The 778,558-nt window shown below is 66.6% G+C and carries 716 protein-coding genes, 3 tRNA genes and 9 pseudogenes (1 of these 728 only partly in view); 423 read left to right on the top strand and 305 right to left on the bottom strand.

Annotation, left to right across the window (positions count from 1 at the left end; translation table 11 throughout):
- Together accD and CAL26_RS07780 are read left to right on the top strand one after the other, a co-directional pair.
- Nucleotides 1-30, top strand: the 3' end of a protein-coding gene (accD, locus tag CAL26_RS07775; RefSeq protein WP_094846346.1) for an acetyl-CoA carboxylase, carboxyltransferase subunit beta. It extends 846 nt beyond the left edge of the window; only the last 30 of its 876 coding nucleotides appear in the window; its start codon lies off the left edge, out of view; its stop codon occupies nt 28-30.
- 201 nt (nt 31-231) lie between these two features.
- A complete protein-coding gene (locus CAL26_RS07780; protein ID WP_094846347.1) occupies nt 232-783 on the top strand; it encodes an acyloxyacyl hydrolase in 552 nt (183 codons plus the stop codon).
- A 93-nt stretch (nt 784-876) separates the two neighbouring features.
- On the opposite strand, the gene CAL26_RS07785 is transcribed toward CAL26_RS07780, so the two are convergent.
- Genes CAL26_RS07785 through CAL26_RS07795 form a run of 3 tightly spaced genes read right to left on the bottom strand, consistent with a single transcriptional unit; the run spans nt 877 to nt 2,432 of the window.
- Nucleotides 877-1,374, bottom strand: coding sequence for a DoxX family protein (locus CAL26_RS07785; protein WP_218831520.1), 498 nt, complete (start codon nt 1,372-1,374; stop codon nt 877-879).
- A 26-nt stretch (nt 1,375-1,400) separates the two neighbouring features.
- Nucleotides 1,401-1,634: a tautomerase family protein gene (locus CAL26_RS07790; RefSeq protein ID WP_094846348.1), complete on the bottom strand. Its 234-nt coding sequence runs from the start codon at nt 1,632-1,634 to the stop codon at nt 1,401-1,403.
- Nucleotides 1,635-1,691: 57 nt separating this feature from the next.
- Nucleotides 1,692-2,432, bottom strand: coding sequence for an SDR family oxidoreductase (locus CAL26_RS07795; protein ID WP_094846349.1), 741 nt, complete (start codon nt 2,430-2,432; stop codon nt 1,692-1,694).
- A gap of 118 nt (nt 2,433-2,550) precedes the next feature.
- Between CAL26_RS07795 and CAL26_RS07800 the strand changes: the two genes are divergently transcribed.
- Complete coding sequence (locus CAL26_RS07800; RefSeq protein WP_094846350.1) at nt 2,551-3,459, top strand: LysR family transcriptional regulator; 909 nt, start codon at nt 2,551-2,553, stop codon at nt 3,457-3,459.
- Nucleotides 3,460-3,577: 118 nt separating this feature from the next.
- Here the strand turns inward: CAL26_RS07800 and CAL26_RS07805 are convergent, their stop codons facing one another.
- Complete coding sequence (locus CAL26_RS07805) at nt 3,578-6,805, bottom strand: Rne/Rng family ribonuclease (RefSeq protein WP_094846351.1); 3,228 nt, start codon at nt 6,803-6,805, stop codon at nt 3,578-3,580.
- A 701-nt stretch (nt 6,806-7,506) separates the two neighbouring features.
- On the opposite strand from CAL26_RS07805, the gene CAL26_RS07810 reads away from it, so the two are divergent.
- The 4 genes from CAL26_RS07810 (at nt 7,507) to msrQ (ending at nt 10,815) form a co-directional block, all read left to right on the top strand.
- Nucleotides 7,507-8,412 (top strand): RluA family pseudouridine synthase, encoded by a 906-nt coding sequence (locus tag CAL26_RS07810; protein ID WP_094846352.1) that lies wholly within the window; start codon nt 7,507-7,509, stop codon nt 8,410-8,412.
- 1 nt (nt 8,413) lies between these two features.
- The gene (locus CAL26_RS07815; protein WP_094846353.1) at nt 8,414-9,070 is read left to right on the top strand and encodes an HAD-IA family hydrolase; all 657 of its coding nucleotides are present in this window, start codon (nt 8,414-8,416) and stop codon (nt 9,068-9,070) included.
- 99 nt (nt 9,071-9,169) lie between these two features.
- Complete coding sequence (msrP, locus tag CAL26_RS07820) at nt 9,170-10,144, top strand: protein-methionine-sulfoxide reductase catalytic subunit MsrP (RefSeq protein ID WP_094846981.1); 975 nt, start codon at nt 9,170-9,172, stop codon at nt 10,142-10,144.
- Nucleotides 10,144-10,815 carry a protein-methionine-sulfoxide reductase heme-binding subunit MsrQ gene (gene msrQ, locus CAL26_RS07825; protein ID WP_094846354.1) on the top strand — a complete coding sequence of 224 codons (672 nt, stop codon included), beginning with the start codon at nt 10,144-10,146 and terminating at the stop codon, nt 10,813-10,815. Before msrP ends, msrQ begins: the two co-directional genes overlap by 1 nt.
- A gap of 11 nt (nt 10,816-10,826) precedes the next feature.
- Here the strand turns inward: msrQ and CAL26_RS07830 are convergent, their stop codons facing one another.
- The 4 genes from CAL26_RS07830 to CAL26_RS07845 form a co-directional block, all read right to left on the bottom strand.
- On the bottom strand, nt 10,827-12,089 hold the full coding sequence (locus CAL26_RS07830) for a S1 family serine peptidase (protein WP_094846355.1): 1,263 nt from the start codon (nt 12,087-12,089) through the stop codon (nt 10,827-10,829).
- Between the two features lie 108 nt (nt 12,090-12,197).
- Nucleotides 12,198-13,046: an N-acetylmuramoyl-L-alanine amidase gene (locus CAL26_RS07835; protein WP_256988174.1), complete on the bottom strand. Its 849-nt coding sequence runs from the start codon at nt 13,044-13,046 to the stop codon at nt 12,198-12,200.
- Nucleotides 13,043-13,774 carry an SAM-dependent methyltransferase gene (locus CAL26_RS07840; RefSeq protein WP_094846357.1) on the bottom strand — a complete coding sequence of 244 codons (732 nt, stop codon included), beginning with the start codon at nt 13,772-13,774 and terminating at the stop codon, nt 13,043-13,045. Before CAL26_RS07840 ends, CAL26_RS07835 begins: the two co-directional genes overlap by 4 nt.
- Entirely contained in the window at nt 13,771-14,370 is a 600-nt protein-coding gene (locus CAL26_RS07845) for a Maf family nucleotide pyrophosphatase (RefSeq protein WP_094846358.1), read from the bottom strand. Before CAL26_RS07845 ends, CAL26_RS07840 begins: the two co-directional genes overlap by 4 nt.
- Nucleotides 14,371-14,556: 186 nt before the next feature.
- On the opposite strand from CAL26_RS07845, the gene CAL26_RS07850 reads away from it, so the two are divergent.
- The 18 genes from CAL26_RS07850 (at nt 14,557) to recO (ending at nt 30,420) form a co-directional block, all read left to right on the top strand.
- Entirely contained in the window at nt 14,557-15,126 is a 570-nt protein-coding gene (locus tag CAL26_RS07850) for a YceD family protein (RefSeq protein ID WP_094846359.1), read from the top strand.
- A 52-nt stretch (nt 15,127-15,178) separates the two neighbouring features.
- Entirely contained in the window at nt 15,179-15,361 is a 183-nt protein-coding gene (rpmF, locus tag CAL26_RS07855; RefSeq protein WP_066346671.1) for a 50S ribosomal protein L32, read from the top strand.
- Between the two features lie 63 nt (nt 15,362-15,424).
- On the top strand, nt 15,425-16,504 hold the full coding sequence (plsX, locus tag CAL26_RS07860) for a phosphate acyltransferase PlsX (protein ID WP_094846360.1): 1,080 nt from the start codon (nt 15,425-15,427) through the stop codon (nt 16,502-16,504).
- Complete coding sequence (locus CAL26_RS07865) at nt 16,504-17,496, top strand: beta-ketoacyl-ACP synthase III (protein WP_094846361.1); 993 nt, start codon at nt 16,504-16,506, stop codon at nt 17,494-17,496. The genes plsX and CAL26_RS07865 overlap by 1 nt, the downstream gene beginning before the upstream one ends.
- A 38-nt stretch (nt 17,497-17,534) precedes the next feature.
- Nucleotides 17,535-18,470, top strand: coding sequence for an ACP S-malonyltransferase (gene fabD, locus CAL26_RS07870; RefSeq protein WP_094846362.1), 936 nt, complete (start codon nt 17,535-17,537; stop codon nt 18,468-18,470).
- A gap of 10 nt (nt 18,471-18,480) precedes the next feature.
- Nucleotides 18,481-19,212, top strand: coding sequence for a 3-oxoacyl-ACP reductase FabG (gene fabG, locus CAL26_RS07875; RefSeq protein WP_094846363.1), 732 nt, complete (start codon nt 18,481-18,483; stop codon nt 19,210-19,212).
- Nucleotides 19,213-19,338: 126 nt separating this feature from the next.
- Nucleotides 19,339-19,578, top strand: a complete 240-nt coding sequence (gene acpP, locus CAL26_RS07880; protein ID WP_003813816.1) for an acyl carrier protein — start codon at nt 19,339-19,341, stop codon at nt 19,576-19,578.
- Between the two features lie 178 nt (nt 19,579-19,756).
- Nucleotides 19,757-20,986 (top strand): beta-ketoacyl-ACP synthase II, encoded by a 1,230-nt coding sequence (gene fabF, locus CAL26_RS07885; protein WP_094846364.1) that lies wholly within the window; start codon nt 19,757-19,759, stop codon nt 20,984-20,986.
- Nucleotides 20,987-20,996: 10 nt separating this feature from the next.
- Nucleotides 20,997-21,515, top strand: coding sequence for a hypothetical protein (locus CAL26_RS07890; RefSeq protein ID WP_179283291.1), 519 nt, complete (start codon nt 20,997-20,999; stop codon nt 21,513-21,515).
- Nucleotides 21,512-22,111, top strand: a complete 600-nt coding sequence (gene rpoE, locus CAL26_RS07895; protein ID WP_086064072.1) for an RNA polymerase sigma factor RpoE — start codon at nt 21,512-21,514, stop codon at nt 22,109-22,111. Before CAL26_RS07890 ends, rpoE begins: the two co-directional genes overlap by 4 nt.
- A 12-nt stretch (nt 22,112-22,123) precedes the next feature.
- Entirely contained in the window at nt 22,124-22,642 is a 519-nt protein-coding gene (locus CAL26_RS07900; protein WP_094846366.1) for a sigma-E factor negative regulatory protein, read from the top strand.
- Nucleotides 22,642-23,760, top strand: coding sequence for a MucB/RseB C-terminal domain-containing protein (locus CAL26_RS07905; protein ID WP_094846367.1), 1,119 nt, complete (start codon nt 22,642-22,644; stop codon nt 23,758-23,760). The genes CAL26_RS07900 and CAL26_RS07905 overlap by 1 nt, the downstream gene beginning before the upstream one ends.
- Nucleotides 23,761-23,853: 93 nt before the next feature.
- Nucleotides 23,854-25,359: a DegQ family serine endoprotease gene (locus tag CAL26_RS07910; RefSeq protein ID WP_256988325.1), complete on the top strand. Its 1,506-nt coding sequence runs from the start codon at nt 23,854-23,856 to the stop codon at nt 25,357-25,359.
- Nucleotides 25,360-25,454: 95 nt separating this feature from the next.
- Nucleotides 25,455-27,248 carry a translation elongation factor 4 gene (lepA, locus tag CAL26_RS07915; RefSeq protein WP_094846369.1) on the top strand — a complete coding sequence of 598 codons (1,794 nt, stop codon included), beginning with the start codon at nt 25,455-25,457 and terminating at the stop codon, nt 27,246-27,248.
- Nucleotides 27,249-27,275: 27 nt separating this feature from the next.
- A complete protein-coding gene (gene lepB, locus CAL26_RS07920; RefSeq protein ID WP_094846370.1) occupies nt 27,276-28,160 on the top strand; it encodes a signal peptidase I in 885 nt (294 codons plus the stop codon).
- Between the two features lies 1 nt (nt 28,161).
- Nucleotides 28,162-28,920, top strand: a complete 759-nt coding sequence (gene rnc, locus CAL26_RS07925; protein ID WP_094846371.1) for a ribonuclease III — start codon at nt 28,162-28,164, stop codon at nt 28,918-28,920.
- Entirely contained in the window at nt 28,917-29,813 is an 897-nt protein-coding gene (gene era, locus CAL26_RS07930; protein WP_094846372.1) for a GTPase Era, read from the top strand. Before rnc ends, era begins: the two co-directional genes overlap by 4 nt.
- A complete protein-coding gene (gene recO, locus CAL26_RS07935; protein WP_094846373.1) occupies nt 29,806-30,420 on the top strand; it encodes a DNA repair protein RecO in 615 nt (204 codons plus the stop codon). Before era ends, recO begins: the two co-directional genes overlap by 8 nt.
- Here recO and CAL26_RS07940 read toward each other — a convergent pair.
- The 6 genes from CAL26_RS07940 to CAL26_RS07965 all read right to left on the bottom strand — a co-directional run bounded on the left by CAL26_RS07940 (nt 30,381) and on the right by CAL26_RS07965 (nt 35,961).
- Entirely contained in the window at nt 30,381-31,670 is a 1,290-nt protein-coding gene (locus CAL26_RS07940; protein ID WP_218831521.1) for an NTP/NDP exchange transporter, read from the bottom strand. The two genes, recO and CAL26_RS07940, sit on opposite strands and share 40 nt — an antisense overlap.
- A gap of 6 nt (nt 31,671-31,676) precedes the next feature.
- Complete coding sequence (locus CAL26_RS07945) at nt 31,677-32,618, bottom strand: aldo/keto reductase (protein ID WP_094846374.1); 942 nt, start codon at nt 32,616-32,618, stop codon at nt 31,677-31,679.
- A 109-nt stretch (nt 32,619-32,727) separates the two neighbouring features.
- A complete protein-coding gene (locus tag CAL26_RS07950) occupies nt 32,728-33,441 on the bottom strand; it encodes a Bax inhibitor-1/YccA family protein (RefSeq protein ID WP_094846375.1) in 714 nt (237 codons plus the stop codon).
- Between the two features lie 213 nt (nt 33,442-33,654).
- Nucleotides 33,655-33,921 carry a hypothetical protein gene (locus CAL26_RS07955; protein ID WP_094846376.1) on the bottom strand — a complete coding sequence of 89 codons (267 nt, stop codon included), beginning with the start codon at nt 33,919-33,921 and terminating at the stop codon, nt 33,655-33,657.
- Between the two features lie 50 nt (nt 33,922-33,971).
- Entirely contained in the window at nt 33,972-34,427 is a 456-nt protein-coding gene (locus CAL26_RS07960; RefSeq protein WP_094846377.1) for a DNA polymerase III subunit chi, read from the bottom strand.
- Nucleotides 34,428-34,449: 22 nt separating this feature from the next.
- Entirely contained in the window at nt 34,450-35,961 is a 1,512-nt protein-coding gene (locus CAL26_RS07965; RefSeq protein WP_094846983.1) for a leucyl aminopeptidase, read from the bottom strand.
- Nucleotides 35,962-36,023: 62 nt separating this feature from the next.
- Between CAL26_RS07965 and lptF the strand changes: the two genes are divergently transcribed.
- From lptF to CAL26_RS08025, 12 genes are all read left to right on the top strand, one after another.
- On the top strand, nt 36,024-37,163 hold the full coding sequence (gene lptF / locus CAL26_RS07970) for an LPS export ABC transporter permease LptF (protein ID WP_094846378.1): 1,140 nt from the start codon (nt 36,024-36,026) through the stop codon (nt 37,161-37,163).
- A 127-nt stretch (nt 37,164-37,290) separates the two neighbouring features.
- Complete coding sequence (locus CAL26_RS07975; protein WP_094846379.1) at nt 37,291-38,784, top strand: CoA-acylating methylmalonate-semialdehyde dehydrogenase; 1,494 nt, start codon at nt 37,291-37,293, stop codon at nt 38,782-38,784.
- Nucleotides 38,785-39,041: 257 nt separating this feature from the next.
- Nucleotides 39,042-39,989 (top strand): ABC transporter permease, encoded by a 948-nt coding sequence (locus tag CAL26_RS07980; RefSeq protein WP_094846380.1) that lies wholly within the window; start codon nt 39,042-39,044, stop codon nt 39,987-39,989.
- Nucleotides 39,982-40,878: an ABC transporter permease gene (locus CAL26_RS07985; RefSeq protein ID WP_094846381.1), complete on the top strand. Its 897-nt coding sequence runs from the start codon at nt 39,982-39,984 to the stop codon at nt 40,876-40,878. The genes CAL26_RS07980 and CAL26_RS07985 overlap by 8 nt, the downstream gene beginning before the upstream one ends.
- A 7-nt stretch (nt 40,879-40,885) precedes the next feature.
- Complete coding sequence (locus CAL26_RS07990; RefSeq protein WP_094846382.1) at nt 40,886-42,538, top strand: dipeptide ABC transporter ATP-binding protein; 1,653 nt, start codon at nt 40,886-40,888, stop codon at nt 42,536-42,538.
- A complete protein-coding gene (locus CAL26_RS07995) occupies nt 42,535-43,767 on the top strand; it encodes a M20 family metallopeptidase (protein ID WP_094846383.1) in 1,233 nt (410 codons plus the stop codon). Before CAL26_RS07990 ends, CAL26_RS07995 begins: the two co-directional genes overlap by 4 nt.
- A 25-nt stretch (nt 43,768-43,792) precedes the next feature.
- Nucleotides 43,793-45,391: an ABC transporter substrate-binding protein gene (locus tag CAL26_RS08000; protein WP_094846384.1), complete on the top strand. Its 1,599-nt coding sequence runs from the start codon at nt 43,793-43,795 to the stop codon at nt 45,389-45,391.
- Nucleotides 45,392-45,434: 43 nt separating this feature from the next.
- Nucleotides 45,435-46,601 carry a M24 family metallopeptidase gene (locus tag CAL26_RS08005; RefSeq protein ID WP_179283292.1) on the top strand — a complete coding sequence of 389 codons (1,167 nt, stop codon included), beginning with the start codon at nt 45,435-45,437 and terminating at the stop codon, nt 46,599-46,601.
- 29 nt (nt 46,602-46,630) lie between these two features.
- Nucleotides 46,631-47,416, top strand: coding sequence for a GntR family transcriptional regulator (locus tag CAL26_RS08010; protein WP_094846386.1), 786 nt, complete (start codon nt 46,631-46,633; stop codon nt 47,414-47,416).
- A 97-nt stretch (nt 47,417-47,513) separates the two neighbouring features.
- Entirely contained in the window at nt 47,514-48,458 is a 945-nt protein-coding gene (locus tag CAL26_RS08015) for a CysB family HTH-type transcriptional regulator (RefSeq protein WP_094846387.1), read from the top strand.
- Nucleotides 48,459-48,628: 170 nt separating this feature from the next.
- Nucleotides 48,629-48,946, top strand: a complete 318-nt coding sequence (locus tag CAL26_RS08020) for a DUF2325 domain-containing protein (RefSeq protein ID WP_094846388.1) — start codon at nt 48,629-48,631, stop codon at nt 48,944-48,946.
- A gap of 185 nt (nt 48,947-49,131) precedes the next feature.
- Entirely contained in the window at nt 49,132-50,169 is a 1,038-nt protein-coding gene (locus CAL26_RS08025) for a glycosyltransferase family 9 protein (protein WP_094846389.1), read from the top strand.
- A gap of 74 nt (nt 50,170-50,243) precedes the next feature.
- Here CAL26_RS08025 and CAL26_RS08030 read toward each other — a convergent pair whose 3' ends face one another.
- Entirely contained in the window at nt 50,244-50,930 is a 687-nt protein-coding gene (locus CAL26_RS08030; protein WP_094846390.1) for a C40 family peptidase, read from the bottom strand.
- 321 nt (nt 50,931-51,251) lie between these two features.
- Between CAL26_RS08030 and CAL26_RS08035 the strand changes: the two genes are divergently transcribed.
- From CAL26_RS08035 to CAL26_RS08065, 7 genes are all read left to right on the top strand, one after another.
- Nucleotides 51,252-53,147 (top strand): propionate--CoA ligase, encoded by a 1,896-nt coding sequence (locus CAL26_RS08035; protein WP_094846391.1) that lies wholly within the window; start codon nt 51,252-51,254, stop codon nt 53,145-53,147.
- Nucleotides 53,144-53,551 (top strand): GlcG/HbpS family heme-binding protein, encoded by a 408-nt coding sequence (locus CAL26_RS08040; RefSeq protein ID WP_094846392.1) that lies wholly within the window; start codon nt 53,144-53,146, stop codon nt 53,549-53,551. Before CAL26_RS08035 ends, CAL26_RS08040 begins: the two co-directional genes overlap by 4 nt.
- Before the next feature lie 38 nt (nt 53,552-53,589).
- On the top strand, nt 53,590-54,927 hold the full coding sequence (locus tag CAL26_RS08045) for an MFS transporter (protein WP_094846984.1): 1,338 nt from the start codon (nt 53,590-53,592) through the stop codon (nt 54,925-54,927).
- A gap of 40 nt (nt 54,928-54,967) precedes the next feature.
- On the top strand, nt 54,968-55,978 hold the full coding sequence (locus CAL26_RS08050) for a 4-hydroxyproline epimerase (protein WP_094846393.1): 1,011 nt from the start codon (nt 54,968-54,970) through the stop codon (nt 55,976-55,978).
- Nucleotides 55,979-55,980: 2 nt separating this feature from the next.
- Nucleotides 55,981-56,589: a LemA family protein gene (locus tag CAL26_RS08055; RefSeq protein WP_094846985.1), complete on the top strand. Its 609-nt coding sequence runs from the start codon at nt 55,981-55,983 to the stop codon at nt 56,587-56,589.
- A complete protein-coding gene (locus tag CAL26_RS08060) occupies nt 56,589-57,560 on the top strand; it encodes a TPM domain-containing protein (protein WP_094846394.1) in 972 nt (323 codons plus the stop codon). Before CAL26_RS08055 ends, CAL26_RS08060 begins: the two co-directional genes overlap by 1 nt.
- A gap of 78 nt (nt 57,561-57,638) precedes the next feature.
- Entirely contained in the window at nt 57,639-58,256 is a 618-nt protein-coding gene (locus tag CAL26_RS08065) for a TPM domain-containing protein (protein ID WP_094846395.1), read from the top strand.
- A 3-nt stretch (nt 58,257-58,259) separates the two neighbouring features.
- Here CAL26_RS08065 and CAL26_RS08070 read toward each other — a convergent pair whose 3' ends face one another.
- On the bottom strand, nt 58,260-59,492 hold the full coding sequence (locus CAL26_RS08070) for a hypothetical protein (protein WP_094846396.1): 1,233 nt from the start codon (nt 59,490-59,492) through the stop codon (nt 58,260-58,262).
- A 217-nt stretch (nt 59,493-59,709) separates the two neighbouring features.
- On the opposite strand from CAL26_RS08070, the gene acs reads away from it, so the two are divergent.
- The 3 genes from acs to ltaE are packed head-to-tail and all read left to right on the top strand — an operon-like array spanning nt 59,710 to nt 63,673.
- Entirely contained in the window at nt 59,710-61,689 is a 1,980-nt protein-coding gene (gene acs / locus CAL26_RS08075; RefSeq protein WP_094846986.1) for an acetate--CoA ligase, read from the top strand.
- Nucleotides 61,690-61,738: 49 nt separating this feature from the next.
- Entirely contained in the window at nt 61,739-62,644 is a 906-nt protein-coding gene (locus CAL26_RS08080) for a DMT family transporter (RefSeq protein ID WP_256988190.1), read from the top strand.
- Nucleotides 62,645-62,656: 12 nt separating this feature from the next.
- Nucleotides 62,657-63,673: a low-specificity L-threonine aldolase gene (ltaE, locus tag CAL26_RS08085; protein ID WP_094846397.1), complete on the top strand. Its 1,017-nt coding sequence runs from the start codon at nt 62,657-62,659 to the stop codon at nt 63,671-63,673.
- A gap of 14 nt (nt 63,674-63,687) precedes the next feature.
- Here ltaE and CAL26_RS08090 read toward each other — a convergent pair whose 3' ends face one another.
- From CAL26_RS08090 to CAL26_RS08100, 3 genes are all read right to left on the bottom strand, one after another.
- Entirely contained in the window at nt 63,688-64,581 is an 894-nt protein-coding gene (locus CAL26_RS08090) for a GntR family transcriptional regulator (RefSeq protein ID WP_094846398.1), read from the bottom strand.
- A 337-nt stretch (nt 64,582-64,918) separates the two neighbouring features.
- On the bottom strand, nt 64,919-65,791 hold the full coding sequence (locus CAL26_RS08095) for an NAD-dependent epimerase/dehydratase family protein (RefSeq protein WP_094846399.1): 873 nt from the start codon (nt 65,789-65,791) through the stop codon (nt 64,919-64,921).
- Nucleotides 65,791-67,437 (bottom strand): electron transfer flavoprotein-ubiquinone oxidoreductase, encoded by a 1,647-nt coding sequence (locus CAL26_RS08100; RefSeq protein WP_179283293.1) that lies wholly within the window; start codon nt 67,435-67,437, stop codon nt 65,791-65,793. The genes CAL26_RS08095 and CAL26_RS08100 overlap by 1 nt, the downstream gene beginning before the upstream one ends.
- A gap of 73 nt (nt 67,438-67,510) precedes the next feature.
- Here CAL26_RS08100 and CAL26_RS08105 point away from each other — a divergent pair, with 73 nt between their 5' ends.
- The 18 genes from CAL26_RS08105 to ftsB all read left to right on the top strand — a co-directional run bounded on the left by CAL26_RS08105 (nt 67,511) and on the right by ftsB (nt 88,014).
- Nucleotides 67,511-67,960 carry an acyl-CoA thioesterase gene (locus CAL26_RS08105; RefSeq protein ID WP_094846401.1) on the top strand — a complete coding sequence of 150 codons (450 nt, stop codon included), beginning with the start codon at nt 67,511-67,513 and terminating at the stop codon, nt 67,958-67,960.
- 107 nt (nt 67,961-68,067) lie between these two features.
- Entirely contained in the window at nt 68,068-68,766 is a 699-nt protein-coding gene (locus CAL26_RS08110) for a CoA transferase subunit A (RefSeq protein ID WP_094846402.1), read from the top strand.
- A 12-nt stretch (nt 68,767-68,778) separates the two neighbouring features.
- Nucleotides 68,779-69,441 (top strand): CoA transferase subunit B, encoded by a 663-nt coding sequence (locus CAL26_RS08115; RefSeq protein WP_094846403.1) that lies wholly within the window; start codon nt 68,779-68,781, stop codon nt 69,439-69,441.
- Nucleotides 69,442-69,622: 181 nt separating this feature from the next.
- Entirely contained in the window at nt 69,623-70,387 is a 765-nt protein-coding gene (locus tag CAL26_RS08120; protein ID WP_094846404.1) for an endonuclease/exonuclease/phosphatase family protein, read from the top strand.
- A 13-nt stretch (nt 70,388-70,400) separates the two neighbouring features.
- A complete protein-coding gene (gene clsB / locus CAL26_RS08125) occupies nt 70,401-71,627 on the top strand; it encodes a cardiolipin synthase ClsB (RefSeq protein WP_094846405.1) in 1,227 nt (408 codons plus the stop codon).
- The gene (locus CAL26_RS08130; protein WP_094846406.1) at nt 71,608-72,618 is read left to right on the top strand and encodes a lysylphosphatidylglycerol synthase domain-containing protein; all 1,011 of its coding nucleotides are present in this window, start codon (nt 71,608-71,610) and stop codon (nt 72,616-72,618) included. Before clsB ends, CAL26_RS08130 begins: the two co-directional genes overlap by 20 nt.
- Before the next feature lie 313 nt (nt 72,619-72,931).
- Nucleotides 72,932-73,813 (top strand): MurR/RpiR family transcriptional regulator, encoded by an 882-nt coding sequence (locus tag CAL26_RS08135; protein ID WP_094846407.1) that lies wholly within the window; start codon nt 72,932-72,934, stop codon nt 73,811-73,813.
- Nucleotides 73,810-74,787, top strand: a complete 978-nt coding sequence (locus tag CAL26_RS08140) for an isoaspartyl peptidase/L-asparaginase family protein (RefSeq protein ID WP_094846408.1) — start codon at nt 73,810-73,812, stop codon at nt 74,785-74,787. The genes CAL26_RS08135 and CAL26_RS08140 overlap by 4 nt, the downstream gene beginning before the upstream one ends.
- 45 nt (nt 74,788-74,832) lie before the next feature.
- Nucleotides 74,833-76,779 carry a dipeptide ABC transporter ATP-binding protein gene (locus CAL26_RS08145; protein ID WP_373454460.1) on the top strand — a complete coding sequence of 649 codons (1,947 nt, stop codon included), beginning with the start codon at nt 74,833-74,835 and terminating at the stop codon, nt 76,777-76,779.
- Between the two features lie 107 nt (nt 76,780-76,886).
- Entirely contained in the window at nt 76,887-78,446 is a 1,560-nt protein-coding gene (gsiB, locus tag CAL26_RS08150) for a glutathione ABC transporter substrate-binding protein GsiB (protein WP_094846409.1), read from the top strand.
- A gap of 71 nt (nt 78,447-78,517) precedes the next feature.
- Nucleotides 78,518-79,438: a glutathione ABC transporter permease GsiC gene (gsiC, locus tag CAL26_RS08155; protein ID WP_086064113.1), complete on the top strand. Its 921-nt coding sequence runs from the start codon at nt 78,518-78,520 to the stop codon at nt 79,436-79,438.
- A gap of 19 nt (nt 79,439-79,457) precedes the next feature.
- Nucleotides 79,458-80,375, top strand: coding sequence for a glutathione ABC transporter permease GsiD (gene gsiD, locus CAL26_RS08160; protein WP_094846410.1), 918 nt, complete (start codon nt 79,458-79,460; stop codon nt 80,373-80,375).
- 3 nt (nt 80,376-80,378) lie between these two features.
- Complete coding sequence (locus tag CAL26_RS08165; protein ID WP_094846411.1) at nt 80,379-81,551, top strand: DmpA family aminopeptidase; 1,173 nt, start codon at nt 80,379-80,381, stop codon at nt 81,549-81,551.
- 78 nt (nt 81,552-81,629) lie between these two features.
- A complete protein-coding gene (locus CAL26_RS08170) occupies nt 81,630-82,448 on the top strand; it encodes a M55 family metallopeptidase (RefSeq protein WP_094846412.1) in 819 nt (272 codons plus the stop codon).
- 19 nt (nt 82,449-82,467) lie between these two features.
- On the top strand, nt 82,468-84,285 hold the full coding sequence (locus tag CAL26_RS08175; protein WP_094846413.1) for an aminopeptidase P family protein: 1,818 nt from the start codon (nt 82,468-82,470) through the stop codon (nt 84,283-84,285).
- Between the two features lie 132 nt (nt 84,286-84,417).
- Nucleotides 84,418-86,073 (top strand): CTP synthase, encoded by a 1,656-nt coding sequence (locus tag CAL26_RS08180; protein ID WP_094846414.1) that lies wholly within the window; start codon nt 84,418-84,420, stop codon nt 86,071-86,073.
- 144 nt (nt 86,074-86,217) lie between these two features.
- The gene (gene eno, locus CAL26_RS08185) at nt 86,218-87,504 is read left to right on the top strand and encodes a phosphopyruvate hydratase (RefSeq protein ID WP_094846415.1); all 1,287 of its coding nucleotides are present in this window, start codon (nt 86,218-86,220) and stop codon (nt 87,502-87,504) included.
- 66 nt (nt 87,505-87,570) lie between these two features.
- Nucleotides 87,571-88,014 (top strand): cell division protein FtsB, encoded by a 444-nt coding sequence (gene ftsB / locus CAL26_RS08190; protein ID WP_094846416.1) that lies wholly within the window; start codon nt 87,571-87,573, stop codon nt 88,012-88,014.
- Nucleotides 88,015-88,058: 44 nt separating this feature from the next.
- On the opposite strand, the gene CAL26_RS08195 is transcribed toward ftsB, so the two are convergent.
- The 7 genes from CAL26_RS08195 to CAL26_RS08225 form a co-directional block, all read right to left on the bottom strand.
- Complete coding sequence (locus CAL26_RS08195; protein WP_094846417.1) at nt 88,059-89,078, bottom strand: TadE/TadG family type IV pilus assembly protein; 1,020 nt, start codon at nt 89,076-89,078, stop codon at nt 88,059-88,061.
- A 152-nt stretch (nt 89,079-89,230) separates the two neighbouring features.
- Nucleotides 89,231-90,151, bottom strand: a complete 921-nt coding sequence (gene hslO / locus CAL26_RS08200; RefSeq protein ID WP_094846418.1) for an Hsp33 family molecular chaperone HslO — start codon at nt 90,149-90,151, stop codon at nt 89,231-89,233.
- A gap of 59 nt (nt 90,152-90,210) precedes the next feature.
- Nucleotides 90,211-90,732, bottom strand: a complete 522-nt coding sequence (locus tag CAL26_RS08205; RefSeq protein WP_094846419.1) for a gamma carbonic anhydrase family protein — start codon at nt 90,730-90,732, stop codon at nt 90,211-90,213.
- A 14-nt stretch (nt 90,733-90,746) separates the two neighbouring features.
- Entirely contained in the window at nt 90,747-92,423 is a 1,677-nt protein-coding gene (locus CAL26_RS08210; RefSeq protein ID WP_094846420.1) for an acyl-CoA synthetase, read from the bottom strand.
- Between the two features lie 207 nt (nt 92,424-92,630).
- The gene (locus CAL26_RS08215) at nt 92,631-93,479 is read right to left on the bottom strand and encodes a UDP-2,3-diacylglucosamine diphosphatase (protein ID WP_094846421.1); all 849 of its coding nucleotides are present in this window, start codon (nt 93,477-93,479) and stop codon (nt 92,631-92,633) included.
- Between the two features lie 143 nt (nt 93,480-93,622).
- Nucleotides 93,623-94,159 carry an RDD family protein gene (locus CAL26_RS08220; RefSeq protein ID WP_094846422.1) on the bottom strand — a complete coding sequence of 179 codons (537 nt, stop codon included), beginning with the start codon at nt 94,157-94,159 and terminating at the stop codon, nt 93,623-93,625.
- 108 nt (nt 94,160-94,267) lie between these two features.
- Complete coding sequence (locus tag CAL26_RS08225; protein ID WP_094846423.1) at nt 94,268-94,447, bottom strand: hypothetical protein; 180 nt, start codon at nt 94,445-94,447, stop codon at nt 94,268-94,270.
- Nucleotides 94,448-94,590: 143 nt separating this feature from the next.
- On the opposite strand from CAL26_RS08225, the gene pxpB reads away from it, so the two are divergent.
- Both pxpB and CAL26_RS08235 read left to right on the top strand, forming a co-directional pair.
- Nucleotides 94,591-95,322 carry a 5-oxoprolinase subunit PxpB gene (gene pxpB, locus CAL26_RS08230; protein ID WP_094846424.1) on the top strand — a complete coding sequence of 244 codons (732 nt, stop codon included), beginning with the start codon at nt 94,591-94,593 and terminating at the stop codon, nt 95,320-95,322.
- Nucleotides 95,319-96,374 carry a 5-oxoprolinase subunit C family protein gene (locus CAL26_RS08235; RefSeq protein ID WP_094846425.1) on the top strand — a complete coding sequence of 352 codons (1,056 nt, stop codon included), beginning with the start codon at nt 95,319-95,321 and terminating at the stop codon, nt 96,372-96,374. Before pxpB ends, CAL26_RS08235 begins: the two co-directional genes overlap by 4 nt.
- A 5-nt stretch (nt 96,375-96,379) precedes the next feature.
- Here the strand turns inward: CAL26_RS08235 and CAL26_RS08240 are convergent, their stop codons facing one another.
- From CAL26_RS08240 to leuS, 6 genes are all read right to left on the bottom strand, one after another.
- Nucleotides 96,380-98,014, bottom strand: coding sequence for a THUMP domain-containing class I SAM-dependent RNA methyltransferase (locus CAL26_RS08240; protein ID WP_094846426.1), 1,635 nt, complete (start codon nt 98,012-98,014; stop codon nt 96,380-96,382).
- A 28-nt stretch (nt 98,015-98,042) separates the two neighbouring features.
- Nucleotides 98,043-98,465, bottom strand: coding sequence for a CopD family protein (locus tag CAL26_RS08245; protein WP_094846427.1), 423 nt, complete (start codon nt 98,463-98,465; stop codon nt 98,043-98,045).
- 110 nt (nt 98,466-98,575) lie between these two features.
- Complete coding sequence (locus CAL26_RS08250; protein ID WP_094846428.1) at nt 98,576-99,841, bottom strand: glutamate-5-semialdehyde dehydrogenase; 1,266 nt, start codon at nt 99,839-99,841, stop codon at nt 98,576-98,578.
- A 70-nt stretch (nt 99,842-99,911) separates the two neighbouring features.
- A complete protein-coding gene (gene holA / locus CAL26_RS08255; protein ID WP_094846429.1) occupies nt 99,912-100,970 on the bottom strand; it encodes a DNA polymerase III subunit delta in 1,059 nt (352 codons plus the stop codon).
- A 5-nt stretch (nt 100,971-100,975) separates the two neighbouring features.
- Nucleotides 100,976-101,677, bottom strand: a complete 702-nt coding sequence (locus CAL26_RS08260; RefSeq protein ID WP_094846989.1) for an LPS-assembly lipoprotein LptE — start codon at nt 101,675-101,677, stop codon at nt 100,976-100,978.
- Nucleotides 101,678-101,688: 11 nt separating this feature from the next.
- On the bottom strand, nt 101,689-104,349 hold the full coding sequence (gene leuS / locus CAL26_RS08265) for a leucine--tRNA ligase (RefSeq protein WP_094846430.1): 2,661 nt from the start codon (nt 104,347-104,349) through the stop codon (nt 101,689-101,691).
- A gap of 294 nt (nt 104,350-104,643) precedes the next feature.
- Here leuS and CAL26_RS08270 point away from each other — a divergent pair, with 294 nt between their 5' ends.
- The gene (locus CAL26_RS08270; RefSeq protein WP_094846431.1) at nt 104,644-104,889 is read left to right on the top strand and encodes a KGG domain-containing protein; all 246 of its coding nucleotides are present in this window, start codon (nt 104,644-104,646) and stop codon (nt 104,887-104,889) included.
- A gap of 123 nt (nt 104,890-105,012) precedes the next feature.
- Here the strand turns inward: CAL26_RS08270 and CAL26_RS08275 are convergent, their stop codons facing one another.
- The gene (locus tag CAL26_RS08275) at nt 105,013-105,327 is read right to left on the bottom strand and encodes a hypothetical protein (protein WP_094846432.1); all 315 of its coding nucleotides are present in this window, start codon (nt 105,325-105,327) and stop codon (nt 105,013-105,015) included.
- A 325-nt stretch (nt 105,328-105,652) separates the two neighbouring features.
- Between CAL26_RS08275 and CAL26_RS08280 the strand changes: the two genes are divergently transcribed.
- The 3 genes from CAL26_RS08280 to CAL26_RS08290 all read left to right on the top strand — a co-directional run bounded on the left by CAL26_RS08280 (nt 105,653) and on the right by CAL26_RS08290 (nt 107,260).
- Nucleotides 105,653-106,078, top strand: a complete 426-nt coding sequence (locus CAL26_RS08280) for an organic hydroperoxide resistance protein (RefSeq protein WP_086064135.1) — start codon at nt 105,653-105,655, stop codon at nt 106,076-106,078.
- Between the two features lie 76 nt (nt 106,079-106,154).
- The gene (locus CAL26_RS08285; RefSeq protein ID WP_094846990.1) at nt 106,155-106,619 is read left to right on the top strand and encodes a MarR family winged helix-turn-helix transcriptional regulator; all 465 of its coding nucleotides are present in this window, start codon (nt 106,155-106,157) and stop codon (nt 106,617-106,619) included.
- The gene (locus CAL26_RS08290; protein ID WP_094846433.1) at nt 106,610-107,260 is read left to right on the top strand and encodes a GntR family transcriptional regulator; all 651 of its coding nucleotides are present in this window, start codon (nt 106,610-106,612) and stop codon (nt 107,258-107,260) included. Before CAL26_RS08285 ends, CAL26_RS08290 begins: the two co-directional genes overlap by 10 nt.
- Before the next feature lie 69 nt (nt 107,261-107,329).
- Here CAL26_RS08290 and CAL26_RS08295 read toward each other — a convergent pair whose 3' ends face one another.
- Both CAL26_RS08295 and CAL26_RS08300 read right to left on the bottom strand, forming a co-directional pair.
- Nucleotides 107,330-108,154: an amidohydrolase family protein gene (locus CAL26_RS08295; RefSeq protein ID WP_094846434.1), complete on the bottom strand. Its 825-nt coding sequence runs from the start codon at nt 108,152-108,154 to the stop codon at nt 107,330-107,332.
- Between the two features lie 95 nt (nt 108,155-108,249).
- Nucleotides 108,250-109,236: a Bug family tripartite tricarboxylate transporter substrate binding protein gene (locus CAL26_RS08300; RefSeq protein ID WP_094846435.1), complete on the bottom strand. Its 987-nt coding sequence runs from the start codon at nt 109,234-109,236 to the stop codon at nt 108,250-108,252.
- 352 nt (nt 109,237-109,588) lie between these two features.
- Between CAL26_RS08300 and CAL26_RS08305 the strand changes: the two genes are divergently transcribed.
- On the top strand, nt 109,589-111,181 hold the full coding sequence (locus CAL26_RS08305) for an aldehyde dehydrogenase (NADP(+)) (RefSeq protein WP_256988204.1): 1,593 nt from the start codon (nt 109,589-109,591) through the stop codon (nt 111,179-111,181).
- Nucleotides 111,182-111,232: 51 nt separating this feature from the next.
- On the opposite strand, the gene CAL26_RS08310 is transcribed toward CAL26_RS08305, so the two are convergent.
- The 4 genes from CAL26_RS08310 to CAL26_RS08325 all read right to left on the bottom strand — a co-directional run bounded on the left by CAL26_RS08310 (nt 111,233) and on the right by CAL26_RS08325 (nt 115,023).
- Entirely contained in the window at nt 111,233-112,891 is a 1,659-nt protein-coding gene (locus tag CAL26_RS08310) for an ABC transporter substrate-binding protein (protein WP_094846436.1), read from the bottom strand.
- 99 nt (nt 112,892-112,990) lie between these two features.
- On the bottom strand, nt 112,991-113,161 hold the full coding sequence (rpmG, locus tag CAL26_RS08315) for a 50S ribosomal protein L33 (RefSeq protein WP_066634348.1): 171 nt from the start codon (nt 113,159-113,161) through the stop codon (nt 112,991-112,993).
- A gap of 35 nt (nt 113,162-113,196) precedes the next feature.
- A complete protein-coding gene (rpmB, locus tag CAL26_RS08320; protein ID WP_086064140.1) occupies nt 113,197-113,433 on the bottom strand; it encodes a 50S ribosomal protein L28 in 237 nt (78 codons plus the stop codon).
- Between the two features lie 366 nt (nt 113,434-113,799).
- Nucleotides 113,800-115,023 carry a Bcr/CflA family multidrug efflux MFS transporter gene (locus CAL26_RS08325; RefSeq protein ID WP_444876508.1) on the bottom strand — a complete coding sequence of 408 codons (1,224 nt, stop codon included), beginning with the start codon at nt 115,021-115,023 and terminating at the stop codon, nt 113,800-113,802.
- Between the two features lie 134 nt (nt 115,024-115,157).
- Here CAL26_RS08325 and CAL26_RS08330 point away from each other — a divergent pair, with 134 nt between their 5' ends.
- The 9 genes from CAL26_RS08330 to CAL26_RS08370 all read left to right on the top strand — a co-directional run bounded on the left by CAL26_RS08330 (nt 115,158) and on the right by CAL26_RS08370 (nt 124,807).
- Nucleotides 115,158-116,423, top strand: a complete 1,266-nt coding sequence (locus tag CAL26_RS08330) for a class I SAM-dependent methyltransferase (RefSeq protein ID WP_094846437.1) — start codon at nt 115,158-115,160, stop codon at nt 116,421-116,423.
- A 138-nt stretch (nt 116,424-116,561) separates the two neighbouring features.
- Entirely contained in the window at nt 116,562-116,936 is a 375-nt protein-coding gene (locus CAL26_RS08335; RefSeq protein ID WP_094846438.1) for a tautomerase family protein, read from the top strand.
- A 71-nt stretch (nt 116,937-117,007) separates the two neighbouring features.
- On the top strand, nt 117,008-118,189 hold the full coding sequence (bktB, locus tag CAL26_RS08340; protein WP_094846439.1) for a beta-ketothiolase BktB: 1,182 nt from the start codon (nt 117,008-117,010) through the stop codon (nt 118,187-118,189).
- A gap of 8 nt (nt 118,190-118,197) precedes the next feature.
- Nucleotides 118,198-118,968 carry a spermidine synthase gene (locus CAL26_RS08345; RefSeq protein WP_094846440.1) on the top strand — a complete coding sequence of 257 codons (771 nt, stop codon included), beginning with the start codon at nt 118,198-118,200 and terminating at the stop codon, nt 118,966-118,968.
- Nucleotides 118,969-119,098: 130 nt separating this feature from the next.
- Nucleotides 119,099-119,908 carry a GntR family transcriptional regulator gene (locus CAL26_RS08350; protein ID WP_256988206.1) on the top strand — a complete coding sequence of 270 codons (810 nt, stop codon included), beginning with the start codon at nt 119,099-119,101 and terminating at the stop codon, nt 119,906-119,908.
- Nucleotides 119,856-121,199 carry a malonyl-CoA decarboxylase domain-containing protein gene (locus tag CAL26_RS08355; protein ID WP_179283294.1) on the top strand — a complete coding sequence of 448 codons (1,344 nt, stop codon included), beginning with the start codon at nt 119,856-119,858 and terminating at the stop codon, nt 121,197-121,199. Before CAL26_RS08350 ends, CAL26_RS08355 begins: the two co-directional genes overlap by 53 nt.
- A 47-nt stretch (nt 121,200-121,246) precedes the next feature.
- Complete coding sequence (locus tag CAL26_RS08360; protein ID WP_094846441.1) at nt 121,247-122,074, top strand: enoyl-CoA hydratase/isomerase family protein; 828 nt, start codon at nt 121,247-121,249, stop codon at nt 122,072-122,074.
- Between the two features lie 5 nt (nt 122,075-122,079).
- Complete coding sequence (locus tag CAL26_RS08365) at nt 122,080-123,621, top strand: malonate--CoA ligase (protein ID WP_094846442.1); 1,542 nt, start codon at nt 122,080-122,082, stop codon at nt 123,619-123,621.
- A 211-nt stretch (nt 123,622-123,832) separates the two neighbouring features.
- Nucleotides 123,833-124,807: a Bug family tripartite tricarboxylate transporter substrate binding protein gene (locus CAL26_RS08370; RefSeq protein ID WP_094846443.1), complete on the top strand. Its 975-nt coding sequence runs from the start codon at nt 123,833-123,835 to the stop codon at nt 124,805-124,807.
- 26 nt (nt 124,808-124,833) lie between these two features.
- Here the strand turns inward: CAL26_RS08370 and CAL26_RS08375 are convergent, their stop codons facing one another.
- Nucleotides 124,834-125,790: an aldo/keto reductase gene (locus CAL26_RS08375; RefSeq protein WP_094846444.1), complete on the bottom strand. Its 957-nt coding sequence runs from the start codon at nt 125,788-125,790 to the stop codon at nt 124,834-124,836.
- A gap of 269 nt (nt 125,791-126,059) precedes the next feature.
- Here CAL26_RS08375 and CAL26_RS08380 point away from each other — a divergent pair, with 269 nt between their 5' ends.
- The 12 genes from CAL26_RS08380 (at nt 126,060) to CAL26_RS08435 (ending at nt 138,162) form a co-directional block, all read left to right on the top strand.
- Nucleotides 126,060-127,049 carry an ABC transporter substrate-binding protein gene (locus tag CAL26_RS08380; RefSeq protein ID WP_094846445.1) on the top strand — a complete coding sequence of 330 codons (990 nt, stop codon included), beginning with the start codon at nt 126,060-126,062 and terminating at the stop codon, nt 127,047-127,049.
- 15 nt (nt 127,050-127,064) lie between these two features.
- Complete coding sequence (locus CAL26_RS08385; protein WP_094846446.1) at nt 127,065-127,955, top strand: ABC transporter permease; 891 nt, start codon at nt 127,065-127,067, stop codon at nt 127,953-127,955.
- Between the two features lies 1 nt (nt 127,956).
- Nucleotides 127,957-128,751 carry an ABC transporter ATP-binding protein gene (locus CAL26_RS08390; RefSeq protein WP_094846447.1) on the top strand — a complete coding sequence of 265 codons (795 nt, stop codon included), beginning with the start codon at nt 127,957-127,959 and terminating at the stop codon, nt 128,749-128,751.
- A 4-nt stretch (nt 128,752-128,755) separates the two neighbouring features.
- Nucleotides 128,756-129,871, top strand: a complete 1,116-nt coding sequence (locus tag CAL26_RS08395) for a patatin-like phospholipase family protein (RefSeq protein ID WP_094846448.1) — start codon at nt 128,756-128,758, stop codon at nt 129,869-129,871.
- 111 nt (nt 129,872-129,982) lie between these two features.
- Nucleotides 129,983-130,936 carry a response regulator transcription factor gene (locus CAL26_RS28850; RefSeq protein ID WP_373454461.1) on the top strand — a complete coding sequence of 318 codons (954 nt, stop codon included), beginning with the start codon at nt 129,983-129,985 and terminating at the stop codon, nt 130,934-130,936.
- A 150-nt stretch (nt 130,937-131,086) separates the two neighbouring features.
- Nucleotides 131,087-131,824 carry a pyridoxine 5'-phosphate synthase gene (locus tag CAL26_RS08405; protein ID WP_094846449.1) on the top strand — a complete coding sequence of 246 codons (738 nt, stop codon included), beginning with the start codon at nt 131,087-131,089 and terminating at the stop codon, nt 131,822-131,824.
- Entirely contained in the window at nt 131,824-132,267 is a 444-nt protein-coding gene (acpS, locus tag CAL26_RS08410; protein ID WP_094846450.1) for a holo-ACP synthase, read from the top strand. The genes CAL26_RS08405 and acpS overlap by 1 nt, the downstream gene beginning before the upstream one ends.
- A 157-nt stretch (nt 132,268-132,424) precedes the next feature.
- Nucleotides 132,425-133,492 (top strand): beta-N-acetylhexosaminidase, encoded by a 1,068-nt coding sequence (gene nagZ, locus CAL26_RS08415; protein ID WP_094846451.1) that lies wholly within the window; start codon nt 132,425-132,427, stop codon nt 133,490-133,492.
- The gene (gene uvrC, locus CAL26_RS08420) at nt 133,455-135,278 is read left to right on the top strand and encodes an excinuclease ABC subunit UvrC (RefSeq protein WP_094846452.1); all 1,824 of its coding nucleotides are present in this window, start codon (nt 133,455-133,457) and stop codon (nt 135,276-135,278) included. Before nagZ ends, uvrC begins: the two co-directional genes overlap by 38 nt.
- A gap of 113 nt (nt 135,279-135,391) precedes the next feature.
- On the top strand, nt 135,392-135,964 hold the full coding sequence (pgsA, locus tag CAL26_RS08425) for a CDP-diacylglycerol--glycerol-3-phosphate 3-phosphatidyltransferase (RefSeq protein ID WP_086064157.1): 573 nt from the start codon (nt 135,392-135,394) through the stop codon (nt 135,962-135,964).
- On the top strand, nt 135,961-137,064 hold the full coding sequence (locus CAL26_RS08430) for a mandelate racemase/muconate lactonizing enzyme family protein (RefSeq protein ID WP_094846453.1): 1,104 nt from the start codon (nt 135,961-135,963) through the stop codon (nt 137,062-137,064). The genes pgsA and CAL26_RS08430 overlap by 4 nt, the downstream gene beginning before the upstream one ends.
- Nucleotides 137,065-137,181: 117 nt before the next feature.
- The gene (locus CAL26_RS08435; RefSeq protein WP_094846454.1) at nt 137,182-138,162 is read left to right on the top strand and encodes a Bug family tripartite tricarboxylate transporter substrate binding protein; all 981 of its coding nucleotides are present in this window, start codon (nt 137,182-137,184) and stop codon (nt 138,160-138,162) included.
- A 16-nt stretch (nt 138,163-138,178) separates the two neighbouring features.
- Here CAL26_RS08435 and queF read toward each other — a convergent pair whose 3' ends face one another.
- Nucleotides 138,179-139,006, bottom strand: a complete 828-nt coding sequence (gene queF / locus CAL26_RS08440; protein WP_094846455.1) for an NADPH-dependent 7-cyano-7-deazaguanine reductase QueF — start codon at nt 139,004-139,006, stop codon at nt 138,179-138,181.
- Nucleotides 139,007-139,202: 196 nt separating this feature from the next.
- Between queF and CAL26_RS08445 the strand changes: the two genes are divergently transcribed.
- The gene (locus tag CAL26_RS08445; RefSeq protein WP_094846456.1) at nt 139,203-140,129 is read left to right on the top strand and encodes an ABC transporter ATP-binding protein; all 927 of its coding nucleotides are present in this window, start codon (nt 139,203-139,205) and stop codon (nt 140,127-140,129) included.
- A 16-nt stretch (nt 140,130-140,145) separates the two neighbouring features.
- Nucleotides 140,146-140,907 carry an ABC transporter permease gene (locus CAL26_RS08450; protein ID WP_094846457.1) on the top strand — a complete coding sequence of 254 codons (762 nt, stop codon included), beginning with the start codon at nt 140,146-140,148 and terminating at the stop codon, nt 140,905-140,907.
- A gap of 84 nt (nt 140,908-140,991) precedes the next feature.
- Here the strand turns inward: CAL26_RS08450 and lon are convergent, their stop codons facing one another.
- From lon to CAL26_RS08490, 8 genes are all read right to left on the bottom strand, one after another.
- Nucleotides 140,992-143,286 carry an endopeptidase La gene (lon, locus tag CAL26_RS08455; RefSeq protein WP_256988328.1) on the bottom strand — a complete coding sequence of 765 codons (2,295 nt, stop codon included), beginning with the start codon at nt 143,284-143,286 and terminating at the stop codon, nt 140,992-140,994.
- Nucleotides 143,287-143,402: 116 nt separating this feature from the next.
- A complete protein-coding gene (locus CAL26_RS08460) occupies nt 143,403-143,810 on the bottom strand; it encodes an Hsp20/alpha crystallin family protein (RefSeq protein ID WP_094846459.1) in 408 nt (135 codons plus the stop codon).
- Nucleotides 143,811-144,062: 252 nt separating this feature from the next.
- Complete coding sequence (locus CAL26_RS08465; protein ID WP_094846460.1) at nt 144,063-144,257, bottom strand: hypothetical protein; 195 nt, start codon at nt 144,255-144,257, stop codon at nt 144,063-144,065.
- Nucleotides 144,258-144,442: 185 nt separating this feature from the next.
- Nucleotides 144,443-145,246 (bottom strand): hypothetical protein, encoded by an 804-nt coding sequence (locus CAL26_RS08470; protein WP_094846461.1) that lies wholly within the window; start codon nt 145,244-145,246, stop codon nt 144,443-144,445.
- 16 nt (nt 145,247-145,262) lie between these two features.
- Nucleotides 145,263-145,949 carry a M23 family metallopeptidase gene (locus CAL26_RS28575; protein WP_256988329.1) on the bottom strand — a complete coding sequence of 229 codons (687 nt, stop codon included), beginning with the start codon at nt 145,947-145,949 and terminating at the stop codon, nt 145,263-145,265.
- 274 nt (nt 145,950-146,223) lie between these two features.
- Nucleotides 146,224-147,675, bottom strand: coding sequence for a DegQ family serine endoprotease (locus CAL26_RS08480; protein WP_094846463.1), 1,452 nt, complete (start codon nt 147,673-147,675; stop codon nt 146,224-146,226).
- Between the two features lie 105 nt (nt 147,676-147,780).
- Nucleotides 147,781-149,115 (bottom strand): ATP-binding protein, encoded by a 1,335-nt coding sequence (locus tag CAL26_RS08485; protein ID WP_094846464.1) that lies wholly within the window; start codon nt 149,113-149,115, stop codon nt 147,781-147,783.
- Nucleotides 149,112-149,771, bottom strand: coding sequence for a response regulator (locus CAL26_RS08490; RefSeq protein WP_094846465.1), 660 nt, complete (start codon nt 149,769-149,771; stop codon nt 149,112-149,114). Before CAL26_RS08490 ends, CAL26_RS08485 begins: the two co-directional genes overlap by 4 nt.
- Nucleotides 149,772-149,992: 221 nt before the next feature.
- Here CAL26_RS08490 and otsB point away from each other — a divergent pair, with 221 nt between their 5' ends.
- Nucleotides 149,993-150,730, top strand: coding sequence for a trehalose-phosphatase (gene otsB, locus CAL26_RS08495; RefSeq protein WP_094846466.1), 738 nt, complete (start codon nt 149,993-149,995; stop codon nt 150,728-150,730).
- A 34-nt stretch (nt 150,731-150,764) separates the two neighbouring features.
- Nucleotides 150,765-152,168, top strand: coding sequence for an alpha,alpha-trehalose-phosphate synthase (UDP-forming) (gene otsA, locus CAL26_RS08500; protein WP_094846467.1), 1,404 nt, complete (start codon nt 150,765-150,767; stop codon nt 152,166-152,168).
- Between the two features lie 2 nt (nt 152,169-152,170).
- Here otsA and CAL26_RS08505 read toward each other — a convergent pair whose 3' ends face one another.
- Nucleotides 152,171-152,419 (bottom strand): hypothetical protein, encoded by a 249-nt coding sequence (locus tag CAL26_RS08505; RefSeq protein ID WP_094846468.1) that lies wholly within the window; start codon nt 152,417-152,419, stop codon nt 152,171-152,173.
- 244 nt (nt 152,420-152,663) lie between these two features.
- Here CAL26_RS08505 and CAL26_RS08510 point away from each other — a divergent pair, with 244 nt between their 5' ends.
- Together CAL26_RS08510 and CAL26_RS08515 are read left to right on the top strand one after the other, a co-directional pair.
- Entirely contained in the window at nt 152,664-154,655 is a 1,992-nt protein-coding gene (locus tag CAL26_RS08510) for an amylo-alpha-1,6-glucosidase (protein WP_094846469.1), read from the top strand.
- Between the two features lie 32 nt (nt 154,656-154,687).
- Nucleotides 154,688-157,450: an MGH1-like glycoside hydrolase domain-containing protein gene (locus tag CAL26_RS08515; RefSeq protein ID WP_094846470.1), complete on the top strand. Its 2,763-nt coding sequence runs from the start codon at nt 154,688-154,690 to the stop codon at nt 157,448-157,450.
- Between the two features lie 10 nt (nt 157,451-157,460).
- Here CAL26_RS08515 and CAL26_RS08520 read toward each other — a convergent pair whose 3' ends face one another.
- The gene (locus tag CAL26_RS08520; RefSeq protein WP_094846471.1) at nt 157,461-158,087 is read right to left on the bottom strand and encodes an LON peptidase substrate-binding domain-containing protein; all 627 of its coding nucleotides are present in this window, start codon (nt 158,085-158,087) and stop codon (nt 157,461-157,463) included.
- Between the two features lie 130 nt (nt 158,088-158,217).
- Here CAL26_RS08520 and CAL26_RS08525 point away from each other — a divergent pair, with 130 nt between their 5' ends.
- A complete protein-coding gene (locus CAL26_RS08525; RefSeq protein ID WP_256988218.1) occupies nt 158,218-159,897 on the top strand; it encodes a glycine betaine ABC transporter substrate-binding protein in 1,680 nt (559 codons plus the stop codon).
- A gap of 106 nt (nt 159,898-160,003) precedes the next feature.
- Here the strand turns inward: CAL26_RS08525 and CAL26_RS08530 are convergent, their stop codons facing one another.
- Nucleotides 160,004-160,975, bottom strand: coding sequence for a Bug family tripartite tricarboxylate transporter substrate binding protein (locus tag CAL26_RS08530; protein ID WP_094846472.1), 972 nt, complete (start codon nt 160,973-160,975; stop codon nt 160,004-160,006).
- Nucleotides 160,976-161,218: 243 nt separating this feature from the next.
- Between CAL26_RS08530 and CAL26_RS08535 the strand changes: the two genes are divergently transcribed.
- The 3 genes from CAL26_RS08535 (at nt 161,219) to bglX (ending at nt 164,693) form a co-directional block, all read left to right on the top strand.
- Nucleotides 161,219-161,812, top strand: a complete 594-nt coding sequence (locus tag CAL26_RS08535; protein ID WP_094846473.1) for an NUDIX domain-containing protein — start codon at nt 161,219-161,221, stop codon at nt 161,810-161,812.
- A complete protein-coding gene (locus CAL26_RS08540) occupies nt 161,794-162,228 on the top strand; it encodes a DUF1810 domain-containing protein (RefSeq protein WP_256988221.1) in 435 nt (144 codons plus the stop codon). The genes CAL26_RS08535 and CAL26_RS08540 overlap by 19 nt, the downstream gene beginning before the upstream one ends.
- A gap of 131 nt (nt 162,229-162,359) precedes the next feature.
- Nucleotides 162,360-164,693: a beta-glucosidase BglX gene (gene bglX / locus CAL26_RS08545; protein ID WP_094846998.1), complete on the top strand. Its 2,334-nt coding sequence runs from the start codon at nt 162,360-162,362 to the stop codon at nt 164,691-164,693.
- A 62-nt stretch (nt 164,694-164,755) separates the two neighbouring features.
- Here the strand turns inward: bglX and folE are convergent, their stop codons facing one another.
- The 3 genes from folE to CAL26_RS08560 form a co-directional block, all read right to left on the bottom strand.
- Nucleotides 164,756-165,301: a GTP cyclohydrolase I FolE gene (gene folE, locus CAL26_RS08550; RefSeq protein ID WP_094846474.1), complete on the bottom strand. Its 546-nt coding sequence runs from the start codon at nt 165,299-165,301 to the stop codon at nt 164,756-164,758.
- 76 nt (nt 165,302-165,377) lie between these two features.
- Complete coding sequence (locus CAL26_RS08555; protein ID WP_256988223.1) at nt 165,378-166,490, bottom strand: hypothetical protein; 1,113 nt, start codon at nt 166,488-166,490, stop codon at nt 165,378-165,380.
- A gap of 98 nt (nt 166,491-166,588) precedes the next feature.
- On the bottom strand, nt 166,589-167,506 hold the full coding sequence (locus CAL26_RS08560; RefSeq protein ID WP_094846475.1) for a LysR family transcriptional regulator: 918 nt from the start codon (nt 167,504-167,506) through the stop codon (nt 166,589-166,591).
- A 107-nt stretch (nt 167,507-167,613) separates the two neighbouring features.
- On the opposite strand from CAL26_RS08560, the gene aceB reads away from it, so the two are divergent.
- Nucleotides 167,614-169,197, top strand: coding sequence for a malate synthase A (aceB, locus tag CAL26_RS08565; protein WP_094846476.1), 1,584 nt, complete (start codon nt 167,614-167,616; stop codon nt 169,195-169,197).
- A gap of 56 nt (nt 169,198-169,253) precedes the next feature.
- On the opposite strand, the gene CAL26_RS08570 is transcribed toward aceB, so the two are convergent.
- A complete protein-coding gene (locus CAL26_RS08570; RefSeq protein WP_094846477.1) occupies nt 169,254-169,667 on the bottom strand; it encodes a gamma-glutamylcyclotransferase family protein in 414 nt (137 codons plus the stop codon).
- 131 nt (nt 169,668-169,798) lie between these two features.
- On the opposite strand from CAL26_RS08570, the gene clpB reads away from it, so the two are divergent.
- Nucleotides 169,799-172,390 carry an ATP-dependent chaperone ClpB gene (clpB, locus tag CAL26_RS08575; protein ID WP_094846478.1) on the top strand — a complete coding sequence of 864 codons (2,592 nt, stop codon included), beginning with the start codon at nt 169,799-169,801 and terminating at the stop codon, nt 172,388-172,390.
- A 64-nt stretch (nt 172,391-172,454) separates the two neighbouring features.
- On the opposite strand, the gene CAL26_RS08580 is transcribed toward clpB, so the two are convergent.
- The 3 genes from CAL26_RS08580 to glnE form a co-directional block, all read right to left on the bottom strand.
- Nucleotides 172,455-173,993: an acetolactate synthase large subunit gene (locus CAL26_RS08580; protein WP_094846479.1), complete on the bottom strand. Its 1,539-nt coding sequence runs from the start codon at nt 173,991-173,993 to the stop codon at nt 172,455-172,457.
- Between the two features lie 9 nt (nt 173,994-174,002).
- Complete coding sequence (locus CAL26_RS08585) at nt 174,003-174,695, bottom strand: epoxyqueuosine reductase QueH (protein ID WP_094846480.1); 693 nt, start codon at nt 174,693-174,695, stop codon at nt 174,003-174,005.
- Between the two features lie 85 nt (nt 174,696-174,780).
- A complete protein-coding gene (gene glnE / locus CAL26_RS08590) occupies nt 174,781-177,723 on the bottom strand; it encodes a bifunctional [glutamate--ammonia ligase]-adenylyl-L-tyrosine phosphorylase/[glutamate--ammonia-ligase] adenylyltransferase (protein ID WP_094846481.1) in 2,943 nt (980 codons plus the stop codon).
- 86 nt (nt 177,724-177,809) lie between these two features.
- Between glnE and CAL26_RS08595 the strand changes: the two genes are divergently transcribed.
- Complete coding sequence (locus CAL26_RS08595) at nt 177,810-181,475, top strand: YhdP family protein (RefSeq protein WP_256988228.1); 3,666 nt, start codon at nt 177,810-177,812, stop codon at nt 181,473-181,475.
- Between the two features lie 208 nt (nt 181,476-181,683).
- Here the strand turns inward: CAL26_RS08595 and rho are convergent, their stop codons facing one another.
- Both rho and trxA (CAL26_RS08605) read right to left on the bottom strand, forming a co-directional pair.
- Complete coding sequence (gene rho, locus CAL26_RS08600; RefSeq protein ID WP_086064187.1) at nt 181,684-182,940, bottom strand: transcription termination factor Rho; 1,257 nt, start codon at nt 182,938-182,940, stop codon at nt 181,684-181,686.
- A 79-nt stretch (nt 182,941-183,019) separates the two neighbouring features.
- The gene (gene trxA / locus CAL26_RS08605; RefSeq protein WP_086064188.1) at nt 183,020-183,346 is read right to left on the bottom strand and encodes a thioredoxin TrxA; all 327 of its coding nucleotides are present in this window, start codon (nt 183,344-183,346) and stop codon (nt 183,020-183,022) included.
- 266 nt (nt 183,347-183,612) lie between these two features.
- Here trxA (CAL26_RS08605) and CAL26_RS08610 point away from each other — a divergent pair, with 266 nt between their 5' ends.
- From CAL26_RS08610 to CAL26_RS08645, 8 genes are all read left to right on the top strand, one after another.
- Nucleotides 183,613-185,628 carry a DNA topoisomerase IV subunit B gene (locus CAL26_RS08610; RefSeq protein WP_179283295.1) on the top strand — a complete coding sequence of 672 codons (2,016 nt, stop codon included), beginning with the start codon at nt 183,613-183,615 and terminating at the stop codon, nt 185,626-185,628.
- A 53-nt stretch (nt 185,629-185,681) separates the two neighbouring features.
- Nucleotides 185,682-187,991, top strand: coding sequence for a DNA topoisomerase IV subunit A (parC, locus tag CAL26_RS08615; RefSeq protein ID WP_094846483.1), 2,310 nt, complete (start codon nt 185,682-185,684; stop codon nt 187,989-187,991).
- Nucleotides 187,992-188,251: 260 nt separating this feature from the next.
- On the top strand, nt 188,252-188,815 hold the full coding sequence (locus CAL26_RS08620; protein ID WP_094846484.1) for a MarR family winged helix-turn-helix transcriptional regulator: 564 nt from the start codon (nt 188,252-188,254) through the stop codon (nt 188,813-188,815).
- On the top strand, nt 188,812-189,360 hold the full coding sequence (gene ectA / locus CAL26_RS08625; protein WP_094846485.1) for a diaminobutyrate acetyltransferase: 549 nt from the start codon (nt 188,812-188,814) through the stop codon (nt 189,358-189,360). Before CAL26_RS08620 ends, ectA begins: the two co-directional genes overlap by 4 nt.
- A gap of 102 nt (nt 189,361-189,462) precedes the next feature.
- Nucleotides 189,463-190,770, top strand: coding sequence for a diaminobutyrate--2-oxoglutarate transaminase (gene ectB, locus CAL26_RS08630; protein WP_094846486.1), 1,308 nt, complete (start codon nt 189,463-189,465; stop codon nt 190,768-190,770).
- Nucleotides 190,767-191,165, top strand: a complete 399-nt coding sequence (locus CAL26_RS08635; protein WP_094846487.1) for an ectoine synthase — start codon at nt 190,767-190,769, stop codon at nt 191,163-191,165. Before ectB ends, CAL26_RS08635 begins: the two co-directional genes overlap by 4 nt.
- A 40-nt stretch (nt 191,166-191,205) precedes the next feature.
- The gene (gene thpD / locus CAL26_RS08640) at nt 191,206-192,129 is read left to right on the top strand and encodes an ectoine hydroxylase (protein ID WP_094846488.1); all 924 of its coding nucleotides are present in this window, start codon (nt 191,206-191,208) and stop codon (nt 192,127-192,129) included.
- Nucleotides 192,130-192,267: 138 nt separating this feature from the next.
- Nucleotides 192,268-193,146: an MOSC domain-containing protein gene (locus CAL26_RS08645; protein WP_094846489.1), complete on the top strand. Its 879-nt coding sequence runs from the start codon at nt 192,268-192,270 to the stop codon at nt 193,144-193,146.
- 19 nt (nt 193,147-193,165) lie between these two features.
- On the opposite strand, the gene sugE is transcribed toward CAL26_RS08645, so the two are convergent.
- The gene (sugE, locus tag CAL26_RS08650; protein WP_094846490.1) at nt 193,166-193,483 is read right to left on the bottom strand and encodes a quaternary ammonium compound efflux SMR transporter SugE; all 318 of its coding nucleotides are present in this window, start codon (nt 193,481-193,483) and stop codon (nt 193,166-193,168) included.
- Nucleotides 193,484-193,601: 118 nt separating this feature from the next.
- Here sugE and CAL26_RS08655 point away from each other — a divergent pair, with 118 nt between their 5' ends.
- From CAL26_RS08655 to trmD, 16 genes are all read left to right on the top strand, one after another.
- Entirely contained in the window at nt 193,602-194,648 is a 1,047-nt protein-coding gene (locus tag CAL26_RS08655; protein WP_094846491.1) for a CDP-6-deoxy-delta-3,4-glucoseen reductase, read from the top strand.
- 170 nt (nt 194,649-194,818) lie between these two features.
- Nucleotides 194,819-196,075 carry a D-amino acid dehydrogenase gene (locus tag CAL26_RS08660; protein ID WP_094846492.1) on the top strand — a complete coding sequence of 419 codons (1,257 nt, stop codon included), beginning with the start codon at nt 194,819-194,821 and terminating at the stop codon, nt 196,073-196,075.
- A 4-nt stretch (nt 196,076-196,079) separates the two neighbouring features.
- Complete coding sequence (locus tag CAL26_RS08665) at nt 196,080-197,420, top strand: extracellular solute-binding protein (protein ID WP_094846493.1); 1,341 nt, start codon at nt 196,080-196,082, stop codon at nt 197,418-197,420.
- Between the two features lie 175 nt (nt 197,421-197,595).
- Entirely contained in the window at nt 197,596-198,444 is an 849-nt protein-coding gene (locus tag CAL26_RS08670; RefSeq protein WP_094846494.1) for a TcpQ domain-containing protein, read from the top strand.
- 95 nt (nt 198,445-198,539) lie between these two features.
- Nucleotides 198,540-200,117: a type II secretion system protein GspD gene (locus tag CAL26_RS08675; protein WP_256988234.1), complete on the top strand. Its 1,578-nt coding sequence runs from the start codon at nt 198,540-198,542 to the stop codon at nt 200,115-200,117.
- A 7-nt stretch (nt 200,118-200,124) separates the two neighbouring features.
- Nucleotides 200,125-201,426: a type 4b pilus protein PilO2 gene (locus CAL26_RS08680; RefSeq protein WP_179283296.1), complete on the top strand. Its 1,302-nt coding sequence runs from the start codon at nt 200,125-200,127 to the stop codon at nt 201,424-201,426.
- Nucleotides 201,413-201,955 (top strand): hypothetical protein, encoded by a 543-nt coding sequence (locus CAL26_RS08685; RefSeq protein ID WP_094846496.1) that lies wholly within the window; start codon nt 201,413-201,415, stop codon nt 201,953-201,955. Before CAL26_RS08680 ends, CAL26_RS08685 begins: the two co-directional genes overlap by 14 nt.
- Nucleotides 201,956-202,095: 140 nt before the next feature.
- Nucleotides 202,096-203,793 carry a GspE/PulE family protein gene (locus tag CAL26_RS08690; protein WP_094846497.1) on the top strand — a complete coding sequence of 566 codons (1,698 nt, stop codon included), beginning with the start codon at nt 202,096-202,098 and terminating at the stop codon, nt 203,791-203,793.
- Nucleotides 203,786-204,931: a general secretion pathway protein gene (locus CAL26_RS08695; RefSeq protein WP_094846498.1), complete on the top strand. Its 1,146-nt coding sequence runs from the start codon at nt 203,786-203,788 to the stop codon at nt 204,929-204,931. Before CAL26_RS08690 ends, CAL26_RS08695 begins: the two co-directional genes overlap by 8 nt.
- Nucleotides 204,932-204,972: 41 nt before the next feature.
- Nucleotides 204,973-205,575, top strand: a complete 603-nt coding sequence (locus CAL26_RS08700) for a type 4 pilus major pilin (RefSeq protein WP_094846499.1) — start codon at nt 204,973-204,975, stop codon at nt 205,573-205,575.
- Nucleotides 205,576-205,596: 21 nt separating this feature from the next.
- Complete coding sequence (pilV, locus tag CAL26_RS28455) at nt 205,597-206,673, top strand: type II secretion system protein (RefSeq protein ID WP_256988235.1); 1,077 nt, start codon at nt 205,597-205,599, stop codon at nt 206,671-206,673.
- Between the two features lie 56 nt (nt 206,674-206,729).
- Nucleotides 206,730-209,351 (top strand): alanine--tRNA ligase, encoded by a 2,622-nt coding sequence (alaS, locus tag CAL26_RS08710; protein ID WP_094847003.1) that lies wholly within the window; start codon nt 206,730-206,732, stop codon nt 209,349-209,351.
- 26 nt (nt 209,352-209,377) lie between these two features.
- Nucleotides 209,378-209,644 carry a sulfurtransferase TusA family protein gene (locus CAL26_RS08715; RefSeq protein ID WP_094846500.1) on the top strand — a complete coding sequence of 89 codons (267 nt, stop codon included), beginning with the start codon at nt 209,378-209,380 and terminating at the stop codon, nt 209,642-209,644.
- 72 nt (nt 209,645-209,716) lie between these two features.
- Nucleotides 209,717-209,977 (top strand): 30S ribosomal protein S16, encoded by a 261-nt coding sequence (gene rpsP, locus CAL26_RS08720; protein ID WP_094841251.1) that lies wholly within the window; start codon nt 209,717-209,719, stop codon nt 209,975-209,977.
- A 97-nt stretch (nt 209,978-210,074) separates the two neighbouring features.
- On the top strand, nt 210,075-210,803 hold the full coding sequence (gene rimM, locus CAL26_RS08725) for a ribosome maturation factor RimM (RefSeq protein ID WP_094846501.1): 729 nt from the start codon (nt 210,075-210,077) through the stop codon (nt 210,801-210,803).
- A complete protein-coding gene (gene trmD, locus CAL26_RS08730) occupies nt 210,803-211,570 on the top strand; it encodes a tRNA (guanosine(37)-N1)-methyltransferase TrmD (protein ID WP_094846502.1) in 768 nt (255 codons plus the stop codon). Before rimM ends, trmD begins: the two co-directional genes overlap by 1 nt.
- A 95-nt stretch (nt 211,571-211,665) precedes the next feature.
- Here the strand turns inward: trmD and CAL26_RS08735 are convergent, their stop codons facing one another.
- Nucleotides 211,666-214,545 carry a valine--tRNA ligase gene (locus tag CAL26_RS08735; protein WP_094846503.1) on the bottom strand — a complete coding sequence of 960 codons (2,880 nt, stop codon included), beginning with the start codon at nt 214,543-214,545 and terminating at the stop codon, nt 211,666-211,668.
- 146 nt (nt 214,546-214,691) lie between these two features.
- On the opposite strand from CAL26_RS08735, the gene ndk reads away from it, so the two are divergent.
- From ndk to CAL26_RS08865, 26 genes and pseudogenes are all read left to right on the top strand, one after another.
- Nucleotides 214,692-215,129 (top strand): nucleoside-diphosphate kinase, encoded by a 438-nt coding sequence (gene ndk / locus CAL26_RS08740; protein WP_094846504.1) that lies wholly within the window; start codon nt 214,692-214,694, stop codon nt 215,127-215,129.
- 19 nt (nt 215,130-215,148) lie between these two features.
- A pseudogene (gene rlmN / locus CAL26_RS08745) lies at nt 215,149-216,315 on the top strand (23S rRNA (adenine(2503)-C(2))-methyltransferase RlmN); the annotation flags it as partial.
- Between the two features lie 76 nt (nt 216,316-216,391).
- Nucleotides 216,392-216,886 carry a helix-turn-helix domain-containing protein gene (locus CAL26_RS08750; RefSeq protein WP_373454462.1) on the top strand — a complete coding sequence of 165 codons (495 nt, stop codon included), beginning with the start codon at nt 216,392-216,394 and terminating at the stop codon, nt 216,884-216,886.
- Between the two features lie 142 nt (nt 216,887-217,028).
- The gene (gene ispG / locus CAL26_RS08755) at nt 217,029-218,315 is read left to right on the top strand and encodes a flavodoxin-dependent (E)-4-hydroxy-3-methylbut-2-enyl-diphosphate synthase (RefSeq protein ID WP_094846506.1); all 1,287 of its coding nucleotides are present in this window, start codon (nt 217,029-217,031) and stop codon (nt 218,313-218,315) included.
- Nucleotides 218,316-218,368: 53 nt separating this feature from the next.
- On the top strand, nt 218,369-219,637 hold the full coding sequence (gene hisS / locus CAL26_RS08760) for a histidine--tRNA ligase (RefSeq protein ID WP_094846507.1): 1,269 nt from the start codon (nt 218,369-218,371) through the stop codon (nt 219,635-219,637).
- 65 nt (nt 219,638-219,702) lie between these two features.
- Complete coding sequence (locus CAL26_RS08765; protein ID WP_094846508.1) at nt 219,703-220,341, top strand: YfgM family protein; 639 nt, start codon at nt 219,703-219,705, stop codon at nt 220,339-220,341.
- A 5-nt stretch (nt 220,342-220,346) separates the two neighbouring features.
- Nucleotides 220,347-221,504, top strand: a complete 1,158-nt coding sequence (gene bamB / locus CAL26_RS08770) for an outer membrane protein assembly factor BamB (RefSeq protein ID WP_094846509.1) — start codon at nt 220,347-220,349, stop codon at nt 221,502-221,504.
- Between the two features lie 20 nt (nt 221,505-221,524).
- Nucleotides 221,525-222,943 (top strand): ribosome biogenesis GTPase Der, encoded by a 1,419-nt coding sequence (gene der, locus CAL26_RS08775; RefSeq protein WP_094846510.1) that lies wholly within the window; start codon nt 221,525-221,527, stop codon nt 222,941-222,943.
- 14 nt (nt 222,944-222,957) lie between these two features.
- The gene (gene hisC, locus CAL26_RS08780; protein WP_094846511.1) at nt 222,958-224,028 is read left to right on the top strand and encodes a histidinol-phosphate transaminase; all 1,071 of its coding nucleotides are present in this window, start codon (nt 222,958-222,960) and stop codon (nt 224,026-224,028) included.
- Nucleotides 224,029-224,156: 128 nt separating this feature from the next.
- A complete protein-coding gene (gene hfq, locus CAL26_RS08785; protein WP_066347256.1) occupies nt 224,157-224,393 on the top strand; it encodes an RNA chaperone Hfq in 237 nt (78 codons plus the stop codon).
- A gap of 249 nt (nt 224,394-224,642) precedes the next feature.
- Complete coding sequence (hflX, locus tag CAL26_RS08790) at nt 224,643-225,749, top strand: GTPase HflX (protein WP_086064219.1); 1,107 nt, start codon at nt 224,643-224,645, stop codon at nt 225,747-225,749.
- A complete protein-coding gene (gene hflK, locus CAL26_RS08795; protein WP_094846512.1) occupies nt 225,715-227,010 on the top strand; it encodes an FtsH protease activity modulator HflK in 1,296 nt (431 codons plus the stop codon). Before hflX ends, hflK begins: the two co-directional genes overlap by 35 nt.
- Nucleotides 227,011-227,027: 17 nt before the next feature.
- Nucleotides 227,028-227,975, top strand: coding sequence for a protease modulator HflC (gene hflC, locus CAL26_RS08800; RefSeq protein ID WP_094846513.1), 948 nt, complete (start codon nt 227,028-227,030; stop codon nt 227,973-227,975).
- A gap of 254 nt (nt 227,976-228,229) precedes the next feature.
- Nucleotides 228,230-229,387, top strand: a complete 1,158-nt coding sequence (locus CAL26_RS08805; protein WP_094846514.1) for an ATP phosphoribosyltransferase regulatory subunit — start codon at nt 228,230-228,232, stop codon at nt 229,385-229,387.
- 69 nt (nt 229,388-229,456) lie between these two features.
- The gene (locus CAL26_RS08810) at nt 229,457-230,752 is read left to right on the top strand and encodes an adenylosuccinate synthase (protein WP_086064223.1); all 1,296 of its coding nucleotides are present in this window, start codon (nt 229,457-229,459) and stop codon (nt 230,750-230,752) included.
- A gap of 12 nt (nt 230,753-230,764) precedes the next feature.
- Nucleotides 230,765-231,304: a phosphoribosyltransferase gene (locus tag CAL26_RS08815; protein WP_094846515.1), complete on the top strand. Its 540-nt coding sequence runs from the start codon at nt 230,765-230,767 to the stop codon at nt 231,302-231,304.
- A gap of 212 nt (nt 231,305-231,516) precedes the next feature.
- Nucleotides 231,517-231,729 carry a 30S ribosomal protein S21 gene (gene rpsU / locus CAL26_RS08820; protein ID WP_006218592.1) on the top strand — a complete coding sequence of 71 codons (213 nt, stop codon included), beginning with the start codon at nt 231,517-231,519 and terminating at the stop codon, nt 231,727-231,729.
- Nucleotides 231,730-231,762: 33 nt separating this feature from the next.
- Nucleotides 231,763-233,793 (top strand): DNA primase, encoded by a 2,031-nt coding sequence (gene dnaG / locus CAL26_RS08825; RefSeq protein WP_094846516.1) that lies wholly within the window; start codon nt 231,763-231,765, stop codon nt 233,791-233,793.
- Between the two features lie 547 nt (nt 233,794-234,340).
- Nucleotides 234,341-236,596 carry an RNA polymerase sigma factor RpoD gene (gene rpoD, locus CAL26_RS08830; protein ID WP_094846517.1) on the top strand — a complete coding sequence of 752 codons (2,256 nt, stop codon included), beginning with the start codon at nt 234,341-234,343 and terminating at the stop codon, nt 236,594-236,596.
- A gap of 41 nt (nt 236,597-236,637) precedes the next feature.
- Nucleotides 236,638-236,716: transfer RNA gene (locus CAL26_RS08835), tRNA-Ile, on the top strand.
- A 252-nt stretch (nt 236,717-236,968) separates the two neighbouring features.
- Complete coding sequence (locus CAL26_RS08840) at nt 236,969-237,679, top strand: helix-turn-helix domain-containing protein (protein ID WP_179283297.1); 711 nt, start codon at nt 236,969-236,971, stop codon at nt 237,677-237,679.
- Between the two features lie 263 nt (nt 237,680-237,942).
- Nucleotides 237,943-239,811: an amidohydrolase gene (locus CAL26_RS08845; protein WP_218831523.1), complete on the top strand. Its 1,869-nt coding sequence runs from the start codon at nt 237,943-237,945 to the stop codon at nt 239,809-239,811.
- Between the two features lie 21 nt (nt 239,812-239,832).
- Entirely contained in the window at nt 239,833-240,282 is a 450-nt protein-coding gene (locus tag CAL26_RS08850; RefSeq protein WP_094846520.1) for a DoxX family membrane protein, read from the top strand.
- Nucleotides 240,279-240,560, top strand: a complete 282-nt coding sequence (locus CAL26_RS08855) for a XapX domain-containing protein (protein ID WP_094846521.1) — start codon at nt 240,279-240,281, stop codon at nt 240,558-240,560. The genes CAL26_RS08850 and CAL26_RS08855 overlap by 4 nt, the downstream gene beginning before the upstream one ends.
- Nucleotides 240,560-241,291 carry a YoaK family protein gene (locus CAL26_RS08860; protein ID WP_094846522.1) on the top strand — a complete coding sequence of 244 codons (732 nt, stop codon included), beginning with the start codon at nt 240,560-240,562 and terminating at the stop codon, nt 241,289-241,291. Before CAL26_RS08855 ends, CAL26_RS08860 begins: the two co-directional genes overlap by 1 nt.
- A 395-nt stretch (nt 241,292-241,686) precedes the next feature.
- Nucleotides 241,687-243,732, top strand: coding sequence for an OPT family oligopeptide transporter (locus tag CAL26_RS08865; protein WP_094846523.1), 2,046 nt, complete (start codon nt 241,687-241,689; stop codon nt 243,730-243,732).
- A 16-nt stretch (nt 243,733-243,748) separates the two neighbouring features.
- Here CAL26_RS08865 and CAL26_RS08870 read toward each other — a convergent pair whose 3' ends face one another.
- A complete protein-coding gene (locus tag CAL26_RS08870) occupies nt 243,749-243,985 on the bottom strand; it encodes a hypothetical protein (RefSeq protein ID WP_094846524.1) in 237 nt (78 codons plus the stop codon).
- A 269-nt stretch (nt 243,986-244,254) separates the two neighbouring features.
- Between CAL26_RS08870 and CAL26_RS08875 the strand changes: the two genes are divergently transcribed.
- Together CAL26_RS08875 and CAL26_RS08880 are read left to right on the top strand one after the other, a co-directional pair.
- Nucleotides 244,255-245,508, top strand: a complete 1,254-nt coding sequence (locus CAL26_RS08875; RefSeq protein ID WP_094846525.1) for a D-alanyl-D-alanine carboxypeptidase family protein — start codon at nt 244,255-244,257, stop codon at nt 245,506-245,508.
- A gap of 141 nt (nt 245,509-245,649) precedes the next feature.
- The gene (locus CAL26_RS08880; protein ID WP_094846526.1) at nt 245,650-246,699 is read left to right on the top strand and encodes an ornithine cyclodeaminase; all 1,050 of its coding nucleotides are present in this window, start codon (nt 245,650-245,652) and stop codon (nt 246,697-246,699) included.
- Between the two features lie 34 nt (nt 246,700-246,733).
- Here the strand turns inward: CAL26_RS08880 and CAL26_RS08885 are convergent, their stop codons facing one another.
- Nucleotides 246,734-247,165, bottom strand: coding sequence for an Lrp/AsnC family transcriptional regulator (locus tag CAL26_RS08885; RefSeq protein WP_094846527.1), 432 nt, complete (start codon nt 247,163-247,165; stop codon nt 246,734-246,736).
- 201 nt (nt 247,166-247,366) lie between these two features.
- Here CAL26_RS08885 and CAL26_RS08890 point away from each other — a divergent pair, with 201 nt between their 5' ends.
- Entirely contained in the window at nt 247,367-248,968 is a 1,602-nt protein-coding gene (locus CAL26_RS08890; RefSeq protein WP_094846528.1) for an MDR family MFS transporter, read from the top strand.
- Nucleotides 248,969-248,970: 2 nt separating this feature from the next.
- Nucleotides 248,971-249,414, top strand: a complete 444-nt coding sequence (locus CAL26_RS08895) for a MarR family winged helix-turn-helix transcriptional regulator (protein WP_094846529.1) — start codon at nt 248,971-248,973, stop codon at nt 249,412-249,414.
- Nucleotides 249,415-249,476: 62 nt separating this feature from the next.
- On the opposite strand, the gene CAL26_RS08900 is transcribed toward CAL26_RS08895, so the two are convergent.
- Complete coding sequence (locus CAL26_RS08900; protein WP_086064239.1) at nt 249,477-249,635, bottom strand: DUF3309 family protein; 159 nt, start codon at nt 249,633-249,635, stop codon at nt 249,477-249,479.
- 236 nt (nt 249,636-249,871) lie between these two features.
- Between CAL26_RS08900 and CAL26_RS08905 the strand changes: the two genes are divergently transcribed.
- Nucleotides 249,872-250,147, top strand: coding sequence for a DUF1488 family protein (locus CAL26_RS08905; protein ID WP_094846530.1), 276 nt, complete (start codon nt 249,872-249,874; stop codon nt 250,145-250,147).
- Between the two features lie 21 nt (nt 250,148-250,168).
- On the opposite strand, the gene CAL26_RS08910 is transcribed toward CAL26_RS08905, so the two are convergent.
- Complete coding sequence (locus CAL26_RS08910; RefSeq protein WP_094846531.1) at nt 250,169-251,602, bottom strand: aminotransferase-like domain-containing protein; 1,434 nt, start codon at nt 251,600-251,602, stop codon at nt 250,169-250,171.
- 166 nt (nt 251,603-251,768) lie between these two features.
- Between CAL26_RS08910 and CAL26_RS08915 the strand changes: the two genes are divergently transcribed.
- On the top strand, nt 251,769-252,131 hold the full coding sequence (locus tag CAL26_RS08915; protein WP_143277374.1) for a hypothetical protein: 363 nt from the start codon (nt 251,769-251,771) through the stop codon (nt 252,129-252,131).
- 8 nt (nt 252,132-252,139) lie between these two features.
- On the opposite strand, the gene CAL26_RS08920 is transcribed toward CAL26_RS08915, so the two are convergent.
- Nucleotides 252,140-253,765 (bottom strand): NAD(P)/FAD-dependent oxidoreductase, encoded by a 1,626-nt coding sequence (locus CAL26_RS08920; protein WP_094846533.1) that lies wholly within the window; start codon nt 253,763-253,765, stop codon nt 252,140-252,142.
- 519 nt (nt 253,766-254,284) lie between these two features.
- On the opposite strand from CAL26_RS08920, the gene CAL26_RS08925 reads away from it, so the two are divergent.
- The 3 genes from CAL26_RS08925 (at nt 254,285) to CAL26_RS08935 (ending at nt 255,234) form a co-directional block, all read left to right on the top strand.
- Nucleotides 254,285-254,422, top strand: coding sequence for an entericidin A/B family lipoprotein (locus CAL26_RS08925; RefSeq protein ID WP_086064245.1), 138 nt, complete (start codon nt 254,285-254,287; stop codon nt 254,420-254,422).
- Between the two features lie 97 nt (nt 254,423-254,519).
- The gene (locus CAL26_RS08930) at nt 254,520-254,732 is read left to right on the top strand and encodes a hypothetical protein (RefSeq protein WP_086064246.1); all 213 of its coding nucleotides are present in this window, start codon (nt 254,520-254,522) and stop codon (nt 254,730-254,732) included.
- 79 nt (nt 254,733-254,811) lie between these two features.
- Entirely contained in the window at nt 254,812-255,234 is a 423-nt protein-coding gene (locus CAL26_RS08935; RefSeq protein WP_143277375.1) for a BPTD_2524 family lipoprotein, read from the top strand.
- On the opposite strand, the gene CAL26_RS08940 is transcribed toward CAL26_RS08935, so the two are convergent.
- Both CAL26_RS08940 and CAL26_RS08945 read right to left on the bottom strand, forming a co-directional pair.
- Nucleotides 255,231-255,479 (bottom strand): hypothetical protein, encoded by a 249-nt coding sequence (locus CAL26_RS08940; protein WP_094846535.1) that lies wholly within the window; start codon nt 255,477-255,479, stop codon nt 255,231-255,233. The two genes, CAL26_RS08935 and CAL26_RS08940, sit on opposite strands and share 4 nt — an antisense overlap.
- Before the next feature lie 15 nt (nt 255,480-255,494).
- The gene (locus CAL26_RS08945) at nt 255,495-255,752 is read right to left on the bottom strand and encodes a hypothetical protein (RefSeq protein WP_094846536.1); all 258 of its coding nucleotides are present in this window, start codon (nt 255,750-255,752) and stop codon (nt 255,495-255,497) included.
- A gap of 99 nt (nt 255,753-255,851) precedes the next feature.
- On the opposite strand from CAL26_RS08945, the gene CAL26_RS08950 reads away from it, so the two are divergent.
- On the top strand, nt 255,852-256,322 hold the full coding sequence (locus CAL26_RS08950) for a hypothetical protein (protein ID WP_179283298.1): 471 nt from the start codon (nt 255,852-255,854) through the stop codon (nt 256,320-256,322).
- Here the strand turns inward: CAL26_RS08950 and CAL26_RS08955 are convergent.
- Nucleotides 256,307-256,942 (bottom strand): TetR/AcrR family transcriptional regulator, encoded by a 636-nt coding sequence (locus CAL26_RS08955; RefSeq protein ID WP_094846537.1) that lies wholly within the window; start codon nt 256,940-256,942, stop codon nt 256,307-256,309. The genes CAL26_RS08950 and CAL26_RS08955 overlap by 16 nt on opposite strands.
- 68 nt (nt 256,943-257,010) lie before the next feature.
- Between CAL26_RS08955 and CAL26_RS08960 the strand changes: the two genes are divergently transcribed.
- Together CAL26_RS08960 and CAL26_RS08965 are read left to right on the top strand one after the other, a co-directional pair.
- The gene (locus tag CAL26_RS08960; RefSeq protein ID WP_094846538.1) at nt 257,011-258,294 is read left to right on the top strand and encodes an MFS transporter; all 1,284 of its coding nucleotides are present in this window, start codon (nt 257,011-257,013) and stop codon (nt 258,292-258,294) included.
- A gap of 122 nt (nt 258,295-258,416) precedes the next feature.
- A complete protein-coding gene (locus CAL26_RS08965; protein ID WP_094846539.1) occupies nt 258,417-259,706 on the top strand; it encodes an aspartate carbamoyltransferase in 1,290 nt (429 codons plus the stop codon).
- A gap of 66 nt (nt 259,707-259,772) precedes the next feature.
- Here the strand turns inward: CAL26_RS08965 and CAL26_RS08970 are convergent, their stop codons facing one another.
- A complete protein-coding gene (locus CAL26_RS08970; protein WP_086064253.1) occupies nt 259,773-260,672 on the bottom strand; it encodes a recombination-associated protein RdgC in 900 nt (299 codons plus the stop codon).
- Nucleotides 260,673-260,869: 197 nt separating this feature from the next.
- Between CAL26_RS08970 and CAL26_RS08975 the strand changes: the two genes are divergently transcribed.
- Together CAL26_RS08975 and ligD (CAL26_RS08980) are read left to right on the top strand one after the other, a co-directional pair.
- Complete coding sequence (locus tag CAL26_RS08975) at nt 260,870-261,088, top strand: DUF3185 family protein (RefSeq protein ID WP_086064254.1); 219 nt, start codon at nt 260,870-260,872, stop codon at nt 261,086-261,088.
- Nucleotides 261,089-261,163: 75 nt separating this feature from the next.
- Nucleotides 261,164-262,069 (top strand): non-homologous end-joining DNA ligase, encoded by a 906-nt coding sequence (gene ligD / locus CAL26_RS08980; RefSeq protein WP_094846540.1) that lies wholly within the window; start codon nt 261,164-261,166, stop codon nt 262,067-262,069.
- Between the two features lie 275 nt (nt 262,070-262,344).
- Here ligD (CAL26_RS08980) and CAL26_RS08985 read toward each other — a convergent pair whose 3' ends face one another.
- Nucleotides 262,345-263,094 carry an SDR family oxidoreductase gene (locus tag CAL26_RS08985; RefSeq protein ID WP_094846541.1) on the bottom strand — a complete coding sequence of 250 codons (750 nt, stop codon included), beginning with the start codon at nt 263,092-263,094 and terminating at the stop codon, nt 262,345-262,347.
- A gap of 95 nt (nt 263,095-263,189) precedes the next feature.
- Between CAL26_RS08985 and CAL26_RS08990 the strand changes: the two genes are divergently transcribed.
- Entirely contained in the window at nt 263,190-264,116 is a 927-nt protein-coding gene (locus CAL26_RS08990; protein WP_094846542.1) for an AraC family transcriptional regulator, read from the top strand.
- 46 nt (nt 264,117-264,162) lie between these two features.
- On the opposite strand, the gene CAL26_RS08995 is transcribed toward CAL26_RS08990, so the two are convergent.
- From CAL26_RS08995 to CAL26_RS09005, 3 genes are all read right to left on the bottom strand, one after another.
- Nucleotides 264,163-265,851: an MFS transporter gene (locus tag CAL26_RS08995; protein ID WP_094846543.1), complete on the bottom strand. Its 1,689-nt coding sequence runs from the start codon at nt 265,849-265,851 to the stop codon at nt 264,163-264,165.
- Between the two features lie 138 nt (nt 265,852-265,989).
- Nucleotides 265,990-267,354, bottom strand: coding sequence for a sensor histidine kinase (locus tag CAL26_RS09000; RefSeq protein ID WP_306437094.1), 1,365 nt, complete (start codon nt 267,352-267,354; stop codon nt 265,990-265,992).
- Between the two features lie 115 nt (nt 267,355-267,469).
- Complete coding sequence (locus CAL26_RS09005; protein WP_094846545.1) at nt 267,470-268,159, bottom strand: response regulator; 690 nt, start codon at nt 268,157-268,159, stop codon at nt 267,470-267,472.
- Nucleotides 268,160-268,364: 205 nt separating this feature from the next.
- On the opposite strand from CAL26_RS09005, the gene recA reads away from it, so the two are divergent.
- Together recA and recX are read left to right on the top strand one after the other, a co-directional pair.
- Nucleotides 268,365-269,423 (top strand): recombinase RecA, encoded by a 1,059-nt coding sequence (gene recA / locus CAL26_RS09010; RefSeq protein WP_094846546.1) that lies wholly within the window; start codon nt 268,365-268,367, stop codon nt 269,421-269,423.
- Nucleotides 269,424-269,429: 6 nt separating this feature from the next.
- The gene (gene recX, locus CAL26_RS09015) at nt 269,430-269,897 is read left to right on the top strand and encodes a recombination regulator RecX (protein WP_094846547.1); all 468 of its coding nucleotides are present in this window, start codon (nt 269,430-269,432) and stop codon (nt 269,895-269,897) included.
- Here recX and CAL26_RS09020 read toward each other — a convergent pair.
- Nucleotides 269,861-270,823, bottom strand: a complete 963-nt coding sequence (locus CAL26_RS09020; RefSeq protein WP_094846548.1) for a LysR family transcriptional regulator — start codon at nt 270,821-270,823, stop codon at nt 269,861-269,863. The two genes, recX and CAL26_RS09020, sit on opposite strands and share 37 nt — an antisense overlap.
- Nucleotides 270,824-270,972: 149 nt before the next feature.
- Between CAL26_RS09020 and metE the strand changes: the two genes are divergently transcribed.
- From metE to sucD, 4 genes are all read left to right on the top strand, one after another.
- On the top strand, nt 270,973-273,264 hold the full coding sequence (gene metE / locus CAL26_RS09025; protein WP_094846549.1) for a 5-methyltetrahydropteroyltriglutamate--homocysteine S-methyltransferase: 2,292 nt from the start codon (nt 270,973-270,975) through the stop codon (nt 273,262-273,264).
- A 127-nt stretch (nt 273,265-273,391) separates the two neighbouring features.
- A complete protein-coding gene (locus CAL26_RS09030) occupies nt 273,392-273,988 on the top strand; it encodes a DUF2889 domain-containing protein (protein ID WP_094846550.1) in 597 nt (198 codons plus the stop codon).
- A gap of 10 nt (nt 273,989-273,998) precedes the next feature.
- On the top strand, nt 273,999-275,159 hold the full coding sequence (sucC, locus tag CAL26_RS09035; RefSeq protein ID WP_094846551.1) for an ADP-forming succinate--CoA ligase subunit beta: 1,161 nt from the start codon (nt 273,999-274,001) through the stop codon (nt 275,157-275,159).
- Nucleotides 275,160-275,182: 23 nt separating this feature from the next.
- Nucleotides 275,183-276,064, top strand: a complete 882-nt coding sequence (gene sucD / locus CAL26_RS09040; protein ID WP_086064265.1) for a succinate--CoA ligase subunit alpha — start codon at nt 275,183-275,185, stop codon at nt 276,062-276,064.
- A gap of 106 nt (nt 276,065-276,170) precedes the next feature.
- Here sucD and CAL26_RS09045 read toward each other — a convergent pair whose 3' ends face one another.
- Complete coding sequence (locus CAL26_RS09045; RefSeq protein ID WP_094846552.1) at nt 276,171-278,033, bottom strand: DUF3857 domain-containing transglutaminase family protein; 1,863 nt, start codon at nt 278,031-278,033, stop codon at nt 276,171-276,173.
- A gap of 435 nt (nt 278,034-278,468) precedes the next feature.
- Here CAL26_RS09045 and CAL26_RS09050 point away from each other — a divergent pair, with 435 nt between their 5' ends.
- The 10 genes from CAL26_RS09050 to CAL26_RS09090 all read left to right on the top strand — a co-directional run bounded on the left by CAL26_RS09050 (nt 278,469) and on the right by CAL26_RS09090 (nt 286,363).
- The gene (locus tag CAL26_RS09050) at nt 278,469-279,194 is read left to right on the top strand and encodes a TerC family protein (RefSeq protein ID WP_086064266.1); all 726 of its coding nucleotides are present in this window, start codon (nt 278,469-278,471) and stop codon (nt 279,192-279,194) included.
- Nucleotides 279,195-279,316: 122 nt separating this feature from the next.
- Nucleotides 279,317-280,036 carry a TerC family protein gene (locus tag CAL26_RS09055; protein ID WP_086064267.1) on the top strand — a complete coding sequence of 240 codons (720 nt, stop codon included), beginning with the start codon at nt 279,317-279,319 and terminating at the stop codon, nt 280,034-280,036.
- A complete protein-coding gene (locus CAL26_RS28580) occupies nt 280,023-280,145 on the top strand; it encodes a hypothetical protein (RefSeq protein ID WP_256988253.1) in 123 nt (40 codons plus the stop codon). Before CAL26_RS09055 ends, CAL26_RS28580 begins: the two co-directional genes overlap by 14 nt.
- 10 nt (nt 280,146-280,155) lie before the next feature.
- A complete protein-coding gene (hemC, locus tag CAL26_RS09060) occupies nt 280,156-281,091 on the top strand; it encodes a hydroxymethylbilane synthase (RefSeq protein ID WP_094846553.1) in 936 nt (311 codons plus the stop codon).
- A 16-nt stretch (nt 281,092-281,107) separates the two neighbouring features.
- The gene (locus CAL26_RS09065) at nt 281,108-281,902 is read left to right on the top strand and encodes a uroporphyrinogen-III synthase (protein ID WP_094846554.1); all 795 of its coding nucleotides are present in this window, start codon (nt 281,108-281,110) and stop codon (nt 281,900-281,902) included.
- A 38-nt stretch (nt 281,903-281,940) separates the two neighbouring features.
- On the top strand, nt 281,941-283,164 hold the full coding sequence (locus tag CAL26_RS09070) for a uroporphyrinogen-III C-methyltransferase (protein ID WP_094846555.1): 1,224 nt from the start codon (nt 281,941-281,943) through the stop codon (nt 283,162-283,164).
- Between the two features lie 3 nt (nt 283,165-283,167).
- Nucleotides 283,168-284,790 (top strand): heme biosynthesis HemY N-terminal domain-containing protein, encoded by a 1,623-nt coding sequence (locus tag CAL26_RS09075; protein WP_094846556.1) that lies wholly within the window; start codon nt 283,168-283,170, stop codon nt 284,788-284,790.
- Nucleotides 284,791-284,816: 26 nt separating this feature from the next.
- Nucleotides 284,817-285,353 carry an inorganic diphosphatase gene (ppa, locus tag CAL26_RS09080; RefSeq protein ID WP_094846557.1) on the top strand — a complete coding sequence of 179 codons (537 nt, stop codon included), beginning with the start codon at nt 284,817-284,819 and terminating at the stop codon, nt 285,351-285,353.
- 136 nt (nt 285,354-285,489) lie between these two features.
- On the top strand, nt 285,490-286,185 hold the full coding sequence (locus tag CAL26_RS09085; protein WP_094846558.1) for a fumarylacetoacetate hydrolase family protein: 696 nt from the start codon (nt 285,490-285,492) through the stop codon (nt 286,183-286,185).
- A gap of 46 nt (nt 286,186-286,231) precedes the next feature.
- Entirely contained in the window at nt 286,232-286,363 is a 132-nt protein-coding gene (locus CAL26_RS09090) for an entericidin A/B family lipoprotein (RefSeq protein ID WP_066347456.1), read from the top strand.
- A 337-nt stretch (nt 286,364-286,700) separates the two neighbouring features.
- On the opposite strand, the gene CAL26_RS09095 is transcribed toward CAL26_RS09090, so the two are convergent.
- From CAL26_RS09095 to CAL26_RS09110, 4 genes are read right to left on the bottom strand one after another with little or no spacing between them, the layout of a single operon-like run.
- The gene (locus CAL26_RS09095; protein ID WP_094846559.1) at nt 286,701-287,669 is read right to left on the bottom strand and encodes a tyrosine-type recombinase/integrase; all 969 of its coding nucleotides are present in this window, start codon (nt 287,667-287,669) and stop codon (nt 286,701-286,703) included.
- Nucleotides 287,596-287,826: a DUF4224 domain-containing protein gene (locus CAL26_RS28855; RefSeq protein WP_143277376.1), complete on the bottom strand. Its 231-nt coding sequence runs from the start codon at nt 287,824-287,826 to the stop codon at nt 287,596-287,598. The genes CAL26_RS09095 and CAL26_RS28855 overlap by 74 nt, the downstream gene beginning before the upstream one ends.
- Nucleotides 287,823-288,143, bottom strand: a complete 321-nt coding sequence (locus CAL26_RS09105) for a hypothetical protein (RefSeq protein ID WP_094846561.1) — start codon at nt 288,141-288,143, stop codon at nt 287,823-287,825. Before CAL26_RS09105 ends, CAL26_RS28855 begins: the two co-directional genes overlap by 4 nt.
- Entirely contained in the window at nt 288,133-288,375 is a 243-nt protein-coding gene (locus tag CAL26_RS09110) for a hypothetical protein (protein WP_143277377.1), read from the bottom strand. Before CAL26_RS09110 ends, CAL26_RS09105 begins: the two co-directional genes overlap by 11 nt.
- 125 nt (nt 288,376-288,500) lie before the next feature.
- Between CAL26_RS09110 and CAL26_RS09115 the strand changes: the two genes are divergently transcribed.
- Nucleotides 288,501-289,187, top strand: coding sequence for a GIY-YIG nuclease family protein (locus tag CAL26_RS09115; protein ID WP_094846563.1), 687 nt, complete (start codon nt 288,501-288,503; stop codon nt 289,185-289,187).
- Nucleotides 289,188-289,218: 31 nt separating this feature from the next.
- Here CAL26_RS09115 and CAL26_RS09120 read toward each other — a convergent pair whose 3' ends face one another.
- The gene (locus tag CAL26_RS09120; protein WP_094846564.1) at nt 289,219-291,132 is read right to left on the bottom strand and encodes a DNA cytosine methyltransferase; all 1,914 of its coding nucleotides are present in this window, start codon (nt 291,130-291,132) and stop codon (nt 289,219-289,221) included.
- A gap of 119 nt (nt 291,133-291,251) precedes the next feature.
- On the opposite strand from CAL26_RS09120, the gene CAL26_RS09125 reads away from it, so the two are divergent.
- Together CAL26_RS09125 and CAL26_RS09130 are read left to right on the top strand one after the other, a co-directional pair.
- The gene (locus CAL26_RS09125) at nt 291,252-291,485 is read left to right on the top strand and encodes a hypothetical protein (protein ID WP_094846565.1); all 234 of its coding nucleotides are present in this window, start codon (nt 291,252-291,254) and stop codon (nt 291,483-291,485) included.
- Nucleotides 291,486-291,548: 63 nt separating this feature from the next.
- A complete protein-coding gene (locus CAL26_RS09130; protein WP_094846566.1) occupies nt 291,549-292,091 on the top strand; it encodes a hypothetical protein in 543 nt (180 codons plus the stop codon).
- Here CAL26_RS09130 and CAL26_RS09135 read toward each other — a convergent pair.
- From CAL26_RS09135 to CAL26_RS28860, 10 genes are all read right to left on the bottom strand, one after another.
- Nucleotides 292,088-292,762: a hypothetical protein gene (locus tag CAL26_RS09135; protein ID WP_094846567.1), complete on the bottom strand. Its 675-nt coding sequence runs from the start codon at nt 292,760-292,762 to the stop codon at nt 292,088-292,090. The genes CAL26_RS09130 and CAL26_RS09135 overlap by 4 nt on opposite strands.
- Nucleotides 292,763-292,764: 2 nt before the next feature.
- The gene (locus tag CAL26_RS09140; protein ID WP_143277378.1) at nt 292,765-293,103 is read right to left on the bottom strand and encodes a hypothetical protein; all 339 of its coding nucleotides are present in this window, start codon (nt 293,101-293,103) and stop codon (nt 292,765-292,767) included.
- 83 nt (nt 293,104-293,186) lie between these two features.
- Nucleotides 293,187-294,023 carry a ParB/RepB/Spo0J family partition protein gene (locus tag CAL26_RS09145; protein WP_094846569.1) on the bottom strand — a complete coding sequence of 279 codons (837 nt, stop codon included), beginning with the start codon at nt 294,021-294,023 and terminating at the stop codon, nt 293,187-293,189.
- A 542-nt stretch (nt 294,024-294,565) separates the two neighbouring features.
- Nucleotides 294,566-295,228 (bottom strand): hypothetical protein, encoded by a 663-nt coding sequence (locus CAL26_RS09150; RefSeq protein WP_094846570.1) that lies wholly within the window; start codon nt 295,226-295,228, stop codon nt 294,566-294,568.
- Nucleotides 295,225-296,115: a DUF2303 family protein gene (locus tag CAL26_RS09155; protein WP_094846571.1), complete on the bottom strand. Its 891-nt coding sequence runs from the start codon at nt 296,113-296,115 to the stop codon at nt 295,225-295,227. Before CAL26_RS09155 ends, CAL26_RS09150 begins: the two co-directional genes overlap by 4 nt.
- Entirely contained in the window at nt 296,116-296,460 is a 345-nt protein-coding gene (locus CAL26_RS09160) for a hypothetical protein (protein ID WP_094846572.1), read from the bottom strand. It abuts the gene before it with no gap.
- A gap of 24 nt (nt 296,461-296,484) precedes the next feature.
- Nucleotides 296,485-296,691 carry a hypothetical protein gene (locus CAL26_RS09165; RefSeq protein ID WP_066660912.1) on the bottom strand — a complete coding sequence of 69 codons (207 nt, stop codon included), beginning with the start codon at nt 296,689-296,691 and terminating at the stop codon, nt 296,485-296,487.
- Between the two features lie 2 nt (nt 296,692-296,693).
- Nucleotides 296,694-296,966 carry a hypothetical protein gene (locus CAL26_RS09170; RefSeq protein WP_094846573.1) on the bottom strand — a complete coding sequence of 91 codons (273 nt, stop codon included), beginning with the start codon at nt 296,964-296,966 and terminating at the stop codon, nt 296,694-296,696.
- A 2-nt stretch (nt 296,967-296,968) separates the two neighbouring features.
- Nucleotides 296,969-297,229, bottom strand: a complete 261-nt coding sequence (locus tag CAL26_RS09175; protein ID WP_094846574.1) for a hypothetical protein — start codon at nt 297,227-297,229, stop codon at nt 296,969-296,971.
- Nucleotides 297,230-297,424: 195 nt separating this feature from the next.
- Nucleotides 297,425-297,826 (bottom strand): helix-turn-helix domain-containing protein, encoded by a 402-nt coding sequence (locus CAL26_RS28860; protein ID WP_143277380.1) that lies wholly within the window; start codon nt 297,824-297,826, stop codon nt 297,425-297,427.
- 17 nt (nt 297,827-297,843) lie between these two features.
- On the opposite strand from CAL26_RS28860, the gene CAL26_RS28865 reads away from it, so the two are divergent.
- From CAL26_RS28865 to CAL26_RS09315, 28 genes are all read left to right on the top strand, one after another.
- Nucleotides 297,844-298,056, top strand: coding sequence for a helix-turn-helix domain-containing protein (locus CAL26_RS28865; RefSeq protein ID WP_066660906.1), 213 nt, complete (start codon nt 297,844-297,846; stop codon nt 298,054-298,056).
- Between the two features lie 73 nt (nt 298,057-298,129).
- Complete coding sequence (locus CAL26_RS09185) at nt 298,130-298,576, top strand: phage regulatory CII family protein (protein WP_066660905.1); 447 nt, start codon at nt 298,130-298,132, stop codon at nt 298,574-298,576.
- 1,008 nt (nt 298,577-299,584) lie between these two features.
- On the top strand, nt 299,585-300,058 hold the full coding sequence (locus CAL26_RS09195) for a hypothetical protein (RefSeq protein WP_143277381.1): 474 nt from the start codon (nt 299,585-299,587) through the stop codon (nt 300,056-300,058).
- Nucleotides 300,058-300,462, top strand: a complete 405-nt coding sequence (locus CAL26_RS09200; RefSeq protein WP_094846577.1) for a hypothetical protein — start codon at nt 300,058-300,060, stop codon at nt 300,460-300,462. Before CAL26_RS09195 ends, CAL26_RS09200 begins: the two co-directional genes overlap by 1 nt.
- A 419-nt stretch (nt 300,463-300,881) precedes the next feature.
- Nucleotides 300,882-301,061, top strand: a complete 180-nt coding sequence (locus CAL26_RS28585; protein WP_232338165.1) for an HNH endonuclease — start codon at nt 300,882-300,884, stop codon at nt 301,059-301,061.
- Between the two features lie 189 nt (nt 301,062-301,250).
- On the top strand, nt 301,251-301,751 hold the full coding sequence (locus CAL26_RS28590; RefSeq protein ID WP_094846578.1) for a P27 family phage terminase small subunit: 501 nt from the start codon (nt 301,251-301,253) through the stop codon (nt 301,749-301,751).
- Nucleotides 301,752-301,798: 47 nt separating this feature from the next.
- Nucleotides 301,799-303,454 (top strand): terminase large subunit, encoded by a 1,656-nt coding sequence (locus CAL26_RS09215; protein ID WP_256988255.1) that lies wholly within the window; start codon nt 301,799-301,801, stop codon nt 303,452-303,454.
- A gap of 28 nt (nt 303,455-303,482) precedes the next feature.
- Nucleotides 303,483-303,656: a hypothetical protein gene (locus CAL26_RS28305; protein ID WP_179283300.1), complete on the top strand. Its 174-nt coding sequence runs from the start codon at nt 303,483-303,485 to the stop codon at nt 303,654-303,656.
- Nucleotides 303,649-304,995, top strand: coding sequence for a phage portal protein (locus CAL26_RS09220; RefSeq protein ID WP_256988256.1), 1,347 nt, complete (start codon nt 303,649-303,651; stop codon nt 304,993-304,995). The genes CAL26_RS28305 and CAL26_RS09220 overlap by 8 nt, the downstream gene beginning before the upstream one ends.
- A complete protein-coding gene (locus tag CAL26_RS09225) occupies nt 304,992-305,681 on the top strand; it encodes an HK97 family phage prohead protease (RefSeq protein ID WP_094846581.1) in 690 nt (229 codons plus the stop codon). The genes CAL26_RS09220 and CAL26_RS09225 overlap by 4 nt, the downstream gene beginning before the upstream one ends.
- Before the next feature lie 10 nt (nt 305,682-305,691).
- Complete coding sequence (locus CAL26_RS09230) at nt 305,692-306,954, top strand: phage major capsid protein (RefSeq protein ID WP_094846582.1); 1,263 nt, start codon at nt 305,692-305,694, stop codon at nt 306,952-306,954.
- 56 nt (nt 306,955-307,010) lie between these two features.
- Nucleotides 307,011-307,520, top strand: a complete 510-nt coding sequence (locus CAL26_RS09235) for a hypothetical protein (RefSeq protein ID WP_143277383.1) — start codon at nt 307,011-307,013, stop codon at nt 307,518-307,520.
- 2 nt (nt 307,521-307,522) lie between these two features.
- A complete protein-coding gene (locus tag CAL26_RS09240; RefSeq protein ID WP_094846584.1) occupies nt 307,523-307,864 on the top strand; it encodes a head-tail connector protein in 342 nt (113 codons plus the stop codon).
- Nucleotide 307,865: 1 nt separating this feature from the next.
- The gene (locus tag CAL26_RS09245) at nt 307,866-308,201 is read left to right on the top strand and encodes a phage head closure protein (protein ID WP_094846585.1); all 336 of its coding nucleotides are present in this window, start codon (nt 307,866-307,868) and stop codon (nt 308,199-308,201) included.
- A 2-nt stretch (nt 308,202-308,203) separates the two neighbouring features.
- Complete coding sequence (locus tag CAL26_RS09250) at nt 308,204-308,698, top strand: HK97 gp10 family phage protein (protein ID WP_094846586.1); 495 nt, start codon at nt 308,204-308,206, stop codon at nt 308,696-308,698.
- A complete protein-coding gene (locus CAL26_RS09255) occupies nt 308,691-309,044 on the top strand; it encodes a DUF3168 domain-containing protein (RefSeq protein ID WP_094846587.1) in 354 nt (117 codons plus the stop codon). Before CAL26_RS09250 ends, CAL26_RS09255 begins: the two co-directional genes overlap by 8 nt.
- Nucleotides 309,041-309,481 carry a hypothetical protein gene (locus CAL26_RS09260; RefSeq protein ID WP_143277384.1) on the top strand — a complete coding sequence of 147 codons (441 nt, stop codon included), beginning with the start codon at nt 309,041-309,043 and terminating at the stop codon, nt 309,479-309,481. Before CAL26_RS09255 ends, CAL26_RS09260 begins: the two co-directional genes overlap by 4 nt.
- Before the next feature lie 96 nt (nt 309,482-309,577).
- A complete protein-coding gene (locus CAL26_RS09265) occupies nt 309,578-310,234 on the top strand; it encodes a phage tail protein (RefSeq protein ID WP_094846589.1) in 657 nt (218 codons plus the stop codon).
- Nucleotides 310,235-310,317: 83 nt separating this feature from the next.
- Nucleotides 310,318-310,641, top strand: a complete 324-nt coding sequence (locus CAL26_RS09270; protein ID WP_094846590.1) for a phage tail assembly chaperone — start codon at nt 310,318-310,320, stop codon at nt 310,639-310,641.
- A gap of 62 nt (nt 310,642-310,703) precedes the next feature.
- Nucleotides 310,704-310,949 carry a DUF1799 domain-containing protein gene (locus CAL26_RS09275; RefSeq protein WP_094846591.1) on the top strand — a complete coding sequence of 82 codons (246 nt, stop codon included), beginning with the start codon at nt 310,704-310,706 and terminating at the stop codon, nt 310,947-310,949.
- Between the two features lie 35 nt (nt 310,950-310,984).
- The gene (locus CAL26_RS09280) at nt 310,985-316,558 is read left to right on the top strand and encodes a phage tail length tape measure family protein (RefSeq protein WP_094846592.1); all 5,574 of its coding nucleotides are present in this window, start codon (nt 310,985-310,987) and stop codon (nt 316,556-316,558) included.
- Nucleotides 316,555-317,445: a hypothetical protein gene (locus CAL26_RS09285; protein ID WP_094846593.1), complete on the top strand. Its 891-nt coding sequence runs from the start codon at nt 316,555-316,557 to the stop codon at nt 317,443-317,445. The genes CAL26_RS09280 and CAL26_RS09285 overlap by 4 nt, the downstream gene beginning before the upstream one ends.
- The gene (locus tag CAL26_RS09290) at nt 317,445-318,605 is read left to right on the top strand and encodes a hypothetical protein (RefSeq protein ID WP_094846594.1); all 1,161 of its coding nucleotides are present in this window, start codon (nt 317,445-317,447) and stop codon (nt 318,603-318,605) included. The genes CAL26_RS09285 and CAL26_RS09290 overlap by 1 nt, the downstream gene beginning before the upstream one ends.
- Nucleotides 318,602-319,018 carry a hypothetical protein gene (locus CAL26_RS09295; protein WP_094846595.1) on the top strand — a complete coding sequence of 139 codons (417 nt, stop codon included), beginning with the start codon at nt 318,602-318,604 and terminating at the stop codon, nt 319,016-319,018. The genes CAL26_RS09290 and CAL26_RS09295 overlap by 4 nt, the downstream gene beginning before the upstream one ends.
- 61 nt (nt 319,019-319,079) lie before the next feature.
- Complete coding sequence (locus tag CAL26_RS09300; protein ID WP_094846596.1) at nt 319,080-319,610, top strand: glycoside hydrolase family 19 protein; 531 nt, start codon at nt 319,080-319,082, stop codon at nt 319,608-319,610.
- Between the two features lie 14 nt (nt 319,611-319,624).
- Nucleotides 319,625-320,098: a hypothetical protein gene (locus tag CAL26_RS09305; RefSeq protein WP_143277385.1), complete on the top strand. Its 474-nt coding sequence runs from the start codon at nt 319,625-319,627 to the stop codon at nt 320,096-320,098.
- Nucleotides 320,082-320,564 (top strand): hypothetical protein, encoded by a 483-nt coding sequence (locus CAL26_RS09310; protein ID WP_143277386.1) that lies wholly within the window; start codon nt 320,082-320,084, stop codon nt 320,562-320,564. The genes CAL26_RS09305 and CAL26_RS09310 overlap by 17 nt, the downstream gene beginning before the upstream one ends.
- Nucleotides 320,561-320,983 (top strand): hypothetical protein, encoded by a 423-nt coding sequence (locus CAL26_RS09315; RefSeq protein ID WP_094846599.1) that lies wholly within the window; start codon nt 320,561-320,563, stop codon nt 320,981-320,983. Before CAL26_RS09310 ends, CAL26_RS09315 begins: the two co-directional genes overlap by 4 nt.
- Before the next feature lie 196 nt (nt 320,984-321,179).
- Here CAL26_RS09315 and CAL26_RS09320 read toward each other — a convergent pair whose 3' ends face one another.
- On the bottom strand, nt 321,180-321,476 hold the full coding sequence (locus CAL26_RS09320; RefSeq protein ID WP_143277387.1) for a hypothetical protein: 297 nt from the start codon (nt 321,474-321,476) through the stop codon (nt 321,180-321,182).
- 398 nt (nt 321,477-321,874) lie between these two features.
- Here CAL26_RS09320 and CAL26_RS09325 point away from each other — a divergent pair, with 398 nt between their 5' ends.
- Entirely contained in the window at nt 321,875-322,666 is a 792-nt protein-coding gene (locus tag CAL26_RS09325; protein WP_094846601.1) for a DNA adenine methylase, read from the top strand.
- Here the strand turns inward: CAL26_RS09325 and CAL26_RS09330 are convergent, their stop codons facing one another.
- The 4 genes from CAL26_RS09330 to CAL26_RS09345 form a co-directional block, all read right to left on the bottom strand.
- Entirely contained in the window at nt 322,667-323,083 is a 417-nt protein-coding gene (locus CAL26_RS09330; RefSeq protein ID WP_066660835.1) for a type II toxin-antitoxin system HicB family antitoxin, read from the bottom strand.
- A 61-nt stretch (nt 323,084-323,144) separates the two neighbouring features.
- Nucleotides 323,145-323,324, bottom strand: a complete 180-nt coding sequence (locus CAL26_RS09335) for a type II toxin-antitoxin system HicA family toxin (RefSeq protein WP_094846602.1) — start codon at nt 323,322-323,324, stop codon at nt 323,145-323,147.
- A 69-nt stretch (nt 323,325-323,393) separates the two neighbouring features.
- A complete protein-coding gene (gene ligD / locus CAL26_RS09340) occupies nt 323,394-324,383 on the bottom strand; it encodes a non-homologous end-joining DNA ligase (protein WP_094846603.1) in 990 nt (329 codons plus the stop codon).
- A 3-nt stretch (nt 324,384-324,386) separates the two neighbouring features.
- Nucleotides 324,387-324,521: a DUF3606 domain-containing protein gene (locus CAL26_RS09345; protein WP_306437095.1), complete on the bottom strand. Its 135-nt coding sequence runs from the start codon at nt 324,519-324,521 to the stop codon at nt 324,387-324,389.
- A gap of 126 nt (nt 324,522-324,647) precedes the next feature.
- Between CAL26_RS09345 and CAL26_RS28065 the strand changes: the two genes are divergently transcribed.
- Nucleotides 324,648-324,896: a hypothetical protein gene (locus CAL26_RS28065; protein WP_143277388.1), complete on the top strand. Its 249-nt coding sequence runs from the start codon at nt 324,648-324,650 to the stop codon at nt 324,894-324,896.
- Between the two features lie 25 nt (nt 324,897-324,921).
- Here the strand turns inward: CAL26_RS28065 and CAL26_RS09350 are convergent, their stop codons facing one another.
- The 4 genes from CAL26_RS09350 to CAL26_RS09365 all read right to left on the bottom strand — a co-directional run bounded on the left by CAL26_RS09350 (nt 324,922) and on the right by CAL26_RS09365 (nt 327,781).
- Nucleotides 324,922-325,227 (bottom strand): hypothetical protein, encoded by a 306-nt coding sequence (locus tag CAL26_RS09350; RefSeq protein ID WP_256988258.1) that lies wholly within the window; start codon nt 325,225-325,227, stop codon nt 324,922-324,924.
- Nucleotides 325,228-325,271: 44 nt separating this feature from the next.
- Nucleotides 325,272-325,481: a hypothetical protein gene (locus CAL26_RS09355; RefSeq protein ID WP_094846604.1), complete on the bottom strand. Its 210-nt coding sequence runs from the start codon at nt 325,479-325,481 to the stop codon at nt 325,272-325,274.
- Nucleotides 325,482-325,483: 2 nt separating this feature from the next.
- Entirely contained in the window at nt 325,484-326,170 is a 687-nt protein-coding gene (locus CAL26_RS09360; RefSeq protein ID WP_094846605.1) for an SOS response-associated peptidase, read from the bottom strand.
- Between the two features lie 576 nt (nt 326,171-326,746).
- Nucleotides 326,747-327,781, bottom strand: a complete 1,035-nt coding sequence (locus tag CAL26_RS09365) for a hypothetical protein (protein WP_094846606.1) — start codon at nt 327,779-327,781, stop codon at nt 326,747-326,749.
- Nucleotides 327,782-327,981: 200 nt separating this feature from the next.
- Between CAL26_RS09365 and CAL26_RS09370 the strand changes: the two genes are divergently transcribed.
- From CAL26_RS09370 to CAL26_RS28595, 10 genes and pseudogenes are all read left to right on the top strand, one after another.
- On the top strand, nt 327,982-328,212 hold the full coding sequence (locus CAL26_RS09370; protein ID WP_094846607.1) for a hypothetical protein: 231 nt from the start codon (nt 327,982-327,984) through the stop codon (nt 328,210-328,212).
- Nucleotides 328,213-328,214: 2 nt separating this feature from the next.
- A complete protein-coding gene (locus CAL26_RS09375) occupies nt 328,215-329,645 on the top strand; it encodes a hypothetical protein (RefSeq protein WP_256988259.1) in 1,431 nt (476 codons plus the stop codon).
- A complete protein-coding gene (locus tag CAL26_RS09380) occupies nt 329,635-330,264 on the top strand; it encodes a hypothetical protein (RefSeq protein ID WP_143277389.1) in 630 nt (209 codons plus the stop codon). Before CAL26_RS09375 ends, CAL26_RS09380 begins: the two co-directional genes overlap by 11 nt.
- The gene (locus CAL26_RS09385) at nt 330,261-331,049 is read left to right on the top strand and encodes a hypothetical protein (RefSeq protein WP_143277390.1); all 789 of its coding nucleotides are present in this window, start codon (nt 330,261-330,263) and stop codon (nt 331,047-331,049) included. The genes CAL26_RS09380 and CAL26_RS09385 overlap by 4 nt, the downstream gene beginning before the upstream one ends.
- A 6-nt stretch (nt 331,050-331,055) precedes the next feature.
- Nucleotides 331,056-331,985 carry a Flp pilus assembly protein CpaB gene (gene cpaB, locus CAL26_RS09390; RefSeq protein ID WP_094846611.1) on the top strand — a complete coding sequence of 310 codons (930 nt, stop codon included), beginning with the start codon at nt 331,056-331,058 and terminating at the stop codon, nt 331,983-331,985.
- Nucleotides 331,986-332,059: 74 nt separating this feature from the next.
- A complete protein-coding gene (locus tag CAL26_RS09395) occupies nt 332,060-333,430 on the top strand; it encodes a type II and III secretion system protein family protein (protein WP_094847006.1) in 1,371 nt (456 codons plus the stop codon).
- Between the two features lie 3 nt (nt 333,431-333,433).
- Nucleotides 333,434-335,149, top strand: a complete 1,716-nt coding sequence (locus CAL26_RS09400; protein WP_094846612.1) for an ATPase, T2SS/T4P/T4SS family — start codon at nt 333,434-333,436, stop codon at nt 335,147-335,149.
- Nucleotides 335,146-335,991 (top strand): type II secretion system F family protein, encoded by an 846-nt coding sequence (locus tag CAL26_RS09405; protein WP_094846613.1) that lies wholly within the window; start codon nt 335,146-335,148, stop codon nt 335,989-335,991. Before CAL26_RS09400 ends, CAL26_RS09405 begins: the two co-directional genes overlap by 4 nt.
- 16 nt (nt 335,992-336,007) lie before the next feature.
- The gene (locus tag CAL26_RS09410) at nt 336,008-336,883 is read left to right on the top strand and encodes a type II secretion system F family protein (RefSeq protein ID WP_094846614.1); all 876 of its coding nucleotides are present in this window, start codon (nt 336,008-336,010) and stop codon (nt 336,881-336,883) included.
- Nucleotides 336,880-337,122: pseudogene (locus CAL26_RS28595) on the top strand (DUF192 domain-containing protein); the annotation flags it as partial. The gene CAL26_RS09410 and the pseudogene CAL26_RS28595, both read left to right, overlap by 4 nt.
- A gap of 9 nt (nt 337,123-337,131) precedes the next feature.
- On the opposite strand, the gene CAL26_RS28600 reads toward CAL26_RS28595, so the two are convergent.
- Both CAL26_RS28600 and CAL26_RS09420 read right to left on the bottom strand, forming a co-directional pair.
- Entirely contained in the window at nt 337,132-337,935 is an 804-nt protein-coding gene (locus CAL26_RS28600; RefSeq protein WP_256988261.1) for a BPSS1780 family membrane protein, read from the bottom strand.
- A gap of 61 nt (nt 337,936-337,996) precedes the next feature.
- Nucleotides 337,997-338,965, bottom strand: coding sequence for a homoserine kinase (locus CAL26_RS09420; protein WP_094846615.1), 969 nt, complete (start codon nt 338,963-338,965; stop codon nt 337,997-337,999).
- Between the two features lie 127 nt (nt 338,966-339,092).
- Between CAL26_RS09420 and dusA the strand changes: the two genes are divergently transcribed.
- Nucleotides 339,093-340,097 carry a tRNA dihydrouridine(20/20a) synthase DusA gene (dusA, locus tag CAL26_RS09425; protein ID WP_094847008.1) on the top strand — a complete coding sequence of 335 codons (1,005 nt, stop codon included), beginning with the start codon at nt 339,093-339,095 and terminating at the stop codon, nt 340,095-340,097.
- Between the two features lie 3 nt (nt 340,098-340,100).
- Here the strand turns inward: dusA and CAL26_RS09430 are convergent, their stop codons facing one another.
- Entirely contained in the window at nt 340,101-340,568 is a 468-nt protein-coding gene (locus tag CAL26_RS09430; RefSeq protein ID WP_094847009.1) for a CBS domain-containing protein, read from the bottom strand.
- A gap of 28 nt (nt 340,569-340,596) precedes the next feature.
- Nucleotides 340,597-341,907 (bottom strand): YihY family inner membrane protein, encoded by a 1,311-nt coding sequence (locus CAL26_RS09435; protein WP_094846616.1) that lies wholly within the window; start codon nt 341,905-341,907, stop codon nt 340,597-340,599.
- A 17-nt stretch (nt 341,908-341,924) separates the two neighbouring features.
- On the opposite strand from CAL26_RS09435, the gene CAL26_RS09440 reads away from it, so the two are divergent.
- The 3 genes from CAL26_RS09440 to CAL26_RS09450 all read left to right on the top strand — a co-directional run bounded on the left by CAL26_RS09440 (nt 341,925) and on the right by CAL26_RS09450 (nt 344,918).
- The gene (locus tag CAL26_RS09440) at nt 341,925-342,305 is read left to right on the top strand and encodes a DUF2069 domain-containing protein (RefSeq protein ID WP_094846617.1); all 381 of its coding nucleotides are present in this window, start codon (nt 341,925-341,927) and stop codon (nt 342,303-342,305) included.
- Nucleotides 342,306-342,447: 142 nt separating this feature from the next.
- Entirely contained in the window at nt 342,448-343,926 is a 1,479-nt protein-coding gene (locus CAL26_RS09445; RefSeq protein ID WP_094847010.1) for a protein adenylyltransferase SelO, read from the top strand.
- A gap of 269 nt (nt 343,927-344,195) precedes the next feature.
- Nucleotides 344,196-344,918, top strand: coding sequence for a response regulator transcription factor (locus tag CAL26_RS09450; RefSeq protein ID WP_094846618.1), 723 nt, complete (start codon nt 344,196-344,198; stop codon nt 344,916-344,918).
- A 25-nt stretch (nt 344,919-344,943) separates the two neighbouring features.
- On the opposite strand, the gene CAL26_RS09455 is transcribed toward CAL26_RS09450, so the two are convergent.
- From CAL26_RS09455 to CAL26_RS09465, 3 genes are all read right to left on the bottom strand, one after another.
- Nucleotides 344,944-346,278 (bottom strand): sensor histidine kinase, encoded by a 1,335-nt coding sequence (locus CAL26_RS09455; RefSeq protein WP_094846619.1) that lies wholly within the window; start codon nt 346,276-346,278, stop codon nt 344,944-344,946.
- A 231-nt stretch (nt 346,279-346,509) separates the two neighbouring features.
- Entirely contained in the window at nt 346,510-348,447 is a 1,938-nt protein-coding gene (locus CAL26_RS09460; RefSeq protein ID WP_179283304.1) for a bifunctional diguanylate cyclase/phosphodiesterase, read from the bottom strand.
- 138 nt (nt 348,448-348,585) lie between these two features.
- A complete protein-coding gene (locus CAL26_RS09465; RefSeq protein ID WP_094846621.1) occupies nt 348,586-349,869 on the bottom strand; it encodes a GGDEF domain-containing protein in 1,284 nt (427 codons plus the stop codon).
- A gap of 499 nt (nt 349,870-350,368) precedes the next feature.
- Between CAL26_RS09465 and aroC the strand changes: the two genes are divergently transcribed.
- The 12 genes from aroC to CAL26_RS09525 all read left to right on the top strand — a co-directional run bounded on the left by aroC (nt 350,369) and on the right by CAL26_RS09525 (nt 362,083).
- Nucleotides 350,369-351,427, top strand: a complete 1,059-nt coding sequence (gene aroC / locus CAL26_RS09470) for a chorismate synthase (RefSeq protein ID WP_094846622.1) — start codon at nt 350,369-350,371, stop codon at nt 351,425-351,427.
- Nucleotides 351,428-351,563: 136 nt separating this feature from the next.
- Nucleotides 351,564-352,412, top strand: coding sequence for a M48 family metallopeptidase (locus CAL26_RS09475; protein ID WP_094846623.1), 849 nt, complete (start codon nt 351,564-351,566; stop codon nt 352,410-352,412).
- Between the two features lie 144 nt (nt 352,413-352,556).
- A complete protein-coding gene (leuC, locus tag CAL26_RS09480; RefSeq protein ID WP_094846624.1) occupies nt 352,557-353,960 on the top strand; it encodes a 3-isopropylmalate dehydratase large subunit in 1,404 nt (467 codons plus the stop codon).
- A gap of 5 nt (nt 353,961-353,965) precedes the next feature.
- The gene (leuD, locus tag CAL26_RS09485) at nt 353,966-354,616 is read left to right on the top strand and encodes a 3-isopropylmalate dehydratase small subunit (protein ID WP_094846625.1); all 651 of its coding nucleotides are present in this window, start codon (nt 353,966-353,968) and stop codon (nt 354,614-354,616) included.
- Nucleotides 354,617-354,655: 39 nt separating this feature from the next.
- Nucleotides 354,656-355,735 (top strand): 3-isopropylmalate dehydrogenase, encoded by a 1,080-nt coding sequence (gene leuB / locus CAL26_RS09490; RefSeq protein ID WP_094846626.1) that lies wholly within the window; start codon nt 354,656-354,658, stop codon nt 355,733-355,735.
- Nucleotides 355,736-355,903: 168 nt separating this feature from the next.
- The gene (gene asd, locus CAL26_RS09495) at nt 355,904-357,034 is read left to right on the top strand and encodes an aspartate-semialdehyde dehydrogenase (protein ID WP_094846627.1); all 1,131 of its coding nucleotides are present in this window, start codon (nt 355,904-355,906) and stop codon (nt 357,032-357,034) included.
- 13 nt (nt 357,035-357,047) lie between these two features.
- Nucleotides 357,048-359,249, top strand: a complete 2,202-nt coding sequence (locus CAL26_RS09500; protein WP_094846628.1) for a FimV/HubP family polar landmark protein — start codon at nt 357,048-357,050, stop codon at nt 359,247-359,249.
- Between the two features lie 3 nt (nt 359,250-359,252).
- Nucleotides 359,253-360,047, top strand: coding sequence for a tRNA pseudouridine(38-40) synthase TruA (gene truA / locus CAL26_RS09505; protein WP_094846629.1), 795 nt, complete (start codon nt 359,253-359,255; stop codon nt 360,045-360,047).
- Between the two features lie 147 nt (nt 360,048-360,194).
- On the top strand, nt 360,195-360,872 hold the full coding sequence (locus CAL26_RS09510) for a phosphoribosylanthranilate isomerase (protein WP_094846630.1): 678 nt from the start codon (nt 360,195-360,197) through the stop codon (nt 360,870-360,872).
- A gap of 17 nt (nt 360,873-360,889) precedes the next feature.
- A complete protein-coding gene (locus CAL26_RS09515; protein WP_094846631.1) occupies nt 360,890-361,546 on the top strand; it encodes a glutathione S-transferase family protein in 657 nt (218 codons plus the stop codon).
- A 46-nt stretch (nt 361,547-361,592) separates the two neighbouring features.
- Nucleotides 361,593-361,669: transfer RNA gene (locus tag CAL26_RS09520), tRNA-Val, on the top strand.
- 171 nt (nt 361,670-361,840) lie between these two features.
- Nucleotides 361,841-362,083 carry a hypothetical protein gene (locus tag CAL26_RS09525; protein ID WP_094846632.1) on the top strand — a complete coding sequence of 81 codons (243 nt, stop codon included), beginning with the start codon at nt 361,841-361,843 and terminating at the stop codon, nt 362,081-362,083.
- 122 nt (nt 362,084-362,205) lie between these two features.
- Here the strand turns inward: CAL26_RS09525 and CAL26_RS09530 are convergent, their stop codons facing one another.
- Nucleotides 362,206-362,580 carry a hypothetical protein gene (locus CAL26_RS09530; RefSeq protein ID WP_143277391.1) on the bottom strand — a complete coding sequence of 125 codons (375 nt, stop codon included), beginning with the start codon at nt 362,578-362,580 and terminating at the stop codon, nt 362,206-362,208.
- A gap of 57 nt (nt 362,581-362,637) precedes the next feature.
- Between CAL26_RS09530 and CAL26_RS09535 the strand changes: the two genes are divergently transcribed.
- Nucleotides 362,638-362,946 carry a hypothetical protein gene (locus tag CAL26_RS09535; RefSeq protein ID WP_179283305.1) on the top strand — a complete coding sequence of 103 codons (309 nt, stop codon included), beginning with the start codon at nt 362,638-362,640 and terminating at the stop codon, nt 362,944-362,946.
- A gap of 469 nt (nt 362,947-363,415) precedes the next feature.
- Complete coding sequence (locus tag CAL26_RS09545; protein ID WP_094846635.1) at nt 363,416-364,972, top strand: EAL domain-containing protein; 1,557 nt, start codon at nt 363,416-363,418, stop codon at nt 364,970-364,972.
- Nucleotides 364,973-365,006: 34 nt separating this feature from the next.
- Here CAL26_RS09545 and CAL26_RS09550 read toward each other — a convergent pair whose 3' ends face one another.
- From CAL26_RS09550 to CAL26_RS09560, 3 genes are read right to left on the bottom strand one after another with little or no spacing between them, the layout of a single operon-like run.
- Nucleotides 365,007-365,354 (bottom strand): hypothetical protein, encoded by a 348-nt coding sequence (locus tag CAL26_RS09550; protein WP_094846636.1) that lies wholly within the window; start codon nt 365,352-365,354, stop codon nt 365,007-365,009.
- A 10-nt stretch (nt 365,355-365,364) separates the two neighbouring features.
- Nucleotides 365,365-367,041 (bottom strand): ATP-binding protein, encoded by a 1,677-nt coding sequence (locus CAL26_RS09555; RefSeq protein ID WP_143277392.1) that lies wholly within the window; start codon nt 367,039-367,041, stop codon nt 365,365-365,367.
- 23 nt (nt 367,042-367,064) lie between these two features.
- A complete protein-coding gene (locus tag CAL26_RS09560; RefSeq protein ID WP_179283334.1) occupies nt 367,065-367,760 on the bottom strand; it encodes a response regulator transcription factor in 696 nt (231 codons plus the stop codon).
- Nucleotides 367,761-368,352: 592 nt separating this feature from the next.
- Between CAL26_RS09560 and thrS the strand changes: the two genes are divergently transcribed.
- From thrS to ptsP, 6 genes are all read left to right on the top strand, one after another.
- On the top strand, nt 368,353-370,302 hold the full coding sequence (gene thrS / locus CAL26_RS09565) for a threonine--tRNA ligase (protein WP_094846638.1): 1,950 nt from the start codon (nt 368,353-368,355) through the stop codon (nt 370,300-370,302).
- A 20-nt stretch (nt 370,303-370,322) separates the two neighbouring features.
- Entirely contained in the window at nt 370,323-370,871 is a 549-nt protein-coding gene (gene infC, locus CAL26_RS09570) for a translation initiation factor IF-3 (RefSeq protein ID WP_086064304.1), read from the top strand.
- A 68-nt stretch (nt 370,872-370,939) separates the two neighbouring features.
- Nucleotides 370,940-371,899: a glutathione synthase gene (gshB, locus tag CAL26_RS09575; RefSeq protein WP_094846639.1), complete on the top strand. Its 960-nt coding sequence runs from the start codon at nt 370,940-370,942 to the stop codon at nt 371,897-371,899.
- 9 nt (nt 371,900-371,908) lie between these two features.
- Complete coding sequence (locus tag CAL26_RS09580; protein ID WP_094846640.1) at nt 371,909-372,307, top strand: PTS sugar transporter subunit IIA; 399 nt, start codon at nt 371,909-371,911, stop codon at nt 372,305-372,307.
- A 73-nt stretch (nt 372,308-372,380) separates the two neighbouring features.
- Nucleotides 372,381-372,650 carry an HPr family phosphocarrier protein gene (locus CAL26_RS09585; RefSeq protein WP_086064307.1) on the top strand — a complete coding sequence of 90 codons (270 nt, stop codon included), beginning with the start codon at nt 372,381-372,383 and terminating at the stop codon, nt 372,648-372,650.
- 109 nt (nt 372,651-372,759) lie between these two features.
- Complete coding sequence (ptsP, locus tag CAL26_RS09590; protein ID WP_256988334.1) at nt 372,760-374,469, top strand: phosphoenolpyruvate--protein phosphotransferase; 1,710 nt, start codon at nt 372,760-372,762, stop codon at nt 374,467-374,469.
- Nucleotides 374,470-374,497: 28 nt separating this feature from the next.
- On the opposite strand, the gene CAL26_RS09595 is transcribed toward ptsP, so the two are convergent.
- The 3 genes from CAL26_RS09595 to CAL26_RS09605 are packed head-to-tail and all read right to left on the bottom strand — an operon-like array spanning nt 374,498 to nt 378,477.
- On the bottom strand, nt 374,498-376,240 hold the full coding sequence (locus tag CAL26_RS09595; protein WP_094846641.1) for a gamma-glutamyltransferase family protein: 1,743 nt from the start codon (nt 376,238-376,240) through the stop codon (nt 374,498-374,500).
- 2 nt (nt 376,241-376,242) lie between these two features.
- A complete protein-coding gene (locus CAL26_RS09600) occupies nt 376,243-377,445 on the bottom strand; it encodes an NAD(P)/FAD-dependent oxidoreductase (RefSeq protein WP_094846642.1) in 1,203 nt (400 codons plus the stop codon).
- Nucleotides 377,446-377,496: 51 nt separating this feature from the next.
- On the bottom strand, nt 377,497-378,477 hold the full coding sequence (locus CAL26_RS09605; protein ID WP_094846643.1) for a Bug family tripartite tricarboxylate transporter substrate binding protein: 981 nt from the start codon (nt 378,475-378,477) through the stop codon (nt 377,497-377,499).
- A 155-nt stretch (nt 378,478-378,632) separates the two neighbouring features.
- Between CAL26_RS09605 and CAL26_RS09610 the strand changes: the two genes are divergently transcribed.
- On the top strand, nt 378,633-379,523 hold the full coding sequence (locus tag CAL26_RS09610; RefSeq protein WP_143277393.1) for a LysR substrate-binding domain-containing protein: 891 nt from the start codon (nt 378,633-378,635) through the stop codon (nt 379,521-379,523).
- Here CAL26_RS09610 and CAL26_RS09615 read toward each other — a convergent pair.
- Genes CAL26_RS09615 through CAL26_RS09635 form a run of 5 tightly spaced genes read right to left on the bottom strand, consistent with a single transcriptional unit; the run spans nt 379,418 to nt 384,883 of the window.
- Nucleotides 379,418-380,458 carry an ABC transporter ATP-binding protein gene (locus tag CAL26_RS09615; protein ID WP_094846645.1) on the bottom strand — a complete coding sequence of 347 codons (1,041 nt, stop codon included), beginning with the start codon at nt 380,456-380,458 and terminating at the stop codon, nt 379,418-379,420. The genes CAL26_RS09610 and CAL26_RS09615 overlap by 106 nt on opposite strands.
- Nucleotides 380,455-381,450 carry an ABC transporter ATP-binding protein gene (locus tag CAL26_RS09620; RefSeq protein WP_094846646.1) on the bottom strand — a complete coding sequence of 332 codons (996 nt, stop codon included), beginning with the start codon at nt 381,448-381,450 and terminating at the stop codon, nt 380,455-380,457. The genes CAL26_RS09615 and CAL26_RS09620 overlap by 4 nt, the downstream gene beginning before the upstream one ends.
- Nucleotide 381,451: 1 nt before the next feature.
- A complete protein-coding gene (locus CAL26_RS09625; RefSeq protein ID WP_094846647.1) occupies nt 381,452-382,360 on the bottom strand; it encodes an ABC transporter permease in 909 nt (302 codons plus the stop codon).
- 2 nt (nt 382,361-382,362) lie between these two features.
- Nucleotides 382,363-383,280 carry an ABC transporter permease gene (locus CAL26_RS09630; protein ID WP_094846648.1) on the bottom strand — a complete coding sequence of 306 codons (918 nt, stop codon included), beginning with the start codon at nt 383,278-383,280 and terminating at the stop codon, nt 382,363-382,365.
- Between the two features lie 31 nt (nt 383,281-383,311).
- Complete coding sequence (locus tag CAL26_RS09635; protein WP_256988265.1) at nt 383,312-384,883, bottom strand: ABC transporter substrate-binding protein; 1,572 nt, start codon at nt 384,881-384,883, stop codon at nt 383,312-383,314.
- A gap of 316 nt (nt 384,884-385,199) precedes the next feature.
- On the opposite strand from CAL26_RS09635, the gene CAL26_RS09640 reads away from it, so the two are divergent.
- Nucleotides 385,200-386,252, top strand: a complete 1,053-nt coding sequence (locus CAL26_RS09640) for a serine hydrolase domain-containing protein (protein WP_094847013.1) — start codon at nt 385,200-385,202, stop codon at nt 386,250-386,252.
- 31 nt (nt 386,253-386,283) lie between these two features.
- Here CAL26_RS09640 and CAL26_RS09645 read toward each other — a convergent pair whose 3' ends face one another.
- The 3 genes from CAL26_RS09645 to CAL26_RS09655 all read right to left on the bottom strand — a co-directional run bounded on the left by CAL26_RS09645 (nt 386,284) and on the right by CAL26_RS09655 (nt 391,975).
- A complete protein-coding gene (locus CAL26_RS09645) occupies nt 386,284-388,413 on the bottom strand; it encodes an FUSC family protein (protein ID WP_094846650.1) in 2,130 nt (709 codons plus the stop codon).
- A 71-nt stretch (nt 388,414-388,484) separates the two neighbouring features.
- Nucleotides 388,485-390,308 (bottom strand): ATP-binding cassette domain-containing protein, encoded by a 1,824-nt coding sequence (locus tag CAL26_RS09650; protein WP_094846651.1) that lies wholly within the window; start codon nt 390,306-390,308, stop codon nt 388,485-388,487.
- Nucleotides 390,305-391,975 carry an ATP-binding cassette domain-containing protein gene (locus CAL26_RS09655; protein WP_094846652.1) on the bottom strand — a complete coding sequence of 557 codons (1,671 nt, stop codon included), beginning with the start codon at nt 391,973-391,975 and terminating at the stop codon, nt 390,305-390,307. The genes CAL26_RS09650 and CAL26_RS09655 overlap by 4 nt, the downstream gene beginning before the upstream one ends.
- Nucleotides 391,976-392,104: 129 nt before the next feature.
- On the opposite strand from CAL26_RS09655, the gene CAL26_RS09660 reads away from it, so the two are divergent.
- The 5 genes from CAL26_RS09660 (at nt 392,105) to CAL26_RS09680 (ending at nt 396,613) form a co-directional block, all read left to right on the top strand.
- Nucleotides 392,105-393,667 carry a cytochrome ubiquinol oxidase subunit I gene (locus CAL26_RS09660; RefSeq protein ID WP_094846653.1) on the top strand — a complete coding sequence of 521 codons (1,563 nt, stop codon included), beginning with the start codon at nt 392,105-392,107 and terminating at the stop codon, nt 393,665-393,667.
- 11 nt (nt 393,668-393,678) lie between these two features.
- On the top strand, nt 393,679-394,827 hold the full coding sequence (cydB, locus tag CAL26_RS09665) for a cytochrome d ubiquinol oxidase subunit II (RefSeq protein ID WP_094846654.1): 1,149 nt from the start codon (nt 393,679-393,681) through the stop codon (nt 394,825-394,827).
- A 15-nt stretch (nt 394,828-394,842) separates the two neighbouring features.
- Nucleotides 394,843-394,953, top strand: coding sequence for a cytochrome bd-I oxidase subunit CydX (gene cydX, locus CAL26_RS09670; protein WP_094846655.1), 111 nt, complete (start codon nt 394,843-394,845; stop codon nt 394,951-394,953).
- A gap of 107 nt (nt 394,954-395,060) precedes the next feature.
- Nucleotides 395,061-395,891, top strand: a complete 831-nt coding sequence (locus CAL26_RS09675) for a putative adhesin (protein WP_143277394.1) — start codon at nt 395,061-395,063, stop codon at nt 395,889-395,891.
- Entirely contained in the window at nt 395,888-396,613 is a 726-nt protein-coding gene (locus CAL26_RS09680) for a hypothetical protein (protein ID WP_094846657.1), read from the top strand. Before CAL26_RS09675 ends, CAL26_RS09680 begins: the two co-directional genes overlap by 4 nt.
- 132 nt (nt 396,614-396,745) lie before the next feature.
- Here CAL26_RS09680 and amt read toward each other — a convergent pair whose 3' ends face one another.
- Together amt and CAL26_RS09690 are read right to left on the bottom strand one after the other, a co-directional pair.
- Nucleotides 396,746-397,984 carry an ammonium transporter gene (gene amt, locus CAL26_RS09685; RefSeq protein ID WP_086064325.1) on the bottom strand — a complete coding sequence of 413 codons (1,239 nt, stop codon included), beginning with the start codon at nt 397,982-397,984 and terminating at the stop codon, nt 396,746-396,748.
- A 32-nt stretch (nt 397,985-398,016) separates the two neighbouring features.
- A complete protein-coding gene (locus CAL26_RS09690) occupies nt 398,017-398,355 on the bottom strand; it encodes a P-II family nitrogen regulator (protein WP_066347801.1) in 339 nt (112 codons plus the stop codon).
- Between the two features lie 242 nt (nt 398,356-398,597).
- Between CAL26_RS09690 and CAL26_RS09695 the strand changes: the two are divergent.
- Nucleotides 398,598-398,840, top strand: a pseudogene (locus tag CAL26_RS09695) (accessory factor UbiK family protein); the annotation flags it as partial.
- Nucleotides 398,841-399,041: 201 nt separating this feature from the next.
- Here CAL26_RS09695 and CAL26_RS09700 read toward each other — a convergent pair.
- Complete coding sequence (locus CAL26_RS09700; RefSeq protein WP_094846659.1) at nt 399,042-400,010, bottom strand: LysR family transcriptional regulator; 969 nt, start codon at nt 400,008-400,010, stop codon at nt 399,042-399,044.
- A 182-nt stretch (nt 400,011-400,192) separates the two neighbouring features.
- On the opposite strand from CAL26_RS09700, the gene CAL26_RS09705 reads away from it, so the two are divergent.
- From CAL26_RS09705 to CAL26_RS28310, 7 genes are all read left to right on the top strand, one after another.
- Nucleotides 400,193-401,554 carry a DUF1446 domain-containing protein gene (locus CAL26_RS09705; protein WP_256988266.1) on the top strand — a complete coding sequence of 454 codons (1,362 nt, stop codon included), beginning with the start codon at nt 400,193-400,195 and terminating at the stop codon, nt 401,552-401,554.
- A 23-nt stretch (nt 401,555-401,577) separates the two neighbouring features.
- Nucleotides 401,578-401,889, top strand: a complete 312-nt coding sequence (locus tag CAL26_RS09710; RefSeq protein ID WP_094846660.1) for a DUF4387 domain-containing protein — start codon at nt 401,578-401,580, stop codon at nt 401,887-401,889.
- Nucleotides 401,890-401,935: 46 nt separating this feature from the next.
- Nucleotides 401,936-402,856: an SMP-30/gluconolactonase/LRE family protein gene (locus CAL26_RS09715; RefSeq protein ID WP_094846661.1), complete on the top strand. Its 921-nt coding sequence runs from the start codon at nt 401,936-401,938 to the stop codon at nt 402,854-402,856.
- 34 nt (nt 402,857-402,890) lie between these two features.
- Nucleotides 402,891-403,961 (top strand): Ldh family oxidoreductase, encoded by a 1,071-nt coding sequence (locus tag CAL26_RS09720; RefSeq protein ID WP_094846662.1) that lies wholly within the window; start codon nt 402,891-402,893, stop codon nt 403,959-403,961.
- 73 nt (nt 403,962-404,034) lie between these two features.
- Complete coding sequence (locus tag CAL26_RS09725; RefSeq protein ID WP_179283306.1) at nt 404,035-405,012, top strand: tripartite tricarboxylate transporter substrate binding protein; 978 nt, start codon at nt 404,035-404,037, stop codon at nt 405,010-405,012.
- A gap of 161 nt (nt 405,013-405,173) precedes the next feature.
- Nucleotides 405,174-406,688, top strand: coding sequence for a YifB family Mg chelatase-like AAA ATPase (locus CAL26_RS09730; RefSeq protein ID WP_094846664.1), 1,515 nt, complete (start codon nt 405,174-405,176; stop codon nt 406,686-406,688).
- A gap of 10 nt (nt 406,689-406,698) precedes the next feature.
- The gene (locus CAL26_RS28310; protein ID WP_179283307.1) at nt 406,699-406,857 is read left to right on the top strand and encodes a hypothetical protein; all 159 of its coding nucleotides are present in this window, start codon (nt 406,699-406,701) and stop codon (nt 406,855-406,857) included.
- 56 nt (nt 406,858-406,913) lie between these two features.
- Here CAL26_RS28310 and CAL26_RS09735 read toward each other — a convergent pair whose 3' ends face one another.
- The gene (locus tag CAL26_RS09735; protein WP_094846665.1) at nt 406,914-409,211 is read right to left on the bottom strand and encodes a phosphocholine-specific phospholipase C; all 2,298 of its coding nucleotides are present in this window, start codon (nt 409,209-409,211) and stop codon (nt 406,914-406,916) included.
- A gap of 611 nt (nt 409,212-409,822) precedes the next feature.
- Here CAL26_RS09735 and rpmI point away from each other — a divergent pair.
- The 7 genes from rpmI to CAL26_RS09770 all read left to right on the top strand — a co-directional run bounded on the left by rpmI (nt 409,823) and on the right by CAL26_RS09770 (nt 414,966).
- Nucleotides 409,823-410,020 (top strand): 50S ribosomal protein L35, encoded by a 198-nt coding sequence (gene rpmI, locus CAL26_RS09740; RefSeq protein WP_006387997.1) that lies wholly within the window; start codon nt 409,823-409,825, stop codon nt 410,018-410,020.
- Between the two features lie 19 nt (nt 410,021-410,039).
- Nucleotides 410,040-410,399: a 50S ribosomal protein L20 gene (gene rplT, locus CAL26_RS09745; protein ID WP_086064334.1), complete on the top strand. Its 360-nt coding sequence runs from the start codon at nt 410,040-410,042 to the stop codon at nt 410,397-410,399.
- 99 nt (nt 410,400-410,498) lie between these two features.
- Nucleotides 410,499-411,521, top strand: a complete 1,023-nt coding sequence (gene pheS / locus CAL26_RS09750; protein WP_094846666.1) for a phenylalanine--tRNA ligase subunit alpha — start codon at nt 410,499-410,501, stop codon at nt 411,519-411,521.
- Nucleotides 411,522-411,534: 13 nt separating this feature from the next.
- The gene (gene pheT / locus CAL26_RS09755; RefSeq protein WP_094846667.1) at nt 411,535-413,952 is read left to right on the top strand and encodes a phenylalanine--tRNA ligase subunit beta; all 2,418 of its coding nucleotides are present in this window, start codon (nt 411,535-411,537) and stop codon (nt 413,950-413,952) included.
- Nucleotides 413,953-413,984: 32 nt separating this feature from the next.
- Complete coding sequence (locus CAL26_RS09760) at nt 413,985-414,314, top strand: integration host factor subunit alpha (RefSeq protein WP_094846668.1); 330 nt, start codon at nt 413,985-413,987, stop codon at nt 414,312-414,314.
- A 59-nt stretch (nt 414,315-414,373) separates the two neighbouring features.
- Nucleotides 414,374-414,823 carry a MerR family transcriptional regulator gene (locus CAL26_RS09765; RefSeq protein WP_094846669.1) on the top strand — a complete coding sequence of 150 codons (450 nt, stop codon included), beginning with the start codon at nt 414,374-414,376 and terminating at the stop codon, nt 414,821-414,823.
- 66 nt (nt 414,824-414,889) lie between these two features.
- Nucleotides 414,890-414,966: transfer RNA gene (locus tag CAL26_RS09770), tRNA-Pro, on the top strand.
- 65 nt (nt 414,967-415,031) lie between these two features.
- Here the strand turns inward: CAL26_RS09770 and CAL26_RS09775 are convergent.
- From CAL26_RS09775 to CAL26_RS09900, 31 genes are all read right to left on the bottom strand, one after another.
- Nucleotides 415,032-415,256: a helix-turn-helix transcriptional regulator gene (locus CAL26_RS09775; protein WP_094846670.1), complete on the bottom strand. Its 225-nt coding sequence runs from the start codon at nt 415,254-415,256 to the stop codon at nt 415,032-415,034.
- 3 nt (nt 415,257-415,259) lie between these two features.
- Nucleotides 415,260-415,559, bottom strand: a complete 300-nt coding sequence (locus CAL26_RS09780) for a hypothetical protein (RefSeq protein WP_094846671.1) — start codon at nt 415,557-415,559, stop codon at nt 415,260-415,262.
- Nucleotides 415,552-415,743: a hypothetical protein gene (locus tag CAL26_RS09785; protein WP_094846672.1), complete on the bottom strand. Its 192-nt coding sequence runs from the start codon at nt 415,741-415,743 to the stop codon at nt 415,552-415,554. Before CAL26_RS09785 ends, CAL26_RS09780 begins: the two co-directional genes overlap by 8 nt.
- Nucleotides 415,736-416,158, bottom strand: a complete 423-nt coding sequence (locus tag CAL26_RS09790; RefSeq protein WP_143277395.1) for a hypothetical protein — start codon at nt 416,156-416,158, stop codon at nt 415,736-415,738. The genes CAL26_RS09785 and CAL26_RS09790 overlap by 8 nt, the downstream gene beginning before the upstream one ends.
- Nucleotides 416,155-417,588 carry an SNF2-related protein gene (locus CAL26_RS09795; protein WP_094846674.1) on the bottom strand — a complete coding sequence of 478 codons (1,434 nt, stop codon included), beginning with the start codon at nt 417,586-417,588 and terminating at the stop codon, nt 416,155-416,157. The genes CAL26_RS09790 and CAL26_RS09795 overlap by 4 nt, the downstream gene beginning before the upstream one ends.
- Complete coding sequence (locus tag CAL26_RS09800; RefSeq protein ID WP_094846675.1) at nt 417,585-417,806, bottom strand: hypothetical protein; 222 nt, start codon at nt 417,804-417,806, stop codon at nt 417,585-417,587. Before CAL26_RS09800 ends, CAL26_RS09795 begins: the two co-directional genes overlap by 4 nt.
- Nucleotides 417,803-418,060: a hypothetical protein gene (locus CAL26_RS09805; protein WP_094846676.1), complete on the bottom strand. Its 258-nt coding sequence runs from the start codon at nt 418,058-418,060 to the stop codon at nt 417,803-417,805. Before CAL26_RS09805 ends, CAL26_RS09800 begins: the two co-directional genes overlap by 4 nt.
- Nucleotide 418,061: 1 nt before the next feature.
- Entirely contained in the window at nt 418,062-418,286 is a 225-nt protein-coding gene (locus tag CAL26_RS09810) for a hypothetical protein (RefSeq protein WP_218831524.1), read from the bottom strand.
- Nucleotides 418,279-418,479 carry a hypothetical protein gene (locus tag CAL26_RS09815; RefSeq protein ID WP_094846677.1) on the bottom strand — a complete coding sequence of 67 codons (201 nt, stop codon included), beginning with the start codon at nt 418,477-418,479 and terminating at the stop codon, nt 418,279-418,281. The genes CAL26_RS09810 and CAL26_RS09815 overlap by 8 nt, the downstream gene beginning before the upstream one ends.
- 113 nt (nt 418,480-418,592) lie before the next feature.
- On the bottom strand, nt 418,593-419,459 hold the full coding sequence (locus CAL26_RS28070; RefSeq protein WP_143277396.1) for a hypothetical protein: 867 nt from the start codon (nt 419,457-419,459) through the stop codon (nt 418,593-418,595).
- A gap of 3 nt (nt 419,460-419,462) precedes the next feature.
- On the bottom strand, nt 419,463-419,783 hold the full coding sequence (locus tag CAL26_RS09820) for a hypothetical protein (protein ID WP_094846678.1): 321 nt from the start codon (nt 419,781-419,783) through the stop codon (nt 419,463-419,465).
- Nucleotides 419,780-420,043 carry a hypothetical protein gene (locus CAL26_RS09825; protein ID WP_094846679.1) on the bottom strand — a complete coding sequence of 88 codons (264 nt, stop codon included), beginning with the start codon at nt 420,041-420,043 and terminating at the stop codon, nt 419,780-419,782. Before CAL26_RS09825 ends, CAL26_RS09820 begins: the two co-directional genes overlap by 4 nt.
- Nucleotides 420,036-420,230 carry a hypothetical protein gene (locus CAL26_RS09830; RefSeq protein ID WP_094846680.1) on the bottom strand — a complete coding sequence of 65 codons (195 nt, stop codon included), beginning with the start codon at nt 420,228-420,230 and terminating at the stop codon, nt 420,036-420,038. Before CAL26_RS09830 ends, CAL26_RS09825 begins: the two co-directional genes overlap by 8 nt.
- Complete coding sequence (locus CAL26_RS09835) at nt 420,220-420,615, bottom strand: hypothetical protein (protein ID WP_094846681.1); 396 nt, start codon at nt 420,613-420,615, stop codon at nt 420,220-420,222. The genes CAL26_RS09830 and CAL26_RS09835 overlap by 11 nt, the downstream gene beginning before the upstream one ends.
- The gene (locus tag CAL26_RS09840; RefSeq protein ID WP_094846682.1) at nt 420,609-421,079 is read right to left on the bottom strand and encodes a Lar family restriction alleviation protein; all 471 of its coding nucleotides are present in this window, start codon (nt 421,077-421,079) and stop codon (nt 420,609-420,611) included. The genes CAL26_RS09835 and CAL26_RS09840 overlap by 7 nt, the downstream gene beginning before the upstream one ends.
- An 83-nt stretch (nt 421,080-421,162) precedes the next feature.
- Entirely contained in the window at nt 421,163-421,468 is a 306-nt protein-coding gene (locus CAL26_RS09845; protein ID WP_094846683.1) for a VRR-NUC domain-containing protein, read from the bottom strand.
- Between the two features lies 1 nt (nt 421,469).
- Nucleotides 421,470-421,700, bottom strand: coding sequence for a hypothetical protein (locus tag CAL26_RS09850; RefSeq protein WP_094846684.1), 231 nt, complete (start codon nt 421,698-421,700; stop codon nt 421,470-421,472).
- Nucleotides 421,701-421,709: 9 nt separating this feature from the next.
- Nucleotides 421,710-421,844 (bottom strand): hypothetical protein, encoded by a 135-nt coding sequence (locus tag CAL26_RS28605; RefSeq protein WP_256988269.1) that lies wholly within the window; start codon nt 421,842-421,844, stop codon nt 421,710-421,712.
- A 2-nt stretch (nt 421,845-421,846) separates the two neighbouring features.
- Nucleotides 421,847-422,668, bottom strand: a complete 822-nt coding sequence (locus tag CAL26_RS09855) for a DUF7666 domain-containing protein (RefSeq protein WP_094846685.1) — start codon at nt 422,666-422,668, stop codon at nt 421,847-421,849.
- A 57-nt stretch (nt 422,669-422,725) separates the two neighbouring features.
- On the bottom strand, nt 422,726-422,929 hold the full coding sequence (locus tag CAL26_RS09860) for a hypothetical protein (RefSeq protein ID WP_094846686.1): 204 nt from the start codon (nt 422,927-422,929) through the stop codon (nt 422,726-422,728).
- A gap of 84 nt (nt 422,930-423,013) precedes the next feature.
- On the bottom strand, nt 423,014-425,122 hold the full coding sequence (locus tag CAL26_RS09865; RefSeq protein ID WP_094846687.1) for a DNA polymerase I: 2,109 nt from the start codon (nt 425,120-425,122) through the stop codon (nt 423,014-423,016).
- Nucleotides 425,119-425,322 carry a hypothetical protein gene (locus CAL26_RS09870; RefSeq protein ID WP_094846688.1) on the bottom strand — a complete coding sequence of 68 codons (204 nt, stop codon included), beginning with the start codon at nt 425,320-425,322 and terminating at the stop codon, nt 425,119-425,121. The genes CAL26_RS09865 and CAL26_RS09870 overlap by 4 nt, the downstream gene beginning before the upstream one ends.
- A gap of 328 nt (nt 425,323-425,650) precedes the next feature.
- Nucleotides 425,651-426,253, bottom strand: coding sequence for an ssDNA-binding protein (locus CAL26_RS09875; RefSeq protein WP_094846689.1), 603 nt, complete (start codon nt 426,251-426,253; stop codon nt 425,651-425,653).
- Nucleotides 426,254-426,265: 12 nt separating this feature from the next.
- Complete coding sequence (locus tag CAL26_RS28315; protein WP_179283308.1) at nt 426,266-426,439, bottom strand: hypothetical protein; 174 nt, start codon at nt 426,437-426,439, stop codon at nt 426,266-426,268.
- Nucleotides 426,436-426,594 carry a hypothetical protein gene (locus CAL26_RS28320; RefSeq protein WP_179283309.1) on the bottom strand — a complete coding sequence of 53 codons (159 nt, stop codon included), beginning with the start codon at nt 426,592-426,594 and terminating at the stop codon, nt 426,436-426,438. Before CAL26_RS28320 ends, CAL26_RS28315 begins: the two co-directional genes overlap by 4 nt.
- Nucleotides 426,591-427,550, bottom strand: coding sequence for a DUF2800 domain-containing protein (locus tag CAL26_RS09880; RefSeq protein WP_143277397.1), 960 nt, complete (start codon nt 427,548-427,550; stop codon nt 426,591-426,593). The genes CAL26_RS28320 and CAL26_RS09880 overlap by 4 nt, the downstream gene beginning before the upstream one ends.
- Nucleotides 427,540-427,845 carry a DUF2800 domain-containing protein gene (locus tag CAL26_RS28610; protein WP_143277398.1) on the bottom strand — a complete coding sequence of 102 codons (306 nt, stop codon included), beginning with the start codon at nt 427,843-427,845 and terminating at the stop codon, nt 427,540-427,542. The genes CAL26_RS09880 and CAL26_RS28610 overlap by 11 nt, the downstream gene beginning before the upstream one ends.
- The gene (locus CAL26_RS09885; RefSeq protein WP_094846690.1) at nt 427,838-428,068 is read right to left on the bottom strand and encodes a hypothetical protein; all 231 of its coding nucleotides are present in this window, start codon (nt 428,066-428,068) and stop codon (nt 427,838-427,840) included. Before CAL26_RS09885 ends, CAL26_RS28610 begins: the two co-directional genes overlap by 8 nt.
- Nucleotides 428,065-428,301, bottom strand: a complete 237-nt coding sequence (locus CAL26_RS09890) for a hypothetical protein (RefSeq protein ID WP_094846691.1) — start codon at nt 428,299-428,301, stop codon at nt 428,065-428,067. The genes CAL26_RS09885 and CAL26_RS09890 overlap by 4 nt, the downstream gene beginning before the upstream one ends.
- Nucleotides 428,298-428,876: a hypothetical protein gene (locus CAL26_RS09895; protein WP_094846692.1), complete on the bottom strand. Its 579-nt coding sequence runs from the start codon at nt 428,874-428,876 to the stop codon at nt 428,298-428,300. The genes CAL26_RS09890 and CAL26_RS09895 overlap by 4 nt, the downstream gene beginning before the upstream one ends.
- A gap of 156 nt (nt 428,877-429,032) precedes the next feature.
- Complete coding sequence (locus CAL26_RS09900; RefSeq protein ID WP_094846693.1) at nt 429,033-429,461, bottom strand: hypothetical protein; 429 nt, start codon at nt 429,459-429,461, stop codon at nt 429,033-429,035.
- Nucleotides 429,462-429,623: 162 nt separating this feature from the next.
- Between CAL26_RS09900 and CAL26_RS09905 the strand changes: the two genes are divergently transcribed.
- The 28 genes from CAL26_RS09905 to CAL26_RS10040 all read left to right on the top strand — a co-directional run bounded on the left by CAL26_RS09905 (nt 429,624) and on the right by CAL26_RS10040 (nt 457,662).
- On the top strand, nt 429,624-429,863 hold the full coding sequence (locus tag CAL26_RS09905) for a hypothetical protein (protein WP_094846694.1): 240 nt from the start codon (nt 429,624-429,626) through the stop codon (nt 429,861-429,863).
- The gene (locus tag CAL26_RS09910; protein WP_094846695.1) at nt 429,860-430,246 is read left to right on the top strand and encodes a hypothetical protein; all 387 of its coding nucleotides are present in this window, start codon (nt 429,860-429,862) and stop codon (nt 430,244-430,246) included. Before CAL26_RS09905 ends, CAL26_RS09910 begins: the two co-directional genes overlap by 4 nt.
- Entirely contained in the window at nt 430,243-430,470 is a 228-nt protein-coding gene (locus tag CAL26_RS09915; protein WP_143277399.1) for a hypothetical protein, read from the top strand. The genes CAL26_RS09910 and CAL26_RS09915 overlap by 4 nt, the downstream gene beginning before the upstream one ends.
- Nucleotides 430,457-430,744 carry a hypothetical protein gene (locus tag CAL26_RS09920; RefSeq protein ID WP_094846697.1) on the top strand — a complete coding sequence of 96 codons (288 nt, stop codon included), beginning with the start codon at nt 430,457-430,459 and terminating at the stop codon, nt 430,742-430,744. Before CAL26_RS09915 ends, CAL26_RS09920 begins: the two co-directional genes overlap by 14 nt.
- A gap of 98 nt (nt 430,745-430,842) precedes the next feature.
- Complete coding sequence (locus CAL26_RS09925) at nt 430,843-431,079, top strand: hypothetical protein (protein WP_094846698.1); 237 nt, start codon at nt 430,843-430,845, stop codon at nt 431,077-431,079.
- The gene (locus CAL26_RS09930; RefSeq protein WP_094846699.1) at nt 431,076-433,364 is read left to right on the top strand and encodes a phage/plasmid primase, P4 family; all 2,289 of its coding nucleotides are present in this window, start codon (nt 431,076-431,078) and stop codon (nt 433,362-433,364) included. The genes CAL26_RS09925 and CAL26_RS09930 overlap by 4 nt, the downstream gene beginning before the upstream one ends.
- 180 nt (nt 433,365-433,544) lie before the next feature.
- Nucleotides 433,545-433,778: a hypothetical protein gene (locus CAL26_RS09935; protein ID WP_094846700.1), complete on the top strand. Its 234-nt coding sequence runs from the start codon at nt 433,545-433,547 to the stop codon at nt 433,776-433,778.
- 30 nt (nt 433,779-433,808) lie between these two features.
- A complete protein-coding gene (locus CAL26_RS09940) occupies nt 433,809-434,294 on the top strand; it encodes a terminase (RefSeq protein ID WP_256988275.1) in 486 nt (161 codons plus the stop codon).
- 106 nt (nt 434,295-434,400) lie between these two features.
- Nucleotides 434,401-435,927 (top strand): terminase, encoded by a 1,527-nt coding sequence (locus tag CAL26_RS09945; protein WP_094846701.1) that lies wholly within the window; start codon nt 434,401-434,403, stop codon nt 435,925-435,927.
- Between the two features lie 12 nt (nt 435,928-435,939).
- Nucleotides 435,940-436,212 (top strand): hypothetical protein, encoded by a 273-nt coding sequence (locus CAL26_RS09950; RefSeq protein ID WP_094846702.1) that lies wholly within the window; start codon nt 435,940-435,942, stop codon nt 436,210-436,212.
- A 6-nt stretch (nt 436,213-436,218) separates the two neighbouring features.
- On the top strand, nt 436,219-437,916 hold the full coding sequence (locus CAL26_RS09955) for a portal protein (protein WP_094846703.1): 1,698 nt from the start codon (nt 436,219-436,221) through the stop codon (nt 437,914-437,916).
- A 3-nt stretch (nt 437,917-437,919) separates the two neighbouring features.
- Nucleotides 437,920-438,243 (top strand): capsid staple protein, encoded by a 324-nt coding sequence (gp10, locus tag CAL26_RS09960; RefSeq protein ID WP_143277400.1) that lies wholly within the window; start codon nt 437,920-437,922, stop codon nt 438,241-438,243.
- A gap of 40 nt (nt 438,244-438,283) precedes the next feature.
- On the top strand, nt 438,284-438,610 hold the full coding sequence (locus CAL26_RS09965; RefSeq protein ID WP_094846705.1) for a Bbp19 family protein: 327 nt from the start codon (nt 438,284-438,286) through the stop codon (nt 438,608-438,610).
- Nucleotides 438,607-439,305, top strand: a complete 699-nt coding sequence (locus CAL26_RS09970) for a hypothetical protein (protein ID WP_094846706.1) — start codon at nt 438,607-438,609, stop codon at nt 439,303-439,305. The genes CAL26_RS09965 and CAL26_RS09970 overlap by 4 nt, the downstream gene beginning before the upstream one ends.
- A gap of 12 nt (nt 439,306-439,317) precedes the next feature.
- A complete protein-coding gene (locus CAL26_RS09975) occupies nt 439,318-440,358 on the top strand; it encodes a major capsid protein (RefSeq protein WP_094846707.1) in 1,041 nt (346 codons plus the stop codon).
- Nucleotides 440,359-440,368: 10 nt separating this feature from the next.
- On the top strand, nt 440,369-440,803 hold the full coding sequence (locus CAL26_RS09980; RefSeq protein ID WP_094846708.1) for a Bbp16 family capsid cement protein: 435 nt from the start codon (nt 440,369-440,371) through the stop codon (nt 440,801-440,803).
- 12 nt (nt 440,804-440,815) lie between these two features.
- Nucleotides 440,816-441,010 carry a hypothetical protein gene (locus CAL26_RS09985; protein WP_094846709.1) on the top strand — a complete coding sequence of 65 codons (195 nt, stop codon included), beginning with the start codon at nt 440,816-440,818 and terminating at the stop codon, nt 441,008-441,010.
- A 58-nt stretch (nt 441,011-441,068) separates the two neighbouring features.
- The gene (locus tag CAL26_RS09990) at nt 441,069-441,710 is read left to right on the top strand and encodes a hypothetical protein (protein ID WP_094846710.1); all 642 of its coding nucleotides are present in this window, start codon (nt 441,069-441,071) and stop codon (nt 441,708-441,710) included.
- Nucleotides 441,710-444,010: a phage nozzle protein gene (locus CAL26_RS09995; RefSeq protein ID WP_143277401.1), complete on the top strand. Its 2,301-nt coding sequence runs from the start codon at nt 441,710-441,712 to the stop codon at nt 444,008-444,010. Before CAL26_RS09990 ends, CAL26_RS09995 begins: the two co-directional genes overlap by 1 nt.
- Nucleotides 444,000-444,515: a hypothetical protein gene (locus CAL26_RS10000; RefSeq protein ID WP_094846712.1), complete on the top strand. Its 516-nt coding sequence runs from the start codon at nt 444,000-444,002 to the stop codon at nt 444,513-444,515. The genes CAL26_RS09995 and CAL26_RS10000 overlap by 11 nt, the downstream gene beginning before the upstream one ends.
- The gene (locus tag CAL26_RS10005) at nt 444,476-444,973 is read left to right on the top strand and encodes a virion core protein, T7 gp14 family (RefSeq protein ID WP_094846713.1); all 498 of its coding nucleotides are present in this window, start codon (nt 444,476-444,478) and stop codon (nt 444,971-444,973) included. Before CAL26_RS10000 ends, CAL26_RS10005 begins: the two co-directional genes overlap by 40 nt.
- A complete protein-coding gene (locus CAL26_RS10010) occupies nt 444,973-447,189 on the top strand; it encodes a transglycosylase SLT domain-containing protein (protein ID WP_094846714.1) in 2,217 nt (738 codons plus the stop codon). The genes CAL26_RS10005 and CAL26_RS10010 overlap by 1 nt, the downstream gene beginning before the upstream one ends.
- The gene (locus CAL26_RS10015; RefSeq protein WP_094846715.1) at nt 447,179-453,199 is read left to right on the top strand and encodes an ADP-ribosyltransferase-containing protein; all 6,021 of its coding nucleotides are present in this window, start codon (nt 447,179-447,181) and stop codon (nt 453,197-453,199) included. The genes CAL26_RS10010 and CAL26_RS10015 overlap by 11 nt, the downstream gene beginning before the upstream one ends.
- A gap of 60 nt (nt 453,200-453,259) precedes the next feature.
- The gene (locus CAL26_RS10020; RefSeq protein ID WP_094846716.1) at nt 453,260-455,458 is read left to right on the top strand and encodes a right-handed parallel beta-helix repeat-containing protein; all 2,199 of its coding nucleotides are present in this window, start codon (nt 453,260-453,262) and stop codon (nt 455,456-455,458) included.
- A 12-nt stretch (nt 455,459-455,470) separates the two neighbouring features.
- Complete coding sequence (locus tag CAL26_RS10025) at nt 455,471-456,271, top strand: hypothetical protein (protein ID WP_094846717.1); 801 nt, start codon at nt 455,471-455,473, stop codon at nt 456,269-456,271.
- The gene (locus CAL26_RS10030; RefSeq protein WP_094846718.1) at nt 456,271-456,645 is read left to right on the top strand and encodes a hypothetical protein; all 375 of its coding nucleotides are present in this window, start codon (nt 456,271-456,273) and stop codon (nt 456,643-456,645) included. The genes CAL26_RS10025 and CAL26_RS10030 overlap by 1 nt, the downstream gene beginning before the upstream one ends.
- On the top strand, nt 456,642-457,121 hold the full coding sequence (locus CAL26_RS10035; protein ID WP_094846719.1) for a glycoside hydrolase family 108 protein: 480 nt from the start codon (nt 456,642-456,644) through the stop codon (nt 457,119-457,121). Before CAL26_RS10030 ends, CAL26_RS10035 begins: the two co-directional genes overlap by 4 nt.
- Nucleotide 457,122: 1 nt before the next feature.
- The gene (locus CAL26_RS10040) at nt 457,123-457,662 is read left to right on the top strand and encodes a hypothetical protein (protein WP_094846720.1); all 540 of its coding nucleotides are present in this window, start codon (nt 457,123-457,125) and stop codon (nt 457,660-457,662) included.
- On the opposite strand, the gene CAL26_RS10045 is transcribed toward CAL26_RS10040, so the two are convergent.
- A complete protein-coding gene (locus CAL26_RS10045) occupies nt 457,640-458,782 on the bottom strand; it encodes an acyltransferase family protein (RefSeq protein WP_094846721.1) in 1,143 nt (380 codons plus the stop codon). The genes CAL26_RS10040 and CAL26_RS10045 overlap by 23 nt on opposite strands.
- Complete coding sequence (locus CAL26_RS10050) at nt 458,782-460,131, bottom strand: tyrosine-type recombinase/integrase (protein WP_179283310.1); 1,350 nt, start codon at nt 460,129-460,131, stop codon at nt 458,782-458,784. The genes CAL26_RS10045 and CAL26_RS10050 overlap by 1 nt, the downstream gene beginning before the upstream one ends.
- 416 nt (nt 460,132-460,547) lie before the next feature.
- Between CAL26_RS10050 and CAL26_RS10055 the strand changes: the two genes are divergently transcribed.
- The gene (locus CAL26_RS10055) at nt 460,548-460,748 is read left to right on the top strand and encodes a hypothetical protein (RefSeq protein ID WP_094846723.1); all 201 of its coding nucleotides are present in this window, start codon (nt 460,548-460,550) and stop codon (nt 460,746-460,748) included.
- Between the two features lie 102 nt (nt 460,749-460,850).
- Here the strand turns inward: CAL26_RS10055 and CAL26_RS10060 are convergent, their stop codons facing one another.
- Entirely contained in the window at nt 460,851-461,948 is a 1,098-nt protein-coding gene (locus tag CAL26_RS10060) for a porin (protein ID WP_373454463.1), read from the bottom strand.
- Here CAL26_RS10060 and CAL26_RS10065 point away from each other — a divergent pair.
- Entirely contained in the window at nt 461,941-462,129 is a 189-nt protein-coding gene (locus CAL26_RS10065) for a hypothetical protein (protein WP_094846724.1), read from the top strand. The two genes, CAL26_RS10060 and CAL26_RS10065, sit on opposite strands and share 8 nt — an antisense overlap.
- 99 nt (nt 462,130-462,228) lie before the next feature.
- On the opposite strand, the gene CAL26_RS10070 is transcribed toward CAL26_RS10065, so the two are convergent.
- Together CAL26_RS10070 and CAL26_RS10075 are read right to left on the bottom strand one after the other, a co-directional pair.
- Complete coding sequence (locus tag CAL26_RS10070; RefSeq protein ID WP_094846725.1) at nt 462,229-462,591, bottom strand: response regulator; 363 nt, start codon at nt 462,589-462,591, stop codon at nt 462,229-462,231.
- Between the two features lie 34 nt (nt 462,592-462,625).
- Entirely contained in the window at nt 462,626-464,059 is a 1,434-nt protein-coding gene (locus CAL26_RS10075; protein WP_094846726.1) for an ATPase domain-containing protein, read from the bottom strand.
- Nucleotides 464,060-464,415: 356 nt separating this feature from the next.
- On the opposite strand from CAL26_RS10075, the gene CAL26_RS10080 reads away from it, so the two are divergent.
- Together CAL26_RS10080 and CAL26_RS10085 are read left to right on the top strand one after the other, a co-directional pair.
- Nucleotides 464,416-464,547: a glycine zipper 2TM domain-containing protein gene (locus CAL26_RS10080; protein ID WP_256988337.1), complete on the top strand. Its 132-nt coding sequence runs from the start codon at nt 464,416-464,418 to the stop codon at nt 464,545-464,547.
- A gap of 564 nt (nt 464,548-465,111) precedes the next feature.
- Entirely contained in the window at nt 465,112-465,327 is a 216-nt protein-coding gene (locus CAL26_RS10085; RefSeq protein ID WP_094846728.1) for a hypothetical protein, read from the top strand.
- Nucleotides 465,328-465,350: 23 nt separating this feature from the next.
- Here CAL26_RS10085 and CAL26_RS10090 read toward each other — a convergent pair whose 3' ends face one another.
- Both CAL26_RS10090 and hpaI read right to left on the bottom strand, forming a co-directional pair.
- Entirely contained in the window at nt 465,351-465,734 is a 384-nt protein-coding gene (locus CAL26_RS10090; RefSeq protein ID WP_094846729.1) for a hypothetical protein, read from the bottom strand.
- Nucleotides 465,735-465,773: 39 nt separating this feature from the next.
- Nucleotides 465,774-466,580 carry a 4-hydroxy-2-oxoheptanedioate aldolase gene (hpaI, locus tag CAL26_RS10095; RefSeq protein ID WP_094846730.1) on the bottom strand — a complete coding sequence of 269 codons (807 nt, stop codon included), beginning with the start codon at nt 466,578-466,580 and terminating at the stop codon, nt 465,774-465,776.
- A gap of 77 nt (nt 466,581-466,657) precedes the next feature.
- Here hpaI and CAL26_RS10100 point away from each other — a divergent pair, with 77 nt between their 5' ends.
- The 10 genes from CAL26_RS10100 to CAL26_RS10145 all read left to right on the top strand — a co-directional run bounded on the left by CAL26_RS10100 (nt 466,658) and on the right by CAL26_RS10145 (nt 474,218).
- Nucleotides 466,658-466,876, top strand: coding sequence for a hypothetical protein (locus CAL26_RS10100; protein WP_094846731.1), 219 nt, complete (start codon nt 466,658-466,660; stop codon nt 466,874-466,876).
- Nucleotides 466,873-468,003, top strand: coding sequence for an AGE family epimerase/isomerase (locus CAL26_RS10105; protein ID WP_094846732.1), 1,131 nt, complete (start codon nt 466,873-466,875; stop codon nt 468,001-468,003). Before CAL26_RS10100 ends, CAL26_RS10105 begins: the two co-directional genes overlap by 4 nt.
- A gap of 286 nt (nt 468,004-468,289) precedes the next feature.
- The gene (locus tag CAL26_RS10110; RefSeq protein ID WP_306437092.1) at nt 468,290-468,454 is read left to right on the top strand and encodes a hypothetical protein; all 165 of its coding nucleotides are present in this window, start codon (nt 468,290-468,292) and stop codon (nt 468,452-468,454) included.
- Nucleotides 468,455-468,574: 120 nt separating this feature from the next.
- Nucleotides 468,575-468,931: a copper homeostasis periplasmic binding protein CopC gene (gene copC / locus CAL26_RS10115; RefSeq protein WP_256988280.1), complete on the top strand. Its 357-nt coding sequence runs from the start codon at nt 468,575-468,577 to the stop codon at nt 468,929-468,931.
- A gap of 13 nt (nt 468,932-468,944) precedes the next feature.
- On the top strand, nt 468,945-469,820 hold the full coding sequence (copD, locus tag CAL26_RS10120; protein WP_094846734.1) for a copper homeostasis membrane protein CopD: 876 nt from the start codon (nt 468,945-468,947) through the stop codon (nt 469,818-469,820).
- Between the two features lie 273 nt (nt 469,821-470,093).
- Nucleotides 470,094-470,399, top strand: a complete 306-nt coding sequence (locus CAL26_RS10125) for a DUF3303 domain-containing protein (protein WP_094846735.1) — start codon at nt 470,094-470,096, stop codon at nt 470,397-470,399.
- Nucleotides 470,396-471,394 (top strand): Bug family tripartite tricarboxylate transporter substrate binding protein, encoded by a 999-nt coding sequence (locus CAL26_RS10130; RefSeq protein WP_179283311.1) that lies wholly within the window; start codon nt 470,396-470,398, stop codon nt 471,392-471,394. Before CAL26_RS10125 ends, CAL26_RS10130 begins: the two co-directional genes overlap by 4 nt.
- A gap of 108 nt (nt 471,395-471,502) precedes the next feature.
- A complete protein-coding gene (locus CAL26_RS10135) occupies nt 471,503-472,291 on the top strand; it encodes a class II aldolase/adducin family protein (RefSeq protein WP_094847019.1) in 789 nt (262 codons plus the stop codon).
- 36 nt (nt 472,292-472,327) lie between these two features.
- On the top strand, nt 472,328-473,197 hold the full coding sequence (locus CAL26_RS10140; protein WP_094846737.1) for an amidohydrolase family protein: 870 nt from the start codon (nt 472,328-472,330) through the stop codon (nt 473,195-473,197).
- A gap of 16 nt (nt 473,198-473,213) precedes the next feature.
- Nucleotides 473,214-474,218 (top strand): 2-hydroxyacid dehydrogenase, encoded by a 1,005-nt coding sequence (locus CAL26_RS10145; RefSeq protein ID WP_094846738.1) that lies wholly within the window; start codon nt 473,214-473,216, stop codon nt 474,216-474,218.
- A 27-nt stretch (nt 474,219-474,245) separates the two neighbouring features.
- On the opposite strand, the gene gcvA is transcribed toward CAL26_RS10145, so the two are convergent.
- On the bottom strand, nt 474,246-475,145 hold the full coding sequence (gene gcvA, locus CAL26_RS10150) for a transcriptional regulator GcvA (protein ID WP_179283312.1): 900 nt from the start codon (nt 475,143-475,145) through the stop codon (nt 474,246-474,248).
- A gap of 182 nt (nt 475,146-475,327) precedes the next feature.
- Between gcvA and CAL26_RS10155 the strand changes: the two genes are divergently transcribed.
- Together CAL26_RS10155 and CAL26_RS10160 are read left to right on the top strand one after the other, a co-directional pair.
- Nucleotides 475,328-476,362 carry a Bug family tripartite tricarboxylate transporter substrate binding protein gene (locus CAL26_RS10155; RefSeq protein ID WP_179283313.1) on the top strand — a complete coding sequence of 345 codons (1,035 nt, stop codon included), beginning with the start codon at nt 475,328-475,330 and terminating at the stop codon, nt 476,360-476,362.
- Between the two features lie 57 nt (nt 476,363-476,419).
- The gene (locus tag CAL26_RS10160) at nt 476,420-477,082 is read left to right on the top strand and encodes a nucleotidyltransferase family protein (protein ID WP_094846740.1); all 663 of its coding nucleotides are present in this window, start codon (nt 476,420-476,422) and stop codon (nt 477,080-477,082) included.
- A gap of 81 nt (nt 477,083-477,163) precedes the next feature.
- On the opposite strand, the gene CAL26_RS10165 is transcribed toward CAL26_RS10160, so the two are convergent.
- Entirely contained in the window at nt 477,164-479,026 is a 1,863-nt protein-coding gene (locus tag CAL26_RS10165; RefSeq protein WP_179283314.1) for an ABCB family ABC transporter ATP-binding protein/permease, read from the bottom strand.
- Nucleotides 479,027-479,202: 176 nt separating this feature from the next.
- Here CAL26_RS10165 and CAL26_RS10170 point away from each other — a divergent pair, with 176 nt between their 5' ends.
- Complete coding sequence (locus CAL26_RS10170) at nt 479,203-480,459, top strand: amidase (protein WP_094847022.1); 1,257 nt, start codon at nt 479,203-479,205, stop codon at nt 480,457-480,459.
- A 22-nt stretch (nt 480,460-480,481) separates the two neighbouring features.
- On the opposite strand, the gene CAL26_RS10175 is transcribed toward CAL26_RS10170, so the two are convergent.
- Complete coding sequence (locus tag CAL26_RS10175; RefSeq protein WP_094846741.1) at nt 480,482-481,345, bottom strand: NAD(P)-dependent oxidoreductase; 864 nt, start codon at nt 481,343-481,345, stop codon at nt 480,482-480,484.
- A gap of 184 nt (nt 481,346-481,529) precedes the next feature.
- On the opposite strand from CAL26_RS10175, the gene CAL26_RS10180 reads away from it, so the two are divergent.
- The gene (locus tag CAL26_RS10180; RefSeq protein ID WP_094846742.1) at nt 481,530-482,243 is read left to right on the top strand and encodes a metallophosphoesterase; all 714 of its coding nucleotides are present in this window, start codon (nt 481,530-481,532) and stop codon (nt 482,241-482,243) included.
- An 81-nt stretch (nt 482,244-482,324) separates the two neighbouring features.
- Here CAL26_RS10180 and CAL26_RS10185 read toward each other — a convergent pair whose 3' ends face one another.
- Both CAL26_RS10185 and CAL26_RS10190 read right to left on the bottom strand, forming a co-directional pair.
- Nucleotides 482,325-484,994, bottom strand: coding sequence for a penicillin-binding protein 1A (locus tag CAL26_RS10185; RefSeq protein ID WP_094846743.1), 2,670 nt, complete (start codon nt 484,992-484,994; stop codon nt 482,325-482,327).
- Between the two features lie 158 nt (nt 484,995-485,152).
- Nucleotides 485,153-485,962: an AraC family transcriptional regulator gene (locus CAL26_RS10190; protein ID WP_094846744.1), complete on the bottom strand. Its 810-nt coding sequence runs from the start codon at nt 485,960-485,962 to the stop codon at nt 485,153-485,155.
- A gap of 149 nt (nt 485,963-486,111) precedes the next feature.
- Between CAL26_RS10190 and CAL26_RS10195 the strand changes: the two genes are divergently transcribed.
- A complete protein-coding gene (locus tag CAL26_RS10195) occupies nt 486,112-487,368 on the top strand; it encodes an MFS transporter (protein WP_094846745.1) in 1,257 nt (418 codons plus the stop codon).
- Between the two features lie 29 nt (nt 487,369-487,397).
- Here CAL26_RS10195 and CAL26_RS10200 read toward each other — a convergent pair whose 3' ends face one another.
- Nucleotides 487,398-489,299, bottom strand: a complete 1,902-nt coding sequence (locus tag CAL26_RS10200; protein WP_373454469.1) for an alpha/beta hydrolase family protein — start codon at nt 489,297-489,299, stop codon at nt 487,398-487,400.
- Nucleotides 489,300-489,468: 169 nt separating this feature from the next.
- Between CAL26_RS10200 and CAL26_RS10205 the strand changes: the two genes are divergently transcribed.
- Complete coding sequence (locus CAL26_RS10205) at nt 489,469-489,909, top strand: BPTD_2524 family lipoprotein (RefSeq protein WP_094846747.1); 441 nt, start codon at nt 489,469-489,471, stop codon at nt 489,907-489,909.
- Here the strand turns inward: CAL26_RS10205 and CAL26_RS10210 are convergent.
- Nucleotides 489,906-490,364, bottom strand: a complete 459-nt coding sequence (locus tag CAL26_RS10210; protein WP_094846748.1) for a PaaI family thioesterase — start codon at nt 490,362-490,364, stop codon at nt 489,906-489,908. The two genes, CAL26_RS10205 and CAL26_RS10210, sit on opposite strands and share 4 nt — an antisense overlap.
- A gap of 29 nt (nt 490,365-490,393) precedes the next feature.
- On the opposite strand from CAL26_RS10210, the gene dinB reads away from it, so the two are divergent.
- Entirely contained in the window at nt 490,394-491,464 is a 1,071-nt protein-coding gene (dinB, locus tag CAL26_RS10215; RefSeq protein WP_094847023.1) for a DNA polymerase IV, read from the top strand.
- A 27-nt stretch (nt 491,465-491,491) separates the two neighbouring features.
- Here dinB and CAL26_RS10220 read toward each other — a convergent pair whose 3' ends face one another.
- From CAL26_RS10220 to CAL26_RS10310, 19 genes are all read right to left on the bottom strand, one after another.
- Nucleotides 491,492-491,953, bottom strand: coding sequence for a GatB/YqeY domain-containing protein (locus CAL26_RS10220; protein WP_094846749.1), 462 nt, complete (start codon nt 491,951-491,953; stop codon nt 491,492-491,494).
- 120 nt (nt 491,954-492,073) lie between these two features.
- A complete protein-coding gene (locus CAL26_RS10225) occupies nt 492,074-492,514 on the bottom strand; it encodes an excinuclease (RefSeq protein WP_094846750.1) in 441 nt (146 codons plus the stop codon).
- 32 nt (nt 492,515-492,546) lie between these two features.
- Nucleotides 492,547-493,773: a beta-ketoacyl-ACP synthase gene (locus CAL26_RS10230; RefSeq protein WP_094846751.1), complete on the bottom strand. Its 1,227-nt coding sequence runs from the start codon at nt 493,771-493,773 to the stop codon at nt 492,547-492,549.
- Nucleotides 493,773-494,510: a 3-oxoacyl-ACP reductase FabG gene (fabG, locus tag CAL26_RS10235; RefSeq protein ID WP_094846752.1), complete on the bottom strand. Its 738-nt coding sequence runs from the start codon at nt 494,508-494,510 to the stop codon at nt 493,773-493,775. Before fabG (CAL26_RS10235) ends, CAL26_RS10230 begins: the two co-directional genes overlap by 1 nt.
- Nucleotides 494,511-494,548: 38 nt before the next feature.
- Nucleotides 494,549-495,043 carry an ApeP family dehydratase gene (locus tag CAL26_RS10240; protein WP_094846753.1) on the bottom strand — a complete coding sequence of 165 codons (495 nt, stop codon included), beginning with the start codon at nt 495,041-495,043 and terminating at the stop codon, nt 494,549-494,551.
- Nucleotides 495,040-496,239, bottom strand: coding sequence for a beta-ketoacyl-ACP synthase (locus tag CAL26_RS10245; RefSeq protein ID WP_094846754.1), 1,200 nt, complete (start codon nt 496,237-496,239; stop codon nt 495,040-495,042). Before CAL26_RS10245 ends, CAL26_RS10240 begins: the two co-directional genes overlap by 4 nt.
- On the bottom strand, nt 496,236-496,793 hold the full coding sequence (locus tag CAL26_RS10250) for a hypothetical protein (RefSeq protein ID WP_094846755.1): 558 nt from the start codon (nt 496,791-496,793) through the stop codon (nt 496,236-496,238). The genes CAL26_RS10245 and CAL26_RS10250 overlap by 4 nt, the downstream gene beginning before the upstream one ends.
- Nucleotides 496,790-498,031 carry an NAD(P)/FAD-dependent oxidoreductase gene (locus CAL26_RS10255; RefSeq protein WP_094846756.1) on the bottom strand — a complete coding sequence of 414 codons (1,242 nt, stop codon included), beginning with the start codon at nt 498,029-498,031 and terminating at the stop codon, nt 496,790-496,792. The genes CAL26_RS10250 and CAL26_RS10255 overlap by 4 nt, the downstream gene beginning before the upstream one ends.
- Before the next feature lie 12 nt (nt 498,032-498,043).
- Nucleotides 498,044-500,458, bottom strand: a complete 2,415-nt coding sequence (locus tag CAL26_RS10260; protein ID WP_143277402.1) for an MMPL family transporter — start codon at nt 500,456-500,458, stop codon at nt 498,044-498,046.
- Complete coding sequence (locus CAL26_RS10265) at nt 500,442-501,062, bottom strand: LolA family protein (protein WP_256988282.1); 621 nt, start codon at nt 501,060-501,062, stop codon at nt 500,442-500,444. Before CAL26_RS10265 ends, CAL26_RS10260 begins: the two co-directional genes overlap by 17 nt.
- Nucleotides 501,059-501,484 carry an acyl-CoA thioesterase gene (locus CAL26_RS10270; RefSeq protein ID WP_094846758.1) on the bottom strand — a complete coding sequence of 142 codons (426 nt, stop codon included), beginning with the start codon at nt 501,482-501,484 and terminating at the stop codon, nt 501,059-501,061. The genes CAL26_RS10265 and CAL26_RS10270 overlap by 4 nt, the downstream gene beginning before the upstream one ends.
- Entirely contained in the window at nt 501,477-502,406 is a 930-nt protein-coding gene (locus CAL26_RS10275) for an LpxL/LpxP family acyltransferase (protein WP_094846759.1), read from the bottom strand. Before CAL26_RS10275 ends, CAL26_RS10270 begins: the two co-directional genes overlap by 8 nt.
- Nucleotides 502,403-503,167: a glycosyltransferase family 2 protein gene (locus tag CAL26_RS10280; protein WP_094846760.1), complete on the bottom strand. Its 765-nt coding sequence runs from the start codon at nt 503,165-503,167 to the stop codon at nt 502,403-502,405. Before CAL26_RS10280 ends, CAL26_RS10275 begins: the two co-directional genes overlap by 4 nt.
- Complete coding sequence (locus CAL26_RS10285; RefSeq protein WP_179283315.1) at nt 503,164-504,903, bottom strand: AMP-binding protein; 1,740 nt, start codon at nt 504,901-504,903, stop codon at nt 503,164-503,166. The genes CAL26_RS10280 and CAL26_RS10285 overlap by 4 nt, the downstream gene beginning before the upstream one ends.
- 20 nt (nt 504,904-504,923) lie before the next feature.
- Nucleotides 504,924-505,532 (bottom strand): hypothetical protein, encoded by a 609-nt coding sequence (locus tag CAL26_RS10290; RefSeq protein WP_218831525.1) that lies wholly within the window; start codon nt 505,530-505,532, stop codon nt 504,924-504,926.
- On the bottom strand, nt 505,529-505,804 hold the full coding sequence (locus CAL26_RS10295) for an acyl carrier protein (protein WP_094846762.1): 276 nt from the start codon (nt 505,802-505,804) through the stop codon (nt 505,529-505,531). Before CAL26_RS10295 ends, CAL26_RS10290 begins: the two co-directional genes overlap by 4 nt.
- 4 nt (nt 505,805-505,808) lie before the next feature.
- Nucleotides 505,809-506,081, bottom strand: coding sequence for a phosphopantetheine-binding protein (locus tag CAL26_RS10300; RefSeq protein WP_086064375.1), 273 nt, complete (start codon nt 506,079-506,081; stop codon nt 505,809-505,811).
- The gene (locus CAL26_RS10305) at nt 506,062-506,865 is read right to left on the bottom strand and encodes a lysophospholipid acyltransferase family protein (protein ID WP_094847024.1); all 804 of its coding nucleotides are present in this window, start codon (nt 506,863-506,865) and stop codon (nt 506,062-506,064) included. Before CAL26_RS10305 ends, CAL26_RS10300 begins: the two co-directional genes overlap by 20 nt.
- On the bottom strand, nt 506,862-507,593 hold the full coding sequence (locus CAL26_RS10310) for a beta-ketoacyl synthase chain length factor (protein ID WP_094846763.1): 732 nt from the start codon (nt 507,591-507,593) through the stop codon (nt 506,862-506,864). Before CAL26_RS10310 ends, CAL26_RS10305 begins: the two co-directional genes overlap by 4 nt.
- 133 nt (nt 507,594-507,726) lie before the next feature.
- Here CAL26_RS10310 and CAL26_RS10315 point away from each other — a divergent pair, with 133 nt between their 5' ends.
- Nucleotides 507,727-508,461 carry a 4'-phosphopantetheinyl transferase family protein gene (locus CAL26_RS10315; protein WP_143277403.1) on the top strand — a complete coding sequence of 245 codons (735 nt, stop codon included), beginning with the start codon at nt 507,727-507,729 and terminating at the stop codon, nt 508,459-508,461.
- An 8-nt stretch (nt 508,462-508,469) separates the two neighbouring features.
- Here the strand turns inward: CAL26_RS10315 and CAL26_RS10320 are convergent, their stop codons facing one another.
- Nucleotides 508,470-509,360 (bottom strand): LysR family transcriptional regulator, encoded by an 891-nt coding sequence (locus CAL26_RS10320; protein WP_094846765.1) that lies wholly within the window; start codon nt 509,358-509,360, stop codon nt 508,470-508,472.
- Between the two features lie 213 nt (nt 509,361-509,573).
- Here CAL26_RS10320 and CAL26_RS10325 point away from each other — a divergent pair, with 213 nt between their 5' ends.
- Complete coding sequence (locus tag CAL26_RS10325; protein ID WP_094846766.1) at nt 509,574-510,821, top strand: D-amino acid dehydrogenase; 1,248 nt, start codon at nt 509,574-509,576, stop codon at nt 510,819-510,821.
- Nucleotides 510,822-510,970: 149 nt separating this feature from the next.
- Here the strand turns inward: CAL26_RS10325 and CAL26_RS10330 are convergent, their stop codons facing one another.
- The 4 genes from CAL26_RS10330 to imuA form a co-directional block, all read right to left on the bottom strand.
- Nucleotides 510,971-511,162, bottom strand: coding sequence for a hypothetical protein (locus CAL26_RS10330; protein ID WP_179283316.1), 192 nt, complete (start codon nt 511,160-511,162; stop codon nt 510,971-510,973).
- Between the two features lie 137 nt (nt 511,163-511,299).
- Complete coding sequence (locus CAL26_RS10335; RefSeq protein WP_094846768.1) at nt 511,300-514,470, bottom strand: error-prone DNA polymerase; 3,171 nt, start codon at nt 514,468-514,470, stop codon at nt 511,300-511,302.
- Nucleotides 514,471-514,506: 36 nt separating this feature from the next.
- Complete coding sequence (locus CAL26_RS10340) at nt 514,507-515,973, bottom strand: Y-family DNA polymerase (protein WP_094846769.1); 1,467 nt, start codon at nt 515,971-515,973, stop codon at nt 514,507-514,509.
- Nucleotides 515,930-516,634, bottom strand: coding sequence for a translesion DNA synthesis-associated protein ImuA (imuA, locus tag CAL26_RS10345; RefSeq protein ID WP_094847025.1), 705 nt, complete (start codon nt 516,632-516,634; stop codon nt 515,930-515,932). Before imuA ends, CAL26_RS10340 begins: the two co-directional genes overlap by 44 nt.
- A 271-nt stretch (nt 516,635-516,905) precedes the next feature.
- On the opposite strand from imuA, the gene CAL26_RS10350 reads away from it, so the two are divergent.
- The 3 genes from CAL26_RS10350 (at nt 516,906) to CAL26_RS10360 (ending at nt 519,594) form a co-directional block, all read left to right on the top strand.
- Nucleotides 516,906-517,886, top strand: a complete 981-nt coding sequence (locus CAL26_RS10350) for a tetratricopeptide repeat protein (protein WP_256988286.1) — start codon at nt 516,906-516,908, stop codon at nt 517,884-517,886.
- 200 nt (nt 517,887-518,086) lie between these two features.
- Entirely contained in the window at nt 518,087-518,782 is a 696-nt protein-coding gene (locus CAL26_RS10355; protein ID WP_256988287.1) for a PadR family transcriptional regulator, read from the top strand.
- Nucleotides 518,779-519,594, top strand: a complete 816-nt coding sequence (locus CAL26_RS10360) for a siderophore-interacting protein (RefSeq protein ID WP_094846770.1) — start codon at nt 518,779-518,781, stop codon at nt 519,592-519,594. The genes CAL26_RS10355 and CAL26_RS10360 overlap by 4 nt, the downstream gene beginning before the upstream one ends.
- Nucleotides 519,595-519,675: 81 nt before the next feature.
- Here the strand turns inward: CAL26_RS10360 and CAL26_RS10365 are convergent, their stop codons facing one another.
- The 3 genes from CAL26_RS10365 to CAL26_RS10375 are packed head-to-tail and all read right to left on the bottom strand — an operon-like array spanning nt 519,676 to nt 522,016.
- Nucleotides 519,676-520,653: a Bug family tripartite tricarboxylate transporter substrate binding protein gene (locus CAL26_RS10365; protein ID WP_094846771.1), complete on the bottom strand. Its 978-nt coding sequence runs from the start codon at nt 520,651-520,653 to the stop codon at nt 519,676-519,678.
- A 47-nt stretch (nt 520,654-520,700) separates the two neighbouring features.
- Nucleotides 520,701-521,561, bottom strand: coding sequence for an amidohydrolase family protein (locus CAL26_RS10370; RefSeq protein WP_179283317.1), 861 nt, complete (start codon nt 521,559-521,561; stop codon nt 520,701-520,703).
- A gap of 11 nt (nt 521,562-521,572) precedes the next feature.
- Entirely contained in the window at nt 521,573-522,016 is a 444-nt protein-coding gene (locus tag CAL26_RS10375) for a carboxymuconolactone decarboxylase family protein (protein WP_094846773.1), read from the bottom strand.
- Between the two features lie 151 nt (nt 522,017-522,167).
- On the opposite strand from CAL26_RS10375, the gene CAL26_RS10380 reads away from it, so the two are divergent.
- A complete protein-coding gene (locus tag CAL26_RS10380) occupies nt 522,168-522,884 on the top strand; it encodes a GntR family transcriptional regulator (protein WP_256988289.1) in 717 nt (238 codons plus the stop codon).
- Here the strand turns inward: CAL26_RS10380 and CAL26_RS10385 are convergent.
- Genes CAL26_RS10385 through CAL26_RS10400 form a run of 4 tightly spaced genes read right to left on the bottom strand, consistent with a single transcriptional unit; the run spans nt 522,844 to nt 527,420 of the window.
- Entirely contained in the window at nt 522,844-523,776 is a 933-nt protein-coding gene (locus CAL26_RS10385; RefSeq protein WP_094846774.1) for a LysR family transcriptional regulator, read from the bottom strand. The genes CAL26_RS10380 and CAL26_RS10385 overlap by 41 nt on opposite strands.
- A gap of 54 nt (nt 523,777-523,830) precedes the next feature.
- Nucleotides 523,831-524,874 carry an MBL fold metallo-hydrolase gene (locus tag CAL26_RS10390; protein ID WP_094846775.1) on the bottom strand — a complete coding sequence of 348 codons (1,044 nt, stop codon included), beginning with the start codon at nt 524,872-524,874 and terminating at the stop codon, nt 523,831-523,833.
- Between the two features lie 19 nt (nt 524,875-524,893).
- Nucleotides 524,894-526,342, bottom strand: coding sequence for an MFS transporter (locus CAL26_RS10395; RefSeq protein WP_094846776.1), 1,449 nt, complete (start codon nt 526,340-526,342; stop codon nt 524,894-524,896).
- Nucleotides 526,343-526,346: 4 nt separating this feature from the next.
- Nucleotides 526,347-527,420 carry a succinylglutamate desuccinylase/aspartoacylase family protein gene (locus CAL26_RS10400; protein ID WP_094846777.1) on the bottom strand — a complete coding sequence of 358 codons (1,074 nt, stop codon included), beginning with the start codon at nt 527,418-527,420 and terminating at the stop codon, nt 526,347-526,349.
- Nucleotides 527,421-527,653: 233 nt separating this feature from the next.
- Here CAL26_RS10400 and CAL26_RS10405 point away from each other — a divergent pair, with 233 nt between their 5' ends.
- The 3 genes from CAL26_RS10405 to CAL26_RS10415 are packed head-to-tail and all read left to right on the top strand — an operon-like array spanning nt 527,654 to nt 529,671.
- Entirely contained in the window at nt 527,654-527,986 is a 333-nt protein-coding gene (locus CAL26_RS10405) for a thioredoxin family protein (RefSeq protein WP_094846778.1), read from the top strand.
- 32 nt (nt 527,987-528,018) lie between these two features.
- Nucleotides 528,019-528,711: a potassium channel family protein gene (locus CAL26_RS10410; protein WP_094846779.1), complete on the top strand. Its 693-nt coding sequence runs from the start codon at nt 528,019-528,021 to the stop codon at nt 528,709-528,711.
- Nucleotides 528,712-528,768: 57 nt separating this feature from the next.
- The gene (locus tag CAL26_RS10415; protein ID WP_094846780.1) at nt 528,769-529,671 is read left to right on the top strand and encodes a LysR family transcriptional regulator; all 903 of its coding nucleotides are present in this window, start codon (nt 528,769-528,771) and stop codon (nt 529,669-529,671) included.
- Here the strand turns inward: CAL26_RS10415 and CAL26_RS10420 are convergent.
- Together CAL26_RS10420 and CAL26_RS10425 are read right to left on the bottom strand one after the other, a co-directional pair.
- Entirely contained in the window at nt 529,655-530,512 is an 858-nt protein-coding gene (locus CAL26_RS10420; RefSeq protein WP_179283318.1) for an alpha/beta fold hydrolase, read from the bottom strand. The genes CAL26_RS10415 and CAL26_RS10420 overlap by 17 nt on opposite strands.
- 28 nt (nt 530,513-530,540) lie before the next feature.
- Nucleotides 530,541-531,509, bottom strand: coding sequence for a Bug family tripartite tricarboxylate transporter substrate binding protein (locus CAL26_RS10425; protein WP_094846782.1), 969 nt, complete (start codon nt 531,507-531,509; stop codon nt 530,541-530,543).
- Between the two features lie 202 nt (nt 531,510-531,711).
- Here CAL26_RS10425 and CAL26_RS10430 point away from each other — a divergent pair, with 202 nt between their 5' ends.
- From CAL26_RS10430 to CAL26_RS10440, 3 genes are read left to right on the top strand one after another with little or no spacing between them, the layout of a single operon-like run.
- Nucleotides 531,712-533,253 (top strand): sulfatase, encoded by a 1,542-nt coding sequence (locus CAL26_RS10430; RefSeq protein ID WP_094846783.1) that lies wholly within the window; start codon nt 531,712-531,714, stop codon nt 533,251-533,253.
- Nucleotides 533,250-534,002 (top strand): GntR family transcriptional regulator, encoded by a 753-nt coding sequence (locus CAL26_RS10435; protein WP_094846784.1) that lies wholly within the window; start codon nt 533,250-533,252, stop codon nt 534,000-534,002. Before CAL26_RS10430 ends, CAL26_RS10435 begins: the two co-directional genes overlap by 4 nt.
- A 32-nt stretch (nt 534,003-534,034) precedes the next feature.
- Nucleotides 534,035-535,006: a Bug family tripartite tricarboxylate transporter substrate binding protein gene (locus tag CAL26_RS10440; protein ID WP_094846785.1), complete on the top strand. Its 972-nt coding sequence runs from the start codon at nt 534,035-534,037 to the stop codon at nt 535,004-535,006.
- 91 nt (nt 535,007-535,097) lie between these two features.
- On the opposite strand, the gene CAL26_RS10445 is transcribed toward CAL26_RS10440, so the two are convergent.
- The 8 genes from CAL26_RS10445 to CAL26_RS10480 form a co-directional block, all read right to left on the bottom strand.
- Nucleotides 535,098-536,486 carry an MFS transporter gene (locus tag CAL26_RS10445; protein ID WP_094846786.1) on the bottom strand — a complete coding sequence of 463 codons (1,389 nt, stop codon included), beginning with the start codon at nt 536,484-536,486 and terminating at the stop codon, nt 535,098-535,100.
- A 179-nt stretch (nt 536,487-536,665) separates the two neighbouring features.
- Complete coding sequence (locus tag CAL26_RS10450) at nt 536,666-537,370, bottom strand: isochorismatase family protein (RefSeq protein WP_179283319.1); 705 nt, start codon at nt 537,368-537,370, stop codon at nt 536,666-536,668.
- Between the two features lie 4 nt (nt 537,371-537,374).
- A complete protein-coding gene (locus tag CAL26_RS10455) occupies nt 537,375-538,595 on the bottom strand; it encodes an FAD-dependent monooxygenase (protein WP_094846787.1) in 1,221 nt (406 codons plus the stop codon).
- A gap of 8 nt (nt 538,596-538,603) precedes the next feature.
- Nucleotides 538,604-539,104, bottom strand: a complete 501-nt coding sequence (locus CAL26_RS10460; RefSeq protein WP_256988291.1) for a (2Fe-2S)-binding protein — start codon at nt 539,102-539,104, stop codon at nt 538,604-538,606.
- Entirely contained in the window at nt 539,101-539,964 is an 864-nt protein-coding gene (locus CAL26_RS10465; protein ID WP_094846788.1) for an FAD binding domain-containing protein, read from the bottom strand. The genes CAL26_RS10460 and CAL26_RS10465 overlap by 4 nt, the downstream gene beginning before the upstream one ends.
- On the bottom strand, nt 539,964-540,839 hold the full coding sequence (locus tag CAL26_RS10470) for a CoxG family protein (RefSeq protein ID WP_094846789.1): 876 nt from the start codon (nt 540,837-540,839) through the stop codon (nt 539,964-539,966). Before CAL26_RS10470 ends, CAL26_RS10465 begins: the two co-directional genes overlap by 1 nt.
- 76 nt (nt 540,840-540,915) lie before the next feature.
- Nucleotides 540,916-543,237, bottom strand: coding sequence for a xanthine dehydrogenase family protein molybdopterin-binding subunit (locus tag CAL26_RS10475; protein ID WP_094846790.1), 2,322 nt, complete (start codon nt 543,235-543,237; stop codon nt 540,916-540,918).
- A gap of 40 nt (nt 543,238-543,277) precedes the next feature.
- On the bottom strand, nt 543,278-544,255 hold the full coding sequence (locus tag CAL26_RS10480) for a Bug family tripartite tricarboxylate transporter substrate binding protein (RefSeq protein ID WP_094846791.1): 978 nt from the start codon (nt 544,253-544,255) through the stop codon (nt 543,278-543,280).
- 137 nt (nt 544,256-544,392) lie between these two features.
- On the opposite strand from CAL26_RS10480, the gene CAL26_RS10485 reads away from it, so the two are divergent.
- Complete coding sequence (locus CAL26_RS10485) at nt 544,393-545,160, top strand: IclR family transcriptional regulator (protein WP_094846792.1); 768 nt, start codon at nt 544,393-544,395, stop codon at nt 545,158-545,160.
- A 64-nt stretch (nt 545,161-545,224) separates the two neighbouring features.
- On the opposite strand, the gene CAL26_RS10490 is transcribed toward CAL26_RS10485, so the two are convergent.
- Nucleotides 545,225-546,268: a leucyl aminopeptidase gene (locus CAL26_RS10490; RefSeq protein ID WP_094846793.1), complete on the bottom strand. Its 1,044-nt coding sequence runs from the start codon at nt 546,266-546,268 to the stop codon at nt 545,225-545,227.
- Nucleotides 546,269-546,301: 33 nt separating this feature from the next.
- Nucleotides 546,302-547,117, bottom strand: a complete 816-nt coding sequence (locus tag CAL26_RS10495) for an alpha/beta fold hydrolase (protein ID WP_094846794.1) — start codon at nt 547,115-547,117, stop codon at nt 546,302-546,304.
- 290 nt (nt 547,118-547,407) lie between these two features.
- Here CAL26_RS10495 and CAL26_RS10500 point away from each other — a divergent pair, with 290 nt between their 5' ends.
- The 4 genes from CAL26_RS10500 to CAL26_RS10515 all read left to right on the top strand — a co-directional run bounded on the left by CAL26_RS10500 (nt 547,408) and on the right by CAL26_RS10515 (nt 553,244).
- On the top strand, nt 547,408-547,890 hold the full coding sequence (locus tag CAL26_RS10500; protein ID WP_094846795.1) for a hypothetical protein: 483 nt from the start codon (nt 547,408-547,410) through the stop codon (nt 547,888-547,890).
- Between the two features lie 9 nt (nt 547,891-547,899).
- Entirely contained in the window at nt 547,900-550,479 is a 2,580-nt protein-coding gene (locus CAL26_RS10505; protein ID WP_094846796.1) for an AAA family ATPase, read from the top strand.
- A gap of 154 nt (nt 550,480-550,633) precedes the next feature.
- Nucleotides 550,634-551,911 (top strand): hypothetical protein, encoded by a 1,278-nt coding sequence (locus CAL26_RS10510; protein WP_143277404.1) that lies wholly within the window; start codon nt 550,634-550,636, stop codon nt 551,909-551,911.
- A gap of 418 nt (nt 551,912-552,329) precedes the next feature.
- The gene (locus CAL26_RS10515) at nt 552,330-553,244 is read left to right on the top strand and encodes a TIR domain-containing protein (protein ID WP_094846798.1); all 915 of its coding nucleotides are present in this window, start codon (nt 552,330-552,332) and stop codon (nt 553,242-553,244) included.
- A 700-nt stretch (nt 553,245-553,944) separates the two neighbouring features.
- Here CAL26_RS10515 and CAL26_RS28080 read toward each other — a convergent pair.
- From CAL26_RS28080 to CAL26_RS10555, 9 genes are all read right to left on the bottom strand, one after another.
- Nucleotides 553,945-554,967, bottom strand: a complete 1,023-nt coding sequence (locus CAL26_RS28080) for a hypothetical protein (RefSeq protein ID WP_143277405.1) — start codon at nt 554,965-554,967, stop codon at nt 553,945-553,947.
- A 957-nt stretch (nt 554,968-555,924) separates the two neighbouring features.
- Entirely contained in the window at nt 555,925-556,578 is a 654-nt protein-coding gene (locus tag CAL26_RS10520) for an aspartate/glutamate racemase family protein (RefSeq protein WP_094846799.1), read from the bottom strand.
- 15 nt (nt 556,579-556,593) lie between these two features.
- Nucleotides 556,594-557,319: a GntR family transcriptional regulator gene (locus tag CAL26_RS10525; RefSeq protein ID WP_094846800.1), complete on the bottom strand. Its 726-nt coding sequence runs from the start codon at nt 557,317-557,319 to the stop codon at nt 556,594-556,596.
- A 54-nt stretch (nt 557,320-557,373) separates the two neighbouring features.
- A complete protein-coding gene (locus CAL26_RS10530) occupies nt 557,374-558,288 on the bottom strand; it encodes a polysaccharide deacetylase family protein (RefSeq protein WP_094846801.1) in 915 nt (304 codons plus the stop codon).
- 8 nt (nt 558,289-558,296) lie between these two features.
- Nucleotides 558,297-559,091, bottom strand: coding sequence for an ABC transporter permease (locus CAL26_RS10535; RefSeq protein WP_094846802.1), 795 nt, complete (start codon nt 559,089-559,091; stop codon nt 558,297-558,299).
- Complete coding sequence (locus CAL26_RS10540; RefSeq protein WP_256988294.1) at nt 559,088-560,023, bottom strand: ABC transporter permease; 936 nt, start codon at nt 560,021-560,023, stop codon at nt 559,088-559,090. The genes CAL26_RS10535 and CAL26_RS10540 overlap by 4 nt, the downstream gene beginning before the upstream one ends.
- Complete coding sequence (ccmA, locus tag CAL26_RS10545; protein WP_094846803.1) at nt 560,020-561,120, bottom strand: heme ABC exporter ATP-binding protein CcmA; 1,101 nt, start codon at nt 561,118-561,120, stop codon at nt 560,020-560,022. Before ccmA ends, CAL26_RS10540 begins: the two co-directional genes overlap by 4 nt.
- Nucleotides 561,117-562,154: an ABC transporter substrate-binding protein gene (locus tag CAL26_RS10550; protein WP_094846804.1), complete on the bottom strand. Its 1,038-nt coding sequence runs from the start codon at nt 562,152-562,154 to the stop codon at nt 561,117-561,119. The genes ccmA and CAL26_RS10550 overlap by 4 nt, the downstream gene beginning before the upstream one ends.
- 249 nt (nt 562,155-562,403) lie before the next feature.
- Complete coding sequence (locus CAL26_RS10555) at nt 562,404-563,363, bottom strand: hypothetical protein (RefSeq protein WP_143277406.1); 960 nt, start codon at nt 563,361-563,363, stop codon at nt 562,404-562,406.
- Nucleotides 563,364-563,662: 299 nt separating this feature from the next.
- Here CAL26_RS10555 and CAL26_RS10560 point away from each other — a divergent pair, with 299 nt between their 5' ends.
- Entirely contained in the window at nt 563,663-564,313 is a 651-nt protein-coding gene (locus CAL26_RS10560; protein WP_094846806.1) for a Type 1 glutamine amidotransferase-like domain-containing protein, read from the top strand.
- Nucleotides 564,314-564,389: 76 nt separating this feature from the next.
- Here the strand turns inward: CAL26_RS10560 and puuE are convergent, their stop codons facing one another.
- The 4 genes from puuE to CAL26_RS10580 are packed head-to-tail and all read right to left on the bottom strand — an operon-like array spanning nt 564,390 to nt 568,030.
- Nucleotides 564,390-565,322 carry an allantoinase PuuE gene (gene puuE / locus CAL26_RS10565; RefSeq protein WP_094846807.1) on the bottom strand — a complete coding sequence of 311 codons (933 nt, stop codon included), beginning with the start codon at nt 565,320-565,322 and terminating at the stop codon, nt 564,390-564,392.
- Nucleotides 565,319-566,002 (bottom strand): aspartate/glutamate racemase family protein, encoded by a 684-nt coding sequence (locus CAL26_RS10570; protein WP_094846808.1) that lies wholly within the window; start codon nt 566,000-566,002, stop codon nt 565,319-565,321. The genes puuE and CAL26_RS10570 overlap by 4 nt, the downstream gene beginning before the upstream one ends.
- Nucleotides 566,002-567,060, bottom strand: a complete 1,059-nt coding sequence (locus CAL26_RS10575) for an extracellular solute-binding protein (protein WP_179283320.1) — start codon at nt 567,058-567,060, stop codon at nt 566,002-566,004. Before CAL26_RS10575 ends, CAL26_RS10570 begins: the two co-directional genes overlap by 1 nt.
- A 46-nt stretch (nt 567,061-567,106) precedes the next feature.
- Nucleotides 567,107-568,030, bottom strand: a complete 924-nt coding sequence (locus CAL26_RS10580) for a polysaccharide deacetylase family protein (protein WP_094846810.1) — start codon at nt 568,028-568,030, stop codon at nt 567,107-567,109.
- Between the two features lie 383 nt (nt 568,031-568,413).
- On the opposite strand from CAL26_RS10580, the gene CAL26_RS10585 reads away from it, so the two are divergent.
- The 7 genes from CAL26_RS10585 (at nt 568,414) to CAL26_RS10615 (ending at nt 574,288) form a co-directional block, all read left to right on the top strand.
- Nucleotides 568,414-569,484 (top strand): ABC transporter ATP-binding protein, encoded by a 1,071-nt coding sequence (locus CAL26_RS10585; RefSeq protein WP_218831526.1) that lies wholly within the window; start codon nt 568,414-568,416, stop codon nt 569,482-569,484.
- Nucleotides 569,481-570,362, top strand: a complete 882-nt coding sequence (locus CAL26_RS10590) for an ABC transporter permease (protein ID WP_094846811.1) — start codon at nt 569,481-569,483, stop codon at nt 570,360-570,362. The genes CAL26_RS10585 and CAL26_RS10590 overlap by 4 nt, the downstream gene beginning before the upstream one ends.
- Nucleotides 570,355-571,188 (top strand): ABC transporter permease, encoded by an 834-nt coding sequence (locus CAL26_RS10595; protein ID WP_094846812.1) that lies wholly within the window; start codon nt 570,355-570,357, stop codon nt 571,186-571,188. Before CAL26_RS10590 ends, CAL26_RS10595 begins: the two co-directional genes overlap by 8 nt.
- Entirely contained in the window at nt 571,178-572,494 is a 1,317-nt protein-coding gene (locus CAL26_RS10600; RefSeq protein ID WP_256988296.1) for a Zn-dependent hydrolase, read from the top strand. Before CAL26_RS10595 ends, CAL26_RS10600 begins: the two co-directional genes overlap by 11 nt.
- Entirely contained in the window at nt 572,481-573,254 is a 774-nt protein-coding gene (locus CAL26_RS10605; protein ID WP_094846814.1) for a GntR family transcriptional regulator, read from the top strand. Before CAL26_RS10600 ends, CAL26_RS10605 begins: the two co-directional genes overlap by 14 nt.
- Nucleotides 573,255-573,262: 8 nt before the next feature.
- Nucleotides 573,263-573,733, top strand: coding sequence for a RidA family protein (locus CAL26_RS10610; protein WP_094846815.1), 471 nt, complete (start codon nt 573,263-573,265; stop codon nt 573,731-573,733).
- Nucleotides 573,734-573,838: 105 nt separating this feature from the next.
- Entirely contained in the window at nt 573,839-574,288 is a 450-nt protein-coding gene (locus CAL26_RS10615) for a carboxymuconolactone decarboxylase family protein (RefSeq protein WP_094846816.1), read from the top strand.
- On the opposite strand, the gene CAL26_RS10620 is transcribed toward CAL26_RS10615, so the two are convergent.
- On the bottom strand, nt 574,254-575,180 hold the full coding sequence (locus tag CAL26_RS10620) for a LysR substrate-binding domain-containing protein (protein ID WP_094846817.1): 927 nt from the start codon (nt 575,178-575,180) through the stop codon (nt 574,254-574,256). The two genes, CAL26_RS10615 and CAL26_RS10620, sit on opposite strands and share 35 nt — an antisense overlap.
- 159 nt (nt 575,181-575,339) lie before the next feature.
- On the opposite strand from CAL26_RS10620, the gene CAL26_RS10625 reads away from it, so the two are divergent.
- From CAL26_RS10625 to CAL26_RS10635, 3 genes are all read left to right on the top strand, one after another.
- Complete coding sequence (locus CAL26_RS10625; protein WP_094846818.1) at nt 575,340-575,900, top strand: sugar ABC transporter; 561 nt, start codon at nt 575,340-575,342, stop codon at nt 575,898-575,900.
- Nucleotides 575,897-576,736, top strand: a complete 840-nt coding sequence (locus CAL26_RS10630) for an MBL fold metallo-hydrolase (RefSeq protein WP_094846819.1) — start codon at nt 575,897-575,899, stop codon at nt 576,734-576,736. Before CAL26_RS10625 ends, CAL26_RS10630 begins: the two co-directional genes overlap by 4 nt.
- 152 nt (nt 576,737-576,888) lie before the next feature.
- Nucleotides 576,889-577,887 carry a Bug family tripartite tricarboxylate transporter substrate binding protein gene (locus tag CAL26_RS10635; RefSeq protein ID WP_094846820.1) on the top strand — a complete coding sequence of 333 codons (999 nt, stop codon included), beginning with the start codon at nt 576,889-576,891 and terminating at the stop codon, nt 577,885-577,887.
- Here the strand turns inward: CAL26_RS10635 and CAL26_RS10640 are convergent.
- Entirely contained in the window at nt 577,871-578,674 is an 804-nt protein-coding gene (locus CAL26_RS10640) for an arylsulfatase (protein ID WP_256988297.1), read from the bottom strand. The two genes, CAL26_RS10635 and CAL26_RS10640, sit on opposite strands and share 17 nt — an antisense overlap.
- Before the next feature lie 86 nt (nt 578,675-578,760).
- On the opposite strand from CAL26_RS10640, the gene CAL26_RS10645 reads away from it, so the two are divergent.
- The 8 genes from CAL26_RS10645 to CAL26_RS10680 all read left to right on the top strand — a co-directional run bounded on the left by CAL26_RS10645 (nt 578,761) and on the right by CAL26_RS10680 (nt 586,128).
- Nucleotides 578,761-579,591, top strand: coding sequence for an IclR family transcriptional regulator (locus tag CAL26_RS10645; RefSeq protein ID WP_094846822.1), 831 nt, complete (start codon nt 578,761-578,763; stop codon nt 579,589-579,591).
- Nucleotides 579,592-579,654: 63 nt separating this feature from the next.
- Nucleotides 579,655-580,596, top strand: coding sequence for a dihydrodipicolinate synthase family protein (locus CAL26_RS10650; RefSeq protein ID WP_094846823.1), 942 nt, complete (start codon nt 579,655-579,657; stop codon nt 580,594-580,596).
- Nucleotides 580,597-580,599: 3 nt separating this feature from the next.
- Complete coding sequence (locus tag CAL26_RS10655; RefSeq protein ID WP_094846824.1) at nt 580,600-581,277, top strand: SDR family NAD(P)-dependent oxidoreductase; 678 nt, start codon at nt 580,600-580,602, stop codon at nt 581,275-581,277.
- Nucleotides 581,278-581,315: 38 nt separating this feature from the next.
- Nucleotides 581,316-582,185, top strand: a complete 870-nt coding sequence (locus CAL26_RS10660; RefSeq protein WP_256988298.1) for an ABC transporter ATP-binding protein — start codon at nt 581,316-581,318, stop codon at nt 582,183-582,185.
- On the top strand, nt 582,178-583,041 hold the full coding sequence (locus tag CAL26_RS10665) for an ABC transporter permease (RefSeq protein ID WP_218831527.1): 864 nt from the start codon (nt 582,178-582,180) through the stop codon (nt 583,039-583,041). Before CAL26_RS10660 ends, CAL26_RS10665 begins: the two co-directional genes overlap by 8 nt.
- Before the next feature lie 21 nt (nt 583,042-583,062).
- Nucleotides 583,063-584,136: an ABC transporter substrate-binding protein gene (locus tag CAL26_RS10670; protein ID WP_094846826.1), complete on the top strand. Its 1,074-nt coding sequence runs from the start codon at nt 583,063-583,065 to the stop codon at nt 584,134-584,136.
- 1 nt (nt 584,137) lies between these two features.
- Entirely contained in the window at nt 584,138-584,995 is an 858-nt protein-coding gene (locus CAL26_RS10675; protein WP_218831528.1) for an SDR family NAD(P)-dependent oxidoreductase, read from the top strand.
- 131 nt (nt 584,996-585,126) lie between these two features.
- On the top strand, nt 585,127-586,128 hold the full coding sequence (locus CAL26_RS10680; protein ID WP_094846827.1) for a Bug family tripartite tricarboxylate transporter substrate binding protein: 1,002 nt from the start codon (nt 585,127-585,129) through the stop codon (nt 586,126-586,128).
- A gap of 88 nt (nt 586,129-586,216) precedes the next feature.
- On the opposite strand, the gene CAL26_RS10685 is transcribed toward CAL26_RS10680, so the two are convergent.
- On the bottom strand, nt 586,217-587,659 hold the full coding sequence (locus tag CAL26_RS10685) for an alpha/beta fold hydrolase (protein WP_094846828.1): 1,443 nt from the start codon (nt 587,657-587,659) through the stop codon (nt 586,217-586,219).
- A gap of 238 nt (nt 587,660-587,897) precedes the next feature.
- Here CAL26_RS10685 and CAL26_RS10690 point away from each other — a divergent pair, with 238 nt between their 5' ends.
- A complete protein-coding gene (locus CAL26_RS10690) occupies nt 587,898-588,506 on the top strand; it encodes a cysteine dioxygenase family protein (RefSeq protein ID WP_094846829.1) in 609 nt (202 codons plus the stop codon).
- Between the two features lie 48 nt (nt 588,507-588,554).
- Here CAL26_RS10690 and CAL26_RS10695 read toward each other — a convergent pair whose 3' ends face one another.
- The 6 genes from CAL26_RS10695 to CAL26_RS10720 all read right to left on the bottom strand — a co-directional run bounded on the left by CAL26_RS10695 (nt 588,555) and on the right by CAL26_RS10720 (nt 595,107).
- Complete coding sequence (locus CAL26_RS10695) at nt 588,555-589,493, bottom strand: succinylglutamate desuccinylase/aspartoacylase domain-containing protein (RefSeq protein WP_094846830.1); 939 nt, start codon at nt 589,491-589,493, stop codon at nt 588,555-588,557.
- A gap of 96 nt (nt 589,494-589,589) precedes the next feature.
- A complete protein-coding gene (locus CAL26_RS10700; protein WP_094846831.1) occupies nt 589,590-590,612 on the bottom strand; it encodes a Bug family tripartite tricarboxylate transporter substrate binding protein in 1,023 nt (340 codons plus the stop codon).
- Nucleotides 590,613-590,764: 152 nt separating this feature from the next.
- Complete coding sequence (locus tag CAL26_RS10705; protein ID WP_094846832.1) at nt 590,765-591,586, bottom strand: LysR family transcriptional regulator; 822 nt, start codon at nt 591,584-591,586, stop codon at nt 590,765-590,767.
- A gap of 21 nt (nt 591,587-591,607) precedes the next feature.
- Nucleotides 591,608-592,312 carry a dienelactone hydrolase family protein gene (locus CAL26_RS10710; protein ID WP_094846833.1) on the bottom strand — a complete coding sequence of 235 codons (705 nt, stop codon included), beginning with the start codon at nt 592,310-592,312 and terminating at the stop codon, nt 591,608-591,610.
- Nucleotides 592,313-592,339: 27 nt separating this feature from the next.
- Nucleotides 592,340-594,055, bottom strand: a complete 1,716-nt coding sequence (locus tag CAL26_RS10715; protein WP_179283321.1) for a rhodanese-like domain-containing protein — start codon at nt 594,053-594,055, stop codon at nt 592,340-592,342.
- 20 nt (nt 594,056-594,075) lie between these two features.
- A complete protein-coding gene (locus CAL26_RS10720; protein WP_256988300.1) occupies nt 594,076-595,107 on the bottom strand; it encodes a Bug family tripartite tricarboxylate transporter substrate binding protein in 1,032 nt (343 codons plus the stop codon).
- 133 nt (nt 595,108-595,240) lie between these two features.
- On the opposite strand from CAL26_RS10720, the gene CAL26_RS10725 reads away from it, so the two are divergent.
- Entirely contained in the window at nt 595,241-596,173 is a 933-nt protein-coding gene (locus tag CAL26_RS10725; RefSeq protein WP_094846835.1) for a LysR substrate-binding domain-containing protein, read from the top strand.
- A gap of 91 nt (nt 596,174-596,264) precedes the next feature.
- On the opposite strand, the gene CAL26_RS10730 is transcribed toward CAL26_RS10725, so the two are convergent.
- The 4 genes from CAL26_RS10730 to CAL26_RS10745 form a co-directional block, all read right to left on the bottom strand.
- Nucleotides 596,265-597,623, bottom strand: coding sequence for an MmgE/PrpD family protein (locus tag CAL26_RS10730; protein ID WP_094846836.1), 1,359 nt, complete (start codon nt 597,621-597,623; stop codon nt 596,265-596,267).
- Nucleotides 597,620-598,660 (bottom strand): Bug family tripartite tricarboxylate transporter substrate binding protein, encoded by a 1,041-nt coding sequence (locus CAL26_RS10735; protein WP_094846837.1) that lies wholly within the window; start codon nt 598,658-598,660, stop codon nt 597,620-597,622. The genes CAL26_RS10730 and CAL26_RS10735 overlap by 4 nt, the downstream gene beginning before the upstream one ends.
- 126 nt (nt 598,661-598,786) lie before the next feature.
- A complete protein-coding gene (gene alr / locus CAL26_RS10740; RefSeq protein WP_094846838.1) occupies nt 598,787-599,899 on the bottom strand; it encodes an alanine racemase in 1,113 nt (370 codons plus the stop codon).
- A complete protein-coding gene (locus CAL26_RS10745; protein ID WP_373454470.1) occupies nt 599,896-601,173 on the bottom strand; it encodes a D-amino acid dehydrogenase in 1,278 nt (425 codons plus the stop codon). The genes alr and CAL26_RS10745 overlap by 4 nt, the downstream gene beginning before the upstream one ends.
- 112 nt (nt 601,174-601,285) lie before the next feature.
- Between CAL26_RS10745 and CAL26_RS10750 the strand changes: the two genes are divergently transcribed.
- Nucleotides 601,286-601,750 carry a winged helix-turn-helix transcriptional regulator gene (locus CAL26_RS10750; protein WP_094846840.1) on the top strand — a complete coding sequence of 155 codons (465 nt, stop codon included), beginning with the start codon at nt 601,286-601,288 and terminating at the stop codon, nt 601,748-601,750.
- A gap of 53 nt (nt 601,751-601,803) precedes the next feature.
- Here the strand turns inward: CAL26_RS10750 and CAL26_RS28615 are convergent, their stop codons facing one another.
- From CAL26_RS28615 to CAL26_RS10765, 4 genes and pseudogenes are all read right to left on the bottom strand, one after another.
- On the bottom strand, nt 601,804-602,244 hold the full coding sequence (locus tag CAL26_RS28615; RefSeq protein WP_256988338.1) for an NAD-binding protein: 441 nt from the start codon (nt 602,242-602,244) through the stop codon (nt 601,804-601,806).
- A pseudogene (locus tag CAL26_RS28620) lies at nt 602,218-602,688 on the bottom strand (NAD(P)-dependent oxidoreductase); the annotation flags it as partial. The gene CAL26_RS28615 and the pseudogene CAL26_RS28620, both read right to left, overlap by 27 nt.
- 19 nt (nt 602,689-602,707) lie before the next feature.
- Nucleotides 602,708-603,463 carry an SDR family NAD(P)-dependent oxidoreductase gene (locus CAL26_RS10760; protein ID WP_094846842.1) on the bottom strand — a complete coding sequence of 252 codons (756 nt, stop codon included), beginning with the start codon at nt 603,461-603,463 and terminating at the stop codon, nt 602,708-602,710.
- A 46-nt stretch (nt 603,464-603,509) separates the two neighbouring features.
- Nucleotides 603,510-604,067, bottom strand: a complete 558-nt coding sequence (locus CAL26_RS10765; protein WP_094846843.1) for a type 1 glutamine amidotransferase domain-containing protein — start codon at nt 604,065-604,067, stop codon at nt 603,510-603,512.
- Nucleotides 604,068-604,183: 116 nt separating this feature from the next.
- On the opposite strand from CAL26_RS10765, the gene CAL26_RS10770 reads away from it, so the two are divergent.
- The 3 genes from CAL26_RS10770 to CAL26_RS10780 all read left to right on the top strand — a co-directional run bounded on the left by CAL26_RS10770 (nt 604,184) and on the right by CAL26_RS10780 (nt 606,228).
- Entirely contained in the window at nt 604,184-605,089 is a 906-nt protein-coding gene (locus tag CAL26_RS10770) for a LysR substrate-binding domain-containing protein (protein WP_094846844.1), read from the top strand.
- Nucleotides 605,090-605,236: 147 nt separating this feature from the next.
- The gene (locus tag CAL26_RS10775; RefSeq protein WP_094846845.1) at nt 605,237-605,596 is read left to right on the top strand and encodes a hypothetical protein; all 360 of its coding nucleotides are present in this window, start codon (nt 605,237-605,239) and stop codon (nt 605,594-605,596) included.
- Nucleotides 605,596-606,228, top strand: coding sequence for an AAA family ATPase (locus CAL26_RS10780; RefSeq protein WP_094846846.1), 633 nt, complete (start codon nt 605,596-605,598; stop codon nt 606,226-606,228). The genes CAL26_RS10775 and CAL26_RS10780 overlap by 1 nt, the downstream gene beginning before the upstream one ends.
- Before the next feature lie 48 nt (nt 606,229-606,276).
- Here the strand turns inward: CAL26_RS10780 and CAL26_RS10785 are convergent, their stop codons facing one another.
- Nucleotides 606,277-607,230 (bottom strand): LysR family transcriptional regulator, encoded by a 954-nt coding sequence (locus tag CAL26_RS10785; RefSeq protein WP_094846847.1) that lies wholly within the window; start codon nt 607,228-607,230, stop codon nt 606,277-606,279.
- 119 nt (nt 607,231-607,349) lie between these two features.
- Between CAL26_RS10785 and CAL26_RS10790 the strand changes: the two genes are divergently transcribed.
- Both CAL26_RS10790 and CAL26_RS10795 read left to right on the top strand, forming a co-directional pair.
- Nucleotides 607,350-608,834 carry a M81 family metallopeptidase gene (locus CAL26_RS10790; RefSeq protein WP_094846848.1) on the top strand — a complete coding sequence of 495 codons (1,485 nt, stop codon included), beginning with the start codon at nt 607,350-607,352 and terminating at the stop codon, nt 608,832-608,834.
- The gene (locus CAL26_RS10795; RefSeq protein ID WP_094846849.1) at nt 608,831-609,835 is read left to right on the top strand and encodes a Bug family tripartite tricarboxylate transporter substrate binding protein; all 1,005 of its coding nucleotides are present in this window, start codon (nt 608,831-608,833) and stop codon (nt 609,833-609,835) included. The genes CAL26_RS10790 and CAL26_RS10795 overlap by 4 nt, the downstream gene beginning before the upstream one ends.
- A 73-nt stretch (nt 609,836-609,908) precedes the next feature.
- Here the strand turns inward: CAL26_RS10795 and CAL26_RS28625 are convergent, their stop codons facing one another.
- The 5 genes and pseudogenes from CAL26_RS28625 to CAL26_RS10815 form a co-directional block, all read right to left on the bottom strand.
- The gene (locus tag CAL26_RS28625; protein ID WP_256988339.1) at nt 609,909-610,637 is read right to left on the bottom strand and encodes an ABC transporter ATP-binding protein; all 729 of its coding nucleotides are present in this window, start codon (nt 610,635-610,637) and stop codon (nt 609,909-609,911) included.
- A 99-nt stretch (nt 610,638-610,736) separates the two neighbouring features.
- A pseudogene (locus CAL26_RS28630) lies at nt 610,737-611,486 on the bottom strand (ABC transporter ATP-binding protein); the annotation flags it as partial.
- Nucleotides 611,483-613,426, bottom strand: a complete 1,944-nt coding sequence (locus tag CAL26_RS10805; RefSeq protein ID WP_094846851.1) for an ABC transporter permease — start codon at nt 613,424-613,426, stop codon at nt 611,483-611,485. The gene CAL26_RS10805 and the pseudogene CAL26_RS28630, both read right to left, overlap by 4 nt.
- On the bottom strand, nt 613,426-614,682 hold the full coding sequence (locus CAL26_RS10810) for an ABC transporter substrate-binding protein (protein ID WP_094846852.1): 1,257 nt from the start codon (nt 614,680-614,682) through the stop codon (nt 613,426-613,428). The genes CAL26_RS10805 and CAL26_RS10810 overlap by 1 nt, the downstream gene beginning before the upstream one ends.
- Nucleotides 614,683-614,822: 140 nt before the next feature.
- The gene (locus CAL26_RS10815) at nt 614,823-619,229 is read right to left on the bottom strand and encodes a DEAD/DEAH box helicase (RefSeq protein WP_094846853.1); all 4,407 of its coding nucleotides are present in this window, start codon (nt 619,227-619,229) and stop codon (nt 614,823-614,825) included.
- Between the two features lie 103 nt (nt 619,230-619,332).
- Here CAL26_RS10815 and CAL26_RS10820 point away from each other — a divergent pair, with 103 nt between their 5' ends.
- Nucleotides 619,333-620,229: a LysR family transcriptional regulator gene (locus tag CAL26_RS10820; RefSeq protein WP_094846854.1), complete on the top strand. Its 897-nt coding sequence runs from the start codon at nt 619,333-619,335 to the stop codon at nt 620,227-620,229.
- A gap of 66 nt (nt 620,230-620,295) precedes the next feature.
- Here CAL26_RS10820 and umoC read toward each other — a convergent pair whose 3' ends face one another.
- Nucleotides 620,296-620,730, bottom strand: a complete 435-nt coding sequence (gene umoC, locus CAL26_RS28325) for a lysozyme inhibitor LprI family protein (RefSeq protein WP_179283322.1) — start codon at nt 620,728-620,730, stop codon at nt 620,296-620,298.
- A 346-nt stretch (nt 620,731-621,076) separates the two neighbouring features.
- Here umoC and CAL26_RS28330 point away from each other — a divergent pair, with 346 nt between their 5' ends.
- The 6 genes from CAL26_RS28330 (at nt 621,077) to yddG (ending at nt 632,572) form a co-directional block, all read left to right on the top strand.
- The gene (locus CAL26_RS28330; RefSeq protein ID WP_094846856.1) at nt 621,077-628,315 is read left to right on the top strand and encodes an autotransporter outer membrane beta-barrel domain-containing protein; all 7,239 of its coding nucleotides are present in this window, start codon (nt 621,077-621,079) and stop codon (nt 628,313-628,315) included.
- A 253-nt stretch (nt 628,316-628,568) separates the two neighbouring features.
- Nucleotides 628,569-629,318: an amino acid ABC transporter permease gene (locus CAL26_RS10835; protein ID WP_094846857.1), complete on the top strand. Its 750-nt coding sequence runs from the start codon at nt 628,569-628,571 to the stop codon at nt 629,316-629,318.
- Nucleotides 629,315-629,968 (top strand): amino acid ABC transporter permease, encoded by a 654-nt coding sequence (locus CAL26_RS10840; RefSeq protein ID WP_094846858.1) that lies wholly within the window; start codon nt 629,315-629,317, stop codon nt 629,966-629,968. The genes CAL26_RS10835 and CAL26_RS10840 overlap by 4 nt, the downstream gene beginning before the upstream one ends.
- The gene (locus tag CAL26_RS10845; protein ID WP_094846859.1) at nt 629,952-630,680 is read left to right on the top strand and encodes an amino acid ABC transporter ATP-binding protein; all 729 of its coding nucleotides are present in this window, start codon (nt 629,952-629,954) and stop codon (nt 630,678-630,680) included. Before CAL26_RS10840 ends, CAL26_RS10845 begins: the two co-directional genes overlap by 17 nt.
- 47 nt (nt 630,681-630,727) lie before the next feature.
- The gene (locus tag CAL26_RS10850; RefSeq protein WP_094846860.1) at nt 630,728-631,528 is read left to right on the top strand and encodes a transporter substrate-binding domain-containing protein; all 801 of its coding nucleotides are present in this window, start codon (nt 630,728-630,730) and stop codon (nt 631,526-631,528) included.
- A gap of 153 nt (nt 631,529-631,681) precedes the next feature.
- Entirely contained in the window at nt 631,682-632,572 is an 891-nt protein-coding gene (yddG, locus tag CAL26_RS10855; RefSeq protein ID WP_094846861.1) for an aromatic amino acid exporter YddG, read from the top strand.
- Between the two features lie 111 nt (nt 632,573-632,683).
- Here the strand turns inward: yddG and CAL26_RS10860 are convergent, their stop codons facing one another.
- From CAL26_RS10860 to CAL26_RS10870, 3 genes are all read right to left on the bottom strand, one after another.
- Nucleotides 632,684-633,529 (bottom strand): aldo/keto reductase, encoded by an 846-nt coding sequence (locus tag CAL26_RS10860; protein WP_094846862.1) that lies wholly within the window; start codon nt 633,527-633,529, stop codon nt 632,684-632,686.
- Nucleotides 633,530-633,571: 42 nt separating this feature from the next.
- Nucleotides 633,572-634,072 carry an I78 family peptidase inhibitor gene (locus tag CAL26_RS10865; protein WP_094846863.1) on the bottom strand — a complete coding sequence of 167 codons (501 nt, stop codon included), beginning with the start codon at nt 634,070-634,072 and terminating at the stop codon, nt 633,572-633,574.
- Between the two features lie 86 nt (nt 634,073-634,158).
- Nucleotides 634,159-635,622: an MFS transporter gene (locus tag CAL26_RS10870; protein ID WP_094846864.1), complete on the bottom strand. Its 1,464-nt coding sequence runs from the start codon at nt 635,620-635,622 to the stop codon at nt 634,159-634,161.
- A gap of 143 nt (nt 635,623-635,765) precedes the next feature.
- Between CAL26_RS10870 and CAL26_RS10875 the strand changes: the two genes are divergently transcribed.
- Nucleotides 635,766-636,680 carry a LysR substrate-binding domain-containing protein gene (locus CAL26_RS10875; RefSeq protein WP_094846865.1) on the top strand — a complete coding sequence of 305 codons (915 nt, stop codon included), beginning with the start codon at nt 635,766-635,768 and terminating at the stop codon, nt 636,678-636,680.
- A 23-nt stretch (nt 636,681-636,703) separates the two neighbouring features.
- On the opposite strand, the gene CAL26_RS10880 is transcribed toward CAL26_RS10875, so the two are convergent.
- The 7 genes from CAL26_RS10880 to CAL26_RS10910 all read right to left on the bottom strand — a co-directional run bounded on the left by CAL26_RS10880 (nt 636,704) and on the right by CAL26_RS10910 (nt 642,684).
- Nucleotides 636,704-637,465, bottom strand: a complete 762-nt coding sequence (locus tag CAL26_RS10880) for an amino acid ABC transporter ATP-binding protein (RefSeq protein ID WP_094846866.1) — start codon at nt 637,463-637,465, stop codon at nt 636,704-636,706.
- 10 nt (nt 637,466-637,475) lie between these two features.
- Nucleotides 637,476-638,126, bottom strand: coding sequence for an amino acid ABC transporter permease (locus CAL26_RS10885; protein ID WP_094846867.1), 651 nt, complete (start codon nt 638,124-638,126; stop codon nt 637,476-637,478).
- Nucleotides 638,123-638,797, bottom strand: coding sequence for an amino acid ABC transporter permease (locus tag CAL26_RS10890; protein ID WP_094846868.1), 675 nt, complete (start codon nt 638,795-638,797; stop codon nt 638,123-638,125). The genes CAL26_RS10885 and CAL26_RS10890 overlap by 4 nt, the downstream gene beginning before the upstream one ends.
- A gap of 12 nt (nt 638,798-638,809) precedes the next feature.
- Nucleotides 638,810-640,315, bottom strand: a complete 1,506-nt coding sequence (locus CAL26_RS10895; protein WP_218831529.1) for an MmgE/PrpD family protein — start codon at nt 640,313-640,315, stop codon at nt 638,810-638,812.
- A 5-nt stretch (nt 640,316-640,320) separates the two neighbouring features.
- Nucleotides 640,321-641,118: a transporter substrate-binding domain-containing protein gene (locus tag CAL26_RS10900; protein WP_094847037.1), complete on the bottom strand. Its 798-nt coding sequence runs from the start codon at nt 641,116-641,118 to the stop codon at nt 640,321-640,323.
- A 137-nt stretch (nt 641,119-641,255) separates the two neighbouring features.
- Nucleotides 641,256-641,669: a RidA family protein gene (locus CAL26_RS10905; protein ID WP_094846869.1), complete on the bottom strand. Its 414-nt coding sequence runs from the start codon at nt 641,667-641,669 to the stop codon at nt 641,256-641,258.
- A 43-nt stretch (nt 641,670-641,712) separates the two neighbouring features.
- Nucleotides 641,713-642,684, bottom strand: a complete 972-nt coding sequence (locus CAL26_RS10910) for an agmatinase (RefSeq protein WP_094847038.1) — start codon at nt 642,682-642,684, stop codon at nt 641,713-641,715.
- Between the two features lie 192 nt (nt 642,685-642,876).
- On the opposite strand from CAL26_RS10910, the gene CAL26_RS10915 reads away from it, so the two are divergent.
- The 3 genes from CAL26_RS10915 to CAL26_RS10925 all read left to right on the top strand — a co-directional run bounded on the left by CAL26_RS10915 (nt 642,877) and on the right by CAL26_RS10925 (nt 645,900).
- On the top strand, nt 642,877-643,791 hold the full coding sequence (locus tag CAL26_RS10915; protein WP_094846870.1) for a LysR family transcriptional regulator: 915 nt from the start codon (nt 642,877-642,879) through the stop codon (nt 643,789-643,791).
- A 92-nt stretch (nt 643,792-643,883) separates the two neighbouring features.
- The gene (locus tag CAL26_RS10920) at nt 643,884-644,834 is read left to right on the top strand and encodes an alpha/beta hydrolase (protein WP_086064484.1); all 951 of its coding nucleotides are present in this window, start codon (nt 643,884-643,886) and stop codon (nt 644,832-644,834) included.
- Nucleotides 644,835-644,916: 82 nt separating this feature from the next.
- Nucleotides 644,917-645,900 carry a tripartite tricarboxylate transporter substrate binding protein gene (locus CAL26_RS10925; RefSeq protein ID WP_094846871.1) on the top strand — a complete coding sequence of 328 codons (984 nt, stop codon included), beginning with the start codon at nt 644,917-644,919 and terminating at the stop codon, nt 645,898-645,900.
- A 16-nt stretch (nt 645,901-645,916) separates the two neighbouring features.
- Here the strand turns inward: CAL26_RS10925 and CAL26_RS10930 are convergent, their stop codons facing one another.
- Entirely contained in the window at nt 645,917-646,252 is a 336-nt protein-coding gene (locus CAL26_RS10930) for a thioredoxin family protein (protein WP_086064485.1), read from the bottom strand.
- A gap of 172 nt (nt 646,253-646,424) precedes the next feature.
- Between CAL26_RS10930 and CAL26_RS10935 the strand changes: the two genes are divergently transcribed.
- The 5 genes from CAL26_RS10935 to CAL26_RS10955 all read left to right on the top strand — a co-directional run bounded on the left by CAL26_RS10935 (nt 646,425) and on the right by CAL26_RS10955 (nt 650,321).
- The gene (locus tag CAL26_RS10935; RefSeq protein WP_094846872.1) at nt 646,425-646,718 is read left to right on the top strand and encodes a hypothetical protein; all 294 of its coding nucleotides are present in this window, start codon (nt 646,425-646,427) and stop codon (nt 646,716-646,718) included.
- 24 nt (nt 646,719-646,742) lie between these two features.
- The gene (locus CAL26_RS10940; RefSeq protein WP_094846873.1) at nt 646,743-647,546 is read left to right on the top strand and encodes a DUF72 domain-containing protein; all 804 of its coding nucleotides are present in this window, start codon (nt 646,743-646,745) and stop codon (nt 647,544-647,546) included.
- Nucleotides 647,543-648,277, top strand: a complete 735-nt coding sequence (locus tag CAL26_RS10945) for a GNAT family N-acetyltransferase (protein ID WP_094846874.1) — start codon at nt 647,543-647,545, stop codon at nt 648,275-648,277. Before CAL26_RS10940 ends, CAL26_RS10945 begins: the two co-directional genes overlap by 4 nt.
- A 3-nt stretch (nt 648,278-648,280) precedes the next feature.
- On the top strand, nt 648,281-648,802 hold the full coding sequence (locus CAL26_RS10950) for a cupin domain-containing protein (RefSeq protein ID WP_094846875.1): 522 nt from the start codon (nt 648,281-648,283) through the stop codon (nt 648,800-648,802).
- Between the two features lie 127 nt (nt 648,803-648,929).
- Nucleotides 648,930-650,321 carry a lytic murein transglycosylase gene (locus tag CAL26_RS10955; protein ID WP_256988302.1) on the top strand — a complete coding sequence of 464 codons (1,392 nt, stop codon included), beginning with the start codon at nt 648,930-648,932 and terminating at the stop codon, nt 650,319-650,321.
- A 97-nt stretch (nt 650,322-650,418) separates the two neighbouring features.
- Here CAL26_RS10955 and CAL26_RS10960 read toward each other — a convergent pair whose 3' ends face one another.
- On the bottom strand, nt 650,419-651,567 hold the full coding sequence (locus CAL26_RS10960; protein ID WP_373454464.1) for a hypothetical protein: 1,149 nt from the start codon (nt 651,565-651,567) through the stop codon (nt 650,419-650,421).
- Nucleotides 651,568-651,761: 194 nt separating this feature from the next.
- On the opposite strand from CAL26_RS10960, the gene CAL26_RS10965 reads away from it, so the two are divergent.
- From CAL26_RS10965 to CAL26_RS10995, 7 genes are all read left to right on the top strand, one after another.
- On the top strand, nt 651,762-653,132 hold the full coding sequence (locus tag CAL26_RS10965; protein WP_094846877.1) for an MFS transporter: 1,371 nt from the start codon (nt 651,762-651,764) through the stop codon (nt 653,130-653,132).
- Nucleotides 653,133-653,223: 91 nt separating this feature from the next.
- On the top strand, nt 653,224-653,766 hold the full coding sequence (locus CAL26_RS10970) for a hypothetical protein (RefSeq protein ID WP_094846878.1): 543 nt from the start codon (nt 653,224-653,226) through the stop codon (nt 653,764-653,766).
- A 145-nt stretch (nt 653,767-653,911) separates the two neighbouring features.
- Complete coding sequence (locus CAL26_RS10975) at nt 653,912-655,126, top strand: extracellular catalytic domain type 1 short-chain-length polyhydroxyalkanoate depolymerase (protein ID WP_094846879.1); 1,215 nt, start codon at nt 653,912-653,914, stop codon at nt 655,124-655,126.
- A 147-nt stretch (nt 655,127-655,273) separates the two neighbouring features.
- On the top strand, nt 655,274-656,125 hold the full coding sequence (locus tag CAL26_RS10980) for an HAD family hydrolase (protein WP_094847039.1): 852 nt from the start codon (nt 655,274-655,276) through the stop codon (nt 656,123-656,125).
- 52 nt (nt 656,126-656,177) lie between these two features.
- Entirely contained in the window at nt 656,178-656,627 is a 450-nt protein-coding gene (gene tadA / locus CAL26_RS10985) for a tRNA adenosine(34) deaminase TadA (protein ID WP_218831538.1), read from the top strand.
- A complete protein-coding gene (locus CAL26_RS10990) occupies nt 656,624-657,577 on the top strand; it encodes an LD-carboxypeptidase (RefSeq protein WP_094846880.1) in 954 nt (317 codons plus the stop codon). Before tadA ends, CAL26_RS10990 begins: the two co-directional genes overlap by 4 nt.
- A gap of 166 nt (nt 657,578-657,743) precedes the next feature.
- Nucleotides 657,744-658,976: a cation:proton antiporter domain-containing protein gene (locus CAL26_RS10995; RefSeq protein ID WP_094846881.1), complete on the top strand. Its 1,233-nt coding sequence runs from the start codon at nt 657,744-657,746 to the stop codon at nt 658,974-658,976.
- Here CAL26_RS10995 and CAL26_RS11000 read toward each other — a convergent pair.
- On the bottom strand, nt 658,973-659,743 hold the full coding sequence (locus CAL26_RS11000) for an enoyl-CoA hydratase-related protein (RefSeq protein ID WP_094846882.1): 771 nt from the start codon (nt 659,741-659,743) through the stop codon (nt 658,973-658,975). The genes CAL26_RS10995 and CAL26_RS11000 overlap by 4 nt on opposite strands.
- Before the next feature lie 312 nt (nt 659,744-660,055).
- On the opposite strand from CAL26_RS11000, the gene CAL26_RS11005 reads away from it, so the two are divergent.
- The 3 genes from CAL26_RS11005 to CAL26_RS11015 all read left to right on the top strand — a co-directional run bounded on the left by CAL26_RS11005 (nt 660,056) and on the right by CAL26_RS11015 (nt 663,669).
- Nucleotides 660,056-661,660, top strand: coding sequence for an ABC-F family ATPase (locus CAL26_RS11005; protein WP_094847041.1), 1,605 nt, complete (start codon nt 660,056-660,058; stop codon nt 661,658-661,660).
- 136 nt (nt 661,661-661,796) lie between these two features.
- Nucleotides 661,797-663,071, top strand: a complete 1,275-nt coding sequence (locus CAL26_RS11010) for an MFS transporter (protein WP_094846883.1) — start codon at nt 661,797-661,799, stop codon at nt 663,069-663,071.
- A gap of 1 nt (nt 663,072) precedes the next feature.
- Nucleotides 663,073-663,669, top strand: coding sequence for an IMPACT family protein (locus tag CAL26_RS11015; RefSeq protein WP_094846884.1), 597 nt, complete (start codon nt 663,073-663,075; stop codon nt 663,667-663,669).
- 30 nt (nt 663,670-663,699) lie between these two features.
- Here CAL26_RS11015 and trxA (CAL26_RS11020) read toward each other — a convergent pair whose 3' ends face one another.
- Both trxA (CAL26_RS11020) and CAL26_RS11025 read right to left on the bottom strand, forming a co-directional pair.
- Nucleotides 663,700-664,089, bottom strand: a complete 390-nt coding sequence (gene trxA / locus CAL26_RS11020; protein ID WP_094846885.1) for a thioredoxin — start codon at nt 664,087-664,089, stop codon at nt 663,700-663,702.
- 101 nt (nt 664,090-664,190) lie between these two features.
- Nucleotides 664,191-665,225: an LLM class flavin-dependent oxidoreductase gene (locus CAL26_RS11025; RefSeq protein WP_094846886.1), complete on the bottom strand. Its 1,035-nt coding sequence runs from the start codon at nt 665,223-665,225 to the stop codon at nt 664,191-664,193.
- Between the two features lie 126 nt (nt 665,226-665,351).
- Here CAL26_RS11025 and arfB point away from each other — a divergent pair, with 126 nt between their 5' ends.
- Complete coding sequence (gene arfB / locus CAL26_RS11030) at nt 665,352-665,771, top strand: alternative ribosome rescue aminoacyl-tRNA hydrolase ArfB (RefSeq protein WP_094846887.1); 420 nt, start codon at nt 665,352-665,354, stop codon at nt 665,769-665,771.
- Nucleotides 665,772-665,847: 76 nt separating this feature from the next.
- Here the strand turns inward: arfB and CAL26_RS11035 are convergent, their stop codons facing one another.
- Entirely contained in the window at nt 665,848-666,267 is a 420-nt protein-coding gene (locus CAL26_RS11035) for a carboxypeptidase-like regulatory domain-containing protein (RefSeq protein WP_094846888.1), read from the bottom strand.
- A gap of 260 nt (nt 666,268-666,527) precedes the next feature.
- On the bottom strand, nt 666,528-667,175 hold the full coding sequence (locus CAL26_RS11040) for a hydrolase (RefSeq protein WP_094846889.1): 648 nt from the start codon (nt 667,173-667,175) through the stop codon (nt 666,528-666,530).
- A gap of 165 nt (nt 667,176-667,340) precedes the next feature.
- Between CAL26_RS11040 and CAL26_RS11045 the strand changes: the two genes are divergently transcribed.
- Nucleotides 667,341-668,306 (top strand): helix-turn-helix domain-containing protein, encoded by a 966-nt coding sequence (locus tag CAL26_RS11045; protein ID WP_179283323.1) that lies wholly within the window; start codon nt 667,341-667,343, stop codon nt 668,304-668,306.
- On the opposite strand, the gene CAL26_RS11050 is transcribed toward CAL26_RS11045, so the two are convergent.
- The 5 genes from CAL26_RS11050 to CAL26_RS11070 form a co-directional block, all read right to left on the bottom strand.
- A complete protein-coding gene (locus tag CAL26_RS11050) occupies nt 668,303-669,067 on the bottom strand; it encodes an NRDE family protein (RefSeq protein WP_094846891.1) in 765 nt (254 codons plus the stop codon). The genes CAL26_RS11045 and CAL26_RS11050 overlap by 4 nt on opposite strands.
- A gap of 9 nt (nt 669,068-669,076) precedes the next feature.
- On the bottom strand, nt 669,077-669,670 hold the full coding sequence (locus tag CAL26_RS11055) for a YbaK/prolyl-tRNA synthetase associated domain-containing protein (RefSeq protein ID WP_094846892.1): 594 nt from the start codon (nt 669,668-669,670) through the stop codon (nt 669,077-669,079).
- A 7-nt stretch (nt 669,671-669,677) separates the two neighbouring features.
- Nucleotides 669,678-670,676: an aldo/keto reductase gene (locus tag CAL26_RS11060; protein WP_094846893.1), complete on the bottom strand. Its 999-nt coding sequence runs from the start codon at nt 670,674-670,676 to the stop codon at nt 669,678-669,680.
- 83 nt (nt 670,677-670,759) lie between these two features.
- Entirely contained in the window at nt 670,760-672,358 is a 1,599-nt protein-coding gene (locus tag CAL26_RS11065; protein WP_094846894.1) for a glycerol-3-phosphate dehydrogenase/oxidase, read from the bottom strand.
- Complete coding sequence (locus tag CAL26_RS11070) at nt 672,355-673,149, bottom strand: DeoR/GlpR family DNA-binding transcription regulator (protein ID WP_094846895.1); 795 nt, start codon at nt 673,147-673,149, stop codon at nt 672,355-672,357. Before CAL26_RS11070 ends, CAL26_RS11065 begins: the two co-directional genes overlap by 4 nt.
- Before the next feature lie 317 nt (nt 673,150-673,466).
- Between CAL26_RS11070 and CAL26_RS11075 the strand changes: the two genes are divergently transcribed.
- A complete protein-coding gene (locus CAL26_RS11075; RefSeq protein WP_094846896.1) occupies nt 673,467-675,323 on the top strand; it encodes a phosphoenolpyruvate carboxykinase (GTP) in 1,857 nt (618 codons plus the stop codon).
- A gap of 107 nt (nt 675,324-675,430) precedes the next feature.
- Here CAL26_RS11075 and CAL26_RS11080 read toward each other — a convergent pair whose 3' ends face one another.
- From CAL26_RS11080 to CAL26_RS11100, 5 genes are all read right to left on the bottom strand, one after another.
- Entirely contained in the window at nt 675,431-675,733 is a 303-nt protein-coding gene (locus tag CAL26_RS11080; protein ID WP_094846897.1) for a DUF2513 domain-containing protein, read from the bottom strand.
- Between the two features lie 106 nt (nt 675,734-675,839).
- The gene (locus tag CAL26_RS11085; RefSeq protein WP_094846898.1) at nt 675,840-676,361 is read right to left on the bottom strand and encodes a sigma-70 family RNA polymerase sigma factor; all 522 of its coding nucleotides are present in this window, start codon (nt 676,359-676,361) and stop codon (nt 675,840-675,842) included.
- A gap of 50 nt (nt 676,362-676,411) precedes the next feature.
- Nucleotides 676,412-678,790 carry a TonB-dependent siderophore receptor gene (locus CAL26_RS11090; protein ID WP_256988303.1) on the bottom strand — a complete coding sequence of 793 codons (2,379 nt, stop codon included), beginning with the start codon at nt 678,788-678,790 and terminating at the stop codon, nt 676,412-676,414.
- A 230-nt stretch (nt 678,791-679,020) separates the two neighbouring features.
- Nucleotides 679,021-680,022 carry a FecR family protein gene (locus CAL26_RS11095; protein WP_094846900.1) on the bottom strand — a complete coding sequence of 334 codons (1,002 nt, stop codon included), beginning with the start codon at nt 680,020-680,022 and terminating at the stop codon, nt 679,021-679,023.
- Nucleotides 680,019-680,534 (bottom strand): sigma-70 family RNA polymerase sigma factor, encoded by a 516-nt coding sequence (locus tag CAL26_RS11100; protein WP_094846901.1) that lies wholly within the window; start codon nt 680,532-680,534, stop codon nt 680,019-680,021. The genes CAL26_RS11095 and CAL26_RS11100 overlap by 4 nt, the downstream gene beginning before the upstream one ends.
- Before the next feature lie 192 nt (nt 680,535-680,726).
- Between CAL26_RS11100 and CAL26_RS11105 the strand changes: the two genes are divergently transcribed.
- From CAL26_RS11105 to CAL26_RS11140, 10 genes and pseudogenes are all read left to right on the top strand, one after another.
- Complete coding sequence (locus tag CAL26_RS11105; protein WP_094846902.1) at nt 680,727-680,951, top strand: MbtH family protein; 225 nt, start codon at nt 680,727-680,729, stop codon at nt 680,949-680,951.
- Complete coding sequence (locus CAL26_RS11110; RefSeq protein ID WP_094846903.1) at nt 680,948-681,688, top strand: thioesterase II family protein; 741 nt, start codon at nt 680,948-680,950, stop codon at nt 681,686-681,688. Before CAL26_RS11105 ends, CAL26_RS11110 begins: the two co-directional genes overlap by 4 nt.
- A gap of 13 nt (nt 681,689-681,701) precedes the next feature.
- A complete protein-coding gene (locus CAL26_RS11115) occupies nt 681,702-682,682 on the top strand; it encodes a TauD/TfdA family dioxygenase (protein ID WP_094846904.1) in 981 nt (326 codons plus the stop codon).
- On the top strand, nt 682,679-687,409 hold the full coding sequence (locus tag CAL26_RS11120; RefSeq protein ID WP_094846905.1) for a condensation domain-containing protein: 4,731 nt from the start codon (nt 682,679-682,681) through the stop codon (nt 687,407-687,409). The genes CAL26_RS11115 and CAL26_RS11120 overlap by 4 nt, the downstream gene beginning before the upstream one ends.
- A 71-nt stretch (nt 687,410-687,480) precedes the next feature.
- A complete protein-coding gene (locus CAL26_RS11125; RefSeq protein ID WP_179283324.1) occupies nt 687,481-690,930 on the top strand; it encodes an amino acid adenylation domain-containing protein in 3,450 nt (1,149 codons plus the stop codon).
- Nucleotides 690,927-692,408, top strand: a pseudogene (locus tag CAL26_RS28885) (condensation domain-containing protein); the annotation flags it as partial. The gene CAL26_RS11125 and the pseudogene CAL26_RS28885, both read left to right, overlap by 4 nt.
- Nucleotides 692,382-694,256, top strand: a pseudogene (locus CAL26_RS28890) (amino acid adenylation domain-containing protein); the annotation flags it as partial. The pseudogenes CAL26_RS28885 and CAL26_RS28890, both read left to right, overlap by 27 nt.
- Nucleotides 694,257-694,355: 99 nt before the next feature.
- Nucleotides 694,356-698,975 (top strand): annotated as a pseudogene (locus CAL26_RS28895) (amino acid adenylation domain-containing protein); the annotation flags it as partial.
- On the top strand, nt 698,975-707,653 hold the full coding sequence (locus tag CAL26_RS11135; protein WP_094846908.1) for a non-ribosomal peptide synthetase: 8,679 nt from the start codon (nt 698,975-698,977) through the stop codon (nt 707,651-707,653). The pseudogene CAL26_RS28895 and the gene CAL26_RS11135, both read left to right, overlap by 1 nt.
- 4 nt (nt 707,654-707,657) lie before the next feature.
- A complete protein-coding gene (locus CAL26_RS11140) occupies nt 707,658-723,329 on the top strand; it encodes a non-ribosomal peptide synthetase (protein ID WP_094846909.1) in 15,672 nt (5,223 codons plus the stop codon).
- A gap of 91 nt (nt 723,330-723,420) precedes the next feature.
- Here the strand turns inward: CAL26_RS11140 and CAL26_RS11145 are convergent, their stop codons facing one another.
- From CAL26_RS11145 to fhuF, 6 genes are all read right to left on the bottom strand, one after another.
- Nucleotides 723,421-724,368 (bottom strand): alpha/beta hydrolase, encoded by a 948-nt coding sequence (locus tag CAL26_RS11145; protein WP_094847042.1) that lies wholly within the window; start codon nt 724,366-724,368, stop codon nt 723,421-723,423.
- Between the two features lie 7 nt (nt 724,369-724,375).
- Entirely contained in the window at nt 724,376-726,586 is a 2,211-nt protein-coding gene (locus CAL26_RS11150; protein WP_094846910.1) for a TonB-dependent siderophore receptor, read from the bottom strand.
- Nucleotides 726,587-726,634: 48 nt separating this feature from the next.
- Nucleotides 726,635-728,197 (bottom strand): diaminobutyrate--2-oxoglutarate transaminase family protein, encoded by a 1,563-nt coding sequence (locus CAL26_RS11155; RefSeq protein ID WP_094846911.1) that lies wholly within the window; start codon nt 728,195-728,197, stop codon nt 726,635-726,637.
- Between the two features lie 22 nt (nt 728,198-728,219).
- Nucleotides 728,220-729,560: a lysine N(6)-hydroxylase/L-ornithine N(5)-oxygenase family protein gene (locus CAL26_RS11160; protein WP_094846912.1), complete on the bottom strand. Its 1,341-nt coding sequence runs from the start codon at nt 729,558-729,560 to the stop codon at nt 728,220-728,222.
- A gap of 10 nt (nt 729,561-729,570) precedes the next feature.
- Entirely contained in the window at nt 729,571-730,518 is a 948-nt protein-coding gene (locus tag CAL26_RS11165; RefSeq protein ID WP_256988308.1) for a GNAT family N-acetyltransferase, read from the bottom strand.
- 107 nt (nt 730,519-730,625) lie between these two features.
- Nucleotides 730,626-731,423 carry a siderophore-iron reductase FhuF gene (gene fhuF / locus CAL26_RS11170; protein WP_094846914.1) on the bottom strand — a complete coding sequence of 266 codons (798 nt, stop codon included), beginning with the start codon at nt 731,421-731,423 and terminating at the stop codon, nt 730,626-730,628.
- A 235-nt stretch (nt 731,424-731,658) separates the two neighbouring features.
- Here fhuF and CAL26_RS11175 point away from each other — a divergent pair, with 235 nt between their 5' ends.
- A complete protein-coding gene (locus tag CAL26_RS11175) occupies nt 731,659-733,320 on the top strand; it encodes a cyclic peptide export ABC transporter (protein ID WP_094847043.1) in 1,662 nt (553 codons plus the stop codon).
- A gap of 101 nt (nt 733,321-733,421) precedes the next feature.
- Here the strand turns inward: CAL26_RS11175 and CAL26_RS28800 are convergent.
- The 5 genes and pseudogenes from CAL26_RS28800 to CAL26_RS11200 all read right to left on the bottom strand — a co-directional run.
- A pseudogene (locus tag CAL26_RS28800) lies at nt 733,422-734,030 on the bottom strand (4'-phosphopantetheinyl transferase family protein); the annotation flags it as partial.
- A 99-nt stretch (nt 734,031-734,129) separates the two neighbouring features.
- On the bottom strand, nt 734,130-735,401 hold the full coding sequence (gene oxlT, locus CAL26_RS11185; protein ID WP_094846916.1) for an oxalate/formate MFS antiporter: 1,272 nt from the start codon (nt 735,399-735,401) through the stop codon (nt 734,130-734,132).
- Nucleotides 735,402-735,570: 169 nt separating this feature from the next.
- On the bottom strand, nt 735,571-736,740 hold the full coding sequence (locus CAL26_RS11190) for a DSD1 family PLP-dependent enzyme (RefSeq protein ID WP_094846917.1): 1,170 nt from the start codon (nt 736,738-736,740) through the stop codon (nt 735,571-735,573).
- 3 nt (nt 736,741-736,743) lie between these two features.
- Nucleotides 736,744-738,291 (bottom strand): M81 family metallopeptidase, encoded by a 1,548-nt coding sequence (locus tag CAL26_RS11195; protein ID WP_094846918.1) that lies wholly within the window; start codon nt 738,289-738,291, stop codon nt 736,744-736,746.
- Nucleotides 738,292-738,298: 7 nt separating this feature from the next.
- Nucleotides 738,299-739,285 carry a Bug family tripartite tricarboxylate transporter substrate binding protein gene (locus CAL26_RS11200; RefSeq protein WP_094846919.1) on the bottom strand — a complete coding sequence of 329 codons (987 nt, stop codon included), beginning with the start codon at nt 739,283-739,285 and terminating at the stop codon, nt 738,299-738,301.
- A 174-nt stretch (nt 739,286-739,459) separates the two neighbouring features.
- Between CAL26_RS11200 and CAL26_RS11205 the strand changes: the two genes are divergently transcribed.
- The 5 genes from CAL26_RS11205 (at nt 739,460) to ppc (ending at nt 746,816) form a co-directional block, all read left to right on the top strand.
- Nucleotides 739,460-740,371 (top strand): LysR family transcriptional regulator, encoded by a 912-nt coding sequence (locus CAL26_RS11205; protein WP_094846920.1) that lies wholly within the window; start codon nt 739,460-739,462, stop codon nt 740,369-740,371.
- Between the two features lie 91 nt (nt 740,372-740,462).
- Nucleotides 740,463-742,334, top strand: coding sequence for a PhoX family protein (locus tag CAL26_RS11210; RefSeq protein WP_094846921.1), 1,872 nt, complete (start codon nt 740,463-740,465; stop codon nt 742,332-742,334).
- Between the two features lie 156 nt (nt 742,335-742,490).
- Nucleotides 742,491-743,453: a Bug family tripartite tricarboxylate transporter substrate binding protein gene (locus CAL26_RS11215; protein ID WP_094846922.1), complete on the top strand. Its 963-nt coding sequence runs from the start codon at nt 742,491-742,493 to the stop codon at nt 743,451-743,453.
- Between the two features lie 112 nt (nt 743,454-743,565).
- Entirely contained in the window at nt 743,566-743,946 is a 381-nt protein-coding gene (locus CAL26_RS11220) for a VOC family protein (protein WP_094846923.1), read from the top strand.
- Nucleotides 743,943-746,816 carry a phosphoenolpyruvate carboxylase gene (gene ppc / locus CAL26_RS11225; RefSeq protein WP_094846924.1) on the top strand — a complete coding sequence of 958 codons (2,874 nt, stop codon included), beginning with the start codon at nt 743,943-743,945 and terminating at the stop codon, nt 746,814-746,816. The genes CAL26_RS11220 and ppc overlap by 4 nt, the downstream gene beginning before the upstream one ends.
- On the opposite strand, the gene CAL26_RS11230 is transcribed toward ppc, so the two are convergent.
- Entirely contained in the window at nt 746,779-747,582 is an 804-nt protein-coding gene (locus CAL26_RS11230) for an IclR family transcriptional regulator (RefSeq protein WP_143277408.1), read from the bottom strand. The genes ppc and CAL26_RS11230 overlap by 38 nt on opposite strands.
- 361 nt (nt 747,583-747,943) lie before the next feature.
- On the opposite strand from CAL26_RS11230, the gene CAL26_RS11235 reads away from it, so the two are divergent.
- The 3 genes from CAL26_RS11235 to CAL26_RS11245 are packed head-to-tail and all read left to right on the top strand — an operon-like array spanning nt 747,944 to nt 751,325.
- Nucleotides 747,944-748,918, top strand: coding sequence for a Bug family tripartite tricarboxylate transporter substrate binding protein (locus CAL26_RS11235; protein WP_094846926.1), 975 nt, complete (start codon nt 747,944-747,946; stop codon nt 748,916-748,918).
- Nucleotides 748,919-748,976: 58 nt separating this feature from the next.
- Nucleotides 748,977-750,170, top strand: coding sequence for an alpha/beta hydrolase family protein (locus CAL26_RS11240; protein WP_179283325.1), 1,194 nt, complete (start codon nt 748,977-748,979; stop codon nt 750,168-750,170).
- Between the two features lie 12 nt (nt 750,171-750,182).
- The gene (locus tag CAL26_RS11245) at nt 750,183-751,325 is read left to right on the top strand and encodes an alpha/beta hydrolase family protein (protein ID WP_094846928.1); all 1,143 of its coding nucleotides are present in this window, start codon (nt 750,183-750,185) and stop codon (nt 751,323-751,325) included.
- Nucleotides 751,326-751,348: 23 nt separating this feature from the next.
- Here the strand turns inward: CAL26_RS11245 and CAL26_RS11250 are convergent, their stop codons facing one another.
- Nucleotides 751,349-752,986 (bottom strand): methyl-accepting chemotaxis protein, encoded by a 1,638-nt coding sequence (locus CAL26_RS11250; RefSeq protein ID WP_094846929.1) that lies wholly within the window; start codon nt 752,984-752,986, stop codon nt 751,349-751,351.
- Between the two features lie 105 nt (nt 752,987-753,091).
- Here CAL26_RS11250 and CAL26_RS11255 point away from each other — a divergent pair, with 105 nt between their 5' ends.
- Nucleotides 753,092-754,516 carry a hypothetical protein gene (locus CAL26_RS11255; protein WP_094846930.1) on the top strand — a complete coding sequence of 475 codons (1,425 nt, stop codon included), beginning with the start codon at nt 753,092-753,094 and terminating at the stop codon, nt 754,514-754,516.
- A 17-nt stretch (nt 754,517-754,533) separates the two neighbouring features.
- Nucleotides 754,534-756,810, top strand: a complete 2,277-nt coding sequence (locus tag CAL26_RS11260) for a heavy metal translocating P-type ATPase (RefSeq protein WP_094846931.1) — start codon at nt 754,534-754,536, stop codon at nt 756,808-756,810.
- A 66-nt stretch (nt 756,811-756,876) separates the two neighbouring features.
- Here the strand turns inward: CAL26_RS11260 and CAL26_RS11265 are convergent, their stop codons facing one another.
- From CAL26_RS11265 to CAL26_RS11275, 4 genes are all read right to left on the bottom strand, one after another.
- Nucleotides 756,877-757,662, bottom strand: a complete 786-nt coding sequence (locus CAL26_RS11265; protein ID WP_094846932.1) for a DeoR/GlpR family DNA-binding transcription regulator — start codon at nt 757,660-757,662, stop codon at nt 756,877-756,879.
- An 87-nt stretch (nt 757,663-757,749) separates the two neighbouring features.
- Nucleotides 757,750-759,957, bottom strand: coding sequence for a phosphocholine-specific phospholipase C (locus CAL26_RS11270; protein ID WP_094846933.1), 2,208 nt, complete (start codon nt 759,955-759,957; stop codon nt 757,750-757,752).
- Between the two features lie 117 nt (nt 759,958-760,074).
- Nucleotides 760,075-760,296, bottom strand: a complete 222-nt coding sequence (locus CAL26_RS28090) for a hypothetical protein (protein ID WP_143277409.1) — start codon at nt 760,294-760,296, stop codon at nt 760,075-760,077.
- A 198-nt stretch (nt 760,297-760,494) separates the two neighbouring features.
- Nucleotides 760,495-761,475: a Bug family tripartite tricarboxylate transporter substrate binding protein gene (locus tag CAL26_RS11275; RefSeq protein ID WP_094846934.1), complete on the bottom strand. Its 981-nt coding sequence runs from the start codon at nt 761,473-761,475 to the stop codon at nt 760,495-760,497.
- Nucleotides 761,476-761,874: 399 nt separating this feature from the next.
- Between CAL26_RS11275 and CAL26_RS11280 the strand changes: the two genes are divergently transcribed.
- The 3 genes from CAL26_RS11280 to CAL26_RS11290 are packed head-to-tail and all read left to right on the top strand — an operon-like array spanning nt 761,875 to nt 765,202.
- Complete coding sequence (locus CAL26_RS11280) at nt 761,875-763,545, top strand: flavin-containing monooxygenase (RefSeq protein WP_143277410.1); 1,671 nt, start codon at nt 761,875-761,877, stop codon at nt 763,543-763,545.
- The gene (locus tag CAL26_RS11285) at nt 763,542-764,300 is read left to right on the top strand and encodes an SDR family NAD(P)-dependent oxidoreductase (protein WP_179283326.1); all 759 of its coding nucleotides are present in this window, start codon (nt 763,542-763,544) and stop codon (nt 764,298-764,300) included. The genes CAL26_RS11280 and CAL26_RS11285 overlap by 4 nt, the downstream gene beginning before the upstream one ends.
- Before the next feature lie 47 nt (nt 764,301-764,347).
- Nucleotides 764,348-765,202, top strand: a complete 855-nt coding sequence (locus tag CAL26_RS11290; RefSeq protein WP_094846936.1) for an IclR family transcriptional regulator — start codon at nt 764,348-764,350, stop codon at nt 765,200-765,202.
- Between the two features lie 52 nt (nt 765,203-765,254).
- On the opposite strand, the gene CAL26_RS11295 is transcribed toward CAL26_RS11290, so the two are convergent.
- From CAL26_RS11295 to CAL26_RS11330, 8 genes are all read right to left on the bottom strand, one after another.
- Nucleotides 765,255-766,223, bottom strand: coding sequence for an alpha/beta hydrolase (locus CAL26_RS11295; RefSeq protein ID WP_094846937.1), 969 nt, complete (start codon nt 766,221-766,223; stop codon nt 765,255-765,257).
- A 76-nt stretch (nt 766,224-766,299) separates the two neighbouring features.
- Entirely contained in the window at nt 766,300-767,133 is an 834-nt protein-coding gene (hutG, locus tag CAL26_RS11300; protein ID WP_094846938.1) for an N-formylglutamate deformylase, read from the bottom strand.
- 65 nt (nt 767,134-767,198) lie between these two features.
- Nucleotides 767,199-768,590 (bottom strand): formimidoylglutamate deiminase, encoded by a 1,392-nt coding sequence (locus tag CAL26_RS11305; RefSeq protein ID WP_094846939.1) that lies wholly within the window; start codon nt 768,588-768,590, stop codon nt 767,199-767,201.
- Complete coding sequence (locus CAL26_RS11310; RefSeq protein WP_256988310.1) at nt 768,587-769,249, bottom strand: HutD/Ves family protein; 663 nt, start codon at nt 769,247-769,249, stop codon at nt 768,587-768,589. Before CAL26_RS11310 ends, CAL26_RS11305 begins: the two co-directional genes overlap by 4 nt.
- Entirely contained in the window at nt 769,242-770,012 is a 771-nt protein-coding gene (locus CAL26_RS11315) for an amino acid ABC transporter ATP-binding protein (protein ID WP_094846940.1), read from the bottom strand. The genes CAL26_RS11310 and CAL26_RS11315 overlap by 8 nt, the downstream gene beginning before the upstream one ends.
- A complete protein-coding gene (locus tag CAL26_RS11320; RefSeq protein WP_094846941.1) occupies nt 770,009-770,677 on the bottom strand; it encodes an amino acid ABC transporter permease in 669 nt (222 codons plus the stop codon). The genes CAL26_RS11315 and CAL26_RS11320 overlap by 4 nt, the downstream gene beginning before the upstream one ends.
- 8 nt (nt 770,678-770,685) lie before the next feature.
- Nucleotides 770,686-771,429, bottom strand: a complete 744-nt coding sequence (locus tag CAL26_RS11325) for a transporter substrate-binding domain-containing protein (RefSeq protein WP_094846942.1) — start codon at nt 771,427-771,429, stop codon at nt 770,686-770,688.
- A gap of 45 nt (nt 771,430-771,474) precedes the next feature.
- Nucleotides 771,475-772,218, bottom strand: a complete 744-nt coding sequence (locus CAL26_RS11330) for an IclR family transcriptional regulator (protein ID WP_094847046.1) — start codon at nt 772,216-772,218, stop codon at nt 771,475-771,477.
- A 479-nt stretch (nt 772,219-772,697) separates the two neighbouring features.
- On the opposite strand from CAL26_RS11330, the gene CAL26_RS11335 reads away from it, so the two are divergent.
- Nucleotides 772,698-778,558 (top strand): retention module-containing protein (locus CAL26_RS11335; RefSeq protein ID WP_143277411.1); only part of this gene is annotated, 5,861 nt, incomplete at its 3' end.

Here is a 778,558-nt window from a genome sequence, read left to right on the forward strand (position 1 = left end):
CGGCAGTCGGCCGACGTCGTCGCGGCCTGAGTCTGCGCCGGCGCGCCCGCGCGCCGCGTTGCCGGGCATCCCGACGGGGGTGTCCGCCTCGTTCCAGGGATTGGTCGTCCTGGTGGAACACAGTTTCCCTCGCCACCGTGGCGTTTCGGCACACATCCGTTTGGTTGGCACACGGTTTTTCTGATAAGTTACAGCGTCTTTTTGTTTCTTCTCATCGCTGGAGTTGCTCCAATGAACCGTGGTCATAAAAACAAAATCATTGCCGGCGCGCTGACCGCACTGGCAGTGGCATGCGTGACGCTTCCGGCGCAGGCGCAACTGGCGCGCACTAATGGCGGCGTCAGTGTGCAGATGGGTATCGGTGAAAAATACAACCGTACCACCGTCAATTACGAAACCGCGCCGCTGTGGAATTACGATTTCGGCGGCGGCTGGGGCAAGCTCGATCTGACGGGCGAACTCGGCGTGTCCTACTGGTGGGCGCACCAAGGCGCGCATCCCAGCAGCGCCTGGCAGCTGAACGCCATCCCCATGTTCCGCTGGTGGCTGACCGATCGCTTCTTCTTCGAAGGCGGCGTGGGCCCGACGGTCTTCAACAAGACGCGCTTCGCGGACAAGACCATCAGCACGGCCTTCCAGTTCGGCGACCATATCGGTTTCGGCTATCAGCTGACCGAATCCAGCCGCCTGAGCCTGCGGTATTCGCACTTCTCGAACGCCAGCATCAAGACCCCCAACCCGGGTCTGGATGTGACGCAGCTGACCTACACCTATCTGTTCTGACAGGGCCGACGGCCCGGGCCCTGGCGGGACGCGTGGACGCGCTCCCGCAAGGGCCGCGGCCACGCCTGGGTGGCTCCACCCAGGCGGTCCGATCTACAGCCGTTTCGCGATCCCGCGGTCCAGCGCATAGGCGCCGCCTCCGCGACCCGCCATATACAGCGCCAGCACGCCCATCAGCACCGGGTACTCGATACCCCGGTCGATCCACGGCCAGGTCGGCCCCAGCGCATAGCTGATCGCCGCCATCTCGACCGCGAACAGCAGGGCCATCGCCCGCGTGCACAGCCCCAATCCCAGCATCAATGCCCCGCCGGTTTCCAGCAGCATGACCAGGAAAGCCAGTTGCGGCGCGAACGGCAGCCCCATCGCCGTCCGGATCAGGTTGATCGAGCCCGCCATCGGGTCCGCCATCGACCCATGCGACACGCCCAGCGCCTTGGGCAGGCCATGCGTGAACAGGACGACGGCGAACGCCACGCGCAGCACGGCATAAAGCATGGGCTCGCAGCCCGTCATGCGGGTATTGAAATGCGCGAGTCGTCCGCGCCACCCGGGCAGTTCCTTGGCAACGGACAGTTCATTGGCGGTCATGGCAGGCTCCTTTTCGGTATCGGGGTTCAGCTGGACTTGTCCTGCCCCGGGGCGGGGGCGAGCCCCATCTTGGCCAGGGTCAGCGTTTCGTCGGCGCGGCCCCAGCCGCCGTCGGCGACTTCCTCCACCAGCACCATGGAATAGGGGCGGGCGGCCTCGCCGAAGTATTCGACGAACATGGCCGTGGTCCGGTGGATGATTTCTTCCTTGCGGGCGTGATCCAGAATCCCTTCGGGGAACTTGTAGTTGGCGAATGGCATGGTTGTTTTCCTTGAAAAATCGGGATAAGGCGGCGCTACCGCCTGGGCCAGAATGGGTCAGGCAAAGCCGCCGTTGGCGCGCAGGACCTGGGCGTTGACCCAGCCGCCGTCCGGCCCCGCCAGGAACGACACCGCGCCGGCGATGTCTTCCGGGGTGCCCAGGCGTTGCAGCGGGGCCAGGTTGGCGATGTGCTCGATCTGTTCCGGCGACTTGCCGTTCAGGAACAGCTCGGTGCCGACCGGACCGGGGGCGACGGCATTGACCGTGATGCCGCGGCCGCGCAGTTCGTTGGCCAGCACGCGCACCAGTCCTTCCACGCCGGCCTTGGACGCGATGTACGGGCCATAGGCGGGGAAGGACTTGGCGATGACGCTGGTGGACAAGGCGATGATGCGTCCACCTTCGCCCACCTGCGCGGCGGCTTCCGCCAGGACCAGGAAGGCGCCGCGCAGATTCGTCGCGATCACCTTGTCGAAGTCGGCCAGGCTGCCGGTCGCGATCGGCGCCATCGGCATGATGCCGGCGCTATTGACCACCACGTCGATGCGGCCAAATGCCTGCCGGGCCTGCGCGAACAGCGCGGCCACGTCCTCGGGGCTGGCGACGTCGCCCTGTATGGCGACGGCCTTGCCGCCGGCCGCCTCGATCGCCGCCACCGTTTCCTGGGCCTTGGCTGCATTGCCGGCGTAGTTCACCGCAACCGCGTAGCCATCCGCCGCCAACCGGACGGCGATGGCGCGGCCGATACCGCGTGAGCCACCGGTGACGATGGCCGCTTTCTGCTGGGTTGTGCTCATGGGGTAACTCCTTGTTGTGTAGGGCGATGCCCGATGAAGTGCATTGTTCTTGTTTATGCTTTTGGGATAAATGCATTAGGATTGCTATCTAAATTCAACCCACAACAACAATTCCATCGTGGACCGCTTCGAATCCCTGCAGCTCTTCACCCGCATCGTCGAGTCCGGCAGCTTCAGCCAGGCGGCGGCGTCCCTGGACATTCCCCGGGCGACCGCCACCCACGCCATCAAGGCCCTGGAGTCCCGCCTGGGCACGCGGCTGCTGGAGCGCACCACGCGCCACGTCCGTCCGACCCTGGACGGACAGGCTTTCTACGAACGCTGCGTGTCGGTGCTGAGCGAACTGGACGACGCCGAGGCGTCGCTGCAGCACATCGCCTCGAATCCTCGCGGGACCTTGCGGGTGGACATGCATGGCACGCACGCGACGCAGATCGTCCTTCCGGCCATTCCGGAGTTCCGCGAACGCTATCCCGGCATCGACCTGGTGGTCAGCAGCGGAGACCGCCTGGTCGACCTGGTCAGGGAAGGCGTGGACTGCGTGATCCGCGCGGGCACGCCGCGCGATTCATCCCTGGTGGCCAGGCGCCTGGCGGCGCTGCCCCAGGCGATCTGCGCCAGCCCGGAATACCTGGCGCGTTTCGGCACGCCCACGCACCCGGACGATCTGGCGCAACACCAGGCGGTCAAATTCTTCTCGAGCAGCGGTGCGTCGGACTACCCGCTGGAACTGATCGTCGACGGGAAAGTGCAGGCCTACATGCTGGACGGCTGGATGTCCGTCAATGACGCGGAAAACTATTACGTTTGCGGACTGCGCGGCTGCGGGCTGATCCAGATTCCGCGTTTCCACATGGAAGAAGCGCTGCGCGACGGCCGGCTCGTGGAGGTGCTGGCGGATTGGCGCAGCCCCGACATGCCGCTGGCGGCGTTCTATCCCCACCACCGGCAGCTGTCGCCGCGGGTGCGGGTGTTCATCGACTGGTTGACGAAACTGTACGAGACGCGCTTCGGGCCTTTGCCTTGAGTCTTCCGAACGGCCGGCTGGCCCGGCTGCGGGTACCGCGCAAGCAAAAAGGGCTGCCCCGACCGGGACAGCCCTTTCTGCTCGAGGTCCGCCGGGATCGGCGGAACCGCGGCTTGCCTTAGTGGCGCGTTTCCACCTGGACCAGCGGCGAGGACGACACCGGCGCCACGGGCTTGCGCTCGCGGCCCAGGCGCATCGGCGTATGGCTGGCGGCCATGCGCTGCTGGGTCTGGGCGTGGCGATCCGGATCGGTCTCCACCCAGGTCAGGCCGGCGGCATTGACGACGTCCTGCAGGTTTTGCTTGGAACCCGATTGCGCGGGCGCCGGCGCGGAAGCCTGGACCGGCGCGCTGGTGGCAGCCACCGGGGTGGCGGACACGGGCTCGGCCGCCCGAGGTTCGCTGACCGGGGTGATGGCCGGCTCGGCCTTGTACGCTTCGGCAGCCTGGGGCGCCACGTACGACGGCGCGGCGGCAGGCTCGGCTTGCGCGACCGGGGTCGCCTGGGCGGGAGCGGGCGTCACGGACGCCGGGCGGGATGCCGGTTCGTCGGCGGCCGTCGCCGCGACGGGAGCACCCGGCGCACCATCGGCCGTGGCCGGCGCCGAGGGCAGCGTGGTGCTGACCGGCACCGGCTGCGCGGGCGCCTGAGGGACGGGCGCGGCCCAGCGGTCGGCCGGCGTGCCGGTTTCGGCTGGCGCGGCTTCCTGCGGCGCGACGGGGGCGGAGGCAGGTGCCGACGCAGGCGCCGGGGCAAACGCCTCCTGGCTGGCGACCGTCTCCACCGGCGCCACCGTCGGGATGGCCTGGGGAACGCTGGTCGCGACGGGCTCGGCGGTCTGCACGGGCGTCGGCTGCTCGGACTCGACCGGGGTGGCGACTTCGGACAGCGCGGCCTGGGCTTCCGAGGCCAGTGCCTCGTCGCCTTCCGCCAGGCCGTCCTGGCCGGCTTCGCCGGTCACGCCGGTGCCGTCCTCGTTGGCGCGGCGGCCGCGGCGGCTGCGACGGCGGCGGCGCTTGCGCTCGGGGTCGTTGCCCGCGTCCGCGCCTTGGCCTTGCTCGTCGGTTTCCAGCGCCATATCCGCGGCGTTGTCGGCCGTTTCGTCGGCGTTGTCGGGCGGAAGCGCGGCGGCCACGGTTTCAGCCAGGGCCGCGACCATGCTTTCCTGCTCGCTCATGGGACCGTCGGCCTGGTCTTCGCGGCGGCCGCGTCCACGGCCACGGCGTCCGCGATTGCCGCGGGGCGTGGCTTCATCGCCGGTTTCCGGCGCCAGGGCGCGTTCGGGATGCGCCTGGGCCTGGGCGATGATCTCGCGCTGCTGGGCTTCGGCATTGCGGGCGGGGCGTTCGCCGCGTTCGCCGCGTTCCGTGCGTTCGGCACGATCCGGACGCTCGCCGCGTTCGTTCCTGTCGGTGCGCTCGCCGTCGGCGCGGCGTCCGCCGCGCACGTGGTGGCGCAGGCCTTCGCCTTCCGCCGCTTCCGGACGGGCTTCATGCCGGCGGTTGCGGTTGCGATCGGAGCCGTGGCGTTCGCCGCGGCGATCCTGGCCGTCGTGGGTGCGCGACTTGGCGCGCGTATTGGCGCGACGGGCGTCCGCCGGCTGGGCGGGCTCCGCCGCGGCGGGCGTGGCTTCACCGCCGGTGAACCAGCCCATCACGCGCTTGAACAGGCCGCCCAGGCCGGGCGCGGCGGGCGCCGCGGCAGCGACCGGGGCCGGCGCGGGCGCGGTGGACATGGGCGCCGGCTGGGCCGGGGTGATGCCCTTGACCAGCGCCTCGGGGCGGGCCTTGATTTCGTGTTCGCGCGGCGCCCAGGCGACTTCGGTGGCGGGCGCGTCGGCCAGCTCGAAGCTGGTCTTCATTTCCTCCAGGCGCGGGTCGTCGTGGCGCAGGCGTTCGATATGGTGATGCGGCGTTTCCAGGTGCTTGTTGGGGATCAGCACCAGGTTGACCTTCAGGCGGGCTTCCATCTTGGCGATGTCGGCGCGCTTTTCATTCAGCAGGAAGGTGGCCACGTCCACCGGCACCTGTGCGTGCACGGCGGCGGTGTTTTCCTTCATGGCTTCTTCCTGCAGCAGGCGCAGGACGTGCAGGGCGCTGGATTCGGCGTCACGGATCACGCCGGTGCCGTTGCAGCGCGGGCAGGTGATGTGGGAGCCTTCGTTCAGGGCCGGACGCAGGCGCTGGCGCGACAGTTCCATCAGGCCGAAGCGCGAAATCTTGCCCATCTGCACGCGGGCCCGGTCGAAATGCAGGGCATCGCGCAGGCGCTGTTCGACGGCGCGCTGGTTCTTGCCGTCTTCCATGTCGATGAAATCGATGACGATCAGGCCACCCAGGTCGCGCAGGCGCAGCTGGCGGGCCACTTCGTCGGCCGCTTCCTGGTTGGTGCGCAGGGCGGTTTCCTCGATGTCGGCGCCGCGGGTCGAGCGCGCCGAGTTCACGTCCACGGCCACCAGCGCTTCGGTATGGTCGATCACGATGGCGCCGCCGGAGGGCAGGGTCACCGTGCGCGAATACGCGGTTTCGATCTGGTGTTCGATCTGGAAGCGCGAAAATAGCGGAACATCGTCGCGGTAGCGCTTCACGCGCTGGACGTTGTCCGGCATCACCACGCTCATGAACGCCGTGGCCTGATCGGCGATCTCGTCGGTATCTATCAGGATCTCGCCGATTTCCGGCGAGAAATAGTCGCGAATCGCCCGGATGACCAGGCTGGATTCGAGGTAGATCAGGATGGGGGCGGAATTATCGCGGGCGGCGCCGTCGATGGCCGTCCACAGCTGCATCAGGTAGGAAAGGTCCCACTGCAGTTCTTCGACGTTGCGGCCGATGCCGGCGGTGCGGGCAATGATGCTCATGCCCTGCGGCACCTGGAGCTGCTCCATGGTGTCGCGCAATTCCTGCCGGTCTTCGCCTTCCACCCGGCGGGATACGCCGCCGCCGCGCGGGTTGTTGGGCATCAGGACCAGGTAGCGGCCGGCCAGGGAGATGAACGTGGTCAGGGCAGCGCCCTTGTTGCCGCGTTCTTCCTTTTCCACCTGGACGATCAGTTCCTGGCCTTCGCGCAGGGCGTCCTGGATGCGGGCGGTGCGTACGTCGACGCCTTCCTTGAAATAACTGCGGGCGATTTCCTTGAACGGCAGGAAGCCGTGGCGGTCTTCGCCGTAGTTGACGAAGCAGGCTTCGAGGCCTGGTTCGATGCGGGTGATGATGCCTTTGTAGATGTTGCCTTTACGCTGTTCGCGGCCGGCGGTTTCGATGTCCAGATCGATGAGTTTCTGCCCATCGACAATGGCAACGCGCAACTCTTCAGGGTGCGTTGCATTGAACAACATGCGCTTCATGAGAGGGTTCTCCGTAGTCATGACACGCCGATATCGGCGCGTGACCTCGGGTCACCCGGGCTGCGGACTGCGGCAGAGCAAGCGTGCGAGGCAAACCTGAGCGCCGCCCAGGCCTGTCCGCGCCGGTCAGGCAGGCACTTCGTGCCAAATGGCACGGGGTTCGGTCAGCAGGGGAGTCAGGTTCACGTATTGTGGTTGACGAATAATTGCTGTGAACGACAGACGCGGCAAAGGGGTACGGCACGCGCCTGGTGCTTTAATACGACGGTGTTGCTTGTTTGCTTCAGAGCCGCGCGCGGCATGCAACGGACCTGGCTGGCACGCGTCAGGGAACTTGGCCTTCGCGTACTCGTCAGGGCGCGGTTGCGCCGGCGACCGGATGACCCCGAGGCTGAATCTGGCAGACGGTACAATAGCGGTCTGCGCACCGGACGGAATCGTCCCCCGACGGAGTTGCTCAGGAAAGTGCATCTGAACGTGCATCTCTACGCCAGGCGGCCATTCTGCCCCACAATTCAGCCCCTTAAGGCTGTCCCGATTATATGCCGCTTTTCGCAATGCGCAAAGAAGACACTTCCCGCCCTCGCCGCAAGCCCAAAGAAGCCCTCGCCCACGGCGGCCACGCCGCCCGGCCGGCACGTTCCGGCCCCGCCCCCGGCGCCCGTCCCGCGCCGGCGGCACAACCCGCGCCAGCCGTCCGGATGATCGAGATCGGCGACGAACACAGCGGCCAGCGGCTGGACAACTTCCTGTTCCGCGTCTGCAAGGGCGTGCCCAAGAGCCATATCTACAAGGCCATCCGCGACGGCCAGGTCCGCGTCAACAAAGGCCGGATCGCCGTCGACCACCGGCTGGAAGCCGGCGATCTGGTGCGCGTCCCGCCGCTGCGCCTGCCGCGGCCCGACGAGGCCCGCGCGGTGCCGCCGTCCGAATTCCCCGTCGTCTTCGAAGACGACGCCCTGCTGGTGGTCGACAAGCCGGCCGGCATCGCCGTGCACGGCGGCAGCGGCGTGGCCTTCGGCGTCATCGAGCGCCTGCGCGCCGCGCGCCCGCAGGCGCCCATGCTGGAACTGGCGCATCGGCTGGATCGGGAAACGTCCGGCCTGCTCATGGTGGCCAAGAAGCGCAACGCCCTGCTCAGCCTGCACCGCATGATGCGCGAAGGGCAGGGCGGCAAGCGCTATTACGCGCTGGTGTACGGCGATTGGGTCAATGACCGGCAGCACATCAAGCTGCCGCTGACCAAATGGACGACGGCGTCCGGCGAACGGCGCGTGCGCGTGGACCGCGACGGCCAGGCCGCCCATACCATCGTCACGCTGAAACAGCGCTATGGCAAATTCAGCCTGGTGGAAGCCGAGCTGCGCACCGGCCGCACGCACCAGATCCGTGTCCACCTGGCGTCCGTGGGATTCCCCATCGTCGGCGACGATAAGTATGGGGACGACGCGATCCGCCTGTCGTTCGCCCGCAAGGGTTTCGCGCGGATGTTCCTGCATGCGCACCATCTGGATATACCCCATCCCCTGACCGGGGAGCCCCTCAGCCTGGAGGCGCCCCTGCCTCCGGCGTGCCTAGACATTCTGAAAAGCCTGGAGTCCGACTGATATGCCCTATTCCTTGGTTGTGTTCGATTGGGATGGGACGCTGATGGACTCGACGCACAGCATCGTGGCGGCCATACAGGCCGCCTGCCGGGACCTGGAATTGCCGGTCCCGTCCGCCTCCCAGGCCAGCTGGGTGATAGGCCTGTCGCTGGAAAGCGCCCTGCGCCGCGCGGTGCCGGACCTGACCAACGCCATGATGCCGCGCTTCCTGGAGCGCTACCGGGTGCATTACCTGTTGCGCGATCCCGAGCTCAAGCTGTTCGACGGCGTGCGCGAATTGCTGGCCGAACTGGCCTCCCGCGACGTGCGGATGGCGGTGGCGACGGGCAAGAGCCGCGTGGGCCTGAACCGGGCGCTGGCCGCCAGCGGGCTGGTGGAGGCCTTCGATGCCACGCGCTGCGCCGACGAAACCTTCAGCAAGCCCAACCCGACCATGCTCTATGAAATCATGGACGAACTGGGCGTCCAGGGCGAACAGGTGGTGATGATCGGCGATACCTCGCACGATCTGCAGATGGCCACCAATGCCAAGGTGCATGGCGTGGGGGTGACCTACGGCGCGCATCTGCGCGACGAGCTCGAGGCCCAGGCGCCGCAGGCAGTGATCGAATCGGTGCCCGGCCTGCGCGAGTGGCTGCTGCCGCGGGTCGGTCTATAACGGAAAATTGAACCCCGGCGAAGCCCGGCTGCGGCACAATCGATGCCATACCATGCCAGCCGCCCCATGCGGGGCGCCTGGCGCCAGCCGGAGATCGTCATGCTCATACGCAAGCCTTCCGATGTACTGCCCTCGGAAATCACGCCCGAACCCGTGTGGCAATCCCGGCGCGCCTGGATGGCGCGGGCCGGGGCGGTCGCCCTGGGCGCTGCCGGCATCGGCGCCGCCGGCCTGGGCGGCCGGCAGGCCTACGCGGCGGACAGCGCGCTGGCGCCCCTGCCCGGCGCGCCGGACAAGCAGTTCGCCATCATGGACAAGCCCACGTCCTATGAAGACATCACGTCGTACAACAACTTCTACGAATTCGGCGTCGACAAGGGCGATCCCGCCCGTTACGCCAAGAGCCTGCGCACGCGGCCCTGGACGGTCAGCATCGAAGGCGAAGTCCAGAAGCCCCAGACCCTGGACATCGACGCGCTGCTGAAACTGGCGCCGCAGGAAGAGCGCACTTACCGTATGCGCTGTGTCGAAGGCTGGTCCATGGTCATCCCATGGGTAGGCTATTCGCTATCCGCGCTGCTGAACCAGGTGCAGCCCACCGGCAATGCCAAGTTCGTGCAATTCATCAGCGCCGCCCAGCGCGACACCATGCCCGGCCTGCGCTATCCGGTCATCGACTGGCCGTATGTCGAAGGACTGCGGCTGGACGAAGCCATGCATCCGCTGACGCTGCTTACCTTTGGCCTGTACGGCAAGGTACTGCCCAACCAGAGCGGCGCGCCGCTGCGCGTGGTCGTGCCATGGAAATACGGCTTCAAGTCGGCAAAGTCGCTGGTGGCCATCCGGCTGGTGGAAAAAATGCCGGTCAGCGCCTGGATGAAGGCGGCGTCCAACGAGTACGGCTTTTATGCCAACGTGAATCCCAACGTGCCGCATCCGCGTTGGAGCCAGGCCACCGAACGCCGCATCGGCGAAGACGGCCTGTTCAGCCCCAAGCGCAAGACCTTGATGTTCAACGGGTATGACCAGGTCGCGTCGCTGTACGCCGGCATGGACTTGAAGGCCAATTACTGATGCCAGCCGCCAGCCAGGCGCCGCGCCGGCAGTGGTCGGCGGCGACGGTCAGCCGTTTCAAGCCCATCCTGTTCCTGCTGGGACTGTTCCCGCTGGGGCGCTGGATATGGCTGGGCACGCATAACGGCCTGACGGCGAATCCGGTCGAGTTCCTGACCCGTTCGGCCGGCACCTGGACCTTTGTCTGCCTGCTGGTCACCCTGGGGATCACGCCCTTGCGGCGCCTGACCGGGCAGCCTGCCTTGGTGCGTTTGCGCCGTATGTGCGGGCTATTTACGTTCTTCTACGGCTTTCTGCACTTTATGTCCTGGGTGGGCTGGGACCGGGGCTTCGACCCCGCGTCCATGCTGCAGGACGTGGGCGAGCGGCCTTTCATCACCGTGGGGTTCGCCGCCTTCGTGCTCATGAGCGCGCTGGCCTTTACGTCCACCCAGGCCGCCATGCGGCGGATGGGCAAGCGCTGGCAGCGCCTGCACCGCGCGATCTACGCGATCGGCATCCTGGCCTGGCTGCACCTGTTCTGGCACAAGGCCGGCAAGCATGACTTCGAGCAGCCGGTGGTATACGGCAGCGTGCTGGCGGTGTTGCTGGCGTGGCGGCTGGTCGTGTGGGCGGCTGCCCGGCGCAAGGCTGGCGCCGCCCCGGCCCCGCAGGCATTGGCGCGGCGCTGACGACCAGGCTGTCAGCGCCCCAGGTCGGTCAATGGCACCGTGGCGCGGGCGATATAGGTGTTGCCGTCGGCGCTCGGCCTGGGCGCGCTGAAGAAAGCCCCGTAATGGGCAATGGGCGTGGCGCCGTCCGGGCAGTCCCAGGCCCCGGGCCGCGCGGCGTAGCGGCAGCTTCCCCGCTGGTAGCCGCCGTACGCGGAGGCCGTCCTGGCCAGGTAGGGCGCCACGGTGTGCCACTGTCCCGCCGCTTCGCAGGCGATCAGCGCGTAATCGTAATCGGCATCGTCATCGTCGTCGTCATCGGCAGCGGCAGCGGCAGCGGCATCCGCCTCGCCGGCGCGGGCGAACGTGCAGGTATAGGCGACCTCGCCATTGCTTTCGCGGTCTTCGGCCGGGAATCGGTCGACGGCGTGCTGGATCCAGCCCAGATGCTGCGAAACGTCGGTGAAAATCGCGTATCGGTTGATATCGCCATTGCCGTCGCCCGCCTGTTTCCTGGCGCGGGACCCCACGCCGGCCTGGCGCACGACCGTGCCGTCGCGCGACATGATCAACAAGGGCCCGCCCGAATCGCCCGGCAAGGCGTTGGTGAATCCGGCGTCCTGGTCCGGGTCGCCGACGCAAAGCTCGGCGTGGCCGATGGCGCCGCAGTGGGCGCGGCTTTCCAGCACGCTGACCTCCCCTTGCCGCAGGGTGTCGGCGTCTTCCAGGGCGTTGCGCCACTTCTTGCCGAAGCCGATGACCATCGCGCGTTGCGCGACAGGGGGGCTTTCCCTGCTCAAGGGGACGACCCGCAGGCCCAGTATGTCGGGCGCGATGGGCGTGGTCAGGTGCACCAGCGCGATATCGTTGTCCGCCAGTTTTTCGCCCTTGCCGTCGGCGTAGGTATCCGGCGGGATGGGGAACACCAGCTTGTCGTAGCTGGCCTGGTAGATGTGCCGGCCGATTTTCCACATGCCCACCTGGATTTCGTCGAAGGACTTTACGATTTCCACGCCGCCCGAGGCGGGCCGGGCGATGCAATGCGCCGCGGTGAGCAGCCAGCGGGGCGCGATCAGGGTCGCGCCGCAGGCCGTCACGCCGTCGTTGAAGCGCGGCGCGATATAGGTGTAATAGGGGAAGCGGCCCGGTGGCGCATCGTCGCTGGCGGGCCGCCGCGCGCGGGCCCGGGAGGTCTCGCCGGAATCCGGGTCCGGCGTGCCCTGGGCGGGCGGCGCCGCGCCCGCCAATAAAAAGCCGATTGCGATTGAATTGACTGCTTTCGTGAACGTGATCATGGTGCTGGAGCTGAAGCGCGCCGTACCGCCGGCGCGGAAACCGCCGGCCGTCCGATGGCGCGAGCACGCCGGATCGCCTGCCGGGACGCGCTTCGTCCGTTTACCGGATCATCCGGTTCCATCCGCCGGCTGCTGTTCCTGCTCGGCGACGGGCAGGGCCAGCAGCAGCGCCGCCGTTTCCGCGTCGGGAATGCCGTCGTAGCGGGCAGGGCGGTAGTGCATCTGGAATGCCGCGATCACGCGGCGGGTCTGGTCGTCCAGGATGCCGCTGTCCGGTACCGGGTAGCCGGCCAGCCGCAGGCGGTGCTGGAACCAGCCTGCGTCGGGCAGGCCGTTCTTCGCGAAGAACGCCTGGAAGAGCGGCGCCGCTTTTACGTCGTACCAGCGCCCCAGTCCGGCGTCGGCCAGGCGGTGCCAGGGAAACAGCGGTCCGGGATCGACCTTGCGCTGCGGGGCGACGTCGCTGTGCGCGACGATGTTTTCGGGCCGTACGCCGTGGCGGCGCGCGATGTCGCGGACCAGCAGCATGACGGCCTGAATCTGGTTTTCGTGGAAAGGCGCCCAACGCAGCGTGCCATCGGGGGCCCGCGTGTCCCCGCCGTTGACGATCTCTATGCCGATCGACGCATTGTTGATGGAGGTGTGGCCATACCAGCTGCTGGCCCCCGCATGCCAGGCGTTACGGTCCTCGGGCACCAATTGGTACACATGGACCGGCTGGGTATCGGTGACCAGGTAGTGCGCGCTGACATCGCCGCGCGACAGGGTCAGCAGCGACGCCCGATCGTCGCCGGCGGTGTAGTGCAGCACGATGAACCGCACGCGGCTGTCCTGGCTGACCGCCTGGATCGAACGGTCGATTTCCAGGTCGGGCGCCCGGCGCGTCGCGCACCCCGCCACCACCAGGATGGCGAGCAGGCTCAGGCTCGCGCGGACGATGCCGGGCCGGATGGTCATCGCGCCAGATAGAGGAAAAGCGTGGGCTTCTTGTCCAGGTCCGGCGCCGGACGGCTCTTCCAGTCGGCGATGGTGCGCGTGCGTATCCATTCGTCCGGCGTGGTCAGCGAGCGCGCCACGCACAGCCGGGTATCGCCGCGCAGCGTGTCGACCAGCGCCGAGAACATGGCGGCATTGCGGTAGGGCGTTTCGATCAGCAACTGCGTCTGGTTGGCGCGGCTGGATTGCTGTTCCCAGCTGCGCAACTGGCGCGTACGTTCGTTCGGCTCGACCGGCGCATAGCCATGGAAGGCAAAGCGCTGGCCGTCCAGCCCGCTGGCCATCAGCGCCAGCAGGATGGAAGAAGGCCCGACCCACGGGCGCACCGTCAGGCCCATGCCATGGGCGATGTCGGCCACGCGCGCCCCCGGGTCGGCGACGGCGGGGCAGCCGGCTTCCGACACCAGGCCGATTTCGCCGCCCTGCTTCAAGGGGCGCAGCCAGGCCTGGATCTGCGCGCCATCGGTTTTTTCCGCCAGCGTATGGATGGTGATGTCCTGCAGCGGGCGGACCGCGCCCACCTGTTTCAGGAAGGCGCGCGCGGTCTTGGCATTTTCGGCGATATACGTATCCAGGCGGGCGGCCAGCGCGCGCACCTCGGCGGGCAGCCAGCGGTCCACGGGCGCGTCGCCCAGGCCGACCGGGATCAGGTGCAACTGGCCGGGCTGGCCCGGCGATTCCGGGCTCATCGTCCGGCTCCCGCCTGGGTGAGCGGGTCCAGGCCGAATCCGGACAGCATGCCGGTCAGTGCGATCAGCGGCAGCCCGATGATGGCGGTGGGGTCGTCGCTGCGCATGCTTTCCATCAGCGCGATGCCCAGGCTTTCCGCCTTGGCGCTGCCGGCCGTATCGTAGGGCGTCTCGGCGCGCAGGTAGTGGTCGATGGCAGCGTCCGACAGGGGGCGGAAGCGGCACTGGGTGACGATATCGGCATGGACGGTCCGCTGGCCGTCCGTCACGGCCAGGGCGCTATGGAACTCGACTTCGCGGCCGGACAGCAAGCGCAGCTGCGCCCGCGCGCGTTCGAAGTCGCCCGGCTTGCCGATCGCCCTGCCGTCCACGGTGGCGACCTGGTCCGAACCGATGACCACGGCGCCCGGCTGTGCCGAGGCGACCGCGGCGGCCTTGGCGATCGCCAGGCGCACCGCCAGCGCCGCCGGCGCTTCGCCGGGCGCGGGGGTTTCGTCGACGCCGGGGGCGATGGTATCGAAGGGCAGGCGCAGCCGGGTCAGCAATTCCCGGCGGTAGGGAGAGGTGGAGGCAAGGATCAGGCGCGGCAAGGGCATGCGAGGTTTGACGGTAAGACGTAAGTCACGGTATTATCTAACGTTTTCGCGGAAATTTCGTTGCAGGGCTGTCGGGCGGTGTTTTTGCTGGGCGGCGGAAAAGAAACGAAGAAAGAAGCGGAAAAAAGAAGCGGAAAAAGAAGCGAAAGCGGAACAAGCCCTGCGTAGCTGGGCAAGGAAGTCAGTATGGCGCAGGCAGGCATTATCGACGCATTCGATTTTGCGCGATCGGGCAAGGAAGCTTCCGGCAGTTTGCCTTTGACGCGCTTCGGGCGCGCGATGGAAGGGCTGCCGTTGCAACCGCGCGACGAAACCGGCCAGGTCCACTGGGCGGTACGTGGCGAAACCGGCAAGCATGGCGAACCGCTGCTGCATCTGCAGGTGCGGGCCGCGCCGCTGCTGGTTTGCCAGCGCTGCATGCAGCCTTTTGTTTACCCCATCGATGCGCACGCAAGTCTGCATCTGGTGAAATCCGAAGCCGAACTCGATGACGGCCTCGGCGACGCCGCCCAGGAGGCGGACGACGCGGAGGCGGACGTCGACGAAGCGCCGGAAAAAGTGGTCGGTTCGCGCCATTTCGACCTGCTGGAGCAGGTCGAAGACGAACTGATCCTGAATATTCCCTACGTGCCCAGGCATGATGTCTGCCCGGGCGCGCCGCTGAAGACCAGCGCCGGCAAGCCGGCGCCGGACGCCGAAGCGGAAAGGCGTCCATCGCCGTTCGCGGTGCTGGAAAAATTGAAGCAAAAACATTGAGGTCAACATCGGGCCGCATCGCGTACAATGCGCCCCGTTTCTAGGAGTCATCATGGCTGTTCAACAAAACAAGAAGTCCCCGTCCAAGCGTGGCATGCACCGCTCGCACGATTTCCTGACCGCGCCGTCCACGGCCATCGAACCCAACACGGGCGAAACGCATCTGCGTCACCACATCAGCCCGAACGGTTTCTACCGCGGCCGCAAGGTCATCAAGACCAAGAGCGACGAATAAGGTCGTTCCGGATCGCGTGAACCGGACCCGCACTGATACGGCTGGCGCTGATACTTGGCACCCGTGATACGCATCGCCATCGACTGCATGGGCGGCGATATTGGCCTGCCCGTGACCATCCCCGCGTCGATCGAGTTCGCCCGCCGGTTTCCGGACGCGCGACTGCTGCTGGTCGGGCTGCCCGACGCCATCGAAAAAGCGCTGGCGGGGGCGCGCGATGTGCCGCGCGACCGGCTGGAAATCCTGCCGGCCTCCGAGGTCGTCACGATGGACGATTCCGTCGAAGTCGCCCTGCGCCGCAAGAAGGATTCGTCCATGCGCATCGCCGCGCAGGCGGTCAAGGACGGCCGCGCGGACGCCTGCGTCTCGGCCGGCAACACCGGCGCCTGGATGGCGATCTCGCGGTACGTGCTCAAGACCCTGGATGGCATCGATCGTCCCGCCATCGCGACGTCGATACCCAACCAGAAGGGCAAGTCCACCACCGTGCTGGACCTGGGCGCCAACGTCGATTGCTCGGCCGAGCATCTTCTGCAGTTCGCCATCATGGGCACGGCCCTGGCGCAGGCGCTCGACCATTGCGAGCGTCCCAGCGTCGGACTGCTGAACATCGGCGAAGAAGTCATCAAGGGCAATGAAGTCGTCAAGGAAGCCGCGGAGCTGCTGCGCGCCAGCCGGCTGAACTTCTACGGCAACGTGGAAGGCAACGACATATTCAAGGGCACGGTCGACGTCGTCGTCTGCGACGGCTTCGTCGGCAATGTGGTGCTCAAGTCCATCGAAGGACTGGCGCGGATGCTGTCCAGCATCATCCGCGAAGAATTCAAACGCAATCCCATCACCCTGCTGGCGGGCGCCATCGCGTCGCCGGTCCTGAACCGACTGCGCAAGCGCGTCGACAACCGGCGCTACAACGGCGCCGCCTTGCTCGGCCTGCGCGGCGTGGTCATCAAGAGCCATGGTTCGGCCGACAGCTATGCTTTCGGATTCGCGCTGCAACGGGCGCGCGAAGCGGTGGCCAGCAAGCTGCTGGAACGCACCAACCAGAGCATGGCCCAGATCAGGCAGCAGGGCATACCGACCAACACGTACACCAACGACGCGGCCATCACGCTGCCGCGCGCGGCAGGGGACCCCGCCTGATGAACCGCAATCCGCAGTATTCGGTGATCGCCGGCTCCGGCAGCTATCTGCCGCCGCGCGTCGTATCCAATGACGACCTGGCCGCTGAACTGGCCACCCGCGACATCCAGACGTCCGACGCCTGGATCGTCGAGCGCACCGGCATCCGCCAGCGCCACATCGCCGACCGCGGCGTGACGACCAGCGACCTGGCGGTCGAGGCCGCGCGCCGCGCGCTCGACGACGCCGGCCTGCAGCCGCAGGATATCGACCTCGTCATCGTCGCGACCTCCACGCCCGATTTCGTCTTTCCCAGTACCGCCTGCCTGTTGCAGGCCAGGCTGGGCATCAAGGGCGGCGCGGCCTTCGACGTCCAGGCCGTCTGCAGCGGATTCGTTTACGCGCTCACGACCGCCGACAGCTTCATGCGCGCGGGACGCTCGCGGCATGCGCTGGTCATCGGCGCGGAAGTGTTCTCGCGCATCCTGGACTGGAACGATCGCGGCACCTGCGTCCTGTTCGGCGACGGCGCCGGGGCGGTGGTGCTGTCCGCATCGGAAGAGCCGGGCATTCTGGCCGCGCAGCTGCACGCCGACGGCAGCCAGACCAAGATCCTGTGCGCGGCGGGCAACGTCGCCTATGGCGAGGTCGTGGGCGATCCCTTCCTGCGCATGGATGGACAGGCAGTATTCAAGCAGGCGGTCACGGTGCTGGAGCGTTCCGCGCGCGCCGTCTGCGAAGAAGCCGGCGTGACGCTGGACGCGGTCGATCTGCTGATCCCGCACCAGGCCAACGTCCGCATCCTGAATTTCCTGGCGCGCAAATTGGATCTGCCTGCGGACAAACTGGTCGTCACCGTCGATCGCCATGCCAATACCTCGGCCGCCAGCGTGCCGCTGGCGCTGGATGCCGCGCGGCGCGAAGGGCGGGCCAAGGCAGGCCAATTGGTCCTGATGCAAGGTGTCGGTGGCGGCTTTACCTGGGGTTCGGTGCTGGCGCGCCTGACCGCCTGAGCAGCCTCAACAACGCAATCTGATCTGATCGTTCATCGATGAAAATCGCTTTCGTATTTCCCGGGCAAGGTTCGCAATCGGTCGGCATGCTGGATGCCTGGCAGGGTAACGCGGCGGTGGCCGACGTGCTGGCGCGTGCTTCGGCGGCGCTGTCGCAGGACCTGGGCGCGCTGATCGCGCAAGGGCCGGCCGAGCAGCTGAACCTGACGACCAATACCCAGCCCGCCATGCTGACGGCCGGCGTGGCCATGTACCAGGCCTGGCTGGCCGCCGGCGGCCGCGCGCCGGACATGGTGGCCGGCCACAGCCTGGGCGAATACGCGGCCCTGACCGCCGCCCACGCCCTGGCGCTGGAAGACGCCGTGCGCCTGGTGCGCATCCGCGCCGACGCCATGCAGGCCGCCGTTCCCGTCGGCACGGGCGCCATGGCCGCCGTCCTGGGCCTGGCCGATGACGCGGTGCGTGCCGCCTGCGCCCAGGCAGCCCAGGGTGAAGTGGTCGAAGCCGTGAATTTCAATGCGCCCGCCCAGGTCGTGATCGCCGGACACAAGGCCGCCGTCGAACGCGCGTGCGAAGCCGCCAAGGCCGCGGGCGCCAAGCGGGCGCTGCTGCTGCCGGTTTCCGCGCCGTTCCACAGCAGCCTGCTGGAACCGGCGGCCGCCGTGCTGTCCCGGGCCCTGGCGGAAGTCAAGGTGGGGGCGCCGGCCATGCCGGTGCTGAACAACGTGGATGTCGCCACCCCTGCGGATCCGGCCGCGATCCGCGACGCGCTGGTGCGCCAGGCCTGGCACCCCGTGCGTTGGGTCGAGACCATCCAGGCGATGAAGGCGCAGGGAATCACGCACATCATCGAATGCGGTCCGGGCAAGGTGCTGACCGGCCTGGTCAAGCGCATCGATGGCGAATTGACCGGTCTCGCGATCACCGATCCCGCCTCGCTGGAAGCGGCATTGGCCGCCGTCGGGTCTCACTGAGGAAGCCTCCATGGAACTGCAAGGAAAGATCGCGCTGGTGACCGGCGCCACCCGGGGCATCGGCAAGGCCATCGCGCATGAGCTCGCGACCCGCGGCGCGACCGTCATCGGTACCGCGACGTCGGCGACCGGCGCCGACACCATCAGCGAGGCGCTGGCGCCCTTCAAGGGCCGCGGCGTCGTCCTGAACGTTACCGACGACCAGGCCTGCGATGCGCTGGTGGATGAGCTCGCCAAGGAAGGCGGCCCGCATATCCTGGTGAACAACGCCGGGATCACGCGCGACACGCTCGCCATGCGCATGAAGGACGAGGACTGGGACGCGGTCATCGATACCAACCTGAAGGCGGTATTCCGCCTGTCGCGCGCGGTCATGCGTGGCATGATGAAGGCCCGTTGGGGCCGCATCATCAATGTGACGTCGGTGGTCGGTTCCAGCGGCAATGCCGGGCAAGCCAACTATGCCGCCGCCAAGGCCGGCGTGGCGGGCATGTCGCGTGCGCTGGCGCGCGAACTGGGCAGCCGCAACATTACCGTCAATTGCGTGGCGCCCGGTTTCATCGATACCGATATGACGCGGGTGCTGGGGGAAACCCAGACGGCGGCCCTGCTGCAGCAGATTCCCCTGGGCCGGCTGGGCTCGCCGGGCGACATCGCCCACGCGGTCGCGTTCCTGGCGGGGCCGCAGGCCGGTTACATTACCGGCACGACGCTGCACGTGAACGGCGGCATGTATATGTAATTTCCGGATCCCGACCGGCGCGCCGGATGGCCTGCCGAACGGGAATCCATTTTTGTCACAGCCCGGCGTTGGCATTAAGCTGCGCTTGGCTATAATTCGCGGGATTTTTCCCAATTGGAGATCTGCATGGAAAGCATCGAACAGCGCGTCAAGAAGATCGTCGCTGAACAACTTGGCGTCAATGAAGCCGAGATCAAGAACGAGTCTTCCTTTCTTGACGACCTCGGTGCCGATTCGCTCGACATGGTTGAGCTGGTCATGGCCCTCGAAGACGAATTCGAGACCGAGATCCCCGACGAAGAGGCCGAGAAAATCACGACCGTGCAACAAGCGATTGACTACATCAATTCGCACGGCAAGCAGTAAGCGATCAGAGCCTGTCTTTCCTTGCGCGGCGCGCGGCGCCACGTCGGGAACCAGGGCGGTTTTTGGACTATGCCGCGCGGGTGCTGCGCGGGGCGGCGACAGCCTGCCTCGTGACGCTCTTTTCCGCGCAAGCGGCGTATTCCAGGCCGCCTTTCTTTTGTCTGTTTAGGAGTCATCCGTGAAACGACGCGTCGTCATCACCGGACTCGGCATCGTGTCCCCCGTGGGCAATGACGTGTCCAGCGCCTGGGACAATATCGTCAACGGACGTTCCGGCATCAGCCGTATTACCCGTTTCGATCCTTCGGCGCTGACCACTCATATCGCGGGCGAAGTCCGCGATTTCGACGTCACGCAATACATGCCTGCCAAGGAAGCCCGGCAGATGGATACCTTTATCCATTACGGGTTGGCGGCCGGTGTCCAGGCCTGGCGCGACAGCGGCCTGGAGGTCACCGAGGCCAATGCCGAACGCATCGGCGTCATCATCGGCTCCGGCATCGGCGGTTTGCCGCGCATCGAAGAAACCCAGACCGATCTGCTGGCGCGCGGTCCGCGCCGCATCTCGCCGTTCTTCGTGCCGGGCGCCTTGATCAACCTGATTTCGGGCCAGTTGTCCATCATGTATGGATTCAAGGGGCCCAGCTACGCCGTGGTGTCCGCATGCACCACCGGCCTGCACAGCATCGGCGATTCCGCCCGCATGATCGAGTACGGCGATGCCGACGTCATGGTCGCGGGCGGCGCGGAATCCACCGTTTCGCCCCTGGGCATCGGCGGGTTCGCCGCGATGCGCGCGCTGTCCACGCGCAATGACGATCCGGCCACCGCATCGCGTCCGTGGGATCGCGACCGCGACGGTTTCGTGCTGGGCGAAGGCGCAGGCGTGGTGGTGCTGGAAGAATACGAGCATGCCAGGAAACGCGGCGCCCGCATCTATGGCGAATTCGTCGGCTACGGCATGAGCTCCGACGCGCACCATATTACGGCCCCCGACAAGGACGGTCCGCGCCGCGGGGTGCTCAATGCCTTGCGCAACGGCGGCCTGAATCCGGAAGACGTGCAGTACGTCAACGCGCACGGCACGTCCACGCCCCTGGGCGACAGGAACGAGTCGGACGCCTTGAAGCTCGCCTTCGGCGATCATGCGCGCAAGCTCGTGATCAATTCCACCAAGTCGATGACGGGCCACCTGCTCGGCGCCGCCGGCGGTATCGAAGCGGTCTTCACCACGCTGGCCGTCTACAATCAGGTCTCCCCGCCCACCATCAATATCTTCAACCAGGATCCGGAGTGCGATCTGGATTACTGCGCGAACGAAGCCAGGGAGATGACCATCAACGTTGCGCTGTCCAATTCGTTCGGGTTTGGCGGCACCAACGGATCGATGGCCGTGCGGCGAATGTAAGGGAGCCTGCGTGCACCCTGATTGGACGTTGCGCGTACCGATCTTGCGGCCCCGTCTGGCCGCATGGCTGGACGGCGCCATGATGGCGGCGGCCCTGGTCTCGGCCCTGTCGGCGCTGCGCTGGCAGGGCATGCTTTCAGTGTCCTTGCTGGCAGTCGTTGGCGCTATCCTCGGCGTGGCCGCCGGCGCCGCGCTCCTGTGGCGGCGGCGTTCCGCCGGCCGGCCAGGCGCCAGCCATGCCGTCCGCGCCGTCCGCATGGACCGCGACGGCGCCTTCCACCTGCGGCTGCGCGACGGCTGGTATCCGGCCGAATGGACGGCCGCGTGGCGCGGTCCGCGCTGGCTGACCCTGCGGGCGCGTGTGGGAGCCCGCGGCGCCGGCGGCGGCAGTCCGTCGTCCCTGGGGCGCTGCGTCACCTTTACCGTCTGGCAGGATGCGCTCCCCGCGCCGGCCTGGCGCCGGACCTGCATGCTGACCGCCCGCCGGCTGTGCCGCACGCCCTCGCGCCGCGCGGTGGGGACGCCATGAGCGAACGCGACATCGACGCCGAACTGGTCGCCCGCGTTCAGCGCGGCGACAAGAAAGCCTTCGACCTGCTGGTGCTGAAGTACCAGCGCAAGATCATGCGGCTGCTTTCCCGCATGATCCGCGACCAGGCGGAAATCGAGGACGTGGCCCAGGAAGCCTTCATCAAGGCCTACCGTGCGCTGCCGCAATTCCGCGGGGATAGCGCGTTCTATACCTGGCTGTACCGCATCGCCATCAATACGGCCCGCAACTGGCTGGCGTCCAATGGCCGACGCCCCAGCGCGCCCAATGCCGTAGAAAATGAGGACGGTGAAACTTTTAATGAAACCGACAACCTAAGCGATATCAGCACCCCGGAATCCATGGTCGCCAGCCGCGAAATCGCGGAAACCGTCAACGCGGCCATACAGGGCTTGCCCGAGGAATTGCGCACGGCTATCGTCCTGCGGGAAATTGAAGGTATGAGTTACGAAGATATCGCCCAGAGCATGGGTTGCCCGATCGGTACAGTCCGATCCCGCATATTCCGCGCTCGGGAAGCGGTGGCCGCACGTTTGCGGCCCCTGCTTGGAAACGACGGCGATCGTCGTTGGTAAGGAGCTGGAGTCATGCAAAGATCAACTGCTTCCGTCCGCGCCGAGGACACCAGCTGGGAAAACTCGGTGTCCGCATGGATGGACGGCGAAGGAACCGAGGACTGGCTGGATGGCCTGGAAGTGGCCGAAGGCCGGGAAACCTGGGATACGTATCACCTGATCGGTGATGTCCTGCGTAATCCGGAGCTGTCCATTTCCCCGTCGACGGCCTTCCAGGCCCGCCTGTCGGCCGCGCTGGCCAATGAACTGCCCATCGTCGCGCCGCGCCGGCGCCGCTCGCTGCGGCCGACCTGGCGCTTCGGCCTGTCGGGCTTCGCCGTGGCGGCCGCCGTCGCCTCCGTGGCCTGGGTCGCGCAGCCCTACCTGGCCGGCACCAGCGACGCCCCGACGCCCGAAACCCGTGTGCTGGCCGACGCCAGCAGCGTTTCCGTCGACGATCCCAGCCTGAGCGACTACCTGGAAGCGCATCGGCAACTGGCCGGCCCGTCGGCGATACGCCAGGTGTCCTTCGATGTCGGAGCGGGGCGCTGATGACCGTTCCGGCGGTCGTTACCCCCTCAATCCGGCCCTTTTCCCGCACGGCGGCGACCCCGCCGGGCAAGGTCAGCCGCGGCCATGCGCAGGCGGTCGCCTCGGCGACCTCCGGCTGGGCCGCCGCGCTGGCCGCCGCGCTTCTCACGCTGGGCGTGGGGCTGGCGCATGCCCAGTCGACGCAGCCCGCCGCGGTCGCCGTCCCCGAAGCCGAAGCGCAGGCCCTGCTGGCGCGCATCCAGGACGCGGCCTCCAAGCTGGATTACTCCGGCATCTTCACCTATCAGCAGGGCGAAACCATCCAGTCCTCGCGCGTGGTCCACGTGGTGGACGGCAGCGGCGAACGCGAACGCATCGAAGTGCTGGACGGCCAGCCGCGCGAATACCTGCGGCGCAACGACGATATCCAGTGCCTGGTGCCGGAACACAAAACCATCCTGGTCCAGCACAAGCGCGCCGAACAGTTCCCCGGGCTGCTGCTGGGGTCGCCCGCGGCGCTCACCAAGTACTACCGCGTGCTCATGCAGCCGGCCCCGCATCGGGTCGCCGGGCGCGAATGCCGCATCATCACCATCGAGCCGCTGGACAAGGACCGCTACGGCTATCGCCTGTGCGCGGACACCGAAAACGACCTGCTGCTGAAGGCGCAGACCTTGTCCGGGAACGCCACCGTGCTGGAGCAGGTGGCCTTCACCGCGCTGCGGCTGGGACCGGCGGTCGACCATACCCAGCTGGAATCGCACTGGAACACCAAGGATTGGAAGGTCCTGCAGGGCAGCATGACGCCGCTGGACCTGGCGGCGCAAGGCTGGCGCATTCCCTATCCTCCCGGTTTCAACCCGGTTTCGCAGGTCGGGCGTACCATGGCCCATGGCGACGCCGTCAGCCAACTGGTATTGTCGGATGGCCTGGCAGCGATTTCCGTGTTCATCGAGCCCTATGACAAGAAACGCAACCGTCATCAGCCCCATGGCGCCTACCGGCGCGGGCCGATCAACGTCTACGGTATGCGGATTGCGGATTACTGGGTCACCGTGCTCGGGGAAGTCCCCGCAGCCACGCTGGAACAGCTTGCCAAGGCCACGGAATACGTGCCGCCAGCGGCCCCGCCCAAGTAAATAGCAGACAGCCCCGAAGGGGCTTGCCCGGAGCATTGAATGATCCTGTCCACCGTGTCGAAATTGCCCGTCCGGCGGTTTTTCTCTCTTGAAATGGAAGCCGGCCGCCGGTCCCTGCGCCGCGGCCTCGCCGTGCTGCTGACCGCCCTTGTCGCCGGGGCCGCCGTGCAGGCGCCTGCCAGCGCGGCGCAGACCGCCACCGGCAATCCGGCGATGATGCTGCCGGATTTCACCTCCATCGTCGAAAAGGCCGATCCGGCCGTGGTCAACATCCGTACCACCGCCACCGTGCCGGTGCGCAGCGGCCCCCAGGATCCCTACGATCTGTTCCGTTTCTTCTTCGGGCCGGATTTCCAGCCTCCCGGCATGCCGGACATGCCCGGCCAGCGGCCGCGCGACCGCCAGCAGCAGCCCAAGCAGCCGCAGCAGCAACAGCAGCCGCAGGAACGCACGGTGCCGCGCGGCGTGGGGTCGGGCTTCTTCATATCCGCCGACGGCTACGTGCTCACCAATAACCACGTGGTCAGCGACGCCACGGACATCTTCGTCACCCTGACCGACGGCCGCGAATTCAAGGCCAAGGTGATCGGCACCGACGAACGTACCGACGTCGCCCTGCTGAAAATCGACGCCAAGGACATGCCTTTCCTGCCGATCGGCGACGACACCAAGATCAAGAAGGGCCAGTGGGTGCTGGCCATTGGCTCGCCCTTCGGCCTGGATTCCACGGTGACGGCGGGCATCGTCAGCGCCATCAACCGCGATACCGGGGAATACCTGCCCTTCATCCAGACCGACGTGGCGGTGAACCCGGGTAACTCCGGCGGCCCGCTGCTCAACCTGCAGGGCGAAGTCATCGGCATCAACTCGCAGATCATTTCCCGCAGCGGCGGCTTCATGGGTATTTCCCTGGCTATCCCGATCGACGAGGTCATGCGCGTGGTGGACGAACTGCGCGCCACCGGCAAGGTGACCCGCGGCCGCATCGGCGTGCAGATCGGCGAAGTCACCAATGAAGTGGCCACCGCCCTGGGCCTGGCCCGGGCCGAGGGCGCCCTGGTCAGCAGCGTGGAAGGCGACAGCCCCGCCGATGCCGCCGGCGTGCAGCCGGGCGATGTGATCCTGCGCTTCAACAACAAGCCGATCGCCCGCTGGTCCGACCTGCCGCGCATGGTCGGCGAAACCAAGCCGGGCACCACGGCGCCCCTGCAGGTCTGGCGCAAGGGCAAGAACCTGACGCTCAACGTCAAGGTCGCGGAAATCCCGCAGAGCAAAAGCCCCGCCGCGTCCAAGAAGCCCGAGCCGGAAAAGGAACCCGCATCCTCCACCGCCCTGGGATTGACGGTGGTGCCCGTGCCCACGGCCACCCAGAGCAAGCTGAAGATCAAGGGCGGCGTGATGGTGCGCGGGGTGACCGGCCAGGCCGACCAGGCCGGCATCCAGGAAGGCGACATCGTGTTGTCGGTGGGCGACACCGACATCACCGCGCCCGACCAGTTCGTGCAGGTCGCGGGCAAGGTTGACAAGGCCAAGCCGGTGCCGGTGCTGATCCGCCGGGGCGACCAAACGCAGTGGGTGGTCATCCAGCCCGGCAAGTAGCCGCAAGACCGGCTAAAATCGCTGGTTGCCACAAAGAGGGGGCGCATGGCGCCCCCTCCTTATTGGTGCACCATTCCCCCTCTTTACGATCCGTTATGCGCCATATCCGCAACTTTTCCATCATCGCCCACATCGATCACGGCAAGTCGACCCTGGCCGACCGCCTGATCCAGCGCTGCGGCGGGTTGGCGGATCGCGAGATGTCGGCGCAGGTGCTCGATTCCATGGACATCGAGCGCGAGCGCGGCATCACCATCAAGGCGCAGACGGCGGCGCTGGAGTACAAGGCCGCCGACGGCCAGGTCTACAACCTGAACCTGATCGATACCCCGGGGCACGTCGACTTTTCCTATGAAGTCAGCCGTTCGCTGTCGGCCTGCGAAGGCGCGCTGCTGGTGGTCGACGCCTCGCAGGGGGTGGAAGCGCAGACCGTGGCCAACTGCTACACGGCCATCGAGCTGGGCGTGGAGGTGCTGCCGGTCCTGAACAAGATGGATCTGCCCCAGGCCGATCCCGAAGGCGCGCGCCAGGAAATCGAGGACGTGATCGGCATCGACGCGTCGCGCGCGATCGCCGCCAGCGCCAAGACCGGCATGGGCATCGACGACATCCTGGAAACCATCGTGCGCGACGTGCCGCCGCCCAAGGGCAGCGCGGACGATGCCCTGCAGGCCTTGATCATCGACTCCTGGTTCGACAACTACGTCGGCGTGGTCATGCTGGTGCGCATCGTCAACGGCGTGCTGCGGCCCAAGGACAAGATCCTGCTGATGGCGTCGGGCGCCACCCATCTGTGCGAACAGGTCGGCGTGTTCACGCCCAAGTCCGTCCAGCGCCAGGCCCTGAGCGCCGGCGAGGTCGGTTTCGTCATCGCCGGCATCAAGGAACTGGCCCACGCCAAGGTGGGCGACACCATCACCCTGGTCGGCCGGCCCGCCACCCAGGCGTTGCCGGGCTTCAAGGAAGTCAAGCCGCAGGTGTTCGCCGGCCTGTATCCGGTGGAAAGCAGCGAATACGACCAGCTGCGCGACTCGCTGGAAAAACTGAAGCTGAACGACGCCGCGCTGATGTTCGAGCCCGAAGTCTCGCAGGCGCTGGGGTTCGGCTTCCGCTGCGGCTTTCTCGGCCTGCTGCACATGGAAATCGTGCAAGAGCGGCTGGAACGCGAGTTCGACATGGACATCATCACCACCGCGCCGTCGGTGGTGTACGAAGTCGAGCAGCGCGATGGCGAAGTGATCACCATCGAAAGTCCGTCGCGCATGCCGGAAGTGGGCAAGATCGCGGAAATCCGCGAGCCCATCGTGAAGGTCACCCTGTTCATGCCGCAGGAGTACGTCGGCCCGGTAATGACCCTGTGCAACAACAAGCGTGGCGCGCAGGTCAACATGAGCTACCACGGCCGGCAGGTGCATCTGGTGTACGAGATCCCGCTGGCGGAAATCGTGCTGGACTTCTTCGACAAGCTCAAGTCGGTCTCGCGCGGCTACGCGTCGATGGACTACGAATTCCTGGAATACCGTTCGGCCGACGTGGTGCGCGTGGATCTGCTGATCAACGGCGACAAGGTCGACGCGCTTTCCATGATCGTCCACCGCAGCAACGCGCGCTACCGCGCGCGCGACGTGGTGGCGCGCATGCGCGGCCTGATTCCGCGCCAGATGTTCGACGTGGCCATCCAGGCCGCCATCGGCGCGGAAGTCATCGCGCGCGAGAACGTCAAGGCCCTGCGCAAGAACGTATTGGCCAAGTGCTACGGCGGCGACATCACCCGCAAGAAAAAGCTGCTGGAAAAGCAGAAGGCCGGGAAAAAGCGCATGAAGCAGGTGGGCAGCGTGGAAATCCCGCAGGAGGCCTTCCTGGCCATCCTGCAGGTGGAAGACAAGTAATAAATAAAGAGCGAGAAGGCATCACATATGAGCTGGAACTTTGCGCTGATCCTGTTTGTCCTGCTGGTCGTCACCGGCATCATCTGGCTGTTGGACATCACCGTCTTGCGCAAGGCGCGGCGCCGCAAGGGAGAAGAAGCCGCGGCGCGCTTCGACCCCGCGGTGATCGGCGACCCCCAGGAAACCGAAAGGCTGCGCCGCGAAGCGGTGGAATCCGCCACGCGGGTGCCATGGTGGGTGGAGTACGCGGTCAGCTTCTTTCCGGTGATCCTGTTCGTGTTCATGCTGCGGTCCTTCGTGGTCGAGCCGTTCCGCATCCCTTCCGGTTCGATGCTGCCCACGCTGGAATCCGGCGACCTGATCCTGGTGAACAAATTCAGCCGCGGCATCCGCCTGCCCATCATCGACAAGAAGGTGATGAACACCGGCGACCTGCAGCGCGGCGATGTGATCGTGTTCCGCTACCCCGTCGACCCGGACGTGGACTACATCAAGCGCGTGGTGGGTCTGCCCGGTGACGAAATTGCCTACCTGGACAAGAAACTATATGTAAACGGCCAGGAAGTGAAACATACGCGCGACGGCAACTATTTCGAGCCGGACCGGGTGGCCTATATCAACCGGTACAAGGAGACGTTGGGCGACGTTACCCACGATATCCTGCTGGATGAGGATAAATTCCAGGAATATGGGCCCATATGGCAGTTCCCGCACCTGGACAACTGCCAGTACAGCCGCAACGGCGTGCGCTGCAAGGTGCCGGCGGGCGAATACTTCGCCATGGGCGACAACCGCGACAATAGCGCGGACAGCCGCTACTGGGGATTCGTTCCGGACGGTAATATCGTGGGCAAGGCCTTCTTCATCTGGATGAATTTTTCCGATCTGAGCCGGATCGGACGATTCCATTGACATGTCGCTCGACGCGCTTCAAACCCGTCTGGACCACCGTTTCCGCGATGCGGCCCTGTTGGAGCAGGCGCTGACCCATCGCAGCCACGGTGCGCGCCACAATGAACGGCTGGAATTCCTGGGCGACGCCGTCCTGAATTTCGTCGTGGCGTCCATGCTGTTCGAGCGTTTCAGCAAGATCGACGAAGGCGATCTGTCCCGCCTGCGCGCCAATCTGGTCAAGCAGGCCTCGCTGGCCGACATCGCGCAAAAGCTCGACCTCTCCCAGGACCTGCGCCTGGGCGAAGGCGAACTGAAAAGCGGGGGCTTTCGCCGTCCTTCCATCCTGGCCGATACGCTGGAAGCCATTTTCGGCGCCGTCTTCCTGGACGGCGGCTTCGATGCCGCGCGCCGCGTGATCGCCAAGCAGTACCAGCCCGTCCTGGCGACGGTGGACCCCAAGACGCTGGGCAAGGATGCCAAGACGCTGCTGCAGGAATTCCTGCAGGGCCGCAAGATGGCCTTGCCCGTCTATACGGTCATCGCCACGCACGGCGCCGCGCACAGCCAGCAGTTCGAAGTCGAATGCGCCATCGCGCCGCTGGACATCAAGGTGACCGCCCCCGGCGCCAGCCGCCGCGCCGCCGAGCAGTCCGCCGCCAAGCTGGCGCTGGACGCCGCGCTGGCCGCCAGTCCACCCAAGGCCGGCCGTCGCGCGCCGCGCGCGCGCAAGACCGCGCAGCTGTCGCTGCCGGTGGCCGTAGCCCAAGAAACCAAATGACCGACCAGCAACAACCTACCCGATGCGGCTTCGTCGCCATCGTCGGACGCCCCAACGTCGGCAAGTCGACGTTGAACAACGCGCTGATCGGCGGCAAGGTATCGATCGTGTCGCGCAAGGCGCAGACGACGCGCCATCGCATCCACGGCGTCCTGACCCGCGGCGCCGACCAATTCGTGTTCGTCGATACGCCGGGCTTCCAGACCCGCCATGGCGGCACCATGAACCGCATGATGAATCGCGTCGTGACCCAGGCGCTGGCCGACGTCGACGTGGTCGTGCACGTGGTCGAGGCCGGCAAGTGGTCGGAAGGCGACGCCAAGCTGCTGCCGCTGCTGCCGGCCGGCGACCGCGCCATCCTGGCGGTGAACAAGGTCGATGCCATGAAGGACAGGAACAGCCTGTACCCTTACGTGGCCAAGGTCAGCGCGCTGCACGACTACGGCGCCGTCATACCGATCAGCGCCGAGCGCAACCGGCAACTGGACGACCTGCTGGACGAAATCGCCAAGCGCCTGCCGGAAGGCGAACACATGTTCGAAGCCGACACGCTGACCGACCGGCCCATGCGGTTCATCGCCGCCGAACTGGTGCGCGAAAAGATCTTCCGCCTGGTGGGCGATGAACTGCCCTATGGCTGCACGGTCGTCATCGAGCAGTGGGAAGAGAACGACAAGGGCGCGCGCGTGGCCGCCTGTATCGTCGTCGAGCGCGACAGCCACAAGCCCATCCTGCTGGGCGCCGGCGGCCAGCACATGAAGCGCATCGCCACCGAGGCACGCCTGGAAATCGCGAAGATGCTGGACAAGCCGGTGCACCTGGAAATCTACATCAAGGTGCGCAAGGGCTGGTCCGACCGCGAAGAGGCGCTGCGCGACCTGGGATATGAGTAAACGCGGCACCCGCGTCCAGGACACGACCGGCTACATGCTGCACGCCACGCCGTGGCGCGAAACCTCGTTGATCGTGCAGACCTTCTCGCGCGATCACGGCTGCGTGGCGCTGGTGGCCAAGGGCGCCAAGCGGCCGTATTCGGCGTTGCGTCCGGTGCTGTCGGCCTTCCAGCCCCTGATGCTGTCCTGGTCCGGCGCCGGCGAGGTGAAAACGCTTACCCGCGCCGAAGTCGCCGGCATCCGGCCGCTGGGCGGCGCTCCGCTGATGTCGGCCTGGTACATGAACGAATTGCTGCTGCGGCTGCTGCCGCGTGAAGACGCGCATCCGGTGCTGTTCGACGCCTACGATACCGCCTTGACCCAGCTGGCCGGCGGCACGCCGGCAGCCGGCGCGCTGCGACGCTTCGAATGGACGCTGTTGAACGAAACCGGCTATGGGCTGGATGCCGCCACGCCGGACTTCGACGACGCAGCGGGGGAACCCCGGCTGCGCCAGGCCCTGCGCGACCGCCTGGGCGAAATCCTGGCGGGCCGCCCGCTGGCGACGCGCCGCGTGCTGCTGGATTTTCAGACGCGGCGCCTGTCGGCCCGCCTGCCCAGCAAATAACCGCAAGCGGCCCAGATCGCGGCGCAGGCCGCTCCGACCAGCGCCACCAGCGCCGCGCCCTGGCCTAGCGCATCCACGCCCGTCTTCACCCATGCGCTGGCCGCATCGCCGGCACGATAGACCACGGTATCGATGAAATTCTTGGCCTTGTACTTGGCTTCGGCATCCACCGTGGTGAACACCATTTCGCGGCCCGGCCGCACCAGGGCATATTCGCCCACGCGGCGCAGCACCATCACCACCGCCAGCACGACAAAGACCGGCGCGACGGCCAGCACCAGGAAGCCGGCGCAGATGATCAACGGCACGGCGGTCAGCAGGAAGGTGACGCCCAGGCGCTGCGCCAGGCGGCCGGTCAGGAACAGCTGGGTCACCATGGACAGGGCCTGCACCGCGAAATCCAGCGCGCTGAACACGCGTATGCGTTCGGCGGACGAGGTAAAGGCATCGGCCACCAGGCGCGCCTGTTCCATGTACAGGAAGGTGCTCGCCGTGGCCAGCAGGACGACGAATGCCGCCAGCCCGAGCAGCAGCGGCGAACCGAAGGTGCGCGTCGCGCCGGCGAGGATGCCGCCGCCGATGGGACGGTCGGGCGATTCAGGTCCGGGTTCGCCAGGCTCGGCCCCGGCCCCCGCGCCTGCCGTCGTCCGCCAGCGCATCAGCCAGGATTTCATGGGCAGCGTCAGCCCCAGGAACAGCGCGGATAGCAGGATCAGGCCCGGGGCGCCCAGCGTTCCGGCCAGCGCCGCGCCCAGCACCGGTCCCGTCAGCCCGCCCGTGCTGGCGCCCGCCGCGATAAAGGCGAAAAGGCGCTTGGCCTGGGCGGTCCGGAAGACGTCCGCCATCAGGCTCCATGCCACCGACACGACAAACAGATTGAACACCGACAGCCAGACGTAGAACCCGCGCGCCGCCCAGAGATCATCCGGCCGCGCGTACAACCAGGCCGCGAAGGCCACCAGCGTGGCGGCGAAAAAGCCGTAGGTCCAGGTCACGAAGCTGGCGCGCGGCACGCGCCGCGCCAGCCAGCCAAAGCAGGGGACCGCGGCCAGCATGACCACGAAGGTCGCGGTGAACAGCCATTGCAGCTTGTCCACGCCGGCGGCGATCCCCAGCGTCTCGCGTATCGGCCGCAGCATGAAGTAGCCGGTGAACAGGCAAAAGAAAAAAGCGAAGCCGCAGACCGCCGCGACGCCTTCGCCGGCTTGGATGTTCAGCGCGCGCCGCAGGCGCTGCTGGATGGCCGCCACGGCGCGTCAGGCGAACAGGCCGGCGATGCGTTCGCGCATGGCGGCGTCGGGCAGCCGCCCGTAGCCGGCGCGCAGATTGTCCTGCATGTTGGCGGGCTTGGACGTGGCCGGTATGACCGCCGTCACCGCCGGGTGGCCGACGATGAACTTCAGGAAAACCTGCGCCCAGGAGGTGCAGTCGATATCCGCTGCCCAGGAGGGCAGGGGCTTGCCCTTGACCTGCCGGAACAGGGCGCCGTCCTGGAACGGGCGGTTGATCAGCACGGCCACCCCGTTCGCCTGGCAGGCGGGTAGCAAGCGCTTTTCGGCGCCACGGGCCGTCACGGACAGGTTGATCTGCACGAAATCCGGTTTCTCGCGCTCCACCAGCGCGGTCAGGTCGTCCTGGGCGGATTCCGTGTAGTGCGTGATGCCGATGTAGCGTGTCACGCCTTGCTGCTTCAGTTCGCGCAGCAGGGCCAGCTGGGTGGCGGTGTCGATCAGGTTGTGGACCTGGATCAGGTCGAGCTTGCGCGTGCGCAGCGCGCTTTCCGAATTGCGCACCTGGCGCAGTCCGCCGTCGCGCCCGGTCGTGCCGATCTTGGTCGCCAGGAAGACCCGGTCGCGCCCCTGCACGCGGGCCAGCAGTTCGCCGGTGACGGCTTCGGCGTTGCCGTAGCTGGGCGCGGTATCGATGATGGCGCCTTGGCCCGCCGCGGCGAGCAACTGCTGGGTGACGTCCTGCAGCGGCGCCAGTTCGGCCGTATTCCCTGGCGATACGTCAAACGTGTCGGCGGTGCCCAGCCCGATGACGGGCAGTTGTTCGCCCGTCGAGGGGATGGCCCGGCGGTGCATGGCCGCCGCGCCTCCCGCCGCCCCTTGGGCGTGGGCCGGCACGGCATGCAGCATCCATCCGGGGGCCAGCGCGGCGATGGGTGCGTTCAGCAGGAAACGTCGGCGGGTCGGCATGCGCGTGTACTCCGAAAAGAAAAGGGGCTCATTGCGAGCCCTGAATCTGTCGGCGGCGGGGCCGATGGCCCCGCCGCGGTACGGAATCGGAAGTGCCGCCGGTCGGCGATCAGTTCCGGTTGCCGCCGCTGAATGCGCTGAGCAGCATCAGCAGGTTGGAGAAGACGTTGTACACGTCCAGGTAGATGGCCAGCGTGGCGGAAACGTAGTTGGTTTCGCCGCCGTTCACGACGCGCTGCAGGTCCACCAGCATGAAGGCCGAGAAAATCACGATCGCCAGGACCGAGATGGTCAGCATCAGCGCGGGCAATTGCAGGAAGATATTCGCCAGCGCCGCCACCAGGATGATGATGGCGCCCGTGAACAGCCACTTCTGCATATTGGACAGGTCGCGCTTGATGGTCGTCGCCATGGTGGCCATGGCGCCGAACACGACCGCCGTGCCGCCGAAGGCCATCATGATCAGCTGCGAGCCATTGCCTAGCCCTAGCACGAAGCCCAGCAGGCGCGACAGCATGATGCCCATGAAGAAGGTGAAGGCCAGCAGCAGGACGACGCCCAGGCTGGATTCCTTGTTCTTCTCGATGGCGAACATCAGCCCGAAGGCGCCCACCAGGAAAATGATGGCCGACAGCCCGGGGCTGGCGCCCATGACCTGATTCAGTCCGGTGTACAGGCCCACCGCCGCGCCCAGCACCGTCGGGATCAGGGAAAGGGCGAGCAGCCAGTAGGTATTGCGCAGGACGCGATTGCGAACCACCTCGCCCGGTACGCTGGCGTAGGCGCCGGCGCGATTGAAGGGGGAAGGACGATAATCGTTCATGTGACGAGCTCCTGATAGGGGGCCATTCCGCGATGGCTATGGTGCTTTGACGTCAACGCGGCCTGACAGTTCCCTGAATTATAACGGCGAGTGAACACAGATTAACGCAGACGGCCTTCCTGCGGTAGATGGCGATCGTCGCCGCCTGCTGCTTCGACCGGCGGACGCACGCGGCGTTCCACCAGCAGGCCGGCCCCGCGGCCGGGCGGCGTCTCAGCCCGGACGCAGGCGGCGGACGACGCGGTCGACCAGGTCCGGCAATTCGGCTTCCAGCGACTGCCGGACGTGGGCCATGGCCTGGTCCAGGGCCCGCTGGACGGTGTGTTCCAGCTCGGCCTGCAGGGCGGCGCGCAGGACGGGGTCCGGCGGCAGGGCAGCCGCGGCCCGGGCGACGACCTCGGTCAGCACCGGCGGTTCGTTATAGGTATCGATCTTTTGCGTCAGCGTGGGGATGGCGGGATCGGTATCGCGGTATTCCATGGTTCCTCCTGGTAGCCGTGCGCCGCCGGCCGGATCGCTGGGTCCGCGGATCAGCTGGCGGCCTTGGCGCCGATGGCATGGCTGTGCGGGGATTCCCCCTGGGCCACGTAGGCCCGCCAGCGCTGCCTTGCCGCGGGACGGTCGTCGCCGTCGGCGGACACGATCTCCAGTATGCGCGCAAACGCCTGGTAGCCAGGCGGGCAATCGTCGTCCAGGTTCAGCAGCCAGGGCGCCGGCCGGTCGGCCGCGGCGGGCGTCGCCGCCGCCGAGGGGTCGGCCGCGGTCAGCACCACCGGCGTGTCCGCGGCCAGCGGATCGGTCGCCAGCACGTGCGGGACGAAGGAAATATCGTCGAACGCCCACAGCATGCGGTCGAAGGCGTTCAGCCGCACCGGGTCCGCGCAATACACCACCAGCGGCTGTCCGGCCAGGTATTGCTTGCGCGCCACCTGGCAGGCGGTGCGCAGCCGGTCAGGGGCGCCGAAGGCGAAATCGATGCGGGCCATGATGGTGCGGCGTGGGGCTCGATCAGAGCTGGTTCAGCAGGTATTGCATCAGCAGGGGCACCGGACGGGCCGTGGAGCCCTTTTCCTTGCCGCCGCGCCAGGCCGTGCCGGCGATGTCCAGATGCGCCCAGGGGTAGGCCTTGGCATAGCGCGACAGGAAGCAGGCGGCCGTGACGGCGCCGGCCGGCGGGCCCCCGATGTTCGCCATGTCGGCGAAATTGGACTTCAGCTGTTCCTGGTAGGCGTCGTCCAGCGGCATGCGCCACGCGGTATCCAGCGATTCCCGGCCGGCGCGCAGCAGGGCGTCCGCCAGGGCGTCGTTCTTGGAGAACAGGCCGCTGTTGACGCTGCCCAGCGCGACCACGCAGGCGCCCGTCAGGGTGGCGATGTCCACGACCGCGGCCGGCTTGAAGCGTTCGGCGTAGGTCAGGGCGTCGCACAGGATCAGGCGGCCTTCGGCGTCGGTGTTCAGAATTTCGATGGTCTGTCCCGACATGCTGGTGACCACGTCGCCCGGCTTGTTGGCCTTGCCGCTCGGCATGTTCTCGCAGGTGGGGATCAGCCCGACCACGTCCAGCGGCAGCTGCAGTTCGGCCAGGGCGCGGAAGGCGCCCAGCACGCTGGCGGCGCCGCACATGTCGAATTTCATCTCGTCCATCGTGGCGGCGGGCTTGATGGAAATGCCGCCCGAGTCGAAGGTGATGCCCTTGCCGACCAGGACGATGGGGCCGGCATTGCCGTCCTTGGCGGGCTTGCGCGCCGCCGGCTTGCCGGCGTGGCGCAGCACGATGAACCGCGGCGGTTCGTCGGAACCGCGCGCCACGGACAGGAACGCGCCCATGCCCAGGGCTTCGATCTGCTTGCGGTCCATGACCTGGGCTTTCACGGTCTTGTAGGCGCGCGCCAGCTTCTGGGCGGTTTCGCCCAGGTAGGTGGGCGTGCACAGGTTGCCCGGCATGTTGCCCAGCGTGCGCGCCAGCTCCATGCCGTTGGCGATGGCGCCGCCTTCGCGCAGGCCGGCCTGGACCTGCGTGGCGTCGCCGCGTTCGATGCAGTGGACGACCTTGCGCAGCTTGGGCCGGGCGTCGCGATCGGGCTTGCCCAGGCTTTCGTCGTAGTGATAGGTGGCGTTGCCCGCGCCGATCGCGGCCAGGCGCGCGCGGGCGCGGATGGGCGTGCCTTCCAGCGGCACGGAAACCAGGGTCGAGGCGCCTTCGGTCAGCTGCGCGCCGACGCAATAGGCGGCGAAAGCCTGTTCCGCGGCCGCGTGGGCGCGCGCCGAATATTCGTCCTGCTTGCCCAGGCCCACGAGGACGACGCGCTGCGCGGCGACGCCCGGGAGGGAACGCAGGACCAGCGTGCTGCCCTGGCGGCCGCGGAATTCCGTTTTGACCACCGTGCGCAGCGCGCCGTTGCTGGCGCGATCGACCAGGTCCGCCGCGGCGGTCAGCACGCCTTCGGCGAAGACGCCGACCGCCAGGGCGGCCGTCTTGACCTGGTGCAGGGAGGCGGTGCTGTGTGTGCTAAATTCCAGTGACATTGAAGGCGTTCCCTTGTGCGTCGATAATAGTCAGCGATTATCCCGCATATTCTCCCATGTCCCTATTCAAGCGATCTGTCGTCAGCGAGATCACGAGTCACGCCGGCGTTGTGTTTTCCACCCTGGTGGTGGTGTGGCTCAGCGTCCTGCTGGTCCGCCTGCTGGGCGACGCCGCCAGCGGCAACATCGGCCCGGACGTGGTGCTGGGCCTGGCGGCCTTCTCCACGATCACCGCGCTGCCGACCATCATGTCCGTGGCGCTGTTCATCGCCGTGCTGACCACGGTGACGCGGAATTATCGTGAATCCGAAATGGTGGTCTGGTTCGCCAGCGGCCTGTCGTTGGCCGACTGGCTGCGGCCCGTCATGCGCGTGGCCGTGCCGGTCGCGGTCATGGTGGCGGTGCTGACCCTGGCCGCTTCGCCCTGGGCCTATCGCCAGATCGGCGAATATCGCGAGCGTTTCGAGCAGCGTTCCGATCTGTCCAAGGTCACCGCCGGGCAGTTCGGCGAATCGCAGGACGGCGCGCGCGTCTTCTTCGCCGAAGAGCCCGTCAACAAGGGCGACGAACTGGGCCACGTGTTCGCGCGCGTCATCGATCCCGAATGGCTCAGCGTGCTGACCGCGTCCAGCGCGCGCACCGAAAACATGCCCAACGGCGACCGCTTCCTGGTGCTGGGGGCGGGCCACCGCTACGACCTGAAGCCGGGTTCGGCGGAATTCCGCATGTCGACGTTCGACCACTACGGCGTGCGGCTGGAAAGCAAATCCACCGAGGATCCCGCCACCGAGGCGCGCGCCGCGGCCGAGCGATCCAGCAAGGCGCGCAGCACCCTGCAACTGATGGAAGACAACACCATCAACGCCTGGTCCCAGGTCATGTGGCGGATCTCCATGCCCCTGGCCGCCCTGATCCTGGCCATCATGGCCATCCCGCTGGGCGCCGTGAATCCGCGCCTGGGCCGGTCCGGCGACCTGCTGATCGCGGGCCTGGTGGCGCTGCTGTACATGAACCTGATCAACCTGTTCCGCGCCTGGATCGGCGACGGCCGTATTCCTTTCGGCCTGGGCTGGTGGCCGGTCCATGCGGCGGTGCTGGCCTTTGCCGCGTATCTCTTCATGCGGCGGCTACGGGTCAAGGCGCCCAAGAATACCGGCGGGCCCAGGCCCCCGGCGCCGGACGCCGCGACGACCTGATCGTTCGCCGGTTTCCACCTTGCTCCTCGTTGGGTCCGCCTCTACACTGGCCGGACAACGGCCGGGTCCGTCGCAACCCTGACGGACACCGGCACCCACGATTCCCACAAGGAAACAGGAGGAGACCATGTCCGAAGCCCCGCGTATTCCGCTGCTGATCGGCGGCGAACGCATCCAGTCGCGCGCCACCGAGTGGCGCGACGTCATCAACCCGGCGACGCAGGAAGTCGTCGCCCGAGTGCCGTACGCCACCCCCGAAGAACTGGACCGGGCCGTCGCCAACGCCCGCGAAGCCTACAAGAGCTGGCGCAACAGCGGGCAGGCCACGCGCATGCGCGTCATGCTGAAACTTCAGCAGTTGATGCGCGAGAACACCGGCAAGCTCGCCGAGCTGATCACCCGTGAGCACGGCAAGACCCTGCCCGACGCGGAAGGCGAGGTCGGCCGCGGCCTGGAGGTGGTCGAACACGCCTGCTCCATCGCCAACCTGCAGTTGGGCGAATACGCGGAAAACGCCGCGTCCGGCATCGACGTGTACACGCTGATCCAGCCGCTGGGGGTGTGCGCGGGCATCACGGCCTTCAATTTCCCGGTCATGCTGCCGTGCTTCATGTTTCCCATCGCCGTGGCCTGCGGCAATACTTTCGTGCTGAAGCCTTCCGAGCAGGATCCGTCGGCATCGCTGTACGTGGCGGAGCTGGCGCTGGAAGCCGGCCTGCCGCCGGGCGTGTTGAACGTCGTGCATGGCGGTGCCGACATCGCCAATGCGCTGTGCGAGCATCGCGACGTCAAGGCGGTGTCGTTCATCGGTTCCACGCGCGTCGGCACCGAGATCTATCGCCGCGCGTCGGACGCGGGCAAGCGCTGCCAGGCGATGATGGGCGCCAAGAACCATTGCGTGATCCTGCCCGACGCGGATCCGGAAGTCGCCTTGAATCAATTGCTGGGCGCGGCCTTCGGCGCCGCCGGCCAGCGCTGCATGGCGACGTCGGTGGCGGTGTTCGTCGGCGCCTCGCGCGACTGGCTGCCCGAGTTCGTCGCCCGCGCCAGGCAGTTGAAGGTGAACGCCGGTACCGACCGCATGGCCGACCTGGGGCCGCTGGTGTCCCAGGCCGCCAAGTCGCGCGTCGAAGGACTGATCCAGCATGGCGTGGAAGAGGGCGCCGAACTCCTGCTGGATGGCCGCGGCATCACGGTGGCGGGCTTCGAACGGGGCAACTTCGTCGGGCCGACCGTGTTCGGCGGCGTGCGCGGCGACATGAAGATCTACACCGAGGAAATCTTCGGCCCGGTCCTGTGCGTCACCGGCGTCGACACCCTGGAGGACGCCGTCGAGTTCATCAACGCCAATCCCAACGGCAACGGCGTGGCGCTGTTCACCCAGGATGGCGGGGCGGCGCGCTATTTCCAGAACAATATCGACGTCGGGCAGGTGGGGATCAATATTCCCATCCCGGTGCCGGTCGCGTGGTTCAGCTTCACGGGCTCCCGCGGTTCCAAGTTGGGCGACCTGGGGCCGAACGGCAAGCAGGCGGTGCAGTTCTGGACCCAGACCAAGACCGTCACCGCGCGCTGGTCGGCGCATGGGCGGACGGTGAATACCACGATCACCATGCGGTGATACGCCGGGCGGCCGGGTGCGGCCAACGCTGTTCGCCACACCCGCGCCCGCGTCCTGCGGCTGACCTCGCTGGCACGCCCAGCGCCGCACTGGCGTCTACTCCCCCCAACCGCGCTATTCCTGGCCTGCCGCGCAGCGCCGGCAGCGGGTATTCACTAGTTTTGGTTTAAAACTATAAAGTTTATAGTTTTCGGCATCGATGGTGCGGAAGGCCGGCGTCGCGCGTGGCCGTACACCGCCTTGCTCAGGAGACGTCGGTGTCGGTCAGTTATCTCATCAAGCGACTGGGGACCAGCGTCTACACCTTGCTGATCGTGTCGTTGATCGTGTTCTGCGTGACGCAGGTGCTGCCGGGCGACGCGGCGGTGATGATGCTTGGCGAGAACGCGACCCCCCAGGCACTGGACGCGGTGCGCGAGCAACTGGGCCTAAACACGCCGCTGTGGCATCAATACGGCCATTGGCTGTGGGGCGCGGTACGCGGCGATTTCGGCGTGTCCCTGCGGACGGGGCAGCCGATCGCGCAATTCATGTTCGAGGCCCTGGGGCGATCGCTCCTGCTGGCCGTGCTTTCCATCTGCTTCATGCTGTGCCTGGCGATTCCCCTGGGCATCGTGGCGGCGGTGCGGCGCGGCAGGTTGCCCGACCTGGTGGTCAGCGTGATTTCCTACGTCGGCGTGTCGGTGCCCGAGTTCGTCTCCGCCACCTTGCTCATCGTCATCTGCGCCGACATGCTGCAACTCTTGCCCGCGACCGGCTACACCCCGATCGGCGAGGATCCGTTCGGCTGGCTGCGTCACATGGTCCTGCCGGTGGTCACGGTATCGGTGATCCTGATCGCGCATGTATCGCGCATGGTGCGCTCCGAACTGGTCGACGTCCTGCATACCGACTATATCCGCGCCGCCCGGCTGAAGGGGCTGTCGCGCCGCACGGTATTGCTCAAGCACGGCCTGCGCAATGCCCTGCTGCCAACCATCACGATCGTTGCGCTCGATGTCGGCTATCTGCTCGGCGGCGTCATCGTGGTCGAGGAAATCTTCGCCATTCCGGGGATCGGCCGGCAGATCGTGGTGGCCATCCAGACGCGTGACCTGCCGACCATCCAGGCGGGTGCGCTGATCATGGCGGCGACCTACTGCATCGTGAACATGTTCGCCGACATCGCCTACGCCACGCTGGATAAAAGGATTCAGTATGAGTAATCCGTCGAATGCGGCGCCCGGGGTCGCGCCCGGCACGGCTGCCGTCGTACCGCCGCGTCTGGGGGCGAACACCTTCTTCTCGCGCCTGATGCGTTCGCCCCAGGGCGTGCTTGGCGTGATCCTGGTTTCCGCCATCCTGGTGCTGGTCGTCCTGGGGCCGTGGCTGGCGCCCCACTCGCCGGAGGCGATGTCTCCGCTGGCGCGCTACAAGGGGCCCAGCGCCGCGCACTGGTTCGGAACGGACCAGTATGGCCGGGACATCCTGAGCCGGATCCTCTACGGCGCGCGCGCCACGGTTCTGCTGGCGGTGCTCGCGACCTTGATGGGCACGGCGCTGGGCGCGGTGATAGGCACGACCACGGCCTATATCGGCGGCAAGTTCGATGAATTCGCGATGCGGACCGTGGACGCGATTCTTTCCATCCCCAGCCTGCTGTTCGCCTTGCTGATCGTGAACCTGATGGGCAAGAGCACCTTGAACGCGGTGCTGGCGATCGGCATTGCCTTCACGCCCAGCATGGCGCGCATCACGCGCTCGGTCGCGCTGGCGGTGAGAAAGCAGGATTTCGTGAACGCCGCGATCGCGCGCGGCGAAAGCAATGCCTACGTCATCCTGCGCGAAATGCTGCCCAACGTGATCGCCCCGGTCATCGTGGAATTCACGATACGCGTGGCGTTCGCGGTGATGCTGTTCGCGACGCTCAGCTTTCTCGGTCTGGGCGCCCAGCCCCCCGCGTCGGAGTGGGGGCTGATGGCGGCCGAGGCACGGCGGTTCATGCATCAGAGCGTCTGGATCATCCTGTGGCCCAGCCTGGCCGTGGCGCTGGTCGCCATCGGCTTCAACCTGCTCGGCGACGGCCTCCGCGACGCGCTGAATCCCAGGACCTGAACGAGACATGGATACCGTGCTGAACATCCGGGACTACAGCCTGGAGTATGCGACCCCGCAAGGACCTTTCCATGCCCTGAGCCACATCGACCTGGATATCGCCGCCGGGCAGGTGCTCGGGCTGGTCGGTGAGTCCGGCTCGGGCAAGACGTCGATCGCCTGGTCCGTCATGCGGTATCTGCCGCGCAACGCGACGGTGACCCATGGCACGATCCTGCTGGGCCAGGACGATCTGCTGCGCAAATCCCAGGCCGAACTCGACCTGATACGCGGCCGGCGCATCAGCATGGTTTTCCAGGATCCCGGTACATCGTTGAACCCGACGCTGACACTGGGCGAGCAGTTGCTGGAAGTGATGGTCAGGCATCGCAGCCACACCCGCCAGGAAGCCACCAGCGAGGCCCTGGCGATGCTGGAGCGCGTGGGCCTGAAGGATCCCGCCGGCATGATGTCGCGCTATCCGCATGAGGTCTCCGGTGGTGAAAAGCAGCGTGTGATGATCGCTACCGCCTTTGCCTGCCGGCCCGAGTGCATCATTTTCGACGAACCGACGACGGCGCTGGACGTAGTGACCGGCCGGCAGATTCTCGACCTGTTCACCGAGCTGCAGGCCGATACCGGCGTCGCTTCGCTTTATATCTCGCATGACCTCGCGCTGGTGTCGCGGATCGCGGACCACGTGGCGGTCATCCACAAAGGCGTCATCGTCGAGCGAGGCGAGATCGAACGGGTCTTCGGGCAGCCGGCCCATGCCTATACGCGGCGGCTGCTGGACGCCGTGCCTCGTCCCGATCGACGCCTGACGGATAGCCGGGCCCATCGCGCCGGCGCCGTGCTGTTGCGCACCGAGGCGCTCGGCGTCGATTATGGACGCGCCCCGGCGTTCGCCAGGCTGCTGGGCCGCAAGCGCCGCCCAGTGGTGGGCAACCAGGCGATCAGCCTGGCAGTGAACAGCGGCGAAATTCTGGGCGTGGTGGGCGAGTCCGGTTCCGGCAAGTCGACGCTGGCCAAGGCGTTGACGGGATTGAACACCTTCCATGGCGGCCTGTATTTCCAGGGCGGCGCCATCGAAGGCGCCAAGGCCATGAACACGGCATATCGCCGGGATGTACAGATCATCTTCCAGCATCCCGACGCGTCCTTGAACCCACGCCAGCGCATCGGGGAGATCCTGTCGCGCCCCCTGCGCCTGTACGGCGATCGCGGCGGGCAGGGGATCGACACGGCGGTGCGCGATCTGCTGGAAGAGGTCCGGCTGCCGCGGAACTACGCGGACCGTTATCCGCACGAGCTGTCCGGCGGCGAGAAGCAGCGCGTCGCCATCGCGCGCGCCTTCGCGTCCCATCCCAAGCTGGTCATCTGCGACGAGATCACGTCGGCCCTGGACGTTTCCGTGCAGGCCTCGGTGATCGAATTGCTGGTGGACTTCCAGAAGTGCTTCGGCACCGCCTATATCTTCATCACGCATGACCTGAACCTGGTGCGGCAGATCGCGCACAGGATCGCGGTGATGTACCGCGGCGAGCTGGTGGACCTTTTCGATGTCGAGGATGTCGACGCCCCGGAGCGTCATCCCTATACGCGCACGCTCATAGACGCGGTTCCCGTCCTGTCGGGCGGACGCATGCCGGTCGCGGCAACGACGGAGTTCCAGCCATGAATATCGATAGCGCCCTCGCCAGCCTGGATGAATCCGGGAGCCTGGCGTTCCTCAGCAAGCTGGTCCAGCAAAAATCATATTCGGCGACGGACGGCGAGCGGCAGTTGGCTGCCTATCTCGTGCGCGCCATGGAGGCGATGGGCATGGATGCGTCGCTGGCGCCCGTGCCCGGCGCGCGGGCCAATGCGATCGGCACGCTCAAGGGCAGCGGTGGCGGCCACAGCCTGCTTTTCAACGGCCATATCGATACCAATCCGGTGTCCGAAGGATGGACGGTGGATCCCTGGGAAGGCAAGGTCGACGACAAATTCATCTATGGCATAGGCGTGTCGAACATGAAGGCCGGCGATGCCGCCTATTTCTGGGCGGTCAAGACGCTGGTCGACGCCGGCGTGCGCCTGCGCGGAGATGTCGTCCTGACTTTCGTCGTCGGCGAACTGCAGGGCGGCGTGGGAACGGTAGCCGCCATCGACCAGGGCGTGCGGGCAGATTACTTCATCAACAGCGAACCCACGGACCTGGCCGCGCTGACAATGCACGCCGCGTCGGTATCCTTCACGATCGAACTGACCGGGGTGACGCGCCACCTGTCCAAGCGCGAGGAAGCCGTCGACGCCATCGCGGCCGCCTGCGACCTGATACCGCGCATCAACGCGATGCGGTTCCGCAATGCCGCCAGCGACGAACACCGTTCCATCAACCGTGGTCATGTAGGCATCGTGCACGGCGCGCTGGGAAAGGACCTGCATGAATGGCGGCCGCCGCAGGTGGCGGATTTCGTGCGATTGCGCGGCGTCGGCCGCTATGCACCCGGGCAGACGGACGAGGATGTCCTGGCCGGCCTGGAGGCGTTGCTCACCGCCTTGCGGGAACGCTTTCCGGGGCTGAAGACCAGCCTGCGTCCGGAGAAGGACACGGGACGCATGACGATGCCTCCCTTCCATGTCGAAAAGACGTCGCGCATCGTGCAGGCCGTCAACGCGGCCTACCTGGCGGTGCGCGGCGAGCCGCAACCCACCGGCGCCATCACGCCGCCCGGCTACTACGGCACCGACGCGGGCCACCTGTATGCGCGGGCCGGAATGGAGGGCGTGGTGTGCGGCCCGGGCGGCCGCTACAACACGATGCCGGACGAGCGGGTCGACATCCAGGATTACCTCGACATGATCCGCGTCTACATGCGGACGATCGTCGATATTTGCGGCGTCCATGACGACACGCGCGTGTAACAGCCCTATATCCATGGAGTAAGCGATGAATGAGCAACCTGACGGCGCGTGCGAGGACGTGGCGCGCGAAGCGCACGCGCGGCGAGGCTTTCTTGTGAAGATGGCGGCGCTCGGCCTGTCCACCGCCTTGCCGGGAGCCGCGTTCAGCGCGCCGCCGGCGGGACGGCGCGGCGGCGTGCTGCGGGTCAGCGTGTCGCAGGCCATCTCGAAGATCAATCCATTCCAGGCCAGGGTGATTTCCGAGTACCTGGCGGTGGAGCTGATGTATTCCGGCCTGACCCGGCTGAACACCGACAATGTCGCCGAACCGGACCTGGCGCTCAGTTGGTCCAGCAACGAAAAACTGGACGAGTGGACATTCAAGCTACGTCCGTCGTTGAAGTTCCGCGATGGCACCGCATGCACGCCAGGGGATGTCATTGCGTCCATCAAGGCAGTCCTCGACGCCAAAACGGGGTCGCCGGCGCGCCAGAACATAGGGCCGATCGCCGACGTGGTATCGACCGCGGGCGATAGCGTGACCTTCAAGCTATCGACGCCATATGCCGACCTGCCCACGGCGCTGTCGCACCCCAATGCGAAAGTCGTGCCGGCCGCGGTGATCGCGCGAGGCATGGATACGATGGCGCGCGAATCGTTCGGCACCGGGCCGTTCACGCTGGTCCAATTCGAATCCGAGCGGATCCTGGTGGCGACGCGCAACGAGCACTACTACGACCCGCAACGCCCATATCTGGATCGCGTCGAAGTCAAGGTGTATCCCGACGCCACGTCCGAAGGCAGCGCCTTGATGTCCGGCGATATCGACCTGATGTCCCAGGTGCAGCCGACCGAGTTCGCCCGCCTTTCGAAGGCGCCGCGCGTTAAGGCGCTGCGCGCGGCATCCGGTACCTTCAGCAACATCATCCTGGGTTGCAACCAGAAGCCTTTCAACGATATACGCGTGCGCCAGGCGCTGGCGCTGACCGTCGATCGCAAGGCCATGGTGGACTTCGTGGCCGAGGGGTATGGCTCGGTCGCCAACGACACGCCCATCAATGCGTCCTATCCGTTCTTCAGCAAGCAGCCGGACAAGGTGCCGGATATCGCGCAGGCCAGGAAGCTGCTGGCCGACGCGGGCTATGCGAACGGCCTGACCCTGACGTTGATCGCCTCGGACGTGCCGTCGGTGCGCACGCAGATGGCCGTCGCCTTGCGCGAGATGGCGAAGCCCGCGGGTTTCGATATCGAAGTGCAGACCATGCCGCATGCGACCTACCTGGAGCAGGTGTGGCGCAAGGGCGCCTTCTACATCGGGTATTACGCGGGGCAGCCCACGATAGACGCCCTGGTATCGCAGCTCTACACGTCCACGGCGGCCTGGAACGAAACGCACTGGGACAACAAGCAGTTCGACGCGCTGATCGAGCAGGCGCGCGGAACGGCTGACAACGCGCAAAGGCAAAAGCTGTATGCCGAGGCCCAGGCGTTGATGCGGACGGAAGTGCCCGCCGTCATCCCGGTGTTCTTCGATCTGCTGCGCGCGCATCGGGACTACGTGAACAACTTCGCGATGTACCCGCGCGGCGTGCTGTTCCGGCTGGATGAGGTGTGGCTGGCCGAGAATGCGCCCAAGCGGACCTGACAGGCTTTCTTTTCAATCGATGCGATCAACGTTGGAGCAGGGAATGGATCTGGCTGCGGTAGGGGAGTTCCCCCTGAGCGAGTTCGAAGAGCGGGTCGGTCGCCTCAGGACGATCATGCGCGCGCGCGAGGCTGACGTCATGCTGGTCGACGACATCGAGCCGCTCGCATACTTCACGGGGTATGAGCGTTCGGTCAGCTTTTATCGGGCCGCCTTCATCCCCCTGCTGGGCGAGCCCTTCATGGTGCTGCGCAGCCTGGACATCACCCCATTTCGCGAGTGCGCCTGGTTCGGCGACGCGGTCGGCTACCGGGATACCGAGGACGCGGTGGCCTTCGTCGCCGCCGAGCTGAAGCGCAGGGGTTACGGCGCCGCGCGTGTCGGGGTCGACTTCGGTAGCCACGCGTTGTCGGTGGCCAGCTTCCGCAAGCTGGAGCAGTTGCTGCCGGACGCGCGCTTCGTCGATATGACGGCGGTGCCGTGGGAAGCCCGGCTGATCAAGTCGGAACTGGAGCTGGCGCATATCCGCCGCGCGGCGTACATCGCGGACACGGCCATGAGCGAAATCTGCGGCCTCGCCAGGGAGGGTGTCAGCAGCCGGGATATGAGCGCGCATGCGGCGGGCCGGTACGTCCAGCTCGGAAGCTCGCCGGGCTATGTCGGCCCGATCACCTACGGGAAGGGGTGGGGCTTCCTGCACGGCTTCTTGAGCGACACCCCCATGGTGTCGGGCGACATCCTGCACGTGGAGCTGGTACCGAAATTCCGTGGCTATAGCGCGCGGCTCATGCGCAGCGTGGTCATAGGCGGCGCCACCGACGAGCAGAAGGTCGCGGCGCGCGAGATCGTCCGCCTGCAGGACGAACAGTTCGCGGCGATGCGCCCCGGCGCGCTGGCCAGCGACGTCGACGCCATCCTGCGCGACGGATTGCTGCGCGCCGGGCTGCGCGACAGCTATGACAACATCACGGGCTACACGATCGGCTTCTATTCCCAACAGCCCATCCGGTCCAGCGACTTCACCCGCGTGTTCAGTCCCGCATCGAAGTGGAAGCTGGAAAGCGGAATGACCTTCCATATGTATACGTCCGCGCAGGGACTCGCGTTCAGCGAATCCGTCGTGGTGACGCCCGACGGCGCTCGGCGCTTCTCGACACTCGAACGGCGACTGTTCGAGAGCGGTCCGGCCGCCCGGCATGCGGCGGGCTAACATACCCCGTTTTGTTGACCACTGCGCCCATGGCACGTACGCTTACCCGCGCTTCAGAGCCCGCCCCACCGTCCACCCTGGATCGGCTGGATGACAGCGCCGCCACGCCGCTGTACGAGATCGTCAAGCGCCAGCTGTCACAGAAAATCCTGTTTGGCGACTGGGGGCCGGGAACAGTCCTGCCGGCGGAAGTCGCGTTGGCCAAGGACCTCGGGGTGGCGGTCGGGACGGTGCGGCATGCCTTGCTGGAACTAGTCAGGGAAGGCCTGGTGTCGCGCCGGCGCGGCATCGGCACGGTCGTCACCAGCCGCACGCATCACCACAACCTGGCGTATTACTTCCAGTATTTCCGGCTGCATGGCAAGGATGAATCCCTGCAGCATTCGCAGCCCCGCGTGGTGAGCGTGGGTATCCAGCCGGCCGATGAGCGCGCGGCCCAGAAGCTGCAGATCGCCAGCGGCACACCGGTCGTGCGCCTGCATCGTGTGCGGGTGGTCGACGGAAGGCCCGTCATCCACGACACGTACTTTTTCGATGTGCGGCGGACGCCCGACTTTCCGATGACGCCCGAAAAAGTGCCGGGCCGCCTGCATATTTTTTTCCTGGAGCGGTACGGCGTCCGCGTGACGGCGGTCAGGGAGTTGTTGACCGCGGATATTGCCAACGAAGAAGACCGCGAACTGCTCGAACTGGAGCATCCTTCCGCCGTCCTCGGCATCGAGGACGTGGCGTTCGACCAGGCTGGCGCGCCCGTGATTTATTCGGTGCGCCGCGCCAGCACCGAGAACCATCTGTATATCAACGAGATCAAGTAGCCGTGTTCCTGCCGTAGGGCAGAAGCATAGACGTTTAAGTAATTTAGAAATATATCTTTATTACTTATAATTGGATTCCTCCAACGGGATCCGCTACATGAACCTGCAACAGTTCCGCTTCGTGCGCGAGACCATACGCCGCGACTTCAACCTGACGGAAGCCGCGCGCATGCTGTACACATCGCAGCCCGGTGTGTCCAAGGCCATCATCGAGTTCGAGGACGAACTCGGGATCAAGATCTTCGAACGCCATGGCAAGCGCATCAAGGGCCTGACCAAGCCGGGTCTGGCGGTGTCGCAGGTCATCGATCGCATCATGCGCGAAGTCGATAACCTGAAGAAGGTCAGCGACGAATTCGCGCGCCGCGACGAAGGCGGCTTGATCATCGCCTGCACGCACACGCAGGCGCGCTACCTGTTGCCGCGCGTGATCCCGGCTTTTCGTCGGCAGTTTCCCAAAGTGCACCTGTCGCTGGCGGAAGGCAGTCCCGGGCAGCTGGCGGAAATGGTGCTGCACGAACAGGCCGATCTTGCCATCGCGACCGAATCGCTGGCCTTGACGCCCGGCCTGGCGACGCTGCCCTGCTACACCTGGGAGCACACGGTGGTGGTGCGGCCGGACCATCCGCTGGCGGAATTGACTTCCAGCGAAGCGAAGCGACTGACGCTGCAGCAGCTGGCCGCCTATCCCCTGGTCACCTACGACCGGGCGTTCACCGGCCGGACCACCATCGACGAGGTGTTCGCCTCGCAGGGCGTGCATCCGGACATCGTGCTGGAAGCCATCGACGCCGACGTGATCAAGACCTATGTCGACGTCGGGCTGGGCATCGGCATCATCGCCGGCGTGGCCTATGACCCGCGCCGTGACAGCAACCTGGTGGGCTTGCCCGTGGGACACCTGTTCGGCACGCACACGACGCGGGTGGGGCTCAAGGCGGGCGTGTTCCTGCGCGACTACGTCTACACCTTCATCGAGATGCTGACGCCGGCGCTGAACCGTCAGGTCGTACTGGAGGCGGTTCAGGGCGAGCAGAAGTAGGGCGTTGCCGCGCGACGCCGCCGCGGTCTGGCGCAGGCGGCGCGCGCCGCAAAGCTATACGACAAGTAAGCCCGATAGCAAAATTAAATGCGAATCCATCTCATTTACTTGCCCTAAAAAACAAGAATCATTATCATTAACCCACGATCAACGACGCAACGAGGTCTGTCATGTCGACGGCACTTAGCGCAGTGGTGGTGGGCGCGGACCGGCTGGGCAATATTCCGGATCTGCTGAAAGGGCACAATATCGCGATCACGCATCACATCAGCGGCCGCGACCCTTCGCACCAGAAGCGCGGGCTGGCGCTGCCTTCGGGTACCCAGCTCGTCATCCTGCTGACCGATTTCCTCGGTCACAACGTAATGAAAACCTTCCGCCAATCCGCGCAGCGTTCGGGCATCCGCGTGGTGGCCTGCCGCCGGTCGGTCTGCAGCATGCAGCAGGCGCTGACGCAGTGCGGGCTGTGTGGGCGCGCGGCATCTTAGAGGGCCTCGCTCTGCCAGTGCTTGAAATCGATCTCCAGCGGATATCGATTCGAGCGTCCAGCCTGGCCGCGCCGGGATGAATAGCGGGACGTGGCGCTGAGCTACGATACACGTCCAGCCCCGGCAATACTTTCGCTCAGCGCTACATGTTGTCGGCCAACTATCGATTCTGACGACGCATTTCCATGCCGGGCATACCAGGCAGCACGCAATCGGTTCCACTCGCGCTGGACGCCCTGATCGAGCAGTGCCGTCGCAGGGTGGCGCGCGATCCGCGCGATGCGTCGGCGCATCTGGATCTTGCCGAAGCGCTGCTGCTGTCCGGCCGGCTGGAAGAAGGCTGGCCGGAATACGAATGGCGATTCGCGCTGCCCGGCGTGCCGCCGCCCCTGCCGATCGTCGCGGGTCAACCCCTGTGGGACGGCGCGCCCATGGCCCATGGCACCCTGGTGCTGGTGGCGGACCAGGGCTATGGCGACGTGATCCAGTTCTGCCGCTACATCCCCGCGGTCATGTCGTGCTGCGCGAACGTGACGGTCGCCTGCAGCCCCGAAATGCTGCCCATCGTCACGCAACTCGCGGCGGGCGCGCGCTGCGTGACCCGCTGGAATGAGGTCGGGGACTTCGCTGCATGGTGCCCGCTGTCGGGCCTGCCCATGCGCTTCCGCACCGTGCTGGAGACCATACCGTCGGCCGCCGCGTATCTGTCGGCGGATCCGGCGCGGGTGGCCGCCTGGCGCAAGGGATTGGACGAGCTGATACCCGGCCGCTACCGGCGCATCGGGCTGGTGTGGGCCGGCCGCCCCACGCACCGGCACGATGCCAGGCGTTCGCTGCGACTGGAACAGTTGGCGCCGCTGGCGAACCTGCCGGACGTGGCGCTGGTGGCGTTGCAGCTCGGGCCCGCGCAGCGGGAGATCGACGGCTATCGCGGCATGGCGCCGCTGGTCAACGCCGGCGGGGCCTTGGGCGACTTCGGCGAGACCATGGCCGCCATCGCTTGCCTGGATCATGTCGTTTCAGTCGATACCGCGCCGGCGCATCTGGCCGGCGCCTTGGGATGCCCGGTGTCGCTGCTGCTTGCGCATATGCCGGACTGGCGCTGGTTGTCAGATCGGCGCGATACGCCGTGGTATCCGGCCATGTCCCTGTATCGCCAGCCCGCGCCGGGGCGATGGGACCCGGTGATCGCGGCCGTGGCGCGGGATCTCGCGGCCCGCTGAAACCGCTGAAATCGCTGAAACGAACATGGGCCCCGATCGGGGCCCATGCAGGCATGTCTTTGGGATAAGTGCGCTTAGCGTTGCGCGCGGGCCGATGCCACCAGCGTCGTGTCGATGCGGCGGGCGCCGTTGTAGCGCGCGCTCCAGTAAGCCATGTCCATGCGCTCGATGCGGACCACGCCGCCCTTGCTGGGCGAATGCACGAAGCGGTCTTCGCCCAGATAGATGCCGACGTGGGAGTAGCGGCGGCCCATGGTGTTGAAGAACACCAGGTCGCCGACCTGCAGGTCGTTGCGCGCCACCGGCATGCCGACCTGGAACATTTCGGCCGCGGTGCGCGGCAGCTTCAGACCCAGCGATTGTTCGGCGACGTAGCCGACCAGGCCGCTGCAATCGAAACCGGTGCTGGGCGTACCGCCGCCGGAGCGGTAGCGGATGCCAAGGTAGTTCAGCGCTTCGCCCGCGAGCATGGTGTTGTCGGTGGCAGCGCTGCTGCCGGGATAGCTGGCGGTGCGGCTGCCGCCGCGGCGCAGTTTCTGCGCCAGCAGCATGCCTATGGGATCGTCGGCGTCGGCGGTGGTCCAGGCGGCGTCGTAGGCGTCCTGGTCAAAGCCGGTGTAGGCGGTGTCGCGCGTGGCGCCGGTGTTGGCGCAGCCCGCCAGGATGGCCATGGCGGCCATAATGCCGCCGATGCGCAGGGCGCGCCCCTGCATGGCTAGAAAATGAAAAAAGGATAGCGTGCGGTAGTCGTATCGTTGCATTGTTCGCTTGAAGGCAGGAATGACCCTGCCTGGAAGACGACGGACGACCGCCGTTTAGGAAATTTCTGAGGGGCGATTCTACCAAAACTTGCGTATAGCTCCATCACGGGCAGCGTATACGCCAGACCTCATCCCGCGCGCGCTTTGGCGCACCACATCGGACGGATAGAATCGGCGATAAAAATCTCGAAAGAGCGCGCTGCGGAGATGGGGGCGTGCGCGGCGACTGGCGCCAGCGTTGCAACTTCCCATCGTGCAGACTCGGACAGTTCGTAAACATCGTCAAAATCTGCAACAACTGCAAGATAACAGGAGACAGCGATGCGAAAAACCCGGGTTTTCCACTACTCGTCCATTCATCATCCAGAAACATTTTGGCACAGGGAGTCAGGCCGGATCCATTGGGATGTGCCACCGGAAACCGTGCTGGACTTCAGCCGGCCCCCTTTTGCCCGTTGGTTCGTGGGCGGCCGCACCAATCTCTGCTTCAACGCCGTGGATCGCTGGCTCCCCCTTCAGGCCGATAGACAGGCGCTGATCTGGGTGTCCACCGAGGTGGATGAAGAAAGGATCTATACGCGCCAGCAGCTGTTCGACGAGGTCAACGTGGCGGCCGCGATGCTGCGCGAGCAGGGCGTCGAGCCAGGCGACCGGGTCCTGATCTACATGCCCATGGTGCCGGAAGCGGTGTTCATGATGCTAGCGGCCGCTCGGCTGGGCGCAGTGCATTCGGTGGTGTTCGGAGGGTTTGCCTCGCACAATCTGGCGCAGCGCATCGACGACGCCCAGCCCAAGGTCATCGTCTCGGCCGACGCCGGGTCGCGCGGCGGCAAGGTGACGCCCTACAAGCCGCTGCTGGACAAGGCCCTGGCGATGAGCGCCGCGCAGCCGCGGGCCGTCATCCTGCTGGATCGCGGGCTGGGCGGCGGCAAGGAAAGCCCGGCCGGCCGCGATCCGCGCGAACACGACTATGCCGCCTTGCGCGCGCGCCATGCCGGCGCGCGGGTGCCGGTGGCCTGGATGCCGTCGGATGCGCCCAGCTATATCCTGTACACCTCCGGCACCACCGGCAAGCCGAAGGGCGTGCAGCGCGACATCGGCGGCTACGCGGTGGCGCTGGCGGCCTCGATGGAATACATCTTCGACGGCAAGCCGGGCGAAACCTTCTTCTGCACCAGCGACATCGGCTGGGTCGTGGGCCATTCCTATATCGTCTACGGGCCCCTGATTGGCGGCCAGACCACCGTGCTTTACGAGGGCACGCCGGTGCGTCCCGATGGCGCCATCCTGTGGCGGCTGATCGAACGCTACAAGGTGAACACCCTGTTTTCGGCGCCGACGGCGGTGCGCGTGCTGAAGCGGCAGGATCCGGAACTCCTGCGCCGGCATGACGTCTCGTCCCTGCGCGCGATCTACCTGGCCGGGGAACCGCTGGACGAGCCGACCGCGCGCTGGATAGGCGAAGGCCTGGGCAAGCCCGTGATCGACAACTACTGGCAGACGGAAAGCGGCTGGCCCATCCTGTCCGGGCAGCCGGGCGTGGAACGGGTGCCGACCCGCTTCGGCAGTCCTTCCTTCCCCTGCTATGGCTTCGACGCCAGGGTGGTCAGCGAAACCACCGGCGAGGACCTGGGGCCGGGGGAGAAGGGCGTGGTGGCCATCGTGCCGCCGCTGCCGCCGGGGGCCATGACGACGATCTGGGGCGACGACGACCGCTTCGTGCGCACCTATTTCGAATCCATCCCGGGCCGGCAGGTGTATTCGACCTTCGACTGGGGCATCGTGGACGAAGACGGCTACTGGTACATCCTGGGGCGGACGGACGACGTGATCAACGTGGCGGGGCATCGGCTGGGCACGCGCGAAATCGAGGAAGCGGTGAGCAGCCATGCCCAGGTCGCCGAATGCGCGGTGGTGGGCGTGGCCGACGCGCTGAAGGGCCAGGTGGCGGAAGCCTTCGTGGTGCTCAAGAAAGAGCCCGAGGACGGCGCCGCCTTGGCCGCGCTGGAAGGCGATATGATGCGCGTGGTCGAAGAGCAGCTGGGCGCGGTGGCGCGGCCGGCGCACATCCGTTTCGTCGGGGCCTTGCCGAAAACGCGTTCGGGCAAGGTGCTGCGGCGGGCGATCGTCGCGGTCTGCGAAGGCCGGGACCCGGGCGATCTGCCGACCATCGAAGATCCGAATGCGCTGGAAAAGATCAAGGAATCCCTGACATGATCAGCAAGCCCGTCCTGACCGTCGAAGACGTCAAGAAAATCCTGGCCGCGGCCGAAGCCCACGCCGCGAAGAACCAATGGCCGGTGTCCATCGCGGTCGTCGACGACGGCGGCCATCTGCTGGGCATGCTGCGGCTGGACGGCGCCGCGCCGGTCAGCGCGAACATCGCGCCGGCCAAGGCGCACACCGCCGCCGTCGGCCGGCGCGAATCGCGCCTGTACGAAGAAAGCATCAACGGCGGGCGCTATGCCTTCCTGTCGGTGCCCGGCATGATCGGCCTGCTGGAAGGCGGCGTGCCCATCGTCGCGCAAGGGCAGGTGATCGGCGCCGTGGGCGTGTCCGGTGTGAAGGCGTCGGAAGACGCGGAAACGGCCAAGGCAGGCATCGCGGCGCTGGGGCTATGACCTCGTCGCGGACGCCGGAGCGGCCGGCGGAGGATCCCATGCGGGCATCCCCCACGCCGGCGCGCGCCGCGGGCGAGGCATCCGCCCACGAACCGGCCTTGCAGGGCAGCCTGAACGCCGGCGTCACCCGGCGCGAGGTGTGGTCGTGGGCGATGTACGACTTCGCCAATTCTGGCTACACGACCGTCATCCTGACGACGGTCTTCAGCGCCTATTTCGTCGGCGTGGTGGGCGGCGGCGCCCACTGGGCCACGCTGGCCTGGACCGGCGCGCTGTCGGTGTCCTATCTGGCGATCATGCTGACCATGCCGAGCCTGGGCGCGCGGGCGGATGCGCGCGGCGCCAAGCGCAAGCTGCTGTTCGCCAGCACCGTCGGATGCATCCTGGCCACGCTGACCTTGACCCAGGCAGGGCCTGGCGACGTGTGGCCGGCCCTGATCGGCATCGCGGTGTCCAACTATTTCTATTGCGTGGGCGAGTCCGCCGTGGCGTCTTTTCTGCCCGAGCTGGCACGGCCCCACGCGCTGGGCCGGGTGTCCGGCTGGGGCTGGAGCTTCGGCTATTGCGGCGGCATGCTCAGCCTGGGCCTGTCGCTGGTGGTCGTGTCGATGGCGCAGGCGCGCGGCGAAAGCGCGCCGCAGTTCGTGCCCTGGGTGGTGGCGGTGACCTGCGCCGTATTCGCGCTGTCGGCGCTGCCTTCCTTCCTGTGGCTGCGCGAACGGGCGCGTCCGCGCGAGCGCGCCGAAGCCAGTCCCGACATGCTGGGCCAGCTGCTGCGCGCCTGGCGCGACATCGGCCGCCATCACGCGCAATTCAAGCGGCTGTTGATGTGCGTGGCCTGCTACCAGGCCGGCATCGCGGTGGTGATCACGCTGGCGGCGGTGTACGCCGAGCAGGCCATGGGCTTCAAGATGGCCCAGATCATGATGCTGGTGTTCGTGGTCAATATCGCGGCGGCCGCGGGCGCCTTTCTGTTCGGCTATCTGCAGGACCGCATCGGCCACAAGCGGGCGCTGGCGATGACGCTGTGCGGCTGGATCGCCATGGTGCTGATCGCCTATACGGCCGTCACGGTCGGTGTGTTCTGGATCGCCGCCACGCTGGCGGGCCTGTGCATGGGCACCAGCCAGAGCGCGGGCCGCGCCATGGTCGGTGCGCTGGCGCCGGAAAAAAGGCTGGCCGAATTCTTCGCGCTGTGGACGTTCGCCGTGCAGCTGGCCGCGGTCATCGGGCCATTGACCTATGGGCTGGTAACCTGGGTGACCCACGGCAACCATCGCCTGGCGATCCTGGTGACCGGCCTGTTCTTCGTCGGCGGCCTGGCGCTCCTGCGCCGCGTGGACCTGGAACGCGGCATGGCCGAACGCGAGGCCTAGGCGCTACTATCGTCGAACCCTATCCGTACGCAATACAGTCATGACTTCCCATACCTTTTTCTGCGTCGACGGCCATACCTGCGGCAACCCCGTACGCATGGTCGCGGGCGGCGCGCCGGTGCTGCAAGGCGCGAACATGGTCGAAAAGCGTGCGCATTTCCTGCGCGACTACGACTGGATACGCACCGGCCTGATGTTCGAACCGCGTGGGCACGACATGATGTCGGGCGCGATCCTGTATCCGCCCACGCGGCCGGACTGCGACATCGCCTTCCTGTTCATCGAGACCTCGGGCTGCTTGCCGATGTGCGGGCACGGCACCATCGGCACGGTCACCATGGCGCTTGAACGCGGCCTGGTGACGCCGCGCGAGCCGGGCGTGCTGCGCATCGACACGCCCGCCGGCCTGGTGGAAGCCCGCTACGAAATGGATGGCCCGTACGTGAACAGCGTGCGCATCACCAACGTGCCGTCCTTCCTGTACGCCACGGGGCTGGAAGCGGAAGTCGAAGGGCTGGGGCTGGTCAAGGCCGACGTCGCCTATGGCGGCAATTTCTACGCCATCGTGTCGCCGCAACAGGCTTTCGCGGGACTGGAGCATGTGCAGCCGTCCGATCTGCTGCGCTGGAGCCCCCGCCTGCGGCAAGCCTTCGGCAGGAAGTACGAGTTCGTCCATCCGGAGAACCCGGCCATCAATGGCTTGTCCCACGTGCTGTGGACGGGCACGCCGCAGCATCCGGAAGCCCACGCGCGCAATGCGGTGTTCTATGGCGACAAGGCCATAGACCGCTCGCCCTGCGGCACCGGCACGTCGGCGCGCATGGCGCAGTGGGCCGCGCAGGGCAAACTGGATGTGGGCAGCGATTTCGTGCACGAAAGCATCATCGGCACGCTGTTCCGCGGCCGCGTCGAGGCGCGCACGCGGGTCGGCGACCTGGACGCCATCGTGCCTTCCATCGAAGGCTGGGCGCGGATGACGGGGTACAACACCCTGTTCATCGACGACCGCGATCCGCTGGCGCATGGCTTTCAGCTCAAGGACAAGGTGTGATCATGGAAATCCGGCAAACCTTTATTCCGCATTGGCGCGTGCTGGCGGCGCTGCTGCTGACGTCGCTGCTGGCCGGCTGCGGCGTAAACACCATCCCCACCCTGGACGAGCAGGTCAAGGCCGCCTGGGCGCAGGTGGAAAACCAGTATCAGCGGCGTGCCGACCTGATCCCCAACCTGGTCGAAACCGTCAAGGGCTATGCCAAGCAGGAGCAGGACACCTTGACCGCGGTGGTTGAAGCCCGCGCCAAGGCGACGTCCATCCAGGTGGACGCCAGTACCGTGGACGATCCGCAGAAGCTGCAGCAGTACGACCAGGCGCAGCAGCAGCTGGGCAGCGCGCTGGGCCGCCTGCTGGTGGTGTCGGAACGCTATCCGGACCTGAAGTCCAACCAGAATTTCCTGGCGCTGCAGTCGCAGCTGGAAGGCACCGAAAACCGCATCGCGGTGGCGCGGCGCGACTATATCGCCGCCGTCGAGCGCTACAACACCGAGATCCGTACCTTCCCTGGCCGCCTGTGGCATATGGTCATGTACCGGGATCTGCCGCTGCGCGAAACGTTCAAGGCCAGCGCGCCGCAGGCCGACCAGGCGCCCAAGGTCAAGTTCTGATGATCAAAAGCGTGCTGCTGCGTGGCGTGGCGTGCTGGCTGGTGGCGACGGCGGCGCTGGCGGCGGGCGCCCAGCCCGCGTCCACGGCGACGCCGGCCAAGCCCGCTGCGGGCGCCGCCGCGCCGGCATCGCCTTCGACGGATGCCGCCGCACCGACGGCGCCGCCCGCACCCGCACCCGCACCCGGACCCGCGCCCGCGCCTGCACCGTCTTCCACGGGCGACGGCGGCACGGCTTCCGCACCGGCCGGCGCCACGGCGCCGGCGCTGATCGGCAGGGTGGTGGACAATGCCGGGCTGCTGAATCCGGCCACCAGCACGCGCCTGACCGACATGCTGGCCGCGCATGAGAAATCCACGGGCCAGCAGGTCGTCGTCGTGACGATCCCCAGCCTGCGCGGGGTTTCCATCGAGGACTTCGGCTACCAGCTGGGCCGGCGCTGGGGCATAGGCGAAAAAGGCAAGGACAACGGCGCGCTGCTGATCGTCGCGCGCGACGACCGCAAGGTGCGCATCGAAGTCGGCTACGGCCTGGAAGGCACGCTGACTGATGCGGCGTCTTCCGCCATCATCAACCAGATCATCATCCCGGCTTTCCGGCAGGGCGACTTCAACAAAGGCATCCTGGACGGCACCACCGCCATGCTGAAGGTCCTCAGCGGCGATCCCGATGCCGCGCCGGTACAGCAGGTGGTGGCGGAGCGCGACGGGCCGACGTCCATCCCGGTCTTCATCATCCTGCTGTTCATCGTCATCGTCGTGATCTCGCGCATGGGTGGCGGGGTGGGCGGCAGGCGCCGGGGTGGCGTGCTGCCAGGCGCCATCCTGGGCGGCATCGCCGGCAGCCGCGGCTCTTCGGGCGGCTTCGGCGGAGGCGGCGGCTTCGGCGGAGGCGGCGGCTTCGGCGGCGGGGGTGGTTTCTCGGGTGGCGGGGGCAGTTTCGGCGGCGGCGGCGCGTCGGGCAATTGGTAGCCACCGTCGCGCCATGGCCGTTTACTCGATCCGTCGCCTATCCCTGCCCCGCGGGGTCCCGCGTATGAAAGGCAATCCATGACACTGCTGAGTGAAACCGAACTGCAGCGGGTGGCGCAGACCATCGCCCGCGTCGAGCGCGACACCGACGCGGAGATTGTCACGGTGCTGGCCGAGCGCGCCGATGACTACGCCTATATCCCCTTGCTCTGGGCCAGCCTGATCGCGCTGGTGCTGCCGGGCATCCTGAACTACGGCATCGTGGCCCTGGGTCCGCACGAGCTGCTGTTCACGCAATGGGCGGTGTTCGTGGTCCTGGCGCTGCTGTTTCGCGTGCCGGCCATCACGACGCGCCTGATCCCGCACCACGTCAGGCGCTGGCGCGCGTCCAACCTGGCGCGGCGCCAGTTCCTGGAGCAGAACCTGCACCATACGCTGGGAGAGACCGGCATGCTGATCTTCGTATCGGAAGCCGAGCGCCACGTGGAGATCCTGGTGGATCGCGGCATCACCGCGCTGCTTCCCGATACCACCTGGGAACCCATCATCGCCGAGTTCACGCGTCAGGTCCGCCAGGGCCAGACCATACAGGGTTTCGTGGGCTGCATCGAAAGCTGCGGCGCGCTGCTCGCGCGCCATTTGCCCAGTACGTCGCAACGCGACGAACTGCCCAACCGCCTGGTGGTGCTGCGCTAGACCCTAGACCCGCATGCGGTCATCCGGACCGGCGGCGGGCCCGCCATAGCCGCGCTGGACATCCATCAGGTCGTCACGAAAATCGCGCCGCGCCCGATCCAGGTCCAGGCGCTGCCCGGCGGCGATGCGGGGCCGCGCCACCTCGCTTTCCCTGCGCAGCGATTCCCAGGCTTTTCTCAGGATATCGAAGGCGGCGCAGGCTTCGCGCTGGTCCTGCGTCAGGTCGTCGTCCGTGTACTGCAGCAGCGCGCCCTGCGCGGCCATGGCCGCCACGTTGTAGTACCAGTGCGCGCTGCCGTCAGGGCCCAGCAGTATCCCGGCATCGCGTGCCGGGCCCACGTGGTAGACGTTCAACGTACGGGCGGCGATCACGTCAGCCAGCGCCTTCAGCAACTGGGCGCCCAGCGGCGCGCCGCGCAAGGTCAGCAGCGCGCGCTGGCAACCATCGCGGTACGCGGCCATGTTGTCGTCCAGATTGAAGCGCAAGCCGACCTGCGCATAGTGGTTCAGCGCGGCATCGGCGACCGGCGCCAGGGCCGCGGGCCGCATCGTATCCAGTAATTGCTGCCGGAACGCCATGGTTTGCGGGTGCAGGTGCACGCGTTCGGCGGGAACCGGCGCACCCGCCGTGAAATGGTTCATCGCGCCCAGCAGCAGTTCGAAGAGGCCGCAGGCGTACTGCTCGCGGAGCGAAAATGGCTCGCGGCCGCTGTGGGCCTGCATCGAGGCGCCGTGCGACAACAGAGTGTCGGGGAGAAGCGCCATATGCAGTCCGCCATGCGCGTCGATCGCCATGCCGGCGTGTTGCGCGCGCGCGGCGCGCGTGACCTTGATGTGGTGGCGCGCCAGCGTGCGCGACAGGTCCGTCAGCAGCAGTTCGCCGGTCCGTGTCGTGCCGATGATGGCCAGGGCTTCCATCAGCGGTTCTTCGTTGCGGCGGATGTCGCCGGCGACATGCAGCTCGAGCGTGGCGCCGATTTCCGGATCGCGCGGGAAGGGGGCAAGGCCCGGCCCGGGCCGCGTCGACGGAGCGGCGCCGGACGGGGGCGCGGCGCGCGTGTCCGGCGCGGCGGAACTGGGCATGGCCGGCGCGGCGCGCCCCAGCGGGTAGCTGATGATCCAGCCGGGTCGCCACGGCGAACCGGGTGGCGTCGGCTGCGGCAACAGCTCCGGGGCATCGAGGCCGTCGGGCGGGATCTGCGAGGCGCCGGCGCCGGCGGGTGGAATCGAATACATGCTGTCTCCATCGATATCAAGGACGCGCCCTGCCATGCCGTGTGATGGCGCGGGACGCGGCTGGGTAGGGCAGGCCGGCCGCCGCGTTCCTGCGAACGGGGTATTCCCCAGGCGAAATGAAGACGGAATAACGGCGCTGCTGCTATCCTTGCGCAGGCATGCCAACTCGCGCATCAAAGAACAACAGAACTACGCGTATCGCCTTCAGGAGACCGCCATGTCGAACGCCATCCAATCCGTGCTGGTAGAAAACCGGGTATTCCAGCCGCCCCAGCGCGCGTCGCAGGGATCCTCCATTCCCAGCATGGAAGCCTACGAAAAGCTGTATCGCGAGGCGGACCAGGACAGCACGAATTTCTGGGCCCGCATGGCGCGTGAAAACCTGGACTGGACCAAGCCGTTCACCCAGGTGCTGGACGACAGCAACCCGCCTTTCTACCGCTGGTTCGCCGATGGAGAACTGAATGTCTCCGCCAACTGCCTGGACAGGCAGGTCCAGAACGGCAACGCCGGCAAGGTCGCCATCATTTTCGAAAGCGACGACGGCAAGGTGGAGCAGGTCACCTATGCCGACCTGCTGGCGCGGGTCTGCCGCTTCGCCAACGGCCTGAAATCGCTGGGCTACAAGAAGGGCGATCGCGCCATCATCTACATGCCCATGTCGGTGGAAGCCGTGGTGGCCATGCAGGCCTGCGTGCGCCTGGGCGTGACCCATTCGGTGGTGTTCGGCGGCTTTTCCGCCAAAAGCCTGCAGGAACGCATCGTGGATGTCGGCGCGTCGCTGGTCATCACGGCCGACGAGCAGGTGCGCGGCGGCAAGGTCATTCCCCTGAAGCCCGCCGTCGAGGAAGCCTTCAACATGGGCGGCTGCGACGCCGTGCGGCAGGTCATCGTCTACCGCCGCACCGGCGGCCAGGTGGCCTGGAACGCGGACCGCGACCTGTGGATGCACGACGTCGCCGCCGACCAGCCGGACACCTGCGATCCCGTGCCGGTGGAAGCCGAGCACCCGCTGTTCATCCTGTACACCTCCGGTTCGACCGGCAAGCCCAAGGGCGTGCAGCATGCCTCCGCCGGGTATCTGCTGTGGGCCTTGCTGACGGTGAAGTGGACCTTCGACGCGCGCGCCGACGATGTCTACTGGTGCACCGCCGACGTCGGCTGGATCACGGGGCACTCGTACATCGCCTACGGACCGCTGGCCGCCGGCTTGACGCAAGTCGTGTTCGAAGGCGTGCCCACCTATCCGAACGCCGGCCGCTTCTGGGACATGATCGCGCGGCACAAGGTGACCACCTTCTATACCGCGCCGACCGCCATCCGTTCCCTGATCAAGGCGGCCGACGCCAATCCCGATACGCATCCCAGCCGCTACGACCTGGGCAGCCTGCGCATCCTGGGCACCGTCGGCGAACCCATCAATCCGGAAGCCTGGATGTGGTATCGCAAGAATGTGGGCAACGAGCGCTGCCCCATCGTCGATACCTGGTGGCAGACGGAAACCGGCGGCCACATGATCACGCCGCTGCCGGGCGCGACGCCGACCAAGCCGGGGTCGTGCACGCTGCCGCTGCCGGGCGTCGCGGCGGCCATCGTCGACGAGACGGGCGCCGACGTCGATCGCGGCAATGGCGGCTTCCTGGTGATCAAGAAACCCTGGCCCGCGATGATCCGCAATATCTGGGGCGACCCGGAGCGATTCAAGAAAAGCTATTTCCCGTCGGAGCTGCGCGGCTATTACCTGGCCGGCGACGGCGCGCAGCGCGACGCCGACGGCTACTTCTGGATCATGGGCCGTATCGACGATGTGCTGAACGTTTCCGGCCATCGGCTGGGCACCATGGAAGTCGAGTCCGCGCTGGTCGCGCATCCCCTGGTGGCGGAAGCCGCGGTGGTGGGACGTCCCGACGATACGACGGGCGAAGCCGTGGTGGCCTTCGTGGTGCTCAAGCGTGCCCGTCCGGAAGGCGCCGAAGCCACGGAAATCGCGCGCCAGCTGCGCGACTGGGTCGGCAAGGAAATCGGTCCCATCGCCAAGCCCAAGGACATCCGCTTCGGCGACAACCTGCCCAAGACGCGTTCGGGCAAGATCATGCGCCGCCTGTTGCGCGTGGTCGCCAAGGGCGAGGAAGTCACGCAGGACGTGTCCACGCTGGAAAACCCGCAAATCCTGGAGCAACTGGCAAAGCCGGTGTAGCCGACGACATGGGGCCATGGCGCCACGGCGCCGGCCCCGGTGAGGAAAAATGAAAGCGCGACACGGCGCGGTCGACGGCGTCGCATGGGCGCTGATGGTCATCACCGTCCTGACCTGGGCGGGCAGCTGGATCGCCATGAAAATGGTGGTCCCCTATATCGGCCCCTTCGATTTCGTGGTCGTGCGCTACGTCTGCGGCGGCGCCGTGCTGCTGGCCGTCGCCCTGGCGACGCGGCGCCGGCTGTCCATGCCATCCTGGCGCGACACCGTGGCCGTGGGACTGACGCAGACGGCCGCCTTCCAGGGCGTGGTGCAGACCGCGCTGGTGCATGGCGGGGTGGCCAAGGTGTCCCTGATGGCCTACACCATGCCCTTCTGGGTGGTGCTGTTCGGCTGGCTGCTGCTGGGCGAAAGACCCACGCAGCGGCATTGGCTGGGCATCGCGCTGGCCGCCTTGGGCCTGGTCTGTATCATCGAACCCTGGAACCACGTGGGCGATAACCTGAGCGTGCTGCTGGGCATCACCGGCGGGCTGTTCTGGGGCCTGGGCACGGTGCTGGCCAAGCGCGGATTCAACCGCCATCGGCCCGATATCGTCGTCTTCACCGGCTGGCAGATGTTCATCGGCGGCGTCGCCATGGTCCCCTTGGCGCTGGCCGTGCCGCAGATCGCCACGGTCTGGAATACGCAGTTGGTGTGGGGCATGGCGTATATCATCCTGGCGGCATCCGCCGCGGGGTGGCTGCTGTGGCTGATCGTCGTGCGGCGGGTGCCGGCGTCGGTGGCCGGCATGTCCAGCCTGGGCACCCCCGTGATCGCGGCGCTGCTGGCCTGGCCGATCTTCGGCGAAAAGCCCGCGCCCGTCGAAGGCGTGGGCATGGTCCTGATACTGTGCGGCCTGATCGTGGTCGCGCGCGCGGCGGGCCGCTCGCCGCCGCGTCCCATACCGGCATGAAAGGAAACTGAGATGATAGATTTGCGCAGCGACACCGTGACGCGCCCCAGCGCCGCCATGCGCGCCGCCATGATGGCCGCGCCCGTGGGCGACGATGTCATGGGCGACGATCCCACCGTGCAGCGCCTGCAGGCCGAAGTGGCCGCGCGCGCCGGCAAGGAGGCCGCGCTGTACTTTCCGTCCGGCACGCAGAGCAATTTGGCTGCCATCATGGCGCACTGCGGCCGCGGCGACGAATACCTCGTGGGACAGTTGGCCCATACCTACAAGTACGAAGGCGGCGGCGCGGCCGTGCTGGGCAGCGTTCAGCCGCAGCCCATCGAACACGCGGCGGATGGCAGCCTGCCCCTGGACAAGCTGCGCGCCGCCATCAAGCCCAAGGGCGATCCGCACTTCGCCCGCACCCGCATGCTGGCCCTGGAGAATACCTTCCACGGGCAGGTCATACCGCAGGCCTATGTGGAGGAAGCCGCCGCCTTTGCCCGGGGCCATGATCTGGCGGTGCATCTGGACGGGGCCCGCGTCTTCAATGCCGCCGTGGCGTCCGGCCTGGACGTGGCCGAGGTGTGCCGGCCCTTCGATTCCGTCTCCATCTGCTTTTCCAAGGGACTGGGCGCGCCGGTGGGTTCGGTGCTGACCGGCAGCCGTGACGTGATCGCCGCCGCCACCCGCTGGCGCAAGGTGCTGGGCGGCGGCATGCGCCAGGCTGGAATCCTCGCGGCCGCCTGCCTGCATGCGCTGGACCATCACGTCGAACGCCTGGCGGAAGACCATGCCAATGCCGAACGCCTGGCCGAGGGCCTGCGCCAGGTGGGGCAGCTCAAGGTGCTGCGCCAGTCCACCAACATGGTGTTCATCGATGTCCCCGGACGGCACTGCGAAGCGCTGACGGCATACGCCCGGTCGCGCGGGGTGCTGATGATGGCCGCCTACGGCGGCCCGACCCGGCTGGTCACCCACATGGATGTATCGCGCGAAGACATCGACACCGTGATCGCCGCCGTCAAGAGCTATTTCGCCGATGCCTGAGCCGGCTCGGGACGTCAGGGCTCTCGCATGACCCGCAGCAGGTGGTGGCGCATGAGCGCCGCCGCCCAGTCGCGGTCATCGTCTTCCAGGGCCTGAATGATGGCCAGGTGGCATTCGATGGACGGCAGGAAGCGCGGTGAACTGCGCACGAAGGCACTGCGGTCCTCGAGCCGGCGCAACTGGTTCTGCTGCTGGATTGCCTGCAGGAAAAACCGATTGCCGCAGAATCGCGCCAGCGTTTCATGGAAATCCGCATTCAAGTTGAAGAACACCTCGGGCGGCAAGTCGGCCACGGCGCTGTCCCGCAGCACCGCTTCATGGGCGGTGCGTAGCCGCCGCAGTATCGCGGGGTCGGCCTTGAACGTAGGCTGCAGCAGGGCGGCGCATTCGACCGCGGCGCGGAATCGATAGCTTTCCAGCCGCGCTTCGCATTCCGCCAGAGAATGGGTAAAGCGCCAGCCGTGGCCCTGGCGCTTTTCGATCAGCGCCTCGGCGCTCAGCCTCACCAGGGTCTTGGCCAGTACGCTGCGCGTGACGTCGTAGCGCTGCTGCAGGTCACGGTCCGTGAAGCTGTCCGGGATCAGGCGATCGGCGCGGTCCTGGATCAGCCGGCTGTACAGCTCGTCGGCCGTCATGCCCGACGCCTGCAGCAGCGGCGGCGTCTTGCCATCGGCGATTTCGCCGACGTAGTAGCCGCTGCTGGGCCGCGCTTCGATGAAGCGTTCGGCGGCCAGCAGCTTCAGCGCCGCCCGCACGGGCGTGCGGGACACCTGGTAGCGCTTGGCCAGGGATTCTTCCGACAGATGCGTGCCGGGCTGGTGGATGTGCGAAATGATGTCGCTGGCGATGCGGCGAGCCAGATCGACTTGCAGCCCTGTCGGCCGCGAGGCGTGTTTCTCGACCTGCATAGTGCTCCCTGATCGACCACAGCTGCATGCGAACGGCCTACCGCGTATTTTTATCGTGCGACCACGCAGGCGCGGTCGTGGGGTTGCGGAACAGAAGGGGAGTAACGGCGCTTCGTGTGGGCAGAATACGCGCAATACGGCGGGATGGCGACACCGCGGCGCGGCTTTTGGGATTCTCGCAACACCGGCCGCGGGCGGGTGGCGCGGCAGGGCGCACAGTTACGCGGGCGGGCAGGGCGGACAGTCAGGCGGGCGGGCAGGGCGGACAGTCAGGCGGGCGGGCAGGGGAGCGGGCACGCGGATAGGCGGCCGGGGGCCGGCGGACGTTCTTGGGGGCTTATCGCGCGGCCAGCAGGGCGGCGTAGCCGTCCCGCGAGTCCGGCCAGGCCAGTTCGTAGCCGCTGGCGCGCAGCCGGGCGTTGCGCAGTTTCTTGCTGCCGATGCCGCCGGGCGGCGGACCTTCCGCGGGCCGTGGGCAGCCGAGCAGGTCCGCCAGATGGTCGTACAGGACGTCGATGGGCAGCGGGGTATCATCGCTGCCCACGTAGACGGGCTGGGCGTCCGGCAGCATCAGGAGGTGCGCGATGGCGCCCGCGGCGTCGTCGGCATGCATGCGGTTGGCCCAATGGGGCGTATCCCTGGGCACGCGCGCCTGGCCGGCGCGCAGCCGGTCCAGCAGTTGCAGGCGCCCGAGGCCGTACAGGCCGGACAGGCGCAGCACCGTGGCCGGCAGGCCTTGCGCCAGCAGCCACCGTTCGGCTTCCAGCAGCACGGCGCCGTTCATGCCGGGCGGGGCGGGCGGGGTGGCTTCATCCACCCAATCGCCGCCATGATCGCCATAGACGGCGGATGAGGAGACGAATACCAGGCGGCGCAGGCTGCGCTGGTCCAGTCGCTGGACCACATTGCGCAGGCCTTCGATGAATACGGCGCGATACGCGGTTTCCTCGCGGCGGCCGGGGCTGAGCGCGACCACCACGCGGGTGGGGTCGGCGGGCAGCGCCCGCAGCGTTTCCGGGCGGGTGACGTCGGCGGCCAGCCAGTCGATGCCGGGGGAGGCGGCCTCGGGAGGATGGCGGCGCACCGCCACGATCCGGGCCGGCGGCGCGGGCAGCTCCCGCAGCCGTCGCGCCACACGCTGCCCCAGGTCGCCGCCACCCACGAGCAGGATGCGTTCGTCGCGGCCCGGCGCGCTGGTGGCGGTGTCCATCACATCCCGTTGTAGACGGGGCCTTCGCCGCCCTGGGGCGCTACCCACACGATGTTCTGCGTGGGATCCTTGATATCGCAGGTCTTGCAGTGCACGCAGTTCTGCGCGTTGATCTGCAGGCGGTCGGCGCCGTGGTCGTCCTTGACGAACTCGTACACCGCGGCCGGGCAATAGCGGGCCTCGGGGCCGCCATATTTGGCCAGGTTCACCGCCACCGGCACGCTGGGGTCCTTCAGCGTCAGGTGCACGGGTTCGTTCTCGTCATGGTTGGTGTTGGAAATGAACACCGAGCTGAGCCGGTCGAAGGTCAGCTTGCCATCCGGTTTCGGATAATCGATCCGCGCGCACTGCGAAGCCGGCTGCAGACAGGCGTAGTCAGGCTTGGTGCGATGGATGGTCCAGGGGAAGTTCCCCTTGAGCAGCCATTGCTCGATGCCCGTCATCACGGTCGCCAGCGTGCGGCCCTTCTTGAACCATTGCTTGAAATTGCGCGCCTTGTGCAGTTCTTCGCGCAGCCAGGACGATTCGAAGGCGGTCGGATAGGCTGCCAGCACGTCCTGGCGGCGGTCGGCCAACACGGCCTGGAAGGCGGCTTCCGCGGCCATCGCCCCGGACTTGATCGCGGCATGGCTGCCCTTGATGCGCGGCGCGTTCAGGAAGCCCGCTTCGCAGCCGACCAGCGCGCCGCCCGGGAACGCCAGCTTGGGCAGGGACAGCAGCCCGCCGGCCGTCAACGCCCGCGCGCCATAGGCGATGCGCTTGCCGCCTTCGAAGGTGGGGCGGATCGCCGGATGGGTCTTGTAGCGCTGGAATTCCTCGAACGGCGACAGCCAGGGATTCGCGTAGTCCAGCCCGACGACCATGCCCACGGCCACCAGGTTGTTGTCCAGGTGGTAAAGGAAGGAGCCGCCGTAGGTATCGGAATCCAGGGGCCAGCCGGCCGTGTGCACCACCAGCCCGGGATGGGACTGGGCCGGATCGACTTCCCACATTTCCTTGATGCCGATGCCGTAGCTTTGAGGATCCCGGCCTTCGTCCAGGCGGAAGCGTTCGATCAGCTGCCGGCCCAGCTGGCCGCGCGAGCCTTCGGCGAACAGCGTATAGCGCGCCAGGAGTTCCATGCCGGGCTGGTAGTTGGCGGTGTGGGTGCCGTCGCGGGCCACGCCCATGTCGCCGGTGACCACGCCGCGCACCGCGCCCTTATCGTCGTAGAGCAGGCCGGCGGCCGCGAAGCCCGGGAAAATATCCACGCCCAGGGCTTCGGCCTGTTCGCCCAGCCAGCGCACCACGTCGCCCAGCCGCACGATGTAATTGCCTTCGTTGCGGAAGCAGTCCGGCAGCAGGAAGTGCGGCGTGACGCGGGCGCCGGTCTGGCTCAGGAACATGAACTTGTCCCGCGTGACCGGCACGTTCAGCGGCGCGCCTTTTTCCTTCCAGTCGGGAATCAGCTCGGTCAGCGCCCTCGGATCCATCACGGCGCCGGACAGGATGTGGGCGCCCAGTTCCGCGCCTTTTTCCAGTACGCAAACGCCGATTTCATGGTTTTTTTCCGCGGCCAGCTGCTTGAGCCGGATGGCGGCGGCCAGGCCGGCGGGTCCGCCGCCGACGACCACCACGTCGTATTCCATCGATTCCCGATCTGACATGCGCCTTGTCCCCTGATGCGATGTGGGCTGGAAGTATGATTTGGATCAACCCCGGATTGTATTGCAGCTCTCCATGACCGCCTCCGACACCCCCATACTCCCCCCCGGCAGCACCCACGTCGTCGAAATGCCCCTGCGCTGGGGCGACTCCGACGCCCTCAACCATCTGAACAACACGCTGTACTTCCGCCTCATGGAAGAAGCGCGCATGCAGATACTGTATGGCGCCGGACTCACGCTGCCGGCCGATGCCGGGCCCATCCTGGCCCACGCATCCTGCGATTTCCTGCGCCCCCTGACGTATCCGGCGTCCGTGCGGGTCACGCATACCCTGACCCGGGTCGGCCGATCCAGTATCGAATTCGAACTGACGCTGGACAAGGTCGGCGACGCGCGCGGCCCGTATGCGCGCGGCCGCAACGTGCTGGTCTGGCTGGACTACGTGGGCAATCGCCCCGAGCCTTGGCCGGCGCAGGTCCTGTCCAGGCTGGCGGAAATCCTGCGGCCGCCCCAGGCCGGATAGATCCCCGTAAAATCGACCGCGTCGCGAGATGCATAACGTCAGCGACCGCCCGCGCCGCCGATAGGGGGGCCGGGCAGGTACTTAATCCCTAAACTGGAGCTGGAGCGATGGACAAGGTTTACGCGAGCGCCGCGGAGGCGCTGGCCGGCGTCGTCAAGGACGGCCAATTGATCGCCGTTGGAGGCTTCGGCCTGTGCGGTATTCCTGAAGCCCTGATCGCCGCCCTGCGCGATACCGGCGTCAAGAACCTGACATGCATCAGCAATAACGCCGGCGTCGACGGTTTCGGGCTGGGCCAGCTGCTGGCCACCCGGCAGATCCGCAAGATGATCGCTTCCTACGTTGGCGAAAACAAGGAATTCGAACGGCAGTACCTGGCGGGCGAGCTCGAGCTCGAATTCACGCCCCAGGGCACGCTGGCCGAAAAGCTGCGCGCCGGCGGCGCCGGCATTCCGGCCTTCTATACGCGTACCGGCGTGGGCACGCTGGTGGCCGAAGGCAAGGAAACGCGCGAATTCGACGGCCAGACCTACATCATGGAACGTGCGCTGTTGCCCGATGTATCGCTGGTCAAGGCCTACGCGGCCGATCGCACCGGCAACCTGATCTTCCGCAAGACGGCGCGCAACTTCAATCCCAACGTGGCGATGGCCGGCAAGGTCACCATCGTCGAAGTGGAAAAGCTGCTGGATACCGGCGATATCGATCCGGATCAGGTGCACCTGCCCGGGATCTTCGTGCATCGCATCGTGGTCAACGCCAATCCGGAAAAGCGCATCGAGCAGCGCACCGTCCGCACCGCTTGAGGAGAAACAATCATGGCATGGACTCGTGACGAAATGGCCGCGCGCGCGGCCCGCGAACTGCAGGACGGCTTCTATGTGAACCTGGGCATCGGCATGCCGACCCTGGTCGCCAACCATGTGCCGCCGGGCATCGAGGTCTGGCTGCAATCCGAAAACGGCTTGCTGGGCATCGGGCCTTTCCCGACCGACGACCAGGTCGACGCCGACCTGATCAACGCCGGCAAGCAGACGGTGACGACGCTGCCGGGATCGTCGATTTTTTCTTCGGCCGACTCCTTCGGCATGATCCGGGGCGGCAAGATCAACCTGGCCATCCTGGGCGCCATGCAGGTCTCCGAAAAAGGCGACCTGGCCAACTGGATGATTCCCGGCAAGATGGTCAAGGGCATGGGCGGGGCCATGGACCTGGTGGCCGGGGTAGGGCGCGTGGTCGTGCTGATGGACCACGTGGCGCGCAAGAAGGACGGTACGGAAGACTTCAAGCTGCTGCCCGAATGCACCCTGCCGCTGACGGGCGTGGGCGTGGTGGACCTGATCATTACCGACCTGGGCGTGCTGGAAGTCGGTCCCAAGGGCCTGAAGCTGGTCGAGCTGGCGCCCGGGGTGTCGGTGGAGGAAATCAAGGCCAAGACGCCGGCCGCGCTGGACACCAGCGGGGTGAAGGCGGCCGCCTAGCGGTCCGGCCGGGGCGCCAGCGCCACCGCGGCCGCGCTCGGCTGGCCGGGCGGGCGGGCGGTTCGGCTCCCCGGCTGCGTGCGGCATAGGAAAACGGTCCCTGCGGGGACCGTTTTTTTTGCCCTTACTGTCGGGCACGCTATTTGCCTACGGGGAACACCCAATCCGACCGTGGGACGGTATGTCTGTTGCGAATGCCCCGCTCGCCCTGAAAGTCCTGACCGTGAACACCCATAAGGGTTTCACGTTCTTCAATCGCAAATTCATCCTGCCGGAGTTGCGCGACGCCGTCCGGGCGGTGGCGCCGGACCTCGTGTTCCTGCAGGAAGTGCTGGGCGCGCATGAGGCCCATGCCGCGCGCTTCAAGGGCTGGCCGGAAACCTCGCAGTACGAGTTTCTGGCGGACAGCATCTGGAAGGACTTCGCCTACGGTCGAAACGCGGTGTATCCGCATGGCCATCATGGCAATGCGGTCCTGTCCAAATTTCCGATCGTGCATTACGAAAACATGGATGTCTCCGTTGGCAACCACGAAAAGCGCGGGCTGCTGCATTGCGTGATCCAGCCGCCCGACCGCGAGCGCCGGCTGCATGCGATCTGCGTGCACCTGGGCCTGCAGGAAAAGCACCGGCAGCAGCAGCTGGATCTGTTGTGCGAGCGTGTGGATCGGCATACCGCGGATGGCGAGCCGGTGGTCATCGCCGGCGACTTCAACGACTGGCGGCTGCGGGCGCATGGCAAGCTGAGCCGCTGCGCGGGATTGAAGGAGGTATTCGTCGCCACGCAGGGCGTGGCCGCGCGCACCTTCCCCGCCCGCTGGCCCCTGTTGCGCCTGGACCGCATCTACGTGCGCAACACGGCCCGCTTCCGCCCGCTGGCCCTCGCCACCCGTCCCTGGACCCATCTGTCCGATCACGCGCCCTTGGCCGCGGAGGTGGTGATATGAGGAGGATCCCGCGATGAGCGCTAGATGGATTCCTGGCAACGCCTTCAAACTCCTGGAAAACGGCGAGGCCTACTATCCGCGGGTGTTCGAAGTCATCGAGCAGGCGCAGGCCGAAGTCCTGGTGGAAACCTTCATCCTGTTCGACGACAAGGTCGGGCAGGGCTTGCGCCGCGTGCTGATAGCCGCCGCGCAGCGCGGGGTGCGCGTCAGCCTGCTGATCGACGGCTACGGCTCGGAAAGCCTGTCCGAGGAATTCCTGGGCGGCATGCTCCGCGCCGGCGTCAGCGTGCGCGTGTTCGACCCGCGCGCACGGGTGTTCGGCTTGCGCACCAATGTATTCCGCCGCATGCACCGCAAGATCGTCGTGGTCGACGGGGAAACCGCCTTCATCGGCGGCATCAACTTTTCCGCCGACCACCTGGGCGATTTCGGCCCGCAGGCCAAGCAGGACTACGCGGTCGAGATACAGGGTCCCATCGTCACTGAAATCCATCGTTTCGCCCGCCGCACCGTCGACCCGAAAAAGCGCGGCCGCTGGTGGCCGCGCCGGGCGCAGCAAAATCCCGCCGAGCGGCATGCCGGCAAGGCCGAGGCCATGTTCGTGGTGCGCGACAACGTTCGCCACCACACCGACATCGAACGGCACTATCGCGCCGCCATCCGCCTGGCCCAGCACGAGGTGACCATCGCCAACGCCTATTTCTTCCCCGGCTACCGCTTGCTGCGCGACCTGCGCAACGCCGCCCAGCGCGGGGTGCGCGTGCGCCTGATCCTGCAGGGCGAACCCGACATGCCCATCGTCAAGGTGGCCGCCGGCATGCTCTACGATCACCTGACGGCGGCGGGCGTGCAGATCTACGAGTATTGCAAGCGGCCGCTGCACGGCAAGGTCGCGTGCGTGGACGGCACCTGGGCCACGGTCGGATCGAGCAATCTGGACCCGCTCAGCCTTGCCCTGAACCTGGAAGCGAACGTCATGATCCGCGATGCGGAGTTCGCATCCTTCCTGCGTGAGCGGCTGGAATGGCTGATGGAAAACCATTGCCGGCACCCCGAGCCCGCGCCCCCGGGCAGCCGCAAGCTGCGGCGCCTGCTGTGGGGCATCTTCGTCTACCACTTCCTGCGCCGCTTCCCTTCCTGGACCGGCTGGCTGCCCGCGCACAAACCCCGTCTACTCACGGTGGCCCCGCCGCCGATCGCCACCGAATCAGAGGAAACGCATGAGCAGCGAACAGCTTAGCGCCGCGGCCCCGCGCCAGGGCGGCTTCATGCAGGGGCTGCGCGCGCGCTGGCCCCTGCTGCGCAAGATCATCTTCATCGCCTTCGCCCTGCTGGTGATCGGCCTGCTGGTGAACCTGGCCCGCGACGTGGAGTGGGAAAAGGTGATGGAGGCGGTGCGGGCCAATACCTGGCCCGTCCTGTTGCGCGCGTGCGGCGTTGCCGTCGCGAGCTACCTGATCTATGCCTGTTTCGACCTGCTGGCGATTCCCTACCTGGGCCACAAGATTCCCCCGCTCCGGGTGATGGCGGTGGGCATCGTCGCCTATGCCTTCAACCTGAACATGGGGTCGCTAATCGGCAGCGTGGGCTTCCGTTTCCGGCTGTACTTGAAGATGGGACTGCAGGCCGCGGAAATCACCCGCATCGTCGGCCTGAGCCTGACCACCAACTGGCTGGGTTATTTCTGGGTGGCCGGCGGCCTGTTCGCCTGGGGCGTCCTGCCGATCCCGGACAACTGGAATATCGGGGCAGGGGCACTGCGCGTGATCGGCGCGGCCATGGTGCTCGCCGCCGTGGCCTATGTGGCGCTGTGCGCGTGGTCGCGGCGCCGGTCCTGGACCATCCGGGGGCACGAGATATTCCTGCCGTCCGGCAAGGTCGCCCTGGCGCAGAGCGTGCTGGGCAGCGCCTGCTGGATGTCGATCGGCATGGTGGTCTGGACCCTGATGCGCCACGACGTGTCCTATGCCCTGGTGCTGGGGGTGCTGCTGCTGAGCGGCATCGCCGGCGCCGTCACCCATATTCCCGGCGGCCTGGGTGTGGTGGAGGCCGTATTCGTCGCCATGTTGTCGGGACAGGTCCCGCACTACGAAATCCTGGGCACGCTGCTCACCTACCGGGCGGTCTACTACCTGGGGCCCTTCGCCATCGCGGCCGTGCTGTATTTCATCCTGGAAGCCGGCATACGCAAGGGGGCGAACCTGCCTCCGGCACCCGACTCCGCGCGCTAGCGGCGGGCTGGTCCGCCGGGCCGGCGGCCGGGCTGACGGCGGGGACGTGGTCCGGCCGCGTCCACGCCCGGTTTTTCCACTTGAAACCATGCCAGACGGCGCCCCTCCCGGGCGCCGTTCTGTTTCATGCTGCACTGCGGCAGGGGTAAACCCGAGTGTGAAAATTTATTTTCATGAATAAAATGGCGGGCGAAATCCATTTACATCTGCGGTTCCTCAACGGTCCTGTCCCGCTCCCGATCTGCCTCGCGCCCAGGCGCGCATCCGCCCTCCACCCGGGGGGACGCCGCCCGCCACGAACGCTCCCGCCCGCATGAACCAGCCCGCCGTCACCATCGCCGATCGCATCGCGAACGCCCAGCCCACGCTCAGCCCGACGCAGCATCGGCTGGCGGAATACGTGCTGGCGCACCAGTTCCGGGCGGCGACGATGACCATCGACGAGTTCGCCGCGGCGAATGGGGTGTCGGTCGCCACCGCCAACCGCTTCGCCCGTACGTTGGGCCTGCCGGGGTATCCGCAGTTCCGCGCCGAGCTGGCGCGCGGTTTCGAGTCCGCGCTGGCGCCCGTGGAAAAACTGCGTACGCGCCTGGCGCATCCGGCCACCGCGGCGGAAGTCTTCGCCGCTTCGCTGCAGGAAGACGCGCGCAATGCGGAGCGTTCGCTGCAATCGCTGGACGCCGCCGCCTGCGAGCGGGCCGTGGACGCCGTGCTGGCCGCGCGGCGCATCTATATCGTCGGTTTCGGCGCCAGCGGCTTCCTGGCCGGATTGATGCATCGTTCGCTGTTCATGCACTGCGACGTGGTCGAGTCGCTGGCCGGCCCGGGCGGCGTGTCCCAGGCCGCGCGCCGCCTGCCGCGCATGAAGCCGGACGACCTGATGGTCGTCATCGGCTTTCCCCGCTACGTCAACGACACCGTGACGCTGGCTGCCGCCGCCAGGGAAGCCGGCGTCCCCGTGCTGGCGCTCACGGACAAGCCCACGTCGCCGCTGGCCCCGCTGGCCACCGTCGCGCTGTACGCGCACGCCGAGCGCCAGTTGTTCGCGAATTCCGAGACGGCGGCGCTGGGCCTCATCGAGGCGCTGGCCGCCGCGGTGGCCTTCCGCGCCAAAGACTCGGTCGCCTCCGCGCTGGAGGCCACCCAATCCATCATGCCGTGGCTGCTCCACGGCTCAGGAGAAAGAAAGCGATGATCCAACCCGTAGTGGCCATCCATGGCGGCGCCGGCACCATGTCGCGCGCGTCGATCTCGCCCGAACAGGAGCGCGAGTACCTGGATGCCTTGAACGAGATCCTGGCGGCTGCCCAGGCCGTGCTGGCGCGCGGCGGCAGCGCCCTGGACGCGGTGACGGAAGCCGTCACGCGCCTGGAAGACTGTCCGCTCTTCAATGCCGGGCATGGCGCCGTCTACACCAGCGCCGGCACGCACGAGCTTGATGCGTCCATCATGGACGGCGCCACGCTGCGATCCGGCGCGATCGCCAACGTGAATTGCGTGCGCAACCCGGTGCTGGCGGCACGCCGCGTCATGGAGCACAGCAAGCACGTGTTCTTCGTCGGACAGGGCGCCGAGGCGTTCGCGCGCGAGCAGGGCCTGGACATCGTCGACCCATCCTATTTCTCGACGCCGGCGCGCTATGAACAGCTGCTGCGCGTGCAGCGCGAACAGCCCGGCGCGGCGGTGCTGGACCATGATGGACAAGCCATGGTGGCGGGCGTGCAGCCCGCCGCGGCGCCCATCGATCCCGACCGCAAGTTCGGCACCGTGGGCGCCGTGGCCCTGGATGCGCAAGGCAACCTGGCGGCCGCGACGTCCACCGGCGGCGTCACGAACAAGCAGGTGGGTCGCGTGGGCGATGCGCCGCTGATCGGCGCCGGCTGCTACGCCGCCAATGCGACCTGCGCGGTGTCGACGACCGGTACCGGCGAAATGTTCATCCGCATGGTGGCCTCCTACGACGTGGCCGCGCAGATGGAATACCGCGGCGCCACGCTGGAAGAAGCCGCCCATTCCGTCGTACATGACAAGCTGCCGCGCATCGGCGGCAAGGGCGGCCTGATCGCGGTCGATGGCCAGGGCAACGTATCGCTGACCTTCAATACCGAAGGCATGTATCGCGGCCATGCCCGCGTGGGCGAAGCGCCGGTGGCCGCCATCTATCGATGACGCGGCGACGGGCGCCATGAGTGTAATGAGTTTCAGGGGATGAATATGGCCGACAGCATGATGGACGCGCGGGCGACGACCCGTCGCGACGATCGGCCGGCAATGCCGGAGAGCCGCGTGGTGCAGGTGCGTGACCTGACCGTGCGGTTCGCGACCGCGGAGCGTACCGTCGAGGCCGTGCGCGACCTGTCCTTCCACGTGGACCGGGGCGAAACCCTGGCCATCGTGGGCGAGTCGGGATCGGGCAAGTCGGTGACTTCGCTCGCGCTGATGCGCCTGGTGGAACACGGCGGCGGCCGCATCGCGCAGGGCAGCCTGTTGCTGCGGCGGCGCGCGGGCCAGGTCATCGAACTGGCGGGCGCCAGCCAGCGCGAGATGCGCGGCGTGCGCGGCGCCGACATGGCGATGATTTTCCAGGAGCCGATGACGTCGCTGAATCCGGTCTTCACCGCCGGCGACCAGATCGCGGAATCCATCCGCCTGCACCAGGGCAAGGATCGCGCGGCCTCGCGCGCCGAAGCGCTGCGCATGCTGGAACAGGTTCGTATTCCGGAAGCGCGTTCCATCATGGATCGCTATCCGCACCAGCTGTCGGGCGGCATGCGCCAGCGCGTGATGATCGCGATGGCGCTGGCCTGCAAGCCGGCGCTGCTGATCGCCGATGAACCGACCACCGCGCTGGACGTGACCATCCAGGCGCAGATCCTGCAGCTGATCCGCGCGCTGCAGGAAGAAATGCATATGGGGGTGGTGTTCATCACGCACGATATGGGCGTGGTGGCGGAAGTCGCCGACCGGGTGCTGGTGATGTACCGCGGCGACAAGGTGGAAGAGGGGCCGTCGACCGACATCTTCGGCGCGCCGAAGCACCGCTACACCCAGGCATTGCTGTCGGCCGTGCCCCGGCTGGGCTCCATGCGCGGCACGGATCTGCCGGAGCGCTTCGAGCTGGTGCGCATGGATGCCGGTTCGACGATCGCCGCCGCCGATGCGGCCGCGGACGCGGCGGCCGATGCCGCGGCGGACGGTGACGCGCTGGCCGCCGACGCGACGGCCAGGGAACCCATCCTCAGCGTCCGCGACCTGGTCACGCGTTTCGATCTGCGTGGCGGTATCCTGAGCCGTGTGCGCGGCCGCGTGCACGCGGTGGAAAAGGTCAGCTTCGATCTTTATCCGGGAGAAACGCTGGCGCTGGTCGGCGAATCCGGCTGCGGCAAATCCACCACCGGACGCTCGCTGCTGCGCCTGACCGAAAGCCAGGGCGGCAGCATCAAGCTGGAAGGCCGCGACATCGGCAAGCTCAAGGGCGCGGAACTGCAAGCCTTGCGCCGCGATATCCAGTTCGTGTTCCAGGATCCCTTCGCGTCGCTCGATCCGCGCGTCACGGTCGGCTTTTCCATCATGGAGCCGCTGCTGGTGCATGGCGTGGCGAGCGGCAAGGAAGCGGAGCGCCGCGTGGCCGAACTGCTGGAGCGCGTCGGCCTGCCGGCGGCGATGGCGCAGCGCTACCCGCACGAGTTTTCCGGCGGCCAGCGGCAGCGCGTCTGCATCGCCCGCGCGCTGGCGCTGAATCCCAAGGTCGTGATCGCCGACGAATCGGTGTCGGCCCTGGACGTCTCCATCCAGGCGCAGATCGTCAATCTGCTGATCGACCTGCAGCGCGACCTGGGCGTGGCCTTCCTGTTCATTTCGCACGATATGGCGGTGGTCGAACGCATCAGCCACCGCGTGGCGGTGATGTACCTGGGCCAGATCGTCGAGATCGGCCCGCGCCGCGCGATTTTCGAGAACCCCCAGCACGCGTACACCAAGAAGCTGATGGCCGCCGTACCGATCGCCGATCCGGCGCGGCGCCACCTGAAGCGCACGCTGCTGACCGAAGAAATACCCAGCCCGATCCGCAGGCCCGGCGACGAGCCGGTGGTCGCGCCGCTGGTGAATGTCGGACCGGGACACTACGTGGCCCGGCACGCCGTGGGCGGCCGGTATTGAGGCCGTCCAGCCGCTCGTCCTGCGGCATCGTTTTCCTCCGTTGTCGTGTTTTCCTCCGTTGTCGTTTTAGTCCACCCACTCTCCTTTCACCCTCAGGAGTGCATCACATGAAAGCATTGCGCCCCACCCGTCTGATGGCCGCCGCGGCGCTGGCCTTCGGCGTCGCCGCGTCGCCCCTGGCGCACGCGACGAAGGATGTGACCTTTGCCGTTTCCATCGCCCTGGAAACGCTCGATCCCTACAACACCAACAGCACCCTGAACCAGGCCGCCGGCAAGGCGTACTACGAAGGCCTGTTCGAATTCGACAAGGACCTGAAGATCCAGCCCGTGCTCGCCACCGGCTACGAAGTCAGCCCCGACGGCCTGGTCTACACGATCAAGCTGCGCCAGGGCGTCAAGTTCCAGGACGGTACGGACTTCACCGCGGACGCCGTCAAGGCCAACTTCGACCGCGTCTCGAACCCCGAGAACCGCCTGACCCGCTACACGCAGTTCAACCAGGTCGAGAAGACCGAAGTGGTCGATCCGTACACCGTGCGCATCACGCTGAAGCGTCCGTTCTCGGCCTTCATCAATGCGCTGGCCCACCCGGCCGCCATGATGATCTCGCCCGCCGCGCTGAAGAAGTGGGGCAACAAGGACATCGGCTTCCACCCCGTGGGCACCGGCCCCTTCGAGTTCGTCGAATGGAAACCGGCCGAATACCTGAAGGTCAAGAAGTTCGACGGCTACTGGCGCAAGGGCTATCCCAAGGTGGATACGCTGACCTTCCGCACGGTCACCGACAACAACACCCGCGCCGCCGTGGTGCAGACGGGCGAAGCGCAGTTTGCCTTCCCGGTGCCCTACGAGCAGGCCGCCACGCTGGCCAAGAACGACAAGATCGACGTGGTCGATCGCAAAAACTCGATCATGGCCCGCTATGTGTCGATGAACGTGCAGCAGAAGCCCTTCGACAATCCCAAGGTGCGCCAGGCGATCAACTACGCCATCAACAAGGAAGCGCTGATCAAGGTGGCCTATGCCGGCTACGCCAGCGTGTCCACCGGCGTGATCCCGCAGGGCGTCGAGTACGCCTACCTGATCGACAAGAAGGGCTGGGGCTACGATCCGAAGAAGGCGCGCGAACTGCTGAAGGAAGCCGGCTATCCCAACGGTTTCGAAAGCACCCTGTGGTCGGCCTATAACGACGGCACTTCGCAGAAGATCGTCCAGTTCCTGCAGCAGCAGCTGGCCCAGGTCGGCGTCAAGGTGTCGGTCGAGGTGCTGGAATCCGGCCAACGCGTGCAGCGCGTGCAGCAGGTGCAGAAGCCCGAGGACGCCAAGGTCCGCATGTACTACGCGGGCTGGTCGTCGTCCACCGGCGAAGCCGACTGGGGCCTGCGTCCGCTGCTGGCCACCGAAGCCTTCCCGCCGCAGCTGAACAACACGGCCTACTACTCGAACCCCAAGGTGGACGACGACATCAAGAAAGCCTTGACCACCACCAACAAGGACGAGAAGACCGCCCTGTACAAGGACGCGCAGCAGACCATCTGGAACGATGCGCCGTGGGCCTTTCTGGTCACGCAGGGCAACGTGTACGTGAAGTCGAAGAACCTGAGCGGCGTGTACGTGATGCCCGACACCAGCTTCTGGTATGGCGACGTCGATCTGAAGCAATAAAGGCAGTGCAATAAGCGCAGTGCAGTAACCCACCGCGCGGATGCTCCGGCATCCGCGCGCAGGAAATCCTTATGCTTACCTACATCGTCAAGCGCCTTCTGGGCATGATACCCACGCTGCTGCTGGTCATCGCGGTGGTGTTCATGTTCGTCCACATGCTGCCCGGCGACCCGGCGCGGCTGGCGGCGGGCCAGGACGCCGACGAACAGACAGTGCAACTGGTGCGCCAGGAACTCGGGCTGGACCTGCCCCTGCCGCAACAGTTCGTCCGCTATTTCACGCACATGCTGCAGGGCGACCTGGGCGTGTCCCTGCGCAGCAAGCGCCCCGTCAGCACCGAGATCGCCGACCGCTTCATGCCGACGCTGCTGCTGACCATGACCAGCATGGTGTGGTCCGTGCTGTTCGGCATGGTCATCGGCATCGCGTCCGCCGTCTGGCGCAACCGCTGGCCGGACCGCCTGGGCATGACGCTGGCCGTGTCGGGCATTTCCTTCCCCGCGTTCGCGCTCGGGATGATGATGATGCAGGTGTTTTCGGTGCAGCTGGGCTGGCTGCCGACCATAGGCGCGTCCAGCTGGAAACACTACATACTGCCTTCCATCACGCTGGGCGCGGCCGTGGCGGCCGTGATGGCGCGGTTCACGCGCGCGTCCTTCGTCGAAGTCATACAGGAAGACTTCGTGCGCACCGCGCGCGCCAAGGGCCTGGCCGAATCGGTGGTGGTGGCCAAGCACACGCTGCGCAACGCCCTGATCCCGGTCGTCACCATGATGGGCCTGCAGTTCGGTTTTCTGCTGGGCGGCTCCATCGTCGTCGAGACCGTGTTCAGCTGGCCCGGCCTGGGCGCGCTGCTGGTCGACGCCGTGACGCAACGCGACTATCCCGTGATCCAGGGCCTGGTGCTGCTGTTCTCCCTGGAATTCATTCTGATCAACCTGGTGGTGGACGTGCTGTATGGCGTGATCAACCCCAGCATCCGGTACAAGTGAGGCGGCCATGTCGCAACCCATGACGCAACTCGACAACACCGCCGCCGCCGGCGCCGCGACCGCCGCCGTGCCGGCCGGCGCCGAAGCCGTGCGCACGCCGTTCACGGAATTCTGGCGCAAGTTCAAGAAGCAGCACCTCGCCATGGGCGCGGGTATCTTCGTGTTGCTGCTGGTCGTGGTGGCCGCGCTGGCGCCATGGATCGTCCCCTTCGACGCCGAGAACTATTTCGACTACGACAATCTGAACGCCGGTCCGTCGCTGGTGCACTGGCTGGGCGTGGACGCGCTGGGCCGCGACATCTTCAGCCGCATCCTGATGGGCGCGCGCATTTCGCTGGTCACGGGCTTCGTCTCGGTGGCGCTGGGCGCGGCCGTGGGCACCTTCCTGGGCCTGATGGCGGGCTACTACGAAGGCTGGTGGGAACGCGTCAGCATGCGGCTGTCGGACGTGCTGCTGGCCTTCCCCGGCATGCTGCTGGCGATCGGCGTGGTGGCCATCCTGGGCTCCAGCATGGTCAACGTGGTGGTCGCGGTGGCGGTGTTCAGCGTGCCGGCCTTCGCCCGCCTGGTGCGCGGCAACACGCTGTCCATCAAGCACATGACCTACGTGGAAGCCGTGCGCAGTATCGGCGCGTCGGACTGGACCATCATCATGCGGCATATCCTGCCCGGCACGATATCGCCCATCGTCGTCTACGGCACCATGCGCATCGGCACCTCCATCATCACGGCGGCCAGCCTGTCCTTCCTGGGCATGGGCGCGCAGCCGCCCACGCCGGAGTGGGGCGCGATGCTGAACGAGGCGCGCGCGGATATGGTGACGTCGCCGCACATCGCGGTGTTCCCGGCGCTGGCCATTTTCCTGACCGTACTGGCGTTCAACCTGCTGGGGGACGGCCTGCGCGACGCGCTGGATCCCAAGATCGATCGGCGCTGATCCATGGCCACGGACATGACGGCAGGCAGCGGCGCGGCGAAGCCGGCCCGCGCCGGCGAGCAGCCCCGCGTCGGCACGCTGCCTTCGGGCGCGCTCGACACCATCTGCGACGTCGCCGGCGTGGCGGTGGGCCATGCGACGCTGGCGCGCGGCGCCACCCAGACCGGTGTGACGGTCGTGCGCCCGCACGCCGGCGATCCCTATCGGGACAAGGTGCCGGCCGGACTGGCGGTGTTGAATGGCTTCGGCAAGAGCATCGGCCTGGTGCAGGTGGAAGAGCTCGGCCTGCTGGAAACGCCGATCGCGCTGACCAATACCTTCGCGGTCGGCACCGTGGCCAACGCCCAGATCCGCCAGGCGGTGGGCGCCAATCCGGAAATCGGCCGAGCCTGGCCGACGGTGAACCCGCTGGTGTTCGAGTGCAATGACGGCTATCTGAACGACATCCAGGCCATGGCCGTGGCCGAGTCCGACTACGTGGCCGCCCACGGCGCCGCGTCGGCCGATTGCGCGCAGGGCGCCGTCGGCGCGGGCCGGGGGATGTCCTGCTTCGGTTTCAAGGGCGGCATCGGCAGCGCGTCGCGGATGACGCGCCCGGCGGACGGCCGGTCCTGGACGGTAGGCGCCCTGGTGCTGGCGAATTTCGGCCGCCGGCCCCTGCTGACGGTCGCCGGGCGGCCCTTCGGGCAGTGGCTGGAGCGCGATCGCGCGCTGGGCCCCCAGGCAGGCAGCGCGGCCGCGGCGGGGCAAGACGCCACGATGGCGGATCCCGCCGACGGCGCCGCCACGGCAGGCGCGGAAAAGGGTTCCATCATCCTGCTGCTGGCGACCGATGCGCCGCTGGACGCCCGCCAGCTGCGCCGCCTGGCGCTGCGGGCCGGTGCCGGCCTGGCCCGCACAGGTTCCGTATTCGGCCACGGCAGCGGCGACATCGCGCTGGCCTTCTCCACGGCCTATACCGTGCCGCACCTGGCGGACCGCGGCATGCCGGCGATCGCCATGCTCCATGAAACCCGCATCGATCCGCTGTTCGAGGCGGCCGCCGAAGCGATCGAGCAGGCCATCCTGCACGCGCTATGGCGCGCGGACGGCGTTACCGGCCGCGACGGCCATGCCAGGGCGGCCCTGCGCGACGCGATTCCCGCCTGGCGGGAATGGCTGGACGGCCGGCCCTGAACACGGGGCCCTGAGCGCCGAGCCCTGAGCGCCAGGCCAGGATATCGACCTACAAAAAGCACCTACAGGAAGCTTTTCATGCGCATACTCGTTTCCACCGACATCGAGGGCGTCGCCGGCGTCTTCCATTCCCAGCAGGTCACCGCCGGCAACGCCGAATACGAGCGTGCCCGCGCCTGGATGACGGGCGAAGCCAACGCGGCGGTCGCCGGCGCCTTCGAAGGGGGCGCCGATGACGTGCTGGTCAACGACTCGCACGGCGGTTTTCGCAATCTGCTGCCCGACGGCATCGACGAACGCGCCCGGCTGGTGCTGGGCAAACCGCGCTACCTGGGCATGATGGGCGGACTGGAAGAGCCCTGCGACGCGGTCTTCATGATCGGTTACCACTCGCGTGCCCAGGGCCGTGGCGTGCTCGCCCACACCATCAACGGTTTTTCCTTCGCCAAGGTCCGCATCAACGGCATGGAGCTGGGCGAAGCCGGGCTCTACGGCGCGCTGGCGGGCGAACTGGGCGTCCCGGTCGCCCTGGCCAGCGGCGACGATGTCTTCATCGGCGAAACCCGCGAGCTGTTTCCCGGCGCGGCCTGGGTCCAGACCAAGATCGCGCGCGGGCAGGGCAGCGGCGTATCGCTGTCGCCGGCGGCCGCGCGCGCGGCCATCCGCGACGCCGCGCGCCAGGCCATGGACAATATCGGCAGCCTCAAGCCCTGGCGTATCGAGCCGCCTATAGAATGCGTGCTGCAGACCCAGAACCCGGCGCTGGCCGACCTGTTCTGCACCTGGCCCGCGCTGGAGCGCGTGGACGGCGTAACGCTGCGCTTCACCACCGACAGCATGCAGGCCGCCATACGCACGCTCAACAGCCTGGCCGCCATGTCATTCATGCTGCGCTGACCGCGCCCCAAGGATTTCCATGCCGCATACCGACACCCGTATCGCAGCGCTGCGCCACGCCATGGCCGCGCGCGGCCTGACGGCCTACGTCGTCCCGTCCGCCGATCCCCACCTGTCCGAATACCTGCCGGCGCGCTGGCAGGGGCGGCAATGGCTGTCCGGCTTCACCGGTTCGGTGGGGACCCTGGTCGTCACCGCGGATTTCGCCGGCCTGTGGGTGGACAGCCGCTATTGGGTGCAGGCGGAAGCGCAACTGGCGGGCACCTGTGTCAGCCTGATGAAGCTGGGCGATCCGTCCGTGCCGGCGCACCCTGAATGGCTGGCGGCGCATTGCAAGGCGCGGGCCGCCGCCGGGCAGGCCGCGGTCGGCGCGGACGGCCAGGTGTTGTCGCTGGCCGCGCACCGGGTGCTGGCCGACGCGGTGACCGCCGCGGGCGGCCGCCTCGATATCTCCCACGACCTGCTGGCCGACATCTGGCCGGACCGCCCGGGATTGCCGGCGGCGCCGGTGCGCGAGCACCTGCCGCCTTACGCCTGCGTGACGCGCGCCGACAAGCTGGCGCGCGTCCGCGCGGCCATGCGGGCCAAGGGTGCGACGGCCCACCTGATCAGCTCGCTGGACGATGTCGCGTGGCTGTTCAACCTGCGCGGCGCCGATGTGGACTACAACCCGGTCTTCGTCGGCCATGCGCTGATCCTGGCCGACCGCGCCGAACTGTACACCGCGGCCGGCAAGATCGACGCCGCCCTGGCGCAACGCCTGGGCGCCGATGGCGTCGCCATCCGCCCCTACGACGCCTACGCGCAGGCCCTGGCCGGGCTGCCGGCGGACGCGGCGGTCCTGGTGGATCCGGCGCGCACCACGGTCGGCGTGCTGGCGGCGCTGCCCGCCACCGCGCGCCGCGTGGAAGCCATCAACCCGAGCACCCTGGCCAAATCCCGCAAGACCGATGACGAACTGGCCCATGTACGCGCGGTCATGGAGCAGGACGGCGCCGCCCTCTGCGAATTCTTCGCCTGGTTCGACGCCGCCGTGGGGCGCGAAGCGATCACCGAGCTGACCATAGACGAAAAGCTGAGCGCCGCCCGCCGGCGCCGCCCCGGATTCGTCTCGCTCAGCTTCGGCACCATCGCGGCCTACAACGCCAATGGCGCCATGCCGCATTACCGCGCCACCCCGGAGTCGCACGCCGCCATCGAAGGCGACGGTCTTCTGCTGATCGATTCGGGCGGCCAGTACGAAGGCGGCACCACGGACATCACCCGGGTCGTCGGCGTCGGGCGCCCCACGGCCGAGCAGAAGCGCGATTTCACCCTGGTGCTGAAAGGCATGATCGCGCTGTCGCGCGCCCGTTTTCCGCGCGGCGTGCTGTCGCCGATGCTCGACGCCATCGCGCGCGCGCCCATCTGGGAAGGCGGCGCGGAATACGGCCATGGCACCGGCCATGGCGTGGGCTACTTCATGAACGTGCACGAAGGGCCGCAGGTGATCGCGCACCGCGCCCAGGCCACGCCCCATACCGCCATGGAGCCCGGCATGATCACGTCCAACGAGCCGGGCATCTACCGGCCGGGACGCTGGGGCGTGCGGATCGAGAACCTGGTCTGCAACCGGCCCGCGCAGACCACGGAGCTGGGTGAATTCCTGGCGTTCGAGACGCTGACGCTGTGTCCCATCGATACGACCTGCATCCTGGCGGACATGCTGCGGCCGGACGAGATCGCCTGGCTGGACGGCTATCACGCCCAGGTGCGCGAGCGCCTGCTGCCGCACGTCGACGGCGCCGCCCGGGAATGGCTGTTGGCGCGCACGCGGGCGCTGGCCACGGCGGAGTAGGCGAGCCCCGGGGGCCGCGCGGGCGGCCGCCGTTGTTACTTCGCGACGCGATGGGAAATACCGGGATTCGCCGACGGCCCGGCTATAATCCAAATTTCCCGCACGCGCCCGGCCGCCCGGGCGCTATTCACGATGACCAAATACGTATTTGTCACCGGTGGCGTAGTGTCTTCCCTGGGGAAAGGCATCGCCGCCGCGTCCCTCGGCGCGATCCTGGAATCGCGCGGTCTGCAAGTCACCCTGCTCAAGCTCGACCCGTACATCAACGTCGATCCCGGCACCATGAGCCCCTTCCAGCATGGCGAGGTTTTCGTCACGGAAGACGGCGCCGAGACCGACCTGGACCTGGGCCATTACGAGCGCTTCATTTCCACGCGCATGCGCAAGGTGAACAACTTCACCACCGGCCAGATCTACGAATCCGTGCTGCGCAAGGAACGCCGGGGCGACTACCTGGGCAAGACGGTGCAGGTCATCCCGCACATCACCAATGAAATCCAGGACTTCATCGCTCGTGGCGCCGAAGCCGGCTGGGATGGCAACACCGACGTGGCCATCGTCGAAATCGGCGGCACGGTCGGCGATATCGAGTCCCTGCCTTTCCTGGAAGCCGCGCGGCAGATGAGCCTGCGCATGGGCCGCAACAACGCGGCCTTCATCCACCTGACCCTGGTGCCCTTCATCGCATCGGCGGGCGAACTGAAAACCAAGCCCACGCAGCACTCGGTGCAGAAACTGCGCGAAATCGGTATCTATCCGGATGCGCTGCTGTGCCGGGCGGACCGGCCCATCCCGGAAGACGAACGCGCCAAGATTTCACTGTTTTCCAACGTGCCGCTGGACGCCGTCATTTCGGTCTGGGACGCGGATTCGATCTACAAGATTCCCGCCATGCTGCACAAGCAGGGCCTGGACAACCTGGTGTGCGACGCCCTGGGCCTGACGCCGCCCCCGGCCGACCTGTCCATGTGGGACGACCTGGTCGAAGCCCTGGAACATCCGGTGCACGAAGTTACGATCGGCATGGTCGGCAAGTACGTCGACCTGACGGAATCGTACAAGTCGCTGACCGAAGCCCTGGTCCACGCCGGCATCCATACCCGTTCGCGCGTCAAGATCGAATACATCGACTCGGAAGACCTGGAAGCGCACGGCACGGACAGCCTCAAGCACCTGGACGCCATCCTGGTGCCGGGCGGCTTCGGCAAGCGCGGCACCGAAGGCAAGATCGCCGCCATCCGCTATGCGCGCGAAAACGGCGTGCCCTACCTGGGCATCTGCCTGGGCATGCAGCTGGCGGTCATCGAGTTCTCGCGCCACGTGGCCGGCCTGGGCGGTGCCAACAGCACGGAATTCGATCCCGCCGCCCCGCACCCGGTCGTCGCCCTGATCACCGAATGGATGGATCGCGAAGGCCGCGTGGAAAAGCGCGACGCCAATTCCGACCTGGGCGGCACCATGCGCAAGGGCGCGCAGCGCTGCCCGGTCAAGCCCGGCACGTTGGCCGCGAAGATCTACGGGCCGGAAGTCAACGAACGGCACCGCCATCGCTACGAAGTGAACAACGTCTACGTGCCCCGGCTGGAAGACGCCGGCATGGTGATCAGCGCGCGTACGCCCACCGAGAACCTGCCGGAAATGATGGAGCTGCCGGCGCATCCCTGGTTCGTGGGCGTGCAGTTCCACCCGGAATTCACGTCGACGCCGCGCGACGGGCACCCGCTGTTCTCCAGCTACATCCAGGCCGCCATCGACAGGCAGCAACGCCGCGCGGCGGACGCCGCGTGAAGCGGGCGTCCGCGCGCTCGCACGCAGCCGCGGACGCTCCGTGAACGCCACCGCGCCATGGCCGTTTGATTCCAGTCGGCGCCGGCCGGTCCGGCGCCGCAGCGCAAAGTTTTCAACGATCTCAACGACCTAGGGAAGACCATCATGAGTGCAATCGTCGACATCATCGGCCGCGAAATCCTGGATTCGCGCGGCAATCCCACCGTGGAATGCGATGTGCTGCTGGAATCGGGCGCCATGGGCCGGGCCGCGGTGCCGTCGGGCGCCTCCACCGGCACGCGCGAAGCCATCGAACTGCGCGACGGCGACAAAGGCCGCTACCTGGGCAAGGGCGTGCTGCGCGCGGTCGAAAACCTGAACACCGAAATCTCCGAAGCGCTGATGGGGCTGGACGCGCAGGAACAGACCTTCGTCGACCGCACCCTGATCGAACTGGACGGCACCGATGCCAAGGAACGCCTGGGCGCCAACGCCATCCTGGCCGCCAGCATGGCGGTGGCGCGCGCCGCCGCCGACGAATCCGGCCTGTCGCTGTACCGCTATTTCGGCGGCAGCGGCCCCATGAGCATGCCGGTGCCCATGATGAACGTCATCAACGGCGGCGCGCACGCCAACAACACGCTGGACCTGCAGGAATTCATGATCCTGCCGGTGGGCGCGGCCAGCTTCCGCGAAGCGCTGCGCTGGGGCGCGGAAGTCTTCCACGCGCTCAAGAAGCTGATCAACGCGCAAGGCATGTCCACCGCCGTGGGCGACGAAGGCGGTTTCGCGCCCAACGTCGCCAATCACGAGGCCGCCATCCAGCTGATCCTGAAAGCCATCGGCGAAGCCGGCTACGAACCCGGCACGCAGATCGCGCTGGGCCTGGATTGCGCCAGCTCGGAATTCTTCAAGAACGGCAAGTACGTGCTGGAAGGTGAAGGCGGCATTTCGCTGAGCTCGCAGGAATTCGCCAATCTGCTGGCCACGTGGTGCGACAAGTACCCCATCATTTCGATCGAAGACGGCATGGCCGAAAACGATTGGGACGGCTGGAAGCTGCTGACCGACCAACTGGGCAAGAAGGTGCAGCTGGTCGGCGACGATCTGTTCGTCACCAATACGCGCATCCTGAAGGAAGGCATCTCCCGGGGCGTGGCCAATTCCATCCTGATCAAGATCAACCAGATCGGCACGCTGACCGAAACTTTCGCCGCCATCGAAATGGCCAAGCGCGCCGGCTACACCGCCGTGGTTTCGCATCGCTCGGGTGAAACGGAAGACTCCACCATCGCTGATATCGCCGTGGCGACCAATGCCATGCAGATCAAGACCGGGTCGCTGTCGCGTTCGGACCGCATGGCCAAGTACAACCAGCTGCTCCGCATCGAGGAAGAACTGGCTGAAGTCGCGTCCTATCCTGGCGTGGAAGCCTTCTACAACCTGCGCTGACCTGGTCGCGCGTCCGGCGGCCGGCCCTGACGGGGCGGCGGCCGTTCAACCCTGTTCGGATACCGCATGCGCCTGTTGTTCCTGGTTCTACTGGCCCTGGTCTGCCTGATCCAGTACCCGTTGTGGCTGGGCAAGGGCGGCTGGTTCAAGGTGTGGGACCTGCAGAAACAGGTGGCCGCGCAGCGCGCCGTCAACGAAGGCATGCGCGCCCGCAACGCCGCCCTGGATGCGGAAGTGCACGACCTGCAGTCGGGCACGGGCGCGATCGAGGAACGGGCGCGCAGCGAACTGGGCATGATGAAGGACGGCGAGGTTTTCGTGCAGATCGTGCCCGCCGGCAGCGCACCCGCCACGTCCGCTTCCGCGCAAGCGCCGCAATCCGCCGACGCGAGCAATCGCCCAGGGGCCGCGCCGGCCACACCGGCCGCCAACCGCGCCACCGGCGCGTCGCCGGCCAGCCGTGCGGGTGCGGGCACCAACGCCAATGCCGCGCAAGGCACGCGCCGCTAGGCGCGCCCCGCTAGGCGCGCTCCGCTAGGCGCGCCCCGGCCGCGTCAGGCCAGCCCGTCGCCATTCCCGACTGGCGCGCAGCACAGTAGCACCCCGCAAGCGGGGTCGTCGATCGGTCCGTCGCTCCCGTCCGGGAGCAAGGGGCCAGCCCCCGCATCCCGTCGCTCAGGCGCGCTGATGTCCATCTCGTCCGGCCCGGGCCGAGGACGGCGTGTCGGCGTACGCAGGCCGACAGGGCCGACATGCGTCCGAGCGCCGGCGACCTCCCGGTCCGCGCCGGCCGCTCCGGCCGTTTCGGCGGGTCTGGCCCCTCTGGCCGCTCCAGCTGCCCCAACCGCGTTCACCGGTCTCCCCACGCCCGCCGCGCTCGCGTGCCACAGCACGGGATGCGACTGCATGGGCAAGGCCATTTCCATCTCCATCACCAGCATGCCGGCCCGCGCCGCGGGATCGCCGCTGCCCCGGAGCGCCGCCAGCCGCCGCAGCAGCGCCCGCACCCCAGGCACCCAGGGTGCGTGCGCATAAGCCAGGCGCAGCCGCAGCATGTTCGCTTCGAACACCGTCTGCCCCGAGCGCGGCCCGCGTCCGCCCGGCCAGCCCATGCGCCGGCGGCGCAGGTGCTGCTCCGCCTGGTAGTCATTGCGTATGGTCGGCAGGCCACGCGCGGCAGGGATGCGCAGCGACGCATCGCCGAAATCCGCGTAGGCGCCGACGGAGGGCGAGGTGACGTCGATACGCCAGGGCGGGGCGCCGGTCTGCTGCGTGACGTGCAGGAAGCTCGCGCGCATGCGGGCGCGCGGATCGCGATGCCGCCCGGGCGGATGGAACAGGGGCAGCAGGGCGGTTTCGAACGCCTGCTCGATCGTGGCGGGCCGTGCGTGCCCCGTCGCGCCGGCGCGCGCCGCTTCCAGCAGCGCCAGGTCGAGCATCTGCCGGGTCATGTGCCAGCGGGCGGCCTCGACCACGAGCAGGCCGCAGAACAGTAGCGGCAGCGCGCTCACGGTAAAAGCCACGATGGCCGCGCCGCGCTGGCGGGCCGCCGCGCGCGAGATCGGAGGATGCATGGCGCAAGTCTGCCGCGCCGGCCGGCGCGCGTCGATTGCGACATATACGTGTGATGCGCGCGACGCACCTGGGCGGACGTCGCGTGCCGGGCACGGCGGCGGCACCTGACGCGCCTGCACGGACGCGCGGGCGGCGCGCCCAGCCCGCGGCCTCAGTGCACCGTGGGCGGATCCTGTCCCGGCAGCGCCTGCGAGTCGGTGAACAGGCCCGCGCAATCCACCGCATCGAACAGGTAGGGCTTGCCGCAGAAATCGCAGGCGACTTCCACATCCCCGCGTTCGGCCAGGATGCTCTCGATTTCCCCGCGGCCCAGCATGCGCAGCATATCGGCGACCTTGGTGCGGTTGCACGGGCAATGCCAGCGCACCCCGGACGGCTCGAAGGTCAGCAGGGTCTCATCCCAATACAGGCGATGGATCAAGGTATCGATATCGGTGGCCAGCAACTCGTCCGACTTCAGCGTCTCCGTCAGGTGAACGGCGCGATTCCAGCTTTCCTCGGCCGCCTCGGGCGTCTGCGCGACCCCGCCCTGTCCGGGCAGGCGCTGCAGCAGCATGCCCGCCGCGTGATTGTCGTCGGCGGCCAGCCACAAGCGCGTCTCCAGCTGTTCCGACTGCTGCATGTAGTGGCTGAGCGCGTCGGCGACGGTATCGCCCACGATGGGCACGATACCCTGGTAAGCCTGCTGCCCCGGCGCCTTGCGCTGCGGATCCAGCACCACGATGAAGCGGCCATTGCCGCCGGGATTCATCAGGCTCTGCATCGTGCCGGTGTCCGGCACCACCTGTTCCTGGCGCAGCTTGACGGTCGCGCGCAGGCTCAGGTCGGCGCGGCACTCCACCACCAGCAGGGCGATCGGCCCGTCGCCCTGCACCTGTATCACCAGCGACCCTTCGAACTTCAGGTTGGCCGCCAGCAGCGTGGATGCGGCGATCATTTCGCCCAGCAGGCGCTTGATGGCGGGGGGATAGTCGTGATTGACCTGGGCGGCGCGCCAGGTGTCATGCAGCCGTACCGCCTGGATGCGAACGGTACGGTCCTCGAACAGGTATTTCTTCAGGAGATCGGTCATCCCGGAATGTTAGCCGATACGGCCCCCGGGCTGGCCGCGCCGCGGCCGGATCGCGCTGCTCAGCCGACGCGTTTCAGCGCGCGTTTGTATTGGCGTCCCCGATCGATATAGCCCTGGGTGTTCTGGTGCATGCGGTCGATTTCTTCCTGCGTCAGTTCCCGCACCACCTTGCCGATGCCGATGACCAGGCTGTTGTCCGGGATCACGCGGCCTTCGGGGATGATGGCGCCGGCGCCGATCAGGCAATTGCGGCCCACCACCGCTTCATTCAGCACGATGGCCTGTATCCCGACCAGCGCGCCCGCGCGTATGGTGCAGCCGTGCAGCATGGCCTGGTGCCCCACCGTCACGCGTTCCTCGACGATCAGACCGACGCCCTTGTCGACGTGCAGGACCGACGATTCCTGGATATTGCTGCCCTGGCGGATGACGATGGGCGCGTTGTCGCCGCGTATCGTCACCTGGGGCCAGATGCTGACGTCCGCTTCCAGCGTGACGTCGCCGATGATGTCCGCGCTGTCGGCGATATAGGCGCTGGCGTCGATGCGCGGCGCGACGCCTTCGAGTTCGTAGATGGCCATGGCGGTCTCCTGCGTCAGGCGGGCTGGTCGCCGCGCGCCTTTTCCGCTTTTTCTTCTTCGAGCTGCCGCAATACCCGCCGCTGCACCTTGCCGGTGGTGGTCATGGGCAGTTCGTCGAGAAACTCGATTTCCTTGGGATATTCATAAGGCGCCAGCCGTTCGCGCACGTGGTCCTGCAGGGCCTGGACGATGCCGTCGCGGGCCTGGCCGGCGTACTCCGGCGTCAGCACGACATAGGCCTTGACCAGCGCGCCGCGCTCCGCATCCGGTTTGGGCACCACGGCCGCGTTGGCTACGGCCGGGTGGCCCAGCAGGCAGCTTTCGATTTCCCCCGGCCCGATGCGATAGCCCGCCGACTTGAAGACGTCGTCGCTGCGCCCCGCGTACCAGAGGTAGCCGTCTTCGTCCATGCGGGCCAGGTCGCCGGTGCGGCACCAGTCGCCGCTGAATTTCGCGGCGGTGGCGATCGGGTTGCGCCAGTACTGCAGGAACAGGATGGGGTCGGGATGGCCGTGGATGTCGTAACGGTTCAGCGCCACTTCGCCGATTTCGCCCGCCTTGACCGGCTGGCCCTGGTCGTCGATGACGGCGACGCGGTGCCCCGGATAGGGGCGGCCCATGCTGCCCGGCTTGGCGGGCCAGCGCGCCTGGCTGTTGCCCACCAGGTAGTTCATTTCAGTCTGGCCGAACATTTCGTTCGGCGTGATACCCAGCGCCGACCGGCACCAGCCGAACACGGTCTCGCCCACGGATTCGCCGGCGCTCATGATGGCCCGCAGCACCAGCTTGTAGCGTTCGCGCGGCGCCGGCACCGCCTTCATCATCGCTTTCAGGGCGGTCGGGAACAGGAAGGTGTTCGTGACCTGGTAGCGTTCCAGCAATTCGAACGCACGCTCGGGTGAAAACCGGCCGCGCGTGCCGACGATGGGATGGCCGAAATACAGGGTGGGCAGCAGCGCGTCCATCATGCCGCCGGTCCAGGCCCAGTCTGCCGGCGACCAGAACACATCGCCCAGCTTGGGAAACCAGTCCTGCGACGCCACGAAACCCGGCAGATTGCCGATCAGGGCGGAATGCGGCAGCAGCGCCCCCTTGGGCGCGCCCGTGGTGCCCGACGTGTACAGCAGGATCGCGGGATCGGTGGCCAGGGTGGAAACACGCTTGAACTCGGCGGGCTGGCGCGCCAGCAGGCTGCGCCACGGCAGCACGCGTTCGTCGGCGAAGCCGATGCCGATGATCTGGTGCAGGGCAGCGCACTGTTCCGCGATGGAAAGCAGGTTGGCGCTGGACGCCGCGTCCACCACCGCGACGCGCGCTTCCGAGTCGCGCAGGCGCGACTCCAGCGCTTCGGGGCCGAACAATCCGGACAAGGGGACGATGACCGCGCCGACGCTGTAGGTGGCCATGTGCACCACCGCGGTCTCCGGTCGTTGTCCCAATACAACAGCGACACGGTCGCCCTTTCCGACTCCCATGCGCACCAGGCCATTCGCCAACTGGTTCGCCGCTTCCGCCAGGCGACCGTAGGTCCAGACTTCCCTGTTGCCCGCTTCGTCTTCGTAATAAATGGCGATGCGGCGTGCGTCGAGGCCGCTTTCGGCCCAACGGTGGCAGCACACCTCGGCGATGTTGAACTGCGTGGGTACTAGCCAGCGGAAAGAGTCGTAGAGCGCCTGGTATTGATCGTTCATGGCCCTGTTGTGAGCGGTTACAACGATGGGACTCGTCGGCAGTGCTTTTGGGGCCGGATTGCCCCAAACGCAAGCATGACCTAGAGGGCCACGATCCGCAACTTTCGCGTGCAGCGGTCCGCCAGGCCTAGGGTTATTACCGATGTTGCGGCGGCCGCCGCCGCGAGCGGCGACGCCCCGGGGCCAGAGGTGGGGCGGCGCGCGGCCTTACGGATGCTTGCCCTGGCGGCGCAGGGCCGAGGGCAGCGCGGGCAGGGACACCGGCCGCGGCGCGCGGGCCGGCGGGGCGTCCGCCGCGCGATCGGCCAGCACGGCCGCCCAGTCGAGCAACCGCAATTGGCCGCTGTGGTCTTCGGTCAGGGCCGACAGGCTTTCCACCCAATCGCCATCGTTGCAGTACAGCACGCCATCGATGTCGCGCAGTTCGGCCTTGTGGATGTGGCCGCAGACGACGCCATCCAGGCCGCGCCGGCGGGCTTCCCCGGCCAGGGCGTGTTCGAAGTCGGTGATGAAGGCGACCGCGTTCTTGACCTTGTGCTTCAGGTATTGGGACAGCGACCAGTAGTGCAGTCCCATGCGGTGGCGCATGCGATTGAAGTAGTGGTTCAGCCACAGCGCGAACTGGTACAGCGTGTCGCCCAGGTGCGCCAGCCATTTGCTGTGCTGGATCACGCCGTCGAACTGGTCGCCGTGCAGCACCAGCAACTTGCGCCCGTCGGCCGTCTCGTGGACGTCTTCGTCGACGATCTCGATGTCGCCGAAGGCATAGCCGATGAACTCGCGGGCGAATTCGTCATGGTTGCCCGGCACGAACACCACCCGCGTGCCTTCCCGTGCCTTGCGCAGGATGCGCTGGACGACGTCGTTGTGGGCGCGCGGCCAATGCCAGTGCTTGCGCAGCTGCCAGCCGTCGACGATGTCGCCGACCAGGTACAGCGTCTCGGCTTCGTTGTGATCCAGGAAGTCCAGGAGGAATTCTGCTTTGCACCCCGTCGTGCCGAGATGCAAATCGGAAATCCACACAGTGCGCCAATGCGTCGGGCGAATCTCGTTCACATGTCCCTCGTTCGCGCTGTCATGTACGCATGAAATCACCCGGCGATGACGTCGATGTGAAATTGCGATGGCGCTTTCATGACAGCGGCGGGGATGCCGCGGCCCACGGCCACGGCCACGGGCGGGATGTGGGCGGAACGGCGTCAGGCGCCGGCCGGGCTCTTGCGCGCCGCCCGGGGCGCACCTGGTACCGTGACCAGCCGCGTGCCCGCCCAGCGGTCATGCAGGAACTGCCCTTCCGGATCGAGCCAGGAGCCGATGAACACCGCGAACGGCGCGGCGACGATGAACATCAGGGTGGCGGGCCAGCGGGTCAGCGACTCGATGCCCCAGACCACCAGGGCCGCGATCAAGGGCAATACCCAGGCCAGCCCGTAGCGCCAGACCAGGCGGCTCAGCGACGGCGCGGTGCCGTCCCTGGCGACCAGCCGGATGTTCCAGGTTTTCATGGGCAGCGTCTGGCCGGCGCGTCGCCAGCACACCACGAAGTACACGCCGATGGCCAGGAAAAGCCAGAACTGGCGGGCCGGCCGCAGCATCAGGCCGCTGCGGCTCTGCGTCAGCGTGTCGAACAGATAATCCGCCAGGAAAACCACGCCGAACAGCAGCACGGCTTCGTACATCATGCAGGCGAATCGCCGCAGGCGGGGCGGCGTGGGCAGGGCAGTCGAGGCGTTCATAGCGGCGTATTATCCCCGGCAAAAAAAAAGCCCGCCACGAGGGCGGGTTTTAAAAGGGGCTTATGCAGCCCCCAAGGGGATCTGTCGCTGTCTGGTCGCTTTTCTGTTTCAGGCGCGGGCTGCTTCGCCGCCGTGGCGGGCAGCAGGGGCGCGGAAAGAGCGGCCGAGCTTGCTGATCATCTTACCCAACGCACGAAGCGGGCGCGGGCGGAATTGTTCTTCAATGGCCTGACGCATCAGTTGGCGTTCCAGTTCGTCGGTCAGGCGCAGGGGTTCACGTTCGTTCACGATAATATCCTGAGTGCTAAAAGCAAGCGCTGCGTTCCATCCAGAGAATCTGTTTAATCGCGTGCGCTCTAGGGATAACCCGAATTATAGGGGTTAACCCTAGAGCGTGCAAGTCGTGAAAAAGCAACAACTTCAACACCCGCATGGACAGTCAGCCCCTGGATTCCCCCTTCCCTTGGCGCATCGATCCCGTCGGCGATCGTTGCCTGCTGGTCACCCTGGGAGACCAGGTGGACGCCGCAGTCAATCGCTCGGTGCTGGCGCTGGCGGCGCATCTGCTGGCGGACCCGCCGCCGGGCGTGATCGATGTGGTGCCGGCTTTCACCACCGTGGCCTTGCATTATCTGCCGCAGGCTTACGCGGGAGAGCCCGGCACGCCGTACGCCTGCCTGGCGGCCATCGTGGCGGAGCGCCTGCGGCGCGGCGTGCCCGATATCGACGCCGAATCGCGGCTGGTGGAGGTTCCCGCCTGCTATGGCGGCGCGTACGGGCCGGACCTGGACGAGGTAGCGGGGCGCTGCGGCCTGTCCACCAGCGAGGTGATCGCGCTGCACTGCGGCTCGCCCCTGACGATCTACACCTTCTTTTTCTCCCCCGGCACGCCATTCGCCGGCGGCCTGGACGCGCGGCTGGCGGTGCCCCGGCGGGCCACGCCGCGCACGGAAGTCCCGGCGGGTTCGGTCGCCATCGCCAACGGCCTGTCGATGATCTACCAACTGGCCATGCCTGGCGGCTGGAACCTGATCGGACGCACGCCCTGGAACCTGTTCGACCTGCGGCGCGAGCCTCCCGCCCGGCTGCGCCTGGGCGATCGCCTGCGCTTCGTGCCGATTTCGCCGGCCGAGTTCGACCGTCTCTACGAGGCGCGGCCGTGATACGCGTATTGAAGCCCGGCGCGCTGACGCAGTTGCAGGACCTGGGCCGCTACGGCCACCAGCGCTATGGCGTGCCGGTGAACGGCGTGATGGACGAATGGTCGCACCGCGTGGCCAATATCCTGGTCGGCAACCCCGATGACGCCGCCACGCTGGAATGCACGCTCACCGGTCCCACGCTGCGGTTCATGCCCGGCGGGCGCGGCGAGCGCCTGATCGCGCTGTGCGGCGCCGATATGCAGGCGACTATCGACGGCATGCCGGCGCCCCTGAACCAGCCGCTGCTGGTGCGGGCGGGCGCCACGCTGGCCTTCGGCGAGCGCCGGCGCGGCGCCCGTGTGTACCTGGCGGTACGCGGCGGTTTCGACGTTCCCGCGGTGATGGGCAGCCGCAGCACGTTCGCGCGCGGCGGCTATGGCGGCTTCGAGGGCCGGGCGCTCGCGCGCGATGACCGATTGCCCCTGTGCGCGGCGGACGCCGGGTATCCCGGGGCGACGCGCCTGCGGGTGCAATGCGGCCTGCCTTTCGTCAGCGCGGCCCTGTTCGATCCGCCGGCGCTGGCGGGGCATCCCGATGGCCTGCGCGCCATCCGGGGGCCGCAATGGCACGCCTACACCGAAGCGGCCCGGGCGGCTTTCCGCGGACAGCCGTTCCGGATCGACAGCCGCTCCGATCGCATGGGCTACCGTCTGGAAGGGCCGCGCCTGGCGCTGTCCCAGCCCCTGGAGATGATTTCCGAGGCGGTGGCCTTCGGCACCGTGCAGGTGCCGCCGGATGGCAATCCCATCGTGCTGATGGCGGACCGCCAGAGCGCCGGCGGCTATCCCAAGATCGCCTACGTCGCCAGCGTGGACCTGCCGTTGCTGGCACAGGCCATGCCCGGCGACACCGTGCGGTTCGCCATGGTCACGCTGGACGAGGCGCAGGCCTTGTACCTGGAGCGCGAGGCGTCGCTGGCGGCGCTCCGCGCGCGTGTCGCCAGCGCGATGGGGAGTGCCATGGGGAGTGCCATGGGAAGTCCCATGGGGACTGCCGGCGTGATGCCGGCCTGAGCTTTTCAGCGGTCGCGGCCGTCGTGGGCGTCGCCGATGTCGCCATGGTCGCCGTCGTCGCCGTCGTCGTCATCGACGTCGGCCGTGCCCGCGCTTTTGTCCAGGCGCTTGTCCCGGTAGCTGGCGCTGACCAGTTCGAAGCTGAACAGGCGGCAATCCAGCGCGCCGTTGTGCAGCGGAATGCGCCGCCGCGGCTTCAGGCGCATCTTCTGCGGCAAGGCCATGTCGCTGGAAATGGCGTCCACCTGCCATCCGGCGAACTGGCGCTTCAGGCAGGCGGCCCACTCGCTCCACAGGTCTTCGTCGTGGCCTGGCTGCAGCCGCTCGCCATAGGGCGGATTGGTGACGATCCAGCCATGTTCGGCCGGCGCCTGCAGCGTGCGGGCGTCGCCGATCTCGAAGCGGATGCTGTCTTCGGTCAGCCAGGCGCGCTCGGCGTTCCGCCGGGCGTACTCGATGGCCTGGGGATCGACGTCGTAGCCGAACAAGGGCGTTTCCAGCGTGGGCTGGATGCGCGCCCGCGCGTCTTCCTTCAGGTCGCTCCAGCGGCGGGCGTCGTGGTCGCGCAGGCGCTCGAAGGAGAACGGCCGCGCGATGCCCGGCGGCACGCCCAGGGCGATCCACGCGGCCTCGATCAGGATGGTTCCGCTGCCGCAGAACGGGTCGAGCAGCGGCGCGGCCGGATCCCAGCCCGCCAGCGCCAGCATGCCGGCCGCCAGGTTCTCGCGCAGCGGGGCTTCACCCTTGTCCAGCCGCCATCCGCGCTTGAACAGGGATTCGCCGCTGGTATCCAGGTACAGCGTCGCCGTGTCGGCGGTCAGGAAGGCGTGGACGCGCGCGTCGGGCCGGACGGTGTCGATATCCGGACGCGCGCCTTCGCGGTCCAGCAGCCGGTCGCAGATGCCGTCCTTCACCCGCAGATTGCAGTATTGCAGGCTGCGCATCGGGCTTTTGATGGCCGACGTATCCACCCGCAAGGTCTGCTCGGCGCCGAACCAGCGCTCCCAGGGTGTGGCATAGGCCAGGTCCAGCAGATCGTTTTCGTCCTGCACGGGCGCCTGCGCCACCCGCACCAGGATGCGTGTGGCCAGGCGCGAATACAGGTTGGCCTGCTGCACGCCGATCCAGTCCGCGCTGAAATGCGCGCCGGCCCGGCCGGTGCGGGCGTCGTCGAAGCCCAGCGCGCGCAGTTCGATGGCCAGGACTTCTTCCAGCCCCTGGGGGCAGGGCGCGAAGACCTGGAATTTTTCGTCGGGACGCTGGCCCGCGGCTTGGCGCTGGCGCGGCTGCTCGGCGCGCGCGCGGGGCGCGACGCGATCGCGTTCGTAACGCCGGCCACGCTGGTCGCGCGCGTCGCCGCCATCGTCGCGTTCGTCGTAGCCGTCGTGTTTGTCGTATTCGCGGCGTTCGCTACGCTCGCCGCGTTCGCCGCGTTCGGCGCCCGCCTGGCTCCGTCCGCGCGCCCTGTCGGGCGGCGGTTCAGCCGGCTTGGTCTTCCCGCGCTGTTTTTCCTGCAGGGCCACCAGCTTGGCGCGCGCCCCGCTGCGCGTGCGCTTGGCGTCCGCGGCAGGCGCGGCGGTGCCGGCCCGCTTGGTCAGGGTCAGCGTCTTGCGCGGGCGTTCGGAATCGTCGACGGACATGGAATGGATGATCTGGAGATGCTGAAGGTCAGAACGGCTTGACGACGACCAGCGCCACCACGATGAACAGCAACAGTACCGAGATCTCGTTGAACCATCGGTAGAAGGTGTGGCTGCGCGTCTTGCCGCCCTGTTCGAGTTTGCGCAGCATGACGCCACAGGCGTGATGGTAGCCGATGATCAACAGCACGAAGAACAGCTTGGCGTGCATCCAGCCGTTGCCCGGCCCCATGCCGATGCCATAGCCGACGTAGAGCCACAGGCCGAAGACGATGGCGATCACGGCCAGCACGGTGGTGAAGCGGAACAGGCGCCGCGCCATGCCCAGCAGCACCGCGCGCACCGCCGGCTCATGCTGCTGCGCCAGGTTCACGTAGATGCGCGGCAGGTAGAACAGCCCGGCGAACCAGGCGGCGATGAAGACGATGTGCAGGGTCTTGATCCAGAGCATGGGCCTCTACCTTTGAATGAAACGGGCATTGTAGGGGGGCGGCGCCGGGAAGGCGCCGCGGGATATCGCAGATGCGCGGGCATCACGCCCTTCAGTTGCGCGGCCGGGGTTCAGCCGCGCAACTGGCCTTCGCCGGACAGCACCCACTTGTACGTGGTCAGGCCTTCCAGGCCCACGGGCCCGCGCGCATGCAGGCGATTGGTGGAAATGCCGATCTCGGAGCCCAGGCCATACTCATAGCCGTCGGCGAACACGGTCGGCAGGTTGACGTAAACCGAACTGGAATCGACTTCACGCTGGAAACGCCGCGCCGCGCTCAGGTTCTCGGTGACGATGGCATCGGTGTGGCCGGAACCCCAGCGGCCGATGTGATCCATGGCGTCGTCCAGCGTATCGACAACGCGGATCGCCAGGATGGGGCCCAGGTATTCCTCGGCCCAGTCGGTATCGCCCGCGGGCCTGGCGGCCGGCACCAGCTCGCGCGTGCGCGGGCAGCCGCGCAGCTCCACGCCGTGGCGGACCAGAGCGTCGGCCAGCCGCGGCAGGACGGTATCGGCCACGGCCGCGTGCACCAGCAGGGTTTCCATCGATCCGCAGACGCCGTAGCGATACGTCTTGGCGTTGAAGGCGATGGCATGGGCCTTTTCCAGGTCGGCGTCGGCGTCGATGTAGACGTGGCAATTGCCGTCCAGGTGCTTGATGACGGGCACGCGCGCTTCGGCGCTGATGCGCTGGATCAGGCTCTTGCCGCCGCGCGGCACGATGACGTCGACATGCTCGGTCATGGTGATCAGCGTGCCCACGGCCGCGCGGTCCGGCGTATCGACCACCTGCACCGCGTGGGCGGGCAGGCCGGCGGCATCCAGGCCCTGGCGCACGATGGCCGCCAGCGCCAGGTTCGAGCGCAGGGCTTCGCTGCCGCCGCGCAAAATGGCGGCGTTGCCGGATTTCAGGCACAGGGCGGCCGCGTCTATCGTGACGTTGGGCCGCGATTCGTAAATGATGCCGATCACGCCCAGCGGCACGCGCATCTGCGCCACGCGCATGCCGTTCGGCCGGATCGTGGTGGGGCCTATGCTGCCCACCGGATCGGGCAGCGCGGCGACCTGGCGCAGGCCTTCCGCCATCAGGTCGAGCGTCCGATCGGACAGCGTCAACCGGTCCAGCAATGCCGGCGTGAGGCCGGTTTCGCGCGCCGCGTCCATATCCTGGCGGTTGGCGGCTTTCAGCGCGTCGCGGCTGTCGGCGATGGCGTCGGCCATGGCGGTCAGGGCGCGCACCTTGGCGGCGCCGCTGGCGGACATCATCTGGCGCGCGGCGCGGCGGGCGTTCTCGCCCAGGGCGAGCATGGCTTGTTCTACGGTCTGGCTGGACATGGCTATCGATGGAAACGGCATGCGCCGGGCGGCTGGCGGTGAAGCTCGTAGTGTATCCGTAGAGACGCGCTCAGGCGTCCCTGCGGCCGGCGGCGGCCACCCGCAGCGCCAGGCGGGTCATCTCTTCCCACGGGTCGGACAGGCGGCCCGGCACGGACAGCCCCTTGATGATGCGGTCGACCTCGTGCGCATGCTGGACGGCGGCCGGCCAGGCGCGCGCCGGCACGCGCGACAGCGCCTGCATCGCCAGCCGTTCATGGGCGCCGAAGATGCGCAGCTTGCGCATGACGGCGCCGCTGTCCTGGCCGCTGGCCCGGGCCTGCGCCACGCGGGCCAGGACGCGGATTTCCTCTCCGACCGCCCAAAGCACCAGCGGCAGCGCTTCGCCTTCGGCGCGCAGGCCGTCCAGCATGCGCACGGTGCGGCCGACGTCGCCGGCCAGCATGGCGTCGCGCAGGCCGAAGACGTCATAGCGCGCGACGTTCAGCACCGCGCGCTCCACGGCTTCGGCTTCCAGCATGCCTTCCGGGTACAGCAGGGCCAGTTTCTGGATTTCCTGGTGCGCCGCCAGCAGGTTGCCTTCGACCTTGTCCGCCATCCATTGCAAGGTGGCGGCGTCGGCGCGCTGGTTCTGGCGCGCCAGCCGTTCGCCTATCCAGGCGGGCAGCCGCGCGCGTTCGATATTGGGGATGTCGACGAGCACGCCGCGCGACAGCGCCGACATCCAGCGGCTTTCGCGCGTGGCCTTGTCCAGCCGCGGCAGGCCGATGGCGATGACCGTATCGGGATCGCTGCCGCTGGTTTCCGCCTGTTCGGCCAGGCGCGCCAGCATGTCGCCGCCGGCCTTGCCGGGCTTGCCGGTGGGGATCTTCAGCTCCAGCAGGCGCCGGTCGCCGAACAGCGAGACGGTCTGGGTGGCGGCGACGACGGCGCTCCAGTCGCTGCGCGCGTCCATCACCAGCGACGTGCGCTCGGTGTAGCCGGCCGCCCGCGCCGCCGCGCGCAGGGCGTCCATGGCTTCGGTGACGAGCAGCGGCTCGTCGCCGCTGACCGTATACAGCGGCGCCAGCCGCGTGCCCGCGCGCCGCAGATGGTCGGCGAAGCGGTCGGCGTCCAGGGTTTGCGCCATGCCTGCTAGTACGTGCCGTCGTCGTCGGGGCTGGCCGGGCCGTTGGTGATGCTCGGGCGGTTCCACGGCAGCCGGTCGTTCTGCTGCGGCGTCGGTTGCGTGATGTTGTAGACCGGGCCCTGCTCGTCGCCGGGCTTGGTGTTCTCCAGCTTCTGCGCGGCGAGCCGCACGTCGGGCGCCGTGAGGCGCCGCACGATGCGGCTGACCAGGCTCTGCTCCATGTTCCGGTACAGGCTTTCCGCCTGGCCTTCCTTGGCCTGCACGACCTGGTCGTTGTATTGCATTTCCCGGTAGGCTTCCAGCGTGGTGTCCGGCAGCAGGGCGCGGCCCTTGGCGTCGACGACGCGGAAGGTGAACACCAACCCCAGTTCGTACTCTTCCACCTTGCCCTGCGCGTTCAGCGATACCTCGCGCATGGAGCGCGCATTGCGGACCTGCTGCAGTACGGCTTGGGCTTCCTTGGGCGTTTCCACCAGCTTGGTTTCGGGCGATGCCGCCGCGATGGCCCTGCGCACCTCCGCGCCGAAGCGCGAATTCGGCGCGATGCCGATATACAGCGAGTCGAAGGGCAGGGGGGTGACGCCCCGCATCTGGAAACCGCATGCGGACAGCAGCGCGAGCAGGGCCAGGCTGGCGACGCGCAGCGCCCAGCGTGGACCGCCGCGCCGCGCGCCCGTCGAGCCTTGGTTGTGCCTGGCGAAATTCATGCGGTACCTCATTAACCTACGACGTTGACCAGTTTGCCGGGCACCACGATAACCCGTTTGGGCGGCCGGCCCTCGAGAAAGCGGGCCACTGCCTCATGTGCCGCGGCCTGGGCCTCGATCTGCTCGCGCGCGGCCTGCGCCGGCACGCGCAGCGCGCCGCGCAGCTTGCCGTTGACCTGCAGCATCAGTTCGAGCTCGTCCGCTACCAGCGCGGCGTCGTCGACCTGCGGCCAGGGGGCGTCCAGCAGGTCGCCGTACAGGCCGGCATAGCCGAGTTCCTGCCACAGCTGCCAGGTGATGTGCGGCACCACCGGATAGAGCACGCGCAGCAGGATACCCAGGCATTCGGCGCGGGCGGCGTCGGATGCCGCGCCGGCCGGCAGGTCGGCGTTTTCGATGGCGTTCAGCATCTTCATGCAGGCCGACACCACGGTGTTGTACTGGATGCGCTCGTAGTCGTAGTCGGCCTGCTTGAGCAGCGTGTGGATTTCACGGCGCAGATCCTTGGCCGCGTCGGGCGCGCCGCGCCAGTCGACGTCGCGGGCCGCCAGGCCGGCCGCCACGGCGTCGCGCTGCGACCAGCCATGCGACCACAGGCGGCGCAGGAAGCGGTTGGCGCCTTCCACGCCGGAATCGGACCACTCCAGCGTCTGCTCCGGCGGGCTGGCGAACATGACGAACAGGCGCGCGGTGTCCGCGCCCAGGGTGTCGATCAGCGACTGCGGATCCACGCCATTGTTCTTGGACTTGGACATGGTCCCCACGCCGCCGTAGACGACGTCGCTGCCGTCCGATTTGCGGCGCGCGCCGACGATGGCGCCCTTGGCGTCGTAGACGTTTTCGACTTCCTCCGGCCAGAAATACTCGATGCCGCCGTGTTCGGTCTTGCGCGAATAGATATGGTTCAGCACCATGCCCTGGCAGAGCAGGCGCGTGAACGGTTCATCGAATTTCAACAGGCCCAGGTCGCGCATCACCTTGGTCCAGAACCGCGCGTACAGCAGGTGCAGCACCGCGTGTTCGATGCCGCCGATGTACTGGTCCATCGGCATCCAGTAATCGTTGCGGCCGTCGACCATCGCGCCATCGTTGCCGGGCGAGGTATAGCGCATGAAATACCACGACGAATCGACGAAGGTATCCATGGTGTCCGTCTCGCGGCGGGCCGGCTTGCCGCACGTGGGGCAGGCGCAGGACAGGAAGGCTTCGTTCTTCGCCAGGGGATTGCCGGTGCCGTCGGGGATCAGGTCTTCAGGCAGCACCACGGGCAGGTCCTTTTCCGGGACCGGCACCGGGCCGCAGTCGGCGCAATGGATGATGGGGATGGGCGTGCCCCAATAGCGCTGGCGCGAAATGCCCCAGTCGCGCAGGCGCCAGGTGGTCTGCTTTTCGCCGAGGCCCCGCGACGCCAGGTCGGCGGCGATGGCGTCCACCGCCTGCTTGAAAGCCAGGCCGTCATACTTGCCCGAATGGACGAGCCGGCCGCTTTGCTTGTCGGCGTACCACTCCTGCCAGGCGTCGGTGGAATAGGTCTTGCCGGGCACGTCCACGACCTGGCGGATTTCCAGGCCGTATTTGCGCGCGAAGGCGAAGTCGCGTTCGTCGTGCGCCGGCACGCCCATGACGGCGCCGTCGCCGTAGCTCATCAGCACGTAGTTGCCGACCCACACGTCGACGGGCTGGCCGGTCAAGGGATGCGTGACCGACAGCCCCGTGGGCAGGCCTTCCTTTTCGCGGGTCGCCAGTTCGGCCTCGGTCGTGCCGCCCAGCTTGCAGCGTTCGATGAAGTCGGCCAATTCCGCGTTGTCGCGCGCCGCCAGCGTGGCCAGCGGGTGTTCCGGCGCCACCGCGCAGAACGTCACCCCCATGATGGTGTCGGCGCGGGTGGTGAACACGTAAAGCTTGCCGTCCTGCACCAGCTGGCCGGATTCGTCGCGGATGTCGTGCGTGAAGGCGAAGCGCACGCCTTCGCTCTTGCCTATCCAGTTTTCCTGCATCAGGCGCACGCGCTCCGGCCAGCCCGGCAGGCCGGTCTTGACCCGGTCGAGCAGTTCTTCGGCGTAATCGGTGATGCGCAGGTAGTAGCCCGGGATCTCGCGCTTTTCCACCAGGGCGCCGGAGCGCCAGCCGCGGCCGTCGATGACCTGTTCGTTCGCCAGCACGGTCTGGTCCACCGGATCCCAATTGACCACCTGGGTTTTGCGGTAGGCGATCCCTTTTTCCAGCATCTTCAGGAACAGCCACTGGTTCCACTTGTAGTACGCGGGGTCGCAGGCGCTCATTTCGCGCGACCAGTCGATCGCCAGACCCATCGCCTGCATTTGCTTCTTCATGTAGGCAATGTTGTCGTAGGTCCACTTGGCGGGCGGAACCTTGGACTTGATGGCGGCGTTTTCCGCGGGCATGCCGAAGGCATCCCAGCCCATGGGCATCAGCACGTTGTAGCCGCGCATGCGCAGTTGCCGCGCCATCATGTCGTTGATGGTGTAGTTGCGGACATGGCCCATGTGCAATTTACCGCTGGGGTAGGGCAGCATGGAACACGCGTAGAACTTCGGCTTTTCGGCGCCGCTGGCATTGCGGGCGTGCTCGCTGACGCGATAGACGTCTTGGCTGCGCCAGACGTCCTGGGCGGCGGCTTCGACGGCATTGGGGTTGTAGCGTTCCTGCATGGGCTCGGTGGGATCTGGTGGATCGGTGACGAATAAAGGGCCGGCCCCCCGGCGGCTGGGGACGGTCAAAACCCTTGATTATAGGTTCTGGCACCCGGGCCCAGGGCTGGCGGCCGCGGAAATACGCCGTCCGGGGGCCGGCGGGCGTAATAGTTGCTGGTAAAGCGCCTGGCATTGACGGCGCGGCGGCCTTGGAGGGGCCATCGCGGCGGATGTCGTCTCGTTCGTCCCAGCGGGCATGCGTATTGCAGCCCGTGGGGCTCGTGAACCACTACCACCGACAAGAGGTTCGATATGACCGACAGCCAAGACCAGAAACCCCCACGCAAGCCACGCGGTTTCGCCGCGATGGGGCCTGAATTCCAACGCGAGATCGCGGCGCAGGGCGGCCGCGCGGCGCACCGCCTGGGCAAGGCCCATCGCTTCACGTCGCAGGAAGCGCGGGCCGCCGCCACCAAACGGCACGCCGCGCGGCGATCGCAGCCGGCGGCGTCACCGGAGTCGTCTCCCGCGACGGCTGAACAACCCAAGGATCGTTGAAGATCCTGTCCGCCGCGGGCCGCGAGGCCCGGGGCGCCGAACGCCGGCCCTCCGGGCTAGGCGGCCCGGACCGTATTAAAGCCGGTTTCCCGAGCGAGGCAGACGCCCGAGGGCGCTCGCGGTTCAAGGAATGGGCAACTTCAGGACCTGTGTGTCGGGATCGGCTTCGAAGCCGGTGATGGCGAATTCCCGTGCTTCCATGAAGCCGTCCGCATGAAAGCGCACGTGCGTGGGCACCCAGGAGAAATCCGCCAGCGCGGCGACGTCCGCGCCGCTGACCAGCAGGTAACCCGGCGCGGTCCCGTCGTCGCGCGACGGCGGGATGTCGCTGGGCGCCTGCCACGATACGGAAACGCAAGGCACGTCGGCGTGACATTCCGGCTGGCCCGGGTTGGCGCGGGAAATGAAGGTGATTGCGCGGGTGTTCCATTTTTCCATGGCCGTATCCATGCAGGACGCCCGACAGGCGGGCAATGCAGCGGGGACGGCAATCGGCGTACCCGCCGACGCTGCGGGGCTCCCGCGGGAATGCACTGGGCCCTGGCGCGGACGCGGTTGGCTGCAACCACATCGGTCCGGGCTTTTGAAAATAAATCGCTTGCAATTAAATAGTGCACGATTTAATATTCTTTCCAGGCGCTGATGCGCCGATGATGCAAGCGCAAGACCTCAGATCAAGACCCCAGGGCAAGACCCGAGGAATACCCCAAACCCCACGGCCCGCCGTCTTCCGGCTCGGCCGACCACCCGTAAGGAGTTCGCCATGTCCATCGAAAAAGTCCTGTACCGTGCCCAAGCCACCGCCAACGGAGGCCGCGACGGCCGCGCCCGTTCGTCCGACGGCGTGCTCGACATCCAGCTCAGCACCCCGCGCGAACTGGGCGGCGCCGGCGGCCCCGGCACCAATCCCGAACAGCTGTTCGCCGCCGGCTATTCGGCCTGCTTCCTGGGCGCGCTGAAGTTCGTGGCGGGCAAGGAAAAAGTGACGCTGCCGGCTGAAACCAGCATCACGGGCTCCGTCGGTATCGGCGCCATCCCCACCGGCTTCGGTATCGAAGTGGAATTGAAGATCTCCATCCCGGGGCTGGATCCCGCCCAGGCCCGCCAACTGGTCGACAAGGCCCACATCGTTTGCCCGTACTCGAACGCGACGCGCGGCAACATCGACGTGACCCTGACCATCGTTTAAGCGTCCCGGCCGTGCCGGCCGCCCCGCGGGGCGGCCGGACTGGCCTGTGGATCGCGCACGATTTAATATGTCCGCCATGTCACATTCTGCGTCTACGCGGGGCGATGCCGCCTTGCTGCTGGAAAACCAGCTTTGCTTCGCGCTGTACTCCACCAGCCTGGCCATGAGCAAGGTTTACCGCAAACTGCTGGCCCAGCTGGACCTGACCTATCCCCAGTATCTGGTGATGCTGGTGCTGTGGGAGCAGGATGGACTGACGGTTTCGGCGATCGGCGAAAGGCTGTTCCTGGACAGCGCGACGCTGACCCCCTTGCTGAAACGGCTGGAAGCCGCCGGCCTGGTCCAACGTGTCCGCGCCGAGCGCGACGAACGCCAGGTCATCGTGTCGCTGACCGAGCAGGGACGGCAATTGAAGGCGAAGGCCCGTGCCGTGCCTCCCGGCGTGGCGGGCGCGGCGCGTTGCAGCGCGGCCGAGGCCGGCGCGATGATCAAGCGGCTGGATACCCTGCGCGCGGCACTGCAGGAAGCCACATGCCCATAGCCAAGCAGAATACCCAGGCCAACCTGGCCTATCAGGAGCTGAAAAAGCGCATTTTGATGGGATTTTTCGGCGCCAGCGACCGCCTGCGTGAAATCGAGGTGGCCGAGCTGTTGAACATGGGCCGCACGCCCGTGCGCGAAGCGCTCAAGCGCCTGGAAGACGAAGGCCTGCTGACCCACGAGCCGCGCCGCGGATTGGTGGTGACGTCGCTGGACCAGCAATCGGTCACCGAGCTCTATGCCATGCGCGAACTGCTGGAAGGCGGCGCCGCCCGCTTCGCGGCCAAGCACGCGAGCGAAGCGGAAATCGACAATATGGCGCACATCCTGGAAGAAGGGCGGCAGGGCGGCGACCCGGTGGAGGCGAACCTGGCCTTCCATCAATCCATCTACGGCGCCGCGCACAACAAGTTCCTGATCCGCGCATTGCGGTCGCTGACCGATTCCACCTATCTGCTGGGGCGCAGCACGCTCGAAATGGCGGGACGTCCCGAAGTCGCGCATGGCGAGCATCGCGCCATCTACGAAGCCATCCGCGACGGCGATCCGGCGCGCGCCGAACAGGCCGCGCGCGAACATATCCGCAACGCCTTGCTGGAGCGGCTGAAAATATTGCGGGCGAAACAGGCGCCAGGCGACTGAGCGCCTGGCCGGCCGCGCCTCGCCGGCCGCGCCTCGCCGGCCGCGCCTGGCCGGCCGCGCCTGGCCGGGTCAGGCGTACAGCGCTGGCGGATTTTCCCGCAGGATGCGCTGTAAATCCGCGTCGCTGACCGAATCCTGCAGCAAGCCCAGCAGATCGCCGTAAGGCATGGGCTCGCCGTGCGCCGGATCGAAGAACCAGGTGTGCGGCCAGTCCGATGCCCAGACGATCCGCTCCGGATACCGGCGCGCCAGCTCGCGCAACAGCTCGCCGAAATGCTCGGCCCACGTCGCCACGGGATAGCCGTAGCGGTAGAAGCCCGACGCTTTCAGCCACACGCGGCCCGTATCCAGCAGCCGGAAGACGGCTTCGCGTATCGCCGCGTATTCCGGGCCGCTCGCCGCGCCGCCCAGGTGGTCCACGACCACGTCCGGGCCACCCTCCTGGCGGATCGCTTCGTACACGGCCGCCAGGCTTTCCGGCGCGACGAAGAATTGCGCATGCCACCCGGCGGCGCGCAGGCGCGGCGCGAGCCGCGCATAGCCGGTGAAGCCGTTGCCGCTGCCGGAAACGGCATTGAAGCGTACGCCGCGCGCGCCACGTTCCCGCAGCGCCAGCAGTTCGGCTTCGGTCGTTTCGTCCGGCACCACGAGTACGCCGCGTGCGCGGCCCTGGGATTCGTCCAGCGTATCCAGCAGCAGGCTGTTGTCCATCCCGTACACGCTGGGCTGGATCAGGACGAAGCGTTCGATGCCGTGCGGCGCGCCGACGGCGGACATGTCCCGCCAGGTCCGCACGGGCGGCGTGTAGTGCGACCCGGGCATCAAAGGGCGACGCGTCGCGTCGTCGAAGACATGGGTGTGGCAATCCCAGGCGGGCAGGGTGGCGGGAGACATGCGGCTAGGCTCCGTGCGGCGATGATGGAAGGTAGTGTCGATGGAGGACCCGATGAACCGTCATAAGACCATCGGGCCCCGGCAACCGGCCGGCGTCAGTCCAGGCGCACCCCGGTTTCCTTGATGATTTCCTGATAGCGTCCGCGTTCGGCCGCGAGGAACTGGGTGAACTGCTCGACGCTGTTCTGCTTGACCACCGCGCCTTCGGCCTCCAGCCGTTCCTTGGTCTGCGGGTCCATGATGATGGCGTTGACCTCGGTATTCAGCTTCTGGATCACGTCCACCGGCGTGCCCTTGGGCGCGAACAGGCCGCCCCACAGGCTGAACGAAAAGCCCGGCAGCCCCGACTCCGCCACCGTGGGCACCTTGGGCAGCGCCGGCGAGCGTTCCAGCGTGGAGACGGCGATAGGCTTCAGCGTGCCGCTCTTGAAGTGCGGCAGCACGCCCGGCGCGCCCGAAAAGAACATGTCGACGTGGTTTCCGAGCAGGTCGCTCAGCGCCGCGCCGCCGCCTTTGTAGGGCACGTGGGTCAGCTTGGCGCCGGTCTTGGAGGCCAGCGCCGCGGCCGCCAGGTGGCCCGGCGTGCCGGTGCCCGAGGACGCGTAGTTGTAGCCTTGCGCGCGCTGCTTGCTCTGGGCGACCATTTCCTGGACCGTGTTGAAGGGCGCCGACGGATGCGCCGACAACACCAGGGGAGAGTCGCCGACCAGCACCACGGGCAGCAGGTTTTCCGGTTTGTAGTTCAGCGTCGTCGACAGCAGCGGCGTGACGATGATCTCGCCGGTCTGCCCCAGCAGCAGGACACTGCCGTCGGCCGGCGCGTCCGACACGTAGCGCGCGCCGATCGCGCCGCTGGCGCCCGGGCGGTTTTCCACGATGAAGGTCTGGCCCAGGCGGGTGGTCAATTTTTCCGCGATCAGGCGGGCGAACACGTCGCCCGAGCCGCCGGGGGCGTACGGCACGATGATGCGTACGGTCTTGTCCGGATAGGCGGCCTGAGCGCCCGCAAGCAGCCCGAAGGCCGCGGCGGCGCAAACGGTGGCGGCCAACAGGCGGCGCCTGGCGGAGTGGAATGGCTTCATCGAGTGTCTCCTGCAGTGGCCGCATGCGGCCGTCAAAGGGTGAAATCTTTGGTCGGACTAGCGGAGGCGGCGGGCGCCGCCACGCCGGCGTTCATACGCGGTCTGGTTTTTATATATTTTTGCATACATAAATATGTAGAACAAACAGAGTGCTGTGGTGCCGCGCGGTGCCGCGGCGCTTTCGGCGTGCGCCGCTCCCGACCCCGCCTACCACCCGGGCATCCGGCGTGGAGAAAAACGTTAGCGGTATCATTTCCGGTTGGCGCTGGCCTGGCTGGCGCGCATCTGCGCCGGCCCGCCCACAGGGAGGGGATCGCGCCATGACGGCCCGGATAATCATAGGAGAGAGATCGTGAGCAGCCCTACCACCGCCATTACCGGCGAGATCCTGATCGGCCAGCGCGCCGTCGACAATGGCCAGCGCACGCTGAATGCGGTGAACCCCGCGACCGGCGAGACCCTGGCGCCCAGTTTCGCGATGGCGGGAGCTGCCGAGGTCGACGAGGCCTGCGCCCTGGCCTGGGAAGCCTTCGACGCCTATCGCGAAACCTCGCTGGACGACCGTGCCCGCTTCCTGGAAGCCATCGGCGAGCAGATCATGCAGTTGGGCCAGCCGCTGGTCGATCGCGCGGTCGCTGAAACCGCGCTGCCGGCGGCCCGCATCGAGGGCGAGCGCGCACGCACGGTGGGGCAGTTGCGCCTGTTCGCGCAGGTCGTCCGGGCGGGCGAATTCCTGGACGTGCGGGTGGATCCCGCCATGCCGGATCGCCAGCCGCTGCCGCGTCCGGATCTGCGCCTGCGCAATATCGCGCTGGGGCCGGTCGCCGTGTTCGGCGCCAGCAATTTCCCCCTGGCATTTTCCGTGGCGGGCGGCGATACCGCGGCCGCGCTGGCGGCGGGCTGCCCGGTGGTGGTGAAGGGGCATCCCGCGCATCCCGGCACGGGCGAACTGGTGGGCCGCGCCATCCAGGCAGCCGCGCGCGAATGCGGCATGCCGGAAGGCGTTTTTTCGCTGCTGCTGGGCGGCATCGAGACGGGCGCGGCGCTGGTGCGCGACGAGCGCATCAAGGCGGTGGGCTTCACGGGCTCGCGCGCCGGCGGCCTGGCGCTGGTAGACGCGGCGTCCAAGCGCCGCGAGCCGATTCCGGTCTTCGCCGAAATGAGCAGCATCAATCCGGTGTTCCTGTTCCCGGCCGCCCTGGCGGCGCGCGCGGAAGAGCTGGGCAAGGCATTTGTCGCCTCGCTGACGATGGGTTCCGGCCAGTTCTGCACCAACCCCGGCATCGTCGTCGCGCTGGAAAGCCCGGACCTGGATCGTTTCCTGAAGGCGGCCGACGCCGCCTTGTCCGCGCATGTGCCGTCGGCGATGCTGACGCCCGGTATCCACGGCGCCTACGAGAAAGGCGTGAAGGCGCTGGAAAGCGCCGAAGGTGTCAAGGTGTGCGGGCGGGGCGGTGCCGGCGAAGGCCCGAATCGCGGCCGTGCGGCGCTGTTTTCCACCAGCATCAGCAATTTCCTCGAACAGGAATCGTTGCAGCAGGAGGTGTTCGGTTCGTCCAGCATGGTGGTGCGCTGCAAGTCGGTGGACGACATGCGCGACATCGCCGAACACATCGAAGGCCAGTTGACGGTGACGCTGCATCTGGACGAAGCGGACTACGCGCTGGCGCGCGGCCTGGTGCCGGTGCTGGAGCGCAAGGCGGGCCGCATACTGGCCAATGGCTGGCCCACGGGTGTGGAAGTGGCGCATGCCATGGTGCACGGCGGGCCTTTCCCGGCGACGTCGGACAGCCGCTTTACGTCGGTGGGCACGCTGGCGATCCGGCGTTTCCTGCGCCCGGTCAGCTATCAGGCGCTGCCGGCGCAACTGTTGCCGGAAGCCTTGCGTCCGGAAAACCTGGAACGCCTTCCGCGTCTGGAGGACGGCAAGCGCCTGCTGCCGTAATCGCCTCTGGCGTCACGGTCCGTACGCCGGGAATGCGCGGCTAATGGCCGGTTAATGCGCGGCCTGGCCGCGCGGGTCGACCTGGTCCGGCCAATCTCCCATCAACGGAGCCTGTGTCGTCACACCCGGCTGTGCGGCCTTCACCGGGCCGTCCGTGCCGGCATGTCCGGTGGCGGGTTGCGTCACGGCGGCCGCCGGCGGCGCGGTTCCTGGCCGCGCCGCACGCAGCCGCGAGGTCAGGCCGGTATCGGGTCGCGCGACGGGCCTGCTCGGCGCCGCCGTCGAGCGCGCGCCGTTCTGCCCATCGGGCGCGTTGCCGGGCTGTGCGGCGGCGCCCGCCGTGGCCGAACTGCCCGGCGCGGCTGAACCCTGCGCGCTTGCCGCATTGCCGGGCCCATCGGCAGGTCCCGGCGCCCGTGCCGTCTGCGCCCGCAGCCGCCTGATCTGCTCGTCCAGGGGCTGCAGCCGCGCGCCGGTGGCGTAGACGAAGCGATCCATGGTCACGCGCCCGTCGGCGTGTCCGGTATAGCCCAGATAGATGCCCAGCGTGGACTGATGGTCCAGGTTGCGGTATTCGATGGCGCCGAAAGGCGTCGGCACTTGCAGCCGCGGAAAGGCCGCCGCCACGGCTTCGCGATCGGCCAATCCCGCGCGCTTCAGTGCTTCGCTGATGGAGCGCAGGGCGGTGTAGCCCAGCACGGCCGCCATGCCGGGCGCTTCGCCGAAACGATCGCGATAGGCTTGCACGAAGGCCTGGTTTTCCGGTGTATCGATCGCGTCGCGCGGATAGCCCGTGGTGATCCAGCCATCGGGGATGGCAGCGCCCAGCGTCTCGTCCAGCAGGCCCAGGTTTTCGGGATCGCCCATGAACGGCGCGACCACCCCCACGCCGTCGAATAGATGCGCCGCCGTGCCCGCGCGCAGCAGCGCGGCGAGTTGCTCGCCCGTCAGCAGGTTGAAGATCGCCTCCGGCCTGGCCGCGCTCAATGCCGCGGCGGCGGCCACCGCGTCGAATTTCCCCGCCGGCACCGCGATCTCGTCGACGAACTCGGTCCTGGACTGGAAGGTCTTGATCAGGCCCTTGAAGGCGTCCGCCGTGGCCCGGTCGGATTCGGTGTCCTGATAGACCAGGGCCCAGCGCAGCTTGCGCAGGCCCAATGCTTTCGGTGCGACGGCGGCGGCCTGCATCCATGCGCCCGGCCGCAGGCGGAAGGTATAGCGGTTGCCGTCCTGCCAGGTCAGGCGCTGGCTCAAGGGGGCGACGGCCAGGTAGGGCACCTTCGCCGTATCGGCATAACGGGAAAGCGCCAGGCCGACTTCCGACGAATAGCCGCCGAACAGCGCCACGACGCCATCCTTGTCGACCAGCGCCTGGGCCGCCTGCACGGCTTCATCGGGATTGCCGCGGTCATCGCGCGAGCGGACCTCCAGCTTGCGTCCCAGCACGCCGCCATCGGCATTGGCCTGTTCCAGCGCGAGCGTCCAGCCGCGGCGGTAGTCTTCCGAAAATCCGGGCAGGGCCTTGTACGTGTTGATTTCCCCGATGCGCAGGGCCGGCGGCGGCGGGGTGGGGCGCGCCGGCTTGGCGGAAGGGGCGGCAGCGGCGGGCTGTGCCGCGATCGCCATCGCCACCGCGACCGCTACCGCGTATTCCAGCCACAGCCGGCACAGGATCGCCCACACGTCGGACCAACGAAAAAAAGCCGACATCGCTGTCGGCTTCTTTGCGTGGAAACCCGGTGTCGCTCGCATGTGCGCTGATCGTCGCGAGAGCGGCGGGGCGGTGGGCGCGAGCGTCCGGCGGCTCGATTACTTGAGCTTGGTTTCCTTGTAGTCCACGTGCTTGCGCGCGACCGGATCAAATTTCTTGATCAGCATCTTTTCCGGCGTCGTGCGCTTGTTCTTGGTGGTGGTGTAGAAATGTCCCGTGCCGGCGGTCGACTCGAGCTTGATCTTTTCGCGGGTGCCTTTGGCTGCCATGTCGTACTCCTGGGTAGTCTGGGGGCGGGGATGGCTTAGATCGATTCGCCGCGGGCGCGCAGTTCGGCCAGAACGGCGTCGATGCCCTTCTTATCGATCGTGCGCAGCGCCTTGGTGCTGACGCGCAGCGTGATCCAGCGGTTTTCGCTTTCGACGAAGAAACGGCGCGACTGCAGATTGGGCAGGAAGCGGCGCTTGGTCTTGTTGTTGGCGTGGGAAACGTTGTTGCCCACCATCGGGCGCTTGCCCGTCACTTGGCATACGCGTGCCATAAATGCACCTCAATAAATTCAATGCTTGCCGCGTATGGCTGGAGACGGGAGCTTAGCCGCCGGACCCCTTTGTGTTGCCTGTGCAGGGTTGCCGGCCATCCCGTATTTCAAGGATGTCGGGCCTTTGGAAACAGCAGAAACCGCAGCTGCTGCGAGACCGGCCCGAGTGCTTGTGCCCGCCGCCCCTTTCCGTCGCGGTATCGGCATCATCGCCAGGCAGTCTGCCCGGTGTTTGCCGGGTGTTTGCATGATGTTGCCGGATACCGCTGCTACGCGTCCGCGGGGTGGAAGTGCCGGCTACAAAGCATAGTAGCGGCACGGGTAAATTCGTAAGCCAGCGATTATACTACGAAAAAGTGTTGAGCATCAAGCCCCCTTGTCGGACGGCGTGGCGAGCGCCGGCCCCGTGCGGGCGACACGTCCGGCCAGCCAGGACAGGCAGGCGCATGCGGCCAGGACGCCGGTCAGCGGCAGGGGCGTGTCGTCCTGCCACAGGCTCACGCACAGGCCGGCCAGGGCGCCGCAGGAAAGCTGCAGGGTACCCAGCAGCGCCGATGCCGCGCCCAGCCGCTTGCCCTGCTCGGCCAGCGCCAGCGCCGCGGAATTCGGATTCACGAAGCCCTGGCTGGTCATGTAGCCGATCAGGCAGACCATCAGCAGCGGCAGCGTCATCCAGCCGGCCAGCGTCAGCCCCGCGCCGGCCAGGCTGGCCACGGCCAGCGTCACCAGGGCACGGCGCTGCAGGGTCTGGGGCGTCAGCCGCCGCAGCAGGCGCGCGCTGATTTGCGATCCGCCGATCAGGCCGATGGCGTTCAAGCCGAACAGCAGGCCGTAGTGCTGCGGATCGACACCGTACAGTTCGATGAAGACGCGCGGCGAGCCGATGATGTACGCGAACATGCCGGCCTGTCCCAACCCACCCGCCAGGCTGTGCGCCATGAACTTGCGATGTCGCAGCAGTTCGCCGTAGTTGCGCGCGATGGTGCGCCAGTGCAGCGGCACCACGCGTTCGGGCGGCAGCGACTCCTTCATCTTGAACAGCATGGCGGCCATCAGCGCGACGCCCGCGGCCAGCATCAGGCCGAAGATGCCGCGCCAGCCTGTCAGCAGCAGCAACTGCCCGCCCACCAGCGGCGCGAGGATCGGCGCCAGGCCCATGATCAGCATCAGCAGCGACAGCGCGCGCGCCGCCTCCTGGGTGTCGTAATGGTCGCGGATCACCGCGCGTGGGATCACGACGCCGGCCGCGCCGCCCAGCGCCTGCACCGCGCGCCACGCCGTCAGGCTTTCGATGTCGACGGCCAGCGCGCACCCCAACGAGCCGATGATGTACAGCGAAAGGCCCACGAGCAGCGGCGGCTTTCTTCCATACCGGTCCGCCAGCGGCCCATAGAAAATCTGCGCCGCCGACAGGCCGACCAGGTAGGCCGCCATGGTGCGTTCCACGTCGCCCTGGCCGACATTCAGTCCCTGCGCGATGGCGGGAAAAGCGGGCAGGTAGAGATCGATGGAGAACGGTCCGATGGCGGTCAGCGCGCCCATCAGGAGCAACCATCCGGGCAAGCCGCGCGTGGGCAGTGAAGGGGACATCGATTGACGTTTGCCTGAATGGCGGAGGCGTGGAAGGGCTATTCGTCCCGAAAATGTAACATGTGGGGTTGCGGTTCAAATCGGAAACAAATTCCGATAAAGTCCGCAGGTTATTTCTTGCGAGGTTGACTGTCGTGAATCCTGTGTTGTCTGCGGTGGGTCGCAAACTGGAATCCGTTTCGATCCCGGTTCAACTGGAAATGCCGGACGGCACCAAAGTCGGTGCGTCGAACCCCAAGGTCAAGTTCGTCGCGCGCAGCAAGGTCGCGCTGGCGCACCTGGCGGCGGGCGAAGTCGGCGTCCTGGCCCAGGACTACGTGGAAGGCCTGGTGGACATACAGGGCAATATGCATGACGTGATGCGTGCGGCCGCCGAACTGCTGCCGAATTCGCCGGTGCAGGCCGAACGCACGACCTGGCTGCAGGGCCTGATGCGCCGCATGGTGTCGGTGCAGCGCCATTCCATCGAGCGCGACGCCAAGCAGATCGAATTCCATTACGACCTTTCCGACGACTTCTATGCGCTGTGGCAGGACCCGCGCCGCGTCTACTCCTGCGCCTACTACCGCACGCCCGACATGACGCTGGCGCAGGCGCAGGAAGCCAAGCTGGACCATATCTGCCGCAAGCTGCGATTGGCCCCGGGCGAGCGTTACCTGGACGTGGGCGCCGGTTGGGGCGGCCTGCTGCTGTGGGCGGCGGAAAACTACGGTGTCGACGCCACCGGCATTACCCTGTCGCGCAACCAGCATGCGCATGTGAACCGGTTGATCCAGGAAAAAGGCCTGCAGGGCCGCGTCCGCATGGAGCTGCTGGATTACCGCAAGCTCGACGAGAGCAAGCCTTACGACAAGGTCTCGTCGGTGGGCATGTTCGAGCACGTCGGCCGCGCCCAGCTGCCCGATTACTTCGCCAAGCTGCGCCGCCTGGTGCGGCCCGGCGGCCTGATCATGAATCACGGCATCACGGCCGGCGGCGTCCATAACGCCCAGTTGGGCAGCGGCATGGGCGACTTCATCGAAAAATACATTTTCCCCGGCGGCGAGCTGACCCACATCAGCAATGTGCTGGCGGCGATGGCCGAAGGCGGGCTGGAAGCGACGGACGTCGAGAACCTGCGTCCGCATTATGCGCGCACGCTGTGGGCGTGGAGCGACAGCCTGGAAGCGCAACTGGACGCCGCCAGCCGTATCCTGTCCGGCGAACAGGGCGCGAAGTCGCTGCGCGCCTATCGCCTGTACCTGGCGGGCTGCGCCATGGCGTTCGAACATGGCTGGATCGCCCTGCACCAGGTATTGGGACAAAGGCTGGCTACAGGTCGTGCCGATGAGCTCGATCATCCGGCCGATCTGGCCTATCCCTGGCGCCGCGATTATATGTACGCGGGTACGCCGGCCTGAAGGCGTCGCGCTAGCCGCCGCGCGCAACCGTATTACCATAGCGAGGTGCGTCCGTCGCGACGCCCCTCGCGGCTCGCGCCATCGCGGAACGCCGCCCACGGGCGGCGTTTTACTTCCACATCGACATCGCGGAATCCCATGCCCGTACTCCATGTCCATATCCTGTCCGGCTGGTCGGCCGACCGGAAATCAGCGCTGCTGGAATCGGCCACGCAGGCGGTCGTCGACAGCCTGGGCGCGCCGCTGCGCAGCGTGCGTATCATGCTGCATGAGATCGCGCCGGAGCACATCATCGTCGGCGGCCAGGTCGGCAAACAGTCGGTGGTGTATCACGTGCACCTGATCAACGGCCGCACCGAAGACCAGAAGAGCGCGCTGTACCAGGCCTTGAACCGCGCCGCGTGCGAATCGCTGGGCGTGTCGGGCGACGACGTGCGCGTGCTGATGGACGATATACCGAATACCGATATGGGCATGGCCAACGGCGTCAGCGCCAAGGCGGCGGGACGTTAGAGCCTCGAAGTCCGGGCACCATGGCTGCGCATGCGGCCTTGCCGGAGACCAGCGTTTACAGGAGAGCCATCATGAAAGAAGTCATCATTGCCGCCGGCGCGCGTACCGCGGTGGGCACCTTCGGCGGCGCGCTCAAGGATGTGCCGCCCATCGACCTGGCCAGCACGGCGATCCGCGAGGCGCTGGCGCGAGCGGGTGTCGATGGCGCGGAAGTCGGCCACGTCGCCGTGGGTCACGTCATCAATACCGAACCGCGCGATATGTACCTGTCGCGCGTGGCCGCGCTGAATGCGGGCATCGGCAAGGAAACGCCTGCCTTCAACGTCAACCGCCTGTGCGGTTCCGGCCTGCAGGCCATTGTGTCCGCCGCGCAGTCGGTGATGCTGGGCGATACCGAGATCGCCGTCGGCGGGGGCGCGGAGAACATGAGCCGAGGTCCGTATATTTCGCCTGCGCAGCGCTGGGGCTCGCGCATGGGCGACGCCACGATGCTCGACATGATGGTGGGCGCGCTGACGGATCCCTTCCAGCGCATCCACATGGGCGTCACGGCCGAAAACGTCGCCGCCAGATACGAGATCAGCCGCGCCGACCAGGATGCCCTGGCGGTCGAGTCGCACCGCCGCGCCGCCGCCGCCATCGACGCCGGCTACTTCAAGGAACAGATCGTTCCGGTAGTCATCAAGACCCGCAAGGGCGATGTGACCTTCGAGGTCGACGAACACGTGCGGCGCGACGTCGCCGTCGATACCATGGGCAAGCTCAAGCCGGTGTTCCAGAAGGAAAACGGCACCGTCACCGCCGGCAATGCCAGCGGCATCAACGATGGCGCCGCGGCCGTGGTCCTGATGAGCGCGGACGTCGCCGACAAGCGTGGCGTGCAGCCGCTGGCCCGGCTGGTGGCGTACGGCCATGCGGGCGTGGACCCCGCCTACATGGGCATCGGGCCCGTGCCGGCGTCGCAGGCCGCGCTGAAGCGCGCCGGCCTGACGGTCGACCAACTGGACGTCATCGAATCGAACGAAGCCTTCGCCGCGCAGGCCTGCGCGGTGACGCGCCAACTGGGCCTGGATCCCGCCAAGGTGAACCCCAACGGCAGCGGTATCGCGCTGGGGCATCCCATCGGCGCGACCGGGGCCATCATCACCGTCAAGGCCCTGTACGAACTGCAGCGCGTGCGGGGCCGCTATGCGCTGGTCACCATGTGCATCGGCGGCGGGCAGGGCATCGCCGCGATTTTCGAGCGTATCTGAAGGAACCCATGCCGCCACGTCCCGCGCCGTCCGCCCAGGATATCCCCACGCTTTCCGAGTCGGACGGCGTCCGCTATCTGCATTTCGACAGTCCCTGGATCCAGGGGGCGATGCGCATCGCGGATCCGGCCGAACTGGTGCTGGAATACACCGCGCAGATGATGGCCTGGCTGCTGTTCATGGAGCCGCCGAAGGACGGCGCCATCGGGCTCCTGGGCCTGGGCGCCGGATCGCTGGCGCGCTTCTGCGTGAAGCGGACCCGCGGCAGCGTGGTGGCGGTGGAGTGGAATCCTCGCGTGACGGCGATCTGCCATGCCTTCTTCCGCCTGCCCGGGCCGCCGCGCCTGACAGTGGAAGAAGCCGACGCCGGCGCTTGGGTGGCCGAGCCCGAACACGCCGGCCGCTGTCCGATCCTGATGGTAGACCTGTACGACGCGCATGCGCGCGGGCCGGTGCGCGATTCCGTGCGCTTCTACCGCGACTGCCGGCGCGTGCTGGGCGACACCGGCGTGCTGGCGGTCAACCTGTTCGGCGAGCACGAAAGCTTCCCGCGCAACATCGAAAACCTGTACGCGGCCTTCGATGGCAGGCTGGCGCTGCTGCCGGAGATCGATGCGGGGAATCGTATCGTGCTGGCTTTTTCCGGGCCGCCCATCGACATCCCCGTCGAAGCGCTGCTGGACCGCGCCGCGGTGGTCGAATCCGCCTATGGGCTGCCGGCGCGCCGCTGGGCGCGCGCGCTGGCGGGACAGGCGCGCGAGGGCCGGCTCGTCTACTGAACGGGCGCGTTCCGCCAAAAGAATGCCTTGCGGCCCCGCCCGGCCGATGCAAGAATAAGCCAGCCATAATTATGAATTATGTGAGGTGCGGCCGCCTCGCGCCGTCCTTCACCCGGGCCCGGATATCGCCATGGATTTCGATACCGCTCTAGGAACGCCGCAGCCCATCGTCCGCCAGGCCATGTACCTGGAAGCCGCGGAACGCCTGCGTGAAATGATCCGTTCGCGCGCCCTGGGGGCGGGCGAATGGGTGGACGAACTGCGGGTCGCGGCCCAGTTGGGCATCTCGCGCACGCCCCTGCGCGAGGCGCTCAAGCTGCTGGCCAGCGAAGGCCTGGTGCGCCTCGAGCCGCGCCGGGGCTGTTTCGTCAACGAGCTGTCCATGCGCGACCTGGACGACATCTTTCCCCTGATGGCGATGCTGGAAGGCCGTTGCGCCCACGAAGCCGCGCGCAAGGCCGGCCCGGAGGACGTGCGCCGCCTGTCCGCGCTGCATGACACGCTTCGCGACCACGCCGCGGCCGGACGCATCGACGCCTATTACGAAGCCAACTACGTCATCCACGAGGCCATCCAGGCCCTGGCCGACAATCGCTGGCTGTCCGACACCATCGGCAATCTGCGCAAGGTGCTGAGCCTGTCGCGCCATAAGAGCCTGACGCTGCCCGGCCGCATGGACGAGTCCTGTGCCGAGCACATGGCCATCCTGGCGGCCATCCGCGACCACGATCCGGAACGCGCGGAAGCCGTGGCGCGAAAACACCTGCTGCGTCAGCTCGACGCCCTGCACGCCCTGGAGCAGGGCGTGGCCGATGCCCCCGCGCAATCCCCATCCGACAAGGCGGCGCCCGGCGCGGCTGCCGCCCCCACCGTCAAGGAGCCCGTTCATGACCGTTCCCGAACCGCTCGTTCCCGCGCGCGCGGCGCGCTCGCTGGCTAAAACCGTGGCGCATCGCGAAGTCACCGTCGCGCCGCCTGCCGCCGACGCGGAGCCCGGCAAGCCATCCGCCGAAGCCGGACTGATGGCGCGCCTGGGCAAGCTGTGGGAGCGGGATCCTTTCCGCGACCCGGCGGCGCTGCGGCCCCTGTTCGGCGCGCGCCTGACGGACGTCGCGGCGAACCGGCTGGCCCATGCCTGGTGCCAGGCCTATACCGCCGCCGACGGCAAGTTGCGCCGGGCCATGCTGGGCCTGCTGGCGACCGCCGGCGCGGCGCAGGAACAGCCCGACGACGCCGCCGGCCGCCTGTTCCGGCGGTTCAACAACCAGCCCGACGGCCTGCGTTTCCTGGTCGATCTGCGCGCCGACATGTTGCGCTGGCGCAAGCAGGTGGCGGGGCTGCAGGCGCTGGACAAGGCGCTGGAAGGCCTGCTGTCCGCCTGGTTCGACGTCGGCCTGCTGGAGCTGCGGCGGCTGACCTGGGATTCTCCCGCGTCCCTGCTGGAAAAGCTGATCGTGTACGAAGCCGTGCACGAAATCCAGTCCTGGGACGACCTGAAGCATCGCGTCGCGGAAGACCGCCGCTGCTATGCCTTCTTCCATCCGCAGATGCGCGACGTGCCGCTGATTTTCGTGGAAGTCGCCTTCGCGCCGCAGATGGCCGACGACGTGCAGACGCTGCTGGACACGACGCAGCCGCCGCAGAACCTGGACAAGGCGCGCTGGGCGATCTTCTATTCCATCTCGAATACCCAGCCCGGCCTGCGCGGCATCAGCTTCGGCAACTTCCTGCTCAAGCGGGTGATCGACCAGCTGCTGGAGGAACTGCCCAAGCTGAAATCCTTCGCCACCTTGTCGCCGATACCCGGTTTCGCCGATTGGCTGGGCAAGCTCAACGCGGACGAGGTGGAAGAAATCGTGCGCGATAAAAGCCGCGAACGCGCGCGCCGCGGCGTGCCCGACGGCGCCCGCTGGCTGGCGCGCCTGCGCAAGGCCGCCACGGCGCGCGGCGCCAACGAGGTCGTGCGGCGCGCGGGGATGAAGCTGGCCGCCGCCTACCTGCAATCCGTGAAGAACGGCGCCCCGCTGGATCCGGTGGCCCGTTTCCACCTGGGCAACGGCGCCCGCATCGAACGCATCAACTGGGGCGCCGACCGTTCGCCCAAGGGCCTGGCGCAATCGGCCGCCTTGATGGTCAACTACCTGTATGAGCTGGACGAGCTCGACGGCAACCTGAGCCGGCTGAACGCCGGCAAGCCGGCCGTCAGCCGTTCCATCACGCGCATGGGGTAAAAACGCCTTTTGGCATAAACGGCCCGGGGGACAGGGGGCAAGGGGACATGGCGATCGTCGAACCGCCGCTCGAATCATCATCCGCCGCGCGACCGGCCGCGGGGAGGGTGTTGTGCCGCCGCGAAGGCGCGGTGGCCCGCGTCTGCCTGTCCCATCCCGGGCGCATGAACGCCATTACCGTCGCGATGTGGGCCGAGCTGGCGCGCCTGTTCGGCGAGCTTTCCGCCGATCCCACGCTGCGCTGCGTCGTCGTGCAAGGCGATGGCGGGCATTTCGCCGCGGGCGCGGATATCCGCGAATTCCCACGCGAGCGCGGCGACCAGGCCGCCGTGATGCGCTATCACCGCGACATACTCGCCCCCGCGCTGGCGGCGATCGCCGCCTGCCCCCATCCCGTCGTCGCCCGCATCGATGGCGTCTGCGTGGGCGGGGGGCTGGAAATCGCCTGCCTGTGCGATCTGCGCATCGGCGCGCGCACCGCGCGCCTGGGCGCCCCCATCAATCGCCTGGGGTTTCCGATGGCGCCGGACGAGATGCGCGGATTGCTGCAACTCGCGGGACGCGCCGTCACGATGGAATTGCTGCTGGAAGGGCGCATCCTGGACGCGCCGGAAGCCTGCGCCAAGGGCCTGCTGACCCGCGTCGTCGCCGATGCCGATCTGGACGGCGAGGTGCGGCGTTGCGTGGACCGCATCCAGGCGGGCGCGCCGCTGGCGGCCCGCCTGAACAAAGGCATGGCGACGCGCCTGGCGCGCGACGACGCGCTCAGCGACGAAGAATACGAACGATTTTTTTCCTACGCCGAAAGCCGCGACCACCGGGAGGGCGTGCGCGCCTTCCTGGCCGGCGAAGCACCGATATTCACTGGAGACTGAAAAGAGTGAGCAACGCCAATCTGTACGCGGTACTCGAAACGGGTTTTCCGCAGGATCGCAGCAAGGTCGCGATCGAGACGCCGAGCCTGCGCTACACCTGGGACGACATCGACAGGGCCAGCGCCTGCCTGGCCAACCTGTTGAAGTCCTTGCACCTGCCCAAGGACGCCAGGGTGGCGGTACAGGTCGAGAAGTCGCCGGAAGCGCTGCTGCTTTACCTGGCCACCCTGCGCGCCGGCCTGGTCTATCTGCCCTTGAACACCGCGTACCGCGAATCCGAGATCGATTACTTTCTCGGCAATGCCGAGCCGTCCGTCGTGGTCTGCGCCTCGGCCAACCTGCCCTGGATACAGCGGCTGGCGGACAAGTGCGGCGTCGCGCACGTGTACACGCTGGACGACGATCGCACCGGCACGCTGCTGGACGCGGCCGGCAAGCTGCCCCAGACCTTCAAGACCGTGACGCGGCAGGCGGATGACCTGGCCGCCATTCTGTACACGTCGGGCACCACGGGCCGCAGCAAGGGCGCCATGCTGTCGCATGGCAACCTGGCCTCCAATGCACGGACCTTGAACAGCTATTGGGGCTGGCGCGCCGACGATGTGCTGCTGCACATGCTGCCCATCTTCCACGTGCATGGCCTGTTCGTGGCATCGCACGGCGCGCTGCTGGCGGGTGCCCGCATGATCTGGCTGCCCAAGCTGGACCTGGACCAGGCGCTGCGCTATCTGCCCGAAAGCACCGTCATGATGGGCGTGCCCACGTATTACGTGCGGCTGCTGGCGGATCCGCGCTTCGACCGCGCGGTGTGCGCGCGCATGCGCCTGTTCATCTCCGGTTCGGCGCCGCTGCTGACGGAGACCTTCGGCGCCTTCCAGGAACGCACCGGCCATACCATCCTGGAACGCTATGGCATGAGCGAAACCGTCATGCTGACATCCAACCCCTACGACGCGGTGGAAGGCGCGCGCATTGGCGGCACGGTCGGCAAGGCGCTGCCCGGCGTGGAGGTCCGTGTGGTGGACGACAACGGCAGGAAACTGCCCCCCGGCGAGATCGGCAATGTGCAGGTGCGCGGCCCGAACGTGTTTTCCGGCTATTGGCGCATGCCGGAAAAAACCCGCGAGGAGTTCGCCGAGGAAGGCTGGTTCAAGACCGGCGACGTCGGCCGCTGGGGTGGCGAGGCGAACGGCCATCCCATCCCCGTCGACTATCTGAGCATCGTCGGCCGCAGCAAGGACCTGATCATTTCGGGCGGCTATAACGTCTATCCCAAGGAAATCGAGTCGGTCATCGACGACATGCCCGGGGTGGAGGAATCGGCCGTCATCGGCGTGCCGCATCCCGATTTCGGGGAAGCCGTGGTCGCCATCGTCGTGCCGCGCGCCGGCGCGGCGCTGGACCCCGCGGCGATCCAGAACGAGCTCAAAGGACGTATCGCCAACTTCAAGGTGCCCAAGCGCGTGCACGTGACGGAACAGCTGCCGCGCAACACCATGGGGAAGGTGCAGAAGAACGTCCTGCGCGATACGTTCGGCCAGTTGTAATCCGCGCAAATCACGTAAGCCGCGTAATCACGTAAGCCACGCAAGCCGCGGCCCGATCATCGACAGACCAGCCTGGAGGACACACCCCTACCCCACCACGACACCCGTAGCGACGCGCGTAAGGATTCATAAACATCGGCGCACCACATGGCGCGCCGCATCGATCGATGGGCGCTAACCCATCCTACGCAGCACCCCGGAGGAGAACAACATGGCTTACCGTACCAGGTTCGCGGCGCTGGGCGCCGCTTTGCTCGCGCTCACCCTGGCAAACCCGGCATCGGCCGATTGGCCCGAACGTCCCGTCACCATCATCGTCCCGTTTCCCGCGGGCGGCGGCACCGATACTTTCGCCCGTCCCCTGGCCGAACAGCTGCGCGCGCAGCTGGGCCAGACGGTCGTCATCGACAACAAGGGCGGCGCGGGCGGCACCGTGGGCGCCGCCGTCGCGGCCAAGGCGCGTCCCGACGGCTATACCTTCTTCATGGGCGGGGCGCACCACGCGGTGGCGCCGGCGCTGTACAAGCAGTTGAGCTACGACATCCAGAAGGACTTCATTCCCGTGGCCCTGCTGGCGCAGCCGCCCCAGGTGGTCGTGATCAATGCGTCCAAGCTGCCCGTCAAGACCCTGCAGGCGTTCATCGCCTACGCCAAGGAGCGGCCGGGCCAGATCAACTACGGCACCGCCGGCAAGGGCAGTACCCACCACCTGGCGGGCGAGCTGTTCGCGATGCAGACCGGCATCAAGCTGGTCGACGTGCCTTACCAGGGCGCCGGGCCGATGCTGTCGGCGCTGATCGGGGGGCAAGTGGAAATGGCCTTCGACGGACTGGGATCGTCGTCGGGGCACATCCGCGCGGGCAGCATCAAGCCGCTGGCGGTGGCGGCGGCGCAGCGTTCGCCGTTCTTTCCCGATATTCCCACCGCGGCCGAGTCCGGCGTCATGAATTACGAGGTGTCCACCTGGTACGCGCTATGGGCGCCGGCGGGTACGCCCCGTCCGGCCGTCGACCGCATGATCCGCGAGGTCACCATCGCCCTGAATACGCCCAAGCTGAAGGAGCAGTGGGCATCCAACGGATCGGCGACACCGGACCTGACGGGGCCGGCCTTCGGCAAATTCGTCGATGCCGAAGTGGCGCGCTGGGGCAAGGTGGTGAAGGACTCCGGCGTCACGCTGGAGTAGATCGCGCCGATCAGCCCTTCAGCCCTTCAACGCCACGCGCTGGCCTCGTCCAGGCTGCGCAGGATCTCCGGCGGCAGCGTCAGGTAGGCGGCCTTGACCAGGTCGTCCAGCTGCGCCAGCGACGTCGCGCTGGCGATCGGCGCTGCGATGCCGGGCTGCGCGATGGTCCAGGCCAGCGCCACCTGCGCAGGCGTGGCGCCGGTCGCCTCCGCCGCCTTGTCCAGCGCGTCCAGGATGCGGATGCCGCGATCGTTCAGATACGTCTCGACGATCTTCTTGCCGCGCACGCTCTTGCCGGCATCGGCCGCCGTGCGGTACTTGCCGGACAGGAAACCGCTGGCCAGCGCGTAGTAGTTGATCGTGCCCAGCCCCTGCGCCGTCACCACCGCCTGCAGCGCGCTTTCATAGGGCTCGCGCGAGTACAGGTTGTATTCGGGCTGGATGGACTCATAGCGCGGCAGGCCGTTGCGTTCGCTGAACAACAGGGCTTCCGACAGCCGCACCGCGGTGTAGTTGGAAGCGCCGATGGCGCGTATCTTGCCCTGGTCGCGCAGCTTGCCGTAGGCCGCCAGGGTGTCCGTCAGCGGCGTATCGGGATCGTCGCGATGCGATTGGTAGAGATCGATATAGTCCGTCTGCAGCCGCGCCAGCGAGTCTTCCACGGCGCGCGCGATATACGCCGGCGACAGGCCCTTCGCCTTGGGGCCCATTTCCATGCCCACCTTGGTGGCGATGATCACTTTGTCCCGCTTGCCCGACTTGGCCAGCCACTTGCCGATGATGACCTCGGATTCCCCGCCCCGGTTGCCGGGTGCCCAGCGGGAATAGACGTCGGCGGTGTCGATGAAATTCAAGCCGGCGTCGACCATGGCGTCCAGCAGGGAAAAGGCCTCCGCTTCGCCGACGGTCCAGCCGAAGACATTGCCGCCGAACGCCAGCGGCGGGACGGTCAGGCCGGAACGGCCAAGTTGACGTTGTTGCATGGTCAGGTCGCTCTCTCGAAGGTTGTATTACTTGCCAGACAAATGCCGGGCAAGGCGTCAGAATTTTCTTGTTGTCGATATGATTCTTTCAGCCAAGTATATCGGCCGAATGGCGGCGCGACGTACTTACCGAAAAGTTCAGGGATTTCCCCCGCGTGGCGGTCCACTACGCCAAGTTAGACTATGCACTTTCAGGGGACGGGCGCCACTCGGAGCCCGCCACGGGCGGCCCGTCCCCGGCGCATTCCAAGGTCGAGGAGCCTGCTTATATGTCCAAGAAAAAATCCGCCGTATTCGCGATTGCCGGCGCCTTGGGGCTGGCTGCCGCGCTGCACTCGGGCGGAGCCGCGCTATCCGCGCCTGCCGGGCAGAAGTCGGTGGCCGTGATGGCCATCGTCGAGCATCCCGCGCTGGATGCCGTGCGCGACGGCGTCAAGGACGCGCTCAAGGCGAAAGGCTACGACGCGAGCAAGAACCTGAAATGGCAATACCAGAGCGCGCAGGGCAACACCGGCACCGCCGCGCAGATCGCCCGCAAGTTCGTCGGCGACCGTCCCGATGCCATCGTCGCCATCGCCACGCCGGCGGCGCAGGCCGTGGTGGCCGCCACCAAGGATATCCCGGTCGTCTATGCCGCCGTCACCGATCCCGTGGCGGCGCAGCTGGTGCCGTCGATGGGGCCGTCCGGCACCAACGTCACCGGCGTTTCCGACGCGCTGGAACTGGACCGGCAGATCGACCTGATCCGCAAGATCGTGCCCAACGCCAAGCGCGTGGGCATCGTCTACAACCCCGGCGAGGCCAATTCCGTGGTCGTCGTCAAGCAGTTGCAGGAACTCCTGCCCAAGGCCGGCATGAGCCTGGTGGAAGCCGCCGCCCCGCGCACCGTGGACGTCGCCGCCGCCGCGCGCAGCCTGATCGGCAAGGTGGACGTCATCTACACCAGCACGGACAACAACGTCGTGTCCGCCTACGAGTCGCTGGTCAAGGTGGGCGCCGACGCCAAGATCCCACTGATCGCGGCGGACAACGACAGCGTCAAGCGCGGCGCGATCGCCGCGCAAGGGGTGGATTACTACCAGCTGGGCCAGCAGGTCGGCGACATCGTGGTGCGCATCCTGAAGGGTGAAAAACCGGGCGCGATTCCGTCGGCCACGGTCAACAAGGTGCAGCTCACCCTGAACCCCGCCGCCGCCCAGGCCCAGGGCGTCGCCTTGCCGGAAGCCCTGATCAAGTCGGCCGCGACGGTCATCAAGTAAACCACGGCCGCCAAGATGTCTTTTTTCTCTTTGCTGGGCGCGCTGGAGATCGGCCTGGTCTTCAGCCTGGTGGCCCTGGGCGTCCTGATTTCCTTTCGCTTGCTGCGCTTCCCCGACCTGACGGTCGATGGCAGTTTCCCGTTGGGCGCCGCCGTGGCGGCCACCATGATCTCGGCGGGTTTCAATCCCTTCGCCGCGACCGGTTGCGCCATCCTGGCGGGCGCCCTGGCGGGCTGGGTGACGGGCTGGCTGAACATCAAGCTGCGCATCATGGACCTGCTCGCCAGCATCCTGGTCATGATCGCCTTGTATTCGATCAACCTGCGCGTGATGGGCCGCCCGAACGTGCCGCTGATCACCGAACCCACCGTCTACACCATGCTGCAGCCCAAGTGGCTCAGCGACTACATGGCGCGTCCCCTGATCCTGCTGGTGGTGGTGATCGCCTGCAAGCTGCTGCTGGACTGGTTTCTTTCCACCGAGCTGGGGCTGGCGCTGCGGGCGACCGGCGCCAATCCGCGCATGGCGCGCGCGCAGGGCGTCAACACCGGACGGCTCGTCCTGGGCGGCATGGCGTTGTCCAACGCCCTGGTGGCGCTGGCCGGCGCCCTGTTCGCGCAGGCGCAGGGCGGAGCGGACATATCCATGGGCCTGGGCACCATCGTCATCGGCCTGGCCGCGGTCATCGTCGGCGAAAGCCTGCTGCCGGCGCGCCGCATCGCGCTGGCCACGCTGGCGGTCATCCTGGGCGCCATCGTCTACCGCTTTTTCGTCACGCTGGCGCTGAACATCGATTTCATCGGCCTGCAGGCCCAGGACCTGAACCTGGTGACCGCGGTGCTGGTGACGATCGCGCTGGTGATCCCGCGCCTGCGGCGGCGCCGGCGTTCGGGACAAGGGGCCTGACATGCTGACCGCCCACGACCTGCACATTACCTTCAATCCCGGCACGCCCATCGAAACCCGCGCCCTGCGCGGCTTGTCCCTGCACATCCCGACCGGCCAGTTCGTCACCGTCATCGGCTCCAACGGCGCCGGCAAGTCGACGTTCCTGAATGCGGTGTCGGGCGACCAGGCGGTGGATAGCGGCCGCATCGAAATCGACGGCAGGGACATGACCCGCCAGCCGTCCTGGAGCCGCGCCGATTACGTCGCCCGCGTGTTCCAGGATCCCATGGCCGGCACCTGCGAGGACCTGACCATCGAGGAAAACATGGCGCTGGCGCAGGCTCGCGGCGCCCGCCGCGGCCTGCGGCACGCCGTCAAGGCCGCCATGCGCGGCGGGTTCCGCGAACGCCTGGCCACCCTGGGGCTGGGCTTGGAAAACCGCCTGGGCGACCGCATCGGACTGCTGTCGGGCGGCCAGCGCCAGGCCGTCAGCCTGCTGATGGCGGCCCTGCGGCCTTCGCGTCTGCTGCTGCTGGACGAACACACGGCGGCGCTCGATCCGCGCACCGCCGACTTCGTGCTCGGCCTGACCGCGCGCATCGTCGCCGAAAACCGTCTGACCACGCTGATGGTGACGCACAGCATGCGCCAGGCCCTGGAAGTCGGCGATCGCACCGTCATGCTGCATCAGGGCCAGGTGGTGCTGGACGTCTCCGGCGAAGCGCGCCAGGGGCTGACCGTGCCCGACCTGCTCGCCATGTTCGAGCGGGTTCGGGGCGAAAAGCTGGCCGACGACGCCTTGCTGCTGGACTGACCCGATGGCCCGATCCAGGCGCGAGAAGTGTGCATACGGCACGGTGGCGTTGGTCCTGCAGGGCGGCGGGGCGCTCGGTTCCTACCAGGCCGGCGTGTACGAAGGCCTGCACGACGATGGCCTGCGGCCCGATTGGGTGGCGGGGATTTCCATCGGCGCCATCAATGCCGCCATCATCGCCGGTTCGCCGGCGGACGAACGTGTGGAGCGCCTGCGCGGCTTCTGGGAAACCATCTGCCGGTCCTACGGATACGAAAGCCTGCCGTGGGGCGCATGGATGAACGGGCGGCTGGCGGCGGCCTCGGCGCTGTTCCATGGGCAGCCCGGGTTCTTCAAGCCGCGCGTGCCGCCGCCGTTCTTCCAGCAGGGCATCGCCGCCACCAGCTATTACGACACGTCGCCGCTGCTGGAGACGCTGCGCACCTATGTCGATTTCGGCCTGCTGAACAATGGGTCCGTGCGCGCCAGCTTCGGCGCGGTGAACGTGCGTACCGGCAATTTTTCCTACTTCGACAGCACGCAGTGCGAGCTGACGCCGCATCACGTCATGGCGTCCGGCGCCTTGCCGCCGGGATTTCCGCCCGTCGAAATCGACGGCGAATACTACTGGGACGGCGGCCTGGTATCGAACACGCCGCTCTACTACGTGCTGACGGGCAGCCCCATGCGCGACACCCTGGTGTTCCAGGTCGATCTCTGGCCGGCGCGCGGCCCGCTGCCCGCGAACATGGACGAGGTCGAAGAGCGCCGCAAGGACATCCAGTACTCCAGCCGCACGCGGCTGGTGACCGATACCCTGAAATCCAACATCAAGCTGCGCGAAGACCTGCAGCGCGTGCTGGCCCTGCTGCCGCCCCAGCGGCGCAAGGCGCCCGACCTGGCGGAGATCCGCCGCGACGCGCAGATTCCGGCGGTCAACGTGATCAACCTGATCTACGACACCAAGAACTACGAGCGCCATTCCAAGGATTACGAGTTCGGTATCGAGGCCATGCGCGACCACTGGGCGTCCGGCCTGGCCGATATCCGCTCCACGCTGGGGCTGCCCGGCGTGCTGGACCTGCCGCCGGAAGGCGAGCATTTCGTGACGCACGACATCCATCGTCCGGACAACGTCTGAGCATTCGCGCCCAGGATCCGTCCTAATTGGCATCTCCATCGGAAACGCAAGGAAATCAAGGTGGTAGCTTTCGCTGCACCTCGATCATCCTTCGCAATCTTGTGGAATGTCATGGAATCGTGCACTCAGACTGAAAATACGCCGCTTTCCCTGGCCCTGTGGGAGCCGGACGACGATACCCGCAATCGGACCGTCCATCTGCTCGCCCGGCTGGGCTTTCACGTTCATGGCTGCCGTGACGCGGCCGGCCTTTTCCAGTGGCTGGACCTGCGCGATCCGGACCTGGTGCTGGTCGGGGCGAGCGCGCCGGTCAGCCAGGTGGTGGATGCCGTGCTGCCACGCCTCAGCGCGCAATACGGCGCCGGCATCCTGCTGCAGGCGCCCGACGCCGCCGAGCAGACCCGGCTGAACGCGTTGCAGGCAGGCGCCCACATGTGCCTGGACCGGCGCTACGAGGCGAACGAACTCGCCGCGCTGCTGCGTGCCCAGGCGCGCCGGGCGATGCGCCAGCGCCGGCGATCGGCGGGGGCCGCGGGCGCGGCCATCCCGCCCGTCCATCCCGCGTCGACGCCGGCCGCCAGTCCCGCCGCCCGGGCCGCGCCGACCCCCAACGCCGTGGGATTGGTCGGATCCACCGATATCGCCGGCCTGCTGGGATCGGCGCCAGGCAGCCGCACCGCCGGCTATGCCTTGCGGGGCATGGCCCTGCAGGGCGGCGCGCTCGCGGCCGGCAATGCGTCGGCGGCGGGCGCCGCGCGCGGCTTGCCCGCCCGCGAGCCCTGGCGCGTGCTGTACCAGGGCTGGGTCCTGGTGACGCCCGCCGGCAAGCGCATCCATCTGACGGGCACGGAGCGGGCCTGCTTCATCTGCCTGCTGGACAATCCCAAGCGCGAGCTGTCCCGCTCGGCCATGAGCGCATTCATGACTGCCACCAATCTGCGTTCGGTGAACGTGGCGATCAGCCGCCTGCGCAAAAAGGTGCAGGAAAGCGGCGAAAGGCTGCCCTTGCATACCGTGCACGGCATGGGCTATGTGTTCGTGGGGGAACTGGCCACGCAGGAGTAGCGGGCTTGGATGGCCGTGGGTGGCGCCGGGTGGGATGAGCCGGTGTGGCAAGGCGCGGCCGCTCGCGCGGCGCGATAATATTGTCCTGTTCCGTTCCGGCTGCCCAGTATCGATGGGCGGTGCGCCGGAACCCAGACGACACGCGACGCGATGATAGACCTAGGCGTAAATATCGACCACGTAGCCACGCTGCGCCAGCAACGGCACACCGATTATCCCGACCCTGTCGAAGCGGCCCTGCGCGCCGAAGACGCCGGCGCCGACGTAATTACCCTGCACCTGCGCGAAGACCGGCGCCATATCCAGGACGCCGATGTCCGGCGCCTGCGGCCGCTGCTGCGCACCCGGATGAACCTGGAATGCGCGGTCACCCGCGAAATGCTGGACATCGCCTGCGATGTGCGCCCGCAGGACGTCTGCCTTGTGCCGGAAAAGCGCGCCGAACTGACCACGGAAGGCGGCCTGGATGTCGTGGGCGGCCTGGCCGCCGTCACCGGCGCCGTGTCGCAGCTGCACGATGCCGGCATCCGGGTGTCCCTGTTCATCGATCCCGACGCCGGGCAGATCGCCGCGGCCGCCCGCAGCGGGGCCCGCGTGATCGAGCTGCACACGGGCGCCTATGCCGAAGCCGATGGCGACGCCGCCCAGGCCGAACTGGAGCGCATCCGGCGCGCCGTGGCCGAAGGGCTGCGGCACGGGCTGCAGGTCAATGCCGGGCACGGGCTGCACTACGGCAACGTCCAGCCCATCGCCGCGCTGGACGGCGTCGCGGAACTGAACATCGGGCATGCCATCGTGGCGCGCGCGGTGTTCGACGGCTGGGAAAAAGCCGTGCGGGACATGAAGGCGCTGATGGTGCGGGCACGCGTGGCACCGGATATCCGCTGATGCACCCGGCGCATCCCATTGCCAGCCCGGCGGGCGCCATGCCGGCCATCGCCGGCATCGGCCTGGACCTGATCCGCATCGATCGCATCGAGCGGGCGCTGCGGCGCCACGGCGACCGTTTTGCCGAGAAGGTGCTGGGCGAACAGGAACTGGCCAAGTTCCATGCGCGGCGCGCGCGCGATCCGCGCCGCGGCGTGCGCTTCCTGGCCACCCGGTTCGCGGTCAAGGAAGCTTTTTCCAAGGCGATAGGACTGGGCATGCGCATGCCCATGACATGGCGCCGGGTGCAGACGCTGAACGCGCCCGGCGGGCGTCCCGTTCTGGTACTGTCGCCGGAATTGCTGGCCTGGTACGAGCCCCGCTTCGGCGCCGCGCACGTATCGCTGACCGATGAGACCGACATGGCCGCCGCTTATGTGATCGTCGAACGGCGGACCGCGTGAGCACGCCGCCGTCGGTGCCATCGACGGCGGCGAAGCCGTCAAAGCCGTCGAATGGCGCCACGCAAGCCCATCGAACCCGCGGTCGCGGAAGGACACACAGGGCGGCATTTCGCCCATGAAGCCGGCGCGCCGCGCCGGATCCAGAACAGAGATCCCCATGCCACGTGAAAAGAACAAATCCAGGAAGAAATCGCTGCCGCCCGGCCCCGTCATGGTGGACGTGGCCGGCCCGGTGCTGACCAAGGAAGAAAGAAAGCGCCTGCGCCATCCCCTGGTGGGCGGCGTCATCCTGTTCGCGCGCAACTTCCAGGACCGGCAGACCCTCTGCGAACTGACCGCCCGCATCCGCAAGGTGCGCGACGAACCGCTGCTGATCACCGTGGATCATGAAGGCGGCCGTGTACAGCGTTTCCGTACCGACGGCTTCACGCCCTTGCCGGCAATGCGCGGCCTGGGCCGCGTATGGGATAGCGATCCCTTGCTGGCGATGCGCCTGGCCACGGAAACCGGCTACGTGCTGGCGGCGGAGCTGCGCGCCTGCGGCGTGGACCTCAGCTTCACGCCGGTGCTGGACCTGGACTACGGCGTCAGCAAGGTGATCGGCGATCGTGCCTTCCATCGCGACTCTCGCGTGGTCGCGATGCTGGCGCGCGCGCTCATCCAGGGGCTGGGCCTGGCGGGCATGGCCGCGTGCGGCAAGCATTTCCCGGGACACGGCTTCGTCAGCGCCGATTCGCACCACGAAATTCCCGTCGATCCGCGCAGCCTGGAGCGCGTGCTGCGCGAGGATTCCGCGCCCTATGGCTGGCTGGGCGATCTGGTGCTGCCTTCGGTCATGCCGGCGCATGTGATCTACCCCAAGGTGGACGACAAGCCGGCCGGTTTTTCGCGGCGCTGGATCCAGGATATCCTGCGTACCCGCATGGGCTACGATGGCGTGGTGTTTTCCGATGACTTGACCATGGAAGGGGCGTCGGTGGCGGGAGATATCCTGGCCCGCGCCAACGCCGCCCTGGGGGCGGGTTGCGACATGGTGCTGGTGTGCAACAGGCCAGACCTGGCCGACGAATTGCTGGAGCGCCTGCAACATGAATCCGACCCGCAATCCGTCGAACGCATACGCCGCCTGATGCCGCGCACCCCGTCCGTGGCCTGGGATGATCTCCAGGCCGATCGCCGTTACCAGCATGCCCGAAGCCTTCAATCTCAAATCGTTTCTGGCTGACCTGCCGCATCTGCCGGGCGTGTACCGGCACATCGATGCGAATGGCGAAGTCATGTATGTGGGCAAGGCGCGCGACCTCAAGAAGCGCGTGTCTTCCTATTTCCAGAAGACCCTGACCAGCCCGCGCATCGCGCAGATGGTGGGCAAGGTCGCGCAGGTGGAAGTCACGGTCACGCGATCCGAGGCCGAGGCCTTGATCCTGGAAAACAACCTGATCAAGAGCCTGCGTCCGCGATACAACATCCTGTTCCGCGATGACAAGTCCTATCCCTATCTGCTCATCACCGCGCATGACTGGCCGCGTATCGCGTACTACCGCGGCTCGACCAACAAGCCGGGCCAGTTCTTCGGGCCGTTTCCCAATGCCTGGGCGGTGCGCGAAACCATCCAGATCCTGCAGAAGGTGTTCCGGCTGCGGACCTGCGAGGACACGGTATTCGCCAACCGTTCGCGGCCCTGCCTGCTGCACCAGATCGGCCGCTGTTCGGCGCCTTGCGTGGGCGCGGTGCAGGCCCAGGACTATGCCAACGACGTCGCGCGGGCCGGCCGGTTCCTGAACGGCCAGGCCAAGGAAGTCATGCAGGACATCGAGGCGCGCATGCTGCGCGCGTCCGAAGCCCTGGAATTCGAAACGGCCGCGTCGCTGCGCGACCAGATGGGGTCGCTGGCGCGCGTGCTGCACCAGCAGACCATGGAGGACATGGGCGGCGAGGACTGCGACATCATCGCCGTGGCCGCGGCCGGCGGCCGCGTCTGCGTGAACCTGGCCATGGTGCGTGGCGGCCGCCACCTGGGCGACAAGCCTTTCTTTCCCACGCATGCCGAAGGCGAATCGGCGCCCGACGTGCTGGAAGCCTTCGTCGGCCAGCACTACACGGACAATCCGCTGCCGCCTGTCATGGTGTGTTCGCATCCCTTGCCGGACGACGAGCTGCTCGCGCTACTGGCGGAGCAGGCCGGCACGCGCAGCCGCGTGCTGACGCGGCCGCAGGGCGTGCGCCGCTCCTGGCTGGAGCAGGCCACCCGCAACGCCGAAATGGCCCTGGCGCGGGCCTTGACCGAATCCGGCGCGCGCGCCGCGCGCACGTTGGCGCTGGCCGAAACGCTGGACATGGATACGGACGAGGCCGCGCTGGACGGCCTGCGCATCGAATGCTTCGACATCAGCCACACGGCGGGGGAAGCGACGCAGGCATCCTGCGTGGTGTTCGAACATCACGAGATGCAGCCGTCGCTGTACCGGCGCTACAACATTGCCGGCATCACCCCGGGTGACGACTATGCGGCCATGCGCCAGGTCCTGACGCGCCGCTTCGCCAAGGTCGCGGACGGCGAAGCCCCGCTGCCGGGGCTGGTGCTCATCGACGGCGGCAAGGGCCAGGTGGAAGTCGCCCGCCAGGTGTTCGCCGAGCTGGGCCTGGACGTGCACGTGCTGGTCGGCGTGGCCAAGGGAGAGGGCCGCAAGGTGGGCCTGGAAACCCTGGTCTTCGCCGACGAGCGCGCGCCGGTGGCCCTGGGGCCCGAATCGGCGGCGCTGATGCTGATCGCGCAGATCCGCGACGAAGCCCACCGTTTCGCCATCACCGGCATGCGGGCACGGCGGGCCAAGGCCCGCAACGTATCCCGGCTGGAGGAAATCGAGGGCGTCGGCGCGCGGCGGCGCCAGCGCCTGCTGGCGCGCTTTGGCGGGTTTTCCGGGGTATCGCGGGCCAGCATCGAGGACCTGGCGTCGGTGGACGGCATTTCCCAGGAGCTGGCCGAGCGTATCTACGACGCGCTGCATTAGCGATGGACCCGGCCGGCCGCACCTGGCCGGCCGCGCCTGGCCACGGCGTCCGGCCCGCTCGTCCGGAAGATGACAGCCGGGTGGTCCGGGGCTGTTGTAGCATACGGCTCATCATGCCTATTAACGTTCCCATAATCCTGACGTGGCTGCGGATCGCCATGATCCCGCTGGTCGTTGGGCTGTTCTATCTGCCTTCCAGTTGGCTGGCCGAATCCCATCGGGACACGTTCGCGGCCGCGGCGTTCATCATCGCCGCGTTGACCGATTGGTTCGACGGCTGGCTGGCCCGCAAATGGAACCAGACGTCAGCCTTCGGCGCCTTCCTGGATCCCGTGGCCGACAAGCTGATGGTCAGCGCCGCCCTGATCGTGCTGCTGTACCTGGGCCGGGTGGACGCCTATATCTCGCTGATCATCATCGGCCGGGAAATCACCATTTCCGCGCTGCGGGAATGGATGGCGAAAATCGGCGCCAGCGCCAGCGTGGCCGTCCACCGCCTGGGCAAGTTCAAGACGGCGGCGCAGATGGTGGCGATCCCCTGCCTGCTGTATTACCAGCCCATACATGGCATCAGCACCCGCGTGCTGGGCAATATCCTGATCTTCATCGCCGCCATCCTGACGGTCTGGTCGATGCTGTATTACCTGCAGCGCGCCTGGCCGGCCATCCGCGAAAAAGGCCTATGACCATCCGCTCCGTTTCCGCGATTCCCTTGTCCATGCCGTTCGAGATCGGCGGACCCAAGCCGATGCTGGCGGGAAAGCCGCGCGAAATGGAGATGCTGCTTATCCGCGTCGAAACCGACCAGGGCCTGGTGGGCTGGGGCGAGGCCTTCGGCTTCGCCGTGTGGCCGGCCACCAAGGCCGCCATCGAGGCGCTGGTGGCGCCCCTGGCCGTGGGCCGCGACGAGGCCGACATCGCCGGCCTGATGAACGACCTGACCCGCAAGTTCCACCTGCTCGGCCGCTCCGGCCCGGTCATGTATGCCTTGTCCGGCCTGGACATCGCGCTGTGGGACCTGGCGGGCAAGGCGGCCGGCAAGCCGGTCGCCGACTTGCTGGCTCCCGGGCGTGCGGGACGGCGGCGCGACAGCGTGCCGGCCTATGCCAGCCTGATGCGCTACACCGATCCCGACGTGGTGGCGCGCAATTCCGCCCGCGCGGTGGCCGAAGGCTATACCACCATCAAGCTGCATGAAATCGGCGTCGAACAGGTCCGCCGCGCGCGCGAGGCGATCGGCCCCGGCATCAAGCTGACGGTGGACACCAACTGCCCCTGGACCGCCGACGAGGCGATCGCCATGGCGCGCCAGATGAAGGACCTGGACCTGCACTGGCTGGAAGAACCCGTCTTCCCGCCGGAAGACCATGCCAGCCTGGCGCGCGTGCGGCGCGTGGCCCCCGTGCCGACGGCCGCCGGCGAAAACGCCGCCGGCTACCTGGAATTCAAGGCCATGTTCGACGCCGGCGCGGTGGACTACGCGCAGCCCAGCGCCACCAAGGTGGGCGGGATCTCCGAGCTGATGCGCATTGCCGCCCTGGCGCGCGAATACGGCGTCAAGCTGGCGCCGCATTCGCCCTACGTGGGGCCGGGCCTGCTGGCGACCGTGCACGTGCTGGCGGCCCTGGAAGAAGACATCGAGCTGGAATACTGCTACTGCACCATAGACGTGAACCCGCTGGGCGACGCGGTGCGGGCATCCGGCGCCCGCGTGGCCGTGCCCACGGGGCCCGGTCTGGGACGCGATCCGGACATGGCGCTGGTGGAGAAGTGCGCCGTCCGGTGACTCGGGCCCGCAGGCACTGTCCGCCTGCTGGACAGTGCGTCGCAAGCATCTTGCGCGGACCGCCATAAGCGCCAACACTCGGCGGACAAGAATTCCAACAAGCGATCAGGAGACATCATGGCATTCACCAACTGGGCCAGGCGTTGCGCGCCGGCCGTCCTGTCCACCCTGGCATTGATTGCCGCGCCCGCCGGTACCGCGCTGGCGCAGGGCAGTTACGTGCGGCTGGTCGTGGCCTTTCCGGCCGGCGGCCCATCGGACCTGATGGCGCGCGTGATCAGCGAGCAGCTCGGCAAGGAGCTCAAGCAGAACGTGGTGGTGGAAAACCGGCCCGGCGGCAACGGCGCGGTGGCCGCGCAGTATGTGCTGCATGAACCGGCGGATGGCAAGACGCTGTGGATCACCACGGCGGGCGCGATCACCATCAACCCGTCGCTGTATCCCAAGCTGGCCTACAGCGTGAAGGATTTCGCGCCGGTATCGCTGGTGGTGAACACGCCGGAAATGCTGGTGGTCAATCCCAAGAACCCGGCCAGGAACGCCAAGGAATTCGTCGCCAACGCCGGCAAGGGCGGGCAGGTCAACTTCGCCTCGTCCGGCATCGGCAGCATGCCCCATATGGCGATCGCGCTGCTTAGCGAAAAGACCAAGGTGCAGTTCCTGCACGTGCCGGAGAAAGGCGCGGCGCCGGCGATCTCCGACCTGATGGGCGGGCACGTGGATGCCTTCGTGGGCGACGTGCCGGGTATCCAGGCCCTGGTGAAGTCGGGCGGACTGAAGGGACTGGCGATCGCCTCGCCCAAGCGCAGCCAGCTGTTCCCGGATATTCCCACCTTCGCGGAAGAGGGCATTCCGGGCATGGAGCTGCTGAACAACTGGAGCGGCATCTATGTGTCGGCGAAAACCCCCGCCGCCACCATCGACCAGCTGAACCAGGCCATCCGGCGTACGGTTGCCGATCCCACGGTGGCCGCCAAGCTGCGCGAACTGGGCGTGGAGCCGCAGGCGACCAGCCCGGCGGAACTCGCCGCATTGGCCGAGCGCGACAGCGCGCAGTGGTCGCGCATCATCAAGACCAACAATATCCAGCCCGAGTAGCGCCAGCCCGGCCGCGCTATTGTCTGGCGCTGCGGCCTTCCGCCGCGGGGCCGGGCCAGCCCGGGGTCGCCCGCCATGGATTGATGTCCAGGCCGCCCCGCCGCGTGTAGCGTGCATACACCGATAGCCGCGACGGCCGGCAGGCCGCCATCAGGTCGGTGAAGATGCGCTCCACGCAGTGTTCATGGAATTCCGTGTGCTGGCGGAAAGAGACGATATAGGCGAGCAGGGCGGCCCGGTCCAGTTTCGGGCCGCGATAGCGGATCTGCACGCTGCCCCAGTCGGGCTGGCTGGTCACGGGGCAGTTCGATTTCAGCAGGTCCGACGTCAAGGTTTCCTCGACTTCTCCCGCGCCGGGTACGCAGCGCAGGAGCGCCGGCGCCGGCGTATAGGCCTCGATGTCGACCTCCAGGTCATCCAGCGTTTCGCCGGGAAGCTCGACGATGCCTTCGTCCCGGAATCCACGGGGCGCGACCAGCGTCAGCCGCACCGGACCGCAGGCCGCGGCGCTGACGTCCCGCTGTACGCGTTCCATGTAGGCCTCCGCGTCCGGCAAGCGGGTCTGGCTCAGCGAATTCAGGTAAAGCTTGAACGACTTCGACTCGATGATGCACGGCGTATCGGCGGGCACCGTGAAGCGCCCGATGGCGACGCGGGGCTTGCCGCGCGGATCCAGCCAGGAAAGCTCATAGGCGTTCCAGATGTCGGCGCCGTGGAAAGGCAGGGGCGTGCCGACGCCTATCCCCGCGCGGTTGGCGGCGCGCTCGATGGGGTACAGGAGGCCTGGATCGTATTCCGCGGGGTAGGCGACATCGTGTCCCAGCGGCGCTTGGTCGAGATTCATGGATGGGCAATGCAAGTCATGCGTACGGCGCTATTTTAGGCGGTCGGCCGCGGCGCCGCGATATGCGGTCCGGCGCATTGTTTGCGCTGCCCGGACTGTCATGTCGGCCGGCACGGCGCTCCGGCGCGCGATATCGCCGGATTCCGCAATCTCCGGCGGGTAGAATCCCTGCAATCGATTTAGGCAAGGGAACGGCGTGGATCCGATCATTTCCGTCAGGGGCCTGTCCAAGACATACAAGTCTGGCCTGCAGGCATTGAAGAACGTCGACCTCGACATCCGTCGCGGCGAAATTTTCGCTTTGCTGGGGCCCAACGGCGCCGGCAAGACGACGCTGATCAGCATCATCTGCGGCATCGTCAACCCCAGCCAGGGCACGGTGCTGGCCGATGGCCACGACATCATCCGCGATTACCGAGCCGCCCGCGCGAGCATCGGGCTGGTGCCGCAGGAACTGAATACCGACGCCTTCGAAAGTGTCTGGAGCACGGTCACGTTCAGCCGGGGCCTGTTCGGCAAGCCGGCGGACCCGGCCCATATCGAACGCGTGTTGCGCGACCTGTCGCTGTGGGACAAGAAGGACGCCCGCATCATGGCCTTGTCCGGCGGCATGAAGCGGCGCGTCATGATCGCCAAGGCGCTGTCGCATGAACCGCGCATCCTGTTCCTGGACGAGCCGACGGCCGGCGTCGACGTCGAGTTGCGCCGAGGCATGTGGGAAATGGTGCGGCGCCTGCGCGAGCAGGGCGTCACCATCATCCTGACCACGCACTACATCGAGGAAGCGCAGGAAATGGCCGATCGGGTGGGTGTGATCCGCGGCGGCGAGATCATCCTGGTCGAGGACAAGCAGGCCCTGATGAAAAAGCTGGGCAAGCGGCAATTGACCTTGACCTTGAAGACGCCGCTGCCGGCGCTGCCCGCCGCATTGCAGGGCGACCAGCTGGAGCTTGCCGGCGACGGCCACGAGCTCGTCTACACCTACGACAACCAGGCAGGCGGGGGCGATATCGGGAACCTGCTGCGCAAGCTCGAAGAAGCCGGCATCGAGTTCGCCGACCTGCGCTCGTCCGAGAGTTCGCTGGAAGAGATCTTCGTCAGCCTGGTCCATGCACGTTCCTGAACAACAAGCGCCGACCATGAATATCTACGCCATACGCGCCATCTACCTGTTCGAAATGCACCGCATGTGGCGCACGCTGATGCAAAGCGTCGCGTCGCCGGTGATTTCCACTTCGCTGTACTTCGTGGTGTTCGGATCCGCCATCGGTTCGCACATGGTGAACATCGACGGGGTCAGCTACGGCGCCTTCATCGTGCCCGGCATGATCATGCTGGCCCTGCTGACCCAGAGCATATCCAACGCCTCGTTCGGCATCTATATGCCCCGCTTTACCGGGACGATCTATGAGATCCACTCGGCGCCGATCTCCTACGTCGAGATCGTGATCGGCTATGTGGGCGCGGCGGCTTCCAAGTCCATCATCCTGGGCGTCATCATGCTGGTGACGGCGCGTATCTTCGTGCCGTTCCATATCGCGCACCCGCTCTGGATGATCGGCTTCCTGGTGCTGACGTCGGTGACCTTCAGCCTGTTCGGCTTCATCATCGGCATCTGGGCCGACGGCTTCGAAAAGCTGCAGGTGATACCGCTGATGGTGGTGACGCCGTTGACCTTCCTGGGCGGCAGCTTCTACTCGATCAACATGCTGCCTGACTTCTGGCGCGCCGTGACCCTGTTCAACCCGGTGGTCTATCTGGTCAGCGGTTTCCGCTGGAGCTTCTTCAACGTGGCCGACGTGCACGTCGGCGTCAGCCTGGGCATGACGCTGGTGTTCCTGGTGGTCTGTATGGCCGCCGTGCGCTGGATCTTCAAGACGGGCTACCGCCTGAAGACCTGAACGCGGCGCGCCGCGACCGCGCAAGGCAAAGGCCCCGGATCGCTCCGGGGCCTTTGCTTTTTGCCATGCCAGGCCGTCAGCGGATCAGGCGGCCGGCACGGCTTCCTTCTCCAGCGCCACGTCCAGCGCGTCCTCGACACGATCGAGCAGCACGAACTTCAGCTTGTCGCGGGCTTCCTTGGGAACGTCGTCCAGGTCCTTCTCGTTGCGACGGGGCAGCATCACCGTGGTGATGCCGGCGCGCAGCGCGGCCAGGGTCTTTTCCTTGACCCCGCCGATCGGCAGCACCAGGCCACGCAGGCTGACTTCGCCGGTCATGGCCACGTCCGAGCGCACCGGCGTGCCCTTGAGCAGGGACGCCAGCGCCACGAACATGGCCACGCCCGCGCTGGGGCCGTCCTTGGGCGTGGCGCCCGCCGGCACGTGGACGTGGATGTCCACCTTGTCCAGCGCATCGCCGCTCCAGGTCTTGGCCAGCGTCAGGGCCGCCTGCGCGGATTCCTTCATCACGTCGCCCAGCTGGCCGGTCAGGATCAGCCTGCCGCCGCCCGGCACCTTGCTGGCCTCGATGAACAGGATGTCGCCACCCACCGGCGTCCATGCCAGGCCGGTCGCCACGCCGGGAACGCTGGTGCGCAGGGCCACTTCGTTTTCGAAGCGGCGCGGTCCCAGCGGCTCGCTCAGGTCGCCGGTGTCGACGCGCAGGTTTTCCTGGCGCCCCTCGGCGATCTGCATGGCGGCATGACGCAAGACAGCGCCCAGCTCGCGTTCCAGGTTGCGCACGCCGGCTTCACGGGTGTAGTCCTCGACGATCGTCCGCAGCGCGGCATCGGTGATTTCCACCTGTTCCGGCTTCAGTCCATTCGCCTCGAGCTGGCGACGCACCAGGTAGCGGCGCGCGATCTGGATCTTTTCTTCTTCCGTATAGCCGGGGAGCTGGATGATCTCCATCCGGTCGCGCAGCGGTCCGGGAATGGTGTCCAGGACGTTGGCGGTGCAGATGAACATCACGCGCGACAGGTCGAAGTCCACGCCCAGGTAGTTATCGCGGAACTTGTGGTTCTGCTCGGGATCCAGGACCTCCAGCAAGGCGCTGCCGGGATCGCCATGGAAGCCGCCGGCGCCCAGTTTGTCGATTTCGTCCAGCATCAGCACGACGTTGTTCGTGCCGGCGCGGCGCATCGCCTGGATGATGTTGCCCGGCAGCGCGCCCAGGTAGGTGCGCCGATGCCCGCGGATTTCCGCTTCGTCGTGCACGCCGCCCAGCGCCACGCGCTGGAAGGCCCGGCCGGTGGCGCGCGCGATGGATTGTCCCAGCGACGTCTTGCCCACGCCCGGAGGGCCGGAGAAGCACAGCACCGGGCTCTTGCCTTGCGGATTCAGCTTGCGCACGGCCAGGTATTCCAGGATCCGCCGCTTGATCTTTTCCAGGCCGAAATGGTCTTCGTCCAGGACGCGCCGGGCTTCGGCGATATCGATGGGCGGCTGCGGTTCCTGCTTCCACGGCAGTTCGGTGAGCCATTCCAGATAGGTGCGCAGCATGGCGTATTCGCCGCCGCCTTCGCTCATGCGCTGCAGGCGCTTGAGCTCCTTGCGCGCATGCGACAGGACGTCTTCCGGCATGCCGGCGTTGTCGATGGCGTTCTTGAGCTCTTCGACCTCGGCGGCGGTGTCGTCGCCTTCGCCCAGCTCCTTCTGGATCTGGCGCAGCTGTTCGCGCAGAACGTGTTCGCGCTGCCGCTCGTCGAATTGGGCGCGGGTCTTTTCGCCGATTTCGCGGCTGAGCTTCAGGACGTTGACGCGCGCCGACAGCAGCTCGATCACCTTGTCGAGCCGACGGCCCAGGTCGAAGGTTTCCAGGATGTCCTGCTTTTCCTCGACTTTCACATCGATCAGATTGGCCACCATGTCGGCCAGGACGCCGGGCGAGGTCACGCCCTGGACCACGCCGGCCAGTTCGTCAGGCACGTGCGGCAGCAGGCCGATCGCGGTCACCGCCTGTTCCTTGAGCTGCAGGAAGCGGGCTTCGATCTGCGGATCGGTGGTTTCGGCGGGTTCGATCATGGCGACGCGCGCCACCATGAAAGGCCAGCCTTCCAGGAATTCCAGGACGCGGAAGCGCGACTGCCCCTGCACGACGATGTGGTGGCTGTCGTCCTGGCCGGTGATGTAGCGCACGATCGGCCCTTGTGTGCCGACCCAGTACAGGTCGGTGGGCCCGACGTCGGTTTTGCTGGCGTCGCGTTGCAGCAGGAAGCCGACCGGCGTTTCGTTCTTGACGGCTTCCTGCGCGGCGGCCACGGAGCCGGCGCGCCGCACCGTGACCGGCGACAGCACGCCGGGGAACAGCACGGCGTCGCGCAGCGGGATCAGGATCATCGCGTCCTGCGGCAGGGGCTTGATCGTGCGTTGCTCCTGGACGCCGGCGGGCGCGCTGGAGCCGCCCGCGCTGACGCGGTCGTCGTCGGTGCGCACTTGCATGGTGGGCCAAAGCTTCATGGCGTTTCCTTTATTTTCCTGAACGTCAATACAAGGCAACCATCCGACATCTGGGGCGCATCGGGTTCGAGCGCGGCGAGCGGCAAGGCGATCCGGCGTTCGAATCGCCCATAGGGGATTTCGACCCGGTGGATGTGCGCGGCCTGCGACGCCGGGAGGCGGCGCATGCCCGACACCGTGACGCCATCGGATTGATAGCGCACGGTGATCGCGGACGACGGCACGCCGGGCAGCGCGATGTGCACGATAACGGCCTCGGCCGTCTCGATGACATCGATGGGAGGCTCCCAGACATGCGGATCCGCCGTGCAGGCACGAAAGAATTGCCGTTGCAGGCGTTCGGCCTGTTCCAGCATGGAGAGGGCGTCGCCCCACATCCAGGACGTCAAATCGCGTGATCTCATGGTTTTTGCCTACGAGGTATGCCGAGTAAATGGCGACGCCCTTCAACGTTTCAAGGGCGGCCACGCGGACGGGATAGGCGGCGCAGCATGTAGCGTTCCGCGCGGCAGGGCGGGCCGGGGACGGCCGGCCAGGCGCGGCCGGCCAGGCGCGGCCGGCGGGAGCAGGCCGGCGGCAGGAGGCCGGCGGCAGGAGGCGGCCCGATGCGCTCGGCCAGGCGCGCCGGGCGCGAGGGGACCTGGCGCGCAGGGCGCCTAGGCGGCGCGGCCGGCGCGGGGCCAGCGCAGGATGTAGAAAAGGATCACGCCGACCGGCGCGGCCAGCGCCGCCCAGGACGCCCAATGCCACAGATCCGAGCCCAGCAGGGCGGCCAGCAGGCCGAACACGGTCAGCAGCAACAGGATCAGCGGCGCGCGCCATACGAACCAGAATTTGTGCGAACCGGGCATGGCTGGAATGTCCCCCTGATCTACGGCAGTATGGAAAAAGGGGAATTCTATAATAAGAATCGTTCGTGTTAATCGATCCCGGGCATTCAGCTCGTACCCGCTCGCAGTCCCCCGCTGCTGGATCCGCAGCGCCCCGCCGCTGGACCCGCGGCCCTCGATCCGGCGAGGCGTCGGCGCGGCCTCCGCTACTCCTCCGGCTTGCCCCGCCACAGGAACCACACCAGCGCCAGGATGGCCCCCGCACCCAGCAGTACGGCAGCCGCCAGGTAGACCGGCCGGGCGCGCGGCGCCATGTCCTGGTACAACCGGGTGGCGGCCGCCGTCGCGTCGGGCGGCAGCGACAGCGGGTACACGCCGTAGGCGAAAGCCAGCACCGCGCTGCCCAGCAGGAGCAGGAAGAGGGCGATCCATCCCAGTTGCGGGATGCGCGGCCCGCGTACCCGCGCGGCCGCCTTGGCGCGGGAGGCGGACGCCGCGCGCGTCTTGCGCGCCGGGGCTTCGTCCTGGTTCCGGGCGCCGCGTTCGGCCTTGGCCGCCGCTTTTTCCCTGGCGGCTTTCTCCTTGGCTGCTTTTTCCCGGGCTTTCGCCTTGACCGCGGCCTCCCGCGCGACCTCCTCGGGATCGCGGGGCGTGCGGTTCATCCAGCCCCGCACGCCCGCCAGGCAGCCGAAACCGGCCAGGGCGCCGAAGATGGCCGCGGGCGACAGCGTGTTGCCGCCGGCCAGCCAGTGCGACGTGCCGCCCACCAGCGCCGACGCGCCCAGCACGTCGTACAGGCGATGGCCCAGCCAGGCGATCGCGGCCAGCGCGCCGACCACGGTGGCGGCGACGCAGGCCGCGCCGGCGATATTGCCCTTGTTTTCCTCTTCGAAGGCGACGACGGCGATGCCGACCAGGCGTATGCACAGCAGCGTCGCGGCGATGAGCACCGCCGCGACGATCCAGGACAGCGAAAAACCGTAGATGAAGCGAGCCAGAACCAGGGCCATGGAAAACAGGAAGTGGTTAGCGTGCCGGCAGCGCGCGGGCCGGGTCGACCGGCTTGCCGCTTTGCCGCAGTTCGAAATACAGCTCTACCTGCTTGCTGTCGGTATTGCCCATCTCGGCGATTTTCTGGCCCTGCGTGACCTGCTGGCCCTGCTTGACGAGCAGTTTGCGGTTGTGCGCGTAGATGGTCAGGTATCCGGACGTGTGACGCAGGATGACGAGGTTGCCGTAGCCGCGCAATCCGTTGCTGGCATAGGCCACCGTGCCCGCGGCGGCGGCGACCACCGGGGTGCCCGCCGTATTGGCGATGCGCAGGCCTTGCGACGAAGAGCCGTTGAATCGTTGGGCCACCGTACCCGGCGCCGGCCACACCAGCGTGATGCCGCGCAGCGGCGTGGTGTCGGCGGGCTTGGCCGGCTCGGCCTTGGCCGCGCCTGATGATCTGGCGCTACCGGAAGCGCCCGCGCTGCCTTTGGATGCCGACGCCGCACTCCCCGCCGGCGGTGCCACGCGGAGTACCTGGCCGACCTCGAGGCGATTCGCGCTTTCCAGTTTGTTCCAGCGCATCAGGTCGCCGATGCTCTGGCTGTTTTCGCGCGCGATCTGCGTCAGCGTGTCGCCTGACTTGACCCGGTAGTAGCCGGGGCCCACTGGCGTGGAGGCGCAGGCCGCCAACAACAGCGCCAGGACCGCGGCGCAAGCCAGACGCCATGCTCGCCCGGCGTAAGCGTTTCCGGCATGGCCGGGGAAAGACGGAAGGAAGCGAAATGGCGATAGGACGGGCACTGGCGAAACGGGTTTCCGGATCTTCTGCAATGGACGCCACGATGGCGCCCCCGCCGAAGGGTACCAAGAAACCGGCTGGCGCGGGCGCGACGATGCCAGGAAACCACGCCATGCGAATCTGCTTGCCGGAATGATGAAAGGCAAAAAAGCGGCGCGGGTCGATGCCCCGCGCCGCTTCACGGACGGATGTTCCTCAGCCGATCTGCACCGGCACGAACAGTTTGCCGTCGCCGCGCTGGACCAGCAGGGCGGCGGTCTTGCCGGCCTTGGCCACGGCGCCGCGCACTTCATTGACGTTGCGCGTCGGCACGCCGTTCACGGACAGGATGATGTCGCCGGGCTGGATCCCCGCCTTGGCGGCGGCGCCATCGGCCTGTTCCACCAGCAGGCCTTGCGTGCCGGCCTGTTGCTGTTCGTCCGGGGTCAAGGGGCGCAGCGCCAGCCCGAGCCTGGCATGCTGTCCACCTTGCGTGTCGCCGGACGCGACGGCCTCCGGCTTGCCGTACGTACCCAGGGTGGCGGCGACCTCGACGGGCTTGCCGTCGCGCCACACGTCCAGCTTCACGCGTTGGCCCGGATCCTCCAACGTGATGACCGACGACAGGTCTCCCGACGAGACGATGGGACGTCCGTCGATCGCGCGGATGACGTCGCCCGACTTCAGGCCCGCCTTGTCGGCGGCGCTGCCTTTTTCCACGCTGGCGACCAACGCGCCGGTCGGGCTGTCCAGCTTGAAGGAGTTCGCCAGGTCCTGGTTGACCTCCTGCACCGTCACGCCGAGCATGGCATGACGCACCTTGCCGTGCGCCACGATCTCATCCTTGATCTTGGTGGCGACGTTGATGGGGATGGCGAACGACAGTCCCTGGAAGCCGCCGGTCCGCGTATAGATCTGCGAGTTGATGCCGACCACTTCGCCGCGGGTGTTGAACAGCGGACCGCCGGAATTGCCGGGGTTGACCGCGACGTCTGTCTGGATGAAGGGCACCGACGTATCGTCGGGCAGCGAGCGGCCCTTGGCGCTGACGATGCCGGCGGTCGCGGTGTTTTCCAGGCCGTAGGGCGAGCCGATGGCCAGCACCCAATCGCCGACGTTGACGTTGTCGACGTTGCCTATCTTGACCACCGGCAGGTTGGAGGCATCGATCTTGATCACCGCCACGTCGGTCACCGGGTCGCTGCCCAGCACCTTGGCGCGATACTCGCGGCGATCGGTGAGCTTGACGGTGACTTCGCTGGCGTCCTGCACGACGTGGGCGTTGGTCAGGATCACACCGTCCGGGCTGATGATGAAGCCGGAGCCTTCACCTCGGATCGGGACTTCCCGCGTGCCTTGGCCCATCTGGCCGGGCATGCCGGGAAAGCCCGGCATGCCGCCGAAGAACTGGGCGAAGGGGTCCTGCTGCAGGGCGACCTTCTTGGTGCCCGAGACGCTGATGTTCACCACCGCCGGGCCGTACTGGCGCGTGATCTGCGCGAAGTTCGGCAGCGACATGGTGCCGGCGGCCGGTTGCACCTGCTGGGTCGGCGCGCTTTCCGCGTGGGAGGCCGTGCCCATGACGCCGGCGGCCGCGGTGGCGCCGATGACGCCGGCCGCGACCAATGACATCGTCAAACGGGTGGGAGAGAAGTTCTTGAATTTCATGTCGGGTCCTTGAGCGCTAGTCCTTGGGCTTCGTTCCGGTCGCTCGTTTTATCGAGCACCTCCTGGAACACGGCGCTATCTTCGGACCCGATCCTTAGGCGAAACTTAAGCGGCGGCGCCGGCCGGAAAACGCACCCGCACGCGCAGGCCTCCCAGGCGGGGGGCGTCTTCCAGGAACACGGCGGCCTCGTGGCGGCGGGCCACGGCGTCGACGATGGACAGGCCCAGGCCGCTGCCCACCGCGTCATGGTTCTGCGCGCGGTAGAAGCGATCGAATACCCGCTCGCGCTCGGCGGGCGGAATGCCGGGACCGCTGTCGTCGACGGTCAGCGTGACGGCCTCCTCATGAACGTCGATGCCGACGTCGATACGGCCTTCCGCCGGCGTGTACTTGATGGCGTTGTCCAGCAGGTTGCGCGCCAGCAGCGCAAGGGCGTCGGGATCGCCGCGCACCCATGCCTGCGGCACGCCGTCCATGCCGATATCCATGGATTTTGCGTTGGCCTCGGGCAGGATGTCGGAGATGGATTGCCGCATCAGCTGTACCAGCTCCACCGGCCCCGCGGCGGTTTGAGTGGCCGCGGCATCGTGGCGGGCCATCGACAGCAGTTGCTCGATCAGCCGGGACGCCCGATCGATGCCCGCGGCCAGCCGTTCCACCGCGATGCGCCGCGCGGCTTCGTCGCCGGGGCGCTGCAGGGCCTGCAGCTGCAGGCGCAACGCGGCCAGCGGCGAGCGCAGTTCATGGGCCGCGTCGCCGACGAAGCGCTTCTGTGTCGCGAAGGCTTGCCGCGTGCGCTCCAGCAGCAGGTTCAATTCGTGCACCAGCGGGCGGATTTCATCCGGCAGGCCGGTTTCGGCGACCGGCGACAGCGCCTCCGGCTGGCGTTTGGCCAGGTCGTCGCGCGTGCGCCGCACGGGCCGCAGCGATGCCCCCACGACCCACCAGACGACGATCATGAGCAGCGGCGCCGCGGCCGCGATGGGGCCGACGCTGCGCAGCGCCAGCGCCCGCGCCGTCTTCTGCCGCACGTCCATGTCCTGCGCCACCTGCGTCACCTGGAATGGCGTCGCCATCGCGTACACGCGGTAGGTCGAGGCCCCCGCCTTGACCGTCGAGTAGCCCAGTACCACGGGATCCGGCAGCAACTTGCCGGACGCGGACTTGAACAGCCGCGCGCCGTCCGCGGTCCAGATCTGGATGATCAGGTTGTCGTCCGACGCCGGACCGGCCGGGGCCAGCGGCGTGGCGCTGAGCAGGCCATCGCCCGCCGTCAGCGAGGCCGCCGTGCGCTGCAGCTGCGCATCGAAGATTTCGTCCGTCTGCTGGAGGATGTTGCGGTAGGCCACGATGCCCTGCACCAAAGCGGCCAGCAGGATCGAAGCGAACAGGAAAAATATCAGGCGGCCCCGTAGCGAGGACCCGAGCGGAATCTTCATGTCTTGGGTATCACGTAGCCGACGCCACGCACGTTCTGGATGAAGCGCTGGCCCAGCTTCTTGCGCAAGCCGTGAATATAGACCTCCACGGCGTTGCTGCTGATTTCTTCCTGCCAGCTGTAGAGCTTTTCCTCGAGCTGGGCGCGCGACAATATCATGCCGGGCCGGGCGATCAGCGGTTCCAGCACCGCCCATTCGCGCGCGGTCAGCGTCACGGGCTCGCCATTGACGCGCGCGGAGCGATCCTGCGGGTCGATGCTGACGCCGGCATGCTCGAAGACCGGTTCGGCGCGGCCGGCGCTGCGCCGGATCAGCGCGCGCATGCGCGCCAGCAGTTCGTCCATGTCGTAAGGCTTGATGACGTAGTCGTCCGCGCCGGCGTCCAGGCCGGCGATGCGGTCGGCCACCGCGTCGCGCGCGGTGGCGATCAGCACCGGTGTGCGGTTGCGGCGCGTGCGCAGGTCGCGCAACAGGTTCAGGCCGTCCCGATCGGGCAGGCCGAGGTCCAGCAGCACCAGGTCGTAGGGGCCGGTACGCAAGGCCAGGTCCGCGCCCTTGCCGCTCATTTCCCAGTCCACCGCGTAGTTTTCCGCGCGCAGCCCGTCTAGCACGCTTTCGCCGATCATCCGATCGTCTTCCACCAAAAGAATGCGCATGCGTTTCTCCTTCAGCGTGGTGCGGTCCGGCGTTATAAGCTCTGGCGTTGGAGCCTGACACGCTTCTTAAGTTCCTGTCGTGGCCCACGCGCGCCGGCCACGTGGACAACAAGCGTGTATGCGGTCTGCTCTCCTTTTGTAACTTCCCGAAGCGGCTTCTGGTTACACCCCTGGGCTATAACGTAACTGTCATACCCGCCAACCCGGCGAGAGTAGAAAAAGTGCAGAGCCTATCCTTACCCGTCACGAGCGAGAACGTCGACAAACACGCTTTTTTGTTCGACCTGGATGGAACGTTGGCGCCCATTGCCGCGACGCCGGAGCAGGCGCACGTGCCCAGCGAAACACTGAATGTCCTGGCGCGCCTGGGCAAGCTGACCGGCGGCGCCATCGCGATTGTCTCGGGCAGGCCGCTCGCGCAGATCGATGCGCTGGTGCAGCCGTTGCTGCTGACCGGCGCCGGGCTGCACGGCGCGCAGTGGCGCGGCCCAGACGGCGTCATGCACGAATTGCCGGTCGATACTGGCGCCGTCGCCCGCATGGTGGAAGCCCTGGCGCCGCTGGTCGATCGGTGGCCCGGCACGCAGCTGGAACACAAGGGCTTGTCACTGGCCTTTCACTATCGCAATGCGCCCGACCGCGAACACGACGTGCGCATCGCGACCGAACTGGCGGTCGCGCCGCATGCCGATCGCTTCGTCTTGCAGCCCGGCAAGATGGTGGTCGAGATCAAGCCCCGCCAGGCCAGCAAGGCGGGCGCCATCAACCGATTGATGGGTATGGCGCCCTTCGCCGGGCGCGTACCCTTGTTCGCGGGAGACGACCTGACGGATGAAGCCGGGTTTCAGGCGGTGAAGTCCCTGGGGGGCGTCACCATCAAGATCGGGGAAGGGGAGAGCGTCGCCGACTGGCGCTTTCCCACGCCCGCCGCGCTGGCGGGCTGGCTGGCGCTGCTTTGAGCCCCCCGCAAACACTAGAACAAGGAGGTCGGCCATGAGCAGGCTAGTCGTCGTATCCAATCGGGTCGCGCCCATCGCGGAAGGCAAGCCCACGGCCGGCGGGCTGGCGGTGGGCGTTTTCGATGCGCTGAAACAGACTGGCGGCATATGGTTCGGATGGAGCGGCGACATCGTCGACGGCTCCACGCCGCCGGAAACGGTGCACAAGGAGGAGCGCGACAACATCACCTATGCCACCGTCGCCTTGTCGCGCACGGATTACGACCAGTACTACCGCGGGTTTTCCAACGGCATGCTATGGCCGGTGTTCCATTACCGCCCCGATCTGGCCCGCTACGACCGCCGCGAGTACGCCGGCTATTGCCGCGTCAACCGCTGGTTGGTGGAACGGCTCAAGCCGTTGCTGCAGCCCGACGATATCCTGTGGGTGCATGACTACCATCTGCTGCCTTTCGCGCGCGCCTGCCGCCAGGCGGGCATACGCAACCGCATCGGGTTCTTCCTGCATATCCCGTTTCCCGCCGAGCCGGTCATGGCGACGGTGCCGCCGCACCGCGAATTGATGGAAGCGATGTGCGCCTACGATCTGGTGGGTTTCCAGACCGACGCGGATCGCCGCGCCTTCGTCGATTATGTCTGCCGGCGGCTGGGCGCCGGACGCCGCGGCGACCGCTACATCGAGATCGGCGGACACCGGATCGGCGCCGGGGTGTACCCGATCGGCATCTATCCCGATGAAATCCGCGAGCTGTCGCTCAAGCACAACCGCTCGCGTCAGATCACCAACCTGAAACAAGGGCTGCAGCAGCGCCGGCTGATGGTCAGCGTCGACAGGCTGGACTACAGCAAGGGCATGGTCGAGCGCTTCACGGCCTTCGAGCGCCTGCTGGAGATGACGCCGGCGCATCGCGGCCAGGTGACCTTCGTGCAGATCGCGCCGCCGTCGCGTTCCGACGTCGAGCAATACCGGCGTATTCGCCGCCAGCTGGAAAGCGCCGCGGGCAGCATCAACGGGCGCTGGTCCGACCTGGCATGGACGCCGCTGCGCTATATCAATAAATCCTATGACCGGGCGCTGCTGATGTCGCTGTTCCGGGCATCGCAGGTGGGATACGTGACGCCGCTGCGCGATGGCATGAACCTGGTGGCCAAGGAATACGTCGCCGCCCAGCCGGAAGACGATCCCGGCGTGCTGGTGCTGTCGGAATTCGCCGGCGCCGCCGAGGAACTCGGCGAAGGCGCGCTGCTGGTCAACCCGTACGACGCGGACGGCATGGCGGAAACGCTCGACCGCGCCCTGACCATGGCGCTACCGGAGCGCGTGGCCCGCCATCGCAATATGCTGGCGCGGCTGACCGAAAACAACCTATCGCGCTGGCGCGACCGCTTCCTGGCCGACCTGCAGAGCGAAACCGTCACGCCCGAAGTCGTGGCCTGACTTCAACGGCGGTGCGCGGAAATGGTGTAGCGTTCGCTGCGGGCGCGCGCCATCGCCTTGCGCACCTCATCGACGGAATCGGCGAATTCGTCGATGAAGTTGAAGACGCCTTCCACGGAATCGAACAGGAAATTGGCGGCCGGAACGGCCACGCGGCGCTGGGCGAAGCGAGCGGTCGCGCGGGCGCCGCGCTTGATCGCGGCGGTATCGGAGGGGGTGAGACTGAGGGCGGAAAGGCGGCGCGAACCCATGGTGCTGCTCCTGTCGGGGAAGAAAAAGGTAGGCCGGACTGGGCCTGTGCAATCATGATAAACACCTATATTGATGCGCTGCAACAAGCGTTTTGGCCGTTGTCGGACCCCGTTGCATATAAGCATTCCCGTGCCTTTTCATGGTGCGCATGCCCCGGAAAATCCGCCGTAATGGTGCAGCGCAATGTCGCATGGGCGCAACAGTGCTGACGGTGCGCGGCCCTGCCGCCCGCGGGAGGGCGATATGGAAATGAAGCCGCCGTCCGCGCGGGAATCCGATGAATGGCTGGAGGCCGATGGCCGGGGCGGCTACGCCAGCGGCACGGTGAGCGGCCTGCGCACGCGCCGGTATCACGCCCTGCTGCTGTGCGCCACCCGGCCGCCCACCGGGCGCAAGGTACTGGTGAACGGTGTCGAGGCCTGGGTGGAAACGGCCGGCGCCCGCCAGTCCCTGACCCGCCAGCGCTACGCGCCGGACCTGATCGTGCCGGACGATGCCGCCGACGCGCAGGCCTTCGAACCGCATCCGTGGCCCGTCTGGCGCCTGCGGCTGCGGGACGGCCGCCTGGTGCGCATGTCCTGTTTCGTCGACAAGGCCAGCGCGCGTACGGTATTGCGCTGGGACCTGGAGGGAACGGCCGGGGCGGGCATGCTCATCCTGAAGGTGCGCCCCTTGCTGTCCGGCCGCGATTACCATGCGCTGCACCGCGAGAATCCGGCCTTCGATTTCTCCGCGGCCGTGGACGGCCCGCGCGTGCGGTGGCGGCCCTATGGCGACGTGCCGGCGATCCTGGCGCATACCAATGGCCGCTATGCGCATGAGCCCGATTGGTATCGCAGCTTCTGCTATGCGCGCGAGCGTGAACGGGGCCTGGACGATATCGAGGACCTGGCGACGCCGGGCGTCTTCTCCTTCGACCTGGGCGCCGGCCCCGCCGTCATGATCCTGTCCGCGGTGGGATTGGCGGCCACGGACGGCGTGGCGGCGGAAGCGGACGACGCGCTTGCCCTGGCGTCGGCCATGGGCGGGCGGGAAGCCGCGCGCCGCGCCGCCTATCCCGACCGCCTGAGCCGCGCCGCCGACGCCTACGTGGTGTCGCGCGCGCGGGGCCTGACGCTGGTCGCGGGCTATCCCTGGTTCACCGACTGGGGGCGCGATACCTTCATCGCGATGCGCGGCCTGCTGCTGGCCACGGGCCGCCTGGACGACGCGCGCGCCATCCTGCTCGAATGGACCCGCTATATTTCCCAGGGCATGTTGCCCAACACCTTCCCGGACGAAGGCGACGAACCCGCCTACAACTCGGTGGACGCGTCGCTGTGGTTCGTCATCGCCGCGCACGACTACATGGAAATGGGGCATGCCGATGACGCCGCGCGCGCCAGCCTGCGCGCGGCCATCGATACCATCGTGGCCGGTTACGCCGGCGGCACGCGCCATGGCATCGGGGCCGACGCCGACGGGCTGCTGCGCGCGGGTTGTCCCGGCATGCAGCTGACCTGGATGGATGCCAAGGTGGGCGATTGGGTGGTGACGCCGCGCATCGGCAAGCCCGTGGAAGTACAGGCGCTGTGGATCAATGCGCTGCGTATCGTGGCGGCCTGGAACGGCGACCACGGCGAACTGGAAAGGCGGGCCACGGCGTCGTTCGCGCGACGCTTTCCCAAGCCCGATGGCAGCGGGCTGTACGACGTGGTGGATGACAGCCACGAAGCCGGCCGCCTGGATGGCAGCGTGCGGCCGAACCAGCTGTTTGCGGTGGGCGGACTGCCGCATGCCGTCGTGCAGGGGCCGCTGGCGCGGGCGGTCGTGGCCCAGGTCGAGGCCGAACTGCTGACGCCCATGGGTCCGCGCACGCTGGCGCCCGGCGACCCGGCCTATGCCGGCCACTACGGCGGCGGGCCGGCGCAGCGCGACGCCGCCTACCACCAGGGGACGGCATGGCCGTGGCTGATCGGCGCGTTCGTGCAGGCCTGGTTGCGCACTCGCGCGACGGCGGGCGCACAGGGGGGCGAGCTGGGCCCGGAGGCCGTGGAGCAGGCCCGCGAGCGCTGGCTGGCGCCCCTGTACCGGCACCTGGATGAGGGCGGATTGGACCACGTGTCGGAGATCGCCGATGGCGACGCCCCGCATCGCTGCGCGGGCGCGCCGTTCCAGGCCTGGTCGCTGGGCGAATTGCTGCGCGTGGAAAGCATGTTGCGCGATGCCGTGCGCGATGTCGCGCGGACGCGGTAAATTCGTCGTTTCGCCTGTTGCAAGGACGCGCCATGCACACGCCGCGTGCCACCTCGTTATTCCAGACCGTCGAAGGCCAGCGCCTGGCGCAGGCGGAGTCCGTCCCGTGGCGGCGCTGGGGCCCCTATCTGAGCGAACGCCAGTGGGGCACCGTGCGCGAGGACTACAGCGAGTACGGCACCGCCTGGGATTACTTTCCCCACGATCATGCCCGCAGCCGGGCCTACCGCTGGGGGGAGGACGGGCTGGCCGGGTTCGGCGATGACCGGCTGCGCTGGTGCCTGGGCCTGGCGCTCTGGAACGGCCGCGATCCCATCATCAAGGAACGCCTGTTCGGCTTGACGAATGCCGAAGGCAACCATGGCGAGGACGTCAAGGAACTCTATTTCTACCTGGACGCCACGCCCACGCACTCGTACATGCGCATGATGTACCGCTATCCCATGTCGGCCTTTCCCTATGCCGATCTGGTGGCCGAAAACGCGCGGCGCGGTACCGACCAGCCGGAGTACGAAATCCTGGATACCGGCGTGTTCGACGATCAACGGTATTTCGACGTGACGGTCGAATACGCCAAGCATACGCATGACGATATCGTCATGCGCATCACCATCGAGAATCCCAGCGCCGAGCCTGCCACGCTGCATGTGTTGCCGCAATTGTGGGCGCGCAACACCTGGTCCTGGGACGGGGTATCGCCCAAGCCGTCCCTGCAGCGGATCAAGGACGGCGCCAGCGGCTGGGAAGTGCTGGCGCGCCATGCCGCGTACGAACCCATGGTGGCGACGGCGGCCGCGCCGGGCCCGGTGGACTGGCTGTTCTGCGAAAACGAAACCAATGTCCGCAGGCTGTTCGGCAGCGACGGCCCGGGTCCTTTCAAGGACGGCATCAACGACTACATCGTGCACGGCGCGAAGGATGCCGTGCGCGGCGACGGCGGCACCAAGGTTGCCGCGCATTGGGTCGCGCATCTGGCGCCCGGCGCGCGCAGCGCGATGGTGTTCCGCCTGCGGCCGCAGGCGCGGCATGACGGACAGGCGCTGGACATCGACGCCCTGATCGCGCGGCGCCGGGCCGAGGCCGACGAGTTCTACGATTGCCTGCAGCAGGGAATCGCGGACGACGATGCCCGGCTGGTGCAGCGCCAGGCGCTGGCGGGCCTGCTCTGGTCCAAGCAGTACTACGAATTCGACGTCACGCGCTGGCTGGACGGCGACGCCGCGCAGCCCAAGCCGCCCGCGCGCCGCCGCCGCGGCCGCAACGCGGAGTGGCGGCACCTGTGCAATGGCGAGATCGTGTCCATGCCGGACAAGTGGGAATACCCCTGGTATGCGTCATGGGACCTGGCCTTCCAGGCCACGGCCCTGGCGCTGGTCGATCCGGTCTTCGCCAAGAACCAGCTGCTGCTGCTGGTCAAGGACCGCTACCAGCATCCCAACGGGCAGTTGCCCGCCTATGAATGGGCCTTCGGCGACGGCAATCCGCCGGTGCATGCCTGGGCCACCTGGCGCGTCTACGAACTCGATCGCGCCTGGCATGGCGAACCCGACCACGCCTTCCTGGAACTGGTGTTCCACAAGCTGCTGCTTAACTTCGGCTGGTGGGTCAACCGGCGCGACGCGGACGGGCGCAACATCTTCCAGGGCGGCTTCCTGGGGCTCGACAATATCGGCATCTTCGACCGTTCGCAGCCGCTGCCCACGGGCGGCCACATCGACCAGGCGGACGGCACCGCCTGGATGGCCGCCTATGCCCTGGACATGATGCGCATCGCGCTGGAACTGGCCACCGTCAACAAGACCTTCGTCGATATCGGCGTCAAGTTCTTCGAGCATTTCCTGTACATCGCCGAAGCGGTCAATAGCGGCGACGATTGCGAAACCGGCTTGTGGGACGAGCAGGACGAGTTCTTCTACGACGCGCTGCACCTGCCCGGGCAGGACAGCATGCCGATGCGCGTGCGCTCCATCGTCGGGCTGATCCCGCTGTTCGCCGTGCAGGTGCTTGAAGAAAACATGCACGGGCGCTTGCCCGGCTTCAAGGAACGCCTGCGCTGGTTCCTGCGGCATCGGCCGGACCTGGCGAAACTGGTGTCGCGGTGGACCGAGCCCGGCAAGGGAAATTCCGCGCTGCTGTCGCTGCTGCGCGGCCACCGCGTGAAGGCGCTGCTGCGGCGCGCGCTGGACGAAAGCGAGTTTCTTTCCGACTACGGAGTACGCGGCCTTTCGCGGCATCATCGCGATACGCCCTATGTGTTCACGCATAACGGGGAGAGTTTCTGCATCCGTTATCTGCCGGGGGAGTCGGATTCGCGCGTGTTCGGCGGCAATTCGAACTGGCGCGGGCCGATCTGGCTGCCGGTGAACTACCTGCTGATCGAGTCGCTGTACGAGTTCCAACGCTATTACGGCGACGACTTCCGCGTCGAGTATCCCACGGGCTCCGGCCGCAAGTATTCGCTGCGCGAGATCGCCGACCAGCTGTCCAGCCGCATCACGCGGCTGTTCCTGAAGAATGCCGACGGTGAACGGCCATCGATGATGGGCTATCCGCTATTGCAGGCGGATCCCGCGTCGCGTGACCTGGTGTTGTTCCACGAGTTCTTTCACGGGGACAACGGGCGCGGGCTGGGGGCGTCGCACCAGACCGGCTGGACCGCCCTGGTGGCCTTGTTGCTGCAACCGCGCCAGGCCGCCGTCAGCGGCATCCTGCCGGTGGTGGAAACCGCCGACGACGCCGCGCGGGCGGAAGCCGCCGCGGCGGTCGCGCGGGCCAGCGAACAGCCGGTGAAATAGCGGCGTACGTTCAGTCCGCGGCGGGCGGCAGCAGGTCCCGCGCATCCAGCAGATCGTGGACCTGCGCCAGGCGCAGCTCGGGATCCGGCGTCAACAGCAGGTCCTGCTTGGTGCGGGCGGGCAGGGGCAGGATCTCGCCCCAGCGGTCGGCCACCCAGCCGCACTCATCCAGACGGAAAGGTGGGGCGATGGGCATCAGGGCGGCCGGCGTGCCGCGGCGCTGCAGATCGGCGATCAGCGTGCCCAGCGCGTTCGCGCAAGCCTGTAGTTCGCGCGGGATGGCGCGCGGCGGGTCGTCCGCCAGGATCTCGATTTCCCCGCTCCACAAGCCGAAGCGGCCTTGTTCCGCGGACAGCAGCCGGAAGCGGCTGGTGCCGGTGCAGACGATCTGCAGCAGGCCCGGCATCGGCGCCGACGATTCGACGATGCGCGCCAGCGTGCCGGCGGCCGCCAGCACTTCCTTGCCGTCCGGGGTGCGGACTTCCCGTCCTTCCAGCAGCGGGACGACGCCGAAGCCGCCGCCGTCTTCGATGCACTTGCCTATCATGTCCAGGTAACGAACCTCGAACACGCGCAGGTGCATGACCCCGTCGGGGAACAAGGCATTGCCCAAGGGAAATAAAGGAATGGCGGCCATGCGGCATGATGGCACAATTGGCCCTTGCCCGTTACTCCCCGCGCCCGCCCTGGCCGCCGCTCCGCATCGCCCCATACGGATGATCCCGCTTCTAACGTTCTTGCCGGCGCGTCCTGCTCGCCTTGTCCCCGTGTCGCGCCTGCCCCAGATGTTGGCGCTGCCGCTGTTGCTGTTGCTGCTGTCGATGATGCCCGGTCCTGGCTGCGCGGCCGCGCAGCAGCCCCAGGCCACGCCGGCGGACGGCCCGGCGACAACGCCGGGGACAACGGCGACGGTTCCGGTGACTGTTCCGGCCCCTGGTGGCGCGGAGCCGGCGCGCAACCTGCGCGTCGGTTCCAAGCGCTTCACGGAGTCGTACATTCTTGCGGAGCTGCTCGCGCAGCAGGTGGCGCGGCGCACCGGCCAGGCGCCCGCCGTGTCGCAGGGTCTGGGCAATACCGCCATCGTCTACCAGGCCTTGCAGAGCGGCAGCATCGGGCTCTACCCGGAATATACGGGGACCATCGCGATGGAAATCCTCAAGAGCGACAAACCCATGTCGCTGGACGAGATCCGCACCCGCCTGGCGCCGCTGGGGCTCGGCGTCGATATCCCCTTCGGCTTCAACGACGGCTATGCGCTGGCGATGCGCGCGGCGGATGCCGACAGGCTGGGGATACGTTCCCTGAGCGACCTGGCGCGCCATCCGGACCAGCGGCTGGGCCTGTCGCAGGAATTCATCGGCCGCGTCGACGGCTGGCGCGGCCTGGCGCAGCGCTACGGCCTGCGCCAGTCGCCCACCGGGCTGGACCATGGCCTGGCGTATGACGCGATCCAGAAGAAGCAGGTCGACGTCATCGATATCTACACCACGGACGCCAAGATCGACGCGCTGGGATTGCGTGTGCTGGACGACGACCTGAAGTACTTCCCGCGCTATGACGCGGTGGTGCTGTATCGGCTGGACGTGCCGCGGCGCTACCCGCAGGCCTGGGCGGCGATGCGGGAGCTGGCCGGGACCATCGACGAACACGCGATGATCGCCATGAACGCACGCGCCGAACTCGGGGGCGTTCCCTTCGACGTCATCGCGCGCGATCGCCTGGCGGCGGGCGCGGGGAGTGGGGCGCAAAACGGGGCGCAAAACGGGGCGCAGGACGGGGCAAGCAATGGGCTGGAGAACGAGACTTACGGGTTCTGGCGCAAGCTGATGGGGCCCGACCTGGGCCGGCTGGCGGCGCAGCATCTGGTGCTGGTGCTGCTGTCGGTGGCGATCGCCGTGCTGGTCGCCGTGCCGGCCGGCGTCTACGTCTACCCCCGCTATCGCCTGCGTGCCCTGGTACTGGGCATGACGGGGCTGCTGCAGACGATACCCTCGCTGGCCATGCTGGCCATCCTGATCACGGTGACGGGCCGCATCGGTTCGGTGCCGGCGCTGGCCGCGTTGACGCTCTATGCCTTGCTGCCGGTCATGCGCAATACGGTCGCAGGGCTGGACGAGGTCTCTTCGGGCATGCGGTTGGCGGCGACGGCGCTGGGCATGACGCCGCGGCAGCGCATCATGCTGATCGAGCTGCCGCTGGCGCGGCCCACCATCCTGGCCGGGGTGCGCACGGCGACGTCGATCTCGATCGGGACGGCGACGATCGCGGCCTTCATCGGCGCGGGCGGTTTCGGGGAGCGCATCGTCACCGGACTGGCGTTGAACGATGGCCAACTGCTGCTGGCGGGCGCCTTGCCCGCCGCGGCGATGGCGCTGGCCAGCGAACTGGCCTTCGAACTGGCGGACCGCCGCCTGCGCCGGCAGACCGGCCGCTACGTCAGGGCCTGAGTGAACGAGGCGTGCGCGGCGGGAGCGCCGCCGCACCTGGCCGGCCGCACCTCGCCGGCCGCACCTGGCCGGCCGCACCTCGCCGGCCGCACCTGGCCGGCAGCTTCTATTCCGCCTTCGCGCCCATCTGCTTGACCAGGGCGCTCCACTTCGCCTGTTCGGCGCGCGTGAACTCGCCAAAGGCCTGGGCGCTGCCGCCCACCGGATCGGCGCCTTCCGCCGTCATCTTGTCCTTCAGCCCGGGCAGGGCGGCGTTGACGGCCTTGTTGAGGACCGCGACGACGGCCGGCGGCGTACCCTTGGGCGCGAACATGCCGAACCAGGAACCGGCCTCGAAACCCGGGAAACCGTTCTCGGCGATGGTCGGCACGTCCGGCATGGACGCCGACCTGCGGATGCTGCTGACCGCGATCGGCCGCAGCTTGCCCGCCTTGATCTGGCCGATCACCGAGGGGATGGTGGCGAACATGAACTGCACGCGCCCGCTCAGCAGATCGTTCAAGGCGTCGGCGCCCTTGTAGGGGATGTGCGTGGCCTGCACGCCTATCTTCTGCATGAGCATGTAGCTGGCCAGGTGCGAAGACGTACCGATGCCCGTGGAGCTGTAGTTCAGCTTGCCGGAATGCTGCTTGGCATAGGCGATGAATTCGGCGACATTATGCACCGGCGCGTCGGGCGGCACGACCAGCACGTTGGGCACGTCGGCGAACTGCACGACGGGTATGAGATCGGTCAAGGGATCGTAATCCAGCTTGTTCAGACTGGAGTTCACGGCGATCGGGCCCACCGAGGCGGCCAGCAGCGTGTAGCCGTCCGGCGCCGCGCGCGCCACGTACTCGCTGCCGATGTTGCCGCCCGCGCCCGGCCGGCTTTCGACGATGAAGGTCTGCTTGAGCGATTCGCTGATCTTGTTGCCGATGGCGCGCGTCAGGATATCGGTGGTGCCCCCCGCGGTGAACGGCACCACGATCTTGACGGGCTTGTCGGGATAATCGGCATGGGCGGCCGGCGCCGCGACGGTCGCGGCGGCCGCGACGATGGAAGCCGCGAATGCGCGAGCCAGGGTCTTCGTGGGCATGGTGCTCCTCCTTATATGTTTTTGCGGAATCGCCGGGCGCCAGGCCGCCGGCGACCTCCGCATCTTCGCACAGCGGACCGCGGCGGCGCGCCGCGCCGCCCGGCGCGTCCATTTTTCCTGGAATATTGTGAGAATGTCCGGCCGCTGTCGGAACCCGCCGCGACTACTGCTAAAGTTGAGCACCGGCTTTGCTCCCTATGCCTCTTTTCGCGGCCATGCCTGTGCCGCGCATACCAGCCCCGGATGGAATCAGTGGATACGAACCAAGACGCCCACCTCGTGGAAAAGCCCCTGAAGCAGGAATCCCTGTTCGAAGGCAGTTTCCTGCGCGCGCGCCGCGATACGGTGCTCCTGCCCAATGGCCACAGCTCGACGCGCGAATACATCGTGCATCCCGGCGCCGTCGTGGTGGTGCCCATGCTGGATGACGGACGCGTGTTGACGGTGCGCCAGTACCGTTATCCGGTCGGCCGCGTCATGATCGAGTTCCCCGCCGGCAAACTGGACCCGGGCGAAGATCCGCTGGAATGCGGCCGGCGCGAACTGCTGGAAGAAACCGGCTACAGCGGCGGCGTCTGGTCGGCCGCCGGCGCCATGCATGTCGCGATCGCCTATTCCACCGAAATCATCCACATCTTTTTCGCGCGCGGCTTGCGTGCCGGACAGGCGCAGACGGATGCCGACGAATTCGTCGACATCCACCCGATGACGGTGGAGGACTTGTTCGCCGCCTGCCGCAACGGCGAGATCACCGATTCCAAGACGCTCACCTGCGCGCTCTGGCTGCAGAACGTGCTGAGCGGCGCATGGGAGCTGGAATGGAAACACGAGAGCTGAACGACGCCTACGGCCTGGAGCGATTCGTCCTGGCGCAGGACCCCGTGTTCGATACCGTGTGCCAGGAGCTCGCGCAGGGGCGCAAGCGCAGCCATTGGATCTGGTTCGTGTTTCCCCAGATCCGCGGGCTGGGCCGCAGCGAAATGGCGCAGCGCTACGGCATATCCTGCCTGGACGAGGCGCGCGCCTATGTGCGCCATCCCGTGCTGGGGCAGCGGCTGAAGCATGCCTGCGAATTGGTGGCGCGCGCCCCCGAGGGCTCGGCGGCCGAGATCTTCGGTCCGCTGGACGCCGTGAAGTTCCGGTCTTCGCTGACGCTGTTCACCTGGGCCGCGCCGGAAGAAGAAATCTTCCGCCAGTGCCTGGATCGATTTTTCCGCGGCCAGGCCGATCCTCTGACGCTGTCCCGCCTCTGATCGCCGCGCTCCGCGGGGCGCCCATGTGGCACACTTGCCCGGCTTAGCCCACGCGCGTTCCGGCTACCCGCCGCGCGCGCGTTCGAATCGACGATCCACCAATTGACAATAAACATCAGAGACACATGCGCATGAAACAGCTCCGTTTGAAGCTCCGTCTGACGCTTCCCTTGCTGATCGCGCTGGCGGGCGCCCCGGCATTCGGCCAAACGGGCACGCACCCGACGAACAATCCGCCTTCGATGATGCGCGAACAGGCCGCTCGCGAAGCGTTCATCGACAAGCTGATGAGCCGCATGACGGTGGATGAGAAAATCGGCCAGCTGCGCCTGGTCAGCCTGCCGGCCGGGTCCAATCCGGACAAGCCGAAGTTCATGGACGACATCCGCGCGGGCCGGGCGGGCGCGGTCTTCAATACCGTGACCCCCAAGGACATCCGCGTGCTGCAGGACGCGGCCATGCAAAGCCGGCTGAAGATCCCGCTGTTCTTCGCCTACGACGTGATCCACGGCCAGCGCACGATATTCCCGATCGGCCTGGGCCTGGCGTCCAGCTGGAACCTGGACGCCATCCGCCAGACCGGCCGGATCTCCGCCATCGAGGCCAGCGCCGACGGCCTGGACGTGACCTGGTCGCCCATGGTCGACATTTCGCGCGATCCGCGCTGGGGCCGCAACTCCGAAGGCTTCGGCGAGGACACTTACCTGACGTCGCGGATAGGCGCGGAGCTGGTCAAGGCCTACCAGGGCGACGACCCCGCCGCGCGCGACAGCATCCTGGCGATGGTCAAGCATTTTGCCGCCTACGGCGCGGTGGAAGGCGGCCGCGACTACAACACCGTCGACATGAGCCCGCAGCGCCTGTTCCAGGACTACCTGCCGCCCTACAAGGCGGCGCTGGACGCCGGCGCGGCCGGCGTGATGATCGCGCTGAACTCGCTGAACGGCGTGCCGGCCACGGGCGACAAATGGCTGCTGCAGGACGTGCTGCGCAAGCAGTGGGGCTTCAAGGGCATCACCGTCAGCGATCACGGCGCGATCATGGAGATGATCAAGCACGGCGTGGCGGCCGATGGCCGCGACGCCGCCCGTCTGGCGATCACCGCGGGCGCCGACATGAGCATGAGCGACACCATGTACGGCGACAACCTCAAGCCCCTGCTGGACAGCGGCCGCGTCAGCATGGCCGACCTGGACCGTGCGACCCGCGACGTGCTGCGCGTCAAATACGACCTGGGGCTGTTCCAGGACCCGTATCGCCGTATCGGCCGGCCGGAAAACGATCCGCCCGACGTCAACGCCGAAAGCCGGCTGCACCGCGACGCCGCGCGCCAGGTGGCGCGCGAAAGCCTGGTGCTGCTCAAGAACCAGGGCGGCGTGCTGCCGCTGCGCAAGCAGGGCACCATCGCCGTGGTCGGCCCGTTGGCGAAAAGCCAGCGCGACATGATGGGCAACTGGTCGGCCGCCGGCCGCGCCGACCAGACCGTGTCCGCCTATCAGGGTATCGCCAACGCCGTCGGCGGCCAGGCCAGGCTGCTGTACGCCAAGGGCGCCAACGTCATCGACGATCCGGAAATCGTCAAGTATCTGAACCTGTACGAGCAGGACGTGGACGTCGACCCGCGCACGCCCGCGCAACTGATCGACGAGGCCGTGGCGGCCGCCCGGCAGGCCGACGTGGTGGTCGCGGTGGTCGGCGAATCGCAAGGCATGGCGCATGAAGCGTCCAGCCGCAGCGATATCGTCATTCCCGACAGCCAGGCGCGCCTGCTGCGCGCCCTGAAGGCCACGGGCAAGCCGCTGGTGATCGTCCTGATGAACGGACGCCCGCTGGCGCTGGGCTGGGAGAACGACAATGCCGACGCCATGCTCGAAACCTGGTTCGCCGGCACCGAAGGCGGCAACGCCGTCGCCGACGTCCTGTTCGGCGACTACAACCCGTCGGGCAAGCTGCCGATGACGTTTCCGCGCTCCGTGGGCCAGATCCCGATCTACTACAGCCATTTGAATACCGGCCGTCCCTTCGATCCCGCGCATCCCGACAAATACACGTCGCGCTATTTCGATGCGCCGAACGGACCGCTGTTTCCCTTCGGCTACGGCCTGAGCTACACCCGCTTCGAGCTGTCGCCGGTGACGCTGTCCAGCGCGGAAATGCCGCGAAACGGCACGGTGCAGGCCAGCGTGACGGTGACCAACACCGGCCAGCGCGACGGCGCGACCGTGGTGCAGCTGTATCTCCAGGATCCGGTTGCGTCCATCAGCCGGCCGGTGAAGGAGCTCAAGCATTTCGAGAAAGTCATGCTGAAGGCGGGCGAATCGCGCAAGGTGTCGTTCACGATCGACGAGGACGACCTGAGCTTCTACAACGCGCAATTGCACTACGGGGCCGAGCCCGGCGCGTTCAACGTCTACGTGGGGTTGGATTCGGAGGACGTCAAGCAGGCCGGCTTCACGCTGCGGTGAACGGCCGGCGGCCTGGCGGGGGGCGGTCGCCCGCCGGGCCAGGGCATCGGTAGATCAACGGATCAACGGATCAGGTTCAGGAATTCCGCCCGCGTGGCGGCGTTCTCGTGGAATTCGCCCAGCATGACGGAGGTCACCATGGACGAGTTCTGTTTTTCGACGCCGCGCATCATCATGCACATGTGCTGCGCTTCGATGACCACCGCCACGCCGGCGGCGCCGGTCACCTGCAGGACGGCTTCTGCGATCTGGCGGCTGAGGTTTTCCTGGATCTGCAGGCGCCGGGCGAACATGTCGACGATGCGCGCGACCTTGGACAGGCCCAGCACCTTGCCGTTCGGCAGGTAGCCCACGTGGGCCTTGCCGATGAAGGGCAGCATGTGGTGCTCGCACAGGGAATACAGCTCGATGTTCTTGACCAGCACGATTTCCTTCGTGTCGGAGGAGAACAGCGCGCCGTTGACGACCTCATCCAGATCCTGGCCATAACCCCGGCACAGGTATTGCATGGCCTTGGCCGCGCGCAGCGGCGTGTCGCGCAGGCCCTCCCGGGAGGGATCTTCGCCGAGCTGTTTCAGGATGGCGGTGTAGTGTTCTTCGAGCGACATGGTGAGCAGGGGGCGTGTTTGGGGGTGTCGGCGGGGTTCCAACCGCTACGATACCAGCCGCGCCGGCGGCGGGCGTCTACCGGCCGGGCGCGGCCCGCGCCTTCGCGGCGGGCTGGGCGGTGATCCGGGTGCACGTGGCGGCTTCCGGCCCGGCCTTGGCATCGGGGCCCAGCAGGGCGCTCGCGCCGCATTGCGAGCCGAACATGCCGCGCTGGTTGTGGCCGACGCCGGCGACTTCGTAGGCCTGGTGGACGTTCTGCTTCAGCGCCGGCAGCCACGCTTCGTAGCCGACGTAGGCGCGGCCGCGCGCCAGGCGGGTCGCGCCCTGCGCCTCGGCGCCGCAGCGCTTGTCCAGCCAGCGGTGCTCCGGGTTGGTGTCGGCGCCGCCCAGCAGGTAGGTGACGTCGCGCTGCGCGTAGCGGGCCGGCAGCCGCTTCGGATCCGCCACGCGCAGGTCCTGCGGCAGGTGGTCCAGGCCATAGCGGAAGTCGTTGAAGTCCGGGCACAGGCCGCGGTTGTAGGGGCCGTAGCCGCCATCGCCGCGCGGGCGGTCGGTCGTGAGATACAGGTAGGAAGACGGATTGGCGACCACGTAGCGCAGCGTCACGCCCCGCTTGCGGATGGTCTCGTCGACATTGTTCAGCACCGCGTAGCGCTGCAGCATCTGGGCGCCGGCCGAATGGCCCGCCAGCACCACGCCGCGCAGCGCCGGCAGGTCATGGCGGTCGGACAGCCATTCCAGCAGGTCGTCCAGCACCTCGAAGGACCCTATCGGCGCGGGGCGGCCGCTGGCCTTCACGCTGTCGCCGCCCGCGATCCAGCGGTCCTTGTGCCAGGCCGGCATGCGCTCGAAGCCGCGGTCGATGGGAGCGGCGAATTTCGGCGCGATCACCAGGGTGTCTTCCATCGCGCCGGGGTTCGTCTCCAGCAGTCCGGCGGCGGTCTGATAGTAATGGTCGGCGTCCCGCTTGACGCCGTGCAGGATGACGACGACGTGCGTCACGTGGGCCAGGTTGGCGGCGGTGAGCGGCCGGCTGGCGTAGACGGGAAAGGGGTAGCGGTGGCCGTGCGCGCCCAGTTGCACCGTCTGCCAGGCAGGCGCGGGCGCGCGCGGCGGGCCGCTGTCGTCCTGGGCACGGGCGGACGCCGCGGCGCACAGTGCAAGCAGAAGGCAGAATACCAGGCGCATGACGGATACCGGCGTAAGAGGTGGGGGTGAGCGGCGCGGCCGCGGCGTTGTGCGGGGCATTGTAGGCGCGCGTGCGTGGCAAAACCCTGAACGGAACGTCAGCCCGACGCGGGCTCGCCCCAATAGGCCGGATCGGCGTAGGCCTGGCGCAACATGGCGACGAAGGCGCGCACGCGGGCCGGCATGTGCTTGCGCTCCGGGAACATCGCATAAATGCCGTTGGGCGGTGCGCAATACTCGTCCAGCACGGTCTTCAGCCGGCCGCTGTCCAGGTCCTGCTGCACTTCCCACATCGATCGCCAGGCCAGGCCGTAGCCGGCCAGCGTCCATTGGTGCAGCACGCTGCCGTCGCTGCATTCCAACCGGCCGGCGACCCGGAACGGCGTCAGCTGGCCATTGACGCGGAACAGCCAGCCGCGCGACTGGTTGCCCTGGCTGCCGAACGACAGGCAGTGGTGGGCGGCCAGGTCCGCGGGGGTGCGGGGGACGCCCTGCCGTTCCAGGTAGGAAGGCGCCGCGACGACGACGCGCCGATTGTCGGCCAAGCGGATGGCGACCATATCGGAATCGTCCAGGTCGCCGATGCGCACGGCGCAGTCGTACCGTTCCTCGATCAGGTCGACCAGGCGGTCGCTCAGGTCCAGGACCACGCTGACGTCCGGATACTGGTCGGCGAAGCCGGGCAGCAGCGGGGCGACGTGGCGGCGGCCGAATCCGGCGGGCGCGGTCAGGCGCAGCAGCCCGGTGGGCCGGGCGCTGCCCTGCGCCACCAGGCTTTCGGATTCGTTCAGGTCGCGCAGGATGCGTTGGGCATCTTCCAGCAGGGTGCCCCCTTCCGCGGTCAGGGACAGGCGGCGGGTGGAGCGCACCAGCAGCTTGACGCCCAGGCGCGCTTCCAGGGCGTCGATGCGGCGCCCGATCATGGCCGGCGCGACGCCTTCCGCCCGGGCGGCGGCCGACAGGCTGCCCAGCGCGGCCACGTCGACGAAGGTCTGCAGTTGCTTGAATCGGTCCACGGATCATCTTTGATAAAAACTAAAAGATGAATCTACTTTTATATGCTTTTTAATTCAATATCCGCTTCGTACACTGGCGGACACAGCGTTCCCCCTCGGAGACATCCATGTCATTGAAACTGCCCGCCGGCGTCGCCATCGACGCCCCCATCGAACCCGGCTTCGAAAGCGTGCTGACGCACGACGCGCTGGCGCTGGTGGCCGACCTGCATCGCACCTTCGAGAGCCGGCGGCAAGAGCTGCTGGCCGCCCGCGCGGCGCGCACCCAGCGCCTGGACGCCGGCGAAAAGCCGGATTTCCTGGCGGAAACCCGTTCGGTGCGCGACGGCGACTGGACCATCGCCCCCATTCCGGAAGACCTGAAGTGCCGCCGGGTGGAAATCACCGGCCCGGTCGAGCGGAAGATGGTCATCAATGCCCTGAATTCCGGCGCCGACAGCTATATGACGGACTTCGAGGACTCCAACACGCCCAACTGGCACAACCAGATTTCCGGCCAGATCAACCTGATGGACGCGGTGCGCCGCACGATCCGCCTGGAGCAGGGCGGCAAGACCTACCAGTTGAACGCCAAGACGGCGGTATTGCTGGTGCGTCCGCGCGGCTGGCACCTGGACGAAAAGCACGTCACGGTGGACGGCAAGCGCGTGTCCGGCGGCATTTTCGATTTCGCGCTCTATCTCTTCCATAACGCCCGGGAACTGTTGGCGCGCGGCAGCGGCCCGTACTTCTACCTGCCCAAGATGGAAAGCCATCTGGAAGCCCGCCTGTGGAACGACATTTTCGTCCGCGCGCAGGACGCGGTGGGCATACCGCGGGGCACGATCAAGGCGACGGTGCTGGTGGAAACGGTCCTGGCCGCTTTCGAAATGGACGAAATCCTGTACGAACTGCGCGAACACAGCGCCGGGCTCAACGCCGGCCGCTGGGACTACATCTTCAGCTGCATCAAGAAGTTCAAGGTTGAACGCGACTTCTGCCTGGCCGACCGCGCCAAGGTCACCATGACCGCCCCGTTCATGCGCGCCTATGCCTTGCTGCTGCTCAAGACCTGCCATCGCCGCAACGCGCCGGCGATCGGCGGCATGAGCGCCTTGATCCCGATCAAGAACGATCCGGTCAAGAACGAGCAGGCCATGGCCGGCATCCGTTCCGACAAGACGCGCGACGCCACGGACGGCTACGACGGCGGCTGGGTGGCCCACCCGGGCCTGGTGCCGGTGGCGATGGAAGAGTTCGTCAAGGTGCTGGGCGACGCGCCCAACCAGATCGGCAAGCAGCGCCCGGACGTCGCCGTGACGGCGGCCGACCTGCTGGACTTCCAGCCGGAAGCGCCGATCACCGAGGCCGGCCTGCGCATGAACATCAACGTGGGGATCCACTACCTGGGGTCGTGGCTGGACGGCAACGGCTGCGTACCCATCCACAACCTGATGGAAGACGCCGCGACCGCGGAGATCTCCCGCTCCCAGGTCTGGCAGTGGATCCGCTCGCCCAAGGGCGTGCTGGAGGATGGCACCAAGGTCACCGCCGAGCTGGTGCGCAAGCTGATCCCCGAAGAGCTGGCCAAGGTCCACGACGTGGCGGGACCCAGCAAGGCCTACGACCGCGCGGCGCAGATCTTCGAGCAGATGAGTACCCAGGACGACTTCGCGGAATTCCTGACGCTGCCGCTGTACGAGGAAGTCTGAGCCCGCGCGGCGGGCGGGGGACGCCTGTCCCGTGCCCGCTTATCGCGGCAGCCTGCTCATGGCTGACCGCGCCCCAGCCGATGCCGCACCCAGTCGGTGGCGTCGGTACGCACCGCGTCGCCGACATGGGCCGGGTCGATGGGGTAGTAGTGGCAGTCCAGCGCCCGGCCGCCCACCGTCAGGCGGATCGGCCGGCGCACGAAGCATGAGCCGCCGGCCGGGTCGTATTCCTCGATGGCGTCCATGACCGGCAGCAGCGCCGGATCGATCCGGTAGACGTCCCCCGTCACCGGCACCCCATCGGCATCGGGCAGCAGCCCGGGCCAATCCCCGAAGTCATACAACCGGCCCGTTACGCTGGCGACGCCCGCGTATTCCGGCGCCGGCAGCCCGGCGCGCGCCGCCGCCCGGGCCAGGTCGTTGATTTCTCCCCGCCGCAGCGTGCCGTAAACAAAAACGTAGGTGTCCATCGCTGGCCCGTATGGCGTATCGTGATCGCGGGCATTGAAATCCCGGCAGGGCGCCCGCATTTGTAGGACATCGAGCCGGCCGCACACCGCGTGCGCAGCGAGGCTCCAACCTTCTACCAATCGACGACATTATGCGATTCGACAAGCTCACCACCAAGTTCCAGCAGGCCTTGGCCGATGCGCAGAGCCTGGCCGCGCGCAACGACCATCCTTACATCGAGCCCCTGCACGTGCTTTCCGCCCTGATCGGCGATCCCGACAGCGGAGCGGTCAGCCTGCTGGCGCGCGCCGGCGTGGCGGTCAACCGCCTGCCGTCGGCCATCGACGCCGCGCTGAAGAATCTGCCCACCGTGCACGGCGAAAGCAATGTGCAGGTTGGCCGCGACCTGCAGAACGTGCTGACCCGCACCGACAAGGAAGCCGCCAAGCGCGGCGATACCTATATCGCCAGCGAGCTTTTCCTGCTGGCGCTGGCCGACGACAAGGGCGAAGCCGGCCGTATCCTGCGTGAAGCCGGCCTGCAGAAAAAAGCCCTGGAAGCGGCCATCGATGCCGTGCGCGGCGGCGAAGCCGTGCAGGGCGCCGAAGGCGAATCCAATCGCCAGGCGCTGGCCAAGTACACCATGGACCTGACCGACCGCGCCCGCCAGGGCAAGCTGGACCCGGTCATCGGCCGCGACGACGAAATCCGCCGCACCATCCAGATCCTGCAGCGCCGCACCAAGAACAATCCCGTGCTGATCGGCGAACCCGGCGTCGGCAAGACCGCCATCGTCGAAGGCCTGGCGCAGCGCATCGTCAACGACGAAGTGCCGGAAAGCCTGCGCGGCAAGCGCGTCCTGTCGCTCGACATGGCGGCCCTGCTGGCGGGCGCCAAATTCCGCGGCGAATTCGAGGAACGCCTGAAGTCCGTGCTGAAGGAACTGTCGCAGGACGACGGCAGCAGCATCGTCTTCATCGACGAGCTGCATACCATGGTGGGCGCCGGCAAGGCCGAAGGCGCGATCGATGCGGGCAACATGCTCAAGCCCGCGCTGGCGCGCGGCGAGCTGCACTGCATCGGCGCCACCACGCTGGACGAATACCGCAAGTACATCGAGAAGGATGCCGCGCTGGAGCGCCGCTTCCAGAAAGTGCTGGTGGACGAACCCGATGTGGAATCCACCATCGCCATCCTGCGCGGCCTGCAGGAGCGCTATGAGCTGCACCACGGCGTGGACATCACCGATCCCGCCATCGTGGCGGCGGCGGAACTGTCGCACCGCTACATCACCGACCGGTTCCTGCCGGACAAGGCCATCGACCTGATCGATGAAGCCGCCGCGCGCATCCGCATGGAAATCGATTCCAAGCCCGAGGTGATGGACCGGCTCGACCGCCGCATCATCCAGCTGAAGATCGAGCGCGAGGCCGTCAAGAAGGAAACGGACGAAGGCTCCAAGCGCCGCCTGGGCGTGATCGAGGACGAGCTGGAAAAACTCCAGCGCGAGTACAACGATTTCGAGGAAATCTGGAAGGCCGAGAAGGCCGCCGTGCAGGGCAGCCAGGCCATCAAGGAAGAGATCGACCAGGTCCGCGCCGAGATGGCCGAGCTGCAGCGCAAGGGCCAGTTCGACAAGCTGGCCGAGCTCCAGTACGGCAAGCTGCCTGAACTGGAAGCGCGGCTGCAATCCGCGGAAAACAGCGCCCAGCAGGCCGAGCAGGGCGAGCGTCCACGGCTGCTGCGCACGCAGGTCGGCGCGGAGGAAATCGCCGAGGTCGTGTCGCGCGCCACCGGCATCCCGGTGTCCAAGATGATGCAGGGCGAACGCGAAAAACTGCTCGACATGGAAGACTTCCTGCACCGCCGGGTGGTGGGCCAGGACGAAGCCGTGCGGCTGGTGTCCGACGCCATCCGCCGTTCGCGTGCCGGCCTGTCCGATCCGTCGCGGCCCTATGGTTCCTTCCTGTTCCTGGGGCCCACCGGCGTGGGCAAGACCGAGCTGACGCGCGCGCTGGCGGACTTCCTGTTCGACTCCGAAGAGCACATGATCCGCATCGACATGAGCGAGTTCATGGAAAAGCATTCGGTGGCCCGCCTGATCGGCGCGCCTCCGGGTTACGTCGGCTATGAGGAAGGCGGCTACCTGACGGAAGCCGTGCGCCGCAAGCCGTACAGCGTGATCCTGCTGGACGAAGTCGAAAAGGCGCATCCGGACGTGTTCAACGTACTGTTGCAGGTGCTGGACGACGGCCGCCTGACCGACGGCCAGGGCCGCACGGTGGATTTCCGCAACACGGTGATCGTGATGACGTCCAACCTGGGTTCGCAGCACATCCAGACGATGGCCGGCAAGCCCTACGAGGTCATCAAGGAAGTGGTGTGGGACGAGCTGAAGCAGTCCTTCCGGCCGGAGTTCCTGAACCGGATCGACGAGGTCGTCGTCTTCCATGGCCTGGAGGCGCAGCACATCGAGTCCATCGCCCGCATCCAGCTCAAGCGCCTGGCGGCGCGCCTGGAAAAGCAGGAGATGCAGCTGGAGGTCTCCGACGCGGCGCTGGCGGAAATCGCCCGGGCCGGCTTCGATCCGGTGTTCGGTGCGCGTCCCTTGAAGCGCGCCATCCAGCAGCAGATCGAAAACCCGGTCGCCAAGCTGATCCTGGAAGGCCGCTTCGGTCCGCGCGACGTGGTGCCGGTGGATGTCCGCGACGGCAAGCTGGTGTTCGAACGGACGCTGCAGTGACGGTCGCGGCGCCGCGCGCCGCCCGGGTCCATGAAGAAGGCGCCGCGAAAGCGGCGCCTTTTTTCTATATCACCAGCTCGATCAGGAAGGGTCCCTTGCGCCGGTTGGCCGTGGCGAGGAGGTCGGCGAACTTTTCCATCGTGTCGGCCTGCGCGGCCTCCACGCCCATGCCGTTGGCGATCTTCACCCATTCCAGGTTGGGCCGGGACAGGTCCAGCATGTCCAGGGCGGTCTTGCCGGCGGCCGCGCCCACCCCTTGCAGCTCACCCAGCAGGATCGCGTACTTGCGATTGGCCAGGAGGACGGTGGTGACGTCCAGCTGTTCGCGCGCCTGCGTCCATAGCGCCTGCACGGTGTACATGGCCGAGCCATCCGCCTGCAGCGAAACGATGCGCCGGCCGGGCGCGCCGATGGCCGCGCCCGTCGCCAGCGGCAGGCCGTTGCCGATGGCGCCGCCGGTGATCTGCAGCCAGTCGTGCGGCGCGGCGTTCACCGTGCCAGGATAAAACGCGCGCCCGAAGCTGACGCCTTCGTCGACGACCACGGCGTGTTCGGGCAGCAGGGCGGCGACCGTCTGCGCCACCGCTTCCGACGTGACGGCGCCGCGCGCCGGCTCGACCGCCACGCGTTCGACGACCGGGGCGTCGGCACGCGCGTCCAGCGCATCCGCCAGCCGGGTGAGGGCGTCCAGGGCGTCTTGGTCCTCGCGCGCCAGCACGTGGATCTCGCAGTCGTCCGGATACATGCGCGCGGGCTTGTCCGGATAGGCGAAGAAGGCCACCGGGGCCTTGGCGCCCACCAGGATCAGATGCTTGACGCCCTTGAGGGCGGCCACCGCCGGTTCCACGGCGTAGGGCAGTCGGGTGACCGCGACCCGCCCCGCGCCGCGTTCGATGCGGCGGTTGGAGGTCGGCGCCATGACGCGCGCGCCGGTTTTCACGGTGATGCGCCCGGCCGCGGCCAGCGGCCCCGCGCGCAGGGCCGAGTTGCCCACGAACAGCACGGCCGGTTCGCCGGCGCGCAGCACGCGCGCGATGGCGGCCACGGCGCCTTCGTCCGCGCGTGTGGCGGGCGGCGGCGCCAACGGTTCGGCGACGACGCCGCCGGGATTCCAGCAGGTATCGGAAGGCGCGATCAGCGTGGCGATCTGGCCCGGCGCGGTGCGCGCGGCCTGCACGGCGGCGGCCGCGTCACGGCCTATCGTGGCGGCGTCGGTGGCCGTCCGGGTCCATGCGGACACCGGGCGCGCCCAGCCTTCGGTGTCGGCCGTCAGCGGCGCGTCCAGCGGGCGGTGATGCGTGGCCTGGTCGCCGACGATGTTGACGATGGACGAATTGGCGCGCCGCGCGTTGTGCAGGTTGGACAAGCCGTTGGCCAGGCCCGGCCCGCAATGCAGCAGGGTGGCGGCCGGCTTGTCGGCCATGCGGGCATAGCCGTCGGCGGCGCCGGTGGCCACGCCTTCGGCCAGGGCCAGCACGCAACGCATGCCGGGAATGCGGTCCAGCGCCGAGACGAAATGCATTTCGCTGGTACCGGGATTGGCAAAGCAGGTGTCGATTCCACTCTTGAGCAGCGTGTGGACCAGGCTTTCAGCGCCGTTCATACTGTCCTTTCAGGATTCTTCGTCGGCCAGCAGGGTTTCCTGCCGCACCAGGCCGTCCTTGCCGTAGAACTTCACGCCGATATAGATACGGTCGCGGCCCTGCGAACGGCGATGGCGGTTGGTATCGCGCAGCGAATAGACGCAGCCGCAATATTCCTGCTGGTAAAAGTTTTCGCGCTTGCTGATTTCGATCATGCGCTGCGACCCGCCGCCCTTGCGCCAGTTGTAGGTCCAGTAGACCAGTTCCGGGTAGCGCGCCGCGGCCCGCTCGCCGCAGCCGTTGATCTGGTTCATGTCCTTCCAGCGCGAAATCCCCAGCGAACTGGTGATCGTGTCGTAGCCATGCTCGTGCGCGTACAAGGCCGTGCGTTCGAAGCGCATGTCGAAGCAGGCGGTGCAGCGCGGGCCGCGCTCGGGCTCGTTCTCCATGCCCTTGACGCGTTCGAACCAGTTATCCATGTCGTAGTCGGCGTCGATGAACGCGATTCCGTGCTTTTCCGCGAAGCGGATGTTTTCCTGCTTGCGGATCTCGTACTCTTTGACCGGATGGATATTCGGGTTGTAGAAGTAGATCGCGTAATCGATGCCGGAAGCATGCATGGCTTCCATGACTTCGCCCGAACAGGGCGCGCAGCAGGAGTGCAGCAGCACTTTGCGGCGGCCTTCGGGCAATTGCAGCTGGGGGCGGACGAGTTCGGACATGAAGGGATTATATTGCCCGGCGCCCGGCGGCGCTTCGCGGCGTGCGGAAGGCCCCAGGCCGGCGCCAAGGGCGCCCGGGGGCGCCTCACGGCCGTGCCGGCACCGCCGGCTCGTCCCCCAAAACGGCATCCCACAGCCGGCGCACGGCGTCCCGCTCCGTGGCCAGCAGCCCGGGTGCGACCCGCGCCTTTTCCTGGCCCTGCAGCCGTAGCTGATGCTGCATGCGGCGCAGGGTGCGATAGGCGTCGGCCGCCTGCGCCGCGACGCCGGCGTCGATCAGGCCGACGCGGGCGGCGATCCCCAGCAGGGCGATATTGCCCAGGTTGTCCACCAGCACCGGATGCGCGGCGGCCTGGGTCAGGACCAGGTATTGGGTGACGAACTCGACGTCCACCATGCCGCCGCGGTCATGCTTCAAGTCGAACTTCTCGGTCTTGTTGGGATGCCCGGCGCTGATCTTCTCGCGCATGGACAGCACTTCGCGGCGCACCTCGGCGGCATCGCGCGGCTGCAGCAGGATTTCCCTGCGCACCGCCTCGAAACTCGCTCCCACGGCCGCGTCGCCGGCGGCGTAGCGGGCGCGGGTCAGCGCCTGGTGTTCCCACACCCACGCATGCTTGCGCTGGTATTCGGCGAAGCCTTCCACCGATACCGCGAGCAGTCCGGCGTCGCCGTCGGGCCGCAGGCGCAGGTCGGTTTCGTACAGGCGTCCGGAAGACGTCATGGTGGACAGCCAGGACGTCATGCGCCGGCCCAGCCTGGCGTAGACCTCGGCCGCGTCGTCGCGCGGGTCGTCGTACAGGAAGACCATGTCCAGGTCGGAGACGTAGCCCAATTCCTTGCCGCCCAGCTTGCCGTAGGCAATGACGGCGAAATGGGGCTGCGCGTCCGGCAGCCTGTTGACCAGCACCCATACCCGTCGCAGCGTCTCGGCCAGCAGCAGGTCGGCCAGCGCCGATAGCTGGTCCGCCAGCTTTTCGACGCTGAGTTCGCCTTCCAGGTCCTGCGCCAGCAGCTGGAAGCTGGCCTGTCGCTGGACGTCGCGCATCAGGTTCATCTGCCGTTCGACGTCGGGGCTGCCGTCGGGCAGCAGGCAGGCGTCCAGATCGGCGGCCAGCTGGCGCGCCATCGCGGCGAAGTCCAGCGGCTCGTGCAGGGTACGCCAGTCGATCAGGCTGTCGAGCAGCAGGGGGTGCTGCGTCAGGTACTGCGCGGCCCAGGGGCTGGCCGCCATCATGCGGGCGACGCGCGCCAGCGTATCGGGGTATTCGGCCAGCAGCGCCAGGTAGGCGCTGCGCTGCGCGATCGTTTCGATGAGGTCGAACAGCCGCGCGGCAGCGGCGGCCGGCGCGTTGGTACGCGCGGCGGCGCGCAGCGCCATGGGCAGCAGGCTGTCGACCCGCTGGCGGCTTGCCTGCGGCAGGGTGCGCAGGCGCGGGCTGTCCAGCAGGCCGCGCACGCGGCCCTTCAGTTGCGCGGCATCCTCGCCGTACAGGGCTTCGAGTTCATCGAGCAGGGCGGTTTCCAGGTCGTCGTCGTCCGCGCCCTGCGGCGCGCCGCCGCCGCCGCCTTTAGCCCCGCCATGACCGCCGGCCGCGGCCTGCCGGCCAGGCGAACCATTCGTCCGATTCGTGCCATTCGTTCCGTTCGTTCCGTTCGTTCCGTTCGTTCCGTCGCCATCGCCCACCCCCGCCAGCCGGAAAGCGTTCCGAAACGTTTCCTCCACGAACGCCCGATGCTCGCCCAGCGTGCGCTCGAAACTGTCCGGATCCATGCGCATCGCGGCCGCCAGCGCGGCGCGCTGGGCGGGCTCGGCGGGCAGCAGGTGGGTCTGCTCGTCTTCACGGTATTGCAGCGCGTGTTCGACCCGCCGCAGGAAGCGATAGGCGGCTTCCAGGCGGGCCGCGTCGTCGGCCGGGATCAGGCCCGCGTCGCGTTCGCAGTGCAGCGCGGCCAGCAGCCCGCGCACCTGCAGCGCCGGCATACGGCCGCCGCGGATCAGCTGGGACAGCTGCACGACGAATTCGATCTCGCGTATGCCGCCGTCCCCCAGCTTGATGTTCAGCGCGCTGTCCATGCCGTTGCGCGCCAGCGCGCGGCGCTCCCAATCCAGCCGTATGCGCTCGCGCAGGGCGCGCAAGGCGGCCAGGGCGTCGAAATCGAAGTACTTGCGGTAGACGAACGGCTGGCGCAGGCTTTCCATCTGCCGCAACTGCGCTTCCGGGTCGCTGCCGGGGAAGGCCCGCGCGGGCATGGGCCGCGCCTTCAGCCAGGCATAGCGTTCCCACTCGCGCCCCTGGCCGACCAGATAGTGTTCGAAAGCGTCCAGGCTCCAGGCCAGCGGGCCACCGTCGCCATCGGGCCGCAGGCGCAGGTCGGTGCGGAACACGTGGCCGTTGGCGTCCCGCTCGGACAGCACGGGCATCATGCGCTGCGTCAGCCGGCCATAGAACTCGTGATTGCTCAGCCGGCGCGGGCCCGGGGTATCGCCTTCCTCGCCATACAGCATGACCAGGTCGATATCCGACGACACATTCAATTCCTGGCCGCCCAGCTTGCCCATGCCCATGATCAGCATTTCCTGCGGCTGTCCGGTGGTGGGATCCATGGGCGTGCCATGCACGGCCGTCAGGTCGGCGGCGACGCTGCGGTAGGCCTCGCCCACCGCCAGGTCGGCCAGCGCCGTCATGGCGCCCACGACTTCCTCGAGCGTGGCCGCGCCGCCCAGGTCCCGCACCATCGCGGCGCAGAAGACCCGTTCGCGCAGCCGCCGCAGCACGGCGCGGCATTCCGGCACGGCAAGCACGCCCGTATTGCCGCCGGCCAGCTCATCGCGCCAGGCCTGCAGCACGTCCGCGCTCAGCGCGCGCGTGGTGCCTTCGTCGCGCAGCCACGCGCGCAGGTCGGGACGAGCGTCCAGCGTGCGACGCAGATGGCCCGACCAGGCCAGGGCGATCTCGAACGCGGGCTCGCCGATCGCCGTGGCGGAAGCGGAAGACGGAAGGGGAGTGGAGGAAAAGGTCGACATGAATGGATAAAAGTCGCGCTGACGCCCGGAAACATTTCAGGTATAAGGGGACGATACTTCAAGACATACATACTCGCCCAAGAAACGTGCGTTTGCCCTTCAAATTTCTCCGCGGTCTTCTCTGGAGTATCTGGATAGTCTACGTCGCCGCCGCGGTGGGTTTGCTGGGGCTGCGCTATTTCGTGTTGCCGCGCATCGACCAATGGCGTCCGCAGATCGAGCGCTACGCCAGCGAGGCGATCGGTGCGCCGGTGCGCATCGGCCATATCGAAGCCAACTGGAGCCGGCTCAACCCGCGCCTGACGCTGACCGGCGTCGAGATCGCCGACGGCGCCGGCGCCCCGGTGCTCAGCCTGCCGGCGGTGGACGCCGTGCTGGGGTGGCGCAGCATCCTGACCCGCGAACCCCGGCTGCTATTCCTGCAGGCCGACGGCCTGGACCTGACCTTGCGGCGCGACCGCGACGATCGCCTGTGGGTGGCGGGGCAGTCCTTTTCGCTGTCCGATGCGGACGCGGACGATGGCAGCCGTTCCGTGGCCTTGCGGTGGCTGGCCCGCCAGCGCGAAATCGTGCTGCGCCATGCCACCGTGCGCTGGGTGGACGAGTCGCGCGCGGCGCCCGAACTGGTGCTGAGCGACGCCAGCTTCGTCGTGCTGAACGGCGCGCTGTCGCATCGTTTTTCCCTGCAGGCGCGGCCGCCCGGCGCGCTGGCGGCGGCCCTGACCTTGCGCGGCGAAGTCGAGCGGTCCATCTTCAGCCGCCATCCCATGGACCTGGCGAGCTGGCATGGACAGGTCTATGCCGAGCTCGGCGACGGTGAGCCGTCCGCCTGGGCGCCCTGGCTGGACCTGCCGCCCTTGCAGGGCCGCATGGCCGCGCGGGCATGGATGCAGATCGACGGGCGCAAGCTGGGTACGGTGACCATGGACCTGGTCGCCCGCGGCCTGGGCTGGCGCTGGCAGGACGGCGTCGCCGCATCGGCGAACACGGTGCGCGCGCGCCTGGAAGGCCTCCCCGGCGACCTGGCCCGTGACGGCCATTTCCCCGCCCTGGCCCGTAGCGCCAATGGCGACGGGCTGGCCTTGCGCGGGACCGCCACCCGGGTCAGGGCCGACCTGCCCGGCATCATCGAACAGCCGCGGCTGGCATTCGCGGCCGTGCAGCTGGACACGACCGCGCGCCGGTCGCGCGACGGCATCCTGGGCCTGGAACTGCGCGATTTCCAGGCGGCCAACGAAGACCTGGACCTGCGCCTGCAGGGCAAGTGGGAAGCGCGCGGCACGACCGACGCGGGCACCGCCGACATCCAGGGCACCTTGCGCCGCGCCACCATGAGCGCCATCCACCGCTACCTGCCGCTGTCGGTGTCCGAGGACGCCAGGCAGTGGCTGGCGCAAGGCCTGCAGGCGGGGATGGTGCACGATGCCGACCTGGTGCTGCGCGGCGACCTGAACGACTTTCCTTTTACCCAGTCCGGCCAGAACGGGCGCTTTCATATCGGCGGCCCCTTCGTCGGCGCGACCGTCGATTACGCGCCGGCCACCAGTGGCCACAAGGCCTGGCCCGCGATACTGGGCATGGACGGCAACTTCTCCATAGAAGGCGCATCCCTGAGCCTCGAAGCCAAGCCCGGCGCCACGCTGCGTCCCGCCGATGACCGCGATGCGGCGGCGTCCACGCCCATCCTCCTGGGCGCGGTCGGCGCCACCATTCCCGACATGGAAGAAAACGCCGAGCTCTATCTGCAAGGCGATGCGCAAGGCCAGGTTCCCGCCTTCCTGTCCCTGGTCAACAATTCCCCGCTGGGCGGCCTGCTGGAAAACCGCCTGGCGCAGGCCAGGGGGAAGGGCCTCTGGCAGGTGGCGCTGGCCCTGCGGGTGCCCCTGATGCATACCGACGATACGACCGTGCAGGGCTCGCTTTCCTTCAACGACAACGAGTTCACGCTGTACCCGCAGTTGCCGGCACTGACGCAATTGCGCGGCATGCTCGAGTTCACCGAAGAGGACCTGCGCGCCCGCGACGTGCAGGCGCAGTTCCTGGGCGGCCCGCTGCGGGTCAACGGCGGCCTGCTGGATACGCGCAACGGGCTGCGCTTCGACGGACAGGTGACCGGCGCCGCGCTGGCGCAGTTGGTACGCGCGCCTGCGATGTCGCGGTTTTCCGGCCGCGCCGCCGTGCGCGGCAAGCTGCTGTATTTCCGCGGCGGGCGAGTGGACGTGACCATGGAATCCGACCTGGCCGGCATGGCCATCGACATGCCGGCGCCGGTGGGCAAGACCGCTGGCGCCACGCTGCCCTTGCGGGTGCAATGGAGCCCCGCCGCCGGGTCGGGCGGCAAGGACCGGGACTGGCTGACCGCCAGCCTGGGCGCGCCCTCGGGCGACAACGTCAATCTGCTGCTGGAACGCGATCCGGCCGAAAAGCGCTGGACGTTCGCGCGCGGCGCCCTGGCCGCCAACCAGCCGGCCACGCTGCCCGCGCAAGGCATGAGCGTGCGCCTGAATCTGCCGGACATCGACGTGGACGGTTGGCAGGACGTGGTGGACGGTTTCGATACACCGCCGCCGGCCGCCGGCCGGGGCCGGCGCGCGCCGGAGGTGCCGCTGTTGCCGCCGCCCGACGCGATCGCGCTGGAGACGCCGCGCCTGCGCGTGGCGGGCGTGACCTTGAACGACCTGAAGCTGAATGCGGTGCATCCGGCGCCCGCGCAATGGCGCGTGGATATCCAGTCCAGGCAGGCGGCCGGCGCGGTGACCTGGCGTGAAGCCTCGGGCGCCATCGCCGGCCAGGTGACGGCCCGCTTCAAATACCTGTCGCTGGGCGACGATGGGGACGACCAGCGCCCGGACGACCAGTCATCGGGCGACGACCTGAAGGACATCCCCGCGATCGACCTGCAGGCCGATACCTTGCGCTTCTACGGCAAGGACCTGGGATCGCTGCGCGTCGTCGGCACGAATGTGGAGCGCGGGCAGCGTTGGCGCCTGGATACGCTGCGCATCGCCAGCGCCGATGCCACGCTGGACGCCAGCGGTTTCTGGCGCCTGAGCGGGCCGGAGCGCGGGCTGACGGTGGACGCAAACGCGAAGTGGGACGACTTCGGCAAGCTGCTGACGCGCCTGGGCTGGTCCGATATGGCGGCCGGCGGCGCCGGCACGGCGGAAGGCAAGCTGACGTGGCTGGACCTGCCCTGGTCGCACAGGGTCGACGCCATCGACGGCAACCTGAAACTGCGCATGGACAAGGGCCGCCTGCTGCATTTGAACTCGCGCACGGCGCGCCTGCTGGAGCTGCTGTCGATGCAATCGTTGCAGCGCCTGGCCAAGCTGGAGCTGAATCCGGTCAACCTGTTCCGCGACGGCTTTCCCTTCGATTCGATACGCGCGCGCTTCAACGTATCCAAGGGCGTGATCCGCACCGACGACTACAAGGTGAACGGCCCCGTCGCCGCGATCGTCCTGTCGGGCAGCAGCAGCATCATCGACGAGACCTGGGACCTGAAGGCGGTGGTGATCCCCAACCTGGACGCCAGCGGCGCAGCCGTGGCCACCGCGCTCGCCGTCAACCCGCTGCTGGGCCTGGGCGCATTCGTCACGCAATGGCTGCTGAAATACCCGCTCGCCCGCGCCATGACCGTCCAGTACGCCGTCACCGGCCCGTGGGGCGACCCCAAGGTATCCCCCATCGACGGCCCCCTGCCCGCCAGCGAAGCCGGCGAACCCCCACCCAAGGACCCCATAGAACACTGAGGCGCGACCAAGGCAAGGCGCGCGCAAAAAACAGGTGCCCCCGACCCGGGACGCCGAGGATCCGGCTCCGCCGGTCCGACGAAGCCACATCCCGAGAAAGCAGCCGCAAAAAACAGGTGCCCCCGACCCGGGACGCCGAGGATCCGGCTCCGCCGGTCCTCTGGCGTCGCCCCCCTGGGGGGGAAGCGCGCAGCGCTTCGGGGGGGGACTATTTCTTCATCATGTCGAAGAATTCGGCGTTCGACTTCGTCACGCGCATCTTGTCCAGGATGAATTCCATGGCCTGGATTTCGTCCATGTCGTGGATGAACTTGCGCAGCACCCAGACCTTCTGCAGCAGCTCGGGCTTGATCAGCAATTCCTCGCGGCGCGTGCCCGACTTGTTCAGGTTGATGGATGGGTAGACGCGCTTTTCCGCCAGGCGGCGTTCCAGGTGCACTTCCGAGTTGCCGGTGCCCTTGAATTCTTCGTAGATGACTTCATCCATGCGGCTGCCGGTTTCGATCAGCGCCGTGCCGATGATGGTCAGCGAACCGCCTTCTTCCACGTTGCGCGCCGCACCGAAGAAGCGCTTGGGGCGCTGCAGCGCATTGGCGTCCACGCCGCCCGTCAGCACCTTGCCGGAGGCCGGCACCACGGTGTTGTAGGCCCGCGCCAGGCGGGTGATCGAGTCCAGCAGGATCACCACGTCCTTCTTCAGCTCGACCAGGCGCTTGGCCTTCTCGATCACCATTTCCGCCACCTGCACGTGGCGCGTGGCCGGTTCGTCGAAGGTCGACGCCACGACTTCGCCGCGCACCGTGCGCTGCATTTCGGTGACTTCTTCCGGCCGCTCGTCCACCAGCAGGACGATCATGGTGGCGTCAGGAAAGTTGCTGGTGATGGCATGCGCGATGTGCTGCATCATCACCGTCTTGCCGGACTTGGGGCTGGCGACGATCAGCCCGCGCTGGCCCTTGCCGATGGGCGCGAAGATGTCCAGGATGCGCCCGGTCAGGTTTTCTTCGCTCTTGATGTCCCGTTCCAGCCGCATCGCCTGGTTGGGATGCAGCGGCGTCAGGTTCTCGAACATGATCCGGTGCTTGATCGCTTCCGGCGGCAGCCCGTTGACCTTGTCCACCTTCACCAGCGCGAAATAACGCTCGCCATCCTTGGGCGTACGCACCTCGCCTTCGATCGAGTCGCCGGTATGCAGGTTGAAGCGGCGGATCTGCGACGGCGAAATATAGATATCGTCGGTGCTCGCCAGGTACGACGTATCCGGCGATCGCAGGAAACCGAAGCCATCCGGCAGGACTTCCAGCACGCCGTCGCCGAAGATCTGCTCGCCCTGCTTGGCGCGCTTCTTCATGATGGCGAACATCAGCTCCTGCTTGCGCAGGCGGTTGGCGTTCTCGATTTCCAGGGAGGCGGCAAGTTCCAGCAATTTGGAGACGTGTTGCGCCTTTAGTTCATTCAGGTGCATTGCGTTGAAGTATCGGGGGAGGGAAAGAGGGAGAGGGCGGCGGGCCACGGACGGGCCCGCGCGGCGGAACGAACGCAGATTACAAGGCGCTGTCCAGGAAGGCGGTAAGCTGGGACTTGGACATCGCGCCGACCTTGGTGGCGGCCGCCTTGCCGTCCTTGAAGAGCATCAGGGTGGGGATGCCGCGGATACCGTACTTGGCGGGCGTGTCGCCGTTTTCGTCGACGTTGAGCTTGGCGATCGCGACGCGGCCGGCGTATTCCTTGGCCACTTCTTCCAGGATGGGGGCGATCATCTTGCAGGGGCCGCACCATTCCGCCCAGTAATCCACCAGGACGGGGACGTCGGCCTTCAAAACGTCGGCATCGAAGCTGGCGTCGCTGACATGCTTGATTTGGTCACTCATGACTGTTCTCGTTGCTTTGCGGCGGGGAGGCGTGCTTCGACCCGCCATTCTGAGTTGGCAGGATTAAAGCATACCACTGTCCATCCGAACAGGCCCGTTGCCGCGCGGGTCGCGGGTTTTTGTGTAGGATAACCAGCCTCGCGGCAGGGGCGGCTGGTTCCGACGGCCCCGTTTTCCAGGCGCGCGCTACCCGCTCCTCCCTGGGGCGGCAGGGGTGTCCCACCAAGGATGGTCAGGATTTGCGCATCCTACCCCGCGCGGCGCCAATGCTGGCTCTTTACTTAGAATGTCGGTTTTTTTCCACAGAGGTTGGGGATAACTTGGCCACTCCACGCTATACAGAGGCGTCCATCCGGGTCCTGAAGGGCCTGGAGCCCGTGCGGCAGCGCCCGGGCATGTACACCCGCACCGAAAATCCCCTGCACATCGTGCAGGAAGTCATCGATAACGCCGCCGACGAAGCGCTGGCCGGCAACGGCAAGCACATCCAGGTCATCCTGCATGCCGACGGCAGCGTCTCGGTCGAGGACGACGGCCGCGGCATTCCGGTAGGCATGCACCCGGAAGAAAACGCCCCCGTCGTGGAGCTGGTGTTCACGCGCCTGCACGCCGGCGGCAAGTTCGACAAGCAGGGCGGCGGGGCCTATGCGTTCTCCGGCGGCCTGCACGGGGTGGGCGTCTCGGTCACCAATGCGCTGGCCACCCGGCTGGAAGTCATCGTGTGGCGCGACGGCGGCGTGCACCGCATGCTGTTTCGCGACGGCGAGGTCGCCGAGCCGCTGGCGCCGTTCACCGGCGTGGCCAAGAAGAAGGCGGGCACCCGTGTCCGCGTCTGGCCCGATCCCAAGTACTTCGACAGCCCCAACATCCCGCTGGCCGAACTGACGCAGCTGCTGCGCAGCAAGGCGGTCTTGCTGCCCGGCACGCGCGTGACGCTGACCGTGGAAAAGACCGGCGACACCAAGACCTGGCTGTACGAAGACGGCCTGCGCGGCTATCTCACCGAAGCCCTGGGTGGCGCCGAGCTGATGGTTCCCATGTTCGAGGGCAGCCAGTACGCCGGCGCCGACCACGACACCTTCGCCGAAGGCGAGGGCGCGCAATGGGTGGTGGCCTGGACCGAGGACGGCAACGCCGTGCGCGAGTCCTACGTGAACCTGATTCCCACGCCGGCCGGCGGCACGCATGAATCCGGCCTGCGCGAAGGCCTGTTCGCCGCGGTCAAGAGCTTCGCCGAACTGCACAGCCTGCTGCCCAAGGGCGTCAAGCTGCTGCCGGAAGACGTGTTCGCGCGCGCCAGCTTCGTGCTGTCGGCCAAGGTGCTGGACCCGCAGTTCCAGGGCCAGATCAAGGAAAGGCTGAACAGCCGCGACGCGGTGCGCCTGGTCGGCGGCTTCACGCGCGGCGCGCTGGATCTCTGGCTGCACAGCAATGTCGAATACGGCCGCAAGCTGGCGGAACTGGCCATCCGGCAGGCGCAGGCGCGCGCGCGTTCCGCGCAACGCGTCGAAAAGCGCAAGAGCTCCGGCGTGGCGGTGCTGCCCGGCAAGCTGACGGACTGCGAATCCAGCGATGTCTCGCGTACCGAGGTCTTCCTGGTCGAAGGCGATTCGGCCGGCGGCTCGGCCAAGATGGGCCGCGACAAGGAATTCCAGGCCATCCTGCCGCTGCGCGGCAAGGTGCTGAACTCCTGGGAGGTCGAACGCGACCGCCTGTTCGCCAACAACGAAATCCACGACATCGCGGTGGCCATCGGCGTCGACCCCCACGGTCCGAACGACACGCCGGACCTGTCCGGGCTGCGCTACGGCCGCATCTGCATCCTGTCCGACGCGGACGTCGACGGTTCGCACATCCAGGTGCTGCTGCTGACCCTGTTCTACAAGCATTTTCCCAAGCTGGTGGAAGCCGGCAACGTCTACGTGGCGCGGCCGCCGCTGTTTCGCGTCGACGTGCCGGCGCAGGGCAAGCGGCCGGCGCGCAAGGTCTACTGCCTGGACGCCGGCGAACTCGAAGCGGTGCAGGACAAGCTGCGCAAGGAAGGCCAGCGCGAAGGCAGCTGGAGCATCAGCCGCTTCAAGGGCCTGGGCGAAATGAGCCCCGAGCAGTTGTGGGAAACCACGATGAATCCGGACACGCGGCGCCTGCTGCCGGTCAGCTACGGCGACCTGGATCCCGAGCAGACCACGCGTGTATTCGACATGCTCATGGGCAAGGGGGAATCGGCGCAGCGCCGTTCCTGGCTGGAAGAAAAAGGCAATCTCGCCGAACTGGATATCTGATGCGGCATGCCGCGCCTGTATCCAAAGGCGCGGCATCGCAATGACGCGACACCATGACCGACAGCAATCAACAAGGCCTGTTCGATACCGAATCGGGCGATGACGCCATCACCCTGGGGCGCTACGCCGAGCAGGCCTATCTGGACTACGCCGTATCCGTCGTCCGCGGCCGCGCGCTGCCCGACGTGGGCGACGGGCAGAAGCCCGTGCAACGCCGCATTCTCTACGCCATGCAGGCCATGGGTCTGGGGCCCACCGCCAAGCCCGTCAAATCCGCCCGCGTGGTGGGCGACGTGCTGGGCAAATACCATCCGCACGGCGACCAGGCGGCCTATGACGCCATGGTGCGCATGGCGCAGGGCTTCACGCTGCGCTATCCGCTGGTCGACGGCCAGGGCAACTTCGGTTCGCGCGACGGCGACAACGCGGCGGCCATGCGCTATACCGAAGCGCGGCTCACGCCCATCGCGCGCCTGCTGCTGGACGAGCTCGAAGAAGGCACCGTCGATTTCATCCCGAACTACGACGGCAGCCACCAGGAGCCGCAGATGCTGCCGGCGCGCCTGCCGGTCATGCTGCTGAACGGCGCATCCGGCATCGCGGTGGGCATGGCGACGGAAATCCCGTCGCACAACCTGCGCGAAGTCGCCCAGGCCTGCGTGGCTCTGCTCAAGCAGCCCAAGCTGCCCGATGACGAACTCTATGCCCTGGTGCCGGGCCCGGATTTCGCCGGCGGCGGGCAGATCATCACGCCCGCCGAAGATATCGCGCAGATATACAACAGCGGCCGCGGCTCGCTCAAGGCGCGCGCCCGCTGGCAATTCGAGGAGCTCGCGCGCGGCCAGTGGCAGCTGGTGGTGACCGAATTGCCGCCCGGCGCATCCGGCCAGCGGGTGCTGGAAGAAATCGAGGAAATCACCAATCCCAAGGTCAAGGCCGGCAAGAAGGCCCTGACGGCGGAACAGCAGCAATCCAAGGCGCAGATGCTGGGATTGCTGGACGCCGTGCGCGACGAATCCGGCAAGGACGCGGCGGTGCGGCTGGTGTTCGAACCGAAGACCTCGCGCGTCGACCGCGACGAATTCGTCAACATCCTGCTGGCGCAGACCAGCATGGAAAGCAGCGTGCCGGTCAACCTGGTGTGCATCGGCACCGACGGCCGTCCGCGCCAGAAGCCGCTGCGCGAAATCCTGCTGGAATGGCTGGCGTTCCGCACGGACACGGTCATACGCCGCACCCGCCATCGACTGGACAAGGTCATCGACCGCATCCATGTGCTGGAAGGGCGCATGGTGGTGTACCTGAACGTCGACGAGGTCATCCAGACCATACGCGAGGCGGAAGAGCCGCGCGCCGCCTTGATGGCGCGCTTCAAGCTCACCGAGCGGCAGGCCGAGGACATCCTGGAAATGCGCCTGCGCCAGCTGGCGCGCCTGGATGGCATCAAGGTCGAACAGGAACTGGCCGGCAAGCGCGAGGAACAGCTCAAGCTGCAGGAACTGCTGGACAATCCCGCGTCGCTGAAGCGCACGATCGTGCGCGAAATCGAAGCCGACGCCAAGCAGTACGGCGACGAGCGCCGTACGCTGATCGAGGCGGCCGAACGCGCGGTGGTGGAAACGCGCGTGGTGGACGAACCCGTCACCGTCATCGTGTCGCAGAAGGGCTGGCTGCGCGCGCGCCAGGGCCATGGCCACGACGCCACGCAATTCGGTTTCAAGCAGGGCGACGATCTCTACGGCGCGTTCGAGTGCCGCACCACCGATACGCTGATCGCGCTGGGCGACAATGGCCGCGCCTACACCGTCTCGGTCGCCAGCCTGCCGTCGGCGCGCGGCGACGGCCAGCCGGTCACCACGATGATCGACCTGGCGTCCGGCACGCGCATCGTCCACATGATCGCCGCGGCCCCTGACACCCGCTGGCTCTTCACCACCCAGCGCGGTTTCGGCTTCGTCGCCCGGCTGGGCGACATGGCCAGCCGCCAGCGCGGCGGCAAGCAGTTCGTCACCCTGGAAGAAGGCGACGCGCTGCTGCGCCCGGTGCCGGTGTTCGAAGGCGCGCAGCGGCTGGCGCTGCTGTCGGCCAAGGGCAAGTTCCTGGTGTTCGGGCTGGACGAAGTCAAGACGCTGGCCGGCGGCGGCCGCGGGACCATCCTGATGGGACTGGACGGCAACGATACGCTGGCGCAGGTGGTGCCCATCGGCGCCGGCGGCCTGCGCGCCACCGGGATGTACCGCAACAAGCAGGTCGAGGACATCCTCGCCGGGACCAGCCTGCAGCCTTACGTGGGCAAGCGCGCCCGCAAGGGGCGGCAGCTGGACGTGCGGCCGAAGCAGCCTCTGCTGTCGCCCGTGCTCTAGCAGGCGCGGCGACGCCGCAAGCCAACGGTTCCAGGGATCCTGGGACCGTTTTTTTTTGCCCGGCGTCCGTGTTGGGTCCGCCGCCCGCGCGCGACAGACGGGCGATCGAGGCGCTGGCAGGCGTGGCAGGGTAAGAAAAGGTGACAGTCGGGAGCTAGGGGTTCACCTGAATGACTCTTGCCGATATAATTCGTACTCAAATCAATTCAACAGAACTAATTTTGGTTGGAATTTTATCGAACCAATTCATTTCAGCACCTATGACTGAACCCACCCAAACCGACATCGCCGCGCCCGCGCCGTCTGCGCAGCAGTACGACCTGCGCATCCTGCGCGCCCTGCGCCGGATCACGAGGTCGATCGCGCTGCATTCGCGGCAACTGGCGGCGGTCAGCCACATCACCGCGCCACAGCTCATGTGCCTGCGTACGGTGATCGAGCGCGGTCCCCTGACGTCCACCGCCATCAGCCGGGAAATCCACGTCAGTCCCAGCACCGTGGTGGGCATCCTCGACCGCCTGGAAGACAAGGGCCTGGTCCGCCGCGAGCGTGGCAGGGAAGACCGCCGCACGGTTTTCGTCACCGCCACGGTCCCCGGCATCGAACTCGCCAAGCAGGCGCCGTCGCCGCTGCAGAAGCATCTGGCCGACGCCCTCAATGCCTTGCCCGAGCTGGAGCAGGCCACCATCACCCTGTCGCTGGAGCGCATCGTCGCGCTGATGGAGCAGGGTGGCCAGGCCGCGCCGGCCGACGCCCACGACCATTCGCCCATCCTGGACGTGCCGACCTCCGGCCCCGCGCCGGAATCGGGGCTGGTGGTATGAGCCAGGCCGTCATCACGCGCGCGGCGGATACCCTCGCCGCGCAGGACCTCTCCCATCTTTTCAGGACGCCGCGGGTCGCGGACGGCGCCGCCATCCACGCGCTGGTCGCCGCCTGCCCGCCGCTGGACCTGAACACCGTCTATGCCTATCTGCTGCTCTGCGAGCATTTCGCGCAGACCTGCGTGGTGGCCGAAAGTCCCGATGGCGGTATCGACGGCTTCGTGTCGGCCTATGTCCCGCCAGGGCAATCGCAGCGGCTGTTCATCTGGCAGGTCGCGGTGCACGAGCGCGCCCGCGGCGAACGCCTGGCGCGGCGCATGTTGCACGCGCTGCTGCGCCGTCCCGCGCTGGCCGGCATACGGCATCTGGAAACCACCGTCGGCCCCGACAACCATGCGTCGCGGCGCACCTTCACCCGCCTGGCCGCCGATCTCGGCGCCCCTGTGGCCGAGCAGCCTTTCTTCGACAGGCAGCTCTTCGGCCAGGCCGAGCACGACGACGAAATGCTGATCCGGATAGGGCCCATGGCCTGCGTCCCGCGTTGAGCCTGTCATCGCGTTCCCATTGAAGTCGAGCAGGGCGTGCCGCCGTTCGCGGCGCCGCGCCCCAGCCCGGCATCACTCATCACCAGCAAGGAGAAAAACGATATGGACCTGAAAATATTCGATCGCATGGAGTCGGAAGTACGTGGCTACATACGTTCCTTTCCGGTGATATTCAATCAGGCGCGCGGCTCCCTGCTGATCGACGAGGAAGGCACCGAGTACATCGACTTCTTCAGCGGCGCCGGCACCCTGAACTATGGGCACAACAACCCCCTGTTCAAGGCGCGCCTGATCGACTATCTGGCGTCGGACGGCGTCGTGCATGGCCTGGACATGGCCACCAGCGCCAAGAAGCACTTCCTGGAAACGGTGGACCGCGTGCTGCTGAAGCCGCGCAAGTGGCAGTACACGCTGCAGTTCACCGGTCCCACCGGCACCAACGCGGTGGAAGCGGCGCTGAAGATCGCGCGCCAGGTCAAGGGCCGCAGCAACATCATTTCGTTCACGCATGCCTTTCACGGCGTCAGCGGCGGTTCGCTGCAGGCCACGGCGAACGCCAAGTTCCGCGACGCGGCCGGCTATCCGCTGAACAACACCACCTTCATGCCCTATGACGGCTACTTCGGGCCGGACGTCGATACCATGGCCTACCTGGAGCGCATGCTGGACGATCCCAGCAGCGGCATGGACAAGCCAGCGGCCGTGATCGTCGAGACGGTGCAGGGCGAAGGCGGCGTCAACGTGGCCACCCTGCGCTGGCTGAAGGAGCTGGAAAAGGTCTGCCACCGGCACGACATGCTGCTGATCGTCGATGACATCCAGGTGGGCTGCGGCCGCACCGGCAATTTCTTCAGCTTCGAAACCGCCGGCATCCGCCCGGACATCATCACGCTGTCCAAGTCGCTATCGGGCTTCGGCCTGCCCATGTCGCTGGTGCTGATGAAGCCGGAGCTGGACGTGTGGAAGCCGGGCGCGCACAGCGGCACCTTCCGCGGCAACAACCTGGCCTTCGTCACGGCCGCCGCCGCGCTGGATACGTACTGGGCCGACCAGGCGTTCGCCGGCGAAGTCCTGCGCAAGGAAAGGCTGGTGCGCGACTGGCTGGAAAACCTGGCCCACAGCTATCCGGGCAGCGGCCTGGTCGTGCGGGGCAGGGGGCTGATCCAGGGCCTGGTCACGGCCAGCCAGCCGGAACTCGCCAACCGCATCGCGCGCAAGGCGTTCGAACGCGGCGTCGTCATCGAAACGTCCGGCGCGCACGACGAAGTGCTCAAGCTGCTGCCGTCGCTGACCATCGAAGACGACCTGCTCAAGCGCGGCCTGGATGTCATCGAAGCCAGCGTGGCCGACGTGCTGGCCGAAGCCGGGCAATCCGCCCGCATCCTTAAATTCGGAGGAAAACGCCAATGATCGTACGCAACGTCAACGACGTCATCGGGACCAAGGACGAAGTCCGCACCGATACCTGGATGAGCCGGCGCGTGCTGCTCAAGAAAGATGGCATGGGATTCTCTTTCCACGAGACCACCATTTTTCCGGGCACCCGCACGCACATCCATTACCGCAATCACCTGGAAGCCGTCTGGTGCATCGAAGGCGACGGCTCGATCGAAACCATCGCCGACGGCAAGCGCTATGAACTCGGCCCGGGCGTGGTCTACGCCCTGAACGAAAACGACGAGCACTGGCTGTGCGGCGGCGAAAAGCCCTTGCGCGTCATCTGCGTCTTCAATCCGCCCCTGACCGGACAGGAAGTGCATGACAAGAACGGCGTGTATCCCCTGCCCGAAAAGGCGGCGGCCTGATGCCGCGCGTCCGCCAGGAATCACGCAAGGAGATACGACGATGATTTCACCCGCCAAAGACCGCTACGCGTCGCGCACCGACCGCAGCGCCGGCATCGTCGCCCGCCACGATCCCGTCGTGTACGAGGACGGGCGCTATGCCGACGCCTTGTCGCCGGAACAGGTGCAGGCCTATGACCGCGACGGCTTCCTGCTGCTGGAGAACCTGATCCCGCAGGCCGAGGTCGACGCGCTGATCGCCGAGATCACGCGCATGTCGCGCGACCCGACGATCAACCGCCGCGAGGAATGCATTACCGAACCGGGCAGCAACGCCGTGCGGTCCATCTTCATGGTGCATCAGCTCAGTTCCGTCATCTCGCGCCTGACGCGGGATCCGCGCCTGGTCAACGTGGCGCGGCAGATCCTGGGATCCGAGGTCTACATCCACCAGTCCCGCGCCAACATGAAGCCAGGCTTCAAGGGCAAGGAATTCTATTGGCATTCGGATTTCGAGACCTGGCACGTGGAAGACGGCATGCCGGCGATGCGGGCGCTCAGCTGCTCCGTGCTGCTGACCGACAACACTGCCTGCAATGGCCCGCTGATGCTGGTGCCGGGCTCGCACCGGCAGTTCATTTCCTGCATAGGCGAAACGCCGCAGGACCATTACAAGCACTCGCTCAAAAAGCAGGAATACGGCGTGCCGGATGCCATCAGCCTGCAACTGCTGGCCGAGCAGGGCGGCATCCAGGCGATGACGGGAAAGGCCGGGTCGGTGGTGTTTTTCGACTGCAACACCATGCATGGGTCCAACAGCAATATTTCGCCGTGGCCCCGGTCGAACGTGTTCATGGTCTACAACAGCATGGAAAACGTGCTGGGCGCGCCCAAGTACGGCCTGGCCCCGCGTCCGGAACATATCGCCACCCGGGCCGGCATCAAGGCGCTGTCGCCCCTGGACGCGCTGAAGCTGGTGGGTTGAACGGCGCCCCCCGCTGACGCGACCGGCGTACGCCCATGGCGCGAGACGGATTCAACGTCTCGCGCCAATTTGTTTCCCTTGCCGGGGCCGCGATAATTGCTATGCTTCGGCGGTTCTCGCGCCTACCCGCCGCTCGCCATGTCCCTGTTCGTCCGCAGCCTGCATATCTATCCCGTCAAGTCCTGCGCGGGCATCGCCGTCGATGCGTCGGCGGTCGACGGCGCCGGCCTGGCGTACGACCGCCTCTGGCTGGTCATCTCCGGTGCGCGTTTCCTGACGCAGCGGCAGGTGCCCGCCATGGCACTGGTCCGGACCGCGCTGACCGCGACCCACCTGCAGTTGAGCGCGCCGGGCATGCCCCCGCTGGAAGTGCCCCTGGACGGGTCGGAGCTGGCCGCCATGGCCGAAACCGTCACGGTCTGGCGCGACACCTTTCCCGCCCACGCCGAAAGCGCGGCCGCGGCGCGGTGGTTTACCGATTTCCTCGGGCTTCCCTGCCGCCTGTTCAAGATCGACGTCCCGGCCGCCGGCCGTGCCGTCAGTCCCGATTGGGTGGGGCGCTGGCGCGGCGAACATCGCGAACTGGCGGCCGGTTTCGACGGCAGGCATCTTTTCGGGTTCGCCGACGGCTATCCCGTGCTGATCGCCAACCAGGCATCGCTGGATGAATTGAACCGGCGGCTGCTCGCCAAGGGACGCGACCCTGTTCCCATGGATCGCTTTCGCCCCAACGTGGTCCTCGACGGTGACGACCTGGGCGCCTACGACGAAGACCATATCGCCTTGTTCGCACGGGGCGACGACATCCGCCTGGCGGTGGTCAAACCGTGTACGCGTTGCAGCATTCCGAACGTGGATCAGGCGACCGGCCGGGAGGGCGACGAGCCCGGCCTGATCCTGATCGCCACGCGCAGCCTGGACGTCGGGGTGATATTCGGCCAGAACGCCATCGTCGACGCGCGCCCCGGCGCGGTCCTGCGCGTGGGCGACCCGATCTCGGCGGAATGGAAGTTCTAGCGTCCGGCGCGGCGTCCCGCTACGCCGCCGACAGCTTCAACCCGATCAGCCCGGCGACGATCAGGCCGACGCTGGCCAGGCGCACCCAGCCCATGCTTTCCCCGAACAGGATGACGCCGGCGATGAAGGCGCCCACCGTGCCGATGCCCACCCATACCGCGTAGGCCGTGCCCAGCGGCAGCGTGCGCATGGCGATCGCCAGCAGCCAGACGCTGGCCACCATGCCGACGATGGTGATGGCGGACGGAACGAGCCGGGTAAAGCCGTCCGTGTATTTCAGGCCCACGGCCCAGACGACTTCGCATAATCCGGCGACGAACAGAATGACCCAGGTCATGGACGGCTTTCCGGCGCATAGCCTGCGATGGCGGCTCCGGGTGCGCCTGTCCCGGAACGGCAAAAATTATAGAATGTCCGATTCGGCACCCCTTACGCTCCACTGCTACCGACGCGCCATGACGTTCCAGGTCACCCTCACGCCCAGCCAACACCAGTTCAAAATAGAAGACGGCCAGACCGTGCTCGATGCCGCCCTGGCCGCGGGCTACGTCCTGCCGTACAGCTGCCGCAGCGGCGCTTGTTCCACCTGCAAGGGCAAGGTGCTGTCCGGCGACTACGACGCGGGGCCTTATCCGGCCCAGATCCTGGCGCCCGAAGAGCTGGCCGCCGGCTATACCCTGCTGTGCCAGGCGCGTCCTTCGTCGGACCTGCTGGTCGAATCGGCCGAAGTCCGGCTGGCCAGCGATATCCAGATCCGCAAGCTGCCGGTGCGCGTGCAGACCCTGGAGCGCATCGGGCCGGATGTGGCGGTCATCAAATTGCAACTGCCCGCTTCGGAGACGTTTCGCTTCCATGCCGGGCAATACGTCGAGCTGATCCTGAAGGAAGGCCGGCGCCGCAGCTATTCCATGGCGACGCCGCCCCATGCCGGCAGTCCGCTCGAGCTGCACATCCGCCACATGCCCGGCGGCTACTTCACCGATCACGTGTTCGGCGCCGGCGCCACGCAGATGAAAGAACGCGAGATCCTGCGCATCGAAGGACCCTTCGGCTCCTTCTTCCTGCGCGAGGACAGCGACAAGCCCATCGTGCTGCTGGCCAGCGGCACCGGTTTCGCGCCGATCAAGGCCATCGTGGAACATATGATCCACAAGCAGATCGGCCGGCCGGTCGTGCTCTATTGGGGCGGCCGGCGCCCCCAGGACCTGTACATGGATGCCCTGGCGGCGTCGTGGGCGGACAGCCTGCCCGATTTCCGCTACGTGCCGGTGGTTTCCGACAGCCTGCCGGAAGACGGCTGGACCGGCCGTACCGGTTTCGTGCACGAAGCGGTCATGTTCGACCTGCCGGATCTTTCCGGTCATCAGGTGTATGCTTGCGGCGCCCCGGTCATGGTGGACGCGGCGCGCCGCGAGTTCTCCGGCCAGTGCGGCCTGCCGCCGGAAGAGTTCTTCGCCGACGCCTTCACGTCCGAAGCGGATCTGGCCAAGGCCCGTCCTTGATCCGCCGTAATTGACATAGGCGCTTACAAGCCGACGGATGGCGAAGCGATTCAACGCTCGCGCCAACGCTCCGGCGGCTGGCGGCAAGGTAAACTTCCTTCCCGTAATTTCAACGGGATTCCGCGCACGCGGCTGCGGCGGCCCGATGCGTACCCAGGAGCTTGGCGCGAATGAGAATTGCGGTATTGGGAGCTGGCATCATCGGCATTTCCACGGCGTGGTGGTTGCGCCAGGCCGGACATGATGTCGTGGTCTTGGACCGGCGCACCGGTCCGGCCCAGGAAACCAGTCTTGCCAATGGCGCTCAGATATCCGTCTCGTACGCCGAACCCTGGGCCAATCCGCAGGCTCCGCTGAAGCTGCTGAAATGGCTGGGCCGCGAAGACGCTCCCCTGCTGTTCCGTCCGCAACTGGACTGGCGCCAATGGGCCTGGGGACTCGCCTTCCTGCGCGAATGCCTGCCCGGCCGGCTGGCGCCGAATATCCGCGCCATGGTTCGCATGGCCGAGTACAGCCGCGCGACCTTGCGCGGCATGCGCGCGGAACTGGGCATCCAGTACGACCACCTGGAACGCGGCATCCTGAATTTCTATCGCGACCCGCACGAATTCGAGCTTTCGCAGAAGGCCGCGGGCGTCATGCGCGACTTCGGCGTCGAGCGCCGCATCCTGTCCGCCGATGAAGTCGTCGCCCTGGAGCCGGCCCTGGCGTCGCAGCGCCATCGCATCGTCGGGGGCGATTACACGCCGGAAGACGAAAGCGGCGACGTGCATCTGTTCGCGGTCGCGCTGGCCCAGCGTTGCGCCGACGCCGGCGTCGAGTTCCACTATTCCACGCAGGTGACCCGGCTGGTGTCCATCGGCGGGCGCGTCGACGCGGTGGAGATCCTCGACCCGCAAGGTGGCTATGGGCAGGTCGCGGCGGATGCCTATGTCGTGGCGATGGGCAGCTACACCCCGCTGCTGGTGCGTCCGCTGGGCGTGCCCTGCAATGTCTATCCCGCCAAGGGCTATTCCGCCACTTTCCCGGTCCTGGACCCGGTGGCGGCGCCCAGCGTCAGCCTGACCGACAGCAGCCGCAAGATCGTTTTTTCGCGCCTGGGCAATCGCCTGCGGATGGCCGGAACGGCCGAATTCGCGGGTTACTCGCGCGCATTGAATCCCCAGCGCTGCCAGGCCATGACGGACCTGGCGCGCGAGCTTTTTCCCGGCGCGCTCGATTTCGAGCGCGTCGTTTACTGGTCGGGCCTGCGTCCGTCCACTCCGTCGAACGTGCCCCTGATCGGCCGCACCCGCATACCGAACCTGTACTTGAATACGGGACACGGCACGCTGGGATGGACGATGGGGGCGGGTTCGGGCCGGGCTCTGGCCGATCTGCTCAGCGGACGCGCGCCAGAACCGGAGTTTCCTTTCCTCGGCATGTAGACCTATGAAGAAATTGCATGAATCGGGCTTGTCCCGCGCAATCCGCGCCACCGGGCGTGTCTGGATCTTCGGCGCTGCCTTGATGGCGGCGGGTGTGGCCCATGCGGCGCCGGTGCAGATCCAGGTCTGGCACACGATGAACGACGCCAACAAGGCAGAATTCGAAAAACTGGTCAAGCAATACAACAAGGAACAGGACGCGGTCGAAGTCAGCGTGCGCGACTTCGCCACGCCGCAGGCCTTGCAGCAGGCCGCGACCGCCGCGGTGACCGCCAAGAAGGCGCCCAACCTGATCCAGTTGCAGGACAATCATTCGCCGGAAGTCGTGGCGGAGTACAAGGCCATCAAGCCGCTGTACGAGCTGCTGGCCAAGTATCCGATCAAGGACGCCTCCTGGTTCCTGCCGTCCACCAGCAGCTTCACCCGCGACAGCAAGGGGCGCCTGCTGGCTTTCCCCTACATGGCGGAAATCCCGCTGATGTTCTACAACATCTCGCTGTACAAAAAGGCGGGCCTGGACCCCAATCAGCCGGCACGCACCTGGCAGGACCTGCAGGGTGAACTGCTGAAGCTGCGTGACGTGGCCGACGTGGAATGCCCCTACGCGTCGAGCGACCAGGTCGAAGTCCACCTGGAAAACCTGGCGCCCATCAACAACCAGCTCTACACCAGCAACGGCAACGGTATCGAGGCGATCAAGGGCAAGCCCCTCCCGTCGGCGCTGCAGTTCGATATCCTGTACATGCGCCATGTGTCGCTGATGGCGACGTGGAAGCGCTCGCTGCTGTTGACCCAACATACCAATGACAACACGCCTGACGAAGCCTTCGCGAAGGGCCAGTGCGGCGTGCTGACGTCCGGTTCCGGCGCCCTCGGCCGCTTGATCGCGGCCAAGGGCCTGAGCTTCGGCGTCGCGCCCCTGCCGTACTACGACCAGGCCACCAAGACGCCGGGCAAGCCCTTCGTCAGCGGCTCGGCGCTGTGGGTGATGGAAGGCCATCCCGTGGCGCAGGACAAGGCCACGGCGGAATTCCTGGCCTGGCTGTCCAAGCCGGTGGTCGCGGCCGAATGGCACCAGACGACGGGGTTCCTGCCCTTGACCGAAGGCGCGTTCCGCGCGTCCGAAGTGTCTTTCTACAACCGCATTCCTGGCGCCCAGGCCGTGGTGTCGGCCATGCGCGCGCAGACCCCGGTCACCGCGCGCGGATTCCGGGTCAGCAACTATGAGCGCATCGAGCCCGTGCTCAGCCGCGAGCTGGACGAGGCCTTCGACGGCAAGACGCCGCCCATGACCGCGCTGAACAATGCCGCCGCCCAGGCGCGCACCATCGCCCAGCAGCGCTGATCCCACGGCGAGATCGAAGCCGAAACCGGCGGGCCCCAGGCCCGCCGGTTTTTTTTCCGCCGGGCCGCTGGGTGACATCCGCATCCATGCGTAGATGTGCGTCTTGTTGGTCCCTGCGGCCCTGGGCACCATGGCTGGGTCGCGCCATGGTGGGCGCGCGGAACGGGGATCCGGCATGCATCGAGTGTTCAAGACCTTCATCCTGTTGCCATGGCTGTCGGCCTGTACGCCGCCATGGGCGCCCGGTGGCGGGATGGCGGATTGGAATGCCGGGGCATCGACGGGCGCACCGGCATTCCTGGCGGCAGGCGCGACGCATGACTTCAACTGGCGCCTGTCCGGCGACAGGCAGGTGGCGCCGCTGCAAGTGTTCGACGACGGCCGCCAGACCTGGCTGCAGTTCGCGCCGGGACAACCCGTGCCGGCGCTCTTCACCGAACAGCATGGCGCCGAGCGTCCGGCGCGCTACGTCAGGCACGAGCCTTATGTCATCGTGCAAGGCAAATGGCCGGCCGTCGTCATGCGCGGCGGCGCGCTGCAGGCGCGCGCGGATTACCTGGGCGCGGCGGGGCAAGCCGAGGCGACGCCGGCCGCGTTGAGCGCCGCGACGGCCGCCACGGCGGTGACGCCTTCGCCGACACCGACGCCGGTGACCGCAATGCCGGCAGCGCCCGCGCCAGGCGCGAAAGCGACGTCCGGCACGACGAAAATCATGCCATCCGGCGCGGGCCTGTATCGGGTCGGTCCCACAGACGAAAACATGCGTCGCGCGCTCGCGCGCTGGGCAGGACTTGCCGGCTGGACCTTCCAGGCCGAGCATTGGGCCGTGGACGTCGATATCCCCCTGGCCGGCAGCGCCGATTTTTCCAATGACTTCAAGCGCTCCGTCCGCGAACTCGTGGCGGCTACCGAATTGGGCGACCGGCCGCTGCAACCCTGCTTCTACGCCAATCAGGTCCTGCGCGTCATTCCGCTGTCGCAGGCCTGCGACCGCACCGCCCTGCGGCTGGGGACGGCGATATGAACGTTTCCTTCCGTCCACCATCACAGCCAGGAAGATCGATTGCTGGCGTTCGCTGCGCACGGCCAGACACCGGCGGCGCTGCGCGCCGCGGCCTGGTGCTGACGCTCGCGCTTGCCTGTCCGGCCTGCGTCGCGCCGGAACGCATCGCCGCCATACAGGATCGGGCCGCGGCCGCGCAGGCCCGCAACGAGGCCGCTTATGCCGGTTTTTCCAGATCCTTGTCCGATGGCGCGGCCAGGCTGGCCGCGCAGGATGTCGCCAGGCCCTGGCTGGCGGGACGCGCGCGCCCCCTGGCCCGCGAGGCCACGCTGCCGGCCGCCTTGCGCAGGAACGTCGATACGACGCTGATGTTCTCCGGCGGCGAGGCCGACCTGGCCGTGCTGGCCGACCGTATCGCCCTGGCCACGGGCATCGGTGTCAAGGTACGACCAGACGCATTGCTGCCCGCCGAACTCTTCCTGCCCAGGCTCGCCGTTTCCCAAGGCGGCGGCACGCCATTTCCCGCGCGCGCCTCGCTGCCCGACGGCGCGCAGCCCTTGCCGCGGGTCCTCGACGCGCTGGCCTGGCGCCTGGGCGTGTACTGGCGGTACGCCGACGGCGCCATCGAGTTCTATCGCACCGAAACGCGCGTGTTCGACGTCCGGGCGCTGACCTTGAACGCCCGCGCCGATGCCCGGCTCGGGCGCGCCAGCGGCAAGGGGGGAGAAGGCTTCCAGAACACGTCCAACACCACCTTGTCCTCCGGCGACCACGACGCCATCGCCGCGGTGCGCGCGCGCATCGAACCCTTCCTGACGCGCGCCGGCACCGTCACGGCGGCGCCCGGGGCGGGTAACTCCATCGTCGTGAACGATACGCGCGACGCGCTGGACCAGGTGGCGCGCTTCCTCGAGCGCGAGAACAAGGCCCTGACGCGCCGCGTGCGACTGGTGTTCGAGGAAATCACGGTGGTGGGCAAGGACCAGGCCAGGGCCGGCATCGACTGGAACCTGCTCTACCAGGGCACGCGCGCCGCCGTATCGATGGCATCGCCGGGACTGGCGGGCGCTTCGGCCGGACTGGCTTCCGCTGGCGTGCGCAACGACCTGTTCGGCGGCAGCAAGGCCATCATCGCGGCCCTCAGCGAAGTCGGCACCATCGTGCGCCACAGCAGTGTTCCCGTACTGACGCTGAACCGCCGGCCGGTCACCCACGCCGTGCGCACGACGTTTTCCTATGTGGACCAGGTGCAGGGCAGCGTGTCCGCGCCGGTCGCCGCCGGCCAGGCCCTGCAGCCGACCTTGCTGCCCGGCGTGTCGATCAACCAGAAGCAGGAGACGGTCGGTTCCTTCCTGACCCTGGTCCCGGACGCGCAAGAAGACGGCCAGATCCTGTTGTCCATCGCCTACGACAACACGGTCGCGCAGCCGCTGAAAAGCCTGACCTTCGGCAAGCCCGGCAATCCCCTGGAAGTGCAGCAGATCACCATCGACGGCAACGGCATGGTGCAACAGGTCGAATTGCGGGCCGGGCAGGCAATGATCATCTCGGGCTTCGACCGCCGCGAAGACGAATACGATCGTCGCCGGCTGACGCCGGACGCGCCTTACGCAATGGGCGGCAGCGATCGCGCCTCCACGCAGCGCACCACGACCGTGATCATCGTCACCGCCCAGGTGGAAGAGGGCTTTTGACATGCCGATGACGCACACCCACCAGGCGCTTCCGCAGCCCTTGGGAGACCATGTCGTGCTGGCCGCGCGCGACGGCGCGGCGCTGGTGTTCGGGCTGACATGGTCGCCCATCATCGGCAGCCATATCGATACGCTGGCGCGGCGCAAGGCGCGCGAAGCCAGCGCGACGCATTACGTGCACGGCGGTGTGGGCGTGGCCGCGGTCGGATGCGCGCGCCTGCGCGGACGCGCCAGGGCCTGCTATGCCGCCGCCCAGGTTTTCGCGCGCATGCATGCGCAAGGCACGGCCGCCGGCCTGCTGCATCTGGACGACGGCCGCGTCTGGCTCGTCGCCTCGCGCAACGGCGCCGTGATGGCGCGTGGCGATCGCATCCATGGCGACGAGACCGCCGCGCGCGCCGCATTGGCGGAGCTCGACGCAATACATCCTGGCCTGGCCGGCCAGCCATGCATGCTCACCCTGGATGAGCTTGCCGCCGCGCTCGATCCCGCGGCTTGCCTGTGGCGCGTCGGTCTGCCCTTGGCGCGGCTACCCATGCCGGTGCGGGGCACCCTGCTGTTGCTCGTCACGGCACTGCTGGCGCCCCCGGCATGGCGGGCCTGGCATGACGGCCCGCGGACGCGAACGGCCCAGCCTGTCGACGCCACGCAGGCGTGGCACGATGCCTGGACCAAGGCGGCAGCCGCGGTGCGCGTCCACGATACGCGGCAGCTCGGCCAGGTCTTCGCCAGCTTGAAGACCTTGCCCACCGACCTGGGCGGCTGGACCATGCGATCCGCGCGCTGCCGTCCGGATGGCGTGGACTGGTCCTGTGCCGCGCGCTATGGCCGGACCGCCCCCGATGCGACCAACCGCGCATTGGCCGACCACGCTCCTGCCGGCGTACGGCTGGTCTTCGTGTCCCTGGACGAAGCGCAACTGCTTTGGCGCATGGCCGGGCGCGCCGAACGCCTGCTGCCGGATGGGTTGGGCGGCCCGGCGGCGACCGACCTGGATTTCGCCAGCACCCTGCAGGCCATCGCGCCCGCGTTCACGCGGGTGGTCCTGGGCGCGCCGGCCGCCTTCGTCGTCCCGGCGCCTCGCGACGAACACGGCAGTCCGTTGCCACCGCCCGCCGATCTGCCGCGTGTGCGCCAGCGCAATGTGGTGCTGCAAGGACCGCTGCGTTCGTTCGCACTGTTCGCCAGTCCGCCGGCGGTGGCGTCCTGGAAAACGGTGGTCCTGGACCTGCATGGCGATCGCCAGCCGGATATCGCGCACAGCCCCTTGATGGCTCAATTGGAAGGAACGGTTTATGAGCGTGAATGACCTTGCCGGCGTGGCGCTGCTTGCCACGGCCGCTGCCTGGCCGGTACATGCCCGGCATGGCCAGGATGCGCAGCTGGTGGAGCATGCGGGCCATGACTCGCCGGCCAGTGCGCCGACGGCCGTTTCGTCAGCGCCGGAATGGCCGGACAAGGACATCGTCGAGCAAATGCTCCGTCGCGAGACCCGCGCCGCATTGGCCGCCCAGGCCCACCGGCGGGGCAGGGCGGCGGGCGCGACCTCGACGTTCCCATCAGCCGGATCAACGGCGTCAACCGCATCGAGCGTCGATGCGCCCGCCGAACCGCAGGCCGATCGCCTGGACCTCGCCGCGATCTATGGCGTCGGCAAGCGGTTGGATGTGGAAGTCGTCGTCAACGGGCATCGATTGCGCTATCGCCACGGACGCAAATGGCCGGAGGAATCCCCGGACGGGGACGGCGCCTATGCCTTGCGCGCCATCCAGGGGCAGTGCGTCCTGCTCGACCGTGATGGCGGCAAGCGCCGCGTCTGCCTGACCCGCGCGGACTAGGGCCCACCATGCTGGTCAGACGCCTTCCCACCGGCCTCGTCACGCAGTCCACGCAGTCCACGCAGTCCACGCAGTCCACACAGTCCACACAGTCCACACAGTCCACACAGTCCACGCATGCCGCGCCGTCCGCGCGACCCATGCACGCGGCGCGAGCCGCCGTGCCCGTGCTGGCGACCCAGGACGATATCGCCCGCATCGACCCCGCGTTCGCGCGCGCCGTGGGTGACGAATTCGACCTGGCGTCCCTGGCCGGCAGGCTGTGCCCCGTCCGCCTGCAGGACGGCAGCATCGCCATCTTCGCGCTGTCCGACTACGCCGCCGGCGACCAGATAGACGAAATCGAGCGCATGGTGCGGCGCCGCGGCGGGCGGCTGGCGTCGCCGTCCCGCTACATCCTCCCGGCCCCGCTGCTGCTCAGCGTCGCGCGCGGACAACTGACCCTGCGGCGCCTGCGCGACCCCGCGGCCGCATCGACCGCATCGATCGATCGGAACACGTCCGCGCTGGCGGCAGGCTTCTGCGACATCGTCACATGGGGAGTGCGCCGCGACGCCAGCGACGTGCACCTCAACGTCCGCCGCCGCAGTCCGGAGTCCGACGTGCGCTTCACGATCGCGGGCCGCTACGTCGCGCCGGCGCGCTTTCGCCATATGCCGACGGCCACCCTGATGGAAATGCTCGCCGTCGCCTGGATGGACATCCACGGCGGCAACGGGGCGGTATTCGATCCCTGCATCGAACAGCAGGGGCAATTGCACATCCACGTGGACGACCGTCCCGTGATGCTGCGTTGGGCGTCCCTGGCCACGGACGAGGGCCCTTCGGTGTGCCTGCGCCTGCTGCGGCTGGACATGCGGGCCGACGGCTCGTCGCTGCATACGCTGGGCTATCTCGACAGCCAGATCGACATGCTGCGGCAGGCCGGCCGCGCCGACGGCGGCGCCGTGGTGCTGGCGGGCGTGGTCGGATCCGGCAAGTCCACCACCATCGCCACGCTGATACGTACGCTGCCTGACGACCGCAAGGTCGTCACCCTGGAAGACCCCGTCGAATACCGGATCGGCAACGCCTTGCAGAACAGCGTGGCCCGCAAGCTCGACGACACCGGCGCCACGGCATTCGACGCCAAGCTGCGCACCGTGAAGCGGTCCGCCATGGACGACCTGCTCATAGGCGAAATCCGCGACGCGGAAACAGGCCGCGCCTTCATGGACCTGGCCGGCTCCGGCGTCAATCTCTATACGACGACCCACGCCGCCTCCGCCTTGATGATCCCCGAGCGGCTGGCCTCGGATTTCATCGGTGTCTCGCGCGATTTCCTGGCGACGCCGGGCGTCCTCAAGCTGCTGGTGTACCAGGCGCTGTTGCCGCGCCTGTGTCCGCATTGCGCGCTGCCGCTGGCCAGGCTGCATGGCGGGCCCCAAGGCGACGCCTGGTGGCAGTGGACGCGCCGTTTCACCGCCCTGTATGGCGTGGCGGCGGACGTGCTGCGCATGCGCAACGCCGCGGGCTGCGAGCACTGCGCGAACGCCGAACTACCGCACCTGAACGGCACGGCCGGCCGCACCGTGGTTGCCGAGATGATCGAACCCGCGCATGACGATGTCTTCCTGCGGTGCGTGCGGCGGCGGGACAATCTGGCGCTGCGGCGCCATCTGCGCGCACGCCGCGGCGCGCCTTTCGATCATCCGGACATGACGGGCAAGAGCGCCATGGAATGCGCCGTGTACAAGGCGGCGGCCGGGCAGATCGATCCGCGCGACATCGAATCGCGCTTCCAGTCGTACGCATCCGTGCAGCGGGAAAGGGCCCAGGCCGGGGACGCCCATGCCTGAATGGCGCGCGATCCTGGCCGGCGCGTTGGCAAGGCGTCCGGATTTCCGTACCTGGCGCCTGCGTTGCGACCTTCTGCGCTTCGCCGGCATGCGCGCGGATTACTACGAATACCTTGCCGATATGATCGAAGGCTTGCAGGGGCGCAAGACCTTGCGCGACCTGTTCGATGACGACGCCCGTCGCCATGGCCGGCACAGCGTGCGCGGAAGGCTCGCGCATCGCTGGTCCCTGGCCCTGGAAGCCTCCGGCGGGGACCTGGCCGCCGCCTGGGCCGGCAGCATGCCGGCCGAGGAGCTGGCTTTGCTGCACGCGGCCCAGGCCGGCGGCGCCGACGCCCTGACGGCCGCGTTGCGCGATCTGGCGCGTGCCGCGCGCATCGTGCGCCAGGCCTGGCGCATATTCCGGGATACCGTGGTGACCGGCCTGGCCGCGCTGGGCGTGGCGCTGGTCCTGGCCGGTGCGGTGCCTTACTTCACCCTGCCGCGTTTGCAAGCCGTCTTCCAGGACGTGCCGGCGGCCTATCACGGCAGTCTGACCCGCGGCCTGTTCTTCTTCGGCGAGGCGGTGGCATACGGACTGCCGCTCCTGGCGGCCATGGCGGCGGGCGGTGCCTGGCTGGCGTGGTGGTCGCTACCCAATCTGGTGGGGCCGTGGCGGCGCCGGCTGGACGGCCGTCTCATCTGGCGCTTGTATCGCGACGTCAACGCCATCCGGTTCCTGGCCATGCTGGCCGTGCTGGTGCGCCGCCGCGGCAACGTCGATATCCGCCTGCGGCAGGCGTTGGCCATGCAGGCCGACCATGCCGGATCCTGGCTGGCCTGGCACATACGCGAGATGATCGCGCGCATCGATGCGGGCCTGGTGGGCGCCGATAGTTTCGATACCGGCATGATCGATCGCCGCATCTGGTGGTACCTGAGCGACATGATCGCCGCCCATGGCATGGCGCGCGGCCTGGATCGGGCGGCCGATCGGGTCGAAGAGCGCGCATTGCTGCACGTGGCCCGCCAGGCCCAGCTGCTGCGCTGGGCCTTGCTGCTGGGCGCGGTGGCGGGGGTGATCGCGCTGGCCTTGTGGCACTACGCCGTCATCGATGAACTGCGGCGCGCCCTGATGCACGTCCACGCCTCGGGCTAGCCCGTCGACCCATTTTTTCCAGGCCTACACAAGGAGCCGCCATGCGCCTGCGCCGTCGTCGCATCCAACAGGGATTCTCGCTGATCGAGGTGTCCATCGTCACCGCCATTGTCCTGCTGATCGCCATCGTCGGCATTCCCGCGATCGGCAGCTACGTCATCGAAAACAAGGTCCCCAAAGTGGGGGAGGAACTTCAACGCTTCGTCGCGCGCGTCAAGGCCAATAGCCAGGGCGACGTCGTGGCCCCGTATGCCGACCTGCATGACGGCATGCTGGCCAACGCCTTGCGCGATTCCAGCGTATTCGCCGTGCGCGGCAACGACGCGTCCGCCTTGGTGGCGCATGGCCTGGGCGGCAATGGCTCGGCGGGCAACGGCACGATCGGCCTGGCGCCGGCGTCCTTCGCGGGCGCGGGGCCGGGATCCGCCTTTACGCTGACCCTGACCAATGTCCACAACGCGGCGTGTCCGGGGTTGGCCTCCGTCATGCAGCGCGTATCGGAAATCATCACGGTCGAAGGCCAGGGCGGGCCGGTGGTGGTCAAGGACAATGGCGCCTCGCCGCCCAAGGGCTACGACGCCATGCTGGCGCAGGCCCAGTGCGCGCGTGGCGACGCCAACACCTTCGTCTTCACCGCGCGCTGACGGGTGGCGTCCATGCCGGGTATGCATCGACATCGCCGGGCGCGCCGGCGTCCAGGCCAGCGGGGGTTCGCGTTGCTGGAGCTCACCGTCGCCGTCGCCATCACCTGCGTGCTGGCGATATGGGCGGCCGAGCGCCTGCTGCATCAGGTGGACGGCGTGGCGGAACAGGCCGCGGGGCGATGGCTGCTGGAGATCCACGGCGCCCTCGATGGCATGCTGGCCCGCCATGGCGCGGCACTGGCCGAGGGCGAGGTCCCCGTGGATGGGCAGGGTGGGGCGCTTTACGCGGACCCCTGGGCGCCCAGCCTGGCCGAACTCAAGGGCGCGGGACATCTGCCGGCGTCGTTTCCGGACCATGGGCCGCTGGGCATGCGCGCCACCGTCAAGCTATGGCGCGACGACGCCTGCCCCGGCCTGGCGTGCCGCGTCGAAGCCCTGGCCTACGCACGCGTCGCCGCCGGATCGGTGACCGGCCCAGGCGCGGCGGGGGAGGAGCCGGCCGGATCGCCCGACATCTCGCGCATCGCGGGCGTCCTGCTGGCGACTGGCGGCCTGGGAGCCGGCGTATCCGAACTTGCGCCGCATCGCCTGCGTGGCGCCGGCTTCGACCTGCCGAATCCCCCGGCGGCCGGCATGGCGCGGCTGCCCATCGGCACGGTCGCCGTCCGCGCCGGCCGGGAAGCGGGCGACGCCGGGCGCTACCTGCGGACACACGACGCCAGGGACCCGCAATTCCGCGGCGACGTGTCCGCGACGGGCACCCTGTCGACCGGCGGCCGGCTCGTCGCCGGGGAGCACCTGAAACTGGGCGCCGTCGAAGTCGCCGGCGCCGCGTGCCCGGAAAACGGGCTGCTCGCCCGCGACCGGGAAGGCGGCCTGCTGAACTGTGCGGCAGGCGTCTGGGCCGTGCCGGGGGGCTTCGGCGGCGCCTATGCCACCAATACCGGCATCGGCTGCGGTATCGCCGGCCGCTCATCGATCAATCCGAGGACAGGCGCCTGTTCCTGTCCGCCAGGCCATCGCGCCGTGCTGGTCGCGGCGGGGGGCGAAAGGGACGCCGAGGTAGGCTGGACCGAGGGTTATGTATGCCTGCGGTGAACGCCCGCTACCCTCTATAATGAAAAATTCGCCTCATGTCGACCGATTCATCCGCGATGAAATCCTCCGAGATCCGCCAGAAGTTCCTGCAGTTCTTCCAGTCCAAGGGGCATACCATCGTCCCTTCGTCGTCGCTGGTTCCCGGCAACGACCCGACCCTGCTGTTCACCAATTCGGGCATGGTGCAGTTCAAGGACGTGTTCACCGGCAAGGAAACGCGCGCCTATACGCGAGCCACATCGTCGCAGCGCAGCGTGCGTGCCGGTGGCAAGCACAACGATCTGGAAAACGTCGGCTACACCGCGCGGCATCACACGTTCTTCGAGATGCTGGGCAACTTCAGCTTCGGCGACTACTTCAAGCGCGATGCCATCCATTACGCCTGGGAATTGCTGACCACGGTGTACAAGCTGCCCGCCGAAAAGCTCTGGGTCACGGTCTACCACGAAGACGACGAAGCCTACGACATCTGGGCCAAGGAAATCGGCGTACCGACCGAACGCATCATCCGTATCGGCGACAACAAGGGTGCGCGCTACGCCTCGGACAATTTCTGGCAGATGGCGGAAACCGGCCCCTGCGGTCCGTGTTCGGAAATCTTCTACGACCACGGCCCCGGCATCTGGGGCGGCCCCCCGGGATCGCCGGAAGAAGACGGCGATCGCTACATCGAAATCTGGAATCTGGTGTTCATGCAGTTCGAGCGCGACGCGGCCGGCAATATGTCGAAGCTGCCCAAGCCCTGCGTCGATACCGGCATGGGGCTGGAGCGCATTTCCGCCGTCCTGCAGGGCGTGCATTCGAACTACGAGATCGATCTCTTCCAGAAGCTGATCGCCGCCGCCGGCCGGGAAACCGGCATCAGCGACCTGCACGACAACTCGCTGAAGGTCATCGCCGATCACATCCGCGCCTGTTCCTTCCTGATCGTCGACGGCGTCATTCCCAGCAATGAAGGCCGGGGCTACGTGCTACGCCGTATCGTGCGCCGCGCCTTGCGCCATGGCTACAAGCTGGGCCAGACCAAGCCTTTCTTCCACCGCCTGGTGGCGGACCTGGTCGGCGAAATGGGCGATGCCTATCCGGAACTCGCCAACGCCGCCGAGCGTGTCGCCCAGGTGCTCAAGCAGGAAGAAGAGCGCTTCGGCGAAACCCTCGAAAACGGCATGAAGATCCTGGAAGGCGCGCTGGCCGGCGTGCCCAAGGGCGGGCAGCTGGACGGCACCACGCTGTTCACCCTGTACGACACCTATGGCTTCCCGGTGGACCTGACCGCCGACATCTGCCGCGAGCGCGGCGTGGAAGTCGACCTGGCGGGCTTCGATACGGCAATGGCGCGGCAACGCGAACAGGCCCGCGCCGCGGGCAAGTTCAAAATGGCGGAAGGCCTGGCCTACGATGGCGCCGACACGCGTTTCGTGGGCTACGAGTCCATCGAGCTGGATGACGTCAAGGTCATCGCGCTGTATGCGGACGGCACCTCGGTGGACCGCATCCAGGCGGGGCAGGAAGCCGTCGTCGTGCTGGACGCCACGCCGTTCTACGCCGAATCGGGCGGCCAGGTGGGCGATGCCGGCCTGCTGGAGGCGGACGGCATGCGCTTTGCCGTCGCCGACACGCAAAAGGTGCAGACGGGCGTGTTCGGCCACCATGGCAAGCTGGAATCCGGCAGCCTGGCGGTCGGCGATACGGTCCTGGCGCGCGTCGACGCGGTGCGGCGCGCCCGCACCGTGCGCAACCACTCGGCCACGCATTTGATGCACAAGGCGCTGCGCGAAGTCCTGGGTAGCCACGTGCAACAGCGCGGCTCCCTGGTCGACCCGGAGAAGACCCGCTTCGATTTCGCGCATGACGCGCCCATGACGGCCGATCAGATCGCCCGCGTAGAAGCCATCGTCAATGCGGAAGTCCTGGCCAACCAGCCCGCGCAGGTGCGCGTCCTGCCGTACGAAGAAGCGGTCAAGGGCGGCGCCATGGCCTTGTTTGGCGAAAAGTACGGCGACACGGTCCGTGTCCTGGATATCGGCTCCTCGCGTGAACTGTGCGGCGGCACGCACGTCATGCGCACGGGCGACATCGGCATGTTCAAGATCGTCGGCGAAAGCGGCGTCGCCGCCGGCGTACGTCGCGTCGAAGCCATTACCGGCGACAACACGCTGGCCTGGGTGCAGGCGCAGACCGCCTTGCTGAACCGCGCCGCGTCCGCCCTGCGCGCGTCGGCCGCCGATCTGCCCGACCGCATCGCCCAGGTGCAGGAACAGGTCAAGTCGCTGGAAAAGGACCTGGACCAGGCCCGCAGCCGCCTGGCGTCCAGCGCCGGCAACGACCTGGCGGCCCGCCAGACGGTGGAAATCAAGGGCATCAAGGTCCTGGCCGCCGGCATCGACAGCGCCGATCCCAAGGCGTTGCGCGGCATGGTCGACCAGCTCAAGGACAAGCTCAAGCCGGCCGTGGTGCTGCTGGCGGCCTCGGCCGACGGCAAGATCAGCGTGGTCGGCGGCGTCACGGCCGACCTCACCGATCGCATCAAGGCCGGCGACCTGGTGGGCTTCGTGTCCAGCCAGCTGGGCGGCAAGGGCGGCGGACGTCCGGACATGGCCATGGGCGGCGGCAGCGATACGGCGGCCTTGCCGGCCGCCATCGCCAGCGTGCGCCAATGGGTGGATGAGCGGCTGTGAGCAGCAACCCAGAGACGGGTGCCGGCATGGCCGGCCCGGCTGACGCCTCCCAGGCGGAGCCGGCGCCGGTCGCCGACCTGGAAATCGACGCCAACGGCCTGGCCTGTCCGCTGCCGATCCTGCGCGCCAAGAAAGCCTTGGCGCAGCTGACCAGCGGGCAGGTGCTGAAGGTCCTGACCACCGACCGGAACGCCATCCGCGACTTCCAGGCATTCTGCCGGCAGACGGGCAATACGCTGTTGCGCCAGGAAGACAACTCGGGCCAGGGCGTGCACTACCTGCGCCGCCGCTGACGAAGCATTTGCCGTCACTCGGTATCGATGCTAGAATCTACTGTTTTTCACAACCAATTCAAGGGATTACCTATGCTGGTGATTCGTCTGGCCCGCGGTGGGTCGAAAAAGCGTCCGTTCTATAACCTGGTGGCGACCGACTCGCGTAACCGCCGCGACGGCCGTTTCGTCGAGCGCGTCGGTTTCTACAATCCCGTTGCCAACGAAGGCACGGAAAAGCTGCGTATCGCCATGGACCGCGTCCAGTACTGGACCGGCAACGGCGCCCAGCTGTCGCCCGCCGTGGCCCGTCTGGTCAAGGATTATTCGGCCAAGGTTTCGGCTTCGGCCTGATTGCGCTGACAGCCCTGACAGTCCTGACCGGGTGCTTTACCTGTGAACAGGGCAGGGCAGTACGCCCTACGCCTGGTTCCATGACCCGCGCCGCGCAATGAGCAACGCCGCTACTCCCATGGTGGCGCCCGCCGACCTGGTCGAGCTCGGGCGTATCGCCGCGGCCTACGGGGTCAAGGGCTGGGTCAAGATCCAGCCTCATTCGGCCGATGCGGATGTCCTGCTGTCCATCGCGACAGCGGCGCATGCCGACTCAGCCGCTGGCTCATCCAGGTCATCCGGGTCATCCAGGTCCCCCTCGCCTGAAAAGCCATCTTCCGCCGCGTCGGCTTCGACCTGGTGGTTGATGCGACCCGTGCTGCCCGGCTCCGCCGCCGCGGCATCCGGCAAGTCCTCGCCCGCGATCGCATACGTCGTCAAGGCCGCGCGCGCGCACGGTTCGACCGTCGTCGCGCAGCTGGCTGGCATCGACGATCGCGATCAGGCGGAGGCGCTGAAAGGCATGGCCGTCTGTGCGCCGCGCAGCGCTTTTCCCGCGCCCGACGAAGACGAGTATTACTGGGTCGACCTGATCGGTTGCGCCCTCTATGGCGACGACGACGGTACGCCGGTCCTGCTGGGCATCGTCGACGAAGTCCTGGATAACGGCGCGCATGCCGTGCTGAAGATCCTGCGCCAGGCCCCCGGCCCGGCGGGCGGCCTGCAACCCCTGCTCGACGCCAAGGGCCGCCAGGTCGAAATGCTCGTGCCTTTCGTGCATGCCCACATCCGTGCCGTGGACCTGCAAGGCCGCCGCATAGACAGCGACTGGCCGCTGGATTTCTGATGCGTTTCGACGTTCTTACCCTGTTCCCCGACATGTTCACGGTCGTGCGGGACCTGGGAGTGACCGGCCGTGCGCACGGCCAGGGCAAATGGAATCTCCAGGCCTGGAACCCGCGCGATTTCACCAGCGACGTCCATCGCACCGTGGACGATCGCCCTTATGGTGGCGGCCCGGGCATGGTGATGATGGCGCCCCCCCTGGCGGCCGCGGTGCAGGCCGCGCAGGCGCGCCGCGCCGCCGACGCGCTGCCGCCCGCCCCGGTCATCCTGCTTTCCCCCACCGGCCGGCGCTTCGATCAGCCCCGCGCCCAGGCACTGGCGGCCTCCGCCGGGGCGCTGCTCATCTGCGGGCGCTATGAAGGCGTGGACCAGCGCTTCATCGATCGTTATGTCGATGAAGAACTTTCCCTGGGCGACTTCGTGCTTTCCGGCGGCGAGCTTGCCGCCCTGGCCGTGGTCGACGCCACGGTGCGCCTGTTGCCCGGCGTCCTGAACGACGACGAATCGGCCGTGCAGGATTCCTTCAATCCGGCCCTGTCCGGGCTGCTGGACAGTCCGCACTACACACGTCCGGAAGTCTATGACGGCGTGGCCGTGCCGGCGCCCCTGCTGTCGGGCCATCACGCCAACATCGCGCGCTGGCGCCGCGAACAATCCCTGCGCCTGACGGCCGCCCGGCGCCCCGACCTGATCGAGCAGGCACGCGCGCGCGGGTGGCTGACGCCGCAGGACGAGCGCTTCCTGAAGACCTTGCAGGCCGGCGACTAGGCGCCGGCCCCGCCGCCGATGCCGCCGACAGCGGCAACCGGGCCGGAGGCGCCTGCAGCGGCCCGCAGGCCGAAAGACCGCAGGCCATCAGGTCATCAGGCCGCCAGCTTGCCCCGCTGCTCGCGCACCTTGTTCAAGGTCTCGGAAAACTGCGCCAGCCGCGCCTTTTCCTGTTCCACCACGGCCGCCGGCGCCCGATCGACGAAGCTCGCGTTCGACAGCTTGCCGTTGGCCTTGGCGATTTCCCCTTCCAGCCGGGCGATTTCCTTGTCCAGTCGTGCGCGCTCCGCCACCACGTCGATCTCGACGTGCAGCATCAGCCGCGCGTCACCGACCACCTGCACCGGCGCGCCGACGTCCGGCAGCTGGTCCACCACGTCCACCTGCGTCAGGCGCGCCAGCGCCGCCAGATAGGGCGCATTGCGCGACAGCAACTGCGCCGGGCCTTGCGCGATGAGCGGCACCTTCTGCGCGGGCGACAGATTCATCTCGCCGCGCAGGGCCCGCACCGCTTCGATCTGGGCCTTCAGTTCAGCCACGTCGGCCTCGGCCTGCTTGTCCACCGCGGCGGGGTTGGCGCGCGGATAGGGCTGCACGCTGACGCTGTCCGGCGTTCCTGCCTGCCGCTTGCCAGCCACCACCGACACCTTCTGCCAAAGCTCTTCGGTGATGAAGGGGATGATGGGATGCGCCAGCCGCAGCACCACTTCCAGCACGCGGATCAGCGTGGCCCGGGTCGCCGCCTGCTGCGCCGCCGTACCGGTCTGCAGCTGCACCTTGGCCAGCTCGACGTACCAGTCGCAGTACTCGTCCCAGACGAAGCGATACAGGGCATTGGCGACGTTGTCGAAGCGGTAATCGGCAAAGCCGCGTTCGACTTCCGCTTCCAGTTCCTGCAGCTGGCTGACGATCCAGCGGTCGACGAAACTGGTTTCGCCCGCCGCCGCCGCCGCGACATCGTGTCCTTCCGTGTTCATCAACACGAAGCGCGTGGCATTCCAGAGCTTGTTGCAGAAATTGCGGTAGCCCTCGCAGCGCTTCAGGTCGAAGTTGATATTGCGCCCCAGCGTGGCATAGGCCGACATGGTGAAGCGCAGCGCATCGGCGCCGTAGGCGGGTATGCCTTCGGGAAATTGTTTGCGGGTCGCCTTTTCGATGCTGCCGGCCAGCTTCGGATTCATCAGGCCGTAAGTGCGCTTGGCGACCAGCGTTTCCAGGTCGACGCCGTCGATCAGGTCCACCGGATCCAGCGTATTGCCCTTGGATTTGCTCATCTTCTGGCCTTCCGCGTCGCGGATCAGGCCGTGCATGTAGACGTGCCGGAAGGGGATCTGCCCCGTCAGGTGCATCGACATCATGATCATGCGGGCGACCCAGAAGAAAATAATGTCGAAGCCCGTGACCAGCACGCTGGACGGCAGGTAGCGCTCCATGTCCGGCGTCTTCTCCGGCCAGCCCAGGTCGGTGAACGGCACCAGCGCCGACGAAAACCACGTGTCCAGCACGTCTTCGTCGCGTTCCAGCGGACCCTCGACGCCGGCGGCCCGCGCCTGCTCCAGCGCTTCCGCCTCGTCGTGGGCGACGAAGATGCTGCCATCCTTGGCGTACCAGGCCGGAATCTGGTGGCCCCACCACAATTGGCGCGAAATGCACCAGTCCTGGATGTTGTCCAGCCACTGGTTGTAGATCGTCGCCCAGTTTTCCGGATAGAACGTCACCCGGCCATCGGCCACGGCGTCCAGCGCGACCTGGGTAATGCTCTTTCCGGGGTGCAGCGTGCCTTCCGGCGCCGGCTTGCTCATCGCCATGAACCACTGGTCGGTCAGCATGGGCTCCAGCACGACGCCGGTGCGGTCGCCCTTGGGCTGCATCATCTTGTGCTTTTCGACGCTCTTCAGGTAGCCGTTCGCTTCCAGTTCGGCGACCACGGCCTTGCGCGCCTCGTAACGCTCCAGGCCGCGGAACTGCGCCGGGCCGTTTTCATTGATGTGCGCGTCGGGCGTGAAGATGACGATCAGCGGCAGGTCGTGCCGCAGCGCGCAGGCATAGTCGTTGAAGTCGTGGGCGCCGGTGATCTTCACCACGCCCGTGCCGAAATCCGGATCGACGAAATCGTCGGCGATGATGGGAATATTGCGGTCGCACAGCGGCAGCTCCACCAGCTTGCCGACCAGGTGCTTGTAGCGCGCATCGTCCGGGTGCACGCACAGCGCGCCGTCCGCCAGCATGGTTTCAGGCCGCGTCGTCGCGATGGTCATGCCGCGCAGCGTTACCGTGTTGCCCTCGCGATCGACGATGGTCTGGGGACCGTCGACGAAGGGGTACTCGATGCGCCACATAAAGCCTTCGGTTTCCTCGGATTGGACTTCCAGGTCGGAAACCGCGGTCAGCAGCTTGGGATCCCAGTTCACCAGCCGCTTGCCGCGGTAGATCAGCCCTTCGCGGTGCAGGCGCACGAAGGTTTCGATCACGCCGCGCGACATGCGGTCGTCCATCGTGAAGTATTCGCGCTTCCAGTCCGCGGACGCCCCCAGCCGGCGCACCTGGCTGGTGATGGTGTTGCCCGACTGCTGCTTCCATTCCCAGACCTTTTCCACGAACTTCTCGCGGCCCAGGTCGTGGCGCGAAATCTGCTGCGCGTCCAGCTGGCGCTGGACGACGATCTGGGTGGCGATGCCGGCGTGGTCCGTCCCCGGTATCAATACCGTGTCGGCGCCCAGCATGCGGTGGTAGCGCGTCAGCCCATCCATGATGGTCTGATTGAACGCATGCCCCATGTGCAATGTCCCAGTCACATTGGGTGGGGGAAACTGTATGGCGAAGCTGCCGGGCGCGTCCTGGGCGCCGTCGACGTGCCGGCCTGCGGCGAAATAGCCGCGCCGGTCCCATTCGGCGTACCAGCGCGCTTCGATCTCGGCGGGTTCGAAGCTCTTGGATAGTTCCTGCGACTCGTTCTGGGGTGCGGCTTTGTTCATTACGCGATTCCGGCTGACTGACGGCCCCCTGGCCTGTTTTCCACGGGGCAAACCAGCGATTTTAAGATGTAGTCGCGAATCGCGCCGTGCTAGAATGTCCGGTTACTGTAAACCACGTAGAAGTCCCTGTTTTTATTGGAGTTTTCATGTCGACCGTATCCGCCACCCAGCGTACCCTCTCCATCATCAAGCCCGACGCCGTGGCAAAGAACGTTATCGGCCAGATCGTGGCCCGTTTCGAACAGGCCGGCCTGAAGGTCATCGCAGCGCGCCTGCAGCAATTGTCGCGCGCCGACGCCGAACGCTTCTACGCTGTCCACAAGGAACGCCCCTTCTTCAAGGACCTGGTCGATTTCATGGTTTCCGGTCCCGTGTTCGTCCAGGTGCTGGAAGGTGAAGGCGCCATCGCCAAGAACCGCGACCTGATGGGCGCCACCGATCCCAAGAAGGCCGCGCCGGGCACCATCCGCGCCGATTTCGCCGACAGCATCGACGCCAACGCCGTCCACGGTTCGGATGCGCCGGAAACCGCCGCCGTCGAAATCGCTTTCTTCTTCCCCGAAATCAACATCCACAGCCGCTGATCGCGGCATTGCCGAAGTCATGAACGAAAACGAACGTGTCAACCTGCTGGGCCTGGATGGCGCCGAGCTGACTGCCCTGGTGCAGCGCTGGGGCGGCAAGCCTTTCCGCGCCCGCCAGCTGCAGCGCTGGGTCCACCAGCGCGGCGCCGACACGTTCGACGCCATGACCGACCTGGCGCGCGATTTCCGGGCGCAGCTCGCGGATGCCTGCATCGTGCAGGCGCTCCCGGTCGTGACCGAGCAGAAGTCCACGGACGGCACCCGCAAATGGTTGTTCGACGTGGGGCAGGGCAATGCCATCGAAACCGTCTTCATCCCCGAAGACGATCGCGGCACGCTCTGCATTTCCAGCCAGGCCGGCTGCACCGTGGCGTGCCGCTTCTGTTCCACCGGCCACCAGGGCTTCAACCGCAACCTGCAGGCCAGCGAAATCATCGGCCAGCTGTGGTGGGCGCGCAAGGTCCTGGAAGGCGACCTGGCCAGCGCCCGCCTGCCGTCCGGAAAGTCCGACGAGGCGGCGGCACAGCCGGATAGCCGCGTCATCAGCAACGTCGTCATGATGGGCATGGGTGAACCCCTGCTCAACTACGACCAGGTGCTGACCTCGCTGCGGCTCATGCTGGACGACAATGCCTACGGGCTGTCGCGCCGGCGCGTGACCGTATCGACCTCGGGCGTCGTGCCCATGATGGACCGCCTGGCGCGGGATTGCCCGGTGGCCCTGGCCGTATCGCTGCACGCGCCCAACGATGCGCTGCGCGACGACCTGGTGCCGCTCAATCGCAAGTATCCGCTGGCGGAATTGCTGGCCGCGTGCAACCGCTACCTGGAACACGCGCCGCGCGATTTCATCACCTTCGAATATGTCATGCTCGATGGCGTCAACGACGCCGACGAGCATGCGCGGGAATTGATCCGCATCGCCGCGCAAGTGCGCTGCAAGATCAATCTCATCCCGTTCAATCCGTTTCCGCAGTCCGGCCTGAAGCGCTCGCCGTCGGCGCGCGTCCGGCTGTTCGCCCAGCGCCTGATGGACGCCGGCGTCGTGACGACCGTGCGCAAGACGCGCGGCGAAGACATCGACGCAGCCTGTGGCCAGCTGGCCGGCGAAGTGCGCGACCGGACCCGCATCACCGAACGCATCGCTGCCCAAAGGCAGGCCATCCCCATCAAGCAGGTCAGCGCCGCGACGCCGGCGCGGCCGGCCGAACGGCGTATCGAGGTGCCGTGGGGAGCGGTTGCGCACCGACAGGAGTAGTACAGTGAGCGAGAATGCCTCCACCCCCGTATCCATCGATCGCAACCTGGATCCGGCCGCGGAAAGCGCGGTGGGCGGTGCGCTGCGCGCGTTGCGCGTAAGCAAGGGCTGGTCGCTCGAGGAAGTCGCCGGCCGCATCAAGTTCGCGCCGCGCCAGATCGCCGCCCTGGAAGAAGAACGCTGGGCCGATCTGCCCAAGGGCATTTCCCTGCGCGGACTGATCCGCAGCTATGCCCGCCTGCTCGGCGCGGACCCGGAAGCCATCATCGCGTCGCTGGAACCGCATATGCGGGGCACGGCGCCGGCCCGTCTCGCGACCCAAGGCGGCATGCACTCGCCGCGCGGCACCATGCCAGCCGAAGAAGAACGCAGTTCCTCGTCCTGGGGCTGGCTGATCGTGATCCTGCTGGTGATCGTGGCCGCCCTGGTCTATGGCGCCTGGCAGGGCTGGTTGCCCTCGCACTGGCTGCCCGGCTGGCTGTCTCGCACGGGGCACTGACCAACGGCCCCGATGGCCCCGGCGGTCCGGTCCGCCGACCGCCATGCAACCTGACGACGGAGGGCCTGGCGGATTCCGGGCCCGCCTGGAAACCAGCCTCACCGCCCAGCCTTACCACTTTCACCGCGCTTCGACATTCGCCATGCAAGAACCTTCACCGCCCTGCCAGGACCAAGCGCCACCGCCCGTGGGGGCGGCATCCCGCCATCCCACGCGCGGCGTGCGGGTGCGATGGAACGGCCGCGCCGTCACGATAGGGGGCGACGCGCCCGTGGTCGTGCAGTCCATGACCAATACCGATACGGCCGATGCCATCGCCACCGCCATCCAGGTCCGCGACCTGGCGCAGGCGGGATCCGAGCTCGTCCGCATCACCGTCAACACGCCGGAAGCCGCGCGCGAAGTCCCCGCGATCCGCGAACAGCTCGACCGCATGGGCGTCGACGTGCCGCTGGTCGGCGACTTCCACTACAACGGCCACAAGCTGCTCACGCAGTTTCCCGAATGCGCCCAGGCGCTGTCGAAATACCGCATCAACCCGGGCAACATGGGCGGCGGCAAAAAGCGCGACGACAACTTCGCGCAGATGATCGAAGTGGCCTGCCGCCACGACAAGCCGGTGCGCATCGGCGTGAACTGGGGCAGCCTGGACCATGAACTCATGGCCCGCAAGATGGATGAAAACAACCAGCGCGCGACCCCGTGGGAAGCGCAGGCCGTGATGCGCGACGCCTTGGTGGTGTCCGCCATCAGCAACGCCCGCCGCGCCGAGGAACTGGGCCTGGCTGGCGACAAGATCATTCTTTCCTGCAAGGTCAGCCACGTGCAGGACCTGATCGCCGTCTATCGCGATCTCTCCGCGCGCTGCGACTATCCGCTGCACCTGGGCCTGACGGAAGCCGGCATGGGCAGCAAGGGCATCGTGGCGTCGACCGCGGCGCTGGCCGTCCTGCTGCAGGAAGGCATCGGCGATACCATCCGCATTTCGCTCACGCCGGAGCCGGGCGGCGACCGCACGCGCGAAGTCGTGGTCGCGCAGGAAATCCTGCAAAGCATGGGGCTGCGCGCGTTCACGCCCATGGTCGTGGCGTGCCCGGGTTGCGGCCGCACCAGCAGCACCGTGTTCCAGGAGCTGGCCGACAGCATCCAGTCGTATCTGCGGCGCCAGATGCCGCTCTGGCGCACCCGCTATCCCGGTGTCGAAAGCATGAACGTCGCCGTCATGGGCTGCGTGGTCAACGGGCCGGGTGAAAGCCGCCACGCCGACATCGGCATCAGCCTGCCCGGGACCGGCGAAGTGCCCGCCGCCCCGGTGTTCGTCGATGGCGAACGCACGGTGACGCTCAAGGGCGACCATATCGCCGAAGAATTCCAGGCTATCGTCGAAAACTACGTGGCGCGCCGCTACGGTTCGCAGGTTTCACAATAAAAGTAAAGGGTAGGCGCGCTGCCACGGACGTCTCCGCGGGCGCGCATCACGACATGACGCAAGCTTTCCAGAAAGTGGCCGCCATACGCGGCATGAACGACGTGCTGCCCGGTGCCGGCGCGCGTTGGGAACAGTTCGAGGAAATCGTCCGGAACTGGCTGCATGGCTATGGCTACCGCAACGTTCGCACGCCGGTCCTGGAACACACGCGGCTGTTCGCGCGCGGCATCGGCGAAGTCACCGACATCGTCGAAAAAGAGATGTACACCTTCACCGACGCGCTCAATGGCGACTCGCTGACCATGCGGCCTGAAATGACCGCCGGCATCGTGCGCGCGTCGATCGAACACAACATGCTGTACGACCGGCCGCACCGCGTGTATTCGCTGGGCCCGGTCTTCCGCCACGAGCGTCCGCAGCGCGGCCGCTATCGCCAGTTCCACCAGATCGACGTCGAAGCGCTCGGCTTCGCCGGTCCCGACGTGGACGCCGAACTCATCGTCATGCTGGCGCGGCTGTGGAAGCTGCTCGGCCTGACCGATGTGCGGCTGGAGCTCAATTCCCTGGGCCAGCCGGCCGAACGCGCGGCGCATCGGGCGGCCTTGATCGAACACCTGGAAAAGCACCGCGACGTCCTCGACGAAGACGGGCAGCGCCGCATGTACAGCAATCCGCTGCGCGTGCTTGACACCAAGAATCCCGCCATGCAGGAGATGGCCGACAGCGCGCCGCGCCTGTTCGATTTCCTGGGCGACGAATCGCGCGCGCATTTCGACGGCGTGCGGCAGCTGCTGGACGACGCCGGCATCGGCTATCGGCTGAATCCGCGGCTGGTGCGCGGCCTGGACTACTACAACCTGACCGTTTTCGAATGGGTCACGGACCGCCTCGGGTCACAGGGCACCGTGTGCGGCGGCGGCCGCTATGACGGGCTGATCGAACTGCTGGGCGGCAAGCCCGCGCCGGCGGTCGGCTTCGCCATCGGCATGGAGCGTCTGCTCGACCTGTGGGAGCAGACCGTCCCCGCCGAGCCCGTGCCCGAGTGCGACGTGTACGTCGTACACCAGGGCGCCGACGCGCAGCGCCTGGCCGCCAAGGTGGGCGAACAGCTGCGCGACGCCGGACTTTCCGTTATCGTCCACGCCGGCGCGGCCAGCTTCAAGTCGCAGTTCAAGCGCGCGGACGGCAGCGGCGCCCGGGTTGCGGTTATCCTTGGCGCCGACGAAGTGGCGGCTGGCACGGCCAGCGTCAAGCCTTTGCGCGGGGATGCCGAGCAGCGCCAGGTCCCCCTGGCGGAGCTGGCGCAGGCGCTGCGGGCTTAGCGGCCCGGCATTCCCTGGCAGCCCCCCGGTTATGAAACGTTGATGCGGCAGGACAAGTAAAAAGCATGGCATACGATCTCGAAGAACAGGAAAAACTGGACGCCCTGAAGGCGTGGTGGGCCCGTTACGGCCTGCTGGTCGCCATCGTGGTCGCGGCGGCCGCCGTGTCCTATGGCGGCTGGATGGGATGGCAGGCCTGGCAGGCGCATTCCAGCCGCCAGGCCATGGGCTATTTCGAAGCGCTTGAAGACGCCGCGCGGCTGGGCGGCGCCGACGCCACCGCGCGCATCAAGGCGGCCGCCAGCACCTTGCGCAACGACTATCCCAACACCGGCTATGCCGGCCGTGGCGTGCTCGTCGCCGCCCAGGCCCTGCAGGCGCAGAACGACCTGCCGGGCGCGCGCGAACAGCTCGAATGGCTCGCGGCCCAGCGCAAGCAACCCGCGCTGCAGCCGGTAGCCAAGCTCCGTTTGGCGGGCCTGCTGCTGGATCAGAAGCAATACGACGCCGCGCTGGCGCAGCTGCAGGATCCGCCCCCGGCTTTCGCGGCGCTGTACGCCGACCGCCGTGGCGACATCCTGGCGGCCCAGGGCAAGGGCCAGGAAGCGCGCGCCGCATGGCAGAGCGCCATCGACGGCCTGGGTCCGGCCAACCCCCTGACCCCCGTCGTGCGCCTGAAACTCGATGCCCTGACCGGAGCCTGATTCCGATGTTTACGCTTGCTTTCCGTCGTTCCGCCATCGTGGCGGCGTGCGTTGCCGCCGCGCTCAGCCTGGGCGCGTGCTCGTTGTTTTCCAAGGACGATACGCGCTATGACCCGGCGCCGCTCACCGATTACAAGCCCGGCTTGTCGGTGCGCCAGGCGTGGTCGGTGTCGATCGGCAGCGGCGGCGGCCTGGGTTTCTATCCCACCGTCGTGGGCGAAGCCATCTACGCCGCGGCGCCCAATGGCATGGTCGGCAAGTACGACCTGCTCAGCGGCCGCGCCATCTGGCGCACCGACGCCAAGGCCGACCTGACCGCCGGCGCCGGCAGCGACGGTACGACCACCGTCGTGGCCAGCAATGCCGGCGACGTGATCGCCTACGACGACACCGGCAAGCAGAAGTGGAAGGTGCGCGCCACCAGCGAAATCTCCGAGCCGCCGCTGGTCAACAATGGCCTCGTCGTGGTGCGCAGCGGCGATTACCGCATCACCGCTTTCGACGCCCGCAACGGCGATCGCGTCTGGAGCGTCCAGCGGCCCGGACCGGCGCTGGCGCTGCGCACGACCACGCAGATGATCATGGCGCAAGGCCTGGTCATCGCCGGCTTGCCCGGCGGCAAGATGATGGCCATCAGCGCGGACAGCGGCAACGTCCAGTGGGAAGGCACGGTCGCCACGCCCAAGGGCGGCAGCGATCTGGAACGCCTGAACGACGTGGTCGGCGCGCCGCGCCTGATCGGACCGCTCATGTGCGCGGTCGCCTACCAGGGCCGCATCGTGTGCTTCGACGTGTCGCAGGGCGGACGTCCGGTCTGGGCCAAGGACTTCTCCGGCGCCGTCGGCCTGGGCGCCGACGACAATGCCGTCTATGCGCCTGATTCCCACAGCATCGTCTACGCCTACAGCCTGCGTGATGGCAGCGAACTCTGGAAACAGGCCGGCCTGCGCAACCGCCGGCTGACGGCCCCGGTCGCCATCGGCCCGGCCATCGCCATGGGCGATTATGATGGCTATGTGCATTTCCTGTCGCGTAACGACGGCCATCTGCTGGCCCGGCTGTCGGTCGGGGGCGATGCCGTGCTGTCGCCGCTGCAGACGACGTCCCAAGGCGTGCTGGTCCAGACCGGGAACGGCAACCTGGTCATGATCGCCACCAACTGAACCCAAACTGCTCTTCACACGTGTCCTTAAAGCCTGTCGTCGCTCTCGTCGGACGTCCCAATGTCGGGAAGTCCACCCTTTTCAATCGCCTGACGCGGTCTCGCGCGGCGCTGGTCGCCGATTTTTCGGGACTTACGCGTGATCGGCACTATGGCGAGGGCAGGGTGGGGGACTATCCCTTCATCGTCATCGACACGGGCGGCTTCGAGCCGGTGGCCAAGGATGGCATCCTGCGCGAAATGGCGCGTCAGACCCGCCAGGCCATCGCCGAATCCGACGTGGTGGTCTTCCTGGTGGATGGCCGCGCCGGCGTGAACGGACACGATCATGAAATCGCCGAGCTGCTGCGCCGCTCGGGGCAGCGTCGCGTCCTGCTGGCGGTCAACAAGGCCGAAGGCATGGGCATGGCCGCCACCACCGACTTCCATGAACTGGGCCTGGGCCAACCGTGGCCGATCTCGGCCGCCCACGGCGACGGCATCGTCGATATGATCGAGCGGGCCCTGGAAGGCCTGGTCGAGCCCGAACCCGAACCCCAGCCGGAAGACGCCGACGACGAGGAAGCGCCCGACCTGGCCGATGGCGAAAACGCGACCCTGCCGGAAGGCACATTCACCGCGCCGGCGCCCGACCATCGCATCAAGCTGGCCATCGTCGGCCGGCCCAATGTCGGCAAGTCCACGCTCATCAATACCTTGCTCGGCGAAGAGCGCGTCATCGCCTTCGACATGCCGGGCACCACGCGGGACGCCATCGAAATCGATTTCGACCGCGACGGCAAGCGCTACACGCTGATCGATACGGCGGGCCTGCGCAAGCGCGGCAAGGTCTTCGAAGCGGTGGAAAAATTCTCCGTCATCAAGACCTTGCAGGCCATCGAGGCCAGCAATGTCGTGCTGCTCATGCTGGACGCGCAGACGGAAATCTCCGAACAGGACGCCCATATCGCCGGCTTCGTGCTGGAGACCGGGCGCGCCGTGGTGGTCGCCATCAATAAATGGGACGGCCTGGACGCCGACCAGCGCGAGCGCATCCAGCGCGAATTCGAGCGCAAGCTGCGCTTCCTGTCCTTCGCGCGGGTGCATACGATTTCCGCGCTGAAGGGCGCCGGCGTCAAAACGCTGCTGAAGTCCGTCAACAGTGCGCACGCCGCTGCTTTCGCCAAGCTGTCCACCCCCAGGCTGACTCGCGAACTGCAGGCCGCCGTGGAACAGCAGCCGCCGCCCCGCAAGGGCATTTTCCGCCCCAAGATGCGCTATGCCCATCAGGGCGGCCAGAACCCGCCCTTGGTCATCGTCCACGGCAATGCGCTGGACGCGATCCCGGACTCCTACCGGCGGTACCTGGAAACGCGTTTCCGCAATGCCTTCGACCTGGCCGGTACGCCGCTGCGGATCGAATTCAAGTCTTCGCGCAATCCCTACGTGCAGGATAAATAGCAGGAAGGTCTAGCATGAGCCGTTACTGGAGTCCCGTCGTCGCCGGGCTCAGCCCTTATGTTCCGGGCGAACAGCCCAAGCTGGCGAACCTGATCAAGCTCAACACCAATGAGAACCCGTTCGGCCCGTCGCCCAAGGTGCTCGCGGCCCTGCGCGCGGCCTGTGACGACAGCCTGCGCCTCTACCCGGATCCGGCGTCCGATCGCCTGCGGCAGGCCATCGCCCGGCACTACGGGGTTGCGCTGCCGCAGATCTTCGTCGGCAACGGATCCGACGAAGTCCTCGCCATCGTCTTCCAGGCGCTGCTGAACCAGGATGCGCCGCTGCGCTTTCCGGACATCACCTACAGCTTCTATCCCGTCTATTGCGGCCTGTATGGCGTGCGCTACGAGGTCATCCCCCTGACCGCGGATTTCCGCATCGACGTGCAGGATTACCTGCCCGCCGCGGGCCGGACCGGGGGACCCATCCTCTTCCCCAATCCCAATGCGCCGACGGGGCGCGCGATGCCCCTGGCCGACATCGAACGCATCGTGGCCGGCAATCCGGACGCGGTGGTCGTCGTCGACGAAGCCTACGTGGATTTCGGCGCCGAATCGGCGGTGTCCCTGGTCAAGCGCCACGACAACGTGCTGGTGGTCCAGACCTTGTCCAAGTCGCGTTCGCTGGCCGGGTTGCGGCTGGGCTACGCCATCGGCAGCCCGGTCCTGATCGAAGGCCTGGAACGGGTCAAGAACAGCTTCAACTCCTATCCCGTCGACCGCCTCGCCGAAGCCGGGGCCACCGCGGCCATCGAAGACGTTGAATATTTCGAGTTCACCCGCACGGCCGTCATCCGTACGCGCGATGCGCTGGCCGGCTCGCTGCGCGGCCTGGGCTTCGACGTCATTCCTTCCGCCGCCAATTTCGTGATGGCGCGCCACCCCGCGCACGACGCCGCGGCGCTGGCCGCCGCGCTGCGCGAAAAGGGCATCATCGTGCGCCATTTCAGCCACCCCCGCATCGTTCAATATCTGCGAATTTCGATCGGAACGGAGCAGGAATGCGATGCTTTGGTGCACGCGCTGCGCACGATTCTGGTGTGAACTTTTTGGTGTCATGTTGCGTCACATCATTCAGTGGCACCGCCCGGGAAAACCCTGTAGAGTAGCTATTTCGGCGTCTGCCAATATCAAAACAACACCCCGAACAACAACACAATGGAGCCTGGCCAATGAGCAATAAAGGGCAAACTCTGCAAGATCCGTTCTTGAACACGCTGCGTAAGGATCACGTACCCGTGTCCATCTATCTCGTCAACGGCATCAAGCTACAGGGGCAGATCGAATCGTTTGATCAATACGTCGTGCTGCTGCGCAATACCGTGACCCAAATGGTCTACAAGCATGCCATCTCAACCGTTGTGCCCGCCCGCGCGGTCAACTTCCAGGTGGAAATCCCTTCTGAATAAACGCTCGACCGACCGTCGCGCGCGTCCCTGCTCCACAGGCGGCTGCGCAGACGGTCCACCGCGCGGCTCCGCGCCGCTCCATGGCCGCAGTGCTTTTCGTGCCCGCCGCACTTATCGTGTCGGCGGGCATTTTCACTGTGCGGCCCTGTTCGCAATCGCTCCGCCCGGCGCCTCCGACATGGCGCCCATGACGGTTCAAATTTCCCTGTTTCGTGCCGATCGTTTCGCCCGCGCCGGCCAGGAGGCTGCATGCGCGCTTTGATTATCAGTGTTGATCTGGGCAATCCCGACTTCGACGCCCACGCCCAGGAGTTCGCCATGCTGGCGCGCGGCGCGGGCGCCGAGATTGTCGACACCGTGCTGGCGCGACGCGATCGTCCCGACGCCAAGTACTTCATCGGTTCGGGCAAGGTGCAGGAAGCGGTATTGCTGGCCCGCGCGCACGATGCCGACGTCGTGCTGTTCGACCAGCCGCTGTCGCCGGCGCAGCAGCGCAATCTCGAGCGTGAATTCAACCTTCGGGTCGTCGATCGCGTCGCGCTGATCCTGGATATCTTCGCGCTGCGCGCCAAAAGCCACGAAGGCAAGCTGCAGGTCGAACTGGCGCAGCTGCAGCACCTGACCACCCGGCTGACCCGCCTGTGGACCCACCTGGAACGGCAGCGCGGCGGTATCGGCATGCGCGGGCCGGGCGAATCCCAGCTGGAAATGGATCGCCGCATGATCGGTGCGCGCGTCAAGGTGCTGCGCGAACGCCTGGACAAGGTCGAACGCCAGCGCGTGACGCAGCGTCGATCGCGTGCCCGCGGCGGCGCATTGTCGGTGTCGCTGGTCGGCTATACCAATGCCGGCAAATCCAGCCTGTTCAACGCCATGACGCGCGCCGGCGCCTACGCCGCCGACCAATTGTTCGCCACGCTGGATACGACGACCCGCCGCATCTGGATAGAAGGCGCGGGATCCATCGTGCTGTCCGATACGGTGGGCTTCATCCGCGATCTGCCGCCCACGCTCATCGCCGCCTTCCGCGCCACGCTGGAAGAAACCGTGCATGCCGACCTGCTGCTGCACGTCGTGGACGCGGCCAGCCCGCAGCGCGATGAACAGATCCTGGAAGTCCAGAAAGTCCTGAACGAAATCGGTGCGGGGGAAATCCCGGTCATCATGGTCCATAACAAGATCGACCTGCTGGGACTGCCTCCCCGGGTCGAACGGAATGCCCATGGTACGATTGCGCGGGTGTTTGTCAGCGCCGCCGAGCGCGCCGGTCTGGATGCGTTGCGCGCGGCAATTGCACAGACGGGTCAGATTGCGGGAAACAATGCGTCCAATATCCAAACTGTTCAATCTGAATGATCCAGGCTGGGGTCGCGGCAACCAGAACGGTTCCGAACCCCCCCGCCGTCCGCAAGGGAACGGAGACGGTCCGCCCGACCTCGATGAGGTCTGGCGCGATTTCAACAATCGCATCGCGGCCCTGTTCGGCCGCAAGGGCAACCAGGGCGGCCGCCCCGGCGGTCCCGTGGGCACGGGCGGCAACGGGCCGCGCAATGCGCGCATCGGCGCCGGCCTGATCCTCGTGGTGCTGGTCGCCCTCTGGCTGGCCAGCGGCTTCTACATCGTGCAGGAAGGCCAGGTGGCCGTGGTCACCCAGTTCGGCAAGTACGAGAAGACGGCCCAGGCCGGCTTCCAATGGCGCCTGCCGTATCCGATCCAGAATCAGGAAATCGTCAACGTGTCCCAGTTGCGGACCTTCGAAGTCGGTTTCCGCGGCAGTTCGCGCAACAAGGTCCTGCCCGAAGCGCTCATGCTGACCAACGACGAAAACATCGTCGACATGCAATTCGTGGTGCAGTACCGCCTGCGCGCCGACGGCGCGCCCGACTACCTGTTCCGCACGCGCGATCCGGACGAATCGGTCCGTCAGGCCGCTGAAACGGCCATGCGCGAAGTCGTCGGCAAGCAGCCCATGGATTACGTCCTCTACGAAGGCCGTACCAATGTCGCGACGCAGGTGCAGGCGCTGATGCAGCAGATCCTCGACCGCTACGACACCGGCATCCAGGTCAGCACGGTGGCGATCCAGAACGTCCAGCCGCCCGAGCAGGTGCAGGCCGCGTTCGACGACGCGGTCAAGGCCGGCCAGGACCGCGAGCGCCAGATCAACGAAGGCGAAGCCTATGCCAACCAGGTCGTGCCGCTGGCCGCCGGCCAGGCATCGCGCATGATCCAGGAAGCGGAAGGCTACAAGGCCAAGGTCGTGGGCGACGCCACGGGTAATACCGCGCGCTTCAACAGCGTCGTCAGCGAATACCAGAAGTCGCCGGCTGTCATGCGCGAGCGCATGTACCTGGAAACGATGGAAGACATCTTCTCGCGCTCCAGCAAGGTCATGATCGATACCCGTGGCGGCAACAATGTGGTCTACCTGCCGATCGACAAGATCATCCAGCAGGCCGCGCAGGAAGCCGGCAAGCAGTCGGCTCCGTCCAACACCCTGAGCCTGCCCGGCGCGAGCCAGCCGACCATACCGCCATCGCCCCGTCCCGTACCTGGGTCATCATCCGGCAACCCCGGCAGCGGCAACACGCTGTCTCGCGATCGTTTGTCGCGCTAACCGGAGGAGCCCCGAACATGCAACGTCTACTGCCCATATTGGTCGGCCTGCTCATCATCCTGGCCGCGCTTTCATCCTGCGTCTTCATCGTCCGCGAACGCGACTACGCCCTGGTGTTCTCGCTGGGCGAGGTACGCAAGGTCATCAGCGAGCCCGGCCTGTACTTCAAGGCGCCGCCGCCGTTCCAGAACATCGTGACGCTGGACAAGCGGATCCTGACCATCGAGTCCACCGATGCCGAACGCATCCAGACCTCGGAAAAGAAGAACCTGCTGATCGACTCGTACGTCAAGTGGCGCATCGCCGATCCGCGCCTGTACTACGTCACCTTCGGCGGCAACGAGCGTGCCGCCCAGGAACGGCTGCAGGCCCAGATCCGCGACGCGCTGAACGCGGCGGTCAACATCCGCACGGTCAAGGACGTGGTCTCGGCCGAGCGCGAAAAGGTGATGGCGGAAATCCTGTCCAACGTCGCCAAGCGCGCCGCGCCGCTGGGCGTGCAGATCGTCGACGTGCGCCTGCGCCGCATCGAGTTCGCGCCGGAAATCTCCGAGTCCGTCTACCGCCGCATGGAAGCCGAGCGCAAGCGCGTGGCCAACGAGCTGCGCTCCATCGGCGCCGCGGAAGGCGAAAAGATCCGTGCGGAAGCCGATCGCAAGCGCGAGGAAATCCTGGCCGATGCCTACGCCAAGGCGCAGGCCATCATGGGCGAAGGCGATGCCCGCGCCAGCAGCATCTACGCCGAATCGTATGGCAAGGATCCTGTCTTCTACACCTTCTACAAGAGCCTGGAAGCCTATCGTTCGTCCTTCTCCAAGTTGGGCGACCTGCTGGTCGTGGATCCCACTTCGGAGTTCTTCCAGTTCTTCAAGTCGTCCGTTGGCGTGCCAGGCGCGCCCAGCGGCACCTTGGGCGGTATCCCGGGCAGCACGACGCCCGCGACCTCTCCGGAAGGCAGGAAATAGCGGGAAGCGGGGTCGGGTACACGGGCTGGCGCGATCGTCCGAACCATGTACAATACCCCGTAAGCTTTAAAACATTCCGCAGCGGCTGAGCGGGCTTACGCCCCTCAGCCGCTTTTCGTTTGGGTGTTTGGCCTAGGTGTTTGGCTTAGGTGTTCAGTTTTGGCGTTTCGCGTGGGCGCCGCCCCTGCGATGCCGCTACCGGTGCCGCGCGGCGTGGCGTGTGTTTCTTCTTCAGGCAAGATCAGGTAAAGAACATGGGTAACTGGTTGCTCCCGGAGCGTCTGGCGGACATTCTGCCCGCGGAGGCCCGGCGCATCGAGGAACTGCGTCGCGAACTGCTCGATCTGTACCGCACTTACGGTTTCGAGCTGGTCGCTCCGCCCCTGGTGGAATACATCGATTCCCTGCTGACCGGCACCGGCACCGATCTGGACTTGCGCACCAGCAAGCTGGTCGATCAGCTTTCGGGCCGGACGCTGGGCGTGCGGGCGGACATGACGCCGCAGGTTTCGCGCATCGACGCGCACCTGCTGAACCGCGCCGGGGTGACGCGGCTGTGCTATTGCGGGACGGTCCTGCATGCGCGGCCGGCGGATCTCCTGTCCAATCGGGAATTGCTGCAGATCGGCGCCGAAATCTACGGCCATGCGGGCGTCGAAGCCGACATCGAAATCCTGCGGCTGGTGCTCGACACGGTGACGATCGCCGGGGTGCGCCAGCCGCGGCTGGACCTTTGCCATCCCGGGGTGGTGCGGGCCATCATCGACGCCGATCCGGCGGCGCGGCCTCATGGCTCGCTGATTCATTCGCTGCTGCGCGACAAGGATGTCCCGGGCTTGCTGGATCTGGGCCGTCGTCCTGACGGTCCCAGCGCGCAGACCATACAAACCCTGCGCACGCTGACGGGCTTGTACGGTGACATCGGTACGCTGGCGCGCGCGCGCGCCGAGCTTCCGCCGCTGCCGGGCATCGCACAGGCCCTGGATGCGCTCGAAGCGCTGCTGCGCGCCTTGCCGGAGCTGCGTCCCAGCATCGACCTGGCCGACGTGCGCGGCTATGGCTACCACTCCGGCGTGACCTTCGCCCTGTATGCCGAAGGTTGGCACGATGCGCTGGTCAGCGGCGGGCGTTACGACGACATCAGCCGCGTATTCGGCCGCGCCCGGCCGGCGACCGGCTTCAGCCTGGACCTGCGCAAGCTGGCCGCCGGGCTTCCGCCGGCGGAACGCTCGCGGGCGGTGCGGGCGCCCTGGGGCCAGGATGCCGCGCTGGTCACGGCGGTGCGGGCCTTGCGGCAGGCCGGTGAAATCGTCGTGCAGGTCCTGCCGGGCCATGAGCACGACCAGGACGAATTCATCTGCGACCGCGAACTGGCGCTGCTGGACGGCGCCTGGAAGATTCGCAACCTTTGACTCATCCCTCAGCAAGAGGGCCCGACGGAATCCGCGGTTTGCCGCGAAACTCGATATTCATTTTCGATCATGAGCAAGAACGTAGTCATCATCGGCACCCAATGGGGTGACGAAGGCAAGGGAAAAATCGTCGACTGGCTGGCGGAGTCCGTCCACGGCGTCGTGCGTTTCCAGGGCGGCCACAATGCCGGCCATACCTTGTGGATCAACGGCAAGAAGACCATCCTGCGCCTGATTCCGTCCGGCATCATGCATGCCGGCGTGACCTGCTACATCGGCAATGGCGTGGTGCTTTCCCCGGAAGCGCTGCTCAAGGAAATCGAAGAGCTCGAAGCCGCCGGCCTGGACGTCCGTTCGCGCCTGCAGATTTCCGAGATCTGCCCGCTGATCCTGCCTTACCACGTCGCCATCGACCAGGCCCGCGAACAGCGCAAGGGCGAAGGCAAGATCGGCACGACGGGGCGCGGCATCGGCCCGGCCTACGAAGACAAGATCGCGCGCCGCGCGCTGCGGGTGCAGGACCTGTTCGAGCCCGCGCTGTTCGACCAGAAGCTGGAAGAGCTGCTGGACTACCATAACTTCGTGCTGACCCAGTATCTGGGCGGGCAGGCCGTGTCGGCCAGCCAGGTCCGCGACCAGGCCATGGCGCTGGCGCCCGCGATCGCCCCCATGGTCCGCGATGTGTCCAGCAACCTGTTCGCCGCCCAGAAGGCCGGCCAGCGCCTGTTGTTCGAAGGCGCCCAGGGTGCGCTGCTGGACGTCGACCACGGCACTTATCCCTACGTCACCAGCAGCAACTGCATTGCCGGCGCGGCCGCGGCAGGCGCTGGCGTCGGCCCGCAATCCCTGGACTACGTGCTGGGCATCACCAAGGCGTACACCACGCGCGTCGGTTCGGGCCCGTTCCCGACCGAACTGCTGGACGAAGTCGGTGCCCGGCTGGCCAACATCGGCAAGGAATTCGGCTCGGTGACCGGCCGTCCGCGCCGCTGCGGCTGGTTCGATGGCGCCGCGCTCAAGCGCTCGGTGCGCCTGAACGGCATCTCCGGCCTGTGCATCACCAAGCTGGACGTGCTGGACGGGCTGGAAACGATACGCCTGGGCGTCGGCTATCGCGTCAATGGCGAGTTCCGCGACGTGCTGCCGTATGGCGCCGTGCAGGTTGCCCAGGCCGAACCCGTATTCGAAGAGCTGCCGGGCTGGTCGGAGTCCACCGTGGGCATCACCGAATATGAAAAGTTGCCCGCCGCCGCACGTGCCTATCTGGAGCGTGTCGCGCAGGTGTGCGAAGTGCCGATCGATCTGGTTTCCACCGGCCCCGACCGTACCGAAACCATCGTCCTGCGCCATCCCTTGAAAGGCTAGGAGCGTATCGCCATGGCGTTGTCCAGTACCGACAAGGACCTCTGGGTCACTTGGGACGAATACCACCGGCTGATCGAACAACTGGCGCTGAAGGTTTACCAGTCCGACTGGAAGTTCGACCAGATCCTGTGCCTGGCGCGGGGCGGGGTGCGGGTGGGCGACGTGCTTTCGCGTATTTTCGACGTGCCCTTGGGTATCCTGGCCACCAGCAGCTATCGCGAGGCGGCCGGCACCAAACAGGGTACGCTGGATATCGCCCAGTTCATCACCATCACCCGGGGCACCCTGTCGGGCCGGGTCCTGCTGGTAGACGATATGGTCGACACGGGCCTGACCTTCAATAAGGTGCTCGAGCATCTGCGCCAGCAATTTCCCGCCATCACGGAATTGCGCAGCGCGGTGTTGTGGTGGAAAGGCCACTCCCAGGCTGTCCCCGATTATTACATCGAAAAGCTGATGACCAATCCCTGGATACACCAGCCTTTCGAGGAATACGACAGCCTGCGGCCCCACCAGCTTGAGGCCTGGACCAGGAAAGGCTCGACGTCCTGATCCCGATCATGCTAGAATCTTCTGTTACCGAGCGGGCGTTGTCCTTGTTGTAGGACTTTGCCCGTTGCGTGCTGATCGCCAGATGTTAACTGCCACATGTTGATTGCCGTCGACTACTGTTGACTACCGCATGTCGACTACTACGTGGGTGACTGTTGCATGCTGACCATTTTATCTAGCTCGTTACACCTGTCCAACTCTCGTTCAAACCTATGCCTATTGTCCGTCTGAAGGAAAACGAACCGTTCGAAGCTGCCCTGCGCCGCTTCAAGCGCACCATCGAGAAAACGGGTCTTCTGACCGAACTGCGCTCGCGCGAGTTCTACGAGAAGCCCACGGCGGAACGCAAGCGCAAGCACGCCGCCGCGGTGAAGCGCCACTACAAGCGGATTCGTAGCCAACAGCTGCCCCCGCGCCTGTATTGATTTTCCGGATCGATTTCAATCGATCCTAGTCGGTTGATCCCGGACTCATTCATACAGGAACTACTCGCCCGAGTCGACGTTGTCGATGTCGTCGGGCGATATGTGCAGTTGCGCAAGGGCGGGGCCAATCTCCTGGGCCTGTGCCCCTTTCACAACGAAAAAAGTCCATCCTTCACGGTAAGCCCCACCAAGCAGTTCTATCACTGCTTTGGCTGCGGCGCGCATGGCAGCGCCATCACTTTCCTGATGGAGCACACCGGTGCCAGCTTCCCGGAAGCCGTACGCACGCTGGCGGGCTCCGCCGGCATGGCGGTACCGGAAGAAGACCGCAGCCCCCGCCAGCGCGCCGAATCGGCGCGGCGCAAAGAAGAAGTCTCGCGTCATACCCAGGTATTGGAAGCCGCTCTGGCTTTCTACCTGAAGCAGCTGCGCACGTCCGCGCCGGCGATCCGCTATCTGAAGCAGCGTGGGCTGACGGGAGAGATCGCCCGGCATTTCGGCCTGGGCTGGTCGGGCACCGATCGCCAGGGGCTGGCCCAGGTGTTCAGCCGCTATGACGATCCCGTGCTGGTCGAGTCGGGCCTGGTCATCGAAGCCGAAGACGGGCGCCGCTACGACCGCTTCCGGGAACGCGTCATGTTTCCTATCCGCAATGCGCGCGGCGTGTTGATCGGCTTTGGCGGACGCATCATCGGCAAGGGCGAGCCCAAGTACCTGAATTCGCCGGAAACTCCCATCTTTTCCAAGGGCCAGGAGCTTTACGGCCTGTGGGAGGCCCGCCAGGCCATACGCACCGAAGGCCAGGTCATCGTGGTCGAAGGTTATATGGACGTGGTGGGCCTGGCGCAACTGGGCCTGGGCAATGCCGTCGCCACGCTGGGCACGTCGACCACGCCGGACCACGTGAAGAAACTGTTGCGCGCCAGCGACCGCGTGGTGTTCAGCTTCGATGGCGACAAGGCGGGGCGCCGCGCGGCATGGCGCGCGCTGCAGGCCTGCCTGCCGGTGCTGCGCGACGATATCAATCTCCGTTTCCTGTTCCTGCCCGCGGAACATGATCCGGACTCCTATGTCAGGGAGTTCGGCGCCGAGGCGTTCCGCGCCTCCTTGGGGGAAGCGACCGCCTTGTCGCGCTTCCTGCTCGACGAACTGGCGTCGCGCCACAACCTGGCCGAAGCGGAAGGCCGGGCCGCCTGCATGCATGAAGCCAAGCCCCTGTTGGCCGCGATTCCCGCCTGCGGGCTGAAAACGCAGATAGAACGGGAACTGGGCAAGCTGGTGCAATTGACGCCGGAAGAAGTGGCCCAGGCGCTGGCGCAAGCCACACCGCCGCCCACCGCGCAGGCGGCTGCCGCCCATGGCGCGACTGGGGGCGCGCCCCGCCACGACGCCGATGCGCCCTTCGACGTGGGTATGGACGGCCACGCGCCGCCCGATTTTTCCTATGAGCCCATCGCCGATGGCATGGCGGAGCCGGCATGGGAGCCCGGAGGCGGCGAGGGCAGACGCCGTTTCGGCGGTCGCGGGTTCAACGCCGGCGGCCGTCCGGGTGGGCAGGGCGGGCAGGGCGGCAAATGGTCCCGCCGGGACGACAGGGATAAGGTGGGCGGCGTGGTCGAGCCGCGCCGGCCCGTGCCCACCATGGCGAAACGCCTGCTGCGGCTGTTGTTGTCGCATCCCGAGCTGGTCGATTCCATGGGGGATCAGCAGCTTGAAGTATTGGATCACGGGCCCCATCTGGGTATGGTGCGTGATCTGGTGGTCCTGGCGCAGCGCAGCGGCGCGCGTCACCTGGGCGCGCTGCTGGAAGCGGCCGAACCCGAGTCGGATATCCAATTGGTGCTGCGCAGCATGAGCGCCGACCTGGTGGGTGAGGAAGAGCTGCCCGACCCGCAGGCCGAATGGGATGACGCCTTGCATCGCATCGAATTTGTGGCGATCCGCGCCGAAATCGACGAATTGGCGCGGTCCGGGCTGCAAACTGAAGAGGATCGGGACCGTTATCAGGAACTTTCACGGCGTTTAGCCGCAATTAAGCATGCCGGCAGCAGCTCAATAGGGTAAAATCAAGGGTTTTCCTGACGGTACACCGGAAAGCCGGAACCATAGACTGCTGCTGTAGCGGTACGGGGACAGCACAGGGGCGGTGTAGGAACGGTGTAGGGCCTAGCCAATAGAACAATAGAACCAGATCGGCCGAACCAGACCGGCCCTGGACTTGTCTAATGGGGATGCCATTTTACCGAAGGCAACGTAACAAAGCATTGACACGACTTTACCCAAGGTACCAGAAATCAGGAAAGGCAGGGCCCAATTGATCGGTTGGCGCGGGAAGGAAATTCCCACGTGACGGATCGGGGATGGGGCGGAAGCCGCGGCACATGTGCCGGAAGACTGCAAGACAAGGTGCTGCACTACGCCAATATACGGCCCGCAGCCTCGCCCCTGGAGGGCTTTCTGCAATCTTCGCGCATGGGGCGTGACGTACGGCCGATTCCCAAGCACTGTTGTTAGTTTTAAAAGTACGCGTCTTGACCCGGCCAGGGCCCAGCCCGAGCCGTCGATAGCGGTGCGGCAGGCTTTTTCGCCTGCAACGACCACGGAAGCGACTATGACCAAATCCATCGGCAAAACCTCCTCTGCAGTTGAAATGGCCGAAGAAGCCAAAACGGCCAGGCGCGCTGCCAGCAAGGCGGCGGAAAAGACATCGGCCAAAGCGGCCGTCAAGGTTGCGCCCAAGTCCGCTGCCGTGAAGACTCCCGCCGCGAAGAAAACCGCCAAGGCGGATACGCCCGAGAAGGCCGCGAAGGCGAAGAAAGCCGAAGACAAGCTGGCCGAGCTGGTCGGTCGCCCCGCGTCCGTGCCCAGCGGCCGCCGTCCCGGCCGGCCCGCCAAGAACCAGAACAACGACGACGCCGATTTCGGTGACGCCGGTGACGGTGAAGGCGAAGTGCTGCCCGAGCTCAAGCCGGTCAAGCGCGGCGGCAAGCGCGGCAAGGGCGATCCCAAGGATCTGATCGCCCGCGGCCCCGTCAGCGCGGAAGAATACGAAGCGCGCCGCAACCGCCTCAAGCAGCTCATCAAGCTGGGCAAGGACCGCGGCTACCTGACCTACGGCGAAATCAACGATCATCTGCCCGATGATCTGGTCGACGCCGAAGCCATCGACGGCATCATCAGCACCTTCAGCGACATGGGGATCGCGGTCTACGACCAGGCCCCCGACGCCGAAACGCTGCTGATGAGCGAAAACGCGCCGGTCGCGTCCAACGACGACGATGTCGAGGACGAAGCCGAAGCCGCGCTGACCACGGTGGATTCCGATTTCGGCCGCACCACCGATCCCGTCCGCATGTACATGCGCGAAATGGGTTCGGTCGAGCTGCTCACGCGCGAAGGCGAAATCGAAATCGCCAAGCGGATCGAAGACGGCCTGAAGCACATGGTCATGGCGATCTCCGCCTGCCCGACCACGATCAACGAGATCCTGGCCCACGTCACCCGCGTGCGTGAAAGCCAGGCGCAGATCGACGAAGTCGTCGATGGCCTGGTCGATCCGGAAGACGGCGAAGAATACGCCGGCGCCGGCGTCACGGCCGAAGAGGACGAAAACGACGACGGTCCGGCCGGCGGCATGAGCAGCAAGCAGCTGGAAGACCTGCGCGTGAAGGCGCTCGCCAAGTTCGACGAAGTCGCCAAGCAATTCGAAAGGATGCGCGGGGCCTACGAACAGGACGGCTATCGCTCAGGCGCCTATCTGAAGGCGCAGGAAGCCATCCAGAACGAACTCATGGGCATCCGCTTCACCGCCAAGATGGTGGAGCGGCTGGCTGACACCCTGCGCAACCAGGTCGAGGAAGTGCGCCAGCTGGAACGCGCCGTCCTGCACACCTGCGTGGATCGCGCCGGCATGCCGCGCTCGCATTTTATCAAGGTGTTCCCCGGCAACGAAACCAACCTCCAGTGGGTGGTGGAAGAAGTCGCCGCGGGCCATCCCTACGCCGAAACCCTGGAACGCCAGGTGCCGGCCGTGCAGGAACTGCAGCAGAAGCTGATCGACCTGCAGGCGCGCGTCGTCCTGCCCTTGAAGGACCTGAAGGAAGTCAACAAGCGCATGGCCACCGGCGAAGCCAAGGCTCGCAAGGCCAAGCGCGAAATGACCGAGGCCAACCTGCGTCTGGTGATCTCCATCGCCAAGAAGTACACCAACCGTGGCCTGCAATTCCTGGATCTGATCCAGGAAGGCAACATCGGCTTGATGAAGGCGGTGGACAAGTTCGAATATCGTCGCGGCTACAAGTTCTCCACGTATGCCACGTGGTGGATCCGCCAGGCTATTACGCGTTCGATCGCCGACCAGGCCAGGACCATCCGTATCCCGGTTCACATGATCGAAACGATCAACAAGATGAACCGGATCAGCCGCCAGATCCTGCAGGAAACGGGCGCCGAGCCCGATCCCGCGACGCTGGCGCAGAAGATGGACATGCCGGAAGACAAGATCCGCAAGATCCTGAAGATCGCCAAAGAACCGATCTCCATGGAAACGCCGATCGGTGACGACGACGATTCGCACCTGGGCGATTTCATCGAAGATACGGCGACGCTGGCGCCTTCCGACGCCGCGCTGCACGGTTCCATGCGCGACGTGGTCAAGGAAGTGCTAGACTCTCTGACTCCGCGCGAGGCCAAGGTCTTGCGCATGCGTTTCGGCATCGAAATGAGCACCGATCAGACGCTGGAAGAAGTCGGCAAGCAATTCGACGTCACCCGCGAACGGATCCGCCAGATAGAAGCCAAGGCCTTGCGCAAGCTGCGTCATCCCAGCCGTGCCGACAAGCTCAAGAGCTTCCTCGAAGGCCAATAAAGGGTAAGGGCGCGCCCGCAAGCAGGATAAAAGATCAATAAGGGCCTCTAGCTCATGCCTGGTTAGAGCAGCGGACTCATAATCCGTTGGTGCCGAGTTCGACTCTCGGGGGGCCTACCAACAAATCGAGGGCTTACAACTTCCGGTTGTAAGCCCTTTTTCTTTTTTTCCAGCCCGATTCTTTTCCTGCTTAAATATGTGAACTTTGTCTTATCCAGGCATTGAATCAGCATGGCATTGGCGGATACCTCCGGATCGGCGCGCAGGATATGGAAACTGGACGCGGGGCTTTTTCACATCGAAAGAGCGCAGTCCGTGGCGCCCCTGCCCATGCCGATCGAAGCGCCCGTCGCCAGGCGTACTTCCATCATCGTGCAGGCCCGGCCGTTTCGATCGCACAAGCTGTGGCGTGCGGGCAAGCTGGTCTATCAAGGCGCCCATCACGCCGGCGGGCTGGCCATCACCAATATGGAAGAAGAGTGGAAGTGCCACCACTTGTCCGCGTTCGACAACTTCCGCATCCAGCTCAGCCATGACGACCTGCGTGAATTCGCCGCGCGTAACGGCGCGGGGCGCGGCTTTGTGCTGCGCAATCCGGCCGGGGCGATAGACCGTACGATGCAGTCGCTGGCCGGCGCGCTGGCGCCGGCGCTGCATTCGGATGCGGCGTTCAGCCGCCTGTTCGTCGCGCACATCACCAGCGCCATGATGGCCCATCTGCTGGCCACCTATGGTCAGGATGTCCGCCGCGGCCGGCCGGTGCCCGCGCTCACACCGTCGCAGCAAAGGCGGGTGCTCGACTATATGCGGCACCATGCAGCCAGCAATATCTCCGTCGAGGAAATCGCCGCGCAGTGCGGCATTTCGGCCGGGCATTTCACCAAGGCGTTCCACCAGTCGGTCGGACTGACCCCGCATCAATGGATACTGAAGAGGCGCGTCGACATGGCGAAGGAGCTATTGCGCAAGGACGTCCATATCGCCGCTGTCGCGAGTACTTGCGGGTTCGCCGACCAAAGCCATTTCAGTCGCGTGTTCAGGAAGTTCACCGGCGATTCGCCGGCCCGCTGGCGGCTGAAATAGGTCCACGGACCACGCAGGGCGCGGCGGGACGGCGAACGCGGTTTTGTACCGATTCGCGCGCTTTTGTCCAATACCGCACTGGCGACGCACGGTATCTTGCGCGGCACTGATCGCCAGCAGGCGGCGCAGCAGGATCGTCGGTATCGATGGTGCTTCGTGCCGCCACCCTCAAGGAGTCAACGTCTATGTCTCCCGTCAATCGCCGCCAGTTTCTCGCCGGTGCCGCTGCCGCCCCGGCAGCCCTCGGTTCCAGGAGTTTTGCCATGAACGCCCCGTCCACGCCGGATCTGATACTCGTCAATGGAAAGTTCAGCACGCTGGATCGCGCCAACCCGCAGGCCGACGCCGTCGCCGTGCAGGATGGCCGCTTCACCATGGTAGGCAGCCGCGATGAGGTGATGAAGCTTGCGGGCGCCCAGACCCAGGTCATCGACCTGAACGGCCGGCGCGTCATTCCGGGCCTGATCGACAGCCATATGCACATCATCCGCGGTGGCCTGAACTACAACATGGAGCTGCGCTGGGACGGCGTGCGGTCGCTGGCGGATGCGATGCGCATGCTGAAGGACCAGGTGGCGCGAACCCCCGCGCCGCAGTGGGTGCGCGTGGTCGGCGGATTCACCGAACATCAGTTCGCGGAAAAGCGCCTGCCGACGCTGGACGAATTGAACGCGGCCGCGCCGGACACGCCGGTGTTCATCCTGCATCTGTATGACCGCGCGATCCTGAACGGCGCGGCGCTGCGCGCGGTCGGCTATGGCAAGGACACGCCCAACCCGCCGGGCGGCGAAATCGTACGTGATGCCCACGGCAATCCCACAGGACTGCTGCTGGCCAAGCCGAACGCCACCATTCTGTACGCGACGCTGGCCAAGGGGCCCAAGCTGCCGCTGGAGTATCAGCTGAACTCCACGCGCCACTTCATGCGTGAAGTGAATCGCCTGGGTGTCACGGGCGTCATCGACGCGGGCGGCGGCTACCAGAACTATCCCGATGACTATGCCGTCATCGAGCAGCTCCACGCCGCGAACCAGTTGACGGTGCGCCTGGCCTACAACCTGTTCACGCAGAAGCCCCGCGAAGAGCTCGCCGATTTCCGCACCTGGACTGCGTCGGTGAAGCCGGGGCAGGGCGACGACCTGTATCGCCACAACGGCGCCGGCGAAATGCTGGTCTATACGGCGGCGGACTTCGAGGACTTTCGCGTGGAGCGGCCCGACATGCCGCCTTCCATGGAAGCCGACCTGGAGCCCGTGATCCGCCTGCTGGCCGAGAAGCGCTGGCCCTGGCGCTTGCATGCGACGTATGACGAGACGATTGCGCGCGCCCTGGACGTCTACGAAAAGGTCGCCCGCGACGTGCCGTTCGACGGCCTGAACTGGTTCTTCGATCATGCGGAGACGATTTCCGACCGCAACATCGACCGCATCGCCGCCTTGGGCGGCGGCATCGCGGTGCAGCATCGCATGGCCTACCAGGGCGAGTACTTCGTGGAGCGCTACGGCGCCAGGGCGGCCGAAGCCACGCCGCCCGTCAAGAAGATGCTGGAGAAGGGCGTCAAGGTAGGCGCCGGCACCGACGCGACGCGCGTGGCGTCGTACAACCCGTGGGTATCGCTCTACTGGCTGACCACCGGCAAGACGGTGGGCGGCCTGGCGATGTACCCCCAGGCCAATGTGCTGGATCGCGAAACGGCACTGCGCCTGTGGACGGAATCCAATACCTGGTTTTCGTCGGAGGTCGGCAAGAAAGGCCAGATCAAGGTGGGCCAACTGGCCGATCTGGCGGTGCTGTCGGCGGATTATTTCTCCGTGCCGGGCGACGAGATCCAGGACATCACTTCCGTGATGACCTTGCTCGGCGGCAAAGTCGTCTATGCCGACAAGGAATTCGACAGGCATGCGCCCGATATCCCGCCCGCCATGCCGGATTGGTCGCCGGCCAGGCACCACGTCGGCTACCAGCCGCGGACGCCGGCGCGCGCCCAGGCGGCATTGAAAACCATGTGCGGATGCGCGAACAGCTGCGGCGTCCATGGCCATGCGCATGCGCGGTCCTGGCTCGCGGGCACGCCGACCGCCGAAGCGTCCACCTTCTGGGGGGCGTTGGGCTGCTCCTGCTGGGCCTTCTGACGGATCGCGGAGACCCTCACCATGGAAAGATCACACGCGGCCTGGGCACGGCCCGGCGGCGGCGGCGGACGGGCGCTGCCGCGGTCCTTGCAATGGGTGGCCCTGCTGCTGCTTTGCGCCGCCTACCTGCAGGGCGGCCTGGTCAAACTGTTCGACTTCGCCGGCGCGGTCGCCGAGATGCAGCACTTCGGCATGGCGCCCGCCGCGCCCATGGCCGCGGCGGTCATCGTGCTGGAGCTTGGGGCGTCGGCGATGATACTGTCGGGCTGGCGGCGCTGGCTGGGCGCCCTGGCGCTGGCCGCCTTCACGCTGGCCGCCACCTTCCTGGCGCTGCGGTTCTGGAGCGCGCCGCCCGACGTCCGATTCATGATGGCGAACGCGTTCTTCGAGCACCTGGGACTGGTGGGGGCCTTCCTGCTGGTGGCCTGGCACGACCTGAACGGCCGTCGCATCACCGGAGCCGAAACATGAAGGTTTATCTGATTTCCCTGGGCGCGGGCATATTCGTGGGCATCATTTACTCGCTGCTGGGCGTGCGCTCTCCCGCGCCGCCGGCCATCGCGCTGATAGGCCTGCTCGGCATGCTGATAGGCGAGCAGGTGCTGCCGCCCGTCAAGCGCATGATCGCTGGCGAACCGGTCACCACGGCCTGGTTTCGCCAGGAGTGCGTGCCCAAGATAACCGGCGCCCCGCCCGCGGCATCGACGGGTGCCGCGGCGGCTTGCGATAGCGGCAAGGAGCAGCCGTGATGGCGCAGCCGCCCGGATCGTCTCCCGACACGAAGGCCGGTCCCTCGGCGGCTGCCGCCGCCGAGCCGCCGGCCTGGCTGCTGTCGTTTACCGCGGGCTATGTCGACGTCGTGGGCTTCGCGGCGCTGTTCGGCCTGTTCACCGCCCATGTGACCGGCAACTTCGTCATGATCGGCGTCCAGCTCATCGGCGGGTCGGAGGGATTGCTCGCGAAACTCCTGGCATTGCCCGTTTTCGTGGTCGCCGTGGGCGGAACGCGCTTGCTGGAAGCATCGCTGCGTCGTCGCGGGATGCCCGTCGTGCCGATATTGTTCGGCATGGAAGGCGTACTGCTGGCCCTGTTCACGGCGGCCGGCCTTGCCGCGCTGCCCATGACCGACCCGGGCGCGCCGGTGGTCGTCATCTGCGGCATGCTGGGTGTCGCTGCCATGGGCATACAGAACGCCATGTCCCGGACCGTGCTGTCCGAAGCCGGCCCCACCACCATCATGACGGGCAATACGACGCAGATCGTCATTGACGCCGTCGACCTGCGCAATGCGTCGCCGGAGGCGCGCGCGTCGATACGGCGCCGTCTCGGCAAGATGCTGCCCGCCGTGGCGGGTTTCGCCGCGGGCGCCATCATCGGCGCGCTGGCCTTCAAGCAGTTTTCCTTCTGGTGCGGCTTGGCACCCACGGCCATCCTGCTGGTATTGGCCATCCGGCATCCACGCGAAAAAAGCGCCGCATAAGAAAAAAACGCCACGGCCGAAGCCGTGGCGGCAATTGCGCTACGTTCGCTCGTACGGATGCTGCGATACCGCATTTAAGCGACGCGCAACAGTACCAAAGCACTCTTTAGTACAAGCGCTGGCGGCGGTCCGCCTCTGTAACGTAATGCACCTTTCGTTTTTGTATGCACGCAGATGCATAGCGTTGATATGACTGGCTCCACGCCCATCCTGACGACGAGCTGGGCGCACACTCGTATACGGCTCGATACAACCTTGCAACTGGTCGGACCTTTTCCTGGGAAATGCTGCGATAAATAACCGTGATCTCCAGATGGCGAGGTCGCGGGCCCGTTCCGTGGGTCTCGCCGGCCCGCGGATAAAATCGCCCGTTTCACACACAGCCCCAGACCGATATGACCGACAACCCACGCATTCCCGATCAAGCCTCGCTACCCGAATTGACGTTGCGCGGGGTCATCCTGGGGGTGCTGATCACCGTGGTCTTCACGGCGTCCAACGTCTATCTGGGCTTGAAGGTGGGCCTCACGTTCTCGTCGGCCATTCCGGCGGCGGTGATTTCCATGTCGGTACTGCGCCTGTTCCGCGATGCCAACATCCTGGAAAACAATATGGTGCAGACGCAGGCGTCCGCGGCCGGCACCTTGTCGTCGGTGATCTTCATCCTGCCCGCGCTGGTGATGATGGGACACTGGCAAGGTTTTCCCTTCTGGCTGACGCTGGCGGTCTGTGCCGCGGGTGGGATGCTGGGCGTGATGTTCACGATTCCCCTGCGGCGCGTGATGGTGGTGCAGAGCGACCTGCCTTATCCGGAGGGCGTGGCGGCGGCGGAAATCCTGCGGGTGGGCGCGTCGGCCTCCGACAGTCCGGATGGCGCGCGTCGCGGCCAGGGTACCGGGTTGGCGGACATCGCCACCGGCGGCGTGGTCGCGGCGGCGGTCAGCTTCGCCAGCAGCGGGCTGCGGGTGCTGGGCGACGGCGTCAGCATCTGGTTTTCGGCGGGAGCCGCCATCTTCCGCATCCCCATGGGTTTTTCGCTGGCCCTCTTGGGCGCTGGCTACCTGATCGGCATCGTCGCGGGCCTGGCCATGCTGACGGGACTGCTGATCGCATGGGGAGTGTCCGTACCCGTGCTGACGGCGCTGCATCCCATGCCCGCGGGCACGACCCTGGCGGCCTACGCCACCAGCCTGTGGTCTTCGCAGGTGCGCTTCATCGGCGCCGGCGTGATCGGGGTCGGCGCCATCTGGACGCTGGCGACACTGGCCGCCCCGATGGCGCGCGGGTTGAAAACCACGTTTTCCGCCATGGGCGCGCGGCAGGGGCAGGGCGGCAAGGACGTGCCCCGTACGGAACGCGACCTGTCGGGCTTCTGGATCGCGGCGATCAGCCTGGCCATGGTGGTCGTGCTGGTCCTGACTTTTCATGCCTTCCTGTCCGGCGCGCCACTGGCGGCGGCGTTGACGTGGCGGCTGGTCGTCGCGGCGGTCGTTTTCGCCTTCGTATTCGGCCTGCTGGTGGCCGCGGCCTGCGGCTACATGGCGGGCCTGGTCGGTTCGTCGACCAGCCCGATCTCCGGGGTGGGCATCGTCGCGATCGTGCTGGTCTCGCTGCTGATATTGGCCATCACCAGCCACGATGGCTTGCTGGCGACCGAGTCGGGACGGCAGCTTGCCATCGCGGTGGCGATCTTCACCACGTCCGCGGTGATCGCCGTGGCGTCCATTTCGAACGACAACCTGCAGGACCTGAAAACAGGCTGGCTGGTGGGCGCCACGCCGTGGCGCCAGCAGGTCGCGCTGCTGATAGGCTGCGTGGCGGGCGCGGTGGTCATCTCGCCCATACTGGAGCTGCTGTATAACGCCTACGGTTTCGCGGACGCCTTGCCGCGCGCCGACATGGATCCCTCGCAGGTCCTGTCAGCTCCGCAGGCCACGCTGATGCTCGCCATCGTGCGCGGCATATTCACGCATCAACTGAATTGGGCAATGATCGTGATCGGCATGGGCGTCGGCGTCGCCTTGATCGTGGTGGACCAGATACTCAAGCACACCTGCAGGATCGCGCGCATGCCGGTCCTTGCCGTGGGCATCGGCATCTACCTGCCGCCCACGGTGAGCGCGCCCCTGGTGCTGGGCGCCGTGCTGGCATGGCTGGTGTCGCGCGGCCTGCGCCGCCGGATCCACGCGGGGCAGGCGGACGCCGCGGTGGCCGATGCCGTGGATCGTCGCGGCACCCTGATCGCGTCCGGCTTGATCGTGGGCGAGAGCCTGGTCGGCGTCATCATGGCCGCGGTGATCGGTGGCAGCGGCAAGGAAGCGCCCCTGGCGATCGCCGGCGCGGGATTCGCGACCATCGCCTCCTGGCTGGGGCTGGCCGTGTTCCTGACGGTCGCCTGGCTGTTCGCCAGGCGCGTGCTCGCGGTCGCCGCGCGGCACTGAGCGCGGCCGCATGCGCTCAGTCGTGATACGCCAGGCGCAGCGGCAGGTCTTCGCGTTCGGCGAGGCGGCGGCTGGCTTCTTCGACCAGTTCATCTTCGGCGGCGCGCAGCGCGGCGACGCCGCTCAAGCCGGTGCTGCGCTCCACCCGTCGCAGGACGTCGGTGGTGCAACGGCATGCCACGTATCGATGTCCGGTTTCGAGCCAGAACACGGCTCCGTCGTCGACCACCGCTATTTCCCAGATCGCCGCCATCGCATCCTCCCTAAGTCCAGGGTTAACATTGCGCCCGGGAAACGTGGCCCGGACATATGGGTTATTCGCTGATGAGTGCCCAGTCTAGGCAGCCTCATCCCTGTCGGGTATCAGATGGACGTACTACGGCTCCCGTACGACGGGCCCATGCCGTACGGCGGACGATGCATGCCGGGCCCGGACACTCATGCGTGACTGAACCTTATTCGCTCCCTATGGACTAAGGCTCACGGCTTTTTTGTCTTCAATCCGTGGAATTTTTGTAAAGAATGTCTAAGAAGCTACTTGTCGTTGTGTGGTCCGCCGCAGTCTTTTGCACCACGGATGCCGCCCTGGCCGCCGCTCCCGCGACGACTTTTTCGTCGCCGCAGGCCGCCGCACCCGCGCAGGCCGCCTCCACCTTGCCGCCGGCCCCCGATGCGCCCACGCCGGACGCCCGGTCGTGGCTGCTGCTGGACGCCACCAGCGGCCAGGTCATCGCGTCCAATAATGCCGACGAGCGCGTTGAACCCGCGTCGCTGACCAAGATCATGACGTCGTACCTGATCTTCCAGGCGTTGCGCGACAAGACGTTGAATCTCGACCAGGTGGTGACCATCTCGGCGAACGCGTGGAAGGTCGCGCCTGGCAGCTCCAAGATGTTCCTGGAACCGGGCATGCGCGTCAGCATCGACGATCTGCTGTCGGGCCTGCTGATTCAATCGGGCAACGACGCCGCGGTCGCGCTGGCGGAAGCCGCCGCCGGTTCCGAGGCCGCCTTCGTGCAACGCATGAACGAAACCGCCGAACGCCTGGGACTGAAGTCCACGCACTTCAACAGCCCGCATGGCCTGCCGGACCCGCAGACCTATTCCACCGCGCGCGACCTGGCGACGCTTACCTCGCGCGTGATCCGCGACTTCCCCGATCTCTACGTGCGCTATGACCACGTCAAGTCATTCCGCTTCAACAACATCACCCAGCCCAATCGCAACCGGTTGCTGTGGAGCGATCCTTCGGTCGATGGCGGCAAGACCGGCCATACCGAGGCGGCCGGCTATTGCATGGTGGCATCGGCGGTGCGTCCCGGCGCGGCGGGGCAGCGCCGCCTGATCGCGGTGGTGATGGGTACGCCGTCGGACAAGGTGCGCACCTCGTCCACCGGCATGCTGTTGAACTGGGGCTTCCAGAACTACGAAACCGTGAAGCTCTATGCCAAGGGCCAGTCGCTGGGCAACTCCACGGTGTGGAAGGGCCAGCAGGCACAGGTGCCGGTCGGTTTCGATCGCGACGTCTATGCCACCGTGCCGCGCGCATGGGTGCCGAAGCTGCAGAAAGTCGTCAACCGCCAGGGACCGCTTATCGCGCCGCTGCCCTTGGATAGCCAGGTGGGCACCGCGGATCTGCAGATCGACGGCCGTACCATCCAGAGCTATCCCCTCGTCGCCTTGCAAGCCGTGGAGCCCGCCGGCATGCTGTCGCGTGGGTGGGACGGCATGCGGCTGTGGGTGTATGGGCTGATGAACGAAAAGCCGCCGGCATGAAGGCGTCCCGTCGCCGTTGACGATGTGCCAGAATAAGCTGGCATATCGTCAGCCGGATCGACACGTGTAGGCATCTTGCTGGCTTTTCGTTAATCCGGGTCACGGTCATGATTCTCTTCCGTTCAAGCGAAAGAGAGCACCATGACAAGATTGATCGATGTTCCCGCGATGGCGGCGCTGATGCGGCAGGTCGGCATCGCGCCTTTCATGCGCGAGCTGGCGCAGCGCATACGGACCGACTATCTGCGTTGGCCCGAATTCGAAAAGTCCGCCCGGCTGGCGTCGCATTCGGACGTCGGCGTCATCGAATTGATGCCGGTGTCGGACGCCGCACGCTACGCCTTCAAATACGTCAACGGGCATCCGGGCAACACGGCGCTGGGCTTGCCCACCGTCATGGCCTTCGGCGTGCTGGCCGATGTCGCCACGGGTTATCCGCGCCTGCTTGCCGAGCTGACCTTGACCACCGCGATGCGCACGGCGGCCACCTCGGTCGTGGCGGCCGCGGCCCTGGCCCGGCCCGGCTCGCGCACCATGGCCCTGATCGGCAACGGCGCGCAGAGCGAATTCCAGGCCATCGCTTTCCACGACATGCTGGGCGTCGACGAAGTCCGTATATTCGATGTCGACGAGCAGGCCACCGCCAAGCTGCGGCGCAATCTGGCGACCGCCGCGCCCGCCTTGCGCGTGGTGGTGGCGCGCGATACCGCGGCGGCCGTGCGCGGCGCCGATATCGTCACGACGGTGACAGCGGATAAAGCCTATGCCACGATCCTCACGCCCGGCATGATCGAACCCGGCATGCATATCAACGCCGTGGGCGGCGACTGTCCGGGAAAGACCGAGATTCATCCCGACATCCTGCGCCAGGCACGGGTCATTGTCGAATACGAGCCCCAGTCGCGCGTGGAAGGCGATGTGCAGCAATTGCCGCCGGATTTCCCGGTCGTCGAGTTGTGGCAGGTATTGCGCGGCCAGCAGCCCGGCCGCGAGTCCGCGCGCCAGGTCACGGTGTTCGATTCCGTGGGTTTCGCGCTGGAGGATTATTCGGCGCTTTGCCTGGTCGCCGAAATGGCCGAAAAGCATGGTGTCGGCAAGGCGCTTCCCTTGATCGCGACCGGCGACGACCCCAAGGACCTGTATGCGTTCGCGCTGGGTGGGAACGGCAGCGCGCTGCGTGTCGCGGCGTAGGCAGGGGCCGGGCAGGGCGCCGCCATCGTCATCGCTACTTGTACACGGCCAACAGCAGGTTGGTTTCCGAGTTGGCGATGCCCTTGATGCGCCGCAGGTCGCGCAGCACGCGGTCGAAGGTCGCGAGATCCTGCACGCGGATTTCCGCGACCAGGTCCCAGCGGCCGCTGGTCGAATGAACCTGCACGATCTCCGGCAGGCGGCGCAGCGCCGTCAGTACCGCGTCGGTTTCGTTTCCCCTGACCTCGATCAGCGTCATCGCGCGGACGCCTTCGTCCTCGGTTTCGCTGCGCAGGCGTATGGTGAATCCCAGGATGGTGCCGCCGCGCACCATGCGATCGATGCGGTTATGGACGGTGCCGCGCGACACCGACAATTTCTTCGCCAGGGTCGCGGTACTCAAGCGGCCGTTGTCGCGCAGCAGGGCGATGAGCCGGCGATCCAGATCGTCTAGGACTTCTTGCATGGGGCCTTGCGCGTCGCGGGGGGCTGTACGGCCCCCCGCTTTCCTTGTAATGGCGGGGGCTGCGCTACTGTAGCACCCCGGACTTTGAGGCCCTACCCGGCTTCGACACCGCGTCCGGCCCCGGTGCCGCGCGGCGCATTCGACGTTTGGCGCGGCTTGCGCTAGAATCTTTGATAGATCAATTATTGATGTATCCATAAAATGGCTCCCCGCGCTCCCGCCACGCCGCACTCCGCCGGCCAGGTGTTGCCGTTCCGCCAGTCGCTGATGGCGATGATGGGCATGTGCTTCGTGGTCATGATGGTGGCCATCGACCAGACGGTCGTCGGCACCGCCTTGCCCACCGTCGTCGCCGAGCTGAAGGGCTTCGACCTGTACGCCTGGGTAGCGACCTCCTATCTGCTGACCTCGGTCATCACCGTTCCCATTTTCGGACGCCTGGGCGACTACTACGGCCGCAAGCCCTTCGTCGTGTCGGCGATCGTGGTGTTCACCGCGGCGTCGGCGCTATGCGGGGCCGCCGACAGCATGCTCTTCCTGGTGATCGCACGCGCGCTGCAAGGCATAGGCGGCGGCATGCTGGTGGGGACGGCGTTCGCATGCATACCCGATCTGTTTCCGGATTCCTACGTGCGCCTGCGCTGGCAGGTCATGTTCAGTACGGCTTTCGGCATCGCCAATGCGGTGGGGCCGTCGCTGGGCGGGTTTCTCACGGAGTACTACGGCTGGCGCTCGGTGTTCTACGTCAACATCCCCGTCGGTCTTCTGGGCTTGTACTTCGTCTGCCGCCATCTGCCGCACCTGCGGCACAGCGACCCCAACCAGAAGATTCGTCTGGACTGGCCCGGTGCGCTGCTGATCGCGCTGGCGCTCGGCGGCCTGCAACTGGTGGTGGAGCTCTTGCCCGGCAAGGGCGTCGACAGCGTGACGGTGTCGCTGGCCGTGGCCAGCGTGGTGGCCTTCGGGCTGTTGTTCTGGTGGGAGCGGCGCTGCGAACAGCCGCTGCTCCCCTTCGACATGTTCCGCAATGCCAGCCTCGCGCCCTTGTTCGTGCTGGCCCTGCTGGTCGGCGTGTCGATGTTCTCGCTGCTTTTTTATGCGCCCCTGCTGCTGCAGGGCGGCTTCGGGCTATCCCCCAAGGACGCCGGCCTGTTGATCACGCCCATGGTGGTGTGCATCACGGTGGGCAGCATCGCCAACGGCCGCATCGTCACGCGGATCAAGAACCCGAACAACATGTTGTACGTCGGCTTCCTGCTGATGTGCCTGGCCACGGCGGGCGTCATTTCCACCCACAGCTACACGCCGGGCTGGCTCATCGCCACCTATATGCTGGCCGCCGGACTGGCCCTGGGCTTCATCATGCCCAACCTGACGGTTTTCGCGCAGGAGACGGCGGGCCGCGCGCACCTGGGGATCGCCACCGCCTTGCTGCAGTCGCTGCGCATGGTCGGCGGCATGGTCGGTACCGCGGTGGTCGGCACCATGGTCAACCACAGCTATGTCAGCGGGGTGCGTGCGTCCCTGGAGAGCGGCCAGGCGACGCGCTGGCTGGATGCCTTGGACGATCCGCAGATACTGGTCAATCCTTCCGCTCAGCAGCAATTCCTGCAGCAGGTGGCCGCCGTTGGCCGTGACGGCGGGAGCTATCTCGAGGCGGCCCGCGTGTCGCTGGTCGGCGCCATCCATGACGGACAGATCATCGTGCTGGCGATATGCATCCTGTCGCTGTGGTTCGTGCGCCGCGTGCCTCCCGTACGCCTGACCCGGCGCAGCAAGGTCGCCAGCGCCCCCGCGGAGTAGACATGCCGAAGGAGCAACATGGGCTGCATACGGTGCAGATGCTGGGCCAGGCCTATCGCGCGATGATGGCGGCCTTCGAGGCGAACGTGGGCCACGCCTTGCCGCGCTGGCGCATCCTGCTCGCCCTGCATGAGGCCGGCGCGCTGTCGCAGAAGGTGCTGGCGGAACGCTGCCGCCTGGATCCGGCGTCCCTGACGCGGCAGCTGCAGGCGATGGAAGCGCTGGGCTGGATCAGCCGCACCGTCGACGAAAACGACAATCGCCTGATCAACGCCGTGCTCACGCCGCAAGGCAAGCGCGTGGTCGCCGACGCGCTGCCGCGCCGCGCATCGTTTTTCGACCATGCGATGCAGGGGCTGACCGCCGACCAGATCCGCGACTTCCATGAAGTCCTGGCCACGCTGGAAGACAATTTCAAGGCCGTCCAGCAGCGCGTGGCGGGGTGACGGCCCATAAAGAATGCCGGCTCCCGAATGGGAGCCGGCATTCCTTCCCCGCGGACTGGACGCTATATGGCGCCAACCAGCAGCAGCACGATGACGATGACCAGCACCAGTCCCAGGCCGCCGCTGGGGTAGTAGCCCCAGCTGCGGCTGTGCGGCCAGGTGGGCAGGGCGCCGACCAAGAGCAGAATCAAAATGATCAACAAGATGGTTCCGAGAGTCATGTCATTCTCCTTATGCCGGTTGAAGTCCGAAACAACCGATAGGCGATGCGCGATTCGCATCACATTTGACGATGAGCAAAAATCGGACCCGGCTTACAGTTGCAAACACCATCGGCGGGAAAAAGCAAATCATCCGTACGCAGGATGTTGCCCAAATACGTCGCTAATCCTTAAGCGTTACACACTGACATATGCCGCTTCGATACGATAAGTCGACCATCGCACGGAGATCGGACATGACCTACGATAACAACGCCGTTAACGATCGCGCCGCGCATGTGATCTGGTTCGAAACCTCGGCCGGCGCCAGGACCATCAAGGCCGGCGTCTCCTGGGAACTGCTGCGGGACCGCTTCGGCGCCGGCATGGAAGAAGAAGACCTGCTGACGGCGTATCGCGGCAACAGCCGCATGCTGCACGCGCTGGCGCAGCGCAAGTTCCTGGAAAGCCATCCGGTGCCCGTCATGTTGGGGCAGGCCGATTTCGCCGGCGAAGGCCGGCACGGCCGGTAGGACGACCGGCGCGGGCACGCCTCAGTGCTTGCCGCCCACGATACGGCCGAGCGCCTTGATCGCCGCCTGCAGTTCAGCGCTCATGGGGTGCGAGCAACTGATACGTAAAAAGTGCTCGTAGCGATCCGAGTTGGAAAACATGCGGCCTGGCGCGACGCGTATGCCGTCCCGCAACGCCAGTTCGAATACGTCCTTGGACGACCGCGCGTCAGGCATTTCGACCCATAGCAGCATGCCGCCCCTGGGCACGCTCAAACGCGTCCCGCGCGGGAAGTGCTCCGCGATCGCGTGAGCCATGCCTTCGCGCTGCGTTTTCAGCCGCCGCCGCAGGCGCATCAGGTGGCGATCGTAGGCCTTGGATTGCAGGACTTCCGCGATGGCGATCTGCGGGGTCGCGCCGTTCGGGCGGCTTTGAACGAATTTCAGCATGGCCAGCCGGGCTTTCCAGCGGCCTCCTATCATCCATCCCAGGCGCGACCCCGGCGCCAGCGTCTTCTGCATGGACGCGCAGTAGATGACGTTGCCGTCGCGATCCCATGCCTTGGCGGCGCGCAGCGGCTCGTCGCCGTCGGCCAGCGCGCCGTAGGTATCGTCCTCGATCAAGGGGATGGCCTGGCGCTCGCACAGCGCGACCAGCCGCGCCTTGTCCTCGTCGGGCATGATGCTGCCCAGCGGGTTGTGCAGGTTGGGTACCACCACCACCGCCTTGATGTCGGCGTGGGTCTGGAACGCCAGGTCCAGGGCCTCGATGGACAGCCCGCGTTGCGGACTGGTGGGGATTTCCAGCGCGCGCATACCCAGGCTGCCGATGACCTGCAGCAGTCCGAAGTAGGCCGGCGATTCCACGGCGATGGTATCGCCCGGGCCGGCCACCGCGCGCAGCGCGATGTTCAGTGCTTCTATGCAGCCGTGGGTGACGATGATGTCGTCGGGGCTGGCGTTGATGCCCGCGTCCAGCGCGCGCCTGGCCAGCGTCGCGCGCAAATGGGGATGGCCCTGGTGCGGCGCCGGCCGCGCCAGCGATTCCGGATAACGGCGCACGGCGCGCAGCATGGCCTGCTTCAACGCGTCGACGGGGTAGGCGTCGGGCGGCGCGACCGAATTGGCGAAATCGACGCGCGGCGGATGCATCGCGCTTTTGGCGATGAAGTCGGACACGCGGTCATGGATGCCGACATAGGACGCGGCGTCCAGGACCTGGCGCGTGTCCGGCTCGTCGACCGGCAACAGCTTGGCGCGCTGGGTCTTGAGCACGAAATAGCCGGAGCGCGGCCGCGCTTCGATCAGGCCGTCGTCCTCCAGGCTGCGGCAGGCTTGCAACGCGGTGCTGATGCTGACCTGGTGGAGCCGGACCAGGGTGCGCACCGATGGCATGCGCGAGGTAGGGGCGAGGACTCCGGAATAGATTGCTTGCCGGTAATGCTCGGCCAAACGCTGATACAGAGGCTGTTCCATCGCTCAATCATTGCGTACGCCAGCAGAGACGCAATAGGCACAGTTGTAGAGGAATCCGACGGTAACAGAAATCCTAGGTGTCAATTGCTTCCGTGCACAAATCTCGGTCCTGTGCCTGGGACGCCGCGCAGACGGCGCCTAAGCTGCACAAGGTCTGGCAAAACACTTGGAGGTAATTGTGAAAATGGCTCGCTCGGACTGGGATATCGCGCTTTCATCCGGTGAAACACGCGTGGTTTATCTGCCACGTCGTGCGCTTATCCTGGGCGTCAAAGGGCACGTCACTGTCGTGGAACGTGTCAACGGCATTGGTGATGCCGGATTCAGCCTGTGCATTCCGGTGCGAGGCGGCGAATCGCACACGCTGACCTACGGCGGCCAGGTGCTGGTCCGCGCGACGCAGGTTTCGAATCTGCACATCGTCCCCCCGCAGCCGTATTTCGCGGCATGGGGCGCCCGCTGCGCGCGTATGTTCAAAGGCCTGCAGCAGACGGCTTCCGCCGTCAGCCGCCATCTGCACGGCGTATGAAAGGCGCTTCAGGCGGCGCGTGCTCCATGGCGCGCGACGATATCCCGTGCGACCGCTTCCGCGATCTCGATACCATCGATGGCCGCGGAATAGATGCCGCCCGCATACCCGGCGCCTTCCCCGGCCGGGTACAGTCCGGCCGTGTTGATGCTTTGGCAGTCGTCGTCCCGGCGCTTGATGCGCAGGGGGGATGACGTGCGGGTTTCGACGCCGGTCAATATCGCATCGCCCATGGCATACCCCTTGATCTTGCGATCGAACGCCGGCAGGGCTTCGCGGATGGCTTCGATCGCGTAATCGGGTAGGGCGGTCGACAGGTCGGTCGGTGTGACGCCCGGCGTATACGAAGGCTGCACCGCGCCCAGCGTGGTCGATGGCCGCCGCGCCAGGAAGTCTTCCACGCGCTGTCCGGGGGCGAGATAGCCGCCGCCGCCCAGCTCGAACGCGCGCGATTCCCAGAACCGCTGGAAGTCGATGCCCGCCAGCGGACCGCCGGGGTAGTCGTCGGGGGTAATACCCACCACGATGCCCGCATTGGCATTGCGTTCGGCGCGCGAGTATTGGCTCATGCCATTGGTGACCACGCGATTCGGCTCGGAAGTGGCGGCCACCACGGTCCCGCCCGGGCACATGCAGAAGCTGTACACCGACCTGCCGTTGTTGCAGTGATGCACCAGCTTGTAGTCCGCGGCGCCGAGCACGGGATGGCGCACGTGCTTGCCGAAGCGGGCACGGTCGATCAGGCTTTGCGGGTGTTCGATGCGAAAACCGATCGAAAACGGCTTGGCTTCCAGGTAGACGCCGCGGTCGTGCAGCATCTGGAAAGTGTCGCGGGCGCTATGGCCGACGGCCAGCACGACATGCGTGCAGGGCAGGTATTCGCCGCCGGCCAGCGTCAGGCCGCGCACCCGTCCGCCGTCCACGTCCAGGTCTTCCACCCGGCTCTGGAAGCGGACCTCTCCGCCCAGCGCCTCGATGGATGCGCGCATCTTCTCCACCATGCTGACCAGGCGGAAGGTGCCGATGTGCGGCTTGCTGACATACAGGATTTCATCCGGCGCGCCGGCCAGGACGAATTCCTCCAGCACCTTGCGGCCCAGATGGCGAGGATCCTTGATCTGGCTGTAAAGCTTGCCGTCAGAGAACGTGCCCGCGCCACCCTCGCCGAACTGGACGTTCGATTCCGGATCGAGCACGCGCTTGCGCCAGAGGCCGAATGTGTCCTTCGTTCTTTCCCGTACAGATTTGCCGCGCTCCAGAATGATGGGACGAAAGCCCATCTGGGCGAGGATCAATCCGGCGAACAGCCCACAGGGCCCCATGCCGATCACCACAGGGCGCGACGCATCGGAAGCCATGCCGGCGTTCGCGACGAATCTGTACTGCATATCAGGCGTCTCGGCGACGTGCGGATCACCAGCACAGTTCGCGCGCACGGACGTCTCGTCCCGCACCTGTACGTCGACGGTATAGACCAGCTGGATGTTGTCGCGCTTGCGGGCGTCGTAGCCGCGGCGGTGGACATGCAGGGATAACAGATGGGAGGCCGGGACCGCCAGGCGCGCGGCGACGGCTTGGGCCAGCGCCGGTTCGGGATGATCCAGCGGAAGCTTGACTTCGGAAATACGTAGCATGGTGTGGGAATCCGGCGCCGCTTATGGCGCATAGGCGCGGGCGCCCGATGGGCCCGCAGGCTGCAGTGTAGCAAGCAGCCGGGGCCCGATCGCGGCTTGCCGCGGCTATTCCCCCAGCCGCACTCCGCCTTGTGGGGACGGGGGTGAATCCGGAGGGTCGCCAGGCGTCGGCGGGTCGCCCGGTATGGGCGGTTCGCCTGGGGCGGGTTCCCGGTGAGGCGCGTCCGCGATCAAGTCTTCGACGACATGCGCCGAGCTGGGCGTACGCGGGTTCAAGGTGTTGGGCGCTATGGACATGGCGATCCCCCTGTGTGGATGGACCTTGCAAGGGGCAAGCGCCATACCCGTATGGCCGTTGTATGGCCATCGTATCGCCGCCGGAGGGCCGGCCGGACGGAACAGCGATTGGGCTGAAACTGCTGGGCACGAGCCTTGCTGAGTGGGCCACGTCTGGATGGGCGACCAAAGCGTCCAGGATCCGGAAACTTCCATCCAAACGACTCTATAAAGGAAAGACCGATGAAAAACAAAGCCATTCTCGCTGTTCTGCTCGCCGTTGCCGCCCTGTCGGCCGGCTGCAATACCGTTTCCGGCGCTGGTAAGGATATCGAGCGCGGCGGAGAAAAAATCCAGGGCGCGGCCGATCGCAATAAGTGATGCACCAGGCGCCGGCGGTCCCGCCCAACGCGGGGCCGCCGGCGTCATGTCTGTTTCATGCATGTGGTTACGTTGACATCCGCTGGAGGCGATCACAATGTTCAGAACCATGCCCTCGCTTACGCCGGATCAATTCCGCTGGTTGAAGGAATTGCGTTCGCGTGCGTCGCTTGTGGGGTTCGAAATACCCGAACCCGTGCGGGGACAACTGGCAGCCTTGAATTACATCGAGGACCGCGACGGCAAGTCGACGGTCACGCGGCCGGGCGCGGCCGCACTGGGTTCGTACCGCGAGCCGCTACGCCCCTGAGCCGATCTGGCCTGGCCGACGGTATCGCTCCGCAGCTGATGCATAATCCACGCTTCATCTAGGAACGTGGAGCAGGGTAATGCCCGGATGCCGTCCATTGCTGTTCGCCGCGCTGGCATTGCTGGCCGGCTGCGCGTCGGGGATCGAACCCGGCGGCAATTTTCCCACCGTGACCTTCGACGTCGCCACGCCTTACGACGCGGCCCTGCGCCGCGGCAGCGAATTCGTGCGGACCTGCCATACCGCGCCCGAGCATCCGTATGGCGTGGAGTATCGCGACACCATGACGCTCGACGAGAAGTTCGCGGTGGGGCGCATCGTGGTCATCAAGGTGCCCGAGCCCAACGTCCATCTTGAAGTTCTCGAGTTCAAGCCCAAGGGCAAGACGGACGCCACCGTGACAGCCACGGTGGTGGGACGCGATACCTGGGACCAGAAGGAGCTGGAGGCCGTCCAACGGTCCATCGAGACGGCGACCCCTGTCTGCCGGCCCGCGAGCTAGGCTTTCGACTCGTCCTTGGTTTCGGTTTCCGACAGGTCGGAGGCCTCATTGGCGTAGACGTCGTTTTCCGGACGCGGGATGCCGGGGTCGCCAGGGTCCGACAGGGCCCGGCCGTCGCGCGGCATGCCGGCTACGGTGGGCGATTTGTCGGGCTCCGGCAGGATACGGGTGCCGCGGCGCGTGGCTTCGTCGGCATTGTGGATCGAGTTGCGGGGATCCTGGGCGTTGCGAGGCGTTTCAGGCATGGATGCTCCTGCGGTTCAGAAAATGTTCGAGTCGCGCACGTGCTTCTTGTATGGGGCCGGCTTGGTGTTGTCCGCCCAGCTACCATCGCCACGGGTTTCCTCTTCGGGCTGGCTGGCGTCGCGGGCTTCGTCGGGCGTGCTGGCGGTCGGCGCCGGCGGCAGGTTGGGGACGTCGACTGGCGAGTCCGGCGGAAACACCCGGCCTTGCTCGCCGGCTTCCTCGCGCCGGGAGCCTGGGTCGCTGGCTTTATCGGCTGATATGGGCTTGCTCATGATGGGCTCCTGTCATATTGGATATCCGGCGCAAGGCGCGTTCCCGTCGCACGCAATCCCCGCTATGCTTGCGTCTGCCGCCGTTCAGGCCATGGAACCATGGATTACACAGATCACCCTCGCTCTTCCAACGCCTACCAGGCGCTGACGTCCCACGCGCTCTCAGGCTTTCGTTTCCTGGGCTGGATCAATGGCATCGCCGCGCTGATGCTGCTGGCGTTTTCCTTGGGGGTGGTGGGGGGCGATGTCGATCCGCCCGATCTGCGGCAGCCCATCGCCGCCTTTGCGCTGGGGCTGGCTGCCTGCGCCGTCGGCGTGCTGTTTTCCTATCTGGCGCACTTCAGCGTCTTCCGGCAGATCGCGGCCGGCCGGAGCGGCAAGGGCCATTGGCTGCCGCTGGTCCTGGCCGCGCTGGCGTATTTCGCCAGCGTCGCCGCTTTCGTGATGGGGTGTTGGGGGGCGGCCACCGCGGCGGCCGATACCCCGCAGAACGATGTCTCCTACCGCGCCGACGCGGGATTCGCCGTGCCGTCGCTGCCGCTGCGCGGCCAGCTTCACTCCGGCAAGTAGGCCGATATCAGTTTTTCCGCCGCGTTCGCGACGCTGCGGGCGGGCCCGCCGCCGGATTGCTTGAAGATCTGCGCCGATACGAAGCAGCCTTCGAGCAGCAACAGCAGGGCGTCGCCCAAGGTGTCGGCGTCCACCGCGCCGGCCTCGCTGGCCAACTGGCGCAAGCGGGCGCGCAAGGCATGCTTGTTCGCCTCGGCAACGGCCCGGCCGGGATGCACATCCCGATCACCGGGGTATTCCACGACCGCGTTGGTCAGGGCGCAGCCCCGGTACTCCGGGCGCTCGATGCGCCTGGCGACATGCTGGAAATACGCCAGCAGCTGCGCGCGGGGGGCGCCGGCATGCGGCCGGATCGCGTCCTCGAAGCGCTGGAAAAACGCCGCGTCGTAATCCTTCAGGTACGAGGCCGCCAGTTCGTCCTTGGAACCGAAACTGCGGTACAGCGTGGGCTTGGTCGCTCCCGCCTGGGTGACGATCTCGTCCACGCCGACGGCGCGTATGCCGTCGCGATAGAAAAGCTCGTGCGCCGTGCGGCGGATGCGTTCCGCCGCACGCGGCGGGTTGGATGAGCCGGAATCGGTGCCCGTGGTCCGGGCGGCGGAGGGTAAGGCGCGTGTCATGGTATGGCTTGACAATGTTACCGAGCGGTACGTAAGATTCGCCACTCGGAAACGTACCGGTAAGTAACATGACTATAGCTCGTTCCAGGCCGTTTGGACAGAAGTACGCCTTCGTCGTGGTCGCGATGGCCTTCATCGCCCTGCTGGTGGGCGCCGGCCAGCGAGCGGCGCCCGGCGTGCTGATCGTGCCGCTGGAGCAGGCATTCGGCTGGGGGCGCGATGTGACGTCGCTGTCCGCCGCCATCGGCATTTTCCTGTACGGCCTGGTGGGCCCCTTCGCCGCGGCGTTGATGCAGAGCTTCGGCGTGCGCCGGACCTTGATCTGCGCCTTGATCCTGATGGCCGTGGCCAGCGGCGCCAGCCTGTGGATGACGCAACCCTGGCATTTGATCCTGTCCTGGGGCGTGCTTTCCGGGCTGGCGACGGGTTGCGTGGCGGTGGTGTTCGGCGCCACGGTGATCAATCGCTGGTTCGTCAGGCATCGGGGGCTGATGATGGGCATCCTGACGGCGAGCACGGCAACCGGAACCTTGATTTTCCTGCCCGGCATGGCTGCCCTGACCGAGGCGGGCGGCTGGCGCCCGGTGGTGATCGTGGTGGCGGGGGTCTGTCTGGCGCTGGTGCCGCTGGCCTGGTGGCTGATGCCCGAACGGCCCTCCGACATCGGCCTGGTGCCTTATGGCGCCGAACCGGGCTACGTGCCGCCCGCGCCGCTGCACAACAACCCGTTGAAGGCCGCTTTCGGCGCCCTGAAGCGCGCCATCGGCACGCGCAATTTCTGGTTCCTGTTCGCGACGTTCTTCGTCTGCGGCTTCACCACCAACGGCCTGATCGGCACCCACTTCATCGCCTTGTGCAGCGACCAGGGCATCGCCGAGGTGCGCGCCGCCGGCCTCCTGGCGATGATGGGCTTGTTCGATCTGGTGGGAACGACCGCGTCGGGCTGGCTGACCGACCGCTACGATCCTCGCAAGCTGCTGTTCATGTACTACGGCCTGCGCGGGGCATCGTTGATATTCCTGCCTTTTTCGGATTTCTCGATCTACAGCCTGGGCATCTTCGCGGTGTTCTACGGATTGGACTGGATCGCCACCGTGCCGCCGACCTTGAAGCTGGCGGTGGAGAGTTTCGGCGAGCGGGATGCGCCCATCGTCTTCGGCTGGATCGTGGCGGGGCACCAGATCGGCGCCGCCAGCGCGGCATTCATGGCGGGCGCGGTGCGGCAGGCGCAGGGCAGCTATTTCCTGGCCTTCATCATTTCCGGCGCGACAGGGATCGTGGCCGCGATCATCGCCTTGCAGATCCGCAAGGCCAAGGTGCAGGGCGTCCCCGTGGTGGCCAACGCGGCGTGATGGCGTGATGGCGTGATGGCGTGATGCCCCAGTCACCCGCCGGGGCATATACGCAAAAAATCCATTGGACGTTCGTGGGTGGCCTGCGTAATATACGCAAAGCGTATACACGTGAGGCCGCCATGTCCATCTCCCAGCAAGCTTTCCTGCGCGACGCCATGCGTCGCCTCAACCTGACGCGCGACGTCTTCGCCGCGCGGATCGGCGTCAAGCGCCGCGCCCTGGATACGTGGCTCCTGCCCGAAGGGTCGCAGGAGTTTCGCGCCATGCCCGAGGTGGTCGAGCGATTCGTCACCGAGATCGTCCAGAACGGCGACCTGCGTGAAAAGTATACGCAGAGCGGACAGGACGGTCCCCTGCGTGACCGCATCAGCATGGAAGGCAAGCATCAACTGCTGTCGGTCGACCAGTTCACCCGCGAATCGGTCGAAGACCTGTTCCGGGTCGCCGACATGATGCAGCCCATCGCACGGCGGCAAAAGGTGTCGCGCGTGCTGGAAGGCGCCGTCCTGGGCAATCTGTTCTTCGAGGCCAGCACGCGCACGCGCGTCAGCTTCGGCTCGGCGTTCTGCCGACTGGGCGGATCGGTATGCGATACGACCGGCTTCACGTTTTCGTCCATGGCCAAGGGCGAGTCCATCTACGACACCAGCCGCGTCATGAGCGGCTATGTCGACGCGATGGTGATACGCCATCCCGAAAAGGGTTCCGTGGCGGAATTCGCCCGCGCCACCAATATCCCGGTGGTGAACGGCGGCGACGGGCCTGGAGAACACCCCAGCCAGGCGTTGCTGGACCTCTACACCATACTCACCGAGTTTTCCCGCCTGGGCAAACTGCTGGACGGCGCGCATATCGCGATGGTCGGCGACCTGAAGTACGGCCGCACCGTGCACTCGCTGATCAAGCTGCTGGCGCTGTACCGCGGCGTCAAGTTCACGCTGATCTCGCCGCCCGGGCTGGAAATGCCGGCCTACATCGTCGAGCAGGCCGCCAAGCACGACAACGTGATCGAACAGAAGCAGTCGCTGGACGGCCTGCAGGGCGCGGACGTCATCTACGCCACGCGGGTGCAGAAAGAGCGTTTTGCCGATGAGGCGCAGGAAGGCTACACGCCCGACTTCCAGATCAACCGGGCGATCATCGACACCTACTGCGGCCCGGATACCATCGTCATGCATCCGCTGCCGCGCGACAGCCGGCCGGGCGCGAATGACCTGAGCGTGGACCTGAACCATGATCCGCGCCTGGCGATATTCCGGCAGACGGATAACGGCATTCCCATCCGTATGGCCATCTTCGCGGTGCTGCTCGGGGTGGAAGGCCTGGTGCAGCATTCCATGCGGGACGTGACGTGGCGCCATCCGTCGCACGTCGGCCCGGACGACTCCGCCTTTCACGGCCTGGATTGATCGTCCTGGCGCGCCGCGCCATCCGCGTATGGGGTGGCGCGGTTCATCACGCTTCAGCCCGCCGCGTCAGCCGCGTTTTTCGCCGCCCAGCGCTTCGACCAGCTCGGCCATCAGCTTGGCCAGCTCGCCCGTCATCAGCGCCATGTCGCTGTCGAATTTCTCGTCGTCGTTCTGGGCCATGCTGTCGGTGTTTTCCTTCAGCACGTCCAGGGGCGCCACGCGCTTGACGTCCAGCGATTCGGTCAGCACGAAGGACACACGATCGGCCCAGGTCATCGCCAGCCGCGTGCATTGCTTGCCCGACTGGATGTGGCGGCGCACGTCGTCCGCGTCGATGGTGTGCTTGACGTAGCGGATGGCGGCGCGGCTTTCGCCCGAGGCCCGCAGTTCCGTGTCCTGATCGATGCTGAAGTTGGCGGGCGCTTCGTCTTCCGCCAGCCAACCTGTCATCGCCGCCGCCGGCGATTGCGCGACGTACAGGCTTTCCAGGGGGAAGGGATCGATGGATTTTGCCAGCAGGCCCAGGACTTCGTCGGCCTTGGCCGACGCCGCGGCGTCCACGACCAGCCAGCGGTTGACCGGGTCGATCCAGACGCGGGTATCGCGGTAGATGCTGAAGGCCTTGGGGAGCAGCTCGTCGGTGACGCGCTCCTTGATTTCCTTCATCTGCTTGCGGCCCGGCTTGTAGCCCTGCTGCTCCTCGATTTCCTGCGCGCGCGCCTTGGCGACCTGGTTGACGACCGTGGCCGGCAGCAGCTTCTTTTCCGCGCGCAGCGTCAACAGCATCTGTCCGTTGACGGTATGCACCAGTCCGCCGTTCTCACGGGACGGGATCCAGCCCAGGCTTTGCATTTCCAGGGTGTTGCCGCCCTGGTAGGCGAATTTCGCCAGCGCGTCTTCCAGCTGTTCGTCCTTCATCGCCCAGGACGGGGAAAGGCGGTAAATCTTCAGATTCTTGAACCACATAAGCGTCGGGCAAAAGCGTGGATTCTATACGACCCGTCGCCACCGGCGCTCGACCGCGGCACATCGGCCATACGCATGCCAGGGCAGGTCGATACGTGGGACACGTTCTGTCACGGACAGCCGTTCTGCTCTGGAGTATCTTCCGCCGCAGCGCCGAACTGCGGCCGCGACATCTATAACAGAACCGGGAGGCTTATATGAAACCTGTCACCTTCATCGGCGCCATCTTGATCGTCCTTGGGGTAGTCGCGCTGGTCTATCAGGGGTTCAGCTACAAGTCCGAGGACACCATCGTGCAGGTCGGCTCCGTCAAGGCGACCGCCGAGACCACGAAGTCCGTGCCCATCCCGCAATGGGCCGGCATCGCCGCGATCGTGGTCGGCGTGGTGGCGATCGGCGTGGGCATGCGTCGCTGACCCTGGGGCGCACGCGTCCCATATCGGGCATGTGGATTGCATTTGCCCACACGTGGGCATTGCAAGGAGCCACCTATGGCACACACCGACGTGCACGTACTCGGGGTCGAGATCACTCATCCAGACCGGCAGCTGTTCAGCGATCCCGTCATCACCAAACTCGATCTGGCTCGCTACTACGAATCGGTGGCGAGCAGCATCATGCCGCATCTGGCGAACCGCCGGGTGGCCTTGCTGCGCTGCCCTGAGGGCACGTCAGGCGAGTGTTTTTTCCAGAAGCACATGAGCGACCACTTGCCGTCCGGCGTGGCGATCGACGGCGACATGCTGGTGATCCGCGATATCGGCGGCGTGATCGGCCTGGTGCAGTTCGGGGTGATCGAATTCCACACCTGGGGCGCGAAGCTGCCAGGGTCGGACAAGCCAGACAGGCTGACCTTCGACCTGGATCCCGATCCACACACGAGCTGGCGGGACATGGCGCGGGCGACCCGGGTGGTGCGCGAACGGCTGGAAGCCCTGGGACTGCAGCCCTTCCTGAAGACCACGGGTGGCAAGGGACTGCATGTGGTGGCGCCGATCCGCGCCACCCTGGGCTGGGACGAAGTGCGTGGCTTCTGCAAGGCCATCGCGCAGCAACTCGAACATGACGCGCCGGACGTCTTCGTCGCCAACATGGCCAAGGCCAAGCGGCAGGGGCACATTTTCGTGGATTACCTGCGCAACAGCGATGGGGCCACCGCGGTGGCCGCGTTTTCGGCGCGCGCGCGTGGCGGCGCGCCGGTGTCGATGCCGGTCGCCTGGGATGTGCTGGACGGCGACGACGATCCGCGCGGGCCCGCGTTCAACGTGCGCAACGTGCGGGCGCGGATCGACGCCTGGCGTGAGGACCCCTGGGCCGATTATGCGTCCGCGCGCAAGACCCTGACGGTGGCGATGCGCCGCGAGGTCGCCGCGCATGAGCACGACGACGGCGCTTGAGCCGCGAGCATCCGCACGGCCGGATGTTCGCGCGTCCGCATCGCAGAAAAAAAAACGGCCCGACTCTGAAAGTCGGGCCGGTACGGGAGCACACGATGTCGCGCTGTTTAAGGCTCGCGGGGAGCGCGGCATCGGTGTCAGAATGCGACCCCTGCAACCGCCGGACAGGGGGATCGATCGTCCGGAGATCGTGCGCAAGGCCGTGATCTGAGTGGCCAGTCTATTCGCCAGGCTCTGACATCGTCCTGAATCGAAACAGCGCGGGTAGCGTCCGTTCACGCTGCTTCGGCGAACCACTGCCTGGCGTCGTCGCCGGCAGGAATGCGCGAGGGCGCGGCGGGATCGGTCGCGGCCTGCCACACTGCCGCGGCCACATCCGCGGGATGCGTGACCAGACCGGCATCCTGCGTGACGCTGGCGATGAAGCCCTGGATCATCGGCCCGTACTGCGTGTGGTCCAGTCCGCGCATATGAACGCGGGCGTTTTCGCCAAACCGGGTTTCCGGCGAACGGCCCGGCAGCACCAGATGTACGCGCACGCCAAACGGCGCCATCTCCACGGCCAATGATTCGGTCATAGCGTTCACCGCGGCCTTGCTGGCCCGGTATAGCCCCACAATAGGGAGCGGCTTGAGGGTGACGGTCGACGAAACATTGATGACGACGCCGGCTCGCCGTTGACGGAACCGCGGCAGCACGGCCTGGATCACGTTCAACGTACCCAGCGTATTGGTTTCGAACAGCGAACGGGCGGTCTCTCGGGAGGTCAATTCGATCGGCGACGGGGCGCCGAAACCGGCGTTGTTGACCAGCACGTCGATCTCGCCGGCGTCCGCGATCGCGCGGGCGACGCTGTCCGGGTCCGTGACGTCCAAGGGCAACACGCGCATGCGGTCCGATTCGGCAAGGACGTCCGGGCGGGGCGTGCGCATGGTGGCGACGACATTCCAGCCGCGGTCGAAGAACAGGCGGGCGGTTTCAAGCCCGAATCCCGACGAACAACCTGTGATGAGAACAGTGGGCATATGTTGCTCCTGATGTGCTTGGATGCGTCATGATAGGCGCGCGTCACAGGACCAAATACAATCAGCAGTCGGCTTTTTATCTGCGAGAGTCCTGATTGAGTGATCCTCTGGCTGAAGTCGTCGCGTTGTTGCGGCCCTCGGCGCGCGGCTCCAAGCTGGTGGAAGCCGCTGGCGACTGGCGCGTGGTGCCGCCCCGCGCGGGCGAGCCGTTCTATTGCGCGGTGCTTGAGGGGCAGTGCTGCCTGGCCGTGGACCAGCACGCTCCGATGGTGCTGCAGGCAGGCGATTTCGTGCTGGTGCCGGCAATGCGCAGCATGGTCAATACCAATGTGGGGGCCCGGGAAGGCGCGCCCGAAACGTCGCCTGTCCGGATCGACGACGGGTACTTTCGCGTGGGACGGCAACACGGGCCCGCCGATGCGCGGATGCGCATCGGTCATTGCAGTTTCAGTCCGGCCGACGCCGCATTGCTGGTGCCGCTTTTGCCTCAGGTGACGTTGGTGCGAGGCGAGCCACGGCTGGCGGCGCTTGTGCAGTGGGTAGGCGACGAAACGCGCGAGCACCGTCCGGCTCGTGAACCCGTGCTCGATCGTTTGCTGGAGCTTCTGTTGATAGAGGCGTTGCGCGGCGGCGCCAGCGTGACGACAGCGCCCGGCCTGGCAAAAGGCCTTGCCGACGAGCGCCTGGGCAGCGCTTTGCGTGCCCTGCATGCCGAGCCGGGGCTGCCGTGGACCGTGGAAAAGCTGGCCGCACAGGCCGCCCTGTCGCGCTCGGCTTTCTTTGCCCGCTTCGAGCGTGTCGTGGGAATGAAACCGATGGCGTATCTGCTTGCGTGGAGAATGGCCTTGGCCAAGCGCTGGCTGCGTGAGCAGGCGCTCAGTCTCGATCGCATCGCGGAGCGGGTAGGCTACAGCTCGGCCAGTACTTTCAGCGTTGCCTTCGCGCGGCATGTGGGGCAGTCGCCGATGCGCTATGGCCGGGACGCCGGCGGAAAAAAAAGCTCCCATGCGGGAGCTTTGTAAAAGGCCGGTCGGGTGCAGCGTCCCGGCCGGCAGGGGTCGTGCGGACTCAGAAGTCCTTGTTCAGATCGACGTCCTTGGTTTCGCGGACGAACAGGACGCCGATGATCAGCGTCATCACGGCGATGATGATGGGGTACCAGAGGCCGTCGTAAATGTTCCCCGTGGCCGCCACGATGGCGAAGGCCAGTGGCGGCAGGAACCCGCCGAACCAGCCGTTGCCGATGTGATACGGCAGGCTCATCGACGTGTAGCGGATGCGGGTCGGGAACATTTCGACCAGCATGGCCGCGATCGGTCCATAGACCATGGTGACGTAGATCACCAGTATGGTCAGCAGCACCACCACCATGACGTTGTTGGATTGCGCGGGATCGGCCTTGGCGGGGTAGCCGTGGCCGCGGATCGCCGACGTCAGCGATTTGTCCAGCTCCGCGGCGCGCGTCTTGAAGTCGGCCGGCGCGAGGGTCTTGCCTTCAAAGGACTGGAATTCGTCCTTGCCGATGCGCACCTTGGCGACCGAACCCGCGGGCGCGGCTTCGTTCTGGTAGTTCACCGAGTTGCGCGCCATGAAGGACTTGACGATGTCGCAGCTGCTGGTGAACGACGAAGTGCCGACCGGATTGAACTGGAAGGAGCAGGTGGCCGGGTCCGCGATCACCGTCACGGGCGCGGATGCCTGGGCTTTTTCCAGCGCGGGGTTGGCGAAGTGCGTCAGGCCCTGGAAGATCGGAAAGTACGTGACCGCGGCGATCAGGCAGCCCGCCATGATGATGGGCTTGCGGCCGATCCGATCGGACAACGCACCGAAGATCACGAAGAAGGGCGTACCGATCAACAAGGCCACGGCGATCATGATATTGGCCGTATTGGCGTCCACCTTCAGCGTCTGCGTCAGGAAGAACAGGGCATAGAACTGGCCGGTGTACCAGACCACCGCCTGGCCCGCCGTCAGCCCCAGCAGCGCCAGGATCACGATCTTCAGGTTCTTCCACTGGCCGAACGATTCGCTGATCGGCGCCTTGGAGCCCTTGCCTTCTTCCTTCATGCGCTGGAAGGTGGGCGACTCGCTGAGCTGCAGCCGGATCCACACGGAGATCGCCAGCAGCACGAAGGACAGCAGGAACGGCGCGCGCCACCAGCCCCAGGCATCGCGGAAGGCGTCTTCGCCCGAATACGAGCGCACGCCCAGGATCACCAGCAGGGACAGGAACAGGCCCAGCGTCGCCGTGGTCTGGATCCAGCTGGTGTAGAAGCCGCGACGGCCCATGGGCGCATGCTCGGCCACGTAGGTTGCGGCGCCGCCGTATTCGCCGCCCAGCGCCAGGCCCTGCAGCAGCCGCAGCACGATCAGCAGCGCGGGCGCGGCGATGCCGATGGAGCCGTACGTGGGCAGGATGCCGACCAGGAAGGTCGACAGGCCCATGATCACGATCGTGACGAGAAAGGTGTATTTGCGCCCGACCAGGTCGCCCAGGCGTCCGAACACCAGCGCGCCGAACGGCCGCACCGCGAAGCCGGCGGCAAAGGCCAGCAGCGCGAAAATGAAGCCCGCGGTGGGATTCACGCCGGAGAAGAAGTGCAGGGCGATGATGGGGGCGAGCGATCCGTACAGATAGAAGTCGTACCACTCGAAAACGGTACCCAGCGATGACGCGAAGATTACCTTGCGCTCATTGCGGGTCATGGGAGTCGGGGCCGCAACGGCGCCCGGGCGCGGCATGGATGCTGTGCTCATGATGTCTCCTCAGGGATGGCCGGCGCTGTCCGCCGTGCTCGGTATGTGCAGACTCGCCCGCGAGGGCGGGGAGGCTGACCGCAACGGTAGGCAAGAAGCCTGACGAGGGTCTGACGTTTGTCTGACAGGCCGCGCTATTTATGTTTCTGTTTGTAAATTACGTGGGAAGCGTATAACGACTTTCAGCCCGCGCTGCGTGCCGCCCGGCGTGGGGTGGTCCATCAACTCGACGGTGGCGCCGTGCTTCTGCGCGATTTCGCGCACGATGGCCAGGCCCAGGCCGCTGCCTTCGGCCGCGGTCCCCAGCACCCGATAGAAACGGTCGAACACGCGTTCGCGTTCCGCGCTGGGGATGCCCGGTCCGGAGTCCTCGACTTCGAGCAATGCCCCGCCCGGCACGGCGCATACGCGCACGGTGACGCGCCCGCCGGCCGGCGTGTAGCGCAGCGCGTTGTCGATCAGGTTGTTGAGCAGTTCGGCGAGCAGGATGGCGTTGCCCGCGAGGGTGACCGCCTGGCCGGCTTCCTCGAATCCCAGGTCGATGCCGATGTTCAGGGCCTGCGGCGCCCACTGCGTGGTTTGTTCGCAGGCCAGCACATTCAGGTCCACCGAGGCCATGCCCACGGTGGCCGGATTTTCCGCGCGCGCCAGCAGCAGCAATTGATTGACCAGCCGCGTGGCGCGTTCCGAGCCCGCCACCAACTGCCTCAGGCTGGTCTGCATTTCGTCCGCGCTGGCGTCGCGCAAGGCCAGTTCCGCCTGGGTGCGCAAGCCCGCGAGCGGGGTCTTCAGTTGATGCGCCGCGTCGGCCACGAAGCGGCGCTGCGTCTGCACCGTCGCCGATAGCCGTTCCAGCAACTCGTTGATCGCCGCGACCAGGGGCGCGATCTCGCTGGGCGTGGCCCGTTCGTCGATGGGCGACAGATCGTCCGGCCGCCGCGCCCGCAGCCGCTGTTGCAGGGCGTTCAAAGGCGCGACGCCGCGCGTCAGGCCGAACCACACCAGCAATACGGCGATGGGCAGCACCACGAATTGCGGAATGATCACGCCCTTGATGATGTCGTTGGCCAGTTGCGCGCGCCGTTCCGAGGTTTCCGCCACGATGACCAGCGCCGGCGCGGCGTTCGGCGCGGCGGCGTCCACGCGGGTATATGCCAGCCGGATGGCGAAGCCGCGCAGCGTACTGTCCTCATACCGTATGGTGCCTGGCGCGACCACGTCGGCGCCCTTGGGCAGGGGCAGTTCGCGATCGCCGCCCAGATACTGGCCATGTCCGCCCAGCACCAGCCAGAACACGCTGTCGGTTTCGTCCGCGCGCAGCATGCCGCGCACGGGCTCGCTGATGTCGAGCGCCGGCTTGCCATCGACGATATGGACGTTGCGCGCCAGCACGCGCAGATGGCTGGCGAGCGCGCGGTCGTAGGGCACGTCGGCGATGTTCTGCGCGACGACGTAGGTGATGGCCACGCTCATGGGCCACAGCAGGAACAGCGGCGCCAGCATCCAGTCCAGGATCTCGCCCAGCAGGGAACGCCGGGGCAGGGCGACCGACGGCCCGCGCGTGCCGTTGCGCAGGACGTCCAGCGCTTCCTGGTTCAGCGGCGCGGCCCGGTGCGGTTCAGTGCGCCAGCTCGGCCGTGCCATGGTCGCGTTCCAGGCAATAGCCAAGACCGCGCACGGTCATGATGCGCACGCCGGTGGGTTCCAGTTTCTTGCGCAGGCGGTGGACATACACTTCGATGGCGTTGGTGCTGACTTCATCGCCCCATTCGCAGAGGTGATCGACCAGCTGGTTCTTGCTGACCATGCGCCCGCTGCGCATCAACAGGATTTCGAGCAGGCCGATTTCGCGCGCGGACAGGTCCAGCGGCTGTTCGTCCGCCGACGCCACCCGGCCCGCCTGGTCGAACACCAGGCGCCCGTGGCGGATCAGGCTCGCGCCGCCACCGGCGCCGCGCCGGGTCAGGGCCCGTACCCGCGCCTCCAGTTCGGACAGGGCGAAGGGCTTGGCCATATAGTCATCGGCGCCCAGATCCAGCCCCTTGACGCGCTGCTCTATGCTGTCGGCGGCGGTTAGAATGAGCACAGGCAGGTGCGCATTGCGCGCCCGCAGGCGCCGCAGGACTTCCAGTCCCGTCAGCTGCGGCAGGCCGAGATCCAGGATCAGCAGGTCGAAGGCCTGGGCGGTCAACGCCAGGTCCGCCGCCATGCCGTCCCGAACGGCGTCGACGGCGTAGCCGCCGTGCCGCAACGAGCGGGAAAGACCGTCGGCCAGGATGCTGTCGTCTTCGGCGATCAGTATGCGCATGTCTCGTCTCCTGGCGCGGATTCTGTCATGTCCCCCGGGCCTTGCCCAGACGGGGTTAACGCGGGATCGGGCGGCGCGGCGCGGAAAGCGCGCAAGAATTTGTCATACTGTTTATTTGTACAGTATAATCGGATGCCATAATTCCCCAGCATCGTTGCACCAGACATGCACCAGACAATCGCTAGAACGTCAGACAGGACACTACATGGACGATAAAACCAGCAAGGCAGCCGCCTCGGAAAAAGCCAAGGCGCTCGCCGCCGCGCTATCGCAGATCGAAAAGCAGTTCGGCAAGGGCTCGATCATGCGGTATGGCGACAACGAGGTCGAGCACGACATCCAGGTGGTGTCCACGGGCTCGCTGGGCCTGGACATCGCGCTGGGCGTCGGCGGCCTGCCGCGCGGTCGCGTCGTCGAAATCTACGGTCCGGAATCCTCGGGCAAGACCACCCTGACGCTGCAGGTCATCGCCGAAATGCAGAAGATCGGCGGCACCTGCGCCTTCGTCGACGCGGAACATGCCCTGGACGTGCAGTACGCCGCCAAGCTGGGCGTCAACCTGACCGACCTGCTGATTTCCCAGCCCGATACCGGCGAGCAGGCACTGGAAATCACCGACGCCCTGGTGCGCTCGGGCTCGGTGGACCTGATCGTCATCGACTCGGTCGCCGCCCTGGTGCCCAAGGCCGAAATCGAAGGCGAAATGGGCGATTCCCTGCCCGGCCTGCAGGCCCGCCTGATGAGCCAGGCGCTGCGCAAGCTGACCGCCACCATCAAGCGCACCAACTGCATGGTCATCTTCATCAACCAGATCCGGATGAAGATCGGCGTCATGTTCGGCAACCCGGAAACCACCACCGGCGGCAACGCGCTGAAGTTCTATTCCTCGGTGCGCCTGGATATCCGCCGCATCGGCTCCATCAAGAAGGGCGAGGAAGTCGTCGGCAACGAAACCCGCGTCAAGGTCGTCAAGAACAAGGTGTCGCCGCCTTTCAAGCAGGCCGAATTCGACATCATGTATGGCAGCGGCATCTCGCGCGAAGGCGAAATCATCGACCTCGGGGTGCAGGCCGGCATCGTCGACAAGTCCGGCGCCTGGTATAGCTACAACGGCGATCGCATCGGGCAGGGCAAGGACAATGTCCGCGAGTACCTGAAGGAACATCGCGACATGGCGCTGGAAATCGAAAACCGCGTCCGCGAAAACCAGGGTATCGTCAGCCGCGCCAACACGTTCGCCGCGAGCGAAGCCGAAGAGGACTAAGTCGCCGTGGGCGACCGTGTCGCGGAAAAGCGTGGCCCTTCACTCAGGGCTCGCGCGGTCGCCTATCTGTCGCGTCGCGAATACGCCCGCACCGAGCTTGCGCGCAAGCTCGGTGCGCACACCGACGATCCGGCGGCGCTGGACGCGCTGCTGGATGACCTGGAGCGGGAAGGCTGGCTATCCACCCGGCGCTTTGCCGAAAGCCTGGTGCATCGCCGCGCCGAACGCCAGGGGGCGGCGCGGATCGTCCAGGAACTGCGCCAGCACGGTGTGGATGAAGCCCAGATCGGCGAATTGCGTAATGGCCTGAAAGCCACGGAATACGAACGCGCGCTGGCGGTGTGGAGCAAGCGCTTCGGCGAGCGGCCCACCGACCGCACCGCCTACGCCAAGCAGGCGCGTTTCCTGGCGGCGCGCGGCTTCGCGCATGACGTCATTCACCGCGTCCTGGGTGATGACCGTGACGACGATTGAGCCGGTGCGTGGCCTGCTGATTTGATTCCGGCCAGGGTGCGGAAGCACACATCCCTGGCGATCGTCAGGAAATCCTTGATGAACGGCGCGTCCGCGTCCTCGTTGCGTACGGCCGCGTAAAGCGTGCGCCAGACGCCTTGCGGCCCCAGGCGGCACACCTTCAACCATCCCTGTCCCAGGTATTCCGTCAAGGCCCAATTCGGCAAGGCGGCCACGCCGCGATTGCTGGCCACCAGCTGCGCGATGATGGGCGTCAGTTCCGCCTTGCGTATCGTCGCGGGCTCGACATCGGCAGGATCGAGAAACGCGGTAAAGACATCGAGGCGCTGCCGATCGACCGGATACGTGATCAGCGTCTGGTCCGCCAACTGCTCGGGCTGGACGTAGCGCTGGGTCGCGAGAGGATTGGCTTCCGATACCGCCAGCACCAGCTCGTAGCCGAACAGCGGCACGTATTCGATGGCTTCCGACGTCTGCGGATCCGACGTAATTACCAGATCCAGATCGCCGCGCAGCAGGGCCGGAAAGGGCGCGAAGGAAAACGCGGCGGACAGGTCCAGGGCGACTTCCGGCCACTGGACGCGGAATGCGTCCATGGCAGGCATCAGCCACTGGAAGCAGGAATGGCATTCGATCGCCAGATGCAGGCGGCCCGTACGTCCGGCCGCCAGGCGCTGCAGTTCGCGCTCGGTGGCGCGCAGCCTGGGCAGGATGTCGTCCGCCAGCGCCAGTACGCGCAGCCCGGCCGTCGTCAGGCGGGCCGGCCGCGTCCTGCGGTTCAACAGCGGCGTTCCCAGCCGGGATTCCAGTTCGCGCAGCTGATGCGACAGGGCGGATTGCGTCAGGTGCAGCCGTTCGGCGGCTTCCTGCAGGCTGCCTCCGTCGCGGATGGCGGCCAGGGTTTCCAGATGGCGTATTTCGAGCATGGCAGGGCCGGAGGGGGTCACCGAGGGGGCAGCTCCGCATTCTATATGAATATTGTTCAAGGAATCGATGCAAACATTGATTTTGATTCACACAGAAACGCGCGCACAATGCCGCCACTTGAACAATTTTTGTTGGATCTTTCATTTTCATGACTACGATTCATAATCTGGGATTCCCGCGCATTGGTGCGCAGCGGGAACTGAAGCGCGCGGTGGAAGCGTACTGGGCCGGCAAGTCGTCGCTGGCGGAGCTCGAGGAAACCGGCCGGGCCTTGCGCGCGCGGCATTGGAAGGTCCAGGCCGACGCGGGCGTGAACCTGATTCCGGTGGGCGATTTCGCGTGGTACGACCATGTGCTGGAATGGACCACCTTGCTGGGCGCCGTGCCGGCCCGTTTCGGCCAGCAGGACGCCGCCCCGGTCGCCCTGGATACCTTGTTCCGCATGGGGCGGGGCCGCGCGCCGACCGGCACGCCGGCCGCCGCGTGCGAAATGACCAAGTGGTTCGATACCAACTACCACTACATCGTGCCGGAGCTGACGCCGGCGCAGACCTTCCGCATCGCCCGCGAATCCCTGTTCGAACAGATCCGCGAAGCCCAGCAGGCCGGCCATCGCGTCAAGCCGGTCATTCCGGGCCCGCTGACCTGGCTGTGGCTGGGCAAGGGTGACGCGTACACCGGCCCGGGCGACGTCGCCAAGCTGGATCTGCTGGCGGGACTGATCCCGGTCTATATCGAAGTCCTGCGCCGCATCGCCGAACTGGGCGTCGAGTGGGTGCAGATCGACGAGCCCATCCTGGCGCTGGACCTGCCGGCCGCCTGGCGAGATGCCTACGCGGCCAGCTATGCGCGCCTGTCGGGCGGCGCCTTGAAATTGCTGGTGGCGACGTATTTCGACGGCCTCCAGGACAACCTGGCCACGGCCGCCGCGCTGCCGGTCGCCGGCCTGCACGTCGATCTGGTGCGTGCGCCGGAGCAACTGGCGCCGCTGCTCGAGGTCATCGGCACCAAGATACTGTCGGCAGGCGTCGTCAACGGGCGCAACATCTGGCGCACCGACCTGGATCTCACGCTGAAGGCCCTGGCGCCCGCCAAGGCCGCGCTGGGCGACCAGCTCTGGATCGCGCCTTCCTGCTCGCTGCTGCACGTGCCGGTGGATCTTGCCCATGAAACCGAATTGGACGACGAGCTGAAGAGCTGGCTGTCCTTTGCCGTGCAGAAGCTGGACGAGGTCCGCACGCTGGCGCTCGCCCTGGACGGCAGCGAGGAACCGGCGGTGCGGGAAGCCCTGCGGGTGCAACGGGCCGCGCTGGCCGATCGGGCGCGTTCGCCGCGCATCCATAATCCGGCCGTCGCCCAGCGCATGGCCGGGGCCGCGCAGGTGCGGCGCGACCGGACGCCGTTCGCGCAACGCATCGTCCAACAACAGGAGAAGCTGCGCCTGCCGGCGTTCCCCACCACCACGATCGGCTCCTTCCCGCAGACCGCGGAAATCCGCGCGTTGCGGCGCGACTGGAAGGCCGGGGCGCTGGGCGATTCCGCCTACGAGAAGGCGATCCGCAAGGAAATCGAATCCGTCATCCGGTTCCAGGAGAAAGTCGGCCTGGACGTGCTGGTGCACGGCGAGCCCGAACGCAACGACATGGTGGAGTACTTCGGCGAACTGCTGGCCGGCTTCGCCTTCACCCGGAATGGGTGGGTACAGAGCTATGGGTCGCGCTGCGTCAAGCCGCCCATCATTTTCGGCGACGTCGCGCGCCCGGCGCCCATGACGGTGGCCTGGTCGTCCTATGCGCAGTCGCTGACGGACAAGCCGGTAAAGGGCATGCTGACCGGGCCGGTGACCATCCTGCAATGGTCGTTCGTGCGCGACGACCAGCCCCGCGAACAGACCTGCCGGCAGTTGGCGCTGGCGCTGCGCGACGAGGTCGTCGACCTGGAAAAAGCCGGCATCCGCGTCATCCAGATCGATGAACCGGCGATCCGGGAAGGCCTGCCGCTGCGGCGCGCCGACTGGCAGGCCTACCTGGACTGGGCGGTGGATTGCTTCCGCCTGTCCACCGGCGGGGTGCGGGAAGACACGCAGATCCATACGCATATGTGCTACGCGGAGTTCAACGACATTATCGAATCCATCGCCTCGATGGACGCCGACGTCATCACCATCGAGACCTCCCGTTCCAATATGGAACTGCTCAAGGCCTTCGAGGAATTCCGCTACCCGAACGATATCGGCCCGGGCGTCTATGACATCCATTCGCCCAACGTGCCGGACGTCGACTGGATGGTCGGCCTGATGCGCAAGGCCGGCGGCCGGCTGCCCAAGGAAAGGTTGTGGGTGAATCCGGATTGCGGCCTGAAGACCCGCGCCTGGCCGGAGACCGAAGCCGCGCTGGTCAGCATGGTGGACGCGGCGCGGCAGTTGCGCGCACAGGCCTGATACCACCGTAGCCCAGGCGTCCTGGGGCCGGTCCTTCCCGTGGAAGGCCGGCCCCGTTTTTTTGAGGGTGGCCCGTGCGCTATACTTTGAAGGTTTTGTTGCCTTGCAGCAACCCCACCGGATAAGCATGCCTTTGCCACCGCCGCAAGTTCCCCGCAAGCCCTTGCACACGCGCTCGATACGCGTGCAGGGCTATGCGCGCGAGGACGGCCTGTGGGACGTCGAAGCCGAGCTCATCGACGTCAAGGCCTACGACTTCACCAAGCACGAAGGCGATACGCTGCGCGCCGGCGAGCCGGTGCATCATATGCACCTGCGGATCACCATCGACGACGCCTACACCATCGTCGCCGCGCAGGCCGTCTACGACGCCGCGCCTTATGGCGATCACTGCACGGCCATCGAAGACGCCTACCGGGACCTGGTGGGCATGAATCTGGTCAAGGGCTTCCGCCAGCAAGTCAAGACGCGTTTCGGGCGCGTGGCGGGCTGTACCCACATGAGCGAACTGGCGCTGGTCCTGCCGACCGCGGCGGTGCAGACCATGGCGGGCAGGCGCCGCGAAAATCCCGACCCGGGCAAGCGGCCGTTCCAGCTGGACGGCTGCCATGCCCTCAGTACCGACGGGCCGGTGGTCCTCAAGTACTACCCCAAGTGGTATACCGGCGAAATTCCCGCCGAGGACGCCGCTTCCGATTCTTCTCTTTTTTCTCATACGACCTGACAGGTAACACATGAAAATCCACGAGTATCAAGGCAAGGAACTGCTGAAGAAATTTGGCGTGACCGTGCCGCGCGGTATTCCCGCCTTCTCCGTCGAAGAAGCCGTTAGCGCGGCGGAAAAACTGGGCGGACCTGTGTGGGTCGTGAAGGCGCAAATCCATGCCGGCGGCCGCGGCAAGGGCGGCGGCGTCAAGCTGGCCCGCTCGATCGAAGAGGTGCGCAAGCTGTCCAGCGAAATCCTGGGCATGCAGCTGAAGACGCACCAGACCGGCCCTGAAGGCCAGAAGGTCAACCGCCTGTACATCGAAGAAGGCGCGGACATCCAGAAGGAATACTACGTGTCGCTGGTCACCGACCGCGCCACGCAGAAGGTCGCCCTGATCGCTTCCAGCGAAGGCGGCATGGATATCGAGGAAGTCGCCCATTCCTCGCCCGAAAAGATCATCACGGAATACATCGACCCGCTGGTCGGCGTGACCGCCGAACAGGCCAAGAAGGTGTGCGCCGCCATCGGCATGCCGGCCGACTCCGTCGCCCAGACCGTGGACCTGTTCCAGAAGCTCTACACGTGCTACATGGAAACGGATGCCTCGCTGGTCGAGATCAATCCCCTGAACCGCGACAGCAAGGGCAACATCATCGCCCTGGACGCCAAGTTCAACTTCGATCCGAACGCGCTGTTCCGCCATCCGGAAATCGTCGCCTACCGCGACCTGGATGAAGAAGATCCCGCCGAAATCGAAGCCAGCAAATTCGACCTGGCCTACATCCAGCTGGACGGCAACATCGGCTGCCTGGTGAACGGCGCCGGCCTGGCCATGGCCACGATGGACACCATCAAGCTGTTCGGCGGCGAGCCGGCCAACTTCCTGGACGTCGGCGGCGGCGCCACGGCGGAAAAGGTGACCGAAGCCTTCAAGATCATGCTCAAGAACAAGAGCGTGAAGGCCATCCTGGTCAACATCTTCGGCGGCATCATGCGCTGCGACGTGATCGCCGAAGGCGTCATGACCGCGTGCAAGGCCGTCAACCTGAACGTTCCGCTGGTCGTCCGCATGAAGGGCACCAACGAAGAACTCGGCAAGAAGATGCTGGCCGAGTCCGGACTGCCCATCATCAGCGCCGACACCATGGCCGAAGCAGCCACCAAAGTCGTTGCCGCCGTCAAATAAGAGTTATTGCCAAGGATTCATAAATGTCGATCTTGATCAACAAGGACACTAAAGTCATCACCCAGGGCATCACGGGCAAGACGGGGCAATTCCATACCCGCATGTGCCGTGACTACGCCAATGGCAAGGCCGCCTTCGTGGCCGGCGTGAACCCCAAGAAGGCGGGTGAGGACTTCGAAGGCATTCCCATCTACGCTTCGGTCAAGGAAGCCAAGGCCGATACCGGCGCGACCGTTTCCGTGATCTACGTGCCGCCCGCCGGCGCCGCCGCCGCGATCTGGGAAGCCGTGGAAGCCGAGCTGGACCTGGCCATCTGCATCACCGAAGGCATCCCCGTCCGCGACATGCTGGAAGTGCGCAACCGCATGAAGCAGAAGGGCAGCAAGACCCTGCTGCTGGGCCCGAACTGCCCCGGCCTGATCACGCCGGACGAAATCAAGATCGGGATCATGCCCGGCCACATCCACCGCAAGGGCCGCATCGGCATCGTCAGCCGCTCCGGCACGCTGACCTACGAAGCCGTCGCCCAAGTGACCGAACTGGGCCTTGGCCAGTCGAGCGCCGTCGGTATCGGTGGCGACCCGATCAACGGCCTGAAGCACATCGACGTGCTGAAGCTGTTCAATGACGATCCTGAAACCGACGCCGTCATCATGATCGGCGAAATCGGCGGTCCGGACGAAGTTGCCGCCGCCGAATGGGCCAAGGACAACATGAAGAAGCCGGTGGTCGGCTTCATCGCCGGCGTCACGGCGCCCCCCGGAAAGCGCATGGGCCACGCCGGCGCGCTGATCTCCGGCGGCGCCGACACGGCGGACGCCAAGCTGGAAGTCATGGAAGCCTGCGGCATCCGTACCACGCGCAACCCGTCCGAGATGGGCAAGCTGTTGAAGTCGGTGCTGTAATAAATAGGCCGCTGCTGCGTGTAGGGGCGGTCTTCCAGACCGCCCGCCATGCACGGAAACACCCGCCCGCCACTCGGCGGGTTTTTTTTCGATCGATGCCCTTGTGCTATGCCAGTTGCACGGCCATGCGCAATTGTTCGGTGCAATCTCGTGCCTGTCCGATCATCTGACGGAATTCCGGATCCATTATGTCCTCGTGACCGAACCAGTCCATCTTGCGCACCAGGCGATAGCGGTAGTGATAGCCTGCAGCAACCGGTTCACCCTGAAGGTCGAGGTCATACCATTTCGAGCGTACCTGGCAAGCGCGGGCCGGAGCATCTATCTTGGCAGCCAACAGCGTTACATCGTAGGACGTCGTTTGGGGTTCGCCCAGGTAAAGGTCCAGACGCTGCCCTTCACTGATGTAGCGGAAAAAAATATCCCACTCCGAACTCATGCTTGGATCGGTGAAAAGCCTTTCCCCCACTCGCCGCAGCGGTCGCAGCGCCGTCAGGTCCGCTTTGACCCGGTAGCTCGCCGGCACGACGAAACCGGGCTCGGGCCGGTCCAGGATGCAGTCGACGCTTTCTCGGGCGAACTGACTGCACAGCTGCCGGTCGGTGCTGGCGCGGCCTATCTGCCGCTCATTGGCCGCTATGTTTATTAACGGCGCATGGGCGAAATCCAAGGTCAAGTGGGTACGCGCTTTGTCTTCCGCCAGGTAGCGTATCTGCAGCTCTGCCCGCATTGCTTCGTCAGGTCCGTGCCGGGGCGTTTCGTCCAGCCGCGCCTTGCCGTCCGCGCCCAGCACGACGACCCAACGCTGCTGCAGGTCCGGCATGATATGGCCGGGCGCGAAGACGGAATTCGTGGGATCCAGCCACCACACCTGGCCGCCTGCCGCGACACGGACGATGGCATGGTCGGGCGCGTACAGGCCCGGGATCAGCAGGCTGGGCGCATAGCTGCCTCGCCGTATCAGCGCGGGTTCGGCGGGGATGCCCGCGGCTCTCAGCATGGCTCCAAGCAGGACGGCGAGGTCTTTGCAGTCGCCATAACCGCGGCTTTCTATTTCGGCCAGCGTGAAGGGAATGTGGCCGCGTTCGCTGTCGCGCCAGTCGCCCAGGTAGCGGTAGTTATCGTAGATGTATTGCATGAACGCCGCTATTTGCTTCGCGGGTGCTTTGCCTCGCGCGGCGGCCACCGCGGCGGCGGCGCGCTCCGGCAGGCGAACCGAAAGAATCTCGTTGTAGCGTGTCGCCAGGGTGGCGAAGTGGTCCTGTACATCGAGCGAGCTGCCCGCTTCCAGACGCGGAAGGCGGCGCGCATAGCCGGCTTCTGACTCATTGACGTAGTTGATGTAGTAAGGCGCCTTCTTGAGTTCAAGGACCAGTTTGCGACCCTCTGCGGAATGCGTGACGGTGTAGTCCTGCAGCAGTTCGCCGCGCCACACGATGGGGCGTTCGGCGGTGATTTCCGCCCATATCCTGTCGTAACGCACTGGCTTGGGCGTCCATATGAGCACATAGTGGAACTCCGGGTTGGCGGGCCGGGGGCTGAAGTGCTGGCGCAAGGTATATCGGATGGTGGTGCCGACCTTGAGATTCGGAAATGCCAGAGAAGTCTGTTTGTCGCTCAGAAAACCCTGCTCCGGATGTGGCGCCATGCGGGTATCGATGTTGGATGCGGCTAGCGGCGTCGATTGTGCGCCGGGTTGGGTGACCTCGGCCTTTTCCACCGTCAGGCTGTCCTGTTCCGAATACGAATGGTCGATACGGGATAGTATCTCGCGTCCCGCCGGTTGCAGGATCGTATAGCGGTAGCGGGTCTCGCAATCTGAACTGGCGTCAGCATTGAAGTGGCAACGGTATTCGACGGAGCCGGACAGGGGCGCGTCGGCGGCAGGCTGAAGCGCCGCCACGGCGGGGTGGGCCAGCAGGATGAGGTTTGCGGCCAACACGAGGCAGCGGTTTGGGAAGCGATGCATAGGAAGGAGAAGCCAAGGGTGGGGACGGCAGGTGCTGCTGTAACCCCTCCAGGACCGAGGTTCCGCCAAGTTCGAACAAAATTCAGTTTTTAGTCAGTTTAATTTCAGAATAAAGTCAGATTCCACGGCCGGATTTTTAATATATGAAAATGGATGTGCGCTCACCCAATCTGAGTTTGTTCAGGTGCAAGTAAGTTTTTGGAAAGAAGAATGAAAGAATGAGCGGTTTTCCTCGGCGGAGATGGTGAACCTAACAAAAAGCCTGCGAAATTCCGTCAGAAATCCAACAATCAGCTGAATGTTTTGATATTGCCTCGATATAATGTCCAGCGTTCCCCACGATAAATAAACACCAGCGTAAGGCGGTCTCCCCGACTGTCCCGCGGCGATGGGGTTCGGCTTTTTCAAACCATTCTGGGATCGAGGACGAGGGGTATGGAATTAACACAAGCCGCTTTCTGGCTCGCGCTTCTGCAAATCATCTGGGTCAATATTCTGCTGTCCGGCGATAACGCCGTGGTGATCGCGCTGGCGGCCCGTTCGCTCCCGCCCGCCCAGCAGAAAAAAGCCATCGTCATCGGTTCCGCCGCGGCGATCATCATGCGTATCGTGTTGACGTTGGTGGCCGCCAAGCTGCTGCTGTTGCCGTGGCTGAAGCTGATCGGCGCCGTGCTCCTGGTGTACATCGGCGTGTCGCTGCTGAAGCCGGAGGAAGAAGACGATGGCTCGGCCAAGTCGCATGGCAACCTGCTTTCCGCCATCCGTACCATCATGATCGCCGACCTGGTGATGAGCCTGGACAACGTGGTCGCGGTCGCCGCGGCGGCGATGGGCGACACCACGCTGCTGGTCGTCGGCCTTGCCATCAGCATCCCGCTGGTCATCTTCGGCAGCACGCTGCTCCTGAAGGTGATCGAGCGCTTCCCCGTGATCGTCTGGGTGGGGGCGGCCTTGCTGGGCTTCATCGCCGGGGAATTGCTGGTGGGCGATCCCGCGCTGCACGATTCGGTGCTGCGCCTGGATGCCGCGCTGGGGACGACCGAACATAATCTCGCCTTGATGGCCGGGGCCTGCGGCGCGATCCTGGTACTCATCCTTGGCAAGGTGATGGCGGCACGCCATAATCCTGACAAAAATCTTAATCGTCCGGAGCAAATCTGACTTAAAGCTGAATTACAATCCCCGCTCAGGGCCGATGCCCGCCGCCGCGCTTGCCGCAGGCGCGCGGGCAAAGCTTTTGCTGCAATCGGCTAGGATCAAAATCATGTTGTGGGGGTTGTGACGTGCTTGAATTCTTCCAGACGCTCAGTTGGGCGGCCGTTTTCCAGATCATCCTGATCGACATCTTGCTGGGCGGGGACAATGCTGTCGTCATCGCCCTGGCGTGCCGGAACCTGGCGCCCAAGCAACGGATGCAGGGCATCCTGTGGGGCACCGCCGGCGCCATCCTCTTGCGCGTGGTGCTGATCGCCTTCGCGCTCACCCTGCTGAATATTCCCTTCCTGAAGGTGGTCGGGGGCGCACTGCTGGTGTGGATCGGCGTCAAGCTGCTGATGCCGGAAGACGGCTCACACGACAAGATCAAGGGTGGGGGGTCGATCGTGGCGGCCATCAAGACCATCATCGTGGCGGACTTCGTCATGAGCCTGGACAACGTCATCGCGATCGCCGGCGCGGCCCAGAATGCGGATCCGGGCCATCAGATCGGCCTGGTCGTGTTCGGCTTGCTGGTCAGCGTGCCCATCATCATCTGGGGCTCGACCCTGGTGCTGAAGCTGATCGACCGCTATCCGGTCGTCGTCATGTTCGGCGCGGGCCTGCTGGGCTGGATCGCCGGCGGCATGATCGTCACCGACGTAGTTGTCGAAGGTCAATTCGGGCCGCAACCGGCTATGGTTAAATTGGGCGCTGAAATCATCGGCGCGCTGCTCGTCGTTCTCTTGGGACGGTGGCTGGCAAGCCGCAAAGTCGTCTCCAAGGAATCCTTGCATGAGTCTGCGTAAAACCGGTAAACCACAGCAACCCGAAACGGGCCTGAGCCTGCTCCAAGGCCTGTTCATTCTTGCCGTGCTTGGCGTGATCGTCACAGTGGCCGCTGCCCATTTCGCCTGAGCAAGCCACTGTGTCGCAACCCAGTCGTTTGATCATCGCCACCCGGGCAAGCCGGTTGGCGATCTGGCAGGCCGAGCATGTGCGCGGCCGCCTTTCCTCGTTGTACCCGACGTGTTCGGTGGAGCTTCTGGAGCTGACCACTCGGGGCGACCAGATCCTTGACCGCACGCTGTCCAAGGTGGGCGGCAAGGGCTTGTTCGTCAAAGAGCTGGAAAACGCGCTGCTGGACGGCCGCGCGGACCTGGCGGTGCACTCCCTGAAGGACGTGCCCATCGACCTCCAGCCGCCATTCGAACTTTGTACGGTGCTCGAACGAGGCGATCCCCGCGATGCCCTGGTGTCCAACCGCTATGCCTCGCTGGCCGAATTGCCGGACGGCGCGGTGGTGGGAACGTCCAGCCTGCGGCGCGAATCGCTGATCCGCGAACGTCATCCGAATCTCGTCGTGCAGCCCTTGCGCGGCAATCTGGATACGCGCCTGGCCAAGCTGGATGCCGGCGGCTATGACGCCATCGTCCTGGCCGCGGCCGGTCTCGAGCGCCTGGGCCTGGCGGGCCGCATACGCGCCCTGCTGGATGTGGAAGAAAGCCTGCCGGCCGCCGGGCAGGGGGCCTTGGGCATCGAAATCCATCAGGACCGCAAGGACCTGCGGGACTGGCTGGCGCCGTTGGCGTGCGCCAGAACCACGGCGTGCGCGCTCGCCGAAAGGGCGGTTTCGCGGGTCTTGGGCGGCTCCTGCCAGGTGCCGCTGGCCGCCTACGCCACGGTCGACGGCGACACCCTGCATCTGCGCGCGATGGTGTCCTCGGTCGACGGGCGGCGCATGGTGCGTGCCGAAGCGTCGGGGCCGGTCGCCCAGGCTGAAGACATCGGTTCCTCGGCGGCCCGCGAACTGCTGGACCAAGGCGCCGACGCCATCCTGGCCGAACTGTCGGCACCCGGCTGAAGCCGACGGAGCCCCCGTGCAGGCCAGCGAAACGCGGATTGCCATCCTGACGCGTCCTCCGGGTCGTAACGAAAGCCTGGCGGCACGTCTGGAAAACGCCGGGTGGCAGGTGCGCACCTGGCCGGCGCTGGACATAGAGCCAGTGCCGTCCGGGGCGGCCGGCATCCCGCTGCCGCGCGACTTCGACCTGGCGGTGTTCGTCAGTGGCAACGCGGCCGCTCAATACCTGGATCAATTGCGCGCGCTGGGTTGGGGCGCCTGGCCTGCATCGTGCGTCATAGGCGCCGTCGGTCCCGCCACCGCCGCGCGCCTGCGCGACTCCGGCAGTCTGGATGGCTCATGCACCATCGTGCACCCGGCGGTGGACGCGCCGCGCCACGATTCCGAAGCGTTGTGGGATCTGCTGGCCGCGCGCGGGCCCATCCCGCGCCGGGTGCTGTTGGTACGCGGTACGGCAGGGCGTGACTGGCTGGCCGAACAGCTGCGCGGCCATGGCGCCGACGTCCATGCCCACGCCGTCTACCGGCGCGTGCCTGTGCGCTGGGATGCCGAGGCGCTCGCGCAACTGCGGCGCTGGACGGCCGCCGGCTGCCATCCCGCCTGGCTGTTGACCAGCGGCGCCACCGTCGAAGCCGTGCGCGCGAATGTCGACCAGGGCGCGTCGCCGGAATGGTGGCAGGCCTGCCGGTTCGTTTTGACTCATCCGCGCCTGGTTGAGCTGCTGGGCCTGCCGCCGGCACGGGCGGCTTCGTCGGTCCGCTTGTGCGCGCCGGCGGATGATGCCATCTTTAATGCTTTTGTTTCCGGTTGAGTCATCGTTTCGCATTCGTACCGAATACAATCGCCTCCATGACAGAAAAGATTCCTGCCACTGGTCCGGCCGCGATGCCGGCCGCCTCCAGCGATCCGGCATCTGCCGACGTCCATCCCACCGCCTCGAAAGCGCCGCCATCGAGCCCCCGGGCGCCGCGCGGCGCCCGCAAGGGCGGGGCTTCGCCCCTGGTCGCCACCCTGGTTGTCGTGACATTGCTGGCGCTGGTCCTGGTGGCCGCGCTGTGGATGCAGCGGCAGCAGTTCCTGGCCGCCGGTCGTGAAGTCGCCACCCGCCTGGACAGCCTGAATACGACGCTGGGCCAGACCCGTTCGGAAACCCGCCAGGCGCTGGCGCTGGCGCAGCAACAGAGCGACAAGGTCGCCGCCCTGGAATCCACCCTCCAGGAAACCCAGAGCCAGTACACGGCCCTGCAGCAGGCGTGGCAGGACTTCAATGAGAACGTCAGCGACGATGTCCTGATCAACGACGTCGATCGCCTGTTGACCATCGCCGACCAGCAACTGCGCCTGGGCGGCAGCGTCAGCAACGCCATCGTCGCGATGGAGACGGCGCAATCCCGCCTGGCGCGCGCCGCGCGGCCGCGCTATGCCAGCCTGCAGCAGACCATCAACGGCGACCTGGATCGCCTGCGCGCGGTCAAGACCATCGACGTGCCGGTCCAGGCGGGCCGTATCGAACGGCTGGTGAACCTGGTCGGCAAGGCGCCCCTGCTGGTGCCGGACGCCGCCTCGGCGAACAACGCCGCGCCCGTGGCCCCGGCGTCCACGGATACGCCGCCGGCCGCCGCGCCCGCCCAGCCCGATGTCCCCGCCGATGCCGCCTGGTGGCAGCGCTGGCGCGCCGAAATCGCGTCCTGGCCTGGCCGCGCCGGCAGCGCGCTGACGCACGAACTGGGCGACCTGGTGCGTGTGCAGCGGGTCGACGAACCGGCGGCATTGCTGCTGTCCACCGAGCAGGCGGATCAGCTGCGTTCCACGCTGCGCCAACGGCTGCTGACGGTGCAGCTGGCGCTGTTGATGCGCCAGCCCGCCATCTGGAAAAGCGAGCTCGACACCATCACCCGCACGCTCGACACCTATTACGATCGCCGCTCGCCCGATACGCTGGCGGCGCTGGGCCTGACGCGCGAGCTCTCCCAGGTGCAGGTCGCGACGCCCATGCCCGATCTGTCGGACAGCCTGGGAGCCATCGCCGCGCTGCGCGCGGATGGCGCCAGCGCCGTCAAGGGACGGGACTGATCCATGCGCGCCTGGTTCTGGACGTTGTTGCTCGCGGTCGTCGCCGTCGCGGTGGCCGTGGTGCTGCGGGCGCATCCCGGCAATGTGTTGCTGCTGGTCTGGCCCTATCGGATCGAACTGTCGCTGACGCTCGCGGTGTTGCTGCTGGTCGCGCTGTTCGTCGCCATTTACGTGGGTTTGCGCCTGCTGGCGTGGCTGCTGGCCATCCCGGATCGCATGCGCGCCTGGCGTGGCCGCCGGGCGCAGGCCCGCGATCATGAACTGCTGGAGCGCGGCTGGATCGGCCTGCTGGAAGGCCGCTACGCGCACGCCGAAAAGGATCTGGTCAAGCTGCTGGACCAGACCAAGGCGCGCAACCGCCGCGTGCTGGCCGCCCTGTCGGCGGCGCGCGCGGCGCAGGGCCTGGGCGAATTCGTGCGGCGTGACGTCATGCTGGATCGCGCGCGCGAAGAGGCGGGCAGCGACCCTGGGCTGATCGAAGCCGTGGCGACCGTCAACGCGGACCTGCTGCTCGAGCAAGGCCAGCCGGAACGGGCGCTGGAAGTGCTGGCGCCGCTCCAGGATGGCGGCGCCCGGCATCTGCACACCTTGCGCCTGTTGCTGCGGGCCGAACGTGCGCTGGGCCATCACGAACGCGTATTCACCCTGGCGCGCGGCCTGTCGCGCCGCGGCGCGCTGGCACGCGACGACGCCGCGCGCATCATCGACGTTTCCGGCGCCGCGCGCCTGCGCGCTGCGGATGGTGACGCCTGGCGCGCGATCTGGAAGGATCTCAAGGCCGAGGAACGCCTGCTGCCGGATATCGCGCTGGCGGGCGCGGCCGCCTTCGAAGCAGCCGGCGAAGCCGACGAGGCCGCCCGCATATTGGAAACGGCCATCGCGCAGGGCTTCGACCCTCGCCTGTTGAACGCCTATTCGCGCTGCGACGCCCAGCAGGTTCCCCGCCGCCTGGAGCGCGCCGAAAAATGGCTGCAGCAGCGTCCGGCGGATCCCGACGTGCTGACCGCGCTGGGCATGCTTTGCCTGACCGGCCAGCTTTGGGGCCAGGCGGAACGCTATCTGCGCCGCGCCGTCGAACGGCGCGCCGATGCGCGCACCCATGCGCTGCTGGGCAGCCTGTACGACCGCCTGGATCGCCAGGGCGACGCCATCCGGCATTGGCGGCTGGCCACGGCTGCGGGGATCGCGCTACCCGTACTGGCGGGCGACGAAGCCTTGCCGCCCGCCGATACGGACGCGGACCCGTCGCGCGTGGATCCCGAAAGCGGCTTCCTCTCGGACGCGGCGGATGCGCCGGCGCCCGCGAGCAGGCTGGTGCACGATCCGCTGCCCGACGAAGCGCCCGTGGCGGACTACGTGCTCGATCCCGACGCGCGTGGACATGCGCGGCCCCTGCTGGCCGATCCGGCGCCGTCGGCACCATCCCCCGTGTCCGCGCCGCTGGCGGCTGAATCGCCGGCCGACCTGGAAGACTACTTCGATAGCGCGCCGCTCCCCGTCACCCGTCTGGACGACGAAGATCCGCAGCCGGCCGCCCCGACCGGCGCCGCGGCGTCCAGGCGCGACGACTTCGCCGCGGATACGCCGTTCAAGCCGGGCGGCCCCGGCACCGACGGCAAGTCCTGATTCCTTTCCATCATGAAGGTTGAACCATGAGTCTCGATCACGTCCCTCCCGGCTCCAAGCTGCCGGATGAATTCAACGTCATCATCGAAATCCCCATGAACGCGGACCCGGTGAAGTACGAGGTCGACAAGGACACGGGCGCCGTGTTCGTCGACCGCTTCATGCTGACCGCCATGCACTATCCCTGCAACTACGGCTACATTCCTCAGACGCTGTCGGAAGACGGCGATCCCGCCGACGTCCTGGTGATCACGCCGTTTCCGATCCAGATCGGCTCGGTGATCCGCTGCCGCGCCCTGGGCGTGCTGGAAATGGACGACGAATCCGGGGGCGACGCCAAGCTGCTGGCCGTGCCCGTGGACAAGCTCTATCCCCCTTACCGGAACATCAAGTCCTACCAGGACCTGCCGGAAGAAGACATCCGCCGTATCCAGCACTTCTTTGAACATTACAAAGACCTGGAAAAGGGCAAATGGGTGAAGGTCAAGGGCTGGAAGGGCGTCGACGCCGCGCACGAGGAAATCACCCGCAGCGCCGAGCGTCACGCCAAGGGCGGCAAGTAGGCGTCCCTGCTTTCGACCAGACCAAAAGGGCCGGCTTGCCGGCCTTTTTGCTGCCCGCCCGCCGCGAAACGATTACACTCGCGCATGATTATTTCAGCGCCCGTCGACGGGTCGCATCTCCAACGAGGTCAACAGCATGGACTACGTTTTGCCCCCTCAGCCCGCCATGGCCGTTCCGGTAGCGGGAACCAGCGCCTTGTTTCCGGTTCGCCGCGTGTATTGCGTTGGACGCAATTACGCTGAGCATGCCAAGGAGATGGGCTTCACCGGACGCGAAGATCCGTTCTTCTTCTGCAAGCCGGCCGATGCGATCATCGCCGTGCGGGATGGCGAAACGGGCAAGATGCCCTATCCCTCGAAGACCTCGAACCTGCACTACGAAATGGAACTGGTCGTGGCCATCGGCAAGGCCGGCAAGGACATCCCGGTCGAAAAGGCGAACGAGCACATCTGGGGCTATGCGCTGGGCCTGGACATGACGCGCCGCGACCTGCAGGGCGAAGCGAAGAAGCTGGGCCGTCCCTGGGAAGTGGGCAAGGCCTTCGACCAATCGGCTCCCCTGGGTCCCATCCATCCCGTGGCCAAGACCGGCATCATGGAAAAAGCCGACATCTGGCTGGACGTGAACGGCACGCGCAAGCAGGGCAGCAACATCAGCGAACTGATCTGGAATATCCCGGAAAGCATCGCCTACCTGTCCGGCCTGTTCGAGTTGCAGCCTGGCGATCTGATCTTTACCGGCACGCCTGAAGGCGTGGGCGCCGTGGTCAAGAACGACCTGATGGTGGGTGGTGTTGCGGGTCTGGGCGAGCTGCGCGTCCAGGTGGTGTGAACGATCGCTGCCGCGCAAGGCAGGATCAGATGAAGGAGAGCAAACCATGCGCTCGAAGATGATGCTGACGACGTTGGTGGTCTTTGCGATGGTTTTGGCAGGTTGCAATACGGTTGCCGGCGCGGGCAAGGACCTGCAGCGCGCTGGCAACGCCATCACCAACGCCGCGGAGAAGTAAGCCTCGCGTCGCCGTGCCTGGCATGACGCCGCCTTCGGGCGGCGTTTTTCGTTGGGCGCGCCTGTCCGGGACTGTCGTCCGTGCCGCGCGGGATCGGCCGTGTGATGTTTCGATCCAGCTCGGCATGTACGAATAGGCGCCGCCACCGGCGATGCGCACACTGGACGCCTACCTGATCCACGGAGGCATCCATGCGCAAACATCAGCGGCTGCAGCGCGGCCAGGGCATGACCGAATACATGACAGTTTCTGAGACCCGCGTATTTATTGGCTTTGCGGGGTGGTCCTGTCTAAAAATCCAACAGGTGTCTAAAACCGCCTGTCCAAAACTGGATGTCTATCCAGCTTTCTTCCGCGGGCTGGCGACTACCTTGGCGCTCTTGTCGCGGAGGTAGATCCGGGTCGTTCGGCGGTCCGTATGGCCCAGCAGGGCGGTGGGGTCGATGCCCTGACGCTCGGCTTCGGTGCCCGACATGGCGCGCAAGTCGTGCAGGGTGACGTTCTCGACGCCGGCCTTGCCTGCGGCCAGCTTGAATGCCCGCCAAACGTTCGGATGGGCCCGCAGGCGCCCGCGGCGGCCGGCCAGAATGTACGTCATGGCCTGCACTTGGCCAACGGTTTTCTTGGCCCGCTCAATGGCTTCTCGAAGCTCCGGCGTCCAGCCGACGATCAGCTTCTTGCCGGTCTTCTGCTGCTCGATGAAGACGCCTTCCTCCTGCAGGTGGCCACGCTCGATCTTGAGCACGTCGCCGATCCGCTGGCCGGTGAGGTAACAGAGGTCCATGACGCACTGCAACCAGGGCGCCGAGTGCTGGTAGATCGCCGCGTATTCCTGGTCGCTGATGAGCCGGTCGCGGGACCGTTGCTTGAACCGCTGCACGCTGACGGTGGGGTCGGCCTGCACCAGCTCTCGGTCCAGGGCCCAGCGGAAGACCAGCCGCAGGACCGTCAGCATGCGATTGGCGATCGCCTGCCGGTCCTTGAAGCCGTCCATCATCTGGACGATGTCGCCGTGCCTGACCTGCTCGGGCCGGAAGTCGGCGAAAACCTCCTTCAGCAACTGTGCACAGTGCTGGTACTGCTTGACGGTCGCCGGCGCGCGCCCGTCCGTGACTGCCGGCAGAGCCTTGTCAATGAGGGCTACCATGCCGTCCTTTGGGGCGGCCACCAGCCGGGCGTATTCCGTCAGGGCCTGGTGCAGGTCGCCGCCCAGGCGCTGCCATTTCCCTTGCTTAACGAGATAGTAGGCGCCGTGCTTCTGGTAAACGCACGCGGGGAGGTGTCGGTCCTTGGTTCTTGTTCGCATAGCCCAACGCGGCTTCCATGGCGGCCCGGAGCACGACAGGTGTGCCGTCCGGCCGGATCTTGAAGGGGATGCCCAGCTGCTTAAGGGCGTCACATTGTGCCCCTTTCCGCGAGCGGTGCGTCAATTCGGTGATTTCCTCGGGGGTGAGCGTGATCACGGGTTTCCCCCTGGAACCTCCGGCCCGCCGGCCGCCACAGACCCGCGGTGGACCAGGCAGGATGATCCGGAGGTCGCCGGCGGCGTCCCCTCGGGCTGGCCGGGTTCACCTCCTAGCGCAGCGGCAGCGCTCAGATCGGCAATGGCCTGCGCATATCCCGCCTGATAGCCATCCCACGACGATTGCACGTAGGGGTTGCTGTAGTCGCCCGCCGTATTCCGCGCTCGCACTGCGCCCTTGTCCCAGGCTTCGAACTTCTGGCGTAGGTCGGCTGGCGCCGCCTTCGCCGCTCTCCTGAGCAGGTCGTTAGCGTCCATCGCCGGGCTCCTTCGCCAGTTTCGCTGCGCGCCGAAGTTCCTTGATGAAGACCTCCAGCATGTAGACCGGCACGTTGATGCGGTTGTCGCCGTTGGAGATCCAGATCTCCGCCTGGTGGCCGTAGTGACCAATGCAGACTGCCGGGCCGTAGTGTTCGTCCATGGTGGGGTCAGGCGGCATCGTGAGGGCGGCGGTGCAGGTTTCGCCCACGCTGAATTTAACGAGTCCCATGGTCATCTCCCTGTTCTGCGGCACGCTGGGCGCGGGTGGACGGAAAAGGGGCGGCAGGAACATGTTTTCGCTTGGCAGATTTCTTATTCATAACCTACTCTGCTGGCTTTTGAGTGGAGGAAGGGATGGACATCGCTTTCGAACCAACAAATTCATTTTGCTATCGCTTCGCGCGCTACAAGGCGCTGCCTGAAATACTGCAACAGCCTGAAGTTGCCTCAGGTGACCAATTTAGACTCATCGAGTTTGTGCGCGCGGTTACGGACAAATACCTCACCGATGAACAACAGTCGGCGACCTTCGAGCGGCCTCGAGCCGGCGGGTCCGTGTCTGTCGGGAAGACGATCCGTTTCTATGTCCCATTCATTGCGAAAAATACAGGGCAGTTGATCAACCTGGGCGCCGGACTTTTCCGAATCCCTGGTGACGAGGAAGATGACCTCGAAGAGGCAGAACTTGAAGGTGAGGAACTAGCCGGTGAGACCGCCGAAGAAAGCACCTTGGCCGGAACGCTATATGCCTTCACATTCCCCATGCTGATGCGCGACGGCGCGCCATTCCCCATCAAGATAGGGCTCGCTTCAGGGGATGCCGAAAAGCGGGTCGCGGACCAGTGTCGAAAGTCGGCCGCGTTCGAGAATCCGCGCATATTGGGAACCTGGCCTGCAAAGCGGGTGCGGGCGTTGGAACTCGCAGTCCACAACACATTGAAGATCCGCGGCCGTTGGCGCGAGAATGTGCCAGGCCTTGAGTGGTTTGATACGACGATCGATGAGGTTGACTCGATCGTCAGATTCATCGAAGAGCGATAGCCCCACACGTGACTGAGAAGCGAGATCGTGGTCATGCGGCGATCTTCCGTGTTTTGGCTTCCTTAGGCGTCCAAGCGGCAAGATCGGGCACGTTCGCGCGTGCCAGCGCGGCGGCGAGCGGCGGGCAGACGCTGTTGCCGCACATGCGCACCTGGGCGTGCTTTGGAAGCCGGCGGCCGTTGATGGTCGGGGCGATGATGTAGTCGGCGGGGAAGCCCTGGGCTGCATACAGCTCGTGCGGCTCCAGCATCCGCATGCCGATGTCGGCGATGACATATTCCTCGCCTGCGACCGTCACCAGACCGATGCGGTCCTTGGTGGGGATGGTGTGCATCGGGTCGCGGCAGTCCTGATCCTGGCCGCCTTCGCTGTAGTACTTCACCAGGAAGGCGCGCACGTCGGCGACATGGCTGCCGCCGGCGGTCAGCGTAGGCATGGGCTGTTCTGTAGCGTGGCCGAACTGGTTGTTGTGCACCTTCGCCAGGTGCGAAGTCACAATGCAGGTGTCCGCCTTGGCGGTCACCGTCTGCGCCGGCTCTCCAGCATCGCGCGGCCGGCTCTGGCCGGCGCGGCCACCGCAGCCGACCAGTTGCGCGGCGACCAAGGCGTGATGGTCCACCGTCGTGGCCGTATGGGCCGGGCCATCCAGCGGCGCGCCGGGCCCGTCGTAGTTGCCGCCATAGTGCTTGGCCAGGAAAGCCGATACCAAAGCATGCTTGATGCCGCCGGCGACCACCGTGCCGAGCGGCTTGTCCAGGTACAGTGCCCGCGGTGCCTGTCCGGGGGCTTCGCCGTACCCCGCCTGCACAAGGGTCGGCGCGACCATGGCGAAGTGGCCGCCGCGGACCTCGGCGCATTGGGTGCGCAGCGGCGTGCCGGCGTCGAAGTTGCGCTGCGTCGAGCCGTTTGCATGCTCGGTCAGGAATGGGGCGATGATGCCCAGCGCGTGCGGAGCGCCGGCGGGATTCTCCTTGGGGCCTGCCGTAATGTTCGGCATCGGTTCGCCCAGGTCGGCACCGGTCGATCCGGTCCGGAACTTCGTGATGTGAGGCGCAACCACGTGCCGATGGTTCTCCGTCGTCAGGGCGCCAAACGGGCGATTCGTCGGCACAGGCTTCCCCGAATAGACCGGGCCGCCGGCGCCGACGATGAAGGGCTCCGCCGCGTCGATGACATAACGCCGGATGCCGCGCGCGATACGTTTCAGCGTCGCCTCGGCAAGCGGCCGCTGGCGCTCGAAGATGGACGGGCAGGGGATGGACCAGTCAATGCAGTCCGCCGCGGTCCGCCAGGGCTTGCTCAGGCCAGCCAGGACCTCGGGCGACGTCGGCGCGCCGTGCGTCGGCTCAGGCCAGACGATCGGCTGACCATCGCATCGCGCGATCAGAAACAGGCGCTTGCGGATGGTCGGCGCGCCGTAGTCGCAGGCGCGCAGCTCGCGGTGTTCGACGGCGTATCCCTTTTCCTGCAATTGGCGGATGAATGATCGGAACGTTTTGCCCTTTCGCGTCGGGCACGGCTGACCGTTATCAAGCAGCGGGCCCCAGGTGCGGAACTCCTCGACGTTCTCCAGCATGATGACGCGCGGCCGCACTAGGGCAGCCCAGCGCAGCACGATCCACGCCAAGCCACGTATGCGCTTGTCGCGGGGCTTGCCGCCCTTGGCCTTGCTGAAGTGCTTGCAGTCGGGGCTGAACCACGCCAGCCCAACGGGCCGTCCCTGGGTCGCCTCCAGCGGATCTACATCCCATACGGATTCGCAGTAGTGGCGCGTCTGCGGGTGGTTGATCTCGTGCATCGCCACGGCCTCGGGGTCGTGGTTGATCGCGATATCGACGCAGCGGCCAAGGGCCATTTCGATGCCGGTGGATGCTCCGCCGCCGCCGGCGAAGTTGTCCACGATAATCTCCGGGTGAACGTCCAGGACAAACTGGTCGCGGATCATGATGCGGCTTCCTCCTGCCCCGGAAACGGCACATCGCGCCCGGGCTTCTGCCTGCGCTTCCTGCTGTTGCGACTCATCGCCGCGCCGCAGTACGATTCCCGATCAACAGGGAGCGCAACATGCTGGAAGGAACCTATCGGTCCGAGTCGGGGCGCGATATCGAATACCAGGTGGAATTCACGATCGAGGGCAGTAACATTGTCTGGAAGGGCCGCGCACGGCTTCACTGCACCGTCTGGACGGATATTCCGGGCGGCGTCGATAAGAGCTTCGATCCCGGATTCGTTGCCGAGGAAGTGCATGCCTTGATGCATGCGGCCATTGAAGATCGGTTGCGCGGCGAGGCGGGGTAGGGTGTTGCGGGGCATGGAGGGGGAGCGGTACGATCGGCGCCGGTTCAACCTTGGGAGAGGGGAATGACCGCGTTCGAAACAGCCATCCAAGTCAGCGGCGCTGCGGCCAACTGGGCCTCCGCCATCGCCACCGGAGCGGCGTCGATCATCGCGCTCTGGCTTGGAACGGCGGACGCGAGACGTCGCGCAAATGAGAGCCGACTGATGGGCGATACGGTCCGCGCTTTGCTTGAGCTCGAATTGCATGCGGTGGCCGTGGCTGCAGAGAAATTGCCGGCCGCGCTCGCACGCATCCGGAGCGATCCGCCCGGAAGCCGGAATGACGACGGGCACATCGCGTTTCTCCGCTTCACGGCCAGTCGATTGTTGACTCCTGCAGCGCAAGCGAATTTCGCTCAACTGATTCATCTTGGTGAGCGTGAGTCGAAATTGGTCGCCGCTATCGTCGGCGAGACGGTCAGACTCAAACGAACTCTGGAAGATTGGACCGAGCACTATGCAAACATGGACAGGCGCGAGCTGGTGATCGATAGCATCGAAGAAAGAGCGGTCGACATAGCTCAGGCCATCCGGCTGTTGCCGTGGGCCGCGAAGGAGACGGCTTAGCACCTTTTGACCCTCCCGAACTCCACCACCCACACCCAGGGATTGTCTTCCCAGGAGCCTGCCCCGTTGATATCCCGCCAGAGATTGCGGAAGTCATCTATCGAAGCGGAATGTGGAAAGCTGCACCCGCACGGCTCTGGCTCGCCGCAGCTAAGACAACCCCGGACCGGAATTCCCTCGGCGTGAGCGTCGGCTGGCGTTATTTGCTGCAACCGCTCCACGCGTACTCCGGTAATATCCAACGTGATGCGGCTTGCCCAGCGTGGCATGTGGATGCCAGGACGCAGCTTGCCAGGAGCAGTGATAGTGGGCGGCGTGTCGAATCCGATCCACGCCCCGGCGCGGGCGCCGTCGGCCTCAAACTGGGTCGGTGCCCATGGCGTGCTGTACCCGGCGTCAAGCGCTTTCTCGCCTACGTCGCTAGGCGAAAGGCGGTCCAGGCTTGCGGCGAATCGGAACGCCTCACGCACCCACAGGCGGTCGCCGGGATAGCCGTATGGGCTGTTTCGATATTCCCCACGATTGATCTCGCCGGCCAGCTCACACGGTGCCAACGGGCAGCCGATATCGCGGTCCATCATCGACTTCACAACCCGGCGCGTCTGGGTCTTCGTGTCGGCCAGGATTGCCCGGATCATGGGAGCACTGAACAGAATGGGGCGGTCGCGCATGACTATGCTGCCTCCTGCATTTTTTCGTCTTCTATTCGGTCCAGACGCTTCATCGCAAGATATAGGTCAGTCACGCTCAACCGGCCGAGTAGGGAGTCCATGGAATTGATGGCAACGCGAATCGGCGCCGACTCGTGTTCGGACAGCTTCAGTCCGGCCTCGACCTTGCGCAGCACTTGGTTCAGCGCCGAAGCCCCGCCCGCGATCAGCCTTGCCTCGTGCTGATGCCGAAAGTCGTTTTCGAGCGCCAAGCCCACAATGTTGAAGATTCGCGACAGGTTGTTGAACGCCTCGCTGTTGGGCTGGTTATCGAGGCACCACAGCGAGGTGTGCAGTAGCATGGAGAACTCGTCGCGGAGCGGCGCGCATACTGGGATGCGCTTAAGCATTGCCCTGTGTCGCCGGGCTTGGCGGTGGCGGTTGCTCATGGTGCGTCCTGAGCGGTGGCGGCAAGGCGGGGCAGGGTGGGCTCTAGCCCCAGCACCCAACGAAGGGCATGCAACGCCTCACCAGTCGACCCTTCGATCGCTTGTGTGATTTCCTTCTTGGTGCGTGCCTTTGGCTTGTTGCTGTCGATGACCTTGGCCTGGCGTCGGGCCCGCTCGTGGGGCTTGACTCCTTCGCCAGCCGCGATCAGTTCGGCGACTTTGGCGCGCTGTTCCTCGGGCGACATCCGCGCGAGTGCTTTGGCATGGGCCAGCCGGATCTTGCCGGCGTCGACGGCGTTCTGGACGGCGGCGCAGCATTCGAGTAGCTGAAGCGATTCTCGGACGGTCTGTGGCTTGACGCCGAAAAGAATCGCGATGTCCTCTTCGGAACGCCCGAGGGAGAGTTGTTTTGCCATCTTTTCCGCGCGAGAGATTGGTGTTTCCTGCTGTCGGATAGCGTTCTCGCTGGCTGTTGCAGCGGACAGCACAAGGGCGCGTTCCCGCAGGCTCAATTTGCGGACAAAGCCCGGGATCAGCCGCACCGCCTCTCCGCGCTCACGACGTCGGCGGTTCGCTTCACGGCAGTTCTTCACCCGCTGCCGGCCAGTCACGACCTCGATATCGCCAGTTTCCGGATTTTTGGTGACTTCTATCGGTACCAGGACGCCCTGATAATCGATATTGCGCACCATGTTTTCATCGAGCGGCAGATGCACGCGCGAGTCGTACAGTGGATTGGCCTCGTCCGTGACAAGCACCAGCTCGTCAGGATCGAATGAGAGTAGGTTTCCTTTGCCCTTGGCGCCGTAGGCATCAATGCTGTTCTTTGCCATGATTTCCTCTCGCTATTTATCGAGATAAGGGAGTGAATCACCGAAGTCGGTGTTGCTGGGGATGCTGCTGGCTATAGACTTGACGGGAGGCTGGCATGCCGCTGCCCTTGCCCCATTCAGGCGAAGCGCGCTCGAAAGGGTAAGCGGGGTATGAGGGTGCGGAAGGCGCGGCGGAACAACTTGAAGGGGGGCTGCCGCAGGCGCAGACTGCCTTTGTGCCTGGCGGGCTTGGGCCGCATTGCGTCTGGCGTGAGCTTGCTTCCAACGGCCGTACGCGCCTGTCGGGGTCGTCGCCTTCCCGTTGACACCATGCCCGATGCAGGTCCAAGCCCTCCCCGTGTTTTCGAGCTCGACGGTGAATCCATCCGCGTGCGCGCGGGCGAGAGCAGTCTGAGCAAGTGCCTGGGGCCCGCCGTTCTCATTGACGTAGATGTTTCTCGCACGGTGCGCCGTGATGCCAATCGCCGCGGCAATTTCTGGGAATGTCTGCCCCTCCTCACGGCGGCGCACGATTTCGGCGTTGCGGTCTGCCTTACGCGTGCTCATAGTTGCGCCTGCGGAATCTCTGCGGTCGGGCGGCCACGCGTGCACAAGTCATGAACTTCGCGCATGAGCGCCGCAATGTCGCCATCGTTATGTACGACATGGGCCGGCGATATCGCTTCAAGTTCGATCTCGCTGCGATGATTACCTGGGATTTGGTCGGCGACAGCGCGCCGGACGCGCCACACCTCGCCCCGCATGTGCTTGATGAACGAAGCCTCGTTCGAAAAGCGGACGTCGGTGACGACTATCCGGCGTACGCCCCGCCGCATCAGTGAATCGATGGCGTCATGGGCCAGCAGAGTCCAGTATTCTTCGCCATCCAAGGCGCGCCGGTACTCAGTCGCCCACCACCGCATGATCTGGCGGGGAGACCGCGGCGCGGATATGCACACACCGGCGGATGCCATCAGGTGGATGAATCGCGCATCGTCGGACCGGCCGATGGCCAATGCATGTGTGAGCTGCTCTTTTGTGATCCGGTTGCTGAGATCGCGGGGGTCTACACCGAACGAACGCGAAATTTCAGCCCGCAATGCATCGGCGAATGCAATCTTCGAAAAGCCGTAGGCGGCTGCCATGAGGTCGGCGCATGTGTCCTTGCCGGCGCCCGCGCGCCCGCATAGTCCAATCAGCCGAAAGCCATTGCGGGTTGAGGTCATTGGCCGAGCGTCCCGAAGAGCGGGGTGATACCCGTTTTTTCCGCGATCTGAGCCAGAACTTCGTCCACCGCATGGTCAACCAGCCGGTCTGGGCGGACCAGGTCATACCAGAGCGCCAGGGTGCCGGAGGCTTGGCGATATCGGAGCTTCGCTTCAAGCGGATAAGCGTCGCCGCGCCAGAATGGAGCCAGGCCCAGGCGGAACCGCTCGAAGGCCTGCATGCGAGTCACTGTCGCATCGTCGTCCTTGTCGGTGTACTCCAGCTGTATGCCGCCTGACTGCAGCCGAACATTGGACCGGATGCGCTTGTCCGATGACGCCTCAAACGCCAGCGCCATCTGCAACATTTCTCCCCCGGTTGGGAATCCGGCGCCGCCATCGGTGTCCGAGCCAGCGAAGCAGTGGATGTTGTCCTCGATAAACGAGGCGAACTCGACCTGGGACATCTTCTCGCCGTTCTTTCCCATCCAGGTTTTCCATTCGGGGCTGGCGGCGGGCGTGAACACTGCACGGAAGTCCTGCCACCCGGGGCTGGTGTCCGGGGCCCCGAACTCATGGTCATTGAATACGGCGGTGACGATAAGCGGCGTAGCCGCGTTCGCGGCATCCACCTTGACGTAGATCTGGGTCTGCGGCTCCTTGTGCTGCAGGACGTACTGCACGAACGAGTCGACAGTCCGCAATTGAACCGTTCCCCGCTTACGTGGCGGCGTAGCTGCAAGTGCGGCTAGCGCGACGTCGGTTTCAAGGCGATAGCCGTGCGGGACCGCGAAAAGGCGGCCGAAGTCCGTCTCGGCGATTTCTTCGGGCCTTTGGGCCAGCCGCGCAGCAGTCTCGGCAATGTTGGGGTCGGCAATGGATGTCAATTCGCCGTTGGGGTTGGGCATTTACTGTCCTCCGATGGAGCGTAGGGTGGCGCTGCCGGCTTGCGGCAGCTGCTTGAGATCGAGGGCTTGCTGTCGCGGATCGCTCGGCGATAGTCGGCCCTCGGGGGTGGGGTACATCAGGGTGGTGAGCGGTGCTTCTTCGGGCTCGACTGTCGTGATCTTGTCGAGGATCTCCAAGGCGCCCGAGCGGCTGACCTTCCTGATCGTCAGTTGCAGCGTCAGCTTTCCGGCTTTACCGGTAGCGTCCACTGCCTGCACGACTGAAGCGAGGCTGCTTTGCAGGTCGGCAAGGAGGCAGCCCGCGCGCAGGTGCCCCAGGGTTTCTTCGATGGTGGGCGAAGACATGGTGGTCCTTTTGAGAGAGGTAAATCAGTCGCTGTCGCCGGCCTGGGCGCGCTTGACGTCAAAGCGTGGCCGAAGAATGGTCGGGCGACGTTGAAGGTCGGGGAGCACAGCGGCAGTGTTTTGGAGCGCGATGCGAAGCGCGGGGAATCGAAGCGCCGCGTCCAGGTCGCCCGTGCATCGGGCGGCCCGCATGGCCTCTTGGAGCGCTTCGCGGGTGACCTGGGAGGACATCGTTATCTCCGCGCGGAGAGAACTGCCGCGTCGAATACCGGTGCGATGACGGAATCGCCATCGGCATTCATTGAAAGGCACCCGTATTGGCCGGTGGAAGCGCGTCGCCAGAGCGTTGCGTGCGTTCCGCAGCTGCGCGCCATCATTGACTCCCGCTTCTGGTCGTAGGCACGGAACAATTTGGCGTCCCGGGCGCCGACGACTTGCCCCGCAACGAAACTTGCGCCGACAAGTGCCGCGACGAGGAGCGCTAAACCGAGTTTGTGCGCACCCATGGTCAGTTGCGCTCCTGACCCTGGCGGACCAACTCGTTGAAAGAGTGCGGAGCGCCTTGTGTGCTGGAGGGGTCCGCGATGACAAGGAGCTTCGCGTAATGCGAGCGCTGCTCGCGGCGGCCTTCCAAGTAGGACTCCAGGGCAACCCTGTATTCGCGGACCGTGAGCACGCCGAAATGGCTGGCCGCCCAGCGCTCGAAGTCCTCGTGCTCGGAACTTTGGTCTGGACGGGTGGTTGCTGCGTTGTCGGTTGCTGTTTTCACACCGTATCTCCATGTGCTGTGGTCAGGCGACATGGAAATAATACGGATGTATTTTTACCTGGTCAATACAAAAGTATTTTTGGCGGGCGCAGGTCCGTTGCCCTATGCGGTCAGGTCTTTGTCCAGAACTCGGGATTTGTCCAAATAACGCGGTCGCTCAGCCTCCACCAGCGGCCGAACCGCTGGGGCGGGGCGTCATGCCCTTTTGGCGGCGGCTATTCGCGCCAGTTTCAGGCGCACGATAGCCGCAATCTCCTCTCGGTCATCCGTAGATAACCCCGCGTAGTCCTCTGGCGTTATGTCCGCAGGAAATGGCCAGAATGGAGCCGTCTCCCCACGGCCCGTCTCTAGCCATTCTGGGCGTACACCCAGCACTGCGGCAATCCGTACCAGGTAGCGGGATCCTTCGTTCCGTCCCGCTTCTATATGTCCGATCGTGCCTTGTGACAGTCCGACGCGCTTAGCGAGGTCGCCTTGCGTCAAGCCTTTCGATTTGCGTGCCTCGCGGATTCGGTCGCCGATGGAGCTCATGTCCCGATTGTCGGGGACAGAGCTAATACATCGGTATTCAAGTTCCGGTTGCTGAGAAAAATACATAAGTATTAGAATGCGCCATGGACACGAAAGACGTCGTCGCGGAACTGCGCAGCCTGGGTAAGTCCCAGGCTGCGATTGCAGCAGAGTGCCAACTCTCCCAGGGCGCCATCTCGCACATAGAGACAGGGCGAAGGAAGGAGGTGCGGGCGAGTACGCACGCGAAGTTGATGGCGGCCCTGCGTAAAGCCCGGCAGGCGCATGCCGCTGGACTTGCCGCAAATAAACCTTAGCGGCCGCGGTTGTTCTGTTGCAGCGCATCGTAGCCGCGCTGCTCATCAGTAAATACGTTCGGAGACAGTGCACATGAACATCCTTGATGCGGCGTACGCAACGGTCCACGACTACCCCGGTGGAAGCGAGTCACTCGGGCCGCGGGTGAACGTCTCTGCCGCGGTGCTACGCAACAAGGTCAACCCGAACAACGACACCCATCACCTTACGGTGGCCGAGGCGCAACGCATAGTCGGCGTCACAGGCGATATGCGAATGATTGAGGCTTGGGCCCGCGAGCATGGCCGCGTGGTGGTCAAGGTTCCAGGCGCAGACGAGTGCGTGTCGGACATGGATGTTTTGACCGAGGTCGTATCGATGAACGTGCAGGTAGGGCACTACATGCAGGCCATTCATGCGGCGCTTGCCGACGGAAAGGTCGACAAGGCGGAGATCGCCACGATCCGAGAGAAGGCGATGGAAACTCAAGCAGAGGTCGCGCGACTGGTCGCTTGTCTCGAAGGGATGGCAGAATCGTGAGCGCTCCGCTGGTCAGTCCGAGAGAGCGAGTCGGAGGCAGGCCTCGCGGCACGCTCGGCCCCTTAGCACGCCAAATGCTCGATGCTATTGCTACTGATGGCAATACAGCGCTCGAGCTCGCACAGGCATTGCAGATCAGCGTTCGCGCGGTTCGGTACACCTGCTGCCGCCTGGAAGCCGCCGGCTTGCTGAGGGACGGCGGGCGAGTGCCCGTCGCAGGTGCTCGACGGCCCGCGATCCGCTATATGCGGCGCGACTCGCGTTTGCCGGGCATATCTTTGCCCGCCGGATTCTTCACCGCATGACGGCCGATCTTTTCGGCGCGCCTGCGCCACTTCGCCAGCCCGCCGGCAGGAAGCCGGCGACGACAGACGATAAGCGCTGGGTGCCCCCGATCAATCGAATGGTGCAATTGCCGGGTGGCCCAGCTTTCTATCACGTGGGCAGTCGGGCGCTCACGCGGGATGAGCTATACCGGCTGACGGATTTTCGCCGTGCTGAACGCGAACGTCCGGACGACGACATCATTGTCATTCTTGATTGCCATCACGAGCCAGCCAGGGTGTACCTGGTTGCGCTGCCAATAAATCATCCCTCTCGCCTCGGTGCAGACGGGCGCCCTGATCCTTTGCGTCAGCCATTCTGGAAGCACGGAGAAGTGTTGCACATCCGGCCTTCAGGTCGCGCACCTCCGTAGCTGTATTGGTAGGAAGGGGCGAAGAGGCTGAATACGCGGTTACCCCTTCCGAAATGGCTCCAAACCGGTCCCTGGGAGCAGCGTGGGTGCGAAAGGCTAGAGCGCGGGAGGGGCGTCTGTACGGACGTCGACAGTCTGGCCGACCACGGGGGCGTACACCGCTCGTGGGCCCTTCTGCATACGGTCGGCTCCGGCGCGGCAATGCAACAGGTCGAGCGCGATGGGTAGGGGGTGCTCCGCCCATCGCACCGATCTCACCAGCACAGCAATCGACATTGAACCAATGGTGTATCAGGGACACGGGGTATCTCATGAACGTTCTAAAGCTCTTCTCAGATGAAAAATCCGCGCGGGCGAAGCAATCAGACCCGGCGCCGGCGCATTCGTTCGAGCAATTTTGGGCCGCATGGCCGCGCCGGACCGCGAAACGTGCGGCGCAGAAGGCCTGGGCGCGCATGACACCAGACGAGCAGGCGCAGGCCATGGAGGCGCTGCCGCAGCATGTCAGATACTGGCGCGTCACCGGAACCGAATCGCAGTACATCCCGCACCCGGCCACTTGGCTTAACGGAGCACGTTGGGAAGATGAAATCGAGTTGCCCCAGAAGGCCGCGCCGGCACAACGAGAGTCGGGCCCTGGCTGGTGGACGTCGCACTCGCTCATGGAACGAAAGGGGCGCGATGTCGGGGTGGGGCCTGCCCGCGCGGGCGAAACGACCGACCAGTACCGTGCCCGAATTCAGCAGGCCATCGAGGAACAGGTGCGTTTTGGCAAGGTGGCGTGATGCAGCGGATCGAGTGGGTGCACCGGCGATTCGAGCAGTGGGCGCTTTGGGCCCATGGAACCGGAGGAGCCTATGGTGCGGGCGCGATGTTTAACGCGAACCGCGTGGACCAGACAGATGACGTCCGCGCCGGCATGCGTAACACGGATCCCGCGTTCAATGCTGAAGCCTTGGAGACGGATCGCGCTGTTGCACAACTGCCCGACGATTTGAAGCGGGCCGTAATCGGCGCGTACGTCTGGGAAGGCGGCATGCAGGTCGTCGCGGAAAAGCTAAAGTGCACGCGCGCGACGCTGCACCGGCGACTGTGCTGTGCGGACAGGCGTGTGGTCGAATGGATCGACGCCCGCCGGGCGAGGGAAGCGGAGCTTCGCAAGAGAGGGGTTTTTGCAACTTATACATGACCCCCCATAATCCGCTACATTCCTGCGGAGCCCGCGACCTGAGAGAGATTCAGGCGCGGGTTTTTCGTTTGGCAGTGCCCGTAGGCGCAATCGGCAGGGCTTCCCCATGAGCCCGAGTCCCCCGCTGTGGCCCGCAGTTGAATTGCGTCAGGGCTTCTAACATGCCAACTGCTCGTCCACGTCCTTGTCGACACCCGGGGTGTGGGGCATTGGTGCGCGGTGGTGGGCTTTGCCCTGTCCATGATGCCGCGCGCCAGCGATTGCAACGCGAGCAGGACCAAGCACGGGGCAGTGCGGCCGCACGTGGATACACGTCCCGGTGGCGGAAGGCAAGCCAGACTTTCCTCAAGCAAAACCCACTTTGCGTGCACTGTGCCGCAGCAGGTCGAATCGAAGAGGCGCGGCTTACGGACCATGTCGTGCCGCATCGTCTGGGCCAGGCACTGGACGCGGGCAATCAAGACCTCATCGCGGTGGCGCAGCGCCTCTTCTGGGACACGTCGAACTGGCAGGGCCTGTGCTGGTCTTGTCACTCGATCAAGACGGCGCGGGAGGACGGCGGCTTCGGGCATCCGGCCCTGCGGCGTCATGGCTATTGATGCCCAGGCGGGCGGGACACGGCGGTGCACGGACGGTAGGGGGGTTGAAAGTTCGCGAGTTCGCGACTGAGACCGTCTGCCCAGCTGCGAATTTATGGAGCGTAGTTTTAGGAGGGGGGGGGTCAAACGGTCCTCTCATCAGGATTGGCGTAAGGCGTACCTCCTTAGGTGAACGCGATAGAGGCACACATGAACGGCAACCCTCCGAACCTGACGGTGATCCCGGGTGGCGGCGGAAAGGCGCCGGCAGCTGCGGTTTCGCAAGTGCAATCGCCGGACCGGCCGCCCGGCAACATGAGCGCGGAAGAGATCGAGGTCTGGAACTACATTTGCGCGCAGCTGCGAGAGGCGGGCATTGAGCACACCACGTTCGGGCTTGCCGCGGCGATCGTCTGCAAGCTGTACGTGGCTTGGCTGCGGGCTACCGCCAAGCTTGAGAATGTAATGGCCGAAGGGGACGGCTCGTACATGGTGAAAACGCCCAACGGCTACGAGCAGCCTCACCAGGCCTTCTATGTGGCGCAGGGCCTGCGTAAAGAACTCCTGACCTATCTGCCCGAATGCTGTCTGACAATCCCATCCTTCGCGAACGTCCGAAGCAAGCTGGGCGGCGGCGGGCAGCTCGATCTGCCGTTCGGCTCCCTGGTGGGCCACGCGAACGCGGATCGAAAAAGCTACTCGCACGGATAACGCCGCTCGCCGCGGAGGTCTGGGACACGGATTACGGGCTTCCGGTCTTGCGCGGCGACATCCTGGTCGGCAGGCTGACGTACCTGGCTGTCGCGCGGCATTACCAGGACTTGCTGGACGGACCGGCGCGTGGGCTGGAATTCAGTCCCGGGCACGCCTGGCATGTAATCGACTTCATTGAGCAGCACTTCGTCCACATTCGCGGACCGCTTGCCAGGAAACCGGTGTTGCTTGATCCGTGGCAGAAGTTCTGGACCGCAGTGCTGTATGGCTGGCTGCGGGCCGAAACTGGCCTACGCCGGTTCCTGACTGGCTACGAGGAGGTCGCGCGTAAGAACGGCAAGAGCACGTGGAAGGCGCCGCAGGCCGTCTACATGTTCATGATGGACGGGGAAATAGGGGCCGAGGTTTACACCATCGCCACCACGCGGGACCAGGCCATGGCGATTTTCAAGCCGGCGCTGGATAACGTGAAACGGTGGGCGCGTGAGTCGCCAGGCATCGCCAAGAGCTTCAAGATTCACGACGGCAAGAACCAGGAGCAGATTTCCTTCGATTCGTCGGAGCTTCGCCCGTTGCCAGCGAACGCGGACGCGCTGGACGGCAAGAATCCTCACGCGACGTTCGTCGACGAGCTGCATGCGCACAAAACGCCCGAGGTCTGGGAGGTCATGGAAAGCGCGCGCGGCTCGCGCACTCAGCCGATGCAGTCAGCGATAACGACCGCCGGCTTCATCCTGGATGGCGTGTGCATGGATGTGCGGCGGTACCTGATCAGCCTGCTCGAGGGAACGCGCCAGGACGATTCGTTCTTTGGCTACATCTACACGCTGGACGAAGGGGACGATCCTCTGGCCGAAAAGAATTGGCCGAAGGCGAATCCCGGGCTGGGCCGGTCCAAGACGTGGGAATACATGCGGGCCATGGCGAGGAAGGCGGCCGCGCTACCTAGCGCGATGGCCAATTTCAAGACCAAGGACCTGAACATCTGGTGCAACGACGCCGAGGGCTGGATTGACCTCGACGTCTGGGACAAGGGCGGCAAGAAATTCGACCCGCTGGATCTGCGCGGAAGGCGGTGCTTCGGTGGAATGGACCTATCGGCAACGCGGGATCTTACCGCCTTCGCGCTGGTCTTTCCGCCGGACGGTGACGATCCATACTGGTATGTGCTGGTCTGGACTTACTGCCCGAGGGCCAAGGTGGAAGAGCAGTCGAAGGACGATGCAACGCCGTATGAGGCCTGGGAGCAGAGCGGCCATCTGACGGTGACCGACGGCGATATCACCGACTACGAGCCCATGCGCAAGCAGATCCTGGCGGCATCCAATCTGTATGACCTGGTGGAGCTGGCGTATGACAAGTGGAACGCGACACACCTGGTCAATCAGCTCAGTGACGATGGGGTCCCGCTGGTGGAGGTGCCGCAGAACACAGCAGGCATGTACCCGGGGTCGAAAAGGCTTGAAGAGCTGGTCTACGGTAAGCGGATGAGACACGGCGCGAATCCGGTGCTCAGGTCGGCCGCCGCCAATGTGTCACTGCTGTTCGACACCAACGGAAATTTCCGTCCGGACAAAAAGAAATCCAGTCCGCGCGGGCGTATCGACCCGGTGGTGGCGACCGTACTGGCGTTGAGCCGGGCCGCAGTTTATGTGCAGGAGGACTTGTCGGGCTTCTTCGGAAACCCGATTGTCGTCTGACCGTCAACCTATCAATGAGGCGGACCGAATGAAGGTTGCCATTCTGGTGCTGGTCATGCTTCTGGTCGTGGCCATTGCCATGCTTTGCGCCGGCGTGTTCTTGCTGGCTGGGCTCGGGTGGTGCCTTGTCACTGGTGCTCTCGTGGCCTTCGTTATCGCGAGCTTTCTATTCCGCAGCGTGCGGAGGGCCATAAATGCCTGAACGTGGATTCATGCAGGTCCTGGCCGGCGGCCTTGCCGCTTCGGCCAAGACGGCGGGACAGCCGTCGCTGAAGTCCAGCGTGGGCGCTTGGCTGGGCAAGCGCTTGGGCCTGACCAGCACCGACTTCTGGTCTGCCTGGGTGGGTGCCTCCAACAGCGGAAAGCCTGTGACTGCGCAGACTGCGCTGACGGTGTCCGCCGTCTGGAGTTGCGTGCACCTGATCGCCGAGACGCTGGCGACCCTGCCGTTGGATTTTTACCGGCGGACCAGTGGCGCGCCGGTGGAGGCGCCGGAACACCCGCTCCATGATCTGCTGAGGTTCCAGCCGAATGCTGATATGACCGCGGTGCAGTTCTGGGAGATGCTGGTCGCGTGCCTTCTGCTCTGGGGCAATTCGTTTGTCGAGATCGTGCGGCTCGGTGTGCGCGTGACGGCCCTGAACCCGCTGCTGCCGTGGCGCATGCAGGTGCGGCGCCTCACCGACGGCTCATTGGAGTACACGTACTCGGATCTGGATGGCAAGCAGCGCAAGATCGCCGAAGCGGACATGTGGCACATCGCCGCCTTCAGTCTGGACGGCGTCCTGGGAATGTCCACAATCCGATACGGGGCCAATGTCTTTGGCGCTGCCATGGCGGCTGACGAGGCGAGCGCGAAGGTCTTCGCAAACGGGCTGAACGTCGGTGGCGTGCTTTCGACGGAGCAGATCCTCACCAGGAAGCAGCGGGACGAGTATCGCGAGGACATGGAGGCGCGGTTCTCGGGCGCGTTGAACGCCGGAAAGACCTTGGTGCTCGAAGCCGGAATGAAGTATCAGCAGGTGCCGATGAATCCTGAGGACGCACAGTTGTTGGCCACGCGGGGCTTCAATGTCGAAGAGGTCTGCAGGTGGTTCCGTGTATTTCCGTGGATGGTCGGGCATACCGAGAAGAGTACTAGCTGGGGCACTGGGATCGAGCAGCAGCTGATCGCGTTCCTGACGTTCACACTGCGACCCTGGCTGACGCGGATCGAACAGTCAATCCGGAAGTCGCTTCTGCCCAGTGGTCAACGTTCCGTCTTCTACGCCAAGTTCTCGGTCGAAGGGCTGTTGCGCGCCGACAGCGCTGCGCGCGCGTCCTTCTATTCCGTCATGACCCAAAACGGCATCTACTCGCGCGACGATTGCCGGGAGAAGGAAAACATGCCGCGGCGCGGCGGCAATGCCGACGTGCTGACGGTGCAGTCCAATCTCCTGCCCATCGATCAATTGGGCAAGGCCAGCAGCAGCGACCAGCAAGCCAGAGCAGCGCTTACGGCATGGCTGAACGACGACGGGAACACGGGAGCAACCCAATGAACCACAAAGCCGCATCCCTAAAGATCAGGGATTTCGATCTGCACGTAAAGGCCGTCTCCGATGACGGCCTTTTTTCTGGCTACGGGTCCGTATTCGGGGTGGTCGATAGCTACAACGAAGTCGTGGCGCCCGGTGCGTTCGCCGAAAGCCTGGCGGAGATTAAAGATCGTGGGCGGCCTGTGCCGGTGCTGTGGCAGCACCGCAGCGGCGAGCCCATCGGCGTCTACGACGGATTGTCCGAGGATGGACATGGCCTGAAGGTCGATGGGCGGCTGTTGACGGGGCAGGTGGCCCGGGCGACGGAGGCCCACGCGCTCATGAAGGCGAACGCCGTCTCCGGCCTATCGATTGGCTACTACGTCCGCGAGGACAGCTACGACGAGAAGACGCGCGTTCGAACGCTCAAGCGGCTGGACCTGGTGGAGGTCAGCCTGGTGACGTTCCCGGCGAACGATGCGGCGCGGGTGGACGCGATCAAGTCGAAGCTCGCGCATGGCAGCTTGCCCACCATTCCCGAATTCGAACAGATCCTGCGCGAGGCAGGGTTTTCGAAGAGTCAGGCCGCGGTGATCGCCAATCGCGGGCTGAAACATCTGCTCGACCGGTGTGAGTCCGGGGGCGAGGCGAATGACAACATGGCCGGCCTGGTTAAGCAAATCGGCAGGCTCAATCTCCCTACTTTTTAAAGGAATCGCAATGGGTCGCTATAGCAACCTGGCACAACGTGGCGAACTGGGGCGCAAGAGCGCCGACAACGCCGGCCGTCTGGACGACCAGATCGAACTCAAGGCCATCGTCAAGGCGCTGAACGAGCGCGACGAGGAAATCAAGCTCTTCTGCGGCAAGGCCTCGGAAGAAATCAAAGCCCACGGGAAGGTGCTCGATGACACCAAGACGGTGATCGAGCAGCTTTCCAAGGGCGGTGTCGAACTCACCGAGCGCTTGGTCCAAGTCGAACAGAAGTTGGCGCGTCGAGCGGCTGCCAACGACGAATCGGTCAAGTCGATCGGTGAACAGTTTACCGACAGCGACGACTTTACGGCCTTGGCCGGCAAGGGCCGTGGCATCGCCCGCATGAACATCAAGGCGGTCACCAGCATTACCAGTGCGACGACCGGCACGGGCGGTGTCGGTGCGGCGATTCAGCCGACGCGCGTGCCTGGGGTGATCAGCGGCCCGGACCGTCCTTTCACAATCCGCGACCTGATCATGCCGGGCCGAACCAGCTCGAACTCGGTGGAGTTCGTGCAGGAGTCCGGTTACCAGAACATGGCCGCGCCGGTGGCGGAGGGCGGCGCCAAGCCGCAGTCGGACCTGTCGTTCGAACTGAAGACGACGACGGTCAAGACGCTGGCGCACTGGTTCCTGGCATCCAAGCAGGTGCTGGCGGATATTCCGTTGTTGCAAAGCTACATCAACGGCCGGGCCATCTATGGACTGAAGTACGTCGAGGAAAATCAAATTCTGGCGGGCGACGGCACGGGCCAGAACCTGCTCGGACTGATTCCGCAGGCCACGGCGTTCGACGATGCGCTGCGCCAAGCCGGTGACACCAAGATCGATACCATCCGGCGTGCGATCCTCCAGGTTCGTATCGCTGAATACCGCGCCAGCGGCATCGTACTGAATCCGGTGGACTGGGCAGACATCGAGCTGCAGAAGGACGAGCAGGGCCGGTACATCTGGGTCAACGTGGTCGAAGGGGGCGTGCCGCGCCTGTGGAAGTTGCCCGTGGTCGATACGACCGCGGTCGCGGAGGGCGAGTTCCTGGTCGGCGCCTTCGATATCGCCGCCCAGGTCTTCGACCGGGAAGACGCTGCGGTTGAAGTGTCGACGGAAGACAGCGACAACTTCCGCAAGAACATGGTGACGATCCGGGCCGAGGAGCGTTTGGCGCTGGCGGTCTATCGTCCGGAGTCTTTTGTGCACGGCGATTTCGCCGCGCCGTCCGGCGGCTGATACCGCGCCCCTTGTGAACCGAAGAGGCGGGGCCGGGCAACCGGCCCCGAATGCAGATGGGAATACAAGATAAAGTTGTTGTCGCCACCGTCAAGGGTTTCAACAATGGTGACGAATACGTCGGCCGAGGCCAAGTGATCTCCGTGTCCGAGGGCCGCGCACGCGAGCTGGAGGCCAACGGCCTGATTACCCGTGACGCGGCTGTGGTAAGGCTGGCGCAGGGCGACAACAAGCCGGTGCATCGGGCATCTCGAAGGGCCTCCAGTGCGGCAATCAAACGAGCGTCGACGCCATTCAATAAGAGGGCCGCTGATGCGGAACACAACCCTTCGGAAAAATCGCCCAACAAGCAGGCTCAAGCGGCTCAATCTCCGCTAACAACAGACCCGGCTGATAAGGGCGGTCCTGGCGGCTCCGTCGGGCCAAATGCTGCTTTAGCTGACAACGGAGCTTCTGCAGCTGCGGGCGGGCAAGAGGCGGCTGGCGTGTCCAGCGGCGCGAACGGGTCCGCCCCCAATCTGGCGTCGGACGCTGGCGCCGGTGGGTTCGAAAGCAAGGTTGGCTGAACATGGCGCTCGTGACGACGCAACAAGCGCTTGCGCATCTGCGGGCTGATAGCTCGGAAGATATCTCGATCTATCTCGCCGCGGCTGAGGAGGCCGCGATCGCCTTTCTCAATCGCCAAGTGTACGAGTCCTCAGAGGCGCTTGAAGCCGCTGTGCTGGCCGGCACGGCAGGCGATGACCCCATCGTGGTAACAGGAGCAGTAAAAGCGGCCATTCTCTTGATCCTTGGACATTTGTACCGGAACAGGGAGGACGTCCTGGCCGAACAGAGCGCAACGGCAATTGAACTGCCTATGGGGTCTCGTGCGCTTCTTCAGCCTTTCCGAATCTGGGTAGGGGTGTAACGTGGGACTCGCCGCAGGAAGCCTTAATCGGCGTCTGCGCTTGCAGCGACCGGAACAGCAAGAGAACGCAGCGAATGAGCCAGATCCCTTGTGGGTCGATGTAGGCTCTGTCTGGGCGTCGATCAAGCACACGTCTGGCTTGAAGACGATCATGGCTGGCGAGAACACGCTCATTGCGAGGGTCAGCATCCGGGTGCGCTACCGGAGGGACATCATCATGGGTATGCGCGCAATACACGGAGACGACGTTTACGTCGTCGAAGCGACGCTTCCAGATGTGGACCGCCGGGAGTACCTTGACTTGGTTTGCCGGCTCCTGTCGCCCCAGGAGGTGTAGGCATGAAGAACGGACGCAGATATGCACCGAACAGCGTATCGTTTGCCTTCGAAGGAGACATCGTTTCACAGGTCGGTGAATTCTTTGAGCGTATCAAGAGCGAGGCTGTACGGCCCGCTGCGCACGCAATGGCACTGGTGCTGTACGACGAAATGCGTGCGCGTGTGCCCGTTCAGATGGGCACGTTGCAGGCCGCCATATACCGCTGGTTCGACGAAGCCGATTCCGGCCGAGATCGCAAGACCTACATTGTCGGCGTGAACAAGCGCAAGGCGCCTCACTGGTGGGTGGTCGAACATGGATACTGGCGACGCCATGCGGTCGTCAAGCTGCCGTCCGGTGAGTGGGTGACCATCAATAGCCGACCGCTCAAGGTGCCGGTGTTCGTGCCAGGCCAGCCGTATCTGCGGGTGTCGGTTGATGCCAAGCTTACCGCCGCGGTTGAGGCTGGACGCCGACGCCTGGCGGAGAAGATTCAGGAAATCCAGAATGCTTGAATCCATCATGGTTGAGGTGGTGGGGCCGCTGGTGAGCCAGCGCGTGTTCCCGGATACCGCTCCTGCCAATACTCCGTTGCCCTTCGTGATCTACCAGAAAGTCGGTGGTGTCGAGCCGGTGTTCATCGACGGCATGCTGCCGGACAAGGAAAACGCCCGCGTGCAGGTCGTTGTGTGGGCGCGCAAGCGCAGCGAAGCCTCGATCCTCATGCGTGGCATTAAGGCTGCGCTGTGCGGCCCGCCTACGCTTGCCGTTCCAGCCGGGGCGGATATCGCGCGAAATGACGAGACGCCGGGCTTTCGGGGTGCGCAGCAAGATTTCAGCATTTGGTATACGGCCCTATGACCGCTCCTGCAACTCTGGTCCATACGACCGTGCATATGTCGGCCACGGTGCCCTCCGTCTTCACGCTGGAGGCCTACGAGGCGCTCGCGTTCACGCAGGTGCACGGCGTCCGCGCCATCGGCTCTCTGACGCGGCAGTATCAGACCGCCATTTTTACGCCACTCGCTGGTGGCGTCCCCCGGCAGCGTCGCGTGGCGCGCGCGCCGCAGTCGCTGCAACTGGACCTGTACCGTATCGATGACGAGGGTCAGGCGATGCTGCGCGCCGCTATCGATCGGGACGCGCCTTACTCGTTCCGCATCACGTTACCCGGCCTGGGCGCCCACTATTTCACGGCCCGCGCGTCCAGTCGTGCGCTTGGCATGGGGTCAGTCACCGACACGGCCGCCACCTCCATCACACTCGAAATCGAGAGCGAAATCCTCGAACCCCTCTGAATCGCCTGCGCAACCAGGCGCGCTGCCCTCCTTGGGGCACAACCATCCAACCCACCACCGGTGGGATTTTTTTCGTCCCTTGATTGGAGCAATCCCATGTCTGTATCTCTTCCCAATGGCGTCATCCTGGCGCTCGCCACCGCCTACGGCGCGGTAAAGAACATTACCGCGCTGACGAATGCTGCGCCCGCAGTAGCCACCAGTGCCGCGCACGGCCTCAGCGATGGCGCCCTCATCGAAGTAAAGTCCGGCTGGCAGAAGCTGAATGACCGCGTCTTCCGCATCGACGACTCGACCACAGGTGCCTTCTCGCTCGAAGGGACTGACACGACCTCGCAGACGATCTACCCCGGCGGTACCGGTGTGGGCTCGCTGCGGGAAGTCACCGCGTGGACGCAAATTTCCCAGGTGACGGACACGTCGACATCGGGCGGCGACATGCAATTCGCCACGTTCAGCTTCCTGGAGAACGACTTCGAGTCGCAGATCCCGACGCAGGCCAGCGCGCAGTCGTTCACGCTGACCATAGCGGACGACCCTACGCTGGCCGGCTACAAAGCATTGCAAGCCGCCGCCGAGAAGCGTGACGTGCGAGCGCTGCGAATCACTTTTCCCAATGGCTCGGTGATTCTCTACAACGGTTATGTGTCGTTCAACGAGACGCCCACCATGACCAAAGGGCAAGTGATGGCCGTGCAGGCGACGTTCTCCTTGCTCTCGCGGCCCGTTCGCTACGCCGCGCCGCAAGCCTAAACACGCGCCCACCTCGGCCGCGCCGCCCTCATTGGCGCGGCCGCCCCAGTCAAGACCTCACGCCCTACCCAAAGGACAATCTCATGGCCGGCAAGATCAAATTCACGCTCACTCCGCAGCCTACTTTCAAGCACAAGGTGCCGATGCCCATTCCGGGCGCAGGCTTCGCTGAAGTCGAAATCACGTTCAAGCATCGCAGCAAGGCGGAGTTCAAGGAGTTCATGGAGCGCGCAAAGGAGCAGGACGACGATGTGGCTCTGGTGATGGACGTCGCCAGCGGCTGGGAGCTGCAGGAGCCCTTCGATCAAGAGCACGTCGGCAAGCTGGTGGACAGCTACGTCGGTGCCGCCCGGGCGATCTTCACGGCCTACGTGGACGAGCTGATCAAGGCCCGAGTGGGAAACTGATCGCCCTGGGCGCAGCGCTCTACGCCAAAGGCCCTGACCCCAATGAGCTGGCGGCCTTCGGCTTGACGCTAGACGACGTGGCCGGACCTCCCGTTGAGGTTTGGCCAGGTCACGAGGAAGCGCTCTCCTTGTTCCTGTCCATACGCACACAGTGGCGTGTGGGCATGGCCGGCGCCACGGGGCTGGATTACGGCGTGCTTTTCCACAAGATGGATCGCATGGGGCTCTCGCCCGAGCGTTACGAGGAGCTGGAGGAAGAGGTCCGGATCATGGAAAACGCGGCCCTCGACGAAATGTCCAAGAAGTAGCCCGCCCTGCCGGGCGTTTTTTACTGGAATCTGTTATGTCTGAAGTCATCGCGGAAGGCGTCGTCGCCGTCACGGGCGACGCATCTGGTCTCAGCGCCACCATGGCCGAGGTGACGCAGCAGACAGGCAAGGCAAAGCGGTCGATCGAGGATCTCGGCCGCGGTGCGTCGCAGAGTCTGACAAAGGCGGCCAGCGATGGCGACCAAGCCTCCCGAAAGATGGAGCGCTCGACTCAGAGCCTCATCAGCCAGATCGAACGCCAGATTGCCGTGACCCAGGCCGGCGCCAAGGGTACGGCGGAGTATTTCCAGGCCATCGCAAAGCAGCGCGGCGTGGATCCGAACCAGTTGAAGCCGTACCTGGATCAATTGAATTCGGTGACCGCGGCGCAGGGCCAGGCCGGCATGTCGGCGAAGGCGCTGTTGGCGGCCACGCGGGGATTGCCGGCTCAGTTCACTGATATAGCGGTATCCCTCCAAGGCGGGCAGCGTCCTCTAACGGTGTTGCTGCAGCAGGGCGGACAGCTGAAGGATCTGTTCGGGGGCATAGCGCCCACGGCACGCGCCCTGACCGGATATATCGCCGGCATGGTCAATCCGCTCACCCTGGTCGCCGGTGCTGCGGTCGCGCTGGCCGTTGCCTATTCTCAAGGCGCCAGTGAGGCGGAGCAGTTCAATCGGACCTTCATCCAGACGGGTGCGCTGGCCGGCAAAACGACTGGCGACCTGCAGCAGATGGCGCGCCGCATTGCCGATGTGGTCGGCACGCAGGGCCAGGCTGCCGCCGTCCTGGATCTGTTCGCGCGTAGCACCAAGGTGGGTGCCGAGAACATGGAGCAGTTCGCCCAGGCGGCGATCCGCTGGGAGAAGGTCACTGGCACCGCCGCGGAGGACACCGTCAAGGCGTTCCTCGATCTGGGCAAAGACCCACTCGACGCAGTGCTCAAGCTCAACGAGGGCATGAACTTCCTGACGGCCAGCACCTACGAGCAGATCCGCTCGCTGGAGCGCCAGGGGCAGAGTGCCCAGGCCGCGGCCGTGGCGCAGAAGGCATACGCCGACGCGCTGAATGACCGCGCGCCAAAGCTCGAGCAGAACCTCGGTGTGCTGGAGCGCGCCTGGGACCGCGTGAAGAATGTGGCGAAGGGTGCCTGGGACGCGATGCTCGATATCGGCCGTCCGGCATCGCTGGAGGACCGCATTTCCGCGCAGGCGGGTGTCGTGCAGAACCTCGGCGACAAGCTGTTGGCGCAGTCGTCACGAGGCCGCCCTACCGGGCAACTTGCGGCGCAGCTCGCCGCAGCTCAAGCGGAACAGGATCGCCTGGAGCGTCAGTATTACGCCGAGGCATCGGCGGCAGCCGCTGGCAAGTCTCAGCAGGAGGAACTGGCCCGCGCGACGTTCCGTGCCAGCTACCTGGACAGCGACAGCCGCAACTCGCCTTCGCAGCAGCGCGTGAAGGCGATCCAGCAGGAGCAGCAGGCATTCCAGAAGGCCATTGAGGGCCTGCGCGAGGGAACGCAGGAGTACCAGCAGGTCTACGAGGCCCACCGAACGGCGCTCGATGCGATCAACAAGAAATTCGAGGACAAGGGCACCGGGCCGACCGTAGCCGACACCGAGGCCGCGCGGCTGAACGCACGCATCGGTGAGGAAAAGGCGCTGTCCACCGAACTGGCGGAGCGCGGCCTGCAAACGAGCAAGTTGAACGAGTTCGAGCGCCGTGCCGCTGAGATTGGTGAGCTTCTGCAGGGCAACCTCAAGGGGCGAGTCCGTGCCAGCCTGGAGCACACGCAGGCGCTCGCCGCCGAGGCCGGCGCGCTGGTCCGTGCGAACACCGAAACCAAGGCGTTCCTTGAGTCGCGCGAAAAGTACCTCGATGGCGTGCGCGACGGCATCGCGAAGATCACGCAGGAAGCCCAGGCCACGGAGGACCAGGTTGCCACCTACGGTCTGAGCAAGGCTGCGCTGGAGCAACTGACCATCGCGCGCCTTGAAGAGCGCAAAGCGGCCCTGCAGGGCTTCGACGGGGCACAGGAAGAGATCGACCTGATCAACCAGGAGATCGATGCGCGGGAGCGCTTGGTGACGGCTGTGCGTGCCAAGGACGTGAAGGACGCACAGAAGAAAGCCAACGCCGATTTCGTACGGGATTGGGAAAAGACGGTCGACCAGTATGGTGACGTGTTCCGTCAGGGCTTCGCCGGCATGCTGAACAACGGTAAGGAAGGCTGGAAGGCGTTCACGACGTCGCTCGTGACGACTTTCAAGACCACGGTTGCCGATGTCATATACAAGATGTTCCTGCAGCCGATCGTGGTCAACATTGCCGCCAGCGTGTTGGGCCTGACTGGAACAAATGCATTGGCTTCAGGAGCCAGCGCACTTAGTTCGCTTGCTGGGTCCGGATCGTCGGGCGCTGCCGGCCTGGCCGGCGTCGGCCTGAACGCAACCAATGCATTCGGGCTGGTGCGCAACGCATACGGCGCACTGACCGGCGGCCTGACTGCATCGCTGGCTTCGGGCATCTCTTCGATTGGCAGCGCCATTGGCTCAACGGCCGCGCAGCAGTTCGCGCTCGGTATGACGGGACAGGGCGCGACGTTGGCCGCCGGCGTGGCGGGCCCTACCACGGCCGGCAGCACTGCTGCCGGGCTCGGTTCTAGCTTTGCCGGCGCCATCCCAGTTGTTGGCTGGATCGCCGCTGGCATGTTGGCCAGCCGGTCGCTCTATAAGCAGGGCTGGGATGCCGATAACGGGACGCTATCGGACTTCGGCAAATACAACCCAGTTACCGGCCCTTCAGTGTGGACGGACAAGATCCTGCGAAGCGCCGGCCTGGGTGGGGAGTTGGCGTCCATGCTATCCGGATCGTCGACCGTCGCCCGCCTATTCGGCATGGGCCCGGTGAAGTATGGCGACACCTCGCTGGTTGGAGACTTCGGCTCCCTTGGTTTCAGCGGCTACACCAGCACGCCATGGAAGCAGAAGGGCGGTCTGTTTCGCAGCAACAAGAGCGGCACGCAGATCGGTACGCTCGACGATTCGTTCATTGACCAGGTGAGCACCGCTTTCGACCAGATGAAGGCGAACGCGGCCGCCATGGCGCAAGTCGTAGGCGTGTCTGCTAAGTCGCTGGACACCTACAGCGAGCAGATCCGCGTGACGCTCGGCGAAGACGAAGAGGCGAACCAGAAACTCATCGAGGACGCTATCTCGTCGGTGGGCGAGAACCTGGTCCGCTCACTGGTCCCCAACATTGCCGATTTCGCAAAGGAGGGCGAGACGGCCTCAGCAACGCTGGCGCGCCTGGGCACGAACCTGACGGCGGTCAACCAATCGCTGAAATTGCTGGACCTGAAGCTGTTCGACGTGTCGGTCACGGGGGCGGCGACGGCCACCAAGCTGGCGGACGCATTCGGCGGCATCGATGCGATGACCCAGGCCACGCAGCAGTATTACCAGCAATATTACTCGGAGGCGGAGCGGGCCAAGTTGAGCCTCGCCTCCATGAACGACCAGCTCAAGGGGCTGAACATCGTCCTGCCCAACACCATGGAAGAATTCCGCGCCATGGTGTCCGCCCTGGACCTCACTTCAGACGCTGGCCAGGCCGCTTACGCCGCGCTCTTGACCGTGGCGCCTGAGTTTGCCGCGGTGGTGGAAGCGACGGCGCGGCAGGGGCAGGAGATGGCTGCGCGCATCCTGGCCGCCTATACGGGCCGCGGCGGGGTCGTGCCTGCCATGGACGCTGCTGCGCTCAGCGCGCTTGTGCTGGCGGACACGCTCCAGCAGACATCCGTTGTTTCCGGGCAAATCTCGCGGTTGTTCCTCGACCTGGATGCCGGTCTGCTGGACTTCCAAGGCTCCACTGCAAATCTGGATGGATCGCTTTCTGGTGCGCAGCAAGCAAGCGCCGATCTCGGTGATCAGATTGCCCTGCTGCAACAAGGCCTTGGTGGGACCATCATCGACTTCAAGTCGATGGGCGACGCACTGGCGGATGTCGACGCCGATGTGTTTGTGGCTACGCTCAACGCCGCATTCCAGCAGCTGGCTGACCGCATGAAGTCGCTGTTCGACTCCATTGGCAATGAGCGGATGGCCGTGCGGCAGTCGGCGCGTGACATCCTGGACCCGGCGCCTATGTCGCCTGCAGCAATTCGGCAGGCCATCGCTGGGATCAGCACGTCGCTGCCCAGCAACGCGGGACTCGTTCAGGCGACTGCAGCGCTGAACTGGGCCGGGGCCCAATCGGCCGGGGCGGTTGGCCAGCGCAATGTCGCGGAACAGGCATACGTCTCGACGGAAAGGGTGTACGAGGCCAACTATGCCGCGCTGAATGCCGCGCAGAAGACGAAGGATGATGCCCTCGCCCGCTTGCAAAAGCTGAATTGGGACATATATGCGCCCAAGACGGTAGGCTACAAAAAGGACAACTGGGAAGAGCTAGATCAGGCCCGCTCTATTGCTCAAGCGCAGCTTCCTGCTGCTCAGCAAGCTTACGACAACGCGATCGCAGCATTTATATCAGCGCAGAACACCTTCGCCAGCGGTCCCCAGGCCGTCGATGTGGGGCGGTTGCGCGACCAGTACGCGCAATCGGTCAGCGCCGCGGCCAGCGCGCAGGCAGCCGCTACGGAGGCCGCTCGCAATGCCAGGAACGAGCAGCTCGCCTACACCGACTCGCTCCAGCAGTTTGCGCTGAATGCGACGAAGTCGGTGGCGACGCTCAGCGACTTGCGGAATCAGACGGTCAAGTACTACGAGGCGCAGAAGGCGCTGGCGTCCGCTTTGTCTGAGGGTGCGGCCGCGCTTCGCAAAACGGTGAAGGATTACCGCGTCAGCCAGCTTGATCCTGAAGACCAGTTCGCGGTCATGCAGAGCGACTTCGCTCAGCTGTACGCCAAGGCAGCCGGCTCGGACGGCGATGCGCTAACCGGCTATGCGGACCAGTTGAACAGCATGCTCCAACCGCTGCTGGCCGCCGCCGGCGATGCCTTCTCGTCGGATACGCAGTACCAGGCATTCATCGCAACGACCCTGGCGCGCGCAGAAGCAATCGCGAAGCGAATGGACGCGGTGGCGCCGAAGGGGTACGAGCAAGAAAGCCTGGGGCTCCTGGGCCAGATCGACGCCACACTGGCTGCGCTGCAAAGCTCAGCCCTCAGTGGCGACCAGATCCTCACGAACGCGATCAACGCGGCGCGTGACGCCACGGTGAACGGGCTTCGTCAGGTAGTGAATGCGCTGATCGGCGCTCCGGTGGCGGCGTTTGCCACCGGTGGCGATCATGACGGCGGATTGCGACTCGTCGGTGAAAACGGCCCTGAGCTGGAGGTCACCGGGCCGTCGCGCATCTTCAATGCGCAGCAGACGCAGAGCATCCTCGCCGGTGGCTCCGATCAGGCGCAGCTGCTGGCGGCGCTGCGAGCGCTGTTGCAGGAGCAGCAGTCGCTGCGCGATGAGGTCCAGGGGCTGCGCGTCGAGGCTCGCGCCATGGCCAGCAACACGGCGAAAACCACGCGGCAGCTGGAGCGATTCGAAATGGAGGGCATGCCGGTACGCACCGACGCAGATGAGCCGCTTCACGTGGAGGTCCAAGCATGAAAGTGATCAAGCCCGTAGCTATTGGGCCGGCGCAACTGGTAAGTTCGAATGTGGCCGAGGACGACTATCCGACCTACAACGCTGCAACCAACTACCCCGTGGGCGCGAATGTCGTCTATCAATCGAATATCTACCAGTCGGTGCAGACGCCCAACACTGGCCACACCCCGGGCACGGACCCGCTCTATTGGGCTCTTTCAGGCCCCACGAACAAATGGGCCATGTTTGACGACCAGGTGAGCACGCAGACCGTGCGCGACAGTCCCCTGACGGTGGTGGTCAAGCCCGGGCTTGTGAACAGCCTGGCCTTGCTAGGGATGGAAGGATCGAAGGTCGAGGTAACGGGGCGCGATGGGCTCAATGGGCCGGTGATCTACACCACCGAGCGACGGCTGGAGGCGTCCATCGTCACCAACTGGTACGAGTACTTCTTCGAACCGTTCGCGCCATTGTCCGAAGTGGTGTTGACGGACTTGCCGGCTTACGGGAGCCTGCACTTAGCGGTGTCGATCATTGCGCTAAACGCTCAAGTGGCGTGCGGCGCGCTCATTCCTGGCACTGCGTACCTCATCGGTGACGGCGAGTATGGAGGAAGCGCCGGCATCATCGACTACAGTCGGAAGGACACGTCCGAAACCGGCAAGACGACATTTCGCAAGCGCAATTTCTCCCGCCGAATGTCGCAACGACTGTGGGTCGACGCGGCTCGGTTCAACGCCGTGTATCGCCTGCTGTCAGGGCTTCGCGCGACGCCCTGCGTATGGATTGGCGCCGAATCGGAAGAGCTTGGTCCGCTGACGATTTTTGGCTTCTACCGTGATTTCAGCATCGATATCGCCTATCCCTTGGTCAACTTCTGCAACCTTGAGATCGAAGGACTCACATAATGCCGATAACCCCATTGCCCGATCCGCCCAGCCGGAGCGATCCCGCGAACTTCCCCGAGCGCGCGGACGCGTTTATGGCCGCGCTGCCTCTGTTCGCACAACAAGCGAACACGCTCCAGCAACAGGTCAATCAGAAGGAGCAGGATGTCGCGAATAGCGCGACCGCGGCCGCGACGAGCGCGGAGCAGGCCGCCGGCAGCGCCTCAAGCGCCTCTCAGTCCGCAACGGGCGCCGCGCAGGCGCGCACCGATGCTCAGACGGCAGCCGGTGCGGCCGCTGGGAGCGCAGCCCAGGCGCAGGAATACTTCGAACAGATGCAGGTGGAGGGCGGACTGCCGGTATTCGCGGCCGCGAACCTGCCCACTTCGAACATTGGCTCCATATATGTGTCGGACGCTGGTCCGATGGAGTGGGATACCGCTGCGGCGCGGTATCTGCCGGTGTTTCGATTCGCCGAGTGCAGACTGGTGCTCGGCGCCGCTCCAAAATCCGTCAAGTTGGTCCGATACGGTGGCTCGCGCATCACCGTCAACGGAAAAGGCTATGTCATTCCGGCGGCGGGCATCGAAGCACAGTTCTCGCAGGCGGCGGCCGGGCTGATCTATTTCGTCTATCTCCGCGTAACCAATGGAGTACTCAACCTTCTCGCACTTCAGACCGCGCACGTCACAAACGCGGATGGCAGCGAGGTGGCGAGCGGGAACCCTGATTTTCTGCTGGTCGGAATGTTCCGAGTCAATGGGGCAGATCAGCTGCTGGACAGCACGACAGAGCGCGGGGTTGCGAGCTGGTTCAACCGCCGCAAGCAGATCGTCACGTCGACGATAAGCAACGCGTCCACTGCATCCTTAACTGGTGTGAGTGCCACCGCGCGGAATGTGCTGGCGTGGAAAGGGGAGTCCGTCGATGTGAGCCTGTGGGGCAATGGGACCAACACGCAAGCGCTGATGCCATCCTACGCGGTGATCACCGACCAGGGCGCGGCGCAGACCATCGAATCCACGGCGCAGCCCTCGGTCGCGAACCAGTTCCAGGCCTTCGCGCAGTCATTCGCCATTCCGGCGAATCAGGACGGGTTTTTCCAGCCCGGCGCTAGCATCCGCGTGGGCGGCGGAACCGGCACTTTCCAACTTCATCTTAGGGCGGAGGTCCTCATATGACCCAACAGAAGAGAATCGGCCCGACATTCGGGTTCGAGTTGGAGGCCGCAGGGCTGCTAGGCCTTCCGTTCCTATGGATGTCCGATGGAACAATCACTTTCGTTGGGGATCTGTCGGCAGCACAAAGAGATGCTGTTGTGGCTGTATATGCCTCCCACGATCCCGCGAAGGTGTTCGTGCCGCAAGAGGTCACACGCTACCAAGGCGAGGTGGTGATGCGCCGGCGCGGCTGGTGGGATGACGCTGATGCATTGTTCGCACTGCTTCCCGATGATGACGAACGGAAGATCGCCTGGCTTCGGGCGCCCACATGGCGGCGCGACAGTCCGTCATTGCGATACGCTGCCGAACAGATGGGGATTCCGGCGGACTTGCTCGATGACGCATTCGTGGAGGCGTCCCTGGTGCAGTAGCGCCTCTAGATTCATGTCACCCCAACCCGCTCCGGCGGGTTTTTTTTCGCCTGGAGAACGCATGACCAAGGAAGAATTCGCCGCCGCGGCTCTCTTATCGGACGCCCAGGCCGACCGATGGTATGTCCCGGTGCTGAACGCAATGGACGAGTTCAGCATTGATACGCCAACGCGCGTCGCCGCCTATCTCGCCCAGGTCGGGCATGAGAGCGGGGGCTTCATCCACACGAAAGAATTGTGGGGCCCCACCCCAGCCCAACAGAGGTACGAAGGCCGCCTCGACCTAGGGAACACGCAGCCTGGCGACGGCAAGAAGTACATGGGCCGCGGCCTCATTCAGATCACCGGCCGGTCCAACTATGCCAAGGTGGCCCGGGGACTCGGGGTCGACGTGTTGGGCAATCCGCAACTGTTGGAGCAGACGGACCTTGCGGCACGATCTGCGGCCTGGTGGTGGCAGGCTCATGGTTGCAATGGCCTTGCCGCATCAGGCGACTTCGAAGCGCTCACGAGGCGCATTAATGGCGGGTTGAACGGCTACGTGGACCGCATGCGGCGATGGAAAGTTGCGCGCGGCGTGTTGGGGGCGTGATGGAATCCGCAATCATGATGATCGCGACAGTCGCGGCTGATGCCTCCGCGGCGGCGGTATCCGGCGACGCGCTGTCTATCCCGCAGATCGCGGCATATGTCGTCGCCGCTCTGATCGGCGGCGGCGCGGCGTGGAAGGTGTTGCCCATCCTGCTCGCGCGCTTGGCGGTGTCTCTCGCGGGCGCCAAGTCCGAGAAGGACGCGATCGAGCGGCTCGAGGGCCAGTTGGAGGCCGCAAACAAAGAAGCCGACGAAGCGCGCAAAGCGGCCAACGACGCCTACAGGGAGCGAAACGACATCCTACGGGAGCTGGGCAACGTCAACGCACAGCTGGCGGGGTTAACCGAGCGTTCCAAGCTACAGGCGGACACGATTGACCGTCAGAACCAGTTGATCGACAAGCAGAACCAGCGGATCGATGACCTGACAACGCAGATCCGGCAATTGCAGCAGCAACTCCAGGAGGCCATCCATGGCAAAGCTCTTTAAATGGTGTGCCTGCCGGCATCCGCGCTTGGCACATTGGTGCCGCGTCGCTTATGCAGTGGCGCTCGTAGGCGCGATCTTCATAAGCGGCGCGGCGACTGGGTCGCTGTTCGCCTGGTCGAGGGCGCAGGACGTCATAACGGCACAGCGAGAGGACTATCAGGCGTCATTGGACCTGCTCACCGGGAGGGTGGTTACTGCGGCCACGGCCAGCAAAGATGCCGCAAGCAAAGCTGCGGCCGCCGCCGAAACGGCAAAGACCGCGACCCAGACTGCGCAGCAAGCGGCCGCTACGGCCAAGACGGCGGCGCGGGCGGCCGGCGAGGCCGGCACCGCTGCATCGGCCGCTTCGACGAAAGCTGGCCGCGCGGCATCGGTCGCGCAGGATGCCGCAGGAACACTGGATCGCGCATTGAACCAGCTCCCGCCGCCTCCGGCCGATGTTCCAGACTGGTTGAATACGCCATGAGCATCCTCGACACGATCAAGATTGCAACGGCCGGTACGTCTGGAATATGGGCGGCGGCTGGCGGAGCTGCGCTGGTGGGTGGCCTTGTCGTTGGTGGGTGGTGGCTGCACCACTCTGGCTACGAGTCGGGTAAGGCCGCCTGTGAGGCCGCGCATACGCTAGCGGACCTTCAGCAGTTCAAGGTCGAAACGGGACGGCTGTCGGATATCTCGACGCAGTTGGCCGTGCAAATAGACTCCCTGGCCAGCGCGACACCAACAGTTATCAAGGAATACCATGAAACCGTGGTTAAAGCACCTCTGCCTGCTGGCTGTGTCATTGACCCTGGCCGGCTGCGCAGCATCCAAGACGCAATCGCCAAGGCCGCCGTTTCCGGTCAACGTGGCTCAGCCGTGTCCCCCGGTTCCGGCATTCGATAGCCAGCACTGGGATGCCCTGGCAACGGCATACATGGAGTTGGTTTTCATGTACGGGCAATGCTCAGCGAAGCATGATGCGGCTGTAACGGCGTACGAAGACAAAAAAGCCGCCCCATAGGGCGGCTGTGGTGGCCGGTGCTGATCTCCGGCACAGTGGCGGCTGGTATTACATCCACTCCGCAGAAGCACGACGCAGCTATCTCAGCGTTCCACCGAGCTTCACGCAATCGATGGTGACGCCTTCGTCTAGGCGGTAGCTGTCTCCGGTGGCCACCGGCCGGGCCCAGGCCAATGCGCCGACGCGGTGCCCGCTCTTCACGTTCGCCACCACATCGGCGCCCGATCGGCGCGCCTCATCGGCGGCCACCTGCAGAACTTCGGTCGTTCCCCCGTACCAGCGCTTCGAACCGATCAGTTTGCCGATCGGCGTCGCCTTGACGTCCGTGGGCAGAGGGGTGGGCAGGAAGCACACAGGGCCACTGTATGGAGGCATCTGGACACTCTCCTTGGTTCGCTTCGTACTGCTGCGCGCGGCACAGCCGGCGAGCATTGTTGCGATAAGCAAGGCGGTTAGTGCAATGCGATAGGACACGTCGTCTCCCGCTTTGAATATTGGGCGGGATGCATTGTATTGCTAAACGTATCCACGTCGGGGCTGCCCTACCGATGCCGGAGTGCGGCGACTGCACCCGGCGGAGGTCAGCCCCTGTGCCTAACGGCCCAGCGCGCGGGCATTTGAGTCCGTGGCGGCTCGAATTCTTGAAGAAAGAGGGGCGCCCAACGGTCGTGCGGCAACACGACCGGCAAGCGCCAACATGCAGAGCAAGCTGCAAGCCAGCCGAGGCCCCCCACTCACGCGTGAGCGGGCCGAGGTTAACAGATTGGTTTGCAATGACCCAACCCATCATCCCTTGGATCGGAGGCAAGCGGCGCTTGGCCGATCGCATCCTCCCGTATTTCCCGGAGCACAGTTGCTACGTCGAACCATTTGCTGGCGGTGCGGCGCTTCTATTTGCTCGCGGCCTGCCTGCCGAGGTGGAAGTGCTGAACGACATCAACGGCGAGCTCGTCAATCTCTACCGGGTTGTGCAGCATCACTTGGAGGAATTCGTGCGCCAGTTCAAGTGGGCGCTTTCGTCTCGTCAGGTATTCAAATGGCAGAAGGAGACCCGTCCAGAGACCTTGACCGATATTCAGCGTGCAGCCCGCTTCTACTACCTGCAGCAGAACGCCTTCGGTGCACGCGTGGAGAGCCAGAGTTTCGGGACTGCAACCACGAGCCCACCGGGACTTAATCTGCTGCGACTTGAAGAGAGTCTGTCCGCGGCCCATCTGCGGCTCGCGAGCGTCTATATCGAGAACTTGCCATGGTGCGAGTGTGTCGAACGCTACGACCGACCGCACACGCTGTTCTACATGGACCCTCCGTACTGGAAAACAGAGGGATATGGTGTTGACTTCCCCTTCGAGGAATACGAGCGGATGGCGGCGCTACTTCCTCGATTGAAAGGCAGGGCCGTCATCAGCCTAAACGACCATCCTGATATCCGTTCGGTCTTTCGCGATTTTCCAATTGAACGGACCGATCTGCGTTACACGGTTGGCGGAGGTGCCGGCGTGGAGCGTGGCGAACTCCTCATATTCAGCTGGGATATTGCCTCAGAGCCGGCAAGCCTGCTGTAACTAGGATACCGACAGCTCAAGCTCTTTGCCCATTGTGGCCAGCGCTTGCGCAATCGTGTCGATCTTCGTGGCGTGCTCCAGGTTTACGATGCGGTTCACTTCCTGGGGCCGGGTACCCATGCGGCGCGCGAGTTCGGCCGGCGTGACGTGCTGGGCCAGCATTTCGTTGAGCAACAGAACCTTGGCCGAAACGCTGGCCGGTAGCGCCACCAGCACCTCACCGTCCCGAGCCTTGGATGGCGGAGGTACGGGGCGGCGGTCCTCGAAGTAGAAATCCATGGCTACCAGCAAAGCATCGGCGGCCATTTCGCGTGCTTCTTCCACCGTCTCGCCCGCTGAATTGGCTTCCGGTATATCCCGGAACGTAACGAGGTAGCCAACCGTGTCCGGCTCAATCTTGGCTGGATAGCGCAACATAATTCTCTCCCTGCATGGGGTGTGGTGATCGGCGAGCAGGAAGCCCCTTGCGGGGCCTCCCTTACTTCTTCAATCCAAGCTGCTTAAGGATCGTTCGCCTCAGCCCTTCGCCTATTTCTTGGCTACCGTGCCGAGGCAGGGTGGTTTGCTTGCCCTGGAAGTAGACTTTCGTGTGACTTGTGCCTTCTTTGAAAGTCGCCCCCTGGTCCGCGAGCCACCGTCTGAACTCGCTCTGCTTCACCGCACCTCCCTTATCCGTTGAACATGGGAGAAGTATAAACAAAAATGTTTATAAGAGCAAGAGGAATGTTCAGGGTCGCCTTCTGACGCGTTCGCCCGTCACCTTGCGCGCCGGCTTGTCCTCTCGCACGCCCTGGAAGGAAGCCTGCCGCAGGATGCCGCCGTCTGTGATCGTCGTGTATGCCACCTCCACGACAAGCTCAGGCCGGACCCAGTGCATGGTCGGCTTTGAATTGCCGCCCCAGCGGTCCGACAGCACGGGCTTTTCGATAAACGGCATTTCCTCGGTAGCCAGGGGCGTCAGGCGCTTCATCAGCATGTCGAGGGTGCTTCCGCTGAACCCAGTGCCTACGCGGCCCGAATAGCGCAGCCTGTCGCCTTCTCGCAAGCCGACGAGCAGGGCGCCGAAGGCGTTTCGCGATCCGCCTGGGTTGGTCCATCCGCCCACGACGAATTCCTGCCTGGGCCGGCATTTGAGCTTGATCCATGTGTCCGTGCGCCCCGCGCGGTAGGGCGCGTTCAGACGCTTGCCGATCAGGCCTTCTAGCTTCCGCTCGCAGGCCTGCGCGAGCAGCAACAGGGCATGGTCCCTGGAGTCCACCTCGGCGACCGTGCTGCGCATGATGGCGGCGTTCTCAGGCACCCCCGCCAGGACCGCCTGGAGTGCCTTTGTGCGCTCCACGAAGGGAAACTCCCGCAGGTCCTTCCCGTTCCAGTACGGGATATCGAATGCCACGTACTGCACCTGCTTGGCGACGCTCTTGTCCATGGCGTTCTGCAGGCGCTGGAAGCTGCTCACGCCGTGCTCGTCCATCACCACGATCTCGCCGTCGAGCCAGCCGGTACCGGCGATTTTCAGCGCCTCGATGCGCCGCACCAGGTCGGCGAGCTTCGGCGTCCAGTCCTTCGCCTCGCGGCTGAAGAACCGTACGCCGGACTCATCGATGCGACATAGCATGCGGTAGCCGTCGAACTTCAGCTCGTAGGCGTAGCCGCTCGGCGGCGGCCCGTCCACGAGCACGGCCAGCGGCGGCTTGATGAAGTCCGGCGGCTCTGGCATGGCCTACTTCTTCAGGATCGCGCGGACCTTGTCCACGGAATTGCTGCCGGCGTCCTTCACGGCCTGGCGCAGCTCGTCAGGCGTGCACCCGAACTCCTTGCTCCAGTACCGTAGCTCCCAGTCTTCATCCAGTGCGATGCGGGCGCGGTCGCGCGGGCCTCGGTCTTCAGGTCATCAGCCATTGTGTGCTCCTTAGGGTGAGATTCACCGTAGAGCAAGGGACATGCCGCCCCGGCCGCAACGGGAGCAGGAGCGGGCGGGACAATGGATCTGATCACCGAAGTTCTTACAGGCTACAGATTTGTTTTATGCGTGGATGTTGTATCGCCGTCGGGGCAGTACGGATGGACTGTAGAGGTGCGGCCGGACTGTCAGCGCCCATACGTCGCCCGAGCATCTGACCAGCTATTCCCTTCTGCCACAGCGGCAGCGCGCGCCGGCGTGTTCGAACTGAAGGAAGTGATCGCCGCCCATATCGCCGGCGCGCCGCCTATTTCGAAATCTGATCAGTAGAGACGCGCCCGCTTGCGTCGTTCCGCTACGCCCAGGTGATCCACCAGCCCTGATAGAAGCGGCGGCCGTCGATCTCTTCATAGCCGCGGACCATCATGCCGCGGTCAGAACCGAACGTCAGGAGCTGGGGCTCAAGGAGATCCGGAATACGGGCCGGGCGCGACGCCCCGAACTGCTCGAAGGACGCCACGGTCAGGATTGGCACCGCGCGCTTAAGGCCTTCGTGGTGGACGGTCTGCATGCGCACCGTACCTTTTATGGGCATGTCGAAGTCCTTGACCTGCAAGGGCTCGCCCATCCGGTGCGTTCGAATAATGTTGCACGTGAGCATGGTAGAGCATATCGATGTGCTGTATGGATAAACAGTATATCGCTCTATCCAAGTCCGAATGCAGCCCTGATTTCGTCCCCTGCGGAACCATCCTCATCCGTATACCGGTCGCCAATCGAGGCACAGTGGCCAACGATGGTCCGGGTGTACTCCAGGAGCTCTGGCGTCATTTCGCCGTCCGGCGGCAGGACGCCCACGGCGATGGCGACGGTGTGTAGGTCATCCTTGCTCAGCGATCCCGCTTTGCGGCCCATGGTCATTCCTCGTCGGTGGCGACTGCCGTCTTGACGACCGGTTCGGCCACCAGCTGGTCAGCCGGATAGGGATTCAGGAAATCCATGGTATTCGCAGCGCTGGCCGTCAGCCAGTCGCCGTACGCACCATCCGGCAGGATCACGACCATGCGCTTCTCATCGCCTGGCCGGTGGTAATCCTTGAATAGGGGATGGTGATCGGCGTTGATGGTCAGCATCGTGTAGCTCTCGATCCATTCGCCTGTCGGGGAGCGCCACTTATCCCACAGGCCGGCGATGCCGAGCGGCGCGCCGTCGGCCCTGGTGAACCTGGTCGCGACGGCCCTGCCGCTGCGCCAGTCCGGCTCAAACACGGCATCGGCCGGGATGATGCAGTGCTGGGCACGACGCCAGGCATTGCCGAACGTGAACGACTTGGCGGCGCTCTCGGATCTAGCGTTGAAGGTGGACAGCTTCTGCGCCTTGTCGGCGTTGTCCGGTCGCGTCATGGCCGAAATAAGCCCCCAGCGCCCAACCACCGCCTCACGCTCCGGCACGGCCTCGTCGCCCGACTCCCATTCAGCCGGCCGGCGCACGAACACGCCCGGGTACTTCGGCCACATGTCCGACTTTGGAATCGGGATGCCGCGAGCGCGGAAGTAACGCTCCATCTGCTCGGCTTTCTTCAGGGCGGTGTAGTGGGAGCACATCTAAACGGCGTCGCCGCTATAACCGGCAAGGTGCTTGTCATGACGGTTGATGGGGCGTGTCTCGGCATCAACCCGCATCTTTGCTAAGTACGTCCGCCGAACTCGCTCGGCCGCTTGGGCTTCAGAAAGCGCGTCTCTGCTCCGCTCTATCGACAGGAGAGCAAAGCAAGACTGCACAAGTCCCCCAACCCAGAATCCAATGGATCCCAGTATCAGGTAGGCTAGCCAGCCACCTGTATATGCTTGCCCTGCTGGCAGCTTGACGAACTCGTTTGCAAGGAGCGTTCCAACGCCAACGACCGCATTGAGTGCAATGGAGACGACGATTTGAATCTTGTAGCGGTGGGTTCTTCTTTGGACCGTGGTTCGCTGCTCGCTGCGAAGATCGTCAAGTTTTTCTAAGGATCCCATCCGACTGTAAGCCGTGGCCCACAGCACAGTGAGAAGCGTCCCAGCGGCGCCTAAAGCCGTAGACGGCACCGCTCCCGACGCCAAGTCGCATACGACCGCGGGGAGCCATTTATTTAGCCCCAAACCTGCGACCAAAGCAATGAGTACGCCGAGCAGTCTCATGCATTAAACGTCGACGTTGATTTGGCCACTATGAATGAGTGACTCGAGCCATTTCGCCATTTCTTCATATGCTTCAGTTTGAACAAGTTGCCCATCGAAGCTCCCAATCGACTTACGATCGTGGATATAGAAATCCTCGTTGCGCAGTGTGCCGACGCCCTTGAGGTTAGCCCTGAATCGGACGCCGTCGGCGCCTTGTAGAGCGCCCATCAGCGATTTCATTACCTTGTCGTTGGTGGTTCCGGCTGGCGCGCGACCTCGCACGGTGACTTCTATCTTAACGCCGATGTCTGGAACTTCTTCAAGTTCTTCGCCGGTGATCGGTTTGTAGGACGTGCCGCCCAGGAGTCCCTTCATCGCTTCCCAGCCCCTGCCGACCGCCTGCAGCGCCTTGGAGCTAGTGTCCTCAGTACCGTCCGGCAGCTCAATGGCTGAGACCATTTGAGTCTCTAGCTTCATGCTTTTGATGGGCGCTTGGCGCAATTTCGCTTTGATCGATTCGCTGATCTCATCCGTAAGGAAAACCGCTTGCTTATCGTCTATCTGTCTGGCTTCTCTAAGCAACCACTGGAGGTGATCCTGTAGGTGTCTTGCCCGGAGCGACATCGACTGGATGACAACGACGTGGTTATCCCTGACTGCGAAGTGCAGCAGGGTGTCCAAAAAATGCTTGCCATCTGGCGGCGCGTGCTTCGCGACGTCGAGCTCTGCCAGGTGTTCCCCCGGTTTCATATCTCGCTTCACTGCATCAATCACTAAGTGGTGATCCCCTGGCGTGAAAAGCACGAGAACGCCAAACTGGAATCCGCGAAAATCTCTAGGTGAATTTAATAGCCTGACGAAACGTTGAACCACCGTCGGCATGTTGTCGGAGCCCAATCCGACGTCGTTGACCTCCTCATGACGCTGCGTTACATCGAGCTTAGCCAGGGCCGCTTTCAGCATGTCCTGAAGCGTCAGGGGAGTCGGATTTAGGAACGTTGCTTTTTTGTAATGCAGCTCTTTCTGCACCAGCTTCCGTCGCGAAATATTTGGCATCGGTGTCTCGGTAGAAAATTCCGCGACACCTTACCAGATGTAAATACAACGAAATAGTGGGACGGATGACGCGTGTCTAAAACTGGTACGCCCATTTAGCATAATCAGGGGGTTAGCGCTGCCATTACCTGACATAGCATTGGACAGTCCGATGGAAATGTCTCAATGTTTTCAATACCTTAACCGATGTTTAAAATCTTCTGACCGAGTACGTGATCGTCGTCGCGCTGGTCGCGGTGGCGGCCATCGCGGTGTATCAACTGTTCGGCCAGGTCGTACGTTCGCAGACCGCCGCCATGGCGCGCGAGCTCGCCGGCGAAAGCGGCGCCGAACAATCCCGCGCGGCGCAGACGGCGGCGGGCAAGGCGGCCGCGCAGGCCAAGGCGAAATCATTGAAGTCGTTCACCGGCAATGCCGGCGCGGCGCAATGAACATGCGGCGGCACTCGTGCGGCCAGGCCTTGCCGCTGGCCCTGGGGCTGGCGGGCTTGGGCGCATTGTCCCTGGTCGTGCTCTACAACCTGGGGCAGACCGTCGCGGCGCGCGCCCGGCTCACGCACGCGGCGGACGCCGCGGCCTACAGCGGGGCGCTGGTGCAGGCGCGCGCCTTGAACATGATCGCCTACATCAACCGGGCGCAGGTCGCGCATCAGGTCGCGATGGCGCATCTCGTGACGCTGGCGACATGGACGCGCTTCGGGCACGCGGAAGGACAACGCGTGCTGCGCGGCAATCCACCCGCCGCCGTGATCGGGATGCTGTTCGGTCCCGCGCATGGCCAGGCCTACGCCAGCGCCGCCGTCGCGGCGAATGCCGGCGGCCTGGAGGCACAATTCGGCCGCGCCTATGAACGCCACGATGCGACCGTGCATCGCGTATTGGCCGCGGCGATGCGTGAGACGCTGGCGCGCTTGCCGGACACGCGCATGCAGGCCATGCGTGCGGTGGTGCGGGCCAACTATCCGGAATTCCAGGCGCCCGTGTACGACGCGATCGCCTCGTCCGCGAACGGGTCGGACGGGGCGCGGGATCGCCTCGGCCTGCAGGTGCGAGCCGATGATTGGCCCGGTTTCGTGCGGCGATATGCGGGCCAGGATCGCGGCGCGCTTCGCGCCACGGTGCTGGAGGCGAGCGGGCGCTACGGTTTCCTGGGACCTCGCAACCGCGACGCGCGCAACAGCTGGCCGGTGAGCTTTCGTTGTCCGACGTGGCGGCATGAACTGCGGCGACGCGGCGGTACGCGCCTGGGCGGCGATGGGCGGTGGCGGTCCATCGATACGCAGTCTTTTCACAAGGTGCGCTCCAACAAGTACATCGGCTGCTATTACAGGGAGTACGCCATGGGCTGGGGCAAGGCCAATGCGCGCGGCGCCGGCGGTCGCGCGGCGGGAGATGGCGGGCCGGATGCACCGGACGTGCCGGAGGATTTTTCACGGCAGGACTTCTGGCGATGGGTGCGTCAGCATACGTCCTGGGACATCGTCAATGGCGTGTCGAATCCGCTCGCCTATGCCTATGCCATGCGCGATGCCAAGCGCTGGTCGGGCGCCGGGTTGCCGCCGTATGCCGAGGTCCCGCTGAGCCGGTCGGGGAAGGGCACGCGTTTCGTCCTGGCGCTGCGGCAGCCGGCGCCTTTACTGGCGACGACCGATGCGGGCAGCACGGTGGCGTCACCGACGGGACGCCTGGCGTATGCCGGCCTGACGCGCGAAGACGACGTCACCGTCCTGAGCGCGGCCGAAACCTATTTCGCGCGACCGCACGCACGCCGCGATGGCGCCGATGAACTGGCGACGCTGTTCCGGCCGTACTGGCAGGCGCGACTAACCGGGACTGCGCAACAGGCGGGACGACATGGCGAATAAGGTGCAGAAGGGCCAGGCGTTGGTGGAAGCGCTCGTCGGCGCGGCGCTGCTGGGCCTGCTGGCAACGGCCGTCGTCAGCGTCGCGCGCTTCCAGTGGCAAGGCTTGCGGGCGTCCCACGCCGCGCGTGCGCAGGCGTTCCGTTACGCCGCCGGCGATCGTGCAGGCCACGAGTTCGCCCACGTGCGGGTGACGCGCGCCGCGCACGCCGCGGATTTCGCCGGACCCGGCGGTCCACGGGCCGCCGCCTTGCGGCGCGAACTTCAGGTGGAAGACCAGGGTATGGTGCGCGCGCACGCCGCGGTGGACGTGTACCCGCATCGCCATCACGGTGCGGGGTTGGTCCTGCGTCGTCACGTCGCGATACTCGCCGACGCGGGGCATGCGACCGGCGATGACGCGGCCCAGCGGCGCATCGCGGCGTCTCATGCGGCCTGGGCGACGGCCGCCGGGTTCAGCCACGCGCCGGCGCGGCAGGCGCAGGCAGTGTTGAAGCGCATCGATGCCGGATGGCGCCGCCCGCCGCCGGATCTGGACTGGCTCGCGCCTTGGTCGGACGTGGTGCCCGCGGATCGACTGGATCGAACCAGGGCTGGCGGTTCGGCGAGCAGGCGTCCATGATGCCCCGCCTGCCGCCCGATCGTCCGCCTTTGCTGCCGCGATCCGCGATCGTGGGCCTGTTGGCCGGCGCGGGCGTGCTGCCGTGGCCGTATTCCCCGCACACCGCGCATGCCGCGCCTGCCACGCATGCCATGCATGCCATGGCCGGCGCCGCCCGATGGCAGGCCGCGCACCTGCCGATGGCGCCGCCGGCGCTGCCGCCGGGCAGCCGCTTCATCCCCCTCGTCGATGGGATGTCCATCCAGGGACTGTCCCTGTCCGCCTATGTCTTCGAGGCGCCCATGCCGCCCGCCGATCTGGCCGCATGGCTGACCGCCAGGCAACCGGCATTGCGGGACCTGTGGATCATGCCGGATGCCGTTGTCCTGGCCGGTATCGCCGACGGCCTGCATTGGGTCGCCCGCATGTCCGATGCCGGCGCGGGTCGCACGCGCGGCACGATTTCCGCGCTGCCGACGGAGCGGCATGTCGCATCGCCTGATCCGTCGGGCCGCGGCGATCCGGTCCAGGCCGTTCCCTGGCAATTGCCAGGTGGCCGTTTGCTGTTCGAACTGCGGTCGCGGGACGATGACGCCATGGTCGTCCAGCAGGTGTGGACCCATGGCAGCGCACCGCTGCCTTTGGGGGAAAAGCTCGCGCGCGAGCTCGCGCGAGAAGGGTGGACGGCGGCGGGCGGCGACGCGGCACGGCAACGATGGACGCGCGGCCGCGTCACGCTGCTCGTCACCATAGTTCCCCTGGACCCGGGCAGCGGTGTCAATGCCGTCGTCCGCATCGGAGCATAAGGCAACATGCTGGACCGGATTCCTCAGCGCTGGTTGATGGCGGCCGTCACGATCGCGGCGGGCCTGCTCGCGGCCTGGGCCGCACGGCAACACATACAAGGCCGCATCGAACAGATCGAGGCCGACGCCAAGGTGGCCACCGTTCCCCGCCTGGTGGCGGCCTATGACCTGACGCCAGGCACCCGCTTGGAAGAAGCCTACGTGGCCGTGCGCGATATTCCCACTGCATGGGCGCCCAGCGATGCGCTCGCGCCGGAGGATTTCGCTTCATATACCTACAGCGTGCTGGCGCATCCGCTGCGGCGGGGCGATCCGGTCCAGCGCTCGCATCTGGCGCCGCGCAAGGCCGCGCCCCTGTCGTCGCGCGTGTCGTCGGGCCGTCGCGCCATCACGATTCCAGTGGACGACATCAACTCCTTGTCCGGCATGTTGCAGGCCGGCGACCTGCTGGATCTTTACGTGTCCTTCGAACATGGCCGCCGGCAGATCACGGCGCCCCTGCTGCAGGGCGTGCTGGTGCTGGCGACGGGCCGGGCCGGCGACGATGACGAAGCGATGGCCGGCGCGTTCTCCACCATCACGCTGGACGCCGGTCCCGAAGACGCGGTCAAGCTGGTCGCCGCCCGGCAGGCCGGGCGCATCACCGCCATTCTGCGTCACCACCGGGACGCGGACACCAACGCCACGGCGGCGCGTGGCGATCTGGCGGCCCTGCTCGGCATGGACGACGCCGACGATGCGCGCCCGCGCCCGGTCCCCGTACTGTATGGCGACCGCCCGGACGGCAATGCGAGCAAACCGTCCGACGACGAAATCGGCGGCGCGTCCGGCTCCGCATGGTTCGATGCCGACGTTCCCGCCGAGGTCGTCAGTGCGGGCCGCACCCGTCCGGCGCCTTCCCACATTTCCCGCGGCGCCAGGAATCAAGGACGGTAGTGATCGTGGAAATGTACAGACGTCATCGTCGTGGCGCGGGTGTTCCGATACGCCGGCCGGCCGCGCTGCATTGCATGCTGACGCTATTGCTGATCGCTTCCCTGTGGGCATCGGCACGCGCGTCCACCGTGCTGGATATGCAGGTTGGAGAAACGCGCGTGCTGGCCCATCCCGGCGTCAGCCGGGTCGCGGTGGGACACGGCGAAATACTGCAAGCGGTTCCGGCCGACACGGCGGAGGTCATCGTATTCGCACGCGCGGAAGGCGAGTCCTCGCTGCACATCTGGGCCGGCAGGAAGCGCAGCGCCTACACCGTGCGTGTCGCGCCCGCGCGATCGCGCAGCATGCGCGCCGAAGTCGATGCGCTGCTGGCCCGCATTCCGGGCGCGCGTGGCGAAGCGATAGGCGACCAGATCGTGATCGAAGGCCATGACCTGTCCGATGCGGATCATGCGCGTATCGCGGCCCTGGCGGAACGCTATCCCCAGGTGATCGACTTCACCGGCAAGGTCGGCTGGGACCGCATGGTCCTGCTCGACGTCAAGGTGGTGGAACTGCCGCGCTCGCGCCTGACCGAACTCGGTGTGCGGTGGGACGGCACGACGCAGGGCGGCCTGATGGCGGGATGGGCGCTGGACGCGGCGGCGTCCAGCCGGTTGGGCGAACGCCCGGGGGTATCGCCCCTGCCGGCCGCCTTGCGCGCCGCGCCCGGCGCCGGCTATGCCGGCATGAACATGCTGCTTTCCTCGCGCCTGAACCTGTTGGCGGAAAGCGGCGAAGCCATCGTGCTGGCCCAACCGCAATTGCTTGCGCGCAGCGGTTCCACCGCCGAATTCCTGGCGGGCGGCGAGGTGCCCTATGCAACGGTGGACAAGGATGGGAATGCATCCACGCTGTTCAAGCCTTATGGGGTGTCCCTGCGCATCACGCCCACCATCGCATCCAGCGGTACGGTGCGTTCCCGTATCGAAGTGGAAGCCAGCGCGGTGGATGCTTCCGTGACCGCCACGGGCGGGCCGGCGCTGAAGACGCGGCGAGCCTCCACCGAGTTCAACGTCCGATCAGGCCGTACGCTGGTGATCGGCGGCTTTCTTTCGCGCGAACGGCATACCCAGGAAAGCGGCCTGCCCGGTCTGCGCAATATCCCCTTGCTGGGATGGCTGTTCGGGGCGCGTCGCGAACAGTTCAAGGAAACGGAGCTGGCCATCTTCGTCACGCCCGTGGTGGTGACCGAGGACCATGGCGCCATGCGCCACGCCACGGCGCAGGCCGGCGAGCGCCTGCGCAATGCATTTCCCGAACCGCCACGGATGCTGATGGCGGAGCCGGCGGGCGCCCCCGCCGTGTCCGGCGACGGCGGCTGGGATCCTTACCGCGGTCCCGGCTCGCAATGGGCGGAGCCGCACCCGCGCAAGGGCGCCAACCAATATGACTTCAAGGATTGAATCGTGCTGGAAATCGAACTGCAATTCGAGGATGGCACGCACCGGATCGTGCGTGTGCAGCCTCCCGTCGTGCTGGGGCGGGCGCCTCACTGCGGGATACGCATACGGCATTGGCGCGTGGGCCGCGAACATGCGCGCTTCGTCGTCTCCGGACAGGACGTGGTGATCGAGGATGCCGGTACGCTGTCGGGCACCCTGGTCAACGGCAAGCGCATCGCCCGGTACGGACCCTTGACGTCGAATGACGAGGTGCTGGTCGGCCCTTGCCTGATGAAAGTGCGCCGCGAACCGTTCCTGCCCATCACGGCGCGCGCGCTACCGGCAGCGGCGGACGTCATGCCTCTGTCCGAATCCACCTTGCGCGACGTCGCCGCCGACCGGCACGCCTATGGCCTGGAGGCGGACGCGAGGGACATTGGCGAGATGAGCGACATGAGCGACATGAGCGACATGAACCCCGCCGTCGACCTGCTTCCGCATCGGCAGCGCTTGCAGTCCGCATTGCTCGACGCGCTGGATCTGCGGCGCCGCGACGTCGCGAAGATGAGCGATAGCCTGTTGCGTAGTGAAGCCGCCGAAAGGCTGTTGGCCCTCGTTCGCGAGGACACCCAGATTCCCGCCGGTGTCGACCCGGACGCGCTGATGCGCGAGGTCCTGGACGAAGCGCTGGGGTTCGGTCCGCTGTCGCCTTTGCTGGAGGATCCCGGCGTCACGGAAATCATGGTCAACCGCCATGACCAAATCTACGTGGAGCGTGATGGCCGCCTGGTCCGCCACGCGGCGGCATTCAGCAGCGAACAGGCCGTATTGCGGGTGTTGGAGCGCATCGTGGCGCCGATAGGGCGGCGCATCGACGAAAGCTCGCCCATGGTGGATGCCCGTCTTGCCGACGGGTCCCGCGTGAATGCGGTGGTCGCGCCCGTGGCGCTGAAGGGCGCCACGCTGACCATACGCAAGTTTCCGCAGCGGGCGCTCGGCATGCCAGACCTGGTGCGCCGCGGTTCCCTGGACACGGCCATGGCGGACTTCCTGGCGCGTTGCGTCGCCGAGCGCGTCAACATCGTTGTGTCCGGCGGCACCGGATCCGGCAAGACCACGCTGCTGAACATCCTGTCCAATGCCATCCCGGGCGGCGAACGCATCATCACCATCGAGGACGCCGCGGAGCTCCGCCTGCGCCACGCGCACGTTGTCGCCCTGGAGGCCAGGCCCGCCAATATGGAGGGCCGCGGCCACATCACCATACGCGACCTGGTCCGCAATGCCCTGCGCATGCGGCCCGACCGCATCGTCGTGGGCGAATGCCGCGGCGCGGAGGCCTTCGACATGCTGGCGGCCATGAACACCGGCCATGAAGGTTCGCTGACCACGCTGCACGCCAACAGCCCGCGCGATGCGCTGGGCCGCCTGGAGACGATGATCCTGATGGCGGGCATGGACCTGCCGCTGGCGGCGGTGCGCGAACACATCGCGTCCAGCATTCACTTGATCGTGCAGCAGGCCCGTATGCCCGACGGCCGGCGCCTGGTGACGGCGATCGTCGAAGTGACGGGCATGGAGGCCGGCCGTATCCAGACCCAGCCGCTGTTCATGCACGAAGGCGGCGGGGCGCGGGGCGGATTCGCCGGTTGCGGCACCATGCCCACCTTCGCCGACGCATGGCGCGACGCCGGCCGGCCGCTCGATCCCATGTTGTTCACGGGGACGGTCGCGCCATGATATGGCTGGCGGCGCTGGCCGCGACCTGCTGTGCGGCGGTGGCCTGCTGGGGTGCCTACGGCTGGTTCGCCGTGGCGTGGTCGCGATATCGGCAGGTTTATACCGATGACGCCGGCGCGCGCTTGGACGAAGTCTTTCTTTTCGTGGATCCGCGCCAGCTGTGGGCCGCCAACCTGGCCTGCTGTTTCGCCGTCGCGCTGGCGGCCTACGCGGCGAGCGGCAGCGGCGCGATCGCGCTGGCGGCGGGGCTGGCGCCGATCCGGGCGCCCCAGATCCTGATCGGATTCCTGAGGCTGCGCCGCCAGCGCCGCTTCGACGCGCAACTGCCCGACATGCTCCTGGCCCTGGCTTCCAGCCTGCGCGCCGGTACCAGCCTGGCGGGCGCCTTGCGCCAGCTCGTGGAGCATTGCGAGCCCCCGCTGTCGCAGGAGTTCGGGCTGCTCCTGCGGGAACAGCGCCTGGGCGTTTCCTTCGACCAGGCCCTGCGGAACCTGCGTGCCCGCATGCCGGGGGAGGCGACCGGCCTGGTCGTGGCGGCCCTGCGCATCGCCGCGCAGACCGGCGGCAACCTGGCCGAGGCGCTGGACCGGATCGCCGCCGTCCTGTCCGCGCGCCTGCAACTGCAGGAACGCATCCGCACCCTGACGGCGCAAGGCCGGCTGCAGGCCTGGATCGTCGGTGCGCTGACGCCTTGCCTGGCGATCGTCCTGACCCTGCTGGATCCCGCCTCGATGTCGCTGCTGTGGCATACCCAGGCCGGGTGGGGCGCCCTCGGCGTCATCGTCATGCTGGAGGCGGCCGGCATCATGTGGATACGGCGCATCGTCAACATCGATGTGTGAACAGGGCGGCAAGGCAATGCATATCCTGGCAATGGTGATGGCCGCGTTGTTCGCGGCGGGGGCATTTTTCCTGCTGCGCCCGCTCATCCGGCCCGCCGGGCGGACGCATCCCGTGGCCGGACACCTGCCGCCGGCCTGGCGGGCCGCCTGGCCCTGCCTGGACGCCATGGCGCCTGTCGTCGCCCCGTTATTGTCCTGGCGGCGCCGCAAGCGCCTGGCGGCGCAGTTGCTGCGCGCCGGGATGCCAGCCGCCCTGGCCGCCGGTCACGTGGTGGCCGCGCAGTGGCTGTGCGCGGCCGCGAGCGCGGCGGCGGCCATGGCCCTGCTGCTCGCGGTGGCCGATGCCGATCGTCTCCTGTTCCCCGCCATGTTGTGTGGCGCTGGCCTGGCCGGCGCGGCGATGCCGTGCCTGTGGCTGCGCGCGGAGATCGCGCGGCGTCGCGTGCGCATGGCGCGCGAACTGCCGTTCCTGATGGACATGACCACGCTATGCGTGGAATCGGGCCTGAATCTGCAGGGCGCGCTGGCGCAGGCGGCGGAGCAGGGGCCCGACGGACCGCTGCGCGACGAGCTGTTGCGCGCCCTGGCCGATATGCGGGCGGGGCTGCCCCGCATGCAGGCGCTGTACGCGTGGTCGGATCGGGTCGATCTGCCGGGCGTCCGCGCGCTGACAGCCGCGCTGGCCCAGGCCGACGCGTCGGGCATGAGCCTGGGCCCCATCCTGCGGGCGCAGTCCGAACGTCGCCGCGCGGAGCGCTTCCACCGGGCGGAAAAGCTCGCCATGCAGGCGCCCGTCAAGATGCTGTTCCCCTTGGTCTGCTGCATTTTTCCGTGCACGTTCGTCGTTCTGGCCTTTCCGATCGCGGTGCAATTCTGGCAGGTGCTGCAATGAAAGGCGCCCAGGGCGCGCCGGCCGGGGCGCAGGTCTGCCGCCTGCGGATACTGAGGGTGAAAAAATGGGGAGGCCGCCTGCGCGGCTTGCTGTGCCGGCGCCGGCCGCGCCCCGGCGTAGGCCTGTGGCTGTCGCCCTGCCGCGCGGTCCATACCTTCGGGATGACGTACGCGCTGGACGTCGTCTTCCTGGACCGGCACGGCCGCGTGGCGGCCGTCGTCCCGGCGCTGCGGCCCTGGCGGGTAGCGCTATGCCTGCGTGCCGTGTCCGTCGTCGAGCTGGAAGCCGGCGCCGTCGATTTCGAACACGGTGGTATAGGCCGGATAGAAGCTGCTATACAGGACGCCGAACGCCGCAATGCTGACGGGAACCTGCACCGTATTGACCAGGGTCTGCGAGACGTCCAGGGAAATCAGGGTGCTGGCGCAGAAATCGATGCCCAGGAATACCGCCGCCCAGGTCAATCCATAGACCAGGAACGCCCACTTGTTGCGCCAGCACGCGACACCGGAAAAGAACAGCGCCTGCGACAGCCTGACGTTGTGCCAGGCCACCAGCACCGGGGCATGCCAGAACAGGGCGCCGATGATCAGGTACAGGGTGCCGAAGACCAGCAATGCGGTATGCAGCGTCTCGAAGAAAGGCACGTAGTCGTTGGTGACCGACGCCGCCCGGATGCCGTCCGCGAGCTCATTGGAGAACGGCACGAAGGCGATCAGCCCGGCCAGCATGCACAGGCCGGCGTACATGCCGCCCAGGATAAGCAGCTTTTTCAGGACGCCGGGCTTTTGCAAGGGCTTGAGCCACATGGACGGCAGCATGGTGCGGTCGGCGTCGATGTGTTTGCACGCCGACAGCGTCATCAACGTGACGCAGGGCATCAATGCGGTGCAGAAGAGCGGGCCGATGGGCACCGTGAACATCGCGAACAGCAACAGGAGGCTGACGACGAGCGACCAGGTGAACAACGCCAGTGGCTGACGCATGAACAGCCGGAACCCCTCTCGCGCCCATTGCCATCCGGCGGTTGCTGGTAAGGATGCTGCTTGCATTTTCCTCTTTGCTTATGCTGCCAAGCACATAGTCATGCTTGAATTATGGAGCCAGCCTGCGTCAGGGCAAGGTCGGCGGTGTTTCGCGGTGGCGCGCGAGCAACACTCGCTCGAAATGCCGCGGGTCGTGCGGTTTCAACGTCTGCGCTGGCCGCGGCAGATAGAAGTCGTAAAGGCGGGACAGCCAGAAGCGCAGCGCCGCGCCGCGCAGCATGGCTGGCCATGCCTGCCGCTCCTGTTCCGTGAACGGCCTTTCACGCGCATAGGCGCCCAGCCAGCTCTGCGCGAGTTCCGGCACGATCTGCCCGGTTTCGCGGACGATGCACCAATCGTTGATGCTGACCGCCACGTCGAACAGCCAGGTGTCGCAGCCGGCAAAGTAGAAGTCGATGAAACCGCCCATCAGCGGGGTTTCGAACGTGCCGGCGAACAGCACGTTATCCCGGAACAGGTCGCAATGGGCGGGCCCGCCGGGCAGGCTGGTCCACAAGGGGCTCGCCGCCGCGGCGATCTGTTCGTCCAGGCTTTGCCGCAGCAGTTCATCCTGGGGCGGGTCCAGGAAAGGCCTGACCTTGGGCGCGGTCTCGCGCCACCAGGGAAGCCCGCGCAGGTTCGGCTGGCGCAGCGGCAGGTCGCGCGCCGCGAGGTGCGCCAGGGCCAGCGTGCGGCCTGTCAGCGCGCAATGCAGCGGCCCGGGCGCCGGTTCGTAGCCGCCCGGCAGGCGCGTCACGATGGCGCAAGGCTTGCCATGCATGTCGACCAGGCGGGCGCCATCCCGGCTCGTCTGCGGCTGCGGCACCGGAACCCCGCGATCGGCCAGCTGGTGCATCAGCTCGATATAGAAGGGCAGCTGTTCCCGGGTGAGCACCTCGAACACCGTCAGCACGTATTCGCCGGCGGTCGTCGTCAGGAAATAGTTGGTATTTTCGATCCCGGCCGTAATGCCCTGCAGGGAAACCAGTTCCCCCAGCTCGAATTGCGTCAGCAGGCGGCGGGCGTCGTCGTCGGAGACGGAGGTAAATACGGCCATGTAGGGATACGGCGAAGGTTGTCGGAGATCGGCGGCCGCGCCAGGCGGCGGCGCAATTTTAGACCACCCGGCGCCGATCCCCCTCGCGCCGGCTAAAATGGCCGCATCTTTCCGTCAGGTTCCGTCCGTGCTTGCTTCCGATTGGCGGCTTTGCGTCGCGCCCATGATCGATGTCACCGATCGCCATTGCCGCTATTTTCATCGGCTGCTGGCGCCGCGCGCACGCCTGTATACCGAGATGATCACCACGGGCGCCTTGCTCCATGGCGATGTCGCCCGGCACCTGGACCACGACACCGCCGAACACCCCGTCGCCCTGCAACTGGGCGGTAGCGAGCCGGACGCCCTGGCCCACGCCGCCCGGCTTGGGCAGCGTTGGGGCTATGACGAAATCAACCTGAATTGCGGCTGTCCCTCCGAACGGGTCCAGCGGGGCGCATTCGGCGCATGCCTGATGGCCGAGCCGGATCTGGTCGCCGACTGCGTCAAGGCCATGCAGGATGCCGTCGACGTCCCGGTGACCGTCAAGCACAGGCTGGGCTTGGATTACGACGACTCGTATGCCTTCGTCCGCGATTTCGTGGGCAAGCTTTACGACGCCGGTTGCCGGGTTTTCATCGTGCACGCCCGCAATGCGGTGCTGAAAGGCCTTTCGCCGAAAGACAATCGCGAAATCCCGCCCTTGCGCTACGACGCCGCCGCCCAGTTGAAACGCGATTTTCCCGATTGCGTGGTGGTTTTGAATGGCGGCCTGGCCGATGCCGAGACGGCCGCGCAGGCGTCCGCCGGCTTCGATGGCGTCATGCTGGGCCGCGCGGCCTGGCATACGCCGCGGGTGCTGTCGGAGCTTTCCATGCGGTTCTGGCCAGGCATCCGCTTGCCGGGCGACGCGCAGGTCGTCGACGCCATGACGCGCTACGCCACGCAGGCCGTGGCGCGCGGCGTTCCCTTGCGTGTGCTGGTGCGGCCGCTGCTGGGCCTGGTGAACGGCCAGGCCGGCGCCCGCCGCTGGCGCCGCATGCTGTCGGACGCCGCCGCCCTGAAGTCGGACGATCCGGCGCTGATCTACGAAGCCTGGCGCAGTGTGGCCCGCCCCGCGGCGCAGCGCGCCGAAACGGTGGAACTGGGCTAGCCGTCACATTTCCTTGGACGCCGCGCCTTCTTCGTCCATGGGCCAGTCGCGAATGTAGGCCTTGAGCATGTTGTTCTCGAAGCGCTGCGCGTTGACGATGGCCTGCGCCATATCGTAGAAGGAGATCACGCCCATCAGCATATTGCCGTCCATGACGGGGATATAGCGGGCGTGCTTTTCCAGCATCAGGCGTTGCACTTCGTCCGCGCTGGTGTTGGGCGTCACGCTGACCGGCGCGTCGTCCATGATGGCGCGGATCGTGGTGCTGCCCAGCGTGCCGCCGTTGCGGTTCAGGTGCTGGATGATTTCGCGGAACGTCAACATGCCGGCCAACATGCCGGATTCCATGATGACGAGCGAGCCGATGTCCTGCAGGCTCATGGTTTCCACGGCCTTGCTGACAGGGGTGTCGGGCGAGGCCGTATACAGGGTGTCGCCCTTGACGCGAAGAATTTCGCTGACTTTCAACATGATGTCCTCCATGGGCTGACGCCCAGGCTTATTTTTTGACGGCCTCGATCTTCACGACGTCCGCCGAGCCATTGCCCGTATTTTGCGCCTCCTGCATCAGATCTTCCAGCGTCGGCGCGGCATTCGTCGTAAGAATGGCGCGGGCGGTGCGCAGGATCTCCGGCGATTCGCGCAGCCGGGGCTGTTGGCGATCGAGCAGAAAACGGTCGAAAAGCGGCGCGAGCGACGCGCGGCGGGGATCGCAGGCCAGGATCCAGCGCTGCTCCTGGGTGCGTACCGCCATCCCCAGGTCGGCCAGCGCTTCCAGCACGGAGTTCAGTTCGTCATGATGCAGATGCAAATCGACGGCGAGGCGGCTGGCGCTGCGGCCCGGCGGGTTGCTGCCCATATTGCGATAAAGGCAGCGCAATACCTCGACCGCGTCGACGAAGGTGGCGCCCGGCTCGCGGTTGATGTCCCAGCGCCCCACGCGGATCATGGGCAGGCTGGCGGCGACGGTGGCGCCGAACAGCACGGCCAGCCAGGAGAGGTAGATCCACAGCAGGAAAATCGGCAGGGTGGCGAAGGTGCCGTAGATGACCGTATAGGTGGGAAACCGCGTCAAATAGTAGGCGAAGGCCGACTTCATCAGTTCGAGCACGATGGCGGTGCCGAAGCCGCCGGCCAGCGCGTCGGTCCACAGCACGCGCCGGTTGGGCACCACGACGAACAGCGCGGCGAAGCCCAGGCCGGTCAGCGCCAGCGGCAGGAACGATACCGCCAGCCCGACGATGTCCGGCACGTCCCTGACCAGGCCCAGCGACTCCCGCGCCAGAAAGGACGTGCCCCACAGGCTGGCGCCCGCCACCACCGGGCCCAGCGTCAGCACCGCCCAGTACATCAGGGCGCGCTGCGACAGCGGGCGCTGCCGGGTCACGTGCCAGATATCGTTGAAGGTCTTGTCGATCGTCATGATCAACAGGATCGACGTGACCAGCAGCAGCCCGCCGCCTATGGCCGTCAGGCGGCTGGCCTGGCGGGCGAACTGGTTCAGGTAATTCATGATGTTGTCGGACACCGCCGGCGGCATCAGGCTGTGCGTCAGGAAGTCTTCCAGCGCGATCCGGAATTCCTGGAACACGGGAAACGCCGTGAACAGCGACAACACCACCGCCAGCATCGGGACGATGGCCAGGACGGTGGTAAAGGTAAGGCTGGACGCGACCTGGAGCAGCTGTTCCTCACCCGCGCGCTGCGAAGCGAAACGTAGCACCTTCGCCACCCGGCTTACCCACGAAGCTCGGTGGTTCGGAGACTCCAGCCCCGCTTCCGCGGCGGCCGTTTCGACGGGCGGTTTCATGCGGCGATAATAGCAGTATGGAAATCGAACTCAACCGTAACCTCCGGCTTGCCTGCGTTCTTGCCCTGGTCGCGCTGGCGCTGCTGTGCGTCGTGTGGGAAACCGTGGCGGCGCCGGTGCGTCCGGGCGGCTCCTGGCTGGTCCTGAAAGCCGTGCCCCTGTTGCTGCCCTTGCGCGGTGTCGCCCGGGGCAACGTGTATACCTATCAGTGGGCCTCCATGCTGATACTGTTGTACGTCATGGAAGGCGCGGTGCGGGTGATGTCCGACACCACCACGCTCTCGGCCATGCTGGCTGGCGCGGAACTTGCACTGTCGCTGGCATTCTTCATCTGCGCCGTCCTGTATGTGCGGCCCGCCAAGCAGGCGGCCCGCCGGCGTGGATCCCCGGCCTCCTGATCCGTGCGGGCTGCCCCGGCAGCCTGTCTCAGTAGGCGATGCTGCGTCGCACAATAGTGGCGCGTATTCCGTGATCGTATCCCTGGCAGGGTAGAAACCTATGTCCGACGTCTCCGAATTGCCCGTGCTCGCGCCCCTGGCCATGACGCTGGAGGAGTTGCCGATGAGCAACTCCTTCGCCGCGCTGCCGGCGGCTTTTTACACACGGCTGAAACCACAGGGCCTGAATGCGCCCCGGCTGGTCCACGCCAATGAGGACGCGGCCGCCCTGATCGGTTTGGCGCCGGAAGCCCTGCGCACCCAGGCTTTCCTGGATGTGTTCTCGGGACGGACGCCGCTCCCGGGCGGGGATACGCTGGCGGCAGTCTACAGCGGCCACCAGTTCGGCGTCTGGGCGGGGCAGTTGGGCGACGGCCGCGCCCATCTGCTGGGCGAGGTCGATGGGCCGCATGGCCCGTGGGAACTACAGCTGAAAGGCGCCGGCATGACGCCGTATTCCCGCATGGGCGACGGCCGCGCCGTCCTGCATTCGTCGGTGCGCGAATACCTGGCCGGCGAGGCCATGCATGGCCTGGGCATACCGACCACCCGCGCCCTGGCGCTGGTCGCCTCCGACGATCCGGTCTATCGGGAAACCGTGGAAACGGCGGCCATCGTGACCCGCATGTCGCCCAGTTTCGTACGCTTCGGCTCCTTCGAGCATTGGGCGTCGCGCCGCCAGCCCGAGATGCTGCAGGTCCTGGCCGATTACGTGATCGACCGCTTCTACCCCGAATGCCGGCGGCCGGTGGCAGGCGAAAGCGCGGCCGCCAATGCGCCGCTGGTACGCCTGCTGGACGCCGTCATGGTGCGCACCGCCAGGTTGATGGCGCAATGGCAATGCGTAGGCTTCGCCCACGGCGTCATGAACACCGACAACATGTCCATCCTGGGGCTGACCCTGGATTACGGTCCTTATGGCTTCATGGACGGGTTCCGCCTGGATCACGTCTGCAATCATTCGGACTCGGAAGGGCGGTACGCCTGGAATCGCCAGCCTTCCGTGGGGCTGTGGAATCTTTATCGCCTGGCGGGCAGCTTCAATAGCGTGGTGCAGGACGCGGATGCCTTGAAGGCGGTGCTGGACCGCTACGAAGCCGTATTCAGCCGCGCGTTCCACGACGGCATGGCGGCCAAGCTCGGCCTGGACCGCTGGCTTCCCGAAGACGAGCCGCTGCTGGATGACCTGCTGCGGCTGATGCATGAACAGCGCGCCGACTTCACGCTGGCGTTCCGCCGCCTTTCCACGGCGGTGCGCGGCGATGCCCAGCCGTTCAAGGACTTGTTCATCGATCGCGAGGCCGCAGGCGAATGGCTGCAGCGCCTGCTGCGGCGACACGACAGCGCGCCTCGCGAGGCGACCCTGCGCGCCGAGGCCATGGACCGCGTGAATCCCCTGTACGTGCTGCGCAACCATCTGGCGGAACTCGCCATACGCGCGGCCGCGCAGGGCGACGCCAGCGTCATCGACGAATTGATGCAGGTGCTGCGCGACCCGTATACCGAGCGGCCGGAATTCGCCCGGTATGCGGGACTGCCGCCGGATTGGGCAAACGACCTGGAAGTCAGCTGCTCATCCTGAACGCGGCTTCTACGCGACGAAAGTTGCTAAAACTGCGTTCTTTGCGATAAGGAGTGTATCGATTGTTGCAATGTGTGGAAGTTTGGGGCATCCTCGTGAATGAGGAGGAGTCGCAACTATGAGAGACGAATTCTTATAGTTGCGGTCTTTGGGCGCCGCTTTCGCATTGTTACCAATGTTAGAATTGCGCCGCTGCCCAGGCGGCATTCTGCTATTCAAGCGGCTGGGCCCTGTGGACCTGTCCACAGGCCGATTTCCGGGGATATATCGTGCAAACGCAAGCAGCAGACGGCGTGTTGTGTATCGGTCTGTTAGAGGATGATGCGGACTTTCGGGAAGAGCTGAAGCTGGGGCTGGGCGGATACGGCTTTCGCGTGAACTTCGCCTGCGCCAGCGCGGCGGATTTCTATCGCCATATGGAAAGCCAGCCCTGCGACGTCGTCATCCTCGACGCCAATGTGCAGGGTGCGGAAGATGGCTTCTCGGTCGCGACGCGCCTGCGCGCGCTGCACGCCGTCGGCATTGTGATGCTGACCGGGCGTGGCGCGCTGGAAGATCGCGTGCGCGGTCTGGAAGGCGGGGCGGATATCTACATCACCAAGCCGGTCGACCTGCTGGAACTGAGTTCCGTCATTCGCAGCCTGGCGCGCCGCATGCGCTTGTCGCGCAGCGCCGCGCCGCAGCCGGTGGCGGAACGCGGCAACCAGAACTGGAGCCTGCAGGACGGCGGCTGGATCCTGGTGTCGCCCGATGGCGGTAGCCTGCACCTGAGCGCCCAGGAACGCGTTTTCCTGAATGCGTTGATCGAAGCCAGCGGCAACGTCGTGAGCCGTCAGGCATTGTCGGAGCTGTTCAGCCCGTCGAACCCCAGCGAATTCGAACTGCGCCGCATCGATGTGCTGGTCAGCCGCCTGCGCGCCAAGGCGCAGTCCAGCGGCATGAAGCTGCCGGTGCTGTCCGTGCGCGGGCAGGGCTACGTGTTCGCGGCCTGATCGGCCTGATCGGGTTTATCGACCGCTAGCGCACTTTGCTGATGGGCAGCGCGATCGTGAAGCGCGCGCCCTTGCCCGGCTCGCTTTCGACCGTCAACGTGCCGCCCTGGCGTTCGCAGATCTTGCGTACCAGGAACAGGCCCAGGCCCAGGCCCTTGGTTTCGCGATGGGCGGCGCGGCGGAAATGCGGGTCGAAAATCCGCGCCTGATCTTCCTTTTCGATGCCCGGCCCGCGGTCGGCGACCGTGATCCAGGCGGTACGGTCGCCTGGGCTGGTCACCGTTCCCACCTGGATCACGATAGGCTGGTCGGCTGGCGAGTACTTCACCGCGTTGTGGATGAGGTTGCGCAGCACGACGCCCGTGAGCGGGCCGTCGCACCAGGCAGGCGCCGGCGTGGGCGCTTCCAGCTGGAGGCGGTGCGCGACGTCGTTCTGGATCGAGGCCACCACGTCGGCGGCCAGCCGGGCCAGATCCACGACTTCGTGGCGCGGCGCGACAGCTTCATCGTAGGCGCTTTCCTGCACCAGCAACTGGTCCATCAGTTCGCTGATCCGGGCCACCGCGCGCCCGATGCGCTGCAGGCGGCTGTCGATCTGTTCGTCGCTGCCTTCCAGGACCATTTCCAGGGATTGCACGGCGGCGCTGATGGTCGCCACGGGCGAACGCATTTCGTGCGACAGCAGCGCGTTCATCTGGCGCTGGCGCTCCAGTACCTCGTTCAGCATGGACAGCCGCGCTTCGATTTCCCGCTGGCCGGCCGCCAGCGATGCCGGCGTGGCTTTCGCTTCAACCCGCGTGGCGGCCGGGGGCCGGCCCAGCGCCGATCCCGCGTCGCTGGTCCTGCGTCGGGTCGGCGTGGCGGCAGCCGCCAGCACGACCAGCAGCGCGATACCGCCGCACGCGGCCGCGAGCACGGCGAACGCCGGCGGGATGGCCGTCGGGCTCACCTGCGCGTAGAAGGCCACGGCATCGATGGCGAAGCCGACGCCGAGCGCGGCGATCGCCGCCACCCATGCGCATATCTTGAAGATCACGGACCAGAGGCGAAGACCGCGCCGGCGCAGCGCGTGTCCCGCCATCCACAGGACGGCGCTCGCGCCCAGGCCCAGGCAGGCCGCCGACGCGCCGGCCTGCGCGGACTGGGGCACCCAGGCGGCCAGCAGCCCCCACAGCAAGGCGACTCGCGCGGCTTGCGACGCCAGCAGCAACAGCGTGGCGATGAGCGGGAATCCGGTGCGGCGCCTGGCGGCGATCAGCATGATGGCGACCAGGACGGCGGCAGCCAGGCCGGCCAGGCTGGCTCGGTGCGAGTTCAAGAGCGCGCCGGCGACGGCCGGATACCAGGAATCAGGGTTCATGCAGACTTCGAATAGGCCGGTGCGGTGAGCGTTGAGCGGCGCGAAGGGTTCGCGCGGCACCTGGCGTTAGTTTGCGCGGAAGTATAGCGGCATGCTCGCCGAAGAACGCCGCGCCTTCGATGCGGCGATGCGTCAATGCATCACCACAGCCATGCGGCCATGCGCGGCCGCGCGCAGGCGCCGATGCGCCGATGCGCCAACGCGGCCGCGACCGCGGCACGGACGGCGTCCTCAGGCGGCCAGGCTTTCGATGGGATGGGCGACCACGGCGATGCCCTGGCGCGCCAGGAACGCGGCGGTCTCCTCGTCCGCGCGGCCATCCGCGTAGACCTCAACCCCCAGGCCTTTGGCCGTTTCGCGAACCGACGTCGCCAGGTGCCGGCTGCCGGGACTGCGCGCCATGGCGTCGACGAAGGATGCACCCAGCTTGACGTAGGCAACGGGCAATTCGTGCAGGCGCGTCATGACGTTGAAGTCGTCCGAAAGGTGGCTGACCCCGATGCGCGCCCCGACGTCGCAGACCACCGCGCACAGCGTGCGCACATGGTCGAAGTTTTCCAGCAGTCCGCGGGCTTCCACTTCCAGCACCAGGCGGCCGGCCTGCGCCGGGCGGTCCCTGAGCATCTGCCCGAGCCGCGACAGAAAGTTGGACTGGCCCAGCGACGGCAGGGCCAGCGCGATCGACAGCGTGCCGCCATGCGACACCAGCCAGTCCAGCGCGAGCCGGATGGCCTGGATATCGCATTCGGGCGACAGTCCCAGCCGCACCGCCGCCGGCATGAATATGTGCGCGGGCAGGGGCCCCTGGGCGTCGGCATCGTGCAGCATCAACGTGCCTTCGTGGCGCAGTGTCGCGCCGTCCGCGCCCAGCAGCGCCTGCGACGCCAGCGAAAAGCGATGCTGTTCCAGCGCCATCACCAGCGTATCGCGCCACTGCAGTTCGCCGGCGGCTTCCGCCAGGCCGGGCGATTCCGCCCTGACCGGCGAGTCGGTATCGGCGCTCTCCGCGCGCATCAGCGCATGGTCGAGCAGGGCCAGCAATTCGCTGGCGCGGTCGCCGCGCGAGTAGGGCGCCGTCGCCAGTGCCCAGCGGCACCACTGGTTTTCGCCCAGGGACACGCGCAGCGCGCGCAGCTCGTGCCGCAGCTGATCGGCCAGCGGCCCCGCCTGGGACGCCGTCACGCCCTGCAGCAGCAAGGCGAAGTCGGAGCCGTTCAGGCGTGCCAGCAGGTAAGGCGGTACGTGGTGGCGGCCCAGCTTCTGGTCCAGCCTGAGTCCGACCGAACGCAGCCACTGGTCGGTGATGTCGCGCGGCATGTGGCGGTTGATCGCGGCGAGGTCGCGCTGGCGGAACATCAGCACGTAGCCGGATTCGGCGTTCGGCGCCTGCGTGCCGCCGGTCAGGGCGCGGCGCAGTTCGTTGAAAAAATACTTGCGATTGGGCAGCCGGGTGACGGGATCCAGGTTCAATTCCAGCTGCAGGGATTCGATGCGCGCATGGGCTTCCTCGGCCGTCATGCGCAGCCTTTCGCGCGCCTCGGCCAGGGCGTCGGCCACGTCGGCGACTTCGCGCCAGGGCGGCAGGGCGACCGGCGGGGCGGGGTCGCCGTGGGCCAGGGCCCGCACCTGCGCGCTGATCCCCTGCAGCACCCGTTTCTGCAGCCAGCGCACCATGCCCCGGGCATAGACCAGCCAGCACAGCCCGGCGAACGCCACCAGCAGCGCCAGGCCGACCGAATGCCGCCATAGTGCCCGCAGTGCCTCGGTATCGTCGGCCACGACGGTGACCGTGCCGGGCACGCCGGCCGTGGTCTTGAACGGCCGGGACGCCGCGGGTGGCCGGGGGGCGATCAGGGAGGCGAACCAGTCGGGCGCCGCGCTCGGCGGGTCCTGCTTGACGTACTCGAAGGCCAGGCCGCCGTGCACTTCGATGCGCCGATAGGCGCCGCTGGCGAAAATGTCCCGCGCCACCGCGCGCCAGGTGGTCTCGTCGGCGGCGGGATCGCGGCCGAACACCGCGGCCAGCGTGGCGGCGGCCATCTCGCCGCGGGCGCGCAGCTCGTCGCCGAGATATCGGCGGGCCGCATCGATGTTCAGCATCTGCGAGCCGATGAGCAGCAACGCCGTGACCGCGGCGACGCTGACGAGCAATTGTCGCAATAGGGACATAGGTAGGGCTGCGCGTTCCATCGTTGGGGGCAGGCGCATGCCGGCCGCCGTACCGCCTTGCCGGGATAGGCGCGCATAGTGTAGGGTGTTTTGGCGGATCGCAGGCCGTACGGCTGCGACGGGGCGGCGATACGGCGCCTATTGGGCGAGTTCTTCGCGCTCGCGGCCGTATACCTCGACCCGGTTGCGGCTGCCGCTCTTGGCCCGGTACAGCGCCATGTCGGCGCGCATCAACAGCGTGTCGAGCGACACGCCGGGCTCGTGCATCGCCAGGCCGAGCGAGATCGTCATGCTCAACGGGCCGCCTTCCAGCAGGCCGATCTTCATCCCCGCGACGGCCTGGCGCAGGCGTTCGGCCGCCACGAGGGCGGCGGGCAGATCGGTATGCGGCATCAGCACGGCGAATTCCTCGCCGCCGAAGCGGCCGATGATGTCGCTGTCGCGCAGGGTATTGGTGATGGTGTCCGTGACGCGGCGGATCGCCTGGTCGCCGACGTGGTGGCCGTAGCGGTCGTTGATCGATTTGAAGTGATCGATGTCGATCAGCAGCGCCGCCAGCGGGTGTGGATAGCGTCGGCATTGCAGGATCTGCGCCTCGGCGGTTTCCATGAACGCACGGCGGTTTTTCAGACCGGTCAGGGGGTCCGTGTTGGCCAGCCAGACCAACTGGCGGGTGCGATGCGCGACCGCCGATTCCAGCCGCGCGTTGGCCTGCGCCATGCGCTGGTTGAAATGGCGCGCATGCCGGTTCAGGACGAGCAGCCAGATCGCCAGTATCCCGCTGCAGATCAGCAGTCCCACGAACGACCACTGCAGACGCCTGAAGCCGTCGGCCACCGCCGTATTGTGCTGGTTGCTGTCGCCGCGCTGCGCCTGGTATACAGCTCCGCCCAGGCGGTCGACCAGCAGGCGGGCTTCGTCCGCATGATCGGCCAGGTCCTGCGCCGCGCCGCGGATGCGGTTGGGGTCGCCGGTATCGGCCGCGTCGCGCCAGGTCCGCAGCCGGTCGTCCAGCATCTGCACGTCGACGCGCGCCGCGGGCAGCGAGCGCACCAGGGCGACGCCGGGGGCGCTTTCCGCGGTGCCGGGATTGACGAAGGTGGCCAGCGCCTGCAGGTCCTGTACGAATTCCCTGGCGTCGCCGCCGGCCACGGTTTTTTGGGCGTCGGCGATGAGCCGGTTCATCTGCGACACCAGACGGTAGCTGTACAGGCCGCTATCGGCGCCGCCCGGTTGCGATACCACCCGCGATTGGGTGAACAGCGTGGCTCCGGTCACCAGGGCCAGCAGCGCCATGGCGACCAGCAGGGTGACGAGCGCGATCGCCAGCCCGCGCCGCCGGGGACTCGGGGGCACGGCGTGCCAGGTCTCGTCCTGTGGCAGGGCGGGCTCCTTGGCGGTCGCGGGTTGCGGGGGTGTCATGGGTGCGCTGGACGATGCAAGGCGTCAGGGCCGCGTCGGGCGGGCGGGTTGGCCAACCGGGCGACCGGGCATGGCCGGGCTGCGGGTGGTCTCGAACTGCGCGGTCAAACGTTCGTACATGCTGTCCTTCTCCTGCCTGGATGGTGAGCGCAGCGCAACGTACAACCCGGAGGCCGGCGCGAGCTGCCGTCCGGCCTGCGTTACGCATGCGAAAAGACATGGATGCGGGACGTTAGAGGGCTCAATCAAGGCCGCCTGATACAAAAAGCATCCGGGATTTTCAGCGGGTTAACATTTTGGGGTCCGGGCGGGCATGCATCAACAACGAATAATCGCGATGAGTTGCCGAAGATCGAGGTTTTATTGCCGTCCGTCTCTTTGTGTGCGGCGTTTATCGCTGTTTAACGGCGGCTTGCACCGGAATGGGCGGTGCCGCGCGCGGGTGTCATAATCCCAACCATTCCGCGTCCGTCCTGGGCGCCTCGCATCCAGAACAACCATGTCCGGCAATACCTTAGGAAAGCTTTTCACCGTTACCAACTTCGGCGAGTCCCATGGGCCGGCCATCGGCTGCGTGGTGGACGGCTGCCCCCCTGGCATGCCCCTGTCCGTCGAGGACATCCAGGCGGAACTGGACCGTCGCCGCCCGGGAACCTCGCGGCACGTGACGCAACGCCAGGAGCCCGATCAGGTCGAGATTCTATCCGGGGTCTTCGAAGGCGCGACCACCGGCACCCCCATCGGCCTGCTGATCCGCAATACGGACGCGCGCAGCAAGGACTACGCGAACCTGGTCGATACCTTCCGCCCCGGCCATGCCGACTACAGCTACTTCCACAAATACGGCGTACGCGATCCGCGCGGCGGCGGACGTTCCTCCGCGCGGCTGACGGCGCCGACCGTCGCCGCCGGCGCGATTGCCAAGAAATGGCTGGCGGCCACGCATGGCGTGCGCATCCGTGGCTACATGAGCCAGCTGGGGCCCATTTCCATCCCCTTCGAAAGCTGGGACGCGGTGCCCGACAATCCCTTTTTCGCGCCGAACGCCGGCATCGTGCCCCAGCTCGAAGCCTACATGGACGAGCTGCGCCGCGACGGCGATTCGGTCGGCGCGCGGGTCGAAGTGGTCGCCCAGAACGCCCCGGCGGGGTGGGGCGAACCCCTCTACGACCGGCTGGACGCGGACATCGCGCACGCCATGATGGGCTTGAACGCGGTGAAGGCGGTTTCCATCGGCGCGGGATTCGATTGCGTCACCCAGCGCGGTTCCGAGCACGGCGACGAGATCACGCCCCAGGGCTTCCTGAGCAATCACGCGGGCGGCGTGCTGGGCGGGATCTCCACGGGCCAGGACATCACGGTTTCGCTGGCGATCAAGCCCACGTCGAGCATCCGCATCGAACGCCGCTCGGTCGATCGCGCGGGGAATCCGACCAGCGTGCAGACGCTGGGCCGCCATGACCCCTGCGTCGGCATCCGCGCCACCCCCATCGCCGAGGCCCTGCTGGCCTTGGTCCTGATGGACCACGCCCTGCGACATCGCGGACAATGCGGTTGAAAGCACGGCGCCCGCGACTCGCCATCCGGTGAGACCGCGCGGCATCTGGCAGCCCTGATTGGCAGCCCCTGGCTGCCAGGCGCTGGCCCCTCGCCGGGGCCGCCGCCGACACTAAGCAAAACTTGGAGACTCGGACATGATTGATCACAAAAATCCTGGCCGCCGTCCGCGCCTCCTGCTGGGCGCGGGCGTCCTGGCCCTGTCGCTGATGGGCGGCTGCGCCAGCGTGCATACCACGCAAGGCGGCGCCGTCGGCGTCGACCGGCAGCAGTACATGTCCAGCCTGGTGTCCTCCCAGGACCTGCAGCAGGAGGCGGACAAGCAATACGCCACCATCCTGGCCCAGGCCAAGCAGAAGAACCTGCTCGACGTCGACGCGCAGCAGGTCGCGCGCGTGCGGACCATCGCCCAGCGCCTGATCGCGCAGGTGGGCGTATTCCGTCCCGACGCCGCGTCCTGGGGCTGGGAGGTCCACGTCATTTCTTCCGACGAGATCAATGCCTGGTGCATGCCGGGCGGCAAGATCGCCGTGTATACCGGCCTGCTGAACCAGATCAAACCCACGGATGACGAGCTGGCGGCGGTCATGGGGCACGAGATTTCCCATGCGTTGCGCGAACACGCGCGCGAACGGGTTTCGCAGCAGATGGCCACCAGCGTGGGCCTGTCCGTCCTGTCCGTGGTGACCGGTTCGACGGCGGTCTCGGACCTGGGCGGCAAGCTGTCGGACGTCATGTTCACGCTGCCGAACAGCCGCACGCACGAGGCGGAAGCCGATCGGATGGGCGTGGAGCTCGCCGCGCGCGCGGGCTACGACCCTTCGGCGGCGATTTCGCTGTGGCGCAAGATGGCGCAGGCCTCCCAGGGCAAGGAACAGCCCGAGATCCTGTCCACCCATCCGTCCGCGGAATCGCGTATCGCGGATCTGCAGACCGCGTCGCAACAGGTGATGCCGCTTTACCAGCAGGCCAAGGCAGGTAAGTAGGACCGCCGGCAACGTGGTACTGGTTGTACTAGTATTGATGCTGCCGTTGTACTAGGTTCGGAGCCAGCGCATAATGGATTACCCGGTCGTTTCACGCGACTCGGTCTTCTTTTTGGCTGTTTCCCCCCTGTTCGGTGACTTTTCATGGCCCAAACCCTTTACGACAAGCTCTGGGACGCGCACGTCGTCCATCAAGAATCCGACGGCACCTGTTTGCTGTATATCGACCGGCACCTGGTCCATGAAGTCACCAGCCCGCAGGCATTCGAGGGCCTGACGCTAGCGGATCGCAAGCCCTGGCGCCTGGACGCCAACCTGGCGGTTGCCGACCACAATGTGCCGACGATCAATCGCGCGCAGGGCATCAGCGATCCCGTGTCGCGCCTGCAGGTCGACACGCTGGATGACAACTGCGCGAAGTACGGCATTACCGAATTCAAGATGAACGACCTGCGCCAGGGCATCGTTCACGTCATCGGACCGGAGCAAGGCGCGACCCTGCCGGGCATGACGGTGGTCTGCGGCGATTCGCACACCAGCACCCACGGCGCCGTCGGCACGCTGGCCTTCGGCATCGGCACGTCCGAGGTCGAGCACGTGCTGGCCACCCAGACGCTGCTGATGAAGAAAAGCAAGAGCATGCTGATCAAGGTCGAAGGCGAACTGCCTTTCGGCTGCACCGCCAAGGATCTGGTGCTGCATATCATCGGCGTCATCGGCACGGCCGGCGGTACCGGCCACGCGATCGAGTTCGGCGGGTCGGCGATCCGCGCGCTTTCGGTCGAAGGCCGCATGACCGTCAGCAACATGGCCATCGAAGCGGGCGCGCGTTCCGGCATGATCGCCGTGGACGACAAGACCATCGAATATTTTCGCGGCCGTCCTTTCGCGCCTGTCGGACCCTTGTGGGACCAGGCGGTGCAATACTGGCGCACCCTGCATTCCGATCCCGACGCCAAGTTCGATCGCGTGGTGGAAATCGATGCGCGCCAGATCAAGCCGCAGGTCACCTGGGGCACCTCGCCCGAGATGGTGTTGTCCGTCGACAGCCGCGTGCCGGATCCGGATCGCGAGAAGGACGACGGGCGCCGCAGCGGCATGGAGCGCGCGCTGGACTACATGGGCCTGAAGCCCAACACGCCGATCACCGATATCCGCGTGGACCGCGTGTTCATCGGCTCCTGCACCAATTCGCGTATCGAGGACCTGCGCGCGGCCGCCGCGGTGGCGCGCGGCAAGCGCGTGGCGTCCAACGTCAAGCAGGCCATGGTGGTGCCCGGTTCCGGCCTGGTGAAGCAGCAGGCCGAACGCGAAGGGCTGGACAAGATTTTCCGCGAAGCCGGTTTCGAATGGCGCGAACCGGGCTGTTCGATGTGCCTGGCGATGAACGCCGACCGGCTGGAGCCCGGCGAACGCTGCGCGTCCACGTCCAATCGCAATTTCGAAGGCAGGCAAGGCCAGGGTGGACGCACCCATCTGGTCAGCCCCGCCATGGCGGCCGCGGCGGCCATCGCCGGCCATTTCGTTGACGTCAGGAATTTCCGCTAAAGATCATGCAAGCATTCACCCATCACGAGGGCCTGGTGGCCCCGCTCGACCGCGAAAACGTCGATACCGACCTGATCATTCCCAAGCAGTTCCTGAAGTCGATCAAGCGCTCGGGTTTCGGTCCCAACCTGTTCGACGAGATCCGCTACCTGGATCATGGTGAACCGGGCATGGACAACAGCAAGCGCCCGCTGAATCCGGATTTCGTCCTGAACCAGCCGCGCTACCAGGGCGCGTCCATCCTGCTGGGCCGCAAGAACTTCGGCTGCGGCTCCAGCCGCGAGCATGCGCCCTGGGCGCTGCAGCAGTATGGTTTTCGCGCCATCATCGCGCCGTCCTATGCCGATATCTTCTTCAACAACAGTTTCAAGAACGGCCTGCTGCCGGTCGTGTTGTCGGAGCTGGACGTCGCGCGGCTGTTCGACGAGGTCAAGGCCTTTCCCGGCTACAAGCTGCGCATCGATCTCGAACAGCAGGTCGTGCTGACGCCGGAAGGCCGCGGCATCCCGTTCGAGATCGAGCCGTTCCGCAAATACTGCCTGGTCAACGGCTACGACGACATCGCGTTGACGCTGCGCCAGTCGGACAAGATCCGCGCGTTCGAAGCCGAACGGCTGGCGCGCCATCCGTGGCTGCAAAGCCGGCCGCTGGCGTGAGCACGGCGTGAACACGTAAAGTTTTTTTCTGGAAGATTGATGACACACAAGATTGCGGTTCTGCCCGGCGACGGCATCGGCCCGGAAATCGTCGAACAGGCTTTGCGCGTGTTGAGCGCGCTCAAGCTGGATCTGGAAGTGCGCGAGGCTGCCGTCGGCGGCGCGGCCTTCGATCAATTCGAACATCCGCTGCCGCCGGCCACGCTGCAGCTGGCGCAGTCGTCCAGCGCCGTGCTGTTCGGCGCCGTGGGCGATTGGAAGTACGACAGCCTGCCGCGCGAATTCCGTCCGGAACAGGCCATCCTGGGCCTGCGCAAATCGCTGGGCCTGTTCGCCAACCTGCGTCCCGCCATTCTGTATCCCGAACTGGCGAACGCCTCGTCGCTCAAGCCGGAAGTGGTTTCCGGCCTGGACATCCTGATCCTGCGCGAACTGACGGGCGACATCTACTTCGGCACGCCCCGCGGCGTGCGCAGCGCGCCGGACGGCAACTTCGCCGGCGAGCGCGAAGGCTACGACACCATGCGCTACAGCGAGCCGGAAGTGCGCCGCATCGCGCGCATCGGCTTCGAAGCCGCGCGCAAGCGCAATCGCAAGCTGTGCAGCGTGGACAAGGCCAATGTGCTGGAGACCTCGCAGCTGTGGCGTGAAGTCGTCACGGAAGTCGCGCGCGACTATCCCGATGTCGCCCTGTCCCACATGTATGTGGACAATGCCGCCATGCAACTGGTGCGCGCCCCGCGCGAGTTCGACGTCATCGTCACGGGCAACCTGTTCGGCGACATCCTTTCCGACGAAGCGGCGATGCTGACGGGCTCCATCGGGATGCTGCCTTCCGCGTCCCTGAACGCCAATGGCCAGGGCTTGTACGAGCCCAGCCACGGCTCGGCGCCGGACATCGCGGGCAAGGGCGTGGCCAATCCGCTGGCCACCATCCTGTCGGCGGCGATGATGCTGCGTTATTCGCTGGATCTGGCGCCGCACGCCGACCGCATCGAAGCAGCGGTGCGCGCGGTGCTGGCCCAGGGCCTGCGCACTGCCGACATCCATGAGGCGGGCACCACCAAGGTCGGTACCGCCCAAATGGGTGATGCCGTCCTGAAAGCCCTGGCGTCGTAAAACGCCATCGCGTAGTATCGGGGACGCCCTCGCCGCTCCGCTAACGGGGCGGCGAGGGCGTGCTTTCTGATAAATTGTCGGTTTGTGCAGCGAAAAAGCGTCTTTTTGATGCTTTGTCGCAAATTTTCCTTCTCTTCTTCTTATCCCTGACATTCAAGAGCGTACGAAATGAGCAATGCAGTGGGCCTCGTCGGTTGGCGTGGCATGGTCGGATCGGTGTTGATGCAACGCATGCGCGAAGAAAACGATTTCGCGCTGTTCGAGCCGGTTTTCTTTTCGACTAGCAACGCTGGCGCGGCGGCTCCCAAATGGGCCGAAGGCGCGGGCGCGCTGCAGGATGCCTACGATATCGATGCGCTCAAGAAACTGCCCATCATCGTGACCGCCCAGGGCGGCGACTACACCAGCGAGGTCTATCCGCGGCTGCGTGGCGCCGGCTGGAAGGGCCTGTGGATCGACGCCGCCAGCACGCTGCGCATGGCCGAAGACGCCATCATCGTCCTGGACCCGGTCAACCGGCCCGTCATCGACGCGGCGCTCAAGCGCGGCGTGCGCAATTTCATCGGCGGCAATTGCACCGTCAGCTGCATGCTGATGGGCCTGGCCGGCCTGTTCAACAACGACCTGGTGGAGTGGATGACGTCCATGACCTACCAGGCGGCCTCCGGCGGCGGCGCGCAGCATATGCGCGAGCTGTTGACGCAGTTCGGCATCCTGAACGAATCGGTCAAGCCGCTGCTGGACGATCCGGCCTCGGCCATCCTGGACATCGACCGGGGCGTGCTGGGCAAGCAGAAGGATCCCACGCTGCCGCGCGAGCATTTCGGCGTGCCGCTGGCCGGCAACCTGATTCCCTGGATCGACAAGGACCTGGGCAACGGCGTGTCGCGCGAGGAATGGAAGGGCGGCGCCGAGACCAACAAGATCCTGGGCCGCGGCGAAGGTTTCGGTACGCCGGCCACGCCCGTGGACGGCCTGTGCGTGCGCATCGGCGCCATGCGCTGCCACAGCCAGGCGCTGACCATCAAGCTGAAGCGCGACCTGCCGCTGGACGAAATCAGCGACATCATCGCCAGCGGTACGCAATGGGCCAAGGTCATCCCCAATACCAAGGAAGCCACGGTGGACGCCCTGACGCCGGTCGCCGTGACGGGCACGCTGGACATCCCGGTGGGCCGCCTGCGCAAGATGTCCATGGGCGGCGAGTACCTGAGCGCCTTCACGGTGGGCGACCAGCTGCTGTGGGGCGCGGCGGAACCGCTGCGCCGCATGCTACGCATCGCGCTCGCGGAAGCCTGACCGGAACCAGGCTATGACGCTACGCTCGCCGCGCCCTTCGTCCAAATCGAGCCGCAACGCGATGCGCTTCGCGGTCGCGCTGACCCTGGGATGCGCGGCCAGCGCGCCCGCTCACGCGTTCAGGATGGCGCACAGCCGCATCGTGTCGGCGCCGAATGCGCCCCTGCAGGTGCTGGTCGGCATTTCGGAGCTGACGCCTGACGAACAGCGGTCGCTGATGGCGTCGCTGGCGGATCCGAGCGCCTGGGAACAGGCGGGGGTGACCCCGCCCGTCCCGCTGTCCAGCATGACCCTGCGGCTGGAAGGCGGCGGCAATCCGACGCGGCGCAACCTGCGCATCAGCTCGCCGGAAGCCGCCAAGAGTCGCGTGGTTGACCTGCTGCTCAACGTGGGCACCAGCGAAGGCCAGCGCCAGGTGCAGGTCAGCATGATGCAAAGCGCGGGCGGCTTTCCCGGCCTGACATCGCAGGCGCAGGTGGGCAGCAGTGCCAGCCCCGGGCGCGGTGCGGGCGCCGTGGCGGTGCGGCCCGGCGATACGCTGTACGGGATCGCGCAAAGCAATGCGATCGCGGGGGCGACGCTGTACCAGATGCTGGTGGCGTTGTGGCGGGCCAATCCCAATGCCTTCATCCAGAACAACATGAATCTGGTGAAGGCCGGCGTGACCCTGGTCGTGCCGGACGCGGCGACGGTGCGCGCCATCGATCCGGCCGAGGCGCGCCGGATATTCATCCAGCAACAGGAAGCCTATGCGCGCTACCGGGCCAGCCTGGCGGGCGCGGCGGCGCGCGGGGCCGCGGCCTCGGCCGCCGGGTCCACCAGCGCCGGCCAGGTCGGCGGTGCGCAAACGCCGGTCACACCGGAGGCGCCGCCCCAGGATCGGCTGCGGCTGTCCAGCGGACAGGCCGGGCAGGGCAGTGCGGAGGCCCAGGCGCAAGCCCAGGCCGACGCCCAGACTTCCATCGCGAAAGCTTCGCAGGATGCGCAACAGCGCGTCGATCAGCTGGAACGCAACGTCAAGGACTTGAACGACGCGCTGGCCGAGCGTGGCGCCCAGCAGGGTGGGGCGGGCGGCGCCCAGACTGGCGGGACGGGCGCTGACGCGGCCGGAAAGGGCCAGTCGGGCGGCTTTGCCTTGCCGGGGCTGGGTGGCGCCGCGAGCGGCGCTGCGGGCACGGCTGGCGGCCGGCCGGGGGCGCTCGCGCAGGCAGGCAGTGCCGCGCAGCCTGGCGCGGGCACGTCGCCTGGGTCGGCAGGGTCGCCGGGTTCGGCCGCGCCCTCCGGCGGGGCCACGCAGCCCGGCGCGGCTGCCCAATCCGGCGCCGCCACGCCATCCGGCACTGCGCAGCAGGGCGCCACGGCGCCTGCTGGCGGGACGGGTGCCGGCACGCAGGCCGGCGCCGGCAACGCGGCTACGCAGGCCAACGGCGCCGCAGCGACGCCCGGCGCGGCGACACAGGGCGCGGCACACGGTGCTGCGGGACAAAGCGCGGCGGCCTCCGGTGCAGCCACACCCGGCGCCGCGACGCCCGACGCATCGACGCCCGGAATTTCGGGCGATGCGACCAATCTCGGCACGCCGGGAACCGCCGGTGCGTCCGGCTCCGCCGCGGGCGGGGCGTCGGCGCAGACCGGCGGCGCCGCCAGCGGCTCGCCAGGCACCGGCATCACGCCCTCCGGCGCAGGCGCGGCGCCAGGCGCCCCCGGCGCGGGCTCCACTACCGGAATCAACCCGACCACACCGAACGCCGCCACCGGCGCCAGCGGTGCGACTGGCGCTCCTGGCGCTCCTGGCGCAAACGGCGCTACCGGCGCTACCGGCGCAAACGGCGCAAACGGCGCAAACGGCCCAGCCAGCGCAGGCTCGGGCGCCGCGGGAGAGTCCGCCATCACCGTGGGCCCCGGTACGCCCTCCACGGATGCAGGCTCCGGCGCCAAGAACCAGGACGCGACATCCGGCCTGCCTTCATGGCTTTCCGACAACCTGCTTATCATCCTGACCGCCGTGCTGGCCCTGGTCGCCTTCGTGATCGCCTGGCTGCTGCGCCGCGCCGCCGTACGTCGTGAAGAGGACCAGGACGATTTCGACGACGAGCTCTACATGTCGGAAATCGATCAGCGCGCCATCGACCGCCGCCTGGACGGGATCAACCTGGACCTGGACGAACCGCCCGTCGAAGGTGACCGCCGGCCCTCCGGCCCCGTACGGACCTGAGCGATGCCCCGCCTGGCCCTGGGGCTGGCGTACGACGGATCGGTCTGGCAAGGGTGGCAGACCCAGCCGCATCGCCAGACCGTACAAGACACGCTGGAAGCCGCCCTGCATCAATTCCTCGCCACCCCCGTGGCGACGGTCTGCGCAGGCCGCACCGACACGGGCGTGCATGCCGCCATGCAGGTCATCCACGTGGATACCGACGTCCAGCGCCGGCCGGAATCCTGGGTGCGCGGCCTGAACGCGCTCTTGCCGCCGACGATCGCGGTCCGTTGGGCCACGCCGGTCGACGACGCCTTCCACGCGCGGTTCTCGGCGCTGTCGCGGACCTACACCTACCTGCTGTGGAACGATCGGGTCCGGCCCGCGCTGTGGGCTGGCCGTGCCGGCTGGTGCTTCCAGCCGCTGGGCATCGACGCCATGCGCGCGGCGGCCGCGCACCTGCTGGGTGAACACGATTTCAGCAGCTTTCGGTCATCGCAGTGCCAGGCGCGCCACCCGGTGCGCACGATGCATCAGCTCGACATCGCGGCACAAGGGCGCTTCCTGGTGATCACGCTGCGCGCCAACGCGTTCCTGCACCACATGGTGCGGAACATCATGGGCGCGCTGCTGCAGGTCGGGCAGGGCAGGCAGGCGGCGTCGTGGATGGGCGATCTGCTGGCCGCCCGCGATCGCAGGCTAGGCGCGCCCACTTTCATGCCGGACGGCCTGTACCTGTCGGCCATCGAATACGCGCCGCACTTCGGCCTGGACGACCTGGACGGCCGCAAACATCTGCTGGCGCCGTTCGCCTGACGCCGGTCGGCCCCGGAGGGAGGCCGCGACCCGCGCCCACGTATGAGCGCCCCGCGCCCCTGTTCTGTTGTCAGGCAGATCGCGGGTCGTCAAGGGTTAAAATCCTGCTTTATCCCACCCGCGCCCAAGGCGCCGCCGCTGCTTCCCATGCGTACCCGCGTCAAAATCTGCGGCATGACCCGCCCTGAAGACCTCGCCACCGCCATCGAGGCCGGCGCCGACGCGGTGGGCTTGATCTTCTATCCCAAAAGCAAGCGCTACGTCACCGTGGAACACGCCGCGCGCCTGCGCCGTGCGGTGCCCGCGTTCGTCGACGTCGTCGCCTTGTTCGTCAACGCCGCCGATGACGACATCCAACGCGTGCTCGACGTCGTCGGTCCCGATCTGCTGCAGTTCCATGGCGACGAATCGCCGGCGGCATGCGAACGCCTCGGCCATCGGTACATGAAGGCCTTCCGCGTGGGCGGTCCGGGCGCGGAAACGGCGAGCAAACTCGCCAGCACCTGCGCCGGTTTTCGCGGCGCCGCCGGCTGGCTGTTCGACAGCTATTCCGCCGGCTACGGCGGCAGCGGCCTGGCCTTCGAGCACAGCATGCTGCGCGAAGTCCAAGCCGACCGGCTCAGCGCCCCCGTCATCCTGTCCGGCGGCCTGTCGCCCGCCAATGTCCAGGCCGCCGTCGCCGCCTTGCGACCCTACGCCGTCGACGTCAGCAGCGGCGTCGAAGAATCGCCGGGCATCAAGTCGGCCGCGCGCATCCACGATTTCCTGGCGGCAGTGCGGCGCGCCGACGCCGAACGCGTCGCCACGGACCGCACGCCGGCGTAAAGCGCCAAGGCCGCCCCATGCTCACGATCTGGGGCCGCCGCACATCTTCCAACGTCCAGGCGCTGATGTGGTGTGTCGGCGAACTGGGCCTGGCCTATCGCCGCCACGACGCCGGCCATCGCTACGGCGTCATCGATACCCCGGCTTTCCTGGCCATGAATCCCAACGGCACCGTGCCCGTGCTGCGGGATGGCGACGCCGAACCGATATGGGAAACCGGCGCCATCATCCGCTATCTCGCCGACCGCTACGGCAACGGCGCCTTCTGGCCACGCGATGCGCAGGCCCGGGTCCACGTCGACAAATGGGCCGAATGGGCCAAGCTGAATATCGCGATCAACTTCACCGGACCGGTGTTCTGGCATGTCGTCCGCACGGCCCCCGCGCAGCGCGACCCGGCGGCGCTCGCGCGCGCATTCAACTCGCTCGATCCCAAGCTGGACATCGCGGAACAGCGCCTGGCATCGCATGCCTTCCTGGCCGGCGAGCATTTCACGCCCGCCGACATTCAGCTGGGACATGTGTTGCACCGGTATTTCGATATCGAAATACCGCGCCCGGAACGGCCCGCGCTGCGGCGCTATTACGAAAGCCTCACCCATCGGCCGGCCTTTCGCGAGCACGTGATGGTGTCGTACGAGGAACTGGCGCACAACGCCGGACACACCAGCTGACGATTTGACGACCCTAATCCAGCCCTATATAATTCTTCTTCTTTGCAGGCGGTTAGCTCAGCTGGTTAGAGCGCTACGTTGACATCGTAGAGGTCGTTGGTTCGATTCCAATACCGCCTACCACCGAATTCCCTACCGCTACCTAGATAGCGACACCCAGATAGCCCGCCGCAGACAGCCCGCTAAGCCCTTGAGCACGCGGGCTTTTTTACGTCTGTCCCGCCCCTGCGGGCCGCGCCAGGTGCTTCATGGCGCATGCTACGATCCTTGGCTGACACACAGAATGGAGAGAATATGGGTACACGAGAAATTGATGGCTGGACCGTGCATAGCGGTGCTTTTCAATCGGGCGACGTGCCGGCGATCGCGGACGTTACGACCCACAAGGACGGCTCTCCGGATTCGGGCCGCTTCTTTCGAGTAGTCACCGATCACACCTTCACGGATCTTGGCGATGCCAAGAACGCCGCTGATGTCGTGGTGGATCGCATCGAGTCCGTCGATGAAAGCGGCGTTCCCTACCCGCTGACCTACTAAGGTCTCCCCCGCCGGAATGACGGGCGCTTCCACTGTGCCGTCTTCCAGGCGCGGCCACGATGGCCGCAAAGGCCGCAATAGCCGCAATAGCCGCAATCGCCGCAATCGCCGCAAAAGCCCCGCTAATTTTCGGTGTCGGTGTACGCGAATTCGATCCGGGTAATCAGGCTGTCGGGCGTGGTGCCCTTGTGCGAGGCGCAAAACATCTTCACCCAAGCGTCGGGGTGCCCGTATTGGGGATGCCCTTCGTATCCTTCGCGGCGCACCTCGTCGTAGCCGTAGTCCAGGTCGTCCAGCATGGCGCGCAACGGCTCTTGCCGCACGTCGACGATCCGTATGGGTGCTCGCAGGGACTGGATCTTTTCGCCCGGGCGCAGGCCCCTGGCCTTGAGCACGGGCCTGATCAGGTCGCCCGGCTTCAGGAATATCCAGCCCGAGCGGCGCGTCACGTCCTTGGTTCCGGATTTGATCTGCTCGGTCGTGATCGAAAAGCTCATGTTGCGCATTGCTCCATAATAAGCCTGTCCGCCGATGCCTCTTTCCGGAGCCAAATCATGAAAAACGCCCACTCGGCCTTGCCGCTGATCCTTGCCGCCGCGGTCTGCGCCGCATTGGCCGGCTGCGGGAGTACACCTTCGAAGGGCTACAGTTCGCAGTCGCAACCGCCGGCGGCGGCGAGCCCGCCGTCGTACAGCGACAGCAGCGCCGCCAAACCGGCGCTGACCATCCAGTCCGGCGAGGGTGAGAAATTGAACCTGCCGTGGTTTGTCAGGGACATCCAGGGCGCGGTGAACAAGGGCAGCGGTCCGACGACCGAGTGGCGTTCGGTGGATGCGCCTCCGAACGCGCCTCCAGCGCAGTGAGCGCGATGACCCCACTGAGCGCAATGCGCGCAATGCTGTCCCGGCCGTCGCTCGGCGACGTTCACGCAAATGGCGGGACCTGGTTACGAACTCCAACAAAACGGGCCGACGCAGGCCCATAAACTCAGCGTCCTCATCCACTTGGAGGGTACTTCCCATGAGAATGCTGATCGCTTTCCTGCTGGCCACCTCGCTTGCCGGCTGTGCTGTCTACACCCCCAGCGGGGCGGTCGTTGTCGACCCGCATAGTGGCGGCGGCGGTGGCTTCTGTCCGCCGGGGCAAGCGAAGAAAGGTAACTGCTGAGTGCATGTCCGAGTCCCGGGCAGTTAATGGGTCTGCTTTTTAGTTGCCCACCCGGGAGCACGCACGGCGGCCTGTTCAGAATCCCAGGTCTACGCTTCGCAACCGACCGTTACCAGCGGCCGGTCACGCGGGCGTTTTCACTGTCCGGAAGTGAGAGGCTTATCCGTGCATCATTCGGCGCAGCGCGAGCGCTTTTTCCTATGGCACATGGTGTACCTGCTCCTGTCTGTCGCGCTGCCGTTCCTGCTGGCGATACCCATAGTCCTGCAGCAAGCCGAGCGTCGCGCACAGGACCAGTTGCGCATCGTCGAAAACCTGGTCATCTCCCAGTCTGAAAACATCGTGGCCCACGCGATCCAGGTCGCGTCGGAGATCGATCCCCTGGCGGGCAGATCCTGCAAGGACGTTGCCCGCATATTGCGCGAGGCAGGCTCATTGCGGCCGTACTTCCGCACGTTGGCGGTGATAGACCGCAACGTCATCTACTGTTCTTCGGTCAGCGGTCCGGTGGACCGTCCCCTGGCGCAGATGGTGCCGGGCATGACCAAGCTACCCCCAGGCGTCACGCTCTCCACCGTGGCCGGGACGCCGCTGGTACCCGATCGCGCCGCCTTGTTCGTCTTCCTGGGGGGCGACGACGGCCGCGGCGTGCTGGCCAGCGTGGACGGCCAGTATCTGCATGACATCATCGCGGCGGCGGACCAGGGCGGCCATTACGCCGTCCAACTACGCATCGGCGCGGGCTATGCGCTGAACGCCACCGGCATACATGAATGGGAGCCGGCCGTCCCGGGTGAAGCCGGCGGCATCACCGTTACCCGCAAGTCCGCGCTCTATCCCGTCGAAGTCAGGGCAACGCTGAGCGCAGCGCGTCTCGGCACGTATCACCATACGCTGTGGCTGCAATACATACCTTTCGTGACCATCGCATCCGCGCTCCTGGCCTACCTGGTGCATCGCCTGAATACGCGGCGGATCGCCATGGCGACGGAGATCCGGCGCGGCATGCGGCGCAGGGAATTCTGCGTGCTGTACCAGCCCATCGTGGATCTGGCCACCGGCACCTGTGTGGGCGCGGAGGCCATGCTGCGCTGGCGCCATCCGGTGTATGGAACGGTGCAGCCCGAACTGTTTTATCCGCTGGTCGGCGAAAGCGCCCTGGCCATGCGGCTTACCCGGCATCTGCTCAGCCTGATACAACGCGACCTCGGCACGGCGGCGCTGCCGCGCGGGTTCCATCTGAATATCAACCTGAACGCCGAGCACCTGTGCCGGCGCGAACTCGTGGGCGACGTCGAACGGTTCCTGCACGGATTCAAGCAGGCCAGCCCGCGCCTGATATTCGAGCTGACGGAACGCAAGGGCCTGCCCGATACCGCGGCGGTCCTGAGCAATATGCGAGCCTTGCGCGCCATCGGCGTCGCCTTCGCCATCGACGACTTCGGTACGGGGCATAGCTCGCTGGCCTGCCTGGAGAAGATCACGGTCGATTACCTGAAGATCGCCAGGGGGTTCGTCTCCGTGATCGACACGGACGCCGTGAATGCGCCGGTGCTGGAGCTGATCATCTCCCTGGCCGGGCGATTGGGAGTCGCCCTGATCGCCGAAGGCATAGAAACCGACACCCAGGCCGCCTACCTGCGCGCCAAGGGCGTCACGCTGGCGCAGGGGGGGCTGTTCTCGCCGCCAGTGCCGGCGATTTCCTTGCTGGCGGGGTTGTAGTCAAGGCAGGACACCCGCCCTGGCCGGCTCGGCGCTAGGGCCCGAGCTCGCCTATCGCTTTTTCCATCGTCGATTCCAGCGCCAGCAGATGCGCCTGCGCGGTGTCCTGGACCTGTTGCGAGCCCGGCGGCAATCCTTGCTTGATGGCCCTTGCCAGGGGCAGCAGCATGGATGCCGCCTGTTCGGGCTGTCCCGTCAGGAAGGCAACCGAACCCTGGATGCGGTGGGCCAGGTCGCCCGCCCGATCGCAGGCGCGACCGGCCAGCGCGCGCCGCAGGTCCTGCCTGTCGTCGCGCAGGATCTCCACCGCGCGTCGAAGAAACTGGCGACGTCCCGCGCGGTCGGGATAGAGCTCCGTGAGCGTGTGAAGGTCGAGCAGCATGGTGTCGGGCTCAGTCGTCGGACGCCGTGGCGGGCGCCGGCAGGTAGCCGGTGCGTTGCAGGGCTTCGCGCAGCTTGGCGCGGGTGGTCGGCTTGGGCACGTAGTCGTCCATGCCGGCCGCCAGGCAGGCCCGCGCATCGGATTGGGTCGCGTTGGCGCTGAAACCGATCAGCGTCGTGCGCGGCCACGCGTTGATCATCTCGTGGGTGCGGATACGCCGCGCCAGCTCGTAGCCGTCCAGGCGGGGCATGTGGCAATCCACCAGCATGACGCGAGGCCGCTGCATGAGCCAGGCGGCGTAGCCGGCTTCGCCATCTTCCGCGGAATGCGACGTGACGCCGAGCAGCGCGAGCTGCCGCACGGTGATGTCGCGGTTGATCTCGTTGTCTTCCACCAGCAGGACATCGGCCGGCGTTTCCGGGGCGGGTTTCTCCGGCGCGACCGGACGCGCGTCGCGGGCAGGGCGCGTTTCGTCGGCTGCCTGAAGGTCGACGACATGGTCCACGCCGTGCTGGTCCGGAAATCCGCCGTGCGCGGGGTCGGCCGTCGGCGCGCGGCCGCGAATCGGCGACCACAGCGTTTCCAGCGTGCGCAGGAAAGGGTAGACCGAGTGCATCGGGCCCATGCGCCGTGTCGCCGTCGCCACCCAGAAGCCATCGCCGCCGTCCGTCAGCACGCGTATGTCCGCGGGTTGGCCGCAGCCCAGGATCTGGATGCGCGACTTGCGGCACCAGGCGCGCAGCATCGGCGCCATCGCGGGATGGGTGACTTGCAAGCTGGCGCTGCGCGTGGGATAGGCCGGCCAGGTGAACGCCTGGGTATTCCAATGGGCCGGTATCCGCACGCACGCGGACGTGCCGTGTCCGCGCCGGCTGCGTATGGTGATCGTGCCGCCCATGCGTTCCACCAGGTGCTTGACGATGGACAGGCCCAGTCCGGTGCCGCCGTGCCGCCGCGTGGTCGAGGTGTCTTCCTGTTGAAAAGGCGAGAACAGCCTGCGTTGGTATTCTTCCGACATGCCGGCGCCGGTGTCGCGGACGACGATTTCCATTTCATCGCCGCCGCCGTGCGTCAGCCGCCGCCGCGCCGACAGCGTGACGGCGCCGCGGTCGGTGAACGCGATGGCGTTGCTGAGCAGGTTGGCCACCACCTGGCTGACACGGATTTCGTCCCCCACCAGCCGCCGGTCGAAGTGCGGCATGATCGCGACGGTCAGCGTCAGGCCCTTGCGGCGCGCCAGCGGCAGGTAGAGCTCGGCCATGTTTTCCATGGCGCGGTAGAAATCGTAGGGCGCGTTGCACAGCGGCAGCGCGCCCGATTCGATCTTGGCGTAGTCCAGGGTGTCGTTGAGGACACGCAGCAACAAGCGCGCGGACTGCATGGCCGTGCCGAGATAACGCTGCTGCTCGACGCTCAAGGGCGTGTCTTGCAGGATATCCAGCACGCCGATGACGCCGTTCATCGGCGTGCGGATCTCGTGGCTGACGGTGGCCAGGAAGGCCGATTTGGCGGAGTCCGCGGCTTCGGCCCTTTCCCTGGCGAGTATGGCCTCGGCGCGGGCTTTTTCAGCGGTGTGGCGCACGATGCGCATGCGCCGCTGGTTCCACAACAACATGCCGACGGCAAAAAGCGTCAGCAGCACGCCCAACGCAGCCAGGACTATCGGGATGCTTCTGTCCGGTATCACTGGCGAAAATCCATATTGAAGATTCAGTCGCCTATCGACTGTTCGAACTTCTCTTTCAGGTACAAGGCAAGCGCGAGGTCGTCGGCCAGCTCCAGCTTTTTCATGGCGCGCCGCTTGTGCGTGCTGATGGTCTTCTTGCTGCGCAGGAGCTTGGCGGCGATCTGCGTGACCGACAGGCCCAGCGCGATATTGCGCAGGATTTCCAGTTCGGCGTTGGTCAGGCGTTCTTCCGGCCGCTTGGGGCGGCAGTCGCGCACGTGGCCGTCGCTGCATGAGTAGAACGCGCGCGGCGCGTTGACGGCGAGGCGGATCATGTCGGCCAGGAAAGGCAGGCGTTCGCCTTTGGGCACATAGCCGTTGGCGCCGGCCTTGAACGCGGCGTATTCGGTGTCCATGATCTTGCCGGCCGAGAAGGTGATGATGACCAGGTCCGGATGGAGCCGGCGTATGCGCTTGATGAAGTGGATGCCTTCCCACGGCTGGCGCGGCAGGTAGAAGTCGACGATGACGACATCGCAAGGCACTTTCTTCAGGCTTTCCAGGAAGCGCACCGCGGAAGTCTCGGTGTGCACGACTTCGAAGTCGGCCTGGTGCTGCAGGAATGACGCCATGCCCAGCGCGATGACCGGGTGGTCGTCCAGTACGGAGACGCGGATGCGGTGCCGTGGGCGTGACGTCAACAGATAACGCCGCACGGAAGGTTCGCCGGAGATCAGCATTTGCGAGGCGGCAGGGGGCGGAGAGGGAAGGCTGGGAGCGAGGGGCATGCATTTCCTTGCTTGCAGAGCGCGCGCCGGCCGCAGGCGCGGCGCGGCGGCTTGCCAGTGGATGAAAGCGGGACACTGGCGGCGGGTCGTCACGCAGTTTATGGAGGGCATTCCCATATCAGCCATTCCTTGGACGAAAATAGGACCGGCCTGAGGAGTGTGGATACAGTCGCTGTCATGCCGGTACGGGGTGCGCTGTCCGTAACCTATCGCCGGGTTTGGCTCCCAAACGGTGATACAATCGGAAAATTCCATGTTGGACTGCCCCGGCTGTCTGGCAACTCGGCAGTCTTCGGCGGCAGGAACCTGCTTCCGGGTCCATCTCGCCACGTACCGTTTGAATACGCATCGCCATGCACGCTCAGCAACCCGTCCCGGCAGCACGAACGCCGACGCGAACCGCGACCTCGAGTCGTCGCCTGCTGCCGCGTTGAACGCTGTTTCGTGATTGCCCCGCCGGACGGGATCGCAACACCAAGCCAAATCACCAAGAAAAACGCGGCCGAAAGCCGCGTTTTTTTACTTGTCACTCAGGAAAACTAAGATGGTACAAATCACCTTGCCCGACGGCTCCCGACGCGAATTCCCGGGCCCTGTCACGGTGGCCGAAGTCGCCCAGTCCATCGGTGCCGGGCTGGCGCGTGCCGCCCTGGGCGGCAAGGTGACCGTCGACGGTGAAGCCCCCAAGCTGGTGGATACCAGCTTCCGTATCGAACAGGACGCCCGCCTGGGCATCGTCACGGCCAAGGATCCGGAAGGGCTGGACCTGATCCGCCATTCCACCGCGCACCTGCTGGCGTACGCCGTGAAAAGCCTGTTCCCGGATGCCCAGGTCACCATCGGTCCGGTGATCGACAACGGCTTCTACTACGACTTCTCGTACAAGCGTCCCTTCACGCCGGAAGACCTGGAAGCCATCGAAAAGAAGATGGCGGAGCTCGCGAAGAAGGACGAGACCGTCACGCGCGAGGAATGGAAGCGCGACGACGCCGTGGCCTTCTTCAACGGCATCGGCGAAAAGTACAAGGCCGAGATCATCGCCTCGATCCCGTCGAACGAGAACATCAGCCTGTACCGGGAAGGCGATTTCATCGACCTGTGCCGTGGGCCGCACGTGCCGTCGACCGGCAAGCTCAAGGTGTTCAAGCTGATGAAGGTGGCCGGCGCCTACTGGCGCGGCGACAGCAAGAACGAAATGCTGCAGCGGATCTACGGCACCGCCTGGGCCAGCAAGGAAGAGCAGGACGCCTATCTGCACATGCTGGCGGAAGCCGAAAAGCGCGACCATCGGAAGATCGGCAAGGAGCTGGACCTGTTCCATTTCCAGGACGAGGCGCCGGGGTTGATCTTCTGGCATCCCAAGGGCTGGCAGCTGTGGCAGCAGGTCGAGCAGTACATGCGTGCCGTGTACCGCGACAACGGCTATGACGAGGTCAAGGCTCCGCAGATCCTCGACCTGTCCCTGTGGAAGAAGACCGGCCATTGGGACAACTACCGTGAAAACATGTTCACCACGGAGTCCGAGAACCGCGTCTACGGCCTGAAGCCCATGAATTGCCCGGGCCACGTGCAGATCTTCAACGCCGGCCTGCGCTCCTATCGGGACCTGCCCCTGCGCTACGGCGAATTCGGCCAGTGCCATCGCAACGAGCCGTCGGGCTCGCTGCACGGCATGATGCGCGTGCGCGGCTTCACCCAGGACGACGGGCATATCTTCTGCACGACGGACCAGATGCAGGATGAATGCGCCGCGTTCACGGCCCTGCTGCAGAAGGTGTACCGCGATTTCGGCTTCGAGCAGGTGCTCTACAAGGTCGCGACGCGGCCCGAAAAGCGCATCGGCGACGACGCGACCTGGGATGCGGCGGAGCAGGCCCTGATGGACAGCCTGAAGCGTGCCGGCTGCGAGTTCGAGATCTCCCCCGGCGAAGGCGCCTTCTATGGCCCCAAAATCGAGTACACGCTCAAGGACGCCATCGGGCGCCATTGGCAGTGCGGCACCCTGCAGGTGGATTTCTCCATGCCGGTGCGGTTGGGCGCCGAGTACGTCGACGCGGATGATCAGCGCCGGCCGCCGGTCATGCTGCACCGCGCGATCCTGGGTTCGCTCGAGCGTTTCATCGGCATGCTGATCGAAAATCACGCCGGCGCGATGCCCGCCTGGCTGGCGCCGGTGCAAGCCGTCGTCTGCTGTATATCCGAACCGTCCGCGGATTACGCCGCGCAAATCACGCAAACCCTGAAAAAACAAGGCTTTAGGGTGGAGTCCGATTTGCGTGGGGAAAAAATCACTTATAAAATTAGAGAGCACAGCCTGCAAAAGGTCCCGTATATCCTCGTCGTGGGCGACAAGGAAAGGGAAGCCGGGTCCGTTGCCGTCCGCGCGCGCGGGGGTCTCGATCTCGGCACGCTGGGGCTGGACGACTTTGTCGCCCGCCTCAAGGACGAAGTTACGCAACGGCGTGATATCGGACGCCCTGAGCAGGTCTCGTAAACGTTTTAGGAGTTGTCAACATCGCCACTGAAAAAGCCAACCGCATCAACGGTGAAATTCGTGTCCCCGAGGTGCGCCTGATAGGTCTGGACGGGGAACAGCTCGGTATCCAGAAGATTGCCGATGCGTTCCGTCTGGCCGAGCAAGCCGACGTCGACCTGGTGGAAATCGCGCCCAACGCCGAACCGCCGGTCTGCCGCCTGATGGATTACGGCAAGTTCAAGTACCAGGAACAGAAGCGCCAGGCGGAAGCCCGGTCCAAGCAGAAGGTGATCCAGGTCAAGGAAGTGAAATTCCGCCCGGCGACCGACGAAGGCGATTACCAGGTCAAGCTGCGTAACCTGCGGCGTTTCCTTGAAGAAGGCGACAAGGCCAAGGTCACGCTGCGCTTCCGCGGGCGCGAAATGGCGCACCAGGAATTGGGCATGCGGGTGCTTGAGCGAGTGCGCGACGACCTGACCGAATTGGCCTTGGTGGAATCCATGCCGAAGCTGGAAGGTCGCCAGATGATCATGGTGTTGGCGCCGCGCAAGAAAGCGACGCAGGGTAAGGAAGCGGCGGGCGCCTGAAGGCCAGCCAGTCCGTCGTCAACACGCCGCCCTCCCGACGGAGGGCGGCGCACGTTCCGGGTGTCGCGATGCATGTCCTTTTCATTATCGATCCCTTGCCGCTGCTCAAGGCGTACAAGGATAGTTCCGTCGCCATGATGCGCAGCCTGGTTGCGCGCGGCCATACCTTGAGCGTGGCCCTGCAAGGCGATCTGTATATCGACGAAGGCCGGGTGCTGGTGAAGTCCACGCCGATTTCGCTGGTGCCGGACGCCGACCTGCATGCGCATGACTGGTGGCGCGAGACTGGCGAAGCGGTCGAACAGCCCCTATCCGCCTTCGGCGCCGTCCTGATGCGCAAGGACCCGCCCTTCGACATGGAATACGTGTACGCCACGCACCTGCTGGAATACGCGCAAGGGCAGGGCGCCAAGGTCTACAACCATGGCGCCGCCATCCGCAATCATCCGGAAAAGCTGGCCATCACGGAGTTCTCCGAATTCACGGCGCCCACGCTGGTGACGCGCGACATGGCGCGCATCAAGGCCTTCCACGCGCGGCACCACGACGTCATCGTCAAGCCCCTGGACGGCATGGGCGGCACCGGCATTTTCCGCCTGCGCCAGGAAGAACCCAACCTGAACGCCATCCTGGAAACGCTGACGCATGACGGCAGCCGGACCATCATGGCGCAGCGTTATATCCCGGACATCGTCAAGGGCGACAAGCGCGTATTGATCATCGGCGGCGAGCCGGTGCCGTACGCCTTGGCGCGCATACCGCTGGCCGGCGAGACGCGCGGCAATCTGGCCGCCGGCGGCCGCGGCGTGGCGCAGCCTTTGTCCGACCGCGATCGTCAGTTGGCGTCGGCGATCGGTCCGCGCCTGGCCGCGCGCGGCCTGTTGCTGGTGGGCTTGGATGTGATCGGTGACTACATCACCGAAGTCAATGTGACCAGCCCGACCTGCTTTGTAGAGATCACGGAACAAACCGGCTTCGATGTGCCCGGCATGTTCGTCGACGCGCTGGAACGCGCCGTCGCGGCCTGAGCGTACCCCATGACCGGCATCGTTATCGTCGTACACACGCCGCTGGGCTCGGCGATGATGGACTGCGCCAGTCATGTGATGGGCAGCATCAAGGAAGTCGCCGTGCACGACATCCGCGCGGACGACATGCCGGATGCCAAGATACCCGGCGTGGTGGCCGATATCCTGCGCCTGGGCCAGGATGGCAACGGGGTGCTGGTGCTGACCGATCTGGTCGGGGCGACGCCGGCGAACATCGCCAAGCGGGCGGTGCTGGAAGCGCAGGCGCAGGGTGTCCAGTGCGCCGTGCTGGCCGGCTTGAATACGCCCATGCTGCTGAGGGCGTTGACCTACCGCGCCCTGCCGCTGGCGGAAACCCGCGAAAAGGCCTTGGCCGGGGGAGTACAAGGAGTCTTGCGTGTAGACTGAGCGGAAATTTATCCTATCATGTCACCTGGTATCTTCAGCCCTATCGCCAGCGGTTCCGCGCCCGACTCCCCCTATGCCTATCTCCGAAATCACGATCAGCAATAAACTCGGCCTGCATGCGCGTGCTGCGGCGAAGCTCACGCAACTGGCCAGCAAGTTCAACAGCGATATTTTCATCTCGCGCGGCGCGCAACGCGTGAACGCAAAGAGCATCATGGGCGTCATGATGCTGGCGGCCGGCCTGGGTGTGACGGTAAAGCTGGATGCATCGGGTCCGGATGCGGAAAACGCGCTGAAGGAAATCGAATCCCTGTTCGACAGCAAATTCGGTGAGCTCGAATAAATCGATCATCGCGCAAGCCTTGCCTGAACCCGCGCGTGCGCAGGTTCGCCAAGCCGCTGCCGTCGTCCAGGGCAGCAGCGACGCGGGATCGCCGAACGCGGTCATCTGCCTGTACGGGCAGGGCGTGGCACGCGGTTATGCCATCGGCCGGGCCGTGGTCATGGGCGCGGCGGCACTGGAAGTCGCGCACTACCGGATCGCGCCCGAACAGGTACAGGCCGAGTGCGAGCGCCTGACCGCCGCGCTGGAGGCCGCGCAGGCCGACCTGCTGCAGATGGCGGACACGCTGCCCGACGATGCGCCGCGTGAACTCGGCGCCATGCTCAATGTGCACCGTCTGCTGCTGGGCGATCCGCTGCTGGCCGAACAGGCGCTGCTGTTGATCAAGGAACGCCACTACAACGCGGAATGGGCCCTGACCACGCAAGGCCAGTTGCTGGGCGAGCAGTTCGACGCGATGGAAGACGAATACCTGCGCGAACGCGGCGCCGATGTGCGCCAGGTGATCGAGCGGGTACTGCATGTGTTGGCCGGCACGTCGGGCATACGCGATCCCCGCGAGCTGGACGGCGACGATCCGCTGGTCGTGGTCGCGCATGATATCTCGCCCGCCGACATGCTGCGGCTGCGCGGCGGACGCTTCCTGGCCTTCGTCACGGACCTGGGCGGGGCGACGTCCCACACCGCGATCGTGGCGCGCAGCATGGGCGTGCCGGCGGTGGTGGCGCTGGGCAATGTGCGCGAGCTGGTGCGCGACGGCGACATGCTGATCGTGGACGGCGCGACCGGCGCGGTGATCGTGAATCCGTCGCCCATCGTGCTGGACGAGTACCGCGAGCGGCAGCGCGCTTTCGCCAGCGAACGGGCGGAACTGGCCCTGTTGCGCCATGAGCCTTCCATCACCCTGGACGGCATCGGCATCGTGCTGCATGCCAATATCGAATTACCCGAAGAAGCGGAAGCCGCGCTGGCCGCCGGCGCCGACGGCATAGGCCTGTTCCGCAGCGAATTCCTGTTCATGGGTCGCGGGGCCGACCTGCCGGGCGAAGAAGAGCAATACCAGGCATATTCGTCCGTGCTCAAGGTCATGGCGGGGCGGCCCGTCACCATCCGCACGCTGGACATCGGCGCGGACAAGGCCCTGGATGACGAGGCCACCGTCGCCACCAATCCCGCGCTGGGCTTGCGCGCGATCCGCTATTGCCTGGCGCATCCGGAAATGTTCGGGACGCAGCTGCGCGCCATCCTGCGGGCGTCCGCCCATGGGCCGGTGCGGCTGCTGATTCCCATGATCGCGCACATGCACGAGGTCGAGGCCACCCGCATGGCGCTGGACGCGGCGCGCCGCGAGCTGGACGCGCGCGGACAGCCGTATGCCGCCCATATCGAACTGGGCGCGATGGTGGAAGTGCCCGCCATCGCGATCGCCATCGAGCCTTTCGCCCAGGCCCTGGATTTCCTGTCCATCGGCACCAACGACCTGATCCAGTACACCCTGGCGATCGATCGGGGCGACGGCCTGGTCGCGCCTTTGTACGATCCGCTGCATCCTGCCGTGCTGCGGCTGGTGGCGCATACGATCAATGCCGGCGAGCGTGCCGGCAAGCCCGTGGCGGTGTGCGGCGAAATGGCCGGCGATGCCAACATGACCCGCCTGCTGCTGGGCCTGGGCCTGACGGAATTCTCCATGCATTCCCAGCAGCTGCTGGATGTGAAGCGAGAAGTGCGCCGTGCGCATTCGAATGCCTTGCGCGTCAAGCTGGCCGCGGCGCTGAACCGGGCCTTGCCCGTCGATCTGGCGACGCTGAACCAGGTGTGACTTCAGGCGTGAGCCGGGGGCGGGCGCATCACCACCCCATGGCATAGGCCGTGCGCCGGGGATCGGCGCCGGCGGCGCGTGGCCCGTATTCCGTGTCCACGCAGATCGCGCACAGCGCGCCCGCGCTGGCGATGAAGTCCGGCCACTTGGTGACCTGGTGTCCCTTGGCTGCGAGCTCCGCCAGCGTTGCCTCCGGAATGCGGCCTTCCGCGCAGAGGTGGCCGGGCGTGTAGTTGTGCGGATGCTGGCTGGCCGGGAAGTTGAAGGTGGCCACCCGCGGCTGCTCGATGGCCGCCTGCACGTCCATTTTGTAGTCCACGACATTCAGGATGAGCTGGGCCATCGCCTGCGGCTGGACGTCCAGGCCGGGCGTGCCGAAGGTCATCGCCAGCTTGCCGTCCTTGAGCATCAGGGCGGGGCTGGGCGTCAGGCGCGGCCGCTTGCCGGGCTGCAATGACGAAGGATGCCTGGGATCCAGCCAGCTCTGGAAGCCGCGCGGCGACAGCACCACGCCCACGCCTGGCACCACCGGGGTGTAGCGCACGCCATCGCTGGGGGTGGCGGAAAAACCGTTGCCTTCGCCGTCGACCACGCAGCAGTAGCTGGTGTCGGATCCCAAGGGACCCGGTTGCGGCGCGGGCGGCTGGTAGCCCGCGCGCCCAGGCTTGCCTTCGTACGCCCACGGATCGCCGGGCGCGGGCATGTCCTTCCAGGCCGACTCCAACGAAATCCGCTCGACCCACTGCTTCGCGTAATCCTTGTCGAGCAGGCCGTCGATGGGAACGTCGACGAAGTCCGGATCGCCGTAGAACGCGTGCCGGTCCGCGAAACTGGCCTTCAGCGCCTCGATGATCACGTGCAGGCTCCGGGCCGAATTATGGCCATAGGACGCCAGGTCGTAGTTTTCCAGGATGTTCAGCGCCTGGGGCAGCACGGGACCCTGGCACCACGGCCCACAGGCAAAGACCTCGTAGCCGCGGTAGGTCGTCTTGACCGGCGGCTCCACGCGCACGGAGAACTCGGCCAGGTCGTCATAGTCGAGGAACCCGCCCTGTTCCTGCGAGAAGCGCGCCATTTTTTCCGCCAGGTCGCCCTTGTAGAACACGTCGCGGGCGGCCATGATCGCGGCCGCGCGGTCGCATCCCCGCGCCGCGGCCTCGCGTTCGGCGTCCATCAACACCCGCAGCGTGCCGGCCAGCGTCGGTTGGCGCACCATGTCGCCGGTCTGGTAAGGCGTGCCGTCCGCCCGCACGTACTCCCTGGAAGTGGGCCATTGCATGAGATTCGCGTGGATGCCCGTCAGCATGTGGGTGAACAGGCGGCTGGCGGGGAAGCCTTCGGACGCCAGCTGGAGCGCGGGCTCCAGCACCTGGCCCAGGGTCATGGTGCCGTAGCGCGCAAGGGCGGTGAGCCAGGCGTCGCAGGCCGACGGCGTGATCGCGTTCTTCACGCCCAGGGGAATTTCGCCCTTGAGTTCATCGCGGAAGTATTCCAGGCTGGCTTTCTTCGGCCAGCGGCCCAGGCCGGATATGGTGATGACTTCGCGGGTCTTCGCCAGATAGATGATGATGGGGGCGACGCCGCCCAGGTTGGTCAGGTCGGGCTGGGTGACGTTGATGCAGACGCCCGCGGCCACCCCGGCGTCGACGGCATTGCCGCCCATGTGCAGGATGCGCATGCCGGCCTGCGTGGCCAGGTAGTGGCCGGCGGAGACGGCATAGTTCGCCGAGGTGATGACGGGACGAAACGTTGGGGTGACGAAGGTTGCCATGATTACACCTGAGGACGATTGATGAGCGCATCGGCCAGCCGCCGGGCCGTATTCACGGACCCGGTCAGGCCAAGGTGGCCGTGCCCGACGGCCAGCCACAGGCCGGCGTGTCCGGGTGCGGGGCCGACCACCGGCACGGAATCCGGCATGCACGGCCGATGTCCCATCCAATGCTGCGGTTTCACGCCCGCCAACTGCGGAAAGACTTCCAACGCCAGCCGCTCCAGCACGGCCGCGCGGCGCGCGGTGGGAGGGGCATCGAGACCGGCAATTTCCACGGTGCCGCCGATACGCAGGCCATCCACCATGGGCGCCATGAAAACCTTTTTGTCCGCCAGCACCACCGTGCGCGAAATCAGCGAGGACTGGCCCGGGTACTGGACGTGATAGCCCCGCTGGCTTTCCAGCCGCAGCTTGATGCCCAGGGCGCTCACCAGGCGCGGCGCCCAGGCCCCTGCAGCGATCACGATCTCGTCGCACTCGAGCGGGCCGCCATCGCTCACCACCGTCCAACCGTTCGCCGATGGCTTTACCGTTCGTACATCCGCCCGCAGCAGCTCGCCACCGCGTTCCACGAAGGCCCGCACGATCGCCTGCACGTAGCGCATGGGATCCAGCACGGTGGCGTGATCCGGAATGAGGACGGCCGACCGATATCTGGCGGGAAGTCCGGACTCCAGCGCCTCGATACCGGCGCGGTCCAGATAGTCCAGGCGTTGCCCATGCGAGCTGCGCAGCGCCCAGGTGGCCTTGTCCTTGGCGCGCGACTCGTCGTCGGGATAGAGAAACAGGTGGCCTTTCTGCTGCAACAGATGCGGCACGCCGACCTCCCGCGCCAACGCGGCATGCGCGGCGTAGCTGCCCTGGTACAGCTCGTGCAGGCGGTCGGCGTTGGTTTGCACGGTTTGCGGCCTGGCCGAGGCCAGGAAGCGCCACAGCCATGGCAGCGCACGCGCCAGGTAGCCGGGCGCCAGCGCCAAGGGGCTATCCCGGTCCGTCAACATCGACGGCAGGGTCGAGACGATGCCCGGCATCGCCAGGGGCGCGATCGAACTCTCGCTGATGGCGCCCAGGTTGCCGTAGCTGCATGCACGGCCGGGTTCGTCCCGGTCGATCAACACGACCTTCGCACCGCGCTTGACGAGCGCAAAGGCGATACACGCACCCACGATACCGGCGCCGATCACGGCGACCTGCTTGGTCATACTATTGCGTCTCCATCATTTGTCGTTCCCATCGGTTTCCTGCTGTGCTTCCTACTGCTTTTCCATGTGCGCGGCGACGCGCAGCTTGTCGAAACGCTCGATATCGGCGCGGATCAATTTGTCATAGCTGGCCGGCGTTTCGTGCATCGGTATCGATCCTACATCGGCCAGTTTCTTCATGACGTCGGGCGAAGACAGGGCGTCGTTGATCGCCTTGTTCAGCTTGGCGACAACATCGGCCGGTACTCCCGCCGGCGCGATCACGCCTACCCAGTCCGCTACCTCGTACCCGGGCAGGCCGGATGTCGTGATGGCCGGGACGTCGGGGAGCAGGGCCATGGGTTTCGCGCTGCCCACGCCCAGCGCCCGCAGCTGCCCGCTCTTGATCAGCGGAACGTAAGCCGTGACCGAGTCGATCGACGACAACACCTCGCCGGAGAGCAGGTCGCGCAGGGCCTCGCCCGTGCCCTTGTAAGGGACATACGTCACGTTGGTGTCGGCCAGGGTATTGAACATCAGCCCCGCGAAATGCGCGGACGATCCCGGGCCGCCCGAGGCCATGGTCAGGCCCGGATGGCTCTTCACATAAGCGATGAACTGCTTGACGTCATGCACCGGCAGGGCCGGGTTGACCACGAGCACCTTGGGCGTACGGGCGACGGGGGCGACCGCCTGGAAATCCTTCAGCGTGTCGTACGGCAGCTTCCGGTAGAGGGCCGCGTTGATGGCATGCGACGTCGATGCGAACAGCAGGGTATAGCCGTCCGCGGGCGCCTTGGCCACGGCCACGGAGGCGACGGTGCCGCCCGCGCCGGCGCGATTCTCGACCACGACGGACTGTCCCAGGCGCGCCGTCAATTGTTCCGCCGTCAGCCGCGCCATCATGTCGGTGTTGCCGCCGGGGGCGAAGCCCACGACCAGGCGGATGGCATGCGTGGGATATCCCTGCGCCGCCGCGGGGGAGTGATAGGCGCCTGCGATGCCGACAATCAAACAGGCAAGCAAGGCGCGCGCGCCATGGTTCGCGTTCATAATTTCCCTTGATCTGTTGTAGCTCGCGTCCACGTTGTGTCGTGGCGGCCCCTATTCGTGGTGGCGCATTTAGGTTAGCCTCCGGCATACCCCGGGTCCAATCGTTTTTAGTTCTGGTTCCATAAGCGCATTGGATACTCGGCGCCTTGGATACCATGCTGAACATCCGACAACTCAGGGCTTTCGCGGCCGTCATGCTGGCCGGTTCGGTGACCGGCGCGGCCACGCGCCTGCGGATCTCGCAGCCCGCGATCAGCGCGTTGATCGCGGGTCTCGAGCGCGACCTGGGCTTCAACCTGTTCGTGCGCGACCGCAACCGCTTGCAGGCCACCACCGAAGCGGCGTTGTTCTACCGTTCGGTATCGGCGGTGCTTGAACGGCTGGACGGATTGGAGCGTCTTGCGACGGACATCCGCCACGCGGACGAAGGGACGTTGCGTATCGCCGCCTTGCCGATGCTGGCGCTTGAATTCCTGCCCAGGGTGGCGGCGAGTTTTCTCGCGCGTCATCCCAATGTCAGGATGATCCTGCAAGCGCACAGCTCGCCCACCGTCGCCAGCATGATGGCCACGCACCAGTTCGATCTCGGGTTTTCCGAGTCGGCCTATGACGAGGGATGGATCAATGCCCAACGCCTGCGGGTTCGCTGTGTGTGCGTGCTGCCCGTCGGCCATCCCCTGGCGTCGCGCGCGGTGCTGACACCGGCCGAACTGGATGACCTGCCCATCGTGACGGGGCCGGCGGACCATGCGCGCACGCGGCATCTGGCGGAAGTGTTCCGGGCGTGCGGCGCGCGATTGAACCTGCGGGTCGAAACGCCGTTGTTCGCGTCCATGTGCGCCTTCGTTTCGCAAGGGACGGGTTATGCGGTGGTGGATGCCATCACCGCAGCCGGCGCCCATGGCGCCGGCCTGGTGGCCCGGCCGTTCGAGCCGCCTTTCTACAACGACTTCGCCGTGCTGTATCCCGCCGGCAAGCCCGTGTCGCGCATTGCCGATGCGTTCATGCTGGAAGTGATGGCGGAGCTGGCGGGGTTCTCGGGATAGAGATGGCAGGCGACGCGCGCTTCATGCCGCGCGAGCAGGGCCGGCCGTTCCTGCGCGCAGCGCGGCATTGCGTGCCTGCAGCGTGGGTGGAAAGGACAGCCCGACGGCGGGTCGACCGGATCGGGGAAGGACAGGCCCAGGCCCATGTCGGGAATCCCCAGGCCCGGCTCGGGCGTCAGGACGGACGCCAGCAAGGCCTGGGTGTAGGGATGGCGCGGTTCGCGAAAGACCTGCGCCGCCGGACCCGATTCGACGATCCTGCCCAGATACATGACCGCGACTTCGGTGGCGATGTGTTCGACGACGGCCAGGTTGTGGCTGATGAAAATGTAGGTCAGGTTGAACTCGTCACGCAGATCCATGAGCAGATTCATGATCTGGGCCTGCACCGATACGTCCAGCGCCGAGGTGGGTTCGTCGCATATGACGACTTCCGGATGCATGACCAGGGCGCGGGCGATCGCCACGCGCTGGCGCTGCCCCCCGGACAGCTGGCCAGGGGTGTTGCCGGCCAGCCGCGCGGGCAGTCCGACGCGTTCGAGCATATCCATCGCCGTGCGTTGGCGGGGATTGGCGATGCCATGCACTTCCAGCGGCAGGGATACGATGGACGCGATGGAGCGGCGCGGATTCAAGGAAGAATAGGGATCCTGGAACACCGGCTGCACGCGCCGCGCCAGCTGCCGCCGGGGTATCTCGCGGATGTCGCTGCCGTCCAGGCGGATCACGCCGCTGCTGGGCGCCGTCAGGCCGAGCAGCATCCGCGCCAGCGTGGATTTGCCGCAACCCGATTCGCCGACGATGCCGAGCACGCCGCCGCGAGGCACCGCGAGGTCGACGCCGTTGACGGCGTGCAGCGTGCGTTTGGGCTTGAACATGCCGGCCCGCACGGAAAAGCTGCGGGCCAGGGCCTCGGCCTGGATGAGTGGCGTCATGGCGCGACCAGGGTGGTTTCAGCCTGAAGGATGCAGCGCCAGGCGTGTTGATCGAAACGGTGGACGGGCACGTGGTGGGCGCAGGCCGCTTCCGCGTAGGGACAGCGGTCGCGGAACGTGCAGCCCTTCAGGTCGCCGGTCAGCGCGGGCACCACGCCCGGGATCGTGCCCAGGTGCTCGCCGGGCGCGCTGCGGCCGGGCACGGGAATACAGGACAGCAGGCCCTGGGTATAGGGATGGCGGGGCTGCTCGAATAGCGTGGCCACGGGTCCTTCTTCCACGATCTGCCCGGCGTACATGACGGCGACCCTGTTGGCGATTCGCGCCACCACGCCCAGATCATGCGTGATCAGGACCAGGGCGATGCCGAGTTCGGCCTGCAGATCGGCCAGCAGCCGGAGGATCTGTGCCTGGATCGTGACGTCCAGCGCGGTGCTGGGCTCATCGGCAATCAGCAGTTCCGGCCCGCACATCAGCGCCATCGCGATCATGACACGCTGGCGCAGGCCGCCGGAAAGCTGGTGCGGGTACTGGCCCAGGCGATCGCCCGCGGCGGCGATGCCCACCCGTTCCAGCAGTTCGACCGCGCGGTCGCGCGCCTGCGCCGCGCTGGCGCCGCGATGTTGCCGGTAGTGCTCGGTCAACTGGTCGCCGATCGTGTAGGCGGGGTTCAACGCCGTCATCGGCTCCTGGAAGATCATGGCCATTCTGTTGCCGCGCAACGCGTTCAGGCGCCGGTTCGACAGCGTGGCGATGTCTTCCCCGAGGACCGCCAGGCGGCGGGCGCGGCGGCGCGCGGCCTTGGGCAGCAGTCCCATGATGGCCAGCGACGTCATGGATTTGCCGCAGCCCGATTCGCCCACCAGGCACAGGGTGTCGCCCCGGGCGACCTGGAAGGAAACATCCCGCACGGCATGCAGGGGCCCGCGTTGGGTATCGATGTCGACGTGCAGGCCCTGCACATCCAGCACGATATCGGCCTGGTTCGCCATGTCAGTCCCTTTCGCCGGGCGCCAGCAACTGGTGCAGGCCGTCGCCGGCCAGGTTGATGGCGAAGATCAGCAGGGCCAGCGCGATGCCGGGGATGGCGATCAGCCAGAAGGAAAAAAACATATAGGCCTTGGCTTCCGAAATCATCAATCCCCATGACGGCGTCGGCGGCTGTACGCCCAGGCCGAGAAACGAGAGCGCGGCTTCCAGCAGGATGGCGCTGGCGGCCTCCAGCGTGGCGATGACGATCAGGTGCGGCATGATGTTGGGCAGGACTTCGCCGCTCACGATGCGCCAGGTCGAGGCGCCTGCCGCCCGCGCCGCCGCGACGTATTCCAGCGACCGGACCTGCTGCGTCGCGCTGCGCATGACCACGGCGTAGCGGTCCCATTTCAGCAGGCCCAGCACCAGGATGACGACCCACAGCGATCCGCCCAGGATGGCGACCGTGGCCAGCGCGACCAGGATGACCGGCATCGATAGCCGCGTGGAAATCAGGAAGGACACCGCCATGTCCACCTTGCCGCCGAAATAGCCCGCCGCCATGCCGATGGTCGTGCCGATCACGCCCGATATGCCCGCCACGCAGACACCGATCAGCAGCGAGATGCGGGCGCCGAAGAACAGCCGCGACAGGTAGTCGCGGCCCAGCGGGTCCGTGCCGAAGGGATGCGCCCACGAACCCTTGGCGTACCAGGCAGGGGGGATGTTGCGGGCCGCCAGGTTCTGCGCGTAGGGATCGTGCGGTGAAATCCACGGCGCCAGCAGGGCGATCAGGATGATGACCAGCAGGAGGCCTCCGCCGGTCAGCAAGGCCGTGTTGCCACGCAGGCGATATCGGCGCGCCGGCGCTGCCGCGCCGTCGGAGGCGGACACCGCCGGCGCGCCGATGGGAAGGGTGGGCGCGGCCATGGTCAGGACACCCGGATGCGGGGATCCAGCCACGCGTTGGCGACATCGGCCGCCAGCGTCAGCAGGACATAGATGACCGACAACAGCAGCACGATCAACTGCATGACGGGAAAGTCCTTGAAGGTGATGCTCTGGTAGGCGAGATAGCCCAGGCCGTCGAGCGCGAAGATGGTTTCGATCACGACCGATCCTCCCAGCAGATAGCCCAGCTGGACCGCGGCGAGCGCCACCACCGGGACGATGGCATTGCGCAGGGCGTGCTTGAAGATGACTTTGCCGGCCGGCAGGCCCTTGGCCCTGGCGGTGCGGATATAGTCCGCGTCCAGGACTTCGATCATGCCCGCGCGGATCAGGCGCATGAACGCCGGCGCGACGTAATAGCCCAGGGCGATGGAAGGCATGACGAAGTGCTTCCACGTGCCGCTGCCCGACACCGGCAGGATGCGCAGTGTCAGCGAGAACAGCATGATCAGCAGCAGCGCGAAGAAGAAATTCGGCAGTGCCTGGCCCATCACGGCCAGGGCCAGGCAGAGGCGGTCCACCAGGCTGTGCCGGTACAGCGCGGCCAGCACGCCGAAGGGCACCGAGATCAACAGGGCGACGCCCAATGAATACAGTCCCAGCAGCAGGGTGGTCTTGAGCTTCGACAGGATCAGCGGCCCCGCGTCGGTCTTGAAGTAGACCGATGTGCCGAAGTGGCCGCGCACCACGTCCCACAACCAGCTGGCGTACTGCACGACGATAGGACGGTCCAGGCCGTAGGCCTTGCGGATCATGTCGATGTCGGCCTGCCGCGCGCCTTCGCCGGCCAGCGCGACGGCGGGGTCGCCGGACAGATGCAGCAGCATGAAAGCCAGGATGGAAACCGTCAGCGCCACCAGCATGGCCAGTCCCAGCCGACGCATCACGAAGCCGAGCATATCGTTTCCCCAGTCTGTTCGCCGCCCGCGCCTATTTCCAGCTCATTTCCCAGAATCGCACCAGTTCGTCGGGGTAAGGCTTGAAGTTCACCTCCTGGCTGGCGACGTAGTACACGGGCAGCGACCACAGCGGTACCGCATAGGCCTGGCTGGAGATCCGCGCCAGGGCTTCCTGGTAGGTCGCGTCGCGCTTGGCCGGGTCGATGGTGCGGTCGGCGTCGTCGAGCAATTGCTTGACCCGCTCGTCGCGATTGATGTCGTCGGAGCCGAAAGCGAAATACACCGGCGTCGACGCCGAGGTGTCGTTCACCAGGTTCGAGCCCCAGGTCTGGTGCGTCAGCGACGCCTTGCCGGCGCGGATCATGTCGCGCATCGCCGCGTACTGCAGGAAGTTCAGCTTGGCGCGGATGCCCACCGCACGCAGGTAGTTGATGATCGCCTCGGTCTGATTGCGTTCGCGGTAGGCCACGATGTCGATATCGAAGCCGTTGGGATAGCCGGCTTCGGCGAGCAGCTTTTTGGCCTGGGCGGGATCGTATTGGTAGATGGTCGCGCCCTTGTCGGTGCAGCCCACCTGGGACGGCGTGCAGATGGTGTTCAGGATCTTCGCGTCGCCGCCGACGATGTTCTTGATGATGGCCTCGCGGTCGATCGACATGGCGATGGCCTTGCGCACCCGTTCGTCCTTCAGTTGCGGCGCCGGCGTATTGGGCAGCGTGTTCATCTGCATGAAGACGATGCGCATGGTATTGCCGCTGACGGCCTGCAGGTTGGGCATGCTGGCCAGCTGCTCGGCCTGGTCCTTGGGCACGCTCATGATGAAGTCTTCCTGCCCCGAGATCACTTCCGCCATCTGGGTCTGGCGATCGGGGATGAAACGGATGACCACTTTGCCGATCTTGGGCTGCGGCTTGGGCGAATCCTTGAAATAGTCGGCGTTGCGCTCCAGCGTGATGGATTTGCCTGGCTGGTAGTCGGTCACCTTGTACGGCCCGGACCCGACCGGTTTGGCATTCATCCCGGCGGGGCCGACCTGCTTGTAATAGACCGCGGGATGAATGGCGACCGTGGTCGCCAGGTATTCCTTGGCGGCGGGGAAGGGCTCCTTGGTATGGATGCGGACCGTGTACTGGTCGATTTTCTCGACGCGGTCTATCCACTGCACGTTCTGCTGCGTCGTGGCCTTGTTGCGCGGGTCCGCGACGAAGTTGAGCGTGTAGACGACGGAGTCCGCGTCGAAGGACTCGCCGTTGTGGAACTTGACGCCCTTGCGGAGCTTGAATTCCAGCGTCTTGTCGTCGATCTGCTTCCAGCTTTCGGCCAACTGGCCCTTGTATTCATTGGTCAGCGGGTCACGGTACAGCAGCGTGTCCCACACGTTGGCGGCGATGATCACGCCTATGCGGACATTGTTGAAATACGGGTCGACGCTTTCCGGCGCCTGGTCGTAGGCCATGCGCAGCGTATCGTCCTTCTTGTCCGCCCAGGCCGGCGCGGCCGCGCACAACGCAATGGCCGCGGCGATCGCCGCGATGGGCCGCATCGCCATCGCAATGGCAGACGTGGAGGGCGGGACAAGGGGAACAGCGCGACGATCAACCATGTGGGCTCCTGTGTGGGCTGGAACGGGTACGACGTGGTGCTGCGGGTGCTGCGGTGCTGCGCAAAGGACGGCGCTGCCGTCCCGGCGATCGAGGCGGCATCGACGGCCTCATCGGATGCCCGTATGGGGAATGCCCTAAATCACCGGCATGGCACGATGGGATAGAGTGATGCGGCCGTGGCGGCGATCCGCCATGGCGTGGTCGGGCGATTGCATGTCGGCTGTCTTTGTATAACAGAGCTTACGTTCGCCCCATCCATGTTTTCCCTGTACACGCAAGCCCGACTTGCTCCGCCAACTGCTTCCGGACATTTTCATGAACAAGGCGCTCATGCAACAAGCCATCCAGTTCGCCGACGAACACGAATCCGCGTGGGATCGTTCGGTGGATGGTGTTTGGGGCGTGCACCAGAAGGACCCTCCGCCCTGGAACCGGCTGCTTGGACCCGTGCATGATCGTGGCCCGGTGTCGGGCACGGTGGTCCTCGACGGTGAGACCGTGGCGTCGTGGGGAGAGCCGCTGCGCGCCGACCTTACCTTCAGCGTGGCGAAGATGTACCTGGCCTTGCTCGCCGGTGTCGCGCACGATCGCGGCCTCCTTCCCGACGTGGACGAGACCGTGCGGACGCGCGTGCCGGGCATCGGCTTCGACGAAGGGCAGAATGCCGATATCACCTGGCGCCAGCTGTTGCAGCAGACCAGTGAATGGGAAGGCGAACGTTTCGGCCTGCCGGACCAGGTCGATCGCTATCGCGCGGTGACGTTCGGCGATCCGCCGGATGGCAACAAAGGCGATCCGCGCCCGCTGCGCAAGCCCGGCACTTACTGGGAATACAACGACGTGCGGATCAACCAGCTGTCGTTCGCGCTGCTGCATCTGTTCAGGCGGCCATTGCCGGAGATCTTCCGCGAGTCCATTACGCGGCCGGTGGGCGCCAGCGAGAACTGGCAGTGGGTGGGTTATGACAATGCCTGGGTCGAGATCGACGGCAGGCGCATGCAGTCGGTGCCCGGCGGTTCGCACTGGGGGGGCGGCATGTCCATCAGCAGCGTGGACCAGGCGCTGATCGGCCAGATGCTGCTGAACGACGGCAAGGCGCACGGCCGGCAGGTGCTGTCGTCGGAGTGGATAAGGGCCATGCGGGAGCCCTGCGCGATCGCGCCTTATTATGGTTTCCTGATCTGGCTGAACCACGAACGGCGCGTATTCCCCAGCGTACCGGCGTCCAGCTTCTTCGGTGTCGGCGCGGGCAGCTCGTTCACCTGGGTCGAGCCGGAGCGCCGCATGGTGACCGTGGTGCGCTGGCTGGATTCGGCTTACGCCGATGCGTTTTTCGGCAAAGTGCTGCAGGCGGTGGACGCGGCCTGACACGCGCCCCGGCCTCGCGTGCCGCGCGACGTCAACCGCCGGCGCGGCCGGACGCCGCGCGCCGTTGGGCGGCGGCCAGCCTGTCATTGGCGCGCTGCATGGCGCGCGCCGCGCCCACCAGGGGCGCCAGGCCTGGCAAAGGATGCGGTTCCGCGCCGGCACCGGGCATTTGCCCGTGGGCGCCCGGACTGTTTGCCTCGTGACCCGCCGGAGGCGCCCCGTCCAGGGCACGGTCGACCATTTCCGCGCCCTTGAGGTAGGCGGCCGCCATCGCGGCGCCGCCGTTCGCTCGCCGCCATTGCCCCAGCGCGGCCAGGGCGGCGATCATGATATTGCAGGCCGCGAGCCACATGCCGATCTCGGCGCCCAGATGCTGCTGCGCGCGCGGCTCCTGCATCATGCGCTGGTGCGCGGCGGTCAGCGCCCTGACGCTGGTCAACGCCGCGCGCCGGGCGGTGCGATAGCGCGACATGTCGAAGTCGTCCGCGAACACGGCGGCGGCGTAATCGCGGCAGGACGTGCGCGCGTCGGCCAGCCTGGCGTCCAGGCCGTGGTATTCCCATGCGGGCAGCAGGAAGGCGCCGACGGCCCCGATGGCGCCGCCGATCAGGGTATCCAGGCCACGCTGTTCGATCATGGACCAGCCTGGCACCAACAGGTGGTAAAGCAGCAGTACCGCGATGGTGCCGAAGAAGACGCTGGGCAGATAGGTGGCCGGCCGCGCCAGCGCGAAGCAGGTGCCGTAGCTGACGACGATCAGGCCGGCCACCAGCCAGGGAGCCCGCACACCCAGCCACAGCAGCACCGCCGTCCCCAGGCAGCCCAGCAGCGTGCCGGCGATGCGCTGGCGGCTGCGCTGCTGGTTGGCGCCGAAGGTGGGGCTCATGACGATCATGATGGTCAGGATGACCCAGGTGCTGTGGCCGCCTATCCAGTTCGCCACCAGCGTACCCGCCGCCATCGCGGCCGTCAGGCGCAGTGCATAGCGCAGGGCGGCGGGCGAATCGTGCATGGCCTGCCACGGATTGGGTGGCTTTGCCTGCGCGTTCCAGCCTTTCAGCGCGAGTTCGACTTCCGCGGCAGTGGCGGACCGGGCCGCCGCATCGCTTGCGGACTCGGATGGCTGCTTGCGGCCGCGGACGCCGGCATTCGTTTCGACGGCGAGTCGGGCCAGTATGTCGGCCAGTACGTTCAGGCGCACCTTGAACGCCTGCGCTTGGCCGGCGTCCGGACCGGTTGGCGGCGGACGCGGCGCGGGCGCGGCGACGGTTCTTCCCAGCACGTAGCGCGGCACCAGGTCTTCGATCCACTGCGCCATCGCGATGATGGCGTCGTGCACGCGGCGGCCCGTGCGTCCCTCGGGGCCACCGTCGCGCAAGGCCGTGAAGTCGTCGTGCAAGGCCAGGGAAATGTCGTGGACGTCGATCGCGCCGGTGAGCATGTTGAACAGATGCAGCTGCCGTCCATCACGGCCAGGATGGGCGGCCAGATCGCCCAGCACCACGTCGCGTGCCACCTGTTGTGCGTCGATGACGGTCGATTGCGCATCCGCCAGCCTGCGTTGGCATTGATCGAGCGGCGTGCCGGGTACGAAGCATTCGGCCCGGCGCCGCAGGTGCGTGGCCGCCGCCATCAGCGATTCGCCCACCGCGCGCCGCGCGATCTGCTCGGGGAAAAGGGCGCACAGGGCCGTGCTGAAGGCGGTGTACCAGAGGCCGCCGCACACCATCCATCCGAGGAAGGGCCAGAGTGCGCCGCCGGCATCGCGTTGCGCCAGCATCAGGTCCACGCCGATCAGCGCGCACAGCCCGGCCAGGGTGCCGGGCGTGCCGTAGGCCGTGGCCAGTCCGGCACAGAAGGTGATCGCCAGCAGCGTCAGCCAGGCGATCGGCGGATGGCTGATCACCAGCGTGATCGCGGCCGCCGCCAGCGTGAGCACCAGCGTGGCCCCCAGCATGCGGCGCGGCTTGCGGCGGAAGGCTTCCGGAAGGTCCACCAGCGACACGCAGAACGCGCCCAGGGACAGGCCCAGGGCCAGGTCGACGTCGTCGAACATCAGCACGCCATAGCCCGCCGGCAGCATGACGCCCAGCAGCGTGCGCAAGGCGGTGAACGCGTGCTGGCTGTAGAGAAACTGCAGGAGTATCCGGGAGGCGGGCATGGACAACGGCGGGCGCGGGCATGGGCTGGAAGCCAAATGTACCGCGCGTTTTGCTGCCTGGCGCGGACCCGTCAGGGAAACTCGATCAGCGCGCGGCACAGCCGCAGCGGCGCGGGCCGGTGGCTGACCAGCAACAGGCCCTGGCCGCTTTGGCGTAATCGCCGGTCGAGCGACGCGATCAGCGCCTGTTCGGTTTCGGCGTCCAGGCCTTCGGTGGGCTCGTCCAGCACCAGCCAGGGCGCCGGCCGCAGCAAGGCGCGCGCCAGCGCCAGGCGCCGGCATTCGCCTCCGGAAAGGGCCAGTCCGCCGTCGCCGACCCAGGTCCGCAAGCCATCCGGCATGGCGCGGACGCGCGCGTCCAGCTGGGCATCCGCCAGGGCCTGCCAGAGCGCGCTGTCGTCCGCAAGCGGGGCGCCCAGGCGCAGATTTTCGGCGACCGTGCCGGTCAGCGGGCTGGGGTCCTGAGGCGCATAGGCGAAACAGGAGCGGGCCCAGCCGATCGGGCGGTTTTCCAGGGCCGTGCCATTCACGGCGTAGTATCCCGGAGACGCGCCGCGCAGACCCAGCAAGGCTTGCAGGGCGGCGGTCTTGCCCGAGCCGGATGCGCCGACGATCCCCACGCGCGAGCCGGCGGGGAACACGCTGGCGCCGATGCGCAATGCGAGGCCGGCGGCCGACGACGGCGCGGGCCGGGGACACGTCGCGTTCGACGCCGGCCCGGGATGATCGGGCGCGGCGTCAGCGGTATCAGCGGCGTCAGCGGTGTCAGCGCTGTCAGTGGTGTGAGGGGTATCAGTGGTGTCACGGGCCATGGCCTCGTCCAGGCGCGCGCCGGCTTCGTCGAGCGCGCCCTGCTGCTGGGCGGCCCGGATCAGGGGCGCGGTGCCTTCCATGGCCGCCAGGGAGGCCAGTACCGCCAGGGCCAGCAGGGGCAGGCCCGCGCCGGCCGCCAGGGCCGCGATCGCCAGCAAGGTGGCGCCGGTGATGCCGGCATGGACGGCGGAGAGGTCCGCTTGCGCGTGGTTGCGGCGCAGGATCGCCGCGCCGAGTTCGGCATCGCGCGCCATCACGGCGTCCACGGCCCGCCCGGTGAGTCCGAAGCAGCGCAGCTCGGCGGTCGCGGGCAGATAGGCGCCCACGGCGTCCTTCAACATGCCGGTGGCGCGCAGCGCGTCGCGTCCTGCTTCGCCGCACCAGCGTCGGGCCAGGCGGCGGCCGACGGCCAGTTGCATGCCCATGCCGATGGCGTAGGCGGCAGGCGCCCAGGGCGATGCCAGCGCGAGCACGGCGACCGCCGTGCCCGCGGCAGCGGCCGCGACCCAGGGCGCCGGGCGCCGCACGAAGGCGGATTCGACGGCGTCGATGTCCTGGACCAGCCGCGCGGAGGCTTCGCCGGCCGACAGCGCCAGCGCCTTGCGCGGCGGGCTGGCGGCGATGCCGGCGAACAGCAGCGGACGCAGTTCGGCAAGCGCGGCAAAGGCCGCCCGATGCCCGAACAGCCTTTCACCGTAGCGGCCCGCGGTGCGCAGGATGGCCAGGCCGCGCATCCCCGCGCTGGGCAGCAGGTAGTTGAAGGCCTGCACGGCGGCCGGTCCCGCGCTTCCGGCCAGGGCGGCGCCGGCGAGAAACCAGCCGGACAACCCGAGCAGCAGCGTCGCGGCGCTGGCGGCGATCGCGCCGCTGGTCGCGGCCAGCGCCAGGTCGCCGCGCCGCGTGCGGGCCTGTGCGCGTATGAAGCGTGCCACCGTGGATGAGCCGGGCGCGGGTGCCGCACCCGGTGCGAACGCGGGCACATCCCCAGGCGCACCCCCGGGCGTGGACGCGGGAGTGGACGCGGGAGTGGGCGCCGGCGCGCGCGCGGGCAGGTCGGGAAGGAAGTGCAGGGTGGTTCTCATGCCAGTCGCAACGTACAGGCGGCCGCGGCGGCCAGCGCTTCGGAATGGGTCGCGGCGATCACGGTACGGTCCCGCGCGGCTTCCCGGATCAACTGGACGATGTGCTGCTCCGATGCATCGTCCAGTTCGGCGGTGGGTTCGTCCAGCAGCAGCAGGGGCGCGGGCTTCAGGAGCGCCCGTGCCAGCGCCAGGCGGCGCCGTTCGCCGCCGGACAGCCCCGAACCTCTTTCGTCCAGGAGCGTATCCGCGCCCAGCGGCCGCTGCGCGAGGGCGGGTCCCAGGCCCACGCGCATGGCCATGGCCAGCGCCGCTTCGCGGGTCGTGCCTGGCGCGGCGGCCATCAGGTTTTCAAGCAGGGTGCCAGGCAGGAAGACCGGCGCCTGGCCGGCCCAGGAGATACGCGCGGCATCCGCGATGGGGTTGGACGTCGTGGCGGGATCGATGCCCTTGTCTTGCTGGGCCTGGTTTATGGCGATGGTGCCCGATTTGAGCGGAGCGCGGCCGAGCAGCGCGGCCAGCAAGGTCGATTTGCCCGAGCCCGTGGCGCCGCGCACGACGGTGAGCGCCGCCGGCGGGGCGTCCAGGTTGATGGGGCCGATCGCGAGTTCGCCGGCGGCGACGACGGCGTCCCGGCAATGCACGGAGGGGGGCGATGCGAATGCGGATCCGGTTGGAACCGGCTCCACATGCTGCGCGGGCAGGGCCGACCACAAGGGCAGCAGGCGAGCGGCCGCGGCTTCGCCCAGTTGCTTCTCGTGATAGGCGGCCGCCAGCCGGCGCAGCGGCGCATAGAACTCCGGCGCCAGGGCCAGTGCATAGAACGCCGTGGGAAACGCCAGGGTCTCGAGCGGCTTGAACGGCAACAGCCCGAGCAGCGCGAAACCGCAATACACCGCGACGAGGGCGACCGCGATCGCCGCGAAGAACTCCAGCGCCGCCGACGAAATGAACGCCACCCGCAGCACGTTCATCGTGCGCCGGCTGACTTCTCGCGCGGCGGTGGCGACGCGCGCCGTCTCCGCCTGTTCGGCCTGGAACGCCAGGATCACCGGCAATGCCCGCACCCGGTCGACGAAATGGCCGGACAACCTGGACAGGGCTTCGAACTGGCGGGCCGCTTCGACGCTGGCCGCACCGCCCGCCAGCGCCATGACGGCGGCGAACGGAACCAGGGTCGCCAGCAGGATGGCTGCGGCGACCGGACTGGCCGGCGCCACCGCCGCGGCAATCAGCAGCGGCCCGATGCGGGCGTCCAGCTCGGCAGGGCGATACTGGCTGAAGTAGCCGTCCAGCGCTTCGATCTCGTCGACGACGGCGGCCATGGTGGCGCCGGCCGGGGGCTTTTCCGCCGCCAGCGCGGCCGTGAGGGTCTGGCGGCGCAGGCGCGACTTGATTCCGTATGCCTGCCAGGCCGCCTGCCGCGAAATGGACCGCGACACCCAGGTGCGTGCCGCCGTGGCCGCGGCCAACGCCAGGAGCGAGACCAGCGACGCCGCCTGCACCAGGACCAGCGTCAAGGCCAGCGCCCAGGCGGCCATGCAGCCGGTGTGCAGGACGGTCAGCAGCGCCAGCCGGCGGTTGGCGGCGGCATCGCCCCGCGCCAGCGTGCGCAGCGCGCGCGCAGCGGCGCGCGGGTCGGCCTTGGTGTGTTGGATTTCTGCTGGCATCGATGGCGGGGCGGTAAGGGAGCAGGGCCAGTGTGCCCCGGCTTATCCGCGCGACGTTTGAGCTAGGTCATGGGATGAGCGGATAAGCGGGCCTACGATGGCGCCATCACGTAACACAAGGCCGATCCCATGGACGTAGTCGAACTGTCCCGCCTGCAATTCGCCCTGACGGCGATGTACCACTTTCTTTTCGTCCCCCTCACGCTGGGCCTGTCGTTCATCCTGGTCATCATGGAAAGCATCTACGTGATGACCGACAAGCCCATCTGGCGTACCGTCACCCGGTTCTGGGCGACCATCTTCGGCATCAACTTCGTGCTGGGCGTGGCGACGGGCCTGACCATGGAGTTCGAATTCGGAACGAACTGGTCGTACTACTCGCATTACGTGGGCGATATCTTCGGCGCGCCGCTGGCGATCGAAGGCCTGATGGCGTTCTTCCTGGAGGCCACCTTCGTCGGCCTGATGTTCTTCGGCTGGGAGCGCCTGAGCAAGCGCGGCCACCTGTTCGTCACCTTCATGGTGGCGCTCGGCTCGAACCTGTCGGCGCTGTGGATCCTGATCGCCAACGGGTGGATGCAAAACCCCGTCGGCGCCATCTTCAATCCCGACACCATGCGCATGGAAGTCAGCAGCTTCCGCGAGGTGTTGTTCAACCCCGTGGCGCAGGCGAAATTCGTGCACACCGTCAGCGCCGGCTACGCGACCGCGTCCGTGTTCGTGCTGGGCATCTCGGCGTGGATGCTGCTGCGTGGAAAATGGCGTGGCGTGGCGCAACGCTCCTTTGCGGTGGCGGCCTCCTTCGGCCTGGCGTCCGCGCTGTCGGTGGTGGTCCTGGGCGATGAAAGCGGCTATGCGCTGACCGACAACCAGAAGATGAAGCTGGCTGCGCTGGAAGCCATGTGGGAAACCGAGCCCGCGCCAGCCGCCTTCACCGCCTTCGGCATCCCCAGCCTGGCGGAGCGCACGACCCACGCCGAAGTAAAGATCCCGTATCTGCTGGGACTGATCGCCACGCGGTCCATCGACAAGCCCGTCGCGGGGATTTTCGAACTGGTGGCCGTTTCGCAGTCGCGCATCGAAAGCGGTGTGCAGGCCTACGACGCGCTGGAGCGCCTGAAGCTGCAGCCCGGCGATACCGCGGCGCGCGCGCAGTTCGAACAGCATCGCCGCGATCTCGGCTACGGCATGTTGTTGAAGCGCTATGTGCAGGATCCGCGCACAGCCGATCGCGCCACGATAGAGAAGGCCGCCTGGGATACGGTGCCGAACGTGCCGGTCATGTTCTGGGTATTCCGCATCATGGCCCTGATCGGCTTCATACAGATCGCGGTATTCGCCGTGGCCTGCGTCATGGCGGCGCGCCGGCGCTTCGACGCGCGCTGGCTGCTGAAGACGGCGATATGGATCATGCCGCTGCCCTGGATCGCCGTCGAGGCGGGCTGGGTGCTGGCCGAGCTGGGACGCCAGCCGTGGGCCGTGGATGGCGTGCTGCCGACCTTCCTGGGCGTGTCCAGCCTGACCGTCGGCCAACTGTGGACGACCATCGTGGGCTTCACCGTGCTGTACGGCGGGCTCGCCGTCGTCGAGGTGGGCCTGATCGTCCGCACCGTCAAGCGCGGCCCCTATGCGCACCACGAACCGGCCGCCCCGGGCCAAGGCATGCCTGGCGGCCTGGCCGCCGCTGAATAAGGAAAACCGATATGGAAATCCCGCTCGATTACCCGACGCTGCGCGTCATCTGGTGGGCGCTGATGGGCGTGTTGCTGATCGGCTTCGCCCTGACCGACGGCTTCGACCTGGGCGTCGCCGCGCTGCTGCCCTTCATCGCTCGCAACGACAATGAACGGCGCATGGCCATCAACACGATCGCGCCCACCTGGGAAGGCAACCAGGTGTGGTTCATCCTGGGCGGCGGCGCGATCTTCGCCGCGTGGCCTTTCGTCTATGCCGTGAGCTTTTCCGGCTTCTATATCGCCATGTTCCTGGTACTGGCGGCGCTGATCCTGCGGCCGGTGGGCTTCAAGTACCGCTCCAAGCGGTCGTCGCCCGCCTGGCGCAACGGCTGGGACTGGGCGCTGTTCGTCGGCGGTTTCGTGCCCGCGCTGGTGTTCGGCGTTGCCGTGGGCAATGTCCTGCTGGGCGTGCCGTTCCACCTCGACAGCGATTTGCGCGCGACCTACGACGGCAGCTTCCTGGCGCTGTTCAGTCCTTTCTCGCTGCTGTGCGGCCTGTTGTCCGCCACGATGCTGATCACCCACGGCGCGGCATGGCTGACGATGAAGGCGGAAAACGGCGCGGTGCGCGACCGCGCGCGTCGCCTGGGTTCGATCTCGGCCTTGCTGGTGATCGTGCTGTTCGCCGCGGGCTACTTCTTCGCCGCCCATGGCGGGCTGGGATATCGCCTGGAAGGCGCGGCCGATCCGGCGGGGCCGTCCAATCCGCTGCGTGCGGGCGCCGTCGCCGCGGCGGGCGCCTGGCTGGCGAACTTCTCGCAGTATCCCTGGATGATCGTCGCGCCTGTCCTGGGCTTCGCCGGCGCGCTGCTGGCCCTGATCGGCATCCGCATCGGCCGCGAATGGCCCGCGTTCGCCGGCTCGTCGCTGTCGGCGCTGGGCATCATCGCGACGGTCGGGCTGTCGATGTTCCCCTTCATTCTTCCCAGCAGCGTGAATCCGCGTTCGAGCCTGACCGTATGGAACGCGTCGTCCAGCCATATGACCTTGTTCATCATGCTGGTCGTGACGCTGGTGTTCCTGCCGATCGTGCTGCTCTATACGGCGTGGGCCTTCAAGGTGATGTGGGGCCGCTCCACGATCAAGGCCTTGTCCACCAATCCGGACCTTTACTGAACTGGGAGTAACGTCATGTGGTATTTCGCTTGGGTGCTCGGGCTGGGCCTGGCGGTGTGTTTCGGTATCCTCAACGGGATCTGGCTGGAGTATCACCAGTTGGATGAGCCGGATATGGAATCCTAGCCCTGACTGTTCGGGCAGCACATCGCCGCCAGGCCGATTTGCATGAGTGTGCTGCTCATCAGAATCTTCGTCTAACTGGCAAGTCGCGAACCTCGTAATGTGCAGGTATGCCCAAATTCATACCTGCCCGCCGTTATTCCGACGCGTCGGAATATGGGAAGTCCTTGCAGCGGCCGCTTCAGGCCAATCCCGAGCTGCCGGGATATTCGCAAGGTCTTGTATCCGCTCGCCGTCACTCCGACATGTCGGGATACCGGCCTTCGGTACGGTTGCCGCTCGAAGGCAAGCCACAGTTGCCGGATGTCGAGGTGCCGCCACGGCCATCTGAGCATTTTTCCCGTCTGACCGATGTTTCTGCCCGCTTCCAGCGCCTGCCGGACGAGGATGACCGCTATCGGTACGACCGCATCATTTACGATAAATATATCCTGTGGAGAATGAGGGGGAGGAGGAGCGCCGATCTCATTATCTCGTCTCATGGTTCCCAATTGCTTGGGCGTCAGAATATCGTGCCTCCGGCGACGGCCCTCTATTTCTACGGCCCGGATAATGCCCCGATTTTTACGTTGGATATCTATCTATCCTTCGTGGAGCTGGGCATAGACAGGCGGCCATACAACATCCTGCACGGCGGTCGGTTTTGTCCGGATTTCGCGCTGACCAAGTATCAGGACGAATTCGAAACTTATGACGATGTTTTGCGCTGCATGCGGGAGCGTCAGCCTTTCACTGACGTCGTCACCATAAGGCGAACGACGGGCAGGCAGCGTTGGCAGGACAGAGTGTTATTTTCCGAGCTTTTGGCGGACCTGCGTGGCAAGAATCACAGGTATTCCAAAATACACTGTATGTTCTGCCGGAGCTTCGGGGACGACACGGTTGACGAGTATCCCGCATTGGAGCCGTATGTGCGGAAACGCCACGTGGTGGGTCGGTGAAATACGTTCCTCCGCGGCGCCTGGCGCCCAAACGGTACTCCTACCGCCAAATTCCCGCATTCCAGCAACTATCCCATGCGCTCGGCGAGGCCGTCGCCGTACAGTTGGTGCAGGAGCTCAAGAGCACCTATCCAACCGCCGATACCGAGACGCTGGGCGTGGCGCTGAGCATGGAGGCCTCCTTGCTTAGCCGGCGAATCAGCCATTTCCATCGTTTGCGTGCGCTTTTGGCCGTGTCCTATTCGGCACGCCGGAGGGCAATGCTCCAATCCCCTGGGGATGCCGCGTCCGCAACCGATTGGATCGTCAAGGCGTCGCTGTCATCCAATGACCGAAGGCAGATACGCGGCGTCATCGATAGCTACGTGGCTTCCCGTGCCAGTCTGTCCAATATCGAGGAACTCGCCGTACTCAACCGGCGTCTGGCGCCAAATGCGCGGAAAGGGCCTCGGGTGATCGACATAACCGGTTCGCCGCTGCCGTCGTCCACTGCGGGCGCCGCCGTATTCAAGCAGGAGTCCTGGCGACTGCAACGGCTCGAAGGTCAGCCCATGTATCCGCCCTATTTGCTCGCCTGTGTTCTGGGCTATCACCCCTTTCCCGATGGCAATGGTCGAACGGCACGGGCCGCTTATGCAATTACCGCTATCCGGCAGGGCAGCTTCGAGCCGCTGGCATCCGAGGAAGAAAGGAAAATCTCGGGTTTGCATCCTCAGCAGTGAATGGCGCGGCTCGCAGGCGGGTGCTCCACGCGATACGGGCCCGGCGCCGCGATGCGGCGTATCCTGAAAAAAAAGCGCTCCTCGCGGAGCGCTTTTCTCTTGCACCGGTCCTTGAAGGACCGGTCAGCCATATCAGCTGTGGTAGGCGGATTCGCCGTGGCAGGTCGTATCCAGGCCTTCGCGTTCGACGTCTTCCGGCACGCGCAGGCCGCAGACCATGTCGGCGATCTTGTACGCGATCCAGGCGACGACGCCCGACCACACCAGCGTCAGGACGACGCCTTCGAACTGCACCCACAGCTGGCCGCCGATTTCGCCGGCCGTCTTCAGGCCGGGGCCGCCCAGCACCTGGGCATTGAACACGCCGGTCAGCAGCGCGCCGGTGATACCGCCCACGCCGTGCACGCCGAACACGTCCAGCGCATCGTCCGCCTTCAGCATGCGCTTCAGGCCATTGACGCCCCAGACGCAGATCACGCCGCCGGCGATGCCGATGACGAAGGCGCCAACCATGCCGACCAGGCCAGCGGCCGGGGTGATCGCCACCAGGCCGGCCACGGCGCCGGACGCGGCGCCCAGCATCGAGGGCTTGCCCTTCAGCGCCCATTCGGTGAACAGCCAGGCCAGCACGGCGGCGGCGGTGGCGATCATCGTGTTGAAGAAAGCCAGCGTGGCCTGTTCGTTGGACATCAGCGCGGAGCCCGCGTTGAAGCCGAACCAGCCGGTCCACAGCAGGGCCGCGCCGGTCATGACCATCGGCAGGTTGTGCGGCTGCATCGCTTCACGGCCGTAGCCGACGCGCTTGCCGATGACGTAGGCACCCACCAGGCCGGCGATACCGGCGTTGATGTGCACCACCGTGCCGCCCGCGAAGTCCAGCGCGCCCTTGGCGTTCATCAGGCCAGGCGCGGTCTGCGAGGCGAACCACACCATGTGCGCGATGGGCACATAGGCGAAGGTGAACCAGATGACCGTGAAGAGCAGCACCGCGGAAAAGCGGGCGCGCTCGGCGAAGCTGCCGACGATCAGCGCGCACGTGATGCCGGCGAAGGTCGCCTGGAAGGACGCGAACAGGAGTTCCGTCAGCGAACCGGTCATCGCGTACTTGCCGTCGGCCGGCGAGAACATGCCGGAAAAGAAGACGCGCGAGAAGCCGCCGAAGAAGGCATTGCCTTCGGTGAAGGCGAGCGAATAGCCGTAGATGAACCACAACACCAAGCCGACGACGAAGGTACCCATCACCTGCATCAGGACCGACAACACGTTCTTGCTTCGTACCAATCCGCCGTAAAACAGGGCGAGGCCGGGTACCGCCATCATCAACACGAGCAGTGTCGAGACCAGCATCCACGAGATATCTGCTTTATCCATTTCTTATGGCTCCTGTAGCGTCCTTATTGTGTTTACAGTGCTGCTTCGCCGGCTTCGCCCGTACGGATGCGAATGACCTGCTCCAGCCCGGCGACGAAAATCTTGCCGTCGCCGATCTTGCCCGTCCGGGCGGCCTGCTCGATGGTCTCGATGGCTTGTTCGACCAGGCTGTCCGGCACGGCGGCTTCCACGCGCAGCTTGGGCAGAAAGTCGACCGCGTATTCCGCGCCGCGATAAAGTTCGGTGTGGCCCTTCTGCCGGCCAAAGCCCTTGACTTCCGTCACCGTCAGTCCCTGGACCCCTATACCGGACAAAGCCACTCGCACCTCGTCGAGCTTGAAGGGCTTGATGATGGCGATGATGAGTTTCATGGCTGGTTCCTCTTTGGTTGCACGTTGGCCCTGCCTCTAAAGCAAAATCGATGCCATCTTTTTGGTTGAGGGGCGGGGCGATTTACCTTGGCTGCGGCGACGGGCCCGACGGTTCCGCACCTTATCGGTGCGCACCGTCACAAGGCATGCCCGCTTTTGGTGCATTTCCAGGTGCGTGCGGTGCAAGGCGCCGCGCAACGCTCTACACTGAGGACTGTCCAGGTATTAGGTAGGAGGAAGCCATGAACGCGACGCAATGGATGGAAGACCTGCAGAAGAACATCTCGGACCTGATCGCGCGCAGCCCCGCGGCGGACCTCGAGCGCAACGTCCGCGCGATGATGGCCCAGGGGTTCTCGCGGCTGGATCTGGTGACGCGCGAGGAATTCGACGTCCAGGCGGATCTGCTGGCCCGGACCGTGGCCCGGGCGGATCAACTGGCCGTACAGATCAGCCAGCTGGAAGCCCGGATCAATGTGTTGGAAGCCGGGCAGGCCAAGCCCGCGCCGGCCGCGCCGGCCGCTACGGCTACGGCAGGCACCGCGGCTAGCTCGGCCACCCCGGCCGCTTCGGCCGCGCCGGGCGCCCCCACCGGCGTACAGGGGTAGGCGGGCGGGGCTGCCACCGCCTCTTGGCCGGCAGCCCGCTCGCGCGAATGCCCGCGGCGCGGCGCACCGCTCGGCGTATCAGGGTGCGGCCGGCGCCTGTCGTGTCTGGAATTGCCGCGTCAGGAAGTCCAGCAGCGTTCGCGCCGAAGCGGACAGGGTGTCCTCGGACCGGTAGGCGATCAGGATGCGCTTGTTGGCCCACGATTCCATCAGCGGCACCGCGCTGATGCTGAGAATATCCAGGTACATATCCGCCAACTGCTTCAACACGAACGAAATGCCCAGGCCCGCATGCACCATGCGGCACAAGGCGTCGAAACTGTTGACGCGGATCTTCATGCGTATTTCCCGGCCGATCAGCCCCGCCTGCTGCACCAGCTTGGCGTTGTAGGCGCTTTCGGCATGCAGGCCGATCAGGGGCTCGTCCAGCAGCTCGGCGAAGCGCACCGACTCCAGTCCGGCCATGCGGTGCGTGCGCGGAAAAATGGCCACCAGGCTGTCTTCGCGGTAGGGGCGGCTGACCGCGGCGGCTTCGCCCAGGTACCAGTCGTTGCCGATGCCCAGGTCGGCGCTGCCGTCTTCCACGCTTTTCAGGATTTCGCCGCCGCGCTTTTCTTCCAGTTCGATGCCGACGTCGGGATACGTCCGCGAGAATGCCGCGATGTCTTCGGGCAGGTATTGGTCGATGGACGAGATGTTGGCGACCACGCGGACGGTGCCTTGCAGCCCCGACGCATAGCGGCCCAGGGCCGTGCCCATCAGTTGGAGTTCGGCGAGGGCGGCGGACGCGTAGCGCAGCACGGTTTCGCCGGCCGCCGTCGGCGTGATGCCGCGCGGAGAGCGGTAGAGCAGGGGGACCCCGACCGATTTTTCCAGGTCGGAGATGCGCCGGCTGACGGCGGACGGGACGATGCACGCCCGCGCCGCGGCCGCCGCGATGCTTTGCGCCTCGCAGGCGTCGACGAATAGTCGCAGCGACGTCAGGTCCAGCCTGCGCGTCAGCGTATCGATGGTCCCGTGTGCGTCTGATGCGCCGTTCGGGTTCATGGTCGTCCTCCAGATCCGTGGTGTAGCCCGGCCGTGCCTGGGCGGCCGTGCCTGACCGGCCGTGCCTGACCGGCCGTGCCTGACCGGCCGTGCCGATTCAGCATGCCCCCCTCTTGAATGAACGCTTGTCGGGGCGCGTGGCGAGCCGACATGATTCCACAAAACACGCGGGAGGTAGACACATGACGAATGAAGTGCGCATGGTTTCGGCCAGCGGGATCCTGGGCTATGGATTCCCCGAGGCGTCGCTCAAGACCGCCTTGAAGGCGCGCCCGCACATGATAGGCGTGGACGGCGGCAGCTCGGATCCCGGTCCGCATTACCTGGGCTCCGGCAAGACGCTGAACTCCGCGCTGCAGATGAAGCGCGACCTGCGCCTGCTGCTGCGCGGCGCGATGGAATTGAATATTCCCATGATGATAGGCACCTGCGGCGGCGCCGGCGGCGAGCCGCATCTGCAGGCCTGCGCCGCGCTGGTACGGGAGATCGCGCGGGAAGAGGGCATGGGCTTCAAGATGGCCCTGATCCACGCCGAGCAGGACAAGGAGGCCCTGAAGGCCGGCATCCGCGCCGGCCGTGTGCGGCCGTTGGGCAAGGCCGGCCCTTTGAGCGAAGACACCGTGGACCGCGCCGAGCGCATCGTCGGCATGATGGGCCCGGAGCCGCACCTGTCCGCGCTGCGGTCCGGCGCGCAGGTCATCCTGGCCGGGCGCGGCACCGACCCCGCGCCATGGGTCGCGCTGGCCACGCATCACGGTATTCCGCCGGCGCCCGCGTGGTACGCGGGCAAGCTGCTGGAATGCGCCTGCAACGCCGCCTTGCCGAAAAAGCACGACTGCCTGATCGCCACGGTCGGCACCGACTACGTGGAAGTCGAGCCCGCCAATCCGGAGCTGCGCTGCACGCCCCTGTCGGTATCGGTACAGGCCCTGCACGAAAGCGCCAGCCCCATCGTGCGTCACGAACCGGGCGGCGTGCTCGATACCAGCGCCTGCGTCATGCAGGCGCTTTCGGACCGGCGCGTGCGCATCTCGGGCATGGCGTGGCAGCCGGCGCGCTACACCATCAAGCTGGAAGCGGCAGCCTGCTCAGGCTATAGCGCGATTGCCTTTGCCGGCACGCGCGATCCGGGCCTGATCGGACAGCTGGACAGCTTCATCGCCGCGATCACCGAAGCGTCCCACACCAAGATCGCCGCGCTGGGCATCGCGCGCGACAGCTATCGCATCGTGATCCGCCTGTATGGCAAGGACGGCGTGATGGGTGAGTGGGAGCCCCTGCACGGCGTACGCAGCCACGAGATCGGCATCCTGGCCGAAGTCGTGGGGGTCACCCAGGAAATCGCCAATGCCGCGCTGGCCCTGACGCGCGTCACGCTGCTGCACAGCGATTTCCCCGGCCGCCTGTGCCGCGAAGGCAACATGGCCTTTCCCTTTTCGCCGTCCGACATCGAACGGGGCGCGGTCTATGAATTCACCATGCAGCACGTGATCCAGACCGACGACCCGCTGGGGATGTTTCCCATCGAATACGAGACCGTCTAGCCAAGCCTGCCAGGAGCCGCCTCATGATCAGACTCAAAGACATCGCCAAGGCCTGCAAAAGCAAGAATGCCGGCCCCTTCGAACTGACGCTGGACATCATGTTCGACAGCGAGGAAACCTTCGAAAAGGTGCGCCGTTGCGGCGTCGTCACGCGCGAGCGCATCGCCGCCTTGTACGGTGTGGCGCCCGACGACGTCCTGTTCACCGTATACCCGCCGGCGCTGGCCTTCAAGGCGACCCTGCCGCGCCGCATCGTGTCGGGCGCCATTGGCGACACCGATGTCTATGGCGCGCAGCAGCATGCGCCCCTGCTGGACCTGGAACTGCCGCTGTAGCGCGGGACGAGTCGCCGCAAGACGCGACCGGACAAAGGAGACTGCCATGTACGCCGCACCCCCGGCGATGAAGACCGAAGTCTTCACGCGTATTCCCGATCGATATCGCAAGGCCGGCCAGCTGTCGGAAGAGCGCCTGCGCGCCGGCAAGGGCACGCGCGCCACCGACAGCTATATCGAAGGCCCGTCCTTCGACAGGCAGGGCAACCTGTACCTGGTCGACATCGCCTTCGGCCTGGTCTTTCGGGTGTCGCCCGCCGGCGAGGTCACGCAGCTGATCGAGTACGACGGCGAGCCCAACGGATTGAAGATCCATCGCGACGGCCGCATTTTCGTGGCCGACCACAAGAACGGCATCCTGCTGCTGGATGCGGAGGCCGGGCGCGTCACGCCGCATATCCGGCGCGCGCGCACCGAAGGCTTCAAGGGTCCCAACGATCTGTTCTTCGCCGCCAACGGCGACATGTACTTCACCGACCAGGGGCAGACCGGCCTGCAGGATCCGTCCGGGCGCGTATACCGGCAGGGCGCGGACGGCTATTTCGAATGCCTGCTGGATAACGTGCCCAGCCCCAACGGCATCGTCATGAACCCGGCGGAAACCATGCTCTACGTGGCCGCCACCCGCGGCAACTGCGTCTGGCGCGCCATGGTGCTGCCGGATCGCTCATTGACGCGCGTGGGCCTGTTCATCCAGATGTCCGGCGGCGCCGGACCGGACGGCATGGCGGTGGACCAGGCCGGCAATCTCTATGTCGCGCATGCCGGCCTGGGCGCGGTGTGGAAGTTTTCGCCACGCGGCGAACCGCTGCTGCGCATCGATTCGTGCATGGGGCATATGACGACCAACATCGCTTTCGGCGGCAAGGACAACCGCGACCTGTTCATTACCGAATCGGAAACCGGCAGCGTGCTCGTCGCGCGCATGGATACGCCGGGCCGGCCGATGTATTCGCACGCGGACTGAACCGTACTACGGAACCATTACTACAGGAACCATCATGGAAGACACCACATCCGCCCAGACGGGCGCACGGCGTGTGGACCCGGCAAGGGTGCGCGAACTGGCCGCCGCCGTCTACGAAAGCGCCGGTGTGCCGGCCGGCGACGCCTTGCTCGCCGCCGATACGCTGGTGCAGGCCGACCTCTGGGGCCATCAGTCGCACGGCATGCTGCGGCTGGGCTGGTATTACGCCCGCCTGCGCTCCGGCGCGATGAAGGCGGTGACGGAAACCCGGCTGGCCGTGGATGCCGGCGCGATCGCGGTCATGGACGGCGGCGACGGCGTCGGCCAGGTCGTGGCCCGCCGCGCCGTCGACGAAGCGGTGGGGCGTGCGCGCCAGCATGGCGTGGGCGTGGTCTCCATCCGCAATTCGAATCACTTCGGCACCTGCATGTACTACACGCGCATCGGCGCGGAGCAGGGCTGCGTGATGATGTTGATGAGCAATGCCGGTCCCAACATGGCGCCCTGGGGCGGGCTGAAGAAAAAGATAGGCACCAATCCCTGGTCCATCGCCGCGCCCGGCGGCAGCCATCCGCCGGTGGTGATGGACATGGCCAACTCGGGCGTGGCGCGCGGCAAGATATACCTGGCCAACAAGCGGCGCGAACCCATCCCGTCGCACTGGGCCATCGACGCGCAGGGCAATCCCACGACGGATCCCAAGGCCGCGCTGGAGGGCTTCATCCTGCCCATGGCGGGCCACAAGGGCTACGTGATGGGCGTCATGGTCGACGTCCTGTCCGGCGTGCTGTCCGGCAGCCAGTTCCTGGATCGCGTCCATGGTCCCTACGACCCGGTCAATCGCAGCGGGGCGGGGCATCTGATGATCGCCTTGAATGTGGCGGCATTCCAACCCATCGAGGAATTCAACCGCCGTATCGACGCGTACATCGCTTCATTGAAGGACGTGCCGGTGGCGCCGGGCCATCGCCAGGTCTATTACCCCGGCGAGATGGAAGTCCAGGCCGACGCGGAAAACCGCGCCAACGGCCTGCTCCTGCCCGCCGATACGCTGGCCGATGTCGAGCGCGTCGCGCGCGAGGCGGGTGTGCCGTACCCATTCTGATTTCACGGGTTCGGCCGCCACGGCCGTCCCGCAAACAATCGGGGCGCGAGCCCCAAGAACAGGAGGAGATTCCATGAACCGCAGACTGATCATCCAGGCAGGCGTCGCGCTGTGCGCGCAAGCCGTGATCGCATCGGCGTCGGCGCAGTCGGCGTCCGACTTTCCCACGCGCACCGTGCGCATCGTTTCCGGGCTGGCGGCCGGCAGCAGCATGGACCTGGTCGCGCGCACCATCAGTCCCAAGCTGGCCGAGCTGTGGGGCCAGGCCGTGATCGTCGAAAACCGCGCGGGCGCGGCCGGCAACATCGCCGCCGAGCACGTCGCCCGCGCCGACGATGGCCACACGCTGCTGATCGCGCAGAATGCGATCACGGTCAGCGCGTCGCTGTATCCGCGCCTGAAGTACGACTTGCGCAAGGACCTGAAAGCGGTTTCGCAGGTGACCGCGATGCCGCACGTCGTGGTGGTGACGCCGACGCTGCCGGTGAAGAATCTGCAGGACTTCGTCGCGCTCGCCAAGTCCAAGCCCAACCAGCTGAATTTCAGTTCGGCGGGCATCGGCAATGCCGACGACATGGCGGCCGAGCTGTTCGCCACGATGGCGCATCTACAGATGATGCACGTGCCGTACACCGGCGGCTCGCAGGCGCTGACCGCGGCCGCGGCAGGCGACGTGCAGCTGTACTTCCCGGGCCTGCCGGTCAGCCTGCCGCTGGTCAAGGCGGGCAAGGTGAAGGCATTGGCGGTCACCAGCAAGATCCGCTCGCCTGCCTTGCCGGACGTGCCGACCATGCAGGAAGCCGGTTTGCCGGGCTACGAAACCGTGCTGTGGTACGGCGTCTACGCGCCCGCGTCCATGCCGGACGCCACGGTCAAGCGCATCTCCGCCGATATCCGGAAGGCCTTGGAGATGCCTGACGTCAAGGAAAAGCTGGGCGGCGCCGGCATCGACGTGGTGGGCAGCACGCCGGAGCAATTCCAGGCTTTCACGAACGCGGAGATCGATCGCTGGGCCACCATCGTGCGCGAGCGCAATCTGAAGGTGGATTGAGCCTGGATCGCCGACGCTGGAAGGGCCGGCGTCCGGCGATCGAACGCCGGCCGCCGCCCGCCACTGCCGGTCGGGACACGGCGTGACTTTTTCATCACCGCCATCGCACCCGATGGCGGTTCTTTTTCATACTGCGCTTTTCTTCCCGAACAAGCGCAGCCATGAGTCTTGCCGTCTTGAACAGCCGCGCGCTGGTGGGGCTGCACGCGGCGCCGGTCCACGTCGAAACGCACGTGGCCGCCGGCTTGCCGTCATTCGCGGTGGTCGGCCTTGCCGATGTGGCGGTGCGCGAAAGCCGCGAGCGCGTGCGCGCCGCCATCCAGAACAGCGGCTTCGAATTCCCTGCCGGGCGCCTGACCGTCAGCCTGTCGCCGGCGGACCTGCGCAAGGAATCGGCACGCTTCGATCTGCCCATCGCCGTCGGCGTGCTGCTGGCGTCCGGCCAGGTCGCCATGCCGGAGCTGCTGCGCAAGGACGGCGTGTCCACGCTGCCCAGGCTGGTCATGGCGGGCGAGCTCTCCTTGACCGGCGTGCTCGTCCCGGTGGCCGCGCCCCTGGCGATCGCCTTGGGGGTGGCGCGCGACCAGCCGGACGCGACGCTGATCCTGCCCGCGGCCAGCGCGGCGCAGGCCGCCCACGTGCCGGGCTTGCGGGTGCTGTCGGCCGGGACGCTTGCCGACGTGGTGGCCCATTTATGCGACAAGGCGCCTTTGCCGGTCGCCCAGCCCGCGCCCTGGGCTGCCGTGGCGGACGGCCCTTGCCTGTCCGAGGTGAAAGGGCAGGCGGGCGCCCGTCGCGCGCTGGAGCTGGCGGCCGCGGGCGGGCATAGCCTGTTGATGGTGGGACCACCCGGCGCGGGCAAGAGCATGCTCGCGCACCGCCTGCCGGGCTTGCTGCCGCCCCTGGCGCATCTGCAGGCGCTGGAAGTGTCCGCCATCGTGGGGCTGGCGATGGGGAATGCATCGTTCGATCTGCGGCCGCCGTTCCGGGCACCGCATCATGGTGCGACCGCGGCGGCGCTGGTGGGCGGCGGAACGCGCGTGCGTCCCGGGGAAATCAGCCTGGCTCACCATGGGGTGCTGTTCCTCGATGAGTTGCCCGAATTCGACCGCCGCGCGCTCGAAGCGCTGCGCGAGCCGCTGGAAACCGGCAGGGTATCGATCGCCCGAGCGGCGCGGACGTTGGAATATCCCGCGCGTTTCCAACTGATCGCGGCGATGAATCCTTGTCCCTGCGGCTGGCGCGGCCATCCGCGCATTGCCTGCCGCTGCACGCCGGAACAGGCGGATCGCTATCGCGCGAGGTTGTCCGGCCCGTTGCTGGACCGCATCGACCTGCAGATCGAACTGCCGCCGCCGGCGCCCGACTGGATGGACGGCCCGCCCGGCGAGGCGTCCGCGCGGGTGCGGGAGCGTGTCGTCGCCTGCCGGGAACGGCAGCAGGCACGCCAGGGCAAACTCAACGCCCGGCTCGATGCGCGCGAATTGGATGAGCATTGCGGCCTGACCGGCGAGGCGCGCGCTTTGCTGAGACAGGCGATGATCCGCCTGAACGCTTCGGGCCGCGCCGCGCACCGCGTGCTGCGGGTGGCCAGGACGGCGGCCGATCTGGAAGGCGCGGATATCGTCGGCGCCAGCCATATCGCCGAAGGCGTGCAACTGCGGCAGCCATCATGAGGAGACGAACATGCTGTATCGAACGAAAACCGGCGCGGCCCTGGCCGCCATGGTGCTGGCGCTGCTGTTGAGCGGCTGCGCCGCCGATCCCGCGCATCGGGTGAACGGCGACGCATGGCGCTATGGATTCAGCTATGCAGGCCCCAATTACCCGGATACCGGGTGGTGATGGCACCGGCCGCAAAGGCCGGCGCGTGCCGGGGGCGTGGGAAGGCCGGCAATGGCTTAGAAACCGTCCGCCAATCCCATGGCCGGATCGCTGACGGAATGGCGGCCCGTTTCGATGCGGCCGGCCAGGCGGCGCAGGAAGCTGGGGTCGGTATCCGCTGTCACCATCAGGTCATACCAGTTGCCGGTGTCGCGCAGCACCAGCGTCATGATGGCCTGGCGGCCCGGACGTACCGTCGCCGTCCAGGAACCACTGCGCCTGTCGACGTCGAAGTCGCCGCCACGGGCGCGCAGTTCGCCATACGCCTTGTTCGATCTGACGGTGAATTCCACCGGACGGTCGCCGTCGTTGCGCGCGGTCAGGCGCACATTGCCGCTCCTGCCGTCCGGCTCGAACTCGATTTCCGGGGCGGCGGCCTTGCGCTTGTCCTGCACGCCAAGATCGCCGGCCAGATGGCGGTGGAAGCCGTTGGGACCCAGGATCCACAAGTCGTACTTGCCGTTGTCGGCGCTCGCCGACCAGTCGTCCTGCAGCGAGCGGTGCGCTTCCACCATGTAGCGGCGTGGCACGCGATCCAGGTGCAGCTTGTCGTACACGTGAAAGACGGCGCCGGCATCGCCCGAATTGACGAACTTCAGCGTGACCTGGTCGCGGCGCGCGTCGGTCTCGACCTGCAGGCCCAGTTCATAGGGCAGGGCGCGCGACGGGCGTATGCCGCTGGCCTGCACCGGCATGTTCGGCGTGGCCGGCGGGTTGATCTTGGGCGCGCTCTGCTGCGAGGCGGTCAGCGCGTCGACCTGATCCTTGGTCGCGCTGCCGTTCAGCACCGGCAGCGGCTCGGCATTCGGATTCTCGAAGTTGAAGGCGCTGGTCAGGTCGCCGCACACCGCGCGGCGGTATTTGCTGATCTGCGGCTCCTGCACGCCGAAGCGCTTTTCCAGGAACATCAGCGTGGACGTGTGGTCGAAGACCTGGGAATTCACCCAGCCGCCGCGGCTCCAGGGCGAGACCACCCAGAGCGGCACACGGGGTCCGGGGCCATAGGGCCGGCCGTCCTGGGCGGGCTGGCTGGGCGTGGCCGGCGTGTAGTTGTGGTACTCGACGGCCATGTCTTCCGCGCGCAGCGTGACGGCGCCGGCCAGGCTGCCGTCCGGATTGTGGGAAGGCGCGGTGGGCGGCGGCAGGTGGTCGAAAAAACCGTCGTTTTCGTCGTAATTGATCAGCAGGACGGTCTTGCTCCAGACCTCCGGATCGGCGGTCAGCGCGTCCAGCACTTCCTGCACATACCAGCCGCCCTTGATCGGGCTCGACGGGCCGGGGTGTTCGCTATAGGCCGACGGCGCGATGATCCAGGAAACCTCCGGCAGCTTGCCGGCCTGGATGTCGGCGCGGAAGGTTTCCAGGAAGCCCTGCGGCATGGTGTTGGCGAAGCCCTTGGCCAGCGGGCTCAACGCGTCGTCCGTCAGCGGGTCGTAGGCCGGGCCGGCCAGGTTCACGTCCTGCGTGATGTCGGTCTTGGGCACGTAGACGGGGCGGCGCGACGGCGGCATCTTCTCGATTTCCGCGCGCCAGTGGCGGAAGCTCATCATTTCATTGCAGCCGTAGTTGTCGATCAGGCTCTGGTAGACCTTCCATGACACGCCGGCCTTCTGCAGGCGATCGGCGTAGGTGGTCCAGGTCCAGCCCTCGGTCGATGGGCCGATATCGTTGCCGCCGTTGTACTGGTTGTTGAGCACGGCGACGTTCACCGGGCCGCCTTCCGTCGGATCCAGGCCGTTCGGGCCGTTGGTGCCGGTCCAGTAGAACAGGCGGTTGGCGATGGTGCCGGTATGCATGCCGCAGTGATAGTGGTCGCAGAGCGTGAAAGCCTCGGCCAGCGCGCGCTGGAAGGGCACTTCGGCTTCTTCGTAGTAGCTCATGGACAGCGGGTTCTTGGCGTCCGGCCAGTTGCTCATGCGGCCCTGGTCCCAGGCGGCCTGCGTGTCGGCCCAGGTGTGCGGAGTGCTGCCGGCGCGCTGCGCGTTGCCCTGGTTTTCGTCCAGGTGGTAGGGCGTATAGGTGGTGGGCGGGCTGGTCTTGCTGTAGGTCTGGTAGAAAACGTTCTGGCCGTTGGCGACCGGTACCGCGAAGCGGTCGCCGAAGCCGCGCACGCCGCGGAAGGTGCCGAAGTAGCCGTCGAAGGAGCGGTTTTCCATCATCAGCAGGACCACGTGCTTGACGTCCTTGATCGTGCCGGTATCGTGGTGCGCCGGAATGGCCAGGGCGCGCCGGATACCCGGCGGGAAGGTGGCCAGCGCGGCGGCCGACAGGCCGGATGTGGCAACGTTCTGAAGGAACTTGCGGCGGGAGGTCATCGTATGCGTTTCCTTGGCGTGGGCTGCGAGGCCGCCGGATTCGGCGACGCGACAGAGCCTAGGGACGGCATGTGACCGTTGATTGGCGAGTCTTCGGACGGAGGCCGCCAGGAAAGGGCGCGCGGGTCTTCCTGCACGGATTACGCAACTTCCGTAACCGTTGTTGACGTTGCGTGTCGTCCGGCGGGGCGCTGGGGTGCGCCAGGGGAGCCGCCGCCGGCCAGGCGGCGCGGCTGGGGACAGGCGTAAAAAATGTTTCGAATTGGCAGATTGGGCATGAGACGGCTGCCTGTCGGCCGTCTGTCGCCGGCGCGCCACGCCGCCTTCCCGCCAGATCGGGGCGGGGCATTCGACAACCCGGCCAAAAATGCCATATAATCAAAGGCTTTCCGGCGTCGGCGTATGTCGGGAAAGCCAGGTAGTACCAGAATCAGTACCAAAATCAGTACCCCAGCAGTACCCAAGCAGTACCCCCAACAAGTGGTCCGGGTGGCTGAAGCCATCGAAGACTTGCGGCCGGTTTGCCGGCGCGCGGGCACCCGCGAGGCCATAACGTTAATCAACCTTCGTCCGGCGACGGACGGCACTCCGAAAGGAAGCAAGGGACTATCATGCCCAAGATGAAGACCAAGAAAAGCGCCGCCAAGCGCTTTCAGGTTCGCGGCAGCGGATCGATCAAGCGGGGTCAGGCTTTCAAGCGCCATATCCTGACCAAGAAGACCACCAAGAACAAGCGCCAGCTGCGCGGTTCGGCGGCCGTACACGAGACGAACGTCGCCTCGGTCAAGGCCATGATGCCTTTCGCTTGATAGATAACGGAGATCCACTATGCCTCGCGTCAAACGCGGCGTTACCGCCCGCGCCCGTCACAAGAAAGTTCTCAACGCCGCCAAGGGCTATCGCGGCCGCCGCGGTAATGTATTCCGCATCGCCAAGCAGGCGGTCATGCGCGCCGGGCAATACGCCTATCGCGATCGCCGCAACAAGAAGCGTACCTTCCGCGCCCTGTGGATCACGCGTATCAATGCCGCGGTGCGTGAGCACGGCGTCACCTACAGCGTGTTCATCGCCGGCCTGAAGAAGGCGTCCATCGATCTGGACCGCAAGGTGCTGGCCGATCTGGCCGTGCGCGACAAGGCCGGCTTCGCCGCCGTGGTCCAACAGGCCAAGGCTGCCCTGTCCGCCTGATCGTTTTCGACGTATCGCGCATTGCTGCAAACGGGGCTGTCATGGCCCTGTTTGCGTTTTTGACGGCCGCATTCGTGCCGCGTTTCCTAGGCTGATGCCATGACACTGTTGGTCGACGACCTGATCGCCCAGGCGAAAGAACGATTCGCGGACGCGCCCGACGCCGCCGCGCTGGAAAACGCCAAGGCGCGCTTCCTGGGCAAGGAAGGCGCGCTGACCGTGCTGCTGCGCGGACTGGCGCAACTGACGCCGGAAGAAAAGCGCGAAATGGGCGCGCGCGTGAATCGCGCCAAGCAGCAGATCGAAGAGCTGCTGAACCAGCGCCGCGCGGAACTGGCGCAGGCCGAGCTGGATCAACGCCTGGCGTCCGAAACCATCGACGTGACCCTGGCCGGACGTGGCCGTGGCGTGGGCGGCCTCCATCCGGTCATCCGTACCTGGGAGCGCGTCGAAACCATCTTCCGCTCGATCGGCTTCGACGTCGCCGACGGGCCCGAGATCGAGAATGACTGGACCAACTTCACCGCGCTGAACAATCCGGAAAATCATCCGGCGCGTTCCATGCAGGACACCTTCTACGTCGACATGAACGACGCCCAGGGCCTGCCGCTGCTGCTGCGCACGCATACCAGTCCCATGCAGGTCCGCTACGCGCGCATGAACAAGCCGCCGATCAAGGTGATCGCGCCGGGCCGCACCTATCGCGTGGACAGCGATGCCACGCATTCGCCGATGTTCCATCAGGTCGAAGGCCTGTGGATCGCCGAAGACGTGTCCTTCGCCGACCTGAAGGGCGTCTACACCGACTTCCTGCGCTGCTTTTTCGAAAGCGACGACCTGGTGGTGCGTTTCCGCCCGTCCTTCTTCCCGTTCACCGAGCCGTCGGCGGAAATCGACATGATGTTCACCAGCGGCCCGAATCGCGGACGCTGGCTGGAAATCTCGGGGGCGGGGCAGGTGCACCCGGTGGTGGTGCGCAATTTCGGCCTGGATCCCGAGCGGTATATCGGCTTCGCGTTCGGCTCCGGCCTGGAGCGCCTGGCCATGCTGCGCTATGGCGTGAACGACCTGCGCCAGTTCTACGAAGGCGATCTGCGTTTCCTTCGTCAGTTCAACGAATAACCTACGGCTGATCATGCAATTTCCCGAGTCCTGGCTGCGCGCGCTGGTCAATCCCTCCATCGATACCAAAGAGCTGGCGCATCGCCTGACGATGGCCGGTCTGGAAGTCGAAGACCTGCAGCCCGCCGCGCCGCCGTTTTCCGGCGTGGTCGTCGCCCATATCGTCGAGATCGCGCCGCATCCCGACGCCGACAAGCTGCGCGTGTGCCAGGTCGACGACGGCTCGGGCCAACCGCTGCAGATCGTGTGCGGCGCGCCCAATGCCGCCAAGGGGCTGAAGGTGCCGCTGGCGCGCATCGGGGCGCAACTGCCTGGTGAGATCAAGATCGGCAAGGCCAAGATGCGCGGGGTCGAATCGGCCGGCATGCTGTGCTCGGCGCGCGAGCTCGGCTTGTCGCAAGACCATGCGGGCCTGCTCGAACTGCCGGCCGACAGCGTGCCGGGCGCCTCGCTGCGCGACGTGCTCGACCTGGACGATACGCTGTTCACGCTCAAGCTCACGCCGAATCGCGCCGACTGCCTATCCATCCTGGGCGTCGGCCGCGAAGTCGCCGCCCTGACCGGCACCCCGCTGCACGTGCCCACCGCCGAACCGGTGCTGCCTTCGTTCGACGACGTGCTCGCCGTGGATATCCAGGCGCCGGATCTCTGCGGCCGTTTCGCCGGCCGCATCATCCGTGGCGTGAACGCCCGCGCGGCCACGCCGCAATGGATGAAGACGCGCCTGGAGCGCGCCGGCCAGCGTTCCGTGTCGGCGCTGGTGGACATCTCGAATTACGTCATGCTGGAGCTGGGCCGGCCCACCCACGTGTTCGACCTGGACAAGGTGTCCGGCGGCCTGACGGTGCGCTGGGCCCGGCCCGGTGAATCGCTCAAGCTGCTGAACGGCCAGGAAATCGCGCTGGACCAGGATGTCGGCGTGATCTCGGCCGGCGCAACGGTCGAGAGCCTGGCCGGCATCATGGGTGGCGACGCCACCGCGGTGACGCTGGACACGCGCAACATCTACGTCGAAGCGGCCTTCTGGTGGCCCGAAGCCATCGCCGGCCGCGCGCGCCGCTACAAGTTCAGTTCCGAAGCCAGCCATCGCTTCGAACGCGGCGTGGATTTCCAGGACATTCCTGAACACCTGGAATTCATCACGCGCCTGATCCTGGACATCTGCGGCGGCGAATGCGGCCCGATCCACGACAAGACCGTCAATCTGCCGCGCCGCGAACCCGTGCACATGCGCCTGTCGCGTTGCGAGCGGGTGCTGGGCGTGCATATACCGCGCGACGAAATCGCCGGCATCTTCACGCGCCTGGGCCTGCGCCACCAGATCGACGGCGACGTCGTGACGGTCGTGCCGCCGTCCTATCGTTTCGACCTGGCCATCGAAGAAGACCTGATCGAAGAAGTCGCGCGTATCCACGGCTTCGAAAGTATTCCGGACCAACCGCCCATGGCGCTGGCCAAGATGCGCGCTCCCCGGGAAGCGCGGCGCGGCCCGCATGCGGTGCGGCGCCAGATGGCCGCGCTGGACTACCAGGAAGTCGTCAACTTCAGCTTCGTCGAAGCCGACTGGGAGCGCGACTACGCCGGCAACACCGATCCCATCAAGCTGTTGAATCCCATCGCCAGCCAGCTGGCGGTCATGCGGTCCAGCCTGCTGGGCGGACTGGTCGCGAACATCGTCCACAACGCCAATCGCAAGCAATCGCGCGTGCGGGTGTTCGAGCTGGGCCGCGTGTTCTTCCGCGACGCCTCTGTGGCCGATGGCGAGCTCGCGGTGGCCGGCGTGCGACAGCCGCTGAAGCTGGCCGGCGCGGCCTGGGGCCCGCACGTGGAAGAACAGTGGGGCACGCCGACGCGGCAGGTCGACTTCTACGACGTCAAGATGGACGTGCAGGCGCTGTTCGGCGCGCGTGCCGGCGAGCTGCGTTTCGAAGCCGCCGCGCATCCGGCCTTGCATCCGGGACGCGGCGCGCGCATTGTGCTGGACGGCAAGGCCATAGGCTGGCTGGGTGAATTGCATCCGCGCTGGGCCCAGAAAGCGGAACTCGCGCACGCGCCGGTACTGTTCGAAGTGGACGTGGACGCGGTCCTGGAAGGCCGCCTGCCGCAAGTGCGCGAGCTGTCGCGCCAGCCGGTGGTGGTGCGCGATCTTGCCATGTGGGTGGATGCCGCGCTGCCCGCGCAGGCCATGCTGGACACCATCGCGCAGGCCATCGCGCAGGACCCGAAACTGTCCATCGTGCAGGACGCGCGGCTCTTCGACGTCTGGCGAGAAAAGACGCAAGTCGATGATTCTGCTAAAGAAAAAAGCCTTGCTTTCCGCTTCTGGCTACAGGACACTGACGCAACGCTGGACGAGCCGCGCGTGACGGACTGCCTGAATCGCATCAGGGACAAGCTTATTCAGGCCCATGGCGCGCGCCAGCGCGCCTGATGCGCGCAGGGGTAAAAGAGGGGATTAGAAATATGCTTTCCGAGCCACGCACATTGACCAAGGCCGAACTCGCGGAGTTGCTGTTCGAACGGGTAGGTTTGAACAAGCGCGAGGCCAAGGACATCGTCGACACCTTCTTCGAGGAAATCCGCGACGCCCTGGCGCGCGGCGATTCGGTCAAGCTGTCCGGGTTCGGCAATTTCCAGGTGCGCGATAAGCCGCCGCGTCCGGGACGCAATCCCAAGACGGGCGAGACCATACCCATCGCCGCGCGCCGTGTGGTCACCTTCCACGCCAGCCAGAAGTTGAAGAGCATCGTCGAGAACACCGCGACGCCCGACGAGTCTGCGCCGGCTGACTGAAGCAGCCGCCGCCGCGATGTATATCCGGCCGCCTGGGCCATGCCGCTAATAATCCAACCATGACTCGACCAGAACCTGCCGTTGTCTTGCCACCGATTCCGGCCAAGCGTTACTTCACCATCGGTGAAGTCAGCGAGCTGTGCGGCGTCAAGCCGCATGTGCTGCGCTACTGGGAACAGGAGTTCACCCAACTCAAGCCGGTCAAGCGCCGCGGCAACCGGCGCTACTACCAGCACCATGAAGTCCTTCTGATCCGCCGCATACGCTCGCTGCTTTACGAGCAGGGCTTCACGATCAGCGGCGCGCGCAATCGACTGGGCGACACGCGCGAAGCGCCGCCGCGCGACCAGGATGCCGCCGTGCGTTTCAGCGGCGCGGAAATGCAGTCGCTGCGCGCGGAGCTGAACGGCGTTTCCGCCGTGCTGGCCGAGGCGCTGAACAACGTCACGCAGGGCGCTGTTGCCGAGTCCACCACCGGCGCGCGGACGTCCGTGGACGATACGGACTGAATACTGCGTGCTCGATGAGAACCCGCAGCGCACGTCCGCAATACATCTGATATACTCTCGGTCTTTCGGGGCGTAGCGCAGCCTGGTAGCGCACTTGCATGGGGTGCAAGGGGTCGCGAGTTCGAATCCCGCCGTCCCGACCAATGAAAACAAGGGCTTACAGATTTCGGTCTGTAAGCCCTTGTCCTTTAGTGGACTAGGTAGTGGACTAGTCGCTCGCGGAATCTTCCGGCGCCAGATGGCCCGTGGCGCGCGGCCGCGAATCCAGCCAAGCGCGCACCTCGTGCGCCGGCCAGCCCACGGCGCGGCTGGTCAGCTGCACCGGCCGGGGAAAATCGCCGTCGTTAATCATTTTGTAAATTGTCGTGGTGGACAGCCCGACGGCTTGGCGCAGCGCCGGCAGGCGGTAGACGATGGGGTCAACGGTCGGCATGGGCTATCTCCCGCGTGCGGCCGCGGCGTTGGTGATGACGTGGCGGAAAGCTTTGCAGGGGTCGATATCGTAGTTTCGCTCCGAAGCGTAGGCGCTGGCCTTGTGCTCCAAGTCGTCAAACAGGCTTAGCGCTACGGCTAGCCGGAACGCGTCGCCGTCGTTGGTCAGGGGATTCCATAGTTCGCGTTGGTGGTACAGAGTGTTCTCCTTCACGACCCATAGCCCGCGCTTATCGCGCGATGTTGGATCGAACTCCTTGCCAGCCGCCCGCGCGGCGCGCTCCAGCAGTTCGCGGTCATCCATTGCCTTGCTCCTTGGCCGCGCGCTCAGCGATGGCGGCGTCGATGATCTGCGCGATGTCGAAGCATTCTTCCGGGTCTGCGAGGCCCAGCTCTTCCAGCAGGCGGTGCCACGCCGACGTCTTGGTATCCGTCGCCCGAGCGGCGAATTCACGCCAGCGCGCGGCGTCCTTTTCTTGGTCACCCATTGTTTTTCTCCAGTGATCGCTGAACCATTTCCGTAGTGTAGTCGCGCATCTCACGCGCCAGCGCGCGGAACATCGTTTCCCACATCGTGCCGGCCTGCATGTGCAGCACCTCGAAGGACGCGCCGTGGTTCTTGGCCTTAAACCACTCGTCGAAGGTGGGCGGGGGGTTGGCCTCCGGCAGGGAGAGGCGCGCCAGCGCAACCTTTTTCAGCGTGTCGGCGGAAGCTATCCGGATGCGCTTCAAAAGCTCTTCGCGCAACTGTTCAACCTCGGTAGCGGTCAGCTGTTCGCCAGCTTCCAACTTTGCATGTAGCCCGTCCGCAACCTGAGGTGATGGCGCGTCGCGGTAGGGGGTATCGTCTGACGGCGGAATTTCAATCTTTGGGTATCGGTACTGGTGGGGCCACATAATCACGATCTCCTATTCAAGGCTTCGAGCAACAGGTCTTGCACTTCCCGTTTGGATTCGAGGCGCGCCATGACTATCTCGTCTATCGTGTCGCGCGCCAGGATGTAATGGATGAACGTGAGCCGGTTGTGGCCGGCCTGTAGCTGCCGCGTGGGGCCGATGCGCTCAATGATTTGCGCCCACTCTTCCAAATTCCAGTTAACCGAAAAGAACACCAGGATGTTGCCGCCGTCCTGCAGATTCAGGCCGTGGCCGGCGCTGGCCGGGTGGGCGAACATGACGGGTATCTTGCCCGCGTTCCAGTCGCGCAGCGTCTGCGGATCCTTGTCCAGCTGGCGGCCCTTGGGGAACGCCTTCAGCAACCGGGCCAGGTCGCTCTTGAAGTGGTAGGCCACCAGCACCGGCATGCCGGCCGCCTCTTCGATGACGCTCTCCAGGGCCTGGATTTTGGCGTCGTGGACTTCCACCCAGCGGCTGGTGTCCTCGCCCACGTAGGCGGCGCCGTTGGCCAGCTGGAGACATTTCATCGTCTTGGCCGCCGCGTTGAACGCCTCGACCTCGTGCTCGCCGATCATGGCGAACATTTCTTTCTCCATGTCGCGGTACATCTTGCGCGCGCCGGCCGGCAGATCCACGTAGATCGTGTTAGGGATCGGCTCCCGCAGGTCGAACCAGTCGCGCGGGTCCAGCGACAGACACAGCCCGCGCATGGCGTCCTCGATCTGGTCCTGAGCAAACGGCAGGGGCTCGATGCCGTAGCCGTTGTGCGCCGGGCGGAACCAGCGGGACTTGAACGCCTCGAACGTGCGGCCCAGCCGCTGACCCTGGTCCAGGAACCACGCTTGCCCCCAGAGATCCTGCAGGCCGTTGGGCGATGGCGTGCCGGTCAGCTCGATGAGGTGCTTGACCTGGCTGTGCGCCACGCGCGCCAGCGGGCGGGCGCGCACGGACCCAGCGCCGCGCACATATTCCGTTCCTTTTTTGCTGACCTGCTGGCTGCCGCGCCAGCTCTTGAGCTTGGTGGACTCGTCGGCCGCGACTTTCAGAAAAGGCCAAGGGCGGCGCGCGACCTTCAGGGCTTCCTCCAGCCACGGCAGATTCTCGTAGTTGATCGTGAACACGCTGGCCGAGAAACCGAAGGCGCGCGCCAGCGCCGCCTGGCGCGCCTTCGCCTCCCCGACGATCGGCACGACTTCTACGTTGCGCAGGTGCGCCCACTTCGCCGCCTCGTCCGGCCAGGTCGATTGCGCCACGCGCAGCGGCGCCACCACCAGCGCCGGGCCGGGCTCGACCAGCTCCAGGATGTCCAGCGCGTTCAGCGTGGAGGTGGTCTTGCCCATGCCCATGCCGGCCCAAACGCCACACCGCGGCACGTCCAGGATGTGGTCCAAAATGATCTGCTGGTAAGGCCGGGGGGTGAATGCCTTGCGCGTCACAGTACGCCCGCCTTTTGCATTTTCTGCTTGCGCTTACGCACCTGGTCATCGTCGACGCTGCATATGTCGGCGATTTCACAGGTGCGGTACTCGCCCGTCTTCAACAGCCGTTCGATCTGCATGTCCTTCGCGGCGCTCACGTACTCGGTCCGCGCGCGCTTGTGCTTGACCGGCTGCACGTTCGCCATGTGGCGAACCATCCAGGCTATGCCGTTCATGTCTTCGGCACCGGTGTGATGTTCGATCCCAGCGCAGCGGCAGCGCGGACACCTAGCAGCTCACCAATGGCAGCAAATGATGCGTCGTGTTCCTCCAGGGCCGCTATGTCGTCGGCAGGCTCGCAACCGAATGGCATTTCGTACAGGCGCTTGTCCGCTTCATAGTGACGGCGCAGCGCCGCCTCCAGTTCAGCGATGCGGGCATGTAGTCGCTGGATCGTTCCGCCTACCTTGATTTCGTACTCTAGGTCCATGTCATTTCCCTTCGATCATGGCAGCGGCAGCGCGGAACCGTTCCCGTTCTTCCGGGCTGTCGATGGTCATGGTGTAGCCGCAACATTTCGGCCAGCCGTGTTGTAGCGAACGGGACGCATCAACCAAGCGATACGCGCCACAGTGCATGCACCAGACCTTCCCGCGACGAATCTGCGGGATGTTCAACATAGCCTTCGCCGCTCTCCTGAGCAGGTCGTTATCCATTGCCGGCTCCCATGCGTTGATACGCATAGACGCGCATCTGCGGTTCGACCTCTTCCGCCATCTTGGGATTGCGCGAGTTCCAGTAACCGTCACCAAGGACGTATGGCTCGCCTTCGCCATCCACGACGATGCGCTCAGGGTACCGTCCGTTGGCGCGATACCACTCCACTTCCAGGGCTTGCCACTTATTCATCGTTCGCCCCCTCTGCGGCACGCTGGGCGCGGGCGGCGTCCCATTCATTGACAAGATTCTTAAGCGTCTGGCATTCCGTGACGGTCAACACTCGCCCGGGATTCTGGGACCAGTTATAGGCAAGGTTTGCCAGTTGCGCGCCGATCCGGATGCGTTCCGCATCCCCCCGCGCTGGGCTGGCGAGACAGGGCGGCGCGGAAACCGTGCAGACGTTCGATGGCCCACATTTGGTCCGGGTAGTCCTCACCATCACGCCATATCGCGGCAGGGAAGGCGCTCATGAACGCCTTCCGCTCGTCGCCCTGCGCAGCCGGTGCGTCCAGAGCATTCGCCATTGCCGGGGCACCAAAGGCGCGCGCTTCCGCCGCAGCAGCAGGGTAGTAGGGCTTGTCCTGCGCAGCCGGTGCGGGACTTTGCAATTTCGCCGATTCGTCAACCGACGGTCTTTGCAGATTCTGCGATTTGTCAACCTGCTGCGCGGGCGCATCCGATGGGGCGGCGATAACTCCAAGCGCTTGGCATTCCCACCAACTTTGCGGCTTCGGTCCGTAATGCCATTTCTCGTTTTCGCTATGCCGATAGCGGTAATACACCGGCACCGCCCCGGCCTCGCTGGCAACAACCTTCGTGCCGCCGCATTCCACTCTGCATTCATGTGCAGGGGCCAGACCACGGCAACAAGTATCGACCTCGCTGGCAACCATTAGAGGATTTCGAATAGTTGGGGCGGCGTAAAGCGCTTGGCACTCCCACCAGCTTTGCGGTGTCGGTCCATAGTGCCACTTCTCGGATTCACTATGCCGATAGCGGTAGGCCACGGGCTCGGCCTCGCTGGCGGCAGACAAGATACTTTCATGGGTCAGACGCAGCGCATGGGCAGCCGCGAGCATGGCTCGCTGGATGGTCTGCGAATCGATGCGCGGGCTGTTCGCGTGGCCTTCCAGTTCGAGCGCGAGGCCGATGTAATCAATGTTGGTCATGTCTCAGTCCTTGGGAATGATGGCTAGCCTCGTACCGGCATCAACATCGCGGAGCCAGCGCAAGCGATAATTCCGCTGATAACTGCCGTTTGTGTAATGGGTCACTTCCGCCACCGGCACCATCTCCGCGACCATCTCGGCACGGGCCTGGGCGCGGATTTCAGCGATAGTCGGGTATTCGGGCAGGGGGCACCACTGCGGCATAGCTTCCGATACGTCGAGCGCGCGCTCAACTGCCGTGCACTCATAGACGCCGGCACTGTAGTACTGACGGTTCGGACAACCGACACAACGCGTCACGGTTCCGAGAATACGGGCGGTCATGTCGGCTCCTTGCGGTCAAGTTCCATGATGCGTAGACGGATTTGTACGGGCGCTTGGGAGCCGTACCGGTCTGCCAGCTGGGCAGCTTCCTCCAGCGCCTTGCGCCGCTCGTCGGCGCGTGCCCAGGCTTCTCTGGCATCCGCGTACTCGACCATCGTGCTGGCTCGATAGGTGTCGATCTCGATGGGCGTGTACAGCACAGTGATTTCCATCGTGCTGTCAGGCTCTGGCAACTCCGGCCGGGCGGGGGTGTCAGGCATTCGATCCACCATTGCAGTATTGGTTGATGGCTTCGTGCGGCTCTTTGCCTTTCGCTATGGCTTCCAGGCCAACCGTCACCAGCTCTGGGGGATAGCCGTACAGATCGTGGCGTTTCTCGATCTCGGCGCAGGTATCGATATGGCCGGCGATCATCGCGCGCGTGTAGCGGTTCAGATCAGTTTCCATTGCCGTTGCCTCCGGTCATGGCGGCGTCGTCAAGCGCGTTCGTCCTGATAAGCGCATCCCGGAGCCAACCAGGACGCCATTTCCGAATGTCATCTAGATCGAAATCGGGTTCGTACCTGGCTACCATGCGAGTCAAAGCCGCATGCAAGACACGCGCATCGTCGCGATACCCATCCCGCGATGCCTCCAAGTTCTGCAAGTCGACCCGGTAGTCGGCCACAGCAAAGGCATAGCCGCGCCGGTAGGCCAGGAACAGTTCGTTGATGTGGCCGTCCTGGTAGATGATCCCTCGCGGCCAAAGCTCCTTGGCTTCCTTGTCGAATCGGCCAAGGAGCCCGCGTTCAAACTGGACCATGAGGTCGTAATGTTCCTTCGTGACTAGCATTGCTGGTCTCCTTCCTGCTGCTCGGCGGGGTGGGCGGACGGCGGTGGGGGAAGGGGCTGCCAGTGAGTGGGCGGCTGAACGAAGCTGGTCATCCTCGGAATGGAATTCCCGCTCTTCTGGCCAATGACCTTGTTCATGCCGTCCATGCAGTGCCACGCGAAACCTTCGCCCGGGCAGAATGCAGCACATACGCCGCCTTCAGGGTGGAACACGATAATCTCCGTCCCATCCTTCGGCGCGCTCGCAATGTCTCGCCACCCGGAGGGCTGCTGGGGGTGGGCGCGCCGGTTCCAGGCCGCGATAGCGTCGGCTTCCGTCCACTTCTCGCCGGTGTTGCCACCGCAAAGGCCAGTGCAAAAGACGGTGTATTTCCTGAGGCCGGTGTGGTCATCGGTCTTATACGTCGAGGTGGGACCGCTGCCGCAGAACGGGCAGCGAAGCAGGGCTTCGGTGGGGTTGCCCATCGTTCACCTCGACATCACATAGCCAACGGCGCAGCCGAGCACGAAGCACACCAGCAGCCACACCATGAAAAGGAAAAAGCCGGTCATGTCGTCACCTCGTTTACGTAGTCATTCACGCCCGCCTTGCTGTCGATGACGCGCACGTCATAGCCCAGGGCGCGCAGGCGGGCGTGCTCGCGCTCCTGGGCGGCCGTGGGCTTTTTGCCCGTGGCCTTCAGCTCCACGAAGCTAACGTAGCGCGCCACCAGCTCGCGGTGCTCGGGCGGGATGGGCGCGAGTCGGATGCGGTCCGGCACGCTGCGCCGCGCGGGGCTTGTGAACTTCAGGAACAACTGGCCGGCCGCGGTGAGCAGCCGCAGGCCGTGGGCCTCGATGAGGGATTCGCGCATGTCACACCCCCGTGGCCAGGCGCCGCAGGATCGCGCGCAGCGCGCGCGTATCGCCGGCATCCAGCCTGTTGATGTCGCGCAGCAGCGCGTGCGCCCTGGCGCGTTCCTGGGCCTCGCGAAGGCTGATGCCGCCGGCCTGGTAGAGCCGCGCCATGTATTCGGCCTCGGGCTCGTCCTGGCCGATGACCAGCGTGACGGGCGCGGGCGGCGTCTTGTGGATGTCGAGTTGCACGATGACCTCCTACAGCCAGCCAGCCAGCAGCAACCCAACCGCGCCGCCGAAGGCCAGGCCGCATACCCACATGCAGAAGCGGTCCAGCGGCGTGAACGGCGGCAGGGGTTCGTCGTCGTCGTCGAAGAAATGGAACTTTTCCATGGTTACGCCCCGCTGGGTTCGTCGACTTCGACCAGCTCGCCGGCCTCATCGAGCATGTACCAGGTATCGGGTTTCACGCCGTCGCGCCCGGCCACGGCCGCGCGGATGTGCACGATGCGGCCGTATTCGCTTTCCTCGGTGGTTTCGAGATCGCGATACACCAGCACAATGGCGCTACCTTTACACGCCTTCGCGCGGCTTTGCGCACCGGCGGCGAGCGCCACAGAATGCTTCCCTTCGACACTGGCGGCCGAGCGGGCGCCCGTGTTGCTGGCGGCCGAGCGGGCGCCCGTGTTGCTGGCGGCCGAGCCGTAGCCCGTGTTGCTGGCGGCCGAGTAGTCGCCCGTGTTGCTGGCGGCCGAGTAGTCGCCCGTGTTGCTGGCGGCCGAGCCGTAGCCCGTGTTGCTGGCGGCCGAGTAGTCGCCCGTGTTGCTGGCGTGGGACCGATTCTGTTCCAGGTAAACACCGCTGGCCTTGTCCACACGCGCCATGATCCAGTCGATCGCCTTGGAGATCAGTTGCGGCATGCGCAGCTCGGCTTCGATGGTGATCTTGCCGCTGGCCAGCTTGGTGTCGCCACCTTCCTTGCGATCAATCTCGCCGCCCGCAAGCACGACCGCATAGCGACTGTCGGCCGGCGGGTAGTAGTTGAATACGTCCAGGGGGTACTCGCAGCTGTGGAACCCGCCGGACGCGCAGCGCACGACACGGCCGGCGTGTTCGTAGGTTTCGCCGATGGAGTATTGATAGCCGCGGCAGGCCAGATTCTTGTCGAAGCCTTTGAACGCAGTGACAGGGCCTGTGGTTTGCTTATCGGTGGTCATGTCTATCCTTCAGTATTATTAGCAATTTGCTAAATGTTTGGGCGAACGAAAGCCCGATCAGTAGGGCGTCTGCAACCCCGCGCGCTTGAAGAGCGCGACGAGCATGGACGACATGCCCACGGGCAGCGTGATGCCGGGCTGCTTGGCCTTGCGCGGGCGCAGGTGGCGCGTCGGGATGGCGAGCTGCTTGGCCTTGGGGCCGCGGAATTTCGGGCCGGTCCCCGTGACGTTGCCGGTGCGGAGCTGGTTGGTGCGCTTCATGGTGGTGTCCTTGTGTGGTGGGTTGTATTGCGTTGTCGTTAGCTAAAGTTTAGCAAATAGCTAATTCGATTAGCAAGCACTTTTTTAATCCTTGCGATAACGCTTAGCATCGAAGCCGGCCGCGGCCAGCGGAATGTCGGGCGCCCAGGGCGGATTGGTGGCCATCAGCGACGCCAGGTGTTCGCCGTTGAACTCGTCGCTGTCGGGCGCCTCGGCGATGATTTCGTCATGCACCGTGAGCACGATCTCGTAGCCGGCCGCCTCGATGGCCGGCATGTTGTGCGCCAGGATGTCGCGGGCGAACGACTGGCATGCATTCTCGAAGAGCTTGCCGCCGTAACTGTGCAGCCGCGTCCACTTGCGGCTGTATTGGTTTACGCCCATGTACGAGAACTTGCCGTTGTCGTCCACCTGCGGCGACGGGTAGCAGAGGAAACGGCCGGACGGCAGGCGGATGCGTAGCCAGGCACCGGTGCGCTGCATCTTGAAGCGGCCGGCGTCGACCACCATGCCGGGGTTCTGCGTGGCGCGGCGCACGCCTTCCTCCAACACACCCCAGGTCGCCTCGATGGCTGGATTGCCGCGGCGCCAGCCGCGTTTGAAAGCATCGCACACCACGAAGGCGCGCTGCGACAGGCCGAACGTGCTGCGCTTCTTGCGCACCGTCCAGTCGTACATGCCGTGCGCTTCCTCCAGGATGTCGTCAGGCAGCGTGCTGTAGGCGTCCTCGGCCATCTGCTCGATGTCAAATCCATAGGTCAGCGCCCCGGTCAGGAACGCGCCGACACCGCCCTGGTAGGCGAGCATCAGTTCCATGACCTTGCCGATCTGGCGCATGACCTTGTCGACGTTCTCAGGCCGAACGCCGAACGCTTTGGCATACGCGAGCTTGTACAGGTCGGCGCCGATGCCGGCGTCGTAGTCGCGAAACGCCTGGAGTTTCCACGACTCGCCGGCCAGCCACGCGGCGTCGCGACCTTCGATGTTGGCCAAGTCGGCCACCACCAGTTTGCGGCCGCGCGGCGCCACGATGCAGCCGCGTATGGCGGCGCTGGCCACCTCAATGACGTTGTTGTAGACCAGATCCGCGCAGCGGGCCTTGATGGCGTCAATGCCGAAATCGATCTCCGCCTGCAGGGCTTCGTCACGCAGGTCGCCGATTGCAGGTCTTGGTAAATTTTGGGGTTGCCAAAAGCGCCCGGCCCAGCGTCGCGTGCGCGCCGCGCCGTCGAACTGCAGCAGGCCGCGCAGGCGACCGTCCGCGCTCACGCCCTTGATGATGCGCTTGTACTTGCTGGTGCTGGCGTTGCTCGCCTGCAGGCGGATCGCCAGCAGCTCGCGCAACGCCCAGGGCAAGGATGAATCCTCGATGCGTCGCTCCAGCGTCGACGCCTGCAGGTCAGGCAGATCGACACCGTGCTCGGCCAGCAGGTAGGCCAGCAGCTGGTCGCGCTTCGTGGTGCTGGCCACCGCGCCGTCGGTCATTTCGACGGTGCGCGCGGCCAAGTTTTTCTTGGTGCGCTCCACCACCTCGACAGCGGCCTCGGCCAGCTCCACGTCCATCAGCACGCCGCGCTGGTTGATGCGCTGGTCCAGCAGCCACAGGTCGAACTCCTGGCCGCTGTAGTTCCACGTCGGCATCTTGCGGTAGATGACACGCATGGCCTCGATGTCGTGGCCGGCATAGTCGATGAACTCGGCCCACTCCTTGGGGTGCGTGTGGCGCGTCGCGCGGCGCAGTGTGGAGTTCTTCGGTCTGGGGCGGCAGAATAAATTTATGAACGCCCTGCCGGTTTTGAGCTTCTGCTTGTCCAGCGGCACGCCCATGACATCGCAAAGCACCTCCAGGCCGCCCGGCAGGCCGTGGGCATACGCCTGCACCATGGTGTCGAACCAGGCATGCTCTGGGATCATGGCGTGCAGCGCCGGCTGGGCGTGCTTCAACACCGTGCGGTCGAACATGCCGCCGTTGTGCCAGACGTGGCGGGTATCGGGCCGCTGTAGGATCTCCAGCAGCGCGGCAGGCGGCCGTGGGTCGGCCGTGACGTCCCAGACGCGCACCGGCTCGTCTTCCAGGGCGTAGGCCCACAGCATCACCTCGGCCACCTCGGAATAGGCATGCGTGCCGACGGTCTTCAGGTCTCGCTCGGAATAGGTTTCCAGGTCGTGAAACGCGTCCGCCGTGAAGGTCATGCGTCCAGTTCCTTCAGCGTGCTTTCCAGCTCGGACACCTCGTCCTCCAGCTGAGCGATGCGCTCTTCCAGCCGACGGACTTCCCCGGACCCTTCCAGGAAACGCCGCACGGCCTCGCGCTGCGCGCCAGGGTCATCCGGCCGGGCCGCGAGTCGCGCGCGCAGCTCGTCGTCCGTGAATGTCCCATAGGGATTCGGCATATGACTTGCTCCAGTGATAAGGCCATGCCCCGGATTTCCGCCTGCTTAGTTACCGGCGTCCGGCGGTTTGCGCACACCGACCCTGATGGATTCGAACGGGCAGGGTCGGGTAAGCGATCCGGGGCATAGGCACCGCGTGGCCAAGGTCGCGGCTTGAGGATGGACGCCCCCGATGTTTGGTGTGGTGGCTGGCTGCGCCGGCTTGCGGGGTTAACTTACGGGTGGCTAGGCAAAGCGTCCTTCACGCACCATCCCAGCCCGCGCCCATGCGCCGCACAAACCACCACACCAAACATCCCCGCCCGTAGGCGGGAATGCCGCGCGCCGCTTACGCGAGCGCGTCCTCGTCTTCGCTGCTGGCGCCTTCGCCCAGGTCGTCGAAGTCGTCTTCGCTGCCCTTGGTCGTGCCGCCGAACGAGTCGCCGTCATCCGCGAATTGCACGCCGAGCAGGGTGCAGCGGATCGTCTTGCCGTACTTGTTGTCCTGCGCCCACAGGTCGACGGTCGCGTTGACGTAGCAGCCGGAGTAAATCCTGCCTTCCTTGCCGGGCATGGCCTTGCCCTTGGCGGCGTCCCACAGGGGGGACTTGTCAGCGTCCAGCAGCACCGGCATGCCGTCCTTTTCGTATCGCTTGGCGACCAGGGCCATGTTGCCCTCGAAGCCGTCGTAGGATTTGCGCTTGCCGGGGTAGTAGCAGCAACCCTTCGGATCGCCGACCTCCAGCAAGTTGTCGACGATGCCCTTGCCCTTGGCGCCCCATTTCTCGGTGCCCAGGGTGTGCATCGCTTTCTCGATTTCCTTACGCAGCGCGCTGTTATCGGGAACGAGAAACGTGGACCCAAAGGCCGGAGCCGCGCCCGGCTCGAACGGCTTGGCCTCGGTCAGCTGCTGTGCGAAGGCGATGCGTACTTTGTTCAATTTCACTTTCATGATTGAGATTTCCTATTTCAGATCAAGGCCGCGGAAGTACTGCGGGTACAGAAGCCGAGCCCGGGCAATCGCGCGGTCGATCGCCTTGGCTCGTTGAAACGGGTCCACCAGCTTGGCGGCAGCGGCAAGCGATAAGCGCACCTCGGCCGGCAGCATGGTGGATATGGGCGGCGGGGCCTGGGTCACGACAGCGGTTCCGTGAGCCAGTCCACCAGGTTGGCAACCAAGCACCAGCCCGTGACGAATGCCGCCCCGATGGCCGCTGCGACGAGGCCGGCAAGAAAGGCGGGCAGGAACACAGTAAGCAGGAGCACCGCCCAGATAACGCGCCGGATGTTCATGCCAGGTCGCTCCCATCGTCGACGGTCACGGGCTCCGGCTGCACGACGTCGAAGTCGTCGGCCGTGGGCTTCACGACCAGGGCTGGCCGCTTGTCGCTGGCCGGCGCCACGCTGGGGCCGCCTTCGGATCGCGTGATGAGCGGCACGAGCTTGGCCCAGCGACGCTTCTGATCCTTCAGCAGCTTTTCCGCCGCCGTCGGGCTGATGACGGTCTTGTCGTACATTTCGTCCGACTTCAACCGCATCGCCTTCAGCGCCGCCTCGGCCTCGGCGGCGTCCGTCCACCGACGCGAGCCGGCGCGGCCTTCGACCAGCTTCCAGCCTTCGACCTCGATGCCGGCCAACAGGCGCCGCTCCAGTTCGGCGCGCACGCCCTTGCACCAGGCTTCGACCTGATCCACCTTGGACATCAGGTAGGACAGATCGACCACCAGCGTGTCGGCCGTGGGCTTGACCACCTCGAAGTCGTCGGCCGTGGCCTGCTCGTTGCGCGACACGATGCGGGCGACCTCCTGCGCGGCCGCCGGGCAGCTGCCCCGCGCCTTGCAGAAGCGACAAGCCTTGTCGCTGGGCGCGAAGTCCGACGGCACGGGTGGCGTTTCGCTGCCCACGTACAGGAACGCGCGCTCGCCGGCCTCCTTGAGCTTGGCGCCTTCAGCCAGCAACTCGTCCACCGTCATGGTGGCTTCGCTGACGTGGTTCAAGCGCGGCTGGTGGATCGTCATGCGCACGCGGTCGAAGTCCTGGGCCATGCCGAAGGCATCCAAGGCGCCCAGGGCGTACAGGATCATCTGTCGATTGCCCTGGGCTTCAACCTTCACGCCGCGCCCGAACTTCAGATCGATGATGTGCAACTCGCCGTCGTCGCGCAGAATCACTGCGTCCGATGTACCGAAGCATTCCGGCACCCAGCGGCTGATATCGAGGCGCTGTTCCAGCAACAGTTCATGCGCCATGGTTCACCCCTGCGCATTCACGTACGTAGTCGACGTACTTCTGGACGTCGGTCGCCATGTCGGGCGTGCATTCCACCGTCTTGGACTTGCTGACGGCGATACGCCGGCCGATGTAGGCGGCCGCGTCCTTGCCTTCGGACAGGGCCATTTCCGCGACCGCGTGCGCCGCGGTGCCTTCGTCGGCGTAGTCGCTGCTGGTGTCGGGGAACGGCGCCTCCAGCTGCACGCTGGCAAAACAGGTGGACCAGCGGTCGGCCGAGGAAGGCGACAGGGTGGCGTGGGCTTTTTCAGACATGGCCGGCACCTCGTTCGATCAGGGCGACGGCGTGGGACATGCCTTGGTGTCGCGCGGTGTGCCGGCCCAGCGTGTTGGCCGCCACCAGCTCGGCACGCATCTGGATGGTGCTGTCGCCGCGCACGTAGTAGCGCGCCATCGCCTGGCCGAATCCGGCATCGAACAGCGCGCTGTTGCGCCGCTCGCGCCGGTCCGCCAGCCATTTGCGGAGCCAGTGGATCATTTCAGCGCTCCCAGGTTGGACCGGCCGTACACGCGCTTGAGCTTCTGGTACACGGCGCGGGTGGTGGTGGCCTTGTGGCGCAGGGTGCCGGGCAGGAAGAACGGCACGGCCTGGCCGTTCACGTTGCGGTACCCCGACACGCCGTTGCCGTCAGCGACCAGCTCGCCGGCGGGCAGGCCGGGCGTCATACGCCGCGCCATCCGGCGCAGCGCCCGTGCTTTGCGGGCGTTCATGCGATGTCCCCGTCCGCGGAGGCGGTCGGGTCCAGCTCGCCGGCAATGACGGCCTGGGCGTCCTTGATGAATTGCGGGTATTGGCGCGCGGTCAGCTCGGTGCCCTTGGACACGCCGTGGCGCTGCAGCAGCGCGACACACAGGTCGCGGGATTTCTTGGCCACCTGCAGGACCACCGGCTTGACGTCCTTGTCGTAGTCCAGCGCCGCGCCGTCCTGGCCGGCGTCGTCATTGCCCTTGCTGTCGCTCGCGTTTTGATCGCTCGATGCGGTCGAGGAATTCCCCGAGCTGCCGGATGCAGTCTGGGTCTGCTCGGCCGTAGAACGGCTCTCGGGGTCGGTCTCGTTGGTCGGGCGGGACATCCCCGCCTTGTTGTTTTTTGCGGTGCTCTGCTTGACGGTCTCGCCCGCGCCGGTGGCCGCGCCGGCGGGGGTTTCGGCCGTGCCGTGAAGCTTGACGGTGCCGGCCACGACGGCATTGATCGTCGCCAGCGCATCGGCGGCGGACTCGGCGGTACCGTGGAACATCACGGGGGCGCCGTTGATGCGGTGTTCGAATTGGAAGGTCAGGGACATGCTCGTTCGCTCCTGGTGGATTAGCATTTGCTGCGTAGAAACTTTAGCAATTGATTAGCAAACAGGCAAGTTCTTTTAGCACTGTTGCTAATCGACAAACGAACAAAAAAGCCCGCACGGGTGCGGGCTGCTAATCTGCTACTGGAACGAAAAAATTCACATTGTGAGTTTCACCAACCTTTTGGCGTAGTCCGGGCTGATGGCTTCCTCCAGCTGAGCAAGCTCATACACCAGCTGCACGATCTCCGCGTATTTCTCTGGCGTGATCGACGCGTTCAACTCTTGTTGCGCGGCCACCACAGCCTGCACGGCGCCCTGAACAAAACTCGTGTCATTGGCAACTTGGCGCGCGGGCTTACGCGCCGTGTGGTCCTCATCAAGCCAGCGGACGGGCTTTCCCGCCGCGCGTTCGATAGCGCGCGCCGTGTCGTCGCTGATGGTGCGGTGGCCGCCGGCCATCTGGGAAAGGTAGGAGGACGCCGCGAGCCCCATGGCCTTCGCCAATGATGCAAGGTCGCCGCGCTGCGTCACCAGGCTTTTCAGATTGGCGCGGCGCTGCGCCTGTATATCGGGGGTCTTCGCCATTTCGTCCTCAAGGTTTTACTAGGGTTAACGATAGGGTGAATTTTGCTAAGCAGCGAAAGTAACCCAGCCGCGAAAGATAAGCAATACGTTAACTGGCATTGTGGTCTACCTGGACTAGTTGCTAAACTTCATTAGCAAATTGAGCCCAGGAGCTAATGAATCATGTCCAACAATCCCATGGCGGTGGTGCACGAGGCGCGCCGCGCCAACCTGCGGCTACTGGCCGCCAAGTACGACGGTCCCCACAATCTGGCCGACAAGCTGCGCTACAGCCGGTCCTTTCTGTCGCAGCTCATCGGGAAGAATCCCAGCCGTGACATCGGCGAGCGCACGGCCCGCGCCATCGAAACGAAGCTGTCCCTGCCCATGGGATGGCTCGATACCGCGCGGGTGTCGCAATGATCGATTACACCGAGTTGCTGCCCACGCCTTTGTCGGTCGGCGCGTGCTTCGACGAGCGGACGTATCTGGCCGAACTCAGGCGCCTTCGTGTTGAGGAAGCGCCGGAGCATTGGACCGGGGGCGCTGCCGCGGCGGTCCATTTCTTCGAAGTTTCCGACGGCGATACGTTGGCGATCATGGTCCTGGATGCTGCTGGCGCGGCTTCGAGCGGTTCGGATGGCATCGACATCGCCGCATTGATGTGCCACGAGGCTGTGCACGTTATGCAGGAATGCCGCCGGTGGATGAACGAAAAAGAGCCCGGCAAGGAATGGGAAGCCTACACCGTGCAGCTGGTCGCGTCGCGGTTCATGGAAGCGTATGCCCGATGGGTGGCGCGATGATTGTCGGCGATACCAAACCCCACATCAAGCTCATCCGTTTCAACGGTACCCGGTACTGGCGGTGTGAGGGTAACGGCTTCTGTGCGTGGGCCAGCGCCGATATGTACGGCCCCGAGCGTGCCTATTCGGACTACCTGCGGCTGCGGCTTGGGCGGTTGGTTGCGGAAGTGAAGATGTGGAATTTTTGGGGCGGCTGCGATGAAAACCACAATGACCGAGCATGACCTGTGCTGGATGGATGAGGCCCGGTTTATCGATGTGCAGGCGTGGCAGTGCGCCATGCTGCGCCAGTTGGGCGCGGACCTGGACCGCATATGGCTTGCCGAGCACGAGCTGCTTATGCACCGTGTGGCGGCATGGCCGCGCGTCTACACCGTGTCCGCACCGCGGGCGAAGCATGCCGGCCGGCGCAAGGCGCGGCGCGCAATGGCGTTCGCGCGGCGGCACACCACTACGCGTATCAGGACGAACCTGCCGACGGAGTGGGCTACTGCATGACCGATAACGAAAAGCAAACCCTGGTCGACGCGCTGGGGCCGATCCTGGCGCGCGTGCGCCGCGATGTGTGCTAACGAATTGCCTTGGAGCAAATAATAATGTTGTATATCAGCAACTGGAACATCACCCCTGGGAGCGCGACGGATGTCACCGAACTGCGCCAAGGGCTTGCTTGTTTGATCGATGCGGAGGCGGCTGCGAAGGCAGTGTTTGATTTCGCGGAAGCTCATGCGTCCAGGGTGGCATGCGACAAACACTACCGCGCGTGGCAAGACTTGAAAGAGCTGCGTTTGGGGTTGGAGCATGATGTTTCTATCCTCACGGGTGACGCATGAAGGCACCGCAACCTCTTCGCGATATCCGCGGCTGGCTTCTATGGAAGTACGTTTCGACCCCGGGCGATAAGAAGCCGCGCAAAGTGCCCTATTACGTGGGTGGGCGGATCCGCCAGGGGGTGCAGGGCAGTGCCGAGGACCGCAGCCGGCTGGCCACGTTTGACGCGGCGCTTGCGGCGTTCGACGCCGGGGGCTGGGAGGGTCTGGGATTCATCATGCTGCCTGATTGGGGGTTGGTGGGCCTGGACTTCGACAACGCGGTGGACGCTGACGGCAATCTTCTGCCCGAGGTGGAGGCGCTGGTAATGGGCACGTACGCGGAGTGGTCCCCATCCGGGCGCGGCGTTCATGCGTTCATGCGCGGCGCCATCGCGGACAAGAAGAGCAGGGCGACCGAAGATGTGTTCGGCTTCGAGACATTCTGCGGTAGTGGCTTTCTCACGTTCACCGGGAACGTGTTGCCTATTTGCGACATGGTGGGCAATCACGACAAGATCGAAGACCTGACCCCGGAAGTGCTGGAGCTATTCGCGCAGCGTTTCCCCGGCACGTCGACCAAGTGGGCGGCCAAGGGCGCCGCGTTGGACGACGACCCGCTCATGACCTACAGCCCGCCGCTGAACGCGAGCGACGACGAGATCCGCGGGTGGCTGGCGCTCACCGAGGTGAACACCAGCTATGAGGAATGGCTGAAGGTCGGTATGGCCCTGCATCATGAGACCGCGGGCGATATACGCGGGCTGGAGCTATGGGACGAGTGGAGCGCGACCGGCAATGATTATCCCACCGAGGGGCGTGTGCACCTGGAAGGTAAGTGGGATAGCTTCGGGCGCCTGGGCAACCGCGCGCCGCTGACTCTGCGCGGCGTGCGCCGGCGTGCGATAGCGGCCAAGCACAAGGACGACATCGTGCTGGACGCGAAGGACCACCTGACAACGGCGGTCAAGTTCCTGGATACCCAATACCAAGGTGATGATGGCGCGACCCTCATGCGCTGCGGGGGCCTTTGGTATTACCACGTTGGAAGTCATTGGGCTGAGCTGCCCGCGGAAGACCTGCGCGCCGACATGTGGCAGTGGCTGAGCGCAGCGAAGAAACATGGCAAGGACGGTGAGATAGTGTCGTACATGCCGTCACCCTCGCAAATCGACGCCACGCTGGACGCGTTGCGTTCTGCCGCGAGGGGGCGAAACCTGAGGGCGCCATGCTGGTTGCCGGGTTTCACTGGCGCGCCGGCGGCCGACCTCATCAGCATGGCCAACGGCATCCTGCACATCGAAAGCCGGCGACTGCTACCCCCGACGTCGAGCTATTTCACACTGAACGCGTTGCCGTATGGCTGGGACGAGGATATCGAGCCTGTGGAGTGGTTGAAGTTCCTCGATCAGGTATTCCCCGGCGACGATGAAAGCCGGCAGACACTGCAGGAGATGTTCGGCTACCTCCTGACCGCCGATACCAGCCAGCAGAAGATGTTCCTTATCATCGGCCCTAAGCGGTCGGGCAAAGGCACCATCGGGCGCGTACTGGGATCCCTGGTGGGACGCGGCAATCTGGTCAGCCCGACCCTTACCAGCCTGACGTCGAACTTTGGCATGCAGCCGTTGATCGACAAGCTGGTGGCGCTGGTACCGGACGCCCGGGTGGGCGCCCATTCGAACACCCAGGCGGTGGTTGAGAAACTGCTCATGGTGTCTGGCGAGGACGACATCACGGTGGACCGAAAGAACCGCGACGCCTGGAGCGGGAAGCTGTCGGCCCGATTCGTCTTCCTGACGAACGAGACACCCCAGCTGGGGGACGCCAGCGGGGCGCTGGCGGGGCGCTTCATCACGCTGGAGATGCGGGAATCGTTCTACGGCCGCGAAGACCTGGGCCTGGGCGCCAGGCTTCAGAAGGAACTGCCCGGCATCCTTCGGTGGGCGTTGGACGGCCTGGACCGGCTTCGCGCGCGCGGGCATTTCATTCAGCCGGCGGCCGGGATGGAAGACATGGAGGAGATGGCGGCGCTCAGCAGCCCGATATCGGCGTTCGTATCGGAGGCTTGCGAGATGGGTCCAGGGCTCATCAGCTCACTCGATGACCTGTATGCGGCTTGGACCACGTGGTGCGCGGATCGCGGCCGCACGTCTATGTGGGGCAAAGACCTATTCGCCAAAAACCTACGTGCAGCTTTTCGCGGGTTGCAAAAAGTGCGCAATCGGGTAGATGGTCGCCAAAAACCGCATTATGCGGGGATTCGCGTGCAGGAATCATATCTGGCCGACGCGTTACTCGATTTTTGAGAGCCCTTGAGTTACCTGAGTAGGCATCTCAATATATTCCGCGTATAGAGAATAAATAAGAGAGGGTATATAGGCTGAATAGGTTGAGAGGGGGTCTAGGGGCTCTCACCCCCTCTCACCCGTGGAACATGCAAGAAATAACGAATTCGCAATATTTGCGAGTTTATAGGAGCGGCGCACATGACGCAGCGAATTGTGGGGGTCGATGAACGCGGTTTGCGGGTGGGCGAGGACCACCAGCGGGCCACGCTGACCGATGCCGAGGTGGAGCTGATGCGGCAGCTTCGCGAGGTGGATGGCTGGACCTATGACCAGCTGGCCGAAAAGTTTGAGGTGAGCCGGCGCCATGCCCGCGACATCGTGAACTACCGCAAGCGCGTCACCACCCCTGTGGCGTACCGGGCCATCGGCTAAGTGCGCTTACCGGCTTGACCCCGCCGCAACATGGCGGGCATGAACGTAATTCGGACACCTGAAAAAGAATTCGCCTTTCTCGTGACGCTTGCCGAGACAGGCAACGTCACGCGCTCGGCCGCCGCGATAGGCGCGAGCCGCAGCACGGTGTACGAGTGGCGCGAAAGCGATGACGTCTTCGCCAAGGAGTGGGAAAAGGCGATGCGCATCGCCACGCTCGGTCTTGAGGACGAGGCCCGCCGCCGCGCCGAGGAAGGTGTCGACGAGCCTGTGTTCTACCAGGGCATCAACTGCGGCACGGTGCGCAAGTACAGCGACACGCTGCTGATTTTCCTGCTCAAGGCCCGCGATCCGAAGTACCGCGAAAAGACCGCCATGGAGCTCACCGGCGCCAACGGCGGGCCGGTGGAAATGAACGACGCACAGGCCGCGGGCCGCTTGGCCGCCATCCTGGCCGCGGGGCAGGCGCGGCTCGAAGCCGCGAGCGACGAAGATTCGTTCGACGACCTGGCATGAGTGGTTATGCGTTCCTGGGCGGCCTTTTACTGCTTGGTGTGCACCAGCCATTCTTGGCATTCGGAGTGTGGGTTGCGGGGCTCGCTTTCGCGGCGATGAATGACCTATGAACGCCGCGGAGATTCAGCAGATCCTGCCGTACCTCACGCCCGCTGAGCGTGCCGAGGTGAATCGCATCTTGTCGCTGCTGCCTACCCAGGTGTGGTATCCGCTACCCGGGCCGCAGACGATGGCCTACACCAGCACCGCAACCATCATCGGGTACGGCGGGGCGGCGGGGGGCGGCAAGACCGATCTGGCGTGTGGCAAGTCGCTGACCCAGCACCAGAAAGTCCTGGTTCTGCGGCGCGAAGCTACGCAGCTGACGGGCATTGTGGACCGCTTCACGGAGCTGCTGGGCGGACGCGACGGCTACAACGGCGCCGAGCGCATATGGCGCCTGACGGGCCGACAGATCGAGTTCGGATCGACGCCCAACCCCGACGACTGGAACAAGTACCAGGGCCGGCCGCACGACCTGCTGGTGTTCGACGAGGCGGCCAACTTCCTGGAATCGCAGGTGCGCGCGCTCCTGGGCTGGCTGCGATCGGTCGACCCAAACCAGCGGTGCCAGGCGCTGCTCACCTTCAACCCACCGACCAATGCGGAAGGCCGCTGGATCGTCGATTTCTTCGCCCCCTGGCTGGACCCGAAGCACCCGAATCCGGCCAAGCCCGGCGAGCTGCGCTGGTTCGCCACGATCGACGGCAAGGACGTGGAGGTGGCCGACGGCACGCCATTCCAGCACGGCGGCGACACGATCACGCCGCTGTCGCGCACGTTCATCCCGTCACGGGTGAGCGATAACCCGTACCTGATGGGGACCGGATACATGGCCACCCTGCAATCCTTGCCCGAGCCGCTGCGCTCGCAAATGCTGCATGGCGACTTCCAGGCCGGCATGGAGGACGATGCCATGCAGGTCATCCCCACGGCCTGGATCGAGGCCGCGCAAGCCCGCTGGAAGCAGCGTAGCCCGAAACCCCGCATGGACAGCCTGGGCGTGGACGTGGCGCGCGGCGGGCGCGACAACACCATCCTGGCACGGCGCCATGGCAACTGGTACGACGAGCCGCTGGTGTACGAGGGGAAGGCGACGCCAGACGGCCCGGCCGTGGCCGGCGTGGTCATCGCCGCCCTGCGTGATGCCGCGCCCATCCACATCGATGTCATCGGCGTGGGGGCGTCACCGTACGACTTCCTGCGGCATGCGAACCAGCAGATTATCGGGGTGAACGTGGCCGAGCAGGCCACCGCGCGCGACAAGTCCGGCAAGCTGGGATTCGCCAATATCCGGTCCCAGCTGTGGTGGGGGATGCGCGAAGACCTGGACCCGGCCAACGACACAGGCATTGCGCTGCCGCCTGACCGCCAGCTGCTGGTCGATCTGGCCGCGCCCGTGTGGCGGCTGCAAAGCAGCACGATCTACGTCGAAAGCCGCGAGGACATCATCAAGCGCATTGGTCGGTCGCCCGACTGGGCCAGCGCCTACCTGCTTGCCCGCATGGACACCCCGCGCCGCAGCGACCTGGTGCGCCCAGGTGCGCTTACCGCCGCCCGCCGTGAATACGATCCGCTGCAATCACGAGATTAAAGGCAGATCGCTATGTGCGGCGTAAACCTGGGCGACACCCTGAGCAACGCGATAGACCCCGGCCACCTGTTCACCAAGGACAGCAGCCAACCCGCCACGCCTGCGCCCACGGCCCCCACGCCGCCCCCGCAGAAGTCCAAGGCGCCGACCGCGGCGCAGTTCCGTGACGCGAACTCGGCCACCGAGAACACGCAGGGCGGCACACCCAGCACGCTGCTGACCGGGCCGACGGGCGTTGACCCGAACGCGCTGCAGCTGGGCAAAAACACCTTGCTGGGAAGCTGACACGCCATGGCCGAGCAAACCACCAAGGTGGATTACCGCAAGCGCTGGGAAGCGCTGAACACGGAATTCTCGCCTTGGCGTGCGATGTTCTGCGACATCAGCAGCGTGGTGAGCCCGCAGACGGGCCGCTTTCTGCTGGGCGACACGCCGGCCACGACCACGACGCCGCCGCGCTTTAACCGGATCATCGACAACACCGCGCTGGCGGCCAACGGCACGCTCGGCGCGGGCCTCATGTCGGGCGCCACGAGCCCCGCGCGGCCGTGGATCCGGCTGGCCACGCCCGACCCTGAGCTGATGAAATACCAGCCCGTGAAGCTCTGGTGCTCGGACGTCACCAGCCGCATGCTGAACGTGTTCCGGCGCAGCAACACGTACCAGGTGCTGCACGCGATGTACGACGAGCTCGGCGCCTACGGTACGGGCGCGGCGCTCATCATGGACGATTTCAAGGACGTGACGCGCCTGTACCCCATGACGATTGGGGAGTACCGCATCGCGAAGGACGCCCGCGGCGAGGTGGTCACGATCTACCGCCAGCTGCAGATGACCGTGGCGGCGCTGGTGTCCGAGTTCGGATACAGCAAGTGCAGTTCGTCCGTGCAGAGCCAGTACGACAATGGCACGCTGGACGCCTATGTCGGCGTCATGCATGTGGTCGAGCCGCGCAGCGACCGCGACCCGTCCAAGCGCGACGCGCGCAACATGGCGTGGAAGTCGGTCTATTTCGAGTGGGCCGCCGAGAACGGCGACAACTACCTGCGCGAAGGCGGCTTCAAGGAATTTCCAGCCGTCGTGCCGCGGTGGATCGTCAAGCCTGGCGACACCTGGGGTATCGGCCCGGGCATGATGGCGCTGGGCGATGCGCTGTCCTTGCAGCACGAGCAGAAACGCAAGGCCCAGGCCATCGACTACATGACCAAGCCGCCCCTGCAGGCACCGGTCACGTTGAAGGGCCATGAATCCGACCTGCTGCCCGGCGGCGTGTCGTACGTGGACATGGCCAACCCCAACGCGGGCATCCGGCCGGCGTTCCAGGTGCAGCTCGATCCGCGATACCTGATCGAGGACATCCAGGACGTGCGCCAGCGCATCCGGTCCTCGTTCTTCACGGATCTGTTCCTGATGCTGTCGCAGGCGGATAACCCGCAGATGACCGCCACCGAGGTGGCCGAGCGGCACGAGGAAAAGCTCACCATGCTGGGCCCTGTGCTGGAGCGGCTGCACAAGGAGCTGCTGACCCCGCTGGTGGAGGTCACCTTCCAACGCATGATTACCGGCGGCCTGCTGCCGCCCCCGCCGCCCGAGCTGCAAGGCAAGGATCTGGACATCGAATTCGTGTCGATCCTGGCCCAGGCCCAGCGCGCGGTGAGCACCAATGCCACCGACCGTTTCGTGTCCAACCTGGGCGCAGTCGCACAGATCAAGCCCGAGGTGCTGGACAAGTTCGACCCCGACGCCTGGGTCGACAACTACGCCGATTCGCTCGGCGTGGATCCGTCGCTGATCGTGGGCAACGAGCAAGTCGCCATCGTGCGTCAGCAGCGCGCGCAGCAGCAACAGCAGATGGCTGCCGCCGAGCAGGCGCAGCAGATGGCCGAAACCGCCAACAAGCTGGGCAATGCGCCCACGGGCGCCAACAGCAACGCGCTGGGCGACATCCTCCAGAACTTCCTGGGCTACTCAGCCCCGCAAGGAGCCTGAACCATGGCAATGACCGATATGGCCCTCTCGCCCGATGAGGCGAAGAAAGAGAACAGCTGCCTGATGGGCGACGACAGCGACGACGGGCCCAAGTACCCCTATGGCCTGTCGCTGAGCCTGGATGCGGTGACGCTGAAAAAGCTGGGTATCACGCAGCTGCCGAAGGTGGGCGAGACGATGCACCTGATGGCCGTGGCCGAGGTGTCGACCACCAGCCAGTACGAGAACCAATCGGGCAGCGAAATGTGCGTGAACCTGCAAATCACGCAGCTGGACCTGGGCGGCGAAGGCCCGGGCCCGGCCGCGTCGTTGTACGGCGACGCCTAGGTGCGCTTACCCCCTGGACCTGCCGATAGATTGGCGAGCCATGAGCACTGAACACGATCCGCTGAACACCGCGCCGCTGGAAGACCAGCGCGCCGCCGAGGCCCAGGAAGCCGAACGACTCGCCAAGCAGGCGCGCGACGACTTCCTGTGGTTGATGGGCGACAAGCGCGGCCGGCGGCTCATGTGGGGGTGGCTGGCGCAGGCGCGGGTGTTTCAACCGATCTTCGAGCCGTCGTCCCGGATCTATTTCAACGAGGGCATGCGCAATTTCGGGTGCATGTTCTTGACCGCGATACACGAGCACTGCCCCGAGGCATACCTGCAAATGGTGCGGGAAGTCCGGGAAGCCAAGGAAACGACGCAATGAGCGACGCCAGCACGACGACCACGACCGACACCGCAGCCGCCCCCGCGCAAGGCGCGACCGATCAGGCTGCCGCGGCCGCGTCGACACAACAGGATTCCACGCAGACCGGGCAGGACACCACCCAAACCGGAAAGGCGGGAGAACAGCCCGCGGCGCAAGCCGATGGCGACCAGAAGCAAGGGAAGGAAGGCGGCGAGGCCGGCGGCAAGCCGACCGGCGCACCGGAAACCTACGCCGATTTCGAGCTGCCCGAGGGGATCTCTCTCGATGCCGAGGACAGCGACGCGATCAAGGCGTATGCCAAGGAACACAACCTCAGCCAGGAAGCCGCGCAGAAGCTGGTTTCGGACCTGGGCGTCAAGCAAGCCCAGAAGTTCGAATCCAAGATGCGAGAGGCCATGGAGGCGCGCAACGCTGAGTGGACCGACGCGTCGAAGGCGGACAAGGAATTCGGCGGCGACAAGCTGGCCGAGAATCTGGCCGTCGCCAAGACGTTCCTGGATGCGCACGGCACTCCCGAGCTGAAGAAATTCCTGGTCGAAACCGGCCTGGGAAATCACCCGGAAATGATCCGGCTGATGTACCGCGCGGGCAAAGCCATCAGCGAAGACACGGCAGTGCAGGGCGGTCAGCCCGCCACGGCCGGCAAGGTCGACGCTGCTACCGCCCTTTACGGCAAGTCCACCCCGAAATAAGGAGCCACCAACATGGCCACCCAACCGAAGACCGGCGCGATCACCCTGGCCGACTGGAAGAACACCCGGAACCCCGACGGGTCCACCGCGGCTGTCATCGACCTGCTGGGCCAGTCCAACGAAGTTCTTCAGGACATGCGCTGGAAGGAAGGCAACCTGCCGACCGGCCACCGCACGACCGTGCGCACCGGCATCCCCACGCCGACGTGGCGCAAGCTGTACCAGGGCGTGCCGCCCAGCAAGTCCACGCGCGCCCAGGTCGATGACACCTGCGGCATGCTGGAAGCTCGCAACGAGGTCGACGTCGATCTGGTGAACCTGAACGGCGACGCCGCGCAGTTCCGCCTGGACGAAGCCCAGGGCGAAATCGAAGGCATGAACCAGGCCATGGCGCTGGCGCTGTTCTACGGCGACCAATCGGTCAACCCCGAGCGGATCACCGGCCTGGCGCCGCGCTACTCGTCCCTGACGGCGGGCAGCGGCGCCAACATCCTGGACGCCGGCGGCACGGGCACGGACAACACCTCCATCTGGCTGGTGGTGTGGGGCGACAACACCGTGCACGGCATCGTGCCGAAGGGCTCGCAGGCTGGCCTGCAGCACCAGGATCTGGGCGAAATCGACGCGTTCGACGAGAACAACAACCGGTACCGCGCGCTGGCCGACCTGTGGAAGTGGAAATGCGGCCTGACCGTGCGCGACTGGCGCTATGTCGTGCGCATCGCCAACATCGACGTGTCCGACCTGGCCGGCCAAACCGGCACGCAGGCCGCGACGGCCGCCACGACCATCATCAAGATGATGACGCGCGCGTTCTTCCGCATCCCGCAGATGGGCATGGGCAACGCTGTGTTCTACGCCAACCGCACCGTCAAGGAATACCTGGCGATCGCGGCGCAGGACAAGAACAACTCCGTGCTGACGGTCGAAGAGGCCACCAACCAGTTCGGCACGGTGTCCCCGGGCAGCGTGAAGAATGGCGTGGTCAAGTTCCTGGGCGTGCCGATCCGCACCGTGGATCAGCTGCTGAACACTGAAGCCCGCGTGGTCTAAGGAGGCCGCCATGATTCTCGATACCCAAGAAACTTTCTCCCTGGGCCAGTCGCTGATTTCGGCGACCGGTGACGTGGTGTCCACCAACATCTACGACACCGGCTCGTCGGCGGATATCGGCATCGGCGAACCGCTGTTCGTCTACGCCCGTATCGGCACGGCGGTGGTGGGCTCCGGCGCCACGGTGCAGGTCGTCCTGCAAACGGACGACAACAGTGCTTTCTCGTCGCCGCGGGAGTTCCCGCTGTCCGGCGCGCTGGCGCCGGCCGCGCTGACGGCCAACACCGCCATCGTGCGCGCCCGTCTGCCGATCGGCCTGGAGCGCTACATCCGTCTGGTGTATCGCATCGCGGGCGCCTCGGTCACGGCCGGCACCGTCGACGCGTACATGGCCCTGGATGTTCAGGCCAACAACGCGTACCCCAGCGGCTTCGTGGTCGCGTAAGGAGAACCCATCATGAAAGTACGTGCAACCGCCCGCGGTTACCTCGACCAGATCCGCGAGCCCGGCGACGAGTTCGAAGTGCCGGACGACACCGGCCCGGCCACCTGGTTCGAACGGGTCGACGGCAAGCCGATCAAAGAGCCCAAGCAGGCCAAGCCCAAGCCCGATGACAAGGGCGACGGCAAGAAAGCCGAAGACCTGGCGTAATCGCTCGACGTGGTGAACGAAACGGGGGCCGCGGCCCCCGTTTTCACAGGACGATCCCATGGCATCCGTAATCGACATTGGCAATCTCGCGCTGGGGCACCTCGGCGAAGCCGCGGAGGTGTCGTCAATCAACCCCCCGGAAGGTAGCGCCTACGCGGACCATATCGCGCGCTTCTACCCGGTGGCGCGCGATGTCGCATTGCAGGACCAGGGGTTTCCGTGGAGCTTCGCCGTGCGCCGGGTGTATCTCGCCGTGGTCATGGCGCCGGGCGACGACGGCAACCCCTATGTCGGCCGCTACGCCTACGCCATGCCGGCCGATTGCCTGCAGCCCACGGCGGTGCTTACGCCAGGTGCGGACGACGCGAACGGCGACTACTTCGATACCGAGGTGGCGGCCAACGGGTCGAAGCTCATCATCTGCGACACGCCCAGCGCCATCCTGAAGTACACGCGTGTTGTCGACGATCCGACCAAGTTCACGCCGCTGTTCCTGGACGCGCTGGCGTGGCTGCTGGCGTCCTACCTGGCCGGCCCGATCATCAAGGGCGACGCTGGCGCCACCAAGGCGCGCGAGTGCCTGGGCGTCTACCAATCGCAGATTGCGAACGCTCGCGTGGCCGACATGCGCGGCCGCAAGGTGGACACCGGATACAAAGACCATCGCCCGGACTGGATCGCGGCGCGCGGGGGCTACTGATGCCGAACGTACGAGGGATTGCGCGCAGCTTTGCCGGCGGGGAGATCAGCCCGGAACTGTTCTCCCGCATGGACCTGGCCAACTTCCAGACCGGCCTGGCATTGTGCCGCAACTTCTGGACGCTGCCGCATGGCCCGGCGCAGAACCGGCCAGGCACTGAATTCGTGGCGGAAACGAAGGACAGCAGCAAGCGGTCGCGGCTGCTGCGCTTCGCGTTCAACACCGAACAAACCTTCGCCATGGAGTTCGGCGATCAGTACGTGCGGTTCCACACCCAGGGCAGCACGCTGCTGGAGGCGCCGAAGACCATTACCAACGTGTCGAACGCGCTGCCTGCCGTCGTGACGGCGCCCGCGCACGGCTACAGCCAGGGTGATACCGTGTACATCACGGGCATCGCAGGACAGGTTGCGCTGAATGGGCGGAAGTTCTTCATCGGCAATGTTACGTCGAACACTTTCTCGCTGTTCCAGCTCAACGGCAACGGCATGGACACCACCGGCATGCCGCCCTACGTGGCGGGTGGCGCTGCGCTGCGCGTCTACGAGATCGGCACGCCGTACCTGGAGGCGGATCTGGAGGACCTGCACTACGTTCAGTCCGGCGACGTGCTGACCATCGTGCATCCGTCGTATGCGCCGCGCGAGCTGCGCCGCCTGGGCGCCACGTCCTGGACGCTGAGCACGATCGCGTTCGGCCCCACGCTGCCCGGCCCGACCGACCTGGTGGCCAACGCCTTCGCCGGCTCCGGCACGGCCAACAACCAGAACTTCAGCTACGTCGTCACGGCCGTGGCGCCGAACACGCTGGAGGAATCCATCGCCTCTAACGTCGCCACCTGCACCAACGACCTGACGCTGAACGGCGCGCACAACGACCTGACGTGGACGGCCGTGCCGGGCGCCGTGCGCCACAACGTCTACAAGGCGAGCGATTCCAACATCTTCGGGTACGTCGGGCAGACGCCCGGCACCGATGGGTTTTTCCGGGACGACAACATCGACGAGGACGTCACAAAGACGCCGCCGGAGAACAACGACCCGTTCACCAGCACCGGCAATTACCCCAGCGCCGTGGGCTACATCCAGCAGCGCCGCGTCTTCGCCGGCACGCTGAACCGACCGCAAACGGTGTGGCTCACGCGCACCGGCACCGAAAGCAATATGTCGTCCTCGATTCCGTCGCGCGATGACGATGCCATCGTGCTGCGCGTGGCGGCGTCACAGGTCAACGTGATGCGCCACTTGGTGCCGCTGGCCGATATGATGATGCTGACCAGCGACGCCGAATGGCGGCTGACGACGGCCGGCACCGACGTGCTCACCCCCACGTCCGTGGCAGTGAAGCCACAGAGCTATACCGGATCCAGCAACGTGCAGCCGGTCGTGGCGAACAACCGGCTCATCTTTTCGGCCAACCGCGACGGCCACCTGCAGGAAGTCGTCTACAACAACGACGCGGGCGGCTACGTGCCGAGCGACATATCCATCCTGGCCACGCACCTGCTGGAGGATTATTCGATCTCCGACATGGCATTCATGCGCGCGCCGGTGCCGATCGTGTGGAGCGTGCGCGCCGACGGCACGCTGCTGGGTACCACCTATGTGCCCGACCAGAAAGTGGTGGGCTGGCACCAGCACGATACCGTGGGCGGCTTTTTTGAATCCTGCACCACGATCAACGAAGGCCGGGAAGAATCGCTGTACGTCATCGTGCGCCGCACGGTGCAGGGCCGCACGGTGCGCTATGTCGAACGGCTGCACACGCGGCGATTCCAGCAGCTGGCGGATGCGTTCTTTGTGGACTGCGGCCTGACCTACCAGGGCGCGCCCGTGGGCGGCGTGACGGGGCTGCACCACCTTGAAGGGCTGACGGTTGCCATACTCGCCGACGGCGCCGTGATGGCGCCGCGCGTGGTCACTGGCGGTGTGGTGGAGCTGGAGCATTCCGCCAGCACCGTGCATATCGGGTTGCCGATTACGGCGGACCTGCAAACGCTGCCGTTCGCTGTGGAACAGGCCCAGGCCTTCGGCGCCGGCCGGCCGAAGAACATCAACAAGGTGTTTGCACGCGTGCGCGAATCGTCGGCGATCCAGGCCGGGCCGGATTTCGAGAGCCTTGTCGAGTTCAAACAGCGCACAAACGAGCCGATGGGCACGCCGCCGCGACTGATTTCTGGCGAGATCGAGATACCTGTGAGAAACAACTGGAGCACGGACGGGCAACTGTGCGTGCGCCAGGCCCGTCCGCTGCCGGTGACTGTCGTATCTATGTGCTCGGAGGCGGCAATTGGCGGCTAACGTCGAAGTGCGAGATATCCAGGAAGGCGACGCCGAGGCGCTGCTGGCCGACATCCGGCCGGCGGACCTCATCGAATTGCAGGCGTCCTGCCGCGGCGATCTGCTGGAGGCCATCAAGGAATCGATCGCATCGGCGCCGCATCGGTGGTGCGTCACTGTGGACGGCGACCTGGCGGCCTTGATCGGCGTGACGCGCGCGCCGAGGGATCCAGAGGTGGGCATCCCGTGGATGTCCGGCACCTCGGCGTTCTATCGCGCACCGCGTGCGCTTACTCGATTGGGCCGCCATTACTCTGCTTTCGGGTTGTCTATTTACCACACTCTGGTGAACTACGTGGACGTCCGAAACACCGTAAGCATCCGCTGGCTGAAGGCCATGGGCTACACGGTGGCGGACGAGCCCCTGCCGGTCGGGGTGAATGGGGAACTCTTCTATCGATTCTCCATGTCCAGGATCCGACCGCCATGTGCTGGCCTCTTGTTATCGCCGCCGCCGGGGCTGTAGTTTCGGCAAAGGGTGCCGCCGACCAGGCGCAGGCCCAGAAAGACGCCCTTGGCTACCAGGCCCAGGTTTCCGCCAACAACGCGCAGTATGCGGAATGGCAGGCCGAGGACGCCGAGCAGCAAGGCGTCGACGCCGAGGCGAAATCCCGCCAGCAAACCGCCCAGCTCAAAGGCACGCAGCGCGCCGCGCTCGCGGCCAACGGCGTGTCCCTGGGCGGGGGGTCCGCGCTGGATATCCTGGCCGGCACCGACTACATGGGCGAGCAAGACGCGCTCACGATCCGGGATAATGCCGCACGGCAGGCGTGGGGGTACCGCACGCAGGGGCAGAACTACGTCGACAATTCCGGGCTGCTGGCCACGAATGCCGACAAGATTAGCCCGTCGAACGCCGCCGGCACGTCGCTGCTGACCAGCGCCGCCAGGTACTACGGCGCCAGCGGCATGGGGGCGAGCTGATGCCGCGCGTACCTATCTACCAAACGCCGCAGGTTGCCGATACCCCGCTGCCCGGCGCACGGCAGAGTTCGGTTGCGTCCGGCGCGCTGTTCGGCGTCGGTGCGGCGCAGGAGCAGCAGGCAGGCGCCGCGCTCAGCGGGCTGGGCGACACGATGGTGGCGCAACAGCGTATCGCCAACCAGCGGGCCGACCAGCTGCGCGTGGACGACGCGCTGAATCAGGCGCGCGAGAAAGTCCTGAACTACACGTTCGACCCGAACCAGGGATATCTGTCCTTGAAGGGACAGGCGGCGCTGAACCGGCCGAACGGTCAGGCCCTGCCGGACGAATATACCGGCAAGCTGCAGGGCGACATCGACAGCATCGCCGGCACGCTGGGCAACGCCGAGCAGCAACGCCTATTCAAGTTGCAATCCAACAACATCGTCACCCAGTTCCGTGGGCAGACGATGAAGTGGCTGGCGGACCAGCAAAACGAATACGGCATGTCCGTGCGCCAGGGCACGATCAACAACCAGATCGACACCGCCACGCGCTTCTACAACGACCCGGCCAAGGTGGATGATGCGCTGAAGTCGATCGACGCCAGCGCCATCGACCTGGCGCGCATGCAGGGCAAGTCCGCCGAAGAGGCCATATCGTTCTCTCGCCAGCAGACCAGCAAGGCCGTGATGGGCGCCATCACCGGCGCCATGCAGTCTGACGACTTCGGCGCAGCGGTGAGCTACCTGCGCCGCTATTCCGACAAGATGGCGCCGGACGATCTGCTGCGCGCGTCCGACGTGCTGACCAAGCAGGCCGACACGCAGCTGGGCACGGCGGTGGCCAACAAGATCATCGGCGGTGCGAGCCCGCGGTTGCAGCCCGGCCCGCTGGATCGCCTGTCGAGTCTGGCCGGCCCCGCGCCGGGCGGCCTGGTAGGCGCAGTGGCGCAGGACGAAAGCGGCAACCGCGACTTCAATGCGGACGGCTCGCTCGTCACGTCGCCGGCCGGCGCCAAGGGCCGCATGCAGGTGCTGGACACCACCAACCAGGATCCCGGCTACGGCGTCACGCCCGCGCGCGATGACAGCCCGGAAGAGCGCGCCCGCGTGGGCCGCGATTACCTGGCCGCCATGTTGCGCAACTACAACGGCAATCTGACCACCGCGCTGGCCGCCTACAACGCGGGCCCCGGCAACGTCGACAAGGCCATGGCGAAAGCCAAGGAGGCCGGCGATTCGGCCAACTGGATGCAGTACCTGCCGAAGCCGCAGGAAACTATTCCGTACGTGCGCAACGTCATGAGCCGCTATGCGGCGGGCGACGGCGCGCCGCCGAAGCCGACGCTGCTGGAGCTGCAGCAGCAGGCCCGCGCGCAGATCGGCGATGGCAACCCGCGGCTCCTGAAGATTACGACCGAGGCGCTGTCGCAGCAGTACGAGCTGATGAACAAGGCCATCAAGCAGCGCGAGGACGAATCGGTGGCCGGCGCCATGCGGGCGCTGGAGCAGAATGGCGGGCGCTGGTCCGATCTGCCGCTGGACGTGCGCGCGAACGTGCCGCCCGACAAGGTGGACCAGCTGCTGTCCTACGGCTCGCGAATCGCCAAGGGCGACGACATCACGAACCCCGCTGTCTATCAGCGCCTGAGCGACCCGAACACCCTCAACAGCCTGTCCAACGATGAGTTCTACGCGCTGCGCAGCGAGTTGTCGCAATCAGACTGGCAGACCTTTGCCAAGCAGCGTGGCACCGCTACGGACGCAGCCGACAAGCTGAACACGTCGGCCATCAACCAGGTGCTGAACACGCGGCTGCAAACGCTGCGCATCGACCCCACACCGACGGACGGCGGCACCGATGCCGCCCGTGTAGGCGCGATTCGCAAATGGATCAACGACGGCATCCTGGCGCAGCAGCGCGTCACCGGCAAGCAGATGACCGATGCCGAGGTGGAGCGCTTCATCGATGGGCAATTCGCCAAGACCACTGTGATTGATAACGGATGGCTACCGGATAGCACCGGCCGGCGCCTGACCATGAAGGTGGGCGATATCCCCGGCCCGGTGAAAGACCGCATCAAGAACGACTTCAAGGCCGCAGGCATTGCCGACCCGTCGGACGCTGACGTGCTCGGCGCCTACTGGCGCGCGCTGCAGGCGCAGGACAACGCCCAGGCCAGCCGGTCACAGTGGTATCTGAACAACACTCGGAATTTCGCCAATGGCAGCTGAAGACCTGGATACTGGCGCGGCGGTCGCGGCCTACCTGAACGACCTGAACAATCCGATCCCGCGCGATCCGGCCATGGCCGCGCGCGTATCGGTCGCCTCGTCCTTGGGCAGCAACCCGGATCTGGAGGCCGAGCTGCGCCAGGTTGCGCAGCGCACTGGCGTGCCGATCGATTCCGTGCGTGCCTACCCGGACGAGGTGAAGCGCACCGCGACGATCCAGGGGACCGACTTCGACGCGCTGGCGCGCGACTTCCCGACGACGGCCGCCTATCTGGCCGACCGGGAAAACGCGAAGATTTCGCACGACGACACCGACAATCTCACCCTGGTGGAGCGCACCACCAAGGCGATCGGCAACGGCGCCTCCGCGCTGGCGTCCGCCGTGCCGGCGGCGGCGGGCAGCATATGGCGCCTGGCACAGGCCGGCGCCGAGAACGTGGCGCCGCTGGTGGATCCGCTCGTGGGCACGATCCTGCCGGAGAACCCCCTGCGGCGTTTCGCCGCGGGCGCGGCCGGCGCCGCCAAGTCAGAGGAAAAGGCCGCGGGCGATCTGATGCCGCAGTCCACGGGGAACGTGGAGGCGGGCGTCTACAGCGGGTTGCAGTCGCTGGGGCAAATGGGCATTGTCCTGCCGCTGGCAATCGCCACCGGCAACCCGCTGTTTGCGCTGGGCGGCATGTCAGCCCTGCAGGGCGGCCAGTCCTACGGTCAGGCACGCGACGCGGGCGTGAGCCCGGTAGGCGCACTGGCCTTCGCGTCGTCGCAGGCCGCCATCGAATACGCCACCGAAAAGCTGCCCGTCGGCCGCTTCCTGCACGACCTGCAGGTGGGCACGCCGGTGGGCCGTTTCGTCATGCGCCAGCTGGCGGCCGAGATCCCCGGCGAGCAGCTGGCGACGCTGCTGCAGGACGCCAACGAGTGGGCCGTGCTGAACCCAGGCAAGAGCTTGTCCGAGTTTGCGGCAGAGCGGCCCGACGCGGCCGTGCAGACGCTGGTGGCCACCGTTGTGGCGGCCGGCGCCGCGTCCGGCGTGGGCAAGGCGGCCCAGGTCGCCAGCGACCGATTCACCGGCCGCCAGCGCGCCGCCGAGGCTGCGCTCACCGACGGCCAGGCCCTGGCCGATATGGACCAGGCCGCGGCCGCCAGCAAAGTGCGCCCGCGCGACGCGCAGAGCTTCCAGGATTTTGTCGCGCACGCCATGCAGGACGGCCCGGTGCAGGACGTCTACATCAGCGCGCAGAACCTGGCGCAGTCTGGCGTCGACCTGCAGGCCCTGGCTGCGGCGTCGCCGTCGGTCGCCCAGCAGCTGCCCGAGGCCATCGCGCTGGGCGGCGACGTGCGCATCCCGTTGGACGAATTCGCCGCCCGCGTGGCGGGCACCGAGCTGTCGCAGTCGCTGCTGCCGCACCTGAAGACCGACCCGGCCGGCATGACGCAGGCCGAAGCGCAGGAATACATGGCGAACCAGGGTGAGCAGCTGCGCGCCGAGGTCGAAGCCGTGCTCGCCGAGCGCACGCCCGATGACGCTTTCAAGCAGTCGCGCGAGCGCGTGCAGGCCCAGGTGCTGGAGCAGCTGAACCAGGCCGGCCGGTTCACGCCCGACGTGAACAGCGCGTACGCCAACATGACCGCGAATTTCTACGCGGTACAGGGCGCGCGCATCGGCCTGTCGCCCGAGGAAATGGCGGCCCGGTATCCGCTGAACATCCAGGCCGAGGGCTTCGGGCAGCTGAACCAGGCCGGGCAGACGGAAACGCCGGAATTCAAAAAGTGGTTCGGTGACAGCAAAGTGGTGGACGAGCGGGGTGCGCCGTTGACGGTGTATCACGGTACCGCGGCAGACTTTACTGCTTTCGATCCTGCTTTGCTTGGTATGGCTACAGGGGATGAGGGCGCGCGTGAAGGTTATTTCTTCACCAACCAGCCGGACGAAGCGGCGCATTACGCACGCGAAGCGACTTTTACCGCTGACCCGGCATCGTACGAAGCGGGCGCACGTGGAGCGTTGTACCCGGTGCATTTGCGCATGGAGAATCCGCTGTACGTGGACTATGCGGTATCCAGGCAGGCGGAAGTTATTCGGGAAGCGAAGGCCGCGGGCCATGATGGCATCATAGATGCGCGCGGTGATTACGTTGTGTTCTCACCGGAGCAGATAAAAAGCGCTATCGGCAACCGCGGCACCTTCGACGCCAACGACCCAAACATCGTTCACCAGGGCGAGCGCGGCTCGTTCAACGTCGACACCAACACCATCAACCTGCTGAAGAACGCGGATCTCTCCACGTTCCTGCACGAGTCGGGGCACTTCTACCTGGAAGTGATGGCCGACATGGCGAGCCAACCAGACGCGCCGGCATCCGTGCGCGACGACATGCAGAAGCTGCTGGATTGGTTCGGCGTGAAAGACTTGGCCGCCTGGCGTGCCATGGACCTGGAAGCGCAGCGGCCGCACCACGAACAGCTGGCCCGCGGCTTCGAAGCCTATTTGATGGAAGGCAAGGCGCCGTCCAACGAGCTGCAAGGCGTTTTCCAGCGCTTCCGCGCGTGGCTGCTGGCCACGTACCGGTCGCTGGCCAATCTGCACGTGGAACTGTCCGACGAGGTGCGCGGCGTGTTCGACCGCATGCTGGCGTCCACCGAGCAGATCCAGGAAACCGAGGCGCAGCAGGGCTATGTGCCGCTGTTCAACGACGCTGAAGCGGCTGGCATGACGCCGGAAGAGTTCAACCAGTACCAGTCCCTGGGCCTGGAGGCCACGCAGGACGCGGTGGAGCAGTTGGAGCGCCGGTCGATTCGTGACATGCGGTGGCTGTCGAACGCCAAGAGCCGCGCGGTGCGCGAGCTGCAAAAGGAAGCGGCCGACCGGCGCAAGTCCGTACGCGCCGAGGTGCAGGCCGAGGTCATGGCCGAGCCCGTGAACCAGGCCCGCACGTTCCTGAAACGCGGCGTCGACCCGGTGACGAATGAGCCGGTGGAAGGACCGCACAAGCTGAAAATCAGCGCGCTGGAAGACCTGTACGCGGGCGAAGGCGATCGCTATGCGCTGCTGGACTGGAGCAAACTGGGCTACGGCCAGTACGGCATGCTGTCCGAGGACGGCCTGAATCCCGACATCGTGGCCGAGCGCTACGGCTACAAGTCGGGCGACGAGCTGGTGCGCGCGCTGTTGAACGAAGAGCCGGCCAGGACGAAGATTGACCGCATGACCGACCAGCGCATGCTGGAGCGTTACGGCGACCTGTCGGACATGCAGGCGATCAGCCGCGCGGCCGACGAGGCGGTGCACAACGATGCCCGCGCGCGATTCATCGCCACCGAGATCAACGCATTGCAGAAAGCGCTGGGGCAGCGTTCGGTGCTGACGCGCGCGGCGCGCCAGTTCGCCGATGCCACCGTGGCGCGCCAGCGCGTGCGCGACGTGAAGCCCGCGCAGTACATGGCGGCCGAGCAGCGCGCCGGCCGGCAGGCCGAGGCCGCGCTGAAGAAAGCCGACATCCAGACGGCCGCCACCGAGAAAAAGCGCCAGCTCATCAACAACTACGCCGCGCGCTCGGCCATGAAAGCGCTGCAGGACGTCGACAAGGGCGTGGCCTACCTGAAGCGGCTGGCGACCAGCGGCACGCAGTCCGGCATGCGCGGCGAAGGGCTGGCGCAGCTGAACAACCTGCTGGCGCGCTTCGACCTGCGCACCGGGCAATCGCTGGCCCAGATCGACCAGGCCAAGCAGTCCCTGGCTGAATTCGTGGTGTCGGAATCCGACAAGCTGTCGGCCGTCGTGCCCGACCTGCCGGACTTCATTCTGAACGAGAACTACCGCAAGCACTACAAGGATATGACGGTCGAAGAGTTCCGCGGGCTGGTGGACAGCGCGCGGCAGCTCGCCCTGTTGGGCCGGCGGGAACAGCAGCAATACATGGCGCTGCGCGCGATGACGTTCGCCGACGAGCGCGACGCAATCCTGTCGCGGCTGCGCGAATTCCACCCGGGCGCCTTCGCGCCCGACGGCACGCCTGTGGAGCGCGGCCCCAGCTTCGTGCCGAGCCTGGGCCGCGCCGTCGAAAAGCTGGGCGAGAACTTCGCCGGCGAATTCCTGAACGCGGAAACCATCCTGAACATCATGGAGGGTGGCCAGTTCGGGCAGGTGCACGAGTCCCTGTTCGGGCGCATGGATGCCCGTGCCAACTGGAAGGCGCTGAAGCTGGAGCAGATTTACAAGGAGCTGAAGCCGCTCTTCAAGCAGTGGAACGCGAAAGAGCGCGTGCTGTACGGCCGCAAGGGCATTTTCATCCCGGCCATCAACGACAGCCTGACGCGCGAGAATGCGCTCGTCGTGGCGCTGCTCTATGGCAACGCCGAAGGCCGCGAGCGCATGACCAACTACGGGTGGACCGACCGCCAGCAGCAGGCCATCATCGATGTGCTGGACGCGCGCGACCTGGCCCTGGCGCGCGGTATCTGGAACCTGTTCGACAACAAGCTGTGGCCGGAGCTGAAGGCCCTGAATGAGCGTACGCGCGGCACGTCCCCGCCGAAGGTGGAGCCCGTGCCGTTCACCACGCGCCACGGCGATATGCCCGGCGGCTATTTCCGCCTGAAGTACGACACTGATCTGGACGAGCGCGCGTTCCGCCTGGACGAAGGCGCGGCCGTCAAGGAGCTGCTGGGCGGCGGCATGGGCATGGCGGCCAAGACGAATCAGGGCAGCAGCACCCAGCGCGTGCAGGGCGTGACGATGCGCCCGCGCCTGGACCTGGGCGTGTTCGCCGAGGCCGTGAACGAAACCGTGCACGACCTGGCGTATCGCGAAGCGGTGGCCGACACCATGCGGCTGCTGAACGACAAGGCCATTCAGTCCTCGATCAAGACCATAGCCGGCGTGGCGCCGTATCGTGCGCTGGTTACGCGCGTGCGCGAGGTGGCCGCACCGCCGCGCAACCCGACTGGGTTTGTTGAAAAAACGCTGTCGATCGCGCGCAAGAATACCGTCGTCGTGCTGATGTCCGGCGTGAAGACCGCGCTCCAGAACCTGATCGGCATCGTGCCGGCATTTACGCGCGTGAACGCCGGCAATCTCTCGCTGGAGGTGGCGAAGTTCTACAGCCCGCAGATGGCCGAGCGTATCCGGTTCACCATGAACCAGTCGCAGTACATGCGCTCGCGGTTCAACAGCTTTGACCGCGACCTGCAAGACTCGATCGGCAAGCTGACCGTGCGCGGCAAGATTCTGCCCGACACCGCCGCTATGCTCGGCCTGATGGGTTTCGTGGACCGCGGCGTGGCCATCCCCGTGTGGAACGCCGCGTTCAAGGACGGCATGGGTAAGTTCGACAACGACACGGCCAGGGCCGTGGACTACGCCGACCACATCGTGCGGCAAACGCAGGGCAGCGGCCGCGAGGTGGATCTGCCGCGCATCATGTCCGGGCATGGCGGGTACGGGCAACTGAAGCGCGTATTCACCATGTTCTACAGCTATTTCAGCGGGCAGCTGCAGCAGCTGGTGCGCGCCGGCGCCATCGCCAAACAGGAAGCGGCTACCCGGCCGGGCGTAGCCGTCGCGCGGTTCACGGCCAACGTGCTGGCCCTGGTCATCGTGCCCGCCATCCTGACCGAGATCACGGGCGGCGGGTCGGGTGACGACGATGACGACGAGCTGGGCAAGCGGTTCGCGCGCGCCATCACGATGTACGGCGCCGGCATGTTCCCCATCATCCGCGATCTGGCGTCGTTCACCTGGGCGTCGTTCGACAGCGATATGCACAACTATGGATACAAACTCAGCCCCGTGCAGTCGGCCGGCGAAGGCATCGTAAAAGGGGCCAAATCGGTGGCCAAGATTTTCGAGGGCGACGCCGAAACCTACGACGTGAAGAACGCCATCATGGGCGCCGGCTACCTGACCGGTTTGCCCGGCAAGCTGATATCCGATGTGGTGACGGGCTTCAATGCGTGGCTGCACGGCGATGCCGGGCCGCAAGCCATCCTGCTGGGGGCGCCGCGGCGATAGGTGCGCTTACCGCAGCGCGGCGGGTAGAGACTTTGGGGCGCACAAGACAAGGCGCCTCAGATGACTATTTCCAGCGAAACCCGCAAAGCCGGCCCCGATACCGGGAATGGATCCACCACCGTGTGGCCCTTCGATTTCAAGGTGTTCCTGAAATCGGATCTCCAGGTGCTGGTTACGGACGCGGAAGGCCAGGACACCATACTGGTGCTCGATTCCGATTATTCCGTGGCCCTGAACGCTGACCAGGATGGCAACCCGGGCGGCTCGGTCACGTACCCGCTGAGTGGCGATCCGCTCGCGGCACCTTCGAAAATCACCATCGTCAGCGCCGTGCCCTACACGCAGCCTACCGACTTGAGCAACTCCGGCGGGTTCTATCCCGAAACGATCGAGCAAATGGTCGACCGCGTGACGATTCAGGTGCAGCAGGTGCGGGGCGACCTCGGCCGTGCGCTGAAGCTCGGTGAAACCGATGTCGACGGCGAAGGCTCCTACCGTGCCAACGGCAACCGTATCCAGGATCTGGCCGACCCCATCAACCCGCAGGATGCAGCGACGGCCAATTCTGTCGAAGAGGTTGCCCAGGGAGTCCGCGAATACGCGGAAGAACTCGTAGCGAGCATACAGACGTCGACCGCTCAGGTGTACGACCCTGTTCTGCTGCACGACGGCGCGGACTATACAGCCGGCACATCCACCTCGGTGACGTTGCCCGAGACTGTAGGGCCGAAGGCTATATCCGGTGTGTTCTTCGGCGGCATTTTCCAGAGCCTGGGCAGCTGGACCTTGCTGGGCGATGATGTGACGTTGCAATTCGACAGCGCCATTCCACTGGGCATCGATGAAATCACGGTGACCTACTACGCGCCGGGCGTACTGGGAACATTCCTGCAAGCTGGCTTTGGTCCCACGTCGCGGTCCTTTCAGGACAAGATGCGGGACTTCATTGATATTCGTGACTTCGGGGCGAAATGCGACGCCGTGGTGGATGAGGACGGAGCGCTGGTATCCGGCACGGACGATACCGCCGCGTGGCAGCGCGCCGTCGCGGCGGCGGCGTTTAAAGGCGGCGGGACCGTAGGCCATACGCGTGGCATCAGCCGGATCACTTCGACCATCACCATCAATGCCGACAACGTGTCCATCGCGGGTTACGGTGGCGTCGTTTTCTTTGAAAAAACGGATTTCGCTTACGAGCACGGCATCCTGATAACCGGGTGCTCGCACAATACGGTGGCCGGGATCCGCATGATTTCAGACCCGGCGTATGTCCGCGATGATACGGGTTTCGGCGTTTGCATTCTGAACGCTGACGACACACTGGTAATGGGCAACACGTTTGAAAATATCCCGTCGGCGGCTGTGTGGTTCATGCATTCCGCGGGCGGCCGGGCGATCGGCAACAGGATCAAAGACACCAAGGCGGACGGCATTCATTTCTCAGACGGTTGCCGGCATTTCGTGTGCTGCGGTAATTCGCTCACCGGCTGCGATGATGATGCCATCGCGGTGGTGCTCGATACCGAAGGCGCGGACCAGCCCACCGGCGGCAGCATTTCCGGGAACGTCGTCATGTCCACGCCGGGCGGCCACGGCATTGTCTTCATTGGCTGCTCTGGCCTGTCGATCACAGGGAACACGCTGTACGCGACGGGTTACGCTGCCATCGGCAATTACATGTATGCGGACAGCAGGCGCGCAAACAACGTGACGATATCCGGCAACACTATCGTGAACCCGGCGCTGCACACGGACGATCAGTTGAACCAATGCGGCATGCTGCTGGCGTACATAGAAGATTCGCTGATCGAAAACAATCAGATATCGGGCGTCCAGGAAAACCCGTCGTGGGAAGGCGCCGGCATACTGCTGGTGTCCTACCGGGATGTGACCATACGGGGCAACACCATCAGGAACTGCGCTGATCGTGGGGTCTGGGTGCTGGACAGTGTGGGCGGTTCCTCAGCTGACCGCGCCCGGCTGTTCATCGATTCCAACTCCTTTTTCACGGTGTCGAAGGAAGCCATTCGGGTCAACCCGTCAAGCGCTTTCGTAGATAGCGTGTTTGTGACCAACAACAAGTTCACGGACTGCGGATTCGAGAGCGGTTACTCGACCGTCTCCCTCGGCCGGACGCAGGCCACACCGTTGCGCTACTACGGAAATATGGCGCTCACCAACGAGCTGAACTCGATCACGCTTGATGCGTCGCAAGCTTCCGACATCAAGCAGGCGAACAACATTCCCGTTATCCCGTAAGGACGCACAGCCATGAAACGACTGTTCATCGCCGCCGGAATCATCTTCGCGGCCACCGCCGGCGCGGCCACCCTGGTGCCGTCCTCGCTTATCCAGTGGGTGGCGCCCGTATCCATCCCGTCGCCGAATCTGACCGGCACACCGACGGCGCCCACGGCAGCCGGCACGGACGCCAGCACCCAGATCGCTACCACAGCTTTCGTGGCTGGCAACTTCGCGAAGAAAGGCGCGAACACCGACATCACCAGCCTGAACGCGCCCGCGCTTGGGGCGGCCACTGCCACGACCGCAGCGGCCGGCGACAACACCACGAAGGTAGCGACCACGGCCTATGTGCGTGGGGTCTATGCGGCGCCGCCTGCCATCGGCAGCACGACGCCTGCGGCTGGGTCATTCACGACCCTGTCGGCCAGCGGCAACGCGACCGTGACCGGGACGTTGACTGTGAACGGCAACCCGGGCTGGACGGCATATACGCCGACGCTCGCCGCGCAGAGCGGAACCTTTACCAGCGCCACCGCCAACGGCGCGTATTACAAAGTGGGCGGCCTGGTCTTTTATCGGGCGCTGGTCCAGATTACGACGGTGGGCACCGCATCCGGCGCGGTCCTGGTTGGATTGCCGTTCACCAGCAACTCCGGCACGGCGAGCGGCCCCCTGGCTTTGTCGGGGCGGGATAACTCCACGGGCAAGGCGCTTGTCGGCACCTTTTCCGCAGGCGCGACTGCGGCCACGGTGCTGAACTACGACAACACATCGCCTGTCGTGGCGGGTGCGCAGATGATTATCTCGGGCACGATGGTGGCGAACTGATGACGCCGCCCACGCCGCGCGAAGATTTCCCAGCCGAAGTAGGTGAGGGCACGCGGATGATCCTGGACGCCATCCAAGGCTGGCGCCATGAAGACCGCGAAGAGCTGGCCGCCAAACACGCGGAGAACGCAGCCCGTATGGAAGCCTTCGATCGCGAGCTGAAGGCGATGTCAGCAGCAGTGAAGCTGGGCTATCCGGAAGGCGACGCGGATGCTCACCGGCGGTATCACGAGGCGTTGATTAAAAAGGCGGAAGCCCGTGCCAGGCTCTACGAAAAGCTGCTTGCCGAACTCATAGGCAAGGGGTTTATCGCATTCCTGATTTTCCTCGCTGGTGCCATAGGGTATTACCTGAAAGAGAAATTCCTGAAATGAACTTCGATATCGCATGCGACCGTCTGCTGGACGCCGAAGGCGGCTATGTCAACGACCCGAACGACCCGGGCGGCGAAACGAAATTCGGGATCAGCAAGCGTTCTTACCCGAACGTCGACATCAAGAACCTGACCCGCGACCAGGCCAAGTCGATATACCTGCGCGACTTCTGGAATCGGATCAACGCTGACAAGCTGCCTGACGGCGTGGCTTTCCAGGCGTTCGACTTCGCCGTCAACAGTGGCATCGAGACGGCGGTGCGCAAGCTGCAGCGCGCCCTGGGCGTGGCCGATGATGGGCATTGGGGGCCGATCAGCCAGGCCGCCGCGGACGCCATGTCGGAGTCCGACCAGATCATGCTGCTGAACGCCGAACGGCTGGACTTCATGCGCAGGCTTTCGACGTGGAAATCGTTCGGCGCGGGCTGGGCCGGCCGCATCGCCAATAATTTGCGCTACGGCGCACAGGACTCGTGACATGGACTTCGACTGGAAAAAGATCATCGGCACCGCGGCGCCCATGCTGGCGACGGCGCTGGGCGGCCCGCTGGCCGGCATCGCCGTATCCACGATAGGCAATGCCATGGGCTTGGGCGATCAGCCCACGGACGACGCCATAGCGGCCGCCATCGCCGGCAAGGACCCCGACGCGATCCTGAAGCTAAAGCAGGCCGAAAATGATTTCTCGGCAAAGATGGCGGAGCTGGGATTTAAGAATGAGGCGGACCTGGCGAAGATCGCGGCGGACGATCGGGCCAGCGCGCGCCAGCGCGAGGTTGAGACACACGACTGGACGCCGCGGGCGCTGGCTTTCGTGGTTACTTTCGGCTTCTTCAGCGTATTGGCCGCCATGATATGGGCGCCTTTACCGGACGGCGTGAAGGAACCGCTGCTGATCCTGCTCGGCTCGTTGGGCACCGCATGGACTACCATCATGGCCTATTACTTCGGCAGCACGGCCGGCGGCCAAAAGAAATCCGACCTTTTGGCGAAAGCTACGATTCCACCGGGGAAGTAACGGCGGAGCGGGGCGACTTCGCGGTGAACACGATGCGTCGCCGCAGCGCGCGGCGGGCGGGTTCCTCCACCAGATGGAATAGAGCGGCAGCGGCGGCGAGAGATAGTACCCAAGCTGCGCCGTACGCCCACCATCCCAGGCTCAATAGTTGTGGTTGCTGGGAAATCGCCACCACTATCGCGTAGTGGACCAGGTACAGAGCAAAGCTGATTTTGCCCAGATACACGAGAACCCTCGTAGACAGCAGCGCCGAGACATACCCTCTATTCATGGCGAACACGCCGATCAATACCGCGAAGGCGGGGGCCGCTCCAGCCGCACCGATGTAGAACGCCGCTGCCGGGCCAATGGCGCGAGTGAACGGGTTAGACACAGACCAGATCATCGCGGCAACCGTGCCGACGAGTGCGGCCATTTCTAGGCAGGTCCACCCCAGTGACGCGGGCGTTTTTACACGGCCCAACGACCCGCGCACAAGATAAAAGGCCCCAATCCCCACGACGAATTCAAGCAACCGCGCGGGCGGGAAAAAGTACAGCAGCCCCGCGTACGACAGTAGCGTGTGCCCGTCCAGTGAAGCGAAGCGGCACGCCCATATCAGCACCGCAACCGTCGCCACGCAGGCAAGGACGATTGAAGGCCAGTTGCGCCTCATGTGCGTGACGAGGAAGGGGAACAGTAGATAGAAAAACAGCTCTACAGAAATGCTCCATGCGACGCCGTTGTAGGTGTCCCCCCAGCCCTTGATCGGCACCCATGTTTGCAGAAGCAATACGGTTGCGGGAAGCCTGACAGCGCCATTGCCCCAGAGCACCGAATCCAGCGACATCTTGTACACCAGCGCTATCCAGATCACGAGCGTGGCAATGTGCATTGGCCAGATGCGGGCGAATCGGGCCGTATAGAAGTTGGCTACAGATCCCGGGGTATCAAAGCCGCGATGGTTGTACGCAAGAATGAACCCGCTCAACACGAAGAAAAATGAGACGCCCTGCTGGGCGGGGAACCACCCAGGTATTCGTGCGACGTCCAAAAACACGCCAGCGTGGATAGCCACGATCAAGGCGGCAGCGACGAAACGCAGAGAAGTAAGCGCGCGAAGCTCAGGAAGGTTTTTCATTATGCAGGTGATTGTATGTCAGGCGTTGCATCTGTCCCTGGTAACCATCCGCGCGGATCGCCCAGCAGATCCCACAAGTAGGCGCCCAGGGCGTCGAAGGCGGCGCGCCGCTGGGGCATCATCTGCTGGCGCTGGTAGGTCCGCGTCACCTTGCCCGGCTCCTTGTGGTTCAGGCACCGATCGATAACCTCTTTCGAAAACCCCAGCTCACCCATCAGTGTGGCCGCGGTGCGCCGTAGGTCGTGCTGTGTCCAGCGACCGCCGGCCAGGTCCAGGTCGGTCGTGTTCTTGCGGCCCTTGACCGGCTTGTCGCGCGTCTGCCGGTCGGTCAGCCGGCGCGTTACCTCTTTCTCGGATAGGTGGCCGCCGTCGCGGCCGGCGAACACGTATTCGCCTTCCGTGGCCGTCGCGGCCTGGATTCGCTCCCAGACGGCCATGGCGAAGTCGCTCAGGTGCACGACGTGGGTTTTGCCGTTCTTGGAAACCTCGGCCGGGATGATCCACTCCTTTCGCGAAACGTCCACCGGGCACCGCGCGGCGCGGCGGATCGCCACCACCTCGATGGCGCGCGACGCGGTGGCCAGGGTCCACCACACCATCAGTTCGGTATGCGCCGGCAGCACGCGGCGCGTGGCCACGTAGTAGCGCGTGCGCCCGGCCGGCGGGCGGCGCAGGATGTCGCGCAGCATGACCAGCTCGTCAGGGTCCAGGACGCGCTCGCCTTCGCGGTCCTGGCCGCCTGCGTCCTTGCGGGTCAGCGCCGCCGTCGGGTCGCCTTGCACCCAATCGCGCGCCAGGCCGAAGCGGAACATCTGCCGGGTTTCAGCCAGCACCAGATTGGCCGTGCGCATGTGGCCGGCGGCGCGCGCCTTGTCGATCGCCTTCATGATGTGGCCGCGGCGCACCTCGGCCAGCGGTACGGCGCCAATGACCGGCGCCACGTATTTCTCGTAGCGGTTGCGCACGGCGCCCTGGTCGGTGGTCTTCCTGCGCTCCACCTGGATGTAGCCCTTGAACCACGCGGCGAACAGCTGGCCGACGGTGGCAGGGGTCTCGTTGCCCACTTCGTCCAGCAGCGCCGTGGCGTTTTTGGGATCCACGCCCTTGGCCACCAGCTCGGCGCGCGTGGCGCGCAGCTCGCGCGCGGCCTTCAGCCCCAGCACGGGGTAGGATCCCAGCCATACGCGCCGCTGATGGCCCGCCGTGGGGCTCGTGTAGCGGTAGGACCATAGCCTACTGCCGTCCGTCTTGACGCGCAGCGCCAGGCCGCCGCCGTCGGACAAGTCGTAGTCCTTCGGCCCGGGCCGGGCGTTGCGCACCGCTGTATCGCTCAACAAATTGATTGCCACCGTGTGCACCTCCTTGGCCGGAGTTTAGCAATTAGTGGACTAGTTGGTGGACTAGGCTGGTGCTAATCGTCGCGAATGATGCGCTAACGTTGGCGAAAAGCTACGGGCGAAATTCTCAAGATTTATGCGCTTGACGGGCTGCTACGCGAATGCTAATGAAAGCTAACGGAATATTTGTACTTTGCATGGGGTGCAAGGGGTCGCGAGTTCGAATCCCGCCGTCCCGACCAGAAAAAAACAAGGGCTTACATGAGCGATCATGTAAGCCCTTGTCCATTGGTGGCCCGGCTGGTGTACACGTTGGTGCACACGTTGGTACACACGCCAGTGGATACGCTAGTGGACTAGCTGAGTGGACCTGGCCGCAAGCACGGTATTTGCTTGGTGCTCATCGTATTTCGCACTGGGAGCAAATCATGCCCAAGAAAAAAGTGACCACCGCGGAATTGCGGGACATCCTGCACGACGAGTTCACGCTGGTGGCCGGCGGCAATGTGCCGGCGCCGAAAATCGAACGCGTCGAGGGCAGCGATCCAAACTGGACGGTGGACATCGCCAAGGATTCCGAATTCCGCGCGGCCGCGGAAAGGGTGATGGCGGAATACGACCTCGAGTAACAGGCGCCCGGGCAAGCGCTTCATTCGCGCTTCTTTCGTGCTGCCCGGGCATCTTCCGTGCGCATGGAGCGCCGGCGATCGCCGGCCGCTCCACCGCCAGGATCAGAAGATATGCCTGATCCCGGTCGCCACGCCCACCTGCGTGGAGCCGCTGGCGATTTCAGCCGTCGACGCGTCATAGACGCGGTTGAAATCCACGGTGCCATACAGCTGCGTGCGCTTGGACAGCGCATACTCCGCCACCGCGACCAGCGCATAGCGCTTGCCCTTGTCGCCTTGCTCGATCACGTTCTTGCTCTTGTCGAAGTAGGCGGCGCCCGTGAAGGTCCACGGCGTGGCCATGGGTTGCCATGTGACGCCGGCGTAGTAGCCATTGTCCTTGCGCTCCAGGCCATTGTCCGGGACGTTGGCGATACCCATGACCGCATTGACGAAGCCGGTCTCGTCGCGGCCGTTGAAGTAGCCGGCGAACAGTCGCGTATTGTCGAACAGCTGATAGGCCGCGTTCAAATTCCACACGCGCTGCGTATAGTCGGAGTTGGTCTCGGCGCGCGTCAGCTGGTAGCCGCCGCCCACCGTCAAGGGGCCGGTCGTGTACGTCAGCGTGCCGCCGTATTGCTGGCCCAGCTTATGGTCGTCGAAGGAGTCGCCAAAGCCGTACGACAGGATCACGTCGAAACCGCCCAGCTTGTTGTTGCGATAGCGCACGGATTCGGACACGCGGCCGCGCGACATGGCCACGGGCAGCCAGGAATTCTGGTCGTAGTTGCCAACGGTCAGCGGGTCGAAGGTATCGCCCAGGATGGTGAACAGCGGCGTGTCCTGCCGCCCCAGCGACAGTGCGCCGATGTCGCCGCCGTCCAGGCCGACATAGGACTGCCGGTTGAACATGCGGCCGGGGTCGCTCTCGTTGCCGTTCTGTACGTTGAAACCGCTTTCCAGACGGAAAAACGCGGTATTGCCGTTACCCAGGTCTTCCGTGCCTTTCAGGCCCCAACGGCTGTTGGTGATCGCGCCGTTTGCCATCGACACCCGGCTGTGGTCCGGCTGATAGCCGGCGCCGGTGCTCAGGTAACGGACGCTGACGTCGGCGATGCCGTACAGCTGCACATTCGTATCGGCGGCGTGCGCGGTGGCGCCAGCCATCGTGCCAGCGACGGCCAATGCCATCGCGCTTTCCTTGAACAAGGGCTTGAACATCGATCTGATTCTCCTCTCCCAGGCCGCGGCGCAGGGTTGCGCCGCCATCCAGAACTGCGACGCCGTGCGGCGGATAGCCGGGGCGTCGACGTTTCTTGTTATGCCGCCCGCGCATCTGCCTGGCGATCCGGCCAAGGAGCGAGAGGGTCAGAAAAACGGGTGGCCGGCGCAGTATAGGTGAAACATTGTTGCTCACCCTCTAGGGAAAATCCTATTTTGTGTCGTTATCGATGCAAACCTTGCGCGTCAACGGCAAAGCGGTTTTGCAAGGATTAAACGCTCAGGCGCGCCGCAGCATTTCTTCGACCTGCGCCAGCAGTGTGCGCGGGTCATAGGGCTTGTCGACCACCAGCGTGAACAGGCCGGGGCTCTGCCGGGCCAACAGGCCCTGGGCGCCGGTGACCAGCACGATGGGGATGTCCTTGGTGAGGGCGTCGGCGCGCACCGCTTCCGCCAGCTCCAGGCCGGTCATCAGCGGCATCATGAAATCGGTGATGATCAGGTCGGGGCGGCGGGTGCGCATGATGTCGAGCGCGGCCTTCCCATGGGGCGCCGTGAGCACGTCGTGCCCAGCGTCCTCAAGGAGATCGGCCAGCATCTCGGCAAGCAGGATCTCGTCGTCGGCGACGAGGATCAACGCCATGGCGCAAGGCCTCCTGACGCATTGCGAATCATCGTCAGGATCCGCCGTGGTTGTGCGCCGGGCTGCTCGTTAGAACCGATGGCCCCAGCTTGGGTCCCACACGCAACCCCTTGTCCGTGATCTCCAGGATGCGCGTATTCGGCATGAAGTCGCTGTCGCGCATTTTCTGGACGGCGATCGTCCGCTTCAGGTCGTTGTCCTGCGCCATGTGGCGCAGCAGGATCACGTTGTCGAACATCGCCGACAACTGCTCCGCCGGCGCCGTGACGTCCTGGTCGACGATCTGGCGCAGCTCCCAGGTGAAGACGGTGGTGACGCCTATGGCGCGCAATCGGTTGGTCAGCGTGGTGAAGAATTCGACCAGACGGGCGCGGTGGGTGGCCGCGCGTTCGAAGCCGCCGATGCCGTCGATGAACAGTCGCGTCACGCGATGGCGGCCGACGAGTTGGAGCAGTTCCAGTCCCAGCTTGTCCAGCAGGTTTTCCGCCATGGGCGTCCAGTGCACGTGCAGGTGGTCCGTGGACGGCAGGGTGATGCCCAGCGTGGAGGCCTTGCGTTGCAGCAGCGTGGACGTTTCGAAGAAACCGTAATGCAGCGCGGGTTCGTCTTCCGAAGCAGCGCTCAGGAAGTGCAGGCCCATGGTCGTCTTGCCCGTGCCCGTGGGACCCACCAGCAAGGTGACGGAGCCGCGCGGCAGGCCTCCGCCTATCAACGCGTCGATCTCGGCATTGCCGCTGGTGACGCGTTGCGACAGGATCTTGGCCGACGGCGGCATGAGCGGCCACGACACGGCTTCCACGCGCGGATAGATGGTGATGCCGGACTGGGTGATTTCGTATTGGTGCAGGCCGCCCACGGCGGCGCTGCCGCGCGACTTGCGCACCTGCAATTGGCGCACGGTGCGCACGCCGAAGATTTCGTCGCTCAGGTCGATCACGCCGTCGACCATGGTGTGCTCGGGGCTGCTGTCGTCCAGGCGCGTGCTGGTCAGGAACAATACGGTGCAGCCGACGAAGCCGGCCTGGCCCTGAACTTCGGCCACGAAGGTCTTGACGTCCAGGTCGGTTTCGGCGCGTTCGCGCGCGTTGAGCAGGCCGTCGAAAACCAGCAGGGTGGCTTTGTGCCGCTTGGTTTCCTGTCGCAGGAGCTTCACCACGGCGCCCAAACCTTCTTCCCGCAAGGCGTGGAAGACGCTGACGTAGGCGATTTCCTGCCCCAGTTTTTCCTTATGGAAAAAATCCAGGGTGGACATGGCGTGAAATAGCCTTTCATGGCTTTCCGCCAGCAGGGTGACGTACAGCACCTTGCCGCCATTGGCCGCGTGCGAAAACGCGATCTGGTTGGAGAGGATGGTTTTCCCGGCCCCTGGGCGGCCCTGGATGATGTAGGAAGCGCCTTCGACGAACCCGCCATTCAATATTCGGTCCAGCCCATCGATACCACTCGCCATGCGTGCGAGATGTTGCACCACCAAATCCTCCGTTCTTGCCATCGCATCGCGATGATCGCGCGAAAGTGTCCCGCATGTTGGAATTCGACGTCAAGCAAAAACGTTAATACTCCTGGCGGGTGCCAGGGCCGGTGGTGGTCAGGGTTGGATGGTATGGAGCGTTAGCATCTAGCATAAGTCGTGCCCGGATGGGCATCGCATGGGTTTGGGCGGCCTCTTCGTGTGCCGCGGACGCCCGCCGGCAGGGAGCGCCGACAGCTTGGGGACAGGTACGTCTCTTGCATGAGCAAGGGTCCTTCGTTTCAGCCAAGGAGGCTGCCATGTATCGACTTCGTAAGATCGCGGCTTTGGCGCTGGCCGCATGCTTTCCCTTGATGGGCGGTTGCACACTGGGCGGCGCCGCGGCCGGCGGTGTGATCGGCCATGAAACCACGCACAGCACGGCCGGCACGGTGGGTGGCGCGGTGGTGGGCGGCGTGATCGGCCACGAGATCGGCAAGGACTAATGCCACCGGGCACATCCCGTAGCGGTACCTACGGTGTAGGTGCTGCCGCGGCGGGCGCGTCCTAAGATCGATGGGGAGCGCGGCCCGCTGCCGCATGCCATACGAATGGCGGATGAGAGCGGCTCCGGCGGGGCACTACGGATGTGGCAGAAAGCTCGGCACCTTTATGGCGGTGGCCAAGCTCGCGGACTGCAACCGGGTGGTCCAGCCGGCAGCGCCCGCCTCCGGCTGAATGGGCGGAGATACCGCCACCGGCGGTCTGCGGTCCCCCGCAATAGCGGCTACCAGGCTAGCCATTGGATACCAACCAGCGCACCCCGGCGCGGCGCGCGCGAACCGGCAGTTGGGAATTTCGCGGTCAATCATGCTTGCAATTGCAAGCTTTGCCGGTCTTGGCGAGCGTCCTTCCGCAGTGCGATATTACGGCACGCGTTACGCAAAGATGGGCCGGCGTATACGGGGTGAACGCCGGTCTTTCTGGCATGGGCCGCTACGACGCGACGCGAGCATTCGACGCGCCGCCCGCGCCATGCCGCTTGCCCCTGGAGTGTTCGGAGCGAGCCCATGATCCAGTACAAGGACTTCATCATTGAATGCGCCGTGGAAACACTGAAGAACGATCTTTACCAGGCTCGTATCTTCATTTCCATGCTCGAAGGCGGGGATCCGGTGAATGGCTTCGCCTTTCCGCCGTACCCCGGCACGTCCATCCACAACGAAAGCATGGCGCGCACCGGCGCGGAGCAATGGGCCCGCGAATGGATCGATGAAAACTTCTAGCGCGGGCGGGCCCTGCGTCCGGGCTACTTGCCCTGGCTGTTTTGATCCTGCTGCGTATCCTTGGGCTGCGGGATCGGCGAGCAGGTGAAGGTGATGTAGGTGATCGGGCGCGTGAAGCCGGTGGCGTGATTGGACGAAACGTCGGGATCGGTCATCTTCAGGTTCTGCGACGTGCAGTATTCCCGTGCGCGGTCCAGGGCCTGGCTCTTGAGTTGGACCCACGAGGTCGTCAGGCCGCCCGAACGGCTGGTCAATGTGTACCGGTTTGGTTCGCCGGTGGGAATGATCGGGCCCGTCGTGGTGGTGCATGCCGCCAATCCGGCCAGGGCGCTGACGACGAGCGCGGCCCCGACGCCGCGCCGCAGGGGCCGGCCCAGTGATCCCCGCAGGGCTAAACGAAAACGCATGTATCCTCCGAAGCGGCGTGTGGGCGCTATTTTATGCGTTCAGTACGGTCCCTGCTGCGCGGTCGCCGCCGCCGGCCGGTGGCGGCCGAATTGCGCGGCCAGGGATTCGGCGGCGCGCGCCAGCAGCGTGGCGTCCACGCCCACCGCGACGAAGGTCGCGCCCATTTCCAGATAGTGCTTGGCGCGGGCCGGGTCGGTATGCAGGATGCCCGCCGATTTGCCGGAGGCCACGATGCGGCGGATCGCGTCGTCGATGGCCGCGGTGACGTCGGGATGGCCGGGGTTGCCCAGGTGTCCCATGTTGGCCGACAGGTCGGCCGGCCCGATGAAGACGCCGTCCACGCCATCGACCGCCAGGATCTGGTCGAGCTCCTCCAGGCCGGCGGGGGTCTCGATCTGCAGCAGGACGCAGATTTCGTCGTTGGCGCGCGCCAGGTAGTCGGGAATACGGTTCCAGCGCGAGGATCGCGCCAGCGCGCTGCCCACGCCGCGAATGCCGGCCGGCGGATAGCGCACCGCGGCGATGGCGTCCCGGGCTTCCTGGGCGGACTGGATCATCGGAATCAGCAGGTTCTGCGCGCCGATATCCAGGATCTGCTTGATCCGCACGAAGTCGTTCCACGGCGGCCGGACGACAGGAGTGACCGGATAGGCGGCGACCGACTGCAACTGGGCCAGCATGCTTTGCAATTCGTTCGGCGCGTGTTCCCCATCGATCACCATGCAGTCGAAGCCGGCGCCGGCGCAGACTTCGGCGGTGTAGGGGTGCGCCAGCGCGGCCCACAACGCGATCTGGGGCTTGCCTTCGCGCAGCGCGCGTTTGAAGGAATTGCTCAGGATATCCATGCCTAGCCTTCTATGGAGGTGGAAAAGATCGACGATAATAGGCCATTCCGCCGTCGTGGCGGTACGGAGGCACGCGCATGGCGATGCATCAATTCAACAAGGGCGAGCTGGCCTATTGGCTGGGTGTCATCGCGGACGACAAGAACCAGGCCGCCGAGCCTGTCCCGCAGCGTTTCATCGACGCGCTGCTGCTGCTGCGTTGCATCGAAATGGATACGGCCGGCCAGCCGGTCGTGACCGACAAGGGCCGCCTGGCGCTGCACATGGAAACCGCCAACCCGTATCCCGGATCATGAGCCCTGGACGTGGCGGCGCGGCCGATGCCGCGCTGGCGGGCATCGTGGCGCAATTGCGCGCGCACTACGACGAGATCGTCCTGCCGCTGTGGCTGACGCGCGGTTTCAATGCCGCGCTGGAACTGCCCTATGAATCGCTGGCCAGCGCCGACGCGCGCCCCTTGCCGCCGCGGCGCTACCGCGCCATGGCCTGCGCGCGGCAACTGTTCGTGTTCTCCATCAGCGATGCGCCGGCGGCCGCGCAGCACGCGGTGCGCCTGTTCGAGTCGCTGCACCGGCGCTTCCGCCATCCGGCGGGCGGCTGGGTCTACAGCATAGACACGGACGGCGCGCCCCTGGAAACGCAGCACGACCTGTATACCTATGCCTTCGTCGTTTTCGCTTGCGCGACGTATTACCGCCGCCGGCGCGACGCGCGCGCGCTGCAGGCCATGCGCGAGACGCTCGCACTGATCGAATCACGCTTCGGCATGCGCGGCGGGCTGTACGCGGCGCAACTGGCCGACGATGGCCGGACGGCGATGCAGGGGCCGCTGCAGAATCCCATCATGCACCTGACCGAGGCCTACCTGGCGGCGCGTGCGGTCGACGACGCCGGCGGCTGCGAAGAGGCTTTGCGCCGCATCGCGAGCGGGGTGGCGGCGCAGTTCGTCGATACGGCCACGCAGTGCATTTGCGAACTGCCGGCTCGCGAACCGGGCAATCGTATCGAGCCCGGGCATCAGTTCGAGTGGTACGCCCTGATGCGTAGCGCGCCGGAGGTTTTCGAGGAAACCCAGCTTGCGGACGCGGTTCCGCGCGCGGTGGACTACGCGCAGCGGTACGGCGTGACGCCGGATGTCGAAGGGGTATGCGCCAGCCTGGACCTGCGCGGGACGGTCACCGACGCCACGCAGCGGATATGGGCGCAGACCGAATACGCGCGCTGCCTCGCGATGCGGGGCGACGAGGCCTCGCTGCGGGACCTGGCGCGGCAGCTGACGCGTTTTCGCGAGCGCTTCCTGCATGCGCGTGGCTGGTATGAATGCCTGGACGGCGATGGGCGAGTGGCCCGCGCCGACATGCCGTCGACTACGCCTTATCACCTGGCGGCGTGCTACGCCGCGCTCCCCGGCGCGGGGAATTGAGCCCGATGCCCAAGCGAATCTGAGCCTGCCCAGGCGCCGATCCGGCGTCGGCGCGGGGTGGGCGCGGAGGGCGATTGGCAGCCTGCTCTGCCGTAAGTCCGTCCCTAAATGTTTCAGTTTATTCTGTTTTCTTGCGAAATATTTGGATTTCTGCGATGCTGCGCGCCATCGCCGGCGGCTGGCCGGTTCCGTACAGGACGCAGCGATGACTCCCAGGTTGATCGACGGTTTTACGGTCTACGCGTACTCGATCCCGCCACAGGGGCGGGAGCCGGCGCGGGCCTTTATGGAAACGCGAAGGGAAGGCACGGAAAGCGAGCCGCTCACCTTCGAGATCTATCTGTCGCGCCGCTTCCGCAGTGGCGTCGAAGCCATGTCCGCCGCGCGCAATGCGTTGGCGACCGTCAGGGCCGTGGACGAAAACGGGGTGCCCGACCACCTGCCCGAATAAGCGAACTCCCTTCACCGCGAAAAAAAATCGGGATGAATGGAAGGATTCGTTTGCCGCGACCGTCTACGTGTGCATGGTCCGCGGACCCCACCCATTTGTTCAGAGGATGTCGCCGTGTTGATGAAATCGCTCCTGGCCGCCGCCGTGCTGGCCATCGCGCCCCTGGTGGCGTCGGCCCATGCCCACTTCGCATCGTCCGAACCCGCGAGGGATGCGGTCGTGAGTCGCTCGCCCACGCGCATCACATTGACCACCACGGAGGGACTGGAGGCCGCTTTTTCCTCGCTCACGCTCGTGGATTCCGCAGGCAAGGTGGTTCGCTCAGGACCGTCTTCGCTGGACCCGGGCGATGACAAAACCCTGGTTCTGCCGCTCTCGCAGGCGCTCCCCGCGGGCACATACACGGTCCAGTGGCAAGCCTTGTCCAAGGATGGCCATAAGACGCAGGGCGCCTGGTCCTTCACCTTGAAGGATTGAGCGGCGCGATCCCATGCTTGCCGCCTTCGCCTTGCTGCGGTTTGTGAACTACGCCAGTGCCGCTTTCCTGTTCGGTGCAAGTGTGATGCTGGCGGTGGTCAAACCAGGGAAGTTGGCCGCGCTGGCGGGTGCCGACATGAAAGTCTATCTACGCGGCGCCGCATTCGCGGGGGCATTGGCAGCGGCCGGGATGTTGCCTGTGCAGGCCGCGACCATCATCGGAAACTGGAACGCGAGCGTCGATCCGGATGTTCTGCTTACGGTGGCTTTGCATACACGCTATGGCCTGATGTGGTGCTTGCGTGTGGCGGCGCAAGCCATCGTTCTTGCCATGCTGTTCAGCCGCTTCGGCAAGGGCCGGGCTCTTGCCACCGTCACCGGGCTGGCATTGCTGCCTTTTGCCCTGAGCGGCCATGCGGCGATGGAAGAGGGCTGGCCAGGCGGCGCTCATGCGGTGGTGGACATGATTCACTGTCTATCAGCGGGCTTCTGGCTGGGCGCACTGCCCGTGTTCCTGTATTTCTTGAAGCAGTCCCGGCAACCGGCCTTGCGTCCCGATGCGCTAGGCGGGTTGATGATGTTCTCGACGCTGGGGCACATCGCGGTGGCGGTGGTCCTCGCCAGCGGCGCGCTGAACACCTGGCTGATCCTGCGGACGGTCGGGCTCGACCTTGCGGCCCTTTATCAGCGACTGCTGCTGCTGAAAGCGCTGCTTGTGCTATCGATGGTGATCGTGGCCGTGGTGAATCGTTATTGGTGGGTACCGAAGATCCGCGCCAGACGTGCGGACGCCATGAACAGAATTCGTCGCAATACGCTTCTGGAGGTGGCCGCTGGCGGCGCGGTGCTGATGCTGGTGGCGTTCCTGGGATTGTTATCGCCGCAGTGACCGTGTTTTCGCATCGAGCCGGCCTCGCAGCAGCTGCCACCCCGCCCCGGCCCGAAAAAGCGCTCATTATCTGAACTAATGCGTCCATGAGATATCGTCGCTGTGAAAGCAGGCGACGCGTCGCTACCATTTCCGTATAGCTAAACAACAAGCGGTTCACCGCTTGGGACCCCCGCGCCGGGAATCATGAAAATTCCCACTGCGTGCATGCAGCGCATGCACCACCCGGCCGGGGCCAGCGTCCGGTTTTTAACGACGATGGTAGGAGACACCATGCTATTTCTGGTCATCAGCACCCCACGCCCGGAGCGTCCCACGACGCTGATCGATTCGCGCAGCCGCTATTGGGACTGGATGCGCCCCTTGTTGAACGCCGGCCTGGCGCGATCCGTCCATGCGCGTGTGGGTCGCGGCGCCGTCGCCCTGTTCGACGTCGATTCGAACACCACGCTGCATCGCCTGATGAATGAATGGGCCGATATCATTCCCGCCCACTTCGAGGTCTTTCCCTTGCTGGACGAAGAGTCGGCCAAGGCCTACCTGGCCACGCAGACGCCCAGTGCCGGGGATGCGCGATGAAACCGGGTCGGCGGCGATGTATCAAGGCGCTGCGCGGGCTCGGCCTAGCCCTGGCCATGACGGCGACCGCGCTGGCGGCGAGCGGCGCGCATGCAGCAAGCTTTCCCGACAAGTCCGTGCGGATGATCGTGGCCTTCCCGGCCGGTGGGGGCACCGACATCGTGGCCCGCATCATCGCCGAACGCCTGACCCGGCTCTGGGGGCAGCAGGTGATCGTCGACAACCGCGGCGGGGCCGGCGGCGTGATCGGCACGGAGATCGCCGCGCGGGCCGCGCCCGACGGCTATACGATCTTCATGGCGACCCTGGGCAATATGTCCATCAATCCGCACCTGTACAAGATGAACGTCGATCCCATCAAGGATCTGACGCCCATCTCGAACGTGGTGGACGTCAATTTCGTCCTGGTCGCCAATGCGGCTTTCCCGGCGAAGTCGGTCAAGGACCTGATCGAGATGGCCAGGAGCCAACCGGGCAAGATCAACTTCTCGTCGTCCGGCGTGGGCGGCGCCCCGCATCTGGCGGGCGAACTCTTCAACCAGATGGCGGGCGTCAAGTTGACGCACATCCCCTACAAGGGAAGCGCGCCGAGTTTCACCGACCTGATCGGCGGACAGATCCCAGTGACCTTCGACAGCCTGGTCCAGTCCTTGCCGTACATCCAGTCCGGCAAGCTGCGCGCGCTGGGTGTGCTGGGGGCGCATCGGTCCAGTCTCCTGCCGGACGTTCCGACGCTGGCGGAAGCCGGGCTTCCCGGCTACGAGTTCACCAATTGGTTCGGCCTGGTGGCGCCGAGCGGCGTGCCGGCTGATCGTATCCGCAAGTTGAACGCGGACGTCCAGAAGGTGCTGGCGGAACCCGCCGTCAGGCAGGAGCTGGAAAAAATGGGCGCCGATCCCGCCGGCGACACGCCCGAGGCCTTCGGCAAGCAGATACGCGATGACAGCGCCAAGTGGGCGCGCATCATCCAGGAGCAGGGTATCCGGGCGCAATAGCCGTTCTTCAACCGGCCGCGAGCGGCGTCGGCGACATGGCTGGCGGCGTTCGCGGGCCATCGCACGGCCGCGCCCCCGGCGCGGCGGAACAGGAGCATCCAGGTGAATATGCGATACAGCACGGATTTTCCGAGCCTGAGAGGTGTCGTGGACGATGCGGAGTGGAAGAGCCGCACGGATCTGGCGGCGTGCTATCGGCTGATGGACCTCTACGGCATGACCGACATGATCTACAACCACATCACCGCGCAGATACCGGGCAAGGAAGGACGCCTGCTGATCAATCTGTACGGGCTGCTGTACAAGGAGATCACGGCGTCCAATCTGGTCGAGATCGACTACGACGGCAATGTGTGCCGCAAGCCGGACACCGACTACGGCATCAACAAGTCGGGCTATGTCATCCATGGCTGCATCCACCGCGCGCGCCCCGACGTCCATTGCGTCATTCATACGCATACGCGCGCGGGCATGGCGGTGGCGGCCATGCGCGACGGCCTGCTGCCGATCACCCAGACGGCGTCCCGCTTCCATGGCCATATTGCATACCACGAGTTCGAAGGGCCCGCGGTGGACCTGGCCGAGCAGGAGCGGCTGGTCGCCGACCTGGGATCGCATAATGCCATGATCCTGCGCAATCACGGCCTGCTGGTGTGCGGCGCGTCCGTGCCCCAGGCCTTCAACCTGATGTACCAGCTGGAGATGGCCTGCCGTACACAGGTCGACGCCATGTCCGCCGGCATGGAGCAAGTGCGCGTGCCCAGCGAGGAAGTGCTGCAGCGTTCCGCGCATCTGTACCAGCCCGGGACACGCCGGCCTTATGGCGAACTCGAATGGCACGCCATGCTGCGCCTGCTGGCCGCGGAGCCCGGCGGCTATCCATCCTACGAAAGCTGACCCGCCTGTCCAGACTCGTTCAAACGGAGATTGCCCATGACCGTCCATGCCCGGCCGCCGGCTGACGCCTGCGATTGCCACGTGCACGTGTTCGGGCCGGTATCGGCCTATCCCTTCGATGCAGCGCGCACCTACACTCCCGGCGACGCGCCGCTGGAGGCGCTCGTCGCCATGCATCGCAGCCTGGGCGTGGACCGCACCGTCATCGTCCAGCCCAGTCCCTATGGCACCGACAACCGCTGCCTGCTGGATGCGCTCGCCCGATTGGACGGAAGAGGCCGGGGCGTGGCCGTGATCGACGATGCCACGCCGGACGAAGCCCTGGTCGACATGCATCGCGCCGGCGTGCGTGGCGTGCGGGTCAACCTCGAAACCGCCGGGCAGCACGATCCCGGCGTGGCGCGCCGCAAGCTGCTGCAGGCCGCGCGGCAGGTCGCGCCATTGGGCTGGCACGTCCAGACCTACACCAACCTGCCGACCTTGAGCGCGCTCGCGCCGGGGCTGGACGAGCTCCCCACCATCCTGGTCGTCGATCACTTTGGACGCGCCCAGGCCGCGGAAGGCGTGGCGCAGCCGGGCCTGGACGCCTTGCTGTCGGCGCTGTCCGGCGGACGCGTCTACGTCAAGCTTTCCGCGCCGTACCGGATTTCGCGGATGGACGGCTATGCCGATGCGGCGCCGATCGCGCGGGCGTTGATCGATGCCAATCCCGACCGGGTGCTGTGGGGCAGCGATTGGCCGCATCCCGGTTCCGCCGCGGGCGCACCGCTGCCTGTCGACGCCATCACGCCGTTTCGCGCGGAAGACAATGCAAGCGCGCTGGCGCGCTGCATGGAATGGGCCGGCAGCGCGGATCGCGTGCGCAAACTGCTGGTGGACAACCCGGCACGGCTCTACGATTTCTGATCCCCCGGGACCATTCATGAACCACGACACTGAGCGGCGCGCGGAACACTATGTCGTGGCGTTCCTGGACGTCATGGCGCCGCCGGTCCGGACCGCAATTGCGGCTGCGGCGCCGGCGGGCTTCCAGGTGCGCTTCGCCGATAGCGGCGAACCCGAGGCACAGGCGGCGCTTGCGCGGGAAGCGGACTTCATCCTCGCCGGCTGGCAGCCGGTCACGGCGGCGATGATCGCCGCCGCGCCTGGCTTGCGTATGGTCCACAAGTGGGGAATAGGCTACGACAAGATCGACGTGGAGGCGGCGCGCCGCCACGGTGTCGCGGTCGCCATCACCAGCGGCGCCAACGCCGGCCCCGTCGCCGAACATGCCATTGCATTGATGCTCGCGGTTTACCGACGGCTGCCGTACGTCGACCGATCGACGCGCGCGGGCGTATGGTTGAAATCCGACATGCGTTCCGTGTGCTATCAGCTCGCCGGCAAGACCGTCGGGCTGCTCGGCTTCGGCAATATCGCGCGCATGCTGGCGCACCGGCTGCGCGGCTTCGACGTGGACATCCGCTACAGCAGCCGGCGCCCCGCGGATGCGGAGACGGAGCGGCGGCTGAACGTGCGCCAGGTCGACATGGATGAACTGCTGGCATGCAGCGATATCCTGAGCGTGCATCTTCCCTTGACGGACCAGACGCGCGGCATCATCGGCGAGGCGGCGATCCTGCGCATGAAGGACGGCGCGGTGATCGTGAATACGGCGCGTGGCGGTATCGTCGACGAGGCCGCGCTCTACCGCGCGCTCGCGGACGGCAAGCTGGGCGGGGCGGGGCTCGATGTGTTCGACCAGGAGCCGGCATCGGCGAGCAATCCGCTCTTCACGCTGGATAACGTGGTCGTGACGCCGCATGGCGCCGGCGCCGTGATGGACAACGTGGGCTATGTCGCGTCGCGGGCCTTCGGCAATATGCAGCGCGTGTTGCAAGGGCAGCCCATCGATCCCGCGGATCTGGTGGTGGCGCCGCCGGGTTGACGTTCAGGGTGAGGCGCAGGGTGACGCTCAGGGCTGCTCGGTTTCGGCCAGCCGTGCCAGCAGCCATTGGCGGAAACAGGCGATCTTGGGTTCGTCGGCGTGCTGTTCGGGGCAGACCAGGTGGTAGCCGCGCGGACGGCGCAGGACCAGCGGGTGGGGCGCCACGAGCCGTCCTTCGGCCAGGTCCTTCTCCACGTAGCGCAATTGGCCCAGGGCGACGCCCAGGCCTTCGGTGGCGCACTGGTAGATGATGCTCAGGTCTTCGTAGTACATATCGCCAACGGCTACGCCACGGCACGCGCCGGCCAGCCGTATCCAGTCCGGCCAATGCTGCGGCCGGCGATTCGAATGCAGCAGCGGCAACTGGAGCAAGTCGTCGGCGCTGCAGGGGGAGGGCAGGCGCGCGGCCATTTCGGGCGCCATGACAGGCGTCAAGGCGTCGCTGAAGAGCAGGTCGTTGCGCAGCCCGGGCCACGGCCCGTCGCCGTAGACGATGCCCGTGTCGGCGTTTTCGCGGGTGAAGTCGACGCCTTCCACGCTGGTGGAGAGTTTCACGTTGATGCCCGGATGGGCGGCCTGGAACGCCGGGACCAGGGGGATCAGCCAGCGCACGAACAAGGTCGTGTGCCCGCGCACCGTCAGTACCTGCTGCGCCCCGGTGGACACGAGCTCCCTCGTGGCGCGCGTGATCTGGCCGAACGCGCCGGTGAGTGCCGCCGCGTAGTTTTCACCGCCGCGGGTCAGGCGCAGCCGTCTCCCGTTGCGCTCCAGCAGCGCGAAGCCCAGCCACGACTCCAGGGCCTTGATCTGGTGGCTGACGGCGCCCTGCGTGATGTGCAGTTCCTGGGCGGCGGCGGTGAAGCTGGCATGGCGGGCCACGCTTTCGAAGACGCGCAGCGGATTGAGCGGTGGAAGTTGCGGGTTCATCGGCGGACGGACGCGTGGACTCGGAATGCATATATTAGTTTTATCGATGTCGCGGCGAAAAATTCTCGATGGTGCCCCCGGCGGACGCATGCCTAACATTGGCTTGCTGCGATGGCACCGGTCCAATGAAGACGCGGGCGCCGCGGCGGGAGCTTTGCCCTATACATATAAAGGAGACAGCGATGCGCGCCAGCGACGGGAACGAGCTACACCTTCATACGAAAACCATACCCAAGGCCACCGCCAGATCGCTGGCGCACGCGGCCATGCTCGCGGCGGGCCTGGCCTGTATCGCGCAGGCCGCGCGGGCCGACGACCGCTTTCCCGGCAAGCCCATACGCATCGTCGTGCCTGTTTCACCGGGCGGCACGGTGGATCTGGTCGCCCGGCTGGTCGCCAAGGGTATGTCGGAAGACTTGGGACAATCCGTGTTGGTGGAGAACAAGCCCGGCGCCAGCAGCTTGGTGGGCACCCGGGAAGTGGCCCGCGCGGCGCCGGACGGCTATACGCTGCTGGCGGTGGCCAACACCTTCGTCTCGGCACCCGCGTTCGTGGCGGAAGCCGGCTACGACCCGATCAAGGATTTTGCGCCCGTTACGCAGACGGTGCGGATTCCCATGGTGCTGGTCGCGAACCCTTCCGTGCCGGAATCCAGCGTGAAGGCGCTGATCGAGCGGGCGCGCGCCCACCCGGGTCAGATTTCATATGCTTCGTCGGGGATAGGCTCGACGGGGTATATCGCGGCGGAACTGTTCAGCAAGCAGGCCGGCGTCAAGATGCTGCCGGTGTCCTACAAGGGAAACGCGCAAGCGATCACCGATCTGGTCGGCGGCCAGGTCATGGTGATGTTCGATCAAGTCAGCACGTCGGGTCCTTATGTGCAGGCGGGGAAGCTGAAGGCCTTGGGCGTCACCACGAGCACACGGTCCAAGCTGCTGCCGGACGTGCCCACCATCGCCGAGGCTGGGCTGCCCGGCTATGAGGAGGACACCTTCAATGCCATCCTGGCCCCGGCCGGCACGCCGGCCCCCATCGTGCTGAAACTGCGCGACGCGGTGGCGAAGGCGCTGCAGCGTCCCGACGTGACGGCGCAGCTCGCCCGTCAAGGCGTGGAGGTCAAGCTAGACTCGACGCCGGATGGCTTGGGCGCGACGCTGCGTAAGGCGATCGTGAAGTATCGCGACATCGCCCGGGACGTGGCCCCATCCCGGCCTTGATCGGATGGGACGGCCAGCCTCGTTTGCCTGGCCGATGCGCGTGGTTAAACTGCGCCGATGACTCTGCTATCGATCGATCGCCGCCTGGCCGGCGCCCTGGAGAACCGGTTTGTCGGCATTCTGCTGGCGGCGGGCCGGGGCGAACGTTTTCGCGCGTCCTCAGGCCGCGCGCAGGCCGAAAAGCTGCTCGCGGTCTTGCCTGACGGACGTCCGGTGGCCGCGGCTGCCGCCGATGTCCTGCTGCGGACCGTGCCGCTGGTGCTCGCGGTGACGCGTCCGGATACGCCGGCCTTGCAACAGGTGCTGGCCGCGCGTGGCTGCCTGGTCGTGGAAACCGCCGACGCGGCGCGGGGGATGGGCGCCAGCCTGGCCTATGCGTCGCGCGCGCTGATGGCGGTCATCGCCGCCGCCATGCACGGCCATGCCGAAGTCCGCGCGCCGCTCGGCTGCCTGGTGGCGCTGGGCGATATGCCCTGGGTGAGCGACGCGACCGTGCTGGCGGTGCAGGATGCGGCGCGCGGCCATCCGATCGCCGCGCCGGCCTGCGAGGGCCGCCGGGGCCACCCCGTGGCCTTCGCCTGGACGCTCATGCCGGAACTGGCCGCGCTGGATGGCGATGAGGGTGCGCGGGCGCTGCTCAAACGCCACGGGGTGCACGAGGTGCCGTGCGCGGATCCGGGGGTGCTGCGCGACGTCGATACGGTGAGCGATCTGCCGTGATGCCGGGGCGGATACGGTGAACGGCTTGCCGTGACGCTGTGACGCCGTGACTACGTGAATCGTAGGGCCGGCAAGGCCTGTTCAAGCCGCCGGTTCGGCGTCCGCCGTATCGGCATCCAGGTTCGCTTCGGCGTCCGGACCGCTGCGCTGCTGGCGATGCCACATGCTCGCATACACGCCGTCGCGCGCCAGCAGGTCGGCATGGTTGCCGCGTTCCACCACCTGGCCGTCGCCCAGGACGATGATTTCATCGGCGTCGACGATGGTGGACAGCCGGTGGGCGATGATCAGCGTGGTGCGGCCGATGCTGACTTCCCGCAGGTTGGCCTGGATTTCCCGTTCGGTGTGTGTGTCCAGGGCGCTGGTCGCTTCGTCGAAGACGAAGAGCGCCGGCCGCTTCAACAGGGTACGGGCGATGGCCACCCGCTGCTTTTCGCCGCCCGACAACTTCAGGCCGCGTTCGCCGACCACGGTGTCGTAGCCGTCCGGCATGTTCATGACCAGCGTATGCACGTGCGCCATGCGTGCCGCGGCTTCGACCTCGGCATCGGTGGCGCCGGGGCGGCCGTAGGCGATGTTGTAGCGGATGGTGTCGTTGAACAGCACCGTGTCCTGCGGCACGATGCCGATGGCCGCGCGCACGCTGGCCTGCGTGACCTGGCGTATGTCCTGCCCGTCGATCAGGATGGCGCCGCCGCCCACGTCATAGAAGCGGAACAGCAGGCGCGCCAGCGTCGATTTGCCGGCGCCGGACGGGCCCACCACGGCCAGCGTCCTGCCCGCCGGAATGGTGAAATCCACCCCTTTCAGTATCGCGCGCCGTTCGTCGTAGCCGAACGTGACGTCGCGGAACTCCACGCGTCCGCCATCGATCCGCAGGGCGGGCGCGCCCGGCGGATCCTGGATTTCGCGATCTTCGCCCATCAGTTCGAACATGCGCTCCATATCGATCAGGGATTGCTTGATCTCGCGATAGATGAAGCCGAAGAAGCTGAGCGGATCGTAGAGCTGCAGCAGATAGGTGTTGACCAGCACGAAGTCGCCCAGCGTGTACTGGCCACGCGTGATGCCGCGAGCCGCCATCCACATGACCAGCGTCAGGCCCACCGAGATGATGACGGCCTGGCCGATGTTCAGCAGCGACAGGCTGACCTGGCTGCTGACCGCGGCCCGCTGGTACTGCTTGAGCGACACGTCGTAGCGGCGCGCTTCATGTTCTTCGTTGCCGAAATACTTGACGGTCTCGTAGTTCAGCAGGCTTTCGACCGCCTTTGTGTTCGCCTCCGAGTCGGTCTCGTTCATGCGGCGGCGGAACTTGGTGCGCCATTCCGTGATGACCAGCGTATAGGCCAGGTACAGGATGACCGTAACGGCGGTGGTCAACGCCAGCCAGATATCGAACATGCGCCATAGCAGGATGCAGACCAGCGCGATTTCGAACAAGGTGGGCAGGACGCTGAACAGCAGATACTGCAGCAAGGTCTGGATGCCGCGCGTGCCGCGTTCGATGGCGCGCGTCAGCCCGCCGGTGTGCCGGCCCAGGTGGAAGCGCAGGGCCAGCGCGTGCACGTGGCGGAATACCTGCAGCCCGACTTCCCGCACGGCGTGCTGGCCGACGCGTGCGAAGACGGCGTCGCGCAGTTCGGAAAACAGCAGGGACATGATGCGCGCGCCGCCGTAAGCCAGGATCAGCCCCAGGGGCAGCGCCGCGGGACCGGCGCCGGCGCCCTGGTTCAGCGCATCGACCGCCGACTTGTACAGAATGGGAATGTAGACCGTGGCGGCCTTCGCCAGGAACAGGAAGACGACGGCGGCGATGACGCGCAGCTTCAGGTCGTTGCGGCCGGCGGGCCACAGATAGGGGCCCAGCGCGCGCAGCGTGGCGATGCTGCCGCGCGGCATCGCTGGGGATGGCGTGGATGAGGAAGCGGAAGGGGAAGCCATGATGTTGCCGGAAAGGCGGCGATGGGAAGCCGCCATTATCGTTCATGGCCTGACCTGGGCCCGCCTTGTGGCGCGCTCCACGGCGTGGCTGTCGTCCACGGCTGGACCAGCGGCGCGATGCGGCGCCGTTGGATCCCGGTTATCGTAGCGTCGTCGACCGTTACGATACCCAGGCCATGACGCGCACCTTGCAGACTTCTCATCCGGACAGCCAGATCGAACAGGACCGCGCAGGGCAGGCGCTGCGCGCCATCGCGGAACAGGACGGCGAACTTCGGGCCTTCGTGTGGCGGGCCGACGCCGTCGACGCGGCGCCTGCCGCGGGCGGCCCGCTGGCGGGCATGCCGTTCGCCGTCAAGGACATCATCGACGTCGCCGGCATGCCGACCTGCTACGGCGCGCGCGAGATGGTCGCGGACCTGAAGCAGTTCGACGCTGCCTGCGTCGCGCTGTTGCGCGAGGCGGGCGCCGTGCCCGTGGGCAAGACCGTCACCGCGGAGTTCGCGCATGTGGTGCCCGGGGCGACGCGCAACCCGCACCTGCCCACCCACACGCCGGGCGGTTCTTCCAGCGGTTCGGCCGCGGCGGTGGCCGCCGGCATGGTGGATATGGCGCTGGGCACGCAAACGGGCGGTTCCGTCATCCGCCCCGCCGCGTTCTGCGGCGTGGTCGGGTACAAGCCCTCATTCGGCCGCGTGCATCGGGGCGGCATGCAGGTGCTGTGCGACACCCTCGACACCCTGGGCTGGTTCACGCGCACGGTCGACGAGACGCTTGCCGTCGCCGCCGTGCTGATGTCGCTGGACCTGGCGCCGGGTGCGCGCCCGGCCCCGGCGGGCCGCACGCCCAGGGTGGCGGTGCTTTCATGCAGCCGCCTGGGCACCCTCAGCGCGGCCGCGCAAGACGCCTTGGAACGATGCGTCGATCGCCTGCGGGCGCAAGGCGCGTCGATCGTGCGTCCGGACCTGGACGACGACGTCGATGCGCTGGTGGCCGCGCATGCGACGGTGATGCGCTACGAGTTCGCCCGCGGCCTGCTGCCCATCGTGCGCACGCGTCCGCAAAGCGTGCATGCGACCACGCGCGAAACCGTGCGCAAGGGCCTGGCGATCGGCCACGGCGATTATCTTGAACAGCAGCATCTGCGCGCCCAGGTGGCGGCGCGTTGGGCGGCCCGGCTGGCCGACGTGGATTTCATCGTGACACCCAGCGCGCCGGGCGAGGCGCCGGCCGGCCTGGACAATACGGGGTCGTCCCTCTACAACCGCATCTGGTCGCTGCTGGGCTGGCCCTGCATCCACTTGCCGACCGCCCAGGGCCAGCTGGGCCTGCCGGTGGGCGTGCAATGGGTCGGGCTCCCCGATACCGACGCGGCCCTGCTGCAATGGGCCGCGGCGCTGCACGCGAGCATCGATACCCGCGCCGCGCGGTGATCGTCCGCCGGCCGTGGCCGGGTCAGCCCTGCGGGTCCGTCCGCGCTTCCTGCGCGAGGAAAGCGCGTAGCGCGTCGACGTCCGTGCGTCCATCGGCGTCGTCGCGCGCCAGCCTTTCATACAGGCGCGCGGCGCTTTCGAAGAACTGCTGCCCGCTTTCATCCGGCGCCAGGAAGGCGGCGATTTCTTCCATCTCCGCGACCCAGCGATAGGCCTTGCCGAACATGTCCGGCACGCTGCGCGAGAAATGCTTGAGCAGGTGGGGCTGGCTTTCGGCCAGTTCCTCATAGAGCGCCCGCGCGGTGCCGTTGCGCGAGGCGCCCAGCATCATGATCGACCCCAATGCCACCAGGCCCTTGGTGATGCCCGCATAGGACATCTTGAGCGCCGACGCCTCGCTGATCTGTTCCGACAGCACGCGCACGCGCAGGCCACCTTCGCGCAGCGCCGTGACGGCGCCGGCCGCGGGGCCTGAACAGTACAGGGCCGGCCCGGGCGTCGCCGGCCGCGGCGGGCCGCCTATGATGCCGCCATCGACGAAGGCCGCGCCGCTGTCCTGGATGATGGCGGCGACCTGTTCGGCCGTGCGCGGATTGACGGCATTGCAATCGACATAGACCGGCGCGCGGCCGTGCTCCTTGAACAGCGGCGCGAACCGCCGCGCCAGACCGATGGCTTCGGCCGGGGGGACGATGGACAGGAAAAGGTCGGCATGCGCCAATTCGATATCGGTACGATGGTGCATGCCGCACTGGCGCGCCCGTTTGGCGCTGGCCTCGCTGCGGCCGGTGATCGAAGTAAGCACCTGGAACCCGTGTTCGTCCAGCCGCTTGCCGATGGCGCTGCCCATGGCGCCCGGCGCGACGATGGCGACGCGTGGCTTCATATCGGTCTCCTTGGTTCGAGTCAGGCGGGTGGTCGCATCACTGTACACCCAGGCGCCGGGTTGGCGGACAGCCGCGGGCGGGCGTCACGACGCCGCGCCGCGATCGCGCCGGGCCGTTTAAGATCAATGCAGTGGCACGCGCGGCGGACGCCGCCGGCGTGTATTTCGCGGTACGGAAATAGTCATGCTTATCGATGTCGAACGGTTTGCACGCAATACGCTGGGCCGGGACTGGGCCGTGGGGGATATCCACGGCCATTTTTCGCGCCTGCGCGCCGCGCTGGACGTCGTGCGCTTCGATCCCGAGCGCGACCGCCTGTTCTCCGTGGGCGACCTGACCGACCGCGGGCCGGAATGCCACGAGGCCCCGCGTTGGCTGGCGCAGCCATGGTTTCACGCGGTGCAGGGCAATCATGAGGACTATGCCGTGCGCTACGTGCGCACGGGAATGGTCGATACGGAGAACTGGCGCGTCAACGGCGGCGGCTGGTTCCTGGCGCTGTCGCCGGAAGACCAGCGCACGCACGCGGAAACCTACGCCAGGATGCCCCTGGTGATCGAGGTGGAAACCGCGGATGGCCTGGTCGGCCTGGTGCACGCGGATTGTCCGGTGCGGGATTGGAACAAGCTGGCGCGCTACCTGCGCGATCGCTACAAGCGCGCGCGCGGCATATGCCAGTGGTCGCGCGAAAGGCTGGCGCGGGGCGACGCGTCAGGCGTGCGCGGCATACGCGCGGTGGTGGTCGGGCATACGCCGCTGGCCACGCCGACGGTACTGGGCAATGTCTACCACATCGATACGGCGGGCTGGATGCCGGACGGCTATTTCACGCTGCTCGACCTGGCCACCCTGCGCACCACGCCGCGCGAGCTGGTCCAGGAAGCGGTATTCGGCTAGCGGGATGCTGGGGCGTACGGCAGGCCACGCCCGCGCGCCCCGGAGCGCGCCAGCGTGCCAGCGTGCCAGCGTGCAATGGGCTCAGGGCCGCACCGCCATCGCGGTTGCCGGCTGCAGCGCCGCGCCGCCTGAAAAGGCGCTGCGAGGCGTGGCGGCGTTGGTGGCATCGACGCGCGGCACCGGGATGGGCGGGATGGCCGTCGGCGTGGCCTGCGAGCCCTGCGAGCCGGAGGCGGCGCCCACCGCCGGCGACGGGCGCGGCGGCCTGCCGTCATCCGCCTGCGGGACGGGAATGGGCGGGAACGCCGAGCCACCCGTCGCACCGCCCGGGGGCGGGTTGCCCGCGGGCGGCGTGGCCGGCTGCCCGTTGTTCATCATCGGCACGCCGCCCGTGCCGCCCCGGTTCAGGAAGTCACCCAGGGGATCCTCCGTGGGCAGGTCCAGGGACGCCACGGCCTGTCCGGGCGGGAACTCCGACAGATAGTATTCGCCGTTGGCCGTCAGGATGTTGTCCGGCAGCGGCCGCTTGGGCGCCACCGGGACGCCCTTGAGCGCCGTCTGCATGTATTGCAGCCACGCCGACAGGGTCAGCCCGGCGCCGAACTCGTTGGAACCCAGTGACTTGGGTTGGTCGAAGCCCATCCACACTGTCGTGGTCAGCGCGGGCGTGTAGCCGGAAAACCAGACGTCGACCGAATCGTTGGTGGTGCCGGTCTTGCCGGCCACATCGTCGCGCTTGAGCACCTGGCGCGCACGCGCCGCCGTGCCGTAGGTGGCCACGCCGCGCAGCATGTCGTCCATGATCCACGCCACGCGCGGATCGACCACGCGGTTGGCGTCGTCGCCGGCATGCTGCGGCTGCGATTGCATCAACACCTTGCCGCTGCTGTCCGTGACCTTGTCGATCAGGAACGGCGTCACGCGATAGCCGCCGTTGGCCCAGACGGAGTAGGCGTTGGCGACCTGCAGCGGCGTCGCCGAACCCGCGCCCAGCGCGATGGGCAGCACCGCGGGCCAGCGGTTCTTCTCGAAACCGAAACGGGTCAGGAACTCCTGCCCGTACGCGGGCGTGATCGCCTGCAGGATACGGATGGAGACCATGTTCTTGGACTTGTACAGCGCCTGCCGCAGCGTCAGCATGGGCTCATAGGCGTTGCCGTCGTTCTTCGGATTCCAGGCCTTGGAACCGGTCTGTTCCGCGGTCAGCGAAAACGGCATGTCGGATATCTGCGTGGCCGGCGTCAGTCCGCGTTCCAGCGCCGCGGAATAGATGAAGGGCTTGATATTGGACCCGGGCTGGCGCCACGCCTGGACCGCGCGGTTGAAGTTGCCGCGATAGAAATCGAAGCCGCCGATCATGGCGCGGATGGCGCCGTCGTCCGGCACTTCCGACACCAGGGCGCCCTGCAGCGTGGGCATGTTCAGGACTTCCCAGCCGTCGCCGTTCTTGTGCACGTACACCACCGATCCGCGGCGCAGGCGTTCGTCGTCCTTGGCCTTGGGATTCAAGGCGCGCGCGACGACGGACAAGGCTTTCTTGTCGTCGATGGTGATGATCTCGTGCGACCCGCGCGCCACCGTGATGGACGTGGGGCTGGCGGCCAGCACGACGCCCATGTACATGTCGCCGCTGTCGGGATATTTGTCCTGCAGGCCATCGATCAGGTCGTCCAGCGCCTGCGGGTCTTTTTCGATGTCGTCGGGCAGGTCGATCTGGTCTTCCGGACCCGGATAGCGCGCGCGGCGCGTGTAGTCCAGGATGCTGGCGCGCACCGCCTGGTAGGCGGCTTCCTGGTCCTTGGCGTTGATCGTGGTGTAGACGTTCAGGCCGCGCGAATAGGTTTCGTCGCCGAACATGCCGTACATCAGCTGCCGCGCCAGTTCGGCGGGATACTCGCCATGCACGCGGAAGGCGTTGGCGCCCGTATCCGTCGTGCCGCGTATCGTCAGCGGCTGGGCCATGGCGGCCTGGTACTGTTCTTCGGTCAGGTAGCCCAGCGCGCGCATGCGGCCCAGCACGTAGTGCTGGCGGATCTGCGCGCGCTGCAGGTTGGTGATCGGGTTGTAGCGCGACGGCGCCTTGGGGATCCCGGCCAGGACGGCGGCTTCCGCCGGCGTCACGTCGGCCAGCGGCTTGCCGAAATATGTACGCGCGGCCGCCGCGAAACCATACGCGCGATGCCCCAGGTAGATCTGGTTCATGTACAGCTCCAGGATCTGGTCCTTGGTCAACGCGGACTCGATCTTGAAGGTGAGCAGCAGTTCGTACAGCTTGCGCGTATAGGTCTTTTCGGAAGACAGGTAGAAGTTGCGCGCCACCTGCATGGTGATGGTGCTGGCGCCTTGCACCTTGGACATGCTGAGCGCGTTGGTGGCCATCGCGCGGAACACGCCGGTCCAGTCCACGCCGCCATGCTGGTAGAAGCGGTCGTCTTCGGCGGACAGCACGGCGTGCTTCATCACGTCGGGGATCTCATCGAAGCGCAGCACGTTGCGGTGCTCTTCGCCGAACTCGCCGATCAGGACGTTGTCGGCGGTGTAGACCCGCAGCGGGATGCGCGGCCGGTAGTCCGTCATCGCGTGCAGGTCGGGCAGGCTGGGCCAGGCCAGCGCCACCGCGAGGCACAGCGCGATCAGGCCGCACGCGCCCAGGCCGGCAACGACGATGCCCGCCTTGATGGCGAGGCGTGACAGGCTGAAGCCCGTCTTGGTCTGTGGTTGGGCTTGCTTGGATTGCGGGTGGTTGGTCATTCGCTGGCGAAACTGGGGCAGAGCTGCATAGACCCGGCCCGATCGGTGAAGGTTTCAACAACGTGCATTATCGCAGGCCGGGCCAGCGCGAGCGCGTATGGGGACGGAGCGGGGCGGTGTCGCGTGCGATGCCGCCAAACATCGGGCAGAAGCTGACTTCAACCTGAAACTGGCTGGTTCAGATAGGTGTTGGGCGTGGTGCCCATCGCCCGCCGAAACATGGCGGCGAAGGCGCTGGGACTGCGGTAGCCCAACTCGGCGGCGATCCGCGCCACCGGCTGCCCCAAAGACAGGCGCCCGACCGCGTCCGCCAGCCGCACCTGCTGCACCCATTGCCGGTAGTTCAGGCCGAGTTCGGCCTGGAACAGGCGGATCAGCGTGCGGCCGCTGGCGCCGACCTCCTGGCCCCAGTCCTCGATGGTGCGATCCAGCCCCGGTTGGGCCAGGATCGCGCGGCATACCGCCTGCAGGCGCCGGTCTGTGGGCCAGGGAATATGGATGGGGAGCACCTTGGCTTCGGCCAGTTCGGCCAGGGTCAGGGCCGCGATCTGTCCGGCACGGCCGGCCATCGGATATTCGATGGGCAGGCACATCAGCGCCAGGATCAGCTCGCGCAGCAGGCCGTTGACTTCGATCACGCAGCATTCCGGCCACAGGTTGCGGGCGGCCTCCGGGGAGACGTAGAGGGTCCGCATGGATACCGGGCCGACCATCTCCACCTGATGCTCGATGCCGGCCGGCACCCAGAAGGCCCGCCGGGGCGGCAGCGCCCACATGCCTTGCGCCGTGGTCACCCGCATGACGCCTTCCACGGCGTAGAGCAACTGTCCGCGCGGGTGTTGGTGCGGCCCGGTGGTGTCGCGCGCGGTGAATTCCTTGGCCATGGCGGTGACGGCGCGCGGCACGCCCTGGTAATCGTCGGCGTCGATGCTGCGGGAAGGGTATGCGGCGGGGGGGTGAGCGGGCATGACGTTGGCGTTGGCGTTGGCGTGGGCGTGGGCGTGGACCGGACCAGACGATCAGCCGCTAGTGTCACTTAAACGATGAAGGTTGTCACCCCGCCGATCGCATGACTTATTACACTTCGGGTTACCCCTTATCACTACTTTTTTTGGCCATGAACGCTCCCTTGCCGAATACCGCAACGGTTCCCGCCGCCGCCACGCCGGCCGCGCCCATGCCCGCGGCCCAGACGTCCACCGCATTCAAGGTGCTGGGCGCGATCAGCGTGGCGCATCTGATGAACGACATGATCCAGTCGATCCTGTTGGCCATCTATCCGATGCTCAAGGACTCGTTCTCGCTGAGCTTCAGCCAGATCGGCTTCATCACGCTGACCTATCAGATCGCCGCGTCGCTGCTGCAGCCCTGCGTGGGGCTGTACACGGACAAGCGGCCCTTGCCGTATTCGCTGCCGGTGGGCATGGGCTTCACGCTGGTCGGCCTGCTGCTGTTGTCGGTCGCGCCGTCGTATCCCTACATCCTGCTGGCGGCGATCCTGGTCGGGACCGGTTCGTCGGTGTTCCACCCGGAATCCTCGCGCGTGGCGCGGATGGCGTCGGGCGGGCGGCATGGACTGGCCCAGTCCCTGTTCCAGGTCGGCGGCAACGTCGGTTCCGCGATGGGGCCGCTGCTGGCGGCCCTGGTCATCATTCCGCACGGGCAGGGCAGCGTGGCGTGGTTCTCGCTGGCGGCCTTGTTCGGCATGCTGGTCCTGATCGGCGTCGGTCGCTGGTACGCCGGCAACCGCTGGCGCCTCAAGCCCAAGGCGCGCGCGGCGGGCGGCCCGGCGCCGCTGAGCCGCAAGCGCGTGGGGCTCACGCTGGGCGTGCTGGCGGTGCTGATCTTCTCCAAGTACTTCTACCTGGCGAGCCTGAACAGCTACTTCACCTTCTACCTGATGGACAAGTTCGCGCTGCCGGTGCGTTCGGCGCAGCTGTACCTGTTCATCTTCCTGGCGGCCGTGGCCGTAGGGACGGTGGCGGGCGGGCCGATCGGCGATCGCGTCGGCCGCAAGGCGGTGATCTGGACTTCGATCCTGGGCGTCACGCCGTTCACGCTGGCGCTGCCGTACGCGAATCTGTTCTGGACGGGCGTGCTGGTGGCGATCATCGGCTTGATCCTGGCGTCGGCGTTCGCCGCCATCGTGGTGTATGCGCAGGAACTGGTGCCGGGCAAGGTGGGGACCATCGCCGGCCTGTTCTTCGGCTTTGCCTTCGGCATGGGCGGCGTGGGCGCCGCGGTGCTGGGCCATATCGCGGACATCACCAGCATCACCTACGTCTACAAGCTGTGCTCGTTCCTGCCCTTCCTGGGGATGATGGCGATATTCCTGCCCGACATGGAACGCGGCGGCCGGCCCGCCAGGGCCTGACCGCCGGCCTCAAGCCTTGAACTGCAGGATCAAGGCTTGAGGTGTTGCACGAAGAACTTTTCCATGGCTTCGTAGAACTCGAACTTGTTCTCGTCGTTGTGGAAACCGTGGCCTTCGTTGTCCTTGACCATGTATTCCACTTCCACGCCGCGCGCGCGCAAGGCCTCGACGACCTGGTCGCTTTCCGCCTTGTTCACGCGCGGGTCTTTGGCGCCCTGCGCAATGAACAGGGGCGTCTTGATCCGGTCGACGTGCAGGGCCGGCGACGTGGCCCGCAGCCGCTCCTGGTCTTTTTCCGGATTGCCGACCATGTCGTACATCTTTTCCAGCAGCGGCTTCCAGTAGGGCGGAATCGTGTTCATGAAAGTGAACAGGTTGGACACCCCGACATAGTCGACCGCCGCGGCGTACAGGTCGGGCGTGAAGGTGATCCCCGCCAGCGTCGCGTAGCCGCCATAACTGCCGCCGTAGATGCCGATGCGCTTGGGATCGGCGATGCCCTGCGAAATCAGCCACTGCACGCCGTCGGTGATGTCGTCCTGCATCGCCAGGCCCCATTGCCCGAAGCTGGCTTCCCAGAACTTGCGTCCATAGCCCGTGGAGCCGCGGAAGTTGATCTGCAGCACCCCGAAGCCCCGGTTCGCCAGGAACTGGGCTTCGGCGTTATAGCCCCAGCTGTCGCGCGCCCACGGACCGCCATGGGGATTGACGATGATGGGCAGGCCGCGCGGTTCCCGGCCCACGGGCAGCGTCAGGTATCCGTGCAGCGTCAGGCCGTCGCGGCTTTGATAGGTGATCGGTTGGACCGGCGCCATGTCGGCTTCCGGCAGGGCGGGATTGATGTCGGCCAGCTTGACCAGCGTGTCGCTCTTGACGTCGTATACGTAGCGTGAGCCCGGCGTGCGGTCGTTGTACGCCGCGACGATGAACTTGTCTTCGGCGCGCGTCTCGCCCTGCAGCGCGAATTCATAGCCCTGCAGGCGGTCGGCCAGTTTGCGGTAGATGCCTTCGATCTGCATGTCGAAGAACTTGCGCTGCGGCTTGTCGGTTTCGTAGGTCGCCACCGTCAGCACCTTGCGACGGCGCGAATAGCCCAGGCCGCCCAGGTCCGCCTTGCGCGGATCGAAGAGCATTTCCTCCACGTCGGGCTGGGCGGGATCGATGCGCACCAGCGCCAGCGTGTCGCGGCCGCGGTTGCTCAGCGCATAGAGCTGCTTGTCGTCGAAGGTGAACAGCGCCGGGCTGACGGTGGTGCGATAGTCGGTGGTGATCAAGGGGCGGAAGGGCTGCTCTTCGTCGTCGCGGTACAGCAGCGTCGTGTTCAGGCCGTCGCTGGTGATCGCGGCGCGCACCTTGCCGGCGTGGTCGGTCTGCCAGCCCACCACATTGCCGGGGTTCTGCGCCACGCGCACCGATACGCCGGTGTGGACGTTCACGCGGTAGACGTCGAAGACCTGCGGGTCGCGCTGGTTATGGCTGATCAGGATGTGCTGGGGATCGTCTTCCAGGTCGTCCGCGATGCCGGCGCGCACCTGCTCGAACGGCGTCAGGTCCACGACCTTGCCGTCGTGCACGTTGACCGCCAGGACGTGGAAATTCTCGTCGCCGCCGAAATCCTTGGCGTAGAGGATGGTGTCGGAGCCCTTCCATACGTAGCTGCCGATGTCGCGCGCCGTTTCGCTGGTGATCTTGCGGGGCTCGCCTACCGGCGTGGCGCCTTCCAGCGACTGGACGAAGATGTTCATGCGCGGCGGTTGGCCTTCCACGCTGACCGGGCGCATGAAGGCGATCATGCTGCCGTCGTCGGACAGGCGGAAATAACCGCGGTCGGGATTGCGGAAAAAATCCTTCAGGGGGTACTGCCGCGGCGCCGCGGCGGGCGCGCCGGGCGTGGCGCCGATCAGGGTCGCCGCCAGCAGGGTGCGCGTCATGAATTTGAACAATGCGGTCTCCTTTTGAGTCGCCGTGTGGTCCGGTGGCGCGGTGTGCGCGCAATCCGTTCGATGATGCCACGCCACGCGGGGGCATGTCGAACCGGGCGCCCGGCAACCCGCGCCGCGCCGGATGAGGGATAATTGCGCCTCCTTGATCGGAGGACCTATGTTCAGGATATATGCCGCGGCCGCCATGCTGGCCTTCGGCCTGGCCGGATGCACGTTCGGCATCGCGCCCGGCCGCGTGTCGCCGTCCGGCGATTACAAAATCGCGGTCAACTACCAGTCAGCCTACAGCGTCGCCAAGGCCCAGGCCGAGCAATGCCTGACCGGCAAGTCGGCCTATCGGGTGGTGGGCAATCTGGATACTGTCGGCCGCAAGGGCCAGGTAAAGGTACTGGCACCGTTTACCGACAACAATATCGCGCTGGTCAACCTGTCGGCCATCGACGATCAGAATACGGATGTACACATCGAAATGTGGGGTGAGGGCATCTGGAATGCCGACGCCGTGACCGCGATGCGCGACGCCATCCGATTCCAGATTCCGGCCTGCACGTCCTACATGCCGTCCGATCCCACGGTCAAGAGCAAGCCGGCCCGCTAGTCCGTTCCCACCCGCGCCGGCTGCCCGGCGCCGGGCTTGGGGCGGACGATACGGAAGGTGCCGGAAGCCTTGCAGACCACCTCGCCACCGGCGTTGCGGATCTCGCCTTCGCAGAACGCGATGGAGCGGCCGCGCTTCAGGCAGCGCGCCTCGATGACCAGGTCGCCATCGGCGGGCGTGAAGAAACTGGTGGTCATATCTATGGTGGCCATGCTGACGCCCGGCTCCATGTCGGCGCGGGCCGCGGCGCTGAGCGTGAAATCCAATACGCTCATCAGGGTGCCGCCGTGCACGTCGCCGCGGCTATTGGTAAGCTGCACGCGCCAGGGCAGGCGGGTCCGCGCCAGGCCGGGTTCGATATGATCGGGCAGCAGCCCCAGGTACTCCATCAGCGGGATGTGGGCGCCGAAGTAATCGGTGCCGGTGCTCGGGTTGTCGCGGTGCTTCGTTTCCATAAGCGTTCGGTTTGTCGTTGATCATCACCATGCGGAAAATCGTACATATCGACATGGACGCCTTCTACGCGTCGGTCGAACAGCGCGACGATCCCACGCTGCGCGGCCTGCCCGTCGTGGTGGCCTGGAAGGGGCCGCGTTCGGTGGTGTGCGCGGCGTCGTACGAGGCGCGCCGCTTCGGCGTGCATTCGGCCATGTCGGTGGCGCGGGCGCTGCGCCTGTGTCCGCAGGCGATATACGTCGCGCCGGATTTTACGCGGTATCGCGACGTTTCCCGCCAGGTGCGCGAGATATTCGTTCGCCACACGGACATCGTCGAACCGCTGTCGCTGGACGAGGCCTATCTGGACGTCACGTCCAACAAGCTGTCGCTGCCTTCGGCCACCGAGGTGGCGCAGATCATACGGCGCCAGATCCGCGAGGAAACCGGCTTGACGGCCTCGGCCGGCGTGGCGCCCAACAAATTCCTGGCCAAGATCGCTTCGGACTGGAACAAGCCGGACGGCATTTTCGTGGTGCGGCCGCGTGATGTCATGGCCTTCCTGCGGCCGCTGCCTGTGCGCAAGGTGCCGGGGGTGGGCAAGGTGACGCAGGCGAAAATGGAAGAGCTCGGCATCCTGACGGTGGGCGACCTGGAGTCGCGGCCGGTGGACGAGCTCGAGCACCACTTCGGCCGTTATGGCCGCCGCCTGCATGAACTGGCGCATGGCATCGACGATCGCGCGGTGGAGGCGGACCAGGTGGCGCAGCAGGTCAGCGCCGAGACGACTTTCGAAACGGATTTGCGGCTGGAAGAGCTTGGCGAAGCCATCGGCCGGCTGGCCGAACGCGTATGGGAGCAGGCCTCGCGCAAGCGGGGCATCGGCCGCACGATCACGCTGAAGCTGAAGACCGATCGCTTCCGGCTGCTGACGCGCAGCCATACGCTGCCGGGCGCGCCGGCGTCGGCGCAGGCGCTGGCCGAGATGGCCAGGCAACTGCGCGGCCGCGTGGAATTGCCGGCTTCGACGCTCTACCGGCTGGTGGGCGTAGGAATGAGCAACTTTCCCGACGGCGAGGATATCGCGCGACAGGTGGAGCTGTTCGGCGAGCTGGGGTAGGCCCACCCCAGTCGCGCCGCGGCGGGGTCAGGCCAGGCGGCTCTTGACCTGTTGCGATACGGCGGACATGTCGGCCTTGCCGGCCAGGGCGGGCTTCAGGATGGCCATGATCTTGCCCATGGCGGCGGGGCCCGTCACGCCCTGCTTGTGGACTTCGTCCATGGCGGCGGCGATCGCGGCGTCGATTTCCGCCGGCGTGGCGGCCTGCGGCAGGAATTCCTGCAGCACGGCCAGTTCGGCTTTTTCCTGTTCCGCGGTTTCGGTGCGGCCGGCCTGTTCGAATGCGGCGATGGATTCGCGCCGCTGCTTGACCTGCTTTTCGACGATGGCGGTGACTTCGGCGTCGCCCAATTCGCGGCGTTCGTCGACTTCTTTCTGCTTGACCGCGGCGGACAGGAAGCGCAGCGTGCCCAGCCGCGCCGTATCCTTGGCGCGCATGGCGTCCTTGATGGCGGCGGCCAGGGTTTCTTTGAGCGAGGAAGTGCTCATGGGGAGACCTCGTACTTGGCTGGAATCATGATGGCGCCGCGCCCCGTGCTGGCGGCGCACGGAGCGCGGCGCGACATCCGTATTATGACCCGTCGCGCGCGGCGTCCGCGCGCGCCGCACTTACTTGACCGTGGCCAGGTCGCCCTTGAGCGCGACCCCGGCGATCACGCCGCCGGCATGGCACTCGTAGTTCGCCGGGTCGCGGTTGACGTTCTTCTTGTAGTAGCTGACGATGTTGATCACCGCATTGGCGCCGGCTTTCTTGGCGGCTTCCTGCAGCGAGATCAGGGCGGACTGCGCGGCCCAGTCGCAGGCCTTTTCGTCGCTCTTGCCGAAGGCGTTGGTCTTGCGGTTGGTGACGACGTTGGCTTCCAGCACCTTGCCGGACGGGCCGCTGCCGGCCAGGTAGAACTTCACGCTGCCATCGAGTTTGCCGCCTTCGGTGGCGTTCTTCACTGCTTCCTGGAACGACTGCATGACCGTGCGGTCGGCGGCGTGAGCGGCGGGCGCGCAGGCCAGGGCCAGGGCCAGGCATGCCAGGGATTTCAGGCTCGGGGACATCGGCAAAGCTCCTTTGCGGTTGAGAAAAAACGTTAACGCCAGCGGCGGAAGATCAAGGACGTGTTGATGCCGCCGAAGGCGAAGTTGTTGTTCATCACATACTCCGTGGACAGCGTCCGGCCCCCGTCGCGCAGGTAATCCAGCGTGCCGCAGCGCGGGTCGACGTGCTCCAGGTTGAGCGTGGGCGCATACCAGTCGCTGTTCATCATCTCGATGCTGAACCAGGATTCCAGCGCCCCGCAGGCGCCCAGGGTGTGTCCCAGATAGCTTTTCTGCGAGCTGATGGGGATCCCGGTGCCGAAGACCGCCTGGGTAGCCAGCGTTTCGGCGATGTCGCCCTGTTCGGTGGCGGTGCCATGCCCGTTCACATAGCCGATCGCCGACGGCGCCAGGTCGGCGTCGCGCAGGGCCATTTCCATGGCCACCTGCATGGTGGCGGCTTCCGGCCGCGTGATGTGGGTGCCGTCCGAATTGCAGCCGAAGCCGACGATTTCGGCGTGGATGCGGGCGCCGCGCGCTTGCGCGTGGTCCAGGTCTTCCAGCACCAGCATGCCGGCGCCTTCGCCGACGACCAGGCCGTCGCGCGCGCCGTCGTAGGGGCGCGGCGAGCGCTCGGGCGCGTCATTGCGCTGGCTGGTCGCGTACAGCGCGTCGAAGACCAGGGCTTCGCTGGGGCAGAGTTCTTCCGCGCCGCCCGCCAGCATGAGCGCCTGGCGGCCATAGCGGATCGCTTCGAAGGCGTAGCCGATACCCTGGCTGCCGGAGGTGCAGGCGCTGGACGTGGGAATGATGCGGCCCTTCAGGCCGAAGAAAATGCCGATGTTGGCCGCGGTGGTGTGCGGCATCATGCGCACATAGGAATTGGCGCTCAGGTCGTCGGTGACGCCATTCAGCAGCATATTGCCGAAGGCCTTGATTTCCGCCGTGCTGCCGGTGGACGAACCGCACGCCACGCCCATGCGGCCGTCGGCGATGCCCGGATCGTCCAGCAGGCCGGCGTCGGCCAGCGCCATTTCGGCGCTGCGCACCGACAGCTGCGATACCCGGCCCATGCTGCGCAGCTGCTTGCGCGTCCAGTGCGCGGGCGGCGCGAAGCCATGCACGGGGCCGGCCAGGCGCGTGCCCATTTCCGCATAGCGTTCCCATTCGGGCATGTACTGGATGGCGTTGCGGCCCGCCTCGAACGCGGTGCGAACCGTGCGCCAATCGTTGCCCAGTGCGCAGATGCCGGCCATGCCGGTGACGACGACGCGCTTCATCAGCAGAGACCTCCGTTCACGCCCAGGACCTGCCGCGTGATGTAGGCGGCGGCCGGCGACAGGAAAAACGCCACCGCGGCGGCGACTTCGTCGGGCGTGCCCATGCGGGCGGCCGGGACCGCCTTCAGGATTTCATCGACCGGGACGCCGTCGTCGATCATGTCGGTGTCGATCAGGCCCGGCGCCACGCAGTTGACGGTGATGCGACGCTTGGCGAGCTCCACGGCCAGGGCCTTGGCCGCGCCGATCAGGCCGGCCTTGGAGGCGCTGTAGTTGACCTGGCCGCGATTGCCGATGATGCCGGAGACCGATGTCAGGCAGACGATGCGCCCCGGCGCGCGGCGGCGGATCATGGGCATGATGACGGGATGCATGACGTTGTAGAAGCCGTCCAGGTTGGTGCGCAGGACGTCGTCCCAATCGTCGCCGCTGAGCGCCGGGAAGGCGCCGTCGCGCGTCAGGCCGGCATTGAGCACAACCCCGTAGTAGGCGCCGTGCGCGTCCATGTCGGCATTGAGCGCGTCCGCGGCGGCGGCGCGGTCGCGCACGTCGAATTGCAGCACGCGCGCGGGCTGGCCGAGTTCGAGCGCGGCGTCGCGCACGGCTTCGGCTTCTTCGCGCCGCGCGCGGCAATGGATGATGGGGGTATAGCCCGCGCCGGCCAGGGTCAGCGCGATGGCGCGGCCGATGCCGCGGCTGGATCCGGTGACGAGTACCGGCAAGGCCTTGCCGTCCATGGCGCCGGGTTCCGGCGCGGTTGCGTGTGCGGGATCAGTCATGGCGCGGGGGTGCGGTGTGCGGATGAAGGCGAGGGTTCGGCCTCGCGGGTGAAGGCGCCGGCGTCGGCGGGACGATAGACGTTCAGCCTGGCCTGCGCCAGCAGATCGTCGCCGTGGCGCAGCTCGCATTCGAACACGCCCATGCCGGCGGCATCCTGCAGGGATTGCGCGACGCGGACCGACAGCCGCGTGCCGGCCGCGAAGCGATCCACATGGCAGTCGTAGCGGCGGGTGCCCAGCAGAAAACCCAGGCCGACCTGCTCGCCCTGGCTGCGCGCCTGGCATCCTGCCCAGGCGCCTACGGCCTGCGCCATGATTTCCAGGCCCATCCAGGGCGGCAGGCTGCCGTCGGGGCTGCTGTAAAGGCCGTCCGGCCGGACGACGGCGGTGGCGCGCAGGGATTCCTCATCCCAGTCGTCCACGGCATCGAGCAGGATGGCGTCGCCCGAGTGGGGCACGAGCTGCGCCACGGGCCAGGGGCAGGCGCTCATGTGCCGGCTCCCAGGACCAGGCTGGCATTGCTGCCGCCGAAAGCGAAGGAATTGCTCATCACGGTACGCGGCTTGTCCGCCGGCAAGCGGCGCCCGGGCGCGGTCAGGTCCAGCGCCGGCAGCGCTGGGTCGGCGGCGCCGTCCCAGCGTTGCGGCGGCAGGCGCCCGGCCAGGCTGCCGTCGGCGACGACGGCCCAGCACAGCGCGGCTTCGATGGCGCCGGCAGCAGCCAGGGTATGGCCGGTCAGCGGCTTGGTCGACGCGCAGGCGACGCCTTGCGGGAATACGGCATCGACCGCCTTGCTTTCCATCGCGTCATTGTGCTGCGTGGCGGTGCCGTGCAGATTGAGCCAGCCGATGTCCGTGGGCGCCAGGCCGGCATCGGCCAGGGCGGCCTGCATGGCCTGCGCCGCGCCCGCGCCGGTGGGATCCGGCGCCGACATATGCCAGGCATCGGAACTGGCGCCGCCGCCCAGCAGGGCCACGGCCGGGCCATCGGGCCGCTGGCGCCGCATCAGGAACAAGGCCGCGCCTTCGCCGATGTTGATGCCGTCGCGGTGCGCGGAAAAAGGATTGCAGATGCCCTGCGACAGGGCTTCCAGGGCCGCGAAGCCGTTGATCGTCAGCGGGCACAGCGAGTCCACGCCGCCGCAGATCACGGCGTCGCAGGCCCCGCTCGCCAACAGGCGCTTGGCGGTCAGCAGCGCCCGCGCGCTGGACGTGCAGGCGGTCGACAGGGTATAGGCGGGACCGGCCACGCCCAGCCAGTCCGCCAGGAAAGCGGCGGGCGACGCCAGCGCCTGGCGGCGATAATCGTATTCGGGCGGCCACGCGCCGGTGCGATCCAGCACCCGGTAAGCGTGCGCGTTCTCGTTCACGCCGGAGGTGCTGGTGCCCAGCACGATGCCCACGCGCGACGGGCCGAATTCCGCGATCGCCGCGCGCAGCGCGGTTTCGATCTGCAGGGCGGCATCCAGCAGCAGGCGGTTGTTGCGGCTGTCGTAGTGGGGAGGCATGTCCGGCGGCAGCGCGGGCAGATCGGCTGGCGCGACGCCGAGCACGATGCGGCGTCCGGCGATCCAGCCATCCTGCGCCTGCATGCCGGCGCTGTCCGCACGCAGCGCCGCGGCGGCCGCCGCGTCGATGCCGCGGCCCAGCGCGCAGACGATTCCGGGCGATTCCAGCCACGCCGTCATGGCATGTCCTTCAGCGGTTCCACCCGCCATGTCGTGCCGCCGCCCGTGGTGATCGCGAAGGTGTCGGCGGGCCCGCCGGCGGGCCACGTCACGCGCCAGCGCACGTTGCAATCGTCTTCCATGACGCGTTCGCGGCCGCCGTCGGCGGTGGCGCCCTGGCGCCAGGTTTTGCCGGCATAGGCGGATGCCAGCGAGGCCTGCGGCGTCCAGGCGAACAGAATGGCGGAGAACAGCTCGCTGGCCTGCGCGTTGGGGCGCATGAAGCCATCGTTGCGCCACTTGCCGTCCTGCAGGATCTGCCGCGCCATGGGCATGCCCAGCGGATCGAACATCGACCACCGCGTGGCATCGGGTCCTTCCGCCTGCACGACCAGCAGGGCGTCCTGCCGCGCCTGGCCAGGGGCCTGCAGGCTGACGTGGGCGCGGCGGGGCAGGCCGAGTTCGGCCTGGCTGACCGGCGTGGGCGGCACGCTGGCGCAGCCCGTGAGCCACAGCAGCGCCAGGACGGACAGGGCGGTGTACAGGCGGCGGCGGGAAGTCTGGAATAGCGTCATAGGCGGCAGATCTCCGCCAGCGTGCGCAGGCGGCGCGCATGCTCGGCGACGAAGGGGTTGTTCCTGTCCCAGGCGTAGCCGGCCAGGATGGAGGAGATCATGCGGCGGATGTCCGGCTGGGCGCGTTCGTAGAACACCACGTCGCGGAAGGCGCCCGTGTACCAGCCTTCCACATAGGTGCGGAAGGTCTCGACGCCCACCATCAGGGGATCGGCGAATTCGCGCTGCCAGTCGACCGCCGCGCCGCCCAGCTGCCGGTGCAGCGCGTCGGCCGCCAGCTTGGACGAATGCAGCGCGATGGTCACCCCGGACGAAAACACGGGGTCGAGGAATTCGGCCGCATTGCCCAGCAGGGCGAACCCCGGCCCGTGCAGCGACGTCACGCTGGCGGAATAGCCGCCTATCGTGTTGGCGGGTGTGTCCCAGACGGCATGGGGCAGCAGGCGTTTCAGGTTGGGCGCGCCATCCACCAGCTCGCGCAGCCGCGCCATGGGATCGGCGGCTTCGCCGATCAGTTCGGCGCTGCCCACCACGCCCAGCGAACAGCGGCCGTTGGAAAACGGAATGGTCCAGAACCAGATGCTGGGCTCGTCCGGATGCACGCTGATCAGGATTTTCTGGCGGTCGAAGCCGGCATCGTCGATGCGATCCTCGATATGCGTGAACAAGGCCTTGCGCGGCGGCAGGCCGCTGGGGCGTTCCAGATCCAGCAGGCGCGCAAGGACACGGCCATAGCCGCTGGCGTCCAGGACGAAACGCGCCGCGATCCGGCGCACGGGCGCGTCCGCCACGCCGGCCGCGCGCACCGACAGCAGCGGCTGGCCATCCGTCCCGGCGGCGGAGAAATCCGCCGCCACGACTTCCTGTTCGTATTGCACGTCGGCGCCCAGGCGCGCCGCTTCGTCCGCCAGGATCTGGTCGAAGCGCGAACGCAGCACCTGGAAGGTCGTGCCGGGGCCGGGGGAAAACTTGTCGCGGAAATCGAAGGCCGTGTAGCGGTCGCCCCAGGCGAAGGCGGCGCCATTCTTTTCCTGGAATCCGGCGGCGCGCACCGCCGGCAGCATGCCGGCTTCGTCGATGAATTCGATGCAGTGCGCCAACAGGCTTTCGCCGATGGAGAAGCGCGGAAAACGCTGGCGCTCCAGCACCAGCACGTCATGCCCATGGCGACGCAGCAGCCCCGCGGCGACTGCGCCAGCGGGGCCGGCTCCGATGATGACGACTTCTCGGTGTTCCACGGTATGTCTCGTTCAAGCCTTGTTATAGGGATAGGCAACGCGAGTCGTATCGCCGCCCGCCGCGATGGTGTCCGGCTCGCGTTCGGACCGGGTGCCCTGGCGCACCCACGGCGCCCACAGGACGCAGAAGGCCACGCCCATGCCCACCGACAGGCCGAAGTTCGAAATGGCGGGCGTGCTGCTGAAGGCCAGCAATCCGAAGGACAGCATGGTCGTGGCCGCGGCCAGCACGATCCCGACGAAGCTCGCCGCCGCGCCGGCGACGCGTTCGTACATGACGATGGCATAGTCCAGCCCGATCGCCGACACCAGCAGCAGCCCGAACAGGCTGAACAGCGTCAGGGGCTGGCCCAGCAGCCCCAGGGCGCCCAGCGTGCATGCCGTCGCGGCCAGCGGGACGGCCAGCAGCCGCCAGGTTGCCGAGCGGCCCAGCGTCAGCCACAACAGCGCGCCGGCCACCAGGTAGGACAGCAGCTTGAGTTCGGCCGCGCGGACGCGGGTCTGTGCGAAGGTCTCGTTCAACTGCCCGGTGCGATCGACGAAGGCGACGCCTTCCAGGCCCTGCGCGGCCGCCGCGGCCGCGGCGGTGTCGTGCAGGCCTTGCAGCGACGTGATCGCCGCCACCTGGCCGTGGTCTTCGCCCAGCCAAAGCATGGCGCGGGTCTGTCCCAGCGGGCCCTTCAGCACGCTGTCCACCGTGACGGGTTCCTGCGCGGCCAGGGCGTCCACCTGCTGCAGCACCGCCTGCGCGGGGATGCCGACGGCCTCGAAGGAAGGCAGCAGGCGGGCCCGCCAGTTGGTATCGCGCATCGCGTCCAGCAGCGCGCGCTGGGCGCCTTCCGGCGCCACCAGCTGGTTCAGCGACAGATAGCTGTTCAGCGACTTGCCCTGCACCAGCTTGTCCAGCCGGCTGTCCAGGGCGTTCTGCCGTTCCCACAGCGTGTTGGCGTCCGGTGCGCGCACCAGGTAGTACTGGCTGGTCGCTTCGATGCCGGTGATCTGGCGGATCTGCAGGGCCTGTTGCAGCAGCGGGCCGGGCAGGGACAGCCACTGGCGCAGGTCATCCTGGACGCGCAGGTGCAGGACGCCGCCGACGCACAGCAGCAGCACGCCCGCGCCGAGCAAGGGCAGGGTGGGGCGCCGCCCGGCCCAGCGCGCCAGGCACGCGAGCAGCGCCTGCGACAGGCGCGCCAGCGGCACGAAGGGGCGAGGCTGCCAGCCGCGCAGCCAGTTCGGCAGCTCGCACACCGTGCAGGCGTAGGCGCCCAGCAGGCCCGCGGCGGAAAACACGGCGGTCTGCGTCAGCGCGGGAAAGGGGGTGAAGACCAGCGCCAGATACCCCACCAGCGTCACGGCCAGGCTGATGGTCAAGCCCGGCAGTACACGGTGCAGCGCGGGCCAGGGCTGCCAGTCCGGCATCCCGTAACGCTTGGCCAGCAGGTGCATGGGGAAATCGATGGCGATACCGATCAGGCTGGCGCCGATCACCAGCGTCAGGACATGGATGGTGCCGAACAGCGCCACGCACGCGACCATGCCGCACAGCATGCCCACGGCCACCGGCATGAAGGCCAGCAGCGAGCGCAGGCCGCGCATGGTGAGCAGCAGCACCGCGATGATGCCGAGTATCGCCATGACGCTGATCCAGCTGCTTTCGCCGACGGCGCGGGCGCGGCCTTCGGCGGCATACAGCGGTCCGCCGGTGACGAGCATCTGCCCGCCGTCCTTGACGATGGATGCGCGCGTTTCGTCGATCAGCCGCGCGACCTCGCCAGGCGATGAGGCGTCGAAGGCGTCGCCGCTGGTCTGGGCGCGTACCAGCACCCAATCCTTGTCGCCTTCGTGGGCGATCAGCGTGCCGCTGACCAGGTCCAGCTGCACCTTGCCCACCGTGCGCAGCGTGCGCTCGGTGGCATTCGCCAGGCCCAGCAGGTCGTCATTGGCCGGCACCAGGCCCGCCGACGAAAACGGATCGGCCAGTTCGCGCACGCGCCGCGCGGCGTAGGCGGCGGGATCCTTGATCAGGGTTTCACGCGCGCGCGGCGGCAACAGCGCCAGCGGCTGCGACAGCAGCTGCTTGCGTACCGCGTCGATGTCGACGTCGGCGTCCACCATCACGTCGGCGAACAGGCCGCTGTGCCGCCAGACGTGGCCCATGCCGCGCGCCAGTTCGATGGCGCGTTCGCGGTCGCCGGCGCTGACCAGCGCGACGACCTGGCGCTGCAGCGGCTCCTGGATGCGGTCATCCGCGCGTTGGCGCAGCGCGTCGCCCTGCGCCGTGGGCACCAGGTCCAGCAGGCTGGACGATACCGGCCAGCCGTGGCGGCATTCCCACAATCCCAGGCAGACCACCAGGGCCAGCGCGATGCGGAACAACAGGGTCAGGCGCCGTTCGCGCGCCACGCGCCGTTCAGGGGTTGAAATCACGGCGCTCATCGTCGTTCAGCTTGGTATCGGCTCGCGTGTTCTTCATTTCCATGACGGTCTTGTCGCCCTGGGTTTCGCGCAGTTCGATGCGCTGGACCAGCTTGCCGCCCGAAATCTGGATGTCCGTGAAAATCTGCTTGAGCAGCGCGGACTTGGGGGTCATGACCAGCTGCCAGTCGCCGGCCGAACCCTTCAGCGCCATGTCGAAGTTGTCCTGCAGCGATTGCGTATCGCCACTGAGCACGGTCAGGAACATACGCGTTTCGCGGCCCGCGCCCACGGCCTGCGGCAAGGCCTGCCATTTGCCGCCATCGTCGCGTCGGAAGACGGCATCGGGCGTCAGCAGCAGGTCCTGGTGCAGCGGCGCGCGCAGTTCCCACAGCAGGCCGTCGGTGGCCGACAGGGTGAACAGGCCGGTGCTGGTCAGCGGCTGCGGCAGCGAGCGCAGGAATTTCTGCTGCACGAACTGGCCGCGCACCACTGGCGCTTCGCGCAGCTGGGTTTGCAGGGCGGCCAGGTCGAAGGCCCAGGCCGGCGCGGCGGCGGCGGCCAGCAGCACGGCGGCGGCAAGGCGGCGGCCCCAACGTAGGGCGCGGCGCATCATGCCAGCACCTTGCTTACGGCGTCCAGCAAGGGGGCGGGCGACACCAGTTGCATTTCGCGGTTGTCCATGCGCACCGCCACCTGCACGGAGCTGGCGCGCGTCAGGCGCGTGCCATGCTCGGCATCGGTAATCAGGTAATGAATTTTCAATCGGTTCTCCCACTCCACCAGTTCGGCGCGCACGAGCAGGCGCTGGCCGAATATGGCGGGGTTCATATAGCGCAATTGCAGATCGATGACGGGCCAGGCATAGCCGGAGGCGAACATGGCGTCATACCCGTAGCCGATGGCGTCCAGCAGGTCGCAGCGCGCCTGCTCCAGGTATTTCACGTAGTGGCCATGCCACACCACGTTCATCGAATCCACATCGAAGAAGGGGACCGTCACGGCCGTTTCCACGGCGTAGACACCGCGCTTACGCATGACGGCTCCAGAATGGATAGAAATTGAACCACTGCTGCGGCGCGTCGCGGCATTCCGCCGCCAGGCGGTCGGCGTAGCGCTGCGCCCACTGGCGCACGCCTTCGTCGCGCCGCCCGCGCGGCAGCTCGATCCGATCGGCCAGCCGTTCCAGCGTGACGCGGTAGCGGCCATCGATCTTGGTGCAGAACAAGAGGTTCACGGGACATTTCAACAGCGCGGCCAGCAGCCAGGGCCCTTGCGGAAAAGCCGCCGGCGCGCCCAGGAAATCGGCGTCGACCACGCGGCCGCCGCGCACCGGCACGCGGTCGCCCGCGATGGCCAGCCATTCGCCGCGTTCGACGCGTTCGTTCAGCTGCAGCATGATGGCGGGATCGAGCTCGGTGACCTGGATCAGGCGCAACCGCGTGGCGCCGGCCTGGGCCAGCAGCTGGTTGAAGGACTCGGCATGGCGCGTGTGCACCAGCACGTTCATGGTCAGTTGCCCGCTGCGTTCCACCAGCGCGCGGCAGACTTCCAGGTTGCCCAGATGCGAGCCCACCAGGATCTGCCCGCGGTCCGCCCACATCTGCGCATGCAGCTGGTGAGGATCGTGGATGTCGACGTCGCGCACGGTCAGGCGGCCCTGCCAGACGTCCAGTTTGTCCAGGATGGCCTCGGCGAAGGCCTGGAACTGGCCGTATACGGCGCGGCGCGCCGGCAGCGCCTGGGCGGCGCCAGCCTGGCGCAGGCGCTGGTGGTATTCGGCGATGCTGCGACGCGCGGACGGACTGAAGCAGTAGAAGTAGAAAACGATCACCGCCAGCACCGGCCGCAGCGCGCGCCGGCCGAAGGCGCGCGCGGCCCACGCCGTCAGGCGCATCAGGACAGGCGCGCCGCGTTCGCGTTCGGCGGCCCAATGTCGGGCGGGCGGGGGACTGGTCATGCCTTTTGATTCTTGAACTTCTGATTCCTGAACTTGCGGGCCAGCAGGCCCGGCGCACGTGGCAGCATGCCAAAAAAAAGCCGGGCGTGCATGGCGCTGATGCGCACATTGTCGCGCAGTCCCTGGAAGTGGGACACGCCGCCGGCCGGGTAGATCACGCGCGTGGGGCGCCAGACCATGGGCACGCCGCGCCAGTGCAGCAGCACCAGCACCGCGATGTCGAAATCCATGCGCTGTCCCGGGTCGCGGCGTTCCAGCAAGGCCAGCGTGGGCGCCAGCGGGTAGACGCGAAAGCCGCACATCGCGTCGGGAATGGCGGTCGACAGCGTATTGATCCACACCCATACGCGGGTCAGCCAGCGCCCGTACAGGCGGCTGCGCGGCGCGTCTTCGCCGAAGGCCGGGGCGCCGCCCACCAGGGCCGCGGGGTGGGCCCGGGATGCCCGCGCCATTTCCGGAATATCGTCCAGGGCATGCTGGCCGTCGGCGTCTATCTGCAAGGCGTGCGTGTAGCCCAGGGTGCCGGCGCGGCGCAGGCCGTCCTGCACGGCGCGGCCCTTGCCGCCGTTGCTGGCGCGCCGCACCAGCGTCGCCTTGCCGGCGGCTGCCAGGGCGTCCAGCCGCGCCGCGCACGCCGGCGCGGAGCCGTCGTCCACCAGGATGCAAGGGATGCCATGCGCCAGAACGCGATCGACCACCGCGCCGACGGTGTCGCCGTGGTTGTAGACCGGGATGACGGCGCATAGGCTGTGGGGCGTCATGACGGCGCTCCTGTCGCGCCTGCCGCGCCTGTCGCCTCTGTCGCGTCCCTCGCGACGGCCAGGATGCGGCCCGACGAGCAGGGCTGGCCGGACGACCGGAATTCGAAATACAGCTTGGACCGCGACGGATGCCAGGCCAGCGTCAATTCCAGCGGATCGCCCGGGCGCGCCAGGCGCTGGAATTTCAGCACCTCCATGCCGTGGAAGCCCAGGTCCGGCCGCACATGGCGGCGCGCCAGGTCCATGGCCCATTCGATCTGCGCCACGCCGGGCACGACCGGCATATCGGCGAAATGGTCGTTGAAGTGCACCAGGTCCAGCGGCACTTCCATGCTCAGCCTTAGCTCGCGCACTCCCTCCACGTCGTCCGATGCAGCCAGCAGCTGGGCGTCGGGCGCGCGCGGACGGATCGCGGCCGCGGCGAAGACATCCTGCGGCAGCTTGCCCTGGTCGTTCCAGGGCAGGTCGCGCATCAAGCGCCAGTGGCGGGGCACGCCCAGCGCCGGGACGGCGGCCGCCATGTGGGCGCGCAATGTCTCGACCAGCGCCTTGCGGCCCTGGTTGCGCAGCATGTGGATGCCGGATGGCGCCAGCGCCACGAGCGCCGTCAGGCGCGGCGCGCCGGCGACGCCCAGCCGCGCCTCGCGCACGTGGGGGTGTTCCATCAGGCGCGCTTCCAGCTCCGGCAGCGCGAGGCGCTTTTCCTCGATCTTGACGATGCGATCCAGGCGGCCTTCCAGGACGAAGCCGTCACCGGCCGGCGTCGCCGCGTCGGCCGTCGTGGTGCGGCCGGCCGTGTCCAGCCAGGGCGATTCGACCCACAAGGCGCCGTCGGCCACGCCCGTCGTGACGCCGGGCAGCGCATGCCAGGCTTCGCCGCCGCGGCGGCAGGCCACCGCGCCGGTTTCGGAGCTGCCATAGATTTCGATGGGACGGCAGCCCAGTTGGGCCGCCAGCATGTCGGACACGTCTTCGGGCAGCGGTCCGCCCGCCGAGAATATCTGCGTGATCCCGCGCGCCAGCGCCGGCCAGTCCAGTTGCGTGCCCAGGCGCTTGAGCAGCGCGGGGCTGGCGATCCACGCGAAGGACGCGTGCGCCAGGCTGGCCTGCTGCAAGGCTTCGGGATACACCAACTGGGCCCGGCCGATCAGGCGTCCCGCGGCCAGGGGCCACAGCACGCGGAAAGGCAGGCCGTACATATGTTGGGCGCTGACGCTGCCCAGTACGCAGGCGGGCCGCGCCGACCAGCCCCACGAATGCTCGAATGCGGTGATTTCGGCGATCAGCTGCGACCAGCGCTTGTGGATCTGCTTGGGCTGTCCGCTCGAGCCGGACGTGCACAGCACGACGCCGCCGTCCCGCGGATCCAGCGTGCAGGCGCTCAAGGGCGTGGCCGTGCCGGCCACGCCGGCCAGCGACTGGCGCCGGCTTTCCGCCACCGGCAGCGTCGCCAAATCGGTCAGCCACAGGTCCACGCGCGGGTCGATCGCGTCGCAGGAGGCCGGCCGGGCGTCGCCCGCCAGAATGGCGACCGCGCCGGCGCGCCAGCAGGCGTACAGGGCGATCGCCAGCGACGCGGCGTCTTCGAACCACAGGCCCGCATGCAGCACGCCACGGGCACGCAGGCCGGCGGCGGCGGCCAGTACCTGGCGCACGAAGGCATCGTGGTCCAGCAGGGGCTCGCAAGCGTAGTTCACGCCCGGGCGCGCGCCCGTCAACAGCACGGCAGGATCCATCCAGGCCACGGCGCGCCCTTTCAACGGCCGTCGCGCGCGATGGCGCGTGCGTCCATGGCCTCGACCGGTCCGCGGGCAGCGCCGGTCCTGCCCGGCTTGGGCCGCACCAGCCATTCGCCCGCCATCAGCAGGCCGATCAGGACATAGCTGATGACGCCGTTGTACAAGGTCCACCAATGCCACGGCGCCCACAGCGACAGCGCCGCCGACACCAGGCCGTTGAAGGCGAAGAAGCCGGCCCAGACCTGGGTGACGCGACGGGTATAGGCCACCGCCTGGGGCGGCAGATCGGGATGGCGCAGGCGGGCGAAGCGTTCGATGACGGGCATGCCGCGCCACAGGCTGGACGCGAACACCGCGAACATGGCGGCGTTGATCAGGACCGGGTAGCCGCGCAGCCAGCGCGTGTCGTCCGCCAGCGCGACGATCGCGCAGAACACCGTCACGATCGCCGGCAGCAGCCAGCCTCCCGCCACCCGCTTGCGGTCGGCCAGCGCGCGCGCCAGCCACAATCCCGCCATGGGCAGCAACAGCCAGCGCGCGGTGCCGTTCTGCAGGTTCGCATGCACGAAGAACGGATAGGCCACGCCGGCCAGGAGCAGCGCGATCGCCAGGACGCCTCGCGTCATGCAGCCGATTCCCGCTGCTGCCGCAGTTGCTGCTGTTGTTCCCACACGGCGTCGACCACGTCCTGCACGGTACGCACGGTGCGGAAATTTTCCGCGGCCAGCTTGTAGCCGGTGACGCGCTTGATGTGATCGAGCAGGTCGATGGCGTCGATGCTGTCGATTTCCAGATCGGTGTACAGGTGCGCCTGCGGCACGACGCGTTCCGCCGGAATTTCGAATAATTCCACCAGGGCTTCGCGCAGGACGCTGAAGATGTCTTCCCGGGTTTGCATAACACTAGCTCCGTTGCTCAGGCGCCCGCTGGGCGGATACGAATTTGCTCAGATTGGCCACGGTGGCGAAATGGTCGCGCATATTACGCGTTTCCGGATCGATGGCAATGCCATAGCGCTTTTGCAGCGCCAGGCCGAGTTCCAGGGCATCGACGGAATCCAGCCCCAGTCCATCCCCGAACAGTTCGGCATCGTTGTCGATATCCTCGGGCGCGATATCTTCCAATCCCAGCGACTCGATGATCAGTCGCTTGATCTCACTTTCCAGCTGTTCCATCCAGGCCTAGCTCCATTTCGAAATATTGATGCAGATATTCGTTCATGCGTCGTCCGGCGATGGGAGCGGGATGGCGCTCCGTCCATTGCCGGGGATCGATGTCCGCGCCGACCTCCAGGACATAGTGCATGCGACGATGGGGAATGCGGTACCACGGCTCGCCCTTGGTCAGGCTGCGCGTATTCATGGTGATGACGACCGGCGTGATGACGCCGGCCCCGCGCACGGCGATGGCGCAGGCGCCGCGATGGAAGCGCGGCGGCGCGTCCACGGGCGTGCGCGTGCCTTCGGGAAAGACGATCAGGGTTTCGCCGTCGCGCAAGACCTTGGCCGCGCGATCCAGCATGTCCATGCTTTCGTCGTTGGTGATGTAGCCCGCGTTCAGGATGGGCCCGGCGGTGAAGGGGTTCTTGACCAGGCTGTGCTTGACGACGCAATTCGCGTTGCGCACGTGCGCGATGAGAAACACCACGTCCAGCAGCGACGGGTGATTGGCCACGATCATCTGGTGGGGGCGTCCCAGGCGCTCCACGCCGCGGAATTCGTAGGTCAGCACGCCCATGCGGACCAGCAGCCGTACGAACCGGTGGAAGGTCCAATTGATGACGGCGCGCGAGCGCCGGTGCCGCCGCGCCGGATTGACGATCAGCAGGCGCTGCGCGGGAAACACCACCAGGCGCAGGAACAGGCCGCCCAGGCCGAACAGGCCGAAGGCCACCGCGGTGGCGATCAGGCGCAGCAGCCAGGCGTCCTGGCGCGCGGCGGTGGCCGGCAGGGTATTCATGATGCGCGCCGCCATCGCCAGTCGGCGGCGCGGCCCGGGTGCAGCCATGCGGCCGTGCCCAGCAGCAGGTGCCGCAGCAGGTTCAACGGGTGGGGCCACTCCGTCGTGGCGGGGGCGGCGGTGGCGCTGTCGCGCGGCGGGCCCAGGTCCAGCTGGAATTCATCGCCCAGGCTGACGCGCAGCGCCAGCGCATAGGAGAACGGCACGTCGTCTATCCATGGGCGGTAGGCGGCGGGCGGAGCTTCTTCCGCCAGGATCACCAAGGCGTCGCGGTGGCCGGCGTCCAGCAGCAGGCAGGCTTCCGCCATGGCGCTCTCCAAGCCGTCGCCGCTGGCGGACAGGGCGACCGATTCGACGGTTTCCTTGCGCAGGATGGACCACATCCCGGCCGTGGCGTTGTGCACGGACAGGCTGAAGGACGTCGGCGACAGGGCTTCGTCGCGCGCCAGGGATTGCAGCAGTTCGAAGCTGCGGGTGGTTTCGCCGTGGTGCGAGGCATAGACCACCGGCATGGCGGGACGCCCGTCCGCCAGCGGCCAGGCGCAGGCGACGGCCATCCGCGCCAGCGGACTCAGCCGGCGGCGTTGCAGGGGCGGCAGGAAACCCAGGTTGGGGGGAGCGGCGCTGATGTCAGGGCGATACGGCGTGCGCGCCCACGTTTCCCATGCGGGGAAATCCTCGATGCCCGGCGCCCAGGCTTGCCATGCGGAAATTGCGAAGTTGAACATGCGCGGAAGTGTACCGGTCCACCGGACCCGATAGGGGCTTTGTTGTTATCGTTCAAGGCATGTTCACACCCCTAATTCTGCCCGTTCCAACGATTTTTCAGCGAGTTGTAAGCATGCTGGCAGGGTGCGCGCCTTGAACGCGCCCCTGACGCTGTGGTGGGCGGGCCCGGGGCTGGCGGCCCAGTATCGCGCGGATCTGTTGCAAAGCGCCGACAGGCAACGCGCGCAAATGACACGATCCGCGCGTGCCGAGCGGGATTGGCGAGTGAGCCGCGCCTTGTTGCAGCAGGTTTCGGCCGGTAGCGCCGGTGCATCCGATTCCGACAAGGCCGCGCCGGTTTCCCGGTCGCTCAGTCATTCGGGGGGGCATGCGGTCGTGGCCACCGCGCCGGCGGGCTGGCAGGTCGGCGTCGACTTGGAGGCCTTGCGTCCACGGGATACGGCGCGGCTGGCGCCCTGGTGCTGCTCGGTGGAAGAAGCAGGCGCGCTGGCGGGAAGCGCCGCCGACGCCGACCGCCTGCGTGCGTTCTACCTTTTGTGGACGCTCAAGGAGTCCTTCATCAAGGCCGCGGGATTGGCGTTCCCGGCCGATATGCGCGGGGTGGGATTGACGGGCGCGGGCCTGCCCTGGAACGGATGGCGGTTGCGGGCGCCCGGCGCCGGCTGGCGCGCGTGGTCGGCGATCGTCGACGACGCATGGATGGTGTCCGTGGCGTGGCGCGCGCCCGACACGGCCGAGGCGTCCGAAGCATCCGATGCGTCCGCTGCGCAGGCGCCGCCGGATGCCGGGGCCGGCCCGGTGCCGCTTTGGCGTATCGCCCAGGGCATCGCGTCGCCACGGATCACTATCGCCGGCCGCTGGTCCTGATCAAGGCGTCAAGGCGTCAAGGCCAGGGCGACTTCGGCGCATGCCAGGCGCAGGCATTCCACGAAGCCATGATGCAAGGCCGACATCGGGTCGTCCGCATGCACCAGCGCGCCGATATGGAAATGCACCGGCGGTTCCAGCCGGCGGATCGATAGCCCGGGCCGCGAGATGCCGTGCGCGCTGTAGGCATCGACGATGGCATCGCCGCAGCCCGTTTCCACCATGGCGCAGGCCATATAGTGGGTCTGCACCTGCAGGGCGGTGTTCATGCTGACCCCGTGTTCGGCCAGCGCGGCCTGCAGCAGATTGCCCAGCGGATCGTGCGGACTCATGGCGATCAGCCTGTCGGACCGCACCGCCGCCAGCGGCACCGGCTGCCCGCCCGGTTCGCGGCTCACGTACACCATCTCGGAACGGTCCAGGTCGATGCGGGCGATGCCGGGGTGGGAGGGCGGCTCATACGTGATCGCCATATCGATCTCGCGCGCCAGCAGCCCGGCGATCAGCTCATCCGTGTGATGGGTCTGCAGGCTGAAGGTGATGTCCGGCTGGCGGCTGCGGCTGATGCCCGCCGCGCGCGGCACGACGCCCAGCCCTAGGCTGGGCGCGCAGCCGATGCGCAAATGGCCGCGGGGGTGGTGGCGCAGGTTCGCCGCCAGCTTGCGCACGCTTTCCAGGTCGCGCGACAGGCGCGCGATATCCGGGGCCAGGATGTCGGCCTCGCGCGTGGCGCGCAGGCGGCCCTTCACCCTTTCGAAGAGCCGGAATCCGATCTGGGCTTCGGCGTGCGCCAGCATCTTGCTGGCCGCCGGCTGCGAAATATGCAGGGCCTGGGCGGCGCGGCTGAGCGAGCCGGTCGCCCGGATGGCTTCGAAAAGTTCGATGTGGCGCAGGCGCATGATGGGCGGTCGGACGGGACTGAATAGCAAAAGGTTATATCGAATCGCCTGCGGGCGCACGCGTCATGGTGTGTTCCCTGCACCGAAGGGGCGTGGGGGCGGCGCAAGGCCCAAGGCATATCCAAAGGTTATGCATTCCAGTGGCTTTGGTATTTGCCGCCGTGCGTCCCCGTGTCCAGAATGCCTGCTGGTAAACGATTTCAGGATGTAGCGATGCGCGTGTGCGTAATCGGCGCGGGCGTGGTGGGCGTGGCGTCGGCGTATTTCCTTGCGCGCCAGGGATACGAAGTCACGCTGGTGGACGGCAGGGCCCAGCCTGGCGATGAAACCAGCCATGCCAACGGCGGCCAGCTCAGCTATAGCTACGTCGCGCCGCTGGCCGGCCCGGGCGTATTGCCCAACGTGCCCGCCTGGCTGCTGCGCCCGGATTCGCCGCTGCGGTTCCGGCCGCGGCTGGATCCGCACCAGTGGCGCTGGTGCATGCAATTCGCGCTGGCCTGCCGCGCGTCGGTCTCGCGCAGGGTAACGGCGGAAATGCTGACGCTGTCCTACCTGAGCCGCGATGTCCTGCATGCGCTGCTGGAGCAGGAGCCCCTGTCCTTCAGCCACCTGCGCAACGGCAAGCTGATCGTCTATCGCAGCAAGGCGCTGCTGGAAAAGGCGCGCGCGCTGGTGGCGTATCAAGCCAGCCATGGCGCCGATCAGCAGGTGCTGACCGCCGCGCAGACGCTGGCCATGGAACCCGCCCTGGCCGGCATGCGGGCCGACCTGGCCGGCGCGGTCTATACCCCAGGTGAAGAGGTCGGCGATTGCCTGCGCTTTACCGAAGCGCTTTTCGAACGCCTGGGGCGCCAGCCCAAGACGCGCATCCTGATGAGCACGCGCGTGTCCGCGCTGCGCCGGGAAGGCGCACGCATCGTCGCGGCGAACACGCCGGCCGGCGATATCGAAGCCGATGCCTATGTGGTGGCTTCCGGCATGGGCAGCCGCGCGCTGCTGCAACCGCTGGGGCAGGATGTGCCCATCTATGGGTTGAAGGGCTACAGCCTCAGCGTCCCGATGAAGGATCACGAAGACGCCGGTCCCGCGATCAGCGTGACGGATTACGAGCGTCGCATCGTGTATGCGCGCATCGGATCGGTGCTGCGCATGGCCGCGATGGTGGACATCGGCGGCGACGCCGCCATCGATGAGCAGCGGATCGCGCTGCTCAAGCGCCAGGTGGCGGATACGTTTCCGTCCCTGCCGCTCGCGGCCGCCCAACCTTGGGCGGGCTTGCGTCCCGCCACGCCGTCCGGGAAGCCGATGATCGGTCCCAGCCGCGCGGCGTCCAATCTCTGGATGAACCTGGGGCAGGGGGCGCTGGGCTTTACCCTGGCCTGCGGCAGCGCGGCGCTGCTGACCGCGCAGATGGCCGGGATTCCCGCGCCCATCGAGCCGCGGCCGTTCCTGCCGGCCTGACCACGTAAAAAGGGCCTGGATGAGCAGGATGCTCAACAGGCCCCGTTTTCGCTACATACGCAGCAGGTTCGGCCGTGCAGGCCGGAAAAATCAAAATAAAGGCGAAAGCGAAAGGCCCGTCGTCACGGGCCTTCCACTACGCGCGCTTATCAGCGCTTCTGGTCCGAACCCTGGCGCTGTTGGCCCGGTTGCTGGTCGGAGCGGTTCTGCTGCTGCTGTTGGTGAGTACGTTGCTGGTTCTGGTTGTGCTGCTGGCCGCCCTGGCCTTCCTGGCTGTGCTGGCGCTGGCCTTGTTGGTTTTGCTGGTTCTGCTGGTTCGGCTGATTGCTTTGCTGCTTCATTTGCTGGCTCCTTTGCATAAATACCCCGGCGCCTGTACGCGGCTGGGCACGCGTCGGCGGCGGGAAAATGCGGAAATGGATCCGCGCCTGTTGGGCAGCAAACGCTGTGCCGGCGCGGCCCCGGCGCCCGCTGCGCTTCAGTGGAAGTTCCGGCTGGTGACCGACAGCGTGCCCAGCAGTGGCGTCAGGTCGACCAGGCGATGGGCAATCAGGTGGCGTACGCTGCTGACGTTCTGCCACACCCCGTACACCCCCAGCAGCGTGGACGCCAGCAGTTCCTTGCGCTGCCTGTCGATCAGTTCGCGCCGCACCACCACATTGACCGCGCCGGTTTCATCTTCGATCGAAACGAAGATCGTGCCATTGGCCGTGCCGGGCCGTTGACGCACCGTGACCAGGCCGCAGGCGCGCGCCAGCCGCTTGTCGGGGTAGGCGCTGAGCGTTTCCGCCGTTTCGAAGCGGCGCGCCTTCAGCTTGTCGCGGAGCAAGGCCAGGGGATGGCGATGCAGCGTGAAGCGCAGCGAACGGTAATCGTCGGCGATGGTCTGGCCTTCGGTGGGCAGGGGCAGTTCGGGCGCCTGTGTTTCCATGATGGCGGCATCGCGCAGCAGGCCCTTGGCGGGCGGACCGGCCGCCGCTTCCCAACGTGCCTGGCGGCGATGGCCGGCCAGGGCGCTCAGGGCATCGGCCGCCGCCAGCGCGTCCAGGTCGTGGCGGCTGAGATCCGCGCGCCGCGCCAGATCCGCGGTGTGCGCGTAAGGCTGTTGCAGCCGCGCGGTGGCGATGCGCAGCGCCGCCGCTTCGGACATGCCCTTGACCAGGTTCAGCCCCAGCCGCACGGCGGGCCGGCCCTTCGCGGTGGCGTGGGTGAAGTCCAGCCGGCTGTCCCAATCGCTGGCGCAGACGTCCACCGGCAATACCGTCACGCCGTGGCGGCGCGCATCCTGGATCAGCTGCGCCGGCGCGTAGAAACCCATGGGCTGCGAGTTCAGCAAGGCCGCCAGGAAGGCTTCCGGTTCATGCCGCTTGATCCATGAACTGGCATAGGCCAGCAGGGCGAAGCTGGCGGCATGGCTTTCCGGGAAGCCATATTCGCCGAAGCCTTCGACCTGGCGGAAAATGGCCTCGGCGAATTCCTTGGCATAGCCGCGTATCAGCATGCCGTCGACCAGCTTGTCGCGGAATTTGTGCACGCCGCCCTTGCGCCGCCACGCCGCCATGGAGCGGCGCAGTTCATCGGCTTCGCCGCCGCTGAAGCCCGCCGCCACCATGGCGATCTGCATGACCTGCTCCTGGAAAATCGGCACGCCCATGGTGCGTTTCAGCACCGCGCGCACGTCTTCGCTGGGATAGGCTTCTTCTTCCAATCCCTGGCGCCGCCGCAGATAGGGATGCACCATGCCGCCCTGGATGGGGCCAGGGCGCACGATGGCGACTTCCACCACCAGGTCATAGAATTCGCGCGGCCGCAGGCGCGGCAGCATGGTCATCTGCGCGCGCGATTCGATCTGGAACACGCCTATCGTGTCGGCTTCGCAGATCATGTTGTAGGTGGGGGTGTCGTGCGGCGGTATGTCCTGCATGGCGAAGGCGTGGCCGCGCCGCAGCGATATCAGTTCCAGCGCGCGGCGGATGACCGAAAGCATGCCCAGGGCCAGCACGTCCACCTTCAGCAGGTGCATGGCGTCCAGGTCGTCCTTGTCCCACTGCACCACGCTGCGGCCTTCCATCGCGGCGTTTTCGATGGGCACCAGGCGCGACAATTTGCCGCGCGAGATCACGAAGCCGCCCGGATGCTGCGACAGGTGCCGCGGAAATCCCATCAGCAGCGTGGCCAGCGCCGCCCACTGCCTGGCCACGACGGATTCGGGGTCCAGCCCGCAGGCCTGGAAGCCGTTCAGCAGGCCTTCGCGGCTGTCCCACCATTGATGCGCCTTGGCCACCGCGTCGACGATGGCCGGATCCACGCCCAGCGCCTTGCCGGTATCGCGCAGCACGCTGCGCGGCCGGTAGGAGATCACCACCGCCGTCAGCGCGGCACGCGCGCGGCCGTATTTTTCATAGATGTACTGGATGACTTCTTCGCGGCGCTGGTGCTCGAAATCGACGTCGATGTCGGGCGGTTCGTTGCGTTCCTTGCTGATGAAGCGCTCGAACAGGGAATTGCCGCGCGCGGGATCGACTTCGGTGATGCCCAGGCAATAGCACACCGCCGAATTGGCGGCCGACCCGCGCCCCTGGCACAGGATGCCTTGCGAACGCGCGAACTTGACGATGTCGTAGACCGTCAGGAAATACGCTTCGTAGCGCAGGTCCTGGATCAGCGCCAATTCCTTTTCGACCTGCGCGGTGATGGCGGCGGGTATCTGTGCGCCGAAGCGCCGATGCGCGCCCGCATAGGTTTCGGCGCGCAGGTAGGAGCCCGGCGTGGTCCCGGCGGGCACGATTTCGTCGGGATACTGGTAGCGCAATTCGTCCAGGCTGAAGGTGCAGCGGCGGGCGATCTCCAGGGTCTGGCGCAGCGCTTCCGCGGGATAGAGGCGGGCCAGCTGCAGGCGCGAGCGCAGGTGGCGTTCGGCATTGGCGGCCAGCGCGTAGCCGCATTCGCTGACCGGCTTGCCCAGGCGGATGGCGGTCAGCGTGTCATGCAGCGGCTTGCGCGAACGGACGTGCATTTCCGCCAGGCCCAGCGCGGTGACCGGCAAGCCGCAGTCGCGCGCGGTGTCTTCCACGGTGGCGCGATGCAGGTCGTCGCGCGACTGGTGCCTGGCCATCAGGCCCATCCACGCGCGGCCGGGAAATACCCGCGCCAGCCAGCGCGCCTGGGTGGCCAGCTGGCCGGCGTCGATGCCCTGGGCCGGCGCCAGGATGGCCAGGCATTCGGGCAGGCCGGCCAGGTGCGCATAGTCCGCCGGCGGCCGTTCCAGCTGGGAAGGCGCAAGCAGGTATGAGCCTTTTATGGCCGCGCCGGTGCGCGCCATGGTGATCAGTTCGCAAAGATTGCCGTAGCCTTCGCGGGTCTGCGCCAGCAGGATCACACGCATGGGTTCGGGGTGCGCGGGATCGTCCAGTTCGAAATAGCTGCCGATGATCAGCGGGAGCTTGAGCGTTTTCGCTTCGACGTGCGCGCGCACCACGCCGGCCACCGAGCATTCGTCGGTGATGGCCAGGGCGGCATAACCCAGTTCCGCGGCGCGCGTCACCAGTTCTTCCGCATGCGAGGCGCCGCGCAGGAAGGTGAAGTTGGTCATGCACCCCAGTTCCGCGTAGGCGGGGATCATGGCGATGGATTCATCGAAGGCTTGCATGGCGTGTCCGGCTCGGCGTATCAGGCATATGTCGTATCAGGCATACAGCCCATGCAGATACCAGCGCGCATCGTCCACGCCGCGTTCGCGGTAGACCCAATAGCGCGCGGCGTGGTCATCTTCCGCCACGAAATAATCGCGTACTGCCGCGGCTTCGTCCCACCAGCCGCTTTCGATGCGTTCCGGACCGCGCACCAGTTTCAATGGCGTTCCGTACACGGGCCGATGGCGCCGCACTTGCAGCGGTTGTGGCGGATTGAGCAGCCAGAAGGGACGGTCCAGCGCGGGCGCGGGTTCGCTGGCCCCGGCCGCGCCATGCACGCCGGTCCAGCGATTGGCGACTTCGGGCCGATGATCGGCGACGGGGTCGGGACGCAGTACCCGGTCGGCGCCCAGGCGGGCCGTCAGCATGTCCAGCAGGCGCGCGCGTTCGCTGGCGACCTGGGCCGGTTCGGGAAACAGCGTGGTATTGGCCGCGGGTTGCGGGACCGTGTGCGGCGCGTCCAGCACGACCGCGACCACCGGCGCCTGCAGCGTCATGCGATCCAGCCGTTCGCGCAGCAGGCCCAGCAGGTGCGCCGGTTGCCAGGCCGGTTCGGCCAGCGTCAATTCCAGCAGGCTGGGCGGCCGCGCATGGCGGCCGCGTTCGTGTTCCAGGGCCAGCGTCAGCCGCGGCACGGCACGCTGGCGCGCGGTCAGCCAGCCGCTCATCTGTTCCACCAGTATGCGCGCCACCGCCAGCACCGCATCGGTGTGTTCGATGCGTTCGATAAGTTCGAAGCGGCGCTTGAAGGCCAGGGGAGGAGAAATCCAGGCGTGCGCCTGCGCCGCGTCGCCATACGCGGCATCCAGGGTTTTCAGCAGCGCCGTTCCGCAGCGGCGCTGCAGGCCGGCGCGGGGCAGGCGGCGCAGGAAGCCGAAATCGCGGCAGCCGATGCCGTGCAGCCATTCCAGATGGGGCTGGGCCGGCGGCAGCAGGGCGCAGGGCAGGGCGTCCAGGCGCCGCGCCAGGCGCGCCATCGCCAATGCATGGCGTGGACCGGTATGGGTATCGGCCCTGCGCGCCAACAGCCAGGCGCCGCCCGCGGTGGGCGCGATGCCCAGATGCGCCTGCAGATTCAGCGTGCGCAACGTGCCGGCGACGCGGCGCGCCAGGGCGCGCGGCCCCCCGAATACGCGCAGGCTGGCACCGACGTTCAGCAGCAGGGCGTGCTGGTCGCCGAGCGCGACGTCCGGCGTGTATTGCAGCAGGGCCAGCGCGGCGCCTTCCAAGGCCGCGCCTTCGGCCGCCAGGTCGCGGTCCAGCAGAATGGCGTGCGGCGCCAGGGCATTGGCGCCGGCGCGGCGCATGCCCAGGGTAATGCCATGGCTGGCGGCAGCCGGCGTCAGGGCCATGACGCATTCCTGCTCGATGACCGCGCATGCCGTGACGTCCAGGGGCCACGGCGGATGCAGGGCATCAAGCGCCAGCCTCGGCAGGTAGACGGCGATCCAGAGTTGCATGGTGATCGAAAACAAGGTCGTGCGTGGGCCGCGCGATGTCCCGGGCAGGCGCGCGCCGGTCCAGCGCGATATACAGGGAATGTCCGCACACCGGCCCGCGGCGTTTGACGATATCCACCTGCAATCCATCGCCGGCCGGCGCCAGCGCCAGGCGCAATGGCGCCGGCGATGCCTGGGCGCCGGCGCGCGTCGGGCGCAGACAGAAGAACAGGGTGGCGCCCCCCTGCGCCGCCAGATGCAGCCGCCGCAGGGATTCCGGCTGCGCCTGCGGCAGCCAGCACAGCAAAGCGGCGCAGCTGCCGTTTTTCAGCACCTGTTCCGCCGACCACAAGGCATCCGCCGGGCGTTCCGGATTCACCCAGAGCAGCCGGGCGGGGTCCAGCCCCCAACTGGTCCAAGCCGCGATATTGGGCACGCAGGGCGGCTGGACCAGCACGATGCTGCCTTCCCGGTCCAGGGCCTGCAGCGCCGGCCGCAGCAGGCGTATTTCACCGATGCCGGGACGCGGCAGCAGCAATTCGTTCAAGGCCGCGGGAGGCCAGCCCCCGCCGGGCAATTCCTTTTCCAGATCCGGATACCCCGTCGGCACCGCCGCCCGCGCCGCGCGCGCGAACTGCGTCCCCCGCCACAAGGCGGGATGGATCTGTTCGGGCGGCGGCATGGAAAGCGACGGCATGACGGCGGAGCAAGGAAGGCAAGGGCGGAAACGCCCGGCGGATCAGGGCCGGGCGCGAGGGGTTCAGGTTGGATATTTACTGGACAAATATACAGTAAAAATCCGGCGAAACCGTATCGCCTTGCAAGCCCGCGCCAAGGTAGAGCAGGGGCGCTATAAGCTGTGATTCACGTCCTTCATGGAATCAGTCGGCGTACCATCTATTGAACTTCGACGGTTCGGCGTCATCTCATTCGCATTCACGGGAGGATTCCCTATGCGCTCCGTTTACTCAAAGTCCATCGCCGGCTCGATGCTGCTGTCCGCCTGCCTGCTCCTGGGCGGCAATGCCTATGCGGCGGAGGCCACGCCCGATCAGGTGTACCAGGCCGCGCAGGCGGGAAATTATCGCGAAGCCCAGGCGATGATGGACCAGATCCTGCGCGATCATCCGAACAGCGCCAAGGCGCATTTCGTGGAAGCGGAATTACTAGGCAAGCAAGGCAAGCTGCAGCAGGCCCAGGCGGAACTCAATACCGCGATCCGCCTGGATCCCAGCCAGAATTTCGCCCGTCCGGGCGCCGTGGATGAACTGCGCAGCCTGATCGCCTCGAGCGGCAACGCATCACGCGCGCAAGGCACGTTTTCCGGCATTCCCTGGGGGATGGTGCTGGCGATCGCCGGGCTGTTGATCGTCGTGTCCCTGGTCATGCGCGCACGCAGGCGCGCCAACGGCGCGGCCGGTCCCAACGGCGGCTACGGTCCCATGCGCACGTCCTCGCCTTACGGACCCAATGGACCCTACGGGCCGCAGGGCGGAGCTCCAGGCGCTCCCCAGGGCGGCTACGGCTATCCCGGCGGCGCTGCCCCTGGCCAGGCCGGTCCCGGCATGGGCTCGGGCATTCTTGGCGGCCTGGCGACCGGGGCGGCGGTGGGCGCCGGCGTGGTCGCGGGAGAAGCCCTGATGGACCGCGTCCTGCATCGCGGTTCGGACAATGCGGGCAATCTCGGCAACGCCGATCCCGCGCGCGGCGCCGGCGCGGCGACGGCCGGCGAACAAGGCTACGACATGGGCGGCAACGATTTCGGCCTGCGCGATGCCAGCTCCTGGGACGATGACGAAAAGCGCAAGCTCGCCAATAACGACGGCGGCGACAACAGCTGGAACGTGGGCAATCCCTGGGACGATGGCGGTTCTTCCAGCGATGGCGGTTCCTGGGACGACGGCAGCAGCAGCGGTTCCGACGATTGGACCTGAGCAGGTCCGCCCAGGAGAGGCTGTCGATATTCGAAGCCGGCGCAATCCGGCTTTTTTACGCCCACCGCCCCCGCACCCGCTTCACGGGACCGTTCAGGCGACTGGGCGGGCAGTTGGGCGGGCGACCGCGCACGCAACTGTTGACACCCTCCTCAAGCATGTATATCGTACGATATATGTCTTACGATATAGAGGACGTCATGAACTTTCCTTTCCATCATTGGTTCTTCATGCGCCGCGCCATGGGCGCCATGGGCGGCTGGGGTATGCATCACGGCATGGTCGGCCGCCACGGCGGCGGTCATCGCGGGCGCCATGGCCATCACGGCGATGACGGCGATCACGACGGCGGCGATCGCGGCTGGATACGCGGGCGCAAGTTCGGCGGCGACGAACTGCAGCTGATGCTGCTGGGCATCCTGGAAAAAAATCCCAGCCACGGCTATGAACTGATCAAGGCCCTGGGCGCGATGAGCAGCGGCTTCTACACGCCCAGCCCCGGCATGATCTATCCCGCGCTGACCTACCTGGAAGAAATCGGCTACGCCACCGTCGAACTCGAAGGCAGCAAAAAGCGCTATCACCTGTCGGAAGAAGGCCGCGCGCATCTGGACGCCAACCGCGACAGGCTCGACATGATGTTCGGCAAGCTCAAGCACGTGGCCCGGAAAATGGAATGGATGCGCCGCGCGTGGACGGGCAAGCCCATGGAAGCCGGTCCTGAAGGCGAAGATGCCGCCACCGGCTGGGTCCCCGAGCTCGTGCAGGCCAGGCAGGCGCTGAAGCAGGCCGTATTCCGCCGCGACGATGCGGACCCCACGGAGCAGCGCCGCATCGCCGCCATCCTGATGCGCGCGGTGCGGGAGATCGAAGGCGACGGCACGGAGCAAGCATGACGACCCTCGAGCTCTCCGTGCAACGCGTGCGCCATCCATTGAAAATGCGGCTGCTGCAGGTGGTCCGCACCCGGCTGGTATCGCCGCAGTTGCTATGCGTCACGCTGACCGGCCCGGACCTGGAAGGCTTCGTGTCCGCCTCGTTCGACGATCACGTGAAGGTCTTTTTCCCGGAACCCGGGCAGGACCAGCCCGTCCTGCCCATCGTCGGTCGGGAAGGCATCTCCATGCCGCCCGGCGCGCCTCGTCCGGCCGCGCGCGACTACACGCCGCGGCGCTACGACGCCGATGCCAACGAGCTCGATATCGAGTTCGTGCTGCATGGCGACGGCCCCGCGTCCAGCTGGGCCGCGCAGGCCCGTCCCGGCCAGTTCATCGGCGTGGGGGGCCCGCGCGGTTCCTTCGTCGTGCCCACGGCCTTCGATTGGCATTTGCTGATCGGCGACGAGACCGCCTTGCCCGCCATCGCGCGCCGCTTGCAGGAGCTGCCCGCGTCGACGCGCGCCATCGCCATCATCGAAGTGGCCGACGCCACGGCGGAACTCCCGCTCCCGTCGCGTGAGGGCATCACGCTGCAATGGCTGCATCGCGATGGCGCGCCGTCCGGCGACCCCACGCGCCTGGAACAGGCGGCGCGCCAGGTGCAATTGCCGGCGGGCGAAGGCTATGTCTGGGCGGCCGCCGAATCCGTGGCGGCCAAGGCCGTGCGGCGGGTGCTGGTCGAAGAGCGCGGCATTCCGAAGAACCGCATCCGCGCATCCAGCTACTGGAAACGCGGGTCGTCCGGCGTGCACGAAACGCTGGAGGATTGACGCCTGCCCGCCGCGCCGCCGGCCCTCAAGCACACCGGGCGGACATGACGTCCGGCCCGTGGCGAAGAAAGGACCGACCGACTAGCCGATCTTCAGGTTCGTCGCCTTGATGATCTTCCCCCACTTGTCCTTTTCCGAAAGGATGAAGCGCTGGAATTGCTGCGGGGTATCGCTCACCAGGTCCACGCCGGTGGCCTGGAACTTGGCGATGACGGCGGCGTCGGCCAGCACCTGGCGCACCGCCGCGTTGATCCGGTTGACGATCTCCGGCGGCGTGTGCGCCGGCGCGACCAGCCCGAACCACGCATCGGATTCGAAGCCGGGCACGGTTTCCGCGATGGCGGGTATGTCCTTCATGCTCGGCAGGCGCTTGCTGGACGCCACGCCCAGCGGCTGCATCGTGCCTGCCTTGACCTGCGGATAGGTGGTGGGCGAGTTGTCGAACATCACCAGGATCTGTCCGCCGATCAGGTCGGTGGCCGCCGGCGCGCTGCCACGGTAGGGAATGTGCTGCAGATCGATGCCCGCATCGAGCTTGAGCAGTTCCATCGTCAGATGGCTGGTCGTGCCGCTGCCCTGCGAACCGTAGGCAACCCGGCCAGGGTGCGCTTCCGCATAGGCGATCAGTTCGGCGACGGTCTTGAACGGCGCCTTCACATTCGACACCAGCATGATCGGGACCGACGCCAGCAACGATACGGGTGTGAAGTCCTTGATCGGGTCGTAGCCGGGGCTGGCGTACAACTGCTGGTTGATGCTCAAGGGGCCGGCGCTGGACACCAGCAGGGTGTAGCCGTCGGGCTTGGCGCGCGCGACGTAGGCGGCGCCGACATTTCCGCCGGCGCCCTGGCGGTTCTCCACGATCACCGACTGCTTCAGGATGGGCCCGAGCTTCTCGGCCAGCACGCGCGCGATCACGTCGGTGGTGCCGCCGGGCGGAAAGGGTACGACGATATTGATGGTCTGCGCGGGCCACGCTTCCGCCGCCCAGCATGAGGCTGATGGAAGAACGCAGGCCATCACAGCGGCCGCCATCGCGTGCCGCAGCTTCTTCAACATGGTTTGTCTCCGTGGTTGTCGTTTTTTTATGTATTACCGATGCCTGCTCAGAATCCGTAAAGCCTGGCCGGGTTCTCCACCAGCATCTTGCGTTGCACGTCAGGGTCCGGCGCCCATAGCGGGATCAGGTCCACCAGGTCGCCATCGTTCGGCATCGGAACATCGCATATCGGATGCGGCCAGTTGCTGCCCCATATCAGCCGATCTGGCCAGCGCCGTACGCACTCGTGGATCATCGGCAGCATGTCGGCGTGCGGATACGGTTCGCTCGACAGGCGGTACAGGCTGGCCAGCTTGATCCATACGCGTCCGCTCTCCATCAGCCCCGCCAGTGTCTGGAACGCCGGGCTGTGGACGCCTTCGTCGGCGCGGATGCGGGCCAGATGGTCCAGCACCACGTCGACGCGCTGCGCACTCAAACGCGGCGCCAGTTCCACCAGCTCTTCGGATTTCTTGAAATGCAGCACCAGATGCCAGCCCATCTCGCGGGCTTCCGCGGCCAGCGCATCGAAGGCGTCGAAACCGACGCCGCCGCCGACCACCGTCGACATGCGGTAGCCGCGCATCCCGAGTTCGTGCATGGCCTCGCGTTCCATGGCCGGCCGGCCAGGCGGGATCACCGCCACGCCGCGCGCGCGCGGACCCATGCGCCGCAAGGCATCCAGCGTCGCCGCGTTGTCGGTGCCGTGCGCACCGCCATGCACGATGACGGCGCGGTCGATGCCCAGGGTCGCAAGCAGCTTTTCGTAGTCCTCCACGGTGCAGTCTTCCGGCGTGTAGCTGCGCTCGGGCGAATACGGGAAACGATGCGCGGGGCCGAAGATATGCGCGTGGCAATCGCAGGCGCCTTGCGGCATCTGGAAGCGCGGCTTGCGGGTATCGCGGTCGGGGCCGGGGCAGGCGTGCATGCCGCGCTCCTTCATTCCGACGCGCCGGCGGCCGCCTGCGCTTCGCGTTCGGCGATGCGCGCCAGCATCTCCGCCCCGCGATTGGCCGCCGAAACGCCGCGGAAGATGTACGCCATGCTGACCACGGCCTGCATCTCTTCCCAGGTCGCGCCCGCGCGGCGCGCCGCGATGCCGTGGATCATGGCGGCATCGCTCAACTCGACCACCAGCATGCCGAAGATCATCAACTGGGCGGTCTTGGTGTCGAAGCAGGCGGGGTTCATCGCGTGCGCGCGCACCTGTTCCTGCAGGCGCACCACTTCGGGATCGAGCGCGCCGGTCACCACCAGGCGCGATTCCACGCGCGGCGGCAGGTAGCCCAGCAGGTCGCGGTACGAATCCGCCAGTTGCGCCATGCTTTCGTGCGCCTGCCCCATGGCCTTGCCGGCGATCTCTTTGTCGATACGAGCTGACATTCTGCATTCCTCGATACGCGGCGTCGGGCGCCGGAGCGGCTATCTTTCGCCAAGGAATAATCGAAGTCAACAGAAAAATCGATTTTATTGTTTGCAATCGATCCTGGCGTGATGCGCGGTAGAATCCGCCGATACCTGGATGAATACCCGCATGAAAAACCTCATGGAAGCGTTGACCGCCGACACCGATGCCGAAACCGGCTCGTCCCTGACGGCGTCCGTCGCGATCCAGGTGCGGGCGGCGATCCTGCAAGGCATCTACGCGCCCGGCGCCAAGCTTCGCCTGGACGATCTGCGCCGCGAGTACGGCGTCAGCCTGAGCCCGTTGCGCGAAGCGCTGACCCGGCTGGCGGCGGAAGGCCTGGTGCAGATCACCGACCAGCGTGGCTACCGCGTCGCGCCGGTCTCCGCCGCCAATCTGCTGGAAGTCACCAAGCTGCGCATCCAGCTGGAAGTCATGGCCCTGACCGAATCCCTGGCCAAGGGCGACGACCGCTGGGAAGACAGCCTGGTTGCCGCGTACCACCGCCTGAGCCGGCTGGACCGGGAAGGCACGCGTGACGAACGCTGGGAAAAAGCGCACCGCGCCTTCCATCTGACCTTGTTCGCCGCCTGCGGCATGCCCTTGCTGCTGCGTTTCTGCGGCACCCTGCACGATCTCAGCGACCGGTACCGACGGCTATTCCTGGTGCGGCATGCGCCCGACGCCAACGTGCCCGATGAGCACCAGGGCATCTTCGACGCCGCCATGGCGCGCGACGCCGAACGGGCGGCGAAAATACTCACGCGTCATCTGGAGCGTACGGGCCGCAACGTGATGGCGATCCTCAACGAAGCGCAGGCCGCGGATCCCGCACCGTATCGATGAAGCGGGCCAGCACGGGATTGGCCGCGTGCTTGCCGAAGGTGAACACCAGCGGCATGTCGATCGACAGATCGCTCAGGCGCGCGAACCGCGCCAACGCGGGCGGACGTCCGAGGTTGGCCGAATTGACGATGGCCGCGCCGATGCCGGCGCAGACCAGCGCCAGCATGGCCGCCTCGGTCGAGACTTCCTGCACGACGCGCAGCGTCACCCCCCGCTCCTGGCAGGCGCCGATCAGCTTGTCGAAATACAGCGGATAGACCGTGCGCGGGAAGGTGACGAACGGCCAGTCGGCGATGTCACGCAAGGCCACGTCGGGGAGTTCGCCCGCGCCCGCGTGGCCGTTCCCGGTCGGTTCGATGGGCAGCTGCCACGCCAGCGGCGCGGCGAGCAGCACGTCGTTCGTCCTGAGCGGCAAGGCCTCGAACGTGTCAGGCAGCGGGCCGTACTGATAGACGAAGCCGCCATCGAGCGCACCCGCTTCGATCTGCTGCAATTGATCGGGCGTATTCATCGGGATCAACTCGATCCGCACGTCCGGGACCTCCAGCTGGAATCGCCGGAAGATATCGGGAACGATGCCGTCCCAGGCGCTGTTCTCGACGAAACCCAGCCGCAGATAGCCCTGCGCGCCCGACGACAGGCGCCTGGCGGTGCGTGCCGCCGCTTCCAGGTGGGCGATGGCGGCGCGCGCCTCGCGCAGGTACGCCTGTCCGGCCACCGTCAACTTCAGTCCGCGCGGCGTGCGCTCGAACAGCATCAGGCCCAGCTCTTCTTCCAGATCCTGGATCTGCCGGGAAATCGCCGGCTGGGTGACGTGTATCCGCTCCGCCGCGATACGGATGCTGCCCGACTCGGCGGCGGCGATGAAATAGCGTAGATGCCGTAGTTCCATCTGTTGCCTCGATGCCATTGCTATCGGGCAACGATGATGCCACAGCACGCCCGCCTACGGTTTCAGGCCGTCCAGGCTGTACGCCACGGGCAGCCAGCGATAGCCCTGGCCGTCGCGCTGCACATGGCCCAGTCCGGGGAAGGGGATGTGCGCGCCGCCCACCAGATAGCCGTCGCGGGCCGCTTCGTCGAAGGCCTGCTTGCGGGCGCGCGCGGCTTCGGCCGCCACGACGTCGAACTGGATGGTCACGTTCGGGCGGCTGAACTGCACCTCTTCGGCATGGACGATGTCGCCCCAGAGTTCCAGCCGGTGTCCGTCGCTTTCCACCAGGTAGCGCGTGTGGCCCGGCGTATGCCCGGGTTGGGGGATCGCGCGTATGCCGGGCAATATCCGCGCGCCGCTGGCGAAGGGCTTGAGCCGGCCCGCCTGCGCGTAAGGGTCCAGGGACTGACGCGCCTGCTCGAATACATGGCGGTCCTTCTCCGGCGCCTTGGCGGCGTTGGCCGGGTCGAGCCAGTAATCGGCATCGTGCTTGTCCACATAGACATCCGCGTTGAGGAACAGCATGCGCCCCTTGACGGTCAGCCCGCCCGAGTGATCGCCATGGATATGGGTCAGCAGCACCCTATCGATGTCCGCCGCGTCGTAGCCCGCCGCCTTGATATTGCGCAGCAGTTGTCCGCCGCCGCGGCCGCCGAAGAAGTCGCCGGCGCCGGTATCCACCAGGACGAGGTGCGTGCCGGTATGGATCAGGAAGGTATTGATGGACGTTTCCACCGGTTCCGAGCGATGCGCGCGCGCAAGGTCGGCCTGGGTCTGTTCGGGCGGCGTCTGCAGCAGCTTGTCGAGCGGAATGGCGATGGTGCCGTCGGAGATGGCGGTGACTTCGAACTGTCCCAGCATCATGCGATAAAAGCCGGGCGCCTGGGTCCGCACTTGCGGCGGGACGGTGGCGCTGGCCTTGCCCGCATCCTGCGGCGCGGCCTGGGCCCAGGCGGGCGCCTGGAGGCCGGCCAGGGATAGGGCGGCCGCGAGGACGGCAAGTTTCAGGGCGGACGCCACGCGCTCGCGGCGGGTCGATGGTGGGATGGTTTTCATGCGATAGCCTCTTTCCGGGTTAAAGCGCGGCGCGGCCCGCGGCCACGCCGTCGGTGCGGACAATGACGGATTCCACGGCTGCCGCGCGGCGGGCGGCCATCCAGTACAGCAGCGCGCTGAACGCCGCGGCGACCGTGCCGACGATGGCCAGGGCCGTGGCCAGGCCGGTGCGCGGATCCGCCAGCCATTCGTTGATGCCGCCGACGGCGTAGGGCCCCAGCCCGCCGCTGATGGCGTTGGTCATGAACACCAGCAACGCGAGCGAGCGGCCGCGCATGCGGTTGGGTATGGCGATCTGCAACGGCACCGGCGCCAAGGCCATGACGATGCTGGCGGCGTAGGCGCACAAGCCGTACAGCGCCAGGGTCAGGGCCAGGGATGGCGCCAGGGGCGCCACGCAGGCCACCGGGATCAGCAGCGTCGCGGCCCAGGCGGCGATGCGCAACACCTTGCGCAAGGCGGCGGTGTCGCTGACCTTGCCGACCAGGAAGCTGGCGCTGACGACGCCGGCCATGCCGCCCAGCATGTAGATCGGTCCCGCCAGCTTGCCCACTTCGCTGGCGCTGAGCCCGAACCGGCGGATGATCATGGTCGGAAACCAGGCCGAATGCGAATAGAACAACAGGATCAGCGCGACATAGCCGAAGAAGTAGGGCAGGCAGAAGCGATTGCGCACGAACAGCTCGCGCAGGACTTCCGTCAGCGGCGGTGCGGCCGTTCCCTGCGTCACGCCGCGGCGCGGCGGCTCCTTGATGGTCAACGCCACCAACGCGGCCAGCACCAGGCCGGGCAGTCCGAGGACGAAGAACACCATCTGCCAGGCGTGCAGGTCGTGCCGCGCCAGCCACGCCGCCGCATTGGGCGCGTCCATCGCGCCCAGCAGCGCGCCGCCGCCCAATAGCGCGACCCCGCCGCCGACATAGGGTCCCAGCATGAAGGTACTGCTGGCCCGCGCCACCTTGCGCGGCGGGAACAGGTCGCTGAAGATCGACAGCGCCGCCGGGCTCAGGGCGGCCTCGGCGATGGCCGTGCCGGCGCGCCACACCAGCAGTTCGCCGAAACTGGTCGCCGTGCCGCACATCGCGGTGGAAATGGCCCAGATGGCCACGCAGGCCGCGCTGAGCATGACGCGGTTGGAGCGGTCCACCATGCGCGCCACGAACACGCCGGCCGTGGCGTAGCACAGCGTGAACGCGATCCCCTGCAACAGGCCGATCTGCGTGTCGCTCAGCGCCAGGTTGGCCTTGAGCGGCTGGACCAGGATGCTGACCACCTGCCGGTCGATATAGGAAAACACGAAGCAGAGGAAGAACATCCCCACGATGTAGCCATGGGATATCGAACCTGCCTCCGCCGTGGGTCCGGGGAGCGCCCCGGCGCCCGCCTCGGGAACTTGCGCCGGCGCGGTGGCATGCGCTTGCGGCGGGCTCGTCGCCGCGGTATCGGCGGTCGTGTCGCGATTGTTCATGGCATCACCATTGGGCGGGAGACGCGAGCAGGGCGATGCAATCGCCCGGCTCGACGCGTGCATAGGTTCGTGCGCACACCACCATGCCGGCGCCCGCGAAATGCAGCTCGCGGGCGGGCTCCCAGGGCGCATGCGGATCGAACAGGCGCCCGGCCAGCTGGCCGGCTTCGACGTTCTGTCCCAGGCGGAAGCAAGGTTCGAACACCCCATGGCGCGGCGCGAACAGATAATGCCGCGCGCCTTCCACGCGGATCAAGGCCGTGCGGCGCGGCGCCTCGGGCGGATGGTCGTCGATCGTCACACCGGCGGCATGCAGGAAGCGGCGCACGCCGTCTTCCACGATGGCCACGCCATCCACGCTGCAGCTCGCGCCGCCGCCGAACTCGCCGCACAGGAACAGCGTGCCATGGCGCTCGGCCGCCGCGCCATAGGTGCGGTCTTCGCCCAGCAGGTCCATGATCATCGTATGCGGCGCGGCGAAGGCGTCGACCAGCTTCAGGAACTCGTCGTGCCGCGCGGCGTCGCCGGGCAGCGCCGCCAGCAGCGTGGGCATGTGGTTGAACGACGCGCCGCCGGCATGCAGGTCCAGCGCGATGTCCGCGCGGGGGAAAAGCTCGGTGTCGACGTAGTGCGCGATCATGGCCGTCAGCGAGCCGTTGCGCTCGCCCGGGAACATCCGGTTCAGGTTGCCCCGGTCGATCGGCGACGTGCGCGAACCGTTCAGGAAGGCCGGAAAGTTCAGGGCCGGAATCACGATCAGCCGGCCGCGTATCCGCATCTCGGGCATGCGCCGCAGCAGCTTCATCAGGGCCACGGGGCCTTCGTATTCGTCGCCATGGTTGCCGCCCGTCAGCAGCACGGTCGGGCCGGCGCCCTGTTTGAGCACCGCGACCGGTGTCGGTATGTGGCCGTAGGCCGAGCGGTCCTGCGAATAGGGAATGCGCAGGAAACCGGTCTGGAAGCCTTCGCGGTCGTAGTCGACGTCGGTCGAGATCAACGATTTGCGCGCTTGCGCCACGGGTTTTGATGCGGCTCCGGGCGCTGCCTGGATCGTGGGCTCGAGCAGGGTGGGGGACATGTCCTGGTCTCCTTGCGTTATGCGGGCGCCGCGTATCGGCCTGGCCCATGCGCAAACTATTCACGATCCGGGCTATGCCGGCAATTTCCGATTATTGGGGGTAGCGATGCATGGAATGCATCACTAAGGAAAAGTATCGGGGTCGGGCCATAATGGGGGACTTCGCCCGGCTGCGCTCGTGCGGGCGGCTTGCCGCCCTGGGGCCCCGGGTCGCCAACCGGAGAGCTATCGCCATGTTCCAGGACTTCGATCCGCACCGCCCCGAACCTGCCCGCGAGACCGTGGACGCCATGAAAGGCGCCGCGGTGCTGGAATTCGGCGCCAACTGGTGTCCCATCTGCCAGGGCACCCAGCCCATCATCAAGGCGGCGGTGAACCGGCATGCGGACGTCCAGCACATCAAGGTGGAGGACGGCAAAGGCAAGCCCCTGGGCCGCTCCTACAAGGTCAAGCTATGGCCCACCCTGGTCTTCCTGCAGGATGGCCAGGAAGTCGCGCGGCTGGTGCGGCCGCAGGACGAGGCCGATATCGAAAAAGCGCTGGCAGGCCTGCGGACCGGCGGCTGATCGCCGGAAACAGCTGATCGGAGAGCTTCGGTATGCCACCTTCCAGGCGTTGGCTTGAACGCGCCGCCTTGCTGCGACTGGGCAGCATGGCCACCTTGTTGTTTGTCCTGATCCTGAGCGTCTTTATCGCGCCGGTGATCCTGCCGCCGGACTCGACCGCCGGCCAGGTCGTCGAAGACGTCCTGATCTCCCTGATCCTGCTGTGCGGCGCCGTCGCCGTGTCCGATCGACGGCTGGCGTTCATCCCGCTCACGCTGGTGGCGGTGGTGGTGATCGGCGTGCGCTGGGCCGGCTGGTTCATGCCGACCGGCGCCGCGCAGCTGCGCGCCTTCGCCTTGCTGTTCGCCTTGGTGATGCTGGCGCTGGTGATATGCGCCAAGGTCTTCGGCAAGGGCGCGCAGGTGCGCGACCGCCTGTGGGGCGCCATCGTGCTCTACATGATGCTGGGCGTCATCTGGGCGGCCGCTTACGAGATCGTCAACCTGCGCGTGCCCGGCGCCTATACGGGCATGGACGCGCAGTCCAACCTCGGTTATCCCTGGGTGTGGATCTACTTCAGTTTTTCAACGCTGACCACCGTGGGCTACGGCGACATCACGCCGATCGCTCGCGTCGCGCGGTCCCTGTCGAACATGGAAGCGCTGATCGGGCAGCTGTATCCCGCTATCGTGCTGGCGCGGCTGGTGTCCCTGCCGGCGGAAGACACGCGGTCGGACGACGCGTGATGCAGACCCGGCCTTTCATATCCCGGCCCGCTCGTCGGAGCCTGAGTCGATAGAACCGTGCGTAACGTCGAAATCACCCATCTGCGCTACTTCGTTGCCGTCGCCGAGGAATTGAGCTTCAGCCGGGCGGCGACCCGGCTGCACATGTCACAACCGCCGCTGTCGCAGCGCATCAAGGCGCTGGAAGACGAACTAGGGGTGCAATTGCTGGCCCGCAATCGCCGCGACGTGCAGCTGACCGAAGCGGGAAAGATTTTCCTCAATGAAAGCCGGCACATCCTCGAACACCTGGGACAGGCCGTCGGCGCGACCATCCGGGCAGGTACGAGCGACGGCGGCGGCCTGAAGGTCGGCTTCGTGACGTCCGCGCTATTTCATCTGTTGCCGCTGATCAAGGCACGCCTGGCCGCCCGCTTTCCCGATGTACAGATGCTGGTGCACGACATGTCGTCCAGGGACCAGGTGGAAGCGCTGCTGCAAGAGCGGCTCGATGTCGGCGTGATTCATGCCTGCCCGGCGGTCGCGGGACTGAACAAGTTTCCGGTCTACTCGGAGCCCTTCGTGCTGGCCTTGCCGCAGGGGCACGAGCTTGCGGGACTGCAGTCCATCGAGGCCGTGGACCTGGAAAAGTATCCCCTGATCGGCTTTTCCCGCGAGACATCCCCGTCCTTGCATGACGCGCAGATGGCCTGCTGCCTGTCGAAGGGCATGCGCCCCAGCCTGGTCCATCAGGTACGCACGCCGCTTGCCATCTTCCAGCTCATCCAGCTCGGCATGGGGATTTCACTGGTACCCAAGGCGTACTCGCGAAGCACCTACCCGGGAGTGGTTTTCAAGGATCTCAAGGAGAGCGCCGGGCATCTCCACCTGTACGTCGTGTGGAAGGATGGCGTGAAGTCAGCCCTGACCCGGAAGGTCATCGACGAAGTCATGCTGCACCGGTTCACCGAGTTGGACTGACCGCCTCGTACACGTGCCGCGCGAATGCGGCGATCGCATCGGCCATGGCGCGCGGCTGCTCGGGCGCCATGGCGTGCCCCGCATTGCGTATGGTCTGCACCGTGACGCGGTCTCCCAGATAAGGTTTCATCACATCGGGCACCACGACGGCATCGTGCTCGGCCTGCAGGTCCAGTATCGGCACGCGGTCGCCGGCTGAAAAATATGCGTCGATGGGCGTGACGCGGCGCGCGTGGCTTTGCGCGTCGTGCGCTTCGGCATACCAGCCGTCCAGCCAGACGCGGGGCTCGCTGCCGGGCGCGAAGAATGCTCGCCGCAGGCATTCGATGCGCTTTTCTTCAGGCAGCCTGTAATCTCCCGCGCCATCGATGGCATCGCGCAGCCGGCCGTACGGCTGTTCGGTGGAGCCCGGGGGCAACTTTCCCGCCGAGGCGGCCGCCATGACCACCCCGCACACCAGGTCCGGCCGATCTGCCGCCAGCATGCGGGCCGGCTGGCTGCCCCATGCGTGGCCGACGATCACGATGGGCCCAGTATTTTCCTGGTCCAGCACCGCCGCGACGTCGGCCGCGAAATCGTGCAGGTCCAGCCCTTCCATGGGACCACGGCTTCCGCCTACCCCGCGCGGTTCGGGACGCAGCACCTTGAATCCGGCATCCACGAGATGCGCGGCGACGGTGTCGTAATCGCGTCCGGATCGGGCCAGCGAAGGCAGGATGCAGACGGCCGGGCCGTCTCCTTGCACGGCGTATTCGATCTGGACGTCCGTCTTTGCGTTCGCCGGTCGATACGCGACAAGTCTGCGCTCGACGCCGTGCGCGGGGTGTTCGTGGTGTGTCATCGGTTTTTCCGGGTTTGCCATGGGGGCGTTACTTGATCTGGATGTGTGCTTCTTTTGCGAGGCGGGAGATCTTGTCGTGCTCGTCCTGCTGCACCCGCGCCAGGTCGCTGGGCGCGGTGTCCGTCACGGTGAACATCATGCCGTCGAAGGCCTGTCGGGCGGCTTCGGCCTGCGTTGCCTTGCCGATGGCGACAGACAGCTTCTTGACGATGGCGTCGGGCATGCCCGCGGGTCCCCACACGCCATACCAGGAAGAGAAGTCGAATCCCGGCACGCCGCTTTCGGCGACGGTGGGAACATCAGGCAGCTTCTCGGCGCGCGTGGAGCTGGTGATCGCCAGCGCCTTCAACTTGCCGGACTTCACGAAGGGATAGACGCCGGGCAAGGGCGAAACCGCTGCCGTCACGTGGCCCGCCATCACGTCGGTCAGTTGCGGCACCGCGCCCCGATAGGAAATGATCTGCATATTCAATTTCAAGTCGCGGTTCAGCATTTCCTCCGTGAGGTGGCTGGATGTGCCGTACCCTGACGTGGCCCAGGTCGGATGGTTGCCGCTTTTCTGCGCCTGGGCCTGCAAGTCCTTCAGCGAGTTGATCGAGTCATCCGGCTTGGTGACTACCAGCAGCGGGACCGTGCCGATGCGGGCGATAGGGGTGAAGTCCTTCAATGCGTCGTACTTGGCATGGGTGTCGACCAGGGGCAGGTAGATCTGGCTGGACGCGTGGAGCAGCAAGGTGTAGCCGTCCGGTGTGGAGCGCGCCACGTGCTCGGAGCCGATCATGCCCGATGCGCCGGGCTTGTTTTCGATGATGATCGGTTGGCCCAGTTCCTTCTGCAGTTGTGCCGTCACGATACGCGCGACGGTATCCACCGATCCGCCAGGGGTGTAGGGCACGACGACGGTGATGGGGCGATCGGGAAAGGCCTGCGACACCGCGGCCATGGGTGCCGCCAGCAAGGCGGCCGCCAGCATTGGAACCAGTCCAGCCAGTTTCATTTGTGTCTCCTCGGATCCGCGGTGCGGTCTGATGGTTATGAGTTGTCGGTGATGCTGGAGCGAATGTAGGGAACAGCGGCTGCCTGGTCCAATATCCTCTTTGACCCTCAGTTATCGGTTCGGCGAATAAGGCCGCCGCTCGCCACGCAGGCTTGTCAAAATGATGTATCGTATATGATCGATAATGCACAGGATCGAGTACATGAAGGTCGTCTTCCTGCTTTTCGACTCGCTCAACCGGCATGCGCTGTCCTGCTACGGCAAGGCCGCCGTCCCGACGCCCAATTTCGATCGCCTGGCGGCGCGCTCCGTGACCTTCGATTCCCATTTCGTCGGCAGCCTTCCCTGCCTGCCCGCGCGGCGCGACATCCAGACCGGGCGGCTGAACTTCCTGCATCGCGGCTGGGGTCCGCTGGAGCCCTTCGACCACTCACTGGCCGGCATGCTGCGCGACAGCGGTGTCTACACGCACCTGATCACCGACCACTATCACTATTTCGAAGACGGTGGCGCGGGCTTTCATGGCCGCTACTCATCCTGGGAATTCATCCGGGGCCAGGAAAAGGACAAATGGCGCCCGGCGCTGAATCCGAACGCCGGCGCCTATGCCGAGCGGTATCACGAGCGCATGCACGATTTCTCGGAAGACATCAATTCCAAGCTGCCGTATTTCGTGAACCGGGAGTACCTGGAGTCGCGCGGCGACTTTCCGATGGCGCAGTGCTTCGAATCGGCGAATGAATTCCTGCGGGATCATCATGCGGACCAGCCCTGGCTGCTGCATCTGGAATGCTTCGATCCGCATGAGCCCTTTTTCGCGCCCGAGCAGTTCCTGCGGGACTTTCCCGAGGCCCTGGGCGGCAAGATCTTCGATTGGCCCGCCTATGGACGCGTGGACATCGATCCCGCGCTCTTGAAGACGCTGCGCGCCAACTATCACGCCCTGGTGCAGGCCTGCGACCACTACCTGGGCACGCTGCTCGACACGTTCGACCAGCTGGATCTGTGGAAAGACACCTGGCTGATCATGTCCACCGACCACGGCCTGCTGCTCGGCGAAAAGGAATACCTGGGCAAGAACCGCCCGCCGTTCTTCAATGAAGTCGCGCATATCCCGCTGACGATCTCGGCGCCGCCGGCGTCGGGCATCCAGCCTCGCCATGAAGCGGCCCTGACCCAGACCATAGACCTGATGCCCACCATGCTGGACATCTTCCAGCAGCCCATTCCCGCCGAAGTCACCGGCCATAGCCTGCTGCCCGTGATGCGCGACGGCAAGCCGGTGCGTGCCGCCGAAGGCGCAGCGCCCGGCGCCATCTACGGCCAGTTCGGCGCCGCCATCAATTACACCGATGGCCGCTACACCTACTTCCTGTACCCGGCGGTGCCTTTCGAGACCGACCTGTTCCAGTACACGCTGATGCCGGCGCACATGCGCACCTTTTTCGAAGCCAAGGAGTTCGAAGGCGCGGAGCTGGTGGGGCCGTTGCCCTTCACGCAGGGCTATCCCGTCATGAAGCTGCCGATGCGGGCGGACGCCAAGGCCAACATGATCCGGCGCTATCCCTTGCTGGAAGCCAGGACCGCGCTTTACGACCTGCGCGACGATCCCGAACAGCGGCATCCGCTGGACGCGCCGGAGATCGAGCAGCGCATGCGGGCGGCGGTGGCGGCACAACTGCGCGCCAACGACGCGCCCGCGGAAATGCTGTCGCGCTACGGGCTGGATGAGGTGCGCCCATGAACAGCCGCCAGGCCGACTTGAATCTCGTGCAGCCCCGCAGCCTGGCCGACCAGATCCATGCGGAAGTGCTGCGGCTCATCGCCGCGGGCGCGTTCCAGCCGGGCATGGCCATCGGCATCGCCGAACTGGCGCGGCGCTGCGGCGTCAGCCAGACGCCGGTGCGCGAGGCCCTGGCGCGGCTGGCGGCGGAAGGGCAATTGAGCTTCACCCGCAACATCGGCTACCGGCTGCCCGAAGCGCCCACCATGAAGCAATACACCGACTGGGCCATCGCGCGCGTCGTGGTGGAATCCAATGCGCTGCTGTATATCCTGGGGCCCATCGACACCCGGCTGCTGGATGAAGCGCAGAAGATCAACGAACAGATCCGCGCATCGGAGTTCGGCACCACGGCCGCCGGCATCAGGAAGTTCAGCGAACTGAACTGGCGCTTCCATGCCGCGCTGATCGGACTGGCGCGCAACGACATGCTCGCCGACGTGCACGCGCGTCTTTATGCGTCGCCCCAGTTCTCGCGCATCTTTCTCGGGCGCGGCGTCACGAACCAGGCCGAGGTCGTGGCGGAACACGAACGCGTGCTGGCGGGCCTGCGCATGGGCGACCGCCGCGCCGCGGCCGACGCCTTGCGCGACCATATCGTAGACAGCCTGGAGCGCGACGCGCGGCTTTCGCATCTGTCGGGGTCGATCCGTCGCGCGCTGCGCGGCGAGCCGCCCGTGGACGATCCGGACCCGGCCGGCAGAAGCTGAATCCATACATAAAAAACGAGGAGACAAGCACGATGAACCGACGGACATCCTTATTGGCCGGCGCGGCCTGCATCATGGGCGCGATGTCGCCCGCCCTGGCGCAGACTTATCCGGACCATCCCATTACATTGGTCGTCGGGTTCCCGCCCGGGGGCGGTGTGGACCTCGTGGCTCGACCCCTGGCGGAGCGCCTGTCCAAGCAGCTGGGCCAGCCCGTCATCGTCGAGAACCGGGGCGGCGCGGCCGGCAACATTGCCATGGACTATGTCGCGCGCGCCCGTCCCGACGGGTACACGCTGATGATAGGCAACCTGGGCATGCTCAGCGCGAACCCCTTGCTCTATCCCAATCTGAACTTCAACGTCGCGAAGAGCTTCGCTCCGGTCGCGCGCCTGGTCGTCACGCCGCTGCTGGCCGCCGTGCCCGCGAAACTGCCCGTCACCAGCATGAAGCAGTTCGTGGACCTGGCAAAGCAGGAGCCGGGCAAGATGTTCTTCGGCTCCGGCGGCACCGGCAACATCAACCACCTGGCCGTCGAACTGCTCAAGATGCAGACCGGCGCGCAGATCACGCATGTGCCCTATAAGGGCAGCGCGCCGGCCTTGACCGCCCTGGTCGCGGATGAGGTGCAACTGGTGGTCGACGGCTTGAATATCCTGCTGCCCCAGGTGAAGGGCGGCATGGCGCGGGCGCTGGCCGTCACGGGGGAAAAGCGCGCGCCGGCTTTGCCCGATGTGCCGACCATGAAAGAGGCCGGCTTTCCCGGCATGACGGTCTACGGCTGGCAGGGCCTGTTCGTCCCCGCCGGCACGCCGCAAGCCATCGTCGACAAGCTGACCGGCGAAGTGGAAAAGGCGCTCACGGATCCCGCGCTCGCCCAACGCCTGTCGGAGCAGGGCACCGACCCGGCTTTCCAGAACGCGGCGGATTTCCAGAATTACATCACCGCCGAGCAGGAGCGCTGGGGGAAGGTGATCAAGACCGCGAACATCAAGGTGGAATAGCCTGGCCCTGAGGGCCTCAGGCCCGCTCAGGCCGCTCAGGCCGCTCAGGCGCCATCAGGCCCCATAGGCCCCATAGGCCCCATAGGCACCATCACGCCGCCTTGGCCTGCGGCCGTTCGCCGGGCACGCGGGCGTCGGCCAGTTGCCGCCACACCAGCGCCGACAGCCAGGTGATCAGGCCCACGCACACGAAGGACCACATGAACGCGGGCTGCAGGTGGCGCTCCGGTCCCGCCAGCAGCGACACCAGGCCGCCGCCCACCGTCACGCCCAGGCCCATCGCCACCATCTGGAACATCGAGAACAGGCTGTTGCCCGGGCCCGCCTGCTGCGGGCTCAGCGACGTCAGCGTGACGCTGTTCATCGCCGAGTACTGCATGGAGTTGCCCAGGCCGAAGGCGGCCAGCTGCACGATCTGCAGCCACAGCGGCCAGTCGCGCGAGAACAGGGCGAAGGAAAGGATCCAGAATCCGACGAACAGCGTATTGGCGACCAGGAAGCGCGGATAGCCGTAGCGCTTGATCAAGGGCGAGACCCAGGACTTCGATATCGCGCCGGCGGCGGCCACGGGGACCAGCATCAGGCCCGAGTGCAGCGGTGTGTAGCCCATGCCCAGCTGCATCATCAAGGGCAGCAGGAACGGGACCGCCGCCGCGCCGATCCGGCCAACCAGGTTCCCGGCGATGCCGACGGTGTAGTTCCGCACGCGAAACAGGCTCAGCGGGAACAGGGGATTGCTGCGGCCGCGCGCGTGCAGGTAGTAGCCCAGGGCCGCCAGCACGCTGAGCGCGAGCAGGCCGATGGCCCAGGCGGCCTTGTTGTCGTCGGCCGGAACATCCAGCGCCGTGGAAAACGCCACCAGCCAGGTCGCCAGCAGCAGGCAGCCAATGAAGTCGAAGCGCGGCGTGTCCTCGCGCACTTGCGGCGGCATATGGCGGCGGACGGCCCACATGCCGACCAGGCCGACGGGCACGTTGATCAGGAAGATCCAGTGCCAGCTGAGCATTTCCACGAAGACGCCGCCCAGGACCGGCCCGAAGATCGGCCCGATCTGCCCGCCTATGGCGATGAACGCCAGTGATGAAATGAACTGGCTGGGCGGCACCGTGCGCAGCACCGTCAGCCGGCCCACGGGCAGCAGCATGGACGCGCCGGCGCCCTGTATCACCCGCGCCATCACCAACTGCGTGGGTGTGGCTGAGCAGGCGCACAGGAACGATCCCAGCACGAACGCCAGGATGGCGAAGAAGTACACCTTGCGGCTGCCGAAGCGGTCCGCCAGCCAGCCCGATGCGGGCATGATCATCGCCATGGTGATCATGTAGGCGACGACCACGGGCTTCAGGGTCAGCGGCGGAACGCCCAGGTCCGTGGCGATGGCCGGCAGGGCGGTATTGACGATGGTGGTATCCAGCGTCTGCATGAAAAAGCCGGCGGCGACGATCCAGAGTAAAGCGGCGTGGGAATCGGATCGGGGCATTGCGGCTCTGCGGGTGAAAAGGGAAAGCACCACAGCCTTCGATGCCCGCTTCGGGCGGATCGAGGAGCTCTGCGGTGGGTTCCGGATGGACGGGGAAGACCTCCATTCTAAAGCGCGCCGCTGAATTTCGCCTGTGGGCCGCCCGCGCCGGGGGACGCCCGTCGCGTCGGCCCTGCCTGCTAGCGCGGCAGCGCCAGGACGAGATCCGCCAGCTCCGCGGCCGGCATCACGTCCGCGTACTTGCTCGCCATATCGAACAGGTTCACCGCATGCGACACCTGCGAACGGTCGTATACGGCGTCCTGCGGCACCACCACCTTGTAGTTCAGCGCGCAGGCGTCGACCACGGTGGCGCGCACGCAACCGCTGGTCGTGCAGCCCGTGACGACCACGGAGTCGACCTGCAGCCCCACCAGGTAGCTCGCCAGCGATGTTCCCTGGAACGCGCTGGCCTGCCGCTTGGGAATCAGGATGTCGCCTTCGACAGGCGCCACGTCCTTGACGAAATCGTAGTCAGGGGCGGCCACGTCCATCACGCCCGGCACCTTGGCTTCGAACTGCCCGCGATCGTGGGCCAGCTTGGGCGCGACGTGCGGATACAGCACGGGGGCGCCGATCTTGCGGAACGCCGCCAGCAGCCGCGCGATGTGCGGCACGGCGCGCCAGCCGTATTCGCCGCAGCTGGTCGACATCGTTTCGATGGCCTGCTCGATGGGCATGGGCTCGTAGCACATGGACCGGTACTGCACATCGATCACCAGCAGCGCCGGCCGCCGGCCGATGCCGGTCGGCGCGCCCCAGCCCGCCTTGCGATAGATCTCCAGCTCGTGCTCGGGGATGATGCCATCCCACGGGCGGGCGCGTTTCTCCAGGACTTCGGTCATGTTCTCAGATCTCCACGGACGTCGCGTCGTACTGCAGCAGCCAGTCGTAGCGCGCGCGGACGGCTTCGGTCGACCATTGCTTGTTGATATAGGGCCATGCGGTGGCTTCGTCGCCCAGATCGGGGCTATGGAAGATGCCGAACATGTTCAGCGATTCCGCCTTGGTGCGGTTCGCGCGCTCAATGCGGGCGCTGTCGTAGCGCTGCAAGGCGCCGGGTATGTTGTCGGCCCCTTGCTCCAGGCAGCGCGCCAGCACATAGGCGTCTTCCATCGTCACGTTCACGCCCATGCCCAGGTAGGGCGTCATGGAATGGCAGGCATCGCCCACCAGCGTCACCTGGCCCTGCGACCAGGCGTCCAGCGGGTCGCGCACGAACAGGCCCCAGCGGAACAGGTTCTCCGAGCCGACGAACAGATCGATGATGTCCTGGTGCCAGCCTTCGAAGTCCTTCAGCGCATCGGCCAGGTCACCTTTCTCGGACCACGATTCGGTGTGCCAGGTGTCGCTGTCCACCTGCGCGGAAAAACTGACGAACATCTCGCCGTTGCGCTGGACCGGGTAGGTCGTGACGTGGGCGGTAGGGCCCACCCAGGTCGATGCCAGCGGTTCGCGATGCTGCGGCTTGAGCTTGTGCATCGGCGTCAGGCCGCGCCAGGCCAGGGCGCCGGTATAGCGCGCCGGCGCCGGGCCGAACATCGATTGCCGCACGCGGGAATGCGCGCCGTCGCAGCCGACGACCACGTCGCCTTCGACATGGCTGCCGTCATCCAGCAGCAGGCGTGCGCGGCCATCGACGGTTTCCGCGCCCACCGAGCGCACGCCGAAATGGACCGCGTCCGGCTTGAGCGCGACCACCGCTTCGTACAGCACGCGCTGCAATTCGGCGCGCAGCACCTGGATCAGCGTATGGTCGGCCTTGGAGTCCGTGTTTCCGCGGTTGTAGACCGATTTGCCTTCGCCGGTCTTCCAGTAGCGGATCAGGCGATCCTGCGGCGGCAGGTTGATGGCCTCGAGCTTCTCCTTCAGGCCCAGCGCGGCCATGACCTTGGCGCCGTTGGCCGAGATCCACAGGCCGGCGCCCACTTCGCGCAGCTCCGACGATTGCTCATAGATATCGACGTCCAGGCCTTTCTTCAGCAGCGCGAGCGCCAGCGTCAGGCCGCCCATTCCGGCGCCCGCGATGATCACATGCGTTCGAGCCCGGGTGTTCGTGGAGTCAGACATGGGTTCTCCTATTGATAATTGTGTGGGTTATGGATGAGGTCCATGACGGCCTCAAGAATCTTGACGTAGCCGGTGCAGCGGCAGATGTTGCCGCGCAGGTAATGGCGCACGGTTTCCTCGGTCGGCTTCTCGTGGCGCGCCAGCAGGGACTTCACCGCCAGGATCATCCCGGGCGTGCAGAAGCCGCATTGCAGCGCGCCGTGCGCGATGAAGGCCCGCTGCACGGGATCCAACCGCTTGCCGTCGGCCAGTCCTTCTATGGTCGTGACTTCGCGGTCATGCGCATCCGCGCACAGCGTCGTGCAGCTGGACGTCGGGTTGCCGTCCACCAGCACCGTGCATGCACCGCACACCTGCACGTCGCAGGAGCGCTTGGTGCCCTTGAGCTGCAACTGGTCGCGCAGCACGTCGATCAGCATCTCGCAGGGTTCGACCTCGACCGACGCGGGGGCGCCGTTCAGCTTGAAGTCCACGCGCATCAGGGGAATTTCGTTTTCGGTCTGGCTCATGGCAGGCACGCTTTGATGGCTCGTTCGGCAAGAACGGAAACGAGATGGCGTTTGTAGTCGGCACCGCCATGCAGGTCGTCGTGGGCGTCGATCGCTTCCGCGTCGGCAGCAATCGCGGGAGCCAGATGGCGCCAGATGTCGTCGGCGGGCAGATCGGCGGGCAGTCCGGCCGCGGCGTCCTCGGCGCGCGCCAGCCGCACCGGGCTGGCGGCGATCGCGCCGGCCCACAGGCTCAGGCGCTGCGGGTTGTCCGTCGACCAGACGGCGCCGACGCCCACCGCCGGGCGCTCGGTGTGCCCGAAGGATCGGTAGGCGGAGCGTGTGCCCGCGGATTGCGGCGCGACCTCGATGGCGACCAGGATCTCGTCATCCTCGCGCGCGGTCACGAACTCGCCCAGGTGGAAGTCGCGTGATGGGACCTCCCGTTCGCCACTCGGTCCCAGCAACACCACCCAGGCATCCAGCGCACAGAGCATGGTGGGCGCATCCGCATGCGGCTCGGCGAAGCACAGCACGCCACCCAGCGTGCCGGCGATGCGCACGCGGATATTGGCGACGTGCTCGCTGAGCTGCGCGTAGCCGGGCAGGGCATCGCGGATGATGGGATCGTTGGCGATCGTGTCATGCGAGGTCAACGCGCCTATCGATATCGTGCCATCGTCCTTCACGCGCACGCCTTTCAGCGCGGTGATCTGCTTCAGGTCGATCACGTGCTGGTATTGCAGCACGTGCGCCTTCAAGGCCACCAGCAGTTCGGTGCCACCCGCATGGAAGGTCGCGGCGTCGCCGTGCTCGGCCTTCAATGCGATCGCCTCGTCCAGGCTGGCGGGCCGATGCAGAAAGAATTTCCTGGCCCGCATCAGCCGCCTCGCTTGCCCAGGCTGGCCGCCGCGCCCAGCAGGGGCAGGGCCAGCCACCACCAGGGCGATTGCCCGTAGGCGACCGCGCCATGCGCCACGCCGACGGCGACGGCGACGTTGATGCCCAGGCGGGGCCACAGGAAGACCAGTTCGGTCGTGCCGGAGGATTTCGCACTGACCGCTTGCGCGGCGGCGGGCGCCCGCATCGAGGGCGCCTGCGCCGCGACAGGCGTCGTGGCGGACGCGGGGGCTGATGCAGTGGCCGGCCTGGCGGCAGCCGGTGTGGCTGACGATGCAGCTGACGATGTGGCTGACGACGCCGTTGCAGCCGCCGACGATGCGGCGCCACGCACGGCCGGCGCCGACACGCCATCCGCCATCGCGGCGGCGCCGGCATCCGGAGCCAGGCTGCCATCCAGATGCGCCAGCTCCGCGCGCAGGCGCGCTTCGAACTCGGCGAACAACTGCTCCGACCGTTTGCGCACGATCGGATATCCCAGCGACGCCAGCCGTCCGGCCACCTGCATGCTCGCGCTCACGTCCAGCTTGCACAGGACATCCGAACCGTCGCGCTGCTCGTCCAGGTTCACCACCATCCGCACGTCGATGGTCGTCCCCGTCGCCTTGTCGGTGCCCAGCGCCTTCAGCGCCACCTGCCGCTCGATCTCATAGGACTCGATCTCGATCTGCGTGGGCACTTCCAGCTTGAACGGCCCGATCTTCTGCCGCATGACGGCGGAGAAGGTCTTGAGTTTTTCGACCTCGACCACGTTTTCGCAGCCGGGTATCAGCGTGGCCACCCGCTTGACGTCGAAGAAAATGTCCCACAACTGCGAGGCGGTCGCGGGCAGCAAAGCGTCGATTCTGAAATCCATGGCGTCGTTGTCTGGTTATCGGTGTTGTCAGGACTGCTGGCCGCCATCATGTCCGGCATGATGGCGCCGCGGCCGGTCACTTCTTGTCGGTCAGGTTTTCGTCTTGGGCGGTCAGCGCTTTGTCCCGCAACGCGCGCCAGACGCGCTCCGGCGTCAACGGCAGCTCCTTCAGCCGTATCCCCCATCCCTGGAACAACGCATTGGCCACCGCTGGCGCCACGGGCAGGATCGCGCCTTCGCCGCCGCCACGCGCACCGAACGGCCCGGGGCCGTCGCCGCTTTCGATCAGCGCCGTGCCGACGTGGTCCGGCACTTCCTCCATCGTCGGCACCTTGTAGTCGAACAGCGTCCCGTTCACGACCTGGCCGTCTTCGTAGATGTATTCCTCGGACAGCGTGTGGCCCAGGCCCATCACCATGGCGCCTTCGTCCTGGCCTTCCGCCGCCTTGGGGTTGATCACATGGCCCAGGTCGGCCGCGCCGCCCGCCCGCAGGACGCGGATCGCGCCGGTGCCTTCGTCCAGCCCGATCTCGAAGGCGCCCGCGCCGGTTTCCCAGAACAGCGGTTGCAGCTTGAACGCGCCGTCCTTGGTGTTCGGGTTCACGCGTCCCACGCCCAGGAACTCGCCGGCCGCCATGCCGTGGAAGCGCCGCAGCAGCTCGATGAAGGGCATCTGGCCATTCGGCCCTTCGACCGCGCCTTCCACCAGCGTGTAGTCATCGGGCGACCCGCCCAGCTCCTGCGCGGCGATATCGCGCACCTGACGCAGGATGTCCTCGCAGGCGAGCTGCACCGCCAGGCCGATGATCACGGTCGAACGGCTCGCACCCGTGCCCCAGTCATAGGGCGCTTGCAGCGTATCCGGCTGCGCGACGGCGATCATCCTCAATGGCTGGTTCAGGGTCTTCGCGGCGATGATGCGCAGCACGCCCCGGCTGCCTTGCCCGATCTCCACCGTGTTCGCGGAGACATTCACCGAGCCATCCGCGCGCAGCCGCACGATGGCGCCGCCGATAGGCATGATGCCCGGGTCGGTCGCACCGACCGCGACGCCCAGCCCGCGCCGGCCCTGGTAGGCGGGTTCCGGCAGATTCTTCAACGTATCCACCGCCGCGCGCAGCGACCGCCGCATATCGATGTCCAGCGGACGCAGGTCGTGCTTGATCGTCTCGCCTTTCTGCGCCAGGTTCAACATGCGGAACTCGATGGGGTCCATGCCTATCGCATCGGCAATGATGTCCATCTGCGATTCCGTCGCCCACACCGCCTGCGGCCCGCCGATCGAGCGGAAGGCCGCGCCCGGCACGGTGTTCGTATAGACGCCGATCGCTTCCAGGCGCAGATTGGGTATGTGGTACGGCCCGATGGCGCGGATCGCGGCCTTCACGGCGATCGCCGGCCCGGTGTCCGCATACGCGCCGCCATTCAGCACCGCGCGCACCGTCTTGGCGACGATCCTGCCGCCGGCATCGACGGTGGTCTTCAAGGTCACTTCCGCATCCAGCCGCCGGCAGGTCAGCATCGATTCGGCGATCGTCAGGCAGACGCGCACGGGCGCTTGCGCTTTCCACGACAGCGCCGCCACCAGCGGATCGATCTTCACCGACGCCTTTCCGCCGAAGCCACCGCCGACGTAGGGCGAGTGCACCCGCACGCAGGCCAGCGGTATGCCCAGCGTCTCCGAACATACGCGTTGGATCGCGGTAGGCGTCTGGCCACCGCTCCAGATTTCCAGCGAACGCGGTGTCCAGTGCGCCAAGCAGACATGGGGCTCCATCGCGTAGTGGAACACCATCGGGAAGGTGAAGGTGTCCTCGAACACCTTCACGTCGCCCTGGAACGCCTGGTCGACGTCGCCGCTTGCATAGGACCACTGCTGGAACTGGTTGGTCCCCGGTACCGGCGTGCAATGGCCCCGGAAGTAATAGTCCTTCAGGACCTCCATGTCTTCATGGACCAGTGCCGCGCCCTCCGCCAATGCTTCCTGCGCGGTAGTGGAGTGCGGCAGCGTTTCATAGCTGACGACGATGGCGTCCAACGCCGCTTCCGCAGTCGCCTCATCGACCGCCGCCACCGCGGCGACCGGATCGCCCACGTAGCGCACCTTGTCCAGCGCAATCACCGGGCGGTCGCGCAGGGACAGGCCCCAGCGGATCTCGCTGCCCGGCATATCCTTCAGGTCCTCGCCCGTCAGGATGGCGACGACGCCGGGAATCGCCAGCGCGGCGCTGGTGTCCAGCCTGGCGATGCGGGCGTGCGGCACCGTGCTGCGCAGGATCTTCCCGTGCAGCATGTTGGGCACTTCCACATCGCTGGCGTACACCGCCGTGCCGGTTACCTTCTCCAGGTAATCGGCGCGCGGCTCCGCGCTTAGGGAGAACTGAGGCTTGGCATGCATGAGGTGGTCCGGGCCTGAGTGGTGTATGGATGCGTCGGCGTCAGTCTTCGAGCGAAATCTTCGAGCGCGCGATTACGTCCTTCCACAACGCCGTTTCATCGGCCTGACGCTTCACGACGGCCTGCGGCGTGCTCGACGCGGGTTCCACGCCCACGGCGCCCAGGCGTTCCTTGACTTCCTTGGACGCCATCGTTTTCGCGATCTGCGGCACGACCTTGTCGATCACGTTCTGCGGCACGCCCTTGGGCGCGTACAGCGCGAACCAGGTCACGGCCTCGAAGCCGGGCAGCACCGTTTCCGCGAGCGTGGGGACATCGGGCAAGGCTTCCGACCGCTTGGCGGTCGTCACGGCCAGCGCCTTCAGCTTGCCGGTCTTGATGTACGACAGCACCGCGGGCCCTTGCTCGATCGCCATCACCACGCGTTCGGCGATCAGGTCCACCACCATGGGCGAGCTGCCCTTGTACTGGACGGGAAACACATCCACGCCAGCCCGCTGCTTGAACAGCTCCATGAACACATGCTGCGACGTGCCCGTGCCAGCCGACCCGTAGCCGAACTTGCCCGGGTTCTTTTTCAGGTAGGCGATCAGTTCCTGGATGTTGTTCACCGGCAGCGACGCCGGCACGACCACGTAGGAAGGATTGAAGCCCAGGATCGAGACGGGCTCGATCTTCTGGTAGACGCCTTCCATGCGCTTGCTCAGCAGCGGCAGGATCGAAAACATCGACGATGCGCCGATCAGCATCGTGTAGCCGTCCGCCGGGGCCCGCGATACATAGTCCGCCCCGATGATCCCCGACGCGCCGGCGCGGTTGTCCACCACGGTGGATTGACCAAGCTCGCTCAGCCCCGCCGCCACCGACCGCGCGTACAGATCCGTCGCGCCGCCGGGCGGGTAGGGCGCCACGATCGTGATGGGCTTGCTGGGATACGTATCCGCCGCCTGGGCCGTGCCCATCAGGCAAATGCCGCACGCGAGGGCCGTGAAAGCCTTCTTCCAACCTGAGTTGCTCATTGTTTACTCCCCTTGAAAGTGGTCCTGGCGTGGCGTGGGCAACGCCTGTTCGTTCGAACGTTCTGTTCAGAAGAACTGTATTCTGCGGAACGGTACGCTACAATGTCAACTAGGACATGCACTAAATCGAGCAAAAAATGTCGGAAGAACCGGAAAGCGACACCAAGGCCGGTGGCGTCGCCGCGGTGGAACGAGCGATCGCCATACTCAACGCCTTCCGCGCGGGGGACAGCTCCCTGACGCTGAACGAGCTCGCGCGTCGGACCAAGATGTACAAGAGCACCATCCTGCGGCTGCTGACCACGCTGGTCCAGGAGCACTGCATCGTGCGCCTGGACGACGGCAGCTATCAGCTGGGCTCGATGCTCTTGCATTGGGGCGGGCTCTATCAGTCGGCCTTGCGCCTGGACGACCACGTGCCGCCCATCCTGCGTCGCCTGGTGCAGGAAACGGAAGAGGGCGCTTCGTTCTTCACGCGCGAAGGCAATCACCGCGTGTGCCTGTTCCGCGTCGACTCGCCGCGCTCCATCCGCGATCACATCCGCACCGGCGACCTGGTGCCGCTCGACAAGGGCGCGGCCGGGCGCGTGCTGACTGCCTTCGATCCGACGATGACGCCGCCGTCCAGGACGCCTGAGCAGCCTTACATCATCACGGTCGGCGAACGCGAGCCCGATATCGCCGCCATCGCGGCGCCTGTATTCGGCCCGCAGAAGAACTTGCGCGGCGCGCTGGCCCTGTCCGGTCCGGCGGCGCGGTTCTCGGTCGAGCTGCTGCCGTCCATGTCCGCCCGCCTGTTGGCGGCAGCCGCCGACCTGACGCGCCGGTTGGGCGGGGATGCATCGATCTTCGATAGCTGGCAGGCCAAGAGCCGGCCTGCCGCGTTGGGAGAAACCGCCAGTTGATCGCGCGCGCCATGCGTGGCGCGCGGTGTTTGGCGTTGTCTTGCGATGTCGTTTCCGCGTAGCGTCAAGCGTGACGCTCAACCCGCATCTCAGGATGAACGACTTCGCCATCCTGCAGAATCTGCGTATCGTCCAGCCAAAGACTGCACTGCCGCATCGGCAGATCCAGATGGCAAGCCGTATCGTTATCCCCGCCCACTTCCAGGTTGGGCCCGAGCGAAAACAGCACATTCCCATAGAACGCCAGCGCATTCATCACATGCTCGGTCGGCAGCTGCCGCGTCACGGCGAACTGATACCACCGCGCGTTCTCGTTCAGCCCCCAGCCGATATGGGAGATCGCATAAGCCCGATCATCGTGGAAGCTCTTGATGTAGCTGTCGATCAGCTGCGCATCCATCCCTGACCCGGATATGTCGGTGACATAGCCATTCTTGATCTTCAGCGTCACCGCCGATTCCACGTACTTCTTGAACGCGCAGAGCACATCGCCCGGTTGCAGCACCACCGTGCCGTTCACCCCGCCATCATTCCCCTGCGTGAACGAAAATCCAGAAGGAAAGTGATCCCAGCGCCCGGGCTCGTAGGTATACCCGTACTCGGAAATCACCGGATACTGGCCTAGTTCGTAGGTCACGTCAGTGCCAGCCGCAGAGGTAAACCGCAGCTGCTTCGCCTTCTCCATAATCTGCTTCGCATACTCCACCCGCCGCCGCAGGTCTTCCGTCGGGAACATCTGCTTAAGCACATGGAACGGCTCCATCACCCGAAGGATCCGCACCCCCGCCGCCTGAATCTCCGCCTGTTCCCGCGAAAACAGCAGGCCCACCATATCGACCACCATGTCGGCGGACTTCAGCGTCTTCATCGCCAGCTCATTGCCCACCAGGGGATGGCGACCCTGCACCCCCACGGCATTCTGCTGCTCGCGGCGCACGTTCAGGTTAAAGGCCTTTGCGCCCAGCCGCTGCGCGGCGGCCATTAAGGCATAGGCGTTGTCCTGCCATTCATCCTCGGCCGTCAACACGATCACCGTCTCGCCGGTCTTCACGCGGCACAGCGATAGTTCCTTGGTGAAGAGCTCCAGTACTTCCGCATCGAGTTTCAATCGCGGTCCCCTCTATGTTTGGAAAGTGTGCGGCTAGCGATGCCTGGACAGAATGCCGGCCAGCGCTTGTTTGAATGCGTCGAAGTTCTCGGCCTGCATCTGGTGGCCGACGCCGGGCAGGCGGACGGCGTGCAGATCGTTGCGTAGCTGCTTCATCTCGGCGATGTCCTCGTCAGATACCACGCCGCCTTCACCGGCGCAAAGCAAGGAAACGGGCTCCTTGGTCTTCGCCAGATCCGCGAAGATATCCTGGTCATGGAAGTCGTCGTAGGCCACGTGCACCGCGCGTTCATCGCAGGTGGATAGCCATTCGGCGCGCAGCCGCTGCAAGTCTTCCGGCCATGGGGCGGCTTTGCTCCGTTGTATCGCTTCCAGCGCTTCGCCGCGATGCGCGGCTTTAAGGAGATCGACGGTCCGGGCCTTCGGCACGGGGTAGGGGCGACGGTCGGGTCCGCTAGTGGGCGGATCAATCAGCACCAGGCCGCCGAAGATGTCCGGCTCGTTCCCCGTCGCACTTGCCGCCACACGTAGCGCGATCCGGCCTCCCATGGAGTGCCCAAGCATGATGGGATGCTGGAGTTTGCGGGTCTGGATAAAGGCAATCACGTCCCGCGAGCAGGCGTCCACGCCATAGTCCAGGTGCGGGCCCGCCTCGCTGAGCCCCCGACCACGGACGTCGAGAACATAGCAGTCATGCCGTTCAGCCAACCAAGCGCCCACGTGGCTCCATAGGATTGCGGGGCTGACGATGCCAGGGATGATCAACAGCGTCGGGCCATCGCCCGGAAAGTGCAGGTAGTGCTGCCGGATTCCGTTCGCCTGAACGTGCGCGCCTAGTCCGTGAGTCACAAATCTTCCTGGGCAGCTGTGGCTGCAAGCTGTGTAGGGCCGTGCGTGGCTGCAAGCATCGCGCACCACTCATCATGCGTTTCGTCAAACAGAACGTAATTCTATCAAGCAGAAAGCGGCTGTCAAGGTGTTAGGCCGTTGCGTATACGCCCCATTTCCTTTTGAAAAATAGCTCTAGCGTGGGAGCGAGCATTGAGCATCCGTATCCTCTTGCATAGGATGTGAACAAATGTCGCAGTAAGTATGGAAAGGTCAGGGCGGGCGGATCCACTCAACTATCGAGGACAGCAGTGATTTATCAGTGCGGCGGTTGCGGCAAAACGACCTTCGAGACGACGTGCACTGCATGCGCGCCGGCTCGGCCCGCTGCTGATGCATCCACCTCAGCGCCACCGCAGCTCACTCCGCTCGATCCCTCCTTCTACTCCGAATTCCAGTATCAGTCCAAGGGCTTCATCATGGACTTCTTCGGGAAGAAGAAAGAGCAAGCCCAACTCAATAATCTGCTGAATAGCGTATTGAGAAAGTATGCCGAGCTGAAGACCCCGTACTTCACCAGCTTCATCCACAGCATCTCTAGCCACACCGCCGAAATCGACGACGCCACCCGGCCACGGCCCACGATGGATGGTGCATATTCAGATCGCGAGCGATTTAGGGAAGCGCTGCTCCGCAGAGGCTTCAGCGAGCTGTGGGGCCTTCTTGCTTTGCTCGACGAGTTGCGCCTGGACCCGGCTTTCAAAGCAGAAATTCTAACCATAGTTATCGCGTGAGGGATTGCGATGGGTGCCATCCATGATGAAGTACGAGCGTGGTTGCATCGGCAAGCCGACTGGATACAGGAGGCTGCGGACCGACTGCTAAAGAAAGGGAGATTAGACCGCAGCGATATCGCCGATTTGCATGCACTTATCAAAACAGAGGCAGGCCGAGTAGTTACGAAGACGCGCCCATTTCATGAGCTACTCAAGGACGTAACCGCTGGGTCAGATGTGCGCCTGCGCAGCATCAGCCAAGTGAAGGGTATCGAGAACCTGTCTCCCGCGCATCCGTTGTTGTTTGGAGACGGAAACTTAACTGTGGTGTACGGCCATAACGGCTCAGGAAAGTCAGGCTATACGAGGCTACTTAAAAGGGCATCAGGCAAGCCTCGGGCGCAGTTGCTATACGCGAATGTTTTTGAAGCGGTGCCAGCGGAACAAAAGTGTCAAATCGAGTACTCCAGCCAAGGCAAGCTGGAGTCCTCAGAATGGCATGCTGACGGAGCACCGATCGATGCGCTGATTTCGTTGGATGTCTTTGACAGTGATGAAGCTGCGTTCTATCTTCGCAGCGAAAGTAGCGCGTCTTATACGCCGCCGCTTGTCGCAATGTTCGTCGCGCTAGCCGCGGCGTGCGACGATGTGAAGCGGCTTCTCGAAGAGGATCAAGATCGAGACGTTTCGGCCCTGCCTGCGGCCCCGGCAGAGTATGCAGGATCGGCGGCAATACTGAGCTACAACAGCCTGAAGCCCACGCTCGACGCGAAAGCTCTGGACGCCATTGTCCGTTGGTCGGATGACGACGCCGCGCAACTGCGCAGTCTGGGAGAAAGGTTAAATGCCTCAGATCCTGCTGGTTTGGCTCAGGCTAAGCGAAACGCCGAACTCGCAACCCGTCGCATCGTCGATAAAATATTTCAAGCTGGCGTAGCCTACAACGTCGACGCGCTGGCGGCAATCCGAGGTCTGCGGCAGAGTGCCGATATCGCCAGAAGAGCTGCCGTTGATGCGGCCCGGGTTAATTCGGCCAAGCTGGATGGGGTTGGTGAAGATTCATGGCGCGCGCTGTGGCGAGCTGCGCGCGCCTACTCTCAATTGCCATATCCCGATCGGGATTTCCCCGTTACGGAAGACGCGCGGTGTGTGCTTTGCCATCAACCATTGGATGAAGAGGCTGCGCACCGCCTTCAAGAGTTTGAAGCTTTTGTCCAAGGTGCTGTTGAAGCGGCGGCCGAGCGGGCAGAAACATCGTACCAAGGCGCCCTAAATGCCTTGCCAGAGCCCGCGCAAGTTGAATTTTATCGTGCTCAACTTCAATCCGCCGGTCTCACAGATCCAGGTTGGGATGCGTACTTAGATGCTTACTGGAAGGCCATTGCGGTGACCCGGCAAGCATTAATTGCACACGAGCTAACGGAGGCTGCGCAACCCGCCCCAGATAGTCAAGATGCGTGCGCCAAGCTCACATTTTTTGCAAAAAAACTTGAGGCGGAAGCGTTGCAGTTGGATAAGGACGCAAAAGACTTTGATCGGGGCCTAGCGAAGCGGCAGAAGACGGCCTTGGAAGGGAAGTTTTGGGTTTGTCAACAGGCAGAAGCGGTGCGTAATGAAATATCTCGATTAAAGCGAGTGGACGCTTTGGATAAACTAAAGGCGTTTGCAAGTTCGCGGCCGGTGACCGCGCAGGCCGGCGTCGTAGCAGAACAGGCCATTACCCAGGCGTACGTTGCGAGATTCAATGCAGAACTGAATAAGCTCGGTGCAGGCCGAATCCAAGTGGAGCTTGTGAAGTCCAAGATGGAGAAAGGCAGTGCAAAGCACCGCCTTCAGTTGAAGTCAGCTAAGGGGAAACAGCCGCTCGAGCAAGTTCTAAGCGAGGGTGAACGTCGCATCATTGCCCTGGCAGCATTTCTAGCCGATGTAGGTGAAAAGCCAACTCCTGCTCCATTCATTTTCGATGATCCGATCTCCTCGCTAGATCATGACTACGAGTGGGCTGTAGCGAAACGGCTGGGAGAGTTGGCCAAGACTCGCCAAGTCATTGTCTTTACACATCGCTTGTCCTTCTACGGTGCGATGGAGGACGTTGCTAAAAAAGTCGGCGAACCCGTGAAGGGGAAGGGCTTCTTCCAGACCTGCATTGAAACCTATGCTGGCAAGGCGGGGCAGCCGGCGCATCAAGCGACCTGGAACGCCAATACTACGGCTGCAAACAATTTGCTGATCGAACGGCTGAACGCTGCAGCGCGCGCCGGACAAGAGGGTGGCGGAAACGAGTATCGAGTGCGGGCGCAAGGTATTTGCAGCGATTTCCGTAAGTTGCTTGAACGCACAGTCGAAGATGATCTTATTTATGCCATAGTGAAAAGACATAGACGCAGCGTCACCACGGAAAATAAGCTGGCGGCGCTCCCTATTATCGAGGCGGCAGACTGCGATCTGATCGACCGCCTCATGACGAAATATTCCTTCTATGAGCATAGTCAGTCAGACGAGGTTCCAGTGCCAATACCGGAAGAAAAAGAGTTGCGCGCAGATCTGGAGGAATTGAGGCTATGGCGAAAGGGATTTGTGGAGCGACGTAAAGCAGTTCTAGCATAATCGCAGTGCATAGTTCCTTTGTCATGCTCGTGTGCACCCGTCCCGTCAGCGATGCACAGCGGGATGCGCAGATATACCGAGAAATCTACATATTCTCTGGCCTATGGGTGCTTGGGTTGCCCGAATTTGTGAATCAGCCTTCCGGAGCGCTAGTTTGGTCGAAATGCAGAACGTCACGGCACTAATCAATACATTCCAATCCCGATATCACGCGGAAGAAAAGGACCGGGTTTGGGAACGGCTCAGCCACAAGATCCGTACTTTTTGGCAAGAGCGCGTCTTGCCTAATACTCACGATGCGCTGAGCGACGCGGAATGCGACGAGATTATCCGTATACTAGATCGTAACGGCAAAGGCAATACGAAGAGCGACGAAGCCGTCGCCCGGGTCATGGTGCCTCAGGGCGCATGGCGCCGCATGTTCAATGAGCTCCATTCCAATTCGGCGCTCGGCCAACTCGTTCATGCCGTTCTAAGCGAAACAGACGATAGAAGAAAAGCTGCGCTCATTGACGACCTCTACCGCAAAAACGAAGGCCAGAGAAACAATCTCACCGGTCCAAGTGGCAATACCATTGGCGCGTTTCTGGCTGCCTATGATCCAGTAAACAATCTCTCCATCATTTCGCTTAAGGACCGCCGGGCTATCATTGAGTTTTTGGGTCTGTCTACCCCATTCGATTGGGCTGCGTCCTCCATCGGGACTCGTATCGTCGAAACCAACAAAATTATCCTTCAAGGCATGCGTCGCCTGGGGCTATTGGGTAGTGCTCGTACAATTGGAGTCTTCTTTTATTCGCCTGACGTGAAAGCACTCTGGAAAGGTGAAGATACGGTCAAGCGCACCGATAAAACCGCCGTTAGCGTTGTCGTGCCGACAGCCCCTGATGAGGAAGAAGAGGTCAACGCGGACACCATTCGCGAGTCGATGCAGATACAAGGTCTTGTCGCAAGAATAGGTGAGACGATGGGGTTCAGGATCTGGCTCCCAAGAGCTGACCGCGGCCGAGTATTGAAGGTTTGGCAGCCGGAGCCAGACGTGTTACTCGACGACCTGCCGCTCAACTACGATAGCAGCACGATGAAGACAGTCGAACAGATCGACGTGCTGTGGCTCCGCAAACGTTCTATCGTTCGGGCCTTCGAGGTCGAACATACGACCTCCGTATACTCCGGGCTGTTACGAATGGCTGATCTGGTTGCCTTGCAGCCGAATATCTCGCTCAAGCTTCACATTGTGGCGCCGATCGAAAAACGGGAGAAGGTGCTCCAAGAGATCATGCGGCCAGTTTTTTCGCTATTGGAGGGACGTGCATTAAAAGAAATGTGTACGTATCTATCCTACGACCACATCAAGAACATTGGGGAGTTGAGGCATTTGGGAAGAATGTCGGATGAGGTTATTGAGGACTACGAAGAGATTGCGGAGTGATGAGGCGGCACTACGCCTGTGAGCACCCCTGTCAAGTGGGCAACGGCCGATAGAGGTCCGGAGCATGGGTTAGCCGGGGCATGTACTGCACCGGCGAGCCGCCACCCAGCGTTTCATGGGGGCGGTAATGGACGAGCCCAGCTCGGCGTGCCTCACCGTAAGGCAATGCGCTCCTCGGTGTACTTCGATCTCTTCATGGCTCAGACCCTATTACATCGTGAAGTTGCGACGGGTTCTCTCATTCAAAACTGGACTAAAAACCGAGGTGGGGTCCTTCCTGGAAGAGGCGTGGAATTAATTGCATGGGCCCTAAAGTTTCAGCTGTAACAGCCGTTCATAGGATATGTTTGCTTGAAGTGTTCGCGCAACCTACAAGCATTAAAGATGTTTTATTTCAAAACTTTTAGTATACACTCGCATGAAAGTATTCATCAGCTGGTCTGGGGCTATTAGCCACCGTGTCGCGGTGGTGCTTCGCGAGTGGCTACCATCGGTCATTCAAAGTGTCGAGCCATACGTGTCTTCAGAGGACATTGATAAAGGGGCTCGATGGTCTACTGACATTGCAGGCGAATTGCACGCATCGGCCTATGGCCTCATATGCCTCACTCCGGAGAATGTGGCTGCACCTTGGATCAACTTTGAAGCAGGCGCACTTGGTAAGAGTATTGACAAAGGCCGCGTTAGCCCCTTTCTGTTCCGACTCAAGCGATCTGAAGTGGAAGGCCCAATTCTGCAGTTTCAGTCGACCGTGTTGGAGCGTAGCGATGTATTCAAGTTACTCGAGTCGATTAATGACGCTTGCGGCATTGAGGGGCTTGAGTCTTCGAGGCTAGAGAAATCCTTCTCCGTGTGGTGGCCTCAGCTTGAAAAGCAACTCAACGAGATTCCGGAGGAAGAAAGGGCATCGGATCGCCTTCCAGAAGCAGCGGGTGAGCCCCCCGACGCTGAGACTTCCCGCGTGCTGGAGGAGATTCTCGAGCTGACCCGTAATAATCACAAACTACTGCGGTCCCCCGAAGCCTTATTGCCTCCCGAGTACATTCAGCATGTAGTGCGTCGGTCGTCCCGTAGGGAAGATCTCAGCGTCATCACTAGGACATTCGATGGCCAGGTTCAAGAAATTAATCCGGAGGCAATACGAGACTTAGTCGAAAGATATCGCGACGTACTGAAGTTTCTCGGAATGGTGAAGACTGACCTAGATGATCATCCGGCTTGTCGCGAGGTGATACGCCTAATCAGAATAATGGACGTCCCCTTGCGCTACATTGCCCGCGAACTTGGTCTACGCCTGCCCCGGGAGATAATTAGCGAAAAAGAGGAGTTTTAGTGATTTTCATGTGCGTGAGGGAGAACCTCGAGCCCAATGTCGTGACGGAGGCGCTTAAAAGAAGTTGTGAGGTCATCTCACCGCCGCGAGACGACCAACCTCGGTAAGATTACGGCGTATCGCTCGGGCTGGCCTGCGAGGCGTTCGATGTCAGCCAAACTGGTGTCACTCGTGGCCAAAGCCTATGCTGATACCGATTAGCTACCGCGCCTGACGGACAATCGTCGCCACTGTGAGGCGGGCTGTGCTTCCTACCCCTGCGTAATGTTCGCGGTTTCGGGCGGAATAACATCTGCATGGATTGGGTCTACCGCGAGCTCGAGTTGAATTTATGGATCAAACCGCGCAACGGCTGACTCGCCAAGCGTCCCACCTTTAAGCGGTGCCGACCCAAGCCAACTAGGTATGGTCGATGGACGTCACGCACGCCCAATTTGGGTACGGACATAGTCCGGGTGCTGAACGCAATCGACAGCTTCAATCGCGAGGCGCTGGGCATTGAGGTCGACTTCTCTCCCGCTCCGATCGCATGCCCCGCACGCTCGAACAAATGATTGGCTGGCGTGGGAAGCCCTTAACGCTACGAAGGGCTGTCCCAATATCACTGGGCGGCTGGATCACGTGTAGCGCGTCACCGCGGAGTGGGTGCGATCCCACAATCACGAGCGCCCACATATAGTCCTTGACGGGATTGCACCGGCTAACCTTTAATTTTCAGCATCCGAATCATATTCTTCTGCTTTTCAGGGATACTGAAAAGATGAATTCCCAGTTCCCGACCTTTGTCTGGAAAAATCATCGCGAACATTTGCTCATCGTCGACGCCGTAGGCAGCAACAGCCGCACCGGCAAAAATAGCGCCGTCGGCGACTCGCTTCAAAATGTTGAATTTAGGTCTTGAGTTACGACGCTGCCATTGAAGATAGCCAGATATGGTAATCGAGTCGATTCGAAAAGGCTGTCCTTCGCCAACTTTTGCGTAGACCTTGTCTGCGCGTACATCCAATGTATGCGTGTGTGGCCATGCTGGGCCTACGGAACAGTCACCTTGCTCGCGCAGTCCGTACGGAAACGTATGAAGGACTGTTTCTGCAGGCTCCAGCGCGTAAAGGATTTCTGTGGATCTTAGTAAGACGGCGTGTTTGTATTCGCCGAACGTCGAATACACTTGGTGTGTAGAGCCGGTACGGTCATAGAGTTGCTCCCCATCAGCAATGGTAAAAAGCGTAGGGCACCCGGGTGCACATGTAATGGATAACTTGTACTGCGGCCAACACAGGAGATTGGCCGAGAACTGACTGAGGAATTCGCTCGGTGTACCAACGCCGGGAAAATCCTGGAAATCATTTTCAATTCGATTTTCCCAAGGCTGCAATGTATAGAGATCGACGCCATGCGAAACGGCCTTTTTGCGGGCGCCGTCCGTATATCCTGAAGTTGAAAATATGGCCTTATGAGTCACCTTAGGCATGTCGTTCAATTTGAGGATTAGTTGCTCTACTGTACTAACAGAAAGCGGCTTGCTCTCGTGCTTTACCTCCGAGGCTTTAAACGCGGATATTTCTCCGTTGTCGTCGACGATTGTTACTGTTACGTCGACGTCCCTCTCCTTCTCGGCTGCTTCGTCCAGAACCATGTCGCCGATTGTGACGTCTATTGCGTTCGGGTCATAGCGGAGACAACACAGGCCAACCAAATACTGCACTAACATCGGCGTGAGCATGATGACGGGTAGTCCGGGACAGGGGTATACATTATCGCTCAGGCCAACTTTTTCTCGATCGGGAGGTACAACCGACTGAAGTGGGTTGTCGAATTGCCCCCATCCTGATCACTCACCGCAGACGTCCTTTCCACTGGACATGGGCGCTGCAATGCTGGTAGTCGGGATGTGCAATTAGTGGAGCAGAGCCGATGTCTGAACGTCAGACTGACAAGAATGTGAGCAGCTTAAGGTGGCCACGACCAGCCGTTCAACTGGTGTTCGACCGTCAGCGGCAGTCCGACGCTAACAGATTTGGGGGCCCGACTAATGTTGATAGCCCGAACTCTTCGGTGATCCATGTGTCATTTTCAGAGGCTGTCCGCATTGCCACTGCGAATGCTCTGCCAATTCCCAGGAATGAAGCGGCCACCTATAAGCGGGACCAAGATGACTTCGCTTGGAGCAGCACCCGGAGGACAGCAGAGACGGCACGGCATGCATTAAGGCTCGGTGGGCTTACACGTTATCGAACTGGGGGGTGTACCAGCCGGGATATGTCACTCTTACGGCAAGACGACAAGTACTTGGGACAGCAAGGCCCCATCGCTGGGTACTTGCACGGACTCTCGGTAAGAGACGGCTTTCGTGGGCTGGCGCTTGGCGTCTGCGCGATCAACTGGTGTACGGAGGTTGTGCGCCTCGATCATCGCGAACATCTAAGGCTCGATTGCGAACTGAAGAATGTCAGTCTATGCGCCAATTACGAGTTGATGGGCTTTGTGTGTGTTGGCACGAAACCTTTCTCTAGTGGTTAGTACAATCCCTCTACGAGTTGGCTATTTCCTTGTCTTGTGAAACTGTGCCGGGCGATGCTCAAAACCGTAAGTTGCCGGTGCTTCTGGGTGAGCTTTCTGGGTGGTACAGCCTTTCTTCAGCTTGATTCCACGACGATTGCGCGCTTAAGCAGCGCAACATTCAATCCAAGGCGAGCAGCCTACGCACTTCAACTGCCGCGGCTTCGACCGGTGAGATGATAGGGACCGTGAACCTCGGCGCCAGCTTCGCCGCCGCCGCGGACAAGGGACCACCGCCTATCACGACAGCAGCGGCGCCATCCATCTCAATGCATGCGCGCACGGCCTGCGCCAGTTCCTCTTCCTGCTGTCCAGGCTTACTCGCCAGCGCCAAAGGGTCGCTCGCCGCGAGCCGCGTGCCGGTGAAGAGCGCCGTCAGCCCCAGTCGCTCAACAGCCCCCGCTATCGAGGTTCCAAGGCCCGGCGTTGTCGTCGCCACCCCGAATCGGCGGCCACCCTCGGCCGCCAGGCGCAAGGACGCCACGCCCAAGCCGGTCACGGGGATGGTCACCGCGGCGCGCAGGGCGTCCAGACCTGGATCACCGAATGCGCCCACGATGATGGCCGACACTTCATCGGCCCTTTCGGTGCCTATCCTGAGGACTTCTTCGGCGGCGATGGCAAGGTCGGCGGGCGTCGTGATCATGGGCGCGCCGCGCTTTGCCGTCTCGCTTGCCATGGCGATTGCCGCCGGCAGGGCAGCGCGCAGGATGCCGTGCATCATCGACGTGGTGGCTTCCGACGAGTTGGGGTTGATCAGCAGGATGGGGCGCATATCGAGGCTGGGATATCAGGGCGGCGTTTGGTCCGCGGGCGCGCCGGCGCTTACAGCAGCCTGACGCGCTGCCCACATGGCGCTCAAGGTTGCCACTGGATCCTTGGGCGGGGCGGCGACACCCGGCCTCAAGCGTGTCTCGATCAGCGAAAGATGGGTGCGCATGCTTCGTGCCGCGGCGGCGCCGTCGCCCGACAGCAGGGCCGTGAAGATATCGCGGTGCTCGTCGCAGGCGCATTGCGATGCCCGCGCCGGCTCGAACACCGCCACCAGCATGGACGTCCGGCTGACCAGTTCCTGCACCTGTTGCAGCACGAAGGCGCTGCGCGTGGCCTCTGCCAGCAGGACATGAAACTCCGCCGACAGCCGCACCGATTCCGCGCGGTCGCCGCCTTCCTGGGCTGCATTTTCGCTGTCCAGGTGCGCCTGCAGGCGCTCGATATCCTGCGCGCTCAAGCTCGACGCCAGATGGCTGGCGATGCCTCCTTCGAGTATGCGCCGCGCCTCATAAATCTCGCGCGCCTGCGCCAGCGATGGGGCCGCGACAAAAGCGCCGCGATTGCGGATCAACTCGATAAGCTGGTTGCTGCCCAGGCGCAGCAGGATCCTGCGCATGCGCTCGCGGCTTACTCCGAAGACCTCGGCGAGCGCGGTCTCGCGCAGCGGCGAACCGGGCGCCAGTTCTCCCGCAAGCAGTGCGCGGGAGATGGTTGCGTAGATCGCCTCTTCCTGGTCTTTCATGAGAGAAATGCTATCAATGCGGGTGGTGGTGGCAAGGGGGCAGTGGACGGCGGCTCACCCGGCATGGCTCAACCAGTGCCGGGCGATCTGTTCGCGCGTCGCCACCCAGGCGCCGCCGGATTCCACGATGTGCCGCAGGATACGCTCCAACGCGCCCATGCGCGCCGGCCGGCCTATCATGCGCAGGTGCAGGCCGATCGACAGCATGCGCGGCTGCGTCGCGCCTTCACGGCTCAGCCAGTCATAGGCCGCGCAGACGTAGTTGGCGAACGCGTCGCCCGTGTCGAAGCGCTGGGTGTTCTGGAATTGCATGTCGTTGGTATCGAAAGCGTAAGGCAGCACCACGTGGCGGCGTCCCGCGACCGGCAGGATGTAGGGCGTGTCGTCGTTGTAGGCGTCGCTGTCATACAGGAAGCCTGCTTCGGCGAGCAGTCGACGCGTGTTCGCCGACGGATTGGAGCGCGTGTGCCAGCCGACGGGGGCGCGTCCGGTGGCTGCCTCGATGGCCTGCCGGGTGCGTGCGATGAGATCGCGCTCTTCGGCTTCGTCCAGCCCGGCATGCTTCTGCCAGCGCCAGCCGTGCGCCGACAGCTCATGGCCGCGTTCGGTCGCGTGCCGCGCAAGCCAGGGCGAGCGCTCTACCGCCCGGCCGCAGGCGCTCAGCGTGTAGAACTTGTCATAGCGCGCGAACAGCTCGTCGATGCGCCAGTAGGCGACGCGGGTGCCGTACTCGAAATGGCTATCGATGCACGCGTCCGGTGTCGGCTGCGGATCGATCACTTCGTAGATCCCTTCATTGCGCGGGTCGCCATCGGTCATGGAGAACTCCGCGCCTTCCTCGAAGTTGACGACAAAGGAGACGGCGACGCGTGCATCGCCCGGCCAGCGCACGGCGGGTGGACGGTTGCCGTAGCCTATGAAGTCGCGTGCGGCAGGGGTTGAAGCGAGGATGGATTCGGGTGCACTCATGGTCTAGATCAGAATTGGGCCAGGCGGCGCATGCCCACCAGCCGTTCGGTGATGAACAGCACGATGATGGCAAGCAGGATCAGGCCGGCGGACAGCGCGGCGATGGTGGGATCGGGCGACTCTTCAAGGTAGCGCAGGATCTCGATCGGCAGCGTTTTCTGCCGCGCGTCTGTCAGGAAGATCGAGATCGGGTAGTTGTCCATCGACGCCAGGAAGGCGAACAGGCCGGACGTGAGAAAGGCGGGCGCCAGCGCCGGCACCATCACCTTCAACACCGCTTGCGCGGGCGACAGGCCTAGCGTGCGCGCCGCCTCCAGGAGCCGCATGTCGAACAGCGCCAGGCTGGCGTGCACCGTGCGGATGACATAGGGCAGGGTGATCACGATGTGGCCGATGATGAGGGCGCTCAACACGTCGCGCAGCCCAAGCTCGCGCAGCAACTGCAGCAGCGCCACGCCGATGACCAGGCCCGGCATCAACAACGGCGATACCAGGAAGGCCAGTAGCGCGTCGCGCCCCTTGAAGCGTCCGTGCGCGATGGCAAGCGCGCACAGCGTGCCCAGCACCAGGGCGGCGGCCGTGGACGCCAGCGCGACGTTCACGGACAACAGCAGCGTCTGGCCCAGGCCGTCCTTGTGCAACACGGCCTGGTACCACCGCAGCGACCATTGCGGCGCGGGCAGGTTGAAGACTGGAGAGCTGCTGAAGGAAACCAGCACCACCACGACCAGCGGCGCCAGCATGAAGATGGCCACCAGCAGCAGGAGGCCGCCGCCCGCGCGCGTGAGTCTGTCGGTGCTCATGAGGTCCCCTTGTGTGCGGCCCCCAGGCGGGCGTCGACGCGGCGTGCAAGCCAACTGCTGATGAGAACGATCAGCACGGCCATTGCCAGGAGCACGACCGCCATGGTCGAACCGGCCTGGCGGTCGCGCATGAACAGATAGGCGCGCGCCACGAGCGCCGGCAGGGTCTGGAAGCGATCGCCCACCACCAGCGCGGGTATCACGTACATGGATACCGCCATCGAAAACACGAAGGTGCAGCCGGTGATGACGCCGGGCACGGAAAGGGGCCAGACGACGTGCCGGAACTTGTACATCGCACCCGCGCCCAGCGTGGCGGCCGCGTCGGTCAAGCGCCGATCGATCTGCCGCGCCACGGTGAAGATGGGCAGCACCATGAAGGGCAGGAACACGTGGACGGCGGTGATCACCAGGCCGCGCTCGTTGAACAGCAGCTTGAGCGGATCGTCGATCAGCCCGAGTTTCATCAGGGTCATGTTGAGCAGGCCGTTGCTGCGCAGCAGGATGGTCCATGCGAAGCTCTTCACCACGACGCCCACCGATAGCGGCAGGATAAGGACCAGGAACATCAGGCCCTGTACGGCCAGTGACGCGCGCGCCATCGCAAAGGCCACGGGGTAGCCGATCAGCAGGCAGATGCCAGTGACGATGCCGGCGATCTTCACCGTATTCCAGATCACGGTCAGATGATAGGCATCGCTGAAAAAGGCGGTGTAGCCGCCCAGGCTGAAACCGCCGTCCGTGGCGCGCAGGCTGGTCGCCAGCAGGAAAACCAGCGGCAGCGCGAAGACCAGCATCAGGTAGCCGACGCCGGGTAAGGCGAGCCAACCGATGCCGAAGCGCGGCGCGCCGGTCTTGCGGCCCGATGCCGGGGCGGCCGGGGCGGCCAGGGCGGCGGGGGAGATGGGGGTTGAGGTGCCTGCTTCGCTCATGATGCCTCCGGCGCGGGGAACACCAGTGTTTGCGCGACGGGCCAACCCAGCGCGAGACTGTCGCCCGGGCGCGGGGCAAGGCCCGTCTGGGCCGGCAGTTCGGCCACGATCTTCTGCGGACCCGCAACGGTGCTTGCGGCCGCATCGCCATCGAAGTAGATCAGGCGGCGCGCGCCCAGGTAGGCCGTATCGCTGACCTTCATCCGCAGCGTATTGGCATGGCCTCCGGCTGCCGCCGCGTCGCCCAGGCCGATGGACTCCGGCCGCACGGCCAACACCACGCGGCTGCCCACGGCGGCGGTCGAAGGCGCCGTCATCGATCCATGCGGCGTTTTCACGCTGACCATCCCGTCCGTGGCGGTCTCCACCTGGCCTTCGAACTGGCTGGACAGCCCGACGAAATTCAGCGCGAACAGGGTGCGCGGCTTGGCGTAGATGGCTTCCGGCACGTCGAGCTGCTCGATGACGCCGCGGTTCATCAAGGCGATACGGTCCGACATGACCAGTGCTTCGTCCTGGTCGTGCGTCACGAAGATGGCGGTGATGCCGGCATCGCGCAGGATGCGCCGCAATTCGATCTGCATGTGTTCGCGCAGCTTGCGGTCCAGGGCGGAAAGCGGTTCGTCCAGCAGGATCAGGCGTGGCCGCGTCGCCAGTGCGCGGGCTACGGCCACGCGTTGCTGCTGGCCGCCCGACAGCGCGGCGACAGGGCGGTCGGCCAGCGCGCCTAGCTGCACCGACTGCAATGCCGCGCGCACCCTGGGCGCGCGCTCGTCGCGCGGCAGCCCGTGCGCCTTCAGGCCGAAGGCGATGTTCTCCGCCACGGTCAGGTGCGGAAAGAGGGCGTAGTTCTGGAACACCACCCCGATGTTGCGGCGGTGCGCCGCAACGCGGGTGAGATCCGTGCCATCGACGGTGATGCTGCCGTCGTCGCAGGGGGTCAGGCCCGCGATCAGGCGCAGCAAGGTGGTCTTGCCGCAACCCGATGGGCCCAGCAGCGAGAGAAACTCGCCCGAGGCCACCGACAGGTCGAGTCCGTCGACGACCGTCTGGCGGCCGTAGCGCTTGGTGACGCCAGCCAGGTGCAGGGCACTCATAGCGCCATCTCGCGGTCCCAGCGTTCAACCCAGCCCTTGCGTTGCTCGCTGATGTAGTTCCAATCGGGAATGAACACGTCGCCCTTGGGCACGCCATCGGGCGCGGCCACGGTCGTATTGGCGGGCAAGGCCAGCGAGATGTCCGCGATCTGCTTTTGCCAGGCGCCGAGCATGGCCTCGATGAATGCGTCGGCGAGTGCGGATTCGGGGCCGCCCTTGACCTTGGCGATACCGGTGGGCATGGCCATGCCGCCTTCCTTGGGCAGCACCAGATCGATGGGCGCGCCCTTGGCTTTGCGCTCGAAGGCATTGAAGCCGATCATGCCGCCGATGGCGGTGGCTTCCCCCTGCTCCAGCAGATTGAGGGCCTGCGGCAGTTGCGTGTAGACGGTCAGCAGGTTCGGCTTGAGCGCCTTGAGCTTGCGGAAGGCGGCGTCGGGCTCGTACTGGGCTTCCTTCATCGACTTGCCGGATTCGAGCGCGGCGGCGACGAGGAACATCGCCAGGCCTTCGGTGTTCTGGAGCGAGGGGATGATCAGCTTGCCCTTGTAGGCGGGCGTCCACAGGTCGGCATAGCTGGGGACCTGGCGGACTTGCGCGGTGTTGATCGCCACGCCGGTGGTGGACTGCATGTAATTGGCCCACATGCCATCCATGTGCACCGTGCCGGGCTTGAGCTTGGCCAGGCTGGGCACCTGGGCGGCCGTGATCTTGTCCAGCACGCCTTCCTTGACGGCCTGGATCATCACCGGGTCATCCATCAGGACCACGGACATGTACTGATGGCCTTTGTTGTTCACCATCTTTTCCAGGTTGACCAGCGAACGGGTGCCTTCGAACAGCACCTTGCAGCCGGTCTGTTTCTCGAACACCGGTATGAGTGGATCGAGGAAGGCCTTGTGGCTGCCGGCCCCGCCGACCACGAGTTCCTTGCCCTTGTTTTGTGCACGCGCCCAAAGTGGTGCGGCCGCCAGCGGGGCCGCGAGCAGGCCCTTGATGATGCTCCTGCGTTTGACGCTTGATGCCGATTTCATTGCGGTTCCCCTTGCCGAGCGACGCTTAGGTCGTGGTGATTTGGACAGTGGGAGCCGGTTTTTCCTTGCCCCCAAATAGTGCACAATCTTCAAATGATTGTGCACATAGTTATGTATGAAGCAAAAGCGATGCCAAGTTCGCCATGACAAACGCCCCGACCCGCGATTTCGCGGAGAACGGGGCGTTTGACTGCCGGTGGAATGTTTGGGGTTGCCGGCTGGGGGTCTGGCTTACGCTTGGCCGCTGAGCTAATTGCTGCTAGTGGACCGCCCGCCGACTGCCGGGGCTGCGCTCGCCTGGCGGGAGAGTAGGAGAAGCTCTCCGCTCTGGCTGTCGTGATAGATCACTGTGTTCTTCAGGATATCCATGCCGATACGGCCAAAGCTTACGATGCCTTTGTCATCGAGCGTGGGCATTGGAATGACCGGATAAGCCCTGAATGCTTGCCCGTTGATTTCCAGGTCAACAAGACGCATCGTTTCTTCTCTCGGGAATTCGAGCCCGAAGACATCCGTTGCGGAGGGGCTCGCCGGTCCTTTCGGCTTGGAACTTACCAGGGATGCGAGGATGCTCGTGTCCGATGCTCCGAAGTCGACGAGGACTGGAATCTCGTGGTCGTCGAGCCTGACGGGGATCGCCATGATGTTGTGTGGGTTGTCGATGGCTTTTCCTGGGTACACCTTAAAGCGGTGGTTCGCACCGATGTCGAATGGCGTACTCGTGAAAAAGCAGTTCTTGTCCAGATCGATCACCACGGCATCGTGACCCGCAACCGCCTGCGGACTCAGGATGCCGGCATAGCCGTCTGCCGCGAGGGGGGAGTTGGGTAGCACGTAGAACTTGGCGCTAAGGGTGTTGCCATGATCGTCGCCTAGAGTGACCTGCACGCCCTGAGCCACGGCTGATCCGACACCCGCATCAATCCGGGTTGAATCTGTGCGAGGCTTTTTATCCGCCAGGGAACTATCCAGCAAGATGTTCACGTTGGTGCCGGAATCGAGCAGCATCTTCGCGGCTTTCCCGTCGACCCTCACCAGAACGGTAGGGAGATCTTTTTTTTGCATATCGTTGTAGCGGATCGGTGCCTCGAATCGCGCGGGGTTGGTGGTCAGCTCGGAGGTGCATCGCTCAGTGCTTCCATGTGCGGGAAAAGATGCATTGAGTGCCAGGGCGCTAGAAAGCGCGCAAGTGAGTTTCGAGATCTTCATTTGGGGATATGGCTTGGGAAGCGTGTTGGTGAATGCAGGGCTGGGGAGAACTGCGCTGCGATGCTAGCGACCGTGAAGGAACCTGCCCCATGCGTGCGGAAATATCGGACGCTCCCCCGGAACAGTGGCTGGAACCTATTCAGCGCGGAGGCGTTCACCCGAGAGCGGCGTGAGCCGTATGGCTACTAATCCGCCGGGGTGTAGGCAGCGGGGCACCGACCGCCGCTGGTATATAAAGCGTTTCGTCAGTCTGGGTCGTCGACAACTAACGAAAAATTGGCATACATCAAGGTCACCCGATGCGCATGTATCTTTCGTCCTTCGACCTCGGCGCTTGTCCCGAGCGGCTGGTATCGCTGGTTGGCGAGGGTAGGCGGGCGGCTATTGTTGTCAATGCGCTGGACCACCGTCCGGAAGCGCGGGCGTCCTGGCTGGAAAGCCAGAGCCGGAAGCTCGCGGCTCTTGGATTCCATGTCACCGAGCTGGATTTACGTCAGTACTTTGACGCGCCGCAGGAATTGAACGCAGAGCTGGCGAAATTGGACCTGGTGTGGGTCAACGGCGGAAACGCTTTTCTGCTGCGCAGGGCGATGAAGCAGAGCGGCTTCGACGTGCGAATCGTGGAGCTTTTGAAGCGTGACGCGATCGTCTATGCGGGATTCAGCGCGGCCGTGGTTATTACGTCGACGAATCTGCGCGCGCTAGACCAGGTCAGCAATCCAAGGGAGATTGCCGACGGATATGTCCCGGCCGTGGTTTGGGAAGGCTTGGGGCTGTTGCCCTATTCGATCGTCGTTCACTTCGAATCGGACCACCCGGAGTCGGCCGCGGTGAATGCGGAAGTCGAATTCTATGAGCGACACGGTGTTCCGTATCGCACCTTGCGCGATGGCGAGGCATTGGTGATCGACGGAGAAGGGTGTGGTATTGCGGGCGGGACTGACGGGTAATCCGGGTCCCACTTCGTGCCCCGCGCCGCACTGCGCCGCACCTCATCGCCGCACCTACCGCACCGCACCGCACCGCTCAAGCCGGATGCCGCCCCGCCCAATGCCGGGCGATATCGATGCGCCGGCACACCCATACCTTGTCATGAGCCTGCACATGATCCAGAAACCGCTGCAGGGCGACAAAACGTCCCGGGCGCCCAAGCAGCCGGCAGTGCATGCCTATCGACAGCATCCGCGGCATTTCGGCGCCTTCGGCGTACAGCACGTCGAAGCTGTCGCGCAGGTATTCATAGAAGTGCGTCGCGGTGTTGAACCCTTGCGGGGTGGCGAAGCGCATGTCGTTGGTGTCCAGGGTGTACGGGACGACTAAGTGCGGCGACGCTTTCCCGTCCGAGCTTGTGACGCGCGTCCAGAACGGCAGGTCGTCGCCGTAGTAGTCGCTGTCATACTCGTAGCCGCCCTGTTCGACCAGCAGGCGGCGGGTGTTGGGGCTGTCGCGGCCGGTGTACCAGCCCAGCGGCCACAGGCCGCTGGTCAGCTCGCGCAGGCTCTCCGTCGCCAAGCGCATGTGTTCGCGCTCGGTGGCTTCATCGATGTTCTGGTAATGCAGCCAACGCCAGCCGTGGCAGGCGATCTCGTGGCCGAGGTCGACGCAGGCGCGGGCGACGTCCGGGTTGCGTTGCAGGGCCAGGGCGACGCCGAAGATCGTCAGTGGCAGGCCGCGGCGCTCGAACTCGCGCAGGATCCGCCATACACCGACGCGGGAGCCGTATTCGTATATCGACTCCATGCTCATATGGCGGGCGGGATAGGCTTCGGCGCCGACGATTTCCGAAAGAAAGCGCTCGGATGCTGCGTCGCCGTCCAGGACGGAGCTTTCGGCGCCTTCTTCGTAGTTCAGGACGAATTGCACGGCGATGCGGGCGCCGCCGGGCCAGTCGGCGAACGGCGGCTTGGCGCCGTGGCCGATCAGGTCGCGTGGATAGGGGCCTGCATGAGAGTCTGTCATGGTTGTGATCCTCGAACCATCAATTCGCGCGCGATGTGGAGTCCGCACATGACGCTATCCAGTACCGTGATCCCGTTGCGCCCTACGGGAGCGGTCGGCGCCAAGCCTCCCAGCCCCGCGCCGCCGACGATGATAACGTCGGCGTGGTCCTCGTCGGCGCAAAGTTGCGCGAGCCGTCCGATCTCCGCCTGCATGCGCGGCGGGTCGCCGGCGATGGCGGGATCCTGGGTTTCGAAGGTGCGTACGCTGACCAAGGATCCCCGTACGGCTTGGGCCTGGATGGCTGTGGCGAACATATCGGGCAGTAGCGTACGCCATCCCGCACCGGCCGTGACCGCCGACCAGCGCTGGCCTGCGCGGGCAGCCATCCTGACGGAGGCGCCCAGCAGGCTGACGGCAGGCCGGCCCGCCAGGGCCTGCAAGCCCGTGGTGTCCAGGTCCGCGAAGCAGCCGAGCACCACCACGTCGAACCTGTGGTCCTCGGCCATGACGTCTCGCAGGCGCGCACGCGCGGCCTGCGCGCCGACCGCCATGGCGGCAACGTCGCCGATATAGGGCAAGCCGCTGGCGGCGGTGTCGACGCGGAGCTGTTCGCCCGATGTCAGGCCGGACGACAACACCGTACGCAGGCGGTCGCTGACCGCCCGGGACGTGTTGGGGTTGAGGACGAGCAGGCGCATCAGGTACGCCGGAACTCGCGGTTGAAGCGGTCGATCAGTTCGCGACGCTGGGCCGCGATAGGCGCCCAGTTCATATTGCGCGACTTGAGCAGTTCTTCCAGGTTGGGCGCGATCTGCGCCAGCAGCCCGGAGAAAGCCACATCGCGGTTGCTCGGCACGTTGTAGTAGGGCTCCTTCGCAAGCTGCGCCTGCACCGTGGCATCGATCTGGGTGTTGATGTAGGCGGCAGCCTGCGCCTTGTTCTTCGAGCCTTTGACCAGGTGCGCGATGTTGCTGACGATGCCCCAGCCTTCCTTCGGCTTGGCCAGCGCGATGTCCACGCCGCGCGCGCGCAGCGGCTCGACGACGCTGAGGAATCCGACGGCGATGTCGGCCTGCCCCTGCTGGAACAGCGGCCCCACCGCGCCGGGGTTGGGCGGAATGGTGGCGAGGTTGGGCTTGAGCTTTTCCAGGGCTTTCCAGGCCGGCTCCAGGTCCGTCTCGCTGCCGCCGTGCATTTTGGCGAGCGCCACCATCCACGTCGCGCCGATCGTGGTGTCGGGTCCGTTGATCAGGACGCGGCCCTTGTATTCGGGACGCCACAGGTCTTCCCAGGACGTCGGCACGTTCTTCACGGTGCGCGGGTTGTAGGCGATGCCGAAGACCTGCAGCGCGGCCATGGCGCCGTAGCCGTCCTTGCCGACCAGGCCGGGCGGTAGCTTGGCCAGGTTGGGCATCTGTGCGACGGGCAACGGTTCCAGCAGGTCCTGGGCGCGCGCCACGATTTCGGCGGGTTCGTCGATCAGGATCACGTCGTAGGGCGGGGCGTTCTTGGACGCCGCCAGACGCGCAAGCGCATCCACCGCCAGCACGGGGCTGATGCTGACTTCCCCCTTCGTGGCCTTGGCGTAGGCCGGCACGATGACGCTGCGCGCGGCTTGCTCCCAGGTGCCGGGGAAGGTCTGCACGACGATGCGTGCGTCGGATTGCGCGCGCGCCAGATTGGGCAACGCACCGCTGAGCGCCAGGCCGGACAGGCCGGCCAGCACGTGGCGGCGGGACAGATTGATGTCTTTCATGAAGCGTTTCCTTGCAGGGAGAGGGACAGACGCCAAGGGATGCGCATTAGCGCGCGGGAAAATGTTCCTGCCAGTAGTGGGCCAGGTCGATGCGGCGAGGCGTCCAGACCTCGTCGCCATAGCTATCCAGCAGATCCAGGATGCGTTTGACGGCGGCAAAGCGCCCGGGGCGGCCGACGATGCGCAGATGCAGGCCGATATTCAGCAGCTTGGGCACGCCACGGCGGCCCTCGTCCAGCAACACCTCGATGGCGTCCCTGACGTAGTCGACCATGTCGTCGGCGCGGACGAATCCATTGGGGTGGAAGAACTTCATGTCGTTGCTGTCGAAGGCGTAGGGGAGGACCAGCAGGGGACGATCGCCCTCTGCGTCGGCGGCGGCCCAGTAGGGCAGGTCGTCGTCCAGGCCGTTGCTCGTATAGAGAAAGCCTTCCTCGCGCAGCAGCCCGCGCGTCCAGGGGCTTTCGCTGCCACGGCAGAAGAAGCCCGCGGGCGCTGTTCCGGTGACCTCACGCATCACTGCCACGCAGCGCCGCAGGTCGGCGTGTTCGGTCTCGCGGTCGGGATAGTCCGCGTGCGGACGCCAGCGCCAGCCATGGCAGGCGGCCTCGTGTCCGGCCTGCACGATGCGGCGCGCGATCTCCGGCGAGCGTTCGACGGCGCGGCCGCACATATAGAACGTGGCGGGGCGCTTGTGCTGTTCCAGCGCGTCCAGGATGCGCCAGATGCCGGCACGCATGCCATACGCGAATTGCTGTTCGGTGCCCTGGTCCCAGCGGCCGGCGGGCACGACGCTATGGATTTCTGCGACGCGTTCGGCGGTGGCATCGCCGTCGGCGATGGTCCACTCGGCGCCTTCTTCGAAATTCACGGCCAGCGAAACGGCGACGGCGGCGCCGTGGGGAAAGCGGGCTCGCGGTGGATTGCCGTTATAGCCATGCAGATCGCGGGGTAGCACGCGCTCGTTCATCGAAACTGTTCCAGGAAGTCGGAAGGCGGTCGGCGCGCGGTCTGGTTGGCGGGCTGCGGCGGCCGGGTTGCATCCCAGGGTTGTATGCAATGCATATGCCAACTTGGGTTCGGGAAAACCCGTGGCCTTCCGGAGGCGCCGTCCGGGCGCTTTCTCCTATGAAGCCAGGTATTTCGTTCGGCTCTCGCAGATCGAGCACGCCCAGATTCGGTGCACACTCATATCGAAAATGTGCACATTTCAACTAAAGATGTGCACGCTTCTGGGCGAATGCGATGTACTGGGCGCCGGTCCGCAGGGGCGGCCGGGACGCAAAAAATGGCATGGATATTGCATTGCCCTATGCGCCTGCTTTCCACCCGTCATCTGAAAGGACGCCCCGCATGGTGACCGAACGCGCCTTCCTTACCCTCGACGACATTCAAGTCCGCTACGGCGATGCCGTGGCCGTCGACCATATCGATCTGGAGATCAAGGCGGGCGAATTCGTCGCCTTGCTTGGTCCCAGCGGCTGCGGCAAGACGACGCTGCTGCGGGTGATTGCCGGTTTCGTCCGCGCCAATGGCGGCGCCGTGCGCCTGGACGGAGTGGATATCTCTACGCTGACCCCCGAGGCGCGGCGCATCGGCATGGTGTTCCAGAACTACGCGCTGTTTCCGCACATGACGGTGGCTGACAACATCGCCTACGGACTGCGGGCGCATCGCGCGCCCAAGGAAAGCATCACGTCCAAGGTGCGGGAGATGCTGGACGTCGTCCGCATGAATGGATATGAAAAGCGCCTGCCGCGACAGCTGTCTGGCGGACAACAGCAGCGCGTCGCGTTGGCGAGGGCATTGGCCATTTCGCCGCGCCTGCTGCTGCTGGACGAGCCGCTGGGCGCGCTGGACAAGAACCTGCGCGAGGAAATGCAGAGCGAGTTGCTGCGCATCCAGCGTGAGCTGGGCATCACCACCATCATGGTCACGCATGACCAGGAGGAAGCCATGGGCATGGCCGACCGCATTGCGGTCCTGAATGCCGGCCAGGTCATGCAGTTCGGTACCGCCAGCGAAATCTACGACGCGCCCGCCACGCCCTTTGTCAGCGGCTTCGTGGGCAATTCGACATTCCTGGATGGCGTATTGGGCAGGGGCGAGGGCGAGCATTGGACGCTGCGCACGTCCGGCGGCGTGGAGCTGCGCTTCCAGTCGGCCGGGCCGTGCCGGCGCGTGGGCGCGGCGCGTATTGCCCTGCGCCCTGAACAGATCGAGCTATGCGACGACGGCGCCGCCGCCGTGGTGCGCTATGCCAGGCCCATGGGGCCCAGCACCCGCGTGGGCGTCACGCTGGACGATGGCACCGAGCTGCAGATCGCGGCGCCGCGCGAGCGCGGCGCCGATAACCTGCCGGCGGGCGCGCGCGTGCAGGTGCGCATCAACCCGCGTGCCGTTTGCCCGGTGTTCCTGCCATGAGCAGCGTCACCGTGCCCATGCCGCTGCCGACCATGACGCCCAAGCGTCGGCCGGATACCAGCGTATTGCTGGCGCTGCCGCTGCTGGTGTATTTCCTGATCTTCGTGCTGGCGCCGCAGATCGTGTTGCTTGCCATGAGCGTTCGCGGCCAGGACGGCGTGTTCACGGCGGCGAACTTCGGACGTGCGCTGTCCGACCCCATGACCTATGGCGTCCTGTTCGGCACGCTGCGGCTGGGCGTCTATGCCACCCTGGCGACCATCCTGGCGGGCTTTCCTTATGCGCTCGCCATAGTGTCGGTGGGCCCCCGGCTGCGTTCGGCGATGCTGTTGCTCGTGATCCTGCCGCTCCTCGTCAGCGCGATCGTACGCACTTTCGGTTGGCTGGTGACCCTGGGCAACCAGGGGCCGATCAATGCGCTGCTGCTGTGGCTGGGGTGGATCGACCATCCGATCCGCATACTCTTTACCGAATCCGCGGTGGTGATCGGCCTGACCCAGATCGAGCTGCCCATGATGGTATTGGCGCTCTATACGGTGCTGTCGCGCGTCGATGGCAGCCTGGCGATGGCCTCGCGGTCGCTGGGGGCAGGGTACTGGCGCACGTTCGTGCAGGTGTTGCTGCCCTTGAGCGTGCCGGGGCTGATAGGCGGGGCCGCGTTGGTGTTCGCGTCCGCCGTGGGGGCTTTCGTGTCGCAGACCATCCTGGGCGGCGGGGGCCTGCTGTATATGCCGATGTACATCTACCAGCAATCCATCCTGAACCAGGATTGGGGCTTCGCGGCGGCGCTGGCGGTGATCCTGATGATCACGGTAAGCGCCATCATCTTCGCCGGCACCGTACTGGCACGGCGGTCCCAGGGGTACATCCATGGCTGAATCCACCATCGGCATCCGGATCGGGCGACGCGTGGACGCGGTCACCTGGCGCTTCGCGTCCTTCGCGACGCTGGCGCTGGCCGTCCTGCTGCTGCTCGTGCCGACCTTCATCGCGCTGGCGGCTTCGTTCAATGGCGGCGAGTCGCTGCGTTTTCCGCCGCGTGACGTGTCCTGGCGCTGGTACGAGGCCTTGTGGAACGAGTCGGATGACATCTGGGAGGCGTTCGCCATCAGCTTGCGCGTGTCCCTGCTGGCCACGTTTGGAGCCGGCGTGATGGCGACGTTGGCCGCCCTGTATCTATCCAGGCAGCGCACGGCCTGGGCGCGCGCGCTGGAAACCTTCTTCCAGTCGCCGATGATGCTGCCCGGCATCAGCCTGGGCCTGGCCATGCTGGTGTGGCTGCAGACGATAGGGGTGCCGCTGTCGTATTGGAGCCTGGTCATCGGCCATATGGCGATCTCCACGCCTTACATCATCCGCACCGCGCTGATCGGCTTCAGCCAGATCGACCCCAGCCTGCTGGAAGCCTCGCGCAGCCTGGGGGCCAACGGCACGCGGACCTTCGTGCGGATCACCTTGCCGCTGGCCATGCCGGCCGTACTGGCGGGCAGCTTCATCGCGTTCATGTTCTCGTTCGACAACGTGCCGGTATCGCTGTTCCTGTCCGATGCGCGCAGCGAGGTGCTGCCGATCCGGCTGTGGAACCTGATAGAGAACCTGCTGGACGTGCGTGCGGCGGCGGTCGCCGGTGTCCTGATCATCTTTACGATTGTTTTCGCGCTCGTCATGGAACGGGTGCTGGGAGTGTCTCGCTATGTCCGCTGAGTCTGTGTCCGTTGATTCCATGGCTGCCGCGCTGAGCGCGGACCTCGATGCCGAAACCGCCTTGGCCGCGGAGCTGTTCGACACTTTGCGCAGCCGTTCGCGCAGCGCCCTCGGCGTGACCCGGGCGTCTTATGGCGAAGGCGAGCAGATGGCGCACGATCTGATGCGTGAACTGGGGCGGCGCCTGGACCTGGAAGAGCGGATCGATGCAGCGGGAAACCTGTACCTGACCTTGTCGGGAACGGAGCGCGACCTGCCCGCGATCATGACGGGATCGCATCTGGACTCGGTGCCGGATGGCGGCAACTACGACGGCGCGGCGGGCGTGGTCGCCGGCATGGCGATGCTGGCCCGCTGGCGCCGGGCAGGGCGCCAGCCCCGGCACGACATCACGGTGATGGGTGTGCGCGCCGAGGAGCTCTCCTGGTTTCCGGCGCCCTATATCGGCAGCCGTGCGGCGTGGGGCTTGTTGGAGGCCGAGGCCCTGGACCAATGTGTGCGGCCCGACACCGGCCGGACGCTGGGCGAGCATATGGCGCAGGCCGGTTTCGAGCCGGAGCGCATCCGCCGGCAGGAGCCGCAGTTGCGTGCCGAGGACATCGAATGCTTTCTGGAGCTGCACATCGAGCAGGGGCCATTGCTGGTGCAGGAAAACATACCGGTGGGCGTGGTGACGGGGATACGGGGCAATCTGCGCTACAAGCATTGCCATGTGATCGGCCGCTACGGGCACGCGGGCGCCGAGCCGCGGCGTTCGCGGCAGGACGCGGTGCTGGCGGCCGCCGAATTCCTGAATCGGCTGGAGACGATGTGGATCGATTACGAGTCGCGCGGGCTGGATCTGGTCTGCACCGTGGGTCAGTGCCATACGGACACCAAGGTGCATACGATGACCAAGATTCCCGGCGAACTCTGGTTCAGCATGGACATTCGTAGCCAGGATAACGATCTGCTGATGCGGATCGATCGGACGCTACGCGAGATGGCCGAGGAAATCGGCGCCCGGCGCGGAGTCAGGATCGACCTGGGGCCCTACACCAATGCCTTGCCCGGCCCGATCGCGCCGGTGCACCGGGAGCGCCTGGTCCGGCTGGCAAGCGAGCTTGGCATCGCGCATGTCCAGATGGCCAGCGGCGCCGGCCATGATTCGGCCGTCTTCGGGATTAGCGGCGTGCCCACGGCGATGATCTTTGTACGGAATGAGCATGGCAGCCATAATCCCGACGAGGCCATGGAGATCGCCGATTTCGCCCAGGGCCTGAAACTGCTGGTCGCGGCCGTGGAGGATATCGATGCCAGTCACTGAGGGAGCCAAGCCGAGCACCAGCGACGCGGACGAGATCGTCTACAACCTGATCCGCCGCGCCATTTTTTCCGGCTTGCTGCGTCCGGGGTTGAAGCTGCAGGAGCCGCGCATCGCGCGGGTGCTGAATGTCAGCCGCGAGCGGGTGCGCAAGGCGCTGCAGCGCCTGACCCACGAGAAGTGGCTGGACTCGATTCCCAATCGTGGGACCTTCATTCCGGTGCCCACGGTCGAGGAGCTGCATGCGATCTACGACGCGCGCAAGATCCTGGAGCTGGGCGTGACGCGCCAGGTCGCCGAGCGGCGGCGGGTGCTGGCGGTGCACCGGCTCGCCGAGCACGTTGCTTCCGAACGGGATGCGGCCGAGCGCGATGATCGGGCGCTGGCGTTTCGGCTGTCCGCTGAGTTTCATTTCCTGCTGGTCGAGCTGACGGGCAATCCCTATCTCGTCGACATGCATCGGGGCTTGATGCAGCGCTCGTCGCTGCATTTTTCCCTGTTCGCGCCCGCGTCACTGCACGAATGCACGTCGCACAATTGCGCCGGGCCGCACGAGCATGAGGGCATCATGCAGGCGATCCTCGATGGCAATGGCGCGCGGGCTGAAAAGCTCATGACGCATCATTTGAATGAGTTGGAAACGCTGCTGGCGTTGCGCCGGCAGAAGTTCGATTTCCTGGAGATCGACGAGGCGTTCGCGCGCCTGGCGTACCAGGATGAGGAACGCGAGGCCCAGATGCTGGCTTCGTCCACGATTACCTAAGGAATATCATGACCCTATCCATCGCTGACCGCCTGCGTGAACTTGGCATTGAACTGCCTGGCCTGCCCAAGCCCGGTGGCAGCTATGTCCCATTCCGCCGCCATGGCGACCTGGTGTTCCTGGCGGGGCAGACCAGCTCGCGCGACGGCAAGGCCGTCTACAGCGGCCCAGTCCAGGCACCGGACGACATCGAGCGAGGCTACGCCGCCGCGCGCCTGTGCGCGATCAACATGCTCGCGGTGTTGCAGCAGGCCTGCGATGGCGACCTGGACCGCGTGGGCGGGTGCCTGAAGCTCAACGGCTACGTTTTGGCCGTGCCGCCTTTCGAATCCGTGCCGGCCGTGGTCAACGGTGCGTCCGACCTGCTGGTGGAAATCTTCGGCGATGCCGGGCGGCACGCACGCACGGCAGTGGGCGTGGCGACCTTGCCGCGCAACGTGACGGTGGAAGTGGAAGGGACGTTCTTCCTGAAGTCCTGACATCGCGTTCCGCCCGGAATGTCACAAAGCGGGCATGTCATCCGTCTAAGAGTGGAAGGCCGGAAATTTGGCCTTCTACGTTAAATCTTGGAAGGATCGAACATTATGAACCGTGCGAATTGGTTTGCCGTCTCCCCAGAGGGTGCAAAGGCAGTCGGCGTCCTGCATCACTATGTCGTCAACGACACCAACCTGCCCAGCGCCCTTATCCACCTCGTCTTCCTGCGGGTGTCGCAGATCAACGGGTGTGCGCACTGCATCGACATCCACACCCGCGACCTGCTCAAGGAAGGGATGTCGGTCGAAAAGATGGTGCTGATTCCCGTCTGGCACGAGGCCGAGCACCTTTTCACCGAACAAGAGCGCGCCGCCCTGGCCTGGGCCGAGGAAGTCACGCGCGTGAGTGAAACGCACGCGTCCGACGGAGCCTATTCCGCGGCGCTGGCCGTATTCGGCGAAAAGGACCTGGTCGACCTGACCCTGGCCATCGCGGCCATGAACGCGATCAACCGGCTGGGCATCAGCTTCCGATTGAAGCCTCGCGCGAAAGGCTGAGCGGCTGGGGATTCCGCGCTTCGTCCAGAATCCAACGGGCAAACGCCTGGATCGGTTCGCCGCTCAGTTCGATCGGCTCGGGGAGGATGAGGCAGAACGTCTTGGAGACGCTCTTCGCCGCCGGCCAGGGCGCGACCAATCGGCCAGATGCCAGTTCGGTTTCCACATAGAGGCGTGGCACCAGGGCCACGCCCAGGCCGGCCAGGGCTGCCTCGATCAGCATGGCATGGAGGTCGTAGTGAGCCCCCATGGCTGGATGGGTCAGTGAAATCCCGGTTTGCAGGGCGTAATGCTGCCAGGCATCGGGATTCTGTCGCCGGTGCAGGCGCGGCAATGCATCCAGCTGGGGGCGTCCCTTGGCCTTCTTGGCAAGCGACGGATGGCAGACCGGAACCAGCACTTCCTGCAGCAGGGGATAGGTGCGCATCCCCGTCCAGGCCGGATGCTCGAAATGGATGGCGGCTTCGAACCCGCTACCGGCGAGGACGAAGGGATCCATGCGCTCCGAAAGGTGCACGGTGATGTTCGGATGCTGCTGCTGGAATCGTGACAAGCGCGGGATCAGCCAGCGCATCGCGAACGTCGGGATCGCGGCGATCTCCAGGCTCGCGCCATCGTTGGGTTGGCCTATCAGGGATTGGCTGTCCCGATCGAGACGGTCGAGCAATTCGCGGACTTGATTGGCATAACGCACGCGATTGGGAAGCAGTCGGACGCGATTGCCGACCCGTTCGAACAACGCGACGCCGAGGAAAGCTTCCAACCGGCTGATCTGGCGGCTGATGGCGCCCTCGGTCAGGGACAGCTCCTCCGCCGCGCGGGCGAAGCTGCCGTGTCGGGCGGCCGCCTCGAATGCGGTCAGTGCCGAGCTGCTGGGAATCTTTCTGCGCATGAGCGGTACCTGGTGTACGGCGAGCAATAGGACTCACCTTGAGTTTTTATCAATGAAGCATACTGAATAATCGATTTTCACGTCGGTATCCAGGTCATACCATGATGGAATGTCAACAACCAGGACCGGACTGCTTGAGCAATCCGATAGCGTGACTCCATGATCTACACCGTCGAATGCAGCTTTTCCCATCCCGGCATCGAAGCGGAGTGGAATGACTTCTACAGTCTCACGAAGCTGCCCGCGCTCATTTCAGTGAGCGGATTTCATACGTCGCAGCGCTTCAAGGCATTGAGCGCAGGATGTCCCGCCTACCTGGCCTTGCACTCGGTCGACGGTCTGGAAGTGCTTGAAAGTGACGAGTATCGCGAAAAGGGCGGCGGCAGCTTCGCACGCTGGCAGCAACACATCACCGATTGGCGCCGCAATCTCTATGGCGGCCTGGACCGCGCACCGGCCATCGGCGATGGCGACTTCCTGGTCGCGAGCACGGTCGGGGCCGGTCCGCTCATCGAGCTGGGACTTACCCCGGACCAGATGCGGGCCGTGGCCCTGGACAGGCTCCCTGAGATCCGGTGGCTGGCACGGCTGGATCGTGCAATACGACCGGGTGTGGACGCGCTTCCGCAGGGCGTGGATCTGTATGTGCCGATCACCACTCAATTGACGAGTGGTACAGGTGCGTACGGGACGAATCGCCGGTCTGGAGCATCGCAATGACGACCATGGCATTTCCCGTCCAGCAGATCGGCGAGTTTTCGATCACGGCAATCAGTGACGGATACCTGTCCGCCAGTCTGGCGTTGCTGTCCAGCATCGATCCGATGGATGCCTCCCGTTTGCAGCAAGAGGCGGGCGTCAGCGACCCATCCTCGATTCATATCAACTGCTACCTCGTGCGCGGAAGGGGCCGTACGGTGCTGGTCGATGCGGGCGCCGGCGGATACAAGCAATGGGGTGGGAAGCTGATCGCGAATCTGGAATTGGCGGGCGTGCGGCCATCGGACATAGACACGATTCTTTTGACGCACGCGCATCCGGATCATGTCGGTGGGCTGATCGATACGGCGGGACAGCCGATGTTTCCCCATGCCGGACTGGTCGTCCATCAGCGCGAACTTTCCTTCTGGGAAGATGACGCGCATCTCAGCCGGGCGAGCGAGCGGGCGCGCGGCAACTTCCTGTTGGCGCGCCGGGTGTTTGAGATCTATCGAGAGAGGATCCGCACGTTCGAGCAAGGCGGCCTGCTGCCCGGCATCAACGCGATGCCGCTTCCGGGCCATACCGCTGGCCATACCGGCTTCCACATCGAATCAGAAGGCCGCAGCGCCTTGATCTGGGGCGATATCGTGCATTTCCCTCATGTCCAGGTCGCCCGTCCCGACGTATCGATCGCCTTCGATCAAGATGCGCTTCTTTCCGCGTCCACGCGATCCAGGTTGTTGGACGTCGTGAGTTCGGAAAAGCTGCTGGTGGCCGGCATGCACCTTGGCGAGCTCGGGTTTGCACGTATCAGCAGAGATGGCCAGCGCTACGGAATTTCCTATGAGGGGTGAGACTGATGGGGCAGGCATGTCCAGCCGACACTGACGCACACGCTGTGCCGCAGTAGCGGAACAAGTCCCGCATCTACCGTTACAGAGCCGCCCGAGCCGGTGAGCATGTCTCGCCGGCCGAAGCGGCCAACACCCAAAATAGCGGAGATCAGATGCGTATTTCGCGTGGAAAAGAGGTTCTAACCGCCGTGCTATGCGCGGCCGCGCCTGCGACCGTGATGGCGGGCGATGGGGACGTAAACCAGATTTATCCTGATCGGCCGGTGACACTGGTCGTCGGATACTCGCCTGGTGGTACGACGGATACCCTTGTCCGTCTGGTCGCGGAGTATCTGGAGAAAGAGCTGGGGCAAAGAATGATCGTCGACTACAAGCCCGGCGCGGCGGGGAATATCGGAGCGCAATCCGTGGCGCGTGCCGCCCCTGATGGGTACACGCTTTTCCTGAGTGCCCGGCCGAATACGATTCACAAACAGATGCACGCAACCCTCGCATACGACTTTGCCAACGATCTGGTGCCGGTCGGACTCGTGGCGACCGCGCCATATGTGATGGTGGTGGGCGCGGACGCTCCTATCGCTACCGTGAACGATCTTGTGCAACTGGCCAGGGCCTATCCGGGAGCATTGACCTGCGCATCGAGCGGGGTAGGGTCGACCCCGCACCTGCTCTGCGAAATGCTGCAACTGGAAGCCGACATCGCGATGCTGCATGTTCCCTATAAAGGCGCCGCGCACGCCCTGACGGACGTTGCGGGCGGCAGGGTGGATATGCAGATAACCAATGTGTCGGCGGCTTTGGCGCAAATCCAGGCGGGGAAACTCAAACCGCTCGCCGTTCTATCCAGCAACCCGGTAAACACGCTGCCCCATGTGCCGACCATTGCGGAGGCGGGTTTTCCAAGGTTGGTCACCGATGCGTGGTTCGGGCTGGTGGCGCCCGCGGGAACGCCGGCGTTTGCCATCGAGAAGCTGAACCAGTCGATCAATGTGGCGATGATGAATCCCCGTTTGCGCGAAGCGATGGATCAACTGTCGTACGCGTTGCCGCCGCAGTCTAATACGCCGACGGTGTTCAAGGACTTGATTGCCGAAGAAACCCGGCAATGGACTTCGGTCCTGAACACCCGGAATATCAGGCCTTTGCACTGACGGCGCTGAGCGCCGCCTGCGCGGCGTGCAAGGGGCGCGCGTCGCCTTGCACGCGTTCACTCGCGGGGCCCATCCAGGGGTGGGCGAAGGCCACGACATCGGCGCCGTCGCGGTAGGCATTTTCCGCGGCCCGCGCGCAGGCTTCCAGGCAGGCGTCAAGGTCGCCATTGACGAACAGGGGCCATACATCGGGCAGCAGTTGCACCGTCACGCGGGCGCCTGTTCGGGCGGCGTGACGTTCGAACAAGGCGCGGTTGGGTTCGATGGTTGATTCGACGGCGCAGAGGACGGTGATGTTCTTTCCCGCGCGTGAAGCTGCTTCCGCCAGGGCGGCGTCCGCGCGGATGATGCGTACCGTGGTTGGGGGCATTGCGTCCACAACGGGGCCGAGGGTCGCGCAGGTGACGATGACCGCGTCCGCATCCGCCGCGAGGTCCATGATGGTTTGCTGGACCAGCTGTTGTGCGTCCTTGCCTGGCGGTGAATGTTGCTCCATCGTCTGCCGCAGGTCCGGCCGGATGGTGTGGCGGAGGTGTTCGGGTGCCCAATGCGCGAGTATCGCGGCGTTCTGGAAAACCGCTTCATTGGCCGGGATCGTGTGCAGGAAGGAAATGCGCATCCGCGTGTACCTGTCGGGTTGAAACTGAAGCGGATTGTTGTCGCGGCATGGCGCGCGGACAAGTTCATTGGGGATACCAGTACCGTCGGTACCTGTCGCGGGTTTGTCCCAATACTGCCTGCCACCGCAGCGGCTTAGACTTTTCATTAAATAAATAAGAGTTCGCATTCCGAACTTCCGTCGCCGAGCCTAGCTCGTTTTTTCAGGCGCCGTGTATAAATAAAAGTTCGTATTCCGAACTTATGGAGACAAGAATGTCGTTGCAGGACAAGCCCGAGCCCGTCGAAGCCAAGAACCTGGTGCAATCGCTGGCGAAGGGTTTTCGTGTGCTGGAGGCGTTCACCGCGCAGGAGCCCGAGCTGACCATGGCGGACGTGGCCCGGCGGGCGGGCGTGGACAACGCGACAGCCTTTCGCTTCCTGAACACCCTCGTCGCCATCGGCTACGTGCAACGGGTCGAAGGCACGCGCAAGTTCCGCCTGTCGCTGAAGGTGCTGGACCTGGGCTTCCATGCCATTGCCCGATCCGACTTGCGCGCCCGCGCCCGGCCCATCCTGCGCAGCCTGGTGGGCGAGGTGAACGAGGCCGCGTCGGTCGGCGTGCTCGACGGGGCCGAAGTCATGTATGCGGAGCGGGTGCAGGCGGGGCTGACGCGGCTGGCCGTCGATATCCGCATCGGCAGCCGCGTTCCTGCCTACTCCAGCGCGGTAGGCCAGGCCATCCTGGCGTGGTCGGACGACGACACGCGCAAGGAAGTGCTGCAGGCGCGGCCGTTGAAGGCGCTGACCGCCACCACCATCACCGACATGGATACCTTGCTCGCGCGGTTGGACGCGATACGCAAGCTTGGCTATGCGGTCTCCGACCAGGAAACCGTGTCCGGCCTGTATGTCGTGGCCGCCCCCGTCTTCGACCAGGATGGCGTGCCCGTGGCGGCGTTGAGCGTCGCCGCGCCGGCCATCCGGACGACGCTGAAGGACTTCGTGGACTCGACGGCGCAGCCCGTCGTGCAGGCCGCGAATGAATTGTCGAAAGCCCTGACCACCACCGGAAGTTTCGCGCCGCACCGCCTGGCGGGCGGCTGACGCCTTCCATCACAAAGACCATTACGCCACACAGGCGTAGTCCATCCACGCACGGAGACAACTTTGGCAAAGATCGACTATCAAGGCATCATCCCCGCCATCGCGGTGCCTTTCAACAAGGACTACAGCATCAACGAACCCAATCTGCGCCAGTTCGCGCAGTGGTTGGGCAAGCAGCCCGGCATTTCCGCCCTGATGACCAACGGCCACACCGGCGAGGTCTTCTCGCTGACGCCGCGCGAGCGCGCGCAGGTCACGCGGATCACCGCCGAGGCCGTGAAAGGCATCTGCCCGGTGGTGTCCTCGGTGGTGTGCGAAGGCATCAACGACGCGGTCGAACAGGCCGGCTGGGCGAAAGAAGCGGGCGCCGACGTGCTGGACATCATGCCGCCGCATCACTGGCTGCGCTTCGGCTTCAAGCCCGAGCATTGCCTGGACTACTTCAATGCGATCGGCGAAGCGACCCGGCTGCCCCTGATCGTGCACATCTATCCGGCCTGGACGCGCGGCTCCTATTCGACGGACCTGCTGGCGGAACTGGCGCGCATGCCCCATGTGGCTGCCTTCAAGATGGGTGAGCGCGAAATGAACAAGTACGCGCGCGACATCAAGGCGATCCGCGAAGCCGACTCGTCCAAGGCCTTGTTGACCTGCCATGACGAGTATCTGCTCGCGTCCATGGTGCAGGGGATAGACGGCGCCCTGGTGGGTTTCGCATCGCTGGTGCCCGGCCTGATCCACGACCTGCTGCTCGCAGTAAAGAAGGGCGACCTGAAGGAAGCCATGCACGTGCAAAGCCTGATCACGCCCCTGAAGGACGCGGTCTATGGCAGCGGCGAACCGACAGGCGAAGCCCATGGCCGGATGAAAGCCGCCATGGCCATGGCCGGGATCATCGCCGACGGTACCGTGCGGCCGCCGACGCATGCGCCCAGCAAGCAGGAACTGCAGGTGATCGAAGAGGCCCTGCGCCACGCCAACCTGCTCAAGAAGTCGGCGGCCTGAGCCATGGACAAGCACGCCGTGGTCTCCGGCACCAGCTCCGGCATCGGGCTGGCGACCGCGCGTCGCCTGCTGGCGGACGGCTGGACGGTGACGGGCCTGGATCTGACGCCATCGACGCTGCGCCACGATGCCTTCCGCGCCGAGGCCTGCGACCTGTGCGACCTGGGGGCATTGAAGAAGGCGTTGTCGGCCCTGGACGGTGTCCATGCGATGGTCCACTGCGCCGGCCACATGAAGACGGCGCCGCTCGGTTCGCTGGACCCGGACGCCAGCCTGGAGATGTGGCGTGTGCACGTACTGGCCGCGCAGGCGATGGCGGACGTGCTGTTGCCCGGCATGCCGGACGAGGGCAGGGTGGTGCTGATCGGCAGCCGCACGGCCAACGGGGCGGCGGGGCGCAGCGAGTATGCCGCGTGCAAGTCCGCGCTGACGGGCATGGCCCGCTCCTGGGCCCTGGAGGTCGTCGAGCGCGGGATCACGGTGAACGTGGTCTCGCCGGCGGCGACGCGGACGGCCATGCTGGACGACCCCGCGCGCGCCAAGGCGCCACCCGTGCTGCCCCCGATGGGGCGATACATCGAGGCCGACGAAGTCGCGGGCGCCGTGGGATTCCTGCTGTCGCCGGCCGCCGGCGGCATCACTGGTCAGAACATCGTGATCTGCGCGGGCGCTTCGCTATAGCCGCCTGCCCGCACGATGAATGCTGGAGGAGAACGAATATGAGAAATACCCTGGCCGTCGCGCCATCGATGTCCGCGGCGAACACGTCCCCGCTGAAAATGGTGGACGCCGCCGCTGCCCCGCGTACCGGGCTTACCGAGTTGATACGTATCCAGAACGTTTCGAAGACCTATACGACCGCGTCGGGCGATGCGGTGCACGCGGTCGACAACGTCGACCTGTCCATTACCGATGGCGAGTTCGTCTGCATCGTCGGTCCGTCGGGTTGCGGCAAAAGCACGCTGTTGCGCATGCTTGCCGGGCTCGATACTTATGACGATGGCAGCCTTACGCTGAACGGTATGGAGGTCGCCGGCCCGTCGGGCGATGTCGGCGTGGTTTTCCAGGCCGCCAATCTGCTGCCGTGGATCACGGTGCGCGAGAACGTCGCCTTGCCGCTGCGCGTGGGCGGCCGGCGAGAATCGGCCGAGCAGCGGATCACGGACCTGCTGGCGATCGCCGGCCTGAAGGACTTCGGCGACCGCTACCCCTATGAGCTATCGGGCGGCATGCAGCAGCGCGCGGGCATCTGCCGCGCACTGGCCCGCGATCCCCGGATCCTGCTCATGGACGAGCCCTTCGGCGCGCTCGATGCCCTGACGCGCGAGCGCATGAACGCCGAGCTGCAGCGTATCTGGCAGGCCAATGCAAAGACCGTCGTCCTCATCACGCACAGTATTTCGGAGGCGATCTTCCTGGCCGATCGCGTGGTGGTGATGTCCGCGCGGCCCGGGCGGGTGCTGCGCGAGATCGAGATTCCCATTCCGCGTCCCCGGACCTTCGATTCCATCGTCAGCCATCCGGAGTATGCGCGGCTGGCGCGCGAAATAAGGGCGTTGTTGAACGAGCAGGAGAGCACCCATGAGTAACGCTGCCTTGCAACCCATGTCGGCCACGGCCAAGTCAGCCGCGGCGAATCCGGCGCGGACGAAAACCCGGCGCGTGAAACGATCCGTCGACGGCTCGGCGATCGCGCTTGCGGGCTTCGTGATGCTGATCGCGCTGTGGTTTCTGAGCGTGCGCTTTCTGCACGTGCCCTCGTATATCCTGCCCGACCCCATGAAGGTGCTGCATGCGCTGTGGGCGGGCCTGGCCGTCGATCCGACCAGCGCCACGGGCTTCTATCGCCCGCTCTGGAGCACCTTGAGCAATGCCGCCTTGGGATTCCTGATCGGTTCGGTCACGGGTCTGGTGCTCGGCTCTTTGATGGCGGAAAGCAAGGTGGTCGAAAAGCTGGTCATGCCCTACGCCTTCGCGTTGCAGAGCCTGCCGAAAGTCGCGATCGCGCCGCTGATCGTGATCTGGCTGGGTTTCGGGGATAGCAGCAAGATCGCCATCGCCGCGCTGCTGGCCTTCTTTCCGCTGCTGATCAACAGCTTCACCGGACTGCGCGCGACCGAGCCGGAGCGCATCGACCTGATGCGTTCGCTGTCCGCCACGCGTTTCGAGATCTACCGCATCGTCAAGCTGCCCAACGCCGCGCCCTTTATTTTCGCGGGCCTGGACATGGCGGTGGTCTATGCGCTGTTGGGCGCGATCGTCGCGGAATTCCTGGGCGCGCAACAAGGCATGGGTGTCGCCATCACGCAGGCGCAGTCGGTATCGGATGTGGCGGGCGTGTTCGCGCTGCTGATCATCCTCGGCGTGATGGGGGTGCTGCTGCACGGCGCGGTCAACCGCATCGAACGCCGGGTGGTTCATTGGGCGCGCCGCGCCGATCGTTAACGAAAACAAGGAGGAGACAATATGCAGATCACACGCAGGGAGTGGATGCTGGCCACTAGCGCCTTTGGCGCGGCGCTGGCCCTGGCGCCGAAGCGCCTGCTGGCCGCCGAGCTCAAGCCGGTGCGCTTCGGTATCGGCCAGAAGGCGATGGCGCCGAACGTCATCAATTGCGTCATCGGTGAAGTACTCGGCTTCAACAAGGAAGAAGGACTGACGATCCGGCCGCAGGCGCTGGGCGGGAATTCCAACGTGCAGGTGGCGGTGGACCGCGGCGATGTCGATATCGGCATCGGGGTGCCGTCCTTCGGCCTGCCGCTGTTGGCGAAGGGGGAATGGAACACCTCGATGAATTACTACGAGTACACCTATCCGTACAAGTGGGACATCGTCGTCAAGCCGGGCTCCGACATCAAGTCTTATCAGGACCTGAAGGGCAAGAAGATAGGCGTGTCGGATTTCGCGGCCACCGATTATCCGGTCACCAAGAACGTGCTGAAGAGCCTGGGCATCGACCCGGAGAAGGATGTGAAGTTCGTCGCGGTCGGCAATGGCGTGCCGGCGGGGGTGGCCCTGGAACGCGGCGCGATCGACGCGCTGTCCTATTACGACACCGGGTTCGGCCAGATCGAGGCAGCCGGTATCGCGATCACCTTCCTGCCGCGTCCGGACAAGCTGCCCATGGTGGGCGGCCAGTTCCTGATGGCCCGCAAGGAGACGTTCAATTCGCAGCGCGACATGCTGGTCGGCTATGGGCGGTCGGTCTGCAAGGCGTCGCAGTTCATCCTGGCCGATCCGGACGCGGGCGCTCGCGCGTTTCTGGCCATGTATCCGGAAGCGGCGCCGCGCGGGAGCGGCAAGGCCGAGGCCGTGAAATCGATCCTGAACGCGATCAGCCGGCGGATCAAGCTGTACAACCCGCCTTATCCGAACACGAAGATGGGCGCGATCAACGAGACGGAGTTCCAGCAGGAGGCCGAGCTCAATCAGCTGAACATCAAGGACTTCAAGACTTTCTATACGAATTCCTTGATCGACGACATCAACAAGTTCGACGTGGCCAAGATCCAGGCCATGGCGAAGTCGTACCAGGGTTGAGATGGCGTCTATCGCGGACGATAGGACGCGCCGTGGCGCCGGCGATGTCCTGGCAGGGCATCAGGACGTCGACGAGATCCTGGGGTTGAGGGGAAAGGCCGTGCTGGTCACCGGCGCCGCCTCCGGCCTGGGCGCCGCCACGGCGCGCGCCTTTGCTGAAGTCGGCGCGCGTGTCATGCTGGCCGATATCTCGCCAGACCTGGACGCGCAGGCGGCCCGGCTGTCCGCCGACGGATACGACGTTAGCGCGGCCGTGCTGGATGTCTCCAGCGAAGCCGATTGGCTGGCCGTGGCGGATCAGGTGCGATCCCGTTATGGGCGGCTCGATGTGCTGGTGAACAATGCGGGCATCATCGTGCGGGGCGGCCTGGCGACGCCGCTGGATCGCTGGAACCAGGTGCTGGCGGTCAACGTGACCGGCGCTTTCCTGGGCATGCGCACCATGGCGCCGCTGATGCCGGACGGGGGCGGCAGCGCGATCGTCAATGTGTCGTCCACGGCAGGCCTGATCGCGCATACCGATGCGTCATACACCACCAGCAAATGGGCCTTGCGCGGGCTGACCAAGGCGGCCTCTCTGGAGCTCGTGGCGCGCGGCATCCGGGTCAACTCCGTCCATCCCGCCACGATCGCCACCGCCCTGACCGACGCCGCGCCGCCCGGTCATATCGAAGCCAACCGCCACGCGATTCCGATGGGACGCGAGGCCAGCCCAAGGGAAGTCGCGCAGACCATCGTGTTCCTGGCATCGCGGCAGGCCTCTTTCATGACCGGCGCCGAACTGGCGGTGGATGGCGGGCTGAGTACGTCGGGTGTCGCGTGGATGCGGCGGGCGTTTCAGCAGGCGTGGACGTCGTAATACAAATGGCCGCAAGCTCGGCGACTGTCCCGTAGCAGCGGAACAAGCGCGCTGATCTCCGTTACAGAGCGCGCCTGACCCGGACGTTGTCCCGGGCAGGTGAGTGCAGCGAACACTGAAACGGAGTTGAGATGCGCGTCCTGTGTAGAAAAGACATTCTCGCTTTGGCCTTGTTGAGCACGGCCGCGCCGTGGGGCGCGATGGCCGGCGGTGATGAAATCAGTACGGAGTATCCCAGGCGGCCCGTCACGCTGGTGGTGGGGTATCCACCGGGAGGTACGCCGGACACACTCGTGCGTGTTCTCGCCGATTACCTGGAAAGGGAGTTGGGACAGCGATTGCTTGTTGACTACAAGCCCGGTGCGGCGGGCAATATCGGCGCGCAATCCGTGGCGCGGTCAATGCCGGACGGGTACACGATATTCCTCAGCGCCCGGCCGAATACGACGCACAGCGTCATGTACGCAAAGATGGATTATGACTTCGCGCGTGACCTGGTTCCCATCGGCCTGGTCGCGACGGCACCGTATGTGATGGTGGTCAGCGCGGATGCGCCCATCGCCTCCGTGCGTGACCTTGTGCAGCTGGCCAGGGCTTACCCAGGTGCCATGACATGCGCGTCGAGCGGGATAGGATCGACGCCGCATTTGCTCTGCGAGCTGCTGCAGCAGGAAACGGACACGGCCATGCTGCATATTCCCTATCAGGGATCGGCGCAGGCGTTGAAGGACGTAGCCGCTGGCAGGGTGGATATGCAGGTCACCAACGTATCGGGTACCTTGGCCCAGATCCAGGCCGGGAAGCTCAGGCCGATCGCCGTCATGTCGGGTACGCGGGTGAGCACGTTGCCCGACGTTCCGACCATCGCCGAAGCGGGTTTTCCCAGCCTGACTTCCGGCGCGTGGTTCGGCCTGATGGCGCCGAAGGGTACGCCTTCGTCTGCGATCCAGAAACTCAACCAATCGATCAATGTGGCGATGATGCATCCCGGTCTACGTGCGGCGATGGCGCAGTTGATCTACGATCTGCCACCGCAACCCAACACGCCTTCGGCGTTCGAGGAATGGATCTCGCAGGAAACCGAGCAGTGGACGGCAGTGCTTCGGGCGCGGAATATCAAGCCATTGCATTGAAACGGCTTCCTTCCACCGTCAGGGGTGATGGCTGGCTCGGACGTTCGCGCGCTGGCTGGCCATGGGCGGGCGCCTGTGGCCTTCGCCGTTACATCGCATTGAATCGCAGGAACAGACGTTTCTTTTCCGGTGGCGGCACGGTGGAGATCAGGACGAGGTCCTTGATGAAGCTCCGTATGCCCGGGTTTCCCAGATCGCCGTGGCTGGCGATCAGTCTTTTGTCGACATTGATGACGAGATAGGGGTTGCGGCCTGCCGAGTTCTCCGTTCTTTCCAGGACCACGTCTCGAAAGGAAATCTTGCTGCCGGGGGAGTCCCCCGTCCAGCCTTCGGCGGCGGATACGGTGTCACGCAGCCTTGAGGCGTCCATCATCGATTCGGCTCTTAGTTCGCGGTTGGCCGGGTCCGGCTTGCGCTCGGGGCGGTCGGGGCGGGGGTAGAGCCTGTGGGTCCGATACGGAAGGAAATGCCCGACGCTGGTGATGATCGCTTCGCTTTCATTGATCGATTCGAGTTGCCCGGTGGTCGCATTCCAGCGGGTCATCGTTCGCGTGTTTTCGAAGAGCGTCGACACCCGGCGGCCCATAGGGAAGAGGATGCCGGTCGCGGAATCGGCTTCGGAAGTCATCACGGCCATCAGCGGTGCCTGGTCACGGGCGTAGTGGGCGTGCTCGGCGGATATGTCGCTCAGCGACGAGAATAACTGGGCTTCGAAGGCTGGGTTGATCAGCACCACCAGGCTGCCGAAGCCCTGGACCTGGATCTCGTCATCGTCGCCTGGCTCAGGTTCGGTCGGCGGCCGGGCCGGCCCGCCATATTGCACCGGAGGGCCGCCGGTCCGGACGAAGCGCGACACCATGATCTGGGAAAGGGCGGTGTGGACGATCAAGCCGCCAAAGCTGTGGCCGATGATGACCAGACGCGTCGCGCTATCTTGTCCGACGCGATCGTCCTTTTCCCGCTTGACCTGCTCCAGGCGGGTCAGTACTTCCGTGACGTCGCCGTGGCCTATCGTCGCGGCGGTATTCTTCCTGTCCCAGAATGTCAGGTATTGCAGGCCGGGAGGCGTGAGAGACATGCCTCTCCACGCCACATAGACCCCTACCACGCGCCTGGGCGCGCGTTCGCTATCGGCCAGGGCGTGTTCGTCTGCGACGAGCCCGTCCAATAGCACCCGGAACGTCTTGAGGTTTTCATCGTCCGGTTTGTCGTCGTGCCGCCAGCCATGCACGAACACCACCATGAGCACGTCGCGCTGCGCCGCTTCAGTCCGTAAGCGGCCGACGACGTCGTTCATCTGGTTGCGGCAGTACAAGTGGCCTTGGTCGTCGAGCTCGACAAAGCCGAGCACGTAGCTGTCCTGGGCGGAGGACGCCGCGACGGTTTCGATGGGCGACGCCGACGCGGGACGACTCAGGGGAGCCTGACTGCAGTCGGCGGCGTAGCGCCGGGGACTGTTGGCGGTGCAGGCGGCCAGCAGCGACGCGATGATGAGCAACAGGGCGAGACGGGTGCAGCGATGGGTGACCATGTACACATCTCCTCGATTCCCGTGGCAGGCTATGCGTTCGTAGCCGGGACGCGCTGATTTTTCGCCGCCGCCCGCCGGGTAGCATGAGTATGCCGGTTTCCCGCCGTATAGGTTTTCCCAATAATCATTAATCTAAAAATACTATGATTTGCCGAGGCTGCTTGTTACCGTCTCATCACGCCGGCGCAACCCGCACAGACCGGGATGTGATCGCGTCGTTAACTCAAGGACCAAGAAAATGACTCTCAAAACCGAACGGCAGGCGCTCGTGAAGGAGACCATGGCTGAGCTCCAAGGCATCCTGGGAGACGGCCAGCCCGACCGCGCCACGCTGGAAAAAGTCAGCCGGCGCCTGCAAACGCTGGCGCAGCGGGCGGAGCTCTTTCCGGTGGAAGAATTCCCGGCGCCCACCGAGGAATCCGGCGCGACGTCCTCGCGCTACCTGCTGGGGCAGGAATCCGAAGAGGGCATGACGCTCTACCTGAACGTCATCATCCCGGGCAAGGACACCAAGCCGCACGACCACGGCACCTGGGCGGTGATCGTCGCCGTCAGCGGCGAAGAGCTGAACCGCATCTACCAGCGCGTGGACGACGGCAGCAATCCCGAGCAGGCCCGCCTGGAAAAGGTGCGCGAATACGTGGTGAAGCCCGGATCGCCGATCAACTTCTTGCCCAGGGACATCCACAGCATTCATGTGGACGGCAACCAGACGGTGCGGCACTTTCACCTGTATGGCCAGCCGTTGGAAACCCTGACGGACCGGCTGGGCTACGACCTGGAGACCGGCAAGGTGTCGAACTACAACAAGAACTTCATGCGGCCCACCGTCGGCCGCGACGCCTGACATCCGACCCGCCATGACGGGCGTCCGGGGCCGGGCGCATCCGAGGCGTTAGATATCCCGGGCGAGCCGCATCACGGTGACCCCTGGCTTCAACTGCAGCAGCGAGGGCATGATCAGCGTGCAGCGGTCGTAGGGCGTCACGACCGGTACGCCGTCCGTCCAACAGAGCACCGTGCCGCGATCCGGCAAGGTGTCCAGGCACTGCCAGGGCCGTTCGAAGCGGAAATCCATGGATTGCGCGACGACGGCGTCGGTGACTTGCAGCACCCGCTGGGCCGGCGGATCGGGCATCCGCCATCCTGCGGGAATGTCGTCCTCGTCGACGATGCCGGACGCCGCGAGCATGCGCGCCACCATGTCTTTCGCGACATCGCGCGAGGCAAGGTCGCCATGGAAGCCGCATTCGATCAGCAACGCGCAGGCGTCCTCACGCGTGGCGTCGCCGAACCGCGCGTAGTCGCGCATGCGCACGCCGTCCTTGTGGCCGGCGTCGACGATGACGTGCGCCGGCGCCTTCAGCGCTCCCGCCAGCGCGATGTTGCGCGGCAGGATACCGGTCAGCAGGAGCGGCGCGCTCGGTTCGTGCATCGAATGCAGGTCCAGCAGCCAGTCGGCGCGTTCGACCCAGGGACGCAGGACCGCCGCGCGTCGGCAATCGGCGGTCTGCGGGCGATCCAGGCGATCGGCGTGCCACACCCTGTTCATGTCTTCTTCCACGAAGCGCGAGGCGTCGTGGCGGTCGGGATCGAAACGATCGAAGGCTTCAAGATTGCAGAACGCCAGGATCAGGCTGCCGCGCCGTGGCCGCAAGCCGGAGGCGAGCAGGTCCTTGAGCGCCCAGGCGCCGCAGAGTTCATTGCCGTGCAGCAGGGCCGACACCATGAGCGCGCGGCCCGGCCGGCCCGAATCGAAATGCCATACGCCCGCCGTTCCGGTGTTGCCGACGCGTTCGCGCGTCAGGTCGGGAATGGGTAGTCGGAAATCCATGGAACTGTCCTTCTGGCGGCGGCGGCCGGGCTGCGCGGAGCGATGCGCAGCCCGGCGCCACGGGTGCTATGGGTTGCTTTCTGGCGCTACGGTGCGCTATTGGGCCTCGATGTGCGCGGCCTTTACCAGCGCGCCGTACTTGGTGGTTTCCGCGGCCTGATAGGCCGCGAGATCCACGTCAGCCTGCGCCACTTCGGCGCCGGCGTCGCGCATCCTGGCCTGGAACGAGCCGGACTGCAGCGTGTCTTTCAAAGCGGCGCGCAGCTTGGCCACCACCGGCTGCGGCAACCCCGCCGGACCGTACAGGCCAAACCAGACGTTGACGTCGACGGACTCGAAACCCGGCGTGGCGGCGAGCGGCGCAATCTCCGGCGCGGTCGCCGAAGGCCTGGTCTCGGTCAGGCCCACGGCGGCGATCTTGCCGGCGCGCACTTGGGGCAGGGCGGACGACAGGACCAGGATCCCGAAATCCAGCTGCCCGCTCATCAGGTCGGTCACCATGGGCGACACGCCGCGGTACGGCACATGTCCGACCTCCGTATGGGTGGACTGGTTGATCATCTCGCCCGCGAGGTGCAAGGCCGTGCCCACCCCCGACGATCCGAAGTTGTAGGTGCCGGGCGCCGCGCTTTTCACCTTGCGCAAATAGTCGGCGGCGGTCTTGACGCCGGATTTGGCGCTGGCGGCCAGCACCATCGGCTGTGAAGCGACCAGGCCCACCGGGGTGAAGTCGGTCGCGCCGTCGTATTGCACCGAAGTATTGATCATGCGGGCGATGACCATCTCGTTGGTGGCGCCCAGAAGCAGCGTATAGCCGTCCGGTGCGGCGCGCGCCACCCGCTGGGCGCCTATCGTGCCGCCGGCGCCGCCCAGGTTTTCGACGACGACCGATTGGCCCAGCCGCTTCGCCAGCTCCTCGCCCAGCAGCCGTGCGGTCAGGTCGACGCTGCCGCCGGCGGGATAGCCCACGACCAGAGAGAGGGTGCGTGCAGGGTATTCCGCGGCAAAGGCGATGGGGGATGCGGCGAGCGCGGCGGCCGCGCACAGGCAGGCGAGTGTGTTGCGCAAGGCGTGCGCGATGTAGGGCCGGCAGCGGCGCCGGCGTGCGATGACGTTCATTGGTCTTCTCCCTTGAGACAGGTTGGGCGGCTGCGCCGCCTCTTGGAAACAAGGGCTATTGTCGGGTCCGATCGTAAGCCGGCCGTGCCGAAACGGCACCGAGCCGTGCTGTTTAGATCAGGGCATTCGCACCAAGAGCGGCCCTGGAGGACTCAGGAAAAACGGCGGGTGGTCGCCGCCCAGGCCGCCTCGGCAAGCTCGGACATGCGGGCCCTTGGCCGATACAGGCGGACTTCGAAGGCGACCTCGTCGCCGCGGCCGCCCAGCGCGGTCAGCGCGCCGCGCCGGCAATCGGCGACCACCAGGGACCAGGGCAGCCAGGCCACGCCCAGGATGCGCGCCATCGCCAGCCCGCCGGCGTAGTCGATCAGCGGCGTGGGCGGGCCGCCTTCGCGCAGGGTATGGCGCGCGTTGCCGCGCAGGTCCACCTGCGACACCGGCACGAGCTTGTCGGTCGCGAAAGTCATGTAGCGGTAGCGCTGCGGACTGAGCGACACGGACATGGCGGGATGCTCATAGCAGCACAGCATGTCCACCTTGCCCTGTTCCAACCGGGTGCCGACGTCCTCCATCCGGCCCGTCGATATATCGACCCGCGTCCCCACGGCAAGCACCTTGGGGGCGCGATGGCGCAGGCGCGCGATCCAGTCGGTGACCAGCGTCCTGGCCAGGCTCCGCCCGGCGGCGATGCGCAATACCGCGTCGCCGCCCGCGCGCGAGCCGCGCATGCGCTCGCGCGCCGCGCTCATGTTTTCGACCACCTGCACGGCCGTCTTCAGCAGCGCTTCGCCTTCCGGGGTCAGCGTCGCGGGCTGCTGTCCCCGGTGGATCAGGGGCGTGCCCGCCCAGGCCTCGAGCGCCCGGATACGGCGCCCAAAGGCGGGATGGGTGACGTGCCGGGCCTCCGCGGCCCTGACGAAGCTACCGGTGCGCGCCAGCGCGATCAGGTCTTCCAGGAGTTTCAGGTCCGGCATCGGAGGCGATAGTTTTCCCAGTCAGGACAAGGCCCGCCGCAACAGCGCCAAGGTATGCTGGTTCGCTTGCTCGGCGGATTCGGGTTCGTAGGGCGGTTGGCCCGCGCGGGCGAATCCATGCCCAGCCTTGGGATATACCAGAATCTCCAGATCCTGGCCATCGCGCTTGCGCTCGCGCATCTGGTCGGCATAGCGCACCGGCACGCGCTGGTCCAGGGCGCCGAAGTGAAAGGCCGCCGCGCCCTTGATGGCGGGCGTCTCGTCGAAATAGTCGTCCAGGTCGATGCTGTAGTAGCCGATGGCGGCGTCCGGCGTGTCGCGCGCGGCGGTCAGGAAGGCGATCTTCCCGCCCAGGCAGTAGCCGATCAGCCCGACCCGGCCATTGCTGGCCGGATGGCGCCGGATGTGTTCCATGCAGCTGACCGTATCCTGCACGGCGGCGTCGAAGTCCATCCTGGCGTACAGCGCGCGGCACACCTGCTGCGATGCCGGCGTGTACTCCAGGTAGGTCCCCGGGGCCTGGCGCCAGTACAGGTCGGGCGCCAGCACCAGGAAGCCGGCGTCGGCGTATTGTTGCGCGGTCGCGCGCGCCCAGTCGTTGACGTTGTAGGCTTCGGCCAGGAAGATCACGGCCCCGTGCGAGCCCGCTGTCCAGTTCTCCGGTTCGACCTGCCATCCTTGGAAGGTCCCGCCGTCCCGCGCGGGAATATCGATGAAGCTTGCCATGCGTAATGTTCCTTCTGGCGTGTGCCGTTATCGCGTCGAAGCCGGCATCGTGAATGTATAGCCGTCCCGCTCCAATTGGGCGAGCAGTCCTTTTTCCCAGTTCAGGTAGCGCTGCATGGCTTCCTTGTTGCCTCTGCGCCGGTCGTGCATCCAATACAGGGTATCGATGCGGGCTTCCTGCGGCAGCGCTTCTTCGTCCTTGCTGGCGATGGCATGGCCGGCATCCTGCCACGCCTGGGTGCCGCCGCGGACCACCTTGACCTGCCTGTCCGGGTCGGACGCGAGCTCCCGCAGATCCATGGCGGCGAGTTCGGCGGCGCGGCCATCCCGGGAAAACAGGACCAGCGCGCGACCCTGCCGCAGCAGTTCCGCGACGGTGTCCAGTGCGGCGCGGCTGGCCCACAGCGCGCCCGCCGGGTGAGCCTGCAGGTAATCGGCGCTGCGATCGAAACTGATCGCGATGGCGCCCTGGCGCATGGCCGCGTACGCTTCGCGCGGGTCGATGCGCGCGGCGTCCGTGCCCGCCCCGATCGCGTGGCCGTCGGGCCTTTCCACCGGTTCCACCGTGACGCGGGCGGCTTCGTCGGCGCTCTTCGCGCCGGCGTTGGCCAGTGCCTGGGCGGCGGTGTCGGGCTCGCTGGCCTGGCCGGCGCCGGCTTCGTAGACCAGGGTGTACGCGTCCCAGTTCATGCAGCGCAGCCAGTGGCAGACCACGGCCGAGCGGGTGCCGTCCGTGTCTATCACGACGATCCGCGCGCCCAGCGTGCCCAGCCATCGATCGGTGGCCTGCAGGAGCTGACCGCCGGGCGCATGGCGCGCGCCTTCGTAATGGCCGGCGTGGTATTCCTCGGCGGTGCGCACGTCGAGCAGCAAGGTCGTGCGATCGGGATCGGCGAGCCATTGCCGGACGGTAGAGTGGTCCAGCTGCGTGATGTGATGTTCGCGGCGGATTCGCGCGGCCCGCTCGTCGGCGCGCCGCCGGTTTTCCGGCGTGGGCGATTCGTATCCCTGCAGCAGGCCGGCTTCCAGCGGCAGCCCGGCCAGCTTCCAGCCGTGGTTGCCGTCGGCGAGCGCGACCACGCGATTGGGCACGCCGGCATTGATGAGCGATTGGGCGCCGATGATCCCGCGCGTGCGGCCGCCGCATGCCACCACCACCATGGTGTCGGGCGAGGGGACCAGGTCGTCGAAGCGATAGATCAGCTCGGCGCTTGGGCAACTGACCGCGCGCGGCACGTGGTTGGCCGCGTGCTCGTTGACGGTGCGGGGATCCAGCACGCGGATGTCCGCCTGCCGATCCAGCAGCGCCGCCAGTTCTTCCGGGCCGATGCTGGGCGTGTGGAAGTGGTGCTCCACCCATTCGCCGAAGGCCTTGCTGGCCACGTAGGTGCCCTGGAAGATCTGGTGTCCGGCCTGTTCCCAGGCGGCGATGCCGCCGTCCAGGACGGAGACGTCGGTGTAGCCCATGGTCCGCAGGCGGCGCGCGGCGCGCGCGGCGATCCCGCCGCCGTGGTCCACCACGACCACGCGGCATGTCTTGCGCGGCACCAGGGTGGGCGCCTGCAGCTCGAGCAGGCTGTAGGGGATATTCACCGCCAGCAGCATGTGCCCCATGCCGAATTGGCCTTCTTCGCTGACGTCCACCACGGCCAGTTCATGGCCGTCGCTCAACATCGCTTTAAGCTCGGCCGCGGACACGGACGGGGCGCGCGGCGGTTCCTGTTCGGGAGGGGAGAGGGGCATGCTGGAATAGTCCTCGATGGTCATGGTTCGGTCTGGATGTGGGAAGCCTTGATGACCTTGGCCCACATCGCCTGCTGTTCCCGCAGGTAATGGGCGAAGTCCGCCGGCGTACCGCCCGCCGGCTCGACGCCGATCTGCGACAGCGATTCGCGGACGTCGGGTTCGCGCAGGATTTCATCGACGGCGGTATTGAGCAGGCGCACGATGGCATCGGGCGTGTCCTTCGGCGCCATCAGCCCGTACCAGGACGGCGCGTCGAAGTTGTCCAGGCCGGCTTCCGTGAACGTGGGGACGTCGGGCAGTTCCTTCAGGCGGTGGGCGCCGGATACCGCAATCGCGCGTAGCTTGCCGGCCTTGATCATCGGTACCACGGACGAAGCCGTGTTGAAGATCATCTGCACCTGGCCGCCAATCAGGTCGGTCACCATCTGCGAGCTGCCGCGATACGGGATGTGCGCCATCTCCAGTCCCGTGCGCAGCTTGAACAGCTCGCCGGCCAGGTGGACGGAGGTGCCCACGCCGCCCGACGCGAAATTGATCTTGCCGGGGTGCTTGCGCACATAGTCCATCAGCGTAGGAAGATCGGTGGGCGGGAATTGCGGAGAGGTGACCAGGATCACGGGCGTATCGCCGATGTGCGCCACCGGCGCCAGGTCGCGCAGCGGCGCATAGGGCAGGTTGGGCATCAGGGATGGGTTGATCGACAGGGTGACCTGGCCCAGCAGGAGTTTCTGCCCGTCCGGCGCGGCGCGTATGACATACTCGTTGGCGGGGTTGGTCGAGCCGCCGGGTTTGTTTTCGACGATGAAGCTCTGGTGCAGCTTCGCGCCCAGCCTGGCGCTGATCAGGCGCGCGACGCTGTCGCTGCCGCCGCCGGGGCTGAATGGGACCACCACGCTGACGGGGCCGCTGGGATAGCCGCCCGCCACCGCCGTGCCGCCGGCCGCGCAGAGCAGGGCCGGCACGGCCAGCATGGCGCGCAGGGTGGTACGCACCGTTGCATGCGACGCGGCATGCAGGGTGGCCAGGGTATGGCGAACGATACGTTGCACGATGAGTCTTCCTCCGTGTTCCAGGACTCGAGTCCTTTTTATTGTCCGGGGCATCCTAGCATCGGCATAATGGTTTTAAATAATATGCATTTATGAAATAAAATCAGGAAAACTTATAAGACGGTGGGAGACGATGAACATCCAGCAGCTTCGGTACATCTGCGAAGTGTCCAGGCACGCGCTCAAGATCTCGAAGGCCGCCGAGGTCCTGCATACCTCGCAGCCCAACATCAGCACGCAGATCAAGCTGCTGGAAGACGAGCTCGGGCTGACGATCTTCCAGCGGCAGCGCCGCCGGCTGGTGGGCGTCACGCCCGACGGCCAGAAGGTCATCGAGCGCGCCCAGCGCATCCTGACCGAAGTCAACGAGATCAAGGCCATCGGCGGGGAACAGCAGCTGGACAACAGCGGGACGCTGGTCATCGCCGCCAGCCATACGCAGGCCAGGTTCAGGCTGCCCGCCGTGCTGCAGCGATTCCGCGAGGGCTATCCGGACGTGCATATCAGCATCCGCCCCGAAAGCGGCCGCGCGATCCAGGACGCGCTGGTGGCGGGGTCGGCCGACATCGGGATACTGAGCCAGTGCAATGACGGCGGCGCCGACCTGGTGTACATCCCCTTCCAGACCTACCAGCGCATCCTGCTGGTGAACACCGGCCACCCGCTGCTGCGCAAGCGCAAGGTCGGCCTGCAGGACATCGTGCAGCATCCCATCGTGCTGTATGAGCCTTCACAGACGGCGGAAACCTTGATGCGCACCCTGGCGCAGATTCCGCCGCCGGGCCCGGCGCTGCTGCGGGCCACCAATGCCGATGTGGTCAAGGCCTATGTGGAGCATGGGCTGGGCGTGGCGGTGGTGCCCGACCTGGTGTTCGATCCGGCGCGCGATCCCGGGCTGAAGGCCATCGCCGTGAGCCACATCTTTCCGTCCAGCACGACGTATGTGGCGGTCAGCCGCAAGCATCATCTGCGGCGATATGCCTATTCGTTCATGGAAACGCTGGCGCCGCAGGTGACGCGCGACGTCGTGGAACGCGCGCTGGCCGCGCGCCGGCCCCGGCGCTGAACGGCCGGCCGGGAGCCATCCGCCATGCCGGCCGCGTGACGTCATCGGCCGGCCGCGAGCGTAGGCGCCGCGGCGTGGCGCGCCCTGCCGGCTAGCCGGCGGCGGCCACCCGCCGCATGCACGCCGCCAGGCCGCCGGGCTGGCCGAAGCGCGACAGCGTATCGAACAAGGCACGGGACTGCTCCGCGGTGAACCTGTCCTGGACCAGTTCGAAGAACTTGCGCTCCAGGGGTTCCCATCCCATCGGATTTTCGATGCTGCCGAACGCGTGGGCCACCGACTCGCTGAATTCGCCGCCATCGTCATCGACCACCACCAGCCGCGCGGAGGTCCGCGTCGCGCTTTCGTCGGGGAATAGCTCGACGCGGGCGGCCAGGGCCTGCAAGGCGGCATCGGCAATCCGCGCATCGCCGAAATCCTTCATGGTGCAGGCGTGTCCGCTCAGTCCCAGTGCGATGCAGAAGCGCAGGCTGAATTTCGCTTCGGTGGGCGTGTGTGCGCTGTCGCGCCCCGCGATCCTGATGGCGAGCGGATGGGTGTATGCCTGGATGCGGCGTATATGCCCGGGCGCGACGCGGCTGGATAGCGCGCGAGCCGCGTCGATGGCGCCGTGCGTCAGCTGGCAGGACGCATAGGGCTTGAAACTGTTCCTGGCCACTTCCCAGGGCGGATCGAGCAGATCCCGCGCCATAGGATCCAGCGTCAGCTCGCGATCCTGCAGCATGGTCTGCAGCAGCCCGTCGGACCCGTCCAGGATGTCGAGCGGTCCCTGCACGGCGGCCTCGGCCAGATCCGCCGCCAGCACCGCGTCGGCTGCCGCCCGCCCGGCGTTCAGCGGTTTCGCCATCGTTCCGAACGAGCGGGTGTATCCGGTCGCCTGCGACGCCGCCAGGGCTATCGCGTGCGCGGCCTTGACGCGGTCGAAGCCGCGCGCGTGCGATATCGCGGTGGCCGCGGCGATACGCCCCAGGGTCGGCGTGGCGTGCCAGCCCTGGCGCGTCAGCCGTTCGCCCAGGCCGTGGCTGCCCAGGCGGGTGCCGGCCTGGAATCCGATCACGAAGGCCGCGAGCAGGCGGTCTTCCGGTATGCGATGGACTTCTCCCACGGCGAGCAGGGCGGCCCAGATGGGGCCGCTGCCATGCAGGATCGACGGCACATGGGTGTCGTCGAAATCGAGGATGTGCGACAGCATGCCATTGCCCAGCGCGGCGTCGGCGGCGCTGGTTTGCCCGCCGGTCAGCAAGGTGGCCGCGTCGCCGCGCGGCGCTTGCCGTGCCTGCAAGGCGCGGGCCACCGCCGCCGCTTCCGCCAGGTTCGCCGCGCCAGTGCCGACGGCGAACCAGTCGACCAGGCATTGCCGGGCCTGGTCCAGCGCCGTGGCGGGGATGCGCGCGGGATCCGTGTCGGCGGCGAACGCGGCGAACTTCTCGATGAGCGTCATGGAAGTCATTGATTCACCGAAATGCCCGCGGTCTTGATGATGGGCTCCCAGAAATCCCGATAGGCACGCACGTTCTTGCCGAATTGCGCGGTCGTCGAATAGAGCGGCTCCGCGCCATTCTGCCGCAGGAAGGACTGGAACTCCGGATCGTTGACGATTTTCCCGATCTCGGCATTCAAGCGCTGCGTGATGTCGGACGGCATTCCCGCGGGTCCGAGGACGCCGGCCCAGACGGTGACGTCGCCTTGCTTGACGCCCAGGTCCAGGAGCGTGGGGACGTCGGGCAGGACCGTCGAGCGCGTGGCCCCGGTGGTCGCCAGGGCGCGCAGCTTGCCCGCGCGGATCAGCGGCAGCGCCGACGGCAGCGTGGCGAACATGGCGTCGACGTGGCCGCCCGCGACGTCGGCCATGGCGGGGCCGCCGCCCTTGTAATGCACATTGATGATGTTCAGGCCTTCCGATTTGCGGAAGACTTCGGCCGTCAGGTGGTTGGTGCTGCCGGCGCCGGACGAGGCGAACGCCAGCGTCCCGGGCTTGGCGCGCGCACGCTTGACCAGCTGCGCAAAGTCTTCCTGATTGGACTGCGGCGTGACGAGCACGGCCGGAAAGTCGACGACCTGCGCGATGGGCGTGAACGATTGGTAGGTGTCGTACGGCAGGTTCTGGTAGAGCACAGGGCAGACGGCGATCTCATTGGCCGTCGCGAACAGCAGGGTGTAGCCGTCGGGCGCCGAGTTCGCCACGTGGGCCGTGCCTATGGTGCCGGAGGCGCCGCCGCGGTTTTCGACGATGACGGATTGCTTGAGCGCGGCCCCCAGCCTGGTGGCCAGCGGACGGGCGACCAGGTCGGCCAGGCCGCCGGGCGGGAAGGGGACGACCAGCGTGATCGGCTTGGCCGGGTAATCGCCCGCAGCACCCGCAGCGCCCGGCGCCGTTTGCGGGGCCGGGGCGCTGGCGCCGGCATTCGCGGCGTATGCATGCGCGGCGAAGGCGGTCGCGCACAGCGCCGATGTGATGGCCCAAGCCACTTTGACGGCTAGCTTCATGTTGTCTCCACGGGGTATGTTTTTTGAATATCCACCGCATGGAAAAATAGCAAACCGGCCGCGAAAGGGATAATAATTGTTTATTAAAGAATATAGCCCAGGCTTATAAGCGTTTATAGGGGCTCTTCAGGGTTGGTAGATGCGCGTCACGCGTTTGACGTTGCTGAGTATCTCGTAGGCGATCGTGCCGGCCGCCCTGGCGACCTCCGACACGGGCACCCGCGGGCCCCATAGTTCGACGCGGCTGCCGATGCGTGCCTGTGGATGGTCGGTCAGGTCCACCGTCAGCATGTCCATGGAGACACGCCCGATGAGCTTGCCGGGCCGGCCATCGATGGCGACCGGCGTGCCGTTGGGCGCATTGCGCGGATACCCGTCGGCATAGCCCATCGCGACCAGGCCGACGCGCGTGGGACGTTCGGTGATGAACGTCGCGCCATAGCCCACGGGTTCTCCCGCCGCCAGTTCCCGCACGCCGAAGATCTCGCTGTGCAGGGTCATGACGGGACGCAAGGTGGCGCCGGATGCGGGCAGCGGATCCGCGCCATAGAGCATGATGCCCGCGCGGCCCCAGTCGTGCCGCGCATCGGGCCAGGCCATCAGGCCCGCGGAATTGCACAGGCTGCGAGGCCCGGGCAGGCCGGCCGTGGCGCTGTCGAAGCTTTGCGTCTGGGTCGCGGTCATGTCGCTGTGCGGCTCGTCGGCGCGCGCGAAATGCGTCATCAGCGTGACCTGCGAGATGGCGGGAATGGCCTGCAGGGCCTGGTGGGCGGCCCTGACTTCGGCGCCGATGAAACCGGCGCGGTGCATGCCGGAGTCGACCTTCAGCCAGGCATGGATGCCGGCATCGCTCGCGCGCGGTGGCGCGTCGCCCTGGCAAGGCGTCGGTCGGAGAGGCGTCGCGGCCTCGGCGAGCCAGGCGATCTGGTCCTGGCGGTGCACGGCCAGCCACAAGCCATGATGCAAAGCCGTCTGCGTTTCCCTGGCATCGAAAGCGCCTTCCAGTACCAGGATGGGGGCGTCGACACCCGCCTGGCGCAGGGCCAGCGCTTCGTCCGTGAACGCGACGGCGTAGCCATCGGCCAGCCCCGCGAGCGCCCGCGCGCATGCCGCCGCCCCGTGACCGTAGGCGTCGGCCTTTAGTACCGCGAGGACGCGTCCGCCATGCATACGCCTGGCGACGGCGTAGTTGCCACGCAGGGCATCCAGGTCGATGCTCGCATAGGCGGGCCTGCTCATGACGCGTACCTGGCGTACTCCAGTCCTTCCATGGAGATCTCCGGTTCGCGACCGCAGATCAGGTCGCTGACGACGCGCGCCGAGCCGCAGGCCATGGTCCAGCCCAGCGTGCCATGGCCCGTGTTCAGATAGAGATCACGGTAGCGGGTGCGGCCGACGATGGGCGTGCCGTCCGGCGTCATGGGACGCAGGCCGGTCCAGAACTCCGCGCGCGGCAGGTCGCCGGCGCCGGGGTAGAGGTCTTCCAGCACCATGGTCAAGGTTTCCTGCCGGCGCGGGTTCAGGCGCAGGTCGTAGCCGGCGAGTTCGGCCATGCCGCCCACGCGGATGCGCTGGCCCAGCCGCGTCACGGCGATCTTGTAGCTCTCGTCCAGCAGCGTCGACGTCGGGGCCACGGCGGCGTCGGCGATGGGCACGGTGATGGAATAGCCCTTGACCGGATACACCGGAAGATCCAGGCGCAGCGGCGCCGCCAGGGCGCGCGACAGGCTGCCGAAGGCCAGCACGGTGCGATCCGCGGCGATCAGTTCGCCGCCGGCGCGCACGCCGGTGACGCGATCGCCTTCCGTGACCAGGCGGTCGACCTGCGTCGAGAAGCGGAATTGCACGCCTTGCCTGGCCGCCAGGGCCGCGAGTTCGCGGGTGAACAGATGGCAGTCGCCGGTCTCGTCGTTCGGCAGGCGCAGGCCGCCGGCCAGCGCGCAGCGGGCATGGGCAAGCGCGGGCTCGGCGCGCGCGACCTCGGCGCCGGGCAGCAGTTCGTAGGGGATGCCCGCTTCCTGCAGCACGGTGATATCGCGCTGCGCCGCCTCGAACTGGGCGGGATCGCGGAACAGCTGCAGCAGGCCCAGGCTGCGGCCTTCGTATTCGATGTGGGTGTCGTCGCGCAGCGCCTGCAGGCAGTGGCGGCTGTACTCGGCCACGCGCAGCATGCGGGACTTGTTGATCGCGTAGTTCGCCGCGTTGCAATTGGCCAGCAGCTTGCCCAGCCAGCGCAGCTGGAACAGGCTGCCGTCGCAGCGCATGGCCAGCGGCGCGTGCCGTTGGAACATCCATTTGATCGCTTTCAGCGGGATGCCCGGCGCCGCCCAGGGCGTCGAGTAGCCGGGCGACACCTGCCCGGCATTGGCATAGCTGGTTTCCAGCGCGACACCCGGCTGGCGCTCCAGCACGGTGACGCGCGCGCCGGCGCGCGCCAGGTAATACGCGGTGGTCGTGCCGATGACACCGCCGCCCAATACGACCACATGCATGGCCGATGCCCCTTGTTGTATAGTGAAAATTCGATTCTATCTAGGGAACCGCAGGGTTTTTCACTATATTCAACGGGCCGAGCAGTGGTTTTAACTATGCCATGCCCGTGTTGGCCAACCGGAACAGGGAAGAATGCGCGCGCTCGACCGTACCGACTACAAGATCCTCGACGTCCTGCAGAAGGATGGCCGCATCGCCATCACCGAACTGGCCGGCAAGGTCAACCTTTCCGCCACGCCCTGCGCCGAACGTGTCCGGCGGCTGGAGCGGGAGGGCTACATCCTGGGCTATCACGCACGGCTGAACCCGCGCGCGCTGGGGCGCGAGCTGCTGGTGTTCCTGGAGATCAAGCTCTCGGCGAAATCCGGCGATGTCTTCGACAAGGTGCGGGCGGAGTTGCTGAAGGTGCCGGAGGTGCTGGAATGCCATCTGGTGTCGGGCGAATTCGACTACCTGGTGAAGGCGCGCCTGAGCGCCATGAGCGCATATCGCCGGCTGCTGGGCGACCTGCTCAAGCGCCTGCCGGCGTCGGCGTCGTCGCACAGCTATGTGGTGATGGAGGAGGTCAAGGAGACGCTGGAGCTGGTGCTGCCGTAAGGCGGCGCCGGCGCTGTGGCGCTTGAACGCGACGGGCGCCACGCAGCGGTCGATCAGACGGCCCTGCCGGTCCAGTACGCCGGCATCGCCGAGCAATCGCGGTTGCCCTGGCCATCGGCCACGGCCTCGTCGAAGGCCGATAGCGCGGCCCTGGCCACGGGCAAGGGCACCCGCCGCGATTCGGCTTCGGCCAGCATCAGCAGCAAGTCCTTGCGCATCGCATTGATCTGGAAGGTCGGCTCCTGGTCCGGGGATCCGGCCAACGCCCCGGCCACCGCCGCCGACTTGGACTTCAGTACGGCGGGCGCGGCGGCCGTGTCGCCGAACAGGTCCATCAGCCACGCGGGATCCTTGCCCAGTCCCTGTATCAGCGACAAGGCTTCGCCCAGCGATTGCCAGAACGCCAGCAGCGGCAGGTTCACCGCGAGCTTGGCGATGGCGCCGGCACCGATCGGCCCGAGGTGTTCGACGCGCCGGCATACCCGGCGCAACACCGGCAGCGCGCGCTCGACATCGGCGGCGCTGCCGCCGGCCAGGCCGAGCAGCTGGCCGGCGCGCGCCGGGTCCCTGCTGCCGCTCACCGGGCATTCGGCGAACGCGGCCCCCGCCTTGCCGGCTTCGACGGCGAGCGCCCGCTGGGTGGCGGGCGCCACGGTGCTCATCTCGATGAAGAGCTTGCCGTGGCCGCCCGTAAACAGGCCCGAGCCGCCGGTATAGACGGCCTTTACCGCGTGGTCGTCGAACAGGCTGGAGATCACCACGTCGCAATGCTTCGCGAGTTCGGCGGGCGACGCGTGGCCGGGGTAGGGCGCGGCGGCCCGCCTTTCGGGCTTCCTGTCCCATATCGAGACCGCGGCGCCGGTATCCGCCAAGCGTGCGGCCAGCGCCGATCCCATCGTCCCGTATCCCGCTATTCCGATCTTCATTGCTGCTGTCCTCCGTCGCGTGCGCCTGGCCTCAGATCACCTGGCCGCCAGAGACTTCGATGCGCTGTGCCGTCACCCAGCGGTTGTCCTCGGACAGCAGGCTGGCGATCATCGGACCGATGTCGTCCGGCATGCCCACCCGGCCCAGCGCGGTCATGTTGGCGAACTGCGCGTTCAGGTCCGGCATGTCGCGCACGGCGCCGCCCAGGAAGTCGGTTTCTATCGCGCCCGGCGCGACGGTGTTGACCGCGATGCCGCGGCTGCCCAGCTCCTTGGCCATGTAGACCGTCAGGATCTCGATCGCGCCCTTGGCGGCGGAATAGGCCGAGAAACCGGGATAGGAGATGCGCGTCAGGCCGGACGAGTAATTGACGATCCGGCCGCCGTCGGCCAGGACGGGAAGCAGCGCCTGCGTCAGGAAGAAAACGCCCTTGACGTGGACGTTGAACAATCCGTCGAACTGTTCTTCCGTGGTGTCGGCGAATGCCGCCATTGCGCCGTGTCCGGCGTTGTTGACGAGATGGTCGAAGGTGTCGCGGGACCATTGCCGCGCGAGCACGCCGCGCAGGGTGTCGGCGAAGGCCTTGAAGCTCGATACGTCGGCGACATCCAGGCGCAGCGCCGCCGCCTTGCGGCCCATGGCCCGGATCTGGTCGACGACGGCCTGCGCTTCCGCTTCGCCGCTGCGATAGGTCACGATGACGTCGCCGCCATGGCGGGCGATGCTCAAGGCCGCATTGCGGCCCAGGCCCCGGCTGGCGCCGGTGATGAGGGCTATCTTGTTCATGTGTTTCTCCAATTCGGTTGTCGAGGGTGGTAATGGCGCCGGGTGCTCACGCATCCAGGGCCGTGACGATGGCGGCCGCGAATGCCGGGATGTCGGCGGGCATGCGGCTGGTGATGAGCCGTCCGTCGACCACCACCGGCTCGTCGACGACCGTGGCGCCCGCGTTGGACATGTCGCGGCGCAGGGAATACCAGCCGGTCGCGCGCCGGCCTTGCAGGACATCGGCTTCCACCAGCATCCACGGGGCGTGGCAGATGGCGGCGACGGTCTTGTCCTCGTCGATAAAGCGCTTGACGATCTCCACGGCGGCTGGAACCATCCGCAGCGTGTCGGGATTGCTCAGTCCGCCGGGGAGCACCAGCGCGTCGTAGTCGTCGACGGTCACGTCCTCCAGCAGATGGTCGGGCGTGATGGCTCGCGTTGAATCCTTCGAGGCGCCCGCCTGCTCGTCCCACACGACGCCGGTGATGGGGGTGCGGCTGGGTGAGGCGAGCGAGACCTTGGCGCCCGCGTCCAGCAGGGCCTGCCTGACGTCGAATAGTTCGGATTCTTCGTAGCCGTGGGTCGCCATCATCAGGACACGGCGGGACTGGATCGGTTTCATGGGGATTTCCTTGTCGGCTTGGTGTTCGGGTCGGTGATGCGTAATCTATCGGCCAGCCGCGCACATGAAAAAGACTTTGTTTATCTGCCACCGATACATGCGGAGTATGGGGACCCATGGAACTGCGTCATCTACGCTATTTCGTCGCCGTCGCCGAAGAGGGCAACGTCACGACGGCCGCCTTGCGGCGCCTGCATACGGCGCAGCCTTCGCTCAGCCGGCAGCTGAAGGACCTGGAAGAGGAGGTCGGCGCCGATCTGTTGATCCGGAATGCCCGGGGCGTCGAACTCACGCCCGCCGGTGTGGCCTTCCTGGAGCAGGCGCGGCTGGCCTTGAGCCACGCCGCCGAGGCCGTGGCGGCAGCGCGGCGCGCGGCGCGACCGCCCAAAGAAAGCTTCACCGTGGGTTTTCTTACGGGGCAGGAAGTCGATTGGCTGCCCGGCATCACCGAGGTGCTGCGCGACGAGCTGCCCAAGCTGGAATTCAAGGTGACCAGCCTGCAATCGCCCGCGCTGGCCGATGCCTTGCAGCGCGGAGAGGTCGATGCCGGCATTTTGCGCGTGGAGCCCAGGCCGGACCTGCGCTATGAGGTCGTGGCCCAGGAGCCCTTGCTGGTGATCATGCCCAGCGGACATCGCCTGGCCAGCCAGGGTGAGATCGATCCCAGCGATCTGGCCGGCGAAACTTTCATCGGCTATTCCGACGTGCCGCACGTGCTGCGCGACGCGGTCGCCGCCTACCTGGCCAAGCATGGAGTGGCGATCCATCCGCGCTACAAGCTGGACGACTACGGCACGGGCCTGACGCTGGTGACCTCCACCGGGGGAATTACCTTGCTGCCCGCGTATGTGGAACCGCTGCTGCCATGGTCCGTGGTCGGCAGGCGGTTGAAGGGCGTGCAGCCGACGATAGACATTGCGCTCGGCTATCGCGCCGACAATTCGTCGCCGGCGCTGGGGACGCTGCTGGCCAACCTTACACAGTTGAAGGTATGGGGGCCCAGGGGCGCGCGACGGAAGTAGGCAGGTAAACGCCCTCGTACATCCATAGCCGCGACTGGCCGGCCATCAGGCTTGGAATTGCCCGGAAATCATCGAGCTGGAACCGGGGTCTCATGGACAAATAGGGAATTTTGGGTAAAATGGCCTAAATTCCGTATGGAGCCCGCCATGGCCGCCCATTCCCGCGCCGCACAGACCTTGGATACCTTGCCGGTCACCCCCGCTTCCGCCGTTAAAAAAGACGGCTGGCGCGGCATGATGCGAACGCTGGCTTCCACCGGCAAGCTGGTGGTCACGAACCACAACCACCCGGAAGCCGTCATCCTGTCCACGGCCGAATATACCAAGCTGGTCGAGGCGGCCGCGGCGTTCGAACAGACCGCTCCCGACCCTCTGGCCGACCTGCGCCGCAAGTTCGACGAGCGGCTGGCGGCACTCGATGAACCCGATGCGGGCGACCGCCTCCGTGCGCTTATGACCGGTCCGGCCAAGCTCGACGGCAAGGTGAAAGCCGGATCCACGTATTGATGTCCAGGCCTGTTTTATATGTCCTGGCGGGCATCAACGGCGCCGGGAAGAGTTCCATCGGCGGGCATTTGTTGACTGAAGCCGGGCTTGCGTGGTTCAACCCCGACACCTTTGCGCGGGAGCTGGTGCGCCAGTCCGGTTATGAGCAGTCCGAGGCGAACATCGCCGCCTGGACCGAAGGGGTCCGGCGCCTGGACGACGCCATCGCCCGCCGTCGGACATACGCCTTCGAGACCACGCTGGGCGGCCATACCATCGTGAAGAAGCTGATTGCCGCGGCCGCCACGCATGACGTGCTGGTCTGGTTTTGCGGCTTGCGTGACGCCGAGCAGCATATCGCTCGCGTGCGGCAACGCGTGGCCCAAGGCGGCCATGACATTCCTGAAGAACGCATACGCCAACGCTGCCGCACGTCGCTGCAGAACCTGTTGGGCTTGATGCCGCATCTCGCGCTATTGAGCGTCTATGACAACAGCGTCGACGTGGCAGTAGGCGCGGCGGTGCCGGATCCCAGGCTGGTGCTGCGCATGGAGGCTGGCCGCCGTGTGTTCCCGGCCATGATCGCGGACGCACGCCACACCCCCGACTGGGCAAAGCCGCTGGTCGAGGCCGCGTTCCAGGACGACGCCTAGTCGTTCGAATCATTTTGAAGTTTCGGATGCCTACCCTGTCATTCGGCCTCAATGGCTGACTTCGCCCAGGGGTATGTCGGACATCAGTCCGCGTATCGTGTCCCGCAGCCACGCATGTGCCTGGGATGCGTCCCAACGGCGGTGCCATGACATGTTGTAGCGGACCGGCGGCGCATCGAAGTCGAATTGCACGACGTCCAAGGGAAAGGTCTGCGAGATGAACCGCGCCAATTGCAGTGGCAGCGCCAGCGCATAATCGGTCCGCATGATGACGAATGGCGCGATGCTGATGTTGGAAAGATACGATCCCAGCTTGCGCCGCAGGCCCTGCTGTTGCAGCCAGCGGTCCATGTTGTTCTTGTCGCGAATCTCGTAGCTGCTCAGCGTCACAAAGGACAATTCGCAGAACTGGTCCAGGTCGATCGGCCCGGCGCCGACGGGATGGCCGCGCCTGACAACGCAGGCGCGCCGATCCGTCGAAAGCGGAATGCGTACGACTTTCTCCATGCCCTGGGGCATTTCGCCTACTTCGACATCGACGATCAGGTCGATGCCCAGGTTGTCCAGCTCGAGCGCGGTCGGGGTTGGGCTGGGCGGTGCATTGAACATGATCTTGACCCCAGGGGCGTGCGTCGCGCACCAGGCGATCAGCGCCGGCGCGAGTACCCATTCCACCATGTTGCTGCAGGCGATGCGGAAGGTGCGGGTCGAGGCCGCGGGATCGAACACCCGGCTTTCCTCGATCGCGAAGCGCATCGACGCCAACGCCTCCCGTATGGGTTCCCGCAGGCCGAGGGCACGGTCCGTAAGCTCGAAGCTGCGGCCGTTGCTCAGGAACAGGGGGTCTCCAAAAATATGCCGCAGCTCCGCGAGTTTCCGGCTGACCCCAGGCTGCGTCATGTTCAGCAGTTCCGCGGCGCGCGTCGCGTTCCGCACCGAAGACAGGACTTCAAAGACGATCAACAGGTTCAGGTTGACTCGTCGAAGCGAAGACACGTCCATTTGGCATCGCCCCTTTCGGCATCGCCGCCATACCAGATTCGATATGCCGGCATGAGCAGTCTTTATTGGATTGTCGAAACCCGGGTACCTAACATCGAGCTCCTGAACAAGGAGTATTCATGGCGCTCAGGATATTGTCTGCACAAATTTCGCACGAGACAAACACTTTCTCCACGACTCCCACGACCTTGGAATCCTTCCGGCTCCGGACGTTCTGGCTAGGCGCCGACATTGGGCGGAACATGCGAGGAACCAAGACCGAAGTCGGGGCGCATATCGACGCCGCCGAGAAATACGGTTGGGAGCTGGTTCAACCGATCATCGCGCACGCCACGCCCGCGGGAAGGGTGACGAAAGCAACCTGGGAATTTTTCGTCAAGACCATCTGCGAGGCCGCGGAAGGCGTTGACGGCGTCCTGCTCGCCCTGCATGGCGCGATGGTGGTCGAGGAAATCGACGATGCCGAAGGGGAATTGCTTTCCATCCTGCGCAAACAGTTGGGGGACAGCGTACCCGTCGCCGTCAGCCTCGATATGCACGCCAACGTGTCCCAGCGCATGGCCGATCTGTCGAACGCCATCGTGACGTACCGCACCTATCCCCACGTCGATCACTATCCCACCGGGCTGCTCGCCGCGGAATTGCTGGACCGCATGCTCAGGACCGGAGAGAGATTCCAGGTCGCCTACCTGCAGCCCGCCACGCTGGACGGATGCGATTTCGGCCGCACCCACGCCGACGCCACGGTGATGCCGTCGTTGCTGGCGCAAGCCGACGCGATACAGGCCGCATCTCCCGATATCCAGGCGATAGCGGTTTGCGCCGGCTTTCCCTGGTCGGATATCGAGTCGGTCGGCCCTTCCGTATGCGTGACCGGTAGGGGCGGCGTGGACGCTTTGAAAGCGCTCGCGACGCCGCTCGCGGACGGCATCTGGGCGACCAGGCACATGCGCAGCGTGCGCTATGCCAGCATCGAAGAAGCGGTCGACCACGCCCGGCGCGCGCCGGAGAGTGGATCACCCTTGGTCATCGGCGACGCCACCGACAATCCGGGCCAGGGCGCGCCTGGCAACAATGTGGCATTGCTCCAAGCCTTCCTGGCCGCCGGCATCTCGGGAGTCGCCGTCGCGTGCGTCTCGGACCCGGCCGCTGTCCGCGCGTGTATCGCCGCCGGCGAGGGAAGCAGGGTGACGCTGGAGCTGGGATCGCTCTCGGGCCAGCGCCGCATGCCGCTGAAGGTAACGGGCGCCGTCACGCTGGCGAAGGACGATGCCCGCTTCGTCATCAGCGGCACCATGCGGAAGGGGCTGGAGATGTCGCTCGGACCCACCGCCGTGCTGCAGGTGGAAGGGATCACCGTGATCATCGCGACGGCGAACCTGCAGGTGATCGACCTGGAGATCCTGCGCTGCGTCGGCCTGCGGCCGGAAGGCTTCCGGGTCCTGGTCGTCAAGTCGCAGCAGCACTTCCGCAATGCGTTCACGCCCATCGCCTCGTCGGTAATGATCGTGGACGCCAAGGGCGCCGTTTCGCCCGATCTGACGCACCTTGACTACAAAAATACGCGCAGGCCGATCTGGCCGCTTGATTCATTCTCGGAATGAAAGGGGAAAAGATGCTTAAGGGTTTGCTTCGTTCCGCTCGGCAAGTCGGGGTCCTGGTATTCGCGCTGTTGGGGCTGCTTGCCACGCACTTGGCCATGGCGCAGAACTTTCCTTCCAGGCCGATCACGATCTACACCGGCTTTCCGCCGGGGGGCGGCAATGACGCCGTGGCGCGGGTCATCGGTGAGCAGCTGAGCAAAACGCTCAAGCAGTCGGTGATCGTCGACAGCAAGATAGGGGCTGGAGGAGAGATCGCCAACGCATTCGTCGGCCGGTCGGCGCCCGACGGGTATACCTTGTTCCTCGCGGGGAACGGCTCGATGTCCATCAGTCCCGTCATTCATCCGGACATACCCTACGATCCGATGAAGTTCACGCCCATCGGCATGGTGGCGACGGCTGGCGCCATCCTGGTCGCGCGGAAGGATTTCCCGTACCACACGGTGCCCGAGATCGTCCGCTACGCCAAGGCCAACCCGGGGAAACTGACGTTTGCCTCATCGGGTATCGGCGCGGCCACCCATCTTGCCGGTGAACTCTTCAACGAGATGGCGGGTATCGATATCCTGCACGTGCCCTACAAAGGGGCATCGCAGGCGGTCACCGACGTCATAGGCGGCCGGGTGGACTTCTATTACGCGGCGTCCTCGGCAACCGCGTCCATCAAATCCGGGCAGCTGCGCGCGATTGCGGTCACCAGCAAGGATCGCCTTGAGGACATGCCGGACATTCCGCCGATCGGCGAATACCTGCCGGGTTATGACTTCAATTATTGGTATGCGCTTTTTGCGCCGCCTGGCACACCGGAAGCCGTGGCGCGCGCGCTGTCCGAAGCGGTGGCGCAGGCGCTGCAAGTGAAGGCCGTGCAGCAGCAGCTTGCCGCGCTGGAGCTGCGCCCTCAGGATATGCGCGGCGCTGAGTTGCGTAACTTCGTCGCCAGTGAAATCGAGAAAACCAGGCAGATCGCCAAGGCGGCGAATATCATCAGGGCGGCGCCGTGACCGAAACTGCGCGCTGCCTTCGATGCGCCCATCCAGCGCGGTGCCGGCGTACCTGGCCGTGAGGCGTGATGTGTCATGGGTCCGTACCCGCCCGCGTATCTGCCTGGCCGGTGATCTCGCCTTTCTCCAGCACATACTCCCTGTCCGCCACCATCTCCGCGAAGCGCGCATTCTGTTCGGACAGCAGCACGCTGGCGCCTTGCTTTTTCAATTGGATGATGGCTTGCGCCATCTGTTCGACGATGACGGGGGCGACGCCTTCGGAGGGCTCGTCCAGCAGCACCAGATAGGGGTTGCCCATCAGCGTGCGGGCGACGGTCAGCATCTGCTGTTCGCCGCCGCTCATGCGGTCGCCCGCGCGGGTCCGCATGGTGCCCAGGTTGGGAAACAGGGCGTAGAGCTGGTCGGCGGTCCAACTCGGAGCCGGGTGGCCGTCGGACCATGTGCGCGCCGGCTGCCGGCCGACGTGCAGGTTTTCCTCGACGGTCAGGCCGGCGAAGACGCGCCTGTCTTCCGGTACGAACCCCAGGCCCAGGCGGGCGATCTGGTGGGGCGCCTTGCGCGAGATGTCGCGGCCCATGAATTCCACATGCCCGCGGCGCTTGTCCAGCATGCCCATGATGGCTTTCAAGGTGGTCGACTTGCCCGCGCCGTTGCGGCCCATCAGGGCGACGACCTCGCCACGGCGGACTTCCAGGTCGAGGTCGAACAGGATGTGGGCGGCGCCGTACCAGGCGTTCAGGTGCCGTACGCGCAGCAGGATTTCCGTCCGCCTTGCGGCAGGGGGCGCGACCGGTGGCAGCGACGTGCCAACGCCAGCGCCTGTTGCGGCTTCCTCGCCAATGCCCTCGCCGTCGGCATTCGACGCCGGGCCTTCATCGCGATCATGCGGAGCGACAGTCTCGAACGTCGACCCTGAGCCGAAGTAGATCCGTTGCACTTCCGGGTCCGCGCGCACCGCCGCCGCGCTGCCTTGGGCGATGATCTTCCCGCGCCCCAGCACGATGACCCGGTCCGCGTGGGCGAACACCACGTCCATGCTGTGTTCGGTGAACAGCACCGCCATTCCGCGTTCGACGACCAGCCGCCGGGTCAAGGACATGAGCGCGTTGCGTTCGCCACCGGCCATGCCGGCGGTGGGCTCGTCCATCAGCAGCATCTTGGGCGCGTTCGCCAGGGCCATCGCGAGCTCGACGCGCTTGACGTCGCCATAGGCCAGTTCGCTGCAGGGGCGGTCGGCCTGGTCGGCCATGCCCACCTGGTCCAGCAGCGCCAGCGCCTCGGACCGGTAACGCGCCGCCGCCGGCTGCCATGCCGAATAGACCTGCCCGTGATACGACAGCAGCGTCATCTGCACGTTTTCGACGACGGACAGGGATGCGAAGGTCTCTGCGATCTGGAAGGTGCGGCCCACGCCCAGCCGCCAGATATCGCGTGGATGCAGGCCGGTCAGGTCCTTGCCATCCAGGATGACCGATCCCCCGGTGGGCGCGAGCTGCCCGCCGACCATGTTGAAGGTGGTGGACTTGCCGGCGCCGTTCGGGCCGATCAGGGCCACCAGTTCGCCCGGTGCGACGTCGAAATCGATGCCGTCGACCGCGGCGACGCCACCGAAATGCTTGCTCAGCGCGCGTACCCGCAGCAGGCTCATGCGGAGCTCCCGTAGGAGCCCGTATCCGCCGCACGATCGGCCGCGCGGCGCCCGCGCAGCCGGTCGCCGACGACGCGGAGGTATCCGGCGATACCTTGCGGGAAGGCCAGGACCAGCAACAGGATCACGCCGCCGAGCAGGGCGCGCCAGTAGTCGGTCGCGCGCATGACGTTGTCCTGCAGCCAGGTGTAGGCGGTGGCGCCGACGATGGGACCGGCCAGCGTCTGGATGCCGCCCAGCAGCACCATGACCAGGCCATCCACGGATTTGCCGACCGACATGACGTCCGGCGCGATGCTGCCTTTGGAGAAGGCGTACAGGGCGCCTGCCAGTCCGGCGAAGAGGCCGGCGACGACAAAGGCCGCCCACTGCACGCGCCGCACGTCCAGGCCGATGGCGTCGCTGCGCAACACCGAGTCGCGGCCGGCGCGCATGGCATAGCCGAAAGGCGAGTACAGCACCCGTCGCAGCAGCAGGACGCCGATGACGGTCAATGCCAGCGTCAGGTAGTAGTAGGCGTAGCCGGCCGATAGCCACGGCGCCGGCCACAGGCCGGTGATGCCGTTCGAGCCGCCGGTCTGCCCATCCCACTGGAAGACCACCGACCACACGATCTGGGAGAACGCCAGGGTCAGCATGGCCAGGTAGACGCCCGACAGGCGCACGCAGAACCACCCGAAAACCAGCGCGCCCACCGCCGCGACCAGCGGCGCGCCCAGCAGGGCGGCCTCCATCGGCAGCGAGGCGCTTTTCAGGAGCAGGGCGGCGCCATAGGCGCCCAGCCCGAAATAGGCGGCATGGCCGAAGGAGTGCATGCCGGCCGGACCCATGATGAAGTGCAGGCTGGCGGCGAACAGCACTGCCGTCAGGATGTCGGTCAGCAGCACGGTCGCATAGGGGAAGCGGTCGCCCAGCAGGGGCGTCAGGATCAGCAGCGCCAGGATGCCGGCCGCGAACCAGCGCAGGCCGCGCGACGACGGGCGCAGGGGCGCTTCGATCGGCGCCGCGCCGCGCGCCAGCACGGCGGGGCGTCCGAGCAGGCCCCAGGGCCGCACCGCCAGGACGATCGCCATGACCAGGAATTCGGCCACCAGCGTCAGGGGCGCCAGGGAAACTTCCATGCCGGCGATGCTGAACGAGCCGATGGCGATGCACAGCGCCTTGATTTCCGCGATGAGCAGCGCGGCGACATACGCGCCGGGTATCGAGCCCATGCCGCCGACGACGACGACGACGAAGGCGTCGCCGATGATGCGCAGGTCCAGCCCCAGGCTGGCGGGCTCGCGCGGCAATTGCACCGCGCCGCCCAGGCCCGCCAGGGCGGCGCCCAGCGCGAATACGCCGGTGAAAAGCCAGGCCTGGTTGACGCCCAGGGCGCCGAGCATTTCCCTGTCCTGCGTGGCGGCGCGCACCAGCGTGCCCCAGCGCGTGCGCGTCAGCAGCAGCCAGAGCAGGCCCAGCACGATCGGGCCGAGGGCGATCAGGACCAGGCTGTATGCCGGAAACTGCCGGCCCAGGATGGAGACGGCGCCGCCCAGCCCCGGCGCGCGCCGGCCCAGCAGGTCTTCCGGGCCCCAGATGGCCAGGACCGCGTCGTTGATCACCAGCACCAGCGCGAACGTGGCCAGCAGCTGGAACAGCTCGGGCGCGCGGTAGATGCGGCGCAGCAGCGCGCTCTCGACGAGCGCGCCAAGGATGCCGATGACGGCGGCCGCCAGCACCACGCTGCCCCAGAAGCCCAACGCCGTCGCGCCGTATCGTTCGGTCAGGCTGTACGCGACGTACAGGCCCACCATATACAGCGAACCGTGGGCGAAGTTGACGATGCGCGTTACGCCGAAGATAAGCGACAGGCCCGCGGCGACCAGGAACAGCGTGGATGCTTCGGCCAGGCCGTTCAGCAGCTGGACGATCAGCGCATTCAGGCTCAGGCCGGTCATCAATTCGCCGGACGCAGCTTCTTCACTTCCTCGTCCGAGGGCAGGAAATTCGCGCCGTTCATGTATTGGTAATCGACCATGACGCCCTTGCCATCCTTTTGCGCCAGCTTGCCGACGTAGGCGCCCATGGTGGATTGATGGTCGATGGCGCGGTATTCGATGGGGCCGAAGGGCGTGCCGACCTTCAAGCCTTCGAAGGCGGCGATGAGTTTTTCGGTGTCGGCGCCGCCGGCTTTCTTCATGCCCGCGGCCATCGACATGACCGAGCTGTAGCCGATGATGGACCCCAGGCGCGGGTAGTCCTTGTAGCGGTCCTGGTAGGCCTTCAGGAAAGCCGTGTGTTCAGGGGTCTGGATGGAGTACCAGGGATAACCGGTGACGATCCAGCCGTTGGGAGTTTCGTCCTTCAAGGGATCCAGGTATTCCGGTTCGCCGCTCAGCAGGCTGACCACGGGCGTGCCGGGAAACAGGCCGCGGGTGTTGCCTTCGCGGACCAGCTTGGCGACGTCGGCGGCGAACAGGACGTTGAAGATGGCGTCCGGCTTGGCATCGGCCAGGGCTTGCACGACGCTGCCGGCATCGACCTTGCCCAGCGGGGTCGCCTGCTCGGCGACGAATTGGACGTCGGGCTGGGCCTTTTTCATCAAGGCCTTGAAGGTGGCGGCAGCCGATTGGCCGTATTCGTAGTTGGGGTAGACGATGGCCCAGCGCTTTTTGTTCAGCCTGGCGGCTTCGGGCACCAGCATGGCGGTCTGCATATAGGTGGAGACGCGCAGGCGGAAGGTGTAGCGGTTGCCGTCCTGCCAGACGATCTTGTCGGTCAGCGGCTCGCTGGCCAGGAAGAACACTTTCTTCTGCTTGGCGAAATCGGTCAGGGCAAGGCCGATGTTGGACAGGAAGGAACCCATCAGCACGTCGACGCGCTCGCGCGACAGCAGTTCTTCGGCGGCGCGTACGGCGTCGCCGGGGTTGGCGTTGTCGTCGCGCGTGATCAGCTCCAGCTTTTTGCCGCCGATGCCGCCGGCGGCGTTGACCTGCTCGACGGCCAGCTCCATGCCCTTGCGGTACGGGTCCAGAAACGCCGGTTGCGATTTATAGCTGTTGATCTCGCCGATCTTGATCGTGGTTTGCGCGGCGGCGGGGGACGAGAACCCCAGTGAAATGCAGGCAAGAGCGAAACCGACGAAGGCGGACGCGGCGCCGCGTGCCAGGCGATCGGCGGCGTCCCGCTGCCGCGCGGCTATTTCAATGTTCATAATTTCCCCAGGTTGCAATACAGATCGATGTCGGGCAGTAAAACGACGTAGCCGACAATATAAATTGCTTTTGGGTGCTGGCGTGGCGATTTGAGAAGTATCAAAATCGATGAGAATTGCTGATACCTCAGCCTGGGCGGTCAGGCTTCTTCCGCTTCGGCGCTGTACGTTTCTCCGGCGATCAGCACGCGCAGCAATCGCTCGCGCTCGGGACCTTGCAGTGCGGGGTCGCAGACGGGCTTGCGGGCGATCCAGCTGGCGACCGGGAGGCCGTCGCGGAACAGGATGCGGTTGCCGGCCAGGGCCGGTACTTTTTCTCCGGGCAGCAGCGTGCCGCAGAGGTTCAGCGGGTCGATCGCCGAGATGCGTACCAGGGCGCCTTCCGGCGGCCGGCGGCGTACCTGGCGCAGCAGGGGAATGGCTTCCGGCAGGGCGAATTGTTCGCCCGCGAGGCCGTCGACGAAGCGGCCGCCGCGGATGTCGCCGCGGGCTTCCATGCGGTGCAGGACCGGCAGCCATTCCCGCCAGGGCGGCAGCCAGTCGGCTTCGCGGTCCAGCAGGCGCCAGAACACCACGCCGTAGCGGCGCAGCAGGACGCGGGCGATGTGTTCCAGCGTCTCCGGCGGTATGGTGGGGCGGCGGGCCGCCGTGGCCGCCGCCGCTGCGCCCGGGCGGCGCACCGGGGCCCAGCGGCCGGCGGCCTCCAGCGGATCGGGCATGGCGCCGCGGCGCCGGCGCGCGGCGTGGGCGGTGCGGCGGGATGCCGGCAGCAGCAGGGCGCGCAGGCCGGCGTAGCTGTCGGCCGCGATCAGCCCCGCCGCGACGAGTTCGCCCAGGACCTCTTCCAGCTGGCCGGGCAGCAGCCGCGTTTCCGCCAGCAGTTCGTCGAAGAACATGGCGCCGCCGTCCAGCAGGGCGGAGAACGCCAGCCGCGCGCGCGGCGTGATGTCGATGTCCTCGTCCAGGTGGGGCAGGGCCTGCCACAGGCGCAGATGGCGCCGGGGCAGGATCACCATGGGCGTCGCGCGCACCGGCCCGGCGCCCGGGCGGCTGCCGGCGGCGCGCGCCGGATGGGACAGGCGGGTCCAGGCGATCTTGCCGGCGCGGGACAGTTCGTCCAGCCAGTCCGGCGCGTAGTCGGCGATGCGGGCGGAAAGCAGTTCGCTTTCCCAGGCGCCGGCGGGCGCTTCGTAGCCTTCCAGCTGGTCCAGGATGGTGGGCAGCGCGTGCGGGCCGCTCAGGCGCGCGTCGCTCGAGACGTGTTGCCAATCGAACAGGAAACGCATGTAGTCCTGCCGGGAAACCGGCTCCACTTCGCTGCGCAGGCGTTTGATGGTGTGGCGGTGGATGCGGGCCAGCAGATGCCGCTCGCACCATTCCTCGGTGGCGGCGCCGGGAGTGAAGCGGCCGCGCATGATGCTGCCTTCGGCTTCCAGCTGGGCCAGCGCGATGGCCAAGGTGGAGGGTGGAAAGCGCAGCAGCGTGGCGAGCGCGTCCGTGGCGATCGGCCCGCTGGCGCCAAGGCGCGCCCGCGCGATCTCCACCCGGGCCTTCTCGGGGTCCCAGGCGCTGTCTTCCGGCAAGGGCGACAGGGCGGGTTCGGTATCCGATTCCGGATAGGCCGCGAGCAGGGCGCCCAGGCGCTCCAGCGCCACCCAGAAAGTCGTGCGCGCGTCGCCGGGTGACGGGAGCCGAAGCCGGCAGGCGCGGCCGGTTTCGGCCAGGGCTTGCAGCCATGTGTTCCACGACGGGCGCGTATCCGCTTCATTCGTCGTGACGAAGGCCAGTTCGTTCAGCGTCTCGTGCATTTCGTCGGCGTCGCGCGGCTCCGGCCAGGCTTCCGCCCGCACGCGTTCGATGGCGTCGGCGTCCAGCGCGCCCAGGTCGTCCGCGCCGGCGGGGTCGCTCCAGCGGCGCGCCATGACGGCATGCGCGCGGCGTTCTTCCAGCGGCGCGTCGTCCAGGAACGCATAAGGCTTCGCGCTGAGTATCTCCATCGCCAGCGGCGACGGTGCCGGCAGATCGCGCGCCAGCAGCCGGCATTCGCCCTGTTCGATGCGCCGCAGGATGGCAAGCCACCGTTCGGTGTCCATCGCTTCGTGCAGGCAATCGTCCAGCGCCTGGGCGACCAGCGGATGGTCCGGGATCTCGCGCTCGCCCTGGACGTTCTCCAGGCAGGCGGCCTGGTCCGGAAAAACCGATGCGAGCAGATCGTCGCTGCGCATGCGCTGGATGGGAGGCGCCACCTTGCGGCCGCCGGAAAACCGCGGCAGTGCCAGCGCGAAGCCTGCCGTCCAGCGCCATCGCACGTTGAACAAAGGGGCATCCAGCAAGGCCTGGATCAGCACATCTTCCGCCGTGGCCGCGCGCAGATAGGCCCAGACCTCGTCGAGCGGAAAGCTGTGCGCGTCCGACAGCGACAGCACGATGGCGTCTTCCGTGGCGGCGGCCTGCAATTCGAAATTGAAGCGTCGGCAGAAGCGCTTGCGCAGCGCCAGGCCCCAGGCGCGGTTCACGCGGCTGCCGAAGGGCGCGTGCAGCACCAGTTGCATGCCGCCGGATTCGTCGAAGAAGCGTTCCAGGATCAGGGTGTCCTGCGTGGGCAGTTCGCCCAGCGAGGCGCGCGCCCGGGCCAGGTAGTCGACGATCTGCCGCGCGGACGCGAGGTCGATGCCGATTTCTTCGGTCAGTGCGTCGGCGGCATGCTGCAAGACCGCGCTGCCCGCATCCGCCGCGGCACCGGCGGCGCCGCCGCCATCCAGCAGGGCGTCGACCCGCGCCCGCAGGCGCGCGACGCCGACGGACAGCTCGTCGCTGCGGCCGGGCGCTTCTCCCATCCAGAACGGAATATTCGGCGGCACGCCCTGCGCGTCTTCCACGCGCACCCGCCCGGTCTCCACGCGCACGATGCGATAGGACGTGTTTCCCAGCTGGAACACATCTCCAGCCAGGCTTTCGACGGCGAAGTCCTCGTTCACCGTGCCGATGTTCAGGCCCTGCGGTTCCAGCACCACCGCGTAATCGGCGTTCTCCGGTATGGCGCCGCCGGACGTCACCGCCGTCAGCTGGCTGCCGCGCCTGCCGCGCACCGTGCGCGCGACGGCATCGCGATGCAGATAGGTGGCGCGCTGGCCGTTGCGGCCCAGGTGTCCGGCGGTCAGCATGCGCAGTACGGCATCGAAGCGCGCGCGCGGCAGCTCCGCATAAGGCGCCGCCTGGCGCACCATGTCGTACAACGCGTCTTCCTGCCATTCGCGGCACGACACGTCCGCCACGATCTGCTGCGCCAGCACGTCCAAGGGTGCGCGCGGAATGCGCAGCAGGTCCAGCTCGCCGCGCCGCACGCAATCCAGCAGCGCCGCGCATTCGATCAGATCGTCGCGCGAGGTCGGAAACAGCCGGCCCTTGGGGATCCCGCCCACATGGTGCCCCGCGCGGCCCACGCGCTGAAGCAGCGCCGAAATGCCGCGCGGCGAGCCGACCTGGCAGACCAGATCGACGTCGCCGATATCGATGCCCAGCTCCAGCGATGCCGTCGCCACCAGTACCTGCAGCTGGCCGCGCTTCAAGCGTTGTTCGGCATGCAGGCGGTGCTCCTTCGACAAGCTGCCGTGGTGCGCGGCGACGGCATCGGCGCCCAGGCGTTCGGCCAGGTGGCGCGCCGCGCGCTCCGCCGTGCGGCGCGTGTTCACGAACACCAGCGTCGTGCGGTGCGCGGTTGCCAGCGCCGCCATGCGGTCGTACAGCAAGTCCCACACGTCGGTGGCCATGACGGCTTCCAAGGGCACGGGCGGCAGCTCGATCGCCAGGTCGCGCTGCCGCGTATGGCCGACGTCGACGATGGCGCAGTCCGGCGCGCGCACGGCGCCGGCCAGGAAACGCGCAACGGCGTCCAAGGGTTTCTGCGTGGCGGACAGACCGATGCGCGCCGGCGGCGCGGCGCAAAGCGCGTCCAGCCGCGCCAGGCTGAGCGCCAGATGGCTGCCCCGCTTGGTACCCGCGACCGCGTGGATTTCGTCGACGATCACCGTGCGCGTCGTGGCCAGCATCGCCCGCCCGCTCGTGGAGGTCAGCAGCACATATAGCGATTCCGGCGTCGTGACGATGATGTGCGGCGGCCGCTTGCGCATGGCCGCGCGATCCTGCTGCGTGGTGTCGCCGGTGCGCACCGCCGTCCGTATGCCGTGCTCCGGCAGGCCCATCCGCAGCAAGGCCTGGCCGATGCCGGCCAGCGGCGCTTCCAGATTGACCTGGATGTCGTTGGACAAGGCCTTCAGCGGGGAGACGTAGACCACCGCGGTTTCGTCGGGCAGCGTGCCGCCGGCCGCGATGCTGTCGCGCACCAGTTCGTCGATGGCGGCCAGGAATGCGGTCAGGGTCTTGCCCGAACCGGTCGGCGCCGCGATCAGCACGGGGCGGCGCTCACGGATGAGCGGCCACGCGGCTTCCTGCGCCGGGGTGGGCGATGGGAAAGCCTGTCGGAACCAGGTGGCAACGGCGGGGTGAAAGGCGTCCAGCGCAAGGGCGCCGGCGCGGACGGCGGTCATGGCTACTTATATCGGGGCACAAAACCGGAAGTCAACCGCGACGGGAAGCCAACCACGGCGACCCGGCCGGCGCGCAGGACCGATGTCCGGCTAAGATCCGGGCATGAAGACGACCCTGGACGAAATGCAGACCTTCATCGCCGTGGTGGACACCGGCTCCATCACGGCCGCGTCGACCCAGTTGGGCCAGACCGTATCCGCCATCAGCCGCGCGCTGGCCCGGCTGGAGCGCAAGCTGGACACGACGCTATTGCAGCGCACGACCCGCCGCCTGGCGTTGACGCAGGAAGGCCAGTTGTTCCTGGACGATGCCCGCCGCATCATCGAATCGGTCGATGCGATGGAAGAGCAGATGGCGGTACGCCGCCAAGTGCCCGCCGGCCTGCTGCGCGTCAACGCCGCGTCGCCTTTCATGCTGCACGTGGTGGTGCCGCTGGTCGGAGGCTTTCGCGAACGCTACCCGGAGATCACGCTGGAGCTGCATACCAGCGACCAGATCATCGATCTGCTGGAGCAGCGCACGGACATCGCCATCCGTATCGGTCCGCTGCGCGATTCGACGCTGCATGCGCGTTCCCTGGGCAGCAATGCCTTGCGGATACTGGCCAGCCCGTCGTACCTGAAGCAGCACGGCAAGCCGCGCAGTCCCGCCGACCTGGCCCGCCACAGCCTGCTGGGCTTCACGCAGCCGGATAGCCTGAACCAGTGGCCGCTGCGGCGCGAGGCCGAGACTTCCATGCCGATCACGCCCACCTTGTCCGCGTCCAGCGGCGAGACCTTGCGGCAGCTGGCGCTGGTCGGGCAGGGGCTGGTGTGCCTGGCGGACTTCATGACCCGGGAGGATCGCCGGCGCGGCGATCTGGTGCAGGTGCTGGCGCGCGACACCGTGGAATTGCGCCAGCCGGTGCATGCGGTGTACTACCGGAATACGCAGCTGGCGTCGCGCATCGCATGTTTCCTGGACTACGTGGCCGAGCAGATGCGCGCGCAGGCGGATTGAAGGATAGAGCCACGAAGGACAGAACGACGAAGGACAGAAGCGGCGGCGGGCGGGCCGCCGCGTTTACTACTGCTCCAGCAACTGCGTGGTGCGCCACTTGATCAAGGACACCTGGCAGGCCTGTTCGGTGTCGCCGGCGCCCGTGCCGCCCATGAGCGCGGCGCCCTGGCGCTTGCATTCCTTTTGCAGGAAGCTCTTGAAGCTGTCCTGCGCATGCTTCAGCGTGCGCAGTGCTTCCGGTGTCGACGCGGAATCGATCTTCCTGAGGTCGGCTTCGACCTTGGCGTAGACGGCATTCATCTGTTGCCGGGCCGCCTTCAACTCGGTGTCCAGGCAGCCATGCATTGCCGTCCTGGGTTGGCCCGCCAATGCCGCGGCGCAGTTGTCGAGAACGCTGGCCGTGGTGACCGGCGCCGCGGCGCCGGCGCTCCATGCGGCGCCTGGGGCTGCCGCCCATGCCGCCATGGCGGCGATACCGATACGCAGAAGTGTTGCTTTCATGGCCTGGTCCTTTCGATCACGAGATAAACGTGCCGACGATTTTAGGAATGGGCGATGCGATCGGCCCGGCTGGACGTGGAATGACCGTTGAGTCCGAGCCGCTAAATCATTCCACATGAATTGACGCTGAACGCTGTAGGCCCGATGACGGCGGCTGCGGCCACGCAGCAACAGAAGCACATATTTCATACACAGTCTGGTTATCTTTTGATAATCTGCGGCGCGCATCTGAACAATTAGAAATGGTGAATGCAACAAAACGTTGTGTTCAGCTTGTATCACCACGCTGTATCCCGGGCAGGGTAGCGATCACCGTTCATCCAGGCCCTTACATGGAATCGGGCGAATGAAGAATCGGGTGAGGGTGACGGTGGGCGGTGGGGCGTTGCTGGGCGGCGCGGCCGCATTCATGGCGTCCCATGCCGCGCTGGCGCAGGCCATGAACTGCACATCAAGCGGCCTCTATCAGTGCATCAATGGCGACGCGCCCGCCACTTCGTCCATCGGTGTGGTCGTACCATCGGGCCAGCCCGGATCGGTCATCAACAACGCTCCCATCGCTTATACGCCGCCGTCGTCATCCAATGCGGCCTTGGGCGTTTCCACCTACAGCGGTTCCCCCCAGGGCTTTTCCGTCATCAACCAGGGCAGCATCGACCTGGAAGGCGGACCGTCCACCATCAACGATTACGTCTTCGGGGTCTGGGCATTGCAGCAGGGGGCCGCGTCGGCCGCCGGCACGAGTACGAGCGGCATCGTGTCGGTGACCAATTCCGCCTCGATCACCTTGAATTCGCCCGCCGTGCAGGCAATCGGCGGGGCGGCCATCTGGGCGGCCGACCAGGGCGGCGTCGGGCAGGTGCTGGGTACGACGGGGACGCAGGGCGGCGCGTCCGCGGGCGTGTCCGTCGTCAACAACGGCGGCATCAATGCGACGCTGAGCGGGACGACCGGGTTTGCGGGCATCCAGGCCATGTCGGTCGGCGGCGCGTCCGCCAGCGGGCCGAACCTGATTTTCAATGCGGGGGCCGGCGGGACGGGCGGACCGGCGTCGGTGACGTCCGGTGCATCGGTGGGCGTGAACTGGACCTGGCAGAACGCGGGCAGCGGCAACACGGGCGTCTACGGCATCCAGGCCTATTCCCAGGGCGGCGCCGGCGGCAATACCGATGCGGGGACCGACGGCGGTTCGTATGGCGGCAGCGGCGGCGCGGCCGGCGCGGCCACGGTCACCCTGAGCAAGTTCGGCGACGTCGCCCTGACCGTGCAGGGCACGCCGCCGTCGGGTTTCCCGGCCGCGCCCAGCGCGGTGGTCGGCGCCTACAGCATCGGCGGCGCGGGCGGGTACGCGGCACAAGGCAATACCAACAGCGGCGCCAGCGGCGGCGCGGCGGGCCCGGCGCAGATCTCGCTGACGGACGCCTTCATTACCGGGAGCGGTAGCGATCTGCCCGGCCTGCTGGCGTACAGCGCGGGCGGCGCGGGCGGCTACGGCGGAACGCCGGCGTCGGGAGACGGCACCTTGAATCCGTACCAGAACGGCGCCGCCGGCGGCAGTACGGCCGGCGCTTCGATCTCCGTGCTGGCGCAGACCCGATCGAACACGATCATGACGACGGCCGGCGGTATCGGCCAGTCGCCCGCCATCATCGCGGCGCAGTTGGGCGGCGCCGGCGGCTACGGCGGCAACAGCCAGGACGGCGGCTTCTCGCATTCGCAGGGCGGCAACGGCGGCGATGGCGGCAATGCCGGTCCCATCGGTATCCAGGTCCAGGGAAGCAGCCCCAACCTGGTCACGCTGTCCACCAATGGCGCGACATCGCCCGGCATCTATGCCTACAGCCTGGGTGGGACCGCGGGCTATGGCGGACGGTCGCAGACGAATGTGGGCGGCAGCGCGCAGGGCGGTGCGGGCGGTGCCGGCGGCGCGGGTGGCAACATCAACATCTCGATCGCGTCCACCGCGATCCAGACGCAGCAGGTTTCGTCTCCCGGCATCGTGGCGCGGTCCGAAGGCGGCATAGGCGGCAGCGGCGGCTTCGCCAGCGCCGACAGCGCCACTGGCGGCTCGGGCGGCAACGGCGGCGCGTCGGGCAACATCGTCATCCAGACCGATGGCAATTCCGCGATCACCACCGTCGGCAGCGATTCGATGGGCATTCTGGCGCAGTCCCTGAGCGCGGCTGGCGGCGATGCCAACGGCAACAATACGGTGGGTTCCGCCAGCGGCGGCAATCCCGGCACGGGCGGGCAGGCGGGCACCGTGAACGTCACCAACGGGGCCGCCATCACCACGTCGGGCCTGACGTCACGCGGCATCCTCGTGCAGTCGATGGCGGGTTCGGGCGGCAGCGGCGCGTCGAACTGGTCGCTGTTCCACTCCGGCGGGAGCACGGGCGGCGCGGGCGGAGCGGCCGGCGCGGTTGCCGTCGCGAACAGCGGCGCCATCACGACCGCTGGCGACAACTCGGAAGGCATCCTGCTGCAATCCATCGGGGGCGGCGGCGGCGCGGGCGGCCAGGGATCCGGCGTATTCAACAGCCCGGGCGGCAGCGGCGGCAACGGCTCTGGTGGCGGCGCGGTGAACCTGGTCAACAGCGGGTCCATCACGACCGCCGGCGAAGGTTCGATCGGCGTGCTCACGCAGTCCATCGGCGGCAATGGCGGGGATGGCGGCGGTTCGTACAGCATTTCCGTCGCGGTGGGCGGCACCGGCGGCAACGCGGCGGCGGGCGGCGATATCAGCGCCACGCTGAACAGCGGGTCGAACATCAGCACCACCGGCGCGGGCGCGCATGGCCTGGTCTTCCAGTCCATCGGCGGTGGCGGCGGCAACGGGGGCAGCGCGACCAGCACCGGCGTGGCCGTGACGGTCTCGGTAGGCGGTCAGGGCGGCGACGGCGGAGCCGGCGGCAACGTTCTCGTCAGCGGCAACGGCGCCAACGTGTCCGCATCTGGCAGCAAGTCGGCGGGCCTGATCGCGCAATCGATCGGCGGCGGCGGCGGCACGGGTGGATCGGCCATGGGCACTTCGGCGAGCGCCGTCTTCGACGCGTCGGTATCGGTGGGCGGCAGGGGCGGCAATGCAGCCAGCGACGCGGGGCAGGTTTCCGTCAGCCTCGCGGGCGGTTCCATCGCCACCGGCCAGGATCCGCATCTGATCATCGGATCGACGGCGCCGGGTTCCTGCCTGGGCTCCGGCGGCCAGGCGGGCGGGGCCTGCAACGTACTTCCCGTCGACAGCCATGGTGTGGTGGTGCAGAGCGTGGGCGGGGGCGGAGGAAGCGGCGGCCAGGCCACGGCGCAGGCCATTGCGATCGCGGCGCCCGTGACGCCGAGCGGTTCGCAGGGGGCGATCGCCGCGTCCGTGGCGGTGGGCGGCAACGGCGGCGCGGGCGGCAATGGGGGGATGGCGCAGTTTTCCCTGTCCAGCGGCGGAACGATCACCACGGCGGGCAATGGCGGCGTTGGCGCGCTGGTCCAGAGCGTGGGCGGCGGCGGCGGCGACGGCGGCGATTCGTCGGCCATGGCGGCCACGATCGGCTATGGGTCCGGGTCCGTGCCGGACGGCGGCAAGGCCCCCGCGGCCCAGGTGACGTCCACGGTGGCGGGCACCGGAGGAAAGCCCGGCAACGGCTCGACCGTGCAGGTCGCCATCGGCGGTTCGGTCGCCGTCGACGGTTCCAGCTTCACCTGCGATTGCAATGGCACCAATACGTCCATCCAGACCTTTGGCGATTTCGCGCCGGGCGTCATCGCGCAGTCCATCGGCGGCGGCGGCGGCAACGCCGGCGTGGGCGGTGGCAATACGCAGGACTTCGGCACCGGGGCGAGCACGTCCGTGTCTTTCAACGTGGGGCGGGCGGGATCGCCGGGCGGCGATGGCGGGAACGTTACCGTCAGCCTGTACCCGGGCAGCGGCATCCAGACCTGGGGCTCGGGGGCCGTGGGCATCATCGCGCAATCCATCGGCGGCGGCGGCGGGACGTCGGAAGGCGGTTCCTTCAGCCTGGGCCAGTCGCTTTCGCCGCCCGAAGGCGCCACCCAGAAGCAAGGCGAAAACGTCAACCTGGGCAACCAGCAGAGCGAGAAGGGCGGCGCGGGCCAGACGGTGAGCGTGTTGGTGGCCGCGCCCATCGTCACCCATGGCAATGACGCGACCGGCGTGCTGGCCCAGTCCATCGGCGGCGGCGGCGGCCTGGGCGGCTCGTCCGGCTCGGACGCCTCGGGCGACAACCCGGTCCTGCTTTCGCTGGAAGGCCGCGAGTTCGTCAGCAACGTCGTCAGCGCCATCGACTCGGGCAAGTGGACGCCGCAGCAGAACACCACGATGAATCATTCCATCGGCGGCACGGGCGGCGACGGCGGTTCGGGAGGCGCCGTGTCGGTGACGCTGGCCTCGGCGATCGCGACGCTGGGCAATCCGGTCGTCGCCGGCGGCAACCAGCAGGCCAGCAGCGGCGATTGGGCGCACGGCATCGTGGCGCAATCCATCGGCGGCGGCGGCGGCAAGGGCGGCACGGCCATCGCGTCGGGCACGGGCGCCGATCCGGCGGAACACAATGTCTTCCTGAATACGGCGGTGGGCGGGACCGGCGGGAACGGCGGCAGCGGCGGCCCGGTCAACGTGAATTTTTCCACCGGCGCCAGCATCCAGACCGTGGGCTACGCGGCCACCGGCCTGGTCGCGCAAAGCATCGGCGGCGGCGGCGGGATGGCCGCGGACGGCTCGGATGCGTCCGGCGGCAACCTGTCGGTGGGCGCTGCCCAGAGCGGCAGCGGCGGCAGCGGCGGCGGCGCGGGCAGCGTAGATTTCGAGAACAGCGCATCCAACGGCAGCACCATCACCACCGCGGGCGATTTCGCGGATGGCATGAACCTGCAGGCCATCGGCGGCGGCGGCGGCATCGCCGGCGCGGGGTCCAGCGCGTGGAAGGCCATGGGCCAGCCGCACGTGGCCAACGCCATGTCGTTCAGCGCCGGCGGCGGCAGCAGCGCCAGCGGCGCGGGCGGCAACGTCACCGTGAACTCGAACTACGCCAACAACGCCGGGATGGCGATCAACGTGTCGGGCTACGGCGCCTACGGCATCCTGGCGCAGAGCATAGGCGGAGGCGGCGGCAGCATCATCGCCACGCAGGCCGGCACCGGCACGCCGACGTTCAAGCTCGGGGGCCTGAGCGACAATGCCGCCGCCACGGGCGGGACGGTGCTGATCCAGCTGACGACGCCGACCACGATCAATGCCAACGGCACCGCCGGCGTCGGCGTGCTGGCCCAGTCCATCGGCAACGGCGGCGGCATCATACGCGTCGACGATGGCAGCAACAGCACGCCGTCGATGACGACGGGCTATAACCCGGCGTTCGCCGGCCAGCGCGGGCCGGGCAATGCGAATGGCGGCGCGGTGCTGATCAACTCCTACGCCACCATCAATGCGAACGGCCCCGGCGGCATCGGCATCCTGGCGCAGAGCGTGGGCGGGGGCGGCGGCATCGTGCTGAACGGCACCACGCTGTATGCGGGCGCGCCACTGCAGCAGGCCAGCAATGTCTGTACGTCCAGTTCCTGCAGCGGCTCGCCGGCCAACGGCTACCAGAATTTTTCGGTGCAGGTGCTGGGCGGCACGGTGTCGGCCACCGGGATCAACGGCATCGGCATCTTCGCGCAGGCCGCCGGCTACGGCTCTCCGCAAGGCGGCACGCCGGACGTCGTGGTCGGCGGCGGGGCGCCCACGGCCACCGTGATCGGCGGCACCGACCCCAACCACTCCGGCACGCAGGGCGGGCAGGGCGGCGCGCAGGAAGCGCAGTCCAGCAGCGCCGCGGGCATCTGGATCGACCGTCCCGGCGGACCCGGCGCCGGCACAGGGTCCGTCGTCTACGACTCCTGGGTCACGATCAATTCGGGTGGCGTCGTCACGAATTCGGACGGCTCGAACGGCACGGCCATCAAGGTGACGGGCGGCGGCACTATCGCCCTGGCGAACTATGGCGCCATCACGGGCAACCTGGACCTGAACGCGGTCGAAAACGCGAACAACTGGGTTCCCGGTCCCTGGACGCCCGGCCCGCTGACCTTGCGCGGGGCGCTGCTGCAGCCGCGCGGCAGCCTGAACAACTACGGCACCTGGGTGCCGGGCACGCAGGCCCTGGCGGACATCCAGAACCAGGGCACGATCGCCTTCGACAATCCGGCGATGAAGACGCGCGTGTTCGGGCACTTCAACCAGACGGGCAGCGGCCGGCTCAGTCCCATGATCGACTCCCTGAACAACAACGTCAGCCTGCTGAAGGTGGACGGCACCGCCACGGTGGACGGGACCATCGTGCCGAACGCCATCACGCTGCTGCCCGGCACGGTGCCGGTGCTGGTGGCCGGCGACCTGAGCACGACCGCGCAGGCGCAGGACTCGCTGATCTTCGATTGGGACGCGCGCCGTTCGGACAACACGATCACGCTGACGCCCGCGAATGCGAACTTCAAGCCCGAGGGCGTGGGCCTGAGCGACAGCCAGTCGTCGCTGGCGCAGTACTACGCACGTGCCTGGGCCAATTCCGATCGCACGATCGCCGGCGTGTTCGGCGGCATGTCGCACATCGACGATGGCGGCACCTACAAGGACACGCTGGACAGGTTCTCCAGCAAGGCCACCCAGGTGCAGTCCATCGCGCTGGCAAACTCGGCCGGCACCATCCTGGGTTCCTCCATGAGCTGTCCCGTTTTCGAGAAGCAGGGCACGATGCTGTCGGAAGACAATTGCGCCTGGGGCCAGGTGAATGGCCGCTGGGCCGACCAGTCGACGACGGGCGATACGCAGGGCTATCACGTATCGGGCACCACGTACCGCGTGGGCGGACAGCATCGCATCGCGCCCGGCTGGTACCTGGGGGCGTCGGCGGCGGCGGGGCAGACCTGGGCGCGCGGCAAGGACGGATCGAACGGCGACGGCGATACCTACGACGGCTCGATCACCCTGAAGCGCGTGGCGGGACCCTGGTATTTCGCCGGCTCGCTCGCCATGGCCAGCGGCTCGTTCGACTCGAACCGGCACATCGACGTGTTCGGCGAATCGCAGACCACCACCAGCAAGCCCAGCATCTTTCTCGCGGGATCGCGCCTGCGCGTGGGCTACGAGTTCGCCCAGGACAGCTGGTACGTGAAACCCTATGGCGACCTGGACTTCATCTACACCCACATGCCGGGCTTCAAGGAAAAGGGCGCGCCCGGTTATGCGCTGAACGTGCGCACCAACGACGACTTCAACGTGGCGCTTTCGCCGATGGTGGAAGTGGGGCAGCGCTACGAGGTGGACGCCAAGACCACCTTGCGCGCCTATGCCGCGCTGGGCTTTGTGTGGCGGCCGGACAGCTCGTACACCTTGACGTCCAGTTTCGTGGGGGCGGATGCGGGCAACGGCACCTTCACCGATTACGTAAAGACGCCGGAAGTGCTGGCCAAGGTGGATCTGGGTCTCCAGTTCCTGCGCGTGGGGGGATTCGAGGTGAAGGCGGGATACACGGCGGACTTCAGCCATTCCTATCTCAGCCAGACGGCCAGCGCCCGGTTCGCTTACCACTTCTAGGCAGACGCCACGGCGTCTTTGTTATCGGTTGTCATACAAATTTATGCCGGCTGTGCGGGTGGCCCTCTTCGGATTCAGCTCTGTGAAAGCTAGGGGGGAATCGCCGTAGGGATTTTCACCATGTACGTTGTCGTACATCGGGTGCTATATTTGCGCGACCATAAACGGTTCCCCGGCGTCGCCCCGCCGGACGGCAATCAATAAGGGGCCAGGCCAAAAGCCCGGCTCCCATAAAGACGAGACTAGTCGCGCGATGAGCTTTTCCCTGGATTTCAGCAGCCTGTGGCCCTATTGGCCGGTGTTCCTCAAGGGCGCGTGGCTGACCCTGAAGATGACCGCCGTGGCCATCTTCTTCGGCGTCATCCTGGGAACGCTGGTGGCGTTCGCCAAGCGCAGCCGCTACCGGCTGCTGGCCCGCGCCTGCGCCGTCTACGTCGAAGCCGTGCGCAACACGCCGTTCCTGGTGCAGATCTTCCTGTTGTTCTTCGGCCTGGCGAGCGCGGGCGTGCGGCTGCCGACCTTCACCGCCGCCGTGCTGGCGATGATCATCAACATCGGCGCCTATGCGGCCGAGATCATCCGCGCCGGCCTGGAGTCCGTGCCCAAGGGGCAGATCGAAGCCGCGGAATGCCTGGGCCTGTCGCGCTGGCGCATCGGCTGGCATGTGATGCTGCAGCCGTCCATCGAAAAGGTCTACCCGTCGCTGACGGGCCAGTTCCTGTTGATGATGCAGGCGTCCGCCGTGGCGTCGCAGATCTCGGCGGAAGAGCTGACGGCGGTGGCCAACACGGTGCAGTCGGATACCTTTCGATCGCTCGAAACCTATATCGTCGTCGCCGCCCTGTATCTGGCGCTGTCGCTGCTGATCAAGCTGCTGGCCTGGGCGGTCGGCGAGTATGCCTTCAAGCGGCGCCGGGTGATCCGGCGCGCGGCGGCGCAGGCCGGCAAGGCCGCGCCCGGGCGCGCCGGCGTGTCGGCGGCCATCAAACGCGGAGCCGCATGATGCACGGCTTTTCCATGGCGCATCTGTGGTACCTGGTGCAGTCCATCGGCTGGACGCTGGTGCTGTCGGCGCTGGCCTTCGTGCTGGGCAGCATAGGCGGCTTCGGCGTGATGCTGGCGCGGATTTCGCCGCGCCGCTGGCTGCGTACCGCGGCGCTGGCCTACATCGAGATCATCCAGGGCATCCCGCTGCTGATCCTGCTGTTCATCGTGTACTTCGGCCTGTCGGTGTACGGCTACGAAGTGCCGTCGCTGGTGGCGGCCGGCCTGGCGCTGATGGTCTACACCAGCGCCTACCTGGGCGATATCTGGCGCGGCTGCGTGCAGGCCATGCCCAAGCCGCAATGGGAAGCCTCCGAATGCCTGGCGATGACGCGCTGGCAGACGCTGCGGCTGGTGATCATTCCGCAGGCCGTGCGCCTGGCGCTGCCGTCGACCGTGGGCTTCCTGGTGCAGCTGATCAAGATGACGTCGCTGGCGTCGGTGATCGGCTTCATCGAACTCACGCGCGCCGGACAGATCATCAACAACTCGATCTTCGAACCCTTCCTGGTATTCGGCCTGGTGGCCGTCTTCTATTTCGTGCTGTGCTACCCGCTGTCGCGCTGGAGCCAATCCATGGAGAACAAGCTCAATGTCGGCAATCGTTAGGCTCGACAACGTCTACAAGTGCTTCGGTTCGAACCAGGTGCTGCAGGGCGTGTCGTTCGAGGTGGCCAAGGGCGAAATGATCGCCGTCATCGGCGCCAGCGGTTCGGGCAAAAGCACGGCCCTGCGCTGCATCGACCGGCTGGAGACCATAGACCAGGGCAGCATCGAAGTATGCGGCATCCGCGTGGACCATCCGGAAGTGGACCTGCGCCAGCTGCGCCTGGAAGTCGGAATCGTGTTCCAGAGCTACAACCTGTTCGCCCACCTGACGGTGGAAGAGAACATCATGCTGGCGTTGCGGCACGTCAAGAAGAAAAGCCGGCAAGAGGCGCGCGACATCGCCATGTCGGTGCTGGACCGGGTGGGCCTGGCGCAGAAGGCGGGCGCCTATCCGGAGCAACTGTCCGGCGGCCAGCAGCAGCGCGTCGCCATCGCCCGTTCGCTGGCGATGTCGCCCAAGGTCATGCTGTTCGACGAAGTGACGTCCGCGCTGGACCCCCAACTGACGGGCGAAGTGCTGCGCGTCATGGAGGACCTGGCGGCGGGCGGCATGACCATGATCCTGGTCACGCACGAAATGGCCTTCGCCAAGCGCGTGGCCGACCGCATCATCTATATGCATCAGGGCAAGGTGTGGGAGGTGGGCGACGGCGGCATGCTGGACGCGCCCGCCACGCCGGAGCTGCGCGCTTTCCTGAGCAACGGACTGTGAACCTGTCAACGTAATCGAACAACGTAATCGAAGCGAGGAGACCAACAATGAACGTCAAGAATCTGATCCTGCGCGGCTGCACCGCCGCGCTGCTGATGGCGGGCCTGGCGCACGTGGCCGCGGCCGACGAGCTGGCCGACATCAAGAAAGCCGGAAAGATCCGCATCGCGATCGCCATGGGCACGCCGCTGTACAGCTACGTGGACGACAACCTCAAGCCCACCGGCTCCGACGTCGATACGGCCACGCTGCTGGCCCACGACCTGGGCGTGAAGCTGGAAATCGTCCAGGTCACCAACGCCGCCCGCGTGCCGACCCTGCAGGCCCGGCGCGCCGACCTGGTGGTGGCCGATCTGTCGATCACGCCGGAGCGCGCCAAAGTGGTGGACTTCTCCATCCCGTACGCGGTGATCTCGCTGATCGTCGGCGCGCCCAAGGACATGAAGATCACCGGTTATCCGGACTTGAACGGCAAGACCATCGGCCTGACGCGCGCCACCGTCAACGACAGCATCACCACCGAATTGGCCAAGGGCGCGGACATCAAGCGTTATGAGGACGATGCGACGCTGATCACGTCCATGGTGACCGGCCAGATCGATATCTTCTCGAGCACGCCGTCCAACCTGGCGGAAATCCAGAAGCGCGCGCCGCAACGCAATGTCGAAATGAAGTTCCCGCAAAAGGATTTCGACCTGGGCATCGCCCTGCAGCAGGGCCAGCCGGCGCTGAAGGAATGGGTCAACAACTGGGTGCGCGAGAACCTGAAGAACGGCAAGCTCAACGCCATCTACAAGAAGTATCACGGCCGCGACCTGCCCACGCGCATCACGGAAGTACAGGGCTGATCCGGCGGGCATCCTGCCGCGGTTCGTCCGGACCGCGGTTTTTCGCGCCTTTGCCCGCGCATTTTTAGTTATGCTCGACGCTTTTCGATCGCCGCATCCCCCGTCGGGGAAGGGCGGAGCAAACCGGAGCGTAGCGATGAAGGCGCACGACATATGAAGGCGCACAGCGCAAGCCGGGCCACGGCCTTTGGCGTGGTCGCGATCCTGTTGTGGGCGGCCTTGGCGCTGCTGACCGTGCGCGCGGGCGGCCTGCCGCCGTTCCAGCTGCTGACGCTGAGTTTCGGCGTGGCGTTCGTGGGCGGCGTCTGCGTGCTGCTGCCGCGCGGCCGCGCCGCGCTGGCGGAAATGCGCCAGCCGCTGCGCCCGTGGCTGTTGAGCGTGGGCGGCCTCTTCAGCTATCACGCGCTCTATTTCTACGCCTTGTCCCATGCGCCGGCCGCGCAGGCCAGCCTGATCGCCTATCTTTGGCCTTTGTTCATCGTGGTGTTTTCCGCCCTGGCGCCCGGGGGACGGTTGCACGCCCGGCATATCGTGGGCGCCCTGCTGGGCCTGGCCGGCACCGCCTTGATCGCGCTGGACCGCCCGGGCGCCGAGGATGCCGCGTGGCCGGTCGCCGGCATCGCCGCTGCGTTCGGCTGCGCGCTGATCTGGTCGGGCTATTCGGTGCTGAACCGCCGCTATGCCAATGCGCCCAGCAGCATGATGGTGGGCGTCTGCGGACTGGTCGCGCTGGGCGGCGCTGCCTGCCATGCCGCGCTGGAGACGACAGTGCCCGTCAGCGCCGCGCAATGGGGCGCCATCGTGGTGCTGGGCCTCGGGCCGACCGGCCTGGCCTTCCTGGCGTGGGATTACGCCACCAAGCATGGCCATCTGGCCCTGCTGGGGCCTTTGTCCTACCTGGCGCCACTGCTGTCCACGCTGCTGCTGGTGGTCACTGGCGCCACCCCGGCCACGCTGACCCTGCTGTTGGCGGCGCTGCTGATCATCGGCGGATCGATGGTGGCGACGTTCGGCAAACGCCGCGCGGCGCGCGGCGAGGCCTAGGAAGCCGCACGACCGAGCGCGACGAAGCGCGACCAGTGCGACCAGTGCGACCGGCGCGACCGGCGCGACCGGCGCGACCAGGCTCGACACGCCAGGCGCGGAAACCCGCGGCTACAGCATTTCCAGCGGCCGCTTGCGCGTGGGCGGCGGGAACGCCTGGTCCAGTTCGGCCAGGTCCTGGCTGCTCAGCGTCACATCCAGGCAGGCCAGGTTTTCCCGCAGGTGCGTTTGCGATGCCGTCTTGGGGATGGCGATCACCCCGGGCTCGCGCAGCACCCAGGCCAGGGCGGCGGCCGCGGCGGTGATGCCGTGCCGCTCACCGACACGCTTCAGCGTGGGATCGAGCAGCAGCCGGCCCTGTTCGATCGGCGAGTACGCCATGACGGGTATGCCGCGCGACTGGCACCACGGCAACAGGTCGAATTCGATGCCGCGCCGTCCCAGGTTGTACAGCACCTGGTCGGTCTGCATGCGGTCGCCTTGGGGCAGGGCGGCAAGCTCCCGTATTTCGTCGCTGTCCAGGTTGCTGACGCCCCAGCGGGCGATCTTGCCCTGGCTGACCAATTCTTCGAAGGCCTGCACGGTGCCGGCCAGCGGATGCGGCCCGCGCCAGTGCAGCAGATAGAGGTCGATGCGGTCCGTGCCCAGGCGGCGCAGGCTGGCCTCGCAGGCGCGCGCCACGCCTTTGCGCGAGGCGTTGCCCGGCAGCACCTTGCTGACCAGGAAGACCTGGTCGCGGCGGCCCTGGATGGCGCGACCGACGATTTCCTCGGCCGCGCCGTTGGCATACATTTCCGCCGTGTCGATCAGCGTCAGGCCGGCGTCGATGCCGGCCTGCAGCGCGTGGACTTCCGCCTTGGCGTGGTTCCGCGACTCTCCCATGAACCAGGTGCCCTGGCCCAGGGCGGGAACGGCCTGGCCGTCCGGGAAGGTGATGCTTCGGCGCGTCGCGGTCATCGCTGGCTCCTTCGCACTGGGCCGCGCGCTGGCGGCGCGGGATCAGCCGCAGCGCAACGCGGTCAGCGCGCCTTGCTGATCGAGGATAAGGTTGATGCGCTTGGGGTCGTATTCCATCGTCATGACCTCGCCCGGCTTGAGCACCCGGGTCTTGCCGGCCTTGGACGCCTGCCTGATCTGCGCTTCGACGGAGGACGTGAGCTTGGTGCCGATCAGGTTCTGCACGGGCTGCGCGTCGCAGTCCTGGCCGGACGAGAACGACGGGCTGTAGCCGCCACCGCCGTAGGAGGTTCCATCGGACGAACCGCCGGAATACCCGCCCGAAGATCCGTCGGACGAGCCGCCCGAATATCCGCCCGAATATCCGCCCGAAGACCCGCCCGATCCGCCATAGCCGCCGCTGGAACTGTCCGTGGAACTGGAGGACGACGAGGACGTGGAGGATGTCGTGCTGTCCCCGTCGGTGGATGAGGCTTGCCGGCCGGTATTGGCGCAGGCGGCCAGGCTGGCGACGAGGACGAGCGGGATGAGCTTACGGATCATGCGTACCCCTAAAGACTGCGTTGATATTCCGTGTACAAACGTCCCCTTGCGTCGACCGTGCGGTCTAGCGTGAGTGGACCCGTACATCATAGTTCAGTGCGGACCGCTTGCGCAGAAGGGCCGGGCGGCGCGTCTTCAACGCCCAGCGGCGTGGCCACTTCCTCCAGCGGCTTGCGTTCGGCGTCCACCCCGTGGCGCAGCGCCAGCAGGCCCGCGCCGATGACCAGCAGCGCGGCGATCGCATAGCCGATGCCCACCGCCGGACGGCTGCCGCTTTCGATCAGCGTACCGAAGAGCACCGGTCCGACGAAGCCGCCGGCGCCCGTCCCCAGCGCGTAGAAGACGGAAATCGCCAGGGCCCGGGTTTCCAGCGGGAAGACCTCGCTGACGGTCAGGTAGGCCGAACTGGCCGCGGCCGACGCCAGGAAGAACACCGCCGACCAGCACAGCGCCAGGGTGAAGGCGTTCAGCATGCCGGCGGTGAAGGCCCAGCCCGTCAGCGCCAAGGCCACGCCGGCGGACACGTAGGTCACCGCGATCATCCGCCGCCGGCCCACGTGGTCGAACAACGGGCCCAGCAGCAGCGGCCCCAGTACGTTGCCGGCGGCGAAGGGGAAGATGTACAGCGCCACCTGGCCCTGCGGCACATTCATGAAGCGGGTCAGCACCAGGGAATACGTAAAGAAAATGGCGTTGTAGAAAAAGGCCTGCGAAACCATCATCGACAGCGCCACCACGCTGCGCAGCCGATAGCGCCGCATCAGCACGTGCCCGACCTGGCGCAGCGTCGGCGCCGCCTGGCGGGCGAAGGTGACGATGCCCGTTGCCTTGGGCAGGGGGCCTTTGGCGGCGGAGACTTCCGCCTCGATGCCTTCGATGATCCGCCGGGCTTCTTCCTCGCGGCCGTGGGACAGCAGCCAGCGCGGGCTCTCCGGCACATGGCGCCGCACCAGCAGGATGGACAGGGCCAGCACGGCGCCCAGGGCGAAGCCCACGCGCCAGCCGAATTCGGGTCCGAGCACGCGGGCGTCCAGCAGCACCAGGCTGACCGCGGCGCCCAGCGCCGCGCCGATCCAGAAACTGCCGTTGATGGCCAGGCTGACACGCCCGCGCACCCGGGCGGGTATCAGCTCGTCGATGGCGGAATTGATGGCGGCGTACTCGCCGCCTATGCCCAGCCCGGTGGCGAAGCGGCAGATCGCGAAGAAGACGAAATTGGTGGAAAAGGCCGTCATCAGGGTGGCCGCCATGTACAGGGCCAGCGTCATCAGGAACAGCCGCTTGCGTCCGAGGCGGTCGGCCAGCCGGCCGAACACCAGGGCGCCGACCACCGCGCCGGCGATGTACAGCGATCCCGACCAGCCGACCTGGATGGCGTCGAGCCCGAGCGTATCCGGGCGTTCCAGTATGCTGCCCAGCGACCCGACCAGGGTGACTTCCAGCCCGTCCAGCACCCAGGCCACGCCCAGCGCCAGCACCACGCGGGTGTGCCACGGGGACCAGGGCAGGCGGTCCAGTCGGGCGGGGATATCGCTTTGGATGACGCGCATGATCCGTCAGGGAATCGTAGGATTGATGCCAGGGTGGGATTCGCGCGGTCAGTGTGAGGGCGGGAGGCCCGCCCAGGACGTGTCAAAATCCTTGTGACGGATACCAATGGAGACATGCCGCCGCGCCGCGGCCCAGACGCCCGATGCTAGATCTGAATGAGTTTCTGACCTTTTCGGTGATCGCGGAGGAAAAAAGCTTTTCGCGGGCAGCGGAAAAGCTCGGCATTTCCAAGGCGCTGGCCAGCAAGCATGTCGCCGACCTGGAACACGCGCTGGGCGTGAAGCTATTGCATCGCACCACGCGCAAGATCGGCCTGACGACGGCCGGCGCCCTGTTCTACGAACGATGCCGCCAGCTGGTGGCCCATGCCGAGGACGCGCGTCACGAGATCGAACAATTCCGCAGCTCGCCCGGCGGCCTGATCCGCGTCAGCTCCGCCATGGCCTTCGGCCGGCGGCACCTGGTGCCCGCCATTACCCGCTTCCTGGAGCAATACCCCGATATCTCCATCGACCTGGACCTGAGCCAGCAGTTTCCCGACCTGATCACCGCCGGCGCCGATATCGTCATCCGCCAGGCCGACGAGCCGCTGCTGGTGTCGCTGGTGGCGCGGCGCCTGGCGCCCGTGCGCTGGGTCGCCTGCGCCAGTCCCGGCTATCTGGCGCGGCATCAGCCGCCGCGCGCGCCGGCCGACCTGGCGGGGCACAACTGCCTGGTGTATTTCGTCAACAGCAAGGGCGAATGGGTGTTCAGCGGCGCCGGCGGCGTGCACACGGTCCGGCCCAAGGGCAACTTCAAGGCCAACAGCGCCGACGCGGTATTGCATGCCGCGCTCGGCAACCTGGGCATAGGCGTGGTGCCGACCTTCGCCGCCGGCGATGCGCTGCGCAGCGGCGAACTGGTGCGCGTCCTGCCCGACTACCACCTGCCCGACCGCGGCCTGTACGCGGCGTATCTGCCCAATCCGACGATGGCGCGCAGCATGCGGCTGTTCGTCGATTTCCTGCGCGAGTATTTCGGCGATCGGCCGTATTGGGACGACGGCCTGGCGTCGTGATGACCGGGCGCGGCCGCCCGGGCTCAGCCGGCTTGCGGCGGAAACGACAGGAAGCTGCGCAGCTCGGGCGTGCGCGGCGCTTCGAAGATCGCCTCGGGCGTGCCCATTTCGTGGACGCGTCCATGGTGCATGAAGATCACGCGGTCGCTGACCTTGCGCGCGAAGGCCATTTCGTGCGTCACGATGATCAGCGTCGCGCCGTCGCGGGCCAGCTGCTCGATGACCTGCAGCACCTCGCCGACCAGCTCGGGGTCCAGGGCGGACGTCATCTCGTCGCAGAGCAGGACTTCCGGGTCCATCGCCAGTGCGCGCGCGATGGCCACGCGTTGCTGCTGGCCGCCGGACAATTGATGGGGCGCCGCGTCGAACTTGCCTTCCAGGCCGACGCGCGCCAGCAGCCGGCGCGCCCGTTCCTGGCATTCCTCGCGCGGCCGCCGATGCACCAGGCGGGGCGCCAGCATGATGTTTTCGCCGGCCGTCATGGACGGGAAAAGATTGAACTGCTGGAAGATCATGCCGACCTTCTGGCGCAGCTCGCGCAGAGCGGCGGCATCGGTGGTCTGCACCGCTTGGCCGCCGACCACGATGCGGCCCTGGTCGAAGGATTCCAGTCCGTTGATGCAGCGTAGCAGCGTGCTCTTGCCGGACCCGCTCTTGCCGATGATGCAAATCACTTCGCTGCGGGCGACCTGCAGGTCCACGCCTTTGAGGACTTCGTTGTCGCCGAAGCGCTTGTGCAGGCCGCGGATGTCCACCAGCGGCACGGCGGGGTCGGGGGTTTGCATGGTGTTCGCCTCAATGCTGGATGCGCATGCGCCGCTCCACCCACGAGCCCAGCAGCGAGCAGGGGAAGCACAGCGCGAAATAAAACAGGGCCACCAGGCCGTAGACGGTGAAGGGCTGGAAGGTGACGTTGGCGATCATCTGGCCGGTACGCGTCAGCTCCACGAAGCCGACCACCGACGCCAGCGACGTGTTCTTGATGATCTGCACGACCAGGCCCACCGTGGGCGGCACCGACAGGCGCAGCGCCTGCGGGAAGATGACGTGGCGCAGCTGCTGGCGGAAGGTCAGCGCCAGGCTGGCCGAGGCTTCCCATTGCCCCTGGGGGATGGATTCCACGCAGCCGCGCCAGGTCTCGGTCAGGTAGGCGCTGGCGTACAGCGTGAAGCAAATGACCGCCGCCGTCATGGGCGAGGTCTCGACGCCGGCCAGGGCCAGGCCGAAATACACCAGGAACAGCTGCATCAGCAGGGGCGTGCCCTGGAACACCTGCACGTAGGCGGCGATCGGCCGTTCGAACAGGCGGGGCCGGCCCAGGCGCAGCATCAGCAACAGCAGGCCGACCAGTCCGCCGCCGACGAAAGCGATGGCCGACAGCGCCAGCGTCCACGGCAGCGAGAACAGCAGGTTGCGCAGGATATCCCAGGTGGAGAAGGCGATCATCGGCTGACTCCCACCGGCGCGCAGCCGAACAGAAATCGGGGGCCCAGCCATTGCAGCAGGCGCCGGAACATAATCGATAGCGCCAGGTAGAGCAGGGTGACCACGATGTACGACTCGAACTGCCGGAAGGTCTCGGCGGCGATGCGGTTGGTCACGTAGGACAGCTCGGCGGTGGAGATCAGGCTGCAGACGGCGGTGGCCAGCATGATGATGACCAGTTGGCTGGTCAGGCCCGGCCACACGCGCGAAAGCGCCGGCGGCAGCACCACCCGCGTGAAGATGTGCCAGCGGCCCAGTCCCAGGGATTGCGCGGCTTCGTGCTGCCCCTTGGGCGTGGCCTCGATGCCCGCGCGGATGATCTCGCACGCGTACGCGCCCAGGTTGATCGTCAGCGCGAAGATGGCCGCGGGAAAGCTGGCGAAGCGCAGGCCGATGGCCGGCAGGCCGAAGTAGATGAAGAAGATCTGGACGATGAAGGGCGTGTTGCGGAAGAACTCGACGTAGCAGGCGACGGCCAGGCGCGTGGCCCGCGAACCTTGCACGCGGCACCATGCGCAGGCGATGCCGAGCAGCGTGCCCAGCGTGCAGGAGATCACGGTGAGCAGGGCGGTGATCGCCAGTCCTTCCAGGAAGACGGGCCAGGCGGCGAGCACGCCGGTGAAATCGAGCATGAAAGAGGTCCTTTATTCGGGCCGGGGACGGGGGCGGGGGCGGCAATCGGCACCGGCACCGGCACCGGCACCGGCCGTGCTCGTATCGGACGCCATGGCGGACGCCTCGGCCAGGGTGTCGAACAGGGCCTGGACGGGCATGGGGCCGTCCAGGGCACGCAACTGCGCCAGCAGGCGCATGGCGGCCGGCTCGCCGATGACGTGGACGGTGCAGTCCAGGAATTTGCGCGTCGACTCGGCCGGCGATAAAGGCGCGCCCGGGCTGCCGACCGCCTTGTCGCGGCTGCCCTGCAGCACCGTGCCGTCGCGCAGTTCGACGCGTACGATCGCGCCTTCCGGCGCATCGCGGCGCCGCGCGGGATCGTTCCAGGACGGGCCCGTGCGCATGCGCACTCCGCGCATCGCCGCGCGCAGGTCGGCGCGCGTCAACTGGTTCGCGGACAACCCGTCCAGGCCCCAGTCCGGCTCCAGCAGGGTCATGGCGATGGCGTAAGGCATGCTGAAGCGGGCCTGCGCCGGACTGTCGGGAACGTCATGGCACAGGTTGGCGGCGACGACGGGTGGCACGTCGCATTCCACCGACGCCACGTCCGCGGCCCGGAATCCATGGCGGCGGATCAGGGCGCGCAGCGCGTCGACCGCCGCATGGGAAGACAGGCAGACGGGAATGCGCTTGACGTCGACGCCGGGATCCAGCAGATACCATCTGTCGCCCGGCATATGCAGCGCGGCGGTGTCGAACCGGCCTTGGTTGTAGCGCGCCGCGAAGCCATGCTCGTGGCCGAAGGGATCGGCGGGACCGTGCGCGCCGGCTTGGGCCAGCAGCGCGGCCTGCACGCCGGCTTCGGCGGCCTTGCCCGCCATCAAGGGCTTGGCATCCGAGGCGAAGCAGGACTTCGTGCCGGCGGCCATGCCGACGGCCAGCGACAGCGCGTGGGCGGTGCGCCGCGCGTCCAGGTCCAGCAGCTTGCAGACCGCCATTGCCGCGCCGATCGGGCCCAGCACGCCGGTCGTCCACCAGCCCAGGTCGTAGAGCAGCCCGTGCGTGGCGGCGCCGACCGCGTATTCGCATTCGGCGCCGGCGACCAGCGCGGTGATCGCCTGGGCGCCGCTCGCGCCGGTCGCCTGTGCGCAGGCCAGCAGCGCGGGCACGATGACCGCCGAGCCGTGCACGAAGCCGGCATAGCAGTTGTCGTCGAAGTCCAGCGCATGCGCGGCCGTGGCGTTGGCGAAGGCGGCCTGCGGCGGCGTGGCGTGGATGCCGGCGCCGGTCCCGGCCGGGCGCGCCAGGGCGGCCAGCACCGTGCTGCGGGCGGCGCCGACCCCGGCGCACAGCGCCAGCGCGGCCCGGGCCGGCGGCGTGATGCTGCCGGCCACCGCGACGCCGACCGTATCGAGCACGCAGGACAGCGCCGCGTGACGCACCGCGTCCGGTATGCGATCGGGCGACAGCTCGCTCACCCATTGCGCCATGCGCGGGCCGGCCCCCGCCGGCGCCGCCAAGGTCTTGCTGTCCACGCCGCTTATTCAGGCAGGTCGCCCGCCGGCGCGCCCATCCAGCGCTTGGACAGGTCGTCCAGCTTGCCGTCGCGCTTGGCCTCGCGGATGATGTCGTTGACCTTGGCGAGCAGCTTGGGCTGGTCCTTGCGCACGCCGATATAGCAAGGCGAGTTGGCCAGTACGACCTTCAGCCCCATGTCCAGGCTGGGATTGCGCTGGGTCAGGGCCGCCGCCACCGGCGTACCGCTGGCGAACAGCTCGGCCTGTCCCGACATGAAGGCAGCGATGGTGCTGTTGTTGTCTTCGTAGCGGTTCACCACCGCCTTGGGCGCCAGCTTCTGCAGTTCCTGGTCCTGCATCGAGCCACGGGTCACGGCGATGGTCTTGCCGGCCAGGTCGTCATAGGTCTTGGCCGGATTGCCCTTCTTGCCGAAGATGGCGTCGAAGAACGGCGCATAGGCGATGCTGAAGTCGATCACCTGCGCGCGTTCGGCGGTCTTGCCCAGCGAGGAAATCGTCAGGTCGGTCTTGCCGGTCTGCAGGTAGGGCACGCGGTTCGGCGCCGTGACCGGCACCAGCTCCAGCTTGACGCCCAGTTTCTGCGCGATCAGGCCGGCCATGTCCACGTCCAGTCCCTGCGGCTTCATGTCGGGCCCGACGAAGCCGAAAGGCGGGTAGTCGGTGGGTACCGCGACGCGGATGGTCCCGCGCTGCATGATCTCATCGAGCAGATCGGCGGCGTGTGCAGCGGTGTGTGCGCTCATCGCCAGCACACACGAGAAAGTGGTCAAAGCCCCGAGTATCCATTTTTTGAGTCGCATGTCGACGTCCTTGGTCAATACTGCCGTTCAAAGTCCTGTCGCCGCGACCCCTGCGCATGCGGGTATCGCGGCGTTGCGTATGACTCCTCGGCTTCCCCTTGAGGGTCCTGTGCGGGAGCTGGTGCTCCTCTGCGTGTTCAGTCGGGAATGACGGCCGTGGCATCGATCTCGACCAGATACTCCGTGCGGGCGAAGGCGCTGATGACCAGGCCGGTGGACACCGGGAACACGCCTTTCAGCCACTTGCCGACCACGTTGTAGACCGCCTCGCGATAACGCGGATCGGAGATATAGATGGTGACCTTGCAGATGTGGTCCAGCTGGCTGCCGGCTTCCTTGAGCAGCATATCGATATTTCGCATGGCCTGCTCGGCCTGTCCGGCCACGTCGCCGACGCTGACGCATTCGGACGTATCCAGGTTCTGGCCGATCTGTCCGCGCAGGTAGACCGTGGTGCCGCGCGCCACCACCGCCTGGCACAGATCGTTGTCGATCTTCTGCTCGGGATAGGTTTCGCGCGTGTTGAACTTGCGTATGCGTGTGTGTGCCATCGTGGTGTGCGTGTAGTGGGTGGAGAGGAATCCGGTCGGCGCTTCAGGTCCGGTCGAAGTAGCCGGCGCGGATGGTGCTGCCGATCAGGTTGACGATCAGGCGGCCGGCGGTCACGCAGGTCAGCCGCGTGGGCGTGTCCTTGGCCGGTTGGATTTCGACGATGTCCATGCCGACCACGCGGCCCTTGCGGACCAGGCCGTGTATGAGCTTGCGGGCCTGCAGGAAGGTGACGCCGCCCGGCGCGGGGCCGTCGACCGCCGGCATGATGGTCGGATCCATGCCGTCCGCGTCGATGGACAGGTAGTAGTTGCCGCCGTCCGGGATACGCGCCAGGACGGCGTCCATGCCGATATCGTGCAGCTCGTAGGCGCTGACCAGTTCGGTGCCGTAGGCCTTGGCCGCTTCGTAGTCGGCGGGGCGGCCGCTGCCCTGGGCGCGCAGGCCGATCTGGATGATCTTGCCCACGTAGGGAAGCTCGGATGCGCGGCGGATCGGACTGGACAGCCCGTCGCGCACGCCGTTGACGTCGTCGCGCCAGTCCAGGTGCGCGTCGACGTGCACCAGCGTGATCTCCTTGCCCAGTTCCTCGTAGCCGCGCAGGACCGGATTGGTGATCGCATGGTCGCCGCCCAGCACGATGGGCAGGCCGCCGCCGCGCAGGATATGGCGTACCGCCGTCTCGCAGCGGCGGAAATGCTCGCCGGGCACGTGGATGTCGGGCATCACGTCGCCGCAGTCGACGAAGCGGATGTCGGTACGGCCCTGCAGCAGCGGTCCGTCGATGTCGAAGTCGTAATGCTCCGGCGCCCGCACCATGCGGTCGGTGACCTCGCGGATGGCCTGCGGCGCGCGCGTCTGGTCGTTGCTGAAGGCCTGCGGCGTGTAGGGCGATCCGAAGGGCATGCCCAGCACCGCGATGTCGGCGCGCAGGCCCTCCAGGTCGGTGACCAGCTCGGAATACAGCAGGGTCTTGTGGCCGGTCTTGGGCGGGACGGTAAGGGGGGAGGTAGCCATGGTGGGAATGAAGGCCGCGGACGACGGCGCCTTGGTTTGCATGCGGCTACTTTACGGAGCGGTGACAGGCTCCGAAAAATGATATTTTTGCGTGCCTAGTCTTGAGAAACGAAACTTGTCACCGGGTTTTCCCGCGCTGCGCGGCGTGTCGTGCGCGGGTTTTCCCGAGGATGGCCCCGGAGCCGGACGCCCATGCTGAAGCTCGATTTCGATGAACGCAACCTGCGGTCGCTGCGCGTGTTCTGCCACGTGGCGGAAGCCGGCGGCTTCGCCGCCGCCGAACGCCGGCTGCTCATGTCCAAGGCATCGATCAGCCGCCACATCCGCGACGTCGAGGCCCGCCTGGGCGTGCGGCTGTGCGAGCGCGGCCCGGGCGGCTTCCGGCTGACCGCCGAAGGCGTGGTGGCGCTGAACCTGGCGACCACGGCCCTGCGCGCGCTGGCCCGCATCCAGCCCGAAGTCGACGCTGCCCACGGCGTGCTGTCCGGGCCGCTGTCCATCGGCCTGGGCGAGCACACCCTGACGCACCCGGATTGCCATCTGCCGGAGGCGCTGGGCGAACTGCACCGGCAGGCGCCCAACGTGCGGCCGGAAATCGTGGTGATGTCCTTCAACGAATTGAACCAGGCCCTGCACACGCAGCGCATCGACGTCGCCATCCGCGGCAAGTACAGCGAGGACCGCGATTTCAACTATCTGCCGCTGTATGTCGAAACCCACCGCGTCTATGTATCGCGCAACGTCGCGCTGGCGCGCGACCAGGCGCGGCTGCCGCTGGTCTATCGTTCGCATCCCTACGTGGAGCGCGCGCTGGCTACCGGGCGCTTCGAGCGCGGGCCGGAGGCGGGGGGATTGGACGCCGTCGGCGCGCTGGTGGCCACCGGTTACTACCAGGGGCTGCTGCCCACCCATTACGGCGAACTGCTGCAGGGCCGATACGGCCTGCGCCTGGCGGCGCGCGGCGTGCGCTATTCCCACACCGGCTGCGCCGTGACCCTGGCGTCGCGGCCGCTCAGCCACCGCGCGGACCTGTTCCTGCACGTGCTGCGCCAGCTGCACCGGCAGCCGCGCATCGCTGGCGCGAACAATGAAGGTGCTTTTCCGTGAACAATCTGTTCACCGCTGCCTGTTGAATCGCGCCCCTGGCGGGTTCACCATGTTTTCCTCTGTACGTCACTTGGCTCTTATAGGAAAACACCATGGCTCAAGCAGCATCTACTCAGGATCTGGGGGGCACCAATGCCGTCACCTGGCAGGGGGGAGAAGAACACTGGATCCAGCGCGACGGCGACGTCAAGCTCTTCATGTGGCACAAGCCGGCCGCCGCCGGCGTTCCCCACGCGGGCACCATCCTGTTCGTGCATGGGTCGTCCATGGCCTCGCAGCCCACCTTCGACCTGAGCGTCCCGGGTCGCCCCGATTCTTCCGTGATGGACTGGTTCGCCGCGCGCGGCTTCGATACCTGGTGCATGGATAACGAAGGCTACGGCCGTTCCAGCAAGCATCGCCCGATCAACTTCGATATTCCCAACGGCGCGCTCGACCTGGCCGCGGGCAGCGAGTACATCCTGCAGCGCGCCAAGGACAAGAAGCTGATGGTCTACGGCATTTCGTCCGGCGCCTTGAAGGCCGCGCTGTTCGCCCAGCAGCATCCCGACCGCGTCGCCCGCGTGGCGCTGGACGCCTTCGTGTGGACCGGCGAAGGCAGCCCGACGCTGGCGCAGCGCAAGCTGAAGCTGCCGGAGTTCCTGGCCAAGAACCGCCGTCCCATCGATCGGCCCTTCGTCGAAAGCATCTTCTCGCGCGACCATCCGGGCTGCGCCGACGACAACACGGTTTCCGCCTTCGCCGACGCCATCCTGTCGCTGGACAACTCCATGCCTACCGGCACCTACGTCGACATGTGCAGCAAGCTGCCGCTCATCGATCCGGAAAAGCTGCTCGTGCCCACCATCGTGATGCGCGGCGAATACGACGGCATCGCTTCGTTCGACGACCTGGCGGAGTTCTTCAAGCGCCTGCCGAATACCTTCAAGCAGTTCACCGTCATGCAGGGTATTTCGCACGCCAGCTTCCAGCAGAAGAACTACAAGATGGTCTATCACATCCTGCACGCCTTCTACACCCAGCCGGAGCCGGTGTATCGCTGATGCCGACGCGCCCATGCGGCGCGATGCGAGAGCCCGGCACACCGGGCCTCGCCTTCCATGAATAAGAACGGAGGAGACTACGATGCGACATCGAATTGCAAGTGCGGTGGCGGCGCTGGCGTTGTGCGGGGCCGTGACGGCCACGGCATGGGCGCAGGGCGATACGGCCAACTATCCCAGCGCGCCGATCAAGCTGGTCGTGCCTTTCGCGCCTGGCGGCTTCACCGACGTCGTCGCGCGCATGCTGGGGGAAAAGCTCGGGGCGGAACTGGGACAGCCGGTCGTGGTGGAGAACCGCATGGGCGCGGGTTCCACCATCGGCACGGACTACGTCGCCAAGGCGGCGCCGGACGGCTACACGCTGGTGCTGATTTCCACCACGCACGTCATCGGGCCGTGGCTGTACAAGAAGCTGCCCTATGACGCGATCAAGAGCTTCGCGCCGATCACCAAGCTGGTGGACAGCCCCTACGTGCTGGTGACCAATCCCAAGGTGCCGGCCAGCAGCGTCGCCGAGCTGATCGCGCTGGCCAAGGCCAAGCCGGGGCGGCTGGACTATGCGTCATCGGGCAACGGCAGCAGCCAGCACCTGGCGGCCGCGCTGTTCGCGTCGATGGCGGACATCAAGATCAATCACGTGCCCTACCGGGGCAGCGGGCAGGCCCTGGCCGATATCATCGGCGGCCAGGTTTCCATGGGTTTCCTGGGGGTGACGGCGGCGCTGCCGCAGATCGCGGCCGGCAGGCTCAAGGCGCTGGCCGTGACGACCAGGCAGCGGTCGACCGACCTGCCGGACGTGCCCACGCTGGACGAGGCGGGCGTGAAGGGCTACGAGGCCAACATCTGGCTCGGCCTGCTGGCGCCCGCCGGCACGCCCAAGCCGATCCTGGACAAGCTGCATGACGCCACCGCCAAGGTGATGCGCGGCCCGGACGCCGCCAAGGCCCTGGCCACGGCGGGCCTGACCTTGAGCCTGAGCAGCGAAAGCGAGTTCGAAGCGCTGCTGAAATCCGAATCCGCCAAGTGGGGCAAGGTGGTGCAGGATACCGGCGCGACCGTCAACTGACGGCGACGGCTGGCGCTCAGGGCAGGATGCCCGGGTACCCGTCCAGCGCCAGGCTGATCTGCTGGCGGATGTCCCAGTCCTGCAGCCGGGCCTGCACGGGGCCGTGGAAGGCCCCGTTGCGGACCACGAACATTGCCGGCAGGTGAAAGACCTCGTAGCGCTCCACCAGCCCGCCGTTGTCGCCCGCGTCCACCCAGCATATCCGGTCCACCGGCAGATCCATGCCGGGCAGCTGTTCGCGCGCCAGCTTGCAATTGCCGCAGGTCCGGCTGTGGAAGACCACCAGGGACAGGCCCTGCGCGTCCAGCAGGAAGCGGTCGGCCGTGCCGTCGTTCAAATCGATTTCTTCCATCACTTCAAGGTCGCATCCGGTTCTGGCGGGTAGCCGGCATGTTAGCCGCATCCCCCGGCCGCCGCGGGAATGACCACGGCCGCCGCCTCGGTATCGCACCGGGGCGGCGGTGCGCTTTTGTGTCGCGCAACTATGGTTAAGATAAGCGGAACCGGCATCCTCACGAGGCGACATGCAAGCGAACAGTTTTTTCGAATCCCTGGGCAATGTCCTGGGCGAAATCATCCGGTCCATCGTCGGCGTGCTGCGCTACGTACTGGGCGGCATCGGCCGGGCGATCAGCCAGTTTTCCGAAGGCCTGGCCCATGCCATGGGCATGAGCCCCAATCTGTTCAATTTCGCCGTGCTTATCCTGGGCGTGCTGCTGCTGATCGCGGCGATACGCGCCCTGCTGCGCCGCTCGATACTGGGTTTCCTGTTCTGGGCCGTCCTGGCCGTGCTGGTCCTGGGCGCGCTGATCGGCTAGCGCCCGCAACATCGGAGAACGCATATGGCTGCAGGCCGCATACGTACTGGCATCGGCGGATGGACCTTCGAACCCTGGCGCAAGAACTTCTATCCTGACGGCCTGCCGCACAGCCGCGAACTGGAGTACGCCAGCCGCCAGGTCACCGCCATCGAAATCAACGGCACCTACTACAGCACGCAGAAGCCCGCGTCCTTCGCCCGCTGGCGCGACGAAACGCCCGACAATTTCGTGTTTTCGCTCAAGGCCACGCGCTACGCCACCAACCGGCGCGTGCTGGCCGAAGCCGGCGATTCGGTGCAGCGCTTCATCGGCAGCGGGCTGAGCGAACTGGGCGACAAGCTCGGTCCCATCGTCTGGCAATTCGCGCCGACCAAGGCGTTCGACGCCGAGGACTTCGAGGCCTTCCTGGCCCTGCTGCCCGCCAAGGTCGACGGCTGCCGCCTGCGCCACGTCATGGACGTGCGCCACGCCAGCTTCATGGACGCCGCGTACCTGAAGCTGGCGCGCAAGTACAAGGTGGCGACCGTGTTCACCGACTCCGACAAATTTCCGTCCTTCGCCGACCTGACGGCGGATTTCGCCTATGCGCGGCTGATGCGCGCCAGTCCCGACAATCGCGCCGGTTATCCGCCCAAGGCGCTGGAGGCCTGGGCCGAGCGCGCCCGGACCTGGGCGGCCGGCGGCCAGCCGGAGGACCTGCACTACGTCGACGCGGCAAAGGCCAAGCCGCGCGCCAAGGGCCGCGACGTCTTCATCTATTTCATCAACGGTCACAAGGAAAAAGCGCCGGCCGCCGCGCAGGCGCTTCTGGAGAAGCTGGCATGACCCGCATCAACGACTATGGACAATCGATAGGCGACCCGCTGCCGGGATGGACGCCGCGCCCGCGTCCGCCCGCCACGCCCATGCAGGGACGCTATTGCCGCATCGAACCGCTGGATCCGGCGCGCCACGGCGACGATCTCTACCATGCCTATAGCCAGGCGCCGGACGGCCGCTTGTGGACCTACCTGTCCAGCGAACCGTTTCCCGATCGGGCGTCGTTCGATGCCTATCTGGAAAAGGCCGCCGCCAGCACCGACCCCTTGCACCATGCCATCATCGACAGGGCTACCGGCAAGGCCATCGGCAGCGCGGCGCTCATGCGCCTCGATCCCGCCAACGGCGTGATCGAGGTCGGGCACGTGACCTATTCGCCCCTGCTGCAGCGCACGGCGCATGCGACGGAAGCGCAGTACCTGTTCATGAAGCGCATCTTCGACGAACTCGGCTACCGCCGCTACGAATGGAAGTGCGACAGCCTGAACGAGCCGTCGCGCAAGGCGGCGGTGCGCTACGGGTTCACCTTCGAAGGCATCTTCCGCCAGGCCGTCGTCTACAAGGGGCGCACGCGGGATACCGCGTGGTTTTCCATGCTGGATGGCGAGTGGGCAACGCTGCGGACGGGCTATGAGGCCTGGCTGGCGCCGGACAACTTCGACGCGCAGGGCCGGCAGCGGCGCACGCTCGCGGCCTGCCTGGGACGTGAGCACGCCACGTCCACGAGCCTGGAGTAGGGCGTGGCGAACGAGAGCGACGAAGCGCAACGCCTGATCGATCGGCTGGGTCTGCAACCGCATCCGGAAGGCGGCTACTATCGCGAGACTTATCGCGCGGCGGAAACCGTGCATCGCCCCACGCTGGCGGTGCAACGCTCGGCCAGCACGGCCATCTATTACATGCTGAGCGGCGATGCGTGGTCGGCCTGGCACCGCATCCGTTCCGACGAGGTCTGGCATTTCTATGCCGGCGGCGCCTTGCTGGTCCATGTGCTGGACGGGCAGGGCGCATTGACCACCCATCGCCTGGGCAATGCGGTCGACGACCCGGACTGTGTGTTCCAGGCCGTCGTGCCGGCCGGCTGCTGGTTCGCCGCGGAACGGGTCCGCACGGACCGCCACACCCTGGTCGGCTGCACGGTCGCGCCGGGATTCGAGTTCAGCGATTTCGAGTTGGCCGACGTCGAACGCCTGGCGCTGGCGCATCCGCGGCACAAGTCGCTGGTGGCCAGGCTGGGACCGCGGCAGGGCGCGTTACCATAGGTGGTCTTCCAACCACCTGCACGCGCGTCGCGCGTGCCGCGACTTCGAGATGCCTTTGCTTCCATCCAGCACCGATCTCTCCACGCAACGTTCCCCGCAATTGCCGCATATGCCGCAAGCACCGCGCATGCGGACTTCAACAGGCGTCGCCCGCTGGCTTCCGGTCCTGCTGCTGACGGCGGCCGGCATCGCCGGCTGCGCCCAGCCCGCCACCAGCGCATCGGCCCAGGGCGCGGCACCGTCGGCCCCCGCGTCCGGCAGCGCGCCCGCGACGGCTGCGCCCGGTAATGCGCCCGGTAATGCGCCCGCGATGTCCGCCGCCGGCGCCACGCCGGCCGAACAGGATCGCGACCCCGCCCAGTGCCTGGCCACCCTGCGCGCCGGCGCGCCCGCCAATGGCGTCAGCGTGGCGGACTTCGATCGCTATACCCAGAACACACGCCTGCTTGCGGTGACCGTCGCGGCGGCCAAGGCGCAGCCGGAAGGCAAGGAAACCTGGTGGGACTACATCGCCAAGACCGTGGACGACCAGCGTGTCGCCGACGGCAAGGGGGTCATGGACAAGTCCCGCGACGCGCTGAACCGGATCGACGACCGCTACCAGATCGACAGCGAACCGCTGGTCGCCATCTTCGGCATCGAAACCAACTACGGCTCGCAACTGGGCAAGGTGGACGTGCTGAACGCCTGGCTGACGCGGGCCTGCACCGAACAGAAGCCCTTGTGGGTCAAGAACGTCTACGCGTCCGTACGCCTGCTGCGCGACGGCACCGTCACGCGCGACAACTTCATCGGCTCGTGGAGCGGCGCCTTCGGCATGACGCAGTTCATTCCGACGTCGTTTTACGAACTGGCGGCCGATGGCGACGGCGACGGCCGCATCGATCTGTATGGATCGCTGCCGGATGCGCTGGCGTCCACCGCCAATCACCTGCTCAAGCGCAGGGCGACGTGGACCCGCGGCATGCCCGCGGTCATCGAGGTACGCCTGCCGCCGTCCATGGCGGCGACGCTGCCGGCATCGCCCGACGACGAGATCATGAACCGCGACGATCGCCGCACCCTGTCGCAATGGAACGATGCCGGCGTGACGCGCGCCGATGGCACGCCCTTGTCCACGGTCGCCATTTCGCAGCCGTGGCAGACGGTGCCAGCCTATCTGTTCGCGCCCACGGGTGCGCGCGGCCCGGCTTTCCTTGCCACGCGCAATTTCGATGCGATCCTGCACTACAACCAGTCGCATAAGTACGCCCTGGCGGTGAGCCTGCTGACCAACCGGTTGAAGGGCGGGCCGGGATTGATCGCCGCCTGGCCCACCGACGATCCGGGCCTGTCGCGCGCGCAGATCAAGGAATTGCAAGGCCTGCTGGCCGCGCGCGGCTATGACGTCGGTACGCCGGACGGCATTCCCGGCAGCAAGACGCGCCAGGCCGTGGCGGCGGAACAGCAGCGCCTGGGCCTGCCGCAGGACGGCCGCGTGGGCTACAAGATCTATAGCGCCCTGCGCGGCGGGGGATAGGCGCGCGCCTGCGTGCGCGGCGGGCAGTACGGCGGGGCTATGGGTTTTGCCGACGGCCCGGGCACAGGGGCGGCCACAGGGCCGCCACGGGGTCGGCCTACAACGCCGGCAGCACCAGGTCCGCGGTACCCGGCCGCACCCAGCGCACGCATTCGCGCGTGGTGTCGATGCAGCCGCCATCGACATACACGCCGCGCGGTTCGCGCAGCCGCACCATCAGCGCCAGGATGCGGTCGACTTCGGCCGGGTCGCTCATCGACGCGCGCACCCGCTCTTCGACGCGGCTTTCATCCAGGCGTAGCACGCCCTTGTCGTCGGTGTAGACGCCGTGCCGCCAATGGTAGATCTCCACGCACTTGGCGGTCAGGCTGAACGGCTGCCTGTGCTTCCAGAAATTGTTGAACATCCCCCCGCCCAGGTAGAACACCCAGGACCCCTCGAAGCCTTCGACGTTGGAAGAGTGCTCGTCCGGATTGCGAAACCACAGGCGGTCGCCCGGCACGTAGAACCGCGGCGGCAGGGGCGCTTCCATGGAGCCGTATTCGCGCAGGAATACGTCATGGAACAGGCCGGACATGATGGCGCGCTGCTCCCAATGCCGCTGCAGGTCGGCCAGCAGCGCCGGATTGCTGACCGCCAGTTCCTGCGCGATGCCCAGCAGGGTCACGTACTCGGTCGCGCGATAGCAGGAAAACGAATACAGCTTGCCCGAGGCTTCCGGCTGGGTCGCCTTGACCAGGCCTTCGATCAGCGATTTGCCGGGAAGAATGGTGAAGCCGCGCGCTTCGTCATACGTCCAGTAGTCTTCGGGACGTTCGGCATGCTCGGTATCGAAGGCCAGTTCGGTCAGGCTGGCGGCATGGACGATGTTCAGCTTGATGCGCACCGCCGACACGAACTCGTCATGGCTGGGGTAGCGGAAGGGGACCGGCGCGGCCAGCATGGCGAGCACGACCTCGCGTTCCAGGTTGCGGGCGTCGCCCGGGAAGCGTCCTTCCAGCGCCCCGGCCAGCCGGGTCGTGTCGTGCCCTGGCGCCCATTGCGCCGCCGCGGCGTCCGTCAGGCGCCAGCCCGAGACCGGGCCGTCGCCATCGCGCCACGATTCCATGGCGGCCAGGTCGTCCAGGCCCAGGTCCCGCAGATAGCCATCCATGCCTTGCACGGTGCCGTCGGCATCGGCCGCGGGGCCGAAGACCTGGACGCCGAGCGCGTGGGCATGCGCGGAAAGCGTATTGACTCGATTCACGTGTAGGCCTCCCTGGCCCGTTGCGCCTGAGCGCTTTGCTGACGATACGCTGAACGGATATGCCGTGAAAACCGAGGATTTCCAGGCCTCGTTCCGGCGGATTTCGCGATCATAGGCGATCGGCCTATCATTGCGGAATCCGGGCGCATGAGGCGCCGCGTACGACGCGGCAGCCCCGCCCATAGCGAGGGGAAATGAAGGAAGGTTCGTCACACCGCGGCATGCTGTGGGTAGTCGCCGCGGGGTTTTTCATGCAGTCGCTGGACGCCACGATCGTCAATACCGCGCTGCCCGCGATGGCGGACAGCCTGCACGAGTTGCCGCTGGCCATGCGCCCCGTCATCGTGGCGTACTCCCTGTCGATGGCCATGCTCACGCCCGCATCGGGCTGGCTGGCCGATCGTTTCGGCATACGCCGGCTGTACTTCACGTCCATCCTGATTTTCGTGCTGGGCTCGCTGTTCTGCGCCATGGCCGGCTCGTTGTCGCAACTGGTGATCGCGCGGGTGGTGCAGGGAATCGGCGGGTCGATGCTGCTGCCCATCGGACGCCTGTCCATCCTGAGGTCGGTGCGGGGCGACGCCTATATCGCCGCGCTGGCCTTGATCTCCGTGGCCGGGCAGGTGGGGCCGATGATCGGGCCCATGACCGGCGGCTGGCTGGTGCAGGTGCTCAGCTGGCACTGGATCTTCCTGATCAATATTCCCATCGGCATCGTCGGCCTGTTCGCGGTGCGGCGCTTCATTCCGCCGGAGACGAGCGCGTCGACGCCGGCCTTCGATTTCGTCGGCTTCACGCTGCTCTCGACCTGCATGGTGGCGTTCTCGCTGGGCATGGAAGGGTCGGACGGTCCCGACCGCGTCATCTATACCGCCGGGCTGATGGCGCTGAGCGCCTTCACGGTGTTCGCCTACATTGCCTATGCGCGCAACCGGCCGCGGCCGCTGTTCCGCCTGGGCCTGTTCCGCGACGCGACCTTCAGCATGGGGCTGGTCGGCAACCTGGTGTCGCGCGTGGGCAGCAGCGGCGTCGCCTTCCTGTTGCCGCTGCTGCTGCAACTGCAGCTGGGCTACGAGCCTTTCTACGCGGGGATGATGCTGTTCCCCGTGGCGCTGGCGGCGCTGATCACCAAGCGCTGGGTGGCGCCCATGGTGCGCCATTACGGATACGAGACCTTCCTGTCGGTGAACACCATCGTGGTGGGCGTGTCCATCATGTCCTTCGCCCTGATCACGCCCGGCTGGCCGCTGGCCTTGCAGATTCTGCAGCTGGCGATCTTCGGCGGCGCCAATTCCATGCAGTTCGCGGCCATGAACAGCGTGACGCTCAAGGGCCTGAGCGTGGAAGACGCGGGCAGCGGCAACAGCCTGTTTTCCATGGTGCAGATGCTGGCATTGAGCCTGGGCGTCAGCCTGAGCGGCGGCCTGGTGGGCGTGTTTTCGCACGGCGCCCATGCGGACGCCGGGGGCTTTCGCTGGACCTTCATCTGCGTGGGCGGCGTCACGCTGATGTCGACGCTCATATTCAAAAGGATGGATGCCCGTACGGTGCGCGGCAACGCGTAAACCTCTATGCTCATCCATGGGCACGGCGCTTGCTGTACCGTGGCTTTGGCGAACGTGCCGCATTAGCGGCCATCGGACTAGGAGGTCAAGCATGACGCATCGAATCAAACTGTCGGCAATGGGATTGGCATTCTGCGCGGCGGGCGTACTGGGCGCCGCCGCCCCGGCATGGTCCGCGTCCGGGACGGACGCGCAATATCGTGACGACGTCGCGCGCTGCAAGAGCGGCGCCTCCGGCCAGGACCAGGCCGCGTGCATGCGCGAGGCCGGCGCTTCGCTGGTCGAGCGCCGCCGCAATGGGCTGACCACCCCGACGGACGCGCAGCGCAACGCGACGGCGCGCTGCGACTCGCTGCCCGCCAGCCAGCGCCGGGATTGCATGATCCAGATGTCGGGCCAGGGCAATACCACCGTACAGGGCAGCGTTACCGGCGGCGGTGTGTTGCGCGAAACCGTCATCCCGGTGCCGGCCGGCACCCCGGGCGCGGCGCCGCAGCCTGGCTATACCCAACCGGGCTATACGCAACCCGGTTCCATGCAGCCGGCCGCGCCGATGGCGCCGCCCCCGGCCATGCCGCCCGCGGGCTATGGAACGCCCGGCGCCGCGCCCTACGGCACGATGCCGCGCCAGTAATAATCCGCGTTGTCGCGACACGGCCCGCCTGGACGCGGGCCGTTCATTTTTTGGATTCCCGCCTCGGCGCCACATAGCGGTTGCTGCGATGCAGCATAAGGCGTTAAATGGACGACTGTTCAATCGTCCCGCCAGGCAGACCGAGATGCGAAGCAAGTTGTCCACGCTGTTCTTCTCCACCGCGCGCAAAGTCGCGCGGCTGCAGCGGACGGCATGGCGCCTGGGCATGCCCGGGCTGTTCGAGGAAGGCGCGGGGCAGCGCAAACGCAAGCCCGCCAAGGCGACCAAGACCGCTACGGCGGCCAAGACGGCCGCGGCGACCAAGGCAGGCAAGGCAAAGAAAGCGGCCAAGACGGTCAGGGCAAGCAAGACGGCCAAGGTCACCGTGCCGCTCGGCTTGGGCACTGCCGACGCCGAGCCGGAATTCGATCCACGGGACTATGCCGGCACGTGGAAGAGCCGCGTGTACCGGACGCCGCCCGTCCCGGGCGCATGGCCCGTGCGCCTGTCATATTTCGTCTATGTTCCCCCCGGCCTGCGCAAGGACTGTCCGATGCTGGTCATGCTGCACGGCTGCGAACAGGGCGCCACGGATTTCGCGCTGGGCACGCGCATGCACAGGCTGGCCGACCGCGAAGGCCTGCTGCTGGTCTATCCGCAGCAGTCGCGGCGCGCCCAGCGTCATCGCTGCTGGCACTGGTACCAGCCCGACGCGGCGCACGGCTATGCGGAGGCCGACGCGATTGCCGGCATCGCCATCGCGGCCATCGAGGACTATCGGGTCGATCCGACTCGGGTGTACATCGCCGGCCTGTCCGCGGGCGCCGGCATGGCCGCGTTGGCGGCGCTGCGCCACCCGCAGGTGTTCGCGGCCCTGGGCATGCATTCCGGCCCGGTGCTGGGCAGCGCGAGAAGCGCGGGCGAAGGCCTGCGCGCCATGCGGCAGGGCGCGGCGCTGCCGCCCGCGCAGGCCCTGGCGGGCCTGTTGCCGGACCCCGAGGATTTCCCCGGCATGCCCAGCATCATCCTGCAGGGCGATCGCGACCTCGTCGTCGACAAGCGCAACGGCCGCCAGTTGCTGGCGCAGCTGGCCTGGGCCAATGGCGTGGACCTGGACGACAGCGCGGGCCCGGAACCGGAGGCAGCCGGCACCGATCGCCATCATCTGCGCACCGACGTGCCCGCCGGGCGCGGCAGCGTCGTGACGCTGTGCGAAGTGCCGGGCCTGGGCCATGCCTGGAGCGGCGGCGAAGGCCGCATCCGCTTTCACGCCGACCACGGTCCCGACGCCGCGCGCCTGATGTGGCAGTTCTTCAAGAGCCGCCGGCGCGTTCCCGTGGACGTGTCCTCGAGCGCCTGAGCCGCGGCCCGTCCCGTTCGCGCAGGCAGTCCGGCGCACGCATGGTCGCGGCGCGGGCTCGCGCGACCGCGTGAGCGCCCGCGCGGGCCTGCGTGGCTCCGATGAATTCAGGCAAAATGGCGGCTATCCCTACGCCGCGCTTTGTTCATGTCCGACGTCATCGCCCTGATTTTCGATTTCGACGATACGCTTGCGCCCGATAGCACGTCAGGCTTTCTGGACAGCATCGGCGTGGACACGGCCGGCTTCTGGAAGGACCAGGTGGGCCCGCTGTTGTTCGAACATGACTGGGACCCGGTGCCGGCCTACCTGTATCGCATGATCCAGCTGTCCCGCGCGGGCAGCCACGGCGGCGCCATCACGCGCGAACGCCTGCGCGACTGGGGCGGCCGGCTGCCGCTGCACGACGGCGTCACCACGGTATTCCAGCGCCTGCGTGACGCGGTGCGCGAAGCGCAGCCCCAGGTATCGCTGGAGTTCTACCTGATCTCCAGCGGGATCGGCGACGTGGTGCGGTCAACCGCCATCGCGCACGAGTTCACGGAAATCTGGGCATCCGAATTCACCTACGATACGGCGGGCGGCATCGAATTTCCCCGCCGGGTCGTCAGCTTCACCGACAAGACGCGCTATCTGTTCCATATCCAGAAGGGCATCATCGGCCGCGAATTCCGCAACAAGCCCTTCGAGGTCAACCGCAAGGTGCCGGAAGACCGCCTGCGCGTGCCCTTCGACCAGATGGTCTTCGTGGGCGACGGCTATACCGACATCCCTTGCTTTTCGCTGATACGCGGCGCGGGCGGCATCGCCTTCGGCGTGTGGGATCCGCGCCATCGCGACAAGCGCAGCCGGGCCTGGGGCTTCATCGAACAAGGCCGCGTATCCAACCTCAATCACGCGCGCTATGACGAAGACGCCGAACTCTATCAACTGCTGGAAGAAGCGGTGACCAGCCTGGCCCATCGTATCGCCTTGAAGTCGCGGGCCTACCGTGGCTGACCCCGTCGCGCCCGTGGCGGCCGCCGACCAGGCGCGGTTCGATGCCGCGATGATGCAGCTGGCCCTGGATCAGGCGCGGGAGGCCTGGCGCGTGGGCGAGGTGCCCGTGGGCGCGGTCGTCGTCGACGCCCAGGGCCAGGTGCTGGGCACCGGCTACAACCGCACCATCATCGATGCCGATCCGACCGCGCATGCCGAGATCGTCGCGCTGCGCGCGGCGGCGCGGCGGCTGGCCAACTACCGCCTGCCGGGCCTGACCTTGTATGTCACGCTGGAGCCCTGCGTCATGTGCATGGGGGCGATGCTGCACGCGCGGCTGGCGCGCGTATGCTATGGCGCCACCGATCCCAAGACCGGCGCCTGCGGCAGCGTGCTGGACGTCGGCGCCGTGGCCCAACTCAATCACCACACGTCGTTTCATGGCGGCGTCCTGGCGGAACCCTGCGGCGACGTGCTGCGGCAGTTCTTCCGGGCGCGCCGCCTCAAGGAAATCACCCAATGAGCAGCAAGCAAGGCATCTACCTGTTTTCACCGTCTTCCGCCGTGCAGGACCCGGCCTCGCTGGCGCTCGCCCGGCAGCGGCTGGAGGCCGAAGGGTTCAAGACGGTGATCGACCGCGCCGCCGCCGCCACCCACCAGCGCTTCGCCGGCACGGACGAACAGCGCCTGAAGGCGCTTGGCCGGGCGCTCAAGCAGAAGCTGCCCATCGTCATGGCCACCCGCGGCGGCTACGGCCTGGGGCGCCTGCTGCCCATGATCGATTGGAAGGCCGTGGCCGACAGCGGCAAGCGCTTCGTCGGCATGAGCGACTTCACGGCATTCAACCTGGCGCTGCTGGCGCAAACCGGGGCGATCAGCTACACCGGCGCCAGCGCCGTTCACGACTTCGGCGGCAAAAGCGCGGACGAGCTGACCACCGCCCTGTTCGGCGAGCTGATGCGCGGCGAGCTGGAGATCCTCAGCTTCGAAACGCCGGACGCGGATCCGGTGGATTGCCGCGGCATCCTCTGGGGCGGCACGCTGGCCATGGTGGCGTCGCTGGTGGGCACGCCGTACATGCCGAAGATCAAGGGCGGCATCCTGTTCCTGGAAGACGTCGGCGAACATCCTTACCGCGTGGAGCGCATGCTGACGCAGCTATGGCAGGCCGGCATCCTGCAGAAGCAGAAAGCCATCGTGCTGGGGCATTTCACCGAATACCGCCTGGCGCCGCATGATGCCGGCTTCGACATGCCGGCGGTGGTGGCCTGGCTGCGCAAGACGGTCAAGGTGCCGGTGCTGACGGGCCTGCCCTATGGGCATATCCGGTCCAAGGCCACGTTGCCGGTGGGGAAGAAGATAGGGATCGCCACCGAACCGGGTATGGTGCATCTGGTGCTGGACGAACACGATCATCACCACGAGGACGGTCACCATGGAGGTCACCACGACGGCCATGACCATGGCCATTGAGTCTCGGGGTGGCCCGGGCCCGAACCCGGACGTGAAGCCGAACGTGAACCCGACCGCTTGGGCCCATGGCTTGCCATGATATCCTCCAAGGGTTGAACCAGATTCAGCCTATGTTCAGGATGCCGCCAGGGCGGCGCCGCCAACTTGCCGATCTCCAGGAGCTTGCATGCCACATTCCACACCGCTCATTACGACGATCGTGGGCGGTCTGGTATTGGCCTTCATACTTGCGGCAGTCGCGGTCAGGCTCAAGCTGCCGCCCCTGATCGGCTATCTGTGCGCGGGGATCCTCTGTGGCCCCTACACGCCGGGTTTCACCGCCGACAGCCATCTCGCCAACGAACTTGCCGAACTGGGCGTGATCCTGCTGATGTTCGGTGTGGGCCTGCACTTTTCATTGCGGGACCTGCTGTCGGTCAAGCACATCGCGGTCCCCGGGGCCATTGTGCAGATCGCCGCGGCGACCGCGATGGGCCTGGGGCTGTCATGGGTGCTGGGATGGAACATGGGGGCGGGCCTGCTGTTCGGCTTGGCCCTGTCCGTAGCCAGCACGGTGGTCCTGATCAAGGCCATGGAAGACCGCGATCTCGTCGAAACCAACGACGGCCGGATCGCGGTGGGCTGGCTCATCGTGGAAGACCTGGCGATGGTCGCTGCGCTGGTCCTGATCCCGGCGCTGTCCGGCGTGTTGGGCGGCCGCGAGGATAACGGCGCCAACACCTCGCTGTGGATGATCCTGGGCCTGACCGCGCTCAAGGTGGCCGCCTTCGTCGTCGTCATGCTGGTGATCGGACGGCGTGTCATCCCATGGTTGCTGGAACGGGTCGTGTATACCGGCAACCGCGAACTCTTCCGCCTGGGCGTGCTGGCCTGCGCGCTGGGCATCGCGTACGGGGCGACCGCGCTGTTCGACGTGTCCTTCGCGCTCGGAGCCTTCTTCGCCGGCATGGTGATGGCCGAGTCCGAGTTCAGCCAGCGCGCGGCGGACGAATCGCTGCCCTTGCGCGATGCGTTCTCCGTCCTGTTCTTCGTATCGGTCGGCATGCTGTTCGACCCGATGGTGCTGATACGCGACCCCTGGGGCGTGCTGGGCACCTTCCTGATCATCGTGGTCGGCAAGTCGATCGCGTCCTACGTGATCGTGCGGGCATTCCGCCATCCCAAGCTCACGGCCCTGACCATTTCCGCCAGCCTGGCGCAGATCGGCGAGTTCTCCTTCATCCTGGCGGGCCTGGGCGTCAGCCAGGAAATCCTGCCCAAGGCAGGGCAGGACCTGGTGCTGGCCGGCGCCATCCTGTCCATCCTGGCCAATCCGCTGCTCTTCAACGCGCTGGACCGTTATCGGGCCAGGCTGGAAGGCACCCGCGCGCGGCCGGAAGAGCCGGACCCCGGCGTCTAGGCCAGCGAGCCGCCGCCCCAGCTCGGGCCCAGGCTGATCCCGTCGCCCGCGCCGGTGGGCGGCGGCACCGTTTCCGCGCCGTCATGGCCATGGCGCGCGTTCCCCCCGGGATTGCAGGATGCGTGCACCAGCACCTTGGTCGCCGCGACGGCGTCCGGCGCGGTCAGCATGAAGGTATCGACCAGGGCCGCGATCCGCATGTCCAGCGAATCCGGCTCGGACAGGCCATGCACGAAGCCGATGCGCCAGGCCTCGCCGGCGCTGAAGGTTTCCCCGGTCAGGAACCAGCGCGTGGCGTCGCGCGGGCTCATGGTCCGCAGCACGTAGGGCGCGATGATGGACGGGATCAGTCCCAGCCGGGTTTCCGGCAGGGCGAAACTCGCCTGTGACGACGCGATGGCGATATCGCAGGCGGCGGCCAATCCCATGCCCATCCCCATGCAGGCGCCATGCAGGCGCACGATGGTCGGCTTGGGACAGCGGTATATCGTCTCGAGCATGGCCGCGCAGGCCCGGGCATCGGCATGGATGGCGGATTCGCCGGCGCGCGCGATTTCGCGCTGCCAGGACTCGTCGGCCCCGCAGCAGAACGCGATGCCCCGGGCGGCCAGGACGATGGCGCGCACTTGGCTGTCGTCGGCCAGGCCGGCGTAGGTGGTCCTGAGTTCCTCGACCATCTGCCCATCCATGGCGTTGCGAACGTCCGGACGCGACAGCCATACCACCGCGGCCTGGGGCTTGTGCTCGATTTCCAGCGTCTGCAGCATGATGTGGCCCTCAACGATGCCTGCCAGCCCCGCGCCGGCGGCCCGGCGCAAGGCGGCCGGGCTCTCGCTCGCATTACATCCCCGTTGCGCAGCCTTGACAATCAGCGGGCGGGGATTAATCCAAATGTCGCCATCTTCGGGCCCGATCCGGCGAATCAGGGACGCGTCACGCCGTGCCTTTCGGCCATTCCGGGCGCGTTTCCCGCAGGATCGGGGGGCATCACCCGTGCGGCCCGGGCGGGGGCGAAATATTCGCGGAATGCCACTGCGAGTACACTGATGGGTTTCGTTCCGCCCCTTTGCAGACTCAACGTGATATCCACAGCCAATCTCACCATCCAGTTCGGCCCCAAGCCCCTGTTCGAGAACGTCAGCGTCAAGTTCGGGGACGGCAACCGGTATGGACTGATCGGGGCCAACGGATCCGGCAAGTCCACCTTCATGAAAATCATCGGCGGCGACCTCGAGTCGTCGGCCGGCAGCGTCTCGCTTGAACCGGGCATGCGGCTGGGCAAGCTGCGCCAGGACCAGTTCGCCTTCGAGGACCAGCGGGTGCTGGACGTGGTGATGATGGGCCACACCGATATGTGGGCCGCCATGTCGGAACGCGACGCCATCTACGCCAACGCCGACGCGTCGGAAGAAGACTACATGCGCGCCGCGGACCTGGAAGCCAAGTTCGCCGAGTACGACGGCTATACGGCCGAGGCGCGCGCCGGCGAACTGCTGCTGGGCCTGGGCATCGCCGTCGACCAGCACAACCAGCCCATGCGGGAAATCGCCCCGGGCTGGAAGCTGCGCGTGCTGCTGGCGCAGGCGCTGTTTTCCAATCCGGACGTGCTGCTGCTGGACGAACCGACCAACAACCTGGACATCAATACGATCCGCTGGCTGGAAGACGTGCTGAACGGCTACCAGAGCACGATGATCATCATCAGCCACGATCGCCATTTCCTGAACCAGGTCTGCACCCACATGGCCGACCTGGATTACCGCGAGATCCGCATCTATCCCGGCACCTACGACGACTACATGCTGGCTTCCACGCAGGCCCGCGAGCGGCTGTCGGCCAACAACGCCAAGGCCAAGGAGCGTATCGCCGAGCTGCAGGACTTCGTGCGCCGCTTCGCCGCCAACAAGTCCAAGTCGCGCCAGGCCACGTCGCGCCTGAAGCAGATCGACCGCATCAAGGCCGACCAGGTCGAAGTCAAGCCTTCGTCGCGCCAGAACCCGTACATCCGCTTCGAGCAGAACAAGGTCATGCACCGACTGGCCGTGACCGTCGACAACGTGTCCAAGGCCTACGACGCGCCTGTCATCCGCAAGTTCTCGGCGATGGTGGACGCGGGCGAGAAGATCGCCATCGTCGGGGCGAACGGCGTGGGCAAGACCACGCTGCTGCGCCTGCTGGCGGGTGATCTCCAGCCGGATTCGGGGTCGATCAAATGGTCGGAAAACGCCGACCTGGGCTATATGGCGCAGGACGTCTCCGACCAGTTCCAGCAGGAAGACATCAATCTGTTCGACTGGATGGATGACTATCGGCAGGCCGGCGACGACGATCAGTCGGTGCGCTCGGCGCTGGGACGCTTGCTGTTTTCCGCCGACGACCTGCCCAAGGCGCCCAAGGTGCTGTCGGGCGGGGAAAAGAACCGCATGACGTTCGGGCGGCTGATGCTGGGCCGGCACAACGTGCTGCTGCTGGACGAGCCGACCAACCACCTGGATATGGAATCGATCGAATCGCTGCAGTTCGCGCTGGAAAAATTCCAGGGCACGCTGTTTTTCGTGTCGCACGACCGCGAGTTCGTGTCGGGACTGGCGACGCGGGTGATCGAAATCCTGCCGGACGGTGAAATCGTCGACTATCGCGGCGGCTACGAGGATTATCTGGCGTCGCGCGGCATCAACCCCTGAGCCGGCGTTGCCGGGATAACACGGTTGGCCCGGCAAGGCGGCGTCCGGGCGGCCCTGACCGGCCTTCAAGCGGCCGCCTGCGGGATGGCTGGGTTACACTAGGGAAAACCCTCGGTCGCTGTTTTTCCCCCGTACTATGTCCTCCGCCACCGCCAGACCCGGCAGGCAGCCGGCGGCCCATGCCGTCACGCTGCAAGTCATCTCCATCGTTTTCTTCACCTTCCTGTGCTACCTGGTCATCGGCCTGCCGATGGCGGTGCTGCCGGGCTACGTCCATGGCGACCTGGGCTACGGGTCGGTACTGGCGGGCGTGGTGATCAGCGTGCAGTACGTCGCCACGCTGTTGAGCCGTTCCCATGCGGGGCGCATGGCCGACACGGTCGGCCCCAAGCAGACGGTATTGATCGGACTGGCGGCCTGTGCCGCGAGCGGCGTGTTCCTGTTGCTGGCCTATGTGCTGGCCGACCGGCCGGCGCTGAGCCTGACCGCGTTGATCGTCGGGCGGCTGGTCCTGGGGTTCGGCGAAAGCTGGGTCGGCACGGGCAGTATCACCTGGGGCATAGGCCGCGTCGGCGCGACCCATACGGCCAAGGTGATTTCCTGGAACGGCATCAGCACCTACGGGGCGCTGGCCATCGGCGCGCCGTTGGGCGTGCAGCTGCAGTCGCATTGGGGTTTCGGCGCCGTGGGCGGCGCGGTGCTGGCGGCCGGCCTGCTGGGCCTGGCGTTGGCCGCGCCGCGTGCGCGCGTGGCGGTGGTGGGCGGGGCGCGCATGGCGTTTTCCCAGGTCGTGGCGCGCGTGCTGCCGCATGGCCTGGCGCTGGGGCTGGCGTCGGTGGGCTTCGGGTCGATCGCCGCCTTCGTCACGCTGTACTACGCCTTTCACCATTGGGACGGCGCGGCGCTGTCGCTCAGCGTGTTCGGCTGCTTTTTCATCGGCGCGCGCCTGTTGCTGGGCAGCACCATCGGGCGCTTCGGCGGGTTCCGGGTGGCCATTGCTTCCATCAGCGTGGAGATCATCGGCCTGCTGCTGCTGTGGCTGGCGAGCGCGCCCTGGATGGCGCTGGCCGGCGCCGCGCTGACGGGTTTCGGTTTTTCGCTGGTATTCCCGTCGGTAGGCGTGGAAGCCGTCAATCGCGTGCCGCCCGGCAATCGGGGCGCGGCGCTGGGGGCGTATTCGGCTTTCCTGGATCTGTCGCTGGGTATCACCGGTCCCGTGGCCGGGCTGATCGTGACGGGTTTCGGCTATCCGGCGATCTTCCTGTTCGCGGCGTTGTCGGCCGCCATCGCAATCTGCATCGCGCTGGCATTGCAGCGTGGCGCGCGCGCCGCGGCGACGGGCGGGCAGGCCGTGGCGGCATCCCAAGCCGTGGCGGTCGCCGGCCAGCCCGTGCCGGCGGGCGGCGACTGACATGCCCAGCACGCTGGCCGCGCCGCATGACTACCGGGAAACGATCAAGAAAAGCGTTTTCCTGGCGCATGCGGGCCGGGTCGGCGACGTGGATGCGGCGATGGCCTTCATCGCCGCGCATTCCGATCCGGGTGCGACGCACAACTGCTGGGCCTACCGTATCGGCGCGGCCTATCGGTTCAGCGATGACGGCGAGCCGGGGGGCACCGCCGGACGGCCCATGCTGCAGGCCATCGACGGCCAGGATTGCGACCGCGTCGCGGTGGTGGTGACGCGCTGGTACGGCGGCATCAACCTGGGGACGGGCGGGCTGGCGCGCGCCTATGGCGGCGCGGCCGCCAACTGCCTGCGGCTGGCGCCGCGGGTGGAGATCATCGACACGGTCACCGCGACCTGCGCGTGCGCCTATGCCGATCTGCAGCATCTGAAGGCGCGCCTGGCGCAGGCGGGCGCGACGGTGACGGCCGAGGTGTTCGACGGGCAGGGCGTGACGCTGACCTTGTCCGTGCCGCGGCTGGCGCTGGACGGCTTGAACGCGTGGTTCGTGAACTTCACGCGAGGGCAGGGCGCGTTGCGCATCGACGCGCAACGCGGGTGACCCGGTGCGGCGTGCTCAGGCGCGGCCGGCTCAGGCCTGGTTGCCGTCGGCGTCCTGGCCTTCCTGGGCGGCGGCGATGTCCTGGTGGACCTTCTCCATATCCAGCTCTTTCACCTTGGCCAGCAGCTCGTTCAGCTGGCCAGCCGACAGCGCGCCCGGTTGCGAAAACAGCAGCACCTGCTCGCGGAATACCATCAGGGTGGGAATGGAGCGGATGCCCAGCGCGCCGGCCAGCTCCTGCTCGACGTCCGTGTTGACCTTGGCGAAGGTCACATCGGGATGTTCTTCCGAGGCTTTCTCGAAGACGGGCGCGAAGCCGCGACAGGGGCCGCACCACGGCGCCCAGAAGTCGACGATCAATGTGCCTTCCGGCTTGATGGCTTCCTGGAAGGATTCCTTGTTCAGTTCGACGATGCTCATTCGATACGTCCTTGCCGTGCTTGCGCGCGGCGCCTGCGAGCCCCCGCGGGCTCTGGGTGATAGGGCCACGCCGGACGGCGCGGCCATGTTGCTGCTCGGTGCTACTGCGCGACAGCCGCGCCGGATCGCGTTCCCTGCGCCGCCGCCTGCTTGATCGACGCCACGATCTCATAGGAACGCAGCCGGTCGGCCGGGTCGTAGAAATCGGAAACGATCATGACTTCATCCGCCTGCGTGCGGGCGATCAGCGCTTCCAGTTCACGCTTGACGGTTTCGGGACCGCCCACGATGGACGCGCCCAGGCGCTGCTGGACCGCGGCCTGTTCCCACTGGTCCCACAGGCCCGACATATCGTCCACCGGGGGCTGCAATTGCAGCCTGTGCCCGCGCACCACGGACAGGAATTTCTGCTGCTGCGTGGTGGACTGCCGCTGGGCTTCCGCGTCCGTATCGGCGGCGATGATGGGCACGCCGATCATGGAGTAAGGCCGGTCCAGGACGTCCGACGGCTGGAACAGGTGGCGATACAGCTGCATCGCCGCCATGCCTTCCGGCGAAAAATGGCCGGCGAACGAAAAGGGCAGGCCCAGCTGCGCCGCCAGGCGCGCGCTGAAGTCGCTGGACCCCAGCAGCCAGATCGGCACGTTCAAGCCTTCGCCTGGAATGGCGCGTACCGCCTGCGTGGGATGCGCGGGCCGGAAGTACGCGCGCAGCTCTTCCAGCTGCGTCGGAAAATTCATGCCGCTGCGCGGATCGCGGCCCAGCGCGCGCTGCGTCAGGCCGTCGCTGCCGGGCGCGCGGCCCAGGCCCAGGTCGATACGGCCCGGGAACAGCGATTCCAGGGTGCCGAACTGTTCCGCGATGATCAGCGACGCGTGATTGGGCAACATGACGCCGCCAGAACCCACACGGATGGTATGGGTATGCGCCGCCACGTGGCCGATCAGCACGGCGGTCGCGCTGCTGGCGATGCCGTTGATGTTGTGGTGTTCGGCCAGCCAGAAGCGGTTATAGCCCAGGGACTCGACGTGCCTGGCCAGCTCGACGGTGTTGCGAAATGCGTCCGCCGCGGTGCGGCCTTGCGCGATGGGCGCGAGGTCCAGGACCGATAGCGGGATTTCTGACAAGGGTTTCATGGTTTTCCTCACGCCATATACATGGGGCAGTGTATCGACGATTTCAACCGCCCGGCCTAGCAACCTTGCCGCCGGCCGGGTTGTAAGGGGTGACGTCAGGCGTGGGAAATGCGTAGACTCGCGGCCATGATTCAGATCTCGAACACCCTTTACCTGGACGAACGCGAAGTCGAGTTCAGCATGATCCGCGCGCAGGGGGCGGGCGGCCAGAACGTCAACAAGGTGTCCAGCGCCGTGCATCTGCGCTTCGATATCCGCGCGTCTTCCCTGCCGGACGCCATCAAGCAGGCCTTGCTGGACAGTGGCGACCGCCGCATCACGAAGGACGGCGTCGCGGTGATCAAGGCGCAGACGCACCGCAGCCAGGACAAGAATCGCGACGAGGCGATCGCGCGGCTGGCGGGCATGATCGCGGCCGCGTCGCGGCCGGTGATACCGCGCAAGGCCACGCGGCCCACGCGGGCGTCGCAGCAGCGCCGCGTGCAGCGCAAGGTGCGGCACGGGCAGGTCAAGCAGCTCAGGGGAAAGATCGCCGACGGCGGCTGATCGACATCAACCGTGGGCTGGGGATCGCCGCGGTGCCGCGCTTGCCTGGCACCGCGGTGTGGGGCTCAAGTCCCCGCTACCATTCGAAGCCGATGCGGTCGTGGGATCCCTTGCTGACCGTGGCCTGGCGGGTCATCGTCTTGCCATCGTTGGTCGCCGTGATCTTGTAGGTGCCCGGCGGCAGCTTGACCAACAGGTAAGGGCCGCCCGTGGTGGTCTGCAAGACCGTCGCGCCCTTGCTGTCGGTGATGGTGACCGGTATGTCGGCGGTGTAGTCGTTCTGCCCATCCCGGCGCTTCGCGAACACCATGGACAGCGAGTAGTCTTTTTGCGCGGCCTTCATGGACGTCGATTCGTCCAGGCCGATCCCGCCGGTCACGAACTGGACGTTGCCTTGCTGCTGCACGGGCGGCATATCGGCATATGCGGCGGAGAGCCCGGCGCCGAACATAAGCATCGCGGCCAGCGAGCGGCGGAAGCGGATTGTTTTCATCATTCTGCTCCTACGAGACGGTTCATAAGTATCCCTTAGCCTGGGACCGGACGCACGGCGGGAGCGCGATCGCTCATCGCCGCGCGCTTAGCTTTGAGTCGCCATAAGCGTTGAAGTTCTGCGATGGATACTCGCCGTCGACGTTCCGCTTGTGCGCGACCCGCGTCGGCCATAGCAAGATACCTGCCCGAGGGCAGGTTCCTGATGACGTTTATCAAAAACGCCGCGCACCCGGCCGCCGGCCGGGCTGCCTAGGTCCGCGATCAGCTGTCCCGTGCGGTTTCCGACGCCGCTTTTTCGGGGTTGAAACCATCGAAGCTTTCGAAGACTTCCATGAATCCCGGAACGGTCGCCTCGCGCGCCCAGTCGCGCTGCAGTTCGCAATACATCTGCACCCGGCTGATCAGTTTCGCGCCCGCCTGCTCCATGCGGCGCAGCGCGGCCTCGTGCGCGGCGAGCGAAGTGCCCCCCACCGCGTCGACCGGCACATAGACTTCGTAGCCTTCCTGGATGGCGTCCAGGGCCGGGAAAGTCAGGCATGCCTCGGTCCAGAGGGCGGTCATGATGAGTTTGCGCCGGCCGATCGCCTTCACGGCCTGCTTGAAACCGGTGTCCTCCCAGCTGTTGATGGACGTCCGGTCGTAGGTCGGAAGGTGGCCGAGCACGTCCTGCAATGCCTGGATAGGCGGTTTGTTGCGGCCCGTGGCGATATTGACCGTCGAATGGACGATGGGCAGCTTGTAATGCACGGCCGCCCGGGCGGTGCTGACGATGTTGAACACCAGTTCGTCGCGTGGCATGGAACGGATCGACGACACCTGGATCGGTTGGTAGTCGATGATGATGAAGGCCGAGTTCTCCGGCGTCAGCAGTTGATCGGTCTGGGCATTGCGGATTTGTTCACTGGGCATATTCACTCTTTTGATGTGGTGAGAGGATGGGTCATCGACGCATCGATGCACGCCTGCAAGGCAGCGAGCCGTGGCGCGTTAAGATGATCCGTTCGCGTCCAGTCACCAGCAATGGCTCCGCGCGCCATCGATATGGCTCGGAGCGCCACCCGCGGCAGAGTTCCGATGTCCAATGATCCAACCGTGCCCGTGTTTCGATGGAACACGGATGAAATTCCGGTCCACCATCGATTCGATCAGTATGTCGAAATGGTCCGGAACAACCTGATCTGCGTGACGACCCGCTGCGAGGACCCGCGCCGGTTCAGGACCGACATGCAAGTGTCCGCGCTGGGTCGCCTGAAGGTGGCGTCGATCGCCGGTTCCGCCAAGCGATCGGCCCGCACGCTGGACAACATCAAGGCCAGCGGCGATCGCGCTTTTCATCTGGTGGCGGGGCGCAAGGCTTGGGAATTCGAATCCGGCGCGCAGCGGATCCGCCTGGGCGGGACGGACCTGGTCCTTATCGACACCGAGCGCGTATACGCGTCGCGCATGCCGGAGGACTTTCTCAACCACACCGTCTCCATTCCTCCCGCGATCATCCGGCAATGGCTGCCTGACGTGGACCGTATCGTCGGCATGAAGCTACGCGGGGACAGCGGCTGGGGGCATATGTTGTCCAGCCTCGTCGACCAACTGGTCCAGCTCGACGCGGCGCAATTGCCTTTGCCTGCCGCCGTGTTCGAAGACCAGCTCGGCGCGCTCGTCTCGCTGGCGGCCCCGCACGGCGCCGGCCGCGCCGTGATGCGCCAGGCGACACGGACCCAGTTGCGCGACAGGGTCGTCGACGCGATACGCCAGCGTTGCACCGATGTCGGGCTGACGGCCTCGCAGGTGGCCGCCGACGCGGGCGTGTCTCCGCGCACGCTGCACAGGGTGCTGGCGGCGGGCGGCGAAACGTTTGGCGCCTTGCTGCTGGCCGCCAGAAGCGAAGTGGCCCACAGGATGCTCCTGTCGCCGCGGTTCGCCGAATACGTCATCGCCGACATCGCATTTCGCGCGGGGTTCGCGGATGAATCGCATTTCAGCAGGACGATGCGCGCCCGCTATGGGCATCCGCCGGCGCGATTGCGCCGCATGCGATCCTAGCCGGCGCGGACGTCCCAGTTCGATCGTCCCGCGGGGGTGCCGTCCGGCGCGTAGCGCCGTTCGTACACGGCGCGTTGTTCCATGCCGATGGCCATGACCGTGGACGATCGCGTGCCATAGGTCAGGCCGACAATGAAGGCGCTGCTGAGAAATCGCTCGCGTTCCAGGCCGATGCCGGTGTCGGGCAGTTCGGCATCCCGGGCCACGGAACGGTCGCCCAGCGCCTCGAACAGCGCTTCGATATCGGGCGACGGCGCGCCGCGCAGGATGTCGGTGAAGGCGGCCTTGGTGCGCGCCAGCTTGGGCCAGGGCGTGTCCAGCAGGTGATTGGACAGGGCGTAGATGCCCGGTTCCAGCGCGCGCGGCGCCGGGCCGCGATTGCTGTAGTACCAGACGTCGTCGCCATCGCCGACGATGAGATTGAAGCCGTTATAGGCGTCGCCGCGCGCGGCCACGGTGGCGATGTAATCGGCCGGCGGGACGTCACCGCGCAGGAAGTCTTCGACCAGTTTGCCGCGCGACGGCGCGCCGGGCAGGATGGTCATGGGATCGCGATAGTTGGTAACCAGCGCGTGGCGGCCGGCGCGCGTCATTCCCATCCAGGTGCCGCCGGATTGCAGGTCGCGGCCTGCGATGATGCGCGGGTCGTCCTGCCAGGGAGCCGCGGCGGCGGTCGGGCGCGCGTGGTATTCGTCGCGATTGGCGGCGACCAGCACCGGTGTATCGGGCACGACGTCGATGGCAAGCACGGCCAGGCACATGATCGCGGTTCAGTCCTGGTGGCCGGATGCCGCGCCGGCCGGACGTGAGGGGGGCGCAGCGTCGCCGCCATCGCGCGTGAAGCTGGCGGTCTTCGGGCGCACCAGGGCAAGGTAGTCGCGCGCGTTCATGACGATGGACGCGTCCAGCCGGCCGGCATTGAAGACGATCTCGTCATAGCGGGTGCCCAGCGTCTCGTCCACCAGCAGCGTCAAGGCATCGTCGAAGACGAAAGGCGGGATGGCGCCGATTTCGCAGCCCGTCAGTTCACGCGCCAGATCGCGCGTGGCCAGCGACGCCTTCTTGCCGCCGGCCGCGCGCGCGATCGCTTCCAGGTCGGCCTGGCGGTCGGCGGGGAATACGGCGAGCACGTGGGCGCGCTGCGTGGACGAAAGCTTGACGCGGCAGACCAGCGCCTTGGCGCCCTGGCCGACCGCCGTGCCGCGTATCGCGGCGACGGCTTCGGAGCGTCCTTCCGCGGAGTGGCGCAACAGGCGGTAGGTGATGCCGGCATGGTCCAGCAGCGACTTCAGGCGGGTATGCACGTCAGGCACGTCCCGCACGTCCGGCGTGGACGTGCCGGCAACGTCATGCGTGTCGTTCATCGACGTGTCAGCGGACGGAGTCGCCGAAACGGTATTCATGGGTCAAGGCATCCAGCTTGGTTTTCAATTCGGCCGACAGCTTGAATTCGACGGCGGCCAGGGTGTCGTCCAGTTGCTCCGGCTTGCTGGCGCCCAGCAGCGGCGCGGTGATGGCGGGGTTGGCGAGCACCCAGGCCATCGCCAGCGTGGTCAGCGACACGCCGGCTTCCTGCGCGATGCCGCGCAGGGTCTCGACGGTTTCGAACGAGCGGTCGTTCCAGTAGCGGTCCTGGTACCGGCCGGCCGCCGTGCCCAGCGTGAAGCGCGTGCCTTCGGCGGGCTTGCCCCCGGCGCGGTGCTTGCCGGTCAACAAGCCGCCGGCCAGCGGGTTGTAAGGAATCACGGCCAGGCCCTCGGCCTCGCACAGCGGCAGCAGTTCGCGCTCGATCTCGCGGAACAGCAGGCTGTAGCGCGGCTGGACGGAGGTGAATCGCGTCAGGTGCCGCACGTCGGCGCGCCCCAGGGCCGTGGCCAGGCGCCAGGCCAGGAAATTCGACACGCCGATGTAGCGCGCGCGGCCGGACTTGACGATGATGTCCAGGGCTTCCAGCGTTTCGTCCAGCGGCGTGGAGTCGTCATCGGAGTGCAACTGGTACAGGTCGACGTAATCCGTCTGCAGTCGCTTGAGCGAGGCGTCGATCGCATCCAGCAGATGCTTGCGCGACGCGCCGCGTTGCCATGCTTCCGGACCCATTTCGCCGACCGCCTTGGTGGCCAGGATGAAGCGCGAGCGTTTGCCGCCCAGCCAGCGGCCGATGATTTCTTCGGTGCGTCCCACGGTATCGGGCGTGCCGCCCAGGGGGTAGACGTCCGCGGTGTCCAGGAAGTTGATGCCGGCGTCCGCCGCCTTGTCCAGGATGCGGCCGGCCAGCGCTTCGTCAGTCTGCAGGCCGAAGGTCATGGTACCGAGGGCCAGGCGGGAAACCTTCAGGCCGGTGCGGCCGAACTGGATCTTGGGAATGGACATCGTTTTCTCCGGATCGATGCGCCGCGCCGGCGCGAACCGCGAAGATTCTACGCCCGATGTCCCGCGATGTCGCCGCGGCCGCGCTATGCAGCCAATTGGTACTGCAGCGCCGTGCGTTCGAAGTCCGCGACCGTGCGGCGTTGCCACGCGGCATCGTGATTCAGTTCTTCGGCCAGGATGCGCGCGACTTCCGGCGCGGCGCGCAGGGCGGCCGCGCTGTCGAGGAACAGCGCGCGGTTACGGCGAGCCAGCACGTCTTCCACGCTGCGCGCCAGTTCGAAGCGCGCGGCGAAGCGCACGTGGGCTTCGCTGAGCCCGCTGGACGGCACCAGCATGTGGTCCGCGCCGGGCAGGGCACGCAGTTGCGGAAGGTCGCTGCCGTAGTAGGCGTCGGGCGTGCCGGGCCGCGCCATGCCCGCCGGCGCGCCGGGGGCGCCGTGCAAGGGCAGATCCTGCGTGCGGCAGGGCGCATAAGGCAGCAGCTGTTCGCGCGTCGCCAGGTCGATGACGTCCTGCGCCATGCGGCGATAGGTGGTCCATTTGCCGCCGGTCACGGTGATCATGCCGCCGGGCGACACCAGGATGGTGTGCTCGCGCGACAGCGATTTGGTGGCCCCCACGCCGGTGGCCTTGACCAGCGGGCGCAGGCCGCTCCATACGCTGGTGACGTCGGCGCGCGTGGGCTTGCGGCTCAGGTAGCGTCCGGCCGTGGCCAGGATGAAGTCGACGTCCTGGCGGCTGGCGTCAGGCTCCAGCGGCAGGTCGGGGCGGGGCACGTCGGTGGTGCCGACGATGGTGTGGCCATTCCAGGGCACGACGAACAGCACGCGGCCATCGTCGGTCTTGGGAATCAGGATCGCGTTGTCGCCCGGCAGGAATTCGCGCGGCAGGGTCAGGTGCACGCCCTGGCTGGGCGCGACCATGCCGGGCGCGGCGCGGTCTTCCATGCGGCGGACTTCGTCCACCCACACGCCGGTGGCATTGATCACGCATTTGGCGCGCAGCACGAAACTCGTGTCGCTCAGGATGTCGCGCGCCGTGACGCCGTCGATGCGGCCATTGCTCTGGTTGAGCCCGGTGACGCCCATGTAGTTCACCGCCACGCCGCCCAAATCGAACAGCGTGCGCATGAGCGAAGTGGCCAGGCGCGCGTCGTCGAACTGGCCGTCGTAGTACAGCACGCCGCCGCGCAGCCCATGGCCGTTGACCCGGGGCGCCAGCGTCGGCGCATCGGCCAGCGTCTGCGAGCGCGACAGCAGGCGGCTGCCGCGCAGGTTCAGCTTGCCCGCCAGCAGGTCGTACATCTTGAGCCCGATGCCGTAGAACGGCTGGTCGAGCAGGCCGTACGCCGGCACGACGAAGCCCAGCGGCCATACGACGTGGGGCGCGTTGCGGCCTAGCAGGCCGCGTTCGTGCAGGGCTTCACGCACCAGGCTGATATTGCCCTGCGCCAGGTAGCGCACGCCGCCATGCACCAGCTTGGTGGCGCGGCTGGACGTGCCCTTGGCGAAATCCGCCGCCTCGACCAGCAAGGTGCGGTAGCCGCGCGCCGCCGCATCCACGGCGGTGCCCAGGCCGGTGGCGCCGCCACCGATGACGATGACGTCCCAGGGCTGCGCGGAATCCAGCTGGCCGAGCAGGCGTTCGCGGGAAGGGGGCGTAATGGCGCGTGGGGTAGTCATGGCTGGGGGTGGAGCGTGGAGGGTTCTGAAGTGATTTCGCAGCGCACGCCGGCATCGCGCAGGACGTTGCCGATGGGTTCGGGCACGGGGAGATCGGTGAACAGGCGGTCGATGCGCGACACGTGCGCGACTTCCACCATGGCCTGGCGTTCGAACTTGCTGCGGTCGGCCGCGAGCCAGACTTCGCGCGATTGTTCGATGATGGCGCGCGACACGCTGACTTCGCGCAGGTCGTAGTCGCGCAGGGTGCCGTCGGCCTCGATGCCCGAGATGCCGATCAGCCCGATATCCACCTTGAAGCGGCGGATGAAGTCGATGGCGGCATCGCCGACGATGGCGCGGTCGCTGGCGCGCATCAGGCCGCCGGCGACGATGACTTCGCAGTCCGGATTGCCGGACAGGATGTCGGCCACATGCAGGTTGTTGGTAACGACGCGCAGGCCGCGATGGCGCAGCAGGGCGCGCGCGATGGCTTCGGTGGTGGTGCCGATGTTCAGCATCAGCGAACAGCCGTCGGGCACCCGCGCCGCCACCGCTTCGGCGATGCGCCGCTTGCCTTCCGCGTTGACCGCCTGGCGCTGCTGGTAGGCGATGTTTTCCGTCGTCGAAGGCGAAGGGACCCGTACCCCGCCATGGAAGCGCGCCAGCAGGCCGGCATCGGCCAGCAGGGTGACGTCACGGCGGACGGTCTGCAGGGTGACGCCGAAGCGCTGGGCGAGCGCTTCGATGGTGGCGGCGCCGCCTTCGCGCACGGCGTCCACCAAGGCGATCTGGCGGGGATTCAGGTCCATGAAAAGATGATAAACGAACTAAAACGAAAATAAAAGATCATCTTCGCGCCTGATTTTGTGACTGCCTGCCTTGATTTGATACGTACGGCGACGGATCACATTCGCCGCGCCCCTTATGCTCCTGGACTGCTTCCTTCCGCCATGTGGTTGGGTTGACGGGGCTGGCCCTTCGGCGGGTATGATCGCCGGATAAATTGCGCCCGGCCGGCCCGCCTTCGATGACGCGGTGATGACCGCCATGCGAATGGAGCGCTGGATGCGTATCGGTGCCACGGCGCCGCGAAAGCTTTACTCATTACTAAATCAGGAGATAGCCAATGAACCGACCCCTGGATGGACTCGTCGCCGCGCTCAACGTGCCGGCCTATGTGCGGCACCGTAGACTCGTCGACTGGGTGGGGGAATTCGTGGCGCTGGCCAAGCCGGATCGCGTGGTCTGGTGCGACGGCTCGCAGGAAGAGTACGACCGCCTGTGCGAACAGATGGTCCAGGCCGGCACGCTGCGCCGGCTGAATCCGGAAAAGCGTCCGAACTCCTATTTGGCATGGTCCGATCCCGGCGACGTCGCGCGGGTCGAAGACCGCACCTTCATCTGCACGGACGACAAGGCCGATGCCGGCCCGAACAACAACTGGGCGGCGCCGGCGGAAATGCGCGCGACGCTGAACAAGCTGTTCGACGGCTCCATGCGCGGCCGCACGCTGTACGTGGTGCCGTTTTCCATGGGGCCGCTGGGCTCGCCGATTTCGCACATCGGCGTCGAACTGACCGACAGTCCCTATGTGGTCGTCAGCATGCGCATCATGACCCGCATGGGCAGCAAGGTGTACGACATCCTGGGCGATGACGGCGAATTCGTGCCGTGCGTCCATACCGTGGGCGCGCCCCTGGCCGAAGGCCAGGCCGACGTGCCGTGGCCCTGCAACCCCACCAAGTACATCGTGCACTATCCCGCCACGCGCGAGATATGGAGCTATGGTTCGGGCTATGGCGGCAACGCGCTGCTGGGCAAGAAGTGCTTCGCGCTGCGCATCGCTTCCACGATGGGCCGCGACGAGGGCTGGCTGGCCGAACACATGCTGATCCTGGGCGTGACCTCGCCGCAAGGGCGCAAGCATCACGTGGCGGCCGCCTTCCCGTCGGCCTGCGGCAAGACCAATTTCGCCATGCTGATCCCGCCGGAAGGGCTGGACGGCTGGAAGGTTTCGACGATCGGCGACGACATCGCCTGGATCAAGCCCGGCAAGGACGGCAAGCTGCACGCCATCAACCCGGAAGCCGGCTATTTCGGCGTGGCCCCGGGCACCGGTGAAAAGACCAACCCCAACGCCATGGCGACGCTGCGCGAGAACTGCATCTTCACCAACGTGGCGCTGACCGATGACGGCGACGTCTGGTGGGAAGGCATGACCGAGCAGGCGCCCGCGCACCTGATCGACTGGCAGGGACAGGACTGGACGCCGCAGATCGGCAAGGAAACCGGCCGCAAGGCCGCGCATCCGAACGCGCGCTTCACGGCGCCGGCGTCGCAGTGCCCGTCCATCGACAGCGAATGGGAAAACCCCCAGGGCGTGGTGATCGATGCCTTCATCTTCGGCGGCCGCCGTTCGACCACGGTCCCGCTGGTGACGGAAGCCCGCAACTGGGAAGAGGGCGTCTACATGGCGGCCACCATGGGCTCGGAAACCACCGCCGCGGCCGCTGGCCAGCAAGGCGTGGTGCGGCGCGATCCCTTCGCCATGCTGCCGTTCTGCGGCTACAACATGAGCGACTACTTCCAGCACTGGCTGAGCCTGGGCGAGCAACTGCGCCAGACCGGCGCCACGCTGCCGCGCTTCTACTGCGTCAACTGGTTCCGCAAGGGACCGGACGGCAAGTTCGTGTGGCCCGGTTTCGGCGAGAACATGCGCGTGCTGAAGTGGATGCTGGAGCGCATCGAAGGCAAGGCCGGCGGCCAGGAGCACGTGTTCGGCGTGACGCCGCGCTACCAGGATCTCGACTGGAAGGGCATGGATTTCAGCGCCGAGCAGTATGAGCTGGTCTCTTCCATCGACAGCGCGGCCTGGCGCGACGAGCTGGCCCTGCACGAGGAGCTGTTCACGCAGCTCGCCGAACGCCTGCCCAAGTCCCTGCCGGCGACCAAGCAGCGTATCGAGGAACGGCTGGCGGCCTGAGGCCGAGCGCGGTTTTCAGCCGCGCCAACGCCAAAGCCCACGGGGCCTGGCATCTTGTCGATGCCAGGCCCCGTGGGCTTTTTACCTTGCGTGCCGGGCCGGGAGGATCAGTCGTCCAGGTCCAGATCGTCGTCGTCCTCATCCTCGTCTTCTTCATCCTGTTCCAGCGCGTCGTAGCCCTTCCAGGTGATGCGCCACATGGCGTCCGGACCGACGGTGCTTTCGGTCAGCTTCTTGGCCAGGCCGGCGTCGGCCAGCAGCTCCAGGTGGTGGACGACCGTGTCGGGCGTGGCGCCGTCGATATCGAGCTCCTGCACGGCAGCCGTCACGTCGCGTCCGCTCAGGACGGCGGCTTCTGCGTCCCGGAAAGCGCCCAGGATGGAAACGACCAGATCGAAATTGCGTTGCATGGCGATACCTCAATGGTTGGCGCGCCGCGGCGGCGCACCAGCAACGTTAACAGATGTCCCGCCATGACCGTGTGACGCCTGATCCGTGACCTCTGTTCCGTGACGTTCAATCGGGCAGCAGGCAGTCCCGGCATGGCGTCAAGGCCACATGCGCATCGCGGATCATGAAGTTGACCAGCGTGGTGGATACGCCCAGGTCGCGCGCGATGTCGCGCTGGGTATGGCCTTCGATGCGGTACAGCTCGAAGGCGCGGCGCGTGCGCGCCGACAGGCCGGCCAGCGCGGCGTTGGCCATGGCCAGTGCCTGCTGGCTGATGGCGAGGTCGTCCGCGCCATTGGCGGCCATGACGTGCTCGCCGTCCTCCTCTTCGGTGAAGAGGCGGTATTCCAGGGCACGGCGGCGGTGGTAGTCGATGGCCAGGTGGCGCACGGTCTGGAACAGGTAGGCCACGGGCTCGCGTATGGTCGCCAGCGGCGGCCCTTCCAGCAATTTCAGGTAGGTGTCCTGCACGACGTCGTCGGCCAATTCCACCGAACCCAGGATGCGCAGGGCGGTGCGCTGCAGCTTGGGCTGATGGATCATGTACAGCGCCGCCAGCGATTCGGCGGCCGGGGTCTCTTTCTGCATGGATGCTCCTTGCGGATACGCTCGGGATGCCGGCTCGCGATACCGTGGCGTCAGAAGCGGTAGGCCGCGGTGGCCATGACCGTCCTGTCTATGCCGTATCGGCAGTTGAGCCGGTCGTTGCGACAGACCACCGTCTCCTTGTTCGTCAGATTGGTCGCATCGACGGAGAACCGCCATGCGCCGGTCTCGTAGCCCAGCGATGCGTCGAGCGTCGTCGCGGGCGCGTTTTTCATCGTGTTCTGGACGTCGATCCAGGTCGTGCCGACATAGCGCACGCCCAGCGCGGCGCGCCAGCCCTGGGCATAGCCTTCGGTAAAACGGTGCTGCAGCCACAGCGATGCCATGTGCCGCGGCGTGACGATGGGCGTCTTGCCCTGGCCGCCGTCGTTGCTGCGCAGATTGGTGACGTCGTTGTACGTGTAGGCGGCCAGGATGTCCCAGGTTCGCGCCAGGGTGGCCTTGGCCTGCAGTTCCAGGCCGCGCGAGCGGATTTCGCCCGCCTGAACATTGAAGCCGTCGTGCAGCGGATCGGGCGTCAGGCTGTCGTGCTGGCGCAGGTCGAATACCGCGATGGTGTAGAGCGCGTCGGCGTCGGGCGGCTGGATCTTGAGTCCGGCCTCGTACTGCCGCGCCTTGGCCGGGGTGAACGGCGTACCGGCGTAATCGACACCCGGCTGCGGCATGAAGGACGTGGCGTAGCTGACGTAGGGCGACACGCCCGGCATGATCTCGTAGGCCAGGCCCGCGCGTCCGCTGAAGGCGTTGTCGCGCTGCGTCGTGCGGGCCGATACGAGATGATCGACGGTCTGGTCGTCGTAGCGGTCGTGTCGTCCCGACAAGGTCAGCGTCCAGTCGCCGCGGCGTATCTGGTCCTGGGCGTACAGGCCCCATTGCGTGCTGGTCTGCTTGACGTCCAGGAAGGTGGACAGCGTGCCGGGCACCGGCAGGTGCAGGCCATACACCGGGTCGTCCAGGTCGAGATCCGGCGCGGGACCCTGCTTGTAGGTTTGCCAGCCTTCCAGGCGGCGGAAGTCGATGCCGAGCAGCAGGGTGTGGTTCGCGCCCAGGCCGTCGTCGAAGCGGCCTTCCAGCTGGTTGTCCAGCGCCAGGCCGTGCATGGCTTCGCGCGCGTCGACCAGATAGCGCGACAAGGTCCGGCCATCGGGCTGCAATGCCAGCGGATACAGGTTGCGCAGCGTCATGTCGCCATGCTGGTACCGCAGGTTCTGGCGCGCGGTCCAGGTCCGGTTGAAACGGTGTTCGAACTGGTAGCCGGCGCTGGCGACGTCGCGGTCGTAGCCGTCGTAGGCGTAGTCGCCCACCAGCGTGCGCCAGGGATAGTAGCTGCGCGATTCGCCGTCGTTGCGGTCGTGCTGGTAATGCAGCAGCAGCGTGAACGATGTATCGGCGGAGCGCCAGGTGTAGGCCGGTGCGACGTAGGCCAGGTTGTCGCGATAGCGGTGGCCGCTGCTGTATTCGTCCTGCGTGCCGGCTTCGCGGCCCGTGGCCGTCAAGCGGTACAGGGAAGAGCCCTGCGCGTCGATGGGGCCGCCCAGGTCCAGGTAGGCCTGGCGGTGATCGTAGGAACCCAGTTCGACCGCGACTTCGCGCACGGGCTGGTCGGGCGGCCGCTTGGTGGTGCGGTTGACCAGGCCGCCGGCGGACACCTGTCCGTACAGCGACGACGACGGACCGCGCAGGACCTCGATGCTTTCCAGCGCATAGGTGGGCAGGCGCGGCCGTATCTGGTCGTATGGCATCTGGCTGAGGCCATCGCGGTAGTCGCCGGTCAGCTTGGCGTCGAAGCCGCGCAGCACGATCCAATCGTTGCGGATTTCGTTGCCGCCGTAGTTGTTGATCTGCACCCCGGGCGTGTATTGCAGCGCCTGCACCACCGACCCGGCATTGCGCGCCTGCATGTCGCGCTGGGTGATCACCGAGACCGATTGCGGGTTGGCCAACAGGTCGGTGTCGGTCTTGGTGCCGGTGGTGGTCTCGCGGGCAACCAGGCTGTCGGCGTTGTCGACGATCGGCCGGGCCTGCACCTGCACGGTCGGCAGCACGGCCGAGTCGGTCGCCGGCAGACGCACGATGTGATAGCTGCCGGCGCGGTCCTGGCGGGCTTCCAGGCCGCGGTCCGACAGCACCGCGGCGAAGGCCTGGTCCAGCGTGTAGCGGCCGTGCAGGCCATCGCTGGCCGCGTCGCCCACCAACGATGGATCGAAGTACAGCAGCACGCCGGCCTGGCTCGCGATGGCTTGCACGACGCGCGCGAGGCGGTCGGAGGCGATGTCGAAACGCAGGCCGGGGTGTGTGGACGCGGCGGGTCGCGCCGCGGCATTGCCGTTGGACTGGACAGGCTGCGCGTGCGCGCGTCCGGCCAGGTCCGGCCAGAAGCCGCCCAGGCCCGCCACCAGGCTGGCGGTCACGATCCAGCCCCGCGCGGTATGCCGCCAGGATTGCCCATAGCAAGACGGTGCATCGCCTCTCCTCGTCATGACGTGGAATTCCGTTGTCGGCCCGTCTTCAGGCCGTCCGTGCATAGAGGACACGCGAGCATGTGCAAACCGGAAAGCGCTGGACGAAGTTTTTTGGGGAGACTGCCTCGGTAGGGATGTGACGGGAGAGCGGCGGACGGCTGGCCGGCCGCGGCCCTGGTTCAGGCGGCGCGGCGCGCGGAGACGTCCACCCAGTACGGCGTACGGTGCGTGATGGCGATCGGCAGCAGGCCGCCGATCGCCTCCAGCACGCGGTCGGTGTCGTCCGTGGGAAAGAGGCCCGACAGGCGCATGCGCCCGGCGGCGTCGTCACAGGTGATGTAGCCGCGGCGATAGCGGCTGAGTTCCGCCAGGAAGTCCGCCAGGCTGATGTTGTCGGCGGCGATGCGCCCCTGCAGCCAGGCGTCGGTGCCGGCGGCGATGGGGCGCACCGAGCCCAGGCCGCCGCGAAACAGGGTGGCCTGGTGGCCGGCCGCCAGGTAGCCCGGTTCGCTGCCATTGCCCGGATGCAGGCTGACCTGCCCTTCGTAGACCGCCACGGTGGCGTGATCGTCGTCGAGCCGGATGTTGAAGCGGGTGCCCAGCGCGCGCACCACGCCGGCCGCGGTGCGGACCTGGAAGGGCAGGCGGGCATAGGCCGGCGCATGGCCGGTGGTGAAATAGGCTTCGCCCTGGCGCAGCGTGACGATGCGCCCGGCATCGCTGAAATTCACGTCGATGCCGCTGCCGCTATTGAGCATGATGCGGCTGTCGTCGCGCAGGACGACTTCGCGGCGCGCGCCGATGGCGGCGGCGTAGTCGGGCGAGATGCGCAGGAAGCGCATGCGGTCCATCAGCCAGACGGCGGGCGCGCCCAGGACCAGCAGTCCGGCGGCGCCGCGCAGCAGGCGGCGGCGCGTGCTCTTGCGCCGCGCGCGGCTCAGGGCCTCGTAGGCCGGCCGGTTGCGGATGGCGTTCATGCGGTCGTCGGCATGGGCCAGTTGCGCCCAGGCCCGCTGGTGATCGGCATCGGCCGCGCACCAGGCGATCCAGGCCTCGCGATCCTTGGCGGTGGCCTGGCCGGAGGAAAACAGCACATACCATCGCGCGGCTTCTTCGGCGACGCGCGGCTCCAGCGGAATGCCGCCCGCGTACATGGCGCGCTGCCCGGTGCCCCGGGTCATTGCGCCGTCTCTTGCAGGAAAAAGCATGCCTGCACGGCACGCACCATGTAGTTGCCGACGGTGCGCGGGGTCACGCCCAGGCGCCGCGCGATCTCTTCGTGTTTCAGGCCTTCCAGCTGCGCCAGCAGGAAGGCTTCCCGCACCTTGCCGGGCAGGGCGTCCAGCGCGGCGTCGATGGCATAGAGCTGTTCCAGCACCAGCTTGCGCTGTTCCGGATCGGGCGCGTACTGCTCCGGCACCAGGGCCAGGGCATCCAGGTAGGCGCGCTCGATGGCGTTGCGGCGGTAATGGTTGGCCAGCAGGCGTCGGGCCACGGTGGCCAGGAAGGCGCGCGGCTCGGTCAAGGCCGGCAGCTCGCGGGCCGCCAGGATGCGCACGAACGTGTCCTGCGCCAGGTCGATGGCGGCTTCCTCGCCGCCCATGCGGTGGCGGAGCCAGCCCGCCAGCCAGGGCTGATGCTGGGAGTAAAGCGCTTCCGTTCTTTGATGCACGCTCAGCTCGTCGCCAGACATGGAAGGTGTCTCCGGAAGAGGGTCGGTTGATGGAACTGTTTAATGATAACGCTTATCAATTACTTTTCATAACGGGTTTCCACATTCGACCGTAAATTCCATGCGCCGTCGTTCGTCAACGGAAATGAGAGCTAATCCTGTTTATCGACAGGCTTCGCTCGCCCCCGACTATCGACACGGACGGAATGAATCATGAGTTGCTTCGATCGTGAAGGCGCAATTCTGCGGGTGCTGGTCAACGACGAGGAACAGTATTCGTTGTGGCCCGATTTCAAGGCCGTCCCGGCCGGCTGGCGCGATACCGGCATACAGGGTGACAAGCAGACGTGTCTGGCATATGTCGAGCAGGTCTGGACCGACATGCGGCCGCTGTCGCTGCGCCGCTTCATGGATGAACACGCACCGGCGGTGGAATGATGTCGCCGGCGGTCTCCCTGTTGTGCCTGCCGTGCGCGGGCGCCAGCGCCACGATGTACCTGCGCTGGCGCCGCCGGGTCGAGCCCTGGCTGCGCATCGTGCCGGTGGAGCTGCCCGGCCGCGGCGTGCGGATGGACGAGCCTTATGCGACGGACGTCGACGCGCTGGCCGCGCGGCTGGTCGACGAACATGCGCCGGACATGGCGGGTCCGTACGTGCTGTTCGGACACAGCATGGGGGCCTTGCTGGCCTATCACATGGCCGCGCGGATCGCACGGGCAGGGGGCGAAGCGCCGCGCCTGCTGATCGTGTCGGGCAGCCCCGCACCCGCGCATCGCGATCTCTCGCGCTTCGACGGCTTGGATAACGATCAGGCGCTGGTCAACGATCTGCGCAAGCAGGGCGGAACGCCGGATGCCGTGCTGGGCAGCCGCGGGCTGCGCCGCTTCGCGCTGGATACGCTGGCGGCCGACTACGCCATGTGCCGCGCGTACCGGTATGCGCCGGGCCCGCGCCTGGCGGTGCCGCTGCTGGTGCTGGCCGGACGTGACGATGACATCGCGCCGGCGGCCATCGATGCATGGCACGAGGAAACACAGGCCGGCGTGCGCCAGGTCTGGTTCGACGGCGGGCATTTCTTCATCAAGCATCGCGAAGAGGAAGTCCTGGCGCTGCTGGACCGCGCACTGCGGCCCTTGGCGGAACAGGCGCGCCGCGGGTCGGTCGCGCTGGCTTGAAGCGAGCCCATCAATGGAACGAGACGAAGGTAAGGGCGCTGCAGGCGCCGGATTGCCGGCGGTATTGTCGCCACGGTATGCGGGCCAGTCCCTGCAGCAGGCGCTGCCGGAGCTGCGCGCCCATATCGACGCCGCGCTGGCGCGTACCGGCGGCGTGCTGATGCGCGGATTCCAGGTCGAGTCGGTGGAGGCGTTCAAGGCCTTCGCGGCGGCCTTCGGCCATCCGCTGCTCGCCTACGAATTCGCGTCGACGCCGCGCAGCGCGGTGTCGTCGGGCATCTATACCAGCACCGAATATCCGGCTCACCAGCATATCCCGCTGCACAACGAGCAGGCCTATACGCGCGAGTGGCCGATGAAGATCTGGTTCCACTGCGTGAAGGCCGCGCAGTCGGGCGGCGAGACGCCCATCGCCGACAGCCGGGCGATCTACCGGCGCATCGCACCCGCCATACGCGAGCGCTTCGCGCAAGGGCTGATGTACGTGCGCCATTTCGGCGAGTTCGACGTGCCGTGGCAGCAGGTGTTCAACACCGATGAGCGCGCGCGCGTCGAAGCGTATTGCAGGCGCGCCGGCATCGAGTGGGAATGGCTGGCGGACGACGGCCTGCGCACCCGCCAGCGCTGCCAGGGCGTGGAGCGCCATCCGCATACCGGCGAGATGGTCTGGTTCAACCAGGCGCATCTGTTCCATGTGTCGGCGCTGGATCCGGACGTGCGCGAATCGCTGGAAGACCTGCTCGGCGCGGACCGGATGCCGCGCAACGTGTACTACGCCGACGGGTCGGCCATCGCCGATGGCGTGTTCGACGAAATACGCCAGGCCCTGGCCGCCGAGACGGTGATGTTTCCCTGGCGTGAAGGGGATGTGCTGATGCTGGACAACATGCTGGCGGCGCATGCGCGCACGCCGTACCGCGGCGAACGCAAGGTCGTGGTGGCCATGGCCCAACCGCATGGCACCGCGATGTTCAACGACGCGGCGGCGGCATGAGCGGCGCCATCACCGCGGCCGCCACCATCGATGCCCGGCTGCGCGCCCATGCGAGCGCGCGCGGCGATGCCATCGCGCTGATCGTCGAGGATGGCGGCGGATCGCTGTCCCTGACGTACGCCGAACTGGACTGGGCAGCGCGCGCGCTGGCGGCGACGCTGAAGTCGCGTCTGCCGAAGGGTAGCCGTGCGTTGCTGATGCTGGATAACGACCAGCATTATGTGGTGGCCTTCTTTGCCTGCCTCTACGCAGGCATGATCGCCGTGCCGGCGTTCCCGCCCGATCCGGCGCGCGAGCAGGAACTGCGGCGCCTGCGGGTGATGACGCGCGATTGCCAGGCAGGTTGCGTGTTGACGACCACGCAAGTCGCGCGGGGACTGGCCGAAGCGCTGGCCTGGTTCGACGGCGTGCCGCTGCTTGCGGTGGACGCTGTCAATGGGGTGGATGCAACCGATGAGGTCGATGTCCGGGACGCGGCGGCTGCTTGCGGTGTGCCCGATGCGCTGCCGCCTGCGGATCCGCGCGATATCGCCTTCCTGCAATACACGTCCGGATCGACCGCGGACCCCAAGGGCGTCATGGTCAGCCACGCCAATTTGATGGCCAATGCATTGGCCATGCACCGGGGCATGGGCACGCGGGAAACCGACGTCTGCGTGTCATGGCTGCCGCTTTATCACGACATGGGCCTGATCGGCGGCGTGCTGGAAGGGCTGTACCTGGGCACGCGCGTGGTGCTGATGTCGCCTAAGTATTTCCTGGAGCGGCCCCTGCGCTGGCTGGAGGCGATCGCGCGCCACCGCGGGAACTTCAGCGGCGGGCCGGACTTTGCGTATCGGCTTTGCGTCGAGCGCATCCGGCCGGAGCAGGTGCGCGGCCTGGACCTGTCGAGCTGGCGGATCGCGTTTTCCGGCGCGGAGCCCGTGAATCCCGACACCCTGGAGGCGTTCGCGCGGCTGTGCGCGGAGGCCCGGCTGCCGGCGGCGGCGCTTTATCCCTGCTACGGGCTGGCCGAGGCCACGCTGTTCGTGACGGGCGGCGATCACACGAAGCCGCCGGTCTGCACGGTGTTCGATGAGGAAGCCCTGGCTGCCGGACGGGCACGCCCGGCCGAGCGGGGGCGGAGGCTGGTCGCCTGCGGGGCGCCGGCGCCGGGCCATCGCGTCGCCATCGTCGATCCCGCATCGTCGCGGCGCTTGCCCGACGGCATGCAGGGCGAGGTCTGGACGTCCGGTCCCAGCATCGCCGGGGGGTATTGGGACAAGGCCGAGGCGACGCAGCGGTCGCTGGCGGAGCATGACGGCGCGACGTGGCTGCGCACCGGCGACCTGGGATTCGTGCACGGCGGCGAACTGTACGTCAATGGGCGCATCAAGGACCTGATCATCGTGCGCGGGCGCAATGTCTACCCGCAGGACATCGAAGCCGTCGTGGAGGCGGAAGTGGCCCAGGCCCGCAAGGGCCGCGTCGCCGCCTTCGCGGTGGACACGCCGGACGGCGAGGGCATCGGCCTGGCGGCGGAGATCGCGCCGCTGCAGCGCAAGCGGCATACGCCCGCCACGCTGGTGCGCGCCTTGGGACGCGCCGTCGCGCTGGCCTGCGGCGAGCCCTTGGCGGTGGCGGTGCTGCTGGAGCCCGGCACGCTGCCCAAGACGTCCAGCGGCAAGCTGCGGCGCGCGGCCACGCGCGCGGATTGGCGCAGCGGAACGCTGCATGCCTATGCCATCCACGAAAACGGGCGCTTTGTGCTGGGTGAAGCGGGCGAAGCCGCGGCCCTGCCGCCGGCGGCGGGCACGGAAGCCGCGCTGGCGGCGATCTGGTCGGACGCGCTGGGACGGGAGGTCGCGGACAGGAATGCGCGCTTCTTCGAGCTGGGCGGCAGTTCGCTGACGGCGGCGAGCGTGGCGGCGGCCATCCGGACGCGCTGGGAGATCGCCATCGGCGTGCGCGAAGTGTTCGCGCATCCCGAGCTGGCGGAGTGCGCGTCGTATATCGACAGGGTGTGCGTGGCGCGGGCGGCAAGCCGGGAGGAGGATGCCGGGCGGGCGTCCGCGCATGCTTGCGCGGCCGGTGTGGCTGATGCGGAAGGCGTGGCCGATACGGCTGACGCGGCTGATGCGTCGGCCGCGGGCCCGGCGCACGCGTTGGCGCCGGTGCAGCGCCGCCTGTGGCTGCTCGACCGCATGGCCGCGGCGCCGGCGGCGCGCGCCCGCTACAACCTGGGCGTGGCGTTCCATCTGGACGGCGCGCTCGACGCCGGCCGCGTGGAAAACGCGATCAAGGCGATCGTCACGCGCCATGCCGTGCTCCGGACGGCGTATCCGGAAGACGATGACGGCGAGCCCCACGCCGCCATGCTTGCCGCCGCGCATGGGGGCGTGCCGCATGTGGAAGTGCCTCTGGTGGACCTGTCCGCCGGGGCGGATAGCGACGCCGCCGCCGCGCGTATCGCGCGCGGATACGCGGACGACCCCTTCGACCTGTCCGCCGGTCCCTTGCTGCGAGCCTGCCTGCTGCGCCTGGACGCGCGGCGCCATCTGCTCCTGATGGCCGTGCATCACATCGTGTTCGACGGCTGGTCGGCGGGCATATTCATCGACGAGTTCCGCGCGCATTACGCGGGCCACGAACTGCCGGCGTTGCCCATGCAGTACGGCGATTACGCCATGCGGGCGGCCCGCGCCGAAGCGGGCGGGGCCTGGCGGGATACGCTTGCGTATTGGCGGACCACCCTGGCGCAAGCTCCCATGCTGTCGTCGCCCGCACGGCCGCGCCAGGCGCGGGAAGGCGCCATGGCGGCCAGCACGCTGCGGCAGATGATCCCCGGCAGCGTGAACCGCCGCCTGGCCGACCTGGCGCGGCGCCATGACGCGACGCCGTTCCAGGTGCTGATGACGGTCTTCCTGATGACCATGCATCGGCAGATCGGACAGGACGACATCGTCGTCGGCACGGACGCCGCCGGCCGCGACGATCCCGCCTTGGCGCCGCTGATCGGTTTCTTCGTCAATGTGCTGCCGATCCGGTCACGCGCGTCGCGGTCGGCGCCTTTCGAGGAATGGCTGGCGCGCACGCGCGCCACCGTGCTGGACGCGCTGGCGCACCAGGACGCGCCCTTCGACCGTATCGTCGACGTGGCCGGCGCGCCGCGCGACCGTGGCCGCAATCCCCTGGTGCAGGTGCTGTTCGTGATGCAGAACACGCCGCGTCCGGCCGCGGACCTGCAGGACGTCGTTGTCCGCCCCGCCGCGCTGCCGACCACGCACGCGCGCTTCGACCTCGCGGTGTTCGTGCACGAGCACGCGCAGGGGCTGGAGGTCGAATGGACCTATGCCACCGCGCTGTTCGATGCGGCGGCGGTGGAAGGCATGGCGACGATCTGGGCGGACGTGCTGCACCGGGTCGCCGCGGACGACGGCCGGTCCTGGTCCGTGGCCGACATCCCGTCCGTTGCCGAGATCTCGACCGTTGCGGAGATCCCGTCCGTTGCGGAAATACCGTCCGTTGCGGAGATACCGACCGCCGCCGAGATCCCTTTCTCACCGGAGTCCGCCATGCGTGCCACCACGCCGCCTACGCTTGCGCCCGCCGTATCGGCGACCTCATCCGTCACCGCGCCTACCGGCGCCGCCGCACCCGCCGCCACCCAGGCCGCCGGCGCCGCCATGCGCGGCAAGCTGGACCGCCTGTCGGCGCGACGCGCGGCGACGGCCGGCGATCGTGCCGCCGCCGCGCCCGTCCGCGCGACGCCGATACGCATGGCCCCGCTGTCGTCCGCGCGGCCCTTTCCCCTGGTGATCGAAGCCCTGGACAGCGGCCTGGATCCGATTTCCTGGGCGGCGTCCATGCGCGAACAGCTCGAAGCCCTGCTGAACCGACACGGCGGCATCCTGTTCCGCAACTTCGCCCTGCGCACGCCGCAGCAGTTCGAGGCCTTCGCCGAGGCGATCGAACCGGCGCTTTACGGCGACTACGGCGACCTGCCGAAGAAGGAGGGCGGCCGCAATACCTACCGGTCCACGCCCTATCCGGAAAAGCAGATGATCCTGTACCACAACGAAAGCGCGCACCTGGAGCGCTGGCCCCGCAGGCAGCTGTTCTTCTGCGAGCTGCCTTCACGTGTCGGCGGCGCCACGCCCATCGTCGACTGCCGCGAGATGCTGCGCTGCCTGCCGGCGGAGATCGTGCAGGCATTTGAGCAACGGGGCCTGCTGTATGTCCGCACCTTCACGGAGCGGCTGGATGTCAGCTGGCAGCGCTTCTTCGGCACGGACGACCGCGACGCGGTGGAATCCACCCTGCGCCGCGCCGGCACGGGGTTCCGCTGGCTGGACGGCAACACCTTGCAGACGCGCACGCGCTGCCCGGCGGTGATCACGCATCCGGAGACGGGCGAACGTGTGTTCTTCAACCAGGTCCAGCTGCATCACATCCATTGCCTGGAGCCGGACGTGCGGGCGGACCTGCTCAGTATCGCCGGCGAGGACCGCATGCCCCGGCAGGTGTATTTCGGCGACGGCGGCGCGATACCGGAATGGATGATGGACGAGATCGGCAGGACCTACGAGGCCTGCGCGGTGCGCTTCGACTGGGCGCGGGGCGATGTCGTGATGCTGGACAACATGCTGGCCGCGCATGCGCGCGATCCCTATGAGGAGCCGCGCAAGGTCGTGGTGGCGATGGGGGCGATGTTCGATCGCGGCGCGCTGGCGCGCGAGCAGGGTTGAGGCGTATGGACATGCACATGCCGGAAGCGGGACCGCAAGGATTGGCCGCGGGGGCAGCCACGGGGTTGGCCATGGTTGTCGATCACCTGCCACCGAGTCCAGAGCAGCGCGCCATCGTGGCGGCGGGCGAGGCGCGGCGCGCGCGAGTGGCGCTGGTGGAACTGACGGGACGGCTGGACACGGCGCGGCTGCGCAAGGCGCTCGATGACGTTGCCGCGCGCCATGACAGCCTGCGGCACGGCTATGGGCGCGTGCCGGGCTATCGGGGCCCGCGTGTGCTGCCGGAGGCCGGGCAGGGATGGCGATGGGAAGTCCGGGATCAGGCCGACGCTGCCTCAGCATCGCCCATCGCGACCTGGGCTGCCGATGCATCGCAGCCGCGTGCGGCGCTATGGCACATGGCTCCGGATCGCGCCTTGCTCGCCATCGCGGTGCCCGCGCTGGCGGCCGATGACGCGTCCATGCGTATCCTGCTGCGCGACCTTGCGCGTTGCTACGCGGCGTCCGGCGCGGACGCCGGCGACGAATTGCCGTTCGCCTATGCCGAATACATCGAGTGGCGGCGCGAACTGGACGAGGACGCCGATGCACCGGCCGCGCGGGCCTACTGGACGCGCTACCTCGCGCCGCATGCGGACACGCCCGGACCGGCATTGCCGACTCGCCTCGGGGCGGGGCGGGCGGGGGTGGCGCCCGCGAGCGACGGCGACGACAAAGCAGTCCTGTCGCCCGCGGATGGCGAGGGCGAGTCACTCTCGGTCCCGGCGCACGCCGATGACGAGGCGGCCAGGCCCCCCGCGGACGGCCTGCGGGTGGCTATGGACCTGGGCGCGGACGTCGTGTCTGCACTGCGTGCGGCCGCCGATCGGATGAATGTCGCGCTGCCCGTGGTGATGCAGGCCGCCTGGTGGAGTGCGCTGGGGCGGCTGGTCGGGGGCTGGCGCTTCCTGGGCGGCTGGCAGCACGATTGCCGCCGCGATTACGAGATGCTGGCCGGCGCGGTCGGCGCCTACGAGAAGATCCTTCCCATCGCCATCGACTGGGAAAGCGACGAGCCGTTCGGCCGTTGCGTCGAACGGCTCGCCGCGACGCTGGCTCGCCATGTCGAAGCCCAGGAGTACTGGGCTGTGGATGCGCCCACGACGGCGGCGCATCTGGAAGCGGGTTTCCAATACGTCGACGAGCCGGAGCTCGGCAACGCCGCGCTAGCCTGGTCGCCGCGCAACATGCCCGGGCCGGCGAGCGGATTCGCCATGGCCTTGCAGGTCGGTATGCGCGGCGCGGATGCGCGGCTGACATTGGCTCATCATGCGACGCATTATCCGTCCTGGGCCATGCGGGCGTTGCTGGAGCAATACGCCGCGCTGCTGGGCCACGTGGCGCGTGAACCCGACACGGCGATCGGGCGCTTGCGTGTCCTGGACGATGCCGCGCGTCAGGCGCTGCTGGCGCGTCGAGGGGAAGCGCTGGATGCCGGCGCGGAAACGCTGCCGCGCCAGATCGCGGGCTGGGCGTTGCGCAGCCCGGATGCCGTGGCCGTGCGTGACGCGGACCAGGCACTGACCTACGCGGACCTGGAGCGGCGGGTGGCGACGGCGGCCCGGGGCTTGCACCGGTTGGGCGCGCGGCGTGGCGGCACGGTCGCATTGCGGCTGCCGCGCGATGCCGTCCTGGTGGTGGCCATGCTGGCCGCGTGGCGCTGCGGCGCGGCCTATCTGCCCATGGAGCCGGATTGGCCGGATGCGCGCTGCGCCGCCATCGTGCGCGCGGCGGCGCCGGATTGCGTACTGGTGGCGGGCGATGACGTGATGGCCGGCGCGGCGGCGTGGGCGTCCGGCCTGCCGGTCGCTTCCCGGGCTGCGCTGGGCTTCGGTTCCGATGCGGTTGGGCATGCGGACGTCGAGCCGGGCAATCCGCGGGCAGGGCAGCGGATTGGTCAGCCGGATCGGCAACTGGATGGTCAACCGCTCGGTCAGCCGGATGGTCAGCCAGACGATCCCTCGGCATTGGACGACGTCGCCTATGTGCTGTTCACCTCGGGATCCACCGGCGAACCCAAGGGCGTGCCCATCGCGCATGGGCAGCTTCTGAATTACGTCGCGGCCGCCACGCGCGCGATGGACCTGGGGCAGTCGCGCCGTTGGGCGCTTACGGGCACGGTCGCGGCCGATCTGGGCAATACGGCCTTGTTCGGGGCGCTCTACAACGGCGGCACGCTGGTGATCGCCGGTCCCGACGACATGCGCGATGGGGCGGCTTTCCGCCGTTTTCTGGCGACGCAGCGCGTCGATGGGATCAAGATCGTGCCGTCCCACCTGGAAGCCCTGCTGGATCATGAGGACGCCATCGTGCCGGCGCGCGTGGTGCTGGGCGGCGAGGCCGCTTCCGCCGCGCTGGTGCGGCGCATCGCCGGCATCGCGCCGGACTGCCGGGTCTACAACCATTACGGTCCGACCGAATCGACCGTGGGCGTGATGGTGCACGCGGTGACCCTGCCGGCACAGGAGCCGTCGGGGTCCGGCGCCGCCAATGCTTCGGCCGCGGACGCGGGCGACACGGTTGGCGCCGCCATGCTGCCGCTGACGCGGGTGCTGGCCAACTGCGTCGTCGACGTGCTGGATACCGGCATGGAGCCGACTCCGGTCGGCGGTATCGGCGAAGTCTATCTGGGCGGCGCGCAGCTGTGCGCCGGCTATATCGGCCCGCGTGGCGCGGACGCTTTCCTCGAGGACCCGCATCGCCCCGGCCAACGCCTGTACCGCTCGGGCGATCTTGCCTGCGTGCTGCGGGATGGCGCGATCCGCCTGGCGGGACGTGCCGATCACCAGGTCAAGATCCGCGGCCATCGCATCGAACCCGCCGAGATCGAAGCACGCCTGCTTGCCCTGCCCGACGTACGGCAGGCGGTAGTGATCGCCACGCCGTCGGCGGCGGGCGCGGTATTGACGGCCTGCGTCGTCGCCACCGTCGAGGCGCCGGTGGCACGGGCTTCCGACGATGCCGCACGCTTCGCCGCGTGGCGCCGCGCCCTGGCCGATGCATTGCCGGAGCCCATGATCCCCTCGCACTTCGTGCGGCTTGCCGCCTTCCCGCGCCTGGCCAACGGCAAAGTGGATCGCCAGGCCCTGGCGCCCTTGGCGCCCTTGGCGCGCGATGCGGCCGGGCAGGGCGGTGGCCTTGCCGCCACGCCGCGCGACGCGCTGGAAACCGTGGTGGCGCGCCGCATGGCCGAGCTGCTGGACCGCCCGGCCCTGGGCGTCGACGACGACTTTTTCTCGATGGGCGGGCATTCGCTGCTCGTCATCAAGCTGGTGACCCGCCTGCGCAAGGCGCTGAAAGTGGAGTTGCCGCCCGGCGCGGTATTCGACCATCCCACCGCCGCCGCGCTGGCCGAGGAGCTGCGGCGGCGCGCGGCCGACGCGGCTGCGCTGGACCGCATCGCCGAAGCCCGCGTCGCCCTGGACGACATGAGCCCGCAGGAACGCGCGGCCCTGGCGAACCGTATCGAGGAGCAAGCATGACCGATAGCCGCCTGGATCTCCTGCGCGCCTTGCTGGCCGACGACGAGGACGATGCCGGCGACCTTGCCGGCCCGTCCTCCGCCGGCATCGATGCCTGGGATGACACGGCGGTCAGCGCGGACGGCTGGAACCCGCAGTCGCTGGCGCAGCGGCAGCTATGGTTCCTGCATCGCTACGCGCCGTCGTCGACGGCCTACAGCCTGCCGCGCGCCTTCGTGCTGCACGGGCCGCTGGACGCCGACGCCCTGCAACGCGCGTTCGACGCCGTGGTCGGGCGGCACGCCGTCCTGCGCACCCGCTTCGGCGAAATCGATGGCGTGCCGATGCAGCGCGTCGATCCGGCCGGCCGCTGCGAACTGGCATGGCATGACCTGTCCGGCCTCCCCGCCGACGATGCCTGGGAAGCGAGCGACGCGCTGCTGGCGTCGCTCGCCGGCCACGTGTTCGACCTGGAAGCCGGCCTGCCCATTGTCGCCCGCCTGATCCGCATGGATGCGCGGACGCACGTGCTGGCGTGGTGCCTGCACCACATCGCTTCCGATGCCTGGTCCAATCCGGTGTTCTCGCGCGATCTGGCGCGCGCGTATGCCCAGGCCCTGACGCATCCGGGCGAGATCGTCCTGCCCGCGCTGACGCGCCAGTACGCCGATTTTGCGGCGTGGCAGGCGCGTCAGGCCGCGCGCGGCGCCTGGGCGGCGAGCGTCGATTACTGGGACATGCACCTGGGCGAAGACGCGCCGCCGCTGGCCCTGCCAGCTGATCACGCGCGGCCGGCGGACCCGGGCTTCGACGGTGCGTCGCATTATTTCGATGTGCCGCCGGACCTGGCGCGGGCCCTGCGCGCCCATTGCGCGTCGACGCGCTGCACGCCGTTCGTCGTATTGTTCGCCGCATGGCAGGTGTTGCTGGCCCGCTATGCGGGGCAGGGGCGCTATGCCGTCGGCGTGCCGTCGGCCGCCCGCACGCTGCCGATGTCGCACGACATGGTGGGCTTCTTCGTGCAGACGCAGGTGTTCAAGGCCGATATCGACCCGTGCCACACGCTGGAGCAGGTCTGCCGCCGTGTGCGCGACGATGCGCGCGCGGCCATGGACCATGCCGACCTTCCGCTCGACCTGCTGCTGGAGCGGCGCCACGCCGTGCGCGAGGCTGGCCGCCAACCCTTGTTCCAGGTCATGTTCGGGCTGCAGGCCACGGACGGCGCGCCGGAACTGGCGTTGAAGGATCTTTCCGCCGCGCGCATCCCGCTGCCGGAACGCGCCGCCAAATTCGAGCTGTCGCTGGATTTCCTGCTGAACGAAGCGGGCTGGGCCGGCGCGGACGAAGGGGAGCAGGCCCTGCGGGGCCGCCTGGAGTACAACACCGCGCTGTTTACCCGCGCCACCGGTCAGCGGCTGGCCGCGCGCTTCCTGGCGGTGTTGGGCGACATGGTCAATCATCCAACCCTGCGCGTGGCGGACGTCGACATCGTTCTGGCCGAGGAAAAAGGCCTGCTGGACCGTTGGAGCGACGGCGGAACCGCGCTGCCGTCCCTGCGGCCCGTCCATGAGACGTTCGCCGTACAGGCCAGGCGCACGCCCGACGCCATCGCGCTGGAGATGGGCAAGGTGGCCCTGACCTACGCCGAACTGGACGGCCGCGCCAATGCCTGGGCGCACCGCTTGGCCGGGCTGGGCGCCGGTCCGGACGTGCCGGTGGCCATCATGCTGGAGCGCTCCGTCGAGATGGTGGTTGGCCTGCTCGCCATCCTGAAGGCCGGCGCCGCCTATGTGCCCGTGGATCCGGACTATCCGCCGGAACGCCTGGCCTACATGCTGGAAGACTGCGGCAGCCGCCTGCTGCTGCTGCTGCGCGGCGCGGCGCCGAGCGCGCTGTCCATGCCGGATGGCATGACGCAACTCGACCTGGCGGGCGATGCGGGGCCGCCGCGTGCGGACGCGCCCGCCGTGGGCCTGCATGCCGATAACCTGGCCTATGTGATCTATACGTCGGGTTCGACCGGACGGCCCAAGGGCGCCGCCAACCGGCATGGCGCGCTGGCCAACCGCATCGCCTGGATGCAGCGGCAATACGGCCTGGCGCCGGACGACGCGGTGCTGCAGAAAACCCCCTTCGGCTTCGACGTCTCGGTGTGGGAATTCTTCTGGCCGCTGATGACCGGCGCGCGTCTGGTCATGGCCCAGCCTGGCGACCATCGCGATCCCGCCCGGCTGGCCGCATGCATCGCCGGCCATGGCGTGACGACGCTGCACTTCGTGCCGACCATGCTGCAGGCTTTCCTGGCCGACGGACAGGGCGGCGCCTGCCGCGGCGTGCGGCGCATCCTGTGCAGCGGCGAGGCGCTGCCGGGCGAGGCGCGCGATGCCGTGGCGCGCGACATGCCATGGGCGTCGCTGCACAATCTGTACGGACCCACCGAGGCCGCCATCGACGTCACGCATTGGACATGCGGCGCGGGCGATAGCGGCGCGGTCCCGATCGGCCGGCCCATCGCCGGCCTGCGGACGCGGATACTGGACGGCGACCTGAATCCCGTGCCGCCCGGGGCGCTGGGCGAACTCTATCTGGGCGGCGCCGGGCTGGCGCGCGGCTATGCCGGACGGCCCGGCCTGACGGCGGACCGTTTCGTCGCCGATCCCCACGGGCCGCCGGGGGCGCGCCTGTACCGGACGGGCGACCTGGCGAGCTGGCGCGCCGACGGCCAGATCATGTACCAGGGCCGCACGGACCACCAGGTCAAGATACGCGGCCTGCGCGTGGAGCTGGGCGAGGTGGAAGCCTGCCTGCTGGCGCAGCCCGGCGTATCCGCGGCCGTCGTGGTGGCGCACGCGGGACAAAGCGCGACGCAGCTGGTCGGCTACGTGGCCGTTGCCCCGCGCACGGCCGCGTCCGTCACGCGTTCGACGGAACGCCGCGATGGATCGCGCGAGGTCGCCACGGGACGCCACGGCGCCCCGGATGCCGCCTCGCTGAGGCAAGCGCTTGCCGCGCGCCTGCCGGACTATATGGTGCCGGCGGCCATCATGGTCCTGCCGGACTTGCCGCTGAACGCCAATGGCAAGATCGATCGCAAGGCGCTGCCGCGTCCCGAGTTCGCGGCGGATGCCGCGTATGAAGCGCCACAGGGGCAGGTGGAGACACTGCTGGCCGCCGTGTGGTCCGCCGTGCTGGGCGCGCCGCGCGTCGGGCGGCAGGACAACTTCTTCGAGCTGGGCGGCGATTCCATCCTGGGCCTGAAGGTGGTCGCCGGCGCGCGCAAGCGCGGTTGGCTGATCAGCCCGCGCGACGTCATGGAGCGCCAGACCGTCGCCGAACTCGCTGCGGCGGCGCGGCCGCTGCATGCCGCTGTCATCGGCTCGATGGACGGCGGCGCGCCATCCGGTGCGTTCCAGGACAACACGGCGCCCGTCAGCGTCGCGCTGTCGCCCATCCAGCGCTGGTTCTTCGATACGCCCATGCCGGCGCGTGCCCACTGGAACCAGAGCGTGCTGCTGCGGCCCGCCGGGCCCGTGGACACCGCCGCCTTGCGGACAGCCGTGCGGGCGGTCATGGCGCATCACGCCGCGTTCCGCCTGCGTTTCGAAGCCCGGGCGGACGGCAGCTGGGACCAGCGTTACGGCGCGTCCCCGGCGTCCGATACCGCGCACGAAGGCGATTTCGACATCGTCGACCTGTCGGCGGCCGAGTACCCCGACGCCGCGCTGGCGGAAGCCGCGAGCGCCGTGCAGCGTGGCCTGGACCTGGCGACAGGTCCGGTCGCGCGCGCGGCCTGGCTGGACCTGGGACCCCCCCAAGCTGGCCGGCTGCTTTGGGTGGCGCACCATCTGGTGGTCGATGCGGTGTCATGGCAGATCCTGCTGGATGACTTCGAGACGGCTTACGAACAGGCCTGCCGCGGCCAAATACCCGTCCTGGCGGCGCCTGGCGCCAGCTATGGCGCGTGGACGGCGGCGCTGCGCGACTATGGCGCCCGGCCGTCGACGCAGGCGCAGCGCGATTACTGGCGTGCCCTGTGCGGCACGGACGAACCCGTGCTGCCCGCGCGCGATCCCGCCGGCGCGAACACCGTGCGGGTGGCACGCACCATTCACACCGTGCTGGACGCGGCCACCACCGAAGCGCTGCTGTCGCGTGCCGCGCGCGGGCATCGCACGCACGCGCACGAGGTCCTGCTGGCCGGGCTGGCGCTGGCCTTGTGCGCATGGACCGGCCGCGACAGCGTCCTGGTCGAGCTGGAGGGCCACGGCCGCGAAGACCTGGTCGCGGATCTGGACGTGGCGCGCACGGTGGGTTGGTTCACGGCGTTGTATCCCGTGCGCCTGGCGCCGGGCGGCACCGATGCGCTCCGGGCGCTGGCTGCCGTCAAGTCGCAGGTGCGGGCCTTGCCCGACAAAGGGCTGGGCTACGGCGCGCTGCGCTACGGCGGCGACGGGCTGAATGGCCTGGCGCGGCCGCTAGTCACCTTCAACTACCTGGGTCGGCTGGATGGCACGCTGCGGGAATGGTCCTGGGCCGCGGAATCCGCGGGTCCGGAGCGCGATCCCGACAGTCCGCGGCGCACCTGGCTGGACGTGGGCGCATCGGTACGCGATGGCGCCCTGCACGTCGCATGGACCTACAGCGGCGCGATCTTCGACGACGACGCGATCGACGCGCTGGCGCAGCGCTATATGGCGCAGCTGCGCGAGCTGGCGGCGGCCTGCGCGGGATCGGCGGCGGCGCTGCGCGCGGGGGATTTTCCGCTGGCGGGCCTGGCGCAGGCGGAGTTGGACAGCCTGGCGCTGGACCCGGCGGTCGTCGCGGATATCTATCCGGCGACTCCACTGCAGCAAGGCCTGTTGCTGCACACGCTGATGACGCCCGGATCGGGGATATACCTGATGCAGGATCGCTACCGCTTCGACCGCCGTATCGAGCCGGCGGCGATGGCGCGGGCCTGGCGCTGCGTGGGACAGCGCCATGAGGCGCTGCGCGCCGGTTTCGCGTGGCGCGGCGGCCAGGCGCCGATGCAGATCATCCACCACGACGCCGGTGCGCCGGTGGATGTGCATGACTGGCGCGGCCAGGATGCGGCCGACGCGATGGCGCGCATGGAGGCCATGCTGCGCGATGAACTGGCGGCGGGCTACGACATGGGCAGGGCGCCGCTATGGCGGATCCGGCTGTTCCGCATGGCCGATGCGGATCGCATGGTGCTCAGCTATCACCATATCCTGATGGACGCGTGGTGCCGATCGCTGTTGCTGGCCGATTTCTTCCGGGCTTACAAGGCCTTCCGCGATGGCGGCGAACCGCGTTTGCCGCGGGTCCGGCCCTATCGGGATTTCATCGGCTGGCTGGGCCGCCAGGACATGCAGGCCGCGCGCGACTATTGGCGCGGGGTCCTGGCGGGATACGCAACGGTGACGCCGCTGCCGCTGGCCCCCGTAAGCGCGGCGGGTTCGGTGGAGGCTGCCGAGGCCGCGGACGCGCTGGTGTGCCTGTCCGCCGCCGACACCGCCACCCTGCAGAAGGCCGCGCAGTCCGCGCAACTGACCGTCAATACCTATGTGCAAGGCGCGTGGGCCTTGCTGCTGGCGCGCTGCGCCAACGTCGACGACGTCCTGTACGGCGTCACTGTCGCGGGGCGTCCCGCCGATCTGGACGGCGTGCACGACACCGTGGGCCTGTTCATCAACACGCTGCCGCTGCGCCTGGCCGTCCCCGCTTCGGCCCGCGTCCGGCCCTGGCTGCGCGATATCCAGGCCGCCAACGCCGCCATGCGCGAGCACGAACATCTGTCGCTGGCGGAAATCCAGGCGCTGGCCGGCGACCTGCCGCGCGGCATGAATCTGTTCGACACGTTGTTCGTCTTCGAGAACGCGCCGCTGGACGACGCCATGCTGGCCGAAGCGGCGGAGCTGGGCCTGTCGGCCGATGGCGCCCGCACGCACACCAACTACGCGCTGACCGTGGTGGCGAAGCCGGGCGTGGAGCTGGGACTGCAGGTCACCTACGACACCACGCGCTTCAGCGCGCCCGCGATGGACCGCCTGCTGCGAACGCTGCGGCACATCCTGGTGGAACTCGCCGGCCGCCCCGATGCGGTGCTGGCCGATATCGGCCTGCTGCCCGATGCCGAACAGGCGCGCCTGCTGGCGCTAGGGCGGGGCGCGGCGCCCGCGTATCCGCTGGACGTGGGCTACGCCAGACTGTTCGAGGACGCGGTCCTGCGCCACGCCGACCGGACCGCCGTCCGTTCGCGGGATGGCGCGTTGAGCTACGCGGCGCTGAACCGCAGGGCGGAGCGCCACGCGCACGTGCTGGCCGCGCATGGCGTGCGGCGCGACGACGTCGTCGCGATCCTGGCCGAGCGCGGCCTGGACATGCTGGCCAGCGTACTGGGGGCTTTCAAGCTGAACGCGGCCTATCTGGCGCTGGACCCCGCGCTGCCGCCGCAACGCCTGGCGCAGGTGCTGGCGCTGGCCGCTGTGCGCACCCTGGTGGTATCGGACCAGGCCGCCGCGGCATTGGGAGAGGGGCTGGCGATGCTGCCGCCGTCCATACGGGTCGTACCGGGCGCGGCTTTCGCCGGCGACGCGCCGCGCGACTATCCGCGCGCGGCCGCGCATCCCGACCAGGCGGCCTACGTCATCTTCACCTCGGGCTCGACTGGCGAGCCCAAGGGGGTGATGGTCACCATGCGCGGCATGCTCAACAACCAGCTGAGCAAGCTTCCCTATCTGGCGCTGGGACCGGACGACGTCATCGCGCAGACGGCGTCGCAGAGCTTCGACATCTCCGTATGGCAGTTGCTGGCCGGATTGCTGGGCGGCGCCTGCGTGCATATCGTGGCGGACGAGGTCGCGCGCGATCCGGCCGCGCTGCTGCGGCAGGTGGACGAAGCCGGCATCACCGTGCTGGAGTGCGTGCCGACGCTGATACAGGGCATGTTGATGCGCGATCCGGTGGCGCTGCCGCGCCTGCGTTGGCTGCTGCCCACCGGCGAAGCCACGCCCATGTCGCTGGCGCGCGCGTGGCAGCAGCGCTATCCCGACATTCCGCTGGTGAACGCCTATGGCCCGGCCGAGTGCGCGGACGACGTCGCACTGTACCGCATGCCGGCCATCGGCGACGACCGGTCGACGGGCGAGGTACTGGCCATCGGCCATGCCGCCGACCATACGCGCCTGTACGTGCTCGATGCGCAGCTGGCGCCGCTGCCCGCGGGTGTGGTGGGCGAACTGTGCGTCGCCGGCGTCGGCGTGGGGCGCGGCTATCTGCATCGTCCCGCCATCAGCGCGGAGCGCTTCGTGGCCGATCCGCTGGCCGAGGTGCCCGGCTCGCGCATGTACCGCACGGGCGACCTGGCGCGCTTCCGCGAAGACGGTGTGCTGGAGTACGTCGGGCGCGTGGATCATCAGGTCAAGGTGCACGGCTTCCGTATCGAGCTCGGCGAAATCGACGCCCAGCTGGCGCGCATCCCTTCCGTGCGGCAGGCGGTGGCCGTGGCGCGCGGCGACGTCCAGGGCGGTCGCCGCCTGGTCGCCTACGTCGTCCCGCGCGACGCCGCGTGCCTGGCCACCGAAGAGGCCCGCGACGGCTGGCTGGCGCAGGCAAGGACTGCCCTGGCACAGGCACTGCCAACCTATATGGTGCCTGCCCTGTGGGTGGCGCTGGAGCGCCTGCCGCTGAGCCCCAACGGAAAAATCGATCGCAAGGCGCTGCCGGCGCCGGAGCTCGGCGATGCGCGCCGGTCGTATGCGGCGCCAACCGACGACGGCGAACGGCGTCTGGCGGAAATCTGGTCGCAGGTGCTGGGCGTCGATCGGATAGGACGGGATGACAGCTTCTTCGAGCTGGGCGGCCATTCCCTGATGGTCATGCAGGTGGTGGCGCGCATCCAGCGCGAACTGCGCGTGGACGTGCCGCTGACCGCGCTGTTCGAGGCCCAGACGCTGGCGGCGTTCGCCGAACGCGTCGCGCGCGCCGGCGCCGCGGCGGCCGGGCAGGACGAGGCGCTGCGGCGCATGGATGACTTCCTGGATACGCTGGAGGCGATGTAATGGACCAGACCCTGGCGCGCCGCGTCGCCGGAAAATTCATGGCGCTGGGGCCGGCGCAACGCCGCGCCGCCTATCGGCAGATGCGCGAGACGGGCATGGATCCGGCGCAACTGCCCATCCTGCCGCGCGATACGGCGCCGGTCATGTCGCGCGCGCAGCGGCGCTTGTGGTTCCTGTGGCGCATGGATCCGGCTGATGCCACGTATCACGTGCCCGGTGCGCTGCGCCTGCGGGGCCGCCTGGACGTGGAAGTCGTCCGTGCCGCGCTGGAGGCGGTGCGTCAGCGCCATGCCGCCTTGCGCACGCGCTTCGTTGCCGATGGGCATGGACTCGCGGCGCCGGTGGTGGACGACGACGCCTCGATCGTCGTCGAGCACGTCGACCTGCGCGCGCTGGACCTTGCCGACAGGGAACCACACGGCGCGGCGGTTGCGCGCGCCTGGCTGGCGCAGCCATTCGACCTGACCGCGGGGCCGCTGTTGCGCGCCGGCGTCATCAGGCTCGAGCAGGAAGAGCATCTGCTGGTGATCGTGATGCACCACATCGTGTCCGACGGTTGGTCGGTGCGCCTCGTGATGGCGGATTTCGCGGCGGCGTATGCGGCATTGCTGTCGCAGGGCCAGGCATCGCTCCCCGTGGCGCCCGCGATCGCCTATACGGACTATGCGGGCTGGCAGGACGATCTGCTGGACGCCGGCGAGCACGACAGGCAGTTGGCCTACTGGCGCGAAGCGCTGGGCCCGGAGCACGGCGCCCTGCAACTGCCGCAAGACTATCCGCCGCGATCCGGCGCCCGTGAGGCGGCGACGGTCACCGTCGACCTGGATACCGCGCTCGCGAGCAGCCTGCGTGCGCTGGCGCGCGAGCGCGGCGACACGATATTCATGCTGCTATTGGCGGCATTCCAGGCCTTGCTGCATCGCTACACGGGACAGGACGACATCCGCGTGGGCGTGCCGGCGGCGGGACGCCATCGCGCGGAAACGCAGGATGTGGTCGGCCTGTTCGTCAATACGCAGGTGCTGGCCGCGCGCTTCCACGCCGGATCGACGTTCGCGGACGCCGTCGCGCAGGCACGCGCGGCGGTGCTGGGCGCGCAGGCGCATCCGGACCTGCCCTTCGATAGCCTGGTGGATGCGGTGCGGCCGGAACGGGGCGTGGACCAGAATCCCTTGTTCCAGGTGCTGTTCAATCATCAGCAATCGCAGGGCGCCGGCGCGATGGCCTTGCCCGGTATGGCGTGCACGACATATCCCTTGGGGGTGGCGGCGCTGCCGGTGGATCTGCAATGCGATACGGTGGAACACGGCGATGGCCGTATCGCGTTCACGCTGCGTTATGCCCGGGACCGTTATGCGGAAGCGAGCCTGCGTCGGCTGGCGGCGCATTACGCGGCGGCCTTGGCGGCCCTGGCATCGACGCCGGGCATGCGCGTGGCCGAGGCGTCCTTGCTGTCGGACGAGGATCGGGACCTGCTGCGCGCATGGGGCTGGGGTGCCGGATCGGAGAATGGGTCTGGGGTGCGCGCGCATCCGTTGCCGGCGGCATTGCCGTATCCCTTGCCGGCCGCCTGGCGTTCGGTAGGTTGGGACCAGCCCGTCCACGCAGTGATCGCGGCGCAGGCGGCCCGCACGCCGGATGCGGTCGCGGTCAGCATGGCGGTGGAAGCGCAGGTCGGTGCGGGCGCCGAGGTCGCCGGTGGTGCCGCCGGCACCGATGGCGTCGTCCCGTTGACGCTGACGTACGCGGAACTGGAACGGCAGTCGAACCGGCTGGCGCATCGGCTGATATCGCTGGGCGTCGGCCCGGAGCAGCGCGTGGCGATCGCCGCGCATCGACATCCGTCGCTGGTGGTGAGCCTGTTGGCGGTATTCAAGACCGGCGCGGCCTACGTGCCGCTGGATCCGGAGTATCCGGATGATCGTTTGGCCTACATGGTGCGGGACAGCGCGCCCGCGCTGGTGTTGACCCAGTCATGGCTGTTGGATCGCGTACGGACATGGACCGACGCGGTCCTGGCGGTCGATACGCTGGACCTGTCCGGCGAGCCAGACGATGCCCCGGACGTGCCGGTGCACACCGAGCAGGCGTGCTACGTGATCTACACATCCGGCTCCACCGGCAAGCCCAAAGGCGCCGCCAATCGCCACATCGGCCTGGGCAATCGCCTGGCCTGGATGCAGCAGGCCTACGGCCTCCGCACAGACGACGTCGTGCTGCAGAAGACGCCCTTCAGCTTCGACGTCTCGGTGTGGGAGTTCTTCTGGCCGCTGATGACAGGCGCGCGGCTGGCGCTGGCCGGCGTGGGCGAGCATCGCGACGCCGAGCGGCTGATGGCACGCATTGTCGATCAAGGCGTCACGACGCTGCACTTCGTGCCCTCGATGCTGCACGCCTTCGTCTCGCACTGCGAATCGCAGGCGATCGTCGCGGTGCGGGATAGCGGTGCGCCCATGCTGGACACAGCCCGGCAGGTACTGCGCCGCGTCTTCTGCAGCGGCGAAGCGCTGCCCGCGGAGCTTTGCGCGCGCTTCCAGGCCCTGTTCCCGCAGACCGAGCTGCACAACCTCTACGGCCCGACCGAAGCGGCCATCGACGTCACCTTCTGGGATTGCGCGAACACCAGCGGCACCGGCGTGCCCATCGGCCGCCCGATCGCGGGCCTGCGCACGCATGTGCTCGACGCGAACCTGAACGAAGTCCCGCCCGGTGTAGCCGGAGAGTTGTACCTGGGCGGCACGGGCCTGGGCCGAGGCTACCTGAACCGGCCGGGCCTGACCGCCGACCGTTTCATCGCCGATCCTTTCGGCACAGGCCAGAGGCTTTATCGCAGTGGCGACCTGGCCCGTTGGAATCACGACGGCCAGCTCGAATACCTCGGCCGCCTGGACCACCAGGTCAAGCTGCGCGGGCAGCGCATCGAGTTGGGTGAAATCGAAGCGCAGCTCCAGTCGCTACCCGGCGTGCAGCAGGCGGCCGTACTGGCGCAAATGGGCGCGCCGTCGGACGCGGGCATTGCCGGCAATGCCGGTAATTCCAGCAGCGCCGCCGCCGGCGCCGTCAGCATGCGACTGGTCGCATACGTCACGCCAGCGGACCTGGACACCACCGCCTTACGGCAGACCATCGAGCGGAGCCTGCCTGCCTACATGGTGCCGACCGCCTTCATCCTGCTGGACAAGCTCCCGGTGACCGCCAACGGCAAGCTGGACCGCCGGGCGCTCCCCCAAGCCGAATTCACCGCCACGCACGCCTACGAACCCCCGCAGGGCCAGGCGGAAGAAACCCTGGCCGCCATCTGGCGCGAAGTCCTCGGCATCGACCCGATCGGTCGGCACGACAACTTCTTCGAAATCGGCGGCGATTCCATCCTGAGCCTGCAGATCGCGGCGCGGCTGCGGCAGGCGGGCTGGCGCATCACGCCGCGGCAGATGTTCGAACGCCAGAGCATCGCGGCCCTGGCGGAGGTGGCGGTGCGCCTGGGTGGGCAAGAGGAACGCATCCACCGGGGCGGCGCGGCCGGCCCGCTTGCCGGCGGCGCGTCCGTCGATGCCGCGGGTCAGGAAGACATCGCGGACGACACTGTCCCAGGTCAGGAGGTGCCACTGCTGCCCATCCAGGCGTCGTTCCTGGAGCAGCCGCTGGCCACGCATAACCACTGGAACCAGGCGGTCTTGCTGCGCAGCGATGCGGAGATCGACATCGCCGCGCTGCGCATCGCGCTCGCGGCCGTGGTGGCGCACCACGATGCGTTGCGGCTGCGCTACCGGCGCGATGCGGACGGCCGTTGGGCGCAACGGTACGTGCAAGCCGATGCACTGGATACGCAAGCGCATGACATGCTCTGGGACCTGAGCGCGCGCGATTCCGCTGAGATCGAAGCGCACTGCGCGCGGGCGCAAGCCAGCCTGGATATCGGCATCGGCCCGCTGCTGCGCGCCGTGCGCATAAGCGTGGCGGACGGGAGCTGGCGCCTGTTGCTGGTGGTCCACCATCTGGCCATCGACGGCGTGTCCTGGCGCATTCTGCTGGAAGACCTGCGGCTGGCCTACGAACAGGCGCTGCAGTTGACGTCCACGTCCACGTCCACGTCCACGTCCACGTCCACGCCGACGCCGACGCCGACGCCGACGCCGACGCCGACGGCCACGCCCACTCACACTCCCACGTTGGCGCCGACGCTGCCCGCGCGCACCGCCAGCTATGGCGCCTGGGCGCGCTATCTGCGCGGGCAAGCCGCCGCGCACGCGCCAGACGCGCAGTACTGGCTGGAGCAGCCAGCCGGCGATTTCCCGTCACCGGACCACACCGGCGGCGCCGCGCGCCTACGCGACCAACGACGCGTCGAGGTCAGCCTGACGCGCGAACAGACGCAGGCCCTGCTGCGGCAGGCGCCCGCCGCCTACCGAACGCAGGTCAACGACCTGTTGCTGGCCTCGCTCGCCTCGGCCCTGAGGCACTGGCACGGCGTGCGCGCGGTCCGCATCGACCTGGAAGGCCATGGCCGCGAAAGTGGAGCTGAGTCTCCCGCGCCGCCGCGCGATGCCGAACCACCGCATGGTGCCGAGTCGCCGCATGGTGCCGAATCGCCGCACGGTGCCGAATCGCCGCACGGCGACACCGTGACGCACGCTGACGCGCCCGACGTCTCGCGCACCGTGGGCTGGTTCACCAGCATCTACCCGGTCGTCCTGGACACGGACGGCGAACCGGAACAGCTGATCCGCCGCACCAAGGAACAACTGCGCGCCATTCCCCGCAACGGCATAGGCCATGGCGTCCTGAAACAATGGGGCGACCCATCCGTCCGCGACGCACTGGCAAATGCGCCCCAGGCCTCCATCCTCTTCAACTACCTGGGCCAGTTCGACGCCGGCGAAAGCAACGGCAGCGACTGGCGTATCGCGAACGAAAGCGCCGGACCGGGCCAACACGCCCAGGCGCCGATATCGCATCCCCTGACGATCAATGGCCGCGTGTACGGCGGACGGTTGTCGCTGGAATTGAGTTATCGCGGCGGGCAGTGGGCCGAAGCGAGCATGCGCGACCTGGCCGCCTGCTGGACACAGGCGCTGTCGGCCGTGATCGCGCATTGCACCAGCGGCGCGCAGGGCGTCACGCCTTCCGACTTCCCGCTGGCGCGGCTGACGCAGGCCGAACTGGACGCGCTGCCCATTCCCGCGCCGGTCAGCCACTGGCAGGACATCTACCCGGTCACGCCCATGCAGGCCGGCATGCTGTTCCATGCCGTCTATGAACGCGACGCCACCCCCGCCACTGCCACGTCCACCGCTATGGATACGGCGACGCCGACGGCCGCCGCCACATCGCCCGTCGCCACATCGGCCGCCGCCATCCCGGCGGTCGCTGCCAGCCAACCCTACATCAACCAGCTGCGCGTCGACGTGCGCGGCCTGGATGCAAGGCGCTTCCAGGCCGCCTGGGTAGCCGCCGTGGCCCGCCACGACGTGCTGCGGACAGGCTTCGTCACCGGCGCGGGCGAGCCCTTGCAATGGGTGGCCCGTCACGCCGAGCTTCCCTTCGAGTACGTCGCCCTGCATGGCGACGCGGACAAGGTTGCGACGCAACTGGGCGCCCTGGCAGCCGCCCAGCGGGCCACCGGATTCGACCTCGCGCGGCCGCCCTTGATGCGCTGCGTGCTGGTGCGCGTGAACGACGACCACGATCATTTGATCTGGACGCATCACCATCTGCTGCTGGACGGATGGAGCCTGTCCCAACTGCTCGCTGAAGTGCTCGGCGACTATGCCGGCAAGGCAGTGCCGCGCCCGGCCGGGCGGTACCGGGATTATCTGCGATGGCTGGCCATGCGTGACACCCAGGCCTCGCAAGCCTACTGGGCCGGCCAACTGCGCGACCTGGAAGCCCCGACCCTGCTGGCGGAGGCGATGTCCACCATGCCCGGCGCGCAGGCCGAGCTGGAAGATCACGGCGCCGCGAGCCGGTATGGCGCCTGGACGCTGAACCTGGACGACACCCAGTGCCAGACGCTGACGGAGTGCGCGCGCCGCGAACGCGTGACCATGAATACCCTGGTCCAGGCCGCCTGGTCCCTGGTGCTGAACCTGCATACCGGCCAGGATACGGTGGCGTTCGGCGCGACGACGTCCGGCCGTCCGGAGGACCTGCCGGGCGTGCAGCACGTGCTCGGCCTGTACATCAATACGCTGCCGGTCCTGGTGCACTTGCGCCCGACACAGACGGCGGGGGACTGGCTGCGCGAGCTTCAGGCGCGCAATGTCGCCGCCCGCGAGCATGAACAGACGCCCTTGTACGAGATCCAGCGCAGTGCCGGCCAAGGTGGCCAGGGCGGGCATGGTGGGCGGGGGCTGTTCGATACGCTGGTCGTCTTCGAGAACTATCCGGTGGACCAGGCGCTCAAGCAGCCCTTGCCCGACGGCGCGCGCTTCAGCGGCCTGGTTAACACGGAGCAGACCAGCTATCCATTGACGCTGGTCGTGACACAGCAGGGCGGCCTGGTCCTGAACTTCAGCTATGACCGAGCACGGTATGACGAAGGCACGGTCAAGGCCCTGGGCCGGCGTTTGATCCAGGCGCTATGGCGGTTGACGGCGATGGTCCGGCAGCCACTGGGCGCGCTGGGCCTGCTGGCGCCCGAGGATTTGGATAGGCTCCGGGCGTGGACCGACGGCGGGGGGCTGGACGATGCCCTGTCCGGATGGCGGGACCGGCCCGTCCACGCCGTGATCGCGGCGCAGGCGGCCCGCACGCCGGATGCGGTCGCGGTCAGCATGGCGGTGGAAGCGCAGGCCGGTGCTGCCGAGTGCAATCCTGGCGAGGCAGTGTCCGATAGGGACGCCGGCGCCGGCGCCGATGGCGATACGCTGACGCTGACCTACGCGGAGCTGGAGCGGCAGTCGAACCGGCTGGCGCGTCGACTCATGTCGCTGGGCGTCGGCCCGGAGCAGCGCGTGGCGATCGCCGCGCATCGACATCCGTCGCTGGTGGTGAGCCTGTTGGCGGTACTCAAGACCGGCGCGGCCTACGTGCCGCTGGATCCGGAGTATCCGGATGATCGTTTGGCCTACATGGTGCAGGACAGCGCGCCGGCGCTGGTGTTGACCCAGTCATGGCTGTTGGATCGCGTACGGACATGGACCGACGCGGTCCTGGCGGTCGACACGCTGGACCTGTCCGGCGAACCAGACGATGCCCCGGACGTGCCGGTGCACGCCGAGCAGACGTGCTACGTGATCTACACATCCGGCTCCACCGGCAAGCCCAAGGGCGCCACGAATCGCCACATCGGCCTGGGCAATCGCCTGGCCTGGATGCAGCGGGCCTACGGCCTCCGCACAGACGACGTCGTGCTGCAGAAGACACCCTTCAGCTTCGACGTCTCGGTATGGGAGTTCTTCTGGCCGCTGATGACGGGCGCGCGTCTGGCGCTGGCCGGCGTGGGCGAGCATCGCGACGCCGAGCGGCTGCTGGCACGCATTGTCGATCAAGGCGTCACGACGCTGCACTTCGTGCCCTCGATGCTGCACGCCTTCGTCTCGCACTGCGAATCATCGCCGGCCGGCGATGCGTCCATGCTGGACGCAGCCCGCCAGGTGCTGCGGCGCGTCTTCTGCAGCGGTGAAGCATTGCCCTCGGAGCTGTGCGCGCGATTCCAGGCCCTGTTTCCGACGACCGAGCTGCATAACCTTTACGGCCCGACGGAAGCGGCCATCGACGTCACCTTCTGGGATTGCGCGAACACCGGCGGCACCGGCGTACCCATCGGCCGCCCGATCGCCGGCCTGCGCACGCATGTGCTGGACGCGAACCTGAACGAAGTTCCCCCTGGTGTAGCCGGAGAGTTGTACCTGGGCGGCACGGGCCTGGGCCGAGGCTACCTGAACCGGCCGGGCCTGACCGCCGATCGCTTCATCGCCGATCCCTTCGGCACAGGCCAGAGGCTTTACCGCACGGGCGACCTGGCACGCTGGAACCACGAAGGCCAGCTCGAATACCTCGGCCGCCTGGACCATCAGGTCAAGCTGCGCGGCCAGCGCATCGAGCTGGGTGAAATCGAAGCGCAGCTGCAGGCGCTGCCCGGCGTGCAGCAGGCGGCGGTACTGGCGCAAACGGGCGCGCCATCGGACGCCTGCAATGCCGGCAATGCCGGTAATTCCAGCACCGCCGCCGGCGCCGCCAGCATGCGCCTGGTCGCGTACGTCACGCCAGCGGACCTGGACGCCACCGCACTACGGCAGGCCCTGGAACAGAACCTGCCTGCCTACATGGTCCCTTCCGCCTTCGTCCTGCTGGACAAGCTCCCGGTGACGGCCAACGGCAAGCTGGACCGCCGGGCGCTCCCCCAAGCCGAATTCACCGCTACGCAAGCCTACGAACCCCCGCAGGGCCAGGCGGAAGAAGCCCTGGCCGCCATCTGGCGCGAGGTCCTCGGCATCGACCCGATCGGTCGCCACGACAACTTCTTCGAAATCGGCGGCGATTCCATCTCCGTGATGCAGGTCTTCGCGCTGCTCCGGCAACGGCATGGCGTGGACGCGGGCGTCCGTGCACTGTTCGACGCCCCCAGCATCACCGCCCTGGCGCGCTCGCCGCAACTCCAGGCCCTGTGCGCGCCAGACACCGCGCGCGCCGACCTGGCGGCAATCGACTCCCTATTGAACGAACTGGAGATCTAGATACATGGCATACGATCCGCGCGAACTCGCCCAGCGCATCGCCAGGCTGGATGCCCAGCCGCGGGTGGAATTGCTGAGGCGCCTGGCGGAGCAGGGCGTCGACATCGCCACGTTGCCGATCGTGCCGTTTCCCTCGGTCGAACGCTATCCCCTGTCGTATGCCCAGCAGGGACTGTGGCTGACCTGGCGCCTGGACCCGCAATCGCCCGCCTACAACATGGCGGGCCTGCTGTCGCTGGAGGGACAACTGGATCACGCCGCACTGATGCAGGCCCTGGCCGATCTGGCCGGCCGCCATGCGGTGCTGCGTACGATCTTCGTCGAACATCACGACCAGCTCGGCCAACAGGTGCTGGAGACGTTGCCGGATACCTTCCTGCCGGCGCCCGGCGCGGCATCGTTCGACGTGTCCGGCCTGCTCGCTGAAGCACGCGAGGCGCAGGCGCGGCGCATTGCCGCCGAATTCGCCAACCAGCCCTTCGACCTGGCCGCCGCCCCGGCGTGGCGGATCGGGCTGATCCGCCTGGGTGCGCGCACGCATTGGCTGTCGATCGTGGTCCATCACATCCTGGCCGATGGCTGGTCGCAGGACGTCCTGCTGAAGGACCTGGCCAGTTGCTACGCCGCACGCGCGGCGGGTCAGGCGCCCGCGCTGGCGCCGCTGCCCATCCAGTTTGGCGACTATGCCCTGTGGCAACGCGAGTGGTATGCGGCCAGCCGCCTGCCGGCACAGCTGGAATACTGGAAGTCGGTGCTCGATCCGGCGCCCGAGACGCTGCGGCTGCCCTTGGACCGCCCGCGGCCGCGGCATCGCGATGGCGTGGCCGCGGCCTGCCGTTTCGCGCTGGCGCCCGAGACCGTCGCCGCGCTGCGCCGCCATGCGCGCGAGGCCGGTGCCTCGCTCTACATGTGCATGCTGGCCCTGCTGAAGCTGACGCTGTCGCGCTATTGCGGCCAGGACGATATCGCGGTCGGTTCGCCGGTTGCCGACCGCACGCGCGCGGAAACGCATGGGTTGATCGGGTACCTGACCAATATGACGGTCTTGCGCACCCGCGTGGACACGCGGCGTGACTTCCGCGCCTTGCTGGCGGCGGTGCGGACCACGGTCCTGGATGCGCAGGCCAACCAGGATTGCCCGTACGACCTGCTGGTGTCGGAGCTGGGCGTGCCGCGCGGCGCGGGGATCAATCCCTTGTTCCAGGTCAAGTGCACCGAGCAGGCGTCGCTGAGCGCCATGGCGCACGGCCGCCTTGGCGATCTGGTGCTGCGCGGCGTGCCGGCCGCCACCGAGCATGCGCATTTCGATCTGAGCCTGGACTATACGGTGGACGGCGAGCGCGTCGAATGCGCGCTGATCCATGCCACCGATGTCTGGGATGCCGCCACCGTGGCGGCGTTCGCCGATACGCTGTCGGCCTGCGCCGACGCGGTGGCCGCCGATCCCGGCCAGCCGCTGTCCATGCTGGCGCGGACCGATGCCAGGCCGGGCATCGCCGGCGAGCAGGCAGTCCATGCCGACAGCGACGTGCTGGCGCTTTGGGATCGCCAGGTGGCATCGCATGGCGACCGCATCGCCGTGCGCGCGGAGGACCGGGCCATCAGCTATCGCGACCTGGACGTCGCGGCGGGGCGCTTGAGCGGCCTGCTGGCCGCCGCCGGGGCGGCGCGCGAATCGCGCGTGGGCCTGCACGCCGGGCGCGGCTGCGAATTCGTCATCGGCCTGCTGGCCATCCTGAAAGCCGGCGCGGCATGCGTGCCGATGGATCCCGACCTGCCGGCGGAACGCCTGGCGCATCTCCTGCGCGATAGCGGCGCACAAGTCGTGTTGAGCGATGCGGACGGGGCGCGCGCGCCGGACTGGCTGGGCGACGTCCCACGCATCGGCCTGCGGGCGGATGCCCAGCCCGGCGCGCACCCGGGCATGGCCGCGCCGGTGCACCCGGCGCAGGCCGCCTATCTGATCTATACGTCCGGCTCCACGGGCACCCCCAAGGGCGTTGTCGTCAGCCGCGGCGCCCTCAACAACTACGTGCACGGCGTGCTCGCGCGGCTGGCCTTGCCGGACGACGCCGACAGCATGGCCATGGTGTCGACGGTCGCCGCCGACCTGGGCCACACGGTGCTGTTCGGCGCGCTCTGCGCCGGCCGCACGCTGCACATGATTTCCGCCGCGCGGGCGTTCGATCCAGACGGCTTCGCCGCCTATATGGCGGAGCACCGCGTCGGTGTCCTGAAAATCGTTCCCGGCCATCTGCAGGCCTTGCTGCAATCCGCGCGCGCCGCCGACGTCCTGCCGCGCCATGCGTTGGTGTTGGGTGGCGAGGCGACGAGCTGGCCGCTGTACGACCGCATCGCCGGCCTGGCGCCGGATTGCCGGGTCTTCAATCACTATGGACCGACCGAGACCACGGTCGGCGTCCTGACGCTGGCCGTCGCGCCGGATGCGCCGCGGCAGGGGGACACCGTCCCCGTCGGCCGCCCCTTGCCGAACATGTCCGCATGGGTCCTGGACGGAAACCTGGATCCCGTGCCGCCCGGCGCGGAAGGGGAGTTGTACATCTCCGGCCCGGCCGTCGCGCGCGGCTACCAAGGGCGGCCGGGGCAGACGGCGGAGCGTTTCCTTGCTTGCCCGCATGACCCCGCGCAACGCATGTACCGCACCGGCGATCGCGTCAGGGTCCTGCGGGATGGCAACCTGGCCTTCCTGGGCCGCGCCGACGATCAGGTGAAAGTGCGCGGCTATCGTGTCGAGCCCGCGGAAGTGGCGGCGGTGTTGCGCACCATCGAGTGCGTGGGCGACGCCGCGGTCGTCCCGCGCGCGGAAGCCGACGGACGCTTGCAGCTGCATGCCTATGTGACGCCGGCCGGACGCGCCGCCCCGGCAGCGAAAGACGGCCCGGATGGGGAAGGCAACCCGGATGCGGAAGCCGGCCCGGGTGCGGAAGCCCGCCTGGACGCGGCCGCGCTGCGTTCCCGCGCGGCGGCGCTGCTGCCGGACTACATGGTGCCTGCGACTTTCACCGTCATCCTCGCCTTGCCGCGCACCGCCAATGGCAAGCTGGATCGACGAGCCCTGCCTGAACCCAGGCGGGCCGACGCCACGCCTGACGACGCGCCGGTCGGGCCGGTGGAAGAAACCCTGGCCGGGATCTGGGCCGAGGTCCTGGGCGTGCCGCGCGTGGGCCGCCAGGACAACTTCTTCGAACTGGGTGGCGACTCCATCCTCAGCCTCAAAGTGATGGCGCGCGCGCGGCGCAAGAACCTGCGCATCGCGCCGCGCTTGATCTTCGATCACCAGACCTTGCAGGCCCTGGCGGCGGCGATCGCCGCCGCTGGTCCGCGCGATGCGCCGGCAGCGGCCGACGACGCCAAACCGGCCGCACCGCCGCGGCAGCAGCCGCTGATGTCCCATGCGCAGCAGCGGCAATGGTTTCTCTGGCGCATGGATCCGGCAAGCTCGGCGTATCACGTCAGCGGCGCCATGCGCTTGCGCGGGACGCTGGACCTGCCAGCAGTCTCGCGCGCTTTCGATGCGCTGGCGGCCCGCCACGCCGGCCTGCGCACACGCTATCGGCCGACGTCCGACGGCCTGGCCTTGCCGGAGGTTCTCGAATCCGCGCCAGTTATCCTCCGCGAATGCGACCTGCGGCCCGAACCGCCCGACATGCGGGAGTCGCGGGCGCGCGAAGTAGCCCAGGCGTGGATCGCCGAGCCCTTCGACCTGGAAACAGGCCCCTTGCTGCGGGTGGGACTGATCACGCTGGATGATCGGGAACATGTGCTGTTGATCGCGATGCACCACATCGTGTCGGACGGCTGGTCGATGCAGATCCTGGTCGACGAGTTTTCCTCGCTTTATCGTGCCTGCGCCCAGGGCCAGGCGCCGGTCCTGCCGGACATACCCGGAGACTACCAAGACTACGCGACGCGACAGCGCGCATGGCTGGAGCAGGGCGAAGGCCGGCGGCAACTGGCCTACTGGATGGACGCGCTGGCCGGCGAACAGCCGGTGCTGCATCTGCCCGTCGACGCACCGCGCCGCGCGGACGGCGTCTATCGCGCGAGCAGCCACGGTTTCGACCTGCCACCGACGCTGGCGCAGGCGCTGCGGCTGGCGGCGCGGGAGCGCGACGCCACGGTCTACGTGCTGCTGCTGGCCGCCTTCCAGGCGCTGCTGCACCGCTATTGCGGCGAAACCGACATTCGCGTGGGCGTCCCCATCGCCAACCGGCACCGCGAAGGCACCGAGGCCATCATCGGCTTCTTCGTCAACACGCAGGTGATGCGCGCGACGATCACGCCGGCCACCACCCTGGATCAGCTCGCCGCGGCGACCCGCGACGCGGCGCGCCAGGCGCAGGCGCACCAGGACCTGCCGTTCGAGCACCTGGTCGACGCCTTGCAGCCGGACCGGGCGGTGGGCCAGACGCCGCTGTTCCAGGTCATGTTCAATCACCAGCGGCCCGACTATGGCGCGCTGCGCGCGCTGCCCGGGCTGGAAATCGCCGACTATCCCATCGGCGGGCAGGCCGCGCAGTTCGAGCTGACGTGCAATACCGCCGAGCTGCCGGATGGCCGCATCGCCGTCAACCTCGTTCATGCCAGCGAGCTGTTCGACCCGCGCACCATCGATCAACTGGGGCGGCATTATGTGGCGCTGCTCGAGCAGATGACGCGGGATGCCCACGTCCGTGTGGCGCGCGCGCCCTTGAACGCCGATGCCGAACTTCGGCAACTGGCGCGCTGGGGCGGCCGGCGTGGGGAAGCCGCGGGTCCGGATGCGATGCCGTCGGGCATCCATCGCCATTTCGAGGCGGCCGTGCGCCGCCATCCGCATGCGCCCGCGCTGGCCTGCGGCGATGACGTCCTGGATTATGCGACGCTGAATGCACGCGCCAATCGACTCGCGCATCGGTTGATCGCCGCGGGCGTCGGCCCGGAAGTCCGCGTCGGCCTGGCGGCGCAGCGTTCCGCCGGCATGGTGGTGGCCATGCTGGCCATCCTGAAAGCCGGCGGGGCCTATGTCCCGCTGGACCCCGACTATCCGGAAGAACGGTTGCGCTATACCGCGCGCGACAGCGGCATGACGCATCTGATGCTGCAGGCGGAGCTGGCGCCGGGAATGGCATGGCTGGCGGACGCCATGCCGGCGGGCGCGCAGGTGGTGCGCTTCGACCGGACTGGCGCGGACGCGCGCGCCATGGGCGCGGCGGATGACGCCGCCATCGATGACCCGGACGTCGTCGTCGACGACGCCAATCTTGCCTACGTCATCTACACGTCGGGCTCCACCGGCCGTCCCAAGGGCGCGCAGCTGTGCCACGGCCAGGTGCGCCGGCTGCTGTCGGCCACCGAACCGTGGTTCGGCTTCGGCCCGGGCGACGTCTGGACGCTATTCCACTCCTACGCCTTCGACTTCTCCGTATGGGAGATATTCGGCGCCCTGTGCACCGGCGGCAAGCTGGTCGTCGTGCCGCACGACGTCAGCCGCTCGCCCGACGAATTCCTCGAACTGCTGCGCGCGCAAGGCGTGACCGTCCTCAACCAGACGCCTTCGGCGTTCCAGCAGCTGATGCGGGCGCCAGGGCTGCACGGCCGCGCCGACGGCCATGGCCTGGCGCTGCGCGTGGTGATCTTCGGCGGCGAGGCGCTGGAGCCGCGCGCCTTGCTGCCATGGATGTCCGCTTTCGGCGACCAGTCGCCCCGGCTGGTCAACATGTACGGCATTACCGAGACCACGGTGCACGTCACGTATCGGCCGATCACGCTGGCCGATGCGGATACCGGCAGCAGCCCCATCGGGATAGGCATTCCGGACCTGGGCCTGTTCGTACTGGATGCGGAAATGGCGCCGGCACCCATCGGCGTGCCGGGTGAACTTCATGTCAGTGGCGCCGGTCTGGCGCGCGGCTACTTGGACCGTCCGGGCCTGACGGCGGAACGCTTCGTCGCGCATCCCGACGGCAAGGGCGAGCGGCTGTATCGCACCGGCGACATGGCGCGCTGGACGCACGACGGCCAGCTGGAATACCTGGGCCGGCTGGACCAACAGGTGAAAATCCGTGGCTTTCGTATCGAACTGGGCGAGATCGAAGCTCGGTTGCTGGCGCAACCCGGCGTCAGGCAGGCCGCGGTGCTGGCGCAAGCCGGCGCGGAAGGCCAGGGCAGGGACCATGCGCGGCTGGTTGCGTATGTGACGCCGGCGAACCTGGACCCCGCCATGCTGCGCCAGGCATTGGAGCGCGGCCTGCCGGCATACATGGTGCCGGCCGCGATCGTCGCGCTGGACACCTTGCCCATCACGGCCAACGGCAAGCTGGATCGCAAGGCGCTGCCCCAGGCACGCTTCGAGTCCGGCCAGGAACACGAGGCGCCGCGAGGGCCGGTGGAGGAAGCCCTTGCCGAAACCTGGTGCAAGGTGCTGGGCATCGACCGGCTTGGTCGGCACGACAACTTCTTCGAAATCGGCGGCGATTCGATTCTGAGCCTGCAGATCGTGGCGCGGCTGCGGCAGAAGGGCTGGCGCATCACGCCGCGGCAGATGTTCGAACGCCAGAGCATCGCGGCCCTGGCGGAACTGGCGGTGCGGCTGGGCGGGCAGGAGGAACGCATCCATCGGCGCGGCGCGGCCGGCCCGCTTGCCGACGGCGCGTCCGTTGATTCTGCCGGCCAGGAAGACATCGCGGACGACACCGCCCCAGGTCAGGAGGTGCCACTGCTGCCCATCCAGGCTTCGTTCCTGGAACAGCCGCTGGCCACGCATAATCACTGGAACCAGGCGGTCTTGCTGCGCAGCGATGCGGAGATCGACATCGCCGCGCTGCGCATCGCGCTCGCGGCCGTGGTGGCGCACCACGATGCGTTGCGGCTGCGCTACCGGCGCGATGCGGACGGCCGTTGGGCGCAACGGTACGTGCAAGCCGATGCACTGGATACGCAAGCGCATGACATGCTCTGGGACCTGAGCGCGCGCGACGCCGCTGAGATCGAAGCGCACTGCGCGCGGGCGCAGGCCAGCCTGGATATCGGCAACGGCCCGCTGCTGCGCGCCGTGCGCATAAGCGTGGCGGACGGGAGCTGGCGCCTGTTGCTGGTGGTCCACCATCTGGCCATCGATGGCGTGTCCTGGCGCATTCTGCTGGAAGACCTGCGGCTGGCCTACGAACAGGCGCTGCAGTTGACGTCCACGTCCACGTCCACGCCGACGCCGACGGCCACGCCCACTCCCACTCCCACGTTGGCGCCGACACTGCCCGCGCGCACCGCCAGCTATGGCGCCTGGGCGCGCTATCTGCGCGGGCAAGCCGCCGCGCACGCGCCCGACGCGCAGTACTGGCTGGAGCAGCCAGCCGGCGATTTCCCGTCACCGGACCACACCGGCGGCGCCGCGCGCCTACGCGACCAACGACGCGTCGAGATCAGCCTGACGCGCGAACAGACGCAGGCCCTGCTGCGGCAGGCGCCCGCCGCCTACCGAACGCAGGTCAACGACCTGTTGCTGGCCTCGCTCGCCTCCGCCCTGAGGCACTGGCGCGGCGTGCGCGCGGTCCGCATCGACCTGGAAGGCCATGGCCGCGAAAGCGGAGCTGAGTCTCCCGCGCCGCCGCGCGATGCCGAACCACCGCATGGTGCCGAGTCGCCGCACGGTGCCGAATCGCCGCACGACGACACCGTGACGCACGCTGACGCGCCCGACGTCTCGCGCACGGTGGGCTGGTTTACCAGCATCTACCCGGTCGTCCTGGACACGGACGGCGAACCGGAACAGCTGATCCGCCGCACCAAGGAACAACTGCGCGCCATTCCCCGCAACGGCATAGGCCATGGCGTCCTGAAACAATGGGGCGACCCATCCGTCCGCGACGCACTGGCAAATGCGCCCCAGGCCTCCATCCTCTTCAACTACCTGGGCCAGTTCGACGCCGGCGTCGGCACGGGCGGCGACTGGCGTGTCGCCGCCGAAGACGTAGGCGCCGGCCAACTGGACAGCGCATCCTTGTCACACGCGCTGGCTATCAACGGCCGCGTCTATGACGGCCGCCTGACGCTGGACCTGGGCTATAGCGGCGGGCAGTGGGCCGAAGCGACCATGCGCGACCTGGCCGCCTGCTGGACACAGGCGCTGTCGGCCGTGATCGCGCATTGCACCAGCGGCGCGCAGGGCGTCACGCCTTCCGATTTCCCGCTGGCGCGGCTGACGCAGGCCGAACTGGACGCGCTGCCCATTCCCGCGCCGGTCACCCAATGGCAGGACATCTACCCGGTCACGCCCATGCAGGCCGGCATGCTGTTCCATGCCGTCTATGAACGCGACGCCACCACCGCCACTGCCACGTCCACCGCTATGGATACGGCGACGCCGACGGCCGCCGCCACATCGCCCGTCGCCACATCGGCCGCCGCCATCCCGGCGGTCGCTGCCAGCCAACCCTACATCAACCAGCTGCGCGTCGACGTGCGCGGCCTGGATGCAAGGCGCTTCCAGTCCGCCTGGGAAGCCGCCGTGGCCCGCCACGACGTGCTGCGCACCGGCTTCATCGCCAGGGCCGGCGCGCCCTTGCAATGGGTCGCCCGCCAGGCCCGGCTGCCATTCGAACAGGTGACACTGCGCGGCGCCAACGACGTGGCCGCGCAACTCGACGCCTTGGCCGCCGCCCAACGCGCGGCCGGCTTCGACCTCGCGAGCCCGCCCTTGATGCGTTGCATGCTGGTGCGCGTGAACGACGGCACGCACCATTTCATCTGGACCCACCATCATCTGCTGCTGGACGGATGGAGCACCTCCCGACTGTTGGGAGAAGTGCTGAGCGAGTACGCGGGGAGGGCGGTCGCGCGTGCCGCGGGACGCTACAAGGACTATCTGCACTGGCTTTCCACCCGCGACGCAAAGGCCACCGAGGTCTACTGGACCGGACAATTGCGCCAGCTGGAAGCGCCGACCTTGCTGGCCGAAGCCCACGCGCCTGGCCATGCATCCGCCGCGCGGGTCGCGCCGGACATGCGGCCGGACCAGGACCGATACGGCAGCTGGAGCCTGGACCTGGACCAGGCAACGACCCAATCGCTGGTCGCCTGCGCGCGGCGCGAGCGCGTCACGCTCAATACGCTGGTGCAGGCCGCCTGGTCGCTGGTGTTGAGCCTGCACACCGGCCAGGACACGGTGGCGTTCGGCGCGACGACGTCGGGCCGCCCGGACGATCTGGCGGGGGCACAGCACGTGCTCGGCCTGTACATCAACACGCTGCCCGTCCTGGTGCATCTGCGCCCGACGCGGACAGTCGGAGACTGGCTGCGCGAGCTCCAGGCGGGCAACATAGCCGCTCGCGAATACGAGCATACGCCGCTCTATGCAATACAGCGCTGGGCGGGCCAGGGCGGACAGGCCTTGTTCGACACGCTGCTGGTGTTCGAAAACTATCCGGTCGACGAGGCGTTGGCCCAACCCTTGCCCGGCGACGTACGGTTCAGCGGACTCGCCACGACGGAGCAGACCAGCTATCCGTTGACGGTGGTCGTTTCGCATCGGGACCACCTGTATCTGCGACTGGGTCACGACCGGCTGTCGTACGGCGATGCGGAAGCGGAAATGCTGGGGCGTCGCCTGTTGCGGACGCTGTCGCTGTTGGCGTCCGATGGCGATGCGGGCCTGGGAACGCTGGGCTTGCTGGCGGACCAGGAATGCGATGCGCTGCGGTCGTGGACGGTCGGCGGATCGCTCGTCGATGCCCTGGCAAAATGGCGGGACCAGCCTGTCCACGCCGTGATCGCGGCGCAGGCGGCCCGCACGCCGGGTGCGGTCGCGGTAAGCATGGCGGTGACGGCGCAGGCCGGCGCAGGCGCTGAGGTCGCCGGTGGTGCCACCGGCGCCGATGGCGTCGTCACGTTGACCCTGACCTACGCGGAACTGGAACGGCAGTCGAACCGGCTGGCGCATCGGCTGATATCGCTGGGCGTCGGCCCCGAGCAGCGCGTGGCGATCGCCGCGCATCGACATCCGTCGCTGGTGGTGAGCCTGTTGGCGGTACTCAAGACCGGCGCGGCCTACGTGCCGCTGGATCCGGAATATCCGGATGATCGGCTGGCCTACATGGTGCAGGACAGCGCGCCCGCGCTGGTGTTGACGCAATCGTGGCTGTCGGATCGCGTACGGACATGGACCGACGCGCTCCTGGAGGTCGACACGCTGGACCTGTCCGGCGAACCAGACGATGCCCCGGACGTGCCGGTGCACGCCGAGCAGACGTGCTACGTGATCTACACATCCGGCTCCACCGGCAGGCCCAAAGGCGCCGCCAATCGCCACATCGGCCTGGGCAATCGCCTGGCCTGGATGCAGCAGGCCTACGGCCTCGGCACCGACGACGTCGTGCTGCAGAAGACACCCTTCAGCTTCGACGTCTCGGTATGGGAGTTCTTCTGGCCGCTGATGACGGGCGCGCGTCTGGCGCTGGCCGGCGTGGGCGAGCATCGCGACGCCGAGCGGCTGCTGGCGCGCATCGTCGATCATGGCGTCACGACGCTGCACTTCGTGCCCTCGATGCTGCACGCCTTCGTGTCGCACTGCGAATCATCGCCGGCCGGCGATGCGTCCATGCTCGACGCAGCCCGGCAGGTACTGCGCCGCGTCTTCTGCAGCGGTGAAGCATTGCCCGCGGAACTGTGCGCGCGCTTCCAGGCCCTGTTTCCGACGACCGAGCTGCATAACCTTTACGGCCCGACCGAAGCGGCCATCGACGTCACCTTCTGGGATTGCGCGAACACCAGCGGCACCGGCGTGCCCATCGGCCGCGCGATCGCGGGCCTGCGCACGCATGTCCTGGACGCGAACCTGAACGAAGTCCCGCCCGGCGTAGCGGGAGAGTTGTACCTGGGCGGGACAGGCCTGGGCCGAGGCTACCTGAACCGGCCGAGCCTGACCGCCGATCGCTTCATCGCCGATCCCTTCGGCACAGGCCAGAGGCTTTATCGCACAGGCGACCTGGCCCGTTGGAATCACGACGGCCAGCTCGAATACCTCGGCCGCCTGGACCATCAGGTCAAGCTGCGCGGCCAGCGTATCGAGCTGGGTGAAATCGAAGCGCAGCTGCAGGCGCTGCCCGGCGTGCAGCAGGCGGCGGTACTGGCGCAAACGGGCGCGCCATCGGACGCCTGCAATGCCGGCAATGCCGGTAATTCCAGCACCGCCGCCGGCGCCGCCAGCATGCGCCTGGTCGCGTACGTCACGCCAGCGGACCTGGACGCCACCGCACTACGGCAGGCCCTGGAACAGAACCTGCCTGCCTACATGGTCCCTTCCGCCTTCGTCCTGCTGGACAAGCTCCCGGTGACGGCCAACGGCAAGCTGGACCGCCGGGCGCTCCCCCAAGCCGAATTCACCGCTACGCAAGCCTACGAACCCCCGCAGGGCCAGGCGGAAGAAGCCCTGGCCGCCATCTGGCGCGAGGTCCTCGGCATCGACCCGATCGGTCGCCACGACAACTACTTCGAAGTCGGCGGCGATTCCATCCTGAGCATCCAGATCGTCGCGCGAGCACGGCAGGCCGGTCTGCGGCTCACCCCCCGGCAGGTATTCGAGCACCAGACCATCGCCGAACTGGCGAATGACGCCCAGCCCGTCTCCGCGCACGACCCCGCCGCGCCACGACCACAGGCAGCGGACGCGCCGGTGGCCGGCAGCGACATCGAAGACGTCCATTCCCTTTCGCCGACGCAGGAAGGCATGCTCTTCCACTCGATCGAGGCAAACGGCAAAGCCCTTTACGTGAACCAGATCAGCGTCCGCATGCACGGCGCCGACGCGCAGCGCCTGGCCGACGCATGGGCGGCGATGGTGGCGCGCCATCCCACCTTGCGCACGTCCTTCCTGTGGCAAGCCGGCATGGACCGTCCCTTGCAGATCGTCCATCGCGAGGTCGACCCCAACGTCCGTGTCCTCGATTGGCGCGGCCGCCCGGATCTGGCGGAGCAACTGGCCGTCCACGCGGCGGCCGAAGCGCAAGCCATCGATCTCGCGCGCGCGCCGCTATCCCGCCTGGCCTTGATCCGCCTGGACGCCGACACCCATCAGCTGATCTGGACGCACCATCACCTGCTGCTGGACGGCTGGAGCGCGTCGCGCCTGATGGGCGAGTGGCTGCGTGCCTACGGGGGCGATGCGCTGCCGCCCGCCGGCCCCGCCTATGGTCGCTACGTGCGTTGGCTGGCGGGCCAGGATCGCCAGGCCAGCGAGCGTTTCTGGCAGCAGGCGCTGCGGTCGCTGGATGGGCCGACCCTGCTGGCGCAGTGCCCCGGCGCTCGCCAGCAACCGGGCGCGGAAGGCTATGCGCGCATCTACACCCGCCTGGACGCGGCGCGCACCGCCGGCCTGCGGCGGTTTGCCCAGTCCCAGCGGGTCACGCTGAATACGGTGATTCAGGCAGCCTGGGGCCTGCTGTTGCAGCGCTGCGCAGGCAAGGACACGGTCGTGTTCGGCGCCACGGTATCGGGGCGTCCCGCCGCCCTGGACGGCGTGGAAGATATCCTGGGCCTGTTCATCAACACCATCCCGGTGCCCGTCCGCGCGGCGCCGTCGCGGACGGTGGGCGACTTCCTGCGCGACCTGCAGGCGGAAAACCTGCGGCTGCGCGAACACGAACATGCCGGGCTGGCGGACATCCAGCGCTGGGCCGGGTCTTCCGGCCGGCCCCTGTTCGACAGCATCATCGTGTTCGAGAACTATCCCGTCGATCGCACCCTGAAGGACCGCGAGCGCTACGGACTGCGCTTCGAGGACAGCCAGGGCGGCGGCCTGACCGGCTACGTCATGGATATCCAGGTCGTCGCCACCGACGAGATCGAACTGGAGTACTGCTACGCCACGGCGCAGCTGCCCGAGGCCATGGTGTTCGACCTGCGGCGCCAGATGGAACATCTGCTGCGCGAGATCGAGCGCGATGCGCGGGCGCCCGTGGGCAGCCTGGGCTGGCTGGACGAAGCAGCGCTGGAGCAGCTGCGGATCTGGGGCCGCGACGCCGGCCAGCCGCCCGCCGGCGAACGGGGCCATGTCCATGAACTGATCGCCGCGCATGCGCGGCGGCAACCGGACGCCCTGGCCGTGGTCATGGATGACGACGCATACACCTATGCCGCCCTGGACGCGGCGGCCAACCGCCTGGCGCATCGCCTGGTGCGCGCGGGCATCGGCCCCGAAGTCCGTGTCGGCGTGGCGATGCCGCGTTCGCTCGATACCGTGGTGGCTTTCCTGACGGTGCTCAAGGCGGGAGGTACGTACGTCCCGATGGACCTGGATCATCCGGAGGACCGACTGGCCTATATCGCCCGCGACAGCGGTATGGCGCTGCTGCTGACGGCGGCATCCGCGCCGGCCCACCTGTCGCGCATCGGCGTGCCGGTGCTGGCCTGCGACGCCGCGGCTGCCACCGGCCAGCCATCCACCCCACCGCGCGTGCGCCTGTCGCCGGACAACCTTGCCTACATCATTTACACGTCCGGCTCCACCGGCAAGCCCAAGGGCGTGGCGGTCAGCCACGGTCCGCTCGCCATGCACTGCCAGGCCACGGCGCGCATCTATGGCATGACGCCGGATTCGCGCGAGCTGCTGTTCATGTCGTTCTCGTTCGACGGCGCGCATGAGCGATGGCTGACGGCGTTGACGACCGGCGCGCGCCTGGCGGTGCGCGGCCAGGATCTTTGGACGGCGCAGGAATCGCTGGAGGCCTTGCGCCGATACGGCATCACCAATGCGGCCTTCCCGCCCGCCTATCTGGCGCAGATGGCGGAACATGCCGCAGTGCATGGCAACGCGCCGCCGATGGACCTGTACGTGTTCGGCGGCGAGGCGATGCCGCGCGCGGTCTACGAGCGGGTGCGCACGCACCTGCCGGCGCGCAGCTATATCAACGGCTATGGTCCCACCGAGACCGTGGTAACGCCCCTGATCTGGAAGACGCCGGCCGACGCGGGCTTCGATTGCGCCTATGCGCCCATCGGCAAGACGGTGGGCGAGCGGCAGCTGTATGTGCTGGACGCGGACCTGCGGCCGGTGCCGGTCGGGCACGTCGGCGAGCTGTATATCGGCGGCTACGGTGTCGCGCGCGGCTATCTGGGGCGCATGGCGCTGACGGCGGAAAGCTTTGTCGCCGATCCGTTCGGAGAGCCGGGCGCGCGCATGTATCGCAGCGGGGATATGGTGCGGTGGCTGCCGGATGGCAATGTGGAGTACATCGGCCGGCGCGACAACCAGGTGAAGATCCGCGGATTCCGCATCGAACTGGGCGAAGTGGAATCGCGCATCCTGGCGCTGCCAGGCGTGGAAGAGGCCGCCGTCGTGGTGCACCAGGGACCGTCCGGGACGCAATTGGCCGCCTACGTCGGCGCGGGACAGCAGAGCACCGGCAACCCCGGCGCCCATGCCCTGGCGGCCCGCCTGCGCACGCAGCTCGCCGCGCGGTTGCCGGACTACATGGTTCCGGCATCCATCACGGTGCTGCCCAGACTGCCGCGCCTGATCAGCGGCAAGCTGGACCGTCAGGCCTTGCCCGCGCCCAGCGCGTCGGCGCAGCGGGAGTTCGTGGCGCCGTCCACCGACGCGGCGCGCCAGCTTGCCGCCATCTGGGAAAACGTGCTGGACGTCCCCCGCGTGGGACAGACCGACAACTTCTTCGAGCTGGGCGGCGATTCGCTGCTGAGCCTCAAGATGTTGAGCCGCGTACGCGCGCTTGCGCATCCGGACCTGTCGTTCACGCTGCGCGACCTGATGCGCCAGCCCACCATCGCCGGCCTGCTGGGCCTGGAGGCTATCCAGCCCCCGGCGCCGATTCCGCTGAACGGCGGGCAGGGCGCGCGCGCGCCCTTGTTCTGCGTGCATGCGGGCATGGGCACGCTCTACGACTACCAGCCGCTGGCCAGGGCGTTCGACGGCATCCAGCCGGTATACGGCCTGCCATGCCGCATGCTGCTGGACGGCGCCCACCTGGACCATTCCCTGTCGCAGATGGCCGACGACTATTGCGCCATGGTGGCGGCGGCCCAGCCGCAAGGAGCCATCCACCTGCTGGGATGGTCGCTGGGCGGCACGCTGGCGGCGATGATGACGCAACGCCTGGAAGCGCAAGGCCGCGCGGTCGCCTTCCTGGGCCTGGTGGATCCCTACATCAGCGGACTGGAGCGGGATCCCCTGCGCGACTGGCGCGAGGACCTGCCGGCCTATGCGCGGCTGATGGTGCCCGATATTCCGCCCGACCGCATCGCCGCCGCCAGCCTGGCCGACGGGGCTGAACCGACGCTGGAAGCAGTCGAATCACGCTTGCGCGATCTGCTGGATGGCTCGACCGCCGGCCAGGCGGCCTTGGGCGCGCAGGAGCTTGCCCGCATCTTCCTGGTGGCGCGCCGGCTGCAGGCGCTGTCGCTGGAGGCCGGTCCCGTCGGCAAGGTGCGCGCGCGTCCATGGTGCTGGTGGCGCGCGGACCGCGACCCGGTGCAACGATGGACCCTGTCCGCGCAGCTGGGCCACGCGACCGGCGTGGTCCATCGCACGGTGAACGCGGATCACTATGCCATCATCCGCGCCGCCGAACTGCGCGAGCAGCTGGGCATCGCGCTGGCGATGGCGTGCGACACCGGCGATGCCGCCGACGCGGCCGCCGAAGCCGCGCTTGCGGAGGAGGATACATAGCTGGCGGTGGATGGATGACCGGCCGGCGCCGGAAAGCCGCTTTTCCGCCGCGGGGGGGAAAGCGGCGGACTGGCGCTAAATTAGCGGCGGACTAGCGGGCCGCGGCCGGCGCGAACGCGCCGGCCAGCCACGCCGCGATATCGCGGCGTACCTGCATGGCTTCGGAAACGATGTTCCCCAGCCGCGCGAAATCGTGCACCATGCCCGGATACACCACGCAGTCGGCGCGTACGCCAGCGTCGCGCAGGCGTTGTCCGTAGGCCAGGCCTTCGTCGGTCAGCATGTCGCATTCGGCCAGGACGATATGGGCTGGCGCCAGCCCCGACAGGTCCTGGCATTCCAGGGGCGCGAAGCGCCAGTCGCGCGGGTTGCCGGCATCACCCAGATAATGCCGGTACATCCAGCGCAGCGTTTCCGCCTCCAGCAGATAGCCGGTGGCATAGCGGCGGCGCGTGTCGAAATCCTCGTCGGCGCTGGTGCAGGGATAGAGCAGCACCTGCGCCGTGGGCGGCGCCAGGCCCGCATCGCGCGATGCGATCGCCAGTCCGGTGGCCAGCGTGGCCCCCGCGCTATCGCCGCACACGGCCACGCGCGACGCATCGCATCCCAATGCCGCGGCGTTGCCGAGCGCCCATCGATAGGCATCCCAGGCGTCTTCCACCGCGGCGGGAAAGCGATGTTCCGGCGCCAGCCGGTAATCCACCGCCAGCACCGCGCACGGCGTCAGCGCCGCCAGGTCGCGGCACAGGGAATCATGCGATTCCAGGCCGCCGATACAGTAACCGCCGCCGTGGAAGAACAGCAGCAGCGGCAAGGCGCCGCCGCCGGCCGGCAGGTACAGCCGCATCGGCAGCCGGCCGCCGTCCCGCCTCGCCGTGTTCAACAAGCGGGTGTCGACCCGTGGCGACCCGGGCGTATCCAGCATGGGCGTGGCGGCGTCGTAGTCCGCCCGCGCCTGGGCCGGCGTGCACGTGTGCATGGGGCGGCCCCCGCCCGCCGCCACCATTTCCAGGAAGGCCGCCAGGTCGGGCTGCAGCATGCTCACGCTACCAGCTGTACGACAAGGTGCCGACGAACGTGCGCTCCTGCCCGTAGCGGCAGTTCAGCGTGTTGTTGCGGCATACGATGGTCTCCTTGTTGAACAGGTTGATGACGTTCAGCCCCAGCCGCCAGCCGCGGATCTCGTAGTGCAGGCCGGCATCGAACAGCACCGCGTCGTCGTTGGTGATGGTGTTGGCGACGTCGGCGTAGGTCTTGCCGATGTACCGCACGCCCGCGCCCATCCCCAGCCCGCGCAGCAGGCCGGAGGGCAGCGTGTAGTTCAGCCAGGCCGATGCCATGTGCTCCGGCGTCACGATGGGGATGTTGCCTTCCTCGGCCGGGTTGTTGCTGCTCTTCACCCGGATATCGTTGAAGGTATAGGAAGCCAGCAGGTCCAGGTTGCGCGTCAGGTTGGCCTTGCCTTCCAGTTCGATGCCGCGCGAGCGGATCTTGCCGGTCTGCACGCTGAAGTTGACGTCCGTCGGGTCGGTGGTCAACACGTTTTTCTGGGTCAGGTCGTATACCGCCACGGCCACATAGCTGTTGCCGCCCGGCGGCTGGTACTTGACGCCCACTTCATACTGCTCGCCCTTGGTCGGCCGGAACGGCGTGCTGTCCTTGGCCGCGCCCGCCTGCGGCAGGAAAGACGTGCTGTAGCTGACGTAGGGCGTGACGCCGTTGTCGAACTGGTAGCCCAGCCCCGCGCGGCCGGTGAACGCATCGTCGTCCTGCCGCGTGGCGTCGCCGGCCAGCCTGTCCTGGCTGTTGCTGCGCGCCCAGTCCTGCCGGCCGCCCAGCGTCAGGATCCACTTGTCGAGCTTGACCTGGTCCTGCACGTACAGGCCCATCTGGCGGCTGACCTGCTTCAGGTCGATGATGCTGCCGGCATCCGACGGATACGGGATATTCAGCCCGTACTGCGGATTGTCCAGGTCCAGCGTGGGCGCCGTGCCCTGGCGGTAGTGCTGCTGGCCGTCCAGGAACTGGTAATCGATGCCCGTCAGCAGCGTGTGGGCGGCGGGACCGGTCTGGAATTTCCATTCCGCCTGGTTGTCCACCACGAAGCTGTCCGCGCTTTCCTTGGACGCCAGGGCGTAGCGGCTGATCGTATGGCCGTCAGGCAGCATGCGCAGCGCGTACAGGTCGCGCTGGTCCAGCCAGCCCTTCTGGTAGCGGGCGTTCTGGCGCACGGTCAGCAACGAATTGAAGCGATGCGAGAACTGGTAGCCGATCGAGTACTGCTCGCGATCGTACTTGTTGAAGTCGTAGTCGCCCACCAGCGTGTGCGTGGGATAGACCGGCCGCGATTCGCCGCCGGTGCGATCGTGCTGCCAGTTCGTCAGCAGCGTGAACGACGTGTCGGCATCCGGCTGCCAGGTGAAGGCCGGCGCGATATAGCCCAGGTCGTCGGGGTAGCGATGGCCGGACCCGTATTTGTCCTGCGTACCCGCGTCGCGCCAGATGCCGGTCAGGCGGTACAGGTACTTGCCGTCCTTGTCGATGGGGCCGCCCAGGTCGAACTGCGCCTGCTGGCGGTCCCAGCTGCCGAACTGGATGCCGATGTCGCCGAAGGGTTCGGCCGTCGGACGTTTGGTCACGCGGTTGACGATGCCGCCCGGCGCCACCTGGCCATACAGCACCGACGACGGGCCGCGGATCACGTCGATGCGCTCCAGCGCATAGGGATCCATGCGCATGCGGATCTGGTCGTACGGCATCTGGCTCAGGCCGTCGCGATAGTCGCCGCTGATCTTGGCGTCGAAGCCGCGCAGCACGATCCAGTCATTGCGGACGTCGTTGCCGCCGAAGTTGTTGACCTGCACGCCCGGCACGTACTGCACGGCCTGGGCGACGCTCAGGTCATTGCGGTCGCGCATCTCCTGCTGGGTCACGACCGATATGGACTGCGGAATCTCGCTCAGCGGCGTGTTGGTCTTCGAGCCCGTCATCGAGTCGGTCGCCACGTAGCCGCTGGTCGGACCGGTCACCGGATTCTGCGCCGAACCGGTGACGTTGACCACCGGCAGCGTGGCGGTCGCCGGCGTGGCCGGCGCCTGCTGCGCCCCCGTTGCCTGTGGTGGCTGCCGTGTCTGTTGAGCCTGTTGTGCCTGGACGGTCGTCGCGCCCAGTCCCAGCAGCAGGGAGGTACTTAGCAGCGGTCGTCGAAAAGGAAAGGAAAGAACCCCGGTCAGCAGCGTCTTGTTTTGTTTTTTCATGATTGTCGTCGTGTGGAAAATCCCCTGGACTTGCCGGCGGAGCCGGCGTCAGACCGCGGGAGCGAGTGCCGGCGGCCCGGCGGCGATGTGCGCCGGGGCCGGTGTGCCCATCACGTTCGCCGGCGCCGACAGCGCCGCGCGTACGGACAGGGAAAAGATGTCGAAGACCCGGTCGATCTGGGCTTCGGAGATGATCAGCGGCGGCAGGAAGCGCACCACGCTGCCGTGCCGGCCGCCCAGCTCGACGATCAGCCCGCGCCGCAGGCATTCCGCCTGCACCGCGCCGGCCAGCGTGGGATGCGCGGGAGGCGCCGCCCGCAGCGTCGCGCCAAGACCGGAAGCAGCCGCCTCCGCCGCGTCGACGGTATCCACCGGGCCTACGGCGACGTCCGCCCTCCGGCCGCGCGCCTCCGTATCGGGCCGCACCAGCTCCACGCCCACCATCAGGCCGCATCCGCGCACGTCGCCGATCTGCGGCACGTCGCGCTGCAACTGCCGCAGCAGGCCCAGCAGGCGCAACCCCATGGCGGCCGCATGCTCGGCCAGCGGTTCCGCGCGCAGCACCCGCATGGTGGCCGATCCCGCCGCCATCGCCAGCTGGTTGCCGCGGAACGTCCCCGCGTGCGTGCCGCCGCTCCACAGGTCCAGCTCCTTGCGATAGACGACCACCGCCAGCGGCAAGCCGCCGCCTATTGCCTTGGACAGCACGACGGCGTCCGGCACGATGTCCGCATGCTCGAAAGCGAAGGTCTTGCCCGTGCGGCCGAAGCCGCTCTGGATTTCGTCGACGATCAGGGGCACGTCCGCGGCCGCCGTCAGCGCGCGCACGCCTTGCAGCCATGACGCCGGGGCCGGGATGACACCGCCTTCGCCTTGCACGGCTTCCAGGATCATGCCGGCCGGCCGGGGCACGCCGCCTTCCGGATCGTTCAGCACCGAGCCGATGTAGTTCAGGCCGGCCCGCACGCCGGCGTCGCCGCGCAATCCGAACGGGCAGCGGTAGTCGTAGGGATAGGGCAGGAACTGCACCCCGGCCAGGGGCGTGTTCAGGGAACGCTTGGGCTGCACATTGCCCATCAGCTGGAGCGCGCCTTGCGTCATGCCGTGATACGCGCCCTGGAACGCCAGGACGTCCGCGCGTCCCGTCGCGCTCTTGACCAGCTTCAGCGCCGCCTCCACGGCGTCGGTGCCGGCTGGCCCGCAGAACTGCACGCGGGCGTCGCGGGCGAAGGCGGGCGGCAGCGTATCGAACAGGTCGCGCATGAAGCGGTCTTTCACCGGCGTGGTCAGGTCCAGCGTCAGCATGGGCGCATCGTCGCGCAGCGCCTGGTGGATAGCCTCCAGCACGGCTGGATGGTTGTGTCCGAGCGCCAGCGCGCCGGCGCCGGCCAGGCAGTCGATGAACACGCGGCCTTCCACGTCCTCCACGTAGATGCCCTTGGCGCGCCGCAGCGCCAGCGGCAGCCGCCGCGGATAACTGCGCGCATTGGACTCGCGGCCGGCCTGGTAGCGCAGCAGGGCGTTGTCGCCCAGCTGGTACGGCCGCGCCAGGGGATCGTGGCGCCGCGCCAGTTCGGTTTCCGCCGCTACCGCCGTATGGGAATAAGCCATGGTCTGTGCCTCGCGCTATCTGTCAGGAGGTCAACGCGGCGCGCGCCGCGCGCGGGTGTCCGGCGGCCGGCGCGGCATCCGAGCGCCGCAGGGCCGCGCCGATCTCCCAGGAACGGATCGCCAGGATGGAAAGCAGGCTGTCGCTGATCCCGTGCGTGGCTTCGCTGCCGCCTTGCACGTAGATGGCCGGACGCAGCCTTTCATCGCCGCGCAGACGGTATTGGCGGTCAGGCGCATAACCGTGCAGGTACTCGTCCAGCGGCGCCAGCAGCTGCCGGTGCTGGTCGCGTTCGTAGCCGGTGGCCAGCACCACGGCGTCGTAGCGCAGCGTGTCGCGCGTGCCGTCGTCCAGGTCGCGCAACACCAGGGAAACGCCGCCATCATCGGCCTGCACGGCCGCCACTTCGCGCCGCCGCAGCAGGCGATGGCGAGCGTCGTGGCACACCTTCTGCTGGTAGAGCACTTCATAGATGCGCTCGATCAATTCCAGGTCCGGCGCGGCGTAATTGGTGTGCCGGGTCTGCGCCAGCAGGGCGGCGCGGTCCGCATCCGGCCGCGTGTACAGATAGTCCGTGTGTTCCGCGTTGAACACTTCATTGACGAAGGGACTGTCGTCGGACGGGCGTATGGTGTGGCCGCGTATCAGCATGTCCACGCACGGCCGCGCCGGATGCTCGTGCAGGTGCATGAAGATTTCCGCCGCGCTCTGGCCGGCGCCCACGACCGCGATGCGGCCCAGCCGCGGCTGCCGGGCCAGCCCGGATAGGTAGCCGCTGGTGTGGAACACGCGCGCATTCCCCAGCGCGGCGGTGAAGGCCTCCGGTATGTGCGCGCGTCCCCCCACGCTGATCACCAGATTGCGCGCCAGGCGCTCGCGCGGCCGGCCGTCGGCGTCCAGCGAGCGCACGCGCAGCAGCTCGACAATGCCGTGGGCGGACTCGGGCTGTACGTCCAGCACCTGCTCGCCGTAGGCGCAGCAATGGTCGAAGTGGCCGGCGGCCCAGGCCAGGTAGTCGTTGAACTCCTGGCGGCTGGGAAAGAAGGTCTTCAGGTTGATGAAGTCCTGCAGGCGGCCCTTGTCGTGCAGATAGCTCAGGAAGGAATAGCGGCTGGCCGGGTTGCGCAGCGTCACCAGGTCCTTCAGGAAAGAGATCTGCATGTGCGCGCCTTCCAGCATCATGTCGGGATGCCAGGCGAAGCGCGGCTGCTTCTCGATGAACAGCGGCCCGTCCGGCGACGCGCCTGGCGGTGGCCCGGCGTAGGCGCGGACCGGCGCGCCGCGTCCATGATGCTCTTCCAGCGCGATGGCCAGCGCGATGTTCGAAGGTCCGAAACCGATACCGATCAGATCGTGTACGTGCATATCGTCCCGTTCAGCTAGCCGGCGCGGCGACGCATTCGCCGGCCGGTCCCCTGGGTATCCAGAAACGTTCCGCGAAGAACCGTTCGCGCGATAGCGTGCCCAGCATCGCGCGCTTGTGCGGAAAATCGAAGGCCTTTTCCAATGCATAGCCGCTGCGCGCCAGGTTGCGCAGCATGCGCGTGTTGTCGATGCGCGGTTCGATGACGAGGCGCTGGGTACGCGCATCGTCCAGGAACAGGTAATGGGAAATCGACGGCAGCCAGGCCGCCACGTAGCGCGCCCCGCGGAACGCCGGCTCGCCGATCAGCACATGCCAGCCGCGGTCGTGGTCGCGCGCGTCGCAGAAGGGCGCGATGCGGTCTTCCTTGGCCCAATAGGTTTCGAAGTAGCCGAAAGGCACGTTGTCCAGGCAGGCGATCAAGGCCAGCGTGTGCGGGTCCTCGGCGCCACGGAGCAGGTAGTCGCGGTGTTTTTCCAGGTCGCCTTCTTCCTGCCAGAAGGCCGCCACGTGCGGATCGTTCATCCAGCGGTTCAGCCGGGCGGCGTCCAGGTCGGCGCTGGCGGCGCGCAGCGACAGCGTCGCGTCCAGCCAGGGGATGTGCCGCCGATACACCACGCCCGTCGGTTTGGGCGGCCGCAGCGGATGGCGGTAGCCCTGGGACATCGTGTAGCGCAGGGGAAACGGCTGGAGCGGGCGATCGCCCAGCCATATCGGGGCGTACTGGTAGAACGCGGCGGCGGTCAGGCGCGGCGTGGCGCTCGTCGTGTCCAGCAGGCCTTGCAGGCGCAGGCGTTCCAGGTAGGGGGGCGGTGCGTCCAGCGTCACGGCGTCGGCCAGCGGATTGCGCGCGAAAGCAGTTTCCGCGGCGGCGAGCATCTGGTCGAAGGACGGCGCGGCGCTGCCCGGCGCGGGCCATGCCAGCCGCGGCGTTCCTGCCTGATCCCTGATCTGCTCCATCGATGCGCTTCCTGCGTAGGGGGTCGCCGCCCGGCGCGCCGGCCCGGGCATGTACTCTCTGGAGACGAATGAGAAAGGTTTCTGTTTAGTCCGTGTCTAGTCCGTGTTCAGTCCGGCACGCCGGCGGAGGTCCGGCGATTGCAAGGCGCCAGAGGGCAGGCGTCGCAGTAGCCGTGGCCGGGCAGGCGGTAATACAGGCAGCAGCGGCGCAGCAGCGTAATGCGTGCGCCGTCGTCCCGCGTGGCGTGGCGCACGGGGCGGTAGAGCGGGTTGGGCGTGCCGTCGCCGAAGTGCGGCGCGTCCAGCAGCTGGCGACGGTCCAGGCCGATGGCGGCGATGCCGGGCATGGCCTGGCCCAGCCGCGACAGCGTCATGTCCAGGAAGCGTGCGACGTTGCCCCAGGCGATGCCGCGCGGCAGGCGTGCATGGACGGCCAGGGCCTCGACCAGCGGATGCACGTGCTGGTCCAGCAGTAACGCGTAGCGCCGCAGCGTGGGCGCGCCGGGCAGGGGCGTGCCGTCGTGCGGGACGGCAAAGCGCCAGGCCGCGCCATCACGCGACCAGCGGGGCGAAATCTCGGCCGCGCCGACCGGCAGCACGCGGCCCAGCACGCTCGCCGCCGCGGCGACCGGCGGGACCAGGTGCTCGAAATACCTCAGGCTCCACACCGCGGCGACCGCCATCCGGTCCGTGCTGCCGAAATGGCGGGCCTGGGCGTCCAGCAGGCGGGGCAGGGCATGCGGGTCGGCCAGGATCCGGGCCAGGGTGGGCCCGCTCGCCGTCCCGGGCACGCCGTCGGCGCCCGACCCGTGCCCGGCGCCGATGTGCAGGACCACGCGGCGCGCATGGCGCCCCAGGCCGGCGGCATACAGGGGGACCAGGGATGGGATCAGGCGGTGCGGCACATCGGCGCGGATGTCGTGGCGGGAAGAGGATGGGGGCTGGCGTACCGCATATCCATGCAGACGAATGGCGGCGACAAAAATTTAGTGCCCGCCGGCACCGGCATGCGAAGGCGACGTCGAGCTCCGGCGCGAGACGGGGACCCTCCGGCCCGGGGACCGACATGGCGGCGAGCTAAATCTCCCCGCCCCTGGATCGTCACCTTCACATGGACGTCCCATTCGGCAGGTGGCCCGCTTGATCAAACAGCTGCTCAGAAAGACCCGCGGCCTGCTGGCGCTGGCGACGCTGGCCAGCATAGGCGCGGGCGCAGCCAGCGTCCTGCTGGTCGCCCAGATCAACATCGCCCTGACCGCGACCGCCGCCGACCGTGCCCAGCTGGCATGGCGCTTCGCCCTGACCGCCGTGCTGGTCATGGTTTTCCGCATGGTCGCGGCCTTGCTGTTCGAACGGCTCAGCCAGCGCACGCACGCCGACCTGCGCCGCCATATCGCCGAGCGGGCCGTGCATGCCGACTACGCCGCGCAGGAACGCGTGGGCGCCGATCGCCTGCAATCGGCGCTGACCGAGCACAGCGCCAACGTGGCGCAGTACTTCGTCAGCCTGCCCGCCATCCTGACCAACACCGTTATCGTCGCCGGATGCCTGGTCTACATGGCCATGCTGTCGTGGCCGGTCTTCCTGGCGGCCTTGCTGGTGGTCGGGCTGGGCTCCCTGGGATATCACCTGGCGCACCTGCGGGCCATCCGTCACCTGGAGGCCGCCTCGCGCCACCAGGACGCGCTGTTCGGCCATTTCCGCGCGATCAGCGGCGGCGCGAAGGAATTGCGGCTGAACGCGGGCAAGCGGCAGGCCTTCCTGTCCGGCATGCTGAACGCCGCCATCGAAGCCGTGCGCCGCGCGCGCACGCGCGGCATGTCCATCTTCGTCGTATCGGCCAGCTGGAGCAGCTTCCTGATCTACGCCTTCATCGGGCTGGTGCTGTTCGTGCTGGCGGCCGGCGAGCCCGACCAGCAACGCGTCATGACGGGTTTCGCACTGCTGTTCCTCTACATGGTGGCGCCGCTGGAAGCCTTGCTGCTGAATATCCCGCGCGCCAACCTGGCCAAGGTGGCGGCGCGCCGCATCGCCGAATTGACGGACGACCTGGCCGCCAACGAGCCGCCCGCCATCCAGGCCGCGCCGCCCGCCGCCGCGCGCGTGGAGCTGCGCGGCGTCCTGCATCGCTACTATCACGAACAGAGCGATTACTTCTTCGCGCTGGGTCCGATCGACTTGACGCTGGCGCCGGGCGAGATCGTCTTCCTGGTCGGCGGCAACGGCAGCGGCAAGACCACGCTGGCCAAGTTGCTGACCGGACTATACCGGCCGGAGGGCGGCCAGATCCTGTATGACGGCGTGCCGGTCGACGACGCCAGCCGCGACCGCTACCGCCAGGCCTTCACCGCCATCTTTTCCGACTTCCATCTGTTCGACCGCCTGCTGGAAGCGCCGCGGTATACGCTGGACCGCGAGGCCAATGGCTGGCTGGCCAGGCTGCACCTGCAGCACAAGGTCCAGGTGCGCGATGGCGCCTTCGACACGCGCGCGTTGTCGCAGGGGCAGCGCAAGCGCCTGGCGCTGGTGGCGGCCTATCTGGAGGACCGGCCCTTCCTGGTCTTCGACGAATGGGCGGCCGACCAGGATCCGGTGTTCAAGCGGGTGTTCTACCTGGAGCTGCTACCCGAGCTGCGGGCGCGCGGCAAGACGGTACTGGTGATCTCGCACGACGACCGCTATTTCGACGTCGGCGACCGCGTGCTGAGGATGGAAAACGGCCGCTTGTCGGAAGGTCCGCCGCCGTCACCCGCGCCGGCGGCGGCGCCGTCGGCCGATGCCCAGGCCACCGCGCCGGTGTAAGCCGCGGGCAGGGCCAGCAGCCGCAGTTCCAGCGACGACAGCATTCGCATGTCATCCATCCGGTCATCCACGCACCGTATGTGGCGTGTGTCCCGGCGCGCGTCGGCATCGGTATCGTCGGCAAGCACCTCGATGCGCTGCAAGGCTTCCGCGATCCCCTGGCCCGTGGCCTTCAACGCGGCCTCCTTGCACACCCAGTATCGATAGAACGCGTCGCGCCTGGTCTCCGCCGCGCAGGCTTGCAGGGTCGCGCGCTCGCCCGGCGTAAGCACGATGGCCGACAGCGCCTCGACATCCACCTCCGCCCGCCGTTCCACGTCCACGCCGACCGCGCGCCGCTCCGACAGCACGATCAAGGCCAGCGCGCCGGAATGCGCCACGTTGAAATGCACGTTCGCGTCGCGCCAGATCGGCCGGCCCGCCGGTGTGTAGTCGAAGCGTATCGACGCGTCCGCGTCATCGCCCGCGAGCAACCGCTTCAAGGCCGCCCGGGTCAGCGCGAAGCGGACCTGGTCTTCATGCCGGTGGAAGCGATCCAGGCGCGCCCGTTCCGCGTCGTCCAGCAATGCCAGCACGTCCGCGGGCAGGGGCGCCCGCAGGTCCAGGTCCAGGCGCCACAGCCGCACGTCGGCCGGCCCCCGGGGGATCGCAAGGGACGTGAGAGGGGCCGGCTCCGTACCGGGCCGCCCGGGTGGTCGTTCGCTGGGCACGCCGTTCGCCGCGTCGATGATGGTCAACGCGGCGATTGTAGTGCGGCGCCCGCCGCGGCGATGCGCATGGCGCCGCCGCTGAAGATGCGGACCGTGGCGTCAGCGCGCCAGGTATTTCCTGCGTGCGGGCTTGAGCACCGCGATCGCCAGCAGGGCCGCGAGGATATCCAGCACGATCGCGGAATAGAAGACGGGGTGCCAGCTGGCGGTCTTCTCGTGCAGCAACGCCGCCAGCGGGCCGCCCAGGATCGAGCCTATGCCCTGCGAGATATACAGCCAGCCATAGTTCGCCGTGGCGTGGCGCGTGCCGAACGTGTCCGTCAAGGTGGACGGGAACAGCGAGAAGATTTCGCCCCAGCCGAAGAACACCACGCCCGACAGCAGCACGAACAGCAGGGGATGTTCGCGCGTCGCCAGCCACACCGCCATGGCGATGCCTTCGAGCGCGAAGGCCATGAACATGGTGTTCTCGCGCCCATAGCGATCGGACACCCAGCCGAAGAACGGCCGCGTCAATCCGTTGGTCAGGCGATCCACCGTCAGCGCCAGCGGCAGCGCCGCCATGCCGAACACGATCAGGTCGGCGACGCCGAAATCGCGCGCGAAGCTCGCCATCTGCGACGTCACCATCAGGCCGGACGTCGACATCATGGTCATCATCGCGAACATCAGCCAGAACAATGGCTGCTTCAGCATTTCGCGCGGCGCCAGGTCGCGCGCTGAATTACCCATGCCGCCCAGCCGCGACAGCAGCGCGGCGGCCGGCGCGTCGCCAGGCGAGCGCAAGCCTTGCGCGGCGATCACGCCGATCACCGCGAACAGGGCGCCGAAGCGCCACAAGGTGCTTTCAAGGCCGCTGTCCGCCAGGGCCCCGGCGATGGGAAAGGTCGTCAGGATCGCACCCATCCCGTATCCGGCCGCCACCATGCCGGCGGCGAAGCCGCGACGATCGGGGAACCAGCGCACCATCAGGCCGACCACGCCGACATAGACGATGCCGGTGCCCAGGCCTCCCACCACGCCATAGGTCAGGTACAGCATGCCGATGCTGCCCGCCGACGCCGCCAGGATCCAGCTGCAGCCGGACATCAGCGTACCCAGCGCGATCAGCCGGCGTGGACCGAAGCGGTCGATCAGGCTGCCCTGGAAGGGCGAAAAGAAAGTCTGCAGCACGATCAGCAGCGAGAACGTGACCTGCAGTTCGGAAAGCGGCACGCCCAGCTTGGCGGACAACGGTTTGGTGAATAGCGTCCAGACATACTGCGGACTCGAAATGGCCATCATGCAGACCAGTCCAAGCAGTAATTGGGTCCAGCGGTTGCTCAGGATATCTTTGGAACTTCCGAGTGCGGCTTCTGCGGAAACGCTCATGGTGGGGGCTCCAGGCCGGTTGGTCTGGAGGTGATCCCATGCAAAGCCTGTGCCAGGTGCGACGCCGCGCGCTGCCCGGGCGCCGCGGGCCGCGTACGCGGTCGGCGTTCCACGGCATGGCGCGTAATGGTGCGCCCATGCCCACGCATGGTGCGCCGCCGGCCGGCGGCTACCAGCCCCGGAAACGCGGCCAGTGGGCGGCCACCCGGCCCGAGTCGTCCTGGATGACGTGGTAGCTGTCATGCTGCGCGCCGGTCGCGCAGGCATGATTCGGCAGTACGCGCACCATGGTTCCCAGCGGCAGGTCGGGCAGGGTGGCGGTACTGCCCGGGCGCAAGGCGAGGATGCCCTGTTCCTGGTTGGTCTCGCGCATCACCAGGTCCGGATACGGCTTGCCGTCGATATCGCAGACCACGCCGTAGTACTGGTCCACCTTCTGCTTGGCCGTCCCGCGGTCGCGCGACATCGCCATCCAGCCGGCGTCCACCAGTATCCAGCCCTTGTCTTCCTGATGGCCGATGACGGTGGTCAGGACGCTCAATGCGATGTCGTCCTGGCTGCACACGCCCAGGCCCGCCATGAACAGGTCGAAGAACACGAATACGCCGGCACGCAGTTCCGTCACGCCGCTCAGGTCGCGGCTGAACAAGGCCGTGGGCGTGGATCCCACGCTGACCACGGGGCAGGGCAGCCCGGCGTGGCGCAAGGCCTGCGCGCAGGCCACCGCGCCGCGCCTTTCCTGTTCGGCCATCGCTTCGATGGCTTGGGTGCTCGCGCAGTTGTAGGATTCGCCGGCGTGCGTCATTACGCCGCGCAGTTCCGCGCCTTCTTCATGCAAGGCGCGGCCGATCGCCAGCAGCCGATCGGTCTGGTCCGGCGCCACGCCGGCCCGGTGGCCGTCGGTATCGAGCTCGATCAGGCAGGGGATGCGCGTGCCGCTGGCTCGCGATTTCTGCGCCACGGCCTGCGCGCCTTCGACGCTGTCGACCACGATGGTCAGGTCCACGCCCTGTCGCCGCAGCGCCACGACACGATCCAGCTTGTTGGGCGCGATGCCCACGGCATACAGGATGTCGCGCACGCCGGCCTGCGCGAACTGCTCCGCTTCCTGCAGGGTGGAAACGGTGGCCGGGCCTTCCGGCGTATCCATGATGCGGCGCGCGACATCGATCGATTTCGGCGTTTTCAGATGCGGGCGCAGCTGCACGCCCAGCGCATGCGCACGTTCGCGCATGCGCCGTATGTTCGCGGTCATGAGACGCTCGTCCAGCACCAGGCTGGGCGTTTCCTGGTCCCGCAGCAGGCGGGTGGCGACCGCGTCGGTGTTCGTCAGGGTCATCGGTCATGTCTCCATGGCGGGACGCATCCGCACCGCGGGCGTCCACTCGGTATCAGGGTCCAGCGGCACGACCGGCCGCGGCAGGCGGCGGAAGTCGAAGCGGGACAGTATGGGGGAGGTCAGGCCCGGCGCATCCACGCTGTAGATCCGCTCGGGCGGAAAGAATTCATCGAAGGCGGCACGGAAGTGGCCGCGCGATTTGACCACAACCGTGCGCGCCGCGCCGATGTCCAGCCCGAACATCTCGAAGAAGGTGGGCTCGTGGCATTGATGGCGGTGGGTGATGACGACGATCTGTATGCCGCCCACCGCGATCAGTGCCGAGGGTCCCAGGTCGTAGCTGCATCCGGCCAGTTGTCCGCGCCTTCCCACGCCCTTGCCGTCACGCAGCGCGACCACGGTGGCGTCGGCCTCGAAGGGATCGGAATACTTCGTGGTCTCGCTGCGATTGAAGCGCGCGCGCAAGGCCTTGCCGACGCCCGCGGCGTGCGCGTCCGCGGCCAGCTCGGGGTCGGTGATGACGCCGGCGATCACGCCCCGCGCGTCGGCCCGGATCAGGGCCTGCAACAGATACGGCGTGTTGCCGCGCGCGCCGCCGCCCGGGTTGTCGGCCACGTCGGCCAGCAGTACCGCATCGAGCGCCGCGTCCTTGCCCACGGAGACGGACAACGCGACCGCGTCTTCCAGGGACGTCAACTGCGGAAAGAAAGCCGCGCGGTCGCCCCATGCCGGCGTCGCGAGGTCGAGCGCGAGGCGGCGCGCCAGGTCGGCATCGCCGCGCGTCGTGACCAGCACCGTCAAGCCGTTCTTCGGCGTATCGCCGTAGGCGAAACCGCCCACCGCGGAAATATTGACGATGCGATCGTCGTCCAGCGCTTCCGCTTTCTGGATCATGTCGGCGTAAGGCCCCGTGCCGGGCGCGGTCAGCAGCTGCGTGGGCGGCGCGCACACGGGCATGCGCACATGCGCCACCCGCACGCGCAGGCCGGCCGCCAGCTCGCGCAGCACGTCGGCGGCTTCGGCGCCGCGTTCGGCCATATCGACGTGCGGGTTGCGGCGATAGGAAATCAGCGTGTCGACCTGATCGACCATGCGGTCGGAGACATTGGCATGCAGGTCGACCGTCGCGACGATGGGAATGGCGGGGCCGACGATGCGGCGCACGGTTTCGAAGACCAGGCCGTCGGGGTCGTCTTCTTCCGTCGTGATGGCCGCGCCGTGCTCGCAGATGTACACGGCGTCCACGGGCAGGGCGGCGCGCAGCCGGGTCTCGAACTGCGCCAGCGTATCGGCGAAAAAGGCGTGTTCCACCGGGCCGCCGGATTCGGCGTTGGCGAACAGGATGGGCACCGGCGTCCAGTCGCCCGCCGCGTCCATGCGGCGCACGAAGGCGGGGATCTCCGGCGTCATGCGCGGCGCGGGACTGCGCGCGTCGCGCAGCAGCGCATCGCCGGCCAGGTAGGCGCGCGACACGAAGTCCTCGCGCGTGGACACCGGCGCATAGCGGTTCGACTCGATGGCGAAGCCCAGCAGGGCGATGCGTAGCGGCATGGCGGCGTCAATCCTGTTTTTCGATATGGGCGGCGGTGATCAGGTCGCCCCACTTGCGCTGCTCCGCGGCGATGAAGCGGGCGAAGTCCGCCGGCGTCCCCGGCGTGCCGGGCGACGCGCTGGCATTGGCCAGATCCTGCTTCAGCGTATCGCTGACCAATACCTTCTGCAGCGACTGCGACAGGCGATCGATGATGGGTTGCGGCGTGCCGGCGGGAAACACCAGCCCGCCCCATGACACGTTCTCATAGCCCTTCAGGCCCAGCTCGTCCAGCGTCGGCATGTCGGGAAACAGCGGCACGCGCTGTTTACTGGTGATCGCCAGCGCGCGCAGCTTGCCGCTCTTCACCAGCGGGTATGCCACGGACGCGTTGGTGAACGTGTAGTCCAGGCGGCCGCCGGCCAGATCGGACAGCGAAGCGGGGTCGCCGTTGTAGGGGATGAACATCACGTCGACGCCGGCCATCTGCTTGAACAGTTCACCCGCCATCTGGCCGCTGCTGCCGATGCCGGCGGCGCCATAGGAAAGCTTGCCGGGTTCGCGCCTGGCCTGGGCGATCAGGTCGTCCACGCTGCGGATGGGCGAATCGCCGCGCACAACCAGCAGGTTGTAGACGGCGAACATCTGGCCCACCGGCGCGAAATCCTTGGCCGCGTCGTAGGGCAGCTTGTTGAACAGCGCGGGATTGACCGCCAGCGTATTGATGTTCCCGTAGCCCAGCGTGTAGCCGTCGGGCGCGGCGCGCTTGACCTGGCTCATGCCGATGTTCCCCGCGGCGCCGGGCCGGTTCTCGATCACGAAGTTGGCGCCGGTATCCTCGGCCACGTGCTTGAGCACGATGCGGCTGAGCACGTCGGCCGAGCCGCCCGCCGCCGACGCGACGATCACCGTCACGGGCCGCTTCGGCCAATCCGTATCGGCGGCATGGGCCGCGGAAGCCAGCGCGCCGCTGGCGAGCAGCGCGGACAGGGCATGGGCAAGGGTACGTCGCATAGGAGCTCCGGTCGGGAACGAGGCCGCTCTGGGCGTGTGGCCCGGGGCATCGGCGCCCGGCCGCCAGCGGCAATGAGGTAAATCACGAGTGCCGCGAGTATGAACAGCGCGCTAAAGTCCAAGGTTAAGCGGCGCCGCAATCCCGGCTTAAGCCGCAACTTAATGGAGCAAGGGGTGATCTCCAGCGAGGATCTGCAGTTCTTCCTGACGGTGGCGGCCGCCCGCTCGCTGGCCGAGGCGGCGCGCACGCTCAACGTGACGCCGCCCGCCGTCACCCAGCGGCTGGCCGGCCTGGAGAAGCGCCTGGGCGCGCGCTTGATCGAGCGGACCGGCCGGCATACCGCGCTGACCGACGAGGGCGACCTCCTGGTGGCGCGCGGACGCCGCATCTGCGCCGAACTCGGCCTGCTGGCCGACGACCTGGGCAGCCGCCGCCGCGTCATCGCCGGGCATCTGCGCGTCCTGGCGCCGCTGGGCTTCGGCCATCGCTACGTCGCCCCCGCGGTCGCGCGCGTGCGCCGCGACCACCCGGAGGTCACCGCCACGCTGACCTGTTCGGACCGGCCCGGCCGTTTCGCCGAGGACAGCTGGGACGTCACGGTCCACATCGGTGAACTGCGCGACTCCAGCCTGATCATGCAGCGCATCGCCTCCAACCGGCGCATCCTGTGCGCCGCGCCGTCCTACCTGCGCCGCCACGCCGCGCCCATGCGGCCGCAGGACCTGCGGGCCCACGAATGCATCGCCCTGCGGGAGAACGACGAGGACGTCACCCTGTGGCGTTTCGCCGGCCCGCGCGGGGAAGTCGCCAACGTGCGGATCGCGCCCGTCCTGGCCTGCACGGAAGGCGCCGTGGTGCACGACTGGGCGGTGGCCGGCATGGGCATCATGGTCCGCTCCGAATGGGACGTCGCCGCCGACCTGGCCGCCGGCCGCCTGGTGGCGCTGTTGCCCGAGTGGCGCCTGCCCGATGCCGACGTCATCGCGCTCCTGCCTTCGCGCGAGGCGCGCTCGGCGCGGACCTCGCATTTCCTGGAATGCCTGCGGGCCGAAGTGGATGCGCATCCCTGGAGTCCGCCTGGCTGACAACAAGCTGTCAAACTCCGCGCGCACCATGTGGCGATCCGCGCGCGTGGCGTACACCCGCGCATGCCCATGACCATTCAGGAGAGCCCAGATGTCGCGTTCCACCGACGAAGCCAAGGCCCGCGGCCTGTCCCATGCCCGGGAGCCGGCGGCCACGCCAGCCACGGCGCGGCCCGGCCAGTCCCTGGACGACGTGTTGGCCCTGAATCCGGCGCGCCGCGTGTGGCTGAAATCCGGCCTGGGCGCGGCGGCGCTCTCGATCTTCGGCGCGCCGGCCCTGGCCGCGGGCCCGGGCGACGCCAATGGCACCGGGAATCCGGCGGGATCGCCATCCGCCGGCGGCAAGGCCGGGGCCGATGGATTGGACCCCGCCAGGGACTACGCGGTCCGTTTCCAGCCGGTGGCCCGCTCGACGGCCGACCGGGTTATCGTCCCGCCGGGTTATGAGGTGCAGGTCCTGTTCTCGGCCGGCGACGCGGTGGAAACAGGCTCGGCGTCCTGGTCCGAAGGCGAGGTCGCCACGTGGGAGCAGGCCGGCAAGCGCGCCGGCGGCGACCACGACGGCATGCATTACTTTGCCTTGCCCGGCGTCGATCCGCGCAAGGGCGGCCTGCTGGCGATCAATCACGAACAGGTCGACATGCGGGTGTTCTTCGCGAAAGACAGCTTCGCCAACGACGCCTTCGACGAAAAGAAGGCGACCGCCGACCAGAAGCGCGTGGCGCTGTCCGCGGTGGGCGTATCCGTTATCGAGGTCGAATTCGTCGACCAGGCATGGCGCGTCAAGCGCGATTCCCCCTACAACCGCCGCTACACCGGCAACAGCACCTATGCCGTGGGCGGCCCGGCGCGCGAGCGCGTCGGCGCCACGGTGACCGGCACGCTGAACAACTGTTCCAGCGGCGCCACGCCCTGGGGCACCTACCTGACCTGCGAAGAAAGCACCTTCAACTATTTCGATACCAGCCAGCCCCGGCAGGGCTACGGCTGGGTCGTTGAACTCGACCCGCAGGGCAAGATCCTGCGGCAAGGCGTCAAGCGCACGGCCATGGGCCGCTTCAACCACGAAAACGTCGCCTGGCTGGCCGACGCCAACGGCCGGGTGGCGTTCTACATGGGCGACGACAGCACGCCCGGCTGCATCTACAAGTTCGTGCCGGATCGTCCGTTCGACGCCGCCGACCGCGCCGCCAACGTCGGGCTGCTGGATGAGGGCACCCTGTACGTCGCGCAGTTCAATCCCGCCGGCCAGGGCAGGTGGCTCCCCTTGCGGCATGGCGCCGCCGGGCTGACCGCCGCCGAAGGCTATCCGTCGCAGGCCGACGTGCTGGTCGAATGCCAGAAGGCCGCCGTATCGGCCGGCGGCACGGTGATGGACCGGCCTGAATGGATCACCGTCGGGCCGCGCAAGGACATCTACGTGACCCTGACCAACTACACCGGGCGGGGTGGCAAGGCGCCGGTGGACGACGCCAACCCGCGCGCGGAGAACCATCATGGCCACATCATCCGCTGGAACGAAGCGGGCGATTCCCCGCTGGCGGCCACCTTCACCTGGGACATCTTTCTTCTGGCGGGCGATCCGGAGCAGGCGGCCGCGCAGGGCAAGCCGAATCTCGCGGGCAATATCAAGGGCGATGCCTTCAGCAGCCCGGACGGCCTGCGCCAGGACGCGGCCGGGCGCCTGTGGATACAAACCGATATGAACCTGGGGACAATCGCGACGTCGCGGGTGTTCGGCAACAACGGCATGTATTGCGTCGATCCCGCCACGGGCGAATCGAAGCGCTTCCTGGTCGGGCCGGTGGGCTGCGAACTGACCGGCATCGCCTACACCCCGGACCTGACCACCTTCTTCGTGAACATCCAGCATCCTACCCAGGGCTGGCCGGAAGCCGGCCGCACGCCGCGTTCGTCGACCCTGGCGATCCGGCGCACGGATGGCGCGCCCGTGGGCGCGTAGCGTCTCCGGCAGAGCAGCGACGGCCGCGGCATGGCGGTGTACACGCAGGTATACAATCCGGCCATGCTCGCGGGACACCGCGGTCCTCCACAAGCGCGGCGCGCAAAGCCGCCCACGGACCGCCATCAGTCCATTGCTGCAATTCAGGAGAACTACATGAGATTCGGCAAATCCCTGATCGGGAAATTGCTGGCGGGCGCCGCTTTCTGCGCGAGCACCCTGACGGCCCATGCGGCCTGGCCCGAGCGTCCCATCACCCTGGTCATCCCCTTCCCGCCGGGCGGCACCACCGATATGGTCGGTCGTCCGCTGGCAGAGGCCATCGCCAAGAAGCTCGGCAAACCCGTCATCGTCGACAACCGCGCGGGCGCCGGCGGCACCATCGGCGCGGCCTATGTGGCGCGTTCGGCGCCGGACGGCTACACCATCTTCCTGTCGACCATCGCCCACACCATCGCGCCGTCGACCTACGACAAGCTGACCTACGACTTCGAAAAGGATTTCGCGCCGATCACGATCGTGGCATCGTCGCCCAACCTGCTCATCGTCAACAACAAGCTGCCGGTCAAGACGGTCCCCGAACTGATCGACTACGCCAAGAAGAATCCGGGCAAGCTGAACTTCGGTTCGGCCGGCATCGGCAGCACGGAGCACCTGGCCGGCGAATTGTTCAAGAAGATGGCGGGCATCGATATCGCGCACGTTCCGTACAAGGGCGGCGCGCCCATGATGGCCGACCTGATTTCCGGCCAGATCCAGATGGCCATCGAAACCAGCGGTTCGGCGATTTCGCAGATCCGCGCCGGCACCGTGCGCGCCCTGGGCGTCAGCAGCGAAAAGCCCAGCACCTATTTCCCGGGCATCCCGGCCATCGACGAGGCCGGCCTGCCGGGCTACACCTTCTCGACGTGGTACGGCCTGGTCGTGCCGGCCAAGACGCCCAAGGACGTCCAGGCCAAGCTCTACGCGGCGGTGCTGGATGCCTTCAAGGACCCGCAGATGGCCAAGGCGCTGGAAACGATAGGTGCCGAACCGGGCGGCCAGAAGCCGGAAGAATTCGGCAAGTTCATCGTCGACCAGACCAACAAATGGCATGACATCCTGAAGGGCGGCAAGTAAGCCCGCGGCGGGCCGCCATAGCCGTTCGCGAAGGCGGCCTGCCGTAACGTGAATTCCCAAGGCGGGCGGAATCTCCTACATTCGTGCTATCAGAACGAGAGGAGGCCCGCAATTGATCGACCACCTGGATCACCTGGTCCTGACGACCATCGACGAGGCCGCCTGCGTGCGTTTCTACGTCGACGTCCTGGGCATGCGCCTGGAAACCTTCGGCGAAGGACGCAAGGCCTTCGTCTTCGGCAGCCAGAAGATCAATCTGCACGTCAGGGGGCGCGAGTACGAGCCCAAGGCCCATCTGCCCGTCCCGGGCGCGCTGGACCTGTGCTTTATCGCCGCCGTGCCGCTGGATGACGTCATCACGCGCCTGCGCGAGCACCGGATAGACATCGAGGAAGGGCCGGTCATGCGCACCGGCGCGGTGTCGCGCATCCGGTCCGTCTACGTGCGCGACCCGGACCTGAACCTGATCGAGATATCGGAGATCGCGGCATGAGCGCGGATCACGACGATACCGCCCAGGGCGCGCCCGCCGACCAGCCGCTCGCCGACGATATCCGCCTGCTGGGCCGCCTGCTCGGCGACGTCATCCGCGAGCAGGAAGGGGAAGCGGCCTACAACCTGGTCGAGCAGGTCCGCCAACTGGCGGTCGCCTATCGCCGCGACGACGACGAACAGGCTGACCAGGCGCTCAAGCACCTGCTGCAATCCCAGCCCGCGATCATGCTGGTCTGCGTGGTGCGCGCCTTCACTTATTTCAGCCTGCTGGCCAATCTGGCGGAAGACCGCCATTACATCCGCCGCCGCCTGGCGCGCGAACGCCGGGGCGACGTGCAGGAAGGCAGCCTGGAGGCCACGATGGCGCGGCTGCGCAATGCCGGCATCGGCGCCGACCGCATCGCGCTGACCCTGCGGGAAAGCCACGTGTCGCCCGTGCTGACCGCGCATCCCACCGAAGTACAGCGCAAAAGCATCCTGGACGCGCAGCGTGCGATCGCCCAGCTGCTGTCGGAGCGCGATGACATCCGCGCACGCGCGCCACGCAAAGACCACGGCGCGGACGGCGTGGACGGCGCGGGTGGGGAGGATGGATCGGGGCCGGGCAAGCCCGGGGCCGGCGACCGGGTGCTCGCCCGCGAGCTGGATGGCAACGCGGCCCAGCTGCGCGGCCGCATCGTCCAGCTCTGGAGCACGCGCCTGCTGCGCATGTCGCGCCTGACCGTCGCCGACGAAATCGAAAACGCCCTCAGCTACTACCAGTCCACCTTCCTGCGCGAAATCCCGCGCCTGTACGCCAGCCTCGAGCAGGAGATGCCGGACCAGCCCGTCGCCAGTTTCCTGCGCATGGGCCAGTGGATAGGCGGCGACCGCGACGGCAATCCCAACGTATCGGCCGACACCCTGGCCTATGCCTTGAAGCGCCAGGCGGAGATCGCGCTGCGCCACTACCTGGCCGAAACGCACCAGCTGGGCGGCGAGCTGTCCATGTCCAGCTATCTGGTGGACGTGGCGCCCGAACTGCTGGCCCTGGCCGACCGCTCGCCCGACCAGAGCGCGCATCGGCGCGACGAACCCTATCGCAAGGCGCTGTCCGGCATCTATGCGCGGCTGGCGGCGACGCTGCAGGCGCTGACCGGCGTCGAAGCCGCGCCGCATCCCGTGGCGCCGCAGCCGCCTTACGCGCGCGCCGAGGAATTCCTGGAAGACCTGGCGATCATCGATCGTTCCCTGCACAGCCATCATGCCGGGGCGCTGGGCGAGCAGCGGCTGCGTCCGCTGATGCGGGCGGCGAGCGTCTTCGGTTTCCACCTGGCCACCGTCGACCTGCGCCAAAGCTCCGACAAGCACGAGGCCGTCGTCGCCGAGCTGCTGGCGACGGCGCGCGCGCATGCCGACTACGCCGGCCTGGACGAACAGGGCAGGGTGGAACTGCTGCTGCGCCAACTGGACGATCCCCGCCCGCTACGCGTGCCGGGTGCCGCGTACACCGACCTGGCGCGCGGCGAGCTCGCCATCTTCGAAGCCGCGCGCCTCATGCGCGAACGCTATGGCCACCATGCGATCCGCCACTACATCATCAGCCATACCGAGACCGTCAGCGATCTGCTGGAAGTGCTTCTGCTGCAGAAGGAATCCGGCCTGCTGCATGGCCTGCTGAGCGAGGACGCGCGCGCCGATCTGATCGTCGTGCCGCTGTTCGAGACCATCGAAGACCTGCGCAACGCCACCAACATCATGCGCGGCTTCTATGCCTTGCCGGGGGTGTTCGACCTGGTGCGCCGCAGCGGCGCCGAGCAGGACATCATGCTGGGCTACTCGGACAGCAACAAGGATGGCGGCATCTTCACCAGCAACTGGGAGCTGTATCGCGCCGGCATCGCGCTGGCCGCGCTGTTCGACGAGTTCGCCGCGCGCGCCCCGATCAAGCTGCGCATGTTCCATGGCCGCGGCGGCACCGTCGGCCGCGGGGGCGGTCCCAGCTACCAGGCCATCCTGGCGCAGCCGCCCGGCACCGTGCGCGGGCAACTGCGGCTGACCGAACAGGGCGAAGTCATCGCCTCCAAGTACACCAACCCGGACATCGGCCGGCGCAACCTGGAAACCCTGGTCGCCGCCACGCTGGAATCCACGCTGTTGCAGACGCAGCAGCAGGCGCCGCGGGCCCATCTGGACGCCGCGGCTGCCCTGTCGGACGCCAGCATGCGGGCCTATCGGGCGCTGGTCTACGAAACGCCGGGCTTCCGCGACTATTTCTTCGGCTCCACGCCCATCCGCGAAATCGCCGAGCTGAACATCGGTTCGCGCCCGGCGTCGCGCAGCGGGGGCCAGCGCATCGAGGACCTGCGCGCGATTCCCTGGGGCTTCAGCTGGGGCCAGTGCCGGCTGACCCTGCCGGGCTGGTTCGGCTTCGGTTCCGCGGTCCAGGCCTATGCGGACGAAGCCGGCGCCCGCGGCGAGGACGCCTGGCCGCAGCTGCGCGCGATGTATCGCGACTGGCCGTTCTTTCGCACGCTCCTGTCCAATCTCGACATGGTGCTGGCCAAGTCCGATCTGGCGCTGGCCGCGCGCTATGCCGAACTCGTCGACGACCATGCCCTGCGCGATCGCATTTTTCCAGTCATCGAAGCCGAGTGGCAGCGTACCGCGCAGGCGCTGTCGCGCATCACCGGCGAAGACGGCCGGCTGGCGAACAATCCGGTGCTGGCGCGCTCCATCAGCCACCGCTTTCCCTACCTGGATCCCTTGCACCACGTGCAGGTGGAGCTGATGCAGCGCTATCGCGAAGGACGGGGCGACGCCGTGGTCAAGACCGGCATCCACATCTCCATCAACGGGATCGCGGCGGGTCTGCGCAATAGCGGTTGAGCCTGGCCATGTCGGCCTGCACCCCCTGGATGCAGGCCGACAGATGCTTGCTCAGCAGTGCGCGGCGCGTCGGATCCATGCGCTGCGTGATCGTGGTGACGAAGACCGCCGCCGCCGGCATGCCGCCGGGCTGCTTGATGTCCATGCCGATGGCGCTGACGCCGGTCGCCGCCACGCCGTCGTCCAGCGCATAGCCGGTTTCGCGCGTGCGCCGGATGGCGTCGCGCAAGGACGCCACGCTGAAGTTCGGGTAGCGGTTCAGCTTGTCCTGGATGGCCTGCAGCGCGATATCGATTTCCGCGTCGCTCATCGCGGCCAGGATGGCCAGGCCGCCGACGCCGATGCCCAGGGGATGGCGGTCGCCCACGCCGGACGTCAGCGTCTGGATGTGGAAGTTGCCGGCGATGCGGTCCAGGCACACGGTCTCGAAGCCGCTGCGCACCACCAGGAAGGCCATGTCGCCGGTCTGCTCGGCCAGGCGCCGCAGATGCGGATGGCTGGTCTCGCGCAGATTGTTCTCGGGCAGGGCGCACAGCCCCAGCTCGTAGATCAGCGGGCCCAGCCGATAGCCGCGCTGGCCTGGCACGCGTACCAGCATGCGCTCGCTGACCAGCCGCTGCAGCAGGCGATGCGCGGTGGATTTCTCCATGTCCGCGCGTTGCGCCAGATCGATCAGGCGCAGGTGCTGCGAGGGGCTGCTGGCGATCAGGCGCAGCAGGTCGACGGCGCGGCCCACGGTACTGGCCGGCGAGGCTCGGTTTTGCATGGTGTGTATAAACCGCCGGTGGCGTTCATCCAGGACGTCATACAAATTTCCAGATACTGGGAAGAAAAATATCACGCGCCACGCGAGCCACAAACAAGTTTTTTGGCTCACTGCGCGACGTGCTCCACAACGGTGGATGGCGCGCGCGATAGCGGTGCCTGCGTGGCCTCATCGCGCGCTTGTGGTGCGCCGCTCCGCACCAAACGAGTGAGGCCGCGGCGCGGCGAAAACGCGTAGTTTTACTAAGTGGGAAAAAGCGGCGGAAAAGTTGACGGGCCTATCCACCGGTTCCAATATCGACGCAAGGCCACCCACGGGGTGCACAAGAGCGAGTGGCTCGCCTATCACAGGGGATCGTCACATGAACAGGATCTTTGCCTGGGCCGGGGCCACGCTTGCCCTCGCGCTGGCCGTCGCAATGCCCGCCAGCCACGCCGCGGAATACCCGGAACGTCCGATACGCATCATCGTGCCGTATCCGCCCGGCGATCTCGCCGACGTCATTACCCGGCTGGTCGGCAACGATATGTCGCAGGAGCTCGGCCAGTCCGTCGTCGTCGAGAACCATCCCGGCGCCTCCGGCCTGATCGGCCTGCAGCTGGCCGCGCGCGCCGAGCCCGATGGCTACACGCTGGTCATGGGGCAGATGGGCGCGGTCGTCGTGGCGCCGCTCACCAACGATTGGCCCATCGACGTGCGCAAGGCGCTGACGCCGGTCGCGCTGGCCTACACCAATTACATGATGCTGGTGGCCAAGCCCGATTTCCCGGCCAAGACCTTGCCCGAGCTCATCGCCTATTCGAAGGCGAACCCCGGACGCGTGCGCGTCGGCACCAACGGCGAAGGCGGCTTTCCCCATCTATCGATGGAGCTGCTCAAGGAGAAGGCCGGCTTCGACTTCACCAATATCCCCTACAAGGGCAGCACGCAGATCATGTCGGACCTGATGTCCGGTCGCGTCGAGTTGACCGTGTTCGGCTATTCCGGCCTCTACCCCTATGTCCAGGACGGCCGCCTGATCGCGCTGGGCGTCACCGGACGCAGTCGGGCGCCCAACGCCCCGAACATTCCCACCTTCGGCGAAAGCGTCCCGGGTTACGAGGCGCTGGGCTGGTTCGGGCTGTTCGCGCCCGCCGGCACGCCGGCCGACGTCGTGGCCAAGGTCAACAAGGCCTTGAACAAGGCGGTGAGCGATCCACAGGTCCAGGTGCAGGCGCAACGGCTCGGGCTGGATGCGGCGACCGGTACGCCCGCGCAGTTCGCCAAGGTCTGGCAGGACGACTACGCGAAGTGGGGCGGCACCATCGGCAACCTGGGCCTGGAAAAGAAGAAGTGAACCGCCGCACGAGCGGCGCCGCGGCCGCGGCGCCGCCAGCAAAAAGGAGAAGCGCAGCATGACCGCACCGGAACGTCCTTCCCCCAAATACGAGCCGTTCGGCTGGCACCATTGGCCCGACGACTTCTGGATGTCGTATCAGTTCCGGCGCGGCCTGGGCGAGACGCAGGAAGGCGGCGGCGCCGTCAGCGAAGTCTTCCAGGCGGCCACCCACATCACCGCCGGCGATTTCGAAACCTGGTACACCGCCTGGCGCCATATCGCCGACCGCAATGCGCGCCGGGGCGACGAGGCCCTGGCGGCGGGACACGTGCGCACGGCCATGAACTGCTGGCTGCGCGCCGCGAACTATTACCGTGAGGCGGAGTTCTGGCTCACGCCCGACGATCCGCGCCGCCTGGATGCCTTCACGCAGGCCGAGCGCGCGTCCGCCAACGCCTTCACGCGCATGGACCCGCCGGGCGAGATCGTGGAAATCCCCTACGAAGGCGGCAAGACCCTGCCGGCGTACTTCGTGCGCTCGGCCAATGGCGGGCCGCGCCAGCCGGTGCTGATATCGGTGGGCGGGCTGGATTCCTACAAGGATGAGCTATGGTTCATGACGGGCCGTGGCGCGGTGCAGCGGGGCATGTCGGTGCTGATGGTGGACGGTCCGGGGCAGGGCGGCGCGCTGCGCCGGCATGGCTTGGTCACCCGCCACGATTACGAAGTGCCGATCGGCCGTTGCATAGACTGGCTGTCGGCGCGGCCTGACGTCGACACCAGCCGCATCGCGGTCAGCGGCTCCAGCCTGGGCGGCTATTACTCGGCGCGCGCCGCGTCCATGGATTCCCGGCTGGCGGCCTGCATCTCGCACGGCGCCATCTGGGATATCCACGAACGCTGGAAGGCGCGCGACGACAACCACGGCCTGGCCGGCCACATCAAGTGGGTGTTCGGCGCCCGGGACATGGCCGAAGCCACCGAGATCGCTCGCCCCTTCACGCTGGAAGGCGTGCTCGAGCACATGAAATGCCCCTACCTGATCATCCACGGGGGCCACGATGTACTGGGCGTGGAAGCGGTCAGGAAGGTGCACGACTACGCCACCGCGCATGGCGTCAAGGCCACGCTGAAGCTGACAAGCGAAGAGGAAACCGGCGCCGAGCATTGCCAGCACGACAACCCCACGCTGGGGCAGGAGCTGATGCTGGACTGGCTGGCGGACGTCTTCGGCATCGACCAGAACACGCTGTCGTTCTTCCCCGGGTAGTTGGAGAAAGCAATGAGTCATTGGTTCGAGTACTTCCCCAGCAACCATATGTGGTCGCAGGGCATGATGTTCGGCATCGAGATGGCCGGCTGGGGCGCGGCCTCGATCAGCGAGATCGACCAGATCGGCCAGAAGCTGAAGGGCCACGAAGGCGACAACGAGCTGTGGTGGAAGGAATGGGTCGACATGGCCCGCCGCATCGAAGGCTTCGGCGACCAGGAAGAAGGCAAGGGCCACCGGCTGACCTCGGGCGCCTATTACCTGCGCGCGGCCATCTATTACTTCTGCGGCGAGCGTTTCATCGCGCCATCGGAACGCAAATGGGAGACCTATCGCGACTGCCTGCGTTGCTTCGCCAAGGGGCTGGAACGGCGTTTTCCGCAGATCACCCGCGCCGAAGTCCCGTATGAAGACACCACGCTGCCCGCCTGGTGGCTGCGCGCGGACGTCGACGGCCCGGCGCCCACCGTGGTGATGTTCGACGGCCTGGACAACGCCAAGGAAATGAGCGTGCTGTTCGGCGGCATCGAGATCGCCAAGCGGGGCATCCACGTGCTCGCGATCGACGGTCCGGGGCAGGGCGAGGCCCTGCGGCTGCAGGGCATACCCAGCCGCTACGACTACGAGGTTCCCGCGGGCGCGGCCTACGACTGGGTCGCGGCGCGTCCCGAGGTGGACCCCAGCCGCGTCGCCGTGATGGGCTTTTCCATGGGCGGCTACTACGCGCCGCGCGCGGCGGCCAAGGATCATCGCTTCGCGGCCTGCGTCGCCTGGGGCGGGCACTTCGATTATCACGAGTCCTGGACGCGGCGCCGCCGCATCATGGAGTCGGGCGGAACGAAATTGTCCGCGCCCGGCTTCCAGCTGCCCTGGGTACTGGGCAAGCCCGACATGGACGCCTGCATGAAGAAGCTGGAAGACTACCGCCTGAAGGACGTCGCGCCGGAGCTGGTGTGTCCGTTCTTCTGCCTGCACGGCGAGAACGACACCATCGTCCCGGTGGAGTTCGCCCAGCGCCTGTATGACGCCGTCGGCGCCCCGAACAAGACGCTGCGGGTGCTGACCGCCTACGAAGGCGGCAGCGAACACTGCCAGGAAGACAACCGCCAGGTCGGCGCGAACATCATCGCGGATTGGCTGGCGGACAACCTGTAGCGCCGGGCGCCAGCTGGCGTCCGCTACGCCTGGGACAGGGACAGGCCGGCATGGCCGGCCTCATCGCGGCCGGCGGCGGGACCGGCCTGTTTCGATACGCCTTCCATGCGGAACAGCCGCATCGTTTCGTCCGTATCGCGCGCCAGCCTTTCCAGCGACACGGCGGCGGCGGCCACCTGCTCCACCAGGGATGCATTCTGGCGGGTAATGCCGTCCAGCTCGCCGATCGCCGCGTTGGCCTGCGAGATGCCGTTGAGCTGTTCGTTGGCGGCGCTGCTGATGCCTTCCACCAGCGTATTCACTTCCTCGACGCCGTTGAGCACTTCGCTCATGGTCTTGCGCGCGGCGGCCGTTCGCGCATTGCCTTCCACCACCTTCAGCGCCGAATCCTCGATCAGGTGCCTGATTTCCTTGGCCGCATGGCCGCTGCGCTGGGCCAGCGCGCGCACTTCACCGGCGACCACGGCGAAGCCGCGGCCCTGTTCGCCCGCCCGCGCCGCTTCCACGGACGCATTCAATGCCAGGATGTTGGTCTGGAAGGCAATGCTGTCGATGATGCGCGTGATCTCATTGATGCGGTCGGAAGACTCGGCGATCGACCGCATGGTCGCGCTGACCTGATCGACGGCTTCCGTGCCCTGGCGGGCGATCAGCCGCGTGCCCGCGGACAGCCGGCTGACGTCATTGGACGCCGCCGCCGCCAGGCTGACGGTGGTGGTGATTTCCTCCATCGACGCCGCCGTCTGCTGCACGTTGCCGGCCTGCGCCTCGGTACGCTCGGACAGGTGCAGATTGCCGCGCGTCAGCTCGACGGCGCGCGCCACGATGTCGCGGCTCTGGTCGCGCGCGTCGCGGACGATGGACCCGACGTTGATGCGCAGCTGTCCCAGCGCCGCCTGCAGCCCGCCCACTTCATCGTCGCGCGTGGGTGCCGCCGATTGGGTCAGGTCGCCGGCCGCCAGGCGGTTCGCCGCCAGCACCACGTCGTTCAAGGGCGCGACCAGGCGGGTGCGCAGGAAGTGCCAGGTCACCGCCAGCAGGGCCAGCCGCAGCAGCCAGGCGGCCGTGTGCACGATGGCGGAGTCGGAGGGCAGGAAACGGTCGATGGCCAGGAACGCCGCCAGTACCGCGATGAAGAACAGCATCAACTGGCCGGCAAGGCCGAGCTGCAGGGCCGTGCCCAGACGTCCCCGCAGATTGCGTCGTACGGGACGGCCCTTGGACAAGGCGTGTAGCCGGCGCCCGGCCTTGGCCTCCTGGCGCATGGTGGCGTACAGCGCTTCCGCGTCCTCTATCTGCGCCTCGCTGGCCTCCGTGCGCACCGACATATATCCGACGGGAACGCCGTCTTCCATCAACGGCGTGGCATTGGCCATCACCCAGTAGTAATCGCCGTTCTTGCGGCGGTTCTTCACCGCGGCCGACCACGGCCGTCCCGAAGCGATCGTCGCCCACATGTCGCGAAACGCCTCTTCCGGCATGTCGGGGTGGCGGATGATGTTGTGCGGCTTGCCGAGCAACTCCTCCTTGGCGTAGCCGCTGACCTCGGCGAACATCGCGTTGCAGTAGACGATTCGTCCCTTGGTGTCCGTTTTCGAAACCAGGGTGTGTCCCGTGGGAAAGGGAAATTCGTTCTCGGTGACCGGCAGGTTCAGGCGCATTGTTGTCTGTCGTGGGCGAAGGCGTGGCAGCGGTAGTGCCGGTCTTGCGTGGTTATAGAATGGGCTGCCGATTCTATTTGCGTGTGGACGATGGCGGGTTGATCCATGTCAAAGACACAACTGGCGCGTTTGTTAAGCGAGGTGCCGCGTCGTTATCTGCTCCCGCCGCTGCCCGAAGGTTCGCCGCCCGGGGATGCGGACGCCGGCACCGTGCTCGCACGGGTGCTGGAGCGGGTGCGTGCGACCCTGTCGCACGGTGGAACGCCCACTGCGGCGCTGAAGGCCGGGTTCTTGAATGCCCTGGCCCGGCTTATCCACGAGGCCATGCGCGAGCGTGCCGGCGACCCGATCTTCCAGGCCATGGTGCTGCGCCATCGCACACCGCGCGTGCGCGAATATGCGTCGCTGGCGGCGCATGCGGAGCGGGATCGCCGCGAAGTGCGCGCCTTGGTGAACGGCGTCGCGCATCCCGGAAAGCAGGCGCGACGATCACCGGGTCCCGTGCACGATGCGCTGGGGCGCCTGCACGCGTTGGCGGAAGCGTCGGCCTGGGGACACCTGCGCCAGGCGGCGCGGCGTGCGCTGGAGATACCCGACATCCTCGGCGATGCCGCCATCGCAAGCGCGCTGGCCGGCCTGACGGCGAGTCCGGCGCTGGCGCGCCTGGACCTGCTGGACACCCTGGTGGCCGATGGCGACGTGCGCCGGTATCAGGCGCTGTGGGACCTGAACGGTCCCCGGTCCGGCAGCGCCGCGGCCGTGGCGCGCGGATCGGCGTCGCAGCGGCGCGGCGCCGAGGTGGAAGCCCAGGCAGCACGCGCCATCGAAGCGTTGGCCCGGCGGCTCGAACTTAATGTAGCCGGGGATGAGGCCGGGCAGGGCGGCCAGACGGCGTATCGGGTGGCGATGTCCATGCGGGTGCCGGCGCCCCTGTCCGCCGGTGCCGATCGTGCCAAGACGGAATGGGACGTCGTCCTGCTGCGTCGGAGCGGGGCGCCGCCGGAGATCGGCGCGGACCTCGGCAGCGCCGGGGCCCCCTGGGACGTTTGCCTGCTGGTCGAAGCAAAGGCGTCGCTGGACGCCGCGACCACGGATCTGCAAAGACTGTTGCGCGGCCTGCGCCTGCTTGCCGGCGCCGACGCCAGCCTGGTCTACCACTTCCAGACGCGCGGCGGCAGCGTTCCCGTATCCGGCGCGTCGCTGCGCGCGCTGCGCATGTCGTGCACCGACGATGCGGCCCTGCGCTCATCGGTACTCTATTGTTGCGACGCATCCCAGGAAGCGCAAACACGCCCGCTCGGCGCGGCCAGCCGGATGCAGCTCCTGTCGGCCCCCGCCAGCCTTGCATATGCCGCGCATTGCGCGGAAGATTCCCGGGCAAGCTCCGACATGCTCGAACCGGTCTGGCAGGCGCTCCTGGCCTTACCTGCCTGGGCCCCCGTGCTGCATCAATACACGACCCTGCGCCAGGTTCGCGAGTTGCTGGTCCATGTCGACGACGTGTTCGCGACGGTCGCATCCACGGTCTAAGCCATCTCCCGCCATCCATGCGCGCTATCGATACCTGGTTGCTGATTCTTTCCGCCGCCACGCTCGCCGCGGGTGGGCTGTGCTGGGCCGCTGGCCGTCCGCTGGCGGCGCAGGTGCTATGGCTGGCGGGCGTGGCGCCTGTCCTGCTGGCGCTGTCCCTATCCATCGTCAAGGCCTTGATGCGACGGCAGCCGGGCGTCGATGTGCTTGCCTGGATCGCGATCGCGATGGCCGTGGCATTGGGCGAGTCGCCCACCGCGGCGATCATCGCATTGATGGTGGCCGGCGGGCGGGCGCTCGAGCGCTACGCCGAGCAGCGCGCCGAACGCGAAATGACGGCGCTGTTGCAACACGTGCCGCGCGCGGCGACCCGCTTCGAATCGGGGGAATGGCGCCAGGCGGATCCCGATGCCATTCGTAGCGGCGATCGCCTGCTCGTGCGGGCCGGCGACGTCGTGCCGGTGGACGGCACCCTGGCGGGGCAGGCACAGCTGGACGAGTCCTCGTTGTCGGGGGAATCGCGCGTGCTGGTGCGCCAGCCCGGGGAGTTCGTGCGCAGCGGCGCGGTCAATGCCGGCGCGCCGTTCGAAATGCGGGCCGCGGCCGCGGCCCGCGACAGCACGTTCGCCGGTATCGTCCGCATGGTGCGGGAAGCGCGAGGCCAGCGCAGCCCGTCCGCGCGCCTGGCCGATCGCTATGCGCTGGTTTTCGTGATCGGGTCGCTGCTGATCGCCGGGGGAAGCTGGTTGCTGACGGGCGACCCGTTGCGGGCGCTCGGCGTGCTGGTGGTGGCGACGCCCTGTCCGCTGATACTGGCGGTGCCGGTGGCCATCGTTTCCGGGATCTCCCGCTGCGCCAGGCGGGGCGTGCTGGTCAAGGGCGGCGGGGCGTTGGAGCGCCTGGGCGCCGCGACCATCCTGTTCTTCGACAAGACCGGCACGCTGACGGGAGGCAACGCCAGGCTGGTGGCCATCGAACCCGCGCCTGGCGTCTCGACGCAGGCCGTCCTGCGGCTGGCGGCCTCGCTCGGGCAGGCGTCCGGCCACGTCGTATCCGCGTCCATCACCGTGGCGGCGCGCGAACGCGGCGTGCAGCTGGCGCAACCCCTGCACGTGCGCGAGCGCGCCGGCGCCGGCGTGGAAGGCGAAATCGATGGCCAGCGCGTCACCATGGGGTCGTTCGCCTATGTGCGCGAGGCCGCGCCCGCCGAGCCCTGGAGCACCGAGTTCCTGAGGCGCATCGGCTACGAGGGTGCGGCGGCCGTTTTCGTGGCGGCCGGCGGAAAGATGATGGGCGCGATCCAGCTCGCCGATGAGATACGCCTGGAAACGCCGCGCACCCTGCGCATGCTGCGCCAGCAAGGCATCCGCCAACTGGTGATGCTGACCGGCGATCGGCGCGACGTGGCCCAGACCCTGGGCGCGATCCTCGGCGTGACGGATGTGCGCGCCGAGCAGACTCCGGCGGACAAGCTGGCCGCCATCGCGGCTGCCCGCAAGCAGGGCATCGTGGTGATGGTGGGCGATGGCGTGAACGACGCCCCTGCGCTCGCCGCGGCCGACGTGGGCATAGCCATGGGCGCCCGGGGTGCGGCGGCGTCTTCCGAGGCCGCGGACGTCGTACTGCTGGTCGACCGCCTGGACCGCATCGTCGACGCCATGCGGGTGGCGCGCCGCGCGCGCCGCATCGCCCTGCAGAGCGTGCTGGCGGGTATGGGCCTGTCCGTCGTCGCGATGGGCGTGGCCGCCGCCGGCTATCTGCCGCCGATGTGGGGCGCCATCCTTCAGGAAGCGATCGACGTCGCCGTGATCGTCAACGCGCTGCGGGTCCTCGTCGTCGCGCCGCCGGCGCAGGCCCGGCTTGCGCCGGCGGATGCGGCCGGCCTGATGGCGGGCCATGCCGCGCTCGAACCCTTGATGGCGCGGATACGTGAACTGGCCGATGGACTGCCGGCGATGCCGAAGACCGAGATCGCCAGCGCACTGAAAGACCTGCACGCCGCGCTCGCGCGGGACCTGCTGCCTCACGAGCGTCGCGACGATACGGAAATCTATCCCCGCCTGGGCGATCTGCTCGGCGGTGATGACCCGATGGCCGCGATGAGCACCACGCACAGGGAAATCTTTCGCGTCATCGCGGTACTGGGCAAGATGATCGCGGATATACCGCCCGAAGGCCCCGATCCGGAATCGCTGCGGGAATTCCAGCGCCTGCTGTACGGACTCGACGCGATCGTGCGCCTGCATTGCGTGCAGGAAGACGAGATTTTTCACACACTGGCCGAAGCGGCCTGAGCCCGCTGCCGCCCACACCGCGGAAGACGCCGCGCCGTTCTATGCGGAGACGCAGGAAAGCGCGGCTCAGGCCAGTACCACGTCCACGCCGGCGCGGCGCCAGCGCTGCAGTTCGTCTTCGATGCCGTCGCCCTCATGCGGGTTGGTGACGATGCGGCTGACTTCCTGCGGCTTGGCATAGCGCACGCGGCTGACCAGTCCGACCTTGCTGTAGTCGGCAAGCAGCACGCGCTCCCGGGCCTGCTCGGCCATCGCTTGCGCGACTTCCGCTTCGTGGGGGGCGTAACTGGTCGCGCCGTGCGTGGCGCTGAGCCCTACCGGCGACAGCAAGGCCAGGTCCGCGTGGTAGCGTCCGATCTCGTTGATCGTGCCGCTGCCATAGGTTGCCGGCACGTCGCCGTGCGGCGTGCCGCCCAGCAGGATGACTTCATGGCGCGGCGATTCGCTGGAATCGTCGCGGCGCGCCAGGGTCATGGCGATGCCCAGGGAATTCGTCACCACGGTCAGCCCGGACATCCCGCGCAATGCTTCGGCCAGGTAGCCGGTGGTCGTTCCGGCATCCAGCAGGATCACCTGTCCCGGCGCCAGCATCGGCAGCACGGCGCGGGCGATGGCGCGCTTTTCGCGCGCTCGCAGGTGCTGGCGCTGCGCGTAGGGCGGCTCGGCATGCGCCGCCGTCGTGACCACGCCGCCATGGACCCGCCGCAGCGCGCCCTGCGCTTCCAGTTCGAGGACGTCGCGCCGCACCGTCTCGCGCGACACCGACAGTTCGCGCGCGAGCCGCTCCGTACTGACGCGCTCGAAGGCGCCGAGCAAGGCCTGGATGCGGGCGATGCGTTCTTCCTGCAGCATATCGGTCTAATCGTGATCGGTTGCGCACGAAAGACGCCGCGCCACCTGACATGGCGCGGCGTCTTTCACCGGCAAAGCGTCAAAGCATCAAAGATCTTCCATGCCCATCGCGGGATCGCTCAGGCCGTCCTTGCCCGTTTCGACGCGGCCCGCGAATCGGCGCGACCAGCCGGGCTGCTCGGCGCAAGTGACCAGGAAATCGTACCACTGGGCGCTGTCCTTCAGGTCCCAGTGCACGTCCTGCGTGGCGCCGGCGGCGACCGTCAGGTTCCACGGCCCGTCGTTGCGATAGGCCTTGGCCCGTACCGTCAGGTGCGCGTCCTTGCCGCCGGTGTTCATGCCGGTCAGGTAGACGTTGCCGTTCGCCACGTCGTAGCAGACGCGCACTTCGGGCACGGCGGCGCCGTTGGCCGCCTGCGCCGCCAGGTCGCCGGTGTAGCCCCGGTGATAGCCGTTCGGTCCCAGCACCCACAGGTCGTAGCGGCCGTCATCGGTGGCCTTGGTGTCCCAGCTGTCGTCCAGCTGTTTGCCGGCCTCGACAACGTAGCGGCGCGGGATACGGTCCAGGTGCAGGCGGTCGTACACGTGGAAGACGGCGGCCGCCGAACCCGTATTGGAGAAGATCAGCTTGACGGCGCCGGTTGCAGCGTCGGCGCGCGCGCTGGTGTGCAGCTCGTACGGCAAGGCGCGCGACGGACGCGTGCCGCCGCCCTGGCGCGGCAGGTTCTGCGGCGTGGGCAGGGCCACCTGGCCCAGCGCATCCTGCGAAATGCGCAGCGTGTCCGCGTCGTTGCGGGTGCGGCGGCCGCCCAGCGTGGGCAGCGCATCGTCGTTGGGCGTCGCGAAGTTGAAGGCCGAGGTCAGGTCGCCGAAGACCGCGCGACGGTAGGGACTGATCTGGGTTTCTGCGACCCCGAAACGGGCCTCCAGAAAACGCAGCACGGACGTATGGTCGAACTGCTGCGAATTCACCCAGCCGCCACGGCTCCATGGCGAGATCACATACATGGGAACGCGCGGTCCCGGACCGTAGCAGTCGCCGTCCGGCGTGGGCATCGAGGTGTTCGGCACCACGCCATGCGTGTAGTACTCGTACGACATATCGGCGGCGCTCAGCGTCGATTTACCGAAGGTGGCGCCCGACGTCATATCCAGCGACGGCGCGCAGGGCGGCGGCACGTGGTCGAAATAGCCGTCGTTCTCGTCGAAGTTGATCAGCAGCACGGTCTTGGACCATACGTCCGGATTGGCGGTCAGCGCATCCAGCACTTCCTGGGTGTACCAGCCGCCTTGCACGGGGCTCGACGGACCGGGATGCTCGGAATACGTTTCCGGCGCGATGATCCAGGAAACCTGCGCCAGCTTGTTGTCCAGGATGTCCTGCTTGAAGGTGCCCAGGAAACCGCCATCCGGCATCGTGTTGGCGATGCCCTTGTACAGCGGGTTGTTGACGTCGTCGGTGGGGGCATACGCCGGATTCACCGGCACGTCATGGTAGACCGGCTTGCCGGAACGCAGATTGGCGTCGCGATATTGCTTGAAGCCGATCAAGGGGTTGTCGGTGAAGTTGTCGGGCATGTTCTGGTAAACCATCCACGACACGCCGGCCTGCGTCAGCCGTTCCGGGTAGGTCGCCCAGTCGAAGCCCGTCGTGGCCAGGTTGGTGGTCGTGTCCAGGCCGTCCCATACGTTGTTCACCACCACGTGCGCGGACGGTGTCGTCGCGCCGTTCGTGCCGGTCCAGTGGAACAGGCGATTGGTATTGGTGCCGCCGTGCAGGGAGCAGAAATACCCATCGCACAGGGTGAACGCATTGGCCAGGGCGAACTGGAAGGACGCTTCCTGTTCGGTGAAGTAACCCATGGATTGCGTACGCTTGTAGCGCGCCCACTGGTACATGCGGCCCTTGTCCCAGGCGTCACGCGCGTCCTTCCAGCTGTGCGGCGTGCCGCTGACGCGCTGCGCATTGCCCGCGGTCTGGTCCAGGTGATACGGCAGGATGGGCTTGCCGTTGGCGTCCAGCTGCTGCCAGACGTTCAGCGCGTTCGGCACCGGGATCGTGAAGCGATCGCCGAAGCCGCGCACGCCGGCCAGCGTGCCGAAGTAGTTGTCGAAGGAACGGTTCTCCTGCATCAGGATGACGACGTGCTCGACATCCTTGATGGTGCCCGTGCGATTGTTCGCCGGGATGGCCAGCGCCCGGCGGATGCTGGGCGGGAACATGCTCAGTGCGGTCAGGGACGCGGTGGCGCCCAGGCTGTTGCGCAGAAACTTGCGTTTGGCGTTGTTGATCATTGTCGGTTCGCGGGTCGGTTGTGGCGCGAAGGCCTGCATGGCGGGCGTGATGCCGCCAGGGTCGCTATCGGAAGAAAGAGGAAGAGCGCGGAAACTACGTCCGCGGCGGACGGCCGCCTACGGCGCGCAGTGCATCACCGGCGCGGGGGGCTGCGGCGTTCCCGGCTGATCCAGGTTCGTCGGTTGGGTGGGGGTATCGGGATTCGACGGAGCGTCGTCATCGTCGTCGTGGTCCCCACCGCAGGCGGTGAGCGAACAAGCGATGGCGACAGCGGCCAGCAGCATGGGCCAGCGCGCGGCGGGACGGGCGTGGGAGCGTTGGATAGGGGTCGGTTTCATGCGGCGAGGGAGGCGGGTTGCAGAAACGGCCGTTCAACCGGCCGTGCGCGTCGGATTGTGCGTTTGAGGAGACTCAAACGCACAATTCCAAAAAAGTGCAACCGCATGATCGGCCAGCGAAGTGACATGGCCGTGACAGGGAGGTTTAAGGAAGATGGCGGGAATGTGGAGACGACGCGTACCGGCAGCTATGGATATTCACTTCCCCTGTTGCAGGCTTTGCTTCAAGCCGGTCTGCTCCGCCGCGGTGCGCGAGACTTCCAGTTTCCTGGCGATCACCGCCTTGAACTCGCTCGGCGAATTGCCGGTGGGGATGAATCCCATGGACAGGAATTTCTCGCCCAGCTTGGGATCGCGCAGGGCCTCCATGAGCGCGCTGTTCAAGGTGGATTTCAGGCTGTCCGGCATGCCCTTCGGCCCGACCAGGCCGTAGAAGAACGTGCTTTCCAATCCAGGCACCGCTTCCGAAAGCGTCTGCACGTCGGAAAGCCCCGCCCAGCGCGTGGTCGATCCCACGGCGATGGCGCGCGCGGCGCCGCTTTTGATGTAGGGCAGCGCCACGCCCAGCGGCAGCACCAGCATGTCGACGTGGCCGGCGATCAGGTCGGTCAGCGCCGGGCCTGTTCCCGGGTAGCCGATGATGGTGGTTTTCACGCCGGCGGCGTCCTGTATCCGCAGGCTATCCAGGTGCATGCCGCCACCCGAGACGACCGCGAAGTTGAGTTTGCCTGGATTCTTTTTGGCGTAGGCGACGAAGTCGGCGAAGCTCTTGATCGGCACCGACGGGTTGACCACCAGCACGGTACCGCCGGAAGCGATCTGGCCGATATGGTCGAAGTCCTTCACGAGGTCGTAACCCAGGTCGTCGCGCACCGCCGCGTTGCCGATATCGGAATCGGTCCAGATGCCCAGCGTGTAGCCGTCCGGGGCGGCGGCCTTCAGATCCCGGATGCCGATGACGCCCGTGCCGCCTGGGCGATTCTTCACGATCACCTGCTGGCCCCACTTGCGGGACAGCACTTCGGCGACGCTGCGCGCGACCGTGTCGGTGCCGCCGCCCGGTGCATAGCCGACGATTAGGGTGACGGGACGGGTGGGGAATTCGGCGGCATGCGCCGCGGGCAACAGCAATGAGAGAGCCGTCCACACGCCGATGGACAAACGGACTATCAGCTTCATTTTGTCTTCCTCCTCAGGGGATGACAGGTCGCGACGCCTTGCTATGCCTGCGGCTTGCGCGATCCTGCGTGATTCACTATACAAAAAAACAAATGACTGTCAAAGAAAATATTCGTCCTCTATAGAAAACGGAAGCGTTGTCTCAGAGTGAGCGCCGGTCCTTTTCATCCTCTTGGCTGACCTCCTCCATCGCCTGTCCGACGACGGATCCTGGAGACCCGCCGAAGCTGTGGCAAAGCCGCCCGTTCCGAATCGCTGGACGTCGTCTATAGAAGACAAAAGTAGCCTATTGCAAACGACAAGTGCATGCCATACCATGACCCAACCGCGGCACACATGTTCCGTCGCACATACCGCCGGCACGTGCTTCCGGCGCTCGAAGATCCACAAGGAGGAGACATGTCCCAGGCCCAACACCCCCCAGCATCCCCACCCGGTCCAGCCGAACACGTCGACGTCCTGATCGTCGGCGCGGGCTTCGGCGGGCTTTATGCCATACACCGCATGCGCAAGCTCGGCCTGCAGGTGCGCTGCATCGAAGCGGCAAGCGGGGTGGGCGGCACATGGTTCTGGAACCGCTACCCGGGCGCGCGCTGCGACGTGGAAAGCCTCGACTACTCCTACTCTTTTTCCGACGAACTGCAGCAGGAATGGAGCTGGTCGCACCGCTACGCCGAACAGCCGGAAATCCTGGCCTACCTCAACCACGTCGCCGACCGCTTCGGCCTGCGCCAGCACATACGCTTCGAAACGCGGGTGACGGGCATGCGCTACGACGAAGGCCGCGCCGTGTGGAGCGTCTCCACCGACAAAGGCCCCGCGGTCGAAGCGCGCTTCTGCATCATGGCCAGCGGCAATCTGTCGGCGCCACGGGTTCCGGACATCCCCGGCATCGAGCGCTTCAAGGGTGAATGGCACCATTCCGCCCGTTGGCCGGAGCAGGGCGTGGACTTCACCGGCAAGCGTGTCGCGCTCATCGGCACGGGCGCCACCGGCGTGCAGATGCTGCCCAGGATCGCCGCGCAGGCAAGCCGGGTCACCGTCTTCCAGCGCACCGCGAACTTCAGCGTGCCCGCGAACAACCATCCCATGCCGGAAGACGAGGAACGCGAGCAGAAAGCCAACTACCCGGCGCTGCGCAAGGCCGCGCGCAAGCAGGCCTCCGGCATGTCGCGCGTCGCCATACCGACCATGTCGGCCCTCGACATGCCGCGCGAGGACAGGCTGCGCCTCTACGAACGGCTATGGGCCAAGGGCGGCAGCGCCCGCATGATGGGCGCGTTCACCGACCTCATGCGCAATGCGGAGGCGAACGAAAGCCTCGCTTCGTTCGTCCGCGAAAAGATCCGCGCGGTCGTCAAGGATCCCGCCACGGCCGACATCCTGACGCCCCGCGATCACCCGATCGGGTCGCGCCGGCTTTGCGTGGATACGGACTACTACGAGAGCTACAACCGGGACAACGTCAAGCTGGTGGACGCCCGCCGCACGCCCATCCAGGAAATCACCGAACAAGGCGTGCGCACCACCGACGCCGACTACGACGTCGACGTCATCGCCTTCGCGACGGGCTTCGACGCCATGACCGGCGCGCTGAACGAGATATCCATCACCGGTCGAGCGGGGGCGCGCCTGGGGGAAAAATGGCGTGCCGGTCCGGCGACCTACCTGGGCCTGATGGTGCACGGATTCCCGAACATGTTCATCGTGACGGGCCCGGGCAGCCCGTCGGTCAAGGCCAATATGGTCACCGCGATCGAACAGCACGTCGAATGGATAGCGGATTGCCTGACCTATCTCGACGACCACGGCATCGACACGATAGAGCCGACGTCCGAGGCCGAAGACGATTGGGTGCGGCACGTCAACGAGGTGGCCAACGGCACGCTTTTTCCGCAGGCCACCAACTCCTGGTACGTCGGCGCCAACATCCCCGGCAAGCCGCGCGTCTTCATGCCTTATGTCGCGGGGCTTCCGGCCTACATCAAGACATGCGAAGAGGTCGTCGCCAACGGCTATCGCGGCTTCGACCTGCGCAAGAACAAGGTGGATGCGGAGGCCGCGCCATGACGGGCCGAAACATAGTCGTGGTGGGCGGGGCGTCCGGCATCGGACTGGAGACTGCCCGGTATTTTCTCGACCGTGGCGACGCCGTGACCCTCATCGACGTCGACGCCGGAAAAGTCAGCCAGGCTGAAGCCGCGCTGGCCCGGTCCGGCGGCCGCGTCATCGGCATGCCGGCCGACGTCAGGGATCGCGCCAGCCTGGACGATGCCTTCAAAAATGGCGCTGCCCGCCATGGCGGCATCGATGCGCTGGTCTACACCGCGGGCGTGCTGCTTCCCGCGACGCTGGCCGATATGACGGACGAGGTCTACGACCTGACGTTCGACGTGAACGCCAGGGGATTCTGGCGCTGCGCACAGGCCGCCTTGCCGCACTTCCCCGATACCGGCGGCGCGATCGTCGCGATATCGTCGTCGGCGGGCCTGCGCCCCAAGGCGGGTAACGGCGCTTACGCGGCGTCCAAGGTCGCGCTGCAGTTCCTGGCGCGTACGCTGGCCCTGGAAGTCGCGCACAGGCAGATACGCGTGAACTGCATCTGCCCCAGCATGCTCAAGACGCCGATGACGGAAAAATTCATCGCCGGATCGGCGCAGGGCGGCTTTCACCTGACGGCCACCACGCCGCTCGGCCGTCTGTGCACGGAGGCCGACATCGCGCGGACCATCGCCTTCCTGTGCTCGGAAGACGCGTCCTTCATCACCGGCGCGACCATCGCCGTGGATGGCGGATCGACCGCCGGCATGCCGATGGCGCGCTGACCGAGCTGCTATAGTCGCAACGACCCTGTGACAGGAATGATTTCATCGTGAGCACTGAGTACGGACTCGAGGCTGAAGCGCAATCGGACAAGCCTGCCCGTTCCGGAAAACACAGAAGCGCGGACGGCGCCGAACGCGTCGTCGGCAAGCCCGTGGGCGCGATCGTTTCCGGACTGGCGGTCCTGCGGGCGCTGCATCAGGCGCAACGCCCGCAAAGGGCCAGCGAGGTCGCGCGGGAAACCGGCTTGCATCGAGGCACGGCATTCAACATCCTGCGCACCTTCCAGCGCGAAGGCCTGGTCGCCTATAACGAACGCGACCAGACCTACAGCATCGGCGTCATGGCCCTGGAACTCGCGCATGGCGTCCTGCGCACCAGCGGCTTGCTGGATGTCATCCGTCCAGAGATGTTTTCACTGGCCGAACGCGTAGGGGTGACGGTCGCGTTGGCGAAGGTCGAAAAAAGCTATGACCTGGTGCTGCTCGACTTCGTCGGCGGCGGCTTTCGCGTCGACAGCTATTTCAGCATGGGCCGCCGGTCGCCGCGCTTCTCAGGGGCATCGGGCCTGGTCATGGCCGCCTTTTCCGGCGCCAGCCCGGAACTGGTGGAATCCGCGTACGGGCAGACGGAATGGTTTCGCAAACCCGCCTTCGAGGAATACCTCCAGCGTATCGAAACCACACGGGCGCGCGGCTACGCCCTGGATTCGGGTGACCGAAGGCGCGGCCTGACGCAGATCGCCGTCCCGATCTTCTCCCAGGCGGGGCCTTTGACGCTGGTCCTGACGGCGGTCAATTTCAGCTACACCATGACCGAACAGAAGATCGCGGAAGTGGCCGAAGCCATGCTGGCCTTCGCCGACCGTATGTCCCCGGAGCTGGGGCGCCTGCGCCTGGAATGATCGAACCGTCGCCCGCGTGGCGCGGTCGTGCTCCAGTCCTGGACCGCGGCAATCACCAGCGTTGCGCCGGCTCCGGCAGCGCCAGCGCCGCGCGCAAGGCCTTGCACATCCGGTGGAACTCCATGTCCACCGCCGCGCTGAGCCGGCGCGCGCGCAGGAAGCCGTGGATCATCCCCACGCCGATGCGCATGTCCACCGGCACTCCCGCGGCGCCCAGCTTTTCGGCATAGCGCCTGCCGTCGTCCAGCAGCGGATCGTGATCCGCCAGCAGCAGATAGGCAGGCGGCAGTCCCGCATGGCTCGCCGCGCGCATGGGCAAGGCATAGCCGTCGTCGCGCAGGGCGGCCACCGAAGGCGGCAGAAAGGATTCCAGCGCGTACGCCATGCCTTCGCGCGTCAGGAAGGCGTCCTGGGTATTGTGCAGATAGCTCGGGGTGTCGAGGTCCGCATCCAGCGTCGGATAGGCCAGGGCCTGCATGCGCAGCCCGGGACCTCCACGATCGCGGGCCAGCAGGGCGCAGGCCGCCGCCAGATTGGCGCCCGCGCTGTCGCCCGCCACGGCGATGCGATCGGCATCGATGCCCAGCATGCCGGCTTCGCGCGCCGCCCAGGCCAGGGCTTCGTAGGCGTCTTCAGTGGGCGCCGGATAGGGATTCTCGGGCGCGCGGCGGTAATGCACGCTCAGCACCTGCGCGCCGGTATTCGCGGCCAGGCTGGCGGTGATGAAGTCGTGTCCCTGCGGACTGCCGGCGACGAAGCTGCCGCCGTGCAGGTAGACGATCGCCGGCAGGGGCGTATCCGCGCGCGGCCGATAGACGCGGACGAGGATTTCTCGGCCGGGCAGCACGATGTACGTATCGTTGACGTCCAGGGACGCGGGGTAGGGCTCGCTGATCAGCGCGGCCTGGCGATCCGCGCGCGCGCGCCGCTGCGCCAGGGTCAAGGCGCCAAGCTCACCCATCTCAGCCAGGGCCTTGCGAGTACGGTCTACATAGTCCTGGATGCCGGGATCGTAAGCCATGGAAGACACCTGCCGCGGTTGTAGAGTGGGGTGATCCACTCTACAAGATGGCCGTGCCTGTGCCAATAGCGTCGGCTTACCCTTTCCGCGATCGCGTCACGCCATCGAACGCCGTCTGCACCATGCGGCGCAGCAGCGGCTGCACGCGCTCGGCGCGCTCGGGCAGATAGTCGAAAGGCAGCGCTTCCTGCATGTAGCTGCACTGGGTCATTTCCAGCTGTATTGCATGGATGCCCTGTTCCGGCTTGCCGTAGTTGCGGGTGATGTATCCGCCCGTGAAGCGGCCGTTCAATACGCTGGTGTAGCCGTCAGTCTCACCTTCGCGGGCCACCGCGGCCACGGCTTCGGCGATGTCCTGCGCGCAGGCGATGCCTTTGCCCGTGCCCAGGTTCAGGTCCGTCAGCTTGCCTTCGAAGAACCGCGGCAGCACCGAGCGGATCGAGTGCGCATCCCACAGCAACGCGACGCCGTGCTGGTCGAGCAGGCGGTTGAGCTCCTGCGCCAGCTTGTCGTGATAGGGCTGCCAGATCTGCGCGCGGCGCACGGCGACTTCGGCGTCGTCAGGGACATCCTTGGGGTCGCGATACAGCGGCGTGTCGTCGAAGGTGTCGACGGGGCACAGGCCCGTCACGCTCTGGCCCGGATACAGGCTGCTGCCGTCGGGCGGACGATTCAGGTCGGCGACGTAGCGCGAATGGGTGGCCACCAGCACCGATGCGCCCATGCCGACCACGAAGTCGTACAGGCGTTCCAGGTGCCAATCGGTATCGGGAACCTGCCGCGCCTCGTCGGTCAGGCGTTCCGCGATGGCAGGCGGCAGGTAGGTGCCGACGTGCGGCATGGAAACCAGCATCGGCGCGGTGCCTTGCCGGAAGGTAAAAACGGGACGATCGGTAATGGCTAGTGACATCGTTTCCTCCAGATGTTGAATAATCGTTCGAGCCAGCCAGCGCCTGGCGCGCGGGCGGGCGGGCGTCAGCGATCCGCGACCAGCGCGCGCCGCACTTCCACGAATGCGGCCGCGGCGCTGTCGCGCAATGCGTGCCGGCCATCCTGCACGCGCAGCCTGCCTGCGACCCACACCTTGCCTATCGCGGACGTGCGATGGCTGCCGAAGACGTGCGCGGACAACATGTCCCGCGCAGGCAGGCCCGCCAGGGCGACGTGGCCCGGATCGAGCTCCAGGAAGTCGGCTTGCTGCCCGGCGGCGAAACCCGCCACCGGGCGGCCGGCGGCCTGCGCGCCGCCCGCCACCGCGGCCAGCGTCATCGCGGTGGCGACGTGCGGTTGCGCGGCATCGGCCATGACGTTGCGTTGCCGCGTGGTCAGGCGCAGGCCGTATTCCAGCCACTGCAATTCCTCGGCGGCGTTCACGGTGGAATGGCTGTCGGAGCCCACGCCCCAACGTCCTTCTCCCGCGCGCCAGTTCGCCATATCGAACAGGCCGTCACCCAGATTGGCTTCGGTAGTGGGGCAAAGCCCGGCGACGGCGCCGCTGCGCGCGGCGTCCAGCGTTTCGTCGGGCGTCATGTGCGTGGCGTGCACCAGGCACCAGCGCGGTCCGACCGGGGCATGCTCGAGCAGCCAGCGCACGGGCGGCAGGCCGCTCCACGCGATGCAGTCTTCCACTTCCTTCACTTGTTCGGCGATGTGGATGTGGATGGGCGCGGTGGAATCCAGCGCGTCCAGTCCGGCCAGCGCCTCGGCCAGGGAGGCAGGCGGCACCGCGCGCAGGGAGTGCGGCGCCAGGCCCAGCCGTCCGCCCTGGGCCTCGCAAGCGGGCTTCAGCTTGTCGAGCAGGCGCAGCATGGCGGCCGTATCGTGCAGGAAGCGCCGCTGGCCCTCATGCGGCGCCGCGCCGCCGAAGCCGCCGGATTGGTAGAGCACGGGCAGCAGCGTCATGCCGATGCCCGCGCGCTCCGCGGCGCGCAGGACGGCCAACGCCATTTCCGGTCCATGCGCATAGGGCCGGCCGTCGGCGTCGTGGTGCAGATAATGGAATTCGCACACGCTGGTGTAGCCCGCTTCCAGCATTTCCACATACAGCCAGGTGGCGATGGCCTCGGCCTGCTCCGGATCGATGCGGCCCGCGCAGCGGTACATCAGTTCGCGCCAGCTCCAGAAACTGTCCGCGGCCTGGGCGCGGTATTCGGTCAAGCCGCAGAAGCCGCGCTGGAACGCGTGCGAATGCAGATTGGGCATGCCGGGAACGAGCGGGCCGGCGGCCTGGGCTTGTCCCGGTTCGGGTGTGGTGCCGCTGGCGACCCGCGTCAGCCGCCCCTGTCCATCCCAGGCCAGGGTGACGCCGCGCGCCCATCCTTCCGGCAGCAGCGCGTCGGCGGCCCACAGGCTGTTTGCGTGATTCATGTCGCTTCCTGTTGTACTGCGTCGTCCTGCGGCGCAGGCATGTCGATCGACACCACGATCAGGCCCGTGTCGACGGGAGCCTGCTTTTTGGTGCAGCGGACGCGCCATGCGTAGCGTTGGCGGGCCCACCAGAGGCCTTCATCGGGTTCCAGCACGTGCCGGGTGCCGTCGTCGCGCTCCACTTCCCAGCAACTGCCCACGGCCAGCAGCAGGCCGCATGCCGCGCTGGGCACGATGGCGTGGTTGTCGATGACCTGCACGTCGGCCCGCACCGCGCCGCGTCGGCTCATCACGTTGAAGTCTTCCGACGCGCCTCCCTGCAGCGTGCAGGCGACCGCCACGTCGCCGGGAAAGGCGAAGGGCGCCAGCGGCGTGGTCAAGGCATGCTCGCCGGCCTTGAAACCGCCGCGCAGCACCACGCCCGCGCCGCTCAGCAGCGTGATGACGCGATCCACGCCGGCGAAGCTGGAAAACGGCCCGCCCGCGTCGATGCGCGCGACACTGATGCGCCAGAGGAAGTCGTCCATGCCCGCGCCGGGAGGCCAGCAGACAATCTCCCTGGTCAGGCCGCCGCCGTTCTTCCACGGTTGCGCCGGCACGTCGGCCAGGCGAAACAGCACCGGATCGTTGTCCGTGTTCGATGCGATGGGACTATGCACGTTTGAGTACCGCCTGCAAGAATTCGCGTGTCCGTGGCTGCGTCGGCGCGGTGAAGATCCGCGACGGCGGCCCGGCTTCGATGATGCCGCCGCCGTCCATCACCACCACGGTGTCGGCCACTTCCTGCGCGAAAGCCATTTCATGGGTGACGACCATCATGGTCATGCCTTCGGCAGCCAGCATCTTCATCACTTTCAGCACTTCGCCCACCAGCTCGGGGTCCAGCGCGGATGTCGGCTCGTCGAACAGCATGACGCGCGGCCGCATGGCCAGGGCGCGGGCGATGGCCACGCGCTGCTTCTGGCCGCCGGACAGGCTGGCGGGCATGGCGTCGGCCTTGTGCGCCAGGCCGACTTTCTCGAGCAGCGCGCGCGCTTCTTCCTCGGCCTGCTTGCGCCCGATGCCGCGCAGCTTGCGCGGACCCAGCGTGATGTTGTGCAGCACGTTCAGGTGCGCGAACAGGTTGAAGGACTGGAACACCATGCCGACTTCTTCGCGCAGCTTGTTCAGCCGGTTATCGGGCAGCATGCGGCCCGACGCGAGCAGCGGCTGGCCGCAGACCTCGATATCGCCGCCCTGCGCCAGCTCCAGCCCGTTGCAGCAGCGCAGCAGCGTGCTCTTGCCGGATCCGCTGGGCCCGATCACCACGACCACCTGCGAAGGCATGACGTCCAGGTCGATGCCGCGCAGCACCACATTGTCGCCGTAGGCCTTGGTGAGCTGCCGTATGCGCACCATGGGTTGTTGCATGTTCGCGCTCATTGCACCATTCCTCCCGCGCGCAGGCGCAGCTCGATACGCCGCAGCAGGAACGTCGTCACGCCGGTCAGGATGAAGTAGATCACCGCGATGGCCAGATAGACTTCCAGCGACCGATAGGACACCGAAATGATCTTCTGTCCTTCGTGCATCACGTCATGGATGGTCAGCAGCGACACCAATGCCGAATTCTTGATCAGCGCGATGAACTCGTTGCCCAGGGGCGGAATCATGCGTACGAATGCCTGCGGCAGCACGACGCTGGTCATGGCCATGCGGCCCGGCATGCCCAGCGACCGCGCCGCTTCCACCTGCCCGCGGTCGATGGACTGGATGGCTCCCCGCACGATTTCCGACACATAGGCGCCGCTGTAGACGGACAGCCCGATGGTGCCGCAGACGAAGGCCGGCAGCATGATGCCGAACTGCGGCAGCCCGAAGAACAGGATGAACAGCTGCACCAGCAGCGGCGTTCCGCGTATGGCGGCCACGTAGGTGGAGCACAGGCCGTAGACGAAGCGGCGGCGCGGATCGAGCCGGCCGATGCCGACCAGCAGCCCGATCACGCAACCGCACAGCAGCGACACGGAGACGATCTCCACCGTGACCGCCGCGCCTCGCACCAGGTCGGGCCAGTTGGCCCAGACCGGAGAGAAATCCAGATCCATTCAGGGCCTCAGTTGCTGAACCACTTCTTGACGATGGCGTCGTAGGTGCCATCGGCCTTCAGCCGGGCCAGCGCCTTGTTCAGGCTGGCGGTCAGTTCGGGCTGGTCCTTGCGCACGGCCATCCCGTACGCTTCGGTCGTCAACTGCTCGGGCAGCACCTTCAGGCCGCCGCGGGTGCGCACGTACTGGTAGGCGGCGGGCAGGCCGGTCACCGCGGCGTCGGCGCGGCCGATGGCGACCAGGTTGAACATCTGGTCGTTCTTTTCCACTTCGACCAGCTTCACCCCGGGATAGTTGTCCTTCAGGTAGCCGACCGACTTGGTGCCGACCTGCACGGTGACCTGCTTGCCTTCCAGGTCCTTGGGCGTCTTGATGGTGTTGTTGTCGGCCTTCACCATCGCGACCAGGCCGCCCGCGTAGTACGAATCGCCGAAGTCGACAACCTTGCGCCGTTCGTCGGTGATGTAGATCGCCGATACGGCCATGTCGTAGCGCTTGGCCACCAGGCCGGGGATCAGCCCCTTGAAATCGATCTGGGTCCATTCGACCTTCTTGCCCATGGCCTTGGCCAGGGCTTCCGTCAGTTCGATGTCGAAGCCCGTCAACTTGCCGTTATCGACGTACTCCATGGGCGGGAAGGTGGCATCCGTGACGACGCGGATCACGTCGTCGGCATGGGCGGGCGTGGCGGACCACAGGAGGGGACTCAATGCGAGCGCGGCTTGCAGGACGCGGCGACGTAGGACTTTCATTCAAGGCTCCTTGAAGATCGGGACGCGGACGTCCGGGGAAAAAATTCAGGTCAGGTTGAGCAGGCGGGAAACGCGTGCGGCGGCTACCACTACCATCTGGGTCAGTTCATCGGCGCGCGACAGGCCCCGCGACGTCGGCGCCATCAGGGTCAGGCAACCGGCCAGCCGCTGGGCGGGCCCGAAAAGCGGCGCGCTGGCGCCCCAGACACCTTCGTCGATCTCGTTCTGGCTGCGCGCGTATCCGGCCTTGCGGATGGCGGCGAGCGATTCGCGATCGGGCAACTGCGGGTCGTGCGGCTCGTCCTTCCATGCATCCAGCACGGCGTCGCGGCGCGCGGCGGGCAGGTGCGCCAGCAGGCATTTCGCCGTCGCGCCTTTGCGCAAGGCGACGCTGCGACCCTTTTCGAAGGAACAGCGCAGGGCCTGCGGGCTTTCCAGCATGTCCAGGCAGATGGCGCGGTCGTTCACCGCCACGATCAGGCCCACGCTTTCGTTGGACTGGTGCACCAGCCGCTGCATGTCCATGCGCGCCATGTGGACCAGGTTGGAACTGGCGTCGAATCCTTGCGCCAATTGCAGGCCCATGGGGCCCGGCGCGTAACTGCCGTCTTCTTCCTGCACGAACCCCCAATGCTTCAGCCGGGCCAATTGCCGGTAGAGCGAGCTGCGCGGCAGGCCGGTCGCTTCCGCCAACTGCTGCGCCGTCACCGGGCCGTTCCATTGGGCCAGCGTGGCCAGCACCATCAGCACGCGGTCCTGGGAAGCGGAGGTGGTTGTGGACGAGGACATGATGGCGCGAGTATGGGGCGGCCGCGCGCGCCGGCCAAGTAGGGATTCCCGCTGCGTGGGAATCATCGTGGTCTTTTCAGCAGCCCCTGAACAGCGGCGCGGTGCGGGAAGGTGTGCAAACCAAGGGGAAACCCGAATTCATTCCCTATTGCTCGGCGTCCCGTGCGACGTGTTGTAGTCCCAGCCTGTGGGAATTGAAGGCAGTGCATGGCGCTGTAATGGCGCATAACCCGGCACGACGTGCCCCGTCCTGGTGCTGCGTGCTCATGCCGCTCCATCAGGGACTACATGGTTGTTGTATTCCGGTATGGGTGGCCGATTGTTTGTATCTAATGGGATGATAGATTTTGTGATGTTCCTGCGGCATTGTGCTCATCAATGTCGTATTGTTACAACTTAATTGCATATCCTGTCCTTACGTACAATGCCGGAGGCCCGATCAGCCCATAGGATGAACCGTCTTTCACGGAATCATCCATATGGCCTACTCGCTTCCCGCCACTGTCCTGCAAGTCACCGGCCGCGCCTGGATGCGGCATCCGGACGGGTCCCTGACGGAGCTGCACGCCGGCAGCCGCATTCCCCCCGATACGGAAATCGTGACGTCGTCCGGCGCCACGGTCAGCCTGCAGGTCGAAGGCGGGATGCCCATCCTGATCGGCGAGAACCGCGAAGTCGCCCTGACGGATGATATGGCGGGCGCCGTGGACGCCGCCGAAGCGCGCGTGGCGCCGCCGCAGGGCACGGATTCCGACCGCCTGCTCGCCGCGCTGCAAAGCGGCGAGGATCCCTTCGATAACCTGGATCCCACCGCCGCGTTGACCTCCGGCAGCGGCGGGGATGCGGCGGGCAGCAGTTTCGTGCGGCTGGCGCGGATCCTGGAATCGACCACGCCCTTGTCGCTGGAGTATCCCAATCCCGGAGCCGCACAGACCACCGCCAACGTCCCGGCGGCCGGCGTTGCCGGCGGCGATGGCGGCAGCGCCACGGATGGCGCGGGCACCGGCGCCGCGAACACGGGAAGCGGCGGCGCGGCCGCTCCGTCCAGCGGCGTATCCGCCGGTGCTCCCGTCGTGGGGAACGTTCCTTCAGGCGAACCCGCCACGGGCGCGCCGTCCACCGGCACGCCGTCAACAGGCACGCCCGTCGATGTGCCCCATGTGAATACGGCGCCGGTCGCCGCGGCGGACACCGCCACGACCACGCAGAACGCTTCCGTCAGTGGCAATATCCTGCGCAACGACACGGATCCGGACAACGACGCGCTGGCGATCGTCAGGGTCGGCGACCAGCGCATGGTCACCGGCGGGGTCACGGTGGCGGGATCCAGCGGCGGAACGTTCACCGTCTATCCGGACGGAAGCTATGTCTTCAACCCCGGCGCCAGCTACCAGCACCTGGGCGCGGGACAAACCGCCACCAGCAGCGCCAGCTATACCGTCACGGATCCCAGCGGAGCGACCTCGACGACCACCGTCACGGTCACCATCACCGGCGTGAATGACGCGCCCGTATCCACGGGCTTGTCCGATGTGGCGGGGCAGGACGCCCAGCAGGGCGTCAATGTCGACGTATCGAGCCACTTCTCCGACGTCGATACCGGCGACAGGCTGACGTACTCCGCCGTCGGGCTGCCGCCCGGGCTGACCATCGATCCGCGCACGGGCGTGATTTCCGGGACCATCGATGCATCGGCGTCGATGGGCGGCGACCATGGCAAATACCAGGTGGTTGTGACCGCCACGGACGGCATCGGCGCCAGCACGTCGCAGGCGTTCGCCTGGAATGTCGGCAATCCGGCGCCCGTCGCGGGCGACGACAGCGCCTCGGGCGGCCAGAACCAGGTACTGGACGGCAACGTCATCAGCGGCGATGCGCAAGGCCACGGCCGTGACGTCGATCCGGATGGCGACACGCTCGCCGTCATCGACGTCAATGGGCAGGCCGGCAACGTCGGACAGGCCCTGGCGGGCGATCATGGCGGCACTTTCGTGCTGAACGCGGACGGCAGCTACCGCTTCGACCCGGGCGCCGCCTTCAACTACCTGCCGGCGGGCCAGACCCGGGCGACCTCGATCTCCTACACGGTATCGGACGGGCAGGGCGGCGTATCCACGGCTACCCTGACCGTCACGGTGACCGGCACCAACGACGTGCCTGTGATGAGCAGCGGCGTGCACGCAGTCACCGAGGACCAGGGCGTCACCGGCGGCCAGCTTACCGCCGAGGGCCGCTTGTCCATTACGGACGCCGACGCCGGCGAGGCCACGTTCCGGCCGGGAGCGCATTTCGACAGCAGCACGGGTAATGGCAATGCCGCCTTGGGCACGCTGGTGTTCAATGCCGACGGCTCCTATACCTACACCGTGGCGAACGACAACCCTGTCGTACAGGGGCTGAAGAGCGGCGAAAGCATCGTCGAGACGTACACGGTGACCAGCCAGGATGGATCGGCCACCAGCACCATCACCATCACGATCAATGGCACCGACGACCGGGCAGTCATCACGCCCCATGCGCCGGGAGATGACGCAGGCGCGGTCATCGAGGACATGGCCCAGACCGCCAGCGGCAAGCTGGACGTCGTGGACCTCGACGCCGGCCAAGCGGTCTTCGTGCCGCAAACCGGCGCGGCGGGCACCTACGGCACGTTCTCGATCGCGGCCGACGGTGCGTGGACGTACACCTTGAACAACGCCGATCCAGCCGTACAAGCGCTGGGGGCCAACGAGAGCCGAGTCGAGCAATTCACGGTCACGTCCGCCGACGGCACGACAAGCACGGTCATCGTGACCGTCCAGGGCACCAACGACGCCCCCATCATCAACGTCGCGACAGGTGCGGATGCCGGCGCGGTCACGGAGGACGACGCCAAGACCGCCACGGGCCAATTCAGCCAGACCGATGTCGATGCGACTGATACGCACACCTGGACGGTGGATGGCAACGCGCAGGGCGCCTACGGTACCTTCAGCGTCGACCAGACCGGCAAGTGGACGTACACGCTGGACAACGCAGCGGCCCAGTCGCTGACGGCGAAAGACCACATCCAGGAAACCTACACCGTCAAGGTTGACGACGGTCACGGCGGAACGGCGACCAAGTCGGTCACGGTGACGATCACTGGCACGGACGACGCCGCGATCATCACCCCGCACGCGACCGGCAGCGACGCGGGCACGGTCAAGGAAGACACGACCCTGACCACCAGCGGCAAGCTGGACATCGTCGATCCCGATGCGGGTCAAGCGGTGTTCGTACCGCAGGTAAGTACCGCCGGCACATACGGTACCTTTGCCCTGACGACGGATGGCACGTGGACGTACACGCTCAACAACACCGATCCGGCCGTACAAGCGTTGGGGGTTGACGAGACCCGAATCGAACAATTCACCGTCACGTCTGCCGACGGTACGACGAGCACGGTCACGGTGACGGTGCAGGGCACCAACGACGCCCCCACGATTAGCGTCCCGACGGGCGCGGACGCTGGCTCCGTGACGGAAGACGGCACCAAGACCGCCACGGGCCAGTTCAGCCAGACGGACGTCGACGCGACGGACACGCACACCTGGACGGTGGATGGCAACGCGCAGGGCGCCTACGGTACCTTCGGCGTCGACCAGACAGGCAAGTGGACCTACACGCTGGACAACGCCGCCGCCCAGTCGCTGACGGCGAACGATCACATCCAGGAAACCTACACGGTCAAGGTCGACGATGGCCACGGCGGCACGGCGACCAAGTCGGTCACGCTGACGATCAACGGCACCGATGACGCGGCGATCATCACGCCGCACGCGACGGGCAGCGATGCAGGCACGGTCAAGGAAGATACGACGTTGACTACCAGCGGCAAGCTGGACATCGTCGACGCCGACGCCGGTCAGGCTGTCTTCGTACCGCAGACGAGCACTGCCGGTACCTACGGCACCTTCGCCCTGACGACGGATGGCACCTGGACGTACAACCTGAACAACGCTTCCACGGCAGTTCAGCAACTTGCTGTCGGCCAGACGGCGACGGAGACGTTCACGGTAACGTCTGCCGACGGCACGACGAGCACGGTGACGGTCACCGTCCAGGGTGCCAACGATGCCCCGACCATCAACGCCCCGACCGGAGCGGATTCTGGTTCCGTTACGGAAGACGGCGCTAAGACCGCGACGGGTCAGTTCAGCAAGACTGACATCGACGCGACCGACGCGCACACCTGGACCGTTGATGGCAACGCGAAGGGCGCCTACGGCACCTTCGCCGTGGACCAAGCCGGCAAGTGGACCTACACGCTGGACAATACCGCAGCTCAGTCGCTGACCGCGAAGGACCACATTCAGGAGACCTACACGGTCAAGGTTGATGACGGCCACGGTGGCACGGCAACGAAGTCCGTGACCTTGACCATCAACGGCACGGATGACGCGGCGATCATCACGCCGCATGCGACGGGCAGCGACGCGGGAACGGTCAAGGAAGACACGACGCTGACCACCAGCGGCAAGTTGGATGTCGCGGATCCGGACGCCGGTCAGGCGGTATTTGTTGCCCAAAACGTCAACGGCCAGTATGGCTCGTTCACGATGGGCACGGACGGCACATGGACCTACACACTGAACAACGCGTCGACAGTGGTCCAACAGTTGGCCGCCGGCCAAACGGCGACTGAGAAGTTCACGGTGGCCTCCGCTGATGGCACCACGAGCACCGTGACGGTGACGGTCCAGGGCACCAATGATGCCCCGGCCATCAACGCCCCGACCGGCACAGATGCTGGATCCGTCACCGAAGATGGTGGCAAGACCGCGACTGGCCAGTTCAGCCAGACGGACATTGACGCCACCGATACGCATACCTGGACGGTGGACGGCAGCGCCAGGGGCGCCTACGGCACCTTCGCTGTGGATCAGACCGGCAAGTGGACCTACACGCTGGACAACACTGCCGCCCAGTCGCTGACGGCGAACGATCACATCCAGGAAACCTACGCGGTCAAGGTGGACGACGGCCATGGCGGAACGGCCACCAAATCGGTCACGCTCACAATCAACGGTACCGACGACGCGGCGATCATCACGCCGCACGCGATGGGCAGTGATGCCGGAACGGTAAAGGAAGACACGACGCTGACTACCAGCGGCAAGCTGGATATCGTCGACCCCGACGCAGGCCAGGCGGTCTTCGTACCCCAGGCGGGCACCGCGGGCACTTACGGAACCTTCGCCCTGACAACGGACGGCACGTGGACGTACACGCTCGACAACACCAATCCGGCGGTGCAGGCGCTGGGCGTCAATGAGAGCCGAGTCGAACAATTCACCGTTACGTCTGCCGACGGCACGACCAGCACCGTCACGGTGAGCGTTCAAGGCACCAACGACGCCCCGACGATCAACGTACCGTCAGGGTCGGACACCGGGTCCGTCACCGAAGACGGCAGCAAGACTGCGACGGGTCAGTTCAGCAAGACCGATATCGACGCCACCGACACGCACACCTGGACGGTGGACGGCAACGCGAAGGGCGCCTACGGCACCTTCAATGTGGACCAAACCGGCAAGTGGACCTACACGCTGGACAACGCCGCAGCGCAGTCGCTGACGGCGAAGGACCACATTCAGGAAACCTACACGGTCAAGGTCGACGATGGCCACGGCGGCACGGCGACCAAGTCGGTCACGCTGACGATCAACGGCACCGATGACGCGGCGATCATCATGCCGCATGCGACGGGCAGCGACGCGGGAACGGTCAAGGAGGACACGACCCTGACCACCAGCGGCAAGCTCGACGTCGTCGATCCGGATGCTGGCCAAGCGGTGTTTGTACCGCAGACGAACACCGCAGGTACTTATGGCACCTTTGCCCTGACGACGGATGGCACATGGACGTATACGCTGAACAACTCCGCAACGGCGGTCCAGCAACTCGCCGCGGGCCAGACGGCGACTGAGAAGTTCACGGTGGCGTCGGCAGATGGCACCACGAGCACGGTCACGGTGACGGTGCAGGGTACCAACGATGCGCCCACCATCAACGTTCCGACGGGAGCTGATGCCGGTTCGGTTACAGAAGACGGCACCAAGACCGCGACGGGCCAGTTCAGCAAGACGGACATCGACGCGACGGACACGCACAGCTGGACTGTCGACGGCAACTCGAAGGGCGCCTACGGTACCTTCGCCGTCGACCAGACCGGCAAGTGGACGTACACCCTGGACAACGCTGCGACTCAGTCGCTGACGGCGAAGGACCACATCCAGGAAACCTACACGGTCAAGGTCGACGACGGTCACGGCGGAACGGCGACCAAGTCTGTCACGCTGACGATCAATGGTACCGC

The sequence above is a fragment of the Bordetella genomosp. 9 genome, assembly GCF_002261425.1.
In the GTDB taxonomy this organism is placed as follows: domain Bacteria; phylum Pseudomonadota; class Gammaproteobacteria; order Burkholderiales; family Burkholderiaceae_B; genus Bordetella_C.

Coding starts and splice junctions, on each gene's coding strand:
- pxpB (WP_094846424.1), top strand. CDS start 94,591: ATGGACAGTCAGCCCCTGGATTCCCCCTTCCCTTGGCGCATCGATCCC.
- CAL26_RS09895 (WP_094846692.1), bottom strand. CDS start 428,876: ATGTCCCTGACCTTCCAATTCGAACACCGCATCAACGGCGCCCCCGTG.
- CAL26_RS10090 (WP_094846729.1), bottom strand. CDS start 465,734: ATGCGTTTTCGTTTAGCCCTGCGGGGATCACTGGGCCGGCCCCTGCGG.
- CAL26_RS08060 (WP_094846394.1), top strand. CDS start 56,589: ATGATCAAAAGCGTGCTGCTGCGTGGCGTGGCGTGCTGGCTGGTGGCG.
- era (WP_094846372.1), top strand. CDS start 28,917: ATGACCGACCAGCAACAACCTACCCGATGCGGCTTCGTCGCCATCGTC.
- CAL26_RS09115 (WP_094846563.1), top strand. CDS start 288,501: ATGGACATCGCTTTCGAACCAACAAATTCATTTTGCTATCGCTTCGCG.
- CAL26_RS11265 (WP_094846932.1), bottom strand. CDS start 757,662: ATGCTGCAGGAAGAACGCATCGCCCGCATCCAGGCCTTGCTCGGCGCC.
- CAL26_RS09385 (WP_143277390.1), top strand. CDS start 330,261: ATGATGCCCCGCCTGCCGCCCGATCGTCCGCCTTTGCTGCCGCGATCC.
- CAL26_RS09250 (WP_094846586.1), top strand. CDS start 308,204: ATGAAGAACGGACGCAGATATGCACCGAACAGCGTATCGTTTGCCTTC.
- CAL26_RS10230 (WP_094846751.1), bottom strand. CDS start 493,773: ATGAAGCGCGTCGTCGTCACCGGCATGGCCGGCATCTGCGCACTGGGC.
- CAL26_RS10615 (WP_094846816.1), top strand. CDS start 573,839: ATGAACCGTGCGAATTGGTTTGCCGTCTCCCCAGAGGGTGCAAAGGCA.
- CAL26_RS09200 (WP_094846577.1), top strand. CDS start 300,058: ATGCAGCGGATCGAGTGGGTGCACCGGCGATTCGAGCAGTGGGCGCTT.
- CAL26_RS09235 (WP_143277383.1), top strand. CDS start 307,011: ATGGGAATACAAGATAAAGTTGTTGTCGCCACCGTCAAGGGTTTCAAC.
- CAL26_RS10760 (WP_094846842.1), bottom strand. CDS start 603,463: ATGAACAAGATAGCCCTCATCACCGGCGCCAGCCGGGGCCTGGGCCGC.
- CAL26_RS10125 (WP_094846735.1), top strand. CDS start 470,094: ATGCTATTTCTGGTCATCAGCACCCCACGCCCGGAGCGTCCCACGACG.
- CAL26_RS08925 (WP_086064245.1), top strand. CDS start 254,285: ATGAAAAACAAAGCCATTCTCGCTGTTCTGCTCGCCGTTGCCGCCCTG.
- CAL26_RS09295 (WP_094846595.1), top strand. CDS start 318,602: ATGACCCAACAGAAGAGAATCGGCCCGACATTCGGGTTCGAGTTGGAG.
- CAL26_RS10675 (WP_218831528.1), top strand. CDS start 584,138: ATGGCGTCTATCGCGGACGATAGGACGCGCCGTGGCGCCGGCGATGTC.
- CAL26_RS08000 (WP_094846384.1), top strand. CDS start 43,793: ATGAATGAGCAACCTGACGGCGCGTGCGAGGACGTGGCGCGCGAAGCG.
- CAL26_RS11110 (WP_094846903.1), top strand. CDS start 680,948: ATGATGTCGCCGGCGGTCTCCCTGTTGTGCCTGCCGTGCGCGGGCGCC.
- CAL26_RS10520 (WP_094846799.1), bottom strand. CDS start 556,578: ATGCGCCCCATCCTGCTGATCAACCCCAACTCGTCGGAAGCCACCACG.
- CAL26_RS09000 (WP_306437094.1), bottom strand. CDS start 267,354: ATGCTGGCGCCGCTGTTCCTGCTGTGGCCCATGAGCGTGGCCATCACC.
- CAL26_RS08280 (WP_086064135.1), top strand. CDS start 105,653: ATGTCCATCGAAAAAGTCCTGTACCGTGCCCAAGCCACCGCCAACGGA.
- CAL26_RS09645 (WP_094846650.1), bottom strand. CDS start 388,413: ATGCCCGCCTCCCGGATACTCCTGCAGTTTCTCTACAGCCAGCACGCG.
- CAL26_RS10475 (WP_094846790.1), bottom strand. CDS start 543,237: ATGCATGCCAAGCCTCAGTTCTCCCTAAGCGCGGAGCCGCGCGCCGAT.
- CAL26_RS08505 (WP_094846468.1), bottom strand. CDS start 152,419: ATGGGTTCGCGCCGCCTTTCCGCCCTCAGTCTCACCCCCTCCGATACC.
- CAL26_RS10515 (WP_094846798.1), top strand. CDS start 552,330: ATGAAAGTATTCATCAGCTGGTCTGGGGCTATTAGCCACCGTGTCGCG.
- CAL26_RS28070 (WP_143277396.1), bottom strand. CDS start 419,459: ATGACCAACATTGATTACATCGGCCTCGCGCTCGAACTGGAAGGCCAC.
- CAL26_RS08140 (WP_094846408.1), top strand. CDS start 73,810: ATGATCCAACCCGTAGTGGCCATCCATGGCGGCGCCGGCACCATGTCG.
- CAL26_RS08805 (WP_094846514.1), top strand. CDS start 228,230: ATGGGTAACTGGTTGCTCCCGGAGCGTCTGGCGGACATTCTGCCCGCG.
- CAL26_RS08055 (WP_094846985.1), top strand. CDS start 55,981: ATGGAAATCCGGCAAACCTTTATTCCGCATTGGCGCGTGCTGGCGGCG.
- CAL26_RS08900 (WP_086064239.1), bottom strand. CDS start 249,635: ATGACTCTCGGAACCATCTTGTTGATCATTTTGATTCTGCTCTTGGTC.
- CAL26_RS09585 (WP_086064307.1), top strand. CDS start 372,381: ATGCCTATCTCCGAAATCACGATCAGCAATAAACTCGGCCTGCATGCG.
- hisC (WP_094846511.1), top strand. CDS start 222,958: ATGAGCCGTTACTGGAGTCCCGTCGTCGCCGGGCTCAGCCCTTATGTT.
- CAL26_RS09760 (WP_094846668.1), top strand. CDS start 413,985: ATGCTTTCCGAGCCACGCACATTGACCAAGGCCGAACTCGCGGAGTTG.
- CAL26_RS11240 (WP_179283325.1), top strand. CDS start 748,977: ATGACCGCACCGGAACGTCCTTCCCCCAAATACGAGCCGTTCGGCTGG.
- CAL26_RS10535 (WP_094846802.1), bottom strand. CDS start 559,091: ATGAGCACCGACAGACTCACGCGCGCGGGCGGCGGCCTCCTGCTGCTG.
- hflX (WP_086064219.1), top strand. CDS start 224,643: ATGCGCGCTTTGATTATCAGTGTTGATCTGGGCAATCCCGACTTCGAC.
- CAL26_RS10835 (WP_094846857.1), top strand. CDS start 628,569: ATGAGCTTTTCCCTGGATTTCAGCAGCCTGTGGCCCTATTGGCCGGTG.
- eno (WP_094846415.1), top strand. CDS start 86,218: ATGAGTGCAATCGTCGACATCATCGGCCGCGAAATCCTGGATTCGCGC.
- CAL26_RS08535 (WP_094846473.1), top strand. CDS start 161,219: ATGGAATCAGTGGATACGAACCAAGACGCCCACCTCGTGGAAAAGCCC.
- CAL26_RS10695 (WP_094846830.1), bottom strand. CDS start 589,493: ATGGATTTCCGACTACCCATTCCCGACCTGACGCGCGAACGCGTCGGC.
- CAL26_RS08845 (WP_218831523.1), top strand. CDS start 237,943: ATGAACGCCCCGTCCACGCCGGATCTGATACTCGTCAATGGAAAGTTC.
- CAL26_RS10130 (WP_179283311.1), top strand. CDS start 470,396: ATGAAACCGGGTCGGCGGCGATGTATCAAGGCGCTGCGCGGGCTCGGC.
- CAL26_RS10595 (WP_094846812.1), top strand. CDS start 570,355: ATGGCTGAATCCACCATCGGCATCCGGATCGGGCGACGCGTGGACGCG.
- CAL26_RS10185 (WP_094846743.1), bottom strand. CDS start 484,994: ATGACCAACCACCCGCAATCCAAGCAAGCCCAACCACAGACCAAGACG.
- CAL26_RS08435 (WP_094846454.1), top strand. CDS start 137,182: ATGGCATTCACCAACTGGGCCAGGCGTTGCGCGCCGGCCGTCCTGTCC.
- CAL26_RS10155 (WP_179283313.1), top strand. CDS start 475,328: ATGCGCGCCAGCGACGGGAACGAGCTACACCTTCATACGAAAACCATA.
- CAL26_RS11015 (WP_094846884.1), top strand. CDS start 663,073: ATGCCCAGCACGCTGGCCGCGCCGCATGACTACCGGGAAACGATCAAG.
- CAL26_RS10795 (WP_094846849.1), top strand. CDS start 608,831: ATGAAAGGGGAAAAGATGCTTAAGGGTTTGCTTCGTTCCGCTCGGCAA.
- CAL26_RS08205 (WP_094846419.1), bottom strand. CDS start 90,732: ATGGCCATCTACGAACTCGAAGGCGTCGCGCCGCGCATCGACGCCAGC.
- CAL26_RS08950 (WP_179283298.1), top strand. CDS start 255,852: ATGGATTACACAGATCACCCTCGCTCTTCCAACGCCTACCAGGCGCTG.
- CAL26_RS09475 (WP_094846623.1), top strand. CDS start 351,564: ATGATTGATCACAAAAATCCTGGCCGCCGTCCGCGCCTCCTGCTGGGC.
- CAL26_RS10710 (WP_094846833.1), bottom strand. CDS start 592,312: ATGGCAAGCTTCATCGATATTCCCGCGCGGGACGGCGGGACCTTCCAA.
- CAL26_RS08680 (WP_179283296.1), top strand. CDS start 200,125: ATGACGCACACCCACCAGGCGCTTCCGCAGCCCTTGGGAGACCATGTC.
- CAL26_RS07795 (WP_094846349.1), bottom strand. CDS start 2,432: ATGAGCACAACCCAGCAGAAAGCGGCCATCGTCACCGGTGGCTCACGC.
- CAL26_RS11085 (WP_094846898.1), bottom strand. CDS start 676,361: ATGCAGAAAGAGACCCCGGCCGCCGAATCGCTGGCGGCGCTGTACATG.
- CAL26_RS10335 (WP_094846768.1), bottom strand. CDS start 514,470: ATGCAAGCCTTCGATGAATCCATCGCCATGATCCCCGCCTACGCGGAA.
- rpsU (WP_006218592.1), top strand. CDS start 231,517: ATGCCTATTGTCCGTCTGAAGGAAAACGAACCGTTCGAAGCTGCCCTG.
- CAL26_RS08325 (WP_444876508.1), bottom strand. CDS start 115,023: ATGTCCCCTTCACTGCCCACGCGCGGCTTGCCCGGATGGTTGCTCCTG.
- CAL26_RS10630 (WP_094846819.1), top strand. CDS start 575,897: ATGACGACCATGGCATTTCCCGTCCAGCAGATCGGCGAGTTTTCGATC.
- oxlT (WP_094846916.1), bottom strand. CDS start 735,401: ATGAGCGTTTCCGCAGAAGCCGCACTCGGAAGTTCCAAAGATATCCTG.
- CAL26_RS09650 (WP_094846651.1), bottom strand. CDS start 390,308: ATGAGAACCACCCTGCACTTCCTTCCCGACCTGCCCGCGCGCGCGCCG.
- CAL26_RS11315 (WP_094846940.1), bottom strand. CDS start 770,012: ATGAGCGCGAACATGCAACAACCCATGGTGCGCATACGGCAGCTCACC.
- CAL26_RS10410 (WP_094846779.1), top strand. CDS start 528,019: ATGCCACCTTCCAGGCGTTGGCTTGAACGCGCCGCCTTGCTGCGACTG.
- amt (WP_086064325.1), bottom strand. CDS start 397,984: ATGGATAAAGCAGATATCTCGTGGATGCTGGTCTCGACACTGCTCGTG.
- aceB (WP_094846476.1), top strand. CDS start 167,614: ATGTCATTGAAACTGCCCGCCGGCGTCGCCATCGACGCCCCCATCGAA.
- CAL26_RS10930 (WP_086064485.1), bottom strand. CDS start 646,252: ATGGAAGAAATCGATTTGAACGACGGCACGGCCGACCGCTTCCTGCTG.
- CAL26_RS09195 (WP_143277381.1), top strand. CDS start 299,585: ATGAACGTTCTAAAGCTCTTCTCAGATGAAAAATCCGCGCGGGCGAAG.
- CAL26_RS10210 (WP_094846748.1), bottom strand. CDS start 490,364: ATGGAAACGAAGCACCGCGACAACCCGAGCACCGGCACCGATTACTTC.
- CAL26_RS09580 (WP_094846640.1), top strand. CDS start 371,909: ATGACCGGCATCGTTATCGTCGTACACACGCCGCTGGGCTCGGCGATG.
- CAL26_RS09030 (WP_094846550.1), top strand. CDS start 273,392: ATGCCTTTGCCACCGCCGCAAGTTCCCCGCAAGCCCTTGCACACGCGC.
- CAL26_RS10440 (WP_094846785.1), top strand. CDS start 534,035: ATGAACCGACGGACATCCTTATTGGCCGGCGCGGCCTGCATCATGGGC.
- CAL26_RS08890 (WP_094846528.1), top strand. CDS start 247,367: ATGGCTCCCCGCGCTCCCGCCACGCCGCACTCCGCCGGCCAGGTGTTG.
- rpoD (WP_094846517.1), top strand. CDS start 234,341: ATGACCAAATCCATCGGCAAAACCTCCTCTGCAGTTGAAATGGCCGAA.
- CAL26_RS11120 (WP_094846905.1), top strand. CDS start 682,679: ATGAGCGGCGCCATCACCGCGGCCGCCACCATCGATGCCCGGCTGCGC.
- CAL26_RS09920 (WP_094846697.1), top strand. CDS start 430,457: ATGACCGAGCATGACCTGTGCTGGATGGATGAGGCCCGGTTTATCGAT.
- CAL26_RS09535 (WP_179283305.1), top strand. CDS start 362,638: ATGAAAAACGCCCACTCGGCCTTGCCGCTGATCCTTGCCGCCGCGGTC.
- CAL26_RS09840 (WP_094846682.1), bottom strand. CDS start 421,079: ATGGGCAACCCCACCGAAGCCCTGCTTCGCTGCCCGTTCTGCGGCAGC.
- CAL26_RS10025 (WP_094846717.1), top strand. CDS start 455,471: ATGAAACGACTGTTCATCGCCGCCGGAATCATCTTCGCGGCCACCGCC.
- CAL26_RS08035 (WP_094846391.1), top strand. CDS start 51,252: ATGCGAAAAACCCGGGTTTTCCACTACTCGTCCATTCATCATCCAGAA.
- CAL26_RS07990 (WP_094846382.1), top strand. CDS start 40,886: ATGGATACCGTGCTGAACATCCGGGACTACAGCCTGGAGTATGCGACC.
- CAL26_RS09845 (WP_094846683.1), bottom strand. CDS start 421,468: ATGCGCGAATCCCTCATCGAGGCCCACGGCCTGCGGCTGCTCACCGCG.
- CAL26_RS10270 (WP_094846758.1), bottom strand. CDS start 501,484: ATGCGTAAGCGCGGTGTCTACGCCGTGGAAACGGCCGTGACGGTCCCC.
- CAL26_RS08660 (WP_094846492.1), top strand. CDS start 194,819: ATGAGAATTGCGGTATTGGGAGCTGGCATCATCGGCATTTCCACGGCG.
- CAL26_RS08360 (WP_094846441.1), top strand. CDS start 121,247: ATGGCGATCGTCGAACCGCCGCTCGAATCATCATCCGCCGCGCGACCG.
- CAL26_RS09300 (WP_094846596.1), top strand. CDS start 319,080: ATGACCAAGGAAGAATTCGCCGCCGCGGCTCTCTTATCGGACGCCCAG.
- acs (WP_094846986.1), top strand. CDS start 59,710: ATGTCGAACGCCATCCAATCCGTGCTGGTAGAAAACCGGGTATTCCAG.
- CAL26_RS09815 (WP_094846677.1), bottom strand. CDS start 418,479: ATGAATAAGTGGCAAGCCCTGGAAGTGGAGTGGTATCGCGCCAACGGA.
- CAL26_RS10580 (WP_094846810.1), bottom strand. CDS start 568,030: ATGAACGAGCGCGTGCTACCCCGCGATCTGCATGGCTATAACGGCAAT.
- gsiB (WP_094846409.1), top strand. CDS start 76,887: ATGAAAGCATTGCGCCCCACCCGTCTGATGGCCGCCGCGGCGCTGGCC.
- CAL26_RS10305 (WP_094847024.1), bottom strand. CDS start 506,865: ATGAATACCCTGCCGGCCACCGCCGCGCGCCAGGACGCCTGGCTGCTG.
- CAL26_RS10980 (WP_094847039.1), top strand. CDS start 655,274: ATGTCCGACGTCATCGCCCTGATTTTCGATTTCGACGATACGCTTGCG.
- fabG (WP_094846752.1), bottom strand. CDS start 494,510: ATGGACGGCAAGGCCTTGCCGGTACTCGTCACCGGATCCAGCCGCGGC.
- CAL26_RS11190 (WP_094846917.1), bottom strand. CDS start 736,740: ATGACCCTGACGAACACCGACGCGGTCGCCACCCGCCTGCTGCGGGAC.
- CAL26_RS09430 (WP_094847009.1), bottom strand. CDS start 340,568: ATGTTGAAAGTCAGCGAAATTCTTCGCGTCAAGGGCGACACCCTGTAT.
- CAL26_RS07865 (WP_094846361.1), top strand. CDS start 16,504: ATGAACCGCAATCCGCAGTATTCGGTGATCGCCGGCTCCGGCAGCTAT.
- CAL26_RS08620 (WP_094846484.1), top strand. CDS start 188,252: ATGACTGAACCCACCCAAACCGACATCGCCGCGCCCGCGCCGTCTGCG.
- clsB (WP_094846405.1), top strand. CDS start 70,401: ATGAGCGCTAGATGGATTCCTGGCAACGCCTTCAAACTCCTGGAAAAC.
- CAL26_RS09440 (WP_094846617.1), top strand. CDS start 341,925: ATGGAAATCGAACTCAACCGTAACCTCCGGCTTGCCTGCGTTCTTGCC.
- CAL26_RS10645 (WP_094846822.1), top strand. CDS start 578,761: ATGTCGTTGCAGGACAAGCCCGAGCCCGTCGAAGCCAAGAACCTGGTG.
- CAL26_RS10435 (WP_094846784.1), top strand. CDS start 533,250: ATGAACAGCCGCCAGGCCGACTTGAATCTCGTGCAGCCCCGCAGCCTG.
- gp10 (WP_143277400.1), top strand. CDS start 437,920: ATGGCAATGACCGATATGGCCCTCTCGCCCGATGAGGCGAAGAAAGAG.
- CAL26_RS09720 (WP_094846662.1), top strand. CDS start 402,891: ATGGAAGACACCACATCCGCCCAGACGGGCGCACGGCGTGTGGACCCG.
- trxA (WP_086064188.1), bottom strand. CDS start 183,346: ATGAGTGACCAAATCAAGCATGTCAGCGACGCCAGCTTCGATGCCGAC.
- CAL26_RS08115 (WP_094846403.1), top strand. CDS start 68,779: ATGGCATGGACTCGTGACGAAATGGCCGCGCGCGCGGCCCGCGAACTG.
- CAL26_RS11195 (WP_094846918.1), bottom strand. CDS start 738,291: ATGCCGCTACGCATCGCCCTGCTGGGCTTCGCCATCGAGTCGAACCGC.
- CAL26_RS10275 (WP_094846759.1), bottom strand. CDS start 502,406: ATGACCAGTCCCCCGCCCGCCCGACATTGGGCCGCCGAACGCGAACGC.
- CAL26_RS10190 (WP_094846744.1), bottom strand. CDS start 485,962: ATGCCCGCTCACCCCCCCGCCGCATACCCTTCCCGCAGCATCGACGCC.
- CAL26_RS07995 (WP_094846383.1), top strand. CDS start 42,535: ATGAATATCGATAGCGCCCTCGCCAGCCTGGATGAATCCGGGAGCCTG.
- CAL26_RS10685 (WP_094846828.1), bottom strand. CDS start 587,659: ATGGTCACCCATCGCTGCACCCGTCTCGCCCTGTTGCTCATCATCGCG.
- hflC (WP_094846513.1), top strand. CDS start 227,028: ATGCAACGTCTACTGCCCATATTGGTCGGCCTGCTCATCATCCTGGCC.
- CAL26_RS08515 (WP_094846470.1), top strand. CDS start 154,688: ATGCACACGCCGCGTGCCACCTCGTTATTCCAGACCGTCGAAGGCCAG.
- imuA (WP_094847025.1), bottom strand. CDS start 516,634: ATGCCGCCGCCCGAACAGATCCATCCCGCCTTGTGGCGGGGGACGCAG.
- ectB (WP_094846486.1), top strand. CDS start 189,463: ATGGACCTGAAAATATTCGATCGCATGGAGTCGGAAGTACGTGGCTAC.
- hpaI (WP_094846730.1), bottom strand. CDS start 466,580: ATGGATATCCTGAGCAATTCCTTCAAACGCGCGCTGCGCGAAGGCAAG.
- CAL26_RS08385 (WP_094846446.1), top strand. CDS start 127,065: ATGTCTTTTTTCTCTTTGCTGGGCGCGCTGGAGATCGGCCTGGTCTTC.
- CAL26_RS08310 (WP_094846436.1), bottom strand. CDS start 112,891: ATGTCGGCTTTTTTTCGTTGGTCCGACGTGTGGGCGATCCTGTGCCGG.
- CAL26_RS09830 (WP_094846680.1), bottom strand. CDS start 420,230: ATGGAAACTGATCTGAACCGCTACACGCGCGCGATGATCGCCGGCCAT.
- CAL26_RS09875 (WP_094846689.1), bottom strand. CDS start 426,253: ATGAAAGTGAAATTGAACAAAGTACGCATCGCCTTCGCACAGCAGCTG.
- CAL26_RS10805 (WP_094846851.1), bottom strand. CDS start 613,426: ATGACCGGCCTGAGCCTGAATGCGCTGATCGTCCAGCTGCTGAACGGC.
- CAL26_RS11280 (WP_143277410.1), top strand. CDS start 761,875: ATGTCCCAGGCCCAACACCCCCCAGCATCCCCACCCGGTCCAGCCGAA.
- CAL26_RS08145 (WP_373454460.1), top strand. CDS start 74,833: ATGGCCGACAGCATGATGGACGCGCGGGCGACGACCCGTCGCGACGAT.
- CAL26_RS07945 (WP_094846374.1), bottom strand. CDS start 32,618: ATGCCGACCCGCCGACGTTTCCTGCTGAACGCACCCATCGCCGCGCTG.
- CAL26_RS11215 (WP_094846922.1), top strand. CDS start 742,491: ATGAGATTCGGCAAATCCCTGATCGGGAAATTGCTGGCGGGCGCCGCT.
- gsiD (WP_094846410.1), top strand. CDS start 79,458: ATGACGCAACTCGACAACACCGCCGCCGCCGGCGCCGCGACCGCCGCC.
- CAL26_RS08690 (WP_094846497.1), top strand. CDS start 202,096: ATGCACGCGGCGCGAGCCGCCGTGCCCGTGCTGGCGACCCAGGACGAT.
- CAL26_RS07830 (WP_094846355.1), bottom strand. CDS start 12,089: ATGATCACGTTCACGAAAGCAGTCAATTCAATCGCAATCGGCTTTTTA.
- CAL26_RS09910 (WP_094846695.1), top strand. CDS start 429,860: ATGATCGATTACACCGAGTTGCTGCCCACGCCTTTGTCGGTCGGCGCG.
- CAL26_RS09320 (WP_143277387.1), bottom strand. CDS start 321,476: ATGCCTCCATACAGTGGCCCTGTGTGCTTCCTGCCCACCCCTCTGCCC.
- CAL26_RS10635 (WP_094846820.1), top strand. CDS start 576,889: ATGCGTATTTCGCGTGGAAAAGAGGTTCTAACCGCCGTGCTATGCGCG.
- CAL26_RS09075 (WP_094846556.1), top strand. CDS start 283,168: ATGCGCGCCTGGTTCTGGACGTTGTTGCTCGCGGTCGTCGCCGTCGCG.
- CAL26_RS08460 (WP_094846459.1), bottom strand. CDS start 143,810: ATGAGATCACGCGATTTGACGTCCTGGATGTGGGGCGACGCCCTCTCC.
- CAL26_RS09135 (WP_094846567.1), bottom strand. CDS start 292,762: ATGCGCGACCGCCCCATTCTGTTCAGTGCTCCCATGATCCGGGCAATC.
- CAL26_RS08695 (WP_094846498.1), top strand. CDS start 203,786: ATGCCTGAATGGCGCGCGATCCTGGCCGGCGCGTTGGCAAGGCGTCCG.
- CAL26_RS09510 (WP_094846630.1), top strand. CDS start 360,195: ATGCGTACCCGCGTCAAAATCTGCGGCATGACCCGCCCTGAAGACCTC.
- leuD (WP_094846625.1), top strand. CDS start 353,966: ATGCAAGCATTCACCCATCACGAGGGCCTGGTGGCCCCGCTCGACCGC.
- CAL26_RS09365 (WP_094846606.1), bottom strand. CDS start 327,781: ATGCCAAATATTTCGCGACGGAAGCTGGTGCAGAAAGAGCTGCATTAC.
- CAL26_RS09020 (WP_094846548.1), bottom strand. CDS start 270,823: ATGCTCGAAATACGCCATCTGGAAACCCTGGCCGCCATCCGCGACGGA.
- CAL26_RS28590 (WP_094846578.1), top strand. CDS start 301,251: ATGAACGGCAACCCTCCGAACCTGACGGTGATCCCGGGTGGCGGCGGA.
- CAL26_RS08450 (WP_094846457.1), top strand. CDS start 140,146: ATGAATATCTACGCCATACGCGCCATCTACCTGTTCGAAATGCACCGC.
- CAL26_RS10080 (WP_256988337.1), top strand. CDS start 464,416: ATGGGCGGTTGCACACTGGGCGGCGCCGCGGCCGGCGGTGTGATCGGC.
- CAL26_RS10775 (WP_094846845.1), top strand. CDS start 605,237: ATGGCCGCCCATTCCCGCGCCGCACAGACCTTGGATACCTTGCCGGTC.
- CAL26_RS28305 (WP_179283300.1), top strand. CDS start 303,483: ATGAAGGTTGCCATTCTGGTGCTGGTCATGCTTCTGGTCGTGGCCATT.
- CAL26_RS10340 (WP_094846769.1), bottom strand. CDS start 515,973: ATGCAACTCTGGATCGCCGTCTACCTGCCGAGGCTGGCGCTTGATGCC.
- CAL26_RS11275 (WP_094846934.1), bottom strand. CDS start 761,475: ATGAAGCTGATAGTCCGTTTGTCCATCGGCGTGTGGACGGCTCTCTCA.
- CAL26_RS10360 (WP_094846770.1), top strand. CDS start 518,779: ATGACGACCCTCGAGCTCTCCGTGCAACGCGTGCGCCATCCATTGAAA.
- CAL26_RS10790 (WP_094846848.1), top strand. CDS start 607,350: ATGGCGCTCAGGATATTGTCTGCACAAATTTCGCACGAGACAAACACT.
- CAL26_RS28580 (WP_256988253.1), top strand. CDS start 280,023: ATGAGTCTGCGTAAAACCGGTAAACCACAGCAACCCGAAACGGGCCTG.
- yddG (WP_094846861.1), top strand. CDS start 631,682: ATGAAGGCGCACAGCGCAAGCCGGGCCACGGCCTTTGGCGTGGTCGCG.
- CAL26_RS08945 (WP_094846536.1), bottom strand. CDS start 255,752: ATGAGCAAGCCCATATCAGCCGATAAAGCCAGCGACCCAGGCTCCCGG.
- CAL26_RS10640 (WP_256988297.1), bottom strand. CDS start 578,674: ATGCGAACTCTTATTTATTTAATGAAAAGTCTAAGCCGCTGCGGTGGC.
- CAL26_RS08100 (WP_179283293.1), bottom strand. CDS start 67,437: ATGTCAGATCGGGAATCGATGGAATACGACGTGGTGGTCGTCGGCGGC.
- CAL26_RS08430 (WP_094846453.1), top strand. CDS start 135,961: ATGACCATCCGCTCCGTTTCCGCGATTCCCTTGTCCATGCCGTTCGAG.
- CAL26_RS08930 (WP_086064246.1), top strand. CDS start 254,520: ATGTTCAGAACCATGCCCTCGCTTACGCCGGATCAATTCCGCTGGTTG.
- CAL26_RS08070 (WP_094846396.1), bottom strand. CDS start 59,492: ATGTATTCGATTCCACCCGCCGGCGCCGGCGCCTCGCAGATCCCGCCC.
- CAL26_RS09595 (WP_094846641.1), bottom strand. CDS start 376,240: ATGGCAACCTTCGTCACCCCAACGTTTCGTCCCGTCATCACCTCGGCG.
- cydX (WP_094846655.1), top strand. CDS start 394,843: ATGTGGTATTTCGCTTGGGTGCTCGGGCTGGGCCTGGCGGTGTGTTTC.
- CAL26_RS08570 (WP_094846477.1), bottom strand. CDS start 169,667: ATGGACACCTACGTTTTTGTTTACGGCACGCTGCGGCGGGGAGAAATC.
- CAL26_RS09230 (WP_094846582.1), top strand. CDS start 305,692: ATGGGTCGCTATAGCAACCTGGCACAACGTGGCGAACTGGGGCGCAAG.
- recA (WP_094846546.1), top strand. CDS start 268,365: ATGGACGATAAAACCAGCAAGGCAGCCGCCTCGGAAAAAGCCAAGGCG.
- CAL26_RS09560 (WP_179283334.1), bottom strand. CDS start 367,760: ATGCTGATCTCCGGCGAACCTTCCGTGCGGCGTTATCTGTTGACGTCA.
- CAL26_RS10085 (WP_094846728.1), top strand. CDS start 465,112: ATGATCCAGTACAAGGACTTCATCATTGAATGCGCCGTGGAAACACTG.
- CAL26_RS08850 (WP_094846520.1), top strand. CDS start 239,833: ATGGAAAGATCACACGCGGCCTGGGCACGGCCCGGCGGCGGCGGCGGA.
- CAL26_RS09885 (WP_094846690.1), bottom strand. CDS start 428,068: ATGATCCACTGGCTCCGCAAATGGCTGGCGGACCGGCGCGAGCGGCGC.
- pheS (WP_094846666.1), top strand. CDS start 410,499: ATGACACTGTTGGTCGACGACCTGATCGCCCAGGCGAAAGAACGATTC.
- CAL26_RS11330 (WP_094847046.1), bottom strand. CDS start 772,218: ATGTCCTCGTCCACAACCACCTCCGCTTCCCAGGACCGCGTGCTGATG.
- CAL26_RS09050 (WP_086064266.1), top strand. CDS start 278,469: ATGGAATTAACACAAGCCGCTTTCTGGCTCGCGCTTCTGCAAATCATC.
- CAL26_RS09375 (WP_256988259.1), top strand. CDS start 328,215: ATGCGGCGGCACTCGTGCGGCCAGGCCTTGCCGCTGGCCCTGGGGCTG.
- CAL26_RS10355 (WP_256988287.1), top strand. CDS start 518,087: ATGAACTTTCCTTTCCATCATTGGTTCTTCATGCGCCGCGCCATGGGC.
- CAL26_RS10945 (WP_094846874.1), top strand. CDS start 647,543: ATGACCCGCATCAACGACTATGGACAATCGATAGGCGACCCGCTGCCG.
- ligD (WP_094846603.1), bottom strand. CDS start 324,383: ATGCCAGAGCCGCCGGACTTCATCAAGCCGCCGCTGGCCGTGCTCGTG.
- CAL26_RS10310 (WP_094846763.1), bottom strand. CDS start 507,593: ATGTTCAACTTCGCAATTTCCGCATGGCAAGCCTGGGCGCCGGGCATC.
- puuE (WP_094846807.1), bottom strand. CDS start 565,322: ATGACAGACTCTCATGCAGGCCCCTATCCACGCGACCTGATCGGCCAC.
- CAL26_RS08520 (WP_094846471.1), bottom strand. CDS start 158,087: ATGGCCGCCATTCCTTTATTTCCCTTGGGCAATGCCTTGTTCCCCGAC.
- hflK (WP_094846512.1), top strand. CDS start 225,715: ATGCGTCCAATATCCAAACTGTTCAATCTGAATGATCCAGGCTGGGGT.
- CAL26_RS08210 (WP_094846420.1), bottom strand. CDS start 92,423: ATGAACGATCAATACCAGGCGCTCTACGACTCTTTCCGCTGGCTAGTA.
- CAL26_RS09270 (WP_094846590.1), top strand. CDS start 310,318: ATGGCCGGCAAGATCAAATTCACGCTCACTCCGCAGCCTACTTTCAAG.
- CAL26_RS09315 (WP_094846599.1), top strand. CDS start 320,561: ATGAGCATCCTCGACACGATCAAGATTGCAACGGCCGGTACGTCTGGA.
- CAL26_RS10575 (WP_179283320.1), bottom strand. CDS start 567,060: ATGAAAGACATCAATCTGTCCCGCCGCCACGTGCTGGCCGGCCTGTCC.
- CAL26_RS08095 (WP_094846399.1), bottom strand. CDS start 65,791: ATGGACACCGCCACCAGCGCGCCGGGCCGCGACGAACGCATCCTGCTC.
- CAL26_RS10180 (WP_094846742.1), top strand. CDS start 481,530: ATGCTTATCGATGTCGAACGGTTTGCACGCAATACGCTGGGCCGGGAC.
- rpmB (WP_086064140.1), bottom strand. CDS start 113,433: ATGGCACGCGTATGCCAAGTGACGGGCAAGCGCCCGATGGTGGGCAAC.
- CAL26_RS09805 (WP_094846676.1), bottom strand. CDS start 418,060: ATGGACCTAGAGTACGAAATCAAGGTAGGCGGAACGATCCAGCGACTA.
- CAL26_RS10975 (WP_094846879.1), top strand. CDS start 653,912: ATGCGAAGCAAGTTGTCCACGCTGTTCTTCTCCACCGCGCGCAAAGTC.
- CAL26_RS08355 (WP_179283294.1), top strand. CDS start 119,856: ATGACCGTTCCCGAACCGCTCGTTCCCGCGCGCGCGGCGCGCTCGCTG.
- CAL26_RS08025 (WP_094846389.1), top strand. CDS start 49,132: ATGCCGGGCATACCAGGCAGCACGCAATCGGTTCCACTCGCGCTGGAC.
- CAL26_RS10665 (WP_218831527.1), top strand. CDS start 582,178: ATGAGTAACGCTGCCTTGCAACCCATGTCGGCCACGGCCAAGTCAGCC.
- hutG (WP_094846938.1), bottom strand. CDS start 767,133: ATGTCACTAGCCATTACCGATCGTCCCGTTTTTACCTTCCGGCAAGGC.
- CAL26_RS10780 (WP_094846846.1), top strand. CDS start 605,596: ATGTCCAGGCCTGTTTTATATGTCCTGGCGGGCATCAACGGCGCCGGG.
- CAL26_RS09865 (WP_094846687.1), bottom strand. CDS start 425,122: ATGACCTTCACGGCGGACGCGTTTCACGACCTGGAAACCTATTCCGAG.
- CAL26_RS11070 (WP_094846895.1), bottom strand. CDS start 673,149: ATGGACCTGAATCCCCGCCAGATCGCCTTGGTGGACGCCGTGCGCGAA.
- CAL26_RS09735 (WP_094846665.1), bottom strand. CDS start 409,211: ATGACCTCCCGCCGCAAGTTCCTTCAGAACGTTGCCACATCCGGCCTG.
- CAL26_RS08370 (WP_094846443.1), top strand. CDS start 123,833: ATGGCTTACCGTACCAGGTTCGCGGCGCTGGGCGCCGCTTTGCTCGCG.
- CAL26_RS09940 (WP_256988275.1), top strand. CDS start 433,809: ATGGCGGGCATGAACGTAATTCGGACACCTGAAAAAGAATTCGCCTTT.
- CAL26_RS09965 (WP_094846705.1), top strand. CDS start 438,284: ATGAGCACTGAACACGATCCGCTGAACACCGCGCCGCTGGAAGACCAG.
- CAL26_RS11245 (WP_094846928.1), top strand. CDS start 750,183: ATGAGTCATTGGTTCGAGTACTTCCCCAGCAACCATATGTGGTCGCAG.
- CAL26_RS08865 (WP_094846523.1), top strand. CDS start 241,687: ATGACCGACAACCCACGCATTCCCGATCAAGCCTCGCTACCCGAATTG.
- CAL26_RS10955 (WP_256988302.1), top strand. CDS start 648,930: ATGCGGACTTCAACAGGCGTCGCCCGCTGGCTTCCGGTCCTGCTGCTG.
- CAL26_RS09045 (WP_094846552.1), bottom strand. CDS start 278,033: ATGCATCGCTTCCCAAACCGCTGCCTCGTGTTGGCCGCAAACCTCATC.
- CAL26_RS09095 (WP_094846559.1), bottom strand. CDS start 287,669: ATGCGAACAAGAACCAAGGACCGACACCTCCCCGCGTGCGTTTACCAG.
- CAL26_RS10570 (WP_094846808.1), bottom strand. CDS start 566,002: ATGCGCCTGCTCGTCCTCAACCCCAACACGTCCCGGGCGGTCAGCGAC.
- thpD (WP_094846488.1), top strand. CDS start 191,206: ATGATTTCACCCGCCAAAGACCGCTACGCGTCGCGCACCGACCGCAGC.
- ppa (WP_094846557.1), top strand. CDS start 284,817: ATGAGTCTCGATCACGTCCCTCCCGGCTCCAAGCTGCCGGATGAATTC.
- CAL26_RS11210 (WP_094846921.1), top strand. CDS start 740,463: ATGTCGCGTTCCACCGACGAAGCCAAGGCCCGCGGCCTGTCCCATGCC.
- CAL26_RS09220 (WP_256988256.1), top strand. CDS start 303,649: ATGCCTGAACGTGGATTCATGCAGGTCCTGGCCGGCGGCCTTGCCGCT.
- dinB (WP_094847023.1), top strand. CDS start 490,394: ATGCGGAAAATCGTACATATCGACATGGACGCCTTCTACGCGTCGGTC.
- CAL26_RS10925 (WP_094846871.1), top strand. CDS start 644,917: ATGCGACATCGAATTGCAAGTGCGGTGGCGGCGCTGGCGTTGTGCGGG.
- CAL26_RS09705 (WP_256988266.1), top strand. CDS start 400,193: ATGACGAATGAAGTGCGCATGGTTTCGGCCAGCGGGATCCTGGGCTAT.
- CAL26_RS08960 (WP_094846538.1), top strand. CDS start 257,011: ATGACTATAGCTCGTTCCAGGCCGTTTGGACAGAAGTACGCCTTCGTC.
- aroC (WP_094846622.1), top strand. CDS start 350,369: ATGTCCGGCAATACCTTAGGAAAGCTTTTCACCGTTACCAACTTCGGC.
- folE (WP_094846474.1), bottom strand. CDS start 165,301: ATGTCGCTCGAAGAACACTACACCGCCATCCTGAAACAGCTCGGCGAA.
- CAL26_RS10300 (WP_086064375.1), bottom strand. CDS start 506,081: ATGGAACAGCTGGAAAGTGAGATCAAGCGACTGATCATCGAGTCGCTG.
- CAL26_RS09290 (WP_094846594.1), top strand. CDS start 317,445: ATGCCGATAACCCCATTGCCCGATCCGCCCAGCCGGAGCGATCCCGCG.
- CAL26_RS10455 (WP_094846787.1), bottom strand. CDS start 538,595: ATGTCTGACTCCACGAACACCCGGGCTCGAACGCATGTGATCATCGCG.
- CAL26_RS11105 (WP_094846902.1), top strand. CDS start 680,727: ATGAGTTGCTTCGATCGTGAAGGCGCAATTCTGCGGGTGCTGGTCAAC.
- CAL26_RS08610 (WP_179283295.1), top strand. CDS start 183,613: ATGCTGGCTCTTTACTTAGAATGTCGGTTTTTTTCCACAGAGGTTGGG.
- CAL26_RS09610 (WP_143277393.1), top strand. CDS start 378,633: ATGCTGAACATCCGACAACTCAGGGCTTTCGCGGCCGTCATGCTGGCC.
- ltaE (WP_094846397.1), top strand. CDS start 62,657: ATGATAGATTTGCGCAGCGACACCGTGACGCGCCCCAGCGCCGCCATG.
- CAL26_RS08855 (WP_094846521.1), top strand. CDS start 240,279: ATGAAGGTTTATCTGATTTCCCTGGGCGCGGGCATATTCGTGGGCATC.
- CAL26_RS10160 (WP_094846740.1), top strand. CDS start 476,420: ATGACTCTGCTATCGATCGATCGCCGCCTGGCCGGCGCCCTGGAGAAC.
- CAL26_RS09110 (WP_143277377.1), bottom strand. CDS start 288,375: ATGGGACTCGTTAAATTCAGCGTGGGCGAAACCTGCACCGCCGCCCTC.
- CAL26_RS08040 (WP_094846392.1), top strand. CDS start 53,144: ATGATCAGCAAGCCCGTCCTGACCGTCGAAGACGTCAAGAAAATCCTG.
- CAL26_RS10700 (WP_094846831.1), bottom strand. CDS start 590,612: ATGAACGTCATCGCACGCCGGCGCCGCTGCCGGCCCTACATCGCGCAC.
- CAL26_RS09630 (WP_094846648.1), bottom strand. CDS start 383,280: ATGCTCGGCTTCGTGATGCGTCGGCTGGGACTGGCCATGCTGGTGGCG.
- CAL26_RS08975 (WP_086064254.1), top strand. CDS start 260,870: ATGAAACCTGTCACCTTCATCGGCGCCATCTTGATCGTCCTTGGGGTA.
- CAL26_RS10220 (WP_094846749.1), bottom strand. CDS start 491,953: ATGAGCACTTCCTCGCTCAAAGAAACCCTGGCCGCCGCCATCAAGGAC.
- CAL26_RS10840 (WP_094846858.1), top strand. CDS start 629,315: ATGATGCACGGCTTTTCCATGGCGCATCTGTGGTACCTGGTGCAGTCC.
- CAL26_RS10010 (WP_094846714.1), top strand. CDS start 444,973: ATGCCGCGCGTACCTATCTACCAAACGCCGCAGGTTGCCGATACCCCG.
- fabG (WP_094846363.1), top strand. CDS start 18,481: ATGGAACTGCAAGGAAAGATCGCGCTGGTGACCGGCGCCACCCGGGGC.
- rpmF (WP_066346671.1), top strand. CDS start 15,179: ATGGCTGTTCAACAAAACAAGAAGTCCCCGTCCAAGCGTGGCATGCAC.
- CAL26_RS09255 (WP_094846587.1), top strand. CDS start 308,691: ATGCTTGAATCCATCATGGTTGAGGTGGTGGGGCCGCTGGTGAGCCAG.
- CAL26_RS10915 (WP_094846870.1), top strand. CDS start 642,877: ATGCTGAAGCTCGATTTCGATGAACGCAACCTGCGGTCGCTGCGCGTG.
- CAL26_RS07835 (WP_256988174.1), bottom strand. CDS start 13,046: ATGACCATCCGGCCCGGCATCGTCCGCGCGAGCCTGAGCCTGCTCGCC.
- CAL26_RS08130 (WP_094846406.1), top strand. CDS start 71,608: ATGAGCAGCGAACAGCTTAGCGCCGCGGCCCCGCGCCAGGGCGGCTTC.
- metE (WP_094846549.1), top strand. CDS start 270,973: ATGACTACGATTCATAATCTGGGATTCCCGCGCATTGGTGCGCAGCGG.
- CAL26_RS08555 (WP_256988223.1), bottom strand. CDS start 166,490: ATGCGCCTGGTATTCTGCCTTCTGCTTGCACTGTGCGCCGCGGCGTCC.
- CAL26_RS11255 (WP_094846930.1), top strand. CDS start 753,092: ATGTCAAAGACACAACTGGCGCGTTTGTTAAGCGAGGTGCCGCGTCGT.
- CAL26_RS08220 (WP_094846422.1), bottom strand. CDS start 94,159: ATGAACGCCTCGACTGCCCTGCCCACGCCGCCCCGCCTGCGGCGATTC.
- CAL26_RS08250 (WP_094846428.1), bottom strand. CDS start 99,841: ATGTCCAGCCAGACCGTAGAACAAGCCATGCTCGCCCTGGGCGAGAAC.
- CAL26_RS09615 (WP_094846645.1), bottom strand. CDS start 380,458: ATGACGCCACTCATCCAGGCCGAGGCCCTGGCCCGCAGCTTTTCCGTG.
- ccmA (WP_094846803.1), bottom strand. CDS start 561,120: ATGAGTGCCCTGCACCTGGCTGGCGTCACCAAGCGCTACGGCCGCCAG.
- CAL26_RS10005 (WP_094846713.1), top strand. CDS start 444,476: ATGTGCTGGCCTCTTGTTATCGCCGCCGCCGGGGCTGTAGTTTCGGCA.
- glnE (WP_094846481.1), bottom strand. CDS start 177,723: ATGTCGACCTTTTCCTCCACTCCCCTTCCGTCTTCCGCTTCCGCCACG.
- CAL26_RS10715 (WP_179283321.1), bottom strand. CDS start 594,055: ATGCCCCTCTCCCCTCCCGAACAGGAACCGCCGCGCGCCCCGTCCGTG.
- CAL26_RS09145 (WP_094846569.1), bottom strand. CDS start 294,023: ATGGCAAAGAACAGCATTGATGCCTACGGCGCCAAGGGCAAAGGAAAC.
- CAL26_RS08300 (WP_094846435.1), bottom strand. CDS start 109,236: ATGAAGCCATTCCACTCCGCCAGGCGCCGCCTGTTGGCCGCCACCGTT.
- leuS (WP_094846430.1), bottom strand. CDS start 104,349: ATGCAGGAACGCTACAACCCCAATGCCGTCGAAGCCGCCGCCCAGGAC.
- CAL26_RS08815 (WP_094846515.1), top strand. CDS start 230,765: ATGGCGTTGTCCAGTACCGACAAGGACCTCTGGGTCACTTGGGACGAA.
- copD (WP_094846734.1), top strand. CDS start 468,945: ATGCTTGCCGCCTTCGCCTTGCTGCGGTTTGTGAACTACGCCAGTGCC.
- CAL26_RS09305 (WP_143277385.1), top strand. CDS start 319,625: ATGATGATCGCGACAGTCGCGGCTGATGCCTCCGCGGCGGCGGTATCC.
- CAL26_RS08120 (WP_094846404.1), top strand. CDS start 69,623: ATGTCTGTTGCGAATGCCCCGCTCGCCCTGAAAGTCCTGACCGTGAAC.
- CAL26_RS10600 (WP_256988296.1), top strand. CDS start 571,178: ATGTCCGCTGAGTCTGTGTCCGTTGATTCCATGGCTGCCGCGCTGAGC.
- CAL26_RS09870 (WP_094846688.1), bottom strand. CDS start 425,322: ATGCCGAATCCCTATGGGACATTCACGGACGACGAGCTGCGCGCGCGA.
- CAL26_RS11075 (WP_094846896.1), top strand. CDS start 673,467: ATGAACCGACCCCTGGATGGACTCGTCGCCGCGCTCAACGTGCCGGCC.
- CAL26_RS08970 (WP_086064253.1), bottom strand. CDS start 260,672: ATGTGGTTCAAGAATCTGAAGATTTACCGCCTTTCCCCGTCCTGGGCG.
- CAL26_RS10250 (WP_094846755.1), bottom strand. CDS start 496,793: ATGACGCTATTCCAGACTTCCCGCCGCCGCCTGTACACCGCCCTGTCC.
- pheT (WP_094846667.1), top strand. CDS start 411,535: ATGCAATTTCCCGAGTCCTGGCTGCGCGCGCTGGTCAATCCCTCCATC.
- CAL26_RS08940 (WP_094846535.1), bottom strand. CDS start 255,479: ATGCCTGAAACGCCTCGCAACGCCCAGGATCCCCGCAACTCGATCCAC.
- CAL26_RS09160 (WP_094846572.1), bottom strand. CDS start 296,460: ATGTCTTCGCCCACCATCGAAGAAACCCTGGGGCACCTGCGCGCGGGC.
- CAL26_RS11270 (WP_094846933.1), bottom strand. CDS start 759,957: ATGATCAACAACGCCAAACGCAAGTTTCTGCGCAACAGCCTGGGCGCC.
- CAL26_RS10060 (WP_373454463.1), bottom strand. CDS start 461,948: ATGTTCAAGCCCTTGTTCAAGGAAAGCGCGATGGCATTGGCCGTCGCT.
- CAL26_RS10770 (WP_094846844.1), top strand. CDS start 604,184: ATGGAACTGCGTCATCTACGCTATTTCGTCGCCGTCGCCGAAGAGGGC.
- CAL26_RS08380 (WP_094846445.1), top strand. CDS start 126,060: ATGTCCAAGAAAAAATCCGCCGTATTCGCGATTGCCGGCGCCTTGGGG.
- CAL26_RS10860 (WP_094846862.1), bottom strand. CDS start 633,529: ATGACCGCGACGCGCCGAAGCATCACCTTCCCGGACGGCCAGGCCGTT.
- CAL26_RS09925 (WP_094846698.1), top strand. CDS start 430,843: ATGTTGTATATCAGCAACTGGAACATCACCCCTGGGAGCGCGACGGAT.
- CAL26_RS10525 (WP_094846800.1), bottom strand. CDS start 557,319: ATGAAAGACCAGGAAGAGGCGATCTACGCAACCATCTCCCGCGCACTG.
- CAL26_RS10245 (WP_094846754.1), bottom strand. CDS start 496,239: ATGACGGCGTGGCTGGAATCGCCCGGAATCGTCTGCGCGCTGGGCCGC.
- CAL26_RS09780 (WP_094846671.1), bottom strand. CDS start 415,559: ATGGATGACCGCGAACTGCTGGAGCGCGCCGCGCGGGCGGCTGGCAAG.
- CAL26_RS10175 (WP_094846741.1), bottom strand. CDS start 481,345: ATGAAGCCACGCGTCGCCATCGTCGCGCCGGGCGCCATGGGCAGCGCC.
- CAL26_RS09715 (WP_094846661.1), top strand. CDS start 401,936: ATGTACGCCGCACCCCCGGCGATGAAGACCGAAGTCTTCACGCGTATT.
- cydB (WP_094846654.1), top strand. CDS start 393,679: ATGGAAATCCCGCTCGATTACCCGACGCTGCGCGTCATCTGGTGGGCG.
- CAL26_RS09265 (WP_094846589.1), top strand. CDS start 309,578: ATGTCTGTATCTCTTCCCAATGGCGTCATCCTGGCGCTCGCCACCGCC.
- CAL26_RS10280 (WP_094846760.1), bottom strand. CDS start 503,167: ATGACGCCCCACAGCCTATGCGCCGTCATCCCGGTCTACAACCACGGC.
- CAL26_RS10070 (WP_094846725.1), bottom strand. CDS start 462,591: ATGGCGTTGATCCTCGTCGCCGACGACGAGATCCTGCTTGCCGAGATG.
- CAL26_RS07810 (WP_094846352.1), top strand. CDS start 7,507: ATGATCGAGATCGGCGACGAACACAGCGGCCAGCGGCTGGACAACTTC.
- CAL26_RS10850 (WP_094846860.1), top strand. CDS start 630,728: ATGAACGTCAAGAATCTGATCCTGCGCGGCTGCACCGCCGCGCTGCTG.
- CAL26_RS10330 (WP_179283316.1), bottom strand. CDS start 511,162: ATGAAGCAGCAAAGCAATCAGCCGAACCAGCAGAACCAGCAAAACCAA.
- CAL26_RS11050 (WP_094846891.1), bottom strand. CDS start 669,067: ATGTGCCTGGCCGTGCTTGCCATCGACGTCGTGCCCGATACACCGGTG.
- CAL26_RS09860 (WP_094846686.1), bottom strand. CDS start 422,929: ATGAAGCGCACCAACCAGCTCCGCACCGGCAACGTCACGGGGACCGGC.
- CAL26_RS11000 (WP_094846882.1), bottom strand. CDS start 659,743: ATGCTGCAGACGCTGGAAATCGAGCACAAGCCCCAGGCCGCGGTGGTA.
- rho (WP_086064187.1), bottom strand. CDS start 182,940: ATGCACCTGAATGAACTAAAGGCGCAACACGTCTCCAAATTGCTGGAA.
- CAL26_RS07790 (WP_094846348.1), bottom strand. CDS start 1,634: ATGCCATTCGCCAACTACAAGTTCCCCGAAGGGATTCTGGATCACGCC.
- CAL26_RS08635 (WP_094846487.1), top strand. CDS start 190,767: ATGATCGTACGCAACGTCAACGACGTCATCGGGACCAAGGACGAAGTC.
- pgsA (WP_086064157.1), top strand. CDS start 135,392: ATGCCTATTAACGTTCCCATAATCCTGACGTGGCTGCGGATCGCCATG.
- CAL26_RS08295 (WP_094846434.1), bottom strand. CDS start 108,154: ATGTCTCCCGCCACCCTGCCCGCCTGGGATTGCCACACCCATGTCTTC.
- CAL26_RS08580 (WP_094846479.1), bottom strand. CDS start 173,993: ATGAACGGCGCTGAAAGCCTGGTCCACACGCTGCTCAAGAGTGGAATC.
- CAL26_RS10905 (WP_094846869.1), bottom strand. CDS start 641,669: ATGGCACACACACGCATACGCAAGTTCAACACGCGCGAAACCTATCCC.
- CAL26_RS08030 (WP_094846390.1), bottom strand. CDS start 50,930: ATGCAACGATACGACTACCGCACGCTATCCTTTTTTCATTTTCTAGCC.
- CAL26_RS07780 (WP_094846347.1), top strand. CDS start 232: ATGAACCGTGGTCATAAAAACAAAATCATTGCCGGCGCGCTGACCGCA.
- CAL26_RS08180 (WP_094846414.1), top strand. CDS start 84,418: ATGACCAAATACGTATTTGTCACCGGTGGCGTAGTGTCTTCCCTGGGG.
- hfq (WP_066347256.1), top strand. CDS start 224,157: ATGAGCAATAAAGGGCAAACTCTGCAAGATCCGTTCTTGAACACGCTG.
- CAL26_RS10020 (WP_094846716.1), top strand. CDS start 453,260: ATGACTATTTCCAGCGAAACCCGCAAAGCCGGCCCCGATACCGGGAAT.
- CAL26_RS10590 (WP_094846811.1), top strand. CDS start 569,481: ATGAGCAGCGTCACCGTGCCCATGCCGCTGCCGACCATGACGCCCAAG.
- CAL26_RS11010 (WP_094846883.1), top strand. CDS start 661,797: ATGTCCTCCGCCACCGCCAGACCCGGCAGGCAGCCGGCGGCCCATGCC.
- CAL26_RS07905 (WP_094846367.1), top strand. CDS start 22,642: ATGACCGTTCCGGCGGTCGTTACCCCCTCAATCCGGCCCTTTTCCCGC.
- CAL26_RS09675 (WP_143277394.1), top strand. CDS start 395,061: ATGCCCAAATTCATACCTGCCCGCCGTTATTCCGACGCGTCGGAATAT.
- rpmG (WP_066634348.1), bottom strand. CDS start 113,161: ATGGCAGCCAAAGGCACCCGCGAAAAGATCAAGCTCGAGTCGACCGCC.
- ftsB (WP_094846416.1), top strand. CDS start 87,571: ATGCGCCTGTTGTTCCTGGTTCTACTGGCCCTGGTCTGCCTGATCCAG.
- queF (WP_094846455.1), bottom strand. CDS start 139,006: ATGAATCTCGACCAAGCGCCGCTGGGACACGATGTCGCCTACCCCGCG.
- CAL26_RS10540 (WP_256988294.1), bottom strand. CDS start 560,023: ATGAGCGAAGCAGGCACCTCAACCCCCATCTCCCCCGCCGCCCTGGCC.
- CAL26_RS10375 (WP_094846773.1), bottom strand. CDS start 522,016: ATGTCAGCTCGTATCGACAAAGAGATCGCCGGCAAGGCCATGGGGCAG.
- CAL26_RS10285 (WP_179283315.1), bottom strand. CDS start 504,903: ATGGATCCTGCCGTGCTGTTGACGGGCGCGCGCCCGGGCGTGAACTAC.
- arfB (WP_094846887.1), top strand. CDS start 665,352: ATGATTCAGATCTCGAACACCCTTTACCTGGACGAACGCGAAGTCGAG.
- CAL26_RS10870 (WP_094846864.1), bottom strand. CDS start 635,622: ATGCGCGTCATCCAAAGCGATATCCCCGCCCGACTGGACCGCCTGCCC.
- CAL26_RS10100 (WP_094846731.1), top strand. CDS start 466,658: ATGGCGATGCATCAATTCAACAAGGGCGAGCTGGCCTATTGGCTGGGT.
- CAL26_RS11115 (WP_094846904.1), top strand. CDS start 681,702: ATGGAACGAGACGAAGGTAAGGGCGCTGCAGGCGCCGGATTGCCGGCG.
- CAL26_RS10815 (WP_094846853.1), bottom strand. CDS start 619,229: ATGACCGCCGTCCGCGCCGGCGCCCTTGCGCTGGACGCCTTTCACCCC.
- acpP (WP_003813816.1), top strand. CDS start 19,339: ATGGAAAGCATCGAACAGCGCGTCAAGAAGATCGTCGCTGAACAACTT.
- CAL26_RS08170 (WP_094846412.1), top strand. CDS start 81,630: ATGCGCATACTCGTTTCCACCGACATCGAGGGCGTCGCCGGCGTCTTC.
- CAL26_RS09690 (WP_066347801.1), bottom strand. CDS start 398,355: ATGAAACTCATCATCGCCATCATCAAGCCCTTCAAGCTCGACGAGGTG.
- CAL26_RS09725 (WP_179283306.1), top strand. CDS start 404,035: ATGAACCGCAGACTGATCATCCAGGCAGGCGTCGCGCTGTGCGCGCAA.
- pilV (WP_256988235.1), top strand. CDS start 205,597: ATGCATCGACATCGCCGGGCGCGCCGGCGTCCAGGCCAGCGGGGGTTC.
- rimM (WP_094846501.1), top strand. CDS start 210,075: ATGAGCAACGCCGCTACTCCCATGGTGGCGCCCGCCGACCTGGTCGAG.
- CAL26_RS10605 (WP_094846814.1), top strand. CDS start 572,481: ATGCCAGTCACTGAGGGAGCCAAGCCGAGCACCAGCGACGCGGACGAG.
- ispG (WP_094846506.1), top strand. CDS start 217,029: ATGCAAGAACCTTCACCGCCCTGCCAGGACCAAGCGCCACCGCCCGTG.
- CAL26_RS09765 (WP_094846669.1), top strand. CDS start 414,374: ATGACTCGACCAGAACCTGCCGTTGTCTTGCCACCGATTCCGGCCAAG.
- CAL26_RS11025 (WP_094846886.1), bottom strand. CDS start 665,225: ATGAAACCCTTGTCAGAAATCCCGCTATCGGTCCTGGACCTCGCGCCC.
- CAL26_RS10035 (WP_094846719.1), top strand. CDS start 456,642: ATGAACTTCGATATCGCATGCGACCGTCTGCTGGACGCCGAAGGCGGC.
- CAL26_RS10240 (WP_094846753.1), bottom strand. CDS start 495,043: ATGAGCGCCTGCCCCTGGCCCGTGGCGCAGCTCGTGCCCCACTCGGGC.
- umoC (WP_179283322.1), bottom strand. CDS start 620,730: ATGAAAGCAACACTTCTGCGTATCGGTATCGCCGCCATGGCGGCATGG.
- CAL26_RS28600 (WP_256988261.1), bottom strand. CDS start 337,935: ATGCAAGCAGCATCCTTACCAGCAACCGCCGGATGGCAATGGGCGCGA.
- CAL26_RS10820 (WP_094846854.1), top strand. CDS start 619,333: ATGAAGACGACCCTGGACGAAATGCAGACCTTCATCGCCGTGGTGGAC.
- CAL26_RS08860 (WP_094846522.1), top strand. CDS start 240,560: ATGGCGCAGCCGCCCGGATCGTCTCCCGACACGAAGGCCGGTCCCTCG.
- CAL26_RS10295 (WP_094846762.1), bottom strand. CDS start 505,804: ATGCAAACCCGGGAAGACATCTTCAGCGTCCTGCGCGAAGCCCTGGTG.
- CAL26_RS08875 (WP_094846525.1), top strand. CDS start 244,255: ATGTCTAAGAAGCTACTTGTCGTTGTGTGGTCCGCCGCAGTCTTTTGC.
- CAL26_RS09445 (WP_094847010.1), top strand. CDS start 342,448: ATGACGCTGGAGGAGTTGCCGATGAGCAACTCCTTCGCCGCGCTGCCG.
- CAL26_RS10680 (WP_094846827.1), top strand. CDS start 585,127: ATGCGCGTCCTGTGTAGAAAAGACATTCTCGCTTTGGCCTTGTTGAGC.
- CAL26_RS11235 (WP_094846926.1), top strand. CDS start 747,944: ATGAACAGGATCTTTGCCTGGGCCGGGGCCACGCTTGCCCTCGCGCTG.
- CAL26_RS09325 (WP_094846601.1), top strand. CDS start 321,875: ATGACCCAACCCATCATCCCTTGGATCGGAGGCAAGCGGCGCTTGGCC.
- CAL26_RS08920 (WP_094846533.1), bottom strand. CDS start 253,765: ATGCTACGTATTTCCGAAGTCAAGCTTCCGCTGGATCATCCCGAACCG.
- CAL26_RS10425 (WP_094846782.1), bottom strand. CDS start 531,509: ATGAAACTGGCTGGACTGGTTCCAATGCTGGCGGCCGCCTTGCTGGCG.
- rpmI (WP_006387997.1), top strand. CDS start 409,823: ATGCCCAAGATGAAGACCAAGAAAAGCGCCGCCAAGCGCTTTCAGGTT.
- CAL26_RS10875 (WP_094846865.1), top strand. CDS start 635,766: ATGCTAGATCTGAATGAGTTTCTGACCTTTTCGGTGATCGCGGAGGAA.
- CAL26_RS09980 (WP_094846708.1), top strand. CDS start 440,369: ATGATTCTCGATACCCAAGAAACTTTCTCCCTGGGCCAGTCGCTGATT.
- CAL26_RS08015 (WP_094846387.1), top strand. CDS start 47,514: ATGAACCTGCAACAGTTCCGCTTCGTGCGCGAGACCATACGCCGCGAC.
- CAL26_RS09395 (WP_094847006.1), top strand. CDS start 332,060: ATGCTGACGCTATTGCTGATCGCTTCCCTGTGGGCATCGGCACGCGCG.
- bglX (WP_094846998.1), top strand. CDS start 162,360: ATGAAACAGCTCCGTTTGAAGCTCCGTCTGACGCTTCCCTTGCTGATC.
- CAL26_RS09975 (WP_094846707.1), top strand. CDS start 439,318: ATGGCCACCCAACCGAAGACCGGCGCGATCACCCTGGCCGACTGGAAG.
- CAL26_RS10445 (WP_094846786.1), bottom strand. CDS start 536,486: ATGCCCCGATCCGATTCCCACGCCGCTTTACTCTGGATCGTCGCCGCC.
- rplT (WP_086064334.1), top strand. CDS start 410,040: ATGCCTCGCGTCAAACGCGGCGTTACCGCCCGCGCCCGTCACAAGAAA.
- rpsP (WP_094841251.1), top strand. CDS start 209,717: ATGCTGGTGATTCGTCTGGCCCGCGGTGGGTCGAAAAAGCGTCCGTTC.
- CAL26_RS10995 (WP_094846881.1), top strand. CDS start 657,744: ATGCCACATTCCACACCGCTCATTACGACGATCGTGGGCGGTCTGGTA.
- CAL26_RS10350 (WP_256988286.1), top strand. CDS start 516,906: ATGCGCTCCGTTTACTCAAAGTCCATCGCCGGCTCGATGCTGCTGTCC.
- CAL26_RS09915 (WP_143277399.1), top strand. CDS start 430,243: ATGATTGTCGGCGATACCAAACCCCACATCAAGCTCATCCGTTTCAAC.
- ppc (WP_094846924.1), top strand. CDS start 743,943: ATGAGCGCGGATCACGACGATACCGCCCAGGGCGCGCCCGCCGACCAG.
- recO (WP_094846373.1), top strand. CDS start 29,806: ATGAGTAAACGCGGCACCCGCGTCCAGGACACGACCGGCTACATGCTG.
- trxA (WP_094846885.1), bottom strand. CDS start 664,089: ATGAGCATCGTCGAACTGAACAAGGAATCCTTCCAGGAAGCCATCAAG.
- CAL26_RS28310 (WP_179283307.1), top strand. CDS start 406,699: ATGCTGTATCGAACGAAAACCGGCGCGGCCCTGGCCGCCATGGTGCTG.
- CAL26_RS09090 (WP_066347456.1), top strand. CDS start 286,232: ATGCGCTCGAAGATGATGCTGACGACGTTGGTGGTCTTTGCGATGGTT.
- CAL26_RS09310 (WP_143277386.1), top strand. CDS start 320,082: ATGGCAAAGCTCTTTAAATGGTGTGCCTGCCGGCATCCGCGCTTGGCA.
- CAL26_RS11095 (WP_094846900.1), bottom strand. CDS start 680,022: ATGACCCGGGGCACCGGGCAGCGCGCCATGTACGCGGGCGGCATTCCG.
- CAL26_RS10890 (WP_094846868.1), bottom strand. CDS start 638,797: ATGCTCGATTTCACCGGCGTGCTCGCCGCCTGGCCCGTCTTCCTGGAA.
- CAL26_RS11060 (WP_094846893.1), bottom strand. CDS start 670,676: ATGTCCATTCCCAAGATCCAGTTCGGCCGCACCGGCCTGAAGGTTTCC.
- CAL26_RS09405 (WP_094846613.1), top strand. CDS start 335,146: ATGATATGGCTGGCGGCGCTGGCCGCGACCTGCTGTGCGGCGGTGGCC.
- CAL26_RS10990 (WP_094846880.1), top strand. CDS start 656,624: ATGAGCAGCAAGCAAGGCATCTACCTGTTTTCACCGTCTTCCGCCGTG.
- CAL26_RS10725 (WP_094846835.1), top strand. CDS start 595,241: ATGAACATCCAGCAGCTTCGGTACATCTGCGAAGTGTCCAGGCACGCG.
- CAL26_RS08345 (WP_094846440.1), top strand. CDS start 118,198: ATGCCGCCACGTCCCGCGCCGTCCGCCCAGGATATCCCCACGCTTTCC.
- otsA (WP_094846467.1), top strand. CDS start 150,765: ATGAGCAGGCTAGTCGTCGTATCCAATCGGGTCGCGCCCATCGCGGAA.
- CAL26_RS28080 (WP_143277405.1), bottom strand. CDS start 554,967: ATGCTCACGCCGATGTTAGTGCAGTATTTGGTTGGCCTGTGTTGTCTC.
- CAL26_RS08290 (WP_094846433.1), top strand. CDS start 106,610: ATGCCCATAGCCAAGCAGAATACCCAGGCCAACCTGGCCTATCAGGAG.
- cpaB (WP_094846611.1), top strand. CDS start 331,056: ATGCTGGACCGGATTCCTCAGCGCTGGTTGATGGCGGCCGTCACGATC.
- CAL26_RS10370 (WP_179283317.1), bottom strand. CDS start 521,561: ATGCACGCCTGCCCCGGCCCCGACCGCGATACCCGCAAGCCGCGCTTC.
- CAL26_RS09085 (WP_094846558.1), top strand. CDS start 285,490: ATGGACTACGTTTTGCCCCCTCAGCCCGCCATGGCCGTTCCGGTAGCG.
- CAL26_RS11080 (WP_094846897.1), bottom strand. CDS start 675,733: ATGCAACGCAATTTCGATCTGGTCGTTTCCATCCTGGGCGCTTTCCGG.
- CAL26_RS11325 (WP_094846942.1), bottom strand. CDS start 771,429: ATGAAAGTCCTACGTCGCCGCGTCCTGCAAGCCGCGCTCGCATTGAGT.
- CAL26_RS10785 (WP_094846847.1), bottom strand. CDS start 607,230: ATGGACGTGTCTTCGCTTCGACGAGTCAACCTGAACCTGTTGATCGTC.
- lepA (WP_094846369.1), top strand. CDS start 25,455: ATGCGCCATATCCGCAACTTTTCCATCATCGCCCACATCGATCACGGC.
- CAL26_RS11065 (WP_094846894.1), bottom strand. CDS start 672,358: ATGACTACCCCACGCGCCATTACGCCCCCTTCCCGCGAACGCCTGCTC.
- CAL26_RS09855 (WP_094846685.1), bottom strand. CDS start 422,668: ATGACCACCGATAAGCAAACCACAGGCCCTGTCACTGCGTTCAAAGGC.
- CAL26_RS10480 (WP_094846791.1), bottom strand. CDS start 544,255: ATGAGCAACTCAGGTTGGAAGAAGGCTTTCACGGCCCTCGCGTGCGGC.
- CAL26_RS09005 (WP_094846545.1), bottom strand. CDS start 268,159: ATGCGCATACTGATCGCCGAAGACGACAGCATCCTGGCCGACGGTCTT.
- CAL26_RS07960 (WP_094846377.1), bottom strand. CDS start 34,427: ATGGCCCGCATCGATTTCGCCTTCGGCGCCCCTGACCGGCTGCGCACC.
- CAL26_RS08275 (WP_094846432.1), bottom strand. CDS start 105,327: ATGGAAAAATGGAACACCCGCGCAATCACCTTCATTTCCCGCGCCAAC.
- CAL26_RS10405 (WP_094846778.1), top strand. CDS start 527,654: ATGTTCCAGGACTTCGATCCGCACCGCCCCGAACCTGCCCGCGAGACC.
- CAL26_RS10705 (WP_094846832.1), bottom strand. CDS start 591,586: ATGCCGGACCTGAAACTCCTGGAAGACCTGATCGCGCTGGCGCGCACC.
- rpoE (WP_086064072.1), top strand. CDS start 21,512: ATGAGCGAACGCGACATCGACGCCGAACTGGTCGCCCGCGTTCAGCGC.
- CAL26_RS10040 (WP_094846720.1), top strand. CDS start 457,123: ATGGACTTCGACTGGAAAAAGATCATCGGCACCGCGGCGCCCATGCTG.
- CAL26_RS09280 (WP_094846592.1), top strand. CDS start 310,985: ATGTCTGAAGTCATCGCGGAAGGCGTCGTCGCCGTCACGGGCGACGCA.
- CAL26_RS07950 (WP_094846375.1), bottom strand. CDS start 33,441: ATGAACGATTATCGTCCTTCCCCCTTCAATCGCGCCGGCGCCTACGCC.
- CAL26_RS10845 (WP_094846859.1), top strand. CDS start 629,952: ATGTCGGCAATCGTTAGGCTCGACAACGTCTACAAGTGCTTCGGTTCG.
- CAL26_RS09990 (WP_094846710.1), top strand. CDS start 441,069: ATGGCATCCGTAATCGACATTGGCAATCTCGCGCTGGGGCACCTCGGC.
- hslO (WP_094846418.1), bottom strand. CDS start 90,151: ATGACCGATCTCCTGAAGAAATACCTGTTCGAGGACCGTACCGTTCGC.
- CAL26_RS08670 (WP_094846494.1), top strand. CDS start 197,596: ATGCATCGAGTGTTCAAGACCTTCATCCTGTTGCCATGGCTGTCGGCC.
- CAL26_RS08260 (WP_094846989.1), bottom strand. CDS start 101,677: ATGAATTTCGCCAGGCACAACCAAGGCTCGACGGGCGCGCGGCGCGGC.
- CAL26_RS07805 (WP_094846351.1), bottom strand. CDS start 6,805: ATGAAGCGCATGTTGTTCAATGCAACGCACCCTGAAGAGTTGCGCGTT.
- CAL26_RS09810 (WP_218831524.1), bottom strand. CDS start 418,286: ATGGATAACGACCTGCTCAGGAGAGCGGCGAAGGCTATGTTGAACATC.
- lptF (WP_094846378.1), top strand. CDS start 36,024: ATGTCCCTATTCAAGCGATCTGTCGTCAGCGAGATCACGAGTCACGCC.
- msrP (WP_094846981.1), top strand. CDS start 9,170: ATGCTCATACGCAAGCCTTCCGATGTACTGCCCTCGGAAATCACGCCC.
- CAL26_RS10380 (WP_256988289.1), top strand. CDS start 522,168: ATGAAAAACCTCATGGAAGCGTTGACCGCCGACACCGATGCCGAAACC.
- CAL26_RS11320 (WP_094846941.1), bottom strand. CDS start 770,677: ATGGATCTGGATTTCTCTCCGGTCTGGGCCAACTGGCCCGACCTGGTG.
- alr (WP_094846838.1), bottom strand. CDS start 599,899: ATGAGCAGGCCCGCCTATGCGAGCATCGACCTGGATGCCCTGCGTGGC.
- CAL26_RS09620 (WP_094846646.1), bottom strand. CDS start 381,450: ATGGCGAACCAGGCCGATATCGTGCTGGATGTGCAGGGCCTGCACGTC.
- CAL26_RS28850 (WP_373454461.1), top strand. CDS start 129,983: ATGGAATCGTGCACTCAGACTGAAAATACGCCGCTTTCCCTGGCCCTG.
- CAL26_RS07840 (WP_094846357.1), bottom strand. CDS start 13,774: ATGAGCCCGGAATCGCCGGGCCAGCCCGGCCAGTTGCACCTGATCCCG.
- CAL26_RS09660 (WP_094846653.1), top strand. CDS start 392,105: ATGGACGTAGTCGAACTGTCCCGCCTGCAATTCGCCCTGACGGCGATG.
- CAL26_RS09530 (WP_143277391.1), bottom strand. CDS start 362,580: ATGAGCTTTTCGATCACGACCGAGCAGATCAAATCCGGAACCAAGGAC.
- CAL26_RS08175 (WP_094846413.1), top strand. CDS start 82,468: ATGCCGCATACCGACACCCGTATCGCAGCGCTGCGCCACGCCATGGCC.
- CAL26_RS09835 (WP_094846681.1), bottom strand. CDS start 420,615: ATGCTAGTCACGAAGGAACATTACGACCTCATGGTCCAGTTTGAACGC.
- sugE (WP_094846490.1), bottom strand. CDS start 193,483: ATGACCTGGGTCATTCTGTTCGTCGCCGGATTATGCGAAGTCGTCTGG.
- CAL26_RS10110 (WP_306437092.1), top strand. CDS start 468,290: ATGGAAACGCGAAGGGAAGGCACGGAAAGCGAGCCGCTCACCTTCGAG.
- CAL26_RS08335 (WP_094846438.1), top strand. CDS start 116,562: ATGCCCGTACTCCATGTCCATATCCTGTCCGGCTGGTCGGCCGACCGG.
- CAL26_RS08655 (WP_094846491.1), top strand. CDS start 193,602: ATGACGTTCCAGGTCACCCTCACGCCCAGCCAACACCAGTTCAAAATA.
- CAL26_RS08110 (WP_094846402.1), top strand. CDS start 68,068: ATGGACAAGGTTTACGCGAGCGCCGCGGAGGCGCTGGCCGGCGTCGTC.
- clpB (WP_094846478.1), top strand. CDS start 169,799: ATGCGATTCGACAAGCTCACCACCAAGTTCCAGCAGGCCTTGGCCGAT.
- CAL26_RS11035 (WP_094846888.1), bottom strand. CDS start 666,267: ATGATGAAAACAATCCGCTTCCGCCGCTCGCTGGCCGCGATGCTTATG.
- CAL26_RS08090 (WP_094846398.1), bottom strand. CDS start 64,581: ATGCAGGTCGAGAAACACGCCTCGCGGCCGACAGGGCTGCAAGTCGAT.
- CAL26_RS08470 (WP_094846461.1), bottom strand. CDS start 145,246: ATGGCCCTGGTTCTGGCTCGCTTCATCTACGGTTTTTCGCTGTCCTGG.
- CAL26_RS09950 (WP_094846702.1), top strand. CDS start 435,940: ATGTGCGGCGTAAACCTGGGCGACACCCTGAGCAACGCGATAGACCCC.
- CAL26_RS08480 (WP_094846463.1), bottom strand. CDS start 147,675: ATGAAATTCAAGAACTTCTCTCCCACCCGTTTGACGATGTCATTGGTC.
- CAL26_RS09330 (WP_066660835.1), bottom strand. CDS start 323,083: ATGTTGCGCTATCCAGCCAAGATTGAGCCGGACACGGTTGGCTACCTC.
- tadA (WP_218831538.1), top strand. CDS start 656,178: ATGCAGCTGGCCCTGGATCAGGCGCGGGAGGCCTGGCGCGTGGGCGAG.
- CAL26_RS09070 (WP_094846555.1), top strand. CDS start 281,941: ATGACAGAAAAGATTCCTGCCACTGGTCCGGCCGCGATGCCGGCCGCC.
- CAL26_RS09150 (WP_094846570.1), bottom strand. CDS start 295,228: ATGACCTCAACCCGCAATGGCTTTCGGCTGATTGGACTATGCGGGCGC.
- CAL26_RS10200 (WP_373454469.1), bottom strand. CDS start 489,299: ATGACGCGCACCCTGCTGGCGGCGACCCTGATCGGCGCCACGCCCGGC.
- CAL26_RS11305 (WP_094846939.1), bottom strand. CDS start 768,590: ATGAATCACGCAAACAGCCTGTGGGCCGCCGACGCGCTGCTGCCGGAA.
- CAL26_RS10390 (WP_094846775.1), bottom strand. CDS start 524,874: ATGAAAACCATCCCACCATCGACCCGCCGCGAGCGCGTGGCGTCCGCC.
- CAL26_RS10735 (WP_094846837.1), bottom strand. CDS start 598,660: ATGAAGCTAGCCGTCAAAGTGGCTTGGGCCATCACATCGGCGCTGTGC.
- lon (WP_256988328.1), bottom strand. CDS start 143,286: ATGATCCTGATCCCGCTGCGCGACGCCGTGCTGTTCCCCGGCGTGCTG.
- CAL26_RS09165 (WP_066660912.1), bottom strand. CDS start 296,691: ATGTCCTCCCAGGTCACCCGCGAAGCGCTCCAAGAGGCCATGCGGGCC.
- CAL26_RS08165 (WP_094846411.1), top strand. CDS start 80,379: ATGGCCACGGACATGACGGCAGGCAGCGGCGCGGCGAAGCCGGCCCGC.
- CAL26_RS10965 (WP_094846877.1), top strand. CDS start 651,762: ATGAAGGAAGGTTCGTCACACCGCGGCATGCTGTGGGTAGTCGCCGCG.
- CAL26_RS10140 (WP_094846737.1), top strand. CDS start 472,328: ATGACCGTCCATGCCCGGCCGCCGGCTGACGCCTGCGATTGCCACGTG.
- CAL26_RS09460 (WP_179283304.1), bottom strand. CDS start 348,447: ATGTCCCTATTGCGACAATTGCTCGTCAGCGTCGCCGCGGTCACGGCG.
- CAL26_RS28330 (WP_094846856.1), top strand. CDS start 621,077: ATGAAGAATCGGGTGAGGGTGACGGTGGGCGGTGGGGCGTTGCTGGGC.
- CAL26_RS09240 (WP_094846584.1), top strand. CDS start 307,523: ATGGCGCTCGTGACGACGCAACAAGCGCTTGCGCATCTGCGGGCTGAT.
- CAL26_RS10055 (WP_094846723.1), top strand. CDS start 460,548: ATGCCCAAGAAAAAAGTGACCACCGCGGAATTGCGGGACATCCTGCAC.
- CAL26_RS10170 (WP_094847022.1), top strand. CDS start 479,203: ATGACGCGCACCTTGCAGACTTCTCATCCGGACAGCCAGATCGAACAG.
- CAL26_RS08665 (WP_094846493.1), top strand. CDS start 196,080: ATGAAGAAATTGCATGAATCGGGCTTGTCCCGCGCAATCCGCGCCACC.
- CAL26_RS28860 (WP_143277380.1), bottom strand. CDS start 297,826: ATGTATTTTTCTCAGCAACCGGAACTTGAATACCGATGTATTAGCTCT.
- CAL26_RS08985 (WP_094846541.1), bottom strand. CDS start 263,094: ATGCCCACTGTTCTCATCACAGGTTGTTCGTCGGGATTCGGGCTTGAA.
- CAL26_RS10460 (WP_256988291.1), bottom strand. CDS start 539,104: ATGAGCCAGACCGAAAACGAAATTCCCCTGATGCGCGTGGACTTCAAG.
- CAL26_RS10290 (WP_218831525.1), bottom strand. CDS start 505,532: ATGACGCGAGGCGTCCTGGCGATCGCGCTGCTCCTGGCCGGCGTGGCC.
- CAL26_RS10420 (WP_179283318.1), bottom strand. CDS start 530,512: ATGACACACCACGAACACCCCGCGCACGGCGTCGAGCGCAGACTTGTC.
- CAL26_RS08965 (WP_094846539.1), top strand. CDS start 258,417: ATGTCCATCTCCCAGCAAGCTTTCCTGCGCGACGCCATGCGTCGCCTC.
- CAL26_RS10625 (WP_094846818.1), top strand. CDS start 575,340: ATGATCTACACCGTCGAATGCAGCTTTTCCCATCCCGGCATCGAAGCG.
- CAL26_RS07900 (WP_094846366.1), top strand. CDS start 22,124: ATGCAAAGATCAACTGCTTCCGTCCGCGCCGAGGACACCAGCTGGGAA.
- CAL26_RS09605 (WP_094846643.1), bottom strand. CDS start 378,477: ATGAACGCGAACCATGGCGCGCGCGCCTTGCTTGCCTGTTTGATTGTC.
- CAL26_RS11285 (WP_179283326.1), top strand. CDS start 763,542: ATGACGGGCCGAAACATAGTCGTGGTGGGCGGGGCGTCCGGCATCGGA.
- holA (WP_094846429.1), bottom strand. CDS start 100,970: ATGGCGCAAACCCTGGACGCCGACCGCTTCGCCGACCATCTGCGGCGC.
- CAL26_RS09625 (WP_094846647.1), bottom strand. CDS start 382,360: ATGGCCGCGCCCACCCTTCCCATCGGCGCGCCGGCGGTGTCCGCCTCC.
- CAL26_RS08810 (WP_086064223.1), top strand. CDS start 229,457: ATGAGCAAGAACGTAGTCATCATCGGCACCCAATGGGGTGACGAAGGC.
- CAL26_RS10530 (WP_094846801.1), bottom strand. CDS start 558,288: ATGAGTGCACCCGAATCCATCCTCGCTTCAACCCCTGCCGCACGCGAC.
- CAL26_RS09700 (WP_094846659.1), bottom strand. CDS start 400,010: ATGAACCCGAACGGCGCATCAGACGCACACGGGACCATCGATACGCTG.
- CAL26_RS08350 (WP_256988206.1), top strand. CDS start 119,099: ATGGATTTCGATACCGCTCTAGGAACGCCGCAGCCCATCGTCCGCCAG.
- CAL26_RS09930 (WP_094846699.1), top strand. CDS start 431,076: ATGAAGGCACCGCAACCTCTTCGCGATATCCGCGGCTGGCTTCTATGG.
- CAL26_RS09550 (WP_094846636.1), bottom strand. CDS start 365,354: ATGCTGCTCGACCTTCACACGCTCACGGAGCTCTATCCCGACCGCGCG.
- gcvA (WP_179283312.1), bottom strand. CDS start 475,145: ATGAACCCGCAACTTCCACCGCTCAATCCGCTGCGCGTCTTCGAAAGC.
- CAL26_RS09825 (WP_094846679.1), bottom strand. CDS start 420,043: ATGCCTGACACCCCCGCCCGGCCGGAGTTGCCAGAGCCTGACAGCACG.
- CAL26_RS08395 (WP_094846448.1), top strand. CDS start 128,756: ATGGCCCGATCCAGGCGCGAGAAGTGTGCATACGGCACGGTGGCGTTG.
- CAL26_RS09525 (WP_094846632.1), top strand. CDS start 361,841: ATGGGTACACGAGAAATTGATGGCTGGACCGTGCATAGCGGTGCTTTT.
- asd (WP_094846627.1), top strand. CDS start 355,904: ATGAGCAATGCAGTGGGCCTCGTCGGTTGGCGTGGCATGGTCGGATCG.
- CAL26_RS11055 (WP_094846892.1), bottom strand. CDS start 669,670: ATGAACGACACGCATGACGTTGCCGGCACGTCCACGCCGGACGTGCGG.
- CAL26_RS09900 (WP_094846693.1), bottom strand. CDS start 429,461: ATGGCGAAGACCCCCGATATACAGGCGCAGCGCCGCGCCAATCTGAAA.
- CAL26_RS09170 (WP_094846573.1), bottom strand. CDS start 296,966: ATGGGTGCGCACAAACTCGGTTTAGCGCTCCTCGTCGCGGCACTTGTC.
- CAL26_RS09655 (WP_094846652.1), bottom strand. CDS start 391,975: ATGCCAGCAGAAATCCAACACACCAAGGCCGACCCGCGCGCCGCTGCG.
- CAL26_RS10430 (WP_094846783.1), top strand. CDS start 531,712: ATGAAGGTCGTCTTCCTGCTTTTCGACTCGCTCAACCGGCATGCGCTG.
- CAL26_RS09935 (WP_094846700.1), top strand. CDS start 433,545: ATGACGCAGCGAATTGTGGGGGTCGATGAACGCGGTTTGCGGGTGGGC.
- CAL26_RS08135 (WP_094846407.1), top strand. CDS start 72,932: ATGAACCAGCCCGCCGTCACCATCGCCGATCGCATCGCGAACGCCCAG.
- CAL26_RS10660 (WP_256988298.1), top strand. CDS start 581,316: ATGAGAAATACCCTGGCCGTCGCGCCATCGATGTCCGCGGCGAACACG.
- CAL26_RS09500 (WP_094846628.1), top strand. CDS start 357,048: ATGACGCTACGCTCGCCGCGCCCTTCGTCCAAATCGAGCCGCAACGCG.
- CAL26_RS11260 (WP_094846931.1), top strand. CDS start 754,534: ATGCGCGCTATCGATACCTGGTTGCTGATTCTTTCCGCCGCCACGCTC.
- CAL26_RS08910 (WP_094846531.1), bottom strand. CDS start 251,602: ATGGAACAGCCTCTGTATCAGCGTTTGGCCGAGCATTACCGGCAAGCA.
- leuB (WP_094846626.1), top strand. CDS start 354,656: ATGACACACAAGATTGCGGTTCTGCCCGGCGACGGCATCGGCCCGGAA.
- CAL26_RS10750 (WP_094846840.1), top strand. CDS start 601,286: ATGCGCGCGCTCGACCGTACCGACTACAAGATCCTCGACGTCCTGCAG.
- CAL26_RS10450 (WP_179283319.1), bottom strand. CDS start 537,370: ATGACCGAAGTCCTGGAGAAACGCGCCCGCCCGTGGGATGGCATCATC.
- CAL26_RS08585 (WP_094846480.1), bottom strand. CDS start 174,695: ATGTCCGAACTCGTCCGCCCCCAGCTGCAATTGCCCGAAGGCCGCCGC.
- CAL26_RS10395 (WP_094846776.1), bottom strand. CDS start 526,342: ATGAACAATCGCGACACGACCGCCGATACCGCGGCGACGAGCCCGCCG.
- bamB (WP_094846509.1), top strand. CDS start 220,347: ATGTTTACGCTTGCTTTCCGTCGTTCCGCCATCGTGGCGGCGTGCGTT.
- CAL26_RS09380 (WP_143277389.1), top strand. CDS start 329,635: ATGGCGAATAAGGTGCAGAAGGGCCAGGCGTTGGTGGAAGCGCTCGTC.
- CAL26_RS10900 (WP_094847037.1), bottom strand. CDS start 641,118: ATGCGACTCAAAAAATGGATACTCGGGGCTTTGACCACTTTCTCGTGT.
- CAL26_RS11040 (WP_094846889.1), bottom strand. CDS start 667,175: ATGCCCAGTGAACAAATCCGCAATGCCCAGACCGATCAACTGCTGACG.
- CAL26_RS10205 (WP_094846747.1), top strand. CDS start 489,469: ATGTTCAGGATATATGCCGCGGCCGCCATGCTGGCCTTCGGCCTGGCC.
- CAL26_RS08880 (WP_094846526.1), top strand. CDS start 245,650: ATGACAAGATTGATCGATGTTCCCGCGATGGCGGCGCTGATGCGGCAG.
- CAL26_RS10165 (WP_179283314.1), bottom strand. CDS start 479,026: ATGGCTTCCCCTTCCGCTTCCTCATCCACGCCATCCCCAGCGATGCCG.
- CAL26_RS09710 (WP_094846660.1), top strand. CDS start 401,578: ATGATCAGACTCAAAGACATCGCCAAGGCCTGCAAAAGCAAGAATGCC.
- CAL26_RS08270 (WP_094846431.1), top strand. CDS start 104,644: ATGACCGACAGCCAAGACCAGAAACCCCCACGCAAGCCACGCGGTTTC.
- CAL26_RS28090 (WP_143277409.1), bottom strand. CDS start 760,296: ATGAAACCGACCCCTATCCAACGCTCCCACGCCCGTCCCGCCGCGCGC.
- ndk (WP_094846504.1), top strand. CDS start 214,692: ATGTCGACCGTATCCGCCACCCAGCGTACCCTCTCCATCATCAAGCCC.
- CAL26_RS09360 (WP_094846605.1), bottom strand. CDS start 326,170: ATGTGCTCCCACTACACCGCCCTGAAGAAAGCCGAGCAGATGGAGCGT.
- CAL26_RS08285 (WP_094846990.1), top strand. CDS start 106,155: ATGTCACATTCTGCGTCTACGCGGGGCGATGCCGCCTTGCTGCTGGAA.
- CAL26_RS28320 (WP_179283309.1), bottom strand. CDS start 426,594: ATGAACATCCGGCGCGTTATCTGGGCGGTGCTCCTGCTTACTGTGTTC.
- CAL26_RS09995 (WP_143277401.1), top strand. CDS start 441,710: ATGCCGAACGTACGAGGGATTGCGCGCAGCTTTGCCGGCGGGGAGATC.
- lepB (WP_094846370.1), top strand. CDS start 27,276: ATGAGCTGGAACTTTGCGCTGATCCTGTTTGTCCTGCTGGTCGTCACC.
- leuC (WP_094846624.1), top strand. CDS start 352,557: ATGGCCCAAACCCTTTACGACAAGCTCTGGGACGCGCACGTCGTCCAT.
- CAL26_RS09905 (WP_094846694.1), top strand. CDS start 429,624: ATGTCCAACAATCCCATGGCGGTGGTGCACGAGGCGCGCCGCGCCAAC.
- CAL26_RS09775 (WP_094846670.1), bottom strand. CDS start 415,256: ATGCCGACCGTTGACCCCATCGTCTACCGCCTGCCGGCGCTGCGCCAA.
- CAL26_RS10265 (WP_256988282.1), bottom strand. CDS start 501,062: ATGATGCGCCGCGCCCTACGTTGGGGCCGCCGCCTTGCCGCCGCCGTG.
- sucC (WP_094846551.1), top strand. CDS start 273,999: ATGAAAATCCACGAGTATCAAGGCAAGGAACTGCTGAAGAAATTTGGC.
- CAL26_RS07985 (WP_094846381.1), top strand. CDS start 39,982: ATGAGTAATCCGTCGAATGCGGCGCCCGGGGTCGCGCCCGGCACGGCT.
- parC (WP_094846483.1), top strand. CDS start 185,682: ATGACCGACAGCAATCAACAAGGCCTGTTCGATACCGAATCGGGCGAT.
- CAL26_RS09155 (WP_094846571.1), bottom strand. CDS start 296,115: ATGCCCAACCCCAACGGCGAATTGACATCCATTGCCGACCCCAACATT.
- CAL26_RS08510 (WP_094846469.1), top strand. CDS start 152,664: ATGGAAATGAAGCCGCCGTCCGCGCGGGAATCCGATGAATGGCTGGAG.
- CAL26_RS10365 (WP_094846771.1), bottom strand. CDS start 520,653: ATGTTGAAGAAGCTGCGGCACGCGATGGCGGCCGCTGTGATGGCCTGC.
- CAL26_RS10810 (WP_094846852.1), bottom strand. CDS start 614,682: ATGAACATTGAAATAGCCGCGCGGCAGCGGGACGCCGCCGATCGCCTG.
- CAL26_RS09355 (WP_094846604.1), bottom strand. CDS start 325,481: ATGGGCCGCAAAGCGGGATCGCTGAGCAAGGATGACCTACACACCGTC.
- CAL26_RS10030 (WP_094846718.1), top strand. CDS start 456,271: ATGACGCCGCCCACGCCGCGCGAAGATTTCCCAGCCGAAGTAGGTGAG.
- CAL26_RS10550 (WP_094846804.1), bottom strand. CDS start 562,154: ATGAAATCGGCATCAAGCGTCAAACGCAGGAGCATCATCAAGGGCCTG.
- CAL26_RS10620 (WP_094846817.1), bottom strand. CDS start 575,180: ATGCGCAGAAAGATTCCCAGCAGCTCGGCACTGACCGCATTCGAGGCG.
- CAL26_RS07845 (WP_094846358.1), bottom strand. CDS start 14,370: ATGCCCTTGCCGCGCCTGATCCTTGCCTCCACCTCTCCCTACCGCCGG.
- CAL26_RS09285 (WP_094846593.1), top strand. CDS start 316,555: ATGAAAGTGATCAAGCCCGTAGCTATTGGGCCGGCGCAACTGGTAAGT.
- CAL26_RS08485 (WP_094846464.1), bottom strand. CDS start 149,115: ATGAAGATTCCGCTCGGGTCCTCGCTACGGGGCCGCCTGATATTTTTC.
- ectA (WP_094846485.1), top strand. CDS start 188,812: ATGAGCCAGGCCGTCATCACGCGCGCGGCGGATACCCTCGCCGCGCAG.
- CAL26_RS09465 (WP_094846621.1), bottom strand. CDS start 349,869: ATGACACCCCCGCAACCCGCGACCGCCAAGGAGCCCGCCCTGCCACAG.
- nagZ (WP_094846451.1), top strand. CDS start 132,425: ATGCCACGTGAAAAGAACAAATCCAGGAAGAAATCGCTGCCGCCCGGC.
- CAL26_RS09890 (WP_094846691.1), bottom strand. CDS start 428,301: ATGAACGCCCGCAAAGCACGGGCGCTGCGCCGGATGGCGCGGCGTATG.
- sucD (WP_086064265.1), top strand. CDS start 275,183: ATGTCGATCTTGATCAACAAGGACACTAAAGTCATCACCCAGGGCATC.
- uvrC (WP_094846452.1), top strand. CDS start 133,455: ATGCCCGAAGCCTTCAATCTCAAATCGTTTCTGGCTGACCTGCCGCAT.
- CAL26_RS10015 (WP_094846715.1), top strand. CDS start 447,179: ATGGCAGCTGAAGACCTGGATACTGGCGCGGCGGTCGCGGCCTACCTG.
- fabD (WP_094846362.1), top strand. CDS start 17,535: ATGAAAATCGCTTTCGTATTTCCCGGGCAAGGTTCGCAATCGGTCGGC.
- CAL26_RS09185 (WP_066660905.1), top strand. CDS start 298,130: ATGAACATCCTTGATGCGGCGTACGCAACGGTCCACGACTACCCCGGT.
- CAL26_RS08245 (WP_094846427.1), bottom strand. CDS start 98,465: ATGCTCTGGATCAAGACCCTGCACATCGTCTTCATCGCCGCCTGGTTC.
- acpS (WP_094846450.1), top strand. CDS start 131,824: ATGCACCCGGCGCATCCCATTGCCAGCCCGGCGGGCGCCATGCCGGCC.
- CAL26_RS11250 (WP_094846929.1), bottom strand. CDS start 752,986: ATGCGCCTGAACCTGCCGGTCACCGAGAACGAATTTCCCTTTCCCACG.
- thrS (WP_094846638.1), top strand. CDS start 368,353: ATGGTACAAATCACCTTGCCCGACGGCTCCCGACGCGAATTCCCGGGC.
- CAL26_RS10470 (WP_094846789.1), bottom strand. CDS start 540,839: ATGGATTTCAGAATCGACGCTTTGCTGCCCGCGACCGCCTCGCAGTTG.
- CAL26_RS10465 (WP_094846788.1), bottom strand. CDS start 539,964: ATGCGGGCCAGGAAATTCTTTCTGCATCGGCCCGCCAGCCTGGACGAG.
- CAL26_RS10325 (WP_094846766.1), top strand. CDS start 509,574: ATGCGCGTGTGCGTAATCGGCGCGGGCGTGGTGGGCGTGGCGTCGGCG.
- CAL26_RS10765 (WP_094846843.1), bottom strand. CDS start 604,067: ATGAAACCGATCCAGTCCCGCCGTGTCCTGATGATGGCGACCCACGGC.
- CAL26_RS08735 (WP_094846503.1), bottom strand. CDS start 214,545: ATGAACAAAGCCGCACCCCAGAACGAGTCGCAGGAACTATCCAAGAGC.
- CAL26_RS09125 (WP_094846565.1), top strand. CDS start 291,252: ATGCTGGAAGGAACCTATCGGTCCGAGTCGGGGCGCGATATCGAATAC.
- gshB (WP_094846639.1), top strand. CDS start 370,940: ATGCATGTCCTTTTCATTATCGATCCCTTGCCGCTGCTCAAGGCGTAC.
- CAL26_RS07975 (WP_094846379.1), top strand. CDS start 37,291: ATGTCCGAAGCCCCGCGTATTCCGCTGCTGATCGGCGGCGAACGCATC.
- CAL26_RS08195 (WP_094846417.1), bottom strand. CDS start 89,078: ATGCATCCTCCGATCTCGCGCGCGGCGGCCCGCCAGCGCGGCGCGGCC.
- CAL26_RS10400 (WP_094846777.1), bottom strand. CDS start 527,420: ATGTCCCCCACCCTGCTCGAGCCCACGATCCAGGCAGCGCCCGGAGCC.
- CAL26_RS09515 (WP_094846631.1), top strand. CDS start 360,890: ATGCTCACGATCTGGGGCCGCCGCACATCTTCCAACGTCCAGGCGCTG.
- CAL26_RS10920 (WP_086064484.1), top strand. CDS start 643,884: ATGGCTCAAGCAGCATCTACTCAGGATCTGGGGGGCACCAATGCCGTC.
- CAL26_RS10610 (WP_094846815.1), top strand. CDS start 573,263: ATGACCCTATCCATCGCTGACCGCCTGCGTGAACTTGGCATTGAACTG.
- CAL26_RS09455 (WP_094846619.1), bottom strand. CDS start 346,278: ATGAACCCTGATTCCTGGTATCCGGCCGTCGCCGGCGCGCTCTTGAAC.
- CAL26_RS07785 (WP_218831520.1), bottom strand. CDS start 1,374: ATGACCGCCAATGAACTGTCCGTTGCCAAGGAACTGCCCGGGTGGCGC.
- CAL26_RS10105 (WP_094846732.1), top strand. CDS start 466,873: ATGAGCCCTGGACGTGGCGGCGCGGCCGATGCCGCGCTGGCGGGCATC.
- CAL26_RS08080 (WP_256988190.1), top strand. CDS start 61,739: ATGAAAGCGCGACACGGCGCGGTCGACGGCGTCGCATGGGCGCTGATG.
- CAL26_RS08995 (WP_094846543.1), bottom strand. CDS start 265,851: ATGAGCACAGCATCCATGCCGCGCCCGGGCGCCGTTGCGGCCCCGACT.
- truA (WP_094846629.1), top strand. CDS start 359,253: ATGCCCCGCCTGGCCCTGGGGCTGGCGTACGACGGATCGGTCTGGCAA.
- CAL26_RS08490 (WP_094846465.1), bottom strand. CDS start 149,771: ATGCGCATTCTTTTGGTGGAAGACGATCGGATGATCGGCGAAAGCGTG.
- CAL26_RS10225 (WP_094846750.1), bottom strand. CDS start 492,514: ATGTCCCCGAGCCTGAAATCCCTGGCATGCCTGGCCCTGGCCCTGGCC.
- CAL26_RS10045 (WP_094846721.1), bottom strand. CDS start 458,782: ATGAAAAACCTTCCTGAGCTTCGCGCGCTTACTTCTCTGCGTTTCGTC.
- CAL26_RS08375 (WP_094846444.1), bottom strand. CDS start 125,790: ATGCAACAACGTCAACTTGGCCGTTCCGGCCTGACCGTCCCGCCGCTG.
- CAL26_RS09350 (WP_256988258.1), bottom strand. CDS start 325,227: ATGCTCACGTGCAACATTATTCGAACGCACCGGATGGGCGAGCCCTTG.
- CAL26_RS09635 (WP_256988265.1), bottom strand. CDS start 384,883: ATGGTTGATCGTCGCGCTGTTCCCCTTGTCCCGCCCTCCACGTCTGCC.
- CAL26_RS10585 (WP_218831526.1), top strand. CDS start 568,414: ATGGTGACCGAACGCGCCTTCCTTACCCTCGACGACATTCAAGTCCGC.
- CAL26_RS09800 (WP_094846675.1), bottom strand. CDS start 417,806: ATGAACGGCATAGCCTGGATGGTTCGCCACATGGCGAACGTGCAGCCG.
- CAL26_RS08240 (WP_094846426.1), bottom strand. CDS start 98,014: ATGTCCGTCGACGATTCCGAACGCCCGCGCAAGACGCTGACCCTGACC.
- CAL26_RS28065 (WP_143277388.1), top strand. CDS start 324,648: ATGGATCTGATCACCGAAGTTCTTACAGGCTACAGATTTGTTTTATGC.
- CAL26_RS08540 (WP_256988221.1), top strand. CDS start 161,794: ATGGAAACACGAGAGCTGAACGACGCCTACGGCCTGGAGCGATTCGTC.
- hisS (WP_094846507.1), top strand. CDS start 218,369: ATGACGCAAGCTTTCCAGAAAGTGGCCGCCATACGCGGCATGAACGAC.
- CAL26_RS07955 (WP_094846376.1), bottom strand. CDS start 33,921: ATGGAATACCGCGATACCGATCCCGCCATCCCCACGCTGACGCAAAAG.
- CAL26_RS28610 (WP_143277398.1), bottom strand. CDS start 427,845: ATGTCTGAAAAAGCCCACGCCACCCTGTCGCCTTCCTCGGCCGACCGC.
- CAL26_RS10195 (WP_094846745.1), top strand. CDS start 486,112: ATGAACGCTCCCTTGCCGAATACCGCAACGGTTCCCGCCGCCGCCACG.
- CAL26_RS28865 (WP_066660906.1), top strand. CDS start 297,844: ATGGACACGAAAGACGTCGTCGCGGAACTGCGCAGCCTGGGTAAGTCC.
- CAL26_RS09985 (WP_094846709.1), top strand. CDS start 440,816: ATGAAAGTACGTGCAACCGCCCGCGGTTACCTCGACCAGATCCGCGAG.
- CAL26_RS08715 (WP_094846500.1), top strand. CDS start 209,378: ATGGCCGGCCCGGCTGACGCCTCCCAGGCGGAGCCGGCGCCGGTCGCC.
- CAL26_RS11160 (WP_094846912.1), bottom strand. CDS start 729,560: ATGCACGTACACGATCTGATCGGTATCGGTTTCGGACCTTCGAACATC.
- CAL26_RS11125 (WP_179283324.1), top strand. CDS start 687,481: ATGGTTGTCGATCACCTGCCACCGAGTCCAGAGCAGCGCGCCATCGTG.
- CAL26_RS09120 (WP_094846564.1), bottom strand. CDS start 291,132: ATGATCCGCGACCAGTTTGTCCTGGACGTTCACCCGGAGATTATCGTG.
- CAL26_RS09955 (WP_094846703.1), top strand. CDS start 436,219: ATGGCCGAGCAAACCACCAAGGTGGATTACCGCAAGCGCTGGGAAGCG.
- CAL26_RS08765 (WP_094846508.1), top strand. CDS start 219,703: ATGGCATACGATCTCGAAGAACAGGAAAAACTGGACGCCCTGAAGGCG.
- CAL26_RS08700 (WP_094846499.1), top strand. CDS start 204,973: ATGCGCCTGCGCCGTCGTCGCATCCAACAGGGATTCTCGCTGATCGAG.
- rnc (WP_094846371.1), top strand. CDS start 28,162: ATGTCGCTCGACGCGCTTCAAACCCGTCTGGACCACCGTTTCCGCGAT.
- CAL26_RS10655 (WP_094846824.1), top strand. CDS start 580,600: ATGGACAAGCACGCCGTGGTCTCCGGCACCAGCTCCGGCATCGGGCTG.
- CAL26_RS10560 (WP_094846806.1), top strand. CDS start 563,663: ATGCGCATGTATCTTTCGTCCTTCGACCTCGGCGCTTGTCCCGAGCGG.
- CAL26_RS08005 (WP_179283292.1), top strand. CDS start 45,435: ATGGATCTGGCTGCGGTAGGGGAGTTCCCCCTGAGCGAGTTCGAAGAG.
- CAL26_RS09260 (WP_143277384.1), top strand. CDS start 309,041: ATGACCGCTCCTGCAACTCTGGTCCATACGACCGTGCATATGTCGGCC.
- CAL26_RS10135 (WP_094847019.1), top strand. CDS start 471,503: ATGCGATACAGCACGGATTTTCCGAGCCTGAGAGGTGTCGTGGACGAT.
- CAL26_RS11100 (WP_094846901.1), bottom strand. CDS start 680,534: ATGTCTGGCGACGAGCTGAGCGTGCATCAAAGAACGGAAGCGCTTTAC.
- CAL26_RS11295 (WP_094846937.1), bottom strand. CDS start 766,223: ATGGCTTACGATCCCGGCATCCAGGACTATGTAGACCGTACTCGCAAG.
- CAL26_RS08905 (WP_094846530.1), top strand. CDS start 249,872: ATGACCTACGATAACAACGCCGTTAACGATCGCGCCGCGCATGTGATC.
- CAL26_RS09410 (WP_094846614.1), top strand. CDS start 336,008: ATGCATATCCTGGCAATGGTGATGGCCGCGTTGTTCGCGGCGGGGGCA.
- CAL26_RS07910 (WP_256988325.1), top strand. CDS start 23,854: ATGGAAGCCGGCCGCCGGTCCCTGCGCCGCGGCCTCGCCGTGCTGCTG.
- CAL26_RS10885 (WP_094846867.1), bottom strand. CDS start 638,126: ATGATCGCCTTCTCCACCTGGGATATCCTGCGCAACCTGCTGTTCTCG.
- CAL26_RS09420 (WP_094846615.1), bottom strand. CDS start 338,965: ATGGCCGTATTTACCTCCGTCTCCGACGACGACGCCCGCCGCCTGCTG.
- CAL26_RS28605 (WP_256988269.1), bottom strand. CDS start 421,844: ATGGAAAAGTTCCATTTCTTCGACGACGACGACGAACCCCTGCCGCCG.
- bktB (WP_094846439.1), top strand. CDS start 117,008: ATGAAAGAAGTCATCATTGCCGCCGGCGCGCGTACCGCGGTGGGCACC.
- CAL26_RS11145 (WP_094847042.1), bottom strand. CDS start 724,368: ATGCTGCAGCCCGACCTGGCGGCCTTCCTGGAAATGGTGGCGGCGGGC.
- CAL26_RS11165 (WP_256988308.1), bottom strand. CDS start 730,518: ATGGAGCAGATCAGGGATCAGGCAGGAACGCCGCGGCTGGCATGGCCC.
- CAL26_RS09785 (WP_094846672.1), bottom strand. CDS start 415,743: ATGGGTGACCAAGAAAAGGACGCCGCGCGCTGGCGTGAATTCGCCGCT.
- msrQ (WP_094846354.1), top strand. CDS start 10,144: ATGCCAGCCGCCAGCCAGGCGCCGCGCCGGCAGTGGTCGGCGGCGACG.
- CAL26_RS08050 (WP_094846393.1), top strand. CDS start 54,968: ATGACTTCCCATACCTTTTTCTGCGTCGACGGCCATACCTGCGGCAAC.
- CAL26_RS10910 (WP_094847038.1), bottom strand. CDS start 642,684: ATGGCTACCTCCCCCCTTACCGTCCCGCCCAAGACCGGCCACAAGACC.
- CAL26_RS11150 (WP_094846910.1), bottom strand. CDS start 726,586: ATGAAAAAACAAAACAAGACGCTGCTGACCGGGGTTCTTTCCTTTCCT.
- CAL26_RS10485 (WP_094846792.1), top strand. CDS start 544,393: ATGTCGGAAGAACCGGAAAGCGACACCAAGGCCGGTGGCGTCGCCGCG.
- CAL26_RS09130 (WP_094846566.1), top strand. CDS start 291,549: ATGACCGCGTTCGAAACAGCCATCCAAGTCAGCGGCGCTGCGGCCAAC.
- CAL26_RS10320 (WP_094846765.1), bottom strand. CDS start 509,360: ATGCGCCTGCGCCACATCGAACTTTTCGAAGCCATCCGGGCGACCGGC.
- CAL26_RS10730 (WP_094846836.1), bottom strand. CDS start 597,623: ATGACTTCCATGACGCTCATCGAGAAGTTCGCCGCGTTCGCCGCCGAC.
- CAL26_RS08020 (WP_094846388.1), top strand. CDS start 48,629: ATGTCGACGGCACTTAGCGCAGTGGTGGTGGGCGCGGACCGGCTGGGC.
- CAL26_RS11200 (WP_094846919.1), bottom strand. CDS start 739,285: ATGCGACGTACCCTTGCCCATGCCCTGTCCGCGCTGCTCGCCAGCGGC.
- CAL26_RS08870 (WP_094846524.1), bottom strand. CDS start 243,985: ATGGCGGCGATCTGGGAAATAGCGGTGGTCGACGACGGAGCCGTGTTC.
- CAL26_RS09730 (WP_094846664.1), top strand. CDS start 405,174: ATGAGTCTTGCCGTCTTGAACAGCCGCGCGCTGGTGGGGCTGCACGCG.
- CAL26_RS10865 (WP_094846863.1), bottom strand. CDS start 634,072: ATGATCCGTAAGCTCATCCCGCTCGTCCTCGTCGCCAGCCTGGCCGCC.
- CAL26_RS07850 (WP_094846359.1), top strand. CDS start 14,557: ATGGCGCAGGCAGGCATTATCGACGCATTCGATTTTGCGCGATCGGGC.
- CAL26_RS11135 (WP_094846908.1), top strand. CDS start 698,975: ATGGACCAGACCCTGGCGCGCCGCGTCGCCGGAAAATTCATGGCGCTG.
- CAL26_RS09435 (WP_094846616.1), bottom strand. CDS start 341,907: ATGAAACCGCCCGTCGAAACGGCCGCCGCGGAAGCGGGGCTGGAGTCT.
- CAL26_RS11045 (WP_179283323.1), top strand. CDS start 667,341: ATGTCCAATGATCCAACCGTGCCCGTGTTTCGATGGAACACGGATGAA.
- CAL26_RS09970 (WP_094846706.1), top strand. CDS start 438,607: ATGAGCGACGCCAGCACGACGACCACGACCGACACCGCAGCCGCCCCC.
- CAL26_RS10555 (WP_143277406.1), bottom strand. CDS start 563,363: ATGAAGATCTCGAAACTCACTTGCGCGCTTTCTAGCGCCCTGGCACTC.
- CAL26_RS11140 (WP_094846909.1), top strand. CDS start 707,658: ATGGCATACGATCCGCGCGAACTCGCCCAGCGCATCGCCAGGCTGGAT.
- CAL26_RS08010 (WP_094846386.1), top strand. CDS start 46,631: ATGGCACGTACGCTTACCCGCGCTTCAGAGCCCGCCCCACCGTCCACC.
- CAL26_RS09600 (WP_094846642.1), bottom strand. CDS start 377,445: ATGACCAAGCAGGTCGCCGTGATCGGCGCCGGTATCGTGGGTGCGTGT.
- alaS (WP_094847003.1), top strand. CDS start 206,730: ATGAAATCCTCCGAGATCCGCCAGAAGTTCCTGCAGTTCTTCCAGTCC.
- CAL26_RS10505 (WP_094846796.1), top strand. CDS start 547,900: ATGGGTGCCATCCATGATGAAGTACGAGCGTGGTTGCATCGGCAAGCC.
- CAL26_RS08390 (WP_094846447.1), top strand. CDS start 127,957: ATGCTGACCGCCCACGACCTGCACATTACCTTCAATCCCGGCACGCCC.
- CAL26_RS09225 (WP_094846581.1), top strand. CDS start 304,992: ATGAACCACAAAGCCGCATCCCTAAAGATCAGGGATTTCGATCTGCAC.
- CAL26_RS08895 (WP_094846529.1), top strand. CDS start 248,971: ATGCCGAAGGAGCAACATGGGCTGCATACGGTGCAGATGCTGGGCCAG.
- CAL26_RS10145 (WP_094846738.1), top strand. CDS start 473,214: ATGAACCACGACACTGAGCGGCGCGCGGAACACTATGTCGTGGCGTTC.
- CAL26_RS10940 (WP_094846873.1), top strand. CDS start 646,743: ATGGCTGCAGGCCGCATACGTACTGGCATCGGCGGATGGACCTTCGAA.
- CAL26_RS10385 (WP_094846774.1), bottom strand. CDS start 523,776: ATGGAACTACGGCATCTACGCTATTTCATCGCCGCCGCCGAGTCGGGC.
- CAL26_RS11155 (WP_094846911.1), bottom strand. CDS start 728,197: ATGGCTTATTCCCATACGGCGGTAGCGGCGGAAACCGAACTGGCGCGG.
- copC (WP_256988280.1), top strand. CDS start 468,575: ATGAAATCGCTCCTGGCCGCCGCCGTGCTGGCCATCGCGCCCCTGGTG.
- CAL26_RS09640 (WP_094847013.1), top strand. CDS start 385,200: ATGAACAAGGCGCTCATGCAACAAGCCATCCAGTTCGCCGACGAACAC.
- CAL26_RS10670 (WP_094846826.1), top strand. CDS start 583,063: ATGCAGATCACACGCAGGGAGTGGATGCTGGCCACTAGCGCCTTTGGC.
- CAL26_RS08645 (WP_094846489.1), top strand. CDS start 192,268: ATGTCCCTGTTCGTCCGCAGCCTGCATATCTATCCCGTCAAGTCCTGC.
- CAL26_RS07815 (WP_094846353.1), top strand. CDS start 8,414: ATGCCCTATTCCTTGGTTGTGTTCGATTGGGATGGGACGCTGATGGAC.
- CAL26_RS10880 (WP_094846866.1), bottom strand. CDS start 637,465: ATGCAAACCCCCGACCCCGCCGTGCCGCTGGTGGACATCCGCGGCCTG.
- ligD (WP_094846540.1), top strand. CDS start 261,164: ATGGCACACACCGACGTGCACGTACTCGGGGTCGAGATCACTCATCCA.
- CAL26_RS11230 (WP_143277408.1), bottom strand. CDS start 747,582: ATGCAAAACCGAGCCTCGCCGGCCAGTACCGTGGGCCGCGCCGTCGAC.
- CAL26_RS08955 (WP_094846537.1), bottom strand. CDS start 256,942: ATGACACGCGCCTTACCCTCCGCCGCCCGGACCACGGGCACCGATTCC.
- CAL26_RS10935 (WP_094846872.1), top strand. CDS start 646,425: ATGCAAGCGAACAGTTTTTTCGAATCCCTGGGCAATGTCCTGGGCGAA.
- CAL26_RS08045 (WP_094846984.1), top strand. CDS start 53,590: ATGCGGGCATCCCCCACGCCGGCGCGCGCCGCGGGCGAGGCATCCGCC.
- CAL26_RS08685 (WP_094846496.1), top strand. CDS start 201,413: ATGAGCGTGAATGACCTTGCCGGCGTGGCGCTGCTTGCCACGGCCGCT.
- CAL26_RS09820 (WP_094846678.1), bottom strand. CDS start 419,783: ATGACCGCCCGTATTCTCGGAACCGTGACGCGTTGTGTCGGTTGTCCG.
- CAL26_RS08065 (WP_094846395.1), top strand. CDS start 57,639: ATGACACTGCTGAGTGAAACCGAACTGCAGCGGGTGGCGCAGACCATC.
- CAL26_RS09140 (WP_143277378.1), bottom strand. CDS start 293,103: ATGCTACTGCACACCTCGCTGTGGTGCCTCGATAACCAGCCCAACAGC.
- CAL26_RS09880 (WP_143277397.1), bottom strand. CDS start 427,550: ATGGCGCATGAACTGTTGCTGGAACAGCGCCTCGATATCAGCCGCTGG.
- CAL26_RS08885 (WP_094846527.1), bottom strand. CDS start 247,165: ATGCAAGAAGTCCTAGACGATCTGGATCGCCGGCTCATCGCCCTGCTG.
- CAL26_RS08530 (WP_094846472.1), bottom strand. CDS start 160,975: ATGCCCACGAAGACCCTGGCTCGCGCATTCGCGGCTTCCATCGTCGCG.
- CAL26_RS08465 (WP_094846460.1), bottom strand. CDS start 144,257: ATGCCCGGTTCGCACAAATTCTGGTTCGTATGGCGCGCGCCGCTGATC.
- trmD (WP_094846502.1), top strand. CDS start 210,803: ATGCGTTTCGACGTTCTTACCCTGTTCCCCGACATGTTCACGGTCGTG.
- CAL26_RS10970 (WP_094846878.1), top strand. CDS start 653,224: ATGACGCATCGAATCAAACTGTCGGCAATGGGATTGGCATTCTGCGCG.
- CAL26_RS10690 (WP_094846829.1), top strand. CDS start 587,898: ATGACTCTCAAAACCGAACGGCAGGCGCTCGTGAAGGAGACCATGGCT.
- CAL26_RS08935 (WP_143277375.1), top strand. CDS start 254,812: ATGCCCGGATGCCGTCCATTGCTGTTCGCCGCGCTGGCATTGCTGGCC.
- CAL26_RS09945 (WP_094846701.1), top strand. CDS start 434,401: ATGAACGCCGCGGAGATTCAGCAGATCCTGCCGTACCTCACGCCCGCT.
- CAL26_RS08105 (WP_094846401.1), top strand. CDS start 67,511: ATGACCGCCTCCGACACCCCCATACTCCCCCCCGGCAGCACCCACGTC.
- gsiC (WP_086064113.1), top strand. CDS start 78,518: ATGCTTACCTACATCGTCAAGCGCCTTCTGGGCATGATACCCACGCTG.
- CAL26_RS08405 (WP_094846449.1), top strand. CDS start 131,087: ATGATAGACCTAGGCGTAAATATCGACCACGTAGCCACGCTGCGCCAG.
- CAL26_RS09105 (WP_094846561.1), bottom strand. CDS start 288,143: ATGGACGCTAACGACCTGCTCAGGAGAGCGGCGAAGGCGGCGCCAGCC.